Genomic DNA, 917420 nt, shown 5'->3' on the forward strand with positions numbered 1-917420 from the left:
CTGTCCAGTCAGCAATCACGTTGGCAACGGTGCGCACGTCCACATCCAGGGAGAGTAGCGGGTTGCTGTGCTGCATCTCGTTAAGCTCCCGATGCAGCTGCTGAGTTTCGCTCTGACGTGAGATATCCTTACGGCTTTCGAGCAACTGACCGGTCAGCTTCAATTCCTGACCGTACTGGGTTTCCAGTTCGTCGAGCGTCACTATCTGGCGCACCTCTTCCTGCTCAATTTCGCTCAGACGCCCGGCATGACACTGATTGCCAATGGCGATATCTTCGAGCAGCGCCTGCTTCTCCATGTCGAGCGCAGAGATACTCGCGCGAAGGCGGGTTAGCTGTTCCGGTAAGGTGTCGAGACCCATACGGACGCGGGCGGCGGCGGTGTCCAGCAGATCGACCGCTTTATCAGGAAGCTGGCGTCCGGTCAGATAGCGGCGTGAAAGGGTAACTGCCGCACGAACCGCATCGTCGGTGATATGCACATTGTGGTGTTCGGCGTAGCGGGATTTAAGACCACGGAGCATCAGGCAGGCGGCGTCATCGTCTGGTTCATCCACTTTTATCATCTGGAAACGACGCTCCAGCGCGGCGTCGCGCTCGAAGTATTGTTTGTATTCAGACCAGGTGGTGGCCGCAATGGTACGCAGTTCGCCGCGCGCCAGCGCCGGTTTCAGCAGGTTGGCCGCATCAGCGCCTCCCGCCTGGTTGCCGGCGCCGATGATGGTGTGGGCTTCGTCGATAAACAGCAGAACCGGGGACGGTGACTGCTGCACCGCATCAATGACGTTTTTCAGCCGCTGTTCGAACTCGCCTTTCACGCCCGCCCCCGCCTGCAGCAGGCCCAGGTCAAGGGTACGTAAACTGACCGTTTTAAGGGATTCCGGTACATTACCCTCGGCGATACGCAACGCCAGTCCTTCAACCAGTGCGGTTTTCCCCACGCCCGGCTCACCGACCAGGATCGGGTTATTTTTGCGGCGACGGGAGAGGATATCGACCATCTGGCGGATTTCCGTATCGCGGCCGAACACCGGATCGATCTTCCCTTCCTTTGCCTTTGCGGTGACATCAAGGGTGAATTTGTCCAGCGCGTTCTGTAGCGCAGGGCTCAGTTCTCCCTCTTTCATTTCCACTCCAGCCGGACGCCCGACAAACTCCACCTCGCCACCGAGGCTCTGCGCCAGTTCAGCTTCATGCTGTATTACCAGACGCTCATCCGATTGCGCATCCAACAAAGGCCGCAGGCGCTCCAGTTGGCTTTGACCAAGCGTTAACAACGGCCAAAGGCCGTTACAGCGTGCCAGCTTCGGTTTTTCCACCAGGGCCATCAGCAGATGGACGCTGCGAATCTGCTCCTCTTCGTTGAGTGATGCGTGTAGCCAGGCCTGCTGCATCAGAGCCTGAATGTCGTCAGACAGCTGAGGCCGGTGGCGAACAGAACGAGGCTGTTTATCGAGCCAGCCGAGCAAATCCTGCCAGATGCTGTCCATATCCCATTCGTAGCGACGCGCCAGCACCGTCAGGTCACCTTCGCCCTGCTCCAGCAGCTTCAGCAGCCAGTGCTCCGGCAGAATTTCGGCATGCGCGCGGGTCTGGCAGAGCGAAGCTGCGCCTTCCATCGCTCGGGCACAGTAAGGGTTCAGACGACGTAACAGGATGGCTGGATTTTCCATGAGATTCTCTCTTTGTCGGTTCCTGGACACGCTACCGCCCCTCGCTGTTCACCAAAGCGCATAAGGTCAGGCAGGCAGATTGTTTTTTCTTTGCTGAATACCCGCATCTCAGGCACTCAGCAAAAAACTGCGGACAGGAAAACCTGCCCGCATCAGGATTACGCCGTGGCGCGTTCGTTCCAGGAATCGGAATGAATGATGTTGCCGTCTTTGTAGGTCCAGGTGATTTTTTCGTAACGCAGTTCAATGCGTTCAAGGTGGTTGTGCTTCTCTTTGGAAGGATCCTTGATGTCATACATTTCAGGATTCACTTTCACCACCTTCACGTTTTCCAGTTTGGTGTTGAAGTACTCCACTTCCTGGCCCGCATCGTTGATTTTGTACCACTTGAATTCAGCAGATTTCAGGGTCTGACCGGTGGTCACCGCCTTGTACAGATACGGGCTGGAGGAATCGATTTCTTTAGTGAACAGGAACGGCGTGTGGATACGCGTGCCGGTCAGCTTGCCGGTGTTGTTATCGGTTGGGATGTACAGGTTATGCTCCTGTGCGACCACTTCGATGCTGCCTTCGCGGTCCTGAACGTCTACAGACCCTTTGATGTCCGCGCCGCCGTCGTCTTTCAGCCAAAGATAAACAGGAATTGCCATGGAATTACTCTCCATTTAATTGTGATGCGCCATCATCCTGCGATGGCGCCGGGTGTTTGCCGGGTATCTGACAGGCGTTCGCCTGCGGTACCAGACTGATTTCGACACGACGGTTGAGCGCACGGCCTTCCGGAGTGTCATTGGTTGCGACAGGGCGACTTTCACCATAGCCCTGCACCGCAAAACAGCTTTCCGGCACGTCGCCGGTGTCACGCATCCAGTTGCGTACCGCCTCGGCACGTTTCAGAGATAACGTCTGGTTTAGCTGCGGATTGCCGGTGTTATCGGTATGGCCGGACACGACAATCAGCCAGCCCGGTTTTGCTTTAATACCTACCAGTGAATTCACCAGCATTTTGGTGGAGCCCGCTTTCAGCACGAACTTGCCGGAATCGAACAATGACATGCTGTCGAGGCGCACAATTTTCGGTACCGGTTTGGGCTTCGGCTGCGGTTTGGGTGGCGGAGGTGGCGGCACATACGAGCGGATCGCGTCCAGTACCGGCATCCGTAAATGTTCCCCCTGATAAAGCCCCAGCCCCAGCCGGGTCGGTACGCCGTTACGTGCATAGTCATCCAGCAGCGCCGCATCCTCGCGGAGGACCGCAACGGCGCGAGCCTTCGGACCGTAGTCATCCATGGAGAGGCTGTCGTAACGGGCAATATCGAAGCCCACGCGATGCAGCAACTGGCGATTGTTCCAGCCACTGCTGAGCAGCGCGGCGATGGCCGCCAGGGTGAAAAGACCAAGGGCACAGCGCCAGGTGCGGGCTCGTGGCGTGAGCCCGCGTCCCTCCGGCAGCAGCGGCAGGATGAAATCCGGGAAGGGTGAGAAAACCGTGCTGTCCGTCCCTACCGGCTGCCAGCCGCTCACCTGCTGCAAAGCGGTATGGCGCGACAACCACGCCGTCCAGGCCGATGAGGCGAGGCTTCCTGCAAGAATTGGCCCCATTCCCCACAGCACCGCTGCAGGTGCGATGGCAGGAACATCAGGGTTTTCGTCCATAAATACCGCCTGGACATGCTGATGGAACCAGCTCGTCAGGCTGTTCATCAGCACCTGCTGCTGCATCGCAGGCGCACCGCCGGTATTGACCCACGCTGCGATAGAACAAGGCGCGTTCGACTCACGCCAGACGGTCCTTCCTTCACCCGGAAGAGCGGCCTGCCAGAGCATGTCAGCCGACATCTCACTACCAATCTGACCATTCAGAATCAGTGGTACAGAATGTCCGATTTCTTTGCGTAATTGGCTAATTTGCCAGCGCAAAGCCAGCAGTCGGCTGGTAAGCCCCTCGCTGTCAGCATGCTTTTGCGGGCAGACACAGACCATCACCGACAGCTGACGCCCCCAGTCCGGGCGCTGCTGCAGTACCTGACGGGCAACCTGTTCCAGATCCTGATGGCCCTCAACGCGGATCCAGCATCCCTGCGTGACGGTCAGTACCGGTGACTGTTGCATACATGCCAGCGGCAGATCGCCACAGACCAGCACCACGGGTTGACGGTAAGTGGCTTCCGGAAGGTCATCCAGATGCAGGGTGGCGTTGTGCTCAGCACGAGGTCTGGCGATATACCAGAACGCGATGATAAGCCCGAACATTGCCATTAGAACGAGCACTGAAACCAGCCGGGATACCGGCAGGAAACCAAGACAGACCGCAGCACTCAGCAGGGCAGCCCACAATGCCAGTCCACGCTGTTGTGCAGGACTCATTTTATGGCTCCCGGCAACAGGGACAGCAGCATCTGATCGAGCCAGCGATCCAGCCCCCACCAGAGCGCGGCGAGAACAACCACGCACAGGGCAATACGCACGGGCCATGATCCCAGCCATCCCCCCATTCCTCGCCCGGCGCGGCTCTCTGCCAGCACAGGGTGATTTTGTGGGCAGCTGAACGGCGTAACATGTTCACTGAGTGCGCTGACCAGCTTCTGGCGTTCCGGGTCGTTTAGCGCACGAAAATTGCCCAGAAAACCGAGCATCATTACCCGCTGGAAGCAGGTCAGTACGGCATTGTCCGGTGCTGGATCACGCAGCACATCGCGCATCCTGTCACACAGGGTGTCACCGGCATCCATCGTGCCGAGAAAATGCCCCTGCAGCGGTATGTCATACCACTGAACACAGGCATCATCCTCCACACCGCGACCTTTGACCGCCTCATCAAGCAATGCACATTGTGCAGTGAGGATATGCTCACAGCTGGTCTCATCCAGCTCGCTCGCTTTCAGTTCACGCTGAACTCGCTCCACATCAGCGATACAGCGTTCCCATAAGAGCCGACCTTCACCTTCCTGAAACTGCGGGCCATGGCGGAGGCTAATGACCTGAAGCCAGGTGTTCTGCAGCAAAGCATCAATATCAACAGACACGGCGGTGCCGCGTTTACGCTCACTCATGTTCTCAGCACCGCGAAGAGTTCAAGTTCTGGCTCGCCAAGCATGCCCGGGACGTAAAACATGCATGTCCCACTCTGGAGCATGTCCGCTGCAAGAGGATGGGAGAGATCGAGACTGAAATACTGATTTTCCAGGCGCAGTGGAATGGCGGCTGGCACATGGCGCAGCGGCGTCAACGGCACGCCCACGCGGGAAGAGTTGACGATCCCACGCACATGGTCAGGACTGCCCACCTTACACTGGCGCGGAAACTGTTCCTGCAGTTGCGCCACCGGGATCGGTGAACGCACAGAAAGATAGTAATCAGCCCCTTCGCGCAGTCGTGGATCATGCAGCCGAGCCTGCCAGAAGTGCAGTCGCGGATCATAATCAAGTGCCAAAGACACCACGCGGGACGGCAGGCTGGCCTCAAGCAAATCGCCAAGCAAATCAAACAGCGGCGGAAACACCGCGTTCAGTTGCTCATGATGCCAGACCGGTATGGCGTTCACCTGATGCTCCAGAGAGAAGGTCAGCAGGCTCCCCGCCAGGCGAGAAAGTTCCGGATACAGACGTTCCGGCGGACTTTGCGGGTTACGCTGGAACTGGCCAAGCACGGGCTCAGCGCTGTTTAGCGCGTTGAGCAGCCAGAACAGCGATACATCTGCCACGGCAAAGTCCGCCATACGCTCATTGCTTTCACGCCGCATTGCCATCAGACGGCTCAGGCGCGCCCGCAGCTGGGTCATCAATTGTTCAAGCTGGGTAACCAGCCAGCGGCTGCCCTGCAGGGTCAACAGCGGGGGGAGAAACGTCTCATCGAGTTGCCATATACCCTGCGAATCTTGCTGCAATCGGGCGATCGGGCAGGTCAGGTAGTCACTGTTGTTCTGGTGGGCAAAACGCAAAGTCAGTTCCGGCTGCATCACCGCAATCTGGCGTGTATCTTCCCCAAAAGTATTGCGCACATCCCGCCAGCGCTGGCGATATCTCACCGGGCGCTCGGCCACTTCATCGGGTTTCAGGCAGTTGCCGCCGTTTGCCCGCAGCAGCGGAAGAGCCAGCACGACCGTCACCGCCTGCGATTCGCTTTCAAGCGACAGCACCGGCGGCAAAGCATCAGCATTGTCTGTATCAATCAGCGTACCGTCCTGAAAACGGACATGCAGATGACGGGCCTGCAGACGTCCAAGCCTGAGAGATTCCGGTTCGAAAGTGGCGTCAATGACCCCCCACGGCGAGGTAAGCCCCAGCCGGGCAATACATTCGGCAGACCAGGCCGCATACGCGGCCTGTTGCTGAAAGTGCTGGGGAGAGACCATTATGCCTCTGCCCCATAACGGTTGTTCCGTTTTCATCGGCTTCCTGCCCGTTTTTACGATTTCGCTTTCGGCATCTGGGAAACCAGCGACAGGTTCACGTCCATGCCTTCTACCTGGAAGTGTGGAATAGCGTACAATTTCACGCGGAAGAAGCCTGGGTTGTCCTCAATATCTTCCACCACCACTTTCGCATCACGCAGTGGATGAGACGCCTGCAGTTCGTCGCCCGGGTCGGTCATTTCGGTCACCAGGCTGCGGACCCAGGTATTCAGCTCCAGCTCCAGCAGTCGGCGATCCTTGGTAGTACCGATGTTTTCACGCTGAATCAGCTTCAGGTAGTGAGCGATACGCGACAGCAGGAAGATGTACGGAAGACGGGCGTTGATGCGGCTGTTCGCCGTTGCATCTGCGGTGTCATACAGTGCCGGTTTCTGCGTGGAGTTAGCCGAGAAGAAGCAGGCGTAGTCGCGGTTTTTGTAGTAGGACAAAGGAATGAAGCCCAGATTCGCGAATTCGAATTCACGGGTTTCCGGGATCATCACCTCGCTTGGGATTTTCACCTGATTGCCGGTACCGAGATCGTACAGATGGATCGGCAGGTCCTGAACCGCACCGCCAGCCTGTGGCCCACGAATCTGTACACACCAGCCATTATTGATAAAGCTGCGCACCATGTTGGACGCGAAGGCAAACGATGCGTTGGTCCACAGATATTTGTCGTGATCCGGACCTTTGACCTCTTCGACATAATTGAAGCTGCGAACCGGAACGGTATCCGGACCATATGGTAAGCGTCCTAGTACGCGCGGCATCACCAGGCCGATGTAGCGGGCATCGTCAGTATCGCGGAACGATTTCCACTTGATGTACTCCGCGCGGTCAAAATAGTTACCAATATCTTTAATCGCCGCGACGTCTTCCATGGACTCCTTGAGGAAGAATTTCGGGCCTGCCGAGCCGATAAACGGCATATGTGCCGCAGCAGAGACCTTGGAAATGTTGCGCAGGAGAGCGACATCCTGCGCTGAAGCGTCGAACTCGTAAGCGGAAATCAGCGCCGCAATGGGCTCGCCGCCCGGGGTGTCATATTCGTCTATGTAGGTGTGTTTATACAGACCACTCTGGATGACTTCTGGACAGTCTTCAAAGTCCTGACGCAGGTCTTCTTTAGACATGCTCAGCAACTCAATTTTCACGTTCTGGCGAAAATCAGTTTTATCCACCAGCGACTTCACACCGCGCCACAGGCTTTCAACCGCCTGAAACTCATCATGGTGCATGACAGCGTCCAGCTGGCGGCTGATCTGATAATCGAGCTCAGCGATATGATGATCAATCAGGCTCTTATCCAGTTTTTCGACCTTCGAGCCTGCTTTGGTCAGACATTCCAGAAAGACCTGCATACCTGCAGTCAGACGCTCATCCGCGGTCGCATCTGACATCGCCTGGGCATCTTGCCAGATATCCAGCGCGCTCAGCTCAGAGACAGGGCTCAGATTGATTTTCTCAAACAGGGAAGCGTAAACCCCACCCGCAACAGGACGTTCCAGCACCACGCTTTCACCGCCAGCAATATTATTTTGTACAGACATGAGCATTCCTTGATTAATCCGTTAAAACAGCTTGATGGTTAAGGTTTTTTTGGTGCCAGAGCTGATAGCTCATTTCGCAACTCAGCGCTAAGCGACTGGTCAAGAACGATTTTTTCCAGCTCTTTTCGGAAAGTCTGGTTATCCAACAGGTTGGCCTTCAGATCGCGAAGCAAGTTGCGCATCGCCAGCATCGCCTTCAACTGCGGTATCTGGGCAGCAACCTGCTCCGGCGTGAAATCTTTCATGCTCTGGAAAGTCAGCTGAATGTTGTCTTCACCACCATCGTCAGAGAGCGTATTTTTAACGGTCAGATTAACTTTTGGGGAATATTCGGAAAGGACACTGTCAAAATTATTTTTGTTAATATTAACTTTTTCACGATCGGATATTGACGCAGATTCCTGCCCGTTGCTGAAATCACCCGTAACAAGCAATTTCAAGGGCAATTCCATTTTCTTACTTGCTCCGCCAGTATGCAGGTCAAGCTTCAGGTTAATACGTGCCTTAGGCACCTCATTCTGAAAACTGTCAGCCATCTCATCGTCCCTCTTTGTTTTGCTATGAAAACTTCACGGTATCGTTCTTGATGCGCAATAATAGAATAATGATCGGCGTAAAATCAAATGCACAGATCATTTACCCGAATCAAGAAATTTCTTAAGAGTTTTCCACTAAAATATTATTGCGGAATGGCTAGTCAACTCAGAAAAAGACGCTACTTCTGGACTATAAAACGAATATTCATATCGAATAAACGATCGCAGGCAGATAAACCCTCACAAAAACGCCCTGTCTTGACCTGCATCATAACAATGAAGTCAAAAATAATAAACACACAGGCAAGCGTTATTGTGACTCGATAAAATGAAGACGTTAAGAAATAATGAAAACACACGATTTTATTGATTGCATGAATAACACCTAAGAAATTTCGCAGGGAATTTTCTTATTAATTTACCTGGAGTGTTAAATAATTTTTTAACTAAGTGACCTGCCACAACTTAACCCGCGACGCTTTTTATTCATTCAGCCCCCCATTTTGAGATGTTTCCATCGCCAACACATGCAGACTGACGCTTTCACAGCAGAGAATATAAAAACTGTAAAATCAAGCACCTCCCTGACTGTCGCTTTTTTAATCAAAAACGAGTAATAGCACATAACGTATAACGGTGCTACATTACGCCGCCCGCCCAAATCAGCAGTGGCCAGGCAACGCCGTAAAGTTCGGTAAAGCCTGCAACCATCACCTTGAAGAACGGTCTTATCGGCACGTCGTATCGCAAACTCTGCGCTACCTTTACAGGCTTCATATAGGTTTTACTATTTTGTCTCAATCCAAATTTCAGCGTGCGTTTTTACACCCACGTTACTGGTTTACATGGTTTGGTCTTGGCGTTCTCTGGCTGCTGGTTCAACTCCCCTACCCTGCGCTGCGTTTGCTGGGATCTAAACTGGGTAGCGCCTCCCGCTATTTCCTGAAGCGTCGCGAATCCATCGCGCGTAAAAATCTTGAGCTTTGCTTCCCTCAGTACAATGCTGAAGAGCGCGAGAAACTCATCGCTGAAAACTTCAAGTCTATCGGCATGGCGTTGCTTGAAACCGGCATGGCCTGGTTCTGGCCGGATGAGCGCGTGCGCAAGTGGTTTGACGTGGAAGGACTGGATAACCTTAAACGCGCGCAGATGCAAAAACGCGGCGTGATGGTCGTTGGCGTTCACTTTATGTCGCTGGAGCTGGGCGGCCGCGTGATGGGGCTTTGTCAGCCCATGATGGCAACCTACAGACCGCACAACAGTGCGTTGATGGAGTGGGTGCAAACGCGCGGCCGTATGCGTTCCAACAAAGCGATGATCAGCCGTAATAACCTGCGCGGTATGGTTGGTGCTCTGAAGAAAGGTGAAGCCGTCTGGTTTGCACCCGATCAGGATTACGGACGTAAAGGCAGCAGCTTTGCTCCCTTCTTTGCCGTAAAAGACGTGGCGACGACCAACGGTACTTTTGTCATTTCGCGTTTGTCAGGTGCCTCCATGCTGACCGTGACAATGGTGAGAAAAGCGGATAAGTCAGGCTACCGTCTGCACATCTCCCCAGAAATGGCTAACTATCCGGAAAACGAGTGTGAAGCGGCAGCGTTTATCAATAAGGTCATCGAAACAGAAATTATGCGCGCGCCTGAGCAGTACCTCTGGATGCATCGCCGTTTCAAAACGCGCCCTCTCGGCGAAGCCTCGCTCTATATTTAAGCCTTCCAGTAAGGTTAGTTTCGCTAAGAAACTAACCTTTTCAATCACCTGTCATCCCACGACTAAACCGCCTTTCATAGCGTCGCTCAAAGTGAATTTATTGCGTCGTGAAATCAAACTGTCGCCGTTCCACGACACTCGTAAGTAACGGAAATTATTTAAAAAAATCCCTCTTGCCACCCCTCATTTTTAGGCGTACATTAGCGCCGTCTGGCTACAGGAAAGCACAGAATTCTGAGCTGGAGTCGGCGGCATAACGGGATAATTCTCATTTCTGATTTGGCCGGATTTCAGCTCTCTATAATCAGTTGGACTCTGTTTTTAAGTGCGTACCACAAGATACGCGGAGCGATGAAACGTGAAATATTTCTTTATGGGCATTTCGGTGATCGTTTTAGTCTGGGCCGGAACCTTTGCCCTGATGATCTAGTGAAGAACATGCAGTCAAAAAAACAGGAGCCATTTGGCTCCTGTTTTTTTATGTCATGACGATGCGGGGTGTTCTGCGACGCTCTTTGAGGTGAGAAGACCGTCGGCCCGGAACATACTTTTGATGCCCCTCACCGCCTGACGAATACGGTCGCTGTTTTCAATCAGGGCAAATCGCACATGGGTGTCGCCGTAATCACCAAAGCCAATGCCCGGTGACACACACACCTTCGCATCCTGCAGTAGTTTTTTAGCAAACTCCAGCGATCCCATCGCCGCGTACGGTTCAGGAATTTTCGCCCAGACGTACATGGACGCTTTCGGCATTTCCACCATCCAGCCGGCCTCATGCAGCCCTTTTACCAGCACGTCGCGGCGGCGCTTATACTGGGCGGCAATCTCGTGAACGCACTGCTGGTCGCCTTCCAGGGCAGCGATAGCGGCGACCTGCAGCGGCGTGAAGGTACCGTAGTCGTGGTAACTCTTGATTCGCGCCAGTGCACTTACCAGCGTTTTGTTACCCACCATAAAGCCAATACGCCAGCCCGCCATGTTGTAGCTTTTCGACAGGGTAAAGAACTCCACCGCCACATCACGCGCCCCGGGAACCTGCATAATCGACGGGGCTTCCCAGCCGTCATAGACGATGTCAGCGTAAGCTAAATCGTGAACCACCAGCACGTCATAACGCTTGGCCAGCGCGACAACTTTCTCGAAGAAATCAAGCTCTACGCACTGGGCCGTTGGGTTCGACGGGAAACCCAGGATCATCATTTTAGGTTTCGGATAGCTTTCGCGAATGGCACGTTCCAGCTCGTTAAAGAAATCGACACCTTCCACCAGCGGCACGGAGCGGACCTGCGCCCCGGCAATCACCGCGCCGTAGATATGGATCGGATAGCTTGGATTAGGCACCAACACCGTATCGCCATGATCCAGCGTGGCCAGCATCAGGTGTGCCAGCCCCTCTTTCGAGCCGATGGTGACAATCGCTTCACTTTCAGGATCAATATCGACCTGATAGCGATCCTGATACCAGCGCGAGATCGCGCGACGTAACCTGGGAATACCGCGAGAGGTTGAGTAGCCGTGCGTATCCGGGCGCTGGGCAACCGTGCAAAGCTTTTCAACGATATGCGGCGGCGTAGGGCCGTCAGGGTTACCCATGCTGAAATCGATAATATCTTCGCCGCGCCGACGCGCAGCCATCTTCAGTTCAGCGGTGATATTGAAAACATAAGGGGGGAGACGATCGATACGCGTAAAACGGCGTTCAGGACTGAATTCAGCCATAGATTCCTCAGATTAACGTTAGCGCCCGGACCGTCCGAGCGACGCTGCCACCGATGTGGCGTGCTTAGAAAATAACCTGAAAAAAATCATGCTGTCGAGGGGGAAATGAAAAAAAAGCGCGCGCGTGAAAACCGGAATACGGCAACGCCTGAAATTGAAAGCATGGTTCTGATATCGGCTTTCTGTTAGCCGTTATTTAACACAATGATATCAAAACAGTTACCTGCCGATATGGTGCTGAGAACAAATCGGGTCGCATCAATCCTTACCATGCAATCCCCTTTGTAAATTATGGTTTTTCCTCATTTGATAAACCCGACGGATAGCTGGTCAATACGCCCCAGGTTTTTTATCATGGTTTTTTCCCGTTTTCCCAGGTCTGCTCCGTGCACGAGATATTCACTATGCTGCTGGCGGTTTTTGACCGTGCGGCATTAATGCTGATTTGCCTGTTCTTCCTTATTCGCATTCGCCTGTTTCGCGAGCTGTTGCATAAATCCGCACACTCGCCGAAAGAGCTGTTGGCCGTAACCGCCATCTTTTCGCTGTTCGCCCTGTTCAGCACCTGGTCCGGGGTGCCGGTAGAGGGTTCGCTGGTTAACGTGCGCATTATCGCCGTCATGTCCGGCGGAATTTTGTTTGGCCCGTGGGTGGGTATCATCACCGGCGTGATAGCCGGGACCCATCGCTACCTGATTGATATCGGTGGCGTAACGGCAGTGCCGTGCTTTATCACCAGCATTATCGCCGGGGTGCTATCCGGCTGGATAAGCCGCAAGATCCCGAAAAAACAGCGCTGGCGCGCCGGGATTGTCGCGGGCATGGTGTGCGAAACGCTGACCATGATTCTGGTCGTCGTCTGGGCCCCCACCACCGCGCTGGGGCTGGATATCGTTTCAAAAATAGGTATTCCCATGATCCTGGGCAGCGTCTGCATCGGTTTTATCGTGCTGCTGGTGCAGAGCGTTGAAGGGGAGAAAGAGGCCAGCGCCGCCCGTCAGGCCAAGCTGGCGCTGGACATCGCCAACAAAACGCTGCCGCTCTTTCGTCACGTTAACGCGGAGTCGCTGCGCCAGGTTTGCGAGATTATCCGCCACGACATTCACGCTGACGCCGTCGCCATCACCAATATCGACCACGTGCTGGCCTACGTTGGCGTTGGGGAACACAACTATCGCGACAGTGATGACACCATTAGTCCGACCACCAGACAGGCGATTAACTACGGCAAAATCATTATTAAAAACAATGATGAAGCTCACCGAACGCCGGAGATTCACTCGATGCTGGTGATCCCGCTGTGGGAGAAAGGCGTTGTGACGGGCACGCTGAAAATTTATTACTGCCACGCGCATCAGATCACCTCCACGCTGCAGGAGATGGCCATTGGCCTGTCGCAGATTATTTCTACCCAGCTTGAGGTCTCCCGGGCAGAACAGCTGCGCGAGATGGCAAATAAGGCAGAGCTGCGCGCGCTTCAGAGCAAAATTAATCCCCATTTCCTGTTTAACGCGCTGAATGCCATCTCCTCTTCCATTCGTTTGAATCCGGACACCGCGCGCCAGCTGATTTTTAACCTGTCGCGCTATCTGCGCTACAACATCGAACTAAAAGATGACGAGCAGATCGACATCAAAAAAGAGCTGTATCAGATCAAAGACTACATTGCGATTGAGCAGGCGCGCTTCGGCGACAAGCTCACGGTGATTTTTGATATTGATGAAGAGGTCAACTGCGTGATCCCGAGCCTGCTGATCCAGCCGCTGGTCGAAAACGCGATTGTTCACGGTATTCAGCCCTGTAAAGGCAAAGGGGTGGTCACCATCAGCATCACTGAAAGCGGAAACCGGGTGCGTATTGCCGTACGCGATACCGGCCACGGGATTGACCCAAAAGTCATTGAGCGCGTGGAGTCTAACGAAATGCCAGGGAATAAAATCGGGCTATTGAACGTACACCACAGGGTCAAGCTTCTCTACGGCGACGGGCTGCATATTCACCGTCTTGAACCAGGCACTGAAATCGCTTTTTACGTCCCGAATGAACGCTCCCCTGTTCATGCGGCGACATCACTGTTACCTCAGGGCGAGTAATATGAAAGTTATCATCGTAGAAGATGAATTCCTGGCTCAACAGGAGCTCAGCTGGCTTATCAAAACCCACAGCCAGATGGAGATTGTGGGTACGTTTGATGACGGTCTGGACGTGCTGAAGTTTTTGCAGCACAACCGGGTCGACGCGATTTTTCTCGATATCAATATTCCCTCGCTGGATGGCGTACTGCTGGCGCAAAACATCAATCAGTTTGCCCATAAGCCGTTTATTGTGTTCGTTACCGCCTGGAAAGAGCACGCCGTAGAAGCTTTCGAGCTGGAGGCGTTTGACTATATTCTGAAACCTTACCAGGAGTCGCGGATTGTCAGCATGCTGCAAAAGCTGGAGGCCGCATGGCAGCAGCAGACCGCCCCCGCCAGCGCCAGCCCCGCGGTACGCGAAAACGACACCATTAATCTGGTCAAAGATGAGCGCATCATCGTGACCCCGGTCAACGATATCTACTACGCCGAAGCGCACGAAAAGATGACGTTTGTCTATACGCGGCGGGAATCGTATGTCATGGCGATGAACATCACCGAGTTTTGCAGCAAGCTGCCAGCGGCCCACTTTTTCCGCTGCCACCGTTCGTTCTGCGTCAATTTAAATAAGATCCGCGAGATCGAACCGTGGTTTAACAACACCTATATTTTGCGTCTCAAAGATCTGGATTTTCAGGTGCCGGTGAGCCGCAGCAAAGTGAAAGAGTTCCGCCAGCTGATGCACCTGTAACGAAAGAGCCCTCTCCCGCGGGAGAGGGTTATGATGCGTCAGAGGATTTGACCGAGAACCTGACGCAGATGGGCACCCGAACCCAGCAGGCCTGGGTTATCATGCACGATGAGATAAACAGGAATGTCCTGTACGTAGCTTCTGAAGCGCCCTTTATCTTCAAACCCGCCGCGGAAGCCGGAGGCTTTAAAGAAGTCGAGGAAGCGCGGCACAATCCCGCCCGCAATATAGACCCCACCGAAAGTGCCCAGCGTCAGCGCCAGGTTGCCGCCGAAACGTCCCATGATCACGCAGAACAGCGACAGAGCGCGGCGGCAGTCAATGCAGCTGTCCGCCAGCGCGCGTTCGGTGACGTCCTTCGGCTGCAGATTTTCCGGCAGACGACCATCCGATTTCACAATCGCCCGGTACAGGTTCACCAGCCCCGGCCCTGAAAGGACGCGCTCGGCGGAAACGTGGCCGATCTCCGCGCGTAACTCTTCGAGGATAATGCCCTCTTCTTCGCTGTTTGGCGCAAAGTCTACGTGGCCGCCTTCACCCGGCAGGCTCACCCAGCGCTGAGCAACATGCACCAGGTGCGACACGCCCAGGCCGGTACCGGCACCGTAAACCGCAATCGGCTTGCCCTCGACCGGCTCAGCACCGCCAAACTGGATCAGGTGCTCCGGCTTTAGCATCGGGATCGCCATGGACACCGCGGTGAAGTCGTTGATGATTTCCAGATGCGCAAACCCGAGGTTTTTTTTCATCTCTGCGATGGAGAAGGCCCAGGTATGGTTGGTCATTGCGACCCAGTCGCCGGTTATCGGGCAGGCAATGGCGATGCAACCGTCTTCGACGCTCGCCTGATGCTCTTCCAGATAGACGCGAACAACGGCCTCAAGGCTTGGGTAATCCAGCCCTGAGTAGGTTTTCGCCCGGGAAATTTCGCCGCTACTTACATCGCATAATGCGAGACGCGCGTTCGTGCCGCCCACATCGCCTACCAAAGCATACTTTGTCATTCTTCTACTGCTCCGCTAAAGTCAGAATAAATCTTTGGGACACTGTAAATTCAAGGCGTGATAACAACAACGACCGGAAGGTGAATGCCCGTGGATTATCGATCTTCGTCACAGAATAACTTTACCGTTTCAGCACCTTTTGCACTATTGCCAGAAGGCTTAATGTGCAAAGTAACGTAATACCTTTTGTACAAGGAAATCATCATGCTCCACCCGCGAGCCAGAACCATGCTGTTGCTGGCCATTCCTGCGCTGATCATCGGCGTGGCCTCAAGCCTGGTACTTATTGTCGTGATGAAAGTCGCGTCGGTGCTGCAAACCCTGTTATGGACGGCGCTTCCGGCAAAACTTGGAGTCACCGCTGATTCTTCGGCGTGGATCATTGTAATGCTGACGTTAACCGGCATTGCGGTGGGCCTGGTGATCCGTTTCAGTCCCGGTCATGCCGGACCGGACCCGGCGCTGGAACCGCTGATTGGCGCTCCGATTCAGCCCTCTGGACTGCCGGGGCTGATCGTCGCGTTGATCGTGGGCCTGGCGGGCGGCGTCAGTCTGGGCCCCGAGCATCCTATTATGGCGGTGAATATAGGTCTGGCGGTTTACCTTGGCTCACGCATTCTACCGCGCGTCGGCGCGCTGGACTGGACCATCCTCGCCTCCGCTGGCACCATCGGAGCGCTTTTCGGCACGCCTGTTGCTGCCGCTCTGATTTTTTCACAGACGCTCACCAGCAATGATGATGCCCCACTCTGGGATAAACTTTTTGCTCCGCTGATGGCTGCAGCCGCCGGCGCGCTGACGACCAGCCTGTTTTTCCATCCCCATTTTTCCCTCTCTCTGCCCCACTACGGAGAGATGCAGATAGCGGATATTTTCAGCGGCGCCATCGTCGTCGCAATAGCCATCGCGCTGGGGATGGTGGCGGTATGGTGTCTTCCGCGCCTGCACCGGCTGGTGCATAAGCTCAAACATCCGGTGCTGATTCTGGGTACAGGGGGATTAATCCTCGGAATATTAGGCTCGATTGGCGGGACGGTGACGCTGTTCAAAGGTCTGGATGAGATGCAGCAGCTCGCCTTCAGCCAGGTATTTAGCGTTTCCGATTACCTGCTGTTTGCCGTCATCAAGCTGGCGGCGCTGGTCGTAGCTGCAGCCTGCGGTTTCCGCGGTGGACGCATCTTCCCGGCGGTGTTTGTCGGTGTGGCACTGGGGCTGATGCTGCACGAGCATGTCGATGCGGTTCCAGCGGCGATTACCGTCTCCTGCTCTATTCTGGGGCTGGTACTGGTGGTGACGCGTGATGCGTGGCTAAGCCTGTTTATGGCGGCGGTCGTGGTGCCGGATTCAACGCTTTTCCCGCTGCTCTGCATCGTGATGTTGCCCGCCTGGCTCCTGCTGGCGGGCAAACCGATGATGATGGCCTGGCGAAACGACAAGTAATCAGGCGCTATTGCGCGCTTCCAGCGCTTTGGTGATCGCTCCCAGCAGCGGCGGGATGTCCGCTTTTGGCAGCATCACCTCAATCAGCGAGAGCCGCTCGTGGTGCGCCACTTTCTCCAGCACGTCCGCCAGTTGCTCCGCTTCACTGACCCGCCAGCACTGAGCCTGAGGATCGAGGCTCAAGGCCTGCGGGATTTGCGTCCAGTTCCATAGCGCAATGTCGTTGTAACGCTGTTCCGGCCCGTGAATTGCCCTTTCAACCGTGTATCCTTCGTTGTTGAGCACCAGGATGATGGGGTGTTGTTTATCACGCAACATTGACCCGAGCTCCTGAATGGTCAGCTGCGCCGCGCCATCACCCGTCAGCACAATCACGCGCCGGTTCGGGCAAGCCGTTTGCGCGCCGAACGCCGCGGCAAGGGTGTAGCCGATCGAGCCCCACAGCGGCTGGACGATAAAATTCACATCGGCAGGCAAACGCAGGTCAATCGCGCCGAAGGCCGAGGTCCCCTGATCGGCAAGGATGATATCTCCCGGGCGAATAAACGTTTGCAGCGTTTTCCAGAAATTCTCCTGGGTAAGCGATCCCTCCGGTTGAGGGAAGTTCATCGCGCTATGGGACAAGGGAGCTGGCTTCTCGTGAACATGCTGTTTGCACAGCTCCACCAGCGTTTCAATTGCCTGAAGCATTGGGATGCCGGTAAACCAGATATCACCGACGCGTGAAGCATGAGGCTGAACCTCTATCGTTTGCGACGGGGTTAACTGGTGGGTGAAGCCAGCCGTCAGGGTATCGGTAAATCGCGTGCCGATGCACAGCACCGTGTCCGCCCCCTCTATCGCCTCTTTTACCGGGCCGGCGCTTGCCGAACCGCTGTAAGTGCCGTAAAAGCCGGCGTGACGTTCGTCGAATATGCCTTTGCCCATCAGCATGGTGGCGTGTGCCATCGGTACGTCCTTCACCCACTTCTGTAGCGCATGCTTCAGCCCATGGCGCAGAACAAGGAAATCCGCTAACAGCGCGGTACGTTTGCTGGCAGCCAGTTTATTCTCCGCGGCATCCCGGAACGCTTTCAGGCAGGCGCTATCGGCATGGGCATGCCGAAGCGTGAGAGCGTTTACAGGCGGCGTGGCGGCTTTTTTTGCCACATCGGCAGGTAACATCAGGTAGCCGGGGCGACGTTCCCGGAGCATGGTCGTCAGTACCCGGTCAATTTCATAACAGGCGTTTTGTTCGGTCAGGATCGCCTGTGCAACGGTGATCGGTTCGCTCATATGGTAAAAATGACGGAACTCACCATCGCCCAGAGTATGGTGCAGCAGCTCCCCTCTTTGCTGAGAAGCCGTGCCCGGCGCCCCAACGATATGCAGTACCGGAACGTGCTCGGCATAGCTGCCCGCAATGCCGTTCATGGCACTTAACTCTCCTACGCCAAACGTCGTCAGCAGCGCCGCGAAGCCCTTACAGCGGGCATATCCGTCAGCGGCATAAGAGGCGTTTAATTCGTTGGCACAGCCCACCCAGCAGATATCCGGGCTGTCTATCACGTGGTCGAGAAACTGCAGGTTATAGTCGCCCGGCACGCCAAACAGATGATCGGCTCCACAATCTGTAAGACGGTCCAGCAGGTAATCGGCGACGCAGTACGGGGTACGCATAAACAGGTATCCTTCTGATGTTGACCTCACCTTGAGTATTAAATAAGCGTGATGGCTGTCCAGAATTGGCGGTAAGAAGGGTATGGAAAGAATGCTTTACAAAAAAGGCTGCGCTATGCTGCTTTTTTTCACGTTAATGTAAACGTATACACTGCTTTATCTCTTCAGCGCGAGGGGTCATAAAATGGGTTATCAGCCGGACAAAAGTCGTTACCAGACAATGGAGTATCGCCGCTGCGGGCGTAGCGGGCTCAGGTTACCTGCCGTCTCGCTCGGGCTGTGGCACAATTTTGGTGACGCCACGCTTCTCGAAAACAGCCGTCAACTTTTACAGCGCGCGTTCGATGTGGGTATTACGCATTTCGACCTTGCCAATAACTATGGTCCCCCGCCGGGGTCCGCCGAGCGTAATTTCGGCCGTATTTTGCAGGAGGATTTCCTGCCCTGGCGCGACGAGCTAATCGTCTCCACGAAAGCGGGATATACCATGTGGGACGGCCCTTACGGCGACTGGGGATCGCGCAAATATCTGCTGGCAAGCCTGGATCAAAGCCTGAAGCGCATGGGGCTGGAGTATGTCGATATCTTCTATCATCACCGTCCCGATCCTGAAACGCCGTTGCAGGAAACCATGAAAGCGCTTGACCATCTGGTGCGCCAGGGCAAAGCTCTGTATGTCGGGTTATCCAACTACCCCGCCGAACTGGCGCGTAGAGCGATTGATATCCTGAACGATCTGGGCACGCCCTGCCTGATTCACCAGCCGAAATACTCGATGTTCGAACGTGCGCCGGAACAGGGTTTGCTGGATGTTCTGCAGGAAAAAGGGGTCGGCTGTATTCCCTTCTCGCCGCTTGCAGGCGGACAGTTGACCAACCGGTATCTTAACGGTATTCCCGCCGATTCCCGTGCGGCAAGCGGCAGTCAATTCCTTAACCCGGATCAGATCACCGAAGAGAAGCTGGAGAAGGTACGCAAGCTAAACGCCCTGGCGGAAAGCCGCGGCCAGAAACTCTCCCAGATGGCGCTGGCCTGGGTGTTACGCCATGAGGAAGTGACCTCGGTGCTGATTGGGGCAAGTAAAGCGGCTCAGATCGATGACGCCGTGGGCATGCTGAAAAACCGCCATTTTTCCGCAGAAGAGCTGACGCGTATTAACGAAATCCTGAACAGCTCAAAATAAAACCACTTTTAGCAAAAAGTGCTCTCCCTCAGCAATTCGGAGTTGAGGCGATGAAACGAGGCTTTACCAACTCGTAATATTGCGTTAACAGGCCCCACGAAGGCCCCGATCGTGAAGGAGAAAGAGTATGTTCAGGTCACTGATTCTTGCAGCGGTATTACTGGCTTCAGCCCCGCTCATCGCCACTGCGGGCGAAATCACCCTGTTGCCATCAGTAAAATTACAAATTGGCGATCGTGACGACTACGGCAGATACTGGGACGGTGGCTACTGGCGCGACCGTGACTACTGGAACCGTCATTATGAATGGCGTGGTGACCGCTGGCGCAGGCATGATAACGGCCTGCATCGCGGCTGGTATAAAAATAACGCCTATGAACGCGGCTACCGCGAAGGCTGGAACGATCGTGACGACCGCCGCGGCGGCTGGGGTCACGGCGGAAAAGGACACGGTGGTCACGGCCACGGTCGTCATTAATGCAAAAAGGAGCCTCCCGGCTCCTTTTTCTTTTATAGCCCCAGCGCTGTGCCAATCAACAACCATAAGTTTAGCGCTACGACTACCACCACAATCGCCCAACCGGTTCGTTTCACCAGCGTCGTGTTAACCAAATCGCCCATCAACGTTTTATTGCTGGTGAAAATCAGCAGCGGCACCAGCGCCAGCGCAATACCAAAGCTCAGCAGCACCTGGCTCATCACCAGAATTCGCGTTGGATCGAGCCCCATCAGAATCACAACAAATGACGGCAACATGGTGACAAAACGACGCACCCACAGTGGAATATGGAAGCGCACAAAACCCTGCATCACCACCTGCCCTGCCAGCGTACCTACCACCGTGGAAGAGAGGCCGGCAGCGACCAGGCTCAGCCCAAATATCGTTGCAGCAGCATGGCTCAGTAACGGCTCCAGCGTGAGATAGGCCTGATCGAGATCGGCAATACCGGTATGGCCGTTAAAATGGAAAGCGGCGGCGGCGGTGGCCATCATCGCCAGATTCACAAAACCCGCGATGGTCATGGCGATTGCCACATCCCATTTGGTTGCCGAATAACGCTCTTTGCGCGTCCCACCATGAAGATGTTGGGTCAGCGAGGAGTGTAAATAAATGACATGCGGCATGATGGTCGCCCCCAACACCCCGGCGGCCAGGAACACCGCTTCCGAGGTGGGCAGGCCTGGGATCACCATGCCTGTCGCGAGCTGCGCCAGGTTCGGCTGTGAGAAAATCAGCTCAACGATGTACGCCGCAGCGACAAACAGCAGCAGACCACCAATGACCTTCTCCAGCGGCTTTTGCCCTCGACGCTGCAGCATCAGGATCAGGAACGTAGCAATCCCGGTCAGTACCGCCCCTTGTAACAGTGACACACCCAGAATTAGCTTAAAGCCGATCGCCGCGCCGATAAACTCAGCGAGGTCGGTTGCCATGGCGATGATTTCTGCCTGAACCCAGTAGAGCCAGACCGCTGGACGCGGATAGTGGTCGCGGATTTGCTCCGCCAGGTTTTTACCCGTGGCAATCCCCAGCTTTGCAGAGAGCATCTGGATCAGCATCGCCATCAGGTTAGCCCAGACGACCACCCACAGCAGCTTATAGCCGAAGCTGGCCCCGGCCTGAATATTGGTCGCAAAATTACCCGGATCGATATAGCCGATGGCAGCAATGAACGCAGGCCCCATTAATGCGAACCGCAACTTGCGCGCTGCTCTGCCACTGCTACCTTCTACGCGACTGTTTGTCATTATCTGCCTCTGGAAATATAGCCTTTGCTATGTTTAATGCTATCAAAATGAGAATGATTATCAAGATCATTTGAATGGTTTGAAATGATTTCTCTGATAGCTAAGAACGATAGATGGGCAGGTGGTGCGACATCACAGAATGTGAAAATGCGCAGTCATTTGTGAAGCGTAGCACACAAACTTAACTTTTCACTCATTTACCTAACATAACAAAAATGTATTGTGGATCACTATTTTTGAGACTCGTCACAGGATGTAACTATAGTGTGTCCTTGATCTCGTTTTCTTTTCGCTTGTTACATAGAATGTGCACGAAAATTAAACCTGCCTCATATTTGGAGCAAATATGGACCGCGTCCTTCATTTTGTCCTGGCACTTGTTGTCGTTACTGCACTCGCATTGCTGGTCAGCACAGACCGCAAAAAAATTCGTATTCGTTATGTTGTCCAACTGCTGGTCATTGAAGTTTTACTTGCGTGGTTCTTCCTGAACTCCAACGTAGGCCTCGGCTTCGTGAAAGGCTTCTCCGAAATGTTCGAAAAACTGCTCGGATTCGCCAACGAAGGGACAAACTTTGTCTTCGGTAAAATGAACGACGAAGGTCTGGCGTTCTTCTTCCTGAAGGTACTGTGCCCAATCGTCTTCATCTCCGCGCTCATCGGTATTCTGCAGCACATCCGCGTTCTGCCGTTCGTTATTCGAGGAATTGGTTTCCTGTTATCCAAAGTGAACGGCATGGGTAAGCTGGAATCTTTCAACGCCGTAAGCTCACTGATCCTCGGTCAGTCTGAGAACTTCATCGCGTATAAAGATATCCTCGGCAAAATGTCCCGTAACCGCATGTACACCATGGCGGCAACCGCAATGTCTACCGTTTCCATGTCTATCGTGGGCGCGTATATGACCATGCTGGAGCCAAAATATGTTGTTGCAGCGCTGGTTCTGAACATGTTCAGCACCTTTATCGTTCTGTCGCTGATCAACCCGTACCGTGTTGACGCCAGCGAAGAGAACATCCAGATGTCTAACCTGCACGAAGGTCAGAGCTTCTTCGAAATGCTGGGTGAGTACATTCTGGCCGGTTTCAAAGTGGCGATTATCGTTGCCGCCATGCTGATCGGCTTCATTGCGCTGATTGCTGCGCTGAACGCCCTGTTCGCTGCGGTGCTGGGTATCTCCTTCCAGGGCATTCTGGGCTACATCTTCTATCCATTTGCCTGGGTGATGGGTGTTCCGGCTCACGAAGCGCTGCAGGTGGGCAGTATCATGGCGACCAAGCTGGTTTCAAACGAATTCGTTGCGATGATGGATCTGCAGAAAATTGCCGGCACGCTCTCTCCACGTGCGGTGGGTATTCTGTCCGTATTCCTGGTCTCCTTCGCCAACTTCTCGTCCATCGGCATTATCGCCGGTGCGATTAAAGGCCTGAACGAAGAACAAGGTAACGTAGTTTCTCGCTTTGGCCTGAAACTGGTTTACGGCTCCACCCTGGTGAGCGTTCTGTCTGCTTCTATCGCAGCACTGGTACTGTAACGTTTACTGTTAAAACAAAAACCGGGAGCTTCGCTCCCGGTTTTTTTATGCCCGCAATTCTTTCAGCGGTTTGGGTTTGCCTATCAGATAGCCCTGCAGATAATCCACGCCGAAGCGAAGCAGCATCTCCCGCTGCGCCGGTGTTTCTACATATTCCGCGACAATGCACAGCGATTTCGTTTTCGCCAGATTACACATCGACTGGACGATCATCGCATCCATATCATCAGTGCAAATATCTTTAACAAAGCAGCCGTCAATTTTAATGATATCTGCCTGCAGACGTCTGAGACGCTCGTAGTTGGCATAACCGGTGCCAAAATCATCAATGGCAATCCGGAAACCATAATCCCGCAGTTGTTGAATATTGCTGATGCTGCAGCCGGAATGTGAGAAGGCCTGCTCTTCAGTGATCTCAATCACCACGGTCTGAGGCGCAACGCCGTAGCGCTCAAACAGCGTACAAATCTCGGTCGCCACCTCCTGTTGCATCAGCGTGAGCGGCATCAGATTGACGGAGAAACGGGCGCCAGCCTGCGTCGCAGGGTGATCGCGCAGCCACTGCAGTAATTTTTCCATAACGCACATATCAAACCGGTGGCTGAGGTTGAACTGGGCAACCAACGGAATAAAGCGATCCGGGGTGATGATCTCCCCTTCACTCTCCATGCGCGTCAGAATTTCATAGTAGCCGCTACCGTCTGCCTTCTGAATCGGCTGCACGTATAAATGGAACCGATCTGTCTCCAGAGCATGCTTAATACGCGCTAACATCAGAACACGCTCCGTTGTTTGTCCCGATGCTGCCTCCAGGCTATTCGTCAGCGCAAGCACGTTGTGCCCTGCGCAAGATTGCTCGGCCAGCCAGCTCAGTTGCCCCAGCGTGTGATGCAAATTTTCACCGTTTTCTACCATTCCCCAGGACGCACCAAACTCAATATCCAGCCCGGTGTTGTTCCAGAAAATCTTACGGCTGTTCAGCCGATCGACCATATGCTGGAGACGCTCTGCAATTTCCGGCCCCAGCAATACCACCACCAGCTCGCTTCCGGGTAACTGGAAGAGCATCTCATTCTTTTGCAGAAGCGGCTGCAGCGACGTGGCGATCGTTCGTTTGCAATGGACCCGCATGAGGATCCCGTAGTGGCGGCTCAAAAATTCCAGGTTCTCCATGCGCAACATGCAAACCTTGGCCTCCGGATGCATCTCAAGATGCTCTTCCAGGGCACGAATATTGGGTAAACCGGTTAGCGGATCGGTGAGCGCCCTGCCCTGCCACCCCCGCTTCAGCCACTCGCTGCGCTGGTAAATCCGCGACATGTAAAGCAAGCAGATGGCAAAAGAGATCAGCACGGACAGAATAAAGGAGAGCGAATGGCCGGTTTCCACCCCGTTCAGGAAGTTATAGTTGTAGGTCAACAGCAGAAGCGCTGAAGCAGCCCACAGCAGTGAGATAAGCGCGTAGGTAAGGCGGCTTATCGCTAAGGTAAAAAGAATAAAAATCAGCGGCATTAAATAGCCCGCAATAACAGGTGATTCAAAAGGCCCACATAAAACGGCGAGGACGAAGCCTAAAAGGATCAGCCAGACAAATATATATAATGAATTCTTGTGGAAAAACACGGGCTTCACGCTTCGCCGCCAGAAGGTTATGGCATAGCGGGGATTAATTATCATTCTTAACGGGTAATAGAACATCATGGTAAAAATCAGCGCCGCGCAAATCAGGCTTTGAATATCCACGACGTTATAAATTACCGTTCCTTCGCCGAAGAAGGTGGAGATAGTTACCGGGAAATCAAAGAAATAGCCAGCTAAATACATCGACAGCTTAATGCCGACGGGAACGATAAAACCGAGCCAGAATATACGTAACCCGACGTGCTTGTTCGGGATGCAGAAGCGCCAGCGCCTGCCCAGCATGAGGCGCAGAAGGCCACACGCCGCGAACAGCGAAAAGGTCTGACAAAACAGTAATACTGAATATTGTAGCGGCACTAAATTAACGTAAAATAAATTAGTGACACTAAAACCTAACAAAATGGGAAGAACGGCCCGGCGACCAAATAACAGTATTACCGCCAGCATTACGCTCAGGGGGAGCCACGCTAAATAAACATCGTGACCATTTACCATTGCGCGGGGAGAGAGGTAACGGGAAAAAGGTACCGCAATCAGACATATTGTCAGGGCAATTATAAATATCTTTACATTATTGTACGTTTTTCTATTCATTAAGATGATGACATTATTATCCGTTCATTTTATTGACCGGATGGATAATAGGTTTATTAATTGCACGAATCAAGTTGAAGTCTATTTATAGACTGGTTTATTGATGTCGATTGAGGTCAGGTACAGGAATACCTTCTTTTTGATAACAAAAAGTGGTGAGGGGTTTTACAAACAGATAAAAAAAACCCTCGTCTTTTGACGAGGGTTTAAAATTTTGGTGGAGCTAAGCGGGATCGAACCGCTGACCTCTTGCATGCCATGCAAGCGCTCTCCCAGCTGAGCTATAGCCCCACATGTGACTTTACTAACCGCACTCTGTTGGGTTCAGAGTTTGGTGGAGCTAAGCGGGATCGAACCGCTGACCTCCTGCATGCCATGCAGGCGCTCTCCCAGCTGAGCTATAGCCCCATCGTAAAGCTGTCATGTTGACGGGCGGCATAATATGAATTCCGCCGCGGAGTGTCAACGGCAAAATCAATTCCAGCTATTCAATCGCCGAAAAATCATGCAAATGAATCACTTTGCGAGCCTGCTCGCAGTCATGAGTTAAGCCTGTCACGTTTTCATGTAAAACGGTGCTATAAAATGAGCCATTAATTAACCCCACGAATATTCAGGAAATTGCATGATCAAGGAACGAATGACGCCGGAAGAGTTAGCCCTCCTCACTGGCTATAGCCGACAGACCATCAATAAATGGGTACGTAAAGAGGGTTGGATAACGTCACCTAAGCCCGGCGTCCAGGGGGGTAAAGCGCGACTGGTGCATGTGAACGAAAAAGTGCGTGACTTTATCCGCAGCGCACGCAGGGCAACGGAAACATCCGCTATGCCTGACGGCATCAGCACTGACGGTTCGCTTCATACCCTACTCCTGACGCTGGCCAATGAAATGACGCCGGAAGAGCAGAAGCAGATGACATCGCTGCTGTTGCGGGAAGGGATTACCGGTTTGTTGCAACGTTTAGGGATTCGCGACCAGAATTAATATGAAAAGACTACGAAGCAAAATGACCACAGAAGAGCTGGCGGAAAATTTGGGAGTTGCCAGACAAACGGTAAATCGCTGGATACGCCAGCAGGGGTGGAAAACCGAAGGGCTCAATGGCGTAAAAGGCGGTCGGGCCCGGCTCATTCACGTTGATGCGCGCGTGAAGGAACATATTATGAGCCTCCCGGCTATCCGTAACCGTCAGGCGGTTTATCATCTGGCTGAAGTGACCTCCTCTTACGGTGAACATACTTCAAATCTGCGTCCGGGCATTATCGAAACGCTGGAGAGTATGACTGAGCTTGAGCAAAAGCGTCTGGATACCTTACTGAAGCGCGAAGGCATACGCGGTTTTCTTGCTCGTCTGGGTATTGCTGAATGAAAAGCAAAAAAAACGGCAGGATACCCTGCCGTTTTTTCTTATAAGACTTTATTACTGCTGATTTTCACGTTCTGCAATAAAATCCAGCGCCTTGTTGATGCGCGCCACGCTGCGTGATTTCCCGATGGCATGGACAGTCACGTCCAGTGCTGGAGACTGGCCCGCACCGGTCACCGCAACGCGTAGCGGCATACCGACTTTGCCCATGCCAACTTCCAGCTCGTCTGCGGTCGCCTGAATGGCATGATGCACATTCTCAGCGGTCCACTCGGTGAGCGCAGCCAGCTTGTCACGCACCACTTCCAGCGGCTGACGAGCTACCGGACGGAGATGCTTCTTCGCGGCGTCCGCGTCGAACTCGTCAAACTCTTCATAGAAGTAGCGGCAGCTTTCGGCAATTTCTTTCAGCGTTTTGCAGCGCTCGCCGAGCAGTTTCACCAGGTCCGCCAGCTCAGGGCCGGTGCGGGTATCAATATTTGCCTGCTCAATGTGCCACTGCAGATACGTCGCCACATATTCCGGCGGCATGGTATTGATGTAGTGGTGGTTCAGCCACAGCAGCTTGTCGGTATTAAATGCGCTCGCTGATTTACTCACAGAGCTCAGGGAGAACAGTTCGATCATCTCTTCACGGCTGAAGATCTCCTGGTCACCGTGGGCCCAGCCCAGGCGCACCAGATAGTTCAGCAGCGCTTCCGGCAGATAACCGTCGTCGCGATACTGCATGACGCTGACCGCACCGTGACGTTTAGACAGTTTTTTACCATCGTCGCCGTTAATCATGGAGACGTGCGCATAGACAGGCACAGGCGCATTCAGCGCTTTCAGGATGTTGATCTGGCGTGGGGTATTGTTGATATGGTCTTCACCACGGACAACGTGGGTAATTTCCATATCCCAGTCATCAACCACTACGCAGAAGTTATAGGTTGGAGAACCGTCGGTGCGGCGAATGATCAGATCGTCCAGCTCCTGGTTGCTGAATTCGATCGGGCCACGGATCTGGTCGTCGAAAATCACCGAGCCATCCTGCGGGTTAGCAAAACGCACCACGCACGGTTCATCAGCAGCATGCTCGCTATGGTCGTGGCGGCAGCGGCCGTCATAACGCGGTTTTTCACCGTTCGCCATCTGCTCTTCGCGCAGCGCATCCAGACGCTCTTTGGAGCAGTAGCATTTATACGCCGTGCCCGCGACCAGCATCTCATCAATAACAGCGTTATAGCGGTCAAAACGTTTAGTCTGGAAATACGGGCCTTCATCCCACTCCAGGTTCAGCCAGTTCATCCCATCCATAATGGCTTCAATTGCTTCCGGCGTGGAGCGCTCAAGATCGGTGTCTTCTATACGCAGCACGAACTCACCTTTGTTGTGGCGTGCAAAAAGCCAGGAGTAGAGAGCAGTACGAGCACCACCAACGTGCAGATAGCCTGTCGGGCTCGGCGCGAAGCGAGTTTTGATTTTCATGAAATGGCCTTACGTTATAAAGATGCCGGCAATCGGCAAATCCCGGAGAAAAAACGATGGGCAATATTCTATCACTGTGGGGGGATTCCTCAATGTCGATCCCTTTATCGTGGCGGAGTTTACTGTTTTTGTTTAGAAATCATGCGCCACCGCCCGTTTTGCGATCGTTTTGTTTAATTTTACGACGAACGAATAAAAACTTTAGAAAATGCGTTGACTCATTTTCAACTCTCCCTATAATGCGACTCCACACAGCGGGGGTGATTAGCTCAGTTGGTAGAGCATCTCCTTTACACGGAGGGGGTCGGCGGTTCGAGCCCGTCATCACCCACCATCTACTTCGGTAGACTCGCAGTGTAGATAAGAATTGAGATTGGGCGATTAGCTCAGTTGGTAGAGCATCTCCTTTACACGGAGGGGGTCGGCGGTTCGAGCCCGTCATCGCCCACCATTCTCACCTTATCGCAGCAGTTCCGAAATGGGCGATTAGCTCAGTTGGTAGAGCATCTCCTTTACACGGAGGGGGTCGGCGGTTCGAGCCCGTCATCGCCCACCATTTCGGGTCGTTAGCTCAGTTGGTAGAGCAGTTGACTTTTAATCAATTGGTCGCAGGTTCGAATCCTGCACGACCCACCAATGTAAAAAAGCGCCCTAAAGGCGCTTTTTTGCTATCTGCGATCTGGATGATTCGAACCTGCAGCAGGTTCGAGCCGAACGCAGTGAGGCACCGGAGCCGTTTACGGCGACGGCCCGAAGGGCGAGCGAAGCGAGTCATCCTGCACGACCCACCAATGTAAAAAAGCGCCCTAAAGGCGCTTTTTTGCTATCTGCACTTTACATCTTCAACGCCGCAATTAACGTTTTCACCGCAGGCGTCGCCTGCTTCTCGTCATACACTACATACAAATCTGCCGGTATACGCTCCCGTAACGGGCGGAATACCACGCCCGGCCACTGCATTTGCGCGTAGCTGTCGGCAGCAAGCGTAATCCCCATTCCCATGCTGATCATCGCCAGTACCGTTTGCGGCTCAACGGCTTCACGCACGATCATCGGCGAAAACCCGGCTTGCTGGCAAACGCGATGTAAAAATGCCCAGTCAGAATGTGCTGAAGGCATCGTGACAAAATACTCATCCTGCAATTCTGTAAGCGCAACGGATGATTCGCTGACCAGGCGGTGATCTTCCGGCATCGCCACCAGAAAAGCCGCTTCACGCAACCGCAGGCTGGTAAAACCCGCGGTAGGTTCCGTTGCCATTCGCCAGATCCCGACATCCAGCTCCCGGCGCTCAAGCAGCGCCATCTGCATTACCGGCGATTTTTCGCGAAAAACGACATCAACGTTCGGATGCTCTTTCAGGAAAGCGCGCATCACCGTGCGCACCTCACTCCACATGGCGGTTCCGACAATCCCCAGCTCGATGCGCCCTGCTTCCCCCCGGCCAATTTGCTCGACGCGAGCCAGAGCCTGGTTTGCGCTGGCGAGCAGCCGGCGTGACTCTTCCATCAGCACTTTACCGGCATGCGTCAACGCGACGCTCCGCGAGTGGCGAATAAACAGTAACGTGCCCAGCTGACTTTCCAGCTCTTTAATGTGCAGGCTTAACGGCGGCTGGGACATGTTGAGACGGGCCGCAGCCCGTCCAAAATGTAGTTCCTCCGCCACGGCCAGAAAATAGCGCAGCAGCTTGAGATCGGTTCGATAGACGCGTTCCATCAAAACATATCCTGGCGATAACACTTATGCGCCTACCTTAAAGCCTTTCAGCGTCCGGAGGGAAAATTTAGTGCGCAACTGTGCGCATCTCGCTGTTTTTACTGGCGTGGCGATAGTTAAAGCTGAAGTAAAAGACCACCGCGAGCACCAGAGCATAGGCCGCAAACACCAGCCAGATCGTCTGCCAGTCCTTCACTCCTTCAACCGAGAAATAATCAACCGCCGCACCACTCAATACCGAACCGAAATACGCCCCGATACCGTTAACGGTCGTCATAAACAACCCTTGCGCGCTGGCGCGGATATCGGCGCTGACCTCCTGTTCAACAAACACCGAGCCGGAAATGTTGAAGAAGTCGAACGCACAGCCATAGACAATCATTGAGAGCATGAGCAGCGCAAAGCCCGTTGCGGACGGGTCGCCAAAGGCAAACAGGCCAAACCGCAGCATCCAGGCCACCATGCTCATCAGCATGACGGCTTTAATGCCAAATCGTCCCAGGAAGTACGGTATGGTCAGAATGAAGAACACCTCAGACATTTGCGAAACGGAGAGCAGAATGGACGGATATTTGACGATAAAGCTATCTGCATACGCCGGATTACGCGCAAAATCATGCAGGAAGGGGCTGCCAAACGTGTTGGTTATCTGCAGCACGGCGCCGAGCAACATGGCAAATAAAAAGAACACCGCCATCCGAGGCTGTTTAAACAGGATAAACGCATTGAGGCCCAGCTTGCTTGCCAGAGACGGAGACGTTTTCGACTTCACAACCGGAATGGCCGGCAGGGTCAGAGAATAGAGTGCCAGCAGCAGAGACGCACCAGCCGCAATATAGAGCTGTAAGTTGCTTAACTCCGCGCCCATGAGGCTTATGGCCCACATCGCCGCTATAAAGCCCACGGTGCCATACACCCGCACTCGCGGAAAATGGCTCACCGTATCCAGCCCTGCCTGTTCAAGACAGGAGTAGGAAATGGTGTTCGACAGCGCAATCGTGGGCATGAAGGCCATCGCATTCACCAGCATGACCCAGAACATCAGCCCTGGCTCATTGACCTGCGCGGCATAGCAGAGCGCGACGGCGCAGACGAGGTGGCAAATGACGTATGCGCGGTCTGCCCGCAGCCACTTGTCGGCAATAATCCCCACCAGCGAAGGCATAACGATCGCGGCAAGTCCTTTGGAGCTGTACACCATGCCCACGTCAGAGCCGGTAAAGTGTAGGGTATTAATCATGTAAGCGCCGAGGGTAACCAGCCAGCTCCCCCAGATAAAATATTGCATAAAGGACATCATCTTTAAGCGAGTCGTGATGTTCATAACCCATTCCTTATCGCAGTGTGGCCCTGGCGGGCCACTTTATTGTTTTACTCAGGCAATATGGCGAAGAAAACCGCAGATAAGATTGATAAAGTTCTGGCGGGAGAGCTCGGCGGCAGCAAGGGTTTGCTCATGCGAGAGTTTTACCTCTCCCAGACCTTCGGCGAGATTGGTAATAGCAGAAACGGCCACCACCTTCAGGCCGCAATGGCGTGCGGAAATCACTTCAGGCACCACGGACATCCCCACCACATCGCCGCCGATAATCTGCATCATGCGGATCTCGGCCGCCGTCTCGAAGTTCGGGCCGGGATAAGAGACAAACACTCCTTCGTGCAGCGGGAAGCCTTCTTTCGCTGCCACGGTTTGCAGAACGGCACGGTAATCCGCGTCGTAAGCATTGGCCAGAGAGAAGAAACGATCGCCAAAGCGCTCATCGTTCAGCCCCACCATCGGCGTGCCCGGCATGGTGTTGATATGGTCGCTCAGGGCAACCAGACTTCCTGGCTGAACCTCCGGGCGTAGTGAGCCCGCCGCATTGGTGCTAAACAGTAGCTCGCACCCCAGCAGCTTAAAGGTGCGGATCGCATCGGTCATGACGGTCATTCCTCGGCCTTCATAGAAGTGCCCTCGCCCCTTCATGCAGGCGACAGGCACCCCGGCCAGATGCCCAAGCACCAGCTCGCCGGCATGTCCGTGCACGGTGCTCACCGGGAAGCCAGGCAGCTTTTCGTAGCTCAGGGAAACGGCGTCGTCTATCTGGTCGGCGAGCGCGCCCAGGCCGGAGCCGAGAATAAACGCCACGCGAGGGGTGAAGTTTGGCTTAGCGGTGCGAATGATGTCAGCACAGTACCACGGGTTATTCGAGAGGGTCATAGAGGCTCCTTGAGGATTAAGATCGCGATAGCAGGGATCGCATGACTTATGTCTTATATCCGCAGCCTGCAGGTCATCTCCAATACACTTTTATCGCACCATCAATACTGATTGTGTATTAATGCAACCCCCTGCCAGATATGGCAGTTTTGCTCAAGCTAATCCCATCGGTGCCGATACCTCTGTTTTATAGCGCGAGGAAAAAGTATGACGACCATTCAGGCTTCAACCCAACCCATTCAAACCAGCAGCGGCGGGAGCGGCGCTTCCGGCAGTAACGATATCGCGGCGCAAATCAGCCGCATTACCGACAAGATCAAAAAGCTGACACAGCAGTTAAAAGAGCTGGCAAACAGCCCCGGCAGTACGGATGAGAAGAAGAAGCAGCAGGAACTGATTCAGACCCAGATCAAAGTGCTGCAGGCGCAGCTCGCGGCGCTGCAGCGCCAGCAGGCCGAAGAAGCTCAGAAGAAGCAGGATCAAAAGCTGGGCAAAGTGGAAGGGGTGAACAGCCCGTCAGACAATCATCAGATTGATATCTACATCTAATCGTCTGATGCGTTAAACAGTGGGTCGCGTATGCGGGCTTCGGTTAATCGTTGTGCCTGGATACGCACCACTTCCCAGATAGCCTGCGCCGCCCCCGAGAGTGAACGATTTTTTCGCCGCACCAGCATCAGCTTTCGCTCGACAACCGGCGTTAATCGCCTGACGGCCAGTCGGCTTCCCTGCGGCAGGGGAAGCGCCAGGGCGGGCAACACGCTGATGCCAATGCCGGCTTCCACCATCGGAAACAGCGTCGCCGGGTGACCAATCTCCTGTACGATCGTTGCCTTAACGCCCTGATTCACCAGCGCGGAATCAATCAGCGGGCGGCTGCCCGAGGCATAATCCTGTAAAACCAGGTTCGCGCCCGTCAGGGACTGCCAGCTGACCTCCGGCAACGTTGCCAGCGGGTCGTCGTCACGGCAGAGCAGCAAAAAGGGCTCAGAAAGTACGCTTTCGCACGCCAGATCGCTCACCTGACCGGGATCGATAACAATACCAAAATCCACATCTCCCTGACGGATGCTCTCCAGCACCCACTGCTGCGGCCGGTCATGCAGGACAAAATCAATGTCCGGATAGCGGTGGCTTCCCTCGGCAATACACTGCGGGATAAGATGCGCGGATATCGTCTGGCTGGCCGCAACCCGCACGGTGCCCGACAGCTGCTGCCCCAGCCTCCCCACGTCTCTGAGCGTGCTGTTCAGCTCATCCAGCAGCCGTTCAAGGCGCAGGGCCAGCTGCTGCCCTGCTTCGGTTAACACCACTTCGCGCGTGGTGCGGTCAAGCAACCTAACGCCGGTCTGATTTTCCAGCTCTTTCACGCTGTGGCTGACCGCCGACTGGCTCAGGCCAATCATCTCCCCTGCCCGACTGAAGCTACGGGCGTGGGCGACGGTAACGAAAATGCGAAGCTGACGCAGGGAATAATTCATCTTTTTAATTCATGAATGGATGCAATAAATCAATTTTATTTCTCAAATGGAAAAAAGCACAATAGCGACATCTGTTTTCAGGAGTCATTATGAAACTATTTCGTATTCTTGATCCGTTTACGCTCACCCTGGTGGCCACCGTTTTACTGGCCTCGTTCTTCCCCGCTCGCGGCGGTTTTGTGCCGTTTTTTGAGGGACTAACGACGGCCGCTATCGCGCTGCTGTTCTTTATGCACGGCGCAAAACTCTCCCGCGAAGCAATTATCGCCGGCGGTAGCCACTGGCGACTGCACCTCTGGGTGATGTGCAGCACGTTCATTTTGTTCCCGCTCCTTGGGGTGCTGTTTGCATGGTGGGCGCCGGTTAACGTCGACCCGGCGCTCTACACCGGTTTCCTGTATCTCTGTATTCTCCCGGCTACCGTGCAGTCCGCCATTGCCTTTACCTCTCTTGCCGGAGGGAACGTTGCGGCCGCGGTCTGCTCGGCATCCGCCTCCAGCCTGTTAGGGATTTTCGTCTCCCCGCTGCTGGTGGGCCTGCTGATGAACATGCACGGCGCGGAAGGTAATCTTGAGCAGGTCGGCAAAATCTGCCTGCAGCTGCTGCTGCCGTTTGTCCTCGGGCATCTCTCGCGTCCGTGGACCGGCGCGTTTGTGGCGAAGCACAAGAAATGGATCTCCAAAACCGACCAGTCGTCGATTCTGCTGGTGGTCTATTCCGCCTTCAGTGAAGCGGTCGTGAACGGGATCTGGCATAAGGTAGGCGCCGGCTCGCTGCTGTTTATCGTGGTGGTCAGCCTCGTTCTGCTGGCAATTGTCATCGCGGTAAACGTTTTTGTGGCACGCAGGTGCGGCTTCAGCAAAGCCGATGAGATCACCATTGTCTTCTGCGGCTCCAAAAAGAGCCTGGCAAACGGTATCCCGATGGCGAACATTCTGTTCCCCACCTCGGTGATCGGGATGATGGTGCTGCCGCTGATGATTTTCCACCAGATCCAGCTGATGGTCTGTGCGGTGCTGGCGCGTCGCTACAAGCGCCAGACGGAAAAACTGGCGCAGGAAGAGACCCGCGCCGCGAAGGCTTAAGGACGTTTCAGGGGCTGCACCAACTGGGTCAGCCCCTCGGTTTTAATCAGTAGCGTGATAGCCATCAGCTCGCCCAGTCGCCCTGCAGGAAATTCATCCTTGCGGGCAAACCACAGCAGATACTCCTCCGGCAAATCAATCAGCCTGCGGCCCTTGTATTTACCGAACGGCATCTCCGTATTGGCAATCTCAACGAGCTGCTCTTTCTCCACGTTACTCTCCTAACAGACGCATCATTTCCGCTTCGTCGATCACCGCAATGCCGAGCTCCTGGGCTTTCGCCAGCTTCGAACCCGCCGCTTCACCGGCGATCACCAGGTCGGTTTTCTTCGACACACTGCCCGCCACTTTGGCCCCCAGCGCCACCAGACGCGCTTTCGCATCATCGCGAGAAAGCTGACTCAGGCTACCGGTTAGCACCACGGTTTTACCGGCAAATGGACTATCAATTTCTTCGGCATTGACCACCACTGGCGCGGGCCATTTAATGCCCTCTTCCAGCAACTGGCTGATGACCTCGCGGTTGCTCTCTTCGGCAAAGAAGTTAAAGACGTGCGTGGCGACGACGATGCCAACGTCCGGCACTTTCTGCAACTCGTCGATGCTTGCCTTTTCCAGCGCCTCCAGCGTACCAAAGTACGCGGCTAAACCTGCCGCCGTCGCTTCGCCAACTTCACGAATGCCCAGCGCGTAAAGGAAACGGGCGAAGGTCGTCTCTTTCGCCGCTTCCAGCGCGTTAACCACGTTCTGGGCTGACTTCGGCCCCATGCGATCCAGGCCGGTCAGTTTGCCCGCCGTCAGCCTGAAGAGGTCCGCTGGCGTATGGACATACTCTTTCTCAACCAGCTGATCGATAATCTTGTCGCCCATGCCGTCGACGTCCATCGCCCGACGGGAGACGAAGTGCTTCAGGGACTCTTTACGCTGCGCGCCACAGATCAGGCCGCCCGTACAGCGGGCCACCGCTTCGCCTTCCACACGCTCAACGTCAGAGCCGCATACCGGGCAGTGGGTCGGGAAGACGACCTCGCGCGTATCGTCAGGACGTTCTGACTCTACGACGTTGACCACCTGCGGGATAACATCCCCCGCGCGGCGAATCACCACTTTGTCACCAATGCGCAGGCCCAGGCGTTCGATTTCATCGGCGTTATGCAGCGTAGCATTACTCACCAGCACGCCCGCGACCTGCACCGGCTCCAGTCGTGCGACTGGAGTAATCGCGCCCGTACGGCCCACCTGGAACTCTACGTCGCGAACGAAGGTCATCTGCTCCTGGGCAGGGAATTTAAACGCCACCGCCCAGCGCGGCGCGCGCGCCACAAAGCCCAACTGCTCCTGCAGCGCCAGCGAATTCACCTTGATGACAACGCCATCAATATCAAAACCGAGCGTCGGGCGGTCCTCTTCCACTTTGTGGTAGAACGCCAGTACCGCTTCCGGCGAATCGCAGAGCTGAACGCGGTTGCTCACCGGCAGGCCCCAGGCTTTAAACTGCAGCAGACGCCCGAGGTGCGTATCCGGCAGCTCACCTCCCTCCAGAATACCCACACCGTAGCAGAAGAAAGTAAGCGGTCGCTTCGCGGTGATGCGTGGGTCAAGCTGGCGCAGAGAGCCTGCCGCCGCGTTACGCGGGTTAGCAAACACTTTCCCGCCGGTGCGACGCGCTTCTTCATTGATTTTTTCGAAGCCCGCCTGAGGCAGGAATACTTCCCCACGCACTTCCAGACGCGCAGGAATGTTGTCACCCTGTAATTTCAGCGGGATCGCGCGGATGGTACGCACGTTGGTGGTGATGTCTTCACCCGTCGTACCGTCGCCACGCGTGGCGGCGCGCACCAGCACGCCGTTTTCATAGAGAAGGCTGACCGCCAGGCCGTCAAGCTTCAGCTCGCAGCACCAGGTGAGGGAATCGCTGCTTTTCAGGCGATCCTGCACGCGCTTGTTAAACGCGAGGAAGCTCTCTTCATCGAAGACGTTATCCAGTGACAGCATTGGCACTTCATGACGCACCTGGCTGAAAGCCCCCAGCGGCTCAGCACCGACGCGCTGTGTGGGAGAATCCGGCGTAATCAGCTCCGGATGCTGCGCCTCCAGCTCGCGCAGCTCGCGCATCAGCCGGTCGTACTCCACATCCGGTACTTCCGGAGCGTCCATAACATGATAGAGATATTCATGATGGCGAAGCGTGGTTCGCAGTTCAGTGAGTTGTTGTTTGATTGAGTCCATATCGCACCATCAATGAGAAAAAACCCCCGACAGGCGGGGGTTGAGGAGGAGTTGACGTAAACGCGACGATTACGCGTTGGCTTCCTTAACTTCGCGGATGCGGTCCTGATACTCGCGCAGCTTCTGCGGGGTCATCATTCGACGCTGATCGTCGAGCACCACACCACCCACTTCATCAGCAATATGCTGAGCGGACTGCAGCATCAGCTTAAAGTTTTGCAGCTCGTCGCCGTAGGACGGCACCTGCATAAAGATAGTGACGCCCGGGGTCACGAAATCACCGGTCATTTCCGGATCGAAGGTGCCAGGGTTAACCATGTTAGCCAGGCTGAACAGCGCCGGGCCGCTTCCGTCTGGGCTCAGGTGGCGATGGAAAATGTTCATATCGCCAAACTTGAAGCCTGCCTGTTGAATACTGTTAAGCAGAACGTCACCGTTGAGATGGCTGCCGTGATGCGCGGCCACGTTCATGATGATCACCGCTTCTTTGCGCTGTGGCTTTTCGACAACCGGTTCTGGCTCGACGACCGGCTCTGGCTCAACGTGCGGAGCCGGAGCGGGCTGCGGCGCAGGCTGCACATGAACAGGCTGCTGCGGCTGTTGTACCGGCTGAGCGGGCTGCTGCTGGACGGGCTGCTGCACCGGCTGGTTTTGAACCGGCTGTGGCGCAGCGGGCTGCTGTTGCACAGGCGCTTGCGGCGCCTGACGCACAGGTTCTTCCACCGGCTGCGGCGCTGGCTGACGCGGCTGGGCAGAGGCATACGGCGGTTGATACTGGTGCTGCGGAGCGCGGGGGGCTTCATGCTCCCCATGAGCCGCGCCGGGCGCAGTATTGACCCGATGAACACGAACTTCACCCACGCCGTCGTCGTCGCTGCCGTCGATGTCATCTTCAGTGTCATCGTCGTCACGACTGGACTTCATGCGCTTCAGTGGGCGATCGCGAAACATCGAGGAACGCTCTTTACGGCTGGTCCAGAAACCATGTACCAGTAAAGCGATTATGGCGATCGCGCCAACAATGATTAATATCAGACGCAAATCCTGCATCATTATATTCTCTGTTGTTCTAACACCTTGCCACCACGGCAAACATTTACTCACTAAGAGTATTTGCCGTTTACGTCAAGTGCAAGTGTGTGCAGAGCATTCACAGCATAAAGATGAAGTAAATCGTGCTTTTTGCTGGTTTTTCGAACATTTCCGAACTGGTCATTGGTCCGCAAGTGGATAATATAGGCGGGCAATTCCACTGGTTGTGAAAAAAGGAGTACAGCCTGGTTATGGTTTCAACATCGTCTTCTCCCCCGCGCAGCGGCGTCTGGTATTTTTCACAGGGCTGGAAACTGGTTTCACTGCCGGGTATCCGACGCTTCGTCATTCTGCCGCTGCTGATCAACATTATTCTGATGGGCGGCGCGTTCTGGTGGCTGTTCACAAAGCTCGAAAGCTGGATCCCGTCGCTGATGAGCTACGTACCGGACTGGCTGCAGTGGCTGAACTATCTGCTCTGGCCGGTGGCGGTCATCTCTGTGCTGCTGGTGTTCGGCTATTTCTTCTCAACGATTGCGAACTGGATAGCCGCGCCGTTTAACGGCCTGCTGGCGGAACAGCTGGAGGCGCGGCTTACCGGCGCGACGCCGCCGGACACGGGCGTACTGGGGATCGTGAAAGATATCCCGCGCATTATGAAGCGCGAGTGGCAGAAATTTGCCTGGTACCTCCCCCGCGCGGTTGTGCTGCTTGCCCTCTACTTTGTCCCCGGCATTGGCCAGACGGTTGCGCCGGTGCTGTGGTTCCTGTTCAGCGCCTGGATGCTCGCCATCCAGTACTGCGACTATCCGTTTGATAACCACAAGGTGCCGTTTAAAGCGATGCGCACTACCCTGCGCACCCGGAAGGTCGCCAATATGCAGTTCGGCGCGCTGACCAGCCTGTTCACCATGATTCCCTTCCTTAACCTGTTCATCATGCCGGTTGCGGTTTGCGGCGCGACGGCGATGTGGGTGGACTGCTACCGTGCTAAGCACGCGTTATGGAAATAATGCAAAAATGTGTAAAGCAGGGGTGGCTTATGCCGCCCCTTATTCCATACTGATCCCCATTATTTCCTTGCAGTATATAGATATGCGAATTCCTTACTTCCCCCTACCTGCTTAGCAGGTATGCTGGGTCGGTATCCCAATTTCATACAGTTAAGGACAGGCCATGAGTAAGATTTATGAAGACAACTCGCTGACTATCGGTCATACGCCCCTGGTTCGACTGAACCGTATCGGTAATGGACGCATTCTGGCGAAGGTCGAATCACGTAACCCGAGCTTCAGCGTAAAATGCCGTATCGGTGCAAACATGATTTGGGATGCTGAAAAACGTGGCGTGCTGAAGCCTGGCGTTGAGCTGGTGGAACCGACCAGCGGTAACACCGGTATCGCTCTGGCCTATGTTGCCGCCGCGCGTGGCTACAAGCTAACGCTGACCATGCCGGAAACCATGAGCATTGAACGTCGCAAGCTGCTCAAAGCGCTGGGCGCGAACCTGGTCCTGACCGAAGGCGCGAAGGGCATGAAGGGTGCCATTCAGAAAGCGGAAGAGATTGTGGCCAGCGATCCGGCGAAATACCTGCTGCTGCAGCAGTTCAGCAACCCGGCTAACCCGGAAATTCACGAGAAGACCACCGGCCCGGAAATCTGGGAAGATACCGACGGCCAGGTTGATGTATTTATCTCCGGCGTGGGTACCGGCGGAACGCTGACCGGCGTGTCTCGCTATATTAAAGGCACAAAGGGTAAAAAAGACCTGATCACCGTTGCCGTTGAGCCAACCGACTCACCGGTTATCACCCAGGCACTGGCGGGTGAAGAGCTCAAGCCAGGCCCGCATAAAATCCAGGGCATTGGCGCAGGCTTCATTCCGGGCAACCTGGATCTGAAGCTGATCGATAAAGTCGTCACCATCACTAACGAAGAAGCCATCTCTACCGCGCGTCGCCTGATGGATGAAGAAGGCATTCTGGCGGGTATCTCTTCCGGTGCGGCCGTTGCGGCGGCGCTCAAACTTCAGGAAGATGAAGCCTTTACCAATAAGAATATTGTGGTTATCCTTCCTTCCTCGGGTGAGCGTTACTTGAGCACCGCACTGTTTGCCGATCTGTTTACCGAAAAAGAGCTGCAACAGTAGTGCCAGCATGTTAATAACGCGTAAAAAAGCACCTTTTCAGGTGCTTTTTTGTGGCCTGCTTCAAACTTTTGCCCCTCCTGGCATTGCTTCACCCCGTAGGGTCTGGTATTTAAACCAGCAATTATTTTGATGCGTGAAATTAATCAGTGAACGAAATAGCCTTGCTGAATCGATTTTATGATTTGGTTCAAGTCTTGCTTTCGCTGCATAATGTTTAATGACGATCGAAACGTCAGCGCTAACAATACAGGCTAAAGTTCAGTCGCCAGGCTAGACTTTAGTTCCACAACACTAAACCTATAAGTTGGGGAAATACAATGTTCCAGCAAGAAGTTACCATTACCGCTCCGAACGGTCTGCACACCCGCCCTGCTGCTCAGTTTGTTAAAGAAGCGAAAGGCTTCACTTCTGAAATCACTGTGACTTCCAACGGCAAAAGCGCCAGCGCAAAAAGCCTGTTTAAACTGCAGACTCTGGGCCTGACTCAGGGCACCGTTGTCACCATCTCTGCTGAAGGTGAAGACGAGCAGAAAGCAGTTGAGCATCTGGTAAAACTGATGGCTGAGCTCGAGTAAGTTTCCGGGTTCTTTTAAATATCAGTCACAAGTAAGGTAGGGTTATGATTTCAGGCATTTTAGCATCCCCGGGTATCGCTTTCGGCAAAGCACTGCTGCTGAAAGAAGACGAGATCGTCATCGACCGGAAAAAAATTTCTGCCGACAAGGTTGATCAGGAAGTTGAACGTTTTCTGAGCGGTCGTGCCAAGGCATCTGCGCAACTGGAAGCAATCAAAACTAAAGCTGGCGAAACTTTCGGTGAAGAAAAAGAAGCCATCTTCGAAGGGCACATCATGCTGCTCGAAGATGAGGAGCTGGAGCAGGAAATCATAGCCCTGATTAAAGATAAAGGCATGACGGCCGACGCGGCTGCGCATGAAGTTATCGAAGGTCAGGCAACTGCCCTGGAAGAACTGGATGATGAATACCTGAAAGAGCGTGCGGCTGACGTACGTGACATCGGTAAGCGCCTGCTGCGCAACATCCTGGGCCTGGCCATCATCGACCTGAGCGCGATTCAGGATGAAGTGATCCTGGTTGCCGCTGACCTCACCCCGTCTGAAACCGCACAGCTGAACCTGAAAAAGGTCCTCGGTTTCATCACCGACGCGGGTGGCCGTACCTCCCACACCTCTATCATGGCGCGCTCCCTGGAACTGCCTGCCATCGTGGGTACCGGTAGCGTCACCTCTCAGGTGAAAAACGGCGATTATCTGATTCTGGATGCCGTAAACAATCTGGTTTACGTCAACCCAACTAACAAAGAGATCGAAAAACTGCGCGCGGTTCAGGAGCAGGTTGCGACTGAAAAAGCGGAACTCGCTAAGCTGAAAGACCTGCCAGCCATCACCCTGGACGGCCATCAGGTAGAAGTGTGCGCAAACATCGGTACCGTCCGCGACGTTGATGGCGCTGAGCGCAACGGTGCGGAAGGCGTAGGTCTCTATCGTACAGAATTCCTGTTCATGGACCGCGACGCGCTGCCAACGGAAGAAGAGCAGTTTGCTGCTTATAAAGCCGTGGCTGAAGCGTGTGGCTCTCAGGCGGTTATCGTCCGTACCATGGACATCGGTGGCGACAAAGAGCTGCCGTACATGAACTTCCCGAAAGAAGAGAACCCATTCCTGGGCTGGCGTGCGATTCGTATCGCGATGGATCGTAAAGAGATCCTGCGTGACCAAGTTCGCGCAATCCTGCGTGCCTCCGCTTTCGGTAAACTGCGCATCATGTTCCCGATGATCATCTCTGTTGAAGAAGTGCGTGCACTGAAGAAAGAGATCGAAATCTACAAACAGGAACTGCGTGACGAAGGTAAAGCGTTTGACGAGTCAATTGAGATCGGCGTGATGGTGGAAACACCTGCTGCGGCGACTATTGCGCGTCATTTAGCCAAAGAAGTTGATTTCTTTAGTATCGGCACCAATGATTTAACGCAGTACACCCTGGCAGTTGACCGTGGTAATGATATGATTTCACATCTCTACCAGCCAATGTCACCGTCCGTACTGAACTTGATCAAGCAAGTTATTGATGCTTCTCATGCAGAAGGTAAATGGACTGGCATGTGTGGTGAGCTTGCAGGCGACGAACGTGCTACACTTCTGTTGCTGGGTATGGGTCTGGACGAATTCTCTATGAGCGCCATTTCCATCCCGCGCATTAAGAAGATTATCCGTAACACGAACTTCGAAGATGCGAAGGTGTTAGCAGAGCAGGCTCTTGCTCAACCGACAACGGACGAGTTAATGACGCTGGTTAACAAGTTCATTGAAGAAAAAACAATCTGCTAATCCACGAGATGCGGCCCAAATTACTGCTTAGGAGAAGATCATGGGTTTGTTCGATAAACTGAAATCTCTGGTTTCTGATGATAAGAAAGACTCCGGAACTATTGAGATTGTTGCTCCGCTCTCCGGCGAGATCGTCAACATCGAAGACGTGCCGGATGTAGTGTTTGCTGAGAAAATCGTTGGTGATGGCATTGCTATCAAACCAACTGGCAACAAAATGGTTGCTCCAGTTGACGGCACCATCGGTAAAATTTTTGAAACCAACCATGCGTTCTCTATCGAATCAGATAGCGGTATCGAACTGTTCGTTCACTTCGGTATCGACACCGTTGAACTGAAAGGCGAAGGCTTCAAACGTATCGCGGAAGAAGGCCAGCGTGTTAAAGTTGGCGACCCGGTGATTGAATTCGATCTGCCACTGCTGGAAGAAAAAGCCAAGTCTACCCTGACGCCGGTTGTTATCTCCAACATGGACGAAATCAAAGAACTGATCAAACTGTCTGGCAGCGTCACCGTGGGTGAAACCCCGGTTATCCGCATCAAGAAGTAATTCTTGCCGCACAGAAAAATGGCGCCTTCGGGCGCCATTTTTGTTTATGCAGGGAGGATAAGCTCGTCATAGCCTTTCGACTGGGTATAAAGCATCACGTCAGTCACCCGATCGCCGGCCATGCGAATGGCATCGGCAACGGTTTTCCCCTCTACAATGCCGCTCACCAACTCTGAACAGAACAGGTCGCCCGTCCCTTTCAGATCGGTTTCTACGCGCGGGTGAGCGCTGACGGTCACGCCTTCATTCGTCACCAGCACCACATGGATGTTTTCCGGGTCGTCTGCGACCGGCGCGCTTGTGATCGCCACCCATTTCAGGCTGTCAGAGAGCAGTCCCTGCGCCGCCGCGATGGCGCTTTCCGGCGTACGGCACGGTTTGCCGCTCAACACTTCGAGCTCATAGACGTTTGGCGTGATCCCCTGCGCCAGTGGCAGCAGGTGCTCCCGATACGCCTGCGGGATCTCGGGCTTCACGTACATCCCGCTGTCGATATCGCCGATAACCGGATCGACCAGCACCAGCAGGTCAGGATGCTGCGCTTTGACCGCCTTCAGCCACTGCGCCAGCAGTACGATCTGGCTGGCACTGCCCATATAGCCGGTGGTGACCGCCTTAAGCTCGCGCAGGATCTCTCGCTCTTCCAGCGCCTTCAGGTAGCCGCTGAACCACTCGTCGGGGATCACTCCACCATAAAACGTGTCATAGTGCGGCGTGTTGCTGAACAGTACCGTCGGCACGGCGGTAACGTTCAGCCTGTGGGTACGAATATTCGGAACCGCAATGCTGTTCCCCACGCTGCCGTAAACCACCTGCGACTGCACGGCGACAATGTCGGTTTGCTGCGCCCGGGTATTATCCCGGAATAGAATCATCTCCATGATGCTTAAATCCCCGCCCCCTGCGAATAACTTTCTTCACCAAAGACGCCGGTAGACAGATAGCGATCGCCGCGATCGCAAATAATCGCCACCACTACGGCACCCGGGTTTGCCTGTGCTACCCGAATCGCACCCGCTACCGCGCCGCCCGAGCTAACGCCGCAGAAGATACCTTCGCGCACGGCCAGCTCACGCATGGTATTTTCCGCCTCGCGCTGGTGAAGATCCAGCACCTGGTCCACAAGCTGCGCATTAAAGATGCCGGGCATATACTCCGCAGGCCAGCGGCGAATGCCCGGAATGCTGCTCCCCTCTTCCGGCTGCAGGCCAACGATGGTGACAGCTTTCGCCTGCTCGCGCAGAAAACGCGACACGCCGGTAATGGTGCCGGTGGTGCCCATGCTGGAGACAAAATGGGTGATGCGTCCGTCGGTTTGCTGCCAAATTTCCGGCCCGGTAGTGGTGTAGTGCGCGTACGGGTTGTCCGGGTTGTTGAACTGGTCGAGCAGCTTACCTTCGCCGCGCCCGGCCATTTCTAACGCTAAGTCGCGCGCGCCTTCCATCCCCTGCTCTTTGGTCACCAGAATCAGCTCGGCCCCGTAGGCACGCATCGCGGCGCGGCGCTCCTGGCTCATGTTGTCCGGCATCAGCAGCTTCATGCGGTAGCCTTTCAGCGCCGCAATCATCGCCAGGGCGATGCCGGTGTTGCCGCTGGTGGCTTCAATCAGCACGTCGCCGGGCTTAATTTCACCGCGTTTTTCGGCCTGGACAATCATCGACAGCGCCGCGCGGTCTTTTACCGACCCCGCCGGGTTATTGCCTTCGAGTTTGACCCAGATTTCACTGCCGTTGTCTGGCCCCATACGCTGAAGCTTGACCAGAGGCGTGTTGCCGATGGTGTTTTCTAATGTTTTCATGATCGCTGTCCAATAAAAAGCCCGGTGGCGCTTCGCTTACCGGGCCTACAGACGTCATATTGTAGGCCGGGTAAGCGCAGCGCCACCCGGCAAAACTACGTAATCCTAACCTATCAGGCTGACTCCGCCAGAGCAATATCCTCGCGCGTCTCAATCCGCTCGTTACCGTGATAAATCCGGGCATGCTGCAGCCCGACAAACAGGCGCTCTCCCCGGTGCGGCGGCACATCGTCGCGCATAACCACGGTCAGCGGCTCGGTATACCAGCCCAGCGGCTGTACCACCAATTGGGTGTAGTGACCTTTAGGGCTAGCTTCCAGCACCTGAACCGGCAGCGGTGAATCCAGGCTGGTTCGGCGGCTGACGTCCACCTCCCATGGGCGCAGGAACAGATCGACCGGCCCCTGATGCGCGGAGGTGTAGCCCAGCGGCCAGCGGTGCGCGCCGACGTGGAACTGCCCACCGCGAATGGTGCCCTGCAGACGGTTTACCTCGCCCATAAACTCCAGCACGAAGCGGGTCGCCGGCTCGCGCCAGAGCTGCTCCGGCTCGTCAACCTGCTCAATGTTGCCCTGGCTCATGACCACCACGCGGTCCGCAACTTCCATCGCCTCTTCCTGGTCGTGGGTCACGAAGACGCTGGTGAACTTCAGCTCTTCATGCAGCTGGCGCAGCCAGCGGCGCAGCTCTTTACGCACCTGCGCATCCAGCGCGCCAAACGGCTCATCCAACAGCAAAATTTGAGGCTCAACGGCAAGCGCGCGCGCCAGCGCCACGCGCTGTTTCTGCCCACCGGAAAGCTGGGCCGGGAAACGGTCCGCCAGGTGAGCCAGCTGCACCATCTCCAGCAGTTTGGTCACTTTCGCTTTAATGGTTGCCGCATCCGGGCGCTCGCGACGCGGCAACACGGTCAGGCCAAAGGCGATGTTGTCGAACACGGTCATGTGGCGGAAGAGAGCGTAGTGCTGAAACACAAAGCCCACTTTACGATCGCGGGCGTGCAGGCGGCTCACGTCGGTGCCGTGGAAGCGGATATGCCCGCTGGTCTGATGCTCAAGCCCGGCGATAATACGCAGCAGCGTGGTTTTTCCCGAGCCAGACGGCCCAAGCAGCGCCACCATTTGTCCGGAAGGGATATCCAGCGAGATATCATTCAGCACCTGGGTGCGACCAAAAGACTTCTTAATATTGGCAATCTCAATGCTCATGATTTCCCTCCTGATGCTGACGTTTTTCCTGATTTTCTAAACGCCACTGCACCACACTCTTCAAAAACAGGGTCAAAATGGCCATCAGCGTCAGCAACGCTGCGGCAGTAAACGAGCCAATGGTGTTGTAGTCCTGCTGCAGCAGTTCAATCTGGAGCGGCAGCGACAGGGTCTCACCACGGATGGAGCCGGAAACAACGGAAACGGCACCGAACTCACCGATCGCGCGGGCGTTGGTCAGCACCACGCCGTAAAGCAGCGCCCAGCGAATGTTCGGCAGCGTGACGCGACGGAACATCTGCCAGCCTGACGCGCCCAGCAACACCGCTGCTTCATCTTCGTTGCTGCCCTGGCTTAACATCACCGGCACCAGCTCACGCACCACAAACGGACAGGTCACGAAGATGGTCACCAGCACCATGCCCGGCCAGGCGAACATGATCTGCAGGTTATGCGCATCCAGCCAGCCGCCCAGCGGACCGTTGGAGCCGTAAAAGAGCAGGTACACCAGACCCGCCACCACCGGCGACACGGCAAAGGGAATATCCAGCAGCGTCAGCAGCATCTGACGTCCCGGGAAGTTAAAGCGCGTCACCAGCCAGGCCAGCAGGGTACCGAATACCAGGTTCACCGGCACGGTGATCAACGCAATCAGCACCGTCAGCCAGATGGCATGCAGCATATCCGGGTCCGCCAGGTTCTCCAGCGCGGGCATCAGCCCCTTGCTGAACGCCTGAACGAAGATATAAACCGTCGGGACGACGAGAATGAGGGCAGACACCAGCACGCCCACGCCAATCAGAAACCATTTACCCCAGTTGATGCGGGGCGCATCGTATCGCTTCAATTGCGTAACTTCCGCCATCAGTGACCTACCACACGTCGACCAAAGCGACTTTGCAGAGTGTTAATCGAGTACAGCAGCAGCAGCGAGGCCGCCAGGATCACCGAGGCAATCGCGCTCGCCGCCGGGTAATCAAACTCCTGCAGACGGATGAAAATCATCAGCGAAGTAACTTCCGTTTTCCAGGCGATGTTCCCGGCGATAAAAATCACCGCGCCGAACTCACCCAGGCTGCGGGTAAACGACAGCGCGACGCCCGCCATCAGCGCCGGAGAAAGCTCCGGCAGAACCACTTTACGGAAGCTCTGCCAGCGCGTGGCGCCCAGCGTTTCCGCCGCCTCTTCATATTCCGGACCCAGCTCTTCCAGCACCGGCTGCACGGTACGGACCACAAACGGGATGCTGGTAAAGGCCATCGCCACCGCGATCCCAAGCCAGGTATAGGTCACTTTGATATCAAACTTCGCCAGCCACTCGCCGTACAGCCCGTTCACGGAGAAGAGCGACGCGAGGGTTAAGCCCGCGACCGCCGTCGGCAGCGCAAACGGCAGATCCATCAGTGCATCAAGCAGCGTGCGACCCGGGAAGCGATAGCGGGTTAAGATCCACGCCATCAGCAGGCCAAACACGCCGTTAAAAATGGAGGCGACAAACGCCGACAGCAGCGTCACCTTATAGGCCGCCACCACCTGCGGGTTGGTGATGACCTCCCAGTACTGCGCCCAGCTCATCTGAGCAAGTTGCATCACCAGCGCGCTGAGCGGCAACAGCAGGATCAGGCAGACGAACAGCAGGCTGGTCCCCAGGCTTAAGGTAAAGCCCGGCAGCACGCGTTTTGTCGAGACTGCAAACATTACTTACGCCCCGCCGCCAGCAATTTGTCTAACTCACCGCCGCTGGCAAAGTGCGTTTTCATCACCTCAGGCCAGGAGCCGAAATGATCTTCCACGCGGAACAGGGCGGTCTGCGGGAATTTGTCTTTCAGTTTGTTCATGACGTCCGGGTTGTTCACGCGGTAGTAGTAATCGGTAATGATGGTCTGCGCCTGCGGGCTGTACAGGTAGTTGAGATAGGCTTTTGCCGCTTTCTCGGTGCCGTTCGCCTGCACGTTTTTATCCACCCACGCTATCGGGAACTCGGCCAGGATGTTGGTTTTCGGGATAACCACCTCGAAGCCCTGCGCTTCGTACTGCTTGCGAATGTTGTTCACTTCGGATTCAAAGCTGATCAGCACGTCACCCAGACCGCGTTCGGCGAAGGTGGTGGTCGCACCGCGGCCGCCGGTATCGAACACTTCGACGTTTTTCAGGAACTGGGTCATGAACTGCTCGGTTTTGGCTTTGTCGTTTCCGTCAGCCTTGTCCGCCGCGCCCCACGCGGCTAACCAGGTGTAGCGTGCGTTACCGGAGGTTTTTGGGTTCGGGAAAATCAGCTTCACGTCGGAACGCACCAGGTCGCTCCAGTCGTGGATGTTCTTTGGATTGCCCTTACGCACCAGGAAGCCCATGGTGGAGTAGAACGGCGAGCTGTTGTTCGGCAGGCGGCTCTGCCAGTCAGCCGGGATCAGCTTGCCCTTGTCGTGCAGGATCTGCACGTCAGTCACCTGGTTATAGGTCACGACGTCCGCTTTCAGCCCCTGCAAAATCGCCAGCGCCTGCTTGGACGAGCCGGCGTGGGACTGCTTGATGGTCAGCTTATCGCCGTTATTGTCTTTCGCCCACTGTTGCTCAAACGGTGGGTTAAGGGCGGCAAACAGCTCGCGGGAGACGTCATACGAGCTGTTCAGCAGCTCGGTCGCCTGCGCCTGGGCCACCAGCAGTATACCAGCCAGCGCCAGAGTTCCTTTTTTCAGTACAGTAACGGCCATTGCGCACCCTTATAAATGTGATGACTATCTTATAGTCATAATATTTATAACGGGGATGAAAGGAGTAACGGTTTTATATACCGTTTGGTGATTTACAAGCAGAAAAGGGAATAAGGCAATAATCCCCTCTCCCCTGTGGGGAGAGGGTCAGGGTGAGGGGTGTTACAGCGCCAGCAGTCGCTCAACGGACGGCGCAAAGTAGTAGCCGCCGGTCACCGGTTTGGTGAAGCGCAGCATGGCGTCGCGCTTGCCGTCGGTGTCACCGAACATGCTCAGCAGTTGCTGCTCAATGTTGTGCAGGCGCGCGCAGTAGGCGCAGAAGTAGAGGCCGTGCGTGCCGCTTGCGGTGCCGTACGGCAGGCTCTGGCGAACAATCTTCAGCCCTTTACCGTCCTCTTTGAGGTCTACTCGGCTCAGGTGAGAGGTCACCGGACGCTCGTCGCCGTCAATCTCTTCGTTGGCTTCTTTAGTACGACCAATCATCATCTCCTGGTCGTGCACGCTCATGCGGTTAAGCTGCTTGAGGTTGTGCTCCCAGCGCTGGACGAACACATAGCTGCCGCCCGCGTCCACGCCGTCTTTAATCACCGCCACGTCGCGACGAACCTCTTCACCCGCCGGGTTTTCGGTGCCGTCAACGAAGCCGCTCAGATCGCGCTCCTCCACCCAGCGGAAGCCGTGAACCTCTTCCTGCACCTCAATACTGTCGCCAAAGGCCGCGACCGCCGCCTGCGCAACGGAGAAGTTCACGTCATGACGCAGGGAGAGAATGTGGATCAGCACGTCATACTGGGTAGCTGGTGCCAGACCTTTGCCGTAAGGGATAAAGTCTTTCAGCTCTTCCGCCCCTTCGCCGCCGCTCAGCTGACGCCAGACGTTATTGCCGAAGGCAACAACGGCACCGAGGTGGGCGTCGGGGAATTTGGCCTGGAAGGTCGCCAGCTTGTCCACAAACGCTTTACTGGCCGCACGCAGGGCATCCACGTCCCCTTTTACATTGGCTTCAATCCAAATCGCCGCGCGGCAATGTTCTGGCAAAATGCCACTCTGAACCTGAGACATCGCTCCTCCTGAAATAAAGATGCCACGTCAGCGTGGCATTGATGGCGGCTATTATACCCGGATTTCAGCGAGGCGGTTTGTTCAGGCGCAAATTACTGCTTCCAGACTATTTTGCTCACTTTCCAGCTCTTCAGCGTGTCGTCAGACGGCATCAATCCTTCCGGGCCGCTCCAGGTTCCGGTGAAGACATAGCTGATGTGCTGGCTGCCTTCCGCCTTACATTCCACCGCAACGCCATCGTCTGAAGGGGCGCTGCTGCAGTTGCCAAAGGCCTGTTTATAAAGATCGCTAAACGGGGTGCCGACCTTTACGCCGCTGGCGGTCGGGATAGCATCGTCCAGCACCGCAATGCGGTTCACCGTCCCTTTATCACCGTTAATTACCAGCGCCAGCTTGTCACCCTTCAGCGCTTCAAAGTAACGCACAATGTTGCCATTCTCGGTTTTCATCCCGCTACGCAGGCGGTAGTCGCTGCTCAGGGCATCCTGAATAGCGTCCTGATTGAGCGCGGTCGACGCGGTGATTTTTCCTACGCCCTGCTCGGTGACTTCGATGGAAGAGCCAAACCAGTTCCACGGATACGCGGCGGACCAGTTAATAGAAGAGAGCGTGGAACAGCCGGTCAACGCCAGCGGGAGAGCGCATAAAAGTAAACGCAGCGATTTCATTGAAACGTCCTTTCTAATTAAATCAACGCTTGTTGGAGTGCGGCATCGGCAAAAAGTGCCGCACTAATCTGACTCTTGCGTAAAACAGGCGCGTAATCGGGGATTCGTCAGCAGCCACAGCAGCGCCACGATATCCGCCACCACCAGCGCGATGCCAATACCCGAAAGCGGTTCACCCAACCACCAGAGCACGGGTTGCCAGAACAGCAGTGCGATCTGGGCGAGGATCAGCAGCCAGCGAAGGGCGCGCCACAGACGCGGGATTACGTGCCGCCGACCGCTGCATAAAAAAGCCACCACCGCCGGTACGCCCGGCAGTAAGCCGAGCCAGAAAGCATCGTGATCGGGATAAAAGAGATTCAGCAGCGTATCGCCCTGCCCGCGCGACGCGCCGGCCATCACAAACAGCACCCAGGTGCGGGCCTGCAGGAGCAAAACGCACCAGAATAAAAACGGCAGCCTGACGCGGCCCTGTGCATCAAAGTCAGCCGGGTGGATCTCAGTACTCTTCATCTTCGATCAGACGCTTACCTAAGCTCAGCACGTCAGCGTGCTCATAGCCCAGACGTTCATACATGCCCAGCACCACGTCGTTATCTTCCCGCACCATGATCTGAATTTTCGGACAGCCGCGGGCGATCAGCTTCTTCTCGAGCCGATTAAGCAGCGCGTTGGCGATGCCGCGCGCCCGATATTCCGGGTGGACGCCCAGATAATAGGCCGAGCCGCGATGGCCATCGTAGCCGCCCATCACGGTACCGACGACCTCGCCGTTCACTTCCGCGACCAGAAACAGGCTAACGTCGTGATTCAGCTTACGTTCGATATCCATTTCCGGATCGTTCCACGGACGCAGCAGATCGCAGCGCTCCCAAAGGGTGATCACCTCTTCGAAATCTTCCTGGCGAAAAACGCGTATCTCCATGGTATTAACCGCCTTTTCGGGTTTAAAAACAGTGATTATGGCGTGAACGGGGCGTTTAGCCAATAACCGGGGAAAATCTCGCCAAAATTTGGCATAATGTCACTTTGTCACGTATTGAAATGAAAAGTAAAACAATTCTCAATAAGGACTGTCGTAACGGGAAACACGATACGATATAACACCAGGACCCCTTTTTTTAGTATTCAGGCCGCATGAGCACATTCAAACCATTAAAAGCACTCACATCGCGTCGTCAGGTTCTCAAAGCGGGGCTGGCGGCCTTAACGTTAACGGGCATCGCAAAGCAGGCTCAGGCAAAAGACGAGAGCACGCTCAAAACCAGTAACGGACACAGTAAGCCAAAAACTAAAAAGCCGGGCGCAAAGCGTCTGGTGATGCTCGATCCGGGCCACGGCGGGATTGATACCGGTGCCATTGGCAAAAACGGTTCGAAAGAAAAACACGTCGTGCTGGCGATTGCAAAAAATGTGCGATCGATTTTACGCAGCAACGGCATTGACGCCCGCCTGACGCGCACGGGCGACACGTTCATTCCGCTGTACGACCGCGTCGAGATTGCCCACCAGCACGGTGCGGATCTGTTTATGTCCATTCACGCGGACGGCTTTACCAACCCTTCCGCCGCGGGCGCGTCGGTGTTTGCCCTCTCCAACCGTGGCGCCAGTAGCGCCATGGCGAAGTACCTTTCCGATCGTGAAAACCGGGCGGATGAAGTGGCTGGTAAGAAGGCCACTGACAAAGATCATCTGTTGCAGCAGGTGCTGTTCGATCTCGTGCAAACGGACACCATCAAAAACAGCCTGACGCTCGGCTCGCATATTCTCAAACGGATTAAGCCGGTGCACCGCCTGCACAGTAAAAGCACCGAACAGGCGGCGTTTGTGGTGCTGAAGTCACCGTCCATCCCGTCCGTGCTGGTGGAAACATCCTTCATTACCAACCCGGAAGAAGAACGACTGCTCGGCACCACGGCGTTTCGCCAGAAGATCGCCAACGCCATCGCCTCCGGCATTATCAGTTACTTCAACTGGTTCGATAACCAAAAAGCGCACTCCAGGAAACGTTGATGAAACCCAATGCTCAACTGGTAAAAACCTTCCTGCTGCAGCTGCAGGATGCGATCTGCCAGAAACTGGCCGCCGCAGACGGCGGTGAATTTCAGGAAGATAGCTGGCAGCGCGAAGCCGGCGGCGGCGGGCGCAGCCGCGTGCTGCGAAACGGCGGTATTTTTGAACAGGCGGGCGTAAATTTCTCCCACGTTCACGGCGACGCCATGCCCGCCTCCGCTACCGCGCATCGCCCTGAGCTGGCGGGCCGCAGCTTCGAAGCGATGGGCGTTTCGCTGGTGGTGCATCCGCATAACCCGTTTGTGCCCACCAGCCACGCTAACGTGCGTTTTTTCATTGCGGAGAAGCCAGGGGCCGATCCGGTCTGGTGGTTTGGCGGCGGTTTCGACCTCACGCCCTACTACGGCTTCGAAGAGGACGCCGTGCACTGGCACACCACCGCGCGGGATCTTTGCCTGCCGTTTGGCGAAGACGTCTACCCGAAATTTAAAAAGTGGTGCGACGACTACTTTTACCTGAAGCACCGCGATGAGCAGCGCGGCATCGGCGGGCTGTTCTTTGACGATCTCAACGTGCCCGATTTTGACACCGCGTTCAGCTTTATGCGCGCGGTGGGCGAAGGCTTTACCGATGCCTATATGCCCATCGTCGAACGCCGTAAAAACACCGACTACGGCGTGCGCGAGCGTGAATTCCAGCTTTATCGCCGCGGGCGCTACGTGGAGTTCAACCTGGTGTGGGATCGCGGGACGCTGTTTGGCCTGCAGACCGGTGGGCGCACGGAGTCGATTCTGATGTCGATGCCGCCGCTGGTGCGCTGGGAGTACTGCTACGAGCCAAAAGAAGGCAGCCCGGAGGCTGCCTTGTGTGAGTTCCTTAAAGTACGCGACTGGGTTTAACTGCCGGATGGCGCTGCGCTTATCCGGCCTACTCAACCCGTAGGTCGGGTAAGCGAACGCGCCACCCGACTCACAAGGCTTACAGCGGCTGCGTCTGCGCTTCAACCACAGCCAGCGCCACCATGTTCACGATGCGGCGCACGGAGGCAATCGGCGTTAACACATGCACCGGTTTCGCCACGCCCATCAGCACCGGTCCGACGGTCACCCCTTCAGAGCTGGAGACACGCAGCAGGTTGTAGCTGATACGCGCCGCTTCCACGTTCGGCATAATCAGTATGTTCGCCGACCCCTTAAGCGGGCTGTCCGGCATACGTTCGTTACGAATGCTTTCCACCAGCGCGGCATCGCCGTGCATCTCCCCGTCAATCATCAGCTCCGGCGCGCGCTCGCGCACCAGCTCCAGCGTCTGGCGCATTTTGCACGCCGCCGCCGATTTGGACGAACCGAAGTTAGAGTGCGACAGCAGCGCTACCTTCGGCTCGATACCAAAGCGACGCACCGTTTCCGCCGCCATCACGGTGATCTCCGCCAGCTCGTCCGGGGACGGATCGTCGTTAACGTAGGTGTCAGCAATAAAGGTGTTGCCGCTCGGCAGCAGCAGCGCGTTCATCGCCCCGGCGGTGTGGACGCCGTCGCGATAGCCGAAGATCTCCTGCACCACGCTAAAGTGCTCGTGGTAATCGCCGATGGTGCCGCAGATCAGCGCATCCGCCTCGCCGCGATGGACCATGATCGCGCCGATCACCGTCGTGTTGCTGATAACGGCTTTCTGCGCCTGCTCCTGGGTGATCCCCCGGCGCTTCATGATCGCGTAGTATTCGCTCCAGTACTCTTTGAAGCGCGGATCGGATTCGTTGTTCACGATCTCGAAGTCCACGCCCGGCTTAATCTGCAGGCCCAGCTTCTGGATCCGCATCTCGATCACGCTCGGACGACCGATCAGGATCGGCTTCGCCAGCCCTAAGGTGATCAGCTCCTGGGTAGCGTGCAGCACGCGCGCCTCTTCACCTTCCGCCAGCACCACGCGCTTCGCGTCTGCGCGGGCCTGAGAGAAGATCGGCTTCATGAACAGGTTGGTTTTATAGACAAACTCGGTGAGCTTATCGACGTAAGCGTCGAAATCCTGAATCGGACGCGTTGCCACGCCGGAGTCCATCGCCGCTTTGGCAACGGCTGGCGCAATTTTGACAATCAAACGCGGGTCGAACGGTTTTGGAATGATGTAGTCCGGGCCAAAGCTTAGATCCTGATCCCCGTACGCGGAGGCGACCACTTCGCTCTGCTCGGCGTGGGCCAGCTCGGCGATGGCGTGAACGGCGGCAAGCTTCATCTCTTCATTGATCGCCGTCGCGCCAACGTCCAGCGCGCCGCGGAAGATGAACGGGAAGCAGAGCACGTTGTTGACCTGGTTCGGGTAGTCCGAACGGCCGGTACAGATAATGGCGTCTTCACGCACCGCTTTCGCCAGCGGCGGCAGGATTTCCGGCTCAGGGTTCGCCAGGGCCAGGATCATTGGCGCACGCGCCATCTTCTTCACCATCTCCTGGGTCAGCACTTTCGGACCGGAGCAACCGAGGAAGATATCCGCGCCGTCGATCACGTCCTCAAGCGTGCGCTTGCCGTCGTCTTCTACCGCGTACGCCGCCTTGGTTTCCGCCATGTTCGGCTCACGGTCTTTGTAGATAACGCCCTTGGAGTCGCAGACCACAATGTTGTGTTTCTGCATGCCCAGCGCCACCAGCAGGTTCATACAGGCGATGGCCGCGGCGCCTGCGCCAGAAACCACCATGCGCACATCGGAGAGATTTTTCTCGACCACGCGCAGGCCGTTCAGAATGGCGGCGGTGCTGATAATCGCGGTCCCGTGCTGGTCGTCATGGAACACGGGAATGTTCATACGCTCGCGCAGCTTCTGCTCGATATAGAAACATTCCGGCGCTTTGATGTCTTCCAGGTTGATCCCGCCGAAGGTCGGCTCCAGCGCGGCTACCACGTTGATGAATTTATCGGGATCGAGTTCGTCCACTTCGATATCGAACACGTCGATACCGGCAAATTTCTTGAACAGTACGCCCTTCCCTTCCATCACCGGTTTACCGGCCAGTGCACCAATGTTGCCCAGGCCCAGCACCGCCGTCCCGTTAGAGATAACGGCGACAAGGTTACCGCGCGCGGTGTATTTGTAGGCCGCAAGTGGGTCTTTTTCGATTTCCAGACACGGTGCCGCCACGCCCGGCGAGTAGGCCAGCGCCAGATCGCGCTGCGTCGCCAGCGGCTTGGTTGGGGAAACCTGAATTTTACCGGGGACAGGGAACTCGTGAAAATCGAGGGCACTCTGTTTCAACTGCTCATCCATCTTATTTTTCCTTTCACGTATCGATCAAAAGGGTGACGTAAGCGATCCTGATGCACACCCTGGTGTGCCGCCTAGTATCGCCTCAGGACAGCGCATAAACTTTGAAGGCTGCCAAACTCTCACCATCACACATTAAAAATTGTTATCAATTTATAACAGCCATGTTACCCGTCTCAAAAGCAATGCCTGCCCCGTCTGCTATGCTTTTTTGTTAAGTCCATCATGATTTTCTCAGAAGTGTGAACTAACGCACTCATCTAACTCTTTTATTTCCAAGGAGTAATGATTTATGAACCAGCTAGACGGCATCAAACAATTCACCACCGTGGTTGCAGACAGCGGCGATATCGAGTCGATTCGCCACTATCAGCCGGAGGACGCGACCACCAACCCTTCGCTGCTTCTGAAAGCGGCGGGGCTTGCCCACTTTAGCCATCTGATTGATGACGCGATTGCCTACGGTAAACAGCGCGGGAAAACACAGGAACAGCAGGTTGCTGAAGCCAGCGACAAGCTGGCGGTTAATTTTGGTGCGGAAATTCTGAAAAGCATTCCGGGGCGCGTGTCGACCGAAGTGGATGCCCGCCTCTCATTCGATCAGGAAAAGAGTATTCACAAAGCGCGCCGTCTGGTGGAACTCTACCAGGAACAGGGGATCGATAAGTCACGCATTCTGATCAAGCTCGCGTCCACATGGGAAGGCATCCGCGCGGCGGAGGTTCTGGAAAAAGAGGGGATCCACTGCAACCTGACGCTGCTGTTCTCGTTTGCCCAGGCGCGCGCCTGTGCCGAAGCGGGCGTGTTTCTGATCTCGCCGTTTGTCGGGCGCATCTACGACTGGTATCAGGCGAAACAGCCGATGGATCCGTACGTGGTAGAGGAAGACCCTGGCGTGAAGTCGGTGCGTAATATCTACGATTATTACAAGCAGCACCGCTACGAAACCATCGTGATGGGCGCCAGCTTCCGCCGCACCGAGCAGATCCTCGCGCTCGCAGGCTGCGACCGTCTGACCATCTCCCCCGATCTGCTGAAAAAGCTGCAGGAGAGCGACGAAACGGTGATCCGCAAACTGGTGCCGACCTCTACCGTACTGCCAAAACCGAAAGCCATGACCGAAGCGGAGTTCCGCTGGGAGCACAATCAGGACCCTATGGCCGTGGAAAAACTGGCTGACGGCATCCGCCAGTTCGCCGTCGACCAGCGCAAACTTGAAGATCTTCTCGCCGCCAAACTTTAACCTTGCCACGGAGTGAACTATGTCCCGTAAAGAGCTTGCCAACGCCATTCGCGCCCTCAGCATGGATGCCGTACAAAAAGCCAATTCCGGCCACCCTGGCGCCCCGATGGGGATGGCCGATATTGCCGAAGTGCTGTGGAACGACTTTCTGAAGCACAACCCCACAGACCCAACCTGGTACGACCGCGACCGTTTTATTCTCTCCAACGGCCACGCCTCGATGCTGCTCTACAGCCTGCTGCACCTTTCCGGCTACGATCTGCCGCTGGAAGAGCTGAAAAACTTCCGCCAGCTGCACTCTAAAACGCCGGGCCATCCGGAGATCGGCTATACCCCGGGCGTGGAAACCACCACCGGCCCGCTGGGTCAGGGTCTGGCGAATGCCGTCGGTCTGGCGATTGCCGAGCGCACGCTGGCGGCGCAGTTTAACCAGCCGGACCATCAGATTGTCGACCACTACACGTATGTCTTTATGGGTGACGGCTGCCTGATGGAGGGGATCTCCCACGAGGTCTGCTCGCTGGCGGGCACGCTGGGGCTCGGGAAGCTGATTGGCTTCTACGACCACAACGGCATCTCCATCGACGGGGAAACCGAGGGCTGGTTTACCGACGACACGGCGAAACGCTTTGAGGCCTATCACTGGCACGTGGTGCATGAGATCGACGGCCACGATCCTGAGGCGGTGAAAAAAGCGATTCAGGAAGCGCAGAGCGTGAAGGACAAACCGTCCCTGATTATCTGTCGCACCACCATCGGCTTCGGCTCGCCGAACAAAGCGGGCAAGGAAGAGGCGCACGGCGCGGCGCTGGGCGAAGAGGAAGTGGCCTTAACCCGCCAGAAGCTGGGCTGGAAGTATCCGCCATTTGAGATCCCGAAAGAGATCTACAGAGCCTGGGATGCCCGCGAAGCGGGTGAAAAAGCCCAGCAGGCGTGGAACGAAAAATTTGCCGCCTACAAAAAAGCGCACCCGGAGCTGGCGGCAGAGTTTTCCCGCCGCATGAGCGGCGGCCTGCCGGAGGACTGGGACGATAAAACCCAGGCGCTGATTGAAAATCTGCAGTCCAACCCGGCGAAAATCGCCACCCGTAAGGCGTCGCAAAATACCCTCAACGCCATTGGCCCAATCCTGCCTGAGCTGCTCGGCGGCTCAGCGGATCTTGCACCAAGTAACCTGACCATCTGGTCCGGCTCGAAATCGCTGAAAGAGGATATTGCCGGGAACTACATCCACTACGGCGTGCGCGAGTTTGGCATGACCGCGATTGCAAACGGCATCGCCCATCACGGCGGCTTCGTGCCCTACACCGCCACCTTCCTGATGTTCGTCGAGTACGCCCGAAACGCGGCGCGCATGGCGGCGCTGATGAAGGCCCGGCAGATCATGGTCTACACCCACGACTCCATCGGCCTGGGGGAAGATGGCCCGACGCACCAGGCGGTGGAACAGCTGGCGAGCCTGCGCTTAACGCCAAACTTCAGCACCTGGCGTCCGTGCGACCAGGTGGAAGCGGCGGTGGGCTGGAAGCTGGCGGTTGAGCGCCACAACGGCCCCACGGCGCTGATCCTGTCGCGCCAGAACCTGGCGCAGATCGAGCGCACCCCGGAGCAGGTTAAAAACATCGCCCGTGGCGGGTACATCCTGAAAGACAGCGGCGGCAAGCCGGACGTGATCCTGATTGCCACCGGTTCCGAGGTGGAAATTACGGTGAAAGCGGCGGAGAAACTGACCGCCGAAGGCCACGCGGTGCGCGTTGTGTCCCTGCCTTCAACGGATATCTTTGACGCCCAGGATGAGGCGTATCGGGAATCGGTGCTGCCGTCCAACGTAGCGGCACGCGTGGCGGTGGAAGCGGGTATTGCCGACTACTGGTATAAGTACGTGGGGCTAAAAGGAGCGATTGTTGGCATGCGGGGTTACGGTGAATCGGCACCTGCCGACAAGCTCTTCCCGTACTTCGGCTTTACCGTTGAGAACGTGGTGGAGAAGGCGCTGAGCGTGCTGTAGTGCGTTCTTCGTTGCCGGGTGGCGCTGTCGCTTACCCGGCCTGCGGTTCGAGGTTTTGTAAGTCGCCACCCGGTAAAACTAGCGTGTGATCCACAGCGTGGGCCAGGCGTCTGGCCCATTCCAGTTATCGCAGCTTGGCTCTTCCGCATAGCGCACCAGGCGGAAGCGCTGGCCGTCAAAACGCCAGCGCGTCTGGATCCCGCAGTCCCCGATACCGCGTCCCAGCGCCAGCGTCGTCAGCTCGCGCGTTTTTTCATCAAAGCTGGCGTTCATCAGCTCCATGTCGCTGCTCTGGCTGGAGGGGGTAAACGGCAGACGTAACCTGACGCTGCGGGCAGTGAACGGTTTTTTACGTGATACCAGCCACGCCAGATCGACCGTGTTATAGGCTCCTGCCTCACAGCTGACGATTAACAGCGCTTTGTCGTCGGTTAATGCGGTGACGCGTACTTCACGGCGGTTAGGATCCAGCGAGCACTGGCTGTTGTTCATCCGCCAGGTTCCATAATCCAGCAGATCGTTCAGCTCGCTATGCGTCAGCGGCGTCGGCGTCGGGTTCACCACGGCCACCTTTTTTAATGCTGGTGCAGGAGGCACGCTCAGAGGCGGGCTATCCCCTTTTTTAATCCATGCCGTTTCGCTGCCAACGCGCTTCTGCTGGGCGTCAATAAACAGCAGCGCCGCCTTCAGCCCGACCAGCGAAATCGTCTGCTTCCCCCCGCGCAGGGTCAGCGCCTGCCCTTCCTGAATAGTTTTCAGAAACGCGTTGAGGGTACCCGTATCGTCGGTCTTGAGATGCCAAGGCGTTAACTGCCAGTGCTGTGAATTGAGTTTTAGCGGAACGTTGTCGAGCAGAAGGCGCGGGGCGATGTCCGGCTCTTTTACCGGCGGGGCCGAAAGCCCGCCGAGATCGATGCGCAGGCTGGCGTCCGTTTTCGCGCCGGCGCTACGGCTCAGCGTCATAACCAGACCGCGATGTTCCCCCGTATTCCGGGCAACACAAAAATTCTGGTTATTGCAGGTGACCTGCCAGTCTGAGAAAGACTGCTGCGCAGGTGCCGCCCACACCAGAGGCACGGGTAGCACGCAGAAAAAGAAGAGAAGCAAAACGCAGTAGCGCATGAATGGCACAGCCCCGGAAACGAAAAGGTCAATCTGGGGCGTATCTTCGTGCCCAGGGCGGGCGGGCTCAATCGGATTTATCGGATAGATTTATCTGAAATGCAGGCTATTGCGACATCGGTTTGGGGTTCATTAACCCGCTGGTTTGCAGATATTGCAACAGGATCACCGCTTTACCATCGCGGATCTCGCCGCTTTTCACCATCTCAACGGCCTGAGCGAAAGGCATTTCCAGCACTTCAATATCTTCATCCTCCACGCCGCCACCGCGATGCGTGCGCTGGGCATCGGTGTACTCCGCAATGAAGAAATGGACCAGCTCGGTCACGCCGCCAGGTGACATGAAAAGCTCAAAGACTTTTTGCACCGCGCCCACTTCAAAACCGGTCTCCTCGACGGCCTCCTTGCGGATGCAGACTTCCGGCTCATCGTCATCAAGCAGGCCGGCGCAGGTTTCAATCAGACGCCCGTCCGCGTTGCCGTTGACCCAGGTCGCGACCCGAAACTGGCGAATCAGCACCACGCTTTGCTTTTCACGGTTATACAGCAGAATGGTTGCGCCATTGCCCCGGTCGTAGACTTCGCGTTTGTGGCGAATCACGTCACCGTTCTTACGGGTTAAATCGTAAGTGATATTCCGCAGGACAAAGTAATTTTCAGAGAGGATTTTGTCTTTGATAACGGTAATGTTCAGGGACATACGGGCTCCACGGCAAAATGAGTCTGTTTATACTACGCCGTGAAGCCCGCTTTGTCGCCCGTCGGTTAAGACGGCGCGTCTCTTCTCGTCAGATTTCATGTTAATCCCCAAAGCGGCTTTTGGATCAATAACCTTATTTTTAGTATGAATAAGCTATTTGCTCACTACCGCGTTATCAGGCAATGTACAACTGCCCGTAACCTGTGGCAGAGCCATTTTATTCAGAGATCCGTTCCGTGACCGTTAAACGCCCCGTTTCCGGAAGCCTTGCCTGGGCTTTCTTTTCGATCATTGCCCTGTCCGTGCTGACCAGCACCGTCGCGCTGCTGACGCTTGCCAGCAGCCAGCGTGACGCCGAAGCCATTAACATTGCGGGTTCGCTGCGCATGCAGAGCTACCGCCTCGGCTACGAGATGCAGCGCAACAGCCCCTCCCTTAAGGCGCATCTTGAGAACTGGCAGCAGACGTTAAGCGCGCCTTCCCTGGAGAAGCTGAACCGCTGGTACGTCCCGGAAAACGTCAAGGCGCGCTATCAGCAGCTTCATGTGGCCTGGCGGGAAATAGATAAGCACATCGCCCGCGGCGACAGCGCATGGTATGACGCTAACATTGAGGATTTTGTCGGCCGCATTGATGCCTTTGTTCTCGCCCTCCAGCACTACACCGAAAATAAAATCCAGACGGTGACCCTTCTCTCTCTGGCTGGCGCGCTCGGGATCCTGCTGCTGACGCTGTTTACCCTGCGGCGCATCCGCCGCCAGGTGGTGTTGCCACTGAACAACCTGGTAGCCGCCAGTGAACGGATTGAGCGAGGGGAATTTACCACCCCGGCGCCGGACACCGCGCTGCCCAACGAGCTGGGCCAGCTTTCCCGCGCCTTCAACCATATGTCGGGCGAGCTACATACTCTCTATCGGTCGCTCGAAGCCTCCGTCGCGGAAAAGACGCGGCATTTGCATGAAGCCCACCAGCAGCTCGACATGCTGTTCAAATGCTCTCAGGCGCTGAATACCGGACAGATTGACAGCCTGTGCTTCCGGCATATTTTACAGATTGTCCATGAATACACGCAGATGAATTACCTGGAGCTACGCACCAGCGACGACTGGCGGCTGTGTGAAGGGACAGAGGTGAGCGGCATTTCTCTGCAAACCCTGCCGGTGCTGATGCAGGACACCCTTTACGGCGAGCTGCGCTGGCAAAGCGAGACGGGCAGCGTTCCTCTTCCGCTGATGAGAAGTGTCGCGACCATGCTCGGGCGCGGGCTGTACTTTAACCAGGCGCAGAAACACTACCAGCAGCTGCTGCTGATGGAGGAGCGCGCCACCATCGCCCGCGAGCTGCATGACTCGCTGGCGCAGGTACTCTCCTATCTGCGGATCCAGCTCACGCTGCTTAAACACGCCGTGCCGGCGGAAAATGCCCCCGCGCAGACCATCATCACCGACTTCTCCCGCGAACTGAACAACGCCTGGCAGCAGCTGCGCGAGCTGCTGACCACCTTCCGCCTGACGCTAAACCATGCGAATTTACCCGCGGCGCTTCAGGAGTCCCTCGATGCCCTGCAGAGCCAAACGCAGGCGAAGCTGTACCTCGACTGCCGCCTCTCCTCGCTGGCGCTTGACGCGCAGAAGCAGGTGCATTTGCTGCAGATCGTGCGGGAGGCCGTCCTGAATGCGATTAAGCACGCGCAGGCCAGCGAGATCACCGTCAGCTGCGTAACCGCCGTGGACGGCACGCACAACGTCAGCATTCGTGACAACGGCATCGGAATTGGCGAGGCCAGCGAACCGCCGGGACACTACGGGCTGAACATTATGCGAGAACGCGCGCAACGGCTCGGCGGAATGCTGCACTTCTCGCAGCCGCAAAACGGCGGCACGCAGGTCAGCGTGACGTTCCCCGCACCCGCGCCGTTAACAGGTAAATAACGGTAAAGGGGGAAGCGCCGGGAAAAGCGCATGATAATTTACATTATCTCCTTTATTTCTCCACGTTTGGCCTGGGCCTTGCCGCTAAAGTGATGCGGGCAATAAACAATAATGACGTGCAGCAAAACGAGGTCACTTTTCCATGGCGAATTTTTTCATCGATCGCCCCATTTTTGCCTGGGTGCTTGCCATCCTGTTGTGTCTGACAGGCGTCCTGGCGATTACTTCTCTTCCCGTTGAGCAATATCCCGATCTGGCACCGCCTAACGTGCGTGTCACCGCCAACTATCCCGGCGCTTCCGCACAAACGCTGGAAAACACCGTGACGCAGGTTATCGAGCAGAACATGACGGGTCTGGATAATCTGATGTACATGTCCTCCCAAAGCAGCGCCACGGGACAGGCCACGGTCACCCTGAGCTTTGAGGCGGGCACCGACCCGGACGAAGCGGTGCAGCAGGTACAAAACCAGCTGCAGTCGGCCATGCGTAAGCTGCCCCAGGCGGTGCAAAACCAGGGGGTTACCGTGCGTAAAACCGGTGATACCAACATTCTGACTATCGCGTTTGTCTCCACCGATGGCTCAATGGATAAACAGGACATTGCGGACTACGTCGCCAGTAATATTCAGGACCCGCTCAGCCGTATTAACGGCGTAGGGGATATCGACGCCTACGGTTCACAGTACTCAATGCGTATCTGGCTCGATCCTAACAAGCTGAACAGCTATCAGATGACCGCAACCGACGTGACGGACGCCATCAAAGCCCAGAACGCCCAAATTGCCGTGGGGCAGCTGGGAGGCACGCCTTCGGTTGATAAACAGGCCCTGAATGCCACCATCAATTCACAATCCCTGCTTCAGACGCCGGACCAGTTCCGCAACATCACCCTTCGCGTGAATCAGGACGGTTCAGAGGTGCGCCTGGGCGATGTCGCTAAGGTGGAAATGGGTGCGGAGAAATACGATTACCTGAGCCGCTTTAACGGCAATCCGGCCTCCGGTCTTGGGATCAAGCTGGCCTCCGGCGCGAACGAAATGGCGACGGCGAAGCTGGTGCTGGACCGTCTGGATGAGCTGTCGCAGTATTTCCCGCACGGGCTGGAGTACAAAGTCGCCTATGAAACCACCTCCTTCGTTAAAGCCTCGATTGAGGATGTGGTGAAAACCCTGCTGGAAGCGATTGCGCTGGTGTTCCTGGTCATGTACCTGTTCCTGCAAAACTTCCGCGCCACGCTGATCCCCACCATTGCCGTCCCGGTAGTGCTGCTGGGTACTTTTGCGGTGCTCTACGCGTTCGGCTACAGCATCAACACCCTGACGATGTTTGCCATGGTGCTGGCGATTGGCCTGCTGGTGGACGATGCCATCGTGGTCGTGGAAAACGTCGAGCGCATCATGAGCGAAGAGGGGCTTTCCCCGCGTCAGGCCACACGCAAATCCATGGGGCAAATTCAGGGGGCGTTAGTCGGTATCGCGATGGTGCTGTCGGCGGTCTTTATCCCGATGGCCTTCTTTGGCGGTACAACCGGGGCGATTTACCGTCAGTTCTCAATTACCATCGTCTCGGCGATGGTGCTCTCCGTGCTGGTGGCGCTGATCCTCACCCCCGCGCTCTGTGCCACCCTCCTTAAGCCGCTGCACAAAGGGGAACATCACGGACAGAAAGGGTTCTTCGGCTGGTTTAACCGTATGTTCAACCGCAATGCCGAGCGGTATGAATCTGCCGTCGGTAAAGTGCTGCACCGCAGCCTGCGCTGGATGATGATTTACGTTGTGCTGCTGGGCGGCATGGTGTGGCTGTTTCTGCATCTTCCCACCTCGTTCCTGCCTCAGGAGGACCGGGGGATGTTCATCACCTCGGTGCAGCTCCCGAGCGGCTCAACGCAACAGCAGACGTTGAAGGTGGTTCAGAACGTTGAGCAGTACTTCTTCACCAAAGAGAAAGATAACGTTGTCTCGGTCTTCTCTACCGTCGGCTCCGGCCCGGGCGGGAATGGGCAGAACGTCGCCCGCATGTTTGTCCGCCTGAAAGACTGGGACGAACGCGACGCCAGAACGGGAACCTCGTTCGCCATCATTGAACGGGCAACCAAAGCTTTTGCGGGCATTAAAGAGGCACGCGTTTTTGCCAGCAGTCCGCCCGCGATCAGCGGCCTGGGCAGTTCCGCCGGGTTTGATATGGAGCTGCAGGATCACGCCGGCGCGGGCCACTCGGCGCTGATGGCTGCGCGCGACAAGCTGTTAGAACTTGCAGGGAAAGATCCCGGCCTGACCCGCGTTCGTCACAACGGTCTTGACGACAGCCCGCAGCTTCAGGTGGATATAGACCAGCGTAAGGCGCAGGCGCTGGGCGTCTCGATCGACGATATCAACGACACCCTGCAAACCGCGTGGGGCTCAAGCTACGTAAATGACTTTATGGATCGCGGCCGCGTGAAAAAAGTGTATGTCCAGGCAGCCGCGCCTTTCCGCATGTTGCCGGATGACATTAACCGCTGGTTTGTACGTAATAATTCTGGCGGGATGGTACCCTTCTCCGCCTTTGCCACGTCGCGCTGGGAGAGCGGTTCGCCGCGCCTGGAGCGCTACAACGGCTATTCGGCAGTTGAAATCGTCGGGGAAGCCGCGCCGGGCGTCAGCACCGGTACCGCCATGGACACCATGGAAAAACTGGTGCAGCAGCTGCCCGCTGGTTTTGGTCTGGAATGGACGGCCATGTCTTACCAGGAGCGCCTCTCCGGGGCACAGGCGCCCGCGCTTTATGCGCTTTCTCTGCTGGTGGTCTTCCTCTGCCTTGCCGCGCTGTATGAGAGCTGGTCGGTTCCGTTCTCGGTCATGCTGGTGGTGCCGCTTGGGGTTATCGGTGCACTGCTGGCGACCTGGATGCGCGGCCTGGAGAACGACGTTTACTTCCAGGTGGGGCTACTCACGGTGATCGGCTTATCGGCGAAAAACGCCATTCTGATCGTAGAATTTGCCAACGAGATGAATGCTAAAGGCCACGAGCTGATGGCCGCCACGCTGCACGCCTGCCGTCAGCGCTTGCGTCCGATCCTGATGACCTCGCTGGCATTTATTTTTGGCGTACTGCCGATGGCAACCAGCACGGGTGCAGGCTCAAGCAGCCAGCATGCGGTGGGTACCGGCGTCATGGGGGGGATGATTTCGGCCACCATCCTGGCGATTTATTTTGTTCCGCTGTTCTTTGTGCTGGTGCGTCGTCGCTTCCCGCTCCGGGAGCGACAGGAATAACCCGCAGCCATAAAAAAGGCGGCTTTATCGGCCGCCTTTTTATTGTGTGATTAATTCACACTATGGTTATTTTACTTATTTTAGTGCTCTTGCAATTCTTACTGAATGTCATTTACGAAGCATGCCTTCGATAAAATCTTTCCAGTTCCCCAGTTCACGTTCAATCATAACAACCTCTCTTATTATTATGCGCATTCTACGAAAACGTATCATCATTGTGAAGACTATTTAACCAATCGCTGCGATTGTACCCCGCCACCGCCGGGGATTTATGATAAATATGAACGGAGAACCTTAAATTTTGTGTGATGGGCAGCAATATTTTGAAATAACCCTGCGAACGGGTGAGTTCTATTTTACTCGCTGAGTTTATGGGGAATTTAAACCCTATGGACATCTATGCTTAAAGGGTGAAAGAATATTCAGCGTACAAGTGTGAGTTGAATTAAGATGAAGCGTAAATCCAGACAATTCCTGAATGTGTTATATTCCACTTAAGGATATATCTTCGAATTTATTGAACATTTAATCGCCATAAGAGCAAAAGGATTCAACATGGTTGTGATGTACGGCATTAAAAATTGCGACACCATCAAAAAAGCGCGCCGCTGGCTGGAGGCAAACCACGTGGAGTACCGCTTCCACGATTACCGTGCCGACGGGCTTGATGCACAATTTCTGCATACCGCCATTAACGAACTGGGATGGGAAGCGCTGCTGAACACCCGCGGCACCACCTGGCGTAAGCTGGACGAATCCGTGCGCGCCAGCATCGTTGATGCCGACAGCGCGGCAAAGCTGATGCTCGATATGCCGGCAATTATCAAACGCCCATTGCTCTGCAAGCCAGGTCAGCCTATGCTGCTGGGTTTCAGTGAAACCCTTTATTCTGACTTTTTCGTTGAGGTGTAGTGTATGTCATGCCCGGTCATTGAGCTGACTCAACAGCTTATTCGCCGTCCTTCCCTTAGCCCGGACGACGCAGGTTGTCAGGCATTAATGATTGAGCGCCTGCGTGCCATCGGTTTTACCGTTGAGCGCATGGATTTTGGCGATACCCAGAACTTCTGGGCGTGGCGCGGCCAGGGCGAAACGCTGGCCTTTGCCGGGCACACTGACGTCGTTCCCGCGGGTGACGCAGATCGCTGGATTAACCCGCCGTTTGAGCCAACCATCCGCGATGGCATGCTCTTCGGTCGCGGCGCGGCAGACATGAAAGGCTCGCTGGCGGCGATGGTGGTGGCGGCAGAGCGCTTTGTGGCTCAGCATCCGAACCACAAAAACCGTCTCGCGTTTTTGATCACCTCCGATGAAGAAGCCAGCGCCCATAACGGTACCGTAAAGGTCGTTGAGGCGCTGATGGCGCGTAACGAGCGTCTCGACTACTGTCTGGTCGGCGAGCCGTCCAGTACCGAAGTGGTGGGTGATGTCGTCAAAAACGGTCGCCGCGGCTCGCTGACCTGTAACCTGACCATTCACGGCGTTCAGGGGCACGTGGCTTATCCACATCTGGCCGATAACCCGGTCCACCGCGCCGCGCCAATGCTGAACGAACTGGTGGGCATCGAGTGGGATAAAGGCAACGAGTTCTTCCCGCCGACCAGCATGCAGATTGCTAACGTTAAGGCCGGGACCGGCAGCAACAACGTGATCCCAGGGGACTTCTTCGTCCAGTTCAACTTCCGCTTCAGCACCGAACTGACCGACGAAACGATCAAAGCCCGCGTTGTCGCTCTGCTGGAAAAATACAACCTGCGCTACACCGTCGACTGGTGGCTTTCCGGCCAGCCGTTCCTGACGCAGCGCGGCAAGCTGGTAGATGCGGTAGTGAACGCCATCGAGCACTATAATGAAATTAAGCCGCAGCTGCTGACGACGGGCGGCACCTCAGACGGACGCTTTATCGCCCGCATGGGTGCACAGGTTGTCGAACTGGGTCCGGTTAACGCGACGATTCACAAAATCAACGAGTGTGTGAACGCTGCCGATTTACAACTGCTGGCCCGCATGTATCAACGTATTATGGAGCAACTCGTCGCCTGACGAACGCTCAGAGAGGAATAGCGAATGGATTGGCTTGCAAAGTACTGGTGGATTCTGGTTCTGGTGTTTCTGGTAGGCGTACTGCTTAACGTGATTAAAGACCTTAAGCGCGTTGACCACAAAAAATTTCTCGCCAACAAACCGGATCTTCCGCCGCACCGGGATTTTAACGACAAGTGGGACGATGACGACGACTGGCCGAAGAAAGACCAGAAGAAGTAATCCCCTCACCCCCGGCCCCTCTCCCCAGAGGGGCGAGGGGGGCCATGTTCCCTCTCCCCTTAGGGGAGAGGGTTAGGGTGAGGGGATAAGTGTTTATATAAATTCAACAATATCATCATCATTCGGCTTCCCGCCGCTGAGCGCTTCATCAAAGTAGTGTTTCGGCACGGTATAACGCAGATGGTCGAGCGCAAACTGCATGCTGCGGTCGTCAATCGCGTGGCCCAGATCGTCAACAATATCCAGCGTCACATCCCCGCCTTCGCGCACCAGCGCTTCCTGGGCTGCCACCGCATGCGAAAGCTCAATCACCCGGTCTTCGCCGCCGTGAATAAGATGGATAGTGGTCTGCGTGGTCGCGCTGGTCGGTAGCGTCGCGTAGCGCCCGTTAAACGCGATCACGCGTGAAGCCAGACCGGGCTGCGCTTTTACGCTTTCCAGCGACATGATTGACCCCTGAGAGAAACCAATCAGCGCCGTTGCGTCAGCGCCTACGCCGCTCTGCTGCTGCCAGTAGCGTACGATGCCGATAAACGTGGGCATAATGGCATCAATGCGCGCCTGACGGTTCTCTTCCGTCACGCCCTGAACCGCGAACCACTGCCGTCCGTTCGGGCCGCACGGCTCCACGCCGCCGATGCTGACAATTAGCGCTTCCGGGAAAACGGGGGCAAACCAGCGGCCAATCTGCCCCATGTTAACGGCATTATCGCCCACACCATGAAACAGGAGCAGTAACTGTTTAGCCGGTTTGTCAGGGCTTTGAACAACAAAATGGTCGTGTTTCATGGCGGTCTCCTTAATTGATGAGCAGGATTTTACGCCTCTGCGGGGTAATGACCATGCCACTTTACTGAAGAAGTCATTGAAAAAATTGCCATTGCAAAATGTCTGCTTTCAACCGCTGGCAGCGGGAATAGTCAAGACTCTCAAGCGCTTGCGCAGCTTCACTCCGCAGCTTAGCCAGCAACGCTTTTCGCCCCGTCTCGTCCGTCTTTCCCTCGATTTTCCCGCGCAGAGCCGGGAGCGGCATGTCTGTGGTTAACACCAGCCGCGTCAGCGCAGCAACCGAGGTTGAAAACGCCCGGTGCGCAAAGGCAAACCCCGCCAGCTCCAGCCAGTCGTCACTATTAAGGGTAGCTTCCCAGGCATCGCTTACCGGGATCTTTTCGCCGTTCCGGGCCGACAGGACGCGCATATCGCGACACAAGCGCTGATGTTCCTGAGCGCACAGCCGGTGCCCGGCCTCGCTCTGCGGCAGTATGGCCATCGCCGTGTAGCACCCGCTGCTGGCTTCCCGATGGCTGCCCATTCGCACCAGCACAAAGCCGCACTGCTGCCAGAAACGCCACAGCTCGTCGGTATAGCCAAAACTGACCGAGAGATAATCTTCACCGCTGGCGCTGTGAATAAGCCGCTCGCCGATGCCTTCCCGTTGACGGTGGGGATGTACCGCAATGCGGCTAATCCGTCGCCCCTTCAGCGTCGCCGCGAGTGGCGATCCGCCGTGCGCCGCCAGCGACTGCGCCACAAGGTTCCCGCGTGGACGACGAAAGCCCGCCCACACCGCGCGGCTCAGCTCAGGAGGCAATCCCCCCTCTTCCACCAGCCAGAGCGCGCCAGCGATATCCACACCCGCGTGTGCAACCGCAAAGTGCTGGCCGGGTGCGTCCATCATCCGACGTAAATCGAGCGGAGACGTCCGGTAGTGCGCGGCACACAGCAGTTCATACACGCTTGCCACGCGTGCCGGGTCGCTCTCCCACATCCGCGGCTCCAGCGTCCGTAAACGCACCTCACCTTCCGGCTTGCTGTCAATAAGCGCATCGTCAAACAGCAGCGTATTCCCCACTATCCGCTCAAGCGGACACCCGGCTGCCCAGCGAATGGGGGTGGATAAGGTATAGCGCCGCAGCCCGCTGAACCGGGCGCAGAACTTGAGCAGAAACCCTCTGCCCGTGCCTTCATAACCCTGGACCGTGGTGGTCAGCAGTACGCGGGGAAAGCGCGCCACCAGCTTGTCCAGCAGCGGGCCAGGGATGGCGGCGGCTTCATCAACAATCAGCCAGTCGGCTTCTGTCGCGGAGGCCAGCAGCGCATCCGGGGCCATAAAGTGAAAACGCTCGCCGGCGAAGCGCGCAATAACATCCGTTGCCCCTTTTGCCGGTGCCGTCACCACTGCATTTCCGTGGATGCCGTTGAGCAGCATCCCCGCCAGGGCTGACTTTCCGCGTCCGCGCGGTGCCGTCACGGCAGCGACGCCCGAAGGCATGGCCAGAAGCGCGTCGAGGATCTCCGCCTGCTCGCGCTGCGGCTCGCCGCTGGCAGGCTGCCAGGCGGGAAGATCCGGCGCAGCGGGAAGAGAGAGAGGACGATGCTGTTGCCAGACGATGGCATCCGCATCGGCGGCAAGCGTCCGGCAAAAATGGTGAACGAAGTGCGGGGTGGCGATTGGCTCCGCGCTGTCGCTCCAGCGTACGGAATCGCCGTCGGGCCTGTCGGCCCACTCAGAGAGCGGCGGCACCAGCAGCACCAGCAGGCTACCGGCGCGCAGCGTCCCGCTGAGCGCGGCAAAGGCTGAAACGTCAAACCCGGCACGCGCGTCAAAAACGGCGTGAAGGTATTCGCGGCCCAGCAGTCCGCTAACGGCTTTAGAGGGATTGTCATCGAGCCACAGCCAGTCTCCCGGCAAGGCATCACGCAGGCCTGCCGCCTGGCTGAACGTCCACTGTTCATCACCCGTGAGCACCACCAGACGGCGGTGCCCGGTACGCTCAAGCTCGTGCGTCAGATGTTCAAACGACACCATCACATGGCTTTGCCGAAGGTATTACACTGGGCCGGATCGCCGCTGTCAAAGCCGCGCTTGAACCAGCTGTAGCGCTGCTGCGACGTACCGTGAGTAAAGCTGTCCGGAACGACATGACCCTGGCTCTGCTGCTGTAAACGGTCGTCGCCGATAGCCTCAGCCGTGTTTAATGCCTCTTCTAGATCGCCGGATTCCAGCACGCCCTGTTGCTGCATGCTGTGGCCCCAGACGCCCGCAAAACAGTCCGCCTGCAGTTCCATTTTGACGGAAAGGCGGTTCACTTCAGCCTGAGATGCATTCTGCTGAAGCTGGCGCACTTTGGGCTCAATCCCCAGCAGCTTTTGCACGTGATGGCCGACTTCATGCGCGATAACGTAGCCCTGGGCAAAATCACCGTCAGCGCCAAGCTTGCGTTTCATGTCATCGTAAAAAGAGAGATCGATATAGACGGTGCCGTCTGCCGGGCAGTAGAACGGCCCCATCACAGATTGCCCGGTACCGCATCCGGTGTGGGTTGCGCCCCGGTACATCACCAGCTTCGGCTGCTGATAGGTGCGCCCCATCTTCTCAAACTGCTGACTCCATGTGTCTTCAGTTGTGGCGAGAATAACGGAGGTAAATTTGGCCGCTTCATCTTCATTCGGGCTGATGGAGCGCGGAGATTGTTGCTGCTGTTGCAGCGGTTGACCGGTCATCAGACCGGTGAGATCGACGCCGTAATAGCCCGCGACCAGCACCACAATCAGCAGGATGATACCGCCCTTGCCGCTGGGTAAGCGGAAGCCGGGCCCGCCCATTGAAGGACCGCCGCCGCCATCACCGCGTCTGTCTTCTACATTGTCACTTTCACGACGCCCTTGCCAGCGCATAACCACCTCGAACTATTCCATTAATAATAGCTATGATCGTAGGCGGTTAACGGCAAGATTACCATAGGAAACAAAGGTAAGACGCCAAAGGATGCGAACATCCTTTGGCAACAGAGGGACTTAGTCGAGCTTAACGCCTAAACGGTGAGCAACCGCTTCGTACGCTTCAATCAGGCCACCCAGGCTCTGACGGAAACGGTCTTTGTCCATTTTATCCAGGGTTTCTTTATCCCACAGGCGGCTGCCGTCCGGGGAGAACTCATCACCCAGCACCACTTCACCTTTGAACAGACCGAACTCCAGCTTGAAGTCGACGAGGATCAGGCCCGCGTCATCAAACAGCTTTTTCAGCACGTCGTTGGCTTTGTAGGTCAGTTCCTGCATGCGCGCCAGGTTCTCTTTGCTCACCCAGCCGAAGGTTTCGCAGTAGGATTCGTTGACCATCGGATCGTGCATGGCATCGTTTTTCAGGAACAGGTCGAACAGCGGTGGATTCAGTTCGATACCTTCTTCAATGCCCAGACGCTTCACCAGGGAGCCTGCCGCACGGTTACGAATCACGCACTCAACCGGAACCATATCCAGTTTTTTCACCAGACATTCCGTATCGGACAGCAACGCTTCCATCTGGGTCGGGATACCCGCTTCGGCCAGTTTGGTCATAATGAAGTGGTTGAACTTGTTGTTCACCATGCCTTTACGATCGAACTGCTCAATGCGTGCGCCATCCCCTGCTGACGTATCATTGCGGAACTCGAGCACCAACAGATCCGGGTTCTCCGTGCTGTATACGGTCTTCGCTTTGCCACGATACAACTCAGCTTGCTTCTGCATCTTCATTACTCCTGGTGTGATAATTTGTGTTCAAAACCGGGTATATTATGCCACGCACACGTTTGCGTAGCACGAAAATAAAAAGGGCGGGATTAACCCGCCCTCGTATTTATTTGCTGAATGCAGCCTGGAACACAGCAACCAGCGCATCGTTCTGCGCCTGGGTCAGCGTGTGACCTTTTGGATCGATAAACTGCAGACTGCTGCGGTTATCAAGGTCGCCTACCTGAATCTTGTAGTCACCGGAAGCAAGCTGAGGATCTTTGGCGCCCAGCTCCTGCCATGCGCTGTCGGACAGCGGCTTATAGGTCGCCGTCATGCTACCGGTTGAACGGGTGCTGTCGGTCACTTTCATGCCCACTTTTTCCAGCGTCGCCGGCAGACGCTGCCAGGTCTGGTTAAACGGTGCACGCACCACCAGCATTGGCAGGCCGGTATCATCCGCGCCGCTCTGAACGTCGTAAGTGACGCCGTTACGGTTCTGCGCGGCGTTGGCGGCATCGGTAGCGGTCTTATCCAGACCTGCGGCAATCACGTTCAGCATTTCAGTGCTGTAACGCTGCATAGAGGCGGCATCCGCAACCGGTTTACCCGCCTGCTCCAGGTTCAACAGCTTAACGTTAACCGCCTGCTGGTAACCCTGTGGTTTCACGGAGACCTGATAGCGTCCACGGTACTGCTGATCTTCATCAAGACGGTTCCACTCGATCCAGTCGGTGGTTAACGTCTGGCTGGCGTCATCACGTTTATCAATGGTGTAGTTCTTCGCCTGAATAACGCTGACCACCTGTGGCCACAGATTGCTTCCGCGCGCGCTTTCAACCAGCAGAGAGGCCGTATCACCGGTAAACTGGGTACGCGCACCGCTCACCAGCGCCAGAGGCTGAGCTGGCGGACGAATATCAAGCGCTTTACCGACCAGACCACTGCCGTTGGTCACGGGGATATTATAATCGCCGTTTTGAATCGGCAGGATCATACCAGCCGGTGCATGAAGTTCAGCAAGCGGGGTCGCATCCAGATAGGATTCATCACCGCTCACCTGGCGCTTGTAGCGCGAGTCTGAACTACAGGCAGCGAGCAGCATAACAAGCGAAACACTCGCAACCTTCGCCAGGCGCGACTTCTGTACTGAATAAGCCATCAAATCTCCCTAAACTTTACAGCAAACCGGCATGCTTCAGCGCAGCCCTGACGATATCGCGACCGTGGTCGGTAATCGGTGTCATAGGCAAACGCAGCGTATCGGATGCTACAAGCCCCAACTCCTTACACGCCCATTTCACTGGGATCGGATTGGGTTCGACAAATAATTTATTGTGCAGCGGCATCAGACGCTGATTAATGACGCGCGCTTCATCATAGTGACCGGCTGCGGCCAGTTTGCACATTTCAGCCATATCGCGCGCCGCAACGTTTGCCGTTACGGAGATCACGCCATGGCCACCGAGCTGCATAAAGTCCAGCGAGGTCGCATCATCACCACTCAACAGGATAAAGTCGTCTGAAACCAGCTCTTTGATCTGATGAACGCGGCTTAAGTTCCCTGTCGCCTCTTTAATACCGATAATATTTTTTACTTCCGAGAGACGACCAACGGTTTCCGGCAGCATATCGCAGCCGGTACGGGACGGCACATTATACAGAATTTGTGGCAAGTCAGTATGTTCAGCGATGGCTTTGAAGTGCTGGAACAAACCTTCCTGAGTAGGACGGTTGTAGTAAGGGGTTACCGTCAGACAGCCCACGATGCCGCTGTCGTTAAAACGTTTGGTCAGGCTGATCGCTTCTGCGGTTGCATTAGCGCCTGTTCCCGCAATGACCGGAATACGTCCGTCAGCCAGTTCCAGGGTCAGCATAACCACATCGCCGTGCTCTTCGTGGCTCAGCGTTGCAGATTCACCGGTAGTCCCTACCGAAACGATCGCCGAGGTTCCATTGGCGACATGGTAATCAATCAGCTTCTTCATGCTGGACCGGCAGACATTACCTTTTTCATCCATCGGTGTAACAAGCGCGACAATACTTCCCGTGAACATGAGCCATCCTCTGTGCGAACAAGAGTCTCAATGGTACGTTTGGAACTGTAATAAAAGCAAGCGACCTGAGGCCCTCTGGCGGTTGTATGCACGTTTTTTTTATGCTTTCCTTAGGAAGACTTAACCATGCAAAGGAAGAACAGGTTTGACAACCTCATCACAACATTACCTGGTTATCACTGCGCTGGGTGCCGACAGGCCGGGTATCGTGAACACCATCACCCGTCACGTGAGCAGCTGCGGCTGTAATATCGAAGACAGCCGCCTTGCGATGCTCGGCGAAGAGTTCACGTTTATCATGCTGCTGTCCGGAACATGGAATGCCATTACCCTTATTGAATCCACCCTGCCGCTGAAAGGCGCGGAGTTGGATTTGCTGATCGTCATGAAGCGCACTACCGCGCGCCCGCGTCCGGCCATGCCTGCGACCGTCTGGGTGCAGGTTGAAGTCCCTGATTCTCCACATCTGATTGAGCGCTTTACCGCGCTGTTCGACAGCCATCAGATGAACATTGCCGAGCTCGTCTCCCGCACGCAGCCGGGCGACGAGAGCGCCGTTCCCACGCTGTTTATTCAAATTACCGCGCACAGCCCTGCCTCGCAGGATGCGTCAAATATCGAGCAAGCGTTCAAAGCCCTCTGTACAGAATTAAACGCGCAGGGCAGTATAAGCGTCGTCAATTATTCGCAGCACGAACAGGATGGAGTTGAGTAATGAATCCACTGAAAGCCGGTGACATCGCACCGAAATTTAGCTTACCGGATCAAGACGGCGAGCAAGTAAATTTGACCGACTTCCAGGGACAGCGTGTTCTGGTCTATTTCTACCCGAAAGCCATGACCCCCGGCTGCACCGTACAGGCCTGCGGCTTACGCGACAACATGGACGAGTTGAAGAAAGTCGGCGTGGAAGTGCTGGGAATCAGCACCGATAAACCAGAAAAGCTGTCACGATTTGCGGAAAAGGAGCTGCTGAACTTCACGCTGCTTTCCGACGAAGACCACCAGGTATGCGAGCAGTTCGGCGTCTGGGGTGAAAAGACCTTTATGGGGAAAACCTACGACGGCATTCACCGCATCAGCTTCCTGATTGACGCTGACGGTAAAGTTGAACATGTATTTGACGACTTCAAAACCAGCAACCACCACGACGTGGTGTTGAACTGGCTGAAAGCAAGCGCCTGATAAACAGCAAAACGGCAACTCAGGTTGTAATGCCGATCAGTTAAGGATCGGTTGACCGATCCAGTGGCTGTGTAAGAATCCGGAAATGTTTACCCGTTTCCGGATTTTTTTATGCACATTGGACAGGCTCTTGATCTGGTATCCCGTTACGATTCTTTGCGTAACCCTCTGACTTCTCTGGGCGACTGTCTTGACCCGGAACTGATTTCCCGCTGCCTTGAAGAATCCGGCACCGTCACGTTACGCAAACGGCGCCTTCCTCTGGAAATGATGGTCTGGTGCATTGTCGGTATGGCCCTTGAGCGCAAGGAGCCGCTTCATCAGATAGTTAACCGGCTGGATATCATGTTACCCGGCAATCGTCCGTTCGTTGCCCCCAGCGCCGTGATCCAGGCCCGTCAGCGGCTGGGAAGCGAAGCCGTCCGCCGCGTGTTCACGCAAACAGCGCAGCTCTGGCATAACGCCACGCCGCATCCGCACTGGTGCGGCCTGACCCTGCTGGCCATCGATGGTGTGTTCTGGCGAACACCGGACACGCCGGAAAACGACAGCGCCTTTCCCCGCCAGACGCATGGCGGAAACCCGGCACTCTATCCGCAGGTAAAAATGGTCTGCCAGATGGAGCTGACCAGCCATCTGCTGACGGCAGCGGCCTTCGGCACGATGAAAAACAGTGAAAATGAGCTCGCGGAGCAACTGATAGCGCAGACCGGCGATAACACCCTGACGTTAATGGATAAAGGCTATTACTCGCTGGGGTTGCTGAATGCGTGGAGCCAGGCGGGAGAACACCGTCACTGGATGCTCCCTCTCAGAAAGGGAGCACAGTATGAAGAGGTCAGAAAGCTGGGTAAAGGCGACTATCTGGTGAAGCTGAAAACCAGCCCACAGGCACGAAAAAAATGGCCGGGTCTGGGAGATGAGATGACAGCCCGCCTGCTGACCGTAACACGCAAAGGAAAAGTCAGCCATCTGCTGACGTCGATGACGGACGCCATGCGCTATCCCGGAGGAGAAATGGCAGACCTGTACAGCCATCGCTGGGAAATAGAGCTGGGGTACAGGGAGATAAAACAAACGATGCAACTGAGCAGGCTGACGCTGAGAAGTAAAAAGCCGGAGCTTGTGGAGCAGGAGTTATGGGGCGTGTTACTGGCGTATAATCTGGTGCGATATCAGATGATTAAAATGGCGGGCCATCTGAAAGGATACTGGCCGAATCAGCTGAGCTTCTCAGAATCATGCGGCATGGTCATGAGAATGCTGATGACGCTGCAGGGCGCTTCACCAGGGCGTATCCCGGAGCTGATGCGTGATCTTGAAAGCATGGCGCAACTGGTAAAGTTGCCGACAAGAAGGGAAAGGGCCTTCCCGAGGGTGGTAAAGGAAAGGCCCTGGAGATACCCCACAGCCCCGAAAAAAAGCCAGTCAGTTGCTTAACTGACTGGCATTACAACTCAGGTTGCCGTTTTGAGTGTTTTCCCCCTCTCCCCGTGGGAGAGGGCCGGGGTGAGGGCATCAGCCCGCACAAAAACTACTTCTCTTCCATCGCCGGCACATCCGGCCACGCATGCACCACCGCTTTAATCAGCGTCGCCAGCGGAATAGCAAAGAACACGCCCCAGAACCCCCACAGCCCGCCGAAAATCACCACGGATAAGATAATCACCAGCGGATGCAGGTTCACCGCCTCGGAGAACAGCACCGGCACCAGCAGGTTACCGTCCAGCGCCTGAATGATGAGGTATACCGCAAAGCAGCTCCAGAACTCCGTGCCCAGGCCAAACTGGAACAGCGCAACGCCCACCACCTGAATGGTCACCACAAACGCGCCGATGTAGGGGATCAAAACCGAAAATCCGACCAGCACCGCCAGCAGCAGCGAGTAGTTCAGGCCAAAGATCAGGAAGCCAATCCAGGTCGCGACCCCGACCACTATCATCTCCAGCACCTTGCCGCGAATGTAGTTGGTGATCTGCTGGTTCATCTCTTCCCAGACCTGCCCGGCCAGACCGCGATTGCGCGGCAGCACGCGGCGGACTGCGTTAAGCATTTGCTCTTTGTCTTTGACCAGGAAGAACACCATTAACGGCACAAGCACAAGGTAAACTGCCAGCGTCAGCAGCCCCACCAGCGAGGCCAGAGAGTATTTCACCACCGAGTCGCCCATCGTCATGATGCGGGCGCGCATGTTTTCGGCCATCGCATCAATAATCCCGGCGTCCATCAGCGCGGGATAACGACGCGGCAGCGTGGCGGCGAAATCAGAGAGTTTATTCAACATGCCGGGCATATCGCGGATCAGGTAGATCCCCTGCTGCCAGGCAACCGGCATCACCACGAATGCCATCAACATAAGAATGCCGACAAACAGCACCAGCACGATACTCGTTGCCCAGCGGCGTGAACAGCCGATATGTTCCAGGCGCGCTGTTGGCCACTCCAGCAGGTACGCCAGCACAATCGCCACCAGCAGGGGGGCGAGAAGACCGCTGAAGAAGAACAGAATACCGAACCCGGCAACCAGAATAACCAGCAAAGCAATGGCTTCCGGGTCACTGAACCGACGCCGATACCACTGCATTAACATTTCGAGCATACAACCCTTCCCTGAATCGATTGGCGGGAGTGAGACGATGAATTGTATCTAATTGTCACAAAAAAGACTTTCGCTTTTTGTATCCCTGTCACAATCCGCAAAAGCCTGATGAATGGGATTTTCTTCATGCGGTAACACGGCTACACTCGCAGGGCAGCAGAGATGAACGATATGCCGGTTCATCGGTCAAATTAGCACCTCCAACATACAGGACAGTGGTTATGTTCAGGCAGTTGAGAAAAACACTGGTTGCAACACTGATTGCCGCAGCGACGGTCGGTCAGGTGTTGCCCGCTTTCGCTGACTCGTCCGATTCATTGCCGGACATGGGCACCACGGCAGGAAGCACGCTCTCTATCGGGCAAGAGATGCAGATGGGTGATTACTATGTGCGCCAGCTGCGCGGTAGCGCCCCGCTGATCAACGACCCTTTGCTGGTGCAGTACATTAACGGGCTGGGGATGCGTCTGGTTTCGCACGCCGACTCGGTAAAAACCCCCTTCCACTTCTATTTAATCAATAACGACGAAATCAACGCCTTTGCCTTCTTTGGCGGTAACGTGGTGCTGCATTCGGCGTTATTCCGTTACTCTGACAACGAAAGCCAGCTGGCCTCGGTGATGGCGCACGAAATTTCGCACGTCACCCAGCGCCACCTGGCGCGTGCGATGGAAGACCAGAAGCGTAACGCCCCGCTCACCTGGGTGGGCGCACTGGGCTCTATTCTGCTGGCGATGGCCAGCCCACAGGCCGGGATGGCGGCCCTGACCGGTACGCTGGCGGGAACGCGCCAGGGGATGATCAGCTTCACCCAGCAAAACGAGCAGGAAGCAGACCGCATCGGCATCCAGGTTTTACAGCGCTCCGGCTTTGACCCGCAGGCGATGCCGAGCTTCCTGGAAAAACTGCTCGACCAGGCGCGTTATTCATCCCGTCCACCGGAAATTTTGCTTACCCACCCGTTACCGGAAAGCCGTTTGTCGGATGCGCGCAACCGTGCCAACCAGATGCGCCCGGTGGTCGTGCAGTCGTCGCAGGACTTCTACATGGCTAAGGTAAGAACGCTCGGCATGTACAACTCCGGGCGTAACCAGCTCACCAGCGATCTGCTGGATACCCTGGCGAAAGGCAACGTGCGGGAAAAAAATGCCGCGCAGTATGGTCAGGCGCTGCAGGCGATGGAAGCCAGCAAATATGACGAGGCGCGTAAAGCGCTGCAGCCGCTGCTGGCAGCCGACCCCAATAACCCGTGGTATCTCGATCTCTCGACGGATATCGATCTGGGACAGAAGAAAGCCACCGATGCGATTAACCGCCTGAAAGGGGCGAAAGACGTACGGACCAACCCGGTGCTGCAGCTTAACCTGGCGAACGCTTACTTACAGGGCGGTCAGCCTGCGCAGGCCGTGACCATTCTGAACCGCTATACCTTTAACAATAAAGACGACCAGAACGGCTGGGAGCTGCTCGCCCAGGCCCAGGGTCAGCTGGGTAACCGCGATCAGGAGCTGGCGGCGCGTGCTGAAGGGCTGGCCCTGGCGGGTCGCCTCGATCAGGCGATTTCCCTGCTCAGCAGCGCCAGCTCGCAGGTGAAGCTCGGCAGCCTGCAGCAGGCCCGCTACGACGCGCGCATCGACCAGTTGCGCGGCCTGCAACAGCGCTTTAAGCCGTACGAGAAGATGTAATCAAGGAGAAGTCATGACAGACGCGGTAAAAATTTACCATAACCCTCGCTGCTCCAAGAGCCGCGACACGCTCAGCCTGCTGAAGTCTAACGGCATCGACCCGGAGGTGGTGCTGTATCTGGAGACGCCGCCGGACGCGCAAATAATCCGCGAACTGCTGCACATGCTGGGGATGGGCAGCGCGCGCGAACTGATGCGTCAGAAAGAGGATCTGTATAAATCGCTTAATCTGGATGACAGCCGTCTTACCGAGGCTGAGCTGGTACAGGCGATGGTCGACAATCCAAAGCTGATTGAGCGTCCGATTGTGGTGGCGAACGGCAAGGCGCGCATTGGCCGCCCGCCGGAAGATGTGCTCGACATCCTCTAGTTCTTACGCCGCAGCGCTTCCAGAAACGCCTGCGGCGTACTTTCTCCCAGCTTTTTCTGCGTTTTGCCCCGGTTATAAAACTCGCACAGCGCGATTAATACCTCTCCGGCAGGTTCATCATTCACGCGCGGAATAATATCGCGTAATGGCACTGCCACCTGAAGCGCATTTTGTTTTTGGGGATGCGTTTTTACAGACACATCTTTTACAGGCTGTGTCGGCTCAAAGCCAAAAGTCTCAATAGATTGTATATCAGCGGGACAGGCCTCCAGCAGCGCCTGCGTCCAGGTAGTAAGCAACCGGGGTGAAAGACCCGCGTAGAGCCGGGCATAGCACCAGCCGCTTACCGGTTCACGCGCCCAGAGCAGATGCTGTTCTCCCCCATCGTCCATATGCAGCGACAAAGGCAGATGATGCAGCATCAGCGTATGCGGCAGGATGCCGGCCTTCAGCGCTTTTTTCCCCTGCAGTGAACTCCCCTTATGTTTCGCGGGTGCCGGTTTGAGATAGCGATTGAGCGTTGCCCTTGAAACGGGGATCCCCAGCACGTCGTTAACCATCTGCAGCAGTTCATCCAGCGGCGCCCCTGAGATGTCGCGCAGGGCATTGACCAGCGCAACCTGCTCCTGTCTCAGCGCTTTGTGTATCACTTTTGGCGTGGTGTGATTATCCGAAACCCGATCTCGGTTGCGCCAGCGCCTGACTGTCGTGACCGAGATCCCCAGCTCAACGGCCAGCTCTCTGTCGCTTTTATCTGACTGCTGCAGATAGCGGCGGATACGCGGCGTGGTGGTGGCGTTGGCGTGTAGCTTAATTTCCATCGCAACAACTCCATTAACTAATCATGTGAGATTTATATTACAAAGGCGGTTGCTTTGTGACCGATTTCACCTTTCGCTCGCCGTGCTTCACTGATAATCCACAGACATAACATAAACAACACCCCTCAATCTTGTACGGAGTTCACAATGAACAATGTTCTGGGATTTCTTGAAGCAAAACTGATGCCGCTGGCGGCCAAAACGGCCCAGCAACGTCATCTCGGGGCCATTCGCGGCGCCTACGTGTCATTCATGCCGTTTATCATCGTTGGCTCTATTCTGCTGGTGATCTCGTCGTTCCCGAATCAAGCCTATCAGCAGTTTATGTCTCAGGCCTTTGGTGAGAGCTGGAGCGCCATTATTGAAATCCCGTTCAACGCGGTCTTCTCCACCATGTCGCTGTTTATCAGCTTCCTCGTGGCCTACCGCCTGGCCGAACATTATGGCGAGGACCGTATCTCCTGCGGCATTCTGGCACTGGTCGCGTTTCTGATCCTGACGCCGTTTATCAAGGTGGCAGAAAACGGCGGCATTACCGTGATGCCGGTGGAGTGGATTGGCAGCAAAGGTCTGTTCGTGGCGATGATCGGTTCCCTGCTGTGGACGGAGCTGTTCTGCTGGCTGAAGCGCAAAAATCTGGTCATAAAAATGCCCGACGGCGTGCCGCCTGCGGTGCAGGAGTCGTTCGCGGCGCTGATCCCCGCCCTGCTGGTGATGATTCTGGTGCTGGGTATCCGCATCGTCTTCGAAAACACTCACTACCACACGATTCATCAGTTTATTTATGAAGTCGTTGCCACGCCGGTACGCCACTATGGCACCTCATACTTTGGCGCGCTGATGACCGTCTTCAGCATCACCATTCTGTGGTCCGTGGGCATTAACTCCGGCTCGATGATAAACGGCATTATTCGCCCGCTGTGGATGGAGAACCAGACCGACAACATCGCTGCCATTCAGGCCGGGGCAACGCCGCCGCACATCATCACCGAGCAGTTTTTTGACATGATCTGGATGGGCGGCGCGGGTGCCACGCTGTCGCTGGTGATAGCGATGCTGATTTTCGCCCGCAGTAAAAACATGCGCGAAGTGGCGCGCCTCGGCGCCGGGGCTTCGGTGTTTAACATCAACGAACCGATTCTGTTTGGCCTGCCGGTGATCATGAACCCGATCATGCTCATCCCGTTCAACCTGGTACCGCTGGTGCTGGTTACCGTGCAGTATGCGGCGATGAAAGTTGGCGCGGTCGCCGTCACCACCGGGGTGTTTATTCCCTGGACACTGCCGCCGGTGATCAGCGGCTTTATCGTCACCGGGCACCTGAGCGGCAGCGTGATGCAGCTGATTAACCTGCTGATTGGCGCCATGCTGTACCTTCCTTTCATGCGTATCGTGGACAAACAGTACCGCGCGGCGGAAATTGCCACCGTTACGCACACCGACACCACCCTTGCAAAACAGGAGTAAAGCATGTGGGGAATTATCGCCACCTGGCGAATGGCGCTTGAAGGCGTGACGGAATCCGCGTCTGCGCTGGCGGCGGGAAAACCGGTCGCGCCGGCGGTGGTTGATGCCGTCGCCGCCGTCGAAGACTTTCCGTTTTATAAATCCGTCGGCTACGGCGGGCTGCCTACCGAAAACGGCGAGGTCGAGCTGGACGCGGCCTACATGGACGGCGACACGCTGGCATTCGGTGCCGTGGGGAATCTGGTGGATATCGCCAACCCGGTGCGCGTAGCGCACGCGCTCAGCCGCCAGCGCTACAACAGCCTGCTGGTCGGCCAGGGCGCACGGGAATGGGCGCTAAGCCAGGGCTTTGCCGACAAAACTATGCTCACCGACCGGGCCATGCAGCACTACCGTAAGCGCTGCCGCGAGACGCTGGATAAAGGCTTGAGCCCGTACGACGGGCACGACACCGTCGGCATTATCGGCCTCGATAAACAGGGCTCGATGAGCGTCGCCACCTCCACCAGCGGCCTGTTTATGAAAAAACGCGGCCGCATTGGGGATTCGCCGATTATCGGCTCTGGGTTCTACTGCGACAGCGAAACCGGCGCGGCCACCGCCACGGGCGTCGGTGAAGATCTGATGAAAGGCTGCACCAGCTACGAAATCGTCCGCCGCATGGCGCAAGGGATGTCTCCCCAGCAGGCGGCAGATTCGGTGGTGTTCGAGCTGGAGGACAAGCTGATGTCGCGCTTCGGCCGCGCGGGCGATCTCTCCGTGGTATGCATGAATAACAGGGGCGAATTTGGTGCCGCCACCAACATCAAAACCTTCTCGTTCGTGGTGGCGACGGCCCGTCAGCCTCTCACCGTTTATCGTACCGAGCGCCTGCGGGAGAAAACGCACTATCACGCGGTAGACGATGAGTGGATGCAGGCCTATGCCGCGCGGATCCGTGCGCCGATTGAGGAGTCATGATGATTGAATATCAGTTTATCACCGCGCTTTCTGACGCGGCTCCGCAATGCCATTTGATTGCCTCCACCTCCTGTACGCACTTGCCCGAAACGGCGCTTGTCGCGGAAATGCGCGATTCTGCCAGCATAGCTGACACCCGCTTTGGCTGCGCGCCGTTTGCCCGCATCACTCTGCTGCCGGACGCGCTCTGGCATGACGCACTTACTGAAAGCCTGCTTGCCGCCCTGCGACCGCTGATTGCCTCTCCCGTCAGCGCAGATATCGCGCTGGACGTAACAAATATCGACGACGTCGTCCTGGCGCAGGTTCTGCGCTTTCTCTTTAATCAGGCGCACAGGCTAAGCGATTTGCAGTTGAAGAAAACCAGTGACGAGGTCCGTCTTCAGCGCATCACCGCGCTCTGTTTACCAGAACAGCAGGACCGACTGGCGGTTATTTTCCGCCAGCAGCAGGCTATCGCCCACGGTATGGTCGCGGCGCGACGCCTGGCGGATATCCCGTCCGACCGCTGCACGCCGCAGTTTGTCGTCGAAGAGGCGCAAAAACTCTGCGCTACCTTCCCCACCCTGCGCTGTGAGGTGTTGGATGAAAAGCAAATCGTTGAGCATGGGCTGGGGCTGCTTAACGCCGTCGGCAAAGGGGCGACCTGTCCACCGCGTCTGCTGGCGATTCATTACGACGGCGTGTCTGACGGACCGGTGCGCTGCTACGTGGGTAAAGGCATTACCTTCGATACCGGCGGCCTGTGGCTGAAGGAAGGCGCGGGCATGTACACCATGAAATACGACATGTGCGGCGCGGCCAACGTGCTGGGGCTGATGCTGACCACCGCAGAGCTGGCGCTGCCCGTGCGCATCATGGGCGTACTGGCGCTGGCGGAAAACGCCATAGGCCCGGACGCCATGCAGCCCGGCACGGTGGCGACCGCCTGCAACGGCACTACCGTTGAAATCAACAACACCGATGCCGAAGGCCGACTGGTGCTGGCCGACACCATCGCCTGGGCCAGCCAGCGCCATCCGCAGGCGCGCTATATCATTGATATGGCAACCTTAACCGGTGCGGTGGTGAAGGCGCTGGGGTATGAGCTGAGCGGGCTAATGACGCAGGATGAAGCGCTGCGCGCCGCGCTGACGCGGGCGGGTAAGCAGAGCGGCGACGAAGTGTGGTCCCTGCCTTTAGATGCGCGGCTGAAAAAGCAGACCGACAGCGCCATCGCCGATCTGTGCAACACCCCGACCAACAACGCGGCGATCAGCGCCTCGGCGGCGTGGCTGCTGCACCATTTCTGCCCGCCGACGATCCCGTGGGCGCATCTGGACATCAGCGGCACGGCGCTGTGGCGCGAGAATGGCAGGAGCGTGGCGTCGGGAAGACCGATTCCACTTTTGGTGGAGCACTTGCTGGGGGATCTTTAGCCCGGTGGCGCGGGCCTACGGGTGCCATATGTAGGCCGGGTAAGGCGTAGCCGCCACCCGGCATAACTACAGCTTGAGAATATCTTTCACAAACGGAATGGTCAGCTTGCGCTGGGCGGTAATCGAGGCGCGATCGAGCTGATCGAGCGTATCAAACAGGGTGCGCATTTCGCGGTCCAGACGCTTGAGCAGGAAACGGCCCACGTCTTCCGGCAGCTCAAAGCCGCGCTGCTTTGCGCGCAGCTGTAACGCCTGAAGCTTATCTTCATCCGACAGCGGCTGGAGCTTGTAGATTTGCCCCCAATCCAGACGAGACGCCAGATCCGGCAGCCCAAGATTGAGCTGTCGCGGCGGTCGATCGCCGGTGATCAGCAGCCGGGTTTTTCCCGACTCCAGAATGCGGTTGTAGAGGTTGAAAATCGCCATTTCCCACGGCTCGTCCCCCGCCACGCATTCGATATTATCGATGCAGACCAGCGAGAGATGTTCCATTCCCTCCAGCACCTCAGGCACGAACCAGGTACGTTTATCCAGCGGCACGTAGCCTACCGCGTCACCGCGCGCCGAAAGCTCCGCGCAGGCGGCATGCAGCAGGTGGCTGCGCCCCGCGCCTTCGCGTGACCAGATATAAATGTATCCGCTGTGATCCTGGCGCAGCACGTTTTGCAGTGCAGCCAGTAAAGAGGGGTTATCACCCGGCCAGAAACTCGCGAAAGTTTCGTCGTCAGGGAGATAAAGTGGCAGAGAGAGCTGTGCCGGTCCGTTCAGAAATACCTCAACCAGAGATCTTACATAAAATCGGCGATGAGTTTAACACGGAACCAGCCGGGAGAGAACCGGGCGGATCGTCCACCCGGTTAAAGGATCAATGTGGCGCTTTTTCGCTTTCGTCAGCGTCCAGCACCACCTCTTCCGGGCGGATCACCGAGATCAGCTTGAAAATCAGGCTCAGGCCCACACCGACGATGGTCGCCAGCGCCATGCCCTTCAGCTCGGCCGCGCCAATATGCACCTTCGCACCGCTCACGCCGATGATCAGGATGACGGAGGTCAGGATCAGGTTTTGCGCTTTGCTGTAATCCACTTTGGATTCAATCAGCACGCGAATACCGGACGCGCCGATCACCCCGTACAGCAGCAGGGAAACGCCGCCCATCACCGGAACCGGGATAATTTGGATCGCTGCCGCCAGCTTGCCCACGCAGGAGAGCAGAATGGCGATGATCGCCGCGCCGCCGATAACCCAGGTGCTGTAGACGCGGGTAATCGCCATCACGCCGATGTTTTCGCCGTAGGTGGTGTTTGGCGTGGAACCGAAGAATCCGGAGATGATAGTCGAGAAACCGTTGGCAAACATGGAGCGGTGCAGCCCCGGGTCGCGGATCAGGTCGCGCTTAATGATGTTCGCCGTCACCACCAGGTGGCCAACGTGCTCGGCAATCACCACCAGCGCGGCAGGCAGAATGGTGAAAATAGCAAACCATTCAAAGCGCGGGGTGTAGATGGTTGGCAGCGCGAACCAGGGTGCCTGAGCAATCGGGGTGGTATCCACCACGCCCATGACGAAGGAGAGCGCATAGCCCGCCAGCACGCCGATCAGGATCGGGATAATCGCCATAAAGCCGCGGAACAGCACGGAGCCAAACACCGTCACGCCCAGGGTTACCAGCGAGATAATGATGGTTTTGGAATCCGGCGACTGGCCGTCCGCAGGCAGCAGGCCGGCCATGTTCGCCGCCACGCCCGCCAGTTCCAGACCGATGACCGCAACGATAGCGCCCATCGCCGCAGGCGGGAACATCACGTCCAGCCAGCCGGTACCCGCTTTCTTCACGATGAAGGAAACGATGCAGAACAGCACGCCGCACATGATAAAGCCGCCCAGCGCGACCTCATAACCCAGCGGCAGCAACAATAATACCGGCGAGATAAAAGCAAAGCTCGACCCGAGATACGCCGGGATTTTGCCTTTACAGATAAAGAGGTACAGCAGCGTACCGACGCCGTTGAACAGCAGTACGGTAGCCGGGTTAATGTGAAACAGGATTGGCACCAGCACGGTTGCGCCAAACATGGCGAACAGGTGCTGCAAACTAAGCGGGATAGTCTGTAAAAGCGGCGGTCTTTCACTCACCCCGATAGCACGGCGCGTCATAGTGTTTTCCTCTGTGTAGTATCGTTGTTGGTGTTTTATTCAAAAAAAAGCCGACTATCAAAGTCGGCTTATTTATCGTTATTCGATTATTTCGTACCAAAGATCTTATCGCCGGCATCGCCGAGCCCCGGGATGATGTACCCGTGCTCGTTCAGCCCCTGGTCGATAGAGGCGGTATACAGCTCAACGTCCGGGTGCGCTTTTTCCAGCGCCGCGATCCCTTCCGGTGCAGCCACCAGAACCAGCACCTTAATGCTGCTGCAGCCCGCTTTTTTCAGCAGGTCGATGGTGGCGATCATTGAACCGCCGGTCGCCAGCATTGGGTCAACCACCAGCGCCATACGCTCGTCGATGTTAGAGACCAGCTTCTGGAAATAAGGTACCGGCTCCAGCGTCTCTTCGTTACGGTAGATACCGACCACGCTGATGCGCGCGCTTGGGACGTGCTCCAGTACGCCTTCCATCATACCAAGACCGGCACGCAGGATAGGCACGACGGTAATTTTCTTACCTTTGATCTGCTCAACCTGCACCGGGCCGTTCCAGCCTTCGATGGTCACTTTTTCTGTTTCCAGATCAGAGGTCGCTTCGTAGGTCAGCAGGCTGCCCACTTCAGAAGCCAGTTCGCGAAAACGCTTCGTGCTGATGTCATGCTCACGCATCAGGCCCAACTTGTGTTTAACGAGTGGGTGTTTCACTTCCACAATCTTCATTCTCTTTCTCCTCTGAGGTGGCATCCGCAAAAAAATCGCGGGATTATACCGCTTTTTTCGGATTGCGCCATACCCATGTTGCTTGACAGGGATCAAGCAAAGACAAAAAACCGGAGACAGGTCTCCGGCTTAAGTGCGAGGTTCTGCCCGGTGGCGCTACGCTTACGCGGGCCTACGTGTATTGTAGGTCGGGTAAGCGTTAGCGCCACCCGACAATTACAGGTTATCGCCGTTGCTCGCGATCACCTGCTTATACCAGTCGAACGATTTCTTCTTACTGCGGTTCAGCGTGCCGTTACCTTCATTATCTTTATCCACAAAGATAAAGCCGTAGCGTTTTTTCATTTCGCCCGTACCGGCAGACACCAGGTCAATACAGCCCCACGGGGTGTAGCCCATCAGATCCACGCCGTCCTCTACCACCGCTTTTTTCATCTCGCGGATGTGGGCGGCCAGGTAATCAATGCGGTACTGGTCGTTCACCGTGCCGTCGCTCTCCTGCACGTCGATTGCACCAAAGCCGTTCTCAACGATAAACAGCGGGAGCTGGTAGTGATCCCAGAACCAGTTCAGGGAGTAGCGCAATCCCACCGGGTCAATCTGCCAGCCCCAGTCGGATTTCTGCACGTAAGGGTTGGAGACCAGGCTCTTGCTCTCGTCGTAGTCCAACTGCGGGTTATCCGCCGTTGCCTTGGTGGCGAAGGACATATAGTAGCTGAAGCCAATGTAATCAACGCAGCCCTGCGTCAGCGCCGCTTTGTCCTCTTGGGTGATATCCAGCGCGAAGCCGCGACGTTCAAAGTAGTTGAGCAGATGCTGAGGATACTTGCCGCGCACGTGCACGTCGGTGAACCAGTAGCGGCGGTGCATGGCGTTCATCGCCATCATCATGTCGTCCGGCGCGCAGGTCAGCGGATAGATGGGACACATGGCAATCATGCAGCCGATCTGCAGCGACGGGTTAATCTCGCGCCCCGCCTTCACCGCCAGGGCGCTGGCCACCAGCTCGTAGTGCGCGGCCTGGAACATCACCGGCTCGCGGTCTTCACCCGGCGCATATTTCAGCCCGGAGTTGGTGAACGGCGCAAAGTCTTCGTGGAAGTTGGCCTGGTTGTTGATCTCGTTAAAGGTCATCCAGTACTTCACTTTATGCTGGTAGCGCTCGAAAACGACCTTCGCAAAGCGGACAAAGAAGTCAATCAGCTTACGGTTGCGCCAGCCGCCGTATTCTGTGACCAGGTGGAAAGGCATCTCAAAGTGGGAAAGCGTAATAACCGGTTCAATGCCGTACTTCAGGCATTCGTCGAACAGATCGTCATAGAATTTCAGGCCCTCCTCGTTCGGCTCAAGCTCGTCGCCTTTCGGGAAGATGCGCGTCCAGGCGATGGAGGTACGGAAGCATTTGAACCCCATCTCGGCAAAGAGTTTGATGTCTTCTTTATAGCGGTGGTAGAAATCGATGGCCTCATGGTTAGGGTAGTTTTTCCCCTCCAGAACGCCGTTGGTGATTTCACGCGGCACGCCGTGCGCGCCCGCGGTCATCACGTCGGCCACGCTTACGCCCTTGCCGCCCTCTTTCCAGCCGCCCTCAAGCTGGTGTGCCGCCACGGCCCCACCCCACAGAAAATCTGCTTTAAATCCTGACATTCGCTTTCCCTCATTCTGCGTTATTTTCTGCAAAAACAATTACAGAAACCGGTTTCATTTCGATGATGTGCAAAGGGGATATCCGTTGCAAGCAGTTCTCCGAAACCGGTTTCATTTTCGTGAACGGAGTCAAGTTTGGCTGCATTTACAGGCTATGCAGAAAAAAAGATCCTCACGTCCAGAATAGGCTCGCAAACGTTTGCCTGGACTGTTAGAATTGCGCCGATTTTTCTTACTAGCTATGCAATCGCGTGGGGATTTAAGCCGTGACCAACAAAACTTCTCTCAGCTACAAAGATGCCGGTGTTGATATTGACGCAGGTAATGCGCTGGTTGACCGAATCAAAGGTGTGGTGAAGAAAACCCGCCGCCCGGAAGTGATGGGTGGTCTGGGTGGATTCGGCGCACTGTGCGCGCTGCCGCAAAAATATCGTGAACCTGTTCTGGTCTCGGGTACTGACGGTGTAGGCACCAAGCTGCGCCTGGCGATGGATTTAAAACGTCACGACACGATCGGTATCGATCTGGTCGCGATGTGTGTGAACGACCTGGTGGTTCAGGGCGCAGAGCCGCTGTTCTTCCTCGATTACTACGCGACCGGCAAACTGGATGTGGATACCGCAGCCAGCGTCATTAACGGTATCGCCGAAGGCTGTCTGCAGTCCGGCTGTGCGCTGGTAGGCGGTGAAACCGCTGAAATGCCGGGCATGTACCACGGCGAAGATTATGACGTCGCGGGCTTCTGCGTCGGCGTAGTAGAAAAATCAGAAATTATCGACGGCAGCAAAGTGGCCGATGGCGATGTGCTGATCGCGCTGGCCTCCAGCGGCCCGCACTCTAACGGTTACTCTCTGGTACGTAAAATCCTCGAAGTGAGCGGCTGCGACCCGCTGACCACCGAGCTGGACGGCAAACCGCTGGCTGACCACCTGCTGGCCCCAACCCGCATCTACGTGAAGAACGTGCTCGAGCTTATCGAGAACGTTGACGTGCACGCTATCGCTCACCTGACCGGCGGCGGCTTCTGGGAAAACATCCCGCGCGTCCTGCCGGACAACACCCAGGCGGTGATCGACGAATCCTCATGGCAGTGGCCGGCCGTCTTTAACTGGCTGCAGACCGCAGGCAACGTGAGCTCTCACGAAATGTACCGCACCTTTAACTGCGGTGTGGGCATGGTTATCGCCCTGCCGGCAAGCGAAGCGGATAAAGCGGTTAAGCTGCTGACAGAGAAAGGTGAAAACGCGTGGAAAATCGGTACGATTAAAGCCTCCGATTCCGAACAGCGTGTGGTCATTGAATGAAAAACATCGTGGTGCTCATTTCCGGCAACGGAAGCAATTTGCAGGCAATCATAGACGCCTGCAAACAGAAGAAAATCAATGGCACCATTCGGGCAGTTTTCAGCAACAAGGCCGACGCGTTCGGCCTTGAGCGCGCGCGGGAAGCGAACATTCCTGCGCACGCGCTGGAAGCCAGCCAGTTCGCCGGGCGTGAAGCCTTTGACCGCGAGCTGGTGCATGAGATTGATGCCTACGCGCCAGACGTGGTCGTGCTGGCGGGCTATATGCGTATTCTGAGCCCGGCCTTCGTCGAACACTTCGCCGGTCGTCTGCTGAATATTCACCCTTCCCTGCTGCCAAAATATCCCGGCCTGCACACCCATCGTCAGGTGCTGGAAAACGGCGACGAGGAGCACGGCACTTCTGTCCATTTCGTCACCGACGAGCTGGACGGCGGCCCGGTTATCCTGCAGGCGAAAGTCCCGGTCTTTGACGGCGACAGCGAAGAAGACGTGACCGAGCGCGTGCAGGCCCAGGAACATGCCATTTACCCGCTGGTGGTGAGCTGGTTTGTCGACGGGCGTCTGGAGATGCGCGACGGCGCGGCATGGCTGGACGGCGTGAAGTTACCCCCGCAGGGCTATGCGGCGGAAGAGTAGTCTGTTATGTCGGGTGGCGCTGCTGCGCTTACCCGACCTGTACATTGCATTACCCGATATTCCCTCCCCCAACCCGCTAAAATCCCCAACAAAAAAAATAACTGTCATACTTTTCTGGCACTGTTGGACATATCGTGGAAATGCTCGCCATAATAAGGACGAGACGGATTTACCACGTCCTGTGATTGAACTGGAGTGTGAGCTGTAATGGGTCAGGAAAAGTTATATATCGAGAAAGAGCTAAGCTGGTTAGCATTTAACGAACGTGTACTCCAGGAAGCGGCAGACAAAAGTAACCCGCTGATCGAACGCATGCGTTTTTTAGGCATTTATTCCAACAACCTGGATGAGTTCTACAAGGTTCGCTTTGCCGAGCTGAAAAGACGGATCATCATCAGCGAAGAACAGGGCTTAAACTCGCACTCGCGGCATCTGCTGGGCAAAATCCAGTCCCGCGTGTTGAAAGCCGATCAGGAATTTGACGGCCTGTATAACGAACTGCTGCTGGAGATGGCGCGCAATCAAATCTTCCTGATTAACGAACGTCAGCTTTCCGTTAACCAACAAAGCTGGCTGCGTCACTACTTTAAACACTACCTGCGCCAGCACATTACCCCGATTCTCATCAACCGCGAAACCGACCTGGTACAGTTCCTCAAGGATGACTACACCTACCTGGCGGTGGAAATTATTCGCGGTGAATCCATCCGTTACGCCCTGCTGGAGATCCCGTCCGATAAGGTTCCGCGCTTTGTGAACCTGCCGCCGGAGACCCCGCGCAGACGCAAGCCGATGATCCTGCTGGATAACATCCTGCGCTACTGTCTGGACGACATCTTCAAAGGCTTCTTCGATTACGATGCCTTAAACGCCTACTCGATGAAGATGACCCGTGACGCCGAATATGACCTGGTGCACGAGATGGAAGCCAGCCTGATGGAGCTAATGTCCTCCAGCCTGAAACAGCGCCTGACGGCCGAGCCGGTGCGCTTTGTCTATCAGCGCGATATGCCGGACGCCATGGTGGAGATGCTGCGCGAGAAACTGACCATTTCGCGCTATGACTCCATCGTGCCGGGTGGCCGTTACCACAACTTTAAAGACTTTATTGGCTTCCCGAACGTCGGCAAAGCCAATCTGGTGAACAAGCCGCTGCCGCGACTGCGCCATCTGTGGTTCGATAAGTTCCGCAACGGGTTCGACGCCATTCGCGAGCGCGACGTGCTGCTCTACTATCCGTATCACACGTTTGAGCACGTGCTGGAGCTGCTGCGTCAGGCCTCCTTCGACCCGAGCGTGCTGGCGATCAAAATCAACATCTACCGCGTGGCAAAAGATTCCCGCATCATCGACGCGATGATCCACGCGGCGCACAACGGCAAAAAAGTGACCGTGGTGGTTGAGCTGCAGGCGCGCTTCGACGAAGAGGCAAACATTCACTGGGCGCGCCGTCTGACGGAAGCGGGCGTGCACGTGATCTTCTCCGCGCCGGGGCTGAAAATTCACGCCAAGCTGTTCCTGATTTCGCGCAAAGAGGGCGACGACGTGGTGCGTTATGCCCACATCGGCACCGGGAACTTTAACGAAAAAACCGCACGGATTTATACCGACTACTCGCTCTTAACCGCAGATGCCCGCATCACTAACGAGGTGCGCCGGGTCTTTAACTTTATCGAAAACCCGTACCGCCCGGTAAGCTTCGATTATCTGCTGGTCTCCCCGCAGAACTCGCGCCGCCTGCTGTACGATATGATCGATAAAGAGATCGCTAATGCCCAGAAAGGCTTGTCGTCCGGCATCACGCTGAAGCTTAACAACCTGGTCGACAAAGGACTGGTGGACAGGCTGTATGCAGCGTCCAGCTCCGGTGTGCCGGTTAACCTGCTGATCCGCGGCATGTGCTCGCTTATCCCCGAACTGGAAGGCATTAGCGACAATATTCGCGTTATCAGCATCGTTGACCGCTACCTGGAGCACGATCGGGTCTATATTTTCGATAATGCGGGCGATAAACAGGTCTATCTCTCTTCGGCAGACTGGATGACGCGCAATATTGACTATCGAATTGAAGTCGCAACCCCGCTGCTGGATCCGCGTCTGAAACAGCGTATCCTCGACATTATCGAGATCCTGTTCAGCGATACGGTAAAAGCGCGCTATATCGACAAAGAACTCAGTAACCGCTACGTACCGCGCGGCAATCGCCGTAAAGTGCGGTCACAGCTGGCGATTTACGACTATATCAAATCACTCGAGCAACCCGATTAACCTATGCCGATAAATGATAAGACCCCACGCCCGCAGGAATTCGCCGCGGTCGATCTTGGCTCTAACAGTTTTCACATGGTCATCGCCCGTGAGGTGGATGGCGCGCTGCAGATCATCGGTCGTCTGAAGCAGCGCGTACACCTGGCGGATGGGCTTGATGAGCGCAGCATGCTCAGCGAAGAGGCGATGGAGCGCGGCCTGAACTGCCTGTCGCTGTTTGCTGAACGCCTGCAGGGCTTCTCGCCCTCCAGCGTGTGCATCGTGGGCACCCACACTCTGCGCCAGGCGCTGAACGCGCCGGAGTTCCTCAAGCGGGCCGAAAAAGTGATCCCCTACCCGATTGAGATCATCTCCGGTAATGAGGAAGCGCGTCTGATTTTCATGGGCGTTGAACACACCCAGCCGGAAAAAGGCCGCAAGCTGGTGATCGACATCGGCGGTGGCTCAACGGAGCTAGTGATCGGCGAAGATTTTGAGCCTCGCCTGGTGGAGAGCCGTCGTATGGGCTGCGTCAGCTTCGCGCAGATGTACTTCCCGGGCGGCACCATCTCCCGCGAGAACTTCCAGCGGGCGAAAATGGCTGCGATCCAGAAGCTGGAAAACCTGGCCTGGCAGTACCGCATTCAGGGCTGGAACGTGGCGCTGGGCGCGTCGGGCACCATCAAGGCGGCGCATGAGGTGCTGCTTGCGATGGGTGAAAAAGACGGCTTTATCACGCCTGAACGCCTGACCCTGCTGACTGAAGAGGTGCTGAAGCATAAAAGTTTTGACGCCTTAAGCCTGCCGGGGCTTTCCGACGAGCGTAAGGCAGTCTTCGTGCCGGGTCTGGCTATTCTCTGCGGCGTATTCGACGCGCTGGCGATTAAAGAGCTGCGCCTCTCCGACGGCGCGCTGCGTGAGGGGGTGCTGTATGAGATGGAAGGCCGCTTCCGTCATCAGGATATTCGCAGCCGCACCGCCCAGAGCCTGGCCAACCAGTACAACATCGACCGCGAGCAGGCGAAGCGCGTGCTGGAAACCACGGTGCAGATGTACGAACAGTGGCAGGAGCAGAACCCCAAGCTCGCGCACCCGCAGCTTGCCGCCCTGCTGAAATGGGCCGCGATGCTGCACGAAGTGGGGCTGAACATCAACCACAGCGGGATGCACCGCCACTCGGCCTATATTCTGCAAAACAGCGATCTGCCCGGCTTCAACCAGGAGCAGCAAAGCATGATGGCAACCCTGGTGCGCTATCACCGCAAAGCCATCAAGCTCGACGATCTGCCGCGCTTCACGCTGTTTAAGAAAAAGCAGTTCCTGCCGTTAATTCAGCTTCTGCGTCTGGGCGTGCTGCTGAATAATCAGCGGCAGGCGACCACCACGCCGCCGACGCTGAAGCTGAAAACCGACGATCACCACTGGACGCTGAGCTTCCCGCACGACTGGTTTAGCCAGAACGCGCTGGTCCTGCTGGACCTGGAAAAAGAGCAGCAGTACTGGGAAGCTGTCACCGGCTGGATGCTCAAAATCGAGGAAGAGAGCGCCGACGTCGCCGCGTAACGGCTCAGGCGTCCGCGGTGGACGCCTCAGCTTCCAGTAGTGACTCAAGCGGTGCCGGTCTGCCAATCAGATAGCCCTGCACATAATCGATACCTAGCGCGTGAACCGCGCTACGTATCTCTTCGGTCTCGACATATTCCGCCACCACCAGCATCTTCTTCATGCGCGCCAGATGGCAGATAGACGCCACAATCTGGTAATCCAGACTGTTGTTGACGATATTACGGATGAAGTCGCCGTCTATTTTGAGAATGTCCGCATCCACGCTTTTCAGCCGCGCGTAGCTCGCATACCCGGTACCGAAATCATCAATCGCAATGCGCACCCCCATGTTCTGCAGTTGCCGGAGAATGTGGAGCCCCTGCTCCGCGTTGCAGAAGGTGCTGCACTCCGTGACTTCAAAGATCAGCTGCCACGGCTCAATGGCATATTTCACCAGCAGGCGGCTCACCTCAAGCGGGAACTGCACCCGACACACCGTTGAAGGGGCCAGATTAATGGCAAAGCGCTGGCCGGGCAGCCGTTCGCGATGCGCGGCAAGGAAGCGCAGCGTATGCTCCAGCACCCACAAATCCACCCGCGAAGAGAGGCCAAACTCCTGGGCTATCGGCAGAAATTGTTCAGGGGAGATCAACAGTCCGTTTGCGTCTGTCATCCGCAGCAGGACCTCGTGATAGCTATCGCCACGCAGGCCGCGCACGGGCTGAACGAGCAGCGTGAATGCGTTGCTATCCAGCGCACGCTGCAGGCGACTCATCACCGCGACTTTATCCTTCAGGCTGCGCTGCATATGCACGGCTCCGCGCTGCTGAAGATTTTCCGGGTGGTTAGAGGAGAGCGACAGATCGGCAACCACGCCCAGCTCACCCAGCACCAGATAGAGGTGGTTAACCGGCGAACGCACATAGCAGTAGCTCACGCCCACCTGCGGCTGCAGCGGCATGCCGTCCCAGACAAAGCGAAACTGCTTGATGTGCTCGTCCAGGGTTTCAATCCGCTGCTGGTGCGATTCGGCGTTAAGGCGAACCGCCATGTCACAGCCCGTCAGGTGATAGACCTGCTCATTGGGCTGGAGCGTGCCATTAATCCATTGCGCCAGCTGCTGTTTGTACTGAATACGCAGTAACACGCCATAGTTACGGCCCAGGATTTCCAGCTCCGGAACGCGGAGTAAACAGAGCGCCGACCAGGGGTTTTTCGCCAGAGCGCGCGAGAGCGCGCGCAGGTTAGGCATATGCAGGACCGGGTCGAGCAGCGCCAGCCTGCGGGCGCGTTTGTTCACCGCTCGCTGCCGGGTCGCCAGCATCGACATGTAAATCACCACAAACGAGAAGACCAGATAGCTGGAAGAGGTGATCGCCAGCTGAATGTCGTACCCCTGGTTCACAGGGATATAGCGGTAAAAATAGTGAATAGAGACCAGCAGGATCGGGATCCAGATAATCGAAATCAGCTTATAGCCAAAACGCATCGCGCCCCAGAGCATCACCGGCATCAGCAGCGACAGGGTGTAGTTAGTGGTGAAAATCGAACTGTTTTCATTCATCGGGAGCAGCAGCAGCGAAAGCAGCCCGCCAAGCGCAATGGCCCAAATCAGAAACTCAGCGAACGTCACCTTTTTGTCTATCTGGGTACGGATCTGCGAGACGAGGCTTTTGAGATAGCGCGGATGACGAATCAGGCGGATCAGCAGATAACTTAACGGCACGCCCGTCAGGCCGCTGACCAGCAAGGCCTGATAGTTGATCAGCGTGCGAATATTGAGGGGGTTAAGCCCCGCCAGGCTCTGGCGGCTCTCATATACGCCCAGATACACCGCAAACTGGAACAGCACCAGAAACAGCGTCGCGGGACAGAAGGCCTGCCAGAAGATGCGCTGCGCCATCAACCGTACGTCGCCGTACGCCGTCATATTGCGTCTGGGCGCAAACACCCGGTAGCCGCCCCAGCTCAGCACTAAAGGGACGATAAAATGGAGCACGCCTGCAACGGTTTCAAACATCCCGACCGACGGGTAATAGCGGATAAACAGCGACAACACGATCCCGGGAAGAGCTCCAGGACCAAAAAACATCATCAGCGAAAGCAAAAACGAGAGCGGTAAATAATAAAGTGCCACTATCCCGTCGCCCAGCTGCGTGAACGTATTCGCCACGCTCAGTACGGGAAGTAAAACCACCGGTAAAATAAGCGGCAATGCCCACCAGCGGTGTTTATTGTTTTTCAGGAAAGCGAAAATGTTCATAGATGCCCGGTTAAACCCCTTTTTCTCCAGAGGGAAAATAAAGACAGGCATCCAACCTGACCTGGCGCCGCCCGGCTACGTGCGGGGCGAACGGTATGGAGGAGGGATTTTAAATATCAGGGCCGGGAATCCGTTGACATAAATCAAACTATTTTACGCAAATAAGCCTTGCATAGCGTTTTTTTGAAATAATTTTCTTCATATTATCAATATGGTAAATGCAATTATTAATTTCAATAACAATAATTAATGTATACGTTGACGGTTATTTACACATGACGGAATTGACCCTCTCTTTCCGCTGTGCCTTAATATCCCCGTCGCCCAAAAGGGCATGCCCAGGAAAAAAGAGAGTGAGTCAGGCCACGCGTATGCGCAAACGACACCGTTTTAACACCCGAATGACCCGCATCATACTGCTCATCAGCTTTCTGTTTTTCTTTGGCCGCTTCGTTTACTCTTCCATCGGCGCCTGGTATCACCATCAGGACAAAACCCAGTCACAGCAGTCCAGCCTGAACGTCGACGCCGCTGACCGCTAGCCCGCCGCAGTGTCTTGCACCAGCCGAATAATCCCGGCAATCCCTTTGCTGAGGATCTTATCCTGCCGCATCACGATGGCCAGCTGCCGCTGCAGCATGGGCGTGAGCGACATGACGCAGAGCCCTTCACGGTCAGCGTCATGCTCAACCGCCATTCGCGGAACGATACTGTAGCCCAGCCCCACGCGAACCATACGCTTAATCGCCTCAATGCTGCCAAGCTGCACCACCGGCGCGATCGCTAACCCATTGGCCGCAAACCAGCCATCAATCAGCGCCCGCGTACTGCTGCCTGACTCAAAGACAATCAGCGGCTGAGCATGGAGCGCCTGTGGGGTTAATTCCCGGAAAGCATCCTGCTGCTCCTGCGCCGCGATAAAAACAAACTCCTCGTCCATCACCGGCATAACGTCCAGCGCTCTGCCGCTCACCGGCAGCGTCACCAGCCCCATATCAAGACGGTTCTCTTCGATGGTCCTGACGATATCGAGGGTGTTGCCCGTTGTTACGCCCACCCGCAGGAGCGGATAGTCGCGGCGCAGCTGCTCCAGCAGGGGTGGCAGAAGATGGATGCAGGCCGTCGCCCCCGTGCCAAGGGTAATGGTCCCGCTGACATCGTGGCTGAACGCGCTCACGGACAGGAGGGTTTCGTCCACGACCTGCTGAATGCGCTCCCCGTGCGCCAGCAATGCCTCTCCGGCCGCCGTGGCCTTAATGCCCCGCCCGGTACGTTCCACCAGCCGCGTTTGCAGAAACTGCTCCAGCTGGCGTATTTGCATGCTGACCGCGGGCTGGGAAATGCCCAGCAGATCCGCCGCCGCCGAAAAGCTGCCGCGCTGGATCGCCAGGCGGAACGTCGCGAGATAGCCGAGGTTAAGCGTCGTCATTCAAAGTTTCTCTTATACAGCGCATAAGGTTGCAGGCCTGCCAGCACAATACCGCGCTCGCTATGCTCAGGACAACTGCATAACGGAATGAAAAACAATGGAAACACCTGCCCTGCCTCGTCGCCTTGCCCTCACTGCCGGATGTCATCAACTCCTCAACTGGGGGATCTCATTTTATATGCCCGGCACCTTTGCGCGGGCGATTTCAGCCGACCGGGGTTGGTCAGCACCGCAGATTTACCTCGGCCTGACGCTGGCGATGCTGGTGATGGCGGCGGTCTCCCCTTACGTCGCCCGTCTGCTGGCGCGCTTTGGCGGACAGAGGGTGGTGATGGGCGGAACGCTGCTGATTGCTGCAAGCTGCGCCGGTATGGCGTATACCCGGACGCTGTCTGGCTGGTACTGCGCCTGGCTACTGTGCGGCCTCGGGATGCGCCTGTCGCTGTATGACGCACTGTTCGCCGCGCTGGTTAACCTTTACGGCCAGCAGGCACGCGGGACCATCTCACGTATTACGCTGATGGGCGGGCTGGCGTCCGCCGTCTTCTGGCCGCTGGGAGAGGCTTTACTCAATGTGATGGCATGGCAGGACGCGCTGAAGATCTACGCCCTGTCCGGATTACTGAGCGCCCTGCTTCTTCGCCACTTCCCGCGTCAGCGCTTTGTGGTGAAGCCAAAAGCGAGCGCGCCGGTCTCGCCCCAAGACAGGCGTAACAGCTGGCTGTATGCGACCTTTATTGCGCTCATTACCTTTGTCTCAAGCGGGACCTCTACCCACCTCCCCGAGTTTATCGCCAGTTTCGGCCTGCCGGTCGCGGTCGGCATGCTGTGGGGGATCGGCCAGACGGGCGCACGCTTTATGGAGGTGCTGGCGGGAGCACGCTTAACCCCTTTAAAACTTACGCTTTTTACTGCCATTGCCATGCCGCTTTGTTTTCTCATCGGGCTGAGCAGCACCCTGTTTGTCTGGTGTGCCGCCGGATTTGTGCTGGGCTATGGCGCAATTAACGGGCTGGTAACCATTATCAAAGCGACCCTGCCGCTGGAGCTGTTCAGCGCGGAACGTTACGCCAGCCGTACAGGAATGCTTCTCATCCCGGGGCAGCTGATGGCCGCAGCTTCTCCGTTTGCCTTTGCATGGCTGAATAAAACGCTGGGTATTACGGGCACATTGTGGTTTTCGATGAGCCTGACGTTAATTATCGCGGGCCTGGCCGTAAGTATGTTGAGATCGCAACAGCAACAGGGCCTCCCAGCCCTGAGCGACTAGAGCACAAAGCCACCGTCAATTGTCAGGCTCGCCCCCGTCATATATCCGGACTCCTCGCCAGCAAGCCATGCGGCAAGCGATGCGATCTCGTCCGGCTGCCCGATGCGCTGCAAAGGGATATGCGCCACGATCTGCTCCGCCATTCCGGCCGTCATATCCGTGGCGATGGGGCCGGGCTGGATATTGTTAATAGTGATCCGCTTAGGTGCCAGATCCAGCGCCAGGTTCTGCACCATCGCAGCCACCGCGGCTTTACTCATTGCGTAAACGCTGCTTCCCGCATGCCCGGTCCGCACTGCGGTGTTGCTGCCAATGGTGATCACTCTTCCGCCTTCCGCCATCCCTTTTACCGCCGCCTGAATGGAGAGGAAAACGCCGCGCACGTTCACCGACAGCGTGGCATCCAGATCTTCCAGCGAGTATTCCTCAAGCATCCCCAGCCGCAGTACGCCTGCGTTCACTACGGCGACATCCAGCCTGCCGTAATGTCTAACTGTGGTATCAACCGCAGCCTGTATAGCGGCAGCATCCGCGCTATCCGCGTTAATTGCCAGCGCCTGCCCGCCCGCATCAGCAATGGATGAGACAAGCGCATTAGCCCGATCCGGGCCTGATACCCACGTCACGGCAACGCGATACCCTTCCTTCGCCAGCCGCGCCGCAATAGCCGCGCCAATACCACGCGCCCCGCCGAAAACCAAAGCGACTTTTTGACTATTCATCATGTTTTCTCCGGTTAGTTTCCGCACCCGATGGATGCGCCTGGAGACACCATGCCAGCAAACGTCCTGCTGTGCCCGGGCAGAATGTATCGCACTGTATCTCTCCCACCAGGCTTACGCGTCGATACAAAAATCCCGCATAAGCAAACAGACGCGATACATAAAAATGGTCTGCTGTCTCTCGTGACATTACCCACGAGGAGATACCGAAATGATTCGCAAGCATCTGTTACTTCCTGTGCTCGCCCTGACGTCTTCCGTCTGCGCTGCCCCCCTGAGCGGCCTCAGCGCCGCCGACGTTAACGGCCCTGCCGCCGTTGCGCCGCTGGAACACCCGCAGCCGCCCGCCAGGCTGATCGTCGATCCCCCGCTCGCTGGCCCGCTGAGCAAAGGCGCGGTGTTTATTCAGTACCGGGCCGAAAACCTGCGCATCGAACCGGTGTTCGGCCCCGAGGCGCTCAAGGTAACCCCGCGTATCGGACACATTCACGTGGTGGTGGACGGCGCGCCGTGGCACTGGGCTGACGCCAGCGGCGAGCCGGTGATCCTGGTGGGACTGCCCGCCGGCAAGCACAAGGTAACGATTATCCTGGCCGACCCGACGCACAAGCCGCTCGATCACAAAACCATTGAATTCACCGTTCCGCCCCACGCGGCGGTCCACCATTTTTAAGGAGTCTGAAGATGAAAGCACTGTCTGTAGTGACGGCGGGCCTGCTGGCCTTTTCCGCCAGCGCCTTTGCACAAAGTAAAACCAGCGTTGTGCTGGTGCACGGCGCGTTTGCCGACGGCAGCAGCTGGAATAAGGTGATCGCCCTGCTGCAGAAGCAGCACGATGAGGTGATTGCCGTCCAGCTCCCGCTCACCTCGCTTAAGGATGACGTTGCGGCCACAAAGCGGGCCATCGCCCGTGCGCAGGGTGACGTGGTTCTGGTGGGCCACTCCTGGGGTGGCACCGTGATTAGCGAGGCGGGTAACGATGCGCGGGTAAAAACGCTGGTGTATGTGGCGGCATTCGCGCCGGATTCCGGCCAGTCGACGGCAGATCTGGCAGGAAGCTACCCTGCACCACCGGGCAGCGCGGGCATTGCCAAAACGGCTGACGGCTATTTATTCCTGCCGACAGGAGCCGTCAGGAAGGACTTCGCGCCGGATGTGAAGCCAGAAGAACAAAACGCTATCGCGGCCACGCAGGGGCCAATTAAGGCCGATGCGTTTGGTGAAAAGGTCACCCACGCGGCGTGGCATGATAAACCAAGCTGGTTTGTGGTCAGCAAGAATGACCGAATGATCAACCCGGAGCTTGAGCGCGCCATGGCGAAGACGATCCATGCGAAAACCGCCGAGGTGGCGGCGAGCCACGTGTCGATGGTAAGCCAACCGGAGGCCATCGCCCGGACGATTGAGCAGGCGAGGCGGATGCACTGAGGACAATTCGCCCGGCGGCGCTACGCTTGCACGGGCCTACGATTTCGTAGGTCGGGTAAGCGCAGCGCCGCCCGACAAAAAAGGCCGTCTCAACCCCCGCCATCCGCGGGATAATCATGATTAATCCACGCGTGGTCCTTTTCCCACGTAAACATCCATTTGCGCACCGGGCCGGCCATCACATTAAGGTAGTAACTGTCATACCCGGCCATCGTCGCCACCGGGTGATAGCCCTTCGGAACCATCACCACGTCGCGATTGTAGACCGCCATACACTCATCCAGCGTTCTGTCGTCGGTGTAGACCCGCTGCATGCAGAACCCCTGTTCCGGATTGAGGCGATGGTAGTAGGTCTCCTCCAGATATGTCTCCTGAGGCGGGTTATCCGTGTCGTGCTTGTGGCTCGGGTACGAGCTGGTGCAGCCCTCGTTAGTCCATACCTCCACCACCAGCAGGCTGTCAGCCGGTTTGTCTTCCGGCAGAATGTTGTGCACGTAGCGCTGGTTGTGGCCCTTGCCGCGCGCCTCGGCGTCGATGTCCTGCGGGGCTATCAGCCGCGTCGGATACGTGCCCTTGCCCGGCGCGGCGCAGACCGCCAGCTCAAGCTTCGTCAGCGCCTTCACCTGCACCGTTTCCTGCGGAGTGACGTACACCGCCCACGGTTTGATGCGCTCGAAGGGGCTCATCCGCTCGCCGATATCGTTAAACTGCGCGGAAGGAGTGGTGATAGAGGCGCGCCCGGCGACCAGCACCAGGCAGCGTTCTTCCCTGACGGCGGGCAGCGTCAGCGTCTGCCCCTCCAGCAGCTCATACGCCTCAAACCCGACGTAGCCCCACCCCGCGCTTTCCGGCGTCACGGACTGGGTTCGCCCCTCTGCGTTCGGCTGTTGCCAGCGTGATAACAGACGTGACATGTCCCCTCCTCAAATCAGTCCGGCGTCGCGCGCCAGGCGGCTCAGGTTGTTGTACCCCAGACGGGCGTAGGTCAGCGGATGGGCGATCGCCGGATCCTGCTCCGCCTCGACTACCAGCCAGCCGTGATAATCCTGCGCCTTCAGCAGCCGCATAATCGGCGGGTAATCGACGCAGCCGTCGCCCGGCACGGTAAACACGCCGCTCAGCACCGCATCGAGGAAGCTGGTTTTGCGGTTTTTGACGTCCGCCAGCACGTCGGCGCGCACGTCTTTGCAGTGAACGTGGTTGATGCGCGACGCCCAGCGCTGCGCTACCGCCAGCGGGTCGGCCCCGGCAAAGGTCAGGTGGCCGGTATCCAGCAGCAGTCCAACCTCGTCGCCGGTGTGGGCCATCAGGTTGTCCACGTCCTCGGCGGACTCAATCACCGTGCCCATATGGTGATGGTAGGCAATCTGCACCCCCTGCTGCTGGGTGTAGCGGGCAAATTCGGTGAGCTTCTCGCCGTACTCCTTCCAGCGCTCATGCGGGAAGCGCGGGCGCAGATGCACCGGCGTCTGCTGCTCGCCGTGAATGCAGCCGCTCACCTCCGCAAAGACCAGCACCTTTGCCCCCAGCTCACGCAGCAGCGTCAGGTGGGACTGCACGGCGGCAATCTCCTCCTCCACGCTGCGCTCCAGCAGGCGACCGGAGTACCAGCCGGAGACCAGTTGCAGGTCGTGGCGCTGCAAAATCGGGCCAAGCAGGCGCGCTTCGCGCGGGAATTTGTTGCCCAGCTCGAAGCCGGCGAAACCGGCCTCTTTCCCTTCGCTCAGACAGGTCTCCAGCGACGTCTCCGCGCCGAGGGAAGGCAGATCGTCGTTCGTCCACGTCAGCGGGTTAATGCCTAATTGCACACTCATTGTCGTCTCCATTATGCGTGTCCGCGCTCGCGCCACCAGGCGATAAGCTGCAGGTAATTGTCCCGGATGCGCGCCACCAGCTGCGCATCGTCAATATCGTGCTTCAGCCATGCGCGGGAGGCATCGCCAAACAGCGTGCGCCCCACGGCGAAGCCTTTTACCAGCGGCTGCCCCGCTGCGGCTTTGAAGCCGGCGCGCAGCTGTTCTGCCGGGGCGTCCAGGCCGAGGATCACCACCCCGCGGCAGTGCGGGTCCCGGCGGTCTATAATCTCGCCGAGCGCCGTCCAGCCGTCGGCGGAAAGCGGCGGCAGCTTCCACCAGTCCGGGTAGATGCCCAGGTTGTAGAAGCGGGAGATGGCGCGCAGGTAGAGCTCGTCGCTGCGCGGCATGGTCGCAGGCAGGATCACCTCCAGCAGCAGCTCGTGCCCGGACCGGCAGCAGGCGTGGTACACCTCGGCAATTTTCTGCTCCTGTTCCAGGCGCAGGCCGTGGGCATCTTCCGGATGGAAGAAGACCAGACACTTCACCACGTGCTCCTGCGGCCAGCTGATAAGCTGGGTGCCGATGTTGCCGTGCTCCATCTCCAGCGGCCGGGAGCCCGGCAGCTCGATGGGGCGACCAATCCACCATCCTTCCCCGGTGATCGCGTTCAGCGCGTCCTGACCAAAGGTGCCGTCGCACAGCAGACCGGCTTTGCCCTCCAGCCCGGCGCGGCTCGCCGCCTCGCGGCTGGCCTGCAGGATCAGCTGCTTCAGTGCCGGAATGCGCTTAAGCGACGCGCCGCACTGCATCGCCATATCCTCAAGCTGGCTGCGGTGATCGAACGCCATTACGCACAGCTCCGGCCATTCGCGGCGGCGGGTGGTCACCCGGTGGAGATGGTTAAGACGCGGGTCGAGATCCGGGCGCGGTACGTTCGCGGCGCGGGAAAGATAGTCATCCAGCTCGATTTTGCTCGGCATCGCCGGGGCACAGCCGTGGCGCGAGACCACCAGCGCGCCACAGGCGTTGGCATAGCGGCACGCCTGCTCCCAGCCCTCGTCGTTCAGGTAGCCGCGCAGCAGGCCGGACATAAACGCGTCCCCCGCGCCGAGGACGTTCAGCACCTCCACGCGCACGCCGGTGACCGTCAGGCCGTCGTCCAGCCGGGGCGGAATGGCGTCGGTATAGACCGAGCAGCCAAGCGCGCCGCGCTTGCAGACCAGCGTGGCTTGACTGACGGCGCGCACCTGCCCCAGCGCCTGCAGGGTATCCTTGCTGCCGCCTGCAATGTGAAACTCCTCTTCGGTGCCGACAATGACGTCGAAGAGGTGCAGCACCTCCTGCAGCTCGCGGGTGACCTTATCGGCGGCGATAAAGCGCGTTTCGCCGTCGCCTAAGGAGGTGAGCCCCCACAGCACCGGACGGTAGTCGATGTCCAGCACCGTGCGCACGCCGTGACGGCGGGCATAGCCCAGCGCCGTCAGCACCGCCTCGCGGGTCTGCGGATGAGAAAGGTGAGTCCCGGTGATGGCAAGACAACGTGCGGAGGCAATGTAGCTTTCGTCCACATCGCTGGCCGTAATGGCCATATCCGCGCAGTTATCGCGATAAAAAATTAAGGGAAAGGTGTCCCGGTCTTTAATGCCAAGTAGCACCAGCGCCGTGAGGCGTTGTTTATCGGTAATCAGATGGCTGGTATCGCAGCCCACCTGGCTGAGCTCTTCCCGCAGGAAGCGGCCCATATGTTCATCGCCAACGCGCGCCAGCATCGACGAGCGCAGGCCCTGGCGCGCGGTGCCGTACGCCACGTTGCCGGAGGATCCTCCGAGGTATTTGGCGAAGCTCGACACATCTTCCAGGCGGGCACCAATCTGCTGGCTGTAGAGGTCTACCGCCACGCGGCCCATGCATATCACATCAAACTGCTTTTCCACGTTGATACCTCATCAGACAATGTCGTTCACGTTCAGCCAGCGGCCTTCCCGGTGCGAGAGCGCAATCGCGTCCAGCACGCGCGACACCTTCCAGCCCTCTTCGAAGTCCGGCCACATCGGCGCGTCGGCGGCAATCCCGTCCACCAGGTCGCGCACCTCCACCGTTTTTTGATCGTTAAAGCCAATCCCGTGGCCCGCGCCCATGCAGAACGCGGCGTAGTCCGGGTGCGCCGGGCCGACGAGCAGCGTGCGGAACCCCTGACGGTTCACCGGATCGTCATGCAGATAGAGCTTCAGCTCGGCCATGCGCTCCTGGGTGAAGCTGATGGCGCCCTTCGTCCCGGTGATGACGTACGACAGCCCCATCTTGCGGCCGCAGGCAACGCGGGAGGTTTCAATCACGCCCTGCGCCCCGCCCGCAAAACGCACCATCGCGTGGGCCTGATCCTCGTTTTCAACGGCAATCATATCTGACGATCCGGCCTTTGCCGGGCGTTCAGGGACCACGATCTTCAGATCGCCGCAGACCTGCTCGATATCACCCACCAGGTACTGGGCCATATTGACGATATGCGCCGCGAGGTCGCCCAGTGCGCCCAGCCCGGCGGTCTCTTTAAAGCAGTGCCAGTGAATGGGAGCGCGCGGGTCGGCCATATAGTCTTCGTTGTGGGTGCCGTAGAAGTGGATCACTTCGCCAATCTCGCCGCGGGCAATAATCTCCTTCGCCAGCTGCGCCGTCGGGTTCTTCATGTAGTTGAACCCCACCAGCGTTTTCACACCGGCCCGCTTCGCGGCGTCGACCATCTCGCGCGCGTCGTGGGCGTTAAGCGCCAGCGGCTTCTCCGAGTAGACGTGCTTGCCGTGGCGGATCGCCTCCAGCGCCATCTCCTTATGCAGGTGGTTAGGTGAGCAAATATCCACCACGTCAATGGCCGGGTCGGCCACCAGCGCCCGCCAGTCGCCCGTGGAACGGTTGAAGCCAAACGCCCGCGCGCGCTCTGCCGCCAGCTCCGGCGTGACTTCCGCTACCATCTCGCGCACCAGCCTGCCGCGCAGGTTGAACACCGTCGGGGCCTGGGCATAGGCGATAGCGTGCGCCCTGCCGATATACCCGGTGCCAATTAATCCAATACGAACCTCTTTCATCGTGTTCCTCACAGTGCGCCGCGACGGCTTTTGGCATAGGTATCGAATGCCACCGCCAGAACGATAATTAATCCGGTGATAATCTGCTGGTAGTAGGCCGAGACGTTCATCAGCACCAGGCCGTTAATCAGAATGCCCATGATGATGGAGCCGATAATGGTGCCGCCGATGCGCCCGTAGCCGCCCATCAACGAGGTACCGCCAATCACCACCGAGGCGATGACGCGCAGCTCAAAGGAGATCCCGGCCACCGCCTCGGCGCTCCCCAGACGCGCGCTCAGGATGAAGCCCGCCAGCCCCGCCAGACAGCCGATCAGCACGTAGACGCTGACCAGCACGCGCTTGACGTTGACCCCCGCCAGACGCGCCGCCTCCGGGTTGCCGCCGATGGCGTAGACGAAGCGGCCCCAGCGGGTTTTGTGCAGCGCCAGATAGCCGCCGACGGCGACGATGGCAAAGATCCAGATCGGAATGGAGATGCCGAGTAGCTCCCCGCGCCCCCACCAGCGGTAGCCCTGATCGAAACCGGCGATCGGCGCGCCGTCGTTAATCACCAGCGTCAGGCCGCGCCAGATGGTCATCCCGCCGAGGGTGACGATGAACGGCGGCAGGCGCAGGCGGGTGACGCCCAGGCCGTGCAGGAAGCCAATCGCCGTGCCCATCGCCAGACATATCCCCAGCCCGATCAGCCAGCTCATGCCGCCCCATGCATTCGGGTCTACGGTGGTGAAGTTATCACCCTTGATCACGTACGCTGCGGTCATTGCGCACACCGCCAGAATGGAGCCCACGGAGAGGTCGATCCCGGCGGTCAGAATGACGAACGTCATCCCCACGGCCATGATCCCGTAGATGGAGACTTCGGTCAGGATGTTGAAAATATTGCGTTCAGAGAAAAAGTTGCTGTTCTGCGACTGGAAGAAGATCAGCAGCAGGATCATGAAAATCAGCACCCCGAAGCGCTCGAAGAAGGCGATGGGATCGATGCGTCCGGCGCGTTTGACCGGGGCCTGCGTTTTAGAAATCATCTGCGTCATGAGAAACTCCGTTATGCCGCGTTCAGGGCGTTGTGGTTGATGGCCATCATTGTCATCAGCCGTTCTTCGTTAGCGTCGTCACCGTGGATCTCGCCGGTCACCCGGCCTTCGCTGAGGGTGATGATCCGGTCAGACACCGCCATCACTTCAGGCAGATCGGAGGAGATCACGATCACCGCCACGCCCTTTTTCGCCATGTCAAACAGCACCTGGTGCACTTCCGATTTGGTCCCCACGTCGATGCCGCGCGTCGGCTCATCGACGATCAGCACCCGCGGGTTAAGCGCCATGCAGCGCGCGAGGATCACCTTTTGCTGGTTGCCGCCGGAGAGCTTGCGCACCTCCTGCGCGCTGTTGACCATTTTGATCTGCAGCGCCTGGCGGTAGGACTCAATCAGATCGTCCTCTTTGCGGGTGTTCACGAACCAGCGCCACTGCAGCAGCGAGGAGAGACAGGAGAGCGACAGGTTGTCGCGAATGGACAGCCCCAGCACCGCCCCCTCTTTTTTGCGATCTTCCGGCACCAGCGCCACGCCCTGATCGAGGGCATACAGCGGGTCGCGCGGCTGGTACGGCACGCCGTCCAGCTCAAAGCTCCCCGAGGTAAACGCGTCTGCGCCAAACAGGCAGCGGGCCACCTCGGTACGTCCCGCCCCCACCAGCCCGGCAATGCCTAAGACTTCCCCGGCGTGGACGTGGAAGCTGATGTCGTGCAGGGCGATACCGTGCGGATCCAGCGGCGGCTTTTCGCGGCTCAGCCCCTTCACCGCCAGGCGGACGGGTTTGTCTTCATGATGGGTTTCACTGGCGGGGCGGCGGTTAAAGGCCACGTCGCGCCCGACCATCAGTCGGATCAGCTGTTCGACGTTAGTCTCCGCCACCGCGCCGGTGCCGGTGAAACGGCCGTCCTGGAAAACGGTGAAGCGATCGCAGAGCTGGAAAACTTCGTGCAGGCGGTGGGTAACGTAAATAATGCTCACGCCGCGGTTTTTAAGCTCCCGCACCACGCGGTGCAGGCTTTCCACCTCGCTGTCGCTCAGCGCGGCGGAGGGCTCGTCCATGATGATCAAGCGGGCGTTGAGGGTCAGCGCCCTGGCGATCTCCACCATCTGCTGCTGGGCGACGCTCAGACGGGCGACAGGGGTAGTCGGCGCAACGTTCAGTTGCAGGTAATCGAGAATAACCTGCGCCTCCTGGTTGACCGCCTTTTCGTCGACGATCAGGTTACGCCTGCGCGGCTCGCGCCCGAGAAACATGTTTTCCGCGACGGTCATGTTGGGCAGCAGGTTGAATTCCTGATAGATGGTGATAATGCCCTTGTTCTGGCGTTCCACCGGGGAGTCGTCCACCGGCAGCGTTTCGCCGTTGAACCAGATATCCCCGCGGGTTTGCGGCTGCGCGCCCGCGAGCGCCTTCAGTAGCGTGGATTTTCCCGCCCCGTTTTCCCCCAGCAGGGCGTGGATCTCCCCCGCGCCGACGGTCAGTTGGGCGCTGCTCAGCGCCCAGACGCCGGAAAAGCTTTTTGCCAGGTCGGTCACTTTCAGTAAGGGTTGCGACATCGGTCTGCTCCTCCTCATGATGAGCCGCCAAAGGCGGCTCGGGACATATCAGTTACCGGCCTCACCGATACGCTCAGCCTGCTGCAGGTTCTCTTTGGTGATCAGCGTCGGCGGGTAGTCGGCCCCGGTGATGGCTTTCTTCTCGCGTACATTGGCCACCAGCTGGCTCATCGCCGTCTGCACCGCAAAGCCCGGACGCTGATCCGCCGTTACCGCCAGCCAGCCGTCGCGCACGCGGGCCAGCGCTTCCGGCACCGCATCAAACCCGGTTACGAGGATCTCACCCGGCTTCACGCCCTGGCTTTGCAGCGCTTCAATCGCCCCCAGCGCCATGTCGTCGTTGGCGGAGAGGATCACCTGCGGGCGTTTCGGCAGCGAGGGCAGCACGCTTTCAACGATGCGCATCCCTTCGGAACGCATCCAGTTGCCGGTCTGATCGGCGACGATCTTGTACTTATCCCCGCCCGCCTTCAGGCTGTCGCGGATCCCCTTAGTGCGTTCAATATTGGAGGAGGAGCCCGGCTGGCCGGTCAGCAGAATGATCTCCGCGCCGTCGGGGAATTTGGTTTTAACGAAGTCGCCAATCGCCTGGCCGCCTTTGTAGTTGTTGGCGCCAAAGTGCGGCACTTTCTTCTGGCTGTCGACGGAGCGGTCAAGGGTGACCACCGGCAGCTTCGCATCCTGAATTTCATCCACCGCGCTGGAGACCGCGTTCACGTCGTTCGGGGAGACGATAAAGCCCTGCGCCCCGCGGGTGATGGCGTTTTCCAGGTCAGCCACCTGCTTCGGTGAACTGCCCTGCCCGTCCAGTACCTGAAGCTTCACGCCCATCTCTTTTGCGGCTTTCACCGCCGTGCGCTGCATGTGAACTTCAAACGGCATCGCCAGGTTTGGCGTACTGAAAACAATCTGCTCGTTTTCGGCGAGGGCGGCCCCGGATGTCATGGCGATGAGGGCGGCTAAGATCAGTTTTTTCATTATTATGTCTCTCTGTGTAGGGTTGGTGTGTTTAGAGGACGATCTCGCGCTGGCTACGCAGCGACTCCAGCGCTTTATCCGCAAGGTACAGCGCACGTTCACCATCATCGCCGCTGCAGTCAGGCACCGCTTCGCCGCGTAATACCGCAACAAAGTGTTCCCATTCCGCGGCGTAAGCGGATTTGTAGCGCTGCAGGAAGAAGTGTTCCGGCAGCGCGCTGGTGCAGCCCTGTTTGCCATAGTGCTGCACCTGGTTTTCCAGGATATTGCCCGCGCACAGCAGCCCTTCGGAGCCGTGCAGCTCCAGGCGCTGGTCGTAGCCGTAAGATGAGCGGCGGCTGTTGACGATGGTCGCCATTGCGCCGGAGGCGTATTTCAGAACGATAAACGCGGTGTCGATATCCCCCGCCTCGCCAATCGCCGGATCCACCAGGTTGCTGCCCTGGGCATACACCGACACCGGCTCTTCGCCCATGATGAAGCGGGCCATGTCGAAGTCGTGAATGGTCATATCGCGAAACATGCCGCCGGAGACGCGCACGTACTCTGCGGGCGGCGGAGACGGATCGCGGGAGATGATGAGCAGCGATTCCGGTTTGCCGATGCGCCCGGCCTGGGCGTCGGTTTTCACGCGGCGGAACTGCGGGTCAAAGCGGCGGTTAAAGCCGATGAACAGCGGCACGTCGTACTCTTTAACCACCTTCAGGCAGTCGCGCACGCGGGCGAGGTCAAGGTGTACCGGCTTTTCGCAGAAGATGGCCTTACCGTGGCGGGCGGCCATTTCAATCAGATCCGCGTGGGTATCGGTGGCGGAGGCGATCAGCACGGCATGAACGTCAGGGTCGGTCATCGCCTCAATGAGGCTCTGCTGGCGGGCCTGATATTGGGTGGCGATGCGGGTGGCAAATTCCTGATTCGGGTCAACCACGGACCAGAGCGTGGTCGCGCCGTGGCTGGCGATGTTAGCTGCATGTACCTGGCCAATTCGGCCAGCGCCCAGTAAAGCAATGTTAAACATAACGGCTCCCGGTGTTGGTGAATGCTGTGAACTAACGACCCTATAAATAAAACATTTATTTCATTTTTATAAATAGTGAAAATTATGTTTTTGAGTGCGGGTTAACATTTTTGAGATGAATGAGATAAATTTTGTTATCAATCTCACAACATTGAGGAAGGGATGCCCCTCACCCTAACCCTCTCCCCAGAGGGGAGAGAGGACGGTTGAGTGCGGGCTTTTCCCCCTCGCCCCTCTGGGGAGAGGGCCGGGGTGAGGGGGAAAACAAAATGAAATGAAAATTTCGTTACGAAGAGAAATCTCAATACTGGCGGGCTTTTTTCACCTGCGCCTGGGTGTGCTCCGCGGCCTCACGCACGGCAGACGACTCTGCCACCTGCGCGTCACCGGTTCGCCACCAGGAGGCGTAATCGTGGGTCATGGTCTTCGGCAGCACCTTGATGTCCAGCAGCGTCGGGCCCGGATGCGCCCGGGACGCCTCCAGCGCTGCCAGCAGGCTTTGCTCATCGTTTACCCGCCACGCGCGGCAGCCGTAGCTCTCCGCGTTTTGCGCGAAATCGACCTTCACCAGCGGCCCGTCGAGCCGCCCGGTTTCCGGGTTGCGCTGGCGGTTTTCCGTGCCAAAGCTGCCCATCCCGTGCCCCATCTGCAGGTTGTTGATGCAGCCGAAGCTGGCGTTATCAAACAGCAAAACGGTGACCTTAATCCCCTCCTGCACGGCGGTTTGCAGCTCGGAGTGCAGCATCATGTAGGAGCCATCCCCCACCATGGCGTACACCGGCAGCCCGGGTCTGGCGAGCTTCGCGCCGATGGCCGCCGCAATCTCGTAGCCCATGCAGGAGTAGCCGTACTCCAGGTGATAGCTGTCCGGCGTTTTGACCTGCCAGAGGCGCTGTAAATCGCCCGGCAGCGAACCGGCCGCGCCCACCACAACGGCGTTATCTTCAACATGCTGGTTGATCAGCCCCAGCACCCGCGTCTGGGTCAGGCGGGTGTTGAGCGTCTCGCCGTATTCCGCCAGCTGCGCATCCATGTGCCCCGCCACTTCAGGCGCGTCGTCAGGGCGCCACTGGCGATCCCACAGGCGGCGGCACTCGTCGCGCCAGGCGGATTTCGCCTGGGCGATCGTTTCTCCCCAGCCGCTGCGGTAATCCCTGAGCGCGTGGGTTAATGCCTGGAGTCCGGTTTGGGCATCGGCAATCAGCGCGGTGGCGTCCAGCTTCAGGGCGTCAAACTCGGCCACGTTCAGCAGCAGGAATTCAACGTCCGGGTGGGAAAAGAGCGCCTTAGAGCCGGTGGTAAAATCGGTCAGGCGGGTGCCGATGCCGATCACCAGGTCAGCCTGTGGCGCAAGCTGGTTAGCGGCCATTCCCCCCGTTACCCCTACGCCGCCCAGATTAAGTGGGTGGTCACTTACCAGCGCCCCCTTTCCGGCCTGGGTTTCGGCAAACGGCAGCTGCAGCGTCTCGACAAATTCGCGAAACGCCTCATGCGCGCCGGAATAGCGCACACCGCCGCCGCACACCACCAGCGGACGACGTTTGCGGGCGATCAGCGCCCGCGCCTGCGCCAGACGCTGCGGGTCAGGCGGACGACGCTCAATGTGGTGCACGCGACGCGCGAAGAAGCTCAGCGGGTAATCCCAGGCTTCTCCCTGCACGTCCTGCGGCAGGCAGATGGTCACCGCCCCGGTATTGGCGGGGTCAGTAAGCGTTCGCATCGCGCTTAGCATGGCGCTCATCAGCTGCTCGGGGCGGTTAATGCGGTCCCAGTAGCGGGAGACCGGACGGAAGCAGTCGTTGGTGCTGATGCTGAGATCGTGATACTGCTCGATCTGCTGCAGCACTGGGTCCGGCTGTCGGCTGGCGTAGATATCGCCCGGCAGCAGTAAAAGCGGGATGCGGTTCGCGGTGGCGGTTGCCGCGGCGGTCACCATATTGGCGGCGCCCGGCCCGACCGAGGAGGTGACGGCAAAAATGCGCTGGCGGCGGTGCTGTTTGGCGAATCCCGTCGCCATGTGAGCGATACCCTGCTCGTTGCACCCCTGCATGATTTTCAGATGACCGGGCTCCTGCTCCAGCGCCTGGCCGATACCCAGCACGTTGCCGTGCCCAAAGATGGTCGCCACGCCCTCGACAAAGGGCGTTTCATTGCCATCCACGCTGACGTACTGTTGATTAAGGAACCGGACCAGCGCCTGGGCCATGGTCATACGTTCGGTTTGCATAACGCCTCCTGTCAGCCCAGCGTCGGCATGGAGAACGCAGCGCTTGTCTCCTGCTGCATTTCCGGCCAGCGCGCGGTGATGGTTTTCATTCGGGTGTAGAAGCGCACGCCGTCGCTGCCGTGGACGTTGAGCGCGCCAAAAATCGAGCGCTTCCAGCCGCCGAAGCTGTGGAACGCCATCGGCACCGGGATCGGCACGTTGACTCCCACCATGCCCGCCTGCACCTCTTCGCAGAAGCGGCGAGCGCAGCCGCCGTCGCGGGTGAAAATCGCTGAGCCATTACCATATTCATGGCGGTTAATCAGATCCACCGCGCTGGCGTAATCTGCTACGCGCACCACAGAAAGTACCGGGCCGAAAATTTCTTCTTTATAGATGGTCATCTCCGGGGTGACGTTATCGAACAGCGTCGGCCCGACGAAGTAGCCCTGCTCGTGCCCCTTCACGCTGAAGCCGCGACCGTCCACGCGAAGTTTTGCCCCCTGCGACTCGCCGCTGTCGATGTAGCCCAGCACCTTGCTGCGGTGCGCGGAGGAGATAAGCGGCCCCATTTCGTTTTCCGGCGTCTGGTCCAGGCCCGGCCCGACGCGCAGCGCGGCAATCTGTTTTTCCAGCCGGGCGCAGAGGTCATCGGCGGTTTTATCCCCCACAACCAGTACCACCGAGAGCGCCATGCAGCGTTCCCCCGCCGCGCCGTAGGCCGCGCCCATAATGGCGTTGGCCGCCATCTCCATGTCGGCATCCGGCATGAGAATGCAGTGGTTTTTCGCGCCGCCCAGCGCCTGACAGCGCTTACCGTGGGCGGACGCGGTCTGGTAAATGTATTCCGCAATCGGCGTGGAGCCGACAAAGCTCACCGCCTGTACGCGCGGGTCGGTCAGGAGCACGTCAACGGATTCCTTATCTCCCTGCACCACGTTGAAGACGCCGTCCGGCAGGCCAGCCTCTTTCAGCAGCTGGGCCAGCGCGAGCGCAAGAGAGGGATCTTTTTCAGAGGGTTTCAGCACGAAGGTGTTGCCGGTCGCCAGCGCAATCGGGAACATCCACATCGGCACCATCGCCGGGAAGTTAAACGGCGTGATCCCGGCGCAGACGCCGAGCGGCTGCATCAGCGAGTGGCTGTCGACGCCGGTACCGACATTCGCCGAGTGTTCACCCTTTTGCAGATGCGGGATACCGCAGGCAAATTCCACCACTTCCAGACCGCGGGTCAGTTCACCCACCGCGTCGGAGAAGACCTTGCCGTGCTCTTCGCTGATGATGCGGGCCAGGCGCTCCATGTTCTCCTCCAGCAGCGCCTTGAAGCGGAACATCACGCGCGCGCGCTTAAGCGGAGCCTGGCGCGCCCACGCAGGAAACGCCTGCTGCGCGGCGGCAATCGCCTGTTCGGTTTCCCGCGCCGTACTCATCACCACCTGGCGGATTTGCTCGCCGGTGGCCGGGTTGAAGATCGCCTGAACGCGCTGGCCTGAACCGGTGACACATTCGCCGTGAATAAAATTCGCTACCGTCTCCATCCTTAACCTCTCGCTGTTGATACGTGACTGTTACCTGAACGCTGTGTACTGAACACTATATATGAAACAAATATTCCATTTTAAGTTGAAATAAAATAAATAATGATTAATGTGATCAAGGATGGATTTTTATGTTAACAGCCAGCAACACTGACGCCGCGTGCGCTATTAAGGGATTTCGGGCGAGGAAATGACTGAAGCTTCTGTTTCATTTTTGCTGCCAGATGGATGGCCGACATTTAAAAGACGCGGTTTTGCGTTTAGAATCATAAGACTGTATTTGGGGGATAACATGACGACAGCAACCAGCCTGAACGAACTGCAGCAGCAAATCCGCGATCGCTACGATAGCCTGAGCAAGAGGCTGCAGCAGGTGTCCCGCTACGTGCTGGATAATACCAACAGCGTGGCCTTTGATACGGTTGCCGTCATTGCCGAGCGCGCCGACGTGCCGCCGTCGACGCTGATCCGCTTTGCCAACGCCTTTGACTTCACCGGCTTCAACGAAATGAAACAGCTGTTTCGTATGAACCTGGTTGAGGAGACCGCCAGCTACAGCGACCGCGCCCGGCTGTTCCGCGAAATGGAGAGCGAGGCCGTGCCGGAAACGCCGCTCGATATCCTGCAGGAGTTCGCCCGCTCGAACGCGCAGGCGCTGCAGCAGCTGGCCGCCCGCGCCGAACCGGAAATGCTGGAGCGCGCGGTACAGCTGCTGGCCGACGCCGACACTATCTACATCGCCGGACTGCGCCGCTCCTTTAGCGTCGCGGCCTACCTCACCTACGCCCTGAGCCACCTCGAGTGTCGCCCTATCCTGCTCGACGGCATGGGCGGGATGCTGCGCGAGCAGATCAGCCGCATTAAGGCGCGCGACATCGTGGTGTCGATCAGCTTCTCGCCGTACGCGGAAGAGACGGTGATGGTCAGCGAAACTGCCGCCAGCGTCGGCGCGAGGCAGATTGTGATTACGGACAGCCAGATAAGCCCGCTGGCGACGTTCAGCGATCTCTGCTTTGTGGTGAAAGAGGCGCAGGTTGATGCGTTCCGGTCACAGTCGGCAACGCTGTGCCTGGTGCAGTCGTTGGTGGTGGCGCTGGCGTATCGGTTGGGGGAAGGGAAGTAAGGAAATAAAAAACCCCCTGCACAGGCAGAGGGTTTGGGTGTTAATTCAGAGGGAAATCATTCCCACTCAATCGTAGCCGGTGGCTTACCGCTGATGTCATATACGACCCGCGATATACCATTGACTTCATTAATTATTCTGTTAGACACGCGGCCTAAGAAGTCATACGGCAAGTGCGCCCAGTGCGCGGTCATGAAGTCAATGGTTTCCACCGCACGCAGGGAAACAACCCAGTCGTACTTACGGCCATCGCCCATTACGCCGACGGAGCGAACCGGCAGGAACACGGTGAACGCCTGGCTCACTTTGTTGTACAGGTCAGCTTTGTGCAGCTCTTCGATGAAGATCGCGTCCGCGCGACGCAGCAGGTCGCAGTACTCTTTCTTCACTTCACCCAGCACGCGCACGCCCAGACCCGGACCCGGGAACGGGTGACGGTAGAGCATGTCGTACGGCAGGCCCAGTTCCAGACCGATCTTACGCACTTCGTCTTTGAACAGCTCGCGCAGCGGTTCAACCAGACCCATCTTCATCTCTTTCGGCAGGCCGCCCACGTTGTGGTGAGATTTGATGACGTGTGCTTTACCGGTAGCGGATGCGGCAGATTCAATCACGTCAGGGTAGATGGTCCCTTGCGCCAGCCACTTCACGTCGTCCAGCTTCAGCGCTTCTTCGTCGAACACTTCCACGAACACGCGGCCGATGATCTTACGCTTCGCTTCCGGATCGTTCTCGCCTTTCAGCGCGTCCAGGAAGCGCTGCTCGCCTTCCACGTGAACGATGTTCAGACCGAAGTGGTCACCGAACATGTCCATAACCTGCTTAGCTTCGTTCAGGCGCAGCAGGCCGTTATCCACGAACACGCAGGTCAGGTTTTTGCCGATGGCACGATGCAGCAGCATCGCGGTCACGGAGGAGTCCACGCCGCCGGAGAGGCCGAGGATCACTTTGTCATCGCCAACCTGCTGGCGGATACGCTCAACGGCGTCGTCGATGATTTTTGCCGGGGTCCACAGCGCTTCACACTGGCAGATGTCGCGCACGAAGCGCTCCAGCATGCGCATACCCTGACGGGTGTGGGTCACTTCCGGGTGGAACTGCACGCCGTAGAAGCGTTTTTCTTCGTTCGCCATGATGGCAAACGGGCAGCTCTCGGTGCTGGCTACGGTGACGAAGTCAGACGGGATAGCGGTGACTTTGTCGCCGTGGCTCATCCACACGTCCAGCAGCGGTTTGCCGTCTGCGGTCAAGGAGTCTTCGATACCGCGCACCAGCGCGCTGTCGTTAACCACTTCAACCTGTGCATAGCCGAACTCGCGCTCGCTGGAGCCTTCTACGTGGCCGCCCAGCTGCATGGCCATGGTCTGCATGCCGTAGCAGACGCCGAATACCGGCACGCCAGCTTCGAACACGTACTGTGGCGCGCGCGGGCTGTTCTCTTCGGTGGTACTTTCCGGGCCGCCGGACAGGATGATGCCGCTTGGATTGAATTCGCGAATCTGTGCTTCCGTGACATCCCACGCCCACAGCTCACAGTAAACGCCCAGTTCACGTACGCGACGCGCCACCAGCTGAGTGTACTGAGAACCGAAGTCCAGGATGAGAATGCGATGTTTATGAATGTTTTCCGTCATTGACGCTAATTCCGAGGCAAGTGAAACAAAAACAGAGCGCCCGGCAGAAGCCGGGCGCGGAAACTTATCAGGAGCCCAGACGGTAGTTCGGGGACTCTTTGGTGATCGTCACGTCGTGAACGTGGCTCTCCTGGATACCCGCACCGCTGATGCGTACGAATTCCGCTTTAGTACGCAGCAGGTCAATGGTACCACAGCCGGTCAGACCCATACAGGAGCGCAGGCCGCCCATCTGCTGGTGAATGATCTCTTTCAGACGGCCTTTATAGGCAACGCGACCTTCGATACCTTCCGGTACCAGTTTGTCAGCGGCGTTATCGGTCTGGAAGTAACGGTCGGAGGAACCTTTGGACATCGCGCCCAGGGAGCCCATGCCGCGGTAGGATTTGTAAGAACGGCCCTGGTAGAGTTCGATTTCACCCGGGGATTCTTCGGTACCGGCCAGCATGGAGCCTACCATCACGGCAGCTGCGCCAGCGGCGATGGCTTTAGCGATGTCGCCAGAGAAGCGGATACCGCCGTCAGCGATAACCGGAATACCGGTGCCTTCCAGCGCTTCAACCGCGTCAGACACGGCGGTGATCTGTGGAACGCCCACGCCGGTCACGATACGCGTGGTACAGATAGAGCCTGGGCCGATACCCACTTTCACCGCGCTGCAGCCGGCGTCAGCCAGCGCGCGAGCGCCTGCGCCAGTGGCCACGTTACCGCCGATGATCTGCAGGTCAGGGTATTTGGCGCGGGTATCACGAATACGTTGCAGAACGCCTTCGGAGTGGCCGTGAGAGGAGTCAATCAGCAGGACGTCAACGCCCGCAGCAACCAGCGCGTCAACGCGCTCTTCGTTACCGGCACCCGCGCCAACCGCAGCGCCAACGCGCAGACGGCCATGCTCGTCTTTACAGGCGTTCGGTTTACGTTCAGCTTTCTGGAAATCTTTAACGGTGATCATGCCGCGCAGGTGGAAGTTCGCATCCACCACCAGCGCTTTCTCAACGCGTTTTTCGTGCATTTTCGCCAGCACCACGTCGCGGGTTTCACCTTCGCGCACGGTCACCAGACGCTCTTTTGGCGTCATGTACACGCTGACAGGCTGGTTCAGGTCAGTCACGAAGCGCACGTCACGACCGGTGATGATACCGACCAGTTCGTTGTCTTCGGTCACTACCGGGTAACCGGCGAAGCCGTTACGTTCGGTCAGGGCTTTCACTTCGTGCAGGGTGGTGGTTGGCAGAACGGTCTGAGGATCGGACACGATGCCGGATTCATGCTTCTTCACGCGGCGAACTTCTTCCGCCTGACGCTCGATAGACATGTTTTTATGGATAAAGCCAATGCCGCCTTCCTGTGCCAGGGCGATTGCCAGGCGCGCTTCCGTCACGGTGTCCATTGCCGCGGAGAGCATAGGAATGTTCAGACGAATGGTTTTCGTCAACTGCGTGCTGAGGTCGGCAGTATTCGGCAGAACGGTGGAATGAGCGGGAACGAGGAGGACGTCGTCAAACGTCAGTGCTTCTTTAGCGATACGTAGCATGGGCAATATCTCTGACCTGGGTGGTTAAATATTGCCGTGGCATTATACAGAGCGTAACCGATTGCATCTACACTTTTTTATAAAAAAGCTTGCGATTGCCTCTCAGCAGGTTACTATCGACTGAATAACTTGCTGATTTAGAATTTGATCCCGCTCACATGTTATCCTCTCAATCCCCCTCAATTTATACCGTTAGCCGCCTTAATCAGACGGTGCGTTTGCTGCTTGAGCAGGAAATGGGGCAGGTCTGGATCAGCGGTGAGATCTCTAACTTCACGCAGCCGTCCTCCGGCCACTGGTACTTTACGCTAAAAGACGATACCGCCCAGGTGCGCTGCGCGATGTTCCGCAACAGCAACCGCCGCGTCACGTTCCGCCCTCAGCACGGCCAGCAGGTTCTGGTGCGCGCCAATATCACCCTGTATGAACCGCGCGGTGATTATCAAATTATCGTCGAGAGCATGCAGCCTGCGGGCGAAGGCCTTCTGCAGCAGAAGTATGAACAGTTAAAAGCCAGGCTCTCTGCCGAAGGATTGTTCGACCAGCAGTTCAAAAAGCCGCTGCCATCGCCTGCCCACTGCGTGGGGGTGATTACCTCGAAAACCGGTGCCGCTCTGCACGATATTTTGCACGTGCTGAAGCGTCGCGACCCTTCCCTGCCCGTCATCATCTACCCCACCGCCGTGCAGGGTGACGATGCGCCAGGACAGATAGTTCGCGCCATTGAGCTGGCGAACGCCCGTCAGGAGTGCGACGTCTTAATCGTCGGGCGCGGCGGCGGCTCGCTGGAGGATTTGTGGAGCTTTAACGACGAGCGCGTGGCGCGGGCAATCTTTGCAAGCGTTATCCCCGTGGTGAGCGCCGTCGGGCACGAAACGGACGTGACGATTGCCGATTTTGTCGCGGATCTGCGCGCGCCTACGCCGTCCGCGGCGGCGGAAGTGGTGAGCCGTAACCAGCTGGAGTTGCTGCGCCAGATTCAGAACGGCCAGCAGCGTCTTGAGATGGCAATGGACTACTTCCTTGCCAACCGTACCCGCCGCTTTACTCAGCTTCATCATCGTCTTCAGCAGCAGCACCCGCAGCTGCGTCTGGCGCGTCAGCAGACCGTGCTGGAACGCCTGCGTCAGCGCATGAACGTTGCGGTGGACGCGCAGCTTAAGCGCGCGGTAGCGCGCCAGCAGCGTGTTACGCAGCGCCTGAACCAGCAGAACCCGCAGCCGAAAATTTATCGCGCGCAAACGCGCATTCAGCAGCTGGAGTATCGTCTGGCGGAGACTCTCCGGGCGCGTCTGAGCACCACCCGCGAACGTTTTGGCAATGCGGTGACCCATCTGGAAGCCGTGAGCCCCCTCTCCACGCTGGCGCGCGGCTATAGCGTGACGACGGCAGCGGACGGCAAAGTGCTGAAGCAAGCAAAACAGGTGAATACCGGTGATGTTCTTACCACCCGGCTGTCTGACGGCTGGGTAGAAAGCGAAGTGAAATCAATTAAACCGGTGAAAAAGACGCGTCAGCGCAAAACCGGATAATTCTTCGCCGGTTACTTACTATACTGCTGCTATTCCCTTTTTTAATAAGGAGAGCAGCATGTCCCATCTTCGTAGCGTTATTCCCCCTTATATTCTTCGTCGTATTATCGAAAGCGGTTCCGAGCCGCAGCAGCGCTGTGCCCGCCAGACCTTAACCCACGTCCAGACCCTGATGGCGCATATGCCGGGCAAACCCGCCGCGCCGCACGTGAATAAAGCCGGTCAGCTTGAGCGCGATATCTACGATGCGAAACAGACCCAGGAGCTGCCGGGTAGGCAGGTGCGTTATGAGGGACAACCCTCCAACGGCGATGTGGCGGTGGATGAAGCCTATAACTATTTAGGTATCACCCATGATTTCTTCTGGAAAGAATATCAGCGTGATTCGCTCGATAATAAGGGGCTTATTTTGACCGGCACCGTGCATTACGGTCGGGAATATCAGAACGCCTTCTGGAATGGGCAGCAGATGGTATTCGGTGACGGCGACGGGGAAATCTTTAACCGCTTTACGATTGCCATCGACGTGGTGGCGCACGAGCTGAGCCACGGCGTAACCGAGACCGAAGCCGGGCTCATCTATTTTGAGCAATCGGGCGCGCTGAACGAGTCCCTGTCAGACGTGTTTGGCTCGCTGGTGAAACAGTATCATCTGAAGCAAACCGCCGATAAAGCAGACTGGCTGATTGGTGAAGGGCTGCTGGCCGCGGGCATTAACGGCAAAGGGCTGCGCTCTATGTCTGACCCCGGCACCGCCTACGACGATCCTCTGCTAGGCAAAGACCCCCAGCCCGCGCATATGAAAGATTTCATCAAAACGCGCGAGGATAACGGCGGCGTACATCTTAACTCCGGCATCCCTAACCGGGCGTTTTATCTGGCCGCGACCGCAATCGGCGGCTATGCGTGGGAAAAAGCGGGTTATGCCTGGTACGACACGGTTTGCGATCGCAATCTGGCGCAGGATGCAGATTTTGATGCCTTTGCAAAACTGACGATAGCGCACGGAGAGAAACGCTCCGGTAGCGACGTTGGGGCGGCAATAAAACAAGCCTGGGAACAGGTGGGAGTGCTGTAAATGCAGGTTCCGGAACTGACGGATGACGCCGTGGTTGAGCTGGCCCGGGAAGGCGGCGTCGCTTTTATTCCTAAGCTGAGCGGCCAGCGCACCATCGCGCTCTCCTCGCTCAATGAGGCCCAGCGCCAGCGTCTGGTGAGCATACTCGAGCAGGCCTTCCCGCGCGGCCAGCCGCCCGGACAAGTCTCTTCCCCCGGCAGCGGGGATCAGCGCTATTTCCGCATCCAGATTATCTGGACCGGACAAAATCAGGCGCACTACGCCGATATCATCGTGCTGGTGCCGGAGCAGGAAGCGCCCGAGTCGCTGATCGAGCTGTGGAAGAAAGGCGAAGGCTGCGTGTGCGATTAACTTTCGGCCCGAACAAACTCCACGCGTTTTTTAGAGATAAGACCGTGGCCGTTCTGGCAGAAATAATCCACCGCCCCGCAGGCTTTTAAGACCTGGAGTGGCTGATGACACTCCGGGCAGCGGGCTTCGAGCGCAATATCTTTATTACAGCTGTCGCAGTGCGCCACCCCGTTCAGGGGTTCAAGCGGTGCCTGGCAATCCGGGCAGGTAATGGTCATGATGTCTCCTTCAGGGCGTTCTGGTCTGCGATAATTTTACCACGTCTTCAGTGCGGGCCACGCAACTGTTGCTGCAAGGTCAGCAGCAGCGCCACCTCCTCGATTCTGCGGCGCGTCGTGCGGCTCACCTCCTGCGGATCGCGTTCAAACAGGCTCTTTGCGCCAATAATGTGTTCGGCAAGACAGCGTTCATAGATCGTACCGGGGATATGCCAGCGCTGAATATCCTTACCCTCAATCAGCTCCAGCACATCTTCAGCGCCGCGTCGGTCGTGGTTGATGATGCGCCCGTCGCGTAAATACACTCGTAAGCCCTTTTGTCCACCTGCAGGCCCCGCGTATTTGTTAAGCAAGATCTCCACTGGCACACCGCTGATGCTTCCCTGCAAGTGCGCCTCACCTTCCGCCGTGGTCAGGTCGCCTTTTGCAATATTGCGGCCCAGGCGATCTTTGGCCGTGACGACCTGCAGCGTCATATCCTCATGGCCGCCAAGATAGCGCACCGTTTCACGCAGCATCGCCAGCACGTGCGTACCGATATCCAGAATCACGCCGTCCGGGTGGCGAAGCGTTCTCGTATCCGGTTCACCGGTCGCGAAATTGAGCGCGACAGGTTCCCCGGCGGCGTTATACCCACTCGGCTCCTGCAAAAAGCCTTCGATGCGAACGATGTCAGAAACATGGCCGACCAGTGAATGCTTCACCGTTTCGGTGCGCGCCATCCAGTGGTCGAGCGCCAGCACGCGGGATGCCACATCGGGCGTTGCCAGTAGCGCGTTGAGTTTTTTGATTTGAGAAAGCGTGGCGACAATCGGTTTTTCAATCACAATCCGCGGTACAGGCGAGGCAATCGCCTGCTCAAGCACTGCAAGATGGTGCAGCGATGCGGTGGTGATAAAAAGGGTATCCAGCGGGGTGGCTAAAAGCTCCGCAAGCGAGGCGCTGCGCGTAACGCCTTCGGGGTGCTTAGCGGGGAGAACATCGAAGCCGAAACAACGAACAGCGTCATCGAACAGGTTACGCAATGCGGGCAGATACGCTGTTTCCACTACCGCGCCAAGACCAACAAATCCTAACTGCATAGTTTCACCTCAGAAAATACCGTGCCGGGGCGTAACGCCTGCCCCGGCACACCGAGGTTTATGAGGCGCTAACTGCCGGTTTAGTCTGCACATTTTCCAGCATGCGGCGCACCGGAACAATGAGGACGATCAGCACTGCGGCACAAATCAGCAGCGCCATGGAGCAGCGCGCAAAGAGATCCGGCAGCATATCCAGCTGGTCGGCCTTCACGTGGCCGCCAATCAGGCCCGCCGCCAGGTTACCCAGCGCGCTGGCGCAAAACCACAGCCCCATCATCTGGCCGCGCATTCTCTCCGGTGCCAGCAGGGTCATGGTCGCCAGACCGATCGGGCTCAGGCACAGCTCACCGAGCGTCAGCATCAGGATACTGCCCACCAGCCAGAACGGCGACACGCCCGCCCCGCCGTTGCTCAGCACGTTCTGTGCTGCCAGCATCATCAGGCCAAAGCCCCCTGCCGCACACAGAATACCAATTACAAACTTGGTGATGCTGCTCGGCCGAATGTTCATGCTCGCGAGCTTCGGCCATGCCCAGCTGAACACCGGGGCCAGCAGGATGATGAACAGGGCGTTGATCGACTGGAACCACACCGCCGGAATTTCAAAATCACCAATCATGCGGTTAGTGTAGTCGTTGGCAAACAGGTTGAACGAGGTTGGCTTCTGCTCAAACGCGGACCAGAAGAACGCGGCGGAGACCAGCAGAATAAAGCAGACCAGCAGCCTGGCGCGCTCTTTGCGGCGCAGGCCCGCGAAAATGAACAGGTAGATAAAGTAGAGGGCAACAGACGCCGCAATCACGTAGACCAGCACGCTGGCTACCGCGACCGGGTTAATGACAATCACGCCCTGCGCAATCAGCGTCACGAGCGTTGCCACCCCTGCCGCCAGCGCCAGCAGCCAGACACCCACGCCGTTGCGCTTCACCACCGGGCTGTTCCATGTCGAGTCCAGGCCGACTTCGCTGTCGTAGCGCTTCATCGCCGGAACGGCAAATACGCGGAAGATAATCAGCGCTACCAGCATCCCGATGCCGCCAATACCAAAGCCCCAGTGCCAGCCGTGGGTTTTAATCAGCCAGCCGGAAATCAGCGGGGCGATGAACGAGCCCATGTTGATGCCCATGTAGAACAGCGAGAAACCGCCGTCACGACGCGCATCGCCTTTTTTATACAGGGTTCCGACCATCACCGAGATGCAGGTTTTGAACAGGCCAGAGCCGAGCACGATGAACATCAGGCCGATAAAGAACAGGTTATTGCCCATGATGGCCGACAGCGCGATCGACAGATGGCCGAGCGCGATCAGAATCGAACCGTACCAGACGGCTCTCTGCTGGCCGAGCCAGTTATCCGCCAGCCAGCCGCCCGGCAGTGCGGCGAGATACATGGTGCCGGCAAAGATACCGACAATCGCCGAGGCGTTTTCGCGCGCCAGCCCCATTCCGCCGTCATAGACGGTGGCGGCCATAAACAGGATCAGCAGCGGGCGAATGCCGTAAAATGAGAAACGCTCCCACATCTCGGTAAAGAACAGCGAACCGAGCGGATACGGATGGCCGAAGAACGTTCGGCTCTCTTTTTGATTAACAGAGGATTGCATAATTCTCCCGAAAGGTATGTGTCGTGCTTGTAAACACCAGCAGGTACGCCGGCCAGTTACGTATCTGACCGATTTTTTACATGCGGCGAAAAGTTAGTTAACCATTTGATAACCAGTCGCTAGTTTTGTCTAGTACCGGCCCCTGGACTTTAAGATGAAAATTCGACGATTGTCTACTTTCTTAGATTTAAACGTGGTTGAAAATGAATAGTGATTGACATCACACAGAGAAAACTGGCGGTATGATTTGGGCAAAAAAAAAGCCCGCGATAAACGCGGGCCTTCGTGAGATCGGCAATGATTATTTGCTTTTCTTAATGTGCTTAATCAAACGCTTACGCTTACGCATCTGGTTTGGCGTCAGGGTGTTGCGCTTGTTGGCGAACGGGTTTTCCCCTTCCTTAAACTGGATGCGGATAGGCGTGCCCATCACGTCCAGCGATTTACGGAAGTAGTTCATCAGATAGCGCTTGTAGGAATCCGGCAGGTCTTTCACCTGGTTGCCGTGGATCACCACGATTGGCGGGTTATAGCCACCGGCGTGGGCATATTTCAGCTTCACGCGACGACCGCGAACCAGCGGCGGCTGGTGGTCTTCCGCAGCCATATTCATGATGCGGGTCAGCATGGCGGTGCTCTGACGACGAGTGGAGCTGTCATACGCTTCACGCACGGATTCGAACAGGTTACCGACGCCGCTGCCATGCAGCGCAGAGATGAAGTGCACGCGGGCAAAGTCGATAAAGCCCAGACGGAAGTCCAGAGTCTCTTTCACCTGCTCGCGTACTTCATTGCTCAGGCCGTCCCACTTGTTGACCACGATAACCAGTGAGCGCCCACTATTGAGGATAAAGCCGAGCAGAGAGAGATCCTGATCGGAGATACCTTCGCGCGCGTCGATAACGAGCAGCACCACGTTGGCATCTTCAATTGCCTGCAGGGTTTTGATAACGGAGAATTTTTCCACCACGTCGGTGATTTTTCCGCGCTTACGTACCCCGGCGGTGTCGATGAGGACATACTCACGTTCATCGCGCTGCATCGGGATGTAGATGCTGTCACGCGTTGTACCCGGCATGTCGTAAACCACCACGCGCTCTTCACCCAGAATACGGTTAGTGAGCGTAGACTTACCTACGTTTGGACGGCCGACGATAGCCAGCTTGATCGGCAGATCCTGAGGGTTGAAGTCATCCTCAGGCGCTTCTTCTTCGCCCTCTTCACCGTCTTCGAACTGCGCCCAGTAGGCGGCGTCTTCATCCACCTCTTCCGGCGGGTTCACTTCGTCCACCCACGGCAGCAGAACGGTTTCCAGCAGGCTGGTCACACCGCGGCCATGCGATGCCGCAATCGGGTGGATCTCCCCCATGCCCAGAGACCAGAAGTCCGCGATAGCCTGATCGGCATCGATGCCGTCAGTTTTGTTCGCCACCAGGAAAGTAGGCTTTTCGCGTGAACGCAGGTGTTTAGCGATTGCAGAGTCCGCCGGCATCAGGCCAGCGCGCGCATCCACCATGAACAGCACGACGTCCGCTTCTTCAATCGCCAGCAATGACTGTTCCGCCATGCGGGTTTCAACGCCGTCTTCTGTGCCATCGATACCGCCGGTATCAATACAGATGAACTCGCGTCCTTCCACCTCTGCACGACCGTACTTACGGTCACGCGTCAGCCCCGGGAAATCCGCAACCAGCGCATCACGGGTGCGTGTTAAACGGTTAAAAAGAGTGGATTTTCCAACGTTAGGGCGCCCGACAAGCGCGACCACAGGTACCATGTTTGAAGCCTCATAAAATTCACATAAACGTCGCTTTCGCGGCGTTTTTAAAAATGTCAAAACGGCTCCTGAGTGAACAGGAGCCGTTTAGTATACTACAACCGACGGGTAATTAACGCGTGATCGCGTACAGCGTGCCGTCTTTTGCCTGAATCAGCAGTTTGCCGTCAGCCACAACCGGGTCGGTCAGGAAGCCTGAACCGTCCACTTTCTGCTGTGCCACGAAGCGGCCATTCTCTGGATCGATCCAGTGCATATAGCCTTCACTGTCGCCTACCACCAGGCTGCCGTTGTACAGGGCTGGCGCGGTCAGCAGGCGGTGCAGCAGATCGCTCTGCGTCCACAGCGTCACGCCGCCTTCGGTGCTCAGCGCCAGCAGGCGATCGTTCTGGTCAACCATATAGATGCGGTTACCGTCAACGATGAAGTCATTCACGGAGCCCAGCTCACGTTTCCACATAATCTGGCCGCTGCGCAGGTCCAGCGCGGTCAGGTTGCCGTTATAGGCCAGCGCGTAAACCACACCGTCAACGATAACCGGCGTGGTGTCTACGTCGCTCAGACGGTCAATTTCCGTTGAGCCAGTGGCCTGAGAGATGCGCTGCTGCCAGATCATCTGGCCCTGCTGCATCAGCACGGCGCTCACGCGACCGTTGTCACCGCCCACAATGGCAGCGCCAAATGCGGTAGCCGGCGCAGATTCACCGCGCAGAGAGAGCGCTGGCATATCCAGGTTAACGGTCCATTTCACCAGACCGTCCGCTTCGTTCAGCGCCTGCAACTGGCCGTTGCTGGTATGAATCAGCACCAGGCCGTCGCTCACCACAGGGCGAGACAGAGACTCACCGGCAACGGTCGTTTGCCAGGCAATGGAACCGTCGCTGCTGTTCAGCGCATACACCTGCGCCTTTTCGCTGCCCACGTACACATGACCACCGGAAACGGTCAGACCGCCAGACAGCAGTGCAGGTTTACGGGAGAACCAGCCGTCTTTTTCCGCCAGGTTAACGGACCAGACTTCTTTTCCATCATCGGCGTTGACCGCTTTCACGGTACCTTTACGGTCAGCGGCATAGACAACGCTGTCGGCATAGGCCGGATGAAGGTTGGAATAAAAATCACCAATCCCACTGCCCACGGAGACATCCCACGCGGTGGATGGGGTAAACTGGTTTTCAACCGTCGGCAGTGGGGACATTTTCACAACGTCTTCTTCGCCACTGAACAGTGAACAACCACTCAATAACGTAACAGAAAGCAGTCCTGGCAGAAGTAATTTACGCAATTGCATCGGGTCCCTCTCAGACGGACAAATTATTTATTTTCATCTGCATCATTTCGCTCAGCGCAGGTGACGCTTTGCTCTCTACGCCAGCTTGCCACGCTTTACGCGCGCCCGCTTTGTCACCTTTGCTCAGCAGTGCTTCACCGCGCAGATCGGCAACGATGGCAGCAAAACCTTCGCCTTTGATGGTATCGAGCGTTTTCAGCGCGTCGTCAGCTTTTTTCTGCTGAACCTGAATACGTGCCAGGCGCAGATTGATTACTGCCTTCAGATTTTCATCGCTGGCAGCAGCAAGGCCCTGAGACAGCTGAGCAGCGGCTTTATCCAGTTCGTTCTTATCAACATACTGCTGAGCAACTTCCAGTGCAGCCAGCGCACCGTAGGTGTTTTTGTTGTCGGCGGCAAATTTCTCTGCCGCAACCAGCGTTTGCGGCTGATCGGCCCGAAGCGCGCTAACGGTATTTTCATAGGACAGAGACGCGCCGCGCGCGGAATCCGCCTGATGATTGTTCCAGTAACGCCAGCCAACCAGCGCACCCACACCTAAAATTACCCCAACAACCAGCGCTTTGCCGTTTTCAGCAAAGAAGCGTTTAATCGCGTCGACCTGATCGTGTTCGTTCTCGTACATTTCCACGCCGTCTTTCTCCTTAGCCCAATAGAGTGCGCAAGTGCGCCGCAACGCCGTCCTGCGTTACCGTTGTCTGCTCACCAGAGCGCAGGTCTTTTACTACCACTTCGCCGTTAGCCACTTCGGACTCGCCCAGCACCAGTGCAATACTTGCGCCCCACTTATCGGCACGAGCAAACTGTTTTTTGAAGTTGCCGCCGCCATGGTTGGTCATTAGCTTAACGCCCGGCAGTGCATCACGCACGCGTTCGGCAAGCTGCATCGCCGCAGATTGCGTTTCCGCGCCTGAAGCCACCAGGTATATATCGACAACGGAATCTGCTTTAAATTCCGGATTAACTGCCTGAACCAGCAAAACAAGTCGTTCAAGACCCATCGCGAAGCCAACCGCAGGGGCCGCACGGCCACCCAGTTGCTCAACCAGACCGTCATAACGGCCGCCGGCACATACGGTACCCTGCGAACCGAGGCTGGTGGTTACCCACTCAAACACGGTGCGGTTGTAATAATCCAGACCGCGCACCAGACGCTGGTTCACGCTGTAGGCAATGCCCGCCGCTTCGAGCAGCTTGCACAGACCGGTAAAGTGTTCGCGAGACTCGTCGTCCAGGTAGTCACCCAGCGCAGGGGCATCGTTCAGCAGCGCCTGGACATCAGGGTTTTTGGAATCCAGCACGCGCAGCGGGTTGCTGTACATGCGACGTTTGCAGTCTTCGTCCAGCTTCTCTTTGTGCTGTTCCAGGAACGCCACCAGCGCATCGCGGTAGTTAGCTCGCGCTTCCAGAGAACCGATTGAGTTCAGTTCCAGGGAGACATGATCGGCGATACCGAGCGCGCGCCACCAGCGGGCGGTCAGCATAATCAGTTCGGCGTCGATGTCCGGGCCCTGCAGGCCAAAGACTTCCACGCCCAGCTGGTTGAACTGGCGATAACGACCTTTCTGCGGACGTTCGTGGCGGAACATCGGGCCGATATACCACAGGCGCTGCTCCTGATTGTACAGAAGACCATGTTCGATGCCGGCGCGAACGCAGCCCGCCGTACCTTCCGGACGCAGGGTCAGGCTGTCGCCGTTGCGGTCCTCAAAGGTGTACATCTCTTTTTCAACCACGTCGGTCACTTCACCGATCGCGCGTTTGAATAACGGGGTCTGCTCTACAATCGGCAAACGGATTTCGCTGTAACCGTAGCTGCCGAGCACCTGCTTCAGCGTGCCTTCAATGCGCTGCCAGATGGCGGTTTCGCCAGGCAGGTAATCGTTCATGCCGCGGATGGCTTGAATGTTTTTTGCCACGTTTATTCTCTTTCTATAATACAAAAAAAACCCAAAGAATGGGTTCAATCATACATGGGAAGCGGCATGCTTCCCATCACGTTATTTTTCAACCTGCTGAACGCTGATACGCTGTGTTTCGTCCATCATCGCGGCTTTGGCGCGGATGCGGGCTTCAAGCTGGTCGATCATGTCGCTATTATCCAGACGATCTTTACGAACGCCATCTTCATAGAGACCACTTTTCTTGTTACCGCCAGTTACGCCCAGGGTTGACACCAGCGCTTCACCCGGACCGTTCACCACGCAGCCGATGATGGAAACGTCCATTGGGGTGATGATGTCTTCCAGACGCTGCTCCAGGGCATTCACCGTGCCGATCACGTCAAATTCCTGACGTGAGCATGTTGGGCAGGCAATGAAGTTGATCCCACGCGAACGAATGCGCAGTGACTTCAGGATATCAAAACCGACCTTGATCTCTTCGACCGGATCGGCCGCCAGCGAGACGCGCAGGGTGTCGCCGATCCCTTCAGAGAGCAGCAGCCCCAGGCCGATCGCCGATTTTACAGAACCGCTACGCAGGCCGCCCGCTTCGGTGATCCCGAGGTGCAGAGGCTGCTCGATCTGTTTTGCCAGCAGGCGGTAAGATTCCACTGCGAGGAACACGTCGGACGCTTTTACGCTGACTTTAAACTGATCGAAGTTAAGACGATCGAGATGATCGACGTGGCGCATCGCGGATTCGAGCAGCGCCTGAGGCGTAGGCTCGCCGTATTTTTCCTGCAGATCTTTTTCCAGGGAACCGGCGTTTACGCCGATACGGATAGGAATATTTTTGTCGCGGGCGCAGTCCACGACCATGCGGATACGCTCTTCGTTACCGATGTTGCCCGGGTTAATACGCAGGCAATCAACGCCGTATTCGGCGACTTTCAGCGCGATACGGTAGTCGAAGTGGATGTCTGCAACCAGCGGAACGCTGACCTGCTGTTTGATCAGTTTGAACGCCTCAGCGGCATCCATAGTGGGCACGGAGACGCGAACAATGTCCGCGCCTACACGCTCTAATGCTTTGATTTGGTTGACCGTCGCTTCCACGTCCGTGGTGCGCGTATTGGTCATCGACTGGACGGCGATAGGTGCCCCATCGCCGACTGGCACATTCCCAACGTAAATCCGTTTCGATTTTCTACGTTGAATCGGAGCCTGGTTATGCATGAAAAATCTCCCGCGTTGCCCGTCTGTTACTGTGCTGCTGATTGTTCGGCATTAACGGTAAGACGTGCAACCTGGTTAGTTCTGATAAAGCGGCTCAGGTCGACAGGTTTTCCTTGATACTGGATCTGTACCGCTGCCGGAGCGCCAATTTTAAGCTTATAAGGAGCCTGACCGACCAGATTTAAATTGCCATCTTTACGCTGCAGGCCGCTGAAGAGTTTTTTACCTGTCGCGTCAGTCACTTCCAGCCAGCAGTCAGCCGTGAAGTTCATCACCAGCGCGTTTGGATCGGCGGCTGGCGCGGCTGTTGCCGCCGGGTCGGTCGGCAGGGACGCCGCGGTATTGTCCGCAGGCTGAGTCGCTGCCGGGGCGTTCATCGCAGTATCGACATTTGCCTGAGAAGGCGCGACGACCGCGTTTTGATCCTGGGCCTGCGGCGCAGCGGTGTTAGCCGTTGCGGCCGGAGTCTGTGCTGCTTCGGTCGCCGGAGCCGTTGTTTGCGGCTCGCTTGAGGTCGCTGCACCCTCGGTGTTCAGCGGGACGCTCTGGGCGCCACCGTTGCTCGCCTGATTGAGTTCGGCGGAGGATTGATCGGCCATGGTGGTGATCTCTTCCTGCTGCGCCTTGTGGTTCTGCCACCACCACGCGCCGGTCAGACCGACAACCACAAACAGCACCAGCCAGGTAAAGCTCATCAGCCAGCCATCACGTTTTTTACGGCGTTTCCCCAGGGAGAAGCTTTGCATCGGGGCAACTTTTGCTGCACGAACCGGTGCCTGCTTCTCCATCATTGGCAGTAATTCGTTTTCGGGGATGTGCACCAGCTTTGCGTAAGAGCGGATATAACCGCGCAGAAATGTTGAAGCCAGATCGGCAGGCGCCTTATCTTCTTCAATATCGCGAACCGTGGAAACCTTCAGGCACAAGCGTTCTGCAACGGCTTGCTGGCTGAGTCCGAGTTGTTCACGGGCGTTGCGAAGACGAACGCCAGTGGAGAGTGCTTCATGTTGGTCGTGAGTGGCTTCAGTATTCATTCGCTACAACTACTGGTACGTGAAAAAAAGGGTTCAGGTGCCGGTGAGTCACAATGCCACCCGCACCGCGAAACTTCAGGTCAGTTAACCTTGAACAGACAGTATAAGACTGTCAGCCCGGAGATGACAGCACAGCCCTGCCCGAACGGCTAAACTGTTGTTACGTCGTTACATACTGCCCGAAAGTCGGATGAAACGCACCGTAATTATTGATCAGTCATCACGAATCTGACTGATTATTCAATAAGATTAAGCATCACGGCGCAGATAATGCGCCGTGAGTGCATAATAATCAAACAGCTTTGACCGCAATCGTCTCGCCCTGCATGCGTTTACGCAGGGTACGTTTGGTACGGTCAATGACGTCGCCTGCCAACTGTCCGCACGCAGCATCAATATCATCACCACGGGTTTTACGGACGATGGTGGTGAAACCATACTCCATCAGCACCTTGGAGAAACGGTCGATACGGCTGTTCGAGCTACGGCCATACGGCGCGCCCGGGAACGGGTTCCATGGAATCAGGTTGATTTTGCATGGCGTATCTTTCAGCAGCTCAGCCAACTGATGCGCGTGTTCGGTACCGTCGTTGACGTGGTCAAGCATCACATACTCGATGGTAACGCGGCCCTGGTTAGCGTTGGATTTCTCCAGGTAGCGACGCACGGCAGCGAGGAAGGTTTCGATATTATACTTTTTGTTAATCGGTACAATTTCGTCACGGATTTCATCGTTTGGCGCGTGCAGGGAGATAGCCAGCGCAACGTCAATCATGTCACCGAGCTTGTCCAGCGCAGGCACAACGCCTGAGGTAGACAGCGTCACGCGGCGCTTGGACAGGCCAAAACCGAAGTCATCCAACATGATCTCCATCGCCGGCACCACGTTGGTCAGGTTCAGCAGCGGTTCACCCATCCCCATCATCACCACGTTGGTGATCGGACGCGTGCCGGTCACTTTCGCTGCGCCAACGATCTTCGCGGCACGCCAGACCTGACCGATGATTTCAGACACGCGCAGGTTACGGTTAAATCCTTGCTGAGCGGTAGAGCAGAATTTGCACTCCAGCGCACAACCCACCTGAGAAGAGACGCACAGCGTGGCGCGATCTTCTTCCGGGATGTAGACGGTTTCAACGCGCTGATCGCCTACCGCAATCGCCCATTTGATGGTGCCGTCCGCCGAGCGCTGCTCTTCCACCACTTCCGGTGCGCGGATTTCAGCCACTTCTTTGAGCTTGTTGCGCAGCACTTTGTTGATGTCAGTCATCTCATCAAAGTTGTCGCTGCAGTAGTGGTACATCCACTTCATGACCTGATCGGCACGAAACGGCTTCTCACCCATATCTTTAAAGAACTCGCGCATCTGCTGACGGTTCAGGTCCAGCAGGTTAATTTTTCCATTTTTATTGGGAACCGCAGGAATGGCGACTTCGGAGGTATTCACTAGTTCAGACATAATTTTTTCCGGCCTCGTTGTTACACGTTGTGGCCCATGGAGGGTTGAATAGAAACGCCCCGGAAAGCGGTCTGCTCGTCCGGGGCGTTGCATTGTACAAAGTCTGGCGCAGGGATGCCACGTCTGGACGTGGCATTTACGAAAATAATGTGTAAACGAAACCGTTAAATTAACGGGTACGTGGACACACTTCGCCTTCAGCGAAGAAGAACGCGATTTCGCGCGCAGCAGATTCAACAGAATCGGAACCGTGGGTGCCGTTCTCGGTGAAGCTGTCCGCGTAGTCAGCGCGCAGGGTACCCGCCAGCGCGTTGTCCGGGTTGGTTGCACCCAGCAGATCGCGGTGACGCTGTACTGCGTTTTCGCCTTCCAGCACGGATACCACGATTGGACCGGAGGTCATGAACTCAACCAGGCCATCAAAGAATGGACGACCTTCGTGCTCAGCGTAGAAACCACGAGCCTGCTCAACGGTCAGGTGCAGCATTTTGGTGCCAACGATCTTAAACCCTGCTGATTCAAAGCGAGCGAAGATGCTGCCAATAACGTTTTTTGCCACCGCGTTTGGTTTGATGATGGAAAAAGTACGTTCAATAGCCATGATAACCTCTGTCAATGTTCTGTTGTTTTGCATACCGGAGTATGGTGTGGCGCGGATTATAATGAGCAATAGCGCCATTGCCTATGGATTCAGGTAACATTTTTTTAAAATAAGACGAGTTTTAGCAACAGCTCACATCTGAACGCTGTTTTAAGGTCACTGCAGCGTAAAATTCACCGTCGCAACCTGCCCGGTCTCATCCATAACGAGTAACTGATATTCGCCCGGTTTATCAAGCTGTAATGTGTAAACCCGTCCTTTCACACTCAGCGGTTCACCGTTCAAAAACCACCAGCGCTCGCCGCTGTTGCCGGTCGCCTGAAGCGGCAGCGAAACGCGGGACTCCCCCGGCAGACGTTTTATAACGGCCCCTTCGCGCACGCCGGTCAGGATGAGTGGCGCAGGTGCATCCTGCGAGAGCGGAGGACAGATTGTTGATGAAGTCGGGACCCGTACCGCACGACGCTCGGTCGCAGGCAGCCACGGCTCCAGCGGCAGCGGCCAGACATCGAGGACTTTTTCCGTTGCATCAGGGCAATCTGCCGCCACACGCTTGCCCGTTTTATCCACCCAGACCGGGAAACGAATGCCGCGAATGCCTTCCTGTTCGGGCAATAGCAGCGTAGGGGGTTCACTCCCTTCCAGCAGCCAGGTCGACAGACGACGTCGACAGTTTTCACTCCCTCCCGGCAGCGACTGACCGCCAGGCCAACAGATCACGCCCCGCCCGACGCTTTCCGGGCGCGGATCGCGCGGCAGGCGGGCCTCGTCTATGGTCGAGCGTGACTGAAGCAGGTTATTCACCTGGTTTAATAGCGGAACCGCGCTGGCAAAACCAAACTGCCCCGCTACGGGCGTGCCGTCCGGTCGTCCTGTCCAGATACCTATTACGTAACGGGCATTCAGACCGATGGCCCAGGCATCACGGTAGCCGTAGCTGGTCCCCGTTTTCCACGCCAGCGGCGCGATTTGCGGCAGCGCGCTGTCCGGCAGCGGCTGCGCCTCGTTCGCCAGAATACGGCGAATAATCCACGCCGAGCCCGGCGATAACAGCGGGCGTTCAGTCAGCGGGTCGCCCGGCTGTAAGCGCAGCCGCCCCGCCTTGCCATGCCTTGCAAAGGCGCTGTATGCGGCGGCGATATCCGCCAGCCTCGCGCCCGCGCCACCCAGGATCAGCGACAGATTCGGCTGCGCTCCGGCAGGCAGGATCAGCGGCAGCCCGGCATTGCTCAGCATCCCGGCAAAGCGTTTTGGCCCGTAGGCTTCCAGCACCTGTACGGCTGGCAGGTTGAGCGAACGCACCAGCGCTTCACTCATGCTGACCGGCCCGTGAAACCCGCTGTCAAAATTTCCCGGGCGATAATCGCCGGTTTTTCTGGGCACGTCCTGAAGCAGCGAGGCGGGATGGATCAGGCCATCGTCCAGCGCCATACCGTAGATAAAGGGCTTTAATACCGATCCCGGAGATCGGATCGCGTTAACCATATCCACGTGGCTAAAACGCGTGTCGTCGGTGATATCTACCGAGCCAACCCAGCCGCGAACTTTCATGTCGGTATGATCGACTACGATCATCGCCAGCGAGCTGCGTGCCGGCAGGCGGGATTTCCAGTTCATCGCCAGCTCTTCCAGCTGCCGTTGCAGTCCGGCATCCAGCGTGGTGACAATCTTTGTGTCGCGACTTTTGCCAAGCATCATGCGTGCAAAGAGCGGCGCCAGCTGCGGCATCTGCCGGGGAGCCAGCCATACCGGCTCTTCACGGGACTCTTTCACCTGCTTTGCTGACCAGACGCCCTGGGTCATCATGCGGTCGAGAACTTTGTTGCGTGCCGCTTCGGCCCGCTCCGGCCAGCGGTCCGGGCGCAGGCGGCTTGGCGCCTGCGGCAGTACCGCCAGCAACGCCGCGTCGGAGTAGCTCAGCTGCGAAGGGGGTTTTCCAAGATAGGTCCAGCTCGCCGCCCCCACGCCCTGCAGCGTGCCGCCAAACGGGGCGCGGTTGAGATAGAGCGTAAGAATGTCACGTTTAGAGAGATGCCACTCCAGCTGCATCGCCCGCCATAGCTGGCGAATTTTGCCGCCAAAGGTGCGCGGATGCGGATCCAGCAGGCGCGCAACCTGCATGGTAAGCGTGCTTCCTCCCGAAACCACTCTTCCGGAGGTGAGATCCTGCCAGGCGGCGCGCAGGACAGAGAGCGGGTTTACGCCTGGATGATCCCAGAACCAGCGATCTTCGTACTGGATCAGAGCCTCAAGGTAGCGCGGAGAAACGTCTTCAATGGTAACCGGATAGCGCCAGATACCGTCGCTATCGGCAAAACGCCAGAGCGGCGCGCCCTTCTCGTCCACCACGACTCGTGCAGGGTTAACCTCTTTCAGAGGCAACGGCCACAGGCGATCGGCGGCGATAATCAGCCCCCATAAAACGAGAAGCGCTCCCGCCAGCCAGAGCCAGCGGGAGCGTGTCAGACGTGCTCCCGGCATGTTACGGAACAACAATCAGCGGGCCGCTGGCCGCACCCGTTGCCCGCCACTGCGGAACGTACATAGACTCCACCATCGGCACCGGTACCTGGTAGGTTCCCGGCGTCACGGCGCGTGCCAGATAGACCAGTGTGACCGGTTGACCTTCGTTTACCGGCACGGCAGCCACAAAGCGGTCGTCGCGGAACTCCATATGCTGAATATCCGCCTGTTGCATCTGGCTGAGCAGGTTCTGCACTTCGCTACCGCTATCCTGCAGGCTGGCGCTGCTGCTCGCCAGATTCTGGTTTTCCAACTCCAGACCTGCCGGGAGGAGATCCACCACCAGCGCATCCGGCACGTTTTGGCTGGCTTTCACTTCAAGCCAGACCAGCACCAGCTCACCGCTCTTCAGCGAAGAGAGCGATTTGCTGCTGCCATCGGTTGCCAGGATATGACGTTCAACCTGCAGCACGTTAGCGCTCGGCTGAGGGGCATATTCCGGATAGCCGGTGCTGTCCAGACGTACCCACAGCGGTGCCGTGCCGGTATTGGTTACCTGCAGCGCACCGAGCTGGTCGCCGCTCACGTTTTGTACCTGCGCCTTATCCCCGCCTGATGCGGTATCAGACAGGGAGGTTTTCGCCTGCCAGGCACCTGACAAGGTTTGCAGCGAACGTCCGGCCAGGAACAGCGCGTTGCTTTCCTGAGTGGACAGCCAGCGCTGGCTGAAAGCCTGTTCAGACAACACATTCAGCAGCGTATTTTGCGCATCCGGCAGCAGCTTGTACTCTTCCAGCAGGGAGAGCATCAGGGCATTATCGCGCAACTGACTGCCGTAATCGGCCATCCAGTTTTTACTGTCGTTGCGCGGCGTTTTAAGTGCCAGATCCAGAGCCTGCTGGCTGCGCGGCGCATCGCCCATCAGTTTAAGCGCCATACCTAGCTGCATCAGCGGCAGCCCGGAGGCGGCCTGAGCGTGACGCTCCCAGATTTCACGCAGCGCACCGAGCGGCGCTTTTTGCTGACGCGCCAGCACCAGCGAGGCATAAGCCTGCACGGCAAATTTGCTGGCCTGAGTATCATCGCTGTAGCGAATGGACATCATGCCCGGATCCTGCAGGTAGCGCAGCAGACGGTTGTTGGCATTGTTCACCGCATCGGCAGGTACGCTATAGCCCTGCTCACCCGCGCGCCCCAGGAAGTCAGTCACATAGGCGGTCAGCCAGTACTCTTCCGGGCCGTTTTTATCCCACAAGGCAAAACCGCCATCATCACGCTGCATCTGCAGCAGTCGGGAGATCCCGACATCAATGGCAGCACGGCGCTTGTCATCGGTATCTCCTTTGATGCCAAGCGCGGTAAGCTGCGCCGCGTTGGTATAGAGAGACGGGAACAGGCCGCTGGTGGTTTGTTCCAGGCAGCCATACGGATACGCCTGTAGTTCGCGGATGTAGCGCGCCAGGTTGAGCGGTGGTTTACCGCTCAGCAGCAGTTGCCCCTGCAGAGTGGCAGGAGAGAATCCATTGCTATGCTGTGCCGGCGCGGTCCAGGACTCGCCAGGGTTCAGCATGGCACCGGTATTGACCGTCTGCGCCGGGAACGCCGGACGAATGCCGATTTTCCAGCTCTTCTGCTGCGGGGCAAAGGTTTCGCCAGGAAGCTCCAGACCGGTAACCTGTGCCGTCACCTCACCGTCTCCATACCCCTCCAGTGCACGCACCGGAATAAACAGGGTGCTGCGCCCGCCCGGAGGCAACTGAACCGGCTGCGGCTGTGCGCCTTCCAGTGACAGCTTGCCTGTCGCGCTCAGGGCAACCTTCAGCGTTTGCGGTTTGTCGGTCAGGTTGGTGAGATCCAGCGTCAGCCGTGAGGTATCTCCACTTGCCAGGAAGCGCGGCGTATTAAGCTCGGTAATAACCGGCGCGGCCACCACAACCTTGCTTTCGCTGCTGCCGAAGTCATCTTCCGTCCAGGCCTGCGCCATCAGGCGCAGCTCGCCGTTGAAATCACCAATCGGCAGCGTAACGGTGTCTTCCCCGTTGGCATCCAGCGTAACCGGCTGAGCCTGCTGGGCAATAATAGTGACGTGGTTCACCGGCGGTTTGCCGCCGCGCTTGAGTTCATCGCCGTCACCACCGAAACGCAGCGCGGCCATACGGCCCTGCCCTTCAATGACCTGGCCGTAGATATCGTAGATATCCGCGCCGTAGCGTTTCTGGCCAAAGAAAGCCTGCCACGGATCCGGCGTGACGTAATCGGTAATGTTCAGCACGCCGCTGTCCACCGCCGAGACCAGCACGTTCACTTTCTGCGGAACTGCCCCCTCTTTCACGCTGGCCTTCACCTTCACGGAGAGCGTCTGGTTTGGACGCATTTTCTGCGGGTTATCCAGCGCTATGTTCAGGCGACGATTTTCGTCGCCCATCGGCAGATGCAGCAGTCCAACCGCGCGCTTCGGCGTAGCGGATTTGGATTTATCGCCAGGACGCACCACCAGCGCGCTGAGGTAGAGATCGTGCCGTTTCCAGGCCTTATCCACAGGAATGGAGAGATCCAGACCGTTTGCCGGTACGTCGATCTCTTTCCACCACAGCGGCCCTTCGCTGGACTCAATCATGGCATAGCCCTTGCCTGCGGCCGGCGCTGCAATGTGTAGCTGGATGGTATCGCCTGGCTGATAGGCCGGTTTATCCAGTTTCAGCGTCACGCGGTCAGGGCGTGCTGCTCCCGTGCCGTCGCTGTTATCCTGCCAGCTGTAGCCCGCCCAGAAGCGCACGCTGCTGACCATTTCATCAGGCGCTTTCACTTCCAGACGATATGAGCCCCACTCCACCGGGAAGGTGACTTTTCCGGTTTCATCGGCCTTAAGGCTAAGCGCCTGCTCGCCTTCGACCAGGTCTTTCTGATCAAACTGAGACTGCCAGCCTTCGCTCTCAGACCAGTTCCAGAAGTAGTCACGGCGCTCGCGGATTAGGCGAACCTGCAAGCCGGAAACCGCTTTTTTCGCGCCGCTGGCATCGGCATAAACAATATCAAAGCTGGCGTTGCCGTTTTCATCGACAATCGGCTGGTTGACGGTGGTATCGGTACGGTAGTCGTAAACCGCTTTACTGGCGAATTGCGGGCGGATCCCCGGCAGCTCCGCCGCCGGCCAGATGGCCTGCTCAGCGCGACGCGTTACCGGACGTCCGCCTGACTCCAGCAGGCTGGCTTGCAGAATCAGCTGCAGCGGCGAGTGTACCTCTTTCCACTGGCTTTCGGTGGTCACCTGCCCGCGCCCCTGTTCATCCAGCGTAAGCTGTACTTCATCCAGGCTGCGGCTCAGGTTTTCCTCAGCAATATCACCGAACTGGAAGCCCGGCAGCGCAGCAACCGCCTCGCGCAGCGGACGCAGGAAAAGCTGGCCCTGCAGCGAGTTGCCGTTGGCCGGTGCGCCATAGAGGTAATAGCCCACAACGTTAAAGTCCACGTTATCCTGCGGGGAAACCGGTGCTTTTTGTCCCGTCAGGTTCAGCGCCATACGCTCAGGCATAAAATCTTCAACGTGGAAGTCCCACATGCGCTGCAGATTATCGCCCGTGTTGGCACGAATATGCCACATGCCGGTCTGCGCGCCGCTATCCAGCGGGTAATTGAAGCGGTAGAGGCCGTTTTCAGGCTGAACAACGATCGTACGTGCCACCTGGCCGTCCGGGCGCAGCACGTCAAGCTTCACGGGCTGGTCGGGAAGCGGTTTTCCGTCGCTGTCGCGCAGTAAGCCGTTGAGGATCACCGTTTCACCCGGACGATAGAGATCGCGCGGGCCAAACATAAAGAATTGCTTGCTGTAACCCGGGTTACCGGCAATATCGAACTCCGCCAGATCCAGCGCCGGAAGCTTGAGGTCAAGCAGCGTGGTCTGGCCGTCTTTGCTGGCCAGAATAAGCGCGGCTTCTTTATCGGTTTCAAGCTTCGCATGACCGTCGGCGTCGCTGTTCGCCTCGGCAAGCGTCTGCCCTTTATCATTTAACAGCGTGACGGTGACACCGGACTGCGCCGCACCGTTTTCCAGGCTCTGGGTGAAAATGTCCAGCCGGTTATGATAGCGGTGAGCGGACAAACCGATATCGCTCAGGGTAAAGAGCGTTGCGGCATTGCTGTAGCTGTAATGCCCGGCCTGGTTCATAACGGCAATATAGACGCCGGACTGCTGAAGCGGCTTGATATCTTTAAGCGGCAGGAGCAGTTTTTCGCGCGTGTTGCGCGCCGGATTGAGGTCAAAGCGACCGGTATAGACCAGCTCCGCCATCTTCAGCAGATTGTCGGATTCCCAGTTGGTCAGCGAGTTACGGTATTCCCACTGGCTGACAAAGGAGGCCAGCGATTCCGGCTTCACCCGGTAGAAATTAACGTCCACATTGTTGACGTTAAGCGCCATCACCGGCAGACCTTCCACTACCTTGCCCGGCAGCAGCGAGCCGCGGCTGGCAAAACCGACCGTCGGTTCTACATCCCGGGTGGTCAGGGCTTTTTCATAATCAATGCCGAAGGTCGCTTTGTTCAGCGCCACCAGGCCACGATCCACGGTGATGACCAGGTTTCGGTTAGGCTCCAGATGACGCAGGCGAAGCTCTTTCAGGCCAGGCGCAAGTTCCCACGCCCCGTCAACCTTGCCGCTTTTCTTATCCACGACATGCACCGTTTTGGCGAAATCCTGATTCGGATCCAGCGGTACAGAGAAGGTCAGCACCAGCGTGGCGGCACCGTCGAGCTGAACTTCCGAGGCATCAAGAAGGGTCAGCGCTTTTCCCTGACTCTGGGCGGCCATTTTAGCCAGCGTTTCAGCATCGGGCTTTTCTGCGGCTTTCGGTGTTGATGCAGTAGACGCTGCTGGCGCAGCAGCCTGAGGCTTATCATCGCTGTTATCACAGCCGACAAGTGTAAACGTGGTGAGCAGCGCGAGAGAGATCGCGGCTAAGCGAAACGGTTTCATCCTTTGTCCCTGGCCTGAGAGGGGGCCTGTTGGTCGTCGTCCGAATAAGTATTATCCGCAAGTTTCGTTAATACAAAAAGTCCAATTTTAGAATCTGGAAAGCGCCTCGCAGAATGGCATTCCCCCGTTACACCGGGATGAAACCGCGATCACAGCACATAACGTCACATGTTACCTTTCACGTCATTTGTTTTTAAAACAAGAAGATAGCTGGATAAGCTCGCCTGAAGACTGCTAGCTTTATGACCATGACGCACCCCGAGTGCGCGGTTCAAAAAGAGAGAAAGCTATGAAACGAGCCGTGAACGCCCTACAAAATTTCGGAAAATCATTGTACGGACCGGTACTTATCTTACCGATCGTCGGTCTGTTTATCGCCTTTGGTAACGTGCTGGGTAACGGTAACCTCGCAGAATACCTGCCTTTTCTCGGGCATCCCCTTATTCAGAATATTGGCCAACTGATCGCCAAGTCTGCCGTGTCGGTGCTGGTCAACCTGGCGCTGGTGTTTGCCGTCGGGATCCCGATTGGTCTGGCGACGCGCGATAAAGGCTACGCGGCGCTGATTGGGCTGGTGACCTTCGTGGTGTTTATCAATGCCATGAACGTCACGCTGCAGCTACAGGGCGAGTTGGCCCCTGCTGAGCAGATGAAAGCCGCGGGTCAAAGCATGGTGCTGGGCGTGCAGGTGCTGGAGATGGGCGTGTTCGCCGGGATCCTGACCGGGGCGCTATCCGGTTATCTGTATAACAAATACTCCGGCGTACAGTTTAACGGCGCGATGGCGATTTACTCCGGACACTGCTTTGTGGCGATTGTCATGTTGCCCGTCTCTATGCTGCTCGGCGTGGTAATGAGCGAACTCTGGCCGTACGCTCAGCACGGCATTAGCGCGCTGGCGCTGGCTATTAAAGGCTCCGGCCCGCTCGGCGTAGCCATTTACGGTTTCCTTGAGCGCATTCTTGTGCCGACAGGCCTGCATCATCTGGTTTATACGCCGTTCCTCTATACCGAACTGGGCGGTACGCAGGAGGTGTGCGGCGCAACCTATCAGGGCGCGCGCAATATCTACTTCGCCGAGATGGCCTGCCCGGACGTGAAGCAGCTCAGCAGCACGGTAGTGTGGGACGCGCGCGGCATCAGCAAGATGTTCGGGCTGCCCGCCGCCGCGCTGGCAATGTACATGACCGCGAAGCCCGAGCGTAAAGCCATTGCGAAAGCGATTCTGATCCCGGCGGCGCTGACCTCACTGCTGGTCGGCGTGACCGAGCCGATTGAGTTCTCCTTTCTGTTCGTCGCCCCGCTGCTGTTCGTGGTGCATGCGGTGCTGACCGGCATCGGCATGATGCTGTTCTCGCTGCTGGGCGTTCACGCCATCGGCGCCAACGGGATTATCGACTTCATCCTCTACAACCTGCCGCTCGGCACGGAGAAGTCCAACTGGCCGATGTACATCGTGGTCGGGCTGATCGTGTTTGCCCTCTACTTCGTGGTGTTCCGCTTCCTGATCCTGCGCTTCAACATGAAAACGCCGGGCCGTGAGGATGAAGATCAGGAGACACGCCTTTACAGCAAGCAGGAGTACCAGGCGAAAGGCAACAACGACGGACTGGGCGAGTCCATCGTGGTGGGCCTGGGCGGCCGGGAAAATATTGAGGTTGTGGATAACTGCTACACCCGCTTACGCGTCACGGTGAAGGACGTCGCCATCATCGACGAGCCTCGCCTGAAGGCGACCGGCGCGAAAGGGGTTATCAAACAAGGTAACAACGTTCAGGTGGTCTACGGGCTGCATGTCAAAAAAATGCGAGAAGCCGTTGAGACGTTTCTCTGAAAGGAGCTAAAGATGTTTACACCCCCATTTATTCTGTCGATTGCCGGCGGCGGCAGCACCTACACGCCGGGTATTGTAAAAAGCCTGATGGTGCGCCTGCAGGATTTCCCGCTGGCCGAAATTCGCCTCTATGACATCGACGAAACGCGTCAGAACACCATTGCGCCCGTCGTCGAAAAGGTCATTCGCGACCACAGCCAGAGCATCAAATTTACCGTCACCAGTGACCCGGAAGTGGCCTTCAGCGGCGCGCATTTCGTCTTCGCCCAGATGCGCGTCGGCCAGTATAAAATGCGCGAGCAGGATGAGAAGATCCCGCTGCGTCACGGCGTGGTCGGCCAGGAGACCTGCGGCCCCGGCGGGCTGGCCTACGGACTGCGCACGATCCTGCCGATGGTCGAGCTTATCGATCTGGTGGATCGCTACGCGCATGAGAAGGCCTGGATCGTGAACTACTCCAACCCGGCGGCGATCGTCGCGGAAGGCGTGCGCCGCCTGCGCCCTAACGCGCGGGTGTTGAATATTTGCGATATGCCCGTCGCCGCCATGCGCAACATGGGCGCCATTCTGGGCGTGGATCGCCGCAGGCTGGAAGTGGACTACTTCGGCCTGAACCACTTCGGTTGGTTTACCCGCGTGCTGGTGGACGGCGAGGACAAGCTGCCGGCGCTGCGTAAGCATATCGCGAAGTTTGGCCTGCTGACGGAAGATGCGGCCAAAACCGATCCGCAGCACTCCGATCCGTCGTGGGTTAAAACCTGGCGCAACATCAAGCCGATTATGGATAACTTCCCGGAGTACCTGCCGAACCCGTACCTGCAGTACTACCTGATGCCGAACCAGATTGTGGAGCACCAGAACCCGGACTATACCCGTGCTAACGAAGTGATGAACGGGCGTGAGAAAAAACTTTTTGCTGCTGCTGAAGAGTACAAGCGCACCGGGATTTTACCGGATGCCTTCCACGTGGGTGTTCACGGCGAGTTTATCGTTGACGTAGCCTGCTCGCTGGCCTTTAACCTGCGCCAACGACATCTGGTGATGGTGGAAAACCGCGGGGCGATAACCAATCTGCCGTACGATGCGGTGGTGGAAGTGCCCGCCTATATCACCTCCGAAGGCCCGGAACCGATCCGTGTCGGTCAGGTGCCGCTGTTCCATCAGACTCTGCTGCAACAGCAGCTCGCCTCGGAACAGCTTCTGGTGGAGGCGACCATCGAGGGCAGCTATGAGAAAGCCCTGCAGGCGTTCACCCTCAACCGCACCGTGCCGACCATGGAGCATGCAAAAGCGATTCTGGATGAGATGATCGAGGCCAACCGCGACTACTGGCCTGCGCTGCAAAAAGCCTGGCAGGACGGCGAACCAGTGAAAAAATAGGGGCTTGCTCGCGAGTTGAACGAGGTTTGCTTGTCGGTGTCAGAAAAAACACCGACAATCCTTTTTTACGGAAAAGAATGGAGGCAACCCATGTCCACCTCATATTTTGTCGCCGCCGACTGGCTGATTGAGCACGGCGACGATCCGGAAGTCCAGATTATTGACGCGCGTATGGCCCCTCCGGGCCAGGAACATCGTGACGTTCCAGGTGAATACCGCGAAGGGCATCTGCCTGGCGCGGTATTTTTTGATATCGAAGCTCTCTCCGATCACACCTCTCCCCTGCCGCACATGCTGCCGCGCCCGGAAGCGTTTTCCGTGGCGATGCGCGAGCTGGGCGTCAGCAAAGACAAACATCTTGTTGTTTACGATGAAGGTAATCTCTTCTCCGCGCCGCGCGCGTGGTGGATGCTGAAACAGTCTGGCGTGGAAAAAGTCTCGATTCTGGCGGGCGGGCTGGCGGGCTGGAAGCGCGACGAGCTGCCGCTCCAGCAGGGCGACGTAACGCTGCCGGAAGGGGAATTCGACGCGACGTTCGACGCTAACGTGGTGAAACGCCTGACCGACGTCCTGGTCGCGAGCCATGAAAAAACGGCGCAAATCGTCGATGCCCGACCTGCGCCTCGCTTTAATGCCGAAGCGGACGAGCCGCGTCCGGGGCTGAAGCGTGGACATATTCCGGGCGCGCTGAACGTGCCGTGGGGCGACCTGGTGTTTGAAGGCGAGCTGAAAACCACCGACGAGCTGCGCGCCATTTTTGACCGTGCTGGCGTGGATTTACATCGTCCGATTATTGCCAGCTGCGGCTCCGGCGTAACGGCCTGCGTAGTGATTCTGGCGCTTGCCACGCTCGGCGTAAGCGACGTCACGCTCTACGACGGCGCCTGGAGCGAATGGGGTGCGCGGGAAGATCTGCCTGTCGAACCCGCGAAATAATGGATAACCGCCTGGCCACGCTGTTAACGCGCGGAGCGTCATTGACCCGCGCGGAGTATCGCGTCCTCGCCCACCTCACGGAGCATCCGCTGCTGGTAGGCAATATCACGGTGCGCGAGCTGGCGCAGGCGACGTTTGTTTCGACCGCCACCATTATGCGGCTGTGTCAGAAGCTGGGGTTCAGCGGCTTTAGCGAATTTATCTGGCACTGCAAGCAACTGCTCTCCGACACGCCGCATATAGCAGCCGAGGCGCAATCCCTTCCTGAACTCCCGGCGCTGTTTAATCAGTTTATCGCCAACTATCAACACACCTTCCAGTGGGTCACGCAGGAGAAGCGCCAGCAGTTTGCCGACCTCCTGCGCCAGAAAGAGAGCTTCTTTCTCTACGGCGCCGGTTTTTCCTATCTCTTTGCCGAGTACCTGACCAAGAAATTACAGGTACTGGGCAAAACGGCGTTCATCTCCGGGCCGGGGGACAGCCGTAATATATTTCTCAGCAACGCCGCGCGCTATCAGGTGTTTATTGCCGTCTCGCGCAGCGGCGAAACGGAGCAGGTGCTGGACAAAGCGCGGATTGCCAAAAACGTCGGCATGACCATCGTCGCGTTTACCCGCGCCTCGGCCAATACGCTGGCGGGGATGGCGGACGTGCACTTTGCCCTCTATGACGAAGCGGTACACTTCGCCGCCGAAGCCGCAGGAGTGACGTCGTTTGAGTCGAATCTGGTGCTGCTGATGGATTTACTCCTGCTGGAAGCAACGGGGTGAAACTCACCCCGCCGTAATCAGATAATGCGGTTAGTTTTGAGATCGCGCAGGAAGCCGCCCCAGCGACGCTCGTAGAACGGGGTGATGTGCTCGGTGATAAAGTGGCTGATGCCCTTCTCACCTTTCGTCACCTGACAGATATCGATCGGCTCGTCGCCCGGCAGCGTGTCGGTCGCCACGCTTCCCGCCGCCTGAATGATGTCGTCGATATCGCCGTCGGCTTCAATGCCAATCAGCAAAACAGGCTTTTCGTCAGCGCTCTCTTTGATAGAGCAGAGGAACGCGCGTCTTACTGGTTTCAGGGTTTTGAAGAGCGTAGTCAGGGAATCTATCATCTGCGCAGGCGGCTCGGCCACCTCAGACAGCAGCAGCGTTTCCCCCCCTTCCAGCACCTCCTGGGTACTGAGAGGGTTACCCTCTTCGCCAATCAGGTGGCTGATTTCACGCGGGGTGAATTCTTTCCCGGTTGGCAGCTTCGCGTTGAGGAACAGCGTCTGGCCCAGCGTCATTTCAAACAGGGTACGCACCGGCATTACCACGAACGCCTGTTCATCTTCTACCGCTTCCTGCAGGGCTTCCAGCGAGGTGAAGAACGGGATCACCGAAGAGCCGTCGTCTTTTTCCCAGTGCAGCAGATCCAGCGCGCTGTCTTCGACAACCTGCTCGCCTTCCGCCGCGGTGCCCGGCACCCAGACGGTGGACTCCAGCAGCGTGCGGAAAAATGCCGGACGGTGTGCGGGCTCGGTCGCCGCCTGCTCCAGCAGGGTTTCTAATTCGTTTTTGGTTTCGGACATAACAATTCCAGATGATGCATTTCCCCTCACCGCGGCCCTCTCCCACAGGGAGAGGGAGCAAACCATCCCCTCTCCCTGTGGGAGAGGGTTAGGGTGAGGGCAATAACGATTACTCAGCCGTCAGCAGGTTCGCCACGGTACGCACGCCCAGACCGGTCGCGCCCGCGGACCACTGCTCAACCGCCGCTTTACGGTAGGTTGCGGAGCAGTCGATGTGCAGCCAGCCTTCATGATAATTCTCAACGAAGTGAGACAGGAAGCCTGCGGCGGTGCTTGCCCCCGCCGGGTATGCAGCGCTCGCGGTGTTGTTCAGCTCGGCAAAGTTGGACGGCAGTTGGCTGCGGTGGAACTCGGCCAGCGGCAGACGCCAGAACGGTTCGTTTTCCGCAGCGGCGCTTGCCAGCAGGCGAGCGGCCAGCTTGTCATCGAAGCTGAACAGCGCATGGTAGTCATTACCCAGGGCGGTTTTCGCCGCGCCGGTCAGGGTTGCCATATCGATAATCAGCTCTGGTTTCTGGGCAGAGGCGTCGATCAGGCCATCGGCCAGCACCAGACGGCCTTCCGCGTCGGTGTTCATCACCTCAACGTTTTTGCCGTTGCGGTAGCGAATGATGTCGCCCAGCTTGAAGGCGTTGCCGCTGACCATGTTGTCCGCGCAGCACAGGTAGAGCTTCACGCGCTTGTTCAGACCGCGGGTGATGGCGAACGCCAGCGCGCCGGTGATGGTTGCCGCGCCGCCCATGTCGGACTTCATGGAATCCATGAACGCGCTCTGCTTCAGGCTGTAGCCGCCGGTATCAAAAGTGATGCCTTTCCCGACCAGGCAGGCAAAGACCGGCGCTTCTTTATCGCCGGTTGGGTTGTAATCCAGCGCCAGCAGGACCGGAGGTCGCTCAGAACCTCGGCCCACGGTGTGGATACCCATGTAGTTCTGCTCGCGCAGGTCTTCACCTTTGGTGATGCGGTAGGACATCTTGTCGCCCGCCACGCCGCAAAGCAGGTCAACCGCGCGCTGCGCCAGTTGCTCCGGACCGAGCTCTTCCGCCGGAGCGTTAATGGTGTCGCGCACCCAGTCGATAATTTGCAGGCGGCTTTCCAGCTCTTTCTGACCGGCTTCGTCGAGGTTCGCCCACTCAATTTTGCGGGTGCCTTTCGGGCCTTTGTAGCCCGCCCAGAATGCCCAGCTGCGGTCGGTATCCCAGCCTTCACCTTCCAGGGACACATGCTTAATACCCAGGCCGTCAATTTTACGCGCGGCGCGCTGGATCAGGCCCAGATCATCTTTGCCCGTCAGGTGCAGGGTAATACCGTCGTTGTTGATGCTGTAGCTGGCTTTCTCGCCCCAGCGCGCATCGGCTGGCTGCGTAGAGAGCGTAATCTTCATCGCCTCGGTCATTTTATTTATCCTTATTAGCAACTAGCAAACGGGCCGCCTGAAGGCAGCCCGTTTTGTTATTTATTCTGCTTCATCTAACCAGACTAACAGAATCGCCTCCAGAATTTTTTCATTGGATGCGTTTGGATCGTCGTCGAAATCCTCTAAATCGCAGATCCACTGATGCATGTCGGTGAATCGTACGGTCTTCGGATCGAGATCCGGGTTCGCGTCGTAGAGCGCTTCGCCGATTTCACGGCTGTCTGTCCACTTTAGTCCCATATTAATGCTCGCGTGCGTGGTTGATGGTGTAGCGTGGGAATTCCACGACCAGATCTTCATCGGTCACCGCGGCCTGGCAGCTCAGGCGGCTGTCTGGCTCCAGACCCCATGCTTTATCCAGCATGTCGTCTTCGTCTTCGGTGCTCTCGGCGAGAGAGTCGAAACCTTCACGCACGATGCAGTGGCAGGTGGTGCAGGCACAGGATTTTTCACAGGCGTGTTCCACTTCGATACCTGCACGCAGGGCTACATCGAGAATGGTTTCACCGGTCTTCGCTTCCAGAACAGCGCCATCCGGACAGAGGTCCGCATGAGGCAAAATAACAATCTTTGGCATATTAAACCTCGTCCACGGACTGGCCTTTCAGCGCGACGCGGACAGATTTGTCCATGCGGCGAGCAGCGAAGTCCTGGGTTTGTTTATCAACGTTTTTAATGGCTTCTTCTATTGCGTCAGCGTCATCGCCTACTGCGACAGCGCTTAAGCGCGCGGCAGCGTCGTCAATCACCTGGCGCTCAGCGGCGCTTAACAGCGCGGCATCGGCAGCGAGCGCGCCGTTCAGGCTCTCCAGCACGCGGGCGGCTTCAACTTTTTGTTCAGCCAGCATACGCGCCTTCACATCCTGCTCGGCGTAGCTCATTGAGTCCTGAATCATGGAGGCGATTTCGCCATCGGTCAGGCCGTAGGACGGCTTCACCTGAATGGACGATTCCACGCCGGTCGATTTTTCCATCGCCGTGACGCTCAGCAGGCCGTCCGCATCTACCTGGAAGGTGACGCGAATATGCGCCCCGCCCGCCGGCAGCGCCGGAATGCCGCGCAGCGCAAAGCGCGCCAGAGAGCGGCAGTCCTGCACCAGCTCGCGCTCGCCCTGCATCACGTGGATGGACATTGCGGTCTGGCCGTCTTTGAAGGTGGTGAACTCCTGCGCACGCGCCACCGGAATGGTGGTGTTACGCGGGATCACTTTCTCCACCAGACCGCCCATAGTTTCTAAACCAAGGGACAGCGGGATAACGTCCAGCAGTAGCATTTCGCTGTCCGGCTTGTTGCCGACCAGAATATCGGCCTGGATTGCGGCGCCCACGGCAACCACTTTGTCCGGGTCGATGGAGGTCAGCGGCGTGCGGCCAAAGAATTCGCCCACGCGCTCGCGCACCAGCGGCACGCGGGTCGAACCGCCCACCATGACCACTTCCAGCACCTCGCTGGCCTCAACGCCCGCATCTTTCAGCGCGCGACGACAGGCCATCAGGGTGCGTTTTACCAGCGGGGCAATCAGGTCGTCGAACTGGTCGCGGGTAATGTCACCCTGCCAGCCCGCAACGTTTACGGTAACCGTCTGCGCATCGCTCAGGGCGATTTTGGCGTCGATAGCCGCATCCAGCAGTTCACGCTGCACGCGCGCATCGCTGCGATCGCTGATGCCCGCCTGCTCGCGGATGTAGTCCGCCAGCAGATGGTCGAAGTCATCGCCGCCCAGCGCGGAATCCCCGCCCGTCGCCAGCACTTCAAACACCCCGCGGCTTAAGCGCAGGATCGAGATATCAAAGGTGCCGCCACCGAGATCATAAACCGCAATGACCCCTTCCTGACCGGAGTCGAGGCCGTAGGCAATCGCCGCCGCCGTCGGTTCGTTCAGCAGGCGCAGTACGTGCAGGCCCGCCAGACGCGCCGCGTCTTTGGTGCCCTGACGCTGTGCATCGTCAAAATAGGCCGGAACGGTAATGACTACACCGTCCAGATCGCCGCCGAGCGTCGCCGTCGCGCGTGCCGCCAGCGCTTTGAGGATGTCGGAGGAAACACGAATCGGGTTCAGCAGACCGGCCGCGGTCGCGATCATCGGCAGGCCGTTTTCACTGGCCTGCAGCTGATACGGCAGATGCGGATAGCGGGTCTGAATATCGGTCAGCGAGCGGCCCATCATGCGCTTTACGGAGCTGATAGTGTTGGCCGGATCGCGCGCGGCGTTGGCGCGGGCGTCATAGCCGACCGCGTGACCCTGCTGCTGGTAGTGGACCACGGAAGGCAGCAGATGGCGGCCCTGCTCGTCGGCCAGCGTTTCCGCCTGGCCGCTGCGCACGGTTGCCACAAGGGAATTGGTGGTGCCGAGATCAATACCCACCGCCAGACGACGCTGGTGCGGTGCGGCACTTAAGCCAGGCTCACTAATTTGTAATAAGGCCATAATTGCTTCCGAAATTAAAAATCGAGCAGCTTTTCTTCGAGTTGTTCAGCACTGCTTCGCAGTTTATCGAGAAAACGGAGTTTGCGCACAGTGTCTGCCGCTACATCCCAGGTCTCGTTGTTCAGTTGCTCCACCATCTGCTGATGGCGGGTATCGAACATGCCCTTCACGCGCTTAATGAAGCTTTCCAGACGCGCTTCGTCTTTGGCCTGTTCAATCTCATCCAGCTCTTCGCGCAGCTCCAGCTGCTCCATCAGAAACGCCGTGTCGCGCACGGTGTGCTGCTCGCTCGCCAGGTCGAAACCGTGGAGCGAGAGCAGATACTCAGCGCGCGCCAGCGGATGGCGAAGCGTCTGCCAGGCCTGATTGATGGTGGCAGAGTGGGAAACCGCAGCCAGCTGTTCTGCCTGCGTCCCGCTGGCGAATTTATCCGGATGATACTGACGCTGCAGATCCTGAAAACGGATCGTCAGCGACTGGAGATCGATCGGGTATTGAGCGGGTAGTCCGAAGAGAGTGAAGTAATCCATAACAATCTCAGGGGTAGCCTGTTAGAACAAACCCCACGCGCAGAGATCCTGCGGTGGGGTTTCGGATGACGCGCGGTTAAACGTGGAAGCTTTCGCCGCAACCACACTCGTCTTTGACGTTCGGGTTCGTGAATTTGAACCCTTCGTTCAGGCCTTCTTTAACGAAGTCCAGCTGAGTGCCGTTGAGGAATTGCAGGCTTTTGCCATCGACCACCACCTTCACGCCCTTGTCTTCAAACACGGTGTCGTCAGACGCCGGCTCGTCAACAAACTCCAGTACGTAAGCCATACCAGAACAGCCGGAGGTACGTACGCCCAGTCGCAGGCCAAAGCCTTTACCACGGTTCGCCAGAAAAGAGCTTACTCGCGCGGCAGCGCTGTCGCTAAGGGTAATCGACATACTCAAACCTCAATTATTTTGCTTCACGTTTGCTTTTATAATCCGCAATGGCGGCTTTGATCGCGTCTTCTGCCAGAATAGAACAGTGAATTTTCACCGGCGGCAGTTCGAGTTCTTCAGCAATATCCGTGTTCTTGATTGCCTGTGCTTCGTCCAGAGACTTGCCCTTCACCCATTCGGTGACCAGAGAGCTGGACGCAATTGCAGAACCGCAGCCGTAGGTCTTGAAGCGCGCGTCTTCAATGATACCTTCATTGTTGACTTTAATCTGCAACTTCATCACGTCGCCACACGCCGGTGCGCCAACCATGCCGCTACCGACAGATTCGTCGCTGTTGTCAAAAGAGCCAACGTTGCGCGGGTTCTCGTAATGATCGATGACTTTTTCGCTGTATGCCATGATTGAATTCTCCTTATGTACCGATTAGTGATGTGACCATTCAATGCTGTTCAGATCCACGCCCTGCTTGAACATTTCCCACAGTGGAGAAAGGTCGCGCAGACGGCCAATGGAGTTGCGAACCAGCTTGATGGTGTAGTCAATCTCTTCTTCGGTAGTGAAACGACCTAAAGAGAAACGGATAGAGCTGTGTGCCAGCTCGTCGGTCATGCCCAGCGCGCGCAGCACGTAGGATGGCTCCAGGCTTGCAGACGTACAGGCAGAACCGGAAGAAACGGCCAGGTCTTTCAGTGCCATAATCAGCGATTCGCCTTCAACATAGTTGAAGCTGACGTTGAGAATGTTTGGTGCGCCCTGCTCGAGATCGCCGTTCAGATACACTTCTTCCATATCTTTCACGCCATCCCACAGACGGTTACGCAGCGTGCGCAGGCGCGCCATCTCGGTTTCCATCTCTTCTTTTGCAATGCGGTACGCTTCGCCCATGCCCACGATCTGGTGAACAGGCAGCGTGCCGGAACGCATGCCGCGCTCGTGACCGCCGCCGTGCATCTGTGCTTCGATGCGGATACGTGGCTTACGACGAACGTACAGCGCGCCGATCCCTTTCGGGCCATAGATTTTGTGGCCGGAGAAGGACATCAGGTCTACTTTCAGCTGGCTCAGGTCGATAGGCAGTTTGCCCACGCTCTGGGTCGCATCCACGTGGTAGATGATACCGCGCGCGCGGCACATTTCGCCGATGGTCGCGATGTCCTGAACGACGCCGATTTCGTTGTTAACGTGCATGATGGAGACCAGAATGGTGTCATCACGCATGGCCGCTTCGAGCTCTTTCAGGTCGATGATCCCGTTGCTCTGCGGCGCCAGGTAAGTCACGTCGAACCCTTCACGCTCCAGCTGACGGCAGGTGTCCAGCACAGCTTTGTGTTCGGTTTTGCTGGTGATGATGTGCTTGCCTTTTTTCTGATAAAAGTTGGCTGCACCTTTGATCGCCAGGTTGTCGGATTCGGTCGCACCGGAGGTGAAAACAATCTCACGCGGGTCGGCCCCCACCAGGTCAGCAATCTGATTACGGGCGATATCCACCGCCTCTTCAGCATGCCAGCCAAAACGGTGTGAACGGGAAGCTGGGTTACCAAAGTTTCCGTCCAGGGTAAGACACTGCATCATTTTCTCGGCAACACGCGGGTCCACCGGCGTGGTTGCGGAGTAATCGAGATAAATCGGTAATTTCATTGCTCTTTAAACTCCGTACATCGCTTCAATGCAAGGAATCAGGCAACCGGCTGGATGTACGACCGAGTACGCGGGGCGTGACCGCCCCGGCCTGATTCTGAAATACTTATCGTTTTATTACGCGCGTAATTTGACGTCGATAGCGTCCTGCGCGCGGGTGCTGCGTTGTGAATCATGGCTGTGCTGACGGCCTGATACATCCAGAACTTCCTGGTTATTCACCAGTTCACCGAGGGTGATATTGTTCAGGAAGCCCGTCAGACGGTCGCTCAGATCGCGCCACAGCGCGTGGGTCAGGCACTTATCGCCGCCCTGGCAGCCGCCTTTACCCTGGCAACGGGTCGCGTCCACGGATTCGTCAACGGCGCTAATCACTTCACCAACCGCAATACTGCCCGCGTCTTTACCCAGCAGATAACCGCCGCCCGGGCCACGAACGCTGGAAACCAGTCCATTTTTACGCAGTCTGGAGAACAGCTGTTCCAGGTAAGAGAGGGAGATCCCTTGTCGTTCAGAAATATCTGCCAACGGAACCGGGCCCGCTTCGGAGTTGAGCGCAACGTCCAGCATCGCGGTCACGGCATAACGCCCTTTAGATGTCAGTCTCATGTCTTACTTAACCTCAAACTCGCCCCTGCCCGGGGTTTTTTATTGTAAAATGGGGGTATTGCATAGCAGGGCCAAGTCTGACATTCCTGACTAAAATGGTCAACTATTTACTTGACTGTTTTAGTCAGGTATTTAACCTTCCGTGCCGTATTGCCTGGGTTCGGCCTGATGCCTTCACCCCGGCCCTCTCCCACGGGGAGAGGGAGAAAAAAACCGGCACTACTCTTTATTTTTCTGCTCAATCGACGCCAGAATTCCGCGCAGGATGTTCAGCTCCTGGCTTTCCGGGCGCGCGCGGGTGAACATACGGCGCAGCTTGTTCATCACCTGACCCGGGTGGCCTTCACGGATGAAACCGGTAGCGAGCAGCGTCTGCTCCAGGTGGCCGTAGAAGCGCTCAAGGTCGTCCACCAGCGGGTAGGCCGTCTCTTCTTTCGGTTCGACCGGTTTCTCCTGCGTCGCCAGCCACGCCATACGCACTTCGTAGGCGATAACCTGCACCGCCATCGCCAGGTTAAGCGAGCTGTATTCCGGGTTGGCGGCAATCGCAACGTGGTAGTGGCACTTCTGCAGTTCGTCGTTGGTCAGGCCAACGCGCTCGCGGCCAAACACCAGCGCAACCGGCGCCTGTTCTGCTTCTGAGACACTTTTCAGGCCGCATTCGCGCGGGTCCAGCATCGGCCACGGCAGCGTGCGGGAGCGCGCGCTGGTACCGACAACGAGGCTACAGCCAGCCAGCGCTTCGTCGAGGGTATCGACGATCTGGGCGTTGCCGATCACGTCGCTTGCCCCGGCCGCCAGAGCGATAGCCTGAGAGTCGGGCTTCACCAGCGGGTTAACCAGCCAGAGGTTCGTTAAGCCCATGGTTTTCATAGCGCGGGCAACGGAGCCCATGTTGCCGGTGTGCGATGTTTCGACCAGCACGATTCGAATGTTTTGCAGCATAATTTTTAGATGTCTGGATTCAGTGTCTGAAGAATATTCGGGCATATTATCATAAACGGGAGACATAATCCGATCCCGCTGCTATACTCTGCGCCGATTTTCCTGTTCTTTAACATCCAGTGAGAGAGACCGATGCATCCGATGCTGACCATCGCCGTGCGCGCAGCGCGCAAGGCGGGTAACGTAATTGCCAAACACTACGAAACGCCAGACTCCGTAGAAACCAGCCAGAAAGGCAGCAATGATTTCGTGACTAACGTCGATAAAGCCGCAGAAGCGATTATTATCGAAACGATCCGCAAATCTTACCCGCAGCACACCATCATCACCGAAGAAAGCGGTGAACATGAAGGTACCGATCAGGATGTTCAATGGGTTATCGATCCACTGGATGGCACCACCAACTTCGTTAAACGCCTGCCACACTTCTCTGTGTCTATTGCAGTACGCATTAAAGGCCGTACTGAAGTCGCCGTTGTTTATGATCCAATGCGTAACGAACTGTTCACCGCTACCCGCGGCCAAGGCGCACAGCTGAACGGCTACCGTCTGCGCTGCAGCAACGCACGCGACCTGGACGGCACCATTCTGGCGACCGGCTTCCCGTTCAAGGCGAAACAGCACGCGACCACCTATATGAATATCCTGGGCAAGCTGTTCACCGAATGCGCGGACTTCCGTCGCACCGGCTCTGCTGCGCTGGATCTGGCCTACGTTGCCACCGGCCGCGTTGACGGTTACTTCGAACTGTCACTGAAGCCGTGGGACTTCGCGGCGGGCGAGCTGATCGCACGTGAAGCAGGCGCCATCGTGTGCGACTTTACCGGCGGCCACAACTACATGACCACCGGCAACATCGTTGCGGGTAACCCACGCGTTGTTAAAGCCATGCTGGCCAACATGCGTGACGAGCTGAGCGATGCGCTGAAGCGTTAATCCGCTCACCCCAGCCCTCTCCCCAAAGGGGAGAGGGTGTTAAACGGCACCGTACTCACCCACATCGTCACCGCCGCCACCAGCAGAATCACCCCGCCCGCCAGCGCGAGCGTTGTCCATCCTACCTGCCGCCACAGCACCGGCGTTTTATTGCCGCTGAGTTTTACTGCCAGCTGACGAAAGCTGTGAACCAGCAGGGCTAAAGATGAAATGGTGAGGGACGTTCCCGCCGCCATCGCCAGCGCCGAGAGCATGCCCCAGCCGAACACACCAATCACTTTACTGAACAGCAGCACCATGATGGCCCCCGAGCACGGGCGCATCCCCATAGAGAGAACTATCATCAGCCGCGCGCGCCAGTCGTCACCGCTCTGTAATTGATCCTGCGTCGGCAGATGCTGATGCCCGCAGCCGCAGTGTTCATCATGAACGTGGTGCGGCGTAAAGATTTTGAATTTGGGCTTTTGCAGCAGCGCGCGCAGCTTTTTCAGCGCCCGCCAGCAGAGGATCAGCCCCAGCACGCCCACCAGCGCATAGCTGCCCTTCTCCAGCCAGAAGCTGCTCATGTGCAACTGGCGCGCGGGAAGCTGTAATAGCGAAAGCACAACCACCACCAGCGCTATCGCCACGCCCCCCTGAAGCAGCGAAGAGGCCAGCGTCAGGCCAATGCTCGATTTCAGCTTCGACGGATGGGTCGCAAGCCAGGTGGTGATGACGATTTTTCCATGCCCCGGGCCCAGCGCGTGCAGCACGCCGTAGATGAAGCTGAACGCCAGCAGAGAACCGCCCGCCCTGGTCGGATTCTCCGCCACCGCCTTCAGCAGCCCGCTCATCTGCTGGTTGACCTCACGCTGCCAGATGATGCTTTTCATCATCACCTGCGGCCAGGCCTGCCACAGCCAGAGCGAACCGCCGAAGGCAAACAGTAAAAAGAGCGCCAGCGGCCAGAGGTGTAACCAGCGGCGCGGTTTTCGTACCGGAGAGGAGATCACTGACATTGTAACGTTACCTTCTGTGCGAACTGTTTACCCAGTTCCATGTCCTCCGGCGGCGCATCTTCCTTATCGAGAGAGACCGCAAAATTCAGCATCTCTTCGCTGGGCTTCGGGGTATGAACCGAAATTTTGCAGGTTTTTTGCAACGATGCCGGAAGCTGAACGTCGCGCTCTTCGGCATAGCTCATGTCGACGTAGTACGTTGGGTCAAAGGTGGAAAACGTATAGGTTTGTCCTGCCAGCGGCTGCGGGTGCGCCAGCGGGAGCACGAACGTCAGCACCGCCTGATGCCCGTCGCGGGACATGCCGTATTCTGTCGGGCGATTGAGGAACTTCACCTTTTGTCCGTTATGCCAGAACTCGGTGAAGTAGTGCTGACCCAGCACGTTGGCCATCACTTCCGCCGCCAGCTTTTTCCAGATTTCGTCGCCGGGCTTCGCGTTGCCCGCATCATAAAGCAGATCCGCCGAGGTGATTTCATCCATCGTCCAGCGCATTTTCAGGCCGCTCAATTGCGTGCCGTCGGTGACCAGCTCGGTTTTCAGGCTGATAAAACTGTGAGGATGTGCGCTGGCGGTGAAGGTGATAACCGCCAAAAATACCGCCATCGCATTTTGTTTAACTGTCTGCATCAATTCCTCACGTCAAAAATTCTGTGATGTTCCCCAGCAATCCTGAGTGAAAGGCCTGCCGGCGCGCTTTTCAGCGCCCATCCTTTAGCTATTCTTATCAAACATTCACACTGGATACCCGACAGATGATGACGACGCTTGAAATTCCATCTGTGCTTTCCAGTTCGCAGCGCCGCTGCCAGGTGCTTTTAATGCTTTACCTGCCCGATGCTGCCGTCACCGCACAGAGCATAATCGCTGCCAACGGCGTGGACGACGTCATGGCACGGCAAGATATAGCCGAGACGCGCGATGAAATCCAGCGCTATCACCGGCTGGATATCGTCACGCACCACGATGGCAGCTACCGAATTGAAGGCACTGCCCTGAATCAGCGTTTGTGCCTGCTGCACTGGCTGCGCAGGGCGCTGCGCCTTTGCCCACAGTTTGTCTTGCACCAGTTTACGCCAGCCTTAAAAACCGCGCTTAAACAGCACGGCATCGCGCGGCCGCTTTACGACGATGCAAACCTGCGGGCGCTGATCGGCTTCTGCTCACGCAAGCTGCAGCGCCAGTTTGAATGCCGGGACGTCCAGTTCTTACAGCTCTATTTACAATACTGCCTCATCCAGCATCACTTAGGAAACACGCCGCAGTTTTCGCATGCCCAGCGCAGCTGGACCCAGTCGCGGGGAGAATATTTTACGGCACAGGAGATTGTCCGCCACTGGAAGCGGCGCGTGCCGCAGGGCGCGCACGTGGACGAGCAGCTGTTTCTGGCGCTGCTGTTTATGATGCTCCGCACGCCCGATCCGGTGCTCGATAAACACCAGCAGGATCAGCGTTTGCGCCGAGCCATCGTGCGCATGGTGGCCCGTTTTCGCTCCCAGACCGGGATGAACTTCAGCGACGAGCAGGGACTGACCGATCAGCTATATATCCATCTGGCTCAGGCGCTGGACCGCTCCCTGTTTGAGATCGGCATCGACAATAGCCTGCCCGAGGAAATTCACCGTCTCTATCCCCGGCTGTTACGCACAACGAAAGAGGCGCTGTTTGAGCTGGAGGCGGAGTTTGGCCTGCGTTTTTCCGATGAGGAGATGGCGCTCGTGGCGGTCATTTTTGGCGCCTGGCTGATGCAGGAGACCGACCTGCATGAAAAACAGGTGGTGCTGCTGACCGGGGAGGATAAATCCTGCGAGGAGATAATTGAACAGCAGCTGCGCGAGTTGACGCTGCTGCCGCTCAATATTCGCTATCTGACGCTGCAGGCTTTTCAGAAAGAGGGCGCGCCGCGCGAAGCCGCGCTGGTTATCACCCCCTATCCTACGGCCCTGCCGCTGTTCTCGCCGCCGCTGATCCACGCGGTTGAATCACTGAACGCGCAGCAGCAAGAACATATTCGCGCCATGCTGGAATCGTAGTTACGTTCGCGCGGCCACTTTTGGTCGAACAAACATCGCCGGGAGCGCCACCAGCGCCATGACCCAGAACACGCCGTGTCCAAGATGCTGGTAGAGGAAGCCCGCAAAGACCGTCATTACCGCAATGCTGCCGCCCATCGCCACCGCAGAATAGACCGCCTGAAGACGAATCACGTCCCCGCCCTCACGCGCAGCGATATAGCGCATCGCCGCCAGATGACACACGGTGAACGTGCCGCAGTGAAGAATCTGCGCCACAATCAGCCACGGCAGTTCCGTTGTCCAGCCCATAATGCCCCAGCGAGCCACGCCGCACACCGCGGAAAGCAGCAGCAGGTCGCGCGCGCCAAAGCGGCGGAACAGCTTCTTGCTCAGGGCGAAAATAATGACTTCTGCCACCACGCCCAGCGACCACAGGTAACCGACCGCAGAGGCAGAGTAGCCCGCCCCCTGCCAGTAGATAGCGCTGAAGCCATAATACGCCGCATGCGCCCCCTGAAGCAGACAGACGCACGCCAGAAAACGCCAGCTCTGTGCCACCAGGCTCCGCCAGGCGGGCCAGCCGGCGCTCTCCTGATGGCGACTCTCCCCTTGCGGCATCACCGACGGGCGCAGCAGCATCCCAAGCAGCATCGAGGCTATCCCGATACTGAGCAAAGCCAGAATCGCACGGTAGTCGTAAAGGCTGACCAGTTTCCCCACCAGCGCCGAGCCGATCACGAAGGCAATCGAGCCCCACAGGCGCACGCGCCCATAGTCCATGGTGATCTGCTTTTGCCAGGTGTTCGCCAGGGCATCCGTCAGGGGTACCAGCGGTGAGAAGAACAGGTTAAAGCCGACCATCACCACCATCAGCCAGGCAAACTGGTGGCTGACCCAGAAGCAGGCCGCAAAGACCAGCGTCAGCAGCGCCAGAATACGCACCGCTTTTATTAGTAGGGAGGGATCGCTGACGCGGGGTGCAATCAGCAGGCTACCGAGGAAACGTGCCACCAGCCCCGCGCCCAGCAGGATACCGATGGTTTCTGGGGTCAAACCAATTCCCTTGAGCCAGACGCTCCAGAAAGGCAGAAAAATACCGTAGCTAAAAAAGTAGGTGAAGTAGCTGAGCGCCAGCCAGCGCGTGGAATGCAAGACCATGAATCCCTCCCGAAATGGAGGCCATAGTCTGGCGAGAATATAAAAATTAAGCAAGTAGATAGCCTGCTATAAATTAACGAAAAATTAACATTTTGAGCAGTCGTCTGGCTTATGGCAGGGAATGAAAATGTGTATTACGTTTAAATTACTCCACTTGCAGAGGTATTTCTGCCATGAACTCACTACGTTATCTCGACTTTGGTCAGTCGCGTCATCTGCTGCTGTTGATTGGGCGTATCGCACTTGTCGTACTGTTTATTATCTTTGGTTACCCGAAACTGACAGGATTTAGCGGCACCGTACAGTATATGACCTCGCTGGGTACGCCGATGCCCATGCTGGCGGCCATTATTGCGGTGGTGATGGAAGTGCCTGCCGCCATCCTGATCGTGCTGGGCTTTTTCACCCGCCCTCTTGCGGTTCTCTTTGTCTTCTATACGCTGGGCACGGCGATCATCGGTCACCACTACTGGGATATGACCGGTGATGCGGTTGTGCCGAATATGATTAATTTCTACAAGAACGTCAGTATTGCTGGCGCCTTTATTTTGCTGGCGATAGTCGGGCCTGGGGCCATCTCCCTGGATCGGCGTTAAGCCCAAAAAAAAAGGCCGCAAGCGCGGCCTTTTTTATTTCTGCAAAGCAGAGGAATTATGCGTATACCGGGAAGCGTGCGCAGATATCCAGAACTTTACCTTTAACGCGCTCGATAACCGCTTCGTCATTGATGTTGTCCAGAACGTCACACATCCAGCCAGCCAGCTCTTTCACTTCCGCTTCTTTAAAGCCGCGGCGAGTGACAGCCGGAGAACCGATACGGATACCGGAGGTCACGAACGGGCTCTTCGGATCGTTTGGCACGCTGTTTTTGTTCACGGTGATGTTGGCGCGGCCCAGAGCGGCGTCAGCTTCTTTACCGGTCAGGTTTTTATCAACCAGATCCAGCAGGAACAGGTGGTTTTCAGTCCCGCCGGAAACCACTTTGTAGCCACGGTTCAGGAACACTTCCACCATCGCTTTAGCGTTCTTAGCAACCTGCTGCTGGTAAACCTTGAACTCTGGCTCCATCGCTTCTTTCAGCGCTACCGCTTTTGCCGCGATAACGTGCATCAGCGGGCCGCCCTGCGCGCTAGGGAACACGGCGGAGTTCAGTTTTTTGTACAGCTCTTCGTCACCGCCTTTCGCCAGGATCAGGCCACCGCGTGGACCCGCCAGGGTTTTGTGGGTGGTGGTAGTCACAACGTGAGCGTGTGGAACCGGGTTCGGGTAAACGCCTGCGGCAATCAGGCCCGCAACGTGCGCCATGTCAACGAACAGGTACGCGCCGATGCTGTCTGCGATTTCACGCATTTTTGCCCAGTCAACGATACCGGAGTAAGCGGAGAAGCCGCCGATGATCATCTTCGGCTTGTGCTCTTTAGCCTGCTTCGCCATGTCTTCGTAGTCAATTTTACCGGACTCATCAATACCGTAAGGGATGATGTTGTACAGTTTGCCGGAGAAGTTAACCGGGGAGCCGTGAGTCAGGTGGCCGCCCTGCGCCAGGTTCATACCTAAAACGGTATCGCCCGGCTGCAGCAGTGCGGTGTAAACCGCGAAGTTAGCCTGGGAGCCGGAGTGCGGCTGGACGTTTGCGTAGTCAGCGCCAAAGAGTGCTTTCGCACGGTCGATAGCCAGTTGCTCTACGATATCAACGTACTCGCAACCGCCGTAGTAGCGCTTGCCCGGATAACCTTCAGCGTATTTGTTGGTCAGCTGAGAGCCCTGCGCCTGCATCACGCGCGGGCTGGTGTAGTTTTCGGAGGCGATCAGTTCGATGTGCTCTTCCTGACGTACTTTTTCCTGCTCCATAGCCTGCCACAGTTCGGCATCATAATCGGCAATGTTCATTTCACGCTTTAACATCCGCATCTCCTGACTCAGCTAACAAGTAAATTTTGGCCTGAAAAGGCAGTCCTGTTGGACGACGGGCAACAGTATAACTGAATAGTTCTGTGATAACAGGTCTTGACAAACGATTTTACGCAAACGTTTTCCTTCACGCCACGCAAGGGTTTGAGGAATAAAGATCTCGCTATTTCCAGCGTATTTCTTTTCAGGTTTGTGATGCATATTTTTCATCTTGCAAAGAACCATTTACAAAGCATGGGTATTTTTTATAAGATGCATTTAAAATACATCATTAAAGTGACATCAGAAGGAAGCTGCCATGCTCGACGCTCAAACCATCGCTACCGTTAAAGCCACCATTCCCCTGCTGGTGGAAACCGGCCCTAAACTTACCGCCCATTTCTACGATCGCATGTTTACGCACAACCCGGAGCTCAAAGAGATTTTCAATATGAGCAACCAGCGTAACGGCGATCAGCGTGAAGCGCTTTTCAACGCCATCGCGGCCTACGCCAGCAATATCGAAAACCTGGCGGCGTTGCTGCCCGCGGTGGAAAAAATCGCGCAGAAACACACCAGCTTCCAGATCCAACCCGAGCAGTACAACATCGTCGGCGGCCACCTGCTGGCGACGCTGGACGAAATGTTCAGCCCGGGCCAGGAGGTGCTGGACGCGTGGGGTAAAGCCTATGGCGTACTGGCAAACGTATTTATCAACCGTGAAGCGCAGATCTACAGCGAAAACGCCAGCAAGAACGGCGGCTGGGAAGGCACTCGCGCCTTCCGCATCGTCGAGAAAACGCCGCGCAGCGCATTAATCACCAGCTTTGAATTTGAGCCGGTGGACGGACAGCCTGTGGCCGATTACCAGCCGGGCCAGTATCTGGGCGTATGGCTGAAGCCTGAAGGCTTCCCGCACCAGGAGATCCGCCAGTACTCTCTGACCCGCAAGCCAAACGGCAAAGGCTACCGCATTGCGGTGAAGCGCGAGGACGGCGGTCAGGTTTCCAACTGGCTGCACAACGAAGCCAACGTGGGCGACGTGGTTCATCTGGCCGCGCCGGCGGGCGATTTCTTTATGGCCGTTGAGGCGAATACTCCGGTTACGCTGATCTCTGCGGGTGTCGGCCAGACGCCAATGCTGGCAATGCTCGACACGCTGGCGAAAGCAAACCACGGTGCGCAGGTCAACTGGTTCCATGCTGCGGAAAACGGCGACGTGCACGCCTTTGCGGATGAAGTGAATGCGCTGGGGGCGTCCCTGCCGCGTTTCACCGCAAATACCTGGTATCGCCTGCCGACGGAAGCAGACCGCGCAGCCGCACGGTTTGACAGCGAAGGTCTGATGAACTTAAGCCAGATGGAAGGGGCGTTTAGCGCGCCGGACATGCAGTTCTACGTCTGTGGGCCGGTGGCGTTTATGCAGTATGCCGCGAAGCAGCTGGTTGAGCTGGGCGTAAATAAAGACCACATTCATTACGAATGTTTCGGGCCGCATAAGGTGCTGTAATGAAAAAGCCCCTCGAACGAGGGGCTTTTTTTCGCCGGGTAGCGGCTGTGCCTTACCCGGCATGGCAAATCTTTTTTAAATCGCCGCGTCGTCTTCTTCACCGGTACGGATACGGATCACGCGCGCCACGTCAAAGACAAAGATTTTCCCGTCGCCAATTTTGCCCGTCTGCGCCGTGCGGATAATGGTATCCACGCAGGTATCGACGATATCGTCGCTGACCACGATTTCAATTTTCACTTTCGGCAGAAAGTCGACCATGTACTCTGCGCCACGATAAAGCTCGGTGTGGCCCTTCTGACGACCAAAACCTTTCACTTCCGTCACGGTCATCCCGGTGATGCCGACTTCCGCCAGCGCTTCACGTACATCATCCAGTTTGAAAGGTTTAATAATCGCATCAATCTTTTTCATGGTGGGTCCTTAAACTCTTGCCTGTAAGCTGCTTCGTAATCGGTTGCTCACAGTACCATACGGCACTACTCTTTAAAATCGTTTGCTTCCAGCTCGTGGCGTGAGAGCAGCTTATAGAACTCTGTACGGTTGCGTCCGGCCATCCGCGCCGCGTGGGTCACGTTGCCTTTGGTTATCTGCAGCAGCTTGCGCAGATAGTTCAGTTCGAACTGATTCCGCGCTTCGGCAAACGTCGGCAAGGCCGTGTTTTCTCCTTCCAGCGCCTGCTCCACCAGCGCGTCGCTGATAACCGGTGAGGAGGTCAGCGCCACGCACTGCTCAATCACGTTCACCAGCTGGCGCACGTTACCCGGCCAGCTTGCGGCCATCAGCCGCTTCATCGCATCCGTCGAAAAGGCGCGCACGAAAGGTTTATGGCGATCGGCCGCCTGGCGCAGAAGGTGATTCGCCAGCAGCGGAATATCTTCCGCACGCTCCGCCAGCGCCGGTATCTTCAGGTTCACCACGTTCAGGCGGTAGTAGAGATCTTCTCGGAACTCGTTGCGGGCCATCACTTTTGGCAAGTCGCGGTGGGTGGCGGAAATGATTCGCACGTTAATATCAATATCGCGATTGCTGCCCAGCGGGCGCACTTTGCGCTCCTGAAGCACGCGCAGCAGTTTGACCTGCAGCGGCGCGGGCATGTCGCCGATCTCGTCCAGGAACAGCGTGCCCCCTTCTGCAGCCTGGAACAGCCCTTCCCGGCTGCTCACCGCGCCGGTAAATGCGCCGCGGGCATGGCCAAAAAGTTCAGATTCAAGAAGCTGCTCTGGCAGGGCACCGCAGTTAATGGCGATGAAGGCGTTTTTGCTGCGCGGGCTGGCGTTGTGGATCGCCTGCGCCAGGATCTCTTTCCCGGTTCCACTTTGACCATTAATCAGCACGCTAACGTCTGACTGTGCGACCATTCGCGCCTGCTCAAGCAGACGCAGCATTATCGGGCTGCGGGTGACGATAGATTCACGCCATGCGTCGTCGCCGGAGGGCGCGGCGTGCTCCAGCGCGCTGTCTATAGCTTTGTAAAGCGCGTCTTTATCTACCGGCTTGGTGAGGAAGCTGAATACGCCCTGCTGGGTTGCGGCAACGGCATCCGGGATTGACCCGTGCGCCGTCAGGATAATCACCGGCATGCCCGGCTGCTGCTTCTGGATTTCGGCGAACAGCTGCATGCCATCCATTTCGTCCATCCGCAGGTCGCTGATCACCAGGTCAATCTTCTCGCGGCTGAGGACCTTCAGCCCCTCCTGCCCGCTTTCCGCGGTCACCACGGTGTAGCCTTCACTCACCAGACGCATCCCCAGCAGCTTTAACAGGCCGGGATCGTCATCCACCAGTAAGAGATGGGCTGGTTTACGGCTCGTCATGCTTCACATCCTCTTGTTTCGGCATATCGCTGTCCGGTGCAGCAGATGAACTACCTGGCTGATATTTACGCGACGAGAGCTGCCTTTCGATATCGGTCAGGTTTTCCAGCTTGCGCGTCGTGGTATCCAGCTGGCTACGTAAATGTTGCTGCTGTTGGCGCAGCGTATCAAGCTCGCTGTCGGTTGACTGTTGCAGCTTGCTGTAGCGGGAGCGCTCTTCAGACAGCTGCAGCTGTAACGTCTGCCCGTCCCGCCAGAGCTGGTAGACCGGGCGCACCTGTGCGGGAAGATTGATCACAAACGTGTCCAGCCGGGTCACGTTGGCCCGACGTTCAACGGGGGTAATTTTCGCATCGGCCAGTAAAATCCCACGCTTGAAAGCGTCCTGCCAGGTGTCCTCATCCAGCATCGCCGCCTTCGAGCGGGCGTCTACCGGCGCAAGCCGCTGAGCGCAATCTATTCCGCGCAGCCAGAACAGCGGATTATTTTCGACGTCATGCCCTGACAGATTCCAGATATCGTCACAGCGGGTAGAGAGGAAATCCGCCAGCTGGTTATCGGGCCATTTATCTTCTTGTTTACCGCTTATCGCACTGTGCGGCGCATGGGAAACGCACCCAGCCAGAACTAAACAGGGCAGACTCAGGCGACCCGCTTTGCTGGAAAACACCGCGCGTATGGCGCGGAAAAAGACGTGTGACATACTCACCAGATATAGATTCATTTTATTAATTTTTCCGGCTCAGGGGCAGTTCAATACGGAAGCAAACATCTGAACGTTCGTCCGTGGCAATGTTTAGCTCACCCTGCATGCGTCGTATGCAGTCCCGGGCGATGCTTAAGCCCAGACCGCTTCCTTTTACCGCACCTTTCCGCTGATGACTCCCCTGGAAAAAGGGTTCGAAGATCATGGTTTTTTCGTCATCGGGGATCGGGGTGCCGGTGTTTGCGACGTCAATAAACACCCGGGAACCCTTCGTATAACTTCGGATATAAATGTTACCGGATTCAGTACCATAGTGCACCGCATTGGAGTAAAGATTATCCAGAACGCTCATTAATAGCATGGGTTCAGCGAGACAGGTCGGCGCATTCAGCTCTACCCCGGTATGCATCATTTTAGCTCTTGCCGGCAAGCTATGGGCGGAGATCACCATATCCACCAGCGGCTCAATCTCCACTTCTTCCAGCACGACCGCCCCGTCAGCCAGCTTGCGGTTGTAATCCAGAAGCTGCTCAATGAGCTTTTGCAGATTGCGGCTGCTGGCGTCCAGAATCTCGACAATCTCTTTCTGCTCCGGCGTAAGCGGTCCTGCCACCTCGTCCGCCAGCAGCTCCGTTCCTTCACGCATGCTGGCCAGCGGGGTTTTCAACTCATGAGAGATATGGCGCAGGAACTGGTGGCGCTGGGATTCCAGCCACGCCAGGCGCTCGGATAGCCAGATAATGCGCTGGCCGACGGATCGCAGCTCCCGAGGACCTTTAAAGGCAACCGTATCCCCGAGCGATTTCCCCTCCCCCAGGCGGTTGATCATACGCTGAATACCCTTCACCGGGCCGATGATCATGCGGGTAAAGAGCAGCACCAGCCCGAGGCTCACCAGGAACAGCACCAGCGCCTGCCATCCGAAGAACTGGCCGCGCTCGGCAATCTCCTGCTGTAGCTGCTGGCCGCGAGAGAAAATTACCGTCCGCGTGGATTGCACCATTTCGGTATTGGCGGCAGCAAAGGCTTCAAGGCGCGCGGCGGCAGCCGCATCCGGGCCGCTGTTATGGCACTGCAGCTGCGCGAGATCGTTCAGATCCTGACGTAGTGCCTGATAGAGCCTGTCGTCCGGCAGCACGCCCGCGTGGGCGTCCAGCATTTCGCTGTAGCGCTTGCGCTGGCTCTGGTACACCTTCTCCAGTGTCCGATCGTCGAGCACGCAGTACTGGCGATAGCTACGCTCCATCTCCAGCGCGGCGTTGGTCATCGCTTCACTGCGTCTGGCGTCGATAAGCGTGGTGCGGTTCGTCAGTGCCGCCTGGGCACTCAGCGCGTTCAGGCTCTGCCACGCCTGCCAGGCGAGGATCAGCAATGGCAGCAGGATCAGCAGAAAGGCCATCATCACGAGCTGTCGCAGGGAGCGGGGAAAAACGGGCCAGCGTTTCAACGCATTACTCTCTTCATGGGGGTTTACGGAGAGCGTAACTGAGTCTGCCCTTCAGATACAACAAAGCCGGGTAAAAACCCGGCTTTGTCATGGAATAAGGCGGTGCCTAACTCGACGTTTCGCCCTGGCCTGATAAAGCATCGCTATGATCAGTAGTTGGACGGCAGGCACCTTTTTGTGCGTCATTCGAAGTTTATGTAGCACGTCCCGAAGGGGCTGACATAAGAGGGTGAATGAGCCACTGGTTAATATTATGCAACACCCATGCCAGAATGCAAAACAAAATATTAACACATTGAAATATATAATTTTTACTCGCTTAATCGGTTAATTGTGTGTTGAATGATTTCCAGGCTAAGTGTCGCTATTAAGCAACACCTTAATGGGAACCTTTACTGCCATATATAAATCAATGAGTTATATGTCTCCTTTTGGAGACAGTCATATTGCGGGTCTGTCGCTTAATTGCGACACAAATAAAAAAGCCCGGTTGAGCTTACGCTTACCGGGCCTGGAAGGGGGTTGGGCTAAAATTTAACCCAGCTGTTTACGCGCGTTGCGGAAGATGCGCATCCACGGGCTGTCCTCGCCCCAGTTTTCCGGATGCCAGGAGTTGCTCACGGTACGGAACACGCGCTCCGGGTGCGGCATCATGATAGTCGCGCGGCCGCTTTCGCTGGTCACCGCCGTAATACCGTTGACCGAGCCGTTCGGGTTAGCCGGATAGGTTTCCGTGACCTTGCCGAAGTTATCGACAAAGCGCAGCGCCACCAGGCCTTTGCTCTCCAGCTGAGCCAGATGCGCCGCATCGCGCACTTCCACCTGACCTTCACCGTGGGAAACGGCGATTGGCATCTGCGACCCGACCATCCCCTGCAACAGCAGAGACGGGCTCTGAGTCACTTCTACCAGGCTGAAGCGCGCCTCAAAGCGGTCTGACTGGTTACGCACAAAGCGCGGCCAGGCTTCACTGCCTGGGATCAGTTCGCGAAGGTTAGACATCATCTGGCAGCCGTTGCACACGCCCAGCGCCAGCGTTTGCGGACGGTGGAAGAAGGTTTCGAACTCATCGCGCACGCGGCTGTTGAACAGAATAGACTTCGCCCAGCCTTCACCCGCGCCCAGCACGTCCCCGTAGGAGAAACCGCCGCACGCCACCAGCGCATGGAATTCTTCCAGACCGGTACGTCCGGCCAGCAGGTCGCTCATGTGGACGTCGATAGCGTCAAAGCCCGCGCGGTGGAAGGCTGCCGCCATCTCAACGTGGGAGTTAACGCCCTGCTCGCGCAGAACGGCCACTTTCGGGCGCGCGCCGGTCGCAATGTACGGCGCGGCAATATCTTCATTGATGTCGAAGGTGAGCTTCACGTTCAGGCCAGGATCGTTGTCATTAGCCTTCGCATTGTGCTCCTGATCGGCACATTCCGGGTTATCACGCAGGCGCTGCATCTGCCAGGTGGTTTCCGCCCACCACATGCGCAGCGTGGTGCGGCTTTCGCTGAAAACGGCGTGACCGTCAGCTTCAATGACGAAGCGGTCACCCTGAACGGCTTTACCCAGATAGTGCACGCAGTCAGCCAGGCCATACTGCGCCAGCAGCGCTTCAACCGCATCGCGGTCTGCCGCACGAACCTGAATCACCGCGCCCAGCTCTTCGTTAAATAGCGCCGCCAGGCGGTCTTCGCCAAGCGTGGCAATGTTCGCTTCCACGCCGCAGTGGCCGGTGAAGGCCATCTCTGCCAGCGTCACCAGCAGGCCGCCGTCGGAACGGTCGTGGTAGGCCAGCAGCTTACGCTGCGCCACCAGCGCCTGAATCGCGTCGTAGAAGCCTTTCAGCTGCGCCACGTCGCGCACGTCGGCTGGCTTGTCGCCGAGCTGACGGTAAACCTGCGCCAGCGCGGTGGCGCCCAGCGCATTGTGGCCTTTGCCCAGGTCAATCAGCAGCAGGGCGTTGTCTTCGGTGGCCAGTTGCGGCGTAACGGTGTGGCGCACGTCTTCCACGCGGGCAAACGCGGTGATCACCAGCGACAGCGGAGAGGTCATCTCGCGCTGCTCGTTACCTTCCTGCCAGCGGGTTTTCATCGACATGGAGTCTTTACCCACCGGAATGGTCAGGCCGAGGGCTGGACACAGCTCCTCACCCACCGCTTTCACGGCTTCATACAGGCCCGCGTCTTCGCCAGGGTGGCCGGCAGCGGCCATCCAGTTCGCGGAAAGCTTGATACGTTTGATGTCGCCAATCTGCGTCGCGGCAATGTTGGTCAGCGCTTCACCCACCGCCAGACGGGCAGAGGCGGCGAAGTCCAGCAGCGCCACCGGGGTGCGTTCGCCCAGGGCCATCGCTTCTCCGTAGTAGCTGTCGAGGCTCGCAGTGGTCACGGCGCAGTTAGCGACCGGGATCTGCCACCGGCCGACCATCTGGTCGCGGGAGACCATACCGGTCACGGTACGGTCACCGATGGTCACCAGGAAGGTTTTCTCCGCCACAGCAGGCAGGTGCAGCACGCGGTTGACCGCTTCTGCCACGGTGATGCCCTGACGATCCAGCGCTTTGCCCGCCGCTTTGCGGGTTGTTACGTCGCGGGTCATCTTCGGCGTTTTACCGAGCAGCACGTCGAGCGGCAGATCGATCGGCTGGTTGTCAAAGTGGGTGTCGCTTAAGGAAAGGTGCTGCTCTTCGGTCGCTTCACCGATGACGGCATATGGCGCGCGCTCTCGGCGGCACAGCTCGTCAAACAGCGGCAGCTGATCCGCAGCAACCGCCAGCACGTAGCGCTCCTGGGATTCGTTACACCAGATTTCCAGCGGGCTCATGCCCGGCTCATCGCTCAGGATATCGCGCAGGTTAAAGCGTCCGCCGCGGCCGCCGTCGCTCACCAGCTCAGGCATGGCGTTGGACAAACCGCCCGCGCCCACGTCATGGATGAACAGAATCGGGTTGGCTTCGCCCAGTTGCCAGCAGCGGTCGATCACTTCCTGGCAGCGACGCTCCATTTCAGGGTTGTCGCGCTGCACGGACGCGAAATCGAGATCCGCGTCAGACTGGCCGGAGGCCATAGAGGAGGCCGCGCCGCCGCCCAGACCGATGTTCATGGCCGGGCCGCCCAGCACGATCAGCTTCGCGCCGACGACGATCTCGCCTTTCTGCACGTGATCGGCACGAATGTTACCGATCCCGCCCGCCAGCATGATCGGTTTGTGGTAGCCGCGCAGCTCTTCGCCGTTGTGGCTGTCCACTTTCTCTTCATAGGTACGGAAGTAACCGTTCAGCGCCGGACGGCCAAATTCGTTGTTGAACGCCGCGCCGCCCAGCGGGCCTTCGGTCATGATATCCAGCGCGGTGACAATGCGCTCTGGCTTGCCGAAATCTTCTTCCCACGGCTGTTCAAAGCCCGGGATACGCAGGTTGGATACGGAGAAACCGACCAGACCCGCTTTGGGTTTTGCACCACGACCGGTCGCCCCTTCGTCACGGATTTCACCGCCGGAGCCGGTCGCCGCCCCCGGCCACGGAGAGATTGCGGTCGGGTGGTTGTGGGTTTCCACTTTCATCAGGATATGCGCAGGCTCCTGGTGGAAGTCATAGCGCCCTGCTTCGCGATCGGCGAAGAAGCGGCCCACCTCGGAACCTTCCATCACAGCGGCGTTGTCTTTGTAGGCAGACAGCACGTGGTCAGGGGTTTGCTCCATGGTGTTTTTGATCATTTTGAACAGCGACTTCGGCTGCTGTTCGCCGTCAATAATCCAGTCGGCGTTGAAAATTTTGTGGCGGCAGTGCTCAGAGTTAGCCTGCGCGAACATATAGAGTTCGATATCGTTCGGGTTACGGTTGAGCTTAATGAACGCATCCTGCAGGTAGTCGATTTCGTCTTCTGCCAGCGCCAGGCCGAGACGCAGGTTGGCGTCAATCAGCGCCTGACGGCCCTGCCCCAGCAGATCCACGCTCTGTACCGGCGCAGGCTGATGGTGGGAGAAAAGCTTCTGCGCGTCATCGAGAGAGGCAAACACGCTCTCCATCATGCGATCGTGCAGTTCAGCCGCAACCGCCTGCCACTGCGCGTCGCTCAGGGTAGAAGCTTCAACATAGTACGCCACGCCGCGCTCCAGACGGTTAATCTGGCTCAGGCCGCAGTTGTGGGCGATGTCGGTAGCTTTGGAAGACCAGGGGGAGATGGTACCCGGACGCGGCGTCGCAAGGATCAGTTTGCCGGTTGGCGTATGGCTGCTCAGATTTGGACCATACTTGAGCAGGCGTTCCAGCTGTACGCGCTCCTCTGCATTGAGGGGGGCATTCAGGTCAGCAAAATGGACATACTCAGCGTAAATATTGCTTACCGGAAGGTCGGCCGCCTGAAAACGTGCCAGCAGTTTGGTAATACGGAAGGCAGACAGTGCAGGCGAACCACGCAGAATTTCCATCATAAGTCTCTCGTCTTCGAAGCGCCGGGGCGCTTACAGTGTGCGCAAGGGGGGAAAACGGGCGTCATTATAGAGAATCCTGAGCGTCGACGAAACCGTTTGCGTCGAAATAAAATTTGCGAAGATGTTTAGCAATAGATGTGACCTGTCTCTCTAATTGGTTGCCAAGTGGCGCAAGTTTACGCAAAATGCCGCTCATTCAATGGCAAACCTTATTGTTAACATGGCTACAGCAGACTGAGGCATCCGGCGTCGCAGAGAATTAACTAATTGAAAAAATTAAAGATTAATTATCTGCTCATCGGCATTGTAACGTTGCTGCTGGCAGTGGCCCTCTGGCCTTCCATCCCCTGGTTCGGCAAAGCCGAAAACCGTATCGCCGCCATTCAGGAGCGGGGGGAACTGCGCGTCAGTACCCTCAACTCTCCGCTGATTTACAGCGACATTAACGGCAAAATTATTGGTCTGGATTATGAGCTGGCGCAGCAGTTCGCCGATTATCTGGGCGTGAAGCTTAAAATTACCGTTCGTCAGAACATCAACCAGCTGTTTGACGACCTCGATAACGACGATGCCGATATCCTTGCCGCCGGTCTGGTCTATAACAGCGAGCGCAGCAAGAACTACCAGCCAGGCCCGACCTACTACTCCGTTTCCCAGCAGCTGGTCTATCGCGTCGGGAGCTTGCGCCCGCGTACGCTTGCCTCGATCAACGCACAACAGCTGGCGATTGCGCCCGGCCATGTGGTGATTGACGATCTGCGCGAGCTTAAGGAGAAGAAATACCCCGATCTGAGCTGGACGGTCGATCCCAAACTCGGCACGACGGCGCTGCTGGAGCAGGTCAAAGATCAGAAACTGCCCTACACCATTGCCGATTCGGTGGCGATCAGCCTTTTCCAGCGGGTGCATCCAGAAATCGCCGTGGCGCTGGACGTGACGGACGAACAGCCCGTTACCTGGTTTACCCATCTGGATGACGATCAGACCCTCTCTGCGGCCATGCTGGATTTCTATAACACCATTAATGAAGACGGCACGCTGGCGCGCCTTGAGGAGAAGTACCTCGGCCACGGGGATGACTTCGATTACGTTGATACCCGCAGCTTCCTGCGCGCGGTAGACAGCGTCCTGCCGGACCTTCAGCCGTTATTTGAAAAATACGCCCAGGAAATTGACTGGAAACTGCTGGCGGCGATCTCGTACCAGGAGTCCCACTGGGACACCCAGGCGACTTCCCCCACGGGTGTGCGTGGGTTAATGATGTTAACCAAAAATACCGCGCTGAGCCTGGGCGTGAATGATCGTACCGATGCGGAACAGAGCATCAGCGGCGGGGCGCGCTACCTGCAGGATATGATGGCTAAAGTGCCGGAAACGGTCCCGGAAGAAGAGCGGATCTGGTTCGCACTGGCGGCCTACAACATGGGCTATGCGCACATGCTTGACGCGCGGGCTCTGACGGCGAAAACGAAGGGGAACCCGGACAGCTGGTCAGACGTCAAACAGCGCCTGCCGCTGCTGAGCCAGAAGCCATGGTATAACAAGCTGACGTATGGCTACGCGCGCGGACATGAAGCCTACGCCTACGTGGAAAATATTCGTAAGTATCAGATTAGCCTGGTCGGCTATCTGCTGGAGAAAGAGAAAGAGGCAACAGAGGCAAAACAGCTGGCGGAAAGTTATCCGGTTGTGGCGCCGGGCGAGCTTAATCATCCGACAGCTTCAATTCTGCCTTTTGTTGCTTTTTCTGCTGACGGCGCATTCGAAAGAAATCGCTTAATAGCCCCGAACACTCTGGTGCAAGTACCCCACCGATAGTCTGCACCTGGTGGTTCATCCCCGGGTGCCCCAGCACGTCCATCAGCGAACCGGCCGCACCGGTTTTTTCATCCCGCGCACCAAACACCAGCGTCCCGATCCGGCTGTGGACCATCGCACCGGAACACATCACGCACGGTTCCAGGGTGACGTACAGGGAGGTATCAAGCAGGCGATAGTTTTGCAGCACCAGCCCGCCCTGACGAAGCGCCATGATTTCGGCGTGCGCGGTAGGATCGTGGCGGCCAATAGGACGATTCCACCCTTCGCCAATCACCTGGTTGTTATGAACCAACACCGCGCCCACGGGCACTTCGCCCTCGTCCCAGGCACGTTGAGCCAACGTCAGCGCGTGACGCATCCAGTATTCATGATTGTATTCAGGGTTGGACAAGGGTTGATACTCCAGTCGAAAAGCGGGCGGCATTATACACAGCCCTTATAGATAAGACTATTCGAGTTGCTGAAGTTCGCCGAGGGGAGTCACGCGCCAGCGGTGCTGGCAAAAGTAGAGCAGCGGGTTGTCCTGTTTGCTGTCGCTGTAGCCGCTGTACAGCCGCAGCGGCGTGCCGATACGTTTTTCCAGCTGGACCACTTTTTCATGCCCCAGGCAGCGCATCGTCAGTACCCAGCCACCGTAGCCGCGGGAAATTTGCGTGGCGATAAGATTTACGCGCGGAAGCCAGGGTGTATCAAAGTAGACCCGCTCCACCAGCGTCTGCGGCGAGCCGGTAATCAACCAGATGTCGGCGTCGTTGGCATCAAGATAGCTGGTGAGGCGCGCCTGCACCACGGGAAACGCGGCAACGTGGCCGCGAAACCAGTCAGCGAAATCCTGTTCGAGCTGTTTGAGCCGCGCTTCACTGTGACCGAAGGTGCATCCCCAGAGCAGCAGGCTCATCGGCCAGCGCGCCGCCCGGCCTTTTACCAGCAGCGCAATGCCAATCACAGGTAAGAGCGGTAAGACGAGCAGCGCGTTCAGAGGCTGACGCCGCAGCAGGTAGCGCATAAACGTACCAAACATATCCTGCTGATGCAGCGTTCCATCCAGGTCGAAAAAGACAACGCGACGCTCGTGATTGGCCAAACCTTACTCCTCTGGGTCGTTGAATCCTAACAGCCAGGTAAACAGGAACCCGGCGATCACCGCTACTAAATAGCCTAACAGATAGAGCATCACTTTTCCGGTCACGATGGTTAACGCCAGCGGTAAACCGGAAAGACCAAAGGTGATAACGGTGGCGACTTTCCAGTAGCTGATGAGCGCCCCGCCCACCGCGCCGCCCAGACAGGCGGCGAGGAACGGTTTACCAAGCGGCAGCGTGACGCCGAATATCAACGGCTCGCCGATACCAAGCAGCCCGACCGGCAACGCCCCTTTAATCACTTTTTTCAGGCGCGCGTTGCGGGTTTTCATCAGGACGGCAATCGCTGCCCCCACCTGCCCGACGCCCGCCATCGAGAGAATAGGCAGCAGCGCGTTGTAACCGTGCGCCTGCACCAGCTCGACGTGAATAGGTACCAGCCCCTGGTGCAGGCCGGTCAGCACCAGCGGCAGGAAGGTGCCTGACAACACCGCGCCCACTAACAGGCCGCCGCGGTCAATAGCCAGAGACGCGCCGTGGGCGATGGCATCAGAGATCCACCCGCCTAGCGGCTGAAGGACCACAATCGCGACGCTACCGGTAATTAAGGTGGTCAGCAGCGGGTTGAGGATAAGCTCAATCGAGCCGGGCAGAACCGTACGTAGCTTTTTCTCGATCCAGCACATCAGAATAACCACCAGCAGCACGGCAATTACCCCGCCGCGACCAGGCTGGAGCGCCTCGCCAAACAGCGTGATTTGCGCCAACTGCGGGCTGGACAAGATCCCCGCCATTACGCCACCCATGGCCAGCGATCCGCCAAACACTTTGGCGGTATTGACCCCGACCAGAATGTTCATGATGGCAAACACCGCGCTGCCAAAGATTGCGAGAATACCCAGCAGGTTCGGATACTGCGTTGCAAAGTCCCCGACGATATCCGGCCGCTTGAGGATGTTGATGATCCCGGTGATCAGGCCAGAGGCAATAAACGCGGGGATCAGCGGGATAAAGACGTTTGCCAGCTGTCGCAGCGCGTCGCTCATGGGGGCTTTATATTTCGCCTTCGCCTGCGCTTTGGTGCGTTCAGCATCGTCAACCGTCACGCTCGCTTCGCCGCCCATCAGCGCACGCATGGCATCGACGACCTGCGCCGCCTTGCCCGGCCCGACGATCAGCTGGTGCTGCTGCCCCTGTTTCACATAGCCGCTGACGCCGGATAGCTTCTTCAGACCCGGCACGTCAAGCTGGTCGTCGTTATGCACCTCGACGCGCACGCGCGTCATGCAGTTTTCCAGACGCTGAATATTTTTTTCTCCGCCGATCCCCTGCAGGATATCGCTGGCGAGCGCTGCTGTTTTGTCCATACACGCCTCTGCTAGTTTTCTAATGCCGCCCGTAAGAAGCCGTTATGCGCATCAAGCCTGGCTCGCGCGGCCGCCGCATCCAGCCCGCTTAAGATCATCAGAATGGCGGGTTTAACATCGTGATCGGTCTGTTTGAGTACCGCTTCTGCCTCTTCACGGCCTGCGCCTGTCGCCTCCATCACCATGCGGCAGGCTCTGTCCACCAGCTTGACGTTGGTGGCCTGCATATCCACCATCAGGTTTTGGTAGACCTTGCCAAATTTCACCATCGCGCCGGTGGAGATCATATTGAGCACCAGCTTTTGCGCGGTCCCGGATTTCAGGCGCGTGGAGCCGGTGAGCGCTTCCGGCCCAACGACCGGAGAGATAGCGATAGCGGCCACCTGCGCAATCGGGGAGCCGGGGTTGCAGGAGATGGCGACCGTCGTGCAGCCGGTCCGGTTGGCGTATTCCAGGCCACCAATGACGTACGGCGTGCGCCCGGATGCCGCCAGGCCGACCACCAGATCGTTCGCCGTCAGGTTCAGATCCTTCAGGTCATCCTCGCCCAGCTGTTTGTTATCTTCCGCACCTTCAACGGCTTTCAGCAGCGCGCCGGGCCCCCCCGCAATCAGGCCAACGACCAGGCCGTGCGGAACGCCAAAGGTGGGCGGACATTCCGAGGCATCCAGCACACCAAGACGCCCGCTGGTGCCGGCGCCCATATAGATAATGCGACCGCCGGCCTTAAGGGCCGCCGCCGCCGCATCGACCGCTTTCGCTACCTCGGGCAATGTCTCTTTCACTGCCTGTGCGACCAGCGTATCCTGTTGATTAAAGCGGTTAACCAGCTCCAGGGTGGAGAGCGCATCCAGATCCATGGTTTGCGGGTTACGCGTTTCAGAAACAAGTGAGCCAAGATTCATTTTTGTACCTCAAGAATTTTTAATTCATAATAATCTCACTATAATGGAATATAAAATTCATTCAGGCGAGCAAATTCGTATTTGCGCAGACAATCACATTTCCGCCGGGAGTACCTATGAACTGTTTAATTCGCATTCGCCAGCGCTACGCCGGCTTTGCTCAAAGCGACAAAAAGCTGGCGGACTTTCTGCTTTCCCAACCTGACCGCGCCCGTCATCTCAGCTCGCAGCAGCTGGCAAGCGAAGCCGGGGTGAGTCAGTCAAGCGTGGTGAAGTTTGCCCAGAAGATTGGCTTTAAAGGCTTCCCTGCCCTTAAGCTTGCGATCAGCGAAGCGCTGGTGAGTAACCCAAACCCGCAGTCCATGCCGGTGCATAACCAGATCCGCGGCGATGATCCCATGCGTCTGGTCGGGGAAAAGCTGATCAAAGAGAACGTGGCGGCGATGCACGCCACGCTGGATGTGAATACCGAAGAGAAGTTACTGGAAAGCGTGGCGATGCTGCGCGCGGCGCGGCGTATTATTTTGACAGGTATTGGCGCGTCCGGTCTGGTAGCGCGTAATTTTGGCTGGAAGCTGACTAAAATCGGTTTTAACGCTATTGTCGAGCAGGATATGCATGCCCTGCTGGCGACCGTACAGGCAATGGATCCTGACGATCTGCTGCTGGCCATCTCCTATTCCGGCGAGCGCCGCGAGATCAATATGGCCACCGACGAAGCCCTGCGCGTTGGTGGCAAAATTCTGGCCATTACCGGATTCACCCCAAATTCGCTGCAGCAGCGGGCAACGCGCTGTTTATATACTATTGCCGAAGAGCAGGCCACGCGCAGCGCGGCTATCTCGTCCACCAGCGCGCAAATGATGCTGACGGACCTGCTGTTTATGGCGCTGGTACAGCAGGATCTGGAGCGCGCGCCCGAGCGTATTCGTCACAGCGAAGAACTGGTAAAGAAACTGGTTTGACGCGTATAATGCCCGCCCAGTTTGTGTTGTTTCTGAGAATTTCCTGATGGCGCTGTTAATTACCAAAAAATGCATCAATTGCGATATGTGCGAACCCGAATGCCCGAACCAGGCGATTTCGATGGGCGACAGCATTTACGAGATTAACAGCGACCGCTGCACGGAATGCATCGGCCACTATGAAACGCCGACCTGCCAGAAGGTGTGCCCGATCCCCAACACTATCCTGAAAGATCCGGCACACGTCGAGAGCGAAGAACAGCTGTGGGATAAATTTGTCCTGCTGCATCACGCGGACAAAATTTAGCTTTCGATAATCACCGTCGCGCTGGCATAGTGGCGTTCATCCGCGATCGTCACGTGCATGTGATTCACCCCCAGCTTTTCCGCCAGCTTTTGCGCTTCTCCCCATAACCGCAGGCGCGGTTTGCCCAGCTCATCGTTAAACACTTCGAACTGGTTAAACGCCAGGCCGTTACGAATGCCGGTCCCGAAGGCTTTGGCCGCAGCCTCTTTTACCGCAAAGCGCTTTGCCAGAAAACGCACCGGCTGCTGGTGCGCTTCCCAGATGGCCCATTCGTTATCGCTCAGCACGCGTCTTGCGAGGCGATCGCCGCTCCGGGCGATCACCGCTTCTATGCGGGCTATTTCGACGATATCAGTGCCTAAGCCCAGAATGGCCATTACTGACGCGCTTCCAGCATCAGGCGTTTCATCTCAGAAACCGCCTCTTTCAGGCCGCTCATCACCGCGCGGCCAATAATGGCGTGGCCGATGTTCAGCTCGTGCATTTCAGGCAGGGCGGCAATGGCCTTCACGTTATGGTAGGTCAGGCCGTGACCGGCGTTAACCTTCAGTCCCAGGCTTGCGGCGTAGGTGGCCGCTTTGGCGATACGCTCCAGCTCTTTGGCCTGCTCGGCATCGTTTTTGGCATCGGCATAGCAGCCGGTGTGGATTTCGATATACGGCGCGCCCACGTCGGCCGCCGCTTTAATCTGGGCGAAATCGGCGTCGATAAACAGAGAAACCAGGATACCGGCATCCGCCAGGCGTTTACAGGCATCACGCATTTTGTCCTGCTGCCCCGCCACGTCCAGCCCGCCTTCGGTGGTCACTTCCTGGCGTTTTTCCGGCACCAGACAGCAGAAGTGCGGTTTGGTCTCGCAGGCAATCGCCAGCATCTCTTCGGTGACCGCCATCTCCAGATTCATGCGGGTGTCCAGCGTCTGGCGAAGAATGCGCACGTCGCGGTCGGTAATGTGGCGGCGGTCTTCACGCAGGTGCACGGTAATACCGTCGGCGCCAGCCTGTTCAGCGATAAACGCCGCCTGAACCGGATCGGGATACGCCGTGCCGCGCGCATTACGCAGCGTGGCGATGTGGTCGATGTTGACGCCTAACAGTAATTCAGCCATGACAATCCTCGGTTTTCTTTTCGATTCTGTGGTCTAACGTTTCGGCATAAACTGCCTGAATAATTCGCGGCTCTTTAAGGGCTTGCCGCCAAGATACGGCTTGAGGGCAATCCGGGTAAAGCGTTTTGCTGCGCGCAGGGTATCCCGATCGGGAAACTCACGCTCATATAGCGCCCGCAGCTGGCGCCCGGTAAAGGTACTGTTGTCTATCACGACGCTGGCGATAAATCCTTTTTCTTCCCGATAGCGGTAGGTCATCGCGTCTTCAACCTCGTCTCCGCTTCCCGCGCAGTGCAGAAAATCAACCCCGTAACCCAGGTGCCCCAGCAGCGCCAGTTCAAAACGACGCAGGGCGGGCTCGGGCGTGCCGGTCGCACCAGCCAGGGCCTGGATACAGTGCAGATAATCAAAGAAAAGTTCAGAGAAGCGAGTCTCATGTTCAAGAACCCGTGAGATAAGTTCGTTGACGTACAGACCGCTGTACAGAGTGATACCAGAAAGAGGAAGCGCCAGGGAGACGGCTTCGGCACTGCGCAGGGTTTTGACTTCCCCTCGCCCACCAAAGCGGACCAGCAGCGGCGTGAAGGGCTGTAGAGCACCCTTCAGGTTAGAACGTTTGGAACGTGCGCCTTTCGCAACAAGGCGCACGCGACCGGACTCTTCCGTGAAGACGTCCAGCATCAGGCTGGTTTCGCTCCAGGGACGACTATGCAGAACGAAGGCGCGCTGCCAACCTTCCATATACTCGCCGTCTTTGTTTACTGGTCTTCGCCGTAACCGAGGCTGCGCAGAGCACGCTCATCATCGGCCCAGCCAGATTTCACCTTCACCCACAGTTCGAGGTGAACCGGTGCTTCGAACATCTCCTGCATGTCTTTGCGAGCTTCGATACCGATGGTTTTGATCTTGGCGCCTTTGTTGCCGATCACCATCTTCTTCTGCCCTTCACGCTCAACGAGGATCAGGCCGTTGATGTCGTAGCCACCGCGCTCGTTGCTCTGGAAACGCTCGATCTCCACTGTCACAGAGTACGGCAGTTCAGCGCCCAGGAAACGCATCAGCTTTTCACGGATGATTTCAGACGCCATAAAGCGCTGAGAGCGATCGGTGATGTAGTCTTCCGGGAAGTGGTGAATCGCTTCCGGCAGATGCTTGCGCACGATGCCCGCGATGGTATCCACGTTAAGGCCGGTCTCAGCAGACAGCGGGACGATATCCAGGAAGTTCATCTGGCTACCCAACCACTGCAGATGCGGCAGCAGATCAGCTTTTTCCTGCACGTTGTCAACTTTGTTGACCGCGAGGATGACCGGCGTTTTACCATCACGCAGCTTGTTCAGCACCATCTCGTCGTCCGGCGTCCAGCGGGTGCCTTCCACAACGAAAATCACCAGCTCTACGTCGCCGATGGAGCTGCTCGCCGCCTTGTTCATCAGGCGGTTGATGGCGCGCTTCTCTTCCATGTGCAGGCCCGGGGTATCGACGTAGATCGCCTGATACGCGCCTTCAGTATGGATGCCGACGATGCGGTGACGCGTGGTCTGCGCCTTACGCGAGGTGATAGAAATCTTCTGCCCGAGCAGATTATTCAGCAGGGTGGATTTACCAACGTTCGGACGTCCGACGATGGCAATAAATCCGCAATAGGTTTTGTCGATGCTCATTCCAGCTCCAGCATTTTTAACGCCTGTTCGGCGGCAGCCTGTTCAGCCTTACGGCGGCTTGAACCTGTGCCCACCACCGGTTCACTCAGGCCACTGACCTGGCAATGGATGGTAAATTCCTGATCGTGCGCTTCGCCACGGACCTGCACCACCAGATAGGATGGCAGCGGCAGATGACGACCCTGCAGATATTCCTGCAGGCGCGTTTTAGGATCTTTTTGTTTATCGCCCGGGCTGATTTCGTCCAGACGGGTCTGATACCAGTTAAGGATCAGCTTTTCTACGGTTTGGATATCGCTGTCCAGGAACACGCCACCAATTAATGCTTCGACCGTATCGGCAAGAATAGATTCACGACGGAAGCCGCCGCTTTTCAGTTCACCCGGCCCAAGACGCAGACATTCGCCCAGTTCAAATTCGCGCGCGATTTCCGCAAGGGTATTACCCCGAACCAGCGTGGCACGCATGCGGCTCATATCACCTTCGTCCACGCGCGGGAAACGATGATAAAGCGCATTCGCAATCACGAAACTTAAAATAGAGTCACCCAGAAACTCGAGACGCTCATTATGTTTGCTGCTGGCACTGCGGTGGGTTAATGCCTGTTGCAACAACTCCTGATGATGAAAAGTGTAGCCCAGCTTCCGTTGAAGCCGATTAATTACGATGGGGTTCATGCGATACCAATAAATGAATGCGTCAAAAATGCAGCACACGAAACCGACCTGAGAAAACCAACGCGGTTTCGTGTGCTGTGGCACCCTTGCAGGGCCAACCTTAAACTTCGGGGGAATATTCTATACACAACGACAGGGGATGTCGTTAGTTCAAAGAGATTTATCGAGGAAATAATTCACGTAGCCGCGAAATAACGCGGCTACGTGTTCTTTTCCTGAGAATTAATGGATTCCGCCAATACGATTCAGGCGTACGCCGGTCGGCCATTCGCCTTCCTGCTTCTCAAAACTCATCCAGATCGCAGTTGCTTTACCCACCAGATTCGCTTCCGGCACAAAGCCCCAGTAACGGCTGTCCGCGGAGTTATCGCGGTTATCACCCATCATGAAGTAGTGTCCCGGCGGTACGATCCAGCTGGCCAGTTGCTGACCCGGCTGTTTGTAATACATCCCCACCTGATCCTGCGCGATTGGCACGGTCAGAATGCGGTGCGTCACGTCACCCAGCGTCTCTTTACGCTCGACCAGGCGGATACCGTTCTCTTTGGTTTCGCCTTTCGGCACCTGGAAGAACCCGCTGGTCGCCTCACCGCCGTTACGACGGGCAAAGGTCTGCACAAAATCACTTGGCTCGACGTTGGAGTAGGTGATTGGCAGCGCGTTTTCACAGGCGGTACCGGAGCTGCAGCCCGGCTGAACGGTGACTTCCTTCGCAACCGGATCGTAGGTCACCTTATCACCCGGCAGGCCTACCGCACGCTTGATGTAGTCCAGACGCGGATCTTCCGGATATTTAAACACCACAATGTCGCCACGTTTTGGATGACCGGTTTCAATCAACGTTTTCTGGTAGATAGGATCTTTAATGCCGTAGGCAAATTTCTCCACCAGAATAAAATCACCAATCAGCAGCGTTGGCATCATTGAACCTGATGGGATCTGGAACGGCTCGTAAATAAACGAACGTACCACCAGCACAATCGCCAGCACCGGGAATACCGACGCGCCCGTTTCCAGCCAGCCCGGTTTCGGGCCAACTTTCTTGAGGGTTTTCGCATCCAGCTGGTCGCCAGTAGCCGCCTGCGCGGCAGCCTGACGTTCACGGCGTTTTGGGGCGAAGATAAACTTATCCAGACACCACAGCAGACCTGTCACCAGCGTAGCGATGACCAGGATCAGGGCAAACATGTTCGCCATGCCAACTCCTTAAAGGTTATTTGCCGTCTTTACCAACATGAAGAATGGCAAGGAATGCTTCCTGCGGCAGCTCAACGTTACCGACCTGCTTCATACGCTTCTTACCTTCTTTCTGCTTCTGCAGCAGCTTTTTCTTACGGCTGACGTCACCGCCGTAGCACTTCGCCAGAACGTTTTTACGCAGCTGTTTCACTGTAGAACGCGCGATGATGTGGTTGCCAATCGCTGCCTGAATCGCAATGTCGAACTGCTGACGCGGGATTAAATCTTTCATCTTCTCTACCAGCTCGCGGCCACGGTACGGCGCATTGTCGTTGTGGGTGATCAGCGCCAGCGCGTCCACACGCTCGCCGTTGATCAGCACGTCTACGCGGACCATGTTGGAGGCCTGGAAACGTTTGAAGTTGTAATCCAGTGACGCATAGCCACGGGAGGTAGACTTCAGACGGTCGAAGAAGTCGAGTACCACTTCCGCCATCGGGATTTCATAGGTCAGCGCCACCTGGTTACCGTGATAAACCATGTTGGTCTGCACGCCACGCTTCTCAATACAGAGCGTGATAACGTTGCCCAGGAACTCCTGCGGCAGCAGCATGTGACACTCTGCGATAGGCTCGCGCAGCTCGTGAATATTGTTCAGCGGCGGCAGCTTAGACGGGCTGTCGACGTAGATCACTTCTTTCGAGGTGGTTTCCACTTCGTAGACTACGGTCGGTGCGGTAGTGATCAGATCCAGATCGTATTCACGCTCCAGACGTTCCTGAATGATCTCCATGTGCAGCAGGCCGAGGAAGCCGCAGCGGAAGCCGAAGCCCAGCGCCGTTGAGCTTTCTGGCTCGTAGAACAGGGAGGCATCGTTCAGGCTCAGTTTGCCAAGCGCATCACGGAAGTTTTCGTAGTCGTCAGAGCTGACCGGGAACAGGCCCGCGTAAACCTGCGGTTTCACCTTTTTAAAGCCTGGCAGCGCTTTGTCTGCCGGGTTACGCGCGCCGGTCAGGGTATCGCCCACTGGCGCGCCGAGGATGTCTTTAATGGCGCAGACCAGCCAACCTACCTCGCCGCATTTAAGTTCGGTACGGTCAACCTGTTTTGGCGTAAAGATACCCAGACGGTCTGCGTTGTAGACCTGCCCGGTACTCATGACCTTGATTTTGTCGCCTTTACGCATGGTGCCATTTTTAATACGCACCAGTGAAACAACGCCCAGGTAGTTATCGAACCAGGAGTCGATGATCAGCGCCTGCAGCGGACCATCCGGGTCACCTTCAGGTGCCGGAATATCACGTACCAGGCGTTCCAGCACGTCGGTCACGCCCACACCGGTTTTGGCAGAGCAGCGGACGGCGTCGGTCGCGTCAATGCCGACAATGTCTTCAATCTCTTCTGCGACGCGCTCAGGATCGGCGGCTGGCAGGTCGATCTTATTCAGAACCGGCACAACCTCGAGATCCATCTCCATCGCGGTATAGCAGTTTGCCAGGGTCTGGGCTTCAACGCCCTGCCCGGCATCGACAACCAGCAGCGCGCCTTCACAGGCCGCCAGCGAGCGTGATACTTCATAGGAGAAGTCAACGTGGCCTGGGGTGTCGATAAAGTTCAGTTGATAGGTTTCACCATCAGCCGCTTTGTAATCCAGCGTAACGCTTTGTGCCTTAATGGTGATACCGCGTTCGCGTTCCAGGTCCATGGAGTCCAGAACCTGGGCTTCCATTTCACGATCAGACAGGCCACCGCAAATCTGGATAATACGGTCAGACAGCGTCGACTTACCGTGGTCAATGTGAGCAATGATCGAAAAGTTACGTATGTTCTTCATATAGTTAAATAATTATGCCTTACGAATTCCTGGAGGCCGCTGTTCTTAGCCTGACGTTTTTCAGTGCGAAAACGCAGCATTCTACACTACATCCTCGCTACCTGGAAATGCACTTAGAGACAGGTATAGCGTGAAGAGAGGTCGTTTTCTGTATTAGGTCGTAAAAAATGATAAAGCCCGATGGATCACCGGGCCTCAGAAGAGAGCGTCTCAACACGAAGCTGGTCTGGCGCCAGCCCGACGCTGAGAATGACAGGCTGCCACTCTTCGCGCGCAGCGAGCTTCGGCGAGAGACCTTTGGCAAGCCAAAATCCTCCCACTCCCCCCAGCGCGGCACCGCACATGGCGGCCACGTCGGTACCAAATAGCATCTGAAAAAGGCCGCCCATGACAAACAGCCCCACCAGCGGAGAGAGATAAACCAGCATCGCGGAACTGAGCAGGCTGCCTTCCGCAATCCCCAGTTCCACCTTCTGACCCGCCACCAGCGGCTGTTCGCTCGGCACGGAAATCGTATGCGATGTCTGTGGCCCTAACTTATTCAGCACGCGGCTGCCACAACCGGCTCGGGATGCGCAGCTATTGCATGAGGCTTTAACATCACAACTGACCAGCGCAATACCATTCTGCCATGAGACGACGGTAGCCCACTCTTTAATCATTGTGCGGCCCTGAATTTAATGCTGTCTGAAATGCGCTTCGCCGTCTGCGGAGGTAATTCCCCCACAATCGTGATCTCTGCATTATCGCGTACCGTTGTGCTGACCGTACGACGCCCGGTACGAAGCATTTGTTCAGCGCTATTTGCCGTTGCGCGGTTGATGTTCACCGAGAAGCTGAACAAGCCATCGGAATAGAGGCGTGATTCAACTGGCGTATCAATAGTGGGCAACTGACGACGGCTGCTGGACACTTCACTAAAACCTTGCGGGATCCATGAAGGAACCCAGTTGAAATTAGCGGAGTCCCCTGCCGGAACAGAAAGCAGCGGCGGCAGGCTGGCCTTCGCCAGATTCTGCATGCTGTTGCCAACCTGATTGTTCACGCTGAAGGAGATGACGCGGAACTGTTCAAGCGTCTCACCGTCGCGGTCGAGCAGATCCACACGCATCGGCAGCTTGGTTTCCGCATCAATCCAGACGATATAGCTGTAGCGCGTGCCATCGCGCGCAACCACGCGAATCACTTCACACAGTCTGTCTGCAATACGGGTACGCCCTACCGAAATAAAATCATAGTAAGGGGCAAGCCGTTTGAAGTCGGTATAGATAAGCGACGGCAGAGAATCAACGATATAGTCGCCATTCAGAGTGAAAGGCTCCAGACCGGGTTCGAAATAGCTGATTTCGTTGCCACGCTGGACAACTTCCCGACGTGGACCATCCATCTGTAAAAGCTGGGCGAGCGGCTGGTTATCAAGACGGGCATGGCGATAGCGTAACGACTCGACGCCCTGCTTGTTGATGCTGATAAATGCCAACTCGTAATTGAGTGACTGGCTGGCCAGATTCATTTGCTGCAACAACGCCCCGGATGAAACATCAGCCGAGGCGTTAGCAGAGAAGAACAGGCTACCCGCCATCAGAGACATGGCGAACCAAAGTTGCTTCATTACTGCGATTGCGTTCCTAAAGTTTGGTTTCCGGGCACCTGCACAGCAGCTTGCTGAGTTTGGGCCTGCTCAAACTGAAGCTGTTCAGAGTGCAAACGACGCTGCAACTCGTAATCCTGCAACATCGCATTAATGCGACGGCGCTGCTCCTGCACCTGCTGTTGCTGACCGCCGCTGGCGGAGGCATCAGCCGGTACGCCCAGACTTACCGGGCTCGCTTTGCCCATCATCGGCAGTGTGTTGAACACTGGCGCTTCTGGCTGCTGATTAGTTTCAGACTGAGTATTATAGTGCTGGACGCCAACGATAACTGCAAGCGATACGCATGCAGCCACCCCCATTTGGGTGAGCTGGCTGGCCCATGGACGCACCTTCTGCCAGAAAGGCATTTTCTGCCACTGGTGAGGCGCAGGTTGAGCTTCAGGAATCAGCGGAGTGGTCTGATGAACAGGCTCATTCTCGATGGCCGCCATCACGCGGGCTGAGATATCGAAATGGAGAACCTCTCCGGTATCACCGCGCAGCGTGTCACGGATGAGATGGTAACTCTCCCAGGTCTCTTGCATTTCGGGAGAATGAGACAGCTCGTTGAGCAGCTCACTATCCAGCGTCTCACCATCCATTAAAGCGGAAAGTTTTTCTTTCTGCATGCCTAATACCTTTTCCAGTATCCCGCTATCGTCAACGCCTGATAAGCGGTTGAACTTTATTATCAATAGCTTCTCGCGCACGGAAAATTCGTGAACGCACCGTGCCGACCGGGCAATCCATGATAGCGGCTATCTCTTCATAGCTCAGACCATCAAGCTCCCGTAACGTAATTGCCATGCGTAAATCTTCCGGGAGCGACTCGATCGTGCGAAAAACAATTTGTCTCAGTTCTTCTGACAACATTAAGTTCTCAGGGTTCGAAATTTCTTTCAGCGCACCGCCACTTTCGAAGTTTTCGGCGTCGATAGCGTCTACATCACTGGACGGCGGACGACGGCCCTGAGCAACCAGATAATTCTTTGCCGTATTGACAGCAATACGGTACAGCCAGGTATAAAAAGCACTATCTCCCCGGAACGAATCCAGCGCGCGATAGGCCTTAATAAAAGACTCTTGCACCACGTCAGGTACATCACCTGACGGTACATAGCGGGACACCAGACTCGCCACCTTATGCTGGTAGCGCACCACCAGTAAGTTAAAGGCTTTCTGATCTCCCTTCTGGACCCGTTCAACCAGGACCTGGTCCGTTAACTGCTCGCTCATCCGAGGTAATGTCTCCCCAAACCTAAATTCCACGCGTTATCGAAACGCCACTCTACAACTACCGCACTTTGAGCAAGCACCAGCTTAGAGTGTCTGATCTTCAATAAGTTCCGTAACGCCTTTGTTTTTGTTCATCGCGCCGCAGACCGTTCATTTTCTCTCATTATAAGTCTGTTCACGATACGCACCACTTTCTGACAAGAAACATCTTTTTCCCGCCAGAAGAGTAACGCAACACGGGCTTTATTTCACCACAAAATCTGACGCTAACGATCTGCTTCGCAAAATAATTTCATTCATTTACCTCTCGTTTACCCCTGCTTACGCGTTTAGCAATTGCAACACCCACTAAAAAAAACGTGCGATATCTCGCATTCAGGTGCTATTCTGCCCAAACACTGTTTAGTAAATTAAACAAAAAATCATGAACACAACACCTGAACTTCATTGTGATGTACTGATCATCGGCAGCGGTGCTGCCGGTCTTTCTCTGGCGCTTCGTCTGGCCGAGCATCAGAACGTTATTGTCCTGAGCAAAGGTCCGATAAGTGAAGGCTCAACATTTTATGCCCAGGGCGGTATTGCCGCGGTGTTTGACGAGACCGACAGCATTGCGTCGCATGTGGAAGATACGCTGATTGCCGGAGCCGGGATCGTGGATGCGCACGCCGCAGAGTTTGTCGCAAGCAATGCCCGCCATTGCGTTCAGTGGCTCATCGATCAGGGCGTATTATTTGATACCCAGGTTCAGCCTAACGGTGAAGAGAGCTACCACCTGACCCGTGAAGGCGGCCACAGCCACCGCCGCATCCTGCACGCCGCGGATGCTACCGGAAAAGAAGTGGAAACCACGCTGGTCAGCAAAGCGCTGAACCATCCTAATATCCGGGTCCTTGAGCGGAGCAACGCCGTTGATCTGATCATTTCCGACAAGATTGGCTTGCCTGGCACGCGTCGCGTGGTGGGGGCGTGGGTCTGGAACCGTAATAAAGAGAAGGTGGAAACCTGTCAGGCAAAGGCCGTCGTGCTGGCTACGGGTGGCGCCTCCAAGGTGTACCAGTACACCACGAACCCGGATATCGCTTCCGGGGACGGTATCGCCATGGCCTGGCGCGCCGGCTGCCGCGTGGCAAATCTTGAATTTAATCAGTTTCACCCCACCGCCCTGTTCCATCCTCAGGCGCGCAACTTCCTGCTGACGGAAGCCCTGCGTGGCGAAGGCGCTTATTTGAAACGCCCTGATGGCTCCCGCTTTATGCCCGACTTCGACGCCCGGGGTGAGCTGGCCCCGCGCGATATCGTCGCGCGCGCCATCGACCATGAAATGAAGCGTCTTGGCGTGGACTGCATGTATCTTGATATCAGCCATAAGCCAGCAGAGTTCATTCGCCAGCATTTTCCGATGATTTACGAAAAACTGCTGAGCCTGGGGATTGATTTGACCCGCGATCCAGTGCCCATTGTGCCTGCGGCACACTATACCTGCGGTGGCGTCATGGTTGACGATCATGGACGCACTGACGTAGACGGACTGTATGCTATTGGTGAGGTCAGCTATACCGGACTTCACGGCGCGAACCGTATGGCCTCTAACTCGTTGCTTGAATGTCTGGTGTACGGCTGGTCAGCAGCGGAAGACATCACCAGGCGAATGCCTTACGCCCGCGAGACAGAGCAGTTGCCTGCCTGGGATGAAAGCCGCGTGGATAACCCGGACGAGCGGGTCGTGATCCAGCACAACTGGCACGAGCTACGGCTATTTATGTGGGACTACGTTGGGATTGTGCGCACCACGAAACGTCTGGAACGGGCGTTGCGCCGCATTACGATGCTGCAACAGGAAATTGATGAATATTATGCCCATTTCCGCGTTTCCAATAATCTGCTGGAGCTGCGCAATCTGGTGCAGGTTGCCGAGCTTATTGTTCGTTGCGCGATGATGCGTAAAGAGAGCCGCGGGCTGCACTACACCCTCGACTATCCGGATCAGCTTCCTGAGTCCGGCCCGTCGATACTCGCCCCGCAGGTTTACATAAACAGATAAAACGCCTGGGTCAGAGCCGTGTAATCTTCGGAATAGCGCTGGTCTGGCCCACGGATCACCATTCGGTCATTAAAGCATTCACCCTCTTTTGGCGAGAGCGCCAGCAGCACGCGGTGCGGCAACCGGCCTTCCGTATCAGAGATGTCAGTTCGCAGACGTAACGTCCAGCCGATTTCCTGCGCGATACCAATGAACGTGTTGCCGGTACTCTCGGGCAGGACCACACAGAAAAAACCTTCTTCGGAGATGAGTTCTGCCGCACTGGTGAGCAGCGCTTTATGATCGAGGGAGCCGGTATAACGCGCCTGTTCACGCTCGGGTGTCCCGCATTCAACGCCGGGCTCGTAGTAGGGAGGGTTGCTGACAATCAGATCGTAACGCGCGGTTTGTTCAGGCGCCCAGGCGAGCACATCTGCGCATTCCACTTTCATTCGGGCTGCCCAGGGAGATTCGGCCATATTGTCACTCGCCTGCTCTGCGGCCTGCGCATCCAGTTCGACGGCATCAATGGTGACATGTTCTTCCGTACGCTGCGCAAGCATCAACGCCACCAGCCCGCTGCCGGTACCGATATCAAGAATACGCTTAACGCCTGCGACAGGTGCCCATGCTCCCAGTAAAATGCCGTCTGTACCGACTTTCATGGCACAGCGATCGTGGGCGACAAAAAATTGTTTAAACGTAAAACCATCGCGGCGCAGCTGCGCTTTGAGTTGAGACATGTCAGGACAACCTTCTAAGTGAAACTGGAGTAGCATAGGGGAAAGCGAAGTGGCCGCAAAGCGATATCCATACAAACAGATGAAGATTACAGCCGTAACGTCTATAATCAGCGCCCCACACAGAGGTAGAACATGACTGTAACGACTTTTTCCGAACTTGAACTCGATGAAAGCCTGCTCAATGCACTTGAGAGCAAAGGCTTTACACGCCCGACCGCCATTCAGGCAGCGGCCATTCCGCCTGCGCTTGAGGGCCGCGATGTGCTCGGTTCTGCGCCAACCGGCACGGGGAAGACAGCAGCCTATTTGCTGCCTGTGTTGCAGCACCTGCTCGACTTTCCACGTAAAAAATCTGGCCCGCCGCGTATTTTGATCCTGACGCCTACGCGCGAACTGGCTATGCAGGTTGCCGATCACGCGCGTGAACTCGCGGCGAATACACATCTGGATATTGCCACTATCACCGGCGGCGTTGCGTATATGAACCACGCTGAAGTGTTCAGCGAAAACCAGGACATCGTCGTCGCGACGACGGGCCGCCTGCTGCAGTACATTAAAGAAGAGAACTTCGACTGCCGCGCGGTAGAAACGCTGATCCTCGACGAAGCCGACCGCATGCTGGACATGGGCTTTGCGCAGGATATCGAGCATATTGCAGGTGAAACGCGCTGGCGTAACCAGACGATGCTGTTCTCTGCCACCCTTGAAGGGGATGCGATCAAGGACTTCGCAGAGCGTCTGCTGGAAGATCCGGTGGAAGTCTCTGCGACGCCGTCCACGCGAGAGCGTAAAAAGATCCACCAGTGGTATTACCGTGCGGACAATCTTGAGCACAAGGTTGAGCTGCTCAAGCACCTGCTTAAGCAGGAAGACGCCACCCGCACCATCGTGTTTGTGCGTAAGCGCGAGCGCGTGCACGAGCTGGCTGAAATGCTGCGTAACGCCGGGATCAACAACTGCTATCTTGAAGGTGAGATGGCGCAGATCAAGCGTACCGAAGGCATTAAGCGTCTGACCGATGGCCGCGTTAACGTGCTGGTCGCAACAGACGTTGCCGCACGCGGGATCGACATCCCTGACGTAAGCCATGTCATTAACTTCGATATGCCGCGTAGCGGAGATACCTATCTGCACCGCATTGGCCGTACCGGTCGCGCGGGCCGCAAAGGGATTGCGATTTCACTGGTTGAAGCGCATGACCACCTGCTGCTGCAGAAAATTGGCCGCTATGTTGACGAGCCGCTGAAAGCGCGCGTTATTGATGGATTGCGCCCAACCACACGTGCGCCGAGTGAAAAAATGACGGGTAAACCGTCCAAGAAAGCGCTGGCGAAACGTGCTGAGAGAAAAGAGAAAGAAAAAGAGAAGCCGCGCGTGAAGCAACGCCACCGCGATACCAAAAACATTGGTAAGCGCCGTAAGCCAAGCTCTGCTGCGCCAGAGACCAAAACTGAAGAGTAAAAAAAGCCGGGACATTTCCCGGCTTTTTTATTCCACCCCCGTGGCTGAAACCTTACAGGCTTTCAGTAAAGGTACGGGCGATAACGTCGCGCTGCTGTTCTGGAGTCAGTGAGTTAAAGCGAACCGCGTAGCCAGACACACGGATAGTCAGCTGCGGGTATTTTTCTGGGTGCTCAACGGCATCCATCAGCGTTTCGCGGCGCAGCACGTTAACGTTCAGGTGCTGACCCCCTTCAACGCGCACTTCCGGCTGCACTTCCATTGGGATTTCACGGTATTCGATTTCGCCCAGTTTGTTCACCGGTACGATTTCATCTTCAGCAAAACCCGCTTTCGCTACTACACAGCGCGCTTCATTTTTCTCGCTGTCCAGCAGCCAGAAAGAGTTGAGCAGATCGTCATTTGCCGCTTTGGTAATCTGGATACCTGTAATCATGTGTTGCCTCCCTTAGGCTACATTAACTGATGCTGGCCTTACGCGGCCAATTGGTAAAACCATTGTTTCTTGTGTGTATATATATCATTCACACCTCGGTGATTTATTGATTTAAATCAACAAAAACACCAACCACACAAAGAGTGTGGTTTGAATTTATTGTTTAAGATCAATTTCACACCCCTGCCAATTAAACTTAACCTGCATCATTTCAAAATAAATTTAATTGCTTAGCACGCATTTCAGCGCGTAATTTTGCTCACCGGAGTTAAACAGGTAAGCTAGTCACAGATTGAGATTCGCAGGAGAGCGACATGACGACACCTTTAACCTGGCATGACGTGCTGGCAGAAGAAAAGCAGCAGCCTTATTTTATCAACACGCTCAGCACCGTTGCCGCTGAGCGTCAGTCCGGGCAGACGATTTATCCGCCGCAAAAAGATGTGTTCAACGCGTTTCGCTATACCGAGCTGAGCGATGTGAAAGTGGTCATACTGGGCCAGGATCCCTATCACGGCCCTGGGCAGGCGCACGGGCTGGCGTTTTCCGTTCGTCCGGGCGTGGCTATCCCCCCTTCTCTGCTCAACATGTATAAAGAGCTTGAGGGAACCGTGCCCGGGTTTACCCGCCCCAACCACGGTTATCTGGAAAGCTGGGCGCGCCAGGGCGTGCTGTTACTGAATACGGTGCTCACCGTACGGGCAGGTCAGGCGCATTCGCACGCCAGCCTTGGGTGGGAAACCTTTACCGATAAAGTCATCAGCCTTATCAACGAGCATCGTGAAGGGGTCGTGTTTTTACTCTGGGGATCGCATGCGCAGAAGAAAGGTGCGATTATCGATCGTCAGCGTCATCACGTGTTGAAAGCACCGCACCCGTCACCGCTGTCTGCGCATCGCGGCTTCTTTGGGAGTAATCATTTTGTTCTGGCAAATGAATGGCTGGAAAAACGTGGCGAAACGCCAATTGACTGGATGCCTGTGTTACCGGCAGAGAGCGAGTAGGATTTGAATGTGCCGGGTCAGGCCCGGCACATTAAGAGGCTTATGCCTTGTTCTGACGCCACCACTCGGCTAGCAGCACGCCGGTCGCAACGGATACGTTCAGACTTTCCACATTGCCTGTTCCGTCGATAGAGACGCTCAGATCTGCACTGGAGAGCGCCGCGTCAGACAGACCATCGCGTTCCTGACCTAATACCAGCACCATTTTACGCGGCAGCGTCGCTTTAAACAGCGGCGTGCCGGCATGGCTCGATGTGGTTACGATGGAATAGCCCGCTTTACGGAACTGCTCAAGGGCATCCAGAACGCTGTCGCCGGTGATAGGCTGTACGTGCTCGGCCCCGCCTTCCGCAGTACGGATCGCGGCGCCGGATTCCAGTAGCGCGGCATCCTGCAGCAGCACGCCTTTCACGCCAAAGTGCGCGCAGCTGCGCATCATTGCGCCCAGATTATGCGGGTTGCCCACGTCTTCCAGCGCCAGCACGCAGTCATCGGCATCCGCCTGGCTGACCCACTGCTGCACGGTCGTGCCGTTACGTTTTTTGATCAGGAAGCAGACGCCACCGTGGTGTTCAGTACCGGAGGCTTTGGTCAGCTCTGCATCATCCACAACGTGGTAGGCTTTGCGGTTCGCGGCCATCCAGCGCAGCGCTTCTTTAAAGCGCGGGGTCACGCTCTGGATGAACCAGGCGCGGACGATACACTCAGGACGGCTCTGGAACAGCGCCTGGCAGGCGTTCTCGCCATATACGCGGGTCTCTTCCGCGCGCTGACGGCGCAGTACTTCCGGGTCAATAAAGCTTTTACCGCTGATACCGCCGTGATCTGGTTTTTCCGGCGTCTCATCGCCAGGGGCGCGAGAAACGGTGCGCCACGGTGAGGCGTTATCGCGTGAGAAGTCATCACGCGGACGATCGTCGCGTGGACGGTCACTGCGTGGGCGGTCGGAACGCGGACGGTCATCGCGTTTGCGATCGTCACGTTTGCGGTCATCACCGCGGGTATTTTTGTCATCGCGGGCGGGGCGACGGCCACCGTCTGCACGAGAGGACGCCGGACGCCCGCCCCCTTTTCCGGTACGCGGATTTTGGGTGCGTTTATCAGAGTCATCATCACTGCGGACATACATCACTTTGACCTTGCCGCTTTTGTTTTTCATTTCGTCGTTCATGCTTTTCTCCACCAGCGCTGCGCGAAGCGCGCAGATTACCCGATGTGCCAGCGCATAGCCATAATTTCGTACAAAAGCCTGTGACTATTGTTCTCATTGAATAAAACGCATTGTTGTTTCAAACAGGCTCATTGATAATATGTAACATATTAGAAACATTATCGGCGTTCTGCCGCTGTCCCACGGCTCTATCAGAGGTTAGTTATGAATACCGTATGTGCCAACTGTCAGGCTCTTAATCGCATTCCGGACGATCGGATTGAAGATGGTGCGAAATGCGGACGTTGTGGCCATGAATTGTTTGATGGCGATGTCATTAACGCGACGGGTGCTACGCTGGACAAACTCCTCAAGGACGATCTCCCGGTGGTGGTCGATTTCTGGGCGCCCTGGTGCGGTCCGTGCCGCAGCTTTGCGCCAATCTTCGAAGATGTGGCCGAAGAGCGCAGCGGGAAAATGCGGTTCGTGAAGGTCAATACCGAAGCCGAACGCGAGCTGAGCGCACGTTTTCGTATTCGCAGTATCCCGACCATCATGATTTTCAAAAATGGTGAAGTGATCGATATGCTCAACGGTGCGGTTCCAAAAGCCCCCTTTGACAGCTGGTTAAACGAATCGCTGTAACATTCCCGGGGCACATCTTGTGCCCCGTTCCCGCCTCTGCGAAAATAGGGTTTTTCCTCCATTTCGCCCATGACTGATAACGCTGTCCTTACATTACGCGCCGAGCGCCTTGCGCGCGCTACCCGACCGTTCCTCGCCCGCGGCAACCGTATTCGCCGCTGTCAGCGCTGCCTGCTGCCGCTGAAGGTTTGTCTGTGCGAGACGCTGGCCCCGAGTTCGGCGGAGAGCCGCTTTTGTCTGGTCATGTTCGATACCGAGCCGATGAAACCCAGCAATACGGGGCGTCTTATCGCCGATATTCTGCCGGATACCGCCGCGTTTCAGTGGTCCCGTACGGCACCGCCTCAGGCTCTGCTCGACCTGGTGGCAAGCCCGAACTACCAGCCGATGGTGGTTTTCCCGGCGTCTTATGCGGGAGAACAGCGTCAGGTCCTTACCGCGCCGCCATCCGGGAAACCGCCACTGTTTATTATGCTGGACGGAACCTGGACCGAAGCGCGGAAAATGTTTCGCAAAAGCCCCTATCTTGACGCGCTGCCGGTGATTTCTGTCGATCTTTCCCGCGTCTCGGCCTACCGCCTGCGCGAAGCCCATGCTGACGGCCAATACTGCACCGCCGAAGTGGCCATTGCGCTGCTGGATTTAGCAGGAGATACCGCAGCGGCCGGCGCCCTGGGCAACCATTTCTCATGTTTCCGGGAGCGCTATCTGGCGGGAAAAACCGTTCATAAGGGCAGCATCACAGCAACGGAGACAGAAAGCGTTTAAAATCATCAGGTCGCTTGCATTTACAGGAGGCCTGCATGAGCCAAAGAGGGTTAGAAGCGCTACTCCGACCTAAATCCATTGCCGTCATCGGCGCATCAATGAAACCCGATCGTGCAGGCTATCTGATGATGCGTAACCTGCTGGCCGGGGGATTCAACGGTCCCGTTATGCCCGTCACGCCGGCTTATAAGGCCGTTCAGGGCGTGCTTGCGTGGCCGGACGTGGAGAGCCTGCCTTTCGTACCGGATCTCGCCGTTCTGTGTACAAACGCCAAACGCAATCCGGAACTGCTGGAGTCACTCGGCAAGAAAGGGTGTAAAACCTGCATTATTCTCTCGTCGCCGCTTGAACAGCAACCCGAACTGCTGGCCTGCGCCAGCCGTTATCAGATGCGCATTCTTGGGCCGAACAGCCTGGGTCTGCTCGCACCCTGGCAGGGGCTGAACGCCAGCTTCTCCCCGGTGCCAATTCGCAAAGGCAAACTCGCCTTTATCTCGCAGTCGGCAGCCGTATCGAACACTATCCTCGACTGGGCTCAGCAGCGTGAGATGGGATTTTCCTACTTCATTGCCCTGGGCGACAGCATGGATATCGACGTTGACGAGCTGCTGGATTTCCTGGCGAGAGACAGCAAAACCAGCGCAATCCTCCTTTACCTTGAGCATCTGAGCGACGCCCGTCGTTTTGTATCGGCTTCACGAAGTGCTTCCCGCAATAAGCCGATCCTCGTTATCAAAAGCGGTCGCAGTCCTGCGGCTCAGCGTCTGCTGCAGTCCCATTCCGGCATGGATCCCGCCTGGGATGCCGCCATTCAGCGCGCGGGGTTACTGCGGGTGCAGGATACGCATGAACTTTTTTCCGCCGTTGAGACGCTAAGCCATATGCGACCGCTGCGCGGTGAGAAGTTGATGATCGTCAGTAATGGTGCCGCCCCTGCCGCACTCGCGCTGGATGAGCTTTGGCTGCGTAACGGCAAACTGGCCACGTTGGGTGAAGAGACGCTGCAACGCCTCAGAGAGGCGCTTCCCGCAAGCGTGACGCCCGACAATCCGCTTGATTTGCGCGATGACGCCAGCAGCGATCGCTATATCAGGGCAATCTCCATTTTGTTGGACAGCCAGGATTTCGATGCGCTGATGATTATCCACTCCCCTAGTGCGGTCGCGCCGGGCAGTGAAAGCGCGCGGGCGATGATTGAGGCAGTACGAAACCATCCGCGCGGCAAATACGTCACCCTACTGACCAACTGGTGCGGTGAGTTTTCCTCTCAGGAGGCACGACGCCTGTTCAGTGAAGCCGGACTGCCAACCTACCGCACGCCGGAAGGCACCATCACGGCATTTATGCATATGGTGGAATATCGACGCAACCAGAAACAGCTGCGTGAGACGCCGGCTTTGCCGGGTAATCTGACGGCGAACACCGTCGACGTTCACCGGCTGTTGCAGCAAGCTATCGAAGAAGGCGCGACCTCGCTTGATACGCATGAAGTGCAGCCCATTCTGGGCAGCTACGGGATGCAAACTCTGCCAACCTGGATCGCCAGCGACAGCGCTGAGGCCGTACATATAGCCGAACAAATTGGCTACCCGGTCGCACTTAAGCTGCGTTCCCCCGATATTCCGCATAAGTCGGACGTTCAGGGAGTCATGCTGTACCTGCGTACGGCAACGGAGGTGCAGCAGGCAGCCGATGCCATTTTCGATCGCGTCAAAATGGCCTGGCCGCAGGCGCGGATCCACGGGCTGCTGGTGCAGAGCATGGCTAACCGCGCGGGCGCTCAGGAACTGCGGGTAGTGGTTGAACACGATCCCGTCTTTGGCCCGCTCATTATGCTGGGAGAAGGCGGCGTTGAGTGGCGTCCGGAAGAGCAGGCCGCGGTGGCATTACCACCGCTGAACATGAATCTGGCGCGCTATCTCATCATTCAGGCGATTAAAAGCAAAAAGATCCGAGGCCGCAGTGCCCTGCGTCCGCTCGATATTGCCGGGTTGAGTCAGTTCCTGGTGCAGGTGTCTAACCTGATCGTAGATTGTGCGGAGATCCAGAGGCTGGATATCCATCCGCTGCTCGCTTCCGGCACTGAATTTACGGCGCTGGACGTGACGCTGGATATCGCGCCATTCGAAGGGGACAGAGAGAGCCGCCTGGCGATCCGTCCGTATCCTCTGCAGCTGGAAGAGTGGGTTGAGATGAAGAATGGGGAACGCACTTTGTTCCGCCCTATTCTGCCGGAAGATGAACCTCAGCTGCGGGCCTTTATCTCTCAGGTCACGAAAGAGGATCTTTATTACCGCTACTTTAGCGAAATCAACGAATTTACCCATGATGATTTAGCCAATATGACCCAGATCGACTACGATCGAGAAATGGCATTTGTCGCTGTTCGGCGTTCCGATCGGGGCGATGAGATCCTGGGCGTGACGCGCGCTATTTCTGACCCGGATAACGTCGACGCGGAGTTTGCCGTCCTGGTACGCTCCGATCTTAAAGGCCTGGGTCTGGGCAGACGGCTGCTGGAAAAACTCATCAGTTATACGCGAGATCACGGATTGTTACGTCTGAATGGCATTACTATGCCGAACAATCGCGGTATGGTGACCCTGGCGCGAAAACTCGGATTTGACGTTGATATTCAGCTGGACGAAGGTATTGTCGCCTTATCCCTCGGCCTAACATCAGCAGACAAACCCGAGTAAGCTACTGGAAATGTTACCCACTTTGGACGGGACTGGTGGTATCATTGTCCGCTTATGTTGTTTGCATGGTACAGACAACCCTTCAATGAACAGAGAAGAAACGCACTGTGATGTTGTCAAAATTTAAGCGTAATAAACATCAACAACACCTTGCTCAACTACCGAAGATTTCTCAGTCAGTTGATGATGTAGAGTTCTTTTACGCTCCCGCTCATTTTCGGGAGACGCTTCTGGAAAAGATTGCCAGTGCCACGCGACGCATTTGCATTGTGGCCCTGTATCTTGAACAAGATGAAGGCGGGCGCGCGATCCTGAACGCGCTCTATGAAGCCAAGCGTCAGCGTCCAGAGCTGGATGTTCGCGTACTGGTTGACTGGCATCGCGCCCAGCGTGGCCGTATTGGCGCGGCCGCTTCAAATACCAATGCAGACTGGTATTGCCGCACGGCGCAGGAAAATCCTGGCGTCGATGTGCCTGTTTATGGCGTACCGGTGAATACCCGTGAAGCGCTCGGCGTTCTCCATTTTAAAGGGTTTATCATTGATGACAGCGTCCTGTACAGCGGCGCAAGTCTGAATGACGTTTACCTTCATCAGCTCGATAAATATCGCTACGATCGTTACCATCTGATCCGTAATCCGCAGATGGCCGATATTATGTTTAACTGGGTTGATAAAAACCTGGTACACGGCCGTGGCGTTAATCGCCTTGACGATCCTGAGCGCCCTAAAAGCCCGGAGATCAAAAATGATGTTCGCGCCTTCCGCCAGGAGCTGCGCGATGCGGTCTACCATTTTCAGGGCGATGCGAATAACGAAGAGTTATCCGTTACCCCGCTGGTTGGGCTCGGCAAATCAAGCCTGCTGAATAAAACGATCTTCCATCTGATGCCGTGCGCGGAGCAGAAACTTACCATCTGCACGCCGTACTTTAACCTTCCCGCCGTACTGGTACGTAACATTATTCAGCTACTGCGCGATGGTAAAAAAGTGGAAATTATCGTCGGGGATAAAACGGCAAACGACTTCTTCATTCCTGAAGATCAGCCGTTCAAAATCATCGGCGCGCTGCCTTATCTTTATGAGATTAACCTGCGCCGTTTCCTGAGCCGTTTACAATATTACGTAAACACTGACCAGCTGGTTGTACGTCTCTGGAAAGATGAAGACAACAGTTACCATCTGAAAGGCATATGGGTTGACGATGAGTGGATGCTGCTGACCGGTAACAATCTGAACCCGCGCGCGTGGCGACTGGATCTGGAAAACGCGATCCTGATCCATGACCCTCAGCATGAGTTAGCCGCACAGCGTGAGCGTGAACTGGAGTTGATTCGCACGCATACCACGGTGGTTAATCATTACCGCGAGCTGCAGAGCATTGCCGATTATCCGGTGAAAGTCCGCAAGCTGATTCGCCGCTTGCGTCGTATCCGTATTGATCGACTTATCAGCCGTATTCTGTAATGTCCAGGCCCTGCCACCCGCAGGGCTTTTTTATGGAGCCCTAAAATGCGCATCCTCCTGTTACTGAGCGTCCTCTTTCTGAGTGGCTGCAGTCATATGGCCAACGATAGCTGGTCCGGTCAGGATAAAGCACAGCATTTCCTCGCTTCCGCTATGCTTTCCGCAGTGGGTAATGAGTACGCGCAGCATCAGGGATACAGCCGTGACCGTAGCGCGGGGATAGGGTTGATGTTCTCTGTGGGCCTTGGGGCATCAAAAGAACTGTGGGATAGCCGCCCCTCAGGGAGCGGCTGGAGCTGGAAAGATTTCGCCTGGGATGTCGCCGGCGCAACGACCGGCTATGCCGTGTGGCAGATGGCGCATTATTAAAGACGAATACCTTTCCCTTTGCGATGCAGCATCAGGGAGACAACAAAGGCCAGCGCCCCCATTACCGTCACGTACCAGAAGAATGTCGTTTCACTTCCCCATGATTTAAGCGACAGCGCAACGTACTCCGCCGAACCACCAAACAACGCGTTGGCTACTGCATAAGAAAGCCCAACCCCCAGCGCACGCACCTGTGCCGGGAACATTTCGGCTTTCAGTATCCCGCTGATAGAGGTATAGAAACTGACAATCACCATCGCCAGCATGACCAGCGCAAATGCGGCATATGGCGATGATACGTGCTGGAGCGCAGACAGAACAGGCACGGTACACAACGCCGACAGCCCGCCAAAGATCAGCATTGACGTACGTCGGCCAATTTTATCCGAAAGCGCTCCGATAATCGGTTGGATGAGCATAAAGACAAATAGCGCCACAGTCATAATAACGCTGGCGACATTTGCGTGCATCCCGGTGGTGTTCACCAGGTACTTCTGCATATAGGTGGTGAATGTGTAAAAGCTGAGGGAGCCGCCCGCAGTAAAGCCCAGCACCATCAGGAAAGCCTTGCGGTTACGCCATAACCCTTTAAAGGTTCCCGCCTCCTTCAGCGTTCTGACCTCTTTCTGCGAGGTTTCATCCAGCTGACGACGTAGCCAAAGTGCAACTACTGCCAGCACGGCCCCCATCGCAAAAGGAATTCGCCATCCCCAGGCGTGGAGTTGTTCATCTGTCAGGATTTGCTGCAGGATCACCACCACGAGAATCGCCAGCAGTTGTCCACCAATAAGCGTTACATACTGGAATGAGGCGTAAAAGCCTTTACGGCCTTCCAGCGCAATTTCACTCATATAGGTCGCACTGGTGCCGTATTCGCCACCGACCGATAGCCCCTGAAATAAGCGGGCCAGCAAAAGTAGCGCCGGAGCCCAGGTGCCAATCGATTCATATCCCGGTAAACAGGCGATCACCAGAGAACCAAAGCACATCATACACACGGAGATCAGCATGGAGGCCTTACGCCCGCGGCGATCCGCAATGCGGCCAAACAGCCAGCCACCGATGGGGCGCATTAAGAATCCTGCGGCAAATACTCCTGCCGTTTGTAGAAGCTGCGTCGTGGTGTTGCCGGAGGGGAAGAAAATATGTGCGAAGTAGAGTGAACAGAATGAGTAGACGTAAAAGTCGAACCATTCTACCAGGTTCCCTGAAGAGGCACTGACGATTGCCCATACCCTTCTTCGGGTATCGCTGTTAGCCAGCGTCCCGTTTGATGCAATGCTTTCTGTCATTGTGATTATGCTCCTGCCATATACAGCGGCGTATTGAGCTAGCAGACTCAATTACCTCGTAAATGAAATGTTATAATTTTGTTATAAATAACATTGAGACAGGGATCACACATTTTATTAGCAGGATAAGGGATTAAGAGAAAGGCCAGCGTTTCCGGAATCCAAAGCAAAAAACCCCGCACCTTACGGTACGGGGTTCTTCTTGATTGATGCCTGGCAGTTCCCTACTCTCACATGGGGAGACCCCACACTACCATCGGCGCTACGGCGTTTCACTTCTGAGTTCGGCATGGGGTCAGGTGGGACCACCGCGCTAAAGCCGCCAGGCAAATTCTGTTAATCTGTATCAGGCTGAATATTGATTGTTCTGTCTCTTCCGCCAAAACACCTTCGGCGTTGTAAGGTTAAGCCTCACGGTTCATTAGTATCGGTTAGCTCAACGCATCGCTGCGCTTACACACCCGACCTATCAACGTCGTCGTCTTCAACGTTCCTTCAGGAGACTTAAAGTCTCAGGGAGAACTCATCTCGGGGCAAGTTTCGTGCTTAGATGCTTTCAGCACTTATCTCTTCCGCATTTAGCTACCGGGCAGTGCCATTGGCATGACAACCCGAACACCAGTGATGCGTCCACTCCGGTCCTCTCGTACTAGGAGCAGCCCCCCTCAATTCTCCAGCGCCCACGGCAGATAGGGACCGAACTGTCTCACGACGTTCTAAACCCAGCTCGCGTACCACTTTAAATGGCGAACAGCCATACCCTTGGGACCTACTTCAGCCCCAGGATGTGATGAGCCGACATCGAGGTGCCAAACACCGCCGTCGATATGAACTCTTGGGCGGTATCAGCCTGTTATCCCCGGAGTACCTTTTATCCGTTGAGCGATGGCCCTTCCATTCAGAACCACCGGATCACTATGACCTGCTTTCGCACCTGCTCGAGCCGTCACTCTCGCAGTCAAGCTAGCTTATGCCATTGCACTAACCTCCTGATGTCCGACCAGGATTAGCTAACCTTCGTGCTCCTCCGTTACTCTTTGGGAGGAGACCGCCCCAGTCAAACTACCCACCAGACACTGTCCGCAACCCGGATTACGGGTCCACGTTAGAACACCAGCCATTAAAGGGTGGTATTTCAAGGACGGCTCCACGCAGACTGGCGTCCACGCTTCAAAGCCTCCCACCTATCCTACACATCAAGGACCAGTGTTCAGTGTCAAGCTATAGTAAAGGTTCACGGGGTCTTTCCGTCTTGCCGCGGGTACACTGCATCTTCACAGCGAGTTCAATTTCACTGAGTCTCGGGTGGAGACAGCCTGGCCATCATTACGCCATTCGTGCAGGTCGGAACTTACCCGACAAGGAATTTCGCTACCTTAGGACCGTTATAGTTACGGCCGCCGTTTACCGGGGCTTCGATCAAGAGCTTCGCGTTGCCGCTAACCCCATCAATTAACCTTCCGGCACCGGGCAGGCGTCACACCGTATACGTCCACTTTCGTGTTTGCACAGTGCTGTGTTTTTAATAAACAGTTGCAGCCAGCTGGTATCTTCGACTGATTTCAGCTCCACCCGCAGGGGCTTCACCTACATATCAGCGTGCCTTCTCCCGAAGTTACGGCACCATTTTGCCTAGTTCCTTCACCCGAGTTCTCTCAAGCGCCTTGGTATTCTCTACCTGACCACCTGTGTCGGTTTGGGGTACGATTTCGTGTTACCTGATGCTTAGAGGCTTTTCCTGGAAGCAGGGCATTTATCACTTCAGCACCGTAGTGCCTCGTCATCACGCCTCAGTGTTAAAGTGAACCGGATTTGCCTGGAACACACACCTACACGCTTAAACCGGGACAACCGTCGCCCGGCTGACATAGCCTTCTCCGTCCCCCCTTCGCAGTAACACCAAGTACAGGAATATTAACCTGTTTCCCATCGACTACGCCTTTCGGCCTCGCCTTAGGGGTCGACTCACCCTGCCCCGATTAACGTTGGACAGGAACCCTTGGTCTTCCGGCGAGCGGGCTTTTCACCCGCTTTATCGTTACTTATGTCAGCATTCGCACTTCTGATACCTCCAGCAGCCCTCACAGGCCACCTTCGACGGCTTACAGAACGCTCCCCTACCCAACAACGCATAAGCGTCGCTGCCGCAGCTTCGGTGCATGGTTTAGCCCCGTTACATCTTCCGCGCAGGCCGACTCGACCAGTGAGCTATTACGCTTTCTTTAAATGATGGCTGCTTCTAAGCCAACATCCTGGCTGTCTGTGCCTTCCCACATCGTTTCCCACTTAACCATGACTTTGGGACCTTAGCTGGCGGTCTGGGTTGTTTCCCTCTTCACGACGGACGTTAGCACCCGCCGTGTGTCTCCCGTGATAACATTCTTCGGTATTCGTAGTTTGCATCGGGTTGGTAAGCCGGGATGGCCCCCTAGCCGAAACAGTGCTCTACCCCCGAAGATGAGTTCACGAGGCGCTACCTAAATAGCTTTCGGGGAGAACCAGCTATCTCCCGGTTTGATTGGCCTTTCACCCCCAGCCACAGGTCATCCGCTAATTTTTCAACATTAGTCGGTTCGGTCCTCCAGTTAGTGTTACCCAACCTTCAACCTGCCCATGGCTAGATCACCGGGTTTCGGGTCTATACCCTGCAACTTAACGCCCAGTTAAGACTCGGTTTCCCTTCGGCTCCCCTATACGGTTAACCTTGCTACAGAATATAAGTCGCTGACCCATTATACAAAAGGTACGCAGTCACACCACGAAGGTGCTCCCACTGCTTGTACGTACACGGTTTCAGGTTCTTTTTCACTCCCCTCGCCGGGGTTCTTTTCGCCTTTCCCTCACGGTACTGGTTCACTATCGGTCAGTCAGGAGTATTTAGCCTTGGAGGATGGTCCCCCCATATTCAGACAGGATACCACGTGTCCCGCCCTACTCTTCGAGTTCACAGCCTGTGCATTTTCGTGTACGGGACTGTCACCCTGTACCGTGCGACTTTCCAGACGCTTCCACTAACACACAAGCTGATTCAGACTCCGGGCTGCTCCCCGTTCGCTCGCCGCTACTGGGGGAATCTCGGTTGATTTCTTTTCCTCGGGGTACTTAGATGTTTCAGTTCCCCCGGTTCGCCTCGTTAACCTATGTATTCAGTTAACGATAGTGTGTCGGAACACACTGGGTTTCCCCATTCGGACATCGCCGGGTCAAAGGTTCATATCACCTCGCCGGCGCTTTTCGCAGATTAGCACGTCCTTCATCGCCTCTGACTGCCAGGGCATCCACCGTGTACGCTTAGTCGCTTAACCTCACAACCCGAAGATGTTTCACTTCTGATTGCGAAAATTTGAGAGACTCGAACACACATAACATGTGTGTCGTTTCAATTTTCAGCTTGATCCAGATTTTTAAAGAGCAAATATCTCAAACATGACTCGTAAGTCAGTTTTGAGATATGACGGCAGGTGACTTTCACTCACGCACCAGCAAGTGGCGTCCCCTAGGGGATTCGAACCCCTGTTACCGCCGTGAAAGGGCGGTGTCCTGGGCCTCTAGACGAAGGGGACACTGAAGTCTCAATCGCAAGACGCCTTGCTGCTTACTTTTCATCAGACAATCTGTGTGAGCACTGCAAAGGCAGGTTCTTTAAGGTAAGGAGGTGATCCAACCGCAGGTTCCCCTACGGTTACCTTGTTACGACTTCACCCCAGTCATGAATCACAAAGTGGTAAGCGCCCTCCCGAAGGTTAAGCTACCTACTTCTTTTGCAACCCACTCCCATGGTGTGACGGGCGGTGTGTACAAGGCCCGGGAACGTATTCACCGTGGCATTCTGATCCACGATTACTAGCGATTCCGACTTCATGGAGTCGAGTTGCAGACTCCAATCCGGACTACGACGCACTTTATGAGGTCCGCTTGCTCTCGCGAGGTCGCTTCTCTTTGTATGCGCCATTGTAGCACGTGTGTAGCCCTACTCGTAAGGGCCATGATGACTTGACGTCATCCCCACCTTCCTCCAGTTTATCACTGGCAGTCTCCTTTGAGTTCCCGGCCTAACCGCTGGCAACAAAGGATAAGGGTTGCGCTCGTTGCGGGACTTAACCCAACATTTCACAACACGAGCTGACGACAGCCATGCAGCACCTGTCTCAGAGTTCCCGAAGGCACCAAAGCATCTCTGCTAAGTTCTCTGGATGTCAAGAGTAGGTAAGGTTCTTCGCGTTGCATCGAATTAAACCACATGCTCCACCGCTTGTGCGGGCCCCCGTCAATTCATTTGAGTTTTAACCTTGCGGCCGTACTCCCCAGGCGGTCGACTTAACGCGTTAGCTCCGGAAGCCACGCCTCAAGGGCACAACCTCCAAGTCGACATCGTTTACGGCGTGGACTACCAGGGTATCTAATCCTGTTTGCTCCCCACGCTTTCGCACCTGAGCGTCAGTCTTTGTCCAGGGGGCCGCCTTCGCCACCGGTATTCCTCCAGATCTCTACGCATTTCACCGCTACACCTGGAATTCTACCCCCCTCTACAAGACTCTAGCCTGCCAGTTTCGAATGCAGTTCCCAGGTTGAGCCCGGGGATTTCACATCCGACTTGACAGACCGCCTGCGTGCGCTTTACGCCCAGTAATTCCGATTAACGCTTGCACCCTCCGTATTACCGCGGCTGCTGGCACGGAGTTAGCCGGTGCTTCTTCTGCGGGTAACGTCAATCGACAAGGTTATTAACCTTATCGCCTTCCTCCCCGCTGAAAGTACTTTACAACCCGAAGGCCTTCTTCATACACGCGGCATGGCTGCATCAGGCTTGCGCCCATTGTGCAATATTCCCCACTGCTGCCTCCCGTAGGAGTCTGGACCGTGTCTCAGTTCCAGTGTGGCTGGTCATCCTCTCAGACCAGCTAGGGATCGTCGCCTAGGTGAGCCGTTACCCCACCTACTAGCTAATCCCATCTGGGCACATCTGATGGCAAGAGGCCCGAAGGTCCCCCTCTTTGGTCTTGCGACGTTATGCGGTATTAGCTACCGTTTCCAGTAGTTATCCCCCTCCATCAGGCAGTTTCCCAGACATTACTCACCCGTCCGCCACTCGTCACCCGAGAGCAAGCTCTCTGTGCTACCGTTCGACTTGCATGTGTTAGGCCTGCCGCCAGCGTTCAATCTGAGCCATGATCAAACTCTTCAATTTAAGTTTGATGCTCGTGAATTAAACTTCGTAATGAATTACGCATGTTCACTCAGAGACTTGGTATTCATTTTTCGTCTTGCGACGTTAAGAATCCATGTCACTTTGAGTGCCCACACAGATTGTCTGATAAATTGTTAAAGAGCAGTGCCGCTTCGTTTTCGCTGCGGCGCGGGGTGTGCATATTACGCTTTCCCGCTTCAGAGTCAAGCGTTTATTTTGCCTTTCTCTGCTGACCCGGCGGCGTGTGTGCCGTTGTTCCGTGTCAGTGGAGGCGCATTATAGGGAGTAATTCCGAAGCTGCAAGGATAAAGTGAAAATTATTTACTGACTGCTCACTTTCCAGGCGAAACGCATCCCAGACCTCAATTTTCGCCTGGTTTTTAAACAAAAACGAGCCGCAAGCGGCTCGTTTTTGCGTTTTGTGACTTACTGCACTGCCACAATGCGATCGTCGTTGGCTTCCAGACGGATAACTTTGCCCGGAATCAGCTCTCCGGAGAGGATCTGCTGCGCCAGCGGGTTTTCGATCTGCTGCTGGATAGCACGTTTTAATGGACGCGCACCGTACACCGGATCGTAACCATTCTCGCTCAGCAGCTTCAGCGCATCGTCGGAGATGTGAATTTCATAACCACGCTCTTCCAGACGTTTGTACAGACGCTGCAGCTGGATCTGCGCAATCGACGCAATATGTTTCTCACCCAGAGGATGGAATACCACCACTTCGTCAATACGGTTAATGAACTCCGGACGGAAGTTATGGCTCACCACACCGAGCACCAGATCCTTCATATGGCTGTAGTCCAGCTCACCGAAACGTTCCTGAATCAAATCGGAACCCAGGTTCGAGGTCATGATAACTACCGTATTACGGAAATCGACCGTTCTCCCCTGCCCGTCGGTCAGACGACCATCGTCCAGCACCTGCAGCAGGATGTTGAACACATCCGGATGCGCTTTTTCCACCTCATCCAGTAGAATGACGGAATAAGGACGACGACGCACCGCTTCGGTCAGGTAACCACCCTCTTCATAACCAACATATCCCGGAGGCGCACCGACCAGACGCGAGACGGAGTGTTTCTCCATAAACTCGGACATATCGATACGCACCATCGCGTCGTCGCTGTCGAACATAAAGTTAGCCAGCGCTTTACACAGTTCGGTTTTACCGACACCGGTTGGCCCCAGGAACAGGAATGAACCAATCGGACGATTAGGATCGGACAACCCGGCACGGCTACGACGAATAGCATTGGACACTGCCTCAACTGCCTCATCCTGACCAATCACGCGCTGATGCAGATCTTGCTCCATGCGCAGCAGCTTATCGCGTTCGCTTTCCATCATGCGTGCCACCGGAATACCGGTCCAGCGCGCCAGCACCTCAGCAATTTCCGCATCAGTCACTTTGTTACGTAACAGACGCATGGTTTTGCCTTCAGACTGCGTGGCGATTTCAAGCTGTTTTTCCAGCTCAGGGATTTTGCCGTACTGCAGCTCCGACATCCGCGCCAGGTCGCCCACGCGTCGCGCCTGCTCAATGGCAATTTTTGCCTGTTCGAGTTCTGCTTTAATAGTCTGCGTGCCTGACAGGGAGGCTTTTTCTGCCTTCCATTCTTCTTCCAGCTCAGAATACTGGCGCTCTTTATCGTCCAGTTCCTCATTGAGCATATCGAGGCGTTTTTTACTGGCCTCATCAGACTCTTTCTTCAGCGCCTGCTGTTCCAGCTTGAGCTGAATGATGCGTCGGTCAAGTCTGTCCAGCTCTTCCGGCTTCGAGTCAATCTGCATACGAATGCTTGAAGCTGCTTCATCAATCAGGTCAATGGCCTTATCGGGCAACTGACGGTCGGCGATGTAACGATGCGAAAGCGTCGCCGCCGCAACGATGGCCGGGTCAGTAATTTGCACGTGGTGGTGCAGTTCATAGCGCTCTTTCAGACCACGCAGGATCGCGATGGTATCTTCAACGCTTGGCTCAGCGACAAACACTTTCTGGAAACGACGTTCCAGCGCAGCATCTTTTTCAATGTACTGACGGTACTCATCAAGCGTAGTGGCACCAACGCAGTGAAGTTCACCGCGCGCCAGCGCAGGTTTCAACATGTTCCCGGCATCCATCGCGCCGTCCGCCTTACCGGCACCCACCATGGTGTGCAGTTCGTCGATAAACAGAATAACGTTGCCTTCCTGTTTCGCCAGGTCGTTCAGCACGCCTTTCAGACGCTCTTCGAACTCCCCGCGGTATTTCGCACCGGCCACCAGCGCGCCCATATCCAGCGCCAGTACGCGGCGGCCTTTCAGCCCTTCCGGCACTTCGCCGTTCACGATACGCTGTGCCAGCCCTTCAACGATGGCGGTTTTACCGACACCCGGTTCACCAATCAGCACCGGGTTGTTCTTGGTACGACGCTGCAGTACCTGAATCGTACGGCGGATCTCTTCGTCACGGCCGATCACCGGGTCAAGTTTGCCCTGCTCAGCGCGTTCGGTCAGATCGACCGTAAATTTCTTCAAAGCCTGACGTTGGTCTTCGGCTCCCTGATCGTTCACGCTTTCACCTCCGCGCATTTTCTCAATCGCCTGAGTCACATTGGTGGTGGTTGCACCGGCAGATTTCAGCAGGTCGGTCAAGGTACCGCGTGATTCAAGCGCCGCCAGAACAAACAGTTCCGACGAAATAAAGTTGTCCCCACGTTTTTGCGCCAGCTTGTCGCAAAGGTTCAGCACTCGCACCAGATCCTGAGACGGCTGCACGTCACCGCCGGTACCTTCTACCTGCGGTAAACGGCTCAGCGCCTGATCGATAGCGGTGCGTAACTGGCCAGCATTAATGCCAGCAGACGTTAATAAAGGACGTACCGATCCCCCTTCCTGATTTAGCAAGGCGCTCATTAAATGAAGAGGTTCGATAAACTGGTTGTCGTGCCCCAGTGCAAGGGACTGGGCATCGGCGAGAGCAAGCTGGAATTTATTAGTAAGACGATCCAGACGCATAACTCCTCCCATAACAGGTCAAATTTGCTACTGGAGATTAAATGAGGTCATCCCTCAATTATTCAAGGTTAATGACCTGAATTATGTGAAAAGAAAACGGCACGTGCCGGATCGTCTTGATTCTTTAGGTTATATCAGCCAAATGAAACTTGCCATACGACCCGTCGTCTTGTCGCGGCGATAGGAGAAAAAATCACCCTTTTCGGTGAACGTACAGCGATCGCCACCGAAGATCTGCATTACGCCAATATTATTCAGGCGCTGGCGGGCAAGCTGATAAATATCCGCCAGATATTTTTCCCCGGCAGGCAGGAAGGCCTCAATGGCTTGCGGATCTTTATCTATAAAGGCTTCGCGAACCTCTGGCCCCACTTCAAAAGCACGAGGCCCAATCGCCGGACCAAGCCACGCCATGATATTGGCGGGATCATCATTAAAGCAGGAGACAGTCTCTTCCAGAACGCCCTCGCACAGGCCACGCCAGCCCGCATGCGCGGCAGCCACTTCAGAGCCTGCGCGATTACAGAACAGAACCGGCAGACAATCGGCTGTCATGACGGCACAAACCGTGCCCGGAGTATTACTGTAAGAGGCATCGGCGCGTTTAGAAGCGTATGGTTCTCCCGTCAGCTTCAGTACCGCTTTACCGTGAACCTGCTCCAGCCAGACCGGTTTCGACGGCAGATTTCCCGCAGCAAAGAGACGCGTGCGGTTCTCTTCAACGTGCTCCAGGCTGTCGCCGCAGTGCGCGCCGAGGTTTAAAGACTCCCACGCGCCCTGGCTCACGCCGCCAATACGGGTCGAACTACAGGCGGCCACGCCTGCAGGCAGCGGCCACTCCGGGACAATCAGTTTGGTCATAGCCAATCCACTTGATCCTTATGTTCTTCGAAATCGGCACGCATGGCGTCAATAAGTTCCACCATATCCTGCGGGATAGGCGCATGCCACTCCATCTGGATTCCTGTAATCGGATGATAAAGACGCAGCATGGTCGCGTGCAGCGCCTGACGGTCGAATTTACGCAATACGCTGATGAACTCATCCGATGCGCCTTTTGGCGGACGCGGACGCCCACCGTACACCTGATCCCCCACCAGCGGATGGGTAATGTGCGCCATGTGAACGCGGATCTGGTGAGTACGCCCGGTTTCCAGGCGCAGACGCAGGCGGGTATGAATACGGAAGTGCTCCATAATGCGATAGTGCGTCACCGCAGGTTTACCCATCGGATGCACCGACATATGGGTACGTTTCGTCGGGTGACGGCTGATCGGCTCTTCTACCGTGCCGCCAGCAGTCATGTGCCCAATCGCCACCGCTTCATATTCGCGGGTGATTTCACGCAGCTGCAGTGATTCCACCAGACGAGTTTGAGCAGGAACAGTCTTCGCCACTACCATCAGACCGGTGGTGTCTTTATCCAGGCGGTGAACGATGCCTGCACGTGGAACATCCGCGATCGGCGGATAATAATGGAGAAGTGCATTAAGCACCGTACCGTCAGGATTACCCGCGCCCGGATGTACAACCAGGTCGCGCGGCTTGTTGATCACCAGAATGTCATCATCTTCATAGACGATGTCCAGCGGGATATCCTGCGGCTCGAAGCGGATTTCCTCTTCGATTTCAGCATTGATGGCAACAGCTTCCCCACCAAACACTTTCTCTTTTGGTTTGTCCCAGATCTTGCCGTTTACCAGCACACGCTGGTCAAGGATCCATTCTTTTATGCGTGAACGCGAATAATCAGGGAACAATTCGGCCAAAGCCTGATCTAAGCGTTGACCGAGCTGATTTTCGGAGACTGTTGCGGTGAGTTCTACTCGTTGTGCCATAAACTGCTTCTTTGTTTAACGTTGGGTTTTACGGCTTTGCCGTTTAATATAGTGTGCTATTGTAGCTGGTCTTAATCGGGAGCAGGAACAGAGTTTCTCCCGGACAAACATTTGAGGAAAGTCAAAACGTCATGACGCGCATGAAATATCTGGTGGCAGCGGCCACGTTGAGCCTGGCTTTGGTGGGCTGCTCCGGTTCGAATGAACAGGTCCCTGACAATCCGCCGAATGAAATCTATGCGACTGCACAACAAAAGTTGCAGGACGGTAACTGGAAACAGGCGATAACGCAACTGGAAGCGTTGGATAATCGCTATCCGTTTGGTCCGTATTCGCAGCAGGTACAGTTAGATCTCATCTACGCCTACTACAAAAATGCCGATCTGCCGCTGGCTCAGGCAACTATCGATCGTTTCATGCGTCTGAACCCGACTCATCCTAACATCGATTACGTTATGTACATGCGCGGTCTGACCAACATGGCGCTGGATGATAGTGCGCTGCAGGGCTTCTTCGGCGTGGATCGTTCCGACCGTGACCCGCAGCATGCGCGCGATGCCTTCAATGACTTCTCCAAGCTGGTGCGCGGCTATCCGAACAGTCAGTACGTCACCGACGCAACCAAACGTCTGGTGTTCCTGAAAGATCGTCTGGCAAAGTATGAATACTCCGTTGCGGAATACTATACCCGCCGTGGCGCATGGGTTGCTGTGGTTAACCGCGTAGAAGGTATGCTGCGTGATTATCCGGATACTCAGGCAACGCGTGACGGCCTGAAGCTGATGGAAAATGCTTACCGTCAGATGCAGATGACCGCTCAGGCTGAAAAAGTGGCGAAAATCATCGCTGCGAACAGCAGCAACACCTGATATCGCTTCAATGCAAAACGGCAGCCAGAAGGCTGCCGTTTCTTTATTCATTTCAGACATCCGCTGAAGCGCTTTAGCCTCAACACATCCCGTCAACTATGACCGCAATTCGTACCTTCCACAAGGTAAATCTCACCTCTTCCTGCCCTGCCTCACAAAAAAGATTCCCTGACAAAAACCGACAAAATAACGTGATCTAAATCACACATTTTGACATTAGGTCGGGTATGCTGGAATCACCAAGACGGAAAGACAAGAGGTAAAATTTATGACAATGAACATTACCAGTAAACAAATGGAAATTACTCCGGCAATTCGCCAGCACGTCGCAGACCGTCTCGCCAAACTGGATAAATGGCAAACTCATTTGATTAATCCACATATCATCCTGTCCAAGGAGCCCCAGGGTTTCATCGCTGACGCAACTATCAATACTCCAAACGGCCATCTGGTCGCCAGCGCAAAACACGAGGATATGTACACCGCTATTAACGATTTGATCAACAAGCTGGAACGGCAGCTCAATAAAGTGCAACACAAAGGTGAAGCCCGTCGCGCCGCGACATCGGTGAAAGACGCCAGCTTCGCGGAAGAAGTTGAAGAAGAGTAATCCTTTAAATTGAGTGTACCGCCAACGCGCCTTCGGGCGCGTTTTTTATTGACAGGGTGAAAACAGTACGGGTACTTTAACGGTATCAATCACAGGATGACTTTATGAAACTTACGCCGTTCTTCTTCGCATTCTTTTTTACCTTCCCCTGAACGGGAGGCGTTTCGTCGTGTGATAAAGAATGCGAAGACGAACAATAAGGCCTCCCATACCGGGGGGCCTTTTTTATTGATAACGATAAAATGAGACAGGCAACACTATGACACCGGAAAACCCGTTACTGGATCTGCGAGTAAAAATCAGCGCGCTGGATGAAAAATTGCTGGCGCTGCTGGCCGAACGCCGCGCGCTCGCCATTGAAGTAGGCAAAGCCAAACTGGACTCCCATCGCCCGGTGCGTGATATCGACCGCGAGCGCGACCTGCTGGAGCGTCTGATCCAGCTAGGCAGAGCGCATCACCTCGATGCCCATTACATCACCCGGTTGTTCCAGCTCATCATCGAAGACTCCGTTCTCACCCAGCAAGCGTTACTCCAGCAGCATCTGAACAAAACCAACCCGCACTCGGCACGCATCGCCTTCCTCGGGCCTAAAGGCTCCTACTCTCACCTGGCCGCACGTCAATATGCCGCGCGCCACTTCGAAGAATTTATTGAGAGCGGCTGTGCGAAGTTTGCCGACATTTTTAACCAGGTCGAGACCGGCCAGGCCGATTACGCCGTCGTGCCGATTGAAAACACCAGCTCCGGTGCCATTAACGACGTCTATGATTTACTGCAGCACACCAGCCTGTCACTTGTCGGCGAGCTGACGATCCCTATCGATCACTGCGTGCTGGTCTCCGGCTCAACCGACCTGAGCACGATCGAAACCGTGTACAGCCATCCGCAGCCGTTCCAGCAGTGCAGCCAGTTCCTGAACCGCTATCCGAACTGGAAAATTGAGTACACCGAAAGCACCTCGGCGGCGATGGAAAAAGTGGCGCAGGCCAACTCCCCAACCGTTGCAGCGCTCGGCAGCGAAGCGGGCGGCGCGCTGTATGGACTGCAAGTGCTGGAACGCAACCTGGCAAACCAGACGCAAAACATCACCCGTTTCGTGGTGCTGGCCCGCAAGGCTATCAACGTGTCAGACCAGGTGCCGGCGAAAACCACGCTGCTGATGGCAACCGGCCAGCAGGCCGGCGCGCTGGTTGAAGCCCTGCTGGTGCTGCGCAACCACAACCTGATCATGACCAAACTGGAATCACGCCCAATCCACGGTAACCCGTGGGAAGAGATGTTCTACCTCGATATCCAGGCCAACCTGGAGTCAGCTTCCATGCAGAAAGCCCTGCGCGAACTGGGCGAAATCACGCGCTCCATGAAAGTGCTGGGCTGCTATCCGAGCGAAAACGTCGTCCCGGTTGACCCGGCTTAACGTTCGATAAACCGGCTTTTCTTCATCCCTGCTACGCTGACAGGCAGGGTGAAGATGCCGCCGGAGAGCGGATACTTCTCCACCTCCTCCGCATCCATATTTTCCCGCGTGGTGGTAATGAACAGCGTTTTCATGTCGTCGCCGCCAAAGCAGACCATCGTCGGGCAACGCACCGGCATGCGGTATTCTTCCAGTTGCTCCCCTTGCGGAGAAAAACGCGCAATACGCCAGCCGTCAAACAGCGCACTCCAGTAGCAGCCTTCCACATCCATCGCCGCGCCGTCGGGTATCCCTTCTCCCGCTTTAAACTGACGAAACACCTCGCGCCTGCCAGGGTCACCATGCTCATCAAGCGGCGTACGGTAAATTACGCCGTTTGGCGTGTCGGAGGTAAACATCCACCGCTTATCCGGGCTAAACGCTAAGCCGTTGTGCCCGTGAATATCGCACTGGATCACCTTCGGCGCCAGGTCGTTGTCGATGCGCATCAGCAGGGCACCGTTGTAATCTCCCGGCCCCCAGAACGTGCCCGCATAGAAGCGTCCCTGATGGTCGGTCCCCCCATCATTAAAACGTGCGAGCTGCGGGTTTGAGGGGTTATCGCACACCTTACGCTGCAGGAGCCCATGCTTATCGGCAAGCCATATGCCGTTGCGCATGGCGACAATAAAGCCGCCGCGCTCGCGCAGGGCAAAGCAGCCCACCTCTTCATGGAAGGAGAGCACGGTATGTTCCGCCGTTGACAGGTGGTAGCGGTGGATCTCCCCTTCCAGAATATCCGCCCAGTAAAGCGCATTTTCTTCTGCGCTCCACGTCGGGCATTCGGGCAGATGCCCGGTGTAGTTCAACAGCAGCTGCGGTTCAGCCATGACAGTTCCCCAAAATGAAAAAAGCCAGCATTGCTGGCTTTCAGTATATACATCATTGGATTACTGGCGACTGTCATTTGCCTGGCGCAACAGCGTGCGGCTTTCACTCTGGAAACGCGTGGCGTAATCGCCGAACCAGTGCTCCACTTTGCGGAAGCTGTCGATAAACGCCTGCTTGTCTCCGTGCTCCAGCAGGGTAATGGCTTCACCAAAGCGCTGATAGTAGCGCTTGATCAGCGCCAGGTTATTTTCAGACGACATAATGATGTCGGCGTAAAGCTGCGGATCCTGCGCAAACAGACGCCCGACCATCGCCAGCTCCAGACGATAGATAGGTGAAGAGAGCGCCAGCAGCTGTTCAAGCTGCACGTTCTCTTCCGCCAGATGCAGACCGTAGGCAAAGGTCGCAAAGTGGCGCAGCGCCTGAATGAACGCCATGTTCTGATCGTGCTCGACCGCGCTGATGCGGTGCAGCCTCGCGCCCCAGACCTGGATCTGCTCCAGGAACCACTGATAGGCTTCCGGCTGACGACCGTCGCAGTAAACCACCACCTGCTTCGCCAGGCTGCCGCTGTCCGGGCCAAACATAGGGTGCAGGCCCAGCACCGGGCCGGTATGTGCAGCCAGCATCGCCTGCAGAGGACCATTTTTGACGGAGGCCAGATCCACCAGAATGCAATCTTTCGGTAGAGGCGGGAGCTTTCCGATGATCTGCTCCGTCACGTGGATCGGCACGCTGACGATGACCATTCCGGCATCTTTCATCAGTTCCGGAGCATGCGCCCAGTCCTCTTTTTCCAGAATGCGCACCTGATAGCCAGAAAGCGTCAGCATTTTCTCGAACAGACGCCCCATCTGTCCTGCTCCGCCGACAATCACCACCGGCCGCAGGGACGGGCAGAGGGTTTTAAAGCCCTTGTCGTTTTCGCTGGAATAGGATTCCCGCATCACGCGACGCAGAACATCTTCAATCAAATCCGGCGAAACGCCCAGCGCCTGGGCCTCTTTACGACGGGAGGCCAGCATTGAGGCTTCGCGCTCCGGGACGTAAATCGGCAGGCCGTATTTGCTCTTCACCTCACCGACTTCAGCAACCAGTGCCATGCGGCGCGCCAGCAGGTCCAGCAGCGCCTTATCTACTTCATCAATTTGATCGCGCAGTGCGGTCAATTCAGCAACCATAACTACCCTCTTAAGCCAGACGCGTCGCCAGCTGGCCGCTTAAATCTTTATGGATCTCACGCAGCAGCGCATCGGTGGTTTCCCAGCTGATGCAGGCATCCGTGACGGAGACGCCGTGCTTCATCGCGCTGCGCGGCTGTTCTGATGACTGATTGCCTTCATGAATGTTGCTCTCAATCATCAGACCAATAATCGAACGGTTTCCGTCTTTGATCTGTGCAACCACGGATTCCGCAACCGCTGGCTGGCGACGGTAATCTTTATTCGAATTACCATGACTGCAATCTACCATCAGTGCCGGACGCAGTCCCGCCTGTTCCATCTCTTTTTCACACTGCGCCACGTCCGCCGGGCTGTAGTTTGGCGCTTTCCCGCCGCGCAGGATCACATGACCGTCCGGGTTGCCCTGCGTTTGCAGCAGACACACCTGGCCCGCCTGGTTGATACCGACAAAGCGGTGCGGCATAGCGGCGGCGCGCATGGCGTTGATCGCCGTCGCCAGGCTGCCATCGGTACCGTTTTTAAAGCCAACCGGCATCGACAAGCCAGACGCCATCTCGCGGTGGGTTTGCGATTCAGTCGTACGCGCACCAATCGCGGACCAGCTGAACAGATCGCCCAGGTACTGCGGGCTGTTCGGATCCAGCGCTTCGGTTGCCAGCGGCAGCCCCATGCTGACCAGCTCCACCAGCAGGCGACGCGCAATCTTCAGGCCTGCTTCCACATCAAACGAGCCATCCATGTGCGGATCGTTAATCAACCCTTTCCAGCCGACGGTCGTACGTGGCTTCTCAAAATAGACGCGCATCACCAGATAGAGGCTATCGCTGACCTCCTCCGCTAATGCTTTAAATCGACGAGCATACTCAATGGCGGTTTCAGGATCGTGAATAGAGCAAGGACCACATACCACCAGCAGGCGCGGATCGCGGCCGGCGATTATGTCAGAAATGGTCTGGCGAGAGTGCTCGATCTGAGCCTCCTGCGCGGCGCTCAGCGGAAACTCCGCTTTCAGTTGATCCGGGGTAATCAGAACCTGTTCGTCAGTGATATGTACGTTGTTCAGCGCGTCTTTTTGCATGATAGCGATCCTGTAAAGCTCGTTTGCGATAGTTGTTTTCCTCAGTGAGGTGAAACCACGATACCATAAAAAGTAAACATTTCAATCCAAAATACGTACACATTACTTTACATCAGCCAATTAATTGCAAAAATCAGCCGCTAAAACGTAAATTTAAAATTACACCCTAACTTTCTTCCGCCAGGCTATGCTGAAGAAAAAGGAGAAGGATTATGCGATCGATTGCTCTCGTCCTGCTGTCGCTGTTTTTATCGGGCTGCCAGATTAATCCTTACACTTTCCAGCCCAACTGGACGAGCCCGGACTGGTTCAGTGCGGGTAAAGAAGACGCCATGAATGGCCTGCCGGTTAAAGATAACCAGACCCTGGCCGATAGTTTTAACGACCCCAATATTGATCGTAGTGAATATCTCCGTGGCTATGCTGATGGTCAGAAAAAAGTATGCGAAGAAGGCTTTATTCACGCATGGGGATTAGCGGGCAAATCTTATCCCGCCAGTTGTGATACCGTTGAAAATGCAGCGAAACTGCACGCGTCATGGCAAAAAGGAATGGATGAAAGTATGCGTTCCAGCAGGCTTAATTAAGTTTGCTTTTATTCTTTGGAAAATAAACAACTGTAGGATTTAGCTTAGGTAAGCCATGGGCTATTTCTGACATAATGACGGCTCTGATAAACAATGGTATTCTGCCCGCAACTCTTAAGGACATCTATTTCCGGAGCGGTACGGCGGATTCTGGTGAGAAATTTATACTTGAACTCTTTGTTCCGACTCACTCTGGTGCTAATGCTGTTCCTTATGGTGGGCCCGGCGATGGCAGGCGCGCTCACGGAGACAGATAAATCGGTACGTTCGATTGTCTCAGGCATAGTGAGCTATACGCGATGGCCGTCGCTTTCCGGTCAGCCTAAGCTCTGTATTTACGCCACTTCTCACTATACGCACGCGCTCAGCGGCGACCAGGGGAATAACGAGTTACCCTATACCCCCGTTATTGTACGTAACGATCGGGAAGCCCTGGCCGCGACATGCGATGCTGTTTATTTCGGGACTGAACCACCTGCGAAACAACTTGAATTAATAAGTCAATATCAGGGCAGAGCATTGCTATTAATCTCAGAGCAAAATCCGGAATGTGTTATTGGCAGTGCCTTTTGCCTGATAATCGATCGTGGCCAGGTGCGGTTTTCCGTCAATCTGGATGCGTTGACACGCAGTGGCGTCAGGGTCAACCCGGATGTATTAATGCTTGCACGGAATAAGCAGCATGGATAAAGATTTCACCTCGACGCCACGTCCGACGTTTAAAAGAACGCTGAGGCGAAACAGCATGATAAGCGTCATCATCACGATGACGTTAATATGGCTGCTGCTCTGTTTTGCCTCGGTCGTAACATTAAAACAGTACGCGCAAAAAAATCTCGAATTAACCGGCGCCACAATGAGCCACAGCCTGGAAGCCTCGCTGGTTTTCAACGATTCACTGGCGGCCAACGAAACGCTCGCTGCGCTGGGTAAGCAGGGGCAGTTTGCCGTAGCAGAAGTCATCAACAGGCATAAAAAGCGCTTCGCCTACTGGTCCTGGAACCCGAAGGATAACAATGACACGCTGGGCGCGCTGGTGAGCCGCTGGCTTTTCCCCGTTCCGGTTGCACAGCCCATCATGCATAACGGCGTGGCAATCGGCGAAATTCGCCTTACCGCGCGTGACAGTCTGATCGGTCATTTTATCTGGATGTCGTTTGCCGTCCTCACCGGCTGTATTCTTTTTGCAACCGTCGTCGCGCTTACTATTACCCACTCTCTGCACCGCGGCATGGTAACGGCGCTGCAAAATATCACTGACGTTGTGCATGACGTGCGCACAAACCGCAACTTCTCCCGCCGGGTGAAAGATGGCCGTATCGAAGAATTTCACCAGTTTGGTGAAGACTTCAACAGCCTGCTGGATGAGATGGAGGAGTGGCAGCTTAAGCTCCAGGCCAAAAACGCCCAGCTGCTGCGTACCGCAATGCACGACCCGCTCACCGGTCTTGCCAACCGTGCGGCGTTTCGTAACAGCATTGCGGCCTTAATGAACGACCCTTCAGCCAGAAAAAACTCGGCCCTGCTCTTCCTCGACGGTGACAATTTTAAATTTATCAACGACACCTGGGGACACGCGGCAGGAGACTGCGTATTGATTGAAGTCGCCAGCAGGATGATGGAGTTTGGCGATAAACGCCATCAATCCTACCGTCTTGGCGGTGACGAATTTGCCATGGTGCTCTACGGTGTGCATTCTGAGACTGAGGTTCAACACATTTGTGCTGCGCTAGCGCAACAGTTTATCCGTCCGTTTGATCTGCATAACGGACAAAAAGCATCGATGTCACTCAGCATTGGCTTTGCTCTGGCGTGGGAAAATGCGTCCGTTGAAGCATTACTGGAGAAAGCCGACCGCAATATGTACCAGGTTAAAAACCAGCGTACAAAAACAATAAGTTAGAAAGGAAATGCTATGTTAAAACGATATTTCGCGCCGTTAGTTATGGCCTCACTGGTTCTGGCTGGCTGCCAGTCGCCGCCCCAGGGCAAATTCACACCTGAACAAATCGCGGCGATGAAGTCATACGGTTTTAACGAACTGAACGGCGACTGGTCTTTGGGGCTGTCGGATACCATCCTCTTTGATAAAAATGACGCCAGGCTGCGCCCGGACAGTGAAGCACAGATCCAATCCATGGCCTCTCGCCTGGCGAAAACTGGCCTGAATCACGCGCGAATGGACGGTCATACGGATAACTACGGTGAAGAAAGTTACAACGAAGCACTGTCGTTAAAACGCGCCGATGCCGTTGCCGACGCGTGGGCGAAGGGAGCGAATATCCCGCGCACTAATCTCACCACCCAGGGATTAGGAAAAAAATACCCGATTGCGAGCAATAGTACTGCACAAGGGCGTGCTGAAAACCGCCGTGTGTCAGTGATTATCAGCACGCCATAGGATTATTTAGCGGATGATTCGGTGAGCGACACGCCTGTTGCCGCTCGCCAGCGCAGCCAGTCAATCAGAACAAACAGTGTCAGACTCACGCCCATCACCGGCAAAGCCAGCCCCAGCAGTACGCTGATTATCACCGTAACGCCTCTTCCCCACCTTGACAGCGCAAGCCAGCTCTGAGAGAGCGTCTGCACCGGATTCATTGCAGATCGCGCCGGACGACGCATCCACCACATCCGGTATCCCCAGATGATGAGCACGCACAGGGCAAGGCCGAAGGCTACGAGCAGCAGCTGATTCACCAGCCCGAATAAGATCCCCATATGGAAATCCACGCCCCAGCGGGTCAGTTTTGCCATGAGCGGGAAATCTTCAAATCGGGTTCTGTCCAGGACCTGCATCGTACCGGGATCAACCGCAACGGCGTCCACCTGAGTCGGCCAGCTGCGGTCGATTTCCGTCACTGTCCATGCGCGATCCATCGTTTTCGCCGGGCGGATCTCCAGCCTGTTGGCATCAATTCCCGCCTTACGCGCCGCGCTTAACACGCCATCAAACTGCGCCAGATCCATCGCCATTTCAGGCATCACCATTCCGCCATGGTGACCACGGTGTTCGGCGTGCTCATCCACGTTCTCCGGCACGCCGGAAAGCGCCGTATTTACCTGCGGAGTTAGCCAGTTCATCTCAGCGCGCAGCTTATCAACGTTTCCCCCCGCCCACTGGGACCAGGTCAGGCCGGTTGCAGAGAAGAGCAGCATGCCCCCTAGTAATATCCAGCCGAGCGTCACATGCACCCGACGACGGTTCTGGAAGGAATTGTTAATCCGGCGTTTTGGTCGGGTATAAAACCACAGAGCAATCCCTCCCAGCGCGGCAACCCACATCCAGGAGGCGGCCAGTTCGCTATACAGTCGCCCGACATCGCCCAGCATCAGAGAGGTATGCAGATAATCAATGGTCTGACGCAGCGGTAAAATCCCGCTGGTGCCGTATACCGTCATATCCCCCAGCACCGCCAGGCTTACCGGATCGATAAAGATCGCCCGGTTTTCCGAGGGCCCCAGCGTCGGGTCAGCAAACATCACGCGGGTGGTTTCGCCTTCAACCAGCCCCGGACGAACGGCGTGCAAACGCAAATCTGAGCCAATGGCTTTTTCCGCCACGGTGATTTGTTCCGCCAGCGGCTTCGGCTCGCCCACGGAATCCGTATGGATCGCGTGCCGGTAGAGCGCATTCTCGAGCTGCGGGGTCGCCACGTACAGCGTACCGGTCAGCGCGGCGAAGAAGATAAACGGGCCGACAAACAGCCCGACGTAGAAATGGAGGCGACGCAGCAGGTTTCCCCATGCCGCGCGCGGCGTGCAGGTAGTCATACTTTTCCTTTTTAAGGCAAAAAGTTATCGATTTAGTTTTTAAAGGGAAAAAGCAGACTGCCGCGGCGGCGCGCGGGTATCGGGGTAAAGCCAGGGGAAAAAGTGCCAGTGGCTGACCGCCTGACGCGGCGGCTTAACGCGAAGCCTCTGCAGCACTACGCTGAGCAGAACGATCAGCGCCAGTATCACGCCCGGGACATGCGCTAACAGCACACAATAGCCACAGGCTTCAGCATGGTCGACAGGCATCGTGTGCGGCACATCGCTATGGTTCTCGTCCATCGACATCATACTCATGTCATGATGCATGCCCGGCATAGCGCTCATAGGGTCTTTCTGCAGCGAGACGGAGATAAGCGGCGCCACCACGATCAGCAGGATCGCAAACAGCGCGGTCAATGCCGCTGCGCGTTTCCTGTCAGGCTGATGCAGTACGTTATCCACTTCCCCTCCATTCAAGAGGCAAGCATTGTAAATGATTTATGACGAAAGGGTTAACGCGATAGGTGCGATAGGATAAAAAAAGGGCCAGCCTTTCGGCCAGCCCTTTCTAACAGGATGTCGCTTAAGCGAATCTTAGTTCAGACGCTCTTTAATACGAGCAGACTTACCAGTACGCTCACGCAGGTAGTACAGTTTAGCTTTACGTACAGCACCACGACGTTTAACAGCAATGCTGTCAACTACCGGAGAGTGAGTCTGGAAGACACGCTCAACGCCTTCGCCGTTGGAAATTTTACGAACAGTGAATGCAGAGTGCAGACCGCGGTTACGAATAGCGATAACCACGCCCTCGAATGCCTGCAGACGTTTTTTGGAACCTTCAACAACCCATACTTTCACTTCCACGGTGTCACCTGGACGGAAGGAAGGTACGTCCTGCTTCATCTGCTCTTGTTCAAGTTGCTTAATAATGTTGCTCATAATTTAATCTCTTATCCTGGGTAAACTGATATTCGGGAGCGTATTACGCATTCCCATCATGTTCATGCTGCTGTTGCGCGTGTTCAGTTTTGAACTCGGCCAGCAACTTTGCTTGCTCTTCAGTCAGAGCCAGGTTTTCCAGAAGTTCAGGTCTTCTAAGCCAGGTTCGGCCCAGCGACTGCTTCAAACGCCAGCGACGTATCTCGGCATGGTTTCCAGACAGTAACACCGCCGGTACTTCCATCCCTTCTAACACTTCAGGACGAGTATAGTGTGGACAGTCCAGCAATCCATCGGCAAAAGAATCTTCCGTTGCCGAAGCTTCATGGCCCAGAACCCCCGGAATGAACCGGGCGACGGAGTCAATCAGCGTCATTGCGGGTAACTCACCACCGCTGAGAACGTAATCGCCGATAGACCATTCTTCGTCAATCTCGGTTTGAATTACGCGCTCATCTATCCCTTCGTAGCGTCCACAGACCAGAATCAGCTTTTGATTCGTCGCCAGTTCGCTCACGCCCGCTTGATCAAGCTTGCGTCCCTGAGGTGACAGATAAATCACCTTCGCGCCTTCACCTGCCGCGGCTTTTGCTGTGTGAATAGCGTCCCGTAAGGGTTGCACCATCATTAGCATCCCCGGTCCGCCGCCGTAAGGACGATCGTCCACGGTACGGTGCCGGTCATGAGTAAAGTCACGAGGACTCCAGCTCTGGATGCTCAGCAGGCCATTCTTTACTGCCCGGCCAGTTACCCCGTAATCGGTAATCGCGCGGAACATTTCAGGAAACAGGCTAATTATGCCAATCCACATAGCGCCGTCTTTTACCGTTTATCCGGAGAATTTAAAAACCAGGATCCCAATCTACTTCAATGGTTTGAGTAGTGAGATCGACTTTCTTGATAACCTGTCCATCGAGGAACGGAACCAACCGCTCCTTGATGCCAAATGCATCTTTCAGGTTTGCCTTAATGACAAGAACGTCATTTGACCCGGTTTCCATCATATCGATGACTTTCCCCAGGCTGTAACCTTCAGTGGTGACTACCTGGCAGCCCATAAGGTCTTTCCAGTAATAGTCGCCCTCTTCCAGCTGTGGCAACTGCGACGAATCCACGACAATTTCACAATTAGTCAGCGCATTCGCGGCATCACGATCGTCAATGCCTTTCAGCTTGATGATGATGTCCTGATTGTGGTGACGCCAGCTTTCCAGCTCGACCTCTTCCCACTTACCGGCTTTCTGGATGAACCAGGGCTGGTAATCAAAAATGCTATCAGCGTCTTCAGTGGAGGAAAACACTCTGAGCCAACCACGGATACCGTAGCAAGAACCCATTTTTCCCAATACGATCGGTTCAACAGGTGCTTTATTGCTCATCATGACCACCGTGACAGATTAAGCTGCTTTGTTTGCTGCTTTGATCAGCGTAGCAACGCGATCGGAAACAGTAGCGCCCTGGCCAACCCAGTGAGCGATACGATCCAGATCCAGACGGGTTTCTTCTTCTGCGCCAGAGGCCAGTGGGTTGAAGAAACCAACGCGCTCGATGAAGCGACCGTTGCGTGCATTACGGCTGTCAGTCACAACAACCTGGTAGAACGGACGCTTTTTAGCGCCGTGACGTGCTAAACGAATAGTTACCATAACATCCTCTTGTGTGAATAAAACAACCGGGCCCCATCGAGGAACGGAGCCCGGGTGTCATATTAAAAGCCCGAAAATTTTACTCATTTTCGGGCAAAAAGCAATCTCAAAAGCGATTAACGCCCTGGAAAACCGGGAGGCATCATCCCTTTCATGCCGCGCATCATCTTCGCCATACCGCCTTTCTTCATTTTCTTCATCATGCGCTGCATGTCGTCGAATTGTTTCAGAAGACGATTAACGTCCTGCACCTGCATGCCGCAACCGGCTGCGATACGACGTTTACGGGAACCTTTGATGATGTCCGGGTTAGCGCGCTCTTTCAGCGTCATCGAGTTGATGATCGCCTCCATACGCACCAGCACCTTGTCATCCATCTGCGCTTTCACGTTGTCTGGGATCTGGCCCATGCCCGGCAGTTTGCCCATCAGGCTTGCCATGCCGCCCATGTTTTTCATCTGACGCAGCTGCTCAAGGAAGTCGGTCAGATCGAAACCGTCGCCTTTTTTCAGCTTGCTGGCCAGCTTCTCGGCCTGCGCGCGGTCAACCTTGCTCTCGATATCTTCGATCAGCGACAGCACGTCACCCATGCCGAGGATACGGGATGCGATACGGTCCGGGTGGAACGGCTCCAGCGCTTCAGTTTTCTCGCCCACGCCGAGGAATTTAATCGGCTTACCGGTGATGTGACGAATGGAGAGCGCCGCACCGCCGCGGGCGTCACCGTCCACTTTGGTCAGCACCACGCCGGTTAACGGCAGCGCTTCGTTAAACGCTTTCGCGGTATTCGCCGCATCCTGACCGGTCATGGCATCGACAACGAACAGGGTCTCTACCGGGTTGATAGAGGCATGCACCTGTTTGATCTCGTCCATCATCGCTTCGTCAACGTGCAGACGACCGGCGGTATCCACCAGCAGCACGTCGTAGAACTTCAGCTTCGCTTCTTTCAGCGCGGCGTTAACGATGTCGACAGGCTTCTGGGCAACGTCGGACGGGAAGAAATCCACGCCGACCTGCTCGGCCAGGGTTTCCAGCTGCTTGATCGCCGCCGGGCGATAGACGTCCGCAGAGACCACCAGCACTTTCTTCTTGTGCTTTTCACGCAGGAATTTACCCAGTTTCCCGACGCTGGTAGTTTTACCCGCCCCCTGCAGGCCCGCCATCAGCACCACGGCCGGCGGCTGAGCGGCCAGGTTAAGCACCTGGTTCTCTTCGCCCATCGCCGAAACCAGTTCGTTACGAACGATTTTGACGAACTCCTGACCCGGGGTCAGGCTCTTGTTAACTTCATGACCAACCGCCTTCTCTTTTACGCGGTTGATAAAATCACGAACAACCGGCAACGCCACGTCTGCTTCCAGCAGCGCCATGCGCACTTCGCGCAGCGTTTCCTTGATGTTCTCTTCAGTAAGGCGTCCGCGGCCGCTGATGTTGCGCAGCGTGCGCGACAAACGATCGGTTAAATTATCAAACATTGTCTCTCGCCTGAGTAGAAACGTTGGGTCGCATTGAGCGACACATACACAGAATTTTGCCGGAGTATAACATGAAGGCGCCTTTGTTGTTATGCAACGGTTGGAGCAGGCGTCACGTAACGTTATACTGCTTCTCTTTCTTATTAAGACAACTGTCGATGCCTATATGCCTGTTTTCGCACTGATCGCCCTTGTTGCCTACTCTGTCAGCCTCGCGCTGATTATTCCCGGACTGCTGCAAAAAAACAGCGGCTGGCGGCGCATGGCTATTCTTTCGGCGGTCATTGCACTGATAAGCCACGCGTTTGCGCTGGAATCACGCATTATTCCCGGCGACGGCAGCGTGCAAAACCTGAGCGTCCTCAACGTCGGCTCGCTGGTCAGCCTGATGATCTGTACGGTAATGACTATCGTCGCGTCTAAAAATCGCGGCTGGCTGCTGCTGCCGATTGTCTATACCTTCGCGCTGATCAATCTGGCCCTCGCCACCTTTATGCCTAATGAATTCATTACGCATCTGGAGGCGACGCCGGGGATGCTGGTGCATATCGGCCTGTCGCTGTTTGCCTACGCGACGCTGATTATCGCCGCGCTTTACGCCATGCAGCTCGCCTGGATTGACTACCAACTGAAAAACAAAAGGCTGGCGTTCAACCATGAAATGCCTCCGCTGATGGTCATTGAGCGTAAGATGTTCCACATCACGCAGATAGGCGTGGTGCTGCTGACGCTCACGCTCTGCACGGGCCTGTTTTACATGAAGAACCTGTTCAGCGTGGAGAATATCGATAAAGCAGTGCTCTCCATCATCGCGTGGTTTGTCTATATTGTCCTGTTGTGGGGCCATTACCATGAAGGCTGGCGCGGTCGTCGCGTCGTCTGGTTCAACGTCGCGGGTGCGGGCATTCTCACCCTTGCCTATTTTGGCAGCCGCTTCATACAGCAATTTGCTGGCTAAGTAACAAAAGGAGTTCCCCCTGGAACACATCTCTACCACCACGCTGATCGTTATCCTGATCGTCATGGTGGTCATCTCCGCCTATTTCTCCGGCTCGGAAACCGGCATGATGACCTTAAACCGTTACCGGTTGCGTCATCGTGCTAAACAGGGTAACCGTGCCGCCCGTCGCGTTGAAAAACTGCTCCGCAAACCGGATCAGCTGATAAGCCTGGTGCTTATCGGCAACAACCTTGTCAACATTCTGGCCTCAGCCCTCGGCACCATCGTTGGGATGCGTCTGTACGGCAACGCCGGGGTGGCGATTGCCACCGGCGTGCTGACGTTTGTGGTGCTGGTGTTTGCCGAAGTACTGCCAAAAACTATCGCCGCGCTTTACCCGGAAAAGGTGGCCTACCCGAGCAGCTTCCTGCTGGCGCCGCTGCAGATCCTGATGATGCCGCTGGTCTGGCTGCTGAACATGGTGACGCGTGTTTTGATGCGGATGGTGGGAATCAAAGCGGACGTCACTATCAGCAGCGCGCTCAGCAAAGAAGAGCTGCGCACCATTGTGAACGAATCCCGCTCGCAGATCTCCCGGCGCAATCAGGATATGCTCCTGTCGGTGCTGGATCTGGAAAAGGTGAGCGTGAACGACATCATGGTGCCGCGTAACGAAATCGTCGGTATCGACATTAACGACGACTGGAAAGCCATTGTCCGCCAGCTGACGCACTCCCCGCACGGGCGCATCGTGCTGTATCGCGACTCGCTGGATGACGCCATCAGCATGCTGCGCGTGCGCGAAGCCTACCGTCTGATGACCGAGAAAAAAGAGTTCACCAAAGAGGTGATGCTGCGCGCCGCCGACGAGATTTACTACGTGCCGGAAGGAACACCGCTCAGCACGCAGTTGGTGAAATTCCAGCGCAACAAGAAGAAGGTCGGCCTGGTGGTCAACGAGTACGGCGATATTCAGGGGCTGGTGACGGTCGAAGATATTCTGGAAGAGATTGTTGGGGACTTTACTACGTCAATGTCGCCTTCCCTCGCGGAAGAGGTCACCCCGCAAAACGACGGTTCGGTGCTGATTGACGGTAGCGCGAACATTCGGGAACTCAACAAAGCCTTTAACTGGCATTTGCCGGAAGATGAAGCTCGTACCATGAACGGGATGATTCTGGAAGCGCTGGAAGAGATCCCGGCGGCGGGCACGCGGGTGCGCATTGAGCAGTACGATATTGATATCCTGGACGTGCAGGACAATATGATTAAGCAGGTGAAGGTGCTGCCCGTCACGCCACTTCGGGAAAGTATTGCCGAATAAAACGTAGGCCGGGTAAGGCGAATGCCGCCACCCGGCACTACAGGTAGCAAATTACGCTTTCGCTTTCGCGACGGTCACCATCGCAGCGCGAATGGTACGGCCGTTCAGGGTGTAACCTTTCTGCATCACGCCCAGCACTTTACCGGCTTCAATCTCTTCAGATTCAACCATCGCGATGGCCTGGTGAACGTTTGGATCCAGCGGCACATCGGTATCCGCAATCACTTCCACGCCAAACTTACGCACCACGTCGAGCATGGATTTCAGCGTCAGTTCGATACCTTCGATCATCGCCGCGTTGTCCGGATTCGCTTTGTCAGCCACTTCCAGCGCGCGATCGAGGCTATCGATCACCGGCAGCAGTTCGTTGACGAATTTCTCCAGCGCAAATTTATGCGCTTTCTCAACGTCCTGCTCGGTACGACGACGCAGATTTTCCATTTCCGCCTTGATGCGCAGAACGGTGTCGCGTTCGCGATTCTGTGCTTCTACCAGTTGGGCTTCCAGATTCGCAATTTTTTCATCGCGCGGGTCCACCTGCTCAGCAGATGCGTCTGGCTCTACAGCCTCAACCTCATCGTGCTGTTCCGTGATAATTTCTTCAGGGGCTTGCCCCTCAGGCGTTTTCTGTTCTTTACTACTCATGAATTTCTCCGCGTTTTTCTGCATTCATCTCGCTAACTTCGCTTATTATGGGGATCAGTTTCCTGGATTCAAGGGAACAAGAGAGATTGTCATCATTCATCAGGCACAAGGACCTCCAGAAAATGAATAATCATTTCAGGTGTATTGGGATCGTCGGGCATCCGCGTCACCCTACCGCATTGACGACACATGAAATGTTGTATCGCTGGTTGTGTAGCAAAGGCTATGAAGTGATGGTCGAGCAGCAGATTGCGCAGGAACTGCAGCTGAAGAGCGTCAAAACCGGCACGCTGGCGGAAATTGGCCAACAGGCCGATCTCGCCGTGGTGGTGGGCGGCGACGGCAATATGCTCGGCGCGGCACGCACGCTGGCGCGTTATGACATCAAGGTCATCGGTATCAACCGCGGCAATCTCGGCTTTTTAACCGACCTCGACCCGGACAATGCGCAACAGCAGCTGGCCGACGTGCTGGAAGGTCACTATATCAGTGAAAAACGTTTCTTACTGGAAGCGCAGGTGTGCCAGCAGGACTGTCAGAAGCGCATCAGCACCGCGATTAACGAGGTGGTGCTTCACCCCGGTAAAGTGGCGCACATGATTGAGTTCGAAGTTTATATCGATGAAATCTTTGCCTTCTCCCAGCGTTCTGACGGACTGATTATCTCCACGCCAACCGGCTCAACCGCCTACTCGCTTTCTGCGGGCGGCCCTATCCTGACGCCCTCTCTTGATGCCATCACCCTGGTACCGATGTTCCCGCACACGCTCTCCGCCCGCCCGCTGGTGATTAACGGAGACAGCACGATACGTCTGCGCTTCTCGCACCGCCGTAACGACCTGGAGATCAGCTGCGACAGCCAGATCGCGCTGCCGATCCAGGAAGGTGAAGATGTTCTTATTCGCCGGTGTGATTACCACCTGAATTTGATTCACCCGAAAGATTACAGCTATTTCAACACATTAAGCTCGAAGCTTGGCTGGTCAAAAAAATTGTTCTGATTTTGCATCCAGGACTTTACTGTATAAAAAACCAGTTTATACTGTATGAAAACACAGTTATGGTTTTTCATACAGGAAAACAATTATGCTGGCACAACTGACCATCAGCAACTTTGCCATTGTTCGTGAGCTTGAGATCGATTTCCACAGCGGCATGACGGCGATCACCGGGGAAACCGGTGCGGGTAAATCCATTGCCATTGATGCCCTCGGCTTGTGCCTTGGCGGCCGTGCAGAGGGCGACATGGTGCGCATGGGCGCAAACCGTGCCGATCTGTGCGCGCGTTTCTCTCTGAAAGACACCCCTGCGGCCCAGCGCTGGCTGGAACAGAATCAGCTCGAAGATGGACGTGAGTGTTTACTTCGCCGCGTGATCAGCAGCGACGGACGCTCACGTGGCTTTATCAACGGCACGGCGGTCCCGCTCTCCCAGCTCCGCGAACTCGGCCAGCTGCTTATCCAGATCCACGGTCAGCATGCGCATCAGCAACTCGTCAAACCAGAACAGCAGAAAGCCCTGCTTGATGGCTATGCGGGTGAGTATGCGCTTACTCAACTCATGGCGGAGCACTACCGCCTGTGGCATCAGAGCTGCCGCGAGCTCGCTCAGCACCAGCAGCAAAGCCAGGAGCGCGCCGCACGTGCGGAGCTACTGGCGTATCAGCTAAAAGAGCTGAACGAATTCAACCCGCAGGCGGGTGAGTTTGAGCAAATCGACGAAGAGTACAAGCGCCTGGCCAACAGCGGCCACCTGCTCTCAACCAGCCAGAATGCCCTCAACATGCTGGCAGATGGCGAAGACGTGAATCTCCAAAGCCAGCTGTATAATGTCCGTCAACTGGTCACCGAGCTGGCCGGCATGGACAGCAAGCTTTCTGGCGTGCTGGATATGCTGGAAGAGGCCGCGATTCAAATCTCTGAAGCCAGTGACGAACTGCGTCATTACTGTGAGCGGCTGGACCTCGACCCGAACCGTCTGTTTGAGCTGGAGCAGCGCCTTTCCCGTCAGATCTCACTGGCGCGCAAGCACCATGTCACGCCGGAAGAACTGCCAGGCTACTATCAGTCTCTGCTGGAAGAACAGCAGCAGCTTGACGATCAGGCTGATTCGCAGGAAACCCTCTCTCTGGCCGTTAACCTGCATCATCAGCAGGCGCTGACCACGGCGAAAAAACTGCATGAGATCCGCCAGCATTACGCTCAGGAGCTCGGCCAGCACATCACCGATAGCATGCACACGCTGGCGATGCCGCACGGCTTCTTCACCATTGATGTCCGTTTTGAAGAGAACCACCTGACGGCAGAAGGAGCGGATCGCATCGAGTTCCGCGTCACTACCAACCCGGGGCAGCCGCTGCAGGCAATCTCCAAAGTGGCATCCGGCGGTGAACTGTCGCGTATTGCGCTGGCGATTCAGGTGATTACCGCGCGTAAAATGGAAACCCCGGCGCTGATTTTCGATGAAGTGGATGTCGGCATCAGCGGCCCAACGGCGGCGGTGGTAGGTAAACTGCTGCGCCAGCTAGGTGAGTCAACGCAGGTAATGTGTGTCACCCACCTGCCGCAGGTCGCGGGCTGCGGTCATCATCACTTCATCGTCAGTAAAGAAACCGACGGCGAAATGACCGAAACGCACATGAAGCCGCTGGATAAACGTGCGCGTCTGCAGGAGCTGGCACGCCTGCTCGGCGGCAGCGAAGTCACGCGTAATACCCTCGCGAACGCGAAAGAACTGCTGGCGGCATAAACTTTTTCGGGATCTCAGGGTCATACAGAACAACAAAAACGCCGCCAGACCGGTTTCAAAGTGGGGCAAGGTCTATTATCATCGGCATATTACATATGAGCCGCGTTCTGCTCGGGCCCGAAAAGGAATCAAATCACTATGCGTTGTAAAATGCTGACCGCTGCCGCAGCGGTTCTTCTGATGTTGACCGCAGGCTGTTCCACTCTGGAGAAAGTGGTTTACCGTCCTGACATCAACCAGGGGAACTACCTTACCCCTAACGATGTGTCCAAAATCCGTGTGGGGATGACACAACAGCAGGTCGCTTATACACTGGGAACCCCGATGATGACCGATCCATTCGGCACTAATACCTGGTTCTATGTATTCCGTCAGAAGCCGGGTCATGAAGATGCGACCCAGCAGACCCTGACGCTGACCTTCAGCAGCACCGGCGTGTTGACCAACATCGACAACAAGCCTGCCCTGACCAAATAATCAGAAGCCAGAAATGCAAAAAGGTGCTCATTGAGCACCTTTTTTGTATTTCTTTTATCCCCTCGCCCCTTTGGGGAGAGGGTCAGGTTGAGGGGAAAACACGCTACTTACTCGCTTTCTCCGCACGCTGGCGACGCAGCTCTTTCGGGTCGGCGATCAGCGGACGATAAATCTCCACCCGGTCTCCCTCTTTCAGCACGTCGCCAAGCTTCACCGGACGGCTGTATATCCCAACCTTATTCTTCGCCAGGTCGATATCGCTACGAAGCTCAAGGATACCGGACGCGAGGATAGCCGCTTCTACGGTTGCCCCCTCTTCCAGCGTCACGCGCTGCAGATACTGCTTATCCGGCAGCGCGTATACCACTTCAACAGCGATCTTATGCGACACTGTAAACCTCTTTGGCGCGGGTGGTGAACGCCTGAACCATATTCGACGCCAGCTCTTTAAAGATGCGGCCAAACGCCAGCTCAATCAGCTTATTGGTGAACTCAAAGTCCAGATGGAACTCAATGCGGCAGGCATCAGCGCTCAGAGGTGTGAACTTCCAGCCCCCCATCAGCGTTTTAAACGGGCCATCCACCAGATGCATCAAAATACTCTGATTGTTGGTCAGCGTATTGCGGGTGGTGAACGTCTTGCTGATCCCCGCTTTGGAGACATCCACCGCCGCAGTCATCTGCGTCGGGCCAGACTCCAGAACGCGGCTCCCGGTACATCCCGGAATAAACTCTGGATAAGACTGAACATCGTTCACTAACTGATACATTTGTTCCGCGCTGTAAGGCACAAGCGCAGTACGGCTAATCTGAGGCATAGCATTTTCCATGGTCACACAACGGACAAATAATAACATTTATCACCTGTTAAAAAAACGCTAAGGCTCATCTCGTGCTAAGATAGCGCGTTAGACCTCACAGGACGCAATGAGGTGACTTTTTGAAATCAGATTACCGACGGCTTTACGACACTTATGACGAAGAAAAAAGCACATAAACCAGGCTCGGCGACCATTGCGCTCAACAAGCGTGCTCGCCACGAGTATTTCATTGAAGAAGAATTCGAAGCTGGCCTTGCGTTGCAGGGCTGGGAAGTAAAATCGCTGCGCGCCGGGAAAGCCAACATCGGCGACAGCTACGTGATTCTTAAAGATGGCGAAGCCTTCCTGTTCGGCGCGAACTTTACGCCGCTGACCGTCGCCTCGTCACACTACGTATGTGACCCAACGCGCACCCGCAAGCTGCTGCTGAACAAGCGTGAGCTGGAATCCCTCTACGGACGCATCAACCGTGAAGGTTTCACCGTGGTCGCCCTGTCGCTGTACTGGAAAAACGCCTGGTGCAAAGTGAAAGTTGGCGTCGCGAAAGGTAAAAAACAGCACGATAAACGTACTGACCTGAAAGAGCGCGAGTGGCAGTTGGATAAAGCGCGCATCATGAAAAACGCAGGACGTTGATTCTGCACACTTATTGTACTATTCAATAAGTTAGCGTTCCGGGCTGGTATCCAGGAAGTGAAATCTGGTATACTCAGTTCAACACTATTGGGGCTGATTCTGGATTCGACGGGATTTGCGAAACCCAAGGTGCATGCCGAGGGGCGGTTTGCCTCGTTAAAAGCCGCAAAAAAATAGTCGCAAACGACGAAAACTACGCTTTAGCAGCTTAATAACCTGCTCTGAGCCCTCTCTCCCTAGCTTCCGCTCTTAAGACGGGGATCAAAGAGAGGTCAAACCCAAAAGAGATCGCGTGGAAGCCCTGCCTGGGGTTGAAGCGTTAAAACTAATCAGGCTAGTTCGTTAGTGGCGTGTCTGTCCGCAGCTGGCGTGCGAATGTAAAGACAAACTAAGCATGTAGTACCGAGGATGTAGAAATTTCGGACGCGGGTTCAACTCCCGCCAGCTCCACCAAACATTCATTCATGATGCATCATGAACCTTAAAAAAGCCTGTAACTTCAACGAGTTGCAGGCTTTTTTGTTGCATGTGTGGTCATGATCTCTGTATGAATCTTGAGCATTATGTATCTTGTTTTGTACCGCGTTGCCTGAACGCTAAAAAAACAAGGTGCAAAAACATGCCTAAGGTATTGAAATCCCTAACCAATACCGAGATCGCTGCCGCCAAACCGCAGAAGACTGAGTATATGCTGCGCGATGGCGACGGACTGGCGTTGTTGATTAAGCCATCCGGCAGAAAGATCTGGTACTTCGAATACGCTCCCCCGGCGCTGAAAAAACGGACCAAAATCAGCATTGGCCCCTACCCGGTAGTCACCCTCGCCATGGCGCGAGATTTCAGGTTGCAATACCGGCGTTTACTTGTGCAGGGCATCGACCCGCAGGCCCATCTGGAGCAGGTTGCAGAGGAGCAACGACTCCAGAATGAATGCACGCTGGAAAAAGTTGCGGAACAGTGGCTCAAAGAGAAAAAACGGACCAGCGATCTTAGCGAAGATCACGCCAAAGATGTCTGGCGCTCGCTGGAGATGCACGTCTTCCCTTCTCTGGGCAGTACGCCCGTCACCGAGATCCGCCCTAAGATGCTCAAGGAGCACCTCACACCGCTGGAAGAACAGGGTATCCTCGAAACGCTGCGCCGGGTTATCTCACGACTCAATGAAATCTTCCGCTTCGCCATCTCCGAAGAGCTCATCGAGTTCAATCCAGCTGACAACCTGGTCGCCCGCTTCAAGAAACCGAAAAAGCAGAATATGCCCGCCCTTCACCCCAGCGAACTGGGCAGGCTAATGCTGGCGCTACAGAGCGCCTCTATCCGCAAGGAAACTTGCTGCCTTATCGAATGGGAGCTACTGACCTGGGTTCGCCCCGGCGAAGCCGTTAGCGCCCGCTGGTGCGACATCGATATGAAAAAAGCGGAATGGCGTATCCCTGACACCTTTATGAAGATGAACCGTTCGCACACGGTGCCGCTCAGCAAACAAGCGCTGCGCGTTCTTCAGGTTATGGAACCAGTCAGCCGCCATCGCCCGTGGGTTTTCCCCAGCATCCGCAAACCCCTGGAGCATATGCACCAGCAGACCGCGAACGCCGCGCTTATCCGTATGGGGTTCGGCGGTGAACTGGTCGCCCACGGCATGCGCAGCATCGCCAGAACAGCGGGTGCAGGTCATTTTCCCCGTGAAGTACTGGAATCTGCGCTGGCACACCAGAAAGAAGACGAGATCGAAGCGGCCTACAACCGCAGCGACTATCTGGAACAAAGGCGACCACTGATGCAGTGGTGGGGAAACTACGTTGATGCCGCCAGACGGCAGGCATTGCTCGGTGAAGAAGAACCGCTGCGGATCGTGGAAGGAGAATAATGTGACCAGTCCCATTCGTCAGAATCTGTTTGAACGGGAATGTGATATGCCGCTGCTGGAAGCGCGGCATCTCGCCCTTCTGCTTCTCGGCCTCGATGCTTCCCAACCAGCAAACGCCCTGCCGGAAGAACATCAGGAGAATTACCGTATCCTGCACGATGCCATCAGCCGCACTATCAAAGCCACTGGCATGGTCAGCGCCCCGGCGAACAAACGCATGTTCTATGCCGATGAAATGTTCGCGCTAGCCTGGCGGCTTATTGATGACGAACTGACGCCACCAGAAGTGAAAGACCGCAGCCTGAAGGCGGTGATGAAACTGTCGCGTAATAGCCGTGGCCGCAAGTGGCTGAAGACGCTCGGCGACGATGCGCTGCCGGATATCACTACTTCAGCACAACCTTCCCAGCGTGGGATACATAAGCGCGACAAGGCACGGGAGAATACTGCCAGGCTCTGCTGGTTACTGGTTCAACTTCTGGTTGAGGAGACTGACGGACGGTATGGGACGTCTGATAAACCGGCTTCGGATCGGATACTTCGAAAGCTGAAGGCTCTGGCGCAGGAGCGGGAATTGTCGTCAGATGGACTTGGGCGGGGGACATTTTATGAGGTGATGAAGATGGGGCGGGAAAAGGAATGTAGTTAGTTGATGTTTGCTAATGGGTGTAGAAAGCCAGTTAAATTTTGAAACTTATTATATAGTTAGTCAACTTGGCAGCAGCTCTCATAAAGATTAATGTGGGTACTCCTGCAAAGACTCAATCCTCAACTAACTGATAGTTGTACTTAATACTGGAAGTAAATCAGTGTGATGATGACACAGCGATGGTCAGCAAGGTAGGTCCGCACATCCGAGGGGTAGGACAAGGAAAGTATGCTGCGTATAATGTTTGAAACTGAACTTAGAACCTGAGTACCTAAAATTGAAAGCTATTGACTTATTTGCCGGCGCAGGAGGATTTTCACTCGCTGCATACAGGACCGGTATTGATGTTCAGGTTGCAATCGAGCTGGATAAGCTTGCGTCAGAAACCTATCACAGAAACCTAGTTGAAAATTATGAAACTCAGACTCAGGTTTTTACTCAAGACATCAATGATGTTGATATAGATTCTCTAATGAGGTTTCAGGGGGTGAAAGCTGGGGAACTGGATCTCATTTTGGGAGGCCCGCCTTGTCAAGGTTTTTCGACGCATCGGATTAATGATGCAGGAAAAGATGATCCTCGAAACGCTTTGTTGCTCCGTTACTTTGATTTTGTCGAAAAATTCAGACCAAAGATTTTTCTAGTTGAAAACGTACCTGGCCTTCTCTGGCCGCGTCATGCCGAGTATCTGACTCAATTTTTCTCATTAACACATGAGCATGGCTATCGAGTGATTGGTGGAAAACCTTTCATTCTTAATGCAAGGGATTACGGTGTCCCACAAAACAGAAGGCGAGCTTTCATACTAGCGGTTAGATCGGATATAGATACCAGCGGTTTTGTATGGCCTCCCGAACCTACCCATACCAAAACTGGCAAACAAGAATGGGTCACATCTTCTTGCGTTTTCGAACGCCCGCCGGAGTCGACTTTAATTGAATTCAGAGAGCGATTAGTCGAAAAATTCAACATGTCGATTGAGCTTGCAGAAAATCGTCTAAAACAATTGCAATGGGGTTCACCGATCCCCAAAGAAGATCCATGTAATGTTCATATGGAACATTCAGCTGAAATGCAGTTGTTGTTTAAAAATACGCCATTACTAGGAGACAGAACCGAATCTGGGAGACAACTTGCCTGCCACAAGAACTACAGTGGTCATCTGGACGTGTATGGTCGGATTTATCCACATTTGCCTTCGAACACAATAACCACTGGTTGTAACAACCCGTCGAAGGGGAGATTTGTCCATCCTTGGTTGCATCATGGTATTACATTAAGACATGCAGCCCGTTTACAAACATTTCCTGATGACTATATTTTTCATGGTGGAACGATGGCCATTGCCAAACAAATAGGTAATGCCGTTCCCGTAAAATTAGGTGAAGCATTACTTAAATCGATTATTAATTTGCTATCAATACAGAAAATTGAAGTCGATTCGGCTAAATGTGGATATATTGATTATGATAAGGAATGCATTTGATGACTGATCATGTCACTTTTCAAACTAGGGCAAGGACAATTGACCATCTAGGCCGAGAGCAGATAGCCGATTGCCCTACAGCTATTTCTGAATTATGGAAAAATGCTTATGATGCCTATGCACGTGATGTAGCCCTTCATATTTTTGATGGTGATCTCAACGTTTCAGCCATAGTCGATAATGGTCACGGGATGAATCGGGATGAGTTTGAGTCGAAATGGCTTGTTGTTGGTACTGAGTCCAAAATAAATGGATTCAATATTCCTGAAGATGATCGAGATGGTTTGCCTGAACGGCCTAAACAAGGTCAAAAAGGTATAGGACGCTTATCCTCAGCCGCTATCGGACCTCTATTACTGCTTATATCAAAAAGGAAAAATAGCGATTTTGTTGCTGCACTTATTGACTGGCGTTTATTTGAAAATCCCTTTTTATTCTTAAGTGATGTTCAAATACCAGTTAGAGAATTTAGTCATAAAAATGAGCTTTGTGAAATACTTCCCCTTTTGTTTGACCAGATGATGGGGAATGTATGGGGAGACTCTCATGATCTTGAGCGAACCAAGAGAATTGCAGCAGCATGGGATTCTTTTAGTCGTCAAGAGTTAGAGGATGGTTTAGACATCACAACTCAAAAGAAAATAGAGCAAACCCTGATCCAGGATGTTTTTAAAGAAAAACATTTTAGTAAATGGTCAGTATGGAATGGCGAGTCATTACATGGAACGGCTATGTTCATTGCAGATGTGCAATATGACTTATACATTCAACTTTCAAATGCAGATCTTAACCAAACTGATGATGCGGAAAAAAGTACCCGGGAGCGTTTTTTCCAAACGCTTTCAAACTTCACCGATCCATTTTCGAAAAATGGCGAACCATTAATTAGTGATTTTAACTACAGCGTAACTGGTTGGGTTAATGGTTTGCCTAAAGTAATTATAGGTGAAAATCGCGAATTTGATTTACGAAACTTAGAAGACTTAGAACATATCATTGAAGGAACTGTTGATAACGAGGGATACTTTAAGGGACGAGTAAAAGTTTTTGGTGAGTGGATTGAAGATTATGTCATAAAACCAAAGCAAATATACAAAACAAGAAAAGACAGTGCTTTTGGCCCATTCCATCTGCGAATCGGAGCATTTGAACTGAATATTAACAGCACATCACTCAATGATTCACAGCATGCTCATTTTATGGAACAGTCTGAAAAATATTCAGGCTTCAGAGTGTATCGAGATGGTTTGCGAGTAATGCCATATGGACGTGCTGATAGCGATTATTTCTCTATTGAAGAGCGTCGTTCAAAAAATGCTGGTAGATATTTTTGGTCAGGTCGCCGTATGTTCGGGCGTATCGCCATTACTCGTCATGACAATCCTAATTTAAAAGATAAAGCAGGACGCGAAGGATTTATTGAAAACAGAGCATCTAAAATATTCCGTGAAATTGTTCAAAAAATATTGATCGATTCTGCTGATAAACATTTCGGCAGTTATTCTAAGGGAAGAGGCGAAGCTTTAGAAGATATTAGGGAAAAGAAAACCCTACAAAAAGCTATAGATGATCGCAATAAATTGCTTTCCAAAGAAAGGAAAAGAATACGCACATCCATAAAGAATAACTTAAATCCCTTACACAATTTAGCATTAACAATCTCCGATTTTAGTAAAAACTTAGAAAATCGAATAAATCTAAATTCAATCGATGATCTCCAAGCCTTAAAGGGAACTGTAGATGATTTTTCTGAGCAGATTCAAGGATTTTCTTTAAGTCCAATACCTACTAATTTAGGCAGATTAGAAGAGGACTATCGCGCTTACAGAAAGGAAGAGCTTCAATGCAAAGAAATGATAAAAGGACTTACATATCTAATCAACAGAGCAATAGAAGAGTCTACTGACAAGAGCGAATACGAGAAAGCAAGCGAGGTTTATCGAAGTAAGGTCGCTAGTATTAATAATAGTATTACAAAGTACGCTTCTCGAGGTAAAGATATGCTTGTGAAGCAACAAAGCGAGTTCGAGGAGCTAGTTAAGAATTGTCGCGAGCAATACAAAATTGCAATGGAAGATAGCCTTGAAGACCTAAATCTTCAGAAAGTTTCCCTCGCCTATGTACTTGAGAAACTAGATGCAGAACATCAAAAAATAGAAATAGAAAATGCACAGAAACTTTCCCCTTATATAACTGCTTTAGAAAGAATTAATGAGCAGATTGATTTGGAGGGATTGGCAATACATAGCATGAATGAGTCTGTTAGGTATCAAGAGGAAATAACTCGACTTCATTCCTTAGCACAACTTGGTATCACAGTAGAAATTATTGGGCATGAACTTGATGGGCTAGACCAGGAACTCACGCATGCTCTCAAAATGATGAGCAATACTGAGCTTACAGACTTCCAGAGAAAAAATTTAGAACTGGCACTTACATACCATGAATCTTTAATAGATAAGTTAAAGTTTCTATCTCCTTTAAAACTTTCCGGTAAAAAGGAAGTACAACGAATTACAGGTTATGATATAAGTGAATATGTGAGAGGATATTTCGCTAAACATTTCGAGAATGGCAATATAATATTCACATGTACTCCTGAGTTCAATAATATATCTCTTATGGAACTACAATCACGTATTTATCCTGTTTTTATTAATTTGATAAACAACTCAGTATATTGGGTACAACGACAAAACAGGGCTGATAAAGAAATAATTCTATCATTCAAGGATGATGAGATAATTGTTAGTGATAATGGTCCCGGTGTTGATGAAGATGATATAGATAGTCTGTTTACGCTCTTCTTCACCCGTAAGCAAAGAGGTGGACGAGGAGTCGGCCTTTATCTCTGCAAGCAGAATCTTATGGCTGGTGGGCATAGTATACGCTATGAAACCAGAAATGATTTTAAAACTCTTTGTGGTGCGAACTTCGCTCTTTCGTTGAAAGGATTGATAAAATGACTGATTCGACAATTACATATTCTTCTTTAATAGAAGAAGCATTTATAAAACCTATCAGAAATGTCACAGTCATTGATGATGAATATCCGACTCTTCTATCATTAATAGAGTCACAATTTTCTGGTTCGGTTCCCCCCCCTGAAAACAGCACTGTTGATGCAAATATAGAGCGGTTAAAGAAAATCATTAATATGTGTCATACAACATACCAGTGGGGTATTGATGTTTTTAGCGGGCGCTACCCTGCTATTGGAGGGGGTAGTAACGTCCCGCCACATATACATCATAGTGATTTAGTTATATTAGATTATCATTTGGATGTTGAACCTTCAATTGATGATGGAACACGAGCAAGAGAAATAATAAAGTCTCTTGATGATAATAATCACTATAATTTAATTTTGGTACACACGAAGGGCTATGCTGATGATATAAAGAAAGTATTTATTGAAATCCTTTGCGAACTAATAACGATAGATTTCAGTAATGAGCTAAAACCCTCAGATAACACTATCAGTAGAATGAATGATTGGCTTGATGATAACAATGATGGAGCGGATTACTCATGGATTAATAGCTCCCTGGATTTGCTTCCAATTTTAACTTCTTATAAAAACAATAACAGCTCTGTTTTTTTAAATATAGAAAATGAAGAACATACCATGCATGGTTTTCATTCACAAATCACTGAACTTTCTATGGAAACTGGTATAGATGTTAACGAATTAGTTAAATGGAAATTTCAGGACTTATTAAGAAGCAAAATAAATTTAGAGAAAGAGATCCGTCCTGATTTTGAATGGGATTGGAGTGAAGAATCAAATTTCATAAGCACAGGTAAAACATTTATATCAGTAATAAAAAAAAGCTCAGATGATCCAGCTGAAGAGTTGATCGGTTCATTACATGCAGCATTAGTCAAACGAAATGCTTCACCAATGCATCTACTTATGGCCAAAATGCGTTATGAACTAGATGAAAGAGGTATTGAGCAGGCATGCAAAATTATAAATAATAGGCCAGCCCAAGCTGGATGGCTCTTTAATCTCCTGGAGAACGCTGATAATGATTCTGCCCACGATAAAGCAATTAATCTTCATTGGGAGCAGTTAGCGACAGCCTCTCGATTAGAGCTTAGGGATTTTTCTAAAAAAATCATTAAAGCTGCGGGTTGCGAGACATCTCAAGATAATAAGGAATTTGTCAAAGGTTTCTTTAGCGAGTGCATGATAGATAGAGATAAGACTTTAGGTCTTTTAAACGCTTACAGTTGCTCGATGTCAGTAAACAATAATCATTTAAAAACTGGAACTATATTAAAAATTGGAGATGAAAAATGGGTGTGTGTTACCCCTGCTTGTGATATGGTGCCAGGTCAGAGAGTGAAGCAGTGGCAATCTCGTATAGGAGACTCTTATTTAGCCTTTAAGGCAGTTAAATTAGAATCCGTCCCCATTAAGGATGCTAATAAAAATGCGAATCGAAATGAATATCTTTTCTTGAATGATGGAGATACTCCCTTAGCTTATTCTCTAGGAAAGGACAATATCGTATGGGACACTTTTTTTGCAAGTGGCCAAGGAAATTATAAAGACGAACAATCAATAACCCTATATGCTGCAAGAGAAGAAATTTCAGAAGATAGCAAAGCACTGGTAATGAAAGAAGTGAGGGCAGTTGCAATTGCTGAATTACGATATGAATATGCATTAAATATATTACATAAATTTGGGGCATCTCAAACTCGTGTAGGTCTTGATTTTCAGGATATTAGGAGCATGTGGGCCTAACTAACGACAAAATTTATGGAAGTGTCAACGTCGTTTGGTGCTTCCATATTAATCTAGCAGATTAATCATACAATACTCATATTTACAGTAACTATGCCGTGTCACTTGCAATTTCTAGATTATTTCTTATTCCTCTTTATAACTATCATCTCACTGGATATTTAACTGCTGACTGCTTTTTATGGATATTACGAATAATTTCAAATTTGGTGCTCACCCTTTGATTTGAATGATTCGTACTAGCATATTCTTCCTGCTCATATTTGAGTGTGAAGTCGTGACAGTTGTTGTGGATTGTTTACAGCCGTGCACCGCCATTCGTTAACCTATGTATGTAGGGGTTTGATTGTTCAAGATAGAATAAAACCATTTATTTTCAATTAATTATTGAAAATCATTAGTTCTGACAGCAAATAACTTCTTCCCGGACTCATTACTTTCTATCCGGACTTCACTTTTTCACCCGGACCTATACCTCCCCTCCCCGTTCCGCGCTATAACCGCCTCGACACTCTGTTCCCGTGAGGTGCAATCATGAAAACCCGTGCTGACAGTAACGATGCTTTTCCCGAAAGCGGTAATGTGCGTATGCGTCAGGTGGTCCAGTTTCTGGCGATGAGTGAATCGTCGGTTTACCGCCTGATTAAAGACACCGACTTTCCCCGCCCCGTCCACCTCTCTTCCCGACTGGTGGTCTTCGATGCTGCTGAAATCCGCCGGTGGCAACAGCGCCGCACCGCCATCCGTTAATCCACGCTCAGGGATGAGCCGACCGATACCCCATCATGAAACGCGCCCCTTTTCTCAACAAGCAGTCTCCCGAGCGCACGCTCGAGGTGGTGATCCTGGCCGGAAGCCTGGCATGGGAGACCTCACGCGTCTGGCGAAAAGATCCCGACCGGGAAGATGATATTCCTCCGGTGGTGCTCGGCCCGGATGAACTGGCCGATCTGGACAACCTGACCATTATCAGGCCCGACACGTTCTATGCCCGTGTACTTCGTACCGGCGATATACGCGAAGAAGACCTGCTGAAAATCGCCGTAAAACTGGCACACGCGGGTGTGCAGATGGCGCGGCTGATGACCCCCGACGGTGAGTTAGTGGAGAACTGGACCGGGCAGCTTGCACGCCTGCGACAGGAAAGGCCTTCTGACATCCTGCCGGATCACTTCCGCCTCGATGAAGAAGCGCTATGGTTTGACAAGCTCACCGAACGCCGGGACGGTGAAAGCGACGTCCAGCCCCAGCGCATCTGTTCCCCTCTGCGCGTCACCGCCATCACCTGCGACAGCCATGACGGCAGCTATGGCCGCCTGCTGGAATGGCACACCACCACCGGGCAGTTGCGGCGCTGGGCCATGCCAATGGCTATGCTCAGCGGCAACGGCGAGGAGCTGCGGCGCATCCTGCTGGAGAACGGCCTGACCTACATCTCCACCCGCCCCGCCCTGCGCAGCCTGTTATGTGAATATATCTCGCGGTCACTCCCCGGACGCCGGGTCATCTGCGTGGAGAAAACCGGCTGGCACAACGGCGTGTATGTGCTGCCGGATGAGGTTATCGGTCCCGATGGCGACAATGTCATCCTTCAGGGCAGCCACTACCTGACTGGCGGCTTTGCACAGGGCGGTACTCTGGCGGAGTGGCAGGAGCAGGTCGCCGCACTATGTGCAGGCAACTCGCGGCTGGTCTTTGCCGTCTGCTGTGCGCTGGCCGCCCCGCTGCTGCGCCTGACCGGAACGGGTGGTGGCGGTTTTCACCTGCGCGGTGAGTCCACCGACGGCAAAACCACGGTGATGAAGGTGGCCGCCTCCGTCTGTGGCGGCACGGACTACTGGCACTCCTGGCGGGCCACCGGGAATGCGCTGGAAGGAATTGCCAGCCGCCACAACGATGCCCTGCTGCCGCTCGATGAACTGCGCGAGGTGGATCCGCGGGAAGCCGGGATGATTGCCTATATGCTGGCGAACGGCCAGGGCAAGGGGCGCGCCCGCATCGATGGCGAAGTACGTAACCGCAGGCACTGGACGCTGCTGCTGTTCTCCACCGGGGAGCTGTCGCTGGCGGAACACACCGAACGCGCCGGGGAGCGCCTCTACGCCGGAATGGACGTGCGCATGGTACAAATCCCCAGCGACACCGGGCAGCATGGCGCGTTTGAGCAGCTACACGGTTTTGCCAGCGGCCAGCAGTTCGCCGATACCGTCTGCGACAGGGTAGCCCGCTTCCACGGCACCGCTTTTCGTGCCTGGCTGGCCTTCCTCACCGGCGACCTGGACGCGAGCACCACGCTGGCAAGAGAGCTACTTCGCCACTACCAGACCGCCCTGATGCCGGAGAATGCCGGAAACCAGGTGCAACGCATCGTGGCCCGCTTTGCGCTGCTGGCGGTGGCCGGAGAGATAGCGACGCTGCACGGCATCACGGGCTGGCAGGAAGGCACGGCGTATGAGGCAGTGCAGATCTGCCAGCACGCCTGGCTGAACGAACGCGGCCATATTGCCAACCAGGAAGATGAAGGCGTGCTGGCGCAGATCAAGCGGTTCATCACCGCGCACCAGTACAGCCGCTTTGCCTCGTGGGATGGCCCGGACCGCCCGCTGAATATGGTGGGCTTTCGCCGGGTGGAAAAAGATCCGCTGACGGGTGAAGAGCACACACTGTTTCACATCCTGCCGGAGGGCTGGCGGGAAATGTGCCGGGGATTCAGTCCCGCCAGAGCGGCGAGATTATGCCAGGAAGCAGAATGCCTGCTACCCGGCAGCGACGGGAAATACCAGTCGCAGGTTCGCCTGCCGGAGATCGGCAAAGCCAGGGTCTACCGGCTCACCTCCCGCATTCTCAATATCTGAGTGCAGTCTCGCGTGTCTTAAAAAAAGGTGGTACAGGTGGGACAAGTGGTACACGCAGAGCTGGCGCGGGTTACAACGTCCCACCTCAGAGAATTTGGTTTAAAAAAAGTGGTACAGGGTGGGACAGCCGTTGCTGAAGCTGTCCCACTTTTCCGACTGGCATTTTTCAGGTGGTACAGCGCAAAGCCACGGCTGGCGCGGTTGTACCACTTGTCCCACCTGTACCACCTCAAAAACAGAAGAACTGAAAATGGCGAAAAGGGGCTGAAACGGCAAAGGCTGAAAGGAAGGGAGAATAAGGGGAACGGGCCTGCCCTTAAAGGGCGAAAAAATCATGCTAAACCTTCAAAAAAAAGCTACGATGTGTAAACTTACGGATTTCTACAAGTATGGAATCACACCTAGCGGATGAAAGCATCATTTCAGGTAATACCATCATTACTCAATATAATATTACCATTAAAAATTGAGACATTATAAAAGGGAAGTAAACATGAATACATTATTTATTAACATCCACTACCCAAGCTGCAGGGCAAATAAATTCTACAGCGAAGACTTTATAAAGGCTATCAAAGAAGAATTTAAAGATGCGAAATTCACTTTAGAATTTGGTGTTCACGACCATGGTGACGGAATATTTCCATACGGACACTCTGACATTCGATACCCATCAAACACCTCTGACATCGACGTAAAAGATATATCTTCAAGAGTGGAATCCGTATTCATATCTTTAGTAGAAGCAAATAGAAATTAATGAAATCAAGCTGAAGCCGAACATTTATTAATGTTCGGCTTATTAATACGTCAGCTTTTTTTGTAGTGTACATATAGATTAAGCACTGCTTCTGCAAACCTATCATCAACCGTATAAAAATAGCATTCTGGTACATCCAGCACTCGCGCAAATTCACACACTAACTCAAACGTCGGTTTATGCGTACCATTCTCATAGTGTGACAAACGTGAGTAAGCTGTAGCCTCTTCTATGCCAGCGAGTACACCAAGCTTTTCCTGGGTCAGCTTTGCTCGCAAACGAGCTTCTTTTAGTCTCTTGGGGATCATACCGTGCGTCCTGTATGGATTTCACGGTAATCTTTAGCATTACTCAAGTTCTTTTATCTTTAGACTTCATAAAGATAGAAACCATAACATTAAAGGGAGTACTAACACGACCAATTAACTTATATATACCTTTTCCACTGCACCCGTTTTCCCCTATGTAGCTTCAGCATTGCATCAGCAAAGCTGTCATCCAGCGTGTAGAAGTAACCTTCAGGTAAATTGAGAACTTCAGCAAATCGACAAACCAGTTCGAATTTAGGTTTATGCCTACCATTTTCGTAATGGGACATTCGCGAATAGCCCGTTTCTTCTGAAACACCTGCTGCAATAGCCAATTCCTCTTGTGACATATCGGCTAACTCTCTCGCAATCCTAAGACGCTTCGGAACCATAACCCTGTCCTGTTAGTGGTTATATTGACAGCATCTTTAGCATTCCTTAAGATGAGTTATCTTTAGACTTCCTAAAGAATGGGTAAGGGATTACCTTGACTGGTTTTAGACCTGAGAGAGGTAACCGAAATGGCTAAAAAAGACTGGCACCCCGCCGACATCGTTGCCGCCTTACACAAGCGCGGTACCAGTCTGGCGAAACTATCGCGGGAAGCAGGACTGGCCTCGTCAACGCTGTCGAATACCCTGACGCGCCCGTGGCCGAAAGGCGAGTGGCTGATTGCCATCGCGCTCGACGTGCATCCGTCAGCGATCTGGCCGGAGCGTTACCTCAACGCCAATAACAAACGTGAGCCCCGTAAACCGCTTCACCCCATGACAACAACCGATAACTCCGGGACATAACGACCCGCGCTGTGAGTGGCAGGACGCATTAACCAACGACACCTGACAGGAGAGTTGTTTATGCACACCGAACCACAACCCAACATCCTCGCACTGAGTACAGGAGGCCTCCATGTTTCTGGTCTCCCTGGCTGAAAGCTTTATCCACCTGTTCCAGGCCGCAGGCAAAATCTTCCTCGACATGATGACCGGGCTAATCCCGATGCTCATCTGCCTGTTGCTGGCCATCAACTTCCTGATGAAGCTGGTCGGTACCGTCAGAATGGAGAAAGTTGCCACCCTGCTTGGCCGCTCGCGCATTCTCACCTACGGCGTGCTGCCGGTGCTCGGCTGGTTCTTTATGAGCAGCCCCGGCGCGCTAACCCTCGGCAAGCTTTTACCTGAGAAGAGCAAGCCCGGTTATGAAGATGCGCTCGGCACCACCGCCCATCCGCTTACCAGCCTGTTTCCCCATGTGGTGCCGTCGGAGCTGTTTGTCTGGCTCGGCGTCGCCGCCGGGATTAAGGCACTCGGCCTGCCCGTCACCCCACTGGCGCTGCGCTATATCGCCGCCGCCATGCTGATTGGCCTGATACGCGGAATTATCACCGAGTACCTGTTCCTGCGGCTCAGCAAGCGGGGGAATGCCCCATGATGATTTACTGCGCACGCATTACTGCCATCGGGCTGTTCGTCGCCGACGGCCTCACCGACAAGATGCTCATCACCTTCGACAGCAACGGGCCGAAGGACTGTCTCGATTACTCCCTGTCGCTGGAGCCGTCGTTCCGGGAAGAGAGCCTGATGATACTCCCCGGCGACCGCCTGCTGCTGGCGGGCCATGATTATCTGGTGACCAGTGTTGGCAAAGGTGCACAGCAGGCGCTGTTTGAACTCGGCCACCTGACGCTGGTGTTCAATGGTGACCTGAATCCCTGCCACGTCGGGGCGGTTCACCTCTCCGGCCCGGTGCCGAACCTGCGTGACCTGCACGGTAACCTGGTGATAGAGGAGGGACGCCCATGAACACGGTGCTTATTCCTCCCGGTCCCGGTGGTTACGGCAAGGGACTGTGGCTGCCCGTTGCCAGCGGTAAAAAGGTGCTCTCGCTGACCGGGCGGGAAATCCATCCGGTTGCGATAGAAATCGGCGCGCTCACCGAATCGGAAATCGTTAACGGCTTCTCTGACATTCCGCCGGATAACGACATCCTGTGCGTGGTGATTAACTGCGCCGGGTCCCTGCGCTGCGGCCTGTATCCGCAGAAGGGTATCCCGACCATCAACGTGCTCCCCACCTGGCGGGCCGGACCGCTGGCGCACTTTATTACCGAGGATAACTACGTCTCCGGCGTGACGATGGAGCAACTGGTTCTGGTGGATACTGCCGAAGTCCCGGAAGGTAAACCTGAGATAACACGGAAGCCTGCGCCACGGGTCATCACCACACCTCCACCACCGCGCGGCGCGGAGAAACTGGTACGCATGGTGGAGCAGACCGGCACCGCCACCGGACACGTTATCGCCCTGCTGTTCGCCGCCAGCCGTGAAGCGGTGGACGTGTCGCTGCGCAACGTTATCCCGTTTATGGCCTTTGTCTCACTGCTGATAGCCCTGGTGCAGGAAACGGCGCTCGGCAGCCTGATTGCCCATGCCCTGACGCCGCTGGCGAACTCGCTGTGGGGACTGGTGCTGCTGTCGCTCATCTGCGGCATTCCGTTCCTCTCCCCGGTGCTCGGGCCGGGCGCGGCCATCTCGCAGGTTATTGGCGTGATGATTGGCACCCAGATTGGCGCAGGGGCCATCTCTCCGGCCTTCGCCCTGCCCGCCCTGTTTGCCATCAACGTACAGGTCGGCTGCGACTTCGTGCCGGTAGGCCTTTCCATGCAGGAGGCAAAGCCGGAGACCATCGCAAAAGGTGTACCCGCCTTTCTGCTGTCGAGACAACTGACCGGACCGCTGGCCGTCATCATCGGCTGGCTGTTTTCCCTGGGCTTATTCTGAGGACTCAATGATGAACAAAATCAGAGCCGCCGTGGTGGGCGCAGGTATTTACGGCAAACACCATATGAATGCGTACCGCCACAACCCGGGCACGGTGCTGGTCGCCATCTGCGACACCGACACAGAGCGCTGCGACGACCTTGCCATGTCATACGGCATCATGGGCTATACACGGCTGGACGTTCTTCTGCAGGAGGAAGCCATCGACGTGGTCTCGGTGGCGACGCCGGACCCGTACCACACCGAATCCATCCTCACCGCCCTGCGCTACGGCAAGCATGTACTGGCGGAAAAGCCCCTCGCCACCTCGGTACGCGAGTGTGAGCTCATCGTCGAGCTGGCACAGCAGCGCGGCCTGCTGGTCGGCGTCGATTTCCACAAACGCTGGGACCCGGCAGTGATGCGCATCAAAGCCGAACTGGAAAAGCCGGAGACCGGGCACATCCTGCGCGGGCATATCAGTATGGACGACGTGATAACGGTCCCGACGGCGTGGCTGAACTGGGCGGGCGCAAGCTCCCCGGTATGGTTCCTCGGCTCCCATTGTTTCGATCTGGTGCGGTATCTCTCCGGGCAGGAGGTGGTATCAGTGTATGCGGTGGGCCAGAAGCAATTGCTGGACGTATGGGGTTTAGATACCCACGACAGCGTACAAAGCCTGCTGACGATGGCCGACGGCAGTTCGTGGGTGGTGGAAAATTCGTGGGTGCTGCCGGAGGGCTTTCCGAAGGACAACGACGGGCGTATCGATATCCTCTGCGAGGCCACGTATATCCGCAGCACCTCGCAGCATCGGGGGCTGGAAATCACCACCCCGGATAAGACACTCACACCCAACAGCTATTTCATCAACTACCGCAACGGTGTCGCCAGCGGCTTCGGTATCGATCCGATCAACGACTTTGTTCGCGCGGTCAGGAACCGTTCGCCGTACCCGGTGACGGCAGAGGATGGGCTGGCGGTCAGCCGGATTTGTGGGGCGGTGCATCGCAGCTTGGTGAGTGGGAAGCCTGAACGCACGATAATGCCATAACTTCAAGGGCTGTACCTGTCTACTACGTCAGATTGGTAAAGCCCTTACTCCAGCAAGCCAGACAAAGCACAGGAATTATTAGAAAGCATGGTCAGCTTTGAGCGAGGAGCAGAAATTAAATCTGCAATACAAAATTTATCGCCCGATGAAAAAACACGCTCCTCAAATAGTTTACAACCCAACTGATACTTACTGTTAATTAGGAAAAAACCCCAAGAACTCTCTTGGGATTTTTATTCTCTCAAGTGGGGCTTATGTTAAAAATATAATCATAACATAGCGCACTTTTATTTAGCTGCACATTTTATGAGATTCAAAATTGATGGAATATAAAGTCTCTCTTCAACAACTTTAGTTTTTTTAAAATGATCAGAATGAAAATCCAAATGTTTTTTCAACGTTTTCTCCCAAGATTCATCTTTAAAATTATCTTCAACCTCAACTATTTTCTCGAAGCAGAATATCATTCTGGCCACGTACCAAACATATTGGTCATACATAGGATCTCGCTCATGTCTACTATCTGCGGTGTAACCCTTAGAGAAATGCGGGTTTTCCATAGCTAATTGTAAATATGCTTGATAAGCCGTGTCTGCAATAGTTTTTTTGGCAATTTCTTTGCTCTCACTGATGGTTGCTTTGGCAACTAAAATCGCCCAAATAGCCACTCCAGCGCTTACCAACGGAGAAGCTATAGTAGCTAACTTAACTAATGTGTCCATATGTACTCTTAATGTTTTCGATTGAATCCAGCAGGCTGGGACTTTGTCTTTCTGTATAAACTTAGCTTACGCCTAAAAGCTGCTAAATCTATATCAGCAGTGCTAATTGCTATTTGGCCAGTCCCATGAGCATGAGAGATCAGTTTATGATGCTTTTCTTTGTATGGGGCTTGCATACTTGAACCACCATACTCTCCCGTATTTGTAATAACAACATGTTGATACATATGCCACTGAAGCGCTGAAGCCATATTATCGAATGTGTCAATATCTTTATTGTAAGCCACAATGACAAACATATCAGTTAAATCTCTCAGGTCTGCCGCAAGCTTTATATCTGTTGCATCGTAGCAAATCGCGCCAGTTATTTTAAATGGTCCTTCTGGATGCCCCTCAATAGAAATAATATGTTGGGATGGTCTATATCCCTGAACACCAAGAGTAACTTCATCTACTGTCATATGATATTTACCCTGGTCACGAATACGCCACTGAGTTCCTGACTCGGAAGAGTCTGGAATGATCCAGCGAGCTTTATTAACAATTTTGCCATCTTGTTCACAGAAGACAAATCCGCAAAATATGATGGCTTTAGTTTTAAATGCCAGAGCTTTTACTATGTCTTCGTCTTCTGGATGAACAGCTAATTCAGAAAAAACAATAAGATCAGCAGTACTGGTATGATCTCTAGATTCCGTCTTAAGTTTAGTATTTAAAGTCTGCTCCGTTAGCTTACAAATTTCCGCGAGATGTTCTCTATGCTTCCAACGCACATCGGAATTATCCAGTGTTACGTCAGAAGGGTGAAAATGTTTATCCTTAGGAAATAACTGCTGCACAGTAACAATTCTAAATTGGTTAGATGCTAACTCAGGTCTACTGACAACAGTAGGTAATGTTGGAACATTGGATGAAGTGCATATTTGCTTTTCTAAATAAATTAGCCTTTCTACCATACATTTTCTAAACTCATCAAGGCAGGTAATTGACAATATATCGTCTTGATTTATGTACGAAGAAGAAAAACCTGGCCATTGCAATCCATGCTGAAGAAAGCTTGCAAACCAATCAGTTATAGTTCCATATGACCCAACAATTGATTCTGGTGTATGTAACATTCCCATACGTCGCTTGTAAAACTGAGAACGTATACCATCATACTTTTCGCTATTAAACTTTAAATCATTTCGCTGGGTGTAATCCACATTACCCAAAGCAGCACTTCTTAGCACACTACACACCCAATATAATTTTTGTGCATCATGTTGTTGGGGGGGATGAGAAGCTACTAACCACTCAGGGCTTGCATAGCGCGGGTCTGTAGGTATTTTTCCTATTTTATCTATCGAACATGAAATATTAACGCCAGGACGCCATAGTTCTGTCCATGATGTTGATACATCTGATAAATTTACTTTTATTTCATGTGGAGAATACTGCTTACCATTAGATTTCCATGCTTTTTTCTCCTTATCATCTAGAAGATCAACTAATGCTATACCCAGTTTAAGAAGAGCATGTTCATATTTAAACGGGTTTTCCTTGAAGCTGATTACTGATGAAAGATTATGCTCCGAACCATTTGGTTTTGACTCATTTTTAGGTATAGCCCATCTAAATTCGTTAATCCTATTTTTATCTATATCACTATCTTTCATCCTAACTATTTCTTTCCAAATTGCGTTCCAAAACTCACCACCACGGAAAGCAAAATTGTTTATAATTGAATCTACTGCTTCTTTATTTTTTGTATGTGAAAGTAGAAAAACAGCATTTGCTTGGTAATCTTTGCTGATCTGAGCAGATAATTCAAATAGGTAACCATCACTAATATTCAATGGTTCTAAGTGTTTTTTAATCAAAACGTTTTGGAGTCTAGTAAGATCAGGAGATGCTTTATTACTAGCTATAAACGGCTTGTTGATTACAGCAAGATAGAGTAGTGCTTGCTGATATGCATAACTTGGAATGTCAGATTTACAAGAAAGTAGTTTTTGAGCAAATGATGTAACTTCACCCATCAACTTTTGATAATTAGATATGCACTCTGGCTGTATATTTCGGTAGAGATCAACGACGCTACGAAATATATCAGAAAGAAGATATATCATGATATATTTATCACACTTGTCACGATTCGATTTTATTCTTTTAAAAATATCATCAAGAATGGTTTTATAAGCATCCAGATTAGGGTTTATGGCTATTGCCTTACGAAAGATAACCATAATCGATGGATCTTTAAGCCATGCCTTAAATAATTTCTTTGCAATCAACTCAGATTCATTATCAAATTGCTTTCTCTCTTCAGGTGAGATCAGTTTGCTTTTTTTAGTTAAGCTTGTTTCCAGTCTATGGGCCGAAAATCTACGCAAAGATTCTACTTTAATCGATTTATCATTGTTAAAACCTGGGAATGAATCATTAGCATCATCGAAGAAATTATCTTGCTCAGTCAGTAATAACTGTTGAAGTGCTGGTATATTATTATCTAGCCCGTTACGCTCAGGAATACTCGAAGTTCCTATTTCATGCTGAATTTCATTAATTCTATTTGTAAGGCCGCTTCCGTTATCAATATCTGAAAGTATTAAAATTGACGTTTTTTTATCATTGACCTCTAAATAAGGCTCTCCATCTAACTTATCTTGTTTCAATGTTTCATCGAGAACACCTTGAACTAACCCATGAACAAATTCCTTGATTTCTTTATTATTTAGCGCCTCCCCAGAAATCACCAACCTAATATCATCTACATATCGACAGTAATCATGCAGTATAATATGGCTACCATCACGAAATTTAGAAATTATAGACTCATCAAAATCAATGAGATATGCGTTCGCCAGAGCTCCAGCCGATGCTAAGCCTTGAGGAAGCCCAACGATTTTTTTTAAATCCAAACTGCCAAGTAAAGACAAAGTGTCTTTAGGCCATGTCCAATTCAAAATTTGAGTTGCCAAACTCCAGAAATCATTATTATCTGAAATGCTGCAATCGTAATGTTTAGAAGATATTTCTTTAAGTTTTTTTATCAGAAGATCTATTTTTATAGAACTAAAAAAGTTTTTCAAATCCAAACTAACAATATAAACATCATCAATCCCACTGACTTTATTTACAGTTTCCCTTCCTACATAGATAGGTCTTTGTAGGAAATTTCGATAATCTGTAGAGAACTTCCTGTAATATTCGCTTCCACCCCAACGAAATCTGGCCTTATCATTATTCCAATCACAAATAAGCCTATTTCCGTAACTAACAACTTTATTTTTCACATGCTCAGCATAGCCAAGGTTACTTAGTGAACAATCTTTCTGCCTCGTTTCTAGCGAATCAGCAATACACATCATTACGGCTGTAGCAAAAGACTGCTCCTTGATAGATATATTAGCTAATGGTCTTAATTTTCTATCCTCTTTATTTGTAATCCACTTCCCTTTTTTAAAAAACCAGTTAGCACCTTTGGGAGCGAGTATTAATTCAATATCACTTTTAGAAAAAGTGGCATTTTTGACTTCATTTGACCATTTAGTGACTTCATCACTAATATCAAATGCACATTTGTCAAGCGCTAATAGATCTGCATACCAATTGTGAGTTCTGACAAAACTGTCTGTTTTTTTCCATGCCAATCCTAAAATAAATGAGTCCTTAAGGTACTCAGAACTAGGTTCTAGGTTATAATACTTTTTATCAAGTAGTTTCATTTTTCTCAACTTAATCTTAAGCGTTCTTATTCACTTCAACTACAGCATCGAAATTCACTGCTTGTATCACTCCATATAACTATACTACCGTTACTTAATAGAATGATCCACGGTAAGTTTCAAAGGTTGAGTTGTGTTGAATGGCGGTCCACCTGATACATCAGGCATTTCTTTCAGGCTTTAAATCAGGTTGTACGAAGGGGAGCGTTGTCGTGGTCTACAAAATTGGCCCCCTACTTAGAGTTTTCTAGTATCGGTCCGTTTGGCGGTAAAGTAATCCCACTGAAGAATCGATGATGACATAAGTAGGATTTTCTTCGAATCGAAGATTTTGTGGTATTTCGATGAAGCGTTCTAGTTTTACTAATCTCCCAAATTAGTGCCATTCGCATACAAGGCAAGGATGACACTTAAGCTTGGTCATCAGTGTTCGCTCCTGGCACTCAGCCGACATTTGAAATTTTCCCTTTCCCGGGCACCTGAACCTGGCTTTAGCATGGATTGCAGTCGCTAAATTGCGATATCCACCTCGGGATTTGGCTATTGCCTGTCTCTCCGATGATACTTTTACTCCGGCCGTGTAAGCGACCGGAGCATAAATTTAAACCCTGTCAGAATACGCTTTAAGCATCGCAAGAACAGCCCAACGAACTGCACCATCTGCGATATTCTCAGGCAGAGCATCAGCCCGCAGATTGATATAAGCGTCAACAGCCATTCTGATGGCAACACCAACGGAGTCACGATCGTGCGTTGCCAACGTGGAAGTCAGCAGACCATCAGGATCAATGCCGTAGAATTCAATGCGGCGAACCCCACGTTGCGGTAGATTTGCGCGACGGTACAGCATTGGTCCCAGCACCTGCTCCCGGAAGAATGCCAGCATACCAATCGCCTCAAAGAGTTCGCCCCTTCCCAGTTTAACCACTGCGTAATGAAGCCAGATCCAGGCTCGGGACTCAAACCACTCCGGCGTCATGTTGGGCCAGTGAGCACTAAATTTTGCCAGTTGTCGCTTCAGAGCAGTGTTATCACGGGTAAATAACACCGCTGGCTCCTCAACGCGTTGAATGAGCATGTCCAGGGTGACAAATTTCAGATCGACATGGAGGAGTTCAGGGCCATACAGGCATATAAGCAGGCGAGGCTCTCCCACATGTTCCCCGGTGAAAGCATGCAGCAGATGGCCTAATGTTCCGGCGAGCTCCCTACGCTGCGTCATAATTTCGTCATAGTAGAGAGGATCTACGACAACGACAAAATCCAGATCGGAGTATTTATCAAATCCGCCATGAATCATTGAGCCGCCAGTAAGAAGGGAATGAATTCGCGAATCTGACTGAAATTTAAGTTTGAGTTGCTCTGCAAAACTTCTGTGTAAATCGGGTAACGTACTCAGCATACTTTTTCCTGTTCACAAAAAATACAAAGCATTTCAGAATATCGAGTAGTTTATATTCAGGCCAGATATTTTTTGCAGGAACAGTTATGCCCTTAGAAAATTTACTCACTTAACCGCATGTCCACTATTGGTCGACATCTGGCACACAGTCGCGCCAGATGCCGTCCTTTTCGTCTAATCTCAGTGATGCTGCAACAACACCTGTGAAATCTTCCTCGCCTCCCCCGCCGGATCCACCGAATGCGTAATCGCCGCCCCCACAATCACCACATCCGGACCTAAGAGCGCATAGTCCTTCACCGTCTGACTGCTGATGCCGCCTGCCACGGCAATCCGTGCTTTCCGGCGCGCCTTCAGCATCGTTATCAAATCATCAATCGGCTTGCGCCCTGCCGCCTGCTGGTCAGTGCCGGTGTGTACCGCCAGCATATCTGCCCCCGCCTCCTCCAGCAGTCGGACCCGTGCGGGGAGATCGTCGACGCAGATCATATCCACCACCACCTGCTTTCCGACCTCTTTCGCCGCGCGGATGCACGACTGGATCGTCAGCACATCAGTCACGCCTAACACCGTGACATAGTCTGCCCCGGCGTCGAAAAGCAGCTGCGACTCAAAATGGCCCCCATCCATAATTTTCGCATCCGCCAGCACTTCCTTATGCGGGTATTTCTCTTTAATGGCTTTAATCGCGTTCACGCCTTCCCGAATAAGAAAGGGGGTTCCTACTTCAATAATATCAACGTCGTCAACCACCTTATCAATAAATACCAGCGCTTCAGGCAGGGTTAACTCGTCCAGGGCAAGCTGTAATTTCATGTTGGTTTCCTTGTGTCGAATGACTATTCGAGGTTGGCGTGCAGCGCAAAACCTTTGGTTAAGCGATATCCAGTCGACTGCGCCAGATTCACTATCATGGCATCCCCCAGCACCATGACCGCCTCTTCAAACAGGCTGCCTCCGGGCAGAATGCCTTTCACGTTATCCGGTCCATCCGGCAGTTTGTCGGTATAGGCCGGGATCCTGACCACTACGTCAGCCAGTTTCCCCAGCGTGGACTCGGGGAAAATGGTCAGCAGGGCCACTGTGCCCCCCAGTTGCTTTGCTTTCGTAGCCACATTCACCAGCGAAGCCGTTTCGCCCGATGCGCTGGCCAGCAGCAGCAGGTCGCCTTTTTGCAGCGCAGGCGTGACCACATCGCCGACAACATGCACCTTCAGGCCGATATGCATCAGGCGCATCGCAAAAGCTTTCAGCATTAACAGCGAACGCCCTGCGCCAAAAACAAATACCGCGTTCGCCTCAGCGATGGCCTGCTCCAGACTCGCCAGTGCGGCACCATCAATCCGCGCCATCGCCTGATGCAGGTCAGTACAGGCAACGCCTGCAACAAATTGCGTTTCCATCATGCGTCCTCCTGACTGAGCGGGAATAAATCATCCTGATACTCGAGCATCCCCATGATTTCCCGGACATAGTTATCGACATGCCCCAGAAAATGGAAACGTTCCGGCGCGGCGCGATAGCGCTGGTAAAGTGGCGTATCGAAGGTGATGCCAAGATGCGGGTTCTCTTTGACGGTGGCGAATTTGATGTGCGGAATATGCGGGTAGTAATGATTCTTGCGCACGCAGAGCTGCCCGTTCTCCTCCACGATGTAGCAGGCCATACCGTGGTAAAACTGCACCGTGTCGTAGTGAACCGCGCAGGGTTTATAGGCCAGGTTGCTGAATACCAGCGGCCCGTCGCCGATATTGATAGAGCAGTGGCCGTAATTCGGCGGCACGATAATGCTCTGCCCCTCCTTCACGACCGCCACGATAAGATCGTCCACCACCAGCTCCTGCGGCGCGACGGCAAAATCCGGCGACTTTTGCAGGATATACGCCGCCGTGCCCTTAATCACTTCATACACTTCCGGATGGGTGTTGCGCCGCGTGTCGTTATAGCCGTGATAATGGCCGCTGGTTTTCTTGCGCTCCTTGCCGATCGTTCCCGGCATGATGATGGTGATGTCGTACTGATACTCATCGGCAGCAAGCCGTTCCTGATCCTCCGCAAAGCTGAGCCCGCGATAAACATCGTAAGCCGGTTCATCACGCAGCGCTTCAGTGAACTCCGGTAAAACCACCGCCATCTGCCCGGCGCTTTTGCGGCCAAAACCGAGATAATTCAGCGGCGGTTTCAGCGCCATTACGCCATCATCATCGAGATACAGCGGCAGGCCGCTGTGGTGTAGCTGTTTCATTTTGCCTCCTGTGTATACGCGTTAGCTGCGCGGATCGCCTCTTTCAGCCGATCGGATTTCATGCCAAAGACGCTTTGAATGTTGTTCCCGACCTCGACGACGCCCGCCGCGCCAAGCTGTTTCAGCAGCGCTTTGTCCACCAGCGTCTTATCCGTCACGTCAATGCGCAGACGTGACATGCACGCTTCGATGCTGGTCATATTCCCCAGCCCGCCATAGGCCAGAATGATGCCGCTCACTAGGTCATTCTGTTCGTTTTCCTGCGCCACAGTGCTTTCTTCGACTTCACGCCCCGGCGTCAGCAAATTCCAGCGACGAATAGCAAAGGTAAACAGGGCGTAGTACAGCGCCCCCATCACCAGCCCGACTGGGAACACCATGTACCAGTGAGGCGCGCGCGGCAGGACGCCAAAGAAGAGATAGTCGATAAGCCCGCCGGAGAAAGAGAGCCCGATGTGCACGCTGAACCACTCCATCAGCAGGAACACCAGCCCCGCCAGGACGGCGTGAATGCCATACAGCACGGGCGCAACAAACAGGAAGGAGAACTCAATCGGCTCGGTGATGCCGCAGACGATGGAGGTGATAGCGCCAGAGAGCATAATACCCTTCACGCGCGCTTTGTTTTCCGGGCTGGCGCAGCGGTAGATCGCCAGCGCAATCGCCGGAATACAGAACATTTTGATAGGCGTCAGCCCGGCCATAAAGGTTCCGGCGGTAATCGGCACCTGGTCTTTCAACTGGGCAAAGAAGATAAGCTGGTCGCCATGCACCACCTGGCCGGCTTTGTTCACGTACTCGCCAAACTGCAGCCAGAACGTCGGCCACCAGACATGGTTAAGACCAAACGGGATCAGCAGCCGCTCGACAAAACCGAACAGGAAGGCGGACACGCCCGGCCCCTGCACCGTCATGGTATTCGACAGGCCATTAATCAGATGCTGCACCGGCGGCCAGACCACCGCCATCACCAGCCCGACAAACAGCGCAGCGAAGGAAGTCACTATCGGCACAAATCGCTTGCCGGAAAAGAACTCCAGCCATGACGGAAGCTGGATGCGGTAATAGCGTTTATACAGCCAGGCGGCGATAATCCCGATAATGATGCCGCCAAACACGCCGGTCTGGAGCGAAGGGATGCCCAGCACCATCGTGTAGTCACGCACCTGCGCCACCGATTCGGGCGTGATCCCAAGAAACTGGCCGATGGTGACGTTCATAATCAAAAACCCGGCGATCGCCGACAACCCGGCAATCCCCTGATCGTCACTGAGTCCTACCGCCACGCCGACCGCAAACAGCAGCGGCAGGTTAGCGAAAATCGCACTGCCCGCTTCCGCCATCAGCTTCAGCACGTGAACCAGCCAGTCAGCGCCGAGAAACGGCAGGCTGGCGACAATATTGGGATCCTGAAAGCTGACGCCGAAGGCCAGCAAAATACCGGCGGCAGGCAGCATGGCAATGGGGATCATTAATGATCGTCCGATGCTTTGTAACATTTGCAGAAGGTTGAATCTTTTCATCTCGATCTCCTGAGCGCGTCTTTATTACAGGGATTCGCACAACAGCAGGTTCTGCTCCGAACACCTTCAGTATCCGAACCCGAGATGATTAAAAAAACAGCAACCAAAGACGAAAGTTATTTCCGGTTTTCGCTTAAAACCGGAAAATTTATGAGGGCAATCACGCCGCAAACCGTCAGAAAGGGATAAAAGAGGAAATCGCGTTCGGCGGGAGGCCATCATATGAATATCTTCGAGGCACATTTTCGCAGGCTGCACGCCCGCTACGGCGCAGGTCAGACGCACGAATTACAGATGCAGGAGATCGCCGCCATCTTCGGCTGTTCAGTGCGTAATTGCCGGATTGCGCTGAAGAAGATGCATCAGGAAAAATGGCTCGACTGGCAGCCGCAGCGCGGACGCGGCAAGCGCTCACGACTCCATCTGTTAACCTCGCCGGAAAAGCTGTTCAGCCAGAACGTCAATAAGCTGCTGGAGAAGCAAGATTACGGCAACGTGCTGCGGTTTATCGGCAACGACAAGTATCTGCTGGATCGCCTGAGCCTGTGGCGCTTTGGGGTACAGGATAAAAGCAGCGAAACGCGGGTACGCATCCCCTACTATCGCAATCTGGATCCGCTTAACCCGCTCGTTCCCCTGCGGCGAACCGAACGCCACCTCCTGCGCCAGTGCCTCAGCGGACTGACGCGCTATGACGCCGTTCAGGGCAGGATCGTCCCCGATATTGCCCACTACTGGACCCACAACGACGACTTTACCCGCTGGGAGTTCTGGCTAAAATCCACCGCCCGCTTTGCCGATGGCTGTGAGCTGGATGCCAGCGCCGTTCAGCGCTGCCTGCTCGCCGCCAGCCAGAGCCCGCAGTTCGCGCCGCTTTTCAGCCCAATCAAAACCATCACCGCTGACGCCCCCTGGCATCTGGTAATTGAAACGCATCATCCGGTCAGACGGCTCGACTGCCTGCTCGCCACCCAGCCGACGATGCTGTTTGATTACCAGCACGGACACATCCGCTGTACCGGCGCTTTCCACCTGCAGGAGCACAGCGACAACTTTATGGTCCTGCGGCGCAATCAACACTGGCACCAGGCGCGGCCCGGACTGGATGAGATCACCATTTTCACCTGGGCTCCGGAGCATATCAGCATGAGCTTTATTCCCCTGCTGCGGGGCGAAGAGGCGCAGGATGATCGCCCGCTCAACGAGCGCAGTCTGGAGCAGGGGTGCTGCTTTGTGCTGCTCGACGGTGACGGGGCCTTTGCAGATGAGGCCGGAAGACGGTTTATCAATTACCTTCTGCAACCTGTCGAACTCCTCAGCCAGACGCAGCTTCCCGACGAATACGCGCGCATCCTCTCCGTGGCTCAGGGCATGCTGCCGCAGTGGAACCACCGCCCGGTGGATTTCGGCGGGGTCACCGCGCCGTTTAACCTGCGTCAGCCGGTGATCATCAGCACCTTTCAGCAGCCGGAACTGGTGGAGCTTGCCGGGGCGATTCGCATCCTGCTTGAGCGCTGGCATATTCGCGCCGAGATACGGATCGACGCATTTGACAACTTTAACAGCCAGCCACGCCCTCCTGCGGATATCTGGCTCAGCAACTTTATGCTCGATACCCTTTCGGTTCCGGCGTTTCTGGAATGGCTGGCGTCCACCGCGCTGTTTACGCGCTTGCCTGAAGCCCAGCGACGAAACCTGAACGCGCTGCTGCCGACGATTCTTAACAGCAACGATGAACAGGCATTCGCAACCATTGCCGCCTTTTTCCATGAGATTACCCACCAGCGATATGTCATTCCTTTGCTGCATCACTGGATGGAATTTGCGACCGAGAAGTCATTTACCTGGCGGGATTTAAATACGCTGGGATGGCCGGATTTTAGCCAACTTTGGCTCGAATAATGCTACGCCCGCAAAAGCTCGCTAAAGGGCCTTTAAAGGCCTTTAAGGGTAAGGGAGAGAAGTGCGGGATTTGGGGTGGGGGAACGTTTGGCCATCCGTATGGGCGATTCCATCAAATCCATCCGCAGCACCCTTTACGGTCTACCGATACCTACATTCAGAACGTCCGGTAGACGAAGCTAAAATGCCCATTCTCAATGCCTATACCTTCAGCTGCTACATAGTTTTGGACATGACGATTTATTAAAAGGCTCATAAAGGTTCAAATCATTACATAATAACTATTATTGTTTCTTATCAATAAATTATGGAAAAACATACCTTGACCGAGGCATCCATAGTGCTATGTTTACGGTAAGCGACACAGCGCTTGGGCTGCACTCCTGAGGGACCATGACATTCGAGGATGATGCCTGTCTGCTATGTCAGGTTGGTCAAACCCTTCGCCCCGCAAGCGAGACAATCAGCAAGGAAGATTAATAGTATTGGCAATCTGTAGCGAAGAGTTGCAGTACTGCCCCTTCCATCATCCACAATGATAGCTATCAGTAAGTTAACGAAAATGAGAGGGCATCGGAAATGCTCGAAGTTGAATTTCAGGAATGGTTGAAGAGCAGAGGCGCCAAAACGCAAGCAGGCCTCAATTCCCGTATTTATGCTGTCAAAACTATAGAAAAAAATCTCGCAGCACTTGGTTCTCCTCATGCAGATCTGGATGCAGCCTACCAGGCGGATGGATTTGCGCAATTGCGGCAGCGGATCAAAGAGATTCGCCGTGATGCCAAAGACAACGGCAATGACTATCGGTTACTAATGCCTGAATCAGAGCAACCGCTTAACCGATTGTCCAACTGGAATAGCTGGCTCGGACAATATGGACGTTTTCTGAGCGGTGATGACTCTCAGGCCGACGAAATTCGGGATTATGTCCTTGAAAACTACATCACCCCAGCCAGAGAGCGAGGTGACGCAAGTGTCACCCTGGTAGTTGGTCCTCTGAATACTGAAATGGGTCTCGACAAGGGATGGCCGAACATCTGTCAGGCTCTTGATGGTCAAAAATTTCAGGAACTAGCGGATGTTCCCCCTCCGGTGACGGAAGGGCCTAAAAAGAGCACAACCCGGAAATATACGTTCATCCTTACGGAAGGAAGCGAACTGGTGGCCCAGACTAAACCAACTCCGACTAACCTTATTTTTTACGGTCCTCCAGGTACCGGAAAGACCTATCACACGGCGAGGGAAGCCGTAGCGCTCTGCGATGGCAAAGATGCCTATCCGAACTCAAAAGATGGGCGTGCGGCCCTGATGGCGCGCTATAACGAACTGATGGCAGAAAAGAGGATCTCTTTCGTCACATTCCACCAGAGCTATGACTACGAAACCTTCGTTGAGGGCCTTCGTCCAGAAATTGGTGAAGATGAGTCTTCGTCTGCTGGATTCAGACTCATGCCTACGCCGGGGCTCTTCAGAGAAATTTGTGCCCTTGCCGATCAGGCCAGAACACAACCCCGTGCACAGACAGATGCCTCGGCACTGCAACTATCCCAAAAACGCTTCTGGAAAATGGGGCAAGGGACAATTGGCACCGAAGACGATGTGTATGAAGATGCCCGCGACAATGGGTATATCGCTCTGGGTTGGGGTGGGACCATAGACTGGAGCGCGGATAGATTCTCATCGTTCAACGCGATTCATGATGAATGGATCAAGCAAAATCCAGGGAATCTGACGCCTAGTAACTGGACGCAAACCTATCCCTTCCGTTGCGAAATGAAGCCTGGTGATATCGTGATTGTCCCTTACGGGAACACTGCGTTTCGCGCTATCGCTGAAATAACTGGTGATTACTATTTCGTTCCTGAAGCCGAAGGTTACTATGCCCACCGCCGCCCAGTTCGCTGGCTACTGACCCTTGATGAACCACTGCCACTCGATACAATTATCGATGGTAACTTCACCATGCGGACGCTCTATTCCATTGCCACCAGTCGTGTGAATATCCCGGCGCTAGGCAGACTGCTCTCAAGTACAGAGAACATAGATAATAGTTCCGATGTTAAAGGACAACCAGAACAATTCGTCCTCATTATTGATGAGATCAACCGGGCAAATATCTCGAAAGTGTTCGGTGAGCTGATTACGTTAATTGAGCCGGATAAACGTCTTGGAATGCCTGATGCACTCACCGTAACTCTGCCTTATTCGAAAAAGAAAGATTTTGGCATCCCCGCCAACCTTCATATCATAGGCACCATGAATACCGCCGATCGATCCATCGCATTGCTCGACACAGCATTAAGGCGGCGATTCAACTTCCGGGAAATGGCTCCCGACGCGACCTTGCTAAGTGAAGTAGAGGGGATCGATCTCAAAGCCGTTCTTACCACCATCAACCAGCGTATTGAATATCTTATAGGCCGGGAATATCGCATTGGACACGCCTTCTTTATCAATTGTGAATCCAGGGCACAAGTTGAAGATGCAGTGCGCAATAAGGTCATACCGCTGTTACAAGAGTATTTCTTCGAGGACTGGAGCCGAATCGCGACAGTGCTGGGCGATGGTTTTATGCAGGAAGAGCAGATTTTACCGCCACCCGGAATAGAGGGGGAACCATTATCAAGCTGGTCGGTACGTGCACCGTTCAGAAATGACGCCTTTGATCGACTGATAGGCAAAACCAGAACGTTAAATGTCACCGATCTTGAGGTGGCTGGTGAATCGAAAGAATGACGCACCTCACGGTTCGCGAATGGGGTGGTGTTTGTGTGAACACTGAAAGCAGCATAAACGCTCCTCATGCTTTTACCCGCCCTCAGGCTAACGCGCTGCTTACGGCGGCGCGCGAGCATCCGCTGGCAAATCAGCACGGTACTAATATCTTAATCGATCGCCATAACAAAATTATTGCCGGGCAAATAGTTGGGGTCATTGCCGCTCCGGGATGTAGCCTTGAGATCCTGCCCAAATTCGACGACGAGACGATAGAACCGGACGCCACAATACGCAATCGCCTGATACGTATGCTTGATGTCGCCCTCGGCCTTAAACTCGGCAATGGACAGGCTGCAACAATGGCGAGACAAGCTGAAAGCTTACTTGAGATACTCATCCGCTTGTTCGCCGAGCGACTCTTATCTGAAGTACATCGGGGATTACCGCGCACCTATTTGGCACAGGAAGACGATTTGCCCTCATTGCGCGGAAGGCTCAATATCAAACGACAATTCACTACGCTTGCCGTCCGCCCCGACCGTCTCGCCTGTCGTTACGACGAACTGTCGGCTGATACCGCCCTGCTTCGAATTATGAAGGCGTGTGTAGTTCTGATTCACCATTATGCCCGCGCTGCTGATACGCTCCGTCGTCTGAATGAATTGCGCATCCTGTTAGCGGGTGTTAGCGACGTCCCTTTCAGTCATCTGCCGTGGTCACAGGTACGGATCGACCGAACCAATCATCGCTGGGAAGCCCTCTACAATCTGGCACGTCTTCTCCTGCGACGCGACTGGCAAGCTACACACCACGATAAACGAGCGCAGAACGGGATTACACTGCTTTTCCCAATGAACGACCTGTTCGAGGCATATATAGCGGCGCTGGCGAAGCGTGCTGTACGCGGTACGGAATGGACGGTTCGTGCACAGGCAGGCAGATTATACTGTCTGATCGAGGACGTAAAAGAAGGCAAACCACGCTTCCAGACCCGACCGGATCTGCTTATCGAGCGGGACCATCAGATTGTTATGATCATAGACACTAAATGGAAGCGTATTGGGCGTCATCCCGAAGATGCCAGGCATGGCATATCGCAGGCTGATGTCTACCAAATGATGGCCTATGCACGGATTTATCAACGCCCACAAGTTATGCTTCTCTATCCACATCATGCAGGTCTGGGAACGCAACCTCTGAATGCAGGCTATAGGATTATAGCAGGCAAGGAACAATTACAGGTGGCTAGTGTGAATCTGGTTCTCGATGAGGACAAGATTGTCGAGCAGTTAATTAACCTACTCGGCATCAACACGCAGTGAGGTGAAAATGCGAGACCGGTGCACCTTGAGGCTCGGCACTCTCAATAACCTCAATCCATGATTTAGGCTCATACTTACATGATCATTTAATGCATTTAATATATAGGGCTTATTCTCTTGGTACGTAGAGAATAACAGTAGGACATGTCCGCTATGAGCGAGGAGCGGACATCCTCACTATTTTACTCTTATCAAAAAATAGTGAGTCAAGCTTGATGTAAAATATAGAATTAAACTTGTATTAAGTGATATTTTCATCTCTATGTTATTAATATTTTAAATTAACATTCTTGTTCCAAATTAATCAGGAGGTTTTATGGGTAAGAATAGTCAAAGTAGACGCGTGAATAAGAAAAAGCAGAAAAACGAAAAAACAAGAGAGTTAGCTGCAAAGAAAAACAAAATGATGTACATGAAACCTGATATATTCTTTGATGAGTCGGGTAATACCGGCGGAAATTTACTTGATTCAACACAACCTTTTTTCACCTTAAGTTCAAGTAGCATTAATAAACCAGATGCACTTAAAGCATTAGAGCTAACTGGAAGCAAGTCACCAACAGAAGCTCACTTTAAAACTCTTAGACGTAGAAAATCAGGCCAAGATGGAATTATTAGACTGCTTGAAAGCAAGTACGTCAATGAAGAAAATGTCAAAATCTTTTTGGTCGATAAAAAGTATATGTTAACAACAAAAATTGTTGATATTTTAATCGAAACATGGTGTTTCAATCGAGGGTTAGATCTTTATAGAAATGGGCAAAATCTTGCTCTATCTAATGTTTATTATTTCTGTTTCCCAGCTTTCTGTGGAGAGGAGAAAACAGATAAAATGTATCAAAAATTTATGAGCATGGTTAGAAATCAAACCCCTGAATCTATTGATGAATTTTACACGTCAGTTGATGAGCTAAAGGCATGTTCAAGCGACCAAAGGTTTGTAGACACAATCAATAGAATTAGCATTACCAAAAATGAAATTGATGACATTCTAGAAGATGTTGAAAAAAATACACTAGATCCTTCCATACCCTCTCTCTTCAAACACTGTATAGAATGGGGTAAATTATATCCCAACGGTTTTTATATTAAGCATGACGATTCCAAAGCGATTACAGAACAACAAGATATCTTTAATAAATTTATGGATATGTCAAAAATTACGGAGGTATATGGATATGATAGAAGGACTTTTGAGTTACCAATTAAAGCTCGCTCTTTGACATTTCATTCATCGCAAGAATATCCTCAACTACAAATCGCAGATATAGTAGCAAGTGCGGCAGCTTATTATGTTAATTGTTTAAAACGAAATGAATTAGATGATTATCTCTTTAAAGAGCTCAAAAGAATTAAAATAGATAACTATTTTAAAGATATGGTTATATGGCCTACAACATATGTTACGCCTCAAGAACTAGGAACAGTCTATACCGGTGGACTAAATCCGGCGAATGGAGTTGCAGAGTATCTTTCTCAATATCAATAGCTGATTTCCTGTTCAATTTGGGTCGCATTAGCGGCCTTTTTCTTCCCGCATTTTCTTGGCCGTACGCTTGATTAACGCACCACAACATAGCAACATCCGCTCCTGGCACGAAGCGGACATTGGCAGCCTCAACAACATGAGAAGCATTAAGGTGTATTAACCAATGGATGGAAAGCAAGTCGGTTTATTGTGCCAGCCCAACTTTTACGAAAGGGCTACCGTGACTGCGCGATTTTTTGATTAGCTTGCCTACGTATAATTCTCTGACTTCTGGTGATGCAATTCGCCCAACAAACTCTGAACGGTTGGTTTCGGGGGGGATAATCAGTTCCCGAGTAAAGTACTGTTGAGAGCCTGCCTTTAGCCAGCACTGTATCTCGTAGACTTCCATCACCAAACCGCCGTAGGTTGCGTATGCAAATTGCAGGTTTTCATCTTTTGGTACCTTTGCCCAGACGCCACGCGTAGCTTCATATAATGCAAGTGCACTCATGCCAGACTTGTAGGTGCTGTTTAGCAAAAAAGCGAGCCCTGCATGTTCAGGTGCAATTTCCGTCTCTTGCTTAAGAAGGAGATGGTTGAGCTCATCCAGCGTGATTCGCCCCATAAGTGAGCTGCTTCCTCGTACTTTGTTGGTCAGTTCTCCAACACCTAAGAGATCAATACATGTTGCTTCAACAAGCTTCGCGGTTGCCTCATCCATGCCATGGCGTAGTATGTCGATTCCCAGATTTCCTGTTTTTAACAGATGATTAATTCGTTCTGATTTCGGAGAGCCATCATTACACTTTATATGATCAAGACAGCGTTCTGACTTGCCTTTGCCTATATAAAACGGTTTTTTTGATACATCTTCAGTGTCATAAAATGCATAAACATAGAACTTAGCCATCCCTAACGCTTTCGAGTATTTTGAAAAATCTTTCACAACCTTGCTTCCTTAGGACAAAAGTACTTAATTTCCCTATCGGCACTATAGTTCAGAACTTAAGAGCAAAACAAATAGCATATAGATTGACTGATCTGCCCCCATTGATAAATAAGGGCCAAAGTTAGCAACGTCCGCGTGTGGCATTCAACGGACGGCTAGCAAGATCATGAAGAGCGTTATAAGCAAGGAGCGAACATAGTTTTCATCTGTACTGTTTATAGCGACGCTGACTGGATGCAGGGTGTCGCAGGAGGGATGCTTCGGGGCGTATTGGACGTCGCACCAGCTCCCCTCCGCAGTTCGGGCACAGGCCATTAATTCGTTGGGTCACGCAATCTACGCAAAACGTGCATTCGAATGAACAGATGTATGCCTCTTTTGATTCAGGTGGCAGATCTTTATCACAGCATTCGCAATTAGGACGGAGTTCAAGCATGGTGCTCTCTTATTGTTAAAGGGACATCATTGGATATACCAAAGGCCAACTACCTGTATCGCCTTCGGTTGTTTGTGTGTATTAGATGAGCATGATCTACAGTCAGGAAAAATCAAGAGAATGAATTATTCGACAGAAACGCTCATTTTTTGGAAAGAACGACCAACCTACAACTTCCACCAGAGCCTCAACCAACACGCAAACTCTCGCCCCCACAATCACATTTAAAATCAATCAGATACAAAAACCCCTTCCATATCAACATCATCGCCACTCTTTTTGCGCCTTCCCCTTCGCGCAAAAAATAAAAATCCCCAACAAAATCAACCACATCAATCACAAATTACAAGGACGCCAGCACCAAAATTCTCCATCGGTGATTACCAGAGTCATCCGATGAAGTCCTAAGAGCCCGCACGGCGCAAGCCCTGCGGGCTTTTTTGTGGCTGCAATTTATCCCGCGAAGTTCGCAAAACATTCCGGCTACACTGGAACATTACGCCATCAAACATTGTTTCGCTCATGTTCAATAAGCCATTCCTTGCGCGAAATACCGCCGCCGTAACCCGTCATCTTTCCATCTTTGCCAATTATCCTGTGACAAGGGATCACAATCGCAATCCGGTTTGCACCATTAGCAGCAGCGACGGCGCGTACAGCATTGGGCTTATTCATCCTTAGCGAAATGGCCTGATAGTGCGAGGTCTGTCCATAGGGAACAGCACGCAACTCATGCCAGACGGATTGTTGAAAATCGCTGCCAGGGGCATCTACAGAGAGCTCAAACTGTCGGCGAGTTCCAGCAAAATACTCGCTGATTTCTTTTACTGCCTGCCGGGTATGGCTGTTTTCTCCGGTGACAATTCTGGCGTTAAATAAACGCTGGATATCGCGGAACTCTGTTTCTAACATCCGGCGATCGGTAAACTCCAGCAGACAGACTCCCCGCTCTGTCGCACAGACAAACATAGGCCCAAGCGTAGTGGTAAACCGATGAATGACAATCACCTCGGCTGCCTGAGTCGGCGCTGCGCCAGTAAGCCGCTTGTAGGTGTAACCAAACCCGCTCAGGGATTCATAGCCATTGTCCAGCGCAACGTCAGTAGCCGCTCGCCCGCTTTTCAGCTCCTGCAGGGCAACGTTCACCCGCTGCATTCGCTGGAAAGCCTGAAAAGTGATGCCGTGATGTTGCAGGAACCAACGCCTTACCCGCTCCGGACTGATCCCCTGCTGGCGAAGCTGCGCGTCAGCCACGCGGGATTTAATATCGCGCCTGACAAGCGCAAGCGCCTGTTCAACATATAATGGCGCGCTGTGCGCATTTTCAGCGGGTCTGCAGACTTTACAGGGACGAAACCCGGCCGCCAGGGCAGATTTGGCATCTTTATAAAATTCGACATTTTCGCGCCTGGGCTTTCGCGCCCGGCATACCGAAATGCAGAATACGCCAGTGGTTTTGACGCCAACAAAAAATACGCCGGTATATTCTGAATCTCGTTCGAGTAATGCCTGATACCAGATATCACACAAATTCTTATCGGTTATTTTCATCGCTAAAAAGTCCTGCAAACGTCTGACGAGTTCGAATCGTATGCATTACATCACTCAGCCTTGACTGCATGACTGAATGAACAAAATTGCCCATTGAAATGCGGTTTACCCCGGCCAGCTTAAGCCTGTCGAACGACGGAAGATCGGGCATACACATGACGTTCAGGGGCAGACCCGTTGCCTCTGCAATGAGGCTGATGTCTTTCTCTGACGTCAGACAGGGAACAAAAAGGCCATCAGCACCAGCTGCTTTATAGCGCTGACCCCGTAATATCGTCTCCTGCAATGCGTCTTCATGCCCGAGCAGGTAGGCGTCAGTCCGGATGTTCAGAAACAGGCTACAGTTTTCTCTTCTCAGCGCATTGCTTACTGTTCCCAGATTACGGGAAAAATCAGAGACATCGTCAAGCTGACGCCCCCCATTAATGACTCTGCTGTCTTCAAGGTTGACGCCTGATACGCCTGTCTGAGCAAGGCGCCTGAGATTAGCGACTATCTCTTCGGCTGAATCACCATATCCGGCTTCCATGTCAACGCTCAATGGCAGGCTGTTGACAGCCCGGATACGGGTGACCACATAAAATAACTCATCAAACGGCATTCCCTGCCCGTCTTCATATCCCAGCGTGGACGCTATTGCTGCACTGGACGTTCCCAGTGCCTGGTAGCCTGCTTCTTGCGCTGCGACAGCGCTGGCGGCGTCCCAAACGTTGGCGATCAGCAGGGGCTCATGCTGGTTGTGGAGTTCTGCAAAATTCATATTCATCTCCTCTCAATAGATTGAAAATGAATCTAAGCATTCAGTAAGAACGTCACAACCGAAATTCAGACGACCATTTTTTTAGCAAGCGTAGTCTGGATTCGCAGAGCGGCCCGTTTGAAAGACCAGTCAGATCTGGTGTAAACCAGATGCGCTAACCTGCATTTTAAGCTTATTAATGAACCAGCGCCCGGCCGGGCCTGGAGGATGTTCTTCTAAATGCACGGCCTGCATGGCAAAGCCCGGTCCGACATCAGGCTGCATCTGCAAATTCAACGTGACCAGTTTACCCGTCGCAAGATCCTCCTCAACCACTGGCAGCGGCATATAGCCCCAACCAAGCCCGGCGCGCAGGAAGGCGTGCTTCGCGCCCATATCGGCCAAATGCCAGGTTTTTGACGACATCACGCCAAAGCTCCGGCCCACGGTAAGCGACGAGCGATCGGCCAGCACCAGCTGAACGTGTTCCGCTAAAAGCGAGCGGAGGATCGGCCCTGGCAGGTTAGCCAGCGGATGTTCAGGAGAGACAACGGCCACGGCTGGCACGCTGAGAAGAAATTCTGAGGTACATTCAGGCGGAATATGCGGCAGCGAGCCGATAATCGCCACCCGACAGTGGCCGTCCAGCAGAGGCTGGAGCACCGCCCCTAACGCTTCCACATACAAACGCAGCGGCGTGTCGGGAAAGATCTGATGAAACGCCTGCACCGCAGCGGTGAGCTGCGCAACGGGAAACATCACATCGACGGAGACCGCCAGTTCAGGCTCCAGGCCTTCGGCTAAGGTGCGCGCCTTAGCCTTAAAGGCGTCCATCCCGGCAGCGGCAAGGCGCGCCGCTTCCAGCATCGCGACGCCCGCCGCCGTCAGTTTCGGATAACGCCCTGAGCGATCGAATAATGGAAACCCGACCTGCGCCTCAAGATTGGCCAGCGTCGCGCTGACAACCGACTGCGCGCGCCGCAGTTTACGCCCGGCGGCCGAAAAACTTCCCTCATCAACGGCGGCAATAAATGTGCGCAGTTGATCAACAGACATACCGTCCAGCATGTATCGCTCCGGCAGATGGAATCTATCTAATTATATAGGCTATTCAGATAGGTCGAAGATTACTACTCTCTACGCATGTTCACTACTCTTCCTGAAGGAAATTACGCATGAAAACAACAACTGTAGGTATTATCGGCGCTGGTGCAATCGGGCAAGCCTTTGCGAAACAGCTGGTAAATGCGGGCATGAACGTTATTCTGAGCAACAGCCGCGGGCCGGAAAGCCTGTCTGATGTGGTTGAAGGATTGGGTCGTGGTGCTCGCGCCGGCACCGCTCAGCAGGCCGCTGAAGCCGACATCGTTTTTGTCAGCACTAACTGGGACAAAACCGAAGCCGCGTTAAGCGGAATTACCTGGAATGGACGCATCCTGATTGATGCCACGAACCCGGTACTTTTGCCAGGCTATAAGCTGGCAGAACTGGGGGGGAAAAACTCAAGCCAGGTTGTGACCCAGTGGGCGCCGGGAGCACGCGTCGTCAAAGCCTTCAATACCCTTCTTGCAGGGGTGCTGGCTCAGGATCCGGCGCAAGCGGGTGGCCGTCGTGTCGTCTTTATCTCCGGAGACGATGCAGATGCGAAGGCGGAAGTGAAAGCGTTAGCCGGGCAGCTGGGCTTCGCAAGCATTGATTTAGGCAGTCTTGAGATCGGCGGGACGCTACAACAATTCCCTGGTGGGCCTCTTCCGGCGGTTAATCTGGTGCAACTGGCATAGCAAAAGGCAACGATAACGATGACTCAGCGAACTTCCGCAGAGACGTTTGAAGAATACCTTCCCGGCAAGCTGCTCAGGGAGCATCGGGCGCAATCTTCCCGGGATGTATTCGTTCAAATTCTGGCCCGCAGACAAGTCCAGGAAAACGTCATTATTCCGGCGGTTCCGGAGCCCTTTATCGTCTGGATCCTCTCTGGTCAAGCCGTTGTTGAGGAGCGCTCCCCCGGCGAGGCGTGGTTAGCAAACCGCGTTACCGCAGGCGATTTCTTTCTCACGACGGCGGCCTCTCCCACTGAAATGCGGTGGCAAGCCGAGCCAGATATACCGTTCGTCGTCATGCACGTGTATATCGGCGTGGCCATGATGCAGGAGTGTGAACTGCGGGAAGTCTCCGGCGCGCGCGACGAAACGCTATCCGCCCTGCTGGAACAGATACGCCAGGAGCTGTATCTGCAAACGCCCCCAAGCGGCCCCTTTATCCAGGGAATTGCCCAGGCGCTGGCGGTACACCTGGTTCGCACCTACGGCACGCGTACGAAACGACACCGTGGGGGGCTACAGGCATTTAAACTGCACCGGGTCTTCACGGCAATGCGAGAAGGGTTGGCCCAGCCGTTTGACCTGGCACGGCTGGCTAAGCTTACCGATCTCAGCGAATACCATTTCAGCCGCGCCTTCAAACAGTCGACCGGGCTTTCGCCTTCCCACTATTTTATCCGGCTACGCATGGAGGAAGCGCGCCGCATGCTGTCGGAAACCAATGATTCTATTATCAATATTGCTTTGAACGTGGGATACACCAGCCCCAGCCACTTTGCTGCCGTCTTCCTCAGGCATAACGGCGTAACGCCCTCGCACTATCGCAGCGATATCGTTCGCAGCAAAAGTCCGACAGTTTGAGCAAAAGCCCGCGCGAAGCCACCGCCTGAAACATCCATTATTGACCCGTACTTCAGACGTTCTTTCTGAAGCGTTGAAATTAACTCTCACGAGGATCAGTTATGGAACTTAAAGATAAAGTCGCTCTCATCACCGGTGCTTCAAGCGGGATTGGTGCCGCCACGGCAAAAAAATTAGCGGCACAGGGCGTCAGGGTCGGTCTCGCCGCCCGCCGCCTGGATCGCCTGCAGGCGCTGGTCTCTGAAATTGAGGCTGCCGGCGGTGAAGCCATTGCGCTGGTTATGGACGTCACTGACCCGGCCTCGGTTAATGAAGGGGTCGCGACACTGCACAAACGCTATGGCCACATTGATATCGCCTTCAATAACGCCGGGCTGATGCCGCTCTCTGATATTGCCAGCCTCAAAGTCGATGAATGGCACCGAATGGTAGACGTGAACGTAAAAGGCCTGTTTAACACCGTAGCGGCCGTACTGCCGATTATGCAGTCGCAGCGGTCTGGTCACATCATCAATACCTCGTCGATCGCCGGGCGCAAAACGTTCCCCGGGCTTGGGGTGTACTGTGCGACGAAGCACGCCGTTGCCGCCTTCTCGGATATTTTGCGTATGGAGCTGGCGCCGCAGTTCAACATTCGCGTCACATCGCTCCAGCCGGGTGCCGTAGAAAGTGAATTATTCGAGCATATCAGTGACGACAATTATCGCGCGCAGATGGAACAGCTGAAGGAGAAGATGACGTTCCTGAAAGCCGATGATATCGCCGACTCGATTGTTTACGTGCTGCAGGCACCGGAACATGTGGACGTGGCAGAGCTGTTTATTATGCCGACCGAGCAGCCGTGGTAAGAAAGTAAAGCGGGTCAGGCAACGGCCTGACCCGCAAATTTTCATCCGCGACGTTAGTTCGCAGATGCCGTCGGTCTGATCGTGATTTCTGTTGTATCGACACTCTCAGGCGCCTCGATGATGTGGCGCACGGCGCGGGCGATATCAGCAGGTTTAAGGGCAATGGCACGGTACGCGTCCATCGCCGCCATGGTTTCCGGGTGCGTAATGGTCGAGGCCAGCTCGCTTTCCACCACCCCAGGGTTAACGCAGGTCACGCGGATGTTAGAACTTTCCTGACGTAAACCATCCGAAATCGCCCGTACGGCAAATTTGGTCGCACAGTACACGGCTGCCGTGGGCACAACGGACAAGGCACCAATCGAGCCAATATTAATGATTTGTCCCGAGCCCTGGGCTTCCATAATCGGCAGAACTGCGCCTATCCCCCACAGCACGCCCTTGATATTCACGTCAATGGTGCGCTCCCACTCATCCTGCTTGCCTGCCGAAAGCGGAGAAAGAGGCATGATGCCCGCGTTATTAATCAGCACGTCAATGCGGCCCCACTTTTCACGCGCTGCCTGCACGAAGTCAGCCATTGACTGGCGGCTGGTAACGTCTAAGACTGCGGCCTCTGCTTCCCCTCCTGCACTGCGGATTTCAGCAGCCAGGGCGGTAATGCGATCCAGCCTGCGAGCGCCCAGGAAAACCTTCGCGCCTGCCTTGCCCAGCTCTCTGGCAATACCTTCTCCGATACCGCTTGAGGCACCGGTAATTAAGATGACTTTGTTCATGTTTTGCTCCTTCAGTTGAGTTCAAGGTGATAATAGATACTCATCATTGTTTCTTGTATCCTGCCCTTACTGGACTCACTGGTTAGCAATGTTAAACAATGAAAATCGATCTCAATCTGTTACCCGTTTTTCTGGCGGTCGCCGAGGAGCGCAGCTTCAGCGCTGCCGCCGTGCGGCTGGGCATAACCCGCTCCGCTGTCAGTCAGGGGATTAGACGTCTTGAAGATGGTTTTCAAACCCTGCTGGTGATGCGCACCACGCGCTCGGTAAGCCTCACTGAAGCAGGTGAACAGCTGCGTAAATCGCTGCAGGGCCCCGTCGCCAATATTGAAGCGGCCTTTGAAGACGTGGCGTCGGACAGCACACCCCGCGGCCAGCTCAGAATCGCGGTCACCTCAATTGCGGAAGCGTTTCTCTCTGGCCCGCTGCTCGCGTCGTTTGCGGCTGCGCATCCTGCGGTATCACTTGATATCTTCGTGTCGGATGAGGAGTTCGATATCGTGGCGGCGGGCTATGACGCCGGGGTAAGGCTGGGTGAAGTTATTGAAAAAGACATGATCGCCGTTCCCCTTACGGGCCAGCAGCGTGAGAGGGTGGTGGCTTCCCCGTCCTATCTGGCGGCTCACGGCGTACCTGAGCACCCCCGCGAGCTGGTTACTCACCGGTGTATCGGCTGGCGCCCTGCACCGGACGTTGCCCCCTATCGCTGGGAATTTGTGGAGGCGGGCGTTCCCTTCGATGTAGCGATTGAACCGCAGATCACCACAAACGATCTGCGCCTCATGCTCAGCCTGGCACTGGCCGGCGGCGGCATAACCCTAGCCACAGAGGATACATTCATACCGTATATTGAATCGGGGCAGCTTGTTGCCCTCCTGGATACGTTTCTTCCCTCTTTTCCAGGCTTTTATCTCTATTTCCCCCAGCGTCACAATATGGCGCCCAAGCTAAGAGCCCTGATCGAGCACGTCCGCCAGTGGCGACAGCCAGCCGCAACGCAAACTGTTCATCGCTAACAGGGCGCAGACCCTGTCATGCAGATTTTCCTTACCCTGCCGCCGCCCTTTGAGAAACATCAACGATACCGCCTTCCTCCCATGGAAAAGTAAAAACGGACACAAGATACTTTGATCTCATTACAGTTTTTTCCTAAAGCCACCCCGCTTCGTCTGTGCCATGCTGAATCACGCTCATAACCGATAACGTTAAATGAGGATATTATGAAAAAAACAATTATCGCATTATCTGCCGTTCTGCTGGCTTCCCCAGTTTTTGCTGCGACCACACATGCAACTGACGATACCGTCGCTGCGGCGAACGCAAACGCCAACGAAGCGAAGCAAAAACTGCACGAAGAGCAGAACAAAGGTGAAGAGCTGAAGCTGAAACAGCAGCATGCTGCGGAAGGTAAGAGCGAAAGCTTTGGCAGCAAAGTCAGCGAAGATTCCCAGAAAGCCTGGCATAAAACCAAAGAAGGCACCGAGAAAGGGTGGGATGCCACTAAAGAAGGCGCTGAGAAAGGCTGGAATAAAACCAAAGAAGGTGCCAGCGAGCTGGAAAAGAAAGTCACTGAATAACCGACACACTCACCTCAGGGCCGCGTTATCGGCCCTTTTTATTGCTTCGAACAGAGAGTATTAATGCAAACGTCCGACTGCCCATCCCCGTGGCCATATTTTTTCGACATCCATATCAGGCAAATGAATGAACCGCATTGAAAATAAAGCAGGTTATTATATTTCCGCTCGCAGTAGCAGAATCCCCACAACATATAAGAATATATTTTAAATTCTAATTAATATAATATATCCTACATCAAAAATGTTACCCTAACTTAAACACAAATTAAGCAGATTTAAATAATAACATTTTTAATTACATTCAAAAACGTCACTACCAATTATTTAATTACATCTAGAGCACAAATAAAATACGCAATTTAAAAATAAAAAAATCAATAAAAACAAGCCAATAAGAAAATAAATACATAATCCCCATCAATAAATTAATGCCCTCTTTACGACTTACCCCTTTATTTACGAAAGCTTAATTTGCACATTCACCGTTTTCTGGCTATATCATTTTTATATCCTCAAAACCAATTCCTCTATTAATTACAGGGTTTTATAAGGCAAAAATACGCATAGCAAACATTCTGTCTGATAAGTAATTACATTCGCTCTGATGTTGCCACTCTGAATCCTGGCGGGCATCGTTCGCTCTAAAAAAGACGGTGAGTGCTGTTTAATAAACAGTAACTCCGCCGGGGGCGCCCTTTACCTTCTCCAGAGATGGCTCGTCTTGCTCGTCGTTCACGATAACTCTGCTGGAGTAATACCTAAATGAGCCAAATCTCTGTTATATCAAAACTCACTGGCGTGGAAACGACTACGGAAGGCACACAGGTTACGCTGAGCCATTCCTCTATCGTTGAGCTTCATGTAGAGCGAGCCGATGTCTCCCACTTCGCGCGAAGTGGTAACGATCTGGTGGTGACCCTGCACTCAGGGGAAGTGATCACCCTTAAAAACTTCTACGTCACCGACGCGCAAGGCGTGAGCCAGCTGGTGCTCCAGGAGAGTGACGGTGCGCTATGGTGGATTGAAGATCCAACCGGAGCCGCTACGTACGAATCCATCGCCTCTACGGACGCGTTGCTGGCCGCATCCGGAAGCGATGCCGGTGGAGCCGCCATCTGGCCATGGGCACTGGGCGGCATTGTTGCAGCTGGCGGTATCGCAGCGGCGGCAAGCACCGGCGGTGGCGGAGGGGGAGACGACGACGATGGAGGTAACAGCAGCCCTACCCCCGGCTCGCCGGTCGATCCAACCAACCCGGATACAACACCGCCGAACGCGCCATCCAGCCTTCAGTTCTCGTCGGACGGTAAAAGCGTCACCGGTACCGCCGAGCCCGGCAGTACTATCACGCTGAAAGACGCGAACGGCAACGTCATTGGCACCGGGCAAACCGGCAGTGACGGCAACTTTACCGTGTCTCTCGGCACTCCGCTGACCAACGGCGAACAGGTGACCGCCACCGCGACGGATGCAGCCGGAAATACCAGCCAGGGCACAACGATTACGGCGCCGGATCTCACCGCACCCGATGCCCCGACCATCGGCAGCGTGACGGATGATGTCGCCCCACTAACGGGGTCGGTCACAAACGGCGGCAGCACCAACGATCCACGCCCGCAGCTCAGCGGCACCGCGGAGGCGGGCTCCACCGTGACCATCTATGACGGCGGAGTCGCGATTGGCACGGCGCTCGTCGCCAGCAACGGCACCTGGACATTTACCCCGTCAGCTGACCTGACTGAAAGCACCCACCAGATTACCGTGCGGGCAACCGACGCCGCCGGCAACCTCGGACCGGCCTCACCGGTATTTACCCTCACCGTTGATTTTACCCCGCCGACCACGCCAACCGCGATTGTGCTGACCGACGACACGGGTGCGATCAGAGGAACAATAACCGCTGGCACGCCTACCGACGCTTCAAAGCCGATCCTGGCGGGAACGGGCGAGCCCGGTGGAACAATCACTATCTACGATAACGGTGTGGCGATTGGAACCACGACGGTACTGCCGAACGGCACCTGGAGCGTCACGCCGAGCGGCCCGCTCCCGGACGGGACGCACACGATAACCGTCGTTGAAACCGATGCAGCCGGAAACCAGAGTGCGGCCTCGGAGCCTATCATCTTCACCGTGGACACCACGCCGCCGCTGGCCCCCGGTGACCTCGTCGTTTCGAATGATGGCGGCACCATCACCGGCACCGCGGAACCTGGCAGCACGGTAACCATCCGTGAAGGCGACGCTATCCTTGGCACCCCGGTGGCCGACAGCGAGGGCAACTTTAGCCTGACGCTGACCCCGCCTAAGCTCAACGGCGAAATCCTGACCGCAGACGCCACCGACGCTGCCGGCAACACGGGGCCAGCAACCTCCGCAGCGGCGCCGGATGTCACCCCACCGCAGGCGCCGGTTATCGTGTCGGTGATTGACGACGTGCTGAACACAACCGGTCCCGTGGAACAGAATGGGCTGACCAACGACCGGGCGCCGACCCTGAACGGCACAGGCGAACCCGGTTCGACCATCACGATTTTCAACGGCAGCGATATCATCGGCACGGTGGACGTCCCCTCATCCGGCCTGTGGAGCTTTACGCCGCCCTCACCGCTGGCCGATGGTACGTACGTGCTGACGGCAACCGCAACAGATGCCGCCGGTAACCCGAGCGGACAATCGAACGCGTGGACCATTATCGTCGACGGGACGGCGCCAGCCGCCCCGGTCATTACGCAGGTGGTTGACGATGTTCCCGAACGTACCGGCTCGCTCGACCTCAATGAGACCACCAATGATTCAACCCCGACGCTCAGCGGTACCGCCGCAGCAAATGCCACGGTGACCATTCGTGTGGACGGGGTTGATATTGGTACGACCGTCGCCGATGGCCTCGGCGCGTGGAGCTTTACTCCGGACATCCCCATCGCCGAGGGTCCCCATACCCTGACCGCCGTCGCGACCGACGCGGCAGGCAACATTAGCGACGTTTCCAACAGCTGGGGCATCACCATTGACAGCGTGGCCCCGGATGCGCCGGTCATTACCCAGGTAGTGGATGATGTGCCAGAGCGCCTCGGCGCGCTCAATCCTGGCGACAGCACCAACGACACCACGCCGACGATCAACGGCACCGCTGAGCCGGGCTCAACCGTCACCATTCGCCAGGACGGCGTCGATCTCATCACAGTCCCGGTCGACAGCAACGGCACGTGGTCCTTTACCCCCGCCACGCCGCTTGGCAACGGCACGTATACCTTTACCGCCGTCACCACCGACGGAGCGGGTAATACCAGCCCGGCGTCAGGCGGCTTTACCCTGACCGTCGATACCACGCCGCCAGCGGCGGCTACTATCGCCACCGTTACCGATGACGTCGGCGGTGTTAACGGGCCGCTCACCAGCGGCGACACCACCGACGACACCCAGCCGCAGCTGCAGGGCACCGCGCCGGCAGATACGGTAATCACCGTCTATGACGGCACCACCCTGCTCGGCACCGCGACCCTCGACGGCAGCGGCGGCTGGAGCTTTACCCCCGTTATCCCGCTTACCGACGGCCCGCACACGCTGACGGTGCATGCCACGGATGCCGCGGGCAATACCACCATCTCAACGCCGTTTGAACTGACGGTGGATACCGTCGCGCCTGCCACGCCGAATATCCCGGCAATCACCGTCAATCCTGACGGCACAGAAACGCCGCTGAACCCGGGAGAAACCACCCGCGACACCACGCCGACCCTGAGCGGTTCCGGCAATCCGGGCGATACCGTGACGATCTACAACGGTGGCGTCAAGCTTGATGACGTGCTCGTGGACGGCAACGGCAACTGGACCTGGACGCCAGCCACCCCGCTGCCTAACGGCACCTATGACATTACCCTGACCGTCACCAACATGGACGGCACGGGCAACGAAAGCGCCCCGTCCCAGCCGGTCACCATCACCATTGACACCGATGCGCCAGTCGCACCTGCAGCACCGGTGATTACCGACAGCGTCAGCCAGATAACCGGCCCCGTTCCCGATGGTGGAACCACCAACGATCCGCGCCCGGTCCTCAGCGGCACCGGTACGGCGAACGATGTTATTAACATTACTGACACCGTCAACGGCACTCCGACCGTCGTGGGCACCGTCACGGTAGACAGCAACGGCAACTGGAGCTGGCGTCCTGACAGTAATATTGGGGAAGGTACCCACGTCTACACCGCCACCGCCACCGATGAGGCGGGCAACGTCTCTGACGCTTCGCCGGCGATTACGATTACCGTGGATACCGTTGCACCGGATGTCCCGGTATTTGATGCCGTCGGGGGCCAGCCGAATGGAGGCTTAATCACCGATGCGACGCCAACCGTCGGAGGAACCGGCACGACTGGCGACACGGTCATCGTCTACAACAACGGCGTTGAGTTGGGCCGTGTCGAGGTCGTTAACGGAGAATGGAGCTTTGTGCTGCCAACACAAGCGGATGGCCTGCTGAACATCACCGTTGCGGGCGTAGACGCGGCGGGTAACGTCAGCGCGCTGAGTCCGATCATTAGCGTTACGCTCGATACCGTTGCGCCTGAGATCCCCGTCATTAGCGCCGTCGATAACAGCCTGCTGTCCAACAACGTGCTGTATACGAACGACGGCACGCCGACCCTTACCGGCACCGGTGAACCAGGCGCTACCGTTATCGTCTCCGTAGACGGCGCGCCATCTGCCGTGCCGGTCACCGTGCAGCCGGATGGCACCTGGAGCTGGACTGCCGACGCGACGCTGGCGGAGGGTCCGCATACCTTCACCGTCTCCTCCAGCGATCCGGCGGGTAACCTCTCAGGCAGTTCAGCGCCGCTGAGCGTGACGGTCGATACCGTCGCCCCGGCCAATCCGGGCAACATGAGCCTGCCTGAGACAGGCACACCGCTGACCGGTACCGGCGAAGAGGGAAGTACCATTACCGTTAAGGACAGCGGTGGCACTGTCATTGGCACCGGCGTTGTTGGCAGCGATGGCAGCTTCTCCATTGCGCTGAGCCCGGCGCAGCTGGATCCAACCACGCTGACCGTGACCGCCACGGACGCCGCAGGCAATCCAAGCGCCGATGTGCCTTTTATCGTCACCGACTCGCCGCTTGAGCTGCCGCAGGTGCCCGTCATCACGGCAATCGTCGATGACGTGGACCCGGTCACCGGCGATGTGAAAGGCAAAACCACCAACGACACCACGCCTACGCTTACCGGTACGGCCGAAGCGGGCAGCGTGATTACCATCTACCAGGACGGTAGCACGACGCCATTGACAACGGTGACCGCCGACGGCAGCGGCAACTGGAGCTATACGCCAGCCGCGCTTGGCGAAGGGCTGCATACCTTCGAGGTGACCGCGACCCTCAACGGTGCCACCAGCGGCCGCTCTCCGGCGGCCAGCGTGACCATCGATCTTACCGCCCCGGGCACGCCAACCATTGGCTCGGTCATTGACGACGTGGGTCCTGTCACCGGTCCGCTGACCAACGGCCAGACCACCAACGACAGCCAGCCGACCCTCACCGGCACCGGCGCGGTGGGTGATACCATCTCCATCTACAACAACGGCGTGCTGCTGGACAGCGTGGTGGTCGGTAATACCGGCACCTGGAGCTACACCACGCCCGCTCTGCCAGAAGGCAGTAATGTTCTGACCATCCGCGAGACCGATCCGGCGGGAAATCAGAGCGGTCCTTCGGCGGACTTCACCATCGTGGTGGATACCCTTTCCACTACGCCGGTCATCACCAGCGTAACGGATAATATGGGCAATACCGCCACCCCGATAGTCAGCGGCAGCGAAACGAATGACGCCACGCCAACTCTTACAGGGACCGCGGACGCGAACAGCGTGGTGACCATTTTCGATGGCGCTACCCAGATTGGCGTGGTTACGGCGGATGGCACCGGCGCGTGGAGCTTTACGCCAGAGACCGCACTCGTCGAAGGCTCGCACAGCTTCACCGTCCTGGCGACCGACCCGCAGGGCAACGTCAGCGAAGTCTCAGCCCCATGGAGCGTGGTGGTTGACCTCACGGCACCAACGGTTCCAACGCTGGATACGGTGAGTGATAACGTCCCTGGCGGCGTCACGGGCAACCTCACCAGCGGGCAGGCAACCAACGACAACACCCCAACGATTAGCGGCACCGGACAGGCAGGCAGCACTATCCACATCCTGAATAACGGTACGCAGATTGGTACGGCGACCGTCGACGGAACCGGTAACTGGTCCTTCACCCCGACCACGCCGCTGGACGACGGCAGCTACTCCCTGCGCGCGTACGCAACGGATGCCGCGGGCAACGCCTCGGCTAACTCGTCGGTCTTCGCCTTCACCGTCGATACCGCAGGCCCCGGCGTGCCGCTGGTAACCAGCGTGATTGACGATGTCGCACCGACCACGGGGACGCTCACGTCGGGTAACAGCACCAACGACGCGCGTCCGACCTTCAACGGCACGGCCGACGTAGGTTCTACAGTGCACGTGATTGTTGATGGCAACGAAATTGGCACCGCTGTGGTCAATGCCCAGGGCAGCTGGACCTTCACACCGGGTACCGATCTGCCAGACGGACCGCATGCCATCACCTTCAATGCCACCGACGCGGCGGGCAACGCGGGTACGGCAACGGCACCGTTTAACCTGACGGTGGATACGGGCGTGCCGGCTGCGCCGGTCATTTCAGCCGCGGCAGATAACGTGGGCAGTATTCAAACCCCGCTCACTTCCGGGCAGAGCACCGACGACACCACGCCAACGCTGAGCGGCACCGCGACGGCCAACGCCACGGTCACTGTCTATGAAAACGGTCAGCCGGTCGGCACTGCACTGGCAGACGGTACCGGCGCATGGAGCTTTACGCCGTCCGCACCGCTGGCCGCTGGCAGCCACACCTGGACCGCCACGGTGACCGATGCCGCCGGGAACGTTAGCCCCGCCTCGCCGGGCTTCACGCTGGTTGTCGATACCACGGTACCCACCGCGCCGGTTATCGGCCAGGCGATTGACGATGTGGGGACCATTACCGGTCCAATCACATCCGGGCAGACGACCGACGACACCGTACCGCGGCTGGTTGGTACCAGCGAACCGTTTGCCACCGTGAATATCTATGAGGGAACCACGCTGGTCGGAACGGGCACCGCAGACGGCAGCGGCAGCTGGAGTATCTTACTCAATACCACGCTGACAGAAGGTGCGCACAGCTTCACCGCGCAGGCCACGGATGCCGCAGGCAACACCAGCGCGTCGTCAGCCAGCTTCAGCCTGACGATTGATACCACGCCGCCAGCGCTGCCGGTGCTCACCAGCATCCTCGATGATGTCGGCAATGCGGCAACGCCGATAGCAGACGGTGGAACAACCAACGACGCGCAGCCAACCCTCAGCGGTACGGCAGAAGCGGGTTCTACGGTGAAAATCTTCGATAACGGCGTGCAGATTGGCAGCGTAACGGCCACCGGCGGGGCATGGAGCTTTACGCCTTCCCCGGCGCTGGGCAACGGCTCGCACAATTTGACCTTTACCGCCACCGATGCCGCAGGCAACGCCAGCGCGCCAACCGCCGGGTATACCATTAACGTTGATGCCCTTGCTCCGGCCGCGCCGGTCATTAGCTCGGTAGTTGATGATGTGGGCAGCGTCATCGGACCGGTAACCGGCACTACTCCGACCAACGATACGCGCCCAACGCTGAGCGGGACCGCCGAAGCGAACGCGACGGTACGGATCTACGATGGCATCACGCTGGTGGGCACCGTCACCGCCGATGCCAACGGCAACTGGACGCTGCCAGAAACCACCACGCTGACGCAAGGCACCCATAACTTCACCGCCACGGCCACCGATGCCGCAGGCAATACCAGCCCGGCATCGGCCGTGACGACGGTGATCGTCGATCTTACCGCCCCAACGGCCCCGACAGGGACCTTTAACGCCGACGGTAGCGTATTAACCGGGAATGCTGAAGCAGGCAGTACCGTCACGATCCGTCTCCCGGACGGTTCAACGGTAACGACCACAGCGGGCAGCAACGGCACCTACAGCTACACCTTCGTTAACAAGCAGACAGAAGGCCAGACGCTGCAAATCACCGCCACCGACGCGGCGGGCAACGTCTCGCAGCCCGGCTCGGCGCTCGCGCCGGTGGTGCCACTCTCTGCCAGCAATAACGTCGAAGAGCTGGAGCTCAGCACCACGGCCACCGTAACCAACAGCCAGTACAGCGACTACGGCTTCCTGCTGGTTGGTGCCGTGGGCAACGTCCTGACGCTGCTCGGTAATGACTCCGCTCAGGTGAACTTCACCGTGGGCAGCGGCGGCAGCGCGGACATCGTCGTGAACGCCAACGCCACGGGGGCCGTGCTCTCTCTGCTCAACACCCTTGAGCTGGTGGTACAGCGCTTTGACACCGTTAACAACACCTGGACTACCGTAGTCGATACCGGACAGCCGCAGTTTGCCGACCTGCTGACCCTGGGGGCCACAGGCGTTTCGCTGAACCTGACCGGGCTGGCGGACGGCAACTACCGCGTGCTGAGCTATAACACCAACCTGCTGGCAACCGGCTCCTACACCAGCCTCGACGTGGCGGTGAAAGAGACCGGGCCGGGCACCGTTACGGGCGACACCAGCCTCGGCGGTAACGTGATCACCGACGTTGACCCAACCGCAGGCAGCGACAACGCTCCGGCAGGGGCAACGGTCACGGCCGTCACTAACGCCCAGGGTGTCACCACCAGTGTCACTGCCGACGGCACGGTGATCCAGGGTCAGTACGGTACGCTGACCATTAACCGCGACGGCAGTTACACCTACGATCTGACCAACACCAGCGCATCGGTGATTGGCCGGACGGAGAGCTTCAGCTACACCATCACCCATAACGGCGTCAGCGCGTCGGCGAATCTGGTGCTATCGCTGGGCAGCGGTACCGCCACCAGCGGTATTGTCGCGGTTGACGATACGAACTCGCTGACCTTCGATACCACCGTCAACGCGATTGACAACGGTACGTCGTCCCAGGGCGGCTTTACCCTGGTGGGGATCAATCTCGGCAACACGCTGGGGCTGAACCTGCTGGACGATATGACCAACCCCATCATCTATAACGTGGAGGAAGGCACTACCCGCACCATGACCATCCAGGCTTCCGTTGGCGGCGTGGCCCTGGCATCGGTGTTCGACCTGTACATCTACAAGTTCAACAACGCGACGCAGACCTTCGAGCAGATGCGCATTGAACCAGGCTGGCTGCGCGCGCCGCTACTGGGCGGCACCTCGCCTCAGCTGACGCTGCAGCTGCCGGCCGGTGAGTACCTGTTCCTGCTGAATACGGCTGCGGGGATCACCGCCCTGACGGCCTACACGCTGGACGTGCTGCAGGATCATGTCTACAGCGTGGCGAGCGTCAGCGCGAGCACTACCGGGGACGTTCTGTCGGATGATATTGCGCCAGTCGGCACGCTGGTGACGGAGGTTAACGGCGTAGCGGTGAACAGCAGCGGTCTGACGAACATTACCGGCGAGTACGGTACGCTGAGCATCAACGCGGCCGGGGAGTACACCTACACCCTGAATAGCGGCGTCGGCGTTGACCACATCAGCACCCCGGATACCTTCGTCTACACCATTACCGCGCCGGACGGCACGAAAGACACGGCTTCGCTCAACATCACCCCAACCGCGCAGCCGATGGATGCGGTGAATGATGTTAGCACCGCGATGGACGTGACGTCGGTACACCACACCGCCGCGTACTCGGATACAACCGTCGGGTCGGCGAGCTGGAACGCCGCGCTGCTCGCTTCAACCCAGGGTTCCGGATCCGGCACCTTCGTGGTGGATGCCAATACTGCGCTGCACAACGTGGTGCTGTCGTTTAACGTCGCCTCGTTGCTGACGCTGACAGGGTTGACGGTTGACTGGACGCTGACCAACGGCGCCACCACCGTCAGAACCGGCTCGTTCAACGGCGGGCTGCTGCTGGGCGGCACGGCAACGGTCAACCTGACGGGTCTCGACCTGGAGGCGGGGACCTACACCCTGAGCTATACCGGCAGAATGGGGCCGCTGGGAGTAGGAAATATCACCATCACCCCAAGCGTCACCGGCACCAGCTACTCGCTGTCGCAGTTCGACGCCACGGGCCCCCACACCGTTGACGGCAACATTTTCGACGGCACCGGTTCCGCAGGGACGATGGACCAGCTGCACTCGGTGGATACCCGCGTGAGCATTACCGGCTACGACGGCGTTACCACTACGCTGGATCCCTACACCGGCACCACGCTGTCGAGCATCACGGGTCACTACGGCACGCTGGCGATTGCCGCAGACGGCAGTTACACCTATACGCTCAACCCGGGGATATCGCTCTCTACCATTACCACGAAGGAGGTCTTTAACTACACCCTGACCGATGCCAACGGCACCACGGACACCGCGTCGCTGACCATCGATATGGCGCCGAAATTTATCAGTTCGGAGCATAACGATGTGATTAGCGGTACGGCCTACGGCGACACGCTGATTTATCAGGTGCTGAACAGCACGGCGGGCAACGCGACGGGGGGCAACATCACCAGCGCCGGCGGCGACCACTGGACGAACTTCTCCCTGGCACAGGGAGACAAGATCGACATTGGCGACCTGCTGGTGGGCTGGGACGGTAATACCGCCTCGCTGGGGAGTTATATCAATGTCACGCAAAGCGGTAGCAACACTGTGATCTCCATCGACCGTGACGGCGCAGGGAGCACCTACACTAATACTGCACTCGTTACGCTTGATAACGTGCAGACCACGTATGAAGAGCTTGTGAACCAGCAACACATCATTACCTGATAGCACCTGCACGAGATGACCCGGGCGCGCACAGCGCCCGGGCATAAATAATAAAGCTGTACTTTTTTATTAGGGACAAGACATGGGAATAAAGATGCCTTACTGGTGGCTCTCGTGCTGCCTGATATCTGTACCCGCCATCGCGGCAAACCCGGCGGCAACCATCAATACCGGACAACTCCGCGAAACGCAGGAACTCCCCTCACTGAATGGCCGCGTCGCCCCGGTGGCAGGCAAAGCCGCTCCCGGTTCACTACAGCTTGGCGAAGCCGTTAATCGCGCCGTCACCTGGCATCCGGCGATCGCTGAAGCCGTGGGCAAACTCTACGAGCAGAACGAAGAGGTCGACGTCGCCAAATCGAAATACTATCCGCAGATTAACGCCGGCATGGACAACGGGTATTCCCACGACGGCGATCAGAACGGCTTTACGCCGTCGCTGGTGCTCTCTCTTTCGCAAATGCTCTACGACTTCGGCAAAGTGGCCAGCCAGGTGCGGGCCGAAAACGCCGGAGTCGCCCAGCAGCAGGCCAACGTGCTGGTCAGCATCGACACCATCGCTCACGATACCGCCATCGCCATGGTGCAGGTGCAAACTCTGCAGCAGATGGTCGACACCGCCAAAGAGCAGCTCGACGCCCTCTCCTCAATCGGCAAGCTGACCCGCCTGCGTAACGACGAAGGGGCCACCTCGCTCTCTGACGTGGTGCAGACCGACGCGCGCATTGAAGGGGCACGCGCCCAACTGATGCAGTATCAGGCCAGCCTCGACAGCGCCCGCGCCACGCTGATGAGCTTTCTCGGCTGGAACAGCCTGAATGATATCAGCAATGATTTTCCACAGAAACTGGCCCGCAGCTGCGATATCGTCGAGCCGGACGATCGCCTGGTGCCTGCGGTCCTCGCCGCCTGGGCACAGGCGAACGTCGCCCAGGCTAACCTCGACTACGCCGACGCGCAGATGACGCCAACCGTCTCGCTGGAGCCGGAGGTCCGTCATTACCTGAACGATCGCTACGCGGGTAACGAAACGCGGGATCGCACCCAGTATTCCGCCTGGGTGAAAGTCCAGATGCCGCTCTATCAGGGCGGCGGGCTCACCGCCCGACGTAATGCCGCCGGACACGCGGTGGAGGCGGCGCAGTCGACCATTCAGCGTACGCGCCTCGATGTGCGCCAGAAGCTGCTGGAGGCCCGCAGTCAGGTGATGAGCCTGCAAAGCACGCTGCAAATTCAGGGCCGCCAGGAGGCACTCAGCGCCCGCACCCGCGAGCTCTATCAGCAACAGTATCTCGATCTCGGCTCGCGCCCCCTGCTGGACGTGCTTAACGCCGAGCAGGAGGTCTATCAGGCACGCTTTACCCAGCAGCAGACCCTCGGTCAGCTGCACCAGCTGCAGCTCAACTGCCTCTATAACACCGGGCAATTGCGTCATGCGTTCGATCTTGATAACCGCACCATCCAGACCGTGGAGATCCAGCCATGAAGCAACGCGACATCCCTCAGGGGGAAACGATGACGGATGAGGCGCTGGCGCAGTGGGCGCAGGCGTTTGGCTTTGTTGCCACGCGCTACCGCGTCGCCTGTTCGCCCGGCGCGCTGATCGCAGGCGCACCGTGGCTGAAAGGCAAACCGATGGTGCCCGCGCTGACTCAGCTTGCCCGTGAAGCCGGGCTAACGTTCCAGCTGCTAACGGCCGATCAGCAGTCGATCAACAGCTGGCGTCTGCCGGTGGTGGTGGCGCTGAGCGACGGAAAAATCGGCGTGATCGAGAATTTCGACGGTGAGGACACGCTTGAGGTCAGCTTTTTCGACGACAAGACGTACACCAACCGCCTGTCGATGAGCGCGATGTTACCCGCCATCCGCCACGTTATCGCCCTGCGTCCGCTGGCGGCGCTGAAGGACAGCCGCGTGGATGCCTACATCTCAAAATACCGCCCGGACTGGCTCTACCGGCTGGTGATGCGCGACCTGCGCCCCTACAGCTGGGTGATGCTGGCGGCGCTGTTCATCAACGTGCTCTCCCTCTCCGGCATTGTCTTTTCCATGCAGGTGTATGACCGGGTGATCCCCGCCCAGTCCTACCCGACGCTCTACGTGCTGACCATCGGAGTGCTGATCGCCACCCTGTTTGGCTTTGTACTGCGCGTCGCGCGCGGGCACATTATGGATCTGCTGGGCAAGCGATCGGATCTGCGCGTCTCGGATCGCGTGTTTGGTCACGCCCTGCGGCTGCGCCACAGCGCCATTCCGCGCTCCACCGGCAGCTTTATCTCCCAGCTGCGCGAGCTGGAGCAGATCCGCGAGATGGTCACCTCCTCCACCATCTCGACGATTGTCGATCTGCCCTTCTTCTTCCTGTTTGTGGTAGTGCTGGCGATCATCGCGCCGCAGCTGGCGTGGATCGCCCCGGTGGCGGCTGTGATCATGGTCCTGCCCGGCCTGCTGCTGCAAAAGAAGCTGGCGGAGCTGGCGAAGCAGTCGGCCCATGAATCGACCCTGCGCAACGCGGTGCTGGTGGAGAGCGTGCAGGGGCTGGAGGACATCAAGCTGATGCAGGCGGAGAACCGCTTTTTGCAGCAGTGGAACAGCTATATCCAGATTACCGCGGAATCCGGCCTGCGCACCCGCGAGCTGACGCAGAACCTGATCAGCTGGGGAATGACCGTCCAGAGCCTGGTCTACGCCGCCGTGATCGTAGTCGGCGCGCCGATGGTGATCGACGGCACCTTAACCACCGGTTCGGTGGTGGCCGCCTCAATGCTGGCCTCGCGGATGATCGCGCCGATGGCGACGCTGTGTGGGGTACTGGCCCGCTGGCAGCAGGTAAAGGCCGCCAAAGAGGGGCTGGACAGCATTATGCAGCTGCCGACCGAGAACCAGCGCGAAGAGACGCCGATCCGCCAGGACGTGCTGCGCGGACACTATCTCTTCGAGCAGGCGCAGTTCCGCTACCACCCGGAAGATCCGCGCATGGCGCTGCGCATTAACCGCCTGGAGATCAGGCCGGGCGAGAAAGTCGCGATCCTCGGGCGCAACGGCGCGGGCAAATCCACCCTGCTGCAGGCGATGGCGGGCGGAATGGATCTGGCGGGCGGCGAACTGCGGCTCGACAACCTCAGCCTGCCGCATCTCGACGTGGCGGACGTGCGGCGCAACGTCGGCTTTATGACCCAGAACGCGCGGCTGTTTTACGGCACCCTGCGCGAGAACATCACCCTCGGCATGCCGCGCGCCACCGACGAAGAGATTTTCGAGGTGCTGGAGATGTGCGGTGCGGCCAGCTTTGTGCTGAAGCTGCCGAAGGGGCTGGACTACCCGATTATGGAGAACGGCGTGGGGCTGTCCGGCGGGCAGCGGCAGTCGATTCTGCTGGCGCGGATGCTGCTGCGCGATCCGAATATCGTGCTGATGGACGAGCCGACCGCCTCCCTTGATGAGCACACCGAGCGGGAATTTATCCAGCGCCTGGGAGCATGGCTCGGCAACCGGACGCTGGTCGTCGCCACCCACCGCGTGCCGGTGCTGGAGCTGGTGGAGCGCGTGGTCGTGCTGAAAGATGGGATGCTGGTCATGGACGCGCCAAAGGCACAGGCGCTGAATAACAGCCGCATGCAGCAACAGCAGCAGGCAGCAACCGGACGGGAGTGGAAAAATGAAAATCAGTCAGCGTGACGTGGCCGCGATGGACGATCTGGATAATGCGCTCGACTCCGAAAGCGGCTATTCCGGCGCGCGGCGGATCGTGATCTTCTCGCTGCTGATGTTTGTGGCGCTGGGCGTCTGGGCGTGGTTTGGGATGCTGGATGAAGTCTCAACGGGAACCGGAAAAGTGATCCCCAGCTCGCGCGAGCAGGTGTTGCAGTCGCTGGATGGGGGGATCCTCACCGAGCTGAACGTTCACGAGGGCGATCAGGTGCAGGCCGGACAGGTGCTGGCGCGGCTGGATCCGACGCGTTCCGAATCGAACGTCGGCGAAAGCGCTGCGCGCTACCGTGCGTCGCTGGCCTCCAGCGCCCGTCTGTACGCCGAGGTAAACGATCTGCCGCTGAAGTTCCCGCCTTCGCTGGAGAAATGGACCGAACTGACCGCCGCCGAAACGCGGCTCTACAACTCGCGCCGCGCGCAGCTGGAGGACACGCAGCGTGAACTGCGTTCAGCATTAGATCTCGCAAACAAAGAGCTGGCGATCACCCAGCGGCTGGTAAAAACCGGTGCCGCCAGCCACGTGGAAGTGCTGCGCCTGCAGCGGCAGAAAAGCGACCTGGAGCTGAAGCTCACCGACGTGCGTTCCCAGTATTACGTTCAGGCGCGCGAGGCGTTATCCAAGGCCAACGCGGAGGTGGATATGGTCTCGGCGATCCTGAAAGGCCGCGAGGATTCCGTCACCCGCCTGACGGTAAAATCCCCGGTGCGCGGGATCGTGAAAAACATTAAAGTCACCACCATCGGCGGGGTGATCCCGCCCAACGGCGAGCTGATGGAGATTGTGCCGGTAGACGATCACCTGCTGATTGAAACCCGGCTCTCGCCGCGCGATATCGCCTTTATCCACCCGAACCAGGAGGCGCTGGTGAAGATCACCGCCTACGATTACGCCATCTACGGCGGGCTGCACGGGGTGGTGGAGACCATTTCGCCGGACACCATCCAGGACGAGGCCAAGCCGGAGGTGTTCTATTACCGCGTATTTATCCGCACCAGCCAGGATTACCTGGTGAATAAGGCGGGCAGGCACTTCTCAATCGTGCCGGGGATGATTGCGACGGTGGACATTAAGACCGGGGAGAAAACGGTGCTGGATTATCTGATCAAGCCGTTTAATCGGGCAAAAGAGGCGCTGAGGGAGCGATAGTCAATCGCCGGGTGGCGGCTCCGCCTCACCCGGCCTGCATACCTGTAGGCCCGTGCAAGCGTAGCGCCGCCGGGCGATGTGTTGCAGTATGAGTATCTTGAACCGCTCAATCTGAAAATCAGCGATCTGGCGGAGATGCTCAATGTTCACCGCAACACCATCAGCGCGCTGGTCAATAACAATCGCAAGCTTACTGCCGATATGGCGATCAAACCGGCTCTTCAGCGCCACCTTTAATCGCCCACTGCCCCGGCGTTTTACCGGTCCACATTTTGAAAACTTCAATAAATGCGCTGACGCTGCTGTAGCCGCAGGACAGAGCAATCCATCCCACCGGCTTCCCCGCCGCCAGCCACTCCATTGCCTGCATGACGCGCGCCAGCTGCCGCCAGTTGACGAAGTTCATTCCCGTCTGGGCGCTAAACCGACGGTTAAACGTACGTACGCTCATCCCGGCATGGCTGGCATGACTCTCGACCGTCTGATTATCATCGACAAACTGCAGCAAGCGGCTGACCACGTTCTTCAGACGCGGATCCGTCGGCACGGGCAGAGAAAAGTGAACCTGAGGCGTCATGGCAAGCTCATCCAGCAGTAAAGTCAGCTTTCGCGGATCGTACTCGCTCCCTGCACCACATAAACGGGAAAACAGTGCATGGGTGAGATCGTCCGGCTCGAACAGCGCGGGAGCATCGGGAAGCATTGCACAGCAAGCAGGGTCAAGATAGATAGCGCAGCCTTCAATCGCGCTTTCAGAGAAGGCGGCGTGCTGCTGGCCTGGCGGGATCCAGCCGATATGTTTTGCCGGCACGACCGAGCGCGCCTGCTGCGTCTCAATGACCAGCAGCCCCGTTGCAATGCGCCACAACTGGCCGGTGCCATGGCTGTGCCACGGCGTTCGGTACCCGCCGGGATGAAGGAGCACTTCAATACTGATCATACCATTTTGGCCGAAAATCGTTATTCATCGACGTATTACAGAAACCGCGTCTTCAGCTGTCAAGGATAATGTTGATTCAACCATTTGAGGAGCCCGCATGAGCATTATCACATCCCTGGTAGCCCACCCTGACAACACCGAGCAGCGCAAGGAAATGGCTAGCCTGTTAACCAACTTATTCAAAGGCGATGTCGATCCGGCAGAGCTTTTTACGCCCGATTACCAGCAAGTTACGGACGGTCACGCGCTTGATTATCAGGGTTTTGTGCAGCACCTGAACCACGTTCGATCGCAGATCCGCGAGATAGCATTCAGGGTTGAGGAGTTCGCCTGTCACGATGGTCTTTTGGCAGACCGGCACTGGGTTACCGTGACGTATCCGGATGGTCGGCAGGCAGAGATTGAGGTGTATATGTTTGCCGCACTGCGAGAAGGAAAAATTTGTCGTATCCATGAGGTCACGCTGGTGATTGGCGGAGAGGCATCAGACCGCGCACTCGCCCACGCCACGCAATAAGCTCACCCTAAACGCGAACGGCGCATAACAGCCTCTGCCGTTATGCGCCTCCTCTTACAGCGAGATCTTCAGGCGTCGAACCGCTTCTTTCAGCTGCTCATCCGTTGGGGTGACGAATGACATGCGCAGCGTTGTCTGGTCCGGTTCGTTGCAGTAGAAGAACTCACCCGGTACAAACACCACACCGTTGCTCAAGGTTTTTTCCAGCCATTTCGTCGTATTCATGCCGTTGTTCATTTTCGCCCACAGGAACATCCCGCCCTTCGGCTTGTGGAACGACATCACATCGCCCAGCTCGGCTTCCAGTTCCGTTGCGAACGTCTGGTATTTCTGGCGATAGGCCTCGCGGATCATTTTAATCTGGTTCGCCAGACGCCCGGTTTTCAGGTACTCGTAGGTCATCAGCTGCGACAGCGTGCTGGTGTGCAGATCGGTGGTTTGCTTCAGGTTCACCACCGCGCGTTTCAGCCACTCCGGCACCAGCACCCAGCCCACGCGGGTGCCCGGCGCGAGGATTTTGGAGAAGGTAGAGGTGTACACCACGTTATCTTCATTGCCGATATCTTTCGCATGGGCAATCAGCGGGCGGAATACGTCGTCGGTGTAATTAATTTCGCTGTACGGATCGTCTTCGATAATCACGAAATCATAGCGCTTCGAGAGTTCCACCAGCTGTTTGCGACGCGCTTCAGAAAGCGTTACGCCGCCAGGGTTACCAAAAGTTGGAACGATATAAACCGCCTTGATGGTTTTCTTTCCCACCAGTGCTTCAAGCTCATCGACCTTCATGCCGTCGCCGTCGGTACCGACGGATTCAAAACTGGCCTGCGCCAGGCCAAAGACCTGCAGCGCGGCGAGATAGGTTGGACGTTCAACGACAACCGTATCGCCAGGATTGATCAACGCACGCGCCAGCACGTCCAGAGATTGTTGAGAGCCGGAAGTAATGACCACGTCATCGGCCTTACAGGCGATGCCGCGCCCTTCGCAGATGCGTTTAATTTCTTCGCGCAGCCCCGGTACGCCTTCCGTCAGGCCATACTGGAACGCCTCGCCAAAATTCTGCGACAACACGGCATCGGCGGCGATTTTAAGCCCTTCGCGATCGAACAGGTCCGGGTTGGGAATACCGCCGCCCAGCGAAATCACGCCCGCCATTTTGCTATGTTTTAATAATTCACGGATGGCGGATGATTGCAGGCCCTGCGCGCTGCTGGCGAGTTTGTTTGCAGACATTCTTTGATTACCTTCTTTTTTTATATTGTGCCCAATCTTAGCAGAATATGAGCAATAAATTCCGTTAGCTTAGGCAGGGGGCGTAAATCCTGACGCCACAGTAAATGCACCGGTCTCGGCGCGGGCGTGAACGGCTCCAGCACCCGTATCAGCCTGCCGCTTGCCAGCTCTTCCGCCACCAGCACCTCCGGTTGCAGCAGCAGCCCCGCCCCGGCTCGCGCCGCCATGCGTAGCCCGTAGCCGTCGTTACACCGTAAGATGGCATCCCGCTTCCAGCGCACCTCCCCTTCCACGCCCGGCAGCCGCCACTCGTTGCGCGCGGTCCACACCGTGTGCGACAGACAAAGATGATCCACCAGATCGGCAGGCGTCTGCGGCGTGCCGTGATGCGCTAAATAGTCCGGCGCGGCGCAGATCACCATGTTGTAGGGGCACAGGTATTTCGCCACCAGATCGTCATTGCGGATGTCGCCAATGCGGATGGCCAGATCGACCCCCTCCTCTACCAGATCGACCATTCGATTGGTGAGATCCAGTTCGATGCGCACCTCCGGGTAGCGCTGCAAAAATGTGGCGGTCAAAGGCGCGACAACGCAGCCGCCAAACGACGTGGGTGCCGTGACGCGCAGGGTTCCGGCGGGTGTGGCGCGCAGCCGCTCAACCGCGCTTTCGGCAATCGAGACCTGCTCCAGCACCCGCCTGGCCTCTTCGAAATAAACGCGTCCGGCGTCGGTCAGACTCTGGCGACGGGTATTGCGCTCCAGCAGCCGCGTACCGAGCTGCGATTCCAGCAGCGCAATATACTTTCCCACCATGACCGCCGACATCTCCAGCCGGGACGCCGCGCCGGTAAAACTGCCGCTTTCCACTACCGCAATGAACGTCTCCATCCCGCGAAGCTTATCCATATTCCGAACCTCTGGTTAGTAATCATCTAACTTTAGCCCAGTTTATCTGACTTTTTATTTATTAAAGAATGAAGGCTCACAACATAAGGAGTCTGCTATGAAAATCGTCATTATTGGTGCCAGCGGTACTGTCGGGCGTGCCGTAACCGAAGAATTAAGCCGTCGTCACGAGGTCATCCGCGTCGGTCGCACGCAGGGCGACTATCAGGTGGATATCACCTCGCAGGCGAGCGTCCAGGCGCTGTTTGAGAAAATCGGCCCGGTGGATGCGATTGTCTCCGCCAGCGGTGGCCTCTACTTTGGCCCGCTCGCGACCATGAAAGACAGCGACTTCAACCAGGGCCTGCAGGATAAGCTACTGGGGCAGGTGCGTCTGGCGCTGACCGGCCAGCATTATTTGAACGAAGGCGGCTCGATTACGCTGATAAGCGGGATTGTGGCGCACGAGCCGATTGCGCAGGGCGTGAATGCCACCACGGTGAACGCGGCGCTGGAAGGGTTTGTCCGCGCCGCAGCCTGCGAACTGCCGCGCGGGATCCGCATCAACCTGATTAGCCCAACGGTACTGACGGAGTCAGCCGAAGCGTATGACGGGTTCTTCCCCGGCTTTGAAAGCGTTCCCGCCGCGACCGTGGCGCAGGCCTACCGCCGCAGCGTGGAAGGGGTGCAGAGCGGGCGGGTGTATAAAGTCGGTTATTGATCCTTACGGGCGGCGATCAACACCAGCATCGGGCGCTCCGCCTCTTCGGCCAATGCAGGCCAGGCGTCAATCTGCGCCTGCGTTGGCCCCCACTCATTAACTTCGCTTATCGTTAACCCCGCTTTGATCAGTGCGTTAAGCGTGGTGCCCAACGTGCGGTGGTATTTAATCACCCCGTCCGCCAGCCAGTTGCTGACGCGCTGGCTCTCGTCCTGATAACGGTTCACCCCCCAGAACCGCTCGCCGCGGTCGTCGGTCAGCCAGCCCTGACGGGTAGCGCAGGTGTATATCGGGTGCTCCATCGAAAAGACCAGGCTACCGCCGGGTTTGAGCGCGCGCTGAACGTTGGCGAATAGCGTGTCCAGCTCCGGCAGGTAGTGCAGCGCCAGCGAGCTGTAGACCAGATCGAGGCTATTCGCTTTCAGCGCCAGAGATTCCAGATCGCTACGCTGATAGTGAATCCGGTTGTCATCAGTCAGTTCAGCCGCGCGGGCGAGCATTTTTTCTGAAATATCAACACCCGTGACGTCAGACGCGCCCAGCTCGCGCGCTGCGCGACAGAACCAGCCGTAGCCGCAGCCGAGATCAACAACCAATTTACCGGTTAAATCTGGCAGCATTGCCTTGAGCGCGGGCCACTCCGGCGCGCCGTCCAGGCCCTGAACCGAGCGCGGAAGCTGGGCATAGCCTTCAAAAAATGCCGGGTTGTCGTAGATGTTTTGTGCCATGACGGACTCCTTTATCGCAACAGTGGCGAGGGTAAAGCACCCCTCGCCCGTTGACAACGTATCCGTCTGATAAATCACAGCCTGCGACGGATTTTCTCCACCATAGCTGTAGCTGAGATCCCGTAGCGGTCATGGAGGGTGGGCAGCGCGCCCGCATCCAGGAACGCGTCCGGCAGCGCGACGGTATCGAAATCCACGTTAACGCGGTTGCGCATCAACAGAGACGCGACAGCCTCGCAAAGCCCACCCACGCTGCTGTGGTTTTCCGCCACAATCACCAGCCGTCCCGGCTTCGCAGCCTGCGCCAGGATCGTCTCTTCGTCCAGCGGCTTAATGGTGGGCGAGTGCAGCACCGCCACGCTGACGTTATCTTTACGCAGCTGCTTCGCCGCCTCCAGCGCGCGCATGGTCATCAGCCCAGAGGCGATGATCAGGACGTCGCGCCCTTCTTCCAGCAGCACGGCTTTGCCAATCTTAAACTGGTAGTTGTACTGGTCCAGCACCACCGGCACCTTGCCGCGCAGCAGTCGCATATACACCGGGCCATCGTGCGCTGCCATCGCCGGCACCGCCTGTTCGGTGTCGATTGCGTCACAGGGATCGATAATCGTCATGCCCGGAATACCGCGCATAATCGCAATATCTTCCGTCGCCTGGTGGCTCGGCCCGTAACCGGTGGTTAGCCCCGGCAGCGCCGCGCAGATCTTCACGTTCAGGTGCTCTTCAGCAATCACCTGATGGATAAAATCGTAGGCGCGGCGGGTGGCGAAGACGGCATAGGTGGTGGCGAAAGGAATAAAACCCTCTTTCGCCATGCCGCCCGCGGCCCCCATTAACAACTGCTCGGCCATGCCCATCTGAAAGAAGCGTTCCGGGTAGGCCTGAGCGAAAATATGCAGATCGGTGTACTTCGACAGATCCGCCGTCATGCCGACGACCTCCGGTCGCTGTTCCGCCAGCTTCACCAGCGCGTGGCCGAACGGTGCGGCTCGCGTCTCCTGGCCCTCTTCCGCGATAGAGGCAATCATCGCCGACGTGGTTAAACGCGGTTTTTTCTCCGTGGTCTGGCTCATTACAGCACTCCTTCAGGTTTGTTGGCATCCAGCACGGCGAGTGCCTTTTGCCACTCGTCAGCATCCACGCGAATAAAATGGTTCTTGTCACGCTTTTCGAGGAACGGCACGCCCTTGCCCATCAGCGTGTCGCACAAAATGACGCGCGGCTGGTTTTCCGGGTAGCATTTGGCGTTATCAAACGCCGTTACCAGTGAAGGGACATCGTTGCCGTTGACGCGCTGCACGTACCAGCCGAAGGAGGTCCATTTATCCGCCAGCGGCTCAAAGCCGAGGATCGCGTGCGAGTTGCCATCCGCCTGCTGGCGGTTAATGTCCACCAGCACGATCAGGTTCGACAGGCCGTGATGTGCCGCCGACATCGCCGCTTCCCAGGTTGACCCTTCGTCCAGCTCGCCGTCCGACATGGAGTTAACGACCCATGCCGCGCTCTGCTTGCGCTTCAGCCCCAGCGCCATGCCAACGCCAATGCTTAAGCCCTGCCCCAGCGAACCACCGGAGATCTCCATGCCCGGCGTGTAGGTTGCCATGCCGGACATCGGCAGGCGGCTGTCGTCCGCGCCGTAGGTCTCCAGCTCCTCTTCAGGAACGATCCCCGCTTCAATCAGGGCGGCGTAACAGGCAATGGCGTAGTGGCCGTGAGAGAGCAAAAAACGGTCACGCCCCTCCCATTCCGGCTCGCCCGGCTTAAGGTTCATCCCGTGGGCAAACGCGGTGGCCAGCACATCGGCATAGCCCAGCGCCTGCCCGATGTAGCCCTGCCCCTGCACTTCGCCCATGCGCAGCGCGTAGCGGCGAATGCGCCAGGCCGCGGCGACAACCTGTTGAACTGTAGTATCCGTCATCGTCGTGTCTCCTTAATGGATCAGCATCCCGCCGTTCACGTCGAGCGTGATACCGGTGGAGTAAGAAGAGAGGTCGCTTCCGAGGAACAGCGCGGCGCGGGCAATATCCTGCGCGTCGCCGAGGCGGTTAAGCGGAATGCCCGCCAGAATGGACGTTTTCATCTCATCGCTCAGCTTGCCTGCGGTAATGTCCGTCTGGATAAGCCCCGGCGTGATGCAGTTTACGCGCACATTGTCGGGCCCCAGCTCACGCGCCATGGCTTTTGCCAGCCCCAGCACGCCCGCTTTTGCAGCGCTGTAGTGTGGGCCGCCAAAGATGCCGCCGCCGCGCTGGGCCGATACCGATGAAATGCAGACGATGCTGCCCGACTTTTGTGCGCGCATAGTGGGAATAACCGCCTGGGACATTAGCAACGTGCCGCGCAGGCTGACGTCAAGCACCGCATCGTAATTTTCGCGTTTGATATCCATCAGCTTGATCGGCTGAGTAATGCCGGCGTTATTCACCAGAATATCGATGCGCCCGTATTTCCCCAGCACCTGCTCAATGGCGGCATTAACCTGTAATTCATTGCTGACGTTCGCCGCAAGGCCCAGATGCTGGTCGCCCAGGCTCGCGGCGGCAGCCCGGCTGGCTTCAGCGTTTAAATCGATAATCACCACTTTCGCACCCTGTTCGGCATATAATTTCGCCGTAGCGAAACCCAAACCGCGTACGGAAGCCGCGCCGGTAATAACGGCGACTTTATTTTTCAGTAGCATATATTTACTCCATTCGGACAAGAGAGATTTAATGTTTTATTTCGGCTCTTCCAGCAGCATGATCATAATTAAACCAATAGCTGCGCAAATACCGAAATAAATAAACACGGAATTAAAACTGCCTGTTTTATCCAGCAGATAACCTGCCAGCATTGGGGAAACAAATCCGCCGAGATTACCGCCGCTATTGATAATGGACGCGGCAATCGGATAGGTTTTACTGTCCGCAACAGCCATCCCATAAGCCGTAAAAGCGGGCCAGCCGATATTCAGACAGAGGCCGACAAAAAATAGCCCGACGCAAACCGCCGCGGTGCTTTGCGGAATATTCAGCATAATAACCATCATTAATACGGTGCTGATGGCGGTAAACATCATGGTCGGCTTACGTCGGCGGCCGAGCAGCTTGTCGGAGACGTAACCGCCAAAAATCGCACCGATAAATCCGCCGATGCACGGCATGCTGGCGACCAGCCCCATGCTCATAAACGTAAAGCCTTTCTCTTTCACCAGATAGAGCGGGATCCACGTCAACAGTCCGTACAGCACGCTGACCATCATAAAATAGGCCAGGCAGTCACCGAGAATATTCTTCGACGTAAACAGCCCTTTCACCGTGCTTACCGGGGCTAATTCCCGCACGCGGATCAGCCGGTCAAGGCGTGCAAAGCCCGGTGAAATCACGATGTTTTCCCGTCTGGCGTCCGGGGTCTCCTGACCGGCGGTAATGGTCTCCAGCTCCGCTTTCGAGACGAATGCGCTCTCGGACGGCTTGGTGCGTACCAGCAGATACCACAGGACGGCAATGACCAGACCGGGGATCGCAAAGGAGAAGAAGACCCAGCGCCAGCCCCAGGTCATGGCGATCCACACTGCCAGCGGCGGCACGAGGATGGGCGCGAACATGGTGGCGGCGATGTAGACGCCCGTGGCCGTGGCCTTCTCCTTTGGCGGAAACCAGTTATTGATGGTGGAGGCCAGCCCGACTGGGCACGGCCCCTCTGTTAACCCCAGCCCCAGGCGGATACACTTCAGGCCCAGAACCGAGGTTGCGGTGCCCATCAGCCAGGTAAAGGCAGAGAAGCCGAATATCGACAGTGCCACCATGCCGCGAATTCCCTTTTTGGCAATAAAAAAGCCCGCAGGAATTTGGCTCAGGGCGTATCCCAAAAAAAACATGCTGGCGATGGCACCGGCTTCGAAATTATTGATATGAAATTCGTCAATGATAAACGGCAGTACCGCACCAATATTTGTTCGGTCAGCATAATTAATGGCATAAACAATAAAAATTAATGCCAGCACAACGAAACGGTAATTGGTTTTTTTAGTCTTTATGTAGGGGACAACTTGTTCTATACGAGACATAACTTACCTCATTATTCGAACACCGTGAGTCGTTTTATTATTGCGTTCAACGTCAATATATCGGCTCACCCATGAAACGCCATTCAATAAAGCTCATTTATTGCTGAGATAAATTTGATTCGCGATACAGCTCAAAAAAATAACATCGGGATAAAATTGCCCGCTCGCAGTCTCAATGTTATGTTTTTTATCAATTATCGTGTAAGGAGTAGGCCATGCCCGCGCAGGATCGCCAGACGTTATCGCTACCCTCGCTCAGAAATTTGCAGGCGTTTATCGCCGTTGCTAACGCCCTGAGCATCCATCAGGCGGCGGAACAGCTCAACGTCACGCCTTCGGCGGTAAGCCACCAGATCGCGTCGCTGGAATCGTGGCTGGGCAAGAAGTTATTCATCCGCAGCGGCAAAGGGGTTCAACTCACCCCGACGGGAGAAAAATATCTGCGGGAGGTCTCGGCGGCGATGAGCGCCATCGGGCGCGCCACCGATCAGATCGTGAAAGAAAAAGACAATGCTGTGCTTCGCGTGCACTCTTCCCCCACCTTCGGGCTGTCCTGGCTGTTGCGCCGTCTGGGCAGATTCCGCGCCGAATATCCTGATATCACCATCAATCTCACCTGCTCCTATGAGAACCTGCAGTTCGCCAGAGATAATATCGACATTGATATCCGTCACGGTATTCCGGACTGGGACGCCTACCGGGTGATGACCATTAAAAACGACACGCTGGTGGTATTGGCCTCGCCGGACTATGCAGAAGAGCATCCCATCAGCACGCCCGCCGATCTGCTGCAACAGTCGCTTATCTCGTCCACCAGCACCCTGGTGAACTGGGAAAAATGGTTCGCCTGGCACAATATCGACAGGCCCTGGCTTAATTTCAGCCTCAGCTTCGACCGCTCCTACATGAGCTTTGAAGCGGCGCGCATGGGGCTTGGGTTTATTCTAGAGAGCAAAATGATGGCTACCGATCACCTGAAGGATGGCTCGCTGGTGCAGGTGCTGCCTGATGAAATGGGTATCGCCATCAACGCGCACCATCTGGTGATGCCGCACATGAACGAACGCGCGTGGAAGATCCAGCAGTTCGTCGAGTGGATTGACCGTGAGTTGCGATTGTCGGGGTATCACCTGTAGCGATACCCCAACGTGGCGTCAGGCGACCGAGCCCCAGACCAGATTCCCCTTGTGGAACGTCGCGGTGCGCGGCGAAATGCGCGCCACCGCTTCGGCGGAGCAGGAGGCATCCACCAGCACAAAGCTGGCGTCGTCCTGTGCTTTTGGCCACACCCGTTCGCCTTTGTCGTTCAGCGGCAGCACGTCGCCGGTGGCGATACCGAGCGCGCGGGAGAGCGTCTGCTCGTTCGGGCGAATGTAGAGCTGGGCGTAGAGATTCGCCTTCTCCAGCATGTCACCCAGGCCGTACGGCGACCAGTGGTCGATTACGCTGTCGGTGCCCGTCATCACGAACACACCCTTGTCGCGCAGCTGCTTCAGCGGCATGTGCAGGGTGCCAATCGGCACGGTGGAGGCGATGGTCACCTGCTGCGCTGCCATGCGGGTGGCAATCTCATCCACCTGCTGCTCGTTGAGCGTCGCCAGCGCGAAGGCGTGGCTGATGGTCAGCTTACCCTTCAGCTCCGGCGTTTTCTCCACGGTTTCCACCATATAGTTCACCGCCGCCACGCCCGCCGGGCTGGTTTCATGCAGGTGAATATCCACCCCTTTGTCGTAGTCCAGCGCAATCTGGAACATCAGATCGAGGGATTTCTCCATGGCACCGTCAACGTTCGTCGGGTCCAGCCCACCCACGTAGTGCGCCCCGGCCTGCATCGCCTCGCGCATCAGTTTTTCAGAGTTGGAGAGCAGCAGGCCGTGCTGCGGGAAGGCGACGATTTCGCAGTCAAAGTCGGGTTTACGGCGCGATAAGACCGCCTGTAAATTTTCCAGATTTTTCAGGCCGGAGACCGGCTCAATGTTGCAGTGACTGCGGGCAATAGTGGAGCCTTTCGACTGGATAAGGTCGATAAGCGCCTCCGCGCGTTCCTGGGTATAGGGCTGCAGTTCCGGCAGCAGCTTCTGCTCAAGGCGGATCATGTCCTGAATCGTGGTGCCTGCAGGGCGGTTCAGGGAGCGCCACGGGCCGCCGTAGAAGGTTTTATCCAGGTGAATATGCATGTCGCGCATTGCCGGAAGCATCAGCTTTTTACCCGCATCGTAGCGCGGCAGGGTCGCGTCGGCGTGGCTGCCGTTGTCGCGCAGGGCGACAATCTTCCCGTCTTTAATCTCCAGCGTTTTCAGCTCGGTGCGGGTGCTCGTCGCCACGCTGCCGTCGAAATTAAACCCGGCTTCGAGCAGCACGTTGTCCAGATAATAATGCTTCGCGGTGATGTTCATCGGCTTGCCCGTCTCGCAGGTTGGTTTTGCAGAGTCGGCAGCATACGCGACGGAGCCGGTTGCGCCAAACAGCGCGCAGGCGGTGACCATTTTGCCGCTCTGGCTGATAAACTCACGGCGGCTTTTATTCTCATTCATCTTATCTTCCTTCATTCACAATATGGGTACCGGTTTCAACACGCAGCGCCGCGGGCAGGGAGTCCGGCGAGGTGATAATCACGCGCCTGCCGCCGTGGCGTAAAAACTTCAGCGACGCGACGATTTTGGGCAGCATGCTGCCCGCCGGGAAGTGGCCTTCGTCCATGTAGCGCGTCATTTGCGCCACGCTGACGGTGTCCAGCGCCTGCTGGTTCGGCTTGCCGAAGTTGACGCACACCTTTTCCACGCCGGTGGTAATCACCAGCACGTCGGCGCGGATCTCGCGCGCCAGCAGCGCGGTGGAGAGATCTTTATCAATCACCGCGTCGACGCCCTGGTAATCGCCCTGCGCCGAGCGCACCACGGGAATACCGCCGCCGCCCGCGCCGATCACCACGAAGCCCTTTTGCGTCAATGTCTTGATCGCATCGGCCTCAACAATGCGCAGCGGCTGTGGAGAGGCCACCACGCGACGATAGCCCCGGCCCGAATCCTCAACAAAGTGCCATTCCGGGTGCGCCTGCTGCAGCACGTCGCGCTGCGCCTCGCTGAAGAACGCGCCGATCGGTTTCGTCGGGTGCGTAAAGCCGGGATCGTTTTTATCCACCTCTACCTGGGTGACGACCGTGACCGCCTTTTGCTCCCCGCGCGCCGCCAGACGGTTGTTAAGCGCCTGCTGGATCAGGTAGCCGATGCCGCCCTGGGTGTCCGCCACGCAATTTGCCAGGGGCGTCAGGGGAAGCCCCTCTCGCTCGTGGGCAATCTCAGCGCGGCGCAGATCCAGCCCCACCTGGGGGCCATTACCGTGGGTAAGCACGATGTCATAGTCGGAGGCCAGCATTTCGAGCACGGAGTCTGCCACCGCTTTAACCGCCTGTGCCTGATGTTCAACCGACTGGCTGGCGTTGTCTTTGATAATGCTGTTGCCGCCAATGGCGACGACCATAAGCTCTTTCATACGTTTTCCTTCGCAACGGTGCGGTATGTTCCCCTCACCCCGGCCCTCTCCCCAAAGGGGAGAGGGGACGATTACACCCTCTCCCCTTTGGGGAGAGGGTTAGGGTGAGGGGGCAATGCCTTAAGCTTCAGATACTGGTGCAGCAGCGCTCGCAACTTCCCGGCTATCGAGGAAATGCTTCACCACAAACATGCCGCCCATCATCAGGTAGGCCGTGACGAACATCAGCGAACTGCCCTCGGCAAAGCCCACGACCGGAGCGTGGATCACCCCGAACAGCGCCAGCAATGCCCCACCCGCCGCAGCCACGGCACCGCGCAGCGGCTTGTTAATGATGGCGAAAATGGCGATACAGCCCCACAGCATGCTGGCGAGCGGCGCGCCGTTGCCGAGATGCACCAGGCCCTCGTAGTAAATCCCCTTGCTGTGCAGCACATCGGTGCCGATTTTCGTCGCGCTGGTGCCTGCCGCCCCCATCACGCTGTTCATCATGGTCAGCGCCCAGTTGGCGATCCACGGGAACAGGCAGATAAAGATCACCGGCACCTCCACTTTGGGCGTTTCCCTCACCACCTGGTTGGCGGTGACGACGCCGATAAACACCAGAATCGGCACGATGGCGGTCATCGGAATAATGGCGAGCATAAACGCCCCCAGTCCGAACAGCGGTACGATGAACATGGTCACCCCGGAGGCGAGCGTGTAGCCGATGCTGGCGCCCATCGCTTTCCAGCCAGGGTGGCCGACATAGACCGTCACCGGGAACGGGTTGCCCATCAGGCAGCCGAGCATCGACGCCAGGCCGTTCGCCAGCATCACCTTGCGGGTAGGGTATTCATCCCCCGCCGCATGGGCGCTTTCGATGTTCTCCAGGTCAAAGATATAGTTCGCCAGCCCCAGCGGCACGGCGGATGCAAGATACGGCAGCGCGTGCGGCAGCCCCTGCATAAAGCTGTCCACGTGCACCTCCGGCGGGTTAAAGCCAAAGGAGGACATGGACGCTTTGATCGCTTCCGGGCTTTGCAGACCGGAGATCCACGCTAATGCCGTACCGGCAATCAGCAACAGCAGACCTGTCGGGATTTTGGCGAAAATCGGCTTTTTACCGAACCAGTTGATGAAGATCAGCAGCAGAACGATGAACGACACGGTAGGCGCTTCGAACGCCTGCAGCATCGGGTTCATCGCCAGCAGCAGCAGTCCCAGTCCGGACAGGCACGACAGCAGCACGGTGCGCGGGATCATCTTGCGGATGGTCTCTCCCAGGAACGAGCCGCCCGCGAGGATCATCGCTTCCACGAAGCACCACACCAGGCCGATCTGGATTGCGAAATCTGCATCGCCCGTTTGCTGATAAACCGGCATCAGTACGAGGAAGGTGACGGTAAAAATCGACGGCGCGCTCGGGCCAGACGGCAGCGCGGTGACGTCCGTACGCCCGGTGGCGCGCGCCATCTGCAGGCCAAACCAGGCGTAGCAAATACTCGCCACCAGCACCGCCAGCCCGAAGGCCGGCGCGATGCGTCCATAAACAATCTCCTTCGGGATGCCGACGACAAAAATGAGCAGCCCCATCATGGTCAGCAAATTGGTCAGGTTGTTGGTCATCAACCCGAAATAAGCCGCCCAGTCACCTCTTTTCCACTCCAGTTTCATGTTTTTCATGGATGCTTGCCTTATAAAAAGTAGCGATCGCGGAAGGTCAACAGCGCCTTTTCAAAACAGCTAAACGGCGGGTGAACGATGCCCGCCCCAATCATGCCGATGCCCGCGTCCTTATGGGCAATGGCGGTATTAATGACCGGCAAAATGCCGCTGCCCGCGACTCTGGTGATGTCGATGGCGGTCGGGATACCCATAAACGAGAGCAGCGGAATGGTGACGTTCGGGTTTTCGCCGAGGGTGATCTCGCGCATCTGGCGGGAGAAGTCGATGGCTTCCTCCACCGTGCCGCCCACCAGCGCAACGATGGCCGGGGCCGTCGCCATCGCAAAGCCGCCGATGCCGTAGGTTTCGGTGATGGCGCTGTCGCCGATGTCCAGCCCGGAGTCTTCCGGCTTATAGCCCGCAAACATCGGGCCAATCACCTGCTGCGCCGGGCCGGTGAACCACTGCCCCGGCAGGCCGGAGACGCGCAGGCCGAACTCGTAGCCGTTGCGCGCCATGGTGGTGACGACGGTGCTGTACTCAATGCCGTGGGCGGCGTCCAGCGCGGCTTTACACATCGCCATCCACGTTGGGCCGGAGAAGTAGTCGCTGCTGGCGACAAACTCGAACACCTCGTGCTGCTGCTCCACCGGATAGCCCGCCTGAATCAGCCCCGGGGTCAGCGCCTGGATCAGCAGCGTAGTGCCCGCGTTGTTGCGGTTGTGGCACTCGTCGCCCATATGCAGCGCCTGGGCCAGCATCAGGCGCAGGTCGATTTCGCCAACGATCTTCATCGCGTCGCGCAGCATCGGGCCGAGCACGTCGCGCATCCAGTTCAGACGGTCAATCACGCTCTGGTCGTTGGCGCCCATGCGCAGTATCTTCGCCATCTGCTCGCTGAGGTTGGTGAACGCGCGGTTGCCGTAGGTTTTGTTCTCAACGATGTGCATAAACATTGATGCGGAGGTGACGCCCGCCATCGAGCCCACGCAGTCGTGCTCGTGGCACGGCGAGAAGGTGATGTCGCCTGAAGCGGCGAGCCTTGCGGCATCCTCCAGATCCGTCGCCAGCCCTTCAAACACCAGAGCCCCGGTGACTGCGCCCTTCATCGCCCCGCACATGTTTTCCCATGCGACAGGCGGACCGGCGTGCAGAATGGTGGTGCGGGTCATGCCCGGCACAACGTTAATGGCCTGCTCGAAACCCACCAGCACCGGATGGGACTGAATAATGCGCTCAAGAGCGATTTTATTCGCGGCGGCGATCTTCTCCGCCAGCGGTTTTTCCGCCAGCTGGTCGAGCGCCTCCACCACCTGCATATTGCCCTGCCCCGGCGGCGTCCAGTCCAGTTGAGTGACGGGGACGTGCTGTTTTTTGAGATCGTTGCTGAACATCGCAATGCCGACGTTGATGACGTTCAGCGGCTGGTTGAATAAGGTCGTCATTATGCTTTCTCCCCTTTGCAGACAAATTCGCGAGCCAATAATCCGGTATTGGTGCTGCTGCTGGCCCAGATGACGCCTGCATCGGTCAGCAGCTGGCACTGCTGCGCCAGCGACTGCGGATCCTGGTCGGTGCCGAGCACGTAGCCGAGGATCTCCAGCGGACGGTTATCGGCCTTCGCGATCGCCTGCGCCTCCTTGATGGCGTCGATCATCACGCCGACCGGATCCTCGTGCGCGCCAAAGCCGAGCACGAAGTCCATCACGATGACGCCCACCTCCGGATCGCGTGCCTCCTGCAGCAGGCGGCTGATGCGGTTGGTCGGGTCGATCATCGGGTGCGGCTTGCCGTTGGTGAAATCGTCGTCGCCAAAGTCGAGGAAGGTGTGGGCCTGGCTGACGCTGATGTCTTTCAGGCGCTTAGCCGGATCCGGCTGGATGTTGCTGTAAACGTCGTCGAATTTCGCAAGCGCCGCGAACATCGCCTCATCGCACAGGGTGCCGCCGCAGAACAGGCCGCGAATGTATTTCTGCTGCGGGGTCAGGCGGGCGCGCACCTCTTCAATCAGCGGCCAGTTGAGCGGGTGTAAATCCAGGGACTCTTTTTTAATGCCGGTGAGCAGTACCGCCTTCAGCGCCGCCTCTTTGGTGCCGCGGGCAAACTGCAGGCCGTCTTCATCGGCGGGCGGTTCGCTGCGGCCAAGGAAGCACACGATGACAGGCTTGCGGCATGCCCGCGCGCGCGCCAGAACTTTCTCCGCCACCGCAGGTGCGGGCGGCTTGGAGATGAGCGCAATGACCCGGGTGCCCTCATCGGCTTCGAGCATGTCGATGGCATCGAGCATCATCAGGCCGCCGATTTTCTCGCTGAGATCGCGCCCGCCGGTGCCAATCAGCTGAGACACGCCGCCGCCGAATTCATGAATGCGCACACTCAGCTCCTGGCTGCCGGTGCCAGAGGCGCCGACGATGCCAATCGGCCCGCGGCGCACCGCGTTGGCGAAGCACAGCCCCGCGCCGTTGATAATGGCGGTGCCGCAGTCCGGCCCCATCATCAGCAGCCCTTTCTGGTGCGCCAGCTGCTTCAGCGCCAGCTCGTCGTCGAGGGATACGTTATCGGAAAAGAGCATGACGTTAAGATCGTTTTCCAGCGCCTGGCGCGCTTCGCGTGCGGCGAAGGTGCCGTTAACGGAAATCACCGCAAGGTTGCTGTCCGGGCGATGGGTTTTGGCGCTGGCAATCGTCGCGTAGCGTGCTTCATGGGTGCCTCCGCTCTCTTTACGCGTGAATAACGCCTCAATAGCGGCCAGGGTTTCATCATTCGCCGCGGCGCCTTTAATCACGATCATCAGGTCGCCGTTTTTGGCGTCGGCTAATTCCGGCGTTAACAGCCCGAGATTTTTTAATACGCCTTTGTTCATTTCCGTCGCCATGGCCACAAACGCCTGCTCGACGCCCGGTAATTTATTGGCTTTGGTGGAAACGGACATCAGTGAAACCGAATCAAAATACGTGTTCTTTTTTATAACGATTTTGGTTGGCATTGTTTTCTCCTGAATACGGATAAAAGGGGGCCGCCGTCGTGCAGAATGCACGTCGGTAAAAATGCTTTTTTGAATTAACGGCCAGCCTGAAGTGGCTGGCCGAATGCGTTATGCGCCTGCCGCCAGCAGCAGGTCGGCTATTGCATCGAAGCCTTTTTCCCGCGCCAGTTCGAGCGGGGTTTTACCGTATTTATCGGTCATGTGCGGGTTCGCGCCGTGATCCAGCAGCAGCTTCACAATCTCCTGCTGCTTTGCGCCACCGTCGTTCAGCACAATGGCTTCCAGCAGCGGCGTCCAGCCGACAAAATTGGTGTGGTTGACGTTAATATCGGTTTTTGCCAGCAGCTCGCGCACGATTTCAACGTGGCCTTTTTCACTGGCAGGGGTAATGCCCACGCCGCCGAAGCGCGTCAGGCGGTCAAGATCCGGATTCGCCGGAAGGACAATGCGCAGCAGGGTTAAATCATTGGTCAGGCAGCTTATCAGGAAGGGGTTAAAACAGGTCTGATCCTGTTTATCAATATCCGCGCCGGCAGCAATTAAATATTCCACACAGGCGTAATGCTTTTTCAGGCTGGCAATAATAATGGCGGTTCTTTTCTGGCGGTTGGTGGCGTTAATATCCACGCCGTTATCCAGGCAGGCTTTTAGCGCGTCGATGTTGCCCTCTTCTGCCGCCAGCAGAAATTCCGTAACGAGTGCGTTTGCAGACATATTCAGTCTCCCAATGTTTCACTTCTGATGACCTGAGAATAGCAACAGCCTGGTCACAAAAGAATCCGCTTAAAAATGATTCATCGACACGCAATTAATTATTGAGTTAAATTCAACAGTCAGGCTAAAACGTGCGTCTGTGCAACCTTTTTCTTATGGCTTACCGCTTTTTATCGTCTCAGACAGCATTATCCTTATGGTTGTAAAAGCCTTGCATGACGCGGCTCCGCGTAAATAGTCAGAACTGTGACCCACTTCAAATGTGATGTAACGGCGCTGTTAAAATATGTTCAAAACTGATGGCTGAGGATGCTGTGATATGAATTCCATCTTTACCGAAGAGAATCTGCTGGCCTTCACCACTGCGGCACGCTTCGGCAGCTTCAGCAAAGCCGCCGCCGAGCTGGGCGTGACGACCTCCGCCATCAGTTACACCATCAAACGCATGGAGACCGGGCTGGACGTGGTGCTGTTTGTGCGCAATACGCGCAGCATCGAGCTGACCGAATCCGGGTTTTACTTTTACCGTAAAGCCACCGACCTGCTGAACGATTTTCACGCCATCAAGCGCGGGATAGATACCATCTCTCAGGGCATTGAGGCGCGGGTGCGTATCTGCATTAATCAGCTCTTGTATACGCCGCGCCATACCGCGCGGCTGCTGCAGGTGCTGAAAAAGCAGTTTCCCACCTGTCAGATCACCGTCACCACCGAGGTGTACAACGGCGTCTGGGATTCCATCATCAACAACCAGGCCAACATCGCCATCGGCGCACCGGACACCCTGCTGGACGGCGGCGGGATTGATTACACCGAAATTGGCGCCATCCGCTGGGTGTTTGCCATCGCGCCGGAACATCCCCTCGCCTTTGTTCCCGAACCGATAGCGGAGAGCCAGCTGCGTCTGTATCCCAACATCATGGTGGAAGATACAGCGCATACCATCAACAAAAAGGTCGGCTGGCTGCTGCACGGCCAGGAGGCGATTCTGGTGCCGGATTTCAACACCAAGTGCCAGTGTCAGATTCTGGGGGAAGGGATTGGCTTTTTGCCGGAATACATGGCAAGAGAGGCGGTGGAAGACGGGCTGCTCATCACGCGGCGCATTAATAACCCGCGTCAGGATTCGCGCATGCTGCTCGCCACGCAGCATGCAGCGACCGGCCAGGTGACGCGCTGGATCAAACAGCAGTTTGGCCCGGAGGGCGTATTGACCGGCATCTACAGTGACTTACTGTGGCGCACTTAGTTTTTCGTTTGTACCCAAAACGCGTGGATAAGACCCGGGAAGTAGCCCAGAAGGGTCAGAAGGATGTTCAGAATAAACGCCCAGCCCAGTCCCTTGCCAAGCAGCACGCCCAGCGGCGGGAGAATAATCGTAAAAACAACGCGCCAAAAACCCATAATCACTCCGTGCAAGCTAACCAATTGAAAATTAAAAAGAGACACTCTCTAAGCATAGCCAGTTTACGGGTAACCGCCATTCGTCTCTCGCGCTTTTACCTGCCTTTACCCTTTTTACACTGGCTTAAGCCTTTCCTTAAATGTTCTACTACTCAGAAATTGACCGAAAGGAAACACCATGTCTCTTTCTCTTATTTCGCCTCAGCAGGCAAACGCGCTTGTTAAAGAAGGCGCAAAACTGGTTGATATTCGCGATCCCGACGAGTATGCCCGTGAGCATATTCCGGCAGCGCACTCCATACCGCTGGATTCTTTACCCGGCGGGCTTAATGCATCCCCTGGTGAAACGGTGATTTTTCACTGTCAGTCCGGGGCACGGACATCAAACAATGCTGCGCGACTTGCGCAGGCAGCGTCTCCGGCTCAGGCCTTCGTGGTTGAGGGGGGCATTCAGGGCTGGAAGCAGGCCGGGCTGCTGACCGTTGAAGATAAATCCCAGCCGCTTCCGCTGATGCGGCAGGTACAAATTGCCGCCGGACTGCTGATCCTCTGCGGCGTGGTGCTGGGCTATAGCGTCTCCAGCGGCTTTTTCCTGCTAAGCGGTTTTGTCGGCGCCGGGCTGCTTTTCGCCGGTGTTACGGGCTTTTGTGGCATGGCGCGGCTGCTGAAGATAATGCCGTGGAACCGTCGTACCCCATAAGCAGTAATCAATGAATTACGCTGTACCCGGTGCCGGACGTGGGCTAAGGTGAAGATCGCTAAAACGATGAGGAGGTTATATGTTTTCTGTCGGTGATTATGTGCAACCGCTTAAAGGCGGCCCGAAACTGAAGGTGCTCGAAATGAACGGTGAAAGCGTTGTAGCGGTACAGGCCAGCAATGAACAAGGTGAAAAATATACGCTGAAAGCGGCCGAGCTGGCACCGTATACCGAGGAAGGTGATTTCGGCGTCTGCTGAACAGACAACCGGGCGGCTTGTTCCGCCCGGTCCACGTATTAGATCAGAAAATCATCCAGTGATTTACCCTCTGCCAGCGCGCTGGCAATAGGCTTCGGCGTGCGGCCCTGGCCGGTCCACGTTTTCTCTTCACCGTTCTGGTCAATAAAGCGATATTTCGCTTCACGCGGTTTACGCTTTTTAGTCGCTTTACCCGCCTGCGCCAGTTCTGAACCCAGCAGATCGGAGGGGGAAATACCATCGGCTTTCATCAGCTCAAGCAGGGCATTAATTTTTTCCTGCTGCTCGGCACGCTGCTGCTCTAATTCTGCCAGCTCGCTGCGTTTCTCTTCAGTAACGACCCTGACCTTTTCCAGCATTTCCTCAAGAACGTCCAGGGATAATTCACGCGCCATCGCGCGCAGGGTTCGGATATTATTAAGATTCTGTAACGTCAAAGACATATTATTTGAAAACCTTTTCTTTGGGGTAAATAGATAAATCGCCGACAGAATAATTCATTTGAGTTGAAATATCTACCCAAAGGACCGTATGGGCATAATTGTAAATATAACTAAATCACGCTGTTAATATTAGAACAGGATGCAGTCAGGGCAGAGGCGAATCTAATCACTGCATCCATATAAATGGTCAACTTTTATCCGAATCACAGCATATTGCGCCGCTACCATAACGGTGATTTTCACCCGCACAAACATTAAAACTAACCAATTGATTAAATTATAAAAATTATCAAACGAGACAGATTATAACGAACAGAGTAAAAATCACACAATTTTAGAGAATTTTGTGGACAAAAGGTGATTAAATAAAAATTAATCACTAGTTGTTAGTTCAAAGTCAGAGATATACTCTATACACCTCAAGCAAACCAACCTAAAGCACTAACCGCTGCAGGAAAATCGTTTCCACCGTGTTCTTCTCAAGGAGTTCAGACATGTTCTCGCCGCAATCTCGCCTGCGCCACGCGGTGGCGGATACTTTCGCGATGGTTGTTTACTGTTCCGTCGTGAACATGCTGATCGAAATATTCCTCTCCGGAATGACCTTCGAGCAGTCACTTTCTTCTCGCCTGGTGGCGATCCCGGTCAATATTATTATCGCATGGCCTTACGGGCTATACCGCGATGCCGTCATGCGCTTCTCGCGTCGTATCAGCCCGGCGGGCTGGATGAAAAACCTTGCCGACGTACTGGCGTACGTCACGTTCCAGTCTCCGGTCTACGTGGCTATTTTGCTGACGGTGGGCGCGGACTGGCACCAGATCGCCGCAGCGGTCAGTTCGAATATCGTGGTATCAATGCTGATGGGTGCGGTATACGGCTATTTTCTCGACTACTGCCGCCGTCTGTTCAAAGTCAGCCAGTACAGCCAGGTAAAAGCGTAATGTGAAGCGACTGGCGAATGCCAGTCGCAGATTTACTGTACGTCGCCAAACAGTCCCTTAAGAAACCGCTCCAGCGCCATACGCGAGCTGAAACCGTGCGGAATACCATAATGCTCATGCCGTTCACCGCCTAAATAGAGCGGAAATTGCTGATAATGATCGCAGGTTTTAATATCCGAGGCAGGTTCAGCAAATGACAGACTTCTGTCTTTCAGCGTCGGGTGAATAATGAGTGCGGTACGTCCCATCCTGGCTTCACGATTAACATACACATAATTCTCGCCTCGGCGATATCCATACGCTTTTGGCGTCACCTCATCCATGGTGAATCCCTCTTTTTCAAGAACGCGTGCCACCTCGTCAGGTCGTAAATACATATCTTTTCCTCGTTATCTTTTCCTGCCCGGCAACCTTACAGTATTCAGCATTAGCAGGGCTTTCAGAATAGTCCATAAACTGCCGGATAACGCGTGATGCGCTTCAGATATTAAATTTCTGAACTAAACTCATCAGGAACACAAAATTACGGAGGATCGTATGTTTAACAGACCGAACCGAAACGATATTAACGACGACGCTCAGGATATTCGTAATGATGTCAGCCAATTAGCGGACACGCTGGAAGAGGTGCTGAAGTCCTGGGGTACTGACGCGAAGGACGAAGCGGATGCCGCAAAACGTAAGGCTCAGTCTCTGCTCCGTGAAACCCGCGCCCGCATGAACGGACGTTCACGCGCCACACAGGCGGCCTGCGATATGGCAAGCTGCGCTACGACCTTCGTACGTGAAAAACCACTTTGTACGCTGGGAACCGTCGCGGCGGTCGGCATCTTTGTCGGTGCCCTGCTCAGCCTGCGTAAGTAAGTCTGACTTATCCGCCCCGGTAGCCTCTGGCGCCGGGGCTTTTCTTTGCCTTCACACCCGAAAAACCCGTACAGCCAGCCCTGCCCCGCTGTGCTCATCATCAGGGCAACATCAATCTGAATTTCCCATATCTTGTATGGTTGAATCTTATCTCAACTACATCTAGTATTCTCTTTAGAAAGACACACACTACCTGACGCGTTAACTCGCGCCCTTTTCTCATTCTAAATGGAAATACGAATCATGAGCATTATTATTTACACTCGTAATGACTGTGTTCAGTGCCACGCCACCAAACGGGCGATGGAGAGCCGCGGCGTGGCGTTTGAGATGGTGAATATCGACCAGCAGCCCGAGGCCGCCGATACCCTGCGCGCGCAGGGATTTCGTCAGCTTCCGGTGGTGGTTGCCGGTGACACCAGCTGGTCTGGCTTTCGCCCGGACATGATTAACCGCCTGAGCGCTCAGGCCACGCGTGCATGAGCAGGCTGGTCTTCTTTTCCAGCAGCTCGGAAAACACGCTCCGCTTTATTGAGCGCCTCGGACTGCCTGCGGTGCGTATTCCGCTCAACGAGCGGGAGCGTATTCAGGTAGACGAACCTTACATTCTGGTGGTGCCCAGCTATGGCGGGGGCGGTACGGCGGGAGCGGTGCCTCGCCAGGTGATCCGCTTTCTGAACGATCCTCATAACCGGGAGCTGATTCGGGGCGTGATCGCGGCGGGCAATCGTAATTTCGGCGATGCGTATGGCCGCGCCGGGGATGTCATCTCTCAAAAATGCGGCGTGCCGTATCTCTATCGTTTCGAACTGATGGGGACACAGCAGGACGTAGAAAACGTGCGTAAAGGAGTGAACGAATTTTGGCAACGACAACCGCAGAACGGGTAATTCAGGCAACGCCGGACTACCACGCATTAAACGCGATGCTTAACCTCTATGACCGGGAGGGGCGCATTCAGTTTGGCAAAGATCGCGAGGCGGTAGAAGCCTTTTTCGCGGCCCACGTCCGTCCGAACAGCGTCGCTTTTGGCAGCCAGCAGGAACGTCTCGACTATCTGGTTAACGAAGGTTATTACGAGGAACGCGCGCTGGCCCGCTATAACCGCGCTTTCGTGGTGAATCTGTTTGAGCGCGCCCATGCCAGCGGTTTTCGTTTCCAGACCTTCCTCGGCGCGTGGAAGTATTACACCAGCTACACCCTGAAAACCTTCGACGGCAAACGCTACCTGGAAAGCTTTGAAGATCGCACCGTGATGGTGGCGCTGACGCTGGCCCAGGGCGACGAAGCGCTGGCCGAAAGGCTGACGGAGGAGATCCTCTCCGGCCGCTTCCAGCCCGCCACGCCGACGTTTCTCAACTGCGGTAAAGCCCAGCGCGGCGAGCTGGTCTCCTGCTTCCTCCTGCGCATCGAGGACAATATGGAGTCGATTGGTCGCGCGGTGAACTCGGCACTGCAGCTTTCCAAACGCGGCGGCGGCGTGGCGTTTCTGCTCTCGAACCTGCGTGAAGCGGGTGCGCCGATCAAGCGCATCGAAAACCAGTCCTCCGGGGTAATCCCGGTGATGAAGATGCTGGAAGACGCGTTCTCCTATGCCAACCAGCTTGGCGCACGTCAGGGCGCGGGAGCGGTTTACCTGCATGCGCATCACCCGGACATTCTGCGTTTTCTCGATACCAAACGCGAAAACGCCGACGAAAAAATCCGCATCAAAACCCTGTCGCTCGGCGTGGTGATCCCGGATATTACTTTTAAACTGGCTAAAGAGAATGCCGAGATGGCGCTCTTCTCGCCCTATGATATTGAGCGTATTTACGGCAAAGCGTTTGGCGACGTGGCCATCAGCGAGCTGTACGACGAGCTGGTGGCCGACGAGCGCATTCGTAAAAAATACATCAACGCCCGCGATTTCTTCCAGACGCTGGCCGAAATTCAGTTTGAGTCCGGTTATCCGTACATCATGTTCGAGGACACGGTGAACCGTGCCAACCCGATCGCCGGGCGTATCAACATGAGCAACCTGTGCTCGGAGATCTTGCAGGTCAACAGCGCGTCCGCCTACGACGAGAACCTGGACTATGCGGAAATCGGCAAAGATATCTCCTGCAACCTCGGGTCGCTCAATATTGCTCACACCATGGATTCGCCGGATTTTGGCCGCACGGTGGAGACCGCCATTCGCGGGCTGACGGCGGTCTCAGACATGAGCCACATCCGCAGCGTGCCCTCCATCGAGGCGGGTAACGCCGCATCGCATGCCATTGGCCTGGGGCAGATGAACCTGCACGGTTATCTGGCGCGGGAAGGTATCGCCTACGGCAGTCCGGAAGGGCTGGATTTCACCAACCTCTATTTCTACACCGTCACCTGGCACGCGCTGCACACCTCGATGATGCTGGCGCGCGAGCGCAGCCAGCGGTTCGCAGGCTTTGAGCAATCCCGCTACGCCAGCGGGGAATATTTCAGCCAGTATCTGGAAGGCGACTGGCAGCCAAAAACCGAAAAAGTGCGCGAACTGTTCGCCCGCGCGGGGATTACCCTGCCGACGCGAGAGATGTGGCAGCAGCTGCGTGACGACGTGATGCGCTACGGCATCTACAACCAGAACCTGCAGGCCGTGCCGCCAACCGGTTCGATTTCCTACATCAACCACGCCACGTCGAGCATTCACCCGATCGTGTCGAAAATTGAAATTCGTAAGGAAGGCAAAACCGGGCGCGTTTACTACCCCGCCCCGTTTATGACCAACGAGAACCTGGCGCTTTACCAGGATGCGTATGAGATCGGCCCGGAAAAAATCATCGATACCTACGCCGAAGCGACAAAGCACGTGGATCAGGGGCTGTCGCTGACGCTCTTCTTCCCGGACACCGCCACCACGCGGGATATCAACAGAGCGCAGATCTACGCCTGGAAGAAAGGCATCAAAACGCTCTACTACATTCGCCTGCGCCAGCTTGCGCTGGAAGGTACCGAAATCGAAGGCTGCGTGTCCTGCGCGCTGTAAGGAGAAAGGATGAAACTGTCACGCGTGAGTGCCGTTAACTGGAATAAAATCCAGGATGATAAAGACCTGGAGGTGTGGAACCGCCTGACCAGCAACTTCTGGCTGCCGGAAAAGGTGCCGCTCTCAAACGATATTCCAGCCTGGCAGACGCTGAGCCACGCCGAGCAGCAGCTGACGATCCGCGTCTTTACCGGCCTGACGCTGCTGGACACCATCCAGAATACCGTGGGTGCCCCCGCACTGATGAGCGACGCGCTGACGCCGCACGAAGAGGCGGTGATGTCGAACATCAGCTTTATGGAGGCGGTACATGCCCGCTCCTACAGCTCGATTTTCTCCACGCTGTGCCAGACCAAAGACGTGGACGCGGCCTACGCCTGGAGTGAAGAGAGCGAGTCGTTGCAGCGAAAGGCGGAGCTGGTGCTGGAATATTACCGCGCCGACGAGCCGCTGAAGAAGAAGATCGCCAGCGTGTTCCTGGAATCCTTCCTCTTCTATTCCGGCTTCTGGCTGCCCATGTACTGGTCGAGCCGGGGCAAGCTCACCAACACCGCCGATTTGATTCGACTCATCATTCGTGACGAGGCGGTTCACGGGTATTACATCGGCTATAAATACCAGAAAGGGCTGGAGAAAGTCAGTCCGGAGAAACGCGAGGAGCTCAAAGGTTTTGCGCTCGATTTGCTGATGGATCTGTACGACAACGAACTGAACTATACCGAAGAATTGTACGCCGGAACGGGCTGGGAAGAGGACGTAAAAGCGTTTCTCTGCTACAACGCGAACAAAGCGCTGATGAACCTTGGTTACGACGCGCTGTTCCCGCCGGAGATGGCGGAGGTGAACCCGGCGATCCTGGCGGCGCTGTCGCCGAATGCCGATGAAAACCACGACTTCTTCTCGGGATCCGGCTCATCGTATGTGATGGGCAAGGCGGTGGAAACCGAGGATGAAGACTGGGATTTTTAATGAACGCTAACGTTCGTTAATTTAATATAAACCCAACAATTCTCTCTCTAATATTTACAAAACAACTACACTGTAATTTCCGCGTCATATTCGCCTGAATCACACCGATTCAGGCGAAATTTCCTGATGCCGCAGCAAAAAAAATGAGAAAAATTCAAACTGCCCTCAGCCCTTTATTCATGGGAAATTCAGCCGCTTCGCTTACCTGAAAATTCACGTCATAAGCAAACCCAGGGTTGTCTCAGATTCTGAGTATGTTAGGGTTATGCCCGTTAACAATTTACCATGGTAATCATATCGACATAAACAAATAACAGGACACTCTCTATTGCATGGCAATTAAATTAGAAGTGAAAAATCTTTATAAAGTATTTGGCGAGCACCCGCAGCGCGCATTCAAATATATTGAGAAAGGCCTTTCGAAAGAGCAAATTCTGGAAAAAACCGGGCTATCGCTTGGCGTTAAAGACGCCAGTCTGGCCATTGAAGAAGGCGAGATTTTTGTCATCATGGGGTTATCCGGTTCGGGTAAATCCACTATGGTTCGCCTTCTCAATCGCCTGATTGAACCCACCCGCGGGCAGGTGCTGATTGACGGTGTGGATATCGCCAGAATATCAGACGCCGAGCTTCGCGAGGTGCGCAGAAAGAAGATCGCAATGGTGTTTCAGTCATTCGCGCTGATGCCGCACATGACGGTGCTGGATAATACCGCCTTTGGCATGGAATTAGCCGGCACGCCCGCTCAGGAACGTCAGGAAAAAGCCCTTGATGCCCTGCGCCAGGTGGGGCTTGAGAATTATGCTCACGCGTATCCGGATGAACTTTCCGGCGGTATGCGTCAGCGCGTGGGATTAGCCCGCGCGTTGGCCATTAATCCAGACATATTATTAATGGATGAAGCCTTCTCAGCCCTCGATCCGTTAATTCGCACCGAGATGCAGGATGAGCTGGTAAAATTACAGGCCAGACATCAGCGAACTATTGTCTTTATTTCCCACGATTTAGACGAAGCCATGCGTATTGGCGACCGAATTGCCATTATGCAAAACGGAGAGGTGGTGCAGGTCGGCACGCCGGATGAAATTCTGAATAATCCGGCGAATGATTACGTGCGAACCTTCTTCCGCGGCGTGGATATTAGCCAGGTATTTAGCGCTAAAGATATTGCGCGCCGAACGCCGAACGGCATTATCCGTAAAACGCCAGGCTTCGGCCCGCGCTCCGCCCTTAAGCTGCTGCAGGACGAAGACCGTGAATACGGTTATCTGGTTGAACGCGGCAATAAATTTGTCGGCGTTGTCTCCATCGACTCTCTGAAAACCGCGCTTAGCGAAAATCAGGGGATCGATGCGGCGTTAATTGACGCTCCGCTTGCCGTGGACGCCGAAACGCCGCTCAGCGAGTTGCTCTCTCACGTGGGCCAGGCGCCGTGCGCCGTGCCGGTCGTGGGTGAGGAACAACAGTACGTCGGCATCATCTCCAAACGGATGCTGCTGCAGGCTTTAGATCGCGAGGGGGCAAACAATGACCGATCAAACTAACCCGTGGGGCACCACAGAGGCAGCGGACAGCGCTGCGCAATCCGCCGACGCATGGGGCTCCACGCCTGCACCTGCCGACGGCGGCGGCGCGGCAGACTGGCTGAACAGCGCGCCCGCGCCTGCGCCAGAACACTTCAACATCATGGATCCGTTCCATAAAACCCTGATCCCGCTGGACAGCTGGGTTACGGAGGGGATCGACTGGGTGGTCACGCACTTCCGTCCGGTGTTCCAGGGGATCCGCGTCCCGGTGGACTACATCCTGAACGGCTTCCAGCAGCTGATGCTGGGCATGCCTGCGCCGGTGGCCATTATCCTGTTCTCCCTGATTGCCTGGCAGTTCGGCAGCGCGGGGATGGGCATCGCCACGCTGATTTCGCTGATTGCCATCGGCGCGATTGGCGCGTGGTCGCAGGCAATGATCACGCTGGCGCTGGTGCTGACCGCCCTGCTCTTCTGCATCGTCATCGGGCTACCGATGGGGATCTGGCTGGCGCGCAGCCCGCGGGCCGCGAAGATTATTCGTCCGCTGCTGGATGCAATGCAGACCACGCCGGCGTTCGTCTATCTGGTGCCTATCGTGATGCTGTTCGGCATCGGTAACGTGCCGGGCGTGGTGGTGACCATTATCTTCGCCCTGCCGCCGATTATTCGTCTGACCATCCTGGGGATTAACCAGGTACCTGCGGATCTGATTGAGGCCTCGCGCTCGTTTGGTGCCAGCCCGCGCCAGATGCTGTTTAAGGTTCAGCTCCCGCTGGCGATGCCGACCATCATGGCAGGCGTTAACCAGACGCTGATGCTGGCCCTGTCGATGGTGGTGATCGCCTCGATGATCGCCGTTGGCGGACTGGGCCAGATGGTGCTGCGCGGCATTGGCCGTCTCGACATGGGGCTGGCCACCGTTGGCGGCGTCGGGATTGTGATCCTCGCCATTATTCTCGATCGCCTGACTCAGGCCGTCGGTCGTGATTCACGCAGTCGCGGCAACCGTCGCTGGTATACCACCGGCCCCGTCGGGTTACTGACCCGCCCATTTACAAAATAAGGAACAACGATGCGACAGAGCGTACTTTTTGCTACAGCGTTTGCCACCCTTGTCTCCACCAGCGCGTTTGCCGCTGACCTGCCGGGTAAAGGCATTACCGTGCAGCCGGTGCAGAGCACCATTTCGGAAGAGAGCTTCCAGACCCTGATCGTCAGCCGCGCGCTGGAGAAGCTGGGCTATACGGTCAATACGCCGAGCGAAGTGGATTACAACGTGGGCTACACCTCGATTGCCTCCGGTGACGCCACCTTTACCGCGGTGAACTGGCAGCCGCTGCACGACGACATGTATGCCGCCGCCGGTGGCGACAAGAAATTCTATCGCGAAGGCACCTTCGTGACGGGTGCGGCTCAGGGTTATCTGATCGACAAGAAAACCGCGGATAAGTATCACATCACCAATATTGAACAGCTGAAAGATCCGAAGATCGCCAGACTGTTCGACACTAACGGTGACGGCAAGGCCGACATGATGGGCTGCTCGCCGGGCTGGGGCTGTGAAGCGGTGATTAACCACCAGAACAAAGCGTTCGATCTGGCGAAAACCGTCGACGTGAGCCACGGCAACTATTCAGCGATGATGGCCGACACCATTGCCCGCTTTAAAGAGGGGAAACCGGTGATCTACTACACCTGGACACCGTACTGGGTGAGCGACGTGCTGAAGCCGGGTAAAGACGTGGTGTGGCTGCAGGTACCGTTCTCCTCCCTGCCGGGCGAGCAGAAAGATATCGACACCAAACTGCCGAACGGCATGAACTACGGCTTCCCGGTGAACACCATGCATATCGTGGCTAATAAAGCCTGGGCGGAGAAAAACCCGGCGGCGGCGAAGCTGTTCTCGGTGATGAAGCTCCCGCTGGCGGACATCAACGCCCAGAATGCGATGATGCACGCGGGCAAATCCTCTGAGGCGGATGTGAAAGGCCACGTGGACGGCTGGATCAAAGCTCACCAGCAGCAGTTTGACGGCTGGGTGAAAGAGGCGCTTGAAGCGCAGAAGTAAAAACAACACCCCTCACCCTAACCCTCTCCCCGAAGGGGAGAGGGGACTTTATACACCCTCTCCCCTTCGGGGAGAGGGCCGGGGTGAGGGGCTCAAACCGCACCCAACCCAAACCGCACAAACACACACATAACAATCCCCCAACATTCACAATCATTGGTTATTATAGTTTCCGGAAAAATAATCACTTAACTAACGATTCCTGAAACCAATGACGAAAACAACTCAGGGGCTTAGTCCCGCACTCATCCTTTTGATGTCCGTGGCAACGGGTCTGGCAGTCGCCAGCAACTATTACTCGCAGCCTCTGCTCGATACTATCGCCCGCGCGTTTGTCCTTTCCGCCAGCTCGGCAGGCTTTATCGTCACCGCCGCACAGCTTGGCTACGCCGCCGGGCTGCTGTTCCTGGTGCCGCTCGGAGATATGTTTGAACGCCGGATGCTGATTGTTTCGATGACGCTTCTGGCCGCAGGCGGCATGCTGATCACCGCCAGCAGCCAGTCGCTGGCGATGATGATTGTCGGCACCGCGCTAACGGGACTGTTTTCCGTCGTCGCGCAAATTCTGGTGCCCCTCGCGGCAACCCTTGCCTCCCCGGAAAAACGCGGCAAGGTGGTGGGTACCATTATGAGCGGCCTGCTGCTCGGGATCCTGCTGGCGCGTACCGTTGCCGGGCTGCTGGCAAGCCTCGGCGGCTGGCGCACCGTTTACTGGGTGGCGAGCGTATTGATGGTGGTGATGGCGCTGGCGCTGTGGCGCGGGCTGCCGAAGGTGAAGCAGGAGAACCACCTGAATTACCCGCAGCTTCTGGCCTCCGTGTTTAGCCTGTTCACGCAGGATAAACTGCTGCGCACCCGCGCTCTGCTGGGGTGTCTAACCTTCGCTAACTTCAGCATTCTCTGGACGTCGATGGCATTTCTGCTCGCCGCACCGCCGTTTAACTATTCAGAAGGGGTGATTGGTCTGTTCGGCCTGGCCGGTGCCGCCGGTGCATTGGGCGCGCGCCCGGCAGGCGGGCTGGCCGACAAAGGCAAATCGCATATCACCACGACCGCCGGACTGGTTTTGCTCCTGCTCTCCTGGGCGGCTATCTGGTATGGACACATCTCGGTGCTGGCGCTGATCGTCGGTATTCTGGTGCTGGATCTCACCGTACAGGGTGTGCATATCACCAACCAGACCGTGATTTACCGCGTGAAGCCCGAGGCGCGTAACCGCCTCACGGCCGGATACATGACCAGCTACTTCATTGGTGGGGCAGCAGGTTCGTTAATTTCGGCGTCGGCATGGCAGCACGCCGGCTGGTCAGGTGTGTGCGGAATTGGCGCAATCGTCGCCGCGCTTAACCTTGTTGTGTGGTGGCGCGGCTACCATCGTCAGGAAGCAATTCACTAAGTTTTACATTGCTTTGGGCCTCTTAGGGTGTAAAGGGGCCCGGCAGTCTGTTAATGTAAACGTAATCATTTATCCCAGAAATTTTAATGTGGGTGACATATCTACAATTGGCATGAATAGTTCAGACCCCCGTCCTCACATCCTCTCTTCAGCGGGTTCATACCCTACGCTTTCTGTGCTCACCGGGTCACGGACTTACCCGGCGCTTTCTGATGGTGGCATTCATTTGGCGGATATAACCGCACAAATAATCCATTTACATTATTTGTCACCATCGTTACTATATCGGCTGTAATTAATGAGGTTATGCCCAAAATGGATAGTTCGTTTACGCCCATTGAACAAATGCTTAAATTCCGCGCCAGTCGTCATGAGGACTTCCCGTATCAGGAGATCCTGCTGACCCGCCTGTGCATGCACATGCAGGGTAAACTGCTGGAAAATCGTAATAAAATGCTGAAAGCTCAAGGGATTAACGAGACGTTGTTTATGGCGTTGATTACGCTGGAGTCTCAGGAAAACCACAGTATTCAGCCTTCTGAGCTGAGCTGCGCGCTGGGATCGTCCCGTACCAATGCGACCCGTATTGCTGATGAGCTGGAAAAGCGCGGCTGGATTGAGCGCCGTGAAAGCGATAACGATCGCCGCTGCCTGCATCTGCAATTGACCGATAAAGGTCACCAGTTCCTGCGTGAGGTGCTGCCACCTCAGCACAATTGCCTGCACAAACTCTGGTCTGCCCTCAGCACCGCCGAGCGCGACCAGCTTGAGCACATCACTCGCAAGCTGCTCACCCGTCTGGACCAGATGGATGAAGAAGGCGCAGTTCTTGAGGCGCTGCGCTAACGCGACGACACGCTCAACAATCCAGATTTATAAAAGAAAACCGACAGGCCAGCACGTCACACTGCTGGCCTTTCTGACAACAGGTCGGCTCAGCCGATGTGAAAATAAGAAGATCGTGGAGAACAACAATGAGCGCAAATGCGGAGAGCACTACCCCGCAGCAACCGGCCAACAAGAAAGGCAAACGTAAAAGTGCCCTTCTTCTGTTGACCTTGCTCTTTATTATTATTGCCGTGGCATATGGGATCTATTGGTTTTTAGTATTGCGTCATGCAGAAGAGACTGACGACGCATACGTGGCAGGGAACCAGGTACAGATTATGGCGCAGGTGTCGGGCAGCGTGACGAAAGTCTGGGCTGACAATACCGACTTTGTGCAAAAAGGCGATGTGTTGGTGACCCTCGATCCAACCGATGCCCAGCAGGCCTTTGAGAAAGCCCAGACCGCGCTGGCCTCCAGCGTCCGTCAGACCCGCCAGCTGATGATCAACAGTAAGCAGCTGCAGGCCAACATCGACGTGCAGAAAACCGCGCTGGCGCAGGCGCAGAGCGACCTGAACCGCCGCGTTCCGCTCGGCACCGCCAACCTGATTGGCCGTGAAGAGCTGCAGCACGCGCGCGACGCGGTTGCCAGCGCTCAGGCACAGCTTGACGTGGCCATTCAGCAGTACAACGCCAACCAGGCGATGGTGCTCGGCACCAGCCTGGAAAACCAGCCCGCCGTGCAGCAGGCGGCGACCGAAGTGCGCAACGCGTGGCTTGCCCTGCAGCGTACTAAAATCGTCAGCCCGATGACCGGTTACGTCTCCCGCCGTTCCGTCCAGCCAGGAGCGCAGATTAGCCCAACCACGCCGCTGATGGCGGTCGTGCCGGCAGACAACCTGTGGGTAGACGCTAACTTTAAAGAGACGCAGCTTGCCCATATGCGTATCGGCCAGACCGCGACGGTCGTCAGCGACATCTACGGCGATGACGTGAAGTACACCGGGAAAGTGGTTGGCCTGGATATGGGGACCGGCAGCGCCTTCTCCCTGCTGCCTGCGCAGAACGCCACCGGTAACTGGATCAAAGTGGTTCAGCGTCTGCCCGTGCGTATCGAACTGGATGCCAAACAGCTGGCGGATCACCCGCTGCGTATCGGCCTCTCAACGCTTGTGACGGTCGATACCGCCAACCGCGACGGTCAAATCCTCGCAAGCCAGGTGCGAAGCACGCCGGCTTATGAAAGTAACGCCCGTGAAATTAGCCTCGATCCGGTCAACAAGCTGATCGATGACATCGTGAAGGCAAACGCCGGTTAATCCGAAGGTGAGCGTTATGCAACAGCAAAAGCCGCAAAAACCGCTGGAAGGCGCGCAGCTGGTCATTATGACCATCGCGCTGTCGCTGGCGACATTCATGCAGGTGCTGGACTCCACCATCGCAAACGTGGCGATCCCAACGATCGCCGGTAACCTTGGCTCGTCGCTGAGCCAGGGGACCTGGGTCATTACCTCGTTTGGGGTGGCAAACGCCATCTCCATTCCGATCACCGGCTGGCTGGCGAAGCGCGTCGGTGAGGTGAAGCTGTTCCTCTGGTCGACAATCCTGTTCGTGCTGGCCTCCTGGGCGTGCGGCATGTCCAGCAGCCTGACGATGCTGATCTTCTTCCGCGTCATTCAGGGGATTGTCGCCGGGCCGCTGATCCCGCTGTCCCAGAGTTTGCTGCTGAACAACTATCCGCCTGCCAAACGCTCCATCGCGCTGGCGCTGTGGTCGATGACCGTGATTGTCGCGCCGATTTGCGGGCCTATCCTCGGCGGCTATATTAGCGATAACTACCACTGGGGCTGGATCTTCTTCATCAACGTGCCCATCGGTGCGCTGGTGGTGCTGATGACGCTGCAGTCTCTGCGCGGTCGCGAAACGCGGACCGAACAGCGGCGCATTGACGGCATCGGGCTGGCGCTGCTGGTTGTCGGCATCGGTAGCCTGCAGATCATGCTCGACCGCGGTAAAGAGCTGGACTGGTTTGCCTCTACGGAAATCATCGTGCTGACGGTGGTCGCCGTGGTCGCCATTAGCTTCCTGATTGTCTGGGAGCTGACGGACGATAACCCGATAGTCGATCTCTCGCTCTTCAAATCGCGAAACTTCACCATCGGCTGTCTGTGTATCAGCCTCGCCTATATGCTCTACTTCGGCGCGATTGTTCTGCTGCCGCAGCTGCTGCAGGAGGTGTACGGTTATACCGCGACCTGGGCGGGGCTGGCGTCTGCACCTGTCGGGTTAATACCGGTTCTGCTGTCGCCGATTATTGGCCGCTTTGCCCATAAGCTCGACATGCGCAGGCTGGTGACGTTCAGCTTCATTATGTACGCCGTGTGCTTCTACTGGCGCGCGTATACGTTCGAACCGGGAATGGACTTTGGCGCCTCCGCGTGGCCGCAGTTCATTCAGGGCTTTGCCGTGGCGTGCTTCTTTATGCCGCTGACCACCATTACGCTCTCCGGCTTGCCGCCCGAGCGCATGGCGGCAGCATCGAGCCTGTCGAACTTCACCCGTACGCTGGCGGGCTCTATCGGGACGTCGATCACCACCACGCTGTGGACCAACCGTGAATCGATGCACCATGCCCAGCTGACCGAAGCGGTGAACCCGTTCAACCCTAACGCTCAGCAGATGTACAGCCAGCTTGAGGGGATGGGGATGACGGAGCAGCAGGCCTCCGGCTGGATTGCCCAGCAGATCACTAACCAGGGGCTGATTATCTCGGCGAACGAGATTTTCTGGATATCGGCGGGGATCTTCATCGTCCTGCTGGGGCTGGTGTGGTTTGCTAAACCGCCGTTTGGCGCCGGTAGCGGCGGCGGTGGCGCGCACTAATTCGCGTTGTCCAGAACGCGACAGCGATTGTCAGTTTCGATAAAGCAGCGCTCCTGAAATCAATTCACGATAGTGAAAAGACAACAGGAGCGCATCATGCTGAACACACCCGCCGACAAATACCAACCCTATCCCACCGTTTCATTGCCCGACCGTCGCTGGCCGGAGCAACGCATCACCCGCGCGCCGCGCTGGCTCTCGACCGACTTACGCGACGGCAACCAGGCGCTTGCCGAGCCGATGGACAGCGCGCGCAAGCTGCAGTTCTGGGACCTGCTGCTGGGTTGCGGGTTTAAAGAAATAGAGGTGGCCTTCCCGTCCGCCTCGCAGACCGACTTCAACTTTGTGCGCCAACTGATCGAAGAGAACCGCATCCCGGATGACGTCACGATTCAGGTGTTAACTCAGGCGCGGGAAGATCTCATTCATCGCACTTTCGAATCCCTGCGTGGCGCGAAGCAGGCGACCATCCACCTGTATAACGCCACCGCCCCGCTGTTCCGCCGCCTGGTATTCGGCATGGAGAAAGCGCAGATCGTTGAGCTGGCCACGCGCGCCACGCGCCTTATCCGCCAGCTGTGCGAAGAGAACCCGGATACCTGCTGGCAGTACGAGTACTCCCCGGAAACCTTCTGCTTTACCGAGCCGGAGTTTGCGCTGGAGATTTGTGAAGCCGTGGCGGAGATCTGGCAGCCGTGCGATGCGCGTCCGATGATTATCAACTTACCCGCCACCGTCGAGGTCAGCACGCCAAACGTCTATGCCGACCAAATTGAGTATTTCTGTCGCCACTTCAGCCGCCGCCGCGACGTCTGCATCAGCGTGCATCCGCATAATGACCGAGGTACCGGCGTTGCCAGCGCCGAGTTGGCCGTAATGGCGGGCGCGGACCGCGTGGAGGGCTGCCTGTTCGGCAACGGTGAACGCACGGGCAACGTCTGTCTGGTGACGCTGGCGATGAACCTCTACAGCCAGGGCATTAGCCCGAATCTGGATTTCAGCGACATGAACCGGGTGGTGGAAACAGTGGAAACCTGCAATCAGCTGCCGGTGCACCCGCGCCATCCCTGGGCAGGACGGCTGGCCTATACTGCTTTCTCCGGCTCGCACCAGGATGCCATCAAGAAAGGCTTTGATGCCCGCAGGCCTGGCGATCGCTGGGAGATGCCCTATCTGCCCGTCGATCCACAGGATATCGGCTGCACCTACGAAGCGGTGATCCGCGTGAACAGCCAGTCAGGAAAAAGCGGCAGCGCGTGGCTTATCGAGCAAAATCATGGGCTGAAACTGCCCCGCGCCCTGCAGCAGGATTTCAGCCAGCACGTGCAGCAGGAAACCGACCGCCACGGAAAAGAGATGACGCAGAACGCGCTTTGGCAGCTGTTCCGCACCCGCTACGGGCTGGTGACCACGCCGCAGTTTGCGCTGCAATCCTACCGCAGTGACGGCCAGCAGGATGGCCAGCTGCGGCTGACGGCAAGCGTCGTCACGCAGAGGGGAACCCGTCAGCTGGAGGGTCAGGGTAACGGGCTGCTCTCCGCTGCCGCTCAGGGTTTAAGCCGCTGGGTCAACGCGCCGTTTGTGATTAAGGATTATCACGAGCATACGCTGGGTGAACGCAGCGACAGCCGCTCGGTGGCCTATATTCGCTGCCTGTTCCAGGACGGCACCAGCAGCTGGGGCGTGGGCATTGACAGCGACGTGGCGCGCGCGTCGCTTCAGGCTCTGTTTAACGCGGTTAGTCGTTCTTAAAGTAATCGCTGGGTGAAAGGCCCATCACCCGGCGGAACATTGCCGTAAAGGCGCTGTGGCTGCCGTATCCAAGATCCAGCGCCACGCGTAATACCGGCTGGCCCTGCGCCAGCCGCACTAAGGCTTCCAGCAGACGCGCCCTTCTCAACCACTCGCCGTAGCTTAATCCCGTTTGCTGCTGAAAATGGCGGTTCAGGGTGCGCTCGCTCATGCCCAGCAGGCTCGCGCTCTGTTGACCGCTCCAGCTTTCACCTGGTGACTGACGGACCTGCCGACACAGCTGGCGTAACGCTTCACTTTCCGGCTCCGGCAGGTGAAACGGCAGCACCGGCATAGTGCGAATTTCATCCAGAATGAGCTCATAGACGCGCTCATCCCGGCTTCCCGGTGAGTACGATTCAGGTAAAGTAAGGGAGACGAGGATAAGCTCGCGCAACAGCGGTGCGATCTGCACGATCTGGCAGGTGGCCGGGAGATCGGCCCGCGCCAGCGGATCGACAAACAGCGTTCGCGCTGCAACGTTGCCGGTGATGCGAAGCGAGTGCTGTGTTCCCGCCGGTAGCCAGACGCCGCGCCCGGGAGGAACAACCCAACAGCCTGATGCCGTATCGACCCGCACGACGCCCGTCAGGCTGTGCAGCAGCTGTGCGCAGTCGTGCTCGTGCCACGGCTCGCTGTCGCCGTGAACGTAATCATGGGCAAACGGAACGAGGGGACGATGGGTAAAGGAGAACGTAGAGGTTGTGGTCATGGGGTTAAACCACCCTCACCCTACCCTCTCCCGGTGGGAGAGGGAAAAGGTGCACTAGATGTGCAGCTCCTGCAGTTTTTCTTTTGGCAGGGCCAGCTCTTCGTTGCTGTTCACGCGAACATCACGCTCGATGATGTGACGGGCAATGTCCTGCGCTTCTTCCAGAGAGTGCATCTGGTAAGTTCCGCACTGGTAAACGTTCAGCTCAGGGATTTGGTTCTGCTCTTTCACCTTCAGCACGTCTTCCATGGCCGCTTTCCACGCATCGGCGACGCGTTTCTCTTCCGGCTGACCAATCAGGCTCATGTAAAAGCCGGTACGGCAGCCCATCGGAGAAATGTCGATGATCTCAACGCCGTTGCCGTTCAGGTGGTCACGCATGAAACCGGCGAACAGGTGTTCCAGAGTGTGAATGCCTTTCTCCGGCATCACTTCTTTATTCGGCACGCAGAAGCGCAGATCGAAGACGGTGATCGTGTCGCCGTGCGGGGTGTGCATGGTCTTCGCCACGCGGACTGCAGGTGCTTCCATACGGGTATGGTCGACAGTAAAGCTATCTAATAACGGCATACGTCACCTCCGATAGTGATTTTTTTAAAATAAACTGAACTCTTCTACAGAACGCGCGTCTGAGTATATGAAAGACGCGCATTTGTTATCATCATCCCTGAATTCAGAGATGTATATTTTGGCCACAGCGATGTGGCCTTTTTCTTTTCTGCTTAAGCCTGCTTCGCCAGAAACGCCTCAAACGACTCGGTATCCGCCGCTTCAACCTCTGTCTGACGCACAACGGACGCCTCGCGTTCCGCGACAAAATCCGCTTCGCTCAGCACTTCTAACGGCTCCTGCATCAGCATCTCACGGTACTCCGCTGAGAGTGAACGCCCCGTGCCGCCAATGCCCTGATCAATCATAGAACGCAGAATGCGCGCAGAGAACGTCAGTTCCGGATTATCAAAACTTTCCACCAGCTGGTCGCAGATCTGTTGATACGCGTCGCCGCCGTCGATGCTGTCCATTGTCCGGGCAACACGCTTCAGGTCGTGGAACAGATCTTTACCCACCTTAGCCAGCGGGAACTGCGCCGTTTCGCAGCCAATGCCTAACGTCAGGCCAGGCTTGCGCCCTTCCAGAATTACGCGGTTCCAGTTCGTGCGCGTACAAAGCAATTCATCTGAACTCATTTCCGGCGCATCCGCCAGCGCGCACCAGACCATAAACAGATCCAGGAAGCGAACCTGCTGCTCGTCAACGCCAATCGGTGAGAACGGGTTGATGTCCAGCGAGCGCACTTCAATGTATTCAATGCCGCCGCGCTGCAGCGCATCCGACGGCGTTTCTCCGCTGCGCGTCACGCGCTTCGGACGAATTGGCGCATACAGTTCGTTTTCAATCTGCAATACGTTACTGTTGATTTGCAGGCGCTTTCCGTCTTTTTCGAGGCCGATTTTCGCGTACTCTTCCGACGGGGTTTTGATCGCCCGCTTCAATCCTGCCACATATTCGTGCAATTCGTTAAACGTAATACCGAGATTGCTTTGCGATTTATTGGTATAGCCCAGATCGCTCATGCGCAGAGAAGTCGCGTACGGGAGATAGTACATTCCGCACTCCGTCTTTTCGAACGGCAGCGTGGTCGGTTTCCCCTGCAGGAACGATGAGCAAATGGCAGGCGACGCGCCAAACAGATACGGAATCACCCAGCCGAAACGGTAATAGTTGCGGATCAGACGGAAATAACCGGCGGAGATCGCTTCTTTATCCGTTTCTCCCCCCTTCGCCTGCCAGAACGCCATCGGCAAAGAGAAATTGTAGTGCACGCCAGAGATAGTCTGCATGAGTGCGCCGTAGCGATTTTTCAGACCTTCGCGATAGAGCGTTTTCAGCCGGCCAATGTTTGACGTGCCGTACTGCGCCAGCTCAATCTCCTGGCCCTGCTCGATATAGCACGGCATGCTGAGCGGCCACATGCGCTCATCGCCAAGATTGCGCGCAGTGTAGCGATGGATGTCGCGCAGGATCGTCAGCATATGATCGATATCGCCGTCCACCGGCGTAATGAACTCCAGCAGCGCTTCAGCGAAATCGGTTGTGATCCATTTATGTGTCAGCGCCGAGCCTAACGCCTTCGGGTGACCCGTCGTCGCTAAGCTACCGTCCGCGTTAACGCGCAGCGTTTCACGCTCAAGACCACGCTGAATACCCTTCAGAGCCTGAGGGTGGTTTTCCAGCCAGGCCAGCGCCTGAGATACGTCCGGGATCAAATTGACCTCCCGCCTGTCAAAGTAATGTTACTCAGCATAATTGTAATGGTTGACGATTGAAGGTCGCGTATTCATTCCACCAATTAGTGCCACCACGTCATACCCTGTAGTGTTGCCCACGCCACGAGAACATAGCGCAACGCCTTGCCAAGGCACAAAAAAAAGAGCACCGGTCCCCAGGAGATGCGCATCCATCCCGCCAGCAGACACAGTAAATCGCCTATTACAGGCATCCAGCTTAATAACAGCGTGGCAGCGCCATAGCGTTTTAGCCAGCCGACTGCCTTTTCCTGCCAGCGCGACTTTTCGCGCAGCGGAAAGAAACGCCCAAGAATAACGTTAGTCAGCCCTCCAAGGCTATTACCCATTGTTGCTATTAATACAAGCAGCCAGGGCTGACTGACGCCGGACAACAGCATCGCCACCAGCACCACTTCCGAATTTCCCGGTAACAGCGTGGCGCTTAGAAAACTGCTGGCGAATAATGAGGCAAGTGACAGCGCGTCACTCACAGCAAGCGCACATCCACCGCATCCATTCCGGCATCACGCGCGGCCTGAATACCGAAATCGGCATCTTCAAACACGACGCATTTTGCCGCCGGTACGCCCATTAATTCTGCGCAGAGCAGAAAGGTGTCCGGTGCGGGCTTGTGATTTTTAACATGATCGGCGGCAACCACGGCAGAAAAATAGTGGCGCAGGCCAAGATGGTTGAGCAACGCTTCTGCTATCGCGCTCTCGCTGCCCGTACCGACAGACATCGGGCGACGCCCGTGCCACTCTTTTACCACATCAATCAGTGGCAGAGGGCGTACGGTATCTAAAAGCATGGCTTTTACCGCATCGGTTTTTTCACGCGCGAGAAGGTGTGGGTCGAGATCGGCCTGATTCAGTTCAATCACGGCCTGCGCAATACGCCAGGTAGGGGATCCGTTGAGGGCAATCATCGCCTGAAGGTCGAAACGCATGCCGTAGCGACCAAGGACCTCGGTCCAGGCTTGACGATGCGTGGGTTCGGTATCCAGGATGGTGCCATCCATGTCGAAGATCAAACCGTCATACTGTGCGTACATCGTGCTCTCGCTAAACGATTAACAAAGCATTACTTTATCGTAAAAGGTGGTTTTTGTCGCTGATTGCGAAATGATAACAACGAGAGTGATTAAGAACTAAACATCGAAGGGAAAGGCAGAAGAGATGGTGCATCCGGGAGGATTCGAACCTCCGACCGCTCGGTTCGTAGCCGAGTACTCTATCCAGCTGAGCTACGGATGCATCGGGAAATGCTTTTAGAAACAGTAAATGGTGCATCCGGGAGGATTACTCGGCTGCGCCTCGCCCTGCAGGCCGTTGCTGAAGCAACGTTATCCTCCCTGGTACTCGCGATTAACTCGCAGACCTTGAAACAACAGCGTGGCTATTATCTCGGAGAATATGGTGCATCCGGGAGGATTCGAACCTCCGACCGCTCGGTTCGTAGCCGAGTACTCTATCCAGCTGAGCTACGGATGCATCAGGGTACTGCTTTCAGAAATAGTAAATGGTGCATCCGGGAGGATTCGAACCTCCGACCGCTCGGTTCGTAGCCGAGTACTCTATCCAGCTGAGCTACGGATGCATCGGGATTTACTACTGTACTGCTCGATATTCATATCACTTCTAAAGCAATATGAAGTAATAGATGGTGCATCCGGGAGGATTCGAACCTCCGACCGCTCGGTTCGTAGCCGAGTACTCTATCCAGCTGAGCTACGGATGCAAAATGGCGGTGAGGCGGGGATTCGAACCCCGGATGCAGCTTTTGACCGCATACTCCCTTAGCAGGGGAGCGCCTTCAGCCTCTCGGCCACCTCACCACACAACGCCTCTTTCGAGTGCTTCGAGTTACTCGTTAAGAGCTTCTCGTCGCTGCGTGGCGCATATATTACTTTCTGGGACTTATAAGTCAAACAATTTTCCAAAAGCTTTTATCGTTTGCACAAATCACACGCAATTCGCATGTAAAAGCCGCAAAGAGGGTGTTTTATAAGCGGATTTTGCAGGCAACGCCACAGAAAACATCTGACGAAATGGCGGTGTTGAGACGAGTTAAGGGCAACGTAGTGGTTAAAAAGAGAGCGATTGAAATTAAACGGTAACTTTAAGCAGGAAAAATAGCGGGAGGGTTGCGTCTCGCCCGACAGCGAGACGCGACAATATCAGTAACTGGACTGCTGGGATTTTTCAGCCTGGATACGCTGGTAGATCTCTTCACGGTGGACAGATACTTCTTTAGGAGCGTTAACACCAATACGTACCTGGTTACCCTTTACCCCTAAAACTGTCACGGTGACCTCATCCCCAATCATGAGGGTCTCACCAACTCGACGAGTCAGAATCAGCATTCTTTGCTCCTTGAAAGATTAAAAGAGTCGGGTCTCTTGTATCCCGGCATTATCCATCATATAACGCCAAAAAGTAAGCGATGACAAACACGTAAAGTGTAAGCAGTCACGGCATCACATTCTGTTAAACGTAAGTTTAGCCGATATACACAAACTCAACCTGACTTTATCGTTATCGATAGCACAGTGAACAAGACGCCATAACGTTACCGCTATGGCGTCTGATTGTGCTTTGTAGTTATTACAATTTCGCGCTCACCCAGCTTTCAACGCTGGCTAATGCTGCAGGAAGTGCCGCCGCATCCGTACCACCGGCTTGCGCCATGTCCGAACGACCGCCACCCTTACCGCCCACCTGCTGGGCGACCATACCAATCAGTTCCCCTGCTTTAACGCGGTCGGTCACATCCTTAGAGACGCCCGCAATCAGAGAAACCTTACCTTCTGCCACCGTCGCCAGCACGATAACCGTTGAACCAAGCTGGTTCTTCAGATCGTCGACCATAGTACGCAGCATCTTAGGCTCCACGCCCGCCAGATCGCTGACCAGCAGTTTGACGCCCTTAATGTCTACCGCTTTGCTGGAGAGGTTTGCACTCTCCTGCGCCGCAGCCTGTTCTTTCAGCTGCTGAAGTTCTTTTTCCAGCTGACGGGTACGATCCAGCGCAACGCGCACTTTCTCGCTCAGGTTCTGGCTATCGCCTTTCAGCAGCTGCGCGATGTCGTGCAGCTGATCGCTCTGCGCATGCAGGCTGGCGATTGCGCCTTCACCGGTTACCGCTTCAATACGACGCACACCTGCCGCCGTACCGGATTCGGAAACAATGCGGAACAGGCCGATGTCACCGGTGCGCGAGGCGTGAGTACCGCCGCACAGCTCGGTAGAGAAGTCACCCATGCTCAGCACGCGAACGCGCTCGTCATATTTCTCGCCAAACAGCGCCATCGCACCTTTTTTCTTCGCGTCCTCAAGATCCATGATGTGGGTCTCGATTGGCAGGTTACGACGGATCTGCGCGTTCACCAGGTCTTCCACCGCGCGGATTTCAGACGGTTTCATCGCTTCAAAATGCGAGAAGTCGAAACGCAACACCTTGTCGTTAACCAGAGAACCTTTCTGTGCAACGTGGGTGCCCAGCACGTCGCGCAGAGCAGCGTGCATCAGGTGGGTTGCAGAGTGGTTCAGGCGAATACGCGCGCGGCGTGCTTCATCAACGTTAGCCTGTACGCCCTCGCCCACTTTCAGAGAACCGGAAACCAGTTTGCCCTGGTGACCAATCGCCTGACCGTATTTCTGGGTGTCGCTTACGCTGAAGCTAAAGCCGTTGCCTTTCAGTTCGCCTTTATCGCCAACCTGGCCACCGGATTCCGCATAGAACGGGGTTTTGTCCAGAATGACGACGGCTTCCTGGCCCGCGCTGATGCTGTCTACGGCTTTACCGTCAACAAACAGGGCGGTCACTTTGCCGGTCAGTTCCAGCGCTTCATAACCTTTAAATTCAGACGCGCTATCAACGCGGATCATCGCGTTGTAGTCTGCACCGAAACCGCTGGATTCACGCGCACGGCGACGCTGCTCTTCCATCGCGGCTTCAAAGCCTGCTTCATCAACCTTGATGTTGCGCTCGCGGCAAACGTCCGCCGTCAGGTCAACCGGGAAGCCGTAGGTATCGTACAGGCGGAAAGCGGTTTCGCCGTCCAGCGTGTCGCCCTTAAGCTTCGCCAGCTCTTCGTCCAGCAGCGCCAGGCCGCGCTCCAGCGTACGGGCAAACTGCTCTTCTTCGGTTTTCAGAACCTGCTCAACCTGCGCCTGCTGGCGTTTCAGCTCGTCACCGGCTGAACCCATCACGCCAATCAGCGGCCCAACGAGTTTGTAGAAGAAGGTGTCTTTCGCGCCCAGCATGTTGCCGTGACGGATCGCACGACGAATGATGCGACGCAGCACGTAGCCACGGTTTTCATTCGACGGAATAACGCCGTCAGCAATCAGGAACGCACAGGAACGAATATGGTCTGCGATAACGCGCAGCGATTTGTTGTTCAGATCGGTCGCGCCGGTCACTTCTGCAACGGCTTTGATCAGGGTGCTGAACAGGTCAATCTCGTAGTTGGAGTTAACGTGCTGCAGAACCGCGGCGATACGCTCCAGGCCCATACCGGTATCAACGGACGGCTTCGGCAGCGGCTCCATGGTGCCGTCAGCCTGACGGTTGAACTGCATGAAGACGATGTTCCAGATCTCAATATAGCGATCGCCGTCTTCTTCCGGGCTACCTGGAGGGCCGCCCCAGATGTGGTCGCCATGATCGTAGAAGATCTCGGTGCACGGACCGCAAGGACCGGTATCACCCATCTGCCAGAAGTTATCAGACGCATATGGCGCGCCTTTGTTATCACCGATGCGAATAATACGCTCGCGCGGGATACCGACCTCTTTTTCCCAGATTTCGAACGCTTCGTCATCGGTTTCATAGACGGTAACCCACAGACGCTCTTTCGGCAGGTTGAACCAGTTTTCACCGGTTAACAGTTCCCACGCATATTGAATGGCATCGTGTTTGAAGTAGTCGCCGAAGCTGAAGTTACCCAGCATTTCGAAGAAGGTGTGGTGACGCGCGGTGTAACCGACGTTTTCCAGGTCGTTGTGTTTACCGCCCGCACGCACGCAACGCTGTGAGGTTGTAGCGCGGGAATAATTACGCTTGTCGAGACCAAGGAACACATCCTTGAACTGGTTCATCCCGGCGTTGGTAAACAGCAGAGTCGGATCGTTGTTCGGTACCAGGGAGCTGCTGGCAACAACCTGGTGTCCCTTACTATGGAAAAAATCGAGAAACGCCTGACGGATCTCAGCGGTGCTCTTGCTCATAATTATCCTGAAATCAAGCTAACGAAATGTCGTAGCCAGCCTGTATCGGTAAACCGTTGGACAGACCAGCTACTGGAAAAAGTGGGAATAAGATAAGTTTTCTTTAGTGGGAAGTAAAATCCCGCATGCGTTCAATCGGCAAAATTACGCCAGATATCCTGAATATCTTCCATCAGAAAGCCGCGGTAGAGCAAAAAGCGCTGGATTTTGACTTTTTCTGAAAATTCACGCGGCAGCGGTTCGCCGTATTTACGAATAGCCTGCTCTTTTGCCAGCTCGCACCAGTCGGTGTCGCTTTCGCGCATCGCTTTTTCGATGGACTCCCTGGCTACCCCTTTCTGGTTCAGCTCCTGCCGGATGCGCGCGGGCCCATACCCTTTACGGCCGCGGCTGGCGAGAAAGCGCGAGGCAAAGCGGTCATCGTCCAGGTAATGATGCTCATAGCACCAGGCCACCACGCGGTCGTAGTCTTCCGCAGTGGCATCAATCTCTTCCGGCCCGTTTTTGCTCATGACGGGCGCTGACAGCTTCCGCCGCAGCTCCTGCTCACTGTGGTCGCGCACGGCGAGAATGCGTACCGCACGGTCCAGCAAGCGCGCGTAGGCGGGTCGGCGTGATGTCGGTTCACTCATAAAAAACCTGCAGATTCAGAAATGCAAAAAGGGCCGCGTCAGCAGCCCTTCATCTTTACACGAGAGACTTAAAAGTCTTCGTTGGTTTCTTCAGCATCCGCAGCATCCACCACGAAATCAGGTTTGGAGTCCTGGTTGTTCAGCAGAAGCTCTCGCACCTTCTTCTCAATCTCTTTCGCCGCAGCCGGGTTCTCTTTCAGCCAGGAGATAGCATTCGCTTTACCCTGACCAATCTTGTCACCGTTGTAGCTGTACCAGGCGCCCGCTTTTTCAATCAGCTTCTCTTTCACGCCCAGGTCAACCAGCTCGCCGAGGAAGTTGATACCTTCGCCGTAGAGGATCTGGAACTCAGCCTGTTTGAACGGTGCGGCGATTTTGTTCTTCACAACCTTCACGCGGGTTTCGCTACCCACCACGTTCTCGCCCTCTTTCACCGCGCCGATACGGCGGATATCCAGACGGACAGAGGCGTAGAATTTCAGCGCGTTACCACCGGTGGTGGTTTCCGGGTTACCAAACATCACACCAATTTTCATACGGATCTGGTTGATGAAGATCAGCAGCGTATTGGACTGCTTCAGGTTACCGGCCAGCTTACGCATCGCCTGGCTCATCATACGTGCCGCGAGGCCCATGTGAGAGTCACCGATTTCACCTTCGATTTCCGCTTTTGGCGTCAGCGCCGCAACGGAGTCGACGATGATCACATCAACCGCACCAGAGCGCGCCAGCGCGTCACAAATCTCCAGCGCCTGCTCGCCGGTGTCCGGCTGGGAACACAGCAGGTTGTCGATATCAACGCCCAGCTTACGGGCATAGACCGGGTCCAGCGCGTGCTCGGCATCGATAAACGCACAGGTTTTACCTTCGCGCTGCGCCGCTGCAACAACCTGCAGGGTCAGAGTCGTTTTACCTGAGGATTCCGGACCGTAGATTTCTACGATACGCCCCATCGGCAAACCGCCCGCGCCCAGTGCGATATCCAGAGAAAGCGAACCGGTGGAGATAGTTTCCACATCCATGGAACGGTCTTCACCCAGGCGCATGATGGAGCCTTTACCGAATTGCTTTTCGATCTGGCCCAGTGCTGCCGCCAACGCTTTCTGTTTGTTTTCGTCGATAGCCATTATTACTCCTGTCATGCCGGGAGAAGCAACTGCGCTTCACCATGGACTTCTGTTCTGTTGGTGCAATTATACTGTATGGTCATACAGTATCAAGTGTTTTGTAGAAATTGTTGCCAGAGCGTTTTTAACGCATACACGGTTGCCTGACGACGCACGCTTTCACGATCGCCGCTGAAGCACTCCCGGCGGGTGATCCCTTCCCCTTTGGACGTGGCAAACCCGAACCAGACGGTGCCGACAGGCTTCACGTCGCTGCCGCCGTCCGGCCCCGCGATACCGCTGATGGAAACGGCGTAATCTGCCCGCGCCTCTTTCAGCGCGCCAATGGCCATTTCAATGACAACCGGTTCACTGACCGCGCCATGCTGTTCCAGCGTGGCTTCGCGCACGCCAATCATCTGCGCCTTAGCTTCGTTACTGTAGGTCACAAAGCCGCGTTCAAACCAGGCGGAACTGCCGGCGATATCGGTAATCGCTTTCGCCACCCAGCCGCCGGTGCAGGATTCTGCGGTGGTAATTGTCGCGCCACGCTGCTTCAGTGCAAGGCCAACGATCTCGCTAAGCTGCATCAATTCATGGTCAGTCATTCTTGCTCCAGGCTTGAGAAAAACGTGCAGCACAAGATAGCACTTTCTCGTCAGATATGGGGATGCGCTTCAGGTTTTACGAGGGGGCTTCAGAAAAAAGCCGGTGCGGGCGCACCGGCTGCAGAAATGTTACTTCATGCTGTTCGCAATCGTATCGACATTATGACGAAACGCCTTAACGTAGGTGTCTGCCACCCCACCCTTGGCCGACAGCGCTTCCGGGTAAAGTTCGCCGCCCGGCTGTGCGCCCGTCGCCGACGCAATCTGCTTCACCAGACGCGGATCGAGCTGGTTTTCCATAAACCACGTTTTCACGCCGTCGGCTTTAATCTGATTGATAATCTCCGCAACCTGCGCCGCGCTGGCCTCGCTCTCGGAAGAGAGTCCTTGAGGTGCCATGAAGGTTACGCCGTAAGCGCGGCCAAAATAGCCGAACGCGTCATGGCTGGTCAGCACTTTACGCTTTTCCTGCGGGATCTGGCTAAAGCGTGTTTTAGCCCAGCCGTCCAGCTGAGTCAGTTGCGCAATGTACGGCTTCCCTGAAGCCTCCAGCGCCGCTTTGTCTTCCGGATCGGCTTTCACCAGCCCGTTCAGAATATTTTGTGCATACAGCGCACCGTTCGCCGCGCTGTTCCAGGCGTGCGGATCGGTCACGGTCTTTCCATCTTCCTCAAGCGTGTGGGTTTTCACTCCGGTTGAGGCGACAACCAGCTGCCCTTTGAACCCGGAGGCTTTAACCAGACGGTCGAGCCAGCCTTCCAGCCCCAGGCCGTTGACCACTACTACGTCAGCCTTGCTCAGCGCCGCGCTGTCTTTTGGTGACGGTTCGAAGGTATGCGGATCGCCGTCCGGCCCGACCAGCGTCGTCACGTTCACGCGATCTCCCCCCACCTCCTGCGTGATATCCCCCAGTATCGAAAAACTGGTGACCACATTCAGCGTTTTCGCCATTACGCTATGCGACATCATCCCCAGCGCAAGCGCCATGATTAATCCTGTACGTTTCATCGTTTCCCCTTACGTTAAAAAAGCGCCCGCAGGCTGCCAGCAAGCCTGCTTCGCGTGCCAAATAAAATGGAAATAAAGAACAGCGCGCTGGCGGTCAGCACAATGGACGGCCCTGCGGGCAAACTTGCCGCCCAGGAGAGGCTTAGCCCCAGCCACGCGCAGAAAATACCGCTGATACCGGCCATCAGGAGTAATCCGGGTAAGGTGCGTACCCAACAGCGCGCCGCCACCGCCGGGAGCATCATCAGCCCGACGGCCATCAGCGTGCCAAGCACCTGAAAACCGGCCACCAGGTTAAGCACCAGCAGCGCCAGAAACAGGCCGTGCAACAGCCCGGGCAGCCAGCGGGCATTCACCTGCAGCCAGGCGGTATCAAACGCCTCCGTCACCAGCCCGCGGTAAAAAAGGGCCAGCATGATAAGGGTGAAGATGCACACGCCGGTCACAAACAGCGCAGCGTCATTGTCCACGGCGAGGATGGAGCCAAACAGCAGATGCAGCAGATCGACATTCGAGCCGCGCAGCGAAACGAGCGTGACGCCCAGCGCCAGTGAACCCAGGTAAAATCCGGCAAAGCTGGCATCTTCTTTTAGCGGCGTGCGGCGGCTGACCAGCCCGGCCACCAGCGCAACGGCAATGCCGGCGATAAACCCGCCGACGGTCATCGCCAATAGCGACATCCCGCTGAGCAAATACCCCACGGCGACGCCGGGCAAAATGGCGTGAGAAAGCGCATCGCCCATCAGGCTCATCCGCCGCAGTTGAAGAAACACGCCGAGCGCGGTGGTACTGACAGAAAGCGCCAGGCAGACCACAAGCGCACGGCGCATAAAGCCGTACTCAATAAACGGCTGGAAGAATGTATGCCAGATCATGCCACCCTCACCCGTTCGGTTTTCCACTGGGGAACGTCAGCATCCAGCCGCAGCGTCTGCGGGAAGTGGCGCGCCACGAGCTCGCTGTCGTGCAGCACCGCGAGCAGGGTTTGCCCCTGCATATACATCTCCAGCATCAGATCCATCAGCACGTTGCAGGTTGCTTCATCAACGCCGGTAAAAGGCTCGTCCAGCATTACCAGCGGCGCCTGCTGCACTAATACGCGGGCAAACAGCATGCGCTGAAACTGGCCGCCGGAGAGTTCATCGATAGTGGATAACGCCATTGACTCCAGCCCCACGCGCTCAAGTGCGCCATTAATGCGCAGGCGCGCTTCACGACGAAAACCGGCAAAAAGCGAAATTCCGGGCCAGCAGCCCATGCTCACTACGTCCTGCACGGTCAGCGGAAACTGCGCCTCCAGCGCGTGACGCTGTGCCAGCCAGCCGATTACCGGTCGTCTACCCTGCCAGCGAAATCTGCCGCTGACGGGCGGAATAAATCCGGCGAGCGTTTTCAGCAGCGTGGATTTGCCGCAGCCGTTGGCGCCGATAATGGCGGTCATGCTACCGCGTTCAATCACGCCCGAAAGCGGACGCGTGACGGGCTGGCGGTCATAGCCCGCAACCAGTTCGTTCATCACAATCATGGCAGCGCCACCGCCCAGCGCACTGCCAGGCCGAGCAACACAGTAAGTCCCAGCGCCAGCAAAAGCCGAACCGGCGCAGAAAGAGAAAAAAGGGAGGTTGACATCTCGACACCCAATTAAATGTTATAACATAACAATAATGAAAGACGGCAGAGATGTAAACGGCGGGTTTGAACGGGAGTGTGGCGAAATGTTTCTGCAGGAAATAGGTGCGCGCGGCTGCCCTCACCCCAGCCCTCTCCCTCAAGGGAGAGGGGGTCGTCCATGCAAACATTATTTTGTGTGGATCCCTCAACCCACAGGGAGAGGGGGAATAAAGCGACTTACTGACTAAACGGTGACGCCGCAGGAACGCGCGCCTGAGACACCGCCAGCCCCAGCTGCCACACCGCCATCGCGTAGTGCGTACTGTGGTTATAGCGGGTGATGGTGTAGAAGTTCGGCATACCGTACCAGTACTGGTAGCCGGTACCCACATCCAGACGCAGCAGGCTCACCTGGTCAACGTTGCCCAGCGGCTGGGTTGGCGTTAAGCCTGCCGCCGTTAGCTGCGCTACGCTGTACTTGGTTTTAAAGCCATTTTCCAGACCAAACGCCTCGCCGTTCGCCTGCACGGCCACCTGCCCGCCCGGCGTCCAGCCGTGCGCTTTGAAGTAGTTCGCCACGCTGCCGATGGCATCCACCGGATCCCACAGGTTAATGTGGCCGTCTCCGTTAAAGTCGACGGCATACTGCTTGTAGGAGGACGGCATAAACTGGCCGTAGCCCATCGCGCCGGCAAACGACCCTTTCAAATCGAGCGGATCGTCCTGCTCGTTGCGCGCCATCAGCAGGAAGGTTTCCAGCTCGGAAGAGAAGTATTCGGCGCGGCGCGGGTAGTTAAAGGAGAGCGTCGCCAGCGCATCGAGGATGCGGGTTTTGCCCATCACGCGGCCCCAGCGGGTCTCCACGCCGATAATCCCGACGATGATTTCCGGTGGCACGCCGTAGACCTGCCACGCGCGGTTGAGCGCATCTTCATACTGGTTCCAGAACGCCACGCCGTTTTGCACGTTGTCCGGGGTAATAAACTGTTTGCGGTAGCGCAGCCATGCGCCGTTTGGCCCGCTCGGCACCTGGGCGGACGGTGCCTGCCTGTCCATCAGGCGCAGCACGTAGTCCAGACGCTTGGCCTGAGACAAAATTTCATGCAGCTGCTGGCGGTCGAAACCGTGTTTGCTCACCATTTTATCGATGAACTGCTCGGCCGCCGGGTTATTCGCGAAGTCGCCTCCCATCTGCATCATATTGTGCTGCGGCTCCAGCAGGAATCCCCCGGAAGGCGCGCCCGCCGTTTGCTGAACGGCTTCGGTCTTAGGTTTGCTGCTACAGGCAGACAGCAGGATAAGCGCAGGCAACAGCGCTGCATAACGACGCTTGAACATGAGACATCCATTTAACGGGTTCGATAAGAACCCAGTATGGTAAAGCATCCGCAACACCTCAAGGAAGCGGTACGCACCTCTCCCACGCAAATCCGCGCTTTTTTCCACCGAAAATCATTCACCCCATCAATTAACTTTCAAAATAATCCATTTTTCTTTCATTGTGAGATCTAACTAACACTTTAAAACCTTTCAAAGTGATTATTATTAGCCACAGTAATACAAAACAAAAAAGCCCCACAGGAGAGAAGAATGATAGAGACCATCACCCACGGCGCCGAGTGGTTCATCGGGCTGTTTCAGAAAGGCGGAGAAGTGTTCACCGGCATGGTGACCGGGATCCTGCCTCTGCTGATCAGCCTGCTGGTGATCATGAACGCGCTGATCAACTTTATCGGCCAGCAGCGCATTGAACGCTTTGCCCAGCGCTGCGCCGGTAATCCGCTGTCCCGTTACCTGGTATTGCCGTTTATCGGTACCTTTGTTTTCTGCAACCCAATGACCTTGAGCCTCGGCCGCTTTATGCCAGAGAAGTACAAGCCGAGCTACTACGCCGCCGCCTCCTACAGCTGTCACTCGATGAACGGCCTGTTCCCGCACATCAACCCCGGAGAGCTGTTTGTCTATCTCGGGATCGCCAGCGGTCTCACCACCCTTGGCCTTCCGCTTGGACCGCTGGCGGTGAGCTACCTGCTGGTCGGCCTGGTGACCAACTTCTTCCGCGGCTGGGTGACCGACCTCACCACCGCCATTTTCGAGAAAAAAATGGGCATCCAGCTTGAACAGAAGGTCCATCTTTCAGGAGCCACAGCATGAACCGGATCCGCATTGAGAAAGGTACGGGCGGCTGGGGCGGCCCGCTGGAGTTCGACGCTACCGAAGGCAAAAAGATCGTCTACATCACCGCAGGGACGCGCCCGGCAATCGTCGACAGGCTGCGCGAGCTGACCGGCTGGGAAGCGGTCGACGGCTTCAAGGAAGGCGAACCGCCGGAAGCGGACATCGGCGTGGCGGTGATTGACTGCGGCGGCACGCTGCGCTGCGGTATCTATCCGAAGCGCCGCATTCCGACGGTGAATATTCACTCCACCGGAAAATCCGGCCCGCTGGCACAGTACATCCTTGAGGACATTTATGTCTCAGGCGTAAAGGAGGACAACATCACTGTGGTGAATGGCAGTCCTGCGCCGCAAAAAGCGGCCCCGCGGGAGTACGACACCAGCAAGAAAATCACCGAGCAGAGCGACGGCCTGCTGGCGAAGGTCGGGATGGGCATGGGTTCCGCCGTGGCGGTGCTGTTCCAGTCCGGGCGCGACACCATCGACACGGTGCTGAAAACCATCCTGCCGTTTATGGCGTTCGTCTCGGCGCTGATCGGCATCATCATGGCGTCCGGCCTGGGCGACTGGATTGCCCACGGCCTCGCCCCGCTCGCCAGCCACCCGCTGGGGCTGGTGACGCTGGCGCTGATCTGCTCCTTCCCGCTGCTGTCGCCGTTCCTCGGCCCGGGCGCGGTGATTGCCCAGGTCATCGGCGTGCTGATTGGCGTACAGATTGGTCTGGGGAACATCCCTCCGCACCTCGCCCTGCCCGCTCTGTTTGCCATTAACGCCCAGGCGGCGTGCGACTTTATCCCCGTTGGGCTGTCGCTGGCCGAAGCGCGCCAGGACACCGTGCGCGTGGGCGTACCGTCGGTGCTGGTCAGCCGCTTCCTGACGGGCGCGCCGACGGTGCTGATTGCCTGGTTTGTCTCCGGCTTTATTTATCAATAAGAGGTTCCTGCGATGACCGTCATTTACCAGACCACCATTACCCGCATCGGCCAGAGCGCAGCGGACGCGCTGAGCGACCAGATGCTAATCACCTTCCGCGAAGGCGCGCCTGCGGATATCGAAGAGTTTTGCTTTATCCACTGCCACGGCGAGCTGAAGGGCGAGCTGAAGGCAGGAAGCCAGCTGGAGCTGGGCGAGGCGCGCTATGCCGTGACCGCCGTCGGCGACGTGGCCGAGCAAAACCTGCGCGAGCTGGGCCACATCACCCTGCGTTTCGACGGCCAGCCGCAGGCCGAGTATCCCGGCACGGTGCACGTAGCGGGCCCGGTTCCGCAGGCTGTCACCCCAGGCTGCACGTTAAAATTTGTTGCGTAATTAAGGAGAATCACATGAGTCAGGTTGCCGTTGTCATTGGTGGAGGACAAACCTTAGGCGAGTTCCTCTGCCGTGGGCTTGCCGCAGAGGGTTACCGCGTGGCGGTAGTGGACATTCAGAGTGAAAAAGCCGCCCGCGTGGCGGACGCCATCAACACCGAATTTGGCGAAGGGGTGGCATACGGGTTTGGTGCCGACGCCACCAGCGAGCAGAGCGTGATGGCGCTGGCCCGCGGCGTGGACGAGATTTTTGGGCGCACCGACCTGCTGGTCTACAGCGCGGGGATTGCGAAAGCGGCCTTTATCAGCGATTTCGAACTGGGGGATTTTGACCGTTCGCTGCAGGTGAATCTGGTGGGCTATTTCCTCTGCGCCCGCGAGTTTTCCCGTCTGATGATCCGCGACGGCATTCAGGGGCGCATCATTCAGATCAACTCCAAATCCGGGAAAGTGGGCAGCAAGCACAACTCCGGCTACAGCGCGGCGAAGTTTGGCGGCGTGGGGCTGACGCAGTCTCTGGCGCTGGATTTGGCCGAGTACGGCATCACCGTTCACTCGCTAATGCTGGGCAACCTGCTGAAATCGCCGATGTTCCAGTCCCTGCTGCCGCAGTATGCCACCAAGCTCGGCATCAAAGCTGAGGAAGTGGAGCAGTACTACATCGATAAAGTGCCGCTGAAGCGCGGGTGCGATTATCAGGACGTGCTGAATATGCTGCTGTTTTACGCCAGCCCGAAAGCCTCGTACTGCACCGGGCAGTCGATTAACGTGACCGGTGGGCAGGTGATGTTCTGATCGAGCGGTTTGAGACCCCTCACCCCGGCCCTCTCCCCATAGGGGAGAGGGTTAGGGTGAGGGGTGAGTGAAAATAAGGAGCGAATATGGTTACCGCATTAATCACCGTCGCCGCCCTCGCCTGGCTGTGCCAGATGGCGTTTGGCGGCTGGCAAATCCATCAATTTAACCGCGCCTTTGATGCGCTGTGCCAGAAGGGTCGCGTCGGCGTCGGGCGTTCCGGTGGACGTTTCAAACCGCGGGTCGTCGTCGCTGTTGCGCTGGATGAAAACAATAAGGTCTGCGATTCCCTGATCATGCGCGGCATGACGGTCTTTGCCCGACCGGCCAAAATCCAGGCAATCAACGGCATTTTGCTGCAGGAATTACGGCCTGATGTGATCTTTCCCCATGATCCACTCTGTCAGAATGCACTATCATTAGCGCTTAATCTGAAACATGGATAATTTCGTTGTGAAAGCTATAGACTTGCGAAATTATCATTTCGCAACCTAAGGAACGAAGCGCCTATGAAACCTCGTCAGCGGCAGGCGGCCATTCTCGAGCATCTGCAAAAGCAGGGAAAATGCTCGGTAGAGGACCTCGCCCACTACTTTGACACCACCGGCACGACGATACGCAAGGACCTTGTATTGCTCGAAAACTCTGGCGCCGTCATTCGAACCTACGGCGGCGTGGTGCTTAATAAAGACGAAGCCGACCCGCCTATCGATCACAAAACGCTGATCAATACCCACCAGAAAGCGCTGATTGCCGAAGCCGCCGTAAAATTTATCCACGATGGCGACTCCATCATCCTCGACGCGGGCAGCACCGTCCTGCAGATGATCCCCCTGCTCAGCCGCTTTAACAACATCACGGTGATGACCAACAGCCTGCACATCGTTAACGCCCTGTCGGAGTTCGACAGTGAGCAGACCATCCTGATGCCCGGCGGTACCTTCCGCAAAAAATCGGCATCGTTTCACGGTCAGCTGGCAGAGAACGCCTTCGACCACTTCAGCTTCGATAAACTGTTTATGGGCACCGACGGCATCGACCTGAACGCGGGCGTCACGACGTTTAACGAGGTCTTCAGCGTCAGCAAAGCGATGTGCAACGCCGCGCGGGAAGTGATTTTGATGGCAGACTCGTCGAAGTTTGGCCGCAAAAGCCCCAACATTGTCTGTAGCCTTGAAAGCGTTGATAAGCTGATTACCGACGCGGGTATCGATCCGGCGTTCAAAAAAGCGCTGGAAGAAAAAGGCATCGACGTGATCGTAACCGGAGAGAGAGATGAGTGATTTTCTGTTAGAAACGGGCCGCCAGACGCTAATGCTGGAGCTGCAGGAAGCCAGCCGCCTGCCGGAACGTCTGGGCGAGGATTTCGTCCGCGCCGCCAACACCATTATCCACTGCGAAGGCAAAGTGATCGTGGCGGGCATCGGTAAATCCGGCCATATCGGCAAAAAGATTGCCGCGACGCTCGCCAGCACCGGCACCCCGGCGTTCTTCGTGCATCCGGCAGAGGCGCTGCACGGCGATCTGGGGATGATTGAAAGCCGCGACGTGATGCTGTTTATCTCCTACTCCGGCTCGGCCAAGGAGCTGGATCTCATCATCCCTCGCCTGCAGGAAAAATCGGTCGCCCTGCTGGCGATGACCGGGAAACCCCGCTCGCCGCTGGCGCTGGCCGCCAAGGCGACCCTGGATATTTCCGTTGAACGTGAAGCCTGTCCGATGCACCTTGCCCCGACCTCCAGCACCGTTAACACCCTGATGATGGGCGACGCGCTGGCGATGGCGGTGATGCAGGCGCGCGGCTTTAACGAAGAAGATTTTGCCCGTTCGCATCCGGCAGGAGCGCTCGGTGCTCGCCTGCTCAACAAGGTTCACCACCTGATGCGCACCGACGATGCCATTCCGCAGGTCAAACTCGATACCAGCGTGATGGACGCGATGCTGGAGCTGAGCCGCACCGGGTTGGGGCTGGTGGCGGTGTGCGATGACAGCGGCAACGTGAAGGGCGTGTTCACCGACGGCGACCTGCGCCGCTGGCTGGTGGGCGGCGGCAGGCTGGAAACGAACGTGTCGGACGCCATGACCAAAGGCGGGCTAACGCTGAACGCCGACAGCCGCGCCATTGAAGCCAAAGAGGTGCTGATGAAGCGCAAAATCACCGCCGCACCGGTGGTGGACGAGCACGGCAGGCTGTGCGGCGCCATCAACCTGCAGGACTTCTACCAGGCCGGGATAATCTAACCCTTCAGCCCGAGACGCTTCGCCAGCCGGTGCAGGTTGGCGACGTCCATCTCCAGCGCACGGGCGCACGCCGCCCAGCTGCGGTTGTTCTGCTCCAGCGCGCGGGTAATCATCTGACGCTGAAATGCTTCCGTCGCCTCGCGCAGGTTCTCGTTCACGCTCTCAGGCGTTGCAGGCTTCACGGACGGCGTATTTTCATCCTGCAGCGCAAAATGGCGCGCATGAATAACCACTTCATCCCCCGAGCGCGTCGCCCGCGCCAGCACTACCGCGCGGTGAATCGCATGCTCCAGCTCGCGCACGTTGCCCGGCCAGCCGTAGCTCAGCAGATGCGATCTCGCCCCCGGACTCAGCACCACGCGGGAAAGCCCCATCCTGAGGCGGCACTGCTCGCAGAAAAAGCCCGCCAGCAGCACCACGTCGTCCCCGCGCTCGCGTAGCGGGGGCACGGACAGCGGGAACACGCTCAGGCGGTGGAACAGGTCGGCGCGGAAATTGCCCGCCAGCACCGCTTCACGCAGATCCCGGTTAGTCGCTGCCAGCACGCGCACGTCCACTCTGTGGCTGCGGTCATCCCCCACGCGCTGAATATCGCCGTACTGCAATACGCGCAGCAGTTTGGCCTGAAGTGATAAGGATAATTCGCCAATCTCATCCAGGAAGAGCGTGCCGTTATCGGCCATTTCGAACTTGCCGCTGCGGTTGCTGATCGCCCCGGTAAACGCCCCTTTGACGTGACCAAACAGCTCGCTCTCCGCCACGCTTTCCGGCAGCGCGGCGCAGTTGAGGTACACCAGCGGGTTGACCGCCCGCGGCGAGGCTTCGTGAATGGCTTTCGCCACCAGCTCCTTACCGGTGCCGGTCTCCCCGAAGATCAGCACGTTCAGATCGGACGCGGCGACAATCTCAATCTCTTTTTTGAGCTGCGCCATGCCGGGCGAAAGGCCGATCATCTCCGTGTGCGTGACCTGCTCAAACGCCGCCGGGCTGCCGGGAAGAATATTCTGGCTCTCCAGCTGCTCTATCAACAGCGCATTATTCAGCGCCCCGGCGGCCAGCGCCGCAATCAGGCGCAGCGCTTCGTCACTGAAGGTGTCGAACTGGTCCGGCGACATGCCGTCGAGGGTCAGTGCACCAATCAGGTTTTGCCCGGCAAACAGCGGCAGGCCGATGCAGGCGTGCACCTTCAGGCTCTCCTGTCCGGGGATCAGGCCGTCGTACGGGTCGGGCAGATCGCTGTCCGCCGGGAAACGCACCACGTCACCCGCGCGGGCGATGGTCTCCAGCCGCGGATGGCCTTCAAGGGTAAAGCGCCGTCCGAGCACGTCCTGCGCCAGCCCGTCGATAGCCAGCGGAATAAACTGTCTTCCCTCGTAGCGCAGCAGCGCCGAGGCGTCACACGCCAGCACCTGGCGCAGCGTGGAGATCAGCCGTTGAAAGCGGTCCTGATGGCCGATACCGGTTTGCAGTTCAATGGCAATCTTCGCCAGCACATCTACAGAAAAGCTCATGTCAGCCTCACAGTCATTTTGACAATACATAGTGTCATATTGACAGCTTTCTTGATAGTCACAATGACTATCCTTTACGGACAATACATTTATAAACTCAATATTATCAATCAATTAAATAGTTGGCACGCACCTTGATATAGGTACAGCATCTTATTTGAAACGCTGTATTACGCTGAGGTTGCTATGTCTATTCTGGTTAAAAATAACATTCATTGGGTGGGTCAACGTGACTGGGAAGTGCGCGATTTCCACGGGACGGAATACAAAACGCTGCGCGGCAGCAGCTACAACAGCTATCTCATTCGCGAAGGTAAAAACGTGCTGATCGATACCGTCGATCACAAGTTCAGCCGCGAGTTCGTGCAGAACCTGCGCAGCGAAATCGATCTGAACGCCATCGACTACATCATCATCAACCATGCGGAAGAGGATCACGCCGGGGCCCTGACCGAACTGATGTCCTGCATCCCGGACACCCCAATCTACTGCACCACCAACGCCATCGACTCGATCAACGGCCACCATCACCATCCGGAGTGGAACTTCCACACCGTGAAAACCGGCGACGCGCTGGATATCGGCAACGGCAAGCAGCTGATCTTTGTGGAAACCCCGATGCTGCACTGGCCGGACAGCATGATGACCTACATGACCGGCGACGCGGTGCTGTTCAGCAACGACGCCTTCGGCCAGCACTACTGCGACGAGCGCCTGTTCAACGACGAAGTGGACCAAACCGAGCTGTTCGAACAGTGCCAGCGTTACTACGCCAACATCCTGACCCCATTCAGCCGCCTGGTGACGCCGAAAATCACCGAGATCCTCGGCTTCAACCTGCCGGTGGAGATGATTGCCACCTCTCACGGCGTGGTGTGGCGTGAAAACCCAACCCAGATAGTGGAGCTGTACCTGAAATGGGCGGCAGATTATCAGGAAGACCGCATTACGATTTTCTACGACACCATGTCCAACAACACCCGCATGATGGCGGACGCCATTGCCCAGGGCATCAACGAAGTGGACCCGAACGTGGCGGTGAAAATCTTCAACGTGGCGCGCAGCGATAAGAACGAGGTATTGACCAACGTCTTCCGCTCTAAGGGCGTGCTGGTGGGCACCTCCACCATGAATAACGTGATGATGCCGAAAATTGCCGGCCTGGTGGAAGAGATGACCGGTCTGCGCTTTCGCAACAAACGCGCCAGTGCCTTTGGTTCACACGGCTGGAGCGGCGGCGCGGTAGACCGTCTCTCCACCCGTTTACAGGATGCCGGTTTTGAGATGTCCCTGAGCCTGAAGGCGAAATGGCGTCCTGATCTCGACGCGCTGGAAATCTGCCGCCAGCACGGCCGAGACATTGCCCGTCAGTGGGCGCTCGCACCGCTTCCTGATGCCGATGCAACACCCGCCGAACAGCCGCAAACCTGTGACGTGGCCGCCAGCGCCGATCTCGGCCCACGCATGCAGTGCAGCGTCTGCCAGTGGGTTTACGATCCTGAGCTGGGCGAGCCGCTACAGGATGTCTCTCCGTGCACGCCGTGGAGCGAGGTGCCGGACAACTTCCTCTGCCCGGAATGTTCCCTCGGCAAAGACGTCTTTGACGAACTGGCAGCGGAGGCAAAATGAGCAACGGCATCGTTATCATCGGCTCGGGCTTTGCCGCCCGCCAGCTGGTGAAAAATATCCGCAAGCAGGACGCTCACGTGCCGCTGACGGTGATTGCCGCTGACAGCATGGACGAGTACAACAAGCCTGATTTAAGCCACGTCATCAGCCAGAATCAGCGCGCCGAAGACCTCACCCGCCAGACGGCGGGGGAGTTCGCGGAGCAGTTTAACCTGCGTCTGTTTCCGTACACCTGGGTCACCGACATCGACGCCGACGCCCACGTGGTGAAAGCAAAAGAGAAAACCTGGCAGTACTACAGGCTGGTGCTGGCGACCGGGGCATCTGCCTTTGTGCCGCCGGTTGAGGGCCGCGAGCTGATGATTACCCTCAACAGCCAGCAGGAGTACCAGGCCAGCGAAACCCTGCTCCGCGATGCGCAACGGGTGATGATTGTCGGCGGCGGGCTGATCGGCACCGAGCTGGCGATGGATTTCTGCCGCGCGGGGAAATCCGTCACCCTGGTTGACCACGCGGCCAGTATTCTGTCGGCGCTGATGCCAGCAGAAGTAAGCAGTCGCTTACAGCATCGTCTGACCGATATGGGCGTCCATCTGCTGCTGAAATCGCAGCTGCAAAGCCTGAGCAAAACCGAAGGCGGTATTCGCGCCACGCTCGACCGCAGCCGCAGCGTAGAAGTGGATGCGGTGATTGCCGCGACGGGGCTGCGCCCGGAAACCGCGCTGGCGCATCGCGCAGGGGCTGAGATAAACCGCGGCGTGAAGGTAGACAGCTACCTGCAAACCACGCGGCCGGACATTTATGCCCTGGGCGACTGTGCGGAAATTAACGGTCAGGTGCTGCCCTTTTTGCAGCCGATTCAGTTAAGCGCAATGTATCTGGCGAAAAATCTGCTCGGCGGCAGCGCGCCGCTGAAATTGCCCGCCATGCTGGTAAAAGTAAAAACGCCGGAATTACCGCTGCATCTCGCAGGTGAAACGCAGCGTCAGGATCTGAACTGGCAAATTACCCTCGAACCGCAGGGAATGGTCGCGCGAGGTGTGGACAGCGAGGGTCAGATACGCGCCTTTGTCGTCAGCGAAGACCGGATGAAGGAGGCGTTCACGCTGCTGAAATCGCTACCTGCTTAACCCTCGCAATGCCGGGTGGCGCTCCGCTTACCCGGCCTACTCAACCCCAAAACGGTAAACCTTGTAGGCCCGCGCAAGCGTAGCGCCGCCGGGCAAAACAGGGCTGGGTAGTTCAGGAACGCACCACCAGCGCGTCGTAGTCGCGCCAGCGGTAGTTGACCATGGAGATCAGCCAGCAGGCGACAAACAGCCCGACCACCACAAACCCGGCGTTGCCCATGTTGTCGTTTACCGCGCCGATCAGATCCCAGACGCCGCCGCTGAGGGCAAATTTGTCCATCAGCAGGCCCAGCGCTTCCAGCCCGCCGATAAACAGCGCCACCACCACGGAGGTGCCGGTGATGGTCATGTTGTAGTAGAGCTTGCGCTGCGGTTTATCAAACGCCCAGCCATAAGCGCCGACCATCAGCAGGTTATCGAGAGTATCCACCAGCGCCATGCCGCTGGCGAACAGCGCCGGGAAGATCATGATTGACCATACCGACATGCCGCTGGAGGCGCTGGCGGCAGAGATCCCCAGCACGCCGATCTCGGTGGCCGTGTCAAAGCCAAGGCCAAACAGGAAACCGACCAGGTACATCTGCCAGCTTTTATTCACCAGGCGGAAGGTTTTGCCAAACAGCCAGTTCATGACGCCGCCCTGGGCAGGCAGCGTGATGTCTCCCTGCACCGGCTGGCCTTTTTTCAGCGCCTGAAAACTGCGCCAGACCCCGCGAAGGATCACCATATTCACCAGCGCCATCGCCAGCAGGAAGGTGGCGGACACCGCGGTGCCAATCAGGCTCCCGGTCTCGTGGAACCATGCCATGTTTTTCTGAAACGCCGTGGCGGTGGCGGCGATGGCGATGGAGGCCAACACCACAATGGTGGAGTGACCCAGCGAGAACCACGCCCCCACCCCGGACGGACGCTTGCCCTGCTGCATCATCTTACGCGTCACGGTATCAATGGCCGCGATGTGGTCGGCGTCCACGGCGTGACGCAGCCCGTAGCACCACGCCAGCAGGCTGGCGGCCATCAGCGCCGTGCTGCCGCTGAAGGTGTGCCATGCCCATCCCCAGGCCAGCAGGTTTGCCATTACCAGAGCCAGCAGCAGAAGCGCGGCGCGAGGTTCGTTGCGTAACAGTCGTAACATTTTAAATCCTTTTTGAACATGACCGGGCAGCGGCGACCACCGCCTGCCCGAAGGAGATCGCTCCGTCACCTGCGGGCAGGCGCGAAGGAAAAAGAAGCGTAAAGTCAGAAAGATAGTGACGCAGGCGCGCGCGCAGCAGACGGTTGTGCAACACGCCGCCGCTGAGGCAGATTGTCGACAGCGACAGGCGTCGGGCATGGCATGCGGCGAGCTGCGCCAGTCCTTTTGCCAGCGCGTCGTGAAAGGCCCACGCGCGCTCGCGGGGCTCCGCCTGCCAGCTCAGCCACTGCCGCCAGAACAGCGCGAGGTTATCCACTTCCAGCGTCACCGGATGATCAACCCCCGCGCACTGCGATGCCAGCACCTCCAGCCGACAGGCCGCTTCGCCTTCGTAGCGCTGCACGTCGATGCCCAGCGCGCAGGCGACGGCGTCAAACAGACGACCGCAGGAAGACGCCCGCGGCGCGTTAATGCCGCGCGACACAGCCGTTGCCAGCAGTGGCCAGTTTTGACGCTGGATTGCCCGCGTTTCCGGGTACTGCTGCCAGTCCGGGACAAACGCCAGACAGTGGGCAAGCAAATTTCGCCACGGCTGCGTCGCCGCCAGATCGCCCCCCGGCAGCGCAACGGCAGGCAGGCCGCCGAGCCGTTCGCAGTCGAGATAGTTGACCCGCAGGCACTCGCCGCCCCACAGCGCGCCGTTTTCACCCATGCCGATCCCGTCCAGCGTCAGGGCGATAACGTCTCCGCCGTCGAGCGGCCAGCCGTTCTCAGCCAGACACGCCGCCGCATGGGCGTGATGATGCAGCACGGTTTCGACGGGCAGTGCCTGCTCCTGCGCCCACCGTCGGGCGCGGTACGCCGGATGGGCATCGCACACCGCGCGCTCCGGCTGAAAGGCATAGATGTCCTGCATCGTCGAGAGCGCGCTGTGCCATTGCGCCTCGACGCCCTCGTCGCTGAGATCGCCAAAGTGCTGGCTCAGTACCGCCTGGTTCCCGCGCACCAGGCAGAAGGTGTTTTTCATCTCTGCACCGGTGCACAGCATGGCGGGGATATCCTCAAAACCCGCGGGCAACGTGACGGCGTCCGGCACAAAGCCGCGCGCGCGACGCAGGATAGCGCCATCCCGATCCATCACCGAATCATCCATGCGCTGAAGGATGTCGCGGTTATGCAGCAGGAAGCCGTCCGCGATGCCGCTGAGCTCCTCCAGCGCCTGCTGGTTAGTGACGGCAGGCGGTCTGCCGCTGAGGTTGCCGGAGGTCATCACCAGCGGGCGCCGGCAGTCCATCATCAGAAGATGCTGGAGCGGGTTCGCGGGCAGCATCACGCCAATGCAATCGAGCCCCGGTGCAATTTCCTCGGGAAACGCGGGAAGCGAGGCTTTTGGCGTGAGCACAATCGGTGCGGCGGGCAAGCGTAGCAGCGTCTGTATCGTCTCCGGCAGGTCGTTCGCATCCGGGATCATCACCGCCAGCGGCTTCGTCGGGCGCTGCTTGCGCATCCGCAGTTTCAGTATCGCCTGCGGATCCAGCGCGTCGCAGACGAGGTGGAAACCGCCCAGCCCTTTAACCGCGACAATGCCGCCGCCTTTCAGCATCGCCACCGCCGCGCGTAAAGCCGATTCACGGGCACCAACGGCATCTCCGGCCCGCCATTCCAGCTGCGGCCCGCAGTCCGGGCAGGCCACCGGCTGGGCGTGGAAACGCCGGTCAGCCGGGTTGCGGTACTCGGTTTCGCACGGCGCGCACAGCGGAAATGCGGCCATCGACGTGGCCGGACGGTCATAGGGCATCGCGCGGATAATAGTAAACCGCGGCCCGCAGTGGGTGCAGTTGATAAACGGGTAACGGTAGCGGCGCTCGCCAGGGTCGCGCATTTCAGCCAGACACGCCGGACAGGTGGCGGCATCCGGCACGATTTGCGTGTCCATCGCTCCGCGCTCGCTCTGGCGGATGGTAAATTCCGTCGGCACGCCAGACCAGCTGTAGGGCTGCGTATCAACCTCGTCGATACGCGCCAGCGGTGGGCAGTCCTGGCGCAGCCTCGCGGTAAAGTCCCCCCCATTACCCGCGAGGCGCACCAGAACACCCTCTCCGTCGTTGCAGACATCGCCCACAAGTTTCAGCCGGTGCGCCAGCTGCCAGACGAAGGGCCGAAACCCCACGCCCTGCACCTTGCCGCGCACCCGAAGCTGTACGCCGTTAACGCTCATCGCGGCTTAAAACAGCAGCGATGACGATGTGTCGAACGCCGCGCGACGGCGTTTTTCGGCGCTCATCTGCTCAAGCTTATCGCGATCCACGCAGACCAGCGCGTGCGTCGGGCAGGCTTCCATACAGGCCGGGCCGGCTTCACGGTGATAGCAAAGGTCGCATTTATTGGCTTCGGCCTTCTCTGCCCGCACGCTCAGCCCCATACCGCTGTTGCGCACCACCGGACGAACCACCACCTCCATCGCGCCATACGGGCAGGCGACAACGCAGGTTTTGCAGCCGATACAGCGCTCCTGCATCACGTGCACAAAGCCCTTCTCGCGCTTAATCGCCCCGTTCGGGCAGACGTTGGCGCACGGTGCGTCTTCGCACTGGCGACAGATGGCGGCGGTGGAAATATTCACGCCTTTAATGACGTGGATGCGCGGCAGGAAAGTATCAGGAGTGAGAGAGGCGCAGTCCTGCTCCGCCTGATGGGAAACCACGCACGCCACTTCACAGGTACGGCAACCAATGCACTTACTGGCATCGGCCATAATAAAACGGTTCATCTGCTTCTCCGGCATAACTGTTATGCGCGAAGCTATTCATAAACCGTGCCAAAATTTAACTAATTGATTTTAATGGAAATATAAAACAAATTTTCTGTCATCGTCATTAGTGACGATGACAGATGTCGACGTCAGCGGTACGGGCCATCAATGACGGAGTCGCGCAGGACAAGCTCGCCGGAGAAGGTTTGCTGATATTTAAACTCCCCGCCGTCGAGCATGAAGATCAGGCGGCTGATGGTCTCCTGAATCATCTCCGTCACCGGAATACGCACGCTGGAGAGGGATGGCACGATATAGGGCGCGATGGCCACGTCGTCAAAACCGATGACGGATACCGCGTCCGGCGTGGCGACGCCGCTGTCGTGCAGCTGCTTGATGGCGCCGATCGCCATATCGTCATTGCTCGCCACCAGCGCGGTAAAGCGTTCCCCGCGAGCAAGCAGTTCAGAAACCGCCGCTGCGCCGCTGGTGGGGTTCCACTTCCCCTGCGCAATCAGCCCCTCGCGCAGCGGAATAGCGTGCTGCACCAGCGCATCCCTGTAACCGGAAAGACGCTCGACCCCGGTGGGGGAATCCATCGAGCCGGTGATAAACGCAATCTCCCGGTGCCCTTTTGCAATCAGCTGCGACACCGCGTCCTGACACGAGGCTTTATGATCGGACCAGACGCTGTGGCTGCTGTTTTTCCGCAGGCGGCGGTTGAGCACCATAATCGGCTGCTCGCACTTCTCAACGAGCTCGTCCAGCTCTTCCACGTTCAGAAAACGCGGATAGATAATCACCGCATCGCAGCGCATATCCAGCAGATACTGGATCGCCTCGCGCTCTTCTTCGGCGCTGTGCTTGCCGTCGGCGAGGATCAGCTGCCGCCCTTTTTCTTCCGTCATCCGCGCGGCGTGAAACAGCAGTTCGCTAAAGTAGACGCCGTGATAAAGGGTGTTCGTCACCACCAGCCCCAGGGTCTGGGTGCGTTTGGTCGCCAGGTTGCGCGCCAGCAAATTCGGGCGATAGCCGCTCTCTTCAATGGCCTGAAACACCCGGTCTTTGGTCTCCTGGCTAACGTAGCCATTGCCCGACAACACCCGGGAAACCGTCGCTTTCGAAACGCCTGCCCGCTTCGCCACTTCCAGCATCGTGGTCATACTGTTCTTCCATCCGAAACTCATGCGGGCAGTGTACTGCACCGCGGAAAAATTGTCGCAGCGGCAACATCACGCTTTCGGCATCTCATTGCGATCTGAATCACGAAAAAGAAAAATGTTCAAAAAGCGATCTTGTTTCATCAAAAGAAACTCATGATGATTATGTGGAACCGGTTTCCTACATTTCACACAACGATAACAGGATCACATCCGATGGCCAAAAATTACGCTGCGCTGGCGAACGACGTTATCAGCGCGCTGGGCGGCAAAGAGAACATCGTCGCCGTCACCCACTGCATGACGCGACTGCGTTTCGTTCTGAAAGACGAAACCCTCACCGACGTTGCGCGCCTGAAAAGCATCAGCGGCGTGCTCGGCGTGGTGCGCAATGACAACCAGTGTCAGGTCATTATTGGCAACACCGTTTCACAGGCGTATCGCGAAGTGGTGAGTCTGTTGCCAACCAGCCTGCAGCCTGCCGTACCGGAAGGTCCGCAGAAACTGACCTTACGCCGCATTGGTGCCGGGATCCTCGACGCACTGATCGGCACCATGTCCCCGCTGATCCCGGCGATCATCGGCGGTTCGATGGTCAAGCTGCTGGCGATGATCCTTGAGATGACCGGCGTGCTGCCAAAAGGCGCGCCAACGCTCACCATTCTGACCGTCATCGGCGACGGCGCGTTCTTCTTCCTGCCGCTGATGGTAGCGGCCTCGGCGGCGGTGAAGTTCAAAACCAATATGTCTCTGGCGATCGCCATCGCGGGCGTGCTGGTGCACCCGAGCTTTATCGAGCTGATGGCGAAAGCCGCGCAGGGCGAACACGTTGAGTTCGCCTTTATTCCGGTGACGGCGGTGAAATACACCTACACCGTCATCCCGGCACTGGTGATGACCTGGTGCCTGTCGTACATCGAACGCTGGGTAGATCGCATTACCCCGGCGGTAACCAAAAACTTCCTGAAGCCGATGCTGATCGTGCTGATTGCCGCCCCGCTCGCCATCGTGCTGATTGGCCCGCTCGGGATCTGGATCGGTAGCGCCATCTCCGCGCTGGTCTACACCATTCACGGCTATCTGGGCTGGCTCTCCGTCGCCATCATGGGCGCACTCTGGCCGCTGCTGGTGATGACCGGGATGCACCGCGTGTTTACGCCGACCATCATTCAGACCATCGCCGAAACGGGCAAGGAAGGGATGGTCATGCCGTCGGAAATCGGCGCTAACCTGTCGCTCGGCGGCTCGTCGCTGGCGGTGGCCTGGAAAACCAAAAACCCGGAGCTGCGCCAGACGGCGCTGGCGGCAGCGGCCTCCGCCATTATGGCGGGGATCTCTGAACCGGCGCTGTACGGCGTGGCGGTGCGTCTGAAACGTCCGCTGATTGCGAGCCTGATCAGCGGCTTTATCTGCGGGGCGGTCGCCGGTATGGCCGGTCTCGCCAGCCACTCGATGGCGGCGCCGGGGCTATTCACCAGCGTGCAGTTCTTCGACCCGTCTAACCCGATGACCATCGTCTGGGTGTTTGGCGTAATGGGGCTGGCGGTGGTGCTGTCGTTTGTTCTGACCCTGCTTTTAGGGTTTGAGGATATCCCGGTCGAAGACGAAGCTGAAAAAGCGCGCGCCCTGCAGACCGCACCGGTTCAGAACAACGCAGCAAAAGCATAAATTGAAAGCGAGGTAAGAATGTCTGTTTTTCCACAAGGATTTTTATGGGGCGGCGCGCTTGCCGCCAACCAGTGTGAAGGTGCTTACCGTGAGGGCGGCAAAGGACTGACAACGGTCGATATGATCCCCCACGGCGCGCATCGTCTGGCGGTGAAGATCGGTCAGGAAAAGCGTTTTTCGCTGCGTGACGACGAATTCTACCCGAGCCACGAGGCGATTGATTTTTACCATCGCTACAAAGAAGACATCGCCCTGATGGCGGAGATGGGCTTTACGGTGTTCCGCACCTCGATTGCCTGGAGCCGTCTCTACCCGAACGGCGACGAGCCATTGCCGAACAAAGAGGGTATTGCCTTCTACCGCGCGGTGTTCGAGGAGTGCAAAAAGTACAATATTGAGCCGCTGGTCACCCTGTGCCACTTCGACGTGCCGATGCACCTGGTGACGGAGTACGGCTCGTGGCGCAACCGTAAGATGGTCGATTTCTTCGCCCGCTACGCCCGCACCTGCTTTGAAGAATTTAACGGGCTGGTGAAATACTGGCTGACCTTCAACGAAATCAACATCATGCTGCACAGCCCGTTCTCTGGCGCGGGGCTGGTGTTTGAGGAAGGTGAAAACGAAGACCAGGTGAAATACCAGGCCGCGCACCATGAGCTGGTGGCAAGCGCGCTGGCGACCAAAATAGCCCATGAGGTGAACCCGGAAAACCAGGTCGGCTGCATGCTGGCGGGCGGGAACTTCTACCCCTACTCCTGCAAGCCGGAAGACGTGTGGATGGCGCTGGAGAAAGACCGCGAGAACCTGTTCTTTATCGACGTGCAGGCGCGCGGCAGCTATCCGGCCTATTCTGCCCGCGTGTTCCGCGAGAAAGGCGTGGTGATTGTGAAAGATCCCGGCGACGATCTACTTCTGAAAAACACCGTCGATTTTGTCTCGTTCAGCTACTACGCCTCGCGCTGCGCGTCGGCGGACATGAACGCGGGCAACACCAGCGCGGCGAACATCGTGAAGTCCCTGCGCAACCCGCATATTCAGGTGAGTGAATGGGGCTGGGGCATCGACCCGCTTGGCCTGCGCATCACCATGAACATGATGTACGATCGCTACCAGAAGCCGCTTTTCCTCGTGGAAAACGGCCTCGGGGCGAAGGACGTCATTGATGAAAATGGCGAGATCAACGACGACTACCGCATCAGCTATCTGCGCGAGCATATCCGCGCGATGGGCGACGCGATTGAAGACGGCGTGCCGCTGATGGGCTACACCACCTGGGGCTGCATCGACCTGGTGTCTGCCTCAACGGGCGAGATGAGCAAGCGCTACGGGTTTGTGTACGTTGACCGCGATGACGCCGGAAACGGCACGCTGGATCGCAAGCGCAAGAAATCGTTCTGGTGGTATAAGAAGGTGATTGCCAGTAACGGGGCGGATCTGGAGTAGCCAGTCCTTACCCCTCACCCTAACCCTCTCCCCTATGGGGAGAGGGCCGGGGTGAGGGGTTCAAATCCACCCTTTCCAACCCATCCCGCAAGCCGTGAATAGACCACTTCCACCGCCTCTTTCACCGGCGGCGTCATCGGGTAATAAAATCCGACAATGTCCGGCTGGATCCCCAAAAACAGCACCTCGCCCACGTCGTCTTTAATCTGATCGACCAGGTAGTTCAGCGGCATATTGTGCGTCGTCATCATAAACATCTCGGCGATGTCGTCCGGGTCTATCAGGCGGATCTCGCCGGGGTTGAGCCCCATATCGGTGGCATCGACGATTAACAGTCTCTCCGGACGCAGCTCGCGTATGGCGACCACGTCATTTTCCGGCGCGCTGCCGCCGTCAATCACTACCCAGCTGCCCTGCGGGTTCGCGGCGCACATTTCTGCCAGCAGCGGACCCGCGCCGTCGTCGCCCATCATATTGTTGCCGACACACAGTAAAACGTCAGTCACGTAATCTCCTCACCATCAGGTAGATGGCGCTCTCCTGATGAATATCGTGCAACATGCCGAGCAGCGTTGTGCTCCACGCCTGCTGCGCCGGGGTTTGCCTGCAGAGCGCCGCGTCAAAGGCGTTGGCGAGCATCGCAATGTGGTTGGCGTCGATGACGATCTCGCCGTACTTCGGCACGCCCTCCATCTTGCGACGCGCCGTACTGCCCTCCTCCAGCGTGGCGATCCACGCCAGGTACTCGGGCCACGGGCAGCTCAGCGCCGCCTCCAGGCAGTCAATCACCCCGAGGTGATGCCCAATCGCCAGGCTGTAATAGACCACCTGCTGCGCCGCATCCGGCGTGGCATCGTTCTCATCAATAAACTTACGGCTCAGCTGGCTGAACACCACCGTTTCACTCATCGGATACGCGCCTCATCCACGATGCTGTTCAGATTCGCCACAATCTCATTAAGACGCGGATCGTTCTCGGCCTCCAGCCAGCGCGCCACCTGATGGTCGCCCTGGCTCAGCAGGCGCAGATAATCGTCGGCAATCTGACGCCCGTAGCGGTAGCCCGCCAGCCTGCGCGCCGTGCGGTCAACCTTCACCCGCAGCGGCTGCACCATGTCCGGGTGCAGAATGGCAGCAGGCTTGTTGTCCAGCTCGCCCGGCTCGCGGGCGTGGATTTTCTGCTCCAGCAGGCCGAGCGCCATGGCAAAGCCGTACAGCGTTGCGGCGGGCGTCGGCGGGCAGCCTGGAATATAGACGTCCACCGGCACGATTTTGTCGGTGCCGCCCCAGACGCAGTAAAGGTCGTGGAAGATGCCCCCGCTGTTGCCGCAGGCGCCGTACGAGATGCAGATTTTCGGGTCCGGTGCGGACTGCCAGGCGCGCAGCGCGGGCGAGCGCATGGCGCGGGTGACGGCGCCGGTAAACAGCAGGATGTCCGCATGACGCGGGGACGGCACGACTTTGATACCGAAGCGCTCGGCGTCAAACAGCGGCGACAGGGTAGCGAAGATCTCAATCTCGCAGCCGTTGCAGCCGCCGCAGTCCACGCGGTAAACGTAGGCCGAGCGTTTGATTTTTTTCAGCAGCGACGCCTTCATGCTGGCGATGGATTCGTCCACCGTCATCGGCACCGGAAGGCCGTTTTCGTCGCGCGGGCCCAGTAGGTTTTCCATCAGCTGGCCTCTCTCATATGGCGGGTGATATCAATGCGGTCGGACGGCAGCAGACACTTCTGACGCTTGCACGACGGGCAGGTTTCGAAGCTTTCACGGTGATGCTCCGCGCGGGCGTCGCCGTTGTGCTGCAGCAGCGCGATGGCGTAGTCGATCTCTTTTTGCACGGCGAACGGGCGCTGGCAGACGCGGCAGTTGCACAGGTCAAAGCGCGACTGCTGCAGAAAATCCTCTTTCTTCCACACCGCCAGCTCGTATTCCTGCGACAGGCGAATGGCGACCGTCGGGCAGACCTCCTCGCAGCGGCCGCAGAAAATGCAGCGCCCGAGGTTGAACTGCCAGGCCAGCTCGCCGGTTTTGAGATCCGTTTCCACCGTTAAGGCGTTCGACGGGCAAGCGTTGACGCAGGCCGCGCAGCCGATGCACTGCTGCGGATTGTGCTCCGGCTTGCCGCGAAAGTTTTTGTCCACCGGCATCGGCTCCAGCGGATAGCTGCTGGTCTGCACGCTGGTTTTGATGACTTTTTTGATAAAGGTAAACATGGCGAGTCCTTATTTCAGCGGCGAGTTCTTACGCTCGATGCTGTAGCGCTCAAGCTCTTTGTACGGCACCACCTGGCTTTTCTTCTTACGCACATCCACGACGGTCATGCGGTCGGTGCAGGAGTAGCACGGGTCGAGGCTGCCGATGATCAGCGGCGCATCGGAAACCGTGTTGCCGCGCAGCATATAGCGCAGGGTTGGCCAGTTGGCGTAGGTGGCCGCGCGGCAGCGCCAGCGGTACAGCTTCTGGTTGTCGCCGGTCATGCTCCAGTGAATGTCGTCCCCGCGCGGTGCTTCGGCAAAGCCAAGGGCGAAGCGGTTCGGGATGTAGGTGAAGCCCTCCACCATCAGCGGGCCGCCCGGCAGGTTATCGAGGCCGAAGTCGATCATATTCAGGGCAGTGAACACCTCGTTGATGCGCACCTTAAGGCGCGAGATGACGTCGCAGCCCTGCTCGCTGTGCACGGTCATCGGCAGCAGGCCGTAGCCGACAAACGGGTGATCGGCGCGGGTGTCGCGGGCGTGGCCGCTGGCGCGTACCATCGGGCCGACGTTACTGAAGTCGCGGGCGATTTCCGGGTCAAGGCGGCCGATGCCGACGGTGCGCTGCTCGATGTTTGGCGTGCTGAGCAGCATATCCACCAGCTCCTGCACATCGCGGCGCATCTGCTGGGCCAGCTGGCGGGTCTGGATCATATCGTCCTTCAGCAGGTCGCGGCGGATCCCGCCTATCAGGTTCAGACCGTAGGTTTTACGCGCCCCGGTGAGGATCTCCGCCATCTTCATCGACGCCTCGCGCACGCGGAAGAACTGCATAAACCCGGAGTCAAAACCAACGAAGTGGCAGGCCAGGCCGAGGTTGAGCAGGTGCGAGTGCAGGCGTTCCACCTCCAGCAGAATGGCGCGGATCATCTGTGCGCGTTCCGGCACGACGATCCCCATGCCGTTTTCCACCGATGTGGTATAGGCAGTGCTGTGGGCAAAGCCGCAGATGCCGCACACGCGGTCAGAGAGGAACGTCACTTCGTTATAGCCCATGCGGGTTTCCGCCAGCTTTTCCATGCCGCGATGGACGTAGAACAGGCGGTAGTCGGCGTCGATGATGTTCTCGCCGTCGACGAACAGGCGGAAGTGGCCCGGTTCGTCGGAGGTGACGTGCAGCGGGCCGATCGGCACCACGTTGTTCTTCTTGCTGCCGAGCTCGTTGATGAACTCGTAGGTTTCGCTGTCGGTGGTCGGCGCCGGGCGCTGGCGGTAGTCCATGCTGTCTTTGCGCAGCGGGTAGAGTTCGTCCGGCCAGTCGTCCGGCAGCACCAGGCGGCGCTCGTCCGGCAGGCCGACCGGCACCAGGCCGTACATGTCGCGCACCTCGCGTTCGCCCCAGACGGCGGCAGGCACGCGCGGCGTGACGGACGGGTATTCCGGCTTATTCGGGTCGACTTCAACGCGCACGGTGATCCAGCACTTCTCGCCCTGCTCCATCGACATCACGTAGTACACCGCGTAGTTGCCGCACAGCTGGCGTTCGTCGTTACCGAACAGCACCGACAGCCAGCCGCCCTGACGGTAGTAAAGAAACTCCACCACTTCCGGCAGGTAGTTCACCTTCACGGTGACGGTTACCTGGTCTTTGGTTTGCCAGGACTCCTCCAGCACCACGCCGGGGAAAGCCTGATGCAACGCAGCGAGATACTGCTGACCTTTCTTTTCTTCAGACATAAAAATTCTCTTTAATCACGCCACCAGCAAGGAGACGAACGCTAAAAATGCAAAAACAAAACCGGCCCAGGTGATGCGTGACGTTTCGACAAAACGCAGGCGCGCCATGCTGTTTTCAAACAGGGCAATCACCAGCACGCCGACCAGCAGCTTGAGGGCGGCAATCACGACGGCCAGCACCAGACCACCCGCGGTGAAGTGCGTCATTTGTCCCCACGGGAAGAAGACGCCGACAAACATCTGCAGCACCACCAGTTGCTTGAGGCTGATGCCCCATTTCAGCACCGCGAAGCCATAGCCGCTGTACTCGGTAAGCGGACCTTCCTGCAGCTCCTGCTCGGCTTCCGCCAGATCGAATGGCAGTTTGCCCATCTCAATAAACGTGGCGAACGCGCAGGCACAGAGCGCCAGCACCAGCGGAATGGAGCGGGCCACCGGCCAGTGATAAACGGTGTCGGTGATAAAGCTGATATGGGTGGAACCGGCCACCTGCGCGGCGACCCACAGCCCCAGCAGCAGGATCGGCTCCACCAGCACGCCGAGCATCGCCTCGCGGCTGGCGCCAATGCCGGTAAACGGGCTTCCGGTGTCCAGGCCCGCAATCGCAAAGAAGAAACGGGCTATGGCGAAGAGGTAAATCAGCGTGATTAGATCGCCGAGCGCCGGCAGCGGCGACGCCACCGTCACCACCGGCAGAGCGGTGGCGATGGTCAGCATCACGCCAACCATCACGAACGGCGTCAGGCGGAAGACCCAGCCTGCGGCGTCCGGGGCCACGCTCTGACGAGAAAGCAGCTTGAAGAGATCGCGGTACTCCTGGAGCACCCCAGGCCCTCGGCGGTTGTGCATTCGGGCGCGCGCCACGCGCGTGATGCCCGACAGCAGCGGCGCGGCGGCGAACAGCACCAGCGCCTGAAGAATTGCCAGTAACAGACTCATGTCAGGCTCCTCGTGAAATCACAATAACCACCAGCACCGCCAGCTCGATGACCGCCAGACGGCGGAACAGCGCGGGTGCGGCAGCGCTCTGCCAGCCCGGTACCCAGCCCACCGGGTTCAGCCAGCGGCGCAGCTTCAGCACGGCGGCGAAGTTTTCCTTCACCGGCATGGCGAAACCGTGGGCGGTGATGACCATCGACTGCTCGTGTTCGTAGCCGCAGGCCCACGCCGCGCCGCGCGAGCGGGAGGCGAGTCGGTCGCGTTTAAAGAACAGCATCAGCACGAATGGCAGCAGCGGTGCGGCAACCAGCAGCAGCGCCATCATCGGCTGGGATACGACGGTATGCGCCGTGGTCAGCGGCAGCGGAACGGCGTTGCCCAGCAGCGGCAGTAGCCACGGCGCGGCAACCCCGCCCGCAATGCAGCACAGCGCCAGCGCGACCACGCTGGCACACATCAGTACCGGTGCGCAGCAGGCGTTTTCAGCTTCACGGGTGCGCGGCGCGCCGAGGAAGGTCACGCCGTAAACCTTCGCCATGCACATCACCGCCAGCGCCCCGGTAATCGCCAGCCCGACTGCCAGTAGCGGGCCTAACAGGCGCGCGATAAAGAGATCGCTCTGACCGAGCGCGAAGAAGGACTGGTAGATCACCCACTCCCCGGCAAAGCCGTTCAGCGGCGGCAGCGCAGCCATCGCCATCAGCCCCACCAGCATGGCGAGTGAAATCACCGGCATCTTTTTGCCGATGCCGCCGAGCTTTTCGATATCCCGATGGCCGGTGCGGAACCAGACGCTACCCGCCCCGAGGAAGAGGGTGCTTTTAAACAGGCTGTGGTTGACGAGGTGATACAGGCCGCCGATAAACCCGGCAGCAATCAGCGCCGGCTGGTTAAGCGCCAGCCCGGCGACGCCCGCGCCCATACCGAGCAGGATGATGCCGATGTTTTCAAGGGTGTGGTACGCCAGCAGGCGCTGAATGTTGTGCTCCATCAGGGCGTACAACCCGCCAACGAACGCGGTGACCATGCCCGCAATCAGCAGCATCACGCCCCACCACAGCGGCGGCTGACCGCCGGTCAGCGTGAGGGTCAGGATACCGAACAGCCCCACCTTCATCACCACGGTGGAGAACAGCGCGGCAGCCGGCGCCGGGGCATTCGCATGCGCCTGCGGCACCCAGCCGTGCAGCGGGATAATCCCGGCCAGCAGGCCAAAGCCGACTACGCCAAGCAGCCAGACGTCGTTGCCCAGCGTCTGGCCGTTAAGCGCGGAAAAGTCCAGGGTGCCGAAACGCTGCCACACCAACCAGCAGGCCAGCGCCAGCAGCAGCGTCCCGAGGCGACCGAGCGCAAACCACAGCTTGCCGGAGGCGCTGCAGCCCGTCAGGAACACGCCGCACAGGGCCATGATCTCCGCCATCACCACCAGCGCACCGAGGTTGCTGGCGATAACCGTGCAGACCGCCGTGGCCATCAGCAGGTTCACCAGCAGGCCGTTGGCTTTGACCTGCTGATGACGGTGCCAGTCAATATTGAACAGGCTGATAAACAGCCCGCACAGGCCAAAGGTCACCAGCCAGATGGCGTTTAGCGGTGTAATCGCCACGGTGTGGCGAATCAGCGGCATAAGTGTTTCCACGGATTGTCCGCCGAGCAGAACCACGCCGCCAGCGGCCAGCGTCATCAGGCTGCCGACCGCCCCGCCGATACCGGCTATCCAGCCGCTCAGGGTTTTATGGAAAGAGAACACCAGCGCCAGCACGGCGGCAGCGGCAAAGTACGCCACGGCGCTGTTAATCATAAATATCGCGTTCATTTCGCCCCCTCGTTAAGCGACTGCAGAAGCGAAAGATCGCCGACGTCGGTATTAATGGTCAGCTCGCGCTTGCGCCTGCTGGTGCGGGCGATGTCGCGGATGTTGACCAGGATCAGCGCTTTGGTCGGGCAGGTCCGCACGCAGGCCGGGCCCTGTTCGTCAAAGCTGCACAGGTCGCACTTCACCGCGATAGCGCGGATGCCGGGCACCCAGTCCAGCAGCGTGCTCACCTTCGCCGGAGCGGGTGGCGCAGGCAGCGCTTTCGGGGTATTGGCGTTCGCCGGGATATGCAACGGGCGGCTGCCGGAAAATTCAATGGCGCCGAACGGGCAGGCGATGCCGCACAGCTTGCAGCTGACGCACAGGCTTTCGTTCAGCTGGACCGCGCCATCGACGCGGGTGATGGCGTTAACCGGGCACACGCCCGCACACGGGGCATCTTCACAGTGGTGGCAGAGCTGCGGGGCAGACTCTTTTTCATTACGCATGACGCGCAGGCGCGGCATGGACTGCAGCCCGTGCAGGCGGTGCGTTTCCGAGCACGCCGCCTCACAGGTTCGACAGCCAATACAGACCGTCGAGTCAGCAATTACAAAACGGTTCACCGGGCAATCCTCAGGTGATGGTCATTTTTGACGACGAAAAACTGTCTCATCGACACTTTTCGACACGCGGTTATCAGGCAGGGTTAGCGGGAATCTTTCCCGCGACCAGCTGTTTCAGGTCGACCGGCAAGTCGTGTTCAACCGCGGCGTAGAGACCGTTGTAAACCGGCGAGATTTTCTCCAGATAGTGCTCAAGCACCTGCTGGCGATCGCGGTTGCTGACGTAGCCGTCGACCATGCCGTCGGCCATCAGCTGGGCCTGCGCAATACACTGTTTTTCACCCTCTTTGTTCTCGACGTAGTACTCGATGGTGTGGCTGTTAAAGCTGTCTGCCAGGGTGACAAAAACCGTGAAATGGCCGAAGAGGACAAATCGCATATCGCCCTGCGCCGCACAGCTCATCGCGTGATGCAGACGCGCTTTTGACAGGGTGATCCCCTGAACCAGAGAGTTGCAGTAGAGGTGCCACTGATCCTGAAGCTGCTGGTGGTGCTGCGCGATGTAATCCGCTTTTTCGCTGATTTCCCAAATAGTCATAAAAGGTATCCGGTTAATGGAGATAGCGGCTGTTAAGCAGATTCCGTGCCAGTTTTTAATTAATTGATTCATATTGCTTTTATCAAAAAAGTCACTGTCAACGCTGCGATGTCGACGTGTCATTTCGACAGCGTTGACATCGTCACGCCTTAACAAAAATCAAGCTGGCACCGTTATTGCATTTAATGGCGCAATTCATTGAGGAGGCGTCATGCACGAAATCACCCTCTGCCAGCGGGCTCTGGAACTTATCGAACAGCAGGCAGTGCAAAACCGCGCGAAACGCGTCACCGGCGTCTGGCTGAAGATCGGGGCGTTTTCCTGCGTCGAGACCAGCGCCCTGACCTTCTGCTTTGAGCTGGTGTGCCGCGGCACGCTGGCGGAAGGCTGCGCGCTGCATATTGAAGAGCAGCAGGCGGAGTGCTGGTGCGAGCAGTGCCAGCAGTACGTCACCCTGCTGTCATCGAAGGTTCAGCGCTGCCCGCAGTGCCAGAGCGCCGGGCTGCGCATCGTGGCGGATGACGGCATGCAGATCCAACGTCTCGAAATCGAGAAGGAGTAAAGTATGTGTAGTACCTGCGGTTGCGCCGAAGGCAACCTGTATATAGAAGGGGATGAACACCGCCCCCACTCCGCGTTTCGCTCCGCGCCCTTTTCCCCCGCCCCGCGTCCTGCGGCGGCCCTGACCGGCATAACCTTTGCACCGCAACGCTCCGGCGCGGGTGACCTGCATTACGGCCACGGCGAAGCGGGCACCCACGCGCCGGGCATGAGCCAGCGCCAGATGCTGGAGGTGGAGCTCGACGTGCTGGACAAAAATAACCAGATCGCCGCCCGCAACCGCGCCCGCTTCGCCGCCCGCAAACAGCTGGTGCTGAACCTGGTCTCCAGCCCCGGTTCCGGCAAAACCACGCTGCTGACCGAAACGCTCAAACGCCTCAACGGGCGCGTCTCCTGCGCGGTGATCGAGGGCGACCAGCAAACGGTAAACGACGCGGCGCGCATCCGCGAAACCGGCACCCCGGCAATTCAAGTTAACACCGGTAAAGGCTGCCACCTGGACGCGCAGATGATTGCCGACGCCGCGCCGCGCCTGCCGCTGGCGGATAACGGCATCCTGTTTATTGAAAACGTCGGTAACCTGGTCTGCCCGGCAAGCTTTGACCTTGGCGAACGCCACAAAGTGGCGGTGCTCTCCGTCACCGAAGGGGAGGACAAGCCGCTGAAGTATCCGCACATGTTCGCCGCCGCCTCCATCATGCTGCTGAACAAAGTCGACCTGCTGCCGTACCTGAATTTTGACGTTGATAAGTGTATGGCGTATGCCCGCGAGGTGAACCCGGACATTCACATCCTGCTGGTTTCCGCCACGCGCGGCGACGGGATGGACGCCTGGCTGGACTGGCTGGAGAGCGAACGATGTGCATAGGCGTACCCGGACAAATCCACTCCATTGACGGCAATCAGGCCAAAGTCGAGGTCTGCGGCATCCTGCGCGACGTCGACCTGACGCTGGTGGGCAGCACCGATGAAGCGGGCGCGTCGCGCCTCGGCCAATGGGTGCTGGTCCACGTAGGCTTTGCGATGAGCGTGATTAACGAAGCAGAAGCCCGCGACACACTCGAAGCGCTGCAAAACATGTTTGACGTGGAACCGGACGTGGGCGCGCTCCTGTACGGCGAGGAAAGGTAATCATGCGTTACGTTGATGAATACCGCGCGCCGGAGCAGGTGATGCAGCTTATCGGGCATCTGAAAACGCGCGCGGCGCTGCTGGACTACACGAAAGAAAAGCCGCTGCGGATCATGGAGGTGTGCGGCGGACATACGCACGCCATCTTCAAATTTGGCCTCGACCAGCTGCTGCCGGAGAACATCGAGTTTATTCACGGCCCCGGCTGCCCGGTGTGCGTGCTGCCGATGGGGCGCATCGACAGCTGCATTGAAATTGCCGGCCAGCCCGACGTTACTTTCTGCACCTTTGGCGACGCGATGCGCGTGCCGGGGAAAAACGGCTCGCTGCTGCAGGCGAAAGCGCGCGGGGCGGACGTGCGGATCGTTTACTCACCGATGGATGCCCTGACGCTGGCGATGGATAACCCTGAGCGCAAGGTCGTCTTTTTCGGGCTGGGTTTTGAGACCACCATGCCCGCTACGGCCATCACGCTGCAGCAGGCGAAAGCGCGCGGCGTCGGTAACTTTTTCTTTTTCTGCCAGCATATTACGCTCATTCCCACGCTGCGCAGCCTGCTGGAAGAGCCGGACAACGGCATCGACGCGTTTCTGGCACCGGGCCACGTCAGCATGGTGATTGGCACAGACGCCTACGGTTTTATCGCTGAACAGTACAATCGTCCGTTAGTGGTCGCTGGTTTCGAACCGCTTGATCTACTGCAAGGTGTGACCATGCTGGTTGAGCAGAAAATAGCGGCCCTGAGCGCGGTGGAAAATCAGTATCGTCGCGTGGTGCCCGATGCGGGAAATGAGCGGGCGCAGCAGGCGATAGCCGACGTGTTTAGCGTTGAGGGCGACAGCGAGTGGCGCGGGCTGGGGTTGATTGCCGAATCCGGCGTGCGCCTGACGCCTGCCTATCGCGCATTCGATGCCGAAGCGCACTTCCGCCCACAGCCACAGCAGGTGTGCGACGATCCCCGCGCCCGCTGCGGCGAGGTGCTTACCGGCAAATGCAAACCTCATCACTGCCCGTTATTTGGCAACACCTGTAACCCGCAAACCGCGTTTGGCGCGCTGATGGTCTCCTCCGAAGGAGCCTGCGCCGCGTGGTATCAGTATCGCAACCAGGAGTGTGAAGAATGAACACGGTGGAAATGGCGCACGGAAGTGGTGGACAGGCGATGCAGCAGCTGATTAACCGGCTGTTCATGGAGGCCTTCAATAACCCCTGGCTTGCCGAGCAGGAGGATCAGGCGCGCATTGACCTCGCGTCCCTCACCGCACAGGGCGATCGGCTGGCGTTCTCCACCGACAGCTACGTGATTGACCCGCTGTTCTTCCCGGGCGGCGATATCGGCAAGCTCGCCGTCTGCGGCACGGCCAACGACGTAGCGGTCAGCGGCGCCATTCCGCGCTACCTCTCCTGCGGATTTATTCTCGAAGAAGGGTTACCGATGGAAACGCTCACGGCGGTGGTGAACAGCATGGCGCACACCGCGCGCGAGGCGGGGATCGCTATCGTCACCGGGGACACCAAAGTGGTCCAGCGCGGTGCGGCCGATAAGCTCTTCATCAACACCGCCGGCATGGGGGCGATCCCCGCAGACGTTCACTGGGGCGCGCAGCGGCTTAGCGTCGGCGACGTGCTGATCGTGACCGGCACGCTGGGCTGCCACGGGGCGACTATCCTTAACCTGCGCGAAGGATTAGGTCTGGACGGCGAGCTTCGCAGCGACTGCGCGGTACTCACCCCGCTGATTCAGACGCTGCGCGCCATTCCCGGCGTGAAGGCCCTGCGCGATGCCACCCGTGGAGGGGTGAATGCCGTCGTCCACGAGTTCGCCGCAAGCTGCGGGTGCGGAATTGAACTCACCGAGCGCAGCCTGCCCGTTAAGCCTGCCGTACGCGGGCTGTGCGAGCTATTGGGGCTTGACCCGCTAAACTTTGCTAACGAAGGCAAGCTGGCGATCGGCGTGGAGCGCCAGGCTGCTGAGGCGGTGCTTGAGCAGCTACGTGCGCATCCCTTAGGGAAAGACGCGGCCATCATCGGCGACGTGGTTGAGCGCAAAGGGGTGCGCCTGGCCGGGCTTTATGGCGTGAAGCGCACGCTGGACCTGCCGCACGCTGAGCCGCTACCCCGAATTTGCTAGAGCCGCGCCATAAGCGGTCAGCACTGAATCTCTCTTTTTTGCCAGTTTCTATTGGAAAGCAATAATGCCGTATACACCGATGAGCGATCTTGGACAGCAGGGCCTGTTTGACATTACGCGCACACTTTTACAACAGCCCGATCTCGGCGCGCTGAGCGATGCCCTGACGCGGCTGGTCAGGCAATCAGCGCTGGCGGACAGCGCGGCGATTGTGCTCTGGCATAGCGGAACGCACCGCGCGAGCTACTACTCAACGCGCGATAATGGCAAAGCGTTTGAGTACGAGGACGAGACGTATCTGGCGCATGGCCCGGTGCGCCGCATTCTCTCCCGGCCTGAAGTGCTGCACTGCAATTTTGAAGAGTTTCGGATGGCGTGGCCGCGGCTGGCAGAGAGCAATCTTTATCAGCCTTTCGGTCATTACGGCATGCTGCCGCTGGCGGCGGAGGGCCATATTTTTGGCGGCTGCGAGTTTATCCGCAATACCGACCAGCCCTGGAGCGAGGCGGAGTACGAGCGTCTGCATACCTTTACCCAGATCGTGGCCGTCGTCGCGGAGCAGATCCAAAGCCGCGTCACCAATAACGTGGATTACGACCTGCTGAGCCGCGAGCGCGACAACTTTCGTATTCTGGTCGCCATCACCAACGCCGTGCTGTCGCGTCTCGATATGGATGAGCTGGTCAGCGAAGTCTCGAAGGAGATCCACCACTATTTCAAAATCGACGCCATCAGCATCGCGCTGCGCGGGAACCGCAAAGGCAAGCTGAACATCTATTCCACCCACTACCTCGATGAGGCCAACCCGGCGCACGAGCAGAGCGAGGTGGACGAAGCGGGCACCCTTTCTGAGCGGGTGTTTAAAAGCAAGGAGATCCTGCTGCTTAACCTTAGCGAGCAGGATCCGGTGGCGCCGTACGAGCGGATGCTGTTTAACACCTGGGGCAACAAAATTCAGACCCTGTGCCTGCTGCCGCTGATGTCCGGCAGCACCATGCTTGGGGTGCTCAAACTGGCGCAGTGCGATGAAGCCGTGTTTACCACCGCCAACCTGAAGCTGCTGCGCCAGATCGCCGAGCGTATTTCTATCGCGCTGGATAACGCCCTCGCCTATCAGGAGATCCACCGCCTGAAAGAGCGGCTGGTGGACGAGAATCTGGCCCTGACCGAGCAGCTCAACAACGTGGACAGCGAGTTTGGCGAAATCATCGGGCGCAGCGACGCCATGTACAGCGTCCTCAAGCAGGTGGAAATGGTGGCACAGAGCGACAGCACGGTGCTGATCCTCGGCGAAACCGGTACCGGTAAAGAGCTGATTGCCCGCGCCATCCATAACCTGAGCAACCGCAACAGCCGCCGCATGGTGAAGATGAACTGCGCGGCGATGCCAGCGGGTCTGCTGGAAAGCGATCTCTTCGGCCACGAGCGCGGCGCGTTTACCGGAGCCAGCAGCCAGCGCCTGGGACGTTTCGAGCTGGCGGATAAAAGCTCGCTTTTCCTCGACGAAGTGGGCGATATGCCGCTGGAGCTACAGCCCAAGCTGCTGCGCGTTTTGCAGGAGCAGGAGTTTGAGCGCCTCGGCAGCAACAAGCTTATCCAGACCGACGTGCGCCTGATTGCCGCCACCAACCGCGATCTGAAAAAAATGGTTACCGACCGCGAATTCAGAAGCGACCTTTACTATCGCCTGAACGTCTTTCCGATCTGCCTGCCGCCGCTGCGCGAACGCCCGGAAGATATCCCCCTTCTGGTCAAGGCCTTTACCGCGAAAATCGCGCGCCGGATGGGGCGAAACATCGACAGCATTCCCGCCGAGACGCTGCGCACCCTTTCATCGATGGAGTGGCCGGGCAACGTGCGTGAACTGGAAAACGTCATTGAGCGCGCGGTGCTGCTGACGCGCGGGAACGTGCTGCAGCTCTCCCTGCCGGAGATTGCCCTTCCTGACGTGACCGTACCCACCGCCGAGGTAGCGAAAGAGGGAGAAGATGAATATCAGCTCATTCTGCGCGTGCTGAAAGAGACCAACGGCGTGGTGGCCGGGCCGAAAGGGGCGGCCCAGCGGCTGGGGTTAAAACGCACCACCCTGCTGTCGCGCATGAAGCGTCTCGGGATTGATAAAGAGAGTCTCATTTAAGGCTTTATTCCGGCGGTGTTTTTCTGACACCGCCTTTTGTTACCCTGCGCAATTGTCCCTCATTGACACAAAATCGTTTCCTCTGTATAAAATTCCGCCTTAATAATGCGTTTCATTTGCATCAAAAATAATTTTAATGAAGGGTAGCATTTCATGAAGAAGGTCATCTGCGCGTTAGGCCTGGCGATTGCGTCGGTCAGTTCCGCTCTGGCAACCACATATCCTCTGACGATTGAAAACTGTGGCTACAAAGAGACATTCGCTAAAGCGCCGGAACGCGTCGTGGCCCTGGGCCAGAACACCGTGGAAATTTTGCTCCTGCTGGGCCTTGAAGATAAGGTGAAGGCCAGCGCCTTCTGGCCGACAAAAGTGCTGCCGCAGCTGGCGGAACAGAATGCCAAAATCAAAACCCTGACGGTTGAAATTCCTACCCTTGAATCCATCCTTTCGCAAAATCCCGATTTTGTTCCTGCCCAGCTGCCGCTGCTGCTCGGGCCGGAAAGTAAGGTCGCAAAACGTGAAGATCTGGCCACCGTCGGCGTGAACAGCTATTTATCACCAGGCATGTGCGCCACCAAAAAGGCCGCAGGCGATATGTACGGCAGCCGCCAGACGCTGTGGGATATGACGTACCTTTATAAAGAGATTGAAGATTTCGCGAAGATTTTCAACGTTGAAGCGCGCGGCCAGGCCGTCATTGCCGATTTCAAAAAACGCGAGGCCGACCTGCGTCAGGAATTTGGTAAAAACAAAAAAGATCTCTCGTTTGTCTTCTGGTTCTCAAGCGCCTCGCCTTCGGCGGATGCCTATGTCGGCGGGAAAAACAGCGCCTCCGGTTTTATTGCCAACTTGCTGGGCGGCCATAACGCCATTACTGCTGAGACCGAATGGCCAACCGTCGGCTGGGAAAGCATTATCGCTGCGAACCCGGATGTGATTGTGGTCTCCAGCCTGGATCGTAACCGCTGGGCGCTGGATAACGCGGAAGAGAAAATCAAATTCCTGAAAAGCGATCCCGCCGTCAGCCAGATGGACGCCGTGAAGAAAGGCCATATCGTGGTGATGGACGGTCAGGCGATGAACCCGACGATTCGTACGATTTACGGTGCTGAACAGGTGGGCGAACAGCTCAGAAAGCTGGGGCTGAACTGATGACAGTTGCCGTACTTCAGGCCCGCCAGGGCCTGATCCTGACCACTTCTGCTCTTCTTGCTGTTATCCTGCTGTTTCTGGTGATTGCCCTTGGCGTCAGCGTCGGCGAGCTGTCGATTCCGCTGTCCAATGTCTTTTATGCTATCGGTAATAAGCTGGGGCTGACCGACGTTCCGCTCAACCGCATCTATGAGAGCGTTATCTGGGACTTCCGCCTGAGCCGCGCGCTGGTGGCGGCGTGCTGCGGGGCCGGTTTAGCCATCTGCGGCGCCGTGCTGCAAAGCCTGCTGAAAAACGCGCTGGCAGAACCTTACGTGCTCGGCGTGTCGGCGGGTGCTTCAACCGGGGCGGTGTCGGTCGTCGTTCTGGGCATCGGCACCGGCGCGGTATCGCTCTCTGCGGGCGCGTTTGCCGGGGCGTTCGCCGCCTTTGCGTTTGTCGCGTTTCTGACGAACGGCGCGCGCGGGGGGAATGAACGTACCATTCTGGCAGGGGTTGCGGCCTCTCAGCTGTTCAACGCCATTACCGCCTATACCATCAGCACCTCCGCCAGCGCCCAGCAGGCGCGCGACGTGATGTTCTGGCTACTGGGCAGCTTTAGCGGCGTGCGATGGCCGGAATTCCAGCTGGCGCTGGTTGTCGTGCTGGCGGGCCTTGCCGTCTGCCTCTACTATTCCCGGGCGCTGGACGCCTTTACCTTTGGTGATGACGCCGCGGCCTCTTTAGGTATTGCCGTCCCGTGGGTTCGCCTGACGCTCTTTACCACTACCGCGCTAATTACCGCGACGATTGTCAGCATGGCGGGTTCAATCGGCTTTGTGGGGCTGGTGGTACCGCACGTTATGCGTTTCCTGTTCGGGCCGCTGCACCGCACGCTGCTGATTGCCAGCGCGCTGGCCGGGGCGATCCTGATGGTGCTGGCCGACATCGCCTCGCGGATGCTGATTGCGCCGCAAAGCCTCCCCGTCGGCGTAGTCACCGCGCTGGTGGGCGTGCCTTTCTTTGCCGTGATTATCTACCGTTCAAGGAATAAGTGATGAGTATCTGCGCTGAAAATATTACCTGGAAGGTCGGCAAAAAAGTTATCGTCAATGACGTCTCGCTGAAGGTTTCCCGGGGCGAAACCGTGGGTCTCCTTGGCCCTAACGGCTGCGGCAAATCGTCTCTTTTGCGTATCCTGGCTGGCCTGCGTCGCCCGGATGCGGGCAGCGTGACCCTGGACGGGCAGGACATTTCCCGCATCGCCAAAAAGCAGCTTGCCCGCCGGGTGGCGTTCGTTGAGCAGCACGGGATGACCGACGCCAATATGCGCGTGCGCGACGTGGTGAAACTCGGGCGTATTCCGCACCACTCCGCTTTTTCGAACTGGAGCGCGCAAGATGACGACACCGTCACCGCGGCTCTGCAGCGTGTCGATATGCTGGACCGCAGCGAGCAGGGCTGGCTGAGCCTCTCCGGCGGCGAGCGCCAGCGCGTACATATTGCCCGCGCGCTGGCCCAGACCCCAACGGAAATCCTGCTGGATGAACCGACCAACCACCTGGACATCCATCATCAGATGCAGCTGATGCAGTTGATCAGCGAATTACCTGTTACCAGCATTGTCGCCATCCACGATCTCAACCACGCCTCAATGTTCTGCGACTCGCTGATTGTGATGCAGAAAGGGCAAATTGTGGCGACCGGAACACCGCAGAACATTTTATCCGAGTCGTTGCTCTGGGAGGTCTTCAGAGTCAAAACCAAAATTGAGATCTCGCCGTTCCATGGCAAAAAGCACATTCACTTTATCGTGTAGGGACGAGTGTTCGACAATGTCCCTTCGCCCCGCCACCACGCTCTGGCCGCCCGTTTTACTGGGTAGTCAGTTTGTTTTTAACATTGGGTTTTACGCCGTCGTTCCCTTCCTGGCGATATTTCTGCGCGACGACATGCTGCTCTCCGGCGGGCTTATCGGGCTGATCCTGGGCCTGCGCACGTTCTCGCAACAGGGGATGTTTATCGTTGGCGGGGCACTCTCGGACCGGTTTGGCGCGAAAGGGGTTATCCTCAGCGGCTGTATAGTTCGTGTTTCGGGCTATCTGCTGCTGGCCTTCGGGGGATCGCTGTGGCCGATTATTCTGGGCGCGTGTCTGACGGGCGTCGGTGGCGCGTTATTTTCTCCCTCAATTGAGGCTCTGCTGGCAAAAGCGGGCACACACAGTGAGGCGAAAGGCAAACGAAGCCGCGCGGAGTGGTTTGCGCTCTTTGCCGTCTGCGGGGAGCTCGGCGCAGTACTGGGCCCGGTTGCTGGCGCCCTGCTAACGGGGCTTGGCTTCCGCCAGGTGGCGCTGGCGGGTGCAGGCGTCTTTATCATTGCGTTAGTGGTGCTTTACTTCTGTCTGCCTGCTGCTGGACACCGTTCACAGAAGATAAAAATAGTGCCCTGGTGGACGACGTTCCGCCAGCCGCGCTTTGTCGCCTTTATCATTGCGTACAGCTCCTGGCTGTTAAGCTACAACCAGCTCTATCTGGCGCTGCCGGTAGAGATCCAGCGCTCCGGCGGTAACGAGAAAGATCTCGGCCCGCTTTTTATGCTGGCCTCCGTTCTGATCATTACCTTACAGCTGCCGCTGGCGCGTTTCGCCCGTCGCGTGGGCGCGGTGAACATTCTGCCGGTGGGCTTTTTGCTGCTTTCCGCCGCCTTCGCGAGCGTGGCAATGTTCGCGGCAACAGTACCGCCTGAAGGCTGGCTGCGGCTTCTGCCCTCGGTCTCGTTTGTCACGCTGCTGACGCTGGGACAGATGCTGCTGGTGCCGTCGGCAAAAGATCTCATTCCGCGGTTCGCCGAGGAATCAACGCTGGGCGCGCACTACGGCGCACTCTCCACTGCCGGAGGCATTGCGGTACTGGCCGGAAACCTGTTGTTTGGCAGCCTGCTGGATCGCGCGCTGGTGCCTTCAACGCAGGCAATGTATCCCTGGCTGCTGCTGGCGCTCTTTCCACTCTGTAGCGCGCTGGCCATGAATGTAATTTGCCGCCCGCTACGAAGCTGAACGGCTTATTTTTTCGGGCGATACTTTTCCGGCAGTTCCGGCACCGGACGACGGTCATCCATCAGATGACGGACGGTCAGAATGGGGTGTCGCCATAACATACGCGGGCCTGCCCAGCGCATAATCTGCTTCATCTCTTCACGTCTGGCAGGCTGGTAGCAGTGCACCGGGCATTGTTTACAGGCGGGCTTTTCTTCACCAAAAACACACTTATCCAGGCGCTTATCGGCATACGCGTTGAGCGCCCGATAATGCCCCGCTTCCTGAGAAGCCTGTGGACACTGCTTTTCGTACAACGCGATCATTTTCGCGATGGTCTCTTTTTCACGTGATATGCGTTTACCGGTCATAGCGACTTACCGAACAATAAGATGCATCAATAGTACACTTTTACACGCTGAATTTCAGGTGTTGCATTCCGTTTTCTGAAGCCTGATTCCACTATTATCCCTGCGCCCGCTAAAAATCACTGGTATTTTATACAGGTATCAGGAATGACCGTTGTCCGTATAGTCTGGAGACCCTATGAAAGAGATCGCGATCGGCAAACCCTACCGCCATTTAAAAGTGGGATATTTCAGAAAACGTCACGAGGATCGAAAAACGAAGATTCCAAAGCGGTACAGCGTACATGCGGCGCTGAGCTTAAAAGGCGACTGGCTTGAAAAAGCGGGCTTTACCACTAACTCCCGGGTCAGGGTGGGCGTAGAGCATGGAAAAATTGTCATCGAATTAATGTCGGAAGGCACCTCGTAAAGCCGCCACATTTTTCTGCGCCGGACCTTTTTTTCATGCGACAATAGAAGGAACAAACGGCCACTGAGCCGCTCAAAACGGTTTATTTTCAAAGAAATGGACATCATAACTCCATGAGCACAATCGACAATTTCGACGCACATACGCCAATGATGCAGCAGTATCTGAAGCTGAAGGCACAGCATCCGGAAATCCTGCTGTTTTACCGTATGGGCGATTTTTACGAGCTGTTTTATGACGATGCTAAGCGTGCATCGCAGCTGCTCGACATCTCGCTGACCAAACGTGGCGCATCGGCAGGCGAGCCCATTCCGATGGCCGGTATCCCGCACCACGCGGTTGAAAACTATCTGGCCAAGCTGGTGAATCAGGGCGAGTCCGTCGCTATTTGCGAGCAGATCGGCGACCCGGCAACCTCGAAAGGCCCGGTTGAGCGCAAAGTCGTACGCATCGTCACGCCAGGCACCATCAGTGATGAAGCCCTGCTTCAGGAGCGCCAGGATAACCTGCTGGCAGCGCTGTGGCAGGATGGCAAAGGGTTTGGCTATGCCACGCTGGACATCAGCTCCGGGCGTTTTCGCCTGAGTGAGCCGGCCGATCGTGAAACGATGGCTGCCGAACTGCAGCGCACCAACCCGGCAGAGCTGCTCTACGCCGAAGACTTCGCCGAAATGGCGCTGATTGAAGGCCGTCGCGGATTGCGCCGCCGCCCGTTGTGGGAATTCGAAATTGATACCGCCCGCCAGCAGCTGAACCTGCAGTTTGGCACCCGCGATCTGATTGGCTTTGGCGTGGAAAACGCTCCGCGCGGGTTGTGTGCCGCAGGTTGCCTCCTGCAGTACGTGAAAGACACCCAGCGCACCGCCCTGCCGCATATCCGTTCTATCACCATGGAGCGCCAGCAGGACAGCATCATCATGGATGCCGCCACGCGCCGTAACCTTGAAATCACCCAGAACCTGGCGGGTGGCGTTGAAAACACGCTCGCGTCGGTGCTCGACAGCACGGTGACGCCAATGGGCAGCCGCATGCTGAAACGCTGGCTGCATATGCCGATTCGCGATACCGATACGCTGGTTTGCCGCCAGCAGACGATTGCTGCGTTGCAGGATCGCTATACCGAACTGCAGCCGGTCCTGCGTCAGGTAGGCGATCTGGAACGTATTCTTGCCCGTCTGGCATTGCGCACCGCGCGCCCGCGAGACCTCGCGCGGATGCGGCATGCTTTCCAGCAGCTGCCGGAGCTGCGTGCTCAGCTGAGCGACGTTGACAGCGCGCCGGTACAGAAACTTCGTGAAACCATGGGCGAATTTACCGAGCTTCGCGAACTACTGGAGCGCGCCATTATCGATGCGCCTCCGGTTCTGGTGCGCGATGGCGGCGTGATTGCTCCGGGCTACAACGAAGAGCTGGACGAATGGCGCGCGCTGGCCGACGGCGCAACGGACTATCTCGATAAGCTGGAAATCCGCGAACGCGAGCGTCTTGGACTCGACACGCTGAAAGTGGGATATAACGCGGTACACGGTTATTACATTCAGATTAGCCGCGGGCAGAGCCATCTGGCGCCGATTCACTACGTCCGCCGCCAGACGTTGAAAAACGCCGAACGCTATATCATTCCCGAGCTGAAAGAGTACGAGGACAAAGTGCTCACCTCGAAAGGTAAAGCCCTGGCGCTGGAAAAACAGCTGTATGACGAGCTGTTTGACATGCTGATGCCGCACCTGGCCGACCTGCAGCTGAGCGCCAGCGCGCTGGCGGAGCTGGACGTGCTGGTGAACCTGGCAGAACGCGCGGAAACGCTGAACTATACCTGCCCAACCTTTACCGACAAGCCTGGCATTCGCATCACTGAAGGCCGTCACCCGGTAGTTGAGCAGGTGCTGAACGAACCGTTCATTGCCAACCCGCTGAGCCTGTCGCCACAAAGAAGAATGCTGATCATTACCGGCCCGAACATGGGCGGTAAGAGTACCTACATGCGCCAGACGGCGCTGATTGCTTTGCTCGCGTATATCGGCAGCTACGTCCCGGCGCAAAAAGTGGAGATCGGCCCCATCGACCGTATCTTCACCCGCGTTGGGGCAGCGGACGATCTGGCGAGCGGTCGCTCAACCTTTATGGTCGAGATGACCGAAACGGCTAACATTCTGCATAACGCGACGGAGCACAGCCTGGTGCTGATGGATGAGGTAGGACGCGGAACCTCAACCTATGACGGCCTGTCGCTGGCCTGGGCCTGCGCCGAAAGCCTCGCAAATAAAATCAAGGCCATGACGCTGTTCGCCACCCACTACTTCGAACTGACGCAGCTGCCGAATAAAATGGAAGGCGTGGCTAACGTTCATCTTGATGCACTTGAGCACGGCGACACCATCGCCTTTATGCACACGGTGCAGGATGGCGCGGCGAGCAAGAGCTATGGCCTTGCCGTCGCGGCGCTGGCAGGGGTACCAAAAGAGGTGATCAAGCGCGCTCGCCAGAAGCTGCGTGAGCTGGAAAGCCTGTCGCCGAATGCGGCAGCGACGCAGATCGATGGCACCCAGATGTCGCTGTTGGCGCCAGCGGAAGAAACGTCGCCTGCAGTGGAAGCGCTGGAGAACCTCGACCCGGATTCACTGACGCCGCGTCAGGCGCTGGAGTGGATTTATCGGTTGAAGAGTCTGGTTTAGTTTTCTGCGGTCTGTTTTGTCGGGTGGCGGCTTCGCCTTACCCGACCTACAAAACCCGTAGGCCCGGTAAGCGCAGCGCCACCGGGCTTTTTTTACAACAGCGGCGGGATCGTCGGCACCTGCGGTGCTTCATCAATATCCTTCTGCGTCATGCGGAACGCTTCCGGGTAATGCTCGCGGCTGGTACGACGCAGCGGTTCGGTATCGCGCCAGGTATAAAGACAATGCTGGCACTGGTAAACGGTCCAGACCCCTTTCACCGGTGACGTCGCCATCACTTCAATATGCTCATCGGCACAACGTGGACAAATCATCTTTTCCTCCTTATTGGCGTGCTGCCAGCATCGCGGTCAGTTTTTCAGCCCAGGCTTTAGTTTCAGGCAGATCCTGTACCGGCTGGCTGTAGTGGCCACGGGTGTCCGGTGCAACAGGCGTGGTGGCATCAATAATCAGTTTGTCGGTAATGCCCGCCGGGCTGGAGCCTGGGTCGAGTTCAAGCACCGACATGTTCGGCAGCTGCACCAGATCCCCTGCCGGATTGACCTTCGATGAGAGCGCCCACATCACCTGCGGGAGGTTGAACGGATCGACATCCTCATCCACCATAATCACCATCTTCACGTAGCCCAGACCGTGCGGCGTGGTCATGGCGCGTAAACCGACCGCGCGGGCAAAACCACCGTAGCGTTTTTTGGTGGAGATAATTGCCAGCAGACCGTGGGTGTACATCGCGTTCACCGCCTGCACTTCCGGGAATTCCGCCTTCAGCTGCTGATAAAGCGGCACGCAGGTGGCTGGTCCCATCAGATAGTCAATCTCGGTCCACGGCATGCCGAGGTAAAGGGATTCGAAGATCGGTTTGGTGCGGTAAGAAACTTTGTCGATACGGACCACCGTCATATTACGGCCACCGGAATAGTGTCCGGTAAACTCGCCGAACGGCCCTTCGATTTCACGTTTGCGGCCTTCAATCACCCCTTCCAGGATCACTTCAGACCCCCACGGCACGTCGAAGCCGGTCAGCGGCGCGGTGGCAATCGGGTACGGGCTTTCGCGCAGCGCGCCGGCCATTTCATACTCAGACTGATCGTATTTCAGCGGCGTGGCGCCCATCAGGGTGATGATCGGGTCGTTGCCGAGAGTAATCGCGATCGGCAGATCTTGCCCGCGCTCTTCCGCTTTGTGCAGATGGAGGGCGATATCATGCATCGGTACCGGCTGCAGGCCGAGCTTGCGCTTGCCCTTGACCTCCATGCGGTAGATCCCGACGTTCTGCTTGCCGAAATGGTCCGGGTCGAGCGGATCGCGCGAGACAACGCACGCTTTATCGAGATAAAAACCGCCGTCACCGTCGTTCAGGCGAAACAGCGGCAGGATATCGAACAGGTTAATGTCTTCACCGTCGACGGTATTTTGCGCCCAGGCCGGGTTAGCACGGCGCTCCGGCGTAACGGGGAATTTGTCCCAGCGGCGAATAAACTCGTCGATCTGTTTTTTTACCGGGGTATTCGCTGGCAGCCCCATTGATATGGCGTGGTTCTGCCACGAGCCGATGGTGTTCATCACCACGCGGGCATCGGTAAAGCCACGAATATTGTCGAACCACAGCGCGGGCGCGCCGTCGCCAATACGGCCTGTGGCGTTGGCTGCCGCCGCCAGATCCGGCTCCGCATTCACCTCTTCCTCAATTTTCAGCAGTTGCCCTTGCTCATCGAGCGCCTGCAGGAAGCTTCTCAAATCATCAAATGCCATCTTTGTTCTCCTGTGAAAAATGTTTCGCCTCCCGCAACCCGTTCCATCGGCGCGCCTTTTTGTGCTCCAGACCAAACTGGTCGAGCACACGGGTCACGATATGCTGGGTGATGTCATCGGCGGTTTGCGGATGGTTGTAATACGCAGGCATGGGCGGCACCATCGCCACGCCCATGCGGGAAAGCGCCAGCATGTTCTCCAGATGAATGGTGCTGAGCGGCGTTTCGCGGGGAACGAGCACCAGCTTACGCCCCTCTTTCAGCACCACATCTGCCGCACGGCCCACCAGCCCTTCGGCGTAGCCCGCGCGGATCCCCGCCAGCGTTTTCATGCTGCAGGGAATGACGATCATGCCGTCGGTGCGAAACGAGCCGGAGGAGATGGTGGCGGCCTGGTCAGCCGGGCTGTGAACAACGTCAGCCAACGCAGCAACGTCCTGCACGCTGTAAGGCGTTTCCAGCTCAATGGTTGTTTTTGCCCACTTCGACATGACCAGATGGGTCTCCACCTCCGGCATTTCCCTCAGCGCCTGCAGCAGCGCCACGCCCAGCGGAGCCCCCGTTGCTCCTGTCATTCCCACGATCAATCTCATTCATCACCTCAATCAATTTGTTCGCATGCGAACATTGTAGATAAACTACTCCCGGATCGCTCTACTGACAAGATTGTTCGCACACGATCACACTAAATGCTAAAAAATCCCGCGTTATCATCCCGGGCTTTAGCGGCTATCATAGGGGATGATTTTTTCTGTCGGAGTGTTCATGGAACTAAGACAAGAGGCGTTCCACCTGTTACGTCAGCTTTTTCAACAGCATACCGCTAAGTGGCAACATGCCCTGCCGGAACTGACCAAGCCGCAGTATGCGGTTATGCGCTCCATTGCCGAGCACCCGGGCATTGAGCAGGTGGCATTGACCGAAGTGGCGGTCAGCACGAAGGCGACTCTGGCGGAGATGCTCAGCCGAATGGAGGCGCGCGGGCTGGTCAAACGCGAGCACGATCCCGCAGATAAGCGCCGCCGGTTTGTCTTCCTGACGCAGGAAGGCGAAGCCCTGCTTGCAAACTGCCAGCCGGTCGGCAACGAGGTGGATGAGGCGTTTTTAGGGCGTCTTAATAAGGCCGAACGGGAGCAGTTCTCTGCGCTCATCAAAAAGATGATGCACGATTAATTGACGCTGGTGCGCATAAAATCGATAAAGGTGCGCACTTTCGCGGGCACATGCCGGGCATCGGGATAAACCGCGTAGATGCCCTGCCGCGTAAAGGTATAGCCCGGTAAAACCGGGACCAGTTTTCCCGCATCAAGCGCATCGCGCATCAGCCATTCAGGCAGTAACGCCACGCCACTTCCCGCGAGCGCAAAGGCCATAAGCGCCTGAGCACTGTCGGCAAACAGGCGCGGCGCTTTTTTTATCTCCAGCATTTCAGGCGTACCGCTGGCATCTTTCACCTGCCAGCGCAGCGGCGAAGCTAAGCGCTCGTGAATAATCCAGTCGGCGTGCGCCAGCTGCTCAAGCGATTCAACCGGATGATTAACCCGCCACTCGGGCGTCGCGACGGGCAGGATAGAAAAATGTGAAATCAATGCGGCGTGGTAGCGTGAATCGGTAAGCGTTCCCAACCGGATAGCCACGTCAAAGCGCTCTGAGATAAGGTCAGCATGGAGTGAAGACGAAACATGACGCACGCGAAGCTCCGGGTGCATCTGGCTGAACCTGGCCAGCAACGGTACCACGACCCGTGAACCGTACTCAGGCGTGGTGGTGATCCGCAATTCACCCGTGAGTCCCGCATGATTCGCGCGAACATCATCCTGCAGCCGTTCTGCGTCCTTCAAAAGCGCCACGCTGCGCTGATGAAAAAGCGCTCCCGCCTCGGTTAACGTCAGGCGGCGGGTGGAGCGCAGCAGCAGCGTAACCCCCAGCTCGGCTTCGAGCTGGCGAATATTGAAGCTGACCACGGCTTTTGTCAGCCCCAGCGCATCGGCTGCGGCAGTAAAGCTGCCGGTATCGGCCACCGCAACAAACATCTGCGTCCGCTGTAGGTTAATCATCCTCACGCCTTTTACTGTCAAAATTTTTTTGACAGTATATCGCGCTTTGTCAGGTTTATCCGTACTTCCGGGGCCGATACGATACGCCTCCTCACGGGAGGATCCACCATGACGTATCGCAGTAAAGTCGCCGCCGTCTATCTGCTGGGCTTTTTTCTTGATTTGATCAACATGTTTATTGCCAGCGTCGCCTTTCCGGCGATGGCGCATGCCCTTAACGCCACGCCTTCAGCGCTTGCCTGGGTGAGTAACGGGTACATTGCCGGCCTGACGCTGGCGATCCCGTTCAGCAGCATGCTCACGCGCCGCGTCGGACCAAAGCGCGTCATCCTGCTCTCGCTTTTTCTGTTCAGCGCGGCTTCTGCTGCGGCAGGCTTGTCTGCAACGCTGGAAAGTCTGATTGCCTGGCGCGTGCTGCAGGGCGTGGGCGGAGGCTTACTCATCCCCGTCGGACAGGCGCTGACCTGGCAACAGTTTCAGCCTCACGAGCGTGCCAGACTCTCCTCGGCGGTGATGCTGGTGGCGCTGCTTGCTCCCGCCTGTTCCCCTGCGCTCGGAGGCGTGCTGGTAGAGGCAGTGAGCTGGCGCTGGATATTTTTCGCCACGCTCCCGGTGGCCATCGTGACCTTTGTGCTGGCCTGCCTGTGGCTTAAACACGAAATACCCGCGATGAAAGCGGCCAGACTGCTCAACCTGCGGTTGCTCGCGGACCCGCTTTTGCGTTTTTCTATGCTTGTCTATTTATGCGTGCCCGGCATGTTTATTGGGGTGAACGTTACGGGCATGTTTTATCTTCAGCACGAGGCGAACATGAGCCCAGCCGCAGCGGGAATGCTCATGCTGCCCTGGTCCGTGGCATCGTTTATCGCCATCACGGCGACGGGACGCTATTTTAACCGTATCGGCCCCCAGCCGCTGATTGTCATCGGCTGCCTGCTGCAGGCGACGGGTATCCTGATTTTGATTCTCGTCAGCTCGGCTACGCTGCTTCCTGCCGCTGCGTTTACCCTGATGGGCGCGGGGGGAAGCCTGTGCAGCAGTACAGCTCAGAGCAGCGCTTTTCTGACGATGCGCCGGGAAGAGATGCCGGATGCCAGCGCGCTGTGGAATCTCAATCGTCAGCTGAGCTTTTTTGCCGGCGCCCTGCTGCTGGCAGAGGCCCTGAGTCTGGCGCAGAGTTATCTGGCACCGCTCGCCGCCTGGCACGGGATGTTTATTTTTGCCGCAGGCATGACCTTGCTGCCTGTACTGTACGTTTTTCGTCTTAACAATACGCAGCTGCTGACCCAGCTGCGACAGGAGAATTCATGACGCCTTTCGAACACGAGATTATCGACCTCCACATTGCGCTTGAAGACTGGTTAGGCAAAGGTGAAGGCGATTCCGACGCCCTGCTCGCCCGCTTCCGTCCAGATTTTCTGATGATCCCGCCGGGCGGCGTCCATGTCGACTATGACGGCCTTGTGGGCTTTCTGCACAGTCAGCGCGGAAGCCGTCCCGGACTGAAGATCGTTATTGATGAATTAACGACGCGACAGGCGTGGCCCCACGGCGCGGTGCTGCACTACCGAGAGACGCAAACCCGGCCAGACCTGCCCGTCAACGTGCGCTGGTCAACCGCGGTGCTCAGTCAGGAAGGCGACAAAATAACGTGGCGTCTGCTGCACGAAACGGCGGCACAGCCGTAACACAAAAGAAAAAGGCCCGTCTCACGACGGGCCTTTTTTGACGAAAGGTTGCTTATTCGCGGAACAGCGCTTCGATATTCAGACCTTGCCCCTGCAGGATTTCACGCAGGCGGCGCAGACCTTCTACCTGAATCTGACGAACACGTTCACGGGTCAGGCCAATTTCGCGGCCGACGTCTTCCAGTGTCGCAGCTTCATACCCCAGTAAACCGAAACGACGTGCCAGCACTTCACGCTGTTTGGCGTTCAGTTCGAACAGCCATTTGACGATGCTCTGCTTCATGTCATCGTCCTGCGTGGTGTCTTCCGGACCGTTGTCTTTTTCATCGGCCAGGATGTCCAGCAGCGCTTTTTCGGAGTCGCCACCCAGAGGGGTGTCAACGGAGGTAATGCGCTCGTTGAGACGCAGCATACGGCTTACGTCATCAACCGGTTTGTCGAGTTGTTCGGCAATTTCTTCTGCGCTTGGCTCGTGGTCCAGTTTATGGGACAACTCGCGCGCGGTACGCAGATAGACGTTCAACTCTTTGACGATGTGGATCGGCAGGCGGATCGTACGGGTCTGGTTCATAATAGCCCGTTCGATGGTCTGACGAATCCACCAGGTCGCGTAGGTTGAGAAACGGAACCCGCGTTCCGGGTCAAACTTCTCAACTGCGCGGATGAGACCTAAGTTGCCCTCTTCAATCAGATCCAGCAGAGCCAGACCACGATTGCCGTAACGGCGGGCAATTTTCACGACCAGTCGCAGGTTACTTTCAATCATGCGACGACGCGAGGCAACATCACCACGCAAAGCACGACGTGCGAAATAGACTTCTTCTTCGGCCGTTAGCAGTGGGGAGTAACCAATCTCCCCAAGGTAAAGCTGAGTCGCGTCCAGTACACGCTGTGTGGCGCCCTGCGATAACAGCTCTTCTTCAGCCAAATCGTTATCACTGGGTTCCTCTTCTACTAAGGCTTTTTCGTCAAAAGCCTCTGCTCCGTTCTCATCAAATTCCGCGTCTTCATTTAAATCATGAACTTTCAGCGTATTCTGACTCATAAGGTGGCTCCTACCCGTGATCCCTGAACGAGACACCCTGGCTGGCATGCCCCGTCAATTTATCGCTGCGGCAAATACTGCAGCGGGTTTACGGATTTCCCCTTGTAACGAATTTCAAAATGCAAGCGTGTAGAACTGGTTCCGGTGCTACCCATGGTAGCGATTTTTTGCCCCGCCTTAACTTCTTGTTGTTCCCGGACCAGCATTGTGTCGTTATGGGCGTAGGCACTCAGGTAATCATCATTATGTTTGATGATAATAAGATTACCGTAACCGCGCAGAGCGTTACCGGCATACACAACGCGTCCGTCTGCGGTCGCGATGATAGCCTGTCCTTTACTGCCTGCGATATCGATCCCTTTGTTTCCACCCTCAGAGGTTGCGAAGTTCTCGATAATCTTGCCGTCGGTTGGCCAGCGCCATGCGGTGATGGACGAACTGGCATTCTGACTGCTTGCAGTCGGTTCAGTAGAGCTAACCACAGGTGCCGTGGTCGGTGCTGTGACAACAGTCGCAGTCCCTTTATTATTCGGCAACATTTTGTTAGCAGTCTGATCACCTGAATCCTCAGAATACGTAATTACAGGTTGTGAAGCAACCACCGTGGTGGATTTTTGTGCAGGCTTAACGCTGTTATTTTGAGCCGTCACATCGGCCGCTGAAACCGTATTGCCAGGCGTCAGAGGCGTACCCGTTGCGTTGCCCACCTGGAGCGTTTGGCCAACTTCCAGAGCATACGGGGCCTGGACGTTATTGCGCTGCGCGAGGTCACGGAAATCGTTCCCGGTGATCCAGGCAATATAGAACAGCGTATCGCCGCGCTTCACGGTATAGGTGCTGCCGCCGGTATAGCTGCCTTTCGGAATGTTCCCATACTGGCGGTTATAGACTATGCGGCCATTTTGGGTCTGAACAGGCTGTTCAACTGGCTGAATCTGCGTTGGCTGTGTAACAGGATGTTGCACAGGCTGAATTTGTGGTGTTTGCTGCGGCGCAGCAGTGCCCATTTTAGGCGGAGGCGTGATCAACATTCCGCTGGACGTGTTACCAGAGCCGCTGTTTCCCCCGACGGAACTGACGGGCGCAGGCGCGTTATTAGAACTTGTACAGCCTGCCAGCCAGAGCGAAACCAGTGATAATGCCGCAACACGGCTGATGGTGAATTTAGGGCTTCCCGCGCTCATTTATCCCCCAGGAATGTGTTAACTACCAGTGACTTAAAATTTACCGTGATGACACGAATCTTTCGCGCCACACCATACGCTGAATTTGCCTTAATAACCCTGGATAAATCTGAGTCTCAGGCCAACTCCCCCTTTACCAGAGGCACAAAGCGCACGGCTTCCACGGTGTCGATAATAAACTCGCCGCCGCGCCGACGAACGCGCTTCAACAGCTGCTGCTCGTCCCCGACGGGCAGAACAAGAATGCCCCCCTCATCCAGCTGCGACAAGAGCGCAGCGGGAATTTCAGGCGGAGCCGCCGTCACGATGATAGCGTCAAACGGGGCGCGAGCCTGCCAACCCTGCCATCCATCACCGTGTCGTGTCGAAACATTATGTAAATCAAGTTGTTTCAGGCGACGACGCGCCTGCCATTGCAAACCTTTGATCCGCTCTACGGAACAGACATGGTGTACCAGATGCGCCAGGATGGCGGTCTGATACCCCGACCCGGTGCCAATCTCCAGCACGCGTGAGTCGGGCGTGAGCTCCAGCAGCTCCGTCATCCGCGCCACCATATAAGGCTGCGAAATCGTCTGGCCTTGCCCGATGGGCAGCGCCACGTTTTCCCACGCTTTGTGTTCAAACGCCTCGTCTACAAATTTCTCACGCGGGACCTGAGCGAGCGCCTCAAGCACGTGCTCGTCGCGGATCCCCTGTGCGCGAAGTTGTTCCAGAAGAGTTTGTACACGTTTGCTTACCATTGCGCGTTCACTCCTGCGCGATCCAGCCAGCCCGACACCACATCATGCGCGCTATACGCGGTTAAATCTACGTGCAGCGGGGTAACCGAGACGTAGCCTTCATCCACGGCGGCAAAATCGGTGTCCGGACCCGCATCGCACTTATCGCCAGGAGGCCCTATCCAGTAAAGCGTGTTGCCGCGAGGATCCTGCTGCGGGATCACCTGATCGGCCGGGTGTCGGCTTCCGCATCGCGTAACGCGAATGCCTTTAATTTCACTGAGAGGAAGATCCGGCACGTTGATGTTGAGAATACGTCCGGTACGCAGCGGTTCGCGGCCGAGCGCCCGCAGGATCGAGCAGGTTACCGCGGCGGCGGTATCGTAGTGCGTGTGGCCGTTTAACGAGACCGCCAGCGCCGGGAACCCCAGATGGCGCCCCTCCATTGCCGCCGCTACCGTTCCGGAGTAAATCACGTCATCGCCAAGGTTCGGCCCGGCGTTGATGCCGGAGACGACGATATCCGGACGCGGCCGCATCAGCGCGTTCACGCCCAGAAAGACACAGTCGGTCGGCGTGCCCATCTGCACGGCAATATCGCCATTTTCAAAGGTAAAGGTGCGAAGCGACGACTCCAGCGTCAGCGAGTTAGACGCTCCACTGCGGTTACGATCGGGAGCCACAACCTGCACATCCGCAAATTCACGGAGGTGCTTCGCCAGGGTCTGAATGCCCGGCGCGTGGATCCCGTCATCGTTACTCAGCAATATTCGCATAATCACCCGAGGTGTTGATAAGTTCCCTGACAACACTGGTGGCAAAGCTACCTGCCGGCAGCCAGAAGCGTAACTCGACGGTTACGTCATCCCACCAGTTCCAGCTTAACTGCTGCGGATAGAGCAGCATCGCGCGGCGTGCTGCTTCGACTTTTTCCCGCACCAGCAAGGATTGTAATTCTGGCGCATCCGCCACCGCCGACTGCTCTGCGCTCAGCGCGTCGCCCTGGGTGCCCCAGTCGCCTGAGCCCGGCAAAGCTGCAGTAATCATCAGCGCTTTGGCATCCACGCGCGCCTGGACATCGGCCATTTCTTCGGCCGTTGCAACAAACCAGCTTCCGCGTCCCGCTAATTGTAGCGCATCGCCAACAACAACTTGATTCGCGTCCGGTTTTTTCAGCCTTTCGCTCACAATCTGATTAAACAACGCGCTGCGGGCCGCCGACAACCAAAAACTGCGTTTATTCCTGTCGCGCACCGGTGCATCGCTTTGCGCCCAGCGCAGCGCGCCCTGCAGGTTGCTGCCGCCAATGCCAAAGCGCTGCGCGCCAAAGTAGTTCGGTACGCCGCGGTCATTAATGGCATTCAGGCGTTTTTCAACGTCTTCACGGTCAGACACTTCGCGCAGCACCAGCGTAAACGCGTTGCCTTTCAACGCTCCCAGGCGCAGCTTGCGCTTGTGGCGGGCGTACTCCAGCACCTTACAGCCTTCAAGCTCAAATTTGCTTAAATCAGGCATCGTATTGCCGGGAACGCGCGCGCAGAGCCACTGCTCGGTGACGGCATGTTTATCTTTCTGCCCGGCAAAGCTCACTTCGCGGGCATGAATTTTGAGGAATTTTGCCAGCGCGTCGGCCACAAAGCGGGTATTGCAGCCATTTTTCAGAATACGCACCAGGATATGTTCGCCTTCGCCATCCGGCTCAAAGCCCAGATCCTCCACCACGAGGAAATCCTCCGGGCTGGCTTTCAGCACACCGTTCCCCTGCGGCTTACCGTGCAGGTACGTCAGGTTATCGAAGTCCGTCATTTTGTTGCCTTCACCAGCAGCGCCACGGCTTCACAGGCGATCCCTTCGCCACGACCGGTAAAGCCCAGTTTCTCCGTGGTGGTAGCTTTGACGTTGACGTCGTCCATATGGCAGCCCAGATCTTCGGCGATGAACACGCGCATCTGCGGAATGTGCGGCAGCATTTTCGGGGCCTGGGCAATAATCGTCACGTCGACGTTGCCGAGGGTGTAACCCTTGGCCTGAATGCGGCGCCACGCTTCGCGCAATAGTTCGCGGCTGTCTGCTCCTTTAAAGGCCGGATCGGTGTCCGGGAACAGCTTGCCGATATCGCCGAGCGCGGCAGCGCCGAGCAGCGCGTCGGTCAGCGCATGCAGCGCCACGTCGCCATCAGAATGCGCCAGCAGCCCTTTTTCGTAAGGAATACGTACGCCGCCAATGATAATTGGGCCAACGCCTCCAAAGGCGTGTACATCAAAACCGTGTCCAATTCGCATTATGCCTTCTCCTGATGGGTCGAACGGGTAAGATAAAATTCCGCGAGCTGTAAATCTTCCGGGCGCGTCACTTTTATATTATCAGCGCGTCCTTCAACAAGCGTTGGGTGAAAACCGCAATACTCCAGCGCGGAGGCTTCGTCCGTGATGGTCGCACCTTCGTTAAGCGCACGCGTTAAGCAGTCGTGGAGCAGTTCGCGGGGGAAAAATTGCGGCGTCAGCGCGTGCCATAAGTCGACGCGCTCAACGGTGTGGGCGATTGCATGCATGCCCGGCTCGGCGCGCTTCATGGTGTCGCGCACCGGCGCGGCCAGAATGCCGCCCACTTTGCTGGTTTCGCTCAGCGCCAGCAGGCGTGCCAGATCGTCCTGATGGAGACACGGACGCGCCGCGTCATGCACCAGTACCCACTGCGCGTTTCCGGCAGCCTGAATGCCTGCCAGCACGGAATCGGCGCGCTCGGCACCGCCATCGACAACGGTAATCTGTGGGTGGTTTGCCAGCGGCAGCTGCGCAAAACGCGCATCGCCGGAACTGATGGCGATGACCACGTGCGTCACCCGCGGGTGCGCCAGCAGCGCCGCCACGGCGTGCTCGAGGATCGTTTTATCGCCAATTGAGAGGTACTGCTTGGGACATTCTGTCTGCATGCGCCGGCCAAAACCTGCGGCCGGCACCACGGCACATACGTCCGAAAAAGTTGCTGCCATGTCGTAATCCTGGGCCTGATTATCGATTGTTTTGTGCTGAGCCCTGATTGCGTTTAGACGCATCCGGAACCAGACGATAAAAGGTTTCGCCCGGCTTAGTCATACTGAGTTCATTGCGCGCGCGTTCCTCAATCGCCTCTTGTCCGCCATTGAGGTCATCAATTTCAGCAAAGAGTTGATCGTTACGCGCCTTAAGTTTGGCGTTTGTTGCCTGCTGAGCCGCGACGTCATCGCTCACCCGGCTGTAGTCGTGCAGTCCGTTTTTACCGAACCACAGCGAATATTGCAGCCAGATTAGCAAAGCCAGCAACAGCAGCGTTAGTTTACCCATCCTGCCCCCTGAAAAAACGGCATCATCATCCCATAACTTTCCGTTCGACTCTACTGCGGGGTTTTAATTATGTCGCAAGTTAGCCCATCAGCCATAAAAACAGCAGACCAAAGATGACGACAACGGTGGCAATCGTGATAACCGTACTATACAGGAGCTTGCCGTTGAAAAGGGAGTGCAGCGCAACCCCAACAACGACCGCAACGGGCATCAGCGCCAGGAAGAAGGGCCAGGTGTAGAGAAAAAAGAAAAGGGTGTTACCCCCGTAGATCAAAAACGGGATACCCAGCGCCAGTAACCACGACGCAAAGCCGACTATCGCCCCAGGGAAGGACCAGGTCGTCTCGTCATCGGTGGTTAACGGTTCCGACCCGGTGGTGATAATGTAGTTTTCACTGTTGCGCATAGCTAATCCTGTGACCGTGACTCATCGTTCGGGAAGACAGCTCCCGAACGATACCGCCTCAGGATCTGATAATATCGTCCCGTCTGAGCAGGTCTAATAATTGGCTTACTAAATTTGTTACCAATTGTTGACCCTTCAGATGAATCTCAGGCGATTCAGGCGCTTCGTAAACCGAGTCAATTCCGGTGAAGTTTCGCAGCTCGCCGGCACGCGCTTTTTTATACAGCCCTTTCGGATCGCGCGCTTCACAGATCTCCAGCGGCGTATCGACAAACACTTCAATAAAGCGATCCTGGCCCACGCGCTCGCGCACCATCTGGCGTTCGGCGCGGTGCGGTGAGATAAACGCCGTCAGCACCACCAGCCCGGCGTCCGCCATCAGGCTGGCAACCTCCCCCACCCGGCGAATGTTCTCTTTACGGTCGTCGTCGCTGAACCCCAAATCGCTGCACAGGCCGTGACGCACGTTGTCGCCATCCAGCAGGTAGGTACTCACTCCCTGCTGATGCAGCGCCTCTTCCAGCGCGCCCGCTACCGTGGATTTACCGGAGCCAGACAGCCCGGTAAACCACAGCACAACCCCACGGTGGCCGTGGAGCTGTTCGCGCTGGGCGACGGTGACCGGATGAGGATGCCAGACGACGTTCTCATCATGGGCGGCCATTACTTACCTCCCAGCAGATCGCGGACGCCCCAGTGCGGGAAGTGCTTACGCACCAGCGCGTTAAGTTCCAGTTCGAAGGCGCTGAATTCCGAGGCCGCGGTCGCCTGCTCGTTTGGCTCACGCACCATCCCCGCGCCGACGGTAACGTTCGTCAGACGGTCGATAAAGATCAGCCCGCCGGTTACCGGGTTCTGCTGATACGGATCCAGCACCAGCGGCTCGTCGAAGGTCAGATCCACCAGGCCAATACCGTTCAGCGGCAGCTCGCTCACGTCACGGTGGGTCAGGTTGTTGATGTCCACCTGGAACTGAATGCCGTCCACGCGGGCGCGGGTTTTCTTGCCCGCAATTTTGATGTCGTAGCTCTGGCCTGCTGTCAGCGGCTGTTCGGCCATCCACACCACGTCCACGGACGCGCCCTGCACCGCCGCCAACGTCTCCTGCGCGTCGACCAGCAGGTCGCCGCGGCTGATGTCAATTTCGTCTTTCAGCACCAGCGTGACCGCTTCCCCTGCCCCGGCTTCCTGCAGGTCACCGTCGAACGTCACGATGCGAGCGATAGCCGACTCCACACCCGATGGCAGCACCTTGACGCGCTGCCCCACCTTCACGGCGCCGGAGGCGATAGTGCCGGAGAAGCCGCGGAAATCGAGGTTAGGACGGTTAACGTACTGCACCGGGAAGCGCATCGGCTGGGTGTCGACCACGCGCTGGATCTCAACGGTCTCCAGCACTTCCAGCAGCGTCGGGCCGCTGTACCACGGCATGTTCGCGCTCTGTGAGGCGACGTTATCGCCTTCCAGCGCCGAAAGCGGCACAAAACGAATATCCAGGTTGCCCGGCAGCTGTTCGGCAAAGGTCAGGTAGCTCTGGCGGATCTCCTCGAATTTCTCTTCGCTGAAGTTCACCAGATCCATCTTGTTGACCGCCACCACCAGATGTTTGATCCCCAGCAGCGTCGAGATAAAGCTGTGGCGGCGGGTCTGATCCAGCACGCCTTTACGCGCGTCCATCAGCAGAATCGCCAGATCGCAGGTAGAGGCGCCGGTCGCCATATTACGGGTGTACTGCTCGTGCCCTGGCGTGTCGGCAATAATAAATTTGCGCTTTTCGGTCGAGAAGTAGCGGTAGGCCACGTCAATGGTGATGCCCTGCTCGCGCTCCGCCTGCAGGCCGTCCACCAGCAGCGCCAGGTCGAGTTTTTCGCCCTGGGTACCGTGACGCTTGCTGTCGTTGTGCAGGGAAGAGAGCTGATCTTCATAAATCTGGCGCGTATCGTGCAGCAGGCGGCCAATCAGGGTACTTTTCCCGTCATCCACGCTGCCGCAGGTCAGAAAACGCAGCAGGCTTTTGTGCTGTTGCGCGTGCAGATACGCTTCGACGCCGCCTTCGTTGGCAATTTGTTGAGCAATAGTGGTGTTCATGGCGGCTCCTTAGAAATAACCCTGACGTTTCTTCAGCTCCATGGAGCCGGCCTGGTCGCGGTCAATCACGCGCCCCTGTCGCTCGCTGGTGGTGGACACCAGCATCTCTTCGATGATCTCCGGCAGCGTCTGCGCGTTGGATTCCACCGCGCCGGTCAGCGGCCAGCAGCCGAGGGTACGGAAACGCACCATCTGTTTTTTGATCACTTCACCCGGCTGCAGGTCGATGCGATCGTCGTCGATCATCATCAGCATGCCGTCGCGCTCCAGCACCGGGCGCTCGGCGGCCAGATAAAGTGGCACGATCTCAATATTTTCCAGATAGATGTACTGCCAGATATCCAGCTCGGTCCAGTTGGAGAGCGGGAAGACGCGAATGCTTTCGCCCTTGTTGATCTGGCCGTTGTAGTTGTGCCACAGCTCCGGGCGCTGGTTTTTCGGGTCCCAGCGGTGGAAGCGATCGCGGAAGGAGTAGATACGCTCTTTGGCGCGGGATTTCTCTTCATCACGGCGCGCGCCGCCGAAAGCCGCGTCGAAACCGTATTTGTTCAACGCCTGCTTCAGCCCTTCGGTTTTCATGATATCGGTATGCTTGGCGCTACCGTGCACGAACGGGTTAATGCCCATCGCCACCCCTTCCGGGTTTTTATGCACCAGAAGCTCGCAGCCGTAGGCTTTCGCGGTACGGTCGCGGAACTCGTACATTTCGCGGAATTTCCAGCCGGTATCCACGTGCAGCAGCGGGAACGGCAGCGTACCTGGATAAAACGCTTTACGCGCCAGATGCAGCATGACGCTGGAATCTTTACCGATGGAGTACATCATCACCGGGTTAGAAAACTCGGCGGCCACTTCGCGGATAATATGGATACTCTCCGCTTCAAGCTGCCGCAGGTGTGTAAGACGTTTTTGGTCCATAACCGTTCCTTAAGCCAAATTTACGACAGAAGAACCAAAGCCTTCTGTATCGGTTGTGTTCTGAAACCAGGCGAGCGTGCTGTGCAGCTGCACCACTTCCCCCACCACAATCAGGGCGGGCATCGGGGCGTCTTTCGCCAGGGTTGCAAGATGTTCCAGCGTGCCCGTCGCAACGTGCTGATCGACGCGCGTGCCGCGAGAAATGACGGCAACGGGCGTCGTCGCCTCGCGACCGTGCTGAATAAGCTGTTCACTGATGTCTGCCGCCTTCATCGTGCCCATGTAGATCGCCAGCGTCTGGCGGCTCTGGGCGAGATGCGACCAGTCGAACGGAGTGCTGTCGGCCTTGTAGTGGCCGGTTACAAAGGTCACGCTCTGGGCGTAATCGCGATGGGTCAGCGGAATACCGGCGTAGGCCGTCACCGCAGAGGCCGCCGTGATGCCGGGCACCACCTGGAACGGTACGCCCGCCTCGGCTGCCGCCTGCAGCTCTTCACCGCCGCGACCGAAAATAAACGGATCGCCCCCTTTCAGGCGCACCACGGTTTTACCCGCTTTGGCGGCATCAACCAGCATCTGGTTGGTGTCGTGCTGTGGCACCGAGTGCTCGCCAGCCCGTTTGCCGACGCAGATTTGCTCCGCGTCGCGACGGATCAACTCGCGCACGCCGTCGGTGACCAGATGGTCGTAGAACACCACGTCCGCGTCCTGCAAAACCTGCAGGCCACGCAGCGTCAGCAGCCCGGCATCGCCCGGCCCTGCCCCCACAAGAATGATCTCCCCGCTCGTGTTGCCGGGGTTATCCAGTTCGTCTTCGAGGATTTTCTGCGCCGCCGTTTCATTACCGGCATGCATCAGGCTGGCAAAGCGGCCGCGAAACACGCGCTCCCAGAAGCGACGGCGTTCCGTCACGCTGGTCAGACGGTTTTTTAAATGGTTGCGCCAGTAGCTGGCTTTCTCCGCCATGCGTCCGAGGCTGGTCGGCAGCAGCGCTTCGATTTTTTCCCGCAGGACGCGCGCCAGCACCGGCGCGGTGCCGCCGGAGGAGATCGCCACCAGCAGCGGCGAACGGTCAACGATCGACGGGAAGATAAATGAGCATAAAGGCTGGTCGTCCACCACGTTCACCAGACGGTGACGGACCTGGGCGGCTTCAGAGACACGCCGGTTCAGTTCCCGATTTTCAGTTGCCGCAATCACCAGCACCACACTGTCGAGTTGTGACTCGTCGAAATCCGCCTCTTCAACGACACGCACCTGTGCCCCTGCACGCTGCAGAAACGCGATTTTGCGATCGGCAATTTCACCCGTGCCGACAACCAGTACCGGTCGGTCTTTTAAGGCGGCAAAAAGGGGCAGATAGTCCACAGGCAACAACTCACTAACAACGAGGAATAGAGGGACTATAGGGGGCGGCTTAGATCGAATGAAATTACGAATTGGAATGAGTAGTTACTCAATGGAATAACGACATGAAAAAGCAAATACCAAAAAGTGCTTAACTCGCGACATTTCGGGCATTTAAGAGCAATTCAAATTGTGTATGGACGATCACAGTTTCATACTATGCACGTTATTATTTTGCTCTGTTTTTAAGGACTCACTATGTTTTCCGCAACGCGCCACCGTATTGCTGCCCTGGCGCTCGGCGTTTGCTTTATCCTTCCGGCTCAGGCAAAAAATCAACCTTATGGTGAAATCGCCACTATGCAGGCGCGGCATATTGCGACGGTTTTCCCTGGCCGCATGACCGGTTCACCCGCGGAGATGCTCTCCGCCGACTATATTCGCCAGCAGTTTGCACAGATGGGCTACCAGAGTGATATTCGCTCGTTTCACAGCCGCTACATCTATACCTCACGCAATAAAACGCAGAACTGGCATAACGTGACCGGCAGTACGGTGATTGCAGCGCACGAAGGAAAGGCGGCTGAGCAGATCATTATCATGGCTCACCTGGATACCTACGCGCCAATGAGCGACGCCGATATTGATAATAACCTTGGGGGACTGACGCTGCAGGGTATGGACGACAACGCAGCGGGTCTCGGCGTGATGCTTGAACTGGCTGAACGCCTTAAGAATATCCCGACGAAATACGGTATTCGCTTTGTGGCGACCAGCGGCGAAGAAGAAGGGAAACTCGGCGCTGAGAATCTCCTTAAACGGATGAGCGCCGAGGAGAAGAAAAATACGCTGCTGGTGATTAACCTCGATAATCTGATCGTGGGCGATAAGCTCTATTTTAATAGCGGACAGAGCACGCCGAGCAGCGTGCGTAAACTCACCCGCGACCGCGCGCTGGCGCTTGCCCGTACGCATGGCGTCTATGCCGCGACAAACCCAGGCGGTAACCCGGATTATCCAAAAGGCACTGGCTGTTGTAATGACGGAGAAGTGTTTGATAAGGCAGGCATTCCGGTGCTGTACGTCGAGGCGACGAACTGGGCGCTGGGCAAAAAAGATGGCTATCAGCAGCGCGCTAAATCGAAAGCGTTCCCGGACGGGACCAGCTGGCATAATGTGCAGCTGGATAACCAGCAGCACATAGACAGTGCCCTGCCGCAGCGGATTGAACATCGCAGCCGCGACGTGGTGAAGGTGATGCTGCCGCTGGTGAAGGAGCTGGCGAAAGCGGGGAAAGCCTAGCGCGTTATTTTCCCCCTCACCCTAACCCTCTCCCCTTAGGGGAGAGGGGATCGCACGGAGCCGTCTTTTCCCCCTCGCCCCTTTGGTGAGAGGGGATCGCACGAAGCCGTCTTTTCCCCCTCGCCCCTTTGGTGAGAGGGGCTCGCACGAAGCCGTCTTTTCCCCCTCTCCCCTTTGGGGAGAGGGCAGGGGTGAGGGGTAGTATCTTTACCCTTCGTGCAGCCCGCACTCGCGCTTCAGCCCGAAAAATCGCGTCTCTTCTTCCGCCATTCCCGGTTCCCATTTGCGCGTGGTGTGGGTGTCGCCCACCGACAGGTAGCCCTGGTCCCACAGCGGATGGTACTTCAGCCCGTGTTTTTGCAGATACTGATACACCGTCCGGTTATCCCAGTCGATAATCGGCAGCACTTTGAACACGCCGCGTTGAACCGCCAGCACCGGTAGCGTGGCGCGGCTTCCCGACTGCTCGCGGCGCAGGCCGGCAAACCAGGTCTGCGCGTTTAGCTCTTTCAGCGCCCGGTTCATCGGCTCAACTTTGTTGATCTCATTGTATTTTTCAATGCCCTCAACGCCCTGCTCCCACAGTTTGCCGTAGCGCGCCTCCTGCCAGGCCGCGCTTTCCGTGGCGCGGTAGACTTTGAGGTTCAGCCTGAGCTTGTCCGTCAGCTCGTCAATAAACTGATAGGTTTCCGGGAACAGGTAGCCGGTATCGGTGAGGATCACCGGAATGTCCGGACGGATCTGATTCACCAGATGCAGGCTGACTGCCGCCTGAATACCAAAGCTCGACGAGAGCACATAGTCTCCCGGCAGGTTTTCCAGCGCCCACGCCACGCGCCCTTCGGCATCCAGCGTTTCAAGGTGGGCGTTAGTTTCTGAAAGCTGAAGAATGCGTTCGACTTTTGGCAGTTCATTCAGGGCATTTAGATCGAGTACGGACATAATTACCTCTCGTGGTTACTCCCAGAAATCCCTTGCGGGATCGAGCACCGGGCGAATGATGCCCGCACGTACCGTAAAGTCGCCGAAGCCTTCACCCGCTTCGCGCTCTTTCGCCCAGCGCCCGACAAGCTCGTCGATGGAATCAAGAATTTCCGTCTCGGTGATGTTCTCGCGGAACATGCGCGGAATGCGCGTGCCGATACGGTTACCGCCCAGGTGCAGGTTATAGCGGCCCGGCGCTTTGCCTACCAGCCCCAGTTCGGCCAGCATCGCTCGACCGCAGCCGTTCGGGCAGCCCGTCACGCGCATAACAATATGCTCGTCCGGAATACCGTGTTTTTCCAGAATCGCTTCCACTTTATCGGTGAATGACGGCAGGAAACGTTCCGCTTCGGCCATCGCCAGCGGGCAGGTCGGGAACGACACGCAGGCCATCGAGTTTTCACGCTGCGGTTTGACCGCATCCATCAACCCGTGATCGCGCGCCAGCTTCTCGATCTTCGCCTTCTGGCTCTCCGGCACGCCGGCAACGATCAGGTTCTGGTTAGCGGTAATGCGGAACTCGCCTTTGTGGATCTTCGCAATTTCCAGCAGACCGGTTTTCAGCGGACGGCCCGGATAATCCAGAATACGGCCGTTTTCAATAAACAGCGTCAGGTGCCATTTATTGTCGATCCCTTTCACCCAGCCGATGCGATCGCCGCGACCGGTGAATTCGTAAGGGCGGATCGGCTCAAATTTTATCCCCGCGCGACGCTCCACTTCCTCTTTGAACGTCTCCACGCCCACGCGCTCCAGGGTGTATTTGGTTTTCGCGTTTTTACGATCGGTACGGTTGCCCCAGTCGCGCTGGGTGGTCACCACCGCTTCTGCCACGGCCAGCGTGTGCTCCAGCGGCAGGAAACCGAACTCGCTTGCGGTGCGGGCGTAGGTTTTCTTGTTACCGTGCTCAATAGACAGGCCGCCGCCCACCAGCAGGTTAAAGCCAATCAGCTTGCCGTTTTCGGCAATCGCCACGAAGTTCATGTCGTTGGCGTGCAGATCGATATCGTTCTGCGGAGGGATCACCACGGTAGTTTTAAACTTACGCGGCAGGTAGGTCTGACCGAGGATCGGTTCTTCGTCGGTGGTGGCGACTTTCTCCTGATCGAGCCAGATCTCCGCGTAGGCGCGGGTGCGCGGCAGGAGGTGCTCGGAGATCTTCTTCGCCCACTCATACGCTTCGGCGTGCAGCTCGGACTCGTACGGGTTCGAGGTGCAGAGCACGTTACGGTTCATGTCGTTGGCGGTCGCCAGCGCGTCCAGCCCGACGGAGTGGAGCATCTGGTGAACCGGCTTGACGTTCTTCTTCAGAATGCCGTGGAACTGGAAGGTCTGACGGTTGGTCAGGCGGATGCTGCCATAAATTGTATTTTCACCGGCAAACTTATCGATCGCCTGCCACTGTTTGGTGGTGATCACCCCGCCCGGCAGGCGGCAGCGCAGCAGCATGGCGTGGCGAGGCTCCAGCTTCTGTTCAGCGCGCTCGGCACGGATATCGCGGTCGTCCTGCTGATACATGCCGTGGAAGCGGATCAACAGGAAGTTGTCGCCTTTGAAGCCGCCGGTGAGACCGTCATTCAGATCTTCAGCAATGGTGCCGCGCAGATAGTTGCTTTCCAGCTTCATGCGCTCGGCGTCTGTCAGTTTACCTTCGACCACCAGTGGCCCTGGATGTTTTTCGCTCATTAGTAGACATCTCGCTGATAACGGCGCTCAACGCGCAGCTCACTTAAAAATTCATCCGCCGCTTCGGCATCCATACCGCCGAACTCGGCAATCACTTCCAGCAGTGCCTGCTCAACGTCTTTCGCCATGCGATTGGCGTCGCCGCAGACATAAATGTGGGCACCGTCATTGATCCAGCGCCACAGCTCTGCGCCCTGTTCGCGCAGTTTGTCTTGTACGTATATTTTTTCTTTCTGGTCGCGGGACCAGGCCAGGTCAATGCGGGTCAGTACGCCTTCTTTGACGTAGCGCTGCCACTCAACCTGGTAGAGGAAATCTTCGGTAAAGTGCGGGTTGCCGAAGAACAGCCAGTTTTTGCCCGGCGCTTCGTCTGCAGCACGCTGCTGCATGAAGGCGCGGAACGGCGCAATGCCGGTGCCCGGTCCAATCATGATGACCGGGGTCTCAGGGTTCGCCGGCAGGCGGAAGTTGTCGTTGTGCTCGATAAAGACGCGCACTTCGCCCTCTTCTTCCACGCGATCGGCCAGGAAGCTCGACGCGCCACCCGCGCGAGCGCGGCCTTCGATGTCGTAGCGCACCACGCCGACGGTAACGTGAACTTCGCTTTCCACTTCCGCCTGGGAAGAGGCAATGGAGTACAGGCGCGGGGTCAGCGGACGCAGCAGGCCGATCAGCGCGTCGGCATCCAGCTGTGCCGGAGAGAAACGCACCATATCGACAATCGGCGTCGTAGCGGCGTAATGCTGCAGCTTCGCCTTATCGCCCACCAGCGGCAGCAGCGATTCGCTGCGCGTTAAGGTGGCGTAATTTTCAACGATATTCGGGGTGTTCACAGTCAGCTCGAAATGCCACTGCAGCGCCTCGGAGAGCGGCAGCGTTTTGCCCTCCACGGTGACAGGCTCATCACCCTTCAGCCACAGCAGCTCGACCAGCTCTTTCACCAGCGCCGGATCGTTCTGATACCAGACGCCCAGCGCATCCCCAGGCTGATAGCGCAGGCCGGAGTCGCCAAGATCGATTTCAATATGGCGCACGTCTTTTTCCGAGTCGCGACCGGTAATTTTCTGGTTCACCGACAGGCTCGCCGTCAGCGGCGCCTCTTTGGTGTAGGGGCTGGTGTGGATCTCATTGACGGTGCCCGCAGCGGTTACGGCAGCCTGCGCCGGGGTCTCTTTCGGGACGCGGGCTTTCAGCACCTCAACGATGCGCGCGCGCCATTCGGCGGCGGCCGTCTGGTATTCCACATCCGCGTCCACGCGGTCCAGCAGGCGCTCCGCGCCCAGCTCCGCCAGCTTGCTGTCGAAGTCTTTACCGGACTGGCAGAAGAATTCATAGGAGGTATCGCCCAGGCCAAATACGGCAAACGCCGTGCCATCCAGCTTCGGCGCTTTTTTCGAGAACAGGAACTTATGCAGCGCCACCGCTTCTTCAGCAGGTTCACCTTCACCCTGCGTAGAAGCCACCACCACCAGCAGTTTTTCTGACGCGATTTGCTTGAATTTATAATCCCCGGCGTTGACCAGGTTCACGTTCAGTTTGGCGGCCAGCAGGTCGTCACGCAGCGCTTCGGCCACGCGGCGTGCGTTGCCCGTTTGCGAGGCGCTGATCAGCGTAATGGCCGGAATTTCCACGGCCGTTGCCGGTGCGCCCGCCACAGCGCCAGGCTGCTGGTTGAGCATTCCCCAGAAATAACCGGAGACCCAGGCAAGCTGAGTGGGAGAAAAATCAGAGGTGGCAGCCTGAAGGCGCGCCAGTTGCTCCGGGTTCAGGGGAAGCAAGTTTGAAGGTGGGGCCTGTGTTGTCATGCGTCGTTATGTTCCAGTAGCCAAGCGGACTTTAAGCGAATAAATCCAAACTGAAGATAAGGTTAACGGCGTGGATAATAACAATTAAAGAAGGGATGGAAATAATAAATAACCAAATGGACTAACCTGTTTTAGTTATCGTTCTTAACGATAAAAACGATTAAATAACCTATTGAAATGCAATAATAAAAATAGATAAAGCCCCTGAATGTGAGGCTGGTGTCGTTCAGAGCCGTTTTAGTTAATGCTAAAAATTGTGCTTTCCGGTACTATGCGGCGGTTTTTTCCGCATTACTGAGAGCGATCATGTCCACCACACTGTTTAAAGATTTCACCTTCGAAGCCGCCCACCACCTTCCGCATGTGCCTGAAGGGCATAAATGCGGCCGCCTGCACGGGCATTCGTTCATGGTGCGTCTTGAGATCACCGGTGAAGTTGATCCGCATACCGGTTGGATCATGGACTTTGCCGAGCTGAAAGCCGCGTTTAAGCCGACCTACGATCGTCTGGATCACTACTACCTGAATGAAATCCCGGGTCTTGAAAACCCGACCAGCGAAGTGCTGGCAAAATGGATTTGGGATCAGATGAAGCCGCTGGTACCGCTGCTGAGCGCGGTGATGATCAAAGAGACCTGCACGGCAGGCTGCGTGTATCGCGGAGAGTAAAAAAAAGCCCGGCAAACCGGGCTTTTTTTTAGGCAATATTCAGGTACTTGTGCGTCTGCATCGACAGGCGCCAGTTGCGCGCAATGCAGGTTTCAATGCACAGGCGCGTCGCATCCTCTTTCTGGCTGATCGGCTGCAGGGCAATCACCCGCTGCTTCTCATCCGTCAGCGTTGCCAGCAGTTCATCCAGCGCTTCGATATCACGCACGCGCCCTACCGGGTGCTTGATTTCATCCGCGCGCTCCAGCGCCTGAGACAGCACGTTATACCCGCCGCGCATATTCACTTTTGGCGATACCGTCACCCAGGTGGTATGCGAGCAGCGCACTTCATGGGTGCCGCTGGTCTCGATCTGGCAGCTGTAGCCGTTCTTTTCGAGCAGCTCGGTCAGCGGCGTCAGATCGTGGATGCAGGGTTCACCGCCGGTGATCACGACGTGGCGCGCCGTCCAGCCCTGACGACCAATAATGGCCAGCAGATCCTCTGGACTGCCCGCGCCCCACTTATCGCTCTCTTTAGTTTTCGCCAGAATGCTAAACAGCGACACTTCCCGATCTGCGAGCTTATCCCACGTATGTTTGGTATCACACCAGGCACAGCCAACCGGGCATCCCTGTAAACGAATGAAAATAGCGGGAACGCCGGTAAAGTAACCCTCGCCTTGCAGGGTCTGGAACATCTCGTTAATCGGGTACTGCATAGTCATCTCAGTAAAGGGGATAAACGATAAGTATCGCAGATCCCCGCCGGATGGTCATGCTCCATCGGTGCTTTGCGCGCTAATCGCCGCCATAAAGCGCGCGGTGATTTGCTGTGGACGGGTAATCGCCCCGCCGACAACGACCGTATGCGCACCCAGCGCCAGGCATCTGGCCGCGCGTTCAGGCGTATCCACATTGCCTTCGGCAATCACCGGAACCGTCACGACAGCCAGCACGGCCTTCAGGAACGCGCAGTCGTTCTCCGGAAGCGAATGGCCCGCCGTTTCCGCCGTATAGCCATAAAGCGTGGTGCCGACGCAGTCAAAGCCAAGCGCCTGCGCCGTCACGGCCTCGTCTACCGTGGAAATATCCGCCATCAGCAGTACCGAGGGATAACGCGAGCGGATGCGCGTGACCAGCGTTTCCAGGGATTCCCCACCGGGACGCTCCCGCGCCGTCGCATCAAGCGCAATGATTTCCGGAGAGACGGCCATGAGCTCATCCACCTCCTTCATCGTGGCGGTGATGAACACCTCACTATCTGAATAATCCCGCTTGATGATGCCGATGACAGGTAAAGAGACCTGCTGCTTAATGGCTTTGATATCCACCACGCTGTTGGCGCGAATGGCGGCGGCCCCGCCCTGCGCCGCCGCCAGCGCCATCCGCGACATGATAAACGGGCTGTGCAGCGGTTCATTTTCCAGCGCCTGACAGGAGACGACCAGTTTTCCCTTCAGGTTACCCAGTACAGTTTTCATTACGATAAGATCTCTTCCACTTCGTTTTTGATAATCGTGACGTGCGGGCCATAAATGACCTGCACGCCGTTACCGCGCACGATGACGCCGCGCGCGCCGGTGGCTTTCAGCGCCGCATCATTCACTTTGCTGCCGTCTTTCACCGTGACGCGAAGACGCGTGGCGCAGCAGTCCACCTCTTCGAGATTGTCTTTTCCGCCTAACCCGGCGATCACCGCAACGGCGCGCTCGCTCTGCGATAAGGCCACTTCACTGGCCATCGCCTCCCTTTCCCGACCCGGCGTGGCAAAATCAAAGCGGTTAATCAGATAGCGGAAAGTGAAGTAGTAGAGGAAGAACCAGGGCACGCCGACCAGCGGAACGAACATCCAGTTGGTTTTGGCCTCCCCCTGCAGGATGCCGAACAGCACGAAGTCGATAAAACCGCCGGAGAAGGTTTGCCCGATGGTGATGTGCAGCATGTGTGCGAGCATGAACGCCAGCCCGTCAAACAGCGCGTGAATGACGTAGAGCACCGGGGCAATAAACAGGAAGGAGAACTCGATGGGCTCGGTTATTCCCGTCAGAAACGAGGTTAACGCCGCGGAGAGCAGCAGCCCGGCAACGCGCTTTTTATTCTCCGGTTTAGCCGTGTGGTACATCGCCAGACAGGCGCCGAGCAGGCCAAACATCATCGTAATAAAGCGCCCGGACATGAAGCGTGACGTGCCTTCGTAAAACTGACGCGTCGTGGGATCGGCCAGCTGGGCGAAGAAGATCCGCTGCGTGCCCTCCACCAGGTGACCGTTGACAATCTCGCTGCCGCCGAGCGCGGTGGTCCAGAACGGCAGATAGAAGATGTGGTGCAGACCAAACGGGCCCAGCATGCGCAAAATGAAGCCGTACAGCAGGGTGCCCAGATAACCGGTGGCATCCACCAGCCCGCCCAGACCAAAAATCAACTTTTGGAAGTGCGGCCAGACCACGGTCATGAGCGCACCGACGAGTATCGCCGCCAGCGAGCTGATAATAGGGACAAAGCGCGAGCCGCCAAAAAAGCCCAGGAACTGCGGAAGCGCTATCTTGTTAAAACGGTGGTGCAGCGCGCAGGTCACGAGACCAATCACCACGCCGCCAAACACGCCGGTTTCCAGCGTCTGAATGCCCAGCGTCATGCCCTGCCCGACAGCACCGGGGTTTTCGTGCGCCAGTTTGCCGGTGAGGATCAGCAGCGCGTTGATGGTGGCATTCATCACCAGAAACGCGAGTAGCGCCGCCAGCCCCGCCGTGCCCTTATCGCTTTTTGCCAGACCGACGGCCACCCCAACGGCAAACAGCACCGAGAGGTTTGCAAACACAATTGAACCGGCACTGCTCATGATGGTGAAAATGGCCTGAAGCCAGCTCACATCTAAAAATGGATAGGCCGCCAGCGTATTGGGGTTCGATAACGCCCCGCCGATACCGAGCAGCAGACCCGCCGCGGGCAACACGGCGATAGGCAACATAAAGGATTTGCCAAAGCGCTGCGCTTTTTCAAACCATCCCCCCGACGAAGCGCCAATGAATATTTGCATCATTTTTTCATCCCCCCGTTAAAAGATGAAAATTTTTATCATATTAATATTTAATAGTGAAAATTATCATCAAAAACCAGGAGGCCGATCATACTTTTTCAAAATGACTGGCATCTTTCCCCTCCTTTCCGCCACACTAGTCGCAGCGAAACACATTAAGGACGTGGCATGTCGGACCATGAAAATCTGCTGCTGAAGCTCCGCCAGGAGGCTTCCGGGTACAGCCCAACGCAGCAAAAACTCGGCGAGTTTGTCCTGAGCGACCCTGCCCGGGTGCTCTACCTGACCATCACCGAGCTGGCGCGCGAGAGCCACACCAGCGAGGCCAGCGTGACGCGTCTTTGCCGGACGCTGGGCTGCAAAGGGTATAACGAATTTAAAATGGCGCTGGCGCTGGATATTCAGCAGGGCCAGCCCGCGCGTCAGGCGGGGGATGAGATTGACAGCGTGGTGGATGAGTCGGTTCAGGCTCTGCAGGATACCGCGAGACTCCTCGACCGCGCACTACTTGAAAAGGCCGCACTGGCGCTGCACCAGGCGCAATCCGTGCAGATTTATGGCGTCGCGGCCAGCGCGATCCTCGGGGAGTACCTGCATTACAAGCTATTAAGGCTGGGTAAACCTGCACAGCTGTTTAGCGATATGCACCGCGCAGCCATGAATGCGACAACGCTTTCGGCAGAGACGCTGGTGGTGGCGATCTCCAGTTCCGGTTCAACGCGAGATTTGCTTCACGTGGTGAAACTTGCCCGCAAGCGGGGCGTGAAAGTTCTTGCGCTCAGTAACACGCCCCGCAGCCCGCTGGCGTCTCTTAGCGATATGCAGCTGGTGGCCGCCAAGCCAGAAGGCCCCCTTAGCGCAGGTGCGCTCAATGCCAAGGTTGGGGTGATGCTGCTGATCGAATTGCTGACGACATCCATGATTGCTCTGGATGGTCATTACGCTGACGTTAGCCAGCAAACGGCCAGCGCCACGCTTCCTCTTCTGCTCTGAAAACCATTCGCAGGCTTAATAAATAGCCTGCGTTTTATTTTTCCCAATTTCACTTAAGCAAGGCTCAATTCATTTATTTGATAAACGTTTGGTGTAACAAAATATTTTATTTATTACATTTTGAATTACACTCATCGCGCCACCAACCTCGATAAAATCGATTTAAAATCATATGGTTGAAATATAAATATTAATAAATTGAATTTTCCCGCTCTCCGCACTGTCCAATATTTTCCCCTGATTTCCTTTCCTTAAAATAAGCTTAAGACGCTCTCGATTCCTGCGTTTTATTATTTAAATGCCGTTTACTTTTGCGCGCCTACAATCCGCCTCATCAATCATAATGAGACGGTATTAATGAAGATGTTATTGATTACAGGCGTGACCGGTTTTCTGGGCGGGGCAGTACTTGAAAAAATCCTGACCAGCGATCAATCCGTAAAACTCCTTTTGCTTGCCCGCGCCGACGATCCGCAGAGCGGGCTGGCGCGCGTGCAGGAGAACATGCGTAAGTTTAACGTTCCTGAGAAGAAGCTGGCCTCCCTGAGCGTGGATAATATCCTTATTGGTGACCTCAGCCACCCGGAAGCCTTTCTGAACGATCCCCGACTGGACAAGGTTACGCATGTCGTTAACTGTGCGGCAGTTGCGTCATTTGGGAATAACCCGCTGATCTGGAAGGTAAACGTCGAAGGTACCCTTGCGCTGGCGCGCCGCATGGAGCAGGTCGCAGGGCTGCAGCGTTTCCTGCACGTAGGCACCGCAATGTCATGCACGCCGGAGCAGGATTCGCTGGTCTCCGAAAGTGCGGAATTCAGAGAAAATGCTGAGCACCTGGTGGAATACACGTATTCGAAGTCAACCATCGAACAGCTGATGCGCCAGAAGTGCCCGAATCTGCCGTTGCTCATCGCTCGTCCGTCCATCGTCGTCGGCCATACCCGCCACGGCTGCACGCCGTCGAGCAGCATCTTCTGGGTCTTTAGCATGGGCCTGATGCTGCAGAAGTTTATGTGCTCGATGGAAGACCGAATCGACGTTGTCCCGGTGGATTATTGCGCCGATGCGATGTTAATGCTGCTCAACAGCAACGCGCGTCCGGGAGAAGTGGTACACATTTCTGCCGGGGAAGAGAATAGCGTTCGCTTTGCGGATATCGATCGGGCGATGGCGCAGGCACTGGAGAAAGCGCCTGTTGGCGATAAGTACGCGCAGGTCAGCTACGAAACGCTGGTCAAAATGCGCCGTGAGCTGAAAACAATTTTTGGCCCATGCAACGAACGTCTGATGCTGAGAGCCATGCGTTTATACGGTGCCTTTGCCACGCTGAACGTGCGCTTCAGCAACGATAAACTGCTCAGCATGGGGATGCCAAAGCCACCCCGGTTTACGGATTATATTGCCCGCTGCGTGCAAACCACCCGGGGGCTAACCATTCCGGAGCAGATGGCGGTCGATTTTAAATAGCCAAAAAAAATGCCAGTCATTCGACTGGCATTTTCATTTTAAGGCTTAAGCAATTATGCCTGGCCTTTGATCTCTTTACGACCGTTGTAAGGCGCTTTTTCACCCAGCGCTTCTTCGATACGAATCAGCTGGTTGTATTTAGCAACACGGTCAGAACGGCTCATAGAACCGGTTTTGATCTGGCCAGCAGCGGTACCCACAGCCAGGTCAGCAATGGTCGCGTCTTCAGTTTCGCCAGAACGGTGAGAGATAACAGCGGTGTAGCCAGCGTCTTTCGCCATTTTGATCGCAGCCAGCGTTTCGGTCAGAGAACCGATCTGGTTGAATTTGATCAGGATGGAGTTAACGATGCCTTTCTCGATGCCTTCTTTCAGGATCTTGGTGTTGGTTACGAACAGATCGTCACCAACCAGCTGGATTTTGTCGCCCAGTACTTTGGTCTGGTATGCGAAACCATCCCAGTCAGACTCGTCCAGACCGTCTTCGATAGAAACGATTGGGTACTGTTTGGTCAGGTCTTCCAGGAAGTGAGTGAACTCTTCGGAGGTGAACGCTTTGTTGCCTTCGCCAGCCAGAACGTATTTACCGTCTTTGTAGAATTCAGATGCTGCACAGTCCATCGCCAGGGTAATGTCTTTGCCCAGCTCGTAGCCTGCTGCTTTAACCGCTTCAGCGATAACAGCCAGTGCTTCTGCGTTAGAACCCAGGTTTGGCGCGTAGCCACCTTCGTCACCAACAGCAGTGTTCATACCTTTAGCTTTCAGAACTTTCGCCAGGTTGTGGAACACTTCAGAACCCATACGAACCGCTTCTTTCAGGGTTTTCGCGCCAACTGGCTGAATCATGAATTCCTGAATATCAACGTTGTTGTCTGCGTGCTCACCACCGTTGATGATGTTCATCATTGGTACAGGCATAGAGTATTTGCCTGGGGTGCCGTTCAGTTCAGCGATGTGCTCGAACAGTGGCATACCTTTAGCAGCGGCTGCTGCTTTGGCGTTCGCCAGGGAAACTGCCAGGATTGCGTTCGCACCAAAGTTAGATTTGTTTTCAGTACCGTCCAGATCGATCATGATCTTGTCGATGCCAGCCTGATCTTTGGCATCTTTGCCAACGATAGCCTGAGCAATAGGACCGTTAACAGCGCCAACCGCTTTCAGTACGCCTTTGCCCATGAAACGGGATTTGTCGCCATCACGCAGTTCCAGCGCTTCGCGAGAACCTGTAGAAGCACCTGATGGAGCAGCTGCCATACCGACGAAACCACCTTCCAGATGAACTTCGGCTTCAACGGTCGGGTTACCACGGGAGTCGATGATTTCACGACCGATGACTTTAACGATTTTGGACATTAGATTTTCCTCAGTACAAGTTAAACTAAAACTCCAGACAAACAACGCGTACCGTTGGTACGCGTTGCCGTTCTAACTTTTTTTACTTCGCCTGACGCTTCTGGTACTCGTTGGCGGCTTTCACGAAGCCTGCAAACAGCGGATGTCCATCACGCGGCGTTGAAGTAAATTCCGGGTGGAACTGGCAGGCGACAAACCACGGATGGTTTGGCACCTCGATGATCTCGACTAACTGATCATCCCCGGAGCGACCCGCAACACGCAGGCCCGCGGCTTCAATTTGTTTCAACAACATGTTGTTGACTTCATAGCGGTGACGATGGCGCTCGGTGATGACCGGCTCGCCGTACAGCTTGCGAACCACGCTATCGTCGGACAGCTGGCAAGCCTGTGCGCCAAGACGCATAGTGCCACCCAGATCGCTCTTCTCGGTACGGACTTCAACGTTACCGTCTTCGTCACGCCATTCCGTAATCAGCGCCACTACAGGGTACTTACAGTCTGGCACAAATTCCGTAGAGTTCGCGTTTTCCATTCCCGCTACGTTGCGCGCAAATTCGATCAGCGCAACCTGCATACCCAGGCAGATGCCGAGGTATGGAATATTGTTTTCACGCGCATAGCGTGCAGTGGCGATCTTGCCTTCAACACCACGGTAGCCGAAGCCGCCAGGGATGAGGATAGCATCCAGATCTTTCAGAATTTCAACGCCACGTGTTTCAACATCCTGCGAATCAATCAGCTTGATGTTCACGGAGACGCGGTTCTTCAGACCACCGTGTTTCAGCGCTTCGATAACAGACTTATAGGCGTCCGGCAGTTCGATGTACTTGCCGACCATACCGATAGTCACTTCGCCCGCCGGGTTAGCTTCTTCGTAAATAACCTGTTCCCATTCAGACAGGTTAGCTTCCGGACAGTTCAAGCTGAATCGTTTACAAATATAATCGTCCAGACCCTGTGATTTCAACAGGCCCGGGATTTTATAAATGGAATCGACATCTTTCATTGAAATAACGGCTTTTTCAGGCACGTTACAGAACAATGCAATTTTCGCACGTTCGTTCGCCGGGATTGCGCGATCAGAGCGGCAAACCAGGATGTCAGGCTGAATACCGATGGAGAGCAGCTCTTTAACAGAGTGCTGAGTCGGTTTGGTTTTCACTTCACCTGCTGCCGCCATGTAAGGCACCAGCGTCAGGTGCATGAACAGCGCGTGTTCACGACCAATGTCTACCGCCAGCTGACGAATCGCTTCGAGGAATGGCAGGGATTCGATATCACCCACGGTGCCGCCGATTTCAACCAGCACAACGTCATGCCCTTCGCCACCGGCAAGGACACGCTCTTTGATTGCGTTAGTGATGTGTGGGATAACCTGCACGGTCGCGCCCAGGTAGTCACCGCGGCGCTCTTTACGCAGAACGTCAGAGTAGATGCGGCCAGTCGTAAAGTTGTTACGACGGGTCATTTTGGTACGAATGAAACGCTCGTAGTGGCCAAGATCCAGATCGGTTTCAGCGCCGTCTTCAGTAACGAACACTTCCCCGTGTTGGGTTGGGCTCATGGTGCCAGGATCGACGTTGATGTACGGATCCAGTTTCATCATGGTCACATTGAGGCCACGGGCTTCAAGAATGGCTGCGAGGGAGGCTGCGGCAATGCCTTTACCCAGAGAGGATACGACCCCGCCGGTCACAAAAATATAGTTCGTTGTCATGCTGAACCTGAGAAGTTAGGGTGAAACGATGGAATAACCAGGACGGGAAAGTAGTATACCCGAACACGGCGAGCGCCACAAACTTTCATTCTCCGTCTCCATTCCAGGCCATGACAAACATAAGGAGTGAGAAAATAGCCCCTTTTGGGTAAATGTTTTTGACGCAAATCAAGCGCTTGTCATTTAAAAAATCACACAAATTGCGCTTGATCGCAAAATTCCGTTAGAGATCAGATTCCTGGCGTTTTACTTCCTGCCAGACTTCTTCCATAGCGTCGAGGTCAATTCCGGTCATTTCCAGGCCGCGCGAGGCCACAATCCGCTCTACTTCACGAAAGCGTCGTTCGAATTTCAGGTTGGCTTTTTGCAGGGCGGTTTCTGCTTTTACCCCTAAATGGCGAGAAAGGTTGACGGTCGCGAACAGCAGGTCGCCCATCTCTTCCTCCAGCTTTGCTTCATCCACCACCGCCTGCTGCGCTTCGTGCATCACTTCATCGATCTCTTCATGCACTTTACCCAGCACCGGTCCCAGAGAGTCCCAGTCAAAACCCACGGCCGAGCAGCGTTTCTGAATTTTGTGGGCGCGCATCAGCGCGGGCAGGCTCAGCGGGATGTCGTCCAGCGCAGAGTGCTGGGACTTTTCAGCGCGCTCGGCGCTTTTTATCTGCTCCCAGCGGGCCAGCACCTCTGCGCTGTTTCCTGCGGTGGCATCGCCAAAGATATGCGGGTGGCGGCGCTCCAGCTTGTCGCTGATAGCGGCGCAGATATCCTCAAAGTTAAAGCGCCCTTCCTCCTGCGCCATCTGGGCGTAGAAGACCACCTGGAACAGCAGGTCTCCGAGTTCACCGCGCAGGTCATCGAAGTCCTCGCGGGAAATGGCGTCCAGCACCTCATAGGTCTCTTCGAGGGTATAGGGCGCGATGGTAGCGAAAGTCTGCTCTTTGTCCCATGGACAGCCGTTTTCCGGGTCGCGCAGGCGTTTCATGATGCCAAGCAGGCGGTCGATTTGAGTCATGATTATGTCCTGATAAAAAAATGCCGGGTGGCGGCTTACGCCTTACCCGGCCTACAAAAGAGGAAAATCTTAACCGCCGTGCAGACGACGCGCGTCAATCACATCCGGCACCTGGTTCAGCTTGCCAAGCACGCGGCCGAGCACCTGCAGGTTGTAGATTTCGATGGTCATATCGATGGTGGCAAGCTGCTCGCGAGTATCGCTGCGGCTGGCAACGCCCAGCACGTTGACCTTCTCGTTGGCGAGAATGGTGGTGATATCGCGCAGCAGACCGCTGCGGTCGTTGGCGGTAACGCGCACCACCAGCGAGTAACCGGCGGAGTAGCTCTCACCCCAGACCGCCTCCACGATGCGCTCCGGCGCATGGGACTGCAGCTCCGCAAGCTGGTCGCAGTCGGAGCGGTGGATAGAGATCCCGCGCCCCTGAGTGATAAAGCCGACGATGTCGTCACCCGGAATCGGCTGGCAGCAGCGGGCGATGTGGTGCATCAGGTTGCCCACGCCCTCAACCACCACGCGGCCGTTGTCTTTGCTGCGCTGCTGCGGGGCATAGGTTTTCTGCTGCAGCTGCTTCAGCGCCGCCGCGTCCTGCTCTTCCGCGCTAGGCTTGTTGAACTGCGCCTGCAGGAAGTTGACCATCTGATTAAGACGGATATCACCGCCGCCAATCGCCGCCAGCAGCTCGTCCAGCTCGTTGAAGTTGTAGCGCGGCAGCAGGAACTTTTCCGCCTCTTTCAGGCTGATCCCGATGTGCTCCAGCTCGTCGTCGAGGATCTGGCGACCGGCAAGAATGTTTTTGTCACGATCCTGCTTGCGGAACCAGGCGTGGATTTTAGAGCGCCCGCGGCTGGTAGTGACGTAACCCAGGTTCGGGTTAAGCCAGTCGCGGCTCGGGTTAGGCTGCTTCTGGGTGATGATTTCAATCTGGTCGCCCATCTGCAGCTGGTAGGTAAACGGTACGATACGTCCGCCGATCTTCGCCCCGATGCAGCGGTGCCCCACGTCGCTGTGGATATGGTAAGCAAAATCGAGCGGCGTAGAGCCGGCCGGCAGGTCGACAACGTCCCCTTTCGGGGTAAAGACGTAGACGCGGTCATCAAAGACCTGGCTACGCACCTCATCGAGCATCTCGCCGGAGTCGGCCATCTCTTCCTGCCACGCAATCAGCTTGCGCAGCCAGGCAATGCGGTCTTCATGGCCAGAACGCGCTCCGCCCGAGGTACCTTCTTTATATTTCCAGTGCGCGGCAACGCCCAGCTCGGCGTCTTCATGCATCTGTTTGGTGCGGATCTGAATCTCGACCGTTTTGCCGCCGGGGCCAAGCACCACGGTATGAATGGACTGATAGCCGTTTGGTTTGGGGTTCGCGACGTAGTCATCGAACTCATCCGGCAGATGGCGGAAGTGAGTATGTACTATACCCAGCGCGGCGTAGCAGTCCTGCAGACGCTCCGCCACGATACGCACGGCGCGCACGTCAAACAGCTCGTCAAAGGCGAGGTGTTTCTTCTGCATTTTGCGCCAGATGCTGTAGATATGCTTAGGTCGACCGTAAACTTCGGCACGCACATTCTCTTCTTTCATCGCCTGGCGCAGGCCGCCGACAAATTCCTCGATATAGTGCTCGCGGTCGATACGGCGCTCGTGCAGAAGTTTAGCAATGCGCTTATATTCTGCCGGATGCAGGTAGCGGAAGCAGTAATCTTCCAGCTCCCATTTCAGCTGACCAATCCCTAAGCGGTTCGCCAGCGGGGCATAAATGTTCGTACACTCTTTTGCGGCCAGCACGCGCTCGTCTTCCGGCGCATCTTTGACCTCGCGCAGGTGGGCAATACGCTCGGCCAGCTTGATGACCACGCAGCGGAAATCATCCACCATGGCAAGCAGCATCCGGCGGACGTTATCAACCTGCTCAGAGGAGACGGAGTCGGTATGCGCGGCTTTAAGCTGGCGGATAGCCGCCATATCGCGCACGCCGTGGATCAGCGCAACGACGGATTTCCCGACGCTGTCGCGCAGCACATCTTCGCTGACTACGTCCGCATCCGCGAGAGGGAACAGCAGCGCGGCCTGCAGGGTTTCGATGTCCATGTTCAGCATGGACAAGATTTCCACCATCTCCACGCCGCGCCATAAGAGAAGATCGGCATCCGGGTGTCCCTGCGTGGTGCGCAGACAGTAGGCCCAGGTTTCGGTTAAGCGTTCACACGACTGCTGGCTGGAAATTCCCAGACTTGCGATCCATTTTTGTGGGTCAAACTCCCCAGCTTTATTGAGATGTGCACTTCTTACCGCAACCATTGTCCTCTCCTTTAGGGACCAGGGCCTGTCGAAGTCGACAAGCCAAACAAATTAGATGTGCTCGAACAACACCATCGATTCCAGATGTCCAGTGTGCGGGAACATGTCCAGCATTGCCAGACGCTGAATCTGGTAACCCGCGCTGAGTAACGCCTCACTGTCCCGGGCAAGCGTTGCCGGGTTACAGGAAACATAGACCACACGCTTCGGCGCGAGTTTAATAATATGTGCCATCACGCCCGGGGCACCGGCACGCGCCGGGTCGAGCAGGATTTTGTCAAAGCCCTGCTGTGCCCACGGCTGTTGGGTGACATCGTCCTCAAGATTTTGATGAAAGAATGTCACATTTTGCAAGCCGTTCTGCCGCGCGTTCTCCTGCCCTTTCGCCACCAGCGCCTCAACGCCTTCCACGCCGACGACGCTTGCCGCTCTGCGCGCCACCGGCAGAGTAAAGTTACCCATGCCGCAGAACAGATCGAGCACCCGGTCAGTGGGCTGTACGTCAAGCCATGCCAGGGCGTTCGCCACCATCTGCTGGTTTACGCCGTCGTTGACCTGAATGAAATCCCGCGGGCTGAACGTTAAGCGTAGCCCGTCTGACGCATACCAGGGAGCTTCACCTGTTACCTGTTCAAGTATCTCGCTTTGCGGCGCGAGGAAAAGCGCAAGCTCATGAGAATGCGAAAAGCGTTCCAGTTTTTCGCGATCTTTTTTCGACAGCGCCGCGGTGTGGCGCAGCACCATCAGCGGGCCATTGTTCGCCAGCACCAGTTCAACGTGGCCCAGTGAACGCACCCCGTCGAGCGATGCAAGACAACGGTGCACGTCAGGAAGCAATGCCTCAAGATGGGGCGCCAGAATGGGGCACTGCTTCACGTCAACGATATCGCTGGAGGCCGCTTTGCGAAAACCCATCTCCAGCCGCGCCGTTTTAGGCTGATAGCTCAGGCTAAGACGCGCGCGGCGGCGATAGCCCCAGGGCTCATCGGCGATAATTTCGTTAACGTCGTGCTTCAGCAGACGCGCCAGGGCCTGGCTTTTACTTTTTTGCTGTAATTCTGTGCTCGCATGCTGTTGCTGGCAGCCGCCGCACACGCCAAAATGGGGGCAGCGGGGCGCCACGCGCTGCGGGCTATCGTTGAGGCGACGCTTCACCTGTCCGCGCGCGTACTGGCGTTTGTCTTCCGTCAGCGTAATTTCTGCTCGTTCTGTTGGCAGCAAACCTGTTATAAACAGAGTCTTACCGTTGTGACGAGCCACTCCCTGACCAAACGGATCAAGCTCCGTGGTTTCAACAGTAATGATTTGACGCGTCGTCACGCGTCGCTTTGCAGAGTAGAATTGCGCCATCGCCGAGATTTTTCTCACATAAACATAATTATTTTAATTGTCCCATAACGGAACGCCATGACCAACTACAGCCTGCGCGCGCGCATGATGATTTTGATCCTCGCCCCCACCGTTCTCATCGGTTTGCTGCTGAGTATCTTCTTTGTCGTGCACCGCTATAACGATTTGCAGCGACAGCTGGAGGATGCAGGCGCCAGCATTATCGAACCGCTCGCCGTCTCAAGCGAGTACGGGATGAACCTGCAAAACCGCGAATCCATTGGGCAGTTAATCAGCGTGCTCCACCGGCGCCACTCGGACATTGTTCGCGCCATTTCCGTTTACGACGAACATAACCGCCTGTTTGTCACCTCGAATTTTCATCTCGATCCGGCAACGCTGAAGATCCCGGACGGTACGCCCTTCCCGCGCCATCTCACCGTGTTGCGCCGCGGCGATATCATGATCCTGCGCACGCCGATCGTGTCGGAAAGCTATTCCCCCGATGAGTCTGCGCAATCCGATGCTAAATCCAGCAATAACATGCTGGGATATGTAGCGCTGGAGCTGGATCTCAAGTCGGTACGGCTGCAGCAGTACAAAGAAATTTTTATCTCTGGCGTGATGATGCTGTTCTGCATTGGTATCGCGCTGATCTTCGGCTGGCGTCTGATGCGCGACGTAACAGGCCCCATCCGTAATATGGTTAACACCGTTGACCGCATCCGCCGGGGACAGCTCGACAGCCGCGTGGAAGGATTTATGCTGGGCGAGCTGGATATGCTGAAAAACGGCATTAACTCGATGGCGATGTCGCTGGCGGCCTATCATGAAGAGATGCAGCATAACGTTGACCAGGCCACCTCTGACCTGCGCGAAACGCTGGAGCAGATGGAGATCCAGAACGTTGAGCTGGATCTGGCGAAAAAGCGCGCTCAGGAAGCGGCGCGTATTAAGTCTGAGTTCCTGGCCAATATGTCGCACGAGCTGCGCACGCCGCTCAATGGCGTGATCGGCTTTACCCGCCTGACGCTAAAAAGCGAGCTTAATCCGACTCAGCGCGATCACCTGCACACCATTGAACGTTCGGCCAATAACCTGCTGGCGATCATTAACGACGTGCTGGACTTCTCCAAGCTGGAGGCGGGCAAACTGATTCTGGAAAGTATTCCGTTCCCGCTGCGCAGTACGCTCGATGAAGTGGTGACGCTGCTCGCGCACTCCTCGCACGACAAGGGCCTTGAGCTAACGCTCAATATTAAAAACGACGTGCCGGACAACGTCATTGGCGATCCGCTGCGCCTGCAGCAGGTCATTACCAATCTTGTCGGGAATGCCATTAAATTCACCGAAAGCGGCAACATCGACATCCTGGTAGAAAAACGCGCGATCAGTAATAACAAGGTACAGATTGAGGTTCAAATCCGCGATACCGGCATCGGCATTCCGGAGCGGGATCAGTCGCGTCTGTTCCAGGCCTTCCGCCAGGCAGATGCCAGCATTTCCCGCCGCCATGGCGGTACCGGGCTTGGGCTGGTGATCACGCAGAGGCTGGTGAACGAGATGGGCGGAGATATCTCTTTCCATAGCCAGCCAAACCGCGGCTCAACCTTCTGGTTCCACATTAACCTGGACCTCAATCCAAACGTGCTGACCGACGGCCCGGTGACGGACTGTCTGAAAGGGAAGCGTCTGGCCTACGTCGAGCCTAACGCGGCGGCGGCGCAGTGCGCGCTGGATATCTTAAGCACCACGCCGCTGGAGGTGGTTTACAGTCCAACCTTCTCAGCCCTTGCCGTTGATCATTACGACATTCTGCTGATGGGGATCCCGGTGACTTTCACCGGCGAGCTGACCATGCAGCAGGAGCGGCTGGCGAAAGCCGCGTCGATGACAGACTACCTGCTGCTGGCACTGCCCTGCCACGCCCAGATAAATGCGGAAGAGTTGAAAAACGACGGGGCGGCAGCATGCCTGCTTAAGCCGCTCACCGCGACTCGCCTGCTGCCCGCGCTCACGGAGTATTGCCGTCTTAGCCAGCACGCCCTGCCGTTGATTAACGATGAGCAAAAACTGCCCATGAGCGTGATGGCGGTGGATGATAATCCGGCAAACCTGAAGCTAATTGGCGTATTGCTGGAAGACCAGGTTCAGCACGTTGAGCTGTGTACCAGCGGCGCGCAGGCGGTTGAACTGGCTAAACAGATGCAGTTCGATTTGATTCTGATGGATATTCAGATGCCGGGCATGGATGGCATTCGGGCCTGTGAGCTGATCCACCAGCTCCCGCACCAGCAGCAAACGCCGGTGATTGCGGTCACCGCGCATGCGATGGCCGGTCAGAAAGAGAAGCTGCTGAGTGCCGGGATGAATGATTACCTGGCGAAACCTATCGACGAAGAGAAGCTTCATAACCTGCTGTTACGCTATAAGCCGGGGCACATTGGTGGGACGTACACGGTTTCCAGCGAACCGGTTGAAATCAGCGTCAACCAGAACGCGACTTTTGACTGGCAGCTTGCCCTGCGCCAGGCAGCAGGAAAACCCGATTTAGCGCGAGAGATGCTGCAAATGCTGGTCGCGTTTCTGCCGGAGATTCGGAACAAGGTTGAAGAACAGCTGGTGGGCGAGAACCCGGAAGAACTGCTGGAAGCGATCCACAAGCTGCACGGCAGCTGCGGCTACAGCGGCGTACCGCGACTGAAAAACCTCTGCCAGCTGCTGGAGCAGCAGCTGCGCGCGGGTACGCCGGAATCGGAGCTTGAACCGGAGTTCCTGGAGCTGCTGGATGAAATGGATAACGTAACGCGGGAAGCGATGAAGGTATTGGGGAACTGAGGCGGGTGCGGCCTGATTTTCCCCTCACCCCGGCCCTCTCCCCAAAGGGGCGAGGGTGTACAAAGTCCCTCTCCCCTTTGGGGAGAGGGTTAGGGTGAGGGGGGAAACTACATCCCCTGCCCCACTTTCAGCACCGCCGCGATATTCCTTGCGGCCATCTGTACATTCGCGCTGGCATTTTCCAGCGCGTCCTCCAGCGAGCAGATGGTATAGAGCACGCTAAACACCGCGTCTAAGCCGTGATCGTGTACCACGCCAACGTCCGCCGTCAGGCTGCCCGCAATGCCGATAACGGGCTTATTAAAGCGTTTCGCCACTTTCGCCACCCCCACCGGCACCTTGCCGTGGATCGTCTGGCTGTCGATGCGGCCTTCCCCGGTGATCACCAGATCCGCATCGGCCACCTGGTCGGCCAGGTGTAGCGCATCGGTCACAATCTCAATGCCCTGGCGCAACTGTGCGCCACAAAAAGCGTACAGCGCCGCGCCCATGCCACCCGCCGCGCCGCCACCGGCAAGGTTGAGCACATCAATATCCAGGTCCCGGGCAATGACTCTCGCATAGTGCGCAAGCGCGTTGTCCAGGGTGACGATCATCTCTGGCGTGGCGCCCTTTTGCGGGCCAAACACTGCTGACGCGCCATCCTTCCCGGTGAGCGGATTCGTCACATCGCATGCGACTTCTATCCGGCACTCCGCCAGACGCTTGTCGAGGCCGCTCAGGTCAATACGCGCGAGTCTACCCAGCTCGCCCCCGCCCTGCCCCAGCGGCTGTTCATTGTCGTCCAGCAGCTTCGCCCCCAGCGCCTGCACCATCCCGGCGCCGCCGTCATTGGTGGCGCTGCCGCCGATACCGATGATGATATGCTTAACGCCCGCATCCAGCGCGTGGCGGATAAGTTCACCCGTACCCCAGGAGGTCGTTCTCAGAGGGTCACGCAGTGAAGGTACAACCAGCTCCAGACCGCTTGCCGCCGCCATTTCAATAAAGGCGCTCTGCTCGTCACCGGATATCCCATAAAACCCTTCCACTCGCTCGCCCAGCGGACCGGTCACCGGAACGTGCACAATGCGTCCCTGCGTTGCTGCGATCATCGCCTCAACCGTACCTTCACCGCCGTCAGCGACTGGCAGTTTGACGTAAACCGCCTCAGGGAAAATCTCGCGAAAACCGCGCTCGATTGCTGTCGCAACCTCAAGCGCACTCAAACTTTCCTTATACGAGTCCGGTGCGATAACAATTTTCATAAGCCATCCTTACGCATAGTCGTTACGTTAAGCATACACCACGTAGAGAACCGCTCATGGGAGCGGTCCCAATGCGTTTATCGTACCATGCACGGACGTTTATTGTCGAATGTCCAGTCAGGGATCAGGTACTGCATCGCCATCGCGTCGTCGCGCGCGCCCAGACCATGTTTTTGATACAGCTCGTGAGCCTTCATCACCTGGTCCATATCCAGCTCCACGCCAAGACCTGGTGTTGACGGTACCTGCACCATGCCACCTTTAATCTCAAACGGCTCTTTGGTCAGGCGCTGGTTACCCTCCTGCCAGATCCAGTGCGTGTCGATCGCGGTAATGGCGCCCGGCGCGGCGGCAGCAACGTGGGTGAACATCGCCAGCGACACGTCAAAGTGATTGTTGGAGTGTGAACCCCAGGTCAGGCCAAACTCATGGCACATCTGCGCTACGCGAACCGAGCCCTGCATCGTCCAGAAGTGCGGGTCCGCCAGCGGGATATCCACCGATTGCAGAGAGAGCGTGTGCCCCATCTGACGCCAGTCGGTGGCGATCATATTGGTCGCAGTCGGCAGCCCCGTGGCGCGACGGAATTCCGCCATGACTTCGCGGCCCGAGAAGCCTTGCTCAGCCCCGCACGGATCTTCCGCATACGCCAGCACGCCTTTCAGCTGTTTGCCAATGTTGATCGCTTCATCAAGCGACCACGCACCGTTCGGATCGAGCGTCACGCGCGCCTGCGGGAAACGTTTTGCCAGCGCGGTAATGGCTTCCGCCTCCTCTTCCCCGGCCAGCACGCCGCCTTTCAGTTTGAAATCATTAAAACCATATTTTTCATACGCGGCTTCCGCAAGGCGCACTATCGCATCCGGGGTCATCGCTTCTTCGTGACGTACACGGTACCAGTCGCATCGTTCGTCCGGCTGGCTCTGGTACGGCAGCGGCGTCAGCTTGCGGTCGCCGACAAAGAACAGATAGCCGAGCATCTCCACTTCACTGCGCTGCTGGCCCTCGCCCAGCAGCGAGGCAACGTTAACGCCCAGGTGCTGGCCCAGCAGATCCAGCATCGCGGCTTCAATGCCGGTCACCACATGGATAGTGGTGCGCAAATCGAAGGTTTGCAGGCCGCGGCCGCCGGCATCGCGATCGGCAAAGGTGTTGCGCACGGTGTTGAGGACATTTTTGTACTCACCCAGCGTTTTTCCCACCACCAGCGGAATGGCATCTTCCAGCGTTTTGCGGATCTTCTCCCCGCCCGGAATTTCACCCACGCCGGTATGGCCGGCATTGTCCTTGATAATGACAATATTGCGGGTAAAAAACGGCGCATGCGCCCCGCTCAGGTTCATCAACATGCTGTCATGACCCGCGACCGGAATGATTTGCATGGAAGTGACGACAGGGGTAGTAAAAGTACTCATCGTGTAATCCTTTTATCAGTGACGTCCAAAAACAGGGCGCTTACGGTCAAATGTCCAGCCGGGAATAAGATACTGCATCGGACCCGCGTCGTTACGCGCGCCGCCCGGTAGCTTTTTATACGCCTCGTGGGCGTTATGGACCCGATCCCAGTCAAGCTCCACGCCCAGTCCGGGCGCATCGGGTACGGCAATTTTACCGTTTTTGATTTCCAGCGGATTTTTCGTCAGGCGGGCTTCGCCTTCCTGCCAAATCCAGTGGGTATCGATGGCTGTCGGGTTCCCCGGCGCCGCCGCGCCAACGTGGGTAAACATCGCCAGCGAAATATCAAAGTGATTGTTCGAGTGGCAACCCCAGGTCAGACCCCAGTCGTCGCACAGCTGCGCCACGCGCACCGCTCCTGAAAGCGTCCAGAAGTGCGGGTCCGCCAGCGGAATGTCGACGGCGTTCAGCATTACCGCATGGCCCATTTCGCGCCAGTTGGTGGCGATCATATTGGTCGCGACCGGCAGGCCGGTGGCACGACGAAACTCAGCCATCACCTCGCGACCAGAAAAGCCCTGCTCAGCGCCGCACGGGTCTTCAGCGTAGGTCAGGACTTCCCTCAGCCCTTTGCACAGGCTAATCGCTTCATCCAGCAGCCATGCGCCGTTCGGGTCAACGGTGATGCGCGCCGCCGGGAAGCGTTTTTTCAGCGCCCGTGCCGTTTCAATCTCCTGTTCACCGGGCAGTACGCCGCCCTTCAGCTTGAAATCCTTAAAACCGTAGCGATCCTGCGCAGCCTCAGCGAGGCGGACCACCGCCTCGCTGGAGAGCGTTTCCTGGTGGCGCAGCTGATACCAGTCGTGGTCGCCCGGTGAGCGGGCCAGATAGGGGAGATCGGTTTTATTGCGATCGCCAACGTAGAACAGATAGCCCAGCACGGTGACCGCATCACGCTGTTTGCCCGGCCCCAGCAGTTCGCAGACCGGAACGTTAAGGGCTTTACCGAGTAAATCCAGCAGCGCCGCTTCCAGGGCGGCCACCGCATTGACGCGCAGCTCGAACGTCCATGCGCCCTTGCCAAAGGTATCAAAGTCCGCCGACTGGTTACCCTTATGCACTCGCTGAACCACCTTGTTCAGGCGGGCGACCTCCTGGCCCACCACCTGCGGAATGGCATCGACCAGCGTCTGGTAAATCACCTCTCCGCCAGGGGCCTCGCCCACGCCGGTATTCCCTGCGCTGTCTTTCAGCACGACGATATTCCGGGTAAACCAGGCGTTGTGCGCGCCGCCAATATTGAGCAGCATGCTGTCCTGACCGGCCACCGGTATGACCTTCATTTCGTTCACGGTTGGGCTCGATTGCGTTGTCATCAGCCGCGCTCCCCAACAGGTTTAAGTTCGACGCGTTTGATATCGCCTACCAGCACGAGGTAGCTCAGAACCGCCACCAGAGCATGCACGCCGACGTAGATCAGCGCGCCGTTGAAAGACCCCGTGGTGCCGACGATGTAGCCGATAGCGATTGGCGTGACAATCCCGGAAACGTTGCCGAACATATTGAACAGGCCGCCGCTCAGGCCGCTAATCTCTTTTGGCGCAGTATCCGCCATCACCGCCCAACCCAGCGCGCCAATGCCTTTGCCGAAGAAGGCCATCGCCATAAAGCCGATAATCATCCACTCGGCGCTGACGTAGTTACAGAACACCATGGTCATGGAGAGCAGCATGCCGAGCACGATCGGCGTTTTCCGCGCGATATTCAGCGACCCCGTACGGCGCATCAGCCAGTCGGAAATTACGCCGCCAAGCACGCCGCCGATGAAGCCGCAGATTGCCGGGACCGAGGCGACAAACCCCGCCTTCAGGATCGACATACCGCGCGCCTGCACCAGGTAAACCGGGAACCAGGTGATAAAGAAGTAGGTTAAGGCGTTGATACAGTACTGGCCGAGATAGATACCGATCATCATACGCGAGCCGACGAGCTGTTTGATCTGCGCCCATTTCTGGCTGAACGGGACTTTTGCTTTCTCGGATTTCTGATCCATATTGATCAGCGCCCCGCCCTCGGCAATGTACTCCAGCTCTTTTTTGTTCACGCCAGGATGCTGGTTGGGTTCGTGGATCACTTTCAGCCAGATAAAGCTGATGACGATCCCAAGCCCGCCCATGAAGAAGAAGACGTGCGACCAGCCCACCTCATGCGTCAACCAGCCCATAATGGGCGCAAAGATCACCGTCGCGAAATACTGGGCGGAGTTAAAAATTGCCACCGCCGTTCCCCTCTCCTGCGCCGGGAACCAGGCCGCGACAATGCGGCTGTTGCCCGGGAAGGAAGGTGCTTCCGCCAGGCCCACCAGGAAGCGCAGCGTAAAGAGCGCCACGATAATGCCGAAGCCGCTGAAGATATCGACGAAACCCTGCAAAAGGGTAAAAGCAGACCAGATAAAAATGGACCAGAAATAGACGCGTTTAGAGCCAAAGCGGTCCAGCAGCCAGCCGCCAGGAATTTGGCCGATGACGTAGGCCCATGAGAATGCAGAGAAAACGTAACCCATGCCCACCGGATCAAGGCCGATGTCTTTTGCCATTTCCGAGCCGGCAATCGACAGCGTGGCGCGGTCACCATAGTTAAAGGACGTGACGATAAACAGCATCACCACTATCCAGTAGCGGGCATTGGTGCGCTTTTCAGCGCTGCTCGCTGCGTGGCTTAATGTACTCATTGTTGCACTCCTGAAACATAGCTTTCGCCTGTTCATTCTGTACAGCACCGGTAGGGTAATCAGAATGAGATTAGTTTTGTCGTTTTAGTTCGGCATGAAGCCGTTTTATCGTGACCGGAAAAGTATATGAAGGAGTGACGCGTCCTCTCACCGTGCAAAAACACAGTATTAAAGGGCATGTGAGAGGTTGTTTATGGCATAAGCCCAGGTGAGTGGAAGGTGGTTCACGGAATTGGCGTTTGGTGTGGAGTGTATTGCCGGGTGGCGGCTACGCCTTACCCGGCTTACGAAACTATTTAAGGAGCGTTGCCCAGTGTTCAACCCACGGGTTCGACTCGCTTTCGGGTTCAGGATGCTCACCGGCATCGATCAGCAGCATCTCGCCGACGCGCTTAGCGCTCTGTTCCTGAAGAAGCGCATCGAACTGCTTACCGCCGCCGCAGAAGTTGGCGTAGGAGCTATCACCCAGGGCAATGATGCCGTAGTGAACGTCAGGCTGGTAGCCAAGCTGGTCTTTAATACCCTGGAAAAGCGGCACGATGCTGTCCGGCAGATCGCCCTGCCCGGTGGTGGAGGTCACCACCAGAATGTATTTATCTTTATACTTTTCCCAGTCCGCCAGCTCTGGATCTTCATAGACCGTGGCTTTATGGCCCCGGCTTGTCAAAATCGCCTCAGCCTCTTCCGCTACCAGCAGCGAGTTGCCGTACATCGTGCCGACAAAAATGCCTACCTCAGCCATGCTTTGCTCCCATGATTATTGCGCTTACCGTTCATCCTGAACGTTGCCTGATACAAACTCAACCCTTTCATTTTCGGGGAGTTGCCCCCGCCAGCCAAACTGTGACAGCGCCTGCATCCAGACGTCGTCCAGCCCCGCACGGATGATCAATGGTTCGCCGGTAAACGGGTGAGTCAGGCTAAGCTCGCTGGCGTGCAGCATTAAACGATTACAGCCAAAATGCTCTGCCGCGCTGCGGTTCTGGCGCAGATCGCCGTGCTTGCTATCGCCAATTATCGGGTGGCGCAGGTGCGCAAGGTGGCGACGAAGCTGGTGCTTGCGTCCGGTTTTGGGCAAAAGCTCAACCAGGCTGTAGCGTGTAGTGGGAAACTTGCTTGTTGCCACCGGCATTTCCGCGATCGCCATGCCGCGATAATCCGTCACTGCGGGCTGCGGACCTTTGTCATCCCGGGTAAATTTATCGGCGATTTTGTCCAGTTCCTCCACCAGCGGATAGTCGAGCGTGGCGGATTCGGTCAGCCAGCCACGGACGATCGCATGGTAGCGCTTCTGGATCTGATGCTGCTCGAACTGCTGTGCCAGCAGGCGGCCCGCCTCGCTGGAAAGCCCCATCAGCAGCACGCCGGAAGTGGGCCTGTCGAGACGATGGGCGGTAAAAACATGCTGACCAATCTGGTCGCGCACGGTCTGCATCACCACCACTTTCTCGTCGCGATCGAGCCAGCTGCGGTGCACCAGCCAGCCAGATGGTTTGTTCACCGCTACCAGCCACTCATCCTGATAGAGGATTTCCAGCGTCATGCCTCATCACCGGCAAACAGGGCGTCCAGTTTTTCCAGCTCAGCCAGCATGACAGCCCGAGCAGGGTGCGTAGCCTCAAGCGCCATTTCATAATAGGGAGAAACAGCAAACGCCTGCGGCAGCGGGTGGCCGCCTTCCAGCAGCGCGTGCATTCTCGGAATTAATACCCACTGGAGCCACTCGAACGGGGCCAGCGTATCCAGGCAGAATGGCTGGGTACTGGCGAACGCTTCCGGCTGCGGCGCAGTCTCCTGCCACAGCTGATGTTGGCGCAAAAGGGCTTCGATGGCGTGAAGTTGAAGACGTATTTTATTACTCTGTTCCATAATCTCTCAGGAATGATAATGACGTCCAGCAAGGCTGGATGGGACTGGAGTCCCCAGCTTCGCTGAACGTTTGTTCATTAAGTTTAGCGTCTTACCTGGATTGCCCCGGTGTAAGTCAGCTTGTTGACCCGGCAGGCAAAACTGTAGAGGGTAGTATACATGAGAGAGTGGATACGAATCGCCTCAAAGACATCTGACATATGTGCCTTCCCTTTATCAGATATCGTAATCACATCTTTATCTAACGTAGGATTGAGTTCCGCATATTTTTCATCACAGCTGAGCGAGTAATTTTTTATGATTTCACCTCCGCGCACGATCTCAACAGGCGAATAATCATAACCTTGCAAAAAATGCAGTACCCTTGGCCCAATAGAAAAGTTATCTTCAGTCGTGTTAAAGCCAACATTCAATCCATGTGGCACCATTACCTCTCCCGATCCCGTCATGAGTCTGTTTCGAGCAGGAGTATGGCCGCCATGACAGATCAACACTGCCTGTCTGGCGCTAGAAGAGGCACTTGAAATAATAACATTTTTATACTTGTAGACAGGCATAAAATGACCTTAAGGGAAGTTTGCCCCCTAAATTGACAGGAATGAGTTTTTAAGCTGATAGTATATAAGCTTTCAAAACCAATTTTATTACGCGGTTCGCCTGTCATTCCATGAATCCGTGAACATTATATTTCCATCACAAGTCTTCCAGGTGATCGTATCATATCTCAGACTAATAAATTCCATATGGTTAATATGTGAAGTGGCTGGGTCTTTGCAATTGTTCATCAAAGGATGAATAGATACGATTTTGACATTCTCAACAAAGATGTTGAAGTACTCTTCTTCCATCCCCGCATCGTTGATTCTGTACCACTTAAGCTCAGCAGATTTCAACGCCTGCCCTGTTGCAGCAGCCTTATAGAGATAAGCCGAGGAGCGGTCAAACTCTTTGCCAATCGTCATTGCATTATGAATTCGTGTTCCTGTAATTTTACCATCATTGCCACTCACAGGAATATCCAGACCATGAGAAAAACTTAATACTTCAATACTCCCCTCACGATTAACAACGTCGACTGACCCTTTTATATCCGCGCCGCCATCATCCTTCAGCCATAAATAAGCAGGAATTGCCATTTTCTTCTCCAGAATAGAATAATGCATGAAGTTTATAGATAAGACTTAAAATCAAAATCGATAATAAAGAGACAAAAATGGCAGCACAATAAAATTTAAGAATGGCGCGGTGATCTCAGAATAAATTTAATCATCGGAGGAGTGACTTTGTATGAAGATAATTAGCGGAGGTTATTTCTTCAGGTGATAAAAAAGGGAGCACTGTAAAAACAGTGCTCCCGGTTCGTTTCGCAGCATTCCAGCTACAATTCGTGCTCCCTGCTCTTCCGTGACAACTTTTCCTGATGCCCGAAGGCCTGGTCATCCTTATACCTTTCGCATCCTGCCCGCATCTTCCTGACACGCTTGTTTCATCCTGAAACGTCCTGGCCTTCCTGACCCACCGACCATCCTGTTCGGTTCTCGTTCTCCTTCCTGGAGGTGTCCCTTACGCGTCCTGCGTTATCCCTTTACTTCATCCTGAAGCCTTCCTGCAGCGCCATCCTGACGTGTCCTGAGTAAGAAACGCCATCATCCTGATGTTCGTTTCTCGTGTCGGCGTCCTGTCGACGGAGATAGAATCCGCTATTCCGCTTCGTCTTACAACCCACCCTTGCAGCACTGTAAGCCGTAAGAAATCCCTAAAAAAGATGCGATGAACAACTAATTCTTTGAAAAACAGAGTGATATTATTCTGAATTAAATAAGGCAATACTGAACGATCCAGCGATCTCTTACAAACCTTGTAAGAGATCTCTCACACGCGCCGTAGCATCATGGATTACAGAAGTGGCTCAAGCTGGGTAAGGAAATCCGCAAGAGAGGGGGCGAGAGTTTCGCGATTGCGGGTACCGATGGCCTCTTTAATCACTTCCCCGGACAGGTTGCAGACGGATATCACATCCAGTTCGCTGTCCAGCGTGGCAATAAAGAGCGTCGGAGAAAGCTTAAGGCGTTTTTGCGTGACCAGATGACCAATCAGGTTTTCCTGAACACGCTGCAGATCGTCTTCGCTCCAGGTCTGCAACAGCGTCAGCGTCAAATCACCAAAGCGCGCGGGCATATCCCCTGCAAACTGCGTGGCATAAAATGCATGAACCGCTGGTTGTACCACAAGGTCCATAGCCCGTTCAACCGCATTTACATTTTGCTCAGCGGTATTGGGCTTCGGTTGCCAGATAACGTTGTCATCCTGCGAAGAGATAATGCACGGCGACGGCACGCCATATAAATCAGCGCTTTGCGGCCATGTTCCGTGCTTTTCATGCCATGCATCGCAATAGCGGGTCGTGAAGGTAGTAAGGGCATTTGCGGTTTCGATGTCCACCGATTTCTCTCTTCTTGTAAGACAGGATAAACTCTGCCCATAAGTGTACCTGTAAAGTGGCTATGAAACATGTCTTACGAAAATCATCAGGCGTTAACCGGCTTAACGCTGGGTAAATCGACCGATTACCGCGATACCTACGATGCAGGCCTGCTGCAGGGTGTGCCGCGCAGCCTGAACCGCGATCCCCTTGGACTGCATGCGGACGCATTGCCGTTTGTCGGCGGCGATATCTGGACGCTGTACGAACTCTCGTGGCTTAACGCGCGCGGTCTGCCTCAGGTGGCGGTCGGCCACGTTGAGCTGGATTACGCCAGCCAGAACCTGGTGGAATCCAAAAGCTTTAAGCTCTATCTCAACAGCTTTAACCAGACCAAATTTAACAGCTGGGATGATGTTCAGCAGACGCTGGAACGCGATTTAACCGCCTGCGCACAGGGAAAGGTGAGCGTGTCACTGTACCGCCTGCACGAGCTGGAGGGGCAGCCGATTGCCCACTTCCACGGGACCTGCATCGACGAGCAGGACATCGAGGTGGAGAATTATGATTTCAGCGCAGATTACCTCGAAAACGCGGCGAGCGGAAAAGTGGTTGAAGAGACGCTGGTCAGCCATCTGCTAAAGTCTAACTGCCTGATTACCCACCAGCCGGACTGGGGTTCGGTGCAGATCCAGTACCGCGGGCCGAAAATTGACCGGGAAAAGCTGCTGCGCTATCTGGTGTCGTTCCGCAATCACAACGAATTCCACGAGCAGTGCGTGGAGCGCATTTTTAACGATATTCAGCGTTTCTGCCAGCCGGAAAAGCTGAGCGTCTACGCGCGCTATACCCGCCGTGGCGGGCTGGACATTAACCCGTGGCGCACCAACACCGATTTTGTGCCGGCAACGGGTCGGCTGGTACGTCAATAATATAAATATTTTCACAATATGCGGGCGGTATTCCGCCGAAGTGTTGTGAAACGTCACGCGCCAGGGCTATTGTAATCAAAGGGAATGACGATAATCGTCCCATAAGGAGCTCACTTGATTACACATATTAGCCCGCTTGGCTCAATGGATATGTTGTCGCAGCTGGAAGTGGACATGCTTAAACGCACGGCCAGCAGCGATCTTTATCAACTGTTTCGTAACTGTTCACTTGCCGTACTGAACTCCGGAAGCCTGACAGATAACAGTAAAGAACTGCTGTCCCGCTTCGAAAGCTTTGATATTAACGTGCTGCGCCGCGAGCGCGGCGTGAAGCTTGAAGTCATCAACCCGCCGGAAGAGGCCTTTGTCGACGGGCGTATCATTCGTTCCCTTCAGGCTAACCTGTTTGCGGTGCTGCGCGATATCCTGTTTGTTAACGGGCAGATCCACAATGCAGGCCGCTTCCAGCATCTCGACCTGGAAAGCTCGGTCCATATCACCAACCTGGTGTTCTCTATTCTGCGCAACGCCCGCGCCCTGCACGTTGGCGAAGCACCGAACATGGTCGTCTGCTGGGGCGGCCACTCGATTAACGAAACCGAATATCTCTATGCCCGCCGGGTCGGAACGCAGCTTGGCCTGCGCGAGCTGAATATCTGTACCGGCTGTGGTCCGGGTGCGATGGAAGCACCAATGAAAGGTGCAGCGGTGGGTCATGCGCAGCAGCGTTACAAAGAAGGACGGTTTATCGGCATGACTGAGCCGTCAATCATTGCCGCCGAGCCGCCGAACCCGCTGGTCAATGAGCTGATTATCATGCCGGATATCGAGAAGCGCCTTGAGGCGTTTGTCCGTATCGCTCACGGGATTATCATCTTCCCGGGCGGCGTGGGAACGGCGGAAGAGCTGCTCTATCTGCTGGGGATTCTGATGAACCCGGCCAACAAAGATCAGGTTCTGCCGCTGATCCTGACCGGGCCAAAAGAGAGCGCCGACTACTTCCGCGTGCTGGACGAGTTTATCGTGCATACGCTGGGCGAAGCCGCGCGTCGCCACTATCGCATCATCATTGATGACGCGGCGGAAGTGGCGCGTCAGATGAAAAAAGCGATGCCGCTGGTGAAAGAGAATCGTCGTGATACCGGTGATGCGTACAGCTTTAACTGGTCAATCCGTATTGCACCAGACCTTCAGATCCCGTTCGAGCCTACCCATGAAAATATGGCGAACCTGAAACTCTATCCGGACCAGCCGGTGGAAGTGCTGGCCGCCGACCTGCGTCGCGCCTTCTCCGGGATTGTGGCGGGGAACGTGAAGGAGATGGGCATCCGCGCGATTGAGCAGTATGGTCCGTACAAGATCCACGGCGACCCGGAGATGATGCGCCGTATGGATGACATGCTGCAGGGCTTTGTGGCTCAACACCGTATGAAGTTGCCGGGTTCAGCCTACATTCCGTGCTACGAAATCTGCACGTAACGCTCAGCGTCTTCTTCGTAAAGCCGGGGCACCCTGTAGCGGGTCCCGGCTTTTTTTATTACCGAATCAATTCATAGGTTTCACGTATAGATTTAACAAACTTACGGTGAACGCAAACGATTACCTCCATTTAACAACCGTAATTTATCAGCCTTAATCCAAATTACTTGCCAGAAAATCCTATAAAGACATTTCTTTACAGCGAAAGACACCTATCTAGCGGGCCGCTCTTTTAGCTTACATGTCGTTGGTGGTAGCCTTCGCGCGCGTAAATTCTCTTTGATGTTTTTTTAACAGATAAATGGTCTAAAGATGCCCACATCATAAGTGGATTATTGCATTTGGGATCGCGATCACTGATAGATTCATAACGAGAATGTATCTTTCCGCCCGCCAATAGTTACGGGCGAAAATTATTAAAAAACCGTCACTGAACGAATTTCATATTACCGTCAGGCACTTTTTCATCGGATTTGACTAAAAACCTGACAATTTGCTTCCTCCAGGAGATACAGATGGAAACCACTCAAACCAGCACCGTTGCTTCGATTGAATCCCGAAGTGGTTGGCGCAAAACGGATACCATGTGGATGCTTGGCCTTTACGGCACGGCAATCGGCGCTGGTGTACTGTTCCTTCCTATCAACGCAGGCGTCGGCGGTCTGATTCCGCTGATCATTATGGCCATCATCGCCTTCCCGATGACCTACTTCGCACACCGCGGTCTGACCCGCTTCGTGCTGTCCGGTAAAAACCCGGGCGAAGACATCACCGAAGTGGTTGAAGAACACTTTGGCGTTGGCGCAGGTAAACTGATTACCCTGCTCTACTTCTTCGCGATTTACCCAATCCTGCTGGTTTACAGCGTGGCAATCACCAACACCGTTGAAAGCTTCATGACGCACCAGCTGCACATGACGCCGCCACCGCGTGCCATTCTGTCTCTGATCCTGATCGTGGGCATGATGACCATCGTGCGCTTCGGCGAGCAGATGATTGTTAAGGCCATGAGCGTGCTGGTCTTCCCGTTTGTGGCTGCGCTGATGCTGCTGGCCTGCTACCTGATCCCACAGTGGAACGGTGCAGCGCTGGAAACCCTGTCCCTGAGCAGCGCGTCTGCGACCGGTAACGGCCTGCTGATGACCCTGTGGCTGGCGATCCCGGTAATGGTCTTCTCCTTCAACCACTCCCCAATCATCTCCTCTTTCGCCGTGGCGAAACGCGAAGAGTACGGTAATGGTGCAGAGAAGAAGTGCTCCAGCATTCTGGCCCGCGCTCACGTGATGATGGTGCTGACCGTGATGTTCTTCGTCTTCAGCTGCGTACTGAGCCTCTCCCCGGCGGACCTGGCGGCAGCGAAAGAGCAGAACATCTCTATTCTGTCTTACCTGGCGAACCACTTTAACGCACCGCTGATTGCGTGGATGGCACCGATCATCGCGATGATCGCCATCACCAAATCCTTCCTGGGCCACTACCTGGGCGCACGTGAAGGCTTCAACGGTATGGTGATTAAATCTCTGCGCGGTAAAGGCAAGAGCATTGAAATCAACAAGCTGAACAAAATCACTGCACTGTTCATGCTGCTCACCACCTGGGCGGTAGCAACGCTGAACCCAAGCATCCTGGGCATGATTGAAACCCTGGGTGGCCCGGTTATCGCGATGATTCTGTTCCTGATGCCGATGTACGCAATTCAGAAAGTGCCTGCCATGCGCAAGTACAGCGGCCAGGTCAGCAACGTGTTTGTGGTTATCATGGGCCTTATCGCTATCTCTGCGATCTTCTACTCCCTGTACACCATGTTCTGATGAACGCCCGCGCCGCCTTCGGGCGGCGCACTCCTCCCCCTCTGACTGAAAGCAATGGACGCATCATGATTAGCGTATTCGATATTTTCAAAATCGGTATTGGTCCTTCCAGCTCTCACACCGTCGGACCAATGAAAGCCGGTAAGCAGTTCACGGATGACTTGATTGCACGCGGCATTCTGCACGACATCACCCGCGTGGTTGTCGATGTGTACGGCTCGCTTTCCCTGACCGGGAAAGGCCACCATACCGATATCGCCATTATCATGGGCCTGGCGGGAAATCTGCCGGATACCGTTGATATTGACGCGATCCCTGGCTTCATCCAGGACGTGAACACCCACGGTCGTTTGCTGCTGGCAAACGGTGAGCATGAGGTTGAATTCCCGGTTGACCACTGCATGAATTTCCATGCGGACAACCTGTCGCTGCACGAAAACGGCATGCGCATTACCGCGCTGGCTGGCGACAAAGCGGTTTACAGCCAGACGTATTACTCCATCGGCGGTGGCTTTATCGTCGACGAAGACCACTTTGGTCAAACCAGTACCTCTTCTGTTGAGGTGCCGTATCCGTACAAAACCGCGGCGGACCTCCAGCGCCACTGCCAGGAGACGGGTCTTTCCCTCTCCGGTCTGATGATGAAAAACGAGCTGGCCCTTCACAGCAAAGAAGAGCTGGAACAGCACTTCGCTAGCGTCTGGGAAGTGATGCGCGGCGGCATTGAGCGCGGGATCACCACCGAAGGCGTGCTGCCGGGCAAGCTTCGCGTACCGCGTCGTGCGGCGGCGCTGCGCCGTATGCTGGTGAGCACCGACAAAACGACAACGGACCCGATGGCCGTCGTCGACTGGATCAACATGTTCGCGCTGGCAGTGAACGAAGAGAACGCCGCAGGGGGCCGCGTGGTCACTGCGCCAACCAACGGTGCCTGCGGTATCGTTCCGGCCGTGCTGGCGTACTACGACAAGTTTATCCGTGAAGTGAACGCCAACTCCCTGGCGCGCTACCTGCTGGTCGCCAGCGCGATTGGTTCGCTGTATAAAATGAACGCCTCCATTTCCGGTGCGGAAGTAGGCTGTCAGGGTGAAGTCGGCGTGGCGTGCTCCATGGCGGCGGCAGGTCTGGCGGAGCTGTTGGGCGCAAGCCCGGCGCAGGTGTGCATCGCTGCGGAAATCGGCATGGAACATAACCTTGGGCTGACCTGTGACCCGGTTGCCGGACAGGTACAGGTTCCGTGCATCGAGCGAAACGCGATCGCCTCCGTCAAGGCGGTGAACGCGGCGCGTATGGCGCTGCGCCGCACCAGCGAACCGCGCGTATGTCTCGATAAAGTTATCGAAACCATGTACGAAACCGGTAAAGATATGAACGCCAAATACCGCGAAACCTCTCGCGGCGGCCTGGCGATGAAGATCGTGACCTGCGATTAAGCCTCTCCGGAAGCCTCGTTTTGCGAGGCTTCTTCCTGTTTTTCCTCACGCTATTCGTTTCATCCTGCCGACAGTGATACCCTTTACCCATTAGATTTAAGGGAGAATATCTGTGGCTGTTCATTTGCTTATCGTCGACGCGCTCAATCTGATTCGCCGGATCCATGCGGTACAAGGCACGCCCTGCAAGGACACCTGCCTGCACGCGCTGGAGCAGCTCATTCGCCACAGCGAACCGACGCATGTCGTGGCCGTGTTTGATGACGAAGCGCGCAACAGCGGCTGGCGACATCAGCGCCTGCCCGACTACAAGGCCGGACGCGCGCCAATGCCGGACGATCTGCATGCCGAAATGCCCGCCTTGCGTGCCGCCTTTGAGCAGCGCGGCGTCCCCTGCTGGGGCGCACACGGCAATGAAGCTGACGACCTGGCCGCGACGCTTGCGGTAAAGGTGGCCAGCGCAGGACACCAGGCGACGATCGTTTCAACCGACAAAGGCTACTGCCAGCTCCTTTCACCCACGATCCGCATTCGCGATTATTTCCAGAAACGCTGGCTCGATGCCCCCTTCATTGCCAGCGAGTTTGGCGTTTCGCCAGAGCAATTGCCTGACTACTGGGGGCTGGCGGGGATAAGCAGCTCAAAGGTGCCGGGGGTTGCAGGCATAGGGCCGAAGAGCGCCGCCCAGCTGCTGACGGACTTTCAGAGCCTGGAAGGAATTTACTCTCGTCTGGATGACGTGCCGGAAAAATGGCGCAAGAAGCTGGAAGCGCATAAAGAGATGGCGTTTATCTGCCGGGATGTAGCGACGTTACGAACGGATTTACAGCTGGACGGGAATTTGCAGCAGTTAAGGTTAGAACGGTAATAGCCGGCCCCCCCCCCCCCTCACCCCGGCCCTCTCCCCAAAGGGGCGAGGGTGAAAAGACAGCACCGAGCAATCCCCTCTCCCCTCCGGGGAGAGGGTTAGGGTGAGGGGAAACATTGAATTATCGCTCGTCGCGACGTCCGCCTACAGCCGCCCACCAGCGACGAATGTGCACCGTCACCTCTTCACGGTCGTGGTACAACTGACGCGCCTGGATCTCCACGTTAATACCGTGCTCATCCAGCTGTGCCTGAATATAGGCCAGGTTCTGGGATACCTCCTCGTAGCGCTTTTTCATCGGCAGCTTGAGGTTGAAAATGGTCTCACGGCACCAGCCGTTCACCAGCCAGGAGGCCATCAGCGCGGCAACTTTCGCCGGCTTCTCCACCATGTCGCACACCATCCAGGAGATGTTGTTGCGGGTTGGGCGATAGCGGAAACCGTCCTCACGCAGCCAGGTCACCTGCCCGGTATCCATCAGGCTTTGCGCCATCGGGCCGTTATCCACAGACGACACCCACATGTTGCGTTTCACCAGCTGATAGGTCCAGCCGCCCGGGCACGCGCCAAGGTCGACGGCATACATGCCGTTTGCCAGACGCTCGTCCCACTCATCTGCCGGGATAAAGACGTGAAACGCCTCTTCCAGCTTCAGGGTTGAACGGCTCGGCGCATCTGCCGGGAACTTCAGACGCGGGATGCCCATAAAGAATGGCGAATTGTTATTGGTGTACGAATAGCCCGCATAGCAGCAGCCCGGTGCGATAAAGAAGATATGCACAACCGGACGCTTCGGCGTTTCGTAGTTCGTCAGTATGCCCGCGTCACGCAGCGCAGCGCGCAGCGGCACGGTGAACTTACGGCAAAACTTCATCAGCTCTTTGCTTTCGTTGGTATCGGCAACCTCAACGCGCAGGTCGCCGCCCTTCTCCACCACGCCCTGCAGCATGCCCACAATCGGCGTGATGCGATCTTCTGGCGGAAGGTCTTTCAGCAGCTCACCCGCGACGAACATCTGGCGGGCGAAGATCAGCGAGCTGAACGGCAGCTCGCGCGCCAGCTTGTCGGCGTCTTCAGGCTGATAACATTCGAATACCACATAACCCGCATTCTCTTTGACGCGGGCAAAACCGAAGACTTCACGCTTCGCCGCTTTATCGGTAATTTCCGCGGCGCACTCTTTCTCAAACCCCGGGCGACAATATAAAACAACCTTATTCATGAACAACGCCCTTGCGTTTCAGACGGATAGCTCCGATAAACATTAATACCCATCCCGCCAGGAAGCTGACGCCGCCGACAGGTGTAACAAACGCCCAGAGGCGCAAATGCGAGAGTGCCAGACAGTAAAGGCTGCCGCTGAACAGCACGGTACCCAGCGCCATAAATACGCTACTCCAGTAAAACCAGATGCTGATCCGGCGCTGCATCGCCACCGCCAGCCCAAAAATAGCCAGCGTATGGAACGCCTGGTATTCAAGGCCGGTCTGGATCCAGCCCATCTCGACGGCGCCCAAAGACTTGCTCAATACGTGCGCGCCAAAGGCGCCCAGTGCAACAAAAATAAAGCCACTCACCGCGGCAAAAATCAGCATGAATCGGCTGGTCATGTTTAAGTCCTGAATTGATGCGTGCCCGGCACACAAACGTTATTGTTCATACCTGAAGCGGAATTTTTCTTGCTCGCTTGCCGCTTTCGCCAGTATCCACTGCCGGAAGGCGGCTATTTTACCCAGTTCTGCCTGACTGTCATGACAAACCAGATAAAACGCATTCTTGCTGACCAGTACATCATTAAAAGGGCAAACCAGACGGCCTGCCTCAATTTCGGACTGCGCCATGACGTTATTCGCCAACGCCACGCCCTGTCCGTGAATGGCAGCCTGTAGCACCATCGCACTGTGGCTAAAAATGGGGCCCTGCTGCACGTTTATATGACTAAGACCTAATTGACGGGTATAAGTTTGCCAGTCGCGGCGAGAGGCATCATGTAAAAGCGTATGCTGCGCAAGGTCAGCGGGTGTTTTCAGCGCTTTATCGCCCGTTAAAAGCAGAGGCGAACAGACCGGCAGCAGATATTCTGCGTATAATTTCTCAACACGCAAGCCCGGCCAGTTACCGCGACCATAAAAAATGGCGACATCCACATCATCGGCCAGCTTGTCTTCCTGACGATCCACCGCCTGGATTCGAACGTCGATCCCCGGATAAGCTGAGTTAAAGCTTGAGAGCCTTGGCACCAGCCACTGAATGGCAAAACTGGGCAATAAACTAACAGTCAGGGCACCTTTTGCACTGCGGGCCTGCAGCTTACGCGTGGCTTCCGTTAGCTGGGAAAAAATCTCTTTTATATCCTGAAAATAGCTCTGCCCCTCTTCAGTCAACAGCAATGAACGATTGCGTCGGCGGAACAGCTTAAGGCCCAGGAAATCCTCCAGAGACTTGATTTGGTGACTTACTGCGGCCTGTGTCACAAAAAGCTCATCTGCCGCACGGGTGAAGCTCAGGTGACGTGCTGCTGCATCAAAAACCCGTAATGCGTTAAGGGGTGGCAATCGCTTTGACATGGTTATCTGGCTTAGATGTTAACGGAATTTAACAAACAGGAAACAACGTTTAACCTATTAGTTTTTTTTATCTGAGCCATTATAATTTGTCCGTTGAGGAACTACCAGCAAATACCTATAGTGGCGGCACTTCCTGAGCCGGAACGAAGAGCTTTTTTCGGAATGCGTGTTCTGAAGGGCTTTTGGCTTACGGTTGTGATGTTGTGTTGTTGTGTTTGCAATTGGTCTGCGATTCAGACCACGGTAGCAACGCTACCAATTTTTCACTTCCTGTACATTTACCCTGTCTGTCCATAGTGATTAATGTAGCACCGCCAATTTGCGGTGCTTTTTTTTCGCCTGCGATCGGTGGTTAGTGCTCGATCTCTTTCATCTCTTTCACGTCCGTGCGGTTGATCTGCTGCTTGTTCCCGTTAGCATCTTTATACGAAATCATCCCGGTATCGTTATCAGTAGTCGGTTTCCCTTCCGAAACGATAGAACGACCATCGTTGGTGTGCATCACGTAATTGTTACCGGAACAGGCGCTCAGGGCAAAAGTAAACGCACAGGCAGAAATGATTGCAGCTGTCTTATTCATGATTATTCTCCTTTAGCAATTAATGCTATTCAAACCTCGATTTATAACAGGCTAAAACATCCGCCTAACACTATTTAGCATAACCTGCTTTTTTGAGGTCGTAAGGATAAGCAGACAATTCTGATAGATATCAACCTCCTTGCTCTGCCGCTGAAATTGCGCGACGATCTCTCTATCGACACGAGGAATTCCATGAACGCTTTCAGTCCTGCGCAGTTTCGCGCACAGTTTTCGGCGCTGGCCGATGCCGGTATTTACCTTGATAGCGCCGCCACGGCCCTGAAGCCTCAGGCGGTGATCGAGGCCACGCAGCAGTTCTACAGCCTGAGCGCCGGGAACGTGCATCGCAGCCAGTTTACCGAAGCGCAGCGACTGACCGCGCGCTACGAAGCCGCACGGGACCAGGTCGCTCGCCTGCTCAATGCCGAAAGCGGGAAAAATATCGTCTGGACGCGCGGCACGACCGAAGCCATCAATATGGTGGCCCAGTGTTATGCCCGCCCGCTGCTTCAGCCGGGCGATGAGATCATCGTCAGCGAGGCGGAACACCACGCTAACCTGGTGCCGTGGCTGATGGTGGCGGAGCAAACGGGGGCGCGCGTTGTAAAGCTCCCGTTAGGTGCAGACTTGCTGCCAGAGGTGGCCCGTCTCCCCGAGCTGATTACCCCCCGCAGCCGTATCCTGGCGCTGGGGCAGATGTCCAACGTTACCGGTGGCTGTCCGGATCTGGCTCGCGCCATTGAGATTGCCCATGCCAGCGGCGTGGTGGTGATGGTCGACGGCGCTCAGGGCGTGGTCCATTTCCCTGCTGATGTGCAGGCGCTGGATATCGACTTCTATGCCTTCTCAGGACATAAGCTCTACGGGCCAACCGGGATTGGCGCGCTGTACGGTAAGCCGGAACTGCTGGCAAAAATGACGCCGTGGCTCGGTGGCGGCAAAATGATTACCGAAGTGTCGTTCGATGGCTTCAAAACGCAGGATGTCCCCTATCGTCTGGAAGCCGGTACGCCGAACGTGGCGGGCGTCATTGGCTTAAGCGCGGCGCTGGAGTGGCTGGCTGAAACAGACATTGTACAGGCTGAAAGCTGGAGCCGGGGCCTTGCCACTCTTGCCGAAGAAGAGTTGAAAAAACGCCCGGGTTTCCGCTCGTTCCGCGTTCAGGACTCCAGCCTGCTCGCCTTTGATTTTGCTGGCGTGCATCATAGCGACATGGTGACGCTGCTGGCCGGGTACGGCATTGCCCTGCGCGCCGGACAACACTGCGCCCAGCCGCTGCTGGCGGCGCTCGGCGTTAACGGTACGCTGCGCGCCTCGTTTGCGCCATATAACACTCAAAGCGATGTCGACGCGCTGGTTGCCGCCGTTGACCGCGCCCTTGAAATACTGGTGGATTAATGACTAGCGCTGCTTTAGCCGGACATCCGTTTGGCACGGTCATCACAGAAGAGACCTTAAAACAGACCTTCGCCCCGCTCCAGCAGTGGGAAGATAAATATCGACAGCTGATCCTGCTGGGTAAACAGCTCCCTGCCCTTTCAGACGATCTCAAAGCGCAGGCGAAAGAGATCGCAGGCTGTGAAAACCGCGTCTGGCTGGGCGTGAGCGTCTCCGGTGAGAAGCTGCATTTCTTTGGCGACAGCGAAGGACGCATCGTACGCGGGCTGCTGGCGGTGTTGTTAACCGCCATAGAGGGGAAAAGCGCGGCGGAATTGTTAACGCATTCACCGCTGGCGCTGTTCGACGAGCTGGGGCTGCGCGCGCAGCTGAGCGCCTCGCGCGGTCAGGGTCTAATCGCGCTCAGCGATGCAGTGCTGGACGCAGCCCGTCAGGCTCAGGCCTGACGTTCCGCCTTCGCCATCATCTTCTTCAGTGCGTGAGAGACCGCCACAAAGCCAAAGGAGGCGGTTACCATGGTGGCCGCCCCAAAGCCTGAAGCGCAGTCCATGCGTTTTGGCCCTTCCGCCGTGCTTTTCATTGCACAGACTGAACCATCCGCCTGCGGGTAGACCAGCGCTTCGGTGGAGAATACGCAGTCGACGCCCAGCTTGCCCTTGCTGTTCTTCACCACGTTGAAGTCGCTCTTCAGGCGTTCACGCAGCTTGGCTGCCAGCGGATCCTGAATAGTTTTCGCCAGATCGGCCACCTGAATCTGCGTGGGATCGATTTGCCCACCCGCGCCGCCCGTCGTGACCAGCGGCACCTTGTAACGACGGCAGTAAGCGATCAGCGCCGCTTTTGGCCGCACGCTGTCGATAGCGTCAATCACGTAGCTGTAGCCTTTGCTCATATACTCCGCGACGTTATCTGCCGTCACAAAGTCGTCAATCACCGTCACGCGGCACTCCGGGTTGATCAAACGGATGCGCTCCGCCATCACCTCGGACTTCGCCAGGCCGACGTTATCGCGCAGGGCGTGGATTTGGCGGTTAGTGTTGGTCACACAAACGTCATCCATATCAATCAGCGTGATCGCGCCAATCCCGGTTCTCGCCAGCGCTTCCACCGCCCAGGAACCGACACCGCCAATGCCCACAACGCAGACGTGCGCATCCGCAAACAGCTGCAGGGCTTTTTCACCATAGAGACGTGCCGTGCCGCCAAAACGCTGGCGCCAGGCATCGCTGATTACCACAGACATAAAACCTCAGATGTAAAAAGGGTGAGGTTATCCTCACCCTGAACAATAATCCGTATTGCGCTCAGAATACCACAATCAGCCGCTGAATACGTTTCCGGTGCCCGGCGCCGCCTTCAGCACCCATACGCGCCCGTAGTGGTTATACCAGCCCGCGCGATGGCCTGCGTCTGGGCCAATCCCCTGATAGATATCAAAGTGCTGGCCCTTAATCGCTCCGCCCACATCCAGGGCTACCATCAGACGCAGCTCATACTTGCCGTTGAACTTGCCGTTGTTGTCGAGCAGAGGGACTTCCGCCAGCAGCGTGGTACCCGCAGGAATGATAGAACGATCCGATGCCACCGAGGCACGGCCAATCAGCGGTACCGCGCTGGCGCCTTTCACCGGGGCAAAGTTTTGCGGTTTAAAGAAGACGAACGACGGGTTCTGCTCAAGAAGCTCACGCACCTCGGCTTCACTGTGCTTTTCGCCCCACTCGCGGATCGCCTGCATCGACATATCTTCTTTCTTCACTTCGCCGCGGTCGATGAGGACCTTACCGATGCTGCGGTAGGCATGGCCGTTTTTCCCGGCATAGCTGAAGAAGTTGAGCGGCGAACCGTCGCCAAAATCAATGTAGCCGCTGCCCTGCACGTCCATGATGAAGTTATCCATCAGGGAGTTGCTGTAGGCCAGGACGTAGTTTTCACTCAGCGCACCGGCGTAGATTTCGGCGCGGGACGGCAGACGGCCGCGTTTTGGCGGCATACGGTAGATAGGGTACTGGAACTCGCCCTGGCGCGTGTGTCGCGCCTGAATCACGGGCGTGTAATAGCCGGTGAACTGGACGTTGCCGTAGTTATCCGCCCCTTCCATCTGCCAGGCATCAATACCAAACTGGCGCATGTTGCGCGTATCGCCGCCCGCTTTCAGCCAGTCCTGTACCGCGCTATAAACATTGTTCTGTGAGCTATACAGACGCGGCGACGCGTTGCGGATCTGGTAGACCTGCTCGGAGAAATCACCGGCGTTGATCGGCGCGCCAACAGCATCAGGCTGATTAACTAAAGAGAAAGGCTGGGATAACTTCCCGTCTTTATACTGCTGACCGCGATCGGTCGGTTTGGAAGAACAGGCCGCAAGAATCACCACCATTGCGCCCGCCATTAGATACTTCGCCCAACGTCCTTTCATTATATCTCGTCTTTAAGTTGCCCATTTCCGCGTGATGAAGATAACAAACCGACAAAGCGAATGAAATGCGATCGCATGCCCTTTGGCAAATTCTGAGCAAAAAATAGTCCAAATGACGCAATGCCGTTCAATTTACATACAAAGTTAATGATTTATGTGAAAAAGGGGTTGCATCACAAACCTATCCGAGTATAGTGCGCTTCCACGGACGCGGGGTGGAGCAGCCTGGTAGCTCGTCGGGCTCATAACCCGAAGGTCGTCGGTTCAAATCCGGCCCCCGCAACCAATTAAAATTTGATGAAGTATAAGCAGTACGGTGACGCGGGGTGGAGCAGCCTGGTAGCTCGTCGGGCTCATAACCCGAAGGTCGTCGGTTCAAATCCGGCCCCCGCAACCAATCAAATTTTAGAAAAGATAAGAAGTACGGTGCCGCGGGGTGGAGCAGCCTGGTAGCTCGTCGGGCTCATAACCCGAAGGTCGTCGGTTCAAATCCGGCCCCCGCAACCAACACTTCTAAAAACAATAAACACCCTTAAGGGTGTTTTTTTGTATCTGCCGTTTGTGAATTTGCCGGGCATTTCACCCGGCTAAAAACCTACCCGCGCCGCGCCAGCGTCGCCCCGTCTGAGAAATACGCCCGTATCCCCGCCAGAATCGACTCCGCCACCTCCTGCTGGAACTTTGCCGTCTTGAGCTTACGCTCTTCTTCAACGTTACTGATAAACGCGGTTTCCACCAGAATGGACGGGATATCCGGTGCCTTCAGCACCGCGAACCCGGCCTGCTCAACGCTGTTTTTGTGCAGCTTATTGATGTTCCCCAGCTTGCCCAGCACCGCTTTACCAAACTTCAGGCTGTCGTTAATGGTCAGGGACTGCACCATGTCGAACATGGTGTGGTCGACGTAGCGGTCGCCGCTTTTGCTCACGCCACCGATCAGGTCCGAGGCGTTCTGGGTATCCGCAAGATATCTTGCTGCGGTACTGGTCGCGCCTTTGGTTGAGAGCGCAAACACCGACGAGCCGCTCGGCTGGCGGCTGGTAAAGGCGTCCGCATGGATCGAGACGAACAAATCGGCCCGCTGCTTCTGCGCTTTCGCCACCCTAACCTTCAGCGGAATAAAGACATCCTCATTGCGCGTCATGTAGGCGCGCATATTGCCCTCTTTATCAATTAACGCCTTCAGCCGACGGGCAATTTGCAGCACCACGTCTTTTTCACGCGTATGGTATTTCCCCACCGCACCGGAGTCTTCGCCGCCGTGGCCGGGATCGAGCATGATTACAATCGGACGATCGCGCCCTGCTTTCCCCGGCTGCGGGCCGCTTTGGGCAGGGGGCACCTGACGCTGAAGATCGCCTTTGTTGTAGTCCTCCAGCAGGGCGAGAAGCGGATCCTGAATATCCGTCGCATTCGCCGGGTAGAGATCCATCACCAGGCGCTCTTTAAACGTCGCAACGGGCGCCAGGGCAAACAGCTGCGGCTTAACGTTCTGCTTCAGTTCAAACACCATGCGCACGGTTTGCGGATCAAACTGCCCGACGCGCGCCGATTTAATAAACGGATCGTCACCGCGGATCTGCGCCGCCATGCCTTTCAGCACGGAGTTGAGGTTAACGCCTTCGAGATCCACCACCACACGTTCCGGGTTGCTGAGGGCAAATTGCTTATATTTCAGCACGCGATTGGATTCAACCGTCACACGAGTATAGGTCGACGACGGCCAGACGCGCACCGCAACCACCTGACTCGTGGCGGCAAGACCGACCTGGCTGACGCTAAGCAACCACATTGCCCCGGCCCCTTTTAACAAACGGCGGCGGCTTATTGCTGAATTGGATCCCGACATGCTTCTCCCGAGCAAGAAAACAAACTGATATACAAAAGTGCAGATTGACCGAAAACTTTAACGAATGACGCATAAACTGTCATCTATAAAAGGGTAAACAATCATACGCTAACGCACGGATTACTTATTAATTTCTGTAGGTCGCAGAAAATTTGCACTTGCACCCGCGACCACAATCGAATAAAAATACAGAAATTACGAATAAACATTCATTAAGGGTTGTGCCATGGTGAAGGAACGTAGAACCGAACTGGTCCAGGGATTCCGCCATTCTGTTCCCTATATCAACGCCCATCGGGGAAAAACGTTTGTCATCATGCTTGGCGGCGAAGCCATTGAGCATGAAAATTTTTCCAGCATCGTCAATGACATCGGCCTGCTGCACAGCCTCGGGATCCGCCTGGTGGTGGTCTATGGCGCTCGCCCGCAGATCGATGCCAACCTGGCTGCTCACCACCACGAGCCGATTTACCACAAACACACCCGCGTCACGGATGCTAAAACCCTTGAGCTGGTGAAACAGGCGGCGGGACTGCTGCAGCTTGATATCACTGCTCGCCTGTCGATGAGCCTGAACAACACGCCGCTACAGGGCGCGCATATTAACGTCGTGAGCGGCAACTTCATCATCGCTCAGCCGCTCGGCGTGGACGATGGCGTGGATTACTGCCACAGCGGCCGCATTCGTCGTATTGATGAAGAGGCCATTCACCGTCAGCTGGACAGCGGTGCCATCGTGCTGATGGGGCCGGTGGCCGTTTCCGTAACTGGCGAAAGCTTTAACCTGACGTCTGAAGAGATTGCCACCCAGCTGGCGATCAAGCTGAAGGCGGAAAAAATGATTGGGTTTTGCTCTTCCCAGGGCGTCGTAAACGATGAAGGGGTGATTGTGCCGGAACTCTTCCCTAACGAAGCCCAGGCCCGCGTGGAAGCGCTGGAAGCCGAAGGGGATTACTACTCCGGCACCGTCCGCTTCCTGCGTGGCGCCGTGAAGGCCTGCCGCAGCGGCGTGCGCCGTAGCCACCTGATCAGCTATCAGGAAGACGGCGCCCTGCTGCAGGAGCTGTTCTCCCGCGACGGTATTGGCACCCAGATTGTGATGGAGAGTGCGGAGCAAATTCGCCGCGCCACCATCAACGATATCGGCGGCATTCTGGAGCTGATCCGCCCGCTGGAACAGCAGGGTATCCTGGTTCGTCGCTCCCGCGAGCAGCTGGAGATGGAGATCGACAAATTCACTATTATCCAGCGCGATAACCTGACCATCGCCTGCGCCGCGCTCTACCCGTTCCCGGAAGAGAAGATCGGAGAAATGGCCTGCGTGGCGGTGCACCCGGATTACCGCAGCTCTTCACGCGGTGAAATGCTGCTTGAGCGCGTGGCGGCACAGGCGCGTCAGATGGGGCTGAGCAAGCTGTTCGTCCTGACGACGCGCAGCATTCACTGGTTCCAGGAGCGCGGGTTCACGCCGGTGGATATTGATTCCCTGCCGGAAACGAAGAAAGAGATGTACAACTATCAGCGCCGTTCAAAAGTGCTGATGGCTGACCTGGGATGATACGACGCCCTCACCGTCCGGCGAGGGCTTTCGTTCAGAGGGACTCAAATATCGCGCTCAGCCCGCTTCGGCGTTCCGTTCGGGTGGCGATCGCCTGCACCAGCACCCGTTCATCGGTATACAGCGACAGACGCTGACGCGCGCGCGTAATGGCGGTGTAGATCAGCTCGCGGGTAACGACGGGGGAAAGCTGTGTGGGCAGGATCAGCGCCGCATGGTTAAACTCGGAGCCCTGGGATTTATGCACCGTCATCGCCCAGGCGGTCTCATGCTCGGGCAAGCGGCTCGGCTGGAAGGACTTCACGCTACCGTCCGGCATCTGGAACCAGACGCGGAGCCCCTGTCCGCGATCGAGCGCAATCCCGATATCCCCGTTAAACAACCCCAGCGCGCTGTCGTTGCGGGAGATCATCACCGGCCGGCCTTCATACCAGCGCGAGTGCGGGGTACGGCTGATTTTACGCTTTTGCGCCAGCAACTGTTCCAGCCTGTCGTTCAGGCCGCTGACGCCAAAGGGCCCTTCTCTGAGCGCGCAGAGCAGCTGGTATTCGCCAAACGCAGCAATAACCTGCTCCGGCGCGCTTTGCTGCTGTACGCCCGTCAGAAAACGTTGGTACCCCAGAAGAGCGTCATCCAGCATCGCCTGATATTCTTCCCCGGTTTGCAGCGATTTTTTCTCAATATCGGTGAAGGTGCCGTCAAATACCGCACAGGTCGTGTGCCGGTCGCCCCGGTTCACCGCCGCTGCAAGCTGGCCAATGCCGGAGTCGCTGCCAAAACGGTAGCTTTTTTGCAGCAGGCACAGGCTGTCGCGCAGCGCTCCCGCAAGTACATGGTTTTCAGCCGCGAGCGAGCATCCGGTCAGGCGCGCCAGCTCCTCAGCGCGTTCTGCGGTATACCCGAGGCTGGCATAGGTGCAGATATCGCCCAGCACAGCCCCGGCCTCCACGGAGGCAAGCTGATCGCGGTCTCCGAGGAAAATGACGCGCGCGTGCGGCGGCAAAGCGTCAATCAACCGCGACATCATCGTCAGGTCAATCATCGATGCTTCATCCACCACCAGCACGTCCAGGTGCAGTGGGTTACCGGCATGGTAGCGCAGACGCTGGCTACCCGGCTGCGCGCCAAGCAAGCGGTGCAGCGTGCTGGCTTCGTTAGGGAAAAGCGCAAGCTGATCTCCGGTAAGCGGCAGTTTTTGCAGCGCCCCGCCTAACGACTCCGTCAGACGCGCAGCCGCTTTACCGGTGGGTGCCGCCAGGCGAATACGACATTTTTTCTCACCCGATAACTGAATCAGCGCGGCAAGCAGCTTTGCCACGGTGGTCGTCTTCCCGGTGCCCGGGCCGCCCGAAATCACTGAGATCCGCCGCGTTAACGCCACCGCTGCCGCCACTTTCTGCCAGTCTGTCTCGTCGTCAGAGGTAAACAGCGTATCCAGCGTGTGCCGGAGCTGCGCTTCATCACAGGGAAGCGGGGCGTTGGTCTCGCTGAAAAAGCGCGCTACCGTCAGTTCGTTACGCCACAGCCGGTTCAGATACAAACGCTCGCCGACAAGGATCATTGGCGTCCCGGTATCGGCTCCACTCACGGCAGGCGAGCCGAGTAATATCGCCTGCCAGTCCACCGCCTTACCCAGCAGCGCGAAACACGCCTGTAACGCCGGGGGCATTTTTTCATCCACCACCAGACGCGACAGTGGAAGACACACATGTCCCTCCCCCGCGTCTTTACTCAGGATCGCGGCGGCGAGCATAACGGCAGGCTCCTCGCCCGCCACCATCATGGCAAACTGCACGTCCAGGTGGCGAAGTGTTCGTTGTTCAACTGCTTCCAGCAGTAGCGCCTGCATCGTCATGCCACCTCCTCCGTGCTTGCAGCAAACAGGTTATCCATCTTTTCAATCAACTCCGCAGCCGGACGGGTGCTGAAGATACCCGAACGCGGGTCGTTCGCATCCACGCCGCGCAGGAACAGGTAAATGACACCGCCGAAATGGTCTTCGTAACGATAATCGGCCATGCGATGGCGCAGGTAGCGGTGCAGCGCGAGGGTGTAGAGCTGGTACTGCAGATCGTAGCGATGCATTTGCATCGCTGAGGCCATCGCCTGCTGGGTATAGGCTTCGCTGTTTTCACCCAGCCAGTTCGATTTGTAATCCAGCAGGTAGTAGCGCCCTTCGTGGCGGAAAACCAGGTCGATAAAGCCTTTCAGCATTCCCTGCACCTGGCGGAAGTTGAGAGGCGCGCACCCGGCGGATAACGGATCGTGCTCGCGGATCAACGCATCAAGCGCCTCGGCCCTGAGCGGGCTGGCGATGGGGAGATAAAACTCCATCTCCACCTGCTTATCTTTGGCGGTCAGCTGGCTCAGCGAGATCCCCTGCGCCGTGAGCGGCGCGTGCAGAATAGCGCGGATCCATTCAGTGAGAACCGGCAGCCACTGCGCGTCGTAGCCGCCGCTCTGCAGCATCTTCAGCACCCACTCTTCAGAGACCGGCTGGGTAAAATCCAGCTCTTCAAAGAGGCTGTGCAAAAACGTGCCCGGTGAGGCGCCGCGCGGGAACTGGTGCGGCGTGAGCACCGGCTCGACGGGCACGCTACCGGCCCCAGCGGCATCCACGTCCAGTTTTGGCATCAGATCCTGCGCGATACTCTGCCCGTGCTGCTGTAAACCGGAGTAACTGGTGACGCGCCAGTCGTCAGCAATGGTGCGCGTCACCTCGCGGGCATGCAGCGCTGACTCTCCCTGCTCCAGCGTCTGCCAGCGACTGCTGTCGGGCTGGGATGGAATATGCAGGGCAACATGCTCTGAGCAAAGTGATTCGATGCACTGGCGCAGACCGGCAGCATCTTTGGGTTCGCCGCGCTGTATAAGCCGCCCTAGCGCGCTCAGATGAAAATCACTCTCGCCGCTCTTTTCGCCACGGCGACGGAACAGTGGCGCGACGCCCAGGGAACAGTGCCAGACCGAACGGGTCAGCGCCACATAGAGCAGGCGCAGGTCTTCCGCGAGACGCTCGGCTTCGGCCAGCTCAAGGCTGGACTCCGCGTTGCTGAGATCGAGTACCGCTTCGAACGACTCGCGATCGTGGTAAAAGGCCTGGTCCTGCACGCGATAATTGGCGATAAACGGCAGCCAGACCAGCGGATACTCCAGCCCTTTCGACTTGTGAATGGTGACGATCTGCACCAGATGTTTATCGCTCTCGAGGCGCATCTGCTGGCTTGAGGAGTTGCTGTTCGGGTCGGCAATCTGCTGGGCAAGCCAGCGCACCAGGGCATGCTCGCTCTCCAGCTGCGTACCCGCTTCCTGGAGCAGCTCGCTGATATGCAAAATATCGGTTAGACGGCGCTCGCCGCCCGCTGTCGCCAGCATATTCTCCGCAATGTGACGCTGTGCCATAAGCTCACGCACCATCGCCATCACGCCACGTTTCTGCCATTTTTCACGGTAGCGAACAAACTCGTCTACCACAGAATCCCACGCGGCTTCGTCATTGTTGAGCGCATCAATGTCACGCGCGTTCAGCCCGAGCATCGCGCTCGCTAAGGCGCTGCGCAGCGTGCTTTCCCGCTCCGGGGCCAGGACGGCCTGAAGCAGCCACAGCATCTCCAGGGCTTCCAGCGTTTCAAAGACGCTGTCGCGGTTGGAGAGGTAGACGGAGGGAATATTCAGTAGCGTCAGGGCGTCGCGGATGAGCGCGGCCTCCTGACGGCTGCGCACCAGCACCGTGATATCGGATGCCTTTACCGGGGCTGGTTTATCCTCCTTCCACAGCAACGCATCACCGCGCGCGCCTGCGCTGAGCCAGTCACGGATTTGCGCGGCACAGTGCTGGGCCATAGCATTTTGATAGTCCGCGACGCCCCAGCCTTCCCCATCCAGCAGCCAGAAGTTCATGGCGGGCTGAGTTTCGCCGTTAAACTCGAAGCGCAGGGTGGTATTTTTCGGGGCGAATTTGACCGGCTGGAAAGGGATCTCCCGGAACATAAACGCCGTATCCATGCGGCTGAACAGCGCATTGACGCTTTCCACCATGCCGGGCGAAGAGCGCCAGTTGGTGTCGAGCGTGTAGTGCGCGTCAACCTCGCTGCGGGCTTTCATATAGGTAAAAATATCCGCACCGCGAAAGGCGTAAATGGCCTGTTTCGGATCGCCGATTAACAACAACGCGGTGCCGGGCTGCTGACGCCAGATACGGCGGAAAATGCGGTACTGCTGAGGGTCGGTATCCTGAAATTCGTCGATCATCGCCACCGGAAAGCGGGTGCGAATCGCGGCGGCAAGCGCTTCGCCATTTTCACTGCACAGCGCCGCATCAAGTCGACTCAGCATATCGTCGAACCCCAGCTCGCCCCGGCGGCGCTTTTCGCGCGCGACGGCGTCGCGAATCTCAGTCATGGCACGGACGATCATCAGATCGTTGAGCGTCAGGGGTTCCGCCAGCAGGTTTTCAATCGCCACAAACAGGGGATGTTCAGGCACGATGCCGTCGGCTTTGGTCCGCTCAACCAGGAAACGCCGGGAGAATTTCTCCAGCGCATCCGGGAGCTGGTAACCGCGCGTCTCTTCCTGCGCCCACGCGCTGATCTTCTCGATCCATTTGCCCTGATTGCCGCGATTGAACTTACGTCGGTCGATCCCGGAATTCTCGATGATCGCGTCAATCTCGCCGACTGACTCAATCCATTTTTGCTTGATGTCGGCAATTTTCGCGATGATTTTTTCATGGCAGGAAGCCAGGGTTTCATCCGCTGGCGGTGGAGATTTGATGACCGGCGCTTCCCCCTGAAGATAACGATCGATGGCGCGCAGCAGCGCTTCAGGCCCCTTCCACAACGCATGTACCGCTTCGGCAATATCTCGCTGTAACGGATAGCAGTGGCGACGCCAGAAATCCGCGCAGGCCTGATAGCGAAGCACGGATTCATCTTCGATGAGTTGTTGTTCAAACAGCATGCCGGATTCAAACGCGTTCAGGCTCAGCATGCGCTGGCAAAAACCGTGAATGGTGAAGACGGACGCTTCGTCCATCTGCCGTTCTGCGAGGAGCAGCCACTGGGCTGCCTGTTGCTTATCGGCTATCTCTTCCAGAAGGCTCGCGTAGAGAGGGTTATCCGTGCTTTGGCGCAGACAGGCGATGCGCAGTTCGTGGATGTTGGTCCGAATACGACCGCGCAGCTCAGCGGTGGCGGCCTCGGTGAAGGTGACCACCAGCAGCTCTTCCACGCTCAAAGGCCGTGGAAAAGCGGCGTTGCCGCCAAGCCCTAACAGCAGGCGCAGATAGAGCGCGGCGATGGTGAACGTTTTTCCGGTTCCCGCTGAGGCTTCAATCAATCGTTCACCCTGCAGAGGTAAACGTAAGGGATCAAGGGACTCAGCGGTGTCGGTCATTCTTTCTTACTCCAGGGCATAGATTGCTGCAGCGCGCTGACGCTCTTCCAGACTACCCAGCCTTTCGGGTTCACGTACTCCGTTTTCCCGTTCTGGCTACCGGAAACCTGGGACAGAATGGTGATCCCCTGCGGCTTAATGACCGCCTGATGGAAGAAGTCGGCAACCTTCTGCGGCGTCAGCTGTTTTATCTCGGCCACTACTTTATCACGCGAATCAAATTTCAGATTACCGCGATCGAAATCTTTGCTCAGCTGCGAGGCCTCTTCGCCCAGCGTCTGCGGCGGCTGCATCACCTGCGCGATGACGGCCTGCTGGATCTGGGCAAACTCTTCCGGCTTCATGGCGCGCAGTTTTGCTTCCACCTGCGGGAAGAACGCCTGATAGCGCTGCCAGAGATAGGCCGGTTGTTTGTCGCTGCTTTGCAGCAGGAAGCCCAGCCCCCACTGACGGCCTACGTTCATCGAGAAGGCAAACACCGCGTAGCCAAGCTGCTCTTCTGTGCGCAGCTGGTTATAGAACCAGGGTTGAACGATCTGTCCCAGAACGGCGCTTTGCGCAGAGCTGGAGAATTCATCATAGCCCGTTGGCACAAACACCGCGGCCAGCGCGGAATCGGTGCTACTCCCCGCTTTTTCAAAAATCACATTCTGTTTTTTCTCAACCAGCACGTCCTGGTTGCGGCACCACTCGTCGCCTTTCGAACCGAGCTGCGTGCGAACATTCTCTGCCAGCGTTTTGGCCCGATCTTCGCTCATATTGCCGACGATAAGAAATTCCGGGCGCGTGTTAGTTTTCAGCGCGTCACGGTAAGCCAGCACCTCTTTTAATGAGATTGATGGCAGCAATGCACGGCGTTCTTCACGCTGGAAATAAGGTATTTGCGACAGCATTTGCGCAGGCATAAGCGCCTGATCGTAAGCTTTGCCCTTCTCTGCTGAATCCATCATCTGCGCATACCAGGATTTAGCCTGCTCAAGCTGCTCTTCCGTTGGCGTGTAGCTAAAGTAGCCCTCCAGCAGCGCCTTGAAAAGCTGAGGCAAACGCTGGGTATAGCCATTTGCATTAAGCATCAAACCGTTGTTGGCGTTGGTAGAGAAGCTGATCCCGCCCACGGCCGCCTGGTTGCTGAGCTGATCGAGCGCGATACCGGCCAGATAGTCATTGAGCGCGAACATCACCTGATTTTTGGCGCTGTTCATAGCTTTAGGGTTACGCAGGACCACGCTGACATCGGCCTTTGGCTCGCTCGAGAAATAACGGCTTGGGGTATACACCACGCGCAGCGTCGGCTCATCAATAATAAGCTCCGGGTGCGGATAATCCTTAGTCGTTTTGATCAGCGAGAAATCATCCGGGATATAGGGGTTCAGCTCCGGCAGCTTCAACGCAATCTCACCGGCCTTCTTCTGCCAGTCGGCGAAGGTCTGGTCGCTGATTTTGTCTACCTGATAAGGAGCATCAACAAAGTACGCCGTCTTGTTATGCGGTTCGTTCGGGCTGATGTACCAGATGCGGGCATTCTGCGGCGTCATCATCGCCAGGCGCGCTTTAACCGCCTCGGCATCATAACGATCGGCAATATTGACCGCGTCAAGCGTGTGCGCCACCGGTACACGGATCATGGTATCTGCCAGCCACTCCACGTAATCCATATCGCGGGTAATGGACGGGTAACGGAAATCGAGATCCAACACGTGCGCCAGTTCATCAAAGTAGCGTTTATCGACGCCTTTCTCGCGCAGTAAAGAGAGGTAGCTAAAGATAGCCGCAACCACTTCATCACGGTTGGCCTGCCCTTTGTCGGTCAGGGTGGCGGAGATCGCCAGCACGCCGCTGTTGCCGTTTACCACGGGATCGGAATCGGCGCGGATCCCTTCCACCAGTCCCTGTTTTTGCAGCCAGTCAGATAAGGTTCCCGGGCTGCGGTTACCAATCAGGTAGGTCACCAGCTCGTCGGTTTTGCTGCGGAACTGGGCGGTGTTGTTATCAATGCGGAACTCAACGCGCAGCACTTTGCGGGGCATGGCAGGGACGTAGTGGATGATGATCCCTTTTTGCGCGTCCGTGACAACCGGTACGTCTATCTTCGGCAGGGCGATATTTTTATTCGGCACCCGGCCAAACGTTTGTGCCGCCAGGCCAGCAAGCTCCGGCAACGGTTTGTTGCTGTAAATAACCGCCTTCATCAGGTTGGCAGAGTAGTATTTGTCGCGAAACGCATGGAGGGCGTCAATGACCGGGCTTCCCGGTTTATCGCTCAGCGTCTCCAGGTTACCGCCCGAGAAACGTGACCCAGGATGCGCCGGGTTGATCGTTTCGGCGCTGACCTGCGCCATGCGCATACCGTCCCGGGTACGGGCCATGGTCAGCTCCGCATTGACGGCGTTGCGCTCGCGGTCAGCGTATTTTTTATCCAGCAGCGGCGCGGCGATGGCATCGGCAAGACGATCAACCGCCCCTGCCAGCGCGTCATTTTCGACTTCGAGATAAAAGGCCGTGCGGTACGGTGCCGTACTGGCGTTGTGGCTGCCACCGTGCATTTTCAGAAATTCGGACAGGCTATCCGGCTGCGGATATTTTTTAGAGCCCATCAGCGTCATGTGTTCGAGGTAATGCGCCAGCCCCGGATGCGCCTCAGGATCTTCCAGCGATCCAACCGGCACCACTAACGCCGAGAGGGATTTCACCGCCTGCGGATCGGAAACCAGCAGCACGGTCATACCGTTATCAAGGCGAATAGCCTGATACTGGCGGGTATCTTTTTCGCTCTTACGGATAGTTTCCTGGACGGGTTGCCAACCGGAGTCTGCCTGAGTGACGGGCGCCCAAAGGGCGACAAACAAAATAAATGCTTTGAACAAGGTGCTGCCTGGCATTACGACCTCTTTATCACGGCTATCCCGTCATACTTCAAGTTGCATGTGCGTCGGCTGCATGCGTTCACCCCAGTCACTTACCCATGTAAGCTCCCTGGGATTCACGCCCTTGCCGCCTTCCTGCAACTCGAATTACTTAGGGCAAACATCATTAACAAACTGCGTGCTGGACACGCCAACATCTCTTTATTTGGGTACATCAGTCCGTGATAAGAAGTGCATCATAAATGAACACCCCATACTGCGCAATTTTTATACAGCACTCAGGACTGATTAAATTTAAACAACGGTAACAGGTAGCGTTGCGCCTCTTCCGTAATAGCTTCGAAGTATTCTGGCTCAAGCGTTCGCCATAAACGTTGATACCAGACATCCTCACCTTCACCGCGCACCATCATGTTTCCTTCATAGGCCTGCATAAATTTACTGCGCGCTTTCTGCAGCGAAGCCTCGTCCGTTAACATCGCATCATTCTGCGCGTCATAACAGGCTTTTATCCACGCACCGCCACTTTCGGGCAGTAGCAGGAGGGGTTTGTTCATTCCCTGAAGATAGCCCTCGATGTACAAAGACAGATAGCGTAACGCCTGTTCTGCCTCCATTGGTGGGAAGCGCCACTCGCCGTCTTTGCGCACGAAGATCCGGCTTTCGCCTTTATTGCCACCCGCACTGTAGACAAGATGTTCCAGCCAGAGTTGCAATCCTTGTGAAACGCTGAGCAAAGAAGGCCGCCAGCGCAGTAGCCCATCGGGCTGAACCTGGGTTAGCCAGCCCGTGAGCTGTACGCCATTGCTGTGGAGATCGATTTCGATGCTTTGTCCGGGCTGGCGGTGCTCCCTTACGCGCTCAGCCAGAGCGGTCATCTCCTGGCACTGCGCCTCCCAGACAATTTCCCCAAACGCCCCGTAAGGCAGTTGCCCAGCAGCGCGGTAGCGGCGGTAAAGTTTGTCAGCATCTTCCTCTTCAACCAGCGCATTCAGCAACTGGAGGTTTAACTGATAGCGCTCCAGCCCTTCCAGGGTAAAGGGTTCTGCATCCGGAATTTCACTCTCTTCAGAACGGAAATTGACCTGTAGTCGCTGCTGGAAGAAGGCGCGAACCGGGTGCGCCCAAAACCGCTGAAGCTGTTCGAAAGTCAGGGTGCTAATGGGCAGCGGATCAAGCGGCTGAATGAAATCCGTATGGGCTCGTCCCTCTTTTTTCGCTGCCGGCAGCCATTCGCGGGCATAGCTCTGCTGTTCGCTGACAATATAGTTTACCGGGTCAAACGGCATGCGGCTGTGGATACACGTAATGTGCGCCTTCACCCGCTGCTCGCTTTCATCGCAGTTAAGCGCGTCATCGCCAGCCAGATAGTGGCTCTGGCCAATATAGTCCACCAGTTCCTGCACCAGCACGGAGGGGAAGCGCTCGCTGTTGTCCTGAATGGAGCGGCCGATATAGCTGATATAGAGCTTACTTTGAGCAGAGATAAGCGCTTCAAGGAAGAGATAACGGTCATCATCGCGACGGCTACGGTCACCCCGCTTTGGATCTGCGCTCATCAAATCGAACCCCAGCGGTGCCAGGGCACGAGGATAAACACCGTCGTTCATGCCGAGCAGACAGACCACCTTAAAGGGAATTGAGCGCATTGGCATCAGGGTACAGATATTGATGGGGCCTGCCAGGAAACGCTGGCTGATTCGCTCCTGGTCAAGGCGCTGCGTCAACTCATCTCTCAGCAGCGACAAAGGAATCGCCTCGTGATAGTGGGAATTCACGCCCTCGTCGACGATAGCCTGCCACTGCGTTTCAATGAGCGCCATCGCCGCTTCGGTGTCACTGTCTGGCAGGAAGAAATCATTAAGTAACGCCCTGCAAACCGGGAGCCACGCTTCAAGCGGACGCGGCTGCATTAGCTCACGGCGCCAGCGGTTTAGCTGCATCAGCAGAGAAGCTAAATGCCCTACCAGTTCAGCAATCAAACCGCTGGACTCATCGTAAGGCAGCACTTCGTTCCACTCGCCCTGGCTGCTCTCCATGGCGTAGCCCAGCAGCATACGCGTCAGGCCAAACCGCCAGGTATGCTGCCCGGTTGGGGGAAGCTCGAACTCCTGGACGTTATCGTCATCGATCCCCCAGCGAACGCCTGATTCGTTTACCCACTGGCGAAGGTAGCGCAGCCCTTCTTCATTGATGTTGAAGCGCGCGGCCAGCACGGGAACATCCAGTAATGCCAGAACATCTTCGGAGATAAAGCGGCTATCCGGCAGTGAAAGCAGGGTAACAAATGCCTGCAATGCCGGGTGAGACTGGCGGGCACGACGGTCAGAGATAGCATAAGGCAGGTACCGCTCCCCGCTCGCACTGCCGAAAACGGCCTGAATAAAGGGACTGTAGCTGTCGATATCCGCCACCATTACCACGATATCGCGCGGGGTGAGTTCAGGGTCGTCCTGCAGCATCGCCAGCAGCTGGTCGTGAAGTACTTCGACCTCACGCTGGGGGCTATGGCAAACATGGAACGTGATACTGCGATCCTCAGCATCCAGCTTCCGCTTGCTGTCGCTGCGCTCAAACTCTTTCGCCGTCACGCCCATAACGGCACGGTTTTCCAGATCCAGAATATCTAATTGAATATTATGCAGCAGGCTATCCGGCGCGATCTCGACAAAGGCGTCAACGTCACCCTCGCCTGATGAGGTAATATCGGAGAGCATATGAATGTAATCACGCCCCAGCTTCCCCCATGAGGCAAGCAGTGGATTGGGCAGGTTCTGGATACCGTCTTCATCAAAAAGCTGCCCGGCAGTCGAACCGTCTTTAAACAGCGGGACGGATCGTTCTTCAAAAAGGCGCTTTCGTTGGCGAGTTACCAGCCGCGCAAGCCAACGTTCGTCGAGGATATCCCCCCAATACTGTCGGCAAGGGTTGGTGAACAAAATATGAATATCAATATGTTTACCCAGCGCATACAAGGCCTTCAGATAAACAGGCGGTAATGCGGATATCCCACAGATAAAAACGCGTGACGGCAGTCGGGCTGGACGCTCCGACGCATTCTCGAGTATTGAGATAAACCGATCGTACAGGTTGGCACGGTGCCACTTAGGCTGCCCAAGCTTCTCCGTATGCTCTACCAGCGCTTTCCACAGCGGTGCCTGCCATATTTGCGCCTCCGGTAGTCCTTCAACCAGCTCGCCCGCTTCCCAGCGAATTAACCAGTCAGAACGGTAAACAAGGTATTGGTCGTAGAGATCGGCGGTGCGGGACGCCAGCTGGAACAGCTTGCGCTTATCGGTATCGTCATTGAGGTAGTGGCGCAGCATGGCGAATTCATCGTGTTGCAGCATTTCCGGCAGTAGCGCCATCAGCTTCCAGCTCATGCCCTGCTTGTTGAAGGCGCTCTGTTCGGGAATGTCTGGCAACACGCGCACGAACATATCCCAGATAAAGCTCGCGGGCAGCGGGAAATCAATGTTCGCGGCAATGCCAAACTTACGGGAAAGCGACATTTGCAGCCACTGTGCCATACCGGTGCTCTGCACCAGCACCATTTCTGGCTCAAAAGGATCGTCAAGCCGCTCGCGCTCAACGATAAATTCCATCAGCGCTTCCAGCACATCCAGACGATTTGAGTGGTAGACCCTTAACATAGACGCTCCCGACTACTGGCTAACCGGGCAATGCAGACGCGTTATCTCACCGCGTCGCCCCAGAGGAGAAATAAGTGTAACCGTGATGCTGACACATCCTGCGTGCGTTGTCTGCACCCGACTGGCCTGCCAGCCTGCGGGCAGAACATTTGTCGAGAGCTGTGCCTGATTCCATGCATGGTGCCAGAGCTGGCGATACTGGTTAAACAGGGTAAACCGCGCCGCCAGCGCCCGATGATAGCCGGCCAGTGCCGTGACGATGATTACCAGCAGCATCATCGCCAGCAGAACCTCAACCATGCTAAATCCTTTCTCTTTGTTTATGGCAGTTGGCATAGCGAACGCTCCTCTAGCGGACAAAAATCACTCCAGCCGTGAGGCGAAAAGTGAATTTTACCGTCGACGCTCTCTCCTGAACGCCAGAGCAGCAGGTCGTTGACTCCAGCAATGAGTAAAACAGTGTTCTCACTCAGTTGCCGCAAACACACTCGCCACGCGGGTGCCTTTTTACACTGAACTTCAGGGTCGGGTGACCAGTTCTGAACGCGTCCCCACTCAAGCGCTGACTGGACAGAAGCCTGCTGCTGTAGCGAACGGCTTTCACCGCCAACGAGCGCACTAAACGTGGTGAGTTGCTGGTTTAGGCCAGTGAGGATCAGGGTACCGAGCACCAGCAAAAGCAGGACCAGCCCCAGAGAAGACATACCGCGTTGACGGTTCACAGGTTGTACCCCGTGACCGTATACAACGCCTGATAAGGCTCCCCATGCTCGCCTTTGCGAAGGGCGGACAGTTCGATATTCAGCTCCGGCGCAAACCCGGCGCGTGTAACTTTCCTCACCACAAAGTGTGCAATCGCAAGCCTGTCCGGGTCCGTGAGCTTTTCCCATCCCTTACCTTCACACGAGGTTGCCCCACGCAGGGTTTCCAGCGCGCCCGATTCCAGACGAAAACCGGTGCTGTCGTTTTCTGATGCACTACGATCCCAGCGGCCGTTACTGTTGGCATCCCACCGCACAATGACGCAACTGCCCTGCCTTGCGATCGTCAGCCCTTGCCCCTGACAGTTCCCCGCACAGTAACCCGCACGCTGAAGCTGTTTGCCGAAAGCAAACAGGCGCTGCCAGACCTCTTCTTCCAGCTCTCTCTGGCCGGATTGCAGTAATACCGCCCGCTGCAATCCGGGTAAAAAGCGCGATGCGCCAATCAACAACAGGCTACTGATGGCCGTGGCAATCAGAACTTCAGTCAGCGAAAAACCGCGCTGTCTCATCGACATGAACCTCCCTGTGAGACCTTACACATTCTGATGCGCCCTCCGTCTGAGACTATGATCAGCCATTCTCCGGCACGGCTTTGAACCCTTATCCGCCCTGCCCATGCCGTATCCCTTAACCCATAGAACCCTAATGACGGCGTGACTTCGCTCACCGCGACCTCTGGCCAGAGTGGAATCAGAACAAAGGGGCTGCCCTTCTCACAGCCTTGTACGGCTGAGCTCACGAGGCACTCCTTTTCGCCCACCCGCTGAAGGCGAATTTGATGGTCGCGGTTGTGCCGGTTGGCGTCGTTGCGCAGAAAGACCAGATAGTCGCGCACCTGGTCGGCGGTTTGCCACAACCGCTGCTGCCGCTGCCAGCTGTCCCAGCCGTACAGACCTGAGGCGCTGAGTATGACAACCAGCGAGACAGCCACCAGCGTTTCGATAAGCGTAAAGCCGTTCTCTTTTTTCATGCGGGAAGTGTGGCGATTCGACGAGGGCGTGGCGAGCGGTGAATAAGGGTTTTACGAGGCGTTATCCGAAGAATTGAGCGTGTTGCAACGCGTTGCACGCTTTCTTGATAACGCCTCGTAAAACGGGATGAAGACGAAAAAAAACCGGCGCTAAACAGCACCGGTTGTGTCACGCTTTATCGCATCAGATAGCGACGGGCGCTTTGATGCCTGGATGCGGGTCGTAGCCCTCAATCTCAAAATCATCAAAGCGGTAGTCGAAGATTGATGCCGGTTTGCGTTTGATAATCAGCTTCGGCAGCGCACGCGGTTCGCGGGTGAGCTGAAGATGCGTCTGTTCCATATGATTGCTGTAGAGATGGGTGTCCCCACCTGTCCAGACGAAATCACCCACTTCAAGGTCACACTGCTGCGCCATCATGTGGACTAACAGCGCATAGCTGGCAATGTTAAACGGCAGGCCCAGGAACACGTCACAGGAGCGCTGGTAGAGCTGGCAGGAGAGCTTACCGTCGGCCACATAGAACTGGAAGAACGCGTGGCACGGTGCCAGCGCCATTTTATCCAGCTCACCCACGTTCCAGGCAGAAACGATGATTCGGCGCGAGTCCGGATCGTTTTTCAGCTGGTTCATGACGGTTGTGATCTGGTCAATATGGCGGCCATCAGGCGTTGGCCATGCGCGCCACTGCTTGCCGTATACCGGGCCCAGGTTGCCGTTTTCATCTGCCCATTCGTCCCAGATGGAGACGTTATTTTCGTGCAGATACGCAACGTTGGTATCGCCTTGCAGGAACCAGAGCAGTTCATGAATGATAGAGCGCAGGTGGCAGCGCTTTGTCGTCACCAGAGGGAAGCCTTCTTGCAGATTGAAGCGCATCTGGTGGCCAAAAATGGAGAGCGTACCGGTACCGGTACGGTCGTTTTTCGGCGTGCCCTCATCGAGCACTTTTTTCATCAATTCAAGATACTGTTTCATGATTCCTCAGGAAAGTTGTTGCTGTGGACGACGACGATACGCCCAAATCATCATAATGGCACCCGCTACGATCATCGGAATGGAGAGGATCTGCCCCATGCTGATGTACTGTACCCATTCGCCGGTAAACTGGGCGTCGGGCTGGCGGAAGAATTCGACGATGATGCGGAACGCGCCATAGCCAATCAGGAACAGCCCGGAAACAGCCCCCATCGGGCGCGGCTTGCGAATAAACAGGTTCAGAATGATAAACAGCACCACGCCTTCCAGCGCCAGTTCGTACAGCTGGGACATATGACGCGGCAGCACGCCGTAGGTATCGAAAATGGGCTGCCACTCCGGGTGCGACGGCAGCAGCGCGATATCTTCCGCGCGGGAGCCCGGGAAGAGCATCGTGTACGGCACGCTTGGGTCAACGCGGCCCCACAGCTCACCGTTGATAAAGTTGCCCAGACGACCAGCCCCGAGACCAAACGGGATCAGCGGTGCGATAAAATCTGACACCTGGAAGAAGTTGCGCTTGGTGCGTTTGGCAAAAATCACCATCACCAGGATCACCCCAATTAGGCCGCCGTGGAAAGACATGCCGCCGTCCCAGACGCGGAAAAGATAGAGGGGATCGTTCAGGAATACCGGGAAGTTATAGAACAGAACATACCCAATACGGCCACCGAGGAACACGCCGAGGAAGCCTGCGTATAGCAGGTTTTCAACTTCATTTTTGGTCCAGCCGCTGCCAGGACGGCTGGCGCGACGGCCCGCGAGCCACATTGCAAAAACGAAGCCCACCAGGTACATCAGACCGTACCAGTGAAGCGAAACAGGTCCTACTGAGAAAATGACCGGATCAAACTCCGGAAAATGCAGATAACCACTGTTCATCTGTCACCACAAGATGTTGTTATTCCGCTGAAAGTGGACAGCGGTAGAAATGCGATTCTGCCTTAAGCAGAGGCTCCAAAGTTGCGAATCATAGCATAAGGCTGGCGCGGAGGATGCGCCAGAGATGTAAAAGATGTGTATAGGGTTTTGTGCACGCTGGTCCCCTCACCCTGGCCCTCTCCCCAAAGGGGCGAGGGGATTGTTCACTGCTCGCATTAATTTGTGGGGATCCCTCAGCCCTGTGAGAGAGGGGAAGGCTTTAGCGACCACCGCGAATCAGGCCGCCCATACCGCGTCGTTCCATAAATGCCGCCACCTGGTGACGAACCTCAGCCGCCAGCTGTGCGTCAAGGCTGCGCTCAGCCAGCTCGCGGGCATCATTGATGTCTATATGACGCAACAAATACTTCACGCGCGCTACGGCACGGCCGTTCATCGACAGATGGCGGTATCCCAGACCTATCAGGATCGCGACGCACATCGAGTCTCCGGCCATTTCACCGCACAGGCGTAGATCAATGCCGTACTGTTCAGCCTCACGGGCAATCATCGCCAGCGCGCGAATGATTGCCGGATGCAGGCTATCGTAGATACTGGCGACGCGGGTGTTGTTCCGGTCGACGGCCAGAATATATTGCGTCAGGTCGTTGGTACCGACAGAGATAAAATCAACGCGGTTTGCCAGCTGCGGCAGCATGAAGACCATAGACGGCACTTCGAGCATGACGCCGATCCGTGGTTTCGGGATCGCATAGCCAATCATCTCTTCCACTTCACGACCAGCACGCTCAATCAGGCGCCGCGCTTCGTCGATCTCATCAATGCTGGTGACCATCGGCAGTAAGATGCTGAGATTGCCCGTCGCAGCATTAGCGCGCAGCATGGCGCGCACCTGGATCAGGAAGATCTCCGGCTGATCGAGCGTAATGCGGATCCCGCGCCAGCCAAGACACGGGTTCTCTTCGCTGATCGGCATATACGGCAGCTGTTTATCCGCCCCGACATCCAAGGTACGCAGGGTGACAGGCTTGTCGTTGAACATTTGCAACATCCCCTGATACTGCGCCACCTGCTCCTCTTCGGAGGGGAAACCGCTCTGCAGCATAAACGGGATTTCAGTACGGTACAGGCCAATACCGTCGATGCGGCTGCCCAGCTTTTCTTCGTGCTCAGGGCTTAAACCGGCGTTGAGCATGACTTTGATCCGCTCACCGCTCTTCAGCTGTGCGGGAAGGTTAACGTCATCTTCCGCCAGCTTGCTTAATTCATTCTCTTCGCTGATGAGACGCTGATATTCCTGGAGCAGAACGGGTTCAGGATCGACCAGCAGTTCACCGCGGTAACCATCCACCACCAGCGTGCGTCGATGCAGTACCGACGGCTGGATATCCGCCCCCATAACGGTAGGAATACCGAGCGCGCGCACCATAATGGCGGCGTGGGAGTTAGCGGCACCGTCGCGCACCACGACACCGGCCAGCCGGTCCTGCGGCAGTTCAGCCAGCGTCGTTGCCGAGAGTTCATCGGCCACCAGCACAAACCGTTTTGGCCAGGCGTTCGGCCCCTGAATGGTGTCATCAAGATGGAACAGCAGACGTTGCCCCAGCGCACGGAGATCGCCGGCACGCTCCTTCAGGTAACCGTCTGTTAATGCTGCAAACTGCTCAGCAAATTTTTCGATGACCTTTTTAACGGCCCATTCTGCTACCGAACCTTTATCCACTTCCGCAAAAAGCTCACGGCGCAGCCGCGCGTCGGAAAGCAGGTGCGAATAAAGGTCGAAGATAGCCGCCGTCTCTTTTTGTGCGCCTGCCGCAAAGCGTTTGCTGTAGCGGCGAAATTCATTTGCCGCCTCTTCCAGCGCGGCGGTAAGACGCTCGCGCTCCAGCGCTTCATCGAGCGTAGAGGCCTCGTAAACCTGCTCCATTAACGGCAGCGTGGCGTCCATCCAGCCTTCAGCAATCGCTACCCCTGGCGATGCCGGAAGGGCACGAATGCGCGTATGGCGATACTGACCGAAGAGCGCTGCAAGCTGAGACTGTGAGAGGATCGCCGCCATCTGTGTCGCCAGCGTGACGAGGAAGGACTCTTCGCTTTCATCGTACTGACGCAGCTCCCGCTGCTGGACGACCAGCACGCCCAAAAGTTGACGACGCTGGATAATCGGCACGCCAAGGAACGCGCGGAAACGCTCTTCTTTTACGGAAGGGATGTATTTAAAGCTGGGGTGTTTTTGCGCGTCGGCAAGGTTGATAGGTTCAGCCAGCCGCCCAACCAGGCCGACGATACCTTCATCAAATGCGAGCGTTACGGTGCGTCCCCGTGGCTTTTTCAAACCACGGGTCGCCATCAGGTAATAGCAGCGCCGATCGTGGTCGGCCAGATACACCGAACAGACTTCGGTCTCCATCGCAAGACAGATGTCAGTGACCAGAATATTCAGCGCCTCGTTGAGACGCGGAGCACTGGCCACCTTCTCGACTATTTCTCGCAAGCGGGTGAGCATGATTTGCGTAGCTTAACCTCTTTTACGTCGCCAAGCAGGTGCGCTCTGCGGCTTAGGCGGGATCTCCTGAAGCTGCATCACCACACTTGCAAACTCTTTCATCACCCTACGGTAAACATCGCGCTTAAATGACACGACCTGACGAACAGGATACCAATAGCTCACCCAGCGCCAGCCATCGAACTCCGGCGTACTGCTGGTTTGCATATTGATGTCTGAATCGTTGCCCACCAACTGCAGAAGAAACCACTTCTGTTTCTGGCCGATACAAACCGGCTTTGTGTCCCAACGCACCAAACGTTTCGGTAACTTGTAACGCAACCAGTTGCGGGTCGAAGCGAGGATGCGAACATCTTTTCGGCTTAAACCGACCTCTTCAAAAAGCTCCCGGTACATCGCTTGTTCTGGGGACTCTCCCGGATTGATCCCGCCTTGCGGGAACTGCCAGGAGTGCTGACCATATCGACGGGCCCACATTACCTGGCCCTGACGATTACAAATTACTATTCCTACGTTCGGGCGGTAGCCATCGTCATCAATCACCGGACTACCCCAAACTAAACCTTATATATGAATGATTGTTTCACACTACAGTGAGGCGGTAAACCACTCTCTTACAGGCCTGCAACCTAATAACATTTGAATAACTCACAAATAAGTGCAGAGTTATAAACAGATATACGGTGATGAGGACAATTTTATTCACCTTTTCTGTGGATATAGTTGTGAAGAAGTGTCTGATTACCGATGAACAACCTTAAACAACCTCTCCCGCCCTCTTTCACACCGTCAATATAAAATCATATTTTTCATACGATTAACTTAACACCAGTAAATAAAACGCAGAATAGCGTGACGATCGTCACAGCAGGGATCGTCGTACTGATGAAAGATCGAACAGCGTCGGTTTTATCCACAGATTGTGCCAATAAGTTAGGCACAATTTGTCTGAAATTTGGATTTTCATCGCACGTCAAGGCTGTAAATTGAAACAGTAGTCAGGGTTATGCCCAGTTATCCCACTTTTCTGTGGATAACATGGTGTAAGATCCTGTTTATTGTCAGTGACCAGATTTGAACAACCCGTTTTACGTCTCAGATGAAACCGTTAAAACCTCATAAAAAAACCTATAAATCATAGACATGGAATATTGGGACAGAAAAAGATAAACTCTATCCACAGGGGACAATTTCTTCGTTTATTTTTTAATCAAAAGGTTACCTTCATGCATTCGCTTACCCCCTTGCTCTCACCGCCGTCCAGCGAAGGCCAGTTGCTAGAGCAGGCACAGCGCCTGGCAGGCTTCTCGCTTGGCGAACTGGCGGCTATGGCAGGGCTTCAGATCCCGAAGGATCTTAAACGGGATAAAGGCTGGATCGGCATGCTGCTGGAGCTGTGGCTGGGTGCCAGCGCCGGGAGCAAACCTGAGCAAGATTTTGCCGCCCTTGGCGTCGAGTTAAAAACCATCCCCATCGACAGCTGGGGTCGCCCCCTGGAGACAACCTTTGTCTGCGTTGCGCCCTTAACCGGCAATACCGGCGTGACGTGGGAAACCAGCCACGTGCGTCATAAGCTGAAACGCGTGCTTTGGGTACCGGTTGAAGGTGAACGGCAGATCCCGCTGGCCGAACGTCGCGTTGGCGCACCGCTGCTCTGGAGCCCGGATGAAGAGGAGGAACATCAGCTGCGCCTGGACTGGGAAGAGCTGATGGACATGATTGTGCTCGGGCAGGTCGAGCGAATTACCGCCCGACACGGAGAAGTGTTACAGCTGCGCCCGAAAGCGGCAAACAGCAAAGCACTTACCGAGGCGATCGGCGCGATGGGTGAACCCATACTGACGCTGCCGCGCGGTTTTTATCTTAAAAAGAATTTCACCGGCGCGCTGCTTGCTCGTCATTTCTTACTTAAAACATAGTTTTTTACTTATTTTGCGAGCTCACAAACATAATCACCTGGTTTTTAAGATTTTACCGCTTCACCCTGTTGCCATAACGGGTTAATACTACACTATGATTTGATACGAGCCAGATGAGGATGATAACGATGAAAAAATGGGCGGTGTTAATTTCAGCAGTCGGGTTGGCGTTTGCCGTATCGGGCTGCAGCAGCGATTACGTCATGGCAACGAAAGATGGCCGGATGATCCTGACCGACGGCAAACCCGAAGTCGACGACGATACCGGTCTGGTCAGCTACCACGACCAGGCAGGCAATAAAATGCAGATCAATCGCGATGAAGTCTCGCAAATTATTGAGCGATAACGGTCGGAGGTCAGTAGCTTACTGGCCTTTTTGATTTTTTTCTTCCCCTTTTGCTTCCCCTCTGCCATGTTTATATTCCTTTGTCGGGAGGTTCCTGACGCGGTCTACATGTCTATTGAAGGAAGCCGGCTATGCATTATCACCGTATCCCCCACAGCGCTCTGGAGATAAGTCAACTGGGGTTGGGCACGATGACATTTGGTGAACAAAACAGCGAAGCCGATGCCCATGCACAACTCGATTATGCCGTCAGTCAGGGGATTAACCTGATTGATGTTGCAGAGATGTACCCTGTGCCACCACGCCCTGAAACACAGGGACTTACCGAAACCTACGTCGGTAACTGGCTGGCAAAACGCGGTAACCGTGAAAAGCTGGTCATCGCCTCGAAAGTCAGTGGCCCCGCGCGAAACAACGATGCCGGGATCCGCCCAAATCAGATCCTCGATCGCAAAAATATCCGCGCCGCGCTGGACGCGAGCCTGAAGCGTCTGCAAACCGACTATCTCGACCTGTACCAGGTCCACTGGCCCCAGCGCCCAACCAACTGCTTTGGCAAGCTCGGCTACAGCTGGAACGAGAGCGCCCCCGCCGTTACCCTGCTGGAAACGCTGGAAGCGCTGACGGAGTGCCAGCGTGCGGGAAAAATCCGCTACATTGGCGTGTCCAACGAAACGGCCTTTGGGGTCATGCGTTACCTGCACCTGGCGGATAAACACGATCTGCCGCGCATCGTCACCATCCAGAACCCGTACAGCCTGCTTAACCGCAGCTACGAAGTGGGGCTGGCCGAAGTGACGCAATATGAGGAAGTGGAACTGCTCGCTTATTCATGCCTGGGTTTTGGCACCCTGACGGGGAAATACCTCAACGGTGCGAAACCGGCCGGGGCGCGCAATACACTCTTTAGCCGCTTTACCCGCTACAGCGGCGAACAAACGCAAAAAGCCGTTGCAGCCTATGTGGATATCGCGAAGCGCCACGGCCTCGATCCGGCGCAGATGGCGCTGGCCTTTGTGCGCCGTCAGCCGTTTGTTGCCAGCACCCTGCTGGGCGCGACCACGATGGAACAGCTGAAAACCAATATTGAGAGTTTCCATCTGAACCTGAGTGAAGAGGTGTTGGCGGAGATTGAAGCGGTGCATCAGGTTTATACCTATCCTGCACCGTAGCCTGATGCTTTTGCCCGGTGGCGGCTTCGCCTTACCGGGCCTACAGGTGCTCAAACGTAGGCCGGGTAAGGCGAAGCCGCCACCCGGCTACTTATCAGCGCCGACGCTGCCAGAGCCACAATCCCGCAATCGCCGCCGCGAAGAGTCCACCAAATCCGACGCCAATCGCCACCACCGGTACCCCCACTTTCACCGCCAGCGAATAGAGTCCCAGCATTAACAGCATTGCCAGGTTTTCACCGAGGTTTTGTACCGCAATGGCATTCCCCGCCCCGACGGTCTGCTTGCCGCGCTCCTGGAGTAACGCATTCAACGGCACCACGAAGAAACCGCCCAGAATGCCAATCAGGATCAGCAGGGCATAAGCGGGCAGCAACGCATGCTGAAGCGAGAAAATAAGCACCACGACGCCAATCAGGATCCCCGCCGGCATGCAGCGTGCTACCGTTTCGAGCGTTACCAGCTTCGCTGCAGCGCCTGCGCCAGCCACGATGCCGATCGCTACCATCGCATTAAGATAGGTCGGCGTCGCATTGTCAGTAATTCCCAGCGCCACCGGTACCCACAGGACCAGCAGGAAGCGCAGCGTGACGCCCGCCCCCCAGAACATACTGGTTCCCATCAGGGAGAAACGCGTTTCCCCGTTACGCCACAGCACGCGGCACGCGTTGAAGAAACTGCCAGTCATCGGTTTGAAGCGCCAGGATTGCCCCGGGCGAGCGACTGGCAGCTTCGGAATAAACAGGTTAGCCACGACCGCCCCGCCATACACCGCCGCGCATACGCCCAAAGCCGCCAGGACATGCCAGTCGGCCAGTACGCCTCCTGCGACGGAGCCGAGCAGGATAGCGGCAATGGTTGACGACTCCATCAGACCGTTGGCTTTGACCAGCTTATCGCCCGTGGTCAGCTCGCCAAGAATGCCATACTTCGCCGGAGAGTAGGCAGCAGCGCCGATGCCCACAAGCGTATAGCCAATAAACGGATTGAAGCCAAAGCAAATGCTGGCGGCACCCAGCAGCTTGAGACCGTTGGCAAACATCATCACCCGGCCCTTCGGGAAACTGTCCGCCACCTGCCCCACAAACGGGGCAAAGATAATGTAAGCGCCCACAAACACCATCTGCAGGATCGGCTGACTCCAGTCGGGGTAAAACTCGGCTTTCAGCAGGGCCAGCGTGGCGAACAACAGCGCGTTATCGCCGAACGCAGAGAGAAACTGCGCGGCAATGACCGCCATCATGCCTTTTGAACGCAGTGAGGTGTTAGTGTGTACTGACTCACGCATTTTGCTGTTCCGCCTCTTCAACCATGCCTTTCAGGGTCACGAAATCGGGTTTGCCACTACCCAGCACCGGAAGCTGCTTCAGGTAGCGAATATCGCGCGGCACCGCCAGCTCAGGAATGCCATGCTCACGCGCATAGCTCAGTAGCCTGTCGCGCTTAAGCTCGCCGTCGGTGGTAAACAGCACCAGCGCCTCGCCTTTGCTGGCATCACTCTTCACCACCGTCGCATGCATTTTATCGGCGGAGACAGCCGTCGCCAGTTGTTCAACCATTTCCAGAGAGACCATTTCACCGGCGATTTTGGCGAAGCGTTTTGCGCGTCCCTGAATCTGCACAAAGCCTTGCTCATCGAAACGCACGATATCACCGGTGTCGTACCAGCCGGTTTCAACCTCGCCGTTGACGTTTTCCGCCGTCGGCGCTTCCAGCTGGCCTGGGTTTTCTACGCGCAGGTAACCGTTCATCACGTTTGGCCCTTTCAGCTGCAGGCGGCCACCCTCCTCAATGCCCGGCACGGCCAGCAGACGCGCATCCATCCCCGGCAGAATTCGGCCCACCGTACCCGGTTTCGCCGCCATGGGTACGTTGATGGAGACCACGGGCGCGCACTCGGTAACGCCATAGCCCTCAAGAATGCGCAGGCCAAACTTGTCCTGCCAGATCTGACGCGTGCTCTCCTGCAGCTTTTCCGCACCGGCCACGACATACCGCACGCGGAAGAAATCATACGGATTGGCGAAACGGGCATAGTTACCCAGGAAGGTTGAGGTCCCGAACAGGACGGTGCAGTTACGGTCATACACCAGCTCCGGCACAATGCGGTAATGCAGCGGGCTGGGATAGAGGAACACTTCCGCACCGGTCAGCAGCGGCGTAAAAAGTCCCACCGTCAGGCCAAAGGAGTGGAACAGCGGCAGCGCCGACATAAAGCGGTCACTGGCAGTAAAGTCGGCAATGCTTTTGATCTGCTCAACGTTCGCCAGAATACTCTTGTGGCTGTGAACAACGCCTTTCGGGTTGCCCTCCGAACCCGACGTGAAGAGGATAATCGCATCATCTTCCGGCTGCTGTTTGACCTGCGCCAGACGCGGCATCAGCAGGTGTGCAAAAATCCACAGCTTGTCGCCGGTGGTCACGTCCGCTTTCAGATCTTCCAGAAAGACCCAGCGCACCTGGGTCAGCTGTTCTGGCAGATGCCAGAGCTTGCCTTTGTCCAGGAACTGTCGGGAGGTAAAGACGGTATTTATCTGGGCGGCGGTAATGGCGCTGGTCAGCCCTTTCACCCCCGCCGTGTAGTTCATCATCGCCGGTATACGTCCACGGGAAACCGCGCCAAAAATCACCGCCGCGCTGATGCCCGCGTTTGGCAGCATCAGGCCGATCTTTTCGCCCTTCTTGCTGTACTTCTCCAGAATGCGGCCCACAAACAGCGTTTTGGTCAGCAGCTTGCGATAGGTATCCGGGGTAAAGTTGATGTCTTCGATGCAGTTTTTCTTTGCGCCATAGCGGTACTGCGCGGAAAGCAGGGATTCGTACAGCGTTTCGCGCGGGCGCACGGCCATGCGCGCTTCCATCATAATCTGGTGCAGCATTTCCCCGGCGATTTTACGGCGATCGCGGGCACGCGGCGCGTCGGGCATCGGGAGCGACGTTGGCGGCAGAATATGCAGAGTGATTTTGGGGAACAGACGCTGCTTCACCAGCCCCTTCAGGCGGCTGAAGTGGGTCAACTCTGCACCTTCGATACGCAGCGGCACCACGGTCGCTTTTGACTTCGCCGCGACAAAACCCGCGCCGTCGTAGATTTTCATCAGCGAACCGGTCACTGAAATGCGCCCTTCCGGGAAAATAACCACCGGACGCCCCTGCTCTACCAGACGTACCAGATGTTTAATCATCATCGGCTTTGTCGGGTCGAGCGGCACAAAATCAATCAGCGGGGTGAGCCAGCGCATGTACCACTGTTGGCTGATGGAGGTGTACACCGCAAACACCGGCCGCACGGGCAGAAATAGCGCCAGCAGAATGCCGTCTATGAAGGAAACATGATTGGGTGTGATGAGAACGCGCTCGCCGCGAAGCGCCTGGGCGTCGCCAGTGACGCGGATGCGAAAAAGAATACGGAACAGTGTACGGAAAAACCCAAATAGCATCTCAACTCCCTTTGCCAGACAGTGTGGTGGGGTGACGGTAAATGGTGGCAGATTACACGAGAAGTGATACAGGAGCGACAGCAAAAGTGGGGGCGAAAAAAAACCTGCGCATCCGCGCAGGTTGGTGCAAGTGATGAGTACGAAACCGTACTAAGAATTCTCACCAATCAATACCTCTGGGATCTTGATTGTGGCTGTTGACCCTGCGCTTCGCCAGCAGGAAAACGCAAGGGAATGAGCCGAAATGCAACCAGGTGTGAATATTCTCTGTTGCTGTTACAGGTTGAACTGTCAGGCAAAAAAAAACCTGCGTAAGAACGCAGGCTGGTGTAAGTCGTGTTAATCAACCGGGGTTGATTCCACCTATCAATACCTCTGGGACCTCAACTCTACCAACCTCTTTAACGTCATCGCCACCGGCCAATCGCAACAGCCTGAGGCAAAGTGTAACTAAAGGTTCAGATTGACATTCTTCTGACATGACCAGGCGTGTAACGATTACACTATTAGGGTGGGTCTGCGTCACGTTTGTGGCGCGAGGGAACCGGCTTCCCTTGAATGCGCGTCACTTTTCCGCAACACTATTTAGTGTGTAAACGCTTACCCCAAATAAGAAGGTTATAAATGGCGACAATAAAGGATGTGGCTCGTCTGGCAGGTGTGTCGGTAGCCACCGTCTCCCGCGTGATTAATGATTCACCCAAAGCCAGTGACGCATCACGCCAGGCGGTACAAAGCGCCATGGAAACCCTGAATTACCATCCAAATGCCAACGCCCGCGCGCTCGCCCAGCAGTCAACGGATACCATTGGGCTGGTGGTGGGCGACGTTTCCGACCCCTTTTTCGGGGCCATGGTTAAAGCGGTTGAACAGGTCTCTTATCAGACGGGTAATTTTTTACTGATCGGCAATGGCTATCACAATGAACAAAAAGAACGCCAGGCTATTGAGCAGCTGATCCGGCACCGCTGCGCGGCGCTGGTTGTTCACGCCAAAATGCTCCCGGATGCCGAACTGATTCACCTGATGAAGCAGATGCCCGGAATGGTGATCATCAACCGTATTATCCCCGGCTTTGAAAAACGCTGTGTGGCCCTCGATGACCGCTACGGCGCCTGGCTTGCAACTCGTCATCTGATTCAACAGGGTCACACCCGGATTGGCTATCTCTGTTCCAATCACCCTATTTCTGATGCGGAAGACCGCCTGCAGGGCTACTACGACGCCCTGCGCGAAAACGGTCTGCCGTGTAATGACCGTCTGGTGGCCTACGGAGAGCCGGATGAGAGCGGCGGCGAACAGGCCATGACGGAGCTGCTGGGTCGTGGACGAAATTTCACCGCGGTTGCCAGCTATAACGATTCGATGGCCGCCGGGGCAATGGGTGTCATGAATGACAACGGGATTGAGGTGCCGACGGAAATCTCACTGATTGGCTTTGACGATGTCCTGGTCTCCCGGTACGTGCGCCCGCGCCTGACCACCGTCCGTTACCCAATCATCACGATGGCCACCCAGGCCGCAGAGCTGGCGCTGGCGCTGGCCGAGCAACGCCAGCCGCCGGAGATTACCCATCTCTTCAGCCCAACGTTAGTGCGCCGTCACTCCGTTGCAGCGCCTGCTGACGCGCAGAGCGAATAACGATACAGGTGTACCGTTTTATCCGGATACTCCAGCCCATCGCCAATATACTGCCAGCCGTAACGTTCATAGAAGTCGCGGCAGGCAGACCAGAGATGGAGTTCCTCGTACCCGGCCCGTGCGGCGAAGCGAATAACGTGCTGCTGTAACTTTCCTGCCAGCCCCTTGCCGCGCGCCGCGTCGTCAACGTAGAGCGCCGCCAGCCACGGAAAAAGATCCTGACGGGTAATCAAATCGCAGCGCCAGAGCCCCACCGTGCCCAGAAGCCGTTCATCTTCTACGGCGATAAAGGTCAGCGGCAGGGCATCCGGCGTCTGGCTGTGCGCAACGATGCTGTGGAAAAATTCCCGCGAAAGCCCCTCGCCAAAGGCCTGCCATAGCCAGTCGGTAACCTGCTCCGCATAGTGCGGTGCCTCGTAAAGCGGGAGGATGACGGTCTTTTTCACGTTTCACCTGCGTTTTTAATGAATATGCTGGCCTGACGCCTCCAGCCCGGCTTGGCGAGTATTTTACCAGAGTCAGACTATTTAGTTTTACTTCTGGCAGGCCAGGCGAATCGTGACCAAAAAGCGTGATCGTGGCAGAAGTTTTGCGCTTCCCGCATCGCTTATACGCTGTCAGGTCTGTGTTAAACTGCAGACCATTACGTGGAAGCAGGAATGTAGAATGGCAACAATGCTGGATGTCTCACTGCGCGCGGGCGTGTCGAAGGCTACCGTCTCGCGCGTGCTGAACGGCACAGGTCAGGTTAAAGAGAGTACGCGTCAGCAGGTCTTTGCTGCGATGGAAGAGCTGGGCTACCGCCCAAACTTTCTCGCGCGTTCGCTGGCTAACCAGACCAGCAACAGCATTGGTCTGGTCGTCTCTACCTTCGACGGCTTTTACTTTGGTCGTCTTTTGCAGCAGGCGTCGCGGCAGACCGAAACCCACGGGAAACAACTGATCGTCACCGACGGTCACGACGCGCCAGAGCAGGAAGAACAGGCGGTGCAGATGCTGGCCGACCGCCAGTGCGATGCCATCGTGCTTTACACGCGCTATATGAGCGAAAAGGCGATCATCAAGCTGATTAATACCGTGCAAACGCCGCTGGTGGTCATCAACCGTGAAGTCAGCCAGGCACCGGAGCGCTGCGTGTTCTTCGAACAGCAGGATGCCGCGTTTAAGGCGGTGGATTACCTGATCAATCAGGGCCACCGGGAGATCGCCTGCATTACCGTCCCGATCCACACCCCCACGGGTAAAGCGCGGCTAAAGGGCTACCGTAAGGCGCTGGAAAAGCACGGCATTCGTCTGGACGAGCGTCGGATAAAGTACGGTGATGCGGGAATGACGCGGGGCTATGAGCTGTGTAAGGAGCTGATTGCTGAAGGGGTATCGTTCAGCGCGCTGTTTGCCTGTAACGATGATATGGCGCTGGGCGCGTCCAAAGCGCTGCATCAGGCAGGGCTTAAGATCCCGCAGGATATCTCCCTGTTCGGCTTTGACGATGCCCCAAGCGCGAAGTGGCTGGAGCCTGCGCTCTCATCGGTTTATCTTCCGATAGATAACATGATCGTCACGGCTATCGATCAGGCGATCCGGCTGGCGAAGAACCAGCCGGTCGATGCGATCCCGCCGTTTACCGGCACGCTGGTATTACGCGATTCGGTCACAACGGGGCCGTACTTTCATCAAACGAGTTCCAGCGCCAGCAGCTCCTGAATGGTCTGACGACGACGGATCAGCCGCGCCTTGCCGTTATCAAACAGCACTTCCGGCAGCAGCGGACGGCTGTTGTAGTTCGAGGACATAGACGCCCCGTACGCGCCGGTATCGTGCAGCACCAGGTAATCGCCAGGCGCTACCTCTGGCAGCGCACGGGTTTCCACTTTGCCGCCTTCCTGCTGGGTAAATACGTCACCGGATTCACACAGCGGGCCTGCGACCACCGTCTCGCGGCGCGGCGCGTGCGTTAAATCGCGGCCATCGGCGGCAAGGGCGGTAATGTGATGGTAGCTGCCGTACATGGACGGACGCATCAGGTCATTAAAGCCCGCGTCAATCAGCACGAAGTGGCGGGAGCCCATCTCTTTGACGCTGCGCACCTGCGCCACCAGCACGCCGGCTTCGGCCACCAGGAAACGACCCGGTTCAATTTCCAGCTTCACGGCATGACCAAGATGCGCGGCGATTTGATCGCGCGCGGCGCTCCACAGGCCGTAATAGTGATCGGTGTCGATCGCCTCTTCCCCTTCGCAATAAGGAATGGAAAGACCGCCACCGGCAGAGATCGCCTCCAGATCCTGGCCGAAGTCGACAACCTGGCGCACCATTGCCCCGCACACCTGCTCCAGGTGCCCGTAATCGACGCCGGAGCCAATATGCATATGAATGCCAACCAGCTTCATGTTGTAGCGCTGCAGCACCTCCAGGGCGGCAGGCATATCGGCGTACCAGATCCCGTGCTTGCTGTTTTCGCCCCCGGTGTTGGTTTTTTGGCTGTGGCCATGACCGAAGCCCGGGTTCACCCGCAGCCAGACGCGATGACCAGGCGAAACCTGCCCAAGCTGCTCCAGCATATCCACAGAACCGGCATTCACCGGCACCTGCAGTTCATGCACGCGCGCAAGCGTGGCGTCGTCGATCACATCCGCGGTAAAGACGATCGCATCAGGATCGGTTTTCGGATCGAACCCGGCCGCCAGCGCACGCTCGATTTCACCCAGCGACACGGAGTCAACCTTCGCGCCCTGCTCGCGCATCAGGCGCAGAATGTGAATATTGGAGCAGGCCTTCTGGGCAAAACGCACCACGTCAAACTGATGCAGGGCGGCGATCTTCTCGCGAACGATCTGCGCGTCATAGACCCATACCGGGCAGCCAAACTCGGCGGGCAGGCGCAGCAGGTTTTCAGCGTTCAAATCGGTATCCGTCTGGTTGAGCGGGCGTGGCATGGTCTTCTCCGGGTCAATTCATTTTTTATGATTACGCCACAGCGGAAGCCGAATAAAAAATATCGTTTTATCGCGAGTCTATGCAAAAATGATATGGACAGTTCTTTGCTTTCAGGTGCCCTATGCCCGCCGTCAATTTACGCCACATCGAGATTTTTCACGCCGTGATGACCGCCGGCAATCTCACCGAAGCCGCACAGATGCTGCATACCTCCCAGCCGACGGTCAGCCGCGAGCTGGCGCGCTTCGAGAAAGTGCTGGGGCTGAAGCTGTTCGAACGCGCCCGGGGAAGGCTTCACCCGACGGTGCAGGGGTTGCGCCTGTTTGAGGAAGTGCAGCGCTCATGGTACGGGCTGGACAGAATCGTCAGCGCGGCGGAAAGCCTGCGCGAGTTTCGTCAGGGCGAGCTGTCGATTGTCTGCCTGCCTGTCTTCTCTCAGTCCTTCTTACCGACGCTGCTCCAGCCTTTTCTGGCCCGCTATCCCGAGGTCAATCTCACCATCGTGCCGCAGGAGTCGCCTCTGCTTGAAGAGTGGCTGTCGGCACAGCGGCACGATCTCGGGTTAACCGAGACCTTCTCGACACCCGCAGGCACGGCGCGCACGGAACTGCTCGCGCTGGATGAAGTGTGCGTTCTGCCCGCCGGGCATCGGCTTGCCCACAAAGCGGTGCTGACGCCCGCGGATTTTCACGGTGAGAACTACATTAGCCTGTCGCAAACCGACAGCTACCGGCAGCTGCTGGATACGCTTTTTGCTGAGCATCAGGTGAAGCGGCGGATGGTGGTAGAAACGCACAGCGCGGCCTCAATATGCGCGATGGTTCGTGCGGGCGTCGGCGTCGCGGTCGTCAATCCGCTTACGGCGCTGGACTATGCCGGGAGCGGGATCGTCATCCGCCGTTTTAGCGTTTCCGTCCCGTTCACCGTAAGCCTTATCCGCCCGTTGCACCGTCCGGCTTCCGCGCTGGTGGACGCATTCACCGAACACTTAGTTGAGCATGCGCGTCAGGCGGCGCTTCGCTTGCCTGACCTGCAAAACCCGTTATGACAGCATAAATTCCACGGCATCTGCCGCGTGAATAGCCGCGGTATCAAACACCGGGATGGGGCTCCGTTCGGCAGGCACCAGTAAACCGATCTCCGTGCAGCCGAAAATCACCCCTTCAGCCCCCTGTTGCGCCAGTTTCTCTATTACGCTCACGTAATACGCACGGGAGGTTTCGCTGAAGGTTCCGAGGCAGAGCTCGTCGAAGATAATCTGATTAATGCGCGCCCGGTCCTCCTCATCCGGGATCAGGCTTTCTATCCCAAACTCGCTGTGCAAGCGCCCGCGATAGAAATCCTGCTCCATGGTGTAACGTGTGCCCAGCAAGGCCACGCGCGACATTCCCGAGGCGCGAATTGCGCGTCCGGTGGCATCCGCGATGTGCAGGAACGGCAGCGAACAGCGCGCTTCAATGTGCGAGGCCACTTTGTGCATCGTGTTGGTACACAGCAGAATGCCCTGCGCCCCCGCACGCTCCAGCCCCAGCGCGGCATCGGCCAGGATCTCTCCCGCTTTATCCCATTCACCGCTCGACTGACAGGCTTCGATTTCATGAAAATCAACGCTGTGCAGCAGCAGGCTCGCGGAGTGCAGGCCGCCCAGACGCTGCTTTACGCCTTCGTTAATCAGGCGGTAATAAGGGATAGTCGATTCCCAGCTCATCCCACCTAACAGGCCAATCGTTTTCATCACCCCTCCTGATCTGTTTAAGCCAGTGAAGCAAACTTGTGATCCTGTTTCCAGTTCTTTATTACGTCGTTTTCTTTTTAAGCTGGTCGATATAAATTAAATAAAACATCGTTTTATTATAAAGGGCAAAACCATGTTTATGTTCCACAAAGAGACCGCGTCTGAAGATCTAGGGAACGGCGTTACGCGCCGCGTGCTGGCCCACGGCGGCAGGATGATGGCGGTTGAAGTGCATTTTGAGCAGGGTGCAATTGGCCCACTGCATAACCACCCGCACGAACAGTTAACCTATGTTCTATCCGGCGAGTTTGAATTTACGATTGGTGAAGAGAAGCATGTCGTGACGGCGGGAGATACGCTCTACAAAAAACCGCATGTGATGCACGGCTGCCTCTGCCTCAGGGCCGGCACGCTGCTGGACACCTTTACGCCTGTCCGCGAGGATTTCCTGAAATAAAAAAAGGCGCTGTTTCAGCGCCTTTCCTGTATGCAGAATTTATTCCGTTACCGGCTCTGGCGATGGGTTTCGGCTGAGCATGGCCTCACGCAGTAACACGCTGCCGCAGGCAAACAGAGCGCCAAGGATCGCTGCCAGAATGACAATCATCCCTTTGCCCGGGCCGTCTTTTTTCACTGGCATCGATGGCGAAAGCTGATACCTGAATGGCTCAAGCTTAACGTCTGCAAAGGAGAGTTTTTTCAGCTGCGCCAGGTAATATTCCCGGTTCTGGAAATCCGCGTTCAGCTCCGTCACGTCCTTGAGATTTTTTTCAATCTTTAGCTTTTGCGCGATACCGTCAGCCCCGAGCGCAACGGAGTAATCCGGATCGTCTTTTACCGCCTGTCCGTTGCTGTACACGGGCTTCTTAATGCCCGCGGCATTCGCCACTTCCAGCGAATAATTCAGCCGCTGCAGGTTGGTGTTGTGCACATTGGTCAGACGAACGCGGTCGAGCGCCAGCTGCTGTTCTACCTCGTTCGTTTTGAGGGCGATCTGATTGCGGATATTTTGCACCGTCTCTTTCTCAACAATTGCCGAGATATAGTCGATATACCCCTCCAGGACGGATTGGGCATCGGCTGCGGTCGGCGCGGTGAAGCTCAATGTCCAGGAGACGAAAGGCGATTTATCCGCGTCTTTTCCCTGAACATCATTCACCGCTTTCATTCTGTCTGCGATATTAACAACCGCACGGTGCAGTTCAAGCGGGTCCACTTCCGTATTCTTAAGCTGCGCCATCACGTAAGGGGAAGAGGTCATATACTCTTCGAGCAATGACTGTGACTGGAATTTTTTAATAAACAGGTCAAAGACTTCCTGACGGGTGACCGGCACCTTCACGTCAAGAACCTGCAGCGCAACCATCATCTGGCGCAGCGGGTTCCACTGTGTCTGTTCCGCCGGAGTGATCACCGCTTTACTGGTCCATTTTTGCGGCAGTAGAAGCGCAATTGCCAGACCTGCCAGCGCGAAAACAAAGATAATGGTGGCAATACGTTTTTTCGCGGTAATCAGAACATCTAACAGACCCAGAAGATCGATCTCTTTTGAACTGACTGCTGGGGGGGCATATGAGGGAAAATCGAGGTCCGTTTTTTTCTTGATATCCATTGCTGACATAACCGTTCTTCTGTTTCGGGTGCAGTAAATTCCTGCCGGATGAGTTCAGTTGCCCGATAATACAAGAAACTAAGAATAATCTGAATGCGAGAATGGACTATCTGAGAGATTGCTATCAAAGTTGGTAGTTATTAAGCATCACGCTAACAAAACGCCGGGTGGCGCTGCGCTTACCCGGCATTACCCCTTACACGCCGATATTTCGCAGTTTCTCCCCGCTCATCAGCTTGCGTTCAATATGCTCCAGCGTCACGCCTTTGGTTTCTGGAATTAGCCAGAATGTGACGCCAATAAATGCCACGTTCAGCACCGTGTAGAGCCAGAAGGTTCCCGCCGCGCCAATCGCATCCAGCAGCGTCAGGAAGGTCGCGCCGATGATCATGTTCGATACCCAGTTGGTGGTGGTGGAACAGGTGATACCAAAATCGCGACATTTCAGCGGCTGAATTTCAGAGCACAGGATCCACACCACCGGCGCGGCGCTCATCGCGTAGCCAGCGATGCACATCATGGTCATGCCCACGGAGAGCCATGAGAGGCCACTGGACGCCGTGCCGTTATCAAACTGCATCAGGCAGTAGCCGAGGATCAGCGTACCGAGCGCCATCACGCTGAAGCCAATTTTCAGCGCTGGCTTACGTCCGGCTTTATCGACGGTGAACACCGCAATAAAGGTGGCGAACATAAAGGTGAGCCCCACCACCAGCGTGGCGATCATCTGCTGTTCGGTGGTGGTAAAACCGGCCATTTTGAAGATGCGCGGCGCGTAGTACATGATGATGTTCATCCCGGTGAACTGCTGCATCGCCTGGAGCAACATCCCGAGAAATACCGCGCGGCGCACGTTGCGGTTAACCTTGAACAATGACCAGCCGCCCTGCTTCAGCTTCAGGCTTTCGCGGATCTCGTTCAGCTCTTCACGCGCTTTCTCAGACGTGTCGCGCAGCATACGCAGCACCTCTTCCGCCTCCACGTGACGCCCTTTTTGCGCCAGCCAGCGCGGGCTGTTCGGCAGGAAAATCACTAATACAATCAACACAACCGCAGGCAGCGCCAGCACACCGAGCATCGCCCGCCAGTTACCGCTGTAGCTGAAGTACGTATCGGACAGGAACGCCAGCACGATGCCCAGCGTCACCATCAGCTGGTACATGCTGATCATCTTGCCGCGCACGTTCTCGCTCGCCATTTCGGAGAGATACAGCGGTGCGGTGTAGGAGGCGATCCCCACCGCCACGCCCAGCAGCACGCGGGAGAGCAGCAGCACTTCAACGTTGGTGGCAAACGCCGAACCAATGGATCCGGCAACAAACAGGACCGCCCCGACCATCAGGCTGTATTTGCGCCCGAGGCGGAACGAAAGCCAGCCGTTAAACAGCGCGCCGATGGCCGCGCCGAGCATCATGCTGCTCACCACCCACTCCTGCAGGCGGTTACTCAGCGTAAAGTGATCGGTAATAAACGGCAGCGCACCGGCGATAACGCCGATATCCAGGCCAAACAGTAAACCGGCCACGGCTGCCGCAATGGAGACAAACTGGTTCATGCGGCGAGTATCGCGCAGCGCAGCGGGCATCAGGGTAGAGTCATTTATAGATGTCATATTTTTCCTGCCTCAACAGCAAAATTCGTTAAGTGAAATTACGAGATAGCGGGGAAAAGTGTCAGGCCGGAAATCGTGAAGATATGGATTATTTCGCTATGGCATAGCGATCTGTGATGGACATTACAATTTCAACTAATGCTGGATAATCACCTTATTTTACTAATACCTTAATTTTTCAGTAATAAAAGTGTGATGGCGGTCATCTATGATTTTTCAGTATGGATTTTTCGTGTTTATCAATATGGACTTTGGCAAATTTTAAGCAAAAAAAACCTCCGCCGAAGAGCAGAGGTATTTGTCATAAGTGGGTCTATCGCGCCAGCCAGCCGCCATCAACCGCGACGGTATAACCATTGATATAGTCCGATGCAGGGGAAGCCAGGAACACAACCGGCCCCATCAGATCGCTCGGAAGCCCCCAGCGGCCAGCCGGAATACGCTCAAGGATCGCCGCACTGCGCTCTTCGTCCGCCCGCAGCTGCTGGGTATTGTTGGTGGCCATATAGCCCGGCGCAATCGCGTTGACGTTGATGTTGTGCTGCGCCCATTCGTTCGCCAGCAGGCGGGTCACGCCCATCACCGCGCTTTTTGACGCGGTGTAAGACGGCACGCGGATGCCGCCCTGGAAGGAGAGCATCGAAGCGATATTAATGATTTTGCCGCCTTTCCCCTGGGCGATGAAGTGCTTCGCCGCCGCCTGAGACATAAAGAACACGCTCTTGATGTTCAGGTTCATGACGTCGTCCCAGTCGGTCTCGCTGAAGTTAATCGCGTCTTCACGGCGGATCAGCCCCGCGTTGTTGACCAGAATGTCGATATGGCCAAACTCCGCCACGGCGCGATCCAGCAGGTCCGGAATGGCGTCGATTTTACGCAGGTCGGCGGTCAGGCTGAGAAAACGACGGCCCAGCGCGGTCACGCGTTCAATCGTTTCCGTGGGCTCAACAATGTTAATCCCGACGATGTCGCAGCCCGCTTCCGCCAGGCCTAACGCCATCCCCTGGCCCAGCCCGGTGTCACAACCGGAAACCACAGCCACTTTACCCTGCAGAGAGAATGCATCCAGAATCATGTTTGTTCCTTACTCTTTCAGCGCCTGTCACCAACAGGCAGATTGATACTTAGCTGCCCGCGACTAGCGCAGATCCTTAACAGCGACGTGGTCCATGTCATCGAAGACCTGGTTTTCTCCAACCATACCCCAGATGAAGGTATAGGCTTTCGTCCCCACGCCGGAGTGAATAGACCAGCTGGGTGAAATGACCGCCTGCTCGTTATGGATGACGATATGGCGCGTCTCCTGCGGCTGTCCCATCATGTGGAACACGCAGGCATCGTCGTCCATGTTGAAGTAGAAGTAGACTTCCATGCGGCGCTCATGGGTATGGCACGGCATGGTGTTCCACAGGTTGCCCGGAGCCAGTTCAGTCAGCCCCATGCTGAGCTGGCAGGTTTCCAGCACATCCGGAACGAAGTATTTATTGATGGTACGGCGGTTGCTGGTGAGGTTATCGCCCAGCGTCACGGGCGCAACGTCCGCTGGCGTCACTTTTTTGGTTGGATAAGCGGTGTGCGCGGGGGCGCAGTTGTAGTAAAACTTCGCCGGCTTAGCGCCGTCGATGCTGGCAAAGACCACCTCTTTCGCCCCTTTGCCGACGTACAGCCCGTCGCGGTGGCCAATCTCGTAGCACTGGCCGTCCACGGTAATCGTGCCCGGCCCGCCGATATTAATCACGCCCAGTTCACGACGCTCCAGGAAGTAGCTGACGCCCAGCTGCTTGCCCACTTCGCCGCCCACGGAGACGGTTTTCGCCACCGGCATAATGCCGCCCACAATAATGCGGTCGATGTGGCTATAGACCATGGTGTACGTGTCGGCTTCGAACACCTGCTCAATCAAAAACTCGCTGCGCAGCCCCTGAGTATCCAGCGTTTTGGCGTGCGCGCTGTGAATGCTTTGTCTGACGTCCACGGTAACCTCCAGATGTGGTCATTCCCGAAAGAAGAAAATAAACGAAACAGCGTTCCGTTTTTCATTATGAGCACATACTAGCGGCAGAAAATAGGCTTTTCAACCCAACTTAAAACAACGTTTCATTTTTTATTTTATTTATAGCGGAAATGACGTTCGGATCACGATAAATACGCCAGGCAAAAAGAGCGCGATAAAAAAAACCTCCCGAAGGAGGTTTTTTTAATGAGGTAAGATTAGCGCTCGATGGCCAGCGCCACCCCTTGTCCGCCGCCTATACAGAGAGTAGCTATCCCTTTGCGGGCGTTTCGCTTTTTCATTTCGTGGACCAGGGAGACCAGGATTCGGCAACCGGACGCACCGATGGGATGCCCCAGCGCAATGGCCCCGCCGTTTACGTTGACCCGCAGCGGATCCCACTCCAGCATTTTGCCGACCGAGATCGCCTGCGCGGCAAAGGCTTCGTTCACTTCAATCAGATCCACATCAGAAAGCTGCCATCCTGCGCGCTCCAGGCAGCGGCGGGTAGCGTAGACCGGCGCGATCCCCATTAACGCAGGATCCACGCCCACGCTGGCAAATGCCTTAATGCGGGCCAGCACGGGGAGATCGAGTTCAAGGGCTTTGCTTTCACTCATCATCATGACGGCCGCGGCGCCGTCGTTAATGGAAGAGGCATTTCCCGCCGTGACCGAGCCTTGGGTTTCAAACGCGGGATTCAGTCTTGCCAGGCCTTCAGCACTGGCATCGGTGCGCGGCTGTTCATCGGTATCTATAACGATAACATCGCCGTTCTGACGCTGCGTGCTGACCGGGACAATCTCGTCGCGAAAACGACCGGAATCAATCGCGGCACGCGCTTTTTGCTGCGAACTTAGCGCATAGGCGTCCTGCAGTTCGCGGCTGATGCCGTACTCGCGCGCCAGATTTTCTGCCGTCACGCCCATATGATAGTCGTTGAACGCATCCCACAGCCCGTCATGCACGAGGCTGTCGAGCAGCTGGCTGTTGCCCAGCTGCGCGCCGGTACGGCTGTCGGTCAGAACGTGCGGCGCGCGGCTCATGTTCTCTTGTCCGCCAGCAATAACCACATCCGCTTCACCGCACTGAATGGCCTGGGTGGCGAGATGCAGCGCTTTTAATCCTGAACCACAGACGTCGTTAATGGTGATGGCGGATACGGTATTGGGCAACCCGCCCTTCAGCGCCGCCTGGCGCGCAGGGTTCTGCCCGGCTCCGGCCGTGAGAACCTGCCCCAGGATCACTTCATCAACTTCATGTGCGGCGATCCCGCTACGTTCCACCAGCGCTTTAACTACCACGCTGCCCAGGTCAACCGCCGAGTGACGCGCAAGCGCTCCCTGAAAACAGCCGATAGCCGTACGCAACGCACCCACTATTACGACATCTTTCATCACGACCTCTGTGTTAAATGACATGACGATAGTAGAGGATTGTTACTGGCAATTATCTTAATTGTTTAAAAATAGTGAGTTTAATCACAAGGATTAGCGCGCATCCTGCAGATACTGCCGCAGCCAGCTTCCGGCAACGCCGGGCGGGGATCGTTTATTCCACAGCAAATCGATGCCGATCGCCCTTGGCCAGCCGGGAACATTGAGCTGTACCAGCGATTTCGCCGCGGCGAATTCATCCACCAGCGCGCACGGCAGCACGCACCAGCCGAAACCCTGGACGGCCATACTCAGCAGTAACAGGTAGTTCGGCGCTGACCAGACGGGCCCCCGAGCAATCTCAGCCTCGCGCTCAAGGTAGGTGCTGAGCCTCAGCTCCCGCCAGCCGTGCAGCTCGTCGCTCTGCACCTCGTGTTGCCCGGCGAGCGGGTGCGTGGTCGCGACATATATCGCCATTCGGGTCTGCACCGGCAGCCGGGTGGCGCCAATATCCGTAGGATAACTGTCTCGCGCTTCCGTCAGACCCACCTGCGCGCGCTCCTTTTGCAGCAGATCGATCACGTCTTCTTCCTCGCCAATCAGACATTCGAATTCCGTATGGGGAAAGCGGGCGTCAAACTGCTTCATCAGATCTTCCAGCACGTCCGGGTTGAGGGTATCGGAAAGGACAAACGTCAAACGCGCTTCGGTTCGTGCCGTTAACGACACCGCCAGCTCATCAAGCCGCGTGCTGGCGGCGAGGATGGCCTGCACGTAGCCCAGCACCTGTTCCCCCTGGACCGTTAGCACCGGCTGCCGCGCCGAGCGGTCAAACAGTTCGAAACCCAGATCGGCCTCAAGATTGGCAATGGAGGTGCTGATCGTCGACTGGCTTTTACGCAGCCGGCGCGCGGCAGCAGAGAAAGAGCCTGCCGCAACGGTCTCAACAAACGCGGTAAGGGCTTCAGGTGAATAGTGCATAACCTATCTACTTTATCGATGGATACCATCTTTAATATATCAGCTTTAACGATAAAAATAGGCTGCATCAACGCCCATACCGGCGAATTAATGAGGTCTACACTATGCAACACCAGGATGTACTCCAACGTAAGCTGCCGGAGCGGATCTTCCACGCTGTCTGTTTCGAAGGGATTGCCACGGCAATTCTCGCCCCCACGGCGGCGTGGCTGATGCAGCGCTCCGTGGTGGAGATGGGCGGGTTAACCATTATCCTGGCTACCACCGCCATGCTCTGGAACATTATCTATAACTTCGGCTTCGACCGTTTCTGGCCTGTCCAGCGCGTAAAACGTACGGCAAAAGTGCGTGCGCTGCACGCGCTGGGGTTCGAATGTGGGTTTATTGTGATTGGCGTGTCGATTGTCGCCGCCGTGCTGGGCGTGACCTTGCTTCAGGCATTTACGCTGGAAATAGGTTTCTTCCTGTTCTTCCTGCCGTACACCATGTTCTATAACTGGGCATACGATAACCTGCGCGAGAAATTTCTTAAGCGCCGCCAGCAACGACGCGCTCTGGCAGGCTAAAATCACGCTGGCCGGACGCCCGTTCCGGCCAAACTCCGTCGAAGCAACTGCGCTCTTCAGGCATAACTATGGTAAATTGCACGCCATTCTGATGGTTTGTTAGTTGAAACGTTGCTCTAATGTCGAAAATTTGGTCAAAAGATGAGACTCTCTGGAGTTTCGCTCTCTATGGCACGGCCGTGGGCGCAGGAACGCTGTTCTTGCCCATTCAGCTGGGCTCCGCAGGCGCTATTGTCCTGTTTATCACCGCCCTTGTGGCCTATCCGTTAACCTACTGGCCGCACCGGGCGCTGACGCAATTTATTCTCTCTTCAAAAACAAAAGGTAATGAAGGGATCACCGGCGCCGTCTCCCACTACTATGGTAAGAAGATTGGCAACCTGATCACCACGCTCTATTTCATCGCCTTCTTTGTGGTGGTGCAGATATATGCGGTGGCCATCACCAACTCGTTAACCGAACAGCTGGCGAAACACCTGACGGTAGATATCGTCGTTCGCGTGCTGGTCAGCCTGGGCGTGGTGCTGGTTCTGAATCTGATCTTCCTGATGGGACGGCATATCACAATAAAAGTGATGGGCTTCCTGGTGTTTCCGCTGATTGCCTATTTCCTGTTTGTCTCGCTCTACCTGATCGGCAGCTGGCAACCCTCGCTGCTGACCAGCCAGATGGCCGTCGATCGCCATACGCTGCACCAGGTTTGGATTTCGATTCCGGTGATGGTGTTTGCGTTCAGCCATACCCCGATTATCTCCACATTTGCCGTTGACCGTCGCGAGAAATTTGCCGACGGCGCCATGGATAAATGCAATAAAATCATGAAGGTGGCGTACCTGATCATCTGCCTGAGCGTGCTGTTCTTTGTCTTCAGCTGCCTGCTCTCTATTCCACCGTCGTATATTGTAGCTGCCAAAGAGCAAGGGGTAACGATCCTGTCCGCGCTGTCGATGATGCCTTCTTCACCGGCGTGGCTGGGCATTTCCGGCATTGTGGTGGCGATTGTTGCGATGTCGAAATCGTTCCTCGGTACCTATTTTGGGGTGATTGAAGGGGCGACGGAGATCGTGAAGTCGTCGCTAAATCAGATCGGCGTAAAAAAAAGCCGCGCCTTCAACCGCGCGCTTTCCATTATGGGGGTGTCGTTAATCACCTTTGCCGTCTGCTGCATTAACCCGAACGCCATTTCGATGATTTACGCCATCAGCGGTCCGCTTATCGCCATGATTTTGTTTATCATGCCGACGCTGTCGACGTATCTGATCCCCTCCCTGAAACAATACCGTTCCATTGGCAGCCTGCTGACGCTGATCGTCGGCGTGCTGTGCGTGTCGGTGATGTTTGTGGGCTAAACATACTCATGCCCGACATTCTGTCGGGCATGCCTCTCAGTCTCGCCCTGCTGACTCCAGCGGAAAAGGTCTGTCCTGCACTACCGTTTTCATGACAAGCGTAGAGCGAAGGTGCTGCACGCCAGGCATGGCGGAGAGTTTCTCGTCATAGAGTTTCTGAAAGGCCGACAGGTCGCGGGTCACAACGTGCATCAGATAATCCGGATCGCCAAACAGACGCTGTGCCAGCACGATCTGTGGGATCTCTTCTACCGCCTCTTCAAACGCGCTTACCGCCTTTCGGTCACCCTCTTTTAGCGTCGCAAACACTATCGCCAGAAAGTTAAAGCCCATTTTGGCGGGGTCAAGGCTGGCACGGTATCCCGTTATGGCCCCGCTTTGCTCCAGCGCCCGGACGCGACGATGGCACGGTGAAAGGCTCAGATTCACCCGTTCAGCCAGCTCGGTAAGGGATAAGCGGCCATCGGACTGCAGCTCCGCAAGAATTTTTCGATCGATGCTATCCATGTGGAAGATTTTCTCATTTTGACGGTGTTATGAGCATAACATTGAAAGCCTATTTCGCAGGGTTAGCGATATTCTTTTTCTCAACTTTGACGCACTGCAGGAGTCTTCAGGACGATGGAAATGAGTATTGTGGCCGGCTTTTGGGTGGTTTCGTTTCTGCTCATCATGACGCCTGGCGCCGACTGGGCCTACGCCATTAGCGCCGGGATTAACGGGCGGCGCGTGGTGCCGGCGGTGATGGGGTTGATGTCAGGGCATCTGTTAGCCACGCTGATCGTGGTGGCTGGCGTAGGCGTACTGATTGCTCAACATCCTCTGGCGCTAACCGGGCTGACCATTGCGGGGGCCGTGTATCTCCTGTGGCTTGGCATTACGCTATTACGTCATCCCGCCGCGCCGGAAAAGGCCACCCACCACGCGGGAAACTGGAAACAGTGGGCGGTGAAAGGGCTCTGCATTAGCGGCCTTAACCCGAAAGTTTTTTTGCTTTTTCTGGCGCTGCTTCCGCAGTTTACAGACCCTGCCGGAAGCTGGTCGATAGCGATGCAGATGTCCGCGCTTGGCGTGATGCACCTGATCACCTGCACGCTGGTCTATCTGCTGGTGGGGTATGGTTCGAGAGCGGTGCTGGCGACCCGGCCACAGGCGGCGCGTCTGGTGAGCATGGCATCGGGCGGGATAATGGTGATGATCGCGTTGGTATTGCTGTTTGAACAGATGAGATAAAAAAACACCGGCCATCGCCGGTGTGTTTTACGCCCGAATATCGTCATATTCCCGCGTGTTATCAAATTCATGCTTCGCAAACGGGCACAGCGGGATAATTTTGCGGTTCTCACCGCGCATCTTCTCAACCACTTTCGCCACCAGCTGCTTGCCCACACCCTGCCCCTTCAGGCTCGGATCGACATCGGTATGCTCAATAATGCTCAGGTGCTCGCCGGTCGGCACGAAGACAATCTCAGCGACCTGATTGCCGTTCGCATCGTTTACGTAAAACTTGTTGTGGCCTTCCAGAATATCCATGGTTCCTCGCTTATTTTTGGCGGTACTTCAGCGCACCGCTCGGGCAGGTATCAATCACGCGTACAACCGTTTCCACGTCCACTTCATCAGGAACAATCCACGGCTTACGCTTCAGATTAAACAGCTTTGCGCTCCCACGCACGCAGTTACCGGAGTGTTTGCAGATCCCGGTGTTGAAGTAAACGTCAATTTTCTCGCCGGTATAGGCCCGGTAGCCTGCATCCAGTAGTTCTTTATCCATGACATTGCCTCTGTAATTATTCTCGTGCTGAATGAAGCATAGCCTTATGGGATCCCGATAGCTATCACGCTAAAAACGAAAAGCCAGCTCGCAACACTTTTCGCCGGATTGCGTCCCCCTGCGTACATCGGTGGGTGCGCATACTGGCTGTTTTACGCATTAAGCGTGATCCGACATTCTGTTACTGAGTATCCCCGGTGAGATGTTTAAAATTAAACAAGTTTAATCTGAAGATGAGCCTGTCGTTTACGATAATGTCCGCTCTGCTTATTTAACATGAGTTACCCATGAAGACACGGCCATTATTACTGACTCTGCTCAGCCTCAATTTATTAACCGCCTGCATCGCTTCTGAGCCAGATAAGGTTGAACAAATACACCATCTGCAGGTCCCGCTAGTTTTACCGGGAGAAAAACCGCCTGCCGTTCCGGCATCACATATTGCAGCACTTTATGAAGAAAATAAAATACAGATAAATAAAATAGCAACACAGCTGAAATCACAGTATTTGCAGCACGCCACCGCGAAGGATATTTTCACCGAAGATAGCCCCGTTCAGCCGGTCTACGCCTCGCTGACAAAACTGGAACAGCTTGAAATGATTAATCAGCAATACTTGAAAGATAAAAATGTTATCGGTCTGCAAAAGATTAAACTTGCCCTTCAGCCTTTAGTCACTTAAATACCAAAAAGCCCAACTGCTGAGCAGCTGGGCTTTTTTAATTGAGAGGCTAACAACGATTAATCGTGCTGTCCGAATCGCCATGTCAGGCCTGCCGTTACGGAGCTTACGTCGCTGCTGACGCCAATCTGGTTGGCGTTACCCACATTGCTTACCCATTGATATTCCAGGCGGCCAGCCAAATTTTTGTTGAACGCATACTCCGTCCCCACTGCGGCAAGCGGGCGAATGCCTGTATCAAAACGATTGTGACCACTTACATCAGATTCTGCGCGATACGCCATCGCCCCGGCACGCCCATAGATATCCCAGCTGTCGGTCACGGCATAGCTTGCTTTTAAGGACATCTGCAGCCCCTGGCTTTTCATTTGTGCGCCCGCACTATGGTTACCTTTCATCTGCATATTTCCTAAATAATCATAACCACCTTCTACTGCGAGCCAGGGTGTCATCTGATAGCCAGCGTAAACCCCACCGCCGACGTTATCATGATCGATATTATACTGGCTTGAGCCATTGTTATTATCGTTCGCTTTAGAACCTGTGCTGGCGTCAAAATAGTGTGACCAGCCAAATTTAGCCCCGCTATACCATGTACCTGTATCCGCAGCTGCAAATGCAGCCGTTGCAGTGAACGCGTTAGCAATAATTAATGCAAAAAGTGTCTTCTTCATACAATTCCCGTTTACTCTGCTAAATATTTTCAGTGCGCAAACGATATAGACAAACGAGAACAACGTGAAATGCTTTTCTGTTTAATTTTAAATTTTAGAACGACTCAGGCAAATTTCCCACTTCCAGTAAATAACCGCCCCGCTTAAACGCAATATATTGACCTTGCTTAAGCGCCGATAATACGTTGAGAATGCTGCTGCGTGAAAGAAGCGTACGATCCTGAATATATTCCAGAATGCTCGTCCGCATACGCGCCTCTTCGGGAAGTAATATCATCTCCTGCAGATAGCTACGAATCACGGAATAGGTACGTTGCTGCACGACCTGTGCATCACGATAAATCAGATACGCCGTATGATACGACAGTAAGGCCGCAACGTCTTCCCAGACGCCCTTTTCACGAAATAGCGCAGCTGCTTCATCTGCATCAGCACGTAAAATTATAGACTCTCTTTCTGCACGTAAAATATGCCCTTGTGTCGGCTGGATCATCTCGGCAATGCCGAACAGATGAGGCTCGAAAACGGTCACTAAGAGCAGTCCATCAGAGGCCCGCAGCAGCGAAAGCTCCCCGTCCTGAAAAAGGTACATCTGCTGGTGACCTTTGTGTTTCCAGGTGATCCGCTTGCGCGGCGCGAGCTTCACTTTCTCTGCAATTGGCTCAAGGATCGCCGTCAAACGTTCAATGGATTGTTCAGGCCGAACAGGAGGTAAAATATTCATAACACAGCCTTTTAGCGTTGGGTAATGGCCAGTATAGACTACAACAGTCATTGATCAGACAAGTATGAGGGGGAAGTGATATCAGATAGAAAAACATGAGTAAAAAGAAACTTTGTTTATTTTTGAATTTCCCATCAAGAACGTCGGTAATAGGTAACTGATATTTGTTGGTGCTTGCTCTAATACCTATGAAAACACTGGGGAGAAAAGACTATTAAAACCTGAACAATCTTTTCTTCTTACACATCACCTCATTAAGATTACTCCTAATAAAACAACAAATATTTGTTGTTTTTTAAATAATTACGAAATATCAAGCCGAAACAGGCCGTTCCAGCTTTTGAATTGTATATACAGCCTGACTATTCTCTTTCGAGCCGAAAACATTCCGGAAATGAATATGCGTAAAGTGTAATACATATAGATTCATTTATTCGCTTTATCAGGCTGTTAGCCGATGTGAGCCATTAAAAAACTCATTTCGCAAGGACTATCTTTCAATGGCGAAATTGTACGCCACTCTCACAGGAGTCAGACATGAGCGCAAATTTAATCTGGTCAGGAAAAGTTGATGCAAAAAGTGCCGAAGGGATAAATACAGGCCTTTCCCTCAAACGAGGGGAGATCATTACGATTCTGGCCGATGGCTGGGCCAAAAATGGTAGCGAAACTTTTGCTCTGACCGCGCCACAGGGACGTATTCCCAGAGAGGGCGAACCGCTAACGATACGCAATCCTTCACTTCTGGCACGGATTGGGAGTGAAACATATCCGGTTGGCAACCATAAATATCGCTGGTCAATTCCTGCTGAAGGTATTCTGACGCTGATTTATGCCGATGGTAAAGACCAGTACAAAGACAACTCGGGCGAATTCAGCGTTGAAGTGTATCGCGAGGCGGATATTACAGCGACGACAGCACCGTTTGAAGATTTAACCAACTTTGAACGTGATAACTGGAATAGCTGGCAGGCGGGACCTGCCGGGCACGATCTTTACCTGGTTGACGCCAGCGCCCGCGCCGTCGAGTTTATTACCAGGCCCAATAAAAATCATGCCGGAGAGATCCTCAAAAAGACGCTGACAGGTCTGACTGCCGGGCATGAATATACCTGGACGCTGAAAGCTGCGCGCATTATTGGAAAATATGAAGCGCCAAAAATTTCTCTCCGTGCGGATGGCAAAGACATCTCCGCACCGCTGGAGCTGAAGCAGGCGAATGAATGGGTAACCCTGAGTGGAAAATTCAAAGCCGCGAGCAGTCAGGCTGAACTCGCGGTAGTCAGCCATGTTACAGCAAGTATGGGGAATGATTTCAGAATTAAGGAGCTAAAAATTAAGGGATAATCTACAGGAGTGTCGGTCTGCTATTCGGCATGAATGCTGGATGGCAGTTCGATGTTCAAAACAGGATTAAAAAATTGTGTAGCGCACATGATCAACATATGCGCTACACCAACAGGCAATAAACACACGGCATTACTCTTTATTATGTTGTATATCCTCTCAGTATCGGCTGTGATTAGAAACAAGACGCGTCTCGATTAACACTATCCTGAAACACAGCACGCTTTCGGTTAGGGTATCTGAGCGGAAGTAACACACTAACTTCATGCCTAATAAACACCAGTGGGGTAATATCGGTTCTGAATACACATTCAGGGCTGCATATTCACGTAATCAAAAAAATCATGGTGCCTGCAAAAGCGCACCATGAAAGAGCCATAATCTGCAATTAGCAAAGCACATCCTTGTTTAATTAAAAGGCAACGTAATTGTACTGCCGGTATATCGCTAAACGATACAAGACCTGTCTGGTTAATTCAGGGGGCAGCAGATCATACCTCTTATTGGTAAACCGTCATTCAATTGTTGAACGATAACAGACATCGTATGTTAAGTAACTTGTTGATAGCGAAATACATTTAAGCCAATTTTGGGTGGTGTTTTGCAACAAGGGGAGAGATATGGAGCGGGCGAAGGGAATCGAACCCTCGTATAGAGCTTGGGAAGCTCTCGTTCTACCATTGAACTACGCCCGCTTTGAGGTGCGTAAGGCATTATAGACCTTACGCCTTTTCATACAAGCCTCTTCACCACTAAGTGGCGATTAAATAATCACTTAGCACTTCGGTTTGCTGCCGGGCGCAGGAAGATAACGCTGCGGATCGATGGCCGTCGCTTTATAGCGAATCTGGAAATGCAGCTTCACCGAGTCCGTTCCCGTGCTGCCCATCGTGGCAATCTTTTGCCCCGCCTTCACGTTCTGACCGTTGTTGACCAGCATCGTGTCGTTATGCGCATAGGCCGTGATGTAGTCTTCGCCGTGCTTAATCATGATCAGGTTGCCGTAGCCGCGCAACTGGTTACCGACGTAAACCACCTTCCCTGCCCCGGAGGCATAAACCGGCGTACCGCGCGCAGCGGCGATATCAATACCCTTGTTACCACCTTCAGAGAGTGAGTAAGGAGCAACAACTTTACCGCTGGCAGGCCAAATCCAGCAGCGCTGTCCAACCGGCGGCCATGACGATTGCGGTACCTGGTAGGACGGCGTCACTTTGGCGGTTTTGCCTTTCGATGAGGATTTTTTGCCCGAGGATGAACTGCCGTTCACCTTCAGCTTTTGTCCCACTTCGATGGTGTACGGCGGAGAGATGTTATTCAGGCGCGCCAGATCCTTCACACTGGTCCCCGTTGCGCGCGAAATCCGGTACAGCGTATCCCCGCGCTTAACGGTATAGACCGAACCGGAATAGCTACCCATATCCGATGATTTGCTCCCTGAACAGCCTGCCAGGAATAGCGTCAGCGTCAGGCAAAAGATGGCGATGATGGGGTTTCTCGTCAGGCTTCCTGCAAACAAAACAGATCCTCGGTCAGCGTGAATGGCGCACTATGATACCAGCCCGGAGAGATATGGGTCAGCCCTTTTCCGCTCCTGGAGACAAACCGTTCGTATAAGAATGCCGTATAATGTTCCCTGCTGATGGTGCAGAACCATCCGCATCGTTGGCACTGGAGCATGAATGAGTATTCAAGAACACGTTATTTTGGTAAATGACCAGGGAATGGTGATTGGCACTCAGGAGAAGTACGCCGCGCATACTGCCCAAACCCCTCTGCACCTGGCGTTCTCATCCTGGCTCTTTAACGCCGAAGGCGAATGTCTGGTCACACGACGCGCGTTAAGCAAAAAAGCCTGGCCGGGCGTCTGGACGAACTCCGTCTGCGGGCACCCTCAATCCGGTGAAAAGACGGAAGAGGCGATTATCCGCCGCTGCCGCTATGAGGTCGGTGCTGAAATCACCGCGATTACGCCTGTCGCCTCCGAGTTTCGCTACCGTGAAACCGATCCTTCCGGCATCGTGGAAAACGAAATTTGCCCGGTCTTCGCGGCACGCGTTACCAGCGAACTGTGTATTAATCACGATGAAGTAATGGAATTTGAATGGGTCAGGCTGGAGTCGTTATTCCGCGCGCTGGACGCCGCGCCCTGGAGCTTTAGCCCGTGGATGGTACTGGAAGCAACCACCGCACGAGAGGCGCTGAGAGCGTTCGCAGCGCAATAAAAAAGCCCCTTTCGGGGCTTTTTCACATTTTAACGCCTTATTTCACCGGACGCATCGCCGGGAACAGGATAACGTCACGGATGGTGTGGCTGTTGGTGAACAGCATAACCATACGGTCGATACCAATACCCAGACCTGCAGTTGGTGGCAGGCCGTGCTCCAGTGCGGTCACGTAGTCTTCGTCGAAGAACATCGCTTCGTCATCGCCTGCCGCTTTCGCGTCAACCTGATCCTGGAAGCGCTGCGCCTGGTCTTCTGCATCGTTCAGCTCGCTAAAGCCGTTGCCGATTTCACGGCCGCCGATGAAGAATTCAAAGCGGTCAGTGATCTCCGGGTTCTCGTCATTACGACGTGCCAGAGGAGAAACTTCAGCCGGGTATTCAGTAATGAAGGTCGGCTGAATCAGGTGTGCTTCCGCCACTTCTTCGAAGATTTCGGTCACGATACGGCCCAGACCCCAGCTCTTCTCCACTTTAATACCGATGCTTTCAGCGATTGCTTTCGCAGAGTCGAAGTTATCCAGATCCGCCATGTTGGTTTCCGGACGGTATTTCTTGATCGCTTCGCGCATGGTCAGTTTTTCGAACGGCTTGCCGAAGTCGAACACTTCTTCACCGTAAGGGACCTGTGTGGTGCCCAGAATGTCCTGCGCCAGGGTACGGAACAGGGATTCGGTCAGCTCGATCAGATCCTTGTAGTCCGCATACGCCATATAGAGTTCCATCATGGTGAACTCTGGATTATGACGAACGGAGATACCTTCGTTACGGAAGTTACGGTTGATTTCGAACACGCGGTCGAAACCACCGACCACCAGACGCTTCAGGTACAGTTCCGGCGCGATACGCAGGTACATGTCCAGGTCCAGGGCATTGTGATGGGTGATGAACGGACGCGCAGACGCGCCGCCTGGGATCACCTGCATCATCGGGGTTTCCACTTCCATAAAGTCGCGGTTCACCATGAACTGGCGGATACCGGCCATGATCTGGGAGCGAATTTTGAAGGTCTTACGGGATTCATCGTTTGAGATGAGATCCAGATAACGCTGACGGTAGCGCGCTTCCTGATCCTGCAGGCCGTGGAACTTGTCCGGCAGCGGGCGCAGGGCTTTGGTCAGCAGACGCAGCTCGGTGCAGTGGATAGACAGTTCACCAGTTTTGGTTTTGAACAGCTTACCTTTGGCGCCCAGGATATCGCCCAGGTCCCACTTCTTGAACTGCTCGTTGTAGATGCCTTCCGGCAGGTCGTCACGGGAAACGTACAGCTGAATACGGCCGCCAACGTCCTGCAAGGTCACGAAAGAGGCTTTACCCATGATGCGACGGGTCATCATGCGGCCTGCAACGGCCACTTCAACGTTCAGCGCTTCCAGCTCTTCGTTCTCTTTACCGTCGAAGTCAGCGTGCAGTTGGTCTGAGGTGTGGTCACGACGAAAATCGTTCGGGAACGGCACGCCCTGCTCGCGCAGCGCTGCCAGCTTCTCGCGGCGGGTTTTCAGTTCGTTGTTAAGATCGACTACCGCGTCAGCGCCCTGTGCTTGTTGTTCAGACATGTTGGTTCCTCATAACCCTGCTTTCAAACTTGCTTCGATAAATTGGTCCAGGCTGCCGTCCAGCACCGCCTGCGTGTTGCGGGTTTCAACCCCGGTACGCAGGTCTTTGATGCGGGAGTCATCAAGGACGTAAGAACGGATCTGGCTGCCCCAACCGATGTCGGACTTGTTATCTTCCATCGCCTGTTTCTCAGCATTTTTCTTCTGCATCTCCAGCTCATAAAGCTTCGCTTTCATCTGCTTCATGGCCTGGTCTTTGTTCTTATGCTGGGAACGGTCGTTCTGGCACTGTGTTACCAGCCCGGTTGGAATGTGGGTAATACGCACCGCAGATTCCGTACGGTTAACGTGCTGACCACCCGCGCCGGAAGCACGGTAAACGTCAATACGCAGGTCCGCCGGGTTAATTTCGATATCGATATCTTCGTCAACTTCCGGGTAAACAAACGCGGAGCTGAAGGAGGTATGACGACGGCCACCGGAGTCAAACGGACTCTTACGCACCAGACGATGAACGCCGGTTTCGGTACGCAGCCAGCCGTAGGCGTAATCGCCAATGATCTTGATGGTGACGGATTTAATACCGGCCACTTCACCTTCAGACTCTTCGATAATTTCGGTTTTGAAGCCGCGCGCCTCTGCCCAACGCAGGTACATACGCGTCAGCATGCTGGCCCAGTCCTGTGCTTCGGTACCGCCAGACCCTGCCTGAATATCGAGATAGCAGTCAGCGCTGTCGTATTCGCCGGAGAACATGCGACGGAATTCCAGCTGCGCCAGCTTCTCTTCCAGTACGTCGAGTTCTGCCACGGCTTCGTTAAAGGTCTCTTCGTCGTCGGCTTCGACGGCCAGCTCCAGCAAACCGGAAACGTCTTCCAGCCCCTGGGCCATTTGATCCAGCGTATCTACGATAGCTTCGAGAGAGGAACGCTCTTTCCCCAGCGCCTGTGCGCGTTCAGGTTCGTTCCAGACGTCCGGCTGTTCCAGCTCGGCGTTTACTTCTTCAAGACGCTCTTTCTTGGCATCGTAGTCAAAGATACCCCCTAAGAACGTCGGAGCGCTCCGTGAGGTCCTGAATACGGTTTTTTACCGGATTAATTTCAAACATGGTCTGTTTTCTTTTATGGACTTGTCAAAATGCGGTGATAAGAGCGGGATTGTACCGAATCCACGCCCTTTTTTATAGAGATTACTGCCGCTAAATTGGCCAGATATTGTCGATGATGATCTGAAGGGTGCGGTTACCGCGAAACTCGTTGATATCCAGTTTGTACGCCAGTTCGACCTCGCGCACGCCGTTGTCCGGCCAGATAGATGTGTCAACGTTGAAAGCAATGCCGTCCAGCAGCGGTCCGCCGCCCACGGGCTCGACCATCACCTTCAGGTGACGTTCGCCGACGATACGCTGCTGCAGCAGGCGGAATCGCCCGTCGAACAGCGGTTCCGGGAACATCTGCCCCCATGGACCGGCATCGCGAAGCATCTGCGCCACGTCCATCGTCATTTCGGAGACAGACAGCTCACCGTCAGAGACCACCTCTCCCTGCAGCAGCGCCGGGTCAATCCACTCGGTGACCAGCTCGCCAAACAGGCGCTGGAACTCGTCGAATTTCGCCTCATCCAGAGACAAGCCAGCCGCCATCGCGTGGCCGCCGAACTTGATCATCAGACCCGGGTACAGCGTATCCAGACGCTCAAGCGCATCGCGCATGTGCAGCCCCTGAATCGAACGGCCAGAGCCTTTCAACGTGCCGTCGCCCGCGGGTGCAAACGCAATCACCGGGCGGTGGAAGCGCTCTTTAATGCGCGACGCCAGAATGCCAACCACGCCCTGATGCCACTCAGGATGGTACATCGCCAGCCCGCCCGGCAGCGTATCGCCGCTGCGTTCGAGCTTTTCGCACAGGGTCAGCGCTTCGGCCTGCATCCCCTGCTCAATCTCTTTACGGGTCTGGTTCAGGGCGTCCAGCTCGTTGGCCAGTACGCGCGCTTCACCTATGTTGTCGCACAGCAGCAGCGCCACGCCGACGGACATATCGTCCAGCCTGCCGGCAGCATTCAGACGCGGCCCGAGGGCAAAGCCCAGGTCGCTTGCCGCCAGCTTGAGCGGATCGCGGTTGGCAATCTCCAGCAGCGCCTTAATTCCGGGGCGGCACTTGCCCGCACGAATGCGGCTTAAGCCCTGCCAGGTCAAAATGCGGTTATTGGCATCAAGAGGCACCACGTCCGCTACGGTGCCCAGCGCCACCAGGTCGAGGTATTCGGCCAGGTTTGGTATGGCAATACCGCGGGATTCGAACCAGCCCTTATCACGCAGCAGGGTCCGTAACGCCAGCATCAGATAAAACGCCACCCCCACGCCGGCGAGAGATTTCGATGGAAAATCGCAGTCGCGCAGGTTGGGGTTAATAATCGCTTCCGCTGCGGGGAGCGTATCGCCGGGCAGGTGGTGATCGGTGACCAGCACCGGGATCCCCAAAGCGTGAGCATGATCGACGCCCGCATGGGAGGAGATCCCGTTGTCTACGGTCATGATCATCTGCGCACCGCGGGCGTGGGCCTGATCGACAACTTCCGGGCTGAGGCCATAGCCGTCTTCAAAGCGGTTCGGCACCAGATACGTGACGTTATCGCAGCCCAGTGCGCGCAGGCTGAGCACACTCAGCGCGGTGCTGGTTGCGCCGTCGGCGTCGAAATCCCCGACCACTACAATGCGCGTTCCCTCGCGAAGCGCGTTGTAGAGCATTTCGGTAGCTTTCTCGATACCGTTCAGCTGCTGCCAGGGCAACATCCCTTTCACGCTGCGCTCAAGATCCTCAGAGCGACGCACGCCGCGGCTGGCGTAGAGGCGCTTCAGCAGCGCCGGGAGATCGTCCGGCAAATCAACGGGTTCAACCGCCTCGCGGCGGCGCAATTTGATGGGGGCTTTCACGCGAATTATTTACCACCAAACTGTTTCTGGTGCGCGTCGAGGAACTCTTTCATCTCTTTTGGTCCCTGATAACCCGGAACAACATAGCCGTTACTCAGGACAATCGCTGGCGTCCCGCTCACGCCAAACTGCACGCCCAGCGCGTAGTGGTTAGCAATGTCGATGTCGCAGGAGGCAGGCTTAATGCCTTTGCCGTTCATTGCGTCATCAAACGCTTTGTTGCGGTCTTTCGCACACCAGATCGCCTTCATGTCCTGTTCAGGCTGGCTCTGCACGCCCGCGCGCGGGAAGGCCAGATAGCGCACGGTAATGCCCAGCGCGTTGTAGTCTTTCATCTGTTCATGCAGCTTGTGGCAGTAGCCGCAGGTGATGTCGGTGAAGACGGTAATCACGTGTTTTTCCTGCGCCGCTTTATAGACGATCATCTCTTTTTCGAGCGCATTAAGGTTTTTCATCAGCAGCTGGTTGGTGACGTTCACCGGCTGCGCGCCGCTCACGTCGTACAGCGGCCCCTGAATGAAGTGTTTGCCGTCTTCGGTGACGTACAGCACGCCGCTGTTGGTCAGTACCGTTTTCATGCCAGCAACCGGCGCAGGCTGGATGTCGCTGCTGGTGACGCCAAGCTTAGCCAGAGACTGTTTGATAGCGGCGTCGTCCGCATGGGCGAAGCCGGTAAATGAGGCTGCCAGCAGGGTGAGCAGCGCGAAAGACTTTTTCATATGTGATCCTGTTACAATTTGTCGGCACTCACGCACGAGGGTGGTGCTGTTGGTGTAGCTGCCGCAGGCGTTCCGTCGCGACATGGGTGTAAATTTGCGTCGTTGAAAGATCGCTGTGTCCCAGCAGCATCTGCACCACGCGTAAATCTGCGCCGTGGTTTAACAAATGCGTCGCGAAGGCGTGACGCAATACGTGCGGCGAGAGCTTTTCACTGTCGATACCCGCCAGTGTGGCGTAATGCTTGATGCGATGCCAGAACGTTTGCCGCGTCATCTGCTGCGCGCGCTGGCTCGGAAACAGGACGTCGATAGACACGCCATTAAGCAACCACGGACGGCCATGCTCAAGGTACGTCTCCAGCCAGTAAACCGCCTCTTCACCCAGCGGCACCAGCCTCTCCTTGTTTCCTTTACCGATGACGCGCACCACGCCCTGACGCAGGCTGATGTCGCTCATCGTCAGGCCAACCAGTTCCGAAACGCGCAAGCCGGTAGCATACAATAACTCAAGCATGGCTTTATCGCGTAACTCCAGCGGCAGGTCAACAGCCGGTGACTGTAATAATCTCTCAACTTGTGCTTCGCTAAGATCTTTCGGCAGCCGCTGCGGGAGTTTCGGGGACGCCAGCAGCGCGCTGGGATCGTCCCCGCGAATCTTCTCGCGGTAGAGATGCTGGAAAAGCCGACGCATTGCGCTGAGCAATCGTGCAGAGCTGGTGGCTTTGTAACCCCCTTCTACACGTTCAGCGAGCAGCGCCTGCAGGTCGTCACTTTGCGCGCTTGCAAGCGATAGCTCCCGACGCGCCAGCCACTCCACCAGCATGGAGAGATCGCGCCGGTAGGCACTGAGGGTATTCTCAGCCAGATTTTTCTCCAGCCACAGCGCGTCGAGAAACTGTTCAACGAGTGTGAGATCCTTTTCCACATCAGCCCCTTTGATTTTGCAGTCAGGCCATTATGCCTGATTGCGACCGGTTTCTGGTACACTACGCGCAATGTCAAAGCATGAATTGAGATAGTTACGCGATGAATATTGGTCTGTTCTATGGTTCCAGCACCTGCTACACCGAGATGGCGGCAGAGAAAATTCGCGACATCATTGGCCCGGAACTGGTGACGTTGCATAACCTGAAAGATGACGCGGTCGCGCTGATGGAACAGTACGATGTGCTGATCCTCGGCATCCCAACCTGGGATTTTGGGGAGATACAGGAAGACTGGGAAGCCATCTGGGATCAGCTCGATTCAGTCAATTTCGACGGTAAAATTATTGCGATGTACGGCATGGGTGACCAGTTGGGCTACGGCGAATGGTTCCTGGACGCACTCGGCATGCTGCACGACAAGCTGGCACCAAAAGGGGCGACGTTTATCGGCTACTGGCCAACCGAAGGGTATGAATTCACCAGTAAAAAACCGATTATTGCCGACGGCGAGCTGTTTGTTGGGCTCGCGCTGGATGAAACCAATCAGTACGATCTCAGCGACGAGCGCCTGCAGACCTGGTGCGAGCAGATCCTCGGCGAAATGGCAGAAAAATTTAGCTAACGCCCCCTACTCCTGCGTCGGCTGTTGCAGCAACATCCGGCGCAGATCCCGCCATTCTGACGCGTCCATGCTGTCAGCCGCCAGCCACAGGTGCTGGCAACGTCCGCCATCAACCTTGCGTAACCGTAACATCATCCCGGAGTTGAGCATCCAGGGCATACCAAGAATATCCCACTCTTTTCCCTGCCAGCGCAGGCGGGAGTCCATCAGTAACTTGATTTCACCCTGGCGCGCATTAATGCGACGCTGGCTGCGTACGCTGTCAAAAACAACAAATGACAGCAACAGCAGCCACAGCGGCGTATAGCTCAGGGGCCACGGCATCAGCAACACGATGGCCGCAACCAGGCCGTGGAGCAATAAAGACATCCACTGCGAGCGCCACGAGACGCGAAGATCAGATTGCCACAGGACCACGTTCCCGATTCCGTGTTTGAATTAATTGCACCATCCGTTGCAACTCGGTGTCGGCGGGTTTGCCGTGGTTCATCAGCCAGTTGAATAAATCCGGATCGTCAGACTCGAGCAACCGAACAAACAGACGCTTATCATCATCGCTTAAGCTGTCGTACTCATATTCGAAGAAAGGCATGATGGAAATATCAAGTTCACGCATGCCGCGACGGCATGCCCAGTGAATACGGGCCTTGTTGTTAATATCCATGTTCAGTTTCCTGCATTACGTTTGGCACAGTCGGTACCCCGTTCTCTGTTCTTAATTTCTTTACGGGGACACCAGCTAGTGTAACGTGTTTTTGACCGTTTCATTACTGGAATATTGCGATCGAGGAGCTGGCTTCCAGAATATTCCCTACAAAGACAGCGGATTACACTATTTTGCTTAGCGCTACGCATAACCGGTTTATGGCACAAATGGTCTGCTGAAAGCGCTTGCAATGCCTGCAGGCTCTTTTACCATTAGGCATTATCAAAGCGTTAAGCAATTCAGGATATCGTTATGGCATTTACACCATTTTCTCCTCGCCAGCCCGCCGCCTCTGCGCGTCTGCCGCTGACGCTTATTTCTCTTGATGACTGGGCGCTGGCTACCCTCTCCGGCGCTGACGCCGAAAAATACCTGCAGGGTCAGGTCACCGCGGATGTCGCGCAGATGACTGAACACCAGCATCTGCTGGCCGCGCACTGCGATCCTAAAGGCAAAATGTGGAGCAACCTGCGTCTGTTCCGCCGTCAGGATGGGTTTGCCTTTATCGAACGCCGCAGCCTGCGTGATGCGCAGCTCAAAGAGCTGAAAAAATACGCAGTCTTTTCCAAAGTCACCATCGCCCCGGACGACGAACATGTTCTACTGGGCGTGGCGGGCTTCCAGGCGCGTGCAGCGCTGAAAAACCTGTTTGCTGAACTGCCGGATGCAGAAAAACAGGTGGTCAGCGAGGGCGCGACCTCCATTCTGTGGTTTGAACACCCGGCAGAGCGCTTCCTGTTAGTCACGGATGCCGCAACCGCCGAACGCGTGACCGATGCGCTGCGCGGCGAAGCGCAGCTCAACAACAGCCAGCAGTGGCTGGCGCTGAACATCGAAGCGGGTCTGCCGGTGATTGACGCCGCAAACAGCGCGCAGTTTATCCCCCAGGCAACGAACCTTCAGGCGCTGGGCGGCATCAGCTTTAAAAAGGGCTGTTACACCGGCCAGGAAATGGTGGCGCGTGCAAAATTCCGTGGGGCAAACAAACGCGCGCTGTGGACACTGGTGGGCCATGCCAGCCGCGTACCGGAAGCGGGTGAAGACTTAGAACTGAAGATGGGCGATAACTGGCGCCGTACAGGCACCGTGTTAGCTGCCGTACAGCTGGAGGATGGCCGTCTTTTGGTTCAAGCCGTCATGAACAACGACATGGAAGCCGACAGCGTGTTCCGCGTGCGCGACGACGCCAATACGTTGAGTATTGAGCCGCTGCCGTATTCACTGGAAGAGTAATCGTCGACAGGTGTCCTCCCTCTCCCTGTGGGAGAGGGCCGGGGTGAGGGCCACCGCCCGCACGGTGGAAAAAACTACACCTGCCCCACGTACAAATAAATCGCCAAAAAGTGGCATACGCTGCCGCCCAGAACAAAACCGTGCCAGATAGCATGATTGTACGGGATGCGCTTGCAGACGTAGAAAATAACGCCCAGCGAGTACACCACGCCACCCACGGCCAGCAGCGTTACCCCGCCGACCGCCAGCTTAATCGCCAGCTGATACACTACAATCAGTGACAGCCAGCCCATCGTCAGATAGGTGACAAGCGACAACACCTTAAACCGGTGCGCAATCGTCAGCTTAAACAGGATCCCCAGCAGTGCCAGGCTCCAGATAACTATCATCAGGCCGCGCGACAGCGGTGAGTTTAGCCCCACCAGCAGGAAAGGCGTATAGGTACCCGCAATCAGCAGATAGATAGCGCAGTGGTCAAATTTCTTGAGCCATATTTTGGCCCGTTGATGCGGAATCGCGTGATAGAGCGTCGACGCCAGGAACAGCAGGATCATGCTTCCGCCATACAGGCTATAGCTGGTAATCGCCATCGCGCTGGCATTGGTATCTACCGCCTGTACCAGCAATAACACTAAACCGACAATCCCAAACACCAGGCCAATGCCGTGGCTGATGCTGTTGGCTACTTCCTCAGCCAGCGAATATCCCTGTGCGATTAATGGTCTGCTCGCCATACAAAACTCCGGGAAAACTAAAGATGATTATTCATCGCATGACTATGCTAACTGAGAATGATTCCAGTGAACACCTGTTAGCTAAAATAATTTTAACGTAAATTTTTATAATAAAAATCAAAAACATAAACAAACAATTCACCTGACATTTGTTCACATAAAAATTTAAGCGTTACTAATCAATGGCATAAAATTGGCCCGTGCCGTCTGGCTGCATGTTATGATGGATAAATGAGGTCTGAATGAGAGTTTTGCCACAGTGAGTATGTTCACCCACTCCGCCATTGCCAGTCTCAATAACCTGGAGATGATGGTCTACAACTATGTCATCAAAAATCGAGACAAAGTGATGTATATGACCATCCGCGAGCTGGCGGATGCGGCCGGCGTCTCAACCACCACCATCCTGCGCTTTTGCCGCAAGCTCAACTGCGAAGGATATTCGGAATTTCGCGTGCGCTTTAAGCTCTATCTTGAGCAGAATGAGCCCCAGCAGGCGAATTTCGGTGCCAGCGAAATTATCAGCTTCTTTAAAAGCGTGAATAATGAAGAGTTCGACGCGTTATTAAATGACGCGGTAAATATCATTCTCTCTTCAGAGCGCATTATTTTTGTCGGGGCGGGCACGTCAGGCTCACTGGCGAAATATGGCGCACGTTTCTTTTCGAATATTGGTAAATTCAGTAATCATATTGATGACCCTTATTTCCCGGTCACCAATGATATGGCGAAAAATGCGCTGGCCATTGTGCTCTCCGTCTCGGGCGAAACCGAGGAGATACTGCGCTTCGCCAGCCAGTTCAGCCTGCATCACTGTAAGGTGCTCTCCATCACCAGCCATGAGCACTCTCGCCTGGCAAAACTGGCGGACTTTAATCTCTCCTGGCACGTTCCCCAGACGCGAATTGGCGGCGTCTACGATATCACCACGCAAATCCCCGTCATCTATATTCTGGAATCCCTCGGACGCAAGCTGGCGAAGAAACTGACGGAATAAAACACCCTGTTTTTTTGATGTGACAAATCACAATTTCCGCAAATTGTTATATCGTGACATTAAATTTCGCTTTGCTAGACTCAATACAAATAAGCCATTTATTGAGAATAGCAGCGATGAAAAAATTAACCTTACCAAAAGATTTTTTATGGGGTGGCGCGGTTGCCGCTCACCAGGTTGAAGGCGGCTGGAACAAAGGCGGCAAAGGGCCAAGCATTTGCGACGTCTTGACCGGCGGCGCACACGGCGTGCCGCGCGAAATCACGCAGGAGGTGGTGCCGGGTAAATATTACCCCAATCATGAGGCCATCGATTTCCACGGCCACTATAAAGAAGACATCAAGCTGTTTGCCGAGATGGGCTTCAAGTGCTTCCGTACCTCTATTGCCTGGACACGCATATTCCCGAAAGGTGACGAAACGCAGCCAAACGAGGAAGGGCTAAAATTCTACGACGACATGTTCGATGAGCTGCTGAAGTACAACATCGAACCGGTGATCACCCTCTCCCACTTCGAAATGCCGCTGCACCTGGTGCAGGAGTACGGTAGCTGGACCAACCGTAAAGTGGTCGATTTCTTTGTGCGCTTCGCGGAAGTGGTCTTCGAGCGCTACAAAAACAAGGTCAAATACTGGATGACCTTCAACGAAATCAATAACCAGCGTAACTGGCGCGCGCCGCTGTTCGGTTACTGCTGCTCAGGCGTGGTCTATACCGAACATGACAATCCGGAAGAGACCATGTACCAGGTCCTGCACCACCAGTTTGTGGCCAGCGCCCTGGCGGTGAAAGCCGCGCGCCGCATCAACCCGGAGATGAAAGTCGGCTGCATGCTGGCCATGGTGGCGCTCTATCCATTCTCCTGCAAACCGGAAGACGTGATGTTCGCCCAGGAATCGATGCGCGAGCGCTATGTCTTTACCGACGTCCAGCTGCGTGGTTACTACCCGTCCTACGTGTTGAACGAGTGGGAGCGCCGCGGCTTCTCCATCAAAATGGAGGCAGGCGACGAGCAGATCCTGCGTGAAGGTACCTGCGACTACTTAGGTTTCAGCTACTACATGACCAACGCGGTGAAGGCGGAAGGCGGTACCGGTGACGCCATCTCCGGCTTTGAAGGCAGTGTGCCGAACCCGCACGTGAAGGCGTCCGACTGGGGCTGGCAGATTGACCCGGTGGGCCTGCGTTATTCCCTGTGCGAGCTGTACGAGCGTTATCAGAAGCCGCTGTTTATCGTGGAAAACGGCTTCGGCGCCTATGACAAAGTGGAAGAAGACGGCAGCATCAACGATGACTATCGTATTGACTACCTGCGTGCACACGTGGAAGAGATGATCAAAGCCGTCACGCACGATGGCGTGGATCTGATGGGCTATACCCCGTGGGGCTGCATCGACTGCGTATCGTTCACCACCGGCCAGTACAGCAAGCGCTACGGCTTTATCTACGTGAACAAGCACGACGACGGAACGGGCGACATGTCGCGCTCCCGTAAGAAGAGCTTTAACTGGTATAAGGAAGTGATTGCCAGCAACGGCGAAAAACTTTAACGCAGTGATCCCCTCTCCCCTTTGGGGAGAGGGTTAGGGTGAGGGGTTTATTTCCCACCCGCTAACTCGATAAAACTACCCGTTACGTACGACGCCTTCTCGCTCAGCAGCCAGACAATCGCCTGGGCCACCTCTTCCGGCTGGCCGCCGCGCTGCATCGGCAGCAGCGATTTCACGCGATCCACCCGCCCCGGCTCCCCGCCGGATGCGTGAATATCAGTATAGATAAGCCCGGGCCGCACGCAATTCACGCGGATACCCTGTGCCGCCACCTCCAGCGATAGCCCGGTTGTCAGCGAATCCACCGCTCCCTTGGACGCGGCATAATCCACATATTCACCCGGCGCGCCCAGACGCGATGCCGCGGAAGAGACGTTCACTATCGCCCCACCCTTGCCGCCATGTTTGATGGACATGCGTTTTACCGCTTCCCGACAGCAGAGAAAGTAGCCCGTGACGTTGGTCGCAAGGACGCGGTTAATGCGCTCAGCGGAGAGATTCTCGATAGTGGATTGCTCAAACAGAATGCCCGCATTATTGACCAGCGCACGAAGCGGCTCGCCTTCACGATCGAGGCTGTCAAACATCGCCAGCACCTGAGCTTCGTCGCTGATGTCCGCACGCACGGCAAACGCTTTACCGCCCGCCTCAACGATCTGGTTGATCACGTCCGTCGCGGATTTAATGTTGTGGTGATAGTTTACCGCCACGGTGTAGCCTTCACGTGCCAGCTGCAGCGCGGTGGCTTTCCCAATGCCCCGGCTCGCGCCGGTGACCAGTGCAATTGCCATTCACAACCTCCAGATAAAAAAAAGCCGGGTGGCGCTTACGCTTACCCGGCCTACAGTATGGCAAATAATTACTGGTATTCGCTCATCGGTACGCAGGAGCAGAACAGGTTACGGTCGCCGTAGACATCATCAAGACGCTTCACGGTCGGCCAGTATTTGTTCGCCACGCCTGCCGGGAAGACGGCCAGTTCGCGGGAGTAGCCGTGGTTCCACTCTGCCACCATCTCGTGCTGAGTGTGCGGGGCGTTAACCAGCGGGTTATCTTCCAGCGTCCATTCGCCGTCCTGCACGCGGTCGATCTCCATGCGGATGGCCAGCATCGCGTCGATAAAGCGATCCAGCTCGGCTTTGCTTTCAGACTCGGTCGGCTCCACCATCAGCGTCCCCGCAACCGGGAACGACATGGTTGGCGCGTGGAAGCCGTAGTCGATCAGACGCTTGGCGATATCCAGCTCGCTAATACCGGTCTGCTCTTTCAGCGGACGAATATCGAGGATGCACTCGTGCGCCACGCGACCGTCGCGGCCTGTGTAGAGCACCGGGAAGGCGGACTTCAGGCGAGTCGCAATGTAGTTAGCGTTCAGGATCGCCACCTGGCTCGCCTGCTTCAGCCCTTCCGCGCCCATCATGCGGATGTACATCCAGCTGATTGGCAGGATAGAGGCGCTACCGAACGGTGCCGCAGAGACCGCGCCCTGACGGGTTAGCATGCCTTCAATCTGCACCACGCTGTGGCCCGGCACAAACGGTGCCAGGTGCGCTTTCACGCCGATTGGGCCCATGCCCGGGCCGCCACCGCCGTGCGGGATGCAGAAGGTTTTGTGCAGGTTCAGGTGCGACACGTCCGCGCCAATAAAGCCCGGAGAGGTAATGCCCACCTGAGCGTTCATGTTTGCGCCGTCGAGGTAAACCTGACCGCCAAACTGGTGCACCACTTCGCACACTTCACGGATGGTCTCTTCGTATACGCCGTGGGTGGACGGGTAGGTCACCATGATGCAGGAGAGCTTGTCGCCCGCCTGTTCGGCTTTCGCACGCAGGTCTGCCAGATCGATGTTGCCGTTCTTATCGCACGCCACGACCACCACTTCCATGCCCGCCATCTGGGCAGAGGCCGGGTTGGTGCCGTGAGCAGAGCTTGGGATCAGGCAGATATCGCGGTGTCCTTCGTTGCGGCTTTCATGATAGTGACGGATCGCCAGCAGGCCCGCGTATTCGCCCTGTGCGCCGGAGTTCGGCTGCATGCAGAGCGCGTCATAACCGGTCAGCTTCACCAGCCAGTCGGAAAGCTGGTTGATCATCATATGATAACCTTCCGCCTGCTCTGGCGGGCAGAACGGGTGTAGTTCGGAGAACTCAGGCCAGGTGATAGGGATCATCTCTGCCGCGGCGTTCAGCTTCATGGTGCAGGAGCCCAGCGGGATCATCGCCTGGTTCAGCGCCAGATCCTTGCGCTCCAGAGAGTGCATATAGCGCATCATCTCGGTTTCGCTGTGGTAGCGGTTGAACACCGGATGGGTCAGGATCGCGTCAACACGCAGCATGCTTTCCTGAATGGAGCGGCTGTCGAGCGCGACCTCTTTGTCGAGCGCATCAATGTCCAGACCGTGCGCGTCACCCAGCAACACGCTGAACAGGTTCAGAATATCGTCACGGGTGGTACTTTCATCCAGCGTAATGCCGACCGCGTTGTGGATGTCGCTGCGCAGGTTGATCTCTGCCGCATTCGCACGCGCCAGCACCGCCGCTTTGTCCGCCACTTCCACACACAGAGTGTCGAAGTAGTGAGCGTGGCGCAGCTTGAGGCCTTTCTGCTGCAGACCACAGGCCAGAATATCGGCCAGGCGGTGAATGCGGCTGGCAATGCGCTTCAGGCCAGCCGGGCCGTGGAACACGGCGTACAGGCTGGCGATGTTTGCAAGCAGCACCTGGGAGGTACAGATGTTGGAGTTCGCTTTCTCGCGGCGGATATGCTGCTCGCGAGTCTGCATCGCCATGCGCAGGGCGGTGTTACCGGCAGCATCTTTTGAGACGCCGATAATGCGGCCAGGCATGGAGCGTTTGAATTCATCTTTCGCGCCGAAGAACGCCGCGTGCGGGCCGCCGTAGCCCATCGGCACGCCAAAGCGTTGCGCAGAGCCGAAGACAATATCCGCGCCCTGTTTGCCCGGCGCCGTCAGCAGCACCAGCGCCATAAAATCGGCGGCAACGCTGACAACCACTTTGCGGGACTTCAGCTCGGCAATCAGCGTGCCGTAGTCGTGTACTTCACCCGTCGTACCTACCTGCTGCAGCAGTACGCCGAAGACGTCCTGGTGATCCAGCACTTTGTCAGCGTCGTCGACGATCACGTCAAAGCCGAAGGTTTCCGCACGGGTGCGCACAACGTCCAGCGTCTGAGGATGCACGTCCGCCGCCACGAAGAAGCGGTTAGCATTTTTCAGCTTGCTGACGCGTTTTGCCATCGCCATTGCTTCGGCGGCAGCGGTGGCTTCATCCAGCAGCGAGGCGGAGGCAATATCCATACCGGTCAGATCCAGCGTCACCTGTTGGAAGTTCAGCAGCGCTTCCAGACGGCCCTGGGAGACTTCTGGCTGATACGGGGTGTAAGCGGTGTACCAGCCCGGGTTCTCCAGCATGTTGCGCAGGATAACCGGCGGCAACTGCACGTTGGTGTAGCCCATGCCAATGTAAGACTTATAGCGCTTGTTCAGGCCTGCGATAGCCTTCAGCTCCGCCAGCGCGGCGAATTCCGTGGTGGCTTCCCCCACCTGAGGCGGCGTGGCAAGCTGGATGTCTTTTGGCACAATCTGGCCGATCAGTGCGTTTAATGAATCCGCGCCAACTGTCTTCAGCATCTCCTGCTGTTGCTTAGCATCCGGCCCAATGTGACGTTCAATGAAGGCGCCACGGTTTTCAAGCTGGCTTAAAGTCTGTGTCATGAGCGATGGTTCCTGAAACGTGCAGTGAATGTGTTTTCTCCCTCTCCCTAAGGGAGAGGGCTGGGGTGAGGGTGTCGTCTGTTCCCCTCACCCTACCCTCTCCCCAAAGGGGAGAGGGATAATGGCTTACTCGTCTTCCAGTAGTGCTTCGTACGCGGTCGCATCCAGCAGCGCGGCAACCTGAGATTCGTCGCTGGCTTTGATCTTGAAGATCCAGCCGCCTTCATACGGCTCGCTGTTCACCAGCTCTGGCGAATCACTCAGCGCGTCGTTGACGGCAACGATTTCGCCGCTCACAGGAGCGTAGATGTCAGATGCCGCTTTTACGGACTCCGCCACGGCGCAGTCGTCGCCCGCGCTAACGGTCGTGCCCACGTCAGGCAGGTCAACAAACACCATGTCGCCCAGCAGCTCTTGCGCGTGCTCGGTGATCCCTACGGTGTAAGTGCCGTCCGCCTCTTTGCGCAGCCACTCGTGTTCTTTGCTGTATTTCAGTTCTGCTGGCACATTGCTCATTGAAGTTCTCCTGATAAAAATGATTAGGCGACCGGCTTACCGGCGCGAACAAAAATCGGTTTGGTCACGTGGACCGGCATTTCGCGGTTGCGGATCTGTACCACCGCCGTGTCGCCAATGCCCGCCGGCACGCGTGCCAGTGCAATACTGTAGCCCAGCGTCGGGGAGAAGGTGCCGCTGGTGATCACGCCTTCGAGATGATTGCCGTCGGCATCGGTGAAGCGCACCGGCAGTTCGCCGCGCAGCACGCCTTTTTCCTTCATCACCAGCCCCACCAGCTGTTCGGTACCCTTCTCGCGCTGCATCTCCAGTGCTTCACGGCCAATAAAGTCACGGTCAGCCGGTTCCCATGCGATGGTCCAGCCCATGTTGGCGGCCAGCGGAGAGACGCCTTCGTCCATCTCCTGGCCGTAGAGGTTCATACCCGCTTCAAGACGCAGGGTATCGCGCGCGCCCAGGCCCGCTGGCTTCACGCCCGCTTCCACCAGCGCACGCCAGAAATCAGCGGCCTTCTCGTTTGGCATCGCAATTTCGTAGCCCGCTTCACCGGTGTAGCCGGTAGTGGCGATAAACAGATCCCCCGCCTGCACGCCGAAGAAAGGCTTCATGCCCTCTGTGGCTTTGCGCTGCTCGTCGTTAAACAGAGAGGCGGCTTTCGCCTGCGCGTTTGGCCCCTGCACGGCGATTAGCGACAGATCGTCACGGACGGTGATGTCGATGGCATAAGGTTCAGCGTGTTGGGTGATCCAGGAGAGGTCTTTTTCGCGGGTGGCGGAGTTTACAACGAGGCGGAAGAAATCTTCAGTGAAGTAATAGACGATGAGGTCATCAATCACGCCGCCCGAAGCATTCAGCATGCCGGTATAGAGCGCTTTACCCGGCGTCTTCAGCTTAGCGACGTCGTTTGCCAGCAGATAACGCAAAAACTCCCGGGTGCGGCTACCGCGCAGGTCGACAATCGTCATATGGGACACGTCGAACATACCGGCATCGGTGCGCACCGCGTGGTGCTCATCAATCTGCGACCCGTAGTGCAACGGCATCATCCAGCCGTGGAAGTCCACCATGCGGGCGCCGCATAACACGTGCTGTTCGTACAAAGGAGTCTGTTGAGCCATCTTGTCCTCGTTGAAAAATTCACCGTGAAACCCGGTATCGGCCTCGTTCCCGAATGCCGACGCAAACGTTCTCTTTTACCTGAACTTACCACCGAAACCGGCGGTTAACCATAAGGTAAAACGGGTCATCACATTAGCTTATGACCAAAAAACGCTGAAAAGCCTACAGAGTTATTCACTGGAAAAATGCGATTAACCCCGCACAAAATTAACAATGATCTAACAGGATTTAGCACATGGTGATATTTCGTGCGGAAAAACGGGCCGAATTTCCGTAACAAGAAAAACACGACATTAGATTATCTAATGCGAAAAATGACGTGAAATTAGAATATTTCAAACGAGGGGATTTCCCCGGCGCAGAGGCCGGGAAATTATAGTGTGACGGGGGTCAATATTATTTAAGCCAGTCCGGCAGGTCGTTAAGACCCATCGCCTGACGGAGAAGTTGAGGTTTAACACCCGGAAGGGTATCTGCGAGTTTAAGACCGATATCGCGCAGCAGTTTCTTCGCCGGATTTGCCCCGGCAAACAGCTCGCGGAAGCCCTGCATCCCTGCCAGCATCATCGCCGCACTGTGCTTGCGGCTGCGCTCGTAGCGACGCAGGTAGAGATGCTGACCGATATCTTTGCCTTCACGATGCAGGCGGCGCAGTTCCTCAACCAGCTCCGCCGCGTCCATAAAGCCGAGGTTGACGCCCTGCCCGGCCAGCGGATGAATGGTATGCGCGGCATCGCCCACCAGCGCCAGACGATGCGCGGCAAACTGGCGCGCGTAGCGGCCGGTTAACGGGAACACCTGACGCTCGCTTTCAAGCGTGCACAGGCCAAGGCGGTTATCAAACGCCACGCACAGCGCCTGGTTAAAGGCCTCGGGCGTCGCCTCCTGCATCTGCTGCGCTTTTTCCGGCACTAAGGACCAGACAATCGAGCACAGGTGCGGATCGGCAAGCGGCAGGAAGGCCAGAATACCGTCGTTGTGGAAAATCTGCCGGGCCACGCCGCCGTGCGGCTCTTCGGTACGGATTGTTGCCACCATCGCATGATGGCGGTAATCCCAGTACGTCAGCGGGATATCGGCTTTATTACGCAGCCAGGAGTTTGCGCCGTCGGCACCGACCACCAGACGCGCGGTCAGCATGTCGCCGCTTTGCAGGGTGATAAACGCCTCGTTTTCGCCCCACGCCACCTGCTGGATCTGCGCAGGCGCGACCAGCGTCACGTCGCTGCACAGCTCTGCTTTCTGCCACAGCGCGTGATGGATCACCCCATTCTCAATGATATGGCCCAGATGGCTATAGCCCATACTTTCATCATCGAAGGCAATATGGCCAAAGCTGTCTTTGTCCCACACTTCCATGCCGTGATAGCAGCTGGCGCGCTGGGCGACGATATCTGACCAGACGCCGAGACGCGTCAGCAGCTTTTCGCTGGCCGCGTTAATCGCCGAGACGCGGAGTTCTGGCGGGGCATCAGGTGCGACGGGCTGAGGCGGCTTTTGCTCCAGCACCGCCACGCGCAGTCCGCTGCCCTGCAATCCACAGGCCAGCGCCAGCCCAACCATTCCGCCGCCAACGATGGCAACATCAACATTTTGCACGGTGATAACTCCTTAACGCGCAACCCAACCCAGGGTCCGCTGCGCCAGCACGTCACGTGCCGGAATGAACAGTTCCATCGCCATCAGCCCGAGGTTGCGGCCAGCAACCAGCGGCGCCCAGCGATTGGCAAAGAGATGGACTAAACCATCGGTGACGCCAATTGTCGCCTCTTTATCGGCCTGGCGTCGCGTCTGGTAATGGCTTAGCACCGGGTAAGCGCCACAGTCTTTTTGTTCGCTCCATGCCTGCGAAAGCGTTTCGGCAAGGCTCATCACATCCCGCAGGCCGAGGTTAAAGCCCTGGCCGGCGATGGGGTGGAGGGTTTGCGCCGCATTGCCGACCAGCGCCACGCGGTGAGAAACAGACTGTGATGCCGTGGTTAACGACAGCGGATAGACCGCACGTTTCCCGGCATGGGTAATACGCCCCAGCCGCCAGCCAAAGGCTTTCTGCAGCTCGGTACAAAAGCGTTCGTCGGACCAGGCCTTAACCTCTTCGGCTTTATCCTGCGGGTGGCACCAGACCAGCGAGCAGCGCCCGTCCGTCATAGGCAGCATCGCCAGCGGACCGTGCTGGGTAAAGCGTTCAAATGCCCGGCCGTTGTGTTCTGCTGCGGTCGAGACGTTCGCAATGACCGCGACCTGCCCGTAAGGCTGCTGTCGCCACTCTACGCCGCACTGGGTGCCGAGCGCCGAGCGCGACCCGTCCGCCGCAACCAAAAGCTGTCCGTCGAGCACGATGCCATTGTCCAGCGTTACGCTGACCGCCTCTTCACTGCGGGTGAAGCTGGCAACGCGTGCCGGGCAGTGCAGCGTAACGCCCGGCGCGTCCTGCAACAGGCGGAACAGGCGCAGGCCAATATCGTGCAGTTCAACGACCTGACCCAGCGCGTCAATACGGTAATCGTGGGCATCCAGCGTCACAAACCCGGCATGGCCGCGATCGCTCACGTGCACGGTATTAATGGCGGTGGCGCAGTCGGCGATGGCCTGCCAGATGCCAATCCGGGACAGCTGCTGGCAGGTGCCCTGCGCCAGGGCAATGGCGCGGGAATCAAAACCAGGGTGATTCTTCGTTTGTGGGGCGACCGCCTCGACAAGATGCACCGGAAGTTGCCCCTTCGTTAAGTGCGAGACAGCCAAGGCCAGCGTGGCGCCCGTCATGCCGCCGCCAACGATAATCACGCTCATGCGCGCGCCGCTGCCATCAGCGCCTCGATATCGTCCGCTTTTTTCACCACGCTCGCGGTCAGGTTTTCGTTGCCGGTTTCGGTGATGACGATGTCGTCTTCAATACGAATGCCGATTCCGCGGTATTCCTCTGGCACGTCGGCATCCGGCGCGATGTACAGACCCGGCTCGACGGTCAGCACCATGCCCGGCTCCAGCACGCGTGAACGTTCAGGGGCGTATGCGCCCACGTCGTGCACGTCCAGCCCCAGCCAGTGGCTCAGGCCGTGCATAAAGTACGGACGATGGGCATTCTCGGTAATCAGGGTGTCCACGTCGCCTTTCAGAATGCCGAGCTTCACCAGCCCGGTCACCATGATGCGCACGACTTCGCCGGTCACCTCCTGAATAGAGGTGCCTGGCCGATACAGCGTGAGCGCCGTCTCAAGTGACTCGAGAACGATGTCATAAATTGCCCGCTGCGCCGGTGAAAATTTACCGTTCACCGGGAAAGTACGGGTGATGTCGCCCGCATAGCCCTGATATTCGCAACCGGCGTCAATCAAAACCAGATCGCCGTCGCGCAGCGCGCTTTCGTTTTCGGTGTAGTGCAGAATGCAGCCGTTTTCCCCACCGCCAACGATGGTGTTGTAGGACGGGAAGCGCGCACCGTGACGGTTAAATTCGTGATGAATTTCGCCTTCCAGCTGATATTCGAACATCCCGGGACGGCATTTTTCCATCGCGCGGGTGTGCGCCAGCGCGCTGATTTCGCCCGCACGGCGCATCACGTTCAGCTCTTCTTCAGATTTGAACAGGCGCATCTCGTGCACTACCGGACGCCAGTCCGTGAGGGTGGCGGGCGCGGACAGGTTCTGGCGCGAGCCTTTGCGCAGCTTATCCAGCGCGGTGAAAACAATCTCATCGGCGTAAGCATATTCGCCCTGCGCGTGGTAGAGCACGTCGAGGCCGTTTAGCAGCTGATAGAGCTGCTGGTTGATTTCGCTAAACGCCAGCGCACGGTCAACGCCCAGCTTTTCCGGTGCGGCCTCTTGCCCTAAGCGGCGGCCAAACCAGATTTCAGCGGTTAAGTCTCGTACGCGGTTGAAAATCACGCTGTGGTTATGGGTGTCATTGCTCTTAATCAGCACCAGCACCGCTTCCGGTTCGTTAAAGCCGGTGAAGTACCAAAAATCGCTGCTCTGGCGATAGGGGTATTCGCTGTCGGCGCTGCGCGTCACCTCTGGCGCGGCAAAAATCAGCGCCGCGCTGCCCGGCTGCATGTTTGCCAGCAGCGCCTGACGACGGCGCAAATACTCTTGTTGCGAGATAACCATGACACCCTCCTGTGCGTTATTTTTCTTAATGTAAGGTTGGCTTGCGAACTTCCGGCGCGGTCGGCTGCGAGCGCGTAAAGTTGTCGTGGCACAGCAGCGCCGCCACGCGCACGTACTCGATAATTTCTTCGAGAGACATCTCCAGCTCTTCCTGGTCTTCCTCTTCATCGTAGCCGAGCTGGGCAATGTTACGCAGATCGTCGATCGCTTCACCCGCTTCGCCGGTGACTTTATCAAGCTTAGGCTGGGTAACGCCCAGGCCAAGCAGGTAGTGGTTTACCCAACCTGCGAGCGCATCGGCACGATCGAAGACGCTGACATCGTCGCCTTCAGGCAGATAAAGCTGAAAAAGGAAGCCATCGTCTTCCAGCGAATCGCTGGTGGCCGCGTGCATTTTTCGCAGCGCTTCCGCCAGTTCGTGGCCAAAAGCCAGCCCTTCGTTTGTGAGGTCGTGGATCAGCGGCTGCCATGAGCTGTCGCTGTTTCCGCCGCACAGTATGCCGCTGATCAGACCGTGCATTTCGGCAGGGGTAAGACCGACTCCCTGCTGGTTCAGTAACTGGTTTAAATCCTTGTAACCAGGCATTTCGTTCTGTATAGACATACGCATTCGTCATCAAAGGGAGGATATTCATGGTATGCTACCACTTTGGACCCTGGTGATACCAGAAAAGGGCTTGTATCTTCACATCAGGGTAGCTATAGTGTCGCCCCTTCGCAGCCCCCGAGGCAGTAAGCGAAGGCAGCGCAGTCAATCAGCAGGAAGGTGGCATGTCTGCACAACCCGTCGATCTCCAGATTTTTGGCCGTTCACTGCGAGTGAATTGTCCGCCTGAACAAAGGGATGCTTTGAATCAGGCTGCGGACGATTTGAATCAGCGGTTGCAAGATCTAAAAGAACGCACTAGAGTCACAAATACTGAGCAGCTGGTTTTCATCGCCGCGTTGAACATCAGCTATGAACTGACTCAGGAAAAAGCGAAGACCCGCGACTACGCGGCTAGCATGGAGCAGCGCATTAAAATGCTCCAGCAGACCATTGAACAGGCGTTGCTTGATCAAGGTCGCAATCCCGAAAGACCGGGACCAAAGTTTGAATAACACTTCTCAGTTGACTATGGTAGAGTAACTGTGAAGACAAAATTTCTCTGAGATGTTCGCAAGCGGGCCAGTCCCCTGAGCCGATATTTCATACCACAAGAATGTGGCGCTCCATGGTTGGTGAGCATGCTCGGTTCGTCCGAGAAGCCTTAAAACTATGACGACACATTCACCTTGAACCAAGGGTTCAAGGGTTACAGCCTGCGGCGGCATCTCGGAGATTCCCTCTTTCTTCTTCTACCCACTACCATGACTCAATTCCCTGAAGTTTCTGCCTCACGCCAGGATATCCGTCAGCTTATTCGCCAGCGTCGTCGCGCGCTTACGTCCGAGCAACAAGCACACTTTGCGCAGCAGGCCGCAGCTCGCATGATGGCGTATCCGCCAGTTGTAATGGCGAACACGGTCGCTCTGTTTCTGTCGTTTGATGGCGAGCTGGATACCCAGCCGCTTATCGACCAGCTCTGGCGCGCCGGAAAGAAGGTTTATCTGCCGGTACTGCATCCGTTTAGCCAAGGTAATTTGCTGTTTCTACACTACCACCCGCACAGCGAGCTGGTGGTAAATCGTCTGAAAATTACCGAACCGAAACTCGACGTGCGCGACGTATTACCGCTGTCCGGGCTGGACGTGCTGATTACCCCGCTGGTGGCGTTTGATGAACAGGGCCAGCGTTTAGGCATGGGCGGCGGGTTCTATGACAGAACGCTGCAAAACTGGCAGGAGTACGGGCTACAGCCGGTGGGTTATGCGCATGATTGCCAGGCTGTAGAGGCCCTGCCGGTGGAGAAATGGGATGTGCCGTTACCGGCTGTGGTGACGCCCAGTAAAATCTGGGTCTGGTAGAACAAAGCCGGGTGGCGGCTATGCCTTACCCGGCCTACATAAATCCTCGGACATTGTAGGTCGGGTAAGCGTAAGCGCCACCCGACACCACAAACTACACTATCAGTAAAGCAAGCGTGCGCGAATCGTCCCCGGAATAGCCTTCATGCTCTGCAGCGCTTTCTCGGCAACGTCTTCATCGGCTTCAATATCGATAACCACATAACCCATCTGCGAGTTGGTTTGCAGATATTGCGCGGCGATGTTGACGCCCTGCTCGGCAAAGATCTGGTTGATGGCGGTCAGCACGCCAGGACGGTTTTCGTGGATGTGAAGCAGACGGCGACCGCCATGCAGCGGCAGAGACACCTCCGGGAAGTTCACCGCAGAGAGCGTTGAACCGTTGTCGGAATATTTGCTCAGCTTGCCCGCCACTTCCAGACCGATATTCTCCTGCGCTTCCTGAGTAGAACCACCGATGTGTGGCGTCAGGATCACGTTGTCGAACTCGCACAGCGGAGAGTTAAACGGATCGCTGTTGGTCGCAGGCTCTGTCGGGAATACGTCGATGGCCGCACCCGCCAGATGTTTACGCTTCAGCGCATCGCACAGCGCAGGGATATCGACCACCGTACCGCGCGCGGCGTTGATCAGCAGAGAGCCCGGCTTCATCAGCGCCAGCTCTTCCGCACCCATCATGTTTTTGGTGGAGGCGTTTTCCGGCACGTGCAGGCTGACTACGTCGCTCATGTTCAGCAGGTCAGAGAGATGCTGCACCTGCGTCGCGTTACCCAGCGGCAGCTTGCTTTCGATATCATAGAAGTAGACATGCATCCCCAGCGACTCCGCCAGGATCCCCAGCTGAGTACCGATGTGGCCGTAGCCGATGATACCCAGCTTTTTACCACGGGCTTCGTATGAGCCCGCGGCCAGTTTGTTCCACACGCCGCGGTGCGCTTTGGCGTTAGCTTCCGGAATACCGCGCAGCAGCAGCAGCAGTTCGCCAATCACCAGTTCCGCCACGGAACGGGTGTTCGAGAACGGCGCGTTAAAGACCGGGATACCGCGTTTTGCGGCAGCGTTCAGGTCGACCTGGTTGGTGCCGATGCAGAAACAGCCAATGGCAACCAGCTTTTCCGCCGCGGCAATCACGTCTTCAGTCAGGTGGGTACGGGATCGCAGGCCAATGAAGTGGGCATCACGGATGGCGGCTTTCAGCTCTTCCGTGTCCAGCGCGCCTTTGTGAAATTCGATATTGGTGTAACCCGCCGCACGAAGGCTATCAAGCGCTTTCTGATGCACGCCCTCGACCAGCAGGAATTTAATCTTGTCTTTCTCCAGTGATACCTTTGCCATTTCCCCGACCCTGTTTTTATCTGAACTGATGTTGTGCTGGATTGAAATCCGCTGTAGCCAACATATCAAAAAAAACTATTGCAGCAATATGAACGTTTGCGTCGGCACTCTGAAGAAAAGTCATACAGGGCAAAATGACAGAGTAAAATGCTGAGGAAATTTACAAACGTGGCAGGATCGGCAAAAGAGGCGGAAAAGCGTGACACAAGTCACCAAATTTAGCTTTTCAAAAATTTTTTAGCGGGGGGAGCACTCCCCCCGTCAGATCATTTTACGATGGTTTTGACGCCGTCGGCCGTACCTATCAGTGCCACGTCCGCGCCGCGGTTGGCAAATAACCCTACGGTAACAACGCCTGGAATGCCGTTGATGGCGTTTTCCAGGGCAATCGCGTCGAGAATTTCCAGGCCGTGGACGTCGAGGATGACGTTACCGTTGTCGGTGACCACGCCCTGACGGTATTCCGGACGGCCACCCAGCTTCACCAGCTGACGGGCAACCGCACTGCGCGCCATCGGGATCACTTCGACCGGCAGCGGAAAATTACCCAGAATGTCGACCTGCTTGGAGGCATCCGCGATGCAGATGAACTTGTCCGCAACCGAGGCGATGATCTTTTCACGGGTCAGCGCCGCGCCGCCGCCTTTGATCATCTGCATATGGCCGTTGATTTCATCCGCACCATCAACGTAAATGCCCAGACGATCCACTTCGTTGAGATCGAAAACGGTAATGCCGAGGCTTTTCAGCTTTTCCGTGGACGCATCGGAGCTGGAAACCGCGCCCTCGATCTGCCCCTTCATCGTGCCCAGTGCATCGATAAAGTGCGCCGCCGTTGACCCCGTACCAACACCGACAATGGTCCCTGGCTGTACGTACTGGAGAGCGGCCCATCCTACTGCTTTTTTCAGTTCATCCTGCGTCATGATCGTTTTGCCTGTGGTGTGAAAACTCAGGGCGCATTATAGAACACGTCGAATGGATTTCGTCTGCCAGGAAGGGAAAATTGTGTCATAGTGCAGATTAAGCAAAATTAAGGAGCCAGCCAGAGCAATGAAACGTCCGGACTACAGAACACTACAGGCACTTGATGCAGTTATTCGTGAACGTGGCTTTGAGCGCGCAGCGCAAAAGCTGTGTATCACCCAGTCCGCCGTATCACAGCGTATCAAACAGCTTGAAAACATGTTCGGGCAGCCGCTGCTGGTGCGTACCGTGCCGCCGCGCCCAACGGAGCAAGGGCAAAAACTTCTCGCCCTGCTGCGTCAGGTTGAGCTACTGGAAGACGAATGGCTGGGTGACGAACAAACGGGCTCCACGCCGCTGCTGCTCTCGCTGGCGGTCAACGCCGACAGTCTGGCAACCTGGCTGCTGCCGGCCCTGGCGCCGGTATTAGCTGACTCCCCTATCCGCCTGAATCTCCAGGTTGAAGATGAAACCCGCACCCAGGAGCGCCTGCGTCGCGGCGAAGTGGTGGGGGCAGTCAGTATCCAGCCGCAGGCGCTGCCAAGCTGTCTTGTCGATCAGTTGGGCGCGCTGGACTACCTGTTCGTGGGTTCAAAAGCCTTTGCGGAGCGCTACTTCCCGAACGGCGTCACCCGCGCAGCGCTGCTGAAAGCGCCGGCCGTGGCGTTCGACCATCTGGACGATATGCACCAGGCATTTTTGCAGCAAAACTTTGACCTGCCGCCGGGCAGCGTACCGTGCCATATCGTCAACTCGTCCGAAGCCTTTGTGCAGCTTGCGCGTCAGGGCACGACCTGCTGCATGATCCCGCACCTGCAGATTGAGAAAGAGTTGAAAAGCGGTGAGTTGATTGACCTAACGCCGGGGCTGTATCAGCGCCGGATGCTCTACTGGCACCGTTTTGCGCCGGAAAGCCGCATGATGCGCAACGTTACTGACGCGCTGCTGGCGTTTGGGCATAAGGTGTTGAGACAGGATTAATCGCTTGAATTCCCTCTCCCACAGGGAGAGGGTTAGGGTGAGGGCAAACTACTGCGCCTTAGCCGCCTCAGTTTGCTGAGTTTGAGTTGGCTCCAGCTGGAACACCACATCCACCTGATCGTCGAACTGAATGGTTGGCTGCTCATAGGTTTCCTGAGCAGAAACCGGCGCAGCGTCAGCCTTCATCATCCGCACCATCGGGCTTGGCTGGTAGTTAGAGACGTGGTAACGCACGCTGTATACCGGGCCGAGCTTGCTCTTAAAGCCAGAAGCCAGCTGCTCCGCCTGATGGATTGCATCATTAATCGCGGCTTTACGCGCTTCGTCTTTGTATTTCTCCGGTTGCGCAACGCCCAGCGACACCGAACGGATTTCGTTCAGGCCAGCCTTCAGCGCGCCGTCCAGCAGTGAATTCAGCTTGTCCAGCTGACGCACGGTCACTTCAACAGCACGCACGGCGCGGTAGCCTTTCAGGATGCTTTTGCCGTTCTGGTAGTCGTAATCAGGTTGAGTACGCAGGTTCGCGGAGTTGATATCTTTTTTACCTACACCGTTCTGCTCGAGGAAAGAGAGATATTGCGCAACACGATCGTCCGCCTGCTTCTTGGCGGAGGCCGCATCTTTCGCAGCGACATTGACCTCAATTGCCAGGGTTGCAATATCCGGTACCGCGTCCACGCTTGCGGTGCCTGACGTGACGATGTGCGGGCCATCCGGCAATTCACTTGCCTGCACCGACACCGCACCGAAACTCACTAATGCCGCCAGGGCCATCACTTTAAACTTCACTGTCATTCCTCCATGTTGCGAAGAGTGCCCCAACAACAGGGCGCATGCCAGCAAGCTTAGCGGGTCTTGTTCAGTTGTCCATAAGACAACGCTTAGTTGAGCAATCCCTGTACATGATGAATGCCCTCCTTCGCCAGCTGGAAAGCGATAAACCACATCACCAGACCGACCAGCGTGTTAATGATGCGCTGCGCTTTGGCAGTCTGCAGCCGCGGTGCCAGCCACGCCGCCAGGATCGCAAGACCGAAGAACCAGAGGAAAGAGGCGCTGACCGTACCGAGCGCAAACCAGCGTTTGGGCTCAACGTCCAGCTGCCCGCCCAGGCTACCCAGCACCACGAACGTATCAAGGTAAACGTGCGGGTTAAGCCAGGTGACCGCCAGCATGGTGACGATGATCTTCCAGCGCCCCTGCTTCATCACTTCGGCGCTCGCCAGCTCAAGATTGCTGCTCATGGCGGTTTTCAGGGCGCCGAATCCGTACCACAGCAGAAACGCCACGCCGCCCCAGGTTACCAGCGCCAGCAGCCAGGGGGACTGCATCAGCAGCGCGCTGCCACCGAAAATCCCGGCGCAAATCAGCAGCAGATCGCTCAACGCGCAAAGCAGGGCAATCATCAGATGATACTGGCGGCGGATGCCCTGATTCATGACGAACGCATTTTGCGGACCGAGAGGGAGGATCATGGCCGCGCCTAAGGCAAGCCCTTGAAAGTAATAGGATAACATGACGCAATTCTCACAGTGTTGTTCTGGAAGCCGACTATACTGCGCGAATCACATTAGAGGAAGTTGATAATATTAATTGGCGATTAATATAGCTAATACAAGAAAAGCCCGGTGGCGCTAGCGCTTACCGGGCCTACGAGTGAAGTTACTCTGCTTCTTTAACTTTTTTGACGTTTACGTCCATCTGCGGGTACGGGAAGCTGATGCCGTTGGCATCGAAGTCGCGCTTAATGCGCTCCAGCACGTCCCAGTACACGTTTTGCAGATCGCTGCTTTTGCTCCAGATACGCACCACGAAGTTAATCGAGGACGCGCCCAGTTCGTTCAGGCGAACCGTCTGCTCTTTGTCTTTCAGAATGCGGTCGTCAGAAGCGATGATGTTCGCGATCAGCGACTTCACCTGATCGATATCGGAATCATACGCCACGCTGATGATGAGCTCGTTACGACGCACCGGCTCGCGGGAAAAGTTAATGATATTGCCCGCGATGATTTTCCCGTTCGGCACCACCACGATACGGCCGTCGACGGTACGCAGGGTGGTAGAGAAAATCTGCACCTGCAGCACGGTGCCGGCAATGCCGCCCAGATCAACGTATTCGCCGGAGCGGAACGGACGGAAGGTCACCAGCAGCACGCCTGCCGCCAGGTTTGAAAGCGAGCCCTGCAGCGCCAGACCAATAGCCAGACCGGCGGCACCGAGAACGGCAATAACGGAGGCGGTCTGCACGCCCACACGGCCCAGCGCCGCAATCAGCGTAAAGGCGATAATGCCGTAGCGCACCAGTGCGGAGAGGAAGTCAGCCACCGTGGCGTCAATGTGACGGGCCAGCATTACGCGGTTAACCGCGTTCGATACGATACGCGCCACGATCATCCCGACGATAATGATCGCAATTGCCGCAACGATGTTCACGGCATAGCTCAGCAGCAGCGCCTGGTTGCGCACTAGCCAGTTACCGGCGTGATTGATGCTGTCTACAACATCGAGTTGTTCCATTTATTCTTCCTTTTGTTAAACCAAAACACTAAATCCATCCCCCATGGAGACAGGCAGGTCAGTAAAGGGTAAACAAAAAGCGCATGTTTTGCCAAACAGATCACAAAATCAGATGTTGCAGCATGTTGAAAATGCATAAAAAAAGGCCCGCATTTGCGGGCCTTCCGATGCTGTTAGCAGCTCAAATCACAGAACGTCGATTGCGTTCAGTTCTTTGAAAGCCTGCTCCAGACGGGTCACCATGGACGTCTGAGCAGCGCGCAGCCATACGCGTGGATCGTAGTATTTCTTGTTCGGCTGGTCTTCGCCTTTCGGGTTGCCCAGCTGGCCCTGCAGGTAAGCTTCGTTGGTTTTGTAGTACTGCAGGATACCGTCCCATGTTGCCCACTGGGTGTCGGTATCGATGTTCATTTTCACTACGCCGTAGCTTACGGAGTCTTTGATTTCCTGAGCAGAAGAACCGGAACCGCCGTGGAAGACGAAGTTCAGGCTGTTGTGCGGCAGGTTGTGTTTTTTGGAAACGTATTCCTGAGAGTCACGCAGGATGGTTGGAGTCAGAACCACGTTACCTGGTTTGTAAACGCCATGGACGTTGCCGAAGGACGCTGCGATGGTGAAGCGTGGGCTGATTTTGCTCAGCTCGGTGTAAGCGTAATCAACGTCTTCTGGCTGGGTGTACAGTGCAGAAGCGTCCATGTGGCTGTTGTCCACGCCGTCTTCTTCACCGCCGGTGCAACCCAGTTCAATTTCCAGGGTCATGTCCATTTTGGCCATGCGCGCCAGGTATTTAGAGCAGATTTCGATGTTTTCGTGCAGTGACTCTTCAGACAGGTCGATCATGTGAGAAGAGAACAGTGGCTTACCGGTTGCCGCGAAGTGTTTTTCACCCGCGTCCAGCAGACCGTCGATCCACGGCAGCAGTTTCTTCGCGCAGTGGTCAGTGTGCAGGATAACCGGAACACCGTAGTGTTCAGCCATCTGGTGTACGTGGTGCGCACCAGAGATAGCGCCCAGGATTGCAGCACCCTGAGGAATGTCAGTTTTCACGCCTTTACCTGCGATGAACGCAGCGCCACCATTAGAGAACTGAACGATAACTGGCGCTTTAACTTTAGCAGCAGTTTCCAGTACGGCGTTGATGGAGTCGGTACCTACGCAGTTAACTGCTGGCAGAGCGAAGTTGTTTTCTTTAGCTACCTGGAACACTTTCTGTACGTCATCACCAGTGATAACGCCAGGTTTTACGAAATCAAAAATTTTAGACATGTTGCTTAGTCCTGTATCTTCGGCCGTTAGAAAAGGTGCGAGCTCTTAGAAGCGCGCTGAAAATTGGGCAGGTTTCCCTGCCCTTGAATGGCTTACTTCTTAGCGCGCTCTTCGAGCATTGCTACTGCTGGCAGTACTTTGCCTTCCACGAATTCGAGGAATGCGCCGCCACCAGTGGAGATGTAGGAGATTTTGTCAGCGATACCGAACAGGTCGATTGCTGCCAGGGTGTCACCACCGCCTGCGATAGAGAACGCTTCGCTGTCTGCGATAGCGTTAGCAACGATTTCGGTACCTTTGCGGAAGTTCGGGAATTCGAACACGCCAACAGGACCGTTCCACAGGATAGTTTTTGCGTTTTTAAGGATTTCAGCCAGTTTCTGTGCAGAAACGTCGCCCAGGTCCAGAATCTGCTCTTCATCTTTGATGTCGTTTACAGATTTCAGGGTCGCGGTAGCGGTTTCGGAGAACTCGGTCGCCACGCGAACGTCAGTTGGAACCGGGATATCACAGGTACCCAGCAGGCGTTTGGCTTCGTCAACCAGGTCTGCTTCGTACAGGGATTTACCCACGTTGTGGCCCTGAGCAGCAACGAAGGTGTTCGCAATACCACCGCCGACGATCAGCTGGTCAGCGATTTTAGACAGGGAATCCAGAACGGTCAGTTTGGTAGAAACTTTAGAACCACCAACGATAGCCACCATTGGACGAGCAGGCTCTTTCAGCGCTTTACCCAGCGCTTCCAGTTCGTCGGCCAGCAGAGGACCGGCGCACGCTACGTCTGCGAATTTACCGATACCGTGGGTAGACGCCTGCGCACGGTGAGCTGTGCCGAACGCATCCATCACGAATACGTCGCACAGTGCAGCGTATTTTTTGGACAGGGTTTCGTCGTCTTTCTTCTCGCCTTTGTTGAAGCGAACGTTTTCCAGAACTACCAGTTCACCGGCAGCCACTTCAACGCCGTCCAGATAATCTTTCACCAGGCGAACTGGGTTGGACAGTTTGTCTTTCAGGTAATTAACAACTGGCAGCAGAGAGAACTCTTCGTTGTACTCGCCTTCGGTTGGACGGCCCAGGTGGGAGGTGACCATCACTTTAGCGCCCTGCTTCAGAGCCAGCTCGATGGTTGGTAGAGATGCACGGATACGCGCGTCGCTGGTCACTTTGCCATCTTTAACCGGTACGTTCAGATCGGCACGGATGAAAACGCGTTTACCAGCCAGATCCAGATCGGTCATCTTAATTACAGACATGGTGAATCCTCTCGTTGATTCTTAAAGTTTTGCAGACGCACGATGCGTCTTACCTGAAACCTTGAGCGGCCATTGCTAACGTAGTGTCGAGCATCCGGTTAGCAAAGCCCCATTCGTTATCACACCAGACCAGCGTCTTGATAAGGTGTGCGCCACTGACTCGCGTCTGCGTGCCATCGACGATGGCACTGTGCGGGTCGTGGTTAAAATCTACTGAGACCAACGGTAATTCCGTATAGTCAACTATACCATGAAATGCTCCCTGTGCCGCTTTTTGCAGCAACAGGTTGACTTCGCAGGCTTTTACCGGTTTTTTCACCGTCACGCTGAGGTCAATTGCCGTCACGTTAATTGTCGGGACACGCACGGCAATCGCTTCAAAACGGTCATTAAACTGCGGGAAAATTCGGGTGATCCCTGCCGCCAGCTTTGTGTCCACCGGAATGATTGACTGGCTCGCCGCGCGCGTGCGTCGTAAATCCGGATGGTAAGCGTCGATAACTTGCTGATCGTGCATGGCGGAGTGAATCGTGGTCACGGTGCCGGATTCAATGCCGTACGCATCGTCTAACAGTTTGATGACCGGAATAATGCAGTTGGTGGTGCAGGAGGCGTTGGAAACGATGAGGTGTTCAGCCTTCAGCTCATGCTGGTTGACGCCAAACACGACGGTCGCGTCGAGATCGTTACTGCCGGGATGAGAAAACAGGACTTTTTTTGCGCCAGCGGCCAGATGCGCTTCGCCGTGTTCGCGGTTACCGTAAACACCGGTGCAGTCGAGCACCACATCCACGCCCAGTTCCCGCCAGGGTAGTCCTGCAATACTGCTCTCATGCAGTACGCGAATCGCGTCGTCACCGACAAACAGCTGCTCTCTTTCCTGGCGAACATCCCAGGCAAAGCGGCCGTGGCTGGTGTCATATTTCAACAAATGCGCCATGCCCGCAGCATCCGCCAGTTCGTTGATTGCCACCACGGTGATTTCCGCACGACGCCCGGATTCATATAAAGCACGAACCACGTTGCGCCCGATGCGACCGAAGCCATTAATCGCTACGCGTACGGTCATAGATCTCCTGCAAAGCTATCCCTGAGTTTGAGGTGGCTGAAAGAGTAATCCAGCTACGCCCGAAGGGGAATCCTTGCTATCACAAACTGCGATTGATTGGTCAATTGTCGAACATTTAATCGACTGAAACGCTTCAGCAAGAATAAGCGAATCGAGGAATAAAAGGAATGTCTGTCCAGATGAATAAGCGAGCTATATGACTTGCGTCACATTTTTGGTGGAATAATTTACGCCGAGGGAAAAGCAAAACGGTAACCGAAAGGTTACCGTTTTTAGTGTTTGCACCCTCTCCCCGTGGGAGAGGGTCGGGGTGAGGGCATCAGCCCGCACCGTACAAGCGATTACAGCAGTTCTTTCGCCTTAGCGACAACGTTCTCAACGGTGAAGCCGAACTCTTCGAACAGCTGCTCTGCCGGAGCAGACTCACCGAAGGTGGTCATACCGACGATAGCGCCGTTCAGGCCCACGTATTTGAACCAGTAGTCAGCGATACCCGCTTCCACTGCCACGCGAGCGGAAACCGCTTTAGGCAGTACGGATTCGCGGTAAGCGGCATCCTGCTTGTCGAACGCGTCGGTAGACGGCATGGAGACCACGCGCGCTTTCACGCCTTCGGCAGTCAGTTTTTCCCACGCAGCAACAGCCAGTTCAACTTCAGAACCGGTGGCGATGAAGATCAGCTGTGGCTGGCCCGCGCAATCTTTCAGCACGTAACCACCGCGCGCGATGTTCGCCAGCTGCTCTGGCGTGCGTTCCTGCTGCGCCAGGTTCTGACGGGAGAGGATCAGCGCGGTTGGACCGTCCTGACGCTCAACGCCGTATTTCCACGCTACCGCGGATTCAACCTGGTCACATGGACGCCATGTGCTCATGTTCGGGGTCACGCGCAGAGAAGCTACCTGCTCTACCGGCTGGTGAGTTGGGCCATCTTCGCCCAGACCGATGGAGTCGTGGGTGTAGACCATCACCTGACGTTGTTTCATCAGCGCGGCCATACGCACGGCGTTACGTGCATATTCCACAAACATCAGGAAGGTAGAGGTGTACGGCAGGAAACCACCGTGCAGGGAGATACCGTTCGCGATAGCGGTCATACCAAATTCACGTACACCGTAATGGATGTAGTTACCGGCAGTATCTTCGTTGATTGGCTTAGAACCAGACCACAGGGTCAGGTTAGATGGCGCCAGGTCAGCGGAGCCACCGAGGAATTCAGGCAGCAGAGGACCGAACGCTTCAATCGCATTCTGAGACGCTTTACGGCTCGCGATTTTAGACGGATTCGCCTGCAGCTTAGCGATGAATTCGTTGGCTTTCGCGTCGAAGTCAGACGGCATATCGCCTTTCATACGACGGGTGAATTCAGCCGCTTCCTGTGGGAACGCTTTCGCATAGGCAGCGAACTTCTCGTTCCAGGCCGCTTCTTTCGCCTGGCCCACTTCTTTTGCATCCCACTGGGCATAGATCTCAGACGGGATTTCGAATGCAGGGTATTTCCAGCCAAGCTGCTCACGGGTCAGTGCGATTTCCGCGTCACCCAGCGGTGCGCCGTGGGAGTCATGGGTGCCCGCTTTGTTCGGAGAACCGAAGCCGATGATGGTTTTGCACATCAGCAGGGACGGTTTGTCGGTCACTGCGCGCGCTTCTTCTACTGCACGTTTAATCGAGTCAGCATCGTGGCCATCAACGCCACGCACAACGTGCCAGCCGTAAGCTTCGAAACGTGCTGCAGTGTCGTCAGTGAACCAGCCTTCAACGTGACCGTCGATGGAGATGCCGTTGTCGTCATAGAACGCAACCAGTTTACCCAGCTTCAGGGTACCGGCCAGGGAGCATACTTCGTGAGAAATGCCTTCCATCATGCAGCCGTCGCCCAGGAAGGCGTAGGTGAAGTGGTCCACGATGTCATGGCCAGGACGGTTGAACTGCGCCGCCAGGGTCTTCTCAGCAATCGCCATACCCACAGCGTTAGCAATACCCTGACCCAGCGGGCCGGTGGTGGTTTCTACACCAGCGGTGTAGCCCACTTCCGGGTGACCTGGAGTTTTGGAGTGCAGCTGACGGAAGTTTTTCAGCTCTTCGATAGGTAGATCGTAGCCGGTGAGGTGCAGCAGGCTGTAGATCAGCATAGAGCCGTGGCCGTTAGACAGCACGAAACGGTCGCGGTCAGCCCATGCCGGGTTCTGCGGGTTGTGGTTAAGGAAATCACGCCACAGGACTTCGGCGATATCAGCCATACCCATAGGGGCACCCGGGTGGCCGGACTTGGCTTTCTGTACTGCGTCCATGCTCAGCGCACGAATAGCATTAGCAAGCTCTTTACGTGAGGACATTTTAACTCCAGATCGGACTGTTAAAGGCCATGCCCTTGACGACAGCGCGTTTTGGGCTACGCCGGAAAAAAGTGCCAACAATGTAACCCAAGCCGCAGGGCATGTACATGGACCATTCTTTTGCAGCTTAAGAAATCTCTGGATCATGCTCGCATGTTGCGCAATCTGCTCGCCCGCGCCTGTAGATATTCCTTATACTTACCCCGCCCCGGCTTCGTTGCGGGTGCACTTTTCGGATTTTATTCAGATTAACGAGTACGGAAGCAACTTCATGAAAATGCGTGCAATAGTGCTGGCCCTGGGTACAACGCTCATGCTGAGCGGCTGTCAGAATATGGACTCTAACGGTCTGATGACCTCAGGTGCAGAAGCCTTTCAGGCCTACTCCCTGAGTGACGCGCAGGTTAAAGCGCTGAGCGATCAGGCCTGTAAAGATATGGACGGAAAAGCCACGCTTGCGCCGGCTGACAGTACCTACACACAGCGTCTGAATAAGATTGCTTCCGCGCTCGGCGATAACATCAACGGCCAGCCGGTGAACTACAAGGTTTACATGGCGAAAGACGTGAACGCCTTCGCGATGGCGAACGGCTGTATCCGCGTCTACAGCGGGCTGATGGACATGATGACCGACAACGAAGTCGAAGCGGTGATCGGCCACGAAATGGGCCACGTTGCGCTCGGCCACGTCAAGAAAGGGATGCAGGTTGCCTTAGGCACCAATGCCATCCGCGCGGCGGCGGCCTCTGCGGGCGGTATCGTTGGCAGCCTGTCCCAGTCGCAGCTTGGTGACGTAGGCGAAAAGCTGGTTAACTCCCAGTTCTCACAGCGTCAGGAGTCCGAAGCGGATGACTACTCCTACGATCTGTTGCGCAAACGCGGGATTAATCCATCCGGTTTAGCCACCAGCTTCGAAAAGCTGGCCAAGCTGGAAGCGGGTCGCCAGAGCTCCATGTTTGACGATCACCCGGCCTCAGAAGCGCGCGCGCAGCATATTCGCGACCGTATGGCCGCTGACGGAATTAAATAATATTGAAAGGAGGCAATTTTGCCTCCTTTTTATTTCGCATGAATTGCTAACTAAATCGCACGTATCGGTAACACCTCTGAAAACCCCGTCAAATCTGCCCTTTCCTGCTGAAACGTCTGGTCACATATTTATTGCAATCGTTAACCTTTCCGGTAATTATCAAGCGCGCAGTAATTCAATTTAATATATTAAGACAGAGACGTTCCCTCCGTGAAAAAAGAATTATCGTTAATTGCTTTAAGTTTATTCGCCGCATTACCTGCCGCTGCAAGCCAGCAATCTGACAGCATGGGTTTTATCGACGACAGCCATTTAGACCTGTTTTTACGCAATGCGTATATCAGCCGTGATTACCATCAGGGCCAGCAGGATAAAGCCGAATGGGGCCAGGGTATCATCGCCACATTTGAATCCGGATATACCGAAGGGCTGGTGGGCTTTGGCGTGGACGGCATCGCACAGTACGGCGTGCGCCTGGATGGCGGTCGCGGCAAGAGCGGCGCGGGCGGTATCGACTTCTTTAAACAGGAAGACGATGGGAGGGCCAAATCCGATCTAGCGAAATTTGGCGCAACCGCCAAAATGCGCATCTCAAATACCGTGCTGAGCTACGGTAACCAGCGCCCTGAACTACCTATCGTTAACGCCGATAACTCCCGCCTGCTGTTTGAAAGCTACACCGGTGCCATGCTGACCTCGAAAGAGATCGACGGGCTGGAAGTGAACGCCGGTTATTTCACCGACGAGCAGCGTAAAAGCGACGACCGCCACGACAGCGGCCTGAAAAGCCTGACCTTCGGGGGCGCAAGCTACCAGTTCAACGACCAGTTCAGCGGTGCGCTGTACGCCTCTCATAACGAAGAGGTGATGAACAAACAGTATCTGGGCCTGAATTTCAAACAGCCGTTCAGCACCGGACAGCAGCTGGTACTCGACTTTAACGGCTATAACTCGCGTCTTGATCAGGGTTACGCTGACAGCCTCGACACCGGCCGCAGCAACACCATCTGGAGCCTGGCGGCGAGCTACATCTGGGATATTCATACGTTCAAAGTGGCGTACCAGCAGAGCAGCGGCAGTACCGGCTACAACTACGGCGGCTATCGCGACAAGGGCGGCGTGGGTGACGGTGGCAATACCATCTGGCTGGCGAACTCCTACTGGTCTGATTTCAACGGTGAAGACGAGCGCTCATGGCAAGCGTCGTACGGCCTGGACTTTGGCGGCCTTGGCCTGCCGGGCCTGAGCTGGACCACCGCCTACGTGCGCGGCGATAACATCAAAACTTCTGAAACCAGCAACGGCAAAGAGCACGAGTGGTTTAACCAGATCCAGTACAAGGTGCAGGACGGCCCGGCGAAAGACCTGACGCTGCGCCTGCGCTACTCCGTACTGCGCGTCTCCAGCAACGCCAGCGAGTACAACGTGGGCGGGGATGAGATCCGCGCCTACGTGGAATACCCGTTTAACGTGTTCTGATTTACCCCCTCACCCTAACCCTCTCCCCTTTGGGGAGAGGGGAAATCTCGCATATCAGTAAAGCGTCTTCTGCGGCGGCCCGGCAAACTTCAGCGCGCCAATCTGTCCCATCCGCACTTCCACCACCGACGGCCCCGGCATCGCAAGCGCCTCCGTCATTACCGCATCAAAATCCTCTGCCCGCTCCACGCTCCACGCCTGCAAGCCAATTGCCTGTGCCAGCAGGGTAAAGTCCGGCGTATGCAGTTCGTTATAATACTGACGCCCGCCGAAATACTTATCCTGGATGCCGCGCATCACGCCGTAGCCGCCGTCGTTCATGATCAGCAGCGTCACGTTGGCTTTCTCCTGCGCCAGCGTCGCCAGCTCGCCTAAATTAAGGCTCAGGCCACCGTCGCCCACCAGCCCCACCACCTTACGCTGCGGGTTAGCAATCGCGGTACCGATGGCCATCGGTAGTCCCATACCAATTGCGCCAGCCAGCGAGTGGATATTCATCAGCGGACCGTTAGCGCGGAACAGACGACTGCCCCACAGGCTGCCGGAAACGGTGATATCGCGCACCAGCAGGCCGTCCTGCGGCAGGGCTTTCTCAATGGCGTCGTTAAGCTTCGCGTAGGCGCCGCACTGTTCGCGCAGCCCCTGCTCTGCTTTGGCAACCGCCTGCTGCACCTGCGTATCCCACTGCGCGTCGCCCCACTCCCGGCCCTGGGCTTTGTCGGCCAGCGCGCGAAGCAGCGTGGAGCAGTCGGCTATCAGCGTGTTATCCATCAGGTAATTGCGGCTCGCTGCCGCCGGATCGATATCAATCTGCACGCGCGGAGAGGGCAGCGCCAGCGTCCAGGAGCGGGTTTCGTTGCTGCGCAGGCGTGAACCGGCGATCAGCGTAAAGTCACACTGCGCGATAATCGCCTCCACCGACGGGGAATTATGGAACGCCCGCAGGCTGGCGCGATGGCTGTCCGGCAGCACGCCGCGCGCGTGGGTGCTGGAAATCACCGTCACGCCCGCATCCGCCAGCGTTTTCACGGCGTCAGCGCTTCCCAGCGCCCCGCCGCCCAGCCACAGCAGCGGCCGTTTCGCCTGCCTGAGCTGTGCCCACAACGCATCGACCGACGCGGGCTCCACGGCTGCAACCGAAGCCGGTTTCACCGGTGCGGTCACCAGCGACATTGGAATTTGGGCCCCCTGAATATCAATCGGGATCTCCACTGAAACCGGCCCGCACGGCGGCGTCTGCGCCTCCTGAATCGCTTTATGCAGAATCGCTATCGCCTGGTTGGCGTTGCTGATGCGGTAGGCCCGCTTTGAGCTGGCCTTCAGGAAGGTCAGCTGGTCGCGGGTTTCGTGGATAAACCCGGTATCGGCATCCAGCCACGCTTTCTCCACCTGTCCGGTTAAATGCAGCAGCGGCGTGCAGGCGTTCATGGCTTCTACCAGCGCGCCGACCGCGTTGCCTGCCCCGGCACCGGTGCTGGTCAGCGCCACGCCGAGACCGGAAAAACGCCCGTGGGCGTCGGCCATGGTGACGGATCCCGCCTCGCCGCGCGCGGGCACGAAGCGAATGTTGCCGCGCTGCCCCACCGCGTCCGCGATCGGCAGGTTGTGAATGGAGATGACGCCGTAGATGGCCTCAACCTGATACTGCTCCAGCGTTCTGGCGATGGCGTCGCCGACGGTTATCATTTCGCTCATTGCTCACCCTTTCTCAGTCGCACCAGTGGTTGACGCTATTACCCGTCGCCAGATAAATGCTCTTTTGCTGCATCCAGGCTTTGAGCCCCTGAATGCCCTTTTCGCGGCCCAGACCGCTCTCTTTAAAGCCCCCGAACGGGGTCGAAATCGCAAAAACTTTGTAGGTGTTGATCCACACCGTGCCCGCCTCCAGCCGTTCGCTCAGGCGCAACGCGCGCCCGGTGTCGCGGGTCCAGATCCCTGCCGCCAGGCCATAAACCGAGTCGTTCGCCTCGCGGATAAGCGTGGCTTCATCGCGAAACGGCATTGCCACCAGCACCGGGCCGAAGATCTCTTCCTGGCAGGCGCGGGCGCTGTTCGTCAGCCCTTCGATAATGGTCGGCTGGAAGAAGCTGCCGTTTGCCAGGTCAGGATCCGCCGGGATCTCCCCGCCGCACAGCACGCGGCCCCCCTCGCGCTTAGCCAGCTCGACGTATTCCTGCACGCTCTGGCGATGTTTCTCATTGATCAGCGGCCCAACGTGGACGCCGTCGGTGAAGGGGTGCCCCACGCGCAACCCGCGAGTTAATTCCAGTAGCCGCGCCATCAGCGGCGCATAGATGCTTTCGTGAATAAACAGGCGCGACCCGGCGATGCACGCCTGCCCTGCCGAGCTGAAAATGCCGTAGCAGATCCCGCGCGCGGCCTGCTCAACGTCGGCATCCTCCAGCACGATGGTCGGGGATTTTCCACCCAGCTCCAGCGAGGCCGGGATCAGCTTTTCCGCCGCCACGTGCGCCAGATGACGGCCCGTGGTGGTCCCGCCGGTAAAGGAAATTTTTCGCACCTTAGGGTGGCGCGCCAGCGCATCGCCAATCACCGATCCTTTGCCCGGCAGCACGCTCAGCAGCCCGGCGGGCAGCCCGGCCTGTTCAAAAATCCGCGCCAGCTCCAGCGCCATCAGCGGCGTGGCTTCGGCGGGCTTGAGGATCGCTGCGTTACCCGCCGCAATCGCCGGCGCGATCTTCTGCATCTCGCTGGCAATCGGCGAATTCCACGGCGTGATGGCGGCCACCACGCCGAGCGGCTCGTAGCGGCTCAGGGTCAGCAAATCCGGCTGGCGCGGCGTCGGGAGCTCGCCTTCCAGCAGCTCGCAGGCGGCGGCAAAGTAGCGCGCCGTTCCCGCCGCGCTCATCACCAGCCCGCGCGCTTCCGCCAGCGGCTTGCCGTTATCGCGGCTCTGCATCTGCGCCAGCGCATCCACGCGGGATTCAATCAGATCCGCGACCTTGTGCAGGATCTTAGCACGCATATGCGGCAGACTGTTGCGCCACGCGGGATCGCGCCACGCCCGCTCGCCGGCCTCTATCGCCTCCATGAGATCGTCGGGGCTTGCGGCATTCAGCGTCGCATTGATCGACCCGTCAGCCGGGAAATGGCTCTGCATCGGGTTACCGCCGCCGCGTCGCCACTGGCCGCCGATAAAAATCATCAGATCGTCCATCGTCACTCCTCAGCTCAGGGACAGCTCGCGGCAGGCGCGAACCGCGCTCAGTGCCGCAAGGGTGGAGGTTTTGGGATTGGACGCCAGCGGCAGCCCGCTCAGCTCCAGATGGAATTCGCCGAACAATCCTTCGACGTGCAGCGTGTGGGTATTACGCTTCGTTGCCGGGTCGACCATGAGCTGCACGCGGGTGTCGTCCATCCCCACTCCGCCGAGCGCCACGGTTGCCGCCACGTTGGCGTTCGCCGGGAACAGGCGAGCCGCCTCGCGGGCGCTGCCTTCAAAGAAGACCTTCGCCTCTGAGACCGCGTTAAGATCGATAAGCTGCTCGGCATAGCTACCACGCCAGCTGGCCGGGCTTTTGCGCGACTGATAGGTAACCCGCTCAAGCCCTCCCTCTTTCGCCGCCGCCAGCCCGTCAATGCCGGCAACCGCACCGGAGAGTAGCGTCAGCCTGCCGCCCGCCGAGTACAGGCGCTGCTCCAGCACGCTGTCCGCCAGCGCACCGGTGGAGATCACCGCCAGATGCCAGCCGCGACTTAAAATCGCTTCGCCATACTGCGCCACCGCCTGCTGGCTGGCGCACTCCAGCACCAGGTCGGGCGTTTCCGCGCAGTCCACCGGCGAGGTCAGCGCCGTTACCGCATCACCAAACTGCGCGCGAATGGCCGAGTGGTGGGCTTCACGCGCCACGATCCAGCCGATAGCCACACCGGTGGGCAGACGCTCAATCACCGCCTGCGCCATGGCGCCAAACCCAATTAACATTACCTTTTTCATGATGCGTCCTTACAGATGGCGGCAGAAGCCGCCGGAAACGTCCAGCGCAGCACCGGTAGTAAACGAAGCCAGCGGCGAAGCGAGAAACAGCAGCGCCTGCGCGGGCTCGTGCGGCTTGCCGAGGCGCGCCATCGGAATGCCGCGCTTGCGCGCGATATCCGCCGTCCAGGCAGGCCAGCTCTGGCTTTTATCCGCCCGGTTTTCGAAGCGGCGCTGCCACTGCCCGGATTCCACCATGCCAAGCAAAATGGAGTTGACGCGAATGCCTTTGCCCACCAGCTCTTTTGAGAGAGTGAGCGTCATGTTCAGCAGCGCGGCGCGGGCGGCGGAAGTGGCAATCATGTGCTCCTCCGGCTGCAGCGCCAGCAGGGAGTTGACGCAGGTGATCGAGGCGATGTCGGACCGCTCCAGCAGAGGCTGAAACGCCTGAACCGGGTTGATCACCCCGAACAACTTCAGCTCGGCCTCGTGCAGCCACGCCTCACGCGGGGTGTCGTGGAAATGCGCCACGTAGCCCTGCCCGGCGTTGTTGATCAGCATATCCGCCGCGCCAAATTGGGCCTGAACGTCATCCGCGAAAGCCTGCACCTCGTCAGCGTTCAGCACGTCGCAGCGGTAAGAGAAAATCTCCCCGTCGGGATAGTCGTTTTGCAGCGTCGCGTGGGCGCTGGCGAGCCGGTCCGGGTCGCGGCCGCAGAAGGCCACTTTTGCTCCCTCGCCCAGCAGCAGGCGCAGCGTTTCAAAGCCAATGCCGGAAGAACCGCCGGTGACTACCGCTACGCGGCCGTCAATGTGTGCATTCATCGCGCACCTCTTCGTTAATGCGTAAAAGCTGTTGGTTAAAAAACGCGTCGTTATCGAGATAGCTGGCGTGCCCGGCTTGCGGTATGGCGGTAAACGGCATGCGGTAGCGCAGCGCCAGCCCCTGTACCAGCTCGGGCTGCGTGATGGCGTCCTGCTCGCCGCACCAGACTTCAAACGTGCCTGAGTAACGTTTAAGCCAGCCGTGAATGTCGTCGTGCGCCAGCATCCACGCGGCGGCAAGGTAGCCTTCCCGGCGCAGCGCGCGCATGCCCGCCGCGACGGTGGCGATATCGTCCTCACGCGCGCCGGGGCGCAGCAGCTTCGCGGCGCGGGTCTGCGCGAGGATTTCACCGCCGAGCGCCATCTGCTGCTCGCGGCTGCGCCAGACCTGCTCCCGCTGCTCCGGGACAGCATTGCCGTAGCCCTGCGCGGCGTCCGCCAGCACCAGGTGCAGCACGCGCTGCGGATACTTCGCCGCAAAGGCGCTGGCGACCAGCGCGCCGAGTGAATGGCCCACCAGCACCGTCTGCCAGACGCCCGCGCGGTCGAGCATCGCCGCCAGCGCGTCGGCGTAATCCCCCGCGTTCGCACGCTCAACCGCCAGCATCGGGCTTTCGCCATAGCCGGGCATGTCCCACGCCAACACGCGAAAGCCTTCCAGCGTCATCTGCTTGTGCCAGGAGGCCGCGCCGGAGCTGATGCCGTGCAGCAGCATCAGCGGAATGCCGCTTCCCTGTTCACGAAACCCCGTCATCATGCCTCCTTAGTTCCGCTTCACTTTTGAGAGCGGATGGTCGGCGGGATAGGTCGGGATTTCCGGCTTGTTGGTTCCCAGCATGACGCACATCAGCGCCTCTTCTTCCCCGTGGTTAAACAGGCCGCGATAGATCCCCGGCGGGACGGAAATCAAATCGCGCTCGCGCAGCACGGTTTCGGTGTAGTTGTCGCCGTCCTGGATCATCAGCGTGATCTGCCCTTTAAGCATGAAGAACACCTCTTCCACGTCGTCGTGCAGGTGTAGCGGCCCCTCGCACTTCGACGGCAGCACCATGGTGGAGAAGGTGAAATGGTCCGCTTGTACTGTATTGGTGTCGTTCGCCACGCCGGTTGCGCCGGTGCCGATGTAGCGCATCTGCGCCCGGCGGTATTTCGGGTCAAAATCGGCCTGGAACTTCAGCGCGTTCCAGTCGTATTTACGGCCTTCGAAGCGCGCGATGCGCGACTCGACCCACTCTTCCATCGTCAGGTGGTCAGGCTTGATGCCAGATGTCTTGGTTACGGTTGAATCAGTCATGACACTCTCCTCAGTAACGTCTCAGCAGCGGCAGTAACAGGACGCAGCCCACCGCCGCCATCACCGCCAGAAAAATCAGCCCGGAATCCATGCTGTGGGTGAAGGCGATAAGCGCGCCCATCACCGCCGGCGACAGCGCGCCCGCAAAGTTTCCCAGCCCGTTGAAAATGCCGCCCGCCGTAGCGCTCACCCGGGGATGGGTGGCCTTCGCCAGCAGGGCGAAAATGTTGGGTGCACCGGTGCCCCACATGAAGGTGCTGAAGCTCATCGCCGCGATGATGGTCAGCGGGGTGTCAAGGTGCATTACCGCCGCAAGACCTGCCGCCGCCCCGGCCATGGAGATAAAGCAGGCAGCCGCACGCTTATCGACCCGGTCCGAAAGCCACGCGCCAATCACCTCTCCCGCCAGCATGGCGATAAACGGCATCGACGACAGCCAGCCCGCGTGCTCCAGATGAATGCCTTTGCCCTTGATGAGATAGCCCGGCAGCCAGCCGTTGATGCCCCAAAGGTAGGTCAGGAAGGCAATGTTAAAGATGCAGATGATCCAGAAGTGCGGGCTGACAAACAGCTCGCGGCGCGCGGCGCGGCGCTCGTCCTGCGACGCCTGCGAGGTGCCGGGTTTTGCTTCCAGACGGATCCCGCGCAGACCTACGCGCACGAAAATCAGCACTGGCACGGTGAGCATCGCCATCACGAAGAACGTGCTCTGCCAGCCGAAGGCGTTCAGCAGCCAGAGGGAGAGCGGGAAACCGATTGCCGCGCCCACCGGCGTGCCCAGCAGCCACAGCATGGTGGCGCGCGCCTGCAGATGCTGCGGAAAGTTGTGCCGCACAATGGCAAAGGCCAGCGGGAACAGCGGCCCTTCCGCCACGCCCAGCAGGATGCGCAGGACGATCATCAGCGTGTAGTTATGGGTAAAGCCCATCGCCACCATCAGCACGCACCAGACAACCATCATTCCGGTGAGCAGGCGCAGCGGGGCGATTTTGTCCCCCAGCCCGCTGAGAAAGACCGACGAAAAGCCGTAGCTCAGCAGAAAGGCGCTCATCAGAATGCCGAGGCGCGTGGTGTCGAAATCAATGCCCATCGCCTGCTGGAAATGGCCGTCAGAAAACAGCGCCGCAATGCTGATTTTGTCGAAAAACGCCAGCAGCACGCAGGCCAGCAGCGACAGCGGGATAGCCCAGCGCACCGCTTTTTCAGGCGTGCGAGCTCCCTCACCGCTCGCCTCAACGGGCGCGGTGTTGGTCTCTAATGTGGTCATGTCTCCCCCTACGGGTGCGGGTTATCGCAGTGACATCAGTGAAAAGGTCGGGTCGGCGAGCGGCACGTCGGACAGATCCCGCCCTGCCGCCATCCAGCGCTTCGCCAGCTTGACGGTGCGTGCATCGTTAAACGCCACCAGTTGCGTCAGCCGCCCGCTCTCGTCCAGCGAGAAGAACAGCGAATCTTCGCGCGCTATCGTTGTGCTTCCCGGCTGCGGTATGCCGAGGATCTGGATGTTGTGCTGATATTGATCCGACCACAGCCACGGCGCGTCGTCGTAGCCTGGCGCATCGGGGTTGAGCATCGCTTTTGCCGTCGCCACCGCCTGATTCTGCGCAAAGGCCCAGGACTGGATGCACAGGCCGTAGTGATGATGCCGGGCCACATCGCCTGCGGCAAAAATGGACGGATCCGACGTTCTCCCTTGGGCATCGACGACGATCCCTCGTTCGGTGCGCAGCCCCGCATCGCGCGCCAGCTCCAGGTTGAGATCGACGCCGATCCCCACCACCACCGCGTCAAAGGTTTCGCGCCGGCCATCGCAGTGGATAACCGGCAGGCCGCTATCGTCCTCCAGCTCCAGCGCGCCGCAGCCGGTACGTATCTCGACACCCTGCCCGCGATGGAGGGCTTCCAGGCGCTGCGACACCTCACCGCTCACCGAGCGCATGCAGAGCGCAGGCTGCTGCTCGAACAGGGTGACCGCCACGCCGCTTTTGCGCGCGGAGGCGGCAATCTCCAGCCCAATCCAGCCGCCGCCGACAATCGCCAGAGTTTGACTTTCCGCCAGACGACCCTTCAGGCGCTGTGCGTCCTGCCAGTGGCGCAGGGTGTAGACCTGCGGATGGGAAGCCCACGCCTCACCCGGCAGGCGCGCCCGCCCTCCGGTGGCAATCAATAGAATGTTGTAACTAAGGTGCTCGCCGTTGCTTAACCGCACCGTTTTCGCCGCTCGGTCGATCTGCTCCGCACGCAGCGGGCGGAACCAGGTCAGGTTCAGCGCCTGCTGCACCTCGTCGGTAAACAGGCGCGGGAGCGCCGCGTCCGGCTCCAGCAGGGACGCCTTCGACAGCGGCGGCCGTTCGTAGAAATCCCATTCCTCTTCTGCCACCACGCAAATCTCGCCGTCGAAGCCCTCGTCGCGCAGGGTTTTCGCCGCCCAGCCGCCCGCCTGGCCGCCGCCAATAATGACAATGCGCGACGTCATACCGCCTCCGGCTTTTTCTGCTGGCGGCGCGTGTCGTGGTCAATCCCGCCTTCCACCGCCCATTCGGTAAAGGAGACGAGCGAGTGCTCCAGCTCACGCGGCTGCCAGTTTTCGGTCAGGTAGTCGTCGTTGGTGTAATACTCAAACGCGCCGCCGGTCGGGCTGTTGACGTACCAGAAATAGGCCGACGACACCGGATGGCGGCCCGGCCCGATAAAGGTGCTCCAGTCGTGTTTATTCATCGCAATCCCGCCGCCGATCACCTCATGAATATCACGTACCGTGAAGGCCACGTGGTTGAGACCGCGCCTGCGGTTCGGCAGCTGCAGCAGAAACAGGTTGTGATGGCCGCCGCGCGCGCCGCAGCGCAGGAACACGGCCCGGTTGATGTAGCGGTCAGAGACCTGGAAGCCGAGCACCTCGCGGTAGAATTTTTCCACCGCCGCCAGCTCTTCCACGAAGAACACCACGTGCCCAACGTTGATGGGCTGGGCGCGATCGTAAACCGGGCTCGGGGTGTCGATGCGGCGGACGTCGCCCCACTGGTTAATCGGCTCGACGTTCAGCTCCACCTCAGTCTGCTGGCTGACCTGCACGCGCAGGGTCATACCGTTCGGGTCGAGGCACTCCAGCGCGTCGCCCACCTCGCGAAAGCCGGGCTGCTGCGCCAGCTTCGGGCGCAGCGCGTCAAGATCTGACTGCGCGGCAACCGCCCAGGTCATGCGGCGCAGGGTGTTGCCTGCTTCAAACGCCGGCGGCAGGTCGGGGCTGTCGATCGGGTTAAGCTCCACGCGTGCGCCGCTCAGGGTAGTAAAACGCTGGCCGCTGGCATCGCCCGTCAGGCCAAAATCACGCATAAATTTGGCGCAGTGCGTCAGGTCCTCCACGCCAAATTCCAGCTTTTCAATTCCGGTTACACTCATCGTTCGTTGCCTCATCTGGCCCAAATTGGGCGTAAACCATGCCCGACGCAGTCAAGCGCCTGACGTTAACTCACTGATTTAACTGGCTTGTGACAGATACCCTAAGAAGCCAGAAATTCTATCCGCCGCGAGGCGAACCTCGTTTTGCAGGCGTTCGCGGTCGGTCTGCGGGATCTCCTCCGACGGCACCAGAATGCTGACCACCGCCGCCACGCGTCCGCTTCGGTCATACACCGGGTAGACGATGGAGGAGATGCCGTGGCGGAAGAAGGATTCACCGATCACGTACCCACGGGCTTTATCCTGCTGCACCATCTGCCAGAGAGCTTCGCGGTCGTGAAGCTGCCCCGGCGTGTTGCCCGGCAGACGCTCGTGCGGGAACAACTGTTCAAAATCGGCACGGGATACATCGGTCAGCAGCATGCGCCCGAGCGAGGTGCAGTGCACCGGCAGACGGGTGCCAATGCTGACCTGATTGATGCGTGACCCGGCGGCGCTGACGCGGGCGATGTAGATAATGTCGCGCCCGTCGCGGATCGCCAGATGGCTGCTGCACTGGCTGACGTCGCGCAGCTGCTCGATCACCGGCTGGCCGACCTGCGCCACGTCCAGCGAGGCGATGTACTCAAAGCCCAGGCGCAGCACGTTCATGCCGAGCGAAAAGGTATTGGTGCGCGCGTTGCGCTCCAGAAAACCCATGTACTCCAGGGTCTGCACTACCCGGTAGGCGGTGGCCTTCGGCATATCCACCAGCCGGTGCAGTTCGGCAAAGGTCAGTTCGCGATGCTGCTCGCCGAAGGCCAACAGCAGCTGCAAGCCGCGCTCCAGCCCCGGCACCAGATACTTCACTTCCCGATCGTTTGCCATCGTCGCCATACCTCAGTTAAAGACAAAGCCGCCGTTGACCGGGATCAGCTGCCCGGTGACAAACCGCGACAGATCGCTTAACAGCCAGACCACGCTGCCGGTCACATCTTCCGGCTGCTGCGCGCCCGCGAGTGCGCGTCCGTTTTCGTAGAGCTGATGCCGCTCGACGGGCACATATTCGGTTGCCTCGACGCGGGTCAGCCCCGGCGCGATAGCGTTGATACGAATGCGCTTTTCGCCCAGCTCGCGCGCCATTGAGCGGGTCATAGCAATCACCGCACCCTTACTGGCGACGTAGGCCATCAGGCACGGGGCGCCCCACAGCGCGGTATCGGACGCCACGTTCACAATTGCCGCCCCTTCGCGCAGCAGCGGCACGGCGGCACGCGTCACCAGCCAGGTGCCTTTGACGTTCACGCTCATCACGCGGTCCCACAGGTCCGGGTCGTAATCAAGCATGTTTTTACCGCCCACGCCGGTCGCCATCGCCGCGTTGTTCACCAGACCGTCAATCTGCCCGCGATCGCCAATGGCGCTGAACACCTGCTCAATAGAATGCGGATCGGCCAGATCGATGACATGCGGCTCGATCGCATAGCCCTGTTCACGGAGCGTATGCGCGCTCTCGGCCAGTTCGCCTTTGAGGATGTCGCACATCACCACCGACGCGCCCTGCTCCGCGCAGGCTCTGGCAAAGTGGTAGCCCAGCCCGCGCGCGGCGCCGGTCACGACGATGCGCTTTCCCCCCAGCAGTCCGTTCATCAGGCGGCTCCCTGCTGCGCTTCGCGCATCGCCAGCTGCTCTTTGGCGGCCTTCTGCATCATGCGGCGCAGGCGAGAGAGCCCAACGTCGTGCTGATAAAGGTACTCGTGGTCGCGGGCGTTTGGCGCCAGGCTTTCCAGCACCACGCGGTCCTGCTCCAGCACTTCCCAGTGCAGCTTTTCCAGACGGTTGCGGTACATAAAGCGCCACATGTCGCGCTGCCAGCCCTGCACGCGGCGAATACGCCAGAAGAAGACACGGCAGTTGTCGTTATCTTCCGGCACCACCATGCCGACAATAAAGAAGTGGCCGCCCGGTCCGAAGCGCTTCTTGTACGGAATGGAGAGACGCATCCAGCAGGTGCCGCTATTGCCCAGCTCCACCCAGTCAAAGTTAACGCCGCTTTGGCCCTTCTTCTCGAAGATGAAGCCAGTTTTGGTCGGCTGAAGAACCATGTCGGCTTTGCGGTCCCCTTCCGCCATCGAGTGTGAGGACGAGTGCAGATAGGTGCCGTGCATCGGGTCCATTACGTTTTCCAGCGCGTACTGGTAGTTGCATTTCCACGCGGCGGTACAGAGGAAGTTGCTGAAGTTCTCCGTGTCGGCGAGTTCATCCGGGAAGCTCAGCTCGTCCGGCTGCTGGTCGGCGGTCACGCCAAACCACAGGAAGATAGCGCCGTGCGCCTCCTGCACGTTGTAGCTGCGCACGCACTGCTGGCCGACCAGCGGACATTTGTCCACGGCGGGCACATCTTTCACCTCGCCATTGCCCGCCACTTCCACGCCGTGATACCAGCAGGCGATGCGGTCACCGAGGTTCCAGCCCATCGACAGGCGCGCGCCGCGGTGCGGACAGCGGTCTTCCAGCGCCTGGACCTGGCCATCTTTGTTACGCCAGACCACAATCTGCTCGCCCAGGCGGGTAATCCCCACCGGCGCGGACTGCACTTCCCAGCTCGACAGCACCGGATACCAGAGGCCGCGCAGGCCTTTATCGAGATAATGTTGTACGGTCGTCGTCATCGCGTTGTCCTCAGTAGCCGTTAACCTGTAAGAATGCCTGGAAGCTGGCGTTGCTCCACGGCTCGCCCTGCTGATCGTGCATGCGCACCGCGTTCAGGCCGTTCACCAGCTCCGGTAAGGTTTCAACACCCTGCTCAAAGAGCTCTTCCAGCGTCGCAATGAGGTTCACCTCCCAGTTTTCCGGTTCGCGGCTGCGGGTTTGCCAGATGAGATTCTGGTAATCGCCTGGCTTATGAATGGCGCCGTTACCGCCTTCTGCAGGCGGGGTAAACTGGCGGCTTTCCGGTAGCGCCGGGTTGTAGTTCAGGGTGTTGCTCATGCCACGGTCTCCTCAACGAAGGTAATCTGGATTTGGTTTTCATAGACCCGAACCGGGTAGCGGTTAAGGTTGCGACCGCCGGGGCCGTGCAGGCACTGGCCGGTTTTAACGTCGAAGACCGCCTCGTGCAGCGGGCATTCCACCTTTCCATCTTCTACGAAGCCCTGGCTCAGGAGGGCATAAGCGTGCGGACATACGTCTTCCAGCGCGTAATACTCGCCGTCAATCAAATAAACGCCGATCTCTTTACCGTCGACGCTGCCGCTAAAAGGGAAATCTTCCTGTACTTGTTCTGCGTCACATACGCCTATCCAGCTCATCACGATCCTCCAGGCTTTTGTTTCATATATGAAACTCTGTTTCTTATTTAATACGGTCAATATAAAAGCGATGAATGTTTCGTCAAGCGCCAATGTGAAGAATTTGTTAATCAAACAGCAATTAATTAACTAAGTGTGCAAAGGATCACGAAAAAATGCAGCGATATGAAATTTTCATTATTGCGGCGTGAATGAATACGATTTTTCGATGACTTTAAATTTCATTACTCAGATATTGACTTTCTTTGTTTTTGCTTCGTACAAATAAAAGAGAGGAAGCGCTTAATGTTTCACCAGTGAAACTGGTATTTATTTTATTCTTTTAAAACAACAAGTTTCACTGGCGAATCATTTTAGAACCGTGACAATCACGCTGATAAAAATATAACTATGCGCACGCATAAGGCAGGCAACATGACGGCAAGATGGCAAGGTACAATTGCACTGTTATTACTCATCATTATCTCCTACATCGACCGGGTAAATATTTCTGTAATGATATTAAACCCGGAATTTGCCCACCACTTTCAGCTAAATGAAAACAGAATGTTACAGGGAATGCTAATGACCTGCTTTCTTTTGGGTTATGGTTTTTCAGCTTTATTATTAACACCAGTTATTGAAAGCAAACTTCATTATCGGCAGGGGTTATTAGGCAGTATTGTGATTTGGGCCGCGGTCTGTGCGATCTCTCCCCTGCTCGGCTCGCTGATGGGGATGCTCATCGCGCGCGTGATTCTCGGGGTGGCGGAAGGACCGCTCTTTTCCCTGAAAACGCGCTTCATCAGCGATAACTTTAGCGCGGATGAGATCGGCAAACCCAACGCCGTGACCGCGCTGGGCGTCTCGCTCGGCCTGGCCGTGGGCTTTCCGCTGGTGACCTGGCTGATGGATCATCTGGGCTGGGCCGGGTCGTTTTATGCGCTGGCGATACTGAATTTGGCTCTCGGTGGCGGACTCATCTGGCGATACCTGTCCGTGCCGGGCGGCCTCCCAACGACGAAAAAACCGGGTTTTGTTCGCACCTTCACCCTGGCGTGGCAAACGCCGCTGCTGGGCTGGATCCTGCTGGTTGAAATCGCCACGCTGAGCTATCTCTGGGGGAGCAGCGCCTGGCTGCCCGCATGGCTTCGCGACGAACACCACTTCTCGCTGCATGCCACCGGCATGCTTGCGGCCATTCCCTTCCTGCTGAGCCTGGGCTCTAAATTCCTCGGCGGCGTGCTGCTCGACAAAATGCGCCCGGAGCAGGCGCCGGTGCTGTTTGTCGCGGGAGGAGCGCTGACGGCGCTGTCCGTGGTCGGGCTGATGCTCAGCCATCAGCCCGCATGGCTGGCGCTGTTTATGCTGTCCGCCAACGTCTTCTGGGGGCTTCAGGGGGCCGCCATTCCTGCGGCAATCCAGCATCACGCCGCGCGGGACGCCGTGGGCAGCGCGTACGGTATTATTAATGGAACAGGCAATATCTGCGCGGCGTTTATTCCGCTGCTGATGGGGATGGTGATGAAATCGGTGGGGTCGGTCAGCTCTGGTTTTTCGGTGCTGGTCGTCTCGCAGGTCATTACCCTGCTCGCAGGAGGAATGCTGCTGCTGCGCATGCGTCGCGCAGCAGCAGTGAGCGCGTAAGGCTTATTCGCCTTTTTTCGCCGCCTGGATGTAAAGCATTTCCAGCGCCAGGGTCGCCGCGGCCAGCGCGGTGATCTCGGACTGGTCATAGGCTGGTGCCACTTCCACCACGTCCATACCGACGATGTTCAGATCCTTCAGGCCGCGCACCAGCTTGATCGCGCGATCGGACGTCAGGCCGCCGATGACCGGCGTACCGGTGCCAGGTGCAAACGCCGGATCCAGACAGTCGATATCGAAAGTCAGGTAAACAGGCATGTCGCCGACGATCTGCTTCACCTGCGCCAGAATATCGTCCACGCCGCGATCGTTAACCTGGCCCGCGTCCAGCACGGTGAAGCCGTTGTCTTTGTCAAACTCGGTGCGGATGCCGATCTGCACCGAGTGGTTTGGGTCGATCAGACCTTCGTTCGGCGCTGTGAAGAACATGGTGCCGTGGTCGAACTCGCAGCCGTTCGCGTAGGTGTCGGTATGCGCATCAAAATGCACCAGCGCCATTTTACCGAAGTGCTTCGCGTGGGCGCGCAGCAGCGGCAGGGTCACGAAGTGGTCACCGCCAAAGGAGAGCATGCGCTTGCCGGCGGCCAGCAGTTTTTCAGCATGGGCCTGCAGCTTTTCGCTCATTTCACGCGCGTCGCCAAAGGCGTACACCAGGTCACCGCAGTCCACGACGTTCAGGCGCTCGCGCATGTCGAAGTTCCACGGGAAGCGGTTGTGCTCCCAGGCCAGGTTAGTGGAAACCTGACGGATCGCCGCCGGGCCGTGACGACCACCCGCGCGGCCAGAGGTCGCCATATCGAACGGTATACCGGTGATTACCCAGTCAGCGTCACTGTCGTACGGCTGGAAGTTCATCGGAAGACGTAAAAAACCAAACGCGTTAGATACCAGAGAGTTATCGTACTGATGACCTAAAGTGCTCATGTCCTGACCTCGTTTAAAGTCGATGCGTTAAAAACAGATGAAAAAAAATCCCCTCCGCGTCGTTAAACCCGACGAGGAAGGGATTGATTCGTAAATCGCTTATTGGGACGAATTATCGCCGGTAATGCATACGGGTTCAAGTGAGTATAGGGCATAGTGTGGTCTTTGCCCCTCACCCTAACCTTCTCCCCAAAGGGGAGAGGGAAATTGAACACCCTCTCCCCTTTGGGGAGAGGGCTGGGGTGAGGGGAAAGGCGGATGCCTTACTCGTCTTCCAAATACGTGTACCCGTACAGACCTGCTTCAAATTCCTCCAGGAACTGCTGCTGGAGCGCGTCGTCCAGACCGGTGTTTTTCACCTGATCGCGGAACTGAGTAAGCAGGGTTTTCGGATCCAGCTGAACGTATTCAAGCATGTCCGCTACGGTATCCCCTTCGTCGGACAGCTCAACTTCCACGCTGCCGTCAGGGAATACGAACACGTCAACCGCTTCGGTATCGCCGAACAGGTTGTGCATGTTGCCGAGGATCTCCTGATACGCCCCGACCATAAAGAAGCCCAGCATCGGCGGGTTCTCCGGGTCGTACTCCGGCATTGGCATCGTCGTTGCGATACCGTCGCCGTCAACGTAGTGGTCGATAGCACCGTCGGAGTCACAGGTGATGTCCAGCAGCACGGCACGACGTTCCGGCGCGTGGTTCAGCCCTTCCAGCGGCAGAACCGGGAACAGCTGGTCGATACCCCAGGCATCCGGCATCGACTGGAACAGGGAGAAGTTGACGTAAATCTTATCCGCCATACGCTCCTGCAGCTCGTCGATAATCGGACGGTGCGCGCGGTTGCTCGGATCGAGCTGTTTCTGCACCTCATGGCACATGTTCAGGTAGAGCTGCTCCGCCCACGCGCGCTCCTGCAGGCTGAAGGTGCCTGAAGAATAACCCACGTGAATATCGTGCAGATCCATCTGGCTGTCATGCAGCCATTCGCGCAGGGAACGGCGCGTGCCCGGCTCATGCATCTCCTGCCAGGTTTCCCACATGCTTTGCAGGGAACGAGGGGCATCATCCTGCGGAGGCGTCGCTTCGGTGATTTCGCTGCGCTCAACGCCAATGATGTTAGACACCAGCACGGTATGGTGGGCGGTGACCGCGCGGCCAGATTCGGTGATCACCGTCGGGTGCGGCAGGCCGTGCTCTTCACAGGCATCGCCAATCGCCCAGATGATGTTGTTGGCATATTCGTTCAGGCCGTAGTTCACCGAGCAGTCAGACTGCGAGCGGGTTCCTTCGTAGTCCACGCCCAGACCGCCGCCCACGTCGAAGCACTGAATATTTACGCCAAGCTTGTGCAGCTCAACGTAGAAACGGGCCGATTCACGCACGCCGGTGGCGATGTCGCGAATATTGGCCATCTGCGAGCCGAGGTGGAAGTGCAGCAGTTGAATGCTGTCCAGACGACCGCGCTCGCGCAGAATTTCCACCAGCTGCAGCACCTGGTTCGCCGCCAGGCCGAACTTGGATTTTTCACCGCCGGAGGACTGCCATTTACCGGAACCCTGCGACGCCAGACGCGCACGCACGCCAAGGCGCGGGATGACGTTCAGACGTTCGGCCTCTTCCAGCACGATGGCAATTTCGGTCATCTTTTCGATAACCAGATAGACCTTATGGCCCATCTTCTCGCCAATCAGCGCCAGACGAATGTATTCACGGTCTTTATAGCCGTTACAGACGATCACCGAACGGGTCATGCCCGCATGCGCCAGCACAGCCATCAGTTCCGCTTTGGAGCCGGCTTCCAGCCCCAGCGGTTCGCCGGAGTGGATCAGGGATTCAATCACGCGACGGTGCTGGTTTACCTTGATCGGATACACCAGGAAGTAGTCGCCTTTATAGCCGTAGGATTCACGCGCGCGCTTGAACGCGGCGTTAATGGAACGCAGGCGATGTTGCAGGATCTGCGGGAAGCAGAACAGTGCAGGCAAACGCTGGCCCTGTGCTTCGCGGGCTTTCACCAGTTTGGCGAGGTCCACGCGCGCTTCAGGGACGTCCGGATCAGGGCAGACACTGATGTGGCCCAGTTCATTGACGTCGTAGTAGTTATTGCCCCACCAGGCAATATTGTAAGTGCGCAGCATCTTGCTGGCTTCCTGGGAGCTCATCGCAACCTCCTGCATAGAACGTAGTACACCCTGTTCGCCCGCTGACGAAGGCGAAAAAGAAGACATGTCGTCAGACATAGCGAACCTCAACTCTTTGTATTAAGTGTAAAACAGTTGACTACTATCGCAGCGTTGTACGGCGATAACAACCCATAAACGGCTCCGTTTCCCAGCAGAGTATGCTGAAAACCAGACCGTGCGACCGGTTTCTTATTCATATCATTGTAAAACACGTATCCGAACTCTGTATGACAAGGTTCGGCGAAACCACGAGAAAACTCTTGTATTAACAAGAGCGCCCTTGTTCAGTTTTCACAAAGCGTGACCGGCCCTGGAATCCTGAGAAGCGCCGAGATGGGTATAACATCGGCAGGTTTGCAGACTAGAAATGCGGGTTGCGGGAATCAATTGCGCGCCAGAACGGCAGCGCTGAATTAGCGGAAAACGATGGTTCATTATCTCGTATCACCTCCACGGCCGCCTCTGCTGAAACGGACCCCAAGCCAAAGCTAAAAGTTCACTGCTTAACCCGGCTGGAAGTGGCGACACGATGAGGTCATCGAGCGCTTTTTTTGTATGAGCCGCGCGCCGCGTTTTATACCGAGAAGGGGGCTAAAAAGCAAAACAAAAATGCGCGGGTTGCCAGCGCCGTCAGGAAAAATTTCCAGCAGACATTTCAACGCAGTGAGAGATGAATCAAAAAAAACTGGAAATCGGGCGAAGAAGTGACCTAAAATAGCCATCCAGATGTTAATCCATCTATACTGATTAACACTCATACTGCCAGTGTCAAAAACCTGCAGGCCTTGGTAGAATTATCTCCTTTGGCTATTCCACACAGCAGCTTGAGCTAACCAAATTCCTCTTAGGTGAAATAAAACATGGCAAAACACCTGTTTACGTCCGAGTCCGTATCAGAAGGACATCCTGATAAAATTGCTGACCAAATCTCCGATGCGGTGCTGGATGCGATCCTGGCGCAGGATCCTAAAGCGCGCGTAGCGTGCGAAACCTATGTCAAAACCGGCATGGTTCTGGTTGGCGGTGAGATCACCACCAGCGCATGGGTTGATATCGAAGAGATCACCCGTAACACGGTGCGTGAGATCGGCTATGTGCATTCTGATATGGGCTTTGATGCCAACTCCTGCGCGGTACTGAGCGCGATTGGCAAACAGTCTCCAGACATCAACCAGGGCGTTGACCGTGCCGATCCGCTGGAACAGGGCGCGGGCGACCAGGGCCTGATGTTCGGTTATGCAACCAACGAAACCGACGTGCTGATGCCGGCGCCTGTGACCTACGCACACCGTCTGGTGCAGCGTCAGGCTGAAGTGCGTAAAAACGGCACCCTGCCGTGGCTGCGCCCGGATGCGAAAAGCCAGGTGACCTTCCAGTACGACGACGGCAAAATTGTCGGCATCGATGCGGTGGTACTGTCTACTCAGCATGCCGAAGATATCGATCAGAAATCCCTGCAGGAAGCAGTGATGGAAGAGATCATCAAGCCGGTTCTGCCGACCGAATGGCTGAGCTCCGCGACCAAATTCTTCATCAACCCAACCGGACGCTTCGTTATCGGCGGCCCAATGGGCGACTGCGGCCTGACCGGTCGTAAAATCATCGTTGATACCTACGGCGGCATGGCGCGTCACGGCGGTGGTGCGTTCTCCGGTAAAGACCCGTCTAAAGTTGACCGTTCTGCGGCGTACGCAGCACGTTATGTGGCGAAAAACATCGTTGCTGCCGGCCTGGCCGACCGCTGTGAGATCCAGGTTTCCTACGCCATCGGCGTGGCTGAGCCAACCTCCATCATGGTTGAAACTTTCGGTACCGAGAAAGTGCCTTCAGAACAGCTGACCCTGCTGGTGCGCGAGTTCTTCGACCTGCGTCCATACGGCCTGATTCAGATGCTGGATCTGCTGCACCCAATCTATCAGGAAACCGCGGCATACGGTCACTTTGGTCGTGAACATTTCCCATGGGAAAAAACCGACAAAGCCGCTCTGCTGCGTGAAGCTGCCGGTCTGAAATAATCGACTGACGCGCGCTTTAGACAGGCCAGCCTTTGTGCTGGCCTTTTTTATGTCGGGTGCCGGCCAAAAGCCGCAAGACTGGAACCGATTACACTTCACCGAATATATCCTGCTTTCAGAATATTCTCTTTGCATGATCGCCTTTCTTCTGCTGTTACATTTCCTTTCAGTTAAGTCTGAAATGTATTCTTTCGCGATGCATATCACCTCATTTACCTCTATATTTTCAAAGCTTTAATTTTATTTACGGTTACAGGTTAGTGTAACCGATTACACCAATGTGATTAATCTCACATCTTTTTATGGGTCGCTCACCTACCCTAAACATCAATAAAACTGATAACCCAACTGGAGGGCATAATGCCTGACAATAAAAAACAGGGGCGTACGTCCAACAAGGCGATGACATTCTTCGTCTGCTTCCTCGCCGCCCTGGCAGGATTACTCTTTGGCCTGGATATCGGCGTCATTGCCGGCGCTCTTCCCTTCATCGCAGACGAATTCCAGATTAACGCGCATACCCAGGAATGGGTGGTCAGCTCCATGATGTTCGGTGCGGCCGTTGGGGCCGTCGGCAGCGGCTGGCTCTCCTTCAAGCTCGGACGTAAAAAGAGCCTCATGATCGGTGCGATCCTCTTCGTCGCCGGTTCCCTCTTCTCTGCAGCCGCCCCTAACGTTGAAGTGCTTATCCTTTCCCGCGTGCTGCTGGGCCTGGCCGTGGGCGTAGCGTCATACACCGCCCCGCTCTACCTCTCTGAAATTGCGCCGGAGAAAATCCGCGGCAGCATGATTTCCATGTACCAGCTGATGATCACCATCGGTATTCTTGGTGCTTACCTGTCCGATACCGCGTTCAGCTACAGCGGCGCATGGCGCTGGATGCTCGGCGTGATCATCATTCCGGCCATTCTGCTGCTGATTGGCGTCTTCTTCCTGCCGGACAGCCCGCGCTGGTTCGCCGCCAAACGCCGCTTCGTCGATGCCGAACGCGTGCTGCTTCGCCTGCGCGATACCAGCGCTGAAGCGAAAAATGAGCTGGAAGAGATCCGCGAAAGCCTGAAGGTAAAACAGTCCGGCTGGGCGCTGTTTAAAGAGAACAGCAACTTCCGCCGTGCAGTGTTCCTCGGCGTGCTGCTGCAGGTGATGCAGCAGTTCACCGGGATGAACGTCATCATGTACTACGCGCCAAAAATCTTTGAGCTGGCGGGATACACCAACACCACCGAGCAGATGTGGGGCACCGTTATTGTCGGCCTGACCAACGTGCTGGCGACCTTTATCGCCATCGGCCTGGTGGATCGCTGGGGGCGTAAGCCTACTCTGACGCTGGGCTTCCTGGTCATGGCGATCGGCATGGGCGTGCTGGGCACCATGATGCATGTGGGCATTCACTCTCCAACCGCCCAGTACTTCGCGGTAGGGATGCTGCTGATGTTTATCGTCGGGTTTGCGATGAGCGCCGGCCCGCTGATTTGGGTGCTGTGCTCGGAGATCCAGCCGCTGAAAGGGCGTGACTTTGGTATCACCTGCTCTACCGCGACCAACTGGATTGCCAATATGATCGTCGGCGCGACGTTCCTGACCATGCTCAACACCTTGGGCAATGCGAACACCTTCTGGGTCTACGCCGGTCTGAATATCTTCTTTATTGTTCTGACTATCTGGCTGGTTCCAGAAACTAAGCACGTTTCACTGGAACACATTGAACGTAACCTGATGAAAGGTCGTCCGCTGCGCGAAATCGGCGCACACGACTGATCCTCATTGCGGGAGGCGCCTCTTGCGCCTCCCCGCTTCCCGCTTTATGCTCTGCCCCTATGAAAGCTCCCCGTCTCCCCATTGCCATTCAGCAAGCCGTTATGCGCAGCCTGCGGGAAAAACTCGCTCAGGCGAATCTGAAGCTCGGCCGCAACTATCCTGAACCGAAGCTGGTCTATCAGCAGCGCGGTACCGCGGCAGGCACCGCCTGGCTGGAATCATACGAGATTCGCCTTAACCCGGTGCTGATGATGGAGAACCAGCAGGCGTTTATTGAAGAAGTGGTACCGCACGAGCTGGCGCACCTTCTGGTGTGGAAGCACTTTGGCCGCGTCGCGCCCCACGGAAAAGAGTGGAAGTGGATGATGGAGGCGGTGCTTGGAGTTCCGGCGCGCCGCACCCATCAGTTCGAGCTGGAATCGGTGCGCCGCAATACCTTCCCCTACCGCTGCCAGTGCCAGCAGCACCAGCTTACCGTCCGCCGCCATAATCGCGTGGTGCGCGGTGAAGCGACCTACCGCTGCGTCAAATGCGGCGAACCGCTGGTCGCGGAGTAATCGCCTGAACTTTCAGGAACTTTCCTGATCTGACTGATTGCATACGGGAACAACATTCGTTACGTTGCGGGCTCGTTTTGACACGGAGTGTAAGATGTCCCGTAATTTCTCTCTCGCGGTCGCTTTTCTGACGACGGCGCTTTCCGGCCAGGTAATGGCCGACGGTATCAACAGTTTTTCCCAGGCCAAGGCAGCAGGCGTGAAGGTGAACGCCGATGTGCCGGGCGATTTCTACTGCGGCTGCAAAATTAACTGGCAGGGCAAAAAAGGGGTCGTTGACCTTGAGTCATGCGGCTATAAGGTGCGTAAAAACGAAAACCGCGCCAGCCGCATCGAATGGGAGCATGTCGTTCCGGCCTGGCAGTTTGGCCACCAGCGCCAGTGCTGGCAGGACGGCGGACGTAAAAACTGCGCCAAAGATCCGGTATATCGCCAGATGGAAAGCGATATGCATAACCTGCAACCTGCGGTTGGTGAAGTGAACGGCGACCGCGGTAACTTTATGTACAGCCAGTGGAACGGTGGCGAAGGCCAGTACGGCCAGTGCGGCATGAAGGTGGATTTTAAAGAGAAAGTCGCCGAGCCCCCTGCCCGCGCGCGCGGCAGCATCGCCCGCACCTACTTCTATATGCGTGACCGTTATGACCTCAACCTTTCCCGCCAGCAGACGCAGCTGTTCAACGCCTGGGACAGGCAGTATCCGGTGACGGAATGGGAATGCCAGCGCGACGAACGCATTGCCAGAGTCCAGGGGAATCATAACCCGTACGTCCAGCGGGCTTGCCAGGCGCAAAAGAGCTAACCTACACTACGGCAATTCGCTTATATCGCATGACATATGGAATTTTTGACTATGCGCATTCCCCGCATTTACCACCCTGAACTGATTACCGCAGGCCGCGAAATCGCCCTGTCTGACGATGCCGCTAACCACGTTGGCCGCGTGCTGCGCATGGGGGCAGGCCAGGCAATACAGCTGTTCGATGGCTCTAATCAGGTTTTCGACGCGGAAATCACGCGGGCGGATAAAAAAAGCGTGCATGTAAATGTCTTGCGCGGTGAAGTGGACGACCGTGAATCGCCGCTGCACATCCACCTTGGGCAGGTGATGTCGCGCGGGGAAAAGATGGAGTTCACCATTCAAAAATCCATTGAGCTGGGCGTAAGCCTCATTACGCCACTTTTTTCCGAGCGCTGTGGCGTTAAACTGGATGCTGAACGTCTGAATAAAAAGATCCAGCAGTGGCAGAAAATTGCCATTGCGGCCTGCGAACAGAGCGGCCGCAACCGAATCCCGGAGATCCGCCCGGCAATGGATCTGGAGGACTGGTGTGCAGAAGAAGAGAGCGGGCTGAAGCTCAATCTTCATCCGCGTGCCAGCGCCAGCATCAATACGCTGCCGCTGCCCGTCGAGCGCGTTCGGCTGCTGATTGGCCCCGAAGGTGGCCTGTCGGCGGACGAAATTGCGATGACGGCGCGCTACCAGTTTACTGATATTCTGTTGGGACCTCGCGTTCTGCGCACTGAGACAACGGCACTCACGGCCATCACCGCGCTACAGGTGCGGTTTGGCGACCTGGGTTGAAGTATTAACGGAGAAGAACATGATAAAGCTCGGCATCGTGATGGATCCCATCGCAAACATTAACATCAAAAAAGATTCCAGCTTCGCTATGCTGCTGGAAGCGCAGCGTCGCGGCTATGAGCTCCACTATATGGAGATGAACGATCTTTACCTGATTAACGGTGAAGCCCGCGCGCGTACCCGCATCGTTAACGTCGAGCAGAACTACGACAAATGGTACGAGTTTGGCACCGAGCAGGACATTGCCCTTGCCGACCTCAACGTGATCCTGATGCGTAAAGATCCGCCGTTCGATACCGAATATATCTACTCCACTTACATCCTTGAGCGTGCCGAAGAGAAAGGAACGCTTATCGTCAACAAGCCGCAGAGCCTGCGCGACTGCAACGAGAAGCTCTACACCGCCTGGTTCTCTGACCTGACGCCGGAAACGCTGGTGACCCGCAGCAAAGCGCAGCTGAAAGAGTTCTGGCAGAAACACGGCGACATCATCATGAAGCCGCTGGACGGCATGGGCGGCGCATCTATCTTCCGCGTGAAGGAAGGCGATCCGAACATCGGCGTGATTGCCGAAACGCTGACCGAACTGGGTACCCGTTACTGCATGGCGCAGAACTATCTGCCTGCCATTAAAGATGGCGACAAACGCGTGCTGGTTGTAGACGGCGAGCCGGTGCCTTACTGCCTCGCGCGTATTCCGCAGGGTGGCGAAACCCGCGGTAACCTGGCGGCCGGTGGTCGTGGTGAACCCCGTCCGCTGACCGAAAGCGACTGGGAGATTGCCCGCCGCGTCGGCCCTACGCTGAAAGCCAAAGGCCTGATCTTCGTTGGCCTGGATATCATCGGCGATCGCCTGACTGAAGTGAACGTCACCAGCCCAACCTGCATTCGCGAAATCGAAGCGGAGTTCCCGATCTCGATCACCGGAATGCTGATGGACGCGATCGAAAAACGTTTACAGAAATAATCTGTGACAGCGCCCGGGTTTATCCCCATACTGGGCGCTGTCGCTTTTTAAACCAGGAAACAGTACCTCTGACAATGAATTTACAGCATCACTTTCTTATTGCCATGCCTGCTCTCCAGGATCCGATTTTTCGCCGCGCCGTGGTTTATATTTGTGAATACAATGAAGACGGCGCAATGGGCATTATCATCAATAAGCCGCTGGAAAACCTGCAGGTTGAAGGGATTCTGGACAAGCTGAAAATCTCGGCTGAAGAGCGCCTGCCGGAAATTCGGCTTGATAAACCGGTGATGCTGGGTGGACCTCTTGCAGAAGATCGCGGCTTTATTCTGCATACCCCGCCGGTTTTCTCGTCCAGCATTCGCATCTCCGACAACACCGTGATCACGACCTCGCGCGACGTACTTGAAACGCTGGGTACCGCAGAGCAGCCTTCCGAGGTGCTGGTGGCGCTGGGCTATTCGTCGTGGGAAAAAGGCCAGCTTGAGCAAGAGATCCTCGATAACGCCTGGCTTACCGCACCTGCGGACATGAATATTCTGTTTAAAACCCCGATAGCCGATCGCTGGCGTGACGCGGCAAAGCTGATTGGCATTGATATTCTGACCATGCCAGGCGTAGCGGGGCACGCCTGATGAGCGGAACACTTCTGGCCTTCGATTTTGGCACCAAAAGCATTGGCGTTGCCGTGGGTCAGCGCATCACCGGTACCGCGCGTCCGCTCACGGCCCTGAAGGCCAACGACGGCACGCCAGACTGGAATCTTATCGAACGTCTGCTCAAAGAGTGGCAGCCGGACGACGTTATCGTTGGGCTGCCGCTGAACATGGACGGCACGGAACAGCCGCTGACCGCCCGGGCGCGTAAGTTCGCCAATAAAATCCATGGCCGCTTTGGCGTCTCGGTGAAGCTTCACGACGAGCGTCTCAGCACCGTCGAAGCGCGTGCAGGCCTGTTTGAGCACGGCGGCTTCCGGGCGCTCAACAAGGGCAGCGTGGACTCCGCTTCAGCCGTCATCATCCTCGAAAGCTATTTCGAACAGGGCTTTTAAACGAAGGGGGCTACAGCCGCCCCTGTGCCCGTCTCTCCGCCAGGCTCTGGTCAAAGTTCTGCATTCCTGCCTGCTGGCCGGTTTGAATAATGCCGGGCAGCTGCCACGTTTTTCCTTCACGAATAAGATTGGCCGCCGCTGCGGTGTTCACCAGCAGTTCATACAACGCGACGCGCCCGCCCTGCAGATCGGGAAGCAGCTTTTGCGCCAGCACCGCCCGCAGGCTGCCAGCCAGCTGGTTACGCACCGGATCTTTCTCCTGCGCCGGGAACGTATCGACCAGCCGTTCAATTGCCTGCGATGCCCCGCGAGTGTGGAGCGTCGCCAGCACCAGATGCCCGGTCTCCGCCGCCGTCAGCGCCAGGCGGATTGTTTCGCTGTCGCGCAGCTCACCCAGTAAAATAACGTCCGGGTCCTCTCGTAATGCACTGCGCAGCGCCTCCGCAAATGATGGACTGTGCTGGCCTATCTCCCGCTGCTGAATCAGGCAACGTTCACTCTGGTACATAAACTCCACCGGATCTTCGAGCGTGAGGATGTGGCCGTCAGTATGGCGGTTGAGAAAATCGACCATTGCGGCCAGCGTGGTGGATTTGCCGCTGCCGGTCGCTCCCGTTACCAGAACCAACCCGTTGTCGCTGGACAAGAGTTCGGGAATGGCCCGCGGTACACCCAGCGAGGAAAGCTGCGGACAGGTGCGCGGCAACAGCCGCAGGGTGACGGATATCCCCTTCATCTGCTTAAACGCGCTCCCGCGCAGACGCTGGTCTTCCGCCACCGTCACGGCAAAATCGACCTGCCCGTTTGCCCACCAGGTTCCCTGCTGCTCGTCGTTGAGCCAGGCTTTCAACAACGCCCCGACATCAGGCGGCGGAAACGGCGCCGGTTCAAGGCGGCCTAATCTGCGCCAACGGGGTGGCGAATCACTGCACAGGTGTAGATCGGAGACGTTATGCTTTACACTAAGGGCCACAATTTCTTCCACATCCATAGACTACTCCTCGGAAAATGAACGACATTGCGCATAACCTGGCACAGGTTCGGGACAAAATCTCAGCCGCAGCAACGCGTTGCGGCCGTGCTTCAGAAGAAATTACGCTACTTGCAGTCAGCAAAACAAAGCCTGCGAGCGCCATCGCAGAAGCCATTGCGGCAGGCCAGCGGGCGTTTGGCGAAAACTACGTGCAGGAAGGCGTGGATAAAATTCGCTACTTCCAGGAGCAGGGTACTTCTGATCTGCAGTGGCACTTTATTGGCCCACTGCAGTCGAACAAGAGCCGTCTGGTGGCAGAGCACTTCGACTGGTGCCATACCGTTGACCGTCTGCGTATTGCCACACGCCTGAGCGACCAGCGCCCGGCAGAGATGCCTGCGCTTAACGTGCTGATTCAGATCAACATCAGTGATGAAAACAGCAAGTCCGGCATCGCCCTGAGCGAGCTGGATGCGCTGGCCGCAGAGGTGGCCGCCCTGCCTCGCTTAACCCTGCGCGGGCTGATGGCAATTCCGGCGCCTGAGTCAAGTTATGAAAGGCAGTTTGCCGTGGCACAGCAAATGGCTGTAGCATTTGAGGCGCTTAAAGCGCGCTATGAAACGGTAGACACGCTTTCACTGGGCATGTCGGATGATATGGAAGCCGCCATCGCGGCAGGCAGCACTATGGTGCGCATCGGCACAGCCGTTTTCGGTGCGCGCGACTACACCAAATAATAAGGAAACCTGAGGAACGCCATGAAGACGTTGACTTTCCTGCTCTCAACGGTCATTGAGCTGTATACGATGGCGCTTTTGCTACGCGTCTGGATGCAGTGGGCCCGCTGTGACTTTTACAATCCGTTCTCCCAGTTTGTCGTGAAAATTACGCAACCTGTCGTCGGACCGCTGCGCCGTATTATCCCGGCAATGGGGCCCATCGATAGCGCTTCGCTGCTGGTGGCGTTTATTCTGAGCGTGATCAAAGCCATCGTGCTGTTTATGGTCATCACCTTCCAGCCGATTATCTGGATTGCCGCCGTCCTGATTCTGATCAAAACCGTCGGTCTGCTGATCTTCTGGGTGCTGTTGGTTATGGCGATCATGAGCTGGGTGAGCCAGGGCCGTAGCCCGGTAGAGTACGCCTTGATTCAGCTGGCCGAGCCGCTGCTGCGTCCGATCCGCAACCTGCTTCCGTCTATGGGCGGCATCGACTTCTCCCCGATGATTCTGGTTCTGCTGCTCTATGTGATCAACATGGGGATCGCCGAGCTGCTTCAGTCTACGGGCGACATGCTGCTGCCGGGGCTGTGGATGGCGCTATGAGTGCAGTAAGCACCTGCGCTGACGGGCTGGTTTTGCGGCTGTATATTCAGCCGAAAGCCAGCCGTGACACTATTGTTGGGCTGCATGGCGACGAGTTAAAGGTCGCCATCACCGCCCCGCCGGTTGACGGCCAGGCGAACGCGCATCTGACCAAATATCTGGCAAAACAGTTTCGCGTCGCCAAAAGCCAGGTCGTCATTGAAAAAGGTGAACTTGGGCGACATAAACAGGTAAAAATCCTTAATCCGCAATCTATCCCGACGGAAGTCGCGGCTCTGACAGAACAGGACTAAACCATGCAGAAAGTTGTTCTCGCGACCGGTAATGCCGGTAAAGCGCGCGAGCTGGCCTCGCTATTAAATGATTTTGGGCTGGACGTAGTGGCTCAGACCGAGCTGGGCGTGGAATCCGCCGAAGAGACGGGGCTGACGTTTATCGAAAACGCCATTCTGAAAGCGCGCCATGCCGCGCAGGTCACCGGCCTGCCCGCGATTGCCGACGACTCCGGTCTGGCCGTCGATTTCCTCGGCGGCGCGCCGGGAATTTACTCCGCACGCTATTCCGGCGTGGACGCCACCGACCAGCAGAATCTGGAAAAGCTGCTTGTCGCCCTGAAAGACGTACCGGACGAACAGCGCACCGCGCAGTTCCACTGCGTACTGGTCTATATGCGCCACGCGGAAGACCCGACGCCTATTGTCTGCCACGGCAGCTGGCCGGGCGTGATTACCCGTGAAGCGGCTGGCAACGGCGGCTTTGGCTACGACCCGATTTTCTTTGTCCCGACCGAGGGCAAAACCGCCGCGGAACTGACCCGCGAAGAGAAAAGCGCGATATCCCACCGTGGACGCGCAATGAAACTGTTACTGGAAGCACTGCGTAATGGCTAATTTGCCGCCTCTGAGTCTTTATATTCACATCCCGTGGTGCGTGCAGAAATGCCCGTACTGCGATTTCAACTCGCACGCGCTGAAGGGCGAAGTGCCGCACGATGACTACGTTGCGCATCTGCTGGCCGACCTGGACGCCGATGTACCTTACGCACAGGGACGTGAAGTTAAGACCATTTTCATTGGTGGCGGTACGCCGAGCCTGCTGTCAGGCCCGGCGATGCAGACGCTGCTGGACGGCGTGCGTGCGCGTCTGAACCTGGCGACTGATGCGGAAATTACGATGGAAGCCAACCCCGGCACCGTTGAAGCCGACCGTTTTGTCGACTATCAGCGCGCGGGGGTGAACCGCATCTCCATCGGCGTGCAGAGCTTTAGCGAACCAAAGCTAAAACGTCTGGGGCGCATTCACGGCCCGGAAGAGGCAAAGCGCGCGGCAAACCTGGCGACCGGGCTTAATCTTCGCAGTTTTAACCTCGATTTGATGCATGGCCTGCCGGATCAGTCTCTGGAAGAGGCGCTGGACGACCTGCGCCAGGCGATCGAACTGAACCCGCCGCATCTGTCGTGGTACCAGCTCACCATCGAGCCTAACACCCTGTTTGGCTCGCGCCCGCCGGTGCTGCCGGACGACGACGCGCTGTGGGATATCTTCGAGCAGGGTCACAGGCTTCTGACCGCTGCGGGCTATCAGCAGTACGAAACGTCCGCGTACGCGAAGCCGGGCTACCAGTGTCAGCACAATCTGAACTACTGGCGCTTTGGCGACTATCTGGGGATTGGCTGCGGCGCGCACGGCAAGGTGACCTTCCCGGACGGACGTATTCTGCGCACGGCTAAAACCCGCCACCCGCGCGGGTATATGGAAGGCCGCTACCTGGAGCGTCAGCACGACGTCGAGGCGGCGGATAAGCCGTTTGAATTCTTTATGAACCGCTTCCGCCTGCTGGAAGCCGCCCCGCGCGCGGAGTTTGCGCTGTACACCGGGCTGCCGGAGTCGGTGATCCGCCCGCAGATCGACGAGGCGCTGGCGCAGGGGTATCTCACCGAGAGCGAGGAATACTGGCAGATCACCGAACACGGCAAACTGTTCTTAAACTCCCTTCTTGAGCTGTTCCTCACCGAAGATTCCTGAAGGCTGATTCAGGATTTTGCATCCCGTTCTGCCGGCTGAGGGAAAGGCTGGCAGAGTGTGGGGATGGAAATTACTCGTTCTTATGCAAAACAGCTCAGACGTGAGCTGACAAAAGAAGAAAGGCGGCTTTGGTATCTACTGCGCAGTCGCCGTTTCGAAAATTATAAATTTCGTCGACAGCATCCGGTAGGTAATTACATTCTGGATTTCGCCTGCTGCGCGGCTCGTCTGGCTGTTGAGCTGGATGGCGGGCAACATGATGAGAATCAGGAATACGATGGTCAGAGGACGCTCTGGCTAAATCGAAAGGGCTGGTACGTCATTCGTTTCTGGAACAACGAACTCTGGGATAACGAAGAGGCTGTGTTAGAAAAGATCCTTGAAACACTGCAAATGCTGCAACCCTCACCCCGGCCCTCTCCCTGAAAGGGAGAGGGAGCAAACCATCCCCTCGCCCCTTTGGGGAGAGGGTTAGGGTGAGGGGTGAAGTAAATTACTTCAGCGTCCCCACCAGCGCCTTCCGGCTGTCTTCCAGCGACACCACGCGTTTACACACGTCTTTGCCGAACTGCTGGAAATCATCTTCCTGGTTCTTCCACTCGTTCTGAATCGAGGTCTGCAAACCGCCCAGGCTGCCCAGCACGCCCTGCAGCGGGTTACCGCCGCCTTTCAGCACGGCTTTCGCCCCCATCTCATTGATGCTGTCCTGCAGGATGCCGCCCATCGCCTGATTCACCAGCTGCTGCCCGTCAGCGCGGACCTGATCGATCGCCTTGTAGTGGAACGTCAGACCGTCGGTGCGCGTCTCGATAATGCGGTTCATCTGCTCTTTAAGCTGCTTATCGAGCTTCGTCAGGCGGGTGCGCATGTTGCTGCTCTCCCCCACCTCTTTGGTGATGATTTTATCCAGCGCGACGCGGCTTTTCTCTACGCGCCTCAGCGCGCCTTCATTAATCCACGGCAGCGCGGTACGCAAATCGGCCTGGTAGTCTTTCGCCTGCTCGCGCTGTGCGGCAGTCAGGGTGTACTGTTTGCCGTTAAAGGTGACGTTCCCTTCCGGCGTAATCACCAGATTGCCGTTTTCGCCTTTGACCTGCACGGTTTGCGGGCTTAACACCACGTCATCACGCGGGGTGACGCTACATTGATAATCCGCATGGGCGGTGAATCCGGTTGCCATCAAAGCAACAGCCAGCAACGTTTTGCGCATCTTAAACACTCCCTCAGACAAAATGGGCCAGCTAATGCTGGCCCCTTACTGCTTTATTAGTCCCACCAAACGTCGAAAAGTTCGCTGATGCGAACATCTTCCAGCTTGTGGTCCTCAAGCCATTTACGTACCAGCGCCTGATGTTCTTCGGTGCATTTACCCACTTCCTGGGTGCAGATCAGACCTTCCCATGCCAGGTAACCGCTACCGTCGAAGGCCAGCTTGTTTGGCTCAATCACGTCATTGATGAACGCGTCAACGTCCTGATCGATCTGTTCTACACTGGTGCCTTCCGGGAAACGCCACGCAACGGAGAAGCCCACTTCTTGGAATTCTTCGATATGCATCTTTTTACGCAGACGACGGCTACGATTCTTTGCCATTATTTCACCCTCTCGAACATTAAGTCCCATACACCGTGACCAAGACGATGGCCACGCTGTTCAAATTTCGTTACCGGACGCGAGTCCGGACGCGGTACATAGTCGCTGCTCGCAGACTGGTTTTTATACCCATCCAGCGATGACATCACTTCCAGCATATGTTCCGCATAAGGTTCCCAGTCGGTCGCCATATGGAAGACACCGCCCAGTTTGAGCTTGCTTTTTACCAGCTCAGCAAACGGTGCCTGAACGATACGGCGTTTATTATGACGTGCTTTGTGCCACGGGTCAGGGAAAAAGAGCTGAACCATGGTTAAAGAATTGTCAGGAATCATTTTATGCAGCACTTCCACCGCGTCGTGACACATGACGCGCAGGTTCTCAACGCCCTCTTCATGGGCGGTTGCGAGACAGGCGCCCACGCCCGGGGAGTGCACCTCAATACCGAGGAAGTTCTGCTCAGGACGCGCCTTCGCCATGGTCACCAGCGAGGCGCCCATCCCAAAGCCGATCTCCAGCGTGACGGGCGCGTCGCGACCAAACAGCTCGGCAAAGTCCAGAGGCTGCTCGCTGAACTCAACGCCCATCACCGGCCAGTAGTTATCCAGCGCATGTTGCTGCCCTTTTGTCAGGCGGCCCTGACGGCGGACAAAGCTGCGAATACGGCGCAGCGGGCGACCGTTTTCATCAAATTCCGGTGAAATGACGTCGTTTTTCATAAAAGAGTTGTCTGCTTGTGAGAATGTTCGGGAAACGGGCATTATCCAAAGTTAAGGCTTCTATGCAAGCATGGGAAAGATCCGGTTTACAGCAGATTGACGCTGTGCTGCAATCTGCGTCCCTGATTATGCGAATCGATGACCATGCAAGCCTCTCAATTTTCAGCCCAGGTGCTGGACTGGTACGACAAATACGGGCGTAAAACCCTGCCCTGGCAAATTGAAAAAACGCCGTACAAAGTATGGCTCTCCGAGGTGATGTTGCAACAAACGCAGGTCGCCACGGTGATCCCTTACTTCGAGCGTTTTATGGCGCGCTTCCCGACGGTGACCGATCTGGCCAACGCCCCGCTGGACGAGGTGCTGCACCTGTGGACCGGTCTTGGCTACTACGCCCGGGCGCGTAACCTGCACAAGGCCGCACAGCAGGTCGCGACGCGCCACAACGGCAAATTCCCGGAAACCTTCGACGAGGTGGCGGACTTACCCGGCGTCGGGCGTTCAACCGCGGGCGCCATTCTCTCCCTGTCTTTAGGCAAGCATTTCCCGATCCTCGACGGCAACGTGAAGCGCGTGCTGGCCCGCTGTTATGCCGTCGACGGCTGGCCGGGTAAGAAGGACGTTGAGAAACGTCTTTGGGAAATAAGTGAAACGGTCACCCCGGCCAACGGCGTCGAGCGTTTCAACCAGGCGATGATGGATCTCGGCGCAATGGTCTGCACGCGTTCAAAACCTAAGTGTGAACTCTGCCCGGTAAACAACCTCTGCGTGGCCTACGCCAACCATTCATGGGCGCAGTATCCGGGTAAGAAACCCAAACAGACGCTGCCGGAGCGCACGGCCTATATGCTGCTGATGCAGCACGGCGACGACGTGTTCCTTGCCCAGCGTCCGCCGAGCGGTCTGTGGGGTGGTCTATACTGCTTCCCACAGTTTGAAAATGAAGACTTGCTGCGTGAGTGGCTTCAAAAGCGCGGGATTGCTGCCGATAACCTGACGCAGCTGACCGCGTTTCGCCATACCTTCAGCCATTTCCATCTGGATATTGTCCCGATGTGGCTTCCCGTGTCCTCATTCACCTCGTGCATGGATGAAGGCACCGCTCTCTGGTATAACTTAGCGCAACCGCCATCAGTCGGGCTGGCGGCTCCCGTGGAGCGCCTGTTACAGCAATTACGTGCCGGTGCAATGGTTTAGCATCGACAAGAAAAAGAGGAATACGTATGGCCAGAACGATTTTTTGTACTTTCCTGCAGCGAGACGCTGAAGGCCAGGATTTCCAGCTTTATCCGGGGGATCTGGGCAAGCGCATCTATAACGAGATCTCCAAAGAAGCCTGGGGACAGTGGCAGAAAAAGCAGACCATGCTGATCAACGAGAAAAAGCTCAGCATGATGAACCCGGAGCACCGCAAGCTGCTGGAGCAGGAGATGGTGAGCTTCCTGTTCGAAGGTAAAGACGTGCACATCGAAGGCTATACGCCGCCGGAAAAATAACAGCGTGCGGGTGAACCCCGCCGTTAAAGCAAACACAACACGCACTCCCGGAATGATGAAAAAACTTTTAGCGCTAGCCCTTGTTGCGCCGTTGCTGGTCTCGTGTTCGTCCAAAAAAGGCGATGATTACAACGAAGCCTGGGTCAAGGACACCAACGGTTTTGACATTTTGATGGGGCAGTTTGCCCACAACATCGAGAATATATGGGGATTTAACGAAGTTCTTATTGCCGGACCGAAGGACTACGTTAAGTACACCGACGCCTATCTGACCCGTAGCCACATCAACTTTGATGAGGGTACGATCACCATTGAAACCATCGCAGGCACTGACCCTGCGGCACGGCTGCGTCAGGCGATCGTCAAAACCCTGCTGATGGGTGACGATCCGGGATCTATCGATCTCTACTCCGATGCCGACGACATCACCATCTCAAAAGAGCCGTTCCTGTACGGTCAGGTAGTTGACCAGACCGGACAGCCGATCCGCTGGGAAGGCCGCGCCACGAAATTTGCCGACTACCTGCTGCAGACGCGCCTGAAGAGCCGCTCTAACGGCCTGAAGATCATCTACAGCGTCACCATCAACCTTGTCCCGAACCACCTCGACAAGCGTGCGCACAAGTACCTTGGCATGGTGCGTCAGGCATCGCGTAAGTACGGCGTGGATGAGTCGCTGATCCTGGCGATTATGCAGACCGAATCCTCGTTTAACCCGTACGCGGTGAGCCGTTCGGACGCGCTGGGGCTGATGCAGGTTGTGCAGCACAGCGCCGGTAAGGACGTCTTCCGCTCGCAGGGGAAATCCGGCACGCCGAGCCGCAGCTACCTGTTCGACCCGCAGAGCAACATTGATACCGGGACCGCCTACCTGGCGATGCTGAACAATGTTTACCTTGGCGGCATCGATAACCCGACGTCGCGTCGCTATGCGGTGATTACAGCCTACAACGGCGGCGCGGGCAGCGTGCTGCGCGTCTTCTCGAACGACAAAGTGCAGGCCGCAAACATCATCAACAGCATGGCACCGGGGGATGTCTACTCAACCCTCACCACTCGCCACCCGTCTGCGGAATCCCGCCGCTATCTGTATAAGGTGAATACGGCGCAGAAGAACTATCGTCGCCGCTAGAAACTCCCCCTCACCCTAACCCTCTCCCCAAAGGGGAGAGGGAACTTGAACACCCTCTCCCCTTTGGGGAGAGGGCAGGGTGAGGGGAATAAACCGCACCCATCCCCCACCCATACGAAAACGTTATTTGCATCACAATCCAAACTGCAAATTAATGTGGATTGCATTTTTTTGCGGGAGGTAACAAAACATATCGTTGCCAACTGATAGAATTGCATCAAATAACAACCCTGAATGTTCCAAAAACAACATATCTCCCGCTCACTTGTGAGGAAAGTAACATGAACCTTAAGCTGCAGCTTAAAATATTGTCGTTTCTGCAGTTCTGCCTGTGGGGTAGCTGGCTGACTACACTCGGCTCCTATATGTTTGTGACGCTCAAGTTCGACGGTGCGTCAATCGGTGCCGTATACAGCTCGCTGGGTATTGCGGCTGTCTTTATGCCAACGCTGCTCGGTATCGTGGCGGATAAATGGTTAAGCGCGAAGTGGCTGTACATGCTTTGCCATCTGGTGGGTGCGGGGACGCTGTTTATGGCGGCCGAAGTGACCACGCCGGGGGCGATGTTTATGGTGATCCTGCTTAACTCGCTGGCCTATATGCCAACGCTTGGGCTGATCAACACCATCTCCTACTACCGCCTGAAATCTGCCGGCCTGGATATCGTCACCGATTTCCCGCCTATCCGCATCTGGGGCACCATCGGCTTTATCATGGCGATGTGGGGCGTGAGCTTCGCGGGCTTTGAACTGAGCCATATGCAGCTCTACATCGGTGCAGCGCTCTCCGTGCTGCTGGCGATCTTCACCCTGACGTTGCCAACCATTCCGGTTTCTAACCAGCAAAAAAACCAGAGCTGGAGCACCATGCTCGGCCTGGACGCGTTCGCGCTGTTCAAAAACAAACGCATGGCGATCTTCTTTATCTTCTCCATGCTGCTGGGCGCAGAGCTGCAAATCACCAACATGTTCGGCAACACCTTCCTGCACAGCTTCGATAACGATCCTCTGTTTGCCGGGAGCTTTATCGTCGAGCACGCGTCGGTAATGATGTCCATCTCGCAGATCTCCGAGACGCTGTTCATCCTGACCATCCCGTTCTTCCTGAGCCGCTACGGCATCAAAAACGTCATGCTGATCAGTATCGCCGCGTGGATGCTGCGCTTCGGCCTGTTCGCCTACGGCGACCCGAGCGCGTTCGGCACCGTGCTGCTGGTGCTGTCGATGATTGTTTACGGATGCGCCTTCGACTTCTTCAACATCTCCGGTTCGGTGTTTGTGGAAAAAGAGGTGAAGCCTGAAATCCGCGCCAGCGCGCAGGGCATGTTCCTGATGATGACCAACGGCTTCGGCTGTATTCTGGGCGGCGTAGTGAGCGGTAAAGTGGTGGAGATGTACACCACCAACGGCATCACCGACTGGCAGCCTGTGTGGCTGATCTTCGCCGCGTACTCGCTGGTGCTGTTCTTCGCGTTCATCGCGCTGTTCAAGTACAAGCACGTGCGTGAACCGCACGGTGCGCAGCCGATCGCGCATTGATTGTTGTGCCCGGTGGCGGCTTCGCTTACCGGGCCTGCAAAACCAGACCGTAGGCCGGGTAAGGCGAAGCTGCCACCCGGCTATTTTATTGCAGACAACACCCACCCCACCGACAGCAAATCCGCGCTGCCGCCCGGGCTCAGATTGCGTTCAATCAATGCCTTATCCATCTTAAGCAACGCCTCGCGATCCCAGCCGTTTGCCAGCAGTTCCCGCGCATAGCCCTGAACGTAGCGCAGCCCCTCAATGCCGCCGCGCGAAACGAGGTTGCTGTCCTGATTTATCGCCATCAGGCGTAACAGCAGGCCGTGAAGCGACTGTCCGTTCCACTGCGCCAGCGCCCTACGCGCCGTTGCAAAGCCGCTTTCGGCCTCACCGCGCGCGCCGGTTAAGCCGTACTGCTGAAACTGCCGCTCGCCCGCCGTCGCCCGTCCGCTGCGCGCGGCCAGCTCCCGCGACACCAGCCCGCGGCAGATGTTACTTACCTCACAGCAGAGGCTGTCTGCCGAGATATTTTTCACACGTCCGGCGGCGAAGCACAGTAAACCCAGGGCAAAAATCCCGCCCTTGTGGGTGTTTACTCCGTTCGTCGCAGCATACATCGCCTGCTCGCAGGCCATCCCCATCGGGCGGAGGATCCGTAGCTGCTCGCCAGCAGGTTTATCCGCATGCGAGTTGCCCAGCTCGGTAAAACGCGAAAACCACGGCGCAATCGCCGCAATGCTGCGGACGAACAACACGTGGTCCATATCGCGATGGGAGCCGTTATTGAGCTTGTCCACCAGCCCCGGCTTGGGCGTCAGCTCCAGCTCCTGCCACAGCGCCGCTTCGGCAAGCGCGGGCACGTCAGCCGGGCGCGGTTTAGTCGCGAGCAAACCAGTCATCTATCATCTTCTCCACGCGGGAAACCACCTGCTCAACGGGGTGATTGCGCGAACGAGAGCAGGCGTGGGCGGGCTCGTCGCAGATGAGGCAGCGCCTGAGATTTGCCCCCAGCGACTGACGCCCGACGTGGCCGTGCTGAGGACAGATCACGTCCAGATCCCACAGCCTGCCGAGCGGGTGCATCTGCTCCAGCTCCGCACAGTGCGCTTTGATTTCCGTCGCCGGATGGGCCACGCACCAGATGGCCTCAGGCCCGGTCGGGAGCCACAGTACCTGGCGGTCCAGCACCTGCCAGCGGTTTTCCCACAGCAGCTGGTCGCACATCTGCAGCGCCACGCCCATGGTATTGCGATAGCGCAGGCTGTCTTTAATTTCCCCTGGCGTGACCAGCGTGAGGGAAATCACCGGCTGTTGATAGTGCGTGAGCCAGTCAGCCTGACGGGCTGCGCGGCGCTCTTTCGCCGCCAGCAGTTCGTCCAGGCTGACACCCGTCCGCACGGGTGTCGCAATGGTCATATTCACTCCTTTACCTGTCGAACAGTGTCGATCACGCTGCCGTCGCGGTAGCGGATCACCCCGACGATTTTGTCGGTAAACTCAATCGGTTTCGGTACGCCGGTCAGGGAAATCGCCCGCTCGTAGAGCGCGCTGATGTCCACAACCTTCAGCCCGGCGTCCAGCAGCCGCTCGCGGATCTCCGGGCGCGCCGGGTTGACCGCAATACCGTGATCGGTGACCAGCACGTCGATGCTCTCACCCGGCGTGAGGCGCGTGGTGACCCGCTTCACGACCGTCGGAATGCGGCTGCGCAGCAGCGGCGCGACGACGATGGTCAGGTTCGCCGCGGCGGCCACGTCGCAGTGCCCGCCAGACGCGCCGCGCATCACGCCGTCGGAGCCGGTGATGACGTTAACGTTGAAATCGACGTCAATTTCGAGGGCACTGAGGATCACCACGTCGAGCTGGTCGCAGCTTGCCGCCTTGCTGCCGGGGTTGGCGTAGACGTTGGTGGAGATCTCCACGTGGTTCGGGTTGCGCGCCAGCGAGGCCGCCGCCTGGCCGTCAAAGCACTGGGTATCGAGCAGCTTTTCAATGAGCCCCTTCTCGTGCAGATCCACCAGGCTGCCGGTGATGCCGCCGAGCGCAAAGCGCGCCTTCACGCCGCTGCGCTCCATCTTCTCTTCCATAAAGCGGGTGCAGGCGGTCGCCGCCGCGCCGGAGCCGGTCTGCATCGAGAAGCCCGGTTTGAAGTAGCCGGAGTGTTCAATCACGTCCGCCGCATAGCGAGCGATCATCAGCTCGCGGGGGTTGCTGGTGACGCGCGCCGCGCCGACGCTGATTTTCGCCGGGTCGCCCACGCTCTCTACCTGCACGATGTAGTCCACCTGGTCCTGCACCAGGCTGGCAGGCATATTGGGGAACGGCACCAGTTCTTCGGTGAGCAGTACCACCCTGCGGGCAAAGTGCGCGTCCACCATCGCGTAGCCCAGGGACCCACAGCACGATTTGCCGTGCGTGCCGTTGGCGTTGCCAAACTCATCGCTGCACGGGACGCCGAGAAACGCTACGTCGATATTCAGCTCGCCGTCCTGGAGCAGCTTCACGCGCCCGCCGTGGGAGTGAATCTGCACCGGCTCGTCCATCAGCCCGTGGGAGATGGCGTCCGCCAGCCTGCCGCGCATGCCTGAGGTGTAAATTCGGGTGATGACGCCGCTTTCGATATGCTCGATCAGCGCGTCGTTGCAGGTCATCAGGGAGCTGGAGGCCAGCGTCAGGTTTTTAAAGCCCATTCGCGCCAGCAGCGCCACGACGGTGTTGATCACCCGGTCGCCTTCGCGAAACGCGTGGTGGAAGGAGATGGTCATCCCGTCCTGCAGGCCGCTGCGCTTAACCGCCTCTTCAACAGAGGCGCAGAGCTTGCGGCTGTGTTTCGCGTCGCAGTCCGCCAGCCACGGCGTGGCGCTGTGGGCGTTATCAAAGGGTTTTAAGTCCCGCAGATGGGGGAAATTCACGTGGAGAAGTTCTGTCTGATTCATTATCTCATCCTTACCGACGCACGCCGGAGGCCGCCGCGCGCTCCAGCACCACCTGCGCGTGGTTAATAATCGGTGCATCCACCATTTTGCCGTTGAGCGACACCACGCCCAGGCCGTTACGCTCGCCCTCTTCTGCCGCCTCAATCACCCTTCTGGCGTGATCCACCTCTTCCTGCGTCGGGGCATAGGCGTTGTGCAGCAGATCAATCTGGCGCGGGTTAATCAGCGATTTGCCGTTAAAGCCCATCTTGCGGATCAGATCCACCTCGCGCAGGAACCCGGCCTCGTCGTTAACGTCTGACCACACCACGTCGAAGGCGTCGATGCCCGCGGCGCGGGCGGCGTGCAGCACGGCGCAGCGGGCGTAGAACAGCTCGGTGCCGTCGCCTCGCTCGGTCTGCATGTCCATCACGTAGTCAAAGGCGGCCAGCGCGATGCCGATTAAGCGCGGAGAGCTACGGGCAATCGCCACGGCGTTGATGACGCCAATGGCCGATTCAATCGCCGCCATCACTCGGGTGGAGCCAACCTCGCGGCCGCACTCCCGCTCAATGCGCTCAAGATGGCCTTCCAGCTCGTAGATATCGTCCGGGGTGTCGGTTTTCGGCAGGCGGATCACGTCCACGCCCGCGCGCACGGCGGCCTCCAGATCCAGCAGGCCAAACGGCGTGCTGAGCGGGTTAATGCGCACCACGGTTTCGATATCCTGATACATCGGGTGCTGCAGGGCGTGGAACACCAGCATGCGCGCGGTGTCCTTCTCGCGCAGGGCCACGGCGTCCTCAAGATCAAACATGATGGAATCGGGGCGGTAGATAAAGGCGGTGGAGAGCATGGCGGCGTTGGCGCCCGGCAGGAACAGCATGCTGCGGCGGAGTTTGCTCATTTCAGCGCCCCCCAGTTGATGACCTGCTCGTCGGCAGCGCGCATCAGCGCGCTCTGCAGGCGGGCGCGGATCACGCAGTCCAGCGCCCCTTTGTCTTCAATAATGATTAATCCCTGGTGCACGTTCATGGCGCGCAACGTGTCGTTGACCACCTGGCGAATTTGCTCACCGAACTGCTTAATCACTTCACTGTGGATGACTATCTCCAGCTCGCCGTGAGCGGGAGCGATTTTCACCATCAGGTCGCTGGACTCCTGCGTTCCGGCCAGCGCCTCCCTTACAATTTTCATGATAAATTCCTGGTAGTTAAGCGACTTCCGCACTCGCACGGTAATGCGTTTCGAGATGCGCGAAGGTGGAGTCCGGGACAATCTCCCGGATCCGGGAAAACTGCTGTGTCTTCAGTAAGCGGCGCACTTCAGACGCCGAAATGGCGTTGCCGGTGACCTTGATGCGCGGCATTTCCACCACGTCGATATGCGAGGCCAGCAGGTCGTGCAGCGTCTGGTTGTACTGGCGGGTGATATCGCAGAACGGCTCCGAGCCGATGAAGCGGTGCGTGATGCCGAGCGCCGGGGCGATGAAGTCCCGGAAGATCAGCACGTCGATCTCACTCCACGCCTGCTGCACTTTGCCGGTCTCCTTCAGGAAGTAGGCCGGGAAGGTGGCTCGGGAGATGATGTACTGCGAGCCTTCATGGACCACCACGTTCGGCAGATGCGCCACGCCCGCCCGCACCATCTCAAGACGGGCGCTAAACGGGAAGAACGAGGCGTCTTCACGCACCACGAACAGGTGCAGGGCATCGCACTGCCCCGCCGCCTGCTCCACCAGATGGCGGTGGCCGAGGGTGAACGGATTGGCGTTCATCACTATCGCGCCAATGTTCTCCCCGCACCTGCGCTTTGCGCGCAGGGAACGACAGTAGCGTTCGATCCCCTGCGGGGTGTTCTCCATCAGCACCGCGTTGTTCCCGCTTTGGGCAATCGGCCAGAAGCCGCTGCGGGCAAAGCGCTCCCGGTTGCACGGACGGGTGCAGAGGAAGAGGTGGAAATGGCCGCGCTCCAGCGCCGCATTTTCCACCTCAGCCAGCAGCCGCGCGCTGAGGTTCTCGCCGCGAAGCTGCTCGTTGACCGCCACGCATTTGATGACGTTGGCGGCAAGCCCTGCGCAACCCACCAGCTGCGCGCCGGACCAGGCTTCGACGAACAGCGTGATGTCGTTGTCCAGGCCAAGGCCGCTGTCTGCCAGCAGGTAGCGGATCTGGCTTAAGCGTTCCGGGTGTTTCGCCACAACGGTGTGGCGAAAATCGATGGGTCGCGAGTGCATGCTGCCGCCTTAATTAATGTGCTGCCGCAAGCCCGACGGCTGGCGCTTCCACAATCACGTTGCTCAGATGACCGATATGCTCGATCTCCACCTCAATGCGATCGCCCTCTTTCATAAACAGCGGCGGGTTACGCTTTTTACCCACGCCGCCAGGGGAGCCGGTGATGATCACATCACCCGGGCTTAAGCGGGTAAAGGTGCTGATGTACTCGATCAGCTCTGCCACCTTGTGGATCATGCTGCTGGTGTTGTCCTCCTGCACCATGCGGCCGTTCAGCCAGGTGCGGATCGCCAGCTGATGCGGATCCGGGATCTCATCCGCCGTCGCCATCCACGGGCCAAACGCGCCGGTCTGACGCCAGTTTTTACCGGCGGTAAACCAGGTGTGCTGCCAGTCGCGGGCGGAGCCGTCCATATAGCAGCTGTAGCCCGCCACGTGGCGCAGGGCGTCGTCGCGGCTGATGTTCTCCCCGCCTTTGCCGATGATCACCGCCAGCTCGCCTTCGTAGTCGAATTCACTGGAGTGTCGCGGCTTCAGCACCGGCTCGTTGTGGCCGGTCTGTGAATCCGGGAAGCGGACAAACAGCGTCGGGGCCGGGTTATGCTGGTCAAACTCCTTGCGCTTGTCGGCGTAGTTCATGCCCACGCAGAGGATCTTTTCCGGCTGCACAATCACCGGTAAGAAGGTGATGGCGCTCAGCGGCACGTCCACCACATCGTTCAGGTAACGGGTGGCCTGCGCCAGCCCGTTGCCCTGCAGCAGCGCCTTGAGGTCGCTGTAGCGGTCGCCCAGACGGCGGCCCAAATCAATCACGCCGTCGGCCTGGACGATGCCGTAGCTGCGTTTTCCCTGGTATAAAAAGCTTGCGAGTTTCATTGTTCTTTCCTGAAAACTTAAACGAGGAAGTTGCCCAGAATCAGCAGAGAGATGGAGACGTTAATCGCCCCGCCGATACGGGTAGCAATCTGGGCGAAGGGCATCAGGCTCATGCGGTTGCCTGCGGTCAGGATCGCCACGTCGCCGGTACCGCCCTGGCCGCTCTGGCAGCACGAGACGATGGCGACATCAATCGGGTGCATACCAATCTTTTTGCCGACGAAGAAGCCGGTCGCCACCAGCGCGGAGACGGTGCTGATAATCACCAGCAGGTTGGTCAGCGTGAAGGCGGCCACCAGTTCATGCCATGGGGTGATGGCCACGCCGACGGCGAAGAGGATTGGGTAGGTCACGGAGGTCTGGAAGAATTTGTACACCACCTGAGAGCCTTCCAGCAGGCGCGGAGAGGCGCCGTTGCAGAGCTTCACCAGTACCGCCATAAACAGCATGCCGACCGGGGCTGGCAGGCCAATCAGCTTGTGGCCGAGCATCCCCAGCATGTAGAGCAGCACCGCCAGCAGCGCGCCGGAGGCGATGGTGGTGACGTCCGCTTTGCCGGAAAACGCAGGCTGAGAGACGGTGGCATCGGCATTCGCGCGGTTAGGCATCAGCTGGCCTTCACCGGTCAGGTGCGGGTAGCGCTTACCAAGCTGGTTCAGACAGCCGGAGATAATGATTGCCGTCAGACCGCCAAGCATCACCATCGGCAGCACGCGGCCCAGCGCCACGCCCTGGTCCATGTGCAGCAGGGTGGCGTAGCCGATGGAGAGCGGGATCGCCCCTTCCCCGACACCGCCCGCCATAATCGGCAGAATGATAAAGAAGAAGATCTGGAACGGCTCAAGGCCCAGCGCCAGGCCGACGCCCATCCCCACCAGCATGCCGACGATCTCGCCACACAGCATCGGGAAGAAGATGCGCAGGAAGCCCTGAATCAGCACCGTGCGGTTCATGCTCATGATGCTGCCGACGATAATGCAGCAGATGTAGAGATAGAGAATGTTGGTGGATTTGTAGAACCTGGTGGTGGACTCGACCACCACGTCCGGCAGCAGGCCGTAATGGACCAGCGCGGAAGGGATAAAGGTGGCGCAAATCGCCGCCGCACCGAGCTTGCCGACAATCGGCAGGCGTTTGCCAAACTCGCCGCAGGCAAAGCCGAAGAAGGCCAGCGTTGCCACCATCACCACGATATCGCTCGGCAGTTTTCCGCCCAGGCAGTCAATCGCAATCAGCGCGCCCGCCAGAACGAACAGCGGCAGAGGAATAATCCCAATTTTCCAGGTATCCATAATATGCCACCAGCGCTCCTTGAGCGAAGGCCGCTGAATTTCAATCGGGTCGTGGGTAACAGAGAAGGAATCGTCAGTTGTGCTCATAATAAGCCCCTTAGTTATTTTGTCCGTTCAGCTTAGAGTCACAAAGGCTTACTTTATGTGAGGGATGGCATATTAAAAGCGAAGTTTTAATGGCAGCTATGGTTTTAATGGTTTCTTTTATTTAATGTGATTTATGCCTTATTTATTAGCGTGGTTTTTATGGTTTCTTTTCTGAATTGAACAAGCAAATAACATTTAACTTAGCGGCATGAAGTACATAAGCCTTCAGGATAAATCATTTACAGCCCCTGCTGTGCAAGGGATCACAAGTTTCCCGTAAAGCGGGCATCCGCATGAAAAAAGATGATATATTGACGATCTTTGCCGCCACCTTGCGTGATAGTTATGAAAGTCTCTTTCCAGATTAAGCTGTTTATTTCGCTGGTTGCCTTTTTCTCAGTGCTTTTTGCGCTGCTGGGCGGATATTATTATGCCGATGTAGGAAAGCAGCTTTATCAGGAAATGAGCGCGCGCGCTAAAATACAGGCAGAAGAGATTGCACTTATTCCGTCATTGCGCAATGAAGTTGAACAAAAAGATATCAACGCTATCCATGATTTTATGCAGAAAATTGCTGCCCACAGCGACGCCAGCTTTATTGTCATTGGCGATAATACGGGACGGCATCTTTTTCATTCCGTTTTTGCCGACAGGGTGGGCACGACGCTGGTTGGCGGCGACAATGAAGCCGTGCTGCAGGGGAAGAGCACGACAACCATTCGTAAAGGCGGGCTGGGCATTTCGTTGCGCAGTAAAGCCCCCATCTTCAACGACGCCGGGCAGGTGGTTGGCATTGTCTCGGTAGGCTATCTCACCAGCTACCTGGATACCATTACCGTCAGTAAAGTGGTCAATATCCTCATTGCTGCCGTGCTGCTGCTGATCGCTCTCTTTATCTTCTCCTGGTTCTTTACCCGCAGCATTAAGAAGCAGATCTTCTCCCTGGAGCCGCGCGAGATCGGTCTGCTGGTGCGCCAGCAGAAGGCGCTGATGGAATCCATCTACGAAGGCGTGATCGCTATTGATAACGAACGGCGGATAGAGGTGATCAACCAGGCGGCGCGCAAGCTGCTGGGCCTGAGCCAGCCGGCGCGCGAGCTGCGCGGGCAGCTGATAAGCCAGGTGATCGATCCGGTCCCGTTCTTCGACACGCAGACGATGCTGGCGAAAGATACCCATGACGAAATTTGCCGCTTTAACGATCTCACGGTCATTGCCAGCCGGGTACACATTATGCTTGAGGGATCGCTGCAGGGCTGGGTGATCACCTTCCGCGATCGCAACGAGATCGACTCGCTAAGCGCCCAGCTCAGCCAGGTGAAACGCTACGTCGATAACCTGCGCATCATGCGTCATGAGCAGTTAAACCGGATGACCACCCTGTCCGGCCTGCTGCATATGGGCCGCTATGAAGAGGCGATTGGCTACATTCAGGCGCAGTCGGAGCATGCTCAGGAGCTGCTGGACTTTATCTCTTCGCGCTTCAGCTCCCCCACCCTGTGCGGCCTGCTGCTGGGCAAAGCCGCCCGCGCGCGGGAGAAAGGCGTCGAGCTGAGTTTCGACCCGGCCTGTCGGCTGGACAAACCGTTCCTGCCGCTGGGGGAACAAGAGCTGATTTCGATTATTGGCAACCTGCTGGATAACGCCATCGAAGCGACGCAGCGGTCGCCGCTTCCCCATGCACCGGTGGAGGTACTGATAAAACTCAGCGAACAAGAGCTCATTATTGAAGTCGCCGACCAGGGCGTTGGCATTACACCGGCGATCCGTGACCGAATCTTTGAACGCGGCATCACCACCAAAACGCGCGGCGATCACGGGATTGGGCTGTATCTGATCGAAAGCTACGTGACGCAGGCTGGCGGCACAATAGAAGTTGCCGATAACACGCCGCGCGGTGCCATTTTCTCACTGTTTATCCCGGCCATGGGAACCGCCCGGCAACTGGAAGATACCGACTATGCAACATGAACTTATCGACGTACTGATTGTTGAAGACGAGAACGAACTGGCACAGCTGCACGCGGAGCTGATAAGCAAACATCCGCGCCTGAGGCTGGTCGGGATTGCCTCGTCGCTGGCCGATGCGCAGGTTCAGCTTGAGAGTAAACAGCCGCAGTTGATGCTGCTTGATAACTATCTGCCGGACGGCAAAGGCATCACCCTTATCAGCAACCCGATGCTGGCCCGCGCCAACTGCTCGGTGATTTTCATCACCGCCGCCAGCGATATGGACACCTGCAGCCAGGCGATTCGCAACGGCGCGTTCGACTATATCCTCAAGCCGGTCTCCTGGAAGCGGCTCAGCCAGTCGCTGGAGCGGTTTGTGCAGTTTGCCGAACAGCAGCGGGTCTGGAAGATTGTCGACCAGCAAAACGTCGATTCTCTGTATCAGCTACAGGCGAAAAACTACCGTCTGGACAACGGCAGCAAAGGCATTGAGGAAAATACGCTGGCGCGGGTGCAGGCGCTGTTTAACGACAAGGCTACCCACTGCTTTTCGGTAGATGAAGTGGTGAGCGAAACGGGGTTAAGTAAAACTACCACCCGACGCTATCTGGAACACTGCGTGGAGGCGGGTTTTCTGACGGTGGAGATGCTGTACGGCAAGATTGGGCACCCGAGGAGGATGTACAAGCGTAGTGCGGTTTGATGAAACCCTACCCCTCACCCCGGCCCTCTCCCCAGAGGGGAGAGGGTGAAAAGACGGCTCCGTACCATCCCCTCTCCCCTTTGGGGAGAGGGTTAGGGTGAGGGGGCCTACTTCAATACATACCCATACAGCCGCTTGATCCCGTCGGCATCCTTCTCGCTGTACACGCCCTGCAATTCCGGCGAGAAGCCCGGCAGCAGGTTGATGCCCTCCTCCAGCGCCAGGAAGTAACGCTGTACCGCTCCGCCCCAGACCTCACCCGGCACCACGCACAGTACGCCTGGCGGATAGGGCAGCGCCCCTTCAGCAGCAATGCGCCCTGCTGCATCCCGAATGCGAACCAGCTCCACCTCGCCGCGAATATAGGCCCGGTTTGCATCCTGCGGGTTCATTACCACCTCAGGCAGGCTCTCCTTGCGGAACATCGCCTTCTGCAGATCTTTCACGTCAAAGCTGACGTAGAGATCGTGCATCTCCTGGCACAGCTGGCGAAGGGTGTAATCCCGGTAGCGAACCGGGTATTTCTGGAAGATCGTCGGCAGCACGTCCGCCAGCGGCGTGTCGTCTTCAATATGCTGTTCAAACTGGCCCAGCATCGCCACCAGCTGCGCCAGCTTCTCGCTGCTTTCGGCAGGCGTCAGCAGGAACAGGATCGAGTTGAGGTCGCACTTCTCCGGCACGATGCCGTTTTCGCGCAGGTAGTGCGCCAGAATCGTCGCCGGGATCCCGAAATCAGTGTACTCCCCGGTTTCAGCATCAATGCCCGGCGTGGTCAGCAGCAGTTTGCAAGGGTCGACAAAGTACTGCTCGCGGGCATAGCCCTCAAACCCGTGCCATTTGGCCCCCGGCTCGAAGCTGAAGAAGCGAAGCTCACTGGCGATAGCGTGAGTCGGATGATCCTGCCACGGCCGCCCCGCCACCACCGGCGGGATAAACGGTTTGATCATATGACAGTTGGCAATGATCGCCTTGCGCGCCTCAATGCCCAGCTCAACGCACTCCGCCCACAGCCTGCGTCCACTCTCCCCTTCGTGGATTTTGGCGTTCACGTCGAGCGCAGCGAACAGCGGATAAAACGGGCTGGTGGAGGCATGCAGCATAAAGGCATTGTTCAGCCGCTTGTGCGGGCAGAAGCGCGCCTGGCCGCGAATGTGGTTATCCTTTTTATGGATCTGTGACGTTTGCGAGAACCCGGCCTGCTGTTTGTGCACCGACTGTGTCACGAAAATACCCGGATCGTTCTCGTTCAGCTCCAGCAAGAGCGGGGACGTTTCCGCCATCATCGGAATAAACTGCTCGTAACCTACCCAGGCGGAGTCAAAGAGAATGTAGTCACACAGATGGCCGATCTTGTCGATCACCTGACGAGCGTTGTAGATCGTCCCATCGTAGGTGCCAAGCTGAATGATCGCCAGGCGGAATGGACGCGCCTCGTTGGCCTTCTCCGGCGCAGCCTCGCGGATCAGGTCCCGAAGATACGCGTCATCAAAGCAGTGCTCGTCAATCCCGCCGATAAAGCCAAACGGATTGCGTGCCGCTTCCAGATAAACCGGCGTCGCGCCCGCCTGAATCAGCGCGCCGTGGTGGTTAGACTTATGGTTATTGCGGTCGAACAGCACCAGGTCGCCGCGGGTCAGCAGCGCGTTGGTCACCACCTTGTTGGCCGCCGACGTGCCGTTTAGCACAAAGTAGGTTTTGTCCGCGTTGAACACTTTCGCCGCGAACTTTTGCGCGTGCTTGGCGGAGCCTTCGTGGATCAGCAGATCGCCCAGCTTCACATCGGCGTTGCACATGTCGGCGCGAAACACGTTCTCACCGAAGAAATCATAGAACTGTCGCCCTGCCGGGTGTTTTTTGAAAAATGCCCCGTGCTGGTGGCCCGGACAGGCGAAGGTGCTGTTGCCCATCTCAACATACTGGCTCAGGGTGTCAAAAAAGGGCGGCAGCAGATCCTCTTCGTAACGGCAGGCAGCACTCTCCAGTTCCAGGAACTCCTGAGCTTTACCCGAGATGATCGCGGTGGCGCCGTCAGGTACGTCCGTTGGCTCCTGCGAAAAAATAAACACCGGTAAATGAAAGCCCGTGCGTTTCAGCAGTGCAAGAATGCCGCTGCGACTCTCAGCTGAAGTAATGACGACGGCCGCCACATCGGTAAAATCGGTGCTGTCCAGCGTCACCTTTTCACGGTGCGTAGAGACGGCGGAGACCAGCTCGCGGCTGACGGCAATTTTCATGGTTTTCATAGGCGCAGTTACCCTCACCGGGCGGTGAGACAGGGAGGAGAAAATTCGCGCAATAATGTCACCTTTTATTTTGAGGTGCAAGAAGGAATCAGTATGCACGAAACCACCCAAAGCTAAGGCCCGCGAAGCCCTGACGTGTCATAATAATGCAATATCAATGAGTAAATAACAGGAGTTAACCGTGGTTATCGGGCCATTTATTAACGCCGGAGCCGTATTGCTGGGCGGCGTACTGGGCGCAGTGTTGAGTCAGCGGCTGCCGGAGCGTATCCGCTCATCCATGCCCTCGATATTCGGCCTGGCATCCTTAGGCATCGGCATCCTTTTAGTGATCAAATGTGCCAACCTGCCCGTCATGGTGCTGGCCACCCTGCTCGGCGCGCTGATTGGCGAGTTTTGCTATCTGGAAAAAGGCATCAATAATGCGGTAGGCAAAGCCAAAAACCTGATAGCCCGACCGGGCAAGGCGAAGCACGGCACGCACGAGTCGTTTATTCAGAACTACGTCGCCATCATTATTCTGTTTTGTGCCAGCGGCACCGGGATTTTCGGTTCGATGCAGGAAGGGATGACGGGCGACCCAAGCATATTAATTGCGAAGGCGTTTCTTGATTTCTTCACCGCCACCATTTTCGCCACTACGCTCGGCATTGCCGTGGCGGCGATTTGCGTCCCGATGCTGCTAATCCAGCTAGCGCTTGCCACCTGCGCCACCTTGATTCTCCCGCTGACCACACCGGCGATGATGGCGGACTTCACCGCCGTCGGCGGTCTGCTGCTGCTGGCAACCGGGCTGCGCATCTGCGGGATCAAGATGTTTGCGGTGGTGAATATGCTGCCCGCCCTGCTGCTCGCCATGCCGCTTTCCGCGCTTTGGACGCACTTTTTCGCTTAAGAGTACGGCGAAATGGCGAGAGATTGCGCAGTCTGTAACGAAAACAACATTTTTCGTTGACGGCAACGGGCAGATCGGGTTTAATGCGCCCCGTTGCCCGGATAGCTCAGTCGGTAGAGCAGGGGATTGAAAATCCCCGTGTCCTTGGTTCGATTCCGAGTCCGGGCACCAAATTCATATTAACGGACCTCCACGGAGGTCCGTTTTTGCATTCTAAGCCCGCCAGAATCAACACTTCTAAATTCCCTTAACGACACCCGGACCACTGCGTCAGTAGCGCATACAATTTAGCCGGCTCCAGAGGCTTGCGCAGCACCAGGTACCCTTCCTGCTCCGCCGCCAGCAGAACCGGCGAGTTAAATTCGCCGCTAACCATCGCGCCGCTCATGTCCGGCAGACGTTCAAAAAGCGCTTTCAGGATGTCGAAGCCGCTTTCGCCGGATCGCAGACGCTGATCGCACAGCACGGCGAACGGCGTGAAGCCGTCGTCGATTATGGCGAACGCTTCTTCAGCGGAGGCCGCACAGCGCACGTTGATCCCCCAGATGCGCATCAGGCTCTCCCAGGCAGACGTCACCAGCGGGTCGTCATCGACGACCAGGCAGGAACCGCGCAGCGGCGCATAGCGTACCTGCGCGGCGGTGCTGTCATCGGCGGGCGGGATGTCCGGCGCGATCTCTTCTCCAGAATATTGAGTGAAGCGCATCCAGAAGCGTGAGCCTTTACCTTCAATAGATTGCATCCCGTACTTTACCTTCATCAGTTTTGCACAGCGGGCAACCACGGCCAGACCCAGCCCGTGTCCGGCGCTGTCGATCTTCCAGGCCAGCTCGGGGCGGTAGTAGGGAGAGAAGATTTTACCTTTCTCGTCATCGGCGATACCGACCCCCGTGTCCCACACCTCCACCAGACACTCGTCACCGCGCGGTCGGATGGCGACCAGCACGCCGCCCTGCTGCGTGTAGCGAAGGGCGTTTTGAATCAGGTTAATCAGCGATTGTCGCACCAGCAGCGGATCGCCCATCACGTGGATGCGGCGTTTGGGCCGACGGGTGGACAGCCTGAGTGCGCGGCTGTTGGCCTCTTCGCGAAACAGCGTGATCACCGAGTCGAGCAGAGCGCCGATGTCCACTCTGGAAGGTGCAGTGAGCACGTTCCCGGATTCAATCTTGCTGAGGTCGAGCAGAGAATTGAACATCAAATGCACCGAGCGAACGCTCTGCTGCAGGTCAAGCAGTTGGGGCGTCAGGCTGTCGTCGCGGTTTCGGTGGATAATCGCTTCGATCAGAAAGCCCATGGCGTGTACCGGCTGACGCAGATCGTGGCTGGCGGTCGTCAGGAACTGATTCTTATCCAGCAGCGCCTGCTCCGCTTCCTCTTTAGCCTGACGAAACTGTTCTGCCAGGCGTGAGCTTTTTTCCTCAAGCAGCGCTTGCTGAATGAAGAACGCGTGCGACGTTAACGCATGGCGGTAAATGGCGAAGCCGTAAAGCAGGTTCAGCATCAGCACAATGAACATCAGATCGTCCAGCCGCCAGATGATGCCGAGGTTCAGTACCCCCCAGGAGGCGAAGAAAAAGCACGTAAAGGTGCTGATGACCGGCGTCAGATGCGTCGCATTGGCGGCGACGATGGCGGCAATACTGATATTAAGTAGCAGGAAAAAGTCAAAGTTCTGCGTCTGCGGCGTAATTAAATAGAGAGATGAAATCCCCAGCCCGTGAATAAAAGCAATCTTATTTATGCGCGGAAGCCAGCGGCGCAGGACGTCCGCTTCATCATGCTCTTTCACTTCGCGCCGGTAGCGTCGGTGCAATATTCGGATTGCCACGGCACATAGCAGGTAAATAATTATCCAGGTAATGGTTGGGGCAAGTTCATCGCCCAGCAAATTAATCCAGATGGCGAAAGGAATACCGACAAATGGCACCGCGCTGAAGCTGAACACCAGCCGCATAAAGGTGTTGTTTAGTAAACGGATCTGCGCGGGAGGAGAGATGCCATCGTTCTGTAAGCTCTGGAAAAACCTCATTCTGATGATTCCCGCTTACCATGCAGAAGCGTGATGGCTTCGACCCGACTGTTAACACCTATTTTTTTCAATATATTGCTGATGTGTTCTTTTACCGTGGGCTCAGAAATTGAAAGCTGCGCGGCGATTCGCTTATTCGGCAGGCCGCGCATAATCATATTTAACACGTCTATTTGTCGCGGCGTTAAGTTAAATTTACTTAACTTCTCATTATTCGATTCAACGGAATATTCATTTCGCTCAGGAAACCAGGTCAAATTATCTGTAAGTGCAAAAACGGCCCGTGAGAACATTTCGGGCGGTTCACTTTTCAATACGAAACCGTGCCCCCCGGCGGCGTGAACTTTCTGCCAGATGTCATTATTGTCATCCCCACTGACCACCAGAAGCCGTACCTGTGGGTAAAGTTGTTTAACTTCTTTGAGTAATTTCAACGCTGTTCCGGACGAGAGCCAAAAATCGATTACCAGCAAACGTGGCGGGCCATTATCCCTAATTTGACGGTAGCAATCCTCCTCATTCGTCACCACGTACGCCTGCTTAAATTGGCAATGTGTAATCAGAAAATTGGCGATGCCGCTTGCTACCAATGGATGGTCATCAACGACCAACGCATAATTCTGCCCCAAAGGATCCTCCTTTTACCTTCGCATATCTGAGTGTACGGATGATTTATTATCTACCCACCCTACTTTAGGAGGGTTTTATCGATTAGGAAAGGGAAATATATTATTCGCTGATTTGGGTAATTCAAAACATAAATACAATCAGTGAAATTAACTGATTGGATATAAAGGATAATTTATGAAAAAACCACTAATCTTTTTAAGCGTTACGTTGATGCTAGCCGGTTGTTCCACGCTTAAAACCGATCAGGCTATTCCACTCCTGCAGGCGGAGACCGCTAAAATGCTGGGGTTGGGCTCATCGGATGAAATAACCGTGACCAATGTTAATGGCGCCCAGCCGGATGCACTGGGAGGACAGAAACTGTCTTATCGCGCGACGACGGAGAAAGGGCGTATTTTCGATTGCTCATCGATGATGATGCCGGGGATTTTAGGATCAGCACCGACGCTGAGCGCGCCAACCTGTACACCTGTTGTCACACATAAATAATTAACGCCAAATCAAAAGGCGTACATAAATAACGCCTTTTACATTCTCTGACATATCTGAGTTTTCATATAAAAACGATTTTCCAGACATCACGCTAATGAGTACGGAGATAGCCCGTGAATAACTCTACATCGCATTCTTTAGCGGTTAAGACGCCGCTTTCCAGACTTTACCTCGCTCTATTTTCCGCGCCGCTGCTACTGCTTTCACCTGCCGATTTCGCGCGCGCAGCCGATGCATTTTTTGATGGCGACTCGCGTATTACCGAAACGCTGGGTTACACCGGAGATGTTTACGTTGGACGTAATCAACCCGGAAACCTGCTGATCGATAATGGCAAAATCACCGCCTATAACATCAACATCGGCCGGCTGTTCGACGGCCAAATTTATGAAAGCGTGGTCACGGTCCGTGGGCCAAACGCCGAGCTTAACGCGGTGAACGATCAGTATGTCCTGCGCGGCGACCTGAATCTTGGCCTCGGCACCCTGCGAGTCGAAGAGGGTGCGTTGGCCAGCGCAAAAGAGATTGTTGTCGGCACTACCCGCGGCTACGACAGCCACCTTATCGCCACGGGCACCGGCTCACGCGTGACCAGTAATTTTCTTAGCGTAGGCACCGATCTGGGCGCACGCTCCACGCTGGCGGTTGAGGACGGCGCGGCGCTCAGTACCGCCTACGATGCGCGCATCGGCAACGGTACCGGGCCGGGTGAAACCGACACGCTGAGCCCGAAAGCCACCGTCACGGGGAGCGGCTCACAGTGGAATGTTGGCCGTACGTTAACGCTTTATGGCGACCTGGACGTGCTGAACGGCGGTGCGGTTAACGTTGGCAGCGTGCAGGTGGCGGGCGTCTCCGGGGCAGGTAAAACCGCCGAGCTGGTTATTGCGGGCAAAGACTCGCGCTTTACCAGCGGCAGCAGCGTGAGCGTGGGCGATTACGGCAATGGCGTGCTGTCTGTGATTGACGGCGGTTCATTTTCCGCTGGCAGCAATGCGCTGATCGTGGGAACTTCGGGTTCCGGTTCGAATCGGGGTGCACTCATCATCGGCAGCCGCGGCAACATGGACACCGGCACCGGTTTAACTGAGCCAACGCTTGGCACAGCGGGCGGCGCAGGTACTCTCGATGCGAATACGGCAATCAGCCTGCGCGGCGGGCTGTTCGGCAGCTATGTCTACTTCAACCATACCGATGGAAATTACGTCTTCAGCAACAAGATGAGCGGCGAAGGTGAGGTAATCAATACCTCCGGGCAGACAACGCTGAACGGCGATCTTTCAGCCCTTCAGGCGAACGTGACCGCGCGAGGTGGTAAAGTCATTATTGCCAGCAACATCAACACTCAGCCAGAAGACGATATTTTTGATATTCAGACCCTTAGCGCCGAGAACGGCGGGACGCTGATCCTCAACGCGACGGCGGGAACCGACGTTAGCAACGGGCTGGGCTACAGCAGCGCCGCGTCAATCAAGGCCGGCGGTACGCTGGGGGGGAACGGCACGCTGGGCCAGACCGAGATCCTGTCCGGCGGGCATATTTCACCAGGGGATGGCGATATCGGCACGCTGACGCTGAAGCGTTATCTGAATTTTGTGGGTGAGTCTTTCTATGACGTCGATATCGCTGGTGATGGCCGCAGCGACCAGTTGCTGGTAGCGGGCAAAACGACCATCAGCGATCGGGCTCAAGTCCAGGTCACCGCGCTGGATCCGCAAACCAGCTACAAAACGGGCCAAAGCTACCGCATTTTAACCTCCGACGGGGGAATTGACGGTCAGTTCGCGGGGGCGATTTCCAAATCCGCCTTCCTGGACGTGGCGCTCAACCAGAGCACTAACGCCGTCGATCTGACCATCGCACAGAAAGAGACCGGCGGCGAGAATCCTGGAGGCGAAAACCCGGGGGGAGGAAACCCTGGCGGCGAGAATCCAGGCGGTGAGAACCCGGGGGGAGAAAACCCTGGCGGTGAGAATCCGGGCAGCGGCAAACCGGGGATTTTCCAGACCGTCGCCAATAGCAGCAACCAGTGGAATACCGCCGGCGCGCTCTCCACGCTGACGCAAAGCGGCCCGTCGCTGGCGCTGTACAACTCGCTGCTGGTGCTGAGCGCGCCGGAAGCGCGCGAGGCGTTCAACCAGCTGTCCGGTGAAGTTTATCCGTCAGTACAGTCCAACCTGATCGCCGGCAGCACGCAGGTGTTTAACGTGTTAAACCAGCGAATGCAGCGCGAGTTTGATAACGACAGTCTGCCGATACCACCGTTAGCGATGTCGCTGGTGCAGCAGCCGGAGCCGCAAAACAATGGCGTCTGGGGCCAGACCTTCAGCTCCTGGAGCCGAAACAGCGGCGACGGTAACGTGGGCAAGCTGGACGGTAATACCACCGGCTTTCTGCTTGGGGCCGATCGCAAGCTCGCGGACCATAACGTGCGTGTCGGCGGCTACTTCGGCTACAGCCGGGGCGATTACGACGTCGACAGCCGTCGCTCCTCAACGGATACCGACAACTACCACCTTGGCCTGTATGCCGCCGGTCAACAGGATGCGTTCTCCCTTCGCGGCGCGCTGGGCTACACCTGGCACAAGATCGAAGGCGAGCGCAATGTTGATTTCAGCGGCTTCTCGGATCGGCTGAAATCGGATTACGACGCCAACTCGCTGCTGGCGTTCACCGAAGCGGGCTACCGTTTCGGCCAGCCTGATATGAATATCGAGCCGTTCGTCAATTTATCGTACATTCGGCTGCATACCGACAGCTTCAGGGAAGACGGCGGTGCCGCCGCGCTGAGCGTGCGTAACGAAACGATGAACACCTTCTATTCCACCCTCGGTGTGCGCGGTGTGACCGAGTTGCCGAAGAACGTTAACCTCTACGGTTCGTTGGGCTGGCAGCACGCCTATGGCGATAAGAATACCTCTTCGCGCATGGCGTTTGCGGGCAGCGACGCGTTCATTACTCAGGGTCAGGCCGTGGATGAGGACGTGATGGTGGGTGATATCGGCGTGAGCGTACAGCTGTCGCGTGCTGCGACGCTGGATTTGGGTTATCAGGGGCAATATGGTGCGGATACCCGCGTCAACTCGGTTAACGCTAATCTGCGCTGGTCGTTCTGACCTATCTGCATTTAAAAAACCCGCCCTCGTGGCGGGTTTTTGCTTTTGGCTTCTGACAATGTCAGGGATCGTTCCCAACCGCGTCCAGCAGTTTATTTTTAAAGATGAACAAACACGCCTCGTTGAAGTTCTCCGCCCCCAGGCGCTCCGACAGCGCCGTTCGTTTGCGGTAAAGGCTTTTAACCGACGTGTTCAGCTCATCGGCAATCGCCTCCATCGACATCCCTGCCCTCAGCAACCGCAGCATGATTGCTTCGTGCGTGCTAAGCCGCAAGTTAAGCAGCCATTTGGTGGACAGGCGCCTGCCCTTCATATTGAGCACCAGGTTAAATAACGACGCCATATCCGGCGCTGTAAGCGACGTGTTCATAAACAACTTCATACTGAGTAGATTCTCCTCGCGATGTCGCATATCCAGCATAACGCAGCAGATCGTTTTTTTTGTTCTGGCCGGATGGCGTATCAGGTAGTCATATAAGCGGAGCGGAGAACGACTATCAATCAACACAGAATATTCATCTGCACCATTATCAAATATGTTTCTGTCAATCGAGTCGAGCAGGATAATATCCGGGAAAAATAGCCTCATCCCCCTGACAAGATAGCGATCCTGAGTCACTAACACTATTGAAGTTGCCACTAACCATCCCTTTTAGATTAAAGCAAGAACGCGCCTTCAGAAAGAAGGCCGCCTTCGTTTTATAGCGCTGTAATATTAACGACAATATGTATTCTGGCGTTGAACATCCCTCAATACAGACATTGATGAGCAAGACTTCCTGTAGACTTTCATTCAATGGCTGGCATTAATTATAAATAAAAAACAACCTCAGAAAAGACACTTCTCTGAACATTAAGAATTTTTGTCATGAAACTTCCCAAACATGCACCAGAAAGTACTTTAAATGCTACAATCAAACCGCATTTAAAATATAAAAAAATTAACCACCTTAAAAATAAAAATCAATAATATCAATTAGTTGTAATTATAAGCTCAATTCTCAATAATCACCAAAAGCATCTCATTCCAGAATTATCCCAAAACTCCCCATCAGCTTTTCACCATATTTATCCGGCAACATATCAGGTGTACATTACCTTCCACTCAGCTCACAAAGAGGAGGAACCATAATTACCTTTAAGTAAGTACCCCGTAACGTTAATGCATTCAGATTTAATGTTCTCATTTATGGCCTTTAACGAAGAGTTAAAAGGCGGCCGTGTTATGCAATGGATTCATGATAAACAAATGGCAAATAGATATGGAAAGATCGCTTCGCTTCAATACGTTATTCTTTTATCGCGTCCCAGGATTATTGTTTCTGCTATTTCTGTTTCCTGTTCTCGGTCAGGCAACGGAATCCGTTTATGAGCAACAGATTCAACAGGCGCGTAACGGTAATTACGCGCCGTTTCTCAATTACCTTCAGGGTTATCAGCAACAGCATGCTCTGACGCCTGAGCAAGTCGCGGACTGGTTACAGGTGGCTGCATGGGCTGGTCGCGATGACGAGGTGATTCAGGTCTGGCGGCGTTACGGCATTTATATGCCGCTGCCTGCTCGCGGCGTTGCTGCCGTCGCGCAATCCAGGCGAAATCAAAAAGCATGGCAGCCGGCTCTCGTGCTCTGGAAAGAGGCGCGTAGCCTTGCGCCGGATAATGACGATTATCGTATCGGCTATATTAAAACCCTGGCCGATGCCCGCATGGATACGCTCGCTCTGCATGAAGCCCGTCAGCTGGTGACGGAGGATCCCTCTCCGGCGCATCTTCAGACGCTCTCGTACGTCTGGTTACGCCAGGGAAAAAGCTGGGATCGGCTTTTAGCGGACACGCGCGCGCTGACCCTCGCGCCGGAGAATAAAGCGCTCCTCAGCGAGCTGATTGATGCGCTAACGGATAGCCGGGTGAGTACCCCCGCGCTGATGCTGTCGCAAAGGGTAACGCTGCCCCCTGCGCAGCGACGCCGTCTTGAGCTTAATGCCGCCGCCGAGTGGGTTCGGCTGGCCGATGTTCCTGGCAGAACGGAAAAGGAGCGTCTGCAGCTGGCGCAAACGGCACTGAATCGTTACGACGCCCTGCTCTCCGGCTGGCAAAACGAACCGCAGGCAGCGGAAGACGTCATCCTCGCCCGTATCGACAGGCTTGGCGCGCTGTACGCGCATGGCGATTATCCGCAGGTCATCCGTGAATATCAGGCGCTGAGGGACGCGCAGCATCCCGTGCCGGGCTGGGCCATCGGCTGGGTGATCTCCGCGTATCTGCAGGAGAAAAACGCGGCTGCCGCCTTCGCGCTTCTGCAACGCTATCCGCAATACGCCGCCGATCCGCAGGATGAGGAGCATGCGCTTTTCTACGCCTGGCTGGATACCGGGCAGTATCAGGCCGCCCACCGCTACGTTGAGCGCCAGACCCGCAACGTTCCTTGGACCCGCTACGATTTTGGGTCCCCTGTCCCTCAGCCGAACGATCGGTGGCTTACCGGGCAGTCGCTCAAATTTAACTATTTGCGCTCGACTAACGCCCTTCCGGAAGCCGAAAAGCTGGCACACCGTCTGGCGACAACGGCGCCGGGCAATCAGGGGTTGCAGATTGACTATGCCACCCTGCTTCAGGCACGGGGCCTGCCGCGTGCGGCCGAGAAAACGTTAAAAAGGGCGGAGGCGCAGGAGCCATCAAATCTGGAGCTAGAGCAGCAGCAGGCTTACGTCGCCATGGATCTGCAGGAGTGGCGACAGATGGATTTACTGGCCGACGATGTGCTTGCCCGCGCCCCCGTCGATCGCAGCGCCAGGCGTCTGGACAGACTCCGAACGGTCCACCACATGTCCGAGCTGCGCCTCAACGCGAGCAAGGGTTTGCACTCCGATAACCCCATCAGCGGGACGCACGACCTGAACCTGGACGCCACGCTCTATGGACCCCCCGTGGCGGATAGCTGGCGGCTGTTTGCCGGCACCCGCTATGCGCAGGGGAATTTCGATGAAGGCAAAGGCACCAGCCGTCACCTCCTGGGTGGCGTCCAGTGGCGTCCTCGCGACCTTCAGCTCGAAGCCGAGCTCTCCAGCAACCGCTATCACGGGGCAAACAAGCCAGGCGCTCGCCTCTCAACAACGTACTTTCTCGATGATAACTGGCAGGTCAGCGGCAGCCTTGAACGCTTATCCCGCACCACGCCCCTGCGGGCCTTACGCAACGGGATTAGCGCCAACCGGGGTGAAGGCGGGGTGCGTTGGTATCAAAACGAGCGCCGTGAGTATCAGTTCAGCGCCGCCGTCAGCCGCTTCTCCGATCATAACCGCCGGCAGGAATACACCCTTGCGGGTAAGGAGCGTCTCTGGCAGACCCCGACCCTGACGCTGGATCTCGAACCGGGGATCGCCGCCAGTAAAAACAGCCTGCGGGACACGCTCTATTACAACCCGGCGCGGGATCTGTCCGTGACGGCCGCCCTGTCCGTGGACCATGAGATGTACCGCCATTACGACACCCTCTGGAGCCAGCAGTTCGTGGCCGGAGGCGGCAGCTACTGGCAGAAAAAGCAGTCCGCTGGCGCCATCGTCCTGCTGGGCTACGGGCAACGCGTCCAGTGGAATAACGTTATTGATACCGGCGTGATGCTGAACTGGGATAAACGCCCTTATGACGGCAAACGCGAGAGCAACCTCTCCGTCACGCTTGATGCGACTTTACGCTTTTAAGGATGAATATGCTGAACACACGCTTTTCCGCGAGCCTGATACTCATCGGCTGGCTCTGCCTCAGCGCGAGCGTCTGCGCGCAGGCGATTTCGTTCGTTGCGCCCAAAGCGCGGCCGCAGCCGGAGGCGAGCAAACCCTGGCCGCAGAACCAGTTTCTGGTGCTGGCCTACCACGACGTCGAAGACGATGCCGCCGATCAGCGCTACCTCTCCGTGCGCACCAGCGCGTTAAACGAGCAGATAAGCTGGCTTCTGCACAACGGCTATCACGCCATCAGCGTGCAGGACATTCTGGACGCGCATGACGGAAAAAAAACGCTGCCGCCAAAAGCCGTTCTGCTCAGCTTTGACGATGGCTACAGCAGCTTCTACACCCGCGTATGGCCACTGCTCAAGGCCTGGAACGTCCCTGCGCTTTGGGCGCCGGTGGGCAGTTGGGTGGATACGCCAGCAAACCAGAAGGTGAACTTTGGCGGCCTGATGACGCCCCGCGATCGCTTCGCGACCTGGGACATGGTGCGCGAGCTCAGCCAGTCCCCGCTGATTGAAATCGGATCGCATACCTGGGCCTCGCATTACGGCATCGTCGCCAACCCGCAGGGCAGCCGTGAACCGGCTATCGCCAACCGCTTTTATGACAAGGCCACGGGCCGCTATGAAACCGACCAGCAGTTCAACCAGCGGATCGGCGATGACGTCCGCAAGGTGACGGAGAAAATCGCGCAGGTGACGGGCAAGGCGCCGCGCGCCTGGGTCTGGCCTTACGGCGCCGCAAACGGTACGTCGCTCGCCATCGCCAGACAGCAGGGTTATCAGCTGGCCTTTACCCTTGAGGACGGGCTGGGGAATGTGCAGGAGCTGGGCAACATCCCCCGCCTGCTGATCGCCGGGAATCCCTCGCTCAAGGCATTTGCCAGTACGGTCAGCCAGGTTCAGGAGCGCGATCCCGTGCGCGTCATGCACGTCGATCTCGACTACGTTTACGATCCCGATCCGGCCCAGCAGACCCAAAACATCAACAGGCTGATCCAGCGGGTCTACGACATGAAAATTAGCCACGTTTTCCTGCAGGCGTTTGCCGACCCGCAGGGCGACGGCAGGATCAGGGCACTCTATTTCCCCAACCGCCGGCTTCCGGTCCGGGCCGACCTCTTTAACTTTGTCGCCTGGCAGCTGCAAACCCGCGCGGGCGTGAAGGTCTTCGCGTGGATGCCGGTGCTCTCGTTCGATCTCGATCCTTCCCTGCCCCGCGTGCAGCGTCGGGACGATCGAACCGGTCAGCTGCGCGAGGCCAATGAGCCCTATATCCGGCTTTCCCCGTGGGATCCGCAGGTTCGCCAGCAGGTGACGGAGATCTATGAGGATCTGGCCCGCCATGCCAGCTTCAACGGGGTCCTGTTCCATGACGATGCGGTGCTGACGGACGTTGACGCTACCGGGCAGGACACGACGCGTCAGAAAAGCCGGAGGCTTATCGGGTTTACCCGCGCCCTGGGCCAGGCGGTGAAGCATATCCGCGGCCCGCAGATAAAAACCGCGCGCAATATGTTCGTCTTACCCATTCTGCAGCCCGAAAGCGAAGCGTGGTTTGGGCAGAATCTCGATGATTTTCTTGCGGCCTATGACTGGACGGTACCGATGGCCATGCCGCTGATGGAGTCCGTTCCGGCGAATGAGAGCAATGCCTGGCTGACGCGTTTGATCAAAGCCGTCGCAACGCGGCCCGGCGCGCTGGATAAAACCATCTTCGAACTGCAGGCCAGAGACTGGGAGCAGAAACCGCAGCGCGCTGTTTCCGACAGCCAGCTTGCGGCGTGGATGCGCGTCCTCCAGCTTAACGGCATCAAAAACTACGGCTACTACCCTGACGATTTCATCAATAACCAGCCTGATATCTCACGCATCAGGCCCGTATTTTCTTCCTACTGGTACCCTGACAATGACTGATCGCATAATCGCCTTTTCCATTTTATGTCTGGTATTCGGGTTGCCGTTAGGCGTGGCAGCCCTCTTTACCGGCGAGCTGATTCTGGATTTTGTCTTCTTCTGGCCGCTGTTTATGTCCGTGCTCTGGGTCACCGGCGGGCTCTATTTCTGGTTTCAGCTTGAACGCCGCTGGTCGTGGAATAAAGACACGCCCGCCCCGGTACTTGCCGGCGAGCCACTCATCTCCATTCTTATCCCCTGCTTCAACGAGGGACGAAATGCCCGGGAGACCATCAGCGCCGCGCTGGATCAGCGGTATGAAAATATAGAAGTTATCGCCATCAATGACGGCTCCTCTGACAACACGGCGGAGGTATTGCAGGCGCTGGCGCAGGAGCAGCCGCGCCTGCGGGTGATCAACCTCGCGGAGAACCAGGGAAAAGCCGTGGCGCTCAAAGCCGGGGCGGCGGCGGCCCGGGGCGATCTGCTGGTCTGCATTGACGGCGACGCCCTGCTCGACCGCGACACCGCTGCTTATCTGGTAGCGCCGCTGATTCAGTATCCCCACGTTGGGGCGGTTACCGGGAACCCGCGAATTCGCACGCGCTCCACGCTGATTGGCCGCATTCAGGTAGGCGAGTTTTCGTCCATCATTGGGCTCATCAAGCGGACGCAGCGGATCTATGGCCGGGTCTTTACCGTCTCCGGCGTCATTGCCGCCTTTCGCCGTCAGGCGCTGGCGGACGTCGGGTACTGGAGCCCGGACATGATCACCGAAGACATCGACATCAGCTGGAAGCTCCAGCTGCGCCACTGGGATATCTTTTTCGAGCCGCGGGCGCTGTGCTGGATCCTGATGCCGGAGACGCTCAAGGGCCTGTGGAAGCAGCGTCTGCGCTGGGCCCAGGGCGGCGCGGAGGTGTTTCTGGTCAACCTGCGCAAGATGGTGCGCTGGGAACATCACCGCATGTGGCCCCTGTTTCTGGAGTACGCGCTGTCAACGCTGTGGGCCTTCGCGTATGCGATAACGGTGCTGCTGTTCGTCATCAGCCACGTCGCGCCCATTCCCGCCAGGCTGACCGTTGAAACCCTGTTTCCCCCGGCGTTTACCGGGCTGCTGCTGGGCGTGATGTGCCTGCTGCAGTTCCTGGTCAGCTTGTACATCGAGCGGCGCTATGAGCGCAAGGTGGCAAGCTCGCTTTTCTGGGTGATTTGGTTCCCGATGGTCTACTGGATGATTGGCCTGTTCACCACCCTCGTCGCATTTCCAAAAGTCATGCTTAAACGTCAGCGTGCCCGCGCGCGCTGGATCAGTCCGGACCGGGGAAAAGGGAGCCTTCAATGAACGAAAATACCTTAATTTTGACTGAACATCGCTTGCTGCCACGTCTTTTTGATGCCGCGTTAACCGCGATGGCGTGGGGCGGATTTCTGTTTTTCCTGTATGCCAGGCTGTGGATGCAGTTAACCGAGGAGAGCGACCACCGGTGGAGCGTGATTATTGCCTCCTTTAATACGGTGTTGATCTATTTGCTGTTCGCCGCGCTCAACGGCTGGCTGCTGATTTTGTGGTATCAGTACAACCGCCGCCGCACGCACGCAAGGCGCCGCCAGCCGGGCTATTTTCGCCAGGAGGAGCTGGCCCGCAGCTTTAATGTCTCACCGCAGATCATCTCCGAGATGAGCCAGTACAACCTGCTGACGGTGTATCATGACCAGATTGGACGCATCATCGATCTGAAGACCAGCGAGCAGCAGGACGGGGAAGCGCAGTAACAAAAGGCCCCCACAGAGAATACTCTGCGGGGGCTTTTTTTGCCGCTGGATTTATCCAGCAGTTCGTCCTGAGCGCTGATGAGAGCGATATTGCTGCCGCAGCGACCAGCAACAGGTTTCACGACATAGCCGGTCTGTTTCAGCAGATCGCGCTCGCTCACTAATGGCGCCTGTTGTTCACCCATCCAATGATTTTTATCGAGTTCGTGATGCAGTACCTCTGAAAATTTTTTTAATTATCTGATTGGGCGCTTCTCTGAGGCTAAAATTAAAATAAGAAAAATTCCCATATATATATTTATACAAAGATGAATGTATAAATTATTTACTATAGCACGTTAAGTTTACTTTTGATGTGATAGAAATAATTTCAAAATAAACCAAGTGTCCAAATGAAGACAGTTCGGATGGTTTCAAATCGAAACACTAACTCTTAATATATACTAGCTCGCTTCTTAAAGAGCGATAGTAATAAAATCAACTTTATTGTTTTTTTTAAGGGTTATTGAAATGAAAAAAATCATTCAGCTCGGAATTTTAGCTGCGGCTATCACTGCATCCTGTGGCGCTTTTGCTGCAGGCACTGAAGGCGTTGCTGTCGAGTTTGGCGGTACGCTGACAACATCTTCCTGTAACGTTTCCGTAAATGGTGGTCAGTCTATTGATATGGGTAGTGTTGATACCTCTGGTTTGAAAATCGGCGAAACAACGACAGCAGTTCCGTTCACCGTTGATATTAAAGATTGTCCGTCAAGTATTCAGACTGCTGCCCTGGATTTTGAGGGAAATGCATTTTCTGGCGACAACACTGCTTTCGCTTTGACCTCATCAGTTGGTAATGCTGCAGAGCAGGTTGCCCTGATGATTGAGAATACGGCCAGTGGTACTTACTTCAGTCCAAACGTTTCCGGCTCAACAGAAAGTTTAGATAGTGGTGCTGTATCCATCCCTCTGGCTGCTTTATTGAAAATGAAAAGCTCCTCTGTAGACGAAGGCCAATTTGCAGTATCGACTTCCCTTCATGTGATTTATAACTGATTATGAATAACGTAAAGCCGTGAATTATTTCACGGCTTTTTTTTGAACAAAATTAAATCATGGATAAAGAATATGCAGATTTGCAGTGGCATTAAAAGCACCAGCTTGTGGTACTCCAGTACTCAATAGCTTTGCCAGGAATACGAAATTACCTGTTTGTGGGACGATTTTTATCCGCTTATTGACTGGCATTGGCGTGCCATTTTGCTGCTGTATGCTCAGCGCGATATTGTTTTTCCTCATCACCGAAGAAAGTAAATATCCATTCTTGTCTGATATTCCCTCCCAGCGCATAGCCAGATGGTCCTGAAGTGGGCATGAGTATGATAAGGAGAACTCCCGGGTCGCCAGAACGGTACCCACTTTTGCTTTGTCTGGAATATTCACATCGCCGAAGTTCACCGTTTTGCTTTCAATATGGCAAGATTCTCCGTGCACCCTAACTGGATGCTGTAATGAAATCAGCACCGATTTATTGCCGCCATCTGGGCGTATTACGCCATAAACTCCTGGTTTTATCGTATCTTGAATTTGAAGAACAGATGATGTCTGGACCAACTCGAAAGTAAGACGGGGCGTGACGGGCCAGGGCAGACGGCACCGAAAACCGCCACACCGCAGATTTGTTCTCCAGGGAAAGGGCTGAGTATCAAGATAGAGACGATAGCCAATCCCTGCTACCCCGGTTGCGTAAACCCCTTGGCCATTTTTACTCATGAATCCAGGAAATGCCGTAAGGTGCCCATTGCCATTGCAAATAAATGGCTGTTTATCAGAACCATCATTTAAGCTCATTGTTTTCTGAGAAAGAATGGTGCCGGGCCCTGATGATGAGGAAAGGGTTATGTCTGGCAATGAAAAATCTAGCTTCAGCGATTCAGCCAGGCGACATTCAGCATTCACAGATGCCACTGGGAATGACAGGATAAAAACTATGAATAACCTAATGAGCCATGATGCTTTATCGGCAGATAAGTGATAGTGCATAGAGATGCTTCCTTGATTGTTTTTGGATCTGATATGGCGCCTTGCACTCCTGGTTGGCATCACCCCATTTTGCTGTGATAGCACCCTTAGCAGGTGCGCCGATTAAATAGACATTCCCATTCTCATCAACGATACCTTCGTTACTTTCATCACCAGCAGTGACCGTTGCACCAAACGGTACGGGTGTTCCAGCAGGCGTTACCAGTGTCAGCAAAAGCTTTTGTCCAATATGAGGAGCGAATTCTGCGAGAACAATGGCACCTTCGGTCGGAACACGAAATACAGAGGTATTCCCTAACTCAATATCCGAATCGGTTTCTTTATCTTTACCGATTGCGATACGGTCCTGCCTGTAGGGTTGTAGGTAAGGTACGATGGTATAACCGCGGAAATCGGTGGTCACGCCCGTTTGATTTTCGATTTTCAGCCCAGGGGCATGTTCTGCTTTAATCAGGGCAACAGCATCATTCGGGTTGAAATATTGGCCAGCCGTCAAGCCATATGAAGAACCGACAAGAGAGCCTTTTATCTGGTAGCTTAGACTTTGCTGTTGGGAAGAGTGACTGTAGTTCGTGCGATACTCGCCATAGCTACCTTTATAATCAAGAGCCAAGCCTTGTGAGGTAGTTTGTGAATCACCATTCATCGCACTCAACTCCCAGCTTAATGCGTCGTTTTCTAAGGCATTGCCGTTAAGACCTACGGATTGTGTCGGCGAGCCAGGTTTCTGTAGTAAGTTAGAAAGTGAAATCCATGCATCATCAGAAAAAATTGAAAATGGTATTTGTACGTTAAGAGAGAGCTGCTGATCGGAGCTACCATCACTTTCCTGTGTCCATGCCCAACCGACGTTCAAGCTGGCGCTATTGATCGAAAAGTTATCCGTTAACGATACGCTTTCTTCCGTATTTTTATACCAGTACGCGGTACGGAGAAGCGAAAGTATAACCGTGTTGATTTCGCCAAGAGGCTGGTTAACCGACAGCTGCAGTTGATTCCTCTGGAACATAGAGCCTTCATCAACGTCTTTATCAGAATCGGTGATGGCATCAGGATAAGAAATAAAATTTGGTGCTGGCGAAAATGCCCATGACATCGATAAATCGGTATCCGAGCCGGGAACATTTTTCACATATTGCAGGCGATAATTCTGTCCTTGCGTATCCAGCGTTTCATATGGATGAGCCTGCATAAATTTCATGTCGGCCGAGATCGAACCAAACTGAGCTAAGCCAAGGGCGTAGCCGATATCGAATGCGTGATAGCTGTTTGTTAAAAATGAACCACCAAATACTGTCATATCGGCAGGAAGACCATAGAAAAAAGTCAATTGGCTAAAATTTTCATTTTTAGCGTTACTATTTTTAGTACGACCTGCGTTAAGGCTATATTTCAGAAAACCCTGACGCTGCATTGCTGAAACCGTCCCCCAGGATTGCGTGAAATGGTGCTCGCTTCCGTCCGCCTCGGTGATTTTAACCTTCAACTGCCCACCACCGGTTTGAGGATATAAATCATTAATCAGAAACTGACCAGCGGATACGTAACGCTTATAAATTACACTACCATTCTGACTAATTTCGACCAGTGCGTTTGATGTACGTGCTATCCCACGAATGACAGGCGCATAGCCTTGTACTTTGTCATCGTACATTGAACTATCGGTAGCAAGAGAAAGACCTGAATAATCAATTCCATCAAAAAGGGAGGTATCGCTGCTGTTATCTCCGATGCTCAATAGCCCCCGAAGTGCGGGAATATCGCGCTGAAGCCAGGTCTTAGTGCTCTCCCAGGATACCGAGCCTTCCGCTGGCTTATCTGCAGTACCCATATTTCGTAAACGCCACGCCCCTATATTTAACCCGCTATTCAGTCGGATGTATTGGTCATCAGCGGTAAAGCTTTTTCCTGAGTCACTTTTCTGGGCACCATTAAAATCATAATTCAGACTTAATGCGGAGATACCGTTATCCCATTGATTTGATGGAACACTGAGATCATCATCAGGCCCGGCTTTCAAATAGGCCTGAGGGATATTGATATCCAGTAAAAGCTTCTTTTCATTAAATGAAAACGTCATCCCATTGAGTTCGCCAGGGAGGGCGTAAGCTTCATTACTGTTAATTTGCTGCTTAAGAAAATAAACACCTAACTCATGCATTTTTGCGACAGTAATCTCAGGTTGTAACTTACCGCTTTTATCTAGCACGAAATTAATGTCGCTGGTGGTTATGAGCTTTTGATTGACGCGAATGGAGACATGGTAAATCCCCCCCTGGCTGTCACTTTTATTGAACTGGCTAATATCAACGTTTTGTGCCGAAATCTGCCCGGTATTTTCGACAGCGGATGAATCAAAAACAAAATCATCAGCCTGTACCCCTAAAGAACAAAGCAGTAGCGTTAGGGCTGAAAATGATAAATGTTGGCTATGAGGCATTTCTTGTTGCAGGCCTTTTATAAGGTTGTTGATTTTTCCGAGGTTATGCCCCCTTGGTCGGTTAACGCGCTCCAGTTTACGGAATGTACAGATGTAGTGACTGGAATTGATTTTTCAGAAAATGGTGAGACCATCAAATTTTTAACGGAACTGTTGGCTTGACTATCAATAGACAATTTATGCAGGGTAACAAAATAGGGAGTTGGGTTTTTTATTGTGACCGATTTCCCATGTTTAGTGAATACTATTTTCTCCCATGCGCTGGCGGCCTCTTCATCAGTCAATTTCTCCGGGCGGTAAAACAATTTCATCGATGAACTGACTGAAACCATGAGGGAACTTGATGAACTTTTGGCTAGTCCGGGAATGGCTTTGAAATTGAAATAAAATATAGACTCCCTATCCTGAGGTAGGGTGCTGGTATCTGTTTTTACGATGTTTATCGTGTTCGTATCTCCAGGATTCATTCGAAACAACGGTGGAGTAACGACAAATGGAATTTTGGCTAAATTGCTGTTGATTTTCTTATCTGTTTTCTCGTTATATGGCGAGAACCAGGATTGAACCAAATAAGGAATATTGTCGCGGTCATATGCGGAGATAGAAAGGCTATCCTGTGATTCATGGTAAATAAACCTGGTGCCGCCCAATGTTACAGAGGCAACAGCTGTATTCAGACATAAGACGCTGGATGCAATAAGGAAAGAAAATGAAAGAATGTAATTTGATTTTAACATAACAAGAAAACCTAATTATAAAAAAACAATTACAACGTGAATTTAAGGTTCATTCAATGTCCTCAAAAGGACACCGACCGCCATTGTATTAACCTTCGATGAGTGGTGTTTCTTTTTTGCATAGAAAGGTGTATCAAAAAGGACACACCCTCCTGTTGTTCTTTCGTGATTAATTTAGCGATAATGCGAACACACCGAGTTTGTGCTGAATTAAAAGTTATTGAACAGGCTTGGATTGCTAATTCAACTTTCATTCGTGAAACGTTGTGTGTTTGAGAATTAATTATCTACTTTATTTTTTTGAGGTTTACATGAAAAAGCAACTGGCTGTAGCCGTAGCAATGTTATTTACTACTGGTATGGGTATGGTTCATGCAGCAGACGGTACAATTAACTTCACCGGGACCGTAACTGCGGATACCTGTACTGTTGCAATCAATGATCAAACTAATCCAACTCTGAACCTTGGCACTGTTAACACTGCAGACCTTGCTGCTTCAGGCGATACTGGCCCGGCGACTAATTTCACCCTGAATCTGACATCTTGCCCAGAAACAGTAACAGGAGCAAGCATTACGTTTAGCGGTAACGCAGACAGTACGCTGAATACCGCGTTCACCAACGAAGCGAACGCAAGCGATGCAGCTAAGAACGTTGGCGTTCAATTGTATGACTCATCTCTGAAAACGGTAACGCCTGACGCTGCCCTGGATGTGACCAGCTTCCTGACCGAGAACGCTGATCAGACTGCAAAATCTGCATCAATTCCATTTACTGCTCGTATGATCGCTGTTGCTGATGTTGCGACTGCTGGTTCTATTATTTCCCACGCTGACTACACCGTCAGCTACCAGTAATAAAATAAGCTTCCCATGGATGAATACAGGGTAAGGATGCCCTGGTTTTTCTATTTCTAATATTAAGAGAGTTTACGCATGAAAATGTCAGTAAAATATTGCTTGCTAACGGCATGTATGTCGTTTGCTGTATCTGCTAACGCTGGCGTTAATATTAATGGCACTCGTTTAATTTACCATGGGGAAAAGAAAGAGGCGTCGATTAATGTGAGAAGTGGAGCAGATGACAAATATCCATACCTCATTCAAAGCTTTGTTGATAATAAAGGACCAAAGGGTGACCAACCTGAAGGCACAGGTAAACAGCCATTTACCGTTACACCACCATTATTCCGCCTCGAACCTGGTGCACAAAATGCGGTACGCGTCATTCGTACTGGTGGTGATCTTCCTACTGATCGAGAAACCGTTTATTGGTTAGATGTTAAGGCTATTCCAGCGAATGATCCAAAGGATGATGGGAAAAATGTTCTGCGTTTTTCTCTTAAAAACAGGGTGAAAATATATTATCGTCCCGCAGGTCTGGCCGATCCAACTATTGATGATTACAAAGCAGTATCATTCAAGATATCGGGTAGCGATTTAGTTGTAACCAACCCAACACCATGGTTTTTGACATTCTATAAGTTAAATGTTGGTTCTAGCCTGGTGAATACTGAATTCACAATGGTTCCGCCACGCGGTACGCATACGTATAAAATCCCGGCGGGTGCATCAGGAAAAGTGACCTGGTCATATATTAATGACTATGGCGCAGCGTCTCCAGTCATGGGGGATGTTTCCAGATGAGTTTAGGTGCTGCAAGACGAAATCAAAATGCAAAAAAAAGATTATATCGATTCAGGCCATTAACCTGTTTGGTGTTAATGGCCTTACAAAGTACCCACTACGCATTTGCCCGGGATGAATTTGATATGGCCGCTCTGGAAACGAGCGGGCCAAAGGTCAACGTTAACCTCAGTCAGTTTGCTAATTCAGGCTCTCAGCTGCCAGGGAGTTATCACGTTGATGTTTATATTGATCATGCGCAGGTAGATACGCGATCGCTGGATTTCGTGCAGAACAAAGACGGTCTTTTGGTGGCGGAGTTGACTCCCGATCTATTAAAAGATTGGGGGGTGAATGTCGATGATATTGATGGCCTTGTCGAAGCGAAAAAAATCGAGGACTTACCAAAATTTATTCCTCAAGCCACTGAAAATCTTGATTATAGTCAGATGCGTTTAGACTTAACCATCCCTCAAGCTTATGTGAATAGTAATGCGCAGGGTTATGTTAGCCCCGAACTCTGGGATGAAGGTATACCCGCCTTATTGCTTGGATACGACTTCAATGGTTCAAACACCTGGCGCAACAATGATAATGCGTCAGGTACCGAAGATAACTATTTTCTGAGTTTACATAGCGGGTTGAATCTGGGGGCATGGCGTCTGCGTAATTACAGTACCTGGACGTATACCAAGACACCTGAAAGTTCAGTTGATGGGTACACCAACAGCGGGGATAGCCAAAACCATTGGGACTCGGTCAACACGTTTTTACAACGAGACCTTCCAGGAATAGATGGGATGCTGACCATGGGCGATGCAACAACGCCCTCTGATGTCTATGATGGGTTCTCGTTCCGTGGTGCACAAATAACATCTGACGATAATATGTTACCGGACAGCCTGCGTAACTTTGCGCCGACGGTGCATGGTATTGCGACCAGCAATGCAACGGTAACGATCCGCCAGAACAACACCGTTATTTATCAAAAACAAGTTCCGCCAGGAGCATTTGAAATTAAGGATTTATATCCTAACTCAACTAACGGTGATCTTGTTGTAACGGTGAAAGAATCAGATGGCCATGAGCATACATTTGTTCAGCCTTTCTCCAGCGTGGCAATTATGCAACGTGAAGGTCATCTGAAATATGCATTTACTGGCGGCGAATACCGCAGTAACTCGGAAGGTGACGAACCTAAGTTTGGCCAGCTTACTGCGGTTTATGGTCTTCCGCATGACATGACCATCTATGGCGGAACTCAATTATCCGACAATTATCAGAACGGATTGGCTGGTTTAGGCTTTACTCTGGGGGATATTGGTTCTCTTTCCGTGGATACGTCCTATTCCTCTGCAGATTTAAGTACTGGCGAACATAAAAGTGGGGAATCTTACCGTGCGCAATACTCGAAAAGTGTGCTGAGTACGGGCTCCACCGTGACGCTTGCAGCATATCGGTATTCCACCAAAGGCTATTATAGTTTTCAGGATGCCGCCGATCTACAGGTAAATAATGACTTAACTGATGACGAAAACGAGAATAATGATTTTAACCTCACCAATAACAAACGCTCGCGCTGGCAGGCGTCTTTAAGCCAGGACCTTCCCGAAGATTGGGGACAAATTTATCTTAATGGCTACCAGCAAGATTACTGGAGCGATAATGGCTATGAAAGAAATCTAAGCGTTGGTTATAACAATACATGGTCCGGAATTAGCTATGGGGTTACCTACAACTTTACCAGCATGCCGGATATGGAAAACGATCATCAAATCGCAATGAATATTAGTGTTCCCCTGGATAAATGGCTACACGGTGCTTATGCCTCATACAATACGAATACGAACCGTCATGGTGATACCACACAGCAGGTAAGCCTGTATGGTTCAGCACTTGAAGATGGAAATCTTAACTATACCCTGATGGAAGGCTATCGAAATCATGAGGATTCTGGCTCGAATGGATCCGTTAACCTGGATTATACCGGCAGCATGGGTGAAGCTAACGTGGGTTATAACTACGATCCTGACAGCCATCAGGTTAACTATGGCTTACAGGGCGGAGTTGTTGTCCACCAGCATGGAGTGACACTCTCGCAGGCGCTTAACCAGGATATCCAGTCCATCGCGTTGGTCAGCGCACGAGGCAGTGATGGTACAAAAATCCTTAACGGCACGGATGTCAGAACTGACTGGCAGGGCTACGCCGTGGTTCCTTACCTTACGCCGTATAAAAGAACCATGGTCAATCTGGATACGGGTACCCTTGCAGAGAATGCTGATGTAGACAGCTCGTCTGTTAATGTTGTCCCAACGGAAGGGGCGGTAGTTCTGGCGAAATTTAATACCCATATTGGCGCCCATGCGTTAATTCGTTTGCAGCATCAGGGTTCAGCCATTCCTTTCGGTGCGACGGTAAGCCTGATTCAGGATGATAGCGTGACAGGTATTGTGGGTGATGGTGGCGATGTCTATTTGACCGGTGTTCCAATGGAAGGTGATTTACTGGTGCAGTGGGGTAAAGAGGCGAATACCCAATGTAAGGCAAAGTTCGCGTTACCAGAGAATCAATCTAATTCCAGCGTGATTAATGTCAGTGCCGTTTGTTATTAAAAATAAAACACCGCCACTGGCAAGCAAGATAAAGGTAAACAAATGAAAATTAAAAATAAACAGCGAAATTATATCCATGCGGGAAGAGGTTTATTTTGTCTGACCGCCATTGCTATTTATTTTTTAGCTGCACCCGCTTATGCGGCAAGCGCTGCAACCTGTACGGCTAATGAGGCGATGATACCAATGTTTTCTTTGAGCGGAACTGTCACTTTCCCTCCGGATATCGCCATAGGGGCTCCAGCTAGCTTCGGTTCATATACGACCAGTCAGGTGACTGGTCTGGTGACGTGTAAATATTCAGGTGATACCTCTGCTAACAGAGAACTTGATTATATGATCGGTTCGGATAACAGCATTGCTGGCACATACCAGGACAGGACCACGTTTGATACAAATCTTGAAGGCCTTGGTATACAACTCGGCGGTTCTTTTGGTTTAAATTCTACCTATTCTGCGGATACCCAGAACATACCTGGCACTTGGATTTCTGGGGGTGATACGAAGAGCGGAGGTATCGCCAAGATATCAAGTTCAAATGAAACGGTAACCATTGATACAACTGTGCAGATGTATTTCGTTAAGACAGCCGGAGACGTTGCGAGTGGCACTGCCTCAGGTCAAGTAGGTTATGTGAGAATTATGCCTGACCGCGTACCTGCTAATTTAATAACAGTACCTATTGTTCTTGCGGGAGTAACGGTTGCTGCCTCCGGCTGTGATGTGAGTAGCACTAAAGAGATCAATATTGTACTTGATGATGTACAGAAGAGTGATTTACCTGATGTGAATAGCACATGGGGCCAAAGCAGTCCGCAAAATATCCAGCTTGCCTGTAGTAAAGGCACCTCGGTAGGCATTACGTTTTCAGGCACCCAGTCTTCTGATTCAGCGGATGCAAGCGTATTGCAAAATAATGGTTCAGCCCAGGGTATTGGCGTTCAGCTGTTAAAATCTGATGGTACGCCCTATGTGCTAGGCACCCGAGTTGCAGTCAGTAGCTCCTCCGGCGAGACCGTTAACATTCCAGTATCGGCACGTTATATCCGAACGGGGGATATGGTCGCAGGGTCTGTCACATCAAGTGCGACTTATACCTTAGATTATGAGTAACATTAAGCGAAACTATGATGAAAAAAATCGGGTTTACTCTATTTGGTGTGTTGTCTATTTTAACTTTAGCCAGGGCTTATGCTGGCACGGGATATGAAACGGGAACGGTGAATGTTACCGGGAATCTCTTGCCATCTACGTGTAGTATATCGGGTGTAACGGATTTAACGTTCGCTCTAGGTAACGTTTCAGCGTCAGACCTGCCTGGAGTCAACTCTACCTTTGGTCGTACAGAGCAAAGTATTAATTTAACATGTACTACTGAGACGGGCGTGTATATGACCGTCAACGGAGATAGTATAGCCGATTCACCGACGGTTATAGAAAACAAAGGCACGGGGAAAGGTGTTGGGCTTCAATTGCTTGATGTATCTAACAGTGATAATCCCATTTCGCTAGGGCAGCGTTGGATGGTTATTCAAGCCTCTGAGGGAAGTGCAGTTATTCCTCTTGCCGCACAATATATTCGCACTGGGTCAATAAGCAGCGGTACGGTGACAGCGTCAGTCACTTACACTTTAGATTACCAATAGTATAAATATTACATAACATAGATATTTATATATATTATTATCTTCCCAGAATAAAAAACCACCTCATCGCAGGTGGTTTTTTATTCTTCAATACGCACCCGGTAACTTAGATACTGAAGTCAATTTACCTGAATTGATTGTGATATATTCTCCTTTTTTAAGATCCATAAGGATTTTCATAATTCGGCTTCTGGAAAGCCCCGTTCTTTTTTGTATAAAAGAAGGTAGATTAATGTTAGTTCTATATTCTTCAGGATAAGACCATACCTCGAGTATTATGTTTTTAATTTTAAGGTAAGAATTGTTTTTTAAATTCTCAGATTCTCTATCTATCATGAGCATAAGACGATGTGCCAGAATTCTGGCCACATCGTGCCAAAGGTTTTGTGCATCTATTGCGGCAACAAAATCCTGAAGTTGTACAAAAAATAAAGTGATATCCGTTTCGGCACATAAATTAACCTCTTGAGATAATGTGTTTGGAATCTCATAAAATGAGGAATAACCATGAACAAGGCCCAGGATCGATGGCGGATAAACGGTAGAGGAATAAAGTCCGCTACTAGCATATGTCAGCGTAGCAATACCCTCAGCGAACAATATAACCCCTTTACTCCCTTTTTCTTCATTTAGCTTGTAGTTTTTATTTTTTGGAATTATTATTTTTTGGCTGTATGGCAAAAGAGCCACGAATAATGAGTCAATTGATTTCATAGGTTTAGTTTTCATAACAAAACTATACTTATGATCAAATTCATTATTATCGCTTATATGAGTTGCCACTTTTAAAAATTCTCCTTGCCGTTGACACAAAGATAATAGTACACCAGTGATTGAGCAATAACATTGATTAAATCAAGGTTATGATGCAACTTTAGTACATTGTTTAATATTTTCCATTTTATTTTGCTTATGCATTAACATAATCTGAAATAAGGTTATGTATACAAAATACTGCTGATGTTAATTGTTTGTTGTAATTTGAAAATGCTATTCAACGCCTGGGGCGGTACTCGCGGTGAGCCACGCTGGCCGGTACATCTCAACAGTCTTACGGGCAACAACTCCCTGGAACGAATGACCGCACTATTTGCGGCTGCAGATAACACGCCCTGCGTAACCTGCTGGCGTGCGCATTGCACGTAATCAGGGCTCAGTTGTACTCTATCTGTGCTTAACAGCATGTATGCATCCCGCTGCTTGTATAGAAAAACCAGCCTACGGGCTGTTTTTTTGCTTTCTGGGGTTCCCTCCCCCTCTGCAACCTATTAATCCTTCACCACAATCAGCGGCTCGATATCGCTCTCTTTTTTCACCACCAGCGAATCGTCGCCGCGCAGGCAGGTCCCGCCGTAGTTTCCGCCCACGGTAAAAGTGCAGACCTGAATGTACTTGCCGTCGACGTTCGGCAGACACCACAGCTGCTGGTAGATGTTTTTACGGTCAACAAACTTACCGCTGGATTTATCCAGCAGCTCGTCCTGGGCGCTGATGAGATCGATATTGCTGCCGCAGCGGCCGGCAATCGGCTTAACGGCGTATCCGGTCTGCTTCAGCAGGTCGTTAACCTCAAAATCGGTATCGAGCAGGTAGCGGTGGTTCGGGAACAGCTGCCACAGGACCGGGAGAATCGCCTTGTTTCCGGGAATAACGGTCCACAGCGGTTCGAAGACCAGCACTTCCGGACGCAGCAGAACATCAATCAGGCGCACTTCGCCCTCAGGATGTCCGGTGCGGATCGGCACGGCGGCGTATTCGGTTTCGCTTACCTCGCGGATCTGCTCTATCGCCGTTTCCCACGCCCAGGTTTTCCACACGCAGTTGACGTGGCGGCCCTCGTCGTCAATCAGCTGCCCGGCGGCATCCCAGCTCAGCGCGCCCAGCCCGTGCAGGATTTTGGTCTCGAACCCAGCCTGTATCAGCGAACGCTGAATAAAGAGCGCGTGATAGTCCTCTTCCACATCGTTGTCCTGCATGATGTGGACGAACGGCCGCGCGTGGCTGTGCTTCCATGCGCCGGTCAGCTCTTCCAGCAGCCCTTCTGCCGGGTTATGCCCGTTGCCGCGATAGCCGTTTTTCACCCACTCTTCAAGAATGAGCCCGCCTTCAGTGTGACAGGACGCGGAGTCGGCGTTGTATTCGTAAACCTTAATGCCGCGCTCATCCATGCAGAAATCCATACGACCGGTGATCATATGGTGGCGACGCCACTGCCAGGAAAGGCGCAGGCGCGGCCAGAGGATTTTCGGGATGTCGAACAGCGCCAGCAGGCTGTCGTCTTTCAGCACTTTGTCGGTGGCGTGCAGGTACATCAGATGCAGTTCGTTGGTGGCCTTGATCAGCTCCTGCTCGGCGCTTTCGGTGATGGTGAAATACTGGCAGGGATCTTTGTTGATCACATGACCGTTCGCGCGGATATACGCCTGCTGAAGCGCATCGTCCTCGTTGAGCCATTTCCCGTCGAACTGACGTTTGTTTTTCAGCCGCGCGCCGCGGATTTTCAGCAGTTCGCCGTCAGGTTCAGGCTGGGGAATGCTGTGCTCCGTGTCATCCGTCTGGATCATCCAGCCGAGAATTTCGGTATCGCCGAAGGTGTCATGGAGGGTGTAGCAGCCGTTTTCCACGGTCATGCGCAGCTCCCGCGTCCACTGCTGCCCGAGCGGCAGTGGGGAGTGAATCACGTTCTGCTCCGCAATACGCACCTTATCGTCCAGAAGCTGGGTAATCACCGCCACGTGGCCGGTCTCGTGAAACTCTCCGCCTTTTTGCCAGATCAGCAGCGCGCCGGCGCGCGGCGCGCGTTTTGAGCCATTGGCGAAGGCCTGCAGCGGCAGAATGTTATCGTTCACCACCTGGCGTAAAAAGCGCAGGGAGAAGATCTCCCACGCCATGCCGACGTCGGTAAACACGAAGCCATAGTTGAGAAACAGGAAACGGCGGGCAAACTCAACGCATTGCCATTTGTGGCCCATGTATTCGTTGCCGATATAGCTGCGAAAATCCGCGTCTTCGGGGTATTTGCGCGGATCCAGACTGCCGTAATTTGAAGAGTAAATCGCCACGCCACCGGGCGCATAGCCTAACAATGTCCCAAATGGCGCATCACTGCTTAACGTTCCTTTACGCATGTATCCAACCTAAAACAGGCAGGCGGCAATTTTTTAAGGGTTGTCGTCGTCTGCACGTTGTAATTAACCTGACAGAGGAGGATTTATCATACACCTACACTGACCGTTGCGCTCACATCGTTAAACGGTCGCTTCATCTCCTGCTAAACTCCCTCAACACATCACTCAAAAGGCAGGCCAACATGTCAGACAACACGTATCAGCCACCCAAAGTGTGGGAATGGAAAAAGAACGGCGGCGGCGCATTCGCCAACATTAACCGCCCAATTTCCGGTGCAACGCATGAGAAAGATCTGCCCGTGGGCTCCCACCCGCTGCAGCTTTATTCTCTCGGGACACCGAACGGCCAGAAGGTGACGATCATGCTCGAAGAGCTGCTGGCGCTGGGCGTGACGGGCGCGGAGTATGACGCGTGGTTGATTCGCATCGGCGAGGGCGATCAGTTCTCCAGCGGGTTTGTAGAGGTGAACCCGAACTCGAAAATTCCGGCGCTGCGTGACCACTCCACGACCCCGCCAACACGTGTCTTTGAATCCGGCAATATTCTGCTTTATCTGGCAGAGAAATTTGGTCACTTCCTGCCGAAAGACCCGGCGGGACGCACCGAAACCCTGAACTGGCTTTTCTGGCTGCAGGGTGCGGCGCCGTTCCTCGGCGGCGGCTTTGGCCATTTCTATAACTATGCGCCGGTAAAAATCGAGTACGCAATTGACCGCTTCACCATGGAAGCCAAGCGCCTGTTCGACGTGCTGGATAAACAGCTGGCGCGCGGTCGCTACGTCGCGGGTGAGGAGTACACCATCGCGGATATGGCGATCTGGCCGTGGTTCGGCTGCGTGGCGCTGGGCAGTGTCTATAACGCCGCCGAGTTCCTGGACGCAGAAAAGTATACCAACGTCCAGCGCTGGGCGAAGGACGTGGCGAACCGCCATGCGGTTAAGCGCGGTCGCATCGTTAACCGCACCAGCGGCGAGCTGAACGAGCAGCTCCACGAACGCCACGCGGCGAGCGACTTCGAAACCAATACGGAAGACAAGCGTCAGGCGTAACGTTCCGCCGGGCGGAGCCCCGCCCGGCAACCGGGATCCTTACCCAGGGCATGATTCGCCTAAAGGTTGAGTCGGTATTGCTGGCACTATCTGGCCGTTTTTCTCCCCTCAGCGCGAGAAACGACGTATCAACCGACAGCAGTCACAAAGGATCTGTTATGAAACTTATTAAAACAACGCTGGTTATCAGCGCCCTCATGTTTTCCACCTCTGGAATGGCCATCGACAAAACCGCTGCCGGCGCGGTAGCAGGCGCTGCCATTGGCGCAGCCACGGGCAAAGATCTGAAATCGACCGTGGGCGGTGCCGTGGTGGGCGCAGGTACGGGGGCGATGTTCAAAAAAGGCGAAAAAGGCAAAGACGCACGTAAGGGCGGTGCCGTGGGTGCCGTCGTTGGCGCGGGTGCGGCTGCGGTGACGGGCAATAGCGTGCTGAAAGGTGCGGCCGTTGGTGCGGGCACGGGCGCGCTGATTGGTGAAGCGACGCACTGATAGGGTGTTCTACCTTGTGAACCGATATGAATAATAAACCCAGCGATCGCGCTGGGTTTTTTGTGTTGTCTGAATCAGATACGCGCACGTTCGAACAACCGACGCGCGGCTGGCGTTAACCCTGTCATATGAATGCAGGCGTGCACCATGCCCGGCAGCCGTTCGCAGCGTACTGGTACCCCCGCCTCGTCAAGCCGCCGCGCATACGCTTCAGCCTCATCGCGCAGGGGATCGTATTCACAGCTCAGGATGGTTGCTGGCGGTAACCCCCTCAGCGAGGCCATATGCAACGGTTCGGCACAGGGATGACGACGGTCTCCCAGATAGTGTTCCCAGCAAAACGCCATCGCATCACGCGTTAAAAAATAACCTTCAGCAAATTCACAATAGCTTTCGGTCGACATCTCGCGACTTAACGCCGGGTAGAGCAGCAACTGATGCTCTATATGAGGTCCGCCGCGATCCCGGGCCAGCAGCGTTGCCGCGGCAGCAAGATTACCGCCTGCACTGTCACCGCCCACCGCCAGACGGGTTGCATCTATCCCCAGAGCCACGGCCTGTTCACTGGCCCAGCACAGTGCCTGATAAACATCTTCTAACGGCCTTGGGAAGGGGAACTCCGGCGCCAGACGGTAATCCACGGAGAGTATTTTCCGGCCAGTAGCATTAGCCAGTGCCTGACAGGGCCGATCGTACAGCGACAGTGACCCCAGACACCATCCGCCGCCGTGAGCAAACAGCATTGCAGGCTGCGCGATATCTGCATTTGAGGCAGCAGGCGTATAGACGCGAAGGCCGATAGCGTAGCCATCATCGGCGATAACAACGTAATGTTGAATGGTGTCACCAGTTTCCTCCTCGCCCTGTAGCCGCAACAAACCCACGTCGGTGGCGACACGCAGGTCGGCTAACGACGCTGGCTGTGGCGCGCCCGATGATGCAGCCAGAAAGTCAGCAATGTGTTTATCAAGCGGCACGATCGGTGTCCTCTGAGAGAAAGGGTACAATCAGCCCAATAAACGCCTCATAGCACTCTTCGGTAATAAAATGCCCGCAGTCAGCCACCGTCTCGCCCCGTAGATCCAGGGCATTACCCTGCAGGGTTGTCAGCGGCGCATCACGCGTCGCATGTTCCGCTCCCACCGTCAGTACCGGCATGGTTAAAGGCGTTTGCGCGCGGAGCTGGTTTTGCCTGATGGTTTCCGGGATCGCACGATAATAGTCAAAGCCTGCACGCAGTCCTCCCGGTGTCGAATAGGCGTCGATATACACCTGAGCAGCCACCCGCTCCCGGCGATGTGCCCAGCGGTCGAAAATAAAGCTGAGATAGTGTGATTCACGCCCGCAGGTCAGGGTTTCGGGTAAATCCGCCAGCTGATTAAACATGAAGTGCCAAAGAAAAATGTTCTCTTCCGGTGCGACGAAAATCGGCGGCGGAGGAGCCAGTCCTGGGATAACCGCTTCGGTCAGCACAAGACGCTCCACCGCATCAGGAAAATCGCTTGCCATAGCGTAACCAACCCACATGCCAATATCGTGGCCCACTATGCGGTACTGTGAATGCCCCAGTTGCGCCATCAGTGTATGCAGGATGGCGCCAACACGTCCGGTGTCATAGCCGTCGCGCGGTTTATCGGAATCCCCGATGCCGGGTGGATCAACCGCTATCGCCTGAAACCCCGCCTGCGCCAGCGCCTGCATGACGTAGCGCCACGTATACCAGGTTTGAGGCCAACCGGGTATCAGCAGGACCGGATGACCTTTGCCCGCTACGACGCAGTGAATACGTTGTCCATCCACTTTCGTATAGACATGTTCTGCCCTGAGATCCTGGTTCAGGATCCCATCATATTGTTGTTCCATAAGAATTCCCTGTGATGTGACGGTTTAGCGAATGCCGAGTAATGCGTTGATTTGCTGAGCATTGACCGGAGCACCGGCGAAGTCATCGAAGACTTTATCGGTGATGTGAATAATGTGGTCGCGGATGAACGCTGCCCCTTCTCTGGCACCGTCCTGCGGGTTTTTCAGACAGCATTCCCACTCCAGGGTTGCCCAGCCAGCATAATCGTATTGGGTCAGCTTCGAGAAAATAGCCCTGAAATCAACCTGACCGTCACCCAGTGAGCGAAAACGCCCTGCGCGTTCGAGCCATGACTGATACCCACCATAAATCCCCTGACGACCGGTTGGATTAAATTCAGCATCTTTGACGTGAAACATACTGATAACGTCCTTATATATATCAATAAATTCCAGATAGTTAAGCTGCTGAAGCACCATGTGGCTCGGGTCAAAAAGTATCCGGCAGCGTGGATGCGCCTTCACCCGCAGATAAAACATTTCAAACGTCACGCCATCGTGCAGATCTTCACTCGGATGAATTTCATAGCACAGGTTAATGCCATGTTCGTCGCAGGCGTTGAGCACCGGCATCCAGCGTCTGGCCAGCTCGTCAAAAGCGGTTTCAATTAACCCTTCCGGGCGCTGCGGGAATGGGAACAGATAAGGCCATGCCAGCGAGCCTGAGAATGTCCCCAGATCGCTGAGGCCAAGCCGGGCGGAAGCCTTCACCGCCATCAGTAGCTGTTGCCGTGCCCACTCGCCGCGTGCTTGCGGGTTGCCGTGTATTTCCGGCGGCGCGAAGCTGTCGCACAGGCTGTCATACGAGGGATGAACCGCCATTAGCTGGCCAAAGATATGGCTGGTCAGCTCACTCACGACCAGGCCATGTTCCGCCAGCATGCCGGTAAGATCGTCACAATAGGTCTGGCTTTCCGCCGCCGTCGAAACGTCGAACAGCCGACGGTCCCAGGCCGGGATTTGTAATGCCTTAAAACCGGTTTCCGCGGCCCACTGGGCTATTGTCGGTAAACTGTCAAACGGGGCAACCTCGTCACTGAACTGTGCGAGATGAAGAGAGGGTCCTTTGAGGGTTTTCATCGTAAACTCCTATTGTTTGTCGATTGACAAACAATAGGAGTAAAATCAGTTAACCGCAAGCAAAACTTATAAATTCATTGGTAATCCCAACGAATTAAGCGATCCTGTTTGCAGTGAACAGAAGACAAACCGGAGCAACAAAATGGCAGGAAGACCGCGCCAGTTCGATCGCGACCAGGCGCTTATCAAAGCGCGTAACCTGTTCTGGCGACAAGGGTACGAAGGGACCTCAATGTCAGATTTGGTGGCTGAGCTGGGCATCGCTTCGGCGCGCATTTACAAGGCGTTCGGTTCAAAAGAACAGCTCTTTCGGGAAGCGATTGCTCATTATGAAAACGAAGAAGGCAGCTTCGCGGATCGCGCATTAACCACCGAGGGTGATGTACGGCAGGCAATCAAAACGCTGCTGAGTGATGCCATTACGCTTTATAGCCAACCTGGCAAGCCGCATGGGTGCATGGTGGTTGCTACAGCCGCTAGCGTCAGTGCGGAAAATGACGGCATTAAATCCTGGCTGGCTGAGCATCGCCTGCAGCGCACGCAGCAGATCATTGACCGGCTGCGGCTGGCGGTGCAAAACGGTGAATTGCCCGAAACGACCGATCCTGACAGTCTGGGAGACTTTTTTGCCGTCTTTTTACATGGCTTATCCGTTCAGGCTCGTGACGGCGTGCCGTCATCACGATTGCTGGCGTCCGCTGAGCAGGCGATGAGCATCCTGCCGCCCAAAGAGTGAGATCCAACAGACGAAAAAGCAGAAAGGCCGCACGGAGCGGCCTTAGCAGAAGGCTCACGCCGTCAGGCGGAACTTTTGCACCGAGCGCTGAAGCTCTTCGGTCTGGCGCTCAAGCGCCGCCGCTGCCGCAGAAACCTCTTCAACCAGCGAGGCGTTCTGCTGAGTGACGCCGTCCATCTGGGTAATGGCAATCCCGACCTGCGAAATGCCCTTGCTTTGCTCCTCAGAAGCCGATGCGATTTGCTTCATAATGGTCGTCACTTCCGTCACGTCGCGCAAAATCGCATCCATAGTGGTGCCCGTGTCGCCCACCAGCTGCGCTCCCTGCTCGACGCGGGTAACGGAATCAGCGATCAGCCCCTCAATTTCTTTTGCCGCGTTGGCGCTGCGGCTTGCCAGGTTACGGACTTCACCCGCCACCACGGCGAAACCACGCCCCTGCTCGCCCGCGCGTGCCGCTTCTACGGCCGCATTGAGCGCCAGAATATTGGTCTGGAAGGCGATGCTGTTGATCACGTTGGTGATTTCAGCAATTTTCTTCGAGCTTTCCGAAATACCGCTCATGGTGGTGACTACCTCTTCCACCAGCGAGCCGCCGCGGCTGGCGGTGGTTGAGGCCACATCGGCAAGCTGGCTGGCCTGACGCGCGCTTTCCGCGTTCAGTTTCACGGTAGCGGTGAGCTGTTCCATGCTGGCAGCCGTCTCTTCCAGCGCGGCAGCCTGCTCTTCGGTGCGGGAAGAGAGGTCGTTGTTGCCGCTGGAAATTTCCGTCGCGCCGCGCCAGATATTTTCACTGCCGGAGCGGATGGTGCTAACGGCTTCACGCAGGCTGTCCTGCATAGCGCTCAACAGCGGCACCAGCTGTCCCACACAGTTGCGGCCGAAAGGCTCAATGGGCTGGCTGAGATCGCCCTGGGCAATCTGGCGGAACTGCTGGCGAATACGCTCCAGCGGTTTGACCAGCATCGCCACCAGGTAGCGGTCGGTAAAAAGCAGGATCAGCAGGCCGATAATGGTGGCGACGATAATGACCGTGCGGGTCATGCTGGTCAGGCCGTCGACCACCACGCGGGTGCTGTCGAGCGTCTTCGCCGCGGCATTGTTGAACTCCTCGGCGGCCGCACCGAACGCACGGCTCAGCGGCGGAGTGACGTTGTTGGCCTGCTGGCGGTAGCCGTCCAGGGTCGCCTGCTTCGCCTGCTCCATTTGCGGCGTCACGCCCTGCTCAAGCAGCGCCTGCCAGGCGCCGATCACCCGGGATGAGATCTGCTCATCCATCGGGCCTGGTGAGATCGCCTTCATCTCGACCAGTTTTTTACCCATGTTGTCCAGAGCCTGTTGGGCAGAGGACAAATCCGGCGTGCCGCCAGCGGCTTTGACCTCCATGGCGCGGCTCAGACGGGTGACAAAGCGGAAATACTGATCGTTGCCCTGGCTGAGCACCATCATCTGTTTGACCAGTTGGCGATCGACTTCATTACCATCTGATACCCGTGAAAGGGACCAGGTACTGTACAGCCCGACGCCCGCCCACATTAAACAAAAGATTCCGAGGATCGTCAGCATGACGAAGCGGATCGTGAAATTACGAAGCATATTCATAAGTCTTCCTTGCCGTGAGGGTGAATTCGCCCAGAGGCGAGTGCTACTCTCGTTATCGGCAGGGTGCAGGGAAATTATAACGTTTTGTGATTATTTTTAGTTAGCGTGGCTTCACAGGTAACGCAGTCATGGTTAAGCATTACCTTTCAACATCACAGGGTTTGGGCATGTCGTCGCTTCTCTGCTTAATTTATGATTTGATAAACACAGAATAAAAACGCTGTTTCGAAAATCCATTAAATAAGAAAGGAGACATCATGTCCTGGTACCCTGACGCCACCCGCTACGAGAATATGCAGTACCGCTATTGCGGCAAGAGCGGCCTGCGCCTGCCTGCGCTGTCGCTGGGTCTGTGGCATAGCTTCGGCCACATCCAGCCCCTTGATTCCCAGCGCGCGCTGCTGCGTAAAGCCTTCGACCTCGGTATTACCCATTTCGATCTTGCCAACAACTACGGCCCGCCAGCGGGTAGCGCGGAAGAGAACTTTGGCCGCCTGCTGCGTGAGGACTTTGCCGCGTACCGCGACGAGCTGATTATCTCCACCAAAGCCGGCTACGACATGTGGCCGGGGCCGTATGGTTCGGGGGGATCACGTAAATATCTGCTCGCCAGTCTCGACCAGAGCCTGAAACGCATGGGCGTTGAGTATGTGGATATTTTCTACTCCCACCGCGTGGATGAAAATACGCCGATGGAAGAGACAGCCTCCGCGCTGGCTCACGCGGTTCAGAGTGGAAAAGCGCTATACGTGGGCATTTCCTCCTACTCTACCGAGCGCACACAAAAAATGGCCGCGCTGCTTCACGAGTGGAAGATCCCGCTGCTGATCCATCAGCCGTCCTATAACCTGCTTAACCGCTGGGTCGATAAGACCGGCTTGCTGGATGCGCTGGAAGCAAACGGCACGGGGTGTATCGCCTTTACCCCGCTGGCGCAGGGTCTGCTGACCGGAAAATACCTGAACGGTATTCCTGAAGGTTCTCGCATGCAGCGCGAAGGGAACAAAGTGCGCGGCCTGACGCAGAAAATGTTGACCGAAGCTAACCTGAAAAGTCTTCGTCTGCTTAATGAGATGGCGCAGGCGCGCGGGCAGACGATGGCGCAGATGGCGCTAAGCTGGTTGTTGAAAGATGAACGCGTGACGTCAGTGCTGATAGGCGCGAGCCGTCCGGAGCAGCTGGAGGAGAACGTTCAGGCGCTGGAAAATCTGCGCTTTACTGATGACGAACTCAAGCGGATTGACCAGCACGTTGCGGATGGGGAGTTGAATCTGTGGCAGGCGTCATCGGATAAATAGTGCGGTCTGACGCCCTCACCCTGCCCTCTCCCCAGAGGGGAGAGGGTATTCAAGTTCCCTCTCCCCTCTGGGGAGAGGGTTAGGGTGAGGGGTAAGGTGTCTCTACTTCTTACTGATCTTATCCAAATACCCCATCACAAACGCCGACAGCACAAACGTCAGATGGATAATCACATACCACATCAGCTTATTATCCGGGACGTTTTTCGCGTCCATAAACACGCGTAACAGGTGGATAGAGGAGATCGCCACTATAGATGCCGCAACTTTATTCTTCAGCGATGATGCGTCCATTTTTCCGAGCCAGCTGAGCTTTTCTTTATGCTCGGCGATATCAAGCTGAGAGACGAAGTTCTCATAACCGGAGAACATCACCATCACCAGTAAGCCGCCCACCAGCGTCATATCCACCAGCGACAGCAGAACCAGAATCAAATCTGCTTCCGCCACGGAGAAAATGTTAGGCAAGACGTGGAAAATCTCCTGGAAGAACTTGATCGTCAGGGCGACCAGCGCCAGGGAAAGACCGAAATAGACGGGTGCGAGCAGCCAGCGAGAGGCATACATTGCGTTTTCAAAGAAGCGTTCCATAAAATCCTGTCTGCAAACGAAACCAGCGCTCAGTATATCTCAACGGCGCTGACTGTTTGCAAGAACTAACCCGCACGTCACTCAGACGTTGTCCGGGTTGACCTCCGGACGCGCATACTCCGGCCAGACCAGCGCCACAAGCTCGGGGTAGGCTTCCAGACTGAACTCGCGAAAACACTGCCGCAAATTTAATACGTCCAGATCGGAACAGGAAACCTTCTCACCGTTAAGACAGCGCTTTTTGATATTGTCATAATATTTATAAACCGCCGAATTGAGGTCGCTACAGCGACGCTGAGCCTCAAACAGACCGGGGGTATCATTAATTTCCGACATTTTCATACGTTTAATTGTCGCGTGTAAGAAGTCGATATATTCATGATTCACCCGCCAGTACCAGACAGGCGTAACGGAGTTCATCAGAACAGAGAAATGGTCTTCTCCTTCCTCTTTTGTCATCAGCTCAGGCTGTGGCGGTTCACTGGTGTCTTTCGACACTTTCGTTTTATTGAACTCCTGCATCAATAAAAGCACACCAGCGGTCAGTAATAGTAATGTGATGACCGTAAAAAAAATGCTGTTCATGGGTTGGCTCCATTTTTTTTGATTTTAAAATTGCCTCATGATATTGTCAACGAATCTCACGCCTTTACCAACCCCACCCTGTTGAAAATAAAGGAAATTAAAATGCTGCCCGACTATCTCGTCCCGGCTAAGTACCACATTGCGCCTGTGGAACAGAAACCGATGGAAGAAGAAAAAAAGGCCAGTTTAACTCAGGGGAAAAGAAAGCTCTCTGATTTCGAGCCAGATATATTAATTGGCGTTTCCCGCACTGGCAAATCCCGTAATATGTTGCTGGAAGAGCACGATCGCCATATAAAAGACCGCTTATTTCGTGCTATAAAAATTGAAGCCTTCGTCCACCTGCTGAATGACCTGCAGGCCGAAGGTGAAATAGATGCCCAGAAACTAAGTCAAATAATGGCTGAAAAAACAAAAGAAATAAATGAGGCCGGCAATGAAATTTGGCTTAATCTAATTACGCGAGAAAAAAACCACCCTATTTTTTATACCCTGGGGGAAGATTAACGTGAAAGAAGTTAAAGACAATGACGTTTATTTGACTTTAGATGATAAAAAAAGTGATGAATTTATCTTAAAGCAAAATATCGAGGCGCTGAGAAATGCAAAAAATGCCGAGATGACGCGTATTACACAAGACATGGTATCGATCCCGGCAACGCTGGTGCGTCTGAAATGGCAGAATCGCCGCGAGATTTATCCGTTACAGGTCAAAGAAGAAATTTACGGTGCCGTGATGAACGCCATCATCGAACAGCAACCAGAATTGAAAGAGAAACTGCTGGGACGTCTTGAGGCCAACTATCAGTATCTGCTTGCCAGAGAAGTCGCCACCCTGCGCCTGACGCGCAAACTGTCAGCCGGTGAATACCGTACGTCAAACGTCACCTGCGTTGCGCTCGATGAGGATGCGCTTGCAACCTCCTCTACCGCACCGACGGACGACAAAAACGCATAAACCGACAGGCATAAAAAAAGCCGGCTTTCGCCAGCTTCTGTATCACTTCGAGGCCGCTTTCTCTTCCCCGACCAGCCCAATCTTCAGATAACCCGCCTGATGCAGCGTGTCCATTACCTTCATCATGGTTTCGTAGTCGACGGTTTTGTCCGCCCGGAAGAAGACGGTGGTGTCTTTCTTGCCGCCGGTAAGCCGATCCAGCGCCGGAATAACGGAAGCATCCGTTACCGGGTCGTTACCCAGGAACATGGATTTATCCGCTTTCACCGACAGATAGATAGGCTTTTCCGGACGCGGCTGCGGCTGGCTGGAGGAGGCAGGCAGATTCACCTTCACGTCGACCGTCGCCAGCGGCGCAGCCACCATGAAGATAATCAGCAGCACCAGCATGACGTCGATAAACGGCGTCACGTTGATTTCGTGCATTTCGCCGTTATCGTCCAGATTTTCGTTGAGACGCATCGCCATACTATTAACCTACGCGCAGTTTAGACGCCGCATGGACCGGCTTCACGGCGCTGGCATTCAGGTCGAGATCGCGGCTTTGCAGCAGCAGAACCTGGGCGGCAACGTCTCCGAGAGTCGCTTTGTAGCTGCCAATCATACGCGCGAAGATGTTGTAGATAACCACCGCAGGGATAGCGGCAACCAGACCGATTGCCGTCGCCAGCAGCGCTTCCGCGATACCCGGCGCAACCACCGCGAGGTTGGTGGTTTGGGTCTGCGCAATACCGATAAAGCTGTTCATGATGCCCCAGACCGTACCGAACAGACCAATGAACGGCGAAATCGCGCCGATGGTCGCCAGATAACCATTGCCGCGTCCCATGTGTCGACCAACGGCCGCAACACGACGCTCCAGACGGAAACCGGTACGCTCTTTAATGCCTTCGTTATCTTCACTGCCGGCGGAGAGTTCCAGCTCGTTCTGAGCTTCATTCACTAACAGGGTGGTCAGGCTTTTCGCGTGGAAGGATGAGGTCATCTCAGAAGCCTGATCCAGAGAGCGGGCTTCAGCCAGCTGCTGCTGTTCCCGCTTGAGGCGACGCTTCTGCGAAAGCAGCTCGGCGCTTTTGCTGAAGAAGATAGCCCAGGTGACAACGGACGCCAGAATCAGGCCGATCATCACAATCTTAACCACGATGTCAGCATGATGATACATGCCCCAAACGGAGAGATCCGTCTGCATCAAATTATTACCCACTCTGTATCTCCAGGACGCAAATCACAAAATCTGAACGTAATAATATCAAAAAGTCGTCGAATTGATAGTCGTTCTCATTAGTATTTACATGGTGCCTTAATTTTCGCTCACTTTCCTTGCGCTTACGCAGTAAAAATTTCTTATGCGCTTTTTTGCTAATATTTTCTGCTTATTCGATAAGCATGCGGGTGCAGTTTTTTACAATCGTGGTAGTCTGGACGTCCAGACGTATAAAAACAGGGTTTGCAAATATGACGAAGAAGCATCTTGATACCACGCTGGTACAGGCTGGACGCAGCAAAAAATATACTCAGGGTTCGGTTAACAGCGTGATTCAACGCGCCTCTTCCCTGGTGTTTGACACCGTTGAGGAGAAAAAAATCGCCACGCGCAACCGCGCGAAAGGCGGGTTGTTCTATGGTCGTCGCGGCACCCTAACCCACTTTTCTCTGCAGGAGGCGATGTGCGAGCTGGAAGGCGGCGTGGGCTGCGCGCTGTTCCCGTGCGGGGCGGCGGCGGTTGCTAACACCATTCTGGCGTTTGTGGAACAGGGCGACCATATCCTGATGACCAACACGGCCTATGAACCCAGCCAGGATTTCTGCACCAAAATCCTCAGCAAGCTCGGCGTAACGACCGGCTGGTTTGACCCGCTGATTGGTGAAGGTATTGCTGACCTTATCCAGCCAAACACGCGCATTGTGTTCCTGGAATCTCCCGGTTCCATCACCATGGAAGTGCACGACGTGCCGGCTATCGTGAAGGCCGTGCGCAGCAAAGCGCCAGAAGCGATTATCATGATCGACAACACCTGGGCGGCGGGCGTGCTGTTTAAGGCGCTGGAATTCGACATTGATATCTCGATTCAGGCGGCAACGAAATACCTGATTGGCCACTCTGACGGGATGATTGGCACCGCGGTATCCAACGCGCGCTGCTGGGACCAGCTGCGTGAAAATGCCTACCTGATGGGCCAGATGGTGGATGCAGACACGGCATACATGACCAGCCGCGGTATCCGCACGCTTGGGGTTCGCCTGCGTCAGCATCATGAAAGTAGTCTGAAAATCGCTGAGTGGCTGGCGCAGCATCCGCAGGTTGAGCGCGTGAACCATCCGGCGCTGCCGGGCAGTAAGGGCCATGAGTTCTGGCAGCGTGACTTTACGGGCAGCAGCGGGCTGTTCTCGTTTGTGCTTAAAAAACGGCTCAATAATGACGAGCTGGCGAGCTATCTGGATAATTTTACCCTCTTCAGCATGGCCTACTCCTGGGGCGGTTTTGAATCCCTGATCCTGCCGAATCAGCCGGAGCAGATCGCGGCCCTGCGCCCCGGCGGTGAAGTGGACTTCAGCGGCACCCTCATTAGATTGCATATCGGTTTAGAAAACGTGGACGATTTAATTGCGGATTTATCTGCAGGGTTTGAACGTATCGTGTAGAGTGCGGGCTGAAAATGTACTCCCCGGACGCTTTTGTGAACACTGCAAGCAGAAAAGTCTGCATGAGTTGCGCCTGCGATCAATCCCGGCAGGTAAAATTGGGAGTACAATAGCGTTATCTCTGCTGTTCCACAGGAAAGTCCATGGCTGTTATTCAAGATATTATCGCGGCGCTCTGGCAACATGATTTTGCCGCCCTAGCGGATCCTCACGTCATAGGCGTCGTCTATTTTGTGATGTTCGCAACGCTGTTTCTGGAAAATGGATTACTGCCAGCCTCGTTTTTACCCGGTGACAGTTTGCTTTTACTTGCCGGGGCCTTGATTGGCAAAGGCGTCATGGACTTTACGCCCACGATGGTTATCCTCACCTCCGCCGCGAGCCTGGGCTGCTGGCTGAGCTATCTGCAGGGCCGCTGGCTTGGAAACACGCGCGTGGTAAAAAGCTGGCTGGCGCAGTTGCCCCATAAATACCATCAGCGTGCGACCTGTATGTTTGACCGACACGGCCTGCTGGCACTGCTGGCCGGGCGTTTTCTGGCGTTTGTTCGCACTCTTCTGCCCACCATGGCGGGTATTTCCGGGCTGTCTAACCGCCGGTTTCAGTTCTTCAACTGGCTGAGCGGCCTGCTGTGGGTCGGTGTCGTAACCACGTTCGGATATGCGCTGAACATGATCCCGTTTGTGAAACATCACGAAGATCAGGTAATGACCTTCCTGATGATCCTGCCGATTTTCCTGCTGGTGGCAGGGCTGGTAGGGACGATTGCGGTGGTGATCAAGAAAAAGTATTGCAGTGCCTGATCCCCTCACCCTGACCCTCTCCCCATTGGGGAGAGGGAAAAAAGCCTAAGCTCCCTGCATGGTTCGGATGCGTGACGCATCTTCTCCCGGCGTGACGCCGAAATAGCGCTTAAACTCCCGACTGAACTGCGACGCGCTTTCATAGCCGACGCGCATGGCCGCCGCGCTGGCCTTCATGCCGTCGTGGATCATCAGCATGCGCGCCTTATGCAGCCGGTAGGTTTTGAGGTACTGCAGCGGCGAGGTGCTGGTCACCGACTTAAAGTTATGGTGAAACGCCGAGACGCTCATGTTCGCTTCCGCGGCCAGCTGGTCAACGCTGAGGTTTTCCGTGTACTGACTCTCAATACGCTTGAGCACGCGGCTGATCAGGCTGAAGTGGGTCTGTCGGCTCACCAGGGCGAGTAACGCCCCCCCGCCCGGGCCCAGCAGCACGTGGTAAAGAATTTCGCGAACGATCTGCTTGCCGAGAATACGCGCGTCCAGTGGCCTCTCCATGACGTCCAACAGGCGCTCAATGGCGCAGAGGATCTCTTCCGACAGCGTCGCCGAGTTAATCCCGCTGGAGGCCATCGACGGCTGGAAGAGCTCGTCTTCACCAATCTCCATCAGCAGCTCCTGCAGTTGAAGAATATCAACGTTGACGCGAATACCCGCCAGCGGAACGGCCTCTGTCGCGAAGGTTTCACATTCGAAGGGTAAAGGTACCGTCAGGAGCAGATATTCATTGGTATCGTAGCGGAACACGCGCTCGTTGATATAGCCAATTTTATGGCCCGAGAAGAGAAAAACGATGCCCGGCTGGTACATCACCGGTGTGCGCGTCCCGGGTTGCGTGCCGTAAAGCAGGCGAATGTCCGGCAGCAGGTCGCTGACGTTATTTTCTTTATCTATCAGCCTTTTAATCTGCGCCGTGAGCTGGTGGCAGATCGCTTCGCGGTTCATTTTACGTTACTCCGGGTACGGTTTCCGACCCTTACAGTCTGCGCATTTTTCCGAAGTTTCTCCAGCGCTCTGTAGAAATGGGCAAGACATCGGCAGGAATGTGCATTGAGGGCCTGGTCCCGGACGGCCACAATGAGCAGCATCAGGTAGCCATCGGCGCCACCACGGTTTTTCACCCACTAAAGGGAACGAGCAATGAACAACTTTAATCTTCATACCCCAACCCGCATTCTGTTTGGTAAAGACGCTATCGCCGATCTGCGCGCGCAGATCCCTGCTGATGCTCGCGTGCTGATCACCTACGGTGGCGGCAGCGTGAAAAAAACCGGCGTGCTGGATCAGGTTTACAGCGCCCTGAGCGGCCTGGACGTGCGTGAGTTCGGCGGTATCGAGCCAAACCCGTCTTACGAAACGCTGATGAACGCGGTGAAAATCGCCCGCGAAGAAAATATCACCTTCCTGCTGGCGGTCGGCGGCGGCTCCGTGCTGGACGGCACTAAGTTCATCGCGGCGGCAGCGCACTACGCTGACGGCGTTGACCCATGGCACATCCTGGAAACCCGCGGCAGCGACATCAAAAGCGCGATCCCGATGGGCTCCGTGCTAACCCTCCCGGCCACCGGCTCTGAATCCAACAAGGGGGCGGTGATCTCCCGCAAAACCACCGGCGACAAGCAGGCCTTTATGAACGAACACGTTCAGCCTGTCTTCGCTATTCTGGATCCGGTGTACACCTACACCCTGCCCGCGCGTCAGGTGGCGAACGGCGTGGTCGATGCCTTTGTTCACACCGTGGAGCAGTACGTGACCTACCCGGTGAATGCAAAAATTCAGGATCGCTTCGCAGAAGGCATTCTGCTGACGCTGATTGAAGAGGGCCCGAAAGCGCTGAAAGAGCCGGAGAACTATGACGTTCGCGCCAACGTCATGTGGGCCGCAACGCAGGCGCTGAACGGCCTGATCGGCGCTGGCGTGCCTCAGGACTGGGCGACCCACATGCTCGGCCATGAGCTGACGGCGATGCACGGTCTGGACCACGCTCAGACCCTGGCCGTTGTGCTGCCCGCGCTGTGGAACGAAAAACGCGACACCAAGCGCGCCAAACTGCTGCAGTACGCCGAGCGCGTGTGGAACATCACCGAGGGTTCTGACGATGCGCGTATTGATGCTGCCATTGAAGCGACCCGCAGCTTCTTTGAAAGCCTGGGCGTGCCAACGCGTCTGTCCGGCTACGGCCTGGACGGCAGCTCCATCCCTGCCCTGCTGGCAAAACTCGAAGAGCACGGCATGACCCAGCTCGGCGAGCACGGGGACATTACGCTGGACGTGAGCCGTCGTATCTACGAAGCAGCACGCTAAGCGTTTTTGCCCTCCCGACTTTCGTTTTTTGACATTTCGTCCAGACTTAATGCACACCCCATCGTCGGAGTCCCCCTCCGACGATGCGCACCTGAAGGAGGAAAAATGGCAAACCAAACCGTAATCAAGCTGCAGGACGGCAACGTGATGCCCCAGCTGGGGCTAGGTGTATGGAAAGCCGGTAACGACGAGGTCGTCTCCGCCATTCATAAAGCACTGGAAGTCGGCTATCGGTCGATTGATACCGCCGCCGCGTACAAAAACGAGGACGGCGTGGGTACCGCGCTGGCCAGCGCCGGCGTACCCCGCGATGAGCTATTTATCACCACTAAACTGTGGAACGACGATCAAAAGCGCCCCCGTGAAGCGTTGCAGGAGAGCCTGGAGAAACTCCAGCTCGATTTCGTCGATCTGTACCTGATGCACTGGCCAGTTCCGGCCATCGACCATTACGTTGACGCCTGGAAAGGGATGATTGAACTGCAGAAAGAGGGGCTGGTGAAAAGCATCGGCGTCTGTAACTTCCAGGTACATCACCTGCAGCGTCTGATTGATGAAACGGGCGTCGCACCGGTGATTAACCAGATCGAGCTGCACCCGCTACTGCAGCAGCGTCAGCTTCATGCCTGGAACGCCACCCACAAGATCCAAACCGAATCCTGGAGCCCGCTGGCGCAGGGTGGTGAAGGCGTGTTCGATCAGAAAATTATCCGCGACCTGGCGGATAAATACGGTAAAACCCCGGCGCAAATCGTCATTCGCTGGCATCTGGACAACGGCCTGGTGGTCATTCCGAAATCGGTCACGCCGTCGCGCATCGCCGAGAACTTTGACGTCTGGGATTTCCGGCTGGACAAAGACGAGCTGGGTGAAATTGCGAAGCTGGATAAGGGCAAGCGTTTAGGGCCCGATCCGGATCAGTTTGGCGGGTAATCCCCTCACCCTGCCCTCTCCCCAAAGGGGAGAGGGTGTTCAAGTTCCCTCTCCCCTTTGGGGAGAGGGTTAGGGTGAGGGGTGAGGACATCATCGTTATCCAATCTTACGCTTTGCGCTCTTCTTCGTCCCCGCACCACCGTTCGAACGCTGATGGACAATCGGCGTGTGCTTTGTCAGCGCGGGGCGCGTATTGCGGTTCTGGCGACGCGCTTCGCGCATCTCATCCAGCGTCGGGGCCGGTACCAGGCAGTCACGGCGCGAGCCAATCAGGTGTTTTTTACCCATCTCTTCCAGCGCCTGGCGGATCAGCGGCCAGTTTTTCGGATCGTGATAGCGCAGCAGCGCCTTATGCAGACGGCGCTGTTTATCCCCTTTCGGTACCACCACCTCTTCACTCTTGTAGCCAATCTTACTCAGCGGGTTCTTGCCGGTGTAATACATGGTCGTCGAGTTGGCGAGCGGCGACGGATAGAAGTTCTGCACCTGATCCAGACGGAAGCGACGCTGCTTCAGCCACAGCGCCAGGTTGACCATGTCTTCATCGCGCGTGCCCGGGTGCGCGGAGATGAAGTACGGGATCAGATACTGCTCTTTGCCCGCCTGTTTCGAGTAGGTGTCGAACAGCTGCTTAAAGCGATCGTAACTGCCCATGCCCGGCTTCATCATCTTCGACAGCGGGCCTTCTTCGGTGTGCTCCGGCGCAATCTTCAGATAGCCGCCAACGTGGTGCGTCGCCAGCTCTTTGATGTAGCGCGGATCTTCCACGGCAATGTCGTAACGTACTCCGGAGGCGATGAGGATCTTCTTGATGCCCTTCAGGTCGCGCGCGCGGCGGTAGAGGTTGATCGTCGGTTCGTGGTTGGTGTCCATGTGCTCGCAAATGCTCGGGTAGACGCACGAGAGACGACGGCAGGTCTGCTCCGCGCGCGGCGATTTGCAGCGCAGCATATACATGTTCGCGGTTGGGCCGCCGAGATCGGAGATCACCCCGGTAAAGCCCGGCACCGAGTCGCGAATGGCTTCGATCTCATTGATGATCGAATCTTCAGAGCGGCTCTGGATAATGCGCCCCTCGTGCTCGGTAATTGAGCAGAAGGAACAGCCGCCGAAGCAGCCGCGCATGATGTTGATCGAGAAGCGGATCATCTCATACGCCGGGATACGGGCGTTGCCGTACGCCGGGTGCGGCACGCGCTTGTAAGGCAGCGCAAAGACGCTGTCCATCTCTTCGGTGGAGAGCGGGATCGCCGGCGGGTTGATCCAGATAAAGCGCTCGCCGTGCTTCTGCATCAACGCGCGGGCGCAGCCCGGGTTGGTTTCGTGGTGCAGAATACGGGACGCGTGTGCGTAGAGCACCTTGTCGGCTTTTACCTTCTCGTAGGACGGCAGCAGCACGTAGGTCTTTTCCCACGGCTTCGGACGCGGCGGCTGCACAACGATAGCCTTCGCTTCCGCTTTCTTCGGCTCAACCGGCTTGTTATCCGCACACGGCAGATCTTCACCATACGGGTGCGGGATCGGATCGATTTTGCCCGGCATATCGATGATACGGGAATCTACCCCGCTCCAGCCCGGCAGCGCCTCTTTCACCATGATCGCGGTGTTGCGCACGTCACGGATGCTGCTCACCGGCTCGCCCTGCGACAGACGGTGCGCAACTTCCACCAGCGGACGCTCGCCGTTACCGTAAATCAGCATGTCGGCCTTGGAGTCCACCAGCACCGAGCGGCGAACCGTATCCGACCAGTAGTCATAGTGCGCGGTGCGGCGCAGGCTCGCCTCGATGCCGCCCAGAATCACCGGCACGTCTTTCCAGGCTTCTTTGCAGCGCTGGGTATAGACCAGGGTCGCGCGATCCGGGCGTTTACCCGCCACGTTATCCGGCGTGTAGGCGTCGTCATGGCGCAGCTTGCGGTCGGCGGTATAGCGGTTGATCATCGAGTCCATGTTGCCGGCGGTGACACCGAAGAACAGGTTGGGTTTACCCAGACGCATAAAGTCGTCTTTACTGTTCCAGTCGGGCTGGGAGATGATCCCCACGCGGAAGCCCTGCGCTTCGAGCATACGGCCACAGATGGCCATGCCGAAGCTCGGATGGTCAACGTAGGCATCGCCCGTGACCAGAATGATATCGCAGCTGTCCCAGCCCAGCTGGTCCATCTCTTCCCGGGACATCGGCAGGAACGGCGCCGGTCCAAAGCAGGCCGCCCAGTACTGGGGCCAGGAGAAGAGGTCACGATCCGGCTGGATCAGGGAGATTGCGCTCATAATGCTTCCGAAGAAAAAATAGACAAAAGGAGCGGGATTATACGCTGTTCATCCGTCAGATTTGAAGAAAAGGATGCAGGAAGCAGGCAGATATTCGTGGAAGTCGTTAAAATACAGCGCCCTGTTAATTTTGCATCATAATTACCCCTGACTCTTCCGGTCTTCAGCCGCCGGGAGGAATTCTGGCGTGGAGTTGCTTTGTGAAGTTCAACGATTCGTTACATGTGTCTCAGCTGCGGGTTGTGCTCCACCTCTGCGGTTTTTTGGTTCTGCTGTACAGCCTGTCGATGCTGCCGCCGATGGTCATCGCCCTGCTCAATAAAGAGCGGACCTACTTTGCGTTCCTGACCACCTTTTTGACCTTTTTCAGCCTCGGAGGGTTAACCTGGCGGGCAACCCGCCACGCCGGCATACAGCTGCGCACCCGCGACGGTTTCGTGATCATCGTGCTGTTCTGGCTGCTGTTTTCATTGATAAGCGCCATGCCGCTATGGATGGATGATGGCCTGCATCTCTCCTTTGCGGACGCGCTCTTCGAAGGGGTTTCCGGGATCACCACAACCGGGGCGACGGTGATCGGGGACGTCAGCGCCCTGCCGAAGTCTTACCTTTATTATCGCGCTCAGCTCAATTTCATTGGCGGATTAGGCGTCATCGTGCTGGCCGTCGCGGTTCTGCCGCTGCTGGGCATTGGTGGCATGAAGCTCTATCAGTCAGAGATGCCGGGTCCGTTCAAGGAGGAGCGCCTGACGCCCCGCCTTGCCGATACCGCACGTACCCTGTGGGTGACCTACTTCGCGCTGGGCGTGGCCTGCACCCTGGCCTACTGGCTGGCGGGGATGTCCTTTTTTGACGCCCTCTGTCACGGGCTTTCGACGGTGTCACTGGGCGGGTTCTCCACCCGCAGCGAGAGCATCGGTTTTTATGACAGCCACGCGATTGAGCTGGTTGCCGGGGCGTTTTCACTGCTCTCCGCGTTTAACTTCACCCTCTGGTACGTCGCCATTGTCCGACGCACCCTGAAGCCGATTCGCCGCAGCCCTGAGGTGAGATTCTTTCTGAGCGCCGCCGCGGTGATTATCGTCATCACCGCCTGGCAGGTCTGGCACGCGGGAATGTACAACCCTGTCGATAGCCTGGTGCACGCCTTCTTCCTGGCCAGTTCGATGATGACCGATAACGGCCTTTCGACAGCTGACTATGCCCAATGGCCCGCCCACACCATCTTCCTGCTGTTGAGCGCCAGCTTTTTTGGCGGCTGCGTAGGCTCAACCTGCGGCGGGATCAAAGCCCTGCGTTTTCTCATTATGTTCAAGCAGAGTATTCAGGAGATGAACCAGCTGGCCCATCCGCGCGCGCTGCTGAGCATAAAGGTGGGCAAAAGCGTGGTGAATGAACGCGTCCTGCGCTCGGTATGGAGCTTCTTTTTTCTCTACGTGATGATCACGGGCTTTTTTGTCTGGGCGCTTAATCTGATGGGCTACGACCTGTTTACGTCATTCGCCACGGTTGCCGCCTGTATCAACAACATGGGGCTGGGATTTGGCGAAACGGCGTCAACGTTCGGCACGTTAACAGAGGGAGCGAAACTGCTGATGTGCGCGGCGATGATCTTAGGGCGTCTGGAAATTTACCCGGTGCTGATTCTGTTCTCGCGCTTTTTCTGGCGGGCTTAAAACATTCCCGGCGAACCGGGAATGTCAGGGGGTTAAGGCGCGGGGTTAATCAGCATCTGCCCCACGGAGCCCCTGTCCATCATCTCCAGCGTCTGGCTGTGGAACAGGAACGGGAAGTGCGGCCAGGAAGGCTGGCCGTAGTAGACGAGCAGTTCAACCTGGCCGTCCACCCAGACGGTATCTTTCCATCCACGGTCTTCCGGGAACGGCATCGCACCGTTAACATTGCGGATCAGGAAGCTTACCCCTTCAATATGGAACGACTGCGGCATATCTGAACGCACCGTCCAGCGCTCCCAGGTGCCCTGCTGGGCGGTGATATCAATACGGTTCACATCCCACAGCGCGCCGTTAATGCCTGGATCGTCGCCCAGGCTGATATCACGGCTGCGCACCGGCGAACCGCTCACGATCTCCTGCGGCAGCAGACGCATCGGCAGGCTATCGGTGACCAACGGCAGCAGGCCGGTTGGGCGCAGGGTTAACACCAGCGTGGAGACCAGAATGCTCGACGGCTCAAAGAACCCGCGAATACGATCAACAATGCTCGCGGCTTCACCACAGGTGACGGAGACTTCATCCCCGTTGGTCATATCCACCAGAATTTCACGACGCTCTCCCGGCGCCAGCGCCAGCTGTTTCACGGAGACAGGCGCGGGTAAAAAGCCCTGGTCGCCGGAGATGACGTGCAGCGGGCGGCCATCGCTCATCTGCAGCTGATAACGGCGCGAGTTAGAGGCGTTGAGCAGACGCAGGCGCACCCAGCCACGGGACACTTCCACGTACGGGCTCTGCGCGCCGTTAACCAGCAGCGTATCGCCGACGAAGCCACCGCTGCCCGGCTCGCTGTACTCCGGCGTACCGAAGTTATCCAGACGTTTGTCCTGAATGATGACCGGGAAATCATCCACGCCGTAGTGGTTCGGGATCGGCAGCGATTTGCTCATCTCATCTTCCACCAGCCACATGCCGGCCAGGCCGTTATAGACCTGCTGCGCCGTACGGTTAGGGGTATTGGCGTGATACCACAGGGTTGCCGCGCTCTGGCGGATCGGCAGGACGGGCGCCCAGTCGGCGTTGGGGGACATCATTCGCGCCGCGCCGCCAATCAGCGGGCCAGGAACCTGTAAGCCGCTGATGGTCATGGCGACGTTTTCAGCCGTACGGTTGCTGTAAATGAGCTTAACGTCATCGCCGTTCCACACGCGGACGGTCGGCCCGAGGTAGCGCCCGTTAATGCCCCACACCGGCGCGCGCGTGCCCTGGGTGAACGACCAGTGGCTGCGCTGAAGCGTGAGGAAAAGCGGCTGCCCGCGACGGGATTCAATCAACGGCGGAATGGGTAGCGGCTGTTGCTGCCCGGCGGCGCTGGCTGTCAGCGGCATCGCACCCGCACAAAGGGCAATCCCCGAAGCCTGAATAAACTGACGCCGACTGAGTGACATATAAGCTCCATCTGAAACGACTAACAACGCGGGAATTCGTTTTCCCTTTAACGCCGGATTAAACCTTACCGGCGGCTTCTCTTTCTGCGACTTCTTTGTCCAGCAGCGCAATATGCTGAGCCATCAGCTCGCGGCAGTGGGCTGCCAGCTCGCGCACCTGGTCTTTACCATACTTACTGGTATCGACGGGTGGCAGCATTTCGACAATCACCAGACCATTATTCAGGCGGTTAAGATTAATCTTATTAGAAGTATTGGAAACGCACACGGGAATAATTGGAACACCTGCCGCAATTGCGGCATGAAACGCACCGGTTTTAAACGGCAGCAGACCGCGACCGCGGCTGCGCGTTCCTTCCGGGAACATCCAGATGGATATTTTGCGCTTTTTAAAATGGTTCACCACTTCCGCAATGGTGCCGTGCGCTTTTGCACGGTTATTACGGTCGATCAGCAGGTTACCGGTCAGCCAATACAGCTGGCCAAAAAACGGGATCCACAGCAGGCTTTTTTTCCCCACCGTTACGGTCGGCGGCAGAACAATATTGGAGGCCGTCACCATATCGTAGTTGTTCTGATGGTTAGCGATATAGATGGCGTTACCGAAATTCTCCGCCCCTTCAGGCAGGCGTTTTTCAACCTTCAGGCCAAACAGCGGCGCAAGGCGGCCGAACATATGGCCAAAGGTGGCAACATGCTTCGGATTACGCGGGCTGAACAGGCAGTAAATAGAGCCGAAAATACAGACCAGAATGCAGTAGATAACGGTAAGAATAAGACGAACAATATATAGCATAGCGACCTCTGAAGCCCTGACAGCTGACAATTATACTTCACCTGTGGCCAGGTAAGGACTTTATTACGAGCGCGTATTGTTAATCGCAACGCACGAATTAACAACGATTTTACGGGAAATTTTATTGAAATACCCCCTCCGGACAGAGGGGGTGTCACGGCATTACTCTTCGCTGTCGCCCGCGCTGCTGCGCGCAGGGGAATCTATCTCCACGCGGTCGATACGCTGCAGGCCGCGCATCAGCGAACCGCGGCGGCCACGCTCGCCCACCACTTTCTGCAGCTCTTCCGGACGAAGCTTGATTTTACGCTTGCCGACGTGAATGGTCAGCGTGCTTTGCGGCGGCAGAAGGAAGAGATGCGCCAGGCCATCTTCACCTTTCGCGGCTTCCGCAGACGGTATGTTGATGATCTTGTTGCCCTTACCTTTCGACAGCTCCGGCAGGTCGCTGACCGGGAACATCAGCATGCGTCCGGCAGAGGTGATCGCCAGCAGCATGTCGCTCTCGTTCTCGATCACCAGCGGCGGCATCACGTGAGCGTTGTCCGGCAGGCTGATCAGCGCTTTACCGGCGCGGTTACGCGACACCAGGTCGTTAAAGGTACAAATAAAGCCATAGCCCGCATCGGACGCCAGCAGCAACTTCTGATCATCGGCCTCCATCAGCATGTGGTCAACCGTTGCACCCGGCGGCAGCGTCAGCTTGCCGGTCAGCGGTTCGCCCTGGCCGCGCGCGGAAGGCAGCGTGATCGGGTCAATGGCGTAGCTGCGGCCCGTGGAGTCGATAAACGCCACCGGCTGGTTGCTCTTACCTTTCACCGCCGCTTTAAAGCTGTCGCCCGCTTTGTAGCTCAGACCCGGCGCGTCGATATCGTGGCCTTTGGCGCTGCGCACCCAGCCGCTCTGCGACAGGACAATGGTCACCGGCTCGGACGGCTGCATGTCGTGCTCGTTCATCGCCTTCGCTTCTTCGCGCTCGTGCAGCGGAGAACGACGGTCGTCGCCAAAGGCATCGGCATCCGCCTGCAGCTCTTTCTTCAGCAGGTTATTCATTTTGCGTTCGGACGCGAGGATCGCCTGCAGCTGATCGCGCTCTTTTTCCAGCTCGTTCTGCTCGCCGCGGATCTTCATCTCTTCCAGCTTAGCGAGATGGCGCAGCTTCAGTTCGAGGATCGCTTCGGCCTGGGTTTCGCTGATGCCGAAGCGCGACATCAGGGCCGGCTTCGGCTCGTCCTCGGTACGGATGATCTCGATCACCTCGTCGATATTGAGGAACGCCACCAGCAAACCTTCGAGGATGTGCAGGCGCTTAAGCACCTTCTCCAGACGATGGTTCAGACGACGGCGCACTGTATCGCGGCGGAACGTCAGCCATTCGGAGAGGATCTCCAGCAGGTTTTTCACCGCCGGGCGTCCGTCAAGGCCGATCATGTTCAGGTTGATGCGGTAGCTTTTTTCCAGATCGGTAGTGGCGAACAGGTGGTTCATTACCTGCTCCATGTCCACGCGGTTGGAGCGCGGCACGATCACCAGACGGGTAGGGTTCTCGTGGTCGGACTCGTCGCGCAGGTCATCCACCATCGGCAGCTTTTTATTGCGCATCTGGGAAGCGATCTGCTCCAGCACTTTCGCGCCGGAAACCTGGTGCGGCAGCGCGGTGATCACCACGGCGCCGTCCTCTTTATTCCACACCGCGCGCATGCGCACGGAGCCGCGACCGTTCTGGTAGATTTTGCGGATTTCCGCGCGCGAGGTGATGATCTCGGCTTCGGTCGGGTAGTCCGGCCCCTGGACGATATCCAGCAGATCGTCCAGCGAGGTTTTTGGCTGCTCAATCAGAGTGATGGCGGCTTTCGCCACTTCACGCAGGTTGTGCGGCGGAATGTCCGTCGCCATGCCGACCGCGATACCGGTGGTGCCGTTCAGCAGGATGTTCGGCAGACGCGCAGGCAGCATTTTCGGCTCCTGCATCGTACCGTCGAAGTTTGGCACCCAGTCAACGGTTCCCTGACCCAGCTCGCCCAGCAGCACTTCGGCATATTTGGACAGGCGGGATTCGGTATAACGCATCGCCGCGAAGGATTTCGGATCGTCCGGCGCACCCCAGTTCCCCTGCCCGTCCACCAGCGGGTAGCGGTAAGAGAACGGCTGCGCCATCAGCACCATCGCTTCATAACAGGCGCTGTCGCCGTGCGGATGGTATTTACCCAGTACGTCACCGACGGTACGGGCGGATTTCTTGAACTTGGCGGTGGCGTTCAGCCCCAGCTCGGACATCGCGTAGACGATGCGGCGCTGAACGGGCTTCAGGCCATCCCCGATAAACGGTAACGCCCTGTCCATGATGACGTACATGGAGTAGTTCAGGTAGGCGTTTTCCGTGAATTCATGTAGCGCGAGGCGCTCTGCCATATCGCTCATTACGTGTGATTCCTCAACTCAGAAACCGAAGGGTTTCAGGCAATATTGCCGCAGATACTACCTCATCTGATGAATTGAGTCACAAAGAAAAAGGGCCGCTTAAGCGGCCCTTTTCGGGTTATTTGTTCAGCTTGATGACCTGCTTCACGTCGATTTCAAATTCGTTCCAGTCTTTGTCGACTTTACCCTGAAGTTCGACTTTATCCTGCGGGGTCACGGTCACGCCGTTCCAGCGCTTGTGGTCAATCTCAACTACGACCGTGCCGGACTCGTCGCGGAAGGTGTAGCGGTCATCGGACAGGCGCTCGGTAATGTTCCCGCGCAGCTTCACCCAGGCGTCGTCCTTCAGATCTTTGACTTTAGCCGCGGTGGTGAGGTTGGCGTTGTTATCGACAAAACCGCCCTGCTGGGTTTGCGTCTGGGTCTGTGTAGCGGATGGGCCAGTGAAACCGCCCTGAGCAGCAAAGACCGGCGCGGTGGTCATCATCATGATGGTAGCAATTGCAGCGAATTTTTTCATTGTAATCTCTCCCTTTAATGTCGTTTCACAATCCATTAAACAGGGTAAACCTTAACAACTTCTTAAGGGGAAAATTTATTTATTTTTACTGTACAGCAGGCGCTTGCAGAGGGTTTACTGACGGCATCAAGGAGGGAACATGCGCATTTTACTGGTAGAAGACGACAGGTTAATCGGTGATGGCATCAAAGCGGGCTTAAGCAAACTGGGCTTTAGCGTGGACTGGTTTACCGACGGGAAAACCGGACAGGCCGCGCTCGCCTCTGCGCCCTATGATGCCGTCGTGCTTGATCTGACCCTGCCGGAACTGGACGGTCTGGACATCCTGCGCGCCTGGCGCGAAAGCGGGCGCAGCGAGCCGGTGCTGATCCTGACGGCGCGGGATGCGCTGAACCAGCGCGTCGAGGGGCTGCGCCTCGGGGCGGACGATTATCTCTGTAAGCCGTTCGCGCTGATCGAGGTGGCTGCCCGCCTGGAAGCGCTGATGCGCCGCAGCCACGGCCAGACGCGCAGCGAGTTGCGCCACGGCAAGGTGACGCTCGACCCGGCAAGCCTCGTCGCGACGCTGGATGGCGAAACGCTGACGCTTAAACCGAAAGAGTTCGCCCTGCTGGAGCTGTTAATGCGTAACACGGGCCGGGTGCTGCCGCGCAAGCTCATCGAGGAAAAGCTTTATACCTGGGACGATGACGTCTCCAGCAACGCCGTGGAAGTCCATGTTCATCATTTACGCCGCAAGCTCGGGAGCGAGTTTATCCGCACCGTGCACGGCATCGGCTATACCCTGGGTGACGCATGAAGCTGAGCCTGAAGCTGCGCCTGACGCTTCTCTTTTTAGCGCTGTCTCTGACGGCCTGGTTTGCCGCCAGCCTGGTGGCGTGGCAGCAGACTACCCACAAGCTCGATAAGCTGTTCGATACGCAGCAGATGCTGTTTGCCAAACGGCTGCTGACAATGGATCTTGACGAGATCCGCGCGCCGGAGCGCATGCGCGAGGTGCCGAAAAAGGCCAAACACGGGCATCTGGACGATGACGCGCTGGCCTTCGCTATTTACGCTTCAGACGGGACGATGATCCTTAACGACGGCGAAAACGGGCGCGATATTCCGTATCACTATCGTCGCGACGGCTTTGATGACGGACGGCTTCAGGATGACAACGACGAATGGCGCTTTTTATGGCTGACGTCGCCAGACGGTAAATACCGCGTGGTGGTCGGCCAGGAGTGGGAGTACCGGCAGGATATGGCGCTGGACGTGGTCAGCTCGCAGCTGACGCCGTGGCTGGTGGCGCTGCCGGTGATGCTGCTGTTGCTTATTGTCCTGCTGAGCCGGGAGCTAAAGCCCCTGAAAAAGCTGGCCCAGACCCTGCGTTCCCGCTCGCCGGACGCCACCGACGCCCTGCCCACTCAGGACGTGCCTGCGGAAGTGCGCCCCCTGCTCGACTCGCTGAACCATCTTTTTGCGCGTACCCAGGAGATGATGACCCGCGAGCGCCGCTTCACCTCCGACGCCGCCCACGAGCTGCGCAGCCCGCTGGCCGCGCTGAAGGTGCAAACCGACGTGGCGCAGCTTTCTCAGGACGATCCGCAGGCGCAGGAAAAAGCGCTGGCGCAGCTGCACGCGGGTATCGACCGCGCTTCACGGCTGGTGGATCAGCTCCTCACCCTGTCGCGCCTGGACTCGCTGGATAGCCTGGACGGCGTAGAACAGATAGCGATGGCCGACCTGCTGCAGTCTGCGGTGATGGATATCTACCCTTCAGCGCAGCAGGCGGGTATTGATATTCGTCTGAACATCAACGCGCCGGAGGTGACTCGCACGGGTCAACAGCTGCTTCTGAGCCTGCTGGCGCGTAACCTGCTGGATAACGCCACCCGTTACAGCCCGCGCGGCAGCGTGGTAGATGTGACGCTGAACACCCGTAGCTTCACCGTGCGCGACAACGGCCCGGGCATTTCACCCGATGCGCTGGCGCGTCTCGGCGAGCGGTTTTATCGTCCGCCGGGTCAGGACGCAACGGGCAGCGGGCTGGGATTATCCATTGTGAAACGCATTGCCGCGCTGCACGGCATGCGCGTCTCGCTGGGCAATGCGCCTGAAGGCGGCTTTGACGTGAAGGTCAGCTGGTAAGGGATTATTGCACTACGCGCAAAAGACTTTGCACATTTTGCTCATTTTTCCGCTCCGCCCTCGCGCGTAGAATACCGGACATACTCTCAGCATCGAGGACAAAAAATGAGCAATATTCTGATTATCAACGGCGCAAAAGAATTTGCGCACTCTAAAGGCCAGCTTAATGACACCCTGACCGAGGTCGCGGACGGTTTCCTGCGCGACGCCGGGCATGATGTTAAGGTCGTACGTGCGGACAGCAACTATGACGTGAAGGCCGAAGTGCAGAACTTCCTGTGGGCCGACGTGGTGATCTGGCAGATGCCGGGCTGGTGGATGGGCGCGCCGTGGACCGTGAAAAAGTACATGGACGACGTATTCACCGAAGGTCACGGTTCGCTGTATGCCAGCGACGGCCGCACCCGTTCAGACGCGTCTAAAAAATACGGCTCCGGCGGCCTGATTCAGGGGAAAAAATATATGCTCTCCCTCACCTGGAACGCTCCTCTGGAAGCCTTCACCGAAAAAGATCAGTTCTTCGAGGGCGTGGGCGTCGACGGCGCGTACCTGCCGTTCCACAAGGCGAATCAGTTCCTGGGCATGGATCCGCTGCCGACCTTTATCGTTAACGACGTGATTAAAATGCCGGACGTCCCGAGCTATATCGCAGAATATCGCAAGCATCTCGCGAAAATTTTTGCTTAACTGGTAGCCTGGAATTAAAGGAGTAGTAACCATGCTTACAGTAATCGCAGAAATCCGTACTCGTCCAGGTCAACATCACCGCCAGGCGGTGCTGGATCAGTTCGCGAAAATCATCCCAACCGTACTGAAAGAAGAAGGCTGCCACGGCTACGCGCCGATGGTTGACGCCGCTACCGACGCGAGCTTCCAGTCCACCGCGCCAGACTCCATTATCATGGTTGAGCAGTGGGAAACCGTCGAGCACCTTGAAGCGCATCTGCAGACCACGCACATGAAAGCCTGGAGCGACGCGGTGAAGGGTGACGTGCTGGAGACCCACATCCGTATTCTGGAGCAAGGGGTTTAAAACCTGCCTTCCCTCTCCTCCCGGGGAGGGAAATCTCTCTGACCTGCTATGCTTATTCTGACTTCATGATTAACAGGAGGATGGAATGGGTCTTTTTAACTTCGTAAAAGAAGCAGGCGAAAAGCTATGGGATAACCTGACCGACCATAAAGGTCAGAGCGACAAAATCACCGAGCACCTCAAGAAACTCAACATTCCCGGTTCAGACAAAGTTCAGGTTAACGTTACCGACGGCAAAGCCAGCGTGACGGGCGACGGGCTGACCCAGGAGCAGAAGGAAAAAATCCAGGTTGCCGTCGGGAACATCGCGGGCGTCAGCGAGGTGGAGAACAACATCACCACGACCGATGCCAAAGATGAAGCCACCTACTACACGGTGAAATCCGGCGATACCCTGAGCGCTATCTCCAAAACCGTGTACGGCGATGCTAACCAGTACAATAAGATTTTTGAGGCTAACCGCCCGATGCTCTCCAGCCCGGATAAAATCTATCCTGGCCAGACGCTGCGTATTCCTAAAGCGTGATCCGCGAGCCGGGGAAATCAGCTACTTTTCTTCCCCGGTTTTAACCCACGATGTAACTCGTTGATGCGCTTCATCGACTTGATAGTGCGCTGCGGCTCAGTGGATGCCACGGATAAAATAATCATCTCCAGACACAGCAGCACCGTGCCGTGGAGCGGGATTTTACCTTTCTCGCCGCCGCGTGGGACGTGGATCACCACGCTGGCCTCTTTGCTGAATCGCGAGTCGGTGGCATTGGTCAGCAAAATCGTGGGAATACCCAGCCGTTTTGCTTCGCGCAGCGTGGTTTGCCCTTCCCGGTGCGCGGATTTTTGCGCCATCATGATCAGCACATCCCCGCGCTGGAGCCCGATCAGCTGCTCGGCCAGCCCTATTCCGGTACGGTTAAGCGGCGTGGCGGGTAGCCCCATCCGGCTAAAGAGTCTGGCGGTGTATTCGGCCAAAATCCCGGACGCGCCAATCCCAAATATGGCAACCTGCCTCGCCTGCGCCAGCAGCGAGACCGCCTGCGCCATCGCGAAGCGGTTATGGGGTTCAGACAACACGTCACAGGTATGCTGATGCCCCTCCAGCACGAAATCAATGCTCGCATTGACGTCGCTGGTCAGCGTATTCACCGTGGTGGAGATCTTTTCGCTGGAGGTCACGACCGGGCCAAACCACTGCTCCAGCGTCTGCTTCAGATCGCGCAGCCCGGCAAAACCCAGCGCCTGGATGGCGCGAACGACGGTGGCATCCGACGTTTTCAGCAGCGTCGCGATCTCCATTGCCGTCTGTTCCATCACCGCTTCCCGATTTTCATTGATATAGCGCGCCACCTGTAGCAGCCGAGGCGTGAGCTGGTGCGATCGCGAGCGGAGGCGGTCCCCGAAGAGATCAACTTTACGGCTCATCGTGACGCCTCCGGCAGCGGACGTCCGGCAATGTGCGACTGCACCTGCGCGGCCATCAGCCCTAACGAGGCGAACGAGTTCGAGATGGCCTCTTCACGCGAGATCAGCACGTAATGTCCGGTCCGACAGGCATTCAGGAACTGGCACCAGCCCGGCATCACTGCATCCATCGCTGCCAGCTCATCCTGCGGTTTGCCGCCCGTATCCCCGCGCCAGGTGGCGAAAACGAAATCGGCATCCAGTTCCGGCAGCCGCTCGGCGCTGACGTCAATGCGCCCCCCTTCCGGGATGGACTCAATCAGCGGCGGGAAGGTAAACCCGGCATCACGCAGCACGCGCCCCAGCGAATGGTAGCTGTGCATGGCGTTGATTTTCCCCTGATTGGCCTGAATTACCGACACGCTCACCTTGCGGGTATCAATCGTCGCTTTCAGCGCCTTAATTTGCTCCTGATAGCGCCGCTCCAGAATCCTGAGCCGCGCCTGCGTTCCGGTCAGCTGCGCCAGCTTGCGGTAGATCTCCGGCGCGCCGCCGTCGAGATGATCGATGCTCACCGTCGGGGCAATTTTCTCAAGCTGTTCCACCGGGGTATTGCGCGTCGGTTCGGTAACGATCAGGTCCGGTTTTGCGGCGGCAATGGCTTCGATATCGATATCCACAGTGCCGATAAATTTGATGTCGGAATTATCGAAGTCGACGCCGGTCAACATGCCGCTGGAACGCAAGAAATGGCTGCCGTCCGGCCGGGTGCGGCCATGGCTCGCCACCGGCGGTACGCCAAGCTCAATTAACGGAATGGTAATGTCCAGGTCGTGTAACGAGACGATCCGTTTCGGATGCGCCGGCACCACCACCTTACGGTTCAGATCGTCAGTAAACGTCTGCGTCGGCTCGGCCGCGCTCGCCGCAAACCCCGCCAGCAACAGCATCGAAAACAGTATGCGCATGTTAACCCTCTAAAATCTGTCCCGACGCTGCCAGAGCAGCAGCAGGAAAAACGGTCCGCCAATCAGTGAAATCACAATTCCCGCCGGCAGCTGCAGCGGGAGGAATGCCAGCCGCCCGACGTTATCCGCCAGCAGCACCAGCAGCGCCCCCAGCACGGCGCTACCCGTCAGGAGCGCCGTTTGCCCGCCACGGAGCAGCAGGCGCGCCATATGCGGCGCAATCAGCCCGACAAAACCAATGCTGCCCACGCAGGAGACGCAGGCCGCCGTCAGCACTACCGGGGCGAGAACCCTTAGAAGCGCCAGCCGCTGTGCGCGCACGCCAAGGCCCGCGGCGACGTGGTTGCCGAGCAGCGCCACGTCGGCAGCGCGGGCGGTAAGCAGCAGCAGCGCAAACGCCGGAAGCGTCCAGACAGCGGCAATGCAAACCAGCGTCCAGTTTGCGGCGTGCAGGCTGCCCGCCAGCCACAGCATTGCCGTCTGCACGTCGCGCACGTCCGCCGTGGTCATAAAAACGCCCATTGCGGCGGCAAAGACCCACGACACGCCGATGCCGATCAGGATGAATCGCGGACGTGAGATATCGCGCGCCAGGGCCATCACCAGCAGCGCGGTGAGCAGCCCCCCGGCCATGCCGACCAGCGGCCGCCAGGCCAGGCCCAGCGCCGGGAACTGAAATATCAGCAGCAGTACCGCCGCGCTACAGCCCTCTTTCACCCCGATAAGCCCCGGATCGGCCAGGCCATTTCGGGTAATAGACTGCATTGCCGCACCCGCCATGCCGAGCATCCCACCGCACAGCGCCGCCATCAGCAGGCGCGGCAGGCGGATATCCATCACGATGTAGCGCGCCTCCACCGTCAGGCTTTCTGGATAAAACAGCGCACGCCCGATGGCGGAAGTCGGGATGGGCAGAGAACCGTGCGTCAGGCCAAAACCTACCAGCAAGCAGGCTGCCAGCGTCAGCACGGCCAGATACGCCAACGCCTTTGGACGGACCAACGCCGAGAAGGCGCCAACCCGAAGCGCACGCAGTCCGGCACGGTTCATTTGAACATCCTCGAGGCCATGAAGATAAAGACGGGGGCGCCAACCAGCGCGGTCATGATGCCGGTTGCCAGCTCCCAGGGCGAAAACAGCGTGCGGGCAGCGATATCCGCCAGCAGCAGAACCAGCGCCCCGCACAGGGCGGACAGCGGCACCATCACGCGCAGATCGACCGACACCAGACGGCGGACGAGCTGCGGCACCACGAGCCCGATAAAGCCGATCGGCCCGGCAATGGAGACTGCCGCACCGCAGAGCAGCGCGATGGCCAGCAGAGCGAGCAGCCGGGTTTTCAGCAGCGATACGCCAAGCCCCTGCGCCATTCTGTCGCCCAGCGCCAGCATGTTGAGCGAGGGCGACAGCCAGAGCGCCAGCGCAAAGCCCACTCCAGCCACCCACAGGGCAGCGGCAATCGTTTCACCGCTGACCCCCGCCAAATCCCCCGCCAGCCAGGTGCGCATGGCGAGCAGCGTCTGTTCATCCAGGATGAGCACCGTGGCGGTAATCGACGAGGCAAGCGCCGACATCGCCACGCCGCACAGCGTGACTTTCATCGGCGTAAGCCCGGTGCGTCCGGATGAGGAGAACGTGAGCACCAGCAGAAACAGCGCCGCGGCTCCGGCGGCGGCAATCAGCGGGCGCCCAAACGGCAGCGTCATCCCCAGCGCGCTCGTCAGCACCACAGCCATTGCTGCCCCGGCGTTGAGCCCCAGAATATGCGGTTCGCCGAGCGGGTTGCGGATCGTGGATTGCAGCAGCACGCCCGCCACGCCGAGCGCGGCGCCCGTCACCATCGCGGCGCAGAGGCGCAGCAGTCTGAGTTTGATAATGACGTTATGGTCGAAGTTACGCGGATCGAAGTGGAAGAGTGCTTCCACCACCGTTTGCGGGGCGATAAGGCGGGCGCCGATCCCCAGATGGGCAATCGCGCCCGTTGCCAGCAGCACGGCGAAAATCAGGAAAGCCAGAGAGGTGCGCATCATGGCTGTTTTGCGACCTGGCGAAACGGCATAAAGAACGGTTTACCGGTCAGCGGATTGATGGACATATGTACTTCGACATCAAACACCGCTTTAATAAGCTCAGGCGTGCAGGCGTCTCCCTCATGCAGTACGCCCTCGACTTTTCCCTGGCGTAAAAAGACCAACGAATCGCCGTAGTTTACGGCGAAGTTAAGATCGTGCAGTACCACCACCACGGTACGTCCATGCTCGCGCGTCAGCGTATGCAGCAGTTCGAGGATCTCCACCTGATAGCGGAGATCGAGGAACGTGGTGGGTTCATCCAGCAGGATATACGGCGTTTGCTGCGCCAGCGCCATGGCGATCCAGCAGCGCTGACGCTGGCCGCCGGACAGGCTTTCCACGGGCATGTGGGCAAACTCTGCCGTACCGGTCAGGCGCAGGGCCTCTTCCACCGCCTGCTCATCCTCGTCGCTCCACTGGCGCATAACGTTCTGCCAGGGAAAACGCCCGCGCGAGACCAGCTCAAAGACGGTTAACCCTTCCGGCAGCAGCGGAGACTGCGGCAGGATGCCAAGCTGGCGGGCGACGGCTTTCGTCGGCTGCGCGTGGATCGCCTTGCCGTCGAGAACCGCCGCGCCGCCAAGCGGCTGGAGCAAACGCGCGATGGTACTCAGCAGCGTGGATTTTCCGCAGCCGTTCGCCCCCACCAGAACGGTGATTTTCTGCTGGGGGATCGCAAGGGAAATATCATCAACGATGATTTTTTTCTGATAACCGGCAGAAAGATTCTCCAGAACCAGTCCCGGTTTTGTCGTGTTGTGAGCCACGTGCATGCCAACGTAATAAAAAAGGGAAACAAATATAAATAAAAATCATTCTCTTTTGAGAGTTTGAGGCCGAGCCATGTAGTAGTCAAGAGAAGAAACACCCTGAATAAACCAGGGGTAACGGAGCATTACTACACTGACCGGTAAAACATCAAGTGCTTAATTTTCAATTATTTAATTGGTTATTACTGCGCTTTTCCGTTACGTTTCATAGATGTAGCCGATTTTTATCTTTTTTCATTTACTACTACATTTCCGCATGATTGAATGATTCTCAATTACATGTTCGATGCCGGTTCTGGCTAACGAGCAGACCATAAAGGGCAATGACTCACACGTTCTTCCGTGAATATGCTTCACGGATATTTTGGGATAAAAGATGTAATGGCTACGTTCACACCTTCACTCTCTGGGGTAAAAGGGCGCGCGCTCTTTTCACTGCTGTTTATGGCGCCGCTGGTGCAGGCAGCAGACACCACGGCTAAAGACGGCGAAACGCTTACCGTCACCGCCGATCCAAATACTACGGCGGAGGCCACCAACGGCTACCAGCCGCTGAACACCTCCACCGCCACGCTGACCAACATGCCGATGCTGGATATCCCGCAGGTGGTGAATACCGTCAGCGATAAGGTGCTGGCGGATCAGCACGCCACCACGCTGGATGAAGCGCTCTATAACGTCAGCAACGTGGTGCAGACCAACACCCTGGGCGGTACGCAGGATGCCTTTGTACGCCGCGGGTTTGGCGCAAACCGCGACGGCTCGATCATGACCAACGGCCTGCGCACCGTCCTGCCGCGCAGCTTTAACGCCGCAACCGAACGCGTGGAGGTGCTCAAAGGCCCGGCCTCGACGCTTTACGGCATTCTCGATCCGGGCGGCCTGATTAACGTCGTCACGAAGCGGCCGGAGAAGACCTTCGGAGGCTCGATTTCTGCCACCTCTTCCAGCTTTGGCGGCGGCACCGGACAGGTCGATGTTACCGGCCCGATTGAGGGCACGCGCCTGGCGTATCGCCTCACGGGCGAGTATCAGGACGAGGACTACTGGCGCAACTTCGGCAACGAACGCAGCACGTTTATCGCCCCGTCGCTGACCTGGTTCGGCGACGATGCCACCGTGACCGTGCTCTATTCGCATCGCGACTATAAGACGCCGTTCGATCGCGGAACGATTTTCGATCTCAACACCAAACAGCCAGTGAATGTCGATCGCAAAACCCGCTTTGACGAGCCGTTTAACGTGACCGACGGGCAGTCCGATCTCGCTCAGCTTAACGCGGAGTATCGCCTCAACAGCCAGTGGACCGCGAAGTTCGACTACAGCTACAGCCAGGATAAATATAGCGACAACCAGGCCCGCGTTATGGCCTACGATTCAAAAACCGGCACCCTGACCCGCCGGGTGGATGCGACCCAGGGCTCGACCCAGCGCATGCACAGCACCCGTGCGGATCTGCAGGGCAACGTGGATATCGCGGGCTTTTATAATGAGATCCTCACCGGCGTGTCGTATGAAAATTACGATCTGCTGCGCACGGACATGATGCGCTGTAAGAACGTCAAAGGTTTCAATATCTATAATCCGGTTTATGGCAAACTCGACGAGTGTACAACCGTCTCCGCCGCTGACAGCGACCAGACGCTCAAGCAGGAGAGCTACTCGGCCTACGCTCAGGATGCCCTGTACCTGACGGATAAATGGATCGCCGTCGCCGGGCTACGCTACCAGTATTACACCCAGTACGCGGGCAAAGGCCGTCCGTTTAACGTCAATACCGACAGCCGCGACGAGCAGTGGACGCCAAAGCTGGGGCTGGTTTACAAACTGACGCCAGCAGTCTCGCTGTTTGCCAACTACTCGCAGACGTTTATGCCGCAGTCGTCCATTGCGAGCTACATTGGCGACCTGCCGCCGGAAACGTCGAATGCGTATGAAGTGGGCGCAAAGTTTGACCTGTTCGAAGGTGTTACCGCCAACATTGCGCTGTTTGATATTCACAAGCGCAACGTGCTGTACACTGAAAGCATTGGGGGCGAAACCATCGCCAAAACCGCGGGCCGCGTGCGCTCTCAGGGCGTAGAGGTGGATCTTACGGGGTCGCTGACGGAGAACACCAACATTATCGCCAGCTACGGCTATACCGACGCGAAAGTGCTGGAGGACCCGGACTACGCGGGCAAACCGCTGCCGAACGTGCCGCGCCACACCGGCTCCCTGTTCCTGACCTACGATATTCACAATGCGTTTGCCGGGAATACCCTGACGCTCGGCGGCGGCGGGCACGGCGTAAGCCGTCGCTCGGCAACCAACGGTGCGGATTATTATCTGCCGGGCTATTTCGTGGCGGACGCGTTTGCGGCGTACAAGATGAAACTACAGTATCCGGTGACGCTGCAGGTGAACGTGAAAAACCTGTTTGATAAGACCTACTACACGTCGTCCATTGCGACCAACAACCTGGGCAATCAGATTGGCGATCCGCGCGAAGTGCAGTTTACGGTGAAGATGGAGTTTTGATTTTAGTGCGAGGAGTTCCCCTCACCCTAACCCTCTCCCCAAAGGGGAGAGGGGAATTTAACACCCTCTCCCCTTTGGGGAGAGGGCCGGGGTGAGGGGGATCATCAGGCCTCAATATCCGCCATATCGCCTTTCTCCTGCAGCCAGTTACGTCGGTCTTCCGAACGTTTTTTGGCAAGGAGCATATCCATCACGGCGTTGGTTTGCTGTTCGTCTTCGTCGCTGATCGTCAGCTGCACCAGGCGGCGCGTGTTCGGATCCAGCGTCGTTTCGCGCAGCTGCATCGGGTTCATTTCGCCCAGCCCTTTAAAGCGCTGCACGTTTGGTTTGCCCTTCTTACGCTTAAGCTGCTCCAGCACGCCCGCCTTCTCTTCTTCCGTCAGCGCGTAGTAAACCTCTTTGCCAAGGTCGATACGGTACAGCGGCGGCAGCGCAACGTGGACGTGGCCGTTTTTCACCAGCGTGCGGAAGTGCTTCACGAACAGCGCGCACAGCAGCGTGGCGATATGCAGACCATCAGAGTCCGCATCCGCGAGGATACAGATCTTGCCGTAGCGCAGCTGGCTCAGATCTTCGCTGTCCGGATCGATACCGATCGCAACGGAGATATCATGCACTTCCTGCGAGGCCAGCACTTCGTCTGAAGAGACTTCCCAGGTGTTCAGGATCTTACCCTTGAGCGGCATGATCGCCTGATATTCACGATCGCGCGCCTGCTTGGCCGACCCGCCCGCCGAGTCCCCTTCCACGAGGAACAGCTCGGTACGGTTGAGATCCTGTGCGGTACAGTCGGCCAGCTTGCCCGGCAGCGCAGGGCCGCTGGTCAGCTTTTTACGCACCACTTTTTTGGCGGCGCGCAGACGACGCTGGGCGCTGGAGATGGCCATTTCAGCCAGCATCTCAGCCGCCTGAACGTTCTGGTTCAGCCACAGGGTAAACGCATCTTTCACCACGCCGGAGACGAACGCCGCGCACTGACGTGAGGAGAGACGCTCTTTAGTCTGACCGGCAAACTGCGGATCCTGCATTTTCACGGAGAGCACGTAGGCGCAGCGATCCCAGATATCTTCCGCCGACAGCTTCACGCCGCGCGGCAGAATGTTGCGGTATTCGCAGAACTCGCGCATCGCGTCCAGCAGACCCTGACGCAGGCCGTTGACGTGCGTACCGCCGAGCATGGTCGGGATCAGGTTGACGTAGCTCTCAGTCAGCAGCTCGCCGCCTTCCGGCAGCCACAGCAGCGCCCAGTCCACGGCTTCGGTATCGCCGCTAAAGTTACCGACGAACGGTTTTTCCGGCAGCGTCGGCAGGCCGTTTACCGCTTCGCACAGGTAGTCGTTCAGACCATCGGCGTAGCACCAGGTCTGCTCGGTGTTGTTGACGTGGTCTTTAAAGGTGATTTCCACGCCCGGACAGAGCACTGCTTTGGCTTTCAGCAGGTGCGTCAGGCGAGAAACGGAAAAACGTGGGCTGTCGAAGAAGCTTTCGTCAGGCCAGAAGTGGACGCTGGTACCGGTGTTGCGTTTACCGCACGTGCCGACGACCTGCAGATCCTGCACCTTTTCACCGTTTTCAAACGCGATGTTGTACACCTGACCGTCGCGGCGGACGTTGACTTCCACGCGTTTGGACAGGGCGTTCACCACGGAAATCCCCACGCCGTGCAGGCCGCCAGAGAACTGATAGTTTTTGTTGGAGAACTTACCGCCCGCGTGCAAACGGCAGAGGATCAGCTCAACGGCGGGCACGCCCTCTTCCGGGTGGATATCCACCGGCATGCCGCGACCGTCGTCGATAACTTCCAGCGACTGATCGGCATGCAGGATGACGTCAACGCGTTTGGCATGGCCCGCCAGCGCTTCGTCCACACTGTTATCAATAACTTCCTGGCCCAGATGGTTTGGGCGCGTCGTATCGGTGTACATCCCCGGGCGGCGGCGAACCGGCTCAAGCCCGGTGAGGACCTCAATGGCATCAGCGTTATAGGTTTGCGTCATGATTTAAACTAGCAATTCGCATTGATTGTCAGTGGCTGTGCAGTCCAAGAAAATCGACAATCTGGGTGAAATGATTCTCAAAGCCCGTGAAAGCATGGTTTCCGCCCTCTTCTATAGTCTGGCGGCAGGAGGCGTAATACGCCACTGCCTGGCGGTAATCCAGCACTTCATCACCCGTCTGCTGCAGCAGCCAGATGAGATCCGGCGCTTCAAGCGGGTCGACCTGCATAACTTTGAGATCGTAAATATGGCGTGACTCTAGCACATATTGCTGTCCGGTGTAGGGGTTCTCGTTTTCACCAAGAAAGTCCCTCAGCAGCTCAAACGGCCGAACCGCCGGATTAACCACAACGGCCGGCAGCATAAAGCATTGTGAGAGCCAGGTGGCATAGTATCCGCCCAGCGATGAGCCGACCACGCCAAACGATTCACCGCCGTGTTCAAGCACGATCGATTCGAGCATTTCCGCCGCCTCTGCCGGGTATGGTGGCAGCTGCGGGATGATCATCTCAACATGGGGGTGATGTTCGCTCAGCCACTGGCGAAACTGCGTCGCTTTTGCGGAGCGCGGCGAGCTGTTGAATCCGTGCAGATAAAGGAGCGTAGACATCAGTAGCCTTCTGAAGCGGTATCCGGTCGGAACTCTGCGCCCGCCAGGCGGCAGACTTCCGTGGTCAGCGTGCCGTCGGCATGCAGTTCCAGCCAGCGCCAGCCCGGCGCGATGGTATCCAGCGTAAAGTTGGCGCAGTGCGGCTTAAACTGCACGCAGGTCGACGGCGTCGCCAGCATGCGGCGTCCGTTCCAGTCGAGATCCTGTTCCTGATGAATGTGCCCGCACAGCAGATTTTTCACCCGTGGGAATTTCGCCAGCACGCTATCCAGCGCCGCGGAGTTGCGCAGGCTGTGTTGATCCAGCCAGCTGCAGCCCGCCGGTAGCGGATGATGATGAAGTAACAGCAGGGTGTGACGTTCAGGCTCAGCAGCCAGTTTGGTCTCAAGCCAGTCGAGCTGAAACTCGCTTAACTCACCGTGCGGGACGCCAAACACCTGGCTGTCCAGCAGCAGGATCTGCCACTGTTCACCCGCAAAAACACATTTCGCCGGAGAAATTCCCGCATCCTGAAGGGCGCTGTACATCGCGGGCTGGAAGTCATGGTTTCCGGGCAGCCAGACGCAGGGCACGCTAAAGCTCGCGATGCCTTCAGCAAAATGCTGGTAGGCCGCGGAGGATTGGTCCTGCGCCAGATCGCCCGTTGCGACAATCAGGTCGCAGTCGCGATGTTCAGCGTGAATGGCGCTCAGTACCGCCTGATAACTCTCCCAGGTATTAACCCCAAGCAAAGTTTCATGCTTTTCGGCAAAAAGGTGGGTATCGGTGATTTGTAATATCCTGACTGGCGCCCCACCAGCAACAGTCAGGTTCAACAGGCTTTCCAAATGGTGTCCTTAGGTAGGTTTATGACGCTAACAAACCGGAATCGCCATTGCTCCATGTGCTAAACAATATCTTAGCCAGTCGGCTAAAAACTGGTTAATTTGATGCTTTTCGTCGCGTTGATGCAACTTTTTATTCGGATAATCATACCGCGCCTTGAAGCGAAAGATCTGCTGACTTGAACACACTTCAGCGACCATCGCGTCGTGATAGAGACGCACCGTCATAGACGGCAGGCTCCAGTAGCTGATGCTGGGTGCCGTTTGCTCAATGTCCACCAGCGTAGTGTAGCGCGTTGATTCTGTTATCGTTAACCGATACTGCGCGTTGCTCACCTGATAGCTTACCGTTTCGCCGGGTGCGTCGTTTCTCGGCAGCAGGCGGCGCAGCTGGGCGAAATTGGTTTCGCACAGGCGCATCATTTCTGGGAAGTCAGGCGTATAGCGCTTCATTTTTTCCACTCGTTTCGTAATGTCTGATAATGCAGCTGCAGCCATTGCAGGGCGATGACAGACGCTGCGTTGTCGATTAAACCCTCTTCTACCCACTGATAAGCCTGCTCCCGGCTCACCACATGAACCCGAATATCTTCGTTTTCATCAGCCAGACCGTGGATCCCTTCCGCCGTCGTGGCGTCCACTTCGCCCACCATAATGGACAAGCGCTCGCTGGTGCCCCCCGGGCTTGCCAGATAACTCAACACCGGTTTTGTGCGGCCAACCACCAGCCCGGCCTCTTCCAGCGCCTCGCGACGGGCGACGTCTTCAACTGACTCGCCCTCTTCGATCATCCCGGCCACCATCTCCAGCAGCCACGGGCTTTCGCTGGTGTCATACGCGGCAATGCGGATCTGCTCCACCAGCACGACTTCGTCACGCACTGGGTCAAAGGGTAGCAAGACAGCCGCATGCCCGCGCTCAAAAATTTCGCGTCTGATTTCGCCGCTCATTTCGCCGTTAAACAGGCGATGCCTGAAACGGTAAAGATCCATTGAAAAAAAACCGCTATAAAGCGTTTCTCGTGCAATAATTTCTACATCGTTTTTGGCGAATGTCACGGGCAACTTTTCTGGTTTTTGCATGAGTCGAGTCCTGGTAGCAATGGTGATGAAATTGTGAATTTCAAGGCTGTTTGGCTGCCGTTTGTAAGGCTATATGGTAGATTGGTGCAAATTACCGCCAGATGGCACGTAACGCCAACCTTTTGGTGTGGATGATTCTGTTAGAATCGGCAATTATTTTTTAATTAGATCAGCGCTAATACTGCTTCACAACAAGGAATGCAAATGAAGAAATTGCTCCCCATCCTTATCGGCCTGAGCCTGACGGGCTTCAGTGCAATGAGCCAGGCGGAAAACCTGTTACAGGTCTACCAGCAGGCACGTCTGGGCAACCCTGATTTACGTAAATCAGCGGCCGATCGTGATGCTGCGTTTGAAAAGATTAACGAAGCGCGTAGCCCACTGCTGCCGCAGTTAGGTTTAGGTGCAGATTATACCTACAGCAACGGTTTCCGCGACGCTAACGGCGTTAACTCCAATGCTACCAGCGCCTCACTGCAATTAACACAGACGCTGTTTGATATGTCCAAATGGCGCGCCCTGACCCTGCAGGAAAAGAGCGCGGGCATCCAGGATGTGACCTATCAGACCGACCAGCAGACGCTGATCCTGAACACTGCAACCGCGTACTTCAACGTGCTGAGCGCCATTGACGCGCTCTCCTACACCGAAGCGCAGAAACAGGCGATCTACCGCCAGTTAGATCAAACCACCCAGCGCTTCAACGTGGGTCTGGTGGCGATCACCGACGTGCAGAACGCCCGTTCACAGTACGACACCGTGCTGGCTAACGAAGTGACCGCGCGTAACAACCTCGACAACGCGCTGGAATCCCTGCGTCAGGTGACCGGAAATTACTACCCTGAGCTGGCGTCCCTGAACGTGGACAGCTTCAAAACGGATAAGCCGCAGGCCGTTAACGCCCTGCTGAAAGAGGCGGAAAACCGCAACCTGACGTTGCTGCAGGCGCGTCTGAGCCAGGACCTGGCCCGCGAGCAAATTCGTCAGGCGCAGGATGGCCATCTGCCAACCCTGAGCCTGAGCGCGTCGACCGGCGTCTCTGATACCACCTATAGCGGCTCTAAAACGAATGGTGCCAATTCACAGGCTTATGACGACAGCAATATGGGTCAGAACAAAGTGGGCCTGAGCTTCTCCCTGCCGCTGTATCAGGGCGGTATGGTTAACTCCCAGGTGAAACAGGCGCAGTACAACTTTGTTGGCGCGAGCGAGCAGCTGGAAAGCGCGCACCGCAACGTGGTGCAGACCGTTCGCTCCTCCTTCAACAACGTCAACGCCTCCATCAGCAGCATCAATGCCTATAAACAGGCCGTGGTGTCTGCACAGAGCTCCCTGGACGCGATGGAAGCCGGTTACTCTGTGGGTACCCGCACCATCGTTGACGTGCTCGACGCGACCACCACGCTGTACAACGCGAAGCAGCAACTCTCAAGCGCGCGTTACCAGTACCTGATTAACCAGCTGAACATCAAGCAGGCGCTCGGTACGCTGAACGAGCAGGATCTGCAGATGCTGAACAGTGCGCTGGGCAAACCGGTCTCCACCTCTCCGGAAAGCGTTGCGCCGGAGAACCCGGAGCAGGTTGCCGCCGTTGATAACTTCAACGCCGCTGGCAGCGCGCCTGCTGCGCAGCCAGCGGCAGCGCGTACTACTACGTCCGCCAGCAAAGGCTCTAACCCGTTCCGTAACTAAAGTTGTTATCACGCCCTCTCCCACCGGGAGAGGGCGCATCTGCATCCCCCCGAACGTAAGCCAACGTAAAGATCCCCCTGATTCCACCCCTCTTCGCTTCATTTTCAACCACTCATCCACTATCCTGAGCGTTATTACCACTGGGTCCTGGAAGACAAACATGAAACGGACAAAAACGATCAATCACGCGTCGTTCCGCAAAAGCTGGAACGCACGTCACCTCACCCCTGTTGCGCTGGCAGTAACCGCTGTCTTTATGCTGGCAGGCTGTGAGAAAAACGACGAAACGGTATCGCTGTATCAAAACGCGGACGACTGCTCTGCCGCAACCGGCCAGGCTGCAGAATGTAAAACCGCCTACACCAACGCGCTGAAAGAAGCGGAACGCACCGCGCCAAAATACGCCTCACGCGAAGACTGCGTGGCGGAATTTGGTGAAGGTCAGTGTCAGCAGACGCCGGCTCAGGCAGGTACTGCGCCGGAAAATCAGGCGCAGGCGCAGTCCAGCGGCAGCTTCTGGATGCCACTAATGGCAGGCTACATGATGGGCCGCCTGATGGGTGGCGGTGCAGGCTATCAGCAGCAACCGCTGTTTAGCTCGAAAAACCCGGCCAGTCCGGCTTATGGTCAATATACCGATGCCAGCGGCAAAGGCTACGGCGCAGCGACCCCGGGCCGCACCGTGACCGTCCCGAAAACCGCGATGGCGCCGAAGCCTGCAACCACCAGCACCATCACCCGCGGTGGGTTCGGTGAGTCTGTGGCAAAACAGACCAGCATGCAGCGTAGTGCAACAGGCACTTCTACTCGCTCAATGGGCGGCTGATCATGGAACGAGTCGGTATTACCGAGCGCCCGGACTGGCGCGAAAAAGCCACCGAATACGGTTTTAACTTTCACACCATGTACGGGGAGCCGTACTGGTGTGAAGATGCTTACTACAAACTGACGCTCGACCAGGTGGAAAAACTGGAAGAGGTGACGGCCGAGCTGCACCAGATGTGCCTGAAGGTTGTGGAAAAAGTCATCGACAGCGACGCGCTGATGACCAAATTCCGTATTCCGAAGCACACCTGGAGTTTCGTCCGGCAGTCGTGGAAAACAAATCAGCCCTCGCTTTACTCTCGCCTCGATCTGGCGTGGGACGGCGTGGGTGAACCGAAGCTGTTAGAAAACAACGCAGATACGCCAACCTCCCTTTATGAAGCGGCGTTCTTCCAGTGGATTTGGCTGGAAGATCAGATGAACGCCGGAAACCTGCCGGAAGGCAGCGACCAGTTCAACAGCCTGCAGGAAAAGCTGATTGAGCGTTTTGCCGAGCTGCGGGAGCAGTTTGGCTTCAACCTGCTGCATCTTGCCTGCTGCCGCGACACGGAAGAAGACCGTGGTACGGTTCAGTATCTGCAGGACTGCGCTGCTGAAGCTGAAGTGGCGACCGAGTTCCTCTATATCGAGGATATCGGCCTGGGGGAAAAAGGTCAGTTTACGGATATGCAGGATCAGGTGATCAGCAACCTGTTCAAGCTCTATCCGTGGGAATACATGCTGCGCGAAATGTTCTCCACCAAGCTGGAAGACGCGGGCGTGCGCTGGCTGGAACCGGCATGGAAGAGCATTATCTCTAATAAAGCCCTGCTGCCGATGCTGTGGGAGATGTTCCCGAACCATCCTAACCTGCTGCCAGCGTATTTTGCGGAAGATGATTTCCCGCCGATGGAAAAATACGTCGTTAAACCGATTTTTTCCCGCGAAGGGGCGAACGTCTCAATTATCGAAAACGGTAAAACGCTGGAAGCGGTTGAAGGACCGTACGGCGAAGAAGGAATGATCGTCCAGGAATTCTGGCAACTGCCGAAGTTTGGCGACAGCTATACGCTGATTGGCAGCTGGCTCATCAACGATCGGCCCGCCGGGATTGGCATTCGCGAAGACCGCGCGCTGATCACGCAGGATTTGTCACGGTTCTATCCGCATATTTTCGTAGAGTAAGATCTGCCGGGTGGCGGCTTCGCCTGGCCCGGCATGTTTTCACCCAACCTGCACCGACAGCATACTCAAACTACCCATCTCAATGCCGTCAACCGGAATAGTAACCGGCTCCTGACCGTCCCATGCGCCCAAAACATAAAGCAGCGGCAGGAAGTGTTCCGGCGTCGGGTTAGAAAGCGAACCGCCTTCGTGATCCAGATAGTTCACCAGCGGATGCTCCTCAACCGGGCCTTGCCAGGTCAGGTTCGCTTTGACGTAGTCGTTAAAAGCGGTCGCCCACGGGTAAGGCGTATTCTCACCGTGCCAGCGCGCGGTGCGCAGGTTATGCACCACGTTGCCGCTTGCCACCAGCATGATGCCTTCATCACGCAGGTTCGCCAGCTTGCGGCCCATCTCCAGATGCCAGGCAGCCGGTTTAGTGCTGTCGATGCTCAACTGCACCATCGGGATATCCGCATTGGGGTACATTTTTATCAGCACGCCCCACGAGCCGTGGTCAAAGCCCCAGGCTTCTTTATCCAGCGCGACCGGGGCAGGAGCCAGCAAATCCACCAGCTTTTGCGCCAGCTCAGGCGATCCTGGAGCCGGATAATGCGTGTCGTACAGCGCCTGCGGGAAGCCGCCGAAATCATGAATGGTCTTAGGCGCTTCCATGGCGGTCACGCCAGTGCCACGGGTGAACCAGTGCGCGGACACCACCACAATCGCCTTCGGTCGCGGCAACGTCTCGCCAAGATGGCGCCAGGCGCGGGTATAGACGTTGTCTTCCAGAACGTTCATTGGGCTACCGTGGCCTAAAAACAGGGCCGGCATACGAGAAGAAGACATGGTGGTATCCTTAGAGAAGGTGTCAATTTGATGGTTCTACATTACGCGCATTCAGATAAAGATGAACGCAGATAACCGTGAAGATCATCATCAGGAAATTTGAATATGAGGCTGCTTAACCACGTACAGCCCCCCTCATCAGACTATACTCACTGGCTGTAAAATAAAGATGACAATAATAAACCGCACCAATGCCAGTAAATATTAGAAAATTAATGTCAACATTTATATCGACCAAAAATACATTAAAAAAATTATATCATCATCGCTGCTAAGCCGCTAAATCAGGAGAGCAGGCCGGACCTTACAATCAACAGAAATTATATATAAAGGTTAACTTAAATTAGCTTTAAGCTACAGTAATCGCATTCTCTCTCCGTCCTCCCGTATACTCAAACTGCTTTCTGAAATTAATATTCAGAGTATGAATTCATTTGAAAAAGGATATTTTCATGTATATGGGTAAAAAAGTACTGTTAGCGGTTGCGATGGCTGCCATTGTATCGGGTTCTGCCTTCGCGGAAGAACAGGGTTCCGGCAAAATTAAATTTAAAGGCGTGGTTATTGATGCACCATGCAGCATTGCACCGGACAGCGTTGACAAAGAAGTTGACCTGGGTGAAGTGACCACTGCCGTTATTAATGCCAACAAAAAGTCTACTGCTGTTCCGGTTGATATCAACCTGGAAAACTGCCAGCTTGACGATCCTGCTGATGAGACCGACACGCCAATTACCAAAGTCGATGTCACCTTCACCAGCGCAGCAACAGACGCGACTGACACCAGTCTCATGACCAACACCTACGCCAGCGGCGCACAGAACGTGGGCGTTCGTTTGCTGGATAACGCCGAATCCAACATCACGCTGGGCGCGGCTAATGAAGTTGATCTGCTGGCAGGCTCCACTACTCAAACGCTGCACTTTAAAGCGTTAATGGAAGTGCCTGCAGGTAAAACCGCGACTGCCGGCCAGGTAGAAGCCACCGCCAACTATGTGCTGATGTACAAATAATACTACGCGACAAAACAGACCGGCTGGCTTAATGCGTCAGTCGGTCCGCAACATTATTTTGAGTAACAGGATGATGACATATAAATTACAAAAAACAATCATCATTGCGTCCCTGTTAATGACGAAGTGCACCTACGCCACTGAGTTTAATATCAATGCTATTGATAAAGACCAGCGAGGCAGCGTCGATCTTTCTCTTTTTAAAGATGAAATAGCCGTCATCCCCGGAAGCTATTTTGTTACCGTTTCTATTAATGACGTTCCACTGGCGAACGGATGGCAGCTTAACTGGAAAGCGTTTAATGATTCAGTACAGGTATGTATTCCGTCTGAACTGGCTGATACCTTTGCGCTAAAAGATGATATTCGTAACGCTTTACCCGAAAAAGACGGATGCATTGATTTCACCTCCCGGCCCGATATTACCTTTACGTTTGAGCAAGCAACCCAAACGTTAAAAGTTACCGTTCCGCAGGCATGGCTGCAGTATCGTGCCGCTGACTGGATGCCTCCCTCCACATGGGATAACGGCGTGCCTGGCGTATTGCTGGATTACAACCTGTTCGCCAGCCATTACCAGCCCAATAACGGATCGGCCTCGGATAACGCCAACACCTACGGGACCGCCGGTGCCAATATGGGTCCATGGCGGTTGCGCAGCGATTATCAGTACACACAAACGCATACCGACGCCGGCTCTGAACATGACGGACGTTTTTCCCGTGTTTACATGTTCCGCCCCTTGCCTTCACTCGGGGCGAAGTTGACCCTTGGCGAAACGGATTTTCAGTCTGCCATTTTTGATGCGTTTACCTATACCGGCGCCTCCCTGATCAGCGATGAACGCATGCTACCATGGTCCCTGCGGGGTTACGCGCCACAAATTACCGGGATTGCGCAAACCAACGCGACGGTCACGGTCAGCCTGGCCGATCGCGTGATCTATCAAAGTAAAGTTCCGCCGGGACCGTTTGTTATTCAGGATCTTAACCAGTCGGTGCAGGGCACGCTGGACGTAAAGGTGACGGAAGAGGATGGGCGCGTCAGCACCTTCCAGGTCTCGGCAGAATCGGTGCCTTTTTTAACGCGTAAAGGTCAGGTTCGCTATAAGCTGGCGACCGGAAAAGCGCGAAAAGACGCGTCTCATGACGTTGAAGATAACGCCTTTATGAGCGGTGAATTCTCCTGGGGTATGCTGTCACAAACCTCCCTTTATGGCGGTTCGCTCGCCGATGGCGATCGTTACCGGTCCGTTGCCGCCGGGATCGGACAAAATATGGAGTACCTGGGCGCCCTCTCTTTTGACGTGACGCAGGCGACCAGCCGGTTGCCCAATCAGAATAGCCAGACAGGTTACAGCTACCGCTTTAACTACAGTAAACGTTTCGATACCACCGGCAGCCAGCTTACGCTCGCCAGCTATCGCTACTCAGACCCGCAGTTTCTCAGCTACGCCCGTTTTCTGGATGATGACAATAATGACCGCCAGTCAGAAAAACAGACGCTCAGCGTGACGGCAAGCCAGTACATTTCAGCGCTATCGCTCAACCTCTATGTCAACATGCTGCGTCAAACCTGGTGGAATGACACCCCCTCCACAACGGGCAGCGTGACAGCAGGCTATAACTTTGACATCGGTCGCTGGAAAAACCTGGGCGTCACCATGTCGTGGAGTAAAACGCACTATGAAGACGAAGACGACGATACGCAGTTCTACCTCTCACTGAGCGTACCGCTCGACCCCGATCATCGTCTGAATTACGACCTGCGTAACGGCGATAGTCTGAGCCAGAACGTTTCGTGGTATGACACATCAGACCGCAACAATACCTGGGGTGTTTCCGCAGGTACCGAGAGCGAGAAATCAGATGCCGGCGCGCAGGTGAGCGGTAACTATCAACATTATTCTCCATATGGCGACCTGAATCTCTCCGGGAGTTATAAGGCTAATGAATACAACTCCCTGAGTGCCAGCTGGAATGGCTCCTTCACCTCAACGGCCAAAGGTGCTGCGCTGCATCGTCGCAGCTACGGTAACGAGCCGCGCGTGATGGTCAGTACCGACGGCGTAGGCAACATCCCGCTGAACATGTCGCGGGATGAAACCAACCGCTTTGGCATTGGCGTTTTACCGTCCATTTCCAGCTATTCGCCCTCCAGCGTGCAGGTCAATATGAACAATCTGCCCGATGGCGTAGACGTGGACACCCGCGTCGTGACTTCAACCTGGACAGAGGGCGCCATCGGGTACCGTCAAATTGCAACCCGAGCAGGCAACGATATTACAGGCATCTTACGTACGCTGTCCGGCACGCCGCCGCTGGGGGCGATTGTTCGCCTGCTGGATAACGATCGACAGATTGGAATGGTCGCCGATGATGGCCACGTCTGGCTGGGCGCCGTAGAGCCAGAACAGCAGTTCCGCGTAACGTGGGGAGACAATCAGCAGTGTCGCTTCGCGTTACCTTCACAACTCGAAAACAGTATGCAGTTGATACTGCCATGTCAGTAAGAAATCATGATGAAATTCACCCTACTTAAAAACCTGTGCCTGATGCTTATCGGCACCGCATTTGCCAGCCACGCAGCCGTTAACCTGGACCGCACGCGCATTGTCTTCCCGGAAAGCGACAAGGCCAGCAGCCTGAAGATAGAAAACCAGAGCAAAGCGCTGCCCTATCTGGCGCTCTCCTGGATTGAAGATGAGAAAGGCCGCAAGGAGGATACGCACTTCATGGCGCTGCCTCCGATTCAACGCATTGAAGCGGGCTCCGCGTCGCAGGTCAGGATCGTTAAGCAAGCGGCCACCGGCCAGTTGCCAAAAGACAGGGAATCCCTGTTCTATTTCAACCTGCGCGAAGTGCCGCCAAAAAGCACCAGCGCAAGCGAAGAGCGCAGCGTCATGCAGGTGGCGATGCAGAGCAGGATCAAACTGTTCTGGCGTCCTAAAGCAATTACCAAAAAGCCCGGCGAGCAGGCAGAAATGCGGATGGAAATTTCAGCCACCGCGAAAGGGCTGACTATACATAACCCGACGCCGTACTACATCACCCTGGCCTGGCTCAGTAAGAATGCCAAAACCATGCTGCCGGGCTTTGACAGCCTGATGCTTGCCCCCTTCGCAACGGCAACAACCTCTACCGGTGACTACCACGGTAATTATTACAGCATCGGCTATATCGACGATTACGGTGCGTTGAAAAAAGTCGACGTGCAGTGCGCGGGTACAGCGCAGTGCAAACTTACCGAACGGAAGATCGAAAAAGATGCGAAATCCCGCTAATGTCCTGTTTATTTTGCTGGTTTCTGCACTGCCGTTAAAAAAGGCGCTGGCACTGGACTGCTATCTGGGCAGCTCCGGCGGTCCCGTTGAGGAGACCAAAACCATCTCGCCGTTCGCCATTCCCAGCAATGCGCAGGTGGGCGAAAAAATTTGGGAATCAGATGACATCAAAATTCCGGTGACGTGCAACCACAACGTTGTCGGCGGTTTTGAACAAGAAGATATCTTCGCCTGGGTAAACCCTTATCCTGCCGCATCGGATCCCTATTATGAACTGGGCGTGACCTATGAAGGGATGGATTACGATGCAACAGGCCAGCCTAACGGCGTCGATACCCGCCAGTGTCTGGACAACCAAAACATCACGATTTATACCCCGGCGCAGATCCGGCAGATGGGCTGGGAAAATCTGATCTGCTCCGGTAACCCGGACGATATCCATACCTCGCGCACCTTTGTTGCTCGCCTGCGCTTATACGTCAAAATCAAAGCGATGCCGCCCCACGGCTACGTCAGCTCCCTGGGCGATTACATCGTTGTCCAGTTTGACGGAAAAGGTGGCGTGAACCAGATGTCGGACGCCAAAAACCTCAAATATCACATCAACGGTCTGCAAAACATTACCGTGCTGGACTGTGGGGCGACGTTCAGTATTTTCCCGGAGAATCAGGAGATTGATTTTGGTACCTTCAGCGCGCGCGATATTGTGAATCAGCAGACGCGTAGACGAACCTTTTCGGTGAAGACGACGAAGGTGCAGGATGCACAATGTTCAGATGGGTTCAAAATGGATTCGTCGTTCTATACTACGGAATCGCTCACCGCTGAGGACACGGCATTACTTATTGGGAATGGTTTGCAGTTGAGAATACTCAACGGCACTCAGCCCTACACCTTTAACCACTATGAAGAATATGCCGATTTTACGGGCAGCACGCTGCAATATAGCAGGATTACACCGCAGAGCTGTCACCAGTAGAAGGAAAAGCTATCCAGTCCGGTCCTTTCGAAACCGTGGTGTTATTCAAAATTAACTACCACTAGCAACAAAAAAGCCGGGTTTCCCCGGCTTTTTCACATCAGCAACTTCAGCTGGCTTTGCGCTCGTGCGCCTGGCGGTACTCCACCAGATCTTCAATCGTCACCACCGGCATGTTGTGCAGACGCGCAAAGGTGATGCACTCCGGCGCGCGCGCCATGGTGCCGTCATCATTGGTGAGTTCGCACAGTACGCCAGCCGGTTTGAAGCCAGCCAGCGTCACCAGATCGATGGTCGCTTCGGTGTGACCACCACGGGTCAGCACGCCGCCCGGCTGCGCACGCAGCGGGAAGACGTGGCCTGGACGGTGGAGATCCGATGGTTTTGCGTCATCGGCAATCGCTGCACGCACGGTCGTCAGACGGTCAGCCGCCGACACACCGGTAGTCACGCCATGGGCCGCTTCAATGGTCACGGTAAAACCGGTTCCGAAGGCGCTGGTGTTGTTTTCAACCATCATCGGCAGATCGAGCTGCTGGCGGCGGTCTTCGGTAATACACAGGCATACGATGCCGCTGCCGTGACGGATGGTCAGCGCCATCTGCTCAACGGTCATGTTTTCGGCGGCAAAAATCATGTCGCCTTCGTTTTCACGGTTTTCATCGTCAAGCACCATCACACCGCGGCCTTCGCGCAGTGCATCCAGTGCATGTTCAACACGTTGAATTGAAGTGCCAAAAGAGGAAAGTAGCGTCTGATTCATGGTAAAAAAACCTCATTAACTTTATGGTTACCAGAATCAGGGCAGTCTTAGGAGCGCCGAACAAGCGGCAAAAAAATAACGTGAGCGGGCCATGCCCGACTGGATCGTTACTCTCTCCCATCCGGACTCTAACCGTCGGCCCCGGAATTACACCGGATCTGCTGACCTTTGAGAATTCACTCAAAGCGCTCGCGGGCTTTCAGCATGACGCTGATTTACCGCCGGTGGGGAATTTCGCCCCGCCCTGAGAATAAGCGAGATAACTATAACGCTATTGATTAACCTGGGCAATGCATAAGCTTCAAACAAATCTGCTTTATCCTGGGTCATGACGCGCTACAATGTTCATCAACACCGACTTATCAAGGGAAGCCATTATGATTGACCCGAAAAAAATTGAGCAGATCGCGCGTCAGGTTCATGAGTCCATGCCGAAAGGCATTCGTGAATTTGGTGATGACGTAGAAAAGAAAATCCGCCAGACGCTGCAGGCGCAGCTGGTTCGCCTTGATTTAGTCAGCCGCGAAGAGTTTGACGTGCAGACCCAGGTTCTGCTGCGCACCCGCGAGAAGCTGGCGCTGCTGGAACAGCGTCTGACCGAGCTGGAAAACCGTAATGCACCGGAAGAAGTGAAGCCAGCACCGGCTATTCCACCGGTGGACGACCAGGAGTAAGTGCGGCCTAATGCCCTCACCCCAGCCCTCTCCCACAGGGAGAGGGTGAAAAACGAACGGGCCAACAGGCCCATTTTTTACTGACTGTCTTTCTGGATCTTCTTGATGATGTTGGTGGTTGAGCACCCGTCCTCAAAGTTGAGCACCATCACTTCACCGCCGTTGGCCCAGACCTCTTCGCTGCCCGCGATTTGCTCCGGTTTGTAATCCCCGCCTTTTACCAGCAGGTCCGGCAGAATGCCGGCAATCAGGCGCTGCGGCGTGTCTTCTTCAAACGACACCACCCAGTCCACCGCTTCCAGCGCACCGAGCACGATCATACGCTGCTCCAGTGGGTTCACCGGACGCGTTTCGCCCTTCAGGCGCTTCGTCGACGCATCGCTGTTGACCGCCACAATCAGGCGGTCGCCCAGCTTGCGCGCGTTCGCCAGATACGACACGTGGCCCGCGTGCAGAATGTCGAACACGCCGTTGGTCATCACCACTTTTTCACCACGCTTGCGCGCGGCGGCAACGGCCACCTTCAGCTCGTCTTCGGTCATGACGCCAAAACCGGTGTCGGCGCGGCCGCGCACCGCGTTTTCCAGTTCGATTGGCGAAACGGTTGAGGTACCCAGTTTACCCACCACCACGCCCGCCGCGGCGTTAGCGAAGTAGCATGCCTCTTCCAGGGAGTTACCCGCTGCCAGCGTCGCCGCCAGCACGCCGATCACCGTATCGCCGGCACCGGTCACGTCGTACACTTCCTGCGCCTGGGTTGGCATATGCAGCGGCGCCTTGCCCGGCTGCAGCAGCGTCATCCCCTGCTCGGAGCGGGTCACCAGCAGCGCAGAGAGCTCGAAGTCAGCAATGATCTTCATGCCGCGCTCAACCAGTTCGTCTTCCGATTTACACTTGCCCGCCACCGCTTCAAACTCGGAGAGGTTTGGCGTCAGCAGCGTCGCGCCACGATAGCGCTCAAAATCGGTGCCTTTCGGGTCGATCAGCACCGGTACGCTGGCTTTGCGCGCCAGCTGAATCATCGTCTGCACGCTCGCCAGCGCGCCTTTGGCGTAGTCGGACAGCACCAGCGCGCCGATATTGCCCAGCGCCTGGTTGATACGCTCGTGCAGCGGCTCGGGGTCAACGCCTTCGAAACCTTCTTCAAAATCGAGTCGGATCAGCTGCTGGTTGCGCGACAGCACGCGCAGTTTCGTAATCGTTGGGTGGGTCGGAACAGAAACGAAGTCGCACTTCACGTTCACGTCCGCCAGCGACTTGCTCAGCGCGCGCGCCGCATCGTCGATGCCGGTCAGGCCCACCAGACGCGAGTGCGCGCCCAGAGAGGCAATGTTCATCGCCACGTTTGCCGCGCCGCCGGGACGTTCTTCAATGGTGTCGACCTTAACCACCGGCACCGGTGCTTCCGGGGATATGCGGCTGGTAGGCCCATACCAGTAGCGATCCAGCATCACATCCCCAACAACCATTACTCCAGCACGTTCAAACTCTGGCAGTGTTACTTTCATTCCTGACTCCAGAAAGATTCACAATTTGCGCGCGATAATATCACACTTGATTTGTTACGCACGGTTCCACCAGCCACTTCTGCCAGCTGGCCGTTACCTGAGCACGTTCATGAGCAAAACTGTCCAGCGCCACGTGCCCCGGTTCCTCCTGCAGCGCCAGGTGATGAAGCTCATCGCGCAGCGTGGTGTAGGCGCGGGTTAAGGCCTGGGCCTCCTGCTCGTCCATGATGTCGTTTTGCGCCAGCAGTTCCAGAATGCGCACATTATCGGACCAGCGCGTCAGCTTCGGCTTGTCATGGGCGTGCAGCAGCACCAGATACTGGGTGATGAATTCAATATCGGTAATCCCGCCCTCGTCGGCTTTAATATCAAAGCGATCGCGGTGTTTATTCCCGAGGTGCGCGCGCATTTTCTCGCGCATTTCGCGCACTTCCGTTTGCAGCGTGCTGCCATCACGCATGGTGGTCATAACCTCCTTGCGGATGATGTCAAACTGCGTTTTGAGCTGCGGATCGCCATAGACCACGCGAGCGCGCACCAGCGCCTGATGCTCCCACGTCCAGGCTTCATTCTTCTGGTAATCGGCAAACGCGTCCGTTGAGGTCACCAGCATACCCGCCGCGCCGGACGGGCGCAGGCGCGCATCCACTTCATACAGAATCCCCGACGAGGTGCGGGTGCTGAACAGGTGCATGATGCGCTGGGCCAGGCGCAGATAGAACTGACGCCCGTCAATCTCGCGCTCGCCGTCGGTCATCACGTCCGCCGGGCAGTCGTGCAGGAAAATTAAATCCAGATCGGAGCTATAGCCCAGCTCCCAGCCGCCCAGCTTGCCGTAACCAACCACCGCAAACCCTCGCCCCTCACGGTCAGCGAGGTGTTTCGGCTGGCCGTAGCGCGCCACCATCTGCACCCACGCCTGATGGACAACCGCATCAATAATCGCTTCCGCCAGCCAGGTTAAGTGATCGCTCACTTTCATCACCGGCAGCGTACCGGCGATGTCCGCCGCTGCGACGCGCAGCATCTGGGCCTGCTTAAACTGACGCAGTGCCTCCAGCTGTTGCTCTTCGTCCTCTTCCGGCACGCGCAGCAGATACTGGCGCAGCTCGTCCCGGTAGGCGTCCGTCGCCGTTGGCTGATACAGCGTGTTCGGGTCGAGCAGTTCATCCAGCAACAGCGGGTAGCGCGCCAGCTTGTTGGCCACCATCGGCGACGCGGCGCAGAGGGAAATCAGGTGCTTCAGCGCCCCCGGAAATTCGCTCAGCAGCTCAAGATAGGTGGTGCGCGTGATAATCCCGCTCAGCAGCGGCATCATGCGCGACAGCGGCACCGGCGCGTCCTCACGCGAGCAGACCTCGCTCAGCAGGTGCGGCATCAGATGATCCAGCACCTGACGACCGCGCGGGCCGATGGCGCGCTTGTTCAGCTCCAGACGGAAATCGGCAATTAAGGCCACCACGCGATGGCGGGCATCGTCGCTTAAGTGCGCCAGCACCGGCGTGGTGTCATCTTCCTGAAGCGCATCCTGCCACAGTTCGCGCCAGTGTTCGGAGAGCGCATCGTCCGGCGATTCACTTTCGTCGTCGCCGATCAGATCGTTAAAGATGCGGCGCACGCCTGCCATATGGGCATCCAGCCGTTCGGTCAACGTTGACCAGTCGTCCACGCGCATACCCCAGGCCAGACGCGCCCGGTTAAGGTCATCGCCCGGCAGGGTCTGGGTCTGTTCGTCGTTGATGCTCTGCAGCAGGTTTTCCAGACGACGCAGGAACAGATAGGCCTCGCGCAGGGTTTGCGCGTCGCTGTCCGGCAGCAGGTGCAGTTGCTCAATGGCGCTCAGCGTCGGCAGCAGCGAGCGGGACTGCAGCGACGGCTCGCGCCCGCCGCGGATCAGCTGGAAGACCTGAACGATAAATTCGATTTCGCGGATGCCGCCCGCGCCAAGCTTGATATTGTCCTTCAGCCCACGGCGGCGCACCTCGCGGGCGATCATCCCTTTCATATTTCGCAGGGACTGGATCACGCTGAAGTCGATGTAGCGGCGGAACACAAACGGGCGCAGCATGGCGCGCAGCTCGTTGGCGTAAGCGTCGTCGCTGTCGCCCATGATCCGCGCTTTGACCATCGCGTAACGTTCCCAGTCGCGTCCCTGCTCCTGGTAATAATCTTCCAGCGCGGCGAAGCTCAGCACCAGCGGACCGCTGTCGCCAAACGGGCGCAGGCGCATGTCCACACGGTAGACGAAGCCGTCCTGCGTCGGCTGGTCCAGCGCTTTAATCAGACGCTGGCCAAGGCGGGTAAAGAACTGGGCGTTGTCCAGCTCGCGACGCCCGCCGCGCGTGGAGCCGTTCTCCGGCCAGGCAAAGATCAGATCGATGTCGGAGGAGAAGTTCAGCTCGCAGCCACCCAGCTTGCCCATTCCCAGAATTAACAGCGGTTGCGGAACCCCTTCTTCGCTGCACGGCGTGCCCCACTCTTTACAGCAGACAGCATAGAGCCAGTCCCGCGCGGCGACGATCAGCGTCTGCGCCAGCTCGCTCAGCTGCTGCAAGGTGCTCTCTTCGCTCACCAGCTCCAGCGCCTGCGCCCAGGCAATGCGCACCATTACCCGGCGGCGGAACTGACGCAGAACGCGCATCAGCGTGGCCTCATCCGTTACATCTGCCAGCGCGGTTTGCAGCCAGCTGGCATAATGCCGCCACTCGTCAGCCTGCGGCGGCGCGCTTTCCAGCTCCGCCAGCCATTCCGGGTTAGCGCTGACGCTTTCCTGCACAAAATCACTGAACGTGAGCACGCTTTTCGCCTGCTCGCTTAACGATGACGCGGGTAACGACTCGGGCAGACGTTCGCAAACGGTCTGCCAGTGCTGCTGTAACTGCGAAGAAAGCGGCATATCAGGGGTTCCTTGCCAGAATTAACGTTTTCCGCTGTGCAGCCAGTACGGATCCTGCGAAATGGCCTCGTTGCGGAAATGCTCGATCTCAATCTGCTGACGGGTCTCAATGGCATGCTTAAGTCCCTGCCAGTTCTCCAGCCAGGCCTGCGCCTTCACGCCCTCATACGCACCGGACAGCAGCAACATACTGTCGATGTTACGCGCCAGACGGGGAAGCTGATCGCCGTACTGGTCGCCCAGCGGGTGTGCGAAGGTGGTTCTCAACTCGGCGGCGTGGCGGGAAAGATGGATATCCGCGAAGCGTTTGAAGTTATCCGCGATTTTGGTCTGCGCTTTTGCATCCAGGAAGGTGCGCCAGCCGCGCGTCACCAGAAATTCGGTCAACGCCAGTTTTGCCGCGGCATTTTGCGGGCTGTAAAGCGCGGTTTGCGCCGATACGTCGGAAAGCAGCAGCGTCTCGGTTTGGGTCAGCAGATCGCGTAAGTGAGCGCTTGCTTTACGCGGTACGATACCGCCAAACAGCGTCAGGGTATGACGCACCAGGCCAATAGCGGCCAGCACCTGTTTTTTGGCATTTTTCACGTTACGCGCCCACAGCTCCTCGTGGTACTGCCACTGAGAGAGCGCCAGCTCCAGCGCCGCTTCCATGCCCTGTTCAATGCTGGCTTTCGGCACGACGCGCAGAATAGGGGTCTCTCGCAGCACGCGTGGCGCATTTCCGGCAGCCAGGTGGTAGCCGCGCGCCGCTTTGCTCAGGCTGCCCTGACGTAACCCCGGCTGACTTACCAGCTTACGCGCCAGCTTCAGCACGTCGCTCGCCTCCCCTTCCAGAAGTTCCAGCTCCAGCTCACAGATCGGTTCCAGGCTCTCACCCGCCTTCACCTCGCCTAAATCCAGCGCGATCTCAATGCGACTCTTGCCTTCCGTCACCAGCCATTTCTCGCGAGCGAAATCGGTGCTGAACAGCGGCTGCACCTGTGTTGCCAGCGTGGCGGGCAGTTCGCCTTCCGGCCAGACTTCCGCCGGGAAACGTTCCAGCTCAAGTTCTGGCTTACTGATGTCGATATTATATTCCGGGCGCTGATGCAAACCGCCGACCACGCGGCCGGCGATTTTCATCGTCATCTCGTAGCGCCCGTGTGCGCCGCGGATGCGCAGCCCCATATCGTGGTTGCGCAGCCAGTTGTCCGGCGTTTCGTAGTAGATGTTGAGCAACTGTACGGGTTCATGGTGCTCGCCGGAGAGCGTATTCAGATGCTGACGGAGCGCGTCAACGCTGTCTTTTTCGACGATAAATTTTAATTCGATTTCCTGAGCCATAGCCTTGTACTTTTGCGGGCGTCACAGACGCGTCAATGAGGGCGAACTTCCTCGCCATTTATTTGTCAGTACATAGTATTTTGCGCCAAATTGCCATGCAATGAGCAATTTGTCGGGCGTAAATGTGTAGAGTCGTGACACAGATGATTCTGATTGCTGACGAATGCTTTGCGTAGAGACACTGTTGCCACTACTATCGTTCCACTATTTATGAAAATAACGACTAATGATGCTTAAATTACGCCTGATTGGACTTACTTTACTCGCTTTTAGCGCCGCAACCGCAGTGCACGCTGAAGAGAAGCGTTACGTTTCTGACGAACTGAACACCTGGGTACGCAGTGGCCCCGGAGATAATTATCGCCTCGTGGGTACGGTGAATGCCGGCGAGGAAGTCACCCTGTTACAGACCAACGCGGAGACCAATTACGGTCAGGTTCGCGACAGTTCCGGCCGTACCTCCTGGATCCCGATGAAAGAGCTGAGCACCGTGCCAAGCCTGCGCACCCGCGTGCCGGACCTGGAAAACCAGGTGAAGACGCTGACCGACAAGCTGAACAACATCGACGGGACCTGGAACCAACGCACCGCCGAAATGCAGCAGAAAGTGGCGCAGAGCGACGGCGTGATCAACGGTCTTAAAGAAGAGAATCAAAAGCTCAAAAACGAGCTGATCGTCGCGCAGAAAAAAGTGAACGCCGCGAACCTGCAGCTTGATGACAAACAGCGCACCATTATCATGCAGTGGTTTATGTATGGCGGCGGCGTACTGGGCGTAGGCCTGGTGCTGGGCCTGGTCCTGCCGCATCTGATCCCAAGCCGCAAGCGTAAAGACCGCTGGATGAACTAATTCGTCTTCTCTGCCAGACTTACGTATTATCTTGCGAAAAGAGAAAACGGGAGTGTTGGGCGTGAAGAGTTATCTGGTCGGTGGTGCGGTACGTGATGCGTTGTTAGGTCTGCCGGTCAAAGATAAAGATTGGGTGGTGGTGGGTGCCACCCCGGAAGAGATGCTCGACGCGGGCTACCAGCAGGTAGGCCGCGATTTTCCCGTGTTTCTGCACCCGAAAAGCCGGGAAGAGTACGCCCTGGCGCGTACCGAGCGGAAATCCGGTTCCGGCTATACGGGCTTCACCTGCTACGCCGCGCCGGATGTGACGCTCGAGCAGGATTTGCTTCGCCGCGATCTCACCATTAACGCCCTGGCCCAGGACGAAGACGGCCATATCATTGACGCCTACGGCGGGCAGGATGACCTGCGCGACCGTCTTTTGCGTCACGTCTCCCCGGCATTTTCTGAAGATCCGCTCCGCGTTCTGCGCGTGGCGCGTTTTGCCGCGCGTTACGCCCATCTGAGCTTCCGTATTGCCGATGAGACGATGGCGTTGATGACGGCCATGACCGAGGCGGGAGAACTGGAACACCTGACGCCGGAGCGCGTCTGGAAAGAGACGGAAAATGCCCTCACCACCCGCAACCCGCAGGTCTTTTTCCAGGTCCTGCGCGACTGCGGCGCGCTGAAGGTACTGTTCCCGGAAATCGACGCGCTGTTTGGCGTCCCCGCGCCGGCGAAATGGCACCCGGAAATTGATACCGGCGTGCACACGCTGATGACCCTGAGCATGGCAGCCATGCTCAGCCCTGACGTGGACGTGCGCTTTTCCACCCTGTGCCACGATCTCGGCAAAGGCTTAACGCCGAAAGAGTTCTGGCCACGCCACCACGGGCACGGCCCGGCAGGAGTGAAGCTGGTCGAGGGACTATGCCTGCGCCTGCGCGTGCCGAACGAGATCCGTGACCTGGCGAAACTGGTGGCCGAGTTCCATGACCTGATCCACACCTTCCCGATCCTGAAGCCCGCCACCATCGTGAAGCTGTTCGATAATATCGACGCCTGGCGCAAGCCGCAGCGCGTCGAGCAGATTGCGCTGACCAGTGAAGCCGACGTTCGCGGCCGTACCGGGTTTGAAGCGTCCGATTACCCGCAGGGACGTTTGCTGCGCGAAGCATGGGAAGTCGCAAAAGCGGTGCCAACGAAAGATGTGGTTGAGGCAGGGTTTAAAGGCCCGGAGATTCGCGAGGAGCTGACGAAACGCCGGATTGATGCAGTAGCGGCGTGGAAGGAAAAACGTTGCCCTCAGCCGAAAGAGTGAGGGCAACCCGTCATCAGAAGAAGACCACGTACACCGCAGCAGCGACGATAAAGCGGTAGATCGCGAACGGAATGAACGAGATACGCTTAATCAGCTGCAGGAAGGTTTTGATGGCAATCAGCGCCACGATAAACGCGGTGATGAAGCCGACGGCGAACATCGGAATGTCGCCAGCCGTCAGGAAGTGATAGCTTTTATAGACATCAAGCACGGTGGCGCCCATCATCATTGGCACCGCCAGCAGGAACGAAAACTCGGAAGCCGCGTAACGGCTTACGCCCATCAGCATCCCGCCTGAAATGGTCGCACCTGAACGGGAGAAGCCCGGCCACAGCGCCAGACACTGGAAGCAGCCAATCATAAACGCCTGGCGATAGGTCATATCGTCCAGACCTTCCGCACGCGGGGTTTTTGGCTTCAGCACTTCCGCGGCAATCAGCAGGAAGCCACCCACCACCAGCGCGTACATGACGTTAATCGGGTTAAACAGCGATTTAATGGTGTCGTGGAATACCAGCCCCAGCACCACCGCCGGGACCATCCCGAGCAGGATATGAATCAGCGTCAGGCGGCCTTTGCCCTCGCCTTCGCGCTGCGGCAGCCGGCCAAAATGAATGCCGATCAGGCCAAACAGACGGCGCCAGAACATCACCACCACCGCCAGAATCGAGCCCAGCTGAATCACCACCTCAAACGTCTTTGCGGTATCGCCTTCAAAGCCCAGCAGATGGCCAACGATAATCATATGGCCCGTACTGGAAACCGGCAAAAACTCCGTCAATCCTTCGACCACACCCAGAATTGCCGCCACCAGCAGCGAGTGCATATCGCTCATCTATAAACCCCTAAAAAAAGATATAAAAAACGGTGTCCACGCGGACAACCGTGAAAGATACAGCCTTAAGACCGATATAACCTAAAATGGTTTAGCAATTATGACGTTAAATCTTTCCTTTCAGATTTGTGCCACGCTCGATAATCACGCCCACATTGGCCGCGCGCGCGACCGCACCCGGCTTGCTCAGCTTGATGCGTACCCACGGTGAGTTGAATTTGGTCAGCAGCAGTTCCGCCACTTCCTCCGCCACGCGTTCCACCAGCGCAAAACGTTGTCCTTCCACGTGGCCGATGACCGCTTCGCTGATGTCGGCATAGCTCAGACAGTCATTCACGTCATCGCTTTTTGCCGATTTGCGGTTATCCCATCCCATTTCGATATCGAACACCAGTTTCTGCTCGACGGTCTGTTCCCAGTCGTAAACACCAATTGTGGTGATTACCGAAAGTTGCTCTATAAATACAATATCCATCACGACCTGCCTGCTTTTTGGCTAAACCGGATACCACTTCCGGCGAATTATGCGTATTATCCACAGATGCTGAGAATACAGATACATTTTCAAAACGGAACAGCGTTATGAGTGCAATCGCGCCTGGAATGATCCTCCTCGCCTATCTTTGCGGCTCAATCTCCAGCGCCATTCTGGTCTGCCGCATTGCCGGGTTACCTGACCCGCGTGAAAGTGGTTCCGGGAATCCGGGAGCGACCAACGTGCTTCGAATTGGCGGCAAGGGAGCAGCCGTAGCGGTTTTGATTTTTGATGTTCTGAAAGGGATGCTACCCGTCTGGGGCGCCTATGCGCTGGGCGTTACGCCGTTCTGGCTCGGTCTTATCGCCATCGCCGCCTGCGTCGGCCATATCTGGCCCGTTTTCTTTGGTTTTAAAGGCGGAAAAGGCGTTGCGACGGCCTTCGGTGCGATTGCACCTATCGGCTGGGATCTCACCGGCGTAATGGCCGGGACGTGGCTGCTCACCATTCTTCTGAGCGGCTACTCGTCGCTGGGCGCTATCGTCAGCGCGCTGATCGCTCCGTTCTATGTCTGGTGGTTCAAACCCCAGTTCACCTTCCCGGTGTCAATGCTCTCCTGCCTGATCCTGCTGCGCCATCACGACAATATTCAGCGCCTGTGGCGTCGTCAGGAAACCAAGATCTGGACTAAGCTCAAGCGCAAGAAGAAAGACGCTAAATAAAGCGTTCGTTATGCCTTATAACCAAATGTGATTTTGGTCACCTTCTGCCTGTGGTAACTGTTAGAGACACAACACAACCACACAAAAAGAAAAATGGCAGAAATCACAGATTCAACTCCCCTTTCAACGGCAGGGATCCCCTCTGACGGCGACATTCAGTGGGTGCGCAGTGCATCGGATGTATCCCGTCTCGTTAATGACGGCTCACAGGGCCGGGCCAACGCCCGTATTGTGGTGGGTATCGCGCTGGGCGGGATTTTCCTCGACGCCTACGATCTGGGCGCGCTGGCGTTCGGCATTAAAGACATCACCCGCGAGTTTAACCTGACGCCCGCCGGTACCGGTATGGTGGCTTCGGCCATTACCTTTGGCGCTATCGTCGGGGCGCTGCTCGGCGGTTACCTCACGGATAAAATCGGGCGCTACCGCGTTTTTATGGCTGATATGGTGTTCTTCGTAGTGGCAGCCATCGCCTGCGCGCTGGCCCCGAACGAATATGTGCTCGCGGGCGCCCGCTTCGTGATGGGGCTCGGCGTGGGGATCGATCTTCCCGTGGCGATGGCGTTCCTAAGTGAGTTCGCCAGGCTGAAAGGCCCGGGAAATAAGGCCTCCAGCGTCGCGATGTGGTGCCCCACCTGGTATGCCGCCATCAGCGTCTCCTACCTGCTGGTGCTGTTCTTCTACGCCGCGCTGCCGGAGAGCCACAGCGACTGGCTGTGGCGTTTGATTCTCGGCTTTGGCGCGGTGCCCGCGCTGGTGATTATCGCCATTCGCAGCCGCTATATGAGCGAATCTCCGGTCTGGGCGGCGAATCAGGGCAACCTGAAGGAGGCGGCGTCGATTTTACGCCAGTCGTATAACATCAATGCCCACGTGCCGCAGGATGCGCTCAGCCAGCCTGCACCTGTGGTGAATAAAGCGAAATGGTCAAACTATCTGAACCTGTTCCGCGGCATATACTTACGCCGCACGACGCTCGCCACGCTGCTTTCCGTCGTCTCGTCGTTTGCCTATAACGCCGTGGCGTTTGGCCTGCCGGTGATTATTTCAAGCTTCTTTGTGCAGTCGATGCTCACCACCATTCTCATTTCACTGGTGCTTAACCTGCTGTTTGCCTTCGTCGGCGGACTGCTGGCGGTACGCTACGTGCCGCGCTTCGGCGCCTGGCGGATGTCGCTGGCGGGTTATGCCTGCCAGCTTGTCGCATTGCTTGGCCTGGCGCTGATTGGCCGCCCTGAAGGCGCTTCTGAAGGGGTGCTTGCCGTCGCGATGCTGGCGCTGTTCCTGTTCGGTCAGGGATTTGGCCCGGGCGCGCATACCATGACGTTCGCCTCGCTGAGCTACCCGACCTCGCTGCGCGGCGTGGGCGTAGGCCTCAACCAGACGCTGATGCGCAGCAGCTCCACGCTGTCGCTGTTCCTGTTCCCGCTGCTGGTTGCGTCTCTCGACACTGCCGTGTTCTGGGTGATTGCGCTGGCGCCGTTTATCGGCCTGGCGTCGCTGCTGGCGATCCGCTGGGAGCCGTCCGGCTATGACGTGGATGCGGAGGACTACCGGTAACGACACATCGCTTCGGTGGGTTCACCCCCACCGAAGGGTTTTTACAAATCGTCGAGCAGCGTCCGGGAGAGTTTTTTTAGCATTTCAAGCTCATCATCACTCATCCGCATGCTGCAGCGAATCTGGTCCGGCAGCGCCATCACCCGTTTTTTCAGTTCTTTCGCCTTATCGGTCAGTACGACACTTTTCATCCTTTCATCCCCCACAACCGCGATACGGTTGAGGAATCCTTTTGCCTCAAGCTTCTGAACCAGCGGGGTCAATGTGCCTGAATCAAAATAGGTCTTATCGCTGAGATCGCGAAGCGGGATGTTGTCTTTCTCATAAAGCGCCATCAAAACAACAAATTGCGGATAGGTCAGATCCATCTCCTGCAGCAGGGGGCGATACTGGCGCACGAAGGCATTGGTAACCGAATACAGCGAGAAACACAGCAAATCATCTAATGTTTTGTTTTCTTTCATTTTTCTATCAACCTGAATCTGTTGTCTAAAAAAAATTATAAATAATATTTGACCAAAAGTATCTTGTGCGCAAGTATTACACCAACAACTAAATAGCGCACTACTTACATATCCAATCAAATACGTTAAAAGAGGTACCACCATGAAAACATTAACCGCCATTCTCGTTTCTTCCGTCTTCGCGTCAGCAGCGGCATCCGCCCAAACCATCAATACTCCGGCCCCGACCGCAGGCGTACAGGCGTTTCTTAATGTCCTGAACTCTGGCAAAGGGAAACCGATGGAACAGATGACCCCGCAGGAGGCCCGCCAGGTACTGATCGGCGCACAACAAGGTGCCAAACTGCCGCCCGCTCAGGTTTCTGAGAAAACGATCCAGGTAAATGGCCAGGCCATAAAACTGAAAATAGTGAAACCTGAAAACGCCAGCGGCGCGCTCCCCGTCTTTATGTTCTTCCACGGTGGCGGTTGGGTGCTGGGTGATTACCCAACCCACGAACGCTTGATCCGCGATCTGGTTCGCGCATCAGGCGCCGCTGCGGTTTACGTCGATTACACCCCGTCACCTGAAGCCCATTTCCCGGTAGCAATCAATCAGGCCTATGAGGCGACAAAATGGGTAGCCGAGCACGGCCAGGAAATCGGCGTGGACGGTAGCCGTCTGGGTCTGGTGGGTAACAGCGTGGGCGGCAACATGGTGGCTTCCGTGGCGCTGCAGGCCAAACAGTTCAATGGGCCAAAGATTCGCTACAACGTCATGCTCTGGCCGGTTACCGATGCGAACTTTGATACTGCCTCGTATAACCAGTTCGAAAATGGCTATTTCCTGTCAAAAAACATGATGAAATGGTTCTGGGATAACTACACCACCAGCGCTGCCGATCGCAACAATATCCTTGCCTCTCCGCTTCGCGCCACGAGTGCACAGTTGAAAGGCTTCCCGGAAACGCTGATTCAGACAGCTGAGCTGGACGTTCTGCGGGATGAAGGTGAAGCATTCGGGCGTAAACTGGATGCAGCTGGCGTCCCGGTGACCGTCACGCGCTATAACGGCATGATCCACGACTACGGCCTGCTTAACCCGCTGAGCCAGGAGCCGACGGTTAAAGTCGCCCTTGAGCAGGCAGGTGCAGCATTGCATGAACACCTGAAATAGGATCGTCATGCTTCACGCTGAGCACGGCCCCGGGCCGTGCTTTTTTATTTCCTCTATCCATAAGCGACTCATATGACAGCCTTCATTTCCGCCAGGGCATACTGAAACGACCCCGATGGTGAGCAGATGGATGCAGCATGTTAGCAGCTCAGGTCACTGATAATACGTATAAAGGCTGGCAGGCGTCGCTTGCCCTGCAGTTTTGTCACGCCCCTGAGAAAACCCTCCTGCACTCCGCTCACCACGTCGGGCCGCTTACGGTTCAGCGGCCGTTTTACCCTGAAGGGGAAACGTGCCACCTTTACCTGCTGCACCCGCCCGGCGGCGTCGTGGGGGGCGATACGCTGGACATTTCCGTTCGGCTCGATGCCAAAAGCCACGCGCTTATCACCATGCCCGGCGCCAGCAAGTTCTACCGCAGCCGCGGCCCGCAGGCGCGTCTGAGCCAGCACTTTTACCTTGATAACGACGCCACGCTGGAGTGGCTGCCGCAGGACACCATTATCTTCCCCGGCGCGAACGCCGCGCTGCGCTCCGTTTTTCATCTGAAGGCCTCCAGCACGCTGCTGGCGTGGGAGCTGTACTGTCTGGGTCGCCCGGTTATCGGTGAGACCTTCAGCCACGGCACGATGGAGAGCCGCCTTGAAATCTGGGTCGACGACGGGCCGCGCCTGATTGAGCGCCAGCATCTTAGCAACGGCGATCTCACGCCCGTCGGCGGGCATCCGTGGATCGGCACGCTGCTGTTCTATCCGGCCCGGGAAGAACATCTCGACACGGTGCGCGCGCTGCTCGCCCCGCTGGAAAATTATGCCGGGGCAACGCTTACCGATGACCTGCTGTCGGTGCGTTTTCTCTCCCACGACAACCTGATTTGCCAGCGGGTGATGCGCGACATCTGGCAGTCGCTTCGCCCGCTTCTCACAACCAAAACCGCCTGTTCGCCGCGCATCTGGCAGACATAAGAGAAACGTTATGGAACTGACTCCCAGAGAAAAAGACAAGCTGTTGCTGTTCACCGCCGCGTTGGTTGCCGAACGCCGCCTCGCGCGCGGGGTAAAGCTCAACTACCCGGAATCGGTCGCGCTGATCAGCGCCTTCATTATGGAAGGCGCCCGCGATGGCGAAACCGTCGCCTCGCTGATGGAGGCGGGCCGCCACGTCCTGAGGCGCGATCAGGTGATGGAGGGCGTCCCGGAAATGATCCCGGATATTCAGGTGGAAGCCACCTTCCCGGACGGTTCCAAGCTCGTCACCGTCCACAACCCGATCGTCTAAGGAGCGCGTGATGATCCCAGGTGAATACCAGATCCAGCCCGGCACTATTACGATCAACGTCGGGCGAGAAACCCAAAGCGTGATTGTCGAAAACCACGGCGACAGGCCGATCCAGGTCGGCTCGCACTACCACTTTTACGAGGTCAACCCGGCGCTGAAGTTTGACCGGGAAACCACCAAAGGCTATCGGCTGAACATCCCGGCGGGTACTGCCGTGCGCTTCGAACCCGGCCAGAAGCGGGAAGTGACGCTGGTTCAGGTGACGGGCGCGCAGCGCATTTTTGGCTTTCGCGGCGAGGTGATGGGCGAGGTGAAACATGGCTGACATTTCACGCCAGGCCTATGCCGATATGTTCGGCCCCACCACCGGCGATAAGGTCCGGCTTGCAGACAGCGAGCTGTGGATAGAAGTGGAGGACGATCTCACGATCTACGGCGAAGAGGTCAAATTCGGCGGCGGGAAGGTGATCCGCGACGGCATGGGCCAGGGACAGATGACCGCGGACGGCTGCGTGGATCTGGTTCTCACTAATGCGCTGATCGTCGATCACTGGGGGATCGTGAAGGCCGATATCGGCGTGAAGAACGGAAGGATCTTTGCCGTCGGTAAAGCCGGGAACCCTGACATTCAGCCTGGCGTGACGATCCCGATTGGCGCGGCAACGGAAGTGATTGCCGCCGAGGGGAAGCTCGTCACCGCCGGCGGGATCGACACCCACATCCACTGGATCTGCCCGCAGCAGGCGGAAGAGGCGCTGGTCTCCGGCGTCACCACCATGATCGGCGGCGGCACCGGACCGGCGGCGGGCACCAACGCCACCACCTGCACGCCGGGGCCATGGTATATCGCCCGCATGCTGCAGGCTGCCGATACGCTGCCGGTGAATATCGGCCTGCTCGGCAAAGGTAACGGCTCCAACCCGGATGCCCTGCGCGAGCAGATCGCCGCGGGCGCCATCGGGCTGAAGATCCACGAAGACTGGGGCGCGACGCCTGCGGCGATCAACTGCTCGCTGGAAGTCGCGGAAGAAATGGATATTCAGGTGGCGCTGCACAGCGACACGCTGAACGAGTCCGGGTTTGTCGAAGACACGCTGGCAGCTATCGCCGGGCGCACCATCCACACCTTCCACACCGAAGGCGCGGGCGGCGGCCACGCGCCGGATATTATCACCGCCTGCGCGCACCCGAATATTCTGCCCTCTTCCACCAACCCGACCCTGCCCTACACGGTGAACACCATCGACGAGCATCTCGACATGCTGATGGTCTGCCATCACCTCGATCCGGATATCGCCGAGGACGTGGCGTTTGCCGAATCGCGCATTCGCCGGGAAACCATCGCCGCGGAAGACGTGCTGCACGACATCGGCGCGTTCTCGCTCACCTCATCAGATTCACAGGCCATGGGCCGCGTCGGGGAAGTCATTATCCGCACCTGGCAGGTGGCACACCGCATGAAGGTCCAGCGCGGCGCGCTGCCGGAAGAGACGGGCGAGAACGATAACTTCCGCGTGAAGCGCTATGTCGCCAAGTACACCATTAACCCGGCGCTCACCCACGGCATCGCCCACGAAGTCGGTTCGATTGAGGCGGGCAAGCTTGCGGATCTGGTGGTCTGGTCCCCGGCGTTCTTCGGCGTCAAGCCCGCCACCATCGTCAAGGGCGGGATGATAGCCTGTGCGCCAATGGGTGATATCAACGCCTCGATCCCTACGCCGCAGCCGGTGCATTACCGTCCGATGTTTGGATCGCTGGGCGCCGCGCGCCACGCCACACGGCTGACGTTTATCTCGCAGGCCGCCAGTGCGAACGGCATCCCGCAGCAGCTCAACCTGCAGAGCGCCACCGCGGTGGTGAAAGGCTGCCGGACGGTGAAAAAGGCGGACATGATCCACAACGGTTTACAGCCGAACATCACCGTCGACTCACAAACCTATGAGGTGCGCGTCGACGGCGAACTGATAACCAGCGAACCGGCCGACGTTCTGCCGATGGCGCAACGCTATTTCCTGTTTTGAGGAGTAATGATGATCTATTTAACCCAACGTCTGGACCATGCGCACCCGATCACCGCCAGCGTCACGCTGCCGATTGACGTGCGGGTGAAAAGCCGTGCACGCGTATCGCTGAACGACGGGCGCGAAGCCGGGCTGATGCTGCCGCGCGGCCTGCTGCTGCGCGGGGGCGACCTGCTGACCACCGACGACGGCAGTGAGGTGATCGAAGTGATCGCAGCGGCTGAGTCCGTCTCCGTGGTGCGCTGCGCCGACCCGTTCCTGCTGGCCCGCGCCTGCTACCACCTGGGCAACCGCCACGTGCCGCTGCAGGTCATGCCCGGCGAGCTTCGCTATCACCACGACCACGTTCTCGACAACATGCTGCGCCAGTTCGGGCTGGACGTAACCTACGCCAGCCTGCCATTTGAACCGGAAGCGGGCGCGTACGCCAGCGATGCCCACAGCCACAGCCATTCTCACGCTCATTCACATTAAGGACTCCTAATGCGCAAGTATTTACCGCTGTTTCTGCTGGCCGTTTCCGTACCGGCGCTCGCCCATCCCGGCCACGGTGCCGACAGCTTTCAGGCCGGCTTTCTCCACCCGCTAACCGGGCTCGATCACCTGCTGATGCTGGCAGGCGCCGGCGTACTCTCGGCGCTGAGCGGCCGCAAGCTCCTGCTGCCGTTTGCCACCCTCGGCATGATGCTCGTTGGCGCCATTGCGGGCAACCTGCTCGGCGGCTTCAGCGGCATGGAGATGCTGATTATCGCCTCGCTGGCGGTATCCGGCGTGATGATGTTTAAAACTGAAAACCGTCTGCTGCTGGCGGTGCCTGCCCTGGCGATGTTCCACGGCTGGGCGCACGGCGTGGAGATGTCCGGCCACAACTTCTGGCTCTTCACCAGCGGCTTTATGTTCGCCAGTGCCACGATGCTGTGCGCCAGTTTCGCCGCAGGGCTGCTGCTTCGCCGTCACGACGGCCTGCGTAAAACCTTCGGCGGCGGGCTGATCGTCTCCGCCCTGCTGGCGCTGATGAGCTGATGGAGCACGCCCGCCAGAGGCTGCGCCTGATGCAGCTCTCCAGCAGCAGCCTGCCGGTCGGGTCGTTTACCTGGTCACAGGGGCTGGAGTGGGCCGTTGAGGCGGGCTGGGTAACCGACGCCGGGGCCTTTAAACGCTGGCAAATTCAGCAGATGGAGCAGAGCTTTTTCTGCGTCGATCTGCCGCTGTTTATCCGTCTTTATCAGGCCTGTGAGCGTAGCGATCTTACAAGTGCAAAACGCTGGACGGCATACCTGCTCGCCTGCCGGGAAACGCGCGAGCTGCGCGAAGAGGAGCGCAACCGCGGGGCGGCCTTTACCCGTCTGGTTAAAAGCTGGGAGCCGGACTGCCCGGCAGAGTGGCTGTCGCTGTTTGCGCAGAGCCAGCTCTGCGGCATGGCGTGGCTTGGCGTTCGCTGGGGCATTGGCGCGCATGAGCTGGCGCTGAGCCTCGGCTACAGCTGGATAGAGAGCGCGGTGATGGCGGGCGTCAAGCTGGTGCCGTTTGGGCAACAGGCCGCGCAGCAGCTGATTATCGAGCTGAGCGACCACTACGCCGCTGGTTTTGAACAGGCATTTTTACGTCGCGACGACGCGCTGGGGGCAGCAACGCCGCTCTCCGCCATCGCCTCCGCGCGCCACGAAACCCAATATTCACGACTATTCCGTTCCTGAGGAGTCAACATGGCTGATTACAAACATCCCCTGCGCGTGGGCGTGGGTGGCCCGGTAGGGTCGGGAAAAACCGCGCTGCTGGAAGCGCTCTGCAAGGCAATGCGCAACACGTATCACCTGGCGGTGGTGACCAACGATATCTACACCAAAGAGGATCAGCGCATCCTCACCGAGGCGGGCGCGCTGGAGCCGGAGCGCATCGTGGGCGTGGAGACGGGCGGCTGTCCGCATACTGCCATCCGCGAAGATGCCTCAATGAACCTGGCGGCGGTGGAAGCGTTGAGCGAGAAGTTCGGCAATCTGGATCTGATCTTCGTTGAAAGCGGCGGCGATAACCTGAGCGCCACCTTCAGCCCGGAGCTGGCGGATCTGACCATCTATGTGATCGACGTTGCCGAAGGGGAAAAAATTCCGCGCAAGGGCGGACCGGGGATCACCAAATCCGACTTTTTGGTGATAAACAAAACCGACCTCGCGCCGTACGTGGGGGCGTCGCTGGAGGTGATGGAGCGCGATACTAACCGCATGCGCGGCGAGCGTCCCTGGACGTTTACCAATCTTAAAGCGGGAGACGGTTTAGCGACGATTATTGCGTTTCTGGAAGAGAAAGGGATGCTGCGGATGTAGTTGTAAATTTCCCTCTCCCCTGTGGGGAGAGGGTCAGGGGGATTACGCCTCCGGCAGTTCCGCCAGCGGCCAGCGCGGACGCACGGACACGCTCAGGTCGGACGTTGCACCCGCATTCAGGCGCACCATTCCGGCGTAAGCGATCATCGCGCCGTTATCGGTACAGAATTCCGGACGCGCGTAGAACACTTCCCCGCGGCGCTTTTGCATCATCTCGGCGAGCTTCGCGCGCAGCGTGCGGTTAGCGCTGACGCCGCCCGCCATCACCAGACGCTTAAAGCCGGTCTGATCCAGCGCGCGCTTGCACTTGATCATCAGCGTGTCCACCACCGCATCTTCAAACGCGCGGGCGATATCGGCGCGGGTCTGCTCGCTGTCGTCGTTGTTGCGGATGGTATTCGCCGCGAAGGTTTTCAGCCCGGAGAAGCTGAAATCCAGCCCCGGACGGTCAGTCATCGGACGCGGGAAGACAAAGCGCCCTTCCGTTCCCTGTGACGCCATTTTCGAGAGCATCGGGCCGCCCGGGTAATCGAGACCCAGCAGCTTGGCGGTTTTGTCGAAGGCTTCACCGGCGGCATCGTCGATCGACTCGCCCAGCAGCTCGTACTTGCCAATGCCCGTTACGCTAATCAGTTGGGTATGCCCACCCGAGACCAGCAGCGCCACAAACGGGAATTCAGGCGGATTTTCTTCCAGCATAGGTGCCAGAAGGTGCCCTTCCATATGGTGAACCGGAATGGCCGGAACATCCCACGCGAAGGCCAGCGACCGGCCAACCGTCGCGCCAACCAGCAGCGCGCCGACCAGGCCCGGCCCCGCGGTATAGGCCACGGCGTCAATATCGGTTGAGCTTAATCCGGCCTCTTTCAGCGCCGCCTGAATCAGGGGAACCGTTTTACGCACGTGGTCACGAGAGGCCAGTTCCGGCACGACGCCGCCGTAGTCAGCGTGCAATTTCACCTGACTATACAGCTGGTTGGCCAGAAGCCCTTTTTCGTCGTCGTAAATGGCGATGCCGGTTTCATCGCAGGATGTTTCAATACCCAGTACACGCATGACTTGTTTTACCTCGTTTCAATACCGCGCAGTGTAGAGCCTGGGCGGGTTGATGTAAAACTTTGTTCGCCCCAGGAGGAAGGCTCGTGTATACTCCTCACCCTTATTAAAGTCCCTTTCAAAATCGCATCGGTGCTTTACAAAGCAGCAGCATTTGCAGTAAAATTCCGCACCATTTTGAAATAAGCTGGCGTTGATGCCAGCGGCAAACCGAATTTATTAAAGGTGAGAGTTACATGCCGGTAATTAAAGTACGTGAAAACGAGCCGTTCGACGTAGCACTGCGTCGCTTCAAACGTTCATGCGAGAAAGCAGGTGTTCTGGCTGAAGTTCGTCGTCGTGAGTTTTATGAAAAACCAACGACCGAACGTAAGCGCGCTAAAGCTTCCGCTGTGAAACGTCACGCGAAGAAACTGGCTCGCGAAAACGCACGCCGTACTCGTCTGTACTAATCTCTTGAGGGTCAACACCCTCAATTGACAGACAGAGTAGTAGTCGTAAGGCCGTGCTTCCGGAAGGAATGCGCGGCTTGTTTTCGTTTATAAGTCGCTTAAATTTTTGGGGCATATGGCCGGAAGAATCCCACGCGTTTTCATCAATGACCTGCTCGCCAGAACCGACATCGTCGATCTCATCGACGCGCGGGTAAAGCTGAAAAAGCAGGGCAAGAACTACCATGCGTGCTGTCCGTTCCATAACGAAAAAACCCCCTCCTTCACCGTAAACGGTGAAAAGCAGTTTTACCATTGCTTCGGCTGTGGCGCACACGGTAATGCCGTCGATTTTTTGATGAACTACGACAAGCTCGAGTTCGTTGAAACCGTCGAAGAGCTGGCGGCGATGCATAACCTTGAAGTGCCGTATGAAGCAGGCAGTGGGCCAAGTCAGATCGAGCGCCATCAACGGCAAACGCTGTATCAACTGATGGATGGCCTGAATTCGTTTTACCAACAGTCTCTTAAGCACTCTGCGGCTGAGCCTGCGCGTCAGTATCTGAACAAGCGCGGACTGAGCGACGATGTGATTGCGCGTTTCGCTATTGGTTACGCCCCGCCCGGCTGGGACAACGTGTTAAAGCGTTTTGGCGGCAATAGCGAAGATCGTAAATCTCTCATCGACGCAGGCATGCTGGTCACCAACGACCAGGGACGAAGCTACGACCGCTTCCGTGAACGGGTGATGTTCCCGATCCGCGACAAGCGTGGCCGGGTGATTGGTTTTGGTGGTCGCGTGCTGGGTGATGCCCTGCCGAAATACCTCAACTCTCCGGAAACCGATATTTTCCATAAGGGCCGTCAGCTTTACGGTCTTTATGAGGCGCAGCAGGATAACGCGGAACCTCAGCGTCTTCTGGTCGTCGAAGGCTATATGGACGTCGTTGCGCTGGCGCAGTACGACATCAACTACGCGGTTGCGTCGCTAGGTACGTCCACCACCGCCGATCATATTCAACTGCTGTTCAGGGTGACCAACAACGTCATCTGCTGTTACGACGGTGACCGCGCTGGACGCGACGCCGCCTGGCGAGCGCTGGAAACCGCGCTGCCGTATATGACCGACGGGCGTCAGCTACGCTTTATGTTCCTGCCCGACGGTGAAGACCCGGATACGCTGGTGCGTAAAGAGGGCAAAGCGGCGTTTGAAGCGCGGATGGAGCAGGCTCAGCCGCTCTCCACGTTTTTGTTTAACAGCCTGATGCCGCAGGTTGATTTGAGTACCCCTGACGGGCGCGCGCAGCTCAGTACGCTGGCGCTGCCGTTAATCAGCCAGGTGCCCGGCGAAACGCTGCGCATCTATCTGCGTCAGGAGTTAGGCAACAAGCTCGGCATTCTGGATGACAGCCAGCTTGAACGTTTAATGCCTAAACAGGCTGAAAACGGCACGGTTCGCCCCGCGCCTCAGCTAAAACGCACAACCATGCGTATACTGATAGGGTTGCTGGTACAAAACCCCGAGCTCGCGCCGCAGGTGCCGTCGCTGGCGGGTTTGAACCACGAAAAATTGCCCGGGCTTGGCTTATTTTCAGAACTGGTTAACACGTGTTTGTCTCAGCCAGGTCTGACCACCGGACAACTTTTAGAACATTATCGCGGCACAAAAGAGGCCGCTACCCTTGAAAAATTGTCGATGTGGGACGATATAGCTGATAAGGACATTGCAGAAAAAACGTTCACCGACTCGCTCAACCATATGTTTGATTCGATGCTTGAGCTGCGCCAGGAAGAGTTGATAGCTCGCGAGCGCACGCACGGCTTAAGCAGCGAAGAACGCCGGGAGCTCTGGATGATTAACCAGGAACTGGCGAAGAAATAAGTCAAAGACAACAGTATTTAACGGCTTAAGTGCCGAATATCGATCGGGAAGCCCCCGGCAGCCGCACTGAGAGGCAGCGGCAAAAATATAAGTACGCCCTCGCTTTAAAGGTTGGCAGCCCCATCGCCGACACCAATCAAACGAATTAAGTGTGGATACCGTCTTATGGAGCAAAACCCGCAGTCACAGCTGAAACTTCTTGTCCAACGCGGTAAGGAGCAAGGCTATCTGACCTATGCCGAGGTCAATGACCATCTGCCGGAAGATATCGTCGATTCAGACCAGATCGAAGACATCATCCAAATGATCAATGACATGGGCATTCAGGTGATGGAAGAAGCACCGGATGCCGATGATCTGTTGCTGGCTGAAACCTCCAACAACACTGACGAAGATGCGGAAGAAGCTGCTGCACAGGTACTGTCCAGCGTGGAATCTGAAATCGGGCGTACCACTGACCCGGTCCGCATGTACATGCGCGAAATGGGTACCGTTGAACTGTTGACCCGCGAAGGCGAAATTGACATCGCAAAACGCATCGAAGACGGGATCAACCAGGTACAGTGTTCTGTTGCCGAATACCCGGAAGCGATCACCTATCTGCTGGAGCAGTACGATCGCGTTGAAGCGGAAGAAGCGCGCCTGTCTGACCTGATCACCGGTTTTGTCGACCCGAACGCTGAAGAAGATATGGCGCCTACCGCCACTCATGTCGGTTCTGAACTGTCTCAGGAAGAGATGGATGACGACGAAGACGAAGATGAGGAAGAAGACGACGACAGCGCGGACGATGATAACAGCATCGACCCGGAACTGGCGCGTGAGAAGTTTGCCGAGCTGCGCACCCAGTACGAAGTGACGCGTGACACCATCAAAGCGAAAGGCCGCAGCCATGCCGCCGCTCAGGAAGAGATCCTGAAGCTGTCTGAAGTATTCAAACAGTTCCGCCTGGTGCCAAAACAGTTCGACTACCTGGTTAACAGCATGCGCGTGATGATGGATCGCGTACGTACCCAGGAACGCATCATCATGAAGCTGTGCGTTGAGCAGTGCAAAATGCCGAAGAAGAACTTCATCACCCTCTTCACCGGCAACGAAACCAGCGAAACCTGGTTCAACGCGGCTATCGCGATGAACAAGCCGTGGTCTGAAAAACTGCACGACGTGAAGGACGATGTTTATCGTGGTCTGCAGAAGCTGCAGCAGATTGAAGAAGAGACCGGCCTGACCATCGAGCAGGTTAAAGACATCAACCGTCGCATGTCCATCGGTGAAGCGAAAGCCCGCCGTGCCAAGAAAGAGATGGTTGAGGCGAACTTACGTCTGGTTATCTCTATCGCCAAGAAATACACCAACCGCGGTCTGCAGTTCCTGGATCTGATTCAGGAAGGCAACATCGGTCTGATGAAAGCGGTAGATAAGTTTGAATACCGTCGTGGGTACAAGTTCTCCACTTACGCGACATGGTGGATCCGTCAGGCGATTACCCGCTCTATCGCAGACCAGGCGCGCACCATCCGTATTCCGGTGCATATGATTGAGACCATCAACAAGCTCAACCGTATCTCCCGTCAGATGCTGCAGGAGATGGGCCGCGAGCCGACGCCGGAAGAGCTGGCCGAGCGCATGCTGATGCCAGAAGACAAGATCCGTAAAGTGCTGAAGATCGCCAAAGAGCCAATCTCCATGGAAACGCCAATCGGTGACGATGAAGATTCGCATCTGGGTGATTTCATCGAGGATACTACCCTCGAGCTGCCGCTGGACTCTGCCACCACCGAGAGCCTGCGTGCTGCGACACACGACGTTCTGGCTGGCCTGACCGCCCGTGAAGCAAAAGTACTGCGTATGCGTTTCGGCATCGACATGAATACCGACCACACGCTGGAAGAAGTGGGTAAACAGTTCGACGTGACCCGCGAACGTATTCGTCAGATCGAAGCGAAGGCGCTGCGTAAGCTGCGTCATCCAAGCCGCTCTGAAGTGCTGCGTAGCTTCCTTGACGACTAATCTGTCCTGACAGTGAAAAAGCTCCCAATCGGGAGCTTTTTTTTGTTTATTCCCTCTCCCCGTGGGAGAGGGCCAGGGTGAGAGTATCAGGCCGCAGAGGAGCTAAAGCCCCCGCACCATCAGTGCCTCATCCAGTTCCCGATACGCCTCCACCAGCTTATCCAGCGTCGCCCTGTTGAGCCCGCTCGGGTTCGGCAGCACCCACACCTGCGTAACGCCAATCATGATGCTCTGCTTGCCCCACTTCGTTCCACGCTGGCTAAACGCCTGCTCGTAGGCCTGCTTGCCGAGGATCGCCAGCGCGGCCGGCTGGTAGTCTTCAATCTTCTTCACCAGCTCTCGCCCGCCGCTGCGCAGCTCATGCAGGTTTACCTCGCTCGCCTGTACCGTCGGCCGCTCGACCAGCATGGTAATGCCGCAGCGTGTATCCAGCAGATGCTGCTCCTCTTCCGGCTTGAGTAATCTGTCTGTAAACCCGGCCTGGTAGATAACCTTCCAGAAGCGATTTCCCGGATGGGCAAAGTGAAAACCGGTGTGCGCCGAGGACTTTCCTGGGTTGATACCGCAAAACACGACCCGCAGGCCTGGTGCAAGAATATCGTTGATCATCTTTACTCCCGATCGATACATCGTGAGTGAAGTATAAAGGATTGATTATGCGTTGTTTATAAAAACAGCAAGCAGGAGTGAATGGCTGGATTGCTGCGGGGAGTTACTTTATAATTCACCGCCACGGCCCCTTAGCTCAGTGGTTAGAGCAGGCGACTCATAATCGCTTGGTCGCTGGTTCAAGTCCAGCAGGGGCCACCAAATTTTAGTTGTAGAATCATAGAATTAAGCCACTCGATTGAGTGGCTTTTTTATTGGTTTTTTATGAGCCGGTGGTACCGCCGTTAACCGTGGCTCATCGAAGCCATTCGGACACGTTCAGAGGCGCCAGGAGTTGCAATCAGACGCTCCACGGATTCCATCGTCACGAACGTACAGCTGCAGTCCACATTGGTGCACTGATGATAGCGCTCTTTGGTGTTTTCACTTAAGTAGCGACTGGTACGCGCATGCGCAGAATGCTTGCACTTAGGACAATGAAACATATACCCTCCGTTTGATTCACTATTTGTGAATCAATAATACCCAAATTAAAACCAATAGCAACTGCATTACTCACTATCCACAGAAAATTTTTCGTCGATGACGTTCAGCTCAAGGTTCAGCTGCGTGGTAAATCCACTCCCGCTCAGGGTATGAACCACCTCGCTGATGATCCACGCCTGCTCGTCAATGACGCGTTTAAAACCGTTTACCCGCACCGGCGTTTCAGGGAACAGATCGGCGCGTCCCAGCGCAAGCTGGATGGAAAACTTCACGGTTCCCCGCTGAAGCGCGCGCCACTTCGCCTCCGCAGCCCTGAGCGCCTGCTCTTCAGAGGCATATACCGTAGTGAGCTCAAACACGTTCTCCGCCGATCCCACCAGCCTCTCTTGCGGCTTCTGCTCCGCGCCACCGGCTCCCGGCGCAGCGGCATCCGGGTGCTGCAGTGCTTCTGCCGGCTGTCCTCCGGGCTGACGAGAAATACTCAATTGAGGATTTTGTTGTTTGGGATCGCGCGTTTGCAGCCATTTGGCCGTTACGCCGGAATAATTTTCACGGTCAGCTACGGAAAAAAGGTGCTTATCGCCATCCCCACGCTCAATCACCATTAAGGAAAGCGGGGTGCCGCTGGCCGTCACGGCCTGGCCCGCTTTCATAAAGATAATCTTCCCGGCTTTGATTGAAACAAATGCACCATTACGTTCGGCAAGGCGAGAGAGAAACGCCGCGTCAGTCTCCTGAGACTGGTCAATATGAGAGATGGCGATGGATGCAAGCCCCGCCGCGACGCTGGCGGTCAACTGGTTACGCTGAGCGATGGTATCGACTATCGCGCCAATCGTCGTGTCATGCCACGACTGTTCGCGCCGCACGTTTAGCTTTCCACGAAAATCAGCGCTGCATCCCCGGATGGTCAGCGTGTCCGGCGCGCCACGGAATTCAATCGCATCTATCGTAAAGTCCCCTTTCTCCTCGAGCGGGGTTCCCTCCCATCCCAGCCATAAGGAGAGCCTTGCCCCCCGGGCTGGCAAGTCCAGCAGCCCGTCGGAATCATCCAGTTGAATATCCAGCTGATCGGCTTCCAGCCCACGTTTGTCGGTCATGGATAAACTGATAAGGCGGTGGCTGAAATTTTGTGTGATATCACGATCGTCAAGCTTAAGCATAAAATCAGGGGCGATTTTGCCGCCCGCCCGGATATTCATCTCGGCGATCATCCCACCAGCCCTCCAATGCTATTACGTGCGCTCGTCACCAGCTCTTCAGCCTGCGTTCTCAGATCGCCAAACATCTTCATCAGCGATTCGTCCACGCGTTTAAGCGAAAGGGAAAATTCAATTTTTCGCGCGGTACCATCGCTGTAGAAATCCGAATGCGTATGCGTGACTTTCTCAATGATAAACATGCCGTGAATGATGCCGGTACCATCTATCAACGGCCAGGCCCGTCCTTCATTCGCCATCAGCTCAACCGCCTTAAGAGAAAGCCGCCCTCCCGTGAGCTCCGGGTAAAGTACTCCGGTGAGGCTAAAGGATGTCTCACCTTCACCAAGATATTGCCAGGCTTTGGGCTTCCCGATGCGAACGTTGGACGCCCAGCGGTAGTCCTTTGTAAACTGCATTGTCTGATACGGTAAGGTTCGTCGTTCAAAGACAAACAGACCCAGCACCATTAACATTTTTTCTCTCCTCAACCATACAAAAAGCTGGATTGCTGCCGTCTCGCTTTATCACGTTCACTGTTTTCTATTGCCTCCCGGATTTGACGCGTCAGATCCATTCCGGAGGCCGTGCCCCCCTGCAGCGTGATGTTGTACTCGCTTTTACTCTGATCGACGTAAGAGCGTCCCCCTGTGGCGATGGTTGGCTGATACCCCTGATAGCCGCCATAGGTCCCCGTACCCGGAATATAAGAGCTGCCCGCAGGAGAGGAGGATGCCGCTTCTGCTTTTGCCGCAGCGGCGTCGAGATCGCCCGACTCGTTTTTGATCAGACCGAGCTTCTCCAGCAGCCAGCTGGCCTTGCCGCTCAGGCTGTTAAAGAGATCAAGCGGTGCCGTTAACGCATCGCCCAGCGCCTGCCCAAAGATCACGCCAGCATTTTTACAGCCATCCAGCGTTTCCTGCGTCGCCTTGATCGGCGTGATTAAGTCGGTGAACCATTGCCAGATACCGCCCAGCTTCTCCGAGATAGCATCAAATACCGTTATCACCGGTGAGAACAGCGCCCCCAGCGGTGCGAAGGCCGTCGAAAGCCCTTCCATCACCCCGCCAAAGAAGGCGCTGATGGGTTCCCAGTATTTAAAAATCAGCAAGGCTCCGGCGGCAATCGCCGCGCCAAGGGCAATCACCGGCCAGCTAAGGGCACCCAGCACCGTCATGATGGCGCCGCCCACCACGCTGAATACCGTTCCCAACATCCCGGCCGCGGTAATAACCATATTGACGCCCGTCAGAACCGGGGCGATAACCGTTCCTACGCCGCCCAGTACGCCAGCAAACGCCTGCGCACCGACAACAATGCTGGCGAGGGTCTGCGTCAGCTCAGGGTTGGCATTCACCCAAAGGGAAGCCGTGCTAAGCCAGCCGGTTGCGGTTGTTATCAGGTTGCGCAGAGCGCCATCCGCTTTATCAAATACATCAATCTTCAACCCGCTCCACGCGGCCTGGAATCGGTTGATATCGCCGTCAAGATTATCGGTCTGCACGGAAGCCGCGAGCGCGGTACTGCCCTTTGCCCCCTGCAACTGCTGGCGTTTTTCATCAAGCGATCCATCACCCGCAGCGGAAGCCAGCGCCCCCGCGGCTTTTATGGCACCCGGAGTCTGAACCTGGCGCAACATCGCGCTGAGCGCGTCCCCGGCGGCGGCACCGTACATCCCCTTTTCCGCCAAAACGCCAAGCCGCGCCGTTGTCTCTTCAAGCCCGATACCAGCGGCGTCCGCGGCTGGCGCAGCGGCGTTCAGGGCCGCCGCCATCTCAGCGAGGCTGGTATTTGAAGAGGTAGAACCGCGCGTAAGCACATCTGCGATGCGTCCCGCGTCCGCATCGGCCAGGCTGTACGCGGCCTGCGTGCTGCTGATAATATCGGCCGCTTTAGCCGCGTCGACACTCCCCGCCAGGCTGAGGTTGACCGTTGGCGCGGTGGCCGCAAGCAGCCCATCGGCATCATAGCCTGAACGAGTCAGTTCGGTTTGTGCCCGGAGGACCGTATCTGCAGGTACTCCGGTGCTGGCACTGACCTCCCGCGCCTGCTGGCGAATGGCCTCAAGCCGGGAATCCCCCTTCGCCAGACCAAGGTTTGCCTGAATGGCAGACATCTGCTTTTCAAAACTGATGCCAGGCGCCATAAAGCGGGACGTCTGGTCAAAGCCCGCTTTTGCCATACCCACGCCCGCATTAGCCAGCTGCTGCACCCGCGCGACAGCGCGCTTGCCTGACTCGTAGCGGTTCTGCACGGTACTCAGCCGCTCCTGCTGCTGGTTGACGCGGGCCAGCGCATCCCGCTGCCGGTTAAGCTGCTGCGTTTTCTCGCCGATGTTGGTTCGTAGACGACGCTCGTCCGTTGAGAGCGTGCGCGTGTTTATTCCCGCCCGCGCGAGCTCAGCACGCTGACGCTGTACCGAGTAACGTAAGCTGTTGTACTCAAGCTTAAGATCGGCTGCCGATTTTCGGGCCGCGGACAGCGCATCAGCCTGTGCCTGGGTGGGGTTTTGCGTGTTTTTGAACTGCACCGCCAGCGCCGCGGCCTGCTGTTTCGCCTGAGCAAGGGACTGCTCCGTCATGGCGAGCTGGCCGTTTGCTTTCCTGAAGCCGTTGATACGCCCCGCCTGCTCATCGAGCGCCCCAAGTGCCGCCTGCGCGTCGCGGATATCGTTCGCGAGAGTAAGGCTGGCGTTATGGAGAGCGTTAAGCGGTCGGGTTGCCCGGTCGACAGCCTTAAGCAGCTCCTGAAGTCTGACATTATTACTCATGGTGGTTTCCGCTTCGCTGCAGCGCTTTTTCGCGCCATAAGAGGAGTTCGGTCACGCTCAGGGTGTACAGCTCTGACGGCGGCCAGTGAAAGATCACCGCGATATCCGCCATCAGATCGTCGACCGATAGATTTTCAGGAAATTTCAGCGAGCCGAAGCCGGTGACAAAAAACCGATCACCTTGCCTGCAAAAGAGAGCAGATCGCAGGCATCCAGGCGCGCAACCTCGTGCTCGGTCAGGGCTGGCGAGGTCATTCGCGGCAGCACCTTGATCAGCGCATCCACATCAGATTGCGCCAGCGACGCCAGCGATACCCCTCGCAGGGTCCCGGCATTCGGTTTTGAAACGGTCACCTTTTCAATTTTTTGCTCACCGCGCTGAACGGGGCTATCAAGCGTGACAATATGTAGGTTTTCGTTCATGGCGGTCTCGTTGATATTTTCCATTTCGTTACTCTTCAGAAAGTTAACTTACCGGCCGGCGATCCCGGCCGGTTAAAGGGTTACAGGCCGATGGCCCTACGGTGTTCTGCCAGGCGATCGACGCCGTCGACTTTCAGCACCATGTTGATGATGTCGATTTCAATGAGCTCTTTGCCATCAATGGTCAGCTGGTAGTAGGCGCACTCGGTGGACATCTTGGTGGTGCCGCTCTCGCCCTGCTTGTTTTCACCGCCATCAAACTCTTTATGACGGCCACGCATGACGATTTCGACGGCGGAAATTTCGCCGGTGTCATCGCGCTGATAAGAGCCGGTAAAGCGCAGCGGCACGCTGTCCGCGCCCGGAGAGGCATACTGCGCCCACAGCGCGGCGTCCGGCAGCCCGCCAACGGTCCACTCCAGCGCCAGGGCATCATCGTCCAGGCCGAGATCGACAGAGACCGAGCCGGGCATACCGCCGCCGCGATACTTCTCCAGCTTGCGGGTAAGCTTCGGCAAGGTGACAGACTCAACAACGCCCATGTAGCTCAGGCCATCGTTGAACATATTCAGATATTTCAGTTTGCGTGGTAACGCCATGCTTCAGCTCCTTAGCTATTAACCGAATCTGACAGGTCTGCCAGATAGGTATCGGTGATGCGCTGGCGCAGGGTCAGATTTTCCAGCGGCGGGACAGGGGTGTAGTCATAATCGATATACAGTTTCCCCGCTTTCAGGGTTGATGCGTCGTTCGACTCAGGGTCATACCAGCAGGAGCCGTCGACGATATAGCCGTTGGTTTTCAGCTCGCGGAACTTGGCATTAATACCGGAGACGATGTCGCGGATAAGCGTTGGCGTGATGGGTTTATCCATCGCCCACGCGTGCGCTTCCGCCATGGTATCGGCCAGCACCTGCGCGGTACGGGTGTAGTTTTCAAAGACGAATAACGGATCGTCTGAGCAGGTGCGGTTACCCCAGAATTTGAAGCCGTCGTTGCGAATAAGCGTGGTGACGCCAGCCTGGTTAAGCAGGTTCGCGTCTGTGGCCTGTTCCTGCAGATCCCAGGAGACAGAAGCGCTTACGCCAGTGACGCCGTTAACGCCAACGTTTGACAGGGTTTTATGCCAGCCCATTGTCTGGTCGATTTTGGCGCGCAGGCCAAGCGCACGGGCGGTCGCCCAGGCCGTTGTCGTCGCGTTCGTGGTGGTATCCCACGCCAGAAAATCAGGGTGGATAACCATCAGCTCGCGCTGGCTGAAGTTTTTGCGGTAGTTGATCGCCTCAGAAATGGTTTTACAACCCCATGCGCTGACATAGCCAAACGCGCGCAGGCTCTGGCACGTGGCGGCCAGCGCGGTTGCCACTTCCTGAGAGTCCAGCCCCGGTACGCCGAGAATGCGTGGCTTAACGCCGGTCACCGTTTTCGCCGTGAGAAGCGCCTTCAGACCGGTGTATTTACCGTTTTCATCGGTGGTACCGATGATGTTGGAAATGGTCTGTTTGTGTGCCTCTTCCGGGGTCTCTGCAGTGCCTTCAGCCACGCGAACAACCACGACAACCGGTTTACACTGGTCGGCGATCGCCTGCAGAGAAGCGGACAGCGTCCCCGCCTTGCCGGCTTTCGCAATCGCGCTTTGCACGTTGGTAATGAGCACAGGCTCGTTTAAAGGAAATGTCTTGTCGTCAGCATCGCTGGCCGTACAGACCATGCCGATGATTGCCGTCGAGACGGTGGAAATGGTGCGGATGCCATCGTTGATTTCGATAACTTCCACGCCGTGGTGATAGTCGCCCATCCGGTTAACTCCTTCGTTTAGTGGTGAGGCTATTGTCTGTGGAGCGCGCGATTGATGCGACGTATTGGGGTTGGGGAAAGGATTGCACAACAAACGAAAAACCCTCCGGATGGAGGGTTTGGGGTCAGGCGGGGCGTTCGGGCCATTCAATCTCTGGTGAAACGCTGAGATCCAGCCGGTTTAGCATCACCCGATAGCGCTTCCAGAGTAACAACCTGGCAGCTTCCTCGTCTGTTGCAATGCCGAGCTCGAAGGCATCCTGGAGAGGAGCGATAGCCTCGGAAGCATCAGCAAGCAATTCAGTTTTTCTTGTTTGCACCTGTTGAATTAACTCCTCATTGGTGAGCTGGCGTGGAATAATTTTAGTGCCATTCCATACCCACTCACCGTGTATATTCAGCCCTTCTGGCACGTCTGTTGGATCAACTTCGGAAACTGACATACCAAGAGGAAAGAGGCGATCAGCCTGATTACTGAAAGAGCGAATAATGTTATTTTTGTCGTAGCAAATCTTTAAGGTGTCGGCCTGAAAGCGTGACATATGGTAATACCAGTCAAGCCCTTCATCTGACTGAAGAAATATAGCGTTAAACAAGAACTCTTTAAATTCTGGTTCATACTGAACGAAATTTTTAAGTGTAATCATGCTGTATGACCTACAGTAATCCATCCGATATTAGACATATATTTCTGAATTGGGCGGTAAAAAATCGTATCGCCGCCGGGGTTTTGGCCTTCAGCATTCCACCCCGTCATTGCGCAGCCAGCAGGAACCCGCTGCCAACCGTTTTGCGTAATGATAAATGCCCCCTCCGCCCCCATTGCGACATCACGGACAAAGTATTGTAACGTCCAGTCCTGTCGTGCATAAGGGCTCAAATCCTGCTGTGGGGGTGGGTTATTAGGTGAGTAGACTCGCACACCTGGAGTATCGAACAATCCACTCCCAGCCTGAATTAACCCTTTACTGCTAATATTGCGCTCAGAACGCAAATCTCCGGATGTTTGTACGTAATTTGAATAAATACTACCTACAGTAACTAAATTACCTGCAACTCCAGTATTTCCGGAAGGGTCAATATTAAAAAGATTCTTATTATTCAACCAAATCGAGAAACCTGTCGCGTCAGTGCTATTACCTCTGGTAAGGCCAATAGCCATTGAATTATCGTACCATTCAAACATAGCACCAGAGACGATTCCTCCCGCACCAGATGGCTGAGCGCTAATAAGTTTCGCCGAGTTTCTTTCTGTTGGCACGGTTCCTACACTACCAAACCGGAGAACCCCATTATAATCTCCCCCTTGTGCAGATACCGCACCGATTTCAGCAGGTGTGGGTTTGTGGTCTGCGTCATACTGCATTCTCCAGCCTGACCAAACACTGTTGTAAAACGTACGGATGTAGGAACCGGAATTAGAATATATCCGATAAACCTGTGTAATACCTGCATGTTTGTAAACTTCAAGCGAACCAGCGGCAGGTTCTGGATAGTTCTTCCCGGAAGCAGCCTGAACATTTGCAGTTTGATAGTAAAGTCCTGGTGTTGTCAGAGCATTGAGATCTATGGCATTTCCAATGCTAACAGCCTGACCATTAAAAATATCTTGCGCGGTAATACTAATATCTTCCGTCAGCGGTCGCCCGTTAACCTTCCTTCCTGATGGCACGCGACCATTAGCATTGTCATTCGCCGCCTTAACCGCTTTCGGCGTTGCCGCCAGCGCTTCAGAGGAGCTATCAGTCGCACTACTAAGCTGAGTAAACCCTTTAGCCGTCAGCGTGGCATCAGGATGGCGACGAGACTGCTCATGCTCTTCAAGCTTCTCATCAACGTACTCCTGGGTTGCCATTACCGTAGACGTATCTATCGTAAGCTCGACCGAGGCGATATCGCTGACCATGATCACCATTCTCACAGTCTGCGCACGCCCAGATCCCTCATCTAACAACGGCTTATAGCTTTCAGCCATGTTCCCAACGGCAATCAGTGTCCCCGTGTCATCATAGAGCCCCATCTCTCGCATCCAGAAACCGCCGGTTTCAGGAGGAATAAGAAGTTCTGCGATCACATAGTTCTGCTTTTTATTATCCTGGCTGATTTTATTAAGCGCATGGCGCCAGACTTCATTAACCAGCTTCGTCTGCCCGGCATCAGGCACCGGCAACGTGCCCCCACCGTCACCCACCGCCATCGCCGTAAAATTCACTTTCTTGCCGTTCGGGACGGTCGCTGCAGCCAGTTTTTCGGCACCGGCTTTGGTGATAACCGTTTTATATTTCACTGTCATTGTGCTCTCACTTATCCGGGATAAACCGTAATGATGTCGCCGTCATAGCTCAGGGCGCCGGTATAGAGATAACCCGGAATGTCCTGGATGATATTCAGGCCAATAAGGTGGCGGCTGGCAGGCTTTGCATCAGCAATCAGCCTCTCCATTTCGTAATACATTTCCTCGGTGATACCGGTGTCCAGCACGCCAATATCAAGGCGAAAGGTGCCGGGCGGATCGTTGGTTTCCCACCACTCGGTGACGTTGATCAGATAGCCAAGCGGCTCCACCACGCGACGCACGGCGCCAATCGTCCCTTTGTGGGCATGGATAAACCACGCCGCGCGGATCACGTCCCGCTTGGTGGCTTCCGGCCAGCTCTCGTCCCAGCGGTCAACCGAAAATGCCCAAGCCAGCCACGGCAGTAAATTCGCCGGGCAGGTGTCCACATTCCAGAGGTGGCGCAGCGGAACGGGCGTATTTTCTATATCCGCACAGGCGCGCGCTGCCGCCACCTCAAGCGGCGATGAGCCAACCGGTAAAAGGCGGGTGTTACTCATCGTTGCCTCCCACGGTTACGCTGTAGTGGCTGCACCATGAGGCCTGAGTTTCATCAAGCACGATGTCAGCCGCGGGTGCGGTCAGTTCTACCCGCTGCACCCCTTCCACGTGAAGAGCGGCGTAAATGGCAGATTTGCGAATATCGCGTCCAAGCCGATGCTGAGCCGTGATATAGGCCTGTAACCGGGCTCTTGCCGCATTGAGTACCGGCTCGCTTTCAGGGCCGGGGAAAAGGAAAAGCGATGCTTCAATGCTGTAGTCAACGATTTTGGCCGACTGGACGGTAACGCGGTCGGCAACGGGCCTGACGTCTTCATCGTTGAGGGCATTACGAACAATAGCGATCAGCTCTTCAGACGCTATGCCGTTATTCTCCCGGGAGAGCACGGAGATCGTGACGTTCGCCGGCTGCGGGCTGATGACGGAGATGTCCGCTACCCGGCCATCGGCACTGCGGCCATGGAACTGGTACGCGCCCGTCGAACCGGCCACGCTCAGCCCTTCCGGCGCCTGCTGGATGCGCAGACGAAAATCGGTATCGGACTCCATCACAGCCGGCGTGGGTGGGAACGTGGTGTCGTCGGCAGAGGCGATCACCAGACGCGCAAGGTTAGCGTTTGCCCCAATCTGGTCCAGATCGCTGCCCGCTGCATAGGCCAACATGACCGCACGCGCGGCCTCGTTAACCCGCTGACGCCACATGACTTCCCGGTAGGCATTCTCCTGCAGGAGCTTCACAATCGGCTCTGACTCCAGCGTCAGCGTCCGCGCAATCGCCTCTCGCTCCTCTTCGGGATAGAGCGAGACAAAGGTGGCCTTTCGTTCTGCCAACAGCGTTTCATAATCCACCTCCTCCACGACATCAGGCGCGGCGAGCTGGCTCAGATCAACAATAGCCATAGCGTTTAACTCAGTGAAATGGTGATAGAAAAGGATTGTCCGGAGGTCGGGCGCGTGCCGGTGATATCGACATACAACGTCCCGTCGTTCTCCGAACGCTCGAAAGTGATGGCCGTCAGGCTTATCCGCGGCTCCCATTTCTGGATGGCGGAATAGCATGCGGACATGATTTGCAGGTGCAGCGCCGGGCTCTGCGGCCTGTCGATCATCGCCGCCAGCAGCGAGCCGTAGTCCCGGCGCATAACCCGCGAGCCAATCGGCGTGACCAGAATGTCGCGCACGCTCTGCCGGATGTGTTCAGCCTCTGAAATGCTCAGCCCGGTCTGCCTGTTCATTCCCCTGTATCGCACCGTCATTGTGTCCCCTTAGTCCAGCTTCCGCCGCTTTGCACGCTGCCGTGCGCGTGGTTGTCCACCTGCACCCCGTTGGAGGTGAATTTACCGCCGGAATGCTCAATATTTCCGGCCATCACACCGCCCTGCTGCACTTCAAGAGAGGCGGTAATTAACTTGTTGGTACACACCACTTCAGGCGTATCCAGCGTGATGCGGGAAGTTGACGTCACCCGCACCTCCGGCACGGTGGCGGTCAGCGATTCCGAGGCGGTAATGTCGGCCGTTTTAATGCCTGTAACCGTCAGCGCCCCGCGTTCGGGTTCGTACTCGATCACCGCGCCGTCAGGAAACGAGACGTGGAACGCGTCAGGCGACCCGGACGGGGCCGGATGGTCGTCCGAGAAAATGCCGGGCAGCACAAAGGCGGTATCAAGCTCGCCTCCGATGGCCAGCAGCAGCACCTGCTCGCCCTCGGAAGGCGCCCACCAGACGCGCGAACGTCCCGCACGACAGGTTAGCCAGTTCAGCCAGGTAGTTTTCATCCCGCCGGTCTGGACACGACAAAGCCCTCTGTTGAGGTCAACCTCGGTCACAACACCGATACGAATCAGATTGCGGATCGCGCGAGCGATACCGTTCATGGAAGTTAATGTATTCATGAGAAGAGAATGCCGTTCAGGAGGAACGGCAGCAACGAGACGAGGTTTTATGCGGGATGAAACAACACGGCGCGGGGGAAATTACGCCTCCCACTGGCTGACCAGCTCACCGTTGATGTACAACGACGTCGGACGCGTGACGGGCTCCGGCAGCGGCGGTTCGGGGGAATACGTCGCGTGCAGAGCGCCCTGCTCCTGGGAAACGAGAATGCGCTCGGTTAATTGCAAACTGACGCTGATATCCATCGTATCGTCATCGTTTAAGACGATCGTGAAGGAACATCCGTTTTTACGGCCTTCATCAAGGGTAAAAATGTCCGGCTGGTTTTCCCGAAGCCAGGCCAGCACGGGAACGAAAAATCCCTCGCTGTCACCGGTGAAACCGCTGACCTTTGCATTCAGTTGATAGTGTTTTTCAAAGGAGAGCGAGGAGGCCAGGCGGGCGTCAATATGCCCGCTTCCGACCGACATCTGCAGGCGCTCCGGGCTGGTGTTCAGTTGGGGGATCGCGTCAATTAATGCCTGACGCAGGCTCTTGAGTTTGTGCATCGAGTTTATCCTGACAGTTTTTAAGGGTTTCAACCTGCAGCGCGCAGGCGATAAGGGCATACTCAAGCCTGCGAATATCCGCGCTGAGATCGCCGTTAGTGGCGGGTTCGCTGCCCGGCATCGGGCAGAGGCTCACTTTCGGGCAGGCGTGGTAAACAATGGGCTGCGGAGGCGCAGGCGGTGCGGGTGTGCAACCTGCGGACAGCATCAGGCAGCCGAGCACTATACCAGCGGCGTAACGCTTCATTTTCATTAAGTAATCTCCCGATAGTGGCTTCCCGTCTCGCGCTCTCCTCACCCGCAGTGACAAGCGCCTCACGGAGCCTGACCTGGGCGTTTTCGTTTGATCGGGCTATCCGTTGTGACAGGGACAGCTGCTGGTTAAGCGTGGCGAGGGCCGTTTTTTGCTCGCTGGCGACCCGGTTAGCCGTGGCCAAGGAACGAGACAGGTTCAGGTTGTCATGACGAAGCCACAGCGTGATAGCCAGCAGCCCGGCCAGCGCCAGCATGAGGGCTCTCATTGCAGCCCCTTCATGCACCAGGCCTTCTCGCGGACGCGACGATTTTCCAGCCCGGCATTTTTGACGCCGTTGATGTACACCCAGCGGGTAAGCTGCTCGCACGCCTGCGACCACTGTTTACGCTTGATAAACGACACCAGCGTCGAACGACAGGCAGCGCCTGCGCCGACATTAAACGTGAAGCTCACCAGCGCGTCGTAGACCCGTGGCGGCATTTCTACCGGCGCGCACGCCGCCAGCCGCCGCTCCACGTTGAGCACATCAGCGACCAGGTTTGCCGCGGCCTCACGCTCCGTAATGTCCCGCGTGGGCACAACGTTTGCCGTGTGGCCAATGCCTGACGTCCATACGCCGGCGCTACACCTGTAGGGCGAGAGGCGGCATCCTTCGAGATCGGCAATCAACGCCAGCCCATCCGGGGAGGTTTTCAGTAACCGAAAGTCAGGCATCAGCACCGCCAGGGCCAGCACGCCGGCGATACTGCAACGCTTAATGATTGAGTTCACGAATGCTCTTCTTATCGAGGCCAAGAGATTTGAGATAGCGCCAGGTTTTTCGCTTAAACCAGTAATTCGTCAGCGCGGTAAAAATGGCGCAAAGACTTCCCACGTACAGCGCCACTTTTTCAGGAGACATCGCCCCGAACCAGGCCAGCGCCACGGCCAGCCAGTAGGCGATAAACGTGGTGATTTTCTCCAGGCTCAGTCCCATAGGTTTACGGATTCTTTTGTGGGGGCGGTATCCACCTCCGGCATCTCTACCGGCGTGCCGTGAGGCAAGATAACCCCTGACTCCGCGAGGCCAGAGTTGGCCTCCAGAACGGCTTCAACGACGCCAGCCGTGCGCCCATAAAAGCGGGCGCAAACGGCATCAAGCGTGTCCCCCTGCATTGCATAGATTTTCATCAGACGCTCCCAACATCCGGTTTCAAGGTACTGTAGAGTTTCCCGGGCCAGCAGGCTTTTCGCTATCGCTGACGGATGGACGCTCGCGGACACAACAGACCGTCCGCGAGAAGCGAAGCGCGGTTCAATAGGAGCGTAAAAATCTAATGAGGGTGTTCGGTCCGGGTAATAAAACCGGGGCTAGCGCCAGCTCTCGTCTTCCCAGACCTCCCGGAGAATAGTGTCCAGCGCCTCGCGATCGGCCTCTTTTTCAAGCCCCTGGAGCTCCACACCCGTCACCGAGCCTATTTTCACGGTCACCCGCGTTGACGGAAACAGGGATCCAATCCTGCGGGTCAGTTCGCTCTGAAAGGCTTCGGCGACGGACTGGCCAGCCAGCCGATCTTTATCGAGAGTAATGTTCACCCGAACGTTACTTTCTTTTTTAACTCGTTCCGGAACAGGCGATGCCGAGAAAACAACGGTAAAGGCGTTGTTCTTGATTAAATTTCCCCGCGCAATCTCGGCAATCAAATTCAGGGCAATCTCACGATCTCTTTCCTGACACGTTCCTTCTGTCGTCAGCCGAGCAATCATCTCGACTCGTTCAATCATGACCTGCTCGTTCAACTCTCTGTCCACACAACCTCCACCACGAGATACTGTATAAACATACAGTAGCATGTATTCATAAAAAGAGTGAAGCGAAAAATCAGAACACTTCACGGTATGTGCATGATATCGATGAAGATTAGCGTGCTCGCCGGGTTAACAGATCCGTTAAATACCCAATACGTTCAAGGATTTTCCGCGCCTTTTCCTGATAAGAACACGCCGCAGGAAATAGCGATCCGTCAGCTGCGCCCCTGCACCATTTGTCGTTAAAGCGGCTGACGCCTCCCGCCATAAGATGCAGGGCCTCGCCCCGGCTGATGGCTATCCCGGTTGAGAGCCGTATTTCGTCAATCACCTTCTCTGGTACCCCGTTCTGCGGGTCGCTCGCGAAGACTATGGGCGACGACGGGCCTGGGCGGATGAATTTGATGCGTTCGGTTAATGCCCGTCTCGCATGCCGGCTAAGGGGCTTAGACAGATCGTCCTGCGTACAGTTATTGACAGAACTCCGAGAGGGCTCAGGCGTATCCTTAACCTCCACGGCCCGCTTCGGCACAATTTTCCACTGGGTGTGCCGGGTTATAATCGGGCTACCCGCGCCGACGGCGGAATCGTACACGCCACGAATACGAACGGTTTCCTCGCCGTACTGGTTAAACCCGGCGCGCGGCTCATACAACGTACGCACCTGTAAATCGTCGCGCCGGACAAGCGGCCCGCCCTGCGCTGTGACATAACCCGCCCAATCACCGGCGTCGGCGGCATCATGGACGGCGGCAAACTCAATGCTCAAGCCGCGCGCGGCCTCGGCATCCGCCAGACGGCGCAGCTCGCGGTAGACCGTTACCGGCGCGCCGCCGATGAACTGAAACTGACGAATGTGCCAGCGTCCCGCCCAGGCCGAAACGGCGGACGCCATCTCCTTCAGAAGCCCGCCGCTTTCGCTATCGGTCTCGCCATCAAGCGCATAGCCGTCGATATTCTTTGAGATGTATTTGGCTATATAGCCCGTAGCACTGCCTTTCTGCGGATCGATCGCTTCCGCATGAAAACGCGCCCTTCTGGCGCTTTCGCTCTGCAGCTCAACGGCATCCTCCAGCCGTGCGTAATCCCCGATAATCTGGCGAACGCATTCGACATCTTCCGGCAGCATAAACATCAGCATGTGCCAGTGGGGCGTACCGTCGTGATGGGGTTCGGCGACGCGGATACCAAAAATACGGTGCCCGTCCCGGTGGAGTTTTGCCCGGATACGCGCCCAGAGACGGGTAAAGTAGCCTTGCGTATCCGCCGGGCTGGCCCCGTTCCACTTCGCGTTGGGGTAGCCCGACTTCACGGTCGCGTGATACTGCGCGGGCGCGGTTAAGGTATAGAATTCACCCACATAGCCCAGCGCCCCGCAGATATTTTCAAACCCGCGGATGCGGGTCATCAGTTCACAGCGGCGTATCGCCGGGTTAGCTACTGAACGATCATATTTTTCAATCAGGCTGATGCGGTTGCCCTCTTCATCTTCAAGCTCCATGCCCTTAAGGAATTCCCGGGTTCGGCGCTTCTGCTCGCGCCACTCGGTCACGCAGCGCCTGCTCGCATACGCTGTTCTCTTTTTGCTGACGTTGCCGAGCGCAATCTGCAAATGCTCGCGCCAGGCCGCCGCGATCCGACGCAGGCGCCCGCGCCACCACGCCTCGGAAAACATGCGGATCACCGCCGCGGCAACGTCATCTTTGTTGAAAAACGTCTTCGACACCCGCTCCCAGTGGGGAGGTGACACGTTGAACTGTCGGGCGATCAGTCCGGCGCGCTGGTACCAGACGTAAAGCGTCCGGTATTCGCCCATCTCAGCATCGTTAATATTCGCCAGCTCGCCACGAATAAAGCTGGCGATATCAGCGGCCAGCAGGTCGATATCCGCACGGGACATATCCGGAAGACGGTTATAGCGGGCAACCAGCTCGACCATCCGTGAGGCAAGGTATTGCAGAATCTGGGTGTCGAAATGGCCGTCAAACACGGCCCTGGAGACCGTGTTGTGGAGGCCCGCGCAGGAATAGCGTTCAGAGATCAGGCGCAGGCGGGGCAACATTCTTTTGCAGAAGCGGATCAAGAAAGCATTGGCCTGCAGGCTGCCCCGATGCTTTTCGAGGGTGTCAACCGTGCGCCAGACCTCGAAGCGCACGCAGTCAGGCTGCTGTGAGAGGGCCATTCTTGCCTGATGCAGCGCCGCGAAGAGGCGATCGCGACGCTGCTGTTGGGCGTGCGTGAGGTAAGGGCTGGCAATGGCCGACCGTGGAGCATTCCACGGATAAGCAAATGACGTCGCCAACTCATCCTCCCCGGACGTGTTTATTTTTCATCTCCGCGATCTCCTGGCAGGTGATGCACAAGGCCACCCCAGGCACCGCCTTTCGACGCGCCTCAGGTATCGGTGCATCGCAGTCCTCGCAGAGGAAACGCGAAGGCGATGCGGGCCGTCTGCGGGCACTGTTAATGTGGCGCTCTCTGTCTTCCTGCTCGCGCGCCTGCGCAAGATCGATATAATCGGCCATCAGTGCAGCTCCTGAGATTCACGTTCGTAGCGGGCCGCCTCGTGGCACAGCAGTTCGGCAACGTCTTCTCCGCTCATGCCGGTTTTGAAAATATGGCTCGCCAGCGCCTCCAGGCGCAGGGAGACCGCAAGGGCTCGCGCGCATCGTTCCTCTGTTTTTGCCTCCATCAGCAGGCGTTTTAGTTCTTCACTTCCGATCGGATTAGGGCGGTTTTCACCGTTTCGCATCACGCTTTCTCCTTAAATTCAGGCAATAGATTGCCCGGCGGGTTTACGCCAATAGGTTTCGGGTTGGGTTAGATCGGCAGGGTCAGCCGTTCAGGAAATAAACTCACGACAGCGCGAAAATGGTTCATGGCGATAATCAGCGCCCTTTTCTCCTCGGTCGTCAGCTCGCTGATATCGCACTCATGACGGGCGACGGGCAATCTCGCCAGGAAAAAGATGGCGGCCAGCGCCCTGCTGTTTTCTTCAAAACAGGGATCGCGCTTGTCGCGCATCTCGGCCATAAACCGCGCCAGCTCTTTTCCGCTGTCGCTCCAGTATCTGGCGCGCAGTTCCGCGACGTGGTTAAGTCCACTGAGGCGTGCCCCCACGCTGAGCGGAACCCTTGCTCGGGCAGCTTCTATTGCCATATACCCTCTCGCGTGAATCCGCGCAGGCCGAATGGCCAGCCGCTACCTTGCAGAAAACAGATATAGCCCGGCATTTTCCGCCGTTTGATGATTGCGATTTCACAAGCCATGCTGCAAAATTCCCATTTTGATAATGTCTGCAATCTTTAGCCTCTGTTTGCCAACGTCTGCCGCTGATTGCTCGAATTTGCAATGATATTAATACCCAATTGAGTATTAGTAAACACCCAAAGGAATATATTTTGATCTTAGATTCTCAAGTGAATAATGAAGAGTTACTCGATAGAATCTGTCAGGTATATGGTTTCACGCAGAAAATCCAGCTGGCCCGGCACTTTAATATCGCCGCCAGCTCGCTTCAGAACCGCTACGCGCGCGGTACTGTCTCTTACGACTTCGCGGTTCAGTGCGCGCTGGACACCGGTGCCAGCCTGCGCTGGCTGATGACCGGGCAAGGCGCGCAGTTTGAAGGTAACCCCGCCTCGGGCGACCCCGTTTCAGTTTCCATGTTCACACTCAGTGATGGAAGACTGGAAGAAAATACTATTTTGAGTATCGATTCAGCTGTCTTTAGCAAACCGCTGGCTCGCGGCATTGCCGTCCGGGCGGAGGGGAAGCTGCACTTTATCGAAAAAGAGGCGTCGTTAACCGACGGCCTGTGGCTGGTTGAGATTGAAGGGACCACCAGCATCCGCGACTTAACGCTGCTACCGGGTAAAAAACTCCACGTGGCGGGCGGTAAAGTTCCCTTTGAGTGCGGTATCGACGAGATAAAAACGGTGGGCCGCGTGGTGGGGATCTACAGCGAGATGAGCTGATGAAAGCGTTCTGCGACAAGAACAAAAAAGCCAACGCCGCATTCACGCGGCGTTGGCCCTGTTTTAAAGACAGTAAAAACTTACAACAGGTTAAAAGACATAACGCATGCCAAGGGTAAATTCATTAGAGACAATATGCGCTTTCATCTGTTCGTCTTTTAAGCCACGCGCGTTAGTGAAGTTGTTATACCCACTTTCGATCTTACCCATATCGATATAACGGTAGCCCAGATCAACATACAGACGCTCAACCGGCATGTAGCTTACGCCCGCCCCTAACGCATAAGTCAGATTGCTTTGTGTTGTCGAGGCATATTCACGTCCGGCGTTACCCTGCCAGCCGCCCGCTTTGATTTTACTCACGCCAAGCCCGGCAGTACCGTAAACAGACACACCGTAGCCCAATTCATAATCGCGATAGACATTCAGCATCAGACGTTCAGTTTCAGTCTGTAAGTGATTAAAGCTATTAGCGAATGTGCTGGAGCCGCTGGTGTACTCCGTCTTTTGTTTAAAGGTATATTCACCCTCTGTACGCCAGCCGTTACCAAACTGATAGCCCGCAGCAATCGCCGCGCCGCCAAAGTGCTCTTTCTCTTTACCGCCCACAAACTGCCCTACCCCAGGACGTGCGCTGGTATCCATCTCCTTTGCACGTTGTTCAACCTGGAGATATTTTGCGGAACCGTAATACCCTTCTTCCGTATTTGCCGCCAGAACGGTAGCCGGGATCATCGCGATCGGCAGGGCGACTACAATAGCTTTCATCTTCATCTACACTCCGTTGAAAAAATATTCCGCACGGCGAACCATCGTCTGCCGAGGTCAGGAAAAAATGTCAGTGAGACGAAGCATAAGCACTCCCGAAAAGGCAAACTATTCGGAGGAATACGCGTTTTACCTGGTAATTTTACGTAGGGACTTGTCTTGCTTTAAAAACTATTGTTATTTATTTCAATGAATTAACGCTTACTATTAAAAGCAACCTGCTCATTTCATCTGTTACGCGCCCATCTTCACACTCTGTAAAATCTAAAGAAATCCCCCATCGCGCCGATCATCATCCGTGTGTATTATTTCCTGTAGCTTTTACAACAACTACCCTTAACTCAAATACTTAAGCGCCAAAGCGAAAGGCATCATGAGCACACCGATCAAACGGCTAGAAATCATTAAAAATGCCATTGAACTGGAAGATGACGACATCATCCAGAGCCAGCTGACACGCCTGAAAAATGAAGCGTTTGACGATGAGCTACAGGCAATCGTCGTGATGCTTGAGCAAAAGAACTACACCGCGGCGATGGCGGCCATTACCGCCTGGCTGCAGGGCCAGCGCGCCGTGACCCAATGGCGCGATCCGCAGGTGGCCGCCAGCAAGCTGGAGCTGAAGGCGCTGGAAGAGCGACTGCGCGATCTGATTGACCGCCGCAACGCACGCGTACAGCAGCTTGATGAGTTCAACGATTTGTATTTTTCACGGCTGGGCCCGCTGATGCAGCAGATCCTCGCCCTGCGTAAAACCCTGGCGGAGCTGAACCTGCGTCGTCAGCAGGCGGAGGCGCGTCGTCGCGAGGAAGATTACCGTCGCTGCCAGCGGTATATGGCGCAGGCGGTAGAGGTGCTGGCTACGCTCACCCAGCGCTGGCGCGACCTTCCGGCCGACTCCGTACAGGCCGCTGAGGCGCGCAAGCATCTTGAGCAGCAAAGTAATCTGATTGCCAACCTGCTGGCCGAAGCGCTTGAGCTGGAGAGCGGCTTAACGCGCGAAGAGGAGCCTGCCCGGCAGGCCCGCGACGAGGCCAACGAAGAGTACGAGAAGTATCGCGAACAGCATCACGATGCCGAAGTGCGTCTGCGTAAGGGGAAAGATCTCTCGGAAGAGGATCAAAACGAGCTCAAGCGCCTCTGGCGGCAGGCGAGCAAGCTCTGCCATCCGGATTTAGTCGCAGACGATCTAAAAGAGGAAGCCAACGCGATGATGGTGCAGCTCAACCAGGCGAAGCAGCGCGGCGACGTAAAAGCCATTCGCTCGCTGGTGGCCCGCCTGCAGCAGGGCTTCGAGCCATTGATGGCAAGCGACAGGCTGAACGATCTGGAACGTATCCGTAAAAAAATGGCGCAGGTCCGCGAGCAAATCGATACCTTAGTGCACGAGCTGGCGGAGCTGGAGAAAGAGGAGTCCTGGCTGCTGGTCTCTTCGCTGAGCAATATGGAAGCGTACTTCGCTCAGCAGGAGAAAGCGCTGCACGAGGTCCGCGCCTCGCTCGAACATCAGGTGAACGAAGCGCAGCTGGATTCGGCAGCCTGATTATTTAGCGTGCCAGTATGCGCTGGCACGCACCAGCTGCTGGTCAATCGCGTCGGTTTCAAACTGGCGGCTCAGGCTTTTCACCACCTTCCCTTCCCCGGTCAGCCAGATAAAGTAATCCTCAGCCGGAACGGTCAGCGCCGCCAGATGGTCCGCTACCGCCTGCGCGTTGTGGCCCACCACCCATGTGATGTTGAATTCGCTCAGGTGCGCCAGATAGCCTTTGTAAGATTCGTCCCCGACCGTCACTACCGCATGAACCTCCGGGCGAACCGGCAGTTTAACAATGCTCTCTAAGCGCCGACGCAGCGCGGGCATGCCGGACTCGTCGCACACGTACAGCTGCCAGGCGTAATCCTCCGGCACCACCAGCGAACCGCGCGGGCCGCCAATAGTCAGCCTGTCGCCCGCTTTCGCCTCGACCGCCCAGCGGCTGGCAACCCCGCCGTCATGAATGAAGAAATCGAGCAACAGCTCATGATTTGCCTCATCGTACAGCGGCGTATAGTCGCGCGCCTGCGGACGCACGCCGTCGCCCCAGTCGATGCCTTCATCGGTGACCACCGGTGGAACAAACGTGGTGCCAGGTGCCGGGAAAAAGACTTTGGTGTGGTCGTCGAAACCGCGGGAGCTAAAGCCCTCCAGCGCCTCGCCGCCTAAAACAATGCGCTGAAAGCCTGCGCTGATGCGCTCAACGCGACGCACCGTCAGCTCGCGAAAGCGCAGGTCATTACGCACGCGCTGTGGGTAACGGGTAGATGCCATTTTTAGCCTCTTGTCTTGTGAATACGATATATCGAAACTGATTTTTAAATGATAATGATTACTAATCAGTAAAAATGCAAGATCTTTTAGATTGCATCTGAATATATCTTAGATATAGTTTAGATATATCAAATTAAAGAGACTACTATGCGACACGAACACGATGGCGGCGGACGCCGACCGCGCTTTTTCGGCCACGGCGACCTGCGGCTGGTGATCCTGGACATCCTGACCCGCAGCGCGAGCCACGGCTATGAGCTGATCAAAGAGATCGAGAATCTGACTCAGGGGAACTACACTCCGAGCCCAGGTGTGATCTATCCAACCCTGGATTATCTTCAGGATCAGACCTTTATCACCATCACGGAAGAAGAAAGCGGTCGTAAGAAGATTGCGATTACAGCTGCAGGACAACGCTGGCTGGACGAAAACCGGGAACAGCTGGAACAGATCCAGGTGCGTATTAAAGCGCGCAGCGTCGGCTTTCAGCTGCGCAAAAACCCGCAGATGAAGCGGGCGCTGGATAACTTTAAAGCGGTGTTAGATCTGAAGGTAAATCAGGGAGAGCTCAGCGACGCGCAGCTCAAGCAGATTATCGGCGTAATCGACCGCGCGGCGCTGGAGATCTCCCAGCTGGATTAAGCCGGCGCGTGCTCGCTCACGCGGAAGACGCGTACCAGCTCTTTCAGGTGCATCGCCTGCTCGTTAAGGGATGCCGCCGCCGCGACGGACTCCTCCACCAGCGCAGAGTTCTGCTGGGTGGTGGCATCAATCAGGCCAATCGCGCTGTTGATCTGTGAGATCCCTTCCGTCTGCTCGTGGCTGGCCTGGCGGATCTCGCGCAGGATCACGTCCATCTCCTCCACGTTGCCGACCATCCCGTTGATCAGAGCGCTCGCTTTTTCCACCAGGTTCATCCCGTCCTGGGTCTGGCTGGTGGAGCTCTCGATCAGCTCGCGGATTTCACTGGCTGACGACGCGCTCTTCTGGGCAAGCTGGCGCACCTCGCCGGCCACCACCGCAAAACCACGGCCGTGTTCGCCGGCACGCGCCGCTTCCACCGCCGCGTTCAGCGCCAGAATGTTGGTCTGGAAGGCAATGGCGTCGATCAGGTCGATAATGTCGGACATTCGGTTCGACGTCTCGTTAATCAGGCGCATTTTGCTGGTCACCTGCTTCATCATCTCCCCGTTGTTTTTGACCACCGTGGCGGCATCTGCCGAGAGGTTGGTCGCTTCGCCGGTGTGCGAGGCGGTGTTTTTCACCGTCGCGGTGATCTGCTCCATCGAGGCGGCGGTCTGTTCAACGGAGCTGGCCTGCTCTTCGGTGCGCGCGGCCAGATCCTGGTTCCCGGCGACAATCTGCGCGGCCGCGCTGGAGATATTCTCCGAGCCGGTTTGCACCTGCTGCACAATGTCCAGCAGGCGGTTTTTCATCTCCATCAGCGCGTGCAGCAACAGGCCCGTTTCGTCCTTGCCGTGCGGCGTGATGCTGCCCGTCAGGTCGCCCTCTGAAATGGCATTGGCAAAATTCACCGCCTCGCCGAGCGGACGAGTAATAGCGCGCACGATAAACCAGCCAATCAGGCTGCCCGCCGCAACGCTAAACAGGGTGATCAGGATCAGCAGCAGCCGGCTGGATTTAAAGTCACCTTCCACCTGCTTCCCTGCGCTCTGCATCTCATGGTTCTGAATCGCAATCAGCTCCTGCACTTTGGCTTTATAGGCCTGCTGTACGGTGAGGGTGCGGGTCATCATCTCCTGGATTGCAGCCGCGCGATCGTTGTTCTGCACCGCCTGCAAAATGCGATAGCGCGAGTCCAGATACTGCTGACGAACGTCGCGGATCTCGGCAAGGACCTGCTGTGATTTCGGATCCTGCAACACGCTGTTTAGCTCACCCAGAATCAACGTAATATGTTCGCTGATCGTTTTAAGATGCTGCTGCGACTGCGCCGTGTACGTTCCCTTATCATCCAGCAACATGAGCTGCTGAGTGCTAATAAATTCCTGGAAGTTGTCGATTAACTGGTTCGCTTTTACCGTGGTCGGATAATCATGGGTAATGATGGATTGCATCCCGTTGTTAGCCCGGTTCAGACTCAGTAAGGACATACTGGCGCTAACTACCATCAGGACAATAAAGAATCCAAACGCCAGAAATAATTTCGTGCCGATCTTTACGTCATGTAAGAACATATTTTCTCCATCGATGTGATTATTTCTCAGACGATCGCTGTTATCGGTAACGAATCCGCTAACTTTATGACTTTGATCGTTTTTTTATTTCATAACCATCACAATGGATAGGTAGAGGCTATTAATACCGCCTCATCGATCGTTACCAGTCCACCAGAACAGGGTTTTACAAAATAGCATCACGGAAAACTGACTTAGGCAGGAATAAATAACTGAGGCACTTTCTTTAGTTATTTAATATCTGATTAACAATAAAACATATTAATAGTCACAAGCAGAAATAAAAAAGCCGTTTATTCCTTACGGTATAAACGGCTTTTCCGGAACACTACTGGCTCAATGGAGCACCGTTACCGCATCCTTAAGACGCCCGGCGCGGTGTTTAACCATGGCAGAAATGTGCGCGCTCTCCTCGACCAGGTCGGCATTTTTCTGCGTGATGCTGTCCAGCTCCGCCACCGCACGGGTTAATTCTGACAGTCCGGTGGCCTGCTCGGACGTCGAGTGGCTGATCTGCGCGATAAGCTGCGTCACGTTTTTCACCTGCTCGACAATGTCATCCATCGTGCGGCCTGCGGCGTGCACCTGCTCAGAGCCGGACTGCACCCTGCTGGCGCTGGCATCAATCAGCTTACGGATATCGTTAGCCGCATTCGCGCTGCGGCTGGCGAGATGGCGGACTTCCCCCGCGACTACGGCAAAGCCTTTTCCCTGCTCGCCGGCCCTTGCCGCTTCAACGGCCGCGTTCAGCGCCAGGATATTGGTCTGGAAAGCGATATCGTTAATCAGGGTGGTAATTGAGCCAATTCGCTGCGTGCTGTCGGCGATGTCGTCCATGGTTTTGACGACGGTCTGCATCGCGTTTCCGCCCTCCGTCGCCGCGCTGCTCGCAGCAACGGAGAGTTTATCCACCTCAGCGGCGGTTTCAGAGTTGCTCTGAACGGAAGCGGCCATCTGATTCATCGTTGCGACGGTCTGCTGCACGTTCGCCACGGTCTGACGCGTACGATCGTTCAGCGCTTCATTCCCCTGCGCCAGCCTGTCGCTGCCGTCACGGACGCTCATCACCTGGCTTGAGACGTCATTGATGAGCCAGCGGCACATCAGCCCCAGTTGTCCTACCGCGCGCAGGGTCAGCCCCAGCTCGTCGCTGCGGTTCAGATGCTGCACACTGTTACGCTCGCCGGTCGCCACCTTCAGCGCCTGACGCGCCACGTTCTCGATCGGGCGGACAATCTGCTGCTCAAACAGCAGCGTACCCAGCAGCAATACCACGGCAGCCGCTGCGAGCGGTGCCCAGCCTGCGGAGGTCGTCAGCAGGGTAGCGGCAAGCGCGGCAAAGAGTACCGCCATCACGCTGCGTACCCGCCAGCGCAGCGGCATTGCAGGAAGTTTACCCCGCCAGCCCTTACGCACCACCAGCCCTTTGTGAATACGTTTTTTACAGCTCCCGTTATTCAGCGCCCGGTAGAGCGGCTCCACGGCGGCAATCTCTTCCTCCGTGGCTTTGGTGCGGATCGACATATAGCCCGTCACCTGCCCGCGGCGTACCATCGGCACCGCATTCGCACGCACCCAGTAGTGGTCACCGTTTTTGCGTCGGTTTTTGACAATCCCGCTCCACGGCTCGCCCTGCTGCAGCGTGTACCACATATCGGCAAACGCGGCTTTTGGCATATCGGGGTGGCGCACCATATTGTGCGGCTGGCCCGTCAGCTCATCAAGCTGGTAGCCGCTCACCTGCACAAAGGTGTCGTTGGCGTGGGTAATGTAGCTGTGGACGTCTGTGGTAGACATTAAGGTGGTGTCATCGTCCAGAGGATAATTATTCTGGGTGACAAAGGAGGGAGAAGACATGATGGGCATTCCTTGCAGGTTATTCGAATGTTAATTTTGTGGTTTATTGTTTTTTCGGCGGTAAACAATTTATCTTTAGTTGTTAAAGTTGATGGAGATCGCAGATTTCACTTAAACCGCACTTTTTGTGAGATTTTATAATTCATTGATTTCAAATACTTTCACAAAGAAATTACCTGCAAAATATGACCTGTTAACGCCCACTTAAGCCGCAAGCAATGCACTCCTTTAGTGCAATTGCCCTTTTCTGCCCCTCACAACGTATGTTGCCGTGTTCCGCGAAATCCCGTTTCGGTTGTATTGGCATGATTAAATATTGTGCAGCAATATTTTAACCTGGCGTTTATCCCGATTTTCGTTAAGTCATCTGAAGTGGCGTAATCCCTGCAATACTTAAACCAGTATCATGTGATACGCGATCCCCGGGAGCACATTTTGAACAGGTTACCTTCCAGCGCCTCGGCTCTTGCCTGTACCGCGCACGCACTGAATCTCATTGAGAAGCGAACGCTCGATCATGAGGAGATGAAACAACTTAACCGAGAGGTCATCGATTACTTTAAAGAGCACGTCAATCCTGGTTTTCTGGAGTATCGCAAATCTGTTACCGCCGGCGGGGATTACGGAGCCGTAGAGTGGCAAGCGGGAAGTCTTAATACGCTTGTCGACACCCAGGGACAGGAGTTCATAGATTGCCTGGGTGGTTTCGGTATCTTCAACGTGGGGCACCGTAATCCAGTAGTGGTTTCCGCCGTACAGAATCAACTTGCGAAACAACCTCTCCATAGCCAGGAACTGCTCGACCCGCTTCGCGCCATGCTCGCGAAAACGCTGGCGGCCTTAACCCCCGGCAAACTGAAGTACAGCTTCTTCAGCAACAGCGGCACGGAATCGGTCGAAGCGGCGATTAAGCTCGCCAAAGCGTACCAGTCGCCGCGCGGGAAATTCACCTTTATCGCCACCAGCGGCGCGTTCCACGGTAAATCCCTGGGCGCACTGTCGGCGACCGCGAAATCCACCTTCCGCAAGCCGTTTATGCCGCTGCTGCCGGGCTTTCGCCACGTGCCGTTTGGCGACATCAACGCCATGCGCACCGTGCTGAGCGAATGCCGTAAAACCGGCGATGACGTGGCGGCGGTGATCCTGGAGCCGATTCAGGGTGAAGGGGGTGTGATCCTCCCTCCGCAGGGCTATCTGCCCGCCGTGCGTCAGCTGTGCGATGAGTTTGGCGCGCTGCTGATCCTCGACGAAGTGCAGACCGGGATGGGACGCACCGGCAGGATGTTTGCCTGCGAGCATGAAAACGTTCAGCCGGACATTCTATGTCTGGCGAAAGCGCTCGGCGGCGGCGTGATGCCAATAGGAGCAACGGTTGCAACGGAAGAGGTGTTCTCGGTGCTGTTCGACAATCCGTTCCTGCATACCACCACCTTTGGCGGCAACCCGCTGGCCTGTGCGGCGGCGCTGGCCACCATCAACGTGCTGCTTGAGCAAAACCTGCCCGCGCAGGCGGAGCAGAAAGGCGACATGCTGCTGGACGGCTTCCGCCAGCTGGGGCGTGAGTACCCGGACCTGGTGCAGGAGGCACGCGGCAAAGGGATGCTGATGGCGATTGAGTTTGTCGACAACGAAATCGGCTACAGCTTCGCGAGCGAGATGTTCCGCCAGCGGGTGCTGGTGGCCGGCACGCTCAACAACTCGAAAACCATCCGCATTGAACCGCCGCTGACGCTGACCATTGAGCAGTGTGAGCAGGTGCTGAAAGCGGCGCGTAAAGCGCTGGCAGCGCTGCGGGTGAGCGTGGAAGAGGCGTAATATCTACTCCCCCTCCGGACGAGGGGGAGTTTAATGACCCATCTGCCAGAATAAGTTATCATCCCCCCTATATCGGCTATCTTCTCCTGAGGGACCATGCGCTATTTTTTCCTGGAATGGGTCAATCCTTTCGAAATCATGATGCTTAATTCGCTTGCAAAGGATCACCCCGTCAAGCAAATTAATCGCATTATGCGACGCTTTAAATCGGTCAATGCCCTACTGCCAGGCCAGGCGTTAAAAAAATGGCATAAGCGCGCGCACTGTGCCGTTAAATTATCGGCAATAAAACCCGATGATATTGTGATTTGTAATGGGTATAGCGTTTTTCCGTTCCTGGATTATGTCGCCAGCATGCCGTGTAAAAAAGTTTTGATTCTGCGCGACTCGGTGGATGCCCTGACGCGCAAACGTCGTCTTCTTGGACAACTGGCGCAGGATGCGTATTACATCGACACCGTTCGCCCCTTCTTTGATGCTATTTATAGCTTTGATCCTGCTGATTGCGAGCGCTATGATCTGCATGCGATTGAGCAGTTTTTGCCTTTTAGCTGGCAAGAAATTCAGCAATTTCAAAATGAGAGCGCAACTGAAAATAAAAGCTGCTTTTTTGTCGGCGGCTATGAACCCATTCGTGCAGAAGTTCTTCGCACACTCACACCAGTGCTCGAAAATAGCGGTTATAAGACGGATTTTTATCTGCTGGATAAGTACAATAATCAGGATAACTACCCAGATAATTGCCAGAATAAAAAACTCAGCTATCTGGACAATATTGATAAAGCCAAACGCTGTTCAGTTATGCTGGAAATAAACAAACCTGAGCAAAATGGATTAACGCTTCGCGCGCTGGAAGCTTTGGTTCTGAACAGGAAGCTTATCACCACCAATGCGTCGATTAAGACGATGGCGCTTTACGATCCCGCCCGTATTTTTATTTATAACGGTGTCGATACCGAGGGTCTGGACGCCTTTCTTCAAAGCGACCTGCCTGAGAGGGATGAGAAACTCCTCAGACAATACTGTGCAGACAGTCTGCTTGCTACGTTGCAAAAGCATCATTCCTGAAAGGAGCTCGCCCGGTAGAATCCCCTACCGGACTGCTTTTTAACGGTGAAACTCCGCCACGGTCATGGTGAAACGAAGCACGGCATCGCCTTCATTCGCATAGCCGTGTGCGGCTTCGGTTTTCGCCACCGCCGATGCGCCTGCATTAACCTGCGTCACCGTCTCGTCCACCGTCAGCGTCAACACGCCTTCGTTCACGTGCAACAGCTCAAAGGTTCCCAACGGATGCCCTGTCGAGGTGAAATACTCCCCCGGATGCATCTCCCACTGCCATAACTCAATCATATCCGGGCCCGCAGTGCCTGCCAGCAGCCTGGCGTAACCGCCCTGTTCGCCCTGCCACAGCACCGGAATCGCCGCTTCTTCGATAACGTGCACCAGCGGCTCGCTGGAGACGTTGACGATATCCGCCACGGAGATGCCTAGCGCGGCGGCCAGCTTGCACAGGATGGCGATGCTAGGGTTGGCTGCGCCCTTTTCGATCTCCACCAGCATCCCTTTGCTGACGCTGGCCCGGCGGGACAGCTCGTCCAGCGACAGCTTTTTCTCTTTCCGCCAGTTGCGGATGCGGTTCGCCACAGCCAGGCTTACCTGGGCAACATCGGCACCCTGCGCAGTCATTATATTGACTTTATCAGTCATTGGTCACTACCATGGTATAAAACAGTCAATACAGGATTATTTATGTCTCTCGTTACGCCGTCAATAGACTCACGTCTTGCCGGGATTGCCCCGGGCTTTCGGGCACTGAGCATTCTGGTTGAAGCTGCGCCGATTACCCACCCGGAGGTTGCGCCCGCCGCGCTGGCGCAGGCCTGCCGGCAGGTGTTGAATGATGATGTGCCATGGGCTGATGCACACCTTTCAAACTGGGATGAGGTGTTTAAAGCCTTCGGTGCGAAACCGAAACGCACGCCCTGTTCGGCCTCTGCCCTGCGCAAGCGGGTACTGAAAGACGGTTCGCTGCCGTCGCTGGATCCGGTCGTGGATATCTATAACGCGGTGAGCATTCGCTATGCCATTCCGGTGGGTGGGGAAAATCTCGCGGCGTACTCGGGTGCGCCCCGTCTGACGCTGGCCGACGGCAGCGAGCCGTTTGATACCTTCAAAGAGGGACTGCCGGTGGTGGAACACCCGGAACCGGGCGAGGTTATCTGGCGCGACGACCTCGGCGTCACCTGCCGCCGCTGGAACTGGCGCCAGGGGATACGGACGCGTCTGGACAGCCAGGCGCAATCCATGTGGTTTATTCTTGAAAGCCTGCCATCGATGCCGCTTGCAGCACTGGAAGAGGCAGGAGAGGAGCTGGTCAACAACCTGCAGCAGCTGATGCCGGGAGCCACGGCTCAGGTCCAGCTGCTGACGTTGTAAGAGGACAACACGATGTTTCACGGATTAAGCACGTTTCCGTTAACGCCCCTGAAAAATGGGATGTTTGACGAGCAATCCTTCATCAATCTTCTGCGCCCCGTGGTCGACGCAGGCGTGGATTCGCTGGGCATTTTGGGCTCAACGGGAAGTTATGCCTATCTGACCGTTGAAGAGCGCGGCCGAATCACGCGCTGCGCGGTGGAGCATGCTGATGACGTTCCGGTCATCGTCAGCATCGGCGCACTTAGGCTGGACGATATTCTGCGTCTGGCTGACGACGCGCAAGCGGCAGGTGCATCTGGCGTGCTGATGGCACCCGTGTCGTACCAGCGATTAACGGAAGATGAAGCGTTTAATCTCTATGAAGCGGTGACTTGCCAGCTCTCCGTACCGCTGTGTATTTACGATAATCCCGCCACGACCGGTTTTGCGTTTAGCGATGAATTGTTATTTGCTACCGCGGCCCTGCCGAATGTGGGATCCATTAAGCTTGGCCGCGTGCCGGAGGAGCTGTCGCAGGTACGCGCTCGTCTCCCTGATACCGTCACGCTGGGCATTGCCGGCGACTGGCGGGCAGCATCTGCCCTGCAGGCCGGGTTTGACGTCTGGTATTCGGTCATCGGCGGGTTGTTTCCGCAAACAGCGCTGGCGATTGCCCGTTCGAAAGAGGCGGCGCAATCCGAGCGGCTGGAGCCGCTGTGGGAATTGTTCCGTCGTTACGGCAGCTTACGGGTGGTGGCAGCAGCGGCAGAAATGCTCGGGAAAGCGAAAACGCCCGCGCTACCCTTCCCGCTTCAGGCTATTCAGGGTGAGCCGCGCGAAGCACTTGCTGCGATTCTTGCGGAGCTGAAGCTGGCCTGAACAACGCCGGGTGGCGCTTGCGCTTACCCGGCATGACCGCTACTCCGGCAACAGCCCCACAAAACTGCGTTTTTTGCGCGGCTCCGACATCAGCTCCTCAAGCTTATCCACGCACGCCAGATAGTGCGGCGTTTGCTTGTGCGCCAGCACCGCCTCTTCGTCTTTATAGGCTTCGTAGATAAAGAACCGGGTTTTCACCCTTGGATCCTGCAAGACGTCAAAGCGCAGGTTCCCCGGCTCCCTGATTGCCCCCTCGTGGTTGGCGCGAAACACCTCCAGAAACTCGTCCACGCGCTCGGGTTTGATGTTGATCTCCACTAACGTCACGTTCATTTCGCTTCTCCCTGTTTCTCTTCCTGCCAGAACTGGAACGCGTCACGGGCGTTCCAGCTCTCGTGAACCACTTTCTTCACCGCCTTCAGCATGGCGAGCGGCGCGCTGGACTGGAAGATATTACGCCCCATGTCCACGCCGGACGCGCCCTGGTCGATCGCCCGCCAGCACATCTCCAGCGCCTCGTGCTCCGGCAGCTTTTTGCCCCCGGCGATGACGATCGGCACCGGGCAACTGGCGGTCACTTTTTCAAAGCCCTCGTCCACGTAATAGGTTTTGACGAACTGCGCCCCCATTTCGGCGGCGATGCGGCTGGCGAGCGAGAAATAGCGCGCGTCACGCGCCATCTCTTTGCCGACGCCCGTCACCGCAAGCGTCGGCATGCCGTAGCGCGCGCCCGCGTCTACCAGCTTGATGATATTGTTGATCGACTGGTGCTCAAACGGGCTTCCGATGTACACCTGCGCCGCCACGGCGCAGACGTTCAGGCGCAGGGCATCCTCCATCGCCACCGCCACGCACTCGTTGGACAGTTCGCCCAGAATCGAATTACCGCCGGAGGCGCGCAGCACCACCGGTTTGTTCGTCGCGGCGGGCACCTGGCTTCTCAGGATTCCGCGGGAGCACATCAGCACGTCGGTTTCACCAAACAGCGGCGCGATAGAGAGGTCGATACGCTCAAGGCCGGTGGTCGGCCCCTGAAAATAGCCGTGGTCGAAGGCCAGCATCACCGTGCGGTTGCTTTGCGGGTTGAAGATGCGTGAAAGCCGGGACTGCATGCCCCAGTCCAGCGAGCCGCAGCCTTTCAGCGTGAACGGTACATTCTGCTGCGGCGTGCCGATGCCAAAATCCTTGCCGTCTTTGATGTCGTCTAAATCAGCCATTTGCTCCCCCGTCAGAAATCGTATTTATTGATGTTCTCTTTAGTGAACACCACGCGCTCCGGCAGCAGCACGATGCCGTTGCCCTTCGCCTCATACTGGTAGCCCTGCACGCTGTTCGGCTCGACCTTCAGCGCGCCGATATCTTTTACGTCCACGCTGTCGCCGACGTTAAGATCGCCTTTTTTCAGCAGGCGATCGGCGACATTGACCGCAATTTTGCCCTGTTGCACCACATCCCACAGGCCGAAGGCCTTCACCGTGCCGCGCTCAACGTAAGGGCGCATCACGTTCGGTGTGCTGAAGCCGACAATCGCCACCCCTTCGCGCTTCAGGTTTTCCGCCGCCTGTGCCGCTGCCGGCAGCGCGTTGGCGTCCGGGGCAATGATCGCATCCAGATCCGGATACGCTTTTAAGATCCCTTCAGCGGTTTGCAGGGATTTGGTGGCGTCGTTATAGCCAAACTGGGTGGTGACGATCTGCCACTGCGGGTGATCTTTCTCGATTTTGGCTTTCGCCTCTTTCACCCACTGGTTCTGGTCGGTAACGGTGGGGCTGGAGTAGAAGAACGCCACTTTAGCGTTCGGTTTGGTGACCTGCTTGCCCGCCATCTCCACCAGCAGGCCGCCAAGCTGCTCCGGCGTCCCCTGGTTGATGTAGATGCTGCGGCACTCCGGTTTGGTGTCGGAATCCCAGGTCAGGACCTTGACGCCGCGCTGCATCGCGCGCTTCAGCGCCGGGCAGAGGCCGTCCGGCGACACGGCGGAGACGATAATGGCGTTATAGCCCTGGTTAACGAAGTTATTGATGAGCTGCACCTGGCCGGAGACGCTCGGCTCGGTTGGGCCGTCGTAGGTCACGTCCACGCCGAGGTCTTTCCCCGCCTCTTTTGCGCCGTTGCCGCCGCTGGTGAAGAAGCCCACGCCTACCAGCTTCGGGATAAAGGCAATGCGCTCCGCCGCCTGCGCCGAGGCGAAGCTGAGGGCCATTGCCAGGACAAACAGTTTTGTTTTCATCTTACGCTCCGGATAGTTTTCTGAAGAGAGAACGCACCCACTCGCGGTGCAGACTCAGCGAACGTCCCATCACCACCACAACCAGCAGCGCCCCTGACAGCGCGCTCGAAACCTGGTTTGGGATGCCGACCATCTGTAAACCCTGCTGCAGGTAGCCCACCAGCAGCGCCGCCAGCGCCGTACCGACAACCGAACCTGAACCGCCGTAGATATTGGCCCCGCCGAGCACGGCGGCGGTCAGCGCGGGCATGAGCAAATCGCGCCCCAGATCCGAACGCGCGGAGCCGAAATAGGAGACCATCACCAGCGCGGCAATCGCCGAGGCCACGCCCACCAGACCGTACAGCGCGTAGGGCATGCCGTTCACCGACAGCGCCGCATAGCGCGCCGCGCGCGGGTTCTGACCGATTAAAAACAGATGTCGGCCAAAGCGCCCCCGGTGGGTAATCAGCCAGAAGAAGGCGGTAATCACCGCGAACAGCACCAGCGGGATCGGCAGACCCAGCACCGTGAGGTTAGCGAACGCCGTGAAGCTGTCCGGGAAGCCGCCGATGCCCTCATAGCCCGTCGCCCCCGCCATGCCGGAGAGCAGCAGCGCGCCGCCGCCGTAGAGGTAGAGCGTGCCGAGGGTGATAACCAGCGGGCTGATGCCGGTGTAGTGAATCAGCGCGGCATTAAATAATCCGCACAGCAGGCCGAGCAGCAGCGTCAGCGGAACAGCGACCGCCATCGGCCACCCCGCCTGCATCATCACGCCCAGCGCGATGGCGCACAGGCCGATGGTCGAGCCGAGGGAGATGTCGATCCCGCCGCTGATGATCACAAGCGTGAGCGGCAGCGCCACGATGCCGATGCAGATAAAGTCGCTGGTGCTGAACAGCAGCATGTTGACGTCGAGCATGCGCGGGTTGATGGCGCCAAAGAGCAGGATCTCCAGCACCAGTAAAATCAGCAGCGCGCTTTCCCAGTTAAGCCTCATTTACGCCACCTCTTTTTTGCGTTTGGGAAACGGGGTGACGTGCTTTCCCCCTTTGTTACCCGGCTGGAAGCGACCGTACTTCAGCGCCCGCTGATGACGCGCCAGCGCCTGGCGCAGGCGCCCGTCGAGCACCAGCACGCCCAGCAGCACCAGCCCGGCGATAAAGTCGTTCCACCACGCCGGGAGCCTGAACAGCACCAGCACAGTGTCGATTTGCGTCAGGAAGAAGGCCCCGAGCAGCGCGCCAACCAGCGTGCCCGTGCCGCCCAGCAGCGAAATGCCGCCGAGCACGCAGGCGGCGATGGCCTTCATCTCCAGCCCGCTGCCGGTCTGGTTGGGCACAAAGCCAATCTGCGCGGCAAAGACGATCCCGGCGCAGGCCGCCAGCATGCCGTTCAGGGTAAAGGCAATCATGCGCGTGCGGTTCACCGCCACGCCCAGCTGGCGCGCGGCGGCGAGGTTATCCCCCACCGCGTAAAAATCACGCCCGAACGCGGTACGCGACAGCGTCCATGCGCCCGTGGCCGCGACGATCAATACCACGATGCCGAGCGGCGAAATGCCGACGGCGGCTGGCTCAGAGAGGGATTTCAGCCCCGGCGGCAGCCCTTCAATCCACTTTCCGCCCGTCCAGAGCAGCATCGCCCCGCGGTACAGCCCCAGCGTGCCGAGGGTGGCGACAATCGCCGGGATGCGCAGCCCCACCACCAGAAACCCGTTAAACGCCCCGGCCAGCGCGCCAGTCGACAACGCGAAAAGAATGGAAACCGGCAGGCTGTAGCCGCTGTTCAGCGCCACGCCGACGGCAATGGCGGACAGCCCAACGATGGAGCCGACGGACACGTCGATATTGCGCGTCAGCATCACCAGCGCGGCACCGATGGCCAGCAGGATCAGGATCTGCGAGCTGGCGAAGATCATCCCCAGCGTCTGTAAACTCAGGTAGGACGGGTTCAGCGCCACCAGCACGGCGAACAGCGCCAGAATGGCGAGAAACGCGCTCAGCTCGCGGTTTTTGAGTAAGGTCTTCATGATTGCCCTCCGAACGCCAGCGCCATCATTCTGTCGAGGCTGACGGCGTGGCGCGGCAGCTCGCCGCTGAGTACCCCCTGATGCATCACCAGCACGCGATCCGCGAGGCCCGGAAACTCGTCGAGATCGCTTGAGATCATCAGCACCGCCACGTTCTGCGCCGCCACGCTTTTAATGAGCTGATAGATGTCAGCGCGCGCCGAGACGTCCACGCCGCGCGTCGGTTCATCGACGATCAGCAGTAAAGGGTTGGCCTCCAGGCAGCGCGCCAGCAGCACCTTCTGCTGGTTGCCGCCAGAGAGCGTGCGCACGGTTTGATCCGCATGGTTGAGCTTGATCCCCAGCGCCCGGTGGTAGCGCTCCACCACCGCAGACTCCCGCTTGCGCTGCTGCCAGAGAGACGGCTCGTTCAGCGCCACCGTGTTCCAGCGGATCGGCGCGTCGAGGAACAGGCCGGACACCTGCCTGTCTTCCGGCAGGTAGACCAGCCCTTTTTCCAGGCGTGAACTTACCGGCTCGCCTGTAATGTCCTGATTCTCCAGCCAGACGCGGCCCCCGCGCACGGGCCGCAGGCCGTAGAGCGTTTCCGCAAACTCGGTGCGCCCGGATCCCACCAGCCCGGCCAGGCCGACGATCTCCCCGGCGTAGATCTCAAGGCTAAGATCGATAAACCCTTCTCCGGTAAGATCCTCCACCCGCAGCACCGGAAAATCCTGCGGCTGGGTGCGGCGGTTGCCCGGCAGCGCCAGCCACAGCTTTTGCGTATCGCTGAGAGATTTCTCCCGGCTGACCGGCGTCATGGCGGCGATCAGGGCGCCATCGTCAAACTGCGCGGTTTCGCCGCTCAGCACCACCGCACCGTCGCGCATCACCGAGACGTGGCTCGAAAGCATGCGAATTTCCGGCAGCTTGTGCGAGATAAAGACAATCCCGACGCCAAGATCCTGCAGGGCGCGGATCTGGCGAAACAGCCGTTCGGTTTCGCCGGGTGTGAGGGAGGCCGTAGGTTCGTCGAGGATCAGGATCCTCGCGTTGCGCATCAGCCCGCGCAGGATCTCCACCATCTGCTGATCCGCCACCTCCAGGGTGCTGGCGGCAGCGTCGAGGTTAAGCTGGCACTGCAGCTGCTGGAGTTTCTCCGCCAGCCGCTTTTCCAGATCGCGCTCACGCGGCAGGCGGAACAGGATGTTTTCCCGCACCGTCAGGTTGGGGAACAGCAGCGGCTCCTGCGGCACCAGGTAAATGCCTAACCTGTGCGCCTGCACGGGCGTGAGCCGCGCATATGACTGCCCCTCGACAGAAAGTTCACCGCTGTCCGGCGTCTCGACCCCGGCGATGATCTTCATCAGCGTCGATTTTCCCGCGCCGTTTCCGCCCATCAGGGCGTGCACCTGGCCCGCAAGCAGCGTGAAATCAATGCCTTTAAGAACCGGCACGCCTGAGAACTGCTTGCTGATATTCCGCGCGTCGAGAAGTGAGGTCATCATCGCTCCGCTATTGAACAAATGATTTTTAGATTTAATAATGTTCAAAAGCGTAGACGGTGAACTATATTTACAACCGTGCAGGGATCACAGTTTTATCGATTGAGATACAGATAAACCAGAAACGATCGAAATGATCCGTTTTGTCGCGTGGCTCACACTTTCCCTCCGCGCCATCACGAACATATGATCTAAATTTTTATAAGAGTTCAACTATGAGCGATAAACGCACTGCGGAAGAAGGACGGTTTGCCGGGCTGGCGCTGGCGGAAGAGGAGCTGGTTGCGCGCGTGGCCTGGTGCTACTACCACGACGGATTAACCCAGAACGACATCGGCGAGCGGCTCGGGCTGCCGCGTTTGAAGATCTCCCGCCTGCTGGAGAAGGGCCGGCAGTCCGGGGTGATCCGCGTGCAGATCAACTCCCGCTACGAGGGCTGCCTGTCGCTGGAGACCGAGCTACAGCAGCGCTTTGGCCTGAAGCTGGTGCGCGTGATGCCCGCGTTAAATACGCCGCCGATGAACGTGCGGCTGGGCATAGGCGCGGCGCAGTCCTTGATGGGCGTGCTGGAGCCCGGCCAACTGCTGGCGGTGGGGTTTGGTGAAACCACCATGAGCAGCCTGCAGCACCTGAGCGGCTTTATCAGCTCGCAGCAGATCCGCCTGGTGACGCTCTCCGGCGGCGTCGGGCCGTATATGACCGGCATCGGCCAGCTGGACGCGGCCTGCAGCGTCAGCATGATCCCCGCCCCGCTTCGCGTGTCATCCGCCGAGGTGGCCGGGATCTTAAAACGCGAGACCAGCGTGCGGGACGTGATCCTCGCCGCCACCGCCGCCGACGTGGCGGTGGTCGGCATTGGTTCGGTGAACCAGCGCCGTGACGCCACCATACTGCGCTCCGGCTATATCAGCGAAGGTGAACAGCTGATGTATGCCCGCAAAGGCGCGGTCGGCGATATTCTCGGCTATTTCCTCAATGCCGAGGGAGAATGCGTTGAGGAGCTGGAGATCCATAAAGAATTACTGGGCGTCACGCTCGATGAACTGGCGCAGCTGCCCACCATCGTTGGCGTGGCCGGAGGAGAAGAGAAAGCCGATGCGATTTATGCCGCACTGAAGGGTCGCCGTATCAATGGCCTGGTGACGGAGGAGACGACAGCCCGCGCGGTGCTGGCCCTTACGTAACGGGGTTGCCCTGCGCTAACAACGAGGCAAGCTCATGAGTTACCTTTTAGCGTTAGATGCAGGGACAGGCAGCGTTCGCGCCGTGATTTTCGATTTACAGGGCCACCAGATTGCCGTCGGCCAGGCCGAGTGGAAGCACCTGAGCGTGGAGAACGTGCCGGGGTCGATGGAGTTCGACCTCGAAACCAACTGGCAGCTGGCCTGCCGGTGCATTCATCAGGCGCTGGAGCGTGCGCGCCTGAGCGCGGCGGACATTCAGTCCGTCGCCTGCTGCTCGATGCGCGAAGGGATCGTGCTGTACGACCGCAACGGCGAGGCCATCTGGGCCTGCGCCAACGTCGACGCCCGCGCTAGCCGCGAGGTGGCCGAACTCAAAGAGATCCACGATTACCGTTTTGAATCCGAAGTGTATGACGTCTCAGGGCAAACGCTGGCGCTGAGCGCCATGCCGCGCCTGCTGTGGCTGGCGCACCACCGTCCGGATATTTATCGCAAGGCCGCGACTATCACCATGATCAGCGACTGGCTGGCGGCGAAGCTCTCCGGCGAGCTGGCGGTCGACCCGTCTAACGCGGGCACGACGGGCATGCTGGATCTCTTCTCCCGCGACTGGCGCCCGGCGCTGCTCGACATGGCCGGCCTGCGCGCCGATATCCTCTCCCCGGTGAAAGAGACCGGCACCGTGCTGGGCGCTGTCACCAGAGAGGCCGCGCTGCAGAGCGGCCTGCGCGAGGGCACCCCGGTGGTGATGGGCGGCGGCGACGTGCAGCTGGGCTGTCTGGGGCTGGGCGTAGTTCGCGCCGGGCAAACCGCGGTGCTGGGCGGCACCTTCTGGCAGCAGGTCGTAAACCTGCCGCAGGTGCGCACCGACCCCGAGATGAACATCCGCGTGAACCCGCACGTGATTCCCGGCATGGCGCAGGCGGAGTCGATCAGCTTCTTTACCGGGCTGACCATGCGCTGGTTCCGCGACGCCTTCTGCGCGGAGGAGAAGCTGATTGCCGAGCGGATGGGGATGGACACCTATTCCCTGCTGGAAGAGATGGCGAGCCGCGTACCGGCAGGCTCCCACGGGGTGATGCCGATCTTCTCCGACGCGATGCATTTCAAGCAGTGGTACCACGCCGCGCCGTCGTTTATCAACCTCTCCATCGACCCGGAAAAGTGCAACAAAGCGACGCTGTTCCGTGCCCTTGAAGAGAACGCGGCGATCGTCTCGGCCTGCAACCTGGCGCAGATCTCTCGCTTCTCCGGCGTGACCTTTGAGAGCCTGGTGTTTGCGGGCGGCGGTTCCAAAGGCGCCCTGTGGAGCCAGATCTTAAGCGACGTCACCGGGCTGCCGGTGCGCGTGCCGGAAGTGAAAGAGGCAACGGCGCTCGGCTGCGCGATTGCCGCAGGAGCTGGCGCGGGGCTGTTTGCGGATATGGCCTCGACGGGCGAACGGCTGGTGAAGTGGAGCCGCGAGTTCACGCCAAACCCGCAGCACCGCGAGCTGTACGACGGCATGATGCAGAAATGGCAGGCGGTGTACGCCGACCAGCTTGGGCTGGTGGACAGCGGGCTGACGACGTCGATGTGGCAGGCTCCGGGGTTAGTAAAAACCCACACCCCTCACCCTGCCCCTCTTCCCAAAGGGGAGAGGGAAAAAACCAGATCGAGCTGATTCTTTAAGATCGCACCGGACAGCCCCCTCTCCCCTCCGGGGAGAGGGTTAGGGTGAGGGGCATTATTTGAATCCCATCACAATCACCGCATTCCCCTTTTCCCTTTTACTCCCCGCTGGCTAAATTAGTAACTCATCCGACCACATAACAATAATTTTACACTGGAAGAGACTATGAGCCGCTACACGTCGTTATTCGCCCCTCTCGATCTGGGGTTCACCACACTCAAAAACCGCGTGTTGATGGGGTCGATGCACACCGGGCTGGAGGAGCATCCGGACGGGGCCGAGCGTCTGGCAGCCTTCTATGCCGAGCGCGCCCGCCACGGGGTGGCGCTGATTGTCACCGGCGGCGTGGCCCCTGCGCCTTCCGGCGTGGGCATGGAGGGCGGCGCGGTCCTGAACGATGCGTCACAGCTGCCGCACCACCGCATTGTGACCGACGCGGTACACCGAGAGGGCGGTAAAATCGCCCTGCAAATCCTGCACACCGGACGCTACAGCTATCAGCCGAACCTGGTCGCGCCGTCGGCTCTTCAGGCGCCGATTAACCGTTTTAAACCTCATGCCCTGACCCACGACGAGATCCTGGCGCTAATCGACGACTTCGCCCGCTGCGCGGCGCTGGCGCGCGAGGCGGGCTACGACGGCGTTGAGGTGATGGGTTCAGAAGGCTACCTGATCAACGAATTCCTCGCCGCCCGCACCAACCAGCGCGACGACGAATGGGGCGGCGACTATGCCCGCCGGATGCGCTTTGCCGTGGAGGTGGTGCGCGCGGTGCGCGAACGCGCGGGCGCAGACTATATTATCATCTTCCGCCTGTCGATGCTCGACCTGGTAGAGGGCGGTGGCACGTTCGACGAAACCGTGCAGCTGGCGCAGGCGATTGAAGCAGCAGGTGCCACGATTATCAACACAGGCATCGGCTGGCATGAGGCGCGCATCCCGACCATCGCCACGCCGGTGCCGCGTGCGGCGTTCAGCTGGGTGACGCGGAAGCTGAAAGGTAAAGTGTCCGTTCCGCTGGTCACCACTAACCGCATTAACGACCCGCAGGTGGCGGACGATGTGATTTCACGCGGCGACGCCGATATGGTGTCGATGGCGCGGCCGTTCCTCGCGGATGCCGAACTGCTGTCTAAAGCACAAAGCGGCCGGGCGGATGAGATCAACACCTGCATCGGCTGTAACCAGGCCTGTCTGGATCAGATCTTCGTCGGAAAGGTCACCTCCTGTCTGGTTAACCCGCGCGCCTGTCATGAAACCAAAATGCCGGTGGTTCCGGCGGTCAATAAAAAACGCCTGGCCGTTGTGGGCGCTGGCCCCGCAGGGCTGGCGTTTGCGGTGAACGCCGCTTCGCGCGGGCACAGCGTGACGCTGTTTGATGCGCTGGCGGAGATTGGCGGTCAGTTTAATATCGCCAAACAGATCCCCGGCAAAGAAGAGTTCTATGAAACACTGCGCTACTACCGCCGGATGATCGAGCTGACGGGCGTCGAGCTGCGGCTTAACCAGTTTGTAAATGCGGCGGATCTGATCGGTTTTGACGAGGTGATCCTGGCGAGCGGGATCGTACCGCGAACGCCTGCGATCGAAGGTATCGATCATCCGAAGGTGTTGAGCTATCTGGATGTATTGCGAGACAAAACGCCGGTTGGCGAGAAGGTGGCGATTATCGGCTGCGGCGGGATCGGCTTTGATACCGCCATGTATTTAAGCCAGCCGGGCGAGGCCACCAGCCAGAACATTGCCGAGTTTTGCGTAGAATGGGGCATTGATACCAGCCTGAGCCAGTCCGGCGGATTACGCCCTGAAGGGCCGCAGCTGCCGAAAAGCCCGCGCCAGATCGTAATGCTCCAGCGTAAGGCCAGCAAGCCGGGCGAAGGGCTGGGCAAAACCACGGGCTGGATCCACCGCGCCACCCTGCTCTCGCGCGGGGTGAAAATGATCCCGGCGGTGAGCTACCAGAAGATCGACGACGAGGGTCTGCACGTCACGATCGGCGGCGAGCCGCAGCTGCTGCGCGTGGATCATGTCATTTTGTGCGCCGGGCAGGAGCCAAAGCGGGATCTGGCCGATCCGCTGCGCGAGGCGGGTAAAACGGTGCATTTGATCGGCGGGTGCGACGTGGCGATGGAGCTGGATGCGCGGCGAGCCATTGCGCAGGGCACCCAGCTTGCGCTGGTTATTTAGCGACGACGTCCCAGCTTCACCGATTTCAGCACCACGAATTTGTTATTGGTGGCAATGGTGACGCAGTTGCCGAAAATCTTCTTCAGCTTGTGGAAGTAGTCCAGGTGGCGGTTCGCCACGATGTACAGCTCGCCGTTGATTTTCAGGCAGCGGCGCGCGTGGTGGAACATCTCCCACGCGACGTTATCCGTCAGGGCATGCTTCTGGTGGAACGGCGGGTTGCAGAACACCGCATTAAAGCGGAAAGGCTCTACGCCGGAGAGCGCGTTGTTGATCATAAACTCGCAGCGATCCACCGCTTCCGGCATGTTGCTTTCAACGTTCAGACGGCTGGAGGCCACCGCCATCGGCGACTCGTCGCTGAACACCACGCTGGCTTCCGGGTTTTTCGCCAGCAGCGTCAGGCCAATTACGCCGTTGCCGCAGCCCAGATCGACGATTTCCCCTTCCAGGTTTTCTGGCAGGTGCTCCATAAAGAAACGCGCCCCGATATCCAGACCGGTGCGGGAGAAAACGTTCGCATGGTTGTGGATGGTCCAGTCGGTCCCTTCCAGCTTCCAGCTCAGCGTCTCCGGCGCGTCGGCCAGCTCCGGTGCGCTGAATGTGCAGTTGATCAGGCGCGCTTTTTTCCAGGCTAGTGTCGTGGTGGTTGGGCCAAGGACCTTCTCGAACAGCTCCAGCGTCGAGGTGTGAATATCGCGCGCTTTGGCACCCGCGATGATGCGGGTTTCCGGCGTCACGACCTTACGCAGCGCGCGCAGCTGCTGCTCCAGCAGCGCCATGGTTTTTGGCACTTTAATCAGAACCACGCCCGGTGCCTGCGGGTAGTCCGCGGTGCTGTCGAGGAACTTCACGCTGGACTCGTCGAGGTCGTTATGGCGCAGGTTTTCACGCGTTGCCAGCTCGCTTAAGTAGGAATCGCCGATGCTGTAAGGCGTGTGCTCCGCAAGGGCGCAGCCGAGCGCGCCAAACGCGTCATTCAGGATCAAAACCGGGCCGCGGATTTCAGTCTCATCCAACTGCTGCAGCAGATATTCATCCGCCGCTTCCCACGCCTGAAGCGGGTTAACGTCGTCCGTCTCCGGGAAACGTTTAAGGTTGAGTGAACGGAAACCGTTGTCTAAGTGGCTCATCGGCCCTCCTGAATGGTAAAATTTGGCGTATCCCTGAAAAGGGTGCGTGAGTATACCCGTTTTATTGTCGATTTGGGGCGTTGATGAACCAACTAACTTATCTCCAGGGCTACCCGGAGCATTTACTTTCTCAGGTTCGCACCCTGATTGCCGAGCAAAAGCTCGGCGCGGTACTGGAAAAACGCTATCCCGGCACGCACGATTTCGCGACCGATAAGGCCCTCTGGCAGTATACGCAGGATCTGAAAAACCGGTATCTGAAGAGCGCGCCGCCGATCAACAAGGTGATGTACGACAACAAGATCCACGTGCTAAAAAACGCGCTCGGCCTGCACACTGCGATTTCCCGCGTGCAGGGCGGCAAGCTGAAGGCGAAGGCCGAAATCCGCGTCGCGACGGTTTTCCGTAACGCGCCGGAAGCCTTTCTGCGGATGATCGTGGTCCATGAGCTGGCGCATCTGAAAGAGAAAGAGCACGACAAAGCGTTCTATTCCCTGTGCTGCCACATGGAGCCGCAGTACCATCAGCTGGAGTTTGACACCCGTTTGTGGCTTACGCATTTATCGTTAAATGGTAATGCGGAATAGCGCACTGGTTTTGCAATAATCCCGTGCTAAAGTGGCTTAAGGTTCCCCGCTACGGAGTACGTAAACGTTTATGATACGTTTCGCAGTCATTGGTACGAACTGGATCACGCGCCAGTTCGTCGACGCCGCCCACGAAACCGGCAAACTTAAACTCACCGCAGTTTACTCCCGCAGCCTTGAGCAGGCGCAGAGTTTTGCTAACGACTACCTCGTCGAACATCTCTTTACCTCCCTTGATGAGATGGCGCAAAGCGACGCCATTGACGCGGTCTATATCGCCAGCCCGAACTCCTTGCACTTCCCGCAAACGGCGCTGTTTCTCAGCCATAAAAAGCATGTGATCTGCGAGAAGCCGCTGGCCTCGAATATTGAGGAAGTGGAAGCGGCCATTGCGCTTGCCCGCGAAAATCAGGTGGTGCTGTTCGAAGCATTCAAAACCGCAAGCCTGCCGAATTTCCTGCTGCTGCAGCAGTCCCTGCCGAAAATTGGCAAAGTGCGTAAAGCCTTTATCAACTACTGCCAGTATTCGTCGCGCTATCAGCGCTATCTCGACGGCGAAAACCCGAATACCTTTAATCCGGCCTTCTCAAACGGCTCCATCATGGACATTGGTTTTTACTGCCTGGCCTCTGCGGTCGCGCTGTGGGGCGAGCCGCACGGCGTCACGGCCACCGCCAGCCTGCTGGAGAGCGGCGTGGATGCGCACGGTTTGGTGGTGCTGGATTACGGTGATTTTAGCGTCACCCTGCAGCACTCCAAGGTGAGCGATTCCGTGTTGCCGAGCGAAATTCAGGGCGAAGCCGGGTCACTGGTCATCGAGAAAATCTCCGAATGCCAGAAGGTGAGCTTTGTGCCGCGCGGCGGGAAAGCGCAGGAGCTGACGCAGCCTCAGCATATTAACACTATGCTCTATGAGGCAGAGGTCTTCGCGCGTCTGGTGGAAGACAACGAAGTGAATCACCCTGGCATCGCGGTTAGCCGCACCACGGCGAAGCTGCAAACGGAGATCCGCCGCCAGACCGGCGTGGTGTTCCCGGCAGACGGCGTGAGCGCGGAAGCTATCGCGTAAAGGTGTGTAATGAAACGGCGCAGACCATTGACGAAACCAATGGTCTGACATATTTTGTTACCTGCAAAGGGGAGTAACTTCTTCGCCGGTGGATCGTCATTACGATGCGTGCAAAACCGCATCCGGTCGCCGGGCAACCTTCGTGGTTGTAAGTGAGACCTTGCCGGGAGGCGAGGTCTATGCATAAAAAGCTAACGGCTATCGTCTTCTGACCATAGCCGTTTTTGTTTTTTATGTGTAAGGAAAATAGTATGCATTCTGTCGGCACTCCAATGCTGTGGGGCGGATTCGCGGTTGTCGTGCTCATCATGCTGGCGATCGACCTCTTTTTGCAGGGTCGTCGCGGCGAGCACGGCATGAGCGTCAAGCAGGCCGCCGTCTGGTCGCTGGTGTGGGTTAGCCTCTCACTCCTTTTCTGCGCCGCCTTCTGGTGGTATCTGGCCTCGACCGAAGGCCGTGCGGTGGCCGATCCTCAGGCGCTCGCCTTCCTCACCGGCTATCTGATTGAAAAAGCCCTGGCGGTTGATAACGTCTTCGTCTGGCTGATGCTGTTCAGCTACTTTGCCGTGCCTGCGGCCCTGCAGCGCCGCGTGCTGGTATACGGCGTGCTGGGTGCCATTGTCCTGCGTACCATCATGATCTTCGCCGGCAGCTGGCTGATTACCCAGTTCGAATGGCTGCTGTACGTGTTCGGCGCGTTCCTGCTGTTCACCGGGGTCAAAATGGCGCTGGCGAAAGAAGACGATACCGGTATCGGCGATAAGCCGCTGGTGAAGTGGATCCGCGGCCATCTGCGCATGACCGACAAGATCGAGAGCGAGCACTTCTTCGTGCGTAAGAACGGCCTGCTGTTTGCTACCCCGCTGCTGCTGGTGCTGATTCTGGTCGAGCTGAGCGACGTGATTTTCGCCGTAGACAGCATCCCGGCAATCTTCGCGGTGACCACCGACCCGTTCATCGTGCTGACTTCTAACCTGTTTGCGATCCTCGGTCTGCGTGCCATGTACTTCCTGCTGGCAGGCGCGGCGGAGCGCTTCTCGATGCTGAAGTACGGCCTGTCGGTGATCCTGGTGTTTATCGGTATCAAGATGCTGATCGTCGATTTCTACCACATCCCAATCGCTATCTCGCTTGGCGTGGTGTTCGGCATTCTGCTGGTGACGCTGCTTATCAATACCTGGGTTAACCGCCAGCACGATAAGAAGCAGCAGGTGGAGTAAAACGTTCGGTGCGGGCTGATGCTCTCATCCCGACCCTCTCCCACAGGGCTGAGGGATCTCCACAAATTAATGCGAGCAGTGAACAATCCCCTCGCCCCTTTGGGGAGAGGGTTAGGGTGAGGGGGAACATACGGCTCTGGTGGTCATTCCGTTCACTTTATGTTCCTTGCTACTCTGTAAGGACATGGCCGGTGAACGTGCCAGGGCGGCTCAATCGCCACCGCCCTGGCGACCCGGGCTCCCGGCGGTAAATCGCCGCTTCGCGGTGCCCTCAGCTTATTCCTTCAGGCTATCGGGTCGGGCATGAGCCTGCATCCCTGCAGGCCACGCCCTCTCGGCGCATCCGTGCGCCTCGCCCCGGCCTTACGGAAACGCCTCAGCGATTTACAGCCGGACCATAGCATCGCTGAAAGCCTTAAATCGTTCTGAAACAGCATTATTGCTTCTGCTTAAAAATTACTGGGGATCCCTCAGCCCACAGGGAGAGGGGGAAATGCAATGCAGGCCGGGTAAGCGCAGCGCCACCCGGCATTTTCGTTAACCAATAGTTAAAAAACATGACGCAACACGTAAAATCCAGCATTTTACGCTTCCGCCTTTCGCTCCTTTCCCTGATACTCAACCAGGCAAACAAATACTTACATCCGGACACAAATGTGACTTAGAGCACATCCAGGATGGAACGCAATTTCACTCAGGAATAACGTATGAGCACACAATCACGCGGTCTGTTCGCGCGCCTGGCGCAGGGCAGCCTTGTAAAACAAATTCTGGTCGGGTTGGTACTGGGTATTCTGCTGGCGATGGTGTCAAAACCTGCCGCGGAAGCCACGGGGCTGCTCGGCACCCTTTTCGTTGGCGCGCTGAAGGCCGTCGCACCGGTACTGGTGCTGATGCTGGTGATGGCGTCGATTGCCAACCACCAGCACGGACAAAAAACCAACATTCGCCCAATTCTGTTCCTGTATCTGCTGGGAACCTTCTCTGCGGCCTTAACGGCCGTTGTGTTCAGCTTCCTGTTCCCGTCCACACTGCACCTGACCAGCGCGGCCGGTGATATAACGCCGCCGTCCGGCATTGTCGAAGTCCTTCGCGGCCTGCTGATGAGCATGGTTTCTAACCCCATCACCGCGCTGATGAGCGGAAACTACATTGGCATCCTGGTCTGGGCGATTGGACTGGGCTTCGCGCTGCGTCACGGCAACGAAACCACGAAAAACCTGGTGAATGATATGTCGAACGCCGTCACCTTTATGGTGAAGCTGGTGATTCGCTTTGCGCCAGTCGGTATTTTCGGGCTGGTCTCTTCCACGCTGGCGACCACCGGTTTCGACGCGCTGTGGGGCTACGCGCAGCTGCTGGTTGTTCTGGTCGGCTGTATGCTGCTGGTGGCGCTGGTGATCAACCCGCTGCTAGTGTTCTGGCAGATCCGCCGCAACCCGTATCCGCTGGTGCTGACCTGCCTGCGCGAGAGCGGCGTGTATGCCTTCTTCACCCGCAGCTCTGCGGCGAACATTCCGGTTAACATGGCGCTGGCAGAGAAGCTGAACCTGGACCGCGATACCTACTCCGTGTCGATCCCGCTGGGCGCGACCGTGAACATGGCGGGCGCCGCTATTACTATCACCGTGCTGACCCTGGCGGCGGTGCATACGCTGGGTATTCCTGTTGATCTGCCAACGGCGCTGCTGTTGAGCGTGGTGGCGTCGCTGTGTGCCTGCGGCGCATCCGGCGTGGCGGGCGGTTCGCTGCTGCTGATCCCGCTGGCGTGCAATATGTTTGGCATCCCGAACGAGATTGCGATGCAGGTTGTGGCCGTCGGCTTCATCATCGGCGTGCTGCAGGACTCCTGTGAAACCGCGCTGAACTCCTCAACCGACGTGCTGTTCACCGCAGCGGCCTGTCAGGCGGAAGACGCGCGTTTAGCGAAGAATGCCCTGCGAGGTTAACAGCAAAACGGCAACCCTGAGGTTGCCGTTTTTAGTGTTTGTACCCTCTCCCCGTGGGAGAGGGCATCAGGCCGCACCGATTAAAGCGTCACACCACTCTTAAAGATCGCCAGCTCGCGGAAGTCGTTCTTCTCATTGCAGGTCTGCCTGCCGTTAGCAAACTCCACGATAGTGTCCACGAACTCCGTCAGCAGCTGCGGCATCGCTTTGCCGTGGATCAGCTGGCCCGCATCAAAGTCGATCCAGTGTTTTTTCTTCGCCGCCAGCTCGCTGTTGGTGGCGATTTTGACCGTCGGCACAAAACCGCCGTATGGCGTACCGCGACCGGTGCTGAACAGCACCATATGACAGCCCGCCCCTGCCAGCGCGCTGGTGGCGACCGCATCGTTACCCGGTGCGCTCAGCAGGTTCAGACCGTGGGTTTTCAGGCGTTCGCCGTAGCGCAGAACATCCACCACCTGGCTGGCGCCCGCTTTCTGGGTGCAGCCGAGGGATTTCTCCTCCAGCGTGGTGATCCCACCCGCCTTATTACCCGGCGACGGGTTTTCATAAATCGGCTGATTGTGGGCGATGAAGTACTGTTTGAAGTCATTCACCATGGTAACGGTCTTCTCAAACGTCTCTTCGTCGCGGCAGTGGCTCATCAGAATGCGCTCCGCGCCGAACATTTCCGGCACTTCGGTCAGCACCGTCGTACCGCCGTTGGCGATCACGTAATCCGAGAAGCGGCCCAGCATCGGGTTGGCGGTGATCCCGGAAAGGCCGTCAGACCCACCGCACTCCAGCCCAAACTTCAGCTCGCTCAGCCTGCCCGGCTCGCGCCTGTCGTGGCGCATCACCTCATAAAGCTGGTGCAGCAGCTCAACGCCCGCCTCCACTTCGTCGTCCTGATGCTGGCACACCATGAAGTGCACGCGCTCAGGAGCGAATTCGCCCAACGTGTCGCGGAAGGCATCCACCTGGTTGTTTTCGCAGCCGAGGCCGATCACCAGCACCGCGCCCGCGTTCGGGTGGCGCACCATGTTTTGCAGCATGGTGCGGGTATTGATGTGGTCATCGCCCAGCTGCGAGCAGCCGTAGGTGTGGCTGAACAGATGCACGCCGTCGGTGCCTTCGGCATTGTTGGTCTCTTTCAGGAAACGCGTCTGAATTTGACGCGCAATGCCGTTGACGCAGCCGACGGTCGGCAGGATCCACAGCTCGTTGCGGATCCCCACCTCACCATTAGCGCGGCGGTAGATCTGCACTTCACGATCCGCCGCCTGCACATTTTCTTCGGGTAAATCAGGTTGATAGCTGTACTCGTCCAGATCGCTCAGATTCGTGCGCGCGTTGTGGGAATGAATATATTCACCCGGCGCAATATCCGCCAGCGCATGTCCGATGGGCAAACCGTACTTCACCACGTTCTCCCCCTTTGCAATGGGGAACAAGGCAAACTTGTGTCCACGTCCAATGGCCTGGCGTAACGTGACCAACTGGTTGTCAAAGGTCACTTCCGTGCCTTCGGTTAAATCTGCCAGCGCGACGGCGACGTTATCCAGCGAATGGATTTTGATGTATTGCATATCAACCTCAGACGGCCTTAGTTCAGTTCAATGGCGAAGTAGTCACGCGCATTGTTAAAGCAGATGTTTCTCACCATGTCGCCCAGCAGCTGGAGATCCGCTGGCGCTTCACCCGCATGCACCCAGCGGCCAATCATCTGGCACAGAATGCGGCGGAAGTATTCGTGGCGCGTGTAAGAGAGGAAGCTGCGGCTGTCGGTCAGCATGCCGACAAAGCGGCTCAGCAGACCCAGCTGCGCCAGCTGCGTCATCTGCCGCTCCATGCCGTCTTTCTGATCGTTGAACCACCAGCCGGAGCCGAACTGCATCTTGCCCGGCATCCCTTCGCCCTGGAAGTTGCCGACCATGGTGCCCAGCACTTCGTTATCGCGCGGGTTCAGGCAGTACAGAATGGTTTTCGGCAGCAGGTTCTGTTCGTTCTGTTTGCTCAGCAGTCTGGACAGCTCTTCCGCCAGCGGACGGTCGTTGATGGAGTCGAAGCCCACGTCCGCGCCCAGCAGTTTGAACTGGCGCTGGTTGTTATTGCGCAGCGCGCCGATGTGGTACTGCTGTACCCAGCCGCGACGGGCGTATTCCGCACCGAGGAACACCAGCACCGCCGTTTTGAACTGCGCCACTTCATGCTGGCTAAGCGATTCACCGGACAGACGACGCGCCAGGATGCTGTCCAGTTCGGCTTCGTTTGATTCCGCAAAGAGCACCACGTCCAGCGCGTGGTCGGAAACTTTACAGCCGTGCGCCGCGAAGTGATCCAGGCGTTTAGTCAGCGCGGTTTGCAGGTCAGCGAAACGACGAATATCGGTATCGGACACTTCCGCCAGCTTCGTCATGTAGTCGTGGAAGGTGGCCTGTTCGATGTTGAAGGCTTTGTCCGGGCGCCAGCTTGGCAGCACTTTGATGTCAAAAGAGGTGTCTTCGGCGACAACAGCATGATGTTCCAGGGAGTCAATCGGATCGTCAGTGGTGCCAACCATCTTCACGTTCATCTGCTTCATGATGCCGCGCGCGGAGAAGTTATCCTGCGCCAGCAGCGCATTGCACTGGTCCCAGATCTCATCCGCCGTGGCGGGTGAAAGCAACTTGCCAGTGATGCCAAACGGACGGCGCAGTTCGAGGTGCGTCCAGTGGTAAAGCGGGTTACCGATGGTGTGCGGAACGGTCGCCGCCCAGGCATCAAACTTCTCGCGATCGGTCGCATCGCCGGTACACAGGCGCTCAGCCACACCGTTGGTACGCATCGCACGCCATTTATAGTGGTCACCCTTCAGCCAGATGTCATACAGGTTTTTGAAACGGTAATTTTCGGCAACCTGCTGCGGCGGTAAGTGGCAGTGGTAGTCGAAAATCGGCTGGTCTTTTGCGTAGTCGTGGTACAGGCGGCGAGCAAATTCGGTATCTAAGAGAAAATCTTCGGTCATAAACGGCGTCATTATCGTCTTCCTCATTACGGGAGCGTCAGAAAGCGTATGTTCATATGCTGCAAAGTTATCACACCAATTTCCACCCGCCGACGTTTTTTTCGTGAGTGAGATCAATAAATGTCGACAAATAAATTACCCAAATTGGGGTAAATCACTCTACAGGCCGCGTCGATACTGGCTTCACCCGCAACGAATAATGACCCTACAAAGGATCATACATTTGTGATGTCACTCACCTTTTAAAGTTGTATGACAAGTTATCTTTTCGCCGTCGCAAACATTCAGCCGACGGAATGCATTACCGGTGTGAGAAACATCGGGTTTAACGGTACGGATACCAACTTATGCACGCTTACTTATGGCAAGGTTCGGGCCGTTCCGGGACATTCTCCCGGTTATGCCCCTCCCGTTACACAACTGCTCCCGGAAACGGTTGAGAGGTTGCCGTGCTCTGGCGCGGAAATAACATAACGATGAGGTTTTAGATGCGTAAAATTAAAGGGTTACGTTGGTATATGATCGCGCTGGTGACGCTGGGCACCGTGCTGGGCTACCTGACGCGTAACACCGTGGCAGCCGCGGCGCCGACGTTGATGGAAGAGCTGCATATCTCCACGCAGCAATACTCTTACATCATTGCCGCCTATTCCGCGGCATACACCATCATGCAGCCAGTCGCTGGCTATGTTCTGGATATTCTCGGTACCAAAATCGGATATGCCTTCTTCGCCATCGCCTGGGCGGTGTTCTGCGGCGCAACCGCGCTGGCAGGCAGCTGGGGCGGTCTGGCGCTGGCCCGTGGCGCGGTAGGGGCAGCGGAAGCGGCGATGATCCCGGCGGGGCTGAAAGCCAGCTCCGAGTGGTTCCCGGCAAAAGAGCGTTCCATTGCGGTCGGCTACTTCAACGTAGGCTCGTCCATCGGCGCGATGATTGCGCCGCCGCTGGTGGTGTGGGCTATCGTGATGCACAGCTGGCAGATGGCGTTCATCATTTCTGGCGTGCTGAGCTTTGCGTGGGCAATGGCGTGGCTGGTTTTCTATAAACACCCGCGCGATCAGAAGAAACTTTCCGAGGAAGAACGCGAATACATTATTGGTGGTCAGGAAGCGCAACATCAGACCAACAACGGTAAGAAGATGTCCGTCTGGCAGATCCTGGGCACCCGTCAGTTCTGGGGTATCGCCCTGCCGCGCTTCCTGGCTGAACCGGCCTGGGGGACCTTCAACGCCTGGATCCCGCTGTTCATGTTCAAGGTCTATGGCTTTAACCTGAAAGAGATCGCGATGTTCGCCTGGATGCCGATGCTGTTCGCTGACCTGGGCTGTATCGTGGGCGGCTACCTGCCGCCGCTGTTCCAGCGCTGGTTTGGGGTGAACCTGATTGTTTCCCGTAAGATGGTGGTGACCATGGGTGCACTGCTGATGATTGGCCCGGGCATGATCGGTCTGTTCACCAGCCCCTACGTCGCTATCGCGCTGCTGTGCATCGGTGGTTTTGCGCACCAGTCGCTGTCCGGCGCGTTGATTACGCTCTCCTCTGACGTCTTCGGCCGTAACGAAGTGGCAACCGCCAACGGCCTGACCGGGATGGCCGCGTGGACCGCAAGTACCATGTTCGCGCTGGTCGTCGGCGCGCTGGCGGATACCATCGGCTTCAGCCCACTGTTCGCGGTGCTGGCAATCTTTGACCTGATGGGTGCGGTGGTTATCTGGACGGTACTGAAAAGTAAATCTGCAGAGGAGCTGGCGAAAGAGTCCCTCGGGAAACCGGCTACGCAGAGTTAGCGAAAATACGTTTCACCGAAGCCGCCTGCGGGCGGCTTTTTTAATGGCAAAATCTGGAGAGTATTCCGTGAAAGTGGTATAACAAATCATCTGCCGTACCCTGCCTGGAGCGCATATGGAAATCACCGAACCACGTCGTTTATATCAACAACTTGCTGCTGAGCTGAAAGATCGCATCGAGCAAGGGGTCTATCTTGTCGGTGATAAACTTCCCGCCGAGCGCTTTATCGCGGATGAAAAAAGTGTGAGCCGCACCGTAGTGCGCGAAGCGATTATCATGCTGGAAGTGGAAGGCTACGTCGAGGTACGCAAAGGTTCCGGCATTCACGTTATTTCTAATCAGCCTAAGCACTCTCCGGTAGCGGATGAAAGTCTGGAATTCGCCAGCTACGGCCCGTTTGAGCTGCTCCAGGCTCGCCAGCTGATCGAAAGCAATATTGCCGAATTTGCCGCCACGCAGGTGACCAAGCAGGACATCATGAAGCTGATGGAGATTCAGGAAAACGCCCGCAAGGAAAAATGTTTCCGTGATTCCGAGTGGGACCTGCAGTTTCACGTTCAGGTTGCCCTGGCCACCCAGAATACGGCGCTGGCGGCAATCGTTGAGAAAATGTGGACTCAGCGCGTTCACAACCCCTACTGGAAAAAACTGCACGATCACATCGATTCCCGCACGGTCGACAACTGGTGTGACGATCACGACCAGATCCTTAAGGCGCTGATTCGTAAAGATCCCCATGCAGCGAAACTGGCCATGTGGCAGCACCTGGAAAACACCAAGCAGATGCTGTTCAATGAAACCAGCGACGACTTCGAATTTAACGCCGACCGCTATCTTTTTGCTGATAATCCTGTCGTTCACCTCGATACGGCCCCGAGCGGCGCAAAATAGGTGACCTTTCTGCCGGCAGGCGCTTCGCTGCGCCTTCCCGCCTGAGTGGGTAAGCAAAACATATATAGTGTCAGCCTTTGTAAAATCCCTCGCTCACTTTCAGGGCTTACGCCAAAATCACCTCACCCTGCAAATTCTGTGACGCAGAACGTCGGGCTTTGTTACAATTGGATTCACTTCGTTATTTTGAAAGTTAGTGCTTGCTAACCAGCCAATTAACAGGGAACAGTGTTGGCCACAACTCAATGTGTCCGCGAGCGACCATAATGAAATCACAACAATGTCGCCGTGCTGTTTGTCCCGGATAACAGGCGAGACGTTAACCGATTTCCAGGAACACTGAATGGAACTTTTGACCCAACTGCTGCATGCCCTCTGGGCGCAGGATTTTGAAACGCTGGCCAACCCTTCCATGATTGGCATGCTCTATTTTGTCTTGTTTATGATCCTGTTCCTTGAGAATGGTTTGCTGCCTGCGGCCTTCTTACCGGGTGACAGTTTGCTGGTGCTTGTCGGCGTGCTGTGTGCCAAAGGCGCAATGGCGTTCCCGCAGACCATCTTATTACTGACCGTCGCGGCCAGCCTTGGCTGCTGGGTGAGTTATATCCAGGGAAGATGGCTGGGCAATACCCGAATAGTACAGAACTGGCTTTCCCATCTGCCTGCGCACTATCACCAGCGGGCACACCACCTGTTTCATAAGCATGGGCTTTCCGCGCTGCTGATTGGCCGCTTTATCGCCTTTGTACGCACCCTGCTGCCCACCATTGCCGGGCTGTCCGGGTTGAGCAGCGCACGCTTCCAGTTCTTCAACTGGATGAGCGGCCTGTTATGGGTTCTGATCCTGACGACGCTGGGCTATGCGCTGGGTAAAACGCCGGTCTTCATGAAATATGAAGATCAGCTGATGTCCTGCCTGATGCTGCTGCCTGTTGTTCTGCTGGTCTTCGGCCTGATTGGCTCGCTGGTTGTCCTGTGGAAGAAAAAATACGGAGCGCGAGGTTAACGATGGTTATCTCACCGCTCGCCATGCGCCGCTTTGCCTGCGCCTTTATTGCACTGGTGATGCTCAGCGCTATACTGCTGGCCTGGAACACGCTTTCACATCAGGACGCTACGCTGGCCATTCGTCCGGTAAACCAGGGGGGCGGTGTGCCTGACGGTTTTTCTGTCTGGCATCATCTGGATGCAAACGGCATCCGCTTTAAAAGCATCACCCCGCAGGACGATGTTTTACTGATTAAGTTTGATTCCCGTGCGCAGAGCGCCGCCGCGAAAGCCGTTCTTGACCGTACGCTGCCGCACGGATATATCATTGCCCAGCAGGAAGACGACAACTCGCCGGCCGCATGGCTGTCGTTGATTCGCGATACGTCGCATCGGTTCGGATAACTTCCAGGATTCCGAATCTTTTCACTCACTTTGGTGAATCCCCCGTTTACTTACTATGCTTAAGTACGCGGAGCACCCCTCGAATGTACTCCGCATAATTTTGGATAGCGGCTAACCCCGCAACACAATGGAAGGTTTCGAAAATGAAATTCCGCATTACCCTGGCTCTGGCCCTTTTATCTTTAAGCACAGCGACCTTCGCAAACTCTCTCTGTCAGGAGAAAGAACAGGATATTCAGCGTGAGATCGGTTATGCCGAAAAGCATAACAATCAGCACCGTGTTGATGGTCTTAAAAAAGCGCTGAGCGAAGTGAAAGCGAACTGTTCAGACAGCAAGCTGCGTGCCGATCACCAGAAGAAAATCGCTGAACAAAAGGACGAGATAGCCGAGCGCCGACAAGACCTGCAGGAAGCGAAAGAGAAAGGGGATGCGGAAAAAATTGCTAAGCGCGAGAAGAAGTTGAAAGAGGCGCAGGACGACCTGAAAGCGCTGGAAGCTCGCGATTATTGAGTTAACGGAAATCTCAACAGGAGAGAATCATGTCAAAAGATACGACGTCTGAACATCTGCGCGCTGAACTGAAATCCCTGGCCGATACCCTTGAAGAGGTGCTGAACTCCTCTGCCGATAAGTCGAAAGAAGAAGTGAGCAAGCTGCGCAGCAAAGCGGAGCAGGCGCTGAAAGAGAGCCGCTACCGCCTGGGTGAAACCGGGGATGCGCTGGCGAAACAGACCCGTGAAGCGGCTGCGCGTGCGGACGAATATGTACGTGATAATCCATGGACGGGTGTTGGAATTGGTGCCGCAGTAGGTGTGGTACTGGGTGTCCTGCTGACGCGTCGTTGATATGGAAGATCCTCGTCACGCACAAGGGCCTGCTAATAACGTCCTCGGCATCGGCCAGCGTATTTTAACGACGCTGGTCGGGATTGCCGAAACGCGCGTCCGGCTGGCAGTGGTCGAACTGGAAGAGGAGAAAGCGAACCTCTTCCAGATGCTGCTGATGCTCGGACTGACCATGCTCTTCGCCGCGTTTGGTCTGATGAGCCTGATGGTGTTAATCATCTGGGCCATTGACCCACAGTATCGACTCAACGCGATGATTGCCACGACCGTCGTTCTTCTGGTCGCGGCGTTGATTGGCGGCATATGGACACTGCGTAAAGCACGCAAGTCCACTTTCCTGCGCCACACGCGCCAGGAACTGGCTAACGATCGCGCCCTGCTGGAGGATGACAAGCCGTGAGCGATAAAGCGGAACGTCAGAAGCGAAAAGCGTACCTGTTAAGTCAGATCCAGCAGCAACGGCTGGATCTGTCTGCCAGCCGCCGTGACTGGATCGACGCGACGCGACGGTTTGACCGTGGCTGGAATACCTTCCTGAGCCTGCGTTCATGGGCGCTGGTCGGCAGCAGCGTGATGGCTATCTGGACGGTTCGTCATCCGAATATGCTCATCCGCTGGGCCCGACGCGGTTTTGGTGCCTGGAGCGCCTGGCGTCTGGTGAAAGCGACGTTGCGACAACAGCAGCTGCGGTGATAAACGCAAAACGGTAACCCTGGTTACCGTTTTTTTTCGCCCTCTCCCCGTGGGAAAGGGTTGGGGTGAGGGCACCAGCGCGCACCTGGCCTTACTCAATATCTTTGAAGAAGATTGACAGTTTTCCTTGCTAACAATTGCCACCCGCCCCGTTTATTATCCTCTCCATCGACAGCAGAGCCGCGGTATCTACCCGGAATTGCAGACAAATAATGTTCAGCCGCTGATGTGGTTTCCTGGAGAGTAAAATGAAAAAATTAGAAGATGTTGGTGTACTGGTCGCACGTATTCTGATGCCAATTCTGTTCATCGTGGCAGGCTGGGGCAAAATCACCGGATATGCGGGTACTCAGCAATATATGGAATCCATGGGCGTTCCGGGGTTCCTGTTGCCACTGACTATTCTGCTTGAGTTCGGCGGCGGCCTGGCGGTTCTGTTCGGCTTCCTGACTCGCACCACTGCGCTGTTTACCGCAGGCTTTACCCTGCTGACCGCGTTCCTGTTCCACAGCAACTTTGCGGAAGGCGTGAACTCACTGATGTTCATGAAAAACCTGACCATCGCGGGTGGCTTCCTGCTGCTGGCTATCACAGGTCCAGGCGCATACAGCATCGACCGCCTTCTGAATAAGAAGTGGTAAGCACGCTATACTGATTGAATCCAAAGCGAGGAGATATCTCCTCGCTTTTGCTATCTGACGGAGGAGAAAAAATGGGACAACTCGTAGACGGCGTCTGGCAGGATGTCTGGTATGACACTAAATCCACCGGAGGACGCTTCAAGCGCTCTGTTTCGGCCTTCCGTAACTGGCTGACCGCCGACGGCGCGCCTGGCCCAAGCGGCGAAGGCGGCTTCGCGGCGGAGAAAGATCGTTATCATCTGTACGTTTCTCTCGCCTGCCCGTGGGCACACCGCACGCTGATTGTGCGCAAGCTTAAAGGGCTCGAATCTTTGATTCCGGTTTCGGTGGTCAACCCACTGATGCTGGAAAATGGCTGGACGTTCGACAGCGATTTCCCCGCCGCGACCGGTGATGACCTGTATCACCACGATTTCCTTTACCAGCTCTACCTGCGCGCCGATCCGCACTACACCGGACGCGTTACGGTGCCGGTGCTCTGGGACAAGAAAAACCAGACGATCGTCAGCAATGAGTCTGCGGAAATCATCCGCATGTTTAACACCGCGTTTGACGCGCACGGTGCCCGCGCCGGAGATTATTACCCGGTCGAGCTGCGGGATAAAATTGACGAGCTGAACGGCTGGATTTACGACAACGTTAACAACGGCGTCTACAAGGCCGGTTTCGCCACCAGCCAGGAAGCCTACGACGAAGCGGTCGGGAAAGTCTTTGAATCCCTGGAACGGCTGGAGCAGATCCTCGGCCAGCACCGCTATTTAACGGGCGATCGCCTGACGGAAGCGGATATCCGCCTCTGGACCACGCTTATCCGCTTCGACCCGGTTTACGTCACCCACTTCAAGTGTGATAAACACCGCATCAGCGATTACATGAACCTGCACGGTTTCCTGCGCGACATCTACCAGATGCCAGGGATCGCGGAGACGGTCGATTTTGACCATATTCGCACCGACTACTTCCGTAGCCACAAAACCATCAACCCAACGGGCATTATTTCCGTTGGCCCGTGGCAGGACCTGGATGAACCGCACGGGCGCGACGTTCGTTTTGGATAAATACGGAGGGCATCAACAGATGCCCTTTTTTAATTCACAATCACCATCTATCCTTATCTCGATCGCTTAAAAAACAAGTGATTGACCGATTATTGAGGCAAGGAAAAAATGGACTGGTATTTAAAAGTACTGCGCAACTACATTGGATTTGGTGGCCGCGCCCGCCGCAAAGAGTACTGGATGTTTGTTCTGGTGAACTTCGTCCTGATTATGGTGCTGGGCATCGTGGATAAAATTCTCGGATGGGAGCGCGCCGGCGGTGAAGGCGTACTCACCACGATCTATGGTTTATTGGTTCTGCTGCCTTCATGGGCCGTGCTGTTTCGTCGTCTCCACGACACCGACCGTTCGGCATGGTGGCTGCTGTTGCTGTTGATCCCGCTTGTCGGCTGGATCGTGATTTTGATTTTCAACTGTCAGAGCGGCACGCCGGGCGAAAACCGCTTTGGTCCGGATCCTAAGATCGGCGCGTAAATTCCTGCCCGGTGGCGCTTACGCTTACCGGGCCTGTACGCTTATTTGTTGTGATGCGCAAAGAGCTTAGGTATTTCTCGCAAACACCACGATTTGGCTTCGCCCATGCTGTCGCGGCGCCACGCCATAATAATGTCCACTTCGCTGGTGTACTCCGGGCTCACAACCCGCAGTCGCCCTTCCGCAATATCTTTCTCCACAAACGGATACGGCATCGTCGCCACGCCCAAACCGGCCAGCAGCGCCTGCCTTTTGTCTTCCAGTGACGTGACCGTCAGACGAGGCTGTTTATCCAGCAGCTGAACCGTCAGCACCGGACGTTCACGCGCGGTATCCGCCACCGCCACACCGCGATACTTCACGCGCGTGACCTCAGAAAGCGGTTCCGGCTCCTGATGAATCGGGTGATCCGGCGCGGCAACGTAGACGTTCATGACGCTGTAAAGCTTGCGGGAGTTGATTTCCGAGGATGAGCGGAAGTGCATATCTGGCGCAATGACGATATCCGCCCTGCCCGTCTCCAGACGCTCCCACGCCCCGGCCAGCACCTCAGTGATGATCGACAGCTGCGTGTTGGCCTTCGCCGCCAGGCGGTCCACCAGCGGGAACAGCGCTTCAGTGGGCACCAGCGCTTCGGTGACTAACGTCAGATGGGTTTCCCAGCCGCGCGCCAGCGCTTCGGCGTCCGTGGTGAGCTTGTCTGCTGCTTCCAGCAGCACGCGGCCGCGCTCCAGCAGCATTCGGCCCACGTTGGTGAATTTTGTTCGATGACCGGAGCGATCAAAGAGCACGACGTCCAGCTCTTCCTCCAGTTTTTGCATGGTGTAGCTCAGCGCAGACGGAACGCGCCCCAGTTCATCTGCCGCCGCGGCAAAACTGCCCCGCCGGTCAATCGCGTCCATGACGCGCAGCGCCTCAAGCGTCAATGCTCTCTCTTTAGCCATCTCGTTCTCATTCAGGAAATTTGAACATACCGGGCAGAATATCTGGCTAACAATGCAGCGTCCATACCTTTACCATTGTTTTAGTGTAAAGAGAGGTCAAGTTTATGATTACGACAAGAACAGCTAAACAGTGCGGACAAGCCGATTTTGGCTGGCTGCAGGCCCGCTACACCTTTTCCTTTGGACACTATTTTGACCCGAAACTCCTCGGTTACGCTTCACTGCGCGTATTGAATCAGGAAGTGCTCGCCCCGGGCGCGTCCTTCCAGCCGCGTACGTACCCGAAAGTCGATATCCTGAACCTGATCCTGGAAGGCGAGGCAGAATACCGCGACAGCGAGGGCAATCATGTCCAGGCAAAGGCTGGCGAAGCGTTGTTAATTTCCACGCAGCCGGGCATTAGCTACAGCGAGCATAACCTCAGCAAAGACAAAACTCTGACCCGTATGCAGCTGTGGCTGGACGCCTGCCCTGAGCGGGAAAACTCGCTTGTGCAGAAAATAGATCTGAAGGGCGATAAACAGCAGCTGATTGCGTCACCTGACGGCAGCAAAGGCAGTTTACAGCTACGTCAGCAGGTGTGGCTGCACCATATCGAGCTGAAAAAAGGTGAACAGGCGAGCTTCCAGCTGCACGGTCCGCGCGCCTATTTGCAGTCCATTCACGGTACGGTGCACGCGGTGACGCACACGGAAGAGAAAGAAGCGCTCACCTGCGGTGACGGAGCGTTTATTCGTGATGAAGCGAATATTACCCTGGTGGCGGATACGCCGCTGCGCGCGCTGCTGATTGATTTGCCGGTTTAAAAATCCCCCTCACCCCAACCCCTCTCCCCAAAGGGGCGAGGGGCTCGATCATTCCCTCTCCCCTTTGGGGAGAGGGCCAGGGTGAGGGGTGAAGGTCAATCGCTACACCTTACTCGCCATAATCTCAATAATCTGCCGGTCCGTGGCCTGCATTGCGCGGCACGCCAGCGCGCACAGGTTGGCGATCGACTGCTCCACGTCGTGCGCCACAATGCCCTCGTTGCCCGTCACGGCAGTATCATCCAGTGCCATCATCACGGCTTTCCAGGCGCTGCTGACGCTGGTTGAAACCTTCATGGCGCAGCTGTTAGACGCCCCATCGCAGATCGTCCCGCTGACGTCACCGATCATACTGCCGATCGCCATAGAAATGGTCTGGTAAGAACCGCCCATCAGCCACGCCATTCCCGCCGCAGCGCCCATCGCTGCCGTTGTCGCCGCACAGAGTGCGGACAGGCGCGGAAGCTGATAATGAATATAGATCGCCGACAGATGCGAGAGCATCAGCGCCCGCGCCAGCCGTTCATCACCAGCCTGAACGTGCTCAGCGACTACCACAACCGGCATGGTGGCGGCGATCCCCTGATTCCCGGAGCCAGAATTGCTCATCGCTGGCAGCGTCGCGCCCCCCATGCGGGCGTCCGAGGCCGCGCTGGTGCGGATAACAATGTCTGAACCCAGATCCTGCCCCATCCATCCGCGTGAGCGCTGTTTACTGAGCGTCGCGCCAATGTGCAGACCCCAGCTGCCGCTTAAACCTTCACGGGAGAGCGCATCGTTCAGACGCCCCGCATCGAGAATGAAGCGGATCGCCTCGAATGGCACCTGCTCCACAAACTCAAGGATCTGCGAGAGCGTGGTATTTGACAGAACCGCTAGCGGATCGTTACTTACCTCGGCCTGCCGATCGTCAAGCCTGAAGCGCGTTTCGCCCTGACAAACCACCTCCACCACGCGGGTATGCCCACCCGCGATGGTCACCATGGCCGAAGCCTCTCCGGCGTAAACGCAGGCACGCGAGTAGAGGATCTCCTCGCACGGCTCCTGCAATTTCACCTGCACCAGACCAGCGTTAAGCATTGCTTTGGCGCGCGCCAGCGCATCGGCGGTGACATCTTTCAGCACCTCCAGCCCCGCCTGCGCATTGCCCCCCATCGCGCCCAGCGCAGCTGCAATGGGCAACCCGACCATGCCGGTGCCCGGCACCGTTACGCCAAGCCCGTTCTTCATCAGATTCGGCGATACCCACGCCTCAATCTTCGTGACGTCGCCAGGCAGTTGCTCTGCGGCAATCGCACAGGCCAGCGCCAGAGAAACGGGCTCGGTGCACCCCAGCGCAGGCTTAACTTCTTCCTGCACTACGCGAATAAATTGATTCCATAAAGGATGAGTTTGCTTAGACATCGTTACGACCTTAATTACCCTCAGGAGAATGCGAGGAAAGGAGAAACACAAAGCAGCAGTCCGGTGATGACGATTATCACCAGCGATACGCCTTTATACTTATGTAGGGCCGGGACCTTGTAGACCAGCCATGCAGGGATCAGGCAGCCCACCATGCCAAAGATAGGGCTACAGATGGAGGTGAAGCTCAGCACCGGCGCGTTTAACACGATCGCGCTCCAGGCCAGCAGGATAGCGAACAGCATAATCCCGCGCTGGACGGCATTTTCATTGATTTTTTCTGCCGGCATTTTGCGGCGCAGGATGTTCATGACGATCCCCTGCGTGGCCTCGCGGAAGCCGAGGTAGACGCCGAAAAACGCGGTCATCACAGCAAAAATATTGAGGATCACGCTGACGATTTTGACCCAGCCCGCGCCGTCGCCGCTGATAAACTGCGCCGCAATCGCCAGAGCCGAAATGTTCTGCTCGTAGGCTTTGACCGCCTCGTCATGCCCCATCGCTAGCGTAAAGGAGACGGCGTAGAAAAAGACCGTCACAAACAGCACGCCAAAGGCAATATTCATCGCCCGCAGCGCTTTATGGCGCGCCACCTCAACGGACTTTTCCCGTGAACGATACGAAATCACCATCGGGCTTAAGGTCTGAATAAACAGAATGGAAGTTAAGGTAAACGGCAGCGTGATGATGGCGTTTTTAATCAGCAGCCCCATCGGCGGCAGCATGCCCACGTTGGCTAAATGCCAGAGTCCAATCATCGAAAGACCCAGCGCGGCAACCACGAATAATTTGGTCAGCACCATCAGGCTGGAAACTTTAAACAGCAGCTTTTCACCGCGCGACGAAATAGCGACCAGAATGCAGATCAGGAATAAGCCGTAAAACGGGTTTTCCGAGAGCAAACCGTCGGTCACGCCGAAGGTATGCAAATACGAGGCGCTGTCGTTGGTGATAGCCGTGGAATAGACGAACATCCAGATCACCAGCATCACGAAATAGAGCGCGCCTAATAAGATGCCCCAGTTTTTACCTAAATAACCGCTAATCACGCTCGGGTAGTCTTTACATTCCGGGGATTCCGCCAGCGTATTAATAAATAATCGCTGGAAGAGGTACATGGCCGGATAACCAATAATCGACGAAAGTAAAAAGACCCACAGCCCCATTAATCCCACCTGAACCGGGAGAAAAACAATCCCCGCGCCGATAGCCATCCCGATACTCATAATGACCCAGCCCGTGTCGGTGCTGTCGAATTTAATCGCCTCTCGCCACTCGCTTTCGCTCATTCCCGCCCGCCTTGCCGCAGGGGAATCACTCACAATCACACTGCTGTTTGTTGCCATATTCATGGGGCACTCGCTTATTTTGTAGGGTAAACAGTTGTTTTTATTAGGTTCCGATCGCCAGCGATTGCGATTCAGATGGTTGCAGGTGTGTGTTATTGGTGTGGAAAGATCATATCCGGAGCGCGGGAGAAAAAGGTCACAACCTTTATAAGGATTTATCAAGATCATGAGTAAAACATTCCATAAAATCCTAAAAAGAAGATAAAATTTTCTAAATGTGATGCGCATCAAAAAATTACATCATCCTGAAACGAGAATATTTCGGAATTTATAAAGATAAACGCCCTACTCTCAGCCCTTTGTTTTTTATAGGATGACATTTCAGCAAACAACGCAAAGACTATGGTTATACTATGGACACCGTTGAAGAACTCAATGGAACATACTTTTATAAAGGTGTATGTAACATCTCCGCATCTGAGTTATTTTTTTGGATTTTTTTGGATGCCACCGATGAACAGTTCGGCGGATTAAAGGATGCAGTAATGATGGCCACTATGATTCTTGGTTTACCTATACTTGAAACCAGAACAAAGCCAGAAACGGCTACAATAGGCACATCTGTGGCATCTAAGTACCTGCGAGATCTACTGAATGTACAGCTACCACACCGACTACCTACAATTACACTTGCAAGCTTTAAATACAGAAAACCAATGTATACCAAAAACTTAGGTGCGTTCATTGGCCGATGGATACCTGCACTAGGGATAACCATACTTGCTGCAGATGTTGCAATGATAAGTTACAAAACGCTTTCAAGATATAATACGATTGCTCACCCAAAAGACCGGATTTGGTGAAGATGAACAGTGAAGCTGATGTTTTAAAATTCTTCAGGGATAATTTACCAGAACAAGGCACATTTACGGGTAAACGGATTCCCCTCGGGATAGATGATGTTTTACAGGATTACACGGATCTGGATGATATCGTATATGCCATTGAGCGATTCGAAAAAAAGTATCTTATTGAAGTTAACACTGGAAATTATTTCCCCTGGACTCAAACCTGGTTTTTCAGGAAATGGTTTACTAAAGAACCGGTTAAGCAAATATCAAAGCCATTGACGGTAAGAATGTTTGCCGAAGCGGTAAAAGCAGGAAAATGGATACACGATTGATTTATAGAAGGAGTTTTTATCATGGCCGTACCTGTTCACATTTGGTTCTATGACGACGGTGGCTCACTCATTAAAGGTTCATGTGATGTTCAGGATCGTGAAGGGAGTGTTGAAATTAGAGGTTTAACCCATAATTTGAGTATTCCAACCGATCCACTCTCCGGAAGATTAACCGGAACGAGGAAACACGCGCCTTTCCTGTTCGAGAAGGAAATTGATAGCTCATCTCCTTATCTTTATAAGGCGGTAGCGACAGGGCAAAACCTTAAGAAAGTTGAAATTAGATATTACCGAATTAATGACGCAGGTTGGGAGGTTGAATACTTTAGAACTGAGCTGGAAGGTGTGAAAGTTGTCTCTATCTCCCCTATTGTTAACGATACACGTAACTGCCCTGGTACTGGCCACCTTGAATCTGTTCAATTGCGCTACGAAAAAGCGACCTGGACCTATTGCGACGGGAATATTCAGTTTGCTGATGCATGGAATGAACGTGCGTCGGCATGATGTTTAGAATTCATTCTCACAGAATCTAATTAAAGCGATTCTGTGAGGTCTCATTTTAAATGATTGATTCCTGAATCACTCTGCCAGCGCGTTAGCCATATCGGTTCTAATCTGCTTACGCTGTTCCGGCGTCAATACCTGGCTGACGTCGAAGTAATATTTCACGCGGTAATAACGGGTCTGCTCTTCAATTTTGCTAAAGGCGGAAAGCTGGCTTTTCACCGTGCTTTCGTCCCACTTACCCGCCTGGAACATGTCGATCAGCGCGCCGTCCTTCACGCCCGTCATCGGGATCTTGCTGACATTTTGTTCCAGCTGCTTATGCAGATCGTCAATCTTCTTAACCTGCTCATTGCTGAGCTTCAGGTGCTGTACCAGCGGATCCTGCGATGGAGACGGGGCTGCCTCAACGTTCGCGGCCTGCGCCGTAAAACTGCACACTGCCAGCGAGGCGGCGACCAGCGCAATACGGGTCATTTTCATCATCTTACTGTCCTTACATTCTGTTATAGGAAAAAGCAGGAGCATTGTTTTTCAAGAGCGGATGAATATGTGTGAGTAATTATATAAACAATTTTGTATGTTTAGCGGGCAAAAAAATGCCCCCTACGTTGAGGGGGCATGAGAACTCATTTTAGATAGATTGGGTAAACGTTCGCGAAATCACATCCTGCTGCTGCTCCCGCGTCAGGGCGTTAAACCGCACCGCATACCCTGAAACGCGGATCGTCAGGTTCGGGTAATTCTCAGGATGCGCAATGGCATCAAGGAGCATTTCCCGGTTCATGACGTTGACGTTCAGGTGCTGCCCGCCCTCAATGGACGCTTCATGATGGAAATACCCGTCCAGCAGCCCGACCAGGTTGGTTTTACGCACCAGCTCGTCCTTGCCCAGCGCCTGCGGCACGATGGAGAAGGTGTAGGAGATCCCATCTTTTGCATATGTGAACGGCAGTTTGGCCACCGACGTTAGCGAGGCCACCGCCCCTTTTCTGTCGCGACCGTGCATCGGGTTCGCGCCAGGCGCAAACGGCGTGCCGCCGCGGCGTCCGTCCGGCGTGTTGCCGGTCTTCTGGCCGTAGACCACGTTGGAGGTGATGGTCAGGATCGACTGGGTCGGCACCGCGTTACGGTAGGTTGGCAGCGCCTGAATTTTCTTCATAAAGCGCTCCACCAGGTCGCAGGCGATGCTGTCCACGCGATCGTCGTTGTTGCCATACTGCGGGTAGTCCCCTTCTATCACGAAATCGACCGCCAGACCGGTGTGGTCGCGCACCGGCTTCACCGTGGCGTATTTAATGGCCGAGAGAGAATCCGCCGCCACCGACAGCCCGGCAATGCCGCAGGCCATGGTGCGATAGACGTCCCGGTCGTGCAGCGCCATCAGCGAGGCTTCGTAGCTATACTTGTCGTGCATGTAGTGAATGAGATTCAGGGCGCTGATGTACTGCACCGCCAGCCAGTCCATAAAGTGATCGAGGCTCGCCATCACGGTGTCGTAATCCAGCACGTCGCCCAGCAGCGGCTCGGTTTTCGGGCCGACCTGAATCTTGAGTTTTTCGTCCACTCCGCCGTTGATCGCGTAAAGCAGCGTTTTGGCGAGGTTGGCGCGCGCGCCAAAGAACTGCATCTGCTTGCCGATCACCATCGGGCTGACGCAACAGGCAATGGCGTAGTCGTCGCTGTTGAAGTCCGCACGCATCAGATCGTCGTTCTCGTACTGCAGCGAAGAGGTGACGATCGACACCTGCGCGGCGTATTTCTTGAACGCGATCGGCAGCTGTTCTGACCAGAGGATCGTCAGGTTCGGCTCCGGCGCAGGCCCCATGGTGTGTAGCGTGTGCAGATAGCGGAAGCTGTTTTTGGTCACCAGCGTGCGGCCGTCCAACCCCATGCCGCCGATCACTTCCGTCGCCCAGATCGGATCGCCGGAGAAGAGGGTGTCGAACTCCGGCGTGCGCAGGAAGCGCACCATGCGGATCTTCATGATGAAGTGGTCGATAAGCTCCTGGGCCTGGACTTCATTCAGCCGCCCTGCCTGCATATCGCGTTCGATGTAGATATCGAGGAACGAGGCCGTGCGCCCCAGCGACATCGCCCCACCGTTCTGGGATTTTACCGCGGCAAGGTAGGCAAAATAGACCCACTGCACCGCTTCCTGGGCGTTCATCGCCGGACGTGAGATATCAAAGCCGTAGTTCGCCGCCATCTGCTGGATCTGCAGCAGCGCGCGCTTGTGCTCCGCCAGCTCTTCACGCAGGCGGATCGTCGCCTCCAGGTCTTCACCGCGCTCCAGCCTGCCCTGCAGATCGGCAAACTGCAGCTCACGCTCGCGCACCAGATAAGCGATCCCGTACAGCGCCACGCGACGATAGTCGCCGATGATGCGTCCGCGCCCGTAGCCGTCCGGCAGACCGGTCAGCACGCCGGATTTACGGCAGCGCATCATCTCCGGCGAATAGACGTCAAACACGCCCTGGTTGTGGGTTTTGCGCAGGTCGGTAAACAGGTATTCGAACTGCGGATCCATCTCCCGACCGTAGGCTTCGAACGAGCTGCGGATCATATTGATCCCACCGTAAGGGTGCAGCGCACGCTTAAGCGGCTTATCGGTTTGCAGACCGACGATCGTCTCCAGATCCTGGTCGATATAGCCAGGCCCGTGGGCCGTAATGGTGGTGGCAATGTTGGTGTCAAAATCCACCGGGGCATGGGTGGCATTCTCCTGGCGAATGCCGACCATTACCTTCTGCCACAACGCCGTCGTTGCTGGCGTCGCCTGCGCGAGGAAAGCTTCATCGCCTTCATAAGGGGTGTAGTTATGCTGAATAAAATCGCGGACGTTAACGGCGTTTTTCCATTCTTCACCGCGAAACCCGGCCCATGCGTCGCTGTAGGGCGCGACGCCCGTATCGATAGTTACTTTCATGTGATTCTCGCTTTATCAGGCGTAAGCCGCGGCCGGAGTAACCTTCCCAAGACGGAGAGCGTCCAGCGCGATCATTTTTTCTTCGTTGGTAGGGACAACCGCGCAGACTACACGGGAGGTATCGGTGCTGATGATGCGCTCACCCGCGCTGCCCGGCAGGGCGTTTTTGGCGTCGTCGAGGTGGATGCCGAACACGTTCAAATGTTCCGCCACCAGCGCGCGGACGAGCGTCGAGTTTTCGCCAATGCCGCCGGTAAAGATCACTCCGTCCAGGCGGTGCAGAGACGCGGCGTGACCGGCAATATGCCGCGCAATGCGGTGAACAAAGGTGTGTATTGCCAGTTGCGCCCGCTCATTGCCTTCGTGCCAGGCTTTCTCCAGCGCGCGTAGATCAGAGGAGATGCCGGATATCCCCAGCAATCCGGACTCTTTGTTGACCACGCGCTCCAGGTCCTCTAAGGACTGGCCGGTCTGCTGGGCAATCCACGCCATCGCGCCGAAGTCCACGTCGCCGCAGCGCGTACCCATCACCAGCCCTTCCAGCGGCGTCATCCCCATAGAAGTGTCGACGCTTTCGCCGTTGCGCACCGCACAGATGGACGCCCCGTTGCCAAGATGGGCGATCACCAGGCCGCTGTCATCGGGGGACAGCCCGAGAAGCGTATGCGCCTGCCCGGCCACGTAGCGGTGAGAGGTGCCGTGGAAGCCGTAACGGCGCACGCCCAGCTCTTCAAAATAGCGGTACGGCAATCCGTACAGATACGCCTGCGGCGGCAGCGTCTGGTGGAAGCTGGTGTCAAACACTGCCACCTGCTGCACGCCGGGGAACAGGCGCTCTGCGGCTTCCACGCCGCTCAGGTTGGCGTAGTTATGCAGTGGCGCCAGCGGGGAGACCTGGCGGATCTGCGCGATCACCTCTTCCGTGATCAGGGTCGACTCGCTGAAGAGGTCGCCGCCGTGCGCAATGCGGTGGCCAATCAAGGCCACGCTGCTCATCAGGTCGCGTTTCTCCAGCTCCAGGGCGATGGCAGCCAGCGCCCCTTCGTAGTCCTGGTGAGCCAGTCTGGCCGGCTCACCCCCGTTCACGGAAATAAAGGCCTTCCCGGTGTTGATACCGTCAGCAATGCCCGTCATCAGGGCATCGCAGCTTGCTGCATCCAGCACCGAAAACTTAACAGAGGACGATCCGCAGTTAATAACCAGTACTACCGGAAACTCAATCATCATATGACTCCGCTCTTCCTGAGCTTTGGGTTAGAACAGTTTGTAAACGATATTCAAAATGGTCAGCAGGCCCACAACCGTGACGAAGATGTTCTCGGGTTTGCCCTTATATTTCGCCATGGCTGGCGCTTTGCGGATGGCGTACATCGGCAGCAGGCACAGCAGAGAGGCGATAATCGGCGCCCCCATGGCTTCGATAAGGTCGAGAATGTTCGGGTTGGCGTACGCCACAACCCAGGTGGAGCCCATGATGAACACCATGCTGATGGTGTTCAGCTTGCCAACAGAGACTTTCTTCTTATCGCCCTTGTAGCCAAACTTGAGGATCAGGCCGTTCAGCCCTTCCAGGGTGCCCAGGTAGTGGCCGAAGAAAGATTTGAAGATCGCGACCAGCGCGATGATGGAGGCACCGTATTCCAGTACCGTCGCGAACGTCGATTTGGTTCCGGACATCGAGGCAAAATGGTTCGCCAGGTAGGAGAGCACCGGAATGTTCTGCGCCTTGGCGTCCGCCATATTCTGCGGAGAGAGCGTAAACAGGCAGCTAAAGGCGAAGAACATCACCACGGCCACCATCAGCAGGCTGGCGCGACCGATGATTCTGGAACATTTCTGCTCTGTGAACTCTTTGCCGAACTCCGGTTCGTACTCTTCGCGCTTTGAGACCACGAACGAGGAGACGATAGGCGAGAAGTTAAAGGAGAAGACCATGATGGAGATACCCAGCCACACCGTGACCAGAATGCCGTCATGACCGGTGAAGGCGATATCGCTCAGGTTGACCTGGTCGATTACCGCCGAGTTCCAGTACGGGATCAGCGACAGGGAAATCAGCACCAGGCTGGCGATAAACGGGAACACCAGGAAGCTCATGACCTTCACCATCAGGTCTTTACCAAACCAGATAACAAAGGCCATCAGCAGCAGCAGGAACAGCGCGACAAAGCCACGGTTCAGCGCGGGCAGCTGGAGCTGGTTTTCCCAGAAGGTCATAAAGGTGTTGGTAATGGTGACGCCGTAAATCCACAGCAGCGGGCAAATGGCGAAGAAGTAGAGGAAAGTGATCACCACCCCGCCGGTCTTCCCAAAGTGCTCTTCCACCGTTTCGGTGATGTTGCCGGAAACGTTGCTGCCGGACAGACACAAACGCGCCAGCGCGCGGTGGCAGTAAAACGCAATCGGGAACGCGAGAACCAGCATCAGCAAAATGGGGATCAATCCACCAAAGCCTGCGCGAATGGGGAAGAACAGCACGCCCGCGCCAATGGCGGTACCAAACAGGCCAAGCGTCCAGGTAGTATCAGACTTACGCCAGGAGGACGTTTTGGACTGGCCAACGATAATGCTTTCTGTGTTGCTCATAGGTCACCTTTATGCGTCAACGAAGCCGGTAATTTGGGAAACGCGGGAGAGATCGATATTGCCGCCGGAAATAATGCAGACGGTTTTACGGCCCTGAATATAGTGGTCAAGCTTACCGCTTAATAATGCCGCGCAGGCCAGCGCACCGGCGCCTTCCGTCACCACTTTATTTCGCTGAATAAGAGCAATCATGCTGTTGCGAATATCGTCTTCGCTCACCAGTACAATGTCGTCGACCAGTTCACGAACAATTTCGAAGGTTAATTTACCCGGACGAGACACATCGCAGCCGTCAGCTAACGTGCCGGTAACGCGATGGTTGGTTATTTCTCCGGCCTGATACGATGCGGCCATTCCGTGAACGTTTTCAGACTGTACGCCGATAATATTAATGGTCGGGTTGATGGATTTAATCGCCGTGGCAATCCCGGCAATTAATCCGCCGCCGCCGATAGGGACAATCACGTTATCCACGTCGTACAAATCTTCGAGGATTTCCAGGCCGATGGTGCCCTGGCCGGCGATCACTTTCGGATCGTCATAAGGCGGGATAAAAATGCGCCCTTCCATCTCGACGATTTCGCTCACTTTGGCGATGGTGTCGTTGAAGTTTTCGCCGTGCAGCACCACCTCTGCCGAGTAGTCGCGCGTCGCAGCGACTTTGGATTTCGGTGCGCCCATTGGCATCACCACTTTGCCGTCGATACCGAGCATCGCACAGGAGAGCGACACCCCCTGCGCGTGGTTTCCCGCCGAGCAGGCGACAACGCCTTTGCGTTTTTCAGCGTCGGTCAGCGAGCTTAACTTGTTAAACGCGCCGCGAATTTTAAACGAGCCGGTACGCTGCATGTTTTCAAACTTGAGGAATATCTCACCTTTACACCGTTCGCTGAGATAATTTGAGCGCGGCATGCCGGTTTTATAGATTTTTCCTGCCAGTCGCTTTCTGGCATCCTGTATATCTTCAATGGTTACCGGGAGATCGTAAGTAATGTGCATAATGTCCTCGTTATAATAATTCATTGTTTTCAGGCAAAGTCAGGGTATCAGAGCGTTAAAAAGCGGCGCCCCGGGTATTTTAAAGCGTAATTATTTTTATCGTCGTCTTTCGATATTCATCGACGAATATTGTTTTGCCAGCTCAACTAATACTGACGCCGATTTTTTAATCCTGTAATTTTTTGACCATACGGCGGCATAACGCGCCACGGGTAATTCATCTTCCACTGGCAGCACAATAAACTGGTCCGAGCCGAAAGGCGCAATCATATCGCGCGGAATCACCGTGAGATAATCGGCATTCAGGACAAGGTTATAAATGGTGACGACGGAATCGGTCTGGACGATGTTTTCAATGCTGATGTGGTTGTCTTGCAGGGTGGTCAGGAGTTCTTTGTAGTAGCCCATATCGGTTTGCGGCATCACCCACTGCTCGTGCGTGAGCGATGCCAATGTCGTCGGGCCGGTGCACGTTCGTGATTTACTGGCGACCAGCACAAACTCGGACTCGAACAGCGGCTCGACGTGCAGATCCTGCAGCAGCATTTCATCACTCAGCGTGCCGATGGCAAAATCCAGCCGACCGTCGCGAATGGCCGGAAGAAAAGAGGAGAGCTGGGCTTCATACATGGATACGCGTGCTTTCGGGAACACTTCCCTGAATTTTTTGATCATCCCGGACAGGAAGGTGAAACCAATCAGCGACGGATAGCCAAAGGAGACGTCCATGACGGTGCTAAAACTGAGGCTGTTAATCTCGCTCACCATGTTTTTCATCTCGCGGGTGATCGACTCAGAGTACGAGAGCAGAACCTGGCCCGCGGCAGTGAGTTTTACGCCGGTGTTTTTACGTACCATCACTTCCACGCCGAAGTAGGACTCAATATCGCTGATGATTTTGCTGACGGCGGGCTGCGTCAGGCCCAGCTGTCTTGCTGCAGAACCTATGGAGCCACTTTTAATGACTTCCTGAAATACCACGAGGTGCTGTGTTTTCGGTAGAATAATAGTGTTCATAATATTCTGCGCTTATTTCCCTATGACGGGGTGGATTCTACTCAATAATGTTTCAAGGGGTATGTGCTGTTACTCACAATTTGCTTTTCCACACTATTCACATGAATAATCAAAACCCTAAAAAGACTTTACTAACAATGAGATGAACGCATTAAGGCAGACCATTACGCTGATATTGATCAACAAAAACAGGAGTAATAAATTTATTTTATGGCAATAACCTTGATAAATTTTCCTGCATTAAAAAAATCAATAAAGACGATCTTTCAGGCAATTAAAGGCCAATAAATAACCGTTATTCAGTTGAAACATTCTTTCAAATTATCAAAATCTGCAGAGGCTTTTTGGCCAGCTTTTGATAAAGAGTGGAACAGGTCACACATTCACAGCCTGAATGTTTTTGATTTCAATATATCCATATCAACCAGGAAAACATTCAGGATCATACAGATAACAATCATAACAAATTGACAATACTGTAAATTCACTGTTTTTCAGCGTGAAATTTTGTGATGGCGATCATCTGCAGATTCAGGATAAACATTGAAGGGATAAAAACAGTGAAATGTGCTTAATGTCGCAAATATGAGAATTGATGTCGTTTGCCCGGTGCCGGTTGCCGCTTCGCTTACCCTGACCTACAACCACAGAAAGCAAAAACCCCGCCGAAGCGGGGTTTCCTGAGAAGTTGAAGCTGACCGATAAGCCGGGTTCTGTCGTGGACAGTCATTCATCTAGGCCAGCAATCGCTCACTGGCTCAAGCAGCCTACCCGGGTTCAGTACGGGCCGTACCATGTGAACCCCTATTTGGCCTTGCTCCGGGTGGAGTTTACCGTGCCACGGACTGTTACCAGCCGCGCGGTGCGCTCTTACCGCACCCTTTCACCCTTACCTGATCCCGCTTGCGCGGGCCATCGGCGGTTTGCTCTCTGTTGCACTGGTCGTGGGTTTCCCCCCCAGGCGTTACCTGGCACCCTGCCCTGTGGAGCCCGGACTTTCCTCCCCTCCGCCCGTCTCCCCCGAAAGGGACGACGACGAAGCGGCGACTGTCTGGTCAGCTTCGGCGCGCAGTATAGTGGGTTTGCGCGCCGCTGTCACCCTCAGGTGCGGGTAAGATGCTATTAACGCGCCACTTCCACCTTCGCCAGTTTTTCGTAGTAGCACGCAATCGCGCTGTGATCGGCCGTGCCCAGGCCATCGGCACGCAGCGCCTGCATCATCTCCATGACCGCAGCGGTCAGCGGCAGCTGCGCACCCACGCCGTGAGAGGTGTCCAGGGCGTTCGCCAGATCTTTAATGTGCAGGTCGATGCGGAATCCCGGCTTGAAGTTACGGTCCATCACCATCGGCGCTTTGGCATCCAGCACGGTACTGCCCGCCAGGCCGCCGCGAATAGCCTGATAGACCAGATCCGGATTGACGCCCGCTTTGGTTGCCAGCGTCAGCGCTTCAGACATGGCGGCAATGTTCAGCGCCACAATCACCTGATTCGCCAGCTTGGTGACGTTGCCCGCACCAATATCTCCGGTATGCACCACGGATCCCGCCATCGCTTTCATCAGGTCATAGTATTTGTCGAACACGGCTTTATCGCCGCCCACCATCACCGAAAGGGTGCCGTCGATGGCTTTCGGCTCGCCGCCGCTGACGGGCGCATCCAGCATGTCGACGCCCTTCGCTTTTAACGCCTCGCTGATTTCACGGCTGGCAAGCGGGGCGATAGAGCTCATATCAATCAGCACCAGGCCGGGCTTCGCCCCCTCGATGATGCCGTTCTCCCCCAGCGCAACCTCTTTGACGTGCGGGGAGTTTGGCAGCATGGTGATGATGACATCGCACTGCTCGGCAATGGCTTTAGCGGTGGTGGCCGTTTCCGCACCCGCCGCCATCACCTCCGCCACAGACTGCGAATTATGATCGGATACCACCAGTGAGTAACCCGCTTTGATGAGGTTCTTACTCATTGGTTTACCCATGATCCCAAGACCAATAAAACCCACTTTCAGCGTCATAATCTGTTTCCTCAATGATGGTTATTTTTTAAAAGCGTCCGCTAATTTCTGCGTCGCTGAGCGGAACACGCCGAGGTCGCTGCCGACGGCAACAAAGGTGGCCCCCCACTCCAGGTAGCGACGGGCATCTGCCTCAACCGGCGCCAGAATGCCGCACGGTTTACCGTGCGCTTTGGCGCGGGCAAAGATGTGCTGGATTGCGCGCTGCACGTCAGGATGGCTGGCGTTACCCAGATGACCAAAGGCGGCAGCCAGATCGCTTGGGCCGACAAAGATACCGTCCACGCCGTTTGTGGCTGCAATCGCGTCGAGGTTATCAACGCCCTGCTGGCTCTCGATCTGAACCAGAATGGTGATGTTGTTATTGGACTGAGCGAAGTAGTCCTTAACGGTGCCAAACATGTTGGCGCGGTGCGAAACGGAAACGCCGCGGATCCCTTCCGGCGGATAGCGCGTTGAGGCCACGGCCAGCGCCGCCTGTTCTTCCGTTTCCACAAACGGGATCAGGAAATTGTAGAAACCGATATCCAGCAGGCGCTTGATAATCACCGGATCGTTAGTTGGCACACGCACTACCGGGGCGCTGGGGCTGCCTTTCAGCGCCATCAGCTGCGGAATAAAGGTGCTGATATCGTTCGGCGCATGTTCGCCGTCCAGCACCAGCCAGTCGAACCCGGCCAGGCCCAGCACTTCGGTGCTGATGGGGTTTGCCAGCGCGGACCAGCAGCCAATCTGAATCTGGTGCGCCGCAAGAGCCGCTTTAAACGTATTCGGGAAGATATCGTTATTCATCTCATATACCTTTTTAATTCCGCAGTTTTAGCCCGTATTATTCATTTCGAAACAGATTCTTTTTATATTTATTTCTCTGACTGAATGTTGGCGCAATAAAATCGTCATTCAGTATAATCGGCTCTGTGTGGCAGCACATTGTCTTAATGCTCAAGTATCACGCTGCATCTCAACGCTATTTTGAGCATACGCACAAAGCAGTGGGCGCTAATGCACAGAATCAAGGATTAGTCCGCCTGAAACGATCGCGATCACATTTTCACTTTTCCCGTCCTGACATGCTTTATTTCTTCGATAAGAAAACGATTATCCAGGAGCTATATTTCATAGCTGAAACTTTACCGGAGAAAAGTGAATAATGGCCGATATTGCAATTAGAGAGGCATCGCCGACGGCGTTTTATATTAAGGTTCACGATACGGATAACGTGGCGATTATTGTCAACGACAATGGCTTAAAAGCAGGCACCCGCTTCCCGGACGGGCTTGAGCTGATTGAGCACATTCCGCAGGGACACAAGGTCGCGCTGGTCGATATTCCTGCCCACGGTGCAATCGTCCGTTACGGTGAAGTCATAGGCTATGCGGTACGCGCTATCCCGCAGGGTAGCTGGATTGAGGAGTCGCTGGTTGAACTGCCCAAAGCACCGCCTCTGAATACCTTGCCGCTGTCTACCCGCGTTCCTGAACCGCTTCCTCCGCTGGAGGGCTATACCTTCGAAGGATACCGCAACGCGGACGGCAGCGTGGGAACCAAAAACCTGCTCGGCATTACCACCAGCGTGCACTGCGTGGCGGGCGTGGTGGATTACGTAGTGAAAATCATTGAGCGCGATCTGCTGCCGAAGTACCCGAACGTCGACGGCGTGGTGGGTCTTAACCACCTGTACGGCTGCGGTGTGGCGATCAACGCGCCAGCGGCGGTCGTGCCGATCCGTACCATTCACAATATCGCCCTTAACCCGAACTTTGGCGGCGAGGTGATGGTGATTGGTCTCGGGTGTGAAAAATTGCAGCCAGAGCGCCTGCTGCAGGGCACCGAAGATGTCAAAGCCATCCCGGCTGACGAGGCCAGCATCGTGCGCCTGCAGGACGAACGCCACGTTGGCTTCCGTTCGATGGTCGACGATATTCTTCAGGTGGCGGAGCGTCATCTGGACAAACTCAACCGCCGCCAGCGCGAAACGTGCCCGGCATCGGAACTGGTGGTGGGCACTCAGTGCGGCGGCAGCGATGCCTTCTCTGGCGTGACGGCTAACCCGGCGGTGGGCTATGCGTCCGATCTGCTGGTGCGCTGCGGCGCCACGGTGATGTTCTCCGAAGTCACCGAAGTGCGTGACGCCATTCATCTCCTTACGCCGCGCGCCGTTAATGAAGAGGTGGGGAAACGCCTGCTCGAGGAGATGGCCTGGTACGATAGCTATCTCGATATGGGCAAAACGGACCGCAGCGCCAACCCCTCTCCGGGCAACAAGAAAGGCGGTCTGGCAAACGTGGTGGAAAAAGCCCTCGGTTCGATAGCTAAATCCGGCCAGAGCGCGATTGTGGAAGTGCTCTCTCCGGGCCAGCGGCCAACCAGGCGCGGTCTGATCTATGCGGCTACGCCTGCCAGCGATTTTGTTTGCGGCACCCAGCAGGTGGCGTCCGGCATTACGGTACAGGTCTTTACCACCGGGCGCGGTACGCCGTACGGCCTGATGGCGGTCCCGGTGATCAAGATGGCGACCCGCACCGAGCTGGCAAACCGCTGGTATGACTTAATGGACATCAATGCGGGCACCATTGCCACCGGGGAAGAGAGTATTGAAGACGTGGGCTGGAAACTGTTCCACTTTATTCTGGACGTGGCAAGCGGGCGGAAGAAAACGTTCTCGGACCAGTGGGGGCTGCATAATCAGCTGGCGGTGTTTAACCCGGCGCCAGTGACGTGAGTTTGCTGTAAACCTCGCTTAGCATGGCTTCGGCCATGCTTTTTTTTTCTTTCATTTCTTTCGCATTCTTATCTTTCGTTTCGATTCTTTCATTTTTAAGATACCAATCACAAAATAACATTCCGAAACCCTATACTCTCTTTCGCATAAACAAAACGAAAGGTTTCGGAGGAAAGATGTTCATCATCTCGTCGAAAGCGATGCTGTTAAAAGCACAGCGCGAAGGGTACGCCGTACCGGCATTCAATATTCATAATCTCGAAACGCTGCAGGTGGTCGTTGAAACGGCCTCTGAGATGCGCTCCCCTCTGATCGTCGCGGGTACGCCAGGTACGTTTAGCTATGCCGGAACCGGGAACGTGGTCGCCATCGCCAGCGATCTGGCCAAAACGTATAACCAGCCACTGGCGATCCACCTCGATCATCACGAAGATTTCGACGATATCGCGCAGAAAGTACAGAGAGGGGTCCGCTCTGCAATGATCGACGGCTCTCATCATCCGTTCACTGAAAACGTGGCGCTGGTGAAGAGAGTGACAGACTACTGCCACCGCTACGACGTTAGCGTGGAGGCTGAACTTGGCCGTCTTGGCGGTCAGGAGGATGACCTGGTCGTCGACAGCAAAGACGCGCTTTACACCAACCCGCAACAGGCACGCGAATTTGTTGAATTAACGGGTATCGACTCATTGGCCGTCGCCATCGGTACCGCGCACGGCCTCTACACTGCCACGCCGAAACTTGATTTTGAACGTCTGGCAGAGATCCGCAATCAGGTCGATATCCCGCTGGTGCTGCACGGCGCTTCAGGTTTATCTACGGCCGATATCCGTCAGGCCATTCGCCTCGGTATCTGCAAGGTCAACGTTGCCACAGAACTCAAAATCGCCTTCTCGAATGCGCTGAAAACCTATCTCGCTTCACATCCCGAAACCAGTGACCCGCGACATTACATGGTGCCCGCCAAACGTGCCATGAAAGAGGTGGTGCGCAAAGTCATTAACGATTGTGGTTGTGAAGGAAAACTCTAAAGTCCTGACCCGGAGGAAATGTGAAAGATATTATTGCCCGCCATAAGGCGGGAGAGCATCTCGGTATTTGTTCTGTCTGTTCAGCGCACCCGCTGGTTATCGAAGCCGCACTGCGGTTCGATCTGCATACCGACAACAAGGTACTGATTGAGGCCACCTCAAATCAGGTGAACCAGTTCGGCGGGTACACCGGTATGAAACCCGCTGATTTCCGAGATTTTGTTCTGAAGATTGCTAAAGAGGTGGGCTTTCCGCATGAACGTTTGATCCTGGGTGGCGATCATCTGGGGCCAAACTGCTGGCAAAACGAACCCGCAGACGCGGCGATGGAGAAATCCATCGCATTGATCAAAGCCTATGTTGCGGCAGGGTTTAGCAAGATCCACCTGGACGCCTCCATGTCCTGTGCTGACGATCCTGTCCCACTCCCGCCAGGGGTGGTGGCACAGCGTGCTGCCCGACTGTGCAAAGCGGCAGAAGAGACGGCCACTGAAGAACAAAAAGCGGCGCTAACCTACGTGATTGGTACTGAGGTTCCCGTTCCAGGCGGTGAAGCCAGCAGTATTAGCAGCGTGCATGTTACCCGTGTGGAAGATGCCGCGCAGACGCTGAAAACGCATCGTGAGGCCTTTGCCGCGCTCGCTCTGGACGAGGCTATGACGCGTGTGATTGCGATAGTCGTGCAACCCGGCGTGGAGTTCGACCATACGCAAATTATTCACTACCAGCCGCACGCGGCAGAGGCGCTTTCCGGCTGGATCCGCCAGACACCCATGGTCTATGAGGCACATTCAACGGACTACCAGACTCGTCAGGCCTATCGCGCTTTGGTTCGCGATCACTTCGCGATCCTGAAAGTCGGCCCGGCGCTTACCTTTGCCCTGCGAGAAGCCATTTTTGCCCTCGCACAAATGGAGAAGGCCCTCATCGCCCCTGAGCAACGCAGCCATGTCCTGGACGTGATCGACGAAGTGATGCTGAACGAGCCGGATTACTGGAAGAAGTACTACCGCCCCACCTGGAGCCAGGCAATGGTGGATATTCACTTTAGCCTGTCCGACCGCATTCGCTACTACTGGCCGCATCCGCGCATTCGCCAGAGCGTTGAGAAGTTAATCGCTAATCTGAGCGCAACCTCCTTGCCTCTGGGGCTGATCAGCCAGTTTATGCCCGTCCAGTTCGAACGATTGTCGATGAATGAGATCGCCGCAACACCGCAAAATCTCATCATCGACAAAATACAGGATGTATTACGCGCCTATCGATTTGGCTGCACCCCTGAACCCGTCTGATGCCGGAGAGTGTATGAGTCACATTTTTGTCCGTACCGGAATTGAGTTTGTAACCTGCCAGCAGGCGCTGGCGCATATTGGCGAGGAGATGCTGGCTAACGGTATTGTTCACGCCACCTACCCCGCCGCCCTTCTGGAAAGGGAGGTGAACTACCCCACCGGCATTGCTCTTGAACGCCATGCGGTCGCTATTCCGCACTGCGAAGCCATACATGCGAAACGCCCCGCGATTTACCTGATTCGCCCGGACAAACCGGTGCATTTTCAGCAGGCTGACGATGATGGAGAGGTCGCCGTCTCACTCATCATCGCGTTAATCGTTGAAAACCCTGCGGCTCAAATGAAATTGCTGCGCCGCCTTTTCAGTGAGCTACAAAACCCGGACACGCTGGACATGCTGCTGGCGGTACCCGCAGAGCGCCTGGCCGATCGTTTCCGGGAGACGATCCTTGAGCCTGTCGCCTGTGCCCAGGCTTCATAACATACTGATAATAAAAAGGAGTACCCTATGAAACGCAAAGTTATTGTTGCCTGCGGCGGTGCTGTCGCCACCTCAACCATGGCAGCAGAAGAGATCAAAGAGCTGTGTGAAGCCCACCACATTGAACTGGATCTGGTCCAGTGCCGGGTGACTGAAATCGAAACCTATATGGACGGCGCAGATCTAATTTGTACCACGGCGAAAGTTGACAGAGCCTTTGGCGACATCCCGGTGGTGCACGGCATGCCGTTTGTATCCGGCGTCGGCGTCGAAGCCCTGCAGCAAAAAATTCTGACCATCCTCGAGGGGTAAGATCATGTTTACCGAAATCATGCGGTATATTCTCGACCTCGGTCCCACCGTCATGCTGCCCATAGTCATCATCATCTTCTCGAAGCTTCTGGGGATGAAGCTGGGCGATTGCTTTAAATCCGGCCTGCATATTGGCATCGGCTTCGTCGGGATCGGGCTGGTTATCGGCCTGATGCTTGACTCCATCGGCCCGGCGGCCAAAGCGATGGCTGAGCAGTTCCAGATTAACCTGCACGTGGTGGACGTCGGCTGGCCGGGTTCATCCCCAATGACCTGGGCATCACAGATTGCACTTATTGCTATCCCTGTTGCCATTGGCGTTAACGTTGTCATGCTGGTGACGCGGATGACCCGGGTAGTAAACGTCGATATCTGGAACATCTGGCACATGACCTTCACCGGTGCGATGCTGCACCTGGCAACCGGCTCTTACTGGCTGGGGATCCTGGGCGTTGTGGTGCACGCAGCCTTTGTTTACAAGCTTGGAGACTGGTTTGCTAAGGACACCCGGGACTTTTTCGGTCTGGAAGGGATCGCCATCCCTCACGGCTCGTCAGCTTACCTTGGCCCGATCGCCGTTCTGGTCGATACGATTATCGACAAAATCCCAGGCGTGAAGCGTATTCATTTTAGCGCAGACGACGTGCAAAAACGTTTTGGCCCGTTTGGCGAACCGGTCACGGTTGGGTTTGTGATGGGACTGGCTATTGGCCTGCTGGCTGGCTACGACGCTAAATCGGTTCTCCAGCTGGCCGTTAAAACCGCCGCCGTGATGCTGCTGATGCCGCGCGTCATCAAACCCATCATGGATGGCCTGACGCCGATTGCTAAACATGCCCGTAAACGTCTGCAGGCGAAGTTTGGTGGGCAGGAGTTCTTGATCGGTCTCGATCCGGCGCTGCTGCTGGGCCATACGTCCGTCGTCTCCGCCAGCCTGATTTTCATCCCACTAACCATTTTGATTGCGGTTCTGGTGCCGGGCAACCAGGTGCTGCCGTTCGGTGACCTTGCCACCATCGGCTTCTTTGTGGCGATGGCGGTCGCGGTGCATCAGGGCAACTTGTTCCGCACGCTTATCTCTGGCGTCATCATCATGGGCATTACGCTGTGGATTGCGACCCAGACCATCGGCCTGCATACCCAGCTTGCGCAAAACGCTGGCGCGTTGAAAGCAGGCGGACTGGTGGCCTCCATGGACCAAGGCGGTTCACCCGTCACCTGGCTGCTCATCCAATTGTTCACCTGGCAAAACGTGGTGGGGTTCATCGTGATTGGCGCGATTTACTTCACCGGCGTCCTACTCACCTGGCGACGCGCCCGCGTATTTAACGCGGCAGAAAAGAACGTCGCTAGCCCGCAAAGCCAGACGATGTCTTGATATCCGGGGAGCCAAGCTCCCCCTCTTTTTCTGGAGTGAATATGAAATCAGTGGTAATTCACGCTGAGGGCAACGTGCGTGTTGAAGAACGTCCAATCCCTCAGATTCAGGCTGCGGATGATGTGCAGGTGCGCATTGCCTGCTCAGGATTATGTGGCTCCGATATCCCGCGAATTTTTGCCGGAGGGGCGCATTATTATCCCATCACCCTGGGACATGAATTTAGCGGTTATGTCGAAGCCTGTGGTACCGAAGTGCACGATCTCAAAGCAGGCGATCCGGTTGCCTGCGTGCCATTACTGCCCTGCTTTTCCTGTCCGGCATGTGAAAAAGGCTATTACTCGCTCTGCAAGCAGTATCAGTTTGTCGGATCTCGTAGCGAAGGCGGCAACGCGGAATATATCGTGGTGAAGCGCGCAAACCTGTTCCGCCTTCCAGCAGAGATGGCAATTGAGGATGGCGCTTTTATTGAACCCATAACCGTAGGGCTACACGCGTTTCATCTCGCTTCCGGCTGCGAGGGTAAGAACGTCATAATTGTCGGCGCAGGGACGATTGGCCTGCTGGCGATGCAGTGTGCGCTGGCATTGGGCGCCAACAGCGTAAGCGCGATCGATATCAACGACGATAAGCTCGCGCTGGCAACAGCGCTGGGGGCAACTCAGGTGTTTAATAGCCGAGCTCTGGGCGCAGACGACATCCTCAACGCCTTGAGCGACAACCCGTTTGATCAGTTGGTTCTGGAGACTGCTGGCACACCGCAAACCGTCACGCTCGCTATTGATATCGCCGGGCCGCGCGCCCAGGTCGCTCTGGTGGGTACGCTGCATCACGACCTGAACTTACCTGCGGCGACATTTGGGAAGATACTGCGTAAGGAGTTGACGCTTCTGGGAAGTTGGATGAATTATTCGGCCCCGTGGCCGGGTGAAGAATGGGAAACCGCAGCCCGCCTGCTCACAGAGAAAAAACTGCAGCTAAAGCCCCTTATTGCTCATACCGGCGATAGCGACAGCTTTGCTCAGGCCGTGCAAGGACTAAACGGTGCGCCTATGCAGGGCAAAATCATGCTGCGCTTCGCGTAGTGCTTCGAGCCAGCAACCTGAGCTGGCTCACATTTACTTTCGAATATTGTCATACACCTTTCGCATCCCTTCGATTAGAATAGAGGCAGTTAATTATCAGGCAATTCAATATGAACTCATTTGAGCGACGCAATAAAATCGTTGACCTCGTCAACGCTCAGGGCAGTGTCATGGTGCTGGATCTGTCAAATATGTTTGGCATTTCAGAAGTGACGATTCGAACAGATCTCCGCCTGCTGGAAGAAAAAGGATTGGTCACGCGTTTTCACGGTGGCGCAGCAAGACCCGGCAGCAGCCTGGCGGAAAGCGAAAATCAGGAAGTGGTACTGGAGGATCGTTATCAGCTGGCGAGCGACCCGAAAAAGCGGATCGCACAGGCTGCAGCATCCATGATTGAAGAAGGGATGACGATCATTCTCGATAGCGGTAGCACCACCATGCTCATCGCCGAAGCACTCACCAAAAAAGCCAACATCACCGTCATCACCAACAGCCTGCCTGCCGCGTTTGCCCTCTCGGAAAATAAAGATATTACGCTCGTGGTCTGTGGCGGTACCGTGCGCCATAAAACCCACTCTATGCATGGCACCATCGCCGAGCGCTCTCTGACCGGGATAAGCGCGGATCTGATGTTTGTCGGCGCGGACGGTATTGATGCCACCAACGGCATTACAACGTTCAATGAAGGCTATTCGATTAGCAGCGTGATGGCTGCCGCAGCGCATAAGGTGATTGCCGTGCTGGACGCCAGCAAGTTCAACCGCCGCGGGTTCAACCAGGTGTTGCCGATGGAAAAAATCGACTGTGTGATAACGGATGATGGGATCGGAAAGCACGAAAAAGAACTGTTGGGTAAAACGGGCACCGAGATCATTACGGTTTAGCGAAAGACGCAGATCGGCGGATGACCTGCGCAATTTTCTTTTCCGACATTTATTACGACATTTATTCCGACACTCTAAATTTTGTAGGCCGGGCAAGCGCAGCGCCGCCCGGCAAAAAAGGCGGAGTATGGATCACTCCCCCTGCTGCTCCAGCGCATGCTTATACAGCGCATTTTTCTTCACGCCGTGGATCTCCGCCGCTAATGCCGCCGCTTTCTTCAGCGGCAGTTCCGCCTGCAGCAGCGCCAGCGTGCGCAGCGCGTCGGCTGGCAAGGCATCCTCTTCCGCCTTATGCCCTTCGACAATCAGCACCATTTCGCCCTTGCGGCGGTTATCGTCTTCCTTCACCCACGCCAGCAGTTCACCCACCGGCGCACCGTGAATGGTTTCCCAGGTTTTGGTCAGCTCGCGCGCCAGCACCACGTAGCGACTCTCGCCCCAGACAGTGACCATATCTTCCAGGCTTTCCAGCAGACGGTGAGTGGATTCGTAGAAAATCAGGGTACGCGGCTCGGCCTCCAGTTCCTTTAACACATCGCGGCGGCCTTTGGATTTGGCGGGCAGGAAACCTTCATAGCAGAAGCGATCGGACGGCAGACCCGCCGCGCTCAAAGCAGCAATGGCGGCGCACGGCCCCGGCAGTGGCACAACGCGAATACCGGCTTCACGGCAGGTACGCACCAGGTGATAGCCAGGGTCGTTAATCAGCGGCGTACCGGCATCGGAGACCAGCGCAATGTTCTGCCCCTCTTTCAGCTTCGCCACCAGCGTTTCGGCTTTTTGTTGCTCATTGTGATCGTGCAGGGCAAACAATCGGGCGTTAATCGCGAAATGTTGCAGCAGTAAACCGGTGTGTCGGGTGTCTTCAGCCGCAATTAAATCAACAGTTTGCAATACAGTGAGGGCACGTTGGGTAATATCAGACAAATTCCCGATAGGAGTAGGTACAATATAAAGCTGGCCTTGAGAATTATCTGCCGTTTCGTGTTGTTTCATTGTTTAGTCCGTATTGCCGATTTAATATTGAGCATTGCGTAAAAAAAATCACTGGATACAGTATGGTACCGTTAACGTTTCTTCGAAAAAAAGCCACGCGCAGCGTGCCGCTTCTGCTGGCAGCCCTGATCTTTGCAGGCTGTGGCACCCAGGCACCTGACCAGAGCACCGCCCATCTTCAGGGCTCCGCTCAGGCTGATTCTGGCTTTTATCTGCAACAAATGTCGCAGAGTACAAATGATACCAGGATCAACTGGCAATTACTCGCCATTCGTGCACTGCTGAAAGAGGGGAAAACCCAGCAGGCTGCCGAGCTGTTCGGCCAACTGCCGAAAGAGCTTAACGATACCCAGCGTCTTGAGCAGAGCCTGCTCTCTGCCGAGCTGAAGGTCGCGCAGAAAGACTATCAGAGCGCGAAAAAGATCCTGGGGAGCATCGACCTGAGCGCGCTGGATAAAAACCAGCAGGCGCGCTTCTGGCAGGCGGGCATCACCGCTGAACAGGGGCGTCCTTCCCTGACCCTGCTGCGCGCCTTGATTGCCCAGGAGCCGCTGCTCGCCGGGGCCGACAAGCAGAAAAACATTGATGCCACCTGGCAGGCACTTGCCTCGATGACCCAGGATCAGGCAAAGGCGCTGGTCATCAACGCGGACGAAAACGTGCTGCAGGGCTGGCTGGATCTGCAGCAGATGTGGTTTAACAACCGCAGCGATCCAAAAATGCTGAAAGCCGGTATTACCGACTGGCAGACCCGTTACCCGCAGAACCCGGGGGCGAAAATGCTGCCAACCCAGCTGGTAAACGTGCAGAACTTTAAGCCAGCATCGACCAGCAAAATCGCGCTGCTTCTGCCGCTAAATGGCCAGGCGGCCGTGTTTGGCCGTACGATTCAACAGGGCTTTGAAGCGGCGAAAAACGGCACCTCGCCGGTGACGGGCAGTGCGGTACCGGTACAGGCGGCCCAGGCGGCCAACGTAAACGACGTTGTCAGCCCCTCCGCCGCAGAGACCAGTGACCTGACCACGGCGCAAACGCCGGCGCAGGGCACAATGCAAAACCCGGTTACCGCACCGACTACCCCACCAGCTACAGCAGCACCTGCGGCACAGCCTCCGGCTGAGACACAAGCGACGCCTGCACCTGAGGCAACAGCAGAACAGCCTCAACAGCAGCCTGTACAACCTGCATCCCAACCTGCCGCTCAGCCGCAGGCCGTGGCGACCACCAGCGCGAACCCTGGCGCTGAGCTGAAAATCTACGACACCAGTTCGAAACCGCTCGATCAGGTGCTGGCGCAGGTTCAGCAGGACGGGGCGAGCATCGTTGTCGGCCCGCTGCTGAAAAATAACGTGGAAGAGCTGATGAAGAGCAACACCACGCTGAACGTGCTGGCGCTCAACCAGCCGGAACAGGTTCAGAACCGGGCCAATATTTGCTACTTCGCGCTTTCTCCGGAAGATGAAGCCCGCGATGCGGCGCGTCATATCCACGAGCAGGGTAAACAGGCTCCGCTGCTGCTGATCCCCCGTAGTACGCTGGGCGATCGCGTGGCTAATGCCTTTGCCGACGAGTGGCAGAAGCTGGGCGGCGGCATCGTGCTGCAGCAGAAATTCGGTTCCGTTTCTGAACTGCGTGCGGGCGTCAACGGCGGGGCGGGTATTGCGCTTAACGGCAGCCCGGTTTCCGCCAGCCTGCCTCAGCAGCAGAGCGTGACCATTGGCGGGCTGACCATCCCTGCCCCACCTACCGACGCGCAGATTAGCGGTGGCGGTAAAGTGGATGCAGCCTATATCGTTGCCACGCCGCAGGAGATCGCCTTTATCAAACCGATGATTGCGATGCGTAACGGCAGCCAGAGCGGTGCAACGCTCTACGCCAGCTCCCGCAGCGCGCAAGGTACTGCGGGCCCGGATTTTCGTCTGGAAATGGACGGCCTGCAGTACAGTGAAATTCCAATGCTGGCGGGCAGCAACCCGGCGCTGATGCAGCAGGCGCTAAGCTCCGTACGTAACGACTACTCTCTGGCGCGTCTGTATGCGATGGGCGTCGATGCATGGGCGCTGGCGAACCACTTCACCCAGATGCGTCAGGTGCCGGGCTTTGAGCTTAACGGCAACACCGGCGATCTGACCGCGACGCAGGACTGCGTGATTAACAGGAAGTTATCATGGCTCAAATACCAGCAGGGGCAAATCGTCCCGGCCAGTTAAGCCGTAAAGAGACTGGCGATGCGTGGGAGTTAAAAGCGCGTCGCTGGCTTGAAGGCAAAGGACTGCGCTTTATCGCCGCTAACGTCCGCGGGCGCGGCGGCGAAATTGATCTGATCATGAAAGACGGTCAGGTGATTGTGTTTGTAGAAGTCCGCTTTCGACAGTCTTCCCGTTTTGGCGGTGCTGCCGCCAGCGTGACGCTCGCCAAACAACATAAATTATTACAGACTGCCCACTTGTGGCTTGCCCGCCATAATGGGAGCTTTGATACTGTGGATTGCCGTTTCGATGTGATAGCCTTCACCGGAAATGAGATCGAATGGCTTAAAAACGCTTTTGGCGAAGACGCATAATTAAGATTTAAAAGGGATAACGTGCTCGAAAGAATTAAAGTGTGCTTCACAGAAAGCATCCAGACTCAGATTGCCGCGGCGGAAGCCCTTCCGGACGCGATCTCTCGCGCTGCAATGACGCTGGTGCAATCCCTGCTTAACGGCAACAAAATCCTCTGTTGTGGCAACGGAACCTCAGCCGCCAACGCACAGCATTTTGCTGCCAGCATGATCAATCGCTTTGAAACAGAACGCCCGAGTTTACCTGCCATTGCACTTAATACCGATAATGTGGTCTTAACAGCGATTGCTAACGATCGTCTGCATGACGAAATTTACGCGAAGCAGGTGCGCGCCCTGGGGCACGCCGGCGATGTGTTGCTGGCCATCTCCACGCGCGGCAACAGCCGGGACATCGTCAAAGCCGTTGAAGCCGCCGTTACCCGCGACATGACCATCGTCGCCTTAACCGGCTACGACGGCGGTGAGCTGGCGGGTCTGCTCGGGCCGCAGGATGTGGAAATCCGCATTCCGTCTCACCGTAGCGCACGTATTCAGGAGATGCATATGCTCACGGTGAACTGCTTATGCGATTTGATCGATAACACGCTTTTCCCTCACCAGGATGATTAAGGAGTTTTTATGAAGGCTTTATCGACCCTCGCAGTCCTTATGTCTGCATTACTGCTTCAGGGATGTATTGCTGCGGCCGTTGTGGGTACCGCTGCAGTGGGCACCAAAGCGGCGACCGATCCGCGCTCTGTGGGCACACAGGTGGATGACGGTACGCTGGAGCTGCGGGTCAACAGCGCGCTGTCGAAAGACGAACAAATCAAGAAAGAAGCGCGTATCAACGTGACGGCTTATCAGGGCAAAGTCCTGCTGACGGGCCAGGCACCGAATACCGAGCTCTCCAGCCGCGCGAAGCAGATCGCAATGGGCGTTGAGGGCACCACGGAAGTCTTCAACGAAATCCGCCAGGGTCAGCCAATCAGCCTTGGGACCGCGTCGTCTGACACATGGATCACCACCAAAGTCCGCTCCCAGCTGCTGGGCTCAGACCAGGTGAAATCCTCAAATGTGAAGGTAACGACCGAAAATGGTGAAGTGTTCCTGCTGGGTCTGGTGACCGACCGTGAAGGGAAAGCGGCGGCGGATATCGCCAGCCGGGTGAGCGGCGTGAAGCACGTCACCACCGCGTTTACCTACATTAAGTAATCCACACCTGACTGAAGGCCCGGTGAGCGCGAGCGCCACCGGGCTTTTTTTTACATCAACGCAATACCCCCGACAATCACCCCGCTCAGCGCCACCAGCCCCGCCGTCAGCCACAGCGCTTTCGCCGGGAAAGACTTACGCAGCATGATGAGCGACGGCAGGCTGATTGCCGGCAAGGTGATAAGCAGCGCCAGCGCCGGTGCGGTACCCATACCGGCCAGCATCATGGTCTGGACAATCGGGATCTCCGCCGCCGTGGGGATCACAAACAGGCAGCCTGCAACGGCCATTGCAATCACCCACATCAGCGTGTTGTCGATCACGCCATCCGCATGCGGGAAGAGCCAGACGCGCGCGGCGCCCAGAACCAGGACCGCCAGGATATAGACCGGAATGGTGCTCCAGAAAAGCTGCCACAGCGCCTTACCCCAGCGAGTAAAGAAACCGCCCTGCGGTTCGCTGACGTCCAGCCCAACGGCTGCGGGTTCGACGGCAGTATCCTTCACCAGCTTTTGCACCAGCGTCGCCACCACCAGCACCGTCAGCAGCCCGGCAACCAGACGGATAGCGGCAAAATGCCAGCCGAGCACAAAGCCCATAAACACCAGCGTCGCCGGATTGAGAAGCGGGTTCCCCATCCAGAACGCCAGCGCACCGCCCATGGATACGCGCTGGCGGCGCATACCCGCCGCAACTGGTGCGGCACAGCAGGAGCACATCATGCCCGGCAGGGAGAAAATCGTGCCCAGCAGCGTGCCCTGAAAGCGCGGTTGACCGAGAGTTTTCACCAGCCAGTTACGCGGGATAAGCACCTGAATCAGCGATCCCAGGATCACCCCTAAGACGGCAGCTTTCCACACCGCGAGGAAGTAGACCATGGCGTAATCCCACGCCGCCTTCAGCGGGCTGGCATCAGCCTGAACGAGAATAGATTTACCGATGCTGTGCGTTTCGGCAGCGGTGAAGGCTTTGCCGTAGTACGGCTGCCATTTCACATACCAGAGGCCAATGATGACCACGAGAAAGAAGAGTGCGGGCTTCCACCATTGGACAGGTGTTGCCGCCTGAGATGAAGACTGACCAGTCATACCATTCCCCGGAGAGTGTTATTTAATAAGCCGGAGAAGTTTACGCCTCGCCCTGCGCGATTTCACGCAGTTTTGCCGAAGGGATGATATTGACGCCCTCCTGCGACGGTGCCAGCGCCTCTTTCAGCATCGCCTGCGCGACGTCCCGCGCCTCAATGGACTTCCAGTTACCCGGCAGGATGCGAAACAGCGGGGCGAAAAAGGATTCGTTAAAACGCCGTTCGTCGCGGTGCCCCATCAGCATCGAAGGCCGCACGATTGTCAGACGCTCCCACTTCTGGGCAATCAGCGCCTCTTCCATTTTGCCCTTCACCTGATTGTAAAAAAACGGCGAGCCGGTGCTGGCGCCGTGCGAGCTGACCACCAGGAAATGTTTTGCCCCCAGCTTTTTCGCCGTCATGGCTGTGTCCACCACCAGCGTGTAGTCCGCATGAACAAAGGCTTCTTTACTGCCCGCCTCACGCCGCGTCGTGCCCAGGCAGCAAAAGGCGATATCTATCGGGTCCTGCACCTGCGCCAGCGCGTCGGTGAGCTGGGGGTCATGCGGGTTAAAGACGCCGGAGATGTCCAACAGCGGGCGACGCGTCGGTGCGGCGATGTAGTTAATATGGCGGTCCTGGATCAGCAGCCGCAGCAGATGCCCGCCCACCAGCCCGGTTGCGCCTGTAATCAGTACCTGACTCATCTTATCCCCTTTACAGAATTGTCCGTTTGCGAACTCAGCGTGGTCGACCACACTTAGAAGTCTGTTACAGGTAAGTATTTACCACAAGCGGAGAAAAATCAGTCTGAAGCCAAAACAACGGAGGAAGCATGGGCAAGAAAATCGCAGTCTTGATTACCGACGAGTTTGAAGATTCAGAATTCACCTCTCCTGCAGAGGCGTTCCGCAAGGCGGGACACGAGGTTATCACCATTGAGAAAGAGGCAGGCAAAACGGTGAAAGGCCATAAGGGCGAAGCGACCGTGACCATCAATGAATCCATCGATAACGTTAGCCCGTCAGATTTCGACGCCCTGCTGCTGCCAGGCGGCCATTCACCGGATTCCCTGCGCGGGGACGAGCGCTTCGTGACTTTTACCCGGGACTTTGTCTCTACCGGCAAACCGGTCTTTGCCATCTGTCACGGCCCGCAGCTGCTCATCAGCGCGGAGGTTGTTCGCGGGCGTAAGCTTACCGCCGTGAAACCGATCGTTATCGATCTGAAAAATGCAGGGGCCGAGTTTTACGATCAGGAGGTGGTCAATGACAACGACCAGCTGATCACCAGCCGGACCCCGGACGATCTTCCGGCGTTTAACCGCGAAGCGCTACGCCTGCTCGGCGCGTAACCAGTGCAGCTTCTTGCCAAAGCCCAGGGTGTTGTCGGTAAATTTCAGCTCATCGAGGCGGATTTCCCACACCGGGGCTTTTAGCGCAGCGGCAACCGGGAAGCGGCGCGTGTAGTGCTTACGGCGCGCGTCGCTCTCTTCTCCGTCCAGGCGACGGATTTCCCCTTTAAACTGTACCCCACGGATCAGCGCGACCGTTTTCGGCTGGCCATTTACCGTGCCCGCGACTTTTGCCTGCTGACCGGTCATCTGCGCATGACGCGTTTTGTCTTCGCTCATGACGTAAAAAGCGACGCGCTCCGGATCGTAGTAGTAAAACGCGTTGGCGCACCACATCTCACCCTCGTTGTAGACGCACCAGGTGACAACATGCTGCTTCGCCAGCCAGCGGTTAATGGCGGCCAGTGTTTCCATTTTCGTTCTCTCTCATGCTATGGTGCGTTCACCTTAACATACTGAATCTGTTTACCGTGTGCTGGTTTCTCTATCTTGTCCGAACCGCTGATAACGCACTCTACACCGGGATCACCACCGATGTGGCGCGGCGTTTTTTACAACATCAAACGGGAAAAGGGGCAAAAGCGCTGCGGGGGAAAGGCGAACTGCAGCTGGCTTTTTCCGCCGCCGTGGGGGACAGATCGCTGGCGCTCAGGCTGGAGTACCGCATTAAGCAGCTGACGAAGCGCCAGAAAGAGCGCCTCGTAACCGGAGACGGCTCCTTTGAGGCGCTACGCGAGAGCCTGATTAAAAGCGATTGAAATGGTCGTGGTAGTCCACCAGACCATTTACGCCGTTCAGGGCATCATCCGCCAGGCGATGCACCTGGAAGGCGGATTCGGTACCCGGCCAGCGGCAGCGCAGATCGTAATGCGCGGCCTGCTCGAAGCCTAAACGGCCATAGAATGCCGGATCGCCCAGCGTGACCACGGCGGCATAGCCAAACTCATTAAGCGAGTCCAGCCCTTCATAGACCAGCTGGCGCGCCAGGCCCTGCCCGCGGTAGTTTTCATCTACCGCCAGCGGTGCCATGCCCACCCACTGAAGATCTTCACCCTGAACGATCACCGGGCTGAAGGCCACATAGCCGACAACCTGACCTTCGTCATCGGTGGCAACCAGCCCCAGCGTGATCAGGCCGTCTTCACGGAGATCGTGGACCAGTTGGGCTTCCGCATCGCTCTCAAAAGCGCGGCGTAATAACGCATCGATACCCGGTGCATCAATCCCAATTTCGACTCGAATCAGCATGGCTCACCTACTGAAGTGTGTTTACTGTCCGGCGGGGATTTCAGCCCCGCCTCAACGAAATCTGCCATTTGCATCAACATCACGCGCAGCGCTTTCGGCATCTGCTCCAGCTCAATGGCATCCATTAAATTCTTAACGTACAGGCCAAGCTCCGTGTCGCCCTCAATCACCAGACGGCGCTGGAAGAAGAGCGTATCCGGATCCTGCTTGCGCGCGGCAATCATCAGCAGGTCGCTGGCGTTGGCGCTAAAGCTCACATCCGCCTCGGCGGACTCACGAACGATCAGCTGGTCGTTCTCAACCGAAGTAAACCAGCGCAGCCCGATGTCACGAACCTCAATGCTTAACCAGCGGCCTTCCAGAAACTCCAGTTCACCGTCCTGCAGCGCCTGACGGAACTGCCAGCTCAGGACCTGCTCCAGCACCTGGCGTTTAAGCGCGAACGGCGCCAGCCTGACCGGCACGCTCAGCATTGATGGACCGAATTGTACGAGACGTGAACGCAGTTTATCCAGCACGAGCTTTACTCCCTGATAGCTATAGTCCCGCTATTTTGCCATATCCGAAGCGCAACATAGCGGCGTAAATCAACAAACTGTCGTCCGACGTACCTCATTATTGGTGCCATCAATACGCCATTAGCTGCCTTAAATCAAAAATTGTCGCGTATGGGTTAATTAAAATCCCAGCTCGTTAACAATTTTGCTATCGACTACATCAGGATAATTTATGGAGCTGCTCTGCCCTGCCGGAAACCTTCCGGCGCTTAAGGCGGCCATCGAAAATGGGGCCGATGCGGTCTATATCGGGCTGAAAGATGACACCAACGCCCGCCATTTTGCTGGCCTCAACTTTACGGAGAAAAAGCTTCAGGAAGCCGTTAACTTCGTTCATCAGCACCGCCGAAAGCTGCATATTGCTATCAATACGTTTGCCCATCCTGACGGTTACGCCCGCTGGCAACGCGCGGTGGATATGGCAGCACAGCTGGGTGCCGATGCGTTAATCCTGGCCGACCTCGCCATGCTTGAGTATGCGGCAGAACGCTATCCGCATATTGAGCGCCACGTCTCTGTTCAGGCATCTGCCACAAACGAAGAGGCGGTGCGTTTTTACCATCAAAACTTTGACGTAGCCCGCGTGGTGCTGCCGCGCGTGCTCTCTATTCATCAGGTTAAGCAACTCGCTCGCGTCACGCCAGTGCCGCTGGAAGTATTTGCCTTTGGTAGCCTGTGCATCATGGCAGAAGGCCGTTGCTATCTTTCTTCTTACTTAACCGGTGAATCGCCGAATACCGTCGGGGCCTGCTCCCCTGCCCGCTTCGTTCGCTGGCAGCAGACCCCTCAGGGACTGGAGTCTCGTCTGAATGAAGTGCTGATCGACCGCTATCAGGACGGTGAAAACGCGGGCTACCCGACGCTTTGCAAAGGCCGCTACCTGGTCGACGGCGAGCGCTACCACGCGCTGGAAGAGCCCACCAGCCTTAACACGCTGGAGCTGCTGCCGGAGCTGCTGGCCGCCAATATTGCCTCGGTGAAAATTGAAGGTCGCCAGCGCAGCCCGGCCTACGTGAGCCAGGTGGCGAAAGTGTGGCGTCAGGCCATTGACCGCTGCATGGCGGACCCGCAGAACTATGCCCCGCAAGCGGCGTGGATGGAGACGCTCGGATCGATGTCCGAAGGCACGCAAACCACGCTTGGCGCGTATCACCGTAAATGGCAGTGAGATAACCATGAAATATTCATTAGGGCCGGTGCTCTACTACTGGCCAAAAGAGACGCTGGAAGATTTTTACCAACAGGCTGCCACCAGCAGCGCCGATGTGATTTACCTCGGTGAGGCGGTGTGCAGCAAACGCCGCGCCACCAAAGTGGGCGACTGGCTGGATATGGCGAAAAGCCTGGCCGGGAGCGGCAAACAGGTGGTGCTTTCAACGCTCGCGCTGGTGCAGGCCTCGTCCGAACTGGGAGAGCTGAAGCGCTACGTCGAAAACGGCGAGTTTCTGCTGGAAGCGAGCGATCTGGGCGTGGTGAACATGTGCGCCGAACGCAGGCTGCCCTTTGTCGCGGGCCATGCGCTGAACTGCTATAACGCCGTCACCCTGCGCCTGCTGCTCAAACAAGGAATGATACGCTGGTGTATGCCGGTGGAGCTCTCCCGCGACTGGCTGGCAAACCTGCTGAACCAGTGCGACGAGCTGGGCATTCGCCATCAGTTTGAAGTGGAAGTGCTGAGCTACGGCCATCTGCCGCTGGCCTACTCCGCTCGCTGCTTTACCGCGCGCTCGGAAGACCGCCCGAAAGACGAATGTGAAACCTGCTGTATTAAATATCCGAACGGGCGCAGCATGCTGTCGCAGGAAAATCAGCAGGTATTTGTTCTGAACGGCATTCAGACCATGAGCGGCTATGTCTATAACCTCGGCAACGAACTGGCGTCGATGGACGGGCTGGTGGACATGGTGCGCCTGTCGCCGCTGGATACCAGCGTGTTCGCGATGCTGGACGCCTTCCGCGCCAACGAAAACGGCGCGTCGCCGCTGCCGCTGACGGCAAACAGCGACTGCAACGGTTACTGGAAACGTCTGGCCGGGCTGGAACTTCAGGCCTAAAAAAGGCTCACTTTGTTAACAACGGTTATCATTTTTTAATGCAGTATTAAAGATTGACCGTCGACAAAGTGAGCTGTTATGACTGACAAAACCATTCCGTTTTCGGTGCTGGATCTGGCGCCGATCCCTCAGGGCTCCTCCGCGCGAGAAGCCTTTTCGCACTCTCTCGATCTGGCTCAGCTCGCCGAAAAGCGTGGCTATCACCGCTACTGGCTGGCCGAGCACCACAATATGGTGGGCATCGCCAGCGCCGCTACCTCTGTACTGATTGGCTATCTGGCAGCAAATACCACCACCCTGCACCTGGGCTCCGGTGGCGTAATGCTGCCGAACCACGCCCCGCTGGTGATTGCCGAGCAGTTTGGCACCCTGAATACCCTCTATCCGGGGCGTATTGATTTGGGTCTTGGTCGTGCGCCGGGCTGCGACCAGCCGACCATGCGCGCCCTGCGCCGCCATATGAGCGGCGATATCGACAACTTCCCGCGCGACGTGGCCGAGCTGGTGGACTGGTTCGACGCACGCGACCCGAACCCACACGTGCGCCCGGTACCGGGCTACGGCGAGAAGATCCCGGTGTGGCTGTTAGGCTCAAGCCTCTACAGTGCACAGCTCGCCGCACAGCTGGGGCTGCCGTTTGCGTTCGCCTCCCACTTCGCGCCGGATATGCTGCATCAGGCGCTGCATCTCTACCGCACGAACTTCAAACCGTCCGAGCGTCTTGAGAAACCGTACGCGATGGTGTGCATCAACATCATTGCCGCCGACAGCAACCGCGACGCGGAATTCCTGTTTACCTCAATGCAACAGGCGTTTGTGAAGCTGCGTCGCGGTGAGACGGGCCAGCTTCCGCCGCCGGTGGAGAATATGCATCAGCTGTGGTCCGCCTCCGAGCAGTACGGAGTGCAGCAGGCGCTGAGCATGTCGCTGGTGGGCGATAAGGCAAAAGTGCGTCACGGGCTGGAAGCGGTGCTGCGTGAAACGCAGGCGGATGAAATTATGGTTAACGGCCAGATTTTCGATCACCAGGCGCGCTTGCACTCGTTTGATTTGGCGATGCAGGTGAAAGAGGAGTTGGTAGGGTAGTTTTTTGCCGGATGGCGGCTTCGCCTTATCCGGCCTACGGTTTTCTCCCTCTCCCACCGGGAGAGGGTCGGGGTGAGGGGATCAGGCCGCACGATTTACTGATACACCGGCAACAGATTAAAGCTCGACAGCACGTGGACCACCGCGTTACCTACCCCAAACACCAGGATCAGGGCAATCATCGGCTTTCCACCCCAGACGCGGAATTTTGGACTGCCGAAGCGTTGACGTGATTTACGCGCCAGCAGCGCCGGCACAATCGCAGCCCAGATGGTTGCCGCCAGTCCTGCATAGCCGATGGCGTACAGGAAGCCGTTCGGCCACAGCAAACCGCCCACAATCGGCGGCAGGAAGGTCAGCAGCGCGGTCTTGAAGCGCCCAAGCGCGGAATCATCAAAGCTGAACAGATCCGCCAGGTAGTCAAACAGGCCCAGCGTAACGCCCAGGAAAGAACTCGCCACCGCAAAGTTGGAGAAGACCACCAGCAACAGATCCAGGCTGCGGCTGTTCAGCACGCCGCTCAGGGCCTGCACCAGCACGTCGATGTTACCGCCCTTCTGCGCAATGCCGATAAATTCCGGACGCGGGATGTTACCCATCGTCCCCAGCAGCCAAATCACATACAGCCCCAGCGCCAGCAGCGTGCCGTAGACGAGGCATTTCACGATGATGCGCGGATCCTTGCCGTAGTACTTCATCAGGCTCGGCACGTTACCGTGGTAGCCAAACGATGCCAGACAGAACGGCAGCGTCATCAGCAGGTACGGCGTGTAGGAGGTGTTCACTTCCGCGACGTTAAACAGCGTGGCGGGCGTGACGTGCCCCAGCAGGCTGCCGAAGGTCAGGAAGAAGGTGATGACCTTAGCGCCCAGCACGATGGCCGTCATGCGGCTCACCGCTTTGGTACTCATCCAGACGATAAACGCCACGCCCAGGGCAAAGCACAGCCCGGCCAGACGCGCCGGAACGTTCAGCGACATTTCAGCAAAGGTATGATGCAGAATCGAGCCGCTCGCCGAAATATACGCGTAGGTCAGAATGTAGAGCACAAACGCGATGGAAAGGCCGTTCACCAGGTTCCAGCCTTTGCCCAGCAGATCTTTGGTGATGGTGTCGAAGCTGGAGCCAATGCGGTAATTCAGGTTTGCTTCAAGGATCATCAGCCCGGAATGAAGCATGCAGAACCAGGTAAAGACCAGCGCCGCCAGCGACCAGAAGAACCACGCACCGGACATGACCACGGGCAGGGAGAACATCCCGGCACCGATAATGGTTCCGCCGATGATCACCACGCCGCCAAGCAGCGAAGGTGACGTTTGGGTGGTGGTTAGTGTCGCCATACAGCCTTGTCTCCAGTTAATCATGCGGTTCTGCATTTTAGTGTGACGCACTGTACCAGTACAAGAGTACAAAGGGAATAAAAAAAGCCCCGATAGCGTGTATCGGGGCTGTATATTTTACTTTACGTAGGTGCGTAAGACTTACGCGTCACCGAAACGACGACGGCTGGTGCCTTCTTCACGGCGCGGGCCACGGTTTTCGCGGCGTTCGCCGGAGAAACGACGACCTTCGCCACCGCGACCTTCGCTGCGGCCGCCTTCACGACGCTCGCCGCCGAAACCGCGACCACCGCCACGACGTTCACCGCCGCGGTCAGGACGTGGCTGTGCATCGCCCAACAGCTGCATGTTCATCGGCTTGTTCAGGATGCGGGTGCGAGTAAAGTGCTGCAGTACTTCGCCCGGCATGCCTTTTGGCAGCTCGATGGTAGAGTGGGATGCGAACAGCTTGATGTTACCAATGTAACGGCTGCTGATGTCGCCTTCGTTAGCAATCGCGCCAACGATGTGACGAACTTCAACGCCATCATCACGGCCCACTTCAATGCGGTACAGTTCCATATCACCCGCGTCACGACGTTCACGACGTGGACGGTCTTCACCGCCACGCTCTGGACGATCGCCGCGTGGACCGCGATCGTTGCGGTCGCCACGACGTTCGAAACGATCGTCACGGTCACGGAACTCGCGCTTAGGACGCATCGGTGCATCTGGTGGCACGATCAGGCTACGTTCGCCCTGAGCCATTTTCAGCAGTGCTGCTGCCAGGGTTTCCATGTCCAGCTCTTCGCCTTCAGCGGTAGGCTGAATCTGCGACAGCAGCGCACGGTACTGATCCAGATCGCTGCTTTCCAGCTGCTGCTGGACTTTTGCGGCGAATTTTTCCAGACGGCGTTTGCCCAGCAGGTCTGCGTTTGGCAGGTCTGCTTCTGGAATGGTCAGCTTCATGGTGCGTTCAATGTTGCGCAGCAGACGACGCTCGCGGTTCTCAACGAACAGCAGCGCACGGCCAGCACGACCCGCACGACCGGTACGACCGATACGGTGAACGTAAGACTCGGAATCCATCGGAATGTCGTAGTTTACAACCAGGCTGATACGTTCAACGTCCAGACCACGTGCTGCCACGTCGGTTGCAATCAGGATATCCAGACGACCGTCTTTCAGACGCTCCAGCGTCTGCTCACGCAGGGCCTGGTTCATGTCGCCGTTCAGCGCTGCGCTGTTATAGCCGCTACGCTCCAGGGCTTCAGCCACTTCCAGGGTCGCATTTTTGGTACGCACGAAGATAATCGCCGCATCAAAATCTTCCGCTTCCAGGAAACGCACCAGCGCTTCGTTTTTACGCATGCCGTAGACAGACCAGTAGCTCTGGCTGATGTCCGGGCGAGTGGTCACGCTGGACTGAATACGCACTTCCTGCGGCTCTTTCATGAAGCGGCGGGTAATGCGACGGATCGCTTCTGGCATGGTTGCAGAGAACAGAGCGGTCTGGTGACCTTCCGGGATCTGCGCCATGATGGTTTCTACGTCTTCGATGAAGCCCATACGCAGCATTTCATCTGCTTCATCCAGTACCAGGCCGCTCAGTTTAGAGAGGTCCAGAGTACCGCGCTTCAGGTGATCCAGCAGACGGCCCGGCGTACCGACGACAATCTGCGGGCCCTGGCGCAGGGCGCGTAACTGCACGTCATAACGCTGGCCGCCGTACAGGGCTACCACGTTTACGCCGCGCATATGTTTAGAGAATTCCGTCATTGCTTCAGCAACCTGAACAGCCAGTTCACGGGTTGGAGCCAGGACGAGGATCTGCGGTGCACGCAGGTCCGGATCGATGTTGTTCAGCAGCGGCAGCGAGAACGCTGCGGTTTTACCGCTACCAGTCTGGGCCATGCCCAGCACGTCACGACCAGAGAGCAGATGCGGGATACATTCTGCCTGGATCGGAGATGGTTTTTCGTAACCCAGATCGTTAAGGGCTTCAAGGATAGGAGCCTTCAGGCCCAGATCTGCAAAAGTGGTTTCGAATTCAGCCATGTAGTACGAGTGCCTCAATGTCAATGGCGGCCAGTCTACTTAGCTCATCGTGAAAATGATTAGCAATTTTCATTGAAAAGTGTGAACCGGCTCAAAGTAGATGTATTGACGAACAACAACGCCCTCACCAGTGAAGGTGATGGCAATCAAAAGATTACGGGCTGATGTTTATGTCGTCAGCTATTGCTGGTCCGATTCTGCCAGGTCGTCTTGCTCCTGGCCCAAGAGCGATAATTCCAACAATGCATAACGGTGCTCAACGAAGTTATGTACGTTGTTAGCAACCGCTAATTTGAACAGTGCCGTAGCGCTGTCCATATCCCCCAGACTTAGGTAGTACTTACCTAAATAGAAGTTGGTTTCACTGAGATGCTCAGCGAGCGAGGTGTTATCCGTTGCGTCCGCCTTGAGGCGTTCCATCAGCGTTGCTTCGCTAATGTTGCCCAGGTAGAACTCGACAATGTTCCATCCCCACTGTTCCTTATCCGATTTATCGAAGCGCTGTTTCAGGGCTTCTTTTGCCTGCTTCTCATCGAGCTTCCGCTCAACGATGTAAAGCCACAGGCTTCGGAAAGGATCATTAGGATCGTCTTGATAAAACGCCAGCAGATCATCTTGCGCTAACTTATCACGACCGCCGTAATATAATGCGATACCGCGATTCAAGTGCGCGTAGTTGTAAGTTGGATCAAGCTCAAGTACAGAATCAAACGCTTCATAGGCAGCATCAAAATTGCCTGCCTGCGTTAAATAAATGCCTAAGTAATTGAATACTTCAGGCATATCAGGTCGGATAGCCAGCGCTTGTGAAAAATCATTTCGCGCTAATGCCCTCAGACCAAGACTATCATACAACACTCCGCGCTCATATAAAAGCTGTGCGCGTTCGTCATCGGTTAAAGCCCGACTGGCAAGTATTTGTTCCATGCGTGCCAGAATCACTTCCTGTTGCAAAGTCGGTTGCAATGGCACTGCGAGGACTTCGCTCTTACGCCAGGCAGAGTTGCTGCATCCTGCCAGCGTTAAAGCTGTCGCAACGAAACACCAGCGCAAAAAAGGCTTCATTTCCCACTCCCGAAGACAACTATTGGATGAACGTCCTGTCCCCCGGCGGCTTAACAAGGCGTCCTGCCTGATAACAGGCCCTCCGCGAAGCGGAGGGCAAATGGCAACTTACTCGCCTTGCTGTTCAGCAGCCGGAGCTTCCGGCGCCGCAGCAGGCTGAGACTGCTCGGTTGCTTCTTTAATGCTCAGACGGATACGGCCCTGGCGGTCAACTTCCAGAACTTTAACCGGTACTTCCTGGCCCATCTGCAGGTAATCGGTCACTTTCTCAACGCGCTTGTCAGCGATCTGAGAGATGTGAACCAGACCTTCTTTACCGCCACCGATGGCAACGAACGCGCCAAAGTCAACGATACGGGTCACTTTACCTGCGTAGACGCGGCCCACTTCGATTTCTGCAGTGATTTCTTCGATGCGACGGATCGCGAATTTCGCTTTCTCGCCGTCGGTTGCTGCGATCTTCACAGTACCGTCGTCTTCGATTTCGATGGTGGTGCCCGTCTCTTCGGTCAGCGCACGGATTACGGAACCGCCCTTACCGATAACGTCTTTGATCTTGTCTGGATTGATCTTGATGGTGTGAATACGCGGAGCGAATTCAGAGATATCACCGCGTGGCGCGTTGATAGCCTGTTCCATCACGCCCAGGATGTGCAGACGCGCACCTTTAGCCTGGTTCAGAGCAACCTGCATGATCTCTTTGGTGATACCTTCAATTTTGATATCCATCTGCAGCGCAGAGATACCGTCGCGGGAACCCGCCACTTTGAAGTCCATATCGCCCAGGTGGTCTTCGTCACCCAGAATGTCAGACAGAACAACGAAGTTGTCGCCTTCTTTCACCAGGCCCATTGCGATACCCGCAACGGCGGCTTTGATTGGCACGCCTGCATCCATCAGCGCCAGAGAGGCACCACACACGGAAGCCATGGAAGAAGAACCGTTGGATTCGGTGATTTCAGAAACCACACGAACGGTGTACGGGAATTTGTCTGCTTCTGGCATTACTGCCAGTACGCCGCGCTTCGCCAGACGACCGTGACCAATTTCACGACGCTTCGGCGAGCCAACCATACCGGTTTCGCCTACGGAGTACGGAGGGAAGTTGTAGTGGAACAGGAAGCTGTCAGTGCGCTCGCCCATCAGTTCGTCGATGATCTGCGCGTCACGTGCGGTACCCAAGGTCGCGGTTACCAGCGCCTGCGTTTCACCACGGGTGAACAGCGCGGAACCATGAGTACGTGGCAGTACGCCAGTACGCACGTCCAAACCACGGATCATATCTTTTTCACGGCCATCGATGCGCGGCTCGCCTGCCAGTACGCGGCTACGAACAACGTTTTTCTCGATAGCGTGCAGAATTTCGCTCAGCTCGTTAGCGTCCAGCGTTTCGTCTTCAGCGATCAGGGTGGCGATGGTTTCGTCTTTGATCGCGTCAACCTGAGCATAACGCTCCTGTTTGTCGGTGATGCGGTAAGCATCACTCAGACGAGATTCTGCCAGTGCCGCAACGCGTGCGTTCAGCGCGTCGTTTGCCGCTTCTGGCTGCCAGTCCCAACGTGGTTTACCGGCTTCTTTCACCAGGTCGTTGATGTTCTGGATAACAATCTGCTGCTGCTCGTGACCGAACACCACAGCGCCCAGCATCTGGTCTTCGCTCAGCAGTTCAGCTTCGGATTCCACCATCAGCACAGCCGCTTCGGTACCGGCAACCACCAGGTCCAGCTTACTCTCTTTCAGCTCTTCCTGAGTTGGGTTCAGCACGTACTGGTCGTTGATGTAACCGACGCGCGCGGCACCGATTGGACCATTGAATGGAATACCAGACAGTGACAGGGCAGCGGAGGCACCGATCATGGCAACGATGTCCGGGTTAACCTGTGGGTTAACGGAAACAACGGTTGCGATAACCTGCACTTCGTTAACGAAGCCTTCCGGGAACAGCGGACGAACCGGGCGGTCAATCAGACGCGCGATCAGGGTTTCGCCTTCGCTTGGACGGCCTTCACGACGGAAGAAGCCACCCGGGATTTTACCGGCAGCGTAGGTACGCTCCTGGTAGTTAACGGTCAGCGGGAAAAAGTCCTGACCTGGTTTAGCTTTTTTCTGGCCAACAACGGTAACGAATACCGCGGTGTCATCCATGCTTACCATAACGGCAGCAGTCGCCTGACGTGCCATCATGCCGGTTTCCAGCGTGACGGTATGTTGGCCATACTGGAATTTACGAACGATCGGATTCAGCAAAATTCTGTCCTTTCTTAAATGTATGACAGCACACCACCGGCGTGCTGTCGATTTAACCCGACCTTCTTCGCATCCTCGCGACTAATGACAACCGACACCCCCATGGGTGAAGCCTCTCATTAGCCGCGCGAACCTCTGCAATGAAGATCATTTATAGCAACAATACAATAGTTTCCATTGAATTGCTGCCGTCTGGTTGAAAAAAGGGGCCATCAGGCCCCCTTTTCTGAAACTCGCAAGACTTAGCGACGCAGACCCAGACGCTCGATCAGCGCGGTGTAGCGTGCAACATCTTTACGCTTCAGGTAGTCGAGCAGTTTACGACGCTGAGAAACCATGCGCAGCAGACCACGACGGCTGTGGTGATCTTTTTTGTGCTCTGCAAAGTGACCCTGCAGGTGGTTAATCTGTGCAGTCAGCAGTGCAACCTGAACTTCGGTAGAACCGCTGTCGTTAGTACCACGACCAAACTCAGAAACGATTTTAGCTTTAGCTTCAACGCTTAGAGACATTTTCAAACTCCAAAGTATAAAGAATGTAAGGGTGCCGATCTCTAATTCAGCGACCCCATGTACGCCCAGCAGATTGTTAAACAATTCACCGGACGTTAAGCGGCGATATTCTACTCGTCTCCCCTGCTTATCGCAAGGTGAGCCGTTATCGCCGTCACGCGTCGACCGGATATTCGACGACCAGACGACGCGGCGCAACGCGCCCTTCACCGTCCATTTCGCCCATACCGATGAATTTCCCTTCCTCACCTTCCGTCACGCGCACAAGCCCTTCCAGCGGTGCATCCGCCGTGCGAACCGGATTGCCGTTCTTAAAGTAAACGGACGATGTTAAAGGAAGATTAACTACCGGGAAGTCCGCAGCCGGACTGTCCATTGGCATCAGCAAAGGATCTAACAAATCTGCCGGCGCGATCCCCTGCGCTTCCGCCTGTTCAACCAGCGCGCGTAGCTGCTCAAGCGTCACCATGCGCTCCACCGGATACTTGCTGACCGCCAGACGACGCAGGTAGATCACATGCGCGCCGCAGCCCAGCTTTTCACCCAGGTCGTCGATGATGGTGCGAATATAGGTCCCTTTCGAACAGTGCACTTCCAGCTCAAGCTCATCGCCTTCGTGGCGAATGAACAGCAGCTCATACACGGTAATCGGACGGGCTTCACGCGGAACCTCGATGCCCTGGCGTGCATATTCGTAGAGTTTCTTACCCTGGTATTTCAGCGCCGAATACATCGACGGCACCTGCATCGTGTCCCCGCGGAAGCTCTCCAGCGCCGCATCAAGCTGTTCAGCGCTGAAGGTCACCGGGCGCTCTTCCACCACCTGACCATCCGCGTCGGAGGTATCCGTACGCTGGCCTAGCTTCGCGATAACGCGATAACGCTTATCCGAGTCGAGCAGGTACTGGGAAAACTTTGTCGCCTCCCCCAGGCAGACCGGCAGCATACCGGTCGCCAGCGGATCGAGCGCGCCGGTGTGGCCCGCACGGTTGGCATTAAAAATACGCTTCACTTTTTGCAGCACGTCGTTGCTGGATGCACCCTGCGGTTTATCCAGCAGCAGCACGCCATGCACGTCACGACCGCGACGACGAGGACGACTCATCAGTCCTCCTTGCTGTCGTCCGTCGGGTTAACACGACGTTCGTCGTCATGTTTCACCACGCTGGTCACCAGGTTGGACATGCGCATACCTTCAACCAGCGAGTTGTCGTAGAAGAAGGTCAGCTCTGGCACGATACGCAGGCGCATCGCTTTGCCGAGCAGAGAGCGGATAAACCCGGAGGCTTCCTGCAGTGCTTTAATGCCGTTTTTCACCGCCGCTTCGTCCTGATCGTTCAGGAAGGTCACGAACACTTTGGCATAGGCCAGGTCACGAGACATTTCCACGCCAGAGACGGTCGTCATCATACCGATACGCGGGTCTTTAATTTCGCGTTGCAGGATGAGTGCGATCTCTTTTTGCATTTCCTGCGCCACGCGCTGTGGGCGACCAAATTCTTTCGCCATAATAAATTCTCCAGACAAAAAAGGGGCTAAAAGCCCCTTTTAAAATTATTGCCGGGTGGCACGAGGCGATCCCGGCCTACATATGGACTGATCCCGACGGGATTAGTCGATGCTGCGTTGGATCTCGATGATTTCGAACACTTCGATCATATCGCCAACGCGAACGTCGTTGTAGTTCTTCACGCCGATACCACATTCCATGCCGTTACGGACTTCGTTAACGTCATCTTTGAAGCGGCGCAGGGATTCCAGCTCGCCTTCGTAGATAACCACGTTGTCACGCAGCACGCGGATTGGGTTGTGACGTTTGATGGTACCTTCGGTAACCATACAGCCCGCGATCGCGCCGAATTTCGGTGATTTGAATACGTCACGCACTTCAGCCAGACCGATGATCTGCTGTTTCAGCTCAGGAGACAGCATACCGCTCATCGCCGCTTTCACTTCGTCAATCAGGTTATAGATGACGGAGTAGTAGCGCAGATCCAGGCTTTCCGCTTCGATCACGCGGCGAGCAGATGCATCAGCACGCACGTTGAAGCCAACCAGGATGGCGTTAGAAGCTGCAGCCAGGGTCGCGTCGGTTTCGGTGATACCACCTACGCCAGAACCGATGATCTTCACTTTCACTTCGTCAGTAGACAGTTTCAGCAAGGAGTCGGAAATCGCTTCCACAGAGCCCTGAACGTCGGCTTTCAGTACAACGTTCACTTCGTGCACTTCGCCTTCGGTCATGTTCGCGAACATGTTCTCGAGTTTAGATTTCTGCTGACGAGCCAGCTTAACTTCACGGAATTTACCCTGACGATACAGAGCAACTTCACGCGCTTTCTTCTCGTCACGCACTACGGTCACTTCGTCACCCGCAGCCGGAACACCGGACAGACCCAGGATTTCCACTGGAATGGACGGACCCGCTTCCAGCACTTCCTGGCCCAGTTCGTTACGCATCGCACGAACGCGGCCGTATTCGAAGCCACACAGAACGATGTCGCCCTTGTTCAGGGTACCTTCACGAACCAGAACGGTAGCAACCGGACCACGACCTTTATCCAGGAAGGATTCGATTACCGCGCCGCTCGCCATACCATTGCGAATCGCTTTCAGCTCCAGAACTTCAGCCTGCAGCAGGATAGCGTTCAGCAGGTCGTCAATACCGGTACCCGCTTTAGCAGATACTGGGATGAACTGCGCTTCGCCGCCCCACTCTTCCGGCATAACACCGTACTGAGACAGTTCGTTCTTCACGCGATCCAGATCGGCTTCTGGTTTATCGATTTTGTTGACTGCAACAACCAAAGGCACCTGCGCCGCTTTTGCGTGCTGGATAGCTTCAATGGTCTGTGGCATGACGCCATCGTCTGCTGCAACAACCAGTACAACGATATCCGTTGCCTGAGCACCACGAGCACGCATTGAGGTGAACGCTGCGTGGCCTGGGGTATCCAGGAAGGTGATCATGCCGTTTTCAGTTTCTACGTGGTAAGCACCGATGTGCTGGGTAATACCACCCGCTTCGCCGGAGGCAACCTTCGTAGAACGAATGTAGTCGAGCAGAGAGGTTTTACCGTGGTCAACGTGACCCATGATGGTCACAACCGGTGCACGCGGTTCAGCCGCAGCGCCAGTGTCACGGTCGCTCATTACTGCTTCTTCCAGCTCGTTTTCACGACGCAGGATAACTTTGTGGCCCATCTCTTCGGCAACCAGCTGTGCGGTTTCCTGGTCGATAACCTGGTTGATGGTCGCCATTGCGCCCAGCTTCATCATCGCTTTGATGACCTGAGAGCCTTTAACCGCCATCTTATTCGCCAGATCGCCAACGGTGATGGTTTCACCAATCACAACGTCACGGTTAACCGCCTGAGCTGGCTTCTGGAAGCCCTGCTGCAGAGAAGAACCTTTACGCTTACCGCCTTTACCACCACGAACCGCTGCACGTGCTTCTTCGCGATCAGCTTTCGATTCAGCGTGTTTGTTGCCTTTCTTCGCCGGACGCGCGGCTTTTGCATTACGACCACGGCCACGACCGCCTTCTACTTCACGGTCGTTATCATCTTCAGCCTGACGCGCATGCTGAGAAGTGGTCACGTGATAGTCGCTGGTATCTTCAGTCAGTTCAGCGGTATTCACGCCATTCTTCTCGTTTTCTTCTGCCATACGGCGCGCTTCTTCAGCGACGCGGCGAGCTTCTTCTTCCAGCTTACGGCGGGCTTCTTCTTCCGCTTTACGCTTCAGCTCGGCAGCTTCATTTTCACGGCGGGCTTTTTCAGCCTGGGCGGTTTTGGTCATTTCGTCTGTCTGTTGATTGCTCACTTTGTCTTTTTCCGCAGCGTCACGCTTCACTTTATCACTGGCGTCGCGTTTCGCTTTTTCTGCGGCCTCACGTTCAGCTTTTAATTCTGCTTCACGTTTGGCGGCTGCTTCCGCCTCACGCTGAGCTTGTTCTTCCGCTTCACGCTGTGCCTGCTCTTCCGCGGCAAGGCGCTCTGCCTCTTGCGGATCACGTTTTACAAAGGTGCGCGTCTTGCGGACTTCAATTTGTACCGATTTACTTTTGCCACCGGTACCAGGGATGTTTAACGTGCTGCGCGTTTTGCGCTGCAGCGTTAACTTGTCAGGCGTAGAACCGTGTTCGCGGTTCAGATGCGTTAACAAGGTTTGTTTTTCTTGCGCGGTCACCGAGTCATCAGCGGACTTCGGGATCCCTGCATCAGCAAATTGCTGTACCAGGCGGTCCACGGAGGTCTGAATCTCAGCAGCCAGCGATTTTACAGTTACATCAGTCATGCTGTTCCTTCCTGCTACAGTTTATTACGCTTCGTCGCCGAACCAGCAAATATTACGTGCGGCCATGATGAGTTCGCCGGCTTTCTCGTCGGTTAAACCTTCGATATCGGCCAGGTCATCAACGCCTTGCTCAGCGAGATCTTCCAGCGTACAAACACCACGGGCAGCCAGCTTGAACGCAATCGCACGATCAAGACCTTCCAGATTCAGCAGGTCATCAGCCGGCTTCTTATCGCCAAGGCTTTCTTCCTGAGCCAGTGCCAGGGTGGTCAGTGCGTTTTTAGCGCGTTCACGCAGGGCTTCAACGGTTGGTTCATCCAGACCGTCAATTTCCAGCAGCTCTTTCATTGGCACATAGGCCAGTTCTTCCAGCGTAGAGAAACCTTCTTCTACCAGAACAGTGGCGAAGTCTTCGTCAATGTCGAGGTATTTGGTGAAGGTATCGATCGCCGCATGGGCTTCAGCCTGATGCTTAGCCTGCAGGTCATCAACGGTCATGACGTTGAGTTCCCAGCCGCTCAGCTGTGACGCCAGACGTACGTTCTGACCGTTACGGCCAATCGCCTGCGCCAGGTTGCCCGCTTCAACAGCGATATCCATGGTGTGTTTGTCTTCGTCAACAACGATAGACGCCACATCGGCCGGAGCCATTGCGTTGATCACAAACTGCGCCGGGTTGTCGTCCCACAGAACGATATCAATACGCTCGCCGCCCAGTTCAGTAGAAACCGCCTGAACGCGCGCACCGCGCATGCCGACGCAAGCCCCGACCGGATCGATACGCTTGTCGTTGGTTTTCACCGCAATTTTCGCACGGGAGCCCGGATCGCGAGCTGCTGCTTTGATCTCAATGACTTCTTCGCCGATTTCCGGCACTTCGATGCGGAACAGTTCAACCAGCATTTCTGGTTTAGAACGGGTCACGAACAGCTGCGCACCACGCGCTTCAGGGCGCACGGCGTACAGAACACCACGAATACGGTCGCCCGGGCGGAAGTTTTCACGCGGCAGCATATCTTCACGCAGGATCACGGCTTCAGCGTTACCTGGCATCCCTTCGGATTTAATTTCCAGAGAGATGTTGTCGCGGTTCACTTTCTTCACCACGCCGGTGATGATTTCGCCTTCCTGATCGCGGAACTGATCGACAACCAGCGCGCGCTCGGCTTCGCGCACTTTCTGCACGATAACCTGCTTAGCGGTCTGGGTGGTGATACGGTCGAAGGTGACAGATTCAATCTGATCTTCAACGTAGTCACCCACGTTCAGACTTTCGTCTTCAAAACGTGCGGCTTCCAGGGTGATCTCTTTGGTCGGCTGGGTCACTTCTTCTACGATTACCCAACGACGGAATGTATCGAAGTCACCGCTTTTACGATCGATTTCTACGCGAACATCGATCTCTTGTTCGTATTTTTTCTTGGTTGCTGTAGCCAGTGCACTTTCCAGCGCTTCGAAAATTTTCTCGCGCGGCAGTGATTTCTCGTTGGAGACGGCTTCAACAACAGCCAAAATTTCTTTGTTCATCGCGGGCTTTTCACCTCAATCCAGACTGTTAAAAGTGGGGAACCAGGTTCGCCTTCTGGATATTACTCAGCGCGAACACTTCATCTTTGCCTTCGACTGTCACCGTGATCATTTCACCATCAACGGCTTTGATAATTCCCAGCCATTTACGGCGGTTCTGTACGGCCATACGCAGAACGAGAGCCACTTCTTCACCGGTAAAGCGCACATAGTGCTCGGCCGTGAACATCGGGCGATCCAGGCCAGGTGAGGAAACTTCCAGGTTGTACGCAACGGTAATTGGGTCTTCAACATCAAGAACCGCACTCACCTGGTGGCTGACATCAGCACAATCATCAACATTGATGCCATCTTCACTATCAATATAGATGCGCAGCGTCGATGTACGGCCGCGAACGAATTCGATGCCGACCAGTTCGTAGCCCAGTGCTTCGACCGGTGCAGTAATCATCTCTGTTAATTTTTGCTCTAATGTGGACAAGCCCACCCCCAAGACATAAAAAAAGGGCGTAAAGCCCAGTTATTCTGTAGTCAGATAACAAAAAACCCCGATAAATCGGGGCTTTAGATAACTGAACCCTATAGCCACAACTGTGGCCTGGAGCACTCTCCGAAAGAATTTTTTCAAATCCAGCTACGAAGGCTCTAAGTCTTCACAGTATATTTGAAAAAGAACTTTATGGGAAAGTGGTTGCGGGGGCCGGATTTGAACCGACGACCTTCGGGTTATGAGCCCGACGAGCTACCAGGCTGCTCCACCCCGCGCCTGAAACGTGGCAAATTCTACGCGTTTTGGACAGAATTTGCAAATAATGCTGGGATTTGGTACCGAAGACGGGACGTAAAATCGGCGTTTAGTATATTGATAGTTGACCCCACCTGTCAAGGCGACTTCCGCCAGACAGAACAGACCAAAATTTTTACAAAAAACGCACGAGTCTCTTCCGGTATTCGATAAAAGATGATTAAATGAATACTCACTTATTTTGCATAAAAATGCACAAGAGAGCGAAAGCGGTCTCTAATCAGTCAATCAAGCAGGGTTTTATTCTATGACGACGATTCTCAAGCATCTTCCGGTAGGACAACGTATTGGCATCGCTTTCTCAGGCGGCCTGGATACCAGCGCTGCACTGCTGTGGATGCGCCAGAAGGGAGCGGTTCCGTATGCATATACTGCGAACCTGGGTCAGCCGGATGAGGACGACTATGATGCTATTCCTCGTCGCGCTAAAGAGTATGGTGCAGAAAACGCACGACTGATTGACTGCCGTAAGCAACTGGTTGCAGAAGGTATCGCGGCTATTCAGTGCGGTGCGTTCCATAACACTACCGGCGGCCTGACCTATTTTAACACCACCCCGCTGGGCCGTGCCGTCACTGGCACCATGCTGGTTGCCGCCATGAAAGAAGATGGCGTGAACATCTGGGGTGACGGCAGCACCTATAAAGGTAACGATATCGAACGTTTCTATCGTTATGGCCTGCTGACCAACGCAGAGCTGCAGATCTACAAGCCGTGGCTGGACACCGACTTCATCGACGAGCTGGGCGGCCGTCATGAGATGTCCGAGTTTATGATTGCTTGCGGTTTTGACTATAAGATGTCCGTCGAGAAAGCCTACTCCACCGACTCCAACATGCTGGGTGCGACGCACGAAGCGAAAGACCTTGAGTTCCTGAATTCCAGCGTGAAGATCGTTAACCCGATCATGGGCGTGAAGTTCTGGGACGAGAACGTGAAGATCCCGGCAGAAGAAGTGACCGTACGTTTCGAACGCGGCCATCCGGTTGCGCTGAACGGCAAGACCTTCTCTGACGATGTGGAACTGATGCTGGAAGCAAACCGCATCGGCGGTCGTCACGGTCTGGGCATGAGCGATCAGATTGAAAACCGTATCATCGAAGCGAAAAGCCGCGGCATCTATGAGGCTCCGGGGATGGCGCTGCTGCACATCGCGTACGAGCGTCTGCTGACCGGCATTCACAACGAAGACACCATTGAGCAGTATCACTCGCATGGTCGTCAGCTGGGCAAACTGCTGTATCAGGGTCGCTGGTTCGATCCACAGGCGCTGATGCTGCGTGATGCGCTGCAGCGTTGGGTAGCGAGCGCGATCACCGGTGAAGTGACGCTGGAACTGCGTCGCGGTAACGACTACTCCATCCTGAACACCGTGTCGGACAACCTGACCTATAAAGCAGAGCGTCTGACCATGGAGAAAGGTGAGTCTGTGTTTTCTCCGGACGACCGTATTGGTCAGTTGACCATGCGTAACCTGGACATCACCGATACCCGGGAGAAGCTGTTCAACTACGTTGAGAATGGTCTGCTCTCCGCGAATTCCGGTAACGGTCTGCCGCAGGTTGAGAACCTTGAACATAGCGATAAGAAGTAATCGCTGATGTAACATGCAAAAGGCGCCCAATGGGCGCCTTTTTGTTTGGCTTTTGTAGGGCGGGTAAGCGCAGCGCCACACGCCATTTTGCCCGGTGGCGCTGCGCTTACCGGGCCTACGAACGGCAAACGCAACAGACGAAAAAAAAGACGTCTTTCGACGTCTTTTTTCTGGAATATTGGTACCGAGGATGGGACTCGAACCCACAAGCCCGTTAGGGCACTACCACCTCAAGGTAGCGTGTCTACCAATTCCACCACCTCGGTACGGAATACTTACTGCGGGATATCGCTGGTTGGCTTAGCCGGTGCAGCTGGCTGAGTCTGCTCAGTTTTCGCTGGCGCGCTCAGATTTTCCCACTCACTTCCTTTACTGGTCTTGTTGCTGTTGATATTGCCCAGCACCAGACTGATGATGAAGAACAGCGTAGCCAGAATCGCCGTTGTGCGGGTCATGAAGTTCGCAGAACCACTTGAACCAAACAGCGTACCGGAAGCGCCTGCTCCGAAGGAGGCTCCCATATCAGCGCCTTTACCTTGCTGCAGCATAATCAGCGCTACGAGAGCGATGGCTACAATAAGGAAAACAACTAAAAGAGCTTCGTACATAATCAACCTGTTCCTTGCGGATTTGCCGCATACCAATGCTTCGACCAATTAGCAGGATTTTTGTTTCCCACTGAAGCGGGTGTGAATACTAACCAAAGCGAATGGCCTTCGCAAGGGCATTTTCGTTCCATTTTATCAAGTGAGGAAAAAACCATCAAAGTGATTTTTAAACGACCATAAAACAACGCTCTAAACCGGGAAACCTTATTATTTTGCTTTGGAATTGGCTTGGTCGATCTTTTTCAGCTTGTACTTTCCAAATTTTTTCACGATTCGCCAGTCACCGTCATCTGTTTCAATGATCTCCTGGGGCGAATACATGGTCATTTTTCGCCCGGTTCGTACCCCAATTTGCACAGAATCCCCTTCCCCCGCGATCACCGCAATTTTCGGGGTCATATCGACAGGTTCGGGTGCCGGTACTGGCTCCGGTGCAGCACTCGTCTGCTCGATGGTCCGTTCACGTCTTTCACCAGCCGGTTCAAAAAGCAGCGTCATCGGGTCAAGCAATTTATCATCATGAATGATCTCAAGATGCAGGTGGGGCCCATCGGTGCGCCCCGTGTTACCCGACAACGCAATCACATCCCCTTTCTGAACATACTGATTTTTTATCATCAGCAGCTTATTAAGGTGCAAATATCGGCTGCTCCAGCCGTCGGGATGACGGATCGTCATATACAGACCGGTGACAGGCCCATATCCTGTTTCCACAATCATGCCGTCTGCAATAGACATGACTTCACTATTCAAAGCTGCACGAAGATCGACACCCTCATGACGCATAAACGTATGCACGATTGGGTGATAACGCATACCAAAAGGTGAGGTTACCACTGGCTCAGAGCGTAAGGGGAAGACGAACTGTTGCCCCCTCGCCTTTTGACTTAATAACGGTTTCCAGACCGGCGCAGGTGCGCTACTGGTTGGGATCGTGGAATTCATTACCGAAAACACGCTACTTACTGCCGCTCCCCCATCCACAGGAAGAATATCCTCGTCAGAGGAATCATCTGGCGCGACCTCAAGCGAGCCAGGTTCATCCGTTTTCACGATCAGTGAAGCAGGATCAAATGGCACAACGATAGGCTCGTCTTCTGGCTCCTCGGGTGGGGGAGCAATACTTTTTTTACAATTGATTTCCCCAAAATAATTTAGTTCGGTTACGTGATTCCACCGTCCCAGCAAAGAGCGAATATAGCGCTGTGAAAAACAGTATTCAGGGCCATCGGCTTTCGGATGACGATGAAATATATGCTGTGCTGGCGGCAGATACGGTGCCAGCCAGGCGACGGTATCTGATACGGTGAGATAATGAATACGCTCTGGATCGTCATCACACGTTGTTCGCACGGACGATTCATTCACCCGAAAATCGGGCGAATGCGTTTTTGCGTTAAGTAACTGCGACAAGCCTTGATACGTCGTGTAATAGCACTCCGGTCCAATCGTCGAAGCGGGATGCAGGGTTAACAGCACACCGGATAACAGCAGATAAGACATTATGTTAGCACCTCCATGTGCATAATGATGACAGCGGTAATAGCAATTGCGGGGCCGAAGGGAATATATCCCCCCGTGTTCTTTTTATTTTGTGAGCAGGTGTTTGAAATCCAGCGCACTAAAAAGAACACGGCACCCAGCGACGCCGACCCCAGCATTAATTGACCAACATTATCGCTGCCAATCCACGCGGCGCAGGCCGCAAAGAGTTTAACGTCACCATTTCCAAATCCTTCCCGGCCGGTTACCCACGTAAATCCTTTTGCCATTACCCAGCTAAACGCCCAAATAAACGCAGCGCCAATAACGCTATCACGAGGGGAGACAGGAATAATGTTTCTGACAGATGCGATCAACCCAGCCCAGAGCAAAAAATATACGAGGCTATCTGGCAGGAGAAAGGTCTTCAGATCAATCATCGCCAGGGTGTAAAGCAGGCTTAAAAATAATGCCACAAACACAATTTGGATCAGGCTATGCTGAGGGTAATAGCAGAAAACCAGTAAGAAATAGCCGATCCCTATCAACGCTTCGCTTAAGGGATATTGAAACGGAATTGTGCTTTTACAGCAGCGGCATTTACCACGCAAGAACACCCAGCTTAAAACCGGAATATTATCCCACGGCTTAATGGGTGTCTGACAAAGAGGGCAGTGCGATGGCGGCCACCAAAGATTGACATTGGGCAATGTTTTCAACGTCTCGTCGTCAGCCGTCTCCCGGAAAAGCATGATTGGCAGACGGTAAATCACCACGTTAAGAAAACTACCAATCAACAACCCTAATACTAACGCCAGCCATGGGTAGTAAGGGGCAAAAAACGCTTCCAGGCGCATTTAAACATCCTTATTAATAGCAACCAATGCATATTTTACGACGAGAACCGGGCATACATCGTAGAGATGTATTTTCCACGATGTACTCCAATGAGATCAACGATGCTAAATGGATATTTTTCACTGTAATACCATTTGACATCGCGTTTTGATTAACCGCCAGCAGTTTGAGAGAGCGTATCCATCAATGCGAACAATGATACAAATACCCATACTACGCATCCACCCAGTATTACCGTTGCCAGGTTTTTTAATAAACCGGCCAGTTTTTTGATGTACTCCTGTATATGGTCGCGGGAACGATCGGACACCGAGCGTAATACCTCATTAAACGAGGGCAGTTCAGCATACAGACTGATGTTCAGCAATTCCTCTTTACCGAGTAGACCTGTCGATAGCGCCTTACTGTAGTGGATCCCTTGCGCCATTTTGTCATTCATCACATCAATATGCCAACGTAACCAACGGTTGGCGTTCAGCCGTACAATATGTAAAGAGTCAGTAAGAGGAATGTTGTTACTAAGCATCAACGCAAGGTTATTCAGAAACACGGATGACGCAAGTTGTCTATAAGTGGAAAATGGCAAAATTTTGTCAAATATTTTATTGCGCACGTTACCGCTCAAGTTTGCCATGGCAAATTTTGCAACGAAGACAAAAATGACAAAACCCAACAGAATCTTCAGCCATAACCCTTGATAGAGGGCAGTACCAAAATTATATAAATTCTGGGTTACGCCAGGCCATTTTTCCACAGGGACTACCGAGGCGAAAGCCGGGAAGACCTTTTGCGAATAACCTGCAATAACGATCAGTGACAGGCTTATCATTATGAGCGGGAAAATCAGCGCACCAACAATTTTTTTTCGCAGTTCGTCATTATATTTAATGACCGCTACCAGCGTCAAAAAACCATCGGCGAGGCTTCCGCTTTTTTCTGCCGCCGTAATCACGCTGAGCTCTGAGTTAGGTACGACATCAGAGAACACAGCAGACACTGAAACCTCCTGCTTCATTTGCAGGATAACCTCGCCCAGTTTATCACTGAATCCTTTCCCCAGAAGCGTACGCCCTTCTGTTTGCAGCTTTTGCAATGAATCGAATAGCGGCAACCCTGCGCTAATCATATCGGCGCAAAACTGGTAAAGGTATAAACGCTGTTTTTTACCGAATTTTTTCAACGATCATCTCCAGATCTTCTTCAGTCATTTCGCCAAACTCCATGGCAAACCATGCGGCATCAATGCGCCCTTTCAGCACATGTGACATCACTTTTTCACGGATTTCGAAACCTTCTGTCAAACCAGGCGCTGTAGCACGTTTTTTACGCCACAGCGTATAAACGTTGAGCCATTCTTGCCTGGAGATAGCAGCCAGCTCGTCATAGGTTGGCAGGAAGTATTCCATTGCCAGCTGTCGTCCTTTGATACCGCTCTGACGACATTGCTCACAGCCGCCTTCACCAGCGGTGTAAAGAGTAAACTCACGACCGGAAATGGTTTTTGTACCCATAACGGTCTTACAGTTTTCACACAGCACCGGCACCAGCTTCTGACACTGCAGCCCCGCGACGAACCCCGGAGTTGAGAGTTTGTCACTGCCGATCCCCAGGGCCGACATACGCTGCAGCAGTGAAACAATATTACCGGCGTGCACGGTGGTGAAGCAGTAGTGACCACTCTCTACTGCCCCTGCCAGCGCGTTAGCGGAAATGTTGTCTCGAATTTCCCCTACCATGAGGACATCGGGATCGCGGCGCAGGGCCGACTTAATAGCGGCATGGAAACCACCGCCAGAAACATCCACCACGGAGCTCTGCTTCGCACCGTAAATCTGATACTCAACCGGGTCCTCCACCGTCAGAAAACAACCGCGATCTTCATAGCGGTTGATTTGCAGCCACTCCATCAGGTTTTTCAGAGTGGTAGATTTACCTGAACCCGTCGTACCCGCAATAACGTAAGCACCGTATGGGTTGCTGAGGATTTTTTTTAGATCCGCCACTTCCTCTTCAGAAATGCCGATTTTGTCCAGCGAGCCGATATTCCCCTTCTGCAAACCTGAGGGAATAATACGCAGAACCGCATGGTAACAATCCGCCGTTTCACCAAATATCGGGAAGTGAGCATAGCGGAAGCGATATGGCTTACCGGACAAGTTGTAAAGAATGTTGGCGTTTTGCGGGATAGCACGGTTCCACGTGGTATCACGTGTCGTCGCTTCTACGTTGTAAAGCACGAACACCAGCTCATCGCAGAGTTGGGACTTAAGCTGCATGAACGGCATTAAAACGCCGTTTACGCGAGCCTCAAAGAGTGCCAGCACATCGTTACGCGTAATGTGTAAATCACTTGCGCCCATGCTAACCACGCGCTGAAGAATCGCTGCCAGCCGCTTCTGTGTATCGGTAATATCGATGTTTTTATTCGCATCGCTGAGCAGCTTCAATGAGACGTGCTCAACGATACGGTAATAGTCTTCTTCAGCGACAAGCGCCAGGCCCACGACCTGACGTTTGTGCTGAGAAATCAGTCTCGACACCTGTATCTGATATTCAAATAAGCTGCCGATGCTGAGCGTACTCACCACGAGGTAATCGTTCTCCTCGACCGTAGCCGTGAAACCGATCCCTTCGAATTCCTGGTAAGTCCATTTTCCAGCGAGCAATTCGTCGGCTGATATACGCGTAAAATCCAATGTCACTGCACTGCTTCCTCTGCCATTACAACTGACTTCCTGTCTTTAGCGAGCTTAAACTTTCTGCCCCCCACATCGAACGTTTCGCCCGGGCGAACATAACGAAGCGTATCTCCGCTCTGCACCGCAACGCGATTTGTGCCACCGATATCGGCTTCCAGCACCACACGCGGCATGACAATCGCTGCAGCGACTGGCGCCTGCGGCTTGGATACCGCTGCCGGGGCTTCAACCCGCGGTGCAGCCTTCATCTTGTCTTCGCCACGGAGTTTACGAATCTGGCTGCGAAGTTTTTCAAGCTCCACCTCGTTAGCCAGTTTTCTGCGCTGCTGTTCAAAGGCGTAATCATCTTCAACAATTGACGCCAGCTGATCCTGGACTGACGCTGTATTGGCCGCGTCTTCCTGCTTAGCTTCTTCTGACTGCTTTTCTGTTGTTTGAGGCTTAATCTTGTTCTTTTTCTCACCAGCCGACTGGGCTGATACCAGGTTTGAAGCAGTCATCGCAGGCTTTTCAGCCGCCTTTTGCTGAGCAGCCTCAGCCGGAGCTGACACGAGTTTTGCCTTAGCATCGTGTAGCTCTTTTTTCATTGCCTCTGCGCCAGTTTTCACGAGAACGGGCTGCGTTTTATTTGCCGGAACCTGCGGTAAGTCAGTTGTCGGAGCGGCTTCTGCGCTCCCAACCAAAAACGTTAACGCACTGGCCATTACCATCGATTTTACTTTTTGCATACCAGTCCTCCTGAAACTTTCATTCCTTTGTCTTTCGTCTCTAATTTATTAACAATAAAAGCATCGCGATACGCTTGCTTATAAAGTAACAACTGCATGTTCGTCATATCGTCTGATGATAATGCACTCTCACCTGATTTTATTTCCAACTCCCATTTACCTACCTGCAACCCATAACTTTTTACTTTTCCAGAAAGCGTGGATTCAAGGTCACCAAGGCTGGAGCCGGGCATTTTTTTAATCACAATCTGGCCAAGGTTTTTACCATTTTTGCCCTGACCTTTAACCATCGAATTGAATGTCATAATATAGGAAACCACATCACTACATGCGTGTAATTCAAGTGGTTTTTTATTGTCATAAGCTTCCTGGTGCTTATTTTTATTCAGATGTGACTCTATCTTATCGTACTGGAAATCCATCTTATTTTTTGCGGATGAGTTCCCTTTCCCTTTTGCAATAACGGTAGGTTTATACCATTTACCCCAGAAAGGTTTTTCCGGCAACGCCCATAAAGCCCCTTTACTAAAAGCATAACTGAACTTGCAGGATTTGTTATCACAGTTAAACGCATATTTATCCTTCGGGATGATCTCAAGTGTCTTATCACTTCTTTTAATTTCATCAAGCAATAATACAGTCTCATCAATACCACCGCCGGCCAGAGAACTTGTGTAGAAACTCTTAACCTTTGCGATATCATCCCGCAGTTTTTGGGCAGCCTGCTGTTGGCGTGCAATCGCCTCTTCTTTCGCCTTCGCTTCTGGAAGCATGACGAAGTAATACCAGGCTCCCGCGCTACCGCCGATGATAAGAATAAGAATAATCAAAATCCCTATAATCAGCTTTAGCTTTGAAACCGTGCCGTTTTTATCTTTCCAGAAATACATTCCTTCCAGCATACGTTATCCCGTCACAAAAAAATGAAGCAACAATGCCAAAACAGCCAAAAACGCAACACCGCCCGAAAAAATAGAACCGATGATGATACGACGGCGTCGCTTCAGACGCGCCTGTCGAGCACAGCAGCGCTCGACAACGGCAGTAATCTGAGTCTCTTCCAGAGGCGTGACTTCCAGATGACTGTACTCATCGGTGTGCTTCATTAACTCATCAAAAAGCGCTTTGTTGATAAAGCAGTCCGTTCCGCTGACGATCCGACCGTCATTAATAATCAGAAAATATGTCGCCTGATTAGATTCATGAGAGAAATAAATCCCATCTCCATAGAGCTCTTTTACATAAAGTGCAAACGGCTCGTAGAGCGTGGAGATCTTTGTGCTGTAACCAATAGCCAACTCTCCAACAGAATCTTTATAAACCAGACGGCGATAGGCTTTCATCATCCCGCGGAATGAGGCCTGCTCCGCCGGTTGCAAGTGCTCCAGGCTTTGAGGCTCCCAGTAGAGTCCGGTTAATATGTTATTCTTGAATAAAATATCATTCATCGCGAAGCCACTTATTCACCACGTGAAGTAATTGGCTGACGATAATAGTCAACCCCGATTACCATCAGGACCGTTGCGACGCCGTCTGAGTGAGTGTCATTGGCCCCCAACACTTCATACTGGAGTCCATCTTTCGATGCCTTCGCTTCAAATTTACCTACAACCAGCAAATCTCCCGGCTTGATAATGGAAGAGTTAAACGACTCGGTAGTGCTGACGTTTGGCAGCTGTACGTCTTCATACTCGTCAATAGAGTTGAGGAAACGCTTGGTGAAACCGCTGACCACTTCGATACGGCCATCAGACAACACGCGCGGGGTGATGATAAAGCTGGTACCGGTGACAATTTCATCAGTATTAATTTCAACGTTAACTTCACCGGTATCATCTGTTGTACGCGTTCTTCCGGATACATAGTATTGAGACTGCGTCATGTTGACCGGAATCGCCATATTGTTGCGCGTGATGAATGAACCACTTTGCAGCGATTCACTACCCGTTAATTTATATAACGCATCCAGACCCGTACTGATATCAACATGGCTGTTCTTCCAGCCCGCGGTGATACCGCCGCCGAGGTTATTCAGGATACTGCTGCTGATATTGATGGTGTTATGTGCATCTGCAAAATTAAGATTTAAACCGCCGCCCAGATTCTTCTCTTTTGTTTTATCAAGTAAATAAATGCGATACGTGACAATAAACTGACGGCTGTTATCCGCTTTATATTTATCCAGCGCTTTGCTCAATGCCTCATGTTCAGATGGACGTGAATTCACCATCAGAATCGAAGAATCCTTAAACAGAGTGTAGTTACCGGACGTGACGTAGTTTTTCGCCATATCTTCCACATCATCCCAGAAAGAGGACTCAAACTTCGTCTCGGATTTTCCGGTCAGGCCGCCACCAGACGTCGCTTCGTTACCTGACAGATCCAGGTTCGTTTCCGTTTTGTTATTTTCGCCATAGAAGTCAAGACGCATAACATAGGTATCGAAGACGTTAATTTTAAGAATGTTGCTGGCGTCCAGCGCAGTGTTGACGTCATAAAGCGAACCGATATACTTCATGAAGTCTTCGAAGTTGCCGTCGAACTGCACGGAGCGCGGCGTGTCCCACGAGTCATCGGTGCTTGCTTTTTTCCCCCCCATCGCAGAGGCGTTAATACGGAAGCTAATCCCGGTTTGTGCCGAAACCACCTCCATCAGAGCCGACAGCGTGGTAGGTTCATAGGAGGTAATTTTCACATGTTTGCCCATTACCTTCTGCTGTTCAACGCTGTACTGTACTTTCTTGCCTAAATAGGCAGAGTCATACTTAATATAGGGCTTGGTTTTCGCGTCATCAATGGTGGTTGAATCGGAAGTATTTTCTGTAATTTTTTTTGGGATGTCGTATTTTTTTTCAATATCGCTTACGCATCCTTGCGCAAGGAAAGCCAGCAATAAGATACCTGTTTTCAGTTTCATGGGTTCCATCCACTTACATTTCATCAATAACGATAACGTGGTTTTTTTCGTATTTCTTAACGACTAAACCGTAATTTTCAGAGAAAAAGAGTTCACCTAACGACTGTAAAATGTCGTCATCACTTTTCCCACTCAAGGTAATAGTATTGTAAATCAGATAATCTTTTTTACTATTCCAGAACAGTTTGTAATGGTTGCCTTCAGACCACTGTTTTAATGCCTGGCTTAACAATATGTTTTCCGGCAGCACCAAAGAACGTGCCCCAGACGTTGCGGGTACCGCTGTCGCTACGGGCGCCATCGGGACATAAGCCGGCGATACACCATTTCCTTCAGCAAAAGGATTACGTGGTGTCGCAGCGCCCGCAGACGTCGTAGTATTCGCAGCCAGTGACACCTCTGAAGAGGTGTTCATTGATGCAGAGGTATTACTCACGCAGCACAGTAATATGCCTGCTACAATCCATTTGTTGCTGTTAATAATATTCATATTATTTATATTCCATTATATCAAAAGTTATTCATATTGCTGTGTTTCAATGAGATCCGCTGGAGTACCCGTTTGAGGAATAGTACTGCACCATTTTGTAATAATGTATGAGACATGTGATGGATTGAGAATGTTCATACCTTCCCCTGTACTAGCATGATACATTCCCATTGTGGCACTCACTATCCACACATACTTCGAATTCTGATAAATATAGTGATTACCGTTCGTTCTCGCGCGATTCACTCTATCTGTTGTACCATGCGATGTCGTATCCTGCTCTGCGAACTCAACCTGTACATTAATTCCTCCAAACATCCCTACAGGGTATTTATCCGACATACCTTCTCGAGTAAGATCAATATAATCAGCAGAACCACTCCCAACCAAGCCTTCAGGATAAGCTGATAAAGAAGAGATAGAAGCGACTAAACGAGGATAAAGTTGCCGCACATACTTATATTTCCTGACGTTACCGTCAGCATCAAGTACAGGTTTTCCATCACCATTTATAAGATTTAATTCTTGTTCTACGCTAGGGCATGCCTGGACAGAATAACGATAACCTCCACTATTAGTTTCAACCGGATCTGGAGATTTCGAATCTGTACCATAAGCAAAGTCATTGTATTTTACATAGGCTGGTTTTTTTTCATTATCAGGCAATTCAACACCATCAGGAGAATGGTCTAAATTTGTCCCCTCACCAAAGCTATTACCACTATATTCCACAACAGGTGGTGTGACTAACTCATAAGCATCATAAAGATTTGAAGGATAGGTCTCACTACTTAAAGGCATCGTTGAGTCTATACCTGCTCTATATGTATCTGCAGTTTGGTTTTCTAAAGCGAATTCTCCCAAACGGGTAACACCGTTAGGTTCGTTAATAGTTTTAGGAATCGGGTTATTATTTTCATCAAACACTAACCAACCGCTACCTGCTCTTTGGAAGATAGCTACTTTTGTTGCTGTATTTTCCATGACAAGATTTGCTTTCAGGGTGCCTGTCATATCGTTATTCCTGGTATTGTCAGGGTCTGTCATGGTCAGATCCAAAACGGTATCCTCGCCATGAGCGCCGGTTCCCGCATTATCGTCGTAGCACAGCTTCACGCCGCTATCGCCGCGGGCCCAACAGACCTTGCCACCGGCATTGCTGCTATTGCCCGAATTATCGTTAGTATCAATAGTAAAACGCACGCCAAACTCGTCTTTCTTGTACTGGTCCAGTGCATCAAGGTTGCTGGCCATGCTGCTCAGCTCAATCGGTGTTTTATTATCTTTTTTATTCAGAACCAGCTGCCAGTTCGATGAACTGTTTGTGCGGTGCACAACCATCGCATGCGATACCGTAAAACCGGCTTTTGAGAACGCCTCGGTAAAATGGGGCGCGAAATCGGCAAAATGATAATCGGTGTTTACTTCTTCTTTTTTGAACCGAACGATCGTATCAATGCGATTGATATCGAATTGACGATCAGAATCTTTATCCCCCCCCGCAAAACCCACGCGATCAATTACCGCAGTAGAGTTGGTTGCCACATTGCGCATAAAACAGGGCAGATACTCTTTTTCAAACGCAAAAGTTGATTTCAGCGATGATTTACAGTTGCTGCTTAAGAACAGATAGCGCTGCTGTTTGGTTTTATTATTGTCATCACCCCACAGATAATAGTTATCCTTGCTGCCCGTGTCGGTGGCATCAATTTCATTCGTAATGCGCGTATGATAAACCTCATACTCACTATTTTCATCGCTATAGAGTGGACTGTCAGTTTCGTTTTTCTTGCCAACCAGCGCAATGGTGTCATCATCAATAAATTCCAGTACCCCCTTCATTTCCTCAGCAAGGGCGTCGGCGACGTTCTGCTGAGCGATATTCTCGGCTTTTTTCCGCGCATAATGCGTGTACATCACCATAACGCCGCCAGCAATAGCCAGCACAATAATGATTTCCAGCAAACTGAAGCCTGAATCCTTTCTGATGCGCATCGTTCAAGTCCTGTTTAGGTAATTAACAAAGCCCCCCATCATCAGGGGGGCTCACTAAATAACAAGTATTAAGTACTTAATTATTTGCTACCGAAGATCACACCGTTAATTGCACCATCGCCATCACAAACGCCAGCAGCAGTGATGTCTGTAGCGGCAATTTCGCCAGAGGTCATAGTCTTCAGAATTGCGCCAGACTTAGCGACGCTCAGGTTACGACCTGAAACACTCGCAATAGTAGTACCCGCATTAGCACCAGATTTCAGCGCTTCAACGTAATCCCACTGGTTACCCATCTGAGAAATCAGGTTACGACACTCTTCAGTCTCCAGACCGTTTACAACCAGAACGAATGCTTTGTTCTGAGAACTGGTACCATCCAGTTGTGCATTGGTAATCTGGAATGCGTCGTTGGAAACGCCGTTGAAAGATTCGTCAGGAGAAATCTTACCCAGTTTAACCAGGGTAACAATTGGCGTATCCAGTGTAGACTTAGAGATATTAGATTTGGTCAGACCAACAATACCGCCTTTATCTTCAGGATAGCTGCCTTCATCCTTAAACGCTTCAGCCATAGAGGTACGAATGCTGTTCGCGTTGTTCTGAATATCAGACAGGTCCTGTGCGGTGAATGCACGCTGCGCCAGAATAACAACGCCTGCCGCAATAACACCGATAATACCCAGTACAATGATGATTTCCAGCAGGGTTACACCGCGCTGTTTACGCATCTCCTGTAATTTCGCAGCCTTGCGATTCAATTTTCCTTTCAGATTCCAAACCATGGTGTTCATTCTCTTTCCCTTTAAATTATTTTAATTCCCAAGACCGTTCCTGAGAACGCAGCGCATTATAGGAATGCACATCACGTTTTTATAGCCCCATATAGCCACTATAGGAATATATTTAGACCCAGAAACATAATGCAGATAGACTTTATTTACACATAATAGTCAAACGAAATCTTCTTAACTTATCATTAAGAGAAATTAAAATTGATATAATGGGGAAAATAGAAAATGGGTATAAGTTTGAAACACACATTATTTAATATGTGTCTTATTATGAATAGTTACACTTTTTCACAAAGCTTTCAATGTTAATATGTTAAGAGTTGAACCGACTTCTCATAAATATTCCCATTCACAATATAAATAAAAAGGGCGATATTCATCGCCCTTAAAAAAATGAGAGTGGTTTAATTATGCAATTTTCACGGCATCCGCGATACGGTGCGCAAATTCGGTGACCTGCGCTTCGTCTTCACCTTCCACCATCACGCGGATCAGCGGCTCGGTACCTGACTTACGCAGCAGCACGCGCCCACGACTACCCAGAGCCGCTTCAACGTCAGCCATTACCGCTTTCACGTTGTCATTTTCCAGCGGATCGCCTTTACCGGCAGTGAAACGCACGTTCACCAGAATCTGCGGGAACATTTTCATCCCGCTGCACAGATCGTGCAGGCTCATATGGTTGCGCGCCATCGCGGCAACCACCTGCAGCGCGGCTACAATACCGTCGCCAGTAGTGGTTTTGTCGAGCAGGATCACGTGACCAGAGTTCTCGGCACCAATACGCCAGCCTTTCTCCTGCAGTTTTTCCAGCACGTAGCGGTCGCCCACTTTCGCGCGAACAAATGGAATACCGAGCTGTTTCAGCGCCAGCTCCAGACCCATGTTGCTCATCAGCGTCCCAACCGCGCCACCGCGCAGCTGGCCCTGGCGCAGGCCTTCACGGGCAATGATGTAGAGGATCTGATCGCCGTCGACTTTATTACCTTCGTGGTCAACCATGATCACGCGGTCACCGTCGCCGTCCAGGGCAATGCCCAGATCAGCTTTTTCCGCCAGCACGCGCGCCTGCAGGGCACGCACGTCCGTCGCCCCGACTTCTTCATTAATGTTCAGGCCATTCGGCTCGCAGCCGATGGCGATGACTTTCGCCCCCAGCTCACGGAACACATTCGGAGCGATGTGATAGGTTGCGCCGTTTGCACAGTCCACCACAATTTTGAGATGCGCCAGGCTCAGCTCATTCGGGAAGGTGCCTTTACAGAATTCAATATAACGGCCCGCCGCATCGACGATACGGTTCGCTTTACCCAGCTCAGCGGAATCAACACAGGTGATCTCTTTTTCCATTTCAGCTTCAATGGCCTCTTCCACTTCGTCCGGCAGCTTGGTGCCGTCAATGGAGAAGAACTTGATACCGTTGTCGTAGAACGGGTTATGAGACGCCGAGATCACGATCCCCGCTTCTGCACGGAAGGTGCGCGTAAGGTAGGCAACAGCAGGTGTTGGCATTGGGCCTGTAAAGGAAGCTGAAAGCCCTGCAGCCGCCAGACCTGCTTCCAGCGCAGATTCCAGCATATAGCCCGAAATACGGGTATCTTTACCAATAATGATCTTACGTGAGCCATGACGCGCCAGTACCTTGCCAGCAGCCCAGCCGAGCTTAAGAACAAAATCAGGGGTGATTGGAGCATCGCCTACGCGCCCACGGATACCATCGGTACCAAAATATTTACGATTACTCATAGCGTTTGTTTTCCTTCGCTGCCAGTGTGGCTTCAACCACACGCATGGCTTCTACTGTTTCTTTGACGTCATGGACACGGATAATGTGCGCGCCTTGCATCGCCGCAATTACCGCGCAGGCCAGGCTGCCACTCAGGCGCTCGCTCGGTCCTACATTCAGCAATTGCCCAATCATCGATTTCCTCGACATCCCTACCAGCAGCGGCAGGTCAAAGTGATGAAATTCCGATAAGCGCGCAAGCAACGCATAATTGTGTGAGAGATTTTTACCGAAACCGAACCCCGGGTCGAGCAGCAATTTCTCTTTTGGGATGCCTGCACGCTCACAGCGTTCAATATGCTCAATAAAGAAGCGATTCACGTCGGCAAAGACATCATCATACTTCGGTGCTTCCTGCATGGTTTTCGGTTGACCCTGCATGTGCATCAGGCATACCGGCAGGCCGGTTTCTGCAGCGGCCTCGATCGCTCCCGGTTCGGTCAGCGAGCGGATATCATTAATAATGTGAGCACCCACTCTCGCCACTTCACGGATCACTTCTGGTTTGGACGTATCGACGGAGATCCACACCTCGAAACGTTGCGCGATGGCCTCAACCACCGGCACCACGCGCGCCAGCTCTTCTTCCACCGAAACATCTGCCGCGCCGGGACGCGTCGATTCACCGCCAACGTCAATGATGGTGGCACCCGCGTTGATCATTAAATTTGCGTGCTTAACCGCGTCGATAAGCGTGTTGTGCGTGCCGCCGTCAGAGAAGGAGTCAGGGGTAACATTCAGGATCCCCATCACATGCGGATGTGAAAGATCGAGATGCGAGTCCTGGGCGAAGAGTTTCATGGTTAAATCCCTGGTTTTAGTATGGTTTAACGGAAAAGAAAAACCCCGGAGCAAGCTCCAGGGTTTGAGGTACAGACAAACGCTTCAACAGCAGTGACTTACTTGTCGCCCAACTGTTCTGACATGGTGTTGCCCGGGTTTGGCGTACGCGGTTCATCGACCGGACGCGGCGCACGCGGGGTGCCATTATTGTCAGAATTGTTGGAAGCGCCTGGGTCTTCCCAGCCCGCTGGCGGACGCACTTCGCGGCGAGCCATCAGGTCGTCAATCTGCGGTGCATCAATGGTCTCATATTTCATGAGCGCATCTTTCATCGAATGCAGGATGTCCATATTGTCGTTCAGGATCTGACGCGCGCGACCGTAGTTACGTTCAATCAGCGCTTTCACTTCCTGGTCGATGATACGTGCCGTCTCATCGGACATATGTTTCGCTTTCGCCACAGAGCGGCCCAGGAATACTTCGCCCTCTTCCTCTGCATAAAGCAGCGGACCGAGTTTGTCGGAGAAGCCCCACTGAGTCACCATGTTACGCGCCAGGTTTGTCGCCACTTTAATATCGTTCGACGCACCGGTAGACACGTGTTCTGGCCCGTAGATGATCTCTTCTGCCAGACGACCGCCGTACAGGGTCGAAATCTGGCTTTCCAGCTTCTGACGGCTGGCGCTGATCGCGTCGCCTTCAGGCAGGAAGAAGGTCACACCCAGCGCACGACCGCGTGGAATAATCGTCACTTTGTGCACCGGATCGTGTTCCGGCACCAGGCGACCGATAATCGCATGGCCCGCTTCGTGGTACGCGGTGGACTCTTTCTGCGCTTCCGTCATCACCATGGAGCGACGTTCCGCACCCATCATGATTTTGTCTTTCGCTTTCTCGAACTCCACCATGGAGACCACGCGCTTGTTACCGCGTGCGGCAAACAGTGCAGCTTCGTTGACCAGGTTAGCCAGGTCCGCACCGGAGAAGCCAGGGGTACCACGCGCAATGATTGCCGCGTCGATATCTGGCGCTAGCGGTACGCGACGCATGTGGACTTTCAGAATCTGTTCACGACCGCGAACATCCGGCAGACCGACCACAACCTGACGGTCGAAACGGCCTGGACGCAGCAGCGCGGGGTCAAGTACGTCCGGACGGTTAGTTGCCGCTATAACGATAATACCTTCGTTACCTTCGAAGCCGTCCATCTCAACCAGCATCTGGTTCAGGGTCTGCTCACGCTCATCGTGACCACCGCCCAGGCCTGCGCCACGCTGGCGGCCTACGGCGTCGATTTCATCGATGAAGATGATGCACGGTGCTGCCTTCTTGGCCTGCTCGAACATGTCACGCACACGAGATGCACCGACACCCACGAACATTTCCACGAAGTCAGAACCTGAAATAGTAAAGAACGGCACCTTCGCTTCACCCGCGATGGCTTTCGCCAGCAGGGTTTTACCGGTACCCGGAGGGCCGACCATCAGAACGCCTTTCGGGATCTTACCGCCCAGTTTCTGGAAACGGCTCGGCTCACGCAGGTATTCAACCAGCTCACCCACCTCTTCTTTCGCTTCGTCACAACCGGCGACGTCAGCAAACGTGGTCTTGATCTGGTCTTCCGTCAGCATACGCGCCTTGCTCTTACCGAACGACATGGCACCTTTGCCACCGCCGCCCTGCATCTGGCGCATAAAGAAGATCCAGACGCCGATAAGAAGCAGCATCGGGAACCAAGAAATGAAGATAGAAGCCAGCAGGCTTGGTTCTTCTGGCGGCTCGCCTACCACTTTGACGTTTTTGGTCAGAAGATTATCAAGCAGCTTAGGATCGTTCACCGGGATGTAAGTCGTGTAACGGTTACTATCTTTCTTGGTAACGTTGATCTCACGTCCGTTGATACGCGCTTCGCGAACCTGGTCCTGATTGACCTCTTGCAGGAAGGTAGAATAATCCACCTTGCGGCCATTCGACTCGCTGGGCCCAAAGCTCTGGAATACTGACATCAGCACAACGGCAATGACCAGCCAGAGTATTAGGTTTTTCGCCATGTCACTCAAGGGATTAACCTCATATTACAACTGTGTTAAAAACAGCGTCAGGATACTCTATATCCAGTTTCATTCAAACTTTCGCCTGAAATCTACCGGTTATCATTTTCGCCCGGTCGCTACAATATACACTTCTCGGGAACGGGCCCGGGAAGAGTCCGGCTTACGAACTTTAACCTTCGCAAACAGGGAGCGAATTTCCTTAAGATACTCCTCGAAACCTTCGCCCTGAAACACCTTCACAACAAAACTACCACCAGGCGCTAGTACATCACGACACATTTCTAACGCTAGCTCCACCAGATACATGGCGCGGGGGATATCCACCGCCGGTGTTCCGCACATATTTGGTGCCATATCCGACATGACAACCTGGACCTTACTGTCACCAACACGATCAAGTAACGCTTTCAGCACTAATTCATCACGAAAGTCGCCCTGAAGGAAGTCGACACCGACGATGGGATCCATTGGTAAAAGATCGCACGCGATGATGCGGCCCGTTCCGCCGATCTGCGTTACCGCATACTGGGACCATCCGCCCGGTGCCGCACCGAGGTCAACAACCGTCATCCCCGGCTTAAAAAGTTTGTCACTTTGCTGTATTTCATCAAGTTTAAACCAGGCACGGGAACGTAACCCCTTTTTCTGTGCCTGTTGAACATATTTATCGCTAAAGTGTTCCTGAAGCCAGCGGCTGGAACTGGCAGAACGCTTTTTACCTGTCATTTAACATTTCCGTCCTGGTTCATCGTTGCTTGCCTGTGACGTAAATTTCTACGCAGCTATTTGGCGATATAAGGGAGATGGCGGTAGAATGAACCGTTTTCAATCCCAACGTAAGCAAAAATATACGATGAATCTGAGTACTAAACAAAAACAGCACCTTAAAGGTCTGGCACATCCGCTCAAGCCTGTAGTGATGCTTGGCAACAATGGTTTGACCGAAGGGGTGCTTGCCGAGATTGAACAAGCGCTGGAACACCACGAGCTGATCAAGGTGAAAATCGCCTCTGAAGACAGAGACACTAAAAACCTGATCGTGGAAGCCATCGTGCGCGAAACCGGCGCCTGTAATGTACAGGTCATCGGTAAAACGCTGGTGCTCTATCGCCCATCTAAAGAGCGTAAAATCTCGCTGCCACGCTAAGGATATCCTGAATCAATCACATTTTCTGTGTGAAACGAGGGATTTCTTTCAGCAGGCGAGCAAAATGCCATGCTCCTTGAGTTGATAAAAGGCCGCTACGCGGCCTTTTTCTTTTCTTTACAATGTATCAACATCTTAGTAGAGAAGCGAATTACAGGTATTCAACCTTAATAATTTCGTATTCCACTTCGCCGCCAGGGGTGCGGATGGTGACAACATCGTCCTGCTCTTTGCCAATCAGGCCGCGAGCAATCGGTGAGTTCACCGAAATCAGGTTCTGTTTGAAGTCGGCTTCATCATCGCCCACGATGCGATAGGTCTGCTCTTCGTCGTTGTCCAGGTTCAGAACGCTGACGGTAGAACCAAAGATCACCCGGCCATTGTTAGGCATTTTGGTGATATCGATAACCTGCGCGTTAGACAGTTTCGCCTCGATATCCTTAATGCGCCCTTCACAGAAACCCTGCTGCTCGCGCGCCGCATGGTATTCAGCATTCTCTTTCAGGTCGCCATGCTCACGGGCTTCCGCGATAGCGGCGATGATTTCGGGGCGACGCACGGATTTCAGGAAATCCAGCTCTTCGCGCAGTTTTTCGGCACCACGTAAGGTCATCGGAATAGCTTGCATTTGTTATACCTCTTAAACATTCCTGTTGGGAGCAGTGTTCCCTGCTCCTGCCCCCCTAAGCGGGCAAGAAGCAAAAAGAAAACCGACCCGGGAGCGATGCCCCAGGTCAGCAGCAATTTTTCAATTTGATACGCATTTTACCGCGAAGTTCACTATGGGTCATCGTTTACTTTGCAGTGCTATGCACCGTAGTATGACGGTTTGTTTTCGGGTTGTTAGCGCGAGATTATGCGATTTTCCAGTTTTATCATCGGATTGACTACCAGTATAACGTTCACCGCCCAGGCCGCGAATGTTGATGAATACATTAATCAGCTCCCCGCAGGCGCGAACCTTGCCCTGATGGTGCAGAAGGTTGGCGCACAGGCTCCCGAGATTGACTATCACAGTCAACAGATGGCGCTGCCTGCCAGTACCCAGAAGGTGATCACAGCCCTCGCCGCCCTGCTTCAGCTCGGGCCTGACTTCCGTTTTACCACCACGCTTGAAACCAAAGGTAACGTCGAGGGTGGCGAACTGAAAGGCGATCTTATCGCCCGTTTCGGTGGCGATCCCACCTTTAAGCGCCAGGATATCCGCAACATGGTGGCGGTGTTAAAAAAATCCGGTGTGACAAAAATCGATGGCAACGTGCTGATCGATACCTCTATTTTTGCCAGCCACGATAAAGCCCCAGGCTGGCCGTGGAACGACATGACGCAGTGCTTTAGCGCCCCGCCTGCGGCCGCGATTGTTGACCGCAACTGCTTCTCGATTTCCCTTTACAGCGCGCCAAAACCGGACGATTTAGCGTTTATTCGCGTGGCATCTTACTATCCGGTGACCATGTTTAGCCAGGTGCGTACGCTGGCTAAAGGCTCCCCGGATGCCCAGTACTGCGAACTGGACGTGGTGCCTGGCGATCTTAACCGCTACACCCTCACCGGCTGCCTGACGCAGCGCGCCGATCCGCTGCCGCTGGCCTTCGCGATTCAGGATGGCGCAGGCTATGCGGGTGCGATTCTCAAGGATGAACTGAAGCAGGCGGGAATAACCTACTCCGGCACGCTGCTACGCCAGACGCAGGTCAACCAGCCGGGCACGGTCATTGCCAGCAAACAGTCACCGCCGCTGCATGATTTATTGCGGATTATGCTGAAAAAGTCTGACAACATGATTGCCGACACCGTATTCCGCATGATTGGTCACGCGCGCTTCGGCGTGCCGGGAACCTGGCGCGCGGGCTCAGACGCTGTTCGTCAGATCCTGCGCCAGCAGGCGGGGATCGATCTGGGTAACACTATCGCCGTCGATGGTTCCGGATTATCGCGCCATAACTTGATTGCCCCGGCCACCATGATGCAGGTGCTTCAGTACATTGCACAACATGACACAGAGCTAAACTTTATCTCAATGCTGCCGCTGGCCGGACACGACGGTTCGCTACAGTATCGCGCCGGGCTTCACGCTGCGGGTGTGGATGGCAAAGTATCCGCTAAAACAGGTTCACTGCAGGGGGTATATAACCTTGCAGGCTTCATCACGACCGCCAGCGGACAGCGCATGGCATTCGTGCAGTATCTTTCCGGCTATGCCGTCGAACCGACCGACCAGCGCAACCGTCGTATTCCACTGGTTCGCTTCGAGAGCAGGCTTTATAAAGATATTTACCAGAACAATTGATGTTCGCGTTGGCCTGCAGTGGATTGCAGGCCATCCCTCACCGTTACTTCCTGTCGGTGGTCTGAATCACTGGCGTAATCTTCACTTCAATCAGTCCGATACCTATCTTTCGCACCGGGGAAGTAAAGCTTTGCCCTAATATGCTTCCCTCTCGGCTAAGCGTGGGCTCAGGTGGGGTAATTACCAGCAAACGGGAATAGAGATCCCCTGTGTAATGAAGGGTAACCCTGGTCGCCTTCTCACCAAAACGCACATACTGCGTCTGTTCGCCAATTGTTATGGCAACGGGGGCATTGATATTTTTGCCATAGGCTTTCGCTTCAATCTCAACATTAAATTCGCGTGGAAACGGTGACTTATAGAGCAACATGACTGAAGGAGAGGTCAACGCGTCTGACCAACGCCCCCAGGACTCCTGGCGACCGATACCCATCATATTTTCGATAAACACAGGTCTACCGTCTAAGGCAAATTTGAATGTATTCGAGACATAACGAATGTCATCAGGACTCATTTTCATTAGCCCCTGCTCACGTTGATAACGCGCAGTATCTGTTGGGCTATCATCAATGCTTACCTTGCCTTCATATACATCACCGCCTATTTTATCGACCGTAATCTTTCCTCCGGCCTTACCCTGTGTGACGCACCAGTCTTCAGAAAGCACGAACTCGTTCCGCCAGATAGTTGCAGGACGAAAACATTTATCGACCCAGACAAACCCCTCGCCTTCAGGTAAAAATGCCAGTGATTGCCTCAACGAGATATTTCTACTGCCATCGTCAATAACGGGCAGCACTTGATCAGATTTAATGTCAATCAGGATTGGCAAGCTAAAGGTATGACCGCTAAACGTAATTTCTTTTTTCTGTGTATTGATCGTAAAATTGTCGATATGGTCTGGCATTCCCCAAAGTCCACGTATGCTGTCAGCCCATGCATACAGTTTATTTTTGAAATCAGGCACACTTTCCGAGAGCGATTTTTCGCTGACCGAACTCCGCCCCAGGCCTATTTTCTTTTCGCCACCCAGCAGATCCAGCACAGTTGCCCCATTATCAAGAGTACTTCTTGGCTGCGATTTCAGGCCAGGCTTCACCTGCGGCCCGAGGATGAAAAACAGATCCCGACGCTCCAGTTTGTTGAGGTAATCAACAGAAACCGCTGTACTGGGCATGGCCAAATGATCCGATGAGAGAACAATCAGCGTATTTTTGGCCCAGGGGGATGACTGAATCTTTTGTACAAATCGCGAGATGTCTTCCTGGCTGCATAGCACGGCGCTTAATGCTTCAACAGAGCGGCCATCAATGGTGTAATTTTTCTGACGACATCCGGGGGAGATATACCCCCTCGGTGGATGTGTATCGACCGTCAGTGTAAACAGGGCGAAACGCTGTCCGGAAGCGGAAAGCTCGTTAAATTTTTCCCAGGCTTTGTCCAGCACCACGTTATCATAGAGACCCCAGTTATTTTGTAGTTCAAAATTATCCTGCAAGCCAGATTCCGTTAACCCCCATGTATGCTTTATGCCATGCATTTTAAAAAAAGCATCTTTGTCAGCAAAATGAAGATTTGCACCTTGATAAAAATAGGTGTCGTAACCTGACGCACTCAGTATATCTCCCAGGCAATGGCTCTCCGGGTAGAATGTTCCAACCGTATTTTCACCATTAAACGCTGTGGGTTTGAATAATGGTAACCCGCATTGCGAAGCAACTATACCCGCGATGGTAAAATCAGTGGCTGGCATCTGGAAAGTATTAGAAAAATCGACGCTTTTCTCTTTTAATTTCTTTAAATCTGGTAACAAACCCGGAAAGACTTTTTCATCGAAATAAGTACGTTCCAGACTTTCAGCATAGATGTAAACCAAATTGAACTTAGGCTGTTCAATTTTACTGGGTTCATTAATATAATATTCATTAAAATCTGAACCATCCACTGCTTCTGATAACATCATCGTGCCGCTAAGTTGCGAAAAAGCAGGTGAAACAAGCAATGCCAGAACACTACAAAAGGTGGATAACACCGCATAAATCCAGTTTTCTTTATTACCTGCACTGCCACTGAATAATACCTTATGAATAACAACAACAACCGCAACACAGAGTAATACTGCAAATATGGATGGCCAAATGTAATCATTTATTTCTCCGCCCTCCATCGTTGTCGTTAACGTGTAAAGAACAGACTCATTGACCCCATCACCGGTAAAATACTGGCAAACACTCCAAAAACCATCGAGAAAAACGGCGCCAACAGTCGATACAAAAATGAGTACTGAAATGTAAGCATTTTGTTGAGCTTTATACCGATAAATATAAGTTGCAACAATAATACAAACTATCGAAAGCATTAATAAATAAAGAGATTCCATTCTTTTACTCGTTTATCGCAGTACGTCAATGACAACAACTGTGTCAGAAAAAGACTAACATTATATCTGGCGGCCTATGCCCCCACTATTCAATTAAATTTAATTAGGATTTAATTAAGATTAATGATGCAAAATCGTGCGTGCGCCTGTGCACCGCTTTCTGCCATAATCATGACATCGCAAGGATACTGGACCGAACAAACAGAGATGAAACTCCTTATAGTTGAAGACGATCTGTTATTACAGGAAGGACTGGCGCTGGGGCTGGCCAATGAAGGCTATGCCCTGGACTGTGCTGGCACCGCGGCAGAGGCGGATGCCCTGATCCAGAGCGGCGAATACAGCCTGGTGATCCTTGATTTAGGTTTGCCGGACAAAGACGGCGCGACGCTGCTCACCCAGTGGCGTCGCCGCGGCATCGCCAATCCGGTGTTGATCCTGACCGCACGCGACGCCATTGAAGATCGTATTACCGGCCTTGATGCTGGTGCCGATGATTACCTGGTGAAGCCCTTTGCGCTCGCAGAACTTCAGGCTCGGGTGCGAGCGTTAATACGCCGTTATCAGGGCCATAGTGATAACTTACTAACCGACGGGGACATTACCCTGAATCTGCAAACCCAGCAGGTCCTTCGCCAGTCCCAGCCCGTTGAAGTCACACCAAAAGAGTTCGCCTTGCTCACGCGTTTGATCATGCGAAGCGGACAAACGGTACACAGAGAAACCCTTCAGCAGGATATCTACTCCTGGCAGGACGATCCGGGGTCAAATACCCTCGAAGTCCACATCCATAACCTGCGTCGTAAGCTCGGCAAAGACCGGATTAAAACCGTCCGCGGCGTTGGCTACCGTCTGGAGAGCCAGAAATGAACAGCATGCGTCGGCGATTAATGGTGTTGCTGGCGGTCATTCTGTTATTTTTCCAGCTGATAAGCGTCATTTGGTTGTGGCATGAAAGCCGGGAGCAGATTGGCTTTCTGGTGAACGAAACGCTGTCGGCAAAATCACGCAACAACCACGTCGAGAAAGAGATCCGCGAAGCGATTGCCTCGCTGCTGGTTCCTTCTCTGGTGATGGTTGGCTTTACGCTGTTTTTCTCGTTCTGGGCGGTCACCTGGATAACCCGGCCGCTGAACAAACTGCGCGTGAGCCTGGCTAATCGTTCGGCGGATAATTTAACCCCGCTTCCTATGTATTCCGACATGGAAGAAATCGGCGCCGTGACCACCTCGCTCAATCAGCTGCTCGCCAGGCTGGACAGTACCATCCAGCAGGAGCGTCTCTTCACGGCGGACGCCGCCCACGAACTGCGAACGCCCCTTGCCGGAATCAGACTTCATCTGGAGTTGATGGCGCAGTCAGGCTCCCCGCAGGCCACGGCGTTAATCAGCCGTATCGACCAGCTGATGCACACCGTTGAGCAACTGCTGATGCTGGCCCGTGCCGGCCAGGCGATGGCGAGCGGCCACTATGAAACCATCAACTGGACGGACACGATCATCACGCCTCTTGGTCTTGAGCATGAAGCCAAAGCGCATACGGTGATATGGCCGGACAAAAGTGCGCTCACGGTACAGGGAGACGCGGTACTGCTGCGGCTGATGCTGCGCAACCTGCTGGAGAATGCCGGGCGTTACAGCCCGACAGGCACCACGATTACCGTAACGCTTACCGAGGCCGAAGGCGGTACGCAGCTCAGCGTTATCGATCAAGGGCCAGGTATCGACGAAGCGCACCGACAGTCGATCACGGAGCCGTTCCGTCGCCTCGATCAGCGTTACGGCGGCAGCGGCCTGGGCCTGAGTATCGTACAGCGCATCCTGCAGCTTCATCACGGTAAGCTGATGCTGGAGAATGGCGCTGAAGGCGGCCTGATAGCAAGCTGCTGGCTGCCCTCAACGCTGGAATGAAAAAAGCCCCCTGGATGGGGGCTTCGGACAGATATTAGTGCTTGTAGATGAACTCGACGCCTTCTTCGTCATCTTCATCCCAGTCATCGTCCCAGTCGTCTTCCTCTTCCGCTTCCAGCTCTTCGAGCTGCTGGCGGTGGTAGTCATCCCACATGAATTCGACTTTTTCTGGCTGTTTCGCTTCTTCAGCCTGAACGACCGGGTTCTCGATGATGAAGGTCATCACATCCCAGCAGAGATCTTTCACGCCAACCTGGCTTGCCGCGGAGATAAGGTAGTATTTATCTTCCCAGCCCATCGCTTCAGCAATCGCTTTGGCTTTCGCTTCGGCTTCCGCTTTGTCCATCAGGTCGATCTTGTTGAAGACCAGCCAGCGTGGTTTACTCGCCAGTTTTTCGCTGTATTTTTCCAGCTCGCCGATGATAATGCGGGCGTTCTCTACCGGATCGGAACCGTCGATTGGATCGATATCAATGAGGTGCAGCAGGACGCGGCAGCGCTCAAGGTGCTTCAGGAAGCGAATACCCAGACCAGCCCCTTCTGCAGCGCCTTCGATCAGGCCAGGGATATCAGCCACGACGAAGCTCTTTTCGTTATCCATACGGACAACGCCGAGGCTTGGCACCAGCGTGGTAAACGGATAGTCCGCCACTTTTGGTTTCGCCGCAGAGACAGCACGAATAAACGTCGATTTACCGGCGTTTGGCATACCCAGCATGCCCACGTCTGCCAGAAGCATCAGCTCCAGCTGCAGATCGCGCTTATCGCCCGGTGTACCCATCGTTTTCTGGCGCGGGGTACGGTTAACGGAAGATTTGAAACGGCTGTTGCCCAGACCGTGCCAGCCGCCTTTTGCGACCATCAGGCGCTGACCGTGCTTGGTCATATCACCCATGGTTTCACCGGTGCCCTGATCGATAACGCGCGTACCGACCGGAACCTTAATGGTCACGTCTTTACCGCGTTTACCGGTACAATCACGGCTCTGGCCGTTCTGGCCGCGTTCAGCGCGGAAGGATTTTTCGAAGCGGTAGTCGATCAGCGTGTTGAGGTTTTCATCCGCCTCCAGCCACACGTCACCACCATCGCCACCGTCACCGCCGTCAGGGCCGCCACGAGGAATATATTTTTCACGGCGGAAGCTTACACAACCGTTACCGCCATCACCTGCCACGACCAGAATCGTCGCTTCATCAACAAACTTCATTTTACTCTCCGTAACTCATTCGCCTGAGCGGGGGACTACTACGACCGCTTCATTTTTGCGCCAACGTCCCCAAAGACGATGACCAATGGCGGAATACATCGCGCCCGCAACCACGACAAACGCACCGAGATAGCCCAACAGGTTGAGCATCGGTCTGACGAAGACATCGGGCCAGGCCATTGATAACAAATCTGAAAATAACAGCGTAAACAGCGGGGTAAGCGTGATCAACGCGCTCACCTGTGCTGCCTGCCAGCGCGCCATCGCTTCCGCCAGCGCGCCATAACCGACCAGCGTGTTAAGCCCACAAAAAATGAGGCACGCCAGTTGCCAGTCGCTCAGCTGGGCAATGACGCCCGGCTTCGCTAACGGCAATAATGCCACTGTACACAAAGTGTACAGCAAAAAAAGGATCTGCTGTGAGGCCAGGCGACGCAATAACACCTTTTGCGCGACGCCATAGCTCACCCAGACCGTTGCTGCTCCCACGCCGAAGATCACGCCCCAGGTGTAGTCCGTAAGCCGGGTAAAAATCTCGATCAGGCTGGTGTTGAAAAACATCACCAGACCACAAAGCAGCATGGTTGCCCCGATAATCTGCGTCCCGCGCATCTTCTCTTTGAGGATGAACACGCTGGCAACCATCATACCCACGGGTGAAAGCTGGCCAATCACCTGAGACGCTGTAGGGCTTAAATACTGCAGGGAAGAGCTGAACAGGATGAAGTTACCGAACAGACCGCCCGTCGCAATGGCCAGTAACACCAGCCAGCGAGGTTTACGGAAGAGTCGCAACGGTGGAAGCTTACCTTTAATTGCAAGGATGGTCCCGAGACCGATGCTTGCCATCAGAAAGCGATAAAAGACCACCGTAGGCGGCTCCATCACTTCCAGTACCTGCTTCATTGCAATTGGCAGCGCACCCCAGCACATTGCGGTCGTGAGCGCCAAAAGAATACCAATGCCGGCCTGCTGCTTCATGCCCGTTTTCCCTACAGAAAATTTTCCGGGTTTCCAATGTAAAAAGCCCCGCAACACGTTGCGGGGCTTTAATCCGTTACCGGACCGAGAAAACCTTACTCAGCAACGATGCTGATGTATTTACGGTTGTTCGGGCCTTTAACTTCAAATTTCACTTTACCGTCTGCTTTAGCAAACAGAGTGTGGTCACGACCGCAACCTACGTTGTTGCCAGCGTGGAATTTGGTACCACGTTGACGAACGATGATGCTACCCGCCAGAACGGATTCGCCACCGAAACGCTTAACGCCAAGACGTTTAGCTTCTGAATCGCGACCGTTACGTGTGGAGCCGCCAGCCTTTTTATGTGCCATTTAAATCTCTCCTCAGGTCTTAGGCGCTGATGCCAGTAATTTTCACATCAGTGAACCACTGACGGTGGCCCTGCTGCTTACGGTAGTGTTTACGACGACGAAACTTAACGATTTTAACTTTCTCGCCACGACCGTGTGCAACAACTTCAGCTTTGATAACGCCGCCATCAACGAAAGGAACGCCGATTTTGACTTCTTCACCGTTTGCGATCATCAGAACTTCTGCGAACTCAACAGATTCGCCAGTTGCGATGTCCAGCTTTTCCAGGCGAACGGTCTGACCTTCGCTTACTCGGTGTTGTTTACCACCACTTTGGAAAACCGCGTACATATAAACTCCGCTTCCGCGCACGTCCTCGTATGAATCAGAGTGCGCTATAAATATTCACAATAGGGCGCGAATATTACGCAAAACGCGAGCCTTTGACAAGTGCTACCGTCAATACATGAAGAAAAAAAACACAACACGTACGGTAACGTTTATCTGAGCCGTTTTTTCAGTACAATCAGCACTACTATTGATAAACCGAAACCCTTCGTTACCCCATTGAAGATGGGATCAACAGGATAAAAAGCCCGGCTTTTGCGATGAATTTAGAAAAAATCAACGAGTTAACCGCGCAAGATATGGCGGGTGTAAATGCAGCAATCCTGGAGCAACTCAACTCTGACGTTCAGCTGATCAATCAGTTGGGCTATTACATTGTCAGCGGCGGCGGTAAACGCATTCGCCCGATGATTGCCATTCTGGCTGCCAGAGCCGTTGGCTATCAGGGAAATGCCCACGTGACGATCGCCGCGCTGATCGAATTTATTCACACCGCGACGCTTCTGCATGACGATGTTGTGGATGAATCCGATATGCGTCGTGGCAAAGCCACGGCAAACGCAGCCTTCGGGAACGCCGCCAGCGTTCTGGTCGGGGACTTTATCTATACCCGCGCCTTCCAGATGATGACCAGCCTCGGCTCTCTGAAAGTGCTGGAGGTGATGTCAGAAGCCGTCAACGTCATCGCTGAAGGCGAAGTGCTGCAGCTGATGAACGTCAATGACCCGGATATCACCGAAGAAAACTACATGCGCGTTATCTACAGCAAAACAGCGCGCCTGTTTGAAGCTGCCGCCCAGTGCTCGGGCATTCTGGCTGGCTGTTCCGAGGCGCAGGAAAAAGGATTGCAGGACTATGGACGCTATCTGGGCACGGCCTTCCAGCTGATTGATGATTTGCTGGACTACAGCGCGGACGGCGAAACGCTCGGCAAAAACGTTGGCGATGACCTGAACGAAGGCAAACCGACCCTGCCGCTCCTTCACGCGATGCGCAACGGAACAGCCGACCAGGCGAAAATGATCCGTGAGGCGATCGAACAGGGAAATGGTCGCCATCTTCTGGAACCTGTACTGGAAACCATGGCCATCTGCGGCTCACTGGAATGGACCCGTCAGCGTGCTGAAGAAGAGGCTGACAAAGCCATCGAAGCTCTCCAGGTTATTCCAGACAGCCCATGGCGCGATGCGCTGATCGGTCTTGCCCACATCGCTGTTCAGCGCGACCGTTAATCTTGCCCCACCTCCCCGCACCCATCGCGGGGAGGTTCAAAAACGCACCAATAAATTCCGTATTCATGTAAATTCATCGGGTTAGAGCCCGCATGAATAAAGCCATGCCTTATTCTGAATATCCCTTCAAGTAACGCGAACTTTTTAGAACACGAATGTGAAATGGGTATAGTAAGCCAGTCGTTTCAGAAGAAACGGCGTAGGTGAATCCGAACTTAAGGACAGCGTTATGGATACGAAATTTATCGACTGGCATACGGCAGATATCATTGCGGCACTGCGCAAAAGAGGTACGTCACTTGCAGCAGAGTCCCGCCGCCATGGTCTGAGTTCTTCCACCCTGGCCAACGCCCTGACCCGCCCCTGGCCAAAGGGAGAATTAATTATCGCGACGGCGCTGGAAACGCACCCGTGGGTGATCTGGCCTTCACGCTATCACGATCCAGTTACTCATGAATTTATCGACAGAACGCGCATGATGCGCCAGAGAAAAGTAAAAACAGAACCGCAGGAATAACGGTTTTTGTGACAGGAATAGCAACCCCCCGGTCATTTCTGGCAGGGGGCTGCCGGAACGATTACTCGCCCTTCACACGCTCGATATTGGCACCCAGCGCGCGCAGTTTGTCTTCGATACGTTCATAGCCACGATCGATGTGATAAATACGATCCACCACCGTAGTGCCTTCCGCGATACAGCCCGCCAGCACCAGGCTTGCAGACGCACGCAGATCTGTTGCCATTACCTGAGCACCGGACAGTTTCTCAACACCGTGGCAAATCACGGTGTTACTTTCGATCTCAGCATGTGCACCCATACGGATCAGTTCCGGGACGTGCATAAAGCGGTTCTCGAAGATAGTCTCGGTGATCACACCGGTACCTTCCGCCACCAGGTTCAGCAGGGTGAACTGTGCCTGCATATCGGTCGGGAATGCAGGATGCGGCGCCGTACGCACGGTTACCGCTTTCGGACGCTTGCCGTGCATATCGAGGCTGATCCAGTCTTCACCGGTTTCAACATCGGCACCCGCTTCACGCAGTTTCGCCAGCACCGCATCCAGGGTATCTGGCTGCGCGTTGCGACATACAATTTTACCGCCAGAGATCGCCGCAGCCACCAGGAAGGTGCCGGTTTCGATACGGTCCGGCAGTACGCGATACACACCACCGCCCAGACGCTCAACGCCTTCGATGGTGATGCGGTCAGTACCCTGGCCGGAGATCTTCGCGCCCAGCGCCACGAGGAAGTTGGCGGTATCCACGATCTCCGGTTCACGCGCGGCGTTTTCGATGATGGTGGTACCTTCTGCCAGCGTCGCTGCAGACATAATGGTGACAGTAGCGCCAACGCTCACTTTGTCCATGACAATGTGCGCGCCTTTCAGACGGCCATTGACGGAGGCCTTAACGTAACCTTCTTCCAGCTTGATCTCTGCGCCCAGTTTCTCCAGGCCAAAGATATGCAGGTCAACCGGACGCGCGCCGATAGCGCAGCCGCCCGGCAGCGAAACCTGACCCTGACCGAAACGCGCCACCAGCGGGCCAAGCGCCCAGATAGAAGCACGCATGGTTTTCACCAGATCGTAAGGCGCAGAGAAGTTGTTCACGTTGCTGGCGTCAATCCAGACGGAACCGTTGCGCTCAACTTTAGTGCCCAGTTGGGTGAGCAACTTCATGGTGGTGTCGATATCTTTCAGCTTCGGTACGTTCTGAATTTCTACCGGCTCTTCCGCGAGCAGCGCAGCAAAGAGGATTGGCAGCGCGGCGTTTTTCGCGCCAGAAATTGTGACTTCGCCCTGGAGACGCGTTGGCCCCTGTACACGAAATTTATCCATTGTGTGCTCTCTTATAAATTCAACCGTGCTGCGGGCCTGTCGCCCTCAGCTCAAAAACCGTTTAGTTTGCGATCGCGTGCCCACTCTTGCGGGGTGAACGCTTTAATCGACAGGGCGTGGATGCGGTTATCCGCAATATATTCCATCAGCGGCGCGTACACAGCCTGCTGCTTCTTCACACGGCTCATACCGTCGAACATCTCACCCACAGCAATAACCTGGAAGTGACTGCCATCGCCAGTGACGTGGGCTTCCTGAAGGGAGAGTGCATTCATCAGCACTGTCTGGATTTCATGATTTTCCATGGGCTCTTAATCATCTGATAGTGAAAACAAGCCCAACATCTTAGAGCAAAGTGGCGTCGTCTTAAACAAGCAAAAAGCCCCGACGATGAAACTGTCAGGGCTTTCGGAAGTAACGCACTGAAAATATTAACGAGGCAGTACGTCCTGAGGCAGATTGTAGAGTTGCGCAAGGGTAACGACATTATCGCTCGCGCCATGAAGCATGACGCTTGTTCCCTGCTTTTTCCCCACGGCAACCAGATGGGCAAGCAGCGCAACGCCTGCCGTATCCACCCGCGTGACGTCGGTTAAGTCGATAAGCGTCACGCCCTGCATCGCTTCATGACGTTTGCCCCACAGCGGGTTCAGCAGATCCTGGTCCAGTTCACCGGACAGCTTTAACGTCTCACCTTCACGCGACCAGCGAAGTTGCTGCGACATTACTTCTTCTCGTCCAGAGTAATTTTCTGACGAGAAATAGACTGCAGCTGTGCGGTCAGGCCATCAATGCCCTTGGTGCGCAGCAGGTCGCTCCACTCGTTCTGTTTAGTGGTGATCATGCTCACCCCTTCGGCGATCATGTCATACGCCTGCCAGTGGCCGGTCTGGCTATTTTTACGCCACTGGAAATCCAGACGCACCGGCGGACGGCCGTTAGGATCGTTGATCGTCACGCGGATAGGAATGATGGTGGCATCGCCCAGCGGCTGCTCTGGCGCAATCTCATAGGTCTGACCGTGGTACATCGCCAGCGCCTGGCCGTAGGCCTGTTTCAGGTATTCACGGAATGCGGCAAAGTAGGCTTCACGCTGCGCAGGCGTCGCATCTTTGTAATAACGCCCCAGCACCAGCGCTCCCGCATATTTGATCTGCACATACGGCAGCAGTTCCTGGTCAACCACGTCACGCAGATAATCAGGATTCGCGCGAATTTTTGGCTGTTCGTTTTTGAGACGGTCGAAGGTTTTCTTCGCAGCTTCGTTCATCAGTTTGTACGGGTTGCTCTGATCCGCAGCATGTGCCGCAGTGAGAGGGGCAATGACCAGCATGGCAACCATTAACAGTCGTTTAAACATGAATGACTTCTCCTGAATTAATTCGCAGCACCAGGGGTCGGCGCAACGTTGGTATGGTCTTCACTCTGCGAAGGGGCATCGTCAGACTTTTTATCATCCCCTTTACTGTTGTAAAGGAACTGACCAATCATATCCTCCAGCACCATCGCGGACTTCGTATCCTGGATAACGCTACCGTCTTTAAGGATAGTCGTTCCCAGCTCGGGGTCTTCAAAGCCCACGTTAAGTGCCAGATATTGTTCGCCCAGCAGGCCGGAAGTACGGATAGAAAGGGAGCTGGTGTCCGGAATGTGGTTGTAACGTTCTTCGATATCCATCGCGACGCGCGGCAGATACGTTTTTTCATCAAGCGTAATGTCAGATACGCGGCCTATCACCACACCGCCAATGCGGACCGGCGAACGTGCCTTCAGCCCACCGATGTTGTCGAAGGTGGCATAGATACGATACGTCGGCTCAGTGCGTACTGAGGTGATATCTGCCGCTCGCAGGCAGATAAAGAGTGCCGCCAGCAGCGCCAGCAGCAGGAACACGCCGACCCAAATTTCATTTTTTCTCGTTTGCATGAACTCAATTCCCAAACATCAGTGCGGTGAGCACAAAATCCAGACCCAGTACGGCCAGCGACGAATGTACGACTGTACGTGTAGTTGCACGGCTAATGCCCGCCGACGTCGGGATGGCATCGTAACCATTGAACAATGCAATCCAGGTGACCGTAATGGCAAATACCACGCTTTTAATCAGACAGTTAACCAGATCCATGCGCAGATCGATGGCGTCCTGCATTGCGGACCAGAAGAAACCGGCATCAATGCCTTTCCAGTGGACCCCAACCAGCGAGCCGCCCCAGATACCTACGGCGACAAACAGAATAGTCAGTAGCGGCAGCGAGATCACCCCCGCCCAGAAACGCGGCGAGATCACGCGACGCAGCGGATCGACCGCCATCATCTCCATGCTGGAGAGCTGCTCGGTGGCACGCATCAGGCCAATCTCAGCCGTTAATGCTGACCCTGCGCGCCCGGCGAACAGCAGCGCAGCCACAACCGGCCCCAGCTCGCGCAGAAGCGAGAGCGCCACCAGCATCCCGAGGCTGGTTTCCGCACTGTAGGTTGTCAGGACGAGGTAGCCCTGCAGCCCCAGCACCATGCCAATAAACAGACCGGAAACAATAATGATGAGCATCGACAGCACGCCGACATTATAAAGCTGACGCACCAGCAGAGGGGCGTGCTTGCTAAACTCCGGCTTGCCGACCAGCGCGTTGAATAACATCAATCCGGCACGCCCGAACGTCCTGATGGTTTTTATGCCACGGTGTCCGAGAGCGGCCAACGCATTTAACAGCATGAGTGGCTTAACTCCCTATTCCCAGTAAATCGTCACGATAGTCGCCCGCCGGGTAGCGGAACGGTACGGGTCCGTCAGCAATACCGTCAAGGAACTGCCGCACGCGCGGATCGCAATTTTCCTGCAGCGCCTGAGCGCTACCGTGTGCGACGATCTTTTTGTCCGCCACGATATAGGCGTAATCGGCAATGCTCAATACTTCCGGTACATCGTGAGACACCACGATACAGGTGACGCCGAGCGCGCTGTTCAGTTCAGAGATGAGCTTTACCAGCACGCCCATCGTGATGGGATCCTGTCCGACAAACGGTTCGTCGAACATGATTAAATCGGGCTCTAATGCAATGGCTCGCGCCAGCGCGGCGCGGCGCGCCATCCCGCCGGACAGTTCCGAAGGCATCAGCTTCGCGGCCCCGCGCAACCCCACAGCTTCAAGCTTCATCATCACCGTGCTTTTCAGCAGTTCAGGCGGCAGGCTGGTATGCTCGCGCAGCGGATAGGCCACGTTATCAAAGACGTTCATGTCGGTGAACAACGCCCCCGACTGAAAGAGCATACTCATACGTTTGCGGACAGTATACAGGCGCGAGCGCGACATCTCCGGGACGTTTTCGCCATCGAAGAGGATTTCACCGCTATCCGGTGGGATCTGACCACCTATAAGGCGCAGGAGGGTCGTTTTACCGATCCCGGACGGCCCCATGATGGCGGTGATTTTGCCACGCGGTACGGTCAACGAAATATCATCGAATATCAGACGATTGCCACGAGAAAAACTCACACCGCGGACATCGACTAAATTCGCCATCGTTTGGCTCATTTATAGTTCCTTTCTTACCCTGCTCACGTTAAGGCGTACAGCCTGAATCAGCCCTTAACCCAGCATTTTTACAGAATATTAGCCGTTGAGGTTAGCGAAAGCTGGCATTTGTTTTACTTTTCCGGCGCATAAAGTCAAAATTAGGAATTCGTTACGCCTCAGACCGTATGCAGTCCAGCCATTCCCGCGCGATGGACCGACAAGTATACCTGAAGAAAGGACTTTTGATGCTTTTAGCAACAGCACTGTTAATTATTGGTTTACTGTTAGTGGTCTACAGTGCTGACCGTTTAGTCTTTGCTGCATCTATCCTGTGTCGCCTGATGGGCGTACCGCCTGTTGTCATCGGGATGACCGTGGTCAGCGTTGGCACATCACTTCCTGAAATCATCGTCTCCGTCTCGGCGTCGCTGCATGGTCAGTTAGACCTGGCAATTGGCACCGCGATTGGCTCTAACATTGTCAATATATTACTGATTTTAGGCCTTGCGGCACTTCTCCATCCATTTCGCGTGCATTCTGATGTTCTGCGCCGTGAATTGCCGCTAATGTTAGTCGTAAGCCTGCTGGCAGGGTGCGTATTTTATGACGGTGTACTCAGCTACAGCGACGGCATTTTCCTGCTGGCGCTGGCCGTCATCTGGCTGCTGTATAGTGTTAAAATTGCCCGCCAGGCGGAAAAGCAGGGTCAGGACAGCCTGACGCGTGAGCAGGTTGCCGAACTTCCGCGCGAAGGCACGCTGCCGGTCGCCCTGCTCTGGCTTGGCGTCGCGCTGATCATCATGCCAATGGCAACGCGCATGGTCGTGGATAACGCGACGGTGCTGGCAAACTATTTTGCCATGAGCGAGCTGACGATCGGCCTGACGGTTATTGCTATCGGCACCAGCTTGCCTGAGCTGGCCACCGCCATTGCGGGGGCGCGTAAAGGGGAAGATGACATCGCCATTGGTAATATCATCGGTTCCAACATTTTCAATATCGCCATTGTGATGGGCCTGCCGGCCCTGATTACGCCAGGGCCCTTTAATCCCCTGGCGTTCTCGCGCGACTACGGCGTGATGTTATTGGTCAGCGTGATATTTGCCCTGCTTTGCTGGCGGCGGCAACGACAGATCGGCAAAGGCGCAGGCGCGCTGCTGACGGGTGGATTTATCGTATGGATGGCGATGCTGTACTGGCTCTCGCCTCTTCTCTCTGGGTAAACGGAAACGCATTATGTCGCAAATAGAATTGCAGCCGGGTTTTGACTTTCAGAAAGCAGGCAAAGAGGTTCTGGAGATTGAACGTGAAGGTCTGGCGCAGTTAGATCAGTACATTAATCAGGATTTTAGTCTGGCATGTGAGAAGATGTTCTACTGTGCCGGCAAAGTCGTGGTGATGGGGATGGGTAAGTCCGGCCACATTGGACGCAAAATGGCAGCAACATTTGCCAGCACCGGAACCTCGTCTTTCTTTGTACACCCTGGGGAAGCCGCGCACGGCGATCTGGGGATGGTCACGCCGCAGGATGTCGTTATTGCGCTGTCCAACTCCGGGGAGTCCAATGAAATTCTGGCGCTGATCCCCGTACTGAAGCGACTGCAGGTGCCCCTGATTTGCATGACCAGCCGTCCGGAAAGTAGCATGGCGCGTGCGGCCGATATTCACCTGTGCGTTAAAGTACCGAAAGAGGCCTGTCCGCTGGGCCTGGCGCCGACGTCCAGCACAACTGCTGCGCTGGTCATGGGCGATGCCCTTGCCGTGGCGCTGCTCGAAGCCCGCGGTTTTACGCCGGAAGATTTCGCGCTTTCCCACCCGGGCGGCGCGCTGGGGCGCAAGCTGCTGCTGCGGGTAAACGATATTATGCACACCGGGGATGAGATCCCTCACGTCAGTAAAGAAGCCTCCCTGCGTGATGCGCTGTTGGAAATCACCCGCAAGAATCTGGGTATGACGGTCGTGTGCGACGATCTGATGAAAATTCAGGGGATCTTCACCGATGGCGACCTGCGTCGCGTGTTCGACATGGGTGTAGATGTCCGCACGCTTGGCATTGCCGACGTGATGACGCCCGGTGGCATCCGCGTGCGTCCGGGAACGCTGGCCGTGGATGTGCTGAACCTGATGCAGTCCCGCCATATCACCTCCGTTATGGTTGCCGATGGCGACCAGTTGCTGGGTGTGGTACATATGCATGATCTGCTGCGCGCTGGCGTAGTGTAATAAAGGATAAGACAATGAGTAATGCGGGTGCATCCCTTGCAACCTGTTATGGTCCGGTCAGTACCCAGATGATGGCAAAGGCGGAAAACATTCGTCTGCTCATTCTGGATGTGGATGGCGTACTTTCCGATGGCCTGATTTACATGGGCAATAATGGTGAAGAGCTGAAAGCGTTTAACGTTCGCGACGGCTACGGTATCCGCTGTGCGCTCACTTCGGGTATCGAGGTTGCTATCATCACCGGACGAAAAGCTAAACTGGTAGAAGACCGCTGTGAAACCTTAGGGATTACCCATCTTTACCAGGGTCAATCCGATAAGATGGCAGCGTTCAACGATTTACTGGGTAAACTGGCTATCGCACCGGAGAACGTGGCCTACGTCGGGGACGATCTGATTGACTGGCCGGTGATGGCTAAAGTCGGTCTCAGCATCGCGGTTGCTGATGCTCACCCGCTACTGATCCCGCGCGCTGACTACGTTACCTGCATCAACGGTGGCCGGGGTGCCGTCCGTGAAGTCTGCGATCTGCTTCTGCTGGCGCAGGGCAAGCTTGATGAGGCCAAAGGGCAATCGATATGAGTAAAACCAGACGTTGGGTTATCATTCTGCTTACGCTTGTCGCACTGGTATTGATTGGCGTGAACCTTGCCGATCGCGACGATACGCAAACGGAAGTGGTCAACAATAACGATCCAACCTATAAAAGCGATCACAGCGACACCGTGGTCTATAGCCCGGAAGGTGCGCTGAACTATCGCCTGATTGCCCAGCATGTTGAATACTTTTCCGATGACGGCGTTTCGTGGTTTACCCAACCTGTCATGACCACATTCGATAAAGACAAAGTGCCGACATGGTCAATTAAGTCAGATCGGGCCAAACTGACAAATGATCGTATGCTTTATCTGTATGGCCACGTTGAAGTCAACGCCCTGACCGCTGACTCGCAACTGCGAAAAATTACGACGGATAATGCCCAGATCAACCTGGTAACCCAGGACGTGACGTCGCAGGATCTGGTCACACTGTATGGCACAACATTTAATTCCAGCGGTTTAAGAATGCGCGGGAACTTACGCAGCAAGAACGCCGAGCTGATTGAAAAGGTTAGAACCTCCTATGAAATTCAAAACAAACAAACTCAGCCTTAAAGTAATTATCGCCAGCGCGATGCTGGCGGCCAGTCTCCCCGCGCTTGCTGTAACGGGCGATACCGACCAGCCGATCCATATCGAGTCCGACACCCAGTCTCTCGATATGCAGGGTAACGTCGTTACCTTCACGGGTAACGTCGTCATGACGCAGGGCACCATCAAAATTAATGCCGATAAGGTGGTCGTTACCCGTCCGGGCGGCGAGCAGGGCAAAGAGATCATTGATGGCTACGGCAACCCGGCCACCTTCTACCAGATGCAGGACAACGGCAAGCCGGTGAAGGGCCACGCCTCGCATATGCACTATGAGCTGGCGAAGGATCTGGTCATCCTGACCGGAAACGCCTATCTGGAACAGCTGGACAGCAATATTACCGGTGACCAGATTACCTATCTGGTTAAAGAGCAAAAAATGCAGGCCTCCAGCGAGAAAGGCAAACGCGTAACCACCGTGCTGGTTCCGTCGCAGCTGCAGGACAAAGGCAAGGGCCAGGCCCCGGCACAGAAGAAGAGTAACTAATTCGCTATGGCAACATTAACTGCAAAAAATCTCGCGAAGGCTTACAAAGGCCGCCGTGTCGTAGAAGATGTCAGTCTGACCGTCAACTCCGGCGAAATTGTGGGCCTGCTTGGCCCGAACGGTGCGGGTAAAACCACCACCTTCTACATGGTGGTTGGTATTGTGCCGCGCGATGCCGGCAACATTATTATTGACGATGAAGACATCAGCCTGCTGCCGCTGCACGCGCGCGCGCGCCGTGGCATCGGCTATCTGCCGCAGGAAGCCTCTATTTTCCGTCGTCTGAGCGTCTTTGATAACCTGATGGCGGTCTTGCAAATTCGCGACGACCTGACCAACGAACAGCGTCAGGATCGCGCCAACGAGCTGATGGAAGAGTTTCACATCGAGCACCTGCGCGACAGCCTGGGCCAGGCATTGTCCGGGGGGGAACGCCGTCGTGTTGAGATTGCGCGCGCGCTGGCCGCCAATCCGAAGTTTATCCTTCTGGATGAACCATTTGCGGGCGTTGACCCAATCTCCGTTATCGACATTAAACGCATTATCGAGCATCTGCGTGACAGCGGGCTTGGCGTGCTGATCACCGACCACAACGTTCGTGAAACGCTGGCGGTATGTGAACGCGCATATATCGTGAGCCAGGGCAATCTGATCGCCCACGGTACGCCGCAGCAGATCCTCGAAGACGATCATGTTAAGCGCGTCTATCTTGGGGAAGACTTCAGACTCTGATAGGGTAGAGGTAACGTAACGCCGAACCGGAGAAAAATGCTCTGAACATGAAGCAAGGTTTGCAATTAAGGCTCAGCCAACAGCTGGCGATGACGCCGCAGCTACAGCAAGCAATTCGCCTGTTGCAGCTGTCCACGTTAGAACTTCAGCAGGAGCTCCAGCAGGCGCTGGACAGCAATCCCCTGCTGGAGCAAGCCGATCTTCATGACGAGGTAGACACCCAGCAGTCACAGGATACAGAAGCGCTCGACACCGCGGATGCACTCGAACAAAAAGAGATGCCGGACGAGCTTCCGCTGGATGCCAGCTGGGATGAAATCTATACCGCCGGCACCCCTTCCGGCACGCGTGCAGACTACCAGGACGACGAGCTACCGGTCTACCAGGGCGAAACCACCCAGTCGCTGCAGGATTACCTGATGTGGCAGGTAGAGCTTACCCCCTTCTCCGATACCGACCGCGCCATTGCCACGTCGATTGTCGACGCCGTTGATGACACCGGTTATTTGACCGTCACGCTGGACGACATTCTGGAAAGCATGGGCGATGAAGAGATTGAGATTGAGGAGATTGAAGCGGTACTGAAACGCATCCAGCGCTTCGATCCGGTCGGGGTGGCCGCGAAGGACCTGCGCGACTGTCTGCTGATCCAGCTTTCTCAGTTCAGCAAAGAGACGCCGTGGCTCGACGAGGCGCGCTTAATCATCAGCGATCATCTGGATCTTCTGGCTAACCACGATTTCCGCACCCTGATGCGCGTGACGCGCCTGAAGGAAGAGGTGCTGAAAGAGGCGGTAAATCTGATCCAGTCTCTCGATCCGCGTCCCGGTCAGTCGATCCAGACCAGCGAACCCGAGTACGTTATCCCGGACGTGCTGGTCAGAAAACACAATGACCGCTGGGTCGTTGAACTGAACTCTGACAGCATCCCTCGCCTGCAAATCAACCAGCAGTACGCCTCTATGTGCACCAGCGCGCGCAACGACTCCGACAATCAATATATTCGCAGCAATCTTCAGGAAGCGCGATGGTTGATCAAGAGCCTGGAGAGCCGGAATGATACCCTGCTGCGCGTGAGCCGCTGCATCGTCGAACAGCAGCAGGCATTCTTTGAGCAGGGCGAAGAGTATATGAAACCGATGGTACTGGCGGATATCGCCCAGGCCGTCGAGATGCATGAATCCACCATTTCCCGCGTCACCACGCAGAAGTATCTGCACAGTCCGCGCGGTATTTTTGAGCTTAAGTATTTCTTCTCCAGCCATGTGAACACCGAGGGCGGCGGCGAAGCGTCGTCAACGGCGATTCGCGCACTGGTGAAGAAGTTGATCGCCGCGGAGAACCCCGCGAAGCCACTAAGTGACAGTAAGTTGACCACCATGCTGTCCGATCAGGGTATTATGGTGGCACGTCGTACTGTTGCGAAGTATCGAGAGTCTTTATCCATTCCGCCGTCTAACCAGCGTAAACAGCTGGTCTGACACAACCGATAAGGAAGACACTATGCAGCTCAATATCACAGGACACAACGTCGAGATTACTGAGGCCTTACGTGACTTCGTGAACGCTAAGTTCGCGAAACTTGAACAGTATTTCGAAAGGATCAACCAGGTCTACGTTGTGTTAAAAGTGGAGAAAGTGACTCATATCTCGGATGCGACCCTGCATGTAAACGGGGGTGAGCTCCATGCCAGTGCGGAAGGGCAGGACATGTACGCGGCTATCGACGGCTTGATTGACAAGCTTGCGCGACAGCTCAATAAACATAAAGATAAACTGAAACAACACTAATTGTCCGGGCAGTTAACGGGTGCAGGACGGCCTGTTGTGAAACACAACAGGCCATTTGTACAGTTAGCGCTTAGGTGAAATTATGATAAACAACGATTCCGCTCTTCAACTGAGCAATGTCCTTAACCAGGAATGTACCCGCAGTGCCGTTCACTGCCAGAGCAAAAAACGTGCGCTGGAGATCATCAGTGAATTGGCTGCAAAACAGCTGGGCCTGCCGCCGCAGGTGGTGTTCGAAGCGATTCTGACCCGTGAAAAGATGGGCAGTACCGGTATCGGCAACGGTATCGCGATCCCGCACGGCAAGCTGGAAGAGGACACCCTGCGTGCCGTCGGTGTGTTTGTGCAGCTGGAAACGCCAATCGCTTTTGACGCCATTGATAACCAGCCCGTCGATCTCCTCTTCGCGCTGCTGGTGCCTGCCGACCAGACCAAGACCCATCTGCATACGCTTTCGCTGGTTGCTAAACGTCTGGCGGATAAAACCATCTGCCGTCGACTGCGCTCGGCCCAAAGTGATGAAGAGCTTTATCAAATTATCACTGAAGCAGAAGGCAATCAGGATGACGCATAACCAGGTGATGGCCTTCACATCTGTTGTCCTGAGGAGAAACGGAACATGGTGCTGATGATTGTCAGCGGTCGTTCAGGGTCGGGAAAATCCGTCGCCCTGCGTGCGCTGGAAGACATGGGTTTTTACTGCGTCGATAACCTGCCGGTCGTGTTATTGCCCGATCTGGCACGCACGCTAGCGGAGAGACAAACCTCCGCCGCCGTCAGTATCGACGTGCGTAACATGCCCGAATCCCCGGAGATCTTCGAACAGGCAATGAGTAACCTGCCTGACGCGTTCTCGCCTCAGCTGCTGTTCCTTGATGCCGACCGCAATACCCTGATCCGCCGCTACAGTGATACCCGTCGTTTGCACCCGCTATCCAGCAAGAATCTCTCGCTGGAGAGCGCAATCGATGAAGAGAGCGATCTGCTGGAGCCGCTGCGCTCCCGAGCCGATCTGATAGTCGACACCTCAGAGATGTCCGTCCACGAGCTGGCGGAAATGCTGCGTACCCGCCTGCTGGGCAAACGCGAGCGCGAACTGACGATGGTGTTCGAATCCTTCGGCTTTAAGCACGGTATTCCGATTGATGCGGACTATGTTTTCGACGTGCGCTTCCTGCCGAACCCGCACTGGGATCCCAAACTGCGTCCAATGACCGGCCTGGATAAACCCGTCGCGGCGTTCCTCGACCGGCACACAGAAGTTCACAATTTTATCTACCAGACGCGAAGCTACCTTGAGCTATGGTTACCTATGCTGGAGACAAACAATCGTAGCTACCTGACGGTGGCGATTGGCTGTACCGGCGGTAAACATCGTTCGGTCTACATCGCCGAACAGCTGGCCGACTATTTCCGCTCGCGCGGTAAGAACGTTCAGTCCCGTCATCGCACGCTGGAAAAACGTAAAACATGACCGTAAAACAAACCGTTGAGATCACCAATAAGCTGGGCATGCATGCGCGCCCGGCGATGAAGCTGTTTGAGCTGATGCAGGGTTTCGATGCAGAAGTGCTGCTGCGTAATGACGAAGGCACCGAAGCGGAAGCCAACAGCGTGATTGCGCTGCTGATGCTGGACTCCGCCAAAGGGCGTCAGATTGAGGTAGAAGCCACCGGTCCTCAGGAAGAGGAAGCCCTGGCGGCGGTAATTGCGCTGTTTAACGCCGGGTTCGACGAAGACTAACGTTCCCCCCTCGGCGGGTGGCGCTGCGCTTACCCGCCCTACATAAGATTATTACGCTGCATAAACCCCTCTCCGCCCAGCTGATTCATCTGGCGCATGATCCACGCCTGACGGCTTCGCACGTACCCTGACGGGGCGCTGGCCTTAAAGCGGATAGGATTAGGCAGAACAGCCGCGAGCAGCGCCGCCTCCGACATGCTCAGCCTGCTGGCTGGTTTATTAAAATAGCGTTGTGATGCAGCTTCGACACCAAATACCCCCTCGCCAAACTCGGCGATATTTAGATAAACGGTTAGAATGCGCTTTTTGCTCCAGACCGTTTCCATTCCCAGGGTGAGCCCCGCTTCCAGCCCTTTTCGCACCCAGCTTCGGCCATCCCACAGGAACAGGTTTTTTGCCGTCTGCTGCGACAGCGTTGATGCACCGCGCACGCGGTTTTCATGACGTTCATTGTGGGCCAGCGCCTTTTCAATCGCGGCCACATCGAACCCCCAGTGCTCCGGGAATTTCTGATCTTCCGCCGCGATAACCGCCAGCCCCATGAACGGAGAGATGTCCTCCAAGCTCACCCAGTCAGAATGGGCAACATAGCCGAAATCACCGGAGAACCACGCGCTAAGCTGGCGCTCAACCATGACCGCTGAAAACGGTACCGGCAAAATGCTGAACACGACCAGCCCGCCTCCCCAGAACACCGCCAGCACGAGAAAGGTGCGTAGAAGAAGGCGTTTCACCCATGCGCCTGCGGAAAACTGACGCCTCATTCTGTCAGCACCAGCACCCGGGCTACCAGCTTTTCAATGCCCACGGCGGCTTCCGCAATATTCTGCGCCAGCATATACGCGGGCGTGGTGACGACCTTGTTGTCTTCATCCACCACAATGTCATCGACCGGGCACGGAACGTGTTCGCCTCCCATTTCCTCGACGATCTCTGCGGTATCAATATCTGTTCCGATCGTCAGCCGTAGCGGGAAATCGAAAATGTTTGGCAGCATGGCCGGTGCGATACAGATAAAGCCCAGCGGCTTGCCCGCCGCATGCATCGCCAGCGTCAGCGCTTTTAAATCAGGGTCCACCCTGCACGCGGCGCCTTCGGCGGCAAAGGTGCTGAGGTTTTTCGCGGCGCCGAAGCCGCCCGGAACAATGAGTGCATCCAGCTCAGCGGCCTCTGCCTGCGCCAGCGGATGAATCTCTCCTCGGGCAATACGCGCGGCTTCAATCAGCACGTTGCGCGTTTCAGCCATCGGCTCACCGGTCAGATGGTTAATCACATCCGCCTGATTTTTATCTGGCGCGAAACAAATAACCTCTGCTCCCTGTTTAGCAAGGGCCAGCAGCGTGATTACGGCTTCATGTATTTCTGAACCATCAAAAACACCGCATCCGCTGAGGACGACACCAATTTTTTTCATCTTGACGCTCCTTCTTTGCAACTCGCTGAAGCGCATTAATAATTTTGATTAAAACGCTATGCTTCACACATTTCACTGATTCATGTAACAAACCATTTAAGATTTGCTATCTTATCTGCGTGCGGCCTAAATTTTTCCGGCGGCGCCGATTCGAAAATTACTTTAAAAAACAGGCGCAGCCACGATTTCCCTGGTGTTGGCGCAGTATTCGCGCACCCCGGTCTAGCCGGGGTCATTTTTTTCTGGCGTCCACCCAGGCTTTAAGCACCGCAACGTCGTTCTGCCACTCTTGTTTCATCTCTTCAACCCAATCACCCACGTTATCTTCCCATGCAGGTAAATCAGGCGACTGAATCTGTTGGCCCAGCTGCTGCAGGTGGCGTAATCCGACCGAGCCGGCCGCGCCTTTGATTTTATGCCCTTCTTCGACAATGCCCTTCTGGTCACGCGCCGTCAGGTTTGACTCCAGCACGCTCAGATAGCCCGGCATCATTTTTTCAAACACCGCCAGACCGTCGGTAATCAGTTTCGGGCCCACCAGATCGATGTACTGCTCCAGCATCGCGGTATCGAGTATCGTTTGGGCTTTAGCGCTATCAACAGGCGTCATGGTGTTCTCCTCTTCATCGTGGGTATCCCAGAACTTCTTGATCATGGCGGTCAGAGCAGGCACCGCCAGAGGCTTGCTGAGTACATCGTCCATACCGGCGTCGAGATACTCTTTTTTATCTTTCAGTACGTTCGCCGTCAGCGCCACCAGCGGCGGCAGTTCGTCAGCCGCGTACTGACGCGTCAGCTCACGCGAGATATCCAGCCCGGTCATATCCGGCAACTGGATATCCAGCAGAACGAGGTCATATTCGCCCGGTGTAAACATCTCCAGCGCGGCCTTACCGGTCATCGCGACATCCACGCTGTTGCCAAGTTTTTCCAGCACCGAGCGCGCTACAATCACGTTAAGCTCAATATCCTCCACCAGCAGGACATGCAGCGCAGGTAGCGGCATATCGTCGTTTTCAAAGGTATCCTCTACCTCTTCCGCCACCGCCGGCGCATGCACCGTCAGCGTGAAGGTTGACCCTTTGCCTGCCTGGCTGGCAACGGTGATGTCACCGCCCATGCTCTTCGCCAGCCGTTTAGACACCGCCAGGCCAATCCCGGTGCCGGTGGCCGGTTTCCCGCCGTTGCTGTCCTTCACCTGGTAGTACATCGCGAAAATTTTGTCCTGCTCCTCCTGCGGAATACCAATCCCGGAGTCCTCCACCTCGAAGTGCAGCATGTCGCCTTCGTCATAGCGGATACGCACCGCCACCTGCCCCTTCTGGGTAAATTTCACCGCGTTGCTGATGAGGTTCCACAGGATCTGACGCAGCCGCGTGCCGTCGGTAACGACCTTATGCGGCAGCGGCAGGGTGGGCTCCATGACAAAATTCAGCCCCTTCTGCTGCGCCTGCAGACCAGACAAGTTTTCCAGATCAGCAAGGAAGCTGGTGAAATCAACCGGCTGGTTATCAAGCTGAACCTTACGGCGCTCCATTTTATCCATATCAATAATATCGTTGAAGATATTACCCAGCGTGACCGCCGAGACATGGATAGTCTTGAGGTATTTTTCCTGCTCTGCGGTCAGGTCGGTGTCGAGCAGAATGCGGCTCAGCCCCACAATGCCGTTGAGCGGCGTACGCAGCTCGTGGCTGATGGTGGAGATAAAGGTGGTCTTGTCTCGGCTGGCGCGCTCCAGCGCGTCCTGATAGCGCTTACGCTCGGTGATATCACGGCCGAAGCCCATCAGGCCGTGGCGCTTTCCGACGCGGTCATAGTACGGTACCTTGCGGATCTCAAAACAGGCTTTGCGCCCGTCCGGGTAATCCAGCCACTGTTCGTAGGTCAGCGAGACGTTATGGCGGAACACTTTTTCGTCCGTCTCCATGACCTTGGCGGCCGCCTCTTCGGAGTAAACGTCCTGCGGCTTCAGGTGAATCAGCTGCTTCTCGCTTTTCCCGGTCAGGAGCTCCATCGCCCGGTTACAGCCGGAAAACTCTTTATCTTCGTTACGGTAGAACACCAGATCCGGCGACGCGTCCAGGAACGAACGCAGGAAGGAGGATTGCTGCTCAAGCTGGATCTGCGTCACCTCGCGCTCTTTCATTTCAATTTTCAGCTGTTCCAGCGTGGCCTGACGCTCGGCCTCCGCCTTCTCACGATCTGAAATTTCCTGATTCAGCTGCGCGATGTTGTCTTTAAGCTGAACGTTGAGCTTCAGGTCACGCTCGCGCATCTCCTCAAGCTTATCGACCAGTTTTGATAAGCGCTGACGGGACTCCTCCAGCTGTTCGACCACCACGGAAAGGAAATAGACCGCCCAGGGGGTAATGAGCAAGCCAAAGAAGATAGAGCGGATGACGTCGATACTCTCGACCTGGCCATGCAGAACCATGGTGACGGCCATTTGCACGACAATGGCCAGAACGACCAGCGCCAGCGCCAGCAGCATGGAGAAACGCACCAGCCCAAGCTTCATCATCAGGTCGACGTAGTACTGGGCAAGCATTCGAATTTGCTTCATAGAGGATCCCTTCACGACTTTATCGCTCAATAATACTCAAATTCGAGGCGGGACGTTGAGGGTTGTGAGAAAAAGTGCGGGATGAAACAGGAGATTAGCCTCGCCTCCGGTTCAGCGGAGGCGAGGAGAGGTCAATCAGGAGCGTTTCAGCAGCAGCCAGAGGCTGATCAGGAGGAAACTGGCGCTCGGCAGCAGCGCACCAATAATCGGTGGGATGCCATAAACCAGCGTCAGCGGACCGAAGATCTGATCAAGAACGTAGAACACAAAGCCGAAGCTGATACCGGTCACGACGCGCACGCCCATCGGCACGCTACGCAGCGGGCCAAAGATAAACGACAGCGCCATCAGCATCATCACCGCCACGGACATCGGCTGGAAGATTTTGCTCCACATGTTGAGCTGATAGCGCCCGGCATCCTGCCCGCTCGACTTCAGGTACTTCACATAGTTGTGCAAGCCGCTGATAGAGAGCGCGTCAGGATCCAGCGCCACAACCCCGAGCTTATCCGGCGTGAGGTTGGTCTTCCAGGTGCCGGACACCGTCTGCGAACCGGTGATCTGCTTTGGATCGGTCAGGTCAGATTCATCAACCTGCGACAAACGCCACTGTTTATGTTCAGCGTCAAACTTGGCCGAAGAGGCGTGTCGGACAGACTCCAGACGGCGCTGGTCATTGAAAGCATAGATGCTCACCCCGCCCAGTTCATCATTACCCTTTACCCGTTCGATGTAGACGAAGTTTTTACCGTCTTTCGCCCATAAACCTTGCTGAGTCGAGAGCAGTGAACCGCCGTACATTGCCTGAGCACGATAGTTACGCGCCATCTGCTCACCCTGCGGTGCCACCCACTCGCCAATCGCCATAGTCAACAGCACCAGCGGGATTGCGGTTTTCATTACCGACAGCGCAACCTGCATGCGGGTAAAGCCCGAGGCCTGCATTACCACCAGCTCACTGCGCTGCGCCAGCATTCCCAGCCCCAGCAGCGCGCCCAGCAGGGCCGCCATCGGGAAGAAGATCTGCACATCTTTTGGCACGCTGAGCAGGGTGTACATCCCCGCCCCCATCGCGTCATAGCTGCCCTGCCCGGCTTTTTTCAGCTGATCGACAAATTTGATAATGCCGGAAAGCGACACCAGCATGAACAACGTCATCATGATGGTGGTAAAAATGGTTTTACCGATATAGCGATCAAGAACGCCAAACGCCTGCATTAGATGGCTCCTTTACGCGAGAATCGGGCACGTATGCGGCGCACAGGCACCGTATCCCACAGGTTTAATCCCAGCGCCAGTAAGATGTACAGGCTGTTAACAAACCACGTCCAGACCATCGGATCCAGCTTACCCTTCGCGCCGTTAGAGCGAATCGAGGTTTGCAGCAGGAAATAGATCAGGTAAAGCAGCATCGCTGGCAGCATAGAGAGCACGCGGCCCTGGCGCGGGTTCACCACGCTTAGCGGAACGACAATCAATGCCATCATAAACACGGTGAATACGAGCGTAATACGCCAGTGGAATTCAGCACGCGCTCTGTCGGTATCGGTGTTCCACAGCGTACGCATATCCATTTGCTCGGTATCCGTTGGATCGAGCGCTACCGCCTGATGGCCGATAATAGCCTGATAGTTCTGGAAATCCGTAATACGGAAGTCGCGCAGCATCGCGGTGCCTTCGAAACGGGTGCCTTTGTTCAGCGTGACTATCTGAGAACCGTCTTTGCGCTGAGCGAGCTGGCCCGAGTCGGCAACCACCACTGACGGACGCGCGTTACCTTTGGGACGCAGCTGCGCCAGGAATACATCGTTGAATTTACTGCCGTCAACGCTCTCGATAAACAGCACGGAGTTTCCGTCAGTTGCCTGCTGGAACTGACCCTGCGCGAGCGCCGCCATGCCGGGGTTTGCTTTCGCCTCGGCCAGCACTTCGTCCTGATGACGGGAAGACATAGGACCCGCCCACATTACATTCACCGCCGCAACAATGCCCGTGAACAGCGCCAGTATCATCGCCGCTTTCACCAGTACGGCTTTACTCAGGCCGCAGGCATGCATCACCGTGATTTCACTCTCGGTATACAGCTTACCGAGCGTCATGAGCAGGCCGAGGAATAGGCTCAGCGGCAGAATAAGCTGCGCCATTTCCGGGATCCCCAGACCAAGCAGGGAAAGCACCAGATTCGTTGGAATTTCGCCGTCAACGGCCGCACCGAGGATCTTAACCAGCTTCTGACAGAAAAAAATCAGCAGCAGGATGAAGAGGATCGCCAGTTGGCTTTTGAGCGTCTCCCGCACCAGATATCTTATGATTATCACTTTAAATACGCCCGTAAAAACCCGTCTCTTTGCAGGAATTTCGCTTGTTTCATGGCTTAAACGTCATTTATTCTCTTGAGTCGTCGAAATCATCGCTAAGATTAAAACATCCAGCGGATTCACGCTTCAGGACTTTTTCTGACGTGTCGAAACCGTAGTAACGTAAGATTAACACGAAGTCACCACAACAGCGGACATGAGTTACGAAAGGTTTCAATTCTATCTGTAGCAGCCGCCGTTGTCTTTAAGATTCAGGAGCGTAGTGCATGGAGTTCAGTGTAAAAAGCGGTAGCCCGGAGAAACAGCGGAGTGCCTGCATCGTTGTGGGCGTCTTTGAACCGCGCCGACTCTCCCCGATCGCCGAGCAACTCGATAAAATCAGTGACGGCTATATCAGCGCCCTGCTGCGCCGTGGCGAACTGGAAGGCAAACCTGGGCAGACGCTGTTACTGCACCATGTTCCGAACGTCCTGTCAGAGCGTATTCTGCTGATTGGCTGCGGCAAAGAGCGCGAGCTGGATGAGCGCCAGTATAAACAGGTCATTCAGAAAACCATTAATACGCTGAATGATACCGGTTCAATGGAAGCCGTCTGCTTCCTGACCGAGCTGCACGTCAAAGGCCGTAACACCTACTGGAAAGTACGTCAGGCAGTCGAAACCGCAAAAGAGAGCCTGTACAGCTTCGATCAGCTTAAGACCAACAAAAGCGAGCCGCGTCGTCCGCTACGCAAAATGGTCTTTAACGTGCCAACCCGTCGCGAACTGACCAGCGGAGAGCGCGCCATCCAGCATGGCCTTGCGATTGCCGCCGGCATTAAAGCGGCAAAAGATCTCGGCAACATGCCGCCAAACATCTGTAACGCCGCCTACCTCGCCTCTCAGGCGCGCCAGCTGGCTGATTCCTACAGCAAAAACGTCATCACCCGCGTTATCGGCGAACAGCAGATGAAAGAGCTGGGCATGCACTCGTATCTGGCGGTGGGTAACGGCTCGCAGAACGAATCCCTGATGTCGGTCATCGAATACAAAGGTAACCCGTCCGAAGATGCGCGCCCTATCGTTCTGGTTGGTAAAGGCCTGACCTTCGACTCCGGCGGTATCTCCATCAAGCCTGCCGAAGGCATGGACGAGATGAAGTACGACATGTGCGGCGCGGCGGCAGTTTACGGCGTGATGCGCATGGTCGCGGAACTTCAGCTGCCGATTAACGTCACTGGCGTGCTGGCAGGCTGCGAAAACATGCCAGGCGGTCGCGCGTACCGTCCGGGTGACGTCCTGACCACCATGTCCGGGCAGACCGTTGAGGTGCTGAACACCGACGCCGAAGGCCGTCTGGTGCTGTGCGACGTACTGACCTACGTTGAGCGCTTCGAGCCTGAAGCGGTGATTGACGTGGCAACCCTGACCGGTGCCTGCGTGATTGCCCTGGGCCACCACATCACCGGCCTGATGTCGAACCACAACCCGCTGGCGCACGAGCTTATCGGCGCGTCTGAGCAAGCTGGCGACCGCGCATGGCGCCTGCCGCTGGGTGACGAGTATCAGGAACAGCTGGAGTCTAACTTTGCGGATATGGCGAACATTGGCGGTCGTCCTGGCGGGGCTATCACCGCGGGCTGCTTCCTGGCGCGCTTCACCCGCAAGTACAACTGGGCGCACCTGGACATCGCCGGCACCGCATGGCGCTCCGGTAAAGCCAAAGGCGCAACCGGTCGTCCGGTGGCGCTGCTGTCGCAGTTCCTGCTGAACCGTGCGGGTTTTAACGGCGACGAGTAAGCCAAAACGGCAGTAAACCGTAGGCCGGGTAAGGCGAAGCCGCCACCCGGCTTAAGCATTTAAAGTGAGCACAAGAAGCCCCATATGAAGAATGCAACGTTCTACCTTCTGGACAACGACACCCATCAGGATGGCCTCAGCGCCGTTGAACAGCTGGTGTGTGAAATTGCCGCAGAACGTTGGCGCGCAGGTAAACGCGTTCTGATTGCCTGTGAAGATGAACAGCAGGCGATTCGCCTGGATGAAGCGCTGTGGGCGCGCCCGCCGGAGAGCTTTGTGCCGCACAACCTGTCGGGCGAAGGTCCGCGAGGCGGGGCCCCGGTCGAAATAGCCTGGCCGCAAAAGCGCAACAGCAGCGCGCGCGATATTCTCATTAGCCTGCGGACAGACTTTGCAGATTTTGCCACTGCTTTCACAGAAGTGGTAGACTTTGTCCCTTACGAAGAATCCTTGAAACAACTGGCGCGCGAACGCTATAAAGCGTACCGCCTGGCTGGTTTTAACCTGAATACGGCAACCTGGAAATAATGGAAAAGACATATAACCCACGCGATATCGAACAGCCGCTTTACGAGCACTGGGAACAGCAGGGCTATTTCAAGCCTAACGGCGACGAAAGCAAAGAGTCCTTCTGCATCATGATCCCGCCGCCGAACGTCACCGGCAGTTTGCATATGGGGCATGCTTTCCAGCAGACCATCATGGACACCATGATCCGCTACCAGCGCATGCAGGGCAAAAACACCCTGTGGCAGGCAGGAACTGACCACGCGGGTATCGCGACCCAGATGGTGGTTGAGCGTAAAATTGCCGCTGAAGAAGGTAAAACCCGTCACGACTACGGTCGCGATGCGTTCATCGACAAAATCTGGCAGTGGAAGGCAGAATCAGGCGGCACCATTACCCGTCAGATGCGCCGTCTCGGCAACTCCGTGGACTGGGAGCGCGAGCGCTTCACCATGGACGAAGGCCTGTCCAACGCCGTGAAAGAAGTTTTCGTCCGTCTGTATAAAGAAGACCTGATTTACCGCGGCAAACGCCTGGTCAACTGGGATCCGAAACTGCGCACCGCCATCTCTGACCTGGAAGTGGAAAACCGCGAGTCCAAAGGCTCCATGTGGCACATCCGCTACCCGCTGGCCGACGGCGCAAAAACCGCCGACGGTAAAGATTACCTGGTGGTTGCCACCACTCGTCCGGAAACCCTGCTGGGTGATACCGGCGTGGCCGTTAACCCGGAAGATCCGCGTTATAAAGACCTGATCGGCAAATTCGTGGTGCTGCCGCTGGTAAACCGCCGTATTCCAATTGTGGGCGACGAACACGCCGACATGGAAAAAGGCACCGGCTGCGTAAAAATCACCCCTGCGCACGACTTTAACGACTATGAAGTCGGTCGTCGTCACGCCCTGCCGATGATCAACATTCTGACCTTTGACGGCGATATCCGCGAAAGCGCAGAAGTATATGACACCAAAGGCAACGAATCCGACGTCTACTCCAGCGAGATCCCGGCTGAGTTCCAGAAGCTGGAGCGCTTTGCCGCGCGTAAAGCGATTGTGGCTGCCGTCGACGCACTGGGCCTGCTGGAAGAGATCAAACCTCACGATCTGACCGTGCCGTACGGCGACCGTGGCGGCGTGGTTATCGAGCCAATGCTGACCGACCAGTGGTACGTGCGTGCCGACGTGCTGGCGAAACCGGCTGTTGAAGCGGTTGAGAATGGCAGCATTCAGTTCGTGCCGAAGCAGTACGAAAACATGTACTTCTCCTGGATGCGTGACATTCAGGACTGGTGTATCTCCCGTCAGCTGTGGTGGGGTCACCGTATCCCGGCATGGTACGACAACGAAGGCAACGTTTATGTTGGCCGTAGCGAAGACGAAGTGCGTCAGGAAAACAACCTGAGCGCGGACGTTGCCCTGCGTCAGGACGAAGACGTGCTGGACACCTGGTTCTCCTCCGCACTGTGGACCTTCTCCACCCTTGGCTGGCCTGAGAACACCGACGCGCTGCGTCAGTTCCACCCAACCAGCGTGATGGTGTCCGGCTTCGACATTATCTTCTTCTGGATTGCCCGCATGATCATGATGACCATGCACTTCATCAAAGACGAAGACGGCAAGCCGCAGGTTCCGTTCCATACCGTCTACATGACCGGTCTGATCCGCGACGACGAAGGCCAGAAGATGTCCAAATCCAAGGGTAACGTCATTGACCCACTGGATATGGTTGACGGTATTTCTCTGGAAGAGCTGCTGGAAAAACGCACCGGTAATATGATGCAGCCGCAGCTGGCGGAGAAAATCCGCAAGCGCACCGAGAAGCAGTTCCCGAACGGAATTGAGGCTCACGGTACAGACGCCCTGCGCTTCACCCTGGCGGCGCTGGCCTCGACCGGCCGCGACATCAACTGGGACATGAAGCGTCTGGAAGGTTACCGTAACTTCTGTAACAAGCTGTGGAACGCCAGCCGCTTCGTGCTGATGAACACCGAAGATCAGGACTGCGGCTTCAACGGCGGCGAAATGACCCTGTCTCTGGCGGACCGTTGGATCCTGGCGGAATTCAACCAGACGGTGAAAGCATTCCGCGAGGCGCTGGACAGCTACCGCTTCGATATCGCGGCGGGCATCCTGTACGAATTCACCTGGAACCAGTTCTGCGACTGGTATCTGGAGCTGGCGAAGCCGGTAATGAACGGCGGCACTGAAGCGGAGCTACGCGGCACGCGCAACACGCTGATTACCGTTCTGGAAGGTCTGCTGCGCCTGGCGCATCCGGTCATTCCATTCATCACCGAAACCATCTGGCAGCGCGTGAAGGTCATTGCGGGCATCAACGCCGATACCATCATGCTGCAGCCGTTCCCGGCATTCGATGCGGCTAAGGTTGATGAAGCGGCGTCTGCGGATACCGAGTGGCTGAAACAGGCGATCGTTGCGGTACGTAACATCCGTGCTGAAATGAACATTGCCCCGGGCAAACCGCTTGAGCTGCTGCTGCGCGGCTGCAGCGAGGCTGCCGTTCGTCGCGTCACCGAGAACAACACCTTCCTGAAAACCATGGCGCGTCTGGAAAGCATCACCGTGCTGCCTGCGGATGACAAAGGTCCGGTTTCCGTGACCAAAATCATCGACGGCGCCGAGCTGCTGATCCCGATGGCAGGTCTGATCGACAAAGACGCCGAGCTGGCGCGTCTGGCGAAAGAAGTGGCGAAAGTCGACGTGGAAATTGGCAAAATAGAAAGCAAGCTGGCGAACGAAGGCTTTGTCGCCCGTGCACCGGAAGCGGTCATCGCCAAAGAGCGTGAGCGTCTGGTTGCCTTCGCCGATGCGAAGACCAAGCTGATCGAGCAGCAGGCGGTTATTGCAGCCCTGTAATGCTTTACCCCTTACGCTTCAGGGCGTAAGGGGTACCCTTCCTGAAAACTCCTCGCTTGCACTCCCTTTTCTGCGGTGCTATTAACAGCAACTGTGTGTCAATTTTTGTAATGAGTAATGCTATGAGCGTGATTACCCCCGTCGCGGCGACGATGCGTCGGATCACTGAGCAGGACAATCCGGCTATCGCCGCCGTTATCCGCACCGTTTCTGCAGAGTATGGGCTGACAGCGGATAAAGGTTATACCGTTGCGGACCCGAATCTTGATGAACTGTTTAAGCTGTACAGCCAGCCGGGCCACGCCTACTGGGTGATTGAGCAGGACGGCCAGGTTGTGGGCGGCGGCGGCGTTGCGCCACTGAGTTGCAGCGAGCCGGATATCTGCGAGCTGCAGAAAATGTATTTCCTGCCTTCCGTACGCGGGCAAGGCCTGGCGAAAAAGCTGGCGCTGGTCGCCCTGGAACACGCCCGCGCTCATGGGTTTAAACGCTGTTACCTCGAAACCACCGCCTTCCTCAAAGAGGCCATCGGCCTGTATGAACATCTGGGCTTTGAGCATATCGATGCGCCGCTGGGCTGTACCGGCCATGTTGACTGCGAAGTCAGGATGCTGAAAAGTCTGTAATTTTCGTTCCTGCCCTCTTCTGTTAAGCGGCTGTAAACTGAATGCTCTACACTCTCAGTTCACACCACAACGGGGGAAACACGATGTCGAAGATAAAAAGCTACGCCGCACCGCAGGCGGGTGCAGAACTTGAGCTGTACGAGTACGATGCGGGCGAACTAAAAGCAGAAGACGTCGAAGTACAGGTTGATTACTGCGGGGTCTGCCACTCGGATCTCTCGATGATCGACAACGAATGGGGCTTTTCCAGCTATCCGCTGGTTGCCGGGCACGAAGTCATTGGCCGCGTCGTGGCGCTCGGTAGCGCCGCGCAGGACAAAGGGCTGAAAGTGGGCCAGCGCGTAGGCATTGGCTGGACAGCACGCAGCTGTGGTCACTGCGATGCCTGTATCAGCGGCAACCAGATCAACTGCCTTGAGGGCGCGGTACCCACCATCCTGAATAAAGGCGGCTTCGCCGACAAGCTGCGCGCCGACTGGCAATGGGTCATCCCGCTGCCGGACAGCATTGATATCGAATCCGCCGGTCCGCTGCTGTGTGGCGGCATCACCGTCTTTAAGCCCCTGCTGATGCACCATATCACCGCCACCAGCCGCGTGGGCGTGATTGGAATCGGCGGTCTGGGCCATATCGCCATCAAGCTACTGCATGCGATGGGCTGTGAAGTCACGGCGTTCAGCTCGAACCCGGCAAAAGAGAAAGAGGTGCTGGCGATGGGCGCGGATAAAGTGGTAAACAGCCGCGATCCTGAAGCGCTGAACGCGCTGGCAGGTCAGTTTGACCTGATCATCAACACCGTGAACGTCGATCTCGACTGGCAGCCGTACTTTGAAGCACTGGCCTACGGCGGTAACTTCCACACCGTAGGTGCTGTGATGAAGCCGCTGCCGGTTCCGGCCTTTACCCTGATCGGCGGGGATCGCAGCGTGTCAGGCTCCGCGACCGGTACACCGTACGAGCTGCGCAAGCTGATGAAGTTTGCCGGACGCACCAAAGTGGCCCCGACCACCGAACTGTACCCCATGTCGAAAATCAACGAAGCGATCCAGCACGTGCGTGATGGCAAAGCCCGCTACCGCGTGGTGTTGAAAGCGGATTTCTGATGTGACATTGCCGGGGAATCTGCGGCCTGATGCCCTCACCCCAACCCTCTCCCACTGGGAGAGGGCGCAAACACTAAAAACGGTAACGGTGGTTACCGTTTTGCTTCTACCATGGCCTTAAACACCTCTGCCACCGCGACCGCCCCTGGGTCCATTACCCCGTCCAGATTCTCTTTATTCACATACGATGAGCGCCCCGCACCGGCTTTCTGCATTTTCGCCGTTGCCTCTGCCCCCTTCTGTGCCGCCTGCGCCGCTGACTGAAGATCCTTTTTCTGCAATGCCTCCAGCGCCGGCTGCAGCGCGTCGATCAGGGTACGATCGCCGAGATCTGCCCCACCGTACTGCTTCATTTGCGCCAGCCCGCTGAGCAATGCCTCGGGTAGCGACTGACCATCGTGAAGCTTTTGCCCCGCTGCGGTAAAGAAGATCGACATCAGCACCCCGCTCGATCCGCCCATCACCGTGGCCAGCCGCTCGCCCACCAGCAGCAGAAGCTTAGGCACATCATTAAGCGGAAGCGCGTTCTCCTCCAGGCGCTGCGCAATATCCCGCGCCCCTTGCGCAAAGGTGGAGCCGGTATCGCCGTCGCCCACTTTGGCATCCAGCGCGTTCAGGCGATTTTCCAGCTGTATGAGCGTCTTCGTCACCCGTGAAACAGACTCCTTCACCTGCGGGTTTTCAGATGGGGTATATTCCACGCGATCGCGAATAGCGCTTTGCGGAACGGTACGCAGGGGGGCAAACGCCACGGGTTTTTGCCAGCCCAGCGTTTCCACCTCTTCATGCAGCGCTTTCTCGAACAGGTCGTTGAGCTTCAGCAGCGTCAGAGAAAAGCCCTTCATGTCCAGGGCGCTCACCAGCGGTGCCGGGCCAATAAGATAAGCAATGTTCTCTTTCAGCGCCGAGTGAGCCAGCTCTTTGGTCAGCAACGCCATTTCCAGCGCCGAGACGCCGCCGAGGTTGTTAATCAGCACCGCGAAACGCCCCTCGCCCGCCTGCGCTTTGAGCGGATTAACCAGCGTGTCGATAATCGCTTTGCTGTTTTGCGTATCAACTACCGAGGCCCCCGGCTCCCCGTGGATCCCCAGCCCCAGTTCGACATGGCCCTGCTTGATGCGCCCCTCTTCATCGTCGCTGCCCGGCAGGTTACAGGTTTGCATCGCAACGCCCAGGCTCCAGAGGTTGTCGCAGGCCTGCTGCGCAATATCCCGCACCTCGCTCAGCGATTTCCCGTGCTCCGCCGCATAGCCCGCAATCTTATGCACCAGTGCCGTACCGGCAATGCCGCGCGGCTGTTTGTTATCGGGCAGCGCGATATCGTCCGCCACGATCACCATCTCCACCTTGAGGCCGTAGCGTTTGGCCTTTTCTGCCGCCAGACCAAAGTTCAGGCGATCGCCGGTGTAGTTTTTGACAATAAGCAGACAGCCGCGATCGCCCGTCACCGCCACAATGGCATTCAGTACCGCATCCACGCTCGGGGAGGCGAACAGATCGCCACAGACTGCCGCCGTCAGCATGCCTTTACCGACAAATCCGGCGTGTGCAGGTTCGTGCCCGGAGCCACCGCCGGAGATCACCGCCACGCGGCTTTTATCCCAGTCGCCGCGTGCCACTACGCGGATAGCCGGATCGATATCGAGCTTGACGAGATTCGCGTGTGGCGCAGAAAGGAGTATGCCTTCAATGGCATCGTTGACCAGCTGTTTGCGATCGTTAAAGAAGAATCTGGACATAGTTTCCCACTATTTTGTGAACCGTATGCAAAAGCATAGTCCGCGCTGGATAATGCGCCGCAAAGTCAGGAATTTACTTAACCAAATTGCTATCAGGTTGCCTATACTCCACCCAGGACTAAGAGAGGAAGCGCATCATGAGTACACCATTGTTAATTGCCCGGACGCTGGAAAAAGAGCTGTATCTACTGCCTGCGATGGCGAACCGCCACGGCCTGATCACCGGTGCGACCGGGACGGGGAAAACCGTGACCTTACAGAAGCTGGCGGAGTCGCTTTCAGAGATTGGCGTGCCGGTCTTTATGGCTGACGTGAAGGGCGATTTAACCGGCGTGGCTCAGGAGGGTACCGCTTCTGAAAAACTGCTTGAGAGGCTGAAGAATATTGGCATCACGAACTGGACACCGCACGGCAACCCGGTGGTGGTCTGGGATATCTTTGGTGAGAAAGGCCACCCGGTGCGCGCCACCGTCTCCGATCTCGGCCCGCTGCTGCTGGCCCGCCTGCTCAACCTCAACGACGTGCAGTCCGGGGTGCTGAATATCATCTTCCGCATTGCCGACGATCAGGGGCTGCTGCTGCTTGACTTCAAGGATCTGCGAGCCATTACCCAGTATATCGGCGATAACGCCAAATCCTTCCAGAACCAGTACGGCAATATCAGCAGCGCCTCTGTCGGGGCCATTCAGCGTGGGCTTCTGACCCTGGAGCAACAGGGTGCCGAGCACTTCTTCGGCGAGCCGATGCTGGATATCAAAGACTGGATGCGTACCGACAGCAATGGCAAAGGCATCATCAACATTCTGAGCTCTGAAAAGCTCTACCAGATGCCGAAGCTTTACGCCGCCAGCCTGCTGTGGATGCTCTCCGAACTGTACGAGCAGCTACCGGAAGCGGGCGATCTGGAAAAACCAAAACTGGTCTTCTTCTTCGACGAAGCGCATCTGCTGTTTAACGACGCGCCGCAGGTGCTGCTGGATAAAATTGAACAGGTCATTCGCCTGATCCGCTCCAAAGGGGTTGGCGTCTGGTTTGTGTCGCAAAACCCGTCGGATATCCCGGATAACGTGCTTGGCCAGCTCGGTAACCGCGTGCAGCACGCCCTGCGCGCCTTTACGCCGAAGGATCAGAAAGCGGTGAAAGCCGCGGCGCAAACCATGCGCGCTAATCCGGCCTTTGATACCGAAGCGACGATTCAGGCGCTGGGCACCGGTGAAGCGCTGATCTCGTTCCTTGATGCGAAGGGCAGCCCCTCCATCGTGGAGCGCGCGATGGTGATCGCGCCCTGCTCGCGCATGGGGCCTGTTACTGACGATGAACGTAACGGCCTGATTAACCACTCCCCGGTTTACGGGAAGTACGAAGACGAGGTGGATCGCGAGTCCGCGTTCGAGATGCTGCAAAAAGGGGTGCAGGCGACAACCGAATCGCAGGATGCGCCTGCCGCTAAAGGGCAGTCTGTCGCCGTGGATGACGGTATTCTCGGCGGGCTAAAAGACATTTTGTTTGGCACAACCGGACCGCGCGGCGGCAAGCGCGACGGCGTGGTACAGACTATGGCGAAAAGCGCCGCGCGGCAGGTTACCAATCAGATAGTGCGCGGCATGCTGGGAAGTCTGTTAGGCGGACGTCGTCGGTAGACGGGGAACCCACGGGCGGCCCAGCGCCGAACCCTGTACGCCGTTTTCCTGAAGATAGCGGTCGATTTCCACCATCCCCGTCCAGCGGTTCTCGCACCAGAGCGGTGCCAGAAGCGTTGGACGGCGGGCGCTGGCGGAGATACGGTGGTAAACAATCTCCGACGGTGTGTGACGAATCATCTCCCCCGCCGTCACCGTATATTCCTCAAGCTCAATACCGCTTAACCGCCCGGCCTTCCAGGCTTTCGCCATAATGCTTCCCGTAACGATATGCAGGGGATGCAGTTTGATGCCGTCCACGCCGGTTTCAACCACCTTTTCCAGCGTCTCCAGGCCGTGCTGTCGACCTTCACCAGGCAAGCCGACAATCAGATGCGAGCAGACTTTTAACCCGCGCTCGCGGGCCAGCCGCGCGGTGCGCTGGTAGCAGGCGAAATCATGTCCACGATTAATGCGGTGCAGGGTTTTGTCATGTGCAGTCTGCAGGCCCAGCTCCAGCCAGATCTCGTAGCCCTGCTCTTTGTACTCGCTGAGCAGATCCAGCACCGCGTCCGGCACGCAGTCCGGGCGCGTGCCAACGCATAGCCCGACAATATTGGCCTGCATGACCGCCTGCTGATACATGGAACGCAGCACCTGCACCTCCGCCCACGTGCTGGTGTAGGCCTGGAAATAGGCCAGATACTGCTTTGCACGGTTGACCAGGCTGGCCTGGTGCGCGAGTTGTTCCGCGATAGAGTGATGCTGCTGGGCCTCGTCAGCAAAGGACGCAACGTTACAGAAGGTACAGCCGCCGCGCCCGATGGTGCCGTCGCGATTCGGACAGCTAAAGCCGCCGTGCAGCGTCAGCTTATGAACCTTTTGGCCGTATCGCTGCAAAAGATCCCCACCAAACATATTGACTAATTTCTGTAACTGCATAATCTGATAGACCGTCCCGAAGAAAGGGGACAAGCCTGCCATTTTTAGCCTCTGTCGGCGATGACCTGGATCAATCGCCCTGGACGGCCTTTATCTGTATGAATAAATACTCAGGATTACTGCAATTTCATTCACGCTATCTGTGATTACTTTTCCTTATGTTCTGACTGTTTTTTTCATTTATAGCGGCAACACTGAAAAACAGTGATTTTATGCGGGTTTGAATACGTCACCAGATTATTGTTCTGCTATAAATCAGCATTTCAGCACGCTGCATCAATAATACCGCTTTCATATAGTGAGTCAGATCACACTCCTTCACGGCTCCCCAGACCTTTAGATGGTTATAAAAATAGTTAAATACCCTTTAAAAACAAACAGATGGCTACCCCTTAGCACATATTTGTATAAATAAGATTGCCATTTGACCTGTGTACCAATTCCCGATAAGTTGGAAATCCGCTGGAAGCTTTCTGGATGAGCGGCCTGCTCATCATATTTATGCAGTAATTGAGATTCCCTCTGAAGCAAGTCCTCAAACTTGTTTACCTGCGCGAAAGGATGAAAAAGAGGGCGAATGCGAGGTCCGCGTATGAAACGCAAACCCCGTCGCCATGCTCTTTCTGCGCCTGTGCGCCACGGTAAAGTTCAGTGGGAAGCCCGACGAGCCTGGGGAGGTTCACTGATATGTTGTACGATAAATCCCTTGAGAAGGATAACTGTGGTTTCGGCCTGATCGCCCACATAGAAGGCGAACCTAGCCACAAGGTAGTGCGTACTGCTATTCACGCACTGGCCCGAATGCAGCACCGTGGCGCTATTCTTGCCGATGGTAAAACCGGCGACGGTTGCGGCCTGCTGCTGCAAAAACCGGATCGTTTCTTCCGCATCGTGGCGGAAGAGCGCGGCTGGCGTTTAGCCAAAAACTACGCTGTCGGTATGCTGTTCCTGAACCAGGATCCTGAAAAGGCTGCCGCTTCACGCCGCATCGTCGAAGAAGAACTTCAGCGTGAAACCCTGTCGATTGTCGGCTGGCGCGATGTGCCAACCAACGAAGGGGTGCTCGGTGAAATCGCCCTCTCCTCGCTGCCTCGCATTGAGCAGATTTTCGTTAACGCACCTGCGGGCTGGCGTCCGCGCGATATGGAACGCCGTCTGTTTATTGCCCGCCGCCGCATCGAAAAACGTCTCCAGGACGATAAAGAGTTCTACGTGTGTAGCCTCTCGAACCTGGTCAACATCTATAAAGGTCTGTGTATGCCGGCTGACCTGCCGCGTTTCTACCTGGACCTGGCGGACCTGCGTCTGGAATCGGCCATTTGCCTGTTCCACCAGCGCTTCTCCACCAACACCGTGCCACGCTGGCCGCTGGCGCAGCCGTTCCGCTATCTGGCGCATAACGGCGAGATCAACACCATCACCGGTAACCGCCAGTGGGCACGCGCCCGTACCTATAAGTTCCAGACCCCACTGATCCCTGACCTGCACGATGCCGCACCGTTCGTGAACGAAACCGGCTCGGACTCCAGCTCCATGGATAACATGCTGGAACTGCTGCTGGCGGGCGGGATGGACATCGTGCGCGCCATGCGTCTGCTGGTGCCACCGGCCTGGCAGAACAACCCGGACATGGATCCTGAGCTGCGCGCGTTCTTCGACTTTAACTCCATGCACATGGAGCCGTGGGACGGCCCGGCGGGCATCGTCATGTCCGACGGCCGCTTCGCTGCCTGTAACCTGGACCGTAACGGTCTGCGTCCGGCGCGCTACGTTATCACCAAAGACAAGCTCATCACCTGCGCCTCTGAAGTCGGTATCTGGGATTACCAGCCTGACGAAGTGGTTGAGAAAGGCCGCGTAGGCCCGGGCGAGCTTATGGTGATCGACACCCGCGGCGGCCGCATTCTGCACTCCGCCGAAACCGACAACGATCTGAAGAGCCGCCACCCCTACAAAGAGTGGATGGCGAAAAACGTGCGTCGTCTGGTGCCATTTGAAGATCTGCCGGACGAAGAGGTGGGCAGCCGCGAGCTGGACGACGATACGCTTGCCAGCTTCCAGAAACAGTTTAACTACAGCGCGGAAGAGCTGGACTCTGTTATTCGCGTACTGGGTGAAAACGGCCAGGAAGCGGTCGGCTCCATGGGCGACGATACCCCGTTTGCCGTGCTCTCCAGCCAGCCACGCATCATTTACGATTACTTCCGTCAGCAGTTCGCGCAGGTCACCAACCCGCCGATCGACCCGCTGCGTGAAGCCCACGTAATGTCGCTGGCGACCAGCATCGGTCGTGAGATGAACGTCTTCTGCGAAGCCGAAGGCCAGGCGCACCGTCTGACCTTTAAATCGCCGATCCTGCTGTACTCCGATTTCAAACAGCTCACCACTATGACCGAGGAGCACTACCGCGCCGACACGCTCGACATTACGTTCGACGTGACCGAAGCGAGCCTCGAAGAGACGGTGAACGCGCTGTGCGACAAAGCCGAGCAGATGGTGCGTAACGGCACCGTGCTGCTGGTGCTGTCTGACCGCAATATCGCCAAAAACCGTCTGCCGGTGCCTGCGCCAATGGCGGTGGGTGCTATCCAGACGCGCCTGGTGGATAAGAGCCTGCGCTGCGACGCTAACATCATTGTTGAAACCGCAAGCGCGCGCGACCCGCACCACTTTGCCGTGCTGTTAGGCTTCGGCGCGACGGCGATCTACCCGTACCTGGCCTACGAAACGCTGGCCCGCCTGGTGGATACCCGCGCGATCGACAAAGATTACCGCACGGTGATGCTGAACTACCGTAACGGCATCAACAAAGGTCTGTACAAGATCATGTCCAAAATGGGCATCTCGACCATTGCCTCCTACCGCTGTTCGAAGCTGTTTGAAGCGGTCGGCCTGCATGATGAGGTCGCCAACCTCTGCTTCCAGGGCGTGGTCAGCCGCATCGGCGGCGCCGGTTTTGCTGACTTCCAGCAGGATCTGGTGAACCTGTCCAAACGCGCCTGGCTGGCACGTAAGCCGCTGGATCAGGGCGGTCTGCTGAAATACGTTCACGGCGGCGAGTACCACGCCTATAACCCTGACGTGGTGCGCACGCTGCAGCAGGCAGTTCAGAGCGGCGAGTACAGCGATTATCAGCAGTACGCCGAGCTGGTGAACAATCGTCCGGCGGCGACGCTGCGCGACCTTATTGCCCTCAATCCGGGCGATGAAGCGGTCAGCATTGACGAGGTTGAACCTGCATCCGAACTGTTTAAACGCTTTGATACCGCGGCGATGTCCATCGGCGCGCTGAGCCCGGAAGCCCACGAAGCGCTGGCGGAAGCCATGAACAGCATCGGCGGCAACTCCAACTCCGGCGAAGGCGGTGAAGACCCGGCGCGTTACGGCACCAACAAAGTGTCTCGTATCAAGCAGGTGGCATCCGGTCGCTTTGGCGTAACGCCTGCGTACCTTGTCAACGCCGACGTGATTCAGATTAAAGTCGCTCAGGGTGCTAAACCGGGCGAAGGCGGTCAGCTTCCGGGTGATAAAGTCACCCCGTACATCGCCAAACTGCGCTATTCCGTGCCGGGCGTGACGCTGATCTCCCCGCCGCCGCACCACGATATCTACTCTATCGAGGACCTGGCGCAGCTGATTTTCGACCTGAAGCAGGTCAACCCGAAGGCGATGATCTCCGTGAAGCTGGTTTCCGAACCGGGCGTCGGCACCATCGCCACCGGCGTGGCGAAAGCCTATGCGGATCTCATTACCATTGCCGGCTACGACGGCGGCACCGGCGCAAGCCCGCTCTCTTCCGTGAAATATGCGGGCTGCCCGTGGGAGCTTGGCCTGGTGGAAACCCAGCAGGCGCTGGTGGCGAACGGCCTGCGTCACAAGATCCGCCTGCAGGTGGACGGAGGCCTAAAAACCGGCCTCGACATCATCAAGGCGGCGATTCTGGGTGCGGAAAGCTTTGGCTTTGGTACCGGCCCGATGGTTGCGCTCGGCTGTAAATACCTGCGTATTTGCCACCTGAACAACTGTGCAACGGGCGTTGCAACCCAGGACGAGAAGCTGCGTAAGAACCACTATCACGGCCTGCCGTTCAAAGTGACCAACTACTTTGACTTCATCGCCCGTGAAACACGCGAGCTGATGGCGCAGCTGGGCGTGAAGCGTCTGGTGGACCTGATTGGCCGCACTGACCTGCTTAAAGAGCTGGAAGGCTTCACGGCGAAGCAGCAGAAGCTGGAGCTGAGCAAGCTGCTGGAAACCGCGCAGCCGCACCCAGGCAAAGCGGTCTACTGCACCGAGAACAACCCGCCGTTCGATAACGGCGTGCTGAACGCGCAGCTGCTGCAGCAGGCGAAGCCGTACGTGGACGACAAGCAGAGCAAAACGTTCTGGTTTGATATCCGCAACACCGACCGCTCCGTGGGCGCATCCCTCTCCGGTTATATCGCGCAGACGCACGGTGACCAGGGGCTGGCTGCCGACCCAATTACCGCGCACTTCAGCGGTACCGCGGGTCAGAGCTTCGGGGTCTGGAACGCAGGCGGCGTTGAGCTTATCCTTACCGGCGATGCCAACGACTACGTCGGTAAAGGCATGGCAGGCGGTCTGCTGGCGGTGCGTCCTCCGGTCGGCTCAGCCTTCCGCAGCCACGAAGCGAGCATCATCGGTAACACCTGCCTGTACGGCGCGACCGGCGGCCGTCTGTTCGCAGCAGGTCGTGCGGGCGAGCGTTTTGCGGTACGTAACTCCGGTGCCATCACCGTGGTGGAAGGCATTGGCGATAACGGTTGTGAATACATGACGGGCGGGATTGTTTGCGTTCTGGGTAAAACCGGCGTGAACTTCGGCGCTGGCATGACGGGCGGTTTTGCCTACGTACTGGATGAAGACGGTGAGTTCCGCAAGCGCGTGAACCCGGAGCTGGTGGAAGTGCTGGATGTTGATACGCTGGCTATCCATGAAGAACACCTGCGCGGCTTGATTACCGAACACGTGCAGCATACCGGTTCTTCGCGCGGCGAAGAGATCCTGGCGAACTGGCCGGCGTTCTCTGCGAAATTCGCGCTGGTTAAGCCGAAGTCCAGCGATGTTAAAGCCCTGTTGGGTCACCGTAGTCGTAGCGCAGCAGAGCTGCGCGTGCAGGCGCAGTAAGGAATTCAGATGAGCCAGAACGTATACCAGTTTATCGACCTGCAGCGTGTTGATCCGCCAAAGAAACCGCTGAAGATCCGCAAAATTGAGTTTGTTGAAATCTATGAGCCGTTTTCAGAAGGCCAGGCCAAAGCGCAGGCAGACCGCTGCCTGTCCTGCGGTAACCCTTACTGCGAATGGAAATGTCCGGTACACAACTACATCCCGAACTGGCTGAAGCTGGCCAACGAAGGGCGTATTTTTGAAGCCGCCGAGCTGTCTCACCAGACCAACACCCTGCCGGAAGTGTGCGGGCGCGTGTGTCCTCAGGACCGTCTGTGTGAAGGCTCCTGTACGCTGAACGATGAGTTTGGCGCGGTGACCATCGGCAACATCGAGCGCTATATCAACGATAAAGCGTTCGAAATGGGCTGGCGTCCGGATATGACCGGCGTGCGTCAAACCGACAAGCGCGTGGCCATCATCGGCGCGGGCCCGGCGGGCCTGGCCTGTGCGGACGTTCTGACCCGCAACGGCGTGAAGGCGGTGGTCTTTGACCGTCATCCGGAAATTGGCGGTCTGCTGACCTTCGGTATCCCGGCCTTTAAGCTGGAAAAAGAGGTCATGACCCGCCGCCGTGAAATCTTCACCGGCATGGGCATTGAGTTCAAACTGAACACAGAAGTAGGCCGCGACGTGCAGCTCGACGAACTGCTGAAGGATTACGACGCCGTGTTCCTGGGTGTGGGCACCTATCAGTCCATGCGCGGCGGTCTGGAGAACGAAGACGCGCCGGGCGTATACGACGCGCTGCCGTTCCTGATTGCCAACACCAGGCAGATCATGGGCTACGGTGAAACGGCTGATGAACCATTCATCAGCATGGAAGGCAAACGCGTGGTGGTGCTGGGCGGCGGTGATACCGCGATGGACTGCGTGCGTACCTCCATTCGTCAGAATGCGGCGCACGTCATCTGCGCCTACCGTCGTGACGAAGAGAACATGCCGGGCTCGAAACGCGAAGTGAAAAACGCGCGTGAAGAGGGCGTGGAGTTCCAGTTCAACATCCAGCCTCTGGGTATTGAGGTGAATGCCAACGGAAAAGTGAGCGGCGTGAAGATGGCTCGCACGGAGATGGGCGCGCCGGATGCGAAAGGCCGTCGTCGCGCGGAGATCGTGGCAGGCTCTGAGCATGTGATCCCGGCCGATGCCGTGGTGATGGCGTTTGGTTTCCGTCCGCACAGCATGGAGTGGCTGGCGAAGCACAGCGTGGAGCTGGATTCGCAGGGGCGCGTAATCGCGCCAGAAGGTAGTGATAATGCGTTCCAGACCAGCAACCCGAAAATCTTCGCCGGTGGCGATATCGTTCGCGGTTCTGACCTGGTGGTCACGGCGATTGCCGAAGGCCGCAAAGCCGCTGAAGGGATTATGAACTTCCTGGAAGTGTAAGAAACGAGCCGGATGGAAATACCATCCGGCTTTTTTATGCGGTTAACAGGCTGGCGCGGACTCCGCAACACCAAACAGAATCAGCTCTCCACCGGCTCACAGGAGCTGTGATGTCAATATACAGGAAGTGCAGCTCTCCAATCATCATAGCGTGACTACCGTTGCTAACAGCGCCCCGCCCAGCCAGGCGGCGGATCATCTGCTCCAGCTCTTCTTCCACCCTATCTGACAGCTTTTTGCGCGCCAGCAGACGACGTCGCAGGCTGCGGCCAATAGCTTCATCAGACTTTTCAGCTTTAAGATCAAATGGTTTCATTGCAGTCCGGTGTCAGAAAGGGAGAACAATCCATCATAACAAAGGAAATTACAGGTGGAGAAATCGTGCCTGGTGGCCTTCCTGCCCACCTCCTTACTCATTGTCTCGCCCGGTAAAGGCTTTCACCGGGCCTTATCAAACTTCACGCTATAACTGATCAATGATGTAACGGTAGTTACATGTCGATGTAAACTGACCGGCACCGATATTTTCAGTATTAATTTTGACGATAATGTCATGTATTATCATATCGCTTAACGGATGGCGCACGGTGTAGGTCGTCAGTTTTGAATTATCACAGCCCAAAGCCGTTACAGAAATACCCGTCGTAATAACGCGACAATTCGCACCGCGATCGTCCATTAAGCTGTTGTCACAAACGCTTCCGCCTTCCCAAAGGTAGGTATGCAGGGTACTTTCCATTTCGCCACCCGTGGAATTAAACGTTATTTGCTTATCATGCTGTAATATTTTCGGATCCCATGAGATATCTAGTCCGGACGTAGGCGTAAACACACACGCCGTTGTTCGCTCCATCGTGGATGACCAGCCTTCACCTGTGACAGTATTTGTCGAACGAGAGATAAACATCAAAATCCACGGGCATGTTGAGGCTTTATCCCACGGTACCTCGATGTGAATTGTTACCCTATTACAACTCCAACGGGATAAATCAAGCCCTGAGCACCCTGCCGTATTCTTCACTTCAGTTACATATTTAAGTCTCAGTACCTGATAACCCGCAGCATTACCATCCCATGAGACATTCGGAAGGTTACCGTCGCCATCTCTTTTTGTAAGATCCCATACCCCATGGAATATGCCCCCTTTAGTAGTTGTTCCGAGGTTAATGAGAACAGATTCTTTTTCCCCGGATTTCGGCACCGCATAATAAAGACTTATTTCACTCTGGCTGGAGCGTAAGCCACCGCCGGCATAACTGCCGCTACTAAAAAAACTTAAAAAGGCGAAAACCAGTGCGATAAATAATCGTGTTTTCATATTATAAATATTCGAAAATGACGGTTGAAGTTGCTGTGAATGTTCCCGGCAAGACCTCCTGACCAGGAATAACCTGGAGCCAGGCATGCATCACCAGATCGTTACTACCCTCGCTAAGCGGGAAAATCACCCCTTCTGCATCGTTAAAAAGTACGTGTTCGCCCTGCTCTGTTTCCAGACCGATACCGACACCAGAAGCGGGAGAGGAAGTATCGAAGGCCAGAAAACCCGCCATTTCAGCTGTTTCATTTCCGTTAAATGTCACCCGAACACCATTCTTTTGTACCGAAGGCGGACAATCGTATAATTTCAACGTAACGGGTCGACTGACAGAGCGTCCTCGAAGCATTAAATCGCTGGCGGCAATATCAGGAAACGTCACGGTATCAAGCACACCGTTTTCCATTTGCATCTTACAAACACCTCCTAACAAATTGCCGGTAAAGTGCACGTTGTCGTTTTTCGCATTAACGCACTGCGTGGAGAGTAGTAGCATTAAAGGGAGGATTGCCCCTGAACACCTTTTATTAGCCTTCATTGGTAATCCACCTGCAATGTTGCCCACCCTTCAAAATTACCTGAATACATTACGACACCACTTTTCTTAACAGGAACAGCTTTCAGAACGGGTAATGCCTGTTCATTCACTGTTAATGTAGACCCCAGTTGGAAAGGGATACTGTCGTGAAGTATTTCGATCCCCAGCCCTGAAACATCTGTAACAATGGCCGCCGTATTGAAATCCGTAACGTTGCCAGTAAGCGTTAGCGTCATCCCCAGATCGGAATACCTGTCAGGTGAATCACAATCGATCGTATAAGGCAGATCTTGCATAAATTTATTTCCATCGATCTCATCTATCTGAACATCAACAAAATTCACCTCGATGGTTTGATCGTTGCTGATCACACAGGTTGGAGGACGAACCAGATAGCCATGAAACGTGAGATCTCCGGATGCGTGTACGCTGGTTACCAGGAGCATGCTAAGTAAAAAGACTAATGAATATTGTTTCATTGGTAATCCACTATCATGGTCGCTCTGGCATTAAACTCCGCAGCGCTAAGCGTTGTTGAGCTTTCTTTTACCGGGACGACTTCCAGTTCAGGTCCGCTGTTTGCCCACGTAAATGACAGCCAATCGGATGTTCCCGGTTCAATGAGATTTTTGCCGTCTTTTGTTTGCAGACGCAGTCCAAAACCGTCCACGCTTGTCTTTAAGACTTTTTCTCCGTTGATCGTGGTCGAATCACCCTGAATCTGGAGTTTAAGGTAATCTTTAAGGCGATCTTTACAATTAAGACTGTAATTAAGCGGCTTTGTATAACGGGTGCCATCGATTTTAGTGGTATAAACTGTTCCGAATTCAACCGCTCCGCCGGTTACCTGGCATGGCATAGGCACATTCACCACTACAGTCACTGACAAATCCACCTGGGTATCAATTGCCATAGACGGCAATGCCACACTGACCAATCCGAATGCCATTAAGCAGGGTATTTTGCGAAACATAATTCGGCCTCCTGCCTGTTATTTTTTACTGCTTTTTTCCTGATCGACATTACAAGTCGTTCCGTTACATTTAAAATGCAGTGGCATCCGTCCACCATAATCATCGACATAAACAAGAACGGGATGTGGCCCCAAATCTACTGCTTTCACGTGCATCAGTTCACTGGATTTTGGCGCCAGAACAATCGGATTAAAACCTGCAACGGACGAGGTATTAACGCGGCTGCTGGCATTACTCAGTACGACATAGTAGCTAGATGGGTTATTCACCTGATAATCTCCACCGCTGCGCGTCAATGTGAGTTGATACTGCCAGGGATGAAGAGGATCCATTTTAGGTAAAGACGCAGGTCGGTAAAATAATTTAATGCGCGTTTGCAGGGCAATTTGCAGCGTATTCGGCCGCTTTCCTTTCGGTGGAATCTCTCTTACGTTGAAGTAAAACAGCGATTCACGATCCTGCGGCAATGATGCAAGCCCCGGCATGCCTTGTATTTTCACCTGGCCCGTTTCTTTCGGTTCGATACGCTGAACTGGAGGTAATACGGCGAGCGGGGAGGTAATCTTTTGCCCTTTATTATCTTCAATCCAGGACTGAGCCAGATACGGGCTATCTTGGTTATCATTACGTAGCGTAAGGATAACAGATTTCTCGCTACCGCTAAAAACAACGCGTGTTCTGTCAGGTACAACAGCTGCATGCGCCAGCATTGGCAATAATGTGCATCCTAAAAGGATTTTAGTAGACAAAAAAAGAAAATTTTTCATGTATTTTTTCCTGAATTAATCGAAGCATCCGGTATTCCGGAAAAATCTTCATGTTCCGACTTGGGAATCACGTGTTGTGTTTGCTGCTGAATTGCCGGTATTACTTTATGTGTAACCGGCGTAGTTAATTTTTTTTCACTGCTGCAAGGCAGTAACAAATTATTAAAGAGATCTTTTGGCAACGGTTCGGGGAGTGTTATTAAACAGTGTTGACTACCGTTCCAGTTTACCTGCATACTTTCGCCTGGGTTCACCCCAGCCAGATAAACGCTGCCATTGTCATCGACAAGCCCAACCTGTTGCTGGTTCATATTCATGACTTCAGCCCCAAATGGAGGATATTTCCCGTCACTTAAACGCAACGTTGCAACTGCTTTCTCACCCCTTATAATATCGAATTTCCGATAGCCTATCGCACCTTCCGTTAAGGTAATTTGTGCTGTTGACTGCGTTGCTTCCGCATTATCAGGAAGGTTCTTAATGTCGATTTTAATATCATTACGGTAATAATCATTAATATCGGGTATTATGGCCATGCCAAAAGCATTGGTATAGACCGGCGTATTATATCCACCAACGGGTACATCAGGTTGCCCGCTGGCGTCAATCATTAAACGCGATCCGCCAGGAATAGACACCCGATGCAGTGCCCCACCCTGAGCAGTAAGCGTAGCCCCACCTTCCATAGAGATACCAACGGAAGAGTAGGCGTTTTCAAGATAGCTGGCGTTAAGGTCAACATCCGCATAGTCACCCGTATGACGGAAATAACCATCCGCAGATTTATCGCTTTGTGAATCTCCAACGCTTACCTGATAGCTATTACGGTCATCAACTCGTTGGTTATATCCAACACGGTTTGAATGATCGTCATGATTAAATGAACCGTTATAGGTCAACGCCCCACTTTCGCCCCACGGAATACTGACCGAAAGATAAAATCCATCGTCGGTTTCATCATCATATTCATTGCGAAACCCGTTCAAGGAAAGGCTAATATTTTTCACGCGCCCCAAATCGAAGTATTTTGAAACCATAATGTTATAGTTATTTTCGTCTGAGCGGTCCCAATACGATCGGCGAGACCAGTTTAAAAAGACGTTTATACCAAGATCAATTACATTCTGGTTGTAGTTAACAGTAAACATTTCCTTGTCTTTTCCGGAACGAAAATGTTCATCGTCCTGAGCGTCAAGGTAATCGTTCATCGTCATAAAGTTTTCTTCAGAGAAACGATATCCTGCAAAAGAGATACGGCTATGCAATTCGTCATAGTCTTTTGAATAACTTATGCGGTACGAGTTCCCTTGTAAATTCTCGTCATCACTATCAGCCGTAATGTGCGCGTGTGAGCGAGTAACATCAAAAGAGAGCGCCCCAAGCGCAGCCATATCGCGCCCAATACCCAGTGCGACCGCCTGATAATTTTGTTCACCAATGCCACCACCGTACAAGGACCAGCCGTCAGCAACGCCCCATGAGGCTTCACCTGCGCCGAACATTTCACCTGCCATTTGGTGATCCCAGTCCTGAGGGCGTCCCACCGTGGTTTTGAAACGCACCTGATTGGTTCGCGTAAGGAACGGCACGGATGCGGTACTTACATCGTATTCCTGAACCTGTCCATCCTGCTCTTCGATTCGTACGTGCAAATCACCAGAGACAGACTGGTTAATATCCTGAATACGGAACGGGCCTGCCGGAACCTGCTTTTCATAAAGCACTCTGCCTTGCTGCGTCACCACGACCTTGGCATTGGTTCGCGCAACGCCCGCGATATCAGGTGCATATCCTCTTAAGTTAGGAGGAAGCATTTGGTCGTCTGAATTGACGCTAACGCCCGCATAGTTGAAGGTATCAAAAATGTCCGACAGGAGGGAGGTTTCCCCCAGCAGAAGCTGTGCCCCCCATTTAGGTAAAGCGCGGTAGGCGTAGTAGCGGCTCCAGTCCCAGTTACGCGTGGTCTCGTCATCCTGACGTTGATAATCCGCTTGCCAGTCAGCACGCAGACGCCATGGCCCAACATTGGCACCCATTGTGCCATTACCACTGAGATCGCGATCATTGCCGCCGTCATTTTCGTCATGCTCATGGCTGGCGTTAATATTATAATCAAAAAGAATACTTGAAATACCTTCATCCCAGCGGGCAGGAGGCTCTCAGTTTTCGTCCGAATACTCGAGGTAGGCCTGTGGGATGGCGATACGCAATGCCGTTTGTGACATGTCCGCATCCACGTGCATATCTTTCAGCTGATCTGGTTTTAAACATGCACCGTCTTTTATCCATATAAAATGGTCTGACAGCTCAGGTTTGATACCGAGACGCGAAACAAGATCAGGTGAAAGGCAAGCATAACTGTCATCAGGATCATCTTCTTTAGGATACCAGTTAATGTCATAATTATCAGGAAGTCTGCCTGTATTTATTATTACCTGTAGATTATATTGACCTGGTAAAACATAACCCTTACGAGAAAAACGACTCAGATCATAATTTTCGCTACTGCGGACATCCAAGAATTGAGTATTGAATTCAACAGCATCTTCTGCAAAGGTATCATTACCGGATACTCCACAAAATAGCCCAACCAAAACGGCCAGATGTTTCAGTCGATAATATTTGCTGCACTTCATTATGATACCCTGAAAACGTACACATCCGAGCTGGAAATTAAATGCTGCCCCACGATAATTCGCGGGGCAAATATTAACAATTACAGATAGCTAATCTGGAAACTGGTCAAAGATGAGAACTCACCCGTGTCGATAGTTGTCGCAGCAGTTTCACCCTGAACCCAAGCTTTAAATGCCAGCTTTTGATCGGCCAGGCCTTTACCATCGGCATCAACGGCCAGCGCCTGCGTTGCAGCGTTCCCTAATTTAATTTCAGTACCTTTCGTGTTAGCGATTACAATATGAGAACCTTTCATCTCGCCCTTTGCCCCCATCAGAGCAAGGTAGCCCGGATTTGCCGTGGATTCATCACCACTCGCATTGAAGACAATGTTCATGCTGGTTTCGTCTGTAAATACGCAGTTAACCAGCTGAATATCAAAATCTACTGCCTGAATCAGTCCAGCTTTAAGTGACGCGGTGCCCAGGTTCTCGCCCAGACTAATCGTTTGGTTTTCGTCACCAATTTTAATAGAGCATGGGGAAGTAACAATTTTACCTACAAACGTAACTGTACCATCGTTACCTTCTGCATGTGCAGCCATCGCAGAACCGCCAAAGACTAACATACCAAGAAGCGCTGATTTCGCGAATTTTTTCATTTTCGATCCTTAAAAATATAGATAGATTTAAATCCACTAAATATAGTGAAGCTTTTTTGGGAAATATTCCCAGTTACCTAAAAGGTAATTTTTATATTTGAATAAGAAGAGGCTAACGCTTTGGGGGGGGTTAGTAGATTTACTTTTCTCTAAGTAATTCTCTCTTCATCCATGATTGGCTATATTTAGCCAGATATCATCGACATCCTGTACGATGAGCTCGTTCCCGAAATCCGGTTTCGATATAATATTATTTAAATGAATAATACGCTATTTTACGAACGTGTATATTTAATTAAACTTATTTCTTATTTTAGTTAGATTTAATAATGGGTATATTATTCATTCATAAAAAAAATGACTTGAATAAAAAAGCCCTTTCCATAAGCATATGGTAAGGGCTAATCTTAATTATTTCACAACGCGTAGCGCCGGACGACCACCGCGCGGTGGCGGATCGTCATCAGGATCGTTGTCGTCCTCACGATCGGGCTTGTCGCCATCAATCACGGACATTACCGTTTCGCTTTCGCTGGCGGTGATGCCTTCGTCATCATTCAGGCTGGCAACCTCTTCATCGTATGCCGCTTCCGGCTCGAACATGGTTCCCGCACCGTTTTCACGCGCGTAGATCGCCAGCACCGCAGCCAGCGGTACGGAAACCTGACGCGGCACGCCGCCGAACCGCGCGTTGAAGCGCACTTCGTCGTTTGCCAGCTCAAGGTTACCTACCGCACGCGGGGCAATGTTCAGTACGATCTGTCCGTCACGCGCGTATTCCATCGGAACCAGCACGCCCGGCAACGTCACATCCACAACCAGGTGCGGCGTGAGCTGGTTATCCAGCAGCCATTCATAGAAGGCGCGCAGCAGATACGGACGGCGTGGGGTAAGTTGTGACATTTCCACAGTCATTAGCCTCGGCCGAGACGCATTTCACGTTCCGGTTCAGTTAAAGATGCCAGGAAAGAGTCGCGCTCAAATACGCGAGTCATATAGCCTTTCAGCTCTTTTGCGCCAGGGCCGCTGAACTCAACGCCCAGGGTTGGCAGACGCCACAGCAGCGGGGCCAGGTAGCAATCTACCAGGCTGAACTCATCGCTCAGGAAGAAAGGTTTCTGACCAAACACAGGGGCAATTGCCAGCAGCTCTTCACGCAGTTGCTTACGCGCAGCGTCGGCTTCAGAAGCGGAACCGCTGGTGATGACGTTCATCAGCGAGTACCAGTCTTTTTCGATACGCTGCATGTACAGGCGGCTTTCACCACGCGCAACAGGGTAAACAGGCATCAGCGGCGGATGCGGGAAACGCTCATCCAGATATTCCATAATGATACGGGATTCCCACAGGGTCAGCTCGCGATCCACCAGCGTCGGTACGCTTTGGCTCGGGTTGAGATCGATCAGATCCTGAGGCGGGTTATCCTTTTCCACATGCTCGATCTCAAAACTGACACCCTTCTCGGCCAGTACGATACGAACCTGATGGCTATAAATGTCAGTAGGACCAGAAAACAGCGTCATTACCGAACGTTTGTTGGCAGCGACAGCCATGAAAACCTCCAGGTATATTCAGAATTTTTACTGCTACCAGCCCAACAGGGGCCAGCCAGATGTTGTATCGCCCATCCCAGAGAAAACACATTGTTCAAGAATCGAACAAAAATCGAGTATTCACCGATATTTGGGCAGAAAATTGGATGATAGTTTACCAGATTTTGATGGCTTTGTGGTGAGGGGATTCTGGAAATGTGGAAAAAGAGAAGATATATGAAATGTTACTGTGGATAACCTGCGCATTATCCATAAAAAAACCCGCCAAAGCGGGTTTTTCGCCAATCGTTCTGCGTAAGCAGAATGGATTAACGTTTGGAGAACTGTGGACGACGACGTGCTTTACGCAGACCCACTTTCTTACGTTCAACCTGACGAGCGTCACGAGTAACGAAGCCAGCTTTACGCAGTTCAGAACGCAGGGATTCGTCGTACTCCATCAGAGCGCGGGTGATACCGTGACGGATCGCACCTGCCTGACCGGAGATACCACCACCTTTAACGGTGATGTACAGATCCAGTTTTTCTACCATATCAACCAGTTCCAGCGGCTGGCGAACTACCATGCGGGCAGTTTCGCGACCGAAGTATTGTTCCAGAGAACGCTGGTTGATTACGATTTTACCACTGCCCGGTTTGATGAAAACGCGAGCTGCGGAACTTTTGCGGCGACCAGTGCCGTAGTATTGATTTTCAGCCATTGCCTATAATCCCGATTAGATGTCAAGAACTTGCGGTTGCTGTGCCGCGTGGTTGTGCTCGTTGCCTGCGTAAACTTTCAGTTTACGGAACATAGCACGACCCAGCGGGCCTTTTGGCAGCATGCCTTTAACCGCGATTTCAATCACACGCTCAGGACGGCGGGCAATCATCTCTTCAAAGGTCGCTTCTTTGATACCACCGATGTGGCCGGTGTGGTGGTAGTACATTTTGTCAGTACGCTTGTTGCCGGTAACAGCAACTTTGTCAGCGTTCAGAACGATGATGTAATCACCGGTATCAACGTGCGGAGTGTATTCCGCTTTATGCTTACCGCGCAGGCGACGAGCCAGTTCAGTAGCCAGACGGCCCAGAGTTTTACCGGTCGCGTCAACAACATACCAGTCGCGCTGTACGGTTTCTGGTTTAGCTGTAAAAGTTTTCATTAAAAGCTTACCCAAATAATAAGTTACACGTTGGTGAACACCCAAACGTTTAGTCAGTTGAGGTTCACACGACAAAGTCCGGCAAACCTACCCCTTCGAATAGCACATGCCGACACATAGAAAGTTTCGGGAAAAAAACCTTCTCGTAACGTGGGGTCGCAAGATTATAGAGAAGTTGAGGTCAAAGATCGACCCTTAAATGTGATTTGGAATGGTTTTTTCGGGGGTGGGTATTGTGCGGTCTGGTGCCCCCTCCCCCAGCCCCTCTCCCACAGGGAGAGGGTGGCATTTATGGCATATGCTCCAGCTTCAGGTATTCCTCGCTCTGCATCTCCTGCAGGCGCGACAGGCAGCGCTGGAACTCAAACTTCAGCCGCTCTCCCTGATAGATCTCATATAAAGGTACCTCGGCGCTGACCACCAGCTTGACGTGGCGCTCGTAAAACTCGTCCACCAGCGCAATGAAGCGCCGCGCTTCGCTCTCCATCAGCCGCGTCATCACCGGCACATCCATCACCATCACGGTGTGGAACAGGCGCGATAGCGCAATGTAATCGTGCTGGCTGCGGGCATCCACGCAGAGCGTCGCAAAGGAGACCGCCAGCGTTTGGTTTTCTACGCCAAGGGTTGGCAACGGACGATGGTTAATCTCCAGCGTCGGGGCGTTTTCGCGTGTTGCACCCGCCAGCGCCAGCCAGAGCTTATCCATCTCGCGGGTGGTCTCTGCATTTAACGGTGAGAGCCACAGGTGCGCCTGAGTCAGCGTACGTAACCGGTAATCTACCCCAGCATCAACATTCATAATGTCACAATGCTGTTTGATGGCGTCAATGGCGGGCAGGAAGCGCGCCCGCTGCAGGCCGTTGCGGTAAAGTTCATCTGGCGGGATATTCGACGTGGCAACGAGCGTGATCCCGCGGGCAAATAGCGCCTTCATCAGGCCGCCCAACAGCATGGCATCGGTGATGTCAGAAACGAAAAACTCATCGAAGCAGAGCACGTCCGTTTCAGCCTTGAACCTGTCGGCCACAATCTCCAGCGGATCGCTTTTGCCCTGCAGCGCAGTCAGCTCTTCATGCACCCGCAGCATAAAGCGATGGAAGTGCAGACGCTGTTTACGCTCACCCGGCAGGCTGAGATAAAACAGATCCATCAGCCAGGTTTTTCCGCGCCCGACGCCGCCCCACATGTATAAACCGCGCACCGGAGCCTGATCCTGCGGCGTTTTTTTACCGAGCAACCGCCCAAACGCGGCCTTGAGCCCACCACTCTGTTCTACTTCAGCAGGTTTTGCCGTGAGCGCCTGATAAATCATCTCCAGACGGTTTACCGCCTCACGTTGAACGTCATCAGGCTGATGAGTACCCTCATTCAGGGCCAGTTGATATCGCGATGCAGGGGACAGGTTTTGCATAATCTTATTGTTATTCCTTCAATTAACGCTCACCAGCAGGCGTGACTGATGAAAAAAAGGCCGTTCTACACTACGCGATGATACGTCAGGATTCCACTTCTGCGGAAATAGCGGTTATAGTGGCATTATCAGGCACAGGCAGGAGCCGAGCCAACACCCTACGGAACAACAAGACAACGGGAGAAGTTCATGACCTGGGAATATGCGCTAATCGGTTTAGTCGTCGGCATCGTGATCGGTGCTGTGGCCATGCGTTTCGGTAACCGCAAATTGCGTCAGCAGCAGTCACTGCAGTACGAACTGGAAAAGAACAAAGCAGAGCTGGAAGAGTATCGCGAAGAGCTGGTCAGCCACTTTGCCCGTAGCGCCGAGCTGCTGGACAACATGGCGACCGACTACCGCCAGCTGTATCAGCATATGGCGAAAAGCTCCAGCAGCCTGCTGCCGGAAATGACCGCGGAGACTAATCCGTTCCGCAACCGTCTGGCCGACTCAGAAGCCGGTAACGATCAGGCGCCCGTTCAGATGCCACGCGACTACTCTGACGGCGCGTCCGGCCTGCTGCGCGGTGGCGCAAAACGCGATTAACCGCACAACATAAATATATTTTACGGGCGCATCTCTTGCGCCCGTCCTTTCTTCCCGTCCCCAGCTATTATTTAGTCAAACACCTCATTGTTCAGCGGTATAAAATTCAATAACATCATCATGATTTTGGGCCGTTCTTCTTTCATTCCAGGATACGAGAGTCAGCATCAATGAAGAAAAAAAACCAGCTGTTGAGCGCTTTAGCGTTAAGTGTCGGGTTATCTCTCTCGGCGTCCTTCCCTGTCGGTGCGGCGCTGCCTTCGCAGGTGCCGGGGCAGGCAGCCATTCCCAGCCTCGCGCCGATGCTGGAAAAAGTGTTGCCCGCGGTCGTGAGCGTTCAGGTAGAAGGCACGGCGGTTCAAAGCCAGCGCGTACCGGATGAACTGAAAAAATATTTTGGCGATGAGTCCCCCAATCAGCAGGCTCAGCCTTTTGAAGGCCTGGGCTCTGGCGTCATCATTGATGCGGCCAAAGGCTATATTCTGACCAACAATCATGTCATCAGCCAGGCCGATAAAATCAGCGTCCAGCTGAACGATGGTCGTGAATTTGACGCCAAACTGATTGGCGGCGATGACCAGAGCGACATCGCGCTGTTGCAGGTGCAGAACCCAAGCAACCTGACCCAGATTGCCATTGCGGATTCCGACAAACTGCGCGTCGGTGATTTTGCCGTCGCCGTCGGCAACCCCTTTGGTTTAGGGCAAACCGCCACCTCCGGCATTATCTCGGCGCTGGGACGTAGCGGCCTGAATCTGGAAGGTCTGGAAAACTTCATCCAGACCGATGCCTCAATCAACCGTGGAAACTCCGGTGGAGCACTGCTTAACCTTAACGGCGAGTTGATTGGCATTAACACGGCGATTCTGGCCCCGGGCGGCGGCAGCATTGGGATTGGCTTTGCGATCCCGAGCAATATGGCTAAAACGCTGTCGCAGCAGCTTATTCAGTTCGGTGAAGTCAAACGTGGGCTGCTGGGCATCAAAGGTATGGAGATGAGCGCGGATATCGCGAAAGCGTTCAATATTAACGTGCAGCGCGGTGCGTTTGTCAGTGAAGTGCTGCCAAACTCCGGCTCGGCAAAAGCAGGCATCAAATCGGGCGATGTGATCGTCAGCCTTAACGACAAGCCGCTGAGCAGCTTTGCTGAACTGCGTTCGCGTATCGCCACCACCGAACCGGGGGCCAAGGTGAAGCTGGGCCTGATCCGTGACGGTAAGCCGCTGAACGTCGAAGTGACGCTGGATAAGAGCACCTCGTCATCTGCCAGCGCGGAGCTTATCGCCCCGGCGCTGCAGGGGGCAACGCTGAGCGACGGGCAGCTGAAAGACGGTACGAAAGGCATTCGCCTCGACACCGTCGAGAAGAGCAGCCCTGCCGCGCAGGCCGGATTGCACCAGGAAGACGTCATCATTGGCGTGAACCGTAATCGCGTGCAGTCCATTGCCGAACTGCGCAAGGTTCTGGAGAGTAAACCGGCGGTCATTGCCCTGCAGGTCATGCGTGGCAATGAGTCTATCTACATTCTGTTGCGCTAAGCATTTGCGATTCCGGACATCACCGCTGCGTGTGATGTCCGGATAACTCATGTTATGCTGCAAACCGTTCCTTTTTTCACGACACGCGCATCATGCTTTTAAAGCTCTTACGTTCCACTGTCATCGGTTTGATTGTCGCTGGCCTGCTGCTGCTGGCGATGCCGTCTTTGCGTCAGTTCAATAAGCTGTCGGCTCCCCAGTTTGACAGCACGGATGAAACGCCGGCGACCTATAACCAGGCCGTTCGCCGTGCCGCCCCTGCCGTGGTTAACGTTTATAACCGCGGCCTTAATAGCTCAGCACATAATCAGCTGGAGATCCGCACCCTTGGCTCCGGGGTGATTATGGACGAGCGCGGCTACATTATTACGAACAAACACGTGATCAACGATGCCGATCAGATCATCGTCGCCCTGCAGGATGGTCGCGTGTTTGAGGCGTTGCTTGTGGGTTCAGACAGCCTCACCGACCTGGCCGTGCTGAAGATTAACGCCACGGGCGGCCTGCCGGTCATTCCGATCAACCGCAAACGCACGCCTCACATTGGCGACGTCGTTCTGGCTATCGGTAACCCTTATAACCTCGGACAGACGATTACCCAGGGGATCATCAGCGCAACCGGTCGCATTGGCCTCAACCCGTCAGGAAGGCAGAACTTCCTGCAGACGGATGCGTCAATCAACCACGGTAATTCAGGCGGCGCGCTGGTCAACTCGCTGGGCGAACTGATGGGCATCAACACCCTCTCATTCGATAAAAGCAACGACGGCGAGACGCCAGAAGGGATCGGCTTTGCTATTCCGTTCCAGCTGGCGACCAAGATTATGGATAAGCTGATCCGCGACGGGCGCGTGATACGCGGCTATATCGGTATCGGCGGGCGCGAAATTGCGCCGATGCATACTCAGGGCGGCGGTATCGATCAGATTCAGGGCATCGTCGTCAACGAGGTCGCACCAGGTGGACCGGCGGCCAACGCGGGGATTCAGGTTAACGATGTCATCGTCTCGGTCAACGGCACGCCGGCAGTCTCTGCGCTGGAGACGATGGACCAGGTGGCCGAAATTCGCCCTGGCTCTATCATCCCTGTGGAAGTCATGCGTAACGATAAGAAACTGACGCTGCACGTGACGGTTCAGGAATACCCGGCCACTAACTGATAAGCATAAAAAAAACGGAGCGATAAGCTCCGTTTTTTTATCGGGTGGCGTGCGTTTTACTTGTTAACGAACTCTTCACCCAGGGTGATATCTTTCTTCAGCGTGTCCAGCATGCCTTCCATCGCGTTTTGCTCAAACGCGCTCAGCGTACCGATAGACTTACGCTCTTCAATACCGTTTTTGCCCAGCAGCAGCGGCTGAGAGAAGAAGCGGGCATGTTCGCCGTCGCCTTCAACGTAAGCGCATTCAACAACGCCTTTCTCACCCTGCAGGGCGCGAACCAGTGACAGACCGAAACGGGCAGCCGCCTGGCCCATAGACAGGGTTGCAGAACCGCCACCCGCCTTCGCTTCCACCACTTCGGTGCCCGCGTTCTGGATACGTTTGGTCAGGTCAGCCACTTCCTGCTCGGTGAAGCTTACGCCTGGGATCTGCGACAGCAGAGGCAGAATGGTCACGCCAGAGTGGCCGCCGATAACCGGCACTTCCACTTCTGTTGGCTGTTTACCTTTCAGCTCAGCAACGAAGGTGTTGGAACGGATGATATCCAGCGTGGTCACGCCGAACAGTTTGTTTTTGTCGTAAACACCCGCTTTCTTCAGCACTTCGGCTGCGATAGCAACGGTGGTGTTCACCGGGTTAGTGATGATACCGATGCACGCTTTCGGGCACACTTCAGCGATCTGCTGCACCAGGTTTTTCACGATGCCCGCGTTGACGTTGAACAGGTCTGAACGATCCATGCCTGGCTTACGCGCCACGCCTGCAGAAATCAGGACCACATCAGCACCCTGCAGCGCAGGACGCGCATCTTCACCGGAGAAGCCTTTGATTTTTACAGCGGTCGGGATGTGGCTCAGGTCAACCGCCACGCCTGGGGTTACCGGAGCAATATCGTACAGGGAGAGTTCTGAGCCTGAAGGCAGTTGGGTTTTCAGTAGTAGGGCAAGCGCCTGGCCGATACCACCAGCAGCGCCGAGGACTGCGACTTTCATCCTAAACTCCTTATTATGGTTAACTTAAGTATCTGTAAATCCGTTGCCGCGACCTTAAATCAGCAAGTCTTTAATTACAATTTTCGAAGCTAAATAATTTGAGGTCGCACGACTTTATCTCTCACCAGAAAGCTATCTGACGCCAGATGGCAACGAATTAAGAGGTGGTTACAATACACCCTGCCCCGCCACCAAAACAACATCATTTTGATAACATTTAATTTACTTTTAAGCTTATTTGCGCGGCGTGACCCAGGCATGTTTTCTGATAACGAAATCTGATAAAATCTCTCCCTTTCATAACATTATTTCAGCCTGCCGCTGAGCAGATAATTTGCATAAAAATTCATCCACATGCATAATAATGTTGTTTCTTTCGTCATATTCCGGGTGACTTATGCGAAGCTCGTCTAAGCAAGAAGAATTAGTAAAGGCGTTTAAGGCGCTACTTAAAGAAGAGAAATTCAGTTCTCAGGGAGAAATTGTTCAGGCGCTGCAGGAACAAGGCTTCGATAACATCAACCAGTCGAAAGTCTCCCGCATGTTAACCAAGTTTGGCGCGGTGCGTACCCGCAACGCCAAGATGGAGATGGTCTATTGCCTGCCGGCAGAACTTGGCGTGCCGACCACCTCCAGCCCGCTCAAGAATTTGGTTCTGGATATCGACTATAACGACGCCGTTGTGGTCATCCACACAAGCCCGGGCGCCGCGCAGCTGATTGCCCGCATGCTGGACTCGTTAGGTAAAACAGAGGGTATCCTTGGCACCATTGCCGGTGATGACACCATCTTTACCACCCCGGCTAGCGGTTTCTCCGTAAAGGATCTCCACGAAGCGATTCTGGTTCTGTTCGAACAGGAACTGTAATGCTCTCTCCCCGTAGCGCCGCTGCGGGGATCATTCTGCTCTCGTTTCATTTCCCCCCTTATTTCACTACCCCTGCTTTGACGATTAGTGCTTTTTACCACTCATTAACATTCACCCAGTGAATAACAATCCCGCAAATCGCACAAAAAATTAAAATGCGATATCCCTATGATTTACTTATAAATACCAGCATAGATTGCTCATAAAACGCCCAATAATATGCAATTTGGTTATAAAAAATCGGGCCTTTAACACGTAATAACAAGGAAAACCATTAGCCTGGTATTAATTTTTGGCGTTATTAGTGTATACTTGATTTTGTGATGAGGGTCACGAAACAAGACCCCACTAAAAAATTCGACGAGGTAAGAATCATGAAAATCAAAACTACTGTAGCGGCGCTGAGCGTCCTGTCTGTCCTGTCCTTCGGTGCTTTCGCGGCTGACGCTATTAATGCTGACCAGGCGCAGTCCCGTGAGGCAATCGGTACGGTTTCTGTCGGCGCTGTTGGCACGTCTCCAATGGACATGCATGAAATGCTGAACAAAAAAGCGGAAGAAAAAGGTGCCTCATCCTATCGCATCATCGAAGCGCGTTCCGGTGACCACTGGCACGCCACCGCCGAGCTGTACAAATAAGTTTTAGTAATCACTGAAGACGTAACTCTCCACTCAACGGCACCAGGCATAAAAATAGCGGTACAACCCTTCTCGCCGTTGAGCAAAAAAACTGTTCAGGAGTAAAGACTATGAAAACCAAATTGATCATCGCAACCCTGGGTCTGGCATCCGTTCTCTCTTTCGGCGCAAGCGCAGCCGTACAGCAAGTGAATGCCGATCAGGCACAAAATCTGCAGCCAATGGGCAGCGTCTCCGTGACGTCAGTCACCGGCTCCCCGATGGACATTCGTCAGGAGCTTGCCGCCAAAGCTGAAAAAGCAGGCGCCAGCAGCTATCGCGTCACCGAACTGAATCAGGGTGACCACTGGCATGCCACGGCTGAACTGTATAAATAAACCCTCGTCGTATCTCATCATACGACTTGCCCCTGGCCTCGTGGTCAGGGGCTTTTTTTCATTCAATGCCGCGCGTTAAAGCGCAACTGCCCTTCAAGCTCTTCTTCTGCTTCATCGAACAGCAATATCAGCGCGCCAAAACGTCTGCGCAGCTTTTCAGGAAGATGAATAAACTCAATCTCCAGCGGTAGCGGCAACATACTGCCGGTGACCACATCCCAAAGCGTATCCAGATTCGTCACGCTTTCCCGTTCAAGATCAAACGCCCGGATAAATTCCCGATAAAAGTCTTCCTGACTGTCGATTTCGTCAAAATCAAACGTATAAGTTTTCATTGCCAGCCACCCAGTCCAGGCGGGCGGCAGATGCCGCCCTGTCTATTATAATCCCCCGATATGCAGGGTTTTAACTTCCAGATACTCTTCCAGCCCCAGCACGGATCCCTCACGTCCAAGTCCGGATTCTTTCACGCCGCCAAAAGGCCCCAGCTCGGTAGAAACGGCGCACTCGTTAATGCCAATCATCCCGCTCTCGATTGCCTGCGAAACGCGGAAAACCCGGGAGAGGTTCTGGGTGTAGAAGTAAGCCGCCAGCCCGTAGGGCGTGTTGTTGGCGCGCTGGATGACTTCGTCTTCCGAGGTGAAGCGGAAACAGGCCGCAACCGGGCCAAACGTCTCTTCCTCTGCCAGCTTCATGCCTTCGTGGCAGTCGCCCAACACGGTTGGCATCCAGAAATTGCCGCCCAGAGGATGGGGTTTACCGCCCGCCAGCACGGTCGCCCCCCGTGCGACAGCATCTTCAACGTGCTCGCGCACCTTGTTGACCGCCGCAGGTTCGATCAGCGGCCCAACGACCACGCCCTCTTCAAGGCCATTCCCCACCTTAAGGGTATTAACCGCATCAGCGAGCTTATTCACAAACTTGTCGTAGACGGTTTCCTGAATGTAGAAGCGGTTCACGCTGACGCAAACCTGCCCCGCATTGCGGAACTTGTTGGCGATAGCGCCCTTAACCGCTTCGTCAATGTCTGCATCCTCGAAAACGATGTACGGGGCATTTCCCCCCAGCTCCATGGAGACTTTTTTCATGGTTTCCGCGGCGTTACGCACCAGCGTTTTGCCGACGGAGGTTGAACCGGTAAAGGAGATTTTACGCACGTCGTGGCTGGCCATGATCGCATCGCTGATCTCATGGGTGTTTCCGGCCACCGCGTTGAGCACGCCATCCGGCACGCCCGCCTGTTTTGCCAGCGTCAGCAGCGCAAAGGCGCTGAGCGGCGTGTTATTTGCCGGTTTGATGACGCCGGTACATCCGGCCGCCAGCGCCGGGCCTAACTTGCGGGTGAGCATCGCCATCGGGAAGTTCCAGGGCGTGATGGCCGCGACGACGCCGATGGGCTCACGGGTCGCAAGAATGCGCGAGCCGGGCTTGATCGGCGGAATAATTTCACCGTTCGCGCGTTTGGCCTCTTCGGCAAACCACTGGATAAAGCTGGCGGCGTACTCCACTTCCCCTTCCGCCTCTTTCAGGGGCTTACCCTGCTCGGTGGTCATTAACCGCCCGAGCCAACTTTTATTCTCAATAATCAGTTCGTACCAGCGGTAAAGAATGGCCGAACGCTCTTTCGCGGTTTTGGCACGCCATGCCGGGAAGGCTTTGGTGGCCGCTGCAATCGCTTCTTCGGTTTGCGCTTTACCCGCTTTCGCAACTTTAGCGATGACCTCACCGGTCGCGGGGTTCAGCACATCAAACGTTGTGTCCAGCGTTTTCCAGAGGCCGTTAACCAGATAGCCGGTCTGAAAAAGAGTGTTGTCCTGAAGCGCCTGGGTCGTCATGTGTCCTCCCTTCCTGAATGTAAGTACGTGCTGGAATAAGTATAGCCACAAAAAAACCGACGCTTTTGGCGTCGGTTTTTTACGTCGGTCAGTTATCAGTTAGGGCATTCTGGTAGCGATGCAGCATAAACACCAGCCGCCCTACCGGCTCGGTCACCTGTGGCGGCGCCTGCCAGTGTTTGAGCTTTTCCTGATAAATATCGAGTTCTTCAAGCAGTTGGGTAAAGTAACGGCGGCGTTTGTCATCGCTGCTGGCGGAAAGCACATGGTCGGCGGTACGACGCAGCTGACGGTGGAAGGCCGAGAGATCGTCGTTGATCGGCACCGGCGCGTTACGCAGACGTTGGTGCGCAATGATCATGGTTAATGCCAGGCGGAACTTCGCGATATCCCCCGGAAACTTGTTCAGCAGTAAAAACAGCTGCTGATAGAGCGCGGGCAGGTGGTTCTCTTTACGGCGCGCGGTATTGGTGGTCATCGACGACACGGCAGCCGACACGAACTGGTTCAACAGCACGCGCCCCGTCCGGGCCTGCGAGTTATCCCGTACCAGCAGAATCACCATCATCGCCAGGAAACACCCAACCAGCTGGCCTAACGCGCTGTCGAGGAACTGGCTGAAATGGAAGGTCATCGGGTTATCCAGCACGATGATATTAATCGTACTCGCCAGCGCCCCCAGCGATCCCAGTCGCCGCTTTTGTACCTCAATGCCGATAAAGAACGCCATTACCGCCAGGCTGATACAGAGCAGCAGCATGCTCTGCTGCGTCGACGGAATGATGACCAGGAAATAGAGCGCGCCTATCGGCAGAGCGGCAATGGTGCCGTAGAGGAAATCAATGGCGACCATGCGCGGGTTAGGCAGACGCATCGCCAGCGCGGTCACGACGGCAATCATCACCATCGCGCCGCTGCCGGACGTCCAGCCCGTCCACAGCCAGAAAAGCGTGCCGAGCATACAGGCAAGCGTGGTACGCCAGAAGTTGACCATCGCGTGGTGCCGCTCGGCAGATTCCGCCTTGATCACTACTTCGCCCTGGAGCACCTCTTCTTCCGCCGCGCTGATTTTAGTGTTGCTGATTACACCGCGTTTCAGCAGCAGATAGCGCGTCGCGGCGCCGACCCAGGTGTAGATGGTCACCGGCGTGTCGCGCTCCCCGGTCCAGGCAATCACACGGCGCATGCGCTTAAGCTGCTTATGCACGTCCTGTACGGTGTCTACCGGCTCGGCAAACAGTTCGCGGAACGTATCGGTGACCGCTTCCGGGCGGGTGTTCTGGATGAGATAGGTTTCGCACGCCTGGGTAATCAGTGTCAGAGAGACGGTGTTAAGGGCTTTAAGGCGACGATTCGCCCGGGCCCAGCGCGACGACTCCATATTGAGGTTGCTGCGCATCCCTTCCAGGGCCTGCGTACGGCGTACCAGTCCGCTCCACGCTTTATCCACCTCTTCGCTGTCGCCGTGTTTAATGCACAGCTGCATCAGCTGGTACTGGGCAACGATCAGCGCGTCCAGCTCGCGATCCACCTCTTGCTTGATCGAGCGCGGGGAGAAAAGCAGGTCAGCCACGATCGCGCAGACAATACCAATCACAATCTCGCTGCAGCGCTCCACGGCAAACTGCGGCGCGAGCAAGGGTTCGGACTGGATCGTGATAACAATAATTAACGCGGTATAGCCCGCCAGCCCCCAGGCGTAGGAGTTCTCCACTTTTACCAGAGACGAAATCCAGGTGCAGAAACCCGCCCAGATACAGCACACCATGAGCATCAGCAGCGGCGTGCGGATCATCAGAATAATAATGGTCAGCGCCGCGAAACAGCCGATAAAGGTTCCGATGATACGCAGCATCCCGCGATAGCGGATCGCACCAGAGTAGGGCTCCCCGCCCGCGGCGAAGGCAGGGCCCGCCGCAACAATCGCGGCGGTGAGCACCGCCCAGCGAGGGGTTTCAAGCTGGAAATGGAAGCCGACAAACAGCGCCAGCACAATGGCGCACGCCAGCTTCACGGCGAAGCGAATGTGCTGGCTGGCGATGGAAAAGATACCCATGGCGATTAACCAAACTCGCGCAGGCGGTGGGCAATTTTACGGAAGAGCGAATCCTGGCTGGCATCCCGATCTTTTTCGCCGGTGATCACCACCGTCGCGGTAGTGCCCGCTGGCCACAGGTTGCCCTGCTGTTCGTCCAGATGAATACGTACTGGCACGCGCTGTGCCAGACGCACCCACTCCAGGTTGGAGTCCACCGTCGCCATCCCTTTGGCATCGTTAGAGCTGCTGGAGTTGGTTACCCCTGCGGCAACGCTGTCGACCGTGCCCTTAAAGACGCGGTTGCTGCCAAGCGGCGTGACTTCAGCCCGGTAACCCGGACGTACCCCCTCCAGCTTGGTCTCTTCCATATAGGCGAGCACGTAGAAGGAGTTCTGCTTAACCAGCGCCACGGCGGTTGAGCCGCGGGTAATGAACTCCCCGGCATAAACGTTGAGGTTGGTCACCCAGCCATCGGCTGGCGCGCGGATCACGGTACGCTCCAGGTCGAGCTTCGCCAGATCGCGCGTTGCCTGCGCTTTCGCCAGCTGGTGCAGCACGGTTTGCAGCACGTTGTTGGACTGGTCTATCTCTTCGCGGGACATGGCCTGTACGCCCAGCTGGTTACGACGACCCGCCTCGCGGCGTTTCTCCGCGGCCAGCGCCTGGTAATAGGCCACGTCGGCTTCCGCTTCCTCCAGCGCTTTCTGGTAGCGAGGCTGGTCGATGGTGAACAGGACCTGATCTTTTTTCACGAGCTGGTTATCGTGAACGTTGACCGCCGTGATAAGACCGGCCACGTCAGGGGCTATTGCCACCACGTCGGCGCTGAAGCGTGCATCACGCGTCCACGGTGATTCGGTGTAGTAGACCCAGGCACGGAAAATAGCGATGAAGGCGAGGATAACCAGCGCCATTGTGATGGCAGTGCGGGAGATTTTTCTTGTTAGCGTTTTCACATCAACCTCAGACAAACATGCGCGATATCAGGTAAAACAGGCAGCAATACAGCGCGGTATTGAACAATGCAGGGTGCCAGACAAAATCGTAGATCCCGGTAGGGACCAGCACCTTGCGCACCAGCCAGAAGATCGCCAGTGATAAAAGAAGCTCGAAAAATATCGGTGGGAACGACAGACCGAACACCACGATAACGGGAAACAGACTCATGTTAACCTTGATAAGAGAGAGTGCAGGCTTCAGAATTTTTTAGCGCACGCCACCGCAGGAGAGCAAGAAACGCCGGGCGAGAATGGCGCAGCCGTTATGTAATTAATAATATATTAACGTAACTGTTATGCTGTTATCTATAATATGTGATCTAAATCACTTTTAAGCCAGAGTGAACAATGGAACGTTTAAAACGCATGTCGGTCTTTGCCAAAGTGGTTGAACTGGGCTCGTTTACCGCCGCAGCACGCCAGCTTCAGATGAGCGTCTCATCCATCAACCAGACGGTGTCCAAACTGGAAGATGAGCTTCAGGTTAAGCTGCTCAACCGCAGTACCCGCAGCATTGGGCTGACGGAAGCGGGTAAAATTTACTATCAGGGCTGCCGACGCATGATGCATGAAGTGCAGGATGTTCATGAGCAGCTCTATGCCTTCAACAACACCCCCATCGGCACGCTGCGCATCGGGTGTTCTTCAACTATGGCACAAAATGTTCTCGCTGCCATGACGGCAGACATGCTGAAGGAGTATCCAGGCTTAACGGTAAATCTGGTGACGGGCATTCCCGCGCCGGACCTGATTGCCGACGGGCTGGACGTGGTGATCCGCGTCGGCGCGTTGCAGGATTCCAGCCTGTTCTCGCGCAGGCTGGGCAGCATGCCGATGGTCGTCTGCGCCTCGAAAAGCTATCTGGCGCAGTACGGCGTTCCGGAGAAACCCGCCGATCTCACCAACCACTCGTGGCTGGAGTACAGCGTGCGGCCCGATAATGAATTTGAGCTGATTGCCCCGGAAGGGATCTCTACCAAACTGCTGCCGGAAGGACGGTTTGTCACTAACGATCCAATGACCATTTCGCGCTGGCTGGTGGCCGGTGCCGGGATCGCCTACGTGCCGTTAATGTGGGTGATCAACGAGATCAACAGCGGCGTGCTGGAGATCCTCTTCCCGCGCTACCAGTCCGATCCGCGTCCGGTGTACGCCCTGTATACCGAAAAAGACAAACTCCCGCTCAAGGTACAGGTGTGTATTAATTATCTGACCGAGTATTTTGTGGACGTGGCGGAGCTGTTTCAGGGGATGCGGGGAAGAAGAAAAGAATAGGTCTTTCCCCTCACCCTAACCCTCTCCCCAACGGGGAGAGGGGACTGCTCCGTGCGGTCTTTTCTCCCCGTTGGGGAGAGAGCCGGGGTGAGGGGGGAAATTACGCCGTGCCGCCCACCGTCAGGTTGTCCACTTTCAGCGTTGGCTGGCCCACGCCAACCGGCAGGCTCTGGCCCTCTTTACCGCAGACGCCCACGCCGTTATCCAGCTTCAGATCGTTGCCGACCATGGAGATCTGCTGCATGGCTTCAATACCGGAGCCAATCAGCGTCGCACCTTTGACCGCTTTGGTCACTTTTCCTTTCTCGATCAGATACGCTTCTGACGTGGAGAAAACAAACTTACCGGAGGTGATGTCCACCTGGCCGCCGCCAAAGTTTGGCGCAAAGATACCGTAGTCCACGGATTCGATAATCTCCTGCGGTGTGGATTTGCCCGGCAACATGTAGGTGTTGGTCATGCGCGGCATCGGCAGGTGCGCGTAGGATTCACGACGGCCGTTACCCGTTGGCGCTACGCCCATCAGGCGCGCGTTGAGTTTGTCCTGCATATAGCCTTTCAGCACGCCGTTTTCGATCAGCACGTTGTACTGGCCTGGCGTCCCTTCATCGTCGATAGCCACCGAGCCGCGACGATCGCGCATGGTACCATCATCCACCACGGTGCAAAGCTCAGAGGAGACGAGCTGCCCGATCTGGCCGCTGAACACGGACGTTCCGCGACGGTTAAAATCGCCTTCCAGACCGTGGCCCACCGCCTCGTGCAGCAGCACGCCCGGCCAGCCTGCGCCCAGCACCACCGGGAATGTTCCGGCTGGCGCCGCGACGGCATTCAAGTTCACCAGCGCCATGCGCACGGCTTCTTTTGCCCACGCGTCAGCGCGCGCTTCGCCGTCAACGTCGCCCAGGAACCAGTCATAGCCGAAACGACCGCCGCCGCCGCTTGAGCCGCGCTCGCGTTTGCCGTCGTCATCGACCTGCACGCTGATTGAAAGACGCACCAGCGGACGCACATCGGCCGCCAACGTACCGTCCGTTGCCGCCACCAGAATCAGTTCATACACACCACTCAGGCTGGCGGAGACTTCCTGCACGCGTTTGTCGGCGGCACGCGCCACTTTGTCCACGCGGCGCAGAATGTCCAGCTTCTCTTCACGGCTCATGCTCTGCAGCGGATCGATGCTGGTATAGAGCGCAGAGTGCTGCACTTCACCCAGAGTTTTCACGCGACCATCGCCGGCATCGCGCACAATGGTACGCGCGGCCTGCGCGCTCTGCTCAAGCGCGGCCAGGCTTATCTGGTCGGCATAGGCAAAACCGGTTTTTTCGCCGCTCACGGCACGCACGCCGACGCCCTGGTCGATGTTGTAAGAGCCATCTTTGATGATGCTGTCTTCTAAAACCCAGGATTCGTGATAGCTCGACTGGAAATAAAGGTCGCCGTAGTCGAGACGGCGTTCGGTCAGTTGACCAAGAATGGAGAACAGGTCCTGATGGCTCAGGCCGTTCGCTGCGAGCAAATGTTCACTTACCAGGTTCAGACTCATCGTATTGCTACTCGTTCGTTGCCGCCCGTGGCGGTATAAAGATCGTATTTATTGAGAGTGAGGCAATTACCTGCCCACGTCAAATCATTGCTGTGCATCTTTGCGCGGCTGGCGCAGCACCTCGTTAATCTGCGGTTTATCGACCGGACCGGTAATGCGATAGCGCAAAATGGAGACCTTGCTCCACAGCGGCCCCAGCACTTTACTGGCGGCAAACACCGCCGCCCCGACAATCGGGTTCACCACAAAGGCCGCCGCCACGCCAACGCTCGCGGAAATTTCCGGCGCCACCACGGCTTCCATATCCAGCTCGCGACGCACGAGGTTGACCGAGCCCTTCATGGCGATATCCGCTTCAAGGCCATCCACCAGCGTGTCGTCCGTGTGCAGAACGCCGTCCTTGATCCACGCCGTACTTCTGATGGAATCGTAGTAGAAGCCTTCGCTGAAGGTGTCGCTAAAATCAAAGCGCAGCTTGCGCAGCAGCGCATCAAAACTCAGCAGGCGCAGGATCTGTCCGGCGCGCCCCGTGCTCACGTCGGCGATTTCGCCTTTGCCAAAGTGTGTTTTCAGAATGCCGTTCAGTGACGCTTCGTCTGGCTTCCAGGGGGCATCACGCCAGTGAAGATCGTAATTGATGTTAAATGACGAACCGCGCAGCGGCGTGCTGATGCCAAAGAAGTTGGCTGCCGCATCCAGCTTGTTGCCTTTAATGTCACCCTTCAGGGACGTTCGCTGCTCGCCCGGGTTATTCACCCATTCCCCGCCCGCCGTCATGCGGCCAAAGCCGGTGTCGATCAATCCGCCGGAGAGCTTGAGCGTATTCCCCTGGATGGCAAAATCACCGTCGATACGGCCGTACTTTTGCCCCCACAGCCAGCACTCCGCGCAGCGCAGCTGCACATCGGGCCAGCCGCTAAAATCGACGCGGGAAGTATTACTCAGCGGCGAGGCATTCGCCGGTTTATCTTTACCCGCGGCGGCCGGGTTGTAATAGAGATAGCGAATCGCTGCCTGCCACGGCGCGTTGTTGCGCATGGTCAGCGTGCCGTTGATCTCCCGGCCCTGTGCCTCCACTTTTGAGCCGTTAGCGGTTGGCTGAGAGACAATGCTCAGGTTGTTCCACTGCTGTCCGCCCAGCATCAGCGACGGCGTGCGTACGGTAATGGTCTGCGGGAACTGGGCGGCCTCATCAACGTTTTGCCCAACGCCTTTCTGGAACAGCGCCAGCCACTCCGCGCCGTCCATCGACGGGAGGTTCAGCTCAACGCCCGCATGCTCAGGCAACGGCGGCGTGGTTTTGCTGTCCGTCGTCCAGATGGCTTTGTCGAGGGTGAGCTTGCGGTTAAGCAGCCAGCGGCTGTTGAAGTGGTTTGTTCCGCCCGCGCTTCCGGTCAGCGCGAAGCTGTCCAGATTGCCATCCACGTTAAGCTTCACCGGCAGCGACTGTCCGGCCTGTTTATCCAGCGGCGCAGGCAGTTGGCTTCGAATATTCTTCAGGTCACCCGTAATGTCGACCTTATACTGTGCCCCCGCATGATAAGGCAGATCGATGGCCACTTTGCCTTGCCAGGCGACCGCACCCGCCACTGACGCCTCAATCGGCTTCGGCAGGACCTCCATACGCGACGGCTGCCAGTTGCCGTCCAGATTGACGGCCACCTGATAAGCCTTTTGCCCCTCGGCTGTCGAGAAGTCGATATTCACGGGCTGATTAAACCAGCTGGCGGTAAGCGGCTCGCTTTTCAAATTACCGTTCACAAAGCTGAACTGTCCGCTGAGGTTTTTGAGGGTGCTATCAAGCGGTTTAATGTACAGGCTGTTGTTCTTCAGCCGGACGTCACCTTTGGCGGTGGTCATCTCACCGTCCAGCGGGATATCAAGATGTAAGCGAGCATTCACATCGCCATCGAGCTGGAGCTGCTGAAGGGTCGCCGCCAGCGACTCTTTCAGTGGCGTCTCCTCAAAGTACGGTCCCACCGCTTTCCCCGGGCCGTTGATGTCGGCATCAATCAGCAGCTTCTCTTTTGAGTAGTCCGGGATGTTGGCCGTCAGGTTGCTGGCCGTCACGCCGCCCAGCGCCACGCTGTCGGACTTCATCCATAGTCCGTCGTTGAGGAAGTTAAGCTCGATATCCAGGTTTTTCAGCGCGGGCCAGCCCGGCTGGAACGCGAAGGTCGCGTTATGCAGCGGCACCAGCACCTGAAACTGGCCTTCATTATGTTTGTACGGGAAAAGATGCGGGTTACCGCCGTAGACCAGCGTGGCATTGTCCGCCTGACCGCCCTGAATTGCGCCGCTCAGATAGTCGACCAGTGCCTTACCCATCAGGTTTTCCGGGAAGTATCGCCAGGCCTGAGAGCCGTCATCGGTGCTGATCCCGGCCAGAATGCCCAGCCACGGCTCATCACCTTCAGGCTGCAGATAGCGGAAATCGCCGCGCGCGTGAACCGCTTTGGCTTTCACATCGATATGGCGGCCATCAAGCTGGAAACCTTTGTCGTTACGTAGCCAGTTAAGCACAGCGCTGCCCTGTTCAATTTCCAGCGGCGCGCGGAAGACCGTCTCGTAAGGCATTTTGGCGTTGTGCATATTGGCCGTCAGCCTGCCGTTATCCACGCTGCCTTCCAGCTTGCCGCTGAAATGCTCCGCACCCGGTAGCATCTTCCACTGCTTCCAGGCAAGGTCTTTCCAGGATGCCTGGAAACGGGTTTTTTCCGTCGCCTGGAGCGGGATATCCAGCGCCAGAGAATCAATATTTCCGCTCGGCTGCGTCGCCAGCCAGATCTCGCCCAGGTCCGGAGAGAGTTTTGCGGCCATCGAGCGCAGGCCTTCAATGGCCGCCAGATCCAGGTTACTGGCGCGGATGCGCAGCTCATCGCTGCGTTTGCTGGCCGCGCCGCCCACGTCCTGCTCTGGCATCCAGGCCAGCGTCAGCGCACCGCGCGGCCACGGCTTGCCGTCCATCGTGATGCGCGTATCGGGGATGGCAAACTGCCAGCCCTCTTTCTCCTGCGTCACGTGCGCGGTGAGGTTATCGACGGAAAGCTGATGCTGCTGTTTTTCGCCCTTCCAGCTCGCGCCCCCCTGCTTCAGCCAGATATCGCCGCTGGCAAATTTCCCTTTCGTCAGGGTCATCCAGCCCTCAAGGCTGAAACGGGCGGTTTCCAGCTGCATATTTTGCTGTAACCAGTCGCCGAGCCAGGGCTTCACGTCCACATCGTCGGCCTGCAGCCAGACTTTACCGTTGTTTAGCAGGCCATCATCGTCCCGCAGGTCCATACGCACCTGCATGACGCCGTGCTGGCCGTTCAGGCTGGAAAGATTAACCTGCCCCTCGGCGCGGTGCCGATCCTTACCGTTGAGCCAGGTCAGCTGCGGGATCGCCAGCTCGGCGCGCTGGCCGGAAAGTGTAATAAAGCTCACTTCGCTGTCACGGAGATCGAAATGATCGAACTGGCGGAGAAAGAGATCGCTGAAGCGATTGGCTTCGAGGCCCTGATTGTTATCACTGTCCGTCAGCGGCGTATTGGTCAGAAACTGGAGTTGATAAAAGGTGAGATCGCGAAACTGCCAGCGCAGATGCAGCAAGCTTTGCCAGACGTCCAGCGCCAGGGTGACGCGTTTGATTTTCAGATAGCCGCCGTCTTTCAGGCTTGCGTTGATGTCCCGGACATCGAGCGTCGGACCAAAATTCTGCCAGCTGGCGCTGACCTGGCTTACGTCCACCGGCACGCCGGTGGTGGATTCGATTTTCGCCAGCAGCTGCGGACGCCAGCTGTCCAGATGCGGTAAAACGAGGCGTAGCCCGCTCACGAGCAACGCGACAATCACGACCAGCGTTGCCCCTGTAAGCAATAAAATCCCCGGCAATCGCCTCACGCATCTCTCCTTGTCAGCTTTCGTCACGCAGCGAACTGCGTTTTACATCATTACGACGTCAAACTGCTCCTGGTTATAGAGCGGTTCAATTTGTACTTTTACCTGTTTGCCTACAAAGATTTCCACTTCCGCCAGCGCGTGCGACTCTTCGCCTTTTAGCGCTTCAGCCACCGCAGGGGAAGCATAGACCAGAAAACGATCGGAGTCGTAGGCATGATGCACACGGACGATTTCACGCATAATTTCGTAGCAGACGGTCTCAACCGTCTTTACCGTTCCGCGTCCATGGCAGGTTGGGCATTCATTACACAGCACATGCTCAACGCTTTCACGGGTACGCTTGCGCGTCATTTCCACCAGCCCCAGCTGTGAGAAACCGTTGATGCTGGTCTTAACGCGATCTTTACTCAGCGCCTGCTCCAGCGAGTGCAGCACACGACGGCGATGATCTTCATTACTCATATCGATAAAGTCGATGATGATAATGCCGCCGAGGTTGCGCAGACGAAGCTGGCGCGCAATTGCCTGCGTGGCTTCGATGTTGGTGTTGAAGATGGTGTCATCCAGATTGCGATGGCCGACAAACGCGCCGGTGTTGATATCAACGGTGGTCATCGCTTCGGTCTGATCGATGATCAGGTACCCGCCGGACTTCAGTTCGACCTTTCGCTCCAGGGCGCGCTGGATCTCGTTCTCGACGTCATAGAGATCGAAGATCGGCTGACGCCCGGTGTAATGCTCCAGCAGGCCTGGCATTTCCGGGATGTATTCAGCGGTAAACTCCAGCAGCGCTTCATACGTCAGGCGAGAGTCCACGCGGATGCGGTCGAGCTGCGCATCGGCAAAGTCACGCAGCACGCGCTGCGCAAGCGCCAGTTCACCATAGAGCTGGTAGCGGGTCTGGTTGCGTTTTTTACGCTCCATCACTTTGGTCCAGACGCGCTTCAGGTAAGCCGCATCCGACGCCAGGTCTTCTTCGCTGATCCCTTCTGCGGCAGTGCGGATAATAAACCCGCCCTGTTCATCGCAGTAGGTGCTGACCACTTTCTTAAGACGCTCGCGCTCGCTTTCGCTCTCAATACGCTGCGAAACGCCCACGTGCGACGCGCCAGGCATAAAGACCAGATAGCGGGAAGGTAAAGTGATGTCGGTGGTCAGACGGGCACCTTTGGTACCGAGGGGATCTTTCACCACCTGCACCATCAGATCCTGTCCCTGACGCACCAGTTCAGAAATATCGCGCACGGCAAACTGCTTTTGCTCTTCGCCTGCGACGCACTCGGTGTGCGGCATGATGTCGGAGGCATGTAAAAATGCCGCCTTATCCAGTCCAATATCTACAAAAGCCGCCTGCATACCCGGCAGTACACGACTGACACGACCTTTGTAGATATTGCCTACTATTCCGCGCCGCGCTTCACGCTCAATATGAATTTCCTGAAGAATCCCACCGTCAATATAGGCCACACGGGTTTCCGATGGCGTTACGTTTACCAACAATTCAGCCGTCATAATTATCCCTTCCCTCACGCAGTGAGTTAAAATTGCTCAGCAACTCATACGTTTCCACCAGCGGTAAGCCGACTACGGCGTGATAGCTGCCATTAATCTTCCTGACAAAACAGCCACCCAGCCCCTGAATACCGTATGCACCTGCTTTATCCATCGGTTCACCGCTGGCGATATAAGCGGCGATCTCGTCGTCGGTTAGCACTCTGAACGTGACATCCGTAACCACCAGGCAATCCAGCACGTGCTGGCTGTCCGCCAGCGCGACGGCTGTCATCACCTGATGCGTTTGTCCGGACATTTTGCGCAGCATGCGCGCCGCATCGGCTGCGTCATGCGGTTTCTCAAGGACTTCACCGTTAAGGATAACGATGGTATCTGCTCCCAGCACGGGCAGATCGCGCGGCACGCAGGCCACGCCCGCCTGCGCTTTCTCGCGTGCCAGGCGAGACACGTACTGCTGAGCACTTTCGCCCTCAGCACGTTTTTCTTCAATGCCGGTCACGATGCGTTCAAAAGAGACCCCTAACTGCGTCAGGAGTTCCTGACGGCGCGGGGAGCCGGAAGCAAGATACAGAGACGTCATAGAAACCTTTTATTGCACAGCAAACTGCTGGCGAACCTTACGCATCAGCAGGAATAGCCACGGCCAGAGCACACCGTTTACTACACTACTCCAGAACACTTCCGGTCGGAAAGAGACGTTGATCACTAAAAACTCTGCCCAGAAAACAACGATATCCGCAGCAAGCGACAACAGCATCACGACCAGGGCCTGTTGCCAGAGCGCGAGGTTACGAAAGAGCTGGAATTTCAGTGCGACGAGGTACGCAATAATGCTCATGGACAGGGCGCGCACGCCCAGCGTAGAGCCACTAATGAGATCCAGTATGGCACCCATCACAAAACCCGTGCCGACATTTACGCGGTGCGGCAGGGCAAGGATCCAGTAAAGCAAAATGAGCAAGACCCAGTTTGGCCGGAAAACGAGAATGTTATCCGGCCAGGGCATAATCTGCAGCAACAGTGCGATGAGGAACGAGAGCCAGATGACCCAGCGTCCCTGGCTACGATAACTTGCCACTACTGCCCTCCCGAAGAGAGTTTAGGCGGTGGCGGCGCGTCCGGCAGCGGCTGCGTTAAACCGGTTGCCGGCGCGGGCACTGGCGCAGGCGGCCCCATAGAGTCCGCTGGCGGGAGAACTTGCGGCATCATCTGCATCAGGCGCTCGTTCGCCACGCGATGCACCTCTTCAGGCGTCATCGGATTAGCACCGTTACGATCGGCGCCCCAGAGCAGCAGCAGGTAGCGCAGACGCTGTAAACCGGCGGTTGGACGGGCCTGAATCACGGTGTACGCACGCTGAGTATCCAGCTTAACCGAAGAGACCACCGCAACCGGGTAGCCCTCAGGGAAGCGTCCACCCAGACCGGACGTCACCAGCACGTCGCCGACACGGATGTCCGTGTTAGCCGGCAGGTGTTCCAGCTGCAGATCGTCCGTGCAGCCGTTACCGGCCGCAATCACGCGGATATCGTTACGCAGTACCTGGATCGGCAGTGCGTGCGTGGCGTCACAAATCAGCAGCACGCGGCTGGTCAGTTTGGCGACGGCAACAACCTGGCCTACTACGCCCTTATCACTGATGACGGGCTGACCTTCATACACCCCGTTCACGCTCCCTTTGTCGATCACAACCTGATCGCTGTAGGGGTCGTTCACGGTGGAGATCACCTGGGTAACCATCTTCTGCTCGTCCTGACGCAGCGGCGAGCCGAGCAGTTCACGCAGACGCGCGTTTTCCTGCTTGTATTGCCCCAGCATCAGCAGTTCGCTGTTTTTCAGCAGCAGTTCCTGGCGTAATGCCCGGTTTTCAAGTTCGAGCTGGTCTCGTGAAGACAACGTTTGAGAAACGGAGTCGAGCAGTTCACGGGGACCATTTGATATAAAGTAGAAAGGACTGACGGCGGTATCCATGTACGTTCGGATCTGGCTGAACGTACCGAGGCGGCTATCGGCAATAATGACGCCAAGCGCAACCAGAACCGCCAGAATGAGGCGAAACTGTAGCGATGGGCCACGGCTAAAAATTGGCTTCATAGGCTATGCGTATTCTCGTGTCAGAGAGAAAGGGTAGCGATTCGCTACCCTTTCACCATGACTACTCTTCGCTGAACAAGTCGCCGCCGTGCATGTCGATCATTTCCAGCGCCTTGCCACCACCACGGGCGACGCAAGTCAGTGGATCTTCTGCAACTACGACAGGAATACCTGTCTCTTCCATCAACAGGCGGTCGAGGTTACGCAGCAGCGCACCACCACCGGTCAGAACCATACCGCGCTCGGAGATATCGGACGCCAGCTCTGGTGGACACTGCTCCAGCGCAACCATTACCGCGCTCACGATGCCCGTCAGTGGTTCCTGCAGTGCTTCCAGAATTTCGTTGGAGTTCAGGGTAAAACCGCGTGGCACACCTTCCGCCAGGTTACGACCACGTACTTCGATCTCACGCACTTCATCGCCCGGATACGCAGAGCCGATTTCGTGTTTGATACGCTCTGCGGTGGCTTCACCGATCAGAGAGCCGTAGTTACGGCGCACATAATTAATGATGGCTTCATCGAAGCGGTCACCACCGATACGTACGGAAGAGGAGTACACCACGCCGTTCAGAGAGATCACGGCCACTTCAGTGGTACCGCCACCGATATCCACCACCATAGAACCGGTAGCTTCGGAAACAGGCAGGCCAGCACCGATGGCCGCAGCCATTGGCTCTTCAATCAGAAACACTTCACGTGCACCTGCCCCCTGGGCAGATTCACGGATTGCGCGACGTTCTACCTGGGTTGCGCCAACCGGCACACACACCAGAACACGCGGGCTTGGGCGCATGAAGCTGTTGCTGTGAACCTGCTTGATGAAGTGCTGAAGCATTTTTTCAGTCACGAAGAAATCAGCGATAACGCCGTCTTTCATTGGGCGAATGGCGGCGATGTTGCCAGGGGTACGACCCAGCATCTGCTTCGCGTCATGACCCACTGCGGCCACGCTTTTCGGCGAGCCTGCACGATCCTGACGAATGGCCACAACAGAAGGCTCATTCAATACGATGCCTTGTCCTTTTACATAAATAAGGGTATTCGCGGTACCCAGGTCAATGGACAGGTCATTGGAAAACATGCCACGAAATTTTTTCAACATACTAAGGGATAATCCTGAAAGCTGGGGCGGAAAACAAAATCCGCTTACTTTACCAACCACACGCAGCAGCGACAAGGCGCAAAAATCATCTGCAACGGTGAAAATTTGTGCAGTACGTTTCCTGATGTTACAAATTCATCCCCTGACTCCCTCAGGGCTGAGTAAACAGTCGTGTTCCTCACTGGCATTTGTAACCCGTTAAAGGTCGTTCACTGGCTTTTTGCTCGACATACTCAAAGCTACAGGCGCGATATTCTACGTGAAAACAACGTAAACGGCAGGTCAAACAGAGTATCTTTGCAAATATTTTTTCACGTTGGTGTCAAGCGGCTGAGAGGCGGCAAAAAAATCGCCCTGACCGCCCGTCACCCCGCGCTCTGTTAACATCTGCCATTCGCCTCTGGAGCGCACGCCTGCGGCAAATACCTGTGTTCGTGTTCCTTTGCACGCTTCAACCAAACTCTGAACCAGCAGCTGGTTTTCCGTGCGCTTTTCAATATTTCTTACCAGCCCAGGATGTAGCTTTAATAGCTCCACATCCAGCTCCTTGATCCAGTTGGTACTAACCAGCGTTAAACCAGCCTGCGTTACCGCGACACGCGCACCGAGCGCGTTGATCAAACGGACCACTGGACGCAACCGGCTGATGTGTTGACCTACATCCGCCTCAGCAAGTTCAAAAATAATGTGTTTGCGTTGCGATTTTTCGCATTGCATTAATGTATCACGCAGCCAGCGCTGAAAACGCGGGCGTATTAATGACTCAACGGTAACCTGTAACGCCAGATTCTCTTCAGGCCAGAATGATAAAAACGGAATCAAGCGTGTAATTTGCTGGCGGTCATACTCTTCGGAGAGCCCAAATTGCAGCACCATTGGCAGATATTCCGCAGAAATAACCTCTTCCGTCCCGTCGAAAATACGGCACATCAATTCCCGGTGATGGACATAGCCGTTTTTCATGACCGCCGGTTTTTGATATATACGTGGCCCACCACGACTCAGCATTTGCTCAATCAACGTACGCCAGCGCACGTTTCCGCGGCCTTTTTCTGGCAGCGAATCATCATAGACAGCCCATCCGTTCGCCCCCTGTAGCACGGCGTTGCGGGTGGCCGCTTCCGCATGCTCCATCACCTGTTCTGTCGACTGCCCGCCACGCCAGGCGCAGATCCCCATGTGGACCATATCGTCCCTGTCGAGCATTTTGCTCTGCGGCAGCGCATCAACCGCCTTCAGCAGCTGGCTGGCAATACTTTCTGATTCCTTCAGCGTGCGGTGCGGCAGCAATACGGCAAAATCGCTGCGGTGGTAGCGGGCCAGCAGCGCCCCCGGGTAGCGCAGAATAAAGGTGGAGAGCAGGTTGATCAGCGTAAAGAGATTTTCTTCCGCCGCCCGCTGCCCCCATGTGTCGCGCAGCAGATCGAAATCAGGCAGGCGAATCATCATCACCACCCCGTGCGTGCCCACTTTCTCCGGGTCGTCGAGCAGCGTGGCGAGTTGGTTGTCAAAGAAAAGGCGGTTGTTAAGGCCGGTTTTATTATCCTGCGCGGCATAAGAGCGGATCAGCGTATCCATACGGCTGCGCTGGTCGCTGGCAAACTGGATTTCTGAGAGCAGCGTATCCAGCGCGCTGCTGGCGCGTGACGGCCATTCATGGACCGAGCCGCGAACCTGCGGGCCGCGTTCACCGTTCAGGATACGTACGGAGCGGATCTCCAGCAGTTCCTGACCAGAGAGCTGGCGGCGCAGCCAGCGGACCGCGAGGAAAATCAGCAAAATAATGAAAGCGACGGCGACAGTGAGCGGCGCGGTGGTCATCATAGAACGGAAATAGCTGGCCATCGGATCGAGGTAGACCATGCGTATGGTCATACCCGGATTTTTGAGGGAGTGCACCGTCACTTCCCGATACTGGCTCACCACACCCGCAGGTCGATAGCTGTCCTGCCGTTCATGGCTTAAAACCGGATGCTTTCCCTGCTGAATGTCGATCTGGATAATATCAACCGGCACCATCAACTCATCCAGCTCCCGGGAAAGCTCAGGAAGTGGAGTGGTCAACAGACGCGTATCAATGACCGACGCAACGGACTGCACCCGGTTGACCAGTTTGTCCTGAATGGCGTTATAAAAGCTCAAAGAGCAACCAAGAAGCGTGACAAAGATAGTAAGCCCCGTCAGCAGGGTGATAAAAGCCGAGAACTTCGTCGTTAATCGCATCCTTGAGATTACTCCGTGGGTTGATGGGGTAGCGAGTAAGCGCTAACTTGCATTTCAAATGCGGCATACTACCAAACCTGGCGTATCTGGCAATTTATTGCGTTAAATCGGCATTGCTTTACCCTGAGCGAGTATAGTCTTCAGGAACTATTTTCCAATCATCTGAGCCGTGAGGACCCCGTATGCAGGCTTTAATCTTAGAACAGCAGGACGGCAAAACGCTTGCCTCAGTACAGGCCGTAGAAGAGACTCGCCTGCCGGAAGGCGAAGTTACCGTCGACATCGACTGGTCCAGTTTAAATTATAAAGATGCGCTGGCGATCACCGGTAAGGGTAAAATCATCCGAAATTTCCCTATGGTGCCGGGTATTGATTTTGCTGGCCGGGTTCATAGCAGCGAAGATCCCCGTTTCCATGCGGGCCAGCAGGTGCTGCTCACCGGCTGGGGCGTGGGCGAAAATCACTGGGGCGGCCTGGCAACGCAGGCGCGCGTGAAGGGTGACTGGCTGGTGCCCATGCCGAAAGGCATGGATGGCCGCAAAGCGATGATCGTCGGTACCGCAGGCTTTACTGCCATGCTGTGCGTGATGGCGCTGGAAGAGGCGGGTGTTCGCCCCGAGTCAGGTGAAATTGTTGTGACCGGGGCCAGCGGTGGCGTGGGCAGCACGGCGGTCACGCTGCTGCACAAGCTGGGTTATCAGGTTGCGGCGGTGTCCGGCCGTGAAAGCACGCATGATTATCTGCGTCAGCTCGGTGCCATCCGCATTCTTGGCCGCGATGAGTTTGCCGAGACCCGCCCGCTGGAAAAACAGGTCTGGGCAGGCGCGGTCGATACCGTCGGTGATAAGGTGCTGGCAAAAGTCCTGGCGCAAATGAACTACGGCGGCTGCGTGGCAGCCTGCGGCCTGGCGGGCGGATTTGCCCTGCCAACGACCGTGATGCCATTTATTCTGCGTAATGTCCGCCTGCAGGGCGTGGATTCCGTGATGACGCCTGCGGCTCGCCGTACTGAGGCATGGGAGCGTCTGGTGCGCGATTTGCCGGAATCTTTCTATACGCAGAGCGCCACCGAAATTACGCTCAGCCAGGCACCTGAATATGCCAGTAAGATTATGGATAACCAGTTCCATGGTCGCGCGCTGGTGAAAATCGCCTAATCTTCAAATTTTCGTGACATATTCGCGCGAATCCTTCTCCTCCGTCATGCTTAGGAAAACGCATGATGGAGGATGCCATGAAAAATCGAAAACTGACGGAAGCCGACGTAACGTCTGAGTCTGTCTTTATGCTACAGCGCCGCCAGATTCTGAAAATGCTTGGCATCAGCGCCACCGCCCTGACGCTCTCTCCAGCGGCACACGCCGACCTGCTCGACTGGTTTAAAGGCAACGATCGCCCGAAGGCTCCTTCCGGCGCCCCGCTTACCTTCACCAAACCCGAGCAATGGCAGAACAAACTCGCGCTTACGCCGGAAGATAAAGTCACCGGCTACAACAACTTCTACGAATTTGGTCTGGATAAAGCCGATCCTGCCGCCAATGCCGGCAGCATGAAAACCGATCCGTGGACGCTGAAAATCGACGGCGAAGTGGCAAAACCCCTGACGCTGGATCACCACGATCTGACCACACGCTTCCCTCTCGAAGAGCGTATCTATCGCATGCGCTGCGTAGAGGCCTGGTCGATGGTGGTGCCCTGGGTAGGCTTCCCCCTGCATAAGCTGCTGGCGATGGTTGAGCCCACCAGCAACGCAAAATACGTCGCCTTCCAGACGCGCTTCGCCCCGGACGAGATGCCGGGCCAGAAAGACCGGTTCATTGGCGGCGGGCTGGAGTATCCGTATGTAGAAGGATTACGCCTCGACGAAGCCATGCATCCCCTTACCCTCCTGACCGTCGGCGTTTACGGCAAGGCGCTTCCGCCGCAAAACGGCGCTCCCATCCGTTTAACCGTGCCGTGGAAATACGGCTTCAAAGGGATTAAATCGATCGTCAGCATTAAGCTGACCCGCGAACGTCCGCCAACGACATGGAACCTGGCGGCACCGGGTGAATACGGCTTCTTCGCCAACGTGAACCCACATGTGGATCATCCCCGCTGGTCGCAGGCGACAGAACGCTTTATCGGCTCCGGCGGTGCGCTGGACGTAAAGCGCCAGCCCACGCTGCTGTTTAACGGCTATGCGGATGAAGTGGCCTCGCTGTACCGTGGCCTCAATTTACGGGAGAACTTCTGAGTGCGATTAACGGCAAAGCAGATCGCCTGGCTGAAAGTGCTTCTGCACCTGGCCGGGTTACTTCCTTTTATATGGCTGTTCTGGGCCGCCAGCCAGGGCCTCTTTAGCGCCGATCCGGCAAAAGATATCCAGCATTTTACGGGTCGGATGGCTCTGAAATTTTTGCTGGCCACCTTGCTCGTCTCGCCGCTGGCGCGCTACGCTAAACAGCCACTATTGATACGCACCCGTCGGCTTTTAGGGCTATGGTGTTTTGCCTGGGCGACCCTGCACCTCACCAGCTATGCCCTGCTGGAACTGGGAATTAACAATCTGACACTGCTTGGCCGCGAACTGGTGACTAGACCTTATCTGACGCTGGGTATTGTGAGCTGGGTGATTTTACTGGCGTTAGCGCTGACCTCCACGCAATATGCGCAGCGAAAGCTGGGCCGTCGCTGGCAGCTGCTGCACAACTTCGTCTATCTTGTCGCGATCCTCGCCCCCATTCATTATCTGTGGTCGGTGAAGATCCTCTCTCCGCAGCCGGTCCTTTACGCGCTGGCGGCCGTAGCGCTTTTAGCATGGCGTTACAAGAAGTTCCGCCAGTGGTTGCGATAGTTCGCGAAACTGTGCGTTTTCCCGCAGATTACCTCTCAACCGCAAATCTTTTTTGGATTGCGGTTGATAATCTTCCCTGATAAGACCAGTATTTAGCTGCCAAATGCTACGAAATCGTTATAATGTGCGACCTTGGTTCGCCTGACAGCGGTTTTGGGCCTCTGAAAAGGTGACATTTGCGCTTCGACGGTATATTTTGTTTTTTACCCGAGAATCGCAGGAGATAGCGGCATAATGACTGATAAGTTCCATATCTTAGTTTTAAACGGACCGAACCTGAACATGCTCGGCACCCGTGAGCCAGAGAAGTACGGCACACTGACATTGAGCGAAATTGTTAACCGTCTGAGCACGGAAGCAGCGTCACTGAATGTGGATTTGGATCATTTTCAGTCAAACGCGGAGTACGCAATCATCGACCGTATTCATCAGGCTAAAGACAATGTGGACTATATCCTGATCAATCCGGCCGCGTTTACGCACACCAGTGTTGCTATCCGCGACGCACTGCTCGCGGTGAGTATCCCGTTTATCGAGATCCACCTGAGTAACGTGCACGCCCGAGAGCCGTTCCGCCACCATTCGTATCTGTCGGATATCGCTGCTGGCGTTATCTGCGGACTGGGCGCAGACGGCTATTCATACGCTTTACAGACAGCGGTAAAACGCTTGTCACAATCACACTAAACAAGAGTACGGAACCCACTCATGGATATTCGTAAGATTAAAAAACTGATCGAGCTGGTTGAAGAATCAGGCATCTCCGAACTGGAAATTTCTGAAGGCGAAGAGTCTGTACGCATCAGCCGTGCAGCCCCAGCCGCTAGCTTCCCGGTAATGCAGCAAGCTTACGCTGCGCCAGTGCAGCAGCCTGCGCTTTCCGCAGCCGTTGCGCCAGCAGCAGCTGAAGCCGCACCTGCCGCTGCAGCAGAAATCAGTGGTCACATCGTACGTTCCCCAATGGTTGGTACTTTCTACCGCACCCCGAGCCCGGACGCGAAGGCGTTCATCGAAGTGGGTCAGAAAGTCAACGTAGGCGATACCCTGTGCATCGTTGAAGCGATGAAAATGATGAACCAGATCGAAGCAGACAAATCAGGTACTGTGAAAGCGATTCTGGTCGAAAGTGGTCAGCCGGTTGAATTTGACGAGCCGCTGGTCGTCATCGAGTAACGAGGCGTACATGCTGGATAAAATTGTTATCGCCAACCGCGGCGAGATCGCACTGCGTATTCTTCGTGCCTGTAAAGAACTGGGCATCAAGACCGTCGCTGTGCACTCAAGCGCGGATCGCGATTTAAAACACGTATTGCTGGCGGATGAGACGGTCTGTATTGGCCCGGCTCCGTCCGTAAAAAGCTATCTGAACATCCCGGCTATCATCAGCGCCGCTGAAATCACCGGCGCGGTGGCAATTCATCCGGGTTACGGCTTCCTCTCTGAGAACGCCAACTTTGCTGAGCAGGTCGAACGCTCTGGCTTTATCTTCATTGGCCCGAAAGCCGACACCATCCGCCTGATGGGCGACAAGGTGTCTGCAATCACCGCGATGAAAAAAGCCGGTGTTCCAACCGTACCAGGCTCTGACGGCCCTCTGACCGACGACATGGATGCTAACCGTGCTCATGCTAAACGCATTGGCTACCCGGTTATCATCAAGGCGTCCGGCGGCGGCGGCGGTCGCGGTATGCGCGTTGTGCGCAGCGATGCTGAACTGGCGCAGTCCATCTCCATGACCAAAGCGGAAGCGAAAGCAGCTTTCAGCAATGACATGGTGTACATGGAAAAATACCTGGAAAACCCACGCCACATCGAAATTCAGGTGCTGGCCGACGGTCAGGGTAACGCGATCTATCTGGCAGAACGTGACTGCTCCATGCAACGTCGTCACCAGAAAGTGGTCGAAGAAGCGCCAGCGCCGGGCATTACCCCGGAACTGCGTCGCTACATCGGCGAGCGTTGCGCCAAAGCGTGTGTCGATATCGGCTATCGCGGGGCGGGTACCTTTGAGTTCCTGTTCGAAAACGGCGAGTTCTACTTCATTGAAATGAACACCCGTATTCAGGTTGAGCACCCGGTTACCGAAATGATCACCGGCGTTGACCTGATCAAAGAGCAGCTGCGTATCGCTGCAGGCCAGCCGCTGTCCATCAAGCAGGAAGAAGTTGTGGTCAAAGGCCATGCGGTAGAGTGCCGTATCAACGCCGAAGACCCGAACACCTTCCTGCCAAGCCCGGGTAAAATCACGCGTTTCCACGCGCCGGGTGGCTTTGGCGTGCGCTGGGAATCTCATATCTACGCCGGTTACACCGTACCGCCGTACTATGACTCAATGATCGGCAAGCTCATCTGCTACGGCGAAAACCGTGACGTGGCGATTGCCCGCATGAAGAACGCCCTGCAGGAATTGATCATCGACGGTATCAAAACCAACGTTGATCTGCAGATGCGTATCATGAGCGACGAGCACTTCCAGAATGGTGGAACCAACATCCACTACCTGGAGAAAAAACTCGGCCTGAACGAGAAGTAAGAGAGCTGTGTTGCTAAAAGGCCGGATTATCCGGCCTTTTTTTATTTCTGGGGATCGCAAAGCCCCATCATGTACAATCCCCGCTTTCTGCATCCACAAGGGACTAAAAATGGACAAACGTTTTGTTCAGGCCCATAAAGAAGCGCGCTGGGCGCTGTGGCTGACCCTTCTCTATCTTGCCGCATGGTTAGTAACCGCTTACATACCTGATTCAGCTATCGGCATTACCGGCCTCCCACACTGGTTTGAAATGGCCTGCCTGCTGGTACCACTGGTGTTTATTCTGCTGTGCTGGGCGATGGTGAAATTCATCTACCGGGATATTCCGCTGGAGGACGATGATGCAGCTTGAAGTCATTCTGCCGCTTGTCGCATACCTGCTGGTCGTGTTTGGTTTATCCATTTATGCCATGCGTAAAAGAGCGACCGGCGCTTTCCTGAATGAGTATTTCCTCGGCAGCCGTTCGATGGGCGGCGTTGTACTGGCGATGACGCTGACTGCGACCTATATTAGCGCCAGCTCGTTTATTGGCGGCCCCGGTGCGGCCTACAAGTACGGGTTAGGCTGGGTATTGCTGGCTATGATCCAGCTGCCTGCCGTCTGGCTTTCGCTGGGCATACTGGGCAAAAAATTTGCTATTCTGGCGCGCCGCTATAATGCCGTAACGCTCAACGATATGCTGTTTGCCCGCTATCAGAGCCGCTTGCTGGTGTGGCTGGCGAGCCTGAGCCTGCTGGTGGCCTTTATCGGTGCGATGACCGTACAGTTTATCGGCGGAGCACGCCTGCTGGAAACGGCGGCCGGCATCCCTTACGAGACGGGCCTCATCATCTTCGGGGTAAGCATCGCGCTGTATACTGCGTTTGGCGGATTCCGCGCCAGCGTGCTGAACGATACGCTGCAGGGAATGGTTATGCTCATCGGCACGATTGTTCTGCTGGTGGGCATTGTCCATGCCGCGGGTGGACTCACTCACGCGGTGGAAACCCTGGAAGCGATTGACCCCAAACTGGTATCACCACAGGGTGCAGATGATATCCTTTCGCCGACCTTTATGACCTCGTTCTGGGTGTTAGTCTGCTTCGGAGTGATTGGTCTGCCGCATACCGCCGTGCGCTGTATCTCCTATAAAGACAGTAAAGCCGTTCACAAGGGCATCATTATCGGGACAATTGTGGTCGCGATCCTGATGTTTGGTATGCATCTGGCGGGGGCATTAGGGCGCGCGGTGATCCCCGATCTTACCGTGCCGGATCTGGTGATCCCGACCCTGATGGTTAAAGTGCTGCCCCCCTTTGCCGCCGGGATCTTCCTCGCCGCACCGATGGCCGCCATTATGTCGACCATCAACGCCCAGTTACTGCAAAGTTCCGCTACGATCATTAAAGATCTCTATCTGAACCTGCGCCCTGAGCAGGTTGAAAATGAACGTCGCCTGAAGCGGATGTCTGCCGTCATTACGCTGGTGTTAGGAGCTTTGCTGATGTTAGCCGCATGGCGTCCGCCGGAGATGATCATCTGGCTGAACCTGCTTGCGTTTGGCGGTCTGGAAGCCGTTTTCCTGTGGCCGCTGGTATTGGGTCTTTACTGGGAACGCGCGAACGCTGCAGGTGCGCTGAGCGCAATGATTGTTGGCGGTGTGCTGTATGCCATCCTTGCGACATTTAAGATTCAGTACCTGGGCTTCCATCCAATTGTGCCTTCGTTACTGCTAAGTTTACTGGCGTTTGTGGTGGGGAACCGTTTCGGTCAGCCCGTCCCACAACCCGCTATGATTTCTCCTGATAAATAAAGAGTTTTGCCATGCCGTGGATCCAACTAAAACTGAACACAACCGGCGCGAACGCCGAAGAGCTGAGCGATGCGCTGATGGAGGCAGGCTCCGTCTCCATTACCTTCCAGGACACGCATGACACGCCGGTCTTTGAACCGCTGCCAGGCGAAACGCGCCTGTGGGGCGATACCGACGTGATTGGCCTGTTCGATGCCGAAACCGACATGAAAGAGGTGGTGGCGATTCTGGAAAACCATCCCCTTCTGGGTGCGGGTTTTGTGCATAAAATCGAACAGCTGGAAGACAAAGACTGGGAACGGGAGTGGATGGACAACTTCCACCCGATGCAGTTCGGCAAACGTCTGTGGATCTGCCCAAGCTGGCGCGAGGTTCCCGATGAAAATGCCGTCAATGTGATGCTTGACCCAGGCCTGGCGTTTGGCACCGGTACCCACCCAACCACGTCTCTGTGCCTGCAGTGGCTGGATGGTCTGGATCTGGAAGGTAAGACGGTGATCGACTTCGGCTGTGGTTCCGGGATCCTCGCGATTGCCGCCCTGAAGCTGGGCGCGGCGAAAGCCATCGGGATCGATATCGATCCGCAGGCCATTCAGGCCAGCCGCGATAATGCCGAGCGTAACGGCGTCTCCGATCGCCTGGAGCTATATCTGCCTGATGCGCAGCCAGAAGCCATGAAAGCCGATGTGGTGGTCGCTAACATTCTCGCGGGCCCGCTGCGTGAACTGGCGCCATTAATCAGCGTGCTGCCCGTTGAGGGCGGTCTGCTGGGACTTTCTGGCATCCTGGCAAGCCAGGCGGACAGCGTTTGCGAAGCCTACGCCGATCTTTTCGCTCTCGACCCTGTAGTGGAGAAGGAAGAGTGGTGCCGTATTACCGGTCGTAAAAATTAAGTATTTGGCGTGGTCCTCTGACCACGCCTTTTCTCCTCGAATATTCCTCCCTCCCTTTGCCTGCCTCCGGTAAAATACCCATACAAATCATATTGATATATTTTGATTTGGATAATAAAAATTCACAGGAAGAATATTATGAAACACGTTTATAGCAAGGCAGCGCTGTTAGCGCTGAGCATGATCTCGGCTTCAGCATGCGCATCACACTGGAGCTACAAAGGTGAAAGTTCACCGGAGCACTGGGGCGAACTGGATGAAGCGTACAAAACCTGTAACAGCGGAATGAACCAGTCTCCCATAAATATTGATTCGACCGCTAACGCCCATCTCACTCCGCTGCAAACGCACTACGTTGACGGCCCTGTAACGCTAACAAACAATGGCCATACCATTCAGGCAAGCGAGCAGGCCGACACCCGCGACAGCATCACTCTGGATAAGCAATCCTGGACGCTACAACAGTTCCATTTCCACGCGCCGAGCGAAAATACCGTGCATGGCAAGCATTACGCGATGGAAATGCATCTGGTGCATAAAAATGAGAAGGGAGAACTGGCAGTGGTTGCGGTCATGTTCGACAAAGGGGCCGAGAATCCGGAGCTTGATAAACTGTGGAACGTGATGCCTCAGCAGGCTGAGCTGAACGTCTCCATCAAACAGGATCTCAACATGAATAAGCTGCTGCCGGAAGATAAAACGTACTGGCGTTTTAGCGGTTCGCTCACCACGCCACCCTGTTCAGAAGGCGTCACCTGGATCGTGCTTAAACATCCTCTGACGGTCTCCGCTGAACAGCTTGAGAAATTCACCCACACAATGCATCACGATAATAACCGTCCGGTACAGTCCCTGCATGGTCGTCTTGTGGTCGAATAACCTGCATTTTTTGCCCTGAGATCATGTTCTAAAATGCGACGTAGATCGCAAACAAGCGGGATAGCCTGCTGCTAAAAACAGCAGATTATCCCGCTCATATGTCGCATTTCTTCAGAATTGATGAGAAGTTACGGGAAATTGTAAGCGCCCATAAAACAACCATTCACGCATAACCTAATGATTTAAATAATGAATAATTTTCAACGTAAAGATTGAGCGGCGATTCCTTGATCTATAACAGTGGATTGTTCAAAGTTTGGCCTTTCATCTCGTGCAAAAAATGCGTAATATACGCCGCCTTGCAGTCACAGTATGGTCATTTCTTAACTCATGCGCATCGGACACCACCAGCTTAGAAATCGCCTGATCGCAGCCCCTATGGCAGGTATTACCGACCGGCCGTTCAGGACGCTGTGCTATGAGATGGGAGCCGGTTTAACCGTATCCGAGATGATGTCGTCTAACCCGCAGGTTTGGGAAAGCGATAAATCCCGCCTTCGGATGGTGCACATTGATGAACCAGGGATTCGCACCGTGCAAATTGCCGGAAGCGTGCCTGAAGAGATGGCAGATGCCGCGCGTATTAACGTGGAAAGTGGTGCCCAGATTATTGATATCAATATGGGTTGCCCGGCCAAAAAGGTGAATCGCAAGCTTGCAGGTTCAGCCCTTCTGCAATACCCCGACCAGGTGAAAGCTATCCTGACGGCGGTTGTCAGCGCAGTGGACGTTCCTGTTACGTTGAAGATTCGCACGGGTTGGTCGCCGGAACACCGTAACTGTGTAGAGATTGCCCAACTGGCCGAAGATTGTGGTATTCAGGCCCTGACCATCCATGGACGCACTCGCGCCTGTTTGTTCAATGGTGAAGCTGAATACGACAGCATTCGGGCAGTTAAGCAGAAGGTTTCCATTCCGATTATCGCGAATGGCGACATAACTGACCCGCTTAAAGCCAGGGCTGTACTCGACTATACGGGAGCTGATGCTCTGATGATAGGACGTGCAGCTCAGGGAAGACCCTGGATCTTCCGGGAAATCCAGCACTATCTGGACACTGGGGAGCTGCTTGCCCCGCTGCCTCTGGCAGAGGTAAAGCGCTTGCTTTGTTCGCATGTTCGGGAACTGCATGACCACTACGGTCAGGCAAAAGGGTACCGAATTGCGCGTAAACACGTCTCCTGGTATCTCCAGGAGCACGCTCCAGATGACCAGTTTCGGCGCACATTCAACGCCATTGAGGATGCCAGCGAACAGCTGGAGGCGTTGGAGGCATACTTCGAAAATCTTGCGTAATGAAATAAAGAGCTGACAGAACTATGTTCGAACAACGCGTAAATTCTGACGTACTGACCGTTTCTACCGTTAACTCTCAGGATCAGGTAACTCAAAAGCCCCTGCGTGACTCGGTTAAACAGGCACTGAAGAACTATTTTGCTCAACTGAATGGTCAGGATGTTAATGACCTGTATGAGCTGGTACTGGCTGAAGTTGAACAGCCACTGTTGGACATGGTGATGCAATACACCCGCGGTAACCAGACCCGCGCTGCGCTGATGATGGGTATCAACCGTGGTACTCTGCGTAAGAAACTGAAAAAATACGGCATGAACTGATACTAATCAGTTAAATGCTTGTTTAAAAAGGCGCTACCTGGCATGGGGATGCGCCTTTTTTATTGCCTTGTTCTGTCACCGTCAACGCTTTGTAAACCTTCGCTTATCCCGCTTTTAAACCGTTTCTTTTCGTGTATATTTCCACCACTTCAGTGGCTCTCTTCACGCGGAATGACATAATGATTCGTAAATACTGGTGGCTGGTTGTCTTTGCAATCTCGGTTTTCCTTTTCGATGCCCTCCTGATGCAGTGGATTGAACTGATGAGCACCGAAACCGACAAGTGCCGCAATATGAACTCCGTGAATCCGCTGAAATTAGTGAACTGTTCAGAACTCGATTAACGACCTGACGCCCCTCCCTCTCCCCCCGTATTACCCACTAAAAACGGGGATTTAAATTCCTTTGAGCCGTTACCTGACGGTGATAATGTCTCGCCCTTCTCAACCTCTCCCGCGTAACGTCACACTCGAGTAGAACCGACCATGCTGGTTAGCCAATACAACCCTATCCTTGTAGTCCTCTCCTTCGTTGTTGCCATCCTTGCGGCTTACACCGCGCTGAATATGGCTGCACGTGTCGCCGGGAGTCAGGGCGTCGCAGCGCGCATCTGGCTGGCGGGAGGCAGTGTTGCAATGGGCATTGGCGTATGGGCCATGCACTTTATCGGCATGCTGGCGATGGATCTCTCCATGAGCATGAGTTACAACGCGGGCCTGACGATGTTATCCATGGTCATTGCCGTAGGGTCATCACTGTTTGCGCTATGGCTAGTCAGCTGTGAACAGCTGCACTTGCGCCGCCTGCTCCCCGGCGCTCTGGTGATGGGAATCGGGATTGTTGCCATGCATTACACCGGTATGGCGGCACTGGAGGTGATGCCAGGGATCATCTGGGACACGTTGTGGGTAGCCATTTCGGTCATGATTGCGCTTGCCGCTTCGCTTGCAGCATTGTGGCTGACCTTCCGCCTGCGCCACGAAGCCGCGCAGGTGGTGCTGATGCGCCTGGGAGCCGCCATCACGATGGGAATTGCCATCGCCGGTATGCACTACGCCGGGATGAAAGCCGCGCAGTTTCCAATGTCCACAATGGTTCACCATGAGGGTATTAACGGCAGCTGGCTGGCCGTGCTGGTCAGCGTCGTCGCGCTCTCTATTCTTGGGATCACCCTGCTGGTGTCGATGCTGGATGCTCGCCTGCAGGCACGTACCGCCCTTCTGGCCTCGTCGCTGGCAGAAGCGAACCGGGAACTTGCGCAACTGGCGCTGCACGATACGCTGACGCGTCTGCCCAACCGTATCCTGATGGAGGACCGGCTCGATCAGGCCATCAGCAAAGCAGACCGTGAAGGTACCCATTTCGCCCTGATGTTCATGGATCTCGACGGTTTTAAAGCCATCAATGACGCCTACGGCCATGATGTCGGTGACAGGCTGCTGGTCGCCGTTACGCAGCGTCTGCTGCATCTCCTGAAGGGCCAGTTTACCCTTGCACGTATTGGCGGTGATGAGTTTGTTCTGCTTGCTGAGGGAGAAGGTCCGGACGATGCAGCCTCGCTGGCAAATTCGCTGGTGCGGGCGATCGATAGCCCGTTCACTCTCGAACCCTACGAACTGGTGGTAACGCTTAGCATTGGTATCGCCCTGTACCCTCACGACGGCAAAACCGAACGTGAGCTGATGTTTAACGCCGACGCGGCGATGTACCACACCAAGCATATGGGCCGAAACGGGTATCACTTTTTCCAGCCCTCTATGAACACGCTGGCGCAGACCCATCTTCAGTTAATGAACGATCTGTGGATGGCCATCGATCGCAATGAACTGCGCCTGCTTTATCAGCCAAAATTTCACGCGCCCGCTGGCCCCCTCCTCGGGTTTGAGGCGCTGCTGCGCTGGCAGCATCCGAAGCAGGGTTTACTGACGCCGGATGTTTTCCTGCCGCTGGCGGAAAAAACCGGGCTTATCATTCCTATTGGTAACTGGGCGATCAATGAAGCCTGTCGCCAATTAAGAGAATGGCATCTTCAGGGGCATCGGAACTGGTCAATGGCGGTAAACCTGTCGACGTTGCAGTTTGAACAGCCCTCGCTGGTTAAAACAGTGCTCGACTGCCTGGAGCGTCATCACCTCCCGCCGGAGATGTTGATCCTGGAAGTCACGGAAACCACGGCAATGAGCAACCCCGATGAGAGCGTTCGGGTGCTGACAGAGCTGACGGATGCAGGTGTGAAAGCTTCGATTGATGATTTTGGGACCGGATATTCGAGCCTGCTGTATCTCAAGCGTTTACCGGCCTGTGAACTGAAGATAGACAGAGCGTTTGTGAAAGAGTTAAGCGGGGAAAGCGAGGATGCCACCATTGTCTCTGCGATTGTAGCCCTCGCGAAAACGCTCAACCTGAAAGTCGTGGCTGAAGGTGTGGAAACCGAAGCGCAGCAGGCCTTTTTGACGGAGCTGGGCTGTCATACCTTACAGGGTTATCTGTTAGGTAAACCCACCAGCGCGCAGACCATCGAGGCGCTTTGCGCACGGGGTGAAATGTTGCCTGGCGCTGAGCTGTAGTCATCACGAGGCGACACTCGCAAGACAGGGAGTGTCGCCAGAATACTGTCGACCAGGGCTGGCGCCTGCTGATAAAGATTAAAACTGTCGGTATTCATTAACCAGTTTTTAATGATGCCGCTAAAGAAACCGTGGAATACGATCATGGTCAGTTCAACGTTTACCTGCGACGAAATAATGTTCTGAGAAATACAATTTTCCAGAGTGACGCGCAAAAAATCATAATTGAACCAAATGCGTTTCCGAATTTCATTTTCTGAAATCATATCGCTAGTAAATTCACACTTATGATACAAGATTTGTAACAGCGCACATTGACGAGGTTCGTGCGCGATATATTGCAGCGCAGTAATAAATTGCTCACGAAGCATTAACAATGGATCATCACTTTCGGAGAAAGAGAGCCTGTCGCGAATGATGTCACGCAGCGGTAATTGCTGTTCCCAAATGGCATTAAATATTTCTGCTTTACTGTTAAAGTGCCAGTAGACAGCACCGCGAGTAACCTTTGCGGCATCTGCGATATCGGTCAACGTCGTGCTGGCTACGCCCCGCGTCGCAAACTGCCCGATAGCCGCTTCAATCAACTGCTGTCGGGTTTGTTGAGCCTCTTCTTTCTTTTTACGCGCCATTGGCAGCTACTCTTAACTCACTGGGTATATATGTAACATCAGGTTCGGATGGCTGGAAGTATTCACTAAAACCCGTTTTATTTTTGCACAAAAAAAGTCAATTTACTTAATCCATAATTAATGCAAATACATTCTTAAAATCAAATTCATGAAATGAATACTTTATCCATTAAGCTCTATTAATCTGATTTACCGGGCAGAAGTATATCCGTATTTTCTACGGGACTGATTCTGATTTTCCTCCAGGGCCTCGTTATTCGCACTTATAAATTAAAAAACATTAAATACCCTCATTATTATACGCAGCTACATTTTATTTTTTCCCTCTGCCCCAACTACCGATCTACGGCAAACATCGGTTAATGGGTATTTAAAGGAACAGTAATGACGAATCATTTCAGACGTTTACCCTTAGCCGGTTTCATTGTCTGCGCTGTGCTGCTCACTGGATGCGATGGCCAGGAAAATCATCAACAACATGCGCAGGCGCCTCAGGTCAGCGTCCATATCGTGAAAAGCGCGCCGCTGGCTGTCACAACTGAACTACCGGGCAGAACCGATGCGTTCCGCGTTGCGGAGGTTCGTCCACAGGTTAGCGGTATTATTCTGCGTCGCAACTTCACGGAAGGTAGCGATGTAAAAGCAGGGGATTCACTGTATCAGATTGATCCTGCGACCTATCAGGCGGCTTACGACAGCGCGAAAGGCGAGCTGGCAAAGGCGCAGGCGGCGGCCAAAATTGCACACCTGACGGTGAAACGTTATCTGCCTCTGGTGGGGACGCAGTACGTCAGCAAACAGGAGTATGACCAGGCCGTGGCCACCGCCCAGCAGGCAGATGCCAGCGTCGTCGCCGCAAAAGCGGGCGTTGAAAGCGCACGTA

The 917420-nt window shown here is 55.9% G+C and carries 848 protein-coding genes, 20 tRNA genes, 3 rRNA genes, 4 other RNA genes, 6 pseudogenes, 1 riboswitch and 1 other annotated feature (2 of these 883 cut by a window edge); of the genes and pseudogenes, 369 read left to right on the forward strand and 512 right to left on the reverse strand.

Annotation, left to right across the window (positions count from 1 at the left end; translation table 11 throughout):
- The 8 genes from tssH to ACR42C_RS16225 all read right to left on the reverse strand — a co-directional run.
- On the reverse strand, window positions 1-1672 hold the 5' portion of the coding sequence (tssH, locus tag ACR42C_RS16190) for a type VI secretion system ATPase TssH (RefSeq protein ID WP_479984337.1). Its footprint begins 983 nt before the window's first position; the window shows 1672 of its 2655 coding nt (coding positions 1-1672); the start codon lies at window positions 1670-1672; its stop codon lies off the left edge, out of view.
- 158 nt (window positions 1673-1830) lie between these two features.
- On the reverse strand, window positions 1831-2322 hold the full coding sequence (gene hcp / locus ACR42C_RS16195) for a type VI secretion system effector Hcp (RefSeq protein ID WP_024558534.1): 492 nt from the start codon (window positions 2320-2322) through the stop codon (window positions 1831-1833).
- 4 nt (window positions 2323-2326) lie between these two features.
- A complete protein-coding gene (locus ACR42C_RS16200; protein WP_320720037.1) occupies window positions 2327-4039 on the reverse strand; it encodes an OmpA family protein in 1713 nt (570 codons plus the stop codon).
- On the reverse strand, window positions 4036-4725 hold the full coding sequence (gene tssL / locus ACR42C_RS16205) for a type VI secretion system protein TssL, short form (RefSeq protein WP_316380584.1): 690 nt from the start codon (window positions 4723-4725) through the stop codon (window positions 4036-4038). Before tssL ends, ACR42C_RS16200 begins: the two co-directional genes overlap by 4 nt.
- Window positions 4722-6062, reverse strand: a complete 1341-nt coding sequence (gene tssK / locus ACR42C_RS16210) for a type VI secretion system baseplate subunit TssK (RefSeq protein ID WP_479984338.1) — start codon at window positions 6060-6062, stop codon at window positions 4722-4724. The genes tssL and tssK overlap by 4 nt, the downstream gene beginning before the upstream one ends.
- Window positions 6063-6079: 17 nt before the next feature.
- Window positions 6080-7624, reverse strand: coding sequence for a type VI secretion system contractile sheath large subunit (tssC, locus tag ACR42C_RS16215; RefSeq protein WP_116338464.1), 1545 nt, complete (start codon window positions 7622-7624; stop codon window positions 6080-6082).
- Window positions 7625-7656: 32 nt separating this feature from the next.
- Window positions 7657-8154, reverse strand: a complete 498-nt coding sequence (gene tssB, locus ACR42C_RS16220; protein WP_320720035.1) for a type VI secretion system contractile sheath small subunit — start codon at window positions 8152-8154, stop codon at window positions 7657-7659.
- Between the two features lie 639 nt (window positions 8155-8793).
- The gene (locus ACR42C_RS16225; RefSeq protein WP_159427010.1) at window positions 8794-8931 is read right to left on the reverse strand and encodes a hypothetical protein; all 138 of its coding nucleotides are present in this window, start codon (window positions 8929-8931) and stop codon (window positions 8794-8796) included.
- A gap of 12 nt (window positions 8932-8943) precedes the next feature.
- Here ACR42C_RS16225 and lpxP point away from each other — a divergent pair, with 12 nt between their 5' ends.
- Entirely contained in the window at window positions 8944-9864 is a 921-nt protein-coding gene (lpxP, locus tag ACR42C_RS16230) for a kdo(2)-lipid IV(A) palmitoleoyltransferase (RefSeq protein WP_163330978.1), read from the forward strand.
- Between the two features lie 358 nt (window positions 9865-10222).
- Entirely contained in the window at window positions 10223-10294 is a 72-nt protein-coding gene (gene ypdK / locus ACR42C_RS16235; protein ID WP_099458937.1) for a membrane protein YpdK, read from the forward strand.
- Window positions 10295-10347: 53 nt separating this feature from the next.
- Here the strand turns inward: ypdK and alaC are convergent, their stop codons facing one another.
- Window positions 10348-11586, reverse strand: a complete 1239-nt coding sequence (gene alaC, locus ACR42C_RS16240) for an alanine transaminase (protein WP_320720034.1) — start codon at window positions 11584-11586, stop codon at window positions 10348-10350.
- A 386-nt stretch (window positions 11587-11972) separates the two neighbouring features.
- On the opposite strand from alaC, the gene ACR42C_RS16245 reads away from it, so the two are divergent.
- Together ACR42C_RS16245 and ACR42C_RS16250 are read left to right on the forward strand one after the other, a co-directional pair.
- Window positions 11973-13679, forward strand: a complete 1707-nt coding sequence (locus tag ACR42C_RS16245; RefSeq protein WP_116338459.1) for a sensor histidine kinase — start codon at window positions 11973-11975, stop codon at window positions 13677-13679.
- 1 nt (window position 13680) lies between these two features.
- Complete coding sequence (locus tag ACR42C_RS16250; protein ID WP_116338457.1) at window positions 13681-14412, forward strand: LytR/AlgR family response regulator transcription factor; 732 nt, start codon at window positions 13681-13683, stop codon at window positions 14410-14412.
- Between the two features lie 38 nt (window positions 14413-14450).
- Here ACR42C_RS16250 and glk read toward each other — a convergent pair whose 3' ends face one another.
- The gene (gene glk / locus ACR42C_RS16255; protein ID WP_116338455.1) at window positions 14451-15416 is read right to left on the reverse strand and encodes a glucokinase; all 966 of its coding nucleotides are present in this window, start codon (window positions 15414-15416) and stop codon (window positions 14451-14453) included.
- A 204-nt stretch (window positions 15417-15620) separates the two neighbouring features.
- On the opposite strand from glk, the gene ACR42C_RS16260 reads away from it, so the two are divergent.
- Window positions 15621-16856 carry an ion channel protein gene (locus tag ACR42C_RS16260; protein ID WP_479984339.1) on the forward strand — a complete coding sequence of 412 codons (1236 nt, stop codon included), beginning with the start codon at window positions 15621-15623 and terminating at the stop codon, window positions 16854-16856.
- Here the strand turns inward: ACR42C_RS16260 and ipdC are convergent, their stop codons facing one another.
- Window positions 16857-18515, reverse strand: a complete 1659-nt coding sequence (ipdC, locus tag ACR42C_RS16265) for an indolepyruvate decarboxylase (RefSeq protein ID WP_163330973.1) — start codon at window positions 18513-18515, stop codon at window positions 16857-16859.
- A 184-nt stretch (window positions 18516-18699) separates the two neighbouring features.
- Here ipdC and mgrA point away from each other — a divergent pair, with 184 nt between their 5' ends.
- Both mgrA and ACR42C_RS16275 read left to right on the forward strand, forming a co-directional pair.
- Entirely contained in the window at window positions 18700-19698 is a 999-nt protein-coding gene (gene mgrA / locus ACR42C_RS16270) for an L-glyceraldehyde 3-phosphate reductase (RefSeq protein WP_192983635.1), read from the forward strand.
- A gap of 127 nt (window positions 19699-19825) precedes the next feature.
- Window positions 19826-20176 carry a DUF2502 domain-containing protein gene (locus ACR42C_RS16275; protein WP_116338447.1) on the forward strand — a complete coding sequence of 117 codons (351 nt, stop codon included), beginning with the start codon at window positions 19826-19828 and terminating at the stop codon, window positions 20174-20176.
- A 32-nt stretch (window positions 20177-20208) separates the two neighbouring features.
- On the opposite strand, the gene ACR42C_RS16280 is transcribed toward ACR42C_RS16275, so the two are convergent.
- The gene (locus ACR42C_RS16280; RefSeq protein WP_320720029.1) at window positions 20209-21447 is read right to left on the reverse strand and encodes an Nramp family divalent metal transporter; all 1239 of its coding nucleotides are present in this window, start codon (window positions 21445-21447) and stop codon (window positions 20209-20211) included.
- Between the two features lie 346 nt (window positions 21448-21793).
- Between ACR42C_RS16280 and ACR42C_RS16285 the strand changes: the two genes are divergently transcribed.
- Window positions 21794-22981, forward strand: coding sequence for a NupC/NupG family nucleoside CNT transporter (locus ACR42C_RS16285; RefSeq protein WP_116338443.1), 1188 nt, complete (start codon window positions 21794-21796; stop codon window positions 22979-22981).
- Window positions 22982-23026: 45 nt separating this feature from the next.
- On the opposite strand, the gene ACR42C_RS16290 is transcribed toward ACR42C_RS16285, so the two are convergent.
- The 3 genes from ACR42C_RS16290 to ACR42C_RS16300 form a co-directional block, all read right to left on the reverse strand.
- Window positions 23027-25216, reverse strand: coding sequence for a sensor domain-containing phosphodiesterase (locus tag ACR42C_RS16290; RefSeq protein WP_479984340.1), 2190 nt, complete (start codon window positions 25214-25216; stop codon window positions 23027-23029).
- Window positions 25217-25431: 215 nt separating this feature from the next.
- Window positions 25432-25507: transfer RNA gene (locus tag ACR42C_RS16295), tRNA-Ala, on the reverse strand.
- 41 nt (window positions 25508-25548) lie between these two features.
- A tRNA-Ala gene (locus ACR42C_RS16300) sits at window positions 25549-25624 on the reverse strand.
- A 217-nt stretch (window positions 25625-25841) separates the two neighbouring features.
- On the opposite strand from ACR42C_RS16300, the gene ACR42C_RS16305 reads away from it, so the two are divergent.
- Both ACR42C_RS16305 and ACR42C_RS16310 read left to right on the forward strand, forming a co-directional pair.
- Window positions 25842-26204, forward strand: a complete 363-nt coding sequence (locus tag ACR42C_RS16305; protein WP_028013988.1) for a YfeC-like transcriptional regulator — start codon at window positions 25842-25844, stop codon at window positions 26202-26204.
- Window position 26205: 1 nt separating this feature from the next.
- Window positions 26206-26589, forward strand: a complete 384-nt coding sequence (locus ACR42C_RS16310) for a YfeC-like transcriptional regulator (RefSeq protein ID WP_233002531.1) — start codon at window positions 26206-26208, stop codon at window positions 26587-26589.
- Between the two features lie 51 nt (window positions 26590-26640).
- Here ACR42C_RS16310 and gltX read toward each other — a convergent pair whose 3' ends face one another.
- Window positions 26641-28056, reverse strand: coding sequence for a glutamate--tRNA ligase (gene gltX / locus ACR42C_RS16315; protein ID WP_116338437.1), 1416 nt, complete (start codon window positions 28054-28056; stop codon window positions 26641-26643).
- A gap of 258 nt (window positions 28057-28314) precedes the next feature.
- On the opposite strand from gltX, the gene ACR42C_RS16320 reads away from it, so the two are divergent.
- The 5 genes from ACR42C_RS16320 (at window position 28315) to ACR42C_RS16340 (ending at window position 28847) form a co-directional block, all read left to right on the forward strand.
- Window positions 28315-28390 (forward strand) — tRNA-Val (locus ACR42C_RS16320).
- 41 nt (window positions 28391-28431) lie between these two features.
- Window positions 28432-28507 (forward strand) — tRNA-Val (locus ACR42C_RS16325).
- A gap of 29 nt (window positions 28508-28536) precedes the next feature.
- Window positions 28537-28612, forward strand: a tRNA-Val gene (locus ACR42C_RS16330).
- A 4-nt stretch (window positions 28613-28616) separates the two neighbouring features.
- Window positions 28617-28692, forward strand: a tRNA-Lys gene (locus tag ACR42C_RS16335).
- Between the two features lie 26 nt (window positions 28693-28718).
- Window positions 28719-28847: non-coding RNA, RtT sRNA (locus ACR42C_RS16340), on the forward strand.
- Between the two features lie 43 nt (window positions 28848-28890).
- On the opposite strand, the gene ACR42C_RS16345 is transcribed toward ACR42C_RS16340, so the two are convergent.
- From ACR42C_RS16345 to xapA, 3 genes are all read right to left on the reverse strand, one after another.
- Window positions 28891-29775, reverse strand: a complete 885-nt coding sequence (locus tag ACR42C_RS16345; protein ID WP_116343114.1) for a LysR family transcriptional regulator — start codon at window positions 29773-29775, stop codon at window positions 28891-28893.
- 67 nt (window positions 29776-29842) lie between these two features.
- Complete coding sequence (locus ACR42C_RS16350; RefSeq protein WP_479984341.1) at window positions 29843-31099, reverse strand: nucleoside permease; 1257 nt, start codon at window positions 31097-31099, stop codon at window positions 29843-29845.
- A 51-nt stretch (window positions 31100-31150) separates the two neighbouring features.
- A complete protein-coding gene (xapA, locus tag ACR42C_RS16355; protein ID WP_163330542.1) occupies window positions 31151-31975 on the reverse strand; it encodes a xanthosine phosphorylase in 825 nt (274 codons plus the stop codon).
- A gap of 207 nt (window positions 31976-32182) precedes the next feature.
- Here xapA and ACR42C_RS16360 point away from each other — a divergent pair, with 207 nt between their 5' ends.
- On the forward strand, window positions 32183-32524 hold the full coding sequence (locus ACR42C_RS16360) for a FlxA-like family protein (protein WP_163330543.1): 342 nt from the start codon (window positions 32183-32185) through the stop codon (window positions 32522-32524).
- Here the strand turns inward: ACR42C_RS16360 and ACR42C_RS16365 are convergent.
- Window positions 32521-33456 carry a LysR substrate-binding domain-containing protein gene (locus ACR42C_RS16365; protein ID WP_474483228.1) on the reverse strand — a complete coding sequence of 312 codons (936 nt, stop codon included), beginning with the start codon at window positions 33454-33456 and terminating at the stop codon, window positions 32521-32523. The two genes, ACR42C_RS16360 and ACR42C_RS16365, sit on opposite strands and share 4 nt — an antisense overlap.
- 89 nt (window positions 33457-33545) lie before the next feature.
- Here ACR42C_RS16365 and ACR42C_RS16370 point away from each other — a divergent pair, with 89 nt between their 5' ends.
- The gene (locus tag ACR42C_RS16370) at window positions 33546-34541 is read left to right on the forward strand and encodes a bile acid:sodium symporter family protein (RefSeq protein WP_320720024.1); all 996 of its coding nucleotides are present in this window, start codon (window positions 33546-33548) and stop codon (window positions 34539-34541) included.
- On the opposite strand, the gene ACR42C_RS16375 is transcribed toward ACR42C_RS16370, so the two are convergent.
- The 3 genes from ACR42C_RS16375 to zipA all read right to left on the reverse strand — a co-directional run bounded on the left by ACR42C_RS16375 (window position 34538) and on the right by zipA (window position 37823).
- Window positions 34538-34753 carry a DUF3820 family protein gene (locus tag ACR42C_RS16375; protein WP_003861328.1) on the reverse strand — a complete coding sequence of 72 codons (216 nt, stop codon included), beginning with the start codon at window positions 34751-34753 and terminating at the stop codon, window positions 34538-34540. The genes ACR42C_RS16370 and ACR42C_RS16375 overlap by 4 nt on opposite strands.
- Window position 34754: 1 nt before the next feature.
- A complete protein-coding gene (gene ligA / locus ACR42C_RS16380; protein ID WP_479984342.1) occupies window positions 34755-36770 on the reverse strand; it encodes an NAD-dependent DNA ligase LigA in 2016 nt (671 codons plus the stop codon).
- Between the two features lie 69 nt (window positions 36771-36839).
- The gene (gene zipA / locus ACR42C_RS16385; RefSeq protein WP_316380593.1) at window positions 36840-37823 is read right to left on the reverse strand and encodes a cell division protein ZipA; all 984 of its coding nucleotides are present in this window, start codon (window positions 37821-37823) and stop codon (window positions 36840-36842) included.
- Between the two features lie 230 nt (window positions 37824-38053).
- On the opposite strand from zipA, the gene cysZ reads away from it, so the two are divergent.
- From cysZ to crr, 5 genes are all read left to right on the forward strand, one after another.
- A complete protein-coding gene (cysZ, locus tag ACR42C_RS16390; protein WP_116343129.1) occupies window positions 38054-38815 on the forward strand; it encodes a sulfate transporter CysZ in 762 nt (253 codons plus the stop codon).
- A gap of 163 nt (window positions 38816-38978) precedes the next feature.
- Complete coding sequence (gene cysK / locus ACR42C_RS16395; protein ID WP_014884739.1) at window positions 38979-39950, forward strand: cysteine synthase A; 972 nt, start codon at window positions 38979-38981, stop codon at window positions 39948-39950.
- 317 nt (window positions 39951-40267) lie between these two features.
- Complete coding sequence (gene ptsH / locus ACR42C_RS16400) at window positions 40268-40525, forward strand: phosphocarrier protein Hpr (RefSeq protein WP_000487600.1); 258 nt, start codon at window positions 40268-40270, stop codon at window positions 40523-40525.
- 44 nt (window positions 40526-40569) lie between these two features.
- Window positions 40570-42297 carry a phosphoenolpyruvate-protein phosphotransferase PtsI gene (ptsI, locus tag ACR42C_RS16405; protein ID WP_479984343.1) on the forward strand — a complete coding sequence of 576 codons (1728 nt, stop codon included), beginning with the start codon at window positions 40570-40572 and terminating at the stop codon, window positions 42295-42297.
- Window positions 42298-42337: 40 nt separating this feature from the next.
- Window positions 42338-42847 (forward strand): PTS glucose transporter subunit IIA, encoded by a 510-nt coding sequence (gene crr / locus ACR42C_RS16410; protein ID WP_003861316.1) that lies wholly within the window; start codon window positions 42338-42340, stop codon window positions 42845-42847.
- A 44-nt stretch (window positions 42848-42891) separates the two neighbouring features.
- Here crr and pdxK read toward each other — a convergent pair whose 3' ends face one another.
- From pdxK to ACR42C_RS16460, 10 genes are all read right to left on the reverse strand, one after another.
- Window positions 42892-43728: a pyridoxine/pyridoxal/pyridoxamine kinase gene (pdxK, locus tag ACR42C_RS16415; RefSeq protein WP_023332955.1), complete on the reverse strand. Its 837-nt coding sequence runs from the start codon at window positions 43726-43728 to the stop codon at window positions 42892-42894.
- Between the two features lie 5 nt (window positions 43729-43733).
- Entirely contained in the window at window positions 43734-44645 is a 912-nt protein-coding gene (cysM, locus tag ACR42C_RS16420; protein WP_316380596.1) for a cysteine synthase CysM, read from the reverse strand.
- Between the two features lie 113 nt (window positions 44646-44758).
- Window positions 44759-45853, reverse strand: coding sequence for a sulfate/thiosulfate ABC transporter ATP-binding protein CysA (gene cysA / locus ACR42C_RS16425; RefSeq protein ID WP_023615695.1), 1095 nt, complete (start codon window positions 45851-45853; stop codon window positions 44759-44761).
- Complete coding sequence (gene cysW / locus ACR42C_RS16430) at window positions 45843-46718, reverse strand: sulfate/thiosulfate ABC transporter permease CysW (RefSeq protein ID WP_116343139.1); 876 nt, start codon at window positions 46716-46718, stop codon at window positions 45843-45845. Before cysW ends, cysA begins: the two co-directional genes overlap by 11 nt.
- The gene (gene cysT, locus ACR42C_RS16435) at window positions 46718-47551 is read right to left on the reverse strand and encodes a sulfate/thiosulfate ABC transporter permease CysT (RefSeq protein WP_061097449.1); all 834 of its coding nucleotides are present in this window, start codon (window positions 47549-47551) and stop codon (window positions 46718-46720) included. The genes cysW and cysT overlap by 1 nt, the downstream gene beginning before the upstream one ends.
- Window positions 47551-48564 (reverse strand): sulfate ABC transporter substrate-binding protein, encoded by a 1014-nt coding sequence (locus ACR42C_RS16440; RefSeq protein WP_479984344.1) that lies wholly within the window; start codon window positions 48562-48564, stop codon window positions 47551-47553. Before ACR42C_RS16440 ends, cysT begins: the two co-directional genes overlap by 1 nt.
- A gap of 162 nt (window positions 48565-48726) precedes the next feature.
- A complete protein-coding gene (locus ACR42C_RS16445; RefSeq protein ID WP_116343143.1) occupies window positions 48727-49626 on the reverse strand; it encodes a Dyp-type peroxidase in 900 nt (299 codons plus the stop codon).
- Window positions 49627-49718: 92 nt separating this feature from the next.
- Window positions 49719-50294 carry an RpoE-regulated lipoprotein gene (locus tag ACR42C_RS16450; RefSeq protein WP_192983615.1) on the reverse strand — a complete coding sequence of 192 codons (576 nt, stop codon included), beginning with the start codon at window positions 50292-50294 and terminating at the stop codon, window positions 49719-49721.
- A 63-nt stretch (window positions 50295-50357) separates the two neighbouring features.
- Window positions 50358-50807, reverse strand: coding sequence for a DUF2919 domain-containing protein (locus ACR42C_RS16455; protein WP_192983612.1), 450 nt, complete (start codon window positions 50805-50807; stop codon window positions 50358-50360).
- Window positions 50794-51219 (reverse strand): GNAT family acetyltransferase, encoded by a 426-nt coding sequence (locus tag ACR42C_RS16460; protein ID WP_116343149.1) that lies wholly within the window; start codon window positions 51217-51219, stop codon window positions 50794-50796. The genes ACR42C_RS16455 and ACR42C_RS16460 overlap by 14 nt, the downstream gene beginning before the upstream one ends.
- A gap of 212 nt (window positions 51220-51431) precedes the next feature.
- Between ACR42C_RS16460 and amiA the strand changes: the two genes are divergently transcribed.
- Complete coding sequence (amiA, locus tag ACR42C_RS16465; RefSeq protein ID WP_116343151.1) at window positions 51432-52307, forward strand: N-acetylmuramoyl-L-alanine amidase AmiA; 876 nt, start codon at window positions 51432-51434, stop codon at window positions 52305-52307.
- Complete coding sequence (gene hemF / locus ACR42C_RS16470; RefSeq protein ID WP_316380598.1) at window positions 52307-53206, forward strand: oxygen-dependent coproporphyrinogen oxidase; 900 nt, start codon at window positions 52307-52309, stop codon at window positions 53204-53206. Before amiA ends, hemF begins: the two co-directional genes overlap by 1 nt.
- 79 nt (window positions 53207-53285) lie before the next feature.
- On the opposite strand, the gene maeB is transcribed toward hemF, so the two are convergent.
- Complete coding sequence (maeB, locus tag ACR42C_RS16475) at window positions 53286-55565, reverse strand: NADP-dependent oxaloacetate-decarboxylating malate dehydrogenase (protein WP_116343155.1); 2280 nt, start codon at window positions 55563-55565, stop codon at window positions 53286-53288.
- A gap of 289 nt (window positions 55566-55854) precedes the next feature.
- On the opposite strand from maeB, the gene tal reads away from it, so the two are divergent.
- Both tal and tkt (ACR42C_RS16485) read left to right on the forward strand, forming a co-directional pair.
- On the forward strand, window positions 55855-56805 hold the full coding sequence (gene tal, locus ACR42C_RS16480) for a transaldolase (RefSeq protein ID WP_116343157.1): 951 nt from the start codon (window positions 55855-55857) through the stop codon (window positions 56803-56805).
- 19 nt (window positions 56806-56824) lie between these two features.
- On the forward strand, window positions 56825-58813 hold the full coding sequence (gene tkt, locus ACR42C_RS16485; protein WP_116343159.1) for a transketolase: 1989 nt from the start codon (window positions 56825-56827) through the stop codon (window positions 58811-58813).
- A gap of 78 nt (window positions 58814-58891) precedes the next feature.
- Here tkt (ACR42C_RS16485) and ACR42C_RS16490 read toward each other — a convergent pair whose 3' ends face one another.
- Together ACR42C_RS16490 and nudK are read right to left on the reverse strand one after the other, a co-directional pair.
- Window positions 58892-59935, reverse strand: a complete 1044-nt coding sequence (locus ACR42C_RS16490; protein ID WP_316380600.1) for a DUF1176 domain-containing protein — start codon at window positions 59933-59935, stop codon at window positions 58892-58894.
- Window positions 59936-60041: 106 nt separating this feature from the next.
- On the reverse strand, window positions 60042-60635 hold the full coding sequence (nudK, locus tag ACR42C_RS16495; protein WP_116343163.1) for a GDP-mannose pyrophosphatase NudK: 594 nt from the start codon (window positions 60633-60635) through the stop codon (window positions 60042-60044).
- Window positions 60636-60871: 236 nt separating this feature from the next.
- Between nudK and narQ the strand changes: the two genes are divergently transcribed.
- Both narQ and acrD read left to right on the forward strand, forming a co-directional pair.
- The gene (gene narQ / locus ACR42C_RS16500; RefSeq protein ID WP_316380601.1) at window positions 60872-62566 is read left to right on the forward strand and encodes a nitrate/nitrite two-component system sensor histidine kinase NarQ; all 1695 of its coding nucleotides are present in this window, start codon (window positions 60872-60874) and stop codon (window positions 62564-62566) included.
- Window positions 62567-62708: 142 nt separating this feature from the next.
- Complete coding sequence (acrD, locus tag ACR42C_RS16505; RefSeq protein WP_166711935.1) at window positions 62709-65822, forward strand: multidrug efflux RND transporter permease AcrD; 3114 nt, start codon at window positions 62709-62711, stop codon at window positions 65820-65822.
- 108 nt (window positions 65823-65930) lie between these two features.
- Here the strand turns inward: acrD and ypfM are convergent, their stop codons facing one another.
- Complete coding sequence (ypfM, locus tag ACR42C_RS16510; protein WP_015572204.1) at window positions 65931-65990, reverse strand: protein YpfM; 60 nt, start codon at window positions 65988-65990, stop codon at window positions 65931-65933.
- 387 nt (window positions 65991-66377) lie between these two features.
- Between ypfM and ACR42C_RS16515 the strand changes: the two genes are divergently transcribed.
- From ACR42C_RS16515 to ACR42C_RS16525, 3 genes are read left to right on the forward strand one after another with little or no spacing between them, the layout of a single operon-like run.
- On the forward strand, window positions 66378-66734 hold the full coding sequence (locus ACR42C_RS16515; RefSeq protein ID WP_163330554.1) for an ArsC family reductase: 357 nt from the start codon (window positions 66378-66380) through the stop codon (window positions 66732-66734).
- Window positions 66735-66737: 3 nt separating this feature from the next.
- On the forward strand, window positions 66738-67865 hold the full coding sequence (gene dapE / locus ACR42C_RS16520) for a succinyl-diaminopimelate desuccinylase (RefSeq protein ID WP_028014016.1): 1128 nt from the start codon (window positions 66738-66740) through the stop codon (window positions 67863-67865).
- A gap of 24 nt (window positions 67866-67889) precedes the next feature.
- Window positions 67890-68087 (forward strand): YpfN family protein, encoded by a 198-nt coding sequence (locus ACR42C_RS16525; protein WP_013098222.1) that lies wholly within the window; start codon window positions 67890-67892, stop codon window positions 68085-68087.
- 93 nt (window positions 68088-68180) lie between these two features.
- Here ACR42C_RS16525 and ypfH read toward each other — a convergent pair whose 3' ends face one another.
- The 6 genes from ypfH to dapA all read right to left on the reverse strand — a co-directional run bounded on the left by ypfH (window position 68181) and on the right by dapA (window position 74638).
- Window positions 68181-68876: an esterase gene (gene ypfH, locus ACR42C_RS16530; protein ID WP_192983604.1), complete on the reverse strand. Its 696-nt coding sequence runs from the start codon at window positions 68874-68876 to the stop codon at window positions 68181-68183.
- 73 nt (window positions 68877-68949) lie between these two features.
- Window positions 68950-70896 carry a tRNA(Met) cytidine acetyltransferase TmcA gene (locus ACR42C_RS16535; RefSeq protein ID WP_479985204.1) on the reverse strand — a complete coding sequence of 649 codons (1947 nt, stop codon included), beginning with the start codon at window positions 70894-70896 and terminating at the stop codon, window positions 68950-68952.
- Window positions 70896-71765, reverse strand: a complete 870-nt coding sequence (gene ypfJ, locus ACR42C_RS16540) for a KPN_02809 family neutral zinc metallopeptidase (protein ID WP_479984345.1) — start codon at window positions 71763-71765, stop codon at window positions 70896-70898. Before ypfJ ends, ACR42C_RS16535 begins: the two co-directional genes overlap by 1 nt.
- A 120-nt stretch (window positions 71766-71885) precedes the next feature.
- Window positions 71886-72599 carry a phosphoribosylaminoimidazolesuccinocarboxamide synthase gene (purC, locus tag ACR42C_RS16545; protein WP_023332985.1) on the reverse strand — a complete coding sequence of 238 codons (714 nt, stop codon included), beginning with the start codon at window positions 72597-72599 and terminating at the stop codon, window positions 71886-71888.
- A 109-nt stretch (window positions 72600-72708) separates the two neighbouring features.
- On the reverse strand, window positions 72709-73743 hold the full coding sequence (bamC, locus tag ACR42C_RS16550; RefSeq protein WP_028014020.1) for an outer membrane protein assembly factor BamC: 1035 nt from the start codon (window positions 73741-73743) through the stop codon (window positions 72709-72711).
- A gap of 16 nt (window positions 73744-73759) precedes the next feature.
- Window positions 73760-74638 (reverse strand): 4-hydroxy-tetrahydrodipicolinate synthase, encoded by an 879-nt coding sequence (gene dapA / locus ACR42C_RS16555; protein ID WP_061097432.1) that lies wholly within the window; start codon window positions 74636-74638, stop codon window positions 73760-73762.
- Window positions 74639-74783: 145 nt separating this feature from the next.
- Between dapA and ACR42C_RS16560 the strand changes: the two genes are divergently transcribed.
- The 3 genes from ACR42C_RS16560 to ACR42C_RS16570 all read left to right on the forward strand — a co-directional run bounded on the left by ACR42C_RS16560 (window position 74784) and on the right by ACR42C_RS16570 (window position 77263).
- The gene (locus ACR42C_RS16560; RefSeq protein ID WP_028016134.1) at window positions 74784-75353 is read left to right on the forward strand and encodes a glycine cleavage system transcriptional repressor; all 570 of its coding nucleotides are present in this window, start codon (window positions 74784-74786) and stop codon (window positions 75351-75353) included.
- Window positions 75353-75823, forward strand: a complete 471-nt coding sequence (bcp, locus tag ACR42C_RS16565; RefSeq protein ID WP_032659360.1) for a thioredoxin-dependent thiol peroxidase — start codon at window positions 75353-75355, stop codon at window positions 75821-75823. Before ACR42C_RS16560 ends, bcp begins: the two co-directional genes overlap by 1 nt.
- Window positions 75824-75934: 111 nt before the next feature.
- Window positions 75935-77263, forward strand: coding sequence for an IS4 family transposase (locus ACR42C_RS16570; RefSeq protein WP_479984321.1), 1329 nt, complete (start codon window positions 75935-75937; stop codon window positions 77261-77263).
- Between the two features lie 94 nt (window positions 77264-77357).
- Here the strand turns inward: ACR42C_RS16570 and ACR42C_RS16575 are convergent, their stop codons facing one another.
- Window positions 77358-78422 carry an AI-2E family transporter gene (locus tag ACR42C_RS16575; protein ID WP_479984346.1) on the reverse strand — a complete coding sequence of 355 codons (1065 nt, stop codon included), beginning with the start codon at window positions 78420-78422 and terminating at the stop codon, window positions 77358-77360.
- A gap of 221 nt (window positions 78423-78643) precedes the next feature.
- Here ACR42C_RS16575 and bepA point away from each other — a divergent pair, with 221 nt between their 5' ends.
- Both bepA and arsC read left to right on the forward strand, forming a co-directional pair.
- Complete coding sequence (gene bepA / locus ACR42C_RS16580) at window positions 78644-80107, forward strand: beta-barrel assembly-enhancing protease (protein ID WP_479984347.1); 1464 nt, start codon at window positions 78644-78646, stop codon at window positions 80105-80107.
- 13 nt (window positions 80108-80120) lie between these two features.
- A complete protein-coding gene (gene arsC / locus ACR42C_RS16585; protein WP_479984348.1) occupies window positions 80121-80477 on the forward strand; it encodes an arsenate reductase (glutaredoxin) in 357 nt (118 codons plus the stop codon).
- Here the strand turns inward: arsC and ACR42C_RS16590 are convergent.
- Window positions 80474-81298: a transposase family protein gene (locus tag ACR42C_RS16590; RefSeq protein ID WP_479984349.1), complete on the reverse strand. Its 825-nt coding sequence runs from the start codon at window positions 81296-81298 to the stop codon at window positions 80474-80476. The two genes, arsC and ACR42C_RS16590, sit on opposite strands and share 4 nt — an antisense overlap.
- 147 nt (window positions 81299-81445) lie before the next feature.
- Between ACR42C_RS16590 and celB the strand changes: the two genes are divergently transcribed.
- Genes celB through ACR42C_RS16605 form a run of 3 tightly spaced genes read left to right on the forward strand, consistent with a single transcriptional unit; the run spans window position 81446 to window position 85143 of the window.
- Window positions 81446-82765, forward strand: a complete 1320-nt coding sequence (celB, locus tag ACR42C_RS16595) for a PTS cellobiose transporter subunit IIC (RefSeq protein WP_166711945.1) — start codon at window positions 81446-81448, stop codon at window positions 82763-82765.
- Between the two features lie 3 nt (window positions 82766-82768).
- Window positions 82769-83725: a glycosylasparaginase gene (locus ACR42C_RS16600; RefSeq protein WP_116343183.1), complete on the forward strand. Its 957-nt coding sequence runs from the start codon at window positions 82769-82771 to the stop codon at window positions 83723-83725.
- Window positions 83725-85143, forward strand: a complete 1419-nt coding sequence (locus tag ACR42C_RS16605) for a leucyl aminopeptidase family protein (protein WP_479985205.1) — start codon at window positions 83725-83727, stop codon at window positions 85141-85143. Before ACR42C_RS16600 ends, ACR42C_RS16605 begins: the two co-directional genes overlap by 1 nt.
- A 66-nt stretch (window positions 85144-85209) precedes the next feature.
- Here the strand turns inward: ACR42C_RS16605 and ACR42C_RS16610 are convergent, their stop codons facing one another.
- The 4 genes from ACR42C_RS16610 to ACR42C_RS16625 form a co-directional block, all read right to left on the reverse strand.
- Window positions 85210-85911, reverse strand: a complete 702-nt coding sequence (locus ACR42C_RS16610) for a DnaA inactivator Hda (protein WP_211438414.1) — start codon at window positions 85909-85911, stop codon at window positions 85210-85212.
- Between the two features lie 97 nt (window positions 85912-86008).
- Complete coding sequence (gene uraA, locus ACR42C_RS16615; RefSeq protein WP_316380645.1) at window positions 86009-87298, reverse strand: uracil permease; 1290 nt, start codon at window positions 87296-87298, stop codon at window positions 86009-86011.
- Window positions 87299-87384: 86 nt separating this feature from the next.
- On the reverse strand, window positions 87385-88011 hold the full coding sequence (gene upp / locus ACR42C_RS16620) for a uracil phosphoribosyltransferase (RefSeq protein WP_008501641.1): 627 nt from the start codon (window positions 88009-88011) through the stop codon (window positions 87385-87387).
- Window positions 88012-88227: 216 nt separating this feature from the next.
- The gene (locus ACR42C_RS16625) at window positions 88228-89658 is read right to left on the reverse strand and encodes a 6-phospho-beta-glucosidase (RefSeq protein ID WP_479984350.1); all 1431 of its coding nucleotides are present in this window, start codon (window positions 89656-89658) and stop codon (window positions 88228-88230) included.
- A 266-nt stretch (window positions 89659-89924) separates the two neighbouring features.
- On the opposite strand from ACR42C_RS16625, the gene purM reads away from it, so the two are divergent.
- From purM to ppx, 4 genes are all read left to right on the forward strand, one after another.
- On the forward strand, window positions 89925-90962 hold the full coding sequence (purM, locus tag ACR42C_RS16630) for a phosphoribosylformylglycinamidine cyclo-ligase (protein WP_008501643.1): 1038 nt from the start codon (window positions 89925-89927) through the stop codon (window positions 90960-90962).
- Window positions 90959-91600: a phosphoribosylglycinamide formyltransferase gene (gene purN / locus ACR42C_RS16635; protein WP_116343191.1), complete on the forward strand. Its 642-nt coding sequence runs from the start codon at window positions 90959-90961 to the stop codon at window positions 91598-91600. The genes purM and purN overlap by 4 nt, the downstream gene beginning before the upstream one ends.
- 207 nt (window positions 91601-91807) lie before the next feature.
- Window positions 91808-93868: a polyphosphate kinase 1 gene (gene ppk1 / locus ACR42C_RS16640; protein WP_163330562.1), complete on the forward strand. Its 2061-nt coding sequence runs from the start codon at window positions 91808-91810 to the stop codon at window positions 93866-93868.
- A 3-nt stretch (window positions 93869-93871) separates the two neighbouring features.
- Window positions 93872-95410 (forward strand): exopolyphosphatase, encoded by a 1539-nt coding sequence (gene ppx, locus ACR42C_RS16645; protein WP_320720004.1) that lies wholly within the window; start codon window positions 93872-93874, stop codon window positions 95408-95410.
- Window positions 95411-95414: 4 nt separating this feature from the next.
- Here the strand turns inward: ppx and ACR42C_RS16650 are convergent, their stop codons facing one another.
- Window positions 95415-97655: an EAL domain-containing protein gene (locus tag ACR42C_RS16650; RefSeq protein ID WP_320720003.1), complete on the reverse strand. Its 2241-nt coding sequence runs from the start codon at window positions 97653-97655 to the stop codon at window positions 95415-95417.
- A gap of 371 nt (window positions 97656-98026) precedes the next feature.
- On the opposite strand from ACR42C_RS16650, the gene ACR42C_RS16655 reads away from it, so the two are divergent.
- Window positions 98027-98197, forward strand: coding sequence for a YfgG family protein (locus ACR42C_RS16655; RefSeq protein WP_162874990.1), 171 nt, complete (start codon window positions 98027-98029; stop codon window positions 98195-98197).
- Here the strand turns inward: ACR42C_RS16655 and ACR42C_RS16660 are convergent.
- On the reverse strand, window positions 98194-99084 hold the full coding sequence (locus ACR42C_RS16660; RefSeq protein ID WP_479984351.1) for a LysR family transcriptional regulator: 891 nt from the start codon (window positions 99082-99084) through the stop codon (window positions 98194-98196). The two genes, ACR42C_RS16655 and ACR42C_RS16660, sit on opposite strands and share 4 nt — an antisense overlap.
- A gap of 97 nt (window positions 99085-99181) precedes the next feature.
- Between ACR42C_RS16660 and ACR42C_RS16665 the strand changes: the two genes are divergently transcribed.
- On the forward strand, window positions 99182-100354 hold the full coding sequence (locus ACR42C_RS16665) for an MFS transporter (RefSeq protein WP_320720001.1): 1173 nt from the start codon (window positions 99182-99184) through the stop codon (window positions 100352-100354).
- On the opposite strand, the gene ACR42C_RS16670 is transcribed toward ACR42C_RS16665, so the two are convergent.
- Window positions 100351-101076, reverse strand: a complete 726-nt coding sequence (locus ACR42C_RS16670) for an SDR family oxidoreductase (RefSeq protein ID WP_316380681.1) — start codon at window positions 101074-101076, stop codon at window positions 100351-100353. The two genes, ACR42C_RS16665 and ACR42C_RS16670, sit on opposite strands and share 4 nt — an antisense overlap.
- Window positions 101077-101287: 211 nt before the next feature.
- Here ACR42C_RS16670 and ACR42C_RS16675 point away from each other — a divergent pair, with 211 nt between their 5' ends.
- Together ACR42C_RS16675 and ACR42C_RS16680 are read left to right on the forward strand one after the other, a co-directional pair.
- The gene (locus ACR42C_RS16675) at window positions 101288-101749 is read left to right on the forward strand and encodes a DUF6130 family protein (RefSeq protein WP_320720000.1); all 462 of its coding nucleotides are present in this window, start codon (window positions 101288-101290) and stop codon (window positions 101747-101749) included.
- Between the two features lie 11 nt (window positions 101750-101760).
- Entirely contained in the window at window positions 101761-102504 is a 744-nt protein-coding gene (locus ACR42C_RS16680) for an alpha/beta fold hydrolase (RefSeq protein ID WP_320719999.1), read from the forward strand.
- 89 nt (window positions 102505-102593) lie between these two features.
- On the opposite strand, the gene iolB is transcribed toward ACR42C_RS16680, so the two are convergent.
- The 10 genes from iolB to ACR42C_RS16730 all read right to left on the reverse strand — a co-directional run bounded on the left by iolB (window position 102594) and on the right by ACR42C_RS16730 (window position 115716).
- On the reverse strand, window positions 102594-103418 hold the full coding sequence (iolB, locus tag ACR42C_RS16685) for a 5-deoxy-glucuronate isomerase (RefSeq protein WP_320719997.1): 825 nt from the start codon (window positions 103416-103418) through the stop codon (window positions 102594-102596).
- Between the two features lie 9 nt (window positions 103419-103427).
- Entirely contained in the window at window positions 103428-104318 is an 891-nt protein-coding gene (gene iolE / locus ACR42C_RS16690) for a myo-inosose-2 dehydratase (protein ID WP_320719995.1), read from the reverse strand.
- An 11-nt stretch (window positions 104319-104329) separates the two neighbouring features.
- Complete coding sequence (locus ACR42C_RS16695; RefSeq protein ID WP_320719994.1) at window positions 104330-106234, reverse strand: bifunctional 5-dehydro-2-deoxygluconokinase/5-dehydro-2-deoxyphosphogluconate aldolase; 1905 nt, start codon at window positions 106232-106234, stop codon at window positions 104330-104332.
- Window positions 106235-106246: 12 nt separating this feature from the next.
- Complete coding sequence (locus ACR42C_RS16700; RefSeq protein WP_320719993.1) at window positions 106247-107380, reverse strand: Gfo/Idh/MocA family protein; 1134 nt, start codon at window positions 107378-107380, stop codon at window positions 106247-106249.
- A gap of 8 nt (window positions 107381-107388) precedes the next feature.
- The gene (locus ACR42C_RS16705) at window positions 107389-108417 is read right to left on the reverse strand and encodes an ABC transporter permease (protein WP_013098254.1); all 1029 of its coding nucleotides are present in this window, start codon (window positions 108415-108417) and stop codon (window positions 107389-107391) included.
- A gap of 11 nt (window positions 108418-108428) precedes the next feature.
- Complete coding sequence (locus ACR42C_RS16710) at window positions 108429-109976, reverse strand: sugar ABC transporter ATP-binding protein (RefSeq protein WP_166711966.1); 1548 nt, start codon at window positions 109974-109976, stop codon at window positions 108429-108431.
- 48 nt (window positions 109977-110024) lie between these two features.
- The gene (locus tag ACR42C_RS16715; protein ID WP_041908742.1) at window positions 110025-110954 is read right to left on the reverse strand and encodes a sugar ABC transporter substrate-binding protein; all 930 of its coding nucleotides are present in this window, start codon (window positions 110952-110954) and stop codon (window positions 110025-110027) included.
- Between the two features lie 31 nt (window positions 110955-110985).
- Complete coding sequence (gene iolG / locus ACR42C_RS16720) at window positions 110986-111972, reverse strand: inositol 2-dehydrogenase (protein ID WP_063452892.1); 987 nt, start codon at window positions 111970-111972, stop codon at window positions 110986-110988.
- Window positions 111973-112273: 301 nt separating this feature from the next.
- Entirely contained in the window at window positions 112274-114199 is a 1926-nt protein-coding gene (gene iolD, locus ACR42C_RS16725) for a 3D-(3,5/4)-trihydroxycyclohexane-1,2-dione acylhydrolase (decyclizing) (RefSeq protein WP_320719991.1), read from the reverse strand.
- A gap of 11 nt (window positions 114200-114210) precedes the next feature.
- Window positions 114211-115716, reverse strand: coding sequence for a CoA-acylating methylmalonate-semialdehyde dehydrogenase (locus tag ACR42C_RS16730; RefSeq protein ID WP_163330574.1), 1506 nt, complete (start codon window positions 115714-115716; stop codon window positions 114211-114213).
- A 292-nt stretch (window positions 115717-116008) separates the two neighbouring features.
- On the opposite strand from ACR42C_RS16730, the gene ACR42C_RS16735 reads away from it, so the two are divergent.
- Window positions 116009-116839 carry a MurR/RpiR family transcriptional regulator gene (locus ACR42C_RS16735; RefSeq protein ID WP_008502123.1) on the forward strand — a complete coding sequence of 277 codons (831 nt, stop codon included), beginning with the start codon at window positions 116009-116011 and terminating at the stop codon, window positions 116837-116839.
- A 56-nt stretch (window positions 116840-116895) separates the two neighbouring features.
- Here the strand turns inward: ACR42C_RS16735 and guaA are convergent, their stop codons facing one another.
- Together guaA and guaB are read right to left on the reverse strand one after the other, a co-directional pair.
- Window positions 116896-118473, reverse strand: a complete 1578-nt coding sequence (gene guaA / locus ACR42C_RS16740; protein ID WP_025912810.1) for a glutamine-hydrolyzing GMP synthase — start codon at window positions 118471-118473, stop codon at window positions 116896-116898.
- A 67-nt stretch (window positions 118474-118540) separates the two neighbouring features.
- A complete protein-coding gene (gene guaB, locus ACR42C_RS16745; protein ID WP_014884799.1) occupies window positions 118541-120007 on the reverse strand; it encodes an IMP dehydrogenase in 1467 nt (488 codons plus the stop codon).
- A 158-nt stretch (window positions 120008-120165) separates the two neighbouring features.
- Between guaB and xseA the strand changes: the two genes are divergently transcribed.
- From xseA to ACR42C_RS16760, 3 genes are read left to right on the forward strand one after another with little or no spacing between them, the layout of a single operon-like run.
- Window positions 120166-121539, forward strand: a complete 1374-nt coding sequence (gene xseA, locus ACR42C_RS16750) for an exodeoxyribonuclease VII large subunit (protein ID WP_192983569.1) — start codon at window positions 120166-120168, stop codon at window positions 121537-121539.
- A gap of 58 nt (window positions 121540-121597) precedes the next feature.
- Complete coding sequence (locus tag ACR42C_RS16755) at window positions 121598-122617, forward strand: M4 family metallopeptidase (RefSeq protein WP_479984352.1); 1020 nt, start codon at window positions 121598-121600, stop codon at window positions 122615-122617.
- Window positions 122618-122968, forward strand: coding sequence for a protealysin inhibitor emfourin (locus ACR42C_RS16760; RefSeq protein WP_320719982.1), 351 nt, complete (start codon window positions 122618-122620; stop codon window positions 122966-122968).
- Here ACR42C_RS16760 and ACR42C_RS16765 read toward each other — a convergent pair.
- The 13 genes from ACR42C_RS16765 to ACR42C_RS16825 form a co-directional block, all read right to left on the reverse strand.
- Window positions 122965-123186 carry a zinc ribbon domain-containing protein gene (locus tag ACR42C_RS16765; RefSeq protein WP_479984353.1) on the reverse strand — a complete coding sequence of 74 codons (222 nt, stop codon included), beginning with the start codon at window positions 123184-123186 and terminating at the stop codon, window positions 122965-122967. The genes ACR42C_RS16760 and ACR42C_RS16765 overlap by 4 nt on opposite strands.
- Before the next feature lie 47 nt (window positions 123187-123233).
- Window positions 123234-124268, reverse strand: coding sequence for a Gfo/Idh/MocA family oxidoreductase (locus tag ACR42C_RS16770; RefSeq protein ID WP_479984354.1), 1035 nt, complete (start codon window positions 124266-124268; stop codon window positions 123234-123236).
- A 58-nt stretch (window positions 124269-124326) separates the two neighbouring features.
- Window positions 124327-125871 (reverse strand): peptide MFS transporter, encoded by a 1545-nt coding sequence (locus tag ACR42C_RS16775; RefSeq protein WP_479984355.1) that lies wholly within the window; start codon window positions 125869-125871, stop codon window positions 124327-124329.
- 301 nt (window positions 125872-126172) lie between these two features.
- Entirely contained in the window at window positions 126173-127648 is a 1476-nt protein-coding gene (gene der, locus ACR42C_RS16780; RefSeq protein ID WP_233002501.1) for a ribosome biogenesis GTPase Der, read from the reverse strand.
- A gap of 112 nt (window positions 127649-127760) precedes the next feature.
- Window positions 127761-128939, reverse strand: a complete 1179-nt coding sequence (bamB, locus tag ACR42C_RS16785) for an outer membrane protein assembly factor BamB (protein WP_439207378.1) — start codon at window positions 128937-128939, stop codon at window positions 127761-127763.
- A 10-nt stretch (window positions 128940-128949) separates the two neighbouring features.
- The gene (locus tag ACR42C_RS16790) at window positions 128950-129570 is read right to left on the reverse strand and encodes a YfgM family protein (protein ID WP_061097402.1); all 621 of its coding nucleotides are present in this window, start codon (window positions 129568-129570) and stop codon (window positions 128950-128952) included.
- Between the two features lie 13 nt (window positions 129571-129583).
- The gene (gene hisS / locus ACR42C_RS16795; protein WP_320719975.1) at window positions 129584-130858 is read right to left on the reverse strand and encodes a histidine--tRNA ligase; all 1275 of its coding nucleotides are present in this window, start codon (window positions 130856-130858) and stop codon (window positions 129584-129586) included.
- A gap of 81 nt (window positions 130859-130939) precedes the next feature.
- Entirely contained in the window at window positions 130940-132058 is a 1119-nt protein-coding gene (gene ispG, locus ACR42C_RS16800; RefSeq protein ID WP_116343256.1) for a flavodoxin-dependent (E)-4-hydroxy-3-methylbut-2-enyl-diphosphate synthase, read from the reverse strand.
- Between the two features lie 26 nt (window positions 132059-132084).
- On the reverse strand, window positions 132085-133092 hold the full coding sequence (gene rodZ, locus ACR42C_RS16805; protein WP_320719973.1) for a cytoskeleton protein RodZ: 1008 nt from the start codon (window positions 133090-133092) through the stop codon (window positions 132085-132087).
- 292 nt (window positions 133093-133384) lie between these two features.
- A complete protein-coding gene (gene rlmN, locus ACR42C_RS16810) occupies window positions 133385-134551 on the reverse strand; it encodes a dual-specificity RNA methyltransferase RlmN (protein WP_014884812.1) in 1167 nt (388 codons plus the stop codon).
- Between the two features lie 169 nt (window positions 134552-134720).
- A complete protein-coding gene (gene ndk / locus ACR42C_RS16815; protein WP_003860625.1) occupies window positions 134721-135152 on the reverse strand; it encodes a nucleoside-diphosphate kinase in 432 nt (143 codons plus the stop codon).
- A 156-nt stretch (window positions 135153-135308) separates the two neighbouring features.
- The gene (pbpC, locus tag ACR42C_RS16820) at window positions 135309-137633 is read right to left on the reverse strand and encodes a peptidoglycan glycosyltransferase PbpC (RefSeq protein ID WP_479984356.1); all 2325 of its coding nucleotides are present in this window, start codon (window positions 137631-137633) and stop codon (window positions 135309-135311) included.
- A 1-nt stretch (window position 137634) separates the two neighbouring features.
- Window positions 137635-142587, reverse strand: coding sequence for an alpha-2-macroglobulin family protein (locus tag ACR42C_RS16825; RefSeq protein WP_479984357.1), 4953 nt, complete (start codon window positions 142585-142587; stop codon window positions 137635-137637).
- Window positions 142588-142876: 289 nt separating this feature from the next.
- On the opposite strand from ACR42C_RS16825, the gene ACR42C_RS16830 reads away from it, so the two are divergent.
- The 4 genes from ACR42C_RS16830 (at window position 142877) to ACR42C_RS16845 (ending at window position 147507) form a co-directional block, all read left to right on the forward strand.
- Window positions 142877-144421, forward strand: coding sequence for a PTS transporter subunit EIIC (locus ACR42C_RS16830; RefSeq protein WP_163330584.1), 1545 nt, complete (start codon window positions 142877-142879; stop codon window positions 144419-144421).
- Between the two features lie 12 nt (window positions 144422-144433).
- Window positions 144434-145801, forward strand: coding sequence for a 6-phospho-alpha-glucosidase (locus ACR42C_RS16835; protein WP_479984358.1), 1368 nt, complete (start codon window positions 144434-144436; stop codon window positions 145799-145801).
- A 90-nt stretch (window positions 145802-145891) separates the two neighbouring features.
- Window positions 145892-146737: a 3-mercaptopyruvate sulfurtransferase gene (gene sseA, locus ACR42C_RS16840; RefSeq protein WP_320719967.1), complete on the forward strand. Its 846-nt coding sequence runs from the start codon at window positions 145892-145894 to the stop codon at window positions 146735-146737.
- Window positions 146737-147507 carry a MurR/RpiR family transcriptional regulator gene (locus ACR42C_RS16845; RefSeq protein WP_116343273.1) on the forward strand — a complete coding sequence of 257 codons (771 nt, stop codon included), beginning with the start codon at window positions 146737-146739 and terminating at the stop codon, window positions 147505-147507. The genes sseA and ACR42C_RS16845 overlap by 1 nt, the downstream gene beginning before the upstream one ends.
- A 17-nt stretch (window positions 147508-147524) precedes the next feature.
- Here ACR42C_RS16845 and sseB read toward each other — a convergent pair whose 3' ends face one another.
- From sseB to trmJ, 11 genes are all read right to left on the reverse strand, one after another.
- Window positions 147525-148301: an enhanced serine sensitivity protein SseB gene (sseB, locus tag ACR42C_RS16850; protein WP_116343275.1), complete on the reverse strand. Its 777-nt coding sequence runs from the start codon at window positions 148299-148301 to the stop codon at window positions 147525-147527.
- A gap of 109 nt (window positions 148302-148410) precedes the next feature.
- Entirely contained in the window at window positions 148411-149697 is a 1287-nt protein-coding gene (gene pepB, locus ACR42C_RS16855; protein WP_116343277.1) for an aminopeptidase PepB, read from the reverse strand.
- Window positions 149698-149757: 60 nt separating this feature from the next.
- Window positions 149758-149958 (reverse strand): Fe-S cluster assembly protein IscX, encoded by a 201-nt coding sequence (gene iscX, locus ACR42C_RS16860; RefSeq protein ID WP_003860650.1) that lies wholly within the window; start codon window positions 149956-149958, stop codon window positions 149758-149760.
- A gap of 1 nt (window position 149959) precedes the next feature.
- Window positions 149960-150295: an ISC system 2Fe-2S type ferredoxin gene (fdx, locus tag ACR42C_RS16865; RefSeq protein WP_003860652.1), complete on the reverse strand. Its 336-nt coding sequence runs from the start codon at window positions 150293-150295 to the stop codon at window positions 149960-149962.
- A 1-nt stretch (window position 150296) separates the two neighbouring features.
- A complete protein-coding gene (hscA, locus tag ACR42C_RS16870; RefSeq protein WP_163330588.1) occupies window positions 150297-152147 on the reverse strand; it encodes a Fe-S protein assembly chaperone HscA in 1851 nt (616 codons plus the stop codon).
- Between the two features lie 14 nt (window positions 152148-152161).
- Window positions 152162-152677 carry a co-chaperone HscB gene (hscB, locus tag ACR42C_RS16875; protein ID WP_116343281.1) on the reverse strand — a complete coding sequence of 172 codons (516 nt, stop codon included), beginning with the start codon at window positions 152675-152677 and terminating at the stop codon, window positions 152162-152164.
- A 76-nt stretch (window positions 152678-152753) separates the two neighbouring features.
- A complete protein-coding gene (iscA, locus tag ACR42C_RS16880; RefSeq protein ID WP_003860659.1) occupies window positions 152754-153077 on the reverse strand; it encodes an iron-sulfur cluster assembly protein IscA in 324 nt (107 codons plus the stop codon).
- A gap of 13 nt (window positions 153078-153090) precedes the next feature.
- A complete protein-coding gene (iscU, locus tag ACR42C_RS16885; RefSeq protein ID WP_003860661.1) occupies window positions 153091-153477 on the reverse strand; it encodes a Fe-S cluster assembly scaffold IscU in 387 nt (128 codons plus the stop codon).
- 24 nt (window positions 153478-153501) lie between these two features.
- Complete coding sequence (gene iscS / locus ACR42C_RS16890; RefSeq protein WP_020883022.1) at window positions 153502-154716, reverse strand: cysteine desulfurase; 1215 nt, start codon at window positions 154714-154716, stop codon at window positions 153502-153504.
- Between the two features lie 117 nt (window positions 154717-154833).
- A complete protein-coding gene (gene iscR, locus ACR42C_RS16895) occupies window positions 154834-155325 on the reverse strand; it encodes a Fe-S cluster assembly transcriptional regulator IscR (protein ID WP_008502158.1) in 492 nt (163 codons plus the stop codon).
- A gap of 219 nt (window positions 155326-155544) precedes the next feature.
- Window positions 155545-156270: a tRNA (cytosine(32)/uridine(32)-2'-O)-methyltransferase TrmJ gene (trmJ, locus tag ACR42C_RS16900; RefSeq protein WP_333017409.1), complete on the reverse strand. Its 726-nt coding sequence runs from the start codon at window positions 156268-156270 to the stop codon at window positions 155545-155547.
- Window positions 156271-156402: 132 nt separating this feature from the next.
- On the opposite strand from trmJ, the gene suhB reads away from it, so the two are divergent.
- Window positions 156403-157206 (forward strand): inositol-1-monophosphatase, encoded by an 804-nt coding sequence (gene suhB / locus ACR42C_RS16905; protein WP_028014077.1) that lies wholly within the window; start codon window positions 156403-156405, stop codon window positions 157204-157206.
- A gap of 5 nt (window positions 157207-157211) precedes the next feature.
- Here suhB and ACR42C_RS16910 read toward each other — a convergent pair whose 3' ends face one another.
- Window positions 157212-158204: a nickel/cobalt transporter gene (locus tag ACR42C_RS16910; RefSeq protein WP_479984359.1), complete on the reverse strand. Its 993-nt coding sequence runs from the start codon at window positions 158202-158204 to the stop codon at window positions 157212-157214.
- A complete protein-coding gene (locus ACR42C_RS16915; RefSeq protein ID WP_479984360.1) occupies window positions 158195-158833 on the reverse strand; it encodes a DUF1007 family protein in 639 nt (212 codons plus the stop codon). Before ACR42C_RS16915 ends, ACR42C_RS16910 begins: the two co-directional genes overlap by 10 nt.
- A gap of 125 nt (window positions 158834-158958) precedes the next feature.
- On the opposite strand from ACR42C_RS16915, the gene csiE reads away from it, so the two are divergent.
- Entirely contained in the window at window positions 158959-160236 is a 1278-nt protein-coding gene (gene csiE, locus ACR42C_RS16920; protein WP_116343285.1) for a stationary phase inducible protein CsiE, read from the forward strand.
- Here csiE and ACR42C_RS16925 read toward each other — a convergent pair whose 3' ends face one another.
- Window positions 160237-161376 carry a 3-phenylpropionate MFS transporter gene (locus tag ACR42C_RS16925; protein WP_163330591.1) on the reverse strand — a complete coding sequence of 380 codons (1140 nt, stop codon included), beginning with the start codon at window positions 161374-161376 and terminating at the stop codon, window positions 160237-160239. It abuts the gene before it with no gap.
- Window positions 161377-161549: 173 nt separating this feature from the next.
- On the opposite strand from ACR42C_RS16925, the gene ACR42C_RS16930 reads away from it, so the two are divergent.
- Window positions 161550-161972 carry a DoxX family protein gene (locus ACR42C_RS16930; RefSeq protein WP_023615984.1) on the forward strand — a complete coding sequence of 141 codons (423 nt, stop codon included), beginning with the start codon at window positions 161550-161552 and terminating at the stop codon, window positions 161970-161972.
- 55 nt (window positions 161973-162027) lie between these two features.
- Here ACR42C_RS16930 and glyA read toward each other — a convergent pair whose 3' ends face one another.
- On the reverse strand, window positions 162028-163281 hold the full coding sequence (gene glyA, locus ACR42C_RS16935) for a serine hydroxymethyltransferase (protein ID WP_025757663.1): 1254 nt from the start codon (window positions 163279-163281) through the stop codon (window positions 162028-162030).
- Window positions 163282-163585: 304 nt separating this feature from the next.
- Here glyA and hmpA point away from each other — a divergent pair, with 304 nt between their 5' ends.
- On the forward strand, window positions 163586-164776 hold the full coding sequence (gene hmpA / locus ACR42C_RS16940) for an NO-inducible flavohemoprotein (RefSeq protein ID WP_320719961.1): 1191 nt from the start codon (window positions 163586-163588) through the stop codon (window positions 164774-164776).
- A 75-nt stretch (window positions 164777-164851) separates the two neighbouring features.
- On the opposite strand, the gene glnB is transcribed toward hmpA, so the two are convergent.
- The 5 genes from glnB to purL all read right to left on the reverse strand — a co-directional run bounded on the left by glnB (window position 164852) and on the right by purL (window position 173168).
- Entirely contained in the window at window positions 164852-165190 is a 339-nt protein-coding gene (glnB, locus tag ACR42C_RS16945) for a nitrogen regulatory protein P-II (RefSeq protein WP_003860685.1), read from the reverse strand.
- A 65-nt stretch (window positions 165191-165255) separates the two neighbouring features.
- Window positions 165256-166593: a two-component system response regulator GlrR gene (gene glrR / locus ACR42C_RS16950; protein WP_028014084.1), complete on the reverse strand. Its 1338-nt coding sequence runs from the start codon at window positions 166591-166593 to the stop codon at window positions 165256-165258.
- Window positions 166580-167317, reverse strand: a complete 738-nt coding sequence (qseG, locus tag ACR42C_RS16955) for a two-component system QseEF-associated lipoprotein QseG (protein WP_479984361.1) — start codon at window positions 167315-167317, stop codon at window positions 166580-166582. Before qseG ends, glrR begins: the two co-directional genes overlap by 14 nt.
- A 4-nt stretch (window positions 167318-167321) precedes the next feature.
- On the reverse strand, window positions 167322-168746 hold the full coding sequence (gene qseE, locus ACR42C_RS16960) for a two component system sensor histidine kinase QseE/GlrK (protein ID WP_163330593.1): 1425 nt from the start codon (window positions 168744-168746) through the stop codon (window positions 167322-167324).
- Window positions 168747-169280: 534 nt separating this feature from the next.
- Window positions 169281-173168, reverse strand: coding sequence for a phosphoribosylformylglycinamidine synthase (purL, locus tag ACR42C_RS16965; protein WP_479984362.1), 3888 nt, complete (start codon window positions 173166-173168; stop codon window positions 169281-169283).
- Window positions 173169-173435: 267 nt separating this feature from the next.
- Between purL and mltF the strand changes: the two genes are divergently transcribed.
- Complete coding sequence (gene mltF, locus ACR42C_RS16970) at window positions 173436-174986, forward strand: membrane-bound lytic murein transglycosylase MltF (protein WP_116343300.1); 1551 nt, start codon at window positions 173436-173438, stop codon at window positions 174984-174986.
- On the opposite strand, the gene tadA is transcribed toward mltF, so the two are convergent.
- From tadA to murQ, 4 genes are read right to left on the reverse strand one after another with little or no spacing between them, the layout of a single operon-like run.
- Complete coding sequence (gene tadA / locus ACR42C_RS16975) at window positions 174874-175413, reverse strand: tRNA adenosine(34) deaminase TadA (RefSeq protein ID WP_479984363.1); 540 nt, start codon at window positions 175411-175413, stop codon at window positions 174874-174876. The two genes, mltF and tadA, sit on opposite strands and share 113 nt — an antisense overlap.
- A gap of 24 nt (window positions 175414-175437) precedes the next feature.
- A complete protein-coding gene (yfhb, locus tag ACR42C_RS16980) occupies window positions 175438-176073 on the reverse strand; it encodes a phosphatidylglycerophosphatase C (protein WP_116343304.1) in 636 nt (211 codons plus the stop codon).
- Between the two features lie 3 nt (window positions 176074-176076).
- Entirely contained in the window at window positions 176077-177438 is a 1362-nt protein-coding gene (locus tag ACR42C_RS16985) for a PTS transporter subunit EIIC (RefSeq protein WP_163330595.1), read from the reverse strand.
- Window positions 177439-177449: 11 nt separating this feature from the next.
- Window positions 177450-178343 carry an N-acetylmuramic acid 6-phosphate etherase gene (gene murQ / locus ACR42C_RS16990; protein WP_116343308.1) on the reverse strand — a complete coding sequence of 298 codons (894 nt, stop codon included), beginning with the start codon at window positions 178341-178343 and terminating at the stop codon, window positions 177450-177452.
- Window positions 178344-178459: 116 nt separating this feature from the next.
- Between murQ and ACR42C_RS16995 the strand changes: the two genes are divergently transcribed.
- Together ACR42C_RS16995 and ACR42C_RS17000 are read left to right on the forward strand one after the other, a co-directional pair.
- Complete coding sequence (locus tag ACR42C_RS16995; RefSeq protein WP_163330597.1) at window positions 178460-179308, forward strand: MurR/RpiR family transcriptional regulator; 849 nt, start codon at window positions 178460-178462, stop codon at window positions 179306-179308.
- 46 nt (window positions 179309-179354) lie between these two features.
- Window positions 179355-179615: a YfhL family 4Fe-4S dicluster ferredoxin gene (locus ACR42C_RS17000; protein ID WP_163330598.1), complete on the forward strand. Its 261-nt coding sequence runs from the start codon at window positions 179355-179357 to the stop codon at window positions 179613-179615.
- Here the strand turns inward: ACR42C_RS17000 and acpS are convergent.
- From acpS to rseD, 12 genes are all read right to left on the reverse strand, one after another.
- Window positions 179612-179992, reverse strand: a complete 381-nt coding sequence (gene acpS, locus ACR42C_RS17005) for a holo-ACP synthase (protein WP_028014094.1) — start codon at window positions 179990-179992, stop codon at window positions 179612-179614. The two genes, ACR42C_RS17000 and acpS, sit on opposite strands and share 4 nt — an antisense overlap.
- Window positions 179992-180723 (reverse strand): pyridoxine 5'-phosphate synthase, encoded by a 732-nt coding sequence (gene pdxJ / locus ACR42C_RS17010; protein WP_116343315.1) that lies wholly within the window; start codon window positions 180721-180723, stop codon window positions 179992-179994. The genes acpS and pdxJ overlap by 1 nt, the downstream gene beginning before the upstream one ends.
- A gap of 33 nt (window positions 180724-180756) precedes the next feature.
- Window positions 180757-181464, reverse strand: coding sequence for a DNA repair protein RecO (recO, locus tag ACR42C_RS17015; RefSeq protein ID WP_061097368.1), 708 nt, complete (start codon window positions 181462-181464; stop codon window positions 180757-180759).
- 17 nt (window positions 181465-181481) lie between these two features.
- Window positions 181482-182387, reverse strand: a complete 906-nt coding sequence (gene era, locus ACR42C_RS17020; RefSeq protein WP_025757643.1) for a GTPase Era — start codon at window positions 182385-182387, stop codon at window positions 181482-181484.
- Window positions 182384-183064 carry a ribonuclease III gene (gene rnc, locus ACR42C_RS17025; RefSeq protein WP_003860711.1) on the reverse strand — a complete coding sequence of 227 codons (681 nt, stop codon included), beginning with the start codon at window positions 183062-183064 and terminating at the stop codon, window positions 182384-182386. Before rnc ends, era begins: the two co-directional genes overlap by 4 nt.
- A 222-nt stretch (window positions 183065-183286) precedes the next feature.
- Window positions 183287-184261 carry a signal peptidase I gene (gene lepB, locus ACR42C_RS17030; RefSeq protein ID WP_116343320.1) on the reverse strand — a complete coding sequence of 325 codons (975 nt, stop codon included), beginning with the start codon at window positions 184259-184261 and terminating at the stop codon, window positions 183287-183289.
- A 16-nt stretch (window positions 184262-184277) separates the two neighbouring features.
- Window positions 184278-186077 carry a translation elongation factor 4 gene (lepA, locus tag ACR42C_RS17035; RefSeq protein ID WP_014884847.1) on the reverse strand — a complete coding sequence of 600 codons (1800 nt, stop codon included), beginning with the start codon at window positions 186075-186077 and terminating at the stop codon, window positions 184278-184280.
- A gap of 185 nt (window positions 186078-186262) precedes the next feature.
- Window positions 186263-186739 (reverse strand): SoxR-reducing system protein RseC, encoded by a 477-nt coding sequence (gene rseC, locus ACR42C_RS17040; protein ID WP_116343322.1) that lies wholly within the window; start codon window positions 186737-186739, stop codon window positions 186263-186265.
- The gene (gene rseB / locus ACR42C_RS17045) at window positions 186736-187689 is read right to left on the reverse strand and encodes a sigma-E factor regulatory protein RseB (RefSeq protein ID WP_041908666.1); all 954 of its coding nucleotides are present in this window, start codon (window positions 187687-187689) and stop codon (window positions 186736-186738) included. Before rseB ends, rseC begins: the two co-directional genes overlap by 4 nt.
- Window positions 187689-188339: an anti-sigma-E factor RseA gene (gene rseA, locus ACR42C_RS17050; protein ID WP_014832926.1), complete on the reverse strand. Its 651-nt coding sequence runs from the start codon at window positions 188337-188339 to the stop codon at window positions 187689-187691. Before rseA ends, rseB begins: the two co-directional genes overlap by 1 nt.
- Before the next feature lie 31 nt (window positions 188340-188370).
- Window positions 188371-188946 carry an RNA polymerase sigma factor RpoE gene (gene rpoE / locus ACR42C_RS17055; protein ID WP_006176728.1) on the reverse strand — a complete coding sequence of 192 codons (576 nt, stop codon included), beginning with the start codon at window positions 188944-188946 and terminating at the stop codon, window positions 188371-188373.
- Entirely contained in the window at window positions 188943-189026 is an 84-nt protein-coding gene (gene rseD / locus ACR42C_RS17060; RefSeq protein ID WP_233002681.1) for a rpoE leader peptide RseD, read from the reverse strand. Before rseD ends, rpoE begins: the two co-directional genes overlap by 4 nt.
- A gap of 344 nt (window positions 189027-189370) precedes the next feature.
- On the opposite strand from rseD, the gene nadB reads away from it, so the two are divergent.
- A complete protein-coding gene (gene nadB / locus ACR42C_RS17065) occupies window positions 189371-190990 on the forward strand; it encodes an L-aspartate oxidase (RefSeq protein WP_116343324.1) in 1620 nt (539 codons plus the stop codon).
- On the opposite strand, the gene trmN is transcribed toward nadB, so the two are convergent.
- Window positions 190975-191712: a tRNA(1)(Val) (adenine(37)-N(6))-methyltransferase TrmN gene (gene trmN, locus ACR42C_RS17070; RefSeq protein WP_023344703.1), complete on the reverse strand. Its 738-nt coding sequence runs from the start codon at window positions 191710-191712 to the stop codon at window positions 190975-190977. The genes nadB and trmN overlap by 16 nt on opposite strands.
- 132 nt (window positions 191713-191844) lie before the next feature.
- On the opposite strand from trmN, the gene srmB reads away from it, so the two are divergent.
- Window positions 191845-193173: an ATP-dependent RNA helicase SrmB gene (srmB, locus tag ACR42C_RS17075; protein WP_116343327.1), complete on the forward strand. Its 1329-nt coding sequence runs from the start codon at window positions 191845-191847 to the stop codon at window positions 193171-193173.
- A gap of 52 nt (window positions 193174-193225) precedes the next feature.
- On the opposite strand, the gene grcA is transcribed toward srmB, so the two are convergent.
- On the reverse strand, window positions 193226-193609 hold the full coding sequence (gene grcA / locus ACR42C_RS17080) for an autonomous glycyl radical cofactor GrcA (RefSeq protein ID WP_006176733.1): 384 nt from the start codon (window positions 193607-193609) through the stop codon (window positions 193226-193228).
- 314 nt (window positions 193610-193923) lie between these two features.
- Here grcA and ung point away from each other — a divergent pair, with 314 nt between their 5' ends.
- The gene (ung, locus tag ACR42C_RS17085) at window positions 193924-194613 is read left to right on the forward strand and encodes a uracil-DNA glycosylase (protein ID WP_023333064.1); all 690 of its coding nucleotides are present in this window, start codon (window positions 193924-193926) and stop codon (window positions 194611-194613) included.
- A gap of 40 nt (window positions 194614-194653) precedes the next feature.
- Here the strand turns inward: ung and ACR42C_RS17090 are convergent, their stop codons facing one another.
- Window positions 194654-195784 (reverse strand): tRNA/rRNA methyltransferase, encoded by a 1131-nt coding sequence (locus tag ACR42C_RS17090; protein ID WP_316380677.1) that lies wholly within the window; start codon window positions 195782-195784, stop codon window positions 194654-194656.
- Between the two features lie 204 nt (window positions 195785-195988).
- Between ACR42C_RS17090 and trxC the strand changes: the two genes are divergently transcribed.
- The 5 genes from trxC to ACR42C_RS17115 all read left to right on the forward strand — a co-directional run bounded on the left by trxC (window position 195989) and on the right by ACR42C_RS17115 (window position 201710).
- Window positions 195989-196408: a thioredoxin TrxC gene (gene trxC, locus ACR42C_RS17095; RefSeq protein ID WP_061097357.1), complete on the forward strand. Its 420-nt coding sequence runs from the start codon at window positions 195989-195991 to the stop codon at window positions 196406-196408.
- A 69-nt stretch (window positions 196409-196477) separates the two neighbouring features.
- Window positions 196478-197176, forward strand: coding sequence for a tRNA-uridine aminocarboxypropyltransferase (gene tapT / locus ACR42C_RS17100; RefSeq protein ID WP_116343330.1), 699 nt, complete (start codon window positions 196478-196480; stop codon window positions 197174-197176).
- Between the two features lie 35 nt (window positions 197177-197211).
- Window positions 197212-199875 (forward strand): bifunctional acetate--CoA ligase family protein/GNAT family N-acetyltransferase, encoded by a 2664-nt coding sequence (locus ACR42C_RS17105; protein WP_479984364.1) that lies wholly within the window; start codon window positions 197212-197214, stop codon window positions 199873-199875.
- Between the two features lie 110 nt (window positions 199876-199985).
- On the forward strand, window positions 199986-201341 hold the full coding sequence (gene pssA, locus ACR42C_RS17110) for a CDP-diacylglycerol--serine O-phosphatidyltransferase (protein ID WP_116343332.1): 1356 nt from the start codon (window positions 199986-199988) through the stop codon (window positions 201339-201341).
- A 45-nt stretch (window positions 201342-201386) separates the two neighbouring features.
- Window positions 201387-201710 (forward strand): YfiM family lipoprotein, encoded by a 324-nt coding sequence (locus tag ACR42C_RS17115; protein WP_320719952.1) that lies wholly within the window; start codon window positions 201387-201389, stop codon window positions 201708-201710.
- On the opposite strand, the gene ACR42C_RS17120 is transcribed toward ACR42C_RS17115, so the two are convergent.
- The 8 genes from ACR42C_RS17120 to rluD all read right to left on the reverse strand — a co-directional run bounded on the left by ACR42C_RS17120 (window position 201707) and on the right by rluD (window position 213028).
- The gene (locus ACR42C_RS17120; protein ID WP_163330604.1) at window positions 201707-203002 is read right to left on the reverse strand and encodes an MFS transporter; all 1296 of its coding nucleotides are present in this window, start codon (window positions 203000-203002) and stop codon (window positions 201707-201709) included. The genes ACR42C_RS17115 and ACR42C_RS17120 overlap by 4 nt on opposite strands.
- Window positions 203003-203213: 211 nt before the next feature.
- Window positions 203214-203329: ribosomal RNA gene (rrf, locus tag ACR42C_RS17125) — 5S ribosomal RNA — on the reverse strand.
- 73 nt (window positions 203330-203402) lie between these two features.
- A 23S ribosomal RNA gene (locus ACR42C_RS17130) occupies window positions 203403-206307 on the reverse strand.
- Window positions 206308-206489: 182 nt separating this feature from the next.
- Window positions 206490-206565 (reverse strand) — tRNA-Glu (locus tag ACR42C_RS17135).
- Between the two features lie 85 nt (window positions 206566-206650).
- Window positions 206651-208190, reverse strand: a 16S ribosomal RNA gene (locus ACR42C_RS17140).
- The 16S, 23S and 5S rRNA genes sit together here with 1 tRNA gene alongside, the layout of an rRNA operon.
- A 426-nt stretch (window positions 208191-208616) precedes the next feature.
- A complete protein-coding gene (gene clpB / locus ACR42C_RS17145) occupies window positions 208617-211190 on the reverse strand; it encodes an ATP-dependent chaperone ClpB (RefSeq protein WP_116343782.1) in 2574 nt (857 codons plus the stop codon).
- Between the two features lie 129 nt (window positions 211191-211319).
- A complete protein-coding gene (gene yfiH / locus ACR42C_RS17150) occupies window positions 211320-212051 on the reverse strand; it encodes a purine nucleoside phosphorylase YfiH (RefSeq protein WP_316380974.1) in 732 nt (243 codons plus the stop codon).
- The gene (gene rluD / locus ACR42C_RS17155; RefSeq protein ID WP_080330260.1) at window positions 212048-213028 is read right to left on the reverse strand and encodes a 23S rRNA pseudouridine(1911/1915/1917) synthase RluD; all 981 of its coding nucleotides are present in this window, start codon (window positions 213026-213028) and stop codon (window positions 212048-212050) included. Before rluD ends, yfiH begins: the two co-directional genes overlap by 4 nt.
- A gap of 131 nt (window positions 213029-213159) precedes the next feature.
- Here rluD and bamD point away from each other — a divergent pair, with 131 nt between their 5' ends.
- The 4 genes from bamD to pheA all read left to right on the forward strand — a co-directional run bounded on the left by bamD (window position 213160) and on the right by pheA (window position 215927).
- Window positions 213160-213897, forward strand: a complete 738-nt coding sequence (gene bamD, locus ACR42C_RS17160) for an outer membrane protein assembly factor BamD (protein WP_023308867.1) — start codon at window positions 213160-213162, stop codon at window positions 213895-213897.
- 268 nt (window positions 213898-214165) lie between these two features.
- A complete protein-coding gene (gene raiA, locus ACR42C_RS17165) occupies window positions 214166-214507 on the forward strand; it encodes a ribosome-associated translation inhibitor RaiA (protein ID WP_003863162.1) in 342 nt (113 codons plus the stop codon).
- Between the two features lie 103 nt (window positions 214508-214610).
- Window positions 214611-214736 (forward strand) — a sequence feature (Phe leader region).
- On the forward strand, window positions 214612-214659 hold the full coding sequence (gene pheL / locus ACR42C_RS17170) for a pheA operon leader peptide PheL (RefSeq protein WP_100249759.1): 48 nt from the start codon (window positions 214612-214614) through the stop codon (window positions 214657-214659). It overlaps the preceding feature by 48 nt.
- 30 nt (window positions 214737-214766) lie before the next feature.
- Window positions 214767-215927 carry a bifunctional chorismate mutase/prephenate dehydratase gene (gene pheA, locus ACR42C_RS17175; RefSeq protein WP_116343784.1) on the forward strand — a complete coding sequence of 387 codons (1161 nt, stop codon included), beginning with the start codon at window positions 214767-214769 and terminating at the stop codon, window positions 215925-215927.
- Here the strand turns inward: pheA and ACR42C_RS17180 are convergent.
- Genes ACR42C_RS17180 through aroF form a run of 3 tightly spaced genes read right to left on the reverse strand, consistent with a single transcriptional unit; the run spans window position 215924 to window position 219059 of the window.
- Complete coding sequence (locus tag ACR42C_RS17180; protein ID WP_316380198.1) at window positions 215924-216796, reverse strand: SMP-30/gluconolactonase/LRE family protein; 873 nt, start codon at window positions 216794-216796, stop codon at window positions 215924-215926. The genes pheA and ACR42C_RS17180 overlap by 4 nt on opposite strands.
- Window positions 216797-216856: 60 nt before the next feature.
- On the reverse strand, window positions 216857-217978 hold the full coding sequence (gene tyrA, locus ACR42C_RS17185) for a bifunctional chorismate mutase/prephenate dehydrogenase (RefSeq protein ID WP_163330166.1): 1122 nt from the start codon (window positions 217976-217978) through the stop codon (window positions 216857-216859).
- A gap of 10 nt (window positions 217979-217988) precedes the next feature.
- The gene (gene aroF / locus ACR42C_RS17190) at window positions 217989-219059 is read right to left on the reverse strand and encodes a 3-deoxy-7-phosphoheptulonate synthase AroF (protein WP_041908638.1); all 1071 of its coding nucleotides are present in this window, start codon (window positions 219057-219059) and stop codon (window positions 217989-217991) included.
- A 212-nt stretch (window positions 219060-219271) separates the two neighbouring features.
- Between aroF and ACR42C_RS17195 the strand changes: the two genes are divergently transcribed.
- The 4 genes from ACR42C_RS17195 (at window position 219272) to ACR42C_RS17210 (ending at window position 222047) form a co-directional block, all read left to right on the forward strand.
- Window positions 219272-219646, forward strand: coding sequence for a DUF2799 domain-containing protein (locus ACR42C_RS17195; protein ID WP_116343787.1), 375 nt, complete (start codon window positions 219272-219274; stop codon window positions 219644-219646).
- Window positions 219647-219874: 228 nt separating this feature from the next.
- Window positions 219875-220336: a regulatory sequestration protein YfiR gene (gene yfiR / locus ACR42C_RS17200; protein ID WP_370552321.1), complete on the forward strand. Its 462-nt coding sequence runs from the start codon at window positions 219875-219877 to the stop codon at window positions 220334-220336.
- The gene (gene dgcN, locus ACR42C_RS17205; RefSeq protein WP_316380197.1) at window positions 220329-221549 is read left to right on the forward strand and encodes a diguanylate cyclase DgcN/YfiN; all 1221 of its coding nucleotides are present in this window, start codon (window positions 220329-220331) and stop codon (window positions 221547-221549) included. Before yfiR ends, dgcN begins: the two co-directional genes overlap by 8 nt.
- 12 nt (window positions 221550-221561) lie before the next feature.
- Entirely contained in the window at window positions 221562-222047 is a 486-nt protein-coding gene (locus ACR42C_RS17210) for an OmpA family protein (protein WP_479984365.1), read from the forward strand.
- 2 nt (window positions 222048-222049) lie between these two features.
- On the opposite strand, the gene ACR42C_RS17215 is transcribed toward ACR42C_RS17210, so the two are convergent.
- The 7 genes from ACR42C_RS17215 to ffh form a co-directional block, all read right to left on the reverse strand.
- Window positions 222050-223420, reverse strand: a complete 1371-nt coding sequence (locus tag ACR42C_RS17215) for a PepSY-associated TM helix domain-containing protein (protein ID WP_479984366.1) — start codon at window positions 223418-223420, stop codon at window positions 222050-222052.
- A 39-nt stretch (window positions 223421-223459) separates the two neighbouring features.
- On the reverse strand, window positions 223460-223864 hold the full coding sequence (locus ACR42C_RS17220) for a DUF2946 domain-containing protein (RefSeq protein ID WP_479984367.1): 405 nt from the start codon (window positions 223862-223864) through the stop codon (window positions 223460-223462).
- A gap of 132 nt (window positions 223865-223996) precedes the next feature.
- Window positions 223997-224344, reverse strand: coding sequence for a 50S ribosomal protein L19 (gene rplS / locus ACR42C_RS17225; RefSeq protein WP_002914145.1), 348 nt, complete (start codon window positions 224342-224344; stop codon window positions 223997-223999).
- A gap of 43 nt (window positions 224345-224387) precedes the next feature.
- A complete protein-coding gene (gene trmD, locus ACR42C_RS17230; protein WP_008502493.1) occupies window positions 224388-225155 on the reverse strand; it encodes a tRNA (guanosine(37)-N1)-methyltransferase TrmD in 768 nt (255 codons plus the stop codon).
- Window positions 225156-225186: 31 nt separating this feature from the next.
- Window positions 225187-225726, reverse strand: a complete 540-nt coding sequence (rimM, locus tag ACR42C_RS17235; RefSeq protein ID WP_003863136.1) for a ribosome maturation factor RimM — start codon at window positions 225724-225726, stop codon at window positions 225187-225189.
- 15 nt (window positions 225727-225741) lie between these two features.
- On the reverse strand, window positions 225742-225990 hold the full coding sequence (gene rpsP / locus ACR42C_RS17240; protein ID WP_022649067.1) for a 30S ribosomal protein S16: 249 nt from the start codon (window positions 225988-225990) through the stop codon (window positions 225742-225744).
- Between the two features lie 116 nt (window positions 225991-226106).
- On the reverse strand, window positions 226107-227468 hold the full coding sequence (gene ffh / locus ACR42C_RS17245) for a signal recognition particle protein (RefSeq protein WP_014884878.1): 1362 nt from the start codon (window positions 227466-227468) through the stop codon (window positions 226107-226109).
- A gap of 166 nt (window positions 227469-227634) precedes the next feature.
- Between ffh and ACR42C_RS17250 the strand changes: the two genes are divergently transcribed.
- Both ACR42C_RS17250 and ACR42C_RS17255 read left to right on the forward strand, forming a co-directional pair.
- Window positions 227635-228426 carry a cytochrome C assembly family protein gene (locus ACR42C_RS17250; protein ID WP_116343829.1) on the forward strand — a complete coding sequence of 264 codons (792 nt, stop codon included), beginning with the start codon at window positions 227635-227637 and terminating at the stop codon, window positions 228424-228426.
- A 19-nt stretch (window positions 228427-228445) separates the two neighbouring features.
- The gene (locus tag ACR42C_RS17255; protein ID WP_166712724.1) at window positions 228446-229732 is read left to right on the forward strand and encodes an HlyC/CorC family transporter; all 1287 of its coding nucleotides are present in this window, start codon (window positions 228446-228448) and stop codon (window positions 229730-229732) included.
- A 51-nt stretch (window positions 229733-229783) separates the two neighbouring features.
- Here ACR42C_RS17255 and grpE read toward each other — a convergent pair whose 3' ends face one another.
- Window positions 229784-230377: a nucleotide exchange factor GrpE gene (gene grpE / locus ACR42C_RS17260; protein ID WP_032644906.1), complete on the reverse strand. Its 594-nt coding sequence runs from the start codon at window positions 230375-230377 to the stop codon at window positions 229784-229786.
- Window positions 230378-230499: 122 nt separating this feature from the next.
- Between grpE and nadK the strand changes: the two genes are divergently transcribed.
- The 3 genes from nadK to bamE all read left to right on the forward strand — a co-directional run bounded on the left by nadK (window position 230500) and on the right by bamE (window position 233602).
- Window positions 230500-231378, forward strand: coding sequence for an NAD(+) kinase (gene nadK / locus ACR42C_RS17265; RefSeq protein ID WP_008502500.1), 879 nt, complete (start codon window positions 230500-230502; stop codon window positions 231376-231378).
- A gap of 85 nt (window positions 231379-231463) precedes the next feature.
- The gene (gene recN / locus ACR42C_RS17270; protein ID WP_316380193.1) at window positions 231464-233125 is read left to right on the forward strand and encodes a DNA repair protein RecN; all 1662 of its coding nucleotides are present in this window, start codon (window positions 231464-231466) and stop codon (window positions 233123-233125) included.
- A gap of 138 nt (window positions 233126-233263) precedes the next feature.
- Window positions 233264-233602 carry an outer membrane protein assembly factor BamE gene (gene bamE / locus ACR42C_RS17275; protein ID WP_316380192.1) on the forward strand — a complete coding sequence of 113 codons (339 nt, stop codon included), beginning with the start codon at window positions 233264-233266 and terminating at the stop codon, window positions 233600-233602.
- A 103-nt stretch (window positions 233603-233705) separates the two neighbouring features.
- Here bamE and ACR42C_RS17280 read toward each other — a convergent pair whose 3' ends face one another.
- Together ACR42C_RS17280 and ACR42C_RS17285 are read right to left on the reverse strand one after the other, a co-directional pair.
- Complete coding sequence (locus tag ACR42C_RS17280) at window positions 233706-233993, reverse strand: RnfH family protein (RefSeq protein ID WP_316380191.1); 288 nt, start codon at window positions 233991-233993, stop codon at window positions 233706-233708.
- Window positions 233983-234420: a type II toxin-antitoxin system RatA family toxin gene (locus ACR42C_RS17285; RefSeq protein ID WP_008502504.1), complete on the reverse strand. Its 438-nt coding sequence runs from the start codon at window positions 234418-234420 to the stop codon at window positions 233983-233985. The genes ACR42C_RS17280 and ACR42C_RS17285 overlap by 11 nt, the downstream gene beginning before the upstream one ends.
- A 156-nt stretch (window positions 234421-234576) precedes the next feature.
- Here ACR42C_RS17285 and smpB point away from each other — a divergent pair, with 156 nt between their 5' ends.
- From smpB to ACR42C_RS17335, 10 genes are all read left to right on the forward strand, one after another.
- Entirely contained in the window at window positions 234577-235059 is a 483-nt protein-coding gene (smpB, locus tag ACR42C_RS17290; protein WP_008502505.1) for an SsrA-binding protein SmpB, read from the forward strand.
- An 89-nt stretch (window positions 235060-235148) separates the two neighbouring features.
- Window positions 235149-235512: a transfer-messenger RNA gene (ssrA, locus tag ACR42C_RS17295) on the forward strand.
- Window positions 235513-235678: 166 nt separating this feature from the next.
- Window positions 235679-236926 carry an integrase domain-containing protein gene (locus ACR42C_RS17300; RefSeq protein WP_479984368.1) on the forward strand — a complete coding sequence of 416 codons (1248 nt, stop codon included), beginning with the start codon at window positions 235679-235681 and terminating at the stop codon, window positions 236924-236926.
- Between the two features lies 1 nt (window position 236927).
- The gene (locus ACR42C_RS17305) at window positions 236928-237575 is read left to right on the forward strand and encodes a hypothetical protein (RefSeq protein ID WP_209419752.1); all 648 of its coding nucleotides are present in this window, start codon (window positions 236928-236930) and stop codon (window positions 237573-237575) included.
- Window positions 237576-237825: 250 nt separating this feature from the next.
- Window positions 237826-239061, forward strand: coding sequence for a DNA cytosine methyltransferase (locus ACR42C_RS17310; protein ID WP_479985206.1), 1236 nt, complete (start codon window positions 237826-237828; stop codon window positions 239059-239061).
- The gene (locus ACR42C_RS17315; RefSeq protein WP_209419750.1) at window positions 239061-242027 is read left to right on the forward strand and encodes an ATP-binding protein; all 2967 of its coding nucleotides are present in this window, start codon (window positions 239061-239063) and stop codon (window positions 242025-242027) included. Before ACR42C_RS17310 ends, ACR42C_RS17315 begins: the two co-directional genes overlap by 1 nt.
- The gene (locus tag ACR42C_RS17320) at window positions 242024-243817 is read left to right on the forward strand and encodes a response regulator receiver domain (RefSeq protein ID WP_479984369.1); all 1794 of its coding nucleotides are present in this window, start codon (window positions 242024-242026) and stop codon (window positions 243815-243817) included. The genes ACR42C_RS17315 and ACR42C_RS17320 overlap by 4 nt, the downstream gene beginning before the upstream one ends.
- 534 nt (window positions 243818-244351) lie before the next feature.
- Window positions 244352-244567 carry an AlpA family phage regulatory protein gene (locus ACR42C_RS17325; RefSeq protein ID WP_209419748.1) on the forward strand — a complete coding sequence of 72 codons (216 nt, stop codon included), beginning with the start codon at window positions 244352-244354 and terminating at the stop codon, window positions 244565-244567.
- A gap of 35 nt (window positions 244568-244602) precedes the next feature.
- Window positions 244603-246672, forward strand: coding sequence for a DUF927 domain-containing protein (locus tag ACR42C_RS17330; RefSeq protein WP_479984370.1), 2070 nt, complete (start codon window positions 244603-244605; stop codon window positions 246670-246672).
- Window positions 246673-247165: 493 nt separating this feature from the next.
- Window positions 247166-247432 (forward strand): hypothetical protein, encoded by a 267-nt coding sequence (locus tag ACR42C_RS17335; RefSeq protein WP_109213320.1) that lies wholly within the window; start codon window positions 247166-247168, stop codon window positions 247430-247432.
- A gap of 50 nt (window positions 247433-247482) precedes the next feature.
- Here the strand turns inward: ACR42C_RS17335 and ACR42C_RS17340 are convergent, their stop codons facing one another.
- Window positions 247483-247740: a helix-turn-helix transcriptional regulator gene (locus tag ACR42C_RS17340; protein ID WP_109213319.1), complete on the reverse strand. Its 258-nt coding sequence runs from the start codon at window positions 247738-247740 to the stop codon at window positions 247483-247485.
- A gap of 119 nt (window positions 247741-247859) precedes the next feature.
- A complete protein-coding gene (locus ACR42C_RS17345; protein WP_479984371.1) occupies window positions 247860-248132 on the reverse strand; it encodes a helix-turn-helix transcriptional regulator in 273 nt (90 codons plus the stop codon).
- Between the two features lie 129 nt (window positions 248133-248261).
- On the opposite strand from ACR42C_RS17345, the gene ACR42C_RS17350 reads away from it, so the two are divergent.
- From ACR42C_RS17350 to ACR42C_RS17370, 5 genes are all read left to right on the forward strand, one after another.
- Window positions 248262-248537 carry a helix-turn-helix domain-containing protein gene (locus tag ACR42C_RS17350; protein ID WP_209419745.1) on the forward strand — a complete coding sequence of 92 codons (276 nt, stop codon included), beginning with the start codon at window positions 248262-248264 and terminating at the stop codon, window positions 248535-248537.
- Window positions 248538-248649: 112 nt separating this feature from the next.
- On the forward strand, window positions 248650-249171 hold the full coding sequence (gene srlA, locus ACR42C_RS17355; protein ID WP_209419744.1) for a PTS glucitol/sorbitol transporter subunit IIC: 522 nt from the start codon (window positions 248650-248652) through the stop codon (window positions 249169-249171).
- Window positions 249168-249542, forward strand: a complete 375-nt coding sequence (locus tag ACR42C_RS17360) for a PTS glucitol/sorbitol transporter subunit IIA (RefSeq protein ID WP_195606796.1) — start codon at window positions 249168-249170, stop codon at window positions 249540-249542. The genes srlA (ACR42C_RS17355) and ACR42C_RS17360 overlap by 4 nt, the downstream gene beginning before the upstream one ends.
- Entirely contained in the window at window positions 249539-250519 is a 981-nt protein-coding gene (gene srlE / locus ACR42C_RS17365; protein WP_479984372.1) for a PTS glucitol/sorbitol transporter subunit IIB, read from the forward strand. The genes ACR42C_RS17360 and srlE (ACR42C_RS17365) overlap by 4 nt, the downstream gene beginning before the upstream one ends.
- A gap of 10 nt (window positions 250520-250529) precedes the next feature.
- Complete coding sequence (locus ACR42C_RS17370) at window positions 250530-251552, forward strand: Gfo/Idh/MocA family protein (protein ID WP_479985207.1); 1023 nt, start codon at window positions 250530-250532, stop codon at window positions 251550-251552.
- A 287-nt stretch (window positions 251553-251839) separates the two neighbouring features.
- Here ACR42C_RS17370 and ACR42C_RS17375 read toward each other — a convergent pair whose 3' ends face one another.
- The 7 genes from ACR42C_RS17375 to ptsG all read right to left on the reverse strand — a co-directional run bounded on the left by ACR42C_RS17375 (window position 251840) and on the right by ptsG (window position 261154).
- Window positions 251840-252274: a restriction endonuclease gene (locus ACR42C_RS17375; RefSeq protein ID WP_142512544.1), complete on the reverse strand. Its 435-nt coding sequence runs from the start codon at window positions 252272-252274 to the stop codon at window positions 251840-251842.
- 8 nt (window positions 252275-252282) lie between these two features.
- Entirely contained in the window at window positions 252283-255984 is a 3702-nt protein-coding gene (locus ACR42C_RS17380; RefSeq protein WP_142512543.1) for an RNA-directed DNA polymerase, read from the reverse strand.
- 601 nt (window positions 255985-256585) lie between these two features.
- Entirely contained in the window at window positions 256586-257386 is an 801-nt protein-coding gene (locus ACR42C_RS17385; protein ID WP_479984373.1) for a nucleotidyltransferase domain-containing protein, read from the reverse strand.
- A gap of 180 nt (window positions 257387-257566) precedes the next feature.
- Window positions 257567-258202: a 3-hexulose-6-phosphate synthase gene (gene hxlA / locus ACR42C_RS17390; protein ID WP_209419741.1), complete on the reverse strand. Its 636-nt coding sequence runs from the start codon at window positions 258200-258202 to the stop codon at window positions 257567-257569.
- 23 nt (window positions 258203-258225) lie between these two features.
- Entirely contained in the window at window positions 258226-258789 is a 564-nt protein-coding gene (hxlB, locus tag ACR42C_RS17395; RefSeq protein ID WP_177339878.1) for a 6-phospho-3-hexuloisomerase, read from the reverse strand.
- Window positions 258789-259631, reverse strand: coding sequence for a glucose-6-phosphate isomerase family protein (locus ACR42C_RS17400; protein WP_209419740.1), 843 nt, complete (start codon window positions 259629-259631; stop codon window positions 258789-258791). The genes hxlB and ACR42C_RS17400 overlap by 1 nt, the downstream gene beginning before the upstream one ends.
- On the reverse strand, window positions 259628-261154 hold the full coding sequence (gene ptsG / locus ACR42C_RS17405) for a glucose-specific PTS transporter subunit IIBC (protein ID WP_209419739.1): 1527 nt from the start codon (window positions 261152-261154) through the stop codon (window positions 259628-259630). Before ptsG ends, ACR42C_RS17400 begins: the two co-directional genes overlap by 4 nt.
- A 222-nt stretch (window positions 261155-261376) precedes the next feature.
- Between ptsG and ACR42C_RS17410 the strand changes: the two genes are divergently transcribed.
- The 4 genes from ACR42C_RS17410 (at window position 261377) to ACR42C_RS17425 (ending at window position 268585) form a co-directional block, all read left to right on the forward strand.
- Complete coding sequence (locus ACR42C_RS17410; RefSeq protein ID WP_479984374.1) at window positions 261377-263056, forward strand: SgrR family transcriptional regulator; 1680 nt, start codon at window positions 261377-261379, stop codon at window positions 263054-263056.
- Between the two features lie 579 nt (window positions 263057-263635).
- Window positions 263636-265792, forward strand: a complete 2157-nt coding sequence (locus tag ACR42C_RS17415; RefSeq protein ID WP_095123813.1) for an AAA family ATPase — start codon at window positions 263636-263638, stop codon at window positions 265790-265792.
- Window positions 265789-267096 (forward strand): McrC family protein, encoded by a 1308-nt coding sequence (locus tag ACR42C_RS17420; protein WP_479984375.1) that lies wholly within the window; start codon window positions 265789-265791, stop codon window positions 267094-267096. The genes ACR42C_RS17415 and ACR42C_RS17420 overlap by 4 nt, the downstream gene beginning before the upstream one ends.
- A gap of 316 nt (window positions 267097-267412) precedes the next feature.
- The gene (locus tag ACR42C_RS17425) at window positions 267413-268585 is read left to right on the forward strand and encodes a DUF3800 domain-containing protein (protein ID WP_209419737.1); all 1173 of its coding nucleotides are present in this window, start codon (window positions 267413-267415) and stop codon (window positions 268583-268585) included.
- Window positions 268586-268769: 184 nt separating this feature from the next.
- Here ACR42C_RS17425 and ACR42C_RS17430 read toward each other — a convergent pair whose 3' ends face one another.
- The 5 genes from ACR42C_RS17430 to ACR42C_RS17450 form a co-directional block, all read right to left on the reverse strand.
- Window positions 268770-269513: an LEM-3-like GIY-YIG domain-containing protein gene (locus ACR42C_RS17430; RefSeq protein ID WP_039274301.1), complete on the reverse strand. Its 744-nt coding sequence runs from the start codon at window positions 269511-269513 to the stop codon at window positions 268770-268772.
- Window positions 269514-269718: 205 nt separating this feature from the next.
- A complete protein-coding gene (locus ACR42C_RS17435) occupies window positions 269719-269952 on the reverse strand; it encodes a DUF1272 domain-containing protein (RefSeq protein ID WP_479984376.1) in 234 nt (77 codons plus the stop codon).
- A 504-nt stretch (window positions 269953-270456) separates the two neighbouring features.
- Window positions 270457-271503, reverse strand: a complete 1047-nt coding sequence (locus tag ACR42C_RS17440; RefSeq protein WP_479984377.1) for a bifunctional transcriptional activator/DNA repair enzyme AdaA — start codon at window positions 271501-271503, stop codon at window positions 270457-270459.
- On the reverse strand, window positions 271487-272263 hold the full coding sequence (locus ACR42C_RS17445; protein WP_316380186.1) for an isocitrate lyase/PEP mutase family protein: 777 nt from the start codon (window positions 272261-272263) through the stop codon (window positions 271487-271489). The genes ACR42C_RS17440 and ACR42C_RS17445 overlap by 17 nt, the downstream gene beginning before the upstream one ends.
- A gap of 129 nt (window positions 272264-272392) precedes the next feature.
- Window positions 272393-273298, reverse strand: coding sequence for a LysR family transcriptional regulator (locus tag ACR42C_RS17450; RefSeq protein WP_316380185.1), 906 nt, complete (start codon window positions 273296-273298; stop codon window positions 272393-272395).
- 119 nt (window positions 273299-273417) lie between these two features.
- On the opposite strand from ACR42C_RS17450, the gene ACR42C_RS17455 reads away from it, so the two are divergent.
- From ACR42C_RS17455 to ACR42C_RS17465, 3 genes are all read left to right on the forward strand, one after another.
- Window positions 273418-274023, forward strand: coding sequence for an NADPH-dependent F420 reductase (locus tag ACR42C_RS17455; protein WP_061097333.1), 606 nt, complete (start codon window positions 273418-273420; stop codon window positions 274021-274023).
- Window positions 274024-274041: 18 nt separating this feature from the next.
- Window positions 274042-274923 carry a helix-turn-helix domain-containing protein gene (locus ACR42C_RS17460; RefSeq protein ID WP_479984378.1) on the forward strand — a complete coding sequence of 294 codons (882 nt, stop codon included), beginning with the start codon at window positions 274042-274044 and terminating at the stop codon, window positions 274921-274923.
- A gap of 101 nt (window positions 274924-275024) precedes the next feature.
- Window positions 275025-275771, forward strand: a complete 747-nt coding sequence (locus tag ACR42C_RS17465) for an SDR family oxidoreductase (RefSeq protein WP_316380182.1) — start codon at window positions 275025-275027, stop codon at window positions 275769-275771.
- Between the two features lie 53 nt (window positions 275772-275824).
- On the opposite strand, the gene ACR42C_RS17470 is transcribed toward ACR42C_RS17465, so the two are convergent.
- Window positions 275825-276547 (reverse strand): SDR family oxidoreductase, encoded by a 723-nt coding sequence (locus ACR42C_RS17470; protein WP_316380181.1) that lies wholly within the window; start codon window positions 276545-276547, stop codon window positions 275825-275827.
- A gap of 98 nt (window positions 276548-276645) precedes the next feature.
- Here ACR42C_RS17470 and ACR42C_RS17475 point away from each other — a divergent pair, with 98 nt between their 5' ends.
- The 7 genes and pseudogenes from ACR42C_RS17475 to ACR42C_RS17505 form a co-directional block, all read left to right on the forward strand.
- Window positions 276646-277563, forward strand: a complete 918-nt coding sequence (locus tag ACR42C_RS17475; RefSeq protein ID WP_316380180.1) for a LysR family transcriptional regulator — start codon at window positions 276646-276648, stop codon at window positions 277561-277563.
- A 204-nt stretch (window positions 277564-277767) separates the two neighbouring features.
- Window positions 277768-278124, forward strand: a complete 357-nt coding sequence (locus ACR42C_RS17480) for a hypothetical protein (RefSeq protein ID WP_028014145.1) — start codon at window positions 277768-277770, stop codon at window positions 278122-278124.
- Between the two features lie 765 nt (window positions 278125-278889).
- The gene (locus tag ACR42C_RS17485) at window positions 278890-288993 is read left to right on the forward strand and encodes a BapA/Bap/LapF family large adhesin (RefSeq protein ID WP_479984379.1); all 10104 of its coding nucleotides are present in this window, start codon (window positions 278890-278892) and stop codon (window positions 288991-288993) included.
- Window positions 288994-289075: 82 nt separating this feature from the next.
- The gene (locus ACR42C_RS17490; protein WP_316380178.1) at window positions 289076-290479 is read left to right on the forward strand and encodes a TolC family outer membrane protein; all 1404 of its coding nucleotides are present in this window, start codon (window positions 289076-289078) and stop codon (window positions 290477-290479) included.
- Complete coding sequence (locus ACR42C_RS17495) at window positions 290476-292671, forward strand: type I secretion system permease/ATPase (RefSeq protein ID WP_116343805.1); 2196 nt, start codon at window positions 290476-290478, stop codon at window positions 292669-292671. Before ACR42C_RS17490 ends, ACR42C_RS17495 begins: the two co-directional genes overlap by 4 nt.
- Window positions 292672-292681: 10 nt before the next feature.
- Complete coding sequence (locus ACR42C_RS17500) at window positions 292682-293851, forward strand: beta-barrel domain-containing protein (RefSeq protein WP_116343831.1); 1170 nt, start codon at window positions 292682-292684, stop codon at window positions 293849-293851.
- Between the two features lie 78 nt (window positions 293852-293929).
- Window positions 293930-294070 (forward strand): annotated as a pseudogene (locus ACR42C_RS17505) (HigA family addiction module antitoxin); the annotation flags it as partial.
- On the opposite strand, the gene ACR42C_RS17510 reads toward ACR42C_RS17505, so the two are convergent.
- Window positions 294060-294791, reverse strand: coding sequence for a helix-turn-helix domain-containing protein (locus ACR42C_RS17510; RefSeq protein ID WP_316380177.1), 732 nt, complete (start codon window positions 294789-294791; stop codon window positions 294060-294062). The pseudogene ACR42C_RS17505 and the gene ACR42C_RS17510 sit on opposite strands and share 11 nt — an antisense overlap.
- Before the next feature lie 97 nt (window positions 294792-294888).
- Here ACR42C_RS17510 and ACR42C_RS17515 point away from each other — a divergent pair, with 97 nt between their 5' ends.
- Complete coding sequence (locus ACR42C_RS17515; protein WP_316380176.1) at window positions 294889-295308, forward strand: nuclear transport factor 2 family protein; 420 nt, start codon at window positions 294889-294891, stop codon at window positions 295306-295308.
- Between the two features lie 54 nt (window positions 295309-295362).
- Here the strand turns inward: ACR42C_RS17515 and ACR42C_RS17520 are convergent, their stop codons facing one another.
- Together ACR42C_RS17520 and ACR42C_RS17525 are read right to left on the reverse strand one after the other, a co-directional pair.
- Window positions 295363-296544 (reverse strand): aminotransferase-like domain-containing protein, encoded by a 1182-nt coding sequence (locus ACR42C_RS17520; RefSeq protein WP_316380175.1) that lies wholly within the window; start codon window positions 296542-296544, stop codon window positions 295363-295365.
- Between the two features lie 20 nt (window positions 296545-296564).
- Window positions 296565-297452 (reverse strand): LysR family transcriptional regulator, encoded by an 888-nt coding sequence (locus tag ACR42C_RS17525; protein WP_320721090.1) that lies wholly within the window; start codon window positions 297450-297452, stop codon window positions 296565-296567.
- Between the two features lie 97 nt (window positions 297453-297549).
- Here ACR42C_RS17525 and ACR42C_RS17530 point away from each other — a divergent pair, with 97 nt between their 5' ends.
- Window positions 297550-298152 carry a short chain dehydrogenase gene (locus ACR42C_RS17530; protein ID WP_163330128.1) on the forward strand — a complete coding sequence of 201 codons (603 nt, stop codon included), beginning with the start codon at window positions 297550-297552 and terminating at the stop codon, window positions 298150-298152.
- Here the strand turns inward: ACR42C_RS17530 and ACR42C_RS17535 are convergent.
- The 5 genes from ACR42C_RS17535 to ACR42C_RS17555 form a co-directional block, all read right to left on the reverse strand.
- On the reverse strand, window positions 298146-298880 hold the full coding sequence (locus ACR42C_RS17535; RefSeq protein WP_320721091.1) for a class I SAM-dependent methyltransferase: 735 nt from the start codon (window positions 298878-298880) through the stop codon (window positions 298146-298148). The two genes, ACR42C_RS17530 and ACR42C_RS17535, sit on opposite strands and share 7 nt — an antisense overlap.
- A gap of 74 nt (window positions 298881-298954) precedes the next feature.
- Window positions 298955-299953 carry a transketolase family protein gene (locus ACR42C_RS17540; RefSeq protein ID WP_166712139.1) on the reverse strand — a complete coding sequence of 333 codons (999 nt, stop codon included), beginning with the start codon at window positions 299951-299953 and terminating at the stop codon, window positions 298955-298957.
- Complete coding sequence (locus ACR42C_RS17545; RefSeq protein WP_479984380.1) at window positions 299953-300798, reverse strand: transketolase; 846 nt, start codon at window positions 300796-300798, stop codon at window positions 299953-299955. Before ACR42C_RS17545 ends, ACR42C_RS17540 begins: the two co-directional genes overlap by 1 nt.
- A gap of 12 nt (window positions 300799-300810) precedes the next feature.
- Window positions 300811-301560: an SDR family NAD(P)-dependent oxidoreductase gene (locus tag ACR42C_RS17550; protein WP_166712143.1), complete on the reverse strand. Its 750-nt coding sequence runs from the start codon at window positions 301558-301560 to the stop codon at window positions 300811-300813.
- A 36-nt stretch (window positions 301561-301596) separates the two neighbouring features.
- Complete coding sequence (locus ACR42C_RS17555; protein ID WP_479984381.1) at window positions 301597-302928, reverse strand: MFS transporter; 1332 nt, start codon at window positions 302926-302928, stop codon at window positions 301597-301599.
- A 215-nt stretch (window positions 302929-303143) separates the two neighbouring features.
- Between ACR42C_RS17555 and ACR42C_RS17560 the strand changes: the two genes are divergently transcribed.
- A complete protein-coding gene (locus ACR42C_RS17560; protein WP_316380173.1) occupies window positions 303144-304064 on the forward strand; it encodes a LysR substrate-binding domain-containing protein in 921 nt (306 codons plus the stop codon).
- An 18-nt stretch (window positions 304065-304082) separates the two neighbouring features.
- On the opposite strand, the gene ACR42C_RS17565 is transcribed toward ACR42C_RS17560, so the two are convergent.
- From ACR42C_RS17565 to ACR42C_RS17590, 6 genes are all read right to left on the reverse strand, one after another.
- Window positions 304083-305462: an amidohydrolase family protein gene (locus ACR42C_RS17565; protein ID WP_479984382.1), complete on the reverse strand. Its 1380-nt coding sequence runs from the start codon at window positions 305460-305462 to the stop codon at window positions 304083-304085.
- Between the two features lies 1 nt (window position 305463).
- Window positions 305464-306420 carry a carbamate kinase family protein gene (locus ACR42C_RS17570; RefSeq protein ID WP_479984383.1) on the reverse strand — a complete coding sequence of 319 codons (957 nt, stop codon included), beginning with the start codon at window positions 306418-306420 and terminating at the stop codon, window positions 305464-305466.
- Window positions 306421-306540: 120 nt separating this feature from the next.
- Complete coding sequence (locus tag ACR42C_RS17575) at window positions 306541-308085, reverse strand: xanthine permease (protein ID WP_316380170.1); 1545 nt, start codon at window positions 308083-308085, stop codon at window positions 306541-306543.
- Window positions 308086-308096: 11 nt separating this feature from the next.
- Window positions 308097-309512, reverse strand: a complete 1416-nt coding sequence (locus ACR42C_RS17580) for a YlbE family protein (RefSeq protein WP_479984384.1) — start codon at window positions 309510-309512, stop codon at window positions 308097-308099.
- Window positions 309512-311053 (reverse strand): acyl-CoA synthetase FdrA, encoded by a 1542-nt coding sequence (fdrA, locus tag ACR42C_RS17585; RefSeq protein ID WP_163330124.1) that lies wholly within the window; start codon window positions 311051-311053, stop codon window positions 309512-309514. Before fdrA ends, ACR42C_RS17580 begins: the two co-directional genes overlap by 1 nt.
- 108 nt (window positions 311054-311161) lie before the next feature.
- Complete coding sequence (locus tag ACR42C_RS17590) at window positions 311162-311767, reverse strand: ankyrin repeat domain-containing protein (RefSeq protein ID WP_166712155.1); 606 nt, start codon at window positions 311765-311767, stop codon at window positions 311162-311164.
- A gap of 319 nt (window positions 311768-312086) precedes the next feature.
- Here ACR42C_RS17590 and ACR42C_RS17595 point away from each other — a divergent pair, with 319 nt between their 5' ends.
- Window positions 312087-313016 carry a LysR substrate-binding domain-containing protein gene (locus ACR42C_RS17595; RefSeq protein WP_061097308.1) on the forward strand — a complete coding sequence of 310 codons (930 nt, stop codon included), beginning with the start codon at window positions 312087-312089 and terminating at the stop codon, window positions 313014-313016.
- On the opposite strand, the gene ACR42C_RS17600 is transcribed toward ACR42C_RS17595, so the two are convergent.
- Window positions 313013-313171 carry a YqaE/Pmp3 family membrane protein gene (locus ACR42C_RS17600; protein ID WP_116343819.1) on the reverse strand — a complete coding sequence of 53 codons (159 nt, stop codon included), beginning with the start codon at window positions 313169-313171 and terminating at the stop codon, window positions 313013-313015. The genes ACR42C_RS17595 and ACR42C_RS17600 overlap by 4 nt on opposite strands.
- Window positions 313172-313349: 178 nt before the next feature.
- On the opposite strand from ACR42C_RS17600, the gene ACR42C_RS17605 reads away from it, so the two are divergent.
- Together ACR42C_RS17605 and ACR42C_RS17610 are read left to right on the forward strand one after the other, a co-directional pair.
- Window positions 313350-313871, forward strand: a complete 522-nt coding sequence (locus tag ACR42C_RS17605) for a rhodanese family protein (RefSeq protein ID WP_316380167.1) — start codon at window positions 313350-313352, stop codon at window positions 313869-313871.
- A gap of 79 nt (window positions 313872-313950) precedes the next feature.
- Entirely contained in the window at window positions 313951-314130 is a 180-nt protein-coding gene (locus ACR42C_RS17610; protein WP_479984385.1) for a hypothetical protein, read from the forward strand.
- Window positions 314131-314168: 38 nt separating this feature from the next.
- On the opposite strand, the gene stpA is transcribed toward ACR42C_RS17610, so the two are convergent.
- A complete protein-coding gene (stpA, locus tag ACR42C_RS17615; protein ID WP_479984386.1) occupies window positions 314169-314573 on the reverse strand; it encodes a DNA-binding protein StpA in 405 nt (134 codons plus the stop codon).
- Window positions 314574-315067: 494 nt separating this feature from the next.
- Here stpA and alaE point away from each other — a divergent pair, with 494 nt between their 5' ends.
- Complete coding sequence (alaE, locus tag ACR42C_RS17620) at window positions 315068-315517, forward strand: L-alanine exporter AlaE (protein WP_116343823.1); 450 nt, start codon at window positions 315068-315070, stop codon at window positions 315515-315517.
- Window positions 315518-315549: 32 nt separating this feature from the next.
- Here the strand turns inward: alaE and ACR42C_RS17625 are convergent, their stop codons facing one another.
- Window positions 315550-315894 carry a DUF2002 family protein gene (locus ACR42C_RS17625; protein WP_023308923.1) on the reverse strand — a complete coding sequence of 115 codons (345 nt, stop codon included), beginning with the start codon at window positions 315892-315894 and terminating at the stop codon, window positions 315550-315552.
- Window positions 315895-316054: 160 nt separating this feature from the next.
- Here ACR42C_RS17625 and ACR42C_RS17630 point away from each other — a divergent pair, with 160 nt between their 5' ends.
- The 13 genes from ACR42C_RS17630 (at window position 316055) to leuA (ending at window position 330813) form a co-directional block, all read left to right on the forward strand.
- A complete protein-coding gene (locus tag ACR42C_RS17630; RefSeq protein WP_032642961.1) occupies window positions 316055-316381 on the forward strand; it encodes an ElaB/YgaM/YqjD family protein in 327 nt (108 codons plus the stop codon).
- A gap of 243 nt (window positions 316382-316624) precedes the next feature.
- Window positions 316625-316864: a glutaredoxin-like protein NrdH gene (nrdH, locus tag ACR42C_RS17635; protein WP_116343824.1), complete on the forward strand. Its 240-nt coding sequence runs from the start codon at window positions 316625-316627 to the stop codon at window positions 316862-316864.
- Window positions 316861-317271, forward strand: coding sequence for a class Ib ribonucleoside-diphosphate reductase assembly flavoprotein NrdI (gene nrdI, locus ACR42C_RS17640; RefSeq protein ID WP_116343825.1), 411 nt, complete (start codon window positions 316861-316863; stop codon window positions 317269-317271). The genes nrdH and nrdI overlap by 4 nt, the downstream gene beginning before the upstream one ends.
- Window positions 317244-319388 carry a class 1b ribonucleoside-diphosphate reductase subunit alpha gene (nrdE, locus tag ACR42C_RS17645; protein ID WP_479984387.1) on the forward strand — a complete coding sequence of 715 codons (2145 nt, stop codon included), beginning with the start codon at window positions 317244-317246 and terminating at the stop codon, window positions 319386-319388. The genes nrdI and nrdE overlap by 28 nt, the downstream gene beginning before the upstream one ends.
- Window positions 319389-319397: 9 nt before the next feature.
- The gene (nrdF, locus tag ACR42C_RS17650) at window positions 319398-320357 is read left to right on the forward strand and encodes a class 1b ribonucleoside-diphosphate reductase subunit beta (RefSeq protein WP_479984388.1); all 960 of its coding nucleotides are present in this window, start codon (window positions 319398-319400) and stop codon (window positions 320355-320357) included.
- Window positions 320358-320689: 332 nt separating this feature from the next.
- Window positions 320690-321901, forward strand: a complete 1212-nt coding sequence (proV, locus tag ACR42C_RS17655; RefSeq protein WP_163330120.1) for a glycine betaine/L-proline ABC transporter ATP-binding protein ProV — start codon at window positions 320690-320692, stop codon at window positions 321899-321901.
- Window positions 321885-322949, forward strand: a complete 1065-nt coding sequence (gene proW / locus ACR42C_RS17660; protein WP_119916181.1) for a glycine betaine/L-proline ABC transporter permease ProW — start codon at window positions 321885-321887, stop codon at window positions 322947-322949. The genes proV and proW overlap by 17 nt, the downstream gene beginning before the upstream one ends.
- Before the next feature lie 9 nt (window positions 322950-322958).
- On the forward strand, window positions 322959-323954 hold the full coding sequence (gene proX, locus ACR42C_RS17665; protein ID WP_139784221.1) for a glycine betaine/L-proline ABC transporter substrate-binding protein ProX: 996 nt from the start codon (window positions 322959-322961) through the stop codon (window positions 323952-323954).
- Between the two features lie 211 nt (window positions 323955-324165).
- Window positions 324166-325350, forward strand: a complete 1185-nt coding sequence (locus ACR42C_RS17670; protein WP_479984389.1) for an MFS transporter — start codon at window positions 324166-324168, stop codon at window positions 325348-325350.
- Between the two features lie 315 nt (window positions 325351-325665).
- Window positions 325666-326196 (forward strand): transcriptional repressor MprA, encoded by a 531-nt coding sequence (gene mprA, locus ACR42C_RS17675; protein ID WP_061099626.1) that lies wholly within the window; start codon window positions 325666-325668, stop codon window positions 326194-326196.
- Between the two features lie 128 nt (window positions 326197-326324).
- Complete coding sequence (gene emrA / locus ACR42C_RS17680; protein ID WP_061097297.1) at window positions 326325-327497, forward strand: multidrug efflux MFS transporter periplasmic adaptor subunit EmrA; 1173 nt, start codon at window positions 326325-326327, stop codon at window positions 327495-327497.
- Between the two features lie 16 nt (window positions 327498-327513).
- Complete coding sequence (gene emrB / locus ACR42C_RS17685; protein ID WP_163330118.1) at window positions 327514-329061, forward strand: multidrug efflux MFS transporter permease subunit EmrB; 1548 nt, start codon at window positions 327514-327516, stop codon at window positions 329059-329061.
- A gap of 96 nt (window positions 329062-329157) precedes the next feature.
- A complete protein-coding gene (gene leuA, locus ACR42C_RS17690) occupies window positions 329158-330813 on the forward strand; it encodes a 2-isopropylmalate synthase (RefSeq protein ID WP_192984386.1) in 1656 nt (551 codons plus the stop codon).
- Here leuA and ACR42C_RS17695 read toward each other — a convergent pair.
- From ACR42C_RS17695 to mltB, 19 genes are all read right to left on the reverse strand, one after another.
- Window positions 330800-331564 carry an AraC family transcriptional regulator gene (locus ACR42C_RS17695; protein ID WP_163330116.1) on the reverse strand — a complete coding sequence of 255 codons (765 nt, stop codon included), beginning with the start codon at window positions 331562-331564 and terminating at the stop codon, window positions 330800-330802. The genes leuA and ACR42C_RS17695 overlap by 14 nt on opposite strands.
- Window positions 331565-331618: 54 nt before the next feature.
- Window positions 331619-332134 carry an S-ribosylhomocysteine lyase gene (luxS, locus tag ACR42C_RS17700; RefSeq protein ID WP_014884972.1) on the reverse strand — a complete coding sequence of 172 codons (516 nt, stop codon included), beginning with the start codon at window positions 332132-332134 and terminating at the stop codon, window positions 331619-331621.
- A 152-nt stretch (window positions 332135-332286) separates the two neighbouring features.
- Window positions 332287-333831 (reverse strand): glutamate--cysteine ligase, encoded by a 1545-nt coding sequence (gshA, locus tag ACR42C_RS17705; RefSeq protein ID WP_479984390.1) that lies wholly within the window; start codon window positions 333829-333831, stop codon window positions 332287-332289.
- 83 nt (window positions 333832-333914) lie between these two features.
- On the reverse strand, window positions 333915-334343 hold the full coding sequence (locus tag ACR42C_RS17710) for a YqaA family protein (RefSeq protein WP_008499541.1): 429 nt from the start codon (window positions 334341-334343) through the stop codon (window positions 333915-333917).
- Window positions 334340-334906 carry a fructose-1-phosphate/6-phosphogluconate phosphatase gene (gene yqaB / locus ACR42C_RS17715; protein WP_116343828.1) on the reverse strand — a complete coding sequence of 189 codons (567 nt, stop codon included), beginning with the start codon at window positions 334904-334906 and terminating at the stop codon, window positions 334340-334342. The genes ACR42C_RS17710 and yqaB overlap by 4 nt, the downstream gene beginning before the upstream one ends.
- 125 nt (window positions 334907-335031) lie before the next feature.
- Window positions 335032-335108: transfer RNA gene (locus ACR42C_RS17720), tRNA-Arg, on the reverse strand.
- A 160-nt stretch (window positions 335109-335268) separates the two neighbouring features.
- Window positions 335269-335345: transfer RNA gene (locus ACR42C_RS17725), tRNA-Arg, on the reverse strand.
- 29 nt (window positions 335346-335374) lie between these two features.
- Window positions 335375-335451: transfer RNA gene (locus ACR42C_RS17730), tRNA-Arg, on the reverse strand.
- 64 nt (window positions 335452-335515) lie between these two features.
- Window positions 335516-335592, reverse strand: a tRNA-Arg gene (locus ACR42C_RS17735).
- Window positions 335593-335596: 4 nt separating this feature from the next.
- Window positions 335597-335689, reverse strand: a tRNA-Ser gene (locus tag ACR42C_RS17740).
- Between the two features lie 342 nt (window positions 335690-336031).
- A complete protein-coding gene (csrA, locus tag ACR42C_RS17745) occupies window positions 336032-336217 on the reverse strand; it encodes a carbon storage regulator CsrA (RefSeq protein WP_000906486.1) in 186 nt (61 codons plus the stop codon).
- Between the two features lie 241 nt (window positions 336218-336458).
- The gene (gene alaS / locus ACR42C_RS17750; protein ID WP_479984391.1) at window positions 336459-339086 is read right to left on the reverse strand and encodes an alanine--tRNA ligase; all 2628 of its coding nucleotides are present in this window, start codon (window positions 339084-339086) and stop codon (window positions 336459-336461) included.
- Between the two features lie 131 nt (window positions 339087-339217).
- Window positions 339218-339718, reverse strand: a complete 501-nt coding sequence (gene recX / locus ACR42C_RS17755) for a recombination regulator RecX (protein ID WP_028014188.1) — start codon at window positions 339716-339718, stop codon at window positions 339218-339220.
- A gap of 68 nt (window positions 339719-339786) precedes the next feature.
- Window positions 339787-340845: a recombinase RecA gene (recA, locus tag ACR42C_RS17760; RefSeq protein WP_028014189.1), complete on the reverse strand. Its 1059-nt coding sequence runs from the start codon at window positions 340843-340845 to the stop codon at window positions 339787-339789.
- An 89-nt stretch (window positions 340846-340934) separates the two neighbouring features.
- Window positions 340935-341432, reverse strand: a complete 498-nt coding sequence (pncC, locus tag ACR42C_RS17765) for a nicotinamide-nucleotide amidase (protein ID WP_061097290.1) — start codon at window positions 341430-341432, stop codon at window positions 340935-340937.
- Between the two features lie 129 nt (window positions 341433-341561).
- Complete coding sequence (locus ACR42C_RS17770) at window positions 341562-342440, reverse strand: metal ABC transporter substrate-binding protein (RefSeq protein ID WP_479984392.1); 879 nt, start codon at window positions 342438-342440, stop codon at window positions 341562-341564.
- A gap of 14 nt (window positions 342441-342454) precedes the next feature.
- Complete coding sequence (locus ACR42C_RS17775) at window positions 342455-343315, reverse strand: metal ABC transporter permease (protein ID WP_316380159.1); 861 nt, start codon at window positions 343313-343315, stop codon at window positions 342455-342457.
- Entirely contained in the window at window positions 343312-343965 is a 654-nt protein-coding gene (locus ACR42C_RS17780) for a metal ABC transporter ATP-binding protein (protein WP_479984393.1), read from the reverse strand. Before ACR42C_RS17780 ends, ACR42C_RS17775 begins: the two co-directional genes overlap by 4 nt.
- 323 nt (window positions 343966-344288) lie before the next feature.
- Window positions 344289-345389, reverse strand: a complete 1101-nt coding sequence (gene mltB / locus ACR42C_RS17785; protein ID WP_168733281.1) for a lytic murein transglycosylase B — start codon at window positions 345387-345389, stop codon at window positions 344289-344291.
- Window positions 345390-345641: 252 nt separating this feature from the next.
- On the opposite strand from mltB, the gene srlA (ACR42C_RS17790) reads away from it, so the two are divergent.
- The 7 genes from srlA (ACR42C_RS17790) (at window position 345642) to gutQ (ending at window position 350571) form a co-directional block, all read left to right on the forward strand.
- The gene (gene srlA, locus ACR42C_RS17790) at window positions 345642-346205 is read left to right on the forward strand and encodes a PTS glucitol/sorbitol transporter subunit IIC (RefSeq protein ID WP_023333189.1); all 564 of its coding nucleotides are present in this window, start codon (window positions 345642-345644) and stop codon (window positions 346203-346205) included.
- Window positions 346202-347161 carry a PTS glucitol/sorbitol transporter subunit IIB gene (srlE, locus tag ACR42C_RS17795; RefSeq protein ID WP_192984377.1) on the forward strand — a complete coding sequence of 320 codons (960 nt, stop codon included), beginning with the start codon at window positions 346202-346204 and terminating at the stop codon, window positions 347159-347161. Before srlA (ACR42C_RS17790) ends, srlE (ACR42C_RS17795) begins: the two co-directional genes overlap by 4 nt.
- A gap of 12 nt (window positions 347162-347173) precedes the next feature.
- Complete coding sequence (gene srlB / locus ACR42C_RS17800) at window positions 347174-347536, forward strand: PTS glucitol/sorbitol transporter subunit IIA (RefSeq protein ID WP_023308951.1); 363 nt, start codon at window positions 347174-347176, stop codon at window positions 347534-347536.
- Window positions 347537-347550: 14 nt separating this feature from the next.
- A complete protein-coding gene (gene srlD / locus ACR42C_RS17805; RefSeq protein ID WP_116343428.1) occupies window positions 347551-348330 on the forward strand; it encodes a sorbitol-6-phosphate dehydrogenase in 780 nt (259 codons plus the stop codon).
- Window positions 348331-348416: 86 nt separating this feature from the next.
- Window positions 348417-348776, forward strand: coding sequence for a transcriptional regulator GutM (gene gutM, locus ACR42C_RS17810; protein ID WP_479984394.1), 360 nt, complete (start codon window positions 348417-348419; stop codon window positions 348774-348776).
- Between the two features lie 63 nt (window positions 348777-348839).
- A complete protein-coding gene (gene srlR / locus ACR42C_RS17815) occupies window positions 348840-349613 on the forward strand; it encodes a glucitol operon DNA-binding transcriptional repressor SrlR (protein ID WP_032640855.1) in 774 nt (257 codons plus the stop codon).
- A complete protein-coding gene (gene gutQ, locus ACR42C_RS17820) occupies window positions 349606-350571 on the forward strand; it encodes an arabinose-5-phosphate isomerase GutQ (protein ID WP_116343430.1) in 966 nt (321 codons plus the stop codon). Before srlR ends, gutQ begins: the two co-directional genes overlap by 8 nt.
- Here gutQ and norR read toward each other — a convergent pair.
- Window positions 350568-352082, reverse strand: coding sequence for a nitric oxide reductase transcriptional regulator NorR (gene norR / locus ACR42C_RS17825; protein WP_316380156.1), 1515 nt, complete (start codon window positions 352080-352082; stop codon window positions 350568-350570). The two genes, gutQ and norR, sit on opposite strands and share 4 nt — an antisense overlap.
- Window positions 352083-352268: 186 nt before the next feature.
- Here norR and norV point away from each other — a divergent pair, with 186 nt between their 5' ends.
- Complete coding sequence (norV, locus tag ACR42C_RS17830; protein WP_479984395.1) at window positions 352269-353711, forward strand: anaerobic nitric oxide reductase flavorubredoxin; 1443 nt, start codon at window positions 352269-352271, stop codon at window positions 353709-353711.
- On the forward strand, window positions 353708-354841 hold the full coding sequence (gene norW, locus ACR42C_RS17835; protein ID WP_479984396.1) for an NADH:flavorubredoxin reductase NorW: 1134 nt from the start codon (window positions 353708-353710) through the stop codon (window positions 354839-354841). Before norV ends, norW begins: the two co-directional genes overlap by 4 nt.
- A gap of 112 nt (window positions 354842-354953) precedes the next feature.
- Here the strand turns inward: norW and ACR42C_RS17840 are convergent, their stop codons facing one another.
- The 4 genes from ACR42C_RS17840 to ACR42C_RS17855 form a co-directional block, all read right to left on the reverse strand.
- Entirely contained in the window at window positions 354954-355976 is a 1023-nt protein-coding gene (locus ACR42C_RS17840) for a HoxN/HupN/NixA family nickel/cobalt transporter (protein ID WP_479984397.1), read from the reverse strand.
- 1 nt (window position 355977) lies between these two features.
- Entirely contained in the window at window positions 355978-358194 is a 2217-nt protein-coding gene (hypF, locus tag ACR42C_RS17845; RefSeq protein WP_479984398.1) for a carbamoyltransferase HypF, read from the reverse strand.
- A 6-nt stretch (window positions 358195-358200) separates the two neighbouring features.
- Complete coding sequence (gene hydN / locus ACR42C_RS17850) at window positions 358201-358746, reverse strand: electron transport protein HydN (RefSeq protein WP_008499565.1); 546 nt, start codon at window positions 358744-358746, stop codon at window positions 358201-358203.
- Between the two features lie 131 nt (window positions 358747-358877).
- On the reverse strand, window positions 358878-359891 hold the full coding sequence (locus ACR42C_RS17855) for a LacI family DNA-binding transcriptional regulator (RefSeq protein ID WP_166712207.1): 1014 nt from the start codon (window positions 359889-359891) through the stop codon (window positions 358878-358880).
- Between the two features lie 213 nt (window positions 359892-360104).
- Between ACR42C_RS17855 and ascF the strand changes: the two genes are divergently transcribed.
- Together ascF and ACR42C_RS17865 are read left to right on the forward strand one after the other, a co-directional pair.
- Window positions 360105-361556 carry a PTS cellobiose/arbutin/salicin transporter subunit IIBC gene (gene ascF, locus ACR42C_RS17860; protein WP_116343436.1) on the forward strand — a complete coding sequence of 484 codons (1452 nt, stop codon included), beginning with the start codon at window positions 360105-360107 and terminating at the stop codon, window positions 361554-361556.
- An 18-nt stretch (window positions 361557-361574) separates the two neighbouring features.
- Complete coding sequence (locus ACR42C_RS17865) at window positions 361575-362999, forward strand: 6-phospho-beta-glucosidase (RefSeq protein ID WP_479984399.1); 1425 nt, start codon at window positions 361575-361577, stop codon at window positions 362997-362999.
- A 32-nt stretch (window positions 363000-363031) separates the two neighbouring features.
- Here the strand turns inward: ACR42C_RS17865 and hycI are convergent, their stop codons facing one another.
- The 9 genes from hycI to hycA all read right to left on the reverse strand — a co-directional run bounded on the left by hycI (window position 363032) and on the right by hycA (window position 370831).
- Window positions 363032-363505, reverse strand: coding sequence for a hydrogenase maturation peptidase HycI (gene hycI, locus ACR42C_RS17870; RefSeq protein WP_479984400.1), 474 nt, complete (start codon window positions 363503-363505; stop codon window positions 363032-363034).
- Window positions 363498-363908, reverse strand: coding sequence for a formate hydrogenlyase maturation HycH family protein (locus ACR42C_RS17875; RefSeq protein ID WP_116343439.1), 411 nt, complete (start codon window positions 363906-363908; stop codon window positions 363498-363500). Before ACR42C_RS17875 ends, hycI begins: the two co-directional genes overlap by 8 nt.
- Window positions 363905-364672 carry an NADH-quinone oxidoreductase subunit B family protein gene (locus tag ACR42C_RS17880; RefSeq protein ID WP_479984401.1) on the reverse strand — a complete coding sequence of 256 codons (768 nt, stop codon included), beginning with the start codon at window positions 364670-364672 and terminating at the stop codon, window positions 363905-363907. Before ACR42C_RS17880 ends, ACR42C_RS17875 begins: the two co-directional genes overlap by 4 nt.
- Window positions 364672-365214, reverse strand: coding sequence for a formate hydrogenlyase complex iron-sulfur subunit (locus ACR42C_RS17885; RefSeq protein ID WP_479984402.1), 543 nt, complete (start codon window positions 365212-365214; stop codon window positions 364672-364674). The genes ACR42C_RS17880 and ACR42C_RS17885 overlap by 1 nt, the downstream gene beginning before the upstream one ends.
- Before the next feature lie 9 nt (window positions 365215-365223).
- Window positions 365224-366933 carry a formate hydrogenlyase subunit HycE gene (gene hycE / locus ACR42C_RS17890; protein WP_116343442.1) on the reverse strand — a complete coding sequence of 570 codons (1710 nt, stop codon included), beginning with the start codon at window positions 366931-366933 and terminating at the stop codon, window positions 365224-365226.
- 15 nt (window positions 366934-366948) lie between these two features.
- Entirely contained in the window at window positions 366949-367872 is a 924-nt protein-coding gene (locus ACR42C_RS17895) for a respiratory chain complex I subunit 1 family protein (protein WP_479984403.1), read from the reverse strand.
- 1 nt (window position 367873) lies between these two features.
- Window positions 367874-369688: a formate hydrogenlyase subunit 3 gene (gene hycC, locus ACR42C_RS17900; RefSeq protein WP_316380145.1), complete on the reverse strand. Its 1815-nt coding sequence runs from the start codon at window positions 369686-369688 to the stop codon at window positions 367874-367876.
- On the reverse strand, window positions 369685-370293 hold the full coding sequence (locus ACR42C_RS17905) for a 4Fe-4S dicluster domain-containing protein (RefSeq protein ID WP_163330102.1): 609 nt from the start codon (window positions 370291-370293) through the stop codon (window positions 369685-369687). The genes hycC and ACR42C_RS17905 overlap by 4 nt, the downstream gene beginning before the upstream one ends.
- A gap of 73 nt (window positions 370294-370366) precedes the next feature.
- A complete protein-coding gene (hycA, locus tag ACR42C_RS17910; protein ID WP_479984404.1) occupies window positions 370367-370831 on the reverse strand; it encodes a formate hydrogenlyase regulator HycA in 465 nt (154 codons plus the stop codon).
- Window positions 370832-371042: 211 nt separating this feature from the next.
- Between hycA and hypA the strand changes: the two genes are divergently transcribed.
- The 10 genes from hypA to ACR42C_RS17960 all read left to right on the forward strand — a co-directional run bounded on the left by hypA (window position 371043) and on the right by ACR42C_RS17960 (window position 380978).
- The gene (gene hypA, locus ACR42C_RS17915) at window positions 371043-371393 is read left to right on the forward strand and encodes a hydrogenase maturation nickel metallochaperone HypA (RefSeq protein WP_163330101.1); all 351 of its coding nucleotides are present in this window, start codon (window positions 371043-371045) and stop codon (window positions 371391-371393) included.
- Window positions 371394-371396: 3 nt separating this feature from the next.
- Window positions 371397-372260: a hydrogenase nickel incorporation protein HypB gene (gene hypB / locus ACR42C_RS17920; RefSeq protein WP_479984405.1), complete on the forward strand. Its 864-nt coding sequence runs from the start codon at window positions 371397-371399 to the stop codon at window positions 372258-372260.
- On the forward strand, window positions 372251-372523 hold the full coding sequence (locus tag ACR42C_RS17925; RefSeq protein ID WP_479984406.1) for a HypC/HybG/HupF family hydrogenase formation chaperone: 273 nt from the start codon (window positions 372251-372253) through the stop codon (window positions 372521-372523). The genes hypB and ACR42C_RS17925 overlap by 10 nt, the downstream gene beginning before the upstream one ends.
- A 2-nt stretch (window positions 372524-372525) precedes the next feature.
- Entirely contained in the window at window positions 372526-373647 is a 1122-nt protein-coding gene (gene hypD / locus ACR42C_RS17930) for a hydrogenase formation protein HypD (RefSeq protein WP_479984407.1), read from the forward strand.
- The gene (gene hypE, locus ACR42C_RS17935; protein ID WP_316380142.1) at window positions 373644-374654 is read left to right on the forward strand and encodes a hydrogenase expression/formation protein HypE; all 1011 of its coding nucleotides are present in this window, start codon (window positions 373644-373646) and stop codon (window positions 374652-374654) included. Before hypD ends, hypE begins: the two co-directional genes overlap by 4 nt.
- Window positions 374655-374718: 64 nt before the next feature.
- Window positions 374719-376791: a formate hydrogenlyase transcriptional activator FlhA gene (gene flhA, locus ACR42C_RS17940; protein WP_479984408.1), complete on the forward strand. Its 2073-nt coding sequence runs from the start codon at window positions 374719-374721 to the stop codon at window positions 376789-376791.
- Between the two features lie 153 nt (window positions 376792-376944).
- Window positions 376945-377943, forward strand: a complete 999-nt coding sequence (gene eitA, locus ACR42C_RS17945) for a siderophore ABC transporter substrate-binding protein EitA (protein ID WP_320720721.1) — start codon at window positions 376945-376947, stop codon at window positions 377941-377943.
- Window positions 377943-378980, forward strand: coding sequence for a FecCD family ABC transporter permease (locus ACR42C_RS17950; protein WP_163330096.1), 1038 nt, complete (start codon window positions 377943-377945; stop codon window positions 378978-378980). Before eitA ends, ACR42C_RS17950 begins: the two co-directional genes overlap by 1 nt.
- Window positions 378980-379741, forward strand: a complete 762-nt coding sequence (gene eitC, locus ACR42C_RS17955; protein WP_192984347.1) for a siderophore ABC transporter ATP-binding protein EitC — start codon at window positions 378980-378982, stop codon at window positions 379739-379741. Before ACR42C_RS17950 ends, eitC begins: the two co-directional genes overlap by 1 nt.
- Before the next feature lie 16 nt (window positions 379742-379757).
- Window positions 379758-380978: an MDR family MFS transporter gene (locus ACR42C_RS17960; RefSeq protein ID WP_192984344.1), complete on the forward strand. Its 1221-nt coding sequence runs from the start codon at window positions 379758-379760 to the stop codon at window positions 380976-380978.
- Between the two features lie 5 nt (window positions 380979-380983).
- On the opposite strand, the gene ACR42C_RS17965 is transcribed toward ACR42C_RS17960, so the two are convergent.
- Window positions 380984-381328 carry a nitrous oxide-stimulated promoter family protein gene (locus ACR42C_RS17965; RefSeq protein WP_116343456.1) on the reverse strand — a complete coding sequence of 115 codons (345 nt, stop codon included), beginning with the start codon at window positions 381326-381328 and terminating at the stop codon, window positions 380984-380986.
- A 175-nt stretch (window positions 381329-381503) separates the two neighbouring features.
- On the opposite strand from ACR42C_RS17965, the gene ACR42C_RS17970 reads away from it, so the two are divergent.
- Together ACR42C_RS17970 and mutS are read left to right on the forward strand one after the other, a co-directional pair.
- Entirely contained in the window at window positions 381504-381734 is a 231-nt protein-coding gene (locus tag ACR42C_RS17970) for a SymE family type I addiction module toxin (protein ID WP_116343457.1), read from the forward strand.
- 113 nt (window positions 381735-381847) lie between these two features.
- Window positions 381848-384409, forward strand: coding sequence for a DNA mismatch repair protein MutS (gene mutS / locus ACR42C_RS17975; RefSeq protein WP_316380136.1), 2562 nt, complete (start codon window positions 381848-381850; stop codon window positions 384407-384409).
- Between the two features lie 92 nt (window positions 384410-384501).
- Here the strand turns inward: mutS and ACR42C_RS17980 are convergent, their stop codons facing one another.
- From ACR42C_RS17980 to ACR42C_RS17990, 3 genes are read right to left on the reverse strand one after another with little or no spacing between them, the layout of a single operon-like run.
- The gene (locus tag ACR42C_RS17980; RefSeq protein ID WP_003862116.1) at window positions 384502-384723 is read right to left on the reverse strand and encodes a non-oxidative hydroxyarylic acid decarboxylases subunit D; all 222 of its coding nucleotides are present in this window, start codon (window positions 384721-384723) and stop codon (window positions 384502-384504) included.
- Window positions 384724-384733: 10 nt separating this feature from the next.
- A complete protein-coding gene (locus ACR42C_RS17985; protein ID WP_041908445.1) occupies window positions 384734-386161 on the reverse strand; it encodes a non-oxidative hydroxyarylic acid decarboxylases subunit C in 1428 nt (475 codons plus the stop codon).
- Window positions 386151-386753 (reverse strand): non-oxidative hydroxyarylic acid decarboxylases subunit B, encoded by a 603-nt coding sequence (locus tag ACR42C_RS17990; protein ID WP_116343462.1) that lies wholly within the window; start codon window positions 386751-386753, stop codon window positions 386151-386153. The genes ACR42C_RS17985 and ACR42C_RS17990 overlap by 11 nt, the downstream gene beginning before the upstream one ends.
- Before the next feature lie 172 nt (window positions 386754-386925).
- Here ACR42C_RS17990 and ACR42C_RS17995 point away from each other — a divergent pair, with 172 nt between their 5' ends.
- Window positions 386926-387333, forward strand: a complete 408-nt coding sequence (locus ACR42C_RS17995) for a MarR family winged helix-turn-helix transcriptional regulator (protein ID WP_116343463.1) — start codon at window positions 386926-386928, stop codon at window positions 387331-387333.
- Here ACR42C_RS17995 and ACR42C_RS18000 read toward each other — a convergent pair.
- Window positions 387330-388217, reverse strand: coding sequence for a LysR family transcriptional regulator (locus ACR42C_RS18000; RefSeq protein WP_479984409.1), 888 nt, complete (start codon window positions 388215-388217; stop codon window positions 387330-387332). The two genes, ACR42C_RS17995 and ACR42C_RS18000, sit on opposite strands and share 4 nt — an antisense overlap.
- A gap of 108 nt (window positions 388218-388325) precedes the next feature.
- Between ACR42C_RS18000 and ACR42C_RS18005 the strand changes: the two genes are divergently transcribed.
- Entirely contained in the window at window positions 388326-389528 is a 1203-nt protein-coding gene (locus ACR42C_RS18005; protein WP_320720719.1) for an MFS transporter, read from the forward strand.
- On the forward strand, window positions 389525-389905 hold the full coding sequence (locus ACR42C_RS18010; RefSeq protein ID WP_163330088.1) for a DUF4440 domain-containing protein: 381 nt from the start codon (window positions 389525-389527) through the stop codon (window positions 389903-389905). Before ACR42C_RS18005 ends, ACR42C_RS18010 begins: the two co-directional genes overlap by 4 nt.
- Window positions 389906-389957: 52 nt before the next feature.
- On the opposite strand, the gene rpoS is transcribed toward ACR42C_RS18010, so the two are convergent.
- The 13 genes from rpoS to cysG all read right to left on the reverse strand — a co-directional run bounded on the left by rpoS (window position 389958) and on the right by cysG (window position 400950).
- A complete protein-coding gene (gene rpoS, locus ACR42C_RS18015; protein WP_013098493.1) occupies window positions 389958-390950 on the reverse strand; it encodes an RNA polymerase sigma factor RpoS in 993 nt (330 codons plus the stop codon).
- A gap of 59 nt (window positions 390951-391009) precedes the next feature.
- Window positions 391010-392134, reverse strand: coding sequence for a murein hydrolase activator NlpD (nlpD, locus tag ACR42C_RS18020; RefSeq protein WP_041908436.1), 1125 nt, complete (start codon window positions 392132-392134; stop codon window positions 391010-391012).
- Between the two features lie 116 nt (window positions 392135-392250).
- Complete coding sequence (locus ACR42C_RS18025; protein ID WP_000253882.1) at window positions 392251-392877, reverse strand: protein-L-isoaspartate(D-aspartate) O-methyltransferase; 627 nt, start codon at window positions 392875-392877, stop codon at window positions 392251-392253.
- Window positions 392871-393632, reverse strand: coding sequence for a 5'/3'-nucleotidase SurE (gene surE / locus ACR42C_RS18030; RefSeq protein ID WP_316380131.1), 762 nt, complete (start codon window positions 393630-393632; stop codon window positions 392871-392873). The genes ACR42C_RS18025 and surE overlap by 7 nt, the downstream gene beginning before the upstream one ends.
- Window positions 393613-394662 (reverse strand): tRNA pseudouridine(13) synthase TruD, encoded by a 1050-nt coding sequence (gene truD / locus ACR42C_RS18035; protein WP_316380130.1) that lies wholly within the window; start codon window positions 394660-394662, stop codon window positions 393613-393615. Before truD ends, surE begins: the two co-directional genes overlap by 20 nt.
- Window positions 394659-395138, reverse strand: a complete 480-nt coding sequence (ispF, locus tag ACR42C_RS18040) for a 2-C-methyl-D-erythritol 2,4-cyclodiphosphate synthase (RefSeq protein ID WP_116343469.1) — start codon at window positions 395136-395138, stop codon at window positions 394659-394661. Before ispF ends, truD begins: the two co-directional genes overlap by 4 nt.
- Window positions 395138-395848, reverse strand: a complete 711-nt coding sequence (gene ispD, locus ACR42C_RS18045; RefSeq protein WP_116343470.1) for a 2-C-methyl-D-erythritol 4-phosphate cytidylyltransferase — start codon at window positions 395846-395848, stop codon at window positions 395138-395140. Before ispD ends, ispF begins: the two co-directional genes overlap by 1 nt.
- Window positions 395849-395867: 19 nt before the next feature.
- The gene (ftsB, locus tag ACR42C_RS18050) at window positions 395868-396179 is read right to left on the reverse strand and encodes a cell division protein FtsB (protein WP_008499609.1); all 312 of its coding nucleotides are present in this window, start codon (window positions 396177-396179) and stop codon (window positions 395868-395870) included.
- 79 nt (window positions 396180-396258) lie between these two features.
- Window positions 396259-396585 carry a DUF3561 family protein gene (locus ACR42C_RS18055; RefSeq protein WP_080330142.1) on the reverse strand — a complete coding sequence of 109 codons (327 nt, stop codon included), beginning with the start codon at window positions 396583-396585 and terminating at the stop codon, window positions 396259-396261.
- A 58-nt stretch (window positions 396586-396643) separates the two neighbouring features.
- Window positions 396644-397249 (reverse strand): adenylyl-sulfate kinase, encoded by a 606-nt coding sequence (cysC, locus tag ACR42C_RS18060; protein WP_080330141.1) that lies wholly within the window; start codon window positions 397247-397249, stop codon window positions 396644-396646.
- Window positions 397249-398673, reverse strand: coding sequence for a sulfate adenylyltransferase subunit CysN (gene cysN / locus ACR42C_RS18065; RefSeq protein WP_316380129.1), 1425 nt, complete (start codon window positions 398671-398673; stop codon window positions 397249-397251). The genes cysC and cysN overlap by 1 nt, the downstream gene beginning before the upstream one ends.
- Before the next feature lie 9 nt (window positions 398674-398682).
- Window positions 398683-399591 carry a sulfate adenylyltransferase subunit CysD gene (gene cysD, locus ACR42C_RS18070; RefSeq protein WP_008499613.1) on the reverse strand — a complete coding sequence of 303 codons (909 nt, stop codon included), beginning with the start codon at window positions 399589-399591 and terminating at the stop codon, window positions 398683-398685.
- A 9-nt stretch (window positions 399592-399600) separates the two neighbouring features.
- Window positions 399601-400950, reverse strand: coding sequence for a siroheme synthase CysG (cysG, locus tag ACR42C_RS18075; RefSeq protein ID WP_316380199.1), 1350 nt, complete (start codon window positions 400948-400950; stop codon window positions 399601-399603).
- Between the two features lie 246 nt (window positions 400951-401196).
- Here cysG and ACR42C_RS18080 point away from each other — a divergent pair, with 246 nt between their 5' ends.
- Entirely contained in the window at window positions 401197-402240 is a 1044-nt protein-coding gene (locus ACR42C_RS18080) for an aminopeptidase (RefSeq protein WP_116343473.1), read from the forward strand.
- A gap of 207 nt (window positions 402241-402447) precedes the next feature.
- On the opposite strand, the gene cysH is transcribed toward ACR42C_RS18080, so the two are convergent.
- The 3 genes from cysH to cysJ are packed head-to-tail and all read right to left on the reverse strand — an operon-like array spanning window position 402448 to window position 406715.
- Window positions 402448-403182, reverse strand: coding sequence for a phosphoadenosine phosphosulfate reductase (cysH, locus tag ACR42C_RS18085; protein WP_116343474.1), 735 nt, complete (start codon window positions 403180-403182; stop codon window positions 402448-402450).
- Window positions 403183-403197: 15 nt separating this feature from the next.
- Window positions 403198-404910, reverse strand: coding sequence for an assimilatory sulfite reductase (NADPH) hemoprotein subunit (gene cysI / locus ACR42C_RS18090; protein WP_116343475.1), 1713 nt, complete (start codon window positions 404908-404910; stop codon window positions 403198-403200).
- Window positions 404910-406715 (reverse strand): NADPH-dependent assimilatory sulfite reductase flavoprotein subunit, encoded by a 1806-nt coding sequence (gene cysJ, locus ACR42C_RS18095; protein WP_116343476.1) that lies wholly within the window; start codon window positions 406713-406715, stop codon window positions 404910-404912. The genes cysI and cysJ overlap by 1 nt, the downstream gene beginning before the upstream one ends.
- Window positions 406716-407021: 306 nt before the next feature.
- On the opposite strand from cysJ, the gene queD reads away from it, so the two are divergent.
- Window positions 407022-407384, forward strand: a complete 363-nt coding sequence (gene queD / locus ACR42C_RS18100; protein WP_014885039.1) for a 6-carboxytetrahydropterin synthase QueD — start codon at window positions 407022-407024, stop codon at window positions 407382-407384.
- A 28-nt stretch (window positions 407385-407412) separates the two neighbouring features.
- Here the strand turns inward: queD and queE are convergent, their stop codons facing one another.
- From queE to ACR42C_RS18115, 3 genes are read right to left on the reverse strand one after another with little or no spacing between them, the layout of a single operon-like run.
- On the reverse strand, window positions 407413-408084 hold the full coding sequence (gene queE / locus ACR42C_RS18105) for a 7-carboxy-7-deazaguanine synthase QueE (RefSeq protein ID WP_316380127.1): 672 nt from the start codon (window positions 408082-408084) through the stop codon (window positions 407413-407415).
- 54 nt (window positions 408085-408138) lie between these two features.
- Complete coding sequence (locus tag ACR42C_RS18110; RefSeq protein ID WP_316380126.1) at window positions 408139-408846, reverse strand: N-acetylmannosamine-6-phosphate 2-epimerase; 708 nt, start codon at window positions 408844-408846, stop codon at window positions 408139-408141.
- Window positions 408846-410405 carry a PTS transporter subunit EIIC gene (locus tag ACR42C_RS18115; RefSeq protein ID WP_479984410.1) on the reverse strand — a complete coding sequence of 520 codons (1560 nt, stop codon included), beginning with the start codon at window positions 410403-410405 and terminating at the stop codon, window positions 408846-408848. The genes ACR42C_RS18110 and ACR42C_RS18115 overlap by 1 nt, the downstream gene beginning before the upstream one ends.
- A 165-nt stretch (window positions 410406-410570) precedes the next feature.
- On the opposite strand from ACR42C_RS18115, the gene ACR42C_RS18120 reads away from it, so the two are divergent.
- Both ACR42C_RS18120 and ACR42C_RS18125 read left to right on the forward strand, forming a co-directional pair.
- On the forward strand, window positions 410571-411395 hold the full coding sequence (locus ACR42C_RS18120; RefSeq protein ID WP_116343480.1) for a MurR/RpiR family transcriptional regulator: 825 nt from the start codon (window positions 410571-410573) through the stop codon (window positions 411393-411395).
- 357 nt (window positions 411396-411752) lie between these two features.
- Complete coding sequence (locus ACR42C_RS18125) at window positions 411753-412862, forward strand: SDR family oxidoreductase (RefSeq protein WP_479984411.1); 1110 nt, start codon at window positions 411753-411755, stop codon at window positions 412860-412862.
- A 53-nt stretch (window positions 412863-412915) separates the two neighbouring features.
- On the opposite strand, the gene eno is transcribed toward ACR42C_RS18125, so the two are convergent.
- The 5 genes from eno to rlmD form a co-directional block, all read right to left on the reverse strand.
- Complete coding sequence (gene eno, locus ACR42C_RS18130; protein WP_006811784.1) at window positions 412916-414214, reverse strand: phosphopyruvate hydratase; 1299 nt, start codon at window positions 414212-414214, stop codon at window positions 412916-412918.
- A gap of 82 nt (window positions 414215-414296) precedes the next feature.
- Complete coding sequence (gene pyrG, locus ACR42C_RS18135; protein ID WP_116343482.1) at window positions 414297-415934, reverse strand: glutamine hydrolyzing CTP synthase; 1638 nt, start codon at window positions 415932-415934, stop codon at window positions 414297-414299.
- Between the two features lie 223 nt (window positions 415935-416157).
- Entirely contained in the window at window positions 416158-416949 is a 792-nt protein-coding gene (gene mazG / locus ACR42C_RS18140; protein WP_116343483.1) for a nucleoside triphosphate pyrophosphohydrolase, read from the reverse strand.
- A gap of 69 nt (window positions 416950-417018) precedes the next feature.
- The gene (relA, locus tag ACR42C_RS18145; protein WP_008499628.1) at window positions 417019-419250 is read right to left on the reverse strand and encodes a GTP diphosphokinase; all 2232 of its coding nucleotides are present in this window, start codon (window positions 419248-419250) and stop codon (window positions 417019-417021) included.
- 51 nt (window positions 419251-419301) lie between these two features.
- Entirely contained in the window at window positions 419302-420600 is a 1299-nt protein-coding gene (gene rlmD / locus ACR42C_RS18150) for a 23S rRNA (uracil(1939)-C(5))-methyltransferase RlmD (RefSeq protein ID WP_320720716.1), read from the reverse strand.
- 57 nt (window positions 420601-420657) lie between these two features.
- Between rlmD and barA the strand changes: the two genes are divergently transcribed.
- Entirely contained in the window at window positions 420658-423417 is a 2760-nt protein-coding gene (gene barA / locus ACR42C_RS18155) for a two-component sensor histidine kinase BarA (RefSeq protein ID WP_320720715.1), read from the forward strand.
- 107 nt (window positions 423418-423524) lie between these two features.
- Here the strand turns inward: barA and ACR42C_RS18160 are convergent, their stop codons facing one another.
- From ACR42C_RS18160 to syd, 10 genes are all read right to left on the reverse strand, one after another.
- A complete protein-coding gene (locus ACR42C_RS18160; protein WP_316380120.1) occupies window positions 423525-424664 on the reverse strand; it encodes a glycerate kinase in 1140 nt (379 codons plus the stop codon).
- 77 nt (window positions 424665-424741) lie between these two features.
- Window positions 424742-426079, reverse strand: coding sequence for a glucarate dehydratase (gudD, locus tag ACR42C_RS18165; protein WP_316380119.1), 1338 nt, complete (start codon window positions 426077-426079; stop codon window positions 424742-424744).
- Between the two features lie 15 nt (window positions 426080-426094).
- Complete coding sequence (locus ACR42C_RS18170; RefSeq protein ID WP_320720713.1) at window positions 426095-427435, reverse strand: enolase C-terminal domain-like protein; 1341 nt, start codon at window positions 427433-427435, stop codon at window positions 426095-426097.
- Complete coding sequence (gene gudP, locus ACR42C_RS18175; RefSeq protein WP_116343490.1) at window positions 427435-428790, reverse strand: galactarate/glucarate/glycerate transporter GudP; 1356 nt, start codon at window positions 428788-428790, stop codon at window positions 427435-427437. The genes ACR42C_RS18170 and gudP overlap by 1 nt, the downstream gene beginning before the upstream one ends.
- Window positions 428791-429082: 292 nt before the next feature.
- Entirely contained in the window at window positions 429083-429532 is a 450-nt protein-coding gene (locus ACR42C_RS18180; protein ID WP_163330075.1) for a flavodoxin, read from the reverse strand.
- 24 nt (window positions 429533-429556) lie between these two features.
- Complete coding sequence (gene truC / locus ACR42C_RS18185) at window positions 429557-430333, reverse strand: tRNA pseudouridine(65) synthase TruC (protein WP_479984412.1); 777 nt, start codon at window positions 430331-430333, stop codon at window positions 429557-429559.
- Window positions 430330-430659, reverse strand: coding sequence for a YqcC family protein (locus tag ACR42C_RS18190; protein WP_233003234.1), 330 nt, complete (start codon window positions 430657-430659; stop codon window positions 430330-430332). The genes truC and ACR42C_RS18190 overlap by 4 nt, the downstream gene beginning before the upstream one ends.
- 83 nt (window positions 430660-430742) lie before the next feature.
- On the reverse strand, window positions 430743-431216 hold the full coding sequence (locus ACR42C_RS18195) for a putative adhesin (RefSeq protein WP_233003233.1): 474 nt from the start codon (window positions 431214-431216) through the stop codon (window positions 430743-430745).
- A gap of 87 nt (window positions 431217-431303) precedes the next feature.
- Entirely contained in the window at window positions 431304-431795 is a 492-nt protein-coding gene (locus ACR42C_RS18200; RefSeq protein WP_316380117.1) for an Hcp family type VI secretion system effector, read from the reverse strand.
- A 760-nt stretch (window positions 431796-432555) separates the two neighbouring features.
- Window positions 432556-433101 (reverse strand): SecY-interacting protein, encoded by a 546-nt coding sequence (gene syd, locus ACR42C_RS18205; protein WP_316380116.1) that lies wholly within the window; start codon window positions 433099-433101, stop codon window positions 432556-432558.
- Window positions 433102-433170: 69 nt separating this feature from the next.
- Here syd and queF point away from each other — a divergent pair, with 69 nt between their 5' ends.
- The 5 genes from queF to xni all read left to right on the forward strand — a co-directional run bounded on the left by queF (window position 433171) and on the right by xni (window position 439604).
- Window positions 433171-434013, forward strand: coding sequence for an NADPH-dependent 7-cyano-7-deazaguanine reductase QueF (queF, locus tag ACR42C_RS18210; protein WP_116343495.1), 843 nt, complete (start codon window positions 433171-433173; stop codon window positions 434011-434013).
- A 114-nt stretch (window positions 434014-434127) separates the two neighbouring features.
- Window positions 434128-435492: a nucleotide 5'-monophosphate nucleosidase PpnN gene (gene ppnN / locus ACR42C_RS18215; protein ID WP_023309027.1), complete on the forward strand. Its 1365-nt coding sequence runs from the start codon at window positions 434128-434130 to the stop codon at window positions 435490-435492.
- A 515-nt stretch (window positions 435493-436007) separates the two neighbouring features.
- Window positions 436008-437303: an HAAAP family serine/threonine permease gene (locus ACR42C_RS18220; protein WP_028014268.1), complete on the forward strand. Its 1296-nt coding sequence runs from the start codon at window positions 436008-436010 to the stop codon at window positions 437301-437303.
- Window positions 437304-437368: 65 nt separating this feature from the next.
- Window positions 437369-438736, forward strand: a complete 1368-nt coding sequence (sdaB, locus tag ACR42C_RS18225) for an L-serine ammonia-lyase II (RefSeq protein ID WP_080330114.1) — start codon at window positions 437369-437371, stop codon at window positions 438734-438736.
- A gap of 112 nt (window positions 438737-438848) precedes the next feature.
- On the forward strand, window positions 438849-439604 hold the full coding sequence (xni, locus tag ACR42C_RS18230; protein WP_116343497.1) for a flap endonuclease Xni: 756 nt from the start codon (window positions 438849-438851) through the stop codon (window positions 439602-439604).
- 121 nt (window positions 439605-439725) lie between these two features.
- Here xni and rlmM read toward each other — a convergent pair whose 3' ends face one another.
- The 4 genes from rlmM to ACR42C_RS18250 all read right to left on the reverse strand — a co-directional run bounded on the left by rlmM (window position 439726) and on the right by ACR42C_RS18250 (window position 442751).
- Entirely contained in the window at window positions 439726-440826 is a 1101-nt protein-coding gene (gene rlmM, locus ACR42C_RS18235; protein ID WP_028014271.1) for a 23S rRNA (cytidine(2498)-2'-O)-methyltransferase RlmM, read from the reverse strand.
- Window positions 440819-441214 (reverse strand): DUF423 domain-containing protein, encoded by a 396-nt coding sequence (locus ACR42C_RS18240; protein WP_028014272.1) that lies wholly within the window; start codon window positions 441212-441214, stop codon window positions 440819-440821. The genes rlmM and ACR42C_RS18240 overlap by 8 nt, the downstream gene beginning before the upstream one ends.
- Window positions 441215-441253: 39 nt before the next feature.
- Window positions 441254-442171 carry a glycine cleavage system transcriptional regulator GcvA gene (gcvA, locus tag ACR42C_RS18245; protein WP_014885066.1) on the reverse strand — a complete coding sequence of 306 codons (918 nt, stop codon included), beginning with the start codon at window positions 442169-442171 and terminating at the stop codon, window positions 441254-441256.
- Between the two features lie 352 nt (window positions 442172-442523).
- Window positions 442524-442751, reverse strand: a complete 228-nt coding sequence (locus tag ACR42C_RS18250; protein ID WP_008499648.1) for a YgdI/YgdR family lipoprotein — start codon at window positions 442749-442751, stop codon at window positions 442524-442526.
- 192 nt (window positions 442752-442943) lie between these two features.
- Here ACR42C_RS18250 and csdA point away from each other — a divergent pair, with 192 nt between their 5' ends.
- On the forward strand, window positions 442944-444149 hold the full coding sequence (gene csdA, locus ACR42C_RS18255) for a cysteine desulfurase CsdA (RefSeq protein WP_316380114.1): 1206 nt from the start codon (window positions 442944-442946) through the stop codon (window positions 444147-444149).
- Complete coding sequence (csdE, locus tag ACR42C_RS18260) at window positions 444149-444595, forward strand: cysteine desulfurase sulfur acceptor subunit CsdE (RefSeq protein WP_047364461.1); 447 nt, start codon at window positions 444149-444151, stop codon at window positions 444593-444595. Before csdA ends, csdE begins: the two co-directional genes overlap by 1 nt.
- Here csdE and tcdA read toward each other — a convergent pair.
- Both tcdA and mltA read right to left on the reverse strand, forming a co-directional pair.
- On the reverse strand, window positions 444586-445392 hold the full coding sequence (gene tcdA / locus ACR42C_RS18265) for a tRNA cyclic N6-threonylcarbamoyladenosine(37) synthase TcdA (protein WP_316380113.1): 807 nt from the start codon (window positions 445390-445392) through the stop codon (window positions 444586-444588). The genes csdE and tcdA overlap by 10 nt on opposite strands.
- A 75-nt stretch (window positions 445393-445467) precedes the next feature.
- Entirely contained in the window at window positions 445468-446565 is a 1098-nt protein-coding gene (gene mltA, locus ACR42C_RS18270) for a murein transglycosylase A (RefSeq protein WP_316380112.1), read from the reverse strand.
- A 209-nt stretch (window positions 446566-446774) separates the two neighbouring features.
- Here mltA and ACR42C_RS18275 point away from each other — a divergent pair.
- The 3 genes from ACR42C_RS18275 (at window position 446775) to ACR42C_RS18285 (ending at window position 447072) form a co-directional block, all read left to right on the forward strand.
- A tRNA-Met gene (locus ACR42C_RS18275) sits at window positions 446775-446851 on the forward strand.
- A 34-nt stretch (window positions 446852-446885) separates the two neighbouring features.
- Window positions 446886-446962: transfer RNA gene (locus ACR42C_RS18280), tRNA-Met, on the forward strand.
- A gap of 33 nt (window positions 446963-446995) precedes the next feature.
- A tRNA-Met gene (locus ACR42C_RS18285) sits at window positions 446996-447072 on the forward strand.
- An 88-nt stretch (window positions 447073-447160) separates the two neighbouring features.
- On the opposite strand, the gene amiC is transcribed toward ACR42C_RS18285, so the two are convergent.
- A complete protein-coding gene (gene amiC / locus ACR42C_RS18290; RefSeq protein WP_014885071.1) occupies window positions 447161-448414 on the reverse strand; it encodes an N-acetylmuramoyl-L-alanine amidase AmiC in 1254 nt (417 codons plus the stop codon).
- Between the two features lie 226 nt (window positions 448415-448640).
- Between amiC and argA the strand changes: the two genes are divergently transcribed.
- Window positions 448641-449972 (forward strand): amino-acid N-acetyltransferase, encoded by a 1332-nt coding sequence (gene argA / locus ACR42C_RS18295; RefSeq protein ID WP_316380111.1) that lies wholly within the window; start codon window positions 448641-448643, stop codon window positions 449970-449972.
- Between the two features lie 34 nt (window positions 449973-450006).
- Here argA and recD read toward each other — a convergent pair whose 3' ends face one another.
- The 12 genes from recD to rppH all read right to left on the reverse strand — a co-directional run bounded on the left by recD (window position 450007) and on the right by rppH (window position 468527).
- A complete protein-coding gene (gene recD, locus ACR42C_RS18300; RefSeq protein WP_320721099.1) occupies window positions 450007-451827 on the reverse strand; it encodes an exodeoxyribonuclease V subunit alpha in 1821 nt (606 codons plus the stop codon).
- A complete protein-coding gene (gene recB / locus ACR42C_RS18305) occupies window positions 451824-455366 on the reverse strand; it encodes an exodeoxyribonuclease V subunit beta (protein ID WP_320721100.1) in 3543 nt (1180 codons plus the stop codon). Before recB ends, recD begins: the two co-directional genes overlap by 4 nt.
- Entirely contained in the window at window positions 455363-458245 is a 2883-nt protein-coding gene (gene ptrA / locus ACR42C_RS18310; protein ID WP_479984413.1) for a pitrilysin, read from the reverse strand. The genes recB and ptrA overlap by 4 nt, the downstream gene beginning before the upstream one ends.
- A 263-nt stretch (window positions 458246-458508) precedes the next feature.
- Entirely contained in the window at window positions 458509-461883 is a 3375-nt protein-coding gene (gene recC / locus ACR42C_RS18315; protein WP_316380107.1) for an exodeoxyribonuclease V subunit gamma, read from the reverse strand.
- Window positions 461884-461895: 12 nt separating this feature from the next.
- Window positions 461896-462219 carry a prepilin-type N-terminal cleavage/methylation domain-containing protein gene (locus ACR42C_RS18320; protein ID WP_316380106.1) on the reverse strand — a complete coding sequence of 108 codons (324 nt, stop codon included), beginning with the start codon at window positions 462217-462219 and terminating at the stop codon, window positions 461896-461898.
- Window positions 462204-462605 (reverse strand): DUF2509 family protein, encoded by a 402-nt coding sequence (locus ACR42C_RS18325; RefSeq protein WP_316380105.1) that lies wholly within the window; start codon window positions 462603-462605, stop codon window positions 462204-462206. The genes ACR42C_RS18320 and ACR42C_RS18325 overlap by 16 nt, the downstream gene beginning before the upstream one ends.
- Entirely contained in the window at window positions 462602-463162 is a 561-nt protein-coding gene (locus tag ACR42C_RS18330) for a prepilin peptidase-dependent protein (RefSeq protein ID WP_116341824.1), read from the reverse strand. Before ACR42C_RS18330 ends, ACR42C_RS18325 begins: the two co-directional genes overlap by 4 nt.
- Window positions 463153-463590, reverse strand: a complete 438-nt coding sequence (locus tag ACR42C_RS18335; protein ID WP_239508660.1) for a prepilin peptidase-dependent protein — start codon at window positions 463588-463590, stop codon at window positions 463153-463155. The genes ACR42C_RS18330 and ACR42C_RS18335 overlap by 10 nt, the downstream gene beginning before the upstream one ends.
- 211 nt (window positions 463591-463801) lie before the next feature.
- Complete coding sequence (gene thyA, locus ACR42C_RS18340) at window positions 463802-464596, reverse strand: thymidylate synthase (protein WP_014885081.1); 795 nt, start codon at window positions 464594-464596, stop codon at window positions 463802-463804.
- A gap of 6 nt (window positions 464597-464602) precedes the next feature.
- On the reverse strand, window positions 464603-465478 hold the full coding sequence (gene lgt / locus ACR42C_RS18345) for a prolipoprotein diacylglyceryl transferase (RefSeq protein WP_316380104.1): 876 nt from the start codon (window positions 465476-465478) through the stop codon (window positions 464603-464605).
- A gap of 259 nt (window positions 465479-465737) precedes the next feature.
- Window positions 465738-467984: a phosphoenolpyruvate--protein phosphotransferase gene (gene ptsP / locus ACR42C_RS18350; protein ID WP_116341830.1), complete on the reverse strand. Its 2247-nt coding sequence runs from the start codon at window positions 467982-467984 to the stop codon at window positions 465738-465740.
- A 12-nt stretch (window positions 467985-467996) separates the two neighbouring features.
- A complete protein-coding gene (gene rppH / locus ACR42C_RS18355) occupies window positions 467997-468527 on the reverse strand; it encodes an RNA pyrophosphohydrolase (RefSeq protein WP_013098553.1) in 531 nt (176 codons plus the stop codon).
- A 442-nt stretch (window positions 468528-468969) separates the two neighbouring features.
- Here rppH and ACR42C_RS18360 point away from each other — a divergent pair.
- The 4 genes and pseudogenes from ACR42C_RS18360 (at window position 468970) to ACR42C_RS18375 (ending at window position 471422) form a co-directional block, all read left to right on the forward strand.
- Window positions 468970-469125, forward strand: a pseudogene (locus tag ACR42C_RS18360) (hypothetical protein).
- A gap of 85 nt (window positions 469126-469210) precedes the next feature.
- A complete protein-coding gene (gene mutH / locus ACR42C_RS18365; protein ID WP_233003223.1) occupies window positions 469211-469903 on the forward strand; it encodes a DNA mismatch repair endonuclease MutH in 693 nt (230 codons plus the stop codon).
- A 128-nt stretch (window positions 469904-470031) separates the two neighbouring features.
- Window positions 470032-470250 carry a YgdI/YgdR family lipoprotein gene (locus tag ACR42C_RS18370; RefSeq protein ID WP_014885085.1) on the forward strand — a complete coding sequence of 73 codons (219 nt, stop codon included), beginning with the start codon at window positions 470032-470034 and terminating at the stop codon, window positions 470248-470250.
- A 131-nt stretch (window positions 470251-470381) separates the two neighbouring features.
- Entirely contained in the window at window positions 470382-471422 is a 1041-nt protein-coding gene (locus ACR42C_RS18375; protein WP_028014287.1) for an NADP(H)-dependent aldo-keto reductase, read from the forward strand.
- A 94-nt stretch (window positions 471423-471516) separates the two neighbouring features.
- Here ACR42C_RS18375 and lplT read toward each other — a convergent pair whose 3' ends face one another.
- Both lplT and aas read right to left on the reverse strand, forming a co-directional pair.
- Entirely contained in the window at window positions 471517-472710 is a 1194-nt protein-coding gene (gene lplT, locus ACR42C_RS18380; protein WP_302221231.1) for a lysophospholipid transporter LplT, read from the reverse strand.
- On the reverse strand, window positions 472703-474862 hold the full coding sequence (gene aas / locus ACR42C_RS18385) for a bifunctional acyl-ACP--phospholipid O-acyltransferase/long-chain-fatty-acid--ACP ligase (protein ID WP_192982579.1): 2160 nt from the start codon (window positions 474860-474862) through the stop codon (window positions 472703-472705). Before aas ends, lplT begins: the two co-directional genes overlap by 8 nt.
- A gap of 624 nt (window positions 474863-475486) precedes the next feature.
- Here aas and galR point away from each other — a divergent pair.
- Window positions 475487-476503 (forward strand): HTH-type transcriptional regulator GalR, encoded by a 1017-nt coding sequence (gene galR, locus ACR42C_RS18390; RefSeq protein WP_116341842.1) that lies wholly within the window; start codon window positions 475487-475489, stop codon window positions 476501-476503.
- Here the strand turns inward: galR and ACR42C_RS18395 are convergent.
- The gene (locus ACR42C_RS18395; protein ID WP_163329623.1) at window positions 476464-476949 is read right to left on the reverse strand and encodes a GNAT family N-acetyltransferase; all 486 of its coding nucleotides are present in this window, start codon (window positions 476947-476949) and stop codon (window positions 476464-476466) included. The genes galR and ACR42C_RS18395 overlap by 40 nt on opposite strands.
- A 220-nt stretch (window positions 476950-477169) precedes the next feature.
- Between ACR42C_RS18395 and ACR42C_RS18400 the strand changes: the two genes are divergently transcribed.
- Window positions 477170-478207 carry a LacI family DNA-binding transcriptional regulator gene (locus ACR42C_RS18400; protein WP_479984414.1) on the forward strand — a complete coding sequence of 346 codons (1038 nt, stop codon included), beginning with the start codon at window positions 477170-477172 and terminating at the stop codon, window positions 478205-478207.
- On the opposite strand, the gene lysA is transcribed toward ACR42C_RS18400, so the two are convergent.
- Window positions 478177-479439 carry a diaminopimelate decarboxylase gene (gene lysA, locus ACR42C_RS18405; protein ID WP_479984415.1) on the reverse strand — a complete coding sequence of 421 codons (1263 nt, stop codon included), beginning with the start codon at window positions 479437-479439 and terminating at the stop codon, window positions 478177-478179. The two genes, ACR42C_RS18400 and lysA, sit on opposite strands and share 31 nt — an antisense overlap.
- Window positions 479440-479561: 122 nt before the next feature.
- Between lysA and ACR42C_RS18410 the strand changes: the two genes are divergently transcribed.
- The gene (locus ACR42C_RS18410) at window positions 479562-480488 is read left to right on the forward strand and encodes a LysR family transcriptional regulator (protein WP_116341848.1); all 927 of its coding nucleotides are present in this window, start codon (window positions 479562-479564) and stop codon (window positions 480486-480488) included.
- Here the strand turns inward: ACR42C_RS18410 and ACR42C_RS18415 are convergent.
- The gene (locus tag ACR42C_RS18415; RefSeq protein ID WP_116341851.1) at window positions 480483-481175 is read right to left on the reverse strand and encodes an aspartate/glutamate racemase; all 693 of its coding nucleotides are present in this window, start codon (window positions 481173-481175) and stop codon (window positions 480483-480485) included. The two genes, ACR42C_RS18410 and ACR42C_RS18415, sit on opposite strands and share 6 nt — an antisense overlap.
- 133 nt (window positions 481176-481308) lie before the next feature.
- Between ACR42C_RS18415 and ACR42C_RS18420 the strand changes: the two genes are divergently transcribed.
- A complete protein-coding gene (locus ACR42C_RS18420; protein WP_163329624.1) occupies window positions 481309-481632 on the forward strand; it encodes a cupin domain-containing protein in 324 nt (107 codons plus the stop codon).
- A 39-nt stretch (window positions 481633-481671) separates the two neighbouring features.
- On the opposite strand, the gene wzz(fepE) is transcribed toward ACR42C_RS18420, so the two are convergent.
- The 6 genes from wzz(fepE) to ACR42C_RS18450 all read right to left on the reverse strand — a co-directional run bounded on the left by wzz(fepE) (window position 481672) and on the right by ACR42C_RS18450 (window position 488749).
- Window positions 481672-482796, reverse strand: a complete 1125-nt coding sequence (gene wzz(fepE), locus ACR42C_RS18425; protein WP_302221246.1) for an LPS O-antigen length regulator Wzz(fepE) — start codon at window positions 482794-482796, stop codon at window positions 481672-481674.
- Between the two features lie 187 nt (window positions 482797-482983).
- On the reverse strand, window positions 482984-484399 hold the full coding sequence (gene araE / locus ACR42C_RS18430) for an arabinose-proton symporter AraE (protein WP_395313286.1): 1416 nt from the start codon (window positions 484397-484399) through the stop codon (window positions 482984-482986).
- A gap of 313 nt (window positions 484400-484712) precedes the next feature.
- Window positions 484713-485474, reverse strand: coding sequence for a 2-dehydro-3-deoxy-D-gluconate 5-dehydrogenase KduD (kduD, locus tag ACR42C_RS18435; RefSeq protein WP_116341857.1), 762 nt, complete (start codon window positions 485472-485474; stop codon window positions 484713-484715).
- A 63-nt stretch (window positions 485475-485537) separates the two neighbouring features.
- Entirely contained in the window at window positions 485538-486374 is an 837-nt protein-coding gene (gene kduI, locus ACR42C_RS18440; RefSeq protein WP_479984416.1) for a 5-dehydro-4-deoxy-D-glucuronate isomerase, read from the reverse strand.
- A 236-nt stretch (window positions 486375-486610) separates the two neighbouring features.
- On the reverse strand, window positions 486611-487789 hold the full coding sequence (locus ACR42C_RS18445) for an acetyl-CoA C-acetyltransferase (protein WP_479984417.1): 1179 nt from the start codon (window positions 487787-487789) through the stop codon (window positions 486611-486613).
- 93 nt (window positions 487790-487882) lie between these two features.
- On the reverse strand, window positions 487883-488749 hold the full coding sequence (locus ACR42C_RS18450) for a LysR family transcriptional regulator (protein ID WP_116341863.1): 867 nt from the start codon (window positions 488747-488749) through the stop codon (window positions 487883-487885).
- 104 nt (window positions 488750-488853) lie between these two features.
- On the opposite strand from ACR42C_RS18450, the gene ACR42C_RS18455 reads away from it, so the two are divergent.
- On the forward strand, window positions 488854-489315 hold the full coding sequence (locus tag ACR42C_RS18455) for a multidrug/biocide efflux PACE transporter (RefSeq protein WP_116341865.1): 462 nt from the start codon (window positions 488854-488856) through the stop codon (window positions 489313-489315).
- 119 nt (window positions 489316-489434) lie between these two features.
- Entirely contained in the window at window positions 489435-490664 is a 1230-nt protein-coding gene (locus ACR42C_RS18460) for an amino acid permease (RefSeq protein ID WP_116341867.1), read from the forward strand.
- A gap of 36 nt (window positions 490665-490700) precedes the next feature.
- On the opposite strand, the gene ACR42C_RS18465 is transcribed toward ACR42C_RS18460, so the two are convergent.
- Window positions 490701-491171: an Lrp/AsnC family transcriptional regulator gene (locus tag ACR42C_RS18465; protein ID WP_061097185.1), complete on the reverse strand. Its 471-nt coding sequence runs from the start codon at window positions 491169-491171 to the stop codon at window positions 490701-490703.
- A gap of 114 nt (window positions 491172-491285) precedes the next feature.
- On the opposite strand from ACR42C_RS18465, the gene ACR42C_RS18470 reads away from it, so the two are divergent.
- On the forward strand, window positions 491286-491897 hold the full coding sequence (locus ACR42C_RS18470) for a LysE family translocator (protein WP_116341869.1): 612 nt from the start codon (window positions 491286-491288) through the stop codon (window positions 491895-491897).
- 27 nt (window positions 491898-491924) lie between these two features.
- Here the strand turns inward: ACR42C_RS18470 and ACR42C_RS18475 are convergent, their stop codons facing one another.
- On the reverse strand, window positions 491925-492197 hold the full coding sequence (locus ACR42C_RS18475) for a GNAT family N-acetyltransferase (RefSeq protein ID WP_013098585.1): 273 nt from the start codon (window positions 492195-492197) through the stop codon (window positions 491925-491927).
- A gap of 10 nt (window positions 492198-492207) precedes the next feature.
- A complete protein-coding gene (gene yjdI / locus ACR42C_RS18480; RefSeq protein ID WP_032660181.1) occupies window positions 492208-492438 on the reverse strand; it encodes a 4Fe-4S mono-cluster protein YjdI in 231 nt (76 codons plus the stop codon).
- 287 nt (window positions 492439-492725) lie between these two features.
- Between yjdI and ACR42C_RS18485 the strand changes: the two genes are divergently transcribed.
- The gene (locus ACR42C_RS18485; protein WP_479984418.1) at window positions 492726-493121 is read left to right on the forward strand and encodes a hypothetical protein; all 396 of its coding nucleotides are present in this window, start codon (window positions 492726-492728) and stop codon (window positions 493119-493121) included.
- A gap of 59 nt (window positions 493122-493180) precedes the next feature.
- On the opposite strand, the gene ACR42C_RS18490 is transcribed toward ACR42C_RS18485, so the two are convergent.
- Window positions 493181-493795, reverse strand: coding sequence for an outer membrane beta-barrel protein (locus ACR42C_RS18490; RefSeq protein ID WP_479984419.1), 615 nt, complete (start codon window positions 493793-493795; stop codon window positions 493181-493183).
- A 94-nt stretch (window positions 493796-493889) separates the two neighbouring features.
- Window positions 493890-494519 (reverse strand): helix-turn-helix domain-containing protein, encoded by a 630-nt coding sequence (locus ACR42C_RS18495; protein WP_116341877.1) that lies wholly within the window; start codon window positions 494517-494519, stop codon window positions 493890-493892.
- Window positions 494520-495056: 537 nt separating this feature from the next.
- Between ACR42C_RS18495 and ACR42C_RS18500 the strand changes: the two genes are divergently transcribed.
- The gene (locus ACR42C_RS18500) at window positions 495057-495866 is read left to right on the forward strand and encodes a LecA/PA-IL family lectin (protein WP_479984420.1); all 810 of its coding nucleotides are present in this window, start codon (window positions 495057-495059) and stop codon (window positions 495864-495866) included.
- 621 nt (window positions 495867-496487) lie between these two features.
- On the opposite strand, the gene ACR42C_RS18505 is transcribed toward ACR42C_RS18500, so the two are convergent.
- Together ACR42C_RS18505 and actS are read right to left on the reverse strand one after the other, a co-directional pair.
- Window positions 496488-496561, reverse strand: a tRNA-Gly gene (locus ACR42C_RS18505).
- Window positions 496562-496641: 80 nt separating this feature from the next.
- A complete protein-coding gene (gene actS, locus ACR42C_RS18510; protein ID WP_041908359.1) occupies window positions 496642-497385 on the reverse strand; it encodes an amidase activator ActS in 744 nt (247 codons plus the stop codon).
- A 163-nt stretch (window positions 497386-497548) separates the two neighbouring features.
- Here actS and idi point away from each other — a divergent pair, with 163 nt between their 5' ends.
- Window positions 497549-498091, forward strand: a complete 543-nt coding sequence (idi, locus tag ACR42C_RS18515; protein WP_116341887.1) for an isopentenyl-diphosphate Delta-isomerase — start codon at window positions 497549-497551, stop codon at window positions 498089-498091.
- A gap of 37 nt (window positions 498092-498128) precedes the next feature.
- On the opposite strand, the gene lysS is transcribed toward idi, so the two are convergent.
- The 5 genes from lysS to xerD form a co-directional block, all read right to left on the reverse strand.
- On the reverse strand, window positions 498129-499646 hold the full coding sequence (gene lysS / locus ACR42C_RS18520; protein WP_061097156.1) for a lysine--tRNA ligase: 1518 nt from the start codon (window positions 499644-499646) through the stop codon (window positions 498129-498131).
- Between the two features lie 9 nt (window positions 499647-499655).
- Window positions 499656-500754, reverse strand: a protein-coding gene (gene prfB, locus ACR42C_RS18525) for a peptide chain release factor 2 (protein ID WP_096059326.1) whose coding sequence is annotated in 2 segments (ribosomal slippage) — window positions 499656-500678 and window positions 500680-500754 — 1098 coding nt in all. Because the reading frame shifts where the segments join, the coding sequence is not laid out codon by codon here.
- A 90-nt stretch (window positions 500755-500844) separates the two neighbouring features.
- Complete coding sequence (recJ, locus tag ACR42C_RS18530) at window positions 500845-502578, reverse strand: single-stranded-DNA-specific exonuclease RecJ (protein ID WP_479984421.1); 1734 nt, start codon at window positions 502576-502578, stop codon at window positions 500845-500847.
- A gap of 5 nt (window positions 502579-502583) precedes the next feature.
- Entirely contained in the window at window positions 502584-503297 is a 714-nt protein-coding gene (dsbC, locus tag ACR42C_RS18535; RefSeq protein ID WP_116341891.1) for a bifunctional protein-disulfide isomerase/oxidoreductase DsbC, read from the reverse strand.
- A 28-nt stretch (window positions 503298-503325) separates the two neighbouring features.
- A complete protein-coding gene (gene xerD / locus ACR42C_RS18540; RefSeq protein ID WP_116341893.1) occupies window positions 503326-504222 on the reverse strand; it encodes a site-specific tyrosine recombinase XerD in 897 nt (298 codons plus the stop codon).
- Between the two features lie 101 nt (window positions 504223-504323).
- Here xerD and fldB point away from each other — a divergent pair, with 101 nt between their 5' ends.
- Window positions 504324-504845, forward strand: coding sequence for a flavodoxin FldB (fldB, locus tag ACR42C_RS18545; protein ID WP_116341895.1), 522 nt, complete (start codon window positions 504324-504326; stop codon window positions 504843-504845).
- Window positions 504846-504851: 6 nt separating this feature from the next.
- On the opposite strand, the gene ACR42C_RS18550 is transcribed toward fldB, so the two are convergent.
- Window positions 504852-505262: a protein YgfX gene (locus ACR42C_RS18550; RefSeq protein WP_116341897.1), complete on the reverse strand. Its 411-nt coding sequence runs from the start codon at window positions 505260-505262 to the stop codon at window positions 504852-504854.
- A complete protein-coding gene (gene sdhE, locus ACR42C_RS18555; RefSeq protein ID WP_010435322.1) occupies window positions 505243-505509 on the reverse strand; it encodes an FAD assembly factor SdhE in 267 nt (88 codons plus the stop codon). Before sdhE ends, ACR42C_RS18550 begins: the two co-directional genes overlap by 20 nt.
- A 294-nt stretch (window positions 505510-505803) precedes the next feature.
- Here sdhE and ygfZ point away from each other — a divergent pair, with 294 nt between their 5' ends.
- Window positions 505804-506784, forward strand: a complete 981-nt coding sequence (gene ygfZ / locus ACR42C_RS18560; protein ID WP_192982604.1) for a tRNA-modifying protein YgfZ — start codon at window positions 505804-505806, stop codon at window positions 506782-506784.
- A gap of 74 nt (window positions 506785-506858) precedes the next feature.
- On the opposite strand, the gene trhA is transcribed toward ygfZ, so the two are convergent.
- Complete coding sequence (trhA, locus tag ACR42C_RS18565; protein WP_023331242.1) at window positions 506859-507518, reverse strand: PAQR family membrane homeostasis protein TrhA; 660 nt, start codon at window positions 507516-507518, stop codon at window positions 506859-506861.
- 265 nt (window positions 507519-507783) lie between these two features.
- On the opposite strand from trhA, the gene ACR42C_RS18570 reads away from it, so the two are divergent.
- Both ACR42C_RS18570 and bglA read left to right on the forward strand, forming a co-directional pair.
- The gene (locus ACR42C_RS18570) at window positions 507784-508515 is read left to right on the forward strand and encodes a MurR/RpiR family transcriptional regulator (RefSeq protein ID WP_028014325.1); all 732 of its coding nucleotides are present in this window, start codon (window positions 507784-507786) and stop codon (window positions 508513-508515) included.
- 116 nt (window positions 508516-508631) lie between these two features.
- Window positions 508632-510065 (forward strand): 6-phospho-beta-glucosidase BglA, encoded by a 1434-nt coding sequence (gene bglA / locus ACR42C_RS18575; RefSeq protein ID WP_033146593.1) that lies wholly within the window; start codon window positions 508632-508634, stop codon window positions 510063-510065.
- A 47-nt stretch (window positions 510066-510112) separates the two neighbouring features.
- Here bglA and ACR42C_RS18580 read toward each other — a convergent pair whose 3' ends face one another.
- From ACR42C_RS18580 to ACR42C_RS18615, 8 genes are all read right to left on the reverse strand, one after another.
- Entirely contained in the window at window positions 510113-510856 is a 744-nt protein-coding gene (locus tag ACR42C_RS18580) for an SDR family oxidoreductase (protein WP_316380095.1), read from the reverse strand.
- Window positions 510857-510924: 68 nt separating this feature from the next.
- A complete protein-coding gene (gene gcvP / locus ACR42C_RS18585; protein WP_479984422.1) occupies window positions 510925-513798 on the reverse strand; it encodes an aminomethyl-transferring glycine dehydrogenase in 2874 nt (957 codons plus the stop codon).
- Window positions 513799-513924: 126 nt separating this feature from the next.
- Window positions 513925-514314, reverse strand: a complete 390-nt coding sequence (gene gcvH / locus ACR42C_RS18590; RefSeq protein WP_008499718.1) for a glycine cleavage system protein GcvH — start codon at window positions 514312-514314, stop codon at window positions 513925-513927.
- Window positions 514315-514337: 23 nt separating this feature from the next.
- Window positions 514338-515432 carry a glycine cleavage system aminomethyltransferase GcvT gene (gene gcvT / locus ACR42C_RS18595; protein WP_116341905.1) on the reverse strand — a complete coding sequence of 365 codons (1095 nt, stop codon included), beginning with the start codon at window positions 515430-515432 and terminating at the stop codon, window positions 514338-514340.
- A gap of 397 nt (window positions 515433-515829) precedes the next feature.
- The gene (gene ubiI, locus ACR42C_RS18600) at window positions 515830-517032 is read right to left on the reverse strand and encodes an FAD-dependent 2-octaprenylphenol hydroxylase (protein ID WP_116341907.1); all 1203 of its coding nucleotides are present in this window, start codon (window positions 517030-517032) and stop codon (window positions 515830-515832) included.
- Between the two features lie 12 nt (window positions 517033-517044).
- Window positions 517045-518223 (reverse strand): 2-octaprenyl-6-methoxyphenyl hydroxylase, encoded by a 1179-nt coding sequence (gene ubiH, locus ACR42C_RS18605; protein WP_439206951.1) that lies wholly within the window; start codon window positions 518221-518223, stop codon window positions 517045-517047.
- Window positions 518220-519533, reverse strand: a complete 1314-nt coding sequence (gene pepP / locus ACR42C_RS18610) for a Xaa-Pro aminopeptidase (protein ID WP_479985208.1) — start codon at window positions 519531-519533, stop codon at window positions 518220-518222. The genes ubiH and pepP overlap by 4 nt, the downstream gene beginning before the upstream one ends.
- Window positions 519534-519564: 31 nt before the next feature.
- A complete protein-coding gene (locus ACR42C_RS18615; protein ID WP_028014333.1) occupies window positions 519565-520143 on the reverse strand; it encodes a YecA/YgfB family protein in 579 nt (192 codons plus the stop codon).
- A 167-nt stretch (window positions 520144-520310) separates the two neighbouring features.
- On the opposite strand from ACR42C_RS18615, the gene zapA reads away from it, so the two are divergent.
- The 3 genes from zapA (at window position 520311) to ACR42C_RS18630 (ending at window position 521486) form a co-directional block, all read left to right on the forward strand.
- Window positions 520311-520640, forward strand: coding sequence for a cell division protein ZapA (zapA, locus tag ACR42C_RS18620; protein ID WP_006811891.1), 330 nt, complete (start codon window positions 520311-520313; stop codon window positions 520638-520640).
- A 41-nt stretch (window positions 520641-520681) separates the two neighbouring features.
- Window positions 520682-520865: non-coding RNA, 6S RNA (ssrS, locus tag ACR42C_RS18625), on the forward strand.
- A 24-nt stretch (window positions 520866-520889) separates the two neighbouring features.
- Window positions 520890-521486 carry a 5-formyltetrahydrofolate cyclo-ligase gene (locus ACR42C_RS18630; protein ID WP_320719827.1) on the forward strand — a complete coding sequence of 199 codons (597 nt, stop codon included), beginning with the start codon at window positions 520890-520892 and terminating at the stop codon, window positions 521484-521486.
- A gap of 102 nt (window positions 521487-521588) precedes the next feature.
- Here the strand turns inward: ACR42C_RS18630 and serA are convergent, their stop codons facing one another.
- Entirely contained in the window at window positions 521589-522821 is a 1233-nt protein-coding gene (serA, locus tag ACR42C_RS18635) for a phosphoglycerate dehydrogenase (protein ID WP_116341913.1), read from the reverse strand.
- 266 nt (window positions 522822-523087) lie between these two features.
- Window positions 523088-523747: a ribose-5-phosphate isomerase RpiA gene (gene rpiA, locus ACR42C_RS18640; protein WP_003860091.1), complete on the reverse strand. Its 660-nt coding sequence runs from the start codon at window positions 523745-523747 to the stop codon at window positions 523088-523090.
- A gap of 127 nt (window positions 523748-523874) precedes the next feature.
- Here rpiA and argP point away from each other — a divergent pair, with 127 nt between their 5' ends.
- Window positions 523875-524768, forward strand: a complete 894-nt coding sequence (argP, locus tag ACR42C_RS18645; RefSeq protein ID WP_003860089.1) for a DNA-binding transcriptional regulator ArgP — start codon at window positions 523875-523877, stop codon at window positions 524766-524768.
- 48 nt (window positions 524769-524816) lie between these two features.
- Here argP and ACR42C_RS18650 read toward each other — a convergent pair whose 3' ends face one another.
- The 7 genes from ACR42C_RS18650 to tkt (ACR42C_RS18680) all read right to left on the reverse strand — a co-directional run bounded on the left by ACR42C_RS18650 (window position 524817) and on the right by tkt (ACR42C_RS18680) (window position 533209).
- The gene (locus tag ACR42C_RS18650) at window positions 524817-525557 is read right to left on the reverse strand and encodes an oxidative stress defense protein (protein ID WP_116341915.1); all 741 of its coding nucleotides are present in this window, start codon (window positions 525555-525557) and stop codon (window positions 524817-524819) included.
- Window positions 525558-525649: 92 nt separating this feature from the next.
- Window positions 525650-526285, reverse strand: a complete 636-nt coding sequence (argO, locus tag ACR42C_RS18655; RefSeq protein ID WP_320719828.1) for an arginine exporter ArgO — start codon at window positions 526283-526285, stop codon at window positions 525650-525652.
- A gap of 145 nt (window positions 526286-526430) precedes the next feature.
- Entirely contained in the window at window positions 526431-527285 is an 855-nt protein-coding gene (gene mscS, locus ACR42C_RS18660) for a small-conductance mechanosensitive channel MscS (RefSeq protein ID WP_116341917.1), read from the reverse strand.
- A gap of 186 nt (window positions 527286-527471) precedes the next feature.
- A complete protein-coding gene (gene fbaA, locus ACR42C_RS18665) occupies window positions 527472-528551 on the reverse strand; it encodes a class II fructose-bisphosphate aldolase (RefSeq protein ID WP_061097137.1) in 1080 nt (359 codons plus the stop codon).
- A gap of 92 nt (window positions 528552-528643) precedes the next feature.
- On the reverse strand, window positions 528644-529807 hold the full coding sequence (pgk, locus tag ACR42C_RS18670; protein WP_023309116.1) for a phosphoglycerate kinase: 1164 nt from the start codon (window positions 529805-529807) through the stop codon (window positions 528644-528646).
- A gap of 49 nt (window positions 529808-529856) precedes the next feature.
- Window positions 529857-530876, reverse strand: coding sequence for an erythrose-4-phosphate dehydrogenase (gene epd / locus ACR42C_RS18675; protein WP_061097136.1), 1020 nt, complete (start codon window positions 530874-530876; stop codon window positions 529857-529859).
- A gap of 341 nt (window positions 530877-531217) precedes the next feature.
- Window positions 531218-533209 carry a transketolase gene (gene tkt / locus ACR42C_RS18680; RefSeq protein WP_479984423.1) on the reverse strand — a complete coding sequence of 664 codons (1992 nt, stop codon included), beginning with the start codon at window positions 533207-533209 and terminating at the stop codon, window positions 531218-531220.
- Window positions 533210-533480: 271 nt separating this feature from the next.
- Between tkt (ACR42C_RS18680) and loiP the strand changes: the two genes are divergently transcribed.
- A complete protein-coding gene (loiP, locus tag ACR42C_RS18685) occupies window positions 533481-534239 on the forward strand; it encodes a metalloprotease LoiP (protein ID WP_116342269.1) in 759 nt (252 codons plus the stop codon).
- Window positions 534240-534449: 210 nt separating this feature from the next.
- Complete coding sequence (locus ACR42C_RS18690) at window positions 534450-535718, forward strand: OprD family outer membrane porin (RefSeq protein WP_116341921.1); 1269 nt, start codon at window positions 534450-534452, stop codon at window positions 535716-535718.
- Between the two features lie 54 nt (window positions 535719-535772).
- Here the strand turns inward: ACR42C_RS18690 and ACR42C_RS18695 are convergent, their stop codons facing one another.
- The 14 genes from ACR42C_RS18695 to ACR42C_RS18760 all read right to left on the reverse strand — a co-directional run bounded on the left by ACR42C_RS18695 (window position 535773) and on the right by ACR42C_RS18760 (window position 548463).
- Window positions 535773-537413 (reverse strand): thiamine pyrophosphate-binding protein, encoded by a 1641-nt coding sequence (locus ACR42C_RS18695; protein ID WP_163329637.1) that lies wholly within the window; start codon window positions 537411-537413, stop codon window positions 535773-535775.
- A 13-nt stretch (window positions 537414-537426) separates the two neighbouring features.
- Window positions 537427-538896 carry an aldehyde dehydrogenase gene (locus ACR42C_RS18700; RefSeq protein ID WP_479984424.1) on the reverse strand — a complete coding sequence of 490 codons (1470 nt, stop codon included), beginning with the start codon at window positions 538894-538896 and terminating at the stop codon, window positions 537427-537429.
- A 9-nt stretch (window positions 538897-538905) separates the two neighbouring features.
- Window positions 538906-539676, reverse strand: a complete 771-nt coding sequence (locus tag ACR42C_RS18705) for an aspartate dehydrogenase (RefSeq protein ID WP_479984425.1) — start codon at window positions 539674-539676, stop codon at window positions 538906-538908.
- A 9-nt stretch (window positions 539677-539685) separates the two neighbouring features.
- Window positions 539686-540480, reverse strand: coding sequence for an SDR family oxidoreductase (locus tag ACR42C_RS18710; protein ID WP_479984426.1), 795 nt, complete (start codon window positions 540478-540480; stop codon window positions 539686-539688).
- Window positions 540464-541234: an alpha/beta fold hydrolase gene (locus ACR42C_RS18715; RefSeq protein WP_479985209.1), complete on the reverse strand. Its 771-nt coding sequence runs from the start codon at window positions 541232-541234 to the stop codon at window positions 540464-540466. Before ACR42C_RS18715 ends, ACR42C_RS18710 begins: the two co-directional genes overlap by 17 nt.
- 9 nt (window positions 541235-541243) lie before the next feature.
- A complete protein-coding gene (locus tag ACR42C_RS18720; protein WP_116341934.1) occupies window positions 541244-541774 on the reverse strand; it encodes a cupin domain-containing protein in 531 nt (176 codons plus the stop codon).
- Window positions 541775-541784: 10 nt separating this feature from the next.
- Complete coding sequence (locus tag ACR42C_RS18725; protein WP_266179092.1) at window positions 541785-543041, reverse strand: MFS transporter; 1257 nt, start codon at window positions 543039-543041, stop codon at window positions 541785-541787.
- Between the two features lie 21 nt (window positions 543042-543062).
- Complete coding sequence (locus tag ACR42C_RS18730) at window positions 543063-544250, reverse strand: NAD(P)/FAD-dependent oxidoreductase (protein WP_320719836.1); 1188 nt, start codon at window positions 544248-544250, stop codon at window positions 543063-543065.
- Window positions 544247-545173 carry a VOC family protein gene (locus ACR42C_RS18735; protein WP_166712302.1) on the reverse strand — a complete coding sequence of 309 codons (927 nt, stop codon included), beginning with the start codon at window positions 545171-545173 and terminating at the stop codon, window positions 544247-544249. Before ACR42C_RS18735 ends, ACR42C_RS18730 begins: the two co-directional genes overlap by 4 nt.
- Window positions 545174-545251: 78 nt before the next feature.
- Window positions 545252-546040 carry an IclR family transcriptional regulator gene (locus ACR42C_RS18740; protein ID WP_116342271.1) on the reverse strand — a complete coding sequence of 263 codons (789 nt, stop codon included), beginning with the start codon at window positions 546038-546040 and terminating at the stop codon, window positions 545252-545254.
- A 12-nt stretch (window positions 546041-546052) separates the two neighbouring features.
- Window positions 546053-546802 carry an SDR family oxidoreductase gene (locus ACR42C_RS18745; protein WP_479984427.1) on the reverse strand — a complete coding sequence of 250 codons (750 nt, stop codon included), beginning with the start codon at window positions 546800-546802 and terminating at the stop codon, window positions 546053-546055.
- Window positions 546802-547824, reverse strand: coding sequence for an aromatic ring-hydroxylating oxygenase subunit alpha (locus ACR42C_RS18750; RefSeq protein WP_163329643.1), 1023 nt, complete (start codon window positions 547822-547824; stop codon window positions 546802-546804). The genes ACR42C_RS18745 and ACR42C_RS18750 overlap by 1 nt, the downstream gene beginning before the upstream one ends.
- Before the next feature lie 10 nt (window positions 547825-547834).
- The gene (locus tag ACR42C_RS18755; RefSeq protein ID WP_163329644.1) at window positions 547835-548143 is read right to left on the reverse strand and encodes a recombinase-like helix-turn-helix domain-containing protein; all 309 of its coding nucleotides are present in this window, start codon (window positions 548141-548143) and stop codon (window positions 547835-547837) included.
- A complete protein-coding gene (locus ACR42C_RS18760; protein ID WP_116341948.1) occupies window positions 548140-548463 on the reverse strand; it encodes a Rieske (2Fe-2S) protein in 324 nt (107 codons plus the stop codon). Before ACR42C_RS18760 ends, ACR42C_RS18755 begins: the two co-directional genes overlap by 4 nt.
- Window positions 548464-548877: 414 nt before the next feature.
- Between ACR42C_RS18760 and ACR42C_RS18765 the strand changes: the two genes are divergently transcribed.
- Window positions 548878-550089 carry an MFS transporter gene (locus ACR42C_RS18765; protein WP_316379961.1) on the forward strand — a complete coding sequence of 404 codons (1212 nt, stop codon included), beginning with the start codon at window positions 548878-548880 and terminating at the stop codon, window positions 550087-550089.
- 3 nt (window positions 550090-550092) lie between these two features.
- Here ACR42C_RS18765 and speB read toward each other — a convergent pair whose 3' ends face one another.
- From speB to ACR42C_RS18790, 5 genes are all read right to left on the reverse strand, one after another.
- Window positions 550093-551013 (reverse strand): agmatinase, encoded by a 921-nt coding sequence (speB, locus tag ACR42C_RS18770; protein WP_479984428.1) that lies wholly within the window; start codon window positions 551011-551013, stop codon window positions 550093-550095.
- Window positions 551014-551276: 263 nt separating this feature from the next.
- Window positions 551277-553253, reverse strand: a complete 1977-nt coding sequence (speA, locus tag ACR42C_RS18775) for a biosynthetic arginine decarboxylase (protein ID WP_116341952.1) — start codon at window positions 553251-553253, stop codon at window positions 551277-551279.
- A gap of 8 nt (window positions 553254-553261) precedes the next feature.
- Entirely contained in the window at window positions 553262-553393 is a 132-nt protein-coding gene (yqgB, locus tag ACR42C_RS18780) for an acid stress response protein YqgB (protein ID WP_127312443.1), read from the reverse strand.
- A 94-nt stretch (window positions 553394-553487) separates the two neighbouring features.
- A complete protein-coding gene (locus tag ACR42C_RS18785; RefSeq protein WP_420094878.1) occupies window positions 553488-553631 on the reverse strand; it encodes a hypothetical protein in 144 nt (47 codons plus the stop codon).
- Between the two features lie 68 nt (window positions 553632-553699).
- Complete coding sequence (locus ACR42C_RS18790; RefSeq protein ID WP_162874982.1) at window positions 553700-553918, reverse strand: hypothetical protein; 219 nt, start codon at window positions 553916-553918, stop codon at window positions 553700-553702.
- Between the two features lie 138 nt (window positions 553919-554056).
- Between ACR42C_RS18790 and metK the strand changes: the two genes are divergently transcribed.
- From metK to ruvX, 8 genes are all read left to right on the forward strand, one after another.
- A complete protein-coding gene (gene metK, locus ACR42C_RS18795) occupies window positions 554057-555211 on the forward strand; it encodes a methionine adenosyltransferase (protein ID WP_061097111.1) in 1155 nt (384 codons plus the stop codon).
- Window positions 555212-555571: 360 nt separating this feature from the next.
- The gene (galP, locus tag ACR42C_RS18800) at window positions 555572-556969 is read left to right on the forward strand and encodes a galactose/proton symporter (RefSeq protein WP_045134809.1); all 1398 of its coding nucleotides are present in this window, start codon (window positions 555572-555574) and stop codon (window positions 556967-556969) included.
- Window positions 556970-557028: 59 nt separating this feature from the next.
- Window positions 557029-557526 carry a SprT family zinc-dependent metalloprotease gene (locus tag ACR42C_RS18805; RefSeq protein WP_003860035.1) on the forward strand — a complete coding sequence of 166 codons (498 nt, stop codon included), beginning with the start codon at window positions 557029-557031 and terminating at the stop codon, window positions 557524-557526.
- Between the two features lie 94 nt (window positions 557527-557620).
- Window positions 557621-558328, forward strand: coding sequence for a deoxyribonuclease I (gene endA / locus ACR42C_RS18810; protein WP_479984429.1), 708 nt, complete (start codon window positions 557621-557623; stop codon window positions 558326-558328).
- 51 nt (window positions 558329-558379) lie between these two features.
- On the forward strand, window positions 558380-559111 hold the full coding sequence (rsmE, locus tag ACR42C_RS18815) for a 16S rRNA (uracil(1498)-N(3))-methyltransferase (protein WP_014833222.1): 732 nt from the start codon (window positions 558380-558382) through the stop codon (window positions 559109-559111).
- Between the two features lie 19 nt (window positions 559112-559130).
- The gene (gshB, locus tag ACR42C_RS18820; RefSeq protein ID WP_023331278.1) at window positions 559131-560078 is read left to right on the forward strand and encodes a glutathione synthase; all 948 of its coding nucleotides are present in this window, start codon (window positions 559131-559133) and stop codon (window positions 560076-560078) included.
- 74 nt (window positions 560079-560152) lie between these two features.
- Window positions 560153-560713: a YqgE/AlgH family protein gene (locus ACR42C_RS18825; RefSeq protein WP_020883695.1), complete on the forward strand. Its 561-nt coding sequence runs from the start codon at window positions 560153-560155 to the stop codon at window positions 560711-560713.
- Window positions 560713-561129 (forward strand): Holliday junction resolvase RuvX, encoded by a 417-nt coding sequence (gene ruvX / locus ACR42C_RS18830; RefSeq protein ID WP_021242076.1) that lies wholly within the window; start codon window positions 560713-560715, stop codon window positions 561127-561129. The genes ACR42C_RS18825 and ruvX overlap by 1 nt, the downstream gene beginning before the upstream one ends.
- Before the next feature lie 10 nt (window positions 561130-561139).
- Here ruvX and ACR42C_RS18835 read toward each other — a convergent pair whose 3' ends face one another.
- Window positions 561140-562120, reverse strand: coding sequence for a type IV pilus twitching motility protein PilT (locus tag ACR42C_RS18835; protein ID WP_479984430.1), 981 nt, complete (start codon window positions 562118-562120; stop codon window positions 561140-561142).
- 17 nt (window positions 562121-562137) lie between these two features.
- On the opposite strand from ACR42C_RS18835, the gene ACR42C_RS18840 reads away from it, so the two are divergent.
- From ACR42C_RS18840 to ACR42C_RS18865, 6 genes are all read left to right on the forward strand, one after another.
- A complete protein-coding gene (locus tag ACR42C_RS18840; protein WP_116341960.1) occupies window positions 562138-562839 on the forward strand; it encodes a YggS family pyridoxal phosphate-dependent enzyme in 702 nt (233 codons plus the stop codon).
- A 21-nt stretch (window positions 562840-562860) separates the two neighbouring features.
- Entirely contained in the window at window positions 562861-563427 is a 567-nt protein-coding gene (locus tag ACR42C_RS18845) for a YggT family protein (protein WP_116341962.1), read from the forward strand.
- Entirely contained in the window at window positions 563424-563720 is a 297-nt protein-coding gene (gene yggU, locus ACR42C_RS18850) for a DUF167 family protein YggU (protein WP_479984431.1), read from the forward strand. Before ACR42C_RS18845 ends, yggU begins: the two co-directional genes overlap by 4 nt.
- Window positions 563721-563723: 3 nt before the next feature.
- Window positions 563724-564317: an XTP/dITP diphosphatase gene (locus tag ACR42C_RS18855; protein WP_479984432.1), complete on the forward strand. Its 594-nt coding sequence runs from the start codon at window positions 563724-563726 to the stop codon at window positions 564315-564317.
- Window positions 564310-565452 carry a radical SAM family heme chaperone HemW gene (gene hemW, locus ACR42C_RS18860; RefSeq protein WP_479984433.1) on the forward strand — a complete coding sequence of 381 codons (1143 nt, stop codon included), beginning with the start codon at window positions 564310-564312 and terminating at the stop codon, window positions 565450-565452. The genes ACR42C_RS18855 and hemW overlap by 8 nt, the downstream gene beginning before the upstream one ends.
- Window positions 565453-565515: 63 nt before the next feature.
- Entirely contained in the window at window positions 565516-565878 is a 363-nt protein-coding gene (locus tag ACR42C_RS18865; protein WP_479984434.1) for an endonuclease domain-containing protein, read from the forward strand.
- A gap of 67 nt (window positions 565879-565945) precedes the next feature.
- Here the strand turns inward: ACR42C_RS18865 and ACR42C_RS18870 are convergent, their stop codons facing one another.
- The 3 genes from ACR42C_RS18870 to trmB are packed head-to-tail and all read right to left on the reverse strand — an operon-like array spanning window position 565946 to window position 567764.
- Window positions 565946-566662, reverse strand: a complete 717-nt coding sequence (locus ACR42C_RS18870) for a YggN family protein (protein WP_479984435.1) — start codon at window positions 566660-566662, stop codon at window positions 565946-565948.
- Between the two features lie 56 nt (window positions 566663-566718).
- Window positions 566719-567045, reverse strand: a complete 327-nt coding sequence (locus ACR42C_RS18875; RefSeq protein WP_010435485.1) for a YggL family protein — start codon at window positions 567043-567045, stop codon at window positions 566719-566721.
- On the reverse strand, window positions 567045-567764 hold the full coding sequence (gene trmB, locus ACR42C_RS18880; protein WP_233002828.1) for a tRNA (guanosine(46)-N7)-methyltransferase TrmB: 720 nt from the start codon (window positions 567762-567764) through the stop codon (window positions 567045-567047). Before trmB ends, ACR42C_RS18875 begins: the two co-directional genes overlap by 1 nt.
- A gap of 144 nt (window positions 567765-567908) precedes the next feature.
- Here trmB and mutY point away from each other — a divergent pair, with 144 nt between their 5' ends.
- The 4 genes from mutY to ACR42C_RS18900 all read left to right on the forward strand — a co-directional run bounded on the left by mutY (window position 567909) and on the right by ACR42C_RS18900 (window position 571930).
- The gene (gene mutY / locus ACR42C_RS18885; RefSeq protein WP_479984436.1) at window positions 567909-568961 is read left to right on the forward strand and encodes an A/G-specific adenine glycosylase; all 1053 of its coding nucleotides are present in this window, start codon (window positions 567909-567911) and stop codon (window positions 568959-568961) included.
- A 26-nt stretch (window positions 568962-568987) separates the two neighbouring features.
- Window positions 568988-569260, forward strand: a complete 273-nt coding sequence (locus ACR42C_RS18890) for an oxidative damage protection protein (protein WP_023309138.1) — start codon at window positions 568988-568990, stop codon at window positions 569258-569260.
- A 55-nt stretch (window positions 569261-569315) separates the two neighbouring features.
- Window positions 569316-570392, forward strand: coding sequence for a membrane-bound lytic murein transglycosylase MltC (gene mltC, locus ACR42C_RS18895; protein ID WP_045260773.1), 1077 nt, complete (start codon window positions 569316-569318; stop codon window positions 570390-570392).
- Between the two features lie 281 nt (window positions 570393-570673).
- The gene (locus ACR42C_RS18900) at window positions 570674-571930 is read left to right on the forward strand and encodes a nucleoside permease (protein ID WP_116341974.1); all 1257 of its coding nucleotides are present in this window, start codon (window positions 570674-570676) and stop codon (window positions 571928-571930) included.
- Between the two features lie 80 nt (window positions 571931-572010).
- Here ACR42C_RS18900 and citG read toward each other — a convergent pair whose 3' ends face one another.
- Genes citG through ACR42C_RS18940 form a run of 8 tightly spaced genes read right to left on the reverse strand, consistent with a single transcriptional unit; the run spans window position 572011 to window position 579322 of the window.
- The gene (gene citG, locus ACR42C_RS18905; protein ID WP_479984437.1) at window positions 572011-572814 is read right to left on the reverse strand and encodes a triphosphoribosyl-dephospho-CoA synthase CitG; all 804 of its coding nucleotides are present in this window, start codon (window positions 572812-572814) and stop codon (window positions 572011-572013) included.
- On the reverse strand, window positions 572792-573331 hold the full coding sequence (gene citX / locus ACR42C_RS18910) for a citrate lyase holo-[acyl-carrier protein] synthase (protein ID WP_116341978.1): 540 nt from the start codon (window positions 573329-573331) through the stop codon (window positions 572792-572794). Before citX ends, citG begins: the two co-directional genes overlap by 23 nt.
- A gap of 2 nt (window positions 573332-573333) precedes the next feature.
- Window positions 573334-574851, reverse strand: a complete 1518-nt coding sequence (gene citF / locus ACR42C_RS18915) for a citrate lyase subunit alpha (RefSeq protein WP_479984438.1) — start codon at window positions 574849-574851, stop codon at window positions 573334-573336.
- Window positions 574852-574861: 10 nt separating this feature from the next.
- The gene (gene citE, locus ACR42C_RS18920) at window positions 574862-575737 is read right to left on the reverse strand and encodes a citrate (pro-3S)-lyase subunit beta (protein ID WP_029740740.1); all 876 of its coding nucleotides are present in this window, start codon (window positions 575735-575737) and stop codon (window positions 574862-574864) included.
- A complete protein-coding gene (citD, locus tag ACR42C_RS18925; RefSeq protein ID WP_116341984.1) occupies window positions 575734-576027 on the reverse strand; it encodes a citrate lyase acyl carrier protein in 294 nt (97 codons plus the stop codon). Before citD ends, citE begins: the two co-directional genes overlap by 4 nt.
- Before the next feature lie 16 nt (window positions 576028-576043).
- Window positions 576044-577066 carry a [citrate (pro-3S)-lyase] ligase gene (gene citC, locus ACR42C_RS18930; protein WP_479984439.1) on the reverse strand — a complete coding sequence of 341 codons (1023 nt, stop codon included), beginning with the start codon at window positions 577064-577066 and terminating at the stop codon, window positions 576044-576046.
- 13 nt (window positions 577067-577079) lie between these two features.
- Window positions 577080-577943 (reverse strand): fumarylacetoacetate hydrolase family protein, encoded by an 864-nt coding sequence (locus tag ACR42C_RS18935; RefSeq protein WP_116341988.1) that lies wholly within the window; start codon window positions 577941-577943, stop codon window positions 577080-577082.
- 17 nt (window positions 577944-577960) lie between these two features.
- Window positions 577961-579322 (reverse strand): 2-hydroxycarboxylate transporter family protein, encoded by a 1362-nt coding sequence (locus tag ACR42C_RS18940; RefSeq protein ID WP_479984440.1) that lies wholly within the window; start codon window positions 579320-579322, stop codon window positions 577961-577963.
- Window positions 579323-579667: 345 nt separating this feature from the next.
- Here ACR42C_RS18940 and ACR42C_RS18945 point away from each other — a divergent pair, with 345 nt between their 5' ends.
- Window positions 579668-581293: an ATP-binding protein gene (locus tag ACR42C_RS18945; protein ID WP_479984441.1), complete on the forward strand. Its 1626-nt coding sequence runs from the start codon at window positions 579668-579670 to the stop codon at window positions 581291-581293.
- On the forward strand, window positions 581283-581975 hold the full coding sequence (locus tag ACR42C_RS18950) for a response regulator (RefSeq protein WP_163329660.1): 693 nt from the start codon (window positions 581283-581285) through the stop codon (window positions 581973-581975). The genes ACR42C_RS18945 and ACR42C_RS18950 overlap by 11 nt, the downstream gene beginning before the upstream one ends.
- Window positions 581976-582082: 107 nt before the next feature.
- Here the strand turns inward: ACR42C_RS18950 and ACR42C_RS18955 are convergent, their stop codons facing one another.
- Window positions 582083-584218 carry an ornithine decarboxylase gene (locus tag ACR42C_RS18955; RefSeq protein ID WP_320719860.1) on the reverse strand — a complete coding sequence of 712 codons (2136 nt, stop codon included), beginning with the start codon at window positions 584216-584218 and terminating at the stop codon, window positions 582083-582085.
- 181 nt (window positions 584219-584399) lie between these two features.
- Here ACR42C_RS18955 and ACR42C_RS18960 point away from each other — a divergent pair, with 181 nt between their 5' ends.
- Window positions 584400-585113: a DUF554 domain-containing protein gene (locus ACR42C_RS18960; RefSeq protein ID WP_116341998.1), complete on the forward strand. Its 714-nt coding sequence runs from the start codon at window positions 584400-584402 to the stop codon at window positions 585111-585113.
- Window positions 585114-585208: 95 nt separating this feature from the next.
- Window positions 585209-585284: transfer RNA gene (locus ACR42C_RS18965), tRNA-Phe, on the forward strand.
- 76 nt (window positions 585285-585360) lie between these two features.
- On the opposite strand, the gene ACR42C_RS18970 is transcribed toward ACR42C_RS18965, so the two are convergent.
- Together ACR42C_RS18970 and ACR42C_RS18975 are read right to left on the reverse strand one after the other, a co-directional pair.
- Window positions 585361-587145: a hybrid sensor histidine kinase/response regulator gene (locus tag ACR42C_RS18970; RefSeq protein ID WP_316379950.1), complete on the reverse strand. Its 1785-nt coding sequence runs from the start codon at window positions 587143-587145 to the stop codon at window positions 585361-585363.
- Entirely contained in the window at window positions 587142-587774 is a 633-nt protein-coding gene (locus ACR42C_RS18975) for a LuxR C-terminal-related transcriptional regulator (RefSeq protein ID WP_316379949.1), read from the reverse strand. Before ACR42C_RS18975 ends, ACR42C_RS18970 begins: the two co-directional genes overlap by 4 nt.
- Window positions 587775-587949: 175 nt before the next feature.
- On the opposite strand from ACR42C_RS18975, the gene ACR42C_RS18980 reads away from it, so the two are divergent.
- Together ACR42C_RS18980 and ACR42C_RS18985 are read left to right on the forward strand one after the other, a co-directional pair.
- The gene (locus ACR42C_RS18980; protein ID WP_028014394.1) at window positions 587950-588264 is read left to right on the forward strand and encodes a lipoprotein; all 315 of its coding nucleotides are present in this window, start codon (window positions 587950-587952) and stop codon (window positions 588262-588264) included.
- Window positions 588265-588380: 116 nt separating this feature from the next.
- Window positions 588381-591383, forward strand: a complete 3003-nt coding sequence (locus ACR42C_RS18985) for an autotransporter outer membrane beta-barrel domain-containing protein (protein ID WP_479984442.1) — start codon at window positions 588381-588383, stop codon at window positions 591381-591383.
- 61 nt (window positions 591384-591444) lie between these two features.
- Here the strand turns inward: ACR42C_RS18985 and ACR42C_RS18990 are convergent, their stop codons facing one another.
- Complete coding sequence (locus tag ACR42C_RS18990) at window positions 591445-591972, reverse strand: helix-turn-helix domain-containing protein (RefSeq protein WP_116342006.1); 528 nt, start codon at window positions 591970-591972, stop codon at window positions 591445-591447.
- Between the two features lie 673 nt (window positions 591973-592645).
- Between ACR42C_RS18990 and pgaA the strand changes: the two genes are divergently transcribed.
- The 4 genes from pgaA to pgaD are packed head-to-tail and all read left to right on the forward strand — an operon-like array spanning window position 592646 to window position 598785.
- Window positions 592646-595084 (forward strand): poly-beta-1,6 N-acetyl-D-glucosamine export porin PgaA, encoded by a 2439-nt coding sequence (gene pgaA, locus ACR42C_RS18995; protein WP_479984443.1) that lies wholly within the window; start codon window positions 592646-592648, stop codon window positions 595082-595084.
- Window positions 595085-595092: 8 nt separating this feature from the next.
- Window positions 595093-597030, forward strand: coding sequence for a poly-beta-1,6-N-acetyl-D-glucosamine N-deacetylase PgaB (gene pgaB, locus ACR42C_RS19000; RefSeq protein WP_479984444.1), 1938 nt, complete (start codon window positions 595093-595095; stop codon window positions 597028-597030).
- Entirely contained in the window at window positions 597023-598354 is a 1332-nt protein-coding gene (gene pgaC / locus ACR42C_RS19005; protein ID WP_233002816.1) for a poly-beta-1,6-N-acetyl-D-glucosamine synthase, read from the forward strand. Before pgaB ends, pgaC begins: the two co-directional genes overlap by 8 nt.
- Window positions 598351-598785, forward strand: a complete 435-nt coding sequence (gene pgaD, locus ACR42C_RS19010) for a poly-beta-1,6-N-acetyl-D-glucosamine biosynthesis protein PgaD (protein WP_316379945.1) — start codon at window positions 598351-598353, stop codon at window positions 598783-598785. Before pgaC ends, pgaD begins: the two co-directional genes overlap by 4 nt.
- 38 nt (window positions 598786-598823) lie before the next feature.
- Here the strand turns inward: pgaD and ACR42C_RS19015 are convergent.
- Window positions 598824-598934, reverse strand: a pseudogene (locus ACR42C_RS19015) (hypothetical protein); the annotation flags it as partial.
- Between the two features lie 361 nt (window positions 598935-599295).
- On the opposite strand from ACR42C_RS19015, the gene ACR42C_RS19020 reads away from it, so the two are divergent.
- Complete coding sequence (locus ACR42C_RS19020) at window positions 599296-599823, forward strand: fimbrial protein (protein WP_316379944.1); 528 nt, start codon at window positions 599296-599298, stop codon at window positions 599821-599823.
- Between the two features lie 57 nt (window positions 599824-599880).
- Here the strand turns inward: ACR42C_RS19020 and ACR42C_RS19025 are convergent, their stop codons facing one another.
- Genes ACR42C_RS19025 through ACR42C_RS19035 form a run of 3 tightly spaced genes read right to left on the reverse strand, consistent with a single transcriptional unit; the run spans window position 599881 to window position 603987 of the window.
- Complete coding sequence (locus tag ACR42C_RS19025) at window positions 599881-600810, reverse strand: fimbrial protein (protein ID WP_316379943.1); 930 nt, start codon at window positions 600808-600810, stop codon at window positions 599881-599883.
- Window positions 600785-603250 (reverse strand): fimbria/pilus outer membrane usher protein, encoded by a 2466-nt coding sequence (locus tag ACR42C_RS19030; RefSeq protein ID WP_479984445.1) that lies wholly within the window; start codon window positions 603248-603250, stop codon window positions 600785-600787. The genes ACR42C_RS19025 and ACR42C_RS19030 overlap by 26 nt, the downstream gene beginning before the upstream one ends.
- A gap of 17 nt (window positions 603251-603267) precedes the next feature.
- A complete protein-coding gene (locus ACR42C_RS19035; RefSeq protein WP_316379941.1) occupies window positions 603268-603987 on the reverse strand; it encodes a fimbrial biogenesis chaperone in 720 nt (239 codons plus the stop codon).
- Window positions 603988-604298: 311 nt separating this feature from the next.
- On the opposite strand from ACR42C_RS19035, the gene ACR42C_RS19040 reads away from it, so the two are divergent.
- The 5 genes from ACR42C_RS19040 to ACR42C_RS19060 all read left to right on the forward strand — a co-directional run bounded on the left by ACR42C_RS19040 (window position 604299) and on the right by ACR42C_RS19060 (window position 609873).
- A complete protein-coding gene (locus tag ACR42C_RS19040; protein ID WP_316379940.1) occupies window positions 604299-604844 on the forward strand; it encodes a fimbrial protein in 546 nt (181 codons plus the stop codon).
- Window positions 604845-604922: 78 nt separating this feature from the next.
- Entirely contained in the window at window positions 604923-605633 is a 711-nt protein-coding gene (locus ACR42C_RS19045) for a fimbrial biogenesis chaperone (RefSeq protein ID WP_316379939.1), read from the forward strand.
- Window positions 605630-608227, forward strand: a complete 2598-nt coding sequence (locus tag ACR42C_RS19050) for a fimbria/pilus outer membrane usher protein (protein ID WP_479984446.1) — start codon at window positions 605630-605632, stop codon at window positions 608225-608227. The genes ACR42C_RS19045 and ACR42C_RS19050 overlap by 4 nt, the downstream gene beginning before the upstream one ends.
- A gap of 42 nt (window positions 608228-608269) precedes the next feature.
- Window positions 608270-609340: a fimbrial protein gene (locus ACR42C_RS19055; RefSeq protein WP_479984447.1), complete on the forward strand. Its 1071-nt coding sequence runs from the start codon at window positions 608270-608272 to the stop codon at window positions 609338-609340.
- A gap of 14 nt (window positions 609341-609354) precedes the next feature.
- Window positions 609355-609873, forward strand: a complete 519-nt coding sequence (locus tag ACR42C_RS19060; protein ID WP_316379936.1) for a fimbrial protein — start codon at window positions 609355-609357, stop codon at window positions 609871-609873.
- Window positions 609874-609960: 87 nt separating this feature from the next.
- On the opposite strand, the gene ACR42C_RS19065 is transcribed toward ACR42C_RS19060, so the two are convergent.
- Window positions 609961-610656, reverse strand: coding sequence for a winged helix-turn-helix transcriptional regulator (locus ACR42C_RS19065; protein WP_316379935.1), 696 nt, complete (start codon window positions 610654-610656; stop codon window positions 609961-609963).
- Window positions 610657-611141: 485 nt separating this feature from the next.
- On the reverse strand, window positions 611142-613001 hold the full coding sequence (gene gss, locus ACR42C_RS19070) for a bifunctional glutathionylspermidine amidase/synthase (protein WP_479984448.1): 1860 nt from the start codon (window positions 612999-613001) through the stop codon (window positions 611142-611144).
- A gap of 182 nt (window positions 613002-613183) precedes the next feature.
- Between gss and yghU the strand changes: the two genes are divergently transcribed.
- Both yghU and ACR42C_RS19080 read left to right on the forward strand, forming a co-directional pair.
- Window positions 613184-614050 carry a glutathione-dependent disulfide-bond oxidoreductase gene (yghU, locus tag ACR42C_RS19075; protein WP_192982684.1) on the forward strand — a complete coding sequence of 289 codons (867 nt, stop codon included), beginning with the start codon at window positions 613184-613186 and terminating at the stop codon, window positions 614048-614050.
- Between the two features lie 158 nt (window positions 614051-614208).
- Window positions 614209-614541, forward strand: coding sequence for a YMGG-like glycine zipper-containing protein (locus tag ACR42C_RS19080; protein WP_116342019.1), 333 nt, complete (start codon window positions 614209-614211; stop codon window positions 614539-614541).
- 74 nt (window positions 614542-614615) lie between these two features.
- On the opposite strand, the gene ACR42C_RS19085 is transcribed toward ACR42C_RS19080, so the two are convergent.
- Genes ACR42C_RS19085 through ACR42C_RS19095 form a run of 3 tightly spaced genes read right to left on the reverse strand, consistent with a single transcriptional unit; the run spans window position 614616 to window position 617484 of the window.
- Window positions 614616-615518 carry an alpha/beta hydrolase gene (locus ACR42C_RS19085; protein WP_479984449.1) on the reverse strand — a complete coding sequence of 301 codons (903 nt, stop codon included), beginning with the start codon at window positions 615516-615518 and terminating at the stop codon, window positions 614616-614618.
- Window positions 615508-616404: an alpha/beta fold hydrolase gene (locus ACR42C_RS19090; RefSeq protein ID WP_116342022.1), complete on the reverse strand. Its 897-nt coding sequence runs from the start codon at window positions 616402-616404 to the stop codon at window positions 615508-615510. Before ACR42C_RS19090 ends, ACR42C_RS19085 begins: the two co-directional genes overlap by 11 nt.
- A 24-nt stretch (window positions 616405-616428) precedes the next feature.
- Window positions 616429-617484 carry a sugar phosphate isomerase/epimerase family protein gene (locus ACR42C_RS19095; protein WP_479984450.1) on the reverse strand — a complete coding sequence of 352 codons (1056 nt, stop codon included), beginning with the start codon at window positions 617482-617484 and terminating at the stop codon, window positions 616429-616431.
- Window positions 617485-617626: 142 nt separating this feature from the next.
- Between ACR42C_RS19095 and ACR42C_RS19100 the strand changes: the two genes are divergently transcribed.
- Window positions 617627-618220, forward strand: a complete 594-nt coding sequence (locus tag ACR42C_RS19100; RefSeq protein ID WP_116342028.1) for a TetR/AcrR family transcriptional regulator — start codon at window positions 617627-617629, stop codon at window positions 618218-618220.
- A gap of 54 nt (window positions 618221-618274) precedes the next feature.
- Here the strand turns inward: ACR42C_RS19100 and ACR42C_RS19105 are convergent, their stop codons facing one another.
- Entirely contained in the window at window positions 618275-619822 is a 1548-nt protein-coding gene (locus ACR42C_RS19105) for a methyl-accepting chemotaxis protein (protein WP_163329677.1), read from the reverse strand.
- A 257-nt stretch (window positions 619823-620079) separates the two neighbouring features.
- On the opposite strand from ACR42C_RS19105, the gene ACR42C_RS19110 reads away from it, so the two are divergent.
- Window positions 620080-621120 (forward strand): aldo/keto reductase, encoded by a 1041-nt coding sequence (locus tag ACR42C_RS19110; protein ID WP_116342032.1) that lies wholly within the window; start codon window positions 620080-620082, stop codon window positions 621118-621120.
- 102 nt (window positions 621121-621222) lie between these two features.
- Here ACR42C_RS19110 and ACR42C_RS19115 read toward each other — a convergent pair whose 3' ends face one another.
- Window positions 621223-621711, reverse strand: coding sequence for a TIGR00645 family protein (locus tag ACR42C_RS19115; protein WP_003862473.1), 489 nt, complete (start codon window positions 621709-621711; stop codon window positions 621223-621225).
- An 81-nt stretch (window positions 621712-621792) separates the two neighbouring features.
- Window positions 621793-622296: an ESA_00282 family adhesion-associated protein gene (locus ACR42C_RS19120; protein ID WP_116342034.1), complete on the reverse strand. Its 504-nt coding sequence runs from the start codon at window positions 622294-622296 to the stop codon at window positions 621793-621795.
- A gap of 102 nt (window positions 622297-622398) precedes the next feature.
- Here ACR42C_RS19120 and ACR42C_RS19125 point away from each other — a divergent pair, with 102 nt between their 5' ends.
- Complete coding sequence (locus ACR42C_RS19125) at window positions 622399-622803, forward strand: hypothetical protein (RefSeq protein WP_479984451.1); 405 nt, start codon at window positions 622399-622401, stop codon at window positions 622801-622803.
- 1 nt (window position 622804) lies between these two features.
- Window positions 622805-623254, forward strand: a complete 450-nt coding sequence (locus ACR42C_RS19130) for a cytoplasmic protein (protein WP_116342038.1) — start codon at window positions 622805-622807, stop codon at window positions 623252-623254.
- 42 nt (window positions 623255-623296) lie between these two features.
- Here ACR42C_RS19130 and exbD read toward each other — a convergent pair whose 3' ends face one another.
- Both exbD and exbB read right to left on the reverse strand, forming a co-directional pair.
- Complete coding sequence (gene exbD / locus ACR42C_RS19135) at window positions 623297-623722, reverse strand: TonB system transport protein ExbD (RefSeq protein WP_116342040.1); 426 nt, start codon at window positions 623720-623722, stop codon at window positions 623297-623299.
- Between the two features lie 4 nt (window positions 623723-623726).
- Window positions 623727-624458 carry a tol-pal system-associated acyl-CoA thioesterase gene (gene exbB, locus ACR42C_RS19140; protein WP_116342042.1) on the reverse strand — a complete coding sequence of 244 codons (732 nt, stop codon included), beginning with the start codon at window positions 624456-624458 and terminating at the stop codon, window positions 623727-623729.
- A 251-nt stretch (window positions 624459-624709) separates the two neighbouring features.
- On the opposite strand from exbB, the gene metC reads away from it, so the two are divergent.
- Window positions 624710-625897, forward strand: a complete 1188-nt coding sequence (gene metC, locus ACR42C_RS19145; RefSeq protein ID WP_166712350.1) for a cystathionine beta-lyase — start codon at window positions 624710-624712, stop codon at window positions 625895-625897.
- 143 nt (window positions 625898-626040) lie between these two features.
- Window positions 626041-626700 carry a DedA family general envelope maintenance protein YghB gene (gene yghB, locus ACR42C_RS19150; RefSeq protein ID WP_163329680.1) on the forward strand — a complete coding sequence of 220 codons (660 nt, stop codon included), beginning with the start codon at window positions 626041-626043 and terminating at the stop codon, window positions 626698-626700.
- Between the two features lie 45 nt (window positions 626701-626745).
- On the opposite strand, the gene ACR42C_RS19155 is transcribed toward yghB, so the two are convergent.
- Window positions 626746-627645: an AraC family transcriptional regulator gene (locus ACR42C_RS19155; protein ID WP_479984452.1), complete on the reverse strand. Its 900-nt coding sequence runs from the start codon at window positions 627643-627645 to the stop codon at window positions 626746-626748.
- A 195-nt stretch (window positions 627646-627840) separates the two neighbouring features.
- On the opposite strand from ACR42C_RS19155, the gene yqhD reads away from it, so the two are divergent.
- Together yqhD and dkgA are read left to right on the forward strand one after the other, a co-directional pair.
- Complete coding sequence (gene yqhD, locus ACR42C_RS19160) at window positions 627841-629004, forward strand: alcohol dehydrogenase (RefSeq protein ID WP_320719875.1); 1164 nt, start codon at window positions 627841-627843, stop codon at window positions 629002-629004.
- Between the two features lie 105 nt (window positions 629005-629109).
- The gene (dkgA, locus tag ACR42C_RS19165; RefSeq protein ID WP_021242117.1) at window positions 629110-629937 is read left to right on the forward strand and encodes a 2,5-didehydrogluconate reductase DkgA; all 828 of its coding nucleotides are present in this window, start codon (window positions 629110-629112) and stop codon (window positions 629935-629937) included.
- A gap of 96 nt (window positions 629938-630033) precedes the next feature.
- Here the strand turns inward: dkgA and ACR42C_RS19170 are convergent, their stop codons facing one another.
- Window positions 630034-632208: a YgiQ family radical SAM protein gene (locus ACR42C_RS19170; protein WP_320719876.1), complete on the reverse strand. Its 2175-nt coding sequence runs from the start codon at window positions 632206-632208 to the stop codon at window positions 630034-630036.
- A 200-nt stretch (window positions 632209-632408) separates the two neighbouring features.
- Between ACR42C_RS19170 and ACR42C_RS19175 the strand changes: the two genes are divergently transcribed.
- Window positions 632409-633884 (forward strand): TrkH family potassium uptake protein, encoded by a 1476-nt coding sequence (locus tag ACR42C_RS19175; RefSeq protein WP_116342054.1) that lies wholly within the window; start codon window positions 632409-632411, stop codon window positions 633882-633884.
- Window positions 633885-633916: 32 nt separating this feature from the next.
- Here the strand turns inward: ACR42C_RS19175 and ftsP are convergent, their stop codons facing one another.
- The 4 genes from ftsP to ACR42C_RS19195 all read right to left on the reverse strand — a co-directional run bounded on the left by ftsP (window position 633917) and on the right by ACR42C_RS19195 (window position 639066).
- Window positions 633917-635329, reverse strand: a complete 1413-nt coding sequence (gene ftsP / locus ACR42C_RS19180; protein WP_116342056.1) for a cell division protein FtsP — start codon at window positions 635327-635329, stop codon at window positions 633917-633919.
- Window positions 635330-635387: 58 nt separating this feature from the next.
- A complete protein-coding gene (gene plsC, locus ACR42C_RS19185; protein ID WP_061097059.1) occupies window positions 635388-636125 on the reverse strand; it encodes a 1-acylglycerol-3-phosphate O-acyltransferase in 738 nt (245 codons plus the stop codon).
- A gap of 162 nt (window positions 636126-636287) precedes the next feature.
- The gene (gene parC, locus ACR42C_RS19190; protein ID WP_116342058.1) at window positions 636288-638546 is read right to left on the reverse strand and encodes a DNA topoisomerase IV subunit A; all 2259 of its coding nucleotides are present in this window, start codon (window positions 638544-638546) and stop codon (window positions 636288-636290) included.
- Window positions 638547-638664: 118 nt separating this feature from the next.
- On the reverse strand, window positions 638665-639066 hold the full coding sequence (locus ACR42C_RS19195; RefSeq protein WP_479984453.1) for a YgiW/YdeI family stress tolerance OB fold protein: 402 nt from the start codon (window positions 639064-639066) through the stop codon (window positions 638665-638667).
- Window positions 639067-639205: 139 nt separating this feature from the next.
- On the opposite strand from ACR42C_RS19195, the gene qseB reads away from it, so the two are divergent.
- From qseB to lysM, 5 genes are all read left to right on the forward strand, one after another.
- The gene (gene qseB, locus ACR42C_RS19200; RefSeq protein ID WP_479984454.1) at window positions 639206-639865 is read left to right on the forward strand and encodes a quorum sensing response regulator transcription factor QseB; all 660 of its coding nucleotides are present in this window, start codon (window positions 639206-639208) and stop codon (window positions 639863-639865) included.
- The gene (gene qseC / locus ACR42C_RS19205) at window positions 639862-641199 is read left to right on the forward strand and encodes a quorum sensing histidine kinase QseC (protein ID WP_479984455.1); all 1338 of its coding nucleotides are present in this window, start codon (window positions 639862-639864) and stop codon (window positions 641197-641199) included. The genes qseB and qseC overlap by 4 nt, the downstream gene beginning before the upstream one ends.
- A gap of 105 nt (window positions 641200-641304) precedes the next feature.
- Entirely contained in the window at window positions 641305-641886 is a 582-nt protein-coding gene (locus ACR42C_RS19210; RefSeq protein ID WP_024906501.1) for an NAD(P)H-dependent oxidoreductase, read from the forward strand.
- Between the two features lie 31 nt (window positions 641887-641917).
- A complete protein-coding gene (locus tag ACR42C_RS19215) occupies window positions 641918-642232 on the forward strand; it encodes a putative quinol monooxygenase (protein WP_479984456.1) in 315 nt (104 codons plus the stop codon).
- An 85-nt stretch (window positions 642233-642317) separates the two neighbouring features.
- Window positions 642318-642758, forward strand: coding sequence for a peptidoglycan-binding protein LysM (gene lysM, locus ACR42C_RS19220; protein ID WP_028014428.1), 441 nt, complete (start codon window positions 642318-642320; stop codon window positions 642756-642758).
- Between the two features lie 17 nt (window positions 642759-642775).
- On the opposite strand, the gene ACR42C_RS19225 is transcribed toward lysM, so the two are convergent.
- Genes ACR42C_RS19225 through ACR42C_RS19245 form a run of 5 tightly spaced genes read right to left on the reverse strand, consistent with a single transcriptional unit; the run spans window position 642776 to window position 647437 of the window.
- The gene (locus ACR42C_RS19225; protein WP_479984457.1) at window positions 642776-643651 is read right to left on the reverse strand and encodes a MurR/RpiR family transcriptional regulator; all 876 of its coding nucleotides are present in this window, start codon (window positions 643649-643651) and stop codon (window positions 642776-642778) included.
- Window positions 643648-644598, reverse strand: a complete 951-nt coding sequence (locus ACR42C_RS19230) for an iron-siderophore ABC transporter substrate-binding protein (RefSeq protein ID WP_479984458.1) — start codon at window positions 644596-644598, stop codon at window positions 643648-643650. The genes ACR42C_RS19225 and ACR42C_RS19230 overlap by 4 nt, the downstream gene beginning before the upstream one ends.
- A gap of 9 nt (window positions 644599-644607) precedes the next feature.
- Window positions 644608-645648, reverse strand: a complete 1041-nt coding sequence (locus ACR42C_RS19235; protein WP_479984459.1) for a FecCD family ABC transporter permease — start codon at window positions 645646-645648, stop codon at window positions 644608-644610.
- Window positions 645645-646628, reverse strand: coding sequence for a FecCD family ABC transporter permease (locus ACR42C_RS19240; RefSeq protein WP_479984460.1), 984 nt, complete (start codon window positions 646626-646628; stop codon window positions 645645-645647). The genes ACR42C_RS19235 and ACR42C_RS19240 overlap by 4 nt, the downstream gene beginning before the upstream one ends.
- Window positions 646625-647437, reverse strand: a complete 813-nt coding sequence (locus tag ACR42C_RS19245; protein ID WP_479984461.1) for an ABC transporter ATP-binding protein — start codon at window positions 647435-647437, stop codon at window positions 646625-646627. The genes ACR42C_RS19240 and ACR42C_RS19245 overlap by 4 nt, the downstream gene beginning before the upstream one ends.
- Window positions 647438-647821: 384 nt before the next feature.
- On the opposite strand from ACR42C_RS19245, the gene ACR42C_RS19250 reads away from it, so the two are divergent.
- Window positions 647822-649960: a TonB-dependent siderophore receptor gene (locus ACR42C_RS19250; protein ID WP_479984462.1), complete on the forward strand. Its 2139-nt coding sequence runs from the start codon at window positions 647822-647824 to the stop codon at window positions 649958-649960.
- 104 nt (window positions 649961-650064) lie between these two features.
- Here ACR42C_RS19250 and parE read toward each other — a convergent pair whose 3' ends face one another.
- The 5 genes from parE to nudF are packed head-to-tail and all read right to left on the reverse strand — an operon-like array spanning window position 650065 to window position 654473.
- Window positions 650065-651957: a DNA topoisomerase IV subunit B gene (gene parE, locus ACR42C_RS19255; protein WP_080328221.1), complete on the reverse strand. Its 1893-nt coding sequence runs from the start codon at window positions 651955-651957 to the stop codon at window positions 650065-650067.
- A 28-nt stretch (window positions 651958-651985) separates the two neighbouring features.
- Complete coding sequence (gene yqiA / locus ACR42C_RS19260) at window positions 651986-652567, reverse strand: esterase YqiA (RefSeq protein WP_023331317.1); 582 nt, start codon at window positions 652565-652567, stop codon at window positions 651986-651988.
- Complete coding sequence (cpdA, locus tag ACR42C_RS19265; protein ID WP_116342076.1) at window positions 652567-653394, reverse strand: 3',5'-cyclic-AMP phosphodiesterase; 828 nt, start codon at window positions 653392-653394, stop codon at window positions 652567-652569. Before cpdA ends, yqiA begins: the two co-directional genes overlap by 1 nt.
- 27 nt (window positions 653395-653421) lie before the next feature.
- Window positions 653422-653844 (reverse strand): DUF1249 family protein, encoded by a 423-nt coding sequence (locus ACR42C_RS19270; RefSeq protein ID WP_061097042.1) that lies wholly within the window; start codon window positions 653842-653844, stop codon window positions 653422-653424.
- Window positions 653841-654473, reverse strand: a complete 633-nt coding sequence (nudF, locus tag ACR42C_RS19275) for an ADP-ribose diphosphatase (protein WP_116342078.1) — start codon at window positions 654471-654473, stop codon at window positions 653841-653843. The genes ACR42C_RS19270 and nudF overlap by 4 nt, the downstream gene beginning before the upstream one ends.
- A 204-nt stretch (window positions 654474-654677) precedes the next feature.
- On the opposite strand from nudF, the gene tolC reads away from it, so the two are divergent.
- The 3 genes from tolC (at window position 654678) to ACR42C_RS19290 (ending at window position 658154) form a co-directional block, all read left to right on the forward strand.
- Window positions 654678-656165, forward strand: a complete 1488-nt coding sequence (gene tolC / locus ACR42C_RS19280) for an outer membrane channel protein TolC (RefSeq protein ID WP_316379922.1) — start codon at window positions 654678-654680, stop codon at window positions 656163-656165.
- A 160-nt stretch (window positions 656166-656325) separates the two neighbouring features.
- A complete protein-coding gene (locus tag ACR42C_RS19285; protein WP_028014445.1) occupies window positions 656326-656991 on the forward strand; it encodes a DUF1190 family protein in 666 nt (221 codons plus the stop codon).
- A 2-nt stretch (window positions 656992-656993) separates the two neighbouring features.
- Entirely contained in the window at window positions 656994-658154 is a 1161-nt protein-coding gene (locus tag ACR42C_RS19290) for a glutathionylspermidine synthase family protein (RefSeq protein ID WP_233002800.1), read from the forward strand.
- 39 nt (window positions 658155-658193) lie between these two features.
- On the opposite strand, the gene ygiD is transcribed toward ACR42C_RS19290, so the two are convergent.
- On the reverse strand, window positions 658194-658982 hold the full coding sequence (ygiD, locus tag ACR42C_RS19295; protein WP_320719894.1) for a 4,5-DOPA-extradiol-dioxygenase: 789 nt from the start codon (window positions 658980-658982) through the stop codon (window positions 658194-658196).
- Window positions 658983-659434: 452 nt separating this feature from the next.
- Between ygiD and ACR42C_RS19300 the strand changes: the two genes are divergently transcribed.
- The 4 genes and pseudogenes from ACR42C_RS19300 to ACR42C_RS19315 all read left to right on the forward strand — a co-directional run bounded on the left by ACR42C_RS19300 (window position 659435) and on the right by ACR42C_RS19315 (window position 664322).
- Window positions 659435-659995 carry a fimbrial protein gene (locus ACR42C_RS19300; protein WP_116342088.1) on the forward strand — a complete coding sequence of 187 codons (561 nt, stop codon included), beginning with the start codon at window positions 659435-659437 and terminating at the stop codon, window positions 659993-659995.
- Between the two features lie 70 nt (window positions 659996-660065).
- Window positions 660066-662507, forward strand: a complete 2442-nt coding sequence (locus ACR42C_RS19305; protein ID WP_479984463.1) for a fimbria/pilus outer membrane usher protein — start codon at window positions 660066-660068, stop codon at window positions 662505-662507.
- 9 nt (window positions 662508-662516) lie between these two features.
- Window positions 662517-663278, forward strand: a complete 762-nt coding sequence (locus ACR42C_RS19310; RefSeq protein WP_320719949.1) for a fimbrial biogenesis chaperone — start codon at window positions 662517-662519, stop codon at window positions 663276-663278.
- Window positions 663262-664322, forward strand: a pseudogene (locus ACR42C_RS19315) (type 1 fimbrial protein). Before ACR42C_RS19310 ends, ACR42C_RS19315 begins: the two are co-directional and overlap by 17 nt.
- A 44-nt stretch (window positions 664323-664366) precedes the next feature.
- Here ACR42C_RS19315 and ribB read toward each other — a convergent pair.
- Window positions 664367-665020 (reverse strand): 3,4-dihydroxy-2-butanone-4-phosphate synthase, encoded by a 654-nt coding sequence (gene ribB / locus ACR42C_RS19320; protein WP_116342096.1) that lies wholly within the window; start codon window positions 665018-665020, stop codon window positions 664367-664369.
- A 105-nt stretch (window positions 665021-665125) separates the two neighbouring features.
- Window positions 665126-665276: riboswitch (FMN riboswitch) on the reverse strand.
- A gap of 121 nt (window positions 665277-665397) precedes the next feature.
- Between ribB and ubiK the strand changes: the two genes are divergently transcribed.
- Window positions 665398-665694, forward strand: coding sequence for a ubiquinone biosynthesis accessory factor UbiK (gene ubiK / locus ACR42C_RS19325; RefSeq protein ID WP_014071796.1), 297 nt, complete (start codon window positions 665398-665400; stop codon window positions 665692-665694).
- A 77-nt stretch (window positions 665695-665771) separates the two neighbouring features.
- Here ubiK and hldE read toward each other — a convergent pair whose 3' ends face one another.
- Genes hldE through ACR42C_RS19340 form a run of 3 tightly spaced genes read right to left on the reverse strand, consistent with a single transcriptional unit; the run spans window position 665772 to window position 671421 of the window.
- Complete coding sequence (hldE, locus tag ACR42C_RS19330; protein ID WP_116342100.1) at window positions 665772-667202, reverse strand: bifunctional D-glycero-beta-D-manno-heptose-7-phosphate kinase/D-glycero-beta-D-manno-heptose 1-phosphate adenylyltransferase HldE; 1431 nt, start codon at window positions 667200-667202, stop codon at window positions 665772-665774.
- A gap of 40 nt (window positions 667203-667242) precedes the next feature.
- The gene (gene glnE / locus ACR42C_RS19335) at window positions 667243-670098 is read right to left on the reverse strand and encodes a bifunctional [glutamate--ammonia ligase]-adenylyl-L-tyrosine phosphorylase/[glutamate--ammonia-ligase] adenylyltransferase (protein WP_479984464.1); all 2856 of its coding nucleotides are present in this window, start codon (window positions 670096-670098) and stop codon (window positions 667243-667245) included.
- Window positions 670099-670119: 21 nt separating this feature from the next.
- Window positions 670120-671421, reverse strand: coding sequence for a CYTH domain-containing protein (locus ACR42C_RS19340; protein ID WP_116342104.1), 1302 nt, complete (start codon window positions 671419-671421; stop codon window positions 670120-670122).
- 229 nt (window positions 671422-671650) lie between these two features.
- Here ACR42C_RS19340 and ACR42C_RS19345 point away from each other — a divergent pair, with 229 nt between their 5' ends.
- Both ACR42C_RS19345 and ACR42C_RS19350 read left to right on the forward strand, forming a co-directional pair.
- Window positions 671651-672271 carry a TIGR04211 family SH3 domain-containing protein gene (locus ACR42C_RS19345; protein WP_028014457.1) on the forward strand — a complete coding sequence of 207 codons (621 nt, stop codon included), beginning with the start codon at window positions 671651-671653 and terminating at the stop codon, window positions 672269-672271.
- Between the two features lie 61 nt (window positions 672272-672332).
- Window positions 672333-673574: a multifunctional CCA addition/repair protein gene (locus ACR42C_RS19350; protein WP_479984465.1), complete on the forward strand. Its 1242-nt coding sequence runs from the start codon at window positions 672333-672335 to the stop codon at window positions 673572-673574.
- Between the two features lie 13 nt (window positions 673575-673587).
- On the opposite strand, the gene bacA is transcribed toward ACR42C_RS19350, so the two are convergent.
- Window positions 673588-674409 carry an undecaprenyl-diphosphate phosphatase gene (gene bacA / locus ACR42C_RS19355; protein ID WP_163329704.1) on the reverse strand — a complete coding sequence of 274 codons (822 nt, stop codon included), beginning with the start codon at window positions 674407-674409 and terminating at the stop codon, window positions 673588-673590.
- A 106-nt stretch (window positions 674410-674515) separates the two neighbouring features.
- Entirely contained in the window at window positions 674516-674884 is a 369-nt protein-coding gene (gene folB / locus ACR42C_RS19360; protein ID WP_479984466.1) for a bifunctional dihydroneopterin aldolase/7,8-dihydroneopterin epimerase, read from the reverse strand.
- Between the two features lie 107 nt (window positions 674885-674991).
- Between folB and plsY the strand changes: the two genes are divergently transcribed.
- Together plsY and ACR42C_RS19370 are read left to right on the forward strand one after the other, a co-directional pair.
- Window positions 674992-675606: a glycerol-3-phosphate 1-O-acyltransferase PlsY gene (gene plsY, locus ACR42C_RS19365; protein ID WP_061097029.1), complete on the forward strand. Its 615-nt coding sequence runs from the start codon at window positions 674992-674994 to the stop codon at window positions 675604-675606.
- A 93-nt stretch (window positions 675607-675699) separates the two neighbouring features.
- Window positions 675700-677166 carry an MFS transporter gene (locus tag ACR42C_RS19370; RefSeq protein ID WP_166712372.1) on the forward strand — a complete coding sequence of 489 codons (1467 nt, stop codon included), beginning with the start codon at window positions 675700-675702 and terminating at the stop codon, window positions 677164-677166.
- A gap of 41 nt (window positions 677167-677207) precedes the next feature.
- Here the strand turns inward: ACR42C_RS19370 and ACR42C_RS19375 are convergent, their stop codons facing one another.
- Window positions 677208-677630: a MarR family winged helix-turn-helix transcriptional regulator gene (locus ACR42C_RS19375; RefSeq protein WP_163329706.1), complete on the reverse strand. Its 423-nt coding sequence runs from the start codon at window positions 677628-677630 to the stop codon at window positions 677208-677210.
- A 142-nt stretch (window positions 677631-677772) separates the two neighbouring features.
- On the opposite strand from ACR42C_RS19375, the gene ACR42C_RS19380 reads away from it, so the two are divergent.
- From ACR42C_RS19380 to ureG, 9 genes are all read left to right on the forward strand, one after another.
- Window positions 677773-678786 (forward strand): alpha/beta hydrolase, encoded by a 1014-nt coding sequence (locus tag ACR42C_RS19380; RefSeq protein ID WP_166712376.1) that lies wholly within the window; start codon window positions 677773-677775, stop codon window positions 678784-678786.
- Between the two features lie 137 nt (window positions 678787-678923).
- Window positions 678924-679751: an urease accessory protein UreD gene (locus ACR42C_RS19385; protein WP_166712378.1), complete on the forward strand. Its 828-nt coding sequence runs from the start codon at window positions 678924-678926 to the stop codon at window positions 679749-679751.
- A gap of 10 nt (window positions 679752-679761) precedes the next feature.
- Complete coding sequence (locus tag ACR42C_RS19390; RefSeq protein ID WP_006811999.1) at window positions 679762-680064, forward strand: urease subunit gamma; 303 nt, start codon at window positions 679762-679764, stop codon at window positions 680062-680064.
- Between the two features lie 10 nt (window positions 680065-680074).
- The gene (locus ACR42C_RS19395) at window positions 680075-680389 is read left to right on the forward strand and encodes an urease subunit beta (protein ID WP_163329709.1); all 315 of its coding nucleotides are present in this window, start codon (window positions 680075-680077) and stop codon (window positions 680387-680389) included.
- Entirely contained in the window at window positions 680382-682085 is a 1704-nt protein-coding gene (ureC, locus tag ACR42C_RS19400; protein ID WP_479984467.1) for an urease subunit alpha, read from the forward strand. The genes ACR42C_RS19395 and ureC overlap by 8 nt, the downstream gene beginning before the upstream one ends.
- A gap of 9 nt (window positions 682086-682094) precedes the next feature.
- Window positions 682095-682559 (forward strand): urease accessory protein UreE, encoded by a 465-nt coding sequence (ureE, locus tag ACR42C_RS19405; RefSeq protein WP_116342125.1) that lies wholly within the window; start codon window positions 682095-682097, stop codon window positions 682557-682559.
- Window positions 682560-682568: 9 nt separating this feature from the next.
- Window positions 682569-683108, forward strand: coding sequence for a HupE/UreJ family protein (locus tag ACR42C_RS19410; RefSeq protein ID WP_166712384.1), 540 nt, complete (start codon window positions 682569-682571; stop codon window positions 683106-683108).
- Window positions 683108-683782, forward strand: a complete 675-nt coding sequence (locus ACR42C_RS19415; RefSeq protein WP_116342129.1) for an urease accessory protein UreF — start codon at window positions 683108-683110, stop codon at window positions 683780-683782. The genes ACR42C_RS19410 and ACR42C_RS19415 overlap by 1 nt, the downstream gene beginning before the upstream one ends.
- Before the next feature lie 9 nt (window positions 683783-683791).
- Window positions 683792-684409, forward strand: a complete 618-nt coding sequence (gene ureG, locus ACR42C_RS19420) for an urease accessory protein UreG (RefSeq protein WP_166712386.1) — start codon at window positions 683792-683794, stop codon at window positions 684407-684409.
- A gap of 42 nt (window positions 684410-684451) precedes the next feature.
- Here ureG and tsaD read toward each other — a convergent pair whose 3' ends face one another.
- On the reverse strand, window positions 684452-685465 hold the full coding sequence (gene tsaD, locus ACR42C_RS19425) for a tRNA (adenosine(37)-N6)-threonylcarbamoyltransferase complex transferase subunit TsaD (RefSeq protein WP_024906472.1): 1014 nt from the start codon (window positions 685463-685465) through the stop codon (window positions 684452-684454).
- Window positions 685466-685701: 236 nt separating this feature from the next.
- On the opposite strand from tsaD, the gene rpsU reads away from it, so the two are divergent.
- The 3 genes from rpsU to rpoD all read left to right on the forward strand — a co-directional run bounded on the left by rpsU (window position 685702) and on the right by rpoD (window position 689788).
- Complete coding sequence (gene rpsU / locus ACR42C_RS19430; protein WP_001144069.1) at window positions 685702-685917, forward strand: 30S ribosomal protein S21; 216 nt, start codon at window positions 685702-685704, stop codon at window positions 685915-685917.
- A 115-nt stretch (window positions 685918-686032) separates the two neighbouring features.
- Window positions 686033-687778: a DNA primase gene (gene dnaG, locus ACR42C_RS19435; RefSeq protein ID WP_192982747.1), complete on the forward strand. Its 1746-nt coding sequence runs from the start codon at window positions 686033-686035 to the stop codon at window positions 687776-687778.
- Window positions 687779-687943: 165 nt separating this feature from the next.
- Window positions 687944-689788, forward strand: a complete 1845-nt coding sequence (gene rpoD, locus ACR42C_RS19440; RefSeq protein WP_028014473.1) for an RNA polymerase sigma factor RpoD — start codon at window positions 687944-687946, stop codon at window positions 689786-689788.
- 102 nt (window positions 689789-689890) lie between these two features.
- Here rpoD and mug read toward each other — a convergent pair whose 3' ends face one another.
- A complete protein-coding gene (gene mug / locus ACR42C_RS19445; RefSeq protein WP_116342131.1) occupies window positions 689891-690397 on the reverse strand; it encodes a G/U mismatch-specific DNA glycosylase in 507 nt (168 codons plus the stop codon).
- 125 nt (window positions 690398-690522) lie between these two features.
- Between mug and ACR42C_RS19450 the strand changes: the two genes are divergently transcribed.
- Window positions 690523-690598: transfer RNA gene (locus tag ACR42C_RS19450), tRNA-Ile, on the forward strand.
- A gap of 83 nt (window positions 690599-690681) precedes the next feature.
- Here the strand turns inward: ACR42C_RS19450 and ACR42C_RS19455 are convergent.
- The 25 genes from ACR42C_RS19455 to ACR42C_RS19575 all read right to left on the reverse strand — a co-directional run bounded on the left by ACR42C_RS19455 (window position 690682) and on the right by ACR42C_RS19575 (window position 707554).
- Entirely contained in the window at window positions 690682-690882 is a 201-nt protein-coding gene (locus tag ACR42C_RS19455) for an ogr/Delta-like zinc finger family protein (RefSeq protein WP_316379906.1), read from the reverse strand.
- A 66-nt stretch (window positions 690883-690948) separates the two neighbouring features.
- Window positions 690949-692097: a phage late control D family protein gene (locus ACR42C_RS19460; RefSeq protein ID WP_320719919.1), complete on the reverse strand. Its 1149-nt coding sequence runs from the start codon at window positions 692095-692097 to the stop codon at window positions 690949-690951.
- Window positions 692094-692558 (reverse strand): phage tail protein, encoded by a 465-nt coding sequence (locus ACR42C_RS19465; RefSeq protein ID WP_479984468.1) that lies wholly within the window; start codon window positions 692556-692558, stop codon window positions 692094-692096. Before ACR42C_RS19465 ends, ACR42C_RS19460 begins: the two co-directional genes overlap by 4 nt.
- Before the next feature lie 11 nt (window positions 692559-692569).
- Window positions 692570-694852, reverse strand: a complete 2283-nt coding sequence (locus ACR42C_RS19470; protein ID WP_479984469.1) for a phage tail tape measure protein — start codon at window positions 694850-694852, stop codon at window positions 692570-692572.
- On the reverse strand, window positions 694845-694964 hold the full coding sequence (locus tag ACR42C_RS19475) for a GpE family phage tail protein (RefSeq protein WP_041908052.1): 120 nt from the start codon (window positions 694962-694964) through the stop codon (window positions 694845-694847). Before ACR42C_RS19475 ends, ACR42C_RS19470 begins: the two co-directional genes overlap by 8 nt.
- Window positions 694965-694996: 32 nt before the next feature.
- On the reverse strand, window positions 694997-695299 hold the full coding sequence (locus ACR42C_RS19480; RefSeq protein WP_479984470.1) for a phage tail assembly protein: 303 nt from the start codon (window positions 695297-695299) through the stop codon (window positions 694997-694999).
- A gap of 56 nt (window positions 695300-695355) precedes the next feature.
- Complete coding sequence (locus ACR42C_RS19485; protein WP_479984471.1) at window positions 695356-695874, reverse strand: phage major tail tube protein; 519 nt, start codon at window positions 695872-695874, stop codon at window positions 695356-695358.
- Between the two features lie 11 nt (window positions 695875-695885).
- A complete protein-coding gene (locus ACR42C_RS19490) occupies window positions 695886-697073 on the reverse strand; it encodes a phage tail sheath protein (RefSeq protein ID WP_479984472.1) in 1188 nt (395 codons plus the stop codon).
- 124 nt (window positions 697074-697197) lie between these two features.
- The gene (locus ACR42C_RS19495; RefSeq protein ID WP_479984473.1) at window positions 697198-697719 is read right to left on the reverse strand and encodes a tail fiber assembly protein; all 522 of its coding nucleotides are present in this window, start codon (window positions 697717-697719) and stop codon (window positions 697198-697200) included.
- Window positions 697716-699365 carry a phage tail-collar fiber domain-containing protein gene (locus ACR42C_RS19500; RefSeq protein ID WP_479984474.1) on the reverse strand — a complete coding sequence of 550 codons (1650 nt, stop codon included), beginning with the start codon at window positions 699363-699365 and terminating at the stop codon, window positions 697716-697718. The genes ACR42C_RS19495 and ACR42C_RS19500 overlap by 4 nt, the downstream gene beginning before the upstream one ends.
- An 11-nt stretch (window positions 699366-699376) precedes the next feature.
- Window positions 699377-699907, reverse strand: coding sequence for a phage tail protein I (locus ACR42C_RS19505; RefSeq protein ID WP_193031393.1), 531 nt, complete (start codon window positions 699905-699907; stop codon window positions 699377-699379).
- Window positions 699900-700808, reverse strand: a complete 909-nt coding sequence (locus ACR42C_RS19510; protein WP_479984475.1) for a baseplate assembly protein — start codon at window positions 700806-700808, stop codon at window positions 699900-699902. The genes ACR42C_RS19505 and ACR42C_RS19510 overlap by 8 nt, the downstream gene beginning before the upstream one ends.
- Before the next feature lie 5 nt (window positions 700809-700813).
- Window positions 700814-701164 carry a GPW/gp25 family protein gene (locus tag ACR42C_RS19515; RefSeq protein ID WP_479984476.1) on the reverse strand — a complete coding sequence of 117 codons (351 nt, stop codon included), beginning with the start codon at window positions 701162-701164 and terminating at the stop codon, window positions 700814-700816.
- Complete coding sequence (locus ACR42C_RS19520; protein ID WP_136484961.1) at window positions 701161-701802, reverse strand: phage baseplate assembly protein V; 642 nt, start codon at window positions 701800-701802, stop codon at window positions 701161-701163. The genes ACR42C_RS19515 and ACR42C_RS19520 overlap by 4 nt, the downstream gene beginning before the upstream one ends.
- Before the next feature lie 81 nt (window positions 701803-701883).
- Window positions 701884-702351, reverse strand: a complete 468-nt coding sequence (locus ACR42C_RS19525; protein WP_479984477.1) for a phage tail protein — start codon at window positions 702349-702351, stop codon at window positions 701884-701886.
- Window positions 702314-702559 carry an Rz1-like lysis system protein LysC gene (gene lysC, locus ACR42C_RS19530; RefSeq protein WP_233002771.1) on the reverse strand — a complete coding sequence of 82 codons (246 nt, stop codon included), beginning with the start codon at window positions 702557-702559 and terminating at the stop codon, window positions 702314-702316. The genes ACR42C_RS19525 and lysC overlap by 38 nt, the downstream gene beginning before the upstream one ends.
- The gene (gene lysB, locus ACR42C_RS19535; protein ID WP_316379897.1) at window positions 702447-702872 is read right to left on the reverse strand and encodes an Rz-like lysis system protein LysB; all 426 of its coding nucleotides are present in this window, start codon (window positions 702870-702872) and stop codon (window positions 702447-702449) included. The genes lysC and lysB overlap by 113 nt, the downstream gene beginning before the upstream one ends.
- Window positions 702869-703378 carry a lysozyme gene (locus ACR42C_RS19540; RefSeq protein WP_479984478.1) on the reverse strand — a complete coding sequence of 170 codons (510 nt, stop codon included), beginning with the start codon at window positions 703376-703378 and terminating at the stop codon, window positions 702869-702871. The genes lysB and ACR42C_RS19540 overlap by 4 nt, the downstream gene beginning before the upstream one ends.
- Window positions 703362-703583 carry a phage holin family protein gene (locus ACR42C_RS19545; RefSeq protein ID WP_006178624.1) on the reverse strand — a complete coding sequence of 74 codons (222 nt, stop codon included), beginning with the start codon at window positions 703581-703583 and terminating at the stop codon, window positions 703362-703364. Before ACR42C_RS19545 ends, ACR42C_RS19540 begins: the two co-directional genes overlap by 17 nt.
- On the reverse strand, window positions 703574-703777 hold the full coding sequence (locus tag ACR42C_RS19550) for a tail protein X (RefSeq protein ID WP_069732677.1): 204 nt from the start codon (window positions 703775-703777) through the stop codon (window positions 703574-703576). Before ACR42C_RS19550 ends, ACR42C_RS19545 begins: the two co-directional genes overlap by 10 nt.
- 180 nt (window positions 703778-703957) lie before the next feature.
- Window positions 703958-704398: a DinI-like family protein gene (locus ACR42C_RS19555; protein ID WP_320719927.1), complete on the reverse strand. Its 441-nt coding sequence runs from the start codon at window positions 704396-704398 to the stop codon at window positions 703958-703960.
- 109 nt (window positions 704399-704507) lie between these two features.
- Window positions 704508-706697 (reverse strand): replication endonuclease, encoded by a 2190-nt coding sequence (locus ACR42C_RS19560; protein WP_479984479.1) that lies wholly within the window; start codon window positions 706695-706697, stop codon window positions 704508-704510.
- Window position 706698: 1 nt separating this feature from the next.
- Window positions 706699-706920, reverse strand: a complete 222-nt coding sequence (locus tag ACR42C_RS19565; RefSeq protein ID WP_233002766.1) for a TraR/DksA family transcriptional regulator — start codon at window positions 706918-706920, stop codon at window positions 706699-706701.
- Window positions 706920-707147 carry a DUF2732 family protein gene (locus ACR42C_RS19570; RefSeq protein ID WP_233002877.1) on the reverse strand — a complete coding sequence of 76 codons (228 nt, stop codon included), beginning with the start codon at window positions 707145-707147 and terminating at the stop codon, window positions 706920-706922. The genes ACR42C_RS19565 and ACR42C_RS19570 overlap by 1 nt, the downstream gene beginning before the upstream one ends.
- Before the next feature lie 68 nt (window positions 707148-707215).
- Window positions 707216-707554, reverse strand: a complete 339-nt coding sequence (locus tag ACR42C_RS19575) for a DUF5347 domain-containing protein (RefSeq protein ID WP_316379893.1) — start codon at window positions 707552-707554, stop codon at window positions 707216-707218.
- Between the two features lie 242 nt (window positions 707555-707796).
- On the opposite strand from ACR42C_RS19575, the gene ACR42C_RS19580 reads away from it, so the two are divergent.
- Window positions 707797-708372 (forward strand): phage repressor protein CI, encoded by a 576-nt coding sequence (locus ACR42C_RS19580; protein ID WP_320719930.1) that lies wholly within the window; start codon window positions 707797-707799, stop codon window positions 708370-708372.
- Between the two features lie 90 nt (window positions 708373-708462).
- On the opposite strand, the gene ACR42C_RS19585 is transcribed toward ACR42C_RS19580, so the two are convergent.
- Window positions 708463-709146, reverse strand: a complete 684-nt coding sequence (locus ACR42C_RS19585) for an outer membrane protein (RefSeq protein WP_163329713.1) — start codon at window positions 709144-709146, stop codon at window positions 708463-708465.
- 367 nt (window positions 709147-709513) lie between these two features.
- On the opposite strand from ACR42C_RS19585, the gene ACR42C_RS19590 reads away from it, so the two are divergent.
- Complete coding sequence (locus ACR42C_RS19590) at window positions 709514-710683, forward strand: DNA repair protein (protein WP_316379891.1); 1170 nt, start codon at window positions 709514-709516, stop codon at window positions 710681-710683.
- Here the strand turns inward: ACR42C_RS19590 and ACR42C_RS19595 are convergent, their stop codons facing one another.
- Window positions 710684-711448: a siderophore-interacting protein gene (locus ACR42C_RS19595; RefSeq protein WP_316379890.1), complete on the reverse strand. Its 765-nt coding sequence runs from the start codon at window positions 711446-711448 to the stop codon at window positions 710684-710686.
- A 147-nt stretch (window positions 711449-711595) separates the two neighbouring features.
- On the opposite strand from ACR42C_RS19595, the gene ACR42C_RS19600 reads away from it, so the two are divergent.
- The gene (locus ACR42C_RS19600) at window positions 711596-712090 is read left to right on the forward strand and encodes a PadR family transcriptional regulator (RefSeq protein ID WP_316379889.1); all 495 of its coding nucleotides are present in this window, start codon (window positions 711596-711598) and stop codon (window positions 712088-712090) included.
- On the opposite strand, the gene ACR42C_RS19605 is transcribed toward ACR42C_RS19600, so the two are convergent.
- On the reverse strand, window positions 712087-713646 hold the full coding sequence (locus tag ACR42C_RS19605; protein ID WP_302220270.1) for a methyl-accepting chemotaxis protein: 1560 nt from the start codon (window positions 713644-713646) through the stop codon (window positions 712087-712089). The two genes, ACR42C_RS19600 and ACR42C_RS19605, sit on opposite strands and share 4 nt — an antisense overlap.
- A 336-nt stretch (window positions 713647-713982) precedes the next feature.
- Complete coding sequence (locus ACR42C_RS19610; protein WP_479984480.1) at window positions 713983-715503, reverse strand: methyl-accepting chemotaxis protein; 1521 nt, start codon at window positions 715501-715503, stop codon at window positions 713983-713985.
- 435 nt (window positions 715504-715938) lie between these two features.
- Here ACR42C_RS19610 and ygjG point away from each other — a divergent pair, with 435 nt between their 5' ends.
- Entirely contained in the window at window positions 715939-717318 is a 1380-nt protein-coding gene (gene ygjG / locus ACR42C_RS19615; RefSeq protein WP_052682963.1) for a putrescine aminotransferase, read from the forward strand.
- 96 nt (window positions 717319-717414) lie between these two features.
- Complete coding sequence (locus ACR42C_RS19620) at window positions 717415-718386, forward strand: WaaS/CpsH family glycosyltransferase (protein WP_320719935.1); 972 nt, start codon at window positions 717415-717417, stop codon at window positions 718384-718386.
- Between the two features lie 39 nt (window positions 718387-718425).
- Here the strand turns inward: ACR42C_RS19620 and ACR42C_RS19625 are convergent, their stop codons facing one another.
- Complete coding sequence (locus tag ACR42C_RS19625) at window positions 718426-719028, reverse strand: helix-turn-helix domain-containing protein (protein WP_302220263.1); 603 nt, start codon at window positions 719026-719028, stop codon at window positions 718426-718428.
- A 42-nt stretch (window positions 719029-719070) separates the two neighbouring features.
- Between ACR42C_RS19625 and ACR42C_RS19630 the strand changes: the two genes are divergently transcribed.
- Window positions 719071-719757, forward strand: a complete 687-nt coding sequence (locus tag ACR42C_RS19630; protein WP_320719937.1) for a B3/B4 domain-containing protein — start codon at window positions 719071-719073, stop codon at window positions 719755-719757.
- Between the two features lie 12 nt (window positions 719758-719769).
- Complete coding sequence (locus tag ACR42C_RS19635) at window positions 719770-720618, forward strand: dihydrodipicolinate synthase family protein (RefSeq protein WP_479984481.1); 849 nt, start codon at window positions 719770-719772, stop codon at window positions 720616-720618.
- A 39-nt stretch (window positions 720619-720657) separates the two neighbouring features.
- On the opposite strand, the gene lsrG is transcribed toward ACR42C_RS19635, so the two are convergent.
- The 6 genes from lsrG to lsrA are packed head-to-tail and all read right to left on the reverse strand — an operon-like array spanning window position 720658 to window position 726343.
- The gene (gene lsrG / locus ACR42C_RS19640; RefSeq protein WP_044597614.1) at window positions 720658-720951 is read right to left on the reverse strand and encodes a (4S)-4-hydroxy-5-phosphonooxypentane-2,3-dione isomerase; all 294 of its coding nucleotides are present in this window, start codon (window positions 720949-720951) and stop codon (window positions 720658-720660) included.
- On the reverse strand, window positions 720948-721835 hold the full coding sequence (lsrF, locus tag ACR42C_RS19645; RefSeq protein ID WP_479984482.1) for a 3-hydroxy-5-phosphonooxypentane-2,4-dione thiolase: 888 nt from the start codon (window positions 721833-721835) through the stop codon (window positions 720948-720950). The genes lsrG and lsrF overlap by 4 nt, the downstream gene beginning before the upstream one ends.
- Before the next feature lie 11 nt (window positions 721836-721846).
- Window positions 721847-722848 (reverse strand): autoinducer 2 ABC transporter substrate-binding protein LsrB, encoded by a 1002-nt coding sequence (gene lsrB, locus ACR42C_RS19650; protein WP_479984483.1) that lies wholly within the window; start codon window positions 722846-722848, stop codon window positions 721847-721849.
- 1 nt (window position 722849) lies between these two features.
- Complete coding sequence (gene lsrD, locus ACR42C_RS19655) at window positions 722850-723827, reverse strand: autoinducer 2 ABC transporter permease LsrD (RefSeq protein WP_116342161.1); 978 nt, start codon at window positions 723825-723827, stop codon at window positions 722850-722852.
- Window positions 723828-724859, reverse strand: a complete 1032-nt coding sequence (gene lsrC, locus ACR42C_RS19660; RefSeq protein ID WP_479984484.1) for an autoinducer 2 ABC transporter permease LsrC — start codon at window positions 724857-724859, stop codon at window positions 723828-723830.
- Window positions 724856-726343, reverse strand: a complete 1488-nt coding sequence (lsrA, locus tag ACR42C_RS19665) for an autoinducer 2 ABC transporter ATP-binding protein LsrA (RefSeq protein ID WP_320719951.1) — start codon at window positions 726341-726343, stop codon at window positions 724856-724858. Before lsrA ends, lsrC begins: the two co-directional genes overlap by 4 nt.
- Window positions 726344-726558: 215 nt before the next feature.
- Here lsrA and lsrR point away from each other — a divergent pair, with 215 nt between their 5' ends.
- From lsrR to ACR42C_RS19680, 3 genes are all read left to right on the forward strand, one after another.
- Window positions 726559-727527 carry a transcriptional regulator LsrR gene (gene lsrR, locus ACR42C_RS19670; protein ID WP_023309277.1) on the forward strand — a complete coding sequence of 323 codons (969 nt, stop codon included), beginning with the start codon at window positions 726559-726561 and terminating at the stop codon, window positions 727525-727527.
- A gap of 34 nt (window positions 727528-727561) precedes the next feature.
- A complete protein-coding gene (gene lsrK, locus ACR42C_RS19675) occupies window positions 727562-729190 on the forward strand; it encodes an autoinducer-2 kinase (protein ID WP_479984485.1) in 1629 nt (542 codons plus the stop codon).
- A gap of 174 nt (window positions 729191-729364) precedes the next feature.
- Window positions 729365-731386, forward strand: a complete 2022-nt coding sequence (locus ACR42C_RS19680) for an oxidoreductase (protein ID WP_479984486.1) — start codon at window positions 729365-729367, stop codon at window positions 731384-731386.
- Here the strand turns inward: ACR42C_RS19680 and rlmG are convergent.
- Window positions 731383-732519: a 23S rRNA (guanine(1835)-N(2))-methyltransferase RlmG gene (gene rlmG, locus ACR42C_RS19685; protein WP_316379881.1), complete on the reverse strand. Its 1137-nt coding sequence runs from the start codon at window positions 732517-732519 to the stop codon at window positions 731383-731385. The two genes, ACR42C_RS19680 and rlmG, sit on opposite strands and share 4 nt — an antisense overlap.
- An 83-nt stretch (window positions 732520-732602) precedes the next feature.
- Between rlmG and ACR42C_RS19690 the strand changes: the two genes are divergently transcribed.
- The 4 genes from ACR42C_RS19690 to sstT all read left to right on the forward strand — a co-directional run bounded on the left by ACR42C_RS19690 (window position 732603) and on the right by sstT (window position 737344).
- The gene (locus tag ACR42C_RS19690; protein WP_302220140.1) at window positions 732603-733106 is read left to right on the forward strand and encodes a YgjP-like metallopeptidase domain-containing protein; all 504 of its coding nucleotides are present in this window, start codon (window positions 732603-732605) and stop codon (window positions 733104-733106) included.
- A gap of 70 nt (window positions 733107-733176) precedes the next feature.
- On the forward strand, window positions 733177-734175 hold the full coding sequence (locus ACR42C_RS19695) for a Gfo/Idh/MocA family protein (RefSeq protein WP_316379880.1): 999 nt from the start codon (window positions 733177-733179) through the stop codon (window positions 734173-734175).
- A 251-nt stretch (window positions 734176-734426) separates the two neighbouring features.
- Window positions 734427-735395 (forward strand): TerC family protein, encoded by a 969-nt coding sequence (locus ACR42C_RS19700; RefSeq protein ID WP_116342180.1) that lies wholly within the window; start codon window positions 734427-734429, stop codon window positions 735393-735395.
- 707 nt (window positions 735396-736102) lie between these two features.
- Window positions 736103-737344 (forward strand): serine/threonine transporter SstT, encoded by a 1242-nt coding sequence (gene sstT / locus ACR42C_RS19705; protein ID WP_116342182.1) that lies wholly within the window; start codon window positions 736103-736105, stop codon window positions 737342-737344.
- An 80-nt stretch (window positions 737345-737424) separates the two neighbouring features.
- Here sstT and ACR42C_RS19710 read toward each other — a convergent pair whose 3' ends face one another.
- Both ACR42C_RS19710 and uxaC read right to left on the reverse strand, forming a co-directional pair.
- Window positions 737425-738912, reverse strand: a complete 1488-nt coding sequence (locus ACR42C_RS19710; protein WP_316379879.1) for a UxaA family hydrolase — start codon at window positions 738910-738912, stop codon at window positions 737425-737427.
- Between the two features lie 17 nt (window positions 738913-738929).
- Entirely contained in the window at window positions 738930-740342 is a 1413-nt protein-coding gene (uxaC, locus tag ACR42C_RS19715) for a glucuronate isomerase (RefSeq protein ID WP_479984487.1), read from the reverse strand.
- A gap of 476 nt (window positions 740343-740818) precedes the next feature.
- Here uxaC and ACR42C_RS19720 point away from each other — a divergent pair, with 476 nt between their 5' ends.
- The 11 genes from ACR42C_RS19720 to ACR42C_RS19770 all read left to right on the forward strand — a co-directional run bounded on the left by ACR42C_RS19720 (window position 740819) and on the right by ACR42C_RS19770 (window position 748114).
- Entirely contained in the window at window positions 740819-742117 is a 1299-nt protein-coding gene (locus tag ACR42C_RS19720; protein WP_116342188.1) for an MFS transporter, read from the forward strand.
- 115 nt (window positions 742118-742232) lie between these two features.
- Window positions 742233-743009 (forward strand): transcriptional regulator ExuR, encoded by a 777-nt coding sequence (exuR, locus tag ACR42C_RS19725; protein WP_028014506.1) that lies wholly within the window; start codon window positions 742233-742235, stop codon window positions 743007-743009.
- Between the two features lie 343 nt (window positions 743010-743352).
- Window positions 743353-744015: a DedA family general envelope maintenance protein YqjA gene (gene yqjA, locus ACR42C_RS19730; RefSeq protein ID WP_008503144.1), complete on the forward strand. Its 663-nt coding sequence runs from the start codon at window positions 743353-743355 to the stop codon at window positions 744013-744015.
- 2 nt (window positions 744016-744017) lie between these two features.
- The gene (mzrA, locus tag ACR42C_RS19735) at window positions 744018-744401 is read left to right on the forward strand and encodes an EnvZ/OmpR regulon moderator MzrA (RefSeq protein WP_116342191.1); all 384 of its coding nucleotides are present in this window, start codon (window positions 744018-744020) and stop codon (window positions 744399-744401) included.
- A 143-nt stretch (window positions 744402-744544) separates the two neighbouring features.
- Window positions 744545-744913 (forward strand): DUF1090 domain-containing protein, encoded by a 369-nt coding sequence (locus ACR42C_RS19740; RefSeq protein ID WP_116342194.1) that lies wholly within the window; start codon window positions 744545-744547, stop codon window positions 744911-744913.
- Window positions 744914-744942: 29 nt separating this feature from the next.
- Window positions 744943-745248 carry an ElaB/YgaM/YqjD family protein gene (locus tag ACR42C_RS19745; RefSeq protein ID WP_008503141.1) on the forward strand — a complete coding sequence of 102 codons (306 nt, stop codon included), beginning with the start codon at window positions 744943-744945 and terminating at the stop codon, window positions 745246-745248.
- 1 nt (window position 745249) lies between these two features.
- Window positions 745250-745648 (forward strand): phage holin family protein, encoded by a 399-nt coding sequence (locus tag ACR42C_RS19750; RefSeq protein WP_014885329.1) that lies wholly within the window; start codon window positions 745250-745252, stop codon window positions 745646-745648.
- Window positions 745645-745941 (forward strand): YqjK-like family protein, encoded by a 297-nt coding sequence (locus ACR42C_RS19755; RefSeq protein ID WP_014885330.1) that lies wholly within the window; start codon window positions 745645-745647, stop codon window positions 745939-745941. The genes ACR42C_RS19750 and ACR42C_RS19755 overlap by 4 nt, the downstream gene beginning before the upstream one ends.
- Window positions 745942-746189: 248 nt before the next feature.
- Complete coding sequence (locus ACR42C_RS19760) at window positions 746190-746582, forward strand: DoxX family protein (protein ID WP_116342196.1); 393 nt, start codon at window positions 746190-746192, stop codon at window positions 746580-746582.
- Window positions 746583-746653: 71 nt separating this feature from the next.
- Window positions 746654-747640 carry a glutathione S-transferase family protein gene (locus ACR42C_RS19765; protein WP_479984488.1) on the forward strand — a complete coding sequence of 329 codons (987 nt, stop codon included), beginning with the start codon at window positions 746654-746656 and terminating at the stop codon, window positions 747638-747640.
- Window positions 747641-747748: 108 nt separating this feature from the next.
- On the forward strand, window positions 747749-748114 hold the full coding sequence (locus tag ACR42C_RS19770; protein WP_061096989.1) for a DUF805 domain-containing protein: 366 nt from the start codon (window positions 747749-747751) through the stop codon (window positions 748112-748114).
- A gap of 41 nt (window positions 748115-748155) precedes the next feature.
- On the opposite strand, the gene yhaJ is transcribed toward ACR42C_RS19770, so the two are convergent.
- Window positions 748156-749058 (reverse strand): DNA-binding transcriptional regulator YhaJ, encoded by a 903-nt coding sequence (yhaJ, locus tag ACR42C_RS19775; RefSeq protein WP_003862655.1) that lies wholly within the window; start codon window positions 749056-749058, stop codon window positions 748156-748158.
- A 104-nt stretch (window positions 749059-749162) separates the two neighbouring features.
- On the opposite strand from yhaJ, the gene ACR42C_RS19780 reads away from it, so the two are divergent.
- Window positions 749163-749864: a pirin family protein gene (locus ACR42C_RS19780; RefSeq protein ID WP_316379877.1), complete on the forward strand. Its 702-nt coding sequence runs from the start codon at window positions 749163-749165 to the stop codon at window positions 749862-749864.
- Window positions 749865-749966: 102 nt separating this feature from the next.
- Here ACR42C_RS19780 and ACR42C_RS19785 read toward each other — a convergent pair whose 3' ends face one another.
- Together ACR42C_RS19785 and ACR42C_RS19790 are read right to left on the reverse strand one after the other, a co-directional pair.
- On the reverse strand, window positions 749967-751268 hold the full coding sequence (locus ACR42C_RS19785; RefSeq protein ID WP_192983887.1) for an L-cysteine desulfidase family protein: 1302 nt from the start codon (window positions 751266-751268) through the stop codon (window positions 749967-749969).
- A gap of 20 nt (window positions 751269-751288) precedes the next feature.
- Complete coding sequence (locus ACR42C_RS19790) at window positions 751289-752620, reverse strand: SLC5/6 family protein (protein WP_022649483.1); 1332 nt, start codon at window positions 752618-752620, stop codon at window positions 751289-751291.
- A gap of 350 nt (window positions 752621-752970) precedes the next feature.
- Between ACR42C_RS19790 and ACR42C_RS19795 the strand changes: the two genes are divergently transcribed.
- From ACR42C_RS19795 to ACR42C_RS19805, 3 genes are read left to right on the forward strand one after another with little or no spacing between them, the layout of a single operon-like run.
- Window positions 752971-753420, forward strand: coding sequence for an STM2901 family protein (locus ACR42C_RS19795; RefSeq protein WP_010435901.1), 450 nt, complete (start codon window positions 752971-752973; stop codon window positions 753418-753420).
- 2 nt (window positions 753421-753422) lie between these two features.
- The gene (locus tag ACR42C_RS19800; protein ID WP_080328283.1) at window positions 753423-753740 is read left to right on the forward strand and encodes a DUF1493 family protein; all 318 of its coding nucleotides are present in this window, start codon (window positions 753423-753425) and stop codon (window positions 753738-753740) included.
- A gap of 21 nt (window positions 753741-753761) precedes the next feature.
- Entirely contained in the window at window positions 753762-754247 is a 486-nt protein-coding gene (locus ACR42C_RS19805) for an Hcp family type VI secretion system effector (RefSeq protein WP_010435904.1), read from the forward strand.
- A gap of 75 nt (window positions 754248-754322) precedes the next feature.
- Here the strand turns inward: ACR42C_RS19805 and ACR42C_RS19810 are convergent, their stop codons facing one another.
- The 9 genes from ACR42C_RS19810 to garL form a co-directional block, all read right to left on the reverse strand.
- Complete coding sequence (locus tag ACR42C_RS19810) at window positions 754323-754733, reverse strand: Spy/CpxP family protein refolding chaperone (protein WP_320720946.1); 411 nt, start codon at window positions 754731-754733, stop codon at window positions 754323-754325.
- 148 nt (window positions 754734-754881) lie between these two features.
- Window positions 754882-757176 carry a formate C-acetyltransferase gene (gene pflB, locus ACR42C_RS19815; RefSeq protein ID WP_320720945.1) on the reverse strand — a complete coding sequence of 765 codons (2295 nt, stop codon included), beginning with the start codon at window positions 757174-757176 and terminating at the stop codon, window positions 754882-754884.
- 15 nt (window positions 757177-757191) lie between these two features.
- Window positions 757192-758400 carry a propionate kinase gene (gene tdcD, locus ACR42C_RS19820; RefSeq protein ID WP_479985210.1) on the reverse strand — a complete coding sequence of 403 codons (1209 nt, stop codon included), beginning with the start codon at window positions 758398-758400 and terminating at the stop codon, window positions 757192-757194.
- Between the two features lie 30 nt (window positions 758401-758430).
- Window positions 758431-759762: a threonine/serine transporter TdcC gene (gene tdcC, locus ACR42C_RS19825; protein WP_116342210.1), complete on the reverse strand. Its 1332-nt coding sequence runs from the start codon at window positions 759760-759762 to the stop codon at window positions 758431-758433.
- A 9-nt stretch (window positions 759763-759771) separates the two neighbouring features.
- Window positions 759772-760761, reverse strand: coding sequence for a bifunctional threonine ammonia-lyase/L-serine ammonia-lyase TdcB (tdcB, locus tag ACR42C_RS19830; RefSeq protein ID WP_096217841.1), 990 nt, complete (start codon window positions 760759-760761; stop codon window positions 759772-759774).
- A gap of 96 nt (window positions 760762-760857) precedes the next feature.
- Window positions 760858-761778, reverse strand: coding sequence for a transcriptional regulator TdcA (gene tdcA / locus ACR42C_RS19835; protein WP_163329732.1), 921 nt, complete (start codon window positions 761776-761778; stop codon window positions 760858-760860).
- Between the two features lie 686 nt (window positions 761779-762464).
- Window positions 762465-762841: RNase P RNA component class A (gene rnpB / locus ACR42C_RS19840), an RNA gene on the reverse strand.
- A gap of 59 nt (window positions 762842-762900) precedes the next feature.
- Complete coding sequence (gene garR / locus ACR42C_RS19845) at window positions 762901-763791, reverse strand: 2-hydroxy-3-oxopropionate reductase (RefSeq protein WP_116342215.1); 891 nt, start codon at window positions 763789-763791, stop codon at window positions 762901-762903.
- Between the two features lie 21 nt (window positions 763792-763812).
- The gene (gene garL / locus ACR42C_RS19850; protein WP_116342217.1) at window positions 763813-764583 is read right to left on the reverse strand and encodes a 2-dehydro-3-deoxyglucarate aldolase; all 771 of its coding nucleotides are present in this window, start codon (window positions 764581-764583) and stop codon (window positions 763813-763815) included.
- A gap of 358 nt (window positions 764584-764941) precedes the next feature.
- Here garL and garD point away from each other — a divergent pair, with 358 nt between their 5' ends.
- The 8 genes from garD (at window position 764942) to ACR42C_RS19890 (ending at window position 772976) form a co-directional block, all read left to right on the forward strand.
- Complete coding sequence (gene garD, locus ACR42C_RS19855) at window positions 764942-766513, forward strand: galactarate dehydratase (protein WP_316379873.1); 1572 nt, start codon at window positions 764942-764944, stop codon at window positions 766511-766513.
- Between the two features lie 176 nt (window positions 766514-766689).
- Window positions 766690-767544 (forward strand): tagatose bisphosphate family class II aldolase, encoded by an 855-nt coding sequence (locus ACR42C_RS19860; protein ID WP_116342223.1) that lies wholly within the window; start codon window positions 766690-766692, stop codon window positions 767542-767544.
- 20 nt (window positions 767545-767564) lie between these two features.
- Window positions 767565-768836, forward strand: a complete 1272-nt coding sequence (gene gatZ / locus ACR42C_RS19865; RefSeq protein WP_479984489.1) for a tagatose-bisphosphate aldolase subunit GatZ — start codon at window positions 767565-767567, stop codon at window positions 768834-768836.
- 13 nt (window positions 768837-768849) lie between these two features.
- Window positions 768850-769317, forward strand: coding sequence for a PTS galactitol transporter subunit IIA (gene gatA, locus ACR42C_RS19870; protein WP_479984490.1), 468 nt, complete (start codon window positions 768850-768852; stop codon window positions 769315-769317).
- Window positions 769318-769344: 27 nt separating this feature from the next.
- Entirely contained in the window at window positions 769345-769629 is a 285-nt protein-coding gene (gene gatB, locus ACR42C_RS19875; RefSeq protein ID WP_163329737.1) for a PTS galactitol transporter subunit IIB, read from the forward strand.
- A gap of 4 nt (window positions 769630-769633) precedes the next feature.
- Window positions 769634-771007, forward strand: coding sequence for a galactitol-specific PTS transporter subunit IIC (locus ACR42C_RS19880; protein ID WP_316379872.1), 1374 nt, complete (start codon window positions 769634-769636; stop codon window positions 771005-771007).
- Between the two features lie 41 nt (window positions 771008-771048).
- Window positions 771049-772092 carry a galactitol-1-phosphate 5-dehydrogenase gene (gene gatD, locus ACR42C_RS19885; RefSeq protein WP_479984491.1) on the forward strand — a complete coding sequence of 348 codons (1044 nt, stop codon included), beginning with the start codon at window positions 771049-771051 and terminating at the stop codon, window positions 772090-772092.
- A gap of 110 nt (window positions 772093-772202) precedes the next feature.
- The gene (locus ACR42C_RS19890) at window positions 772203-772976 is read left to right on the forward strand and encodes a DeoR/GlpR family DNA-binding transcription regulator (protein ID WP_163329740.1); all 774 of its coding nucleotides are present in this window, start codon (window positions 772203-772205) and stop codon (window positions 772974-772976) included.
- Between the two features lie 132 nt (window positions 772977-773108).
- Here the strand turns inward: ACR42C_RS19890 and rsmI are convergent, their stop codons facing one another.
- A complete protein-coding gene (gene rsmI, locus ACR42C_RS19895; protein WP_316379871.1) occupies window positions 773109-773972 on the reverse strand; it encodes a 16S rRNA (cytidine(1402)-2'-O)-methyltransferase in 864 nt (287 codons plus the stop codon).
- A gap of 62 nt (window positions 773973-774034) precedes the next feature.
- Between rsmI and ACR42C_RS19900 the strand changes: the two genes are divergently transcribed.
- Genes ACR42C_RS19900 through dolP form a run of 4 tightly spaced genes read left to right on the forward strand, consistent with a single transcriptional unit; the run spans window position 774035 to window position 777732 of the window.
- Window positions 774035-776182, forward strand: coding sequence for a penicillin-binding protein activator (locus ACR42C_RS19900; protein WP_479984492.1), 2148 nt, complete (start codon window positions 774035-774037; stop codon window positions 776180-776182).
- On the forward strand, window positions 776140-776535 hold the full coding sequence (locus ACR42C_RS19905) for a YraN family protein (RefSeq protein WP_028014533.1): 396 nt from the start codon (window positions 776140-776142) through the stop codon (window positions 776533-776535). Before ACR42C_RS19900 ends, ACR42C_RS19905 begins: the two co-directional genes overlap by 43 nt.
- Window positions 776536-776556: 21 nt before the next feature.
- Complete coding sequence (gene diaA, locus ACR42C_RS19910; RefSeq protein WP_003861754.1) at window positions 776557-777147, forward strand: DnaA initiator-associating protein DiaA; 591 nt, start codon at window positions 776557-776559, stop codon at window positions 777145-777147.
- 9 nt (window positions 777148-777156) lie between these two features.
- Window positions 777157-777732, forward strand: a complete 576-nt coding sequence (gene dolP / locus ACR42C_RS19915) for a division/outer membrane stress-associated lipid-binding lipoprotein (protein WP_028014534.1) — start codon at window positions 777157-777159, stop codon at window positions 777730-777732.
- A gap of 50 nt (window positions 777733-777782) precedes the next feature.
- On the opposite strand, the gene ACR42C_RS19920 is transcribed toward dolP, so the two are convergent.
- Both ACR42C_RS19920 and ACR42C_RS19925 read right to left on the reverse strand, forming a co-directional pair.
- Complete coding sequence (locus tag ACR42C_RS19920; RefSeq protein WP_316379869.1) at window positions 777783-778820, reverse strand: permease; 1038 nt, start codon at window positions 778818-778820, stop codon at window positions 777783-777785.
- A gap of 40 nt (window positions 778821-778860) precedes the next feature.
- Window positions 778861-779505, reverse strand: a complete 645-nt coding sequence (locus ACR42C_RS19925) for an NAD(P)H-binding protein (protein WP_320720944.1) — start codon at window positions 779503-779505, stop codon at window positions 778861-778863.
- 128 nt (window positions 779506-779633) lie between these two features.
- On the opposite strand from ACR42C_RS19925, the gene ACR42C_RS19930 reads away from it, so the two are divergent.
- Complete coding sequence (locus ACR42C_RS19930; protein ID WP_316379867.1) at window positions 779634-780152, forward strand: type 1 glutamine amidotransferase domain-containing protein; 519 nt, start codon at window positions 779634-779636, stop codon at window positions 780150-780152.
- On the opposite strand, the gene ACR42C_RS19935 is transcribed toward ACR42C_RS19930, so the two are convergent.
- Entirely contained in the window at window positions 780132-780566 is a 435-nt protein-coding gene (locus tag ACR42C_RS19935) for a YhbP family protein (protein WP_116342251.1), read from the reverse strand. The two genes, ACR42C_RS19930 and ACR42C_RS19935, sit on opposite strands and share 21 nt — an antisense overlap.
- Before the next feature lie 14 nt (window positions 780567-780580).
- On the opposite strand from ACR42C_RS19935, the gene ACR42C_RS19940 reads away from it, so the two are divergent.
- Window positions 780581-780910: a GIY-YIG nuclease family protein gene (locus ACR42C_RS19940; protein WP_045260079.1), complete on the forward strand. Its 330-nt coding sequence runs from the start codon at window positions 780581-780583 to the stop codon at window positions 780908-780910.
- Here ACR42C_RS19940 and ACR42C_RS19945 read toward each other — a convergent pair.
- Both ACR42C_RS19945 and ubiT read right to left on the reverse strand, forming a co-directional pair.
- On the reverse strand, window positions 780897-781400 hold the full coding sequence (locus ACR42C_RS19945) for a GNAT family N-acetyltransferase (RefSeq protein ID WP_028014540.1): 504 nt from the start codon (window positions 781398-781400) through the stop codon (window positions 780897-780899). The genes ACR42C_RS19940 and ACR42C_RS19945 overlap by 14 nt on opposite strands.
- Entirely contained in the window at window positions 781394-781918 is a 525-nt protein-coding gene (gene ubiT / locus ACR42C_RS19950) for a ubiquinone anaerobic biosynthesis accessory factor UbiT (protein WP_028014541.1), read from the reverse strand. The genes ACR42C_RS19945 and ubiT overlap by 7 nt, the downstream gene beginning before the upstream one ends.
- A 211-nt stretch (window positions 781919-782129) precedes the next feature.
- Here ubiT and ubiU point away from each other — a divergent pair, with 211 nt between their 5' ends.
- The 3 genes from ubiU (at window position 782130) to ACR42C_RS19965 (ending at window position 785097) form a co-directional block, all read left to right on the forward strand.
- Window positions 782130-783125: a ubiquinone anaerobic biosynthesis protein UbiU gene (gene ubiU, locus ACR42C_RS19955; protein WP_042715087.1), complete on the forward strand. Its 996-nt coding sequence runs from the start codon at window positions 782130-782132 to the stop codon at window positions 783123-783125.
- A 7-nt stretch (window positions 783126-783132) separates the two neighbouring features.
- On the forward strand, window positions 783133-784011 hold the full coding sequence (locus ACR42C_RS19960) for a U32 family peptidase (RefSeq protein WP_316379864.1): 879 nt from the start codon (window positions 783133-783135) through the stop codon (window positions 784009-784011).
- 78 nt (window positions 784012-784089) lie between these two features.
- Window positions 784090-785097, forward strand: a complete 1008-nt coding sequence (locus tag ACR42C_RS19965; RefSeq protein ID WP_479984493.1) for a luciferase-like monooxygenase — start codon at window positions 784090-784092, stop codon at window positions 785095-785097.
- A gap of 95 nt (window positions 785098-785192) precedes the next feature.
- Here ACR42C_RS19965 and mtr read toward each other — a convergent pair whose 3' ends face one another.
- The 12 genes from mtr to ACR42C_RS20025 all read right to left on the reverse strand — a co-directional run bounded on the left by mtr (window position 785193) and on the right by ACR42C_RS20025 (window position 798889).
- Complete coding sequence (gene mtr / locus ACR42C_RS19970; protein WP_320720943.1) at window positions 785193-786437, reverse strand: tryptophan permease; 1245 nt, start codon at window positions 786435-786437, stop codon at window positions 785193-785195.
- 141 nt (window positions 786438-786578) lie between these two features.
- Window positions 786579-788474, reverse strand: a complete 1896-nt coding sequence (locus tag ACR42C_RS19975; protein WP_116342259.1) for a DEAD/DEAH family ATP-dependent RNA helicase — start codon at window positions 788472-788474, stop codon at window positions 786579-786581.
- Complete coding sequence (yrbN, locus tag ACR42C_RS19980) at window positions 788467-788547, reverse strand: protein YrbN (protein WP_100122156.1); 81 nt, start codon at window positions 788545-788547, stop codon at window positions 788467-788469. The genes ACR42C_RS19975 and yrbN overlap by 8 nt, the downstream gene beginning before the upstream one ends.
- 107 nt (window positions 788548-788654) lie before the next feature.
- Window positions 788655-789539, reverse strand: a complete 885-nt coding sequence (gene nlpI / locus ACR42C_RS19985; protein WP_061096959.1) for a lipoprotein NlpI — start codon at window positions 789537-789539, stop codon at window positions 788655-788657.
- 108 nt (window positions 789540-789647) lie between these two features.
- Window positions 789648-791786, reverse strand: coding sequence for a polyribonucleotide nucleotidyltransferase (pnp, locus tag ACR42C_RS19990; protein ID WP_116342261.1), 2139 nt, complete (start codon window positions 791784-791786; stop codon window positions 789648-789650).
- A 242-nt stretch (window positions 791787-792028) separates the two neighbouring features.
- Window positions 792029-792298 (reverse strand): 30S ribosomal protein S15, encoded by a 270-nt coding sequence (rpsO, locus tag ACR42C_RS19995; protein WP_003861789.1) that lies wholly within the window; start codon window positions 792296-792298, stop codon window positions 792029-792031.
- Window positions 792299-792452: 154 nt separating this feature from the next.
- The gene (gene truB, locus ACR42C_RS20000) at window positions 792453-793403 is read right to left on the reverse strand and encodes a tRNA pseudouridine(55) synthase TruB (RefSeq protein WP_116342263.1); all 951 of its coding nucleotides are present in this window, start codon (window positions 793401-793403) and stop codon (window positions 792453-792455) included.
- The gene (gene rbfA, locus ACR42C_RS20005; protein WP_041907887.1) at window positions 793403-793807 is read right to left on the reverse strand and encodes a 30S ribosome-binding factor RbfA; all 405 of its coding nucleotides are present in this window, start codon (window positions 793805-793807) and stop codon (window positions 793403-793405) included. Before rbfA ends, truB begins: the two co-directional genes overlap by 1 nt.
- A gap of 102 nt (window positions 793808-793909) precedes the next feature.
- Entirely contained in the window at window positions 793910-796597 is a 2688-nt protein-coding gene (gene infB / locus ACR42C_RS20010) for a translation initiation factor IF-2 (protein WP_116342265.1), read from the reverse strand.
- 24 nt (window positions 796598-796621) lie between these two features.
- Complete coding sequence (gene nusA, locus ACR42C_RS20015; RefSeq protein WP_014885374.1) at window positions 796622-798124, reverse strand: transcription termination factor NusA; 1503 nt, start codon at window positions 798122-798124, stop codon at window positions 796622-796624.
- A 28-nt stretch (window positions 798125-798152) separates the two neighbouring features.
- Complete coding sequence (gene rimP / locus ACR42C_RS20020; RefSeq protein WP_479984494.1) at window positions 798153-798605, reverse strand: ribosome maturation factor RimP; 453 nt, start codon at window positions 798603-798605, stop codon at window positions 798153-798155.
- 207 nt (window positions 798606-798812) lie between these two features.
- Window positions 798813-798889: transfer RNA gene (locus tag ACR42C_RS20025), tRNA-Met, on the reverse strand.
- Window positions 798890-799176: 287 nt separating this feature from the next.
- Between ACR42C_RS20025 and argG the strand changes: the two genes are divergently transcribed.
- On the forward strand, window positions 799177-800523 hold the full coding sequence (gene argG / locus ACR42C_RS20030) for an argininosuccinate synthase (RefSeq protein ID WP_023294661.1): 1347 nt from the start codon (window positions 799177-799179) through the stop codon (window positions 800521-800523).
- Between the two features lie 179 nt (window positions 800524-800702).
- Here the strand turns inward: argG and ACR42C_RS20035 are convergent.
- From ACR42C_RS20035 to rlmE, 17 genes are all read right to left on the reverse strand, one after another.
- Window positions 800703-800789: transfer RNA gene (locus tag ACR42C_RS20035), tRNA-Leu, on the reverse strand.
- 9 nt (window positions 800790-800798) lie between these two features.
- Window positions 800799-801131 carry a preprotein translocase subunit SecG gene (gene secG, locus ACR42C_RS20040; protein WP_021242256.1) on the reverse strand — a complete coding sequence of 111 codons (333 nt, stop codon included), beginning with the start codon at window positions 801129-801131 and terminating at the stop codon, window positions 800799-800801.
- A 207-nt stretch (window positions 801132-801338) separates the two neighbouring features.
- Window positions 801339-802634: a M23 family metallopeptidase gene (locus ACR42C_RS20045; RefSeq protein ID WP_479984495.1), complete on the reverse strand. Its 1296-nt coding sequence runs from the start codon at window positions 802632-802634 to the stop codon at window positions 801339-801341.
- Window positions 802634-803470 (reverse strand): prepilin peptidase, encoded by an 837-nt coding sequence (locus tag ACR42C_RS20050; protein WP_316379861.1) that lies wholly within the window; start codon window positions 803468-803470, stop codon window positions 802634-802636. Before ACR42C_RS20050 ends, ACR42C_RS20045 begins: the two co-directional genes overlap by 1 nt.
- Before the next feature lie 152 nt (window positions 803471-803622).
- Window positions 803623-804651, reverse strand: coding sequence for a type II secretion system F family protein (locus ACR42C_RS20055; protein WP_316379860.1), 1029 nt, complete (start codon window positions 804649-804651; stop codon window positions 803623-803625).
- The gene (locus ACR42C_RS20060; RefSeq protein ID WP_316379859.1) at window positions 804635-806173 is read right to left on the reverse strand and encodes an ATPase, T2SS/T4P/T4SS family; all 1539 of its coding nucleotides are present in this window, start codon (window positions 806171-806173) and stop codon (window positions 804635-804637) included. The genes ACR42C_RS20055 and ACR42C_RS20060 overlap by 17 nt, the downstream gene beginning before the upstream one ends.
- Window positions 806170-806898 (reverse strand): hypothetical protein, encoded by a 729-nt coding sequence (locus ACR42C_RS20065; protein WP_316379858.1) that lies wholly within the window; start codon window positions 806896-806898, stop codon window positions 806170-806172. The genes ACR42C_RS20060 and ACR42C_RS20065 overlap by 4 nt, the downstream gene beginning before the upstream one ends.
- Window positions 806886-807800: a hypothetical protein gene (locus ACR42C_RS20070; protein WP_316379857.1), complete on the reverse strand. Its 915-nt coding sequence runs from the start codon at window positions 807798-807800 to the stop codon at window positions 806886-806888. Before ACR42C_RS20070 ends, ACR42C_RS20065 begins: the two co-directional genes overlap by 13 nt.
- Before the next feature lie 3 nt (window positions 807801-807803).
- Window positions 807804-808346 carry a pilus assembly protein gene (locus ACR42C_RS20075; protein WP_316379856.1) on the reverse strand — a complete coding sequence of 181 codons (543 nt, stop codon included), beginning with the start codon at window positions 808344-808346 and terminating at the stop codon, window positions 807804-807806.
- Window positions 808347-808357: 11 nt separating this feature from the next.
- A complete protein-coding gene (locus tag ACR42C_RS20080) occupies window positions 808358-809815 on the reverse strand; it encodes a type II and III secretion system protein (RefSeq protein ID WP_479984496.1) in 1458 nt (485 codons plus the stop codon).
- Window positions 809816-809828: 13 nt separating this feature from the next.
- Window positions 809829-810305 carry a TcpQ domain-containing protein gene (locus ACR42C_RS20085; protein ID WP_479984497.1) on the reverse strand — a complete coding sequence of 159 codons (477 nt, stop codon included), beginning with the start codon at window positions 810303-810305 and terminating at the stop codon, window positions 809829-809831.
- Window positions 810306-810332: 27 nt separating this feature from the next.
- Window positions 810333-812300 (reverse strand): type II secretion system protein, encoded by a 1968-nt coding sequence (locus ACR42C_RS20090; protein WP_479984498.1) that lies wholly within the window; start codon window positions 812298-812300, stop codon window positions 810333-810335.
- An 80-nt stretch (window positions 812301-812380) separates the two neighbouring features.
- Window positions 812381-813094, reverse strand: coding sequence for a type IV pilus major pilin (locus ACR42C_RS20095; protein ID WP_316379852.1), 714 nt, complete (start codon window positions 813092-813094; stop codon window positions 812381-812383).
- Window positions 813095-813502: 408 nt separating this feature from the next.
- Complete coding sequence (gene glmM, locus ACR42C_RS20100) at window positions 813503-814840, reverse strand: phosphoglucosamine mutase (RefSeq protein WP_316379851.1); 1338 nt, start codon at window positions 814838-814840, stop codon at window positions 813503-813505.
- Window positions 814833-815681, reverse strand: coding sequence for a dihydropteroate synthase (gene folP, locus ACR42C_RS20105; protein WP_479984499.1), 849 nt, complete (start codon window positions 815679-815681; stop codon window positions 814833-814835). Before folP ends, glmM begins: the two co-directional genes overlap by 8 nt.
- A gap of 98 nt (window positions 815682-815779) precedes the next feature.
- On the reverse strand, window positions 815780-817714 hold the full coding sequence (gene ftsH / locus ACR42C_RS20110) for an ATP-dependent zinc metalloprotease FtsH (RefSeq protein WP_013098921.1): 1935 nt from the start codon (window positions 817712-817714) through the stop codon (window positions 815780-815782).
- Between the two features lie 102 nt (window positions 817715-817816).
- Window positions 817817-818443 carry a 23S rRNA (uridine(2552)-2'-O)-methyltransferase RlmE gene (gene rlmE, locus ACR42C_RS20115; RefSeq protein WP_003861812.1) on the reverse strand — a complete coding sequence of 209 codons (627 nt, stop codon included), beginning with the start codon at window positions 818441-818443 and terminating at the stop codon, window positions 817817-817819.
- A gap of 127 nt (window positions 818444-818570) precedes the next feature.
- Between rlmE and yhbY the strand changes: the two genes are divergently transcribed.
- Window positions 818571-818864, forward strand: coding sequence for a ribosome assembly RNA-binding protein YhbY (yhbY, locus tag ACR42C_RS20120; protein WP_003861814.1), 294 nt, complete (start codon window positions 818571-818573; stop codon window positions 818862-818864).
- 151 nt (window positions 818865-819015) lie between these two features.
- Here yhbY and greA read toward each other — a convergent pair whose 3' ends face one another.
- A complete protein-coding gene (greA, locus tag ACR42C_RS20125; protein WP_006812122.1) occupies window positions 819016-819492 on the reverse strand; it encodes a transcription elongation factor GreA in 477 nt (158 codons plus the stop codon).
- Between the two features lie 228 nt (window positions 819493-819720).
- On the opposite strand from greA, the gene dacB reads away from it, so the two are divergent.
- Window positions 819721-821154, forward strand: coding sequence for a serine-type D-Ala-D-Ala carboxypeptidase (gene dacB / locus ACR42C_RS20130; RefSeq protein ID WP_192983864.1), 1434 nt, complete (start codon window positions 819721-819723; stop codon window positions 821152-821154).
- A 43-nt stretch (window positions 821155-821197) separates the two neighbouring features.
- Here dacB and opgB read toward each other — a convergent pair whose 3' ends face one another.
- Entirely contained in the window at window positions 821198-823534 is a 2337-nt protein-coding gene (opgB, locus tag ACR42C_RS20135; RefSeq protein ID WP_479984500.1) for a phosphatidylglycerol--membrane-oligosaccharide glycerophosphotransferase, read from the reverse strand.
- 207 nt (window positions 823535-823741) lie between these two features.
- Between opgB and pmrA the strand changes: the two genes are divergently transcribed.
- Both pmrA and pmrB read left to right on the forward strand, forming a co-directional pair.
- On the forward strand, window positions 823742-824404 hold the full coding sequence (pmrA, locus tag ACR42C_RS20140; RefSeq protein WP_028014555.1) for a two-component system response regulator PmrA: 663 nt from the start codon (window positions 823742-823744) through the stop codon (window positions 824402-824404).
- Window positions 824401-825444 (forward strand): two-component system sensor histidine kinase PmrB, encoded by a 1044-nt coding sequence (gene pmrB / locus ACR42C_RS20145; protein ID WP_163329750.1) that lies wholly within the window; start codon window positions 824401-824403, stop codon window positions 825442-825444. Before pmrA ends, pmrB begins: the two co-directional genes overlap by 4 nt.
- 34 nt (window positions 825445-825478) lie before the next feature.
- On the opposite strand, the gene cgtA is transcribed toward pmrB, so the two are convergent.
- From cgtA to rplU, 4 genes are all read right to left on the reverse strand, one after another.
- Complete coding sequence (gene cgtA / locus ACR42C_RS20150) at window positions 825479-826651, reverse strand: Obg family GTPase CgtA (RefSeq protein WP_014885381.1); 1173 nt, start codon at window positions 826649-826651, stop codon at window positions 825479-825481.
- A gap of 15 nt (window positions 826652-826666) precedes the next feature.
- Window positions 826667-827632, reverse strand: coding sequence for a DMT family transporter (locus ACR42C_RS20155; protein ID WP_116343508.1), 966 nt, complete (start codon window positions 827630-827632; stop codon window positions 826667-826669).
- A 95-nt stretch (window positions 827633-827727) separates the two neighbouring features.
- A complete protein-coding gene (rpmA, locus tag ACR42C_RS20160; protein WP_004385076.1) occupies window positions 827728-827985 on the reverse strand; it encodes a 50S ribosomal protein L27 in 258 nt (85 codons plus the stop codon).
- 19 nt (window positions 827986-828004) lie between these two features.
- Window positions 828005-828316 (reverse strand): 50S ribosomal protein L21, encoded by a 312-nt coding sequence (rplU, locus tag ACR42C_RS20165; protein ID WP_003025032.1) that lies wholly within the window; start codon window positions 828314-828316, stop codon window positions 828005-828007.
- 257 nt (window positions 828317-828573) lie between these two features.
- Between rplU and ispB the strand changes: the two genes are divergently transcribed.
- Window positions 828574-829545 (forward strand): octaprenyl diphosphate synthase, encoded by a 972-nt coding sequence (ispB, locus tag ACR42C_RS20170; protein ID WP_028014558.1) that lies wholly within the window; start codon window positions 828574-828576, stop codon window positions 829543-829545.
- A gap of 229 nt (window positions 829546-829774) precedes the next feature.
- Window positions 829775-830062: a DNA-binding transcriptional regulator SfsB gene (gene sfsB, locus ACR42C_RS20175; protein ID WP_061096952.1), complete on the forward strand. Its 288-nt coding sequence runs from the start codon at window positions 829775-829777 to the stop codon at window positions 830060-830062.
- Window positions 830063-830123: 61 nt separating this feature from the next.
- On the opposite strand, the gene murA is transcribed toward sfsB, so the two are convergent.
- From murA to mlaF, 7 genes are all read right to left on the reverse strand, one after another.
- Window positions 830124-831383: a UDP-N-acetylglucosamine 1-carboxyvinyltransferase gene (murA, locus tag ACR42C_RS20180; protein WP_028014560.1), complete on the reverse strand. Its 1260-nt coding sequence runs from the start codon at window positions 831381-831383 to the stop codon at window positions 830124-830126.
- Between the two features lie 50 nt (window positions 831384-831433).
- Window positions 831434-831688, reverse strand: coding sequence for a BolA family iron metabolism protein IbaG (gene ibaG, locus ACR42C_RS20185; RefSeq protein WP_008501458.1), 255 nt, complete (start codon window positions 831686-831688; stop codon window positions 831434-831436).
- A gap of 126 nt (window positions 831689-831814) precedes the next feature.
- Window positions 831815-832108 (reverse strand): lipid asymmetry maintenance protein MlaB, encoded by a 294-nt coding sequence (mlaB, locus tag ACR42C_RS20190; RefSeq protein ID WP_320720707.1) that lies wholly within the window; start codon window positions 832106-832108, stop codon window positions 831815-831817.
- Window positions 832108-832743 carry a phospholipid-binding protein MlaC gene (gene mlaC / locus ACR42C_RS20195; protein WP_320720706.1) on the reverse strand — a complete coding sequence of 212 codons (636 nt, stop codon included), beginning with the start codon at window positions 832741-832743 and terminating at the stop codon, window positions 832108-832110. The genes mlaB and mlaC overlap by 1 nt, the downstream gene beginning before the upstream one ends.
- A 17-nt stretch (window positions 832744-832760) precedes the next feature.
- Entirely contained in the window at window positions 832761-833309 is a 549-nt protein-coding gene (gene mlaD / locus ACR42C_RS20200) for an outer membrane lipid asymmetry maintenance protein MlaD (protein ID WP_479984501.1), read from the reverse strand.
- Window positions 833310-833313: 4 nt separating this feature from the next.
- Entirely contained in the window at window positions 833314-834096 is a 783-nt protein-coding gene (gene mlaE / locus ACR42C_RS20205) for a lipid asymmetry maintenance ABC transporter permease subunit MlaE (protein ID WP_028014564.1), read from the reverse strand.
- Window positions 834097-834103: 7 nt separating this feature from the next.
- Entirely contained in the window at window positions 834104-834916 is an 813-nt protein-coding gene (gene mlaF, locus ACR42C_RS20210) for a phospholipid ABC transporter ATP-binding protein MlaF (RefSeq protein WP_116343511.1), read from the reverse strand.
- 227 nt (window positions 834917-835143) lie between these two features.
- Here mlaF and ACR42C_RS20215 point away from each other — a divergent pair, with 227 nt between their 5' ends.
- From ACR42C_RS20215 to npr, 11 genes are all read left to right on the forward strand, one after another.
- Window positions 835144-836121, forward strand: a complete 978-nt coding sequence (locus ACR42C_RS20215; protein ID WP_116343513.1) for a calcium/sodium antiporter — start codon at window positions 835144-835146, stop codon at window positions 836119-836121.
- A 13-nt stretch (window positions 836122-836134) separates the two neighbouring features.
- Window positions 836135-837121 (forward strand): arabinose-5-phosphate isomerase KdsD, encoded by a 987-nt coding sequence (gene kdsD / locus ACR42C_RS20220; RefSeq protein WP_163329752.1) that lies wholly within the window; start codon window positions 836135-836137, stop codon window positions 837119-837121.
- Between the two features lie 14 nt (window positions 837122-837135).
- Entirely contained in the window at window positions 837136-837702 is a 567-nt protein-coding gene (gene kdsC / locus ACR42C_RS20225) for a 3-deoxy-manno-octulosonate-8-phosphatase KdsC (protein ID WP_116343514.1), read from the forward strand.
- A complete protein-coding gene (lptC, locus tag ACR42C_RS20230; RefSeq protein WP_320720705.1) occupies window positions 837699-838274 on the forward strand; it encodes an LPS export ABC transporter periplasmic protein LptC in 576 nt (191 codons plus the stop codon). Before kdsC ends, lptC begins: the two co-directional genes overlap by 4 nt.
- The gene (gene lptA / locus ACR42C_RS20235; RefSeq protein WP_028014569.1) at window positions 838243-838797 is read left to right on the forward strand and encodes a lipopolysaccharide ABC transporter substrate-binding protein LptA; all 555 of its coding nucleotides are present in this window, start codon (window positions 838243-838245) and stop codon (window positions 838795-838797) included. The genes lptC and lptA overlap by 32 nt, the downstream gene beginning before the upstream one ends.
- A 6-nt stretch (window positions 838798-838803) precedes the next feature.
- Window positions 838804-839529 carry an LPS export ABC transporter ATP-binding protein gene (gene lptB / locus ACR42C_RS20240; RefSeq protein WP_028014570.1) on the forward strand — a complete coding sequence of 242 codons (726 nt, stop codon included), beginning with the start codon at window positions 838804-838806 and terminating at the stop codon, window positions 839527-839529.
- 47 nt (window positions 839530-839576) lie between these two features.
- Window positions 839577-841010 carry an RNA polymerase factor sigma-54 gene (rpoN, locus tag ACR42C_RS20245; protein ID WP_028014571.1) on the forward strand — a complete coding sequence of 478 codons (1434 nt, stop codon included), beginning with the start codon at window positions 839577-839579 and terminating at the stop codon, window positions 841008-841010.
- A gap of 22 nt (window positions 841011-841032) precedes the next feature.
- Complete coding sequence (gene hpf / locus ACR42C_RS20250) at window positions 841033-841320, forward strand: ribosome hibernation promoting factor (RefSeq protein WP_014171818.1); 288 nt, start codon at window positions 841033-841035, stop codon at window positions 841318-841320.
- A gap of 82 nt (window positions 841321-841402) precedes the next feature.
- Window positions 841403-841894 (forward strand): PTS IIA-like nitrogen regulatory protein PtsN, encoded by a 492-nt coding sequence (ptsN, locus tag ACR42C_RS20255; RefSeq protein ID WP_116343515.1) that lies wholly within the window; start codon window positions 841403-841405, stop codon window positions 841892-841894.
- Window positions 841895-841939: 45 nt separating this feature from the next.
- Entirely contained in the window at window positions 841940-842794 is an 855-nt protein-coding gene (gene rapZ / locus ACR42C_RS20260) for an RNase adapter RapZ (RefSeq protein ID WP_014885397.1), read from the forward strand.
- Window positions 842791-843063: a PTS phosphocarrier protein NPr gene (npr, locus tag ACR42C_RS20265; protein ID WP_003861872.1), complete on the forward strand. Its 273-nt coding sequence runs from the start codon at window positions 842791-842793 to the stop codon at window positions 843061-843063. The genes rapZ and npr overlap by 4 nt, the downstream gene beginning before the upstream one ends.
- A gap of 38 nt (window positions 843064-843101) precedes the next feature.
- Here the strand turns inward: npr and mtgA are convergent, their stop codons facing one another.
- From mtgA to lptF, 5 genes are all read right to left on the reverse strand, one after another.
- The gene (mtgA, locus tag ACR42C_RS20270; RefSeq protein ID WP_163329755.1) at window positions 843102-843827 is read right to left on the reverse strand and encodes a monofunctional biosynthetic peptidoglycan transglycosylase; all 726 of its coding nucleotides are present in this window, start codon (window positions 843825-843827) and stop codon (window positions 843102-843104) included.
- Window positions 843824-844477, reverse strand: coding sequence for an isoprenoid biosynthesis glyoxalase ElbB (elbB, locus tag ACR42C_RS20275; RefSeq protein WP_479984502.1), 654 nt, complete (start codon window positions 844475-844477; stop codon window positions 843824-843826). The genes mtgA and elbB overlap by 4 nt, the downstream gene beginning before the upstream one ends.
- Before the next feature lie 232 nt (window positions 844478-844709).
- Window positions 844710-847043 (reverse strand): aerobic respiration two-component sensor histidine kinase ArcB, encoded by a 2334-nt coding sequence (gene arcB / locus ACR42C_RS20280; protein ID WP_479984503.1) that lies wholly within the window; start codon window positions 847041-847043, stop codon window positions 844710-844712.
- Window positions 847044-847178: 135 nt separating this feature from the next.
- Window positions 847179-848261 carry an LPS export ABC transporter permease LptG gene (lptG, locus tag ACR42C_RS20285; RefSeq protein WP_116343519.1) on the reverse strand — a complete coding sequence of 361 codons (1083 nt, stop codon included), beginning with the start codon at window positions 848259-848261 and terminating at the stop codon, window positions 847179-847181.
- Window positions 848261-849361: an LPS export ABC transporter permease LptF gene (gene lptF / locus ACR42C_RS20290; RefSeq protein ID WP_024906345.1), complete on the reverse strand. Its 1101-nt coding sequence runs from the start codon at window positions 849359-849361 to the stop codon at window positions 848261-848263. The genes lptG and lptF overlap by 1 nt, the downstream gene beginning before the upstream one ends.
- Before the next feature lie 266 nt (window positions 849362-849627).
- Between lptF and pepA the strand changes: the two genes are divergently transcribed.
- The 5 genes from pepA to ahr all read left to right on the forward strand — a co-directional run bounded on the left by pepA (window position 849628) and on the right by ahr (window position 856251).
- Entirely contained in the window at window positions 849628-851139 is a 1512-nt protein-coding gene (gene pepA, locus ACR42C_RS20295) for a leucyl aminopeptidase (protein ID WP_116343520.1), read from the forward strand.
- A gap of 84 nt (window positions 851140-851223) precedes the next feature.
- On the forward strand, window positions 851224-851667 hold the full coding sequence (gene holC, locus ACR42C_RS20300; RefSeq protein ID WP_003861884.1) for a DNA polymerase III subunit chi: 444 nt from the start codon (window positions 851224-851226) through the stop codon (window positions 851665-851667).
- Window positions 851667-854522 (forward strand): valine--tRNA ligase, encoded by a 2856-nt coding sequence (locus ACR42C_RS20305; RefSeq protein WP_163329758.1) that lies wholly within the window; start codon window positions 851667-851669, stop codon window positions 854520-854522. The genes holC and ACR42C_RS20305 overlap by 1 nt, the downstream gene beginning before the upstream one ends.
- A gap of 122 nt (window positions 854523-854644) precedes the next feature.
- Entirely contained in the window at window positions 854645-855148 is a 504-nt protein-coding gene (locus tag ACR42C_RS20310; protein ID WP_116343523.1) for a GNAT family N-acetyltransferase, read from the forward strand.
- 83 nt (window positions 855149-855231) lie between these two features.
- Window positions 855232-856251 (forward strand): NADPH-dependent aldehyde reductase Ahr, encoded by a 1020-nt coding sequence (ahr, locus tag ACR42C_RS20315; protein ID WP_166712445.1) that lies wholly within the window; start codon window positions 855232-855234, stop codon window positions 856249-856251.
- A gap of 92 nt (window positions 856252-856343) precedes the next feature.
- Here ahr and ACR42C_RS20320 read toward each other — a convergent pair whose 3' ends face one another.
- On the reverse strand, window positions 856344-857990 hold the full coding sequence (locus tag ACR42C_RS20320; RefSeq protein ID WP_479984504.1) for a glycerone kinase: 1647 nt from the start codon (window positions 857988-857990) through the stop codon (window positions 856344-856346).
- Window positions 857991-858127: 137 nt separating this feature from the next.
- Here ACR42C_RS20320 and ACR42C_RS20325 point away from each other — a divergent pair, with 137 nt between their 5' ends.
- Complete coding sequence (locus ACR42C_RS20325; protein WP_479984505.1) at window positions 858128-859630, forward strand: helicase HerA-like C-terminal domain-containing protein; 1503 nt, start codon at window positions 858128-858130, stop codon at window positions 859628-859630.
- Here the strand turns inward: ACR42C_RS20325 and mnmL are convergent.
- Window positions 859610-860551, reverse strand: coding sequence for a tRNA modification radical SAM protein MnmL/YtqA (gene mnmL, locus ACR42C_RS20330; protein WP_479985211.1), 942 nt, complete (start codon window positions 860549-860551; stop codon window positions 859610-859612). The genes ACR42C_RS20325 and mnmL overlap by 21 nt on opposite strands.
- 687 nt (window positions 860552-861238) lie before the next feature.
- Here mnmL and gltB point away from each other — a divergent pair.
- Together gltB and ACR42C_RS20340 are read left to right on the forward strand one after the other, a co-directional pair.
- On the forward strand, window positions 861239-865699 hold the full coding sequence (gene gltB / locus ACR42C_RS20335; protein WP_163329761.1) for a glutamate synthase large subunit: 4461 nt from the start codon (window positions 861239-861241) through the stop codon (window positions 865697-865699).
- A 9-nt stretch (window positions 865700-865708) separates the two neighbouring features.
- Complete coding sequence (locus ACR42C_RS20340) at window positions 865709-867127, forward strand: glutamate synthase small subunit (protein ID WP_479984506.1); 1419 nt, start codon at window positions 865709-865711, stop codon at window positions 867125-867127.
- 187 nt (window positions 867128-867314) lie between these two features.
- Here ACR42C_RS20340 and ACR42C_RS20345 read toward each other — a convergent pair.
- The 13 genes and pseudogenes from ACR42C_RS20345 to zapE all read right to left on the reverse strand — a co-directional run.
- Window positions 867315-867443: pseudogene (locus tag ACR42C_RS20345) on the reverse strand (transcriptional regulator NanR); the annotation flags it as partial.
- Between the two features lie 147 nt (window positions 867444-867590).
- On the reverse strand, window positions 867591-868445 hold the full coding sequence (locus ACR42C_RS20350) for a StfH/YfcO family fimbrial adhesin (RefSeq protein ID WP_316379844.1): 855 nt from the start codon (window positions 868443-868445) through the stop codon (window positions 867591-867593).
- A 1-nt stretch (window position 868446) separates the two neighbouring features.
- Entirely contained in the window at window positions 868447-868983 is a 537-nt protein-coding gene (locus ACR42C_RS20355; protein ID WP_316379843.1) for a fimbrial protein, read from the reverse strand.
- Window positions 868980-869462 carry a fimbrial protein gene (locus tag ACR42C_RS20360; protein ID WP_316379842.1) on the reverse strand — a complete coding sequence of 161 codons (483 nt, stop codon included), beginning with the start codon at window positions 869460-869462 and terminating at the stop codon, window positions 868980-868982. The genes ACR42C_RS20355 and ACR42C_RS20360 overlap by 4 nt, the downstream gene beginning before the upstream one ends.
- On the reverse strand, window positions 869459-869956 hold the full coding sequence (locus tag ACR42C_RS20365; protein WP_316379841.1) for a fimbrial protein: 498 nt from the start codon (window positions 869954-869956) through the stop codon (window positions 869459-869461). Before ACR42C_RS20365 ends, ACR42C_RS20360 begins: the two co-directional genes overlap by 4 nt.
- An 18-nt stretch (window positions 869957-869974) precedes the next feature.
- Window positions 869975-870667, reverse strand: coding sequence for a fimbria/pilus periplasmic chaperone (locus ACR42C_RS20370; RefSeq protein WP_479985212.1), 693 nt, complete (start codon window positions 870665-870667; stop codon window positions 869975-869977).
- A gap of 53 nt (window positions 870668-870720) precedes the next feature.
- Window positions 870721-873360: pseudogene (locus ACR42C_RS20375) on the reverse strand (outer membrane usher protein).
- 80 nt (window positions 873361-873440) lie between these two features.
- On the reverse strand, window positions 873441-874001 hold the full coding sequence (locus tag ACR42C_RS20380) for a fimbrial protein (RefSeq protein ID WP_316379839.1): 561 nt from the start codon (window positions 873999-874001) through the stop codon (window positions 873441-873443).
- A gap of 411 nt (window positions 874002-874412) precedes the next feature.
- Window positions 874413-874910 carry a ClpXP protease specificity-enhancing factor gene (sspB, locus tag ACR42C_RS20385; RefSeq protein ID WP_061099617.1) on the reverse strand — a complete coding sequence of 166 codons (498 nt, stop codon included), beginning with the start codon at window positions 874908-874910 and terminating at the stop codon, window positions 874413-874415.
- 5 nt (window positions 874911-874915) lie between these two features.
- Entirely contained in the window at window positions 874916-875554 is a 639-nt protein-coding gene (gene sspA / locus ACR42C_RS20390; protein WP_014885418.1) for a stringent starvation protein SspA, read from the reverse strand.
- A 308-nt stretch (window positions 875555-875862) separates the two neighbouring features.
- A complete protein-coding gene (gene rpsI / locus ACR42C_RS20395) occupies window positions 875863-876255 on the reverse strand; it encodes a 30S ribosomal protein S9 (protein WP_003860436.1) in 393 nt (130 codons plus the stop codon).
- A gap of 15 nt (window positions 876256-876270) precedes the next feature.
- Window positions 876271-876699 (reverse strand): 50S ribosomal protein L13, encoded by a 429-nt coding sequence (gene rplM / locus ACR42C_RS20400; RefSeq protein ID WP_003860434.1) that lies wholly within the window; start codon window positions 876697-876699, stop codon window positions 876271-876273.
- A gap of 289 nt (window positions 876700-876988) precedes the next feature.
- A complete protein-coding gene (zapE, locus tag ACR42C_RS20405) occupies window positions 876989-878113 on the reverse strand; it encodes a cell division protein ZapE (protein WP_302220237.1) in 1125 nt (374 codons plus the stop codon).
- 189 nt (window positions 878114-878302) lie between these two features.
- Here zapE and zapG point away from each other — a divergent pair, with 189 nt between their 5' ends.
- The 3 genes from zapG to degS all read left to right on the forward strand — a co-directional run bounded on the left by zapG (window position 878303) and on the right by degS (window position 881399).
- Complete coding sequence (zapG, locus tag ACR42C_RS20410; RefSeq protein WP_010436126.1) at window positions 878303-878701, forward strand: Z-ring associated protein ZapG; 399 nt, start codon at window positions 878303-878305, stop codon at window positions 878699-878701.
- A 170-nt stretch (window positions 878702-878871) separates the two neighbouring features.
- Window positions 878872-880239, forward strand: a complete 1368-nt coding sequence (gene degQ / locus ACR42C_RS20415; RefSeq protein ID WP_116343530.1) for a serine endoprotease DegQ — start codon at window positions 878872-878874, stop codon at window positions 880237-880239.
- Window positions 880240-880331: 92 nt separating this feature from the next.
- Complete coding sequence (degS, locus tag ACR42C_RS20420; protein ID WP_116343531.1) at window positions 880332-881399, forward strand: outer membrane-stress sensor serine endopeptidase DegS; 1068 nt, start codon at window positions 880332-880334, stop codon at window positions 881397-881399.
- A 56-nt stretch (window positions 881400-881455) separates the two neighbouring features.
- Here degS and mdh read toward each other — a convergent pair whose 3' ends face one another.
- On the reverse strand, window positions 881456-882394 hold the full coding sequence (gene mdh, locus ACR42C_RS20425) for a malate dehydrogenase (RefSeq protein WP_014885422.1): 939 nt from the start codon (window positions 882392-882394) through the stop codon (window positions 881456-881458).
- 397 nt (window positions 882395-882791) lie between these two features.
- Here mdh and argR point away from each other — a divergent pair, with 397 nt between their 5' ends.
- The 3 genes from argR to yhcN (ACR42C_RS20440) all read left to right on the forward strand — a co-directional run bounded on the left by argR (window position 882792) and on the right by yhcN (ACR42C_RS20440) (window position 884277).
- Entirely contained in the window at window positions 882792-883262 is a 471-nt protein-coding gene (gene argR, locus ACR42C_RS20430; RefSeq protein WP_008502836.1) for a transcriptional regulator ArgR, read from the forward strand.
- A gap of 374 nt (window positions 883263-883636) precedes the next feature.
- Complete coding sequence (gene yhcN, locus ACR42C_RS20435; protein WP_014885423.1) at window positions 883637-883900, forward strand: peroxide/acid stress response protein YhcN; 264 nt, start codon at window positions 883637-883639, stop codon at window positions 883898-883900.
- A gap of 110 nt (window positions 883901-884010) precedes the next feature.
- Window positions 884011-884277, forward strand: coding sequence for a peroxide/acid stress response protein YhcN (gene yhcN, locus ACR42C_RS20440; protein ID WP_061096934.1), 267 nt, complete (start codon window positions 884011-884013; stop codon window positions 884275-884277).
- Window positions 884278-884339: 62 nt separating this feature from the next.
- Here yhcN (ACR42C_RS20440) and ACR42C_RS20445 read toward each other — a convergent pair whose 3' ends face one another.
- The 5 genes from ACR42C_RS20445 to aaeX all read right to left on the reverse strand — a co-directional run bounded on the left by ACR42C_RS20445 (window position 884340) and on the right by aaeX (window position 889317).
- A complete protein-coding gene (locus ACR42C_RS20445) occupies window positions 884340-884612 on the reverse strand; it encodes a barstar family protein (RefSeq protein ID WP_116343532.1) in 273 nt (90 codons plus the stop codon).
- Between the two features lie 45 nt (window positions 884613-884657).
- Window positions 884658-886112, reverse strand: coding sequence for an NAD-dependent succinate-semialdehyde dehydrogenase (locus ACR42C_RS20450; protein ID WP_302220247.1), 1455 nt, complete (start codon window positions 886110-886112; stop codon window positions 884658-884660).
- A gap of 88 nt (window positions 886113-886200) precedes the next feature.
- Window positions 886201-888168 (reverse strand): p-hydroxybenzoic acid efflux pump subunit AaeB, encoded by a 1968-nt coding sequence (aaeB, locus tag ACR42C_RS20455; protein WP_116343534.1) that lies wholly within the window; start codon window positions 888166-888168, stop codon window positions 886201-886203.
- 5 nt (window positions 888169-888173) lie between these two features.
- The gene (gene aaeA, locus ACR42C_RS20460) at window positions 888174-889106 is read right to left on the reverse strand and encodes a p-hydroxybenzoic acid efflux pump subunit AaeA (protein ID WP_028014599.1); all 933 of its coding nucleotides are present in this window, start codon (window positions 889104-889106) and stop codon (window positions 888174-888176) included.
- A gap of 7 nt (window positions 889107-889113) precedes the next feature.
- Window positions 889114-889317, reverse strand: coding sequence for a p-hydroxybenzoic acid efflux pump operon protein AaeX (gene aaeX, locus ACR42C_RS20465; RefSeq protein WP_003860416.1), 204 nt, complete (start codon window positions 889315-889317; stop codon window positions 889114-889116).
- A gap of 179 nt (window positions 889318-889496) precedes the next feature.
- Between aaeX and aaeR the strand changes: the two genes are divergently transcribed.
- Complete coding sequence (gene aaeR / locus ACR42C_RS20470) at window positions 889497-890423, forward strand: HTH-type transcriptional activator AaeR (protein ID WP_479984507.1); 927 nt, start codon at window positions 889497-889499, stop codon at window positions 890421-890423.
- A gap of 100 nt (window positions 890424-890523) precedes the next feature.
- Here aaeR and tldD read toward each other — a convergent pair whose 3' ends face one another.
- The 8 genes from tldD to csrD form a co-directional block, all read right to left on the reverse strand.
- Entirely contained in the window at window positions 890524-891969 is a 1446-nt protein-coding gene (tldD, locus tag ACR42C_RS20475; protein ID WP_320720695.1) for a metalloprotease TldD, read from the reverse strand.
- 84 nt (window positions 891970-892053) lie between these two features.
- Entirely contained in the window at window positions 892054-895851 is a 3798-nt protein-coding gene (yhdP, locus tag ACR42C_RS20480; RefSeq protein WP_479984508.1) for an AsmA2 domain-containing protein YhdP, read from the reverse strand.
- Window positions 895852-895893: 42 nt separating this feature from the next.
- Complete coding sequence (gene rng, locus ACR42C_RS20485) at window positions 895894-897363, reverse strand: ribonuclease G (protein ID WP_320720693.1); 1470 nt, start codon at window positions 897361-897363, stop codon at window positions 895894-895896.
- Window positions 897353-897946 carry a Maf family protein gene (locus tag ACR42C_RS20490; RefSeq protein WP_116343538.1) on the reverse strand — a complete coding sequence of 198 codons (594 nt, stop codon included), beginning with the start codon at window positions 897944-897946 and terminating at the stop codon, window positions 897353-897355. Before ACR42C_RS20490 ends, rng begins: the two co-directional genes overlap by 11 nt.
- A 9-nt stretch (window positions 897947-897955) precedes the next feature.
- Window positions 897956-898444: a rod shape-determining protein MreD gene (gene mreD / locus ACR42C_RS20495; protein WP_008502849.1), complete on the reverse strand. Its 489-nt coding sequence runs from the start codon at window positions 898442-898444 to the stop codon at window positions 897956-897958.
- A complete protein-coding gene (mreC, locus tag ACR42C_RS20500; protein WP_032650442.1) occupies window positions 898444-899460 on the reverse strand; it encodes a rod shape-determining protein MreC in 1017 nt (338 codons plus the stop codon). The genes mreD and mreC overlap by 1 nt, the downstream gene beginning before the upstream one ends.
- A 61-nt stretch (window positions 899461-899521) precedes the next feature.
- Window positions 899522-900565 carry a rod shape-determining protein MreB gene (mreB, locus tag ACR42C_RS20505; protein ID WP_000913396.1) on the reverse strand — a complete coding sequence of 348 codons (1044 nt, stop codon included), beginning with the start codon at window positions 900563-900565 and terminating at the stop codon, window positions 899522-899524.
- 282 nt (window positions 900566-900847) lie between these two features.
- Window positions 900848-902788: an RNase E specificity factor CsrD gene (csrD, locus tag ACR42C_RS20510; protein WP_192983834.1), complete on the reverse strand. Its 1941-nt coding sequence runs from the start codon at window positions 902786-902788 to the stop codon at window positions 900848-900850.
- 182 nt (window positions 902789-902970) lie between these two features.
- On the opposite strand from csrD, the gene acuI reads away from it, so the two are divergent.
- From acuI to ACR42C_RS20580, 14 genes are all read left to right on the forward strand, one after another.
- Window positions 902971-903945 carry an acrylyl-CoA reductase (NADPH) gene (acuI, locus tag ACR42C_RS20515; protein WP_439207328.1) on the forward strand — a complete coding sequence of 325 codons (975 nt, stop codon included), beginning with the start codon at window positions 902971-902973 and terminating at the stop codon, window positions 903943-903945.
- A gap of 77 nt (window positions 903946-904022) precedes the next feature.
- On the forward strand, window positions 904023-905024 hold the full coding sequence (msrP, locus tag ACR42C_RS20520; protein WP_320720690.1) for a protein-methionine-sulfoxide reductase catalytic subunit MsrP: 1002 nt from the start codon (window positions 904023-904025) through the stop codon (window positions 905022-905024).
- Window positions 905025-905624 carry a protein-methionine-sulfoxide reductase heme-binding subunit MsrQ gene (gene msrQ / locus ACR42C_RS20525; protein WP_233002699.1) on the forward strand — a complete coding sequence of 200 codons (600 nt, stop codon included), beginning with the start codon at window positions 905025-905027 and terminating at the stop codon, window positions 905622-905624.
- A gap of 234 nt (window positions 905625-905858) precedes the next feature.
- Window positions 905859-906311 (forward strand): type II 3-dehydroquinate dehydratase, encoded by a 453-nt coding sequence (aroQ, locus tag ACR42C_RS20530; RefSeq protein WP_163329768.1) that lies wholly within the window; start codon window positions 905859-905861, stop codon window positions 906309-906311.
- Window positions 906312-906332: 21 nt separating this feature from the next.
- Window positions 906333-906797 (forward strand): acetyl-CoA carboxylase biotin carboxyl carrier protein, encoded by a 465-nt coding sequence (gene accB / locus ACR42C_RS20535; RefSeq protein WP_008502856.1) that lies wholly within the window; start codon window positions 906333-906335, stop codon window positions 906795-906797.
- A 10-nt stretch (window positions 906798-906807) separates the two neighbouring features.
- Window positions 906808-908157, forward strand: coding sequence for an acetyl-CoA carboxylase biotin carboxylase subunit (gene accC / locus ACR42C_RS20540; protein ID WP_003860388.1), 1350 nt, complete (start codon window positions 906808-906810; stop codon window positions 908155-908157).
- A 109-nt stretch (window positions 908158-908266) separates the two neighbouring features.
- Entirely contained in the window at window positions 908267-908509 is a 243-nt protein-coding gene (locus ACR42C_RS20545; protein WP_116343544.1) for a YhdT family protein, read from the forward strand.
- Window positions 908499-909950 carry a sodium/pantothenate symporter gene (panF, locus tag ACR42C_RS20550; protein WP_192983905.1) on the forward strand — a complete coding sequence of 484 codons (1452 nt, stop codon included), beginning with the start codon at window positions 908499-908501 and terminating at the stop codon, window positions 909948-909950. The genes ACR42C_RS20545 and panF overlap by 11 nt, the downstream gene beginning before the upstream one ends.
- An 11-nt stretch (window positions 909951-909961) precedes the next feature.
- Window positions 909962-910843, forward strand: coding sequence for a 50S ribosomal protein L11 methyltransferase (gene prmA / locus ACR42C_RS20555; protein ID WP_233002698.1), 882 nt, complete (start codon window positions 909962-909964; stop codon window positions 910841-910843).
- Between the two features lie 138 nt (window positions 910844-910981).
- Window positions 910982-911722, forward strand: coding sequence for a carbonic anhydrase (locus ACR42C_RS20560; RefSeq protein WP_316379833.1), 741 nt, complete (start codon window positions 910982-910984; stop codon window positions 911720-911722).
- A gap of 330 nt (window positions 911723-912052) precedes the next feature.
- Window positions 912053-913018, forward strand: a complete 966-nt coding sequence (gene dusB / locus ACR42C_RS20565; protein ID WP_008502861.1) for a tRNA dihydrouridine synthase DusB — start codon at window positions 912053-912055, stop codon at window positions 913016-913018.
- A gap of 23 nt (window positions 913019-913041) precedes the next feature.
- Window positions 913042-913338 (forward strand): DNA-binding transcriptional regulator Fis, encoded by a 297-nt coding sequence (fis, locus tag ACR42C_RS20570; RefSeq protein WP_000462905.1) that lies wholly within the window; start codon window positions 913042-913044, stop codon window positions 913336-913338.
- Window positions 913339-913517: 179 nt separating this feature from the next.
- Window positions 913518-913682 carry a DUF2556 family protein gene (locus ACR42C_RS20575; protein ID WP_014885446.1) on the forward strand — a complete coding sequence of 55 codons (165 nt, stop codon included), beginning with the start codon at window positions 913518-913520 and terminating at the stop codon, window positions 913680-913682.
- A 141-nt stretch (window positions 913683-913823) separates the two neighbouring features.
- Entirely contained in the window at window positions 913824-915905 is a 2082-nt protein-coding gene (locus tag ACR42C_RS20580) for a putative bifunctional diguanylate cyclase/phosphodiesterase (RefSeq protein WP_320720689.1), read from the forward strand.
- Here ACR42C_RS20580 and envR read toward each other — a convergent pair.
- The gene (envR, locus tag ACR42C_RS20585) at window positions 915821-916537 is read right to left on the reverse strand and encodes an acrEF/envCD operon transcriptional regulator (protein ID WP_320720688.1); all 717 of its coding nucleotides are present in this window, start codon (window positions 916535-916537) and stop codon (window positions 915821-915823) included. The genes ACR42C_RS20580 and envR overlap by 85 nt on opposite strands.
- Window positions 916538-916921: 384 nt before the next feature.
- Here envR and ACR42C_RS20590 point away from each other — a divergent pair, with 384 nt between their 5' ends.
- On the forward strand, window positions 916922-917420 hold the start of the coding sequence (locus tag ACR42C_RS20590; protein WP_116343550.1) for an efflux RND transporter periplasmic adaptor subunit. It continues 641 nt past the right edge of the window; only the first 499 of its 1140 coding nucleotides appear in the window; its start codon is at window positions 916922-916924; the stop codon falls past the right edge of the window.

The organism is Enterobacter sp. MG-EB028 (assembly GCF_056673305.1).

Bases quoted from the DNA above. Each gene is read 5' to 3' on its own strand.
- hcp (WP_024558534.1), bottom strand. From the start codon at position 2,322: ATGGCAATTCCTGTTTATCTTTGGCTGAAAGACGACGGCGGCGCGGAC.
- ACR42C_RS16200 (WP_320720037.1), bottom strand. From the start codon at position 4,039: ATGAGTCCTGCACAACAGCGTGGACTGGCATTGTGGGCTGCCCTGCTG.
- tssL (WP_316380584.1), bottom strand. From the start codon at position 4,725: ATGAGTGAGCGTAAACGCGGCACCGCCGTGTCTGTTGATATTGATGCT.
- tssK (WP_479984338.1), bottom strand. From the start codon at position 6,062: ATGAAAACGGAACAACCGTTATGGGGCAGAGGCATAATGGTCTCTCCC.
- tssC (WP_116338464.1), bottom strand. From the start codon at position 7,624: ATGCTCATGTCTGTACAAAATAATATTGCTGGCGGTGAAAGCGTGGTG.
- tssB (WP_320720035.1), bottom strand. From the start codon at position 8,154: ATGGCTGACAGTTTTCAGAATGAGGTGCCTAAGGCACGTATTAACCTG.
- ACR42C_RS16225 (WP_159427010.1), bottom strand. From the start codon at position 8,931: ATGAAGCCTGTAAAGGTAGCGCAGAGTTTGCGATACGACGTGCCGATA.
- alaC (WP_320720034.1), bottom strand. From the start codon at position 11,586: ATGGCTGAATTCAGTCCTGAACGCCGTTTTACGCGTATCGATCGTCTC.
- ACR42C_RS16250 (WP_116338457.1), top strand. From the start codon at position 13,681: ATGAAAGTTATCATCGTAGAAGATGAATTCCTGGCTCAACAGGAGCTC.
- glk (WP_116338455.1), bottom strand. From the start codon at position 15,416: ATGACAAAGTATGCTTTGGTAGGCGATGTGGGCGGCACGAACGCGCGT.
- ACR42C_RS16260 (WP_479984339.1), top strand. From the start codon at position 15,621: ATGCTCCACCCGCGAGCCAGAACCATGCTGTTGCTGGCCATTCCTGCG.
- ipdC (WP_163330973.1), bottom strand. From the start codon at position 18,515: ATGCGTACCCCGTACTGCGTCGCCGATTACCTGCTGGACCGTCTTACA.
- mgrA (WP_192983635.1), top strand. From the start codon at position 18,700: ATGGGTTATCAGCCGGACAAAAGTCGTTACCAGACAATGGAGTATCGC.
- ACR42C_RS16275 (WP_116338447.1), top strand. From the start codon at position 19,826: ATGTTCAGGTCACTGATTCTTGCAGCGGTATTACTGGCTTCAGCCCCG.
- ACR42C_RS16280 (WP_320720029.1), bottom strand. From the start codon at position 21,447: ATGACAAACAGTCGCGTAGAAGGTAGCAGTGGCAGAGCAGCGCGCAAG.
- ACR42C_RS16285 (WP_116338443.1), top strand. From the start codon at position 21,794: ATGGACCGCGTCCTTCATTTTGTCCTGGCACTTGTTGTCGTTACTGCA.
- ACR42C_RS16290 (WP_479984340.1), bottom strand. From the start codon at position 25,216: ATGAATAGAAAAACGTACAATAATGTAAAGATATTTATAATTGCCCTG.
- ACR42C_RS16305 (WP_028013988.1), top strand. From the start codon at position 25,842: ATGATCAAGGAACGAATGACGCCGGAAGAGTTAGCCCTCCTCACTGGC.
- ACR42C_RS16310 (WP_233002531.1), top strand. From the start codon at position 26,206: ATGAAAAGACTACGAAGCAAAATGACCACAGAAGAGCTGGCGGAAAAT.
- gltX (WP_116338437.1), bottom strand. From the start codon at position 28,056: ATGAAAATCAAAACTCGCTTCGCGCCGAGCCCGACAGGCTATCTGCAC.
- ACR42C_RS16345 (WP_116343114.1), bottom strand. From the start codon at position 29,775: ATGGAACGCGTCTATCGAACCGATCTCAAGCTGCTGCGCTATTTTCTG.
- ACR42C_RS16350 (WP_479984341.1), bottom strand. From the start codon at position 31,099: ATGAACATCACGACTCGCTTAAAGATGATGTCCTTTATGCAATATTTT.
- xapA (WP_163330542.1), bottom strand. From the start codon at position 31,975: ATGACCCTCTCGAATAACCCGTGGTACTGTGCTGACATCATTCGCACC.
- ACR42C_RS16360 (WP_163330543.1), top strand. From the start codon at position 32,183: ATGACGACCATTCAGGCTTCAACCCAACCCATTCAAACCAGCAGCGGC.
- ACR42C_RS16365 (WP_474483228.1), bottom strand. From the start codon at position 33,456: ATGAATTATTCCCTGCGTCAGCTTCGCATTTTCGTTACCGTCGCCCAC.
- ACR42C_RS16370 (WP_320720024.1), top strand. From the start codon at position 33,546: ATGAAACTATTTCGTATTCTTGATCCGTTTACGCTCACCCTGGTGGCC.
- ligA (WP_479984342.1), bottom strand. From the start codon at position 36,770: ATGGACTCAATCAAACAACAACTCACTGAACTGCGAACCACGCTTCGC.
- zipA (WP_316380593.1), bottom strand. From the start codon at position 37,823: ATGATGCAGGATTTGCGTCTGATATTAATCATTGTTGGCGCGATCGCC.
- cysZ (WP_116343129.1), top strand. From the start codon at position 38,054: ATGGTTTCAACATCGTCTTCTCCCCCGCGCAGCGGCGTCTGGTATTTT.
- cysK (WP_014884739.1), top strand. From the start codon at position 38,979: ATGAGTAAGATTTATGAAGACAACTCGCTGACTATCGGTCATACGCCC.
- ptsH (WP_000487600.1), top strand. From the start codon at position 40,268: ATGTTCCAGCAAGAAGTTACCATTACCGCTCCGAACGGTCTGCACACC.
- ptsI (WP_479984343.1), top strand. From the start codon at position 40,570: ATGATTTCAGGCATTTTAGCATCCCCGGGTATCGCTTTCGGCAAAGCA.
- crr (WP_003861316.1), top strand. From the start codon at position 42,338: ATGGGTTTGTTCGATAAACTGAAATCTCTGGTTTCTGATGATAAGAAA.
- pdxK (WP_023332955.1), bottom strand. From the start codon at position 43,728: ATGGAGATGATTCTATTCCGGGATAATACCCGGGCGCAGCAAACCGAC.
- cysM (WP_316380596.1), bottom strand. From the start codon at position 44,645: ATGAAAACATTAGAAAACACCATCGGCAACACGCCTCTGGTCAAGCTT.
- cysA (WP_023615695.1), bottom strand. From the start codon at position 45,853: ATGAGCATTGAGATTGCCAATATTAAGAAGTCTTTTGGTCGCACCCAG.
- cysW (WP_116343139.1), bottom strand. From the start codon at position 46,718: ATGGCGGAAGTTACGCAATTGAAGCGATACGATGCGCCCCGCATCAAC.
- cysT (WP_061097449.1), bottom strand. From the start codon at position 47,551: ATGTTTGCAGTCTCGACAAAACGCGTGCTGCCGGGCTTTACCTTAAGC.
- ACR42C_RS16440 (WP_479984344.1), bottom strand. From the start codon at position 48,564: ATGGCCGTTACTGTACTGAAAAAAGGAACTCTGGCGCTGGCTGGTATA.
- ACR42C_RS16445 (WP_116343143.1), bottom strand. From the start codon at position 49,626: ATGTCTCAGGTTCAGAGTGGCATTTTGCCAGAACATTGCCGCGCGGCG.
- ACR42C_RS16450 (WP_192983615.1), bottom strand. From the start codon at position 50,294: ATGAAATCGCTGCGTTTACTTTTATGCGCTCTCCCGCTGGCGTTGACC.
- ACR42C_RS16455 (WP_192983612.1), bottom strand. From the start codon at position 50,807: ATGAAGAGTACTGAGATCCACCCGGCTGACTTTGATGCACAGGGCCGC.
- ACR42C_RS16460 (WP_116343149.1), bottom strand. From the start codon at position 51,219: ATGGAGATACGCGTTTTTCGCCAGGAAGATTTCGAAGAGGTGATCACC.
- amiA (WP_116343151.1), top strand. From the start codon at position 51,432: ATGAGCACATTCAAACCATTAAAAGCACTCACATCGCGTCGTCAGGTT.
- hemF (WP_316380598.1), top strand. From the start codon at position 52,307: ATGAAACCCAATGCTCAACTGGTAAAAACCTTCCTGCTGCAGCTGCAG.
- maeB (WP_116343155.1), bottom strand. From the start codon at position 55,565: ATGGATGAGCAGTTGAAACAGAGTGCCCTCGATTTTCACGAGTTCCCT.
- tal (WP_116343157.1), top strand. From the start codon at position 55,855: ATGAACCAGCTAGACGGCATCAAACAATTCACCACCGTGGTTGCAGAC.
- tkt (WP_116343159.1), top strand. From the start codon at position 56,825: ATGTCCCGTAAAGAGCTTGCCAACGCCATTCGCGCCCTCAGCATGGAT.
- ACR42C_RS16490 (WP_316380600.1), bottom strand. From the start codon at position 59,935: ATGCGCTACTGCGTTTTGCTTCTCTTCTTTTTCTGCGTGCTACCCGTG.
- nudK (WP_116343163.1), bottom strand. From the start codon at position 60,635: ATGTCCCTGAACATTACCGTTATCAAAGACAAAATCCTCTCTGAAAAT.
- acrD (WP_166711935.1), top strand. From the start codon at position 62,709: ATGGCGAATTTTTTCATCGATCGCCCCATTTTTGCCTGGGTGCTTGCC.
- ACR42C_RS16515 (WP_163330554.1), top strand. From the start codon at position 66,378: ATGGTTGTGATGTACGGCATTAAAAATTGCGACACCATCAAAAAAGCG.
- dapE (WP_028014016.1), top strand. From the start codon at position 66,738: ATGTCATGCCCGGTCATTGAGCTGACTCAACAGCTTATTCGCCGTCCT.
- ACR42C_RS16525 (WP_013098222.1), top strand. From the start codon at position 67,890: ATGGATTGGCTTGCAAAGTACTGGTGGATTCTGGTTCTGGTGTTTCTG.
- ypfH (WP_192983604.1), bottom strand. From the start codon at position 68,876: ATGAAACACGACCATTTTGTTGTTCAAAGCCCTGACAAACCGGCTAAA.
- ACR42C_RS16535 (WP_479985204.1), bottom strand. From the start codon at position 70,896: ATGGTGTCGTTTGAACATCTGACGCACGAGCTTGAGCGTACCGGGCAC.
- ypfJ (WP_479984345.1), bottom strand. From the start codon at position 71,765: ATGCGCTGGCAAGGGCGTCGTGAAAGTGACAATGTAGAAGACAGACGC.
- purC (WP_023332985.1), bottom strand. From the start codon at position 72,599: ATGCAGAAGCAAGCTGAGTTGTATCGTGGCAAAGCGAAGACCGTATAC.
- bamC (WP_028014020.1), bottom strand. From the start codon at position 73,743: ATGGCTTATTCAGTACAGAAGTCGCGCCTGGCGAAGGTTGCGAGTGTT.
- dapA (WP_061097432.1), bottom strand. From the start codon at position 74,638: ATGTTCACGGGAAGTATTGTCGCGCTTGTTACACCGATGGATGAAAAA.
- bcp (WP_032659360.1), top strand. From the start codon at position 75,353: ATGAATCCACTGAAAGCCGGTGACATCGCACCGAAATTTAGCTTACCG.
- ACR42C_RS16570 (WP_479984321.1), top strand. From the start codon at position 75,935: ATGCACATTGGACAGGCTCTTGATCTGGTATCCCGTTACGATTCTTTG.
- ACR42C_RS16575 (WP_479984346.1), bottom strand. From the start codon at position 78,422: ATGCTCGAAATGTTAATGCAGTGGTATCGGCGTCGGTTCAGTGACCCG.
- bepA (WP_479984347.1), top strand. From the start codon at position 78,644: ATGTTCAGGCAGTTGAGAAAAACACTGGTTGCAACACTGATTGCCGCA.
- arsC (WP_479984348.1), top strand. From the start codon at position 80,121: ATGACAGACGCGGTAAAAATTTACCATAACCCTCGCTGCTCCAAGAGC.
- ACR42C_RS16590 (WP_479984349.1), bottom strand. From the start codon at position 81,298: ATGGAAATTAAGCTACACGCCAACGCCACCACCACGCCGCGTATCCGC.
- celB (WP_166711945.1), top strand. From the start codon at position 81,446: ATGAACAATGTTCTGGGATTTCTTGAAGCAAAACTGATGCCGCTGGCG.
- ACR42C_RS16600 (WP_116343183.1), top strand. From the start codon at position 82,769: ATGTGGGGAATTATCGCCACCTGGCGAATGGCGCTTGAAGGCGTGACG.
- ACR42C_RS16605 (WP_479985205.1), top strand. From the start codon at position 83,725: ATGATTGAATATCAGTTTATCACCGCGCTTTCTGACGCGGCTCCGCAA.
- uraA (WP_316380645.1), bottom strand. From the start codon at position 87,298: ATGACGCGCCGTGCTATCGGGGTGAGTGAAAGACCGCCGCTTTTACAG.
- upp (WP_008501641.1), bottom strand. From the start codon at position 88,011: ATGAAGATTGTGGAAGTGAAACACCCACTCGTTAAACACAAGTTGGGC.
- ACR42C_RS16625 (WP_479984350.1), bottom strand. From the start codon at position 89,658: ATGTCAGGATTTAAAGCAGATTTTCTGTGGGGTGGGGCCGTGGCGGCA.
- purN (WP_116343191.1), top strand. From the start codon at position 90,959: ATGAAAAACATCGTGGTGCTCATTTCCGGCAACGGAAGCAATTTGCAG.
- ppk1 (WP_163330562.1), top strand. From the start codon at position 91,808: ATGGGTCAGGAAAAGTTATATATCGAGAAAGAGCTAAGCTGGTTAGCA.
- ppx (WP_320720004.1), top strand. From the start codon at position 93,872: ATGCCGATAAATGATAAGACCCCACGCCCGCAGGAATTCGCCGCGGTC.
- ACR42C_RS16650 (WP_320720003.1), bottom strand. From the start codon at position 97,655: ATGAACATTTTCGCTTTCCTGAAAAACAATAAACACCGCTGGTGGGCA.
- ACR42C_RS16655 (WP_162874990.1), top strand. From the start codon at position 98,027: ATGCGCAAACGACACCGTTTTAACACCCGAATGACCCGCATCATACTG.
- ACR42C_RS16660 (WP_479984351.1), bottom strand. From the start codon at position 99,084: ATGACGACGCTTAACCTCGGCTATCTCGCGACGTTCCGCCTGGCGATC.
- ACR42C_RS16665 (WP_320720001.1), top strand. From the start codon at position 99,182: ATGGAAACACCTGCCCTGCCTCGTCGCCTTGCCCTCACTGCCGGATGT.
- ACR42C_RS16670 (WP_316380681.1), bottom strand. From the start codon at position 101,076: ATGAATAGTCAAAAAGTCGCTTTGGTTTTCGGCGGGGCGCGTGGTATT.
- ACR42C_RS16675 (WP_320720000.1), top strand. From the start codon at position 101,288: ATGATTCGCAAGCATCTGTTACTTCCTGTGCTCGCCCTGACGTCTTCC.
- ACR42C_RS16680 (WP_320719999.1), top strand. From the start codon at position 101,761: ATGAAAGCACTGTCTGTAGTGACGGCGGGCCTGCTGGCCTTTTCCGCC.
- iolB (WP_320719997.1), bottom strand. From the start codon at position 103,418: ATGTCACGTCTGTTATCACGCTGGCAACAGCCGAACGCAGAGGGGCGA.
- iolE (WP_320719995.1), bottom strand. From the start codon at position 104,318: ATGAGTGTGCAATTAGGCATTAACCCGCTGACGTGGACGAACGACGAT.
- ACR42C_RS16700 (WP_320719993.1), bottom strand. From the start codon at position 107,380: ATGAAAGAGGTTCGTATTGGATTAATTGGCACCGGGTATATCGGCAGG.
- ACR42C_RS16705 (WP_013098254.1), bottom strand. From the start codon at position 108,417: ATGACGCAGATGATTTCTAAAACGCAGGCCCCGGTCAAACGCGCCGGA.
- ACR42C_RS16710 (WP_166711966.1), bottom strand. From the start codon at position 109,976: ATGTCGCAACCCTTACTGAAAGTGACCGACCTGGCAAAAAGCTTTTCC.
- ACR42C_RS16715 (WP_041908742.1), bottom strand. From the start codon at position 110,954: ATGAAAAAACTGATCTTAGCCGCCCTCATCGCCATGACATCCGGGGCC.
- iolG (WP_063452892.1), bottom strand. From the start codon at position 111,972: ATGTTTAACATTGCTTTACTGGGCGCTGGCCGAATTGGCCAGGTACAT.
- iolD (WP_320719991.1), bottom strand. From the start codon at position 114,199: ATGCAAACCGAACGTATGACCATGGCCCAGGCGCTGGTCCGGTTCCTT.
- ACR42C_RS16730 (WP_163330574.1), bottom strand. From the start codon at position 115,716: ATGGAGACGGTAGCGAATTTTATTCACGGCGAATGTGTCACCGGTTCA.
- ACR42C_RS16735 (WP_008502123.1), top strand. From the start codon at position 116,009: ATGACGACAGCAACCAGCCTGAACGAACTGCAGCAGCAAATCCGCGAT.
- guaA (WP_025912810.1), bottom strand. From the start codon at position 118,473: ATGACGGAAAACATTCATAAACATCGCATTCTCATCCTGGACTTCGGT.
- guaB (WP_014884799.1), bottom strand. From the start codon at position 120,007: ATGCTACGTATCGCTAAAGAAGCACTGACGTTTGACGACGTCCTCCTC.
- xseA (WP_192983569.1), top strand. From the start codon at position 120,166: ATGTTATCCTCTCAATCCCCCTCAATTTATACCGTTAGCCGCCTTAAT.
- ACR42C_RS16755 (WP_479984352.1), top strand. From the start codon at position 121,598: ATGTCCCATCTTCGTAGCGTTATTCCCCCTTATATTCTTCGTCGTATT.
- ACR42C_RS16760 (WP_320719982.1), top strand. From the start codon at position 122,618: ATGCAGGTTCCGGAACTGACGGATGACGCCGTGGTTGAGCTGGCCCGG.
- ACR42C_RS16765 (WP_479984353.1), bottom strand. From the start codon at position 123,186: ATGACCATTACCTGCCCGGATTGCCAGGCACCGCTTGAACCCCTGAAC.
- ACR42C_RS16770 (WP_479984354.1), bottom strand. From the start codon at position 124,268: ATGCAGTTAGGATTTGTTGGTCTTGGCGCGGTAGTGGAAACAGCGTAT.
- ACR42C_RS16775 (WP_479984355.1), bottom strand. From the start codon at position 125,871: ATGCAATCCTCTGTTAATCAAAAAGAGAGCCGAACGTTCTTCGGCCAT.
- der (WP_233002501.1), bottom strand. From the start codon at position 127,648: ATGGTACCTGTGGTCGCGCTTGTCGGGCGCCCTAACGTTGGAAAATCC.
- bamB (WP_439207378.1), bottom strand. From the start codon at position 128,939: ATGCAATTGCGTAAATTACTTCTGCCAGGACTGCTTTCTGTTACGTTA.
- ispG (WP_116343256.1), bottom strand. From the start codon at position 132,058: ATGCATAACCAGGCTCCGATTCAACGTAGAAAATCGAAACGGATTTAC.
- rodZ (WP_320719973.1), bottom strand. From the start codon at position 133,092: ATGAATACTGAAGCCACTCACGACCAACATGAAGCACTCTCCACTGGC.
- rlmN (WP_014884812.1), bottom strand. From the start codon at position 134,551: ATGTCTGAACTAGTGAATACCTCCGAAGTCGCCATTCCTGCGGTTCCC.
- ndk (WP_003860625.1), bottom strand. From the start codon at position 135,152: ATGGCTATTGAACGTACTTTTTCCATCATCAAACCAAACGCGGTGGCA.
- pbpC (WP_479984356.1), bottom strand. From the start codon at position 137,633: ATGCCGGGAGCACGTCTGACACGCTCCCGCTGGCTCTGGCTGGCGGGA.
- ACR42C_RS16825 (WP_479984357.1), bottom strand. From the start codon at position 142,587: ATGAAACCGTTTCGCTTAGCCGCGATCTCTCTCGCGCTGCTCACCACG.
- ACR42C_RS16830 (WP_163330584.1), top strand. From the start codon at position 142,877: ATGAAACGAGCCGTGAACGCCCTACAAAATTTCGGAAAATCATTGTAC.
- ACR42C_RS16835 (WP_479984358.1), top strand. From the start codon at position 144,434: ATGTTTACACCCCCATTTATTCTGTCGATTGCCGGCGGCGGCAGCACC.
- sseA (WP_320719967.1), top strand. From the start codon at position 145,892: ATGTCCACCTCATATTTTGTCGCCGCCGACTGGCTGATTGAGCACGGC.
- ACR42C_RS16845 (WP_116343273.1), top strand. From the start codon at position 146,737: ATGGATAACCGCCTGGCCACGCTGTTAACGCGCGGAGCGTCATTGACC.
- sseB (WP_116343275.1), bottom strand. From the start codon at position 148,301: ATGTCCGAAACCAAAAACGAATTAGAAACCCTGCTGGAGCAGGCGGCG.
- pepB (WP_116343277.1), bottom strand. From the start codon at position 149,697: ATGACCGAGGCGATGAAGATTACGCTCTCTACGCAGCCAGCCGATGCG.
- iscX (WP_003860650.1), bottom strand. From the start codon at position 149,958: ATGGGACTAAAGTGGACAGACAGCCGTGAAATCGGCGAAGCGCTCTAC.
- fdx (WP_003860652.1), bottom strand. From the start codon at position 150,295: ATGCCAAAGATTGTTATTTTGCCTCATGCGGACCTCTGTCCGGATGGC.
- hscA (WP_163330588.1), bottom strand. From the start codon at position 152,147: ATGGCCTTATTACAAATTAGTGAGCCTGGCTTAAGTGCCGCACCGCAC.
- hscB (WP_116343281.1), bottom strand. From the start codon at position 152,677: ATGGATTACTTCACTCTCTTCGGACTACCCGCTCAATACCCGATCGAT.
- iscA (WP_003860659.1), bottom strand. From the start codon at position 153,077: ATGTCGATTACCCTTAGCGACAGCGCTGCCGCGCGAGTAAGCTCTTTT.
- iscU (WP_003860661.1), bottom strand. From the start codon at position 153,477: ATGGCATACAGCGAAAAAGTCATCGATCATTACGAGAACCCGCGCAAC.
- iscS (WP_020883022.1), bottom strand. From the start codon at position 154,716: ATGAAATTACCGATTTATCTCGATTACTCCGCAACCACGCCGGTGGAC.
- iscR (WP_008502158.1), bottom strand. From the start codon at position 155,325: ATGAGACTGACATCTAAAGGGCGTTATGCCGTGACCGCGATGCTGGAC.
- trmJ (WP_333017409.1), bottom strand. From the start codon at position 156,270: ATGCTGCAAAACATTCGAATCGTGCTGGTCGAAACATCGCACACCGGC.
- suhB (WP_028014077.1), top strand. From the start codon at position 156,403: ATGCATCCGATGCTGACCATCGCCGTGCGCGCAGCGCGCAAGGCGGGT.
- ACR42C_RS16910 (WP_479984359.1), bottom strand. From the start codon at position 158,204: ATGTCAGTGATCTCCTCTCCGGTACGAAAACCGCGCCGCTGGTTACAC.
- ACR42C_RS16915 (WP_479984360.1), bottom strand. From the start codon at position 158,833: ATGCAGACAGTTAAACAAAATGCGATGGCGGTATTTTTGGCGGTTATC.
- csiE (WP_116343285.1), top strand. From the start codon at position 158,959: ATGATGACGACGCTTGAAATTCCATCTGTGCTTTCCAGTTCGCAGCGC.
- ACR42C_RS16925 (WP_163330591.1), bottom strand. From the start codon at position 161,376: ATGGTCTTGCATTCCACGCGCTGGCTGGCGCTCAGCTACTTCACCTAC.
- ACR42C_RS16930 (WP_023615984.1), top strand. From the start codon at position 161,550: ATGAACTCACTACGTTATCTCGACTTTGGTCAGTCGCGTCATCTGCTG.
- glyA (WP_025757663.1), bottom strand. From the start codon at position 163,281: ATGTTAAAGCGTGAAATGAACATTGCCGATTATGATGCCGAACTGTGG.
- hmpA (WP_320719961.1), top strand. From the start codon at position 163,586: ATGCTCGACGCTCAAACCATCGCTACCGTTAAAGCCACCATTCCCCTG.
- glnB (WP_003860685.1), bottom strand. From the start codon at position 165,190: ATGAAAAAGATTGATGCGATTATTAAACCTTTCAAACTGGATGATGTA.
- glrR (WP_028014084.1), bottom strand. From the start codon at position 166,593: ATGACGAGCCGTAAACCAGCCCATCTCTTACTGGTGGATGACGATCCC.
- qseG (WP_479984361.1), bottom strand. From the start codon at position 167,317: ATGAATCTATATCTGGTGAGTATGTCACACGTCTTTTTCCGCGCCATA.
- purL (WP_479984362.1), bottom strand. From the start codon at position 173,168: ATGATGGAAATTCTGCGTGGTTCGCCTGCACTGTCTGCCTTCCGTATT.
- tadA (WP_479984363.1), bottom strand. From the start codon at position 175,413: ATGCCGCCCGCTTTTCGACTGGAGTATCAACCCTTGTCCAACCCTGAA.
- ACR42C_RS16985 (WP_163330595.1), bottom strand. From the start codon at position 177,438: ATGGACAAAACAGCAGCGCTCGCCAGCGATATCCTGCAGGGGATCGGC.
- murQ (WP_116343308.1), bottom strand. From the start codon at position 178,343: ATGAATCTTGGCTCACTTGTTTCTGAAACGCGTAACCCGCAAACCATG.
- ACR42C_RS16995 (WP_163330597.1), top strand. From the start codon at position 178,460: ATGAACTGTTTAATTCGCATTCGCCAGCGCTACGCCGGCTTTGCTCAA.
- ACR42C_RS17000 (WP_163330598.1), top strand. From the start codon at position 179,355: ATGGCGCTGTTAATTACCAAAAAATGCATCAATTGCGATATGTGCGAA.
- acpS (WP_028014094.1), bottom strand. From the start codon at position 179,992: ATGGCCATTCTGGGCTTAGGCACTGATATCGTCGAAATAGCCCGCATA.
- pdxJ (WP_116343315.1), bottom strand. From the start codon at position 180,723: ATGGCTGAATTACTGTTAGGCGTCAACATCGACCACATCGCCACGCTG.
- recO (WP_061097368.1), bottom strand. From the start codon at position 181,464: ATGGAAGGTTGGCAGCGCGCCTTCGTTCTGCATAGTCGTCCCTGGAGC.
- era (WP_025757643.1), bottom strand. From the start codon at position 182,387: ATGAGCATCGACAAAACCTATTGCGGATTTATTGCCATCGTCGGACGT.
- rnc (WP_003860711.1), bottom strand. From the start codon at position 183,064: ATGAACCCCATCGTAATTAATCGGCTTCAACGGAAGCTGGGCTACACT.
- lepB (WP_116343320.1), bottom strand. From the start codon at position 184,261: ATGGCGAACATGTTTGCCCTGATCCTGGTCATCGCTACGCTGGTGACA.
- lepA (WP_014884847.1), bottom strand. From the start codon at position 186,077: ATGAAGAACATACGTAACTTTTCGATCATTGCTCACATTGACCACGGT.
- rseC (WP_116343322.1), bottom strand. From the start codon at position 186,739: ATGATTAAAGAGTGGGCTACCGTCGTCTCATGGCAGAATGGTATTGCG.
- rseB (WP_041908666.1), bottom strand. From the start codon at position 187,689: ATGAAGCAACTTTGGTTCGCCATGTCTCTGATGGCGGGTAGCCTGTTC.
- rseA (WP_014832926.1), bottom strand. From the start codon at position 188,339: ATGCAGAAAGAAAAACTTTCCGCTTTAATGGATGGTGAGACGCTGGAT.
- rpoE (WP_006176728.1), bottom strand. From the start codon at position 188,946: ATGAGCGAGCAGTTAACGGACCAGGTCCTGGTTGAACGGGTCCAGAAG.
- nadB (WP_116343324.1), top strand. From the start codon at position 189,371: ATGAACACAACACCTGAACTTCATTGTGATGTACTGATCATCGGCAGC.
- trmN (WP_023344703.1), bottom strand. From the start codon at position 191,712: ATGTCTCAACTCAAAGCGCAGCTGCGCCGCGATGGTTTTACGTTTAAA.
- srmB (WP_116343327.1), top strand. From the start codon at position 191,845: ATGACTGTAACGACTTTTTCCGAACTTGAACTCGATGAAAGCCTGCTC.
- grcA (WP_006176733.1), bottom strand. From the start codon at position 193,609: ATGATTACAGGTATCCAGATTACCAAAGCGGCAAATGACGATCTGCTC.
- ung (WP_023333064.1), top strand. From the start codon at position 193,924: ATGACGACACCTTTAACCTGGCATGACGTGCTGGCAGAAGAAAAGCAG.
- ACR42C_RS17090 (WP_316380677.1), bottom strand. From the start codon at position 195,784: ATGAACGACGAAATGAAAAACAAAAGCGGCAAGGTCAAAGTGATGTAT.
- trxC (WP_061097357.1), top strand. From the start codon at position 195,989: ATGAATACCGTATGTGCCAACTGTCAGGCTCTTAATCGCATTCCGGAC.
- tapT (WP_116343330.1), top strand. From the start codon at position 196,478: ATGACTGATAACGCTGTCCTTACATTACGCGCCGAGCGCCTTGCGCGC.
- ACR42C_RS17105 (WP_479984364.1), top strand. From the start codon at position 197,212: ATGAGCCAAAGAGGGTTAGAAGCGCTACTCCGACCTAAATCCATTGCC.
- pssA (WP_116343332.1), top strand. From the start codon at position 199,986: ATGTTGTCAAAATTTAAGCGTAATAAACATCAACAACACCTTGCTCAA.
- ACR42C_RS17115 (WP_320719952.1), top strand. From the start codon at position 201,387: ATGCGCATCCTCCTGTTACTGAGCGTCCTCTTTCTGAGTGGCTGCAGT.
- ACR42C_RS17120 (WP_163330604.1), bottom strand. From the start codon at position 203,002: ATGACAGAAAGCATTGCATCAAACGGGACGCTGGCTAACAGCGATACC.
- clpB (WP_116343782.1), bottom strand. From the start codon at position 211,190: ATGCGTCTGGATCGTCTTACTAATAAATTCCAGCTTGCTCTCGCCGAT.
- yfiH (WP_316380974.1), bottom strand. From the start codon at position 212,051: ATGACCAAACTGATTGTCCCGGAGTGGCCGCTGCCTGCAGGCGTGGCC.
- rluD (WP_080330260.1), bottom strand. From the start codon at position 213,028: ATGGCACAACGAGTAGAACTCACCGCAACAGTCTCCGAAAATCAGCTC.
- bamD (WP_023308867.1), top strand. From the start codon at position 213,160: ATGACGCGCATGAAATATCTGGTGGCAGCGGCCACGTTGAGCCTGGCT.
- raiA (WP_003863162.1), top strand. From the start codon at position 214,166: ATGACAATGAACATTACCAGTAAACAAATGGAAATTACTCCGGCAATT.
- pheA (WP_116343784.1), top strand. From the start codon at position 214,767: ATGACACCGGAAAACCCGTTACTGGATCTGCGAGTAAAAATCAGCGCG.
- ACR42C_RS17180 (WP_316380198.1), bottom strand. From the start codon at position 216,796: ATGGCTGAACCGCAGCTGCTGTTGAACTACACCGGGCATCTGCCCGAA.
- tyrA (WP_163330166.1), bottom strand. From the start codon at position 217,978: ATGGTTGCTGAATTGACCGCACTGCGCGATCAAATTGATGAAGTAGAT.
- aroF (WP_041908638.1), bottom strand. From the start codon at position 219,059: ATGCAAAAAGACGCGCTGAACAACGTACATATCACTGACGAACAGGTT.
- ACR42C_RS17195 (WP_116343787.1), top strand. From the start codon at position 219,272: ATGCGATCGATTGCTCTCGTCCTGCTGTCGCTGTTTTTATCGGGCTGC.
- yfiR (WP_370552321.1), top strand. From the start codon at position 219,875: ATGGCAGGCGCGCTCACGGAGACAGATAAATCGGTACGTTCGATTGTC.
- dgcN (WP_316380197.1), top strand. From the start codon at position 220,329: ATGGATAAAGATTTCACCTCGACGCCACGTCCGACGTTTAAAAGAACG.
- ACR42C_RS17210 (WP_479984365.1), top strand. From the start codon at position 221,562: ATGTTAAAACGATATTTCGCGCCGTTAGTTATGGCCTCACTGGTTCTG.
- ACR42C_RS17215 (WP_479984366.1), bottom strand. From the start codon at position 223,420: ATGACTACCTGCACGCCGCGCGCGGCATGGGGAAACCTGCTGCGTCGC.
- rplS (WP_002914145.1), bottom strand. From the start codon at position 224,344: ATGAGCAACATTATTAAGCAACTTGAACAAGAGCAGATGAAGCAGGAC.
- trmD (WP_008502493.1), bottom strand. From the start codon at position 225,155: ATGTGGATTGGCATAATTAGCCTGTTTCCTGAAATGTTCCGCGCGATT.
- rimM (WP_003863136.1), bottom strand. From the start codon at position 225,726: ATGATGAGCAATAAAGCACCTGTTGAACCGATCGTATTGGGAAAAATG.
- rpsP (WP_022649067.1), bottom strand. From the start codon at position 225,990: ATGGTAACTATTCGTTTAGCACGTCACGGCGCTAAAAAGCGTCCGTTC.
- ffh (WP_014884878.1), bottom strand. From the start codon at position 227,468: ATGTTTGATAATTTAACCGATCGTTTGTCGCGCACGCTGCGCAACATC.
- ACR42C_RS17250 (WP_116343829.1), top strand. From the start codon at position 227,635: ATGCCTGTTTTCGCACTGATCGCCCTTGTTGCCTACTCTGTCAGCCTC.
- grpE (WP_032644906.1), bottom strand. From the start codon at position 230,377: ATGAGTAGTAAAGAACAGAAAACGCCTGAGGGGCAAGCCCCTGAAGAA.
- nadK (WP_008502500.1), top strand. From the start codon at position 230,500: ATGAATAATCATTTCAGGTGTATTGGGATCGTCGGGCATCCGCGTCAC.
- recN (WP_316380193.1), top strand. From the start codon at position 231,464: ATGCTGGCACAACTGACCATCAGCAACTTTGCCATTGTTCGTGAGCTT.
- bamE (WP_316380192.1), top strand. From the start codon at position 233,264: ATGCGTTGTAAAATGCTGACCGCTGCCGCAGCGGTTCTTCTGATGTTG.
- ACR42C_RS17285 (WP_008502504.1), bottom strand. From the start codon at position 234,420: ATGCCTCAGATTAGCCGTACTGCGCTTGTGCCTTACAGCGCGGAACAA.
- smpB (WP_008502505.1), top strand. From the start codon at position 234,577: ATGACGAAGAAAAAAGCACATAAACCAGGCTCGGCGACCATTGCGCTC.
- ACR42C_RS17300 (WP_479984368.1), top strand. From the start codon at position 235,679: ATGCCTAAGGTATTGAAATCCCTAACCAATACCGAGATCGCTGCCGCC.
- ACR42C_RS17315 (WP_209419750.1), top strand. From the start codon at position 239,061: ATGACTGATCATGTCACTTTTCAAACTAGGGCAAGGACAATTGACCAT.
- ACR42C_RS17320 (WP_479984369.1), top strand. From the start codon at position 242,024: ATGACTGATTCGACAATTACATATTCTTCTTTAATAGAAGAAGCATTT.
- ACR42C_RS17325 (WP_209419748.1), top strand. From the start codon at position 244,352: ATGAAAACCCGTGCTGACAGTAACGATGCTTTTCCCGAAAGCGGTAAT.
- ACR42C_RS17330 (WP_479984370.1), top strand. From the start codon at position 244,603: ATGAAACGCGCCCCTTTTCTCAACAAGCAGTCTCCCGAGCGCACGCTC.
- ACR42C_RS17335 (WP_109213320.1), top strand. From the start codon at position 247,166: ATGAATACATTATTTATTAACATCCACTACCCAAGCTGCAGGGCAAAT.
- ACR42C_RS17340 (WP_109213319.1), bottom strand. From the start codon at position 247,740: ATGATCCCCAAGAGACTAAAAGAAGCTCGTTTGCGAGCAAAGCTGACC.
- ACR42C_RS17345 (WP_479984371.1), bottom strand. From the start codon at position 248,132: ATGGTTCCGAAGCGTCTTAGGATTGCGAGAGAGTTAGCCGATATGTCA.
- ACR42C_RS17350 (WP_209419745.1), top strand. From the start codon at position 248,262: ATGGCTAAAAAAGACTGGCACCCCGCCGACATCGTTGCCGCCTTACAC.
- srlA (WP_209419744.1), top strand. From the start codon at position 248,650: ATGTTTCTGGTCTCCCTGGCTGAAAGCTTTATCCACCTGTTCCAGGCC.
- ACR42C_RS17360 (WP_195606796.1), top strand. From the start codon at position 249,168: ATGATGATTTACTGCGCACGCATTACTGCCATCGGGCTGTTCGTCGCC.
- srlE (WP_479984372.1), top strand. From the start codon at position 249,539: ATGAACACGGTGCTTATTCCTCCCGGTCCCGGTGGTTACGGCAAGGGA.
- ACR42C_RS17370 (WP_479985207.1), top strand. From the start codon at position 250,530: ATGAACAAAATCAGAGCCGCCGTGGTGGGCGCAGGTATTTACGGCAAA.
- ACR42C_RS17375 (WP_142512544.1), bottom strand. From the start codon at position 252,274: ATGGACACATTAGTTAAGTTAGCTACTATAGCTTCTCCGTTGGTAAGC.
- ACR42C_RS17380 (WP_142512543.1), bottom strand. From the start codon at position 255,984: ATGAAACTACTTGATAAAAAGTATTATAACCTAGAACCTAGTTCTGAG.
- ACR42C_RS17385 (WP_479984373.1), bottom strand. From the start codon at position 257,386: ATGCTGAGTACGTTACCCGATTTACACAGAAGTTTTGCAGAGCAACTC.
- hxlA (WP_209419741.1), bottom strand. From the start codon at position 258,202: ATGAAATTACAGCTTGCCCTGGACGAGTTAACCCTGCCTGAAGCGCTG.
- hxlB (WP_177339878.1), bottom strand. From the start codon at position 258,789: ATGGAAACGCAATTTGTTGCAGGCGTTGCCTGTACTGACCTGCATCAG.
- ACR42C_RS17400 (WP_209419740.1), bottom strand. From the start codon at position 259,631: ATGAAACAGCTACACCACAGCGGCCTGCCGCTGTATCTCGATGATGAT.
- ptsG (WP_209419739.1), bottom strand. From the start codon at position 261,154: ATGAAAAGATTCAACCTTCTGCAAATGTTACAAAGCATCGGACGATCA.
- ACR42C_RS17410 (WP_479984374.1), top strand. From the start codon at position 261,377: ATGAATATCTTCGAGGCACATTTTCGCAGGCTGCACGCCCGCTACGGC.
- ACR42C_RS17415 (WP_095123813.1), top strand. From the start codon at position 263,636: ATGCTCGAAGTTGAATTTCAGGAATGGTTGAAGAGCAGAGGCGCCAAA.
- ACR42C_RS17420 (WP_479984375.1), top strand. From the start codon at position 265,789: ATGACGCACCTCACGGTTCGCGAATGGGGTGGTGTTTGTGTGAACACT.
- ACR42C_RS17425 (WP_209419737.1), top strand. From the start codon at position 267,413: ATGGGTAAGAATAGTCAAAGTAGACGCGTGAATAAGAAAAAGCAGAAA.
- ACR42C_RS17435 (WP_479984376.1), bottom strand. From the start codon at position 269,952: ATGCTTGAACTCCGTCCTAATTGCGAATGCTGTGATAAAGATCTGCCA.
- ACR42C_RS17440 (WP_479984377.1), bottom strand. From the start codon at position 271,503: ATGAAAATAACCGATAAGAATTTGTGTGATATCTGGTATCAGGCATTA.
- ACR42C_RS17445 (WP_316380186.1), bottom strand. From the start codon at position 272,263: ATGAATTTTGCAGAACTCCACAACCAGCATGAGCCCCTGCTGATCGCC.
- ACR42C_RS17450 (WP_316380185.1), bottom strand. From the start codon at position 273,298: ATGTCTGTTGATCAACTGCGCACATTTATTGCCGCCGTTGATGAGGGA.
- ACR42C_RS17455 (WP_061097333.1), top strand. From the start codon at position 273,418: ATGAAAACAACAACTGTAGGTATTATCGGCGCTGGTGCAATCGGGCAA.
- ACR42C_RS17460 (WP_479984378.1), top strand. From the start codon at position 274,042: ATGACTCAGCGAACTTCCGCAGAGACGTTTGAAGAATACCTTCCCGGC.
- ACR42C_RS17465 (WP_316380182.1), top strand. From the start codon at position 275,025: ATGGAACTTAAAGATAAAGTCGCTCTCATCACCGGTGCTTCAAGCGGG.
- ACR42C_RS17470 (WP_316380181.1), bottom strand. From the start codon at position 276,547: ATGAACAAAGTCATCTTAATTACCGGTGCCTCAAGCGGTATCGGAGAA.
- ACR42C_RS17475 (WP_316380180.1), top strand. From the start codon at position 276,646: ATGAAAATCGATCTCAATCTGTTACCCGTTTTTCTGGCGGTCGCCGAG.
- ACR42C_RS17480 (WP_028014145.1), top strand. From the start codon at position 277,768: ATGAAAAAAACAATTATCGCATTATCTGCCGTTCTGCTGGCTTCCCCA.
- ACR42C_RS17485 (WP_479984379.1), top strand. From the start codon at position 278,890: ATGAGCCAAATCTCTGTTATATCAAAACTCACTGGCGTGGAAACGACT.
- ACR42C_RS17490 (WP_316380178.1), top strand. From the start codon at position 289,076: ATGGGAATAAAGATGCCTTACTGGTGGCTCTCGTGCTGCCTGATATCT.
- ACR42C_RS17495 (WP_116343805.1), top strand. From the start codon at position 290,476: ATGAAGCAACGCGACATCCCTCAGGGGGAAACGATGACGGATGAGGCG.
- ACR42C_RS17500 (WP_116343831.1), top strand. From the start codon at position 292,682: ATGGACGATCTGGATAATGCGCTCGACTCCGAAAGCGGCTATTCCGGC.
- ACR42C_RS17510 (WP_316380177.1), bottom strand. From the start codon at position 294,791: ATGATCAGTATTGAAGTGCTCCTTCATCCCGGCGGGTACCGAACGCCG.
- ACR42C_RS17515 (WP_316380176.1), top strand. From the start codon at position 294,889: ATGAGCATTATCACATCCCTGGTAGCCCACCCTGACAACACCGAGCAG.
- ACR42C_RS17520 (WP_316380175.1), bottom strand. From the start codon at position 296,544: ATGTCTGCAAACAAACTCGCCAGCAGCGCGCAGGGCCTGCAATCATCC.
- ACR42C_RS17525 (WP_320721090.1), bottom strand. From the start codon at position 297,452: ATGGATAAGCTTCGCGGGATGGAGACGTTCATTGCGGTAGTGGAAAGC.
- ACR42C_RS17530 (WP_163330128.1), top strand. From the start codon at position 297,550: ATGAAAATCGTCATTATTGGTGCCAGCGGTACTGTCGGGCGTGCCGTA.
- ACR42C_RS17535 (WP_320721091.1), bottom strand. From the start codon at position 298,880: ATGGCACAAAACATCTACGACAACCCGGCATTTTTTGAAGGCTATGCC.
- ACR42C_RS17540 (WP_166712139.1), bottom strand. From the start codon at position 299,953: ATGAGCCAGACCACGGAGAAAAAACCGCGTTTAACCACGTCGGCGATG.
- ACR42C_RS17545 (WP_479984380.1), bottom strand. From the start codon at position 300,798: ATGACGGATACTACAGTTCAACAGGTTGTCGCCGCGGCCTGGCGCATT.
- ACR42C_RS17550 (WP_166712143.1), bottom strand. From the start codon at position 301,560: ATGCTACTGAAAAATAAAGTCGCCGTTATTACCGGCGCGGCTTCCGTA.
- ACR42C_RS17555 (WP_479984381.1), bottom strand. From the start codon at position 302,928: ATGTCTCGTATAGAACAAGTTGTCCCCTACATAAAGACTAAAAAAACC.
- ACR42C_RS17560 (WP_316380173.1), top strand. From the start codon at position 303,144: ATGCCCGCGCAGGATCGCCAGACGTTATCGCTACCCTCGCTCAGAAAT.
- ACR42C_RS17565 (WP_479984382.1), bottom strand. From the start codon at position 305,462: ATGAATGAGAATAAAAGCCGCCGTGAGTTTATCAGCCAGAGCGGCAAA.
- ACR42C_RS17570 (WP_479984383.1), bottom strand. From the start codon at position 306,420: ATGAAAGAGCTTATGGTCGTCGCCATTGGCGGCAACAGCATTATCAAA.
- ACR42C_RS17575 (WP_316380170.1), bottom strand. From the start codon at position 308,085: ATGAAAAACATGAAACTGGAGTGGAAAAGAGGTGACTGGGCGGCTTAT.
- ACR42C_RS17580 (WP_479984384.1), bottom strand. From the start codon at position 309,512: ATGACGACCTTATTCAACCAGCCGCTGAACGTCATCAACGTCGGCATT.
- fdrA (WP_163330124.1), bottom strand. From the start codon at position 311,053: ATGCCAACCAAAATCGTTATAAAAAAGAACACGTATTTTGATTCGGTT.
- ACR42C_RS17590 (WP_166712155.1), bottom strand. From the start codon at position 311,767: ATGTCTGCAAACGCACTCGTTACGGAATTTCTGCTGGCGGCAGAAGAG.
- ACR42C_RS17595 (WP_061097308.1), top strand. From the start codon at position 312,087: ATGAATTCCATCTTTACCGAAGAGAATCTGCTGGCCTTCACCACTGCG.
- ACR42C_RS17600 (WP_116343819.1), bottom strand. From the start codon at position 313,171: ATGGGTTTTTGGCGCGTTGTTTTTACGATTATTCTCCCGCCGCTGGGC.
- ACR42C_RS17605 (WP_316380167.1), top strand. From the start codon at position 313,350: ATGTCTCTTTCTCTTATTTCGCCTCAGCAGGCAAACGCGCTTGTTAAA.
- ACR42C_RS17610 (WP_479984385.1), top strand. From the start codon at position 313,951: ATGTTTTCTGTCGGTGATTATGTGCAACCGCTTAAAGGCGGCCCGAAA.
- stpA (WP_479984386.1), bottom strand. From the start codon at position 314,573: ATGTCTTTGACGTTACAGAATCTTAATAATATCCGAACCCTGCGCGCG.
- alaE (WP_116343823.1), top strand. From the start codon at position 315,068: ATGTTCTCGCCGCAATCTCGCCTGCGCCACGCGGTGGCGGATACTTTC.
- ACR42C_RS17625 (WP_023308923.1), bottom strand. From the start codon at position 315,894: ATGTATTTACGACCTGACGAGGTGGCACGCGTTCTTGAAAAAGAGGGA.
- ACR42C_RS17630 (WP_032642961.1), top strand. From the start codon at position 316,055: ATGTTTAACAGACCGAACCGAAACGATATTAACGACGACGCTCAGGAT.
- nrdH (WP_116343824.1), top strand. From the start codon at position 316,625: ATGAGCATTATTATTTACACTCGTAATGACTGTGTTCAGTGCCACGCC.
- nrdI (WP_116343825.1), top strand. From the start codon at position 316,861: ATGAGCAGGCTGGTCTTCTTTTCCAGCAGCTCGGAAAACACGCTCCGC.
- nrdF (WP_479984388.1), top strand. From the start codon at position 319,398: ATGAAACTGTCACGCGTGAGTGCCGTTAACTGGAATAAAATCCAGGAT.
- proV (WP_163330120.1), top strand. From the start codon at position 320,690: ATGGCAATTAAATTAGAAGTGAAAAATCTTTATAAAGTATTTGGCGAG.
- proW (WP_119916181.1), top strand. From the start codon at position 321,885: ATGACCGATCAAACTAACCCGTGGGGCACCACAGAGGCAGCGGACAGC.
- proX (WP_139784221.1), top strand. From the start codon at position 322,959: ATGCGACAGAGCGTACTTTTTGCTACAGCGTTTGCCACCCTTGTCTCC.
- ACR42C_RS17670 (WP_479984389.1), top strand. From the start codon at position 324,166: ATGACGAAAACAACTCAGGGGCTTAGTCCCGCACTCATCCTTTTGATG.
- mprA (WP_061099626.1), top strand. From the start codon at position 325,666: ATGGATAGTTCGTTTACGCCCATTGAACAAATGCTTAAATTCCGCGCC.
- emrA (WP_061097297.1), top strand. From the start codon at position 326,325: ATGAGCGCAAATGCGGAGAGCACTACCCCGCAGCAACCGGCCAACAAG.
- emrB (WP_163330118.1), top strand. From the start codon at position 327,514: ATGCAACAGCAAAAGCCGCAAAAACCGCTGGAAGGCGCGCAGCTGGTC.
- leuA (WP_192984386.1), top strand. From the start codon at position 329,158: ATGCTGAACACACCCGCCGACAAATACCAACCCTATCCCACCGTTTCA.
- ACR42C_RS17695 (WP_163330116.1), bottom strand. From the start codon at position 331,564: ATGACCACAACCTCTACGTTCTCCTTTACCCATCGTCCCCTCGTTCCG.
- luxS (WP_014884972.1), bottom strand. From the start codon at position 332,134: ATGCCGTTATTAGATAGCTTTACTGTCGACCATACCCGTATGGAAGCA.
- yqaB (WP_116343828.1), bottom strand. From the start codon at position 334,906: ATGTACGCACAGTATGACGGTTTGATCTTCGACATGGATGGCACCATC.
- csrA (WP_000906486.1), bottom strand. From the start codon at position 336,217: ATGCTGATTCTGACTCGTCGAGTTGGTGAGACCCTCATGATTGGGGAT.
- alaS (WP_479984391.1), bottom strand. From the start codon at position 339,086: ATGAGCAAGAGCACCGCTGAGATCCGTCAGGCGTTTCTCGATTTTTTC.
- recX (WP_028014188.1), bottom strand. From the start codon at position 339,718: ATGAGTGAACCGACATCACGCCGACCCGCCTACGCGCGCTTGCTGGAC.
- recA (WP_028014189.1), bottom strand. From the start codon at position 340,845: ATGGCTATCGACGAAAACAAACAGAAAGCGTTGGCGGCAGCACTGGGC.
- pncC (WP_061097290.1), bottom strand. From the start codon at position 341,432: ATGACTGACCATGAATTGATGCAGCTTAGCGAGATCGTTGGCCTTGCA.
- ACR42C_RS17770 (WP_479984392.1), bottom strand. From the start codon at position 342,440: ATGAAACGTACAGGATTAATCATGGCGCTTGCGCTGGGGATGATGTCG.
- ACR42C_RS17775 (WP_316380159.1), bottom strand. From the start codon at position 343,315: ATGATCTGGCATACATTCTTCCAGCCGTTTATTGAGTACGGCTTTATG.
- ACR42C_RS17780 (WP_479984393.1), bottom strand. From the start codon at position 343,965: ATGATTGTGATGAACGAACTGGTTGCGGGCTATGACCGCCAGCCCGTC.
- mltB (WP_168733281.1), bottom strand. From the start codon at position 345,389: ATGTTCAAGCGTCGTTATGCAGCGCTGTTGCCTGCGCTTATCCTGCTG.
- srlA (WP_023333189.1), top strand. From the start codon at position 345,642: ATGATAGAGACCATCACCCACGGCGCCGAGTGGTTCATCGGGCTGTTT.
- srlE (WP_192984377.1), top strand. From the start codon at position 346,202: ATGAACCGGATCCGCATTGAGAAAGGTACGGGCGGCTGGGGCGGCCCG.
- srlB (WP_023308951.1), top strand. From the start codon at position 347,174: ATGACCGTCATTTACCAGACCACCATTACCCGCATCGGCCAGAGCGCA.
- srlD (WP_116343428.1), top strand. From the start codon at position 347,551: ATGAGTCAGGTTGCCGTTGTCATTGGTGGAGGACAAACCTTAGGCGAG.
- gutM (WP_479984394.1), top strand. From the start codon at position 348,417: ATGGTTACCGCATTAATCACCGTCGCCGCCCTCGCCTGGCTGTGCCAG.
- srlR (WP_032640855.1), top strand. From the start codon at position 348,840: ATGAAACCTCGTCAGCGGCAGGCGGCCATTCTCGAGCATCTGCAAAAG.
- gutQ (WP_116343430.1), top strand. From the start codon at position 349,606: ATGAGTGATTTTCTGTTAGAAACGGGCCGCCAGACGCTAATGCTGGAG.
- norR (WP_316380156.1), bottom strand. From the start codon at position 352,082: ATGAGCTTTTCTGTAGATGTGCTGGCGAAGATTGCCATTGAACTGCAA.
- norV (WP_479984395.1), top strand. From the start codon at position 352,269: ATGTCTATTCTGGTTAAAAATAACATTCATTGGGTGGGTCAACGTGAC.
- norW (WP_479984396.1), top strand. From the start codon at position 353,708: ATGAGCAACGGCATCGTTATCATCGGCTCGGGCTTTGCCGCCCGCCAG.
- ACR42C_RS17840 (WP_479984397.1), bottom strand. From the start codon at position 355,976: ATGTTACGACTGTTACGCAACGAACCTCGCGCCGCGCTTCTGCTGCTG.
- hypF (WP_479984398.1), bottom strand. From the start codon at position 358,194: ATGAGCGTTAACGGCGTACAGCTTCGGGTGCGCGGCAAGGTGCAGGGC.
- hydN (WP_008499565.1), bottom strand. From the start codon at position 358,746: ATGAACCGTTTTATTATGGCCGATGCCAGTAAGTGCATTGGTTGCCGT.
- ACR42C_RS17855 (WP_166712207.1), bottom strand. From the start codon at position 359,891: ATGACCACGATGCTGGAAGTGGCGAAGCGGGCAGGCGTTTCGAAAGCG.
- ascF (WP_116343436.1), top strand. From the start codon at position 360,105: ATGGCCAAAAATTACGCTGCGCTGGCGAACGACGTTATCAGCGCGCTG.
- ACR42C_RS17865 (WP_479984399.1), top strand. From the start codon at position 361,575: ATGTCTGTTTTTCCACAAGGATTTTTATGGGGCGGCGCGCTTGCCGCC.
- ACR42C_RS17875 (WP_116343439.1), bottom strand. From the start codon at position 363,908: ATGAGTGAAACGGTGGTGTTCAGCCAGCTGAGCCGTAAGTTTATTGAT.
- ACR42C_RS17880 (WP_479984401.1), bottom strand. From the start codon at position 364,672: ATGGAAAACCTACTGGGCCCGCGCGACGAAAACGGCCTTCCGGTGCCG.
- ACR42C_RS17885 (WP_479984402.1), bottom strand. From the start codon at position 365,214: ATGTTTACCTTTATCAAAAAAGTCATCAAAACCAGCGTGCAGACCAGC.
- hycE (WP_116343442.1), bottom strand. From the start codon at position 366,933: ATGTCTGAAGAAAAGAAAGGTCAGCAGTATCTCGCTGCGTTGCATCAG.
- ACR42C_RS17895 (WP_479984403.1), bottom strand. From the start codon at position 367,872: ATGAGTCTGTTACTGGCAATTCTTCAGGCGCTGGTGCTGTTCGCCGCC.
- hycC (WP_316380145.1), bottom strand. From the start codon at position 369,688: ATGAACGCGATATTTATGATTAACAGCGCCGTGGCGTACTTTGCCGCT.
- hycA (WP_479984404.1), bottom strand. From the start codon at position 370,831: ATGACTATTTGGGAAATCAGCGAAAAAGCGGATTACATCGCGCAGCAC.
- hypA (WP_163330101.1), top strand. From the start codon at position 371,043: ATGCACGAAATCACCCTCTGCCAGCGGGCTCTGGAACTTATCGAACAG.
- hypB (WP_479984405.1), top strand. From the start codon at position 371,397: ATGTGTAGTACCTGCGGTTGCGCCGAAGGCAACCTGTATATAGAAGGG.
- ACR42C_RS17925 (WP_479984406.1), top strand. From the start codon at position 372,251: ATGTGCATAGGCGTACCCGGACAAATCCACTCCATTGACGGCAATCAG.
- hypD (WP_479984407.1), top strand. From the start codon at position 372,526: ATGCGTTACGTTGATGAATACCGCGCGCCGGAGCAGGTGATGCAGCTT.
- hypE (WP_316380142.1), top strand. From the start codon at position 373,644: ATGAACACGGTGGAAATGGCGCACGGAAGTGGTGGACAGGCGATGCAG.
- flhA (WP_479984408.1), top strand. From the start codon at position 374,719: ATGCCGTATACACCGATGAGCGATCTTGGACAGCAGGGCCTGTTTGAC.
- eitA (WP_320720721.1), top strand. From the start codon at position 376,945: ATGAAGAAGGTCATCTGCGCGTTAGGCCTGGCGATTGCGTCGGTCAGT.
- ACR42C_RS17950 (WP_163330096.1), top strand. From the start codon at position 377,943: ATGACAGTTGCCGTACTTCAGGCCCGCCAGGGCCTGATCCTGACCACT.
- eitC (WP_192984347.1), top strand. From the start codon at position 378,980: ATGAGTATCTGCGCTGAAAATATTACCTGGAAGGTCGGCAAAAAAGTT.
- ACR42C_RS17960 (WP_192984344.1), top strand. From the start codon at position 379,758: ATGTCCCTTCGCCCCGCCACCACGCTCTGGCCGCCCGTTTTACTGGGT.
- ACR42C_RS17965 (WP_116343456.1), bottom strand. From the start codon at position 381,328: ATGACCGGTAAACGCATATCACGTGAAAAAGAGACCATCGCGAAAATG.
- ACR42C_RS17970 (WP_116343457.1), top strand. From the start codon at position 381,504: ATGAAAGAGATCGCGATCGGCAAACCCTACCGCCATTTAAAAGTGGGA.
- mutS (WP_316380136.1), top strand. From the start codon at position 381,848: ATGAGCACAATCGACAATTTCGACGCACATACGCCAATGATGCAGCAG.
- ACR42C_RS17980 (WP_003862116.1), bottom strand. From the start codon at position 384,723: ATGATTTGTCCACGTTGTGCCGATGAGCATATTGAAGTGATGGCGACG.
- ACR42C_RS17985 (WP_041908445.1), bottom strand. From the start codon at position 386,161: ATGGCATTTGATGATTTGAGAAGCTTCCTGCAGGCGCTCGATGAGCAA.
- ACR42C_RS17990 (WP_116343462.1), bottom strand. From the start codon at position 386,753: ATGAGATTGATCGTGGGAATGACAGGAGCAACGGGGGCTCCGCTGGGC.
- ACR42C_RS17995 (WP_116343463.1), top strand. From the start codon at position 386,926: ATGGAACTAAGACAAGAGGCGTTCCACCTGTTACGTCAGCTTTTTCAA.
- ACR42C_RS18000 (WP_479984409.1), bottom strand. From the start codon at position 388,217: ATGATTAACCTACAGCGGACGCAGATGTTTGTTGCGGTGGCCGATACC.
- ACR42C_RS18005 (WP_320720719.1), top strand. From the start codon at position 388,326: ATGACGTATCGCAGTAAAGTCGCCGCCGTCTATCTGCTGGGCTTTTTT.
- ACR42C_RS18010 (WP_163330088.1), top strand. From the start codon at position 389,525: ATGACGCCTTTCGAACACGAGATTATCGACCTCCACATTGCGCTTGAA.
- rpoS (WP_013098493.1), bottom strand. From the start codon at position 390,950: ATGAGTCAGAATACGCTGAAAGTTCATGATTTAAATGAAGACGCGGAA.
- nlpD (WP_041908436.1), bottom strand. From the start codon at position 392,134: ATGAGCGCGGGAAGCCCTAAATTCACCATCAGCCGTGTTGCGGCATTA.
- ACR42C_RS18025 (WP_000253882.1), bottom strand. From the start codon at position 392,877: ATGGTAAGCAAACGTGTACAAACTCTTCTGGAACAACTTCGCGCACAG.
- surE (WP_316380131.1), bottom strand. From the start codon at position 393,632: ATGCGAATATTGCTGAGTAACGATGACGGGATCCACGCGCCGGGCATT.
- truD (WP_316380130.1), bottom strand. From the start codon at position 394,662: ATGACGGACTTCGATAACCTGACGTACCTGCACGGTAAGCCGCAGGGG.
- ispF (WP_116343469.1), bottom strand. From the start codon at position 395,138: ATGCGAATTGGACACGGTTTTGATGTACACGCCTTTGGAGGCGTTGGC.
- ispD (WP_116343470.1), bottom strand. From the start codon at position 395,848: ATGGCAGCAACTTTTTCGGACGTATGTGCCGTGGTGCCGGCCGCAGGT.
- ftsB (WP_008499609.1), bottom strand. From the start codon at position 396,179: ATGGGTAAACTAACGCTGCTGTTGCTGGCTTTGCTAATCTGGCTGCAA.
- ACR42C_RS18055 (WP_080330142.1), bottom strand. From the start codon at position 396,585: ATGCGCAACAGTGAAAACTACATTATCACCACCGGGTCGGAACCGTTA.
- cysC (WP_080330141.1), bottom strand. From the start codon at position 397,249: ATGGCCGCCCATGATGAGAACGTCGTCTGGCATCCTCATCCGGTCACC.
- cysN (WP_316380129.1), bottom strand. From the start codon at position 398,673: ATGAACACCACTATTGCTCAACAAATTGCCAACGAAGGCGGCGTCGAA.
- cysD (WP_008499613.1), bottom strand. From the start codon at position 399,591: ATGGACCAAAAACGTCTTACACACCTGCGGCAGCTTGAAGCGGAGAGT.
- ACR42C_RS18080 (WP_116343473.1), top strand. From the start codon at position 401,197: ATGTTTTCCGCAACGCGCCACCGTATTGCTGCCCTGGCGCTCGGCGTT.
- cysH (WP_116343474.1), bottom strand. From the start codon at position 403,182: ATGTCCGTACTCGATCTAAATGCCCTGAATGAACTGCCAAAAGTCGAA.
- cysI (WP_116343475.1), bottom strand. From the start codon at position 404,910: ATGAGCGAAAAACATCCAGGGCCACTGGTGGTCGAAGGTAAACTGACA.
- cysJ (WP_116343476.1), bottom strand. From the start codon at position 406,715: ATGACAACACAGGCCCCACCTTCAAACTTGCTTCCCCTGAACCCGGAG.
- queD (WP_014885039.1), top strand. From the start codon at position 407,022: ATGTCCACCACACTGTTTAAAGATTTCACCTTCGAAGCCGCCCACCAC.
- queE (WP_316380127.1), bottom strand. From the start codon at position 408,084: ATGCAGTACCCGATTAACGAGATGTTCCAGACCCTGCAAGGCGAGGGT.
- ACR42C_RS18110 (WP_316380126.1), bottom strand. From the start codon at position 408,846: ATGAAAACTGTACTGGGTAACCTGAAGGGAAAACTGGTCGTCTCCTGT.
- ACR42C_RS18115 (WP_479984410.1), bottom strand. From the start codon at position 410,405: ATGATGCAAATATTCATTGGCGCTTCGTCGGGGGGATGGTTTGAAAAA.
- ACR42C_RS18120 (WP_116343480.1), top strand. From the start codon at position 410,571: ATGTCGGACCATGAAAATCTGCTGCTGAAGCTCCGCCAGGAGGCTTCC.
- ACR42C_RS18125 (WP_479984411.1), top strand. From the start codon at position 411,753: ATGAAGATGTTATTGATTACAGGCGTGACCGGTTTTCTGGGCGGGGCA.
- eno (WP_006811784.1), bottom strand. From the start codon at position 414,214: ATGTCCAAAATCGTTAAAGTCATCGGTCGTGAAATCATCGACTCCCGT.
- pyrG (WP_116343482.1), bottom strand. From the start codon at position 415,934: ATGACAACGAACTATATTTTTGTGACCGGCGGGGTCGTATCCTCTCTG.
- mazG (WP_116343483.1), bottom strand. From the start codon at position 416,949: ATGACTCAAATCGACCGCCTGCTTGGCATCATGAAACGCCTGCGCGAC.
- relA (WP_008499628.1), bottom strand. From the start codon at position 419,250: ATGGTTGCGGTAAGAAGTGCACATCTCAATAAAGCTGGGGAGTTTGAC.
- rlmD (WP_320720716.1), bottom strand. From the start codon at position 420,600: ATGGCGCAATTCTACTCTGCAAAGCGACGCGTGACGACGCGTCAAATC.
- barA (WP_320720715.1), top strand. From the start codon at position 420,658: ATGACCAACTACAGCCTGCGCGCGCGCATGATGATTTTGATCCTCGCC.
- ACR42C_RS18160 (WP_316380120.1), bottom strand. From the start codon at position 424,664: ATGAAAATTGTTATCGCACCGGACTCGTATAAGGAAAGTTTGAGTGCG.
- gudD (WP_316380119.1), bottom strand. From the start codon at position 426,079: ATGAGTACTTTTACTACCCCTGTCGTCACTTCCATGCAAATCATTCCG.
- ACR42C_RS18170 (WP_320720713.1), bottom strand. From the start codon at position 427,435: ATGACAACGCAATCGAGCCCAACCGTGAACGAAATGAAGGTCATACCG.
- gudP (WP_116343490.1), bottom strand. From the start codon at position 428,790: ATGAGTACATTAAGCCACGCAGCGAGCAGCGCTGAAAAGCGCACCAAT.
- ACR42C_RS18180 (WP_163330075.1), bottom strand. From the start codon at position 429,532: ATGGCTGAGGTAGGCATTTTTGTCGGCACGATGTACGGCAACTCGCTG.
- truC (WP_479984412.1), bottom strand. From the start codon at position 430,333: ATGACGCTGGAAATCCTCTATCAGGATGAGTGGCTGGTAGCGGTGAAC.
- ACR42C_RS18190 (WP_233003234.1), bottom strand. From the start codon at position 430,659: ATGGAACAGAGTAATAAAATACGTCTTCAACTTCACGCCATCGAAGCC.
- ACR42C_RS18195 (WP_233003233.1), bottom strand. From the start codon at position 431,216: ATGCCTGTCTACAAGTATAAAAATGTTATTATTTCAAGTGCCTCTTCT.
- ACR42C_RS18200 (WP_316380117.1), bottom strand. From the start codon at position 431,795: ATGGCAATTCCTGCTTATTTATGGCTGAAGGATGATGGCGGCGCGGAT.
- queF (WP_116343495.1), top strand. From the start codon at position 433,171: ATGTCTTACGAAAATCATCAGGCGTTAACCGGCTTAACGCTGGGTAAA.
- ACR42C_RS18220 (WP_028014268.1), top strand. From the start codon at position 436,008: ATGGAAACCACTCAAACCAGCACCGTTGCTTCGATTGAATCCCGAAGT.
- sdaB (WP_080330114.1), top strand. From the start codon at position 437,369: ATGATTAGCGTATTCGATATTTTCAAAATCGGTATTGGTCCTTCCAGC.
- rlmM (WP_028014271.1), bottom strand. From the start codon at position 440,826: ATGAATAAGGTTGTTTTATATTGTCGCCCGGGGTTTGAGAAAGAGTGC.
- ACR42C_RS18240 (WP_028014272.1), bottom strand. From the start codon at position 441,214: ATGACCAGCCGATTCATGCTGATTTTTGCCGCGGTGAGTGGCTTTATT.
- gcvA (WP_014885066.1), bottom strand. From the start codon at position 442,171: ATGTCAAAGCGATTGCCACCCCTTAACGCATTACGGGTTTTTGATGCA.
- ACR42C_RS18250 (WP_008499648.1), bottom strand. From the start codon at position 442,751: ATGAATAAGACAGCTGCAATCATTTCTGCCTGTGCGTTTACTTTTGCC.
- csdA (WP_316380114.1), top strand. From the start codon at position 442,944: ATGAACGCTTTCAGTCCTGCGCAGTTTCGCGCACAGTTTTCGGCGCTG.
- csdE (WP_047364461.1), top strand. From the start codon at position 444,149: ATGACTAGCGCTGCTTTAGCCGGACATCCGTTTGGCACGGTCATCACA.
- tcdA (WP_316380113.1), bottom strand. From the start codon at position 445,392: ATGTCTGTGGTAATCAGCGATGCCTGGCGCCAGCGTTTTGGCGGCACG.
- mltA (WP_316380112.1), bottom strand. From the start codon at position 446,565: ATGAAAGGACGTTGGGCGAAGTATCTAATGGCGGGCGCAATGGTGGTG.
- amiC (WP_014885071.1), bottom strand. From the start codon at position 448,414: ATGTCGGGATCCAATTCAGCAATAAGCCGCCGCCGTTTGTTAAAAGGG.
- argA (WP_316380111.1), top strand. From the start codon at position 448,641: ATGGTGAAGGAACGTAGAACCGAACTGGTCCAGGGATTCCGCCATTCT.
- recD (WP_320721099.1), bottom strand. From the start codon at position 451,827: ATGACGATGCAGGCGCTACTGCTGGAAGCAGTTGAACAACGAACACTT.
- recB (WP_320721100.1), bottom strand. From the start codon at position 455,366: ATGACCGACACCGCTGAGTCCCTTGATCCCTTACGTTTACCTCTGCAG.
- ptrA (WP_479984413.1), bottom strand. From the start codon at position 458,245: ATGCCAGGCAGCACCTTGTTCAAAGCATTTATTTTGTTTGTCGCCCTT.
- recC (WP_316380107.1), bottom strand. From the start codon at position 461,883: ATGTTAAGGGTCTACCACTCAAATCGTCTGGATGTGCTGGAAGCGCTG.
- ACR42C_RS18320 (WP_316380106.1), bottom strand. From the start codon at position 462,219: ATGCCAACTGCCATAAACAAAGAGAAAGGATTTAGCATGGTTGAGGTT.
- ACR42C_RS18330 (WP_116341824.1), bottom strand. From the start codon at position 463,162: ATGTCGATGAGACAGCGCGGTTTTTCGCTGACTGAAGTTCTGATTGCC.
- thyA (WP_014885081.1), bottom strand. From the start codon at position 464,596: ATGAAACAGTATCTTGAATTGATGAAAAAAGTGCTCGATGAGGGCACG.
- lgt (WP_316380104.1), bottom strand. From the start codon at position 465,478: ATGAACAGTGGTTATCTGCATTTTCCGGAGTTTGATCCGGTCATTTTC.
- ptsP (WP_116341830.1), bottom strand. From the start codon at position 467,984: ATGCTCACCCGCTTGCGAGAAATAGTCGAGAAGGTGGCCAGTGCTCCG.
- mutH (WP_233003223.1), top strand. From the start codon at position 469,211: ATGCATTCGCTTACCCCCTTGCTCTCACCGCCGTCCAGCGAAGGCCAG.
- ACR42C_RS18370 (WP_014885085.1), top strand. From the start codon at position 470,032: ATGAAAAAATGGGCGGTGTTAATTTCAGCAGTCGGGTTGGCGTTTGCC.
- ACR42C_RS18375 (WP_028014287.1), top strand. From the start codon at position 470,382: ATGCATTATCACCGTATCCCCCACAGCGCTCTGGAGATAAGTCAACTG.
- lplT (WP_302221231.1), bottom strand. From the start codon at position 472,710: ATGCGTGAGTCAGTACACACTAACACCTCACTGCGTTCAAAAGGCATG.
- aas (WP_192982579.1), bottom strand. From the start codon at position 474,862: ATGCTATTTGGGTTTTTCCGTACACTGTTCCGTATTCTTTTTCGCATC.
- galR (WP_116341842.1), top strand. From the start codon at position 475,487: ATGGCGACAATAAAGGATGTGGCTCGTCTGGCAGGTGTGTCGGTAGCC.
- ACR42C_RS18400 (WP_479984414.1), top strand. From the start codon at position 477,170: ATGGCAACAATGCTGGATGTCTCACTGCGCGCGGGCGTGTCGAAGGCT.
- lysA (WP_479984415.1), bottom strand. From the start codon at position 479,439: ATGCCACGCCCGCTCAACCAGACGGATACCGATTTGAACGCTGAAAAC.
- ACR42C_RS18410 (WP_116341848.1), top strand. From the start codon at position 479,562: ATGCCCGCCGTCAATTTACGCCACATCGAGATTTTTCACGCCGTGATG.
- ACR42C_RS18415 (WP_116341851.1), bottom strand. From the start codon at position 481,175: ATGAAAACGATTGGCCTGTTAGGTGGGATGAGCTGGGAATCGACTATC.
- ACR42C_RS18420 (WP_163329624.1), top strand. From the start codon at position 481,309: ATGTTTATGTTCCACAAAGAGACCGCGTCTGAAGATCTAGGGAACGGC.
- araE (WP_395313286.1), bottom strand. From the start codon at position 484,399: ATGACATCTATAAATGACTCTACCCTGATGCCCGCTGCGCTGCGCGAT.
- kduD (WP_116341857.1), bottom strand. From the start codon at position 485,474: ATGATTCTGGATGCATTCTCTCTGCAGGGTAAAGTGGCTGTGGTTTCC.
- ACR42C_RS18445 (WP_479984417.1), bottom strand. From the start codon at position 487,789: ATGAAAGATGTCGTAATAGTGGGTGCGTTGCGTACGGCTATCGGCTGT.
- ACR42C_RS18450 (WP_116341863.1), bottom strand. From the start codon at position 488,749: ATGCACTATTCACCTGAAGCCCTTACCGCGTTTGTTGAGACCGTTGCG.
- ACR42C_RS18455 (WP_116341865.1), top strand. From the start codon at position 488,854: ATGCAACACCAGGATGTACTCCAACGTAAGCTGCCGGAGCGGATCTTC.
- ACR42C_RS18460 (WP_116341867.1), top strand. From the start codon at position 489,435: ATGTCGAAAATTTGGTCAAAAGATGAGACTCTCTGGAGTTTCGCTCTC.
- ACR42C_RS18465 (WP_061097185.1), bottom strand. From the start codon at position 491,171: ATGGATAGCATCGATCGAAAAATTCTTGCGGAGCTGCAGTCCGATGGC.
- ACR42C_RS18470 (WP_116341869.1), top strand. From the start codon at position 491,286: ATGGAAATGAGTATTGTGGCCGGCTTTTGGGTGGTTTCGTTTCTGCTC.
- ACR42C_RS18475 (WP_013098585.1), bottom strand. From the start codon at position 492,197: ATGGATATTCTGGAAGGCCACAACAAGTTTTACGTAAACGATGCGAAC.
- yjdI (WP_032660181.1), bottom strand. From the start codon at position 492,438: ATGGATAAAGAACTACTGGATGCAGGCTACCGGGCCTATACCGGCGAG.
- ACR42C_RS18485 (WP_479984418.1), top strand. From the start codon at position 492,726: ATGAAGACACGGCCATTATTACTGACTCTGCTCAGCCTCAATTTATTA.
- ACR42C_RS18490 (WP_479984419.1), bottom strand. From the start codon at position 493,795: ATGAAGAAGACACTTTTTGCATTAATTATTGCTAACGCGTTCACTGCA.
- ACR42C_RS18495 (WP_116341877.1), bottom strand. From the start codon at position 494,519: ATGAATATTTTACCTCCTGTTCGGCCTGAACAATCCATTGAACGTTTG.
- ACR42C_RS18500 (WP_479984420.1), top strand. From the start codon at position 495,057: ATGAGCGCAAATTTAATCTGGTCAGGAAAAGTTGATGCAAAAAGTGCC.
- idi (WP_116341887.1), top strand. From the start codon at position 497,549: ATGAGTATTCAAGAACACGTTATTTTGGTAAATGACCAGGGAATGGTG.
- lysS (WP_061097156.1), bottom strand. From the start codon at position 499,646: ATGTCTGAACAACAAGCACAGGGCGCTGACGCGGTAGTCGATCTTAAC.
- dsbC (WP_116341891.1), bottom strand. From the start codon at position 503,297: ATGAAAAAGTCTTTCGCGCTGCTCACCCTGCTGGCAGCCTCATTTACC.
- fldB (WP_116341895.1), top strand. From the start codon at position 504,324: ATGAATATTGGTCTGTTCTATGGTTCCAGCACCTGCTACACCGAGATG.
- sdhE (WP_010435322.1), bottom strand. From the start codon at position 505,509: ATGGATATTAACAACAAGGCCCGTATTCACTGGGCATGCCGTCGCGGC.
- ygfZ (WP_192982604.1), top strand. From the start codon at position 505,804: ATGGCATTTACACCATTTTCTCCTCGCCAGCCCGCCGCCTCTGCGCGT.
- trhA (WP_023331242.1), bottom strand. From the start codon at position 507,518: ATGGCGAGCAGACCATTAATCGCACAGGGATATTCGCTGGCTGAGGAA.
- ACR42C_RS18570 (WP_028014325.1), top strand. From the start codon at position 507,784: ATGTTCACCCACTCCGCCATTGCCAGTCTCAATAACCTGGAGATGATG.
- bglA (WP_033146593.1), top strand. From the start codon at position 508,632: ATGAAAAAATTAACCTTACCAAAAGATTTTTTATGGGGTGGCGCGGTT.
- ACR42C_RS18580 (WP_316380095.1), bottom strand. From the start codon at position 510,856: ATGGCAATTGCACTGGTCACCGGCGCGAGCCGGGGCATTGGGAAAGCC.
- gcvP (WP_479984422.1), bottom strand. From the start codon at position 513,798: ATGACACAGACTTTAAGCCAGCTTGAAAACCGTGGCGCCTTCATTGAA.
- gcvH (WP_008499718.1), bottom strand. From the start codon at position 514,314: ATGAGCAATGTGCCAGCAGAACTGAAATACAGCAAAGAACACGAGTGG.
- gcvT (WP_116341905.1), bottom strand. From the start codon at position 515,432: ATGGCTCAACAGACTCCTTTGTACGAACAGCACGTGTTATGCGGCGCC.
- ubiH (WP_439206951.1), bottom strand. From the start codon at position 518,223: ATGAGCGTGATTATCGTTGGCGGCGGCATGACGGGCGCCACGCTGGCC.
- ACR42C_RS18615 (WP_028014333.1), bottom strand. From the start codon at position 520,143: ATGTCTATACAGAACGAAATGCCTGGTTACAAGGATTTAAACCAGTTA.
- zapA (WP_006811891.1), top strand. From the start codon at position 520,311: ATGTCTGCACAACCCGTCGATCTCCAGATTTTTGGCCGTTCACTGCGA.
- ACR42C_RS18630 (WP_320719827.1), top strand. From the start codon at position 520,890: ATGACTCAATTCCCTGAAGTTTCTGCCTCACGCCAGGATATCCGTCAG.
- serA (WP_116341913.1), bottom strand. From the start codon at position 522,821: ATGGCAAAGGTATCACTGGAGAAAGACAAGATTAAATTCCTGCTGGTC.
- rpiA (WP_003860091.1), bottom strand. From the start codon at position 523,747: ATGACGCAGGATGAACTGAAAAAAGCAGTAGGATGGGCCGCTCTCCAG.
- argP (WP_003860089.1), top strand. From the start codon at position 523,875: ATGAAACGTCCGGACTACAGAACACTACAGGCACTTGATGCAGTTATT.
- argO (WP_320719828.1), bottom strand. From the start codon at position 526,285: ATGTTATCCTATTACTTTCAAGGGCTTGCCTTAGGCGCGGCCATGATC.
- mscS (WP_116341917.1), bottom strand. From the start codon at position 527,285: ATGGAACAACTCGATGTTGTAGACAGCATCAATCACGCCGGTAACTGG.
- fbaA (WP_061097137.1), bottom strand. From the start codon at position 528,551: ATGTCTAAAATTTTTGATTTCGTAAAACCTGGCGTTATCACTGGTGAT.
- pgk (WP_023309116.1), bottom strand. From the start codon at position 529,807: ATGTCTGTAATTAAGATGACCGATCTGGATCTGGCTGGTAAACGCGTT.
- epd (WP_061097136.1), bottom strand. From the start codon at position 530,876: ATGACCGTACGCGTAGCGATTAATGGCTTCGGTCGCATCGGGCGCAAC.
- tkt (WP_479984423.1), bottom strand. From the start codon at position 533,209: ATGTCCTCACGTAAAGAGCTTGCTAATGCTATTCGTGCGCTGAGCATG.
- loiP (WP_116342269.1), top strand. From the start codon at position 533,481: ATGAAAATGCGTGCAATAGTGCTGGCCCTGGGTACAACGCTCATGCTG.
- ACR42C_RS18695 (WP_163329637.1), bottom strand. From the start codon at position 537,413: ATGAGCGAAATGATAACCGTCGGCGACGCCATCGCCAGAACGCTGGAG.
- ACR42C_RS18700 (WP_479984424.1), bottom strand. From the start codon at position 538,896: ATGGACGATCTGATGATTTTTATCGGCGGCCAGTGGCGACGCGGCGGC.
- ACR42C_RS18705 (WP_479984425.1), bottom strand. From the start codon at position 539,676: ATGAAAAAGGTAATGTTAATTGGGTTTGGCGCCATGGCGCAGGCGGTG.
- ACR42C_RS18710 (WP_479984426.1), bottom strand. From the start codon at position 540,480: ATGAATGCACACATTGACGGCCGCGTAGCGGTAGTCACCGGCGGTTCT.
- ACR42C_RS18715 (WP_479985209.1), bottom strand. From the start codon at position 541,234: ATGACGGGGTTTCGTGAACAGGGAAGCGGCATTCCGCTGATGCTGCTG.
- ACR42C_RS18720 (WP_116341934.1), bottom strand. From the start codon at position 541,774: ATGACTGATTCAACCGTAACCAAGACATCTGGCATCAAGCCTGACCAC.
- ACR42C_RS18725 (WP_266179092.1), bottom strand. From the start codon at position 543,041: ATGACCACATTAGAGACCAACACCGCGCCCGTTGAGGCGAGCGGTGAG.
- ACR42C_RS18730 (WP_320719836.1), bottom strand. From the start codon at position 544,250: ATGACGTCGCGCATTGTCATTATTGGCGGCGGCCAGGCGGGCGGCTGG.
- ACR42C_RS18735 (WP_166712302.1), bottom strand. From the start codon at position 545,173: ATGAGTGTAACCGGAATTGAAAAGCTGGAATTTGGCGTGGAGGACCTG.
- ACR42C_RS18740 (WP_116342271.1), bottom strand. From the start codon at position 546,040: ATGGCAAACGATCGGGAAGTGAAGTATCTGGTGCCGGGGCTGGAGCGC.
- ACR42C_RS18745 (WP_479984427.1), bottom strand. From the start codon at position 546,802: ATGAACGGACTGCTGGGGGGAAAGCGCATCGTCGTGACCGGCGCCGCG.
- ACR42C_RS18750 (WP_163329643.1), bottom strand. From the start codon at position 547,824: ATGACGACGACCGTACAACATTATCTCGATAAAGGCCTGCGCGGCCTC.
- ACR42C_RS18755 (WP_163329644.1), bottom strand. From the start codon at position 548,143: ATGAGCAACACCCTGAACTACAACCCGGCGCTACCGGAAAGCCGCCAG.
- ACR42C_RS18760 (WP_116341948.1), bottom strand. From the start codon at position 548,463: ATGAGCTGGATAGGCGTATGTGACGCAGAACAAGTACAGGAAGATTTC.
- ACR42C_RS18765 (WP_316379961.1), top strand. From the start codon at position 548,878: ATGACGGCAAGATGGCAAGGTACAATTGCACTGTTATTACTCATCATT.
- speB (WP_479984428.1), bottom strand. From the start codon at position 551,013: ATGAGCACTTTAGGTCATCAGTACGATAACTCTCTGGTATCTAACGCG.
- speA (WP_116341952.1), bottom strand. From the start codon at position 553,253: ATGTCTGACGACATGTCTTCTTTTTCGCCTTCGTCAGCGGGCGAACAG.
- yqgB (WP_127312443.1), bottom strand. From the start codon at position 553,393: ATGAATAAGAAACCGGTCGCACGGTCTGGTTTTCAGCATACTCTGCTG.
- ACR42C_RS18785 (WP_420094878.1), bottom strand. From the start codon at position 553,631: ATGAACCATCGTTTTCCGCTAATTCAGCGCTGCCGTTCTGGCGCGCAA.
- ACR42C_RS18790 (WP_162874982.1), bottom strand. From the start codon at position 553,918: ATGGCTATTTTAGGTCACTTCTTCGCCCGATTTCCAGTTTTTTTTGAT.
- metK (WP_061097111.1), top strand. From the start codon at position 554,057: ATGGCAAAACACCTGTTTACGTCCGAGTCCGTATCAGAAGGACATCCT.
- galP (WP_045134809.1), top strand. From the start codon at position 555,572: ATGCCTGACAATAAAAAACAGGGGCGTACGTCCAACAAGGCGATGACA.
- ACR42C_RS18805 (WP_003860035.1), top strand. From the start codon at position 557,029: ATGAAAGCTCCCCGTCTCCCCATTGCCATTCAGCAAGCCGTTATGCGC.
- endA (WP_479984429.1), top strand. From the start codon at position 557,621: ATGTCCCGTAATTTCTCTCTCGCGGTCGCTTTTCTGACGACGGCGCTT.
- rsmE (WP_014833222.1), top strand. From the start codon at position 558,380: ATGCGCATTCCCCGCATTTACCACCCTGAACTGATTACCGCAGGCCGC.
- gshB (WP_023331278.1), top strand. From the start codon at position 559,131: ATGATAAAGCTCGGCATCGTGATGGATCCCATCGCAAACATTAACATC.
- ACR42C_RS18825 (WP_020883695.1), top strand. From the start codon at position 560,153: ATGAATTTACAGCATCACTTTCTTATTGCCATGCCTGCTCTCCAGGAT.
- ruvX (WP_021242076.1), top strand. From the start codon at position 560,713: ATGAGCGGAACACTTCTGGCCTTCGATTTTGGCACCAAAAGCATTGGC.
- ACR42C_RS18835 (WP_479984430.1), bottom strand. From the start codon at position 562,120: ATGGATGTGGAAGAAATTGTGGCCCTTAGTGTAAAGCATAACGTCTCC.
- ACR42C_RS18840 (WP_116341960.1), top strand. From the start codon at position 562,138: ATGAACGACATTGCGCATAACCTGGCACAGGTTCGGGACAAAATCTCA.
- ACR42C_RS18845 (WP_116341962.1), top strand. From the start codon at position 562,861: ATGAAGACGTTGACTTTCCTGCTCTCAACGGTCATTGAGCTGTATACG.
- yggU (WP_479984431.1), top strand. From the start codon at position 563,424: ATGAGTGCAGTAAGCACCTGCGCTGACGGGCTGGTTTTGCGGCTGTAT.
- ACR42C_RS18855 (WP_479984432.1), top strand. From the start codon at position 563,724: ATGCAGAAAGTTGTTCTCGCGACCGGTAATGCCGGTAAAGCGCGCGAG.
- hemW (WP_479984433.1), top strand. From the start codon at position 564,310: ATGGCTAATTTGCCGCCTCTGAGTCTTTATATTCACATCCCGTGGTGC.
- ACR42C_RS18865 (WP_479984434.1), top strand. From the start codon at position 565,516: ATGGAAATTACTCGTTCTTATGCAAAACAGCTCAGACGTGAGCTGACA.
- ACR42C_RS18870 (WP_479984435.1), bottom strand. From the start codon at position 566,662: ATGCGCAAAACGTTGCTGGCTGTTGCTTTGATGGCAACCGGATTCACC.
- ACR42C_RS18875 (WP_010435485.1), bottom strand. From the start codon at position 567,045: ATGGCAAAGAATCGTAGCCGTCGTCTGCGTAAAAAGATGCATATCGAA.
- trmB (WP_233002828.1), bottom strand. From the start codon at position 567,764: ATGAAAAACGACGTCATTTCACCGGAATTTGATGAAAACGGTCGCCCG.
- mutY (WP_479984436.1), top strand. From the start codon at position 567,909: ATGCAAGCCTCTCAATTTTCAGCCCAGGTGCTGGACTGGTACGACAAA.
- ACR42C_RS18890 (WP_023309138.1), top strand. From the start codon at position 568,988: ATGGCCAGAACGATTTTTTGTACTTTCCTGCAGCGAGACGCTGAAGGC.
- mltC (WP_045260773.1), top strand. From the start codon at position 569,316: ATGAAAAAACTTTTAGCGCTAGCCCTTGTTGCGCCGTTGCTGGTCTCG.
- ACR42C_RS18900 (WP_116341974.1), top strand. From the start codon at position 570,674: ATGAACCTTAAGCTGCAGCTTAAAATATTGTCGTTTCTGCAGTTCTGC.
- citG (WP_479984437.1), bottom strand. From the start codon at position 572,814: ATGACTGGTTTGCTCGCGACTAAACCGCGCCCGGCTGACGTGCCCGCG.
- citX (WP_116341978.1), bottom strand. From the start codon at position 573,331: ATGACCATTGCGACACCCGTGCGGACGGGTGTCAGCCTGGACGAACTG.
- citF (WP_479984438.1), bottom strand. From the start codon at position 574,851: ATGAATCAGACAGAACTTCTCCACGTGAATTTCCCCCATCTGCGGGAC.
- citE (WP_029740740.1), bottom strand. From the start codon at position 575,737: ATGAGCAAACTCCGCCGCAGCATGCTGTTCCTGCCGGGCGCCAACGCC.
- citD (WP_116341984.1), bottom strand. From the start codon at position 576,027: ATGAAAATTGTAAGGGAGGCGCTGGCCGGAACGCAGGAGTCCAGCGAC.
- citC (WP_479984439.1), bottom strand. From the start codon at position 577,066: ATGCACTCGCGACCCATCGATTTTCGCCACACCGTTGTGGCGAAACAC.
- ACR42C_RS18935 (WP_116341988.1), bottom strand. From the start codon at position 577,943: ATGAAACTCGCAAGCTTTTTATACCAGGGAAAACGCAGCTACGGCATC.
- ACR42C_RS18940 (WP_479984440.1), bottom strand. From the start codon at position 579,322: ATGAGCACAACTGACGATTCCTTCTCTGTTACCCACGACCCGATTGAA.
- ACR42C_RS18945 (WP_479984441.1), top strand. From the start codon at position 579,668: ATGAAAGTCTCTTTCCAGATTAAGCTGTTTATTTCGCTGGTTGCCTTT.
- ACR42C_RS18950 (WP_163329660.1), top strand. From the start codon at position 581,283: ATGCAACATGAACTTATCGACGTACTGATTGTTGAAGACGAGAACGAA.
- ACR42C_RS18955 (WP_320719860.1), bottom strand. From the start codon at position 584,218: ATGAAAACCATGAAAATTGCCGTCAGCCGCGAGCTGGTCTCCGCCGTC.
- ACR42C_RS18970 (WP_316379950.1), bottom strand. From the start codon at position 587,145: ATGAGGTTTTTCCAGAGCTTACAGAACGATGGCATCTCTCCTCCCGCG.
- ACR42C_RS18980 (WP_028014394.1), top strand. From the start codon at position 587,950: ATGAAAAAACCACTAATCTTTTTAAGCGTTACGTTGATGCTAGCCGGT.
- ACR42C_RS18990 (WP_116342006.1), bottom strand. From the start codon at position 591,972: ATGAGGCTATTTTTCCCGGATATTATCCTGCTCGACTCGATTGACAGA.
- pgaA (WP_479984443.1), top strand. From the start codon at position 592,646: ATGGAAAGATCGCTTCGCTTCAATACGTTATTCTTTTATCGCGTCCCA.
- pgaB (WP_479984444.1), top strand. From the start codon at position 595,093: ATGCTGAACACACGCTTTTCCGCGAGCCTGATACTCATCGGCTGGCTC.
- pgaC (WP_233002816.1), top strand. From the start codon at position 597,023: ATGACTGATCGCATAATCGCCTTTTCCATTTTATGTCTGGTATTCGGG.
- pgaD (WP_316379945.1), top strand. From the start codon at position 598,351: ATGAACGAAAATACCTTAATTTTGACTGAACATCGCTTGCTGCCACGT.
- ACR42C_RS19020 (WP_316379944.1), top strand. From the start codon at position 599,296: ATGAAAAAAATCATTCAGCTCGGAATTTTAGCTGCGGCTATCACTGCA.
- ACR42C_RS19025 (WP_316379943.1), bottom strand. From the start codon at position 600,810: ATGCACTATCACTTATCTGCCGATAAAGCATCATGGCTCATTAGGTTA.
- ACR42C_RS19030 (WP_479984445.1), bottom strand. From the start codon at position 603,250: ATGCCTCATAGCCAACATTTATCATTTTCAGCCCTAACGCTACTGCTT.
- ACR42C_RS19035 (WP_316379941.1), bottom strand. From the start codon at position 603,987: ATGTTAAAATCAAATTACATTCTTTCATTTTCTTTCCTTATTGCATCC.
- ACR42C_RS19040 (WP_316379940.1), top strand. From the start codon at position 604,299: ATGAAAAAGCAACTGGCTGTAGCCGTAGCAATGTTATTTACTACTGGT.
- ACR42C_RS19045 (WP_316379939.1), top strand. From the start codon at position 604,923: ATGAAAATGTCAGTAAAATATTGCTTGCTAACGGCATGTATGTCGTTT.
- ACR42C_RS19050 (WP_479984446.1), top strand. From the start codon at position 605,630: ATGAGTTTAGGTGCTGCAAGACGAAATCAAAATGCAAAAAAAAGATTA.
- ACR42C_RS19055 (WP_479984447.1), top strand. From the start codon at position 608,270: ATGAAAATTAAAAATAAACAGCGAAATTATATCCATGCGGGAAGAGGT.
- ACR42C_RS19060 (WP_316379936.1), top strand. From the start codon at position 609,355: ATGATGAAAAAAATCGGGTTTACTCTATTTGGTGTGTTGTCTATTTTA.
- gss (WP_479984448.1), bottom strand. From the start codon at position 613,001: ATGCGTAAAGGAACGTTAAGCAGTGATGCGCCATTTGGGACATTGTTA.
- yghU (WP_192982684.1), top strand. From the start codon at position 613,184: ATGTCAGACAACACGTATCAGCCACCCAAAGTGTGGGAATGGAAAAAG.
- ACR42C_RS19080 (WP_116342019.1), top strand. From the start codon at position 614,209: ATGAAACTTATTAAAACAACGCTGGTTATCAGCGCCCTCATGTTTTCC.
- ACR42C_RS19090 (WP_116342022.1), bottom strand. From the start codon at position 616,404: ATGGAACAACAATATGATGGGATCCTGAACCAGGATCTCAGGGCAGAA.
- ACR42C_RS19095 (WP_479984450.1), bottom strand. From the start codon at position 617,484: ATGAAAACCCTCAAAGGACCCTCTCTTCATCTCGCACAGTTCAGTGAC.
- ACR42C_RS19100 (WP_116342028.1), top strand. From the start codon at position 617,627: ATGGCAGGAAGACCGCGCCAGTTCGATCGCGACCAGGCGCTTATCAAA.
- ACR42C_RS19105 (WP_163329677.1), bottom strand. From the start codon at position 619,822: ATGAATATGCTTCGTAATTTCACGATCCGCTTCGTCATGCTGACGATC.
- ACR42C_RS19110 (WP_116342032.1), top strand. From the start codon at position 620,080: ATGTCCTGGTACCCTGACGCCACCCGCTACGAGAATATGCAGTACCGC.
- ACR42C_RS19115 (WP_003862473.1), bottom strand. From the start codon at position 621,711: ATGGAACGCTTCTTTGAAAACGCAATGTATGCCTCTCGCTGGCTGCTC.
- ACR42C_RS19120 (WP_116342034.1), bottom strand. From the start codon at position 622,296: ATGAACAGCATTTTTTTTACGGTCATCACATTACTATTACTGACCGCT.
- ACR42C_RS19125 (WP_479984451.1), top strand. From the start codon at position 622,399: ATGCTGCCCGACTATCTCGTCCCGGCTAAGTACCACATTGCGCCTGTG.
- exbD (WP_116342040.1), bottom strand. From the start codon at position 623,722: ATGGCGATGCGTCTCAACGAAAATCTGGACGATAACGGCGAAATGCAC.
- metC (WP_166712350.1), top strand. From the start codon at position 624,710: ATGACGAAGAAGCATCTTGATACCACGCTGGTACAGGCTGGACGCAGC.
- yghB (WP_163329680.1), top strand. From the start codon at position 626,041: ATGGCTGTTATTCAAGATATTATCGCGGCGCTCTGGCAACATGATTTT.
- ACR42C_RS19155 (WP_479984452.1), bottom strand. From the start codon at position 627,645: ATGAACCGCGAAGCGATCTGCCACCAGCTCACGGCGCAGATTAAAAGG.
- yqhD (WP_320719875.1), top strand. From the start codon at position 627,841: ATGAACAACTTTAATCTTCATACCCCAACCCGCATTCTGTTTGGTAAA.
- dkgA (WP_021242117.1), top strand. From the start codon at position 629,110: ATGGCAAACCAAACCGTAATCAAGCTGCAGGACGGCAACGTGATGCCC.
- ACR42C_RS19170 (WP_320719876.1), bottom strand. From the start codon at position 632,208: ATGAGCGCAATCTCCCTGATCCAGCCGGATCGTGACCTCTTCTCCTGG.
- ftsP (WP_116342056.1), bottom strand. From the start codon at position 635,329: ATGTCACTCAGTCGGCGTCAGTTTATTCAGGCTTCGGGGATTGCCCTT.
- plsC (WP_061097059.1), bottom strand. From the start codon at position 636,125: ATGCTATATATTGTTCGTCTTATTCTTACCGTTATCTACTGCATTCTG.
- parC (WP_116342058.1), bottom strand. From the start codon at position 638,546: ATGAGCGATATGGCAGAGCGCCTCGCGCTACATGAATTCACGGAAAAC.
- ACR42C_RS19195 (WP_479984453.1), bottom strand. From the start codon at position 639,066: ATGAAAAAATTCGCTGCAATTGCTACCATCATGATGATGACCACCGCG.
- qseB (WP_479984454.1), top strand. From the start codon at position 639,206: ATGCGCATTTTACTGGTAGAAGACGACAGGTTAATCGGTGATGGCATC.
- qseC (WP_479984455.1), top strand. From the start codon at position 639,862: ATGAAGCTGAGCCTGAAGCTGCGCCTGACGCTTCTCTTTTTAGCGCTG.
- ACR42C_RS19210 (WP_024906501.1), top strand. From the start codon at position 641,305: ATGAGCAATATTCTGATTATCAACGGCGCAAAAGAATTTGCGCACTCT.
- ACR42C_RS19215 (WP_479984456.1), top strand. From the start codon at position 641,918: ATGCTTACAGTAATCGCAGAAATCCGTACTCGTCCAGGTCAACATCAC.
- lysM (WP_028014428.1), top strand. From the start codon at position 642,318: ATGGGTCTTTTTAACTTCGTAAAAGAAGCAGGCGAAAAGCTATGGGAT.
- ACR42C_RS19225 (WP_479984457.1), bottom strand. From the start codon at position 643,651: ATGAGCCGTAAAGTTGATCTCTTCGGGGACCGCCTCCGCTCGCGATCG.
- ACR42C_RS19230 (WP_479984458.1), bottom strand. From the start codon at position 644,598: ATGCGCATACTGTTTTCGATGCTGTTGCTGGCGGGGTTTGCGGCGAGC.
- ACR42C_RS19235 (WP_479984459.1), bottom strand. From the start codon at position 645,648: ATGAACCGTGCCGGACTGCGTGCGCTTCGGGTTGGCGCCTTCTCGGCG.
- ACR42C_RS19240 (WP_479984460.1), bottom strand. From the start codon at position 646,628: ATGATGCGCACCTCTCTGGCTTTCCTGATTTTCGCCGTGCTGCTGGCA.
- ACR42C_RS19250 (WP_479984462.1), top strand. From the start codon at position 647,822: ATGGCTACGTTCACACCTTCACTCTCTGGGGTAAAAGGGCGCGCGCTC.
- parE (WP_080328221.1), bottom strand. From the start codon at position 651,957: ATGACGCAAACCTATAACGCTGATGCCATTGAGGTCCTCACCGGGCTT.
- yqiA (WP_023331317.1), bottom strand. From the start codon at position 652,567: ATGTCTACGCTCCTTTATCTGCACGGATTCAACAGCTCGCCGCGCTCC.
- ACR42C_RS19270 (WP_061097042.1), bottom strand. From the start codon at position 653,844: ATGAAGCGCTATACGCCTGACTTCCCAGAAATGATGCGCCTGTGCGAA.
- nudF (WP_116342078.1), bottom strand. From the start codon at position 654,473: ATGCAAAAACCAGAAAAGTTGCCCGTGACATTCGCCAAAAACGATGTA.
- tolC (WP_316379922.1), top strand. From the start codon at position 654,678: ATGAAGAAATTGCTCCCCATCCTTATCGGCCTGAGCCTGACGGGCTTC.
- ACR42C_RS19285 (WP_028014445.1), top strand. From the start codon at position 656,326: ATGAAACGGACAAAAACGATCAATCACGCGTCGTTCCGCAAAAGCTGG.
- ACR42C_RS19290 (WP_233002800.1), top strand. From the start codon at position 656,994: ATGGAACGAGTCGGTATTACCGAGCGCCCGGACTGGCGCGAAAAAGCC.
- ygiD (WP_320719894.1), bottom strand. From the start codon at position 658,982: ATGTCTTCTTCTCGTATGCCGGCCCTGTTTTTAGGCCACGGTAGCCCA.
- ACR42C_RS19300 (WP_116342088.1), top strand. From the start codon at position 659,435: ATGTATATGGGTAAAAAAGTACTGTTAGCGGTTGCGATGGCTGCCATT.
- ACR42C_RS19305 (WP_479984463.1), top strand. From the start codon at position 660,066: ATGATGACATATAAATTACAAAAAACAATCATCATTGCGTCCCTGTTA.
- ACR42C_RS19310 (WP_320719949.1), top strand. From the start codon at position 662,517: ATGAAATTCACCCTACTTAAAAACCTGTGCCTGATGCTTATCGGCACC.
- ribB (WP_116342096.1), bottom strand. From the start codon at position 665,020: ATGAATCAGACGCTACTTTCCTCTTTTGGCACTTCAATTCAACGTGTT.
- ubiK (WP_014071796.1), top strand. From the start codon at position 665,398: ATGATTGACCCGAAAAAAATTGAGCAGATCGCGCGTCAGGTTCATGAG.
- hldE (WP_116342100.1), bottom strand. From the start codon at position 667,202: ATGAAAGTAACACTGCCAGAGTTTGAACGTGCTGGAGTAATGGTTGTT.
- glnE (WP_479984464.1), bottom strand. From the start codon at position 670,098: ATGCCGCTTTCTTCGCAGTTACAGCAGCACTGGCAGACCGTTTGCGAA.
- ACR42C_RS19340 (WP_116342104.1), bottom strand. From the start codon at position 671,421: ATGGCTCAGGAAATCGAATTAAAATTTATCGTCGAAAAAGACAGCGTT.
- ACR42C_RS19345 (WP_028014457.1), top strand. From the start codon at position 671,651: ATGCTTAAATTACGCCTGATTGGACTTACTTTACTCGCTTTTAGCGCC.
- bacA (WP_163329704.1), bottom strand. From the start codon at position 674,409: ATGAGCGATATGCACTCGCTGCTGGTGGCGGCAATTCTGGGTGTGGTC.
- folB (WP_479984466.1), bottom strand. From the start codon at position 674,884: ATGGATATTGTATTTATAGAGCAACTTTCGGTAATCACCACAATTGGT.
- plsY (WP_061097029.1), top strand. From the start codon at position 674,992: ATGAGTGCAATCGCGCCTGGAATGATCCTCCTCGCCTATCTTTGCGGC.
- ACR42C_RS19370 (WP_166712372.1), top strand. From the start codon at position 675,700: ATGGCAGAAATCACAGATTCAACTCCCCTTTCAACGGCAGGGATCCCC.
- ACR42C_RS19375 (WP_163329706.1), bottom strand. From the start codon at position 677,630: ATGAAAGAAAACAAAACATTAGATGATTTGCTGTGTTTCTCGCTGTAT.
- ACR42C_RS19380 (WP_166712376.1), top strand. From the start codon at position 677,773: ATGAAAACATTAACCGCCATTCTCGTTTCTTCCGTCTTCGCGTCAGCA.
- ACR42C_RS19385 (WP_166712378.1), top strand. From the start codon at position 678,924: ATGTTAGCAGCTCAGGTCACTGATAATACGTATAAAGGCTGGCAGGCG.
- ACR42C_RS19390 (WP_006811999.1), top strand. From the start codon at position 679,762: ATGGAACTGACTCCCAGAGAAAAAGACAAGCTGTTGCTGTTCACCGCC.
- ACR42C_RS19395 (WP_163329709.1), top strand. From the start codon at position 680,075: ATGATCCCAGGTGAATACCAGATCCAGCCCGGCACTATTACGATCAAC.
- ureC (WP_479984467.1), top strand. From the start codon at position 680,382: ATGGCTGACATTTCACGCCAGGCCTATGCCGATATGTTCGGCCCCACC.
- ureE (WP_116342125.1), top strand. From the start codon at position 682,095: ATGATCTATTTAACCCAACGTCTGGACCATGCGCACCCGATCACCGCC.
- ACR42C_RS19410 (WP_166712384.1), top strand. From the start codon at position 682,569: ATGCGCAAGTATTTACCGCTGTTTCTGCTGGCCGTTTCCGTACCGGCG.
- ACR42C_RS19415 (WP_116342129.1), top strand. From the start codon at position 683,108: ATGGAGCACGCCCGCCAGAGGCTGCGCCTGATGCAGCTCTCCAGCAGC.
- ureG (WP_166712386.1), top strand. From the start codon at position 683,792: ATGGCTGATTACAAACATCCCCTGCGCGTGGGCGTGGGTGGCCCGGTA.
- tsaD (WP_024906472.1), bottom strand. From the start codon at position 685,465: ATGCGTGTACTGGGTATTGAAACATCCTGCGATGAAACCGGCATCGCC.
- rpsU (WP_001144069.1), top strand. From the start codon at position 685,702: ATGCCGGTAATTAAAGTACGTGAAAACGAGCCGTTCGACGTAGCACTG.
- dnaG (WP_192982747.1), top strand. From the start codon at position 686,033: ATGGCCGGAAGAATCCCACGCGTTTTCATCAATGACCTGCTCGCCAGA.
- rpoD (WP_028014473.1), top strand. From the start codon at position 687,944: ATGGAGCAAAACCCGCAGTCACAGCTGAAACTTCTTGTCCAACGCGGT.
- mug (WP_116342131.1), bottom strand. From the start codon at position 690,397: ATGATCAACGATATTCTTGCACCAGGCCTGCGGGTCGTGTTTTGCGGT.
- ACR42C_RS19455 (WP_316379906.1), bottom strand. From the start codon at position 690,882: ATGTTTCATTGTCCTAAGTGCAAGCATTCTGCGCATGCGCGTACCAGT.
- ACR42C_RS19460 (WP_320719919.1), bottom strand. From the start codon at position 692,097: ATGATCGCCGAGATGAATATCCGGGCGGGCGGCAAAATCGCCCCTGAT.
- ACR42C_RS19465 (WP_479984468.1), bottom strand. From the start codon at position 692,558: ATGTTAATGGTGCTGGGTCTGTTTGTCTTTGAACGACGAACCTTACCG.
- ACR42C_RS19470 (WP_479984469.1), bottom strand. From the start codon at position 694,852: ATGAGTAATAATGTCAGACTTCAGGAGCTGCTTAAGGCTGTCGACCGG.
- ACR42C_RS19475 (WP_041908052.1), bottom strand. From the start codon at position 694,964: ATGGCGGATATCGCGGTGATCTTTCACTGGCCGCCGTCAGAGCTGTAC.
- ACR42C_RS19480 (WP_479984470.1), bottom strand. From the start codon at position 695,299: ATGGAAAATATCAACGAGACCGCCATGAACGAAAACCTACATATTGTC.
- ACR42C_RS19485 (WP_479984471.1), bottom strand. From the start codon at position 695,874: ATGGCGTTACCACGCAAACTGAAATATCTGAATATGTTCAACGATGGC.
- ACR42C_RS19490 (WP_479984472.1), bottom strand. From the start codon at position 697,073: ATGGGCGACTATCACCACGGCGTGGAAGTTATCGAAATCAACGATGGC.
- ACR42C_RS19495 (WP_479984473.1), bottom strand. From the start codon at position 697,719: ATGATTACACTTAAAAATTTCGTTCAGTATGAACCAGAATTTAAAGAG.
- ACR42C_RS19500 (WP_479984474.1), bottom strand. From the start codon at position 699,365: ATGACAGTGAAATATAAAACGGTTATCACCAAAGCCGGTGCCGAAAAA.
- ACR42C_RS19505 (WP_193031393.1), bottom strand. From the start codon at position 699,907: ATGAGTAACACCCGCCTTTTACCGGTTGGCTCATCGCCGCTTGAGGTG.
- ACR42C_RS19510 (WP_479984475.1), bottom strand. From the start codon at position 700,808: ATGGCTATTGTTGATCTGAGCCAGCTCGCCGCGCCTGATGTCGTGGAG.
- ACR42C_RS19515 (WP_479984476.1), bottom strand. From the start codon at position 701,164: ATGACGGTGCGATACAGGGGAATGAACAGGCAGACCGGGCTGAGCATT.
- ACR42C_RS19520 (WP_136484961.1), bottom strand. From the start codon at position 701,802: ATGAATACATTAACTTCCATGAACGGTATCGCTCGCGCGATCCGCAAT.
- ACR42C_RS19525 (WP_479984477.1), bottom strand. From the start codon at position 702,351: ATGCACAAACTCAAGAGCCTGCGTCAGGCATTAATTGACGCGATCCCC.
- lysC (WP_233002771.1), bottom strand. From the start codon at position 702,559: ATGCTGTCCGCAGGTTGCACACCCGCACCGCCTGCGCCTCCGCAGCCC.
- lysB (WP_316379897.1), bottom strand. From the start codon at position 702,872: ATGAGAGCCCTCATGCTGGCGCTGGCCGGGCTGCTGGCTATCACGCTG.
- ACR42C_RS19545 (WP_006178624.1), bottom strand. From the start codon at position 703,583: ATGGGACTGAGCCTGGAGAAAATCACCACGTTTATCGCCTACTGGCTG.
- ACR42C_RS19550 (WP_069732677.1), bottom strand. From the start codon at position 703,777: ATGAAAATCTATGCAATGCAGGGGGACACGCTTGATGCCGTTTGCGCC.
- ACR42C_RS19565 (WP_233002766.1), bottom strand. From the start codon at position 706,920: ATGGCCGATTATATCGATCTTGCGCAGGCGCGCGAGCAGGAAGACAGA.
- ACR42C_RS19570 (WP_233002877.1), bottom strand. From the start codon at position 707,147: ATGCGAAACGGTGAAAACCGCCCTAATCCGATCGGAAGTGAAGAACTA.
- ACR42C_RS19575 (WP_316379893.1), bottom strand. From the start codon at position 707,554: ATGGCAATAGAAGCTGCCCGAGCAAGGGTTCCGCTCAGCGTGGGGGCA.
- ACR42C_RS19585 (WP_163329713.1), bottom strand. From the start codon at position 709,146: ATGAAGATGAAAGCTATTGTAGTCGCCCTGCCGATCGCGATGATCCCG.
- ACR42C_RS19590 (WP_316379891.1), top strand. From the start codon at position 709,514: ATGAGCACACCGATCAAACGGCTAGAAATCATTAAAAATGCCATTGAA.
- ACR42C_RS19595 (WP_316379890.1), bottom strand. From the start codon at position 711,448: ATGGCATCTACCCGTTACCCACAGCGCGTGCGTAATGACCTGCGCTTT.
- ACR42C_RS19600 (WP_316379889.1), top strand. From the start codon at position 711,596: ATGCGACACGAACACGATGGCGGCGGACGCCGACCGCGCTTTTTCGGC.
- ACR42C_RS19605 (WP_302220270.1), bottom strand. From the start codon at position 713,646: ATGTTCTTACATGACGTAAAGATCGGCACGAAATTATTTCTGGCGTTT.
- ACR42C_RS19610 (WP_479984480.1), bottom strand. From the start codon at position 715,503: ATGTCTTCTCCCTCCTTTGTCACCCAGAATAATTATCCTCTGGACGAT.
- ACR42C_RS19620 (WP_320719935.1), top strand. From the start codon at position 717,415: ATGCGCTATTTTTTCCTGGAATGGGTCAATCCTTTCGAAATCATGATG.
- ACR42C_RS19625 (WP_302220263.1), bottom strand. From the start codon at position 719,028: ATGACTGATAAAGTCAATATAATGACTGCGCAGGGTGCCGATGTTGCC.
- ACR42C_RS19630 (WP_320719937.1), top strand. From the start codon at position 719,071: ATGTCTCTCGTTACGCCGTCAATAGACTCACGTCTTGCCGGGATTGCC.
- ACR42C_RS19635 (WP_479984481.1), top strand. From the start codon at position 719,770: ATGTTTCACGGATTAAGCACGTTTCCGTTAACGCCCCTGAAAAATGGG.
- lsrG (WP_044597614.1), bottom strand. From the start codon at position 720,951: ATGAACGTGACGTTAGTGGAGATCAACATCAAACCCGAGCGCGTGGAC.
- lsrF (WP_479984482.1), bottom strand. From the start codon at position 721,835: ATGGCTGATTTAGACGACATCAAAGACGGCAAGGATTTTGGCATCGGC.
- lsrB (WP_479984483.1), bottom strand. From the start codon at position 722,848: ATGAAAACAAAACTGTTTGTCCTGGCAATGGCCCTCAGCTTCGCCTCG.
- lsrD (WP_116342161.1), bottom strand. From the start codon at position 723,827: ATGAGGCTTAACTGGGAAAGCGCGCTGCTGATTTTACTGGTGCTGGAG.
- lsrC (WP_479984484.1), bottom strand. From the start codon at position 724,859: ATGAAGACCTTACTCAAAAACCGCGAGCTGAGCGCGTTTCTCGCCATT.
- lsrA (WP_320719951.1), bottom strand. From the start codon at position 726,343: ATGACCTCACTTCTCGACGCGCGGAATATCAGCAAGCAGTTCTCAGGC.
- lsrR (WP_023309277.1), top strand. From the start codon at position 726,559: ATGAGCGATAAACGCACTGCGGAAGAAGGACGGTTTGCCGGGCTGGCG.
- lsrK (WP_479984485.1), top strand. From the start codon at position 727,562: ATGAGTTACCTTTTAGCGTTAGATGCAGGGACAGGCAGCGTTCGCGCC.
- ACR42C_RS19680 (WP_479984486.1), top strand. From the start codon at position 729,365: ATGAGCCGCTACACGTCGTTATTCGCCCCTCTCGATCTGGGGTTCACC.
- rlmG (WP_316379881.1), bottom strand. From the start codon at position 732,519: ATGAGCCACTTAGACAACGGTTTCCGTTCACTCAACCTTAAACGTTTC.
- ACR42C_RS19690 (WP_302220140.1), top strand. From the start codon at position 732,603: ATGAACCAACTAACTTATCTCCAGGGCTACCCGGAGCATTTACTTTCT.
- ACR42C_RS19695 (WP_316379880.1), top strand. From the start codon at position 733,177: ATGATACGTTTCGCAGTCATTGGTACGAACTGGATCACGCGCCAGTTC.
- ACR42C_RS19700 (WP_116342180.1), top strand. From the start codon at position 734,427: ATGCATTCTGTCGGCACTCCAATGCTGTGGGGCGGATTCGCGGTTGTC.
- sstT (WP_116342182.1), top strand. From the start codon at position 736,103: ATGAGCACACAATCACGCGGTCTGTTCGCGCGCCTGGCGCAGGGCAGC.
- ACR42C_RS19710 (WP_316379879.1), bottom strand. From the start codon at position 738,912: ATGCAATACATCAAAATCCATTCGCTGGATAACGTCGCCGTCGCGCTG.
- uxaC (WP_479984487.1), bottom strand. From the start codon at position 740,342: ATGACGCCGTTTATGACCGAAGATTTTCTCTTAGATACCGAATTTGCT.
- ACR42C_RS19720 (WP_116342188.1), top strand. From the start codon at position 740,819: ATGCGTAAAATTAAAGGGTTACGTTGGTATATGATCGCGCTGGTGACG.
- exuR (WP_028014506.1), top strand. From the start codon at position 742,233: ATGGAAATCACCGAACCACGTCGTTTATATCAACAACTTGCTGCTGAG.
- yqjA (WP_008503144.1), top strand. From the start codon at position 743,353: ATGGAACTTTTGACCCAACTGCTGCATGCCCTCTGGGCGCAGGATTTT.
- mzrA (WP_116342191.1), top strand. From the start codon at position 744,018: ATGGTTATCTCACCGCTCGCCATGCGCCGCTTTGCCTGCGCCTTTATT.
- ACR42C_RS19740 (WP_116342194.1), top strand. From the start codon at position 744,545: ATGAAATTCCGCATTACCCTGGCTCTGGCCCTTTTATCTTTAAGCACA.
- ACR42C_RS19745 (WP_008503141.1), top strand. From the start codon at position 744,943: ATGTCAAAAGATACGACGTCTGAACATCTGCGCGCTGAACTGAAATCC.
- ACR42C_RS19750 (WP_014885329.1), top strand. From the start codon at position 745,250: ATGGAAGATCCTCGTCACGCACAAGGGCCTGCTAATAACGTCCTCGGC.
- ACR42C_RS19760 (WP_116342196.1), top strand. From the start codon at position 746,190: ATGAAAAAATTAGAAGATGTTGGTGTACTGGTCGCACGTATTCTGATG.
- ACR42C_RS19765 (WP_479984488.1), top strand. From the start codon at position 746,654: ATGGGACAACTCGTAGACGGCGTCTGGCAGGATGTCTGGTATGACACT.
- ACR42C_RS19770 (WP_061096989.1), top strand. From the start codon at position 747,749: ATGGACTGGTATTTAAAAGTACTGCGCAACTACATTGGATTTGGTGGC.
- yhaJ (WP_003862655.1), bottom strand. From the start codon at position 749,058: ATGGCTAAAGAGAGAGCATTGACGCTTGAGGCGCTGCGCGTCATGGAC.
- ACR42C_RS19780 (WP_316379877.1), top strand. From the start codon at position 749,163: ATGATTACGACAAGAACAGCTAAACAGTGCGGACAAGCCGATTTTGGC.
- ACR42C_RS19785 (WP_192983887.1), bottom strand. From the start codon at position 751,268: ATGTCTAAGCAAACTCATCCTTTATGGAATCAATTTATTCGCGTAGTG.
- ACR42C_RS19790 (WP_022649483.1), bottom strand. From the start codon at position 752,620: ATGAATATGGCAACAAACAGCAGTGTGATTGTGAGTGATTCCCCTGCG.
- ACR42C_RS19795 (WP_010435901.1), top strand. From the start codon at position 752,971: ATGGACACCGTTGAAGAACTCAATGGAACATACTTTTATAAAGGTGTA.
- ACR42C_RS19800 (WP_080328283.1), top strand. From the start codon at position 753,423: ATGAACAGTGAAGCTGATGTTTTAAAATTCTTCAGGGATAATTTACCA.
- ACR42C_RS19805 (WP_010435904.1), top strand. From the start codon at position 753,762: ATGGCCGTACCTGTTCACATTTGGTTCTATGACGACGGTGGCTCACTC.
- ACR42C_RS19810 (WP_320720946.1), bottom strand. From the start codon at position 754,733: ATGATGAAAATGACCCGTATTGCGCTGGTCGCCGCCTCGCTGGCAGTG.
- pflB (WP_320720945.1), bottom strand. From the start codon at position 757,176: ATGAAAGTAACTATCGATACGGGCGTCGCGCCCTACAGCGACGCATGG.
- tdcD (WP_479985210.1), bottom strand. From the start codon at position 758,400: ATGATTGAGTTTCCGGTAGTACTGGTTATTAACTGCGGATCGTCCTCT.
- tdcC (WP_116342210.1), bottom strand. From the start codon at position 759,762: ATGAGCAACACAGAAAGCATTATCGTTGGCCAGTCCAAAACGTCCTCC.
- tdcB (WP_096217841.1), bottom strand. From the start codon at position 760,761: ATGCACATTACTTACGATCTCCCGGTAACCATTGAAGATATACAGGAT.
- tdcA (WP_163329732.1), bottom strand. From the start codon at position 761,778: ATGAACACTATTATTCTACCGAAAACACAGCACCTCGTGGTATTTCAG.
- garR (WP_116342215.1), bottom strand. From the start codon at position 763,791: ATGACGCTGAAAGTGGGTTTTATTGGTCTTGGGATCATGGGTAAACCA.
- garL (WP_116342217.1), bottom strand. From the start codon at position 764,583: ATGAATAACGATATCTTCCCGAATACGTTTAAAGCGGCTCTTGCGGCG.
- garD (WP_316379873.1), top strand. From the start codon at position 764,942: ATGGCCGATATTGCAATTAGAGAGGCATCGCCGACGGCGTTTTATATT.
- ACR42C_RS19860 (WP_116342223.1), top strand. From the start codon at position 766,690: ATGTTCATCATCTCGTCGAAAGCGATGCTGTTAAAAGCACAGCGCGAA.
- gatA (WP_479984490.1), top strand. From the start codon at position 768,850: ATGAGTCACATTTTTGTCCGTACCGGAATTGAGTTTGTAACCTGCCAG.
- gatB (WP_163329737.1), top strand. From the start codon at position 769,345: ATGAAACGCAAAGTTATTGTTGCCTGCGGCGGTGCTGTCGCCACCTCA.
- ACR42C_RS19880 (WP_316379872.1), top strand. From the start codon at position 769,634: ATGTTTACCGAAATCATGCGGTATATTCTCGACCTCGGTCCCACCGTC.
- gatD (WP_479984491.1), top strand. From the start codon at position 771,049: ATGAAATCAGTGGTAATTCACGCTGAGGGCAACGTGCGTGTTGAAGAA.
- ACR42C_RS19890 (WP_163329740.1), top strand. From the start codon at position 772,203: ATGAACTCATTTGAGCGACGCAATAAAATCGTTGACCTCGTCAACGCT.
- rsmI (WP_316379871.1), bottom strand. From the start codon at position 773,972: ATGAAACAACACGAAACGGCAGATAATTCTCAAGGCCAGCTTTATATT.
- ACR42C_RS19900 (WP_479984492.1), top strand. From the start codon at position 774,035: ATGGTACCGTTAACGTTTCTTCGAAAAAAAGCCACGCGCAGCGTGCCG.
- ACR42C_RS19905 (WP_028014533.1), top strand. From the start codon at position 776,140: ATGGCTCAAATACCAGCAGGGGCAAATCGTCCCGGCCAGTTAAGCCGT.
- dolP (WP_028014534.1), top strand. From the start codon at position 777,157: ATGAAGGCTTTATCGACCCTCGCAGTCCTTATGTCTGCATTACTGCTT.
- ACR42C_RS19920 (WP_316379869.1), bottom strand. From the start codon at position 778,820: ATGACTGGTCAGTCTTCATCTCAGGCGGCAACACCTGTCCAATGGTGG.
- ACR42C_RS19925 (WP_320720944.1), bottom strand. From the start codon at position 779,505: ATGAGTCAGGTACTGATTACAGGCGCAACCGGGCTGGTGGGCGGGCAT.
- ACR42C_RS19930 (WP_316379867.1), top strand. From the start codon at position 779,634: ATGGGCAAGAAAATCGCAGTCTTGATTACCGACGAGTTTGAAGATTCA.
- ACR42C_RS19935 (WP_116342251.1), bottom strand. From the start codon at position 780,566: ATGGAAACACTGGCCGCCATTAACCGCTGGCTGGCGAAGCAGCATGTT.
- ACR42C_RS19940 (WP_045260079.1), top strand. From the start codon at position 780,581: ATGCTATGGTGCGTTCACCTTAACATACTGAATCTGTTTACCGTGTGC.
- ACR42C_RS19945 (WP_028014540.1), bottom strand. From the start codon at position 781,400: ATGCTGATTCGAGTCGAAATTGGGATTGATGCACCGGGTATCGATGCG.
- ubiU (WP_042715087.1), top strand. From the start codon at position 782,130: ATGGAGCTGCTCTGCCCTGCCGGAAACCTTCCGGCGCTTAAGGCGGCC.
- ACR42C_RS19960 (WP_316379864.1), top strand. From the start codon at position 783,133: ATGAAATATTCATTAGGGCCGGTGCTCTACTACTGGCCAAAAGAGACG.
- ACR42C_RS19965 (WP_479984493.1), top strand. From the start codon at position 784,090: ATGACTGACAAAACCATTCCGTTTTCGGTGCTGGATCTGGCGCCGATC.
- mtr (WP_320720943.1), bottom strand. From the start codon at position 786,437: ATGGCGACACTAACCACCACCCAAACGTCACCTTCGCTGCTTGGCGGC.
- ACR42C_RS19975 (WP_116342259.1), bottom strand. From the start codon at position 788,474: ATGGCTGAATTCGAAACCACTTTTGCAGATCTGGGCCTGAAGGCTCCT.
- yrbN (WP_100122156.1), bottom strand. From the start codon at position 788,547: ATGAAAATTGCTAATCATTTTCACGATGAGCTAAGTAGACTGGCCGCC.
- nlpI (WP_061096959.1), bottom strand. From the start codon at position 789,539: ATGAAGCCTTTTTTGCGCTGGTGTTTCGTTGCGACAGCTTTAACGCTG.
- rpsO (WP_003861789.1), bottom strand. From the start codon at position 792,298: ATGTCTCTAAGCGTTGAAGCTAAAGCTAAAATCGTTTCTGAGTTTGGT.
- truB (WP_116342263.1), bottom strand. From the start codon at position 793,403: ATGAGTCGTCCTCGTCGTCGCGGTCGTGACGTGCATGGCGTGCTGCTG.
- rbfA (WP_041907887.1), bottom strand. From the start codon at position 793,807: ATGGCGAAAGAATTTGGTCGCCCACAGCGCGTGGCGCAGGAAATGCAA.
- infB (WP_116342265.1), bottom strand. From the start codon at position 796,597: ATGACTGATGTAACTGTAAAATCGCTGGCTGCTGAGATTCAGACCTCC.
- nusA (WP_014885374.1), bottom strand. From the start codon at position 798,124: ATGAACAAAGAAATTTTGGCTGTTGTTGAAGCCGTCTCCAACGAGAAA.
- argG (WP_023294661.1), top strand. From the start codon at position 799,177: ATGACGACGATTCTCAAGCATCTTCCGGTAGGACAACGTATTGGCATC.
- secG (WP_021242256.1), bottom strand. From the start codon at position 801,131: ATGTACGAAGCTCTTTTAGTTGTTTTCCTTATTGTAGCCATCGCTCTC.
- ACR42C_RS20045 (WP_479984495.1), bottom strand. From the start codon at position 802,634: ATGTCTTATCTGCTGTTATCCGGTGTGCTGTTAACCCTGCATCCCGCT.
- ACR42C_RS20050 (WP_316379861.1), bottom strand. From the start codon at position 803,470: ATGCGCCTGGAAGCGTTTTTTGCCCCTTACTACCCATGGCTGGCGTTA.
- ACR42C_RS20065 (WP_316379858.1), bottom strand. From the start codon at position 806,898: ATGCAAAAAGTAAAATCGATGGTAATGGCCAGTGCGTTAACGTTTTTG.
- ACR42C_RS20070 (WP_316379857.1), bottom strand. From the start codon at position 807,800: ATGCTGGAAGGAATGTATTTCTGGAAAGATAAAAACGGCACGGTTTCA.
- ACR42C_RS20075 (WP_316379856.1), bottom strand. From the start codon at position 808,346: ATGAATGATATTTTATTCAAGAATAACATATTAACCGGACTCTACTGG.
- ACR42C_RS20080 (WP_479984496.1), bottom strand. From the start codon at position 809,815: ATGAAACTGAAAACAGGTATCTTATTGCTGGCTTTCCTTGCGCAAGGA.
- ACR42C_RS20085 (WP_479984497.1), bottom strand. From the start codon at position 810,305: ATGAATATTATTAACAGCAACAAATGGATTGTAGCAGGCATATTACTG.
- ACR42C_RS20090 (WP_479984498.1), bottom strand. From the start codon at position 812,300: ATGCGCATCAGAAAGGATTCAGGCTTCAGTTTGCTGGAAATCATTATT.
- ACR42C_RS20095 (WP_316379852.1), bottom strand. From the start codon at position 813,094: ATGAACACCATGGTTTGGAATCTGAAAGGAAAATTGAATCGCAAGGCT.
- glmM (WP_316379851.1), bottom strand. From the start codon at position 814,840: ATGAGTAATCGTAAATATTTTGGTACCGATGGTATCCGTGGGCGCGTA.
- folP (WP_479984499.1), bottom strand. From the start codon at position 815,681: ATGAAACTCTTCGCCCAGGACTCGCATCTCGATCTTTCACATCCGCAT.
- ftsH (WP_013098921.1), bottom strand. From the start codon at position 817,714: ATGGCGAAAAACCTAATACTCTGGCTGGTCATTGCCGTTGTGCTGATG.
- rlmE (WP_003861812.1), bottom strand. From the start codon at position 818,443: ATGACAGGTAAAAAGCGTTCTGCCAGTTCCAGCCGCTGGCTTCAGGAA.
- yhbY (WP_003861814.1), top strand. From the start codon at position 818,571: ATGAATCTGAGTACTAAACAAAAACAGCACCTTAAAGGTCTGGCACAT.
- greA (WP_006812122.1), bottom strand. From the start codon at position 819,492: ATGCAAGCTATTCCGATGACCTTACGTGGTGCCGAAAAACTGCGCGAA.
- dacB (WP_192983864.1), top strand. From the start codon at position 819,721: ATGCGATTTTCCAGTTTTATCATCGGATTGACTACCAGTATAACGTTC.
- opgB (WP_479984500.1), bottom strand. From the start codon at position 823,534: ATGGAATCTCTTTATTTATTAATGCTTTCGATAGTTTGTATTATTGTT.
- pmrA (WP_028014555.1), top strand. From the start codon at position 823,742: ATGAAACTCCTTATAGTTGAAGACGATCTGTTATTACAGGAAGGACTG.
- pmrB (WP_163329750.1), top strand. From the start codon at position 824,401: ATGAACAGCATGCGTCGGCGATTAATGGTGTTGCTGGCGGTCATTCTG.
- cgtA (WP_014885381.1), bottom strand. From the start codon at position 826,651: ATGAAGTTTGTTGATGAAGCGACGATTCTGGTCGTGGCAGGTGATGGC.
- ACR42C_RS20155 (WP_116343508.1), bottom strand. From the start codon at position 827,632: ATGAAGCAGCAGGCCGGCATTGGTATTCTTTTGGCGCTCACGACCGCA.
- rpmA (WP_004385076.1), bottom strand. From the start codon at position 827,985: ATGGCACATAAAAAGGCTGGCGGCTCCACACGTAACGGTCGCGATTCA.
- rplU (WP_003025032.1), bottom strand. From the start codon at position 828,316: ATGTACGCGGTTTTCCAAAGTGGTGGTAAACAACACCGAGTAAGCGAA.
- ispB (WP_028014558.1), top strand. From the start codon at position 828,574: ATGAATTTAGAAAAAATCAACGAGTTAACCGCGCAAGATATGGCGGGT.
- sfsB (WP_061096952.1), top strand. From the start codon at position 829,775: ATGGATACGAAATTTATCGACTGGCATACGGCAGATATCATTGCGGCA.
- murA (WP_028014560.1), bottom strand. From the start codon at position 831,383: ATGGATAAATTTCGTGTACAGGGGCCAACGCGTCTCCAGGGCGAAGTC.
- ibaG (WP_008501458.1), bottom strand. From the start codon at position 831,688: ATGGAAAATCATGAAATCCAGACAGTGCTGATGAATGCACTCTCCCTT.
- mlaB (WP_320720707.1), bottom strand. From the start codon at position 832,108: ATGTCGCAGCAACTTCGCTGGTCGCGTGAAGGTGAGACGTTAAAGCTG.
- mlaC (WP_320720706.1), bottom strand. From the start codon at position 832,743: ATGTTTAAACGACTGTTAATGGTTGCCATGCTGGTCATTGCCCCTCTC.
- mlaD (WP_479984501.1), bottom strand. From the start codon at position 833,309: ATGCAAACGAGAAAAAATGAAATTTGGGTCGGCGTGTTCCTGCTGCTG.
- mlaE (WP_028014564.1), bottom strand. From the start codon at position 834,096: ATGCTGTTAAATGCGTTGGCCGCTCTCGGACACCGTGGCATAAAAACC.
- mlaF (WP_116343511.1), bottom strand. From the start codon at position 834,916: ATGAGCCAAACGATGGCGAATTTAGTCGATGTCCGCGGTGTGAGTTTT.
- ACR42C_RS20215 (WP_116343513.1), top strand. From the start codon at position 835,144: ATGCTTTTAGCAACAGCACTGTTAATTATTGGTTTACTGTTAGTGGTC.
- kdsD (WP_163329752.1), top strand. From the start codon at position 836,135: ATGTCGCAAATAGAATTGCAGCCGGGTTTTGACTTTCAGAAAGCAGGC.
- kdsC (WP_116343514.1), top strand. From the start codon at position 837,136: ATGAGTAATGCGGGTGCATCCCTTGCAACCTGTTATGGTCCGGTCAGT.
- lptC (WP_320720705.1), top strand. From the start codon at position 837,699: ATGAGTAAAACCAGACGTTGGGTTATCATTCTGCTTACGCTTGTCGCA.
- lptA (WP_028014569.1), top strand. From the start codon at position 838,243: ATGAAATTCAAAACAAACAAACTCAGCCTTAAAGTAATTATCGCCAGC.
- lptB (WP_028014570.1), top strand. From the start codon at position 838,804: ATGGCAACATTAACTGCAAAAAATCTCGCGAAGGCTTACAAAGGCCGC.
- rpoN (WP_028014571.1), top strand. From the start codon at position 839,577: ATGAAGCAAGGTTTGCAATTAAGGCTCAGCCAACAGCTGGCGATGACG.
- hpf (WP_014171818.1), top strand. From the start codon at position 841,033: ATGCAGCTCAATATCACAGGACACAACGTCGAGATTACTGAGGCCTTA.
- ptsN (WP_116343515.1), top strand. From the start codon at position 841,403: ATGATAAACAACGATTCCGCTCTTCAACTGAGCAATGTCCTTAACCAG.
- rapZ (WP_014885397.1), top strand. From the start codon at position 841,940: ATGGTGCTGATGATTGTCAGCGGTCGTTCAGGGTCGGGAAAATCCGTC.
- npr (WP_003861872.1), top strand. From the start codon at position 842,791: ATGACCGTAAAACAAACCGTTGAGATCACCAATAAGCTGGGCATGCAT.
- mtgA (WP_163329755.1), bottom strand. From the start codon at position 843,827: ATGAGGCGTCAGTTTTCCGCAGGCGCATGGGTGAAACGCCTTCTTCTA.
- elbB (WP_479984502.1), bottom strand. From the start codon at position 844,477: ATGAAAAAAATTGGTGTCGTCCTCAGCGGATGCGGTGTTTTTGATGGT.
- arcB (WP_479984503.1), bottom strand. From the start codon at position 847,043: ATGAAGCAAATTCGAATGCTTGCCCAGTACTACGTCGACCTGATGATG.
- lptG (WP_116343519.1), bottom strand. From the start codon at position 848,261: ATGCAGGCGTTTGGCGTTCTTGATCGCTATATCGGTAAAACCATTTTT.
- pepA (WP_116343520.1), top strand. From the start codon at position 849,628: ATGGAGTTCAGTGTAAAAAGCGGTAGCCCGGAGAAACAGCGGAGTGCC.
- holC (WP_003861884.1), top strand. From the start codon at position 851,224: ATGAAGAATGCAACGTTCTACCTTCTGGACAACGACACCCATCAGGAT.
- ACR42C_RS20305 (WP_163329758.1), top strand. From the start codon at position 851,667: ATGGAAAAGACATATAACCCACGCGATATCGAACAGCCGCTTTACGAG.
- ACR42C_RS20310 (WP_116343523.1), top strand. From the start codon at position 854,645: ATGAGCGTGATTACCCCCGTCGCGGCGACGATGCGTCGGATCACTGAG.
- ahr (WP_166712445.1), top strand. From the start codon at position 855,232: ATGTCGAAGATAAAAAGCTACGCCGCACCGCAGGCGGGTGCAGAACTT.
- ACR42C_RS20320 (WP_479984504.1), bottom strand. From the start codon at position 857,990: ATGTCCAGATTCTTCTTTAACGATCGCAAACAGCTGGTCAACGATGCC.
- ACR42C_RS20325 (WP_479984505.1), top strand. From the start codon at position 858,128: ATGAGTACACCATTGTTAATTGCCCGGACGCTGGAAAAAGAGCTGTAT.
- mnmL (WP_479985211.1), bottom strand. From the start codon at position 860,551: ATGCAGTTACAGAAATTAGTCAATATGTTTGGTGGGGATCTTTTGCAG.
- gltB (WP_163329761.1), top strand. From the start codon at position 861,239: ATGTTGTACGATAAATCCCTTGAGAAGGATAACTGTGGTTTCGGCCTG.
- ACR42C_RS20340 (WP_479984506.1), top strand. From the start codon at position 865,709: ATGAGCCAGAACGTATACCAGTTTATCGACCTGCAGCGTGTTGATCCG.
- ACR42C_RS20350 (WP_316379844.1), bottom strand. From the start codon at position 868,445: ATGAAAACACGATTATTTATCGCACTGGTTTTCGCCTTTTTAAGTTTT.
- ACR42C_RS20355 (WP_316379843.1), bottom strand. From the start codon at position 868,983: ATGAAGGCTAATAAAAGGTGTTCAGGGGCAATCCTCCCTTTAATGCTA.
- ACR42C_RS20360 (WP_316379842.1), bottom strand. From the start codon at position 869,462: ATGAAACAATATTCATTAGTCTTTTTACTTAGCATGCTCCTGGTAACC.
- ACR42C_RS20365 (WP_316379841.1), bottom strand. From the start codon at position 869,956: ATGTTTCGCAAAATACCCTGCTTAATGGCATTCGGATTGGTCAGTGTG.
- ACR42C_RS20370 (WP_479985212.1), bottom strand. From the start codon at position 870,667: ATGCTGGCGCATGCAGCTGTTGTACCTGACAGAACACGCGTTGTTTTT.
- ACR42C_RS20380 (WP_316379839.1), bottom strand. From the start codon at position 874,001: ATGAAAAAATTCGCGAAATCAGCGCTTCTTGGTATGTTAGTCTTTGGC.
- sspA (WP_014885418.1), bottom strand. From the start codon at position 875,554: ATGGCTGTCGCTGCCAACAAACGTTCGGTAATGACGCTGTTTTCTGGT.
- rpsI (WP_003860436.1), bottom strand. From the start codon at position 876,255: ATGGCTGAAAATCAATACTACGGCACTGGTCGCCGCAAAAGTTCCGCA.
- rplM (WP_003860434.1), bottom strand. From the start codon at position 876,699: ATGAAAACTTTTACAGCTAAACCAGAAACCGTACAGCGCGACTGGTAT.
- zapE (WP_302220237.1), bottom strand. From the start codon at position 878,113: ATGCAAAACCTGTCCCCTGCATCGCGATATCAACTGGCCCTGAATGAG.
- zapG (WP_010436126.1), top strand. From the start codon at position 878,303: ATGACCTGGGAATATGCGCTAATCGGTTTAGTCGTCGGCATCGTGATC.
- degQ (WP_116343530.1), top strand. From the start codon at position 878,872: ATGAAGAAAAAAAACCAGCTGTTGAGCGCTTTAGCGTTAAGTGTCGGG.
- degS (WP_116343531.1), top strand. From the start codon at position 880,332: ATGCTTTTAAAGCTCTTACGTTCCACTGTCATCGGTTTGATTGTCGCT.
- mdh (WP_014885422.1), bottom strand. From the start codon at position 882,394: ATGAAAGTCGCAGTCCTCGGCGCTGCTGGTGGTATCGGCCAGGCGCTT.
- argR (WP_008502836.1), top strand. From the start codon at position 882,792: ATGCGAAGCTCGTCTAAGCAAGAAGAATTAGTAAAGGCGTTTAAGGCG.
- yhcN (WP_014885423.1), top strand. From the start codon at position 883,637: ATGAAAATCAAAACTACTGTAGCGGCGCTGAGCGTCCTGTCTGTCCTG.
- yhcN (WP_061096934.1), top strand. From the start codon at position 884,011: ATGAAAACCAAATTGATCATCGCAACCCTGGGTCTGGCATCCGTTCTC.
- ACR42C_RS20445 (WP_116343532.1), bottom strand. From the start codon at position 884,612: ATGAAAACTTATACGTTTGATTTTGACGAAATCGACAGTCAGGAAGAC.
- ACR42C_RS20450 (WP_302220247.1), bottom strand. From the start codon at position 886,112: ATGACGACCCAGGCGCTTCAGGACAACACTCTTTTTCAGACCGGCTAT.
- aaeB (WP_116343534.1), bottom strand. From the start codon at position 888,168: ATGGGTATCTTTTCCATCGCCAGCCAGCACATTCGCTTCGCCGTGAAG.
- aaeX (WP_003860416.1), bottom strand. From the start codon at position 889,317: ATGAGTCTGTTTCCCGTTATCGTGGTGTTCGGTCTGTCGTTCCCACCG.
- aaeR (WP_479984507.1), top strand. From the start codon at position 889,497: ATGGAACGTTTAAAACGCATGTCGGTCTTTGCCAAAGTGGTTGAACTG.
- tldD (WP_320720695.1), bottom strand. From the start codon at position 891,969: ATGAGTCTGAACCTGGTAAGTGAACATTTGCTCGCAGCGAACGGCCTG.
- rng (WP_320720693.1), bottom strand. From the start codon at position 897,363: ATGACGGCTGAATTGTTGGTAAACGTAACGCCATCGGAAACCCGTGTG.
- ACR42C_RS20490 (WP_116343538.1), bottom strand. From the start codon at position 897,946: ATGACGTCTCTGTATCTTGCTTCCGGCTCCCCGCGCCGTCAGGAACTC.
- mreC (WP_032650442.1), bottom strand. From the start codon at position 899,460: ATGAAGCCAATTTTTAGCCGTGGCCCATCGCTACAGTTTCGCCTCATT.
- mreB (WP_000913396.1), bottom strand. From the start codon at position 900,565: ATGTTGAAAAAATTTCGTGGCATGTTTTCCAATGACCTGTCCATTGAC.
- csrD (WP_192983834.1), bottom strand. From the start codon at position 902,788: ATGCGATTAACGACGAAGTTCTCGGCTTTTATCACCCTGCTGACGGGG.
- acuI (WP_439207328.1), top strand. From the start codon at position 902,971: ATGCAGGCTTTAATCTTAGAACAGCAGGACGGCAAAACGCTTGCCTCA.
- msrP (WP_320720690.1), top strand. From the start codon at position 904,023: ATGAAAAATCGAAAACTGACGGAAGCCGACGTAACGTCTGAGTCTGTC.
- aroQ (WP_163329768.1), top strand. From the start codon at position 905,859: ATGACTGATAAGTTCCATATCTTAGTTTTAAACGGACCGAACCTGAAC.
- accB (WP_008502856.1), top strand. From the start codon at position 906,333: ATGGATATTCGTAAGATTAAAAAACTGATCGAGCTGGTTGAAGAATCA.
- accC (WP_003860388.1), top strand. From the start codon at position 906,808: ATGCTGGATAAAATTGTTATCGCCAACCGCGGCGAGATCGCACTGCGT.
- ACR42C_RS20545 (WP_116343544.1), top strand. From the start codon at position 908,267: ATGGACAAACGTTTTGTTCAGGCCCATAAAGAAGCGCGCTGGGCGCTG.
- panF (WP_192983905.1), top strand. From the start codon at position 908,499: ATGCAGCTTGAAGTCATTCTGCCGCTTGTCGCATACCTGCTGGTCGTG.
- prmA (WP_233002698.1), top strand. From the start codon at position 909,962: ATGCCGTGGATCCAACTAAAACTGAACACAACCGGCGCGAACGCCGAA.
- ACR42C_RS20560 (WP_316379833.1), top strand. From the start codon at position 910,982: ATGAAACACGTTTATAGCAAGGCAGCGCTGTTAGCGCTGAGCATGATC.
- dusB (WP_008502861.1), top strand. From the start codon at position 912,053: ATGCGCATCGGACACCACCAGCTTAGAAATCGCCTGATCGCAGCCCCT.
- fis (WP_000462905.1), top strand. From the start codon at position 913,042: ATGTTCGAACAACGCGTAAATTCTGACGTACTGACCGTTTCTACCGTT.
- ACR42C_RS20575 (WP_014885446.1), top strand. From the start codon at position 913,518: ATGATTCGTAAATACTGGTGGCTGGTTGTCTTTGCAATCTCGGTTTTC.
- ACR42C_RS20580 (WP_320720689.1), top strand. From the start codon at position 913,824: ATGCTGGTTAGCCAATACAACCCTATCCTTGTAGTCCTCTCCTTCGTT.
- envR (WP_320720688.1), bottom strand. From the start codon at position 916,537: ATGGCGCGTAAAAAGAAAGAAGAGGCTCAACAAACCCGACAGCAGTTG.